Source organism: Sphingobacterium sp. B16(2022), from assembly GCF_012030425.1.
Classification (GTDB): Bacteria; Bacteroidota; Bacteroidia; order Sphingobacteriales; family Sphingobacteriaceae; genus Sphingobacterium; species Sphingobacterium anhuiense.
Genome location: NZ_JAAUVN010000001.1, coordinates 115,344 through 1,038,089, shown reverse-complemented (window position 1 = coordinate 1,038,089; position 922,746 = coordinate 115,344). Strand labels below are relative to the sequence as shown.

Here is a 922,746-nt window from a genome sequence, read left to right as displayed (position 1 = left end):
AAAAATAACGCTTTCCCATCAATAAGATTTTTCGAAACCGACACTTTACGGACCGATGAAAAGTCTTTTCTATTCTTATGAACCCCATTTTCTAGCCAGCCACTAATCAGTACATCCAATGGTTGATCAGTTTTATTAACGACTTCAACATGCAGCGTAGTCATAGGCAGTGAAGAATTTTCGATATCCAACGGAATAAAAGGAGAATAAGCCGTAAGCTTTACATCAGCCGGAAAATCAGCACTACTGTAAGTTACTGTACACGTCGGGTACGAGGGTTCAAATACAATTTCGTCCCAATGGTTTTCGCGGAGCTCTTTTATCAACTGCTGACCCTTATAATACACAGAGATTGCAAATCCCTGTTCCAGTATGCGTAGATTATCTGCAATAGCCGGCTCAATATAAGCAGAACCATCTCTTGGACGAATCCTAACCTGTTCTTTACCGTTGTTCCATAGCACTATTTTCGGTTCTACACCTTCCTTCATACCATCGTAAGATTCGTTGTAAATCTGCCACAGCCACAACCGGCCGTCCCCCCCGATATACACGGTACCAGTATGAAGTCCTCCAATAGGCATACCAATATATTTGAGCTCATTTTTACTTTTAAAGTACTTGATTTTTTCTCCACGCTCATATAGTGAAGCTAGCCATTGGGGATCTATAGCCTTATCGGCTTCAATATTATGAATGGGTTGTTCCCATGCAAAAATGCTGCGGGACCATGCCGGAAACTGAGTTACCAAAACACCCAAGCTGATTAAACTTGAATTCCTTAAAAAATTTCTTCTGTTCATTATGTACGGTTTATCATGCCTTATTACCATCCTGGGTTCTGAGGCAGTAGGTTTTTATTTTTGTCAATTGAACTCTGTGGCACTGGCCATAGGTAATGTTTACTCTTTTCAAATTTTCGGTTTTGGGCAAGAAATCTCGGTTTAGTCCAGTCACCGATCAGATCATTCTGATTACTGTTGATACCTTCTGCATTTTTATTCAGTACATCTTCCGCAATTTTCCAGCGCAATATGTCAAAATATCGCTTATGTTCTGCAACAAACTCATGCCGTCTTTCTTCCCGAATCAATTTACGCATAACAGCCTGATCTGACAAATCACTATTGCTCAATAAAGATAGGCCTGCCCTCTTTCTAATCTGATCAATCATGGTTTTGATCTGTAGAAAGCTTTCATTTGAAGAAATTGCCGAAATTTTGGAAATTTCAGTAAAAGGTACTTATAAGCTACACCAAAGAGCAATACAATCATTAAGAGCACAACTTGGTCACATAGGAAATTCTCTCTTTTCCCTTATTGTATTGTACTTTCAGATCGTAAAATGATTTACTAAAATTCGATGAACTTATATTATTAAATAAACGTAAAAGGTTTATATAGATTTTAAAATCGCATCCCTTGCCCATTTATTAGCAGTACAGTTTTACCTAACGTCCACCAGCTTAGTAACAAGACACGATTAAAGAAATAAGAATAAAGAAAGTTATTTTGATGGAAAAATGATAAAAATCTTTCAGTTTGGAGTATACCTCTGAAATAGAAAAAGGAGATACTATTTGTATCTCCTTTTTCTAGCATAAGCCATTTGAACTTATTTAAATCTCAACAGATTAATATGTTTACATAAAACGTTCAAATCGGTTGTATATAAAATCATGTCAGGAACAAACTTTAAATTTTCCGCCGTTAAGAATTATTTTTGACAACATCAACCATATGATCCAGATCAAACGGTTTTTCGATATAGTCATCAGCTTTACAATCTTTTGCTGTTTGAGGCAAATCATATGATGTTGAAGTAAGCACGGCCGATAAATCCTCTGTTTCTGGATCACTTTTCAACTCTTCTATCACTTTCGTACCTTTCTTCCCTCCCCGAATATGCTCATCTACTACCACAACATCAGGTTCGATCTTGTCGATATTTTCAATGGGTTCGGTTGTTAATGATGAAGTAACATCAAAGCCTTCATCTGTCAAAACTTCATCCATGATTTCAAGGATATCTTCATCATCCTGAATAAGCACAACCTTTTTTTTCATATTTCCAACAATTTTGACACAAATATATAGATATAAAATTAATATTCTAAAGACCTAATCAACACGTTTTAAACATGATAACAAATTGACAATCAATAAAATGTATAGTTAAATTTATATCACAAAAGTTTAACATAAACACACTAGTAGGATAATTAGAAAACTTTTTTTATAGAGCCATCAACATCTCGCGTTCTAATTGCCAAGTAACAATTATATCATTCTAATCTATTTACCACATCGAAAAATATCGTTTAGTTAGAGCCGGAAGTACCTGGTCCCTAATTTCATGTTCAATGCCCCCCATTTAATAGATTCAAATGCATACAACATCTTACTGTTATCAGCACTGTATGCTGGCATTACAAAAATATATTGATCATAATATTTTAAATTGTAGGTAGCTTATAACCATTATGGTAAGATGCCGATATTAATTTATCTGCATCTTCAATACCAAAAGACCAGGTTTCTTGGTTCCAATAAATCTTCTTTCCCGTACGATAGGCAATGTTCCCCATTTGCGAAAATATCGCGATTGCAGCCCCATCCTCCACAGGACAGTTCAAAGTCGATGAATCTCTGCTTTTCACTGCTTCAATAAAATTAACCGCATGCAGATTCAAACCGTCATCAACTGAACGCTGAAAAGCAATGCCATCCATGCGCCCCTTTTCAGGAATGACCTCCCAACCGCCTCGGTTAAGCACTAAAGTACCATTGTTTCCAATAAAAGCCACGCCATGATCCTTTCCATAAGGACCACCGTCAATACCTGTAGCATGCTCCCATTGCACATTAAAACCCTCAAACTCATATACCGTGGTTAACGTATCTGGAGTTTCGGCTGCATCTTGAGGATAAGCAAACTTCCCTCCAGATGCCATAATTGAAATCGGTTTAGTCGCCTTCATTCCTAGCAGTGCATAATCAAGCATATGAACACCCCAATCTGTCATTAAGCCACCAGCATAATCCCAATACCACCTAAAATCAAAATGAAATCTATTCGGATTAAAAGGATGTTTCTTTGCAGGACCCAACCACAAGTCATAATTCACACCTGCTGGAACCGGCCCATCAGGTTTAACAGGAATACTTTTCATCCAACCTTGGTATGCCCAAGCTTTTACCAGGCGGATCTTACCCAGCTTTCCGGAATGCACAAATGCTACTGCATCTCGAAAATGTTGTTGACTGCGTTGCCACTGCCCTACCTGAACAATGGATTTACTTTTCTTTACTGCATCCACCATCGCCCTGCATTCAGCGATCGAATTACCCAATGGTTTCTCAACATAAACATCTTTCCCCGCCTGGCAAGCTTCTATCATCTGTAAACAATGCCAATGATCAGGCGTACCGATAACCACGACATCCACATCTTTACTTTTTAATAAATCACGGTAGTTGTTAAAACCTTTTACCGAAATACCTCTTTCTTCAAGCTCTTTTATCCGCTTCTGTAAAACATTGTTGTCCACATCACAAAGTGCTGTACAGACAACATCTGGATGTTTGAGGATCGCATTCAAATCGGACCATCCCATACCGTTAATACCAATGGCACCAACACGAATTTTTTGCGTTGTACCCACTGAAGCATATAGCTTAGGAAACATAGAAGTTAGACCAGCTATTGTAACGACAGCTGTAGAGTTCTTAATAAATTTTCTTCTTGATGTGTTAGTCATAATTGTTTAAAATTTGTTGGTTTATTTTGGTTGATCGAGCGATAATACAAAGGGTGTGCATCATTCTAGTTTATTTGTCTTAAAGACATTTAATACATAAAGAACCATATTTTATTCCAAAAAAACAAAAAAAATAGCAAATTGAAATATATCAATTGTATTTCGCATATTTCCTGCCTTCTCAAAACCAATGCTTTACCAGTTGCTACACCTTTAAGACCAACCGCATAGAATCGGTATCCTGCATGCATGGCTATATGAAGCTTTATAGTCATGATGTAATTGGCCTGGAGCGCATAAAAATGCTATTTTTAGATAGCTTGATAATAGAATTTCAAGCTTTGAAATGTGATTATTGCACCTTGATTTCTTTGATATTAAACATTTTTTAACTATCTTAACAAAACACTCAACAATTATCAGTTTAAAATTAAATTTCTGATAAATAAAATGTAAAAGTTATGATATTAAAAGAACAATTACAGAAAATCGCCAATGTAAAAAGTAATCCTTGTGTAACCATCTCGCTGAATACGCATCGTACTCACCCGGATAACCTCACAGATGCAGTTTCCTTGAAGAATTTACTTAAAGAAGCCGAAGATAGATTAACAACAACGTTTGATAAAAAAACAATAGCCCCCCTATTGGAAAAAATACAAACGATAACTACGCAGATCGATCTCAATTATAATCTGGACAGTCTCCATATTTTTCTCTCTAATGATACCGAAGAAATAATAAAATCAGCATGGGAAACAAGTCGTGAAGGCGTACATATCTCCGAAAGATTCGCTGTTCGCTCACTTATCAAATCCTATAATAGAAGTACAAACTATTTGCTGATGTTACTATCACAAAGTGGTGTACAAATTTATGAAGCCGTAAATGATAGCATAGTTACTGAAATAAAGAATGATGACTTTCCCTTTCCGGAGAATACGCTTCAGGTGGCCAACGCAGATCAAGCCAGTAATGCCCGGAAAGTAGATAATATGGTGCGTGAATATTTAAATACCGTCGATAAGGCATTCGTAAAACTGCATCACGATACCGGATTGGCTTGTGTGGTCATCAGTACAGAAGATAATTATGTCAAATTACAAGAAGTAGCTGATATACCAGCGGCCTATATTGGACATGCTCCAATAAATTATAACCACGTTGCTCCTCATGAAATTGTAAAGCAATCTTGGGAGATTATTGAAACATTACAAAAACAGCAACGTACCGACGCCATCAGTCAGATGAAAGAAGCCGTAGGAACAGGTAAAGTACTGACGGATTTGCAAGAAATCTATCAAGCTTCCCTGGATGGTCGCGGGGAACTTCTAATTATTAATAATGATTTTTCGCAGCCTGTAGTCATGACAGACGAAAGAACATTTGATCTCGTTGAAGATGCGAACCTAGAAGATGCCATAGATGATATTGTTAGCAATATCGCTTGGGAAGTACTGTCTAAAAAAGGTCGCGTTGTATTTACAACTCAGACCGACCTAGCTGATTTAGGTGAGATCGCATTGCAAGTCAGGTATTAATAAGTGAGAACTATTAATACGATGTAAACAATTAACGAGGTGCGGGATAATATATTCCGCACCTTTTATTTTACTTTCAAAACCTTTTCCAATACATGCATCAGTTCAGTTCCTTGCAATTACTTTAGCATCTTTATCGATTAAAAAATTCATCGCTATTACATTTATATCGTATTTTTCCTATAGGTTTGATATTATAATAAGGAATAATTGAATACAGTCAAATGATACAGTCTTTTTTACTCATTGGCCAATCAAATATGGCAGGCCGAGGTTACGTAAATGATGTACCTCAGATATTAAATGAAAATATTAAAGTTTTACGGAATGGCAGGTGGCAGATCATGTTTGAACCTATCCATAATGACCGCTCTACCGCAGGGGTTGGCCTTAGTTCTTCATTCGCAGCCTCATGGCAAGCCCACAACAAAGAACTTGAAATTGGACTCATCCCCTGTGCAGATGGCGGCACAAGCCTAGATGACTGGTCTATTGGAGGTGCACTTTTTGATCATGCAGTTGCGCAGGCCAAGTTAGCGATGCGCAGCAGCCAATTAGCAGGCATACTCTGGCATCAGGGCGAGAACGATAGTTTTGCCCACACTGCGGCACATTATAGTGATAAATTTGAAAAAATAATAACAGAATTACGCTCACAATTGGACGCTCCGCATCTGCCTTTGATTATTGGTGAGATTGGAAACTTCTTAACAAACGGGCTTTATGGCCAATATTTTACAAGCTACCCCAAAGTCAATGAAGAATTGTTAAAGTATGCACAATCACACGCACATTGTTATTATGTAACAGCCAAAAATTTGACTGCAAATGAAGATCAGCTTCATTTCGATGCAAAATCTCAAAGAATATTAGGGGTTCGATATTATGAGGCTTTTGCCAAATTACAGCACATTACCACACCATTATTAAATGAAAAAGCACGAGTAGAAGATCTATATACAAGACCTATGACTGAAAATGAAAATAAGCTGCTATTGCAACACAGATTTGGTTCAGGAGAGATTTCTCAAGAAGAATTTTTAGTAAAAATGAAAGCTCTTGGTATTTCATAAGTAGCACAAAAAATGATAACGTTTGATTTTATCATAACAAAATAAGTTTTCCAATACATGTATTAAATAAGAAATTCTAAAAAGCCCTTTTTAATCATTTCAACAGAACATATGCTGAACTTAAATTTTACAGATTTTCCAACGCTGCATACAGAAAGGTTAACATTAAAAAAAATACTCAGGAAGAATTATAACTTCATTCATAAACTACATTCCGATCCAGTTACAAACAATTTTGTTGGCCGTGACAATGCGACGACTTTAAAACAGGCAGTCAAATACATTGAAAGAATCAATGGAATGGTAAAAAAGAAAGAATGTCTGTACTGGGTGATCACTCTAAGTAACAATGATACTTTAATCGGTTCGGTCTGTTGCTGGAACTTTGATCATGAATCTGATATGGTCGAGATTGGTTATGAAATGTTACCAGAATTTCAGGGAAAAGGCTATATGAAAGAGGCTTTACAGGCCGTTCTTAGATTCACTTTCAACAATTTGAAGGCAACAGTAATTACTGCATTTCCTTCATCAGATAATAGCAGTTCTATAGCAATATTGAAAAAGCTAAATTTTGTATTTGAAAACCAAACTTATAACAACAAACACGTAAACATAGAAAATATAGTTACTTACACGTTAAGACCATAATCATAAAAACAGGTTTAAATGCCATAGTCTTAAATTTAATTTCCTGACTATGGCATTCAAGATTATAACGTTTCTAAGATTTTACGGGCTTTTTCATTTTTAGTATTGATTTCAAGTACTTTTCGGTAGTTCTGCTTTGCTTTTTCTTTCTGTCCGTCTTTGAGATAAGCCTCAGCTAAACTATCGTAGACATTTTCACTCTCTGGATACAAGATCGTGTTGATGCTAAAAACAGCAATAGCCTGAGCATTTTTTTTCTGATGGAGCAGTTCATATCCTGTACCATTCAGAAAGCCTTCTGAAAGCTGCTCATGTTGGCTATCTTCTTGTTTTGCCCTTTGATATGCCTTTACACCTTTTTCAAAATGACCTTCTAAAATTAATGCTAAGGGTATAATTTCATCGCTGCCGATCTGAGGACTTTTAGATCGAACAGTTTTATCAGCTAAAGTATGTACAAGTTCTTTTTTACCAGAACTTGAATCCATATCAAAACTCACCTTGAAATTCCAGTCTCGCATAGCGAATGTATTTTCTCCAACTTTGATAAGTTCCACCGGAGCATCCACATTGCGAACTGTCATCAGTTTACCATTTTCTTTATAGACTTTGATAAAACCATATTTTTCAAACTTGTAGCTCCCTAAATGAGCATTTAAATCATGCTGACTTAACGGCAGAATTTGATTAGTTGGTGCAATATAATTGGGCCAATGGTAGACTAATGCAACGGATCTCACGAGCTCATTGATAAACAGGGGTTTGTTGGTGTTTGTAAGAATCACAACTCCGTCACCGCTTGTTTTACTTCCAATAAAGCTACTACTAAACCCCTCATTCCAACCACCATGGGTCACATAAACCTCTCCGTTGTAATTTTCTAGAAAAATGCCCAAACCTATAAAAGGTTCAACAAACGGACTCGAAAATTCTTCTGCCGTTTTTTTGGAAATTACCCTACTGCTTTTGCCACTAAGTGTATTTTGAATATCGATGACAAACTTAGCATAATCTTCGGCCGTAGACCACAGACCCGCAGCAGCCTGCTCCGGATAAATATGGTATCGTCCCTCCACTTTACGTCCATCGACACCATAGGCTGTAGCTGTAAACTGTGCTTGTGCTGCTGGAAGTGGCTGTGCAAAACTGCTGTTGTGCATAGCAAGAGGGAGAAGCACTTTTTCACGCATAATAGTCGTAAAATCTTTCCCCTCGAGGTCCGAAAGCATCTGTTGCATCACCGTATATCCACCACCTGAATATCGAAAATTAGCCCCCGGAAGCTTATCAACAAAAACTGCAGGGGTATTGGAAGGTTTTACGCCATTCAACACTTGAACAGCAGTAGGAAGAGGATCACTTACCTTATAACCAGGAAATCCACTTACTGTAAAACCAGCAGTATGGCTCACAATATTTTTTAGTGTAACTTTTTTCGATTTAGTCCATTCATTTTCAGAAACTTTCCATGACTTCAGATATACATTAACATTACTATCAGGGTCTAACTTTCCCTCTTCCACGGCTTTCAAAGCCGCATAAGCGCTTACAGGCTTACTCATCGAAGCTACCTGGAAAAGTGTTTTTGAAGTTACTGGCGTTTTAGAATCAAGATCTGCATAGCCATACGTTTTACTCCAAATAACTTTTGAGTCTTTGATAACAGCTATACTCACCCCTGGAACGTTATAAAACTGCATCCGGGAAACGATATCCCAAGAAGCTTCGCCCTCAAAACGGACTGGTGGGATTAATCCAGCTTCGACCTTGGAAATACCTTCCTGAATCGTCATGTGGGTCTGTGCAGAAGCAGTTCCTACCAACATTCCGAGAATAATTGTAAGGGAGAGCGGTTTTATAATCATCATATTTTTTTTGGCTAAAAGTAAAAATTGAACACTGAATTCCTTTATGATTTGCAAATGAATTACTGATATGTAGTAATCGATTGGGAGACTTTCCAGTTACCGCCGTCATTGACCAAAGTTACAAGATCAGTCTTAGTAAATCCTTCAAATTGCATTGTTATTCTCGCTACTTTATAATCAGCGGAATTTTCTACGATTATGGTACTCGTTTTACAGTTCAGTTGATCTCCTTTTTGTTTTTTTAAGAATGAGACGACTTCTGAACGACTATTGGTCCGCCCTTCTTTTGCGTTTATCTTTTGGGTGAAATCTGAAGTAAAAAGTTTTTCCAGACCTGCTGATTCACCCGCAGTCATAATCGCTACGTAATGGTCGATAGCTAGCGCTGCTGTCGATAGATTGACAACTGTTTTTTTATTCGGTACTTTTGGTTTTGCGGTTGCCATAGTGAAAGTCGATACTACGATCAAGGCTACTGCTACGAATGTGTTTACTAAAGTTTTCATAATGTCTTTATTTTATATTGATGGTTAGTCGTTCTTTTATTGATTCAAAAATAGTTTGTAAATCAATCAAACACGATGACATTTAGACTAAGCTCAGGAAAAACTCGGTGAATACAGGGAATTTATAGGTGAAAATATAGACATCAACCTGAATTGCAATTGCGCCAAATAGCGATACTTTCCAAAATTTATACAAGAAAATATCAATGAGGACGACAATTCCACTGATCACTTCAATAAAAATCCGACAAGCTGAAAGATCAAACGTCATCTTTGGCAGTCTTTCTTCCAGTAAAAAAGACCATTAATCGGGATGTGATTTCCTTCAATATTTCACTTTTTGATCCTTATATTTGCAGAAATTAGGGAGGCCGAAAAACTACATCTATCACTTTATTTTGTTTATTAAATGAATATTGAGACATTACATTACCTACAGACATTCATTCATTATACCTTACATTTTTTAGCTCCAGGATTACTTTCGTATGTGTTTTTTAGAAAACAATGGAAACGTGCCTGGTTAATCATGATTGCTACAATGCTGGTTGATCTCGATCATTTGTTAGCGACTCCAATATTCGCACCAGATCGTTGCAGTATAGGCTTTCATCCACTTCACTCCTATTATGCAATTGCAGTATACTTTATCTTACTCTTTTTTCCTAAAACTCGAATTATTGCGGTTGGTTTACTCTTTCATATGTTAACAGACTGGCAAGACTGTCAATGGCATTGATCAACAAGATCTTAAAAGGTAATTATTAGACAATTACACCATTGATGATCACAGGCAAAACAAAGAGCGCAACTATTAATCATAACATCAAGAGCATACTAAAACCTTTTTTTTAGAACTGATTCGCGTTCATTACCTATTATCGACCGACATTAAAAAATAGACTTTGATATTTATATCCCATAGCTAAATGAAGCCAATTTTAAAACTAATATTTCTTGCAACAACAGTTCTATTGACAAGTTGCCATTCATCAGCACAATTGAAAGACAACTATTCAACAAAAATTGATAGTTTACTGCTAACTAAAAGTCCACGAGATTTTAATGGAGTAGTTTACATTGGACAAAATGGAATAACAAAATATGCAAAAGCATACGGACGAGCTGATTTCAGCAAAGAGATCCCCTTAAAAATGGACGACAAGTTTTCTACCATGTCCATAGCCAAACAATTTACCGCAGCACTTATTTTACAGCAAGTAGAAAAGGGGAAAATTGATTTAAAAAAACCTATTCGTAAATATTTGCCTGATTTGAAATATACTTGGGCGGATACCGTCACCGTCCATCAACTGCTCAACAACACTTCAGGATTATACAGCGACGATATAGACAAACCATTGAAATTTAAACCAGGATCTTCATTCAATTATTCTAATGTGGGTTATTATGTTGCGGGACTTGTTCTTGAAAAGCAAAGTGGGAAAAGTTTTGAAGCTTTAGTGACAGCACTATTTAAAAATTGTCACATGAACGATAGCTATTATCCAAATGAAATCAATAGCGAATTACTAACAAAAGGACATACCGTGCTACAAGACAGAACTTTTAGACGCAACGAACAATTAAGTTTTGATGCTAGCCATACTTTTGGCAGTCACTTAATTGTTACTGCATCCGATCTTGCAAAATGGAACGCATGTTTACATCAGGGAAAAGTTCTAAAACCTACCACCTACAAAGTGATGACAAGTTATGTTATAACCAACACACATCAGCTTTTCAGTAAAAATCCTATTGGTTACGGCTATGGTTTGCGAATAAATGATAAAGACAGTATTGCTGAAATTGGCCATACAGGATTTCACCCATCAGAAGGTTTTACGGCGGTTAATTTATACTATCCAAAAACAAAAACCAGTGTTATCATAATGGAAAATGTAGGGAATGAAAATTTTGATATTGCCTATCATTTTGAACAGGAAATCAGAAGAATCATTAAAGAAAGCAATCTTTTGAAATGAAGATGACGCCTACACTTCATGGCTATTCAAGCGGAAATGTGGGCAATGAAGTATTCATTTTCAAACCTGTTAACTACACATTTTTTAAATAGCTTCGCAAAATTAAAAACTACTATAATAAATACGCTTACCCAATCATCGATAAGCGTATTTATTCTGAATGACAGAACAGTTTAGAACTTCCAAGACGATAAGTAATCACATACCTTTCGACAACAACTCCGCAGTACTGCGCTCATAACTTCAATAGCGTTTGGAATAATCAAAACGGTCTTAATTGCTAGTAACAGTACAAGTATCCAGATATAGATTCACAGTAAAAAAGTAACATCCGTTACATCTCTGCCTATAATAGCTGTACTTTTATGCGGTGTTTGCCTGCCTCAAGCGCCATAGATTGCTTTTCTTTAGCATTACTAGGAGGAAAAAAGGTCGCTGTTGCATTGGCCGGAACTGTTACATCATAAGTAACAATATTCTTATTCTTTTTCCATTTAGATACAATATCACCATACGGCGAAGCATGTGTAATCTCGGAATGATCCAATGTTTTCGGAAATATGGGCTTCAGCAGAATATGTTTAAATCCAGGTTGCTCAGGATCTGGTAAAATCCCACCCAAAGATTTAAAAAACCAGCCCCCTATTTCCCCAAACATCATATGGTTATCCGATATATCTCGCTTAGCATCAAGATCCCAATTCTCCAGTAACGTAGTAGCTCCGTTAACGACCCACCATCCCCAAGATGGATAAGAATCTTGAACAGCTACTTTATAAGCGGACTCCTCATAACCATTGTTTTTGAGCGCATTCAACAATGCCTTTGCTCCTAATACACCAACATCTAGATGAAAACCGGATTCCTCAACTTTTTTATTCAGATTAAAAGCGACCTTTGTTTTCACATCTTCAGGAACAACATCCCAGTGCAGGGCCATGCTCAATTCAGTCTGCGTTCCACTTCCATAAATTCCTGTAGAAACATTCAGAAACTTTTCATTGATCGCCTTTTTGATTTTCTTACTTAAGCGATCATATTTCTCATAGTCAACCTGTTTTCCAAACATTTTCGCGGCAGCACTCAGAATTGTAGCATCCACATAGAAATAGATGGACGATGTCAATTCTAAATTTGAAGTAGACTTAACAGGTACCCAGTCTCCACGCCCAAAAGTAGTCAATGCTTCCGGACTGATACGGTCCACATAATCGACATAATTCTTAATATTCTGGTAGGAATCTTCCAAAAGCCTGTTATCGCCATAAAACATATATACCTGCCATGGAATAATTGCGATTGTACTGGTCCAGTCCAGCCCGTTTGCATCACCATATCCCCAGCCACCTGTTGGAATAATATCTGGTAAAACACCATTGGGCTGTTGTTCGTCACGGTGATCGGCAATCCATTTTTCATAGACAGTAATTCCATCAAAATTATAAAATGCTGTTTCGATTGCCAGATGGCCATCACCTGTCCAGCCATTCTTTTCCCTTTGCGGACAATCCGTAGGATACCCCATCAGATTGGATAAATACGCATTATTAGTAACCTTCCAAAGATCATTGACCAACTTTGACGACGTCTTAACCTCACCCTTTGCAGCCACATCACTATGGACAAAATACGATGTAATATTCAGATCTTTTAAGTCCAATGGTTCACTACTCGACACCTCTACATAACGGAACCCCTTATAGTTAAACTTTGGCATAAACTCATCCTGCTTTTTGCCACTCAGTATTAAAATATCCGTTTGAAAAGGATCAGTCTCTTTGTCACCTCTAAAATAAACATCAATATTAGACTGATCCAGGCGCCCATCTTGATGTAATCGTTCCCCGTGTTTAATCTTTAATACCGTTCCTGCTGTCCCACTGGCTTTCACTTTAGTGATGCCTGACATATTCTGCCCCAGGTCAAAAACGTAGGTTTTATCATCTATTCTTTTAACGCTTTTGGGCGTAAAAGTATTTACCATACGGATTGGAACCGTCTGTTGCGCCACAATCAAATCAGCAGGTGCACTGCGATACCGCACACCATTCCATTTTGAATCATCAAAATCCGCTTCATCCCATCCTTTCTGCTCCAATCTCGCATCATAATGTTCACCGGTGTAGATGCTATTGAATATAATCGGTCCTGAAGAAGTTTTCCAATCGCGCTCTGATGAGATTGTCTCTTCCGTCCCGTCGGTATATACAATACGTAAATCCATGCAAAATGTAGGACGGTTGCGCCACGGCGCATTGTTGAAATCCCATACAGCAAGTGACTGATGGTTGTACCAACCATTTCCAAGTATCACTCCGATTGCATTATTTCCACTTTTAATCTGCGCAGTCACATCATGGACAACATACAACAGCCTTTTATCAAAGCGCGTATACATAGGATCGAGGACGTTTTCCCCAACTTTAGCTCCATTTAAAGAAAGCTCATAAAGACCTGCTGCCGCAATGTAAGCCCGAGCATACTTAACTGTTTTATTCGTTGTAAACTTTTTACGAAAATATGGTGCGGGTTTATCATTTTCGTTGGCATGATCACTAATCCATGCACCTTTCCAGTTGAACCTTGACATCATGCCCGTTTCAAAAGAAGCAACGCCCGAACTACTTGGTCTTCCATCTTTATCCCATACTGTAACTTTCCAGAAATATCGTGTCAGTGCATGAAGATCTTTACCCGCATAACGGACAAGAATATTGTCTTTCATCAGTTTGCCAGTATCCCAGATATTTCCTTTATTATTGACGATTGACAATGAGTCAGTTCCCACTATAACTTGATAGGCCACTTGCTTAGCCCCCTGCCGATCGTCTTTCAGCATCCAGGTAAATCTGGGTTGCTCCACATCAATAGCCAATGGATTGACCAGATGCTCGCATTGAAGTGCGATAGGTTCAAAGTCAGCTCCCTTTTTATGACCATAAAGATTGCAGGAAGCACATAAGCCCACCAGCAATAGTATATTTTTCATTCTTGATTTATTGTTATTCATCTTTTCAATATGCGTATGACTTGTATGCATCATTGGCTTAGGTTTATCAATTTATCAGATTAGCTATAGGAACGCGCATTCCATGACATCAACCTCAAAAAGATTATGCTAGCAAATTATAATTAGACGTAGATAACCCGGGTTCCAAATAGTATGCAAACAGACCAAATATAACCATTATTGATACAATAACTGTCCCGTACCAACCTGCTCCTGCCCGTTAACAACACAAATATTTGATTTTGGATCTTATAGATCCAAAAAACACACAATCGATAGATGATCAATTATTACTAACTTGAATTCAACAATATCTACAAAAAGTAATGCATCGTTGATCGTAAAATCTTCAATATATCACAATAACGCCACAACTATATCACTTTCAGTAAAACGCACCTACCATGAAATACTGCAATAACTTTAAATACTTGATCGCGTTATAATTATTCCATTGTGCTTCAGACGATCCATCGTTATAAACTATTTTTAAATTTAAATCATAATCATAATATATTTTTAGGCTCATCACAGCATTATAGTCAATGCTATTTCCCGCCCTTATTTGCGAAAAAAAGCTTATCAGGTCTTGATTCTCATAAGATGCATCATCCTCAACAATTCGATCAATAGCTCGAGAAGCTTCAGAACTGGCATCAAATCCATAAGTACCCCTCAAGAAAAAATTAAGTATTTCAACTCCTTCATCAAGTTTTGTGCTCGCTATCGTTTTCTCCTGCTGATCATATGCTAGCATGAACAACAAACTGAATAAAATAATCAATGCATGATTAGCGATTTTTCCAAGAGTAGAGTCAATAAATTGAATAATCATTTTTAATTTATATTTTTCATGAATCTCAATGCCAACTATTCTACCAAAAACATAATTCACTCACCAACAGGTTGTTGAGAAATAATAAGAACAACAGTTTAACCATAATCGGACACTACCTGTTCACAATCGAACAATCTAATCAATGACCCATATTTATATTATGAAAATTCTTTAATTTTATCATCTCCCTTTAAAAGAATTTTTATGAAAGTATACCTTCTGCCGTTTTTATTCGTTCTATTCGCTTGCCAAAATAAAATTGAGAAGCAAACCAGTATAAATGAAAACATTAAAAAAAACTCATTTAACCATATCTCTTTAGAAAAAGATTATGAAGAGATATTACTTGCTATACTGACCTATGATTCTTCATACCATGAATTAATGAAAACTAATAAACCCCAAGCATTTATCAATAATCAATTTATCAAAATTTCAATTGATACACTTAATGATGAATTACCACCATCGCCAAATGGTGTAACAATTAATGAATTACTTACAGTAATAGGTAATACTGCTCTAGATTCTATCGGATATTTTAATCAAACAAACAATTTAAATACGGTTTTTGTACCAAAGGAAATTGCTATTGTATATAAAGTATTGGACGGTAATAAATTAAAAATGCCAGAATATTATTTTTCAAGATATGATTTCCACATACCTATCTTATCACATAATGAAAAAAAAGCCTTTGTATCCCTAGATTACAATTGCGGGCCTCTTTGTGGAGGAGGATCAAATTTTATCCTTAACAAAATTAAAGATAAATGGATCGTCGTTAAACGTAACGCTACATGGATTTCTTAATATTTCAACAAGGAAATAAAATCTAATTGTCCACATTGGCCATAATCAATTAAAATGCAACAAAATTTGAAATTAACCTTGAAATATATTACCTTTAGTATGAAACCAAAAGCGGGTTTAGGGCTGTACTTAAAGGCTTTATCACGCATAATTATAAATCATTAATTACAAACAATGGATAATTTAAAAAATTATAAGTTCGGTGTATTCTATTATAACCCTTCAGACCCTCGTCTATTAGTACCTAAAACACGCTCGAGTATACACGGATACACATTGAATTTTGCAAAACCCATCAGTTCTGTCATATTGGGCATATTCATCTTCCCTGCTGTAGCACTTCTTTACCTAATTTTCAGAAGCTAACTATTTTAAAATATCAATTAAGAGCATAAGCACTTTCCAAAACAATAAGATGCGATTAAAACGCTTTAGAAAGGCTTGAATGAAAGTTATTATAGTGATTTACGACAGAATTTTTCATTAAAACTGCGGGGACAACATTGATAATTTTAATAAAATAAACGAAGCTTTATGTAAAAAAAGTTAGGGGAACGAATAAATATATGAAACAGTGTTCGCTATTATTTTCATAAAAAAGGTTCAATCACCTCGATTGAACCTTTAGAACTTTAAGTATTGGAAAAATAAAAGCTCCCAAAATTTAGAGAATAAAAATATCTTTGGCTTCAGCGGCTGCGGAATATTTTTCTTCAAGTAATTGTTTAAGTAAAAGCAGTTTCTGTATTACCCGTGATACAATTACTGCATTGAAAAAAAACTACAGAATAATAACGTTCTAACTGACACAGCATCCCTTTCATCCCTAATCTTATCATTTCTTAATGATTAAATATCTTTAGGACTTATCTCTTGAAGCACTTCAATCAATTTCGTCGCTGTTGGACCAGCGGATAGTGGGTTCTGCCCGGTAACCAAGTTTCCATCGCGCACCACATGCGGTACAAAAGGTACCGGAGCCGAGCTGAATGAAGCTCCCAATTCTCTTAATCTGGATTCTAATTTAAAAGGGATATAATCACTTCGCATCACGAGATTTTCCTCCATATTGGTAAAAGCAGTCACGTGCTTACCAACCAAGAAATCAGGATCTGTTTGTGCAAGGGCGACTAAAGCCGCAGGACCATGACACACAGCCCCGATCGGTTTATGCTCTTTGATAAAGTCCGTCAGTAAACGTGACACCTCAGGATGTCGAGCCAGATCCCATAAAGGACCATGCCCTCCTGGAATAAAAACACCATCAAAGGCAGAAGATTGAACGCTTTCCAGTTGAACGGTATTCTTAAATCTTTGCTGTGCGTTTTCATCATCCAGAAACTTACGGTTATCACTAGTCAAGTGTTCGGTTAACTTACTCATCGGATCAAGAGGTGGTTCACCTCCCAATGGACTGGCCAAAAGAACTTGATATCCGGCCTCTTCAAATTTATAATATGGTTCTGTCATTTCACCTAACCACACCCCAGTTTTACTATCTGTCCCATCCATTCTATCATGGGAGCTCAATATCATGAGTATATTCCGTTTATTTTCCATTTTAAAAATCCTTTAAGTAAACATGAATGACAATAGACTCAGATAACAATTCGAACAAAGCAAAGTTTGCAGGCATACTACCCGATCTAGGACAATAAATACCTCAAATATCACTTAATGAACATCTGCACAACAGTAGGATTTTCATTCCATCACAGTTTACTTTAACCAAAGATCACCCAACACGGTGCAAGACCCATTGTCATGTATTTGATAATATACAATACCTGACAAAAAAATTAACTACTCACAAAGCACCTTTTGTGCATTCTAGAATAGTTTCAAAAAGAACTGCTGATACAACCCAAAGTTGTCCCGAAACACAACATAATGTGCACGAAAATCAAAACTACATTAGATTATAGGGCGGTATATTTGTTGAAAATTTCACTGATTTGAAACAATTGACCATATTCTTACTCCTGCTAACGTTCTTATTCCAGACGTTTAGTAGAATAGGTATGCTCGTTGATTACAAATTAAACACAAAAGAATATCTCAAATCGTGTGAAAACATTGATAAACCTACCATGCATTGTAAAGGTCAATGTGTACTCATGAAAAAGCTGAAGAAGCAGGCTGAAAAAGAAGCAAAACAAGCAACCGTTAACTTAGAGCAGTTAGCTTCTATTCATCATCTTGACACCTTCGAATTTCCGAAAAATAATCGCATTGCACGACGTATTACCAAGCACTATCCACAAGATATGAGCTATACTTTCCTTTTTGCAGAAACAATCTTCCACCCACCCCTCTTTTCCGCTTAATTGTACAAAACAATTGACATCATCTGTCATCAAAGACTTTTCATTTCTCAGCATTAATTGATACCTATATAGGCTATCCAGTACACGCTATTCATTATTTTGAATCGCTCCGCTACATCGTACTCATTTATGAGCTACAAGTGTTGCACAGGTTAGCCATATACAGAACCATTAATCATAACATCAACATAAATGTTATCAAAACATAAGCATATATTTCTTGGCTGTGCATCTATTGCGCTGTTCATGGGTATGGTAGGATGCGCATCATCTAGCCAAAATAAAGAACTGCCCATTTTAGGGGAGAAAGAAATCATTTCCACTTCAAAAGATGGTATTACACAAAGTGATACAAGCTATCATCGTATACCCCAATTTCGTTTTGTGGATCAAGATAGTAACTGGATCAGCAATGAAGATTTAAAAGGTAAAATATATCTTGCCGATTTCTTTTTCACTCGCTGCCCGACCATCTGTCCGATCATGTCCAAACACATGCTTGAGGTAGCCAAACATTTTCAGAACGAGCCACGTTTTGCCATCCTTTCGCATACCATAGATCCAGATCATGATACGCCATCGGTTTTAAAAACCTATGCTCAAAAACTGGGCGCACCAGACCTATGGAAATTTGTCAATGGCCCAAAAGCAACAGTATATGACATTGCGGGAGCCGCAGGTTATTTCTCATTTGCCACAGAAAGCCCAGATGCACCAGGTGGTTTTGATCATAGTGGTGTATTTACACTCGTAGATGGAAAAGGGCATGTAAGAGGTGTCTACAGTGGTATTGAGATGGACTCCGTGAAAGTTGCCATACAAGATATTCAACAATTATTGGATCAGCGATAACTTATTTCAACAACATTAATAAAAACAATTATGAAGCGTATAATAAAAATAACGATCCTTTACATCACATTAATTCTAGTACAGACATCTTTCTACGGCTGCAATAATATGACGAAATCAACTGCAACACAGTCAGAAAATAAACATGCTTCAAATAGCATAGATCTTTCCAGTATGATCATGCTTGGAGACACAACCTTTGTAGGTCATCAAGTATCACTCTGGACACCAGATAGTCTAACCAATAAATTTGAAAGCCTATACTTGAGATTAGAAGATGGAAAAGGAAATCCAATAAATGACCAAGAAGTAAATTACGAAATCACAATGGATATGGGAATGATGTCCCATGGTGGACCTTATGACGCTCTAGTCAACAAAGGAAACGGCATTTTTCAAGCTGATATGGTATTTATCATGGCCAATATGAAGGATATGGGGAGAGGATGGCTATTCAAAACTTTACTCAAAGGAAAAGATAAAACAGATACCTTGACTTTTGCCCTCCCAGTACAACAAGCGACTATACCCCGCACTATAGCTACAGGAACAACGACAGATGATCGCGTATTCGTATCCTGTTTAATTCCTAATGAGGTCGAGTCAGGTAAGCACAATATCGAATTTGCCTTACACAAAATGGACAGAGAGACCTTTACCAATCTAGATGGATATACCATAGCCGTAGAACCTTTTATGCCTGCTATGAAACATGGCTCTCCAGAGAATAAAGATGCTGAAAGCAAGGGAAATGGCCGTTATTCCGGCTTAGTCAATTTCACGATGTCTGGAGACTGGGTTATCAAAGTTAAGCTTTTGAAAAATGGGGAAACAGTATCACAAGATAGTTTGGTCTATCCTATCAAAATCAAATAATAAATCACAAAAATTTAACAAAACAAATTATAACATAATAAAATGAAAAACTATTCAAAAAAAGGAGCATTTAGCCTATTTTCCTGCATCCTATTATTGACAGCATGTGAAAAAGAAACAGTCGTTCAACCTAACATTGATGCAGCATCAGGTAGTACCACTTTAATATTTGATGCCCGATATGGTGATGCTGACTTCGAATTGAACAAAGCATATGATTTCAAACTCAGCAATGCTACTGGTCAGTTTGATCTAAAATATGAGTTCAGCCAGCTTCGTTATTGGGTCAGCAACGTTCGTTTAGTCAATGCTGCTGGCGAAGAATTCAAAGTACCAGAATCCTACTACCTCATCGAAGAAAATGTGGAAATTCCTGTACAAGAGGGATCATTTGACAAAAAATATCCTGCAAATAAAAGAGAACAGGTGCAGATAGGTTCTATACCAGCAGGTGATTATACTGCTATAAAATTTGCTGTCGGAGTTGATTCAAAATACAACGATAATTTAACCCTACGTGCTGGCGAATTATCCTCCTTAAATGGTATGGCTTTTGAAAATTGGATGTGGTTCACCAGTTATAAGTTTTTTGTGGTAAATGGAAAAATGACCTGGGTAAAAGCATCTCCGGAAGCTCCTGCTTCACAAACATTCTTTTGGGACTTCGCTTCAAACAATCTCTATACGGAGAAAGAAATTAAACTAGATAAAGCGATCACTATTAATGCGCAGATGAAATCAAATATCAACTTAGAATTGGATGTCAAAAAAGTAATCGATATCGAAAACCCATGGTCCAACAGATTGATCAGCGCATCCAAAAAGGAGCTCATGACACAGTTAAAAGACAATCTGCTTACCAAGGCCATCACATTAAAAAGCACAAGTTCGACTGCTATAGCAAAATAGTATGATGATAGGCAAAGGACTAAAAGTAGGAGTTTTCACAAGCATAGTATTAAGCTTGTGCACGATCTCATGTGGTAAAGTACAAGTGGACACTCCGCTACCGGATCAAACTCCTACTCCTTTGATGCTAAAAGTCCCGGCCCATTTTCCGGCACCAACAAAGATGCTCGACAACCCCCTGACGGTTGAAGGAGTAAATCTAGGTCGTCATCTTTTTTATGACCCCTTGTTATCTGCAAATATGCAGGTAAGCTGTGCAAGCTGTCATCATCAAGAACGAGCATTTGCAGATGGAGTGGCACTTACGGCTGCAGGTGTATCAGGAAAAACACTTGAGCGGCATTCTCCGACATTGATTAATCTAGCATGGACTGATCAAGGATTTTTTTGGGACGGTGGTGCAACAAATCTAGAATCACAGGCCTTTGGACCGCTTACACATGCTGACGAAATGGGAATGTCCTTAGTCACTTTGGCCAACCGGCTGATAGCTAGTGAATTTTACGTCAACTTATTTCAGCAAGCTTTTGCTGAAAAACCATCAGCACAAGGTGCCGCAAAAGCATTGGCGCAATTTCAGCGAACCTTGATATCGAGCAATTCGCGTTATGACAATTATCGAAGTGGGCAAGATTTGAAAGCCCTTTCCGCAGGGGAACTACGTGGAATGCATCTTGTAAAACAAAAATGTGGGACATGCCATAGTGGAGAACTGTTCACAGACAATGCTTTCCATAATAACGGTATTGATGATGACTTTACCGATGACTCCAACGAATGGATACATCGCGGACGTTATCGCATATCTTTTAATCCGATAGATCTGGGTGCCTTTAAAACACCAACTCTAAGAAACGTAACACGCTCTGCACCCTATATGCACGATGGAAGATTCAAATCACTTGATCAGGTGTTGCAGCACTACAGATCTGGTATTAAGCATAGTCCGGTCACAGACCGACTTCTTTACGATCAAAATGAAAATCCTGGCATAGCCATGAGCGATAAAGAAATGACAGAAATAAAATCATTTCTAGAAGCATTGACAGACGATATATTTTTAAATGAAACCAATTTTTCTAATCCAAATAAGAAATGAAAAAAGACAAAACAAATGTAGGCAGTAGAACCGCTATTACAGCGATGATAATCCTGCTATTAACAATAACAGGAGCATGCAGCAAAACTGAAGCACCTACCCCCGATGAAGAAAAAACTGGACAATTCTCTATCGAATTTGACAATATAATGGGCGAAGAAACTTTGAGTTTCGAACCCCGAGTTTATAAAAATGCAAAGGGAGAATCCTTTAGAATTAAATTGTTGCAATATTTCATCAGCAATATCAAGCTCTATAAAGCAGATGGCAGTAGCTATACAGTACCTCAGGATGACAGTTATTTTTTAGTAAACGCAGCCGATCGTACCACACGTTTCACAAAAGTAAAAGTGCCCGAAGGAAACTATGAAAAAGTTGAATTTGTCATCGGTGTAGACAGTGCAAGAAGTTCGATGCCTGTAGAAAAACGGACTGGCGTACTATCATTTAATCCAGAAGAAGGACACGAAGGTGGAGGTATGTACTGGGGATGGAACAGCGGTTATATCTTCTTTAAGATGGAAGGTTACTGCGATTTGATCTCCGACAATCAACAAGGAGATCCCACTGGAAATAAACAGTTCAAATATCATATCGGTGGGTTTGGAGGTTACAATGCCCCCACCTTGAACAATATCAAGACCATTACAGTAGATCTGAAAACTGCAGGAACAGCACAAGTGAGAGAAGGGTTACGCAGTAACGTCCACCTATTTGTCGATATCATGAAAATATTCAATGGTCCACACACATTCAGTATTGTGGAGCATCCCAATGTCATGTTCAGTGAATACAGTGTGAATATTGCCAACAATTTCCCGCATTTTTTCACACATGATCATACCGAAAATTTTGTGAAAAGTGAAGATGAATTATAACTGATGAAAAAAATATTTGTGCTAATTGGAATTGTTGCCCTCGTATGGGCATGCAAAAAAGGTGAAGACTCAATTCCTGACCTCTTCACAGGCTTCTTGAAACCAAGTAATTTTCCTGAGCCAACTTATAATTTTTCTAGAAACATGATTACAAAAGAAGGCTTTGAATTGGGCAAGCGTCTTTTTTACGAACCGCGCTTATCCCGTAACAATACCGTTGCCTGTGGCAGTTGCCACATCCAGTCTGCAGCATTTACCCATCATGGTCACGATGTGAGTCACGGTATTGATGATCGGCTAGGCATACGCAATCCTATGCCTATTATGAACATGGCTTGGCAAAAAGAATTCTTTTGGGACGGAGGCGTCTTTGATTTAGATCTTGCAGCAGTCAACGCGATCACAAATCCTGTTGAAATGGATGAAACAGTACCCAATGTGCTTAGAAAATTAAGAGCACATCCTGATTATCCTGCGCTATTTAAAAAAGCCTTTGGGACAGATGAAATAACCGATGCACGTTTTTTCAAAGCCCTATCACAATACATGCTAATGGCTGTAAGCAACAATGCTAAATACGATCATGTGATGCGCAAAGAAGCAGGATATGCCTTTACTGAACAAGAACAAAAAGGCTATCTTTTTTACCAAAAAAACTGTTCATCCTGCCACAACGAGCCCCTGTTTACCGATAGAAGCTACCGTAATAATGGACTTTCTCCTAATCGAGCTAACGACACCGGTCGAGATTCTGTGACCTTAAATCCCGCCGATAGATATAAATTTAAAGTCCCTAGCCTTCGTAATATTTCCTATACTGCCCCTTATATGCACGATGGACGTTTTCTGACCTTAAATCGGGTTATTGAACATTACCGGACAGGAATGGTTGATTCCCCTACCCTTGACCCCGTTTTTAGACAAGCGGATGGATCGTTAGGTATAAAAATGAGCGATACTGAAAAAGATAATCTGATAGCATTTTTAAAAACTTTAGATGACCGGGATTTCTTGACCAATAAGCTATTGGCAGAACCCGAAATAAATTCGGGCTTTGTTGTCAATTGATCATCTGATTTTCAAGCAGCATTGGTCCTCTTCTTACATTCCTATATCGGATTTAACATGTAGATCAACAGTAAGCACAGATGACAAGCATATACAATTTTCGACATATTATCATAAAAACAGCGACAAATGAATACATACAAACACCTTAAAAAAAATACGATATACGGTCTATTGACCGCATTAGCATGCGGACTGATGATCCCTATCTCAAAAGCATGTGATATCTGTGGATGTGGTGTCGGCAGTTATTACATTGGTATTTTACCAGACTTCAATAAACGCTTTATTGGGCTTCGCTATCAACATAAATCGCTTCTCACACACTTAGGACCTACCGGCAATCGCACGCCAATTACCGCCGATGAAACCTATCAAAGCATGGAAATGTGGGGTGCATGGAATATCGGTCAGCGGTGGCGGGTAATGGCAATTTTGCCCTATAACTTCAACACGCGTACCATAAAAGGCAGCGGAGAGCAGGGGAAGAAAAATGGAATGGGCGATGTCGTAGCAATGGGCTATTTCAAAATATTTGAAGAAGCGAAAGGCACCGCATCCAACAAAATGCTCGTCCACTCGCTATGGATAGGCGCAGGTGTAAAAGCACCTACGGGCAAGTACGATGCAAGCGAACGCAGTAATGCGGCTCAGGACTCACCAAATAACTTTCAATTGGGTACCGCCAGTACAGACTTTATGTTCAATCTTGCCTATGATGTAAGGCTGATGGATCTAGGTCTGAATGTCAATACCACATACAAATTGAACACGGAAAACAAATACGATTACAGATACGCCAATAAATTCACTGCCAATGCACTCGCATATTATAAATTTAATATACGCGATCAGGTACGTATAGCACCTAATGCTGGTGTCACTTATGAGACACAGCCAAAGGATGTCGTCTTTGGAAAATATGATGTCGCACAGTCTGGCGGAAACTCCACCACAGGAATTATAGGTATAGAAGTCAATATCGGAAAAATATCATTCGGCGGTAACTATCAATCCCCTTTAAGCCAAAATCTTGCTGGCGGTCGTGTAGAAGCTGGCGATCGGTTTCTTACCCATTTGTCCTACAGCTTTTAAAAAAGCAAAAAGATTGTCTTAAGCTCTAAAAAAATAACATAATATGAAATCTATTAGCTCCATATCCATACTCGTATCATGCTGTATATTCAGCATGGTTGCATGTAATGCTAACAACACTGCAGACTCAGGTGCAAAAAAAAACGAACCTGCTGTTGAAGAACCCACTCCAGTAACGCTTCAAGTAAATGATTTTCTAAAAGAAGGAAATAAAGGTGTAGGCGGCATCACGAGTTTTGAACACAAACCATTCGATCAAAAATTAGCCGATGAGGGCAATAAATTATTCATTGTCAAGTGTACGATGTGTCATGAAATCAAGGAAGATAAAATAGGTCCAGCACTTTATGGCGTCACAAAAAAAAGAACGCCAGAATGGATGATGAATATGATCTTGACCCCTGATAAGATGCTAGCAGAAGATGCAGATGCAATAGCACTCAGCAAAACTTACGATGGAGCAATGGCGGCTCTAGGGTTAAACCCTCAAGAAGCAATCGCAATTCTGGAATACCTGAGACAAGAAGATTCGAAATAGAAAGAAATTTCACATCCGACATCATTAAAAAAGCTGGCGGTAAGAATTGATAAAAACAAAAAAAGGGATGAAATATTGATCAATTTCACCCCTTTTCTGTTCTGCAAAATGGTTACTGCTTTTTCCTATATTCTTCAGGACTCACACCATATTTCTTTTTAAAGAAAGTAATAAAATAGGATACATTTTCAAAACCAAGTTCAAAAGAGATTTCCGAAATATTCTTATAGGTATGAATGAGGAGGCGTTCAGCCTCCATCAGTACGCGCTCCCTTATCAGTTGGCCAGCAGATATCCCTCTCCTTTCCTGACACAAACGATTGAGATAATTCGTGGAAATAAAAAGCTGATCAGCATAGAATGAAGGCAAGCGCTCATGCGCAAATTGCTCGCTGATCAAGCGTTCAAAAGAGATCACCTTCTCCTCTTTTTCATTTTTTGGTATTTCAGTTCCTTCAGTATTGACATTGCGGCTGAGTGTTCCCAAAAAAATATTCAAGTAGGAACGCAGTATATTTTTAGCGTCAGGATGGCTAAATAAATATTCGCGATGCATTGTTTCTAAAATCATAGGCCAACCTAACTGCTGTTCAACAGCAACATTTTGGGATTGCATCTTTTGCGTTTTTAAAAATGAAAAATGATGCAGTACATTATCGTTGTACCGTTGCGTAAAAAAATGCTCTTCAAATAAAATAACCCAACCGTCTTTTTGATCATTTTCTGTCAACAAACTCAATACGGTACTAGGGCTGAAAAACATAACCTGTTGTTGCTGTAATTGACAGTTATACTTGTCAATATTCAACGTAATAAGTCCTGATGTTAAATAAATAACCGTATAAAATGTTCTTCGATTTGGTAGATGCAGATTTTGAAGACAACTATAGTCATCTTTTAGATTGTATACGATTAAGCCAATATGATCGGGATCAATATTGTTTAATGATATTGTGTTAATATTTTCTGTTTTTATAACCATAATTAATGTAATTGCAAAGTGAGATAATCGACTATACAAAAAACAAAATGGGTGGCTTGAAAATAAATCTATCCGTCCCCTCCAATACAAGATAGCGCTGAAAAAACAAATGTGCAGCACGTAAATCAGTAAAGTCTTCGTCAGACTTCAGTAAAAAACAGGTCAAAGGAAGATAAATATTCAGATCGATCTGCTTCGCTTTAGGAGCAGGATCTTGTTGGTCTCTTTCCTTTTCCAACTGCTTATCGATATAACAGAATCCACTGCAGGTCACTGCCGGCTCAAACCGATTAATGCATAATTGGGTTGTAATATAATCCTTATTGAGCTCAAAACCCATACAGATCCAGGTACAGCTCGTTGCTTGTATGAAAATGGCTAAGACAAGAAGTATCGATAATTTAGCGCGCATTAAAAACTTAATAAATAATAGCGTTCTACAGTCTTGAATATTAATTATCAAGCACGAGAAATTCAAAATAAATAAGGGTATAGCTATCGGTTTATTTCAAAATGAGATAGCGAAATAAATAGTCAGAAAGACTAGATGAGGATATTAGCAGCTAGGTGGTCGCAAAATACGATTAATACGATTAAAAGTATAATGAGAATGGCGCATATCAAAATTTGTATTTGTCGTATGATCGACAAAAATCGCAGGCATATTAAGCACGGTAGATGGTATTAAAACAAAGGCTTGCGCTTCCTTTATTTTATTTTCTATATTTTTCTTTTCATCTTCTCGCGCTTTTTTCATTTTCTTCATCAATACACATGTGCCCTTGCAATGCAACTGAGGAGCATCTCTATTTTCACAGAGATATTGCGCTATATAATCACGATTGATATAAAAAGCACTTACAACCACTACTCCCCAGCATGCCTGAAACAGCATGAGGACAGATAGGAAATATAAAAGTACTCTTTTCATAAAGTTCAAATATACGCTATTTTTAAGCAATTTAGAAACATTTCGACTTAAATCGCAGTACTTTTTTCAGGTACCTCAGCAGATGTTTAAAATCTATATAGCCTACTTCTGAGGCTATATAGATCCTGATCTACGTTGTTAATTATCGGACAGAATTTGCATCACTAAATTAAAATCTGTACTAAGCATTACTCCATCTGGAGATTTACTTTCAATAATCAACTTATATGTTCCCTCGTTTAAAGAACTGTTTTTCTTTACCTGGATGATTCCAGAAGTTTCATCAATAGAAAAAATCGCATTACTATCATTAAAACCATTATCATTTAGAGTGATGGCTTTAATGCTAAATTTGCCTTTAAACCGTCCAGGATTTACCACCGGGGCATCAGATTTAAAAGAATTACCCAAAGGGATAACAAAACGGTTGTAAATGATTGTTAGGTCAAAGTCCTGATAATAGATCCCATAAAACAGTTTAGGTTCTGGCAATATCGATAATTTAAGATCTCTTTCTGCCAATTTATAACCGTTTTTGAAAAGTATTGGTCTCAAAGTATATACCCACTCTTTCTTTTTATTCGGATCACCAGCTTTATCAGATACCACAATCTGATTATTGACGATATTGACATGCTGATCTTTATTGCCGTATGAAGGATCAAATTGAAAAATTGCACCTTCCATATTGAAGTTATCCACTACCAGATCAAATGTATTTTGGGGATCGTTGTACAGGCAATATGGAGTCAGTAGCACTGTGGCATTTGGTTCATTTTTTAAATAAAGCTGAGCAGGGTTTACAACCAGATTAATTTTTTTTGAAAACCCCTTTAAACCATTTTCAGTTTTAGAAGTAATGATAATAGGGTAATTTTCTGGGATCGTATTCTGAAATTCGGATGAAAACGTATTGTTTGGATATAATTTACCAGAATAAATAAACATCCTTGAATGCTCACGATCAAATTTAATTGACTGCTTTACAAGATCCAACAAAGAGTGATCCTTATCGACCTGTTGACCAGGATGGTCGACAGTTATTTCCAAAGAAATATCATCGGCGCTATATTCTTCAGGAAGCTGATAAGAAAGGGTGTCACCATAGGTTACGGAAACGCCATCCGGTATAGGTAATGGAGGTAGATAACCATTGACTATCGTATCCTTAGTACAGGATGTCGCGACTAAACAGAATAGCGTCATTACTCCTAATTTTAATAGCGATAACGTTTTAAGATTGCACATTTTTTTTTCAATTAAAAAATAAAAAATAGTTGATTTACATAAATCAGATTCAATCGCAAAATTAGACGCTTTTGGAGTATATAGATTTCGGTTTTCGTGCACATAGTTTTATTATTCAAATCGATGTATAGATTGATCAAAAACACATGGAAATAGTCTGTATAAATAGATCATTTAAATAAATAAAACGGCTATTTTCCAACGTATCGATGGTACTTGCCAACCATATATCCAACCGATGATATACAGAAAGGAGCACATGATAGATGTGCTCCTTCTAGCATGAATACACATGCTTATATCTAAAAAAACAATTTGTTACCGCTGCTTAAAGTACTATTTTTTGTCCATCTGCCGGTATGATTACTTTATCGGCAATCCCCTTTTCTTCTACATAGTCAGCCAATGCTTTGCGCGTTAGAATACAGTGATTAATTGCTTCCATGTGAATTGCGATAATAGTTGCCTGTGGCAAGATTTGGTGCACTTTATAGACATCTTCTTTTCCCATGATAATGGCACCAATACCATCTACTTGAGCGTCACCTGTGTTCAGTACGACAACATCAGGATTCAGTTTTTTCAATTGTGACTCAAAATCTTGATTCCAGATTGCATCACCAGCAAAATATACAGACTTCTGATCGGCATGAGTAAAAAATATTCCCGATGCGTGTCCTAATAATTTCGCCATTTGTGCATCCGCATACGCTTCGTCAGAGCCATGTTGTGCATGTGTTTTTTGCAATTTGATATTGCCATAATGACTATCCGCGTCCAGCACCTCAATATTATTAAATCCTTGTAGTTTGATTGCTGCAGCATCAGCATCATTTTGTGCAAATACGGTTTTATCTTTTGGAAGCATCTTTACGGCTACTTCATCCCAGTGATCCGCATGCATATGGGTGACAATTAGGGCATCCGGATTTAATAAATTTTTTACCTCCACAGGCAGTTCCACCATAGGATTACGTAAATGTGAATTTGCTGTACCCGGAAAACCTGGATAAGCCCCTTTTTTAGCCAACATCGGATCAATAAGGAATTCTTTTTCGCAATATTGGAAAACAACAGTCGCATTTCTGATCAGCTGAATGCTTGCATTTTTTATCTTTTTTGTCTGGGCAAATGTGGAAAAAGCCATTATGCCTAACGCCACACTTAAAATCAATTTTCTCATATCTATTATTTTGTATCTTTTAATAAAGGTGATTACAATCAATGCATTGAAGAATCTCCTAACCTTTTATAGGTACAAAAGTAGTGCAGAATGATCGAGCCCATTCTACCAAGAAGTTATGAAAAGATACCATTTTGATAATTAGCGTAAAACTGTCCAGCCGTCATACCTGTTTGTGCTTTAAAGAAACGCATCAGATGATTGGGTTCTGAAAAGTTTAACTCGTAAGCTATTTCAGTTATTGTTTTACCTGAATGGATCAAATCGTTTTTAATTTCAAAAAGGAGCCGTTGTTTCAAAAGATGAGTTGCTGTTACATGGAACAGCTTTTTTACGACAGCATTTAGCGTAATTCGGCTTACTCCCAATAGTTTCACATAATCTTCGATTCTTTGATGATGTCGAATATGAAGTTCCAGCAAGAGTTTGTATTGGTAAGCAAAATTATGCTCAGTATTATCCAATGATAACTTATTCTGAATAGCATATACACGATTGAATTTTTGCAGAAGGTAATAAGTAAGCGACCGGATGATATGTGAACTATCCGGTTGAGGAGAAACAAGTTCAAGCTTAATCTCGGATAGCATGGCACAGATTTTAGCTATCTCCTCCCGTTCCACGAGAATATCGAGCGGAAAATTCAATTGATAAAAATACAAAAGACGATAGGTAAACAATTTGTCCGAAAAAAAATCATTCAAAAAATTTTCCTGAAATACAAGTACAGTAAAATCAAGATCATCAGGTGCTAATTTCCATTTTCTCTTTTGAAAAGGTGAAATAAAAACAATACTGTTATCTGTTAATTTTATTTTCTGCTGATTCAATATCAACGTCCCCTTTACCTTCTTGAAAATAACGATTTCAAAAAAATCGGTATTAAAAGTATCCGTATTTAGGTAACTCTCTTTTACATCTTCACCAATCAAAACATTGAGCAACACCTCAACACCGCAGTCAGATTTATGAAATTTGATTGTATTCATTTTAAAATTATTGAGTATCTCCTTTTTCGCTTAATTTCTTATATGTATTCGACCATTTAAATAAAGATAATTTTAAAAAAGCATTTGATGATAATTAATCTGTTTTATCTTAAAAAGACGGTCAAATAATAATATACAAGCAAAAAGAGTCCATTTTATTGGACCCCTTTTTTGCGTTTTAATAAGCGGTACTGATACTATGTATTGACCGAACACCTATGCTGACAAATATTCTTCAGTATCCTGAATTTTAGCATAGAAAAATGTTAATGCCGCTAGAAAAGCATGATGTACATCAGCAGCTTTTACATGCTGACCATTGATTTCTAGGTCACGAGTTGCACAGGCATCACTGATCACCGTACAATCAAACCCAAAATCAAATGCAGCGCGAGTACCAGCATCTACACACATATGGGTCATCATACCTGTAATCACAAGTTCAGTAATATCGTTCTCTTTCAGATATGCTAATAGATCAGTGTCCCGAAAACTATTTGGATAATGCTTGGTAATTACTTTTTCACCTTCCAATGGCTTTACATTATCGTGTATTTCAACACCTCTGGTACCAGGTGCAAAAAATGGTGCACCTTCTGGAGATACATGCTGTACATGTACTACAGTCAAGTTCTCTTTTCTAAAGTGCTCAAGCAATTTTTTTGTATTTTCACTAGCAGGAATAGGGTTAACCAATTCCATAGCACCATTTTCAAAATAATCATTTTGAACGTCTATAATAATCAAAGCTTTACTCATAACTATTTTATTTATATTATTCGTCAAATTTAACGCTAAACTTAGGTCTAGCTTATACCATTATGAATTATTAAACTACCATTTTGATAAATAAACATTTAACCACATCTTCAGTTAGCAATAATAAAGTATCGGTAATATTGCTGGTTCATTAAAAATAAACGGGTTGAACAGTATTCTGTTTGGTTAACCAATTTTTATTTTAACAGTATAGCCTCTAAAGAAATATCAATCTTAAGTGCATTGCCGACTGGACACATTTCCTTGGCTTTCTGTGCAAAAACTTGGAACTGTTCTTCATTTATTCCAGGAATTTTAGCTTGTAATGTCAAATTGGAATTGCTGATAACATTGTTGCTTATCACCAGCGAAATACTTGTTTCAATAGTGTCGGCAGAAAGTCCGTTTTCTCCGAGGATATAAGCCAATGTCATTGTATAACACGAAGCGTGAGCAGAAGCGAGCAATTCTTCCGGATTGCTAAAACTGCCATCATTTTTAGCATAAGAAGGTTTAAATGCTATGCTATTCAATTTCGAATTTTCAATATCCAATTGTCCGTTTCCCTGTTTAAAACTTCCTTGCCAAACGGCTTTAACACTTGTTTCCATAAACTTAATTTTAATAAAATTTTATAGTACAAAGTTACCGGCTCTTAAAATTTCATACAATGGATATAGGGCACATTGTATAGGACATTTTGCCCATTCTTTAGTTTTTGCTTTGTGTTTTTCTAAATTCAATAGGTGATTTTTCTGTTTGTATTTTAAAAAAACGGACAAAATAAGATTGGTCATCATATCCAAGCTGGACAGCTATCTCCTTTACCGTAAGATCTGTATTGGCAAGCAATCGCTTTGCCTGTAGCATAATCCTATTCTTTATAATGGTATTAGGTGCTATACCTTTTTCATGTACAATTTTTCTAGTCAAAGTCTTAGGGCTGATGTTTAGCAGCTCCGCATATACCCCAACGCGATGAAATCGGTGATAGTTTGCTTCAAGCAATTGACTGAATTTTCGACTCACCTCACCCTCTTGAGTGCCAAGATAAATTTGTTCAGACGTTCGGTCTACCCACGCTCTGCTTGATGTAATGATCAGCTCTTTAAGTTTTGTTCTAGTCATTTCCTCAGTCCAATAATCCTCCTTATTCAATTCCTGACTTATCTCATCGACTATCCTATTAAATGCATTATTTTCATCCTTTGTCAATTTAATATACGGTGTTTCAAAAACATTGTTAAACAAAACGCCATCACAGGTGAGCTCTTTATCGTGGAAAGCAATACAGTAAAACTGGGGATTGAAATAGATCAATTTCCCTTTACTGCGATCACCAATTTGAAATTGCTGTCCAATATTAAAAAAAAACAATGTATTCTCTTCGGTTTTATAGTCTTTAAAATCAACTCTTATCGTACTTCCACTAGCTGCATAAAGAATGATATAACAATCCTTTGATTTCAGGCAAGGCAAAGTAAAATTAGGAGATGAAATTGAACTGTCAAATTGCAGATAGCCAATTTTTTTGTTTCCGAATGATTTTGAAATCTCCATAATAGACAAGTTTAAATGATACGTTGACGTGATTAATTTTGTAAAATACTGTCTTTAAATTAAAGCGCTATTACTACACATTTGTAGCGCAATATATAATCTGGATCGATTAATATATAAATTTCTGCACAACAAGATTAAGAAATCATTTCAAAAAGGTTAATCATAAAAAAACAGGACGGCATTGCGTAGCGCCAGCCGTCCCTGTTTAAATTATTCATAGGTATTAAATCCGAATTGACATCATCTGGTTTCTTATGTAAACCAGATAAGTACTCCCCAACTCTGATCTCACTTTCGCTTGAATAGCATAATGGGACAGTTTCTTTCCTTTCTACTATAATAACAAATTGGTTATTTAATGAAATAATTTTTATTATCATGAGCCCATTGCGCTAACGAAGTCATTTCCACAGGAAGTTTTTCCAAAATTTCATTCATTTTCGAATTAAACTTAGGTGGAAATTCAGTTGCGTTCTGAAGATTCTCGTAATAAGCTGCAACACTAGCTGCACCTGCTTCTCCCACAAACGGTTTTAATATATCACCAAATTCATTAGGTTTTTGAGGATAATACACAATTTCTTCATCTACTCCCTTAGAAAACTGCGTCGCCAGATCATTCCCTTTTAGGTTTTCCATGCCACTGATTTTGAAAGCATCTGCTTTTAAAGCAACATTGTAAATCGCTTCAACGACAAAAGCGCTCACATCTCTAGACGCAATCCAGCCAATTGGCATCGCCTCGGGAGTAGGATAAGCCAATTTTTTCTCATTTGTTATAAACGGGGCACAAAATGCACCCATCATATTTTCCATATAGATTGTAGGTTCGATAATAACATAGTCCACTCCACTATTTTTCAAATAATCTTGAACATCCAATTTCACGTCATCAACCGGAGAACCTACTTTTTGAGACTCTAACCAACCACTTGTATTCCAAACAATTTTACTAACTCCATTTGCTTTCGCAGCATCAATCACATTTTTTGAATATTGTAAACCATCAAATGGATTCGGCAATGAAACAGGAATCATAAAAGCAATAGCATCAATACCCTGCGTAATTTCTAGCATTTTGGCTGCGTCATTCAGGTTTGCCAATACCGGTGTTGCACCTGCTTGAGTTAATTTTTCAAAACTTTTTTCCGAACTGGTCGCAGCAAATACTTCTGCACCTTTTTTCTTTGCTTCGCCAATTACATTGAACTGTTGTGAGCCCGTAGCTCCAAATACTAAAATTCTCATTTGCTTATGTTTCTTTATCTATAACTTGGTCAAATCTAATAATTAACTTACTTTTACACAAGTACTTACAAAATAGTTTGGTACTTACCAAATGGTTAGAATAGCTGAATATCAATGGAAAAAAAAATAAAATCAACTGCTCCTTGTGACGAGAGGTGCCCTGTAAGAGCCTCATTATCTTTGTTGGCTGGAAAATGGACACTGATGATCCTATTCCAGATCAACGAAAATACAGTGCGGTATGGCGAACTAAAAAGAACAGTGACCGGCATCAGTGAAAAAATGCTCATTCAAGAATTAAATATGCTGGTTGAGAATAAATTGGTGATTAAAAAAGTCTATCATCAAGTTCCTCCCAAAGTGGAATATACACTAACCGAATTAGGATTGAAAACCCTGCCGATAGTTGATCAACTGGCTCAATTTGGTCTCGAAAATTTAGTTTAAGGATAAATTTTACTATTTTTTGATACCAAGTACTGATCTTATCAATTGATAGAAACTACTGGGCTGATCCAATAATAGAACAGCCTAGTAATTCATCTATTTGTGTCTCCCCCTTAACCTACCTAAAAATCTACTTGTCAGGTAACTTACAACAGTCCCGACTACAGCCATCAGTGCAGTATGCATGACATCACCAAGAGAAAAACTCGCCCAGATGGAACATAGCGTACCCCCTAAAGTACCGATACGGATATCATTCATCTTCATCAAGCACCCCCTTTTCTTTATTCCGAAGTATCTGCTCTGGTGGTGGTGACTGCTCCTCTCCTTTTTTGTCTTTATCATCCAGCACCGTCTCCACCACACCAAGACCCAATGCAATGTATTTAATAATATTCAATGCCTTTCCCGGCAGTTTAATCGGCGCCAACAAGACCACTTGCAACGCCGCACTTATTTTTTGAATTATTTTTTTCATTTATTTAATGTTAGAAGGTTAGAAAGTGAGTGAGTGAGTGAGTGAGTGAGTGAGTAGGTTAATAAATAGCTAGGAAGTGAGAGAGTTAATAAGTTAGAAATTCCCTGTGTAACTCCGTCACTTCGTTACTCATTTACTGATCACTTCAATAAACACCTCTCCGTTCACCATCATCTCCACCAGTTTCTCATAGAGCGCTACGTACGCCTTTTTAGACTGATAGATCTCGTAATCGCCATCCACTAAGGCCATCTTATTTCCAACCAGTACACAGCCGGAGGTATCCCCGATGTGATTACCGATATGGATATAGACGTACTTAAAATTCGGGATCTGCATGATCTCGATCATCCCACGGTGGATCTTTGGAAATTTTCTCTTATAGCGCGCGTTCATCGCGCCGTAGGTATTCAGGCCAAGCCTGTATTTACCAGGTGGAATTGCAGTGCTTCCTTTTATTTTAGTTTTACGGACAGCATCTTCCAGACCGTATCCGATAAACTAGTCATCGAGGTATAGCTCAGACAAGGTACTTTCCTTCCCCTGTTTGACACGGACTAATGTTAAATTCATGGAATTTGATTTTTAGAGATTAGGGAAGCAAACCATCGGTTCACCCCCCTAAAAACAGAGCTACATGTTATGCTAATACCAATTGACCCAGGTAGTAACTCAATGAAGTTTTGACACCATCACGGTGCCCCGTGAAGATCCAGCCTTCCAAAGTATCACCAGAATAACTTGCCGGTAAAGGCAGCGATAAGGTTGCATCCAACCGCGTTCCAGACTCCATAATACTGAAGAAGTTCTTCGTCCTATTGTACATGAGAAGCACTACTGAATCGTCAGCGAAAGCATTGAACTTGTTAATTTCCGGAGACCAGGAAAGCTCCAGTTCGCCAGCATTGATTTCCGCCCATGCTACGCCCATTAAATTGGAAAGAGCACCTTTGGAGATTACCACTTTCGAATAGTCAATTTCCAGGCTTGGATAGACACCCGAGATACCGTTGCTAAGCACTGCCTGCAGCGCTTTGTTATATCCCGTCGCCTTGCCTTGCAGCTTATCCGAATAACCCAGGTTGAGTAAATCCTTGATCGGTGATAAAAAAGCTACTGCCAGAGCAAACTTTGAGCGCTGAGCAATTTGTCCATTTGTTGCTTTTTTCCCCGTAAATTTTGGTAGCGATTTGACATAATCTACGCTTCTCCATGAGCTTCCCACTACGCTTCCCACTTTACCCGAATACGCTCCTACAATTCCTTTTAAAAATCTTGCCATTGTTCTAATTTTCAATTGTTTACACTATAACCTGCATGCCGGTTTTTACTGATATCGAGAGCTAAATTAGGGGCGAAAACACGAAAATACGAGTGATGACAGGGCATGATAGCACATGATAGGAACGACTTTCATTCCCTGTCATAAATAGAAAAGTAAAAGGTGTAAATATTAAAAATAGCGACACATAAGGCAAAAATATTCGACTGCTTTTCGACTAAAGTTTGACCTAGTCAGCAGGCTGATTCGAGGTTGCTTCGACCATTTATCGGCAAGTGTTCGACTGGGCTTCGGCAACTTGCCGAAGCCCAGTCGAACAGCAGTCGAACCTCACCCGAGCAAGTCCCGAACCTGTCTCGAATACTTCTCGAACACCTCTCGAAGCGCTCCCGAACAGCAGCCGAAGAACTAGAGCCGTCCTTTCAACTTGCATTTTGCGATTTGATCCTGCAAATCAAATAAATAATAATAGTGGCGCTTGCCTTTTTTCCTAGGTTGAAGCTCTCCATTCTCCACCCATCGGTAATAAGTTGACTCTGATATATTTAGTATCTTCATTACCTGTCCTATATCTAACAGTTTAATCTGGTGCTGATCAATGTCAACTGTTTTTTCACGTTCTTCCGCGAGTTGATTATAGTTTTCTATGAGTCGGATAATTGTTTGTAGATGAGCAGTAACTATTGTAAATTGATTATAGAGCGCTTTTATTTCTTTCAGAATTTGATAGATATCTTGAATACATTGAAGTATATTTAGTAACCATTTTTTCATTATTCAATATGTTTGCGGCTGTTCGATAAACAGCATAGTGATACCAGCCCCAGCGCAAAATGTCCGGAACTGGCAAGTTAAACCATCAAACTTGCAATCTATATTTTCGCCTAATCGGCCAAATCATCCGTCCCGCGCATATACCAGGTTTTAAAAAATCTTGTTACTGTTTCACTTAAAGTCGTTTTCAAATGAAACGGTGGATCTAATTCCAGTTCAATATTATAATTGCTCAATATTCTATAAGATTTAACAGAACTGCGGTTAATAATAAGATGCCGGCTTGCCAAGAAAAATTGATCCGAAGGCAACACTCGAATTAATTCAGAGAGCGTCAACCCTTCAAACATGGTTTTACCCCGAACCTCACTTTGGATGTAGCGAATCTTTTGTTCACTATAGATATAATTAATATCGGTTAGATCAATGCCATCTAATTCCTGTAGATATTGCTTTTCAGGAGCCGGACTATCCATTTCGAGTTTGCGGACAGAAACTTCTTGCAATAATTTGATATATTCCGATTCTAAGAGCACTGTAAGCTTTTCAGATCGATGCCGGCCTTGCACGCTACTAACAAAAAAGTAAATCAGGAACAGTACAATCTGAACAAATACAGTAGACAAAAGGACAAAATAAATGTCAACACTGAAGTAAGAGGTATTGCCCAACCATCTGTCGCTATTTGCATACACGATCACCGCTGCCGAGAAGATTGCGGTAAACAAACTTAAGCCCCCACTGATCAAGAACTGTAAAACAAAATACCATGAATAATGCGCCACTTTTGACTGATCATATGGAACAAAATTCGATACTAACCTGCTGGATTGATAAGAGACTAGCAAAAAAAGTGCGACAGAGGCAATGCTGATACTTAGATTTTTAAGCAGATATTGATCATCTAAAATTTCGAATAAGCTTTCGTGCTCATTGATGAGATACATCACAAGACCACCTGCAACACTGAGCAGAATAAATACGAGCCACATGGTTTTTTTTACAGTTCGCTTCATAACATGAGGTTAACTACATTTCAATGTTCTGTTATAATTTTGACTAAAAATAGTTGAAGATAAAATTGATAATACTATACATAAATTTAGGATTAACTCAAAGATAATTAAATGAGCTTAGATAAGCAAAATACATTCGTAATTAAAAAATAGGAAACAATATATCAATTACGCAGGAGATTTCAGCAGTCACTTTGTTGTTTTTATCAATTTTATGTTTTCCCTTTTCGGTATTTATTCTTTCCCTATTCGGTAAAAAACCCATTTTAACTATTTGCAAACCCATAATAGTAAACCGAAATTTAAGAATCTTAAAAAAACAAAACTAAAATGGAAAAGAAAGAATTTACACCCGAAGGTGTTCGAGTATGGTATCTCGAATTTTACGCACAAAATGATTTTCAAAAAAAACAACAGATTCAAGCACTTCAGCAGTCATTCAGGCTTACATTAAAATCCATGTTTTACTTTACAAGCGAGCAGGAAGAATGGTTAGATGCACTGGATGATGATTTTATTTTCGTTATAAGTAACCAGCTTACACTCACTTTAACACTTGAATTGCCGATAAGACTGGTCAAACCTGAAAAGCCTGGTCCGGGTATCAGTGTGTTAGGAGTAAAAAGAGGTGAGTCACACAATCCCATTAACAGCAGTGCTGCTACTGGTGAAGCACTTCAAGCTGAGGGAGAATTTGTCTTTGTAATCAGCTATTAATAAATGACCTTGCGATCGATGTTATTTCCATCCCGCCATACCAGGTAAATGTGTATTTGAACATCAAAAATTTCAAGAAAAATAAAGCAACGGAACGAAAGAAGCGTTCCGTTGCTTTATAAAAAAAGACCTAAACAATCTGACCAGATATAAATTAACAAAAGCCTATTATGAAAAGAACCATTACTTTAAACCTACCCTTCGGGGCAAAGGAAGTGATGAACCCAAAAGTAGAAATCAGCTATATCATGCGCAATACAGAGACATATTATTGGGAGTTTGACGGCAACCTGGTTGCCGAACAGACTTTCGATGGACGATATGCCTACCTTCATTATTTCGAATTTTGGATCAGTAAAGCAACTACTGTCACTTTTCGATCCCATGCACCAGATCTCCACCTGTGCTATCCGATTGAAATTGGCGAGCAGCCACTGATCATGCACGATGAGCTGCTTGATATCAAGTTAACCCTGAACCAAAACAGAGCATCTTATCTCTACCTATCCGTTGCGGACTTTCACGTCGATCTACCCATTGGACATTATATCGTGAGAGGCATCACGCTCGATGCCGGTCTGTTCCGTCCCAACATTGCGCGGAGCTTTGAATTTGTTATGCCTTTAGTGGAGGCAAAGCGTGTAGGCAATAGTATTTCGATGCAGAGTGTGGATTTCTTGATCGGTACATTAACGAAATACGAGCTCGATGCGATATTCCAGAATCTAAATCCCAAAGTGTTGGACAATGAACATATTTTGATTCGGCACCAGATTTACTTGATCAAATTATCTCGACTCAAAATCATGATGGGAGACGGATCCATCAATACACCGCTTACTATTATCAAACATGTCCGAGAAATATTAAGACTCATTATCGACCAGTACGGCAACAAAACTCTTATCGGAGACCTTGCAGAAAGTGTACAGGTAGACCGCAGCCGGCTCTATAAACTTCATAAAGAATATTACCACTGCAGCCTGTCAACCTACCGCAATGAACTGCTGGTTGAAAGGATATTACGAGAATACGATCATTTTCACAATAACCTATCGGGTCTTGCCTATGAATTGAATTTCGCAGGGCTTAGTGAACTCAACCGTTTTTTCAAAAAGATGAAAGGACAATCCCTTGCGCAATATCAAAAACACTAAAAAGAAAGCACAAAGCCGCTACCCCACCACTCCCTAACAACATATAGCTTACTCAAAGACAACATTCAGCCTAACGCTCACCTGCTTATGCGCTCTATCTTTGATAAAGATTGTATAAGGGTTATAAAAGAGAGAAGGTTGGAGCAAAGAGAGAAGGCTAGAAATCAAAATGGTTAAAGAGGTGAAAAACAAAAAGTAGGTTGAAAGGGACTTTTTTAATTTTGATTTAATCATTTGACAGAAAATGTAAGACGCTAATTTAAAAAGAATATTATGTCAGAACAGATAACATACCATTGGAAAAGAAGCTCTTCCATAAAAAGCATTTTGCAAAGGATTGTCATATGGACAGCCACAACAATCCTGATCATCTTATTTTTTAATACAGGTATGGGTAAGGTTATGAATCATATAGTTTTTGATACACAGCTGAGCCGACAACCACTGCCCAATTGGTCAAAGCCTATATTGTCCTATGTACTTCCCGTATTGGAGCTTGGTACATTGTGCTTATTGTTTAATGATCACACTAGGCGGTGGGGTTTATGGACGGGCACAATTTTGATGACGGCTTATTCGGTCTATGCATACCTAGCCTATATTGAATTCTATGGTTATGTGGTTTGTGCGTGCGGAAAAATATTTGAAAAAATGAGCTGGCAGCGGCATTTCTATTTCAACACTGCTATTGCAAGCGTGAGTATTGTGGCGTTATACATGTATTATAAATTAAATAGAAGTAAAAAATAAACTATGCGTAGTGAATTCCGACGGGAATTCAAATAATGGTAACTCCATGTTTTTATATCCGATTGCGTTCGCTTGGGATTGCGACAATTCAGATATTTTAAAGTTCCATATATGGAATCATCCCTATTAAACGGCAAGTCGCCAAGACAGGGTAATTGTATATGATGACGTGGTGACCAAAAATTATATACTCTAAAATTAAACAAAATGAAAAAAACAAAATTAGTACTGCCCATGTTGGCAGGAATCTTAGCAGTAAGTGTATATGTTGCAAATGCAAAACAAGACGCAAGCAACAAAAATGGGAAATTAAACACGAGTCAAGAATGGATGTTTAATGGCACAGATCAAACTGCCCCAGAAGATTACATTGAGGTTCCAAATGGTTCTACAGAAAATTGCAGTGGATCACTTAAGGTTTGTGTTGTTTCAGCACCTGAGGATGCAAACGGACAGCCAGATTTTAGCGCCGTGACTGGTTTAGAAACCGCATTGGAGAATAATACTTCTCATCCAAACATTACAAGAGGAGATTATACCAATCCATAATAGAATGGATAAAAAAATGGGACATGCTTGCAAAGGCATGTCCCGTTCTTTTACCTCGGATTTTGTTTTATTCCGCTCTCTAAAACTACATCATAAGGGAGTAACAAGGTGTATCTCGGATCATTAGGCTTCAATTCAAACTTGTTACTTCCTACATTTCGGACGATTGTTTTTGTAAACTTACCCTCGTAGTTTAATCTCCGGAGATCCGGCCAACGAATTCCTCCCCGAAATAATAGTTCTTTTTCACGCTCTTTTAATATTCGCCTTAATAAATCATCACCATGAAGTCCTCTTATCACACTAAATTGTGATTGTTGTAATCTAAACTTTAAGATATGATTAAGGGTTGTTAAAGCTTGTTGATCTTGTTTTAATCTGACTTCACATTCAGCCTTATTTAGATATACTTCATCAACTGCTAGGCCGGCAAAAAGATTAAATCCATCACCATTATAATATCCTTTAAAATTATGATACCCATTATTGTCCTTTCGAAAAAATGCCTTTTTCCGAAGGTCATTATCTTCATAACTATTAAATAATACTGTATCTACAAAAGCATTCTGTTGAGCATGAGTACCCGATGATGATAGCGTGATTGCATGAAAAATCACTTCTCTATTCAATATTGTAAAGGGCAAAGTAGCATTAGCATTCACATTATTATAGTCAAGGAGTTCATCCTGGATATCAAGACATAATTTAGCATATTCAAGCGATTTTAGATAATCGCCAATGAATAGATAAACTCTGGAAAGAGCAGCATATGCCGCTACTTTTGAAGGTCTAGTTTGAATACTTCTCTTTGCAGGAAGAAGTTCTGCTGCAAGTATCAAATCTGAAATAATCTGTACATAGGTATCTTTAACAGTAGACCTGATAATGGGTTCATTTATATCGGCTTTCAATTTAAGTACTAAACCGAACTCTGAATCAGGCATATTTACCGTGTTATGCGGACAGTAAAGTTGTGCCAATTGTAAAAAGGTATAGGCTCTAAAAAATAAGGCACTTCCTTTAGTTGCCATTCTATCAAATTCTGTCAAACTCCCTAACTTTGCTTTATCGATATTGTCTAACACTACATTACAATTAAATATACGTTCATAGGAATAGGACCAATCTGCATTATGTTGCGCTTCACTATCCCAAACGTACATATTGCGAGCATCAATACTTTGTTCATTCCATGCTGCATCATTAAGAAAGAAATAATCTGCACTTATATCACCCCCTTCAGGATGATATTGTGTCATAATGGTTTCATAGTCCATGAGAGCAGTAAGGTCTTTGACGTTATCAGGTAACGACAAGGATTGATCAGGTTTTTGATCCAGATATTTTGAACATGATAAATGAGATAATATACCAGCACAAATAAAGAGAATATATAAGTAACGATTCATAATTTAAAAATTTGAAGTTAAACCAAGCGAATAACTGGCAGGAAGCGGTAAAGATCTAAAATCGGGATCTAGTGCCAGCTTATTTGCACTCCATAAAACACCAAGATTACGTAGATAAGCCGTTAAACGAAGATCCTTAAATCGTTTACTCAAACTTTTATTGGCCAAAAGATAGCTAATACTGATATCTTGCAGACGTATATGATCTCCCTTTTCTGCTGTAATTTCCGCATTTTGATAAAAGGTATTTCTTCTGGTATCTACCGGATACTGCATTGACGGAACTGTTGTCCTGTTTTCATCTCCAGGCTGTTGCCATCTATCCTTAAAATCGCCATAACCAACCCTAGCATTAGCATTTAGTAATTGGGTATAGTCAATTGATTTACGTCGAAAATAGTAATTAGATTTAAAACTAATATTTGCTGAGACAGACAAATTACGCCATGACAGCATATTTCTGAATGCACCATAATACTCTGGTAAAGCAGAACCATGGAAGATAAGATCATCTTTTGTTACATTCTGAATCAACTGTGCATAATTGACCGTATTTTCACCATTCAGGTAACCAACGGGATTTCCATTTTCGGGAGTCAATCCACCCCATTTATAACTTATCAGTGGATAAGCAGCTTGACCTTCAATTGGCGAGACAGACACCCCTGCTCCCACCCAATTACTTAACCTCGTACTGGCAAGCATATATTTCAAAATTCTATTTTTATTATATGAAATATTTAGATCACCATTCCAGTACAAGTTTCCTATTTTTTTTGCTGCATGCAACTGCGCATCTAAACCTGAGTTTAAAATTGTTGCACTATTACGGGAAACCATTGCATATCCTACTGTAATATTTGAAGTCACTGGAGCAATTAAATCAGTTGATTTCTTTTCATAATACTCAATGCTACCCGATAGCCAGTTTCCTTTTAAAGCAAAGTCTATTCCAAGGTTTAACGTAGCAACCTTTTCCCATCTCAACTGTGGATTCGGAGGATTGACTACCACCGCATACGGAAATCTACCAATCTTACTAATTCCGTTATATTTAAGCGTCGTTAATGCTCCATAACCAGCAGGAACCTTTCCACTATAACCATAAGTAGCCCTCATTTTGAGCAGTTGTAGCGGAGATTCCTTCATAAACGATTCATGGTGCAAATTCCAAGCAGCACCTACTGACCATAAGGGGTTCCATTTTGCATTGGTTTCAATACCAAATAAATTAGACGCATCTCTTCGCACACTTGCGGATAGCATATATTTTTTGTATAACATATAGGAACCATTAAAGTAAAAGGATAAAAAGCGATCATTCCTTCCAAAAGCACTATTAGAAAAAGGAATAATACTTGCCGAAGCTAAATTATCATACTGAGTAAATCTGCTGTTATAATCAACTGGCGAACTCAAGAGTAAGTCTTCCTTATAACCATACTCTCGGTTATTAAAACCCGAGCTTTTAACATCTCTTATCTCCATCCCGCCTATTGCGTTGAAGTTTTGATCATTAAAATCTTGACTATATGCCAATTGCCCTCTAATCGAATTCGAATTTAGGGTTGAATGCGATCTATCCAAAATTCCCCCAATTGGCACAGGTCGTATGACGGTATTATTGGTAACCGAACTATACATATTGATCATGTTTCGGCTGAAAAAGCTATGTTCACTATAATGGTTACGACCAGTTTCAGGTTGATAATTGTACTGATACTGTATATCTGCAGAAAGCGAAGGTAGTAAATCATATTTGACGCTTCCACTTAACAATAGGTTATTTGTATTAGAGTTGTTATCTGCTAAAGACAGCTCATTATAAGGTCTATATCTCCAATCCAATAAATGTCCCTGTTGATCGACCTGATCGAGATAATTATTTCTAAAATTTTTCTCTACTACCCGTGCATTTCCGAGTTCATCGACAATGTCGGCGTACGGATACATAGGACGACTTGTTGTCATAAAAAGACCGCCCAAATTATTATTTTCACTTGCTAGGTGAGCATATCTCACACCTACTCTAAATTCCAATTTCTGAAGAGGTTTAAAGGTATTTTCTACATTTAAATTGGTCCGTTTTGATCGATTCCCGACCGCATTTGACACATTATGATCATATCCCATGGAAATATAGGAACTGAGTTTATCAGTTCCACCGCTCAGAGAAGTAGCATATTGCTGGCTGATACCTGTTCGATAGAAATATTGATTCAGATCGTCTCTTAAGTCAATGGTACGGTACCGATCAATTTCAAATTCCAGGTCATCATCAGAAATCAGCCCCTTTCTATTTTTCTCTAACAATTCCACTACTGGAGTCTGTACAGGTCGGGTAGTGTTATTACTCAAAGCGTTATTAAAAACTCCTTTATCAAATAGAAATCTTTCCACATCTATAAACTCACTAGAAGTCATCTGCGGTAAATAAAAAAGATCAGGCTTTTCCGTGAATGTTGTGTTTACAGTCATAGAAAGTCTCCATTTGGAAGATAGACTACCTTTTTTTGTCGTGATGACTAAAACACCATTACCAGCTTTTGCTCCCCAGATGGATGAGGCAGCTGCATCTTTCAGCATGGTTACACTTTCCACATCATTGGGATTGATACTACTGAGATCCCCTTCGAACGGAAAATTATCAAGAACTATCAATGGAGCTGTCGCTTGCGACCCCTCTAAGCTTCCTACTCCTCTTAAAATCATATTTGATTCATTTCCACCACGCTTATCAAATAAAAGATTGGGCATGATACCGTCTAATCTGCTGATAACGTCCATACCAATCTGTCGGTTGAATAATTTATTGTTCACTTGTTCAAAAGAACCTGTAGCTCTTTCCTTAGGTATTGCTTGGTATCCGGTTTGGATATTTACCTCTTCTAGTATACGAGTATCAGGTCTCATTTCCAGTAAAAGCGTATCATTATTCTGAGCACCAACTTCCCGAGAGGTGGTTATATACCCTACCTTGCTGATCTGTATTTTAAATAAAGCTCCCGTAGATGGAAGAGTCAATTCAAATTCCCCCAAATCATTGGTCATAAGTGTTTTGTCAAACCCAGATATCCTCACGGTAGCATGATCGACTGCTACATTTTCTGCAACCACCTTTCCTTTTATTTGAAAAGTCTTATTCTGGGCCAGTAATTCCCCAGTTCCTAATAAAAGTATTAGGATCAAACTAAATACTTTTATCTTAATCATGACGGTTCTCCTTTTTATTAGTATAACCAAAAGAGGATAGCATCAGTTCCATTTTTTCCAATTGCTCATCAGAATAGATTCTATCTGCTAAAACAAACATGTCCAGTTCCCGATGCTCAAGTATCAAGTCTAACCCCTGTTTTCCAAAACATTGTTTGAGTTCCTGAAAATCTCTCAGATTATCGGGAAGGTCAAGATCTATTGGATACGTTATTCCTGATTCATCGATAAAAAAAGGATGAGGCGACGCTGATAAATTATTAAGAAAGTGAATCAATCCTTTTAACTTATACCTTCGCATATAATTTTGTTCACCTAATGTTGACGGCCCAATTTCTTTCGGAATTCTAGTCTGTAAATAACCGGAGATGACTATACCATGCCAATCTTTGATTTTTGCAGGAAGTATTTCCTTGTCAATCTTGGGTCTTACAACTAAACAGGGTACATTAAATTTTCGAATACTTGCTACACGTCCAGTAAAATCCTGCAGATCATGCTGCAATCTTTTATGAATCTGAAGTGAAGACCAATTTATTGGAACGCTATATTCAAAGGAAAGATCATACTTTTGATGGTTGTAATCTGGTAGCATAAAGTCAATGGAAGCTGCGTCATCGAATAAAAAAACACGTCTACTGGGCAACGTAATATTGAAATTAGGAACAAATGCAGTTTGATACATACGGATCAAAGGATAATTGAGATAGAAACCAGATTGAATATGTTTGTTTGAGTCAACTATATGTCCCTGGTCAATTCCAAAACCATCTGTAAACCCCATTACGCTAGAATAGTAAGTTGGCAGATGCTGCTGACGATCTTTAAAAGTAAATGTGAGTAACGTTGTATCCAGTTTTTCTTGAAATTCGGGAAGATAATAATCAGAACCTGTTATCATATTCTGTAAGACATCTGCATTTAAATAGGACGGTACAGTAGTTTTTTCAATTGTCCCATACTGATTGATTATGACGATGTATGGTATACTTTGATGTGGAAAAAAATCATTTAGTATATGACCGTTGGTGATCGATTTGAAGCGATGTTTACTGTTTTTGATTTTTTCTGTTGATTCCTGTGTCACTGGTATAACAGCAATACGATCTTGAAATTGTTTCTCCAATTCGTGCATTTTGGGCATTGACATCAAGCAACTACCGCACCAAGTGGCCCAGAAATCCAATATGATCAATTTCTTATCTCTGTAATCATTGAGCGTTATTGTTTTCTTTCCTGAGGAATGATTAACCACCTCCAATGGCATATTCCAGAGAAATTCTGGTATGGTATCACCTATCTTGAGTGGTTTAATAGTAGCCAACCCATTCACCCCGCTGTCCTTGCGGGGTGTCTGAGCTGATAAACATAAACTATGAAATACTGCGATGGTCATGATATAGGGTATCGCAATTCCTTTAATGGCCTTTAATAAGCATAAGAGTAGATTAAAGGCATGGAGCATTGGAGAAAGCAGGATGCATAGCGCTAGTTTCCAATGTATTTTTATATATGAAATCGTATCTTGATCATGCTCTTGTAGGGCGTAATCATGTCCAACGTTTTCAATTTTTAGTATAGAACTTTTCAATGTGTTTATTTTTTGGTTTGTTTTTGATTGAAGACCAAAAAATAACTCAAGATTTAGGACAGTAAATTTCCTTGGGTACAGCACATAGCTCTCCCTATTGCAAGTTTTTTGCATTTTTTAAAGGTTTAATTGAAGGTAGATTAGGCGCTAAGAATTTAGGCAATAAGCATCCTATTTAACTTTCAATAGTTAAAAAATAAAATGGAAAAAATGCAATTTTAAGTTGTCGTCAATTGGTTATATAATGGTCTACATTATTGCATTTTGAATGGATAGTCAGCATAGTGACTTTGCGCAACAAATCTAATCTGCCGGCTTGATGATGTTTTTGGTGGTTTGTTTTTTGTTCATAACTCGTTTTATAATTAACGAGTCCAGTAGCAGGTAGTATGATGAATATGGGACTACACGCCGTGACCACTTATCAGTTCTCAGGCCTTACGTAACACGGACTAACAGTAGGCCCATATCCATCTTATATACGCAAATATACGATTTGCAATATAAAGAAAAGACATGGGTATTTTAAACTACTGCCCTGCGTTACGGCCTGAGAAATTGTGATCGCAAGACTCTTATTTTAAATACCAGTATTTCAGATTAATTCGTTAATCCGAAATCTAACGCTAAAGTACAGAGTATATTTTACAAAAGCAAATTATTATATCAATACAATATACGCGAACAAAATTACTTCATTTATAATTAATGAACAAGGAATGGTATCTTACCCCGTATGAGTTATTAACAATAATTACAGTTCGCACAATTAGATTGAGCTTGGGTATTTCAGGTGAAGAATTATCACTTTATCTAGGGAAGAGTAAAAAATATATTGGACATATTGAAAGTAAGGCTAGTGCCCTAAAATATACCGAAGAAGCTCTTTATCACATTGCAATCTATTTCTCGTTAAAAGCAGAAGAGCGTAAAAATGAATGTGTAGAGAATGGTGAACCAATAGATTTTAAAACAAGCTATACCAACTTAGATTTACAACCTTCTGATATTCAAGAAAGAGATAAAGTATTAAAAGTGATACCTCCTATCCCACCAGGAGCAGGCTCTGCATCTACATTGAATGCGGTGATTGAAAACACAAAGTATTTCGACAAAGCCAGAACTTTAGAGGAAATAGTGAATCATTGTAATAAATTACAAAATCAGACTTGGACGAGTTCAGATTTCACTGATGCATTGAGTCGTGCTATTAAAGGCAAAAACAAAAGATTGGAAGTCGTAATTGTTGATGGCAGAAATACCTACATAAAATACAAACCTAAAAAAGAAAGTATTGATAAAAAGGTTGACTAGTATTTATAATGTCCAAAGATTTAATCGATCGCTCTCAACATTTCATTTCTACATATTTCTATAAGTCCTACTAAAGTTGGTGATTCATAAGATTCGTCATAGCTAGTGCTGGAGGCATCACCTAAACAGAACGTACCATTTGCCCAACGTAATGTATTTAAATCTCTTTGCCCTATCCAAAGCTCTTGATAAACACCCCACCATTCAAATATAGTTTCATCATCACAATTAATAAAGCCTATAACCATATGATTAACATATCCATCGGCAACCTTATATAATTCAATCAATTGCGTAATCACATTTTCAGGTACTTTTTTCGTAAAAGCACGTTCTTTAAAAACAGTGATTTGTAATGAAGTAGCTGGAACCAACTCAAAGTCTGATGAGTCAGGAAGTTCTTCCAATAATTTTAATATTTGCAATTGATTTTGATTCATCAGATCTATTCATTGTTAATTTATTGAATCTACAAATTTTTCCCATTACAATATATTTTTAAAGGAGATAGTATTAAAGATTCGTTTGATTATATTTGTTGTAAGTCGGTAATAGCCCATATAATGAAACGAAATCTAGATTTTGAGATCTTAAAAATAAGCAGTATGTCGGATATCGAGCTCATTAAGATGCTCAATATAATTAAATTACGTAATAACCGTGGTTTAAGTCAATTTGAGCTAGCATTTTTGTTGGGACAACGTGACCTTTATGTGCGAGATTTTGAACGACCAGATCATACTTTAATCTTAGGTCTTAGTGAAAATAATACCATCAAAATAATTTTCAAATGTGAACTTGAGGATTTTGTTCCATTAAGTAACGGCAGTACCAATCATAAAATTCAAATACTCTATCAAGTTGATGACCAAGGCAACAGAAATTATATAGCAGAGCAAAAAATTGGAAACGGCAAGTGGAAGGAATTTTTAAGATTTGGTGATGAAGAAAAGGACATCCTTCTAGAGTCGTCTAGTCTAATAACAGATACCCAGATTCAAAGTTGGATTGATAAAAAGTACCATAATGGATATTTTAATGTTGCTAAATCTGCACTGGAAATTTTCTTAGACTGTGAAGCTCATTTCGGTGAACCAGTTAGACCGTTATTCCTTGCCAATGCTATTCAACACTACACTAAGAAGAAGAAAGCCCCAAGGTTGGTTAAAAACAGAGACAAGATGAATGACTATGATGTTTTTATTGGAGAGGTGGATAGGAGATAAATGTCAAATAAATAATTCAGAAAACCCAAGCCTAATAGACTTAGAAAAACAACTATATTAAGTTAAAAAAAGATTTAATAGCTCTTCATAGATTCATTATTATGACTAAAATTTATCAGTTCCGTCCTAAACGTTTAAAAATTGGCGGTGATTTGGTATAGCAAAGTTGCTATATTTAAATCGCTAAATTTTCTTACACCGCCATGGTAAATTTAAACGTTTTAGTCAGATTTTATCCCTTATCGACCGGGAATTATTCAAAGATTTGGTTGCTAAACATAAGAGTGACAAACATTGCAAAGGGATCAACAGCTGGACTCATCTTGCAAGCATGTTATTCTGCCATTTTTCTTCTGCAGATTCAGTTCGGGATATCAGTAATGGCTTGCGTAGTACGACCGGTAATCTGAACCATTTAGGTGTGGGCAGAGCTCCCAGCAAGTCCAATATTTCCTATATCAATAAGCACCGCACCCATGAACTCTTTAAAGATCTGTATTTTTCGCTATTGGATAAGCTGTGGCAAAAAGATACCCATTTCCGTAAAGAGCTTAACCAATTAAAGCGCAAGGTTTATCTAATGGATGCCAGTGTTATCCCATTATGCTTATCGGTATTTGACTGGGCTAAGTTTAGAAGTACCAAAGGAGCTGTAAAGTTGCACACTGTTTTGGATTATGATGGCTGTCTGCCTGTTTTTATGCAGATTACGGACGGAAAGGTTCATGAGAGCCAGCGTGCGGGCAGCTACAGTTTTTCTAAAGGAAGCGTCATGGTGGTGGACCGAGGTTATGTAGATTACAGCTGGCTCGGGGATTTGGACAGCAACGGCTGTTATTTTGTTACCAGGAGTAAAACTAACATGAAGTACAACGTGATCAGGTCATATCAGAGTGAAGCACTCTTAGAAAAGGGAATCATTAAAGATCAGATCGTTGAGCTTTCTGGTCCATCAGCAGATAAATACAGTTCCAAATCGCTGCGCCTGATTCATTTTTGGGACAGCACCACAGACACCCAGTATCACTTTCTGACAAATAATACTGGGTGGAAGGCCTCACTGGTAGCAAACATTTACAAACAGCGATGGCAGATTGAGGTCTTCTTTAAGCATCTCAAACAGCGCTTAAAAGTATCGACATTTGTGGGCACATCCGAAAATGCGGTGATGATCCAGATATGGACTTCCTTGATCGGCATCTTGTTACTAAAATACCTTCAAAAGAAGGCTAAAATATGACTGGAATCTATCAAATCTGGTGGGATTTATCAGGATGAATATCTTCGTAAAAATAAATATATGGCAATGGATAGATGATCCTTTTATCAGGCCACCAGTTAAAGGGAAAAATGGCCAGTTACAAATGTTTTCAGACTAAAAAATAGGATCAAAATTGAAATGATCTAAAAATAGCTGTTTTAGAAATGGAAACAAGCGCCTAAAATTTATTTAGGACGGGACTGATTTTTAACAAATAGTTTAATCATGTCCATATCAAATTTTTCGCTTCTATTATAAAAGCTCTGATTGTTTAAAAAATTTAGATTTTTTTTTAAAAAACACATCAAGATTAAATTATGAGAAAAATGAAATATTGTAAAAAAAACAAATAATACACCAATTTCCGGTTTCCCGTAAAACTAGTTAAAAACAAAGCTATAATTTCGAGAAAACCGAAAAAAATTATAAAAATAGCAAAAATTTTTTATCTAATTATTCTACCGTTATTATTTGGAATAAGTTCTTGTAATAAAAATGATAAAAATGACAAAAACCAACCTGATTTAGAATTAGATAACCATGGAATAATATGTGGTACTCCAACTCCTACAACAACTGAAATTGAGGCTAAAAATAGAGCTTCTGCCAATTATTCTACAATAGATCCGGATCAACCTGTATGTATTAATGTTTTCTTTCATATTGTACGTCAAGATAATGGAACAGGTGGATACCCTGAAACAAATCTAAATATAGTACTTGATTCTTTAAACCGTCATTACAATAAACACGGTATATACTTTAAGTCAACAGGTCATGATTTTATAAACAGTTCAAAATATTATTCTATAGATAATGATACTGAATCTAATCAATTAGGAAATGTTAATGTGAAACAGAATGCTATAGATTATTATATAGTTAATAATCTGTGGAGTAGCGGAGGTTCTAGTGTCTTGGGAATGGCCCTTGGAATTCCATCTAAAACGTTAATTATGAATCAGAATTATGTAACCACTCCTATTTCTGCTCATGAGATGGGACATTGCCTTGACTTATGGCATACTTTTCAGGGTACTAAACCAGGAACATCTGGCTGTGCGGAAAATATAAATGGGTCAAATTGTATTACATGTGGAGACAAGGTCTGTGATACTCCTGCTGACCGGGGGTTTGGAACGGAAAATGGATATACGCCAGATTTAAATAATATTATGTCATACTATACATCGACCAGCGCACGTTTTACTGAAGGACAAAAATCAAGAATGAAAACATCCATTTTTAATAATTCAGTCCTAACAAATGTAATCGGAAATAACTGTATAATTCCAACTTTATCAACAAATAAACAGAATTATTGCGCTGGAGAAAATATAGTGTATACACTTCTAAATGGAGGCTCTAATGTTGTTTGGAATGTTTCTTCTACAGTAGATATCATTTCACAGAACAGTAATTCAATAACGGTTAAACCTAAGTCAATTTATGAAAAAACAGCTTTTGTCGAGGCAAAACTTCCTTTTCAAACGCTTAAAAAAGAAGTTTGGATCGGTACTCCACTTGTAGCCCTTAATATGTATTGTAATGATGTTTTCAGTACTACATGTGACATGAACTATGGAGGAGCAGCAAGTTCTTTACCTTTCGGTTCAAAAATAACTTTAAGTTTACAAGGGAAAGGTACAAATACTACTGGAATAAATGATTGGGAATGGGAAAAAGGATTTGGTAATTTTATATTTACAACTGGGGACTATTCAACTAATCCTGTCAATAATGGAAATGGTAATATAGGACAAACAGCGATTATACAGATTAATGGTTCTGGTACTATACAATTAAAGGCTAGAGCAAAAAATAGTTGTGGAACGGGTGACTGGAAGTATATTATGTACTCAGTAACGATGTAGCATTTTCTATAACAGATTCGTTATAATAGTAAGAAATTAAGTGAAAATAGTTCTCAAAATATATTAACAAAGGAAACCAATGAAAATTATACCTATTATAGCATTATTGCTGTTTACTGTAGTGAACCAAGGATGCAGTAAACAAACTGAAAATGTAAATTTAAATAAGATCGAAGGAAAGTGGAAATTGATTGCACAAAATGTAGGACTTCCTGACTCACATGTGTCGATTAAAGATGGAGCAGAAATATTTATAAATAGTGATGGAACATTCAAAAAGTTCGGTGGGAACTGTGATCAAGGAACATACAAAATTTCAGAGAATTATATAATCTTTGATTATACATGCGAGGGGAAAGAAAATATGTTAAGTAAAGGGATACAAAAGGAAATATTTAGTATCAAAGAGGGTATTTTGAGATTGACTCCTACTTATCTAAATTGTCCCGAAGGATGTTATTTTGATTACAAAAAAATTTCAGATAAATAATTATAATATTATTTGTGTTTCTCAAGATGAAGCTGTCCGAAAAGGGCAGCTTTTTTTATACTACGTAAACTGCACTGCATATTTTCTTAGCCTGTGAAGCACATTTCGATGAAGCAGTTAGACCGCTATTAATTGCCAATGCTATTCAACACTATACAAAAAAGAAGAAAGCGCCTAGGTTAGTTAAAAACAGAGACAAAATGAATGACTATGATGTTTTTGTTGGGTAGATTTAATGTCGTTCATCAATTTTTAATGGAAAGAGTGGTATTGATACCCCTCCATTAAAAAATTTTAAAAACAACTTCCTTTTACTTGGTTTAGCTATTTTGTAAGATAATTGAAAACGGTTAGAGGTTATGGCTTTTTCTAACTTTCTTTAATTTTGAGATCTCTGCAAATTTTTTAGATGATCCAATTGAATTAACTGAAGTTCCTAACCTTAATCCAGAATTTTTTGATAGGATAAATCGATCGTGAAGTGGTTTCTCCGAATTATTCTGTAAGTGGTAAAAATAAAATCACAGTCTTCGAGATCTTCTTTCGTATACTTTGACCATTCTTCTAGCAGTTCATTCTCATCTAAATAATCACAATGTAAATAGCAAATTTACTTTGGTTCTTCGCCAATTTTGATGCACTTAACAACTTCCTTAAATTCACTCATAAACGCCCATAGGTCGTTTACTTTTGTCGGGACAAAATGCTGTATAACATCATCCACACTATTGTCAGACTTCAGGATATTATATCCCTTATGCTTTAAGTCCTTCAAGATCTCGATTGTCAATGGTACATTCATCGCAATTAGTATTTATCATTATCACCTCATTCCAACAGGTTGGCATTTCAATCGCAAGTCCCTTTACTATAATGTGAACTTACAGAACTCTCCCCTGCTTTAATTCAATATTGAATAGGACGAACACGCAAGAATGTTGAGCAACCAGTTATCTTGAAGCGTGTCCATCCTTATTCAATATCCAAAGATAAATAATAAAACTAAATATATTAGCTAATATTTGCTATAAATATTAGTTTTTCATGTATTTTTATTTGTACCATTTGAATACCAATGATTTATTATATTTATACTATATTAGTTATATAATACGTCCATATTATATCCCATTATGAGTTGGGATATTGTTTTATTTAATTCGAAACAGAAAATAACGGATTTTGAAGAAATTGAAGAGGATCTGTTGATCTTTAATGGCATTCAAATCATTGCCTATAATCAGTAATCACATTTATGTATATGAAATATCTTCTATTTTTCTGCACTCTTTTACTGTCATTAAATGTATTATCACAAAACAATACCGCTAAAAGGGAGTACAACGAATTCCTTGAAACAAGAATATTTTCCTCTGTAAAGAACAGCATTAAAGATGATAATATAACTCATATAGATGTAGGATATTCAAATGAAAAAGCATACTTCATCAAATTATTTACAAAAAAGACAACAACATTTGATAGAAAAAATGGAGATACTTCGCAATCTTTTCTGCATAAAGAAAATAATTATTATTTTGATCTAAATTTTGAGGGCGATAAATATATCTTAAATCAAAATTATCCGTGGCTTCATTTACCATCTATCGAGGACATACATCCTAAAAATCTACCTAAAAATGATGAGATAAATTACTTAAGTAAAATCTCCATTTATAGAGATAGCACTATATATTACTTTACTACACATAAAGACTTCTACGGACAGATAATGCCATTATGGGGTTTTCCTGCAAAATATTTGGGCAGTATAGAGGCACGGGAACAGCAGATTGCCAAAGAATTAAGTTTAAACCAATCTGATGCTGTTAATGATTCTATTTGTGTGCTAGAAATAATCATTTTAAAAACTGGAAAGGTTACAGATGTAAAATCAATTGGAGGAAAAAACTCAGAGCTTAACGATATTGCTGAAAGGGCTATTTTTTTGGACAAGAATAAAGATTTTGGAAAGTATAAACCTAAGTGGAGAGCAGCAATAATGTACGACAGTGGAAGGCCGATGGACACGAAATTAAAAATGTTCCTTAAATTAAAAAAAGATGGCAGTGTAGAAATTTCACTTCCAAAAACTATGCGAAACTATACAGGAAACTAATTGATCTAAATCCGGGAGTGTACAAGCAACTGTGTTATTAGTCTCTTTTTAAAAGTTTCTATCTGGGAGTGTAACTCAAACTGTGTCATTGGATAATTAGCCTAATTCTAAAAGCCTCTATCCAGCTTGAGCCTATCTCCAAATTTAGTATATAGTTGTCATATGCTCAAGCCCCTATTGTGCATTGGCATCGTCCATTTCTTTGATACATCTTTTATGATCATGTACATCAATTTCTTCAGTGCCTGCTATAAACTGAATACACCTGGTTTATTCATTGGTATATATTTTATAGGAATTTATAAGCTCGTAAAGCTTAGGTTGGTAAGCTCTCGTATCTGGAGATGGATACCACCGTTTGGAGATAAACTTTTGTCTTCATAAAGACCCTGCATAACTTGGTTTTGAAGCGCTCGAAACGGATAAGTTCTACCTTAGCTATCTCGTAAATATAGGTTTTCTTGGAAACCAATCAGCTCCGTTGGCACCACATGTAAATAAAAAGTACAGCATGACTACAATGTACAAAACTATTGTTATACGCCATACAATGTGTAGCCTTCCAGAACCTTTATCTTTTTGCTCTTTATTTTTACTCCTTATAAAATTTCGATTTTTAGACATTATAGCAAGTTAATAACCTATATCCAGAATTTGGTAAAGTTGTTTTATCAACATCTAATTTGCAAAAAAAGCCAATGTGATTAAGATTGAACTTTCCTGACGACTTTATAGTTTTCAGAGATGTGCAAATAGGAATTGTCTATTTCCTGAAATTTGTATGCTACATATGCTTTCTCATGGTTTACATTTCCATATTAATTCACTTAAGATAAAGTGCATAGACATAAACCTCCATGAATTTGATTAATCAATTTCTTAATGTCGGGTGTCAATGTTGTCCATATGGAAAGCTGCTACAATTCGAAGAAAACACTCCTATTACGACAAATTAATCAACCAATCTCCTCTTAAATGGCTCCAACTCTCCTGCTGTAATATCTGGCCAACGAGCAAAATATATAAAGCTTGGAAAACCTTTCGCCATACTGTGCGAAAGGCTTAAACAAAGTTTAAATTTTAACGAAAACGGGTTAATAGATTTGCTAAGAAAATCGGTGTTTCAAAATCTTCCTCCTCGTCTTTAAATGGTCCTGAGGCTGAAGCATAATTAAATTCTTTCACTTCTAGGAACGCTTCATCTCTATGCAACCACTCGACCTCCACATGTGGTTTTATTACGAGTTGGTAAATTCTGTCAATTAGTTCCGATTCACCAGTTTCTATATAATTTTCAGGAGTATATGGCTCACCATCATACAATTTCCACACCAACAAATACTTGAAAATACTAATGCAAATAACAAAAGTACCTTCAGTGTTAGACTTTATTTCAAAACTTAAGCATCGGTCTTCGACAGGAAATGGACTGAATCCTAAAATTTCTGACTGTGGAAAATTTGATCTAAAGTCAGTTATGACCTTCTTAAAAAGATCTGGATGATTGGCAAGAAAACGTTCACCCCGTTCGTCCAACTTGCTCTGTTTTGAAGACTCAGATGGTCTCCAGAAAAAGTCCCAGTCAAAATATTCATCAATTACTTTTTTAAATCTATTCATATCTTCCTTAATTACAAGTACCAGTTGAAGGGGATATCATTGCGGGAACATCCCATGAAAATAATGAGACAGAAGAGCATCTGTAAAATTTTTGCTTTCATATTATATGGTTCTAGTTAAGAAAAATTGGTTAATTTAAAACTTAAAATACAAACTTTTCTTAAGATATCATTAATTTAAAAAAAATATTTAAATAAAATCTGACGCAAAGAATTAGAAGTATAATGAGTTATTATATTTAGCAAATTCGGCGTTGACTTCAATAACTGTTACAAAATTTGATTTTTTCCAGCAAAATTCAAAATATACAAAATCATTCAAACCTCTTTAAGATAGATTTGCAATTAATTGAGTTACTATTTTTTATACTTAACCGATTTACACTATTATGTAATAACTACAAAGAAATTACAGCTGAGCTAATTACAACAAAAACAATTCACGTAGCAGACATTTACGACTATAACGAAGACCCTATAGCCGATATTTTTGAGAGATATTTTCAGTATTGCCAAAAGGCGCTTTCAGAATATAGTAATGAGATTTCCCGCGATAGTTCGGTTCATTCAAATGGTTCCCAAGATTATAATAGGTGATTTTATAGTTAACCTAAATTAATATTCAATTTACTACTTGCAAGCTCATGAAAATTTTATACCAAAAATTATGAATACGAAAGAATGTTGGGCAACCGGCTGGTTATCCAATGGTGCGTCCATTCTCATTGTTAAAAAAAGAATTAAAATCAAATCATTTCTACCTAAGTTATTCATTGTTTGAATTGTCAAATTCATAGATGAGTTAAAATAAAAGGTGTTGAATAAACAGAACCTTAAAGTGTAATTAAAGAGCTCAAAAGTGTAATTTTTATTGATATACCCATAGCTACATTTGTATCGGTGTAACGATAGCTTAGCCGGCATAAGATATAGCACCTATAACAAATAATTTTAACATAATTTTTTTAAGATGAAATTCATAAAATTTTCTTTACTCACTCTTCCTCTTTTAGTGTGCTCTTTAAATAGTAATGCACAGGAAAGTGCAAAAAGCACATTCAATTTCCCTACTGATCGCAAGATCAATATTGGAGTTTTAGTTTATGATGGTGTAGAGATTGTCGATACGGGTGGTCCTATTGATGTTTTTGTAAAGGCTAATAACTGGAATGGCAACTATAATATTTACACCATATCGGCAACAGCCAATAAAAATATAGTCATGGACGGTGGAACAGTAAACCTAGTTTCTAAATACAGCATATACGATGCTCCACAATCAGATATATTGGTTATCCCTGGAACATCTCCTGAGATTGTCAAAACGATTTCTGCAGATAAAAAAATGATGAATTGGATTGTCTCACAGAATGAAAAAACCCAAATGACAATGTCTGTCTGTACTGGTGGACTTATACTGGCAAATACGGGTCTGCTCGATGGACGCTCCGCAACTACGCATCACTGGTCAATTGATGAACTGAGATCGCACCCTAAAATAAAAGTGCAGGAAAAAACTCGATTTGTAGTGGATGGCAAGTTTTTAACTGGCGCCGGTGTCACTTCTGGTATGGATGTGGCTCTTCAAGCTATTGAATTGATAAACGGTAAAGAAATTGCTGACGATATCGCACTCGGAATGGTTTATGACCGTTATAATACGATGGAATTTTTACCTAAAAAATAACGCCAAAATAACAAATGAAGTAACTGTTGACAAATATGACTTGTCAGCAGTTATTCTGTTTTACCGTGAAACTGTTTTCTGTGGAATTCCTTCGGAGTTTCACCAGTATATTTCTTAAAAAAGCGGTTAAAATAACTATCCGTTTCAAATCCCAACTCCCATGCGACTTCCTTTGCAGGAACTTTTGACCAGTACAGGAGTCTTTTTGCCTCTAGTAATAAATGCGCATCAATTAGTTGCTTAGGTGTTTTAAGGGTTGATTTACGAACACTTTGATTTAATGTCCGCGTTGTAACATTTAGCCGATCTGCATAGAATTTTACCTGATGTTGTTTATGGTAATGTTGTTTTAGCAATGCTTTAAAACTATCGTAGATTCCCTGAACATTGTGATCTTTAACTGGATACTTTACCGAAAGTCCGCAACATTGCACGATCAAAACATTCAATAGCGCTTTAATCAATTCTTCATCGGCATCTTCTTTATCAACTTCTGTCGCAATAATTTTGATGATATGATCCAATTCTTGAAGTTTTTCAAAAGAAATTTGAATGAACGGCCGTGAGAACAACAGATTTACTTTTTGAAGAAATTGATGAGTCTGATCGGCAATAAAATGACTAGAGAATGCGATTGATACTATTTTGCAATTGCTCATGTCAGGATGCGTGTGTACCTGATCAACATCCAGCATTAGCACTGCTGGCCCTGAGAGTTGCTTATTTTCAAAGTCCGAAAGATGACTCACATAACCCTCATACAAAAAGCTCAGGATATAAAAATTATGGGTGTGAGCATCTGAATCTAACTTCATAAATCGCTCCAATTCTTCTCCTGTAATCAATGAAAACTCATCCCTGAAATTTATACTGTAATTGGGTAATATACAATCCATTTTGTTACTCTTCTAAACATTGGACAGGAAGAAAATCCTGTATTTACTATTTATTCTAAAATGACGGTCAAGTTTTTCAAAACACATCATTTGTCGTTTTACCATCAGTGCACTTACTAAACTAGGTAACTCAATCCAAAAGTAGCTAATCGTTACATAGCCCTACATAACTTACTATTATAACATTTATCGGATATAAAAGCACCAACGTCCACTTTCCGATAAGAAAAGTAGTAATTTCCGAAAAAGTAGTATTTCCGCCACCATATTAATATTGCTTATACCCACTGATTATCAGTATTTCTTACCTTTTGGTATGTAGCTATATCCATCTCGTATACCTATACAAAGATAACCAAAATACAAATGTGGTCAACATGGAAACATCAATATGTCCAACAAACCGATTGCATTGTCTAATATCCAACTGGTCTGTTCAACTCGGTAGAAACAATATATCACTTATGTAACCAAAGTAGCTGAACTTGTTATTAAATTGATGCATATTTACTAAACCATCTTAAAGTGATGGATATTGCAGGTAAATTCAATCGGTGGCGGAGCTATAAAATGAGCAAAGAGCAACAGGATGTTATTCTTCATCGTCAAGCAGACCAGCGCTCAACTAGTGCATATACTCTTCGTTCAAAAAATAGTTTTGAAAACGTAAAGTGTTTTTCGGAAGTAAAGAATAAAAGAACGATAGGAAGCAAAAGGTAAAACTGCCGATTGCTGGATCAGAAATCGTTAAAATTAGAATAAAAAGACATCAATATGGAAAAAAATAAGAAAGCAAATGAGCTATGGACTGCGAGATGGGACGACAGATACAGCAACGAGCAGTTTGCATATGGTGAAGAACCAAACAATTATTTAAAAAAGCAATTGGCAAAACTAGCCGTTGGATCCATTCTTTTTCCTGCAGAAGGTGAAGGAAGAAATGCCGTATTTGCAGCCAAAAGCGGCTGGAATGTTTCTGCGTTTGACATAAGTATTGAGGGTAAAAATAAAGCGGTTAAACTTGCTAAAAAAAATGAGGTAACCATCGACTACAAAGTGGGCGAATTGGAAACTTTAGATTTTGAACCCAATCAATTTGATGCAATCGCCCTAATCTATGCACATTTTCCAGCTGATATAAAATCTAACTACCATAAGGCACTAGACAAATATTTGAAAAAAAACGGTACCATAATCTTTGAAGCCTTTAGCAAAAAACACATTGATTATGTAAGGACAAACGAAAAAGTAGGCGGACCGAAAGACATTGAAAGTTTATTTTCAATAGAGGAAATAAAAGCAGACTTCCCGAATTATGAAATTGTGGAATTAGTAGAACAGGAAATTGAATTAAAGGAAGGACTTTACCACAACGGAACAGGTTCTGTGATCAGATTTATTGGAAGAAAAAAATAAGAACAATGAAAAATTACTTTAGAAACTGGAGCTTCATGCGGTTGCTTCGATTGGCAATGGGTATTTTGATCATCATACAAGGGTTTATGGATAATCAGTGGATGTTCGTAGCACTAGGTGGTTTATTTTCACTAATGCCCTTGCTAAATATTGGTTGCTGTGGTACTTCGAGCTGCAATACATCGTTTCCAAAAAGCAACAAAAAAACAGATGAAATAACGTATGAAGAAGTGCGCTAAACGCAGGACTTGATTCTAATCGATTAATTTCCTGATGCAACTGTTGGTTAATAGTATCTTTGACAGATCAATCTTGTTATGTAACTTTTGTTACATAGTGTAGGGATAAGATCATCTACCTTTGTAGGTGATGAATTTCAAAAATAATTGATTATGCTAAATAAGATAAACTTAAAAAGTGCTTTACTCCTGCTTATTTCCCTGTTAATAAATAATAAAATAAACGCTCAAAGCTATTATTTCGAACGTGTATATGATGAAACGCTTGCGCAGGCGAGTTACTTCATCGCAGATTTTACTACAAAAGAAGCAATTGTTATTGACCCCAAGAGGGATATGGATGTTTACTTGAACATAGCTAAAACCAATAATTTCAAAATCACCAAAATATCCGAAACACATATTCATGCTGATTTTTTAAGTGGCGCTCGTGAATTGGCGGCTGCTACTAATGCTGACCTATTATTATCAGACGAAGGCGGTAAAAACTGGCAATATCAGTTCCCTCATAAAGGTCTAAAAGATGGTAACATCATCTCCATAGGGCAAGTTGAGCTCAAAATCATGCACACTCCTGGACATACTCCCGAAAGCATCACTTTTTTTGTCGTAGATACAAAAGTATTTACCACACCAAAAAGGGCAATTACTGGCGATTTTATTTTTGTGGGAGATGTTGGTCGTCCTGATCTTTTGGAAAAAGCAGCCGGACAGATAGGCTCGCAGGAAATCGGTGCAAAGCAACTCTTCGCATCCATTCTAAAATTTTCTAAATTGTCTGATGATGTGGAAATCTGGGCCGGACACGGAGCGGGTTCTTTTTGTGGCAAAACCCTGAGCAATATTCCGCATTCAACATTGAAGGACGAAAAGCTCAACAGTAAAGCTTTTGAATTCAAAAATGATGAAAAGGGTTTTGTAAAATACATTTTGGAAGGACAACCCTCTCCTCCTAAATATTTTGCCGTAATGAAGCAAATGAACAAAAAGAAACGTCCATTGCTTATCGAGGTTCCTGTTCATCAAAAACTTACTCAGCAAGCGCTGCAAAAGGCAATTGAAAACAACCTCCTAATAATTGATACGCGCAACAAAAATATGGTTGCAGAAGGACACATTCCTGGTACCTTACATATCGAAAATGGAAAGTCTCTTGCTACTTGGATCGGTTCTTTAGTAGATTATCAACAACAATTGGTATTGATTGCTGACGACGGTACAACGGAAGATTTAACCCGAAAACTGATGCGTATCGGTATGGACAATATATATGGTTTTGTAACCGACTTGGACAAGATGAATATGGAACTGGAAAAATTTAATCTGGTAACTAGTACAGAAGTGCAAAAGCATTTGGATAAGAATGATGTGCAGATCATAGATGTAAGAACGGAAAATGAATACGGTAACGGGCACATCAGAGGTGCTGAAAATATCTCCTTGACTACTTTAAAAAACAATCTGCACAAAATCAGCAAAGACAGACCAGTCATCGTTCATTGCCAAAGCGGAGTCCGTGCTGCGATGGCATACTCGCTCTTGAAAAAATCAGGTATTCAGAATATCAAAATGTTCTCCGGGGGAATAAATGAATGGACAGAAAAAAAGATTGAATTAGTCAAAGAAAACTAAAGTATCGATTACAGTGTCACGCCAACCATCAAGGCTATTCCTTTTGACTCTAGATCTACCCTTCCATAACCGATACCGGTAAGGGGCATTTTAAGAAAAGGTTTTATGCCGACATTGATCTTATCACTCACTTTTTTTTCTAATGAGATTGAAAAATCAGCTACACCAAATATGTGCTGATTTTCACCACTGATTTCGTATACGGCGCTTCTTTTATTTTCTGAATTGCCTGATCCTCCATATTCAAAAGTATATTTTTCCTTTAACATGAAATAACTGGAAAGACCTGCACTAACATTGAACTTGATTTTTTTATTTTTTAAAACAGTATAATTGGCCGTTAAAGGAATATCGATGACATCACATTCGGCATTGACCATACTTGGCATCTCGGTTAAGGTTGGGGGATTTGCAGGTGAATATAAACTGTAGTCCGACCTATAATTTTTCTTTGCATAAGTGGCTCCTAAGGATATACTTAATCTATTGACCACGGGATAAGAATACAGTACGCCAACATTTTCACTTAAAGTCGATTGATCAGATCCTCTTACACTAGATAGATCTGGCCCGGCTAATATACTTAATACGGAGCGGGCATCACGAGGAGCTACATCGTACTCATTTTTATGCTGTAGCGCCAGTGTGGATTCACTCGTGAAGCTTGGAAAAGTTTCTATTGATGGGTGAAAGCGATATTTCGATCTTGTCATGGGTTTTATTGTCGGGATCGAGATTTCGCTCAATGAACCTGTTGACAGTATCCTGTTTTTTGAATTAACGACTTCAATAGACGCAGTACGTTGCCAAGCCTGTGAATGCTGTGCTGATGAGAAAGTTTCGGCTAGTTCCTCATTAAAGATTAATGCTGTTTGCTCTTCTTTCGCACCGCCTTCTCCTTGTAGCTTTCCGTTGAATTTTTCCCGTACCACAGGAATGTCAGTATTCACAGTTTCGAAACTTTCATTTTCATCTGTAACCAATATATTTCTGTCTAAAATAAAGAATACGGTTGCAATAGCAGCTGCACTTGTTACAGCTAAAATAAGCAATCTTCTAACTTTTTTTTTACCACTTTTCTTCTCCAAAAGTGACTGCATATCTTGCCAATGATCTTCATCGAAGTCTAGTTTAGGATCACTTAATCCTTTTCTAAAAAGTTCATCGATCTTGTTCTTTTCCATCAATTATGTTCCTAACTTTTAATTGCTATTGAATTTTGATTTCTTACCATTTCCGCCAATCGTTGTCGTGCCTTATGTAGATTGGATTTTGAAGTGCCTACTGCAATGCCAAGCATACTACCGATCTCTTCATGCGTATAGCCATCGATGGCATAGAGATTGAAAACAGTCCGGTACGTAGGCGACAATTTTTGTACCATCAGCAACAGATCCTCATAATGCAACTTTTGTGTAATTGTTTCATCTGTAATCGGATGCTCATAAGATGCTATATCAACCACAGCGCCCATACGAACCTTACTCCGGTAGTAATCGATTGCTGTGTTTGTCATGATTTTTCTGATCCATGCTGATATAGGTTTATCAAAATTATATTTTTTTATGTGCTTAAATACCTTAAAAAATCCGTCATTTAATATTGCCAATGCTTCTTCCTTATCGTTTGAATACCGTAGGCATATTCCCAATGCCAGGGCATGGTATAGTTTATAAAGATCTTTTTGGGATCTTCGGTCCTCTATGATGCATCCTTTTATGATTTGGATCGTGTTTTCGTCATGTTCGTTTATCGTCACTCGAGATGCTGCTTTTCTTTGATAAATATAGTGTTAACTATATTACGATGGAGAAATAAAAAAGGTTGCCTTGGTAAATTATTTTTTTTAGATCTCAGGCAACCATCTTCAGAACAGCACCGTATTGATTAATAAACTACACTAAAACTATTGATCATGAGATTCAACAAAACCAAAATGAAAACTGCCATGATGGCGACCGCACTATTAACCATTTTTTCATCCTGCTCCAAAGACAAGGTTGAAAATCCTGAAAATAATACGAAAGGTATGCAGACATCCCAAGATGCTAAATTCGGCACAATTCTTACTGACAGCAATGGAAAAACATTATACTTTTTCTCAAATGATACCAAGGGCTCTTCAAGTTGTACCGGAAACTGCTTGACAGTCTGGCCAATTTATTACAGTGGTGATATAAGTAGCGATGTGAAGATTGATAAGAACCAATTAGGTGAAATCACGCGGGCTGACGGTAAAAAACAAAGTACCTACAAAGGTTGGCCTCTTTACTATTATGTTGGCGATAGCAAATCTGGCGAAGTACAAGGTGATGCCGTAAATAAAATCTGGTATGTTGCAAAACCCGACTACTTACTTATGGTCGCAAACGGGCAACTAAAAGGAGATGACACCAAAGACTATTTAGAAAACTATACCGAAGGACAAGGCAATACAAGCTATCTGACCGACGATCAAGGAAGGACATTGTATGCCTTTAAACCAGATCGATTTAATAAAAACAACTATACAGCCGCTGATTTTAGCAATGATGCTTTGTGGCCTATCTTCCAGAAAGAAAAAGGTGCACTACCTTCCTTGGTTTCTGCTACAGATATTGCCGTTATTACGGTTTTTGGAAAGAAGCAATTGACGTATAAAGGATGGCCGTTATATTATTTTGGTCAAGATCAACAAAGAGGCGACAACAGAGGGATCAGCTATCCGCGTCCAGGTGTATGGCCAATTGTGAATGATAAAACAACCGTCGCAGCCGCAAACTAATCTTAAATCTAATCCCATTTGGTTTATTCCTATTTATTATGGAAATATTAAAATTTAAAAAACCATCATACGATATACGAATTGGTAGGCAGTTCAGGGCTTCTTTAGTATTGCTTGGAATCGCTGTTCTATTTAGCTGTACAAAAAAACAGGCTCAGGAGATTTCTCCTGAGCTGCCTAATGAGACTGAAACCGTAACCGTACAAAACGTGACCTACATTAATTTTGCGAAGGCACTTTTCGAAATAAAATGTAATTCATGTCATGCCACTGGCAGATCGGCGAGCGCACGTTGGACTTTTAACGGGTATAGTGCTATTAAAGATCATGTCGCTCGAATTAATAATGTGGTATTGGTCACCAAAACAATGCCGATAGGTTCAACATTGTCTGCCAAAGAAATAGAATTGTTAGATGCCTGGTTTAAACGTAATACACCCGAAAATTAATATCAATTAATATGAAAAAAATTACTATTTATAGTGTGTTCCTGTTTCTGCTTCTGAGCCTTGAGGGTTTTGCACAACAGAGCAGTTCCTTTATTTCAAAAGGTGCATCGATCAGCTTTTTCAGTAGTGCAATGCTCGAGGACATTGAGGCTAAGAGCAACTTAGCGGGATCAGCTTTGGATATAAAAACTGGAGATATCTTATTTCGGGTAAAGAATACGTCTTTCCAATTTGATAAGAAACTGATGCAAGAACATTTCAATGAAAATTATATGGAAAGTGACAAGTATACTGTTTCAGAGTTTAAAGGGAAAATTGAAAATAGTGGACAACTAACCAAGGATGGGAATTATACCGCAAAGGTTTCGGGTACATTGCAAATTCATGGTGTCACCAAAGCTTACGCTACCATGGCGACATTTACAGTCAAAAACTCAATTATAACTGCTGCAGCTAGTTTCGACGTCAGACTTGCAGATCATAAGATCACCATTCCATCTGTGGTTGGAAAAAAAATCGCAGAGGTTGTGAAGGTGAAAATAAATGCCACATATAAACATTAATCTAAAGCATGCAAGGAAATATGAAAAGTATAATATGTACCCTTCTATGTGGTATCACGACAGGGGCATTTGCACAGGAGGATCTTGATAAACTGATCGATCTGGGAAACCCGAAGAATGAAAAAGTTACTGCAACATTTAAGTCGGGTAGCTTGATTAATCTTAAAACTACGGAGACTATTCATCGAAATGAACTGGATTTTAAGGTGGATCATCGTTTTGGAGATATCGCAGGAAGTGCTGGTGGCTCCAAAAATTTCTTTGGTCTAGACAACTCTTCGGATATCAGAATTGGTCTTGATTATGGTTTATTGGATAACCTAACAATTGGAATTGCTAGAGCGAAAGGAGCAACAGAAATCAGACAGCTCTATGAGGCTAATCTAAAATACCGCTTTTTGGAACAAACTGTCGATAACAGTGTACCTGTATCCATCGCTTTTTTTGGAAGTACGACCGTATCGGCGATGGAAGCCTCGGAAGATAAAAATTCGGCAGCTAATTTTGATGATTTTAGTGACCGTATGAGTTATGTAAGTCAATTGATCATAGCTAGGAAGTTTAGTCCAGATATTTCTCTTGCATTGGTCCCCACCTATCTTCATCGCAATTTTACAGCTTTTAATGATCAGAATAATATGTTTGCTATCGGAATCGGAGGTCGGGCAAAGGTTAGTAACAGAATCGCGGTCGTTGCAGATTATTTTCTTCCTTTTCGTCAGTCGTCTAAAAAGCAATATCGAGAAAACATAACGGGTCAACGCTACTATAATGCTTTAGGTGTGGGACTGGAAATGGATACAGGTGGCCATATCTTCCATTTAAACTTTACAAATGCAACAGCTATGCAGGAATCTCAGTTTATTAGCGAAACAATCAGTTCTTGGGGTAAAGGACAATTTAGATGGGGATTTAGTATTGCAAGACGTTTTAGTTTTGATAAAAAACCTAAAGAATAGGCTTTAATCTATTACATCTTGTAGGCAGCCCTTACACCACACTCACTCTATGCAGTGGGTGTGATGTTTTCAAGCCTTTAAATAAAGTTGAGTTTCTTTTTATGACAATACGCTAAAACTAATGTTTTCTACAGACACAGATTGGGCATATGGTATGCATCTGCTATCAGTTTTGCAGAATGCAGTATCCCTTCGAGAGAATGACCTAAATTGGCTATCATCAATTCATCTGCCCCTGAAATCTGTTGAAAGTGATTTAGCTTACTTACGACCTGTTCTGCAGTTCCGTAGATCATTTTATGGTTCCAACCTTCCAATATATACCTTTCGGAATCACTGTACTTATAATTTTTTAATTCTTCCGGAGATGGAATCACATAAGATTGTCTGTTCATCATTCGGAGCATACTATGTGAGAACGAGTATGCTTGCGTTTGAGCCTCTTCTTCATTGTCTGCTGCATAAACTGAAAAGCAAGCAATGGTGTAAGGACTGTCAAGTACTTTTGAAGGTCTGAAGTACTTTCTATAAAGTTCAAATGCGGCCAACATGTTTTCAGGTGCCAGTTGCGCAGCAAAGGCAAATGGTAGTCCTAACTTTCCTGCCAATTGCGCAGAATAACTGCTAGATCCCAATAACCAAACTAATGGACTTTCAAAAGATCGTGCAATGCCGTTTTCAAGATCTTGACCGGGTCCAGGAACTGCAAATACCTTGCCTTTGTAAGGATGTCCTACAGGAAAATCATCTTCAAGAAAATGGAGTAACTCCGTCAACTGTTCTGGAAAATTTTCAGCTCCGAACTGCTCACGACGGAGTGCTGAGGCTGTAAGCTCATTGGTCCCCGGTGCACGTCCTATTCCAAGATCGATACGCCCTGGTGCCATCGCCTCCAGCATACCAAATTGCTCAGCAACGACCAAAGGCGGAAAATTTGGTAGCATCATGCCACCAGATCCTAATCTTATTTGTTGTGTTTCACCGATCAGCCGGGATAGCAACATCGCGGGTGAAGAGGTAGAAACAGCGGGCATGCCGTGGTGCTCAGCTACCCAATAACGGGCAAAGCCCCGTTTATCTGCAAGTTTAGCAAGCTCAATACTGTTATTAATTGCTTCCATACTTGAATAACCTTTTCCCGTTGTAGCCACATCAAGGATGGACAAGGGCACCGGAGCGCTTCCTTGCTTTTTAACCGAATGAAAAGAAACGGGTATATTATTGGGATTGTCTTTATCTTTATTTTCCATAAACTATTAATTTAGAATATGATGCAAAATTACAAACAGAAAAAAAACATGGGCTACCAAAAATAATCTGAATACTATCTTTTTGATAACTGAAAATAAAGAGGCAACCTTGTCAGTAGCCAACAGCCTTCACCACAACTTGTCAAACCAATAAAGAATTACGTTCTTTGTATTCATACTAATTAGTATTTTTTATGAAAAAGTCATCAGCAACTCGGCATACAATTCTTGAAAAAGCATTTGAAATTATCTATACCAAAGGTTATCAAACGACAAGTATTGATGAAATTATTGCGACAACAAAAGTTACAAAAGGAGCATTTTACTATCATTTTAAGACCAAAGATGAAATGGGTTTGGCTATAATTAATGAAATTTTAAAACCAACAATGCAAAATGATTTCATTAAACCTTTACAAAATGCAAAAAATCCTACTCAGGAAATTTATGATATGACAAAAGCGCTACTTCTGGAAAATCCGCTTTTGAAGTTAGAATATGGATGTCCCGCAGGAAATTTAACACAGGAAATGACACCTTGGAATGCAGCTTTTGGAAAGGCACTATCTGAACTCATTCTAGAATGGCAGCAAACAATTGAAAATAGTATAAAAAGTGCCAAAGAAAATGGAACCATAAGGGAAAATGTGGATCCGCAGCAAGTCGCGTATTTTATTATGTCAGGGTATTGGGGAATTAGAAATTTCGGAAAAGTTTATAACAGTACAGCATGCTATCACTCCTATTTAAAAGAACTGAAAATTTACCTAAACAATTTAGCTTAAATATTCTTTAATAAAAACATACTACTTAGTATGTTTTTATTATATTTACATCGACAAACAAAATTTGCGATGTATCAAACACTTACTTTTTATCATTCCTTAATACGCTGGCTAGTGCTAGCAAGTATAGTTTATGCTATTTATCGGGCATATAAAGGTTATTCTTCTAACGCTGTATTCTCCAAAAGAGACAATGCTACACGTCATTGGACAGCAACAATTGCACACATTCAGCTTCTAGTTGGAATTGTATTGTACACTCAAAGCCCCATCATCAAATACTTCTGGAATAATTTTAATGAGGCCATTGAAAATTTTGATCTTGCCTTTTTTGGTCTACTTCACCTAATTTTAATGTTAATAGCGATCATTTTAATTACCATTGGTTCTGCTAAAGCAAAAAGAAAAACAACCGACAAAGAAAAATTCAAAACAATGTTGATTTGGTTTTCAATTTCACTCATCATTATTTTCATAGCCATTCCTTGGCCATTTTCACCATTTGCTACCAGACCTTATTTTAGATAGTATGATAAATTTATTCAAAACAAAAATCGGAAGATTGCGCATTATTGGGTTTCTTGAAGGCGTATCATTATTAGTGCTCATTTTCGTAGCTGTACCTCTGAAACATTATTTTCATAATCCTAGTTTAAGCGAAATATTAGGACCGATTCATGGAGCAATATTTTTACTTTTCCTGTTCAATACGTTAAGTGTTGCTGTAGAGCAGAATTGGAAATTTAAAACGACAACTTGGAAAGTTATTTTGGCCTGCATTATTCCATTCGGAACATTTTACATTGACCATAAAATATTAAGCAAACTATGAAGACGATATATATTATTGGTGCTATAGTTATATTGATTTACATCTCGTATCGAACCTATCGTTTCGCAACACTTGATAATGGGCTCGCTCATAAAATAGAGAATGGAGCGGTAATTTTAGATGTTCGAACCGAAAAAGAATATAATATGGGACATATTGATGGTTCAATAAATATTTCACTAGGCACAATTAATGAAAGATACATTGAACTGGATAAGAGCAAAACATACATTACAACCTGTTCTCATGGTTTAAGGAGTGTGAAAGTGGAAAACATTTTAAAAGACAAAGGTTTTAAAAATGTTTTTAATGGCGGTGCTTGGTCTGACCTTGAAAAAATAGTAATCAAACTAAAAGATAATTGATGATTTCAGTGTTTAAAACAAGTGTGATAAGTATAAGAGAAATAGAGACACTAAAACCGTTTCTTGACACACATCTCGGAATTGCAAAGTGGAATTTTGACCTTGAAGACTGCGACAATATTTTGCGTATTGACAGTATAAACGAAATTACTGAACGTACAATTAAAATTTTGAGCGACTATGGTTTTGACTGCCAATAACTTGAAGGCTCACCTGTAGGTGATACAGTCAAAAGTAGCCTGTCATAAAACTTCAAATTTTCACAACTCTTTCTCTACTTCCATTAAGAGTAACTAGCAATACAGTACAAATCAAAATTTGTACTGTATTGCTTTATTGACTAGAGATTATCTGATATAATTTTTAGATTTGATTTTCAAAAACCTGCTTTTGAGGTATACTAATCTGCGCAGATTTACCTTCCCGAAATTAAAATCCTCACTTCCATTATGGTATACAACAAGACATTTCACAAAACCACGGATTACTCCTATAGCTCAAGATTAAATGGATAGATTGTTTACATAATCATAATATTCGCTTAATCATTAATCAGCTTGGACATTTTAACTTTGTTCAAGTATGGAACATATTAAAGCGATAAAAGAAGATAACCATAAAGTTTTTAATCAGATCTATGAACAATATCACCAGCAGATTTATAGCTTTATTATACTGAAAACGCGTTCTGAATACATTTCTGAAGAAGTAACCCAACTCACGTTCATTAAACTATGGAAGCAACGTAAGCAATTAAATGAGCATCTGGAAATTCATATCCAAATTTTTGGAATGGCCAGACAAGTCATGATCGATCTGCTCCGAAAAGAGTCCAACCGTTTTAAATATGAAGGCGAATCGGCAAATACCCCATTCACGGACAGCTTAATTACTGCGATTGAAAGTAAAGATCTCTTGAAGATCATGGAGCAGGATATCGAAAATATGCCTAAAATGCGTCGTCTGGTATTTGAACTGAGTCGGAAACAAGGATTAACACATAAAGAAATCGCACAACTCTACTCCATTTCTCCAAAAACGGTCGAACACCATATTGGTAAAGCCTTGATGCAACTCAAGCAGCATCTTTATTCCATTATGCTATAAAATAATGTCCGAGCGATCGATTAAAAAATAAATTCGCTTCCCTGCAACGCATCACGCTGACAACAAGACACATACCCATAAAAAAGCACTTCCCCCTGCTAATTCCTAAATTAAATAATTGTTAAGTCGCTAGGGATATCCCCCTGAACCACGTAATGCTATTATGAGGTTCAGAAAAAACAAAACAGGCAAGCAGCAAAATCGTCTTGACAAGGAATACATACGGAAGCAACTATGGAAAGATCCATCCATAATTGATGATATATTTCCCGATCAAGAATGGGAATCACATCTGGGAGATGCCGACCAGTTTATCCCATCGACTAAAATGGCGCATTATATCCATGACGAAATTAGCACGGAAAGTAAACAAAAAGAGGAAAAGAAGAATAACAACATTTACCTCAAGCGACTTAGCTATTACGCGGCAGCTGCAGCATTGCTACTCGTATCGTTGGGCATGTGGCTATGGACAAAACCAGCTTTTGATAACAACAGTCCAACTTTAGTTGAGCAGCAGGAAAAAACAGATCTCAAAAAAGATACGAGCTGGGTTTCAGTAACCAATAACCAAAACTCAATCCAAACCTATACACTGCCCGACCGATCTACGGTCAAACTATTTGCGCAGAGTACCATACGTTACCCGCAGTACTTCACAGATCACAGCCGGGAGATCTATTTAGATGGAAAAGCTTATTTCTCGGTATACAAAGATGGTTCCCGTCCATTTAGCGTATACGCCAGTGCAACAAAAACGACCGCCTTAGGTACATCCTTTACCATTGATTCGCGCAGCAGCTCAAAATATATATCTGTGCAATTACACACCGGAAAGATTGTTGTTGCATCTATAATGGCTATTCCTACATTTAAAAATGTTTTCCTAAAAAATGCAGGTGAGTCCCTGTCTTTTGATGCAAACATGCATCTCGTAGCGCATCATAGCGGTACTGTAAAAAAAGAAGCAAGTACGAGCAAGTCCCCGAGTCAGAACAAGCCCAATGGCTTGCTTGAACTAAACAATATTCCATTGTCGGAGGTTTTTGCTGCCCTCAGCACGACTTATAACACGCCTATAAAAATAGGTAAACAGGACATTTCCAAAATCCAATACACTGGCAGTATAAACCCGCAACTTGAACAGTTACAAGACGTACTTGCAGTCATCTGTCTTATTAATAACCTGCGCTATGTACAAGAAACGGATGGTTCTTATACCATCTATCCTCAAAATGAGTACAGCAACGATCAACTATAAATCCATAAAATCAATCACTATTTAAAATCATGTTTAACAAACAGAACCAATTCAGAAAAAGCGTGTTATTCTTTGCACTATTTGCGACGGGGCTATCCTACGCACAGGCGCAACAGGATCAAGTAAAAGGAGCAACACAAGATGAAAATGGAAAGTTTTTATCTGGCGTCAGCGTCAAAGCCCTAAATCGGGAATCGGGGAAAACATTCACGACGAGCTCTTCCGAAAAAGGACTTTTCTCTTTTCACAACCTGCCAGAAGGAGGTCCTTATCAGTTTATATTTTCTTCGGTAGGTTATCAGCCAGATACACTCTCGGGCTACAGTGTGCAACCCGGGAGGCCATTAGCCTTAAGCGTCAAACTTATTCCCATGTCCACAACACTCGATGAAGTCGTTATCGGATATGGACGTATCGCTCGAAAAGACCTCACCAGTTCCATCACAACAGTCAAAGCTGAAGACATGAATGTCGGTGTTATGACCTCCCCTGCTCAGATGCTTCAGGGAAAGGTCCCGGGCCTGACCATATCAACCAACAACAGTAATCCCAATGCAACCCCATCCGTCAGTCTAAGAGGTGCTTCTACTTTGAGAAGTGGCGAAGCGATGGAACCCTACTATGTGATCGATGGCGTACCCGGAGCATCACTCGCACTAGTAGCACCAGACGATATCCAATCGATCGATGTGTTACGCGATGCATCAGCAACAGCGATATACGGTTCAAAAGCCGCAAACGGGGTCATTATTGTTACAACCAAACGCGGTAAAGCAGGACAGGCAAGCATGAGCTACAACGGTTATTTAGCGATAGACAAAATCGCGAAACGCTATGAAATGATGAACGGTGAACAGTACCGAAATTATATTGCGGTTAACAAATTCGCGATGGAACCGACCGATGATCTAGGAGCAGATACCGATTGGCAACGAGAGGTAGAGCGAACGGGTATTTCCAATAATCACAATGTCTCTTTGATCGGTGGAACCGAAACAACACAATACAGTGCCAGTCTCAATACGTTTAAAAACAATGGTATTATAAAAGGAACAGACCTGGGCCGTCAGATCGCACGTGGATTTGTACAAGCAAGCGCGCTGGATAAACGGCTCACAGCTTCTTTCAATATCAATACCAGTATTACCAAACAAAATGATGTCCTTGCCCTTGGCGATGGTTTAAGTGTATACGACGCGATGTATTACTACTTGCCAGTATCCCCTGTCCGGACAGAATCTGGTGCTTGGTTTGAAAAAACAGACCGTTCGCAATATGTGAATCCGCTATCATTAATAGAGGAGAATACCAATTATACCAAAACCAAAATGATACAGGGACATGCTAAACTTGGTTATAAAATATTACCGAGCCTAACCTACAACATCGACCTGTCCCTACAGAACCGCCAGTATAACAACGCACAGTATTACTCGAGTTTATCCATGGCTGCACGTAATCAAAATGGAAAATCGATCCGCGCAGCAGTAGAAGACGAAAGAAAGATCATGGAAATGAATCTAAGCTTCGATCGAACATTTGGAGACGTACATAAGTTTTCAGCACTTGCCGGTTATTCCTGGGAAGAAAACAACAATGACGATGGATTTCAACTGACAACGTCAGACTATTACGATGATGGTCTAAGCTATTATAATCCTGGCATGGCCAATGTTGTTGATATTTTGGGATTTGGCAATTATTACCTTTCAACACTGCGTATGATCTCTGTTTACGGACGTGTAAATTATGCTTACAACAATAAATACCTTTTTCAGGCGACAGTAAGACGTGACGGATCTTCAGCATTTGGTGCAAACAACCGGTGGGCCACCTTCCCTTCTATTTCAGGAGCATGGAGACTATCGGAAGAACCATTTATTCGCGATATGAATTTCTTTGATGATCTAAAACTGCGTGCCGGATATGGCGTCAGTGGCAATTCATTAGGTTTCGATGTGTTTACCGCTAGACAGGTCTATGGTGCCACCTCGAGTTTCTACACCGATGCTTTCGGAAACGATCTCCGTACTCTGGCTGCACTTCGTAATTCAAATCCCAATCTACGCTGGGAACGCACAGGGATGCTTAACCTGGGTATCGACTTCGCATTTCTGAAAAATAGATTAAGCGGAACCTTGGAATATTACGATAAAAATACCACCGATCTTATCTACGACTATGCCGTGTCCACAACCAAATATCTGTACCGCTCACTAACAGCCAATGTCGGTGAGATCAACAACAAAGGAATTGAACTGACCCTAAATGCTGTCCCCGTAAAAACGACACATTTCAGCTGGAACACAGGGGTTGTGGCTTCACACAATAAAAATGTGGTCACTCGTATTACTAATCAGGAATTTTCAACCGACTACGTGGATTTAGCAGACTTGGGTGGCGCCGGTCAAAGTAATGCTTTTCAGCAACGCCTACAAGAAGGTGCACCTATTGGTCAGTTTTATACCTGGGAATGGGCAGGTTATAATGATGCCGGTATCTCAACTTTTTATGTACGCGATGCGCAAACGAAGGAACGTACAGGTGAAACCACCATTACCCCGACCAATAAAGACCGTGCCGTAACGGGAAGCGCACAGCCAAAACTGACTTTAGGCTGGAACAATACCGTAACCTACAAAAACTTCGCTTTAACCGGTATGTTCCAGGGTGTATTTGGTCATAAGGTCATGAATGCGACACGCGCCCGACACTCCAATGTCGTAGGCAATGCCGGACAGAAAAATCTATTGGCCAGTGTAATCGACACAGAGAAAGCAACGGATATCAACGCACACTATTTATCAGACCGTTACTTAGAAAGTGGAAATTATCTCCGTTTAGCCAATTTGGGCCTTTCTTACAACATCCGCAATATCGGTGGTCAGTTGAAAAATGTAAAGCTATATGCTTCGATGAACAATGTCTTTGTGCTTACGAATTACAAGGGGGTAGATCCCGAGGTAGATCTTGGTGGACTTACACCTGGTGTTGACAACAGGCAGACTTATCCACGTACCCGTACCATTTTATTCGGTCTAAACTTCAACCTATAATCAGCAAAACAAATCATGAAATCAAAACAATATATCCGCCTATTTACCTTAACTACATTTGCGGCAACATTAGTTGCTTGCACCGATCTTGATGTGGATATCAAATCACAGTACACCGAATTTCCAACCACGGATAAAGCTGCTGAGGCCATTTCAGCTGACGTTTATGCTGCATACCGAAGTGCACTGGGCTACAACCATTGGATGACACAAACTTTATCATCAGACGAAGCAGTCAGTCTTGCATTGGGCACAGATTACTATGACGGCGGTAGATTTCGCGAACTTCATGTTCACAACTGGACTCCCGACAACGCCATTCTTCCAGATGTCTGGAATGCCGCCATGTCAGGCATCAATCTATCCAATAATGTATTGGCTATTTTTGGAGACAATGAAAGCGATAAGGCTGCGCCTATGCGCGCCATGAGAGCTTATTTTTACTTTATCCTGATGGATAATTTTGGAGGAGCACCACTGATCACAGGAAAGATTGACCAGATTCCGGATCGCTCCTCAAGAGCCGAAATCGCCAACTTCATCTCCAGTGAATTACTAGCCGTCAGAGATCGTTTACCCAAAGAAGTTTCTCCCGCCACATATGGCAAAGCAACGCGTTATATGGCCGATGCGCTACTCGCTAAACTATACCTCAATTGGTCGGTTTATACCGCTACCGATGTAGCTTCCTACACCCCCAATATGCCCAATGAAAAACTAGCACAAGTCGTTGCAATGTGTGATGATATTATTACTTCAGGTCAATTTAACCTGAGCAGCCACAAGTTCATGGAAAAATTCCGCCCCGACAATGGTCCTCAGGTTAAAGATTTCATCTTTGCCATGCCTTTCGACCGCGAAAAACAGCAAGGCATGACATATGCACGTTTTTGGATACACCGCAGCGGACAAAATCAATTTGCCAAATTGCCACAAAGTGTGGGCGGTACATTTCGGGTATTACCTACTTTCTTAGCCAAATTCAACCTCCAAGGTGACGACAGAAATGCGGCTTACATGGGTGGACTACAGTACTATTGGTCGGACTATGCGCCAGATTTAAACCGTCCGCTATTAATCAAAACTTCTAAAAAAGGCATCGACCAGGACTACACAGGCAGCGATGCAAACGTAACGTTTGACTGGCATATGGAAACAACAAAAGAAATCAAACTTCGTCCCGATGGAGGTCCGACCCTCAATGCAGGAAATGATCAAAAAGGCCGATCAATGGGTTACCGATCGGTTAAATTTTACATGGATGTAAACGTGACAGCGGCAAACAATAGAAACCAAAGCAATGATGTACCCATCTTCCGTTATGCCGACATTTTGTTAATGAAAGCCGAAGCCATCCTCCGAGGAGCGGCACCTACAAATGGCGAAACACCGATGTCGCTGATGAATCAGATACGTACTTATGTCAACGCACCTGCTTTAACAGCCCAACCAACGTTAGCAGCGATATTGGACGAACGCGCACGAGAATTTTCAGATGAATCATGGCGAAGAAATGACCTGATCCGTTACGGAAAATTTGAAGAAGACTGGGGCTTCAAATCCTTATACAGCGCAGGATTATCCGAACGCTTTCGCCGCATATTTCCGATCCCCAGACCAATCATGGAAGTCAACACAAAATGGAAACAGAATAGCGGATATTAAGCACAGTTGAGTATGAAAAGAAGAGAATTTGTAAAAAGTACATTAGGAACAGCTGTGGCTACGGGGCTTTCTGCCGGACCTTTAGCGACTTTAGCCATTGGCGCAAATCGAAGAATAGAAAGTGAAGATATCAACAGCCGATCTTCACTAAAGGACGAGTACGAGCTGCATTTTTTAGCGATCGGTGACTGGGGGCGTAATGGTGCCGATCATCAAGTCCAGGTGGCACAGCAGATGGGGAAATGGGCATCCGAACATCCAAATGATTTTATTATCTCAACAGGTGATAATTTTTACCCATCAGGAGTTGTCAGCGAACACGACCCCTTATGGCATTATTCATTTGAAAATATTTACACCGATTTCGCCTTACAGTGGGACTGGTATCCCATATTGGGCAACCATGATTACAAATCCGATCCCGATGCCCAAGTACGCTACAGCAACATCAGCCGTCGATGGAAGATGCCAGCACGCTATTACAGCAAAACATTTAAAATCAAGGATAACGATGAAGTCCTGATCGCTTTTATAGATACAAATCCCTTGATACCAGAATTCTATCAGAATAGCGAATATGGGCCACATGTCGCGGGGCAGCAACCAGAAAAACAACTGCAGTGGTTAGACCATCTACTGCAATCTTCTAAAGCAAAATGGAAGATCGTCGTTGGTCATCATCCGCTCTATACAGCAGGCCCCCGCACAGAAAATTATGACACATTAGCCGTGAGAAAGGTCTTGAAACCCCTGTTAGAAAAACATCGTATTCCGTTGTATTTGTCTGGACATGAACATTCCATGCAACACTTAAAAGTACAGGACAATTGTTTCCATCAGTTCATCTCCGGAAGCGGATCTGAAGTAACCCCTGTCAAAAAAGGTTTAAGTTATAGCCAGTTTGAAGCTTCAACTTATGGGTTCATGTACTTCGCTCTAAATCAACAACAATTACAGGCGCAGTGCATCGATCACGAAGGAAAGATGATCTACAGTACCATTATACCCTTAACCCCATAGGTATATCAAATAAAACTCCCGAGGTACTGCATCCCTCGGGAGTTTATCTATGAGCTCACATTTAAATTTCAACATGGACAAGTACTTATCTTATTTAGGTATAGCCTCATACGGTATTTATGCAAAATAAGCAAAATGCCCTTACTATTCCGGAAAATCAGGCATCGCTATCCGACGTTGTGTCGGGTTACTCAAAGCCTGCAAGAATGCGAGTACCGCATCTACTTCTGCTTTAGAAAGATCAAGTTTCTTTAATAACGGTGAATGGATTGGTCTTGTCTTTTCATCCACCTGCACCCTACGCTGTATAGGAGCCGGATTACCCAGATTATATAGTTCTACCACATCCCTAAGCGTGGGAAAGTTTCCGTGATGCATCCAAGGTCCGGTCAAACCCACATTACGCAATGAAGGTGTCCGAAATGCCCCAATATCTTTCTGGTCGCCTGTTATATGGTAATGTCCAAAGTCCTCCTGCTTCGTTCCATATAAAGTCTGCCCATCGTTATGAAACAGATTATCCGAAAATAATGGCGTATTATGGCAATTAATACAACGTGCTTTGGTTCTAAAAAGATGAAGTCCTTCTAACTCCTGATCATTAAGTGCATCGGATTGACCCGAAACAAAACGGTCAAACTTAGTAGGATAACTCACGATACTACGCTCGTAAGTTGCTATTGCCTGTTGGATGCGCAATAAATTCACCTGATCATCTCCAAAAGCACTTTTAAAATAAGGACCATACCCCTTGATTATGCGAACATGTGCCACCATCGTATCCCAAGACGTATTCATCTCCACATGATCCTGAACGGGCAACAAAACCTGGTCTTCCAAAGTTTTAGCTCTTCCATCCCACATAAAACTCTTATAATAACCGACATTATAGAGCGTCATGGCATTGCGTTTCCCCTCTTTTCTACCATGACCATGCGCCAAACTCTTACCGTCGCCAAAACCGAGCTGCGCATCGTGGCAACTCGCACACGAAAGTTGCTTCGATGCCGATAATCGCGCATCAAAGAACAGGAGTTTCCCAAGTGAGGCCTTTTCTTTACTAAAAGGATTTGACGCCGGATATGCAACAGCTGGCAAAACACCGATATCAACAAATCCCTGCTGAACAGAAGCATCCAAATGCGGTTCAGGCCACTGCCCAACATCACCACTGCTATAGCGGCGACGAAGATCAGCCAGAGGTAAAACGGTATCCACCTGATCCACAAAAGCACTGAGCAGCATCGGTAAACAAACTGTTAATGCTATCAAAAACTTATTTCTCTTCATCAAAATCAACGAGCCCCTACTTAAAAACCATAACTTAAACGTACACTTCCTACCTCACGAGTGCGACCCAAAGGAGCCAAATTCACGCGATCCAGCGCACTCCCTAAATCTGCTTTTCGATACGTATACGTACCGATCAACTTAATGAAATTACCTTTTTTAAGACGCTGCGTAAACCCTAAATGTAGCTTACCTCCCCATACATCTGCCTCATGATAGCGAATATCCTGGTAAAACACATACTGATGAAAAACATTCTCGTTAATCAAAGGAAGCGTCCACGAAGTACCCATGTTTGTTTCGGCAAAAGCAGTCACCCCAAACTCCACCTCTTGATTTCGAGTTGTAGCATAAGTCAACAATGTAGACAAGGCATAGTCCATCCGATCATAATCCAATCGAGTTTCCGTACCGCCGTCATGGCGTACCTCATGAGTATAACCGATATTTGCCTCATATAATTGTTGCCACTTATTCTTTTTAATCAAATACGAAAGATCTAAGGTTTGACGCTCCTTTCTGTACACATAATTCTGTGCATTACCACTTTCAGTGACCCAGTCTTTACCACTATGGTTCAAGCTATTAAAAGAAGCCAGATAGGTTTTGTTACCCCGTTTTAAATTCCACATGAGCTGATAACTCAACTGATCCAGATTAAACTTACTCAATTCATTGATCCGCGAATCATTTCTAAGTGTCTGTCGATAGTGCTGCACCTCCTGTAGGTATCCAATATTTCCGTAAAATTTACCCAGATCACCGTCCCAAGATAAATAACCCTTCGCACCATAACGCTTCATATCATTCTGGTAAAACATATTGCGCTCACTAAGCCAGTCGCTCACTTTCCAACCGTAGCCTCTCACGATGTAGTTCATATACGGCGATTCAACAGCACTTAGCGCATATTGCTCATTACGGTAAGCTATTTCTACCCGTTCTTGACCATAACCATATTTTCCCTCTAGCCCGAGATCCCATCCTGAGCTAATACGGGCACTGGCTCCAAGACTTCCATTGACCTGAATCGCATCGATTGTGCTCCTAGGGTCGTTGTTACTAAAATGATTGCCGACATGGTAATCCAGCCCACCAAAGACCGAGTATTTACGATCTGCAAAATACTTCTGCCCCCTTGTCTGAATGAAGTAATTGGTTCTCTCATAATGATTATATCCATATGAACCAAAATACCAGGGCGATGCTGGATTTTCCCGCGTTTGATGCGCAAATCTCGTGCTATCTTCCGTACTACGGTTATAAGCAAATCTTCCCCAAAGGCGAATATCTTTGATCGTTACCGCACCCTCCGAATTAAAATTGATATTTTTTATTTTCTGCGCATCCTGAGCGGTGCGATATTCACCACTAACCTGACTATACCCCATTTGAATAAGGCTGTATCGAGGTTCCACAGACTTCTCCAACCACATGGGGTTATCCACGGTATACGCACGTATACGACGCGCTATGGTATCCTGCTCGACAGCATGTTGCGCATATACAGGAAGATAAGTCCCCCAGACACAAAATAACAGTCCTACTATATATAATTTCTTCATTGAATCGTATTATTTGTAATCAAGCCCCTAAACTAGTCCGCAAATCCCTTCGGGTTAGCTTTAATGGACACAAAATCATCCTTAGAATTATTTGAATCCTGCAGCACCCGCCTGCCATTAACCAGCTCTTTTGTTTTCCGAATCACAGCATACGAAGATCGCGCCCCACCGTCAACAGCCGTCCATCCCGCATCATTTTGAGCAGAAAACTTCTTTGGATATTGTGTTGAAGTAGAAGACTGAAGCTCAACAGCATCCAGTATAAGATCAATCGGTACCTGAATATAAGTCCCCGAGGTATTGACACGTCCATCAGCAAAAGGCAATCCATAGCCCTTCCACTTCTTTTCATTCCATACCTCATCTTCACGAAAGATAAACCAGCTCTGTTGCGCTGCCTGATTCATAATCAGATCTAACCCACTACCCCGGCGAAGCACCTCAACATTCGGAACATTCGGATTATCAACATCCGATGCCAATGGTCTTGACGTTCCGATATAAGGAGCATAATAAGCTTCAAAGTCAGCGTTGCTCAGATCTACCGTTAAACTCGGATCCTGAACAGCAATCACTTTGCCATCAGCTCCTTCATAAGGAGCCTTATGATTGGTCGCTGTAGCCGCGATCACCATACTTTCACCAGGTGCAATCGGATAATCCCGACCTTTACCAGGTAATCGCAGGATCGTTTGCGCATAAACGTAATCGGCATTTGCCTTCATGTCTGGAGGCATTTCATAGGATTTACTCCAATCGTATTGTTTACTATTCGCTTGGTAAGCGTACAGCGCATTGTTACTATTTGCTCCATAGGCTTCGGCAATACATAAACTATCGACATATTGAACCTGATTTGAATTGTTAAAGATCTCAATAAATTGATCTCTAAAACTCGCACCCAAGGTCGCATGCGAACCCGCATAATAGATCTGTTTGATCACCAATCCATTTGGATTAGAATTGCCGCTTACCAACGACAGATCCCAATGGTTTTCAACTTCTCTACCGACCATTATTTCCTTTATTTCGGAACTAAAAGTTACGTCAAAGTCTTCTTCCCGGTTCAACAATTGATTGAATAGATCGACCTTAAAAGTGGTCACAGCTTGGATTCTATACGTATTTGGCGCAAGATCCGGAAAAGCAATATGTCCATCCTGCCCAGTCTTAGCACTATAGATCAATTTTCCCTTTAACGAATAGATATTCACCGTGATGGTGTCCACAGGTAATTTTTCTTGATATTCCTGACTTGCATAAGTAACATCTGCCGTGATATCCACCGGCCCATTATTTGGCGTCAGCTCCTTTTGACAGCTGCTGAATGAACCCGTACAGATAAACAGCAATATTAAATATTTTTGTAATTTCATATACTTAAAGTTTAAGTCGTAATTGTGCACCATAACTCGGTTTATCATTCGGAATAACCATCGTATTATCCGATCGTTTATACTGCGGACGATAATTGAAAACATTGTAAACATGAAATGTCAAGATCAAGCGTTTACTTATTTCTTTAGATAAATTGAGGTGAAAATTAGTATATACCCCCGGTTGGTTTTGGTTTCTCACTTCCTCAATAGGGATAAGTAGATGCTTATAGTCGATATTTTTTTCATCAAATTCATTAATCTCACGGTAGACACCATTTTCTGTAAAATAACCCAGCGGGATACCGTCAGTCGCTTGTGTATTGGTTCTATTCAAAATATTAAATTCGGTCGTAAAATTTAATAAGAGCTTAGCCTTTGGAATATGCGTACTCGAAGTAATTGCGGCATTACTTGTCCAAGTAGAACGCTCAAATACAGGATATAGACCTGTCACAGCATAATTTGGGTTATTGGTATTATTGGTGAAATTTCTAAAATTTTGAACCGGTCTATAAATTGATTTTGTGATCCCGCCACGCAGATTAAGCGATGTCTCAATCGCCGTCCATTTTGGTGTGGATAACATGAGTTCAACACCTTGATTTTTTGTGGTTCTACCATTCACAAAAGTATAGCGGGACAAACGATGACGTTTAGTTCCTGAAGTAACATAAGGTACCTCAGCCTCTGGATCAGGATTGTCTACATAATTTGGCAAAATGATCGGTGTATAAGACATTTCGGAGTATACATCCCGATAATTTCGTTTACTATACACATTCACCCCAGCTCTAAATCCGCGGTGCTCATAGGCTACCGAGAACTCCAACTGTTCAGAAAGTGCAGGTTTCAGCTTGCTATTGTCTGGTGTAAATTTATCAACATAGAGCAAGTACACACTATTCGCCTCATCTACGGCACCATTATCTTTTACCGCAGTCTTTTGGTATAAGGGGATTTCATAGAAAACGGGACCTGGATATAACTGCGCCAATCCCGGTGCTTTACTTCCCCAACCATAAGCTAAACCAATACGCAAATCGGGGGTAAGCTCATAATTGATATTTGTACGCGGTGAAAAGGTCACATAACCTTCAAAGAGATCCAATCGTGTACCCAACCGCACATTCAGGTTACGGTCCGCTATAGTGGTTCTAAAAACATCTTCAGCATATAGACCGATTTGATTTTGAGCATGTAGCCGTGAAAAATCATAATATCGTTCCGAGCGATTGTCTCCATTTGCAACCGAGGTATTATTTCGCGGACGTGTCGGATCGACGATCTGCCCCCGCCCCTTGTTTTTAGAATAATTATAAGAGGATCCAAAATTAAACTGGTGCAAGATATCGCCCGTATGGAAACTACCATTCAAATCCAATCTGGCTGTAAAATCCACAGGCTTTCCCTCCAGATTGGTCACTGCCGTGTAGATACCAGAAGCATATTGTCCATTGGTGATTCCTACATTAGTTGCATCGGTATATATGATGTAGGTATTATTCATATACTGCTCTTTGTAGGTATTCTGATAGGTCTCACTATAGCGTACATTAAAACCAATATTAGTCAAGAAACTATTGTCAATTCTATAATTGAGGCGATTACCTATAGAAAAGTTATAAGCTTTATAGCGCAGTATGGTTGCCGTAAGATCATCTGGATCACGGCGTACATTATCCAGATGACGACCATAATCCGCTGTGAAGGTATTGGTAAAAGCACGGTCCTTTCCAGCGGCAGTACTCCACATCAGATTACTCCCCACACGGTCATACGATTTTAATTTATCGCGGTTATCATTATACGAACGTGTAAAATTACCCCCAAAAGTAAAAGCGCCCAGATTTTTTGTTTTAAACCCTTTTGTCAATCCGTATACCGTGGCATTATCACGAAGTTGCATATTAAAGTTGAAAGGAGTTCCACCCGCTACCCGATTGATAATAACAGCACCATTGGTCATATCCCCATATTTTGCGGAGGAAATACCAGCCACCACTTCCACACTCTCAATGTTGTCCGTCGCAATCTGACGTAAATCTGTTCCTCCAAACGTGTAATCACCGGTATATCGGTCGCCACGATCAGCACTCCCCATCAATCCCGATATACCACCGCCCACATAAGAATTACCCATTCCGCTAATCCCTGGATTAAGCGTCTGCATATTTGCATTATTAGAAAGTGCTATACCATCCATAATCAAAGCAATACCAAACGAATTATTTAATGAAAAAGGATCTTTTGTCCCCAGAGAATTTGTCCCCATCGAAGCACTGCGCAGATTAGCTTGTTGCACCTGTTGTAAAGAAGGCGCGGCAATCTTCTGTCCAGGGACCAAACTCAACAGATCATTAAGACTGAGCGCTCCTGACTGCTCAATCACTTCGCGGTTTATATACAGCGAAGTATTACTTTCTAAATTCTGATTCGTACGCGGAGTTACTGAAATTTCCTCAAGTCCCACACTTAATAACGGTAAGGTAACAGTCGATGCAACTGTCTGCTGTTTGTCCAGCGATAGGTTTAAGGTTGTCCCCTGCCTCCCGATCATCGAAAAACGGACTTCGGCAGATTTAAGACGGTGTGCCGGAAACTGGAATCTGAACGAACCATCTTGCTCGGTTAAAAAATATTGGTTTAGTTCTCTAAAGAATACCGAGACCAATGATAACGGTAGTCCTTCCTCATCAGTAACTTTACCCGTTAAAAGACCTACAGAACCGTTATTAATTAAAATATTTCGTCCCGACAACTTCATCTGTAGGTAGGTCTGTTGCTCCAGACTTTGTAAAATCTGAGTCAGAGAACCACTCATCTGTAAAGAAACCTTACGATTCAGATTGACGGTTTTTTCATCATATAGAAAAGTATAGCCCGATTGGTTTTCAATCTGCTCTAAAATAGATTTAAGCGACTGACTTTTACTTTCGACTTTAAGCTGTTGTGCAGTCACTGAAAATCCATGACAGGTCAGTGCGACACCAAGAAATAAAGAACGAACCCAGATTGCGCTGGGCTTATTATTGTTTTTCATATTATTTTTTACGGACAATTAAGGTGTTAGATTCAAGAGAGAAGTGATATGAGGTAGTTAAAGTTAATTTTTCCAGCACCTGTGCCAAGCTTTCATGTGCAATCGATCCAGAAAAATCAAGCTCTATACCTGCATCAGGTTGAAAAACAATACCATATTTACGCGCCAGCTGTGAACCAATTTCCGAATAACCTGCATGCTTAAAGTGTAGAATTCCTTCCATTGTTTCGCGTTCTTTGGCTCGATCAAAAGGTTCTATTGTATAAGTTCCCAAGGCTTTGTTATAAACAAATGCCTGTCCGGGCACAATCACCAGATGCATGCTCTCATTGGAGATTTCGACCTTTCCTGTAAACAAGGCAATCTTCGCTAATTTGTCTTCTTCAAAAGCATGAACATTAAATGAAGTTCCTAGCACTTTCACATCAAATTCACCAGCCTGGATAATAAATGGTTGGTCGGCATTATGTGCAACATCAAAGAAAGCTTCACCTTTTAGTGCAACCTTCCTTTCGCCTTCAGTAAATCTCTGAGGATAATTTAATGTCGAAGTAGGGCCTAATCGTACTTTTGTTCCGTCCATCAACTGCATGTTCATGTACTTACCTGCAGGCACTTTTTGTTCTAAAAATTCCACTGTTGCCATTGGGGATTGCAGCGGAACCTGTCTTTGCTGGTAGAAAAAGATTGAAATACCCAAAACAACCAGACATGCTGCGGCATAGGGCAACCATTTGCGAAACTGAAATAAGCGGTTCACATGCCATTCATCAATCGCTTGAGACAGACGCAATCTTTCCGTTGCAATCTCTTCCTCAGACGGCATAGCCTGGAGCTGTAAAATCAATGTTTTACTTTCTACGATCAAATGTTCATATTGCGGATTTTCTGCAATCCATTTTTGCCAGTAAACGAAATTTTCTGATTCATGATCCAGACAATAGTCAATAAAAGAAGGATCACAGATGAGTTTTTCTATAGTAGGGTTAACCATTGTTTTTCATGCATTTTAAGAGTAGTGCATGAAACCTTCTAATTTTACCTATTTTATTTATAATAATTTAAAATAAAAATCAAAATAGGCGTTAAATTACCTTTCAGGCTCTTTATGGCTTCGTAAATAACATTATATACGGTCCGAACGGCCGCATTTTCCTCGGTTGCAATCTCTTCATAGGACTTGTTCTGAAAAAATTTCAGATCTATGTAGTGGCGCTGTTTTTTGGTGAGCTTGGCCAGCGCGGCATGCAGCAACTGCTCTTTCTCGATGATTTCTTCGACCTTTATTTTTTGATCCTCCACAGATTCTTCAAAAGGTTCATTTAGTATACTCTCCAGCGAAGACTGTTGCGATTTAAGTTGCCGGTATATAATCCTCTTCAACCAAACAAAGACATAGAATTTAGGATCTTTGATTTCCTGCGGTAGGCGTTCATGCTTTTCCCAAAGTTCATAAAATAGAATATGGATCGATTCCTTTACGATTTCTCTATCTTTACCGATAACCATACCATACTGGAACAGAGACCTATAAATAGCATCATAGAAAACAAAGAAACTTTTCTTATCCCCTTTTGTAATATTGACCCAGTGCGTTTTCATTTTCGAGGTCGCTAAGATACTATATTGTTTAGATTAATTCCAAATAAAAAACAACATAGTCCTTCAGCTCAAGTCTTGGATATAATGGATTCATATTTAATTGCAAATCTTATTCCTTTTGACTATCGATATTCACAAACAATCACGCATACGGAAATTCTTAAAAACTACTGCTTTGGGTATAGCCATAAGGATGAATTTACAAAAAGGAACACGCTACCATATATTTGTTTTTTGTAACTTTGAAAAATGGAAAAGACACAATCAATCGAAGATTTTTATAAAACCAAACTCAATTGGGTACCTGACAATATCCGAAAAGAGATTGGCCATTTCAATGTATTCAGGCTTGATGATTTTGTTGGCAGCCATGCTAAACCAGTTCCATACAGCAGAAAAGACTATTATAAAATCAGCTTGATTATTGGTAAAAACAAAATTTATTATGCCGATAAGGAAATCGAGATAAAAAAACAGGCACTATTATTTGCCAATCCCCAGATTCCCTATAATTGGGAGTCTCTCGATGACCAGCAGTCTGGTTTTTTCTGTGTATTTACACCTTCATTTTTTCATCATTTTGGAAATTTAAGAAATTACGAAGTTTTCCAGCCCAATGGAACCCCTATTTTTGAACTTAACGACGAACAAAACGAAAACATAAAACATATTTACCTAAGTATGTTCGAAGAAATCGATTCCGATTATGTGCACAAGTACGATGCATTGCGAAATCTGGTATTTGAAATTTTGCATCAGACCTTAAAAATGCAACCCGCAAAAAAGATTGAAAAGCAGGAGATCAGTGCCTCACACCGTATTGCTATTTTATTTTTAGAATTACTGGAAAGGCAATTTCCCATTGAAGATGCAAGACAAAGAGTTCACTTCCGTTCCGCATCAGATTTTGCAGGTCAATTGGCTGTACATGTCAATCATTTGAGCAGAGCAGTAAAAGAAACCACACATAAAACGCCAACTCAAATCATTGCCGAACGATTGCTCCAAGAGGCTAAAGTTCTTTTAATCCAAACCGATTGGAACGTTTCTGAAATTGCATTTGCATTAGGCTTTACCGAGGTGACCCATTTCAATAATTTTTTCAAAAAACACTTAGCTATTAATCCGACTCAATTTCGAAATGTTAGAATTTCGTAAGGTATTGTTAGCTTTTCGTTATCCCTTCCCTCATCGTCGCCCTACATTTGTGTTATCATAAAAATCAAAACGATGGAAACACAAAAAGTATGGTTAGTAACAGGAGCCTCGAAAGGTTTAGGCTTATCATTAGTAAAAAAATTACTACAAGAGGGATTTCGGGTAATTGCAACATCACGGAACACGCAACCATTAATCAAAGAAATCGGCGCTATATCGAATCTATTCCTTCCGATAGAAGTAAACTTATCCGATAACGAGGATGTAAAAAAAGCAATTGCAACAAGTATCGCACATTTTGGGCAACTGGATGTTGTTGTCAACAATGCGGGCTTTGGACAGATAGGCACCATAGAAGAACTAACGGACGGGGAATCAAGAAGCAGTTTTGACATCAATGTCTTTGGCACCTTGAATATCATTCGAAACGTAATGCCCCATTTACGTCAAAATAAATCGGGACATATTTTCAATATCGCTTCAATAGGTGGTTATTCAGGTGGATTTGCAGGTTGGGGTATTTATTGTGCCACAAAATTTGCTGTTGCAGGTTTAACAGAAAGTTTAGCTGAAGAAGTAAAAGGTTTCGGAATAAAAGCAACGGTTGTCTATCCGGGATATTTTCGCACCGATTTCCTTGCTAAAGGATCGGTCAAAACACCGCAGCATACCATAGCAGATTACGAAGCAGCCCGCCAATCTGAACAAGCACACTTGAATGACATTGATGGCAATCAGCCCAATGATCCCGAAAAAGCGGCCGATGTACTAATCGCGATAAGCAAAACAGAAAATCCACCGGTGCATTTGTTCTTAGGTAGTGATGCCTATGACGTCGTCTACAAAAAAATGGATTTCATCACCCATGATGTTGAACAATGGAAAAGTTATACCCTCTCAACCGCATTGTAGTGATGTTCTAAGGAATGAATGAAACCTTCAAGGATATTTTTCAAAATAATGCAGATATAATAGCAAGATTCTAACCTTCAAGAGTGCTTTGAAAAGAGGCTGATGGATACAATAAACTGTCCCAAAAATGGTTGACACTTTTTGAGATCAGTCCGAATGGTCATCAGTCTTTTTTCTTACGCTACCCCGTTAGCATCTTGTCACATCATCTCCCATTTAATTTTCACGTACCACACTTCGGTTTTTCTCATCTTCAGCAGCATTCACTTTCTTCGTATTTTTAATCGAACCTCCAAAACTATAAGTAAGATTCAGTTTCACCATACGCGTTTCAATATGATTACGCCAGTTCTGCTGTATTGGCCCACTATTTTGTTGGAACTTATTCTTATATGAATTAAAAACATCCATCACATTAAGTTGCACAGAAGCACGTTTCTTTAGAAACTGTTGCCTTACTCCTACTGTTAAATAAGCAAAAGCTTCATTGCTGATGTTTCGTTCCACACTTTTACCTCGATAATTAAAAAGGAATAAAAAAGAGAAGTTTTTATGAAGCAAAAAACTATTATAAGAAGTGGCGGAGATGCTATAACGGCCATCAGTCTGAAGCAAAATACCATCAAACTCTCCTTTAAACGGGCGCTTCGACAAGATCGCATTAGAACTGGTGTACCACCACGGTAATACCTGCTTGCCATACATCGCCTGAAGCGTAAAGTAACCTGCATGATCCGCATTTCCCGGTAATGTTGTGACTACAACATCTTCCACTGGCACAGTTATATTGGTAAAATCATCTACACTGTAACTGTAAGTAACACCTGCGTAAAACGCATTTTTGTACCCGTACCACAAGTCAGCATTATAAGCCAGTACAGGTCGTAATGCAGGATTTCCTTGTTGCAGGTTATTACTGTTAATGATCCGGATCAGTGGATTTAAACTTTCATAACCAGGGCGTTCAATCCTTTTATTGATCCCGAGACTAAGATTATGATTTTTAGTTAGCTTATAGTCAACGTGAACCGACGGAAAAGGATTAAAGTAATTTTTATTAAAGCTGTTCTTTCCAGATTGCTCCTCTCCCTGTCCATACGTATACTCACCCCTGATACCCAGTTGGTATGAAAATTTTTCACCAGTAGCACCATATGTCAAGTAGAGAGCCGAAATGTTTTCCTGATAATCAAATAGATCGTTCTGATGGCTTGCCCCTTCCCGGAAATCATTACTATTGTCGGAAAACACAAAACTCGTTTTCATTCCCATCTCGAACTGACGCCCTTTACCCAAAGGCTGTACATAATCCGTTTTAAAAGCATATACATGAAGGATACGATCTTGAGCAATCACGCTCGGCTGATCATCGAAAGGATCGAAAGAAACTGTTCTATTATTTTGATCATTATAGTTTGCATAGCGATAATAATCCAGATCCATTGTTAGATCCCTTCCCGCAGTATCGATCTGATGTTGCAGACGCAGTCCGGTCGAAAAGTTACCTGCATAAACAGCAACGTCGTTGCTAAACACAGAAAGTGACTTACTTTTAGCAATAACATCCACTTCTTCAATATGCGCTACTCCATCCCGCCACGATGTTTGAAAACCAGGCTTAACAGAGGCAGATAAAGTAGTACGCTTGGATAAATAAAAATCCATTCCCAAGTTGGGTGTGTAGTTGGCAATAGCCCTCGTGCTCTTCATTTTCGATATCGACTCCCCAACAACTGTCCCCGCATCATCTAAAAAATTGGTTGCAATGTCCGTGTTGTAAAAATACTTATTGTAATTATAATCCAGATTCAGCAGCAGATTATAACCTTTTCCTTTATAATTGAGATTGACACCACCATTCGCTTTTCCATAAGTCCCTTTCCCAGCTCCTGCATAAACATTACCATCTAGACCGCCTTTGTAACTACGTTTTCGGATGATGTTGATGATGGCACCATTTCCGGCCGCATCATATTTAGCAGAAGGTTGACTAATCAATTCAACTTTTTCAATTGCTGCCGAAGAAATACCCTTCAGCAGACCAGACAATGCATCTGCCGAAAGTGCGCTCACTTTACCATCAATATAAATCTGAACCGATTTGCCGTTTAGACTAATTAGGTCTGATGCATCAACAGTAACCCCCGGCAACTGATTCATAACCTCCATTAATGGAGCTCCGGAACCAAGACCATTCAGATTGACGATCACTTTATCTGCCCTCCTTTCGATAAAAGGAAGCTTTGCATCAACCGTCACAACACCTAACTGTGTCGGTTCAATTTGGAGTGCAATACTCCCTAGGTTTATACTCGATACCGCAGTAACTTCAAAAGTTACAGTATAAGCTGACCTATAACCCATGCTCTTCACTTCAATCAAATATTTACCAGATGCGATTGCAAAACCAAAATTTCCCAAACTATCTGCCAATACCGTCTTTACCGTGTTTGAATCAAGACTATTTTTTAAACTAACCTGAGCATAAGGTATAAATATATTCTTTTCATTAACAACAGCTCCAAACACATTATTCTTTCTTTCCTGTGCATGAGCAGACATCAAACTGCATAATAGTAAGCCTAAATAGCTATAAAATCGAGTGGATTTAAAAATCAGAATGCCGATCATGTTTGGTATAAATTGGTATACCCAAACATACAACTAACAAACTAGTTATACAACTAATTTATTAGTCATCACAACTAATAATGTAATAAATAAATATAAACTACTGATTATCAGGATTAAAATTTATATTCATATGATAAAGAGATCGAACACGAAGACCATTTTGGACTGCTGGTTGCCAGTTCGGACTTAAAGAAATAATACGCAGGGCCTCGCTGTCCACTATAGGACTTAATCCATTTTCAACTTTTTCATGGGTCACTTCACCATTAGCTTCGACAATGAAACTCACTGCTACTTTTCCCCTTTCATTTGAGACCTTTTTTGAATTCTGAATCAAAAAACTACTAAAAGCGTCAACCCCGCCAGGAAAAATAGCAGGCTGCACCCTACTGTCCGAATCCATCGCACTAAAATTTGAAATCTTCCACGAACATAGTACCACAACAAGCGCGGCCATAGGCACAAGCCCAATGTATTTCCATAAGTGTTTAACGCTGGACTTCTTGCACTGAAGCATCCTGATCCGGGCTTCCAGTAAGGAAGGATTATAAAAAGTATTCGTCAGCACCGGTCCAACTTTAAAAGATTTCAGAAAAAGAGTCATTGCATATTGCTTAGTGCTGCCGGCATATTTGACAGCATGTTCATCCGCGAGATATTCATGAACAAACTTAAGACTCTTACGATAACAATATATGAGCGGGTTGAACCAAAAAAATACGGCAATCAATTCGACAAAAATGATATCCAGTGTATGTAACTGTTTAACATGAACCTCTTCATGCGCATTTATTGCGTCAAAATCCGATAGATCTGGATCAATAACTTTAGTTCTCCAGAATGAAAATGCTCTACCGATCTCCTGCGAATGCAATTGATTTTTTATAACAGCAAGTTTTATGACCAGCCATATAGCACTGCAGCTAACGCCAGTCCAGTATAAAACAGAAAACAGGTGAATTTGTATCTCCGCGACAGAAACCAGCTTATCTTTAGCAATAAAAGATAAAGGAATTTCCATCAGCACCATTTGTGGTAAGCCAAAAAGCGCCGAAAGGTTCAGCAATGGGAGCATCATCGCCAAACAAAGTGTTGCTAACAAATAAATTCGATTCCATAAAAAGAAAGTCTCACGTTTGAGCACCAATTGATAAAACATATAAAAAATGGTCATCGCGATACTCGACCAAATGAAGTAGAGCTGGTTTTCCACAGGACTTAGTCTTTAATTTTATCAATCATCTTAAGTAACTGTTCAGCATCCTTTAAGTCAATTTTCTTTTCATTAACAAAAAAGGAGAACATATCCTGAATAGAATTGGAGAAGTAATTGTCCAAAAATTTATCGGCCTCGAAACGCATATACTCCTCTTTTGAAATCAACGGATAATAACGGTGAGTTTTACCAAAAGCTTCGTAAGCCACTGCACCTTTTGTCTCCAAAATACGGATCATCGTAGACACGGTGCTATAAGCAGGTTTTGGTTCAGGCAATTCCTGTATGATTTCTTTAACAAATGCTTTCTCTAATTTCCACAGCACCTGCATCAATTGGTGTTCTACTTTGGTAAATTCTACTATTTCCATTGCTGATTCTTTTATACTCAAATATCAGCTAAATAATTAGTTATCACAACTAAAAGACAACTAATTATCCAGCAGACCGAAATCTCATGACACTATGAGATTTCGATCCGCTTATTTTAATACTGTTTCTGTTTTGTCCAGAAAATTATGAACAGCATCTTTAATATCAATGCCCGATCTTTCTGCCAATACGATTAACCACCATATATTTTCCCCTAGTTTATGTTCCAGCTCAGCTTCCGATCCCACTTTTGGCCAGCGTAGTTGTTGCGACATAATGTCCCGTCCGACCAACCCAGCATCAGTTAAATAAGCTAAAGCATCTTCTTCCACAGTCCATTCGCTGCCATGATGGGTCATCTCCAACTCGTGGTATTTTTTCCTGATAGTTATTGAGCGACGAATTATTTCGTCAAAATTATCTTTTTCCATGCTTATATATGTTTATACTACTGCGTAAAATCGGACATTACATACCGTATTTGGCCATTCTTAAATTTGAAATCAAATATTTCAACGATTCTACATTCGTGGAAACCTTCTGTATCTTGCTCTTCAAGATACGCATTATTATATTGTCCAAACCTTAGACCTATTTCTTTTGTGAAATGTCTCTTTCTAAAATAGGATCATTCGAGTGCTTATGCGAAATAAATAGTTTTCCTGTAATTTTATCAATTTAAAGATATTCAGGTACTTGTTCCAAAGCGACATCGTCAATATGGTTTAAAAACTGAAAATAATCTTCCATTATCTCTTTTCCAATTCTTTGTTTTTCTTGATTAATCACTCTCAATAAACATAAGCTCAAATATAGTTCAGCGACATATCGGGTGACATTTTCTGATAAATACAATATAACAAAGAACTGATAAGCCTTTTCAAGGTAATTATATTAAAAACAAAATAAAAAATATCTTATCGATAAATATTTATTAAATTAGATTTTAAATATCAACATATAAGTAGGTAAAACATCCTACTTGAAATAAGGTGAAAAGAAACGAAAAATTAGGTGATGTATAAGTGGCGATCAGGGGCGTTTTTCAAAAAGAAACGCCCCTTTTTTAGATCATGCAAGAAAGATATGGGGAGATATCAGGATAGATTTACAGATCAATTATATAAATTTTAAACTTTAATTATGATAAAAAACACAATCAAATTAGGGCTGATAGCAGTCATCGCCCTCTTTTCATCCTGTCAAAAAACGATAGGCCCTATCGAAACCATCCCGGTTGATAGTTTAGCGATCAGCTACGATACCATCCAGGTTTTTAATGAACTGCCCTCGGGAGTCAAAGAATCTAAAAGACTTGGGCAATCATTTCCAGCATCAGATTTTACCGCTACCGGGTTTTACGTAGCACCAAGTGGTACATTATCCATTTATGTAGACCAGCTGGAGGACGGAACAGGTATCCCCACCTTATTAATAGGCACCTATTCACGCTATAAAGACAAATGGAATCCGACAGTTGTTCCGCTGACACAGGGCCTCAATACCATTCAGGCAGATCAGTACGGTGGTTTGTTGTATATACGGTATAATGCCAATGACAACAGCACACCTAGCGGTAAAGCACGGGTTGAATTTAGAGCAGGACATAAACCTGTTCCTCATTATGTGTTGGGAAAAACTACCAATGCACAATGGCAGGTCATGCTGAATACCTGGACCGAAGCACCCGATGTGTTATTAGAAAGCGAAGAGACCATGTTAGTCGCTTCCCGCGCAAAGGCCTTAGACCACAGACTGGAAAATCAAGAACAGCTCATGCAGACATACGATGAAATTGTCAAAGCAGAATATGCGATCAGTGGTATAGACGGTTCAGCGGCACAGCATGATGAGAATATCCATAAAATATTAATGACCGAGACCGATAATGCAGACTATTTCATGGTTGCCACCTGGTATCGGACTGCTTACTACACCTCCACAATGAATACACTACTCACAGTAACCGGTGCTAGAAATGACGGCTGGGGTCCGTGGCATGAACTGGGACATATGCATCAGCAGTCTGCCTGGACATGGGAAGAATTAGGTGAAACCACCGTTAACATTTATTCTTTGGCTGCGGAACGAAAAATGGGCGCTCAAAACTCGAGGCTGACCCGTGATAACGTATGGACAGAGGTCATGGACTATCTCATCATTCCTTATGCTGAAAAAGATTTTAATGCATCAAGTACCAGCGTATTTGCGCGCTTAGCCATGTTCCAGCAACTCTGGTTAGCATTTGGAGATACTTTCTATCAAACTTTGCACAAAGAAACCAGAATAGAGCAACCTAATGTGACGACAAGAGCACAGAAGATGCGCTATTTTATGTTAAAAGCATGTACAATTTCAGGTAAAAATCTAAGCGGTTTTTTTCGCAAATGGGGACTTAAAGTCGATGAATCAGTATATACAGAAATACAGAATCTCAATTTACCTACGCCTACTGAGGATCTTACGACTAAGACCGATGATCCTAATTGGGAAAATAAGTGGCTCGTGATCGATTACACCAATCAGGAAACCGGTGCAGAAAATGGAAGGGCAGCGAATATAATTGATGGCAATGCCAATACATTCTGGCACTCCCGCTGGTCCAGCAATCCCGAAACATATCCCTATTTTATTACAGTAGATATGAAAACCAGCAAAACGGTTTCCGGCTTTACGCTTACCCAAAGAAATGGTTCTCGTAAAGTAAGAGAAATTGAAATTCAGGTGAGTCAGAACAACGCAGACTGGAACAGTCTAGGAACATTTACCCTGCAGGAAAATAGTGTACCACAAAACATTGACTTACCATCAACCCAATCCTTCCGTTATTTTAAACTTGTTTTCAAATCCGCATTTGATTTCACCCAAAATGCCGCCATGGCAGAAGTATCGGTTTATTAAACGCTGAAATTATATTTTAATGTGATGCACAACCATACATTAAGATCAAAAGTAATAGCATAAAAGGGATTGATGGAAAAAATTATCATCAGTCCCTTTTTCATAATCTTTACTAACTCGAACGTAAATATTGCCCTCGATACCTCCTTTATAATTTTTTTTGTGTAAAATAGTGATAATCGCAACATTTCCTTCCAAATCATATTTAGCAGAACCATTCAAAAATGAATTCTACTATTTCTATTCTGCCGAATTTTGCCGTTTATGCTAACAATAAAATAAGCTTTTCAGTACGTACTCCTAAAACATTGCGTCTTGGCTTCGTCAAGATACTCTTCATATCACCCGACGAGTATTTTTGTCATGTATAAATCTTTTTGAGAAAAAAATTTTAGAATTCAATTCATTAATCGTAATATTGCGATATACAAAATCATCAAACCATGGGCGCTACAAAAACGATTCACTTTACCGACCAGCAAAATAATATTGCCAACATTGCGAAAGCACTTGGTCACCCTGCTCGTATTGCCATTATCGAATACCTATTGAAAGTAAATGCCTGTATCTGTAGCGATATTGTTGACGAATTACCACTTGCGCAATCCACAATTTCACAGCATCTGAAAGAACTAAAAAATGCGGGATTAATAAAAGGGAATATCGAAGGAACATCCATCTGTTACTGCATTGATGAAAAAACTTTCGGGATCCTAAAAGCCTATTTTGGTAATATAATCCTATCCGTAAACAATCAAAAATGCTGCTAAGAACTGCTTAAGGCTAATGCCTTTTAAAAAATAACTTAATTTTTTTTACACACAACTATCGTAATATAACGATATAATAAAATAGAAATACTATGAAATTATCAGAAATCAAACAAATCCTTCCAACATTAGAAAATGTTGAATTTCAATTAGAAGATGGAACTTTTGTAGCAGAACATTTCCACGTAACCGAAGTCGGTCAGATCAATAAAACTTTTATTGATTGCGGTGGCGTTACGCGCACCGAAAATACTGTAAATTTCCAATTATGGAATGCCGATGATTATGAACACCGTTTGAAACCAGGAAAACTGGCGCACATCATCGAACTCTCAGTAACAAAACTAAATATCGGAGATCATGAGATTGAAGTAGAATATCAAAGTGGTACAATTGGAAAATATGGCTTAGCATTCAATGGTAAGAATTTCGTCTTAACGAACAAAACCACAGCCTGTCTAGCACAAGATGCATGTGGCATTCCAAACCCTTTGCAGGTAGTCGATGCAAACAGTTGCACACCAGGTTCTGGCTGTTGTTAATCAAAAGACCGATATGAACACAAAACTAGTAAATACCATTTCGGATATACTGAAATTAGCGATCAATCAAGGGCGCAAATCTACGTTGCAGCCCCTGATTGATTATATCCAGGATAAAGTTACAGCTGGCTCAGCTATCAATATCAATTTCATCTGTACGCATAACTCCCGTCGAAGTCACCTCTCTCAGGTCTGGGCACAAATCGCTGCTGCGCATTACCAAATACCAAACGTAACCTGTTATTCAGGAGGTACAGAAGAGACAGCACTGTTTCCTAAAGTTGCCTTAACACTTGAAAATGCAGGTATTGCCGTCAGTATTATTTCAAACAGCGAAAATCCGGTTTATGCCTTCAAATACGATGAAAATGCTCTGCCTATTATTGGATTCTCTAAAAAATACGACTCCCCTTTCAATCCTGAATCCAACTTTGCAGCAGTCATGACCTGTTCACAGGCAGATGGCGGTTGCCCTTTTATTGCAGGAGCTGAAAAACGCATACCGATTACGTTTGAAGATCCTAAAATATCGGACAATACAGCAGAACAAGACGAGGTCTACAGAAACAGAAGTTTGCAGATTGCCTCCGAAATGTTTTACGTCTTTTCACAAATTAAATAAAATATAGGATGCAGGTAAAAATGAAATTTCTAGACCGATACCTTACCTTGTGGATCTTCCTGGCGATGGGATTAGGTATCCTAATAGGCAATGTATTCCCCGGTATTTCAGATGTAATGGATCACCTGTCCATCGGTGCCACCAATATACCATTGGCAATTGGATTAATCGTTATGATGTACCCGCCACTCGCTAAAGTAAATTACACTCTACTGCCCTTGGCATTCAAAGATAAAAAAGTGCTGCGTCTATCCCTTTTACTGAATTGGATGGTAGGCCCCATCTTGATGTTTATACTGGCAGTGCTATTTTTAAGAAATGAACCCGATTACATGGTAGGGTTAATTCTAATCGGACTCGCGCGATGCATTGCTATGGTGATCGTATGGAATGATTTAGCAAAAGGAAACCGCGAATATGCAGCACTTCTAATTGCTTTAAATAGCGTATTTCAAGTCCTGTTCTATAGCTTATTCGTATGGTTGTTTATCAATGTTTTGCCCTCCTATTTTGGATTTGCGAAGTATGCGATATCGATAGAGATGGGCGAAGTTGTAAAAAGTGTATCAATCTATTTAGGAATACCCTTTTTAGCGGGTTTTTTAAGTCACAGATTTCTCCCCAAAATAAAAGGTGAAAACTGGTATCATCGAAAATTCATACCGCTAATATCGCCATTTACATTATACGCGCTATTATTTACCATTGTCCTGATGTTCAGTTTAAAAGGCGAACAGATCATTCAATTGCCCTTACAGGTTGTTAAAGTGGCAATACCAATGGTGATTTATTTTGTACTGATGTTTTTTATAAGTTTTTTTATCAATAAATCGATGAAAGTCGCCTATGATAAGAATGCGGCCATATCATTTACGGCTACCGGAAATAATTTCGAATTAGCCATTGCAGTAGCTATAGCCGTCTTCGGCATACATTCCCCACAGGCATTTGTGGGCGTTATTGGGCCATTGATTGAAGTACCGGTCCTCATCCTCTTAGTACGTGCCAGTCTTTGGCTCAAAAAGAAATATGATAGTTAGGTTTAGCATGGTGGCATTCGCATTTCCTCCTATTTTTGATCGTCGTTTATTTAAACAAAAAATGGGATATGCCACCGAAAGATATGATCACGCCTGCAATAAACAAAGCACCTTACCAAATTAAGGTGCTTTGTTTATTTTAAACCATTTTCTTTTTTCCACTTGCGAATTCGATTGCTCGCATTGGCATAAGGTGAAGAAGTATTGAACTGGATCATTCTTCCGCAGGTCCATTTCTCATACCAGGCTGTTTCATATAATTCATGATTTGACTTTTTAGCTATTAATGCTAATATCGCCTCTACAGTATGGCTTAACTTATCCATCAATACATGAAAGTCGTCATCTTTATAGTCGTCGTAAAACTTTTGTGCCAGTCGACCAAGTTCATTCCATTTAAATCCAAACTCCGGAAAAGACACCTCCTCCTTATTATCCTTTAGCCTGTTCCATTTGAGCACCAGCTCTCCCCACCCTACCAAATAAGCCAGCAGATCGTTGATACTCATTAATGTACCTTTACCATGACCTTCCATATCCTTCACCGCTGTCCGCTCATAGGGAACAGTACTTAAGTCCTTTTTAAGTTTATCGTAATTTGTTTTTATTGCTAATTGTAGCTCAGATTTATTTGTTGGAACAGGCATAAAATTCTTTCAGTAAAAAAAAGGAATACGATCAAGTGATTGTTAAAAATTATTTAGAATCATCACATTCAAAAATATATCCGGTTCTTCATCATCATCTAACTGGAACCGCAATTTGACTTCCTACCGAATCATTATAGAACCGCTATAATAGTTTAAAAGGAATTTCAAACTGGCTCCTAAAATTACGCAATATCTTCCAAAAAAAGCTACGGAAAATCCGATTATTAAGACAATAATTTTCGTACTTTACTAAACCTACCCCATGTCTGGAACACACTATTTCATCAAAAACGCTATCTGCACTTGCCCATGCCAATGAGAGACTATTTCACCTTGTTTTAAATTCATTACCAAAAGCTCAAATTTAAAATGACAACAATGTCACATGCTATAGAATAGATCATAAACAAAGTCAATCCTAATAACAAAATTCAGCATGATTTAGAAGAATAAATTACACATATTACTCTTTAAACTACCAATATTACTGATCTGGTATGAAATACCGTATACATTTAAGAAATCAAGAATATGAGAACGTTCTTGTCCTCTGCAATAAATAATTTACGCGTGCAGCACTTGAATTATATATATTTGTAGTATGATACGATTCGAAAACTTTGCGTCTTATAATCAGTATGTAGGTTTAAAAGAACCGTTAGATGACGATATAGATATCGGTTATTATCAGCCACTTCGCATGAGGGCTACATCAGATCCTGTTTTAATAGATTTTTATCGGATTTCCATAAAGATAAATCTGGTTTATAGTAATACGCCAGATGCAACGCCCATTACAGCCGTTTTCTTCAATAGTCCTAACCTCGCAAATGGTTGGGATATAGCACCGCTCCCCACCTATACAGGAATGTATCTACAGCTCTCAAAGAAGATCATTTCGGAGAACCGATTTTTATTCAAAAATTACCTGGATTATGGACAGCATGAAGCATTGTACCTGACCGAAACGGAAGCGGAAGAAATCCGTACGGTATTTGAATTGATGACGCCTTATTACAACAGTAAAAAGAAAAATAATACTGTTTTATTATCCTACGTCAACGTACTGGTCTCTTTAGTAGAAGCATTTTATAAAAGACAGTTTTCAACAGATCCAAAGCAGTACAGTATTTCGCAGATAAATTAGGTTTGTCGGCCAACTATCTGGGCGATATCATCAAACATTTAACAAATAAATCTGCCCTTGAAAATATTCATGATTTTGTAGTAATAAAAGCTAAAGAATTGCTTGAGATCAAAAAAGAATTGAATAGTACCGAAGTTGCGTATGAACTTGGATTTGAGTACCCAAACTATTTTGCCAAGTTCTTTAAAAAACAGGTGAATCTTACCCCTCGGCAATACCGTCAGTCCCTGATCAATAAATAATCCGTTAATTCTGACCCCAAATTTCTAAAAAATTTACGTCCTGTAATTTGTTTCCTTTTTTGTAGTAGTCTGTTTCCTTGCCATTACCTGCCATCTAATAATTTTGTTTCATAAAAAAAACAACGCGAACAGATTTATTTAACCCCTGTACAGTTATACTATTTTTTGTCAGCAAGATAAAATAGCACACCTTTTACAGGGGATATGCCAAAACAGAAAACAGTCTTTATTATCAATACTTAAATATAAAATGGAAACTATAAAAAAAGTACTTTTAATCAATGCACATCTGCCCTATCCCAATTGGTCAGAGGGAACACTCAATAGCGCTTTTATACAGGTGGCGCACGATTTTTTCTTATCAAAGGGCTACGAGGTTATCGAGACGAGTATCGAGAAAGGATACAACGCAGACGAGGAAGTAGAAAAACATTTGGAAGCCGCGATCATCATTTTACAAACACCGATTAATTGGTTTGGCGCTCCATGGATCTATAAAAAATATGTAGATGAAGTATTCAATAGCGGCTTATTCAGTGAAAAATTTCTTTCAGGTGATGGCAGAACCAGAGAAGATCTCTCCCGACAATATGGAACAGGAGGTAAAATGCAAGGTAAAAAATTTATGGTCTGCAGTACCTGGAATGCACCTGAAGCAAGTTTTAATGATGAAAACCAACAGTTATTTAGAGGCATAAGCACTGCTGATTATTTAATGCATATAACAAGTAATTACAGATTCTGCGGCGTAGAAGTTGTCTCGGACTATAACTGTTTTGATATTTTTAAAGAGGGTGATATCGCAACAAGCCTTAAAGACTATCCGGCACATCTAGCTCAGGTTTTTGAAATTTAACAACGTTCATAGATGCATAACAGCGTAAATGAATGGCGAGAACGCGCCCAATAGTAAGTCCTATTCCCTATATTCAAACTGTAATGATGCTCATTTTACTTTGAAATTAGAAGCATTTACTTAAAACGGTTCCTCATTTTTTGCTAAAATGAAGAACCGTTTCTAGTGGCTAGTGAGTTTTCTGGAAAAACTGTTTGGTATCTCCTACAGGAACATCAAATTGATTTTTTTCCAAAGCTAAAAACAATTCATCAGCAACCTCAGAAGCAGGAATACCGTTTGCCCCTCCGATTTCTGCGGAGAATTCGGTATCGACCAAAGGCGGATAAACTTCATAGACCTGCAACTTCTCCCGATCTTGATAGGTCTGTCTTAATGCGGCAGTATAGCTATGGAGCGCTGCTTTCGTAGCACCATAAGTGGGCAGCATCACATGGCTTCCGAACACTGCTATTGATGAAATATTAATAACAGCCGCTTCAGCTTTCTGAAGAAGATGTGGAATAAGCAATTCTGTAAAATGGATGACGCTGAAATAATTGGTATTCATCTCAATAGCTGCTTTTTCATGTGCTCCGATAGTTTCACTCAAAAGATAAGCAAATGCAGCACCAGCATTATTGATGATAATATTAACATCCGGATAATTTGTTTTCAAATCATTGGCAATACGGATTCTATCAGATTCAACCGACAGATCTCCCTGAATAGCCACTGCCTGATCCAGTTCTTTTAACGCCTTTTGAAGCCGTTCTTCATTTCTGCCGTTGATAATAACCTTATTTCCTGCTGCATTTAATTTCTTAGCGATCGCTAATCCTATTCCGGCACTTCCGCCGCTGATGAATATGGTATTTCCTGTTGTTTTCATATTGTTACTGTTGATCTATAGTTTTATAATCTGTATAACCCTTTTCGCCCGGCGTATAAAATGTATTCTGATCCGGAACATTTAGTGTCGCTCCGGTTCTGTAACGCTCCACTAAATCAGGATTTGCAATAAAGGGTACACCAAATGATACCAGATCGGCATCACCATCACCTATAACCTGATTGGCCGTATCTTTATTAAAGCCGCGGTTAATGATGATCGTTCCTGTATACAGCTGACGGAAATGCTTGGCAACTTCCTGGATAGCATTGGCGTTTCCGGAAACATCAGTAAAAGGTTCTATCAAGTGCAGATAAGCCAGATCGTAATCATTCAGCCTATTGACTAGATAGTTGTAAAATGCAATGGTCTCATCGTCGACCAAAATACCCATAATACCGTTTAAAGAAGGGTTGAGACGAACCGCAACTTTACGGATATCGGCAACCTCTTTTATGGCATCCAAAATCTCGAAAAGAATGCGCGCTCTATTTTCGATCGAACCCCCATATTCATCGTTGCGCAGATTAGAATTTTTACTAAAAAACTGCTGCAGTAAATAGCCGTTGGCAGCATGAAGTTCAACACCGTCAAATCCAGCTTCAAAAGCATGAAGCGCCCCTTGTTTGAAATCATTAACCGTTCTTTTAATATCAGCAACCGTCATGGGCTGAGGAGCGACAGTAGGTTTAAATCCCGTTGCTGTAAAAACCTGCTGCTCTGGATTTACATCCGACGGAGCCAACGGTTTTTTACCCTGATGAAGATCAGGATGCGAGTATGCTCCAGTGTGCCAAAGCTGGGCAAAGATGACTCCGTTTTCAGCATGTACTGCTTCCGTGGTCAATTTCCAGCCTGCGATCTGCTCTTGCGTATAAATTCCAGGAACATGTATAACACCTACTGCCTCAGGACTGATAAATGTACCTTCGGTAATGATCAGTCCAGCAGAAGCACGTTGCTTGTAATACAGCGCAGTCAACGCTGTTGCTTTATTTTCGGGATTATCAGAACGGCTTCTGGTCATGGGAGCCATCACTATCCGGTTCCGCAATTGTAATCCATTTTTATGGTAAGAATTAAATATTACACTGTTTTCCATGGTATTAATAATTTAAAATAGTAAATTTGCTTGCATTTTGCAAGTACAAATATAAAATTCAACTTGCAAAACGCAAGTGTTTTTTAAAAAAAATACATTATTATGAAAAATAGATCGCAATGCCCTATCAGTTGTTCATTAGATATTTTAGGAGATAAATGGTCCTTATTGCTCATCCGGGATTTAATGCGCTTGAAACAATGCACCTACAGCGACTTTTTAAAATCTGGCGAGAAGATAGCGACCAATATCTTAGCTTCAAGATTATTAATGCTGGAAGAAAATGGACTGATCAGTAAACTGGATCATCCGGAAAGCAAAGCAAAAGTTTTATACACCCTTACTAAGAAGGGTATCGATTTACTCCCCATATTGATTGAGATGCAATTATGGGTAGACAAATATTACACGGTACCCAAAGAACAGAAAGAGATCATTAAAGCTGTTAAGAAAGATAAAGCGGGTTTTATAAAAGCACAAAAGAAAGTATTATCGGATGGAATTAAGGTAGAGCACTGATATTATAAAAGTTAAGATGACAAGCAGGAGATCAATTCACCTATGAGATCTTTCGTACAGTGGCGCAAAGTTCAGTTATTCTTAAAATAAGTAACAGCAATTCTGTTAAAACTTTTAAGCAAAAAAGCAGATCTCCTGACCCATGATTTAGATATTGGAAAACTTATACCTTCATAAACTGGTCAATTATTTGAACTAAATAGTCAAAATATAAGGACTAATTAGAAAAGTTAAGTGTTATTTATTTCAATATATTTGCATTATATTTTTTACTTCACTGGTCATCAATCGGTGATTCAAATTTCTTTTGATTTCCTTTATCATCTGAGTTTTAAATATCGTTTATGAAAAAAATGATCAAAGTACCAACATCATTAATAAGTGGTCCTACCCCTCAAAATGCGTTAATGCTCGACGGATGCTCTATTATTGAGCAATGCATCCATAGTATGGAAGCTAAGGGAACGATGTATCTGGAAGAGCATCTCCTCATGATAGTGCTCGAAGGATCTGCAACGCTAACTTATGGCAAACAGCAGTATGTTGTCGGTAAAAATGAAATGATTCTGCTAAAAAAGGCAACGGCGGTCAAATACGATAAAATTGGTAATCCCGATAATGACAATATCTATGACAGCCTGATGTTTAGCATCAAAGATGATTTATTAAAATCATTTTTAGCTATGTCTGAAATAAAGGTTCCGAAAATTGAAGGAGAAATAAAGACGGGAGTTTACCCGATGAATGAGTGCCTTGTTGCTTTTGCAAATTCTATGAAACCTTATTTTTTGGATCATTCTGTTGTGCAGCCCGGACAATTACGCCTTAAGATCATGGAATTACTGTATGACATCGCTGAGGGAAATCGGAATATGTTTCTCCAAATTTTACAGTTGCATGAGCCCGTTAGGGCGGATATCCGTCATGTTGTCGAAATGCATTTTGCCTCACCAGTTTCTTTACCAGAATTAGCGTATCTATCCGGCAGAAGCCTATCCAGTTTTAAACGAGATTTTAAAGCCATTTACAACATGACTCCTGCATCATGGATTCGGGAAAAACGTCTTGAAAAAGCGAAGGAAATGTTAGAGGCAACACAATTGCCTGTTTCAGAAATTTGTTATTCTCTGGGCTTCGAAAACATTTCACATTTTTCGAGAATCTTTAAAGAATACCACGGACAAGCACCGACCGTATTTCGTCATTAAAATAGAGATGGCCATCAAGCCCGATTTCTCCTGCTCATTTGGACTTAATAGAATAAATAGTTGGACGTTATAAAAAAATGGAAACCTTTTATCGTCTGTAAATTTGTAACATAAATTAAAAAATATAAAATTATGTCGACAAATAAAAACAGTAATACTGTACAAGATTACGAAGATGTGTTAGCCATTGTAGCAGGATACGTGGATGGACTAAAAACGGGCAATATCGAACAGTTAAAAAAAGCATTTCATCAAGATGCTGTTATGTATGGTCATTTAGAGCACGACCTTTCACAAGGTAGTATAGAGAACCTTTATGCCTACGTTCAAGAATTTGGTGCCGCACCAAATATTCAGACCAATCTTACGGTGTTACACAAAACGTCCACCACAGCGGTAGTTCGTGTTGAAATGGAACACGACGCCGCTGATGAAGATTTCACAGATTATCACTCCCTGATAAAAATAAATGGAGAATGGAAAATTGTTGCAAAACTATTCCATCTATACACGAAATAATCAAAAACTATTACTTCAACTTTTCATTGGACATAAGACCTTCCTTTCCGGTGAAAATTCGTTATAAAATTTAGATATGTCAAAATTATTCAGTCCTTTAACTGTAAAATCAGTAACTTTTAGAAACAGGATCGTTACGTCGCCCATGTGTATGTATATGGCTAATGATGGTTTTGCCAATGATTGGCATTTAGTACATTATGGCTCTAGAGCGATGGGTGGTGCAGGTTCTGTCATGCTCGAAGCGACAGCAGTCCATTCCGATGGACGCATTGGAGTTGGAGACTTGGGAATCTGGAAAGATGATCATATTGAAATGCTTACTAAAATTGCATCATTTATAGAGAAGTCTGGCAGTGTCCCAGCAATCCAATTAGCACATGCTGGTAGAAAAGGAAGCACATGGGCATCTGGACGTGACAGTCATCCGTTGATGCCTCATGATGAAAATGGATGGGAAGTTATTGCTCCGTCTGCAATAGCATTCTCTCCAAACATGCAAATCCCACGCGAAATGAGTTCAGATGATATCACATCAGTGCAACAAGCTTTCGCAGATGCCACTAAGAGAGCATTAACAGCTGGTTTTAAATTGATAGAAATACACAGTGCACACGGTTATCTAATCAATGAATTCTTATCCCCTATTTCGAACAAAAGAACCGATCAATATGGTGGAAACCGAGAAAACCGTTCGCGTTTTCTATTTGAAATCATTGATAAAATTAAAGAAGTATGGCCTGCAAATCTTCCAATTGCGGTACGCATCTCAGCAACAGATTGGATGGATGAGGGTTGGACAATTGAAGATTCAAAATGGTTAAGTAAAAAGTTATCACAATTTGAAATCGATATTGTTGATGTTTCGACCGGTGGAACAGTACCTAAAGCTAAAATTACAGTCGGTCCAGGATATCAATTACCTTTCGCCAGTGCCATCAAAAGAGAAATAAAAGACAATTTAATAGTTGGTACAGTAGGTTTAATCACGAATGCACATCAGGCAGAAACCATCTTGACAAACGGAGATGCCGATTTGATCTTCATAGGAAGAGAGTTTTTAAGAAATCCCTATTTTGCCTTAGCAGCTGCAGGAGAACTTCGCTCACAACCACCTACCCCGAAACCTTATGAACTCGCATTTTAAATAATAAGGAGGTTCAATATTGAACCTCCTTATTATTTAACTAACTTTTCGGCTCACTTTCCTAAAAATACGAGTTTATATAAAGAAAATATTTTGTAAGTTGACGGATATTTCATCAACCGTTCAACTGATGATAAACTGCTAAAAAAAGATCAAGAATTAAGACTACTTATGGAGCAACCCACACCGCAACGAGTAAAAGAAATATTTGACCCATTTTACAAAGCTGACCTGAAACTATGGACTGAATTTGCAAAATATCTACAGGTGCGCACCTTTAAAAAAAATGAGTTAATAAAAGATTATCATAGTAAAGAAAAATACATCAACATATTAATTAGCGGTTCCGTTGCACACTTTGTTTTGGCAGAAGAAAAAGATATCTGCATTAATCTATATTACGAGGAACAATTATTCAGTGATTACCTATCCTTTCTTACCCAATCATCAACGGTTATCAAGACGCAGGCTTTAGAAGAATCGCTCGTATGGTCTATCAGCCATAGCGATCTGCATGCTTTATATTCTAGGTCCACTACAGGGCTAATCATTGGCAAGGCTATTTCCGATGCCATGTTCATCAGAAAACAATCCGAACAGATTAATTTACTGACGCTCAGCCCTACCGAGAGATATTTAAAATTAATCAAAGAGCGTCCTGAGATTTTCCAGAGAACATCATTAAAAATCATCTGCTCTTATCTCGGTATAGCAGCAGAAAGTCTGAGCAGGATTAGAAAAAAAAACCTGTAGTATACATTTCTTAACTTTCGTCAATTTTTTAGCGAAATCATCTTGCTACTTTTGGACATTCAATAAAGCCATTATATATGAAAAATAAAGTAAATTATCTCGCTGTCCTGACGTTTTTTATCATTGCCGTTCTTCTTCGCTATCTGACCAATAAAACCGATTTATTGAACGGTATATCAAGCGGATTTATTAAAATCATCCTACAGGGTATTTCTCCCACCATTGCCGCATTAGCCGTCTTCGCTCTCTTTAAAATAAAACCCGTTCTAACATTAAAAGGGAACTACAGCAACATCATGATCCCTTTTCTCTTATACTGGGCATTACCCATTATCCTAATTTTAGGTACGGAGTATGCTATCAAAGGAACCCTATCTTTTGAAGCTATTACCGCAATCTTAATTTATGGTCTTTTAGAAGAAATCGGATGGCGCGGATTTTTACAGCAACAGCTTAAGCCATTACCGGAACTTTTAAATGTTCTGATCGTGGCTGTACTCTGGTTTATCTGGCACCTGAACTTTGATTTAACAAGTTCAAACCTCTTGTTTTTGGGGATTTTAATCCTTGGCAGCTGGGGAATCGGAAAAGTTGCCAATAATACCAATTCATTAGTAGCAGTAGCTGCATTTCACTCGCTCAATAATTTTTTCCCGGAGATGAATACCATAAAAATCATCCTACTCATTTCATTATTGTCCATCTGGGTCATTGCACTGATCATTAGAAAAAAACAACAAAATGGACAAAAAATTATACTAAGCTAGAATATAAAAAACCAAAAATTCATTCAGAAAGATTATTTAGTCTTCAATAGTCGGTATTAATAACCATTAATCCACTGGATTTACCTTATTGCTGATTTTCAAGATTAACCATCTTATAAATACAAAGAAAAGAAGAATTAAAAATGCCATGAGTACATAACCGAGCTTCCCCATTGACCAACCAAAAACAAATAACCAGGTATTTATCTGTTCACCAGGATTGAAGGCTTTATTGGCACCAAAATCCGACAACAGTAAGAAACCAGTACCGATATATAAAATAAGCAAGGTAACAGCAGTACTAATTAATGTGTATTTCATGTTATTAAATTATATTGTTTTTCAGTAGTTCAATAAACATGCCATTGAAAATATTGATAATACAGCGTGAGAAGGCCGGTAGAATTACCCCCAGCCTTCTTCTTATATTAAGCCTATTCCACCACGATCTCATTCATCTTTTCATTACCATAAAAAACAGGAAAATACATCAACTCCGCCTTTGCCGGATTTACCGTATAGACCCCCGTGTATCGTGGCAATAGCTCGATTTCAAAAATATGCGACCCCTTATTCAATTTTGGACAAAAGATAACTACCCGATCTTTGAAATGTTCCCGATGGGCTTCATTTCGGTAATATCCAGGCGATTTACTTTCATAAGTACAACCCGCAGGAATCGGAACTTCAAGCTGGACGTACTCGGCCTCTCCCGTCAGCGATACAGTAACTTCAATTTTAATCGGTTTACCTTCTTTTAACGTAGTTAAAGGTCCTTTTTCGTTCTTAAATCGAGTAGAAACTGTCAAACCTTTATCTTTTTCAAGAGCAGGATTGGCATTCCAAAAGTTCTGATATGCCGTCAGAAACAGCGGTCCTGTCCCTTCTTTACGCACACGAATCTGTTCAGTTGCAGCAAATTTCTGCGTATTAGGAAATGCGGTAATACGCTTATCGTTCACAATTGCTACAGGAGACTGAAAAGTTTCACCTTCTTTCAATAAATCTGGAAGAATACTTCGAATGATCCGTGAAGACTCATAGATATTGCTCCAGTTACCCCGTTGCTTCTGTGCAAAGAAATAATTTCGAATAAGCTCGAGATCCGATTCATGCCCCCCGATTGTTTTCAATATTGCATACGCCAATAGCGTATTTTCCGTATGCGTTTCGGTTGGATTCAAAAATATCCTTTCGTTCTTATCAGAAACACCTCCCGAAGTCCAATACATACCACCTAAAATTGTTTTTGAAGCATATTTAAGCACAGTATCTGCGGCATGAGCATCTGCGATCCCCAATTTAGCCATCAACAGATATTTAAGCAATATATCCTTCGTTGATTTACTTTTCAACTTTCCATCAATAGCAAGAAAATAGTGTTTATAATCCGTTTTGGGATCCAGCCGGTTTAAAAACACCAATGCGTTAAACAATCCTTCCTTGGCCATATTAAGTTTATCTTTGTTCCAAAGAACATCCAAAGAAGCTAAACTTCTTTTCAAGCTTTCCTCCTCCCGTTCGATATACAATCTTCTCGTCAACCCCGTCCTGTAACCCGCATCTTCAGCATCCAATAGCACAGAAACGACATAATTACTGATCCATGATACCGTTTCACTTTTATTCCACCAGCCCCAACCTCCAACTGTATTCTTGTTTTTCTGCAATTCTTTCAAAAGGTCAAGGATTTTTTTCTCTTCTTCAAACGGTTTCCCTAAAAGTTTTGTTAACGCTTTCTTAGAAAGTAGCGCACTTAATTTAGATGCCAGCTGTTCGTTGCACAAAAACTTATAAGCATCAATATGTGCTATTTCGCGCTGGATGAATTCCCATGAATTGGCCTCAGCATGCACGGTGATTTCTCCCAGCTCAGGTGATGTTTTTAACTGATATTCTTCTGTTCCATTCAACACCTTAAAATCACCCTGATGCTGCTCCAGTCCTTTTTCAAAAATCGGAATATTTCGTTTCTCGCCATCAAAATAGCCATTAGAAAGTCCGATTGCATACGAAAGTTGCAAGCTATCGCCTTTTCCAGCCCGAACAGCAATTGGATCGCGGTATGACTTCGCTATTTTCAAATTCGTTTTTACAGAATCAACCCCATTGTAGATCGTCCGTAACACCTCCAGACTATCGCCAAGATAGTTAACCACTCGACCTATTGCGGTAAACTGATCGCCACGAATAGCAAATCGGGGAGCTGCCAAATGTGCGGAAACAGCTTTAAAGGCTTTAATATTCAACTCTTTGGTATCTGCAAAATCTTTTACCCCCTTGGCGATAAAGATTGTTCTCCAATTGGTAATATCATCTGGATAAGTAGTCTCAAAACTTGCTTTCCCTGCAGCATCTGTTTTGAGCTTCGGTTGCCAGAAAGCATCATCATGAAAGTTGACCCGCATCGTATTACCCGATTCGAGGTAAGGCATGGAAACATTCGGCTGTACTGCAGCCACAGTTCCAGTTCTTGTCTGTACCATAATGACTCCATTGGCAGCCCTTGCGCCGTACAAGGCAATCATGGATTGATCCTTTACCGTATTCACGGAAGCAATTGCAGCCGGATCAAAAGAAGCAAGATCACCTTCGAACACCACACCATCCACCAAGATCAGCGGTTTTGTACCAGCATCCATACTGTTATTACCTCGAATCAAGATACCGCTCACCTTTCCTTGCAACAAATTTGGCATATTATTGACCGTGACACTTGTAACTGAACCTGTCATACTTACCCTCTTTTGGCTAGCCACGCCCATCACAACGACCTCATCCAATTGATTGTCCTGCGCCCTCAACTCAACAAAATAATCCTGCCCCATAGATACTTTGATATCCGAAGGATTATAGCCTATTGCAATAATCTGCAACTGTACTGCTTTTTCATCCGAAAGCTCCAATTCGATACTACCGTCAAAATTGGAAAAATACTGCTGTTTCGTACCCATTTTTTTGACAGCAGCCCCGATCACCGGTGCATCACCATCATAAACCAAAATTCTGACAGCGGAGCTGCTATTACGCTTTGCAATAAATTCAGCCTTGTTTATTTTTAGAACTTGACCATGCCCCTGCTGTTCATAAAGAATAGAATCACGAAGCGGATTCAACACCCTATTTGCAACGGTTTCATCACGGACCATCTTATAAGCCACTGCGGCTTGAGGTGATCGCTGGTTCCATTGAATACCATCCAGTTTTAGGTAATTTAGGCCATTCGATTTTAACGTTACAGCCAAACTATAGGCTATCGAATCGTCTTTCACCACATGCAAAATAATATCTCCGACAGGTAAATTACGCAAGCTATTTTCAGCTCCATAATACAGTCTATAATACCTATGGTCTTCCGCTTTTGCAGGTTCTACGAAAATAAGAGCAGGCTTGACAAGCTTTTGTTCAGCATCCAGACCATAACTTAAATTGAGGTTAAAGGTTGGTTCTTTGGAATCTTTTTTCGCCAAAACAAATTGCGCAACTCCACTATTATTTTGCATGGCCTCCTTAAATTTACTCGCCACATTTTTCTGAATATCACTACGCATCCATAATTTCTTCGTGAAATCCAATTGCGGTTTAAAGTAAGGTGCATCTTTTCGTATATAGTCCGCATCAAAACTTTTCAACTTTTGGTACTGCTGATAAAGTGTATATTGATATCCGCCTTCTATTTCAAAACGTCCAATTGATGTCGTATCCACGATTAATGTTGCTATTTTGGGCACGCCATTATACATTTCGGTACGCGGAAACGGACCTACCAAAACAGGTGCTGACACTTGGGTCCTAAGCCTACTGTTATAGGTCCTGTTCGGAAATGGATTCAGATAAAAAAGATCGCCTGAAGTTTGGATATAAGCCGGCATTTCGATAGGCACATTTAGATTTGGTAACTGCCAAGCTCCGAAATTATTGGTTACGGAAATCAACTGCTTTTTGAGTTCTGTGACTTCGGTATCTTTCAGCTTTCCAACATCGTCCTTGGGCAGCATTTTGACCAAGATCTGTCCTTTACCCAGCGTTTCATCAGGGTAGTTGAATCCAATTGTATCCTGCCCTATATTAAAGGATACGATCATTCTCCTGCCTTTTTCAACGCGGAACCCTTTCACCAATACCTCCTTGTCATGTGTTCTGAATTTAAATTCATGCTGTCCCGGATAGATTTCAAAAATATAATCATCATGGTGTTGACTCTGTTTCGCATAAGTCAAAACACCATCTATCCACATCATATGAACCCCTTGTACCAAGCCATTTACCACCAGATATGGAGAAATTTGGCTTTTAATTTCCGCGACCGGCTGCGACGCCTGATAATAAACTTTAGGAAATAAAAATTGGTAAAAAGCAATCGTATCAAGCTGCATTTCTTTAGACCATCTCGCCCAGTCCTTTAATGCCTCCTGGTGTCTTATCTGGGCTTCATCCAGATCAAAATTAAAATTCTGGAAAGGTTGAACATACCGAATGAGCCCGCCAATCTTGACATTTGGAGCACTTGTATTTTTAAATTTTGATGTAAATCCATAAGCCGTAATATCCACATCCGGCACAGGTTTGCCCACTTTATCGGTCACGGACAATTGCACCTCAGCCTTTTGACCAGGATAAACCGTTGTCGCTGTATTGACCTCTAAATTCAGATTTTTCTGCATAAAAGGAAGATCTTCCTTTATCACTTTGGCACGGCCTGCAAAAAGATAAGTAATCTGCAGGCTATACCCTTCTTTTCCCCGTTCTGAAAATGCTTCGCTTAATTGAGTCGCATAACCCGACGAAACCATTTTCTTACCTTTCCTAACCCGATACCAAAAAGGAATAGCGGCCGGATTACTCACCGTCAATAAAACCGAATCGGTCGTGCGGTAAAAACGATAACGCAGTTGCTCCTTTTGTTCCTGTTCCAAATCCAAGATTTCAGAAATTCCATTCGCCTTAACTCCTATTTCCGTTGCCTGCCATGCAACCGGTATGATATGGGGTAAACGAACCTGCTCTACGCGCAACATTTCATTGTTTTCACCTAATAATTCGATCTTAGCATCGCTTGATTTTTCAATACCTTTCTCAAAATACTTAATCTCCGCCTGCCCGTCTTTAACGGCGATACGAATTTCTTTTTCCGTATCAAGCAAATGGAGCTGCAGTATTTTTTCATGACGCTCATTGTCCGAACTGAGGTAGGTACCTATAACTTGAAAAGGAAGACCCATGTCTGACGGGAAAATCGAATCTGGCAAAACTATTTCCTTTTCCGCGACTTCAGTAAGAGACACCGTTGTCTGCCACAACGTATCTGGAACAAAATTCACCTGATTCGCCTTCATCTTTCCTGTACGGTAGGAGTTTGGTACAACTTTCAATTCTACTCGACCATCATAAACAGGCATATCATTCTCATTGACAACCTTTAACTTCAGGCGGATACTATCCCCTTTTGCAAAATCCGTGCGATCGGATTTCATGCTAAACGTGAGACTTTTCAATTCATATTCTTCATATCGAAATGACTCTTCAAGCAGCACTTGCTTAGATTTGCTAGACTTCAATAAAACACGGTAATATTTATCCAGGGTAAGTCCCAGTCCTGCATTTAAGTCAAAAGAAAAAGCATACATGCCAGGGCGATAGGGAGCAAGTTTTGTGATGACCGTATCTTTAGCATTGCCCACTACATGTACATCCACCGAATCTAGATTTGGTTTCCATTTACCCTCTTCGAGATAAGCCTTGAATTTCACCTGATCATTGGGCTTATACATCGGCTTATTGAATACCATAAAGCTTTGGTTATCAAAACTTTTTTTCTTACGAAAAATCCTTTTAAATTTATATTGTGTCCGTTGCCAGTTTGTTTTCACACCTTGCCAAAAGGATACTTTTTCTTCATAAGGCCAGTTCTTTTCTACACGTAGATAATGATACACCCCTTTATGCAAGATGCTGACGATATCACCTGTTTTCGCATTAGCAGCATGATAATAGCCCAATTTCCGATCATAAGAGACCCTATTCTTGCCCAAAGAAAGGTGTGCATCGGTTATCATATTACCCAATGAATCGTACAAGCAAACCGCAAATGCTTCGGTCGGAATGACCTTAGCATACAGATCATCAATGATAAATTCATCATATACCAGGTTATTTTCATCAGCACGGACCTCCACATAATTGCCACGTGGCAAATTGAGTTTTTGATTACGATACTTTCCTTTTTGAACAAAATCGGTCAGCATACCCTCGTTAAATTTCACTTCTCCGATATGGATCTTTTTTAAAATCTCGGGGTTTAATTTATAGATATAAGAATCCGAAGACTGACGTTGACTATTGAACAGTGCAGACTGCCCAAATAAGGCGATCGAATACAAAAAGGTTAAAACACTAACGATAATTGACTTCCAACTCATAAAAGGTATTGACTAAATTCCCTTAAAAATAGATAAATTTTCCAAACACACACATTATACTTCATTATACGCACAAATTTTCGTGTAGAGATATCAAAATTTCCCAATAAAACCTGCATCAGAAGCTATAATCTCGGTGAAAAATTCCTCATTGGGAGGAATATGTTGTACAACACAAATTCATGTTAGGAGATAATCGCCATCTAAATATTAAAATCAGTGAAATTTAATTTTATTTAGAACAATTCCAGATTAAAACCTATATTTGAACCTATCTATCTAAAACGACTTGCTTAGTGAGCCTTAAACTATTTTTCACAAAAAAAAACAAGCAGAAAAAATCACCTGAACAAATATTTCAGGAGTGGTTCGATGCCTATTGGAATCGACTTGTTGATTTTTGTGAACACCATTGTAATGATGAGCAAATCGCTATGGATATGGTACAGGATATTTTCTGCTCGCTTTGGAAACGTAAAGAAGTGATGGAAGAAATTATTCAGATAGAACACTATCTCTTTCGCGCTGCGCGAATACGGATCAATGATTATTACCGTGAAAAGTATAAGCGCATCGATCAGACACATGAATTGACAGAGACCTTCTGCCACAGCATCAACAACACAGAGGAGACCATCTATTTCAGAGATCTTGATCATTTTGTTGATGGCCTGGTCAACCGACTCCCCTGCCGTTGCCGTCAGGTCTATACCCTGAGCCGCAATAGCGGTCTAAGCATACCCGAAATTGCCGAAGCATTGTCTTTGTCCGAAAAGACTGTCGAAGCACATCTCACGAAAGCCCTAAAATTCCTGAGAAATAAGATCGCGACATCAGAACAAAAATAATTTTTTTTTAGACTAAGGGTAAAACAGCTAAACGACGACTGGTATATAAAAATATATGAAGATCGATCATCAGCTCTTGGAAAAATACTGGTCAGGCCAGTGCACACCTGTTGAGAAACAGGCTGTGGAAGCTTGGATGGCTGATGGTATTCCTGATGAAGAATTTCCACGCAAGAAAAGTAACTATACACCCGAAGAGAAAAAAGCGATCATATGGCAAAATATTCGCCATCAAGCTGATATCCCCGATACGTTCTCGGCAGAAAAATCAACCCGTAGACGCTGGCCTACACTCGTCGCAGCAGCCAGTATCGTGAGTATCCTATCTGCAGCTTGGCTCTATCTTCGATCGGATAAAATAACAGCAGAACCGATCGTAACCACCCGCTTTGTACAGATCGAAGTACCTTTTGGAAAAAAACAAAAACTCATCCTCAGCGATGGAACGACCATAAGTCTCAATTCCGGAACAAAATTACGCTATCCCGAAAAATTTGATGCAGCGAAAAGAGAAGTGACCTTAGATGGTGAAGCTTTTTTTGAGGTGAGCAAAGATCCAAAACGACCTTTTATTGTCCAGACTAAAAATACCAGTACCCGCGTATTGGGTACCCGATTCAATTTGCTAAGCCGTACCGGACAGTCCGATATGCTTACTGTAGAAGAAGGACGAGTACAATTTACCGCAGCAAATTGTCCGGACACCCTTATTTTAAAAGCCAATATGCAAAGTAGTTATGCTGCAGGAAAGATGAAATCAAGTACCGTAAACAGTGAACTGTCGACTGCCTGGATGGAAGGACAACTTATATTCGACAACAAAACCATCAAACAGGTGATTCCGGAACTTGAACGCTGGTATAATGTAAAGATCACCTGTCACAATACAGCAATACTAAATGATCAGGTGAGAGGGAAGTTTAAGCAGGCTTCTTTAGCATCAGTTTTACATGATATCAGTTTTGCAACCTCCATCAAATATACCATCAAAGATAAGGAGGTCAGCTTATATAGATAATCGATCCGCAAAAAATAACCCGGTGTACGCATCGCCAAAATTGTCCACCGGGGGATGAAATTAAATACATTAACTTAATCACATTTGTAAAAATATGAACTTTTTGCTACTTAGCACACCGCTATTTCCCAGAACATGGAAAAAAAATAGCCTTTTATTAGCACTTTCTTTCTCCTGTCTATTGACACAGGCGCAACAGGGTATCCTCCAGACCAAGGTCAGCATCCAAATCAAAAACCAAACGATAGCGCAGGCGCTAGAAAAAATTGAAGAAAAAACAGGCTGTTCTTTTATCTACAGCCCAAACCTGATCGACGCACAAAAAAAAGTATCGGTAAACCTGCAAAACGCACGCTTAGAAACAATTTTGCAGGAGATTCTGGGCGATGCTGTAAAACGCGTAGAGACCAATGGAAATCGCATTAATTTACAGCCCTCTTCTGGAAAAGGCAATCTGAACGGACAGGTACACAGTAGCGATGGTCACCCAGCTGGATATGTGAGCATCTCCCTTGCGGGCAGACAAGTCCAGGCCGATGAAAACGGTAAGTTTTCGTTCAGTAATATGGAAGCCGGCAACTATACCGTAGAAGCAAAATATGTCGGCTTGCTGACCCAAAAGCAACAGGTACATATTGAAGCAAATAAAACATCTACAGTCAACCTTGTGCTCTATGAAGATGCTACAGCACTACAGGAAGTAGTGGTCAACGGCGAACGTAAAAACCGCTTTGCAAATAAAGAGACTCCCTTTATAGCCCGTATGCCACTGCGCAATTTGGAGAACCCGCAGGTCTATCAGGTGGTAACACAGCAGTTGATGAAAGAACAAGTTTCTTATACCATCGCCGAAGCCATGCGGAATGCAGGTGGTACTGTGCCCGTGATCAATCCTTCTGGCGGACTGAGTGCCCATTTAAGAGGATTTAGTACAGGAATTAATGCCCGCAACGGTATGGAGTCCACTTCGGACCGATCTGCGATGGATCTTGCCAATGTAGAACGCATAGAAGTACTTAAAGGTCCATCGGGAACACTATTTGGAGCATCCGTATCTTCATTTGGTGGCGTAGTCAATCTCGTTACGAAAAAACCAATTGAAGCAAAACGTACGGAAGTAAACTACACTACGGGGAGCTATGACTTAAACCGTTTATCAGTAGATCTCAATACGCCATTAAAGGCCGACAAAAGTGTTCTATTTCGTTTGAATACCGCTATCCATAAAGAAAGAAGTTACCTCTCGGATGCTTTTAACAATACCTTTTTAATCGCACCTAGTTTAAGCTATCAGGTCAATGAGAAGCTGACCCTAAACTTAGATGCCGAATACCTAAAGGTTCACAATACACAGCCCAATAATTTTGTTATCCGGGCCAAAGATGTACTTCAACCTAAAGATCTGAAGTTGGATTACCGCAAAAGCTTGTATTATAGCGATGCCGATGTACAAAATAGCGCTTCCCGAATCTTTGCTGAGGCAAAATATAAAATATCGGATAAGTTCCAGTCCACCACCGTGTTCTCGTACGTTTCGGAAAATGTGGACCACAGCTATCAGCGTGTCGTGCTCGTCAGTTCTCCTACAGAGGTTACCAGAGCCGCATCCATATATAAGGATGTCTATAATGGATACGCAAATATTCAGCAAAATATCAATGGCGAATTTAACACAGGAAGTATCAAACATAAATTGCTGGTCGGAGCCAATTATAGAACCCTCAGCAGCAGTTTCCTTTTCGGAGATATACAGCTATTCGATAAAGTAGATGTGACCCAAAAATTCACGCCCCTGTTGAGACAGGAAATCGATAAAAATGCCGAATTTGCACCGTATCCCACTCCTTCGCAACAAACGCTCAGTGCATATGTATCCGATATGATCACCATCGTGCCACGTCTTTCGACCATGCTTTCACTACGTGTTGATCATTTCAATCGGAACAAAGTGGAAGATGAAGAAGGATTCAAACAAACATCATTAGCGCCTAAATTAGGATTGGTGTATCAGATTCTTCCCGAGCGTATTTCTGCATTTGCCAATTATATGAGTGGTTTCCAAAATGTTGCTCCGGTCATCCAGCCAGATGGAAATCGATTTGTCATAGATCCAATATTTGCCAATCAAGCAGAAGGTGGAATAAAATCGGAGCTTTTTCATAAAAAATTAAGTCTGACGGCCAGCTATTATTATATCAAGATTGATAATGCCACCCGTGTCAATGCGGACATGTTTACCGAACAGGATGGAAAGCAGGTGAGCAAAGGTGCAGAACTGGAGGTCATTGCCAACCCCATCGCAGGACTGAACATCATCGGAAGTTATGCCTATAATGATAATCGCATCATCAAAGCTTCTGATACTGCTGTTGAAGGAAACAAGGCAGAATTTGCGCCTGAAAATGTCGCCAGTTTTTGGGCTTCTTACACTTTCCAAGAAAAAGTAAAAGGTCTCGGTGTCGGTGCCGGAGTCAACTATGTTGATAAAATGTACCGCGCTTCGACAAATACCTTTTTTATCCCCAGCTATACGCTGGCCAATGCAACTGTGTTTTATAACAAACAAGCTTGGGGAATTCAATTGAAAGCGAACAATATCTTTAATAAAAAATATTGGGACAGCTGGGGCAATTTGCAGGCACCATCCAGTGTGGCGGCAAACCTTTCCTATCGTTTCTAAAAATTGTATAGCAACTAGCAGACCGCTTTTAGCGAGCGGTCTGCTTTATTAGATCGTAAATTGTGCTAAAGAAAATATTACATCAAACACACCTTTGGATGGGTTTACTCTCATCACTTATCGTCTTTATACTGGGCATAACCGGTTGTATATTGGCATTTGTTGATGAAATCAAACCCGTAGTTTATAAAAATCATTATTACGTGGAGTCCACGAGTCCAGATCATGAGCGTCAGTCATTTTCAACTTTATTGGACCACGCAGAACAGCATTGGGGTGCTGAAAAACAGGTCTCGGCCGTAGAAATTGAAAACAATCCACAACGGACCTGGCATTTTAGGGCATATAAAGAAGATGATAACGATGGAATCTGGTACTGGAACGAGAAAAAATACTATGAGTCTGTTTTCATCAATCCCTATACCGCAGCAAACGTATACAGTGAAAATGCTGAATTTGAATTTTTCAGGGTCATACTCTACCTCCACTGGTCATTGCTGTTCAAAAATGACATTGGCCAACCCATTGTAGGCACTGCAACGCTATTTTTTGTGCTCTTACTTTTAACAGGTCTATATCTGTGGTGGCCAAAAAACAAAAAAGCAAGACGTGTTCGGTTTTGGTTTCGCTGGAAAAATAAAACCGGCATAAAACGGAAAAATTACGATTTGCATAATATTCTAGGATTCTATTCCTTCACAATCGCTTTAATTCTGGGATTGACCGGTATGATCTGGGCCTTCCCCTGGTTTGATGAGTCGGTACAGCAAGTACTCAATAAAATCGAAAATAAGGCTCCGGAAACAGTTCTGGCGAAACCTATTCAGTCAAAGGCTCATTTCAATACAAATCTTTCGGTCTACGATAACATTCTGAACGAAGTAGAGGTAACTTATCCCGATGCACATGCCTATTACTTTTATTTCCCACAGAAGGAAGAAGCATCGTTAAACGTGTATATCCGCTATGAAAAAAGCTATGCCTCTATCATCCGACAATACGAGGTAAAGAAAGGTTATCTGCAAAAAACAATCGATTTTTCAAGTAAAAATTACGGTGAGAAAATGCGGGCCTTAAATTACGACATCCACTTAGGAAGTATTCTGGGAATCCCGGGCAAGATGCTGGTATTTTTGGCATCGTTGATTGCCGCCAGCCTACCTGTCACCGGTTTCTACATCTGGTACAATCGACGTAAAAAGAAAAAAAAGAAAGCGTAAATAAAGCTTAGCAACCCGTTAATTCTCTTAATGCTAAAAAGGCTTATCCCATCACAGATAAGCCTTTTTAGCAATCGTTTCCTTTTATCTGCAACCCCTTATTTAATACTATTTCTGACCTTTCTCTCCTATATAATTCGCGCCAATAACATTATTTAACCAGATTCTTTTGTGCCTGTATATACTCCGACGGTGTCATTTTATATTTTGCCTTAAATACTTTGGTAAAATAATTAGGATTTGAAAATCCGGTCTCATACGCAATTTCCGATATCGAATTACTATTTTTTTCCAATAAATTTGCTGCACGTTCCAACCTTACCGAACGTATAAAATCTACAGGACTCATACCCGAAAATTCAAGTAATCTATTATACAACGATGTTCTACTAATGGACAAGTGACTACTCAATAACTCAACAGATAACTGTGGATTATCTAAATTTTCATAAACATATTCAAATACACTCTGTAAAAATTTCTCTTTTTCTGACATCACCTCAACTTCTGGTGAAACAAAAGAGAGCTGCTTACTATAAGTATCTTTAAAAGCTTGATTAAGGAGCAATAAACTATTCACTTTTGCTAATAATGCAGCCATATCAAATGGTTTAGAAATATAATCTACTGCTCCCGACTCTAAACCGCAGACTAAACCATTTTCTACTCTTGAAGCTGTCAATAAGATAATAGGAATATGTTTTGTCCGTTTATCCCGCACCAGCTTTTGAGTCAATTCCATACCGTTCATGATTGGCATCTGCACATCAGAAATAATCATGTCGGGGTGATGAAATAGTGCTTTTTGCCATCCTTCTTGGCCGTTTGACGCTTCGCAAGTTTGATATAAAGGATCGAGCCTACTTTTTAGAAAACCCCGAAAGTCATCGTCATCCTCAATAATCAATACAACGGGTCTCAGACGAATATGCGGATCAACATTATCCTGTTCGACACTTATAACAGTCTGTACAACTTCATCATTAACGACCTCCATTTTTTCTAAAAACAGATCAAAAGAAAAAGCACTTCCAAAGCCTGGTTCACTCTCCACGTAAAGTTTACCACCATACATTTTAACAAATGAATCTGCGATTGACAAACCGATTCCAGATCCTTGATTCAAAATATTACCCTGTGTATCATGCTGGTAGAAACTCTCGAAAATCGCTTCATGCGATTCTTTTGGTATACCGATACCATCATCCTTGATTACCATTTTAACTTTTATTTTATCACCCTCCTCCTGTACTTCCACCGATTTTATATACACAGAAATATGACCTCCCTTTGCAGTAAATTTAAACGCATTGGATAATAAATTAAAGATAATTCGCTCAATTTTATTATGGTCAAAAGCGGTTAGTACATGATCTTCACAAGAAATAAAACGATAGTTGATCTCCTTTTGAATGGCCATATCACTAAAGGATTCATACATATCTTTTACAAAGGATACTAAATCCCCTTTCGTATTATGCAATCTAAGCTCATTTTCTTCCATTTTTCTAAAGTCGAGCAATTGATTAACAAGATTAAGCAACCGGTGGGCATTACGCTTGATAAGCGCGATCTGTTGCGAAGTTTCCTTATCCTTTTCCTTAAGTAGTAGAATATCAATTGGACCTGTAATTAAAGAAATAGGCGTTCGAAATTCATGACTTAAATTCGTCAAAAATTTTATTTTCATCTGATCCAACTGATGGAGATTATCCGCATCTCGACGCTCCTGTTCCAAAACAAACTTTTGTTTTAGTTTCCGCACACCGCGACTCTTTAACCAATATAACCCCGATAAAAGCAAAATCCCATAAAAGACAAATGCATAACCTTTTAACCATATGGGAGGTGCAACATAAACAACTATAGATTTGATTTCATCATCCCATATCCCATCGTTATTACTCGCTTTTACTTCAAATGTATATTCTCCTGGATCCAGATTGGTGTAATAAGCAGCGTGATCCCCATTAGCTTTAATCCAATCCTTATCAAGCCCTTTCAAGCGATATTGATATTGATTGTCTTCTGATACCGTCAGATTCAATGCAGCAAATGAAATTGAAAAGTTTTGTTTATACTTCAAATTGATCCTTTCTGCCGTTAACAATGATTCAGATAGTATGCCTTCTTCAGAAGGTTTAATCACCTTATTATCAATCTTTAATTCCGTTAATACGGGTTTGGAAGGATTTGTATTAATTTTTAAATTTTTAGGATAAAAATGATTAAATCCTTCTTGACCACCAAAATATACTTCTCCATCAGGTAGCATGAGACCTGCCCCTATCGCAAATGCGCCCTCTTGTAGTCCAACAGAATAGGCATAATTTTTAAACGTTTTTTGCAAGGGATCATAACAGCTCAATCCTTTATTCGTACTGAACCACATTTTCCCAGTATTATCTTCAACAATACTCTGTACTACATCATTGATCAAACCCTCCCGTTCAGACAACGTTTTAAACTGCTTATCATCTTTTTGCAGCAACCCGACTCCATTGCCATTTGTACCTGCATACACATTTCCAGCCCGGTCAGTATAGATCGATAACACATAATTGTTCGGCAAAGCGTTTGCATTTTTATTATAATACACGGTTTTACGGGTGTATGGATTGTATACAAAGATACCTGCTCCGTAGGTACCTACCCACATATTACCTTCGTGATCCTTTCTCAATGCACGGATAAAATCTGCAGAAGGTGCAATCTCATCCGCTTTGGGGTTGTCAGAACGACGAAATTTTTTAACCACTCCATTTTTAAGCTGAATCACGTTGATTCCACCACCATTTGTACCTACCCAGATATCACCATAGATATCTTTCTCTAAACTAAAAACTTCATTATTATTAAGTTGGTTTTCCCCAGATCCTGTCAAGTAGTGCGTACGTGATTGTGTTTCCAAATTAAACTTGATCACTCCCTTACCAAAAGTTCCCAGCCATATATCGCCAGGAGAATCTCCATTTTTCAATGCTAAAACCGTTAGATTTTGATCTCCAATCGGAATAGCTGTCAGCTTATCCAAGCTACGGTCATATCGAAAAAGACCACCACCATCTGTACCTAGCAGAACCTGACTCTTAAAAGGCAAAAATGAAGTGATCATACTGACCTCATTTTTCCCATAACTGTCGATCGTTTTAAGGTTAAACTGATTCAGATTCACATCAAATTTATTCAAACCTCCTTGTACGGTACCCACCCAGTAAATTCCAAATTTATCCACGTAAACAGAACGGACCGATTTATGGCTTATACTTCTAATATTTCGAGGATCCTTATTAAAAATTTTAAGCTCAAAATTCTCTGTATTCAATACGCCTAATCCATTATCCGTACCAATCCAAAGTCCACCTTTAGTATCGTTAGCAATACTGTAAATTCGTTTACTCCCCAATTTAGCTCCCCCCGATTCTTGAAACAAAGAAAACTGATCTTCATGATCACCCTTATAAACAAGTCCTTGTAGTGAGGAAACCCAAATACGTTTCTGTTCATCTTCTTCAATGCAGGTCAGTTCCATGAGTTGTTTATCAGATGTCAAAGGATCCTGAGCAGGATAAACTTTACTTTCTTTCAAATTCGATGCAAACTGATATATTCTATTTTCAGCGGCAATCCACATGCGTCCTTGACTGTCTCTAAAAATATATCTGGAGGTCATTTTGAAAAACTTCTTTTCGATATCGGTATAGCGTACGTCAAGTGGTTTGCCAATATCTTTGACATTGATAATAAAGAGTCCACCATATGAACCTACCCAGATATTCCCTGCAATATCCGTATTAATGGTTGTTATTGCGGTACTCAACCATTTACCATCCACATGTTTATCATAACTGACAATTTTATCCAATTTACGGTCATAATAACTTAAGCTTCCGCCATTGGTACCTATCCAAACACGTCCTAGGTTATCCTCACATAAAGCTGTGATATGATTAGATTTCAAACCCGCTTCTACATCGGCATTATAACGATAAACTTTAAACGTGTATCCATCAAATCGATTTAACCCATCTTCAGTTCCAATCCATAAAAAACCATAACTATCTCGATAAGTACTAAAAACAGTATTGGACGATAAACCATTTTTTATCGTATAATGCTCAAACGAATACGGCAGTTCCTGCGCGTTAGCAATAGAGCAGAAAATTAGGGTAATAACAATAATAATTTTACACTTCAATATATTCAACATATTTAGGTTTAATAAGATAATGGTTAAAGGTGTACAACAATACTTTTGAATAGCGGTCACCGTTATCCTAAACTATCAAAAAAAATAGATTATTTGATGATTTAAATCCAATTTTAACATACTTACTCATCATTTGAACATTCTTACCTCAACGAGAATGTTACATCAGCTAGTTTTGAATTAGTAATTATAAACCAACCGTCAAAAATAAATTTCACTACTTGTTATTAGACCTAACCTACCTAATAGCAACTGGAAATTTTATGCATGGCATTTACACAAACCACTTAGATTAAAATAAAATTATGAGCACACAGAACAGTCCCTAAAACCTACTATGATAGATCACTATCACCTTTAATCAATGCGCTACAATTGAGCAAACCGATTTATGATTTCAAACCAATAACTAAACAGTAAAAATTATTATGATGATTAAATATACCATCACACTCATTTGGTATGAGAAAAAACTATGGGGTATTTTCCTGCTCTATACCTCAGCACTTCTGCTCTTATTGCTTGCAACAACATCGCCGCTATATGCACAAGACCTAAGACAAATCCGGGGTACAGTCGTTGACCAAAAGCAACAAGCAGTAGAAAATGCTTCCGTTAAAGTCAAAGAAGGAACAACAGGAATTTCAACAGATATAAATGGCTCTTTCACTATTCAGGTACCCAAAAACAGGAATACCCTGGTTATTACCAAAGTTGGATACCTAAAAACAGAAGTCCAAATTAATAATAAAAATGAATTACAGATCGTACTCAACAGTGCCAATATCGATATTGACGAAATTGTTGTGGTGGGTTACGGCACCCAGAAAAAAGAAACTGTCGTGGGAGCAGTTACACAAACCTCTGGGAAAGTCTTAGAAAGAGCTGGCGGTGTAGCCAGTGTTGGTGCGGCCTTGACCGGTAATGTCCCTGGGGTAGTCACGACAGCAAGTACCGGGATGCCGGGAGAAGAAGATCCACGGATTGTGATTCGCGGACGCAGCACTTGGAACAATACCGATCCATTAACTATGGTAGATGGAGTCGAACGTCCTTTGAGCAGTGTCGATATCAGTTCGATTGAAACCGTATCCGTATTAAAAGATGCAACCGCTACTGCCGTATACGGTGTACGTGGAGCCAACGGAGTCATTCTCATTACCACTAAAAGAGGTAAAGAAGGAAAAGCTTCCGTAAGAGGTACGGTGAATAATATCATAAAAACAGTGTCCCAATTGCCCGGGAAAATGGATTCATATGATGCCATGATGCTCCGCAATCGTGTCATCGAAAACGAATTGGCACTTTCTCCCAATAGCTGGGTTTCATACCAACCTCAAGATCTGATCAACAAATACCGCTTCCCGGCCAATCTGGAAGAAAGAGAGCGGTATGTTAACACCAATTGGGCAGAGGAACTATTCAAGAAACATGCTTTCTCACAAAATAGCAACCTCAATATTGCAGGAGGTACAAATTTTGTAAAATACTTTGCCAGTGCCGATTATTTATACGAAGGCGATATGTTTCGCGAAAATGATAACAATCGCGGTTACAAACCCGGTTATGGTTTTAACCGCTTAAACATGCGGTCTAACTTAGATTTTCAGCTCACGCCAACCACAAAATTTTCAGCAAATCTAGCAGGGTCGCATGGAAGAAGAAAAAGTCCTTGGGGTGGCGGAAGTGATTACAGTTACTGGATCGCCGCCTATACCGTACCTCCTGACGTCATTTACCCAAGATACGCCGACGGCACATGGGGATTTTACAAACCTGATTCACAAGTCGGTATCAACTCAGCACAAGCACTCGCAACATCCGGAGTAGAACTGACAACTACGAGTAAAATAACGTCAGATTTTATATTAGAGCAAGATCTCAAAATGTTTGTCGATGGGTTGAAAGTGAGAGGAAGCATATCGCTCGATAATACATTTGTCGAGGCAGGAAGAGGAGTTAACGATCTGTATAATAATGTACAAAGTAAATGGATTGATCCAGAAACAGGACTAGCCGTTTACGGACAAAATATAGATGGCAGCCGTTTTGACTTTGTAGAAGGGATCAACTGGGCTCAACAATCGGGAGCAGTAAATAACGGAATGACCTATAGACGCCTGTTCTACCAGTTGCAATTGGATTATGCAACCCGAATAGCAAACGATCATAACATTACAGCGATGGGTCTATTCAACCGAAATCAATATGCTACAGGAAGTATGCAGCCGTTTTATCGTGAAGACTGGGTATTTCGCACCACCTACAATTACAAAGGAAAGTATATGCTTGATTACAGTGGAGCCTATACCGGATCTGAAAAATTTGCCCGCGGTTACCGATTTGGATTTTTTAATTCTGGAGGTATAGGCTGGTTATTGTCTGAAGAAAATTTCATGAAAAATATTTCCTTTATAGACATGCTGAAACTTCGTGCTTCCTATGGTGATATCGGAGATGACAATGTTAATGGGCGCTATCTGTACTTGACACAATGGTCATATGGCGGTCAGTCTCATATGGGGACTGTTGGAGAGGCTCCAGAGCGCAGTACTTATACTTGGTACAGAGAAAATGAACTGGGTAATCCGAATGTACGTTGGGAAAAAGTAAGAAAATTCAACTTTGGTACCGATTTCTCATTTTTTAAAGGAATTATTTCAGGTCAGGTGAATGTATTCAGTGACAAGCGCACCGATGTGTTGATCACTGGAAATAACCGTGCAATACCCGACTACTTCGGTGTCGCAGCACCAGCAGCCAACTTGGGCATCGTGACCAATAAGGGATATGAAGTAGAGTTAAAAGTCAATAAAGCGATTAATCAAAACTGGCGATTATGGGCTGATATGAACTTTACACATGCCAAAGATAAAGTGATAGAAGGAGACAGTCCCGAATTACTTCCTGATTATCAAAAGCTCAATGACAAGCAGATCAGTCAAACCTATACACATGTCGGTGGCGGATATTACAATACCTGGGATGAATTATATGCCAGTACCATACATGATAATAACGATGGGAATAAACTACCTGGTAACTATCACATACTGGATTACAATGGCGATGGATTGATCGATTCCAAAGATAATATACCCTATGCCTACCCCTCTACTCCGCAGAACACATACAACCTAACGGTCGGATTTGACTGGAAAAACTTCAGCATCATGACACAATGGTATGGTGTCAACAATGTCACCCGTCAGGTCGTATTGAATAGTTTTGAAAGACAGCGCAATTTAGCTTATCACGAAGGATCCTATTGGTCCAAGGAGCAAACAGACGCAGATGTACCTTTACCCCGTTGGCTTGCTACTCCGAGTAACTATACGCCCGGGAGCCGTTTTATGTACGATGGATCTTATATCCGATTAAAGACTGCCGAGATTGCGTACAACTTGAATGCTGAAAACAATTTTATACGTCGTATGGGATTTCAACATATTCGCATCTTTCTCAACGGTCATAACCTTTTATTCTGGTCCAAAATGCCCGATGATCGAGAATCCAATTATGCAGGTACAGGATGGGCTTCACAAGGCGCCTACCCTACCGTCAAACGTTTTAACCTAGGCGCGAACATTACTTTTTAATCGATATGATGATGAAAAAATATTTAAAAATTATTGTTTCTTTTGGTGTTATAGTTTCCTCTTCATACATGAGTTCTTGTAAAAAGTACCTCGACAAAGAAGAACAATCTATTATTTCAGAAAAAGAAGCGTTTAAAAACTTCAATAATTTCCAAGGCTATACTGAAGAGCTATACCATTGTATTGTTAATTTCAGCAATCTCTACTGGACCAATTCCTGGAACTGGGGCGAAGACGAGATTACCTCTACCGCTGGCGATTACCACTTTATCCATAAAATCGATAATGGCAATTTTTGGGCCTGGCAGGCACAGCACGATGGCTGGGGTGCAGGATGGATGGAACAAAATGATTTTACAACGGAATTTATAGGAGGAAACGATCGCAATATCAATAAAGACCTTTGGAATGCTGCTTGGTTCGGCCTTCGAAAAATTAGCATTGGTCTTGAAAATATGGATAAAATGACCGAAGCCACTCAGGAAGAACGGGATCTTATCAAAGGACAATTGCTTTTCTTTAGAGGTTGGTTTCACCATCGGTTGATGGAATATTTCGGCGGTATGCCCTATATTAATAAAGTATTGCCAAGTGATGAAAAACTAACACTTCCACGTCTCAATTACCATGAATGTGCAGATTTGGCCGCTGCAGATTTTCGTGAAGCTGCCAATCTTTTACCCATCAATTGGGATGATACCAATCCGGGAAAGCGGACACTGGGGAAAAACGCGCTGCGCATCAATAAAATAATGGCTTTGGGTTATCTAGGTAAAAATTACCTGTGGGCGGGTAGTCCATTGATGAATTTTACGGTGACCGGTAGCCGCACCTATCAAACCGATTACTGCAAAAAAGCAGCGGAAGCTTTTGGAGAATTGTTATCACTGACCGAAAGTGGACAGGCTCCATATAAATTGGTGGACTTTGAAAATTATCACCTTAATTTCTATACAATAAGTGAAAATTGGGCACTCCCAGGAAGTACTGAAGCTATCTTTAGAGGTCCTTACAATGCGGGCAACAACACCCATTATGGAACCAGTAAGCAGTATATGCCAAGCTTAATCACCGAAGGCGATGCACTGAAATTTGTACCGACAGCCAATTATGTCAATTACTATGGAATGGCTAACGGATTACCGATTAAAGATTTCACACAAGCAGACGCAGAGTCCGGTTATGATCCAGCATACCCTTGGAAAGGACGTGACCCAAGATTTTACAATGATATCGTCTTTGATGGCGTTAAGGTCATAAAAGGAACCATACCTCCCAAGGATAGACCGGAAAATGAATACCGATACGCCCAACTCTATACCAATGGATCTTATCGTAATATTCAGAATGGTAGCCGTACGGGTTATACACTGCGCAAATTTATTCCTTTAACAACAAACGATTATGACAGAGCTTTTGACTACGGATCGAATATGCACATCTATGTTCCCTACATGCGTCTAGCAGATGTCTACCTCATGTATGCCGAAGCTGCAGCCATGGCAAATAATGCCGCTAATGGAAAAGCGACAAATTATAATAAAACTGCGGTAGAAGCAGTCAATATCATTCGTAAACGTGCTGGAGTCGATGCTGTGAACACAAAATTCTTAGCTTCTTCCGATGCCTTTATGAGTGAATTACGCCGCGAAAGAGCAGTTGAACTTGCCTATGAAGGACATCGTTTCAATGATTTGAGAAGATGGTTATTACTTACGGAAAGCCCATACACCCTAAAAACTGCACTTGAATTTGATAGAACGGGGACTTTTAATACAGCTGACCCTACTCAAAACCGTGTGGTAAATATGAAAGAAAAAGTATTAGTAGAACGAAAATTCACAAGCAAGCATTACTGGCTTCCCTTAAAAGTATCTGATGTTAGCATGTATCCTGAATTTTCACAAAATCCCGGATGGTAACTCAAATGAGCGATCAATTCATAAAATTATGAGACAATGAAATATAAAAAATTAAAAATAGCATTGTGCCTGAGTATGGTCGGTTTGGGTACGCTTGACGCATCGGCATCTCGCTTATCCCAATATAAAAGCTATAACCCACTATCACCTGCAAGATTCGGATTAATAGACACGTTGCAAACGGATAGTACAACGCTCATACAGGTGGCTTTTCGTAAGGTTAAAAAACAAAATCTTATGGGCGAAGTCCAAGCGATTAATCTAGCTCAGTTAATGGAAAAAAACTATACAACATATAGTCTCGAAAACCTAGATGCACTTGTTACAGGTTATAATGGAAACATATGGGGATCTTCAGGTTACCTACTTTTAGTAGATGGATTTCCCCGTGATGCCGACAATGTCATGCCCACTGAAATTGAACAGATCTCCGTATTAAAAGATGCAAACGCAATTGCTCTTTATGGTAGCCGTGCGGCAAAGGGTGTTATCTATATGACCACCAAACGAGGAAAAGCAGGTAATCAAAAAATAAACATTCGTACCAATGCAGGGATCAATACTCCCATCAGTTATCCTAAATATCTCGGTTCTGCTGAATATATGACCCTCTATAATGAGGCTAGACGCAACGACGGACTTCCTAATCTATACACACAGGAGAATATTTATAAGCATAGCACGGGAGAGAATCCTTATCGCTACCCGAATGTAGATTATTATTCTTCTGACTACATTAAAAAGAGTTACAATAGATACGATGCCACCGCAGAAGTTTCTGGTGGTAACGAAAGGACGCAATATTATACCAATTTTGGATTTTGGTCTGCGGGATCATTATTAAACTTTGGTGAGGCAGTAGACAACAACAGCTCCAATCGCTTTAATATGCGCGGCAATATTGATGTAAAGTTAAACAAAGTCATCTCATTAAATGTAGACGCAGCAGCGAGCTTCTATACTTCCAAGGGTGTCAATGCAGATTATTGGGCTGCCGCTGCAACTGGTAGACCACACCGCTTCTCTCCGCTTGTACCGATCAGCATGATTGAAGACAGCGACGAAAACTCCTTGATTTTTGTGAACAACAGTAATTTTCTTGTAGATAACAAATATTTATTAGGCGGTAGTCAATTGGATCAGACAAATGCATTTGCCAATATTTATGCGGGAGGAAGCAATCGACATCTGAACAGACAATTTCAGTTTAATACGGGGTTGAATTTTAATCTAAATGATGTACTGGAAGGTTTAACATTTAATACGGCAATGGCGATCGATTATCAAAATCAGTATAATCAATCGTATAATAATAATTATGCCGTATACCAAGCCAACTGGAACAACTATAATGGTACCGATCTCATCAGTAGTCTTACCAAATATGGTGACGACCGTATTTCGGGAGTACAGAATATAGGCGGAAGTGCATACAGACAAACTTTAGGTTTTACAGCGCAATTAAACTATGCACGTACATTTAACGAGCAACATCATGTGTCTGCGATCGTATTGGCCAATGCATTTCAGATTGGACAGTCTGAGGCTTATCACAAACAAAGCAATGCTAACCTAGGTTTGCAGCTCGGATACCATTTTGAAAATAAATACTATGTCGATTTTAGTGCCGCTTTACCGCACTCTGCAAAATTACCAGAAGCCAAACGTAAAGCCATTTCACCAACTTTATCGATGGCATGGCGCATAAGTGAAGAAGAATTCATGAAGGACAACACTGTTTTTAACAACTTAAAATTAAAGGCATCTGCTGGTATTATCAATACCGACCTCGATATAGAGGATTATTATTTATATAAAGGATATTACACCTATAATAATGCGGCATGGTACAGTTGGAGTGATGGCCAACTGGTACACACTTTTGATCGTTTCAGAGGTGAAAATATGGATATGCGCTATCCACAACGTAGGGAGATCACCTTTGGCATAGAAGCCGGCCTATACAATAACTTGGTGACATTTAATGCTTCTTATTTTTACAACCAGATGCATGGGATGCTGGTACAGCCAAATACACTGTATCCGATGTACTTTATGTCCTATTGGCCGACCTACTCAGAATTACCATTTATAAATTATAATGTAGATGAGCGTCAGGGGATAGATTTTGGATTAAATATCAATAAAACATTTAACAATAGTTTTCTTTCATTAGGAGTAACGGGTCTTTATTATGACACGAAAGCAGTAAAACGCGATGAATTGTTTGAAAGTGCATATCAAAACCGTGCTAATAAACCTTTAGATGCGATCTGGGGACTTCAAAATGACGGATTTTACCGAGACCAAACAGAAATAGACCAAGCACCTTTAACCGCTTTTGGAGAAGTTAAACCTGGAGATATTAAGTATAAGGATCAAAATGGCGACGGTATTATTGATACACGCGACGAAGTTTATTTAGGTAAAGCCGGTTGGGCAGGAGCTCCATTTTCACTGGGTTTTAATATCACTGCTAAATGGAAAAATGTAACATTATTTGCTGTTGCAACTGCAAGATACGGTGCATATGAAATGAAAAACAGCTCTTATTTCTGGATGAAGGGCGAAGATAAATACTCCATTATAGCACGTGGTCGTTGGACGGAAGAAAATAAAGAAACTGCCACATATCCACGATTGACAACTGGAAACAGCGACAATAATTTACGAAGTTCAGATTTTTGGATGTATAAAACCAATCGATTTGACCTCTCCAAAGTACAGATTTCCTATGATTTCCCAACAGGTGTTATCGGAAAGGGAATCGTTAAAGAACTCGGTATCTATACAAATGGTTATAATTTGATGACCATTGCCAAAGAAAAAGAAACGATGCAACTCAACGTAGGTGGTACACCGAGAACAAGATTTTTCAATTTCGGTGTAAAGGCCATATTCTAAATTAACAGTGAAAACTAATTGACATGAAAAAAATCATATTCATATTCAGCATTGCCTCCGCCCTCTCATTCACGTCATGTGAAGATATGTTTGAGCCTGCTATCGAAAATATTTTAGATATCGAGACAGCATACGACAGACCATTGTACGCACAAGGTTTATTACTAAATGGCTACAACAGAGTCCCAACAAACAGCTGGTCATTTAACGATGTGGCCACAGATGATGCAGTAACTAATGAAAGAATTAACGATTATCAAAAAATTTCTACAGGGCAATGGACTGCAATCAACAATCCGTTTGATCAATGGCGGAATAGCAAATCAGCAATACAGTATATCAACAACTTTTTAGCATTAACGGACAAAGTAAGTTGGGCCTCGACAGAACAGGTCACCACCATGTTCAGTGATCGGATGAAAGGTGAAGCATATGGTCTCCGTGCCTTATTTATGTTTCATCTGCTTCAATCCCACGCAGGAAAAACGAGTAGCGGTGAACTTATGGGTGTACCCATTATACTTGAACATGAGGTATTATCATCCGATTTCAATCATAAAAGAGCCTCTTTTGAAGCCTGTATGAAACAAATTTATGCAGATATTCAAAAAGCGGAGGACTTATTACCGCTAGATTATGAAGATATTTCATCGCAAAGTGAAGTTCCCGCTAAATATCAAGCATTAGCCATTAAAATGGACGATTATAATCGAGTTTTCGGCAAACATTTTCGTTTACGCATGAGTAAACGAATTATACAAGCTATCAAGGCCAAAGCTGCGCTTATGGCCGCAAGTCCAGCTTTTGCAAGTGGCAATACAACTACCTGGGCTGACGCCGCAAACTATGCAGGTCTTGTGATCCAGCAAAAAGGAGGTGTATCTGGCATAGACCCTCAAGGCGCATTATTTTATCAGCAAAATAGCGTGAATGCTATGAACGAAGGACGCAATACTTCGGAAATACTATGGCGTGTAGACCGTGGTGATCCTTCATCAAATTTAGAAGCCGATCAATTTCCACCAACTTTGTTTGGACGTGGGCGGATTAATCCCTCCCAAAATCTGGTCGATGCGTTTCCAATGGCCAACGGGTATCCAGTGTCCGATATTGCAAATAGTGGATTCAATGCTCAAGCCCCTTACGAAAATCGTGACCCTAGGCTTAAACAGTATATTTTAGTCAATGGCGGTACTGCCGGAGTTAATAATACGGCAATCAATACAACTGTCAACAGTCCAACCAATGATGGGTTAAATAAAGTAGAAACTTCCACCCGAACAGGATATTATTTACGCAAACTTTTACGTCAGGACGTCAATCTCAACCCTTCCTCTACATCAGGGCAATATCACATCACACCGCGCCTGCGTATGACGGAGATATATCTTGCGTATGCCGAAGCGGCCAATGAAGCTTGGGGACCTACGGGTACTGGGACACAATCATTTTCGGCTTACGATATCATTAAAGCAATCCGGACACGTGCCGGTGTAGGGACAACCAATGGAGACCCTTACCTCAATCAGGTCAAAAACAATAAAGAACTGATGCGCGAACTCATCAGAAATGAAAGAAGGCTAGAATTATGTTTTGAGGGTTTTCGTTTTTGGGATATCAGAAGATGGAATAAAAATCTCACTGAAGCGGCACGCGGTGTCAGTATTCAAAATAATAGCTATACGATTTTCAATGTTGAAAACCGGGTGTATGAACCTTATATGCAATACGGTCCTATTCCCTACAGTGAAATCCTAAAATACAGTAACCTTGAACAAAACATGGGGTGGTAAAACATTTTTAAAAATAATCAGATGAAAAAATTACATATATTTTCCATTGTACTTGTATTCCTATTTACCTCCTGTAAAAATCAGGACTGGGAATTTCCAGATTTTAAATATCAGACCGTATACTTCGCATATCAATATCCTGTAAGGACTATTACTATGGGTGAAGACCTATTTGATACCGCATTAGATAATGAAGGTAAAGTCAAAGTAATGGCTACAACAGGTGGTGTCTACGATAATAAAAAAGACATCACCATTGATTTTACCGTAGATAATGCCATGACCGATAAAATCATTTTCAATCCAGATGGCGGAGAGGTAAAACCACTGCCAAGTAATTACTATTCAATCGCCTCCAATAAAATAATGATACCAAAAGGCAGCTTGACAGGTGGCGTGGAAATACAGCTGACCGATGATTTCTTTGCTGACCCTAAAGCTATCACCACCCATTATGTACTTCCGATCCGTTTAGACCATGTCATAAATGCAGACTCTATCCTTTCCGGAATTCCAAAAGCAGGAAGCTTACGCCGAAAAGCAGTAACTGATGATTGGGACACTGCTCCTAAAGATTATATTTTCTATGCTATTAAATATATCAATACCTGGCAAGGCAATTACCTCCGCCGTGGCCGCGATATGATTGTTGGTAAAAATGGAAACAATGCGCTCACCCAAACGCAAAGTAGAAGAAATGCTTACGTCGAGAAAGATGAGGTAAAAAGCTTGACAACAGCGTCGTTGAAAAATACAATACTTCCATTAACATTTAAGGATGTAGACGGCACAAATATCAACTGTGCTTTAATGTTAACTTTCGATAATAACAATAATTGTGTCATCAGTTCTAATACAACGGGAGTCACAGCATCAGGAAAAGGAAGCTTTGTAAAAAAGGGTGATAAAAATAGTTGGGGGAATACCGATCGCGATGTGTTGTATCTCGATTATCAAATCGATATGCAAAAGATGAATGTGAGTACAAAAGATACCTTAGTCATGCGTGACCGAGGTGTTAAAATGGAAACTTTTACGGTCGCAATAAAACCATAAAAATATGAAAAGATTACATACAAAGATAGGTGTTGGCCTCATAGCTGGTCTCCTATTCTGTTCCTGCGCAAAACATGAAATACTCCAATATGGGACAGAAAAGCCTGAAAGTATTATTGCACAAGAAAATATTGATACCTATAGCCCATTGATCTCCTACATCGATAAAAATGCGCATCCAAATTTCAAATGGGGGGTAGCACTCAATATGGACGATTACCTCAATAAAGGTGTGATGTACCGTTTAGCAAATCGCAACTTTGAAGAAATGGTCATGGGATACGAAATGAAACATGCTTCTATTGTACAAGCCGATGGCACACTGAACTTAAGTAAACTGGAACGTGTGATCAAAGCTGCACAAGAAAATAACATGGCTCTTTTTGGGCATACACTTACTTGGCATTCAGGGCAAAATGCCACTTATTTAAATAGCTTGATTGCTCCAGTATTACTACCACCTGGTTCGGCACCAGTACCCGGAGGTATCAACGTACCATCACTTTCGGGTTATGCACTAAAGATGACTAACCCATCAGTTGCCAATGCGTGGGAAGCACAAACAGCTTTTGATCCCAAGGGACTAGAAGATAACACCGAATACACACTAAAAATCACAGTAAGAGGCAGTAAGGCTGGAAATATTGGTCTAGATCTTCAAGAAACAGTTAAATATACAGGTGATAGTTTTGGTTCTATTGCTTTTACTACAGACTATAAAGAGTATGAACTTAAAGTGAAAACCACGGCAGCACGCACTCGATTTATCATTAATTTCGGTCAGTTTGCAGGAACAGTTTTCATAGACAATATTTCCTTAAAAAAGGCTGGAAGTAATGTAGAGCTCATCCCTGACGGAGATTTTGAAAAAGGCATCAGCGGATGGATAGGATGGGGCAACAGTTCTACCCGCTCACAATCTGCAGTAGGTGAAGGTTATGGCGGACCTGGTGGTATCAGAGTTGAAAAAACACCTGACGAGAAAAAAAGAATTCTTACCGAAGCATTAGAAACTTTTATTGCAGGCATGATGTCTGTAACCAAAAATTATGTCAAAGCTTGGGACGTGGTCAATGAGCCCATGTCCGATTGGCCTGATCAGTACGCCCTAAAAACTGGGATTGGAAAAACCGACTTGGCGGAGGACGAATTTTATTGGCAAGATTATCTGGGTAAAGACTATGCGGTAAAAGCCATTCAACTTGCCCGAAAATACGGAAATCCCAATGATATCCTTTTTATAAACGATTATGGTCTGGAAGGTGGTGGTAATAAATGTAAAGGTTTAATTGCCTACGTCAATTATGTGGAAAGTAAAGGCGCCAAGGTAGATGGCATCGGTACGCAGATGCATATCAATAGCACGGCCAATAAAGATGACATTGTTAACATGTACAAACTACTGGCGGCAACGGGTAAACTAATAAAAGTATCGGAGCTTGACATTGGTCTTGGCGACAACATTAAAACAGCCAATGCAACAGCGGCAATGTATCAGCAACAAGCAGATATGTACAAATTTGTCATTGAAAAATACTTTGAAATTATCCCGAAAGCACAACAATATGGGATCACCATCTGGAGTCCTTTGGACAGTCCTGATCGCGAAAACTCCTTTTGGAGAAGAGGCGAACCGATTGGAATCTGGACAGAATCCTTTGTTCGTAAACCCGCATATCAAGCGGTAGCAGAAGCACTTCAAAAGCAAAAATAATAAGCAAGTATAGAATAAAAGAGAGGGAAGATTTCCCTCTCTAAAAAAAAATAGGATAAATTAAAACTATGAAAAAACGCACCTTAAAATTTAAATTTCTTTTATTGTTTTTGTTTTTTTGCACGCTTGGTTATGCACAAGACAAAAACTTTCATATCTATTTGTGTTTTGGTCAATCCAATATGGAAGGACATAGTAAATTTGAAGATCAAGACACCTTAGGCAACAACCGTTTCTATTCACTTCAAGCAGTTGACTGCCCGGACCTCAATCGTAAAAAAGGAGAATGGTACCTCGCCAAACCTCCAATCACCCGATGTAATACCGGTCTTACGCCTGCAGACTATTTTGGTAAAACCTTAGCTGAAAATCTACCCGATAGTATTCGCATAGGGATCATCAATGTATCCATTGGAGGATGCCATATCCAATTGTTCGATCAAGATAGTGTGGCAAATTATGTAGAAAAAGCCCCTAACTGGATGAAGGGTATGTTAGCTGCGTACGACAATAATCCCTATGATAGATTAGTTGAAATGGGAAAGATCGCACAGCAAAGTGGAGTCATCAAAGGCATCTTACTGCATCAGGGCGAATCAAATACGGGAGACCAAGATTGGCCTAACAAGGTCAGTCAAGTATATCACAACCTATTGAAAGATCTAGCATTGCAGGAAGAAAAAACTCCACTCCTAGCTGGTGAATTATTAGCGGCAGATCAAGGCGGCAGATGTGCAAGCATGAATACCATCATTCACACGTTACCCCAAACCCTCAAAAATGCGCATATTGTCTCTTCAAAAGATTGTGAAGGTGTGGCAGATGGCCTGCATTTTAGCGTTGCAGGCTATAGAAAGCTGGGGATTAATTATGCGCAGGTCATGCTGGGTTTAAAACCTTAATCTATAGGAATACAAAAGCTTTAAATTAAGCTAAAAAATATGCTTATCAGGGAAAATACATATTCGAATTTCCTTGATAAGCATATCAATAAAGACCGTCACGCTATTTTTCTACCGGTGTTTCATATGCAGATGTTGCATAAAGTCCAATCATCGCTCCTGTAAATCCGCCTGCAACATCCGTTGACAGAATATCGCCAGATACCGTTCCGCCCAGATGCTGAAAAGAACTTCCATCTAACGCATACGAAAATGTATAATCATCGCCTGTGGCGCTAACACGCAATTTCATTTTACCCGATCTACTGAGCTTCTGTTGCGCAAGTACTTTTGTTATGCCATTTTCAGTCCGTTCGAGTTGGATGTAATATTCATTATTGGATTTTGTAACACCCAATACATAGTTGAATTTTTCACTTTGTAAACAGGTAATACCGGCAAAGTCTTTTTCAGAACCTGGAGTATAATCCATTTCTACCTCCGCCACAAATGCGATGTGCTGCTGTCTGTAAAACAGTGCCGAAATTGGTTTTTTTTCCTGAACAGTAACAGCAAAAGGTTTGATTGCCAATCCCTTCTTTTCACCCACTAAGAACTTTTCACGAGGTCCCCGCAAAGCTATCCACCGCTCATCCAACGTTTTTTCATTTAATTTGTCGTTAAAGGTGAAATTTCCATTGGGGAAAAATCCGGATTTATCTTTACTGCTTTCAATCCCTTTTGGTGTATGCACCAATGCTTTAAGGGGCTCCATTCCACCTTTAAAAATCGGCCATTCACCAGACCAGTCAACGGGCAGCACAAATGTTTCCCGACCGGTGTTGACCCGATTCTTTTCATTTGGTCTAACCGCTAAGAATACACCGTACCATTCCCCATCAGCAGTTTGAACTAGATCTGCATGACCTGCCCAATCCACTTTATTGGGTCTATCTGCAGGGAGATGACGCTGTGAAAGAATCGGATTATTTTTCGCAGGAGTATAAGGCCCCATTGGATGACTGCTCGAAAAAATAACCTCACTGTGATTCCCTCCCGTTCCCCCTTCAGCGCACATCAAATAATATTGTCCATTTTTCTTGTAAATATGCGGTGCTTCAATCCAAATAGGTTGCTTGGCTAGATCTACTCCTCCATCAACGATGATCTTACTCGTGCCCGGGATCACCTGATCAGTCGCGACATCGTATTCCCAGATCTTGATCACCCGATGGCCTGTGTACAGTTCTTTTCCTTTATCCGGAGCATCATTATGCACCACATATGCTTTGCCATTATCATCAAAAAATAAAGCCGGATCAATTCCATCAAACTGTAATTTAATCGGATCAGACCAATTGTTTGCTTTCGGGTCTTTAGTTTTAACAACCATATTACCGATCCCCGAAGCAAATTGCGTTGTGATCATATAAAAGGTGTCATTATTTGGATTATACATAATATCCGGCGCATATACCCCCTCACTGATACCTGCAGTACCAACTTGTAGCTGCGACTCGCGGTTTAGCACATGGCCGATCTGCTTCCAGTTGACCATATCTTTGGAATGAAAAATAGGAACGCCAGGAAACATCACAAATGAAGAAGCGACTAAATAATAATCATCTCCCTTTCTGGTGATACTGGGATCAGGATAGCATCCCTGTAAAATGGTGCTGTAAAATTGACCTGGCACAATTGGATTTTCACTATAGAAAGCATCGTTGCCGGTGTATTTAAAATTACTGTACAAGGGCTGCCCTACCACTTTTCCGATCGGCTCTTTTCTCTCATCTGCGCGCATTGCCTGACAGGATGATAGTAAAGTAAAAGCAAATAGGCAGGACAATAATCCTATTTTTATATGTTTTTTCTGTTGCATGATTTGCATCTTATCTTTGTTATTTATGTTTTCAATAATTTTTTAATTCATCATAAGTAAAACAGGTTATCGTCCATTCAACATAGAAAACCGATCATTTCCCTTACTAACACTTACCGCTATGCGCAATAACGTTAATTATGATGTTTCATATTCAGCTTGATTTTCTTCAAATCCTCCAATTCATATACAGGTCTTTCGATATCATAAGGTATAGGTCTTTTGGAATATGTTTGAAAATAAAGGAGACAGGCATCTTTCCACCATACCGCATCTTTAGCTTGAATCTTCAGTTTCGATTGCACTTCAGCAAAACGTTGCTGATCGACCTGATTTTCCAATCTATCCCATACTTTTTGCATGTCGCGTACCTGCTTTACCCCGAGATCATATTGATAGCATAATTCATCCCACAAGGATAAGCCGCTTTTCATCGTATAATTCCACGGCACATGATGAAACCAAAGTAAATAATGATCTGGACATAGCAGGATATCACCATATATGTTCGCGACATGAGGACTGTATTGTGAGATTGCGTTGCTCCCTCTTGCTGTCCGATCAAACCCTACACCTATTGTATCTGCTTGATGATAATACCAAGGCATCCAATCGGGACGTCCACCTTTTTGATCGCCCCACGGTTCCGGTCCATAATGATGGTCGAAAGCAAAGATATGATGCAGCCCGAGTGGCATCATATAATTTACAGCAGCTTCCCGTGAAGTCATCATCATTTCTTTCACAGCAGCTATAAACTGCTTATCTTTCGAAAATGTCATTGCGATCCATTCTTCCGCAATTTGTTCAGACGCGAGATGATGATTCCACGCCAGTCTTCCATAGGCATACCAATTCGCCTGTGCAAAGTGGTGACCTGTCCAATTGGTATCATCGCCAATATTCGCCACCGCTGCAATTGCTGTCTTTCGCGCAGGCCGTAAGGTACCATCCGTTAATCTGGCGACTGTACTTCCCTTTCCATCCGCATAGGTTTCACTAGCTAATGTTTCTTTAAATAAAGGCGCTAAATAAACCAAATGATTCGAAAATCCCAGATACTCTTGGGTGATCTGAAATTCGACCATTTCATAACTTTTTTTGAGCGCTCCGAAGAGCGGATTAAAAGGTTCACGAGGCTGAAAATCGATCGGTCCATTCTTGATTTGAATAATCACATTATCGCTAAAGGAACCGTCGAGTGGCACAAATTCCTGATAGGCCTGCTTGGCACGATCTTCGGTCGTAGGATTGTAAACAAATGCCCGCCACATCACAAAACCCTGATACGGTTTTAAAATAGCGGCAAGCATATTTGCCCCCTCAGCGTGCGTTCTGCCATAATCCTGAGGACCAGGTTGGCCCTCCGAATTCGCTTTCACCAAAAAACCGCCGAAATCAGGAATAACACTGTAAATCTCTTTGACTTTATTCTTCCACCATAAAATGACCTCCGGATTAAGAGGATCCGAATCAGAAGTTCCTCCTAACACCTTCGGTGAAGAAAAATTCACAGATAAATAAACTTTGATTCCATATCTTCTAAAGATATCAGCCAGACTTTTTAATTTAATCACATATTCCGAACTCAAAATTTGAGGAGAGGCATTTACATTGTTAATAACAACAGCATTGATACCAATAGAAGCATTAGCTCGTGCATACTCTTCATATCGAGGAGATATGACACCTGGCAATTCATCCCATTTCCACAACGAATATCCGGCATAACCACGTTCAATCGTGCGATCAAGATTGTCCCAATGATTGAGCATACGGATATCAAATGATGGTATTTCTTCCACATTCAAATTTAAAACCTGTTGATCCGTTTCCTGTAATTGCAACAGATGGTAAGCTGCATATAATAAACCGGCGGGCTCATGTGCGGTCACCTTGATCCGATCTCGATGACCTGTTATTTTAAAACCATCTTTTAAATACGGCAATTTTTTATCTAGTTCTAATCCAATGGACTGTCCCCTCCAAAAAGTAATTAATTCTTGTTGTGCACGTACCGCAATTGGGTTTTCAGCAGCAACCGTGATGGATCTACTTTGAGCTATTTCTTTAGAGACAGGAACATACCTGAGCCATAGCTTACTTCCGTCCTCCGCCTGAATACGAGAAAAAGGGAAAATAAAAAGCAAAAGAAAACAACTTATTTTCATCATAAGATTAAAAATCAGGTTTATAATTGGTTAGGCTACAAAAGTTCCTCAAGTTCAGCATTCTTGCCCATCCATCGTCTTGATTAATCCCTTTTCATCATATTCAAGCTCGACTACTTTCATACTCCGCAGCCATGTTTTACCGCCAGAGGGCACACAGTCATGATAAAACAAATACCATTTCTCTTTAAATTGCAGTATACTATGGTGAGTGGTCCAACCAACCACCGGAGTCAGAATCACACCTTGATAGGTAAATGGACCATAAGGATTATCCCCTATTGCATAACACAATAAATGCGTATCACCGGTAGAATACGAGAAATAATACTTGTCGCCATATTTATGCATCCAGGAAGCCTCAAAAAAACGGCGGTCTAGATCTCCCTGTTTAAGAGGGTTACCTTCTTGATCCAAAATAACAAGATCTTTTGGTTCTTCATCAAATTGCAACATATCCTCCGTTAGTTTTACAACTTTTGGACATAGCGCCAGATCATGCCAGTGCGGCAAATCCATGGGATAAGTCATTTTGTTATTTCTGTAATATTGAAGCTGCCCGCCCCATATTCCCCCGAAATACAGATAATGGCTACCATCATCATCTTGAAAAGCACAGGGATCTATACTATAACTTCCTTTGATCGGATTCTCCTCCGGAATAAAAGGACCATATGGGGTATCACTTACCGCTACTCCAAGCCTAAAGACATCGGTCTGGTCTTTTAATGAAAAATAAAGATAATATTTACCATTTTTTGTCGCCACATCCGAATCCCAGAGCTGTCTTCCACCCCACGGAATATCTGCTACGTCCAATACTTTGCCATGATCGACCGCCTCGGCATCCATATCATCCATAGAAAAAACATGGTAATCTTTCATATCAAAATGATCGCCATGATCATTTTCCAGAATACCACTTTCCCAGTCATGCGAAGGATATATGTAAATTTTATTCTCAAAAACATGTGCCGACGGATCAGCCATAAAATCATTGGGTACTAAATATCGTCCTTTATTCATAAAATTATAGGGTTATTTTTGTTTTGCTAATTCAATTAAATCCTTGACAAAAGGTTTAGGTTTATACTCCCGGTCAAATAACAAAGGATAGTCCGTCCGTCCGGGAACTGGCCATCCATTTTTCCACGAATCACCATCACCTACCCCCCACACCGTTACACGCGTTATTTTATCGTCATGTTTTAGATATAATTTAAAAAAATCCTTGTAACGGCTAGCTAAAGCTTTCGCTATAGCATCCGGCAAACCTTCTTTATATGGATTTAATTCATTTTTATACTGATATGTTTCACTGATTTCTGCTCCCATATTGGGATTTACATGAGGCAATACAGAAATATCCATTTCCGTCACCATCACTTTTGTCCCTAAACTAGCAAAATCGACAATTGTCTTTTCCACTTCACTTAGAGCAGGATTATCTAATCCATTATGTTCTTGCATACCAATAGCATCAACACGGACACCCGAATCGAGCACCTCTTTGACCAGCTTCATAATTCCATTTCGTTTAGCAGGAATAGCTGTTGAGTAATCATTGTAGTAGAATTCGGCATTAGGATCTGCCTCTTGCGCAAATTGAAAAGCAAGCTTAATAAAATCTTTACCGATGATATTGTAAAACTTACTTTTCCGCAGTTCACCATTATCCAGCACAGCCTCATTGACCACATCCCAGCCATGAACACGTCCTTTATAGCGTCCAACCACGGTATGGATATGTTTGCGCATCCTCTCAATCAAAACTTCACGCGAGACATCCTTCCCTTTATCATCGATAAAGAACCAGGTTGGCGTCTGCGAATGCCACATTAAGGTATGCCCGATGATATGCATGCCATGCTGCTCTCCCAATGCGACAAAACGATCTGCATCTTTAAAATTAAACTCCCCTTCCCGGGGTTGCAGGTACATACTTTTCATACAGTTTTCGGCCACGATGGAATTAAATTGAGCTTTTACCACCGAAATAGCGGCGGCATTGCGTTCCCATATTTGTTCCAGATTCAAAGCTGTACCGATATAAAATTTATCCTTGAAAGCATGCTTCAATATAACTTGGTCTTCAATGGTTCGATCACCCGTTACCTGTTGTGATTTAGTCGAGGTGCATGCCAAACCCAATGTAGCGATGCCTGCAAAAAAAACGATCTTTACTTTATTCATTTTTAACGATTTAATTCTTGTGTCTTGATTCTATTTCATGATTTATTTTATCGATCACCGCATCGTCCAATTCATATTTTGAAATAATGAACATGGCTACCAGTAATAAAATAGCAGGTATAACAACCACCAACCAAAGGATACCCTGCTCGGCAAAAGACGATTGCGTAACGGTATTGTCTTTATCAAAACCGACATATGCAAGCACGAGACCTGGTACGACGCCCCCCAGGGCCATACCTGCTTTATAAAAAATACCGGTCAAAGCATTCACGATACCTGAAATCCGTTTTCCTGTCGCATGCTCGCCATAGGAAATCACTTCGGGTACCAATGCCCACATATATCCTGTAGCTACTATGATGCCTGTGGATTTAATAAATTGTGCCACTAACACCAACCAAACCTGACTCCTTAAAGCGGGTATGACAGAAATAATATAAAGCATGATCATTCCTAATATGGCGATTGTTAAGAACACATAAAACAGTTGCTTTTTACCTATCGCACGCTTTATCGCAGGCACCAGTGGCATAAAAATAAAGGCTGGAATAGATCCTAATGCCATAAAATAAGGAAGCATTTCTGGTGCTTGGACATTATAGATCATATAATATGAGCCCGCAGCATTTCCGATCGCCATCATGGCAAATGCAGTGATAAAGAAGAATGCCAATATGCGCAAAGGTCCATTATGTTTAAATGCTGTCCACAGATCCGAAACTTTTACATTTTCGGTTTCTTTCACATCCATGACAACACGTTCCTTAGTTTGCGTATAACAGAAAACCAATAACAATAAGCCCGCGATAGCATAGAGCGTCATTGTAATAAACCAAGCTTGCGCAGATGCGGGAGAATTGATCTTTCCATTTGGCGAAAGATATTGAACCAGTATAGGTACCCCATATCCTACTGCCAGACCACCCATATTCGCCATAAACATACGGGTCGACGTCAGTTTTGTTACTTCATCCGTATCGCGCGTCAGCGATGCATTTAGTGCGCCATACGGTACATTGATCAAGGTATAAATCATAGATAATCCAACATAGGTTATATAGGCATAGAGTAATGATCCAGAAAATCCATTCCAAAAACAGAGTATGGCAAATCCAGTTAATGGGATACCGCCTAGAATTAAATAAGACCGGTATTTTCCCATTTTAGGATTCTTTTTATCAACAAATGCACCCACAATTGGATCCCATATCACGTCAATAACACGAACCACGAGAAACATAATTCCCGCCGCTGTTGCAGATATCCCAAATACATTCGTGTAAAAAATAAGCAGATACATGGATACCGTTTGGTAAATCAGGTTTTGCGCCAGATCACCTGATCCAAATCCTATTCGTTGCAACGACGAAAGTTTATAGAAACCTTTCTGTTCGCCTGTAGTTTGCGTTTCAGTTTTCATTTTTGTCTTGTAAATAATTGGTTTTTATGCATCATGCAGCTGCTGAAGCATACCTGATATTTTTTAGGTCCACCAATAATGTTTAAGATTATCGATGTGTTCAGTATCACAAGTTCATGATGACAATTGTAAAATTACAAGTACGACGATTTAGCACATGATACATATGTGTTATTAATAGATAAAAATGTTTAAATGGTGGCCGAAAATGGCTAAAAAGAAAGTTTTTTGGAAAAACAACCCCCTTTACTAAAAATTTAGATGGTGTAGGTTTCATCCCTACATTTTGAACAGATGTCCACTAAAAAATCAATCCCCTACGTCTTATAACGTAGGGGATTGATGAATCGCTTATTTTATAAAGCAAGGACATACAGCTATAAAATCCGTAAAGTCCTAAGACCGTTAAAAAATTAGGGCCGGATGTGGAAATAGTCAAAATCCACAAATCCACCCACATTTTTAGTCGCATAATTAAATAATCCGAATCGATAGCCCATAAAATGTGGTATGGTATAGGTCATTTTAAATTCCGTTCCTATGGGTTCCCATTTTTCACCATTCAGGCTATAGAAAAAAGTAGCAACATCTCTTTTATTGGTAAAATCACATTTCACCTTTAGGTAAACTTTCTGCTGATCCAACGGGATACGTACCAGCTCTTCTTCGATTCCTTTCTTAGCATTGCTGTTCACTAAAAAATGTTGACCGCCTTCCATGCGTATGCCTAGCAAGCCAAAGTTTTGCTGCAGTAAAGATAAACCTGCAAAATCGCCATCTTTCATAGCAGAAACATCGATTGCAGTCTCACCCTCACAAGTGGGACCAAAGGTGCGCTGTGTCAAGGTGTTTCTTGCCTGCAAAAAATGCGGATCTACACGTCCAGTCTTTAACCTCAGGTTTCCTTTATTTTCACTTACAGACCATAACTGCGCAACAGGATTGTGGTTCCATTGCCATACCAGCGGTAAATCCGGTTCTCCCGCTTTACGGTCAAAATCATCCGAATTAACGAGATGCGGGATCAATCCCCTGCTGGCTGGAAGATCCAGTACTTCGGGTACTTTACCATCCACACCCAGTACCGGCCAGCCCGCTTTCCACGTAACAGGAACAAGATATGGGATCCTTCCAACAGCACCATAATCCTGAAAAAGATAAGCATACCAGGCACCATTTGGCATATCAATCAATCCCCCCTGCGCTACACCTTGATCCTGCAAAACCACCCGCCCCTCATATGGTCCATCTATTTTATCTGCACGGTGCACAATCACAGACCGCATCCCACCGGGAGGCCAGGAAATGTTAAACAGATAGTATTTGCCATTTACTTTAAAAAATTGAGAGCCTTCGGCCGGAAGGCCACCCTGCACACCCGCAGGTGTTGTCGGTAAGGTTGCGTTTTCAATTAAGACACGTTGCGTCTCGGGTTTTATTCCAGATAAATCGGGCAGCAGTTCAACCATATAGATCTTACCGCCACCCCATATCATATAGATTTTATCCCCTTCAAAAAATAGGCTATGGTCATGCAAAGCAGGCTTAAACTCCTTTCGCTCCCAAGGTCCTTTTTCGATATCCTGAGTCGAATAGATATAAGTCTTGCCCGTAGTCTGTGCAAATGTGCTGACATAATAGGTTCCTTGATGAAAGCGTAAACTACTTGCCCATGATCCCCGACCATACGTACTTTGGTTATGATCCAGATTCAGCTCATCAATAGCAGCAAGAGTATGATGTCCATAACCGATCATTTCCCAGTTAACTAAGTCTTTGGATTTCATGAGCGGCAAGCCCGGGTTCATATGCATGGTCGTACTGCTCATATAATAAGTATCACCTACACGGATCATCGACAGATCCGGAACATCGGCAAAGATGATCGGATTTTTTGCTTTCTGATCCTTTTGCTGTCCATAAATTGGATTTATAAATAAAAACAAAAGTAAAACCCAATACGATGATCTGTATATACCTGTTACATGAATTTTCATAATACTTATCTATTTTTTAGGTTTATCTAGAGACTTAATCAGCAGTAAATATAACATTATAAATCTTGGACACACCGTTGTAGTTAAATGTTACCCGACAAGCTCCCGAAGATGATGTTGCTTGATTAATGGTAATTTTAACAGCCGGATTATCCGAAGATGCCGTCACAACCGGTGCAGCTGCTTGTTGCGATGAAATTTTACTTTTAATCTCATACTGACCATAGTCAACAATGCCATTTGCATTGGTAGAGCGGACAGGTACAGCCGGTATTTCCAGCGCTTTGCCGTTGACAGCGATACGCACTTGAGGCACGATTGGACGATCAATTTTATGTTTCTTTGAACTAAATCCCAGACCGATGAAGTCAAACAGGAATTCATGATCTTCCCCTTCCGCAACCAGGTATATCGCATGCTTTTTATCCAGATGATCAACATATTTGGAAACATCAATTTTAAATGCTGCCGTTTCACCCGCAGCATTCTCCGGAACGACAATTTCCCCTATTTTCTGACCCTTCCAAGTGGCATTATCATAAGGACCATCCATCCAAACATTAACTTTAAAGGACTTTTTAGATTTTGGAGTTATAAACAGGTTAAACATGGTATTGTTTCCTTCTTTTGTTCCTTCAAAAGCTTTCAGTCCAAATTGATCCTGCTTCAGACCCCCAAAACCAAAATATTTAAAACCGACAACACTCCCATTTCTGAGATTTGTAACCGGCATATGATTATCCCATATATCCCAAGAATCTTGCATGGTACTGATATCAGAAAGGTGGGCCGTATATCCCGCTGAATAGTATTGATAAGGATCGAGTCCAAAAATATGGAAGCCCTCAGAAGTCACTTCTGCACCCTTATATTCTTTACCCTGACTATCCTTAACCGTCACCATTTTATTTTCGGCATACGGATCATAAGCCCTGATGCGTACCGACCCACCTTGTGCGACTGGTTTTTCATCCCAATCGATGATAACCGGAGCGACTACTGCCTGACGCGCAAATCCAAATCCTCTTGGCGGTCTATGGTAAAAAACATACCATTGCCCATTAATTTCCTCGATACTGCCATGCGTATTATGCCCCGCATTACTCGTTTCTATCGCTGTACCATCCTGATTAAGGACCGGTCCACGCGAATCGACCAGCACACCCCCGCTCTTCCAGGGTCCCAAAGGCGAATCACCAATCAGGTAGCGCAAGGTAGAGTTCGAACTTCCGACACCGTATTCAGGCCCCGAATATCCACTATATACCGACACATACTTATTGCCCACTTTCCGGATGGAAGAAGCTTCAAAGAAATTAAAAGATCCCAAATCCTCTCCTTGTACAACATGCGCATATTCCGTACCCTTTGGATCCCTTAACACACCATAACTTGCGCTTGCGGGAATAAAACGGTCGATTATTTTTGTTCCGGGTCTCACCGTGTACATGGTATTTTGATCTAATTGAGCCGCCAAAGAGCGTTGAAAACCCCAGTAGGCATAAGCTCTAAAACCGATTTCAAAATCAGGATCATTCCGATCTGTTATTTGCTCCACAAATATAGCCGGATCAAATCCAATCACGCTTCCAGGCAACGTACGTGTACCATCTTCCGTCAAATTGATCGGTTTAAAAGGTCCATCAGGACGATCTCCTTTCACCACCATAGCCTCGCGGTGTTCTCCCCGACTGTGCGGATAGAGATAATATTCTTTGCGGCCATCCTTTCTTTTTACTTCAACTAAGTCCGGTGCATACATGACATCCCATTGCCCACCAGTTTCGTAAGTGAAAATAGGTCCATCATCTCTCCAGCTGGACAGATCATCTACAGGTGCAGACCACATCCGGATATCAGGTCCACAATAACTGTCGAACCGTAGATCATGCGACCCGATGATATAAGCACGGTATTTTCCTGGATGATCAGGATCCTCAAAGACGCGAGGTTCACCATCCGGTAAATGCTCCCAAAGTGGCAAATAGGGATTACCCGCACCTTTGTGAACAAACTTTTGTGTCTGATTACTTTTTATCGCATTATGCTGTGCCATCACATCGGTTGCCGATAGGGCAAACAGACCTGCACAGAACAGTAAGACTGACTTTTTCTTAAACATAAATTTAGTTTTATTCATAATTTTTCTCTGCTATATTATTGATTACCCCCGCATGCATCGCCCCGCTACCCCACAGCTCACTACCAATTGTCAGTACGAAATGGCGAGGCAAGTAATCCTTCCTTGTTTTGAAGATTTGCTTCTTCCGGATTATCACTCCAGGCATAACGAACGGCTACAGGGTTCGGAACTTCATTACTGCTCACAATGACCGTATTACCTTGAATAACTGCATCTGCCCACACGTAGGCCTTATCTTCGCCAGCTATGGCGAAATGTTTTAAACGATGTTCACGACTCTTTAAACCGCCTGCACTTTGATGGAAAAACAAAACAATCTTGTTTCCATCGATCTTCATATTTTTATAAAGCGGACCTTCACTAACCACCTGTTCTCCATAGACCAATCGACGCGCTTGCAAAAACAAACGGTAGGCAAGATCTTTTTTATTTAATGGGTGAATATCATTCCATTCGCCCAGATCATAAGTTACTGTCAAGGCCGTTTTAGATACTTCCAATGCGGTTTGCAATTGTGCTTCCCGAACGCGGGCCCAACCACTTTCAACTGGTGGCTTGACAGATTTCGGAGCATAATTAGGGAGCTGCACAAGTAAAAAAGGAAGTTCAACTTTTTGAAATGTTGTCCGCCAATTTGCGATCAGTGCTTTTAAATACTTCCCATAATTAGGATCTCCTGCATTACTTTCCCCTTGATACCAGATCACCCCTTTCACCTCATAGTCGCGCAATGGATAGAGCATACCATTGTAAAGCATCGACCCCATGGTTTCCAGATTTGGAAGCTGTTTTTTTGCCTGCTCCAATACATTTAAATCTTGGCCAACTTTATATTTCCATTCTCCCCTAAGGTCTACTTCTATTTCATCACTGCTCATTCGGTATGGCTTATCAGGAATAAAGCCGCCATCAATGGCATGAGCTGTTAAACGGATGGTGATATTATTTTTTCCCGATTTCAAAATTCCTGCAGGAATATCATATTTGCGGGGAGGATAGAAATAAGAAGTAGTGCCCACAAATATGCCGTTCACAAAGACAGAATCACGATCGACCATTGTTCCTAAGTAAAGTTTAGCATGCTTGCCCTCCATATCAGGAGGTAAATTAAAATCTTTACGGTACCAGACCGTACCTTTAACATCCAGACCTGTTTCATTCCAGCGGCTTGGCACCGTTGCTATTTTCCAGTCACGATCGTCCCAATCTGCATGGTACCATTTATTGGCCCCCTGATCTACCGCCGCATTTTCTAGAACAGCTAATGCATCTTTATTGACGGTCAAAGCTGGAAATTCTTTTAAATGCGCTTGATTAATCCAACTTTGAATGGTACTGCCACCTTTACTGACCACCAACATACCTACAGGAACCCCCGTGTGGTGGTATGCTTCCTGCGCATAAAAATAGGCTAAAGCGGTCCAATTGATCACATCAGTAGCTGTCGCTGAGTACCATTTTGCGTCCGAAGCAATCTCCTCTTTTTCCTGTATCACTTCCTGTGTCGGTACTTTATAATAGCGTATCATGTGATTATTGGACACATTGATCTCGGGATACCGATCCACTAAACGCATTATAGGGGTTTCCATATTAGACTGTCCTGAGGCCAGCCAGACATCGCCAATAAGAATATCCCGAATCACAAATTCATTAATTTCCATGAGAAACGGTCCACCAGCTTGCTGCGGAGGCAGGCTCACAGACCATTTGCCAGCAGCATCAGGTTGTGTATGGTAAATTTTTCCCTGAAAACGGATGGTCACTTTCTCGCCACTGTCTGCCCAGCCCCACAATTTCAGATCCACATCGCGTTGCAGTACCATACGATCGCTGATTAAAGCCGGAAGCCTGATCTTGGCAACGACATGCTGGTAAATAAAAAAGCTGAACAGAATGGCAATAATTCTCATAGAACAATTATATATTTTCCTTGTATAAAAAAATCGCGGTTTTAAGTTTCTTCCCCTCCATATGCTTATTATCTCATCGGATGTGTTAAGATTGCGATGATTGCGCATCGCTCTGCATCTTATGACAGGAATAACAGGTCAATTGGTTATGGACTTGATAAAATTAAAATAAGTTATGAAAAGAGCAGAAGCCCTTCCCATAACTAAAACGAAAAAAAAACAATTATTAAAACGGGTTAAATAAAACGGTTAATTAAATTCTCTAAATATTCCTGCTTACCGCTAATAAGTTTAGGTTCACCATTTTCAGCAGCAAAGTTCCGGAGATCTTCTAAAGTCAATTTTCCTTGCTCAAAATCAGCACCGGCACCAGTATCAAAACTAGCATAGCGCTCTGAACGTATTTTTTTATAATCAGATTTCTGAAGAATATTATCTGCAATGACCAAAGCTCGAGCAAAATTGTCCATTCCACCGACATGGGCATAAAACAGGTCGGCAGGATCCGTTGAATTTCTGCGGATCTTAGCATCAAAATTGACACCGCCGCCTTTTAAACCACCAGCTTCTAAAATAATTAACAGCGATTCGGTCAGTTCATTCAGATCGTTTGGAAATTGGTCGGTATCCCAGCCATTTTGATAATCACCACGGTTAGCATCGATAGACCCTAAAAGCCCCGCATCTGCAGCAACTTGCAATTCATGCTGAAAAGTATGTCCTGCCAGAGTAGCATGGTTCACTTCCAGGTTTAACTGAAAATCATCCAATAGATCATACTTTCTCAAAAAGCCAATTACCGTTGCCGCATCAAAATCATACTGATGCTTAGAAGGCTCGCAGGGTTTAGGTTCAATAAAGAACGAACCCTTGAAACCATTTTTACGGGCATAATCTTTAGCCAGATGTAAAAAACGGGCCAGATGGTCCTGCTCTCTTTTCATATCTGTATTCAGGAGCGACATATATCCTTCACGTCCCCCCCAGAACACGTAGTTTTCACCCCCAAGGGCAATCGTAGCATCAATAGCGGCTTTTACCTGTGCACCACCATGCGCCAGTACATGAAAATCAGGATTGGTTGAAGCACCGTTCATATAACGGTGATGGCTAAACAGGTTAGCAGTTCCCCAGAGCAATTTGATACCGCTCTGTGTTTGCTTTTCCTTGGCATAATCCACGATACGCTCCATGTTTCGTTCATTTTCAACCACATTATCGGTATAATCAACCAGATCGACATCGTGAAAACAATAGTAGGGCAATTGCATTTTCGTCATAAATTCAAATGCGGCATCCATTTTATCTTTTGCCCGGTCTATGATCGTAGGTTTGGCATCCCATGGAAAAAACTGTGTCGGTCCTCCAAACGGATCCGATCCATTCCCATTAAACGAATGCCAGTAAGCACATGCAAATCTTAGATGCTCGGCCATCGTTTTTCCTGCTACCACACGATTTGCATCATACCATCTAAATGCGAGTGGATTATCCGAATCTACCCCTTCATATTTTATCTGTCCAATGTTTTTGAAATACTCCTGATTTCCTAATAATACTTCCATTTTTTATTAATTTAACAATTTCCTATTTAAACTATCTTTCCATTTCTCATACAGCTCATCATATAAAGTGATATGTGAAGGTTCAATGATCGCATGTTTCTCCAATCCGGCAAATGCTTCTTTCCGAGAAGCAAATATCTCTGCTCCGATTCCAGCTCCCAGCGCTGCCCCCACACTTCCATCATTATCATAAAGCTCGACTTCTACCTGTGTCACCCCAGCAAAAGACTGCTGAAATACGGGGCTTAAAAATAAATTGGCATGTCCGGCACGGATTACTTTTGGTTCTATTCCATTCTGCCTCAAAATATCCAGACCGTAGCGAAAAGAGAAAGCTATTCCTTCTTGAGCGGCACGCCACAGGTGCGCTTCGTCGTGACGTACAAAATCAATATTTTCGATATGGGCATGCACCATCCTATTTTTTAACATTCTTTCGGCACCATTGCCAAAAGGCAAAACCGTGATACCATCAGAACCTATGGCGATATTAGACGCCAATTGATTGATCTGTACATAGTCATTGCCCAGTGCCGTTATTTTTTTCATCCAGCTATTTTGGATACCGGTACCATTTATACAGAGCAGCACTCCTAAGCTTGTCTGCGAAGAATTATGGTTGACATGCGCAAATGTATTGACACGAGACTCCTGATCATACACCAGTTGATCCGTAACCGCATATATAACACCCGATGTACCAGCAGTCGCAGCCACTTCTCCGGGTTCAAATACATTCAAAGAAAGTGCATTATTAGGCTGATCACCGGCTTTATAACTCACGAAAGCATCTCTGGAAAGGTTCAGTTCATCCGCTACTTCGGGTTTGATCAGTCCATAGTTTGAGAAAACAGGTAAAATATCCGGAACTAAATCCTGATCAATACCATAATAATCAAGTAAGGTCTCCGAGATCCTATTGTTCTTAAAATCCCAGAAGATTCCTTCCGATATAGAACTGATATTAGAATTAATTTCACCTGTTAAACACATGCTCAAATAATCACCCGGTAGCATGAATTTATGTATCCTCGCATACAGTTCGGGTTCATTGTGTTTCACCCAGGCTAACTTTGAAGCGGTGAAATTTCCTGGAGAATTGAGATGTGAGGCCAAAAAACCAGAAGCGGACAGATCTGAGATTGCCTGATCGCCTATTGCAACAGCTCGACTATCGCACCAGATAATGGCATTACGCAGTGGTCGTTGATCCTTGTCTACGATCACGAGGCCATGCATTTGATAAGCAATTCCAATGGCACCGATATACTTCGGATTATAAAGTCCTGTACTGTTAAGCTTTTTTATCGCCAATTTTGTATGCTTCCACCACAGATTGGGATCTTGCTCCGCCCAGCCCTGCTGTTCCGAAATAATTGCAGCTTCGCTATCGGGGTACTGTGTAGACACGATTCTCCTATTGGTCTGTGCATCAATAACCGAAACTTTAATAGAGGAAGTCCCTAAATCTATTCCTAATAATAACATATCCTATTTTTCTAATATTTTTTTTGGTCTCTTTATTCCCTATTGTTCGTCAACATTATCTTTTCACATGCTTTTAAAGCAATTACTGTGCGTTAAAAACATACTTTTCTCCTCTTTGAGTAGCCATATCGTACTCAAAGATTGGTCTCAAATGCTTCCCTTTCAAAGTCGCTTGTGATGACACAAGAGCTTCTTTTCCAGCTATGGGGTTTAACAGACTATTTTCGTTTTCACCAGCTGCTCTCTTCAACCCCTTACCTTTTAGTGGCCAGTAGGATCGTAAACGTAGATTTCCGCCAATTTTTGAGGTAACAGCAATGTTCCGAATCTGACCATCTTTCCAGTTCATATCAACAGTAAATCCACCTCTAGCTACAATACCCGAGACAGCGCCATCGCTCCATAATTCCGATAAAGCAGGCAGGATATGCACCGCTCTGTCATGGCTCTGTAGCAGCATTTCAGCAACTCCTGCACTCAAACCAAAATTTCCATCAATCTGAAAAGGTGGATGGGCTGTAAACATATTGGGATAAGTCCGTCCATCCGGATTTTTATGATTCGCTAAAGTCAACATATTGTCAATGATCTGATACGCTTTATTCCCATCGAGCAAACGTGCCCATAGATTGATCTTCCACCCGATGGACCAACCTGTCGCAAAATCACCTCGATACTGCAATGAATTAGCAGCAGCCTCAAATAATTGGGGCGTCCGATACGCCGATATTTGGTTTCCCGGATACAGGCCATACATGTGCGATACATGCCGATGGTCACTTTTAGGATCATCAAGATCTTCCAGCCACTCTTGCAATTGCGCATATCGGCCTACTTGCATAGGCGGAAGCTTTCGAGCGGCTTTTATTAATTTCGCTTGATAAGCGGCATCTTGATCGACAATCTCGCTCGCTAATGCCGTACGTGTAAGGATATCGAAAGCCAGTTGATTGTCCATGGTAACCCCCGCAGAGATCGGCCCGTGCTCGGGAGATATGGAGGGTGCAATGACCAGCCAGTCTTTATGCTTAGGATGTGCAATCAATATAGAAAGAATAAAATCGGCCGCTCCTTTCATGACAGGATACACTTCAGTAAGAAACTTCTGATCACCGGTGTATAAATAGTGCTCCCATAAATGCTGCGTTAGCCATGTTCCGCCTGTCGGCCACATACCTGCTGCCGCAAAATCAATTGGACTGGTCACCCGCCAGAGATCTGTGTTATGGTGCGTAACCCATCCATCAGCACCATAGAGTACCCGTGCAGTTTCTCGACCACTCTCGCTCAACTCTTTAATAAGCTGAAAAAGTGGCTCATGCGTTTCTGAAAGATTAGTAACCTCCGCTGGCCAGTAGTTCATTTCGGTGTTAATATTGACCGTATATTTGCTATCCCATGGCGGGTTCATCGATCTATTCCAGATCCCCTGCAAATTAGCAGGCTGTCCACCAGGCTGAGAAGAGCAGATCAATAAATACCGTCCAAACTGCACCAATAACGCCACCAAAGCTGGATCTTGTGTCGTTTTGAAACTTTCAATCCGTTTAGTAGTCGTCAGATTTTCTTGTCCAGCTGTTTGACCCAGATCTAATTTGAAACGTGCGAATTGCTTGCTGTACATCGCGATATGCTGTTTCAATGCCGTTTGAAAAGCTTTCTTTTGAGCCAGTGCTAATGTACTGGCTGCTTTAACACCTGCATTCTGATCAACTGTTTTGTAATTCACAAAATTTGTAGCAACAGCCATATAGATCACGACCGATGTCGCGCCCGATACGGTCAGTTTATTATCCGTGAGCGTGACACGGCCGTCCTTATTTTTAACAGCCGTATGCTTTTGATACCTGATTTTTCCCTCAATACCCTCATGCGATGTCCCGCTGCCTTCTAAAATTAGGCTTTGACCAGATTTATAAACCTTGCACTCGGAGGGATTTGCATATTCGAGATCAAAATTTAAAGCACCCTTTTTACTAGCGGTTATTTCCATTACAATCACATCATCAGCAAAAGAAGAAAACACTTGACGCGTATAGGTGACACCATCTACCGTATAGCGTGACTGCACGACAGCTTTTTCGAGATCCAGTTCGCGGTAATAATGCTGATAATGTTTATGATCAGGAAAATTTAATATAACACTGCCCGCCGTCTGATAGGGCATGCCATGGGTTTTGGTAAAAAATGATTGATTTGTTAAGCGATCGGCCGCCTCTGTTTTACCAGCAAAGATCAATTGCTGAATTTGAGGAAGTGCGTTTAACGCATTCGGATTATCATTGCGGTATGGTCCCCCGGCATAAATCGTTTCTTCGTTAAGCTGTAATTCTTCACGCTCCGGAATACCATACACCATCGCTCCCAAACGCCCATTCCCGATCGGTAATGCCTGTTCCCAGATCTGATCAACGACAGGTTGATCATACCACAATTTTAGTGAGCTTTTATGCTGCGCATATGCAACACAGCCGAATATCGACAGCTTTACTATCCCTATGATCGTAAATAATTTAGCAACCATCAATCTCATCATGCTATTTTGTTTCCTCTACTTATTATTTTATACATTGATTAGCCTGTATTGGTCAACTTATAACCCTGTTTCAGGAACCAAATAGCCTACATACATATTCAAAATGTGATCATTTACCCTGACTACGCTCCTTAAACAACAATTGCGAAATCTGATACAGATCATTCTTCCAAACCTTAAAATCATGTCCTCCCGGCTCGATATAGAAGACATGCGGTACCTCATGCTTTTTCAAATAATCATGTGTTCTGTTCGTAATAGTGATTAAACCATCTTGATCGCCACAAGAAAGCCAAAGTAACTTGAGTTTGTCTTTTACTTCTTGCGGATGTGGGATCAGTTGCTCAGGCATTAGGGTATTGGGTGCGGAAGAAAATCCACCGACCCAGGCAAATGTATCCAAGTTACCAAGACCAAAATTTAGAGCTTGACCTCCCCCCATGGATAATCCAAATAAGGCACGATTCAAAGGGTTCGCATTCACAGGATAAGTTTTTTCGACATATGGAATAAGATCATCAATAAGATCTCTTTGAAACGTCGCAAAAGCCTCAACTTTAGCCGCATCCATGATATTACCTATAGCACGATCATCTTTCATGGCACGGCCATTGGGCAATACCACGATCATCGGTTCCAGCTTACCTTGTGCATACAGATTATCTAGAATAACATGAGGAGTACCATTGTTTAACCACTCAAACTGATCGCCACCGATCCCATGTAAAAGATAAAGTACGGGGTACAATTCCTTTGCCGAGAACCCAGGAGGTAAATACACTAAAGCCGTCCGTTCTATACCAACAGTTGATGAAGGATAAGTAATCGTATCTATTTTACCATGTATAATATCCGGTTGATATACAGCAAACCCCTCAGGAGCTGTAACGGTTTGAGCTTTTAATACCGTAATGGATAGGACTATACATAACACCGTCCAAATATTTTTCATAATCATTTGGTTTATAATTGAATATTAACACTTATATAAATTGATCATTTATCAATTTAGGTTTCAATAAGCATGAATCAGCCGACCTTTTCCTTACCTATTTTTTTGAATCCATGGAATTCAGAAGATTAAAGGGTTTATATCACTTGTGCAGATTGATCTATTTTTCTGGAAATCACTTTCTCTACTGCAGATACGATGTTCGCCGCATTTAAACCATATTTTTCCATTAACTGCGCAGGAGTCCCCGATTGACCGAAACAATCATCAACAGCAATATATTCTTGTGGGATCGGCATATTCTTGACAAGCAGCTGTGCAACACTGTCTCCTAAACCACCTAAGCGATTGTGCTCTTCAGCAGTCACCACACAACCTGTTTTCCGAACCGACTTCAATATTGCACTGTCATCCAACGGCTTAATGGTGTGTATATTAATAATCTCTGCATCTATACCCAATTGCTCTAAAAGCTCACCTGCTTGAATGGCTTCCCAGACCAAGTGTCCTGTGGCAATAATAGTCACATCATTCCCTTCGTTCAGCATAACCGCTTTTCCGATCTCAAATTCTTGATCTTCTGGTGTAAAGACAGGTACTACAGGTCTTCCAAAACGGAGATACACAGGACCGAAATACTTTGCGGCAGCAATCGTCGCAGCTTTGGTCTGGTTATAATCGCAAGGATTGATCACTGTCATCCCTGGTAGCATCTTCATCAACCCTATATCCTCCAAAATCTGATGCGTCGCACCATCCTCACCAAGTGTCAATCCTGCATGCGAGGCCGCGATCTTCACATTCTTATTAGAATAAGCGATCGATTGGCGTATTTGATCATAAACCCTTCCGGTTGCGAAGTTGGCAAAAGTACCTGTAAACGGAATCCTATTCCCGATGGTCAGACCTGCCGCTATTCCCATCATATTGGCTTCCGCAATACCGATCTGGAAGAATCTTTCCGGAAATTCTTTTATGAAATCGTTCATCTTTAGTGACCCGATCAAATCAGCACAAAGTGCCACGACATGTTCATCTTGACGGCCAGCTTCCAACAGTCCCGCTCCAAAGCCTGAGCGGGTATCCCGAGATTCGCTATATGTATATTTTTTCATTTTTTTGCTTAATAATCTCCTAATGTTTGTGAATTCTGTGCTAAAGCATCAGCCAATTGATCGTTATTTGGAGCAACTCCATGCCATTTATGTGATCCCATCATAAAACTGACACCATTTCCCATTTCAGAATGCAGTAAAATAACGGTAGGAAGACCTTGACGAGCCTGCTGTTGCGCTTGAGTAAGTCCATCCAATATAGCAGCGATATCATTTCCCTGATGTATTTCCAATACCTGCCAGCCAAAAGCTAACCACTTGGCATGTAAATCACCTAGAGACAGTACATCTTTCGTCGCCCCATCGATCTGTGCACCATTATAATCAATTATGGCAATCAGGTTATCCACTTTATTATGTGGCGCATACATCGCAGCCTCCCATACCTGACCTTCCTGCAGTTCACCATCGCCCATCAGGACATAAACCAGGCCTGCATCACGATTTAGTTTTTTCGCCTGTGCCGCACCGATTGCCACGGATAATCCTTGCCCTAATGAACCTGATGCAATACGGATTCCTGGTAAACCTTCATGCGTGGTAGGATGCCCCTGCAACCGGGTTCCCAGCTTGCGGAACGTTGCCAATTCGGCCACATCAAAATAACCTGCTCTCGCCAGTACACTGTAGAAGACAGGGGAAATATGGCCGTTGGAAAGAAAAAACAGATCTTCACCACTTCCATCCATATCAAATCCCTCTTTCCGGTTCATGACTTCAAAATAGAGCACAACCAACAACTCTGTACATCCTAAAGAGCCTCCGGGATGACCCGATTGGCAAGCATGCACCATGCGAACGATATCTCTTCGCACTTGCGAAACAATAGCCTGTAGCTCAGAAATACTCTTTTTATTAATTTCCATCGCGATTAATTGTTTTGAGCAGCTACCCGTTTATGATCCGCTAAAAATTGCGCTAGGCCACTATCTGTTAAGGGATGTTTTAAAAGAGAAAGAATGGCCGACAAGGGCGATGTAATAACATCTGCTCCAATTTTGGCACAACCCAATATATGCGTACTATTACGTACAGATGCCGCTAGTATCTGTGTAGGAAAGAGATAATGATCATATATTGTTCGGATTTCTTTAATAAGACCAAGCCCATCAACAGAAATATCATCCAGACGGCCTATAAATGGAGAAACATAAGTAGCACCTGCCTTTGCAGCCAATAATGCCTGTCCTGCAGAAAAAACTAATGTACAGTTGGTTTTAATGCCTTTGTTACTAAAATATTTGATGGCTCTAATTCCCGCCTTAGTCATGGGTACTTTGACCACTATTTTGCTATCTAAATTTGCCAGCTCCTGTCCTTCCGCTATCATATTTTCATAATCGGTAGCAATCACCTCAGCACTGACATCGCCATCGACAATAGCACATATGGCTAGGTAATGTTTCTTAACAAGATCATCTCCACTGATTCCTTCTTTAGCCATTAAGGTAGGATTGGTCGTTACACCGTCGAGAACCCCGAAGTCTTGGGCTTCCTGAATATCGTTCAAATTGGCTGTGTCAATAAAAAATTTCATTTATTAAATTTAAGTTTAGTAGTTTATGGTTTGGTCTACAAAAGAGCCTTTCAGAATCTCTAATTGCAAAACAAAACTATACTAATAGGGTCTAAAAAAATGAAACAGATCTTAAAAATAAGGGTAAAAATGTTCAAAATACAGTCCTGAAACACAGCTATAGGCTGTTTAATCACCTTCCTTGCAGAAAACAGTTGAATAGAAGAAGTAGATGTCAAAAGCCATAAACAAAAAAGGAGACTCTATAAAGAATCTCCTTTTTAATCACTTTTTCCTCCATCTCCCCAACAGCCGGCTGGTCACTCCCTTGTCCCGTTACTCCGTCAATATGTTACGTCTTGAACGATGTCACTTTTTCAATATGTCACTACATTACAGCCGAAAACATATTACTATGGTACACTGCTACCCCTGCGCAAATACTTATTCTAAAAGAGAATTGATATCAACAAAAAAAGGTGTCCAAAGGCACCTTTTTTAATATTAGCTCAGTAAAACTTTATTTCAATTTTTCGACTTGCTCCGGAGTCAGAGATAAAATATCACAAATCATCGCTATATCAAAACCACTATTCAACATTTTAGTAGCTGATTCGAACTTTTCTACTTCAGCTTTCTCCCTTTCAGCCTCAGCAAGAGCTTCCAATTTCTTGATGCGTACCGCCGCTAATCCACGTTCTTGCTCCTGTCCTTCTCGCTTAGCCTTTTCCAATAAATATTCACGTGTACCCATTGTTGTGCTCCTTCCTAATTTTGTATCGATTTCTTGTTCAAATTTAATAAAAATTTCTTTATCTTCAAAACTAACATAATAAGCCAGGAAATCATAAATACCCTGACGTGTAGTCTTTTCCATATCCCTTTTCATCATTTGATCGTAAAGATCATGTTTAATATCTTTAAGTTCTTCGTCGGTCACATTATTATTAATTATAGCCAAAAATGCCGTTAATACCACAACAGCAAATGGATTCGGATTAGACCGTAAATCTTCCTCATTTTGACTTAGAATCTTATAGTAATTGAATTCATACCGTAAAGTCGTTCCTAAAAAACTTTGTTCATACAACTTTGGCTTATAATGTTTATTCTCATCAGTCAATATCGCTATGGCACAAACTGGCACCTGATATCGATCAGTGATTTTATAATAATATTCAAACATCCGTTTTTCCAAATCATTATTACCCTTGTTGGACTGCACTTCAATATGACAAAAGATAAATTGCTCACCTCCACCTTTCATATAGACTTTTACTAACTTATCGACAAATCTTTTACCTTTATTACTCTTTTCTGGCGGAAATAAGGTCTCAAACTCTTTGTCGAGATATTCAAAAGGTTTATTCAAGTCAAATAACAATTCAGCTTCGGGAAACATAAATCGGAGGAAATCTGCAAAAGTCTGCTCCAGTATCGATTTCCACAAGGGATCATCAACACGTCTTAATTTTTGCCTCATCATAATTCATGGTTAATTGATTATCAAACACTAATATAAACATAAATAACTAAAATAAGTAGTAATAAATCTATTTATTTTAGCAAATAGTAATTAAAAACAATTCCATTTTCGCGAGAACTACACTTACGACAATACTTGAGTTAATGAGATTTTTTTAAATTAGTGCTATGATTTTTAGTGTGATCATACTACCAATTAAAATAGCACGAACGAAACAGATACAAAGATGTTTTAGATGACCTTGTTATACCCTACTAAGAAATTAAAAAAGATAAAATTTTGAAATTTACCTTATAAAATACATCATACCCCTTATCAAAATTCCTTCAATCTCGAATAAAATGTAGCCTTATAGCTTTCACTGATGGGAATTTTCTCTTCATCAATTAGCAGAGAATTTCCGTCTATAAATTTGATATAGTTAAAAGATACAATATAGGAACGATGCACCCTACAGAAAAGTCGGGTAGGAATCAGATTAATTATTTCTTTCAGATTCATATAAGTAATGATATGTTGATCCTTCGTGTAGACGGATATATAGTTATTCAAACCCTTAATAAACATGATATCTGAAAATTTAACCTGATAATATTTATTTTTAGCATCACCTTTTAATAACAGATAGTCATTTTCAACCTGCGGCGTCATGGACGCCAATTGTAATAACCGAAACTTATCTACAGCCTTTTGAAAACGCTCATAGGAAAATGGCTTCAGCAGGTAGTCTACCACATCCAGATCAAAACCTTGCAGTGCATAGTCTGGATAGGCTGTAGTTAAAATAACCCGGCATTTATTTCCGCAACGTTTGAGAAATTGAATACCGTTTATCGTCGGCATCTGAATATCTAAAAATACCAGATCAACATGTCCGCTCATAATCATATTTAAAGCATCAAATGCATCATCGGTCGCTTTGATTAAAGTCAGATCTGGGGTCTTGTCAACATATGCAGCAATAATTCCTGTCGCGTACAATTGATCATCCAGTGCTATGCACCGATATCTTTTACGATCTATCTCACCCTTTACCACAATTTTACAATTAAAGATATACGATAAACCAGATCATTCTTTTCCATATGTAAAGTATGTTTCCCTGGATATAAAATTTCGAGCCGACGTTTAACATTAGCGATTCCAATACCACTGCCCTTTTCCTGAAATTGTGTATTGATATAATTAGACACTTCAAATTCCAATATTGCTGGCGTGACATTTAAACGGATATTGACCGGTTGCTTTTCAACATGTGTTATGCCATGTTTAATGGCATTCTCCACAAATGGAGCAAGCAATAAAGGTGGGAATAAGAGCCTGTCTATTGCTCCCGTTATTAAAAATGTATGGTAAAAATTAGGATGAAACTGCATGCTATGGAGGGCAATATAATCTTCAATAAACACGACTTCTTCACCAAGCGTCAGCATATCCCGCTTATTCTGCGCCAGCGTGTACCGCATGGTATCCGACAGCTTTAGGATCGCAGTTGATAAATTTTCGGACAAAGGCAACGCTATGGAATACATATAATTTAAGGTATTATATAGAAAATGAGGATTGAGCTGCGATTTTAAGAAATTCAATTCCGCCTGTTCCATCCCCGCCTGAAGCACTTTGTTCTTTTTTTCAACCTCAAAAGATTTCGCGACCAGATACACAATCAGGGCGATAAAGACTCCAGGTAATGAAAAATAAAAGTTATCGTAGATGAAATAATAAGGATCAAGATGAGGGTTCGGCTTGAATCCAAGATACTTCACAAAGAGCACTTCTTCAAAAGAATACCTCAAAAATACAATGGTTAAAAGCAATGATATAACGCTAACCGTTAAAGAAATCGCTTTATTCGCACGCCAAAATTTTGGGAAGATATAGAACAGACAGACAATGATCTCTCCCAATAAAAGTAATTGCGAAAACACAATCAAGATCACCCCTTCAAAGGATGATCTTGAAAATAAAATTGCTCCGATTATAAGGTATAAAAATGAAATCAGCCAAAAAAATAAAACGATGCTCAAAAGCCTTCTATTCGTCATACCCAAATTTAAAAATTTAATAACCATTTTATAATTTTTTACACCAATGGCACCTAATATTACGTGAATCTATAAATCTTAGTTTAACATCATTTCCCGCCCCGTTGGCGTAATAAAATTTACGGTGTCCAACAAAGTTTGAACATTTGGGAAAACATTGATTATGAAACAAAATAAGGTACTTTATATAATGCAACCAGTAGTACTGCTCCTACTTTTAAACCTGCCACATTGCTCATTTGGCCAAATAAAACGACAGTTTAAAGCGCACACCATTGCAGGAAAAATAGTTGATTCTTTAACAAAAAGAATGATTCCAGCATCAAGTATCTATTTGTATAGGAAAGATACTGCAGATGGCAGACCGATGAAAACAGTCATTGGTGATGCAGCAGGAAATTTTAAAATCACAGCGGTTCAGCCCGGCAACTATCTTCTAAAAGTGAGCGCATTGGGTTACGCGACCAGTACAGAACACTCCATTAACATCAATAACGGTAATGTTGATTTAGGTATGATCGGTATGTCTGCCGCTAATCATCAGTTGCAAAAGGTGGATGTATACCATAAAACACCGCTTGTACAAATCAAAACAGACCGACTTATTTATAATACGGCACTTGACCCCACCCTGTCTGGAGGAAATGCGGCTGATGCATTGCGAAAAGTACCGCTATTATCTGTGGATGCAATGGGTAATGTATCGCTAAAAGGAGATCGAAATGTCCGCATATTACTTGACGGAAAGCCTTCAGGGGCTATGAATAATAATATGGCAGACGCCCTAAAAATGATTCCTGCAGACCAGATAAAAAATATAGAAGTGATCACCAGTCCATCATCAAAATATGACGCAGAAGGTGGTTCCGGAATAATTATTATCAATACCAAACGAAACAGTACCGATGGAGTACATGGATCATATTCCGGAGGATTAGGAACGCGACAGAATAATTTCAATGGAAATATCAGCATCAGAAAGAGCAAATTAGGCATGAATGCAAATTTGGGAAATTCGTGGAGCTGGCCTGTTGATACACGCATCACATTTGATCAGAAACTTTTGAATAAGGAACAGTATATCGAACAAGAAACCGAAAGCCGGAACAAAAGGAATGGTTTAAGAGGGAGCCTATCATTAGATTATGAACTTGATTCCAATAATCTCCTCATTTCCAATTTCAATATCAATCAACTCACTATCCAAACAGACAATCTCCTCAAGACGAGCTATGCAGTAAGTGCCCCTGTCAGCAGTACCAACAACAACCAAGTTCGATTCGGAGGATTTGACTGGAGCACCGATTACATCCGAAAATTTCAGAAGAAAAATCAAGAATTAAACTTTTCAGTTCAATTATCTAAAAATAACGCCAATACAAATTATCAATCTTTCTTTCTGCAGAACAATTTTCGTCCTGATGAAAAAGGACTGAACGCAGGCGCGAATAAAGAAGTAACGATACAATTGGATTATACCCATCCCATCAAAAAGGCCACTTTAGAATTGGGCGCAAAAGCCATCTTCAGGGACATCCAATCTACTATTCAAGTCGATACAATCGGACAGGAAAATGTCTATTTAAATGTCAGTCAAAGAACTTACAATTTCAGTTACAAACAAGATGTAAGCGCCATCTATTCGACGCTACAGATCCCTTTAAACACAAGAACCGATATTAAAGCCGGAGTTCGATATGAGTATACAAGAGCAGAAATTAAAGCCATCGATCAGCAAGCTAGTTTTCGTGATCAACAGCACAATATTCTCCCTAGCGCAGTGATCTCCTATAAAGTCTCAGAACAGTTAAATTTGAAGATTAGTTATAACCAGCGCATGCAACGGCCCAGTCTGTATTTTCTAAACCCTTTTCGAAACGAATCAGATCCTGTCAATCAATTACAGGGAAATCCGCAATTAGCTCCGGAAATATCGCATAACATGGAATTGAGCACACATCTCACTATGAAAAAAAGCATGCTTAATCTTTCCCTATACCACCGAAGAAACAGTAATGTCATTGAATCTGTTTACAGGAATACAATCCATAACGAAAAGCCAATCGTATTGCAGACTTTCGCCAATATCGGCGAAACACAATCATTTGGAACTAATATCTTTGCATCTGTCGATTTATTTAAAATATTGACGTTGAGAGGAAATATCGACCTATACACCTTCCATATACAGCCCAAAGATCTCTATGGTAATTTGACACATCAGGCCAATAAGACTTTCATCAATTACAAGACCTTTATCAGCGGTACTGTAGATCTGAAAAAAGGATGGATAGCCGAGTCTTTTATATTTTTTGATGCTCCAGAGCGAACATTCCAAGGGTATTATGCCTCCTTTAATATGTGGAATTTAAGTGTGAAAAAAGAAATACTGAAGAAGAAAGGTACTTTAGGGCTTACTATGGTCGATCCATTTCAAAAAGTAAAGAATCTGGGTTCATATGCAAAAACCGATCAATATGAACAGCATGGAAATTTTGCCATTCCATTCCGCTCCTTCGGCATTAACTTTTCGTGGAAGTTTGGCAAGAGCAATTCGCAAAGGGAGAAGTACGATTCGAACATCAAAAACGATGATCAGAAATCAGGAGGAGAATCTAAAATGTAAATTAGATTTGTTTATTATTACTTCTAACTAAAAAATGGAAAACAACCAGATATTTGATGGAAACACCTCTTAAAAAAAATAACGCAATAAATTTTAGCAATTTGCAAACTCAATCTACCCATGAATAGAAGTAAGAGATACATTCAGAAAGTTGGATGATTTGTTCAGCTAATAGCTTAAATGTAATAAAAAACACGAACTGCACCACAGAACGTGTTTTTGAAAAAATATATTCCCTTAAAATTTAGCCAAGAAATCGGCATAAAGGTACTCGATCTTTTTACCTTCATTTTCAGCAGATACGGTCAACAATTTATCTGTAAATTCCTTCATTTTTGTAAAACCTCTAGCATCCATTACTTGGTCAGTTGCTGTATAAGCAGCATTAAAATCGGCCTCTTTATAATGATTTTTGCAGTATAATAAATAGACTGCATAAGTCATGTATTCATCAAATATATATTTTGGCGTGGAGTAAGCATCAATCCCTTGTACAGCTTCATTTACCCAATAGTTTCGGTCTTTGAAGGCTTCATTAATTTGAATCTTATGCTCATTTGTTGGTTTAGCGACGTAGTTATGATCAATCTCGGTAAACATCACGCGCGTATTAAACAATTCGTTTTCAATGGAACTCATATACGAATTAGTGACCAAAGGCGGCAAACTCATATAAATCAATCGGAAGTTGTTATTGTTAAATTCCGAAGTATAATTCAGTCCATTGATTAATGGGGAACAGTAGATCGTATACGCATTGATGCGTGTATCAAAATTTTGTTCCAACCATTTCCATTGTTTTACGACATTAGCTTCCTTTTCATACTGAGCAATGATCTCGGCATAATACTTTTTGTGCTTTTTATAGAACGAACGGAAGTCTGATTTAATCGCAAAATCTTCCAACTCCTTCTTGTATTTTGTAATTGGATTCTCAACAGCTTTTACACCATTTACACCTCCTGCAGGAAAAATATACACATCACTTTTCACAAGCTGGTTACCTTTGAAATGATATGAAATACCGTTGCCTGTTAAAAATACATTATTGATGAGTGTTTCTATCAATAGTGAATCAAACGTATGAATGATAGGTTCTTTTTCATAAGCCTTGAACTGTTTCATGACAGATTGATAATATGGCCCTTCTTGTTGCATCATATCATCATTTTCCAGGCCCGTTTTAGTAATGGCAATCATAATCTGCAGTAACTCTTTCACTTCGTTGACCTCGATGTTGTATTTACCCTGATTCTCTTTTTTAAACTTCTCTGTAAAATTCACTTTTTCCTGCGCTTGAGCAAAGAAAGAAATTAAAAGAAATACTATTGTTAACTTTTTCACTTTTAATGATTTATAAATTTGATTAAATATTTTATTTTTAAAACTCCAAAAAATAAGGATTAAAAAAGTAGGCAAATATAAAAATAACACACTAAATAGTGTCTAAAGTAAATGTATTATTTTTACCTTGCGTTATCAACGACAGATCAAGATGGAAAGAAAGCCAGCCGGAGGAAAAATAAGGAATATAGAACGCAGCAAGACGAAGTTTTTGTTAGCAGTTGGGAAAATTCTTAAAACCAAGGGACATGCAGGTTTAAAAATCAACGATATTGCTAAATTAGCAGGAGTAGACAAAAAGATGATTTACATCTATTTTGGTGGATTAGATGGTTTGATTGACGATTACATCCGAACACAAGATTTTTGGAGCAATGTAAAAGCAGAACAAGCTTCCGCCCCTATCACCGATGGCGGGAAAAGCTTCGCTAAAGAACTCTTCTTATCTCAGTTTGATTATTTATTCGAAAATAAAGAACTACAAAAACTATTGCTTTGGAGATTGTCCGAAGAGCGAAAATCTTTACGAAAACTCACCGAAGACCAAGAAGCAAGTGCTGAAGTACTATTTACCGAAATTGTCGAACCTCACTTTGGTACAAATGCAGAAAAATATAGAGCGGTGAGTGCGATATTGGCTGCTGGAATGTACTACCTGACCATGTACGCTGAAGTGAATGGAAGTACATTTTCCGGTATCGATTTAAAGACTGAAAACGGCAGAAAGGCCATTAAAGATGCTGTTAATTTTATCGTTGATAAAGCTTACGAAACCTGGTAAGCAGCTATTATTAATACTAGGCGAATTGATCGCTATTTTCTAATAATGGATTGACCCTAGTAAAATATGAAACATACTTTTAGCGATTTAAACAGCATCTGCAATTTTAAAATCATTAGAATTTAATGTTAATTGCTTCAAGCATACCTGTCACCGGTTTTGCATTTGGTACAACCGATACAAAAAGAAAATAAGCGTTAGCAAACATTAGTATATAGTTAATTAAACTCAATGTAGAAAGGCTTATACGATAACAGATAAGCCTTTTTATTTTCCATCACTTACATGCAGACCCTGCAAGCAAAGGCCTATAATCTAACCTACGGGTATTAAGACAAACATCTTCAGGAGATCATATAAGACATTAATTGAAAAAAAAGGATGGCTTATCTGAAATAGAGAAAATTATTTTAATATCTTGGGCTTTTCTCTCTAATAAATGCCAATATCTTTTACGATCAGGCTGATCAAAAGCGTTGGGAGAAGAATCATCATTCAAAAATATCAAAACAAAATCCTATGTATACTCCAGCAAGAACAAATTCTGACAATTTAGATTTTCAAAATCTAGTATCAAAACTTGATCATGATTTGGCTTTAAAAAACGGAACTGCTAATGCGTTCTTTACTCAATATAATAAAATTGATACCATTAAAAATGTAGTTGTTGTTTACGACTCAGATGGACAGGCAGTTGGATGTGGGGCAATGAAAGCTTATGCTGACGACATTATCGAGATCAAGAGAATGTTTGTTCTAGCCGATAAACGCGGAAAAGGAATCGCTAGTCAAATATTATCGGAATTACAGGATTGGGCTCAAGAACTGGGGTATAAAAAATGCATCTTAGAGACGGGCGACAAAATGATTGAAGCAATTGGTTTATACAAAAAACACCAATTTAATATCATCCCAAACTATGGTCAATATAAAAACATTGAAAATAGCATCTGTTTTGAAAAAGAGCTTTTTTCTTAACTACTAACGCTTATCTATGATACTCCTGAAATAATAGATAGGTTTAATTACTTTAATAATCAATCGTTTATAATGGAATGACTTCATTCACGATTGTATATAAAACTAAATTTATCTAAGTTTGTCAGTACCTATTTAAAGACTATTCATGAATTTCAAGAATGAGGTTGATTCAAAACGTTTATTGCAGCGCCTACAAGAAGGTGATCGCGACGCGTTCGATCTTATTTTTAAACTTTATTGGGATCCCATACTGCTCTATTTATCCAAATTAGTAAAAGATAGAGCTGATGCCGAGGATCTACTTCAAAATATTTTTGTCAATCTCTGGAACAAGCGGGAGTCCTCCTCCATACAGCATTTGCAAACATGGCTATATGGTGCAGCACGGAAAAGTGCACTCTTTTATCATCGTACACAAAGCAATCAAAAAAAACTTATCACTGCTATTCTGGATTACATTCAAGAGGAAGGTTTTTCATTAAGCGAACAGCAACAAGGTAAAGAACTACAGCTCATCATTGATAAAGAGATTGAAAAACTACCGCTAAAGATGAAAGAAGTCTTTATACTCAGCCGCCATGAGCAGTTAAGTTATAAAGAAATTGCAGAACGTTTACAGATATCAGATCAGACAGTTAAAAAACAGATCAGCAATGCGTTGAGTATCCTGAGGAGCAGCCTTAAAAAACAAGGTCTCTATGCTCTCCTGCTTCTTATTCTCATCGATTTAAAATAAATTTAATATTTTTTTAACATTCATCTACCACCAAGTGCCTCTTGGTGCAACTATGATATAAACAATGTCCCCAATGGAACAGAAAGATATCGCAGAAATACTGTTGAAGTATGAACTTGGTATAAGTTCAGAAAAAGAAAACAAACTCATTGAGTCTTGGTATGATGCCCAAACTGCAGAAGATTGGACGCTTAACACTTTAGAACACCAGGAACAAAAAAACAATATTCTTGCTCACATTCATAAACAGATTGGCTCAACAGCACCAATCCGCAAACCCATTTACCGATCACCATTATGGTGGAGTGCCGCAGCAGCTATACTCATAGCAGTTTGTGTACTCTTCTTCTATCAAAACCGATGGAATGAATCAAATAAAATCGCAGCAATAAATCAATTTAAGCCCGGCAAAGACCAAGCCATACTAAAACTAGATGATGGTTCGACCATTGTTCTCAATGGGGAAAAATCAGGTGTAAAAATCATTAATGGTACAGCAGTCTATTTTGATGGATCAGCCATCAGCAAAGATGAACTTCATTCTCAGTTATTGACGATAGAAGTTCCCAAAGGAGGTCAATACCAAGTTACACTCCCAGATGGCAGTAAAGTCTGGTTAAATGCAGCTTCTACCTTAAAATACCCAGTGCAATTCAGCAATACCCAACGCGAAGTATCACTAGAGGGAGAAGCCTATTTTGAAGTGAGCAAAAATCCACATAAACCCTTTATAGTAAAATCAAACCATCAACAGGTAAAAGTATTAGGAACCGTATTTAACATCAATAGTTATGACGAACGCAGGTATGTAGAGACCACACTTCTTGAAGGAGCTGTCCAAGTCAACCAACACCGTCTGCGGCCAGGCCAGCGATCTCTTATATCCGGTTCGTCCACTCAGATTCTTCCTGCTGACATGGAAGCAGCTATCGCATGGAAAAAAGGATATTTCCTCTTTGATAACGAACCTTTACCGCATATTTTAGCAACCCTTTCACGATGGTACAATGTTGAATTTGATTATAAGCAAACAGACATCAAAACCTTATCATTCTGGGGGTCAATTGATAAAAACCAATCTTTAGCAAAAACACTCGCATTTTTCGAAAGTACCAATCAAATAAAATTTGAATATCAAGATGGCAAAATAGTTATCCATAAGAAATAAAACAGACCTAATTAGAAAACAAACACACTAACCTAAAAACAACAAACCACAAATGAATCGCCTAAAAACCTTGCTATTGGTCACCTCGGTGCTAGCGGGAACAACATTATCCGCACAACAGCTCAATTATCACGGAAAACCATCCCTCAAAGAACTGTTTACTATCATTAGGCAGCAAACTGGTTATAACATCATTGCTTCAAGCAATCAAGTTGACCTAAATGCTACTGTAACCGTACAGGCTAAAGATAAAATGCTACGGGAAGTTCTGGAAGAAGCTTTTCAAAACCTCCCTCTTTCATTCAAGATCGTAGGTAAAGAAATTACCATTTTACATGAAGAAAAATCAAAAGAAAACAAAACTAAAAAGCAGAAGGAAGTACAGCAACTTTTTATAAACGGAACAGTACGAGACAAGTCTGGTCCCATAGAATTGGTCACTATTTATAATAAAAGCAACGACAAATTAACTTTCACAAATGAAAAAGGAGCTTTCAGTATAGAGCGGACCAATCATTTGGATACCTTGGTTTTTAGTTCCATTGGCTATGAAGAGAGACAATTAGCCGTATCAGCAGATCAAAAAAAGATTGATATGCAGCTGTTGCAGACACAGACTGTATTGGATGAAGTCAGCGTACTCTCCTATGGGCAACAGGTTTCCAAACGTCTCAATACAGGGTCAACCTCTGGAGTAACTGCAGCCACTATCGAGAAAACACCAACAGCAGATCCGCTAATCGCTTTACAAAATCGCGTTCCCGGTCTACTTATCAACACCTTAAGTGGCCTCCCCGGTATACAGACACAAATACAGATCCGTGGTGTCAATACTGTCAATCAAGATGGTCAAGCCAGACAGCCTCTTTTTATCGTTGACGGCATTCCCTTCAACAATAACTCATTAGCATATATAGGCGCCAATAAATTGACCCACTCCATCTTAGGTGAGAGTCCGCTTAAAAGTATAGATCCGAGCACCATTGCAAGTATTGAGGTCCTGAAGGATGCAGACGCAACAGCAATTTATGGAGCACGTGGTGCCAATGGCGTCATCTTGATCACCACGAAGCGTGGCAAAGTAGGCCGCGCTACCCTCAGTGCAGACTATTACCATAGTTTTGCTTCCATTGGTCGTCATATGAAAATGCTCAACACAGCGCAATACTTGGAAATGCGTCGAGAAGCCGCAAAAAATGATGGTATTGAAATAACTCCAGAAGCCTATCCCGATTTATTCTCCTGGAGCCAAACAGAAGACCACAATTGGCAGAAGGAATATTTTAACAATATCGCACATACTTCCAATGCCGAGTTATCCCTTTCAGGCGGTTCGTCCAGGTTCAGTTATTTGCTTGGTGGCGGGTTTCGCCGTGAAAACACAGTTTACGACAAGAAAAATGGCCTTTCAATAGGTAATTTTCGAAGTAACTTAGATTACAACACTGCCGATGGAAAGTTTACAGCATCTTTATCAGCTAGCTATGCAACAGATAAAAATGATATCATACCACTTTCCTTTAATAACTTCTTGACATTACCGCCCAATTATTCCCTCTATACTGCCGACGGCGAATTGAATTGGGGACTAGAAAACCCGATTGCACAGCTCGAACAAACTATAGCGAATAAAACAAAAAATATAGTAAACAACTTGTCATTAAGTTACCGCATACTACCGAATCTAGTATCCAAAATTAACACGGGTTATACCCGCATGCACATGGATCAAATGGCACTCAACCCAAGACGATCATTTAATCCTGCCTATCCAACCCCCGGCAACAACTCGTTTACAGATGCCACGACAGCAACATTCAATTTTGAACCCCAATTGGATTATGACCTAGTCATAGGTCGTAATGCCTTCCATGCCCTTTTGGGTGGTACTTACATCAATAGTGAAAACGAAAGTATCAACAAATCTGGCGCCGACTATTTAGACGACAGCTTAATTGAAGATATTAACGCCGCTGGACGGATTGATATCCTACAAGCACAGCGGCAATACCGTTTTCTGTCAGGTTTTGCACGAATTGGTTGGACCTTTGACCAAAAATATGTAGTAAATGGAACAATCCGTCGTGATGGTTCTTCCCGATTTGGCACTGGCAATAAGTATGGAAACTTCTGGTCACTTGGTGCAGCCTGGATATTAAGTGAAGAAACATGGCTCAAGGACAACAACATCGGAATCAGCTTTGCCAAGCTCCGCGGTAGTTATGGTCTTACGGGAAATGACAATATAGGCGATTACTCCTATTTTGTCAACTATGCCAGAAGTCTTGAGAATTATCTCGGTCAAGGATTCTTACCGACCAATCTTTTCAACGCAAACTACCAATGGGAAGTAAATAAGAAACTTGATCTTGCGGCAGAGATGGGCTTTCTGAAAGATCGGATCGTACTTGAAGTCAATTATTACCGCAATCGATCAGGCAATCAACTTGTTGGCTATGGTCTACCGACACAGGTAGGTTACAATTCCGTTAACCAAAACCTGGATGCTATTGTAGAAAACAGTGGTTGGGAATTTAGTTTACAGACTACCCCCATCAATAATTTAGTTTTCACCTGGAAAACCAATTTTACAATGAGCATCAATCGAAATAAATTGCTCTCGTTTCCAGACCTAGCAGGATCACCCTATAGCATAACCTATCAGCTAGGAAAACCCCTCAGCCTAACTTGGGGATATAAGTACCTGGGCATCAACCCAACAGACGGACAACCCCAATTTGAAGATATCAGCGGTGATGGTCAGATTGGCTTTCCAGATGACTATACCGTACTAGCACCCAATATTCCAGCCTTTTTTGGTGGAATTGGCAACTCCTTTAACTACAAAAACTTTGACTTAGATATCTTTTTCAGCTTTAAGAAAAATAAAAATTCGTATTTCTTTCCTTTCTCAGGAGCAGGAAGCACCGTGAATGCTCCCATCGCGGTTCTTGATCGTTGGCAACAAGTTGGTCAAGAGGCTAAATTTCCAGCCTACACCACCAACTCGATGGTGATGTCCAATTATAGCAGCTCCAATGCGAACTATGTTGACGCATCGTATTTACGGCTTAACAATGTGACATTAAGCTATCAAGTGCCACATCAGTTTCTTGAAAAAATAAAAATGAAAAATCTGCGTGCTTACGCCACTGGAGCAAACTTATTCACCCTAACCAAATTCAAAGGAACAGATCCCGAGACAGGTATCGACATGCCTATGTTACGCACTTTTACATTAGGAGTAAGAAGCTCATTTTAAAAAATTATACAGCATAAAATGAAAAAGAACTTTAAATACATCATAACCTGCATGCTACCAATAGCTTTACTTTCGACCAGCTGTAATAAGTTACTAGAAGTAACGCCCAAATACATCTATACGACTAAACAAATATATGATAATGACTTACTTGCAGATAGTGTCGTACTAGCGCTATATGGAAAGTTTGCAACGGTACAAAATGATCTCTCACTGAATACCGGATTCTCCTCCGACGAATTCCAACCTGGCATCAATAACTTCAGTGAAGGTTTGACTTTTATGTACAACTATAACCTAAACCCATTTTCAGGATCTACAAATAGCTATTGGGAAACCTGCTATAGCGTTATCGGCATCGCTAATGCAATGGAAGAAGGTGTAGCCCAGTCCACAGGCATGACACAAGCTGGAAAAAATGAAGTCCTTGGACAAGCCAAATTTATGCGTGCATTGAATTATTATTTTTTAATCAATCTTTATGGCGAGGTGCCTTTAGTCCTATCCAGCAACTATAAAGAAGAACGTATCAAACCCCGAATGGCCATTGCAACAATATATGATCAGATTATTAAAGATCTTGAAGACGCAAGCCAGCTCCTTAACGCTCAATACCAGGGCGAACGCGTTCGGGCCAACAAATGGGCCGCTATAGCCCTGCTCTCCCGTATGTATCTCTTCACAAAAGAATGGGAAAAAGCAGAGCAATCCGCTAGTCAGGTCATAGCGCAGCAGCAACTCTATCGACTAGGACAATTCGATTCCCAAGATGGCACCAAAGCAATGGATATCTTCGTCAAAAATAATCCCGAGCAAATACTCCAGCTGTGGAATAGCTTGGGCTCTTCCATCGGAGGATACACCTTGAGCGAATTTACAAGCTATGCCGTGACCGATGACGCGAACGGTTTATTAAACGCATTCGAATCAGGTGATAGACGCAAAGACAATTACACCAATTTTCAAGAATCAACGACGAGCTATATCGTTTACAAATACCGCACAGATGGCGATAATGGTATGCCCAACAATGAATACACCTCGTTACTACGCCTCAGCGAACAATACCTGAATCGTGCAGAAGCCAGATTGCAGTTAGGTCAATCCACAGCCTTAGACGATATCAATATCCTTCGCAAACGAGCTGGTTTAACTCATATTTCCAACAATATCCCCAAACAAGAAGCATTGGAAGCCATTATACACGAACGCCAAGTTGAACTGTGTTTCGAATGGGCAGACCGTTGGTTTACACTCAAACGCTTAGGAATAGCCGATGCCGTTATGTCCAAAGCTAAGCCAGGTATATGGAAATCGTATGCTCAGCTGTACCCTGTACCGACTACCGAAATTCAAAACAACAGGCTATTGAAACAAAATCCAGGATATACAAACTAAACCATATACAATGAAAGCCATCACCCATTTAACCCTAGCACTGCTCGGTTCAATTTCCACACTTTATGCCCAAGAAAAAGCCTCTTATCTCATTCAAGGAACACTTAATGGGGTACCCAAGGAACAAAAAGGCATGCTATTTCTGCAACGTTATGATGCCGATTTCAGCTTAGATTCTGCACGCATTGATCAAGGAACCTTTCGTTTCAAAGGAACAGTCCAAGGCCCCGAAATGGCCAATTTATTTTACATAAATACTTTAGGTGAACGATCAGAAACACTGGATTTTTATATTGAAAAAGGAAAAATAACCATTAACGGCACATTAGGCAATTTCCATAAAGCCCGTATCAGTGGTTCAGCTCTCAATAGCGATGCTCAGCAATTTGACGAAACGCACAAAACCATCATAGATCATATAAGTACCCTTACGACCGAATATTTCAAAGCCGAAGAAATACTTTCTCAAGACAGCTTCAGCATGGATTCACCTGCACGGGCGATCATCAATAAAATCGATGTCGACCTCAACAAATGGTCGGCACAGCTCAGCAAAGAACAAGCTACATACATAGACCAACATCCAAACGATGCACTCAGTTTGTTCAAGTTAGAGCGATTACTTAAAGATACTGCCAACCAACAGCTGGTAACAACTTTATACGAAAAGCTCAATCCTAAACTTAAAAGTACCCCACTTGGACAACAGCTTTTAGAACAATTACGCAATCTTGATAACCTTAAAATGGGCGACATCGCTCCTGAGTTCGCATTGGCCGATACCACAGGTAAACAGATCAATCTGCACGACTTTCGTGGCAAATACGTTCTCATTGATTTTTGGGCAAGCTGGTGTGTTCCTTGCCGCGTCGAAAATGAACATGTACAAAAAGCCTACGATACATACAAAGACAACGGTTTTGAAGTATTAGGCATCTCCACAGATATGATGCTGGACAGTTGGAAAAAAGCAGTCACCGACGATGGTATGACCTGGGTCAACGTTGTCGATCCAGAGAGTAAAGTAAGTGGTCAATACCATATCAAAAGTATTCCATCAAACTTTCTATTGGATCCAACCGGAAAAATCATCGGGATAAATCTACGTGGCGAAGCGCTTCACGAATCACTAAAAAACATATTTTAAATCAACACTTTATATACTAAATCACCAATGCATTTAAAACAACTGCTCTATCTTTCTCTTTTAGGTTTTAGCCCCGTGCTTGCCCACAACAGTGCTGCACCTGGCAATACCGAAATCGTATGGACCAAACAAAGTGCCGATACCACGGCTTTGCCCCTTGATAAAAATGTACGTTATGGCAAACTGACCAATGGCCTCACTTACTATATCCGCAAAAATACCGAACCGCAAGAGCGGGTATTTATGTACCTTGTCAACAAAGTTGGATCCATCTTAGAGAATGAACAACAACGAGGCTTGGCCCATTTTCTGGAACACATGGCGTTTAACGGTACCACACACTACCCCAACAATGCTCTGGTTGATTATCTACAAAAAAATGGTATCAGTTTTGGTGCCGACATCAATGCCTATACCAGTTTTAACGAAACAGTGTATCAGCTGCAATTACCATCCAATGACAGCCAATTGATCAACAACGGCTTTCAGATCCTTCAAGATTGGGCGCAAGGCATCAGCTTAGATCATAGTGAGATCGACAAAGAACGTGGTGTCATATTGGAAGAGAAACGTGCCGGAAAAAGCTTGGGCGAACGCATACAAGACAAAACGTTGCCTGTTGCGCTCAATCATTCGCTTTATGCAGAACGAATTCCGATCGGTACTGAACAGGTTATTCAGCATTTTCCCTACAAGGAGATCGAAAGTTTTTATAAAAATTGGTATCGTCCCAACCTGCAAGCTATTATTGTCGTTGGCGACATTGATGTCGATAAAACAGAACAATTATTAAAAAAACAATATTCAACTCTTAAAAATCCAGCAAAACCAACAGTAAGGCCAGACTATAAAATTCCATTAAAAGGTAAAAATCAATTTTTGGTTGTAACCGATCCCGAGATCACCTCCACCTCGATCGATATCAGTATCAAGTTTCCAGAAAAGAAACTCAAAAGTGCCGAAGACTTCAAGCAGTCTATTATCCGCGCACTTTTTAACGATATGATGGCCAATCGGTACAACCCAATTTTTCGTACCGCCAATCCACCATTTCTAGGCGGTGGCACATCATTGAGTGCCTTTATGGGTGGATTAGATGTATTTCAGATACAGATCAACGCCAAACCTGGTCGTTTAAAAGAAGGTTTTGATGCTGTTTGGCGTGAAATATTCCGTGTACAGCAACATGGCTTTACCACAGCAGAACTACAACGTGCCAAAGATTCGTATCTCAACCAAATTGAAAATATCCATCAAGAAAAAGACAAAATTTCTTCTTCGCAATACGTCGACGAATATATCCAGCACTTCCTAAATGGTATCGCTTCACCGGGTATCGATCATGAAGTAGTTTTGATCAACAGTATCCTTCCAACGATAGGATTACAAGATATTCAGCAAGTACTCCTTCAGAACCTCAAGGACACAGATCGCGACATTACTGTGCTGGCGCCAGAACAAGAGAAAGCACAGCTTCCAGACGAAGCAACTTTCGTGAGTTGGATAAGCGCTCTTTCAAAAGAGAAAACAAGCCCTTACGCTGAACAATCCAATGATCAATCGCTATTGACAGGCAAACCTCAAGCAGGCACAATCGTTAAAGAGGTAAAGGATGAAACCCTTGGCACCACGACCTTAACATTGAGCAACAATATTAAGGTCACATTAAAGCCCACTAACTTTCAAAACAACCAGATTAGTTTTCAAGGTTTTTCTTACGGCGGTACCTCGCTTTACAACGACCAAGACTTTCAGAGCGCCAACAATGCTGTTAATTTTGTTGGAGCTAGTGGATTGGGCAACTATACAGCCGACCAGTTCGAAAAATCGTTGGCTGGCCGCACAGCATCCGCATCGTCCTTTATCACCGAAACAGCACAAGGCGTAGGTGGGTTCTCTAATAACAAAGATCTAGAGCTGGCACTGGAGATGATGTATGGTTACTTCACCGAACCACGTCTCGACACGACCGTCATTGCAGGCATACTAGACAATGCAAAAGACGGTTTAAAGGACCGCGACAAGAACGGTGACGCTGTCTTTCAGGACTCCCTGATGGCTATCCTATCGGGCAATAATATCCGTCGTACGGGCTTGACTATTGACAAAATCAACCAAATCAATCCACAACGCGCATTTGAAATCTACAAAGAGCGTTTTTCAAATGCATCAGGCTATAACTTTACTTTTGTAGGCAGTTTTGATATAGAAAAGATCAAGCCACTGATAGCCACTTACATTGGCGGATTGCCGAGTACAGGTAATCAAGCACCCACCTTCCGCAATCTAAACATCAATATACCTGCAGGTAAGATCGAGAAAAAACTAGCGCTGAGCAAAGAAGACAAAGCCATGGTCTATCTGATTCTTTCGGGTGGTTACGATTACAACGCTGAAAATAATATTGCATTACAGGCATTTAGAGAAGTTTTAGAAATCCGTCTATTGGAAAGATTACGCGAAGAAGAAGGCGGTGTATACTCGCCATCCATTCAAATGGACTACAACAAAATCCCTGACGAGCGTTATACAATTTCGGTAGGATTCAGTTGTTCGGTAGCAAATGCAGATAAATTGGCTCAATATTCATTAGAAGAAATTGAGAAATTAAAAAATGACGGTCCTTCGGAAGACAATCTCAACAAGTTTAAAACCAATGACAAATTGAGCTACGAAGCAGCCATGAAAACCAATGACTTCTGGTCTAATTACCTCTATTCTAATCTTTATAATGGAGATGACATGTATCGCATCTTCAATCGTTCAGCATTACGAGATAAGCTAAACCAAAATGATGTTAAAAACATTGCTAAGAAGTTTGTTAGCGACAAAAATGTCATTAAAATTGTTCAACTCCCTGAAGCGAATAAATAATAAATCAATCATTCCCGTTCGATTATATTCGGACGGGATACTTTTATTGACAAGTTACCATCCTGTATCGGAGCTTAAAGAGATGGGGTTTCAATATTTTCGCAGGAAATAAATCCGATCTGAAGCCCCTTTGATAGAATTAAGCGCTGAATCTTATATTCCAACCGTTCAGTGGATTTAATCGACATCGTAAACCTGCTATCTTCCAATTCAATAGTAGTCAGTTCCAAATTGCCAATATGCAGTTGCAGATAAGACATTATTTCGTGTCTTCTTAATATCATGTTTTTACAGACTGAAAAAACCAATTTGTATTTCATCATATCAGCAGAAATTAAATATTAATAAATTGCCTATTCATCATTGACCAGATCATTAGGTCTATACCAAAAATAAGAAAGATGATAATATCCATTAATGACAAACTTACTCAACCTGCAAAATTTGAGGTTGAACTTGGACCATTATCCCACTGAACCGTTTCTCTCCTACTGTCAATGGAACCAAAAATTACTTGCATGAGATGCGATCAAACAGTTGCAAAAAGAACTTTAAGTGGTGGCCGATGATATGAAACAGTGTACATATAATACTGCACTGTATTACTCGTATCCATACATTATTAAATGGTTATTTTTAGTAATAACTTCTTTACTGCTCAACGGCGTATTATATGAACAATTTTGCAGATGGAGCTTAGAGAGAACTCATTTTAAAAAGAAAACTTTTGTTCAAATCAACGGAGCTCCGCTATATTATGTAAAGAAGGGAACCGGCACATATACGGTAGTTTTCCAATCAGGCATGGCTGTTCAGCAAGAATTTAAATCATCAGTAAACGATGTGCAGAGCGACCTGCTCAATTTATCGTCTAACAGTACTTGGATCAAATCTTCAAAAAGTGGACATCTCATTCAAATAAATGACGCACAATTGCTTATCGATGAGATCCAACGTTCTGTTCGCAGCAAGACCACCGACCAATGACATCATGATTTCCGGTAAAAATCCAGCCTTCCGCAGTATCACCAGAATAGATGACCGGCTAGGGGCAAACTTTTTGGATACAACCTTCCGTGATTTGAACACTTTTGATCAGGTTTCTCATCATAATTTTGATTTAAATTAAAAATAATAGATCTATGAGCAACATGAAAGAAGTAAAATTGGGCAGTCAAGGACTTACCATACCACCGATTGGTCTTGGCTGTATGGGTATGACAACAGGTTTCGGTGGAGATATCTACGGAAAAGCAGATGAAAAAGAAGCGATCGCTACTATCCATCGTTCATTGGAGCTGGGTGGCAATTTTTTAGATACGGCAGATATATATGGTCCTTTTCTTAACGAACAGTTAATAGCAAAAGCGATCAAGGGTAATAGAGAAAAATACATCATAGCTTCAAAATTCGGATTCGAAATTGACGACAACGGACAGGCAACTGGCGCATTCAATAGCAGTAAAAATTACATAAAAAAAGCCGTAGAACGTTCCCTGAAAAATCTGGGTACCGATTATATTGATATGTATTACCAGCATCGATTGGATACCAGTACACCAATTGAAGAGACCGTAGCAGCGATGGGCGAATTGGTAAAAGAAGGAAAAATAAAATATATCGGTCTTTCGGAAGTAAATTCTGAAACCATCAAAAGAGCACATCAGATTCACCCACTTACAGCAGTACAGTCCGAATATTCCTTGTTTGAAAGACAAATTGAAGAACTGGGCATTCTGGATACACTAAAAGAATTAGGGATCAGCTTAATCGCATACTCACCAGTAGGGCGTGGATTTTTAAACGGAACAATACAAAAACCAGAAGATTTTAATGAAAATGATTTCCGAAGATTTATACCAAAATATCAAGGTGAGCAGTTTTTCAAAAATGTAGAATTGGTAAATGAAATTAAGAAAGTGGCGGTTGAAAAAAATATCACTTCTGCACAGTTGGCTATTGCTTGGGTTATTGCTAAAGGTCACACGCCAATTCCAGGGACAAAACGCGTAAAATATGTAGAAGAGAATATAGCAGCAGCGAGTATTTCTTTGACGCAAGACGATCTGAACCGTTTGGAAAGTATTATTCCTTTGGGTACAGAAACAGGCGCAAGATACGATGCTGAAAGTATGAAAGGCGTTAATTTGTAACAGGCTAAACAGTGGATAAATTAACGTTTATCCACTGTTTTTTTTATAAATTTATAAAATGAAAAATAATAAAACTTATTTTCTAAACACAGTTTCAGAACTTCATCATTTCTTAAACATCAAAAAACCAGCACATCCTTTAGTAAGTGTTGTGAATCTTGATGAGATCAATTCTTGTGTTGCTGAAGAAATGTTAACGATTGTCTATAATTTCTACACGATTTATCTGAAAAAGAATTTTGACGGAAAAGTAAAATATGGTCAGCAATATTATGATTATGACGATGGGATAATGACCTTTTTTGCACCCAAACAACTATTTTCGATTGAACAAAACAGTTCATCAACAGTGGAAGGTTGGATGATTGTTTTTCATCCCGATTTTATTCAAAGTTATGCTTTAGCAAAACGTATTAAAGAATACGGTTTTTTCGCATATGCAAACAATGAAGCATTGCATCTCTCGGACAAAGAAGAGTCCGTAATCTCAGGACTGATGCTAAATCTTCAACAGGAAATTGAAGCCATGATAGACAACTACACACAAGATGTTGTTGTTTCTCATATTGATTTGTTGCTGAATTATTGCAACCGCTTTTACAACCGTCAGTTTATTACACGTAAAAAAGCGTCAAATGATTTATTCTTAAAATTTGAGGATTTATTAAATGCATATTATCAACATGATGATTTAAGTGTATTAGGCCTGCCGTCCGTTCAGTACTTCGCCGAACGATTATCGGTATCATCAAACTATCTCAATGATATGCTGAAAAATTTGACAGGGCAAACTACACAGCAACATATTCAAAACCAGCTCTTGGAAAAAGCCAAAGAACTATTGTCAACAACGGAATTATCTGTAAGTGAAATTGCTTATCAGTTAGGTTTTGAATATCCCCAATCATTCAGTAAACTTTTCAAAAAGAAAACCGAAAGATCACCTTTAGAATTTAGACAGTCATTTAATTGACCGTTTAATTATTAAAACGTTATCAGGATCAAAACCTCCTAGAGACTACGTCACGGGCTACTTCAGTACTCCTTATTCAATAACCCCGTCAGGGATCACCATATCATTCTCCAAATGCCGACGACTTATCCGCTCCTGTGATAAAAAGTGGTAAGAAATGGTATAAAAAAGTGCATTTGAAAAAATTGGGGTATAATATGCGATCTTGGGCAGAAAGCTTTTTATCTTTTCTACTTTTGCCCAAACTTAAGCCCAATGATTAGATATTTAATTGCACTTTACTTCTTATTAACAGTTCAATTTGGAATTGCCCAGAGCATAAAGCTTTCCGGTCTGGTTAAAGACTCCTTGTCAAACAGTCCAATACCTTATGCCAGTATTGGCCTACTTGATACCTACAACAAGGTAATCGATGGAATGATGACAGATTCACTTGGAGCTTTTCGATTTTCCAATATCAAGAAGGGAAAATACAAAATCAATGTCAAATTCATCGGTTACAAACAAATACACCGGTCTATTGAAATCAAGGATCAAAAGAAAATCGATATTGGAACCTTATTACTGGCTTCAACTGGGCAAAATCTTCAAGAGGTAGCCATTACTGCCAATACAGCAACACAAAAACACAGTAGTGATAGACAGGCGTATATGACAAGTCAATACAAAAATGCCACAGGTGGCACTGCATTGGATATTGTGAAAAATTTACCCTCAGCATCGGTTGATGCGAGTGGCAATATCAGTATGCGTGGTAATACGGGTGTCATTGTATTAATAAATGGGAAACCCTCTTTCCTGGATCCTGCAACTATCTTAAATCAGATAGCGGCCAACGATGTCACCGAAATAGAATATATCACCAGTCCCACCGCCCAGTTTGATCCGGATGGCAAAGGTGGCATCATCAATCTAAAAACAAAAAAATCTACTGCCGCTGGATTTTCCTGGTTAGTCAATCTTCAAGCCGGTTTACCGAGTATAGATGACTATAATAATCGTGAGCCGCAAAAGCGTTTCGGAGGCGACATTGCTTTCCAATACAAAAAGAAAAAATTAGCATTAAATGGTGCTGCAAATTATCTCAGAAATGATAATGCTGGATTTAGGGAAGGTGATGTCAATACGGTCATTGGGGACCGTCAGACCATTTTTCCTTCAAAAGGTGAAAGAAGCTTTGATAAATATAACTTCGGCATGAGAGTAAACAGTTCGTACGAAATATCTGACAAACATGCTGTGAGCTTAGGTATGCTAGCTTCCCGAAAATTTCAAGATCGACTTGCCGATATTTACTATAACAACAGGACCATCCGTCCATCTACAGGTGAGGAAATAAGCCGAACAGACTATTTCAATTCTAATCTCCAGAATAAACAAGGAGAATTTTACATGTTTGATTTTAATTATCAATATCAAATCAACACCGCTAATTCCCTTCAAATGGGTGTTATCTATGAATATGCTCATATTTATGGCTCAACCAAAAATGGAAATATCGAGCATGATGTGGATACAGTACAGTGGACCCACAATAAGTATAAAAATCCACTTCATGGATTAAGACTTTCCCTACAGCACACCTGGAAATCTGATCATCAGGAATTATCGACCGGTTACCAGTTAAGGAACGATAACCAAAAAGGAAGTTTCGACTATTACGCTTCTCAAAATGGCAGCGGCAACCAGCAATTAGTTCCAGAATTTACTGGTAAACTAACAGCGACCAATCGTGTACATGCTATTTTCACACAGTATAATCAGCAATTTTCAGCTACCCAGCTGTCCCTAGGTCTCCGCTACGAATATTACCAGCGTGATCTGCATTTACTTCATACGGATCAGAAATATCCCTATGCTATTCATCAACTATATCCAACCTTTAATTTAATGCACGATCTGGGATCCGGTTGGTCATGGAAAGTAGCTGCATCCAGACGGGTGCAACGTAACAATAACTTTGAGCTGAATCCTATTCCAGAACGGGAACACTCCGAAACCTTAGAACAGGGAGATCCGAAATTATTGCCCGAGTTCACTGTAAATACTGAAACAGGACTGATTAAAAAACTAAAAACAGGAAGCATTTTTTTTAACGGCTATTACCAACACACTAAAAATCCGATCCAAAGAGTAAATTCCGTTTATGCAGATACCATTCTTCGCCGTGTCTTTACAAATGCCGATTATGCCTCTCGATATGGTGCGGAGATAGGTGGCGAAGGTCGATTGATTTCCTGGCTGAAGGTTAATGGTGGACTAAATGTATACCATTACAAAATTTCAGGACAGGTGTTAAATTATCAGGATACCAGAACAAATCAGGACTGGGTATACTCCATTAATGCGGGTATTCAGGCTGATTTCTTAAAAAACTGGAGTACAGGACTACAGCTAAATTATTTATCAGAAAAACCCACCGTACAGGGTATGGATTCCCGATTTATCGTACCGAACTTTAATTTAAGTAAAGCTTTTTGGAAGGGAGCACTAACGGCTCAATTGCAATGGCAATTCATTGAGCTTGGTGACTGGGGTGTAAACGAACAACGAATTACCACCTACTCCAGTGACTTCTACACCACGACAAACTACATTTATGAAAAAAATATAGTTTTGCTTAATCTAAGCTTCAATATGCATAAACTGAATAAATTATTTAAACTACCGAAAAGCGAATTTGGAGAAAAAGAATTTTAGTTTCCTTGTTTTTTGAATTCCGAAGGAGTCATACCCGTATAACGCTTAAAATATTTTGAAAAATTTGATTTATCAGAAAACCCTAAGGCATATGCGACCTCAGATATCGTATTTGCGGTATAGAACAACAGTCTTTTGGCTTCCTTAATAATATACCCTGCTAATACCTCCGACGCCGTTTGATCGGCATTAGTCTTGCAGTTAGCACTGAGGTTTTGTGGACTCGTATTCAGCTGAGAAGCGTAGTGGGCAACATGGTTTACAACTCTGATCTCTTTGTTGAGTAATTCACAGAATCGGTCATAAAGATTTTGCTGCGTATATTTAGCCTGTTTTGAACTGGCTTTATATTCTAATACTTTTGCCAAGAAAGCTTTAAACAAGCCTTCTTGGCAAATTTTATTATCTTCCACAGCTAAAAGCTTCAGTAGATTTTCAAAAACGGCACCTTTATCGAAGTATATGGTGTTGAAGTGACAAATAGTACCGACCAGCCGATTTATTTCCAGATCCAAACTTTGGCTCACAAAAGCATCTTTTACCAACAGCACAAAACCCTTTACCGGATTGACCAGCTCCCAATGATGTACATTATCTTTCTGAATGATGAGTAAACAAGGTGTCTTTATAATTGATTCCTGACCATCAATTATATGCTTTCCCGACGTAGAAGATAGAAAAACAAGCTCTAAATAGCCATTATGCTTATGCGGTCTAGTTATATTTTTGGACAGGTCAAAATCAACAACTTTTATTAACCTTTGAACATCCAGTTTATCTTTTATTGCTATCTTTTTTCGATCTTTCATTGCTTCACAATTATAGTAAACAATACTGTGAAAATTTACATTTCAAAACAACTTAATAAGAACCTCAGCCTATAATCCATGATCATCCATCTTCTTGAATATAAAATCAAAGATTTTTCTCCATTGATTCATGTCACTATATCCAAGCGGATTAATCTTTTAAAGATCTGGTCACGACAACCTTGCCTTTTGCACGACCACTTTCTACATAAGTCAGTGCATCATTGGTTTTCTCGAATGGGAAAATTTGATCTATAACTGCTTTTAACTGATTAGCTTCAATCAATTTGGTAATTTCTGCTAATTGTTGACCGTTTGCGCGCATAAATAGAAAAGTGTAGTCAATTTTCAGCTTGTTTGCTTTTTTTTCTATGCCCCTACTCAATAAACTTATTATCAATTTCATATACCAGGCTAAACCCAGATCTTGAGCAAAATCTACAGTAGGAGGACCCGAGATTGATATAACTTTCCCTCCTGGTTTTAAAATACCGAAGCATTTCTCCAATGTTTTGGTATCCTGACTATGCAATACAACATCATAATCACTGATTATATCTTCAAATTTTTCAGTTTTATAGTCAATCAAAAGATCTGCACCGAGCGCGCTCAGTTGATCAAAACTATTTTTACTCGCAGTGGTTGCCACCTTTGCACCCAAATATTTAGCCAATTGGATAGCAATCGTTCCTACTCCACCCGATCCGGCCTGAATAAATACTTTTTGACCTTTTTTAATCTGAGCAATTTCAACAAGAGCCTGCCAGGCGGTCAATCCGACGAGTGGTATGGAAGCGGCCTCTTCCATCGTCATATTCGTCGGTTTTAAAGCAATATCATTTTCATCTATGGCAACATATTCCGCAAAACCACCAATACTAAAATCGGGAAGCCTAGCATAGATTTCATCGCCGACCTGAAAGTTTTTCACTTTTGAACCAACCTGCACGATAACACCTGCCACATCGTGACCTAGAATAAGAGGCATTTTATAGGGTAATAATAATTTGAAATCACCATGTTTTAACTTAGCATCCAATTGATTGATACTGGCAGCATAGATTTCCACCAATACTTCATGCTCTTTAATCTTGGGTGCCGGAACTTCAACAAGTGCTAACGTATCCGTTTTACTATAGCGGTTAATGCGAAATGCTTTCATTGATCAGGATTTTAATAAGGGATTTATTTTCTTCGGGTTAACAAGATTAAAAGTTAGTTTAGGGAAGATACGGTTTAAAATATAAACCAATTTGGAAGAGCCCACTCGAATGTGAAAGCGGTCTTTCTCTAATCCAGCAACTAAAGCTTTTACCAGTTCTTCGGGACTTAATTTAGGATCATTTCTATCTACAGTCATTGCTGTAGCAACAAGTGGGGGTACAAGCTCGAATACTTTCACATGGCTTTTTAAAATTCCAAGATGTGCACGTAGAGCTGTTGTATAAAATGCAAGCGCAGTCTTCGATGATGAGTAAGTTGCCTCAAGCAAAGAAGGTACATAACTCAACAGCGATGTGGTATTGATAATCGCAGTTTCAGGTCTTGACTTCAACATATCAAGAAAAAGATTATTCAAACGAATAACTCCTAAATAATTGATATTCATCTCATAGGCGGCTCCTTGCAGATGTTTTACATTTGAAATCCCGAGATTAGAAGGTTCGACTCCAACTCCGGCATTATTATATAAAATATCTATTCCACCGAGTTTTTCGATTTCCTTAAAGAGTAACTGTGCTTCTTCCTCAGAAGCGACATCACTTTTAATCGGAATGACACCGGGGTACATTGCTTTTGCTGCATCCAATTTAGCTTGATTTCGTCCTGTAATAATGACATGAACACCTTTTTCTAAAAATTGTTTTGCGGCCTCCAGCCCTATTCCAGATGTTCCCCCTGTTATTAGTATTGTTTTTCCTTTTAGTTCCATAATTGATATAAATTGCTTAAAGTGGTTCTTCATTCGTTAACAAAATGAAGACCCGTAGTAAAAACCCGCTGCCCTGGATTTACATCCGAAGGTGCCAAACGCTTTTTTTCCTTTGTGCAGATCTGAGTACGAATATGCACCAGTTGTAATGATTAATCCGGCAGAAGCACGCTGTTTGTATAAAGTGTCGTTAGCTCAGTTGCTTTATTTTCGGGATTATCAGAACGGCTTCTAGTCATGGGAGCCATCACTATACGGTTGCGTAATTGTAATCCATTTTTATGGTAAGAATCAAAAATTGCACTGTTCTCCATGGTATTAATAATTTAAAATCGTAAATTTACTTGCATTTTGCAAGTGCAAATATAAATATCAACTTGCAAAATGCAAGTGTTTTTAAAAAAAAGTACATTATTATGAAAAATAGATCGCAATGCCCTATCAGCTGTTCACTAGATATTTTAGGAGATAAGTGGTCATTATTGCTCATCCGGGATTTGATGCTATCGAAGCAATGCACGTATGGTGACTTCTTAAAATCTGAGGAAAAGATCGCAACGAATATCTTGGCTTCAAGATTGTTGATGCTCGAAGAAAATGGACTGATCAGTAAATTAGAACATCCGGAAAGTAAAGCAAAAGTGTTATACACGCTTACTAAAAAGGGAATAGATTTACTCCCGTTATTGATTGAAATGCAATTATGGGCAGATAAATATTACACGATACCCGTAGAACAGAAGGAGATTATTAATGCTGTAAAAAAAGACAAAGCAGGTTTTATAAAAAAACAGAAGAAAATATTATTGGATTTTGTAAAAAACCCTTGATTTTTTATAGGAGAATATACTATACCTTAAATATAGTTTAGCAAAGTTGAGTTCTCCCTAACATATTTACAGGAGCAAATACCTAGTTGCCTGCTCCTGTATCATGATCACTTTTTCCTTATTCTCTCTAGAAGTCGACTAGTCACATAGCTCAGGTCCGTCCCGACTACAGCCATCAAGGCAGTATGCATAACATCAGCAAGAGAAAAACTTGCCCAGATGGAACAGAGCTTACCTCCTAGAGTTCCGATACGGATATCATTGCCTTTCATCCCGCACCTCCTTTTCTTGATTCGGCAAGATCTGCTTTGGTGGTGTAGGCTCCTCCTCTCCTTTTTCGCGACCTAGTACAGCCGGAATTCCGATCTGCTCACCATGTCCGGTATTATTTTCGTTTTTCAAGTTTATAACTCCCTACCGGGATACAGCTAAGCCTCTCCAAATTATTGCGCCAGGGCAGTTCGATAGTACGGCAGATTACCTCACCTTCAAAAGTGAGGATACCTTTCGACCCTTGCTCTCTAAAAATCCGTTGGAGATGCAAGATTTGTTTTGTTGACATTTTTATGTTTTAACTATTTACATTCCCTGCTGCCAACTCAATGTTCCTACAGTACGACTATAAAATATGGATTCCTAAACTGTTCAGAATTTTTATACATAACACAAAATACAACTTCACAAATGCAACACTGTTGCTTTTTCAGAATTATTTATTACTTTCGCCTATTATTAAATAAATAGATATGATAGAAACATTTAACATGAGACCTCCGCATTTTTTAGTCTATGGATTATTGATGTTGGCTTTAATGAGCTGTAAAAAAGATGGCGCGATGGCATTACCTGAGATTTCCTTTGACCTACCCGCAGACATCAATCTGGAGTATGGGAAACATGATACAATTGACTTAAACACATTCATTATTAATCAAGGAAATGGTGTCAATTTTTCTATAGATTTTGAACCCACCGAGAATGTACAGATTACACCCCAAATAACATTGCATAATCAACTTGAAAAAGCAATTTTTGTCGATAAATCTGGAAAATTGTTTATTAAAAGCGAAGAATTATATCCTAATGGAACCACCTCCAGCTTAAATGGCAAAAAAATTCCTGCACAATACAGCGTAACAGTGTCCGCCAAATCAACTGATGGTAAAGAAGTCGCTCAGAAATTGTTGTCAATACGTGTTTTAGAGTTGGAAGATCTTCAATTTAAATATTTTCATGAATTAAAAAAAGGTCAACTAAAAATGCTTAATACCTTATATTCTGACACAGAAAGTTATTTAACTTTAGCAAAGCCAGTTCCTTCTAAGAACTTAATACTAAAGCTTCCTGAAGCACAAGCAAGAGAGGTGGGATTTTCATTGCAGGACAATGCGCTAAAGGTCTATTGGAAAGGTAACCCAAACCAAGAGCATGACAAATACATGGAATTAAATCCTAAATTGGAGAAAGATGGTTTCGCTATCGGCTCAGCAAGTTTTTCGGTCAGGTACATTCCAAAAATTGAATTCTTTTTTGGCGATTTATATCTCGATCCGTCTACCAAATCCATTAAAAAGATCAATACCAGCTTTAGACGCAGCTCGGTTGAAGGTGGTAGCATGGTTCAACCCACTTTTTTTCCAGAGAAATTGATATCCGGCTTTGAAATTTCTTCTATAGAGAAAGATGGTCATGTATTTAATGACTCTGAAACAGTATTTACCATAGACAAAGGAACAGGAATGGTAAGTGTAAAAAATAATACTTCATTGAAAGCTGGAATTTACACACTTGCATTACAAGCAAACACCACGAATGGTCAAAAAGTAATAACAACACTCTCTTTGGGTTTAGAGTAAAAAATTACGTTAGCGACAAAGATCTACGTGTATGCTCCTCACTGTTAGTAGCAACAGGAATACAAAAAGTAGATAAAGTTTAAATTGCAATTAAGTTGCATCTTTAATTAAGCTTTTGTATCTTAGTACCATAGCAGATCATTATGCCTTTGCATAATTTTAAGCTGTTCATAAATTTTATTTTTTGATAAATTTTAAAATTTGAAACCCTCGAAGATATCCTTTCGAGGGTTTTTTTATAAATCTTTTGCGATGTTATATTTGAGAATGTGCATGATGGTAATACAACAATTTCCTAATCATCCAGTACGGTCTCCACTACACCAAGCCCCGGAGCGATGTATTTAATAATATTCAGAGCCTTTTCCGGAAATCTAATAGGCGCTTTTCTAATTGAACTCATACAGTGATCGAAAAAACAGGTGAATTTGATTTCAGCATAAAAATCTCTATATTTCAGAGTTAAAAAATAACACATGTTTTATCAACAAATATATCCAATAGAACCACTGCGGAAATATGTTCGCTACTTTTGGGTATTGGAGGGTAATAGTCTGGATTTTTCTGAAAAAATATTTAAGATAATCTCAGACGGTATGCCAGGTCTTATTTTTCAAACTAACAAAAAGGCATTTCGAGACAAGAACAATCAGGAATTACCACAATTATTCGTATATGGACAAACTACACGATATACTGAACAAAGAGCAATAAACAGTTTCCAAAATATTGGAATTTACTTTCAGCCGAGCGCACTTAAATCCATCTTCAGAATAGATGCAAGCGAACTGACGAACCAATATATTGACATAGACGATCTACTAAAAACTACTATAACTGAACAGATTTCAAATACTGCAAGCACTGATGAAAAGATAGCATTACTCTCTACATTCTTATTGCGGCAGTTGCAACGAACAAATATCAATAGTGAAAAACCAGATTTTGCAATCGCACAACTGGAAAAAGGAATGAGTTTGCAAGATGTGCAAAATGAGCTTAAAATGTCCGAACGTTCATTGGAACGATATTTCAATCAGTACATTGGCATCTCGCCCAAGTTATTTTCGAAAATAGGTCGCTTTCAATCTGCCTTAGAAATCATACGTCAAAACCCCTTTGAAAAATTGACCGACATCGCTTATCAAAGTGATTATTTTGACCAATCTCATTTTATCAGGGATTTCAAAGAATTTGCAGGAACAAGTCCAAAGAAATTCAAGCTCCATGCCAATGAGATCGTTTCGAATTTTCCGGAATGGAAGGTTTAGATACTGTCGGTTTTATCCAATTTTATCAAAAAAAAGCCTAATAACTTTGCTTCAAAAAAAGAGTTATGATAGCCATTACAGGAGCAAGCGGAAACTTAGGCAAAGCCACTATTCAATTTTTATCGCAGCAAGTCTCACCTACAAACATTGTTGCCATTGTCAGAAACCCAGAAAGGGTACATGATTTTATTAAACAAGGTATTATTGTCAGGCAAGCAGATTACAACAACTATGAAACGCTTCTGGAAGCGTTTAAAGGTGTTGAAAAGGCCTTGCATATCTCCACTATCGGAGTAGACTTAAAAACAGCTAAACAGCAGGAAAAAAATGTGGTAAACGCATTGCTAGAAAACAACGTAAAACACATTGTTTATACAAGTATGGTACAGACCCAAGCCAACAGGATATTTGAAGGGACTAAAACATCATACGAAACGGAAAAATTGATAAAAGAGACTAAAATACCTTATTCGTTTTTAAGAAACAGTATGTATATGGAAGCCATTCCCGAACTTATTGGAGATGCGTTGCAATCGGGCGAAATCCGCTACCCATCGGGCGAGGGAAAGATAAGTTTTGTCTCCAGAATGGATATTGCAGAAGCTATTGTAAAAGTACTAACAGAAAGTACACACGATAATCAAATCTATGAAATAACAGGCAATAAAGCGTATTCATTTGATGAATTGGCAAAGCTAATCTTTACAGAAAAGGGCATACCAGTACAACATAGCGATATTTCAGAGGAATTCTTCAGAAAAGAACTGACTAGTTACCGAATGCCTCTTGAAATAGTCAATTTATTGGTCAGTATGGCAAATGGTATTAAAATAGGTGAGTTTTCCTATGTTGACAACACACTAGAAAAATTGCTTGGTAGAAAACCGTTAGTCTTGAACGAGTTTATAAAAATCTTTTGATTATGTTGTTTAAGGAAGTACATCTGAACGGAATTAAATCGGGAAAAATCACATTGGCATTTCGTAAGTGGCAAAAGGTTTCTGTAAAATGCGGAAGCCTTTTACATACCTCTGTTGGTTTGATTGAAATCGGTAAAATTGAAACCATAAGCGAAAATTGTATAACCGAACAGCATGCAATACAGGCCGGTTTTACAGATAAACAACAGTTACTAAAATCATTTACGCATCATAGTACAGGAACCATTTTTAAAATATCTGTCAGCTATCATTCCGCAGACCCACGAGTTAAGTTGAGAGAACAAACGGAACTATCAGAAAAGGTATTTACCGATTTAAAAAAGAAATTAGAACGATTAGACAATTATAGTAAGAAGGAACATTGGACGAACAAAGTTCTATCTACTATAAACGACAATCCCAATTTACATGCCAAAAGTATAGCAGAATTGACAGGATTTGAAAAAGAATGGTTAAAGCTGAATATACGAAAATTGAAAAATTTAGGCTTGACCATAAGCCGTAATGTAGGTTACGAACTTTCTCCTTTAGGAAGCGAATATTTAAACAAACTTTGTAAATTAAAATAGTTAACAACCTAATAGAAACAGTTCACAAATAAAGGCAGTAAAAAGTGAGCTGGGATGAGAGGTTCAGATCCCATTAAAGTAATGAATCAAGGATTTATCCATCAGTAATCAATAATACAAGATAATATTTATGAATATTTTGAAAAATAATTATTTACAATTTCATTTTATTTGGTATTATTGTGATAGTAAAGATCGACAGTAAAGACTTACACCTTCAACGACAACCTTTTTTTTAATCATGATAAACGAGCCCTTAAAAAGGAAATTTAAAATTTCACCGACCGCCAGTCTAGTACTTTGTTTAGCCAGTGAGCTTTATCGAGACGGAAAAACATGCCAGGCATATGTAGAAAATATCGATACTTCAGAAGGAGAATCGCTCGTAAAGAGTTTTAAACAAGTATTCGAACACTCCGAGTCAATCGCAATACTGAGAAAGCGGTATATCCGCCATCTTTTCGAAGACTATGCTAAGCAATTCCCAAAATTCCAGGTCTGTATTTTAGGAGCTGGTCTTGATCCGCTTTCACTTTATCTGCTAGAACAATATCATGATCAAATCGAGACTATTTTTGAAGTTGACATGGAATCTATGGACGAAAAACGTGCTATGTATACCAAATTGATCGGTGATAATGATAAATTAAAGCTGATTACTCATGATGCTACCGATATTGATCCTTTGTTGGTTGAAATTAAAAAAATGGGCTATCATACATCAATCCCGACGATATTCTTACTGGAGGGTTTTGTTTATTACATCAGCCGAGATAAGTTCAGTACTTTGCTTGAAAAATTAGCCGCCGCTGATGGACAGAAAGCAGTAATACTGGACTATGTTATACCATTTGAAGCTGTTCATGAAAGCAATCGGGAGAAATCCCGACTCATGCTTCGTTCACTAGAAAAAGGTTTAGGTTGGCCAATTATGGTTTATCATACATTTGATATCACCGGGTTGATCCAATTTTTTAAAGGAAATATAATAACATCTGATTCAACACAGTCAATGGAAAAAACATTATATGGGGAAAACAAAATTTACATTGAACCAACAAGTGGCTTTATGGAAATAATAAGTTTTAAGTTCTGATAAAGATATTAAAGTTGGAAAAGCAAATGCCAAATTAATTAAAATAAAAAGGAGACTCTATAAAGAATCTCCTTTTTTATCACCTTTTCCTTATCCTTCCCAACAGTCGGCTCGTCACATAACTCACGACTGTCCCGACAACCGCCATCAATGCGGTATGCGCGACATCACCAAGAGAAAAGCTAACCCATATCGAACAGAGCGTACCCCCTAAAGTTCCTATACGGATATCATTCCATTTCATCCCGCACCTCCTTTTCTTGATTAGGAAGGATCTGCTTTGGTGGAGGTGACTCCTCCTCTCCTTTTTTGTCTTTATCATCCAGCACCGTCTCCACCACACCTAGACCCAGAGCAATGTATTTAATAATATTTAACGCCTTTCCCGGCAGTTTAATCGGCGCCAGCAAGACCACTTGCAACGCCGCACTTATTTTTTGAATTATCTTTTTCATTTGTTTTATTGTTAGAAGGTTAGAAAATGGTGAGAAGGTTATGAGGTGAGTAAAAAAGTTATGAGGTGATATCGTTAATAGGTTAGAGCTCCGTCACTTCGTTACTCAATCACTGTTCTTTCCCCAAAAGCCGAAGGCTTATCCTAAAGGCCTAGTATTCCGACTGCGTAATTTCACCGATGAAGAGGCGTTAAAAATGAATTTTTGTCTGAGTGAAACGAGTTTAAATTCATTTAGTCTCTTCAAGGTGAAATAGCATAAAGGAATACAGCCTTGAGTTATGGATTCGTGTTTGTTTTTTTGGCATCCATGGTCTCCCTCCGGTCGGCTTTTGATTACTTTTTGTGTCAAGACAAACCTCAAAGAGAATCTTGAGTGCCAAAAAAATCAAATCATTAACGAAAAAAAGTAAAAGCCCATCGCGGCTCGAGCGACAACTCCGTCACTACTTTATATGCAAAAACACTTCCTGCTCCATATCCCAAAGCGAATAAACCAGAGACTTCAATTTTGCAAGCGCCTTTTTACTCTCCGTACCGCAACCTTCCCCCGTTAATGCTGTAACCGGAGCAATGCATCCCAATAACTCTTTCCGTGCATCGTTGGCTGCATGGATCAATATCGCTTCACGTCCCAATACAGCCGGAATTCCGACCTGCTCACCATGTCTGGTATACTTTCGTTTTTCCAATTTATAACTCCCCACCGGGATGCAGCTAAGCCTCGGCAGGTTATTGCGCCAGGGCAGTTCGATAGTACGGCAGATGACCTCACCTTCAAAAGTGAGGGTACCGTTTGTCCCCTGCTCTCCATAAATCCGTTGGAGATGCAAGATTTGTTTTGTTGACATGTTATTACATCATCTATTAAAAATTATTATTCATTTTCAGCTCCACCTGGTGAATAAATTTCAGGAAGGAGGTCGTTGCTATAACACAACCACCCACCACCTGAAAAATAATCCCGAAAGCCACACGCTTACCAAAACGGCCTAGCATTCCGACTGCGTAATTGAACGATGGAGAGGCGTTAAAAATGAATTTCTGTCTGAGTGAAACGAGTTTAAATTCATTTAGCCTATTCGAGGTGAAATAGCACAAAGGAATGCAGCCTTGAGTTATGGATTCGTGTTTGTTTTTTTTGGCATCCATGGTCTCCCTCCGGTCGGCTTTTGATTACTTTTTTCATCAAGGAAAACCTCGAAGAGAATCTTGAGTGCCAATAAAATCAAATCCTTAACGAAAAAAAGTAATTGCCAGTCACGGCATGAGTGACAAGCCAGTCGCGGCTTGAGCGACAACATTACGGTATCACGACCTGATGAATGGTCAGCGCATTATACTGACCATTTGCCAAAGGATAATAAGCACCGTTCACAAGCTGATAGTATCCTGTCCCCACAAGTACCAGAACACTTTTATCAGGATCATGAGCAAGTGTAGCCGCAATATCCAGATCCATGGGTTGCATTTCACCAAGTTTGATATAAGCGGACCGTTGGATTACGGGACGCTTATCGGCTTCATCTCCCGAGAATTCCTGCAGAACCAGGGTGTACTGCACATGCGTCGCCCCACTCAACTTGGCGATATGCAAATTCGGGATCAGTTGCTCGCAGGATAAAAAACCTTCACCGCTAAAATTGTCAAAGGTTACCGACAAAGGTTTTAAGGTGATGTTTTTTAAACTGGCGCGCTGATTACATTCTAGACCATTCAGCAATACCATGTTTTGCGGTACTAAAACGCGCTCCCCGCGGACACTTACCGGATCCATCTGGATGACTTTTAACATCCGGCTTGCCAGCCTGGTACTGAATCTGTTGTCCGAATTTTCGAACAGCACATCCCGCAACAGATCACGTAGCTTTTTGCTCTCCTGCTGTGCTCTGCCAAATTCACTGCCGTTTTCACGGGTACGTGCAAATGCTGGATCATTGGCAATACGGTCGCCCGATACACCGGTCTTCATACGAGCCTGATAACCCACACTTTTTGATTTGTAAAAGGAAAGATCCCCGATCGTTCCATTTAATTTGATTAAACTTTCTACTCTTGCCATAATAGTATTGTTTTGACACTGCTAAGATGATCATCAGTACAAAAGGATGGGGATCAAAAGCGTAGAAAAGGGGAAAAATACGGAATAATGATACTGAATTGGCGCGATAAATTGACAAAAATGTACCTAAACGCGAATAAAACTATATTATATAGAAAAAACTTATCTTAGTAAATGAATAACCAATAACATCATTTTTCTGGAGAGGAATTAAACCTAATCTGCAAAGCTTAAGGACTAAAGTACATTGTAAACTTGGACGCTATACAGCTATAAAGCGTGGCATAAGCGTATGTAAAGCGTAGATAGAGCGTAGATACAGTGTAAAAACAGTGTGCTTCACGCACTTACCACGCACTTACCACGCTCTTAGCCTATGCGCATACTGTACATAGCCAAATAGGCTTTACCCGTGCTCCATTACTGCTTTATACCTGCTTAACAGGTGGTTTGATAGGGAATGTTTGTCTACGGTCAGGACAATCAATAGCAAATCCAGATGATCTGATTATCAACAGATCATCCCTCTAAAAACCAGAATAACATGAAAAACAAATCTCGATTATGCATTTACCCCAAAGAAGCAGCACTTATATTGGGACGTACAGAAAAACACACCTACAAAATCTTTCAGGCCATACGCGATTGCTACGGATTGAAATCAAACCAGTATGTCAGCATCAGTTTATTTGCAGACTATACCGGATTGCCGGAAGAAGAAATTAGAAAATTATTGCTCTAATATGCTTTAAACGGAAACAGCTGGAGAGGACTGTTTCTCCCTATATTGATTCCATACATACTGCAATATAATCCAAGAAAACACTTTTTTTATATACTCATGTTTCATTTCTATCGGTTCTTCCTGACCTCGAACTTTTACTTTAACAAGTTTAGAACTCATGACTTCGTATGAAACAACCGATGTACCCGGAATAAGATGATTGCGGGAGATACGGACCATTCTTGGAAATATCCTGTTCATTTCTTCCAAAGAACTTTCGTAAACAGTGAACACTTCACCATCCAATAGATAGATATCCTGACAGAGCACACCTTCCCGATTTGCACCAAAAATAAAAGCAACATGCTCTTCATTGATTACCCTGTCATTCAACTCACTGGCAAATTGATATCTACTAAGCGGATCATATTCATAAGGAACAAGATCATTAAGTAAAATATACGACAGCTGCTGTATATGGTGCTCATCAAGTTCATGTGTTACAGATGTACATTTGAGCACGATTTCTTTTGTCAGCCTATCAATCTCATCAGTCAACTGTCGTTCACGCAATTCAGCTTGCGCCACATGTTTATCTGCATTAACTAAACTTATTTTCAATTCAGCATTGATACTATCCAAACTAGATTTTAATCCATCTAGCTCCTCCCTATGTTTTAAATCAGCTTTTTCTAATAACATTTTTTGACGTACATCTCCATCTTTATGCTCATCCTTTAAAGTTTTTACCAGCACGGTTTTTTTATTAAGGTAAAAAGCATACATCCGTATTACCATAAATGCATTGCACAGAACCAATAAAAGGAGCATCAGCATTAAGTCACTGTTTACATGATCGTGCTGAAATATAGCAGGACCATAGAAAAACCTTATTAAACCTACACCACCGATAAAAGGCAAAATAACTCCGAAGAAAGTATGATAAAAGCTGGCATGTAATACGTTAGTCTCCCAGAGCCGTAAACGAAACACATGGAATGCGACAACATTTACGATCGTCAGCAACAAACCACCGATTACAAAGGTTTTAAGCATGACCTTCATTACTGGCTTACTGAAAATATAACTCATTGACATATCATCGAATGGAAACAAAGATGCCATGACCATAGCAATGGCAATGCAGATAACGAAAATACGCCAACTGATAATTTTAAAATATGTTTTGATATAACTATTCATGCACTGGTTTAAGTTGTCAAATTGGATTACTTATGACCAGCGGTTAACAAACCATAAGTAAAAAGAAATATAAAAATATTTAAAAATTTCGACATTTAAAGTAACAATTTCGCAACCACTAAAAAGCGAATCACGTAATTGATGAAAAAAAACAGGCGTTAAGCTATCAAAACAGCACCTAAAATGCAAGAAACTATCGGTTCGATAAAATAAACTGCCGATTCGATTTTTCCAATACGTTATTTCAGGTGTTTTTTTAAATTGAAGCATATCTTTGAAGGTAATATTTAATGTAAATCTAAACAATGACAACAAATCAATTTCCCTTCAATCAGGTAGGAGCTACAGATTGGAGAACTGCCCTTTACGCAGCTACTCAAACTGTTATAGATGTTGAAAAACAGTTTATTCAAACCGGTTTTATCAATTGGTTACCGCAACGATTTCAACTCAGTACCGATCAATTTCAATACGCCGTATCTTTAGGTCCACAGGCACAACAATCTATTGCCAATTCGCTTATTACTGCTATTGATAACAGAGCAACTATAGTATTGGTAAACGATGCCCAAAGAAAAGGACAAGGAAATAGTAAGACCGCCAACTCGACGCAAAGCTTCGTTCCGGATCCAGAAATACCAGAAACAAGTATTATGGTGCTCACCTTTTCATTCTCATATCTGTAAACAATTGGATAGTCTAAATATGGAAAGAACAAACTATCAAAACCTATTATTTGAAATATTGCATGAACTCGCTCCTGTGCCACCTGCTTTATGGTCAAGCATATTAGCTGTTGTTGAGATCAGATCCATTAAAAAAGGTAGGTACCTTCAGGCTAAGCTATTGGATCTGCATATTGTACTGGAGGGAATCATCATCAAACGCTGGGATGACGCTGGGCCGCTCCAAAATGATGTCATCGACTTTATCTCAAAAAAACAATTTATTCTTCATATTGAAGATGTTGATGGCAGTTATTTTAAAGCAGATAGCGATGTCGTGACGGCTTTCATCAGCCGGGAGAATATCATCAAGCTCATGGAAGAGCACCCCATTTTTGCAAACCATTCAAATTATTTAATTGCGACAGTATTGAATCGTAGATCGTTCAGAGGGAGACTTCTCAAAATGCCTGCAAAAGACCGAAAAACAACTTTTGGAAAAGAATATCCAGAAGCAAATTTTCATTGCAGTATAAGCGATAAAAGTTCATTTTTAGGAATAAGCGCCTCTTACTACAGCACAATTTAGGCTTCTATAGACAACTGCATCCTCAAGTTAAAGATGCAGTTGTCTATCTTAAATAAGATTTTTTTTTGCAAGACCCCTCCTTACTGCAAATCATTTCCAAGTATGGCTACAGCACTCAAAAAAAGCATAATCTTAGATTTTAAAGAATTAAATCATCAAAATCGAAGATCATTTTCTCGAAAATCGTAGATGAAAACCTCAAATATCTAAGATCCAAACCGACCTTCTTGCCATTATCTTTACTTCAGTAGATCGGTACATTAAGCACAGATGTCTCCTCTCCCATCTGTGTTTACCTACCAGATTGAAAAAAAAGATGCAATAGAGGTGAACTTGAAACAAAAAAGCCACATACGATTATCATAAAAGCCGCAGCCCCAAGTTCACCCTTTGCATCTCTAAAACATATTTGCTGAAGCACATGATAAAACCGAATTATGAAACAAACCATTATTCTCAATCATCCACCCGATTTCCAGGAGGTAGCTCATTCGGATTTAAGGGTTACTTATCCCATACGCTATGCCCACACCACTTACTGGGCAAATGCGACCAACCGTTATGCTGTGCAGACCTTCGATGGACGGTATGCCTATATCTATTATTACGAATTTTGGATCGACACTCCAACGACAGTAGCTCTCACCTCTCTAGCGCCAGATCTGCACCTCTGTTATCCTTTAATGAGTACCGGGGCACAACCGATTACACTTCATGATCCTAACGCACAGCTCGCGCTTCATTTTCAGCACGAACGTGCCAGTTATCTTTATCTGCCTAAGACCGAATTGACAGTCGAACTGCCCACGGGCCACCACATCATTATCGGGATCACGGTGGATGCTGGACTTTTCAGACCGCATCTAGAGCGTCACTTTGAATTTGTGATGCCACTGGTATACGCCAAACGGGCGGCTGATCCCGTGCCTCTTCAAAGCTCCGATTTTAAAATCGGTCCATTGACACGTACAGAAATCTTAAACCTCTTCAGCCAGATTAACCCCAGGAATATGGAAAACGAATACCTACTCGTCCACCATCAGATCTATCTCATCACCTTGTCGAGACTCAAGATCATTAGCGAGACGACCAAAATAAACACAACAATAGCATTAGTAGATCAGGCACGTGCCTATCTGGAACTTGCCGTAAATAAGTTTGGCGCAAAGGCACTGATCAAAGATATTGTTAAAAGCTTACAGGTGGAACACAACCAGTTAGCTCGACTGCACCAGGAGTATTACGGTTGCCGTTTACACGCATATCGCAACCAATTGCTCCTCGAGCGCATTATAAGACAATTGGAAGATTATCCCCAACAGATCGCTACTTTGGCCGAGCAGTTAAATTTTGCGGGACATAGCGAACTCAATCGCTTTTTTAAAAAGCTGACCGGTAAATCAATCAGTCAGTTTAAGAAATCGTAATTCAAAGACTTATGATAGCACATGTTTTCAAAAATCTATCTGACCAGCGGATGAAAACCATACTCCAGAAGATGTACAGTGAAGTACCTCGTGTAATGAAAATGCTGGCACCCGAAGGCTGGAAAAAATCCAAGTATCACAAACAGATCCAAGAGCAGCAGCAGCATGCCCATAGTGAATATCTCACAGATATACTAGCCGGAAAACTCCAAAGTAGCTGTGTCAATAAGCAGCTCATGGATGAAGTTACTTTTATAAATAAATATGCGCTCAACCATGAAGAGTATCATTCTTTCCAATATCCCGGGCTCGACCAAGATGAGCAGGAAGTATTTTTTATCTTTTTGCTATTGCTCTGTGATATCAGTGAAGAAGGTGACCTGTTATATCAGCAAACTAATCAAAGTGACATCATCCATTATTACCTCGCCTATGTAGATGTGGAAAAAATAGCACTGGAAATTGCAGGGGAACAGGAACATATTCCGAAGGATGATATTGAATACTTTTTGTTCAGTGATTTCACCATAGACTGGGATGAAATGGAACGGTTCAATTGCCTTCAATTAATCTTTAAAATATTGCAGGCAGAAGAGTACATCTGGCACCATATCGACGATGAACTGCAGCACATTGCTATCTGTTATCACGAAGATCACTATCTCGCATATAGTGCGCTACCTTTTTACGAAAAAAGTCTGCGGCAACATGAGATCATAAAAACCATTCAACAGTACTTGAGCAAGTATCAAGATAGCTGGTTAGATCCGTATGATTTTGAGGCCATTATCGCACTTTTCAATCGACATAAAATAAATTATGCCGTACTGGCCTATGTGCATTGCTACCAAGCATTTCCGGTAGGCTATCCCTACCAGGTCTATCATTACTTCGACGGTTATTCAAAAGAATAAAACTTACCAGATGAAAAGTGCACAATCAAGAAGTGAATTCTACCTAACACCTGCCTTATTTTACAGCCTATCTTTGATATAGATTCAAATGGGGGTTAGAAAGTGAGAAGGTTAATGAGTTAGATAGATTGGAAAGTGAGAAGGTTATAAAGTTAGATAATAAAAATTACGTTGGTTTTTTAATTGAAATAATGTCATGATGAACAGAACAGGTATCAAAAGATACCGTCGCAAATTTGCGACATTCCCCGGTGGCCGGGGCACGAAATAAAAGTCCACTTTAATAGTAAAAGCCTCCGTTACGTGGAAGCTTTTACGTGGCCATCCTTCAACACGTAGGATGATCGATTTGAACCGATATGAATATACAAAATATTTATATCATATAAAAATTCACTTAAAACTTGTCAATTATGGCTTGGTTCGAACTAACAGGGACAGACCCTACATCGCCTTCGCATTTTACATTACGTGCAATTGCTCCCAATTGCCCTGGAAACGATCAAATTTGCTCTATACAGGCAATGAACGATGGTAGCAACAATCCAGTAATTACGAATGCGTTGCAAAATGAGATGATTTTGGCTTTACAGAATGCTACACCTAGCACCAACGTAAAGCTTAAAGATCGTCCATAACATTTCTTACATATTAATTTGGAAAGGTGCGGTGAAGAGCCGCACCTTATTTAAAAATTTATTAAAGCTGATTTATGAATTGGTATTTATTTACAGGCAGCAACCCTACAGATCCTGCACATTATACACGCGTCGCTTCGCAACCAAACTGTATAGGATCTTGTGTTATCTGCGCTATCAGAGCATCTGATGATGGTAATGGCAATCCTGTTATTTCAGTCAGCCTTTTACAGGAAATGATCTTAGCATTGAGCAACAAAACAAATTCTGCTAACGTCATGCTGAAAGACTAAAACAGTAAAATTTATAAACAATAAAAAAGGAGGTAAATATGGCATGGTTTGAACTTACAGGGACAGATCCCTATCAAGCATCTAATTATACATTAAGGCAAACACAGCCTTTTTGTACAGGAACAGATCAAGTTTGTGCAATTCAGGCACTGAACGACGGAAGTAATAACCCGGTCATCAGTCCAACGTTGGAACAAGAAATTGAGTTAGCTTTAGCTAATAATACACCTAGTACAAATGTCAAATTAAAGGATGTCTGATTACTTTAAATTAAATAAGGGTAGGTTTCATACCTACCCTTATATTTCTACTTAATTCTCTTCAACTACAAGAACCTCCATCTCTTCACGACCATATTTTGCTTTTACTCCGTATACTTCCAGTTGCTGATTCAGTTCTTCCAAATTCTTAAAACTGCCCAATGTGTATAATGTTTCCTTTGATTTTAATTTGTCTAAAACAGGGGGAAATTTGCCACTCCATTCAATCATTAACCTGATACCGCTAGATCCTGTAACTTTATAACCTTTTGTAATCTTTAAATCCGGATTTTCCTTTACGGCACAAGGTTCAACAATGATACAGTCCATCATTTTAGTACTATAGTAAGTTTTTAATCCAAAAAAACTATGCAGATCATGTAAAATTGCTCGTGCCCGAACAGAATCAGATACTTGATTAAAATCTCTTCGCTCATAACATATTCCGTATTTACGAATCCACTCCTCTCCTTGATTGTTAAAATCATGGTAGATAGAAGAATCCCTAACTTTCCAATCGACTCTTTGTGGCAATCTAATATAAGTTGGTGGCTTAATGATAGACCACGCATTTATTATCGATATAAATACAGATCTGTTGTAAACTGAGCTTATGGTCTGTCCGGAAATACTATCTCTCTTAATTTGCAGTCCCTGTATAGGCACCCCATCTTGATAACGGGAGATCCAGGTACCGGCAATCACTTTACTATCTGATGATGACTGCAGATCACCTTTACCAAAATCATCCTTTAAGGGCAGGTCGATACTGCCCTTTTGTATTAAGGCTAGTAAATTTTCTTCATTTATAGACCGGTGAAATGTAATCGCTTTCACTTTTCCTTTGTATACGATTGCCACATGTGGTTTTCCTATATGTGGAAATAGAGAAAACAGATCCTTATCATCATAGATGACGGGTAGGTTGACCTTATGTTCTTTTAGATATTCATTTTCATTAAAGAACTTATCCATGGTAGGTCTATCCTGCCAGGTGATATTGAAGATCTGTATTTTATCGGCAAGTTTATTTTGAAGTTCCTGCAGTTTGGGCATGGAGCTGATGCAGGTTCCACAGAAGGTATCAAAGAAATCCAATATGATCACTTTATTTTCCAATCCTTTCCAGTCGATCTGTTTAAAATCTCCGCGCATCAATGCTACTGATGCAGGTGGAGTAAAATCTGATCCTACTGAAAGGACTTTACTGCGGTCTATGTCCAATGAGTTCTGTGAATAGCTCATTTGCAAAAGAGCTAAAACGAAAATTAGAGTTGCGATTATTTTTGTTTTCATCTATTTATTTTTTTAGTTGTTGAGGAGTGCTCTAGTAAATAATATTTGTGCTGTATGTCAACATTATTTACATCTCGATTTCCTAATTTTTCAATTCTTATTAACGTTCATTTTGAGAGATATTTCCCAATTTCACTACTGGATCAGGTAATCTAAAAGCATATTTCAGACTATTGAAAGGTAGGCGGTATTCCTGCCCGTTTATCGTACGGATCAGATCTTTTTTAAACTTAGCTTCCAGATTAAGTCTTTTAAGATCGGCCCAGCGCCTTCCCCTAAACAGTAATTCCTTTCTTCTCTCCTGTAATATTATTTCTAATAATTCCCCTGCATCCAATACTGTGATATCGACATACTCACCTGTTTGCCAGCGGGATCTTAGTAACGTATTCAGTGTTTCCTGAGCTTCCTCTACTTTGTTTAACCGTGCTGCCGTTTCAGCTTTAATGAGATAAACTTCACTGGTCGTGATTCCGACAAAAAGTTGTGCCATTGAATTGGCATAATTTCCTTTAAAATTATAAGCACCTTCTACGTTATCACTCAACTGGAAAAATATCTTTTTCCGTAGATCTTTTTCTTGATATGATTGATATAATACCGGTTCAACAAATGCATTATAATAGTTCATTAATCCTGCATTACTTGTTACAGCAGGAAACAGTACTTCTTTGTTAAACTGCGGAATGGGCAGCTCATCATATTGATTCAATGAGTTGAAGTTTAACAATGTGGCATTCAGAAGCAGAGCCGAATTGGCCATCTTAAATGCTTCTTCATAGTTCGCCATTCCGAGATAAACACGTGCTAAAGACCCGTATGCTGCTGCTCTATTCGGATGTCCTTTTACGGGTTGCACTACCGGCAAATTGGAAATGGCCATCTTGTAATCTGCTATAATTTGGCTATAGGTCTCTGCCAGTGAAGCTCGAACCGAAGGGATGTCCATATCTGCCGAAAGCCTCAAGGGAATACCCATTGCCGTACCTGCTGTTGTAACTGAATAAGCGGGCGCGAACACTTCAGTTACCTGATGAAAAGCAAATGCTCTGAAAAAATAAGCTGTTCCGAGGACTTTCTTATACTGATCCTCATGCTGCAGTGCCTGCAGATCCGAAAGCATAGCCAATACCTGATTAGCAAGATAAACCACACGATAGGGACTTTGCCACTGCGTAACATCATCGTACTGTTTATCGGCCCATACATAGGCGCTTTTTTGTTCCGGATTGGATAATTCGTCCCAATAGGAATCGGCTATAAAATAATCATCTGTGCCCCATTCGCCACTTACCGGATAGCCCGTATTGAAGTTGCTATAATCACTTAAAAGCAATTCAGCATCTTTTAAGGTTTTAGGGATGACCATTTTTTGATCGGGTTTTTCTTCCAGAAATTTGGAGCATGAAACCAGCATCATAAAAAGTAAAATTATCAATATGTTCTTTTTCATGGCTTCGTGTTATAAGTTAAAATTGATACCGAGAGATGTCATCAATGGTTCTGGAATAGCCTCTCCGTATTCGGGATCAATCCCCCATTTATTGGCACGCCAGATGGTACCGACATTTTGGATATAGGCGTAAAGTCTCAAGTTTTTTAGCTTCATTTTTTCCGAATTAGGAAATGTGTAACTGAGCTGAATATCCCTTAACTTGATCTGTCCCGCATTTTCAACCAGTGCAGACGACATCTGATAAACTTTGCTCGCCAATGCATTATTCGGATAGGTAAAAGCAGGAACATCGGTAGTGAGCTCATCACCCGATTTTTGCCATCTCAACCTGTAATCTGCATGTCCGCTTCCACTATTAATAAATCCATTATTATTGAAAGATGTACGGCGGAAAACATGTCCCAGCTGATAGGAAATATTACCCGAAAGTTCCAGAGATTTGAACCGGAAAGTATTGCGGAATCCACCAAAATAAAGTGGGCGCAATACGCCGCTATTTTCGAGATTATTCAGATCAGTACTGACGAGAGCAACATAATCTTTAGAGATCTCCCCGTTAAGATAAGCGCGAGGCTCTCCTGTCTCCGGATCCAGTCCAGCCCATTTATAGGACAATTGTGTATACAGGTCCATTCCCTCTAGAGGCGTCATCAACATGTTGAAAGGCGCGCTAATAAAATCAGTTGGCACATCCTCATCTACATACGATTTTTTGACCTTGGTACGCGAGTAGGAAAAAATAAGACTGCTCGTCCATCCCCAGTTCTTCAACTGTAAGGGTACCATATTCAGTGAAATATCCCATCCTTTTGTATCCAGATTGGCACTGTTGATGGTCAGTGCCCTGAAGCCGGTTGTCGGATCTACAGGCGCCTGCGCGATGAGATCCTGCGGTTTTTTACGGTAATATTCGACAGAACCCGAGATGCGATTGGCGAGTAGGCTAAAATCTAAACCAAGATTCAGGTTTTCCACTTTCTCCCAGCGCAATGTAGGATTAGGAGGAGAAAACATCATCGCATAATTCTGTCCTGTAATGTAGTGTGCTTCACTCTGCACATTCATAATCGGATATGCGGCAACCGTATTATTGGTATTACCGTTGTAGCCGTAGGTAGCACGCAGTTTCAAGAGATCGAATACTCCGTCTTTAATAAATGCTTCTCTAGATGCAACCCAAGCTCCACCTATTGACCAGAAAGGCTGTCCTCTGTCATTCGTTTTTACACCATATAGATTGGAAGCATCTTTCCGAAAGCTTCCGCTCAGGATATACCGGTCTGCATAGGTGTAAGATCCGTTGGCATAATAAGAAACAAACCGATTTCGATAAGACTCGATCCGGTTACGGTCCATGATCGTATTTACACCGCCCTTCCCGTTCAGGACGGGAACTTCAACACCGTACGGGACGGTCTGGAAAGCACCAGTCTCCGGATAGCTCACGGATGTCAAAACCCGCTAATAAATTCAATTGGCTTTTCTTCCATTTCAGGTTATATTCACCATTCAACCGCCCCTGATGAGCATAGCTATCCCAATGGCTTACATATAAAAAATCACCAACAGGAAGGTTCCAGTTCACTTTTTCATCATTCCAGTTCGCATAATAATTAATGATATCCCGCTGATAGAATGATCCTAGTCCTCTCCATATCGTTGAAGGATTAATAGTACGTTGATAGGCATACTGCCCATTTATTTTAAGTCCAAATTTGAAATCATACGTACCCGAAAAATTTAAAAAGGTTTCTTTAATTTTCTGCGTTTCTTTCGATTCATACATCTCTTTTAAGGGATTGAATGACCAGTCCAACAAACGTCCGTTGGCCACAGTATCCAGATAACCCGGATTTTTCCGCAAAAGCGATATTGGTAAAGGGTTGCCCTGATCATCTGCCAGATCCATATACGGATAATTGCCATCGGCGGCAGCCATACGGTTGTATCCCATCTGTTCATAACTTTCTACAGCTTTCGATTCCGTATACGTAATACCGATATCCAGCATCAGGTTCTTAACCGGTCTGACCTGAGTAGCGGTCTTAATAGACATCCTGTTAAAAGAGGAAGTTACCAGTTCATTCAGATTCTTATCAAAGCCTACTGAAATCAAATTATTGATATTCTTTGCCCCAGTTTGCAACTGTAGGTTATACTGTTGATTGATCGCATTTCTATAGACATGTTTAAGGAAGTCATCACGCATATCTACTTTTTTCAGCTCATTCAAGGCGGCATTCAACTCCGCTTCCGTTATTTTACCCTCCTTTTTATTCTTCATCAGCAGAATAGCAGGCGTCAAGTTTGAATTCCAGCGGTTTAAATTGGAATTGTACCTTCCTTTATCAAATAACTCATGTTGTAGATCAATAAAATCTCCAGAATTCATCTGCGGAAAATAGTACAGATCGGGCTTAGCCTTTATGCTGAGATTACTGTTAAAACTTACCTGAGACCGTTCATTAAACCTACCTCTTTTTGTCGTGATCACGATAACCCCATTACCGGACTGGGATCCCCATATGGAAGCTGCTGCAGCATCTTTAAGTACTGTTACATTTTCAATATCATTGGGATTGATATTATTAAAATTGCCTATGCCATAATCACTCAATTTACTTTCATAAGGTACACCGTCCACTATAATAAGGGGCGAATTATGACCGCTTAACGAACTTACACCTCGGATATTGATATTCATCAGATCATTTTTACCCGTATTGTTATAACCAACCTTAATCGATGACAGACCAGGAACAACATCTTCCAATCTACTCACAAAATTGGTCGATACTTTTCTATTGAAGAGTTTATTGTCGACAAATTCAAATGAACCGGTTGCTCGTTCTTTTGGGATTTTCTGGTATCCGGTAGAGACAACCTCCACTTCATCGATTTTATTCTCTCCAGGTATCATTCTGACCAGTAACGATACCCCTATGGTATAATTGATTTCCTGAGTTTCGAAACCGACATAGGAGAATTTCACCTTCCCTTTTCGGTTTGTGACCAGCAGTTCAAAAGTTCCATTTCTGGATGTTCGGATCTGCAGATTTTCATCATCGACACGAATAGATACCCCCTGCATCGGCGTACCGTCAATGGATGATATCACTCTACCTGCAAGTTCATATTTTGTCTGCCCGTTCACCCCGCTGTCCTTGCGGGGTGTCTGAGCATATAAACTAACCATATGAAAGATCATGAATAAAGAGAGCAGTAATAGCTTACTGAGTAGCAATAGCTCTCCTTTATAATTACCGAGCTTTTGGAGATTGCTCCAATCCTTGGTTTTATATCTTTTATCTATTTTCATTGTTGTAATTTCTAATGCATATAGCTCCTGCTTTCCCCTTCAACTACCGAGAGTGACTTGTTCCTAAAGTCATTTTCTCTTCCCTCGGCAGCATCCGGGCTTCTAAACAGTGAAACTATATTCGTTACGTTTCTTTAGGGAACTTTAATTCATGGTTTGTACAACTACGGATTTCCGTTGCGCTTTCATGACCATCGTGAGCTGTTCTGCCCAGATGAGTTCAACAGATTCGCCTGTCATCTTCACGACCTTTCGGCTGTCTTTTACGACAGCTAGCTTCTCGACTCTTACATCAAGCTTAAAGTGCCTATTCAGATCGTTCAATATCCGTTGTTGGTATTCCTCCCGTTCTGTCGTCGCGGGTACCGTCAGTTCGTAGCAATATCCCGGAATATTTTCCTTTTCATCATTGGGAATAAACCGTTCACGGTCCTCTCCTAGCACCAGTATCTGGCTGATCGGAAAGTCTGCTGGCAACGCTAAGGCGAAAAGGTAAATCTCATAGATCTTCATATTGATCAGCGAGATCCGCAGTACATCGATAGCTTCGTTGCGCACGACCAGACTGAAAGAATCCGAAGGCTCTGAAAGGTGTATCAACAGCGAATAATAACGCTGTGATGGCCGCTCACCATTCACATATCTCAATGCAGACAGCGTCGTTATATGCCTAAATTCTGGATCGAACTTTTTAAATAAACATTCGGGTAAAAATGTTATCATAATTGGTTTTTTAGTAAAAGAGACACGTTTTTCGTTCAAAAACGAAGACAGTTCTTTCCCTGGGGACAGCGCATAGCTCTCCCTGCTGCAAGTTTTTTGCATTTTTTTAAGGTTTATACTGAAAGTGAATCAGGAGCTAAAATTTAGGCAATATGCTCCCTGTTCAACTTTCAATAGTTAAAAAATAAATTGGAAAAAATGCAGTTTTACGTCTTCGTTTATTGGTTATAATATGGTCTACAATAATGCATTTCTAAATTGATACCGATCATATAAACTAAGTATTCGCTTTTATGATGGAAACGACATCAAGGTCAATCCTTTTTACCGAAAAGTGCGTGATTAGATTGTCTTAATTTCACTGCTTCTTCTGTTAGCTTTTTGGTCGGCAGCAATGGTATTTCCAACTCCTCCATACTCATCTTATATTTGTGTGCTAGATAATACGCAACCAACGCTCTAAACAAGTCTAGCGAATAAGCTTCTAAATACCGTTTATCTGGTTTCTCCATTATACCTTCGGGATCATCTACATCCCCCAAAAACATGGCTACAATATGATCTCTACTACTGTTTATATCATATTTCTTCCAAAAATTTTCAATATTTACGATTGGATTATATCCCTTTACATGGACCTCATTAAAGACCTGATCAAATGGAATTAATTTAAAAAAATTTGCGTTCATTGTCATAATATTTTTTTGAGTAATTAAAGTAATTCAAAAGGCATTACTAGGTAAATGTTGTCCTTCCGAATGGTGCATACTTCTCCATGTATGCAAGTTCTCTGCATTTTTTGGATTGATTTAATAGGTTAACTTTAAATCATCTGTATACCGGTAATACAGACAATTATAGCTAGCTAGTTTAAAAAATTAATAAGGAAAATGCAATTAATAGTCTTCGTCAAAGGTTATAATGTGGTAATCAGTATTGCATTTTGAATGGATAGTCAGCATAGTGACTTTGCGCAACAGATCTAATCTGCAGGCTTGATGATGTTTTTAGTGGTTTGTTTTTTTTGATACATACTCACAAATTAATAGTTTATAATTTGAGAGTCGCGAAATGAAAAGGAACTATAACTTTGGGCCCTATCCATCGCACAACAAGGCTCTGACCCCTCACGAAACGATACACGATAGAAGCCCAAGAGCTATAGCATGCACCAAAGGTACATAAAATATCTACTTGGGCATTAAATCTACCGTCTCGTCATGATTAATTGTCAGAGTTTGTTGTCGAGACTCTTTTAATTCAATGCCACAAATAATTATACAATTATTTATAATTCAAATATAATCAGATTATTAATACAATCCAAATTTTATCTAATACAATTTATAAATCATTAATCTCCGAAATTGCTATTGTGAAAAAACCAGTTTTAATTAGCTCAATAGCACTTTACATTATTAATAAAATCAAAGTAATTAGAATCTCCCTTGAGCTAACTACTAGAGATATTCAAAAAATTTTAGAACTCAGCGATGATGGAAATATTTTAGGAGCGATAGAAAGTAACTTTAATCCTGCCAAATATCACGACGAGCATTTAAACAAACTTGCAAAGGCATTTACAATTGAGTCCAAAGAAAAAAACTTAGACACCTCCTACGATATTAATGACTTTTATCCTCCAGTTGATTTTGAGGAAAAAATGGTCGAGAAAATCGTTATTAAAATTAAACCAACAGAACTCAAACAAACTGGCGTTCTCTACTTATTATTAGTTGAGGACAAAGACTCCTTTTTTGATGAATGGCATTCTGCGAAAGAAATTGCTCATCATTGTGGATCAAAAGCTGAAAAGAATTGGGAAGCAAAAGATTTTACAGCAATTATAGACCTTGCTGTAAGAAAAGGAACTTTACTAAGGAAGAGTGACAACGAAGCTCTTTTCAAAAGGCCATAAGAAATTATTATCTTTGTTCATCGATTAATTATGGCCGCAAAGAGAAAAAAAACTGTTCACACTACCTTTCCTGCAATTTCATTTGATAAGGTAATGTTCTTTCATAAAATCAGAATTGAGAAAGGATATTCTGCATTTGAATGTTCATTTATGATTGGTAAGCATAATTTCTTAATACGTGATGCTGAAAATCCGTTAAAAAAGACTTTAATAGATCCAGAAGATAGTCTAGTTCTGGCAAAAGTATTTGGACTAGAATTATACAATCCTCCTTGCAATCCAATAGATTATTACAAGCTAGATGTCACCTTCAGTATAGTTGCCCGGAAGAAAATGCAGTGGGAAATTGTAATTGCGAATGATGAAATTAAACCAATTAGAAGGCTGACAATTATTGAAGAAGATAAAGAAATTGAATTACCAACCACATCGTTCCTCAGCACATATGATGATGTTCAGGAGCATTTCAAAAAATTAATAGCCGAAGGATATTTCAATTCAGCAAGAACTGCGTTAGAAATATTAAATAAGTATAGAGAGTCTGATGAATTTGGCCCCGATTTTCATCCACGTTATCTTATCCAAAATATCCGTTACTATCTTAATAAAAAATCTGGTGAACCTATTTTAAACGATAGTAGAACGAATCAATTCTCAAGACGTTTATATTTTAAGCCTTTTGATTTCGAAATTTCTTCGTCAAATGAATTGATTTCCAAAGCATTCATAAACCAAGGTATCAATACTTTTCAAAAAGCAGGAAGCTGGGTAAGCAGTCTTACATATCGTCGGAATCAAGACAAGAAAAATGAATTTGCGCTATTTGAAGAACTCTGTGGCACTTGCAGTACGAAGCACGCGCTATTGAAGAGATTGGCTGATGAAAATGGAAATCATGAGCTGAAACTGATGCTAGGATTATTCAAAATGGATGGTAATAACACACCTGCTATTAAAGACTTACTGAAGGAGCACGATTTACCTTACATTCCGGAAGCTCATAACTATTTACGTGTATCTAACTACATTATGGATTTTACAGGAATCGGGATAAACGAAACTAAATTTGAGCTGGATCTACTAAAAGAAATCGAAATACAAGCAGAGCAAATAACCGATTTCAAAGTACAGTTTCATCGAGAATACCTTGCTCAATGGATTGAAGATAATAAAGTCCCCTACTCTCTTGACGAACTATGGGCTATCCGGGAGGAATGCATGAGACTCATAGCGTTAAATTCACAATAATAATTAAGTTTTTATGGAATTATCCAACGATTTTAAAAGTGCATTAAGACACTTTGTTTATTATTACACAAATGGAACTCTGCAATATGTTATAGATGATAATGAATTGCTCAAAAACATTAATTACAGAGAAGATTTAAAAGATGAAGCAAGTTTGGTTGAGCAGGCTTTTGCCATTTTTGCAAATAATATAAAAATGGACGAATCTGGAAAAGTGTTAAATTTTAATCATGCAATGAAAAGAGCTGCTCAATGGATAAGGTTTGTCTGTAGAGAAAAGGACGATACTTATCAAGTTGAACCGGAATTTGAAAATTGGGAAGTTGAACTCTACTAAAATTTGTCCATAACAAAAGTTTAACGGTATTTCAGCTCTTTTGGATCTTTGAAAGAGCTGAAACACCTCATTTGATCTAGCTAAGCTTCTCGCCCTTTCATTGTAGATTCTGACAGCAGCGCCAGTAACGATCTAATGTGGATTTATAAGGGTAATGAGCATTGAGAGAATGTTAAGATTGTGAAATATATGACAGATTATAAAGTATTGATACCCGATGAATTCTATTCATTGCTTAATTTCGAACAAGAGGATTTACCAGGTGTGGCAGTGGTCAATACTGCTTTAAGGGAATTTGAACCAAAAATAGTTTTCGCATGTCATTTATCAATTATGATAGATCTAGAATATTTAATCGACAATGGAATGCCTTCAAAAAGTGAAGTTGAAGTAATTGACAACTATGGCGATTATTTGGATAATGAAATAAAAGGCCCGGATAAGGAAAAACCTAATGCCTTATTTCTTGCAAGAATAACCTGGAATAAAACGCGAGAATTAATTTGGCGAGTATACGATCCTGAAATCTCAAATAGCTTTCTCCAAGAAATTATTACAGCCAACTCCTCCCCTAGACAGTTTGACTATCGAATCGATCCGGACAATAATTGGGAATTGGCAAAGTGGCATTTGACAGATTGGAAGTAGAGAAAAATGTATTTGTTATGTGTAAGCAATTCAATATAATCACTAATCAGAGTTAGTCTCGTTAAATTCCCGAAATAGAGAAACAGTTATTGAGGATTGCAGAAGGTATTCATTGAATCAAGAGAAAAGTTTGACTATATATTTTTCATTTCTAAATATATGCAATTCTAAACTCTATTTTAATTAAATTAGCTAAATCGGTGACCTAAATATATAGTATAAATTTGTATATAGTAATATGGCAAGAAAATTAACCACGAATTCGAGACTTGTAAACGAGTTGTTTGCAAACTATATTAGTACGTTTACGGCTTTTAGTGAATTAATGAACAATGCTATTCAGGCAAAAAGTAAGAACATCTGGATTGAAATAGATTATGCATCTGATGATGAACTCTGTCCGACATATGTCAAGAAGATATCAATAAAAGACGATGGCAAGGGAGTTCACATCAATGAACTTGATTATAAGCTTTTAGATATAGGCACTACCAATAAGGATGGTGGAAAAGGCATCGGACGCTTTGCAAGCTTTCAAATTGGAAAAGAAGTAGAAATTGAGACTATTGGCTATTGTAATGATAACAAAACTTTCTCAAAAACAGTTATACCACTATCCTTCGACAGTTTTGGGAATAATATAAATGTTTCAGAAATTAATATTTCGACCCAAGAATCTATTTTAAAAGGAAAAAATCACAATACTTATTATAAAGTAACTATTACAAATCTATACCCATCTTATGTTACTGAGAAAGAACCTAAGAAAAAAATAATCGATAAGTTTCTGCGTGAGAACATAGCTGATGCTATTTTTGAAAGATATCCTTTGAAAATATTTAATAAAGAGATTGTATTTCATATCAATGGTCACACGATAAATCCGAATGACTTTGTAATTAGCGAGCCTATTAAAATTGCTTCAACTTTTACAGATATCAAAGGAAAAGAACACAAAGTATTGTTTGATTTTATGCCAATAAAAAAGATGGAGAAAATCAAAGTCTTTTTAACTGTCCAGAATGCAGGTTTAAGTACGATTGCAGGGAGTTTAGAGTATGATGCTACGTGGTTAAGTCCTAAAATTGGTGGTTGGTTTATATACGTTTATTCACCAACACTGTCATCAGATATTTACCGTAATATCGACCTTGATGATCTTGATCCTGATTGGAGGAGGGTTAGAGACTTTATTAAAGACCAACTAAACATTTTTTTTAAAGAAAGAAATCTGGAGTTTGACAGTTTTTCCGATAACCTAAAACAAGATACTTATTACCCCTATAAAGAAAAATCAAGTTCTCAATCTAAGGTCATTTTATTCGATAAATTAGCCTATTTAGTTGAAGATAAGTATCACTTATTAAAAGAAGATAATCAGCTCAGAGAAATAATTTATCCGTTAATAGATAGAACCATTTCGAACGGGGAACTTCATAAAATTCTCTATAGCATATTAAAACTTAATAGTAAGCTTATTACTAAGTTTTCAGACTTATTGGAGAAAACTGATTTGGAAAATATTATTGAGTTCTCCGATAGGGTGGCAAATAAAATTGAAGATGTAGAGTTCTTAGAAAAACTGGTGTACAGTGATATTGCTAAAAATGTTAAGGAAAGAAAAGAGCTACATAAATTTCTTGAACGAATGTTATGGATTTTTGGAGAAGAATACAACGACACTACCAAATTGTTATCCGATAAAAATCTTGAAAAAAATCTGATTCAATTAAGAGATGATTGTTTAACCTATAAAGCTTCAAAGAAAGACGATAATATTAACGATATTCCAGAAAGATCTATCAAGTCGATAACTGATCTGTTTATGTATAATCAACGGATCTTAGATCATAAAAAACGCGAAGTTTTGGTTGTAGAGTTAAAAGCTCCTAAAGTTAAGATAAGTCCAAAGGAGATCGCTCAGGTTATGAAATATGCCAGAGAGATAGAGAAAATGAGTTCCATAAGCCGCGACATATCATTCAAAATTCTACTAATCAGTTCCGAAATTAATGCTGATGCTAAATTTGATATTGAAGGAAGACAAAAAGGAGAAGATAATCCGTATTTCTATTTTAGAAATGAAAATAAGAATATAGAGATCTGGATAATGAAATGGTCTGACCTTATTGAAAATGTAAAGCGCAAATTACAGTATATGGCAAATTTATTAGAGACTAAAGATGTTGATGTGCAAGAAAAAGTACAGAGAGATTTCGCAGATATAGAATTTAATAAAGTAAGTTCTTCTTTGAAGCGTGTTGCTATTTAAAATGAAAAAGTAAATTTATAACATAATTGGGAGCTTTATTGATTACTGAATTATAAATAGACGATCTCAACAAAAAAATAAATCAAATGCATACGTCTTGTGGAATATTAAAAAGTCGACTGGATACGTAAAAAACCAGATATTAAAGCAACCAGAAAAGTACTTGTGTTTTTTTGTAAAAATGGTGAAGTACTTTTGCTAAAAATTGATGAAAGTAAATTTGCTATTTACCATTGTTATTTTTTCCCATATTTTCTAAACGCTGCTACAAACTGATATATTAAATAACCAATTAGGAATTTATGAATTGAATCAATAGTAAGTGACCATCCGCTTAACTTATCCTTATTTACCAAAAAATCGCTTCTGTGAGTTATATCTATAAATGAAAAATAATAACCAATCAGATTAGGATCAAATTTTGTAAACTGAAATGCAAGTCCGAGGCTCCATAAATACAGCAAATAAAAAGAAATACTTATGCCAAGAAACCAATAAAATGGTTCTTCAATTGAAAGACCGTGATTATTTGATATACGATTTAGGAAAAGTATAACTTTATCTGCAGGGGTAATGGTTGGAACTTTATTAAGAGCGGTATGAGATATTGCTTGTAACTTCTGAGCCTCATAAGAATTTCCAGTACTTTCGAGGGCTTTTTTCAACTGTAGAAATATCTCATACTGATCTTTATGATGATTTATGGTTCTGTTTTCAGGATAATGTATATTTTCAACAGGTGAAAACTTTTCATATGTTTTATATTCTTCAGGAAAACTGCATGATGTAAAAGAAGCACTAGAAAACTTTGACCTATAGAATGATAACCTGTCAAAATCACCAAAATAGACATTATCAAACCATACTTTATCTAAGTTACTTTTATGTATACTAATCTTGGTCTCTTCTTGATTTTCCTTTCTGGGATTGATATTATAAAAACCAACTTCACCTTTAGGTGAAAATTCTGAAAGGTACAAATTACCTATAGTGGTATTTTCAACTGATACTTTTCCAATAGGGTGTCCACTTAAAGACAAAGAATATAAAGAAACGTTATCAATAGATGTTTGTGCTCCAGCACTTTCACTATTATATGATACATTTATTTGAGTTTTAAATAAATCCTCCTCATCTCGAGAAAGCTTATATCCTATTTTAAAATCTTTTGCTTGATTATATCTCAGACGATAAATACCAGTTTTATCTTCCGCTTTTCTACTACTGGTAATTCTGAGATTTATTGGATTGTCAATATGATATCTTTGTTTTTTTGCGAGTATTAGTTTGTAATCCACTTCATGCATTTTCTTAAAAAAACGTTTCCATAAATATGGAAATATATTCTCCGTAGTATAAGTAATATCTACCCTAGGTATTCCAATTAAAAATATACTAGAATCTAATAGGCAATTGCTAATTGAGAAGGATTTTAAGTTACTTGCTTCTACTCTACCTGAAAATAATGAGGAATGGATTGATATAGAAATATTTTGTGTAATAATTTTACCAAATTGAAAATCGCCAATAAAGCAATTGTTAAACATGATAGAAATTTCCTCAAACTCTATATCCTCATCGTTTTCAATAATCAGACTATGTATGAAACAAAAGTCAAAATAGACTACCATTTTTCCCGGAGTAAATGTACTACCTATAAAATCTTTATTACGGAGTATGATTTTTAGTTCATCATAGTCTTTATTTTTAGTAGTACTATAAGGTTTAGGATTAATTATTTCAAGCATAATGAAACAGGTAAATGACTAAGATAAGGAATTACCTCCAGAATATATCTCGAGTTATTCGGCATAGGAACTACATGTATAATTTCTCGATGATTTATTGATAGTTCTATAAACAATTCTTTAATGTTTTTTCACAGAACTGGTATTCACCTGGGTTTATTTCACCCTTTTGACTGGATTAACACCATTTAAATAGAAATTTCCTAAAAAATCACCTTCCTGAAAGTCAACGAGACCCTCGTACCTCTCGGAAAAAGCGATCCCTTAAACTCATCCGTCTTCCTAGCCGCAATACCATGGCTCCAGTCGTAACGGGCCTCATCTGACATTACGAGGAGGCTTCTAGGTTCCAGCAGCAGAGACTTAACCTCTTTACTGCTCACATTAACAAAGTCCATCAGGCAGGTAGATCCCAGACTCATGGAAAAAATAGTTTCGCCGAAGCAGGGCTGACAATCGACATGGTTTGCAATACCCTGCCCCGGAATGTATTCATTCACGATCAGTTGATCAGGAATTTCTTTAATGAATTTTTCTGCATAGATTCTGCTCGTGAACGGTGTAGCCCATTTAGGCAGCCCCCCAAGGTACATCGAATAATTAAGCGCTCGGGCTCTGTAATCATATTTGTAGCCATAATGCTGGACACGTCTCTTTAGATCATTCAGCCATGTCTCCCCATTGATTGAGCATAACAGATTTCTTTCTTCTGACCGCGTAATAAAATTAGGTATATATCGCAGTCCTTTTATGGCACTTAGATCTACCCCTTCATTAATAGAAGGAATATTGTCAAAATCATCCGGCGGTAGATTAAATAAATCGTACATTGCTACTCTATTTTTAAAATTTCAAAATATACCAGTTCTTCTGTTGGCATATAAAGACTGTTTCTTCTGTTGTTATACCTGATCCAGGAATTCACCCTAAGTAACGGCTTCTCGTCATAGTTAAGGTGTCTTTTAAAATTCTCATATTTAACATTTTTCGCAGGATCGGTCGTATTCTGGAACAATATGTAAAATGGAACATCCCGTTTTGATCTTTTTACGTTCAGCACCTCTACTGCCAGCTTCTCTTCGTTCAAATTGTCACTTGCAAAGAGATAACAGGTATTGATAAAGATACTGTTAGCGTTCTCTAAGCACTCAAAATCAATATCGCCGAGACTTTGCATAAAGAAAGTTGAATCTGTATTCTCATAAACCACATTCTGCATCATATATTCTGCCTCCTGCCGCATCGACCTGTAATGGTCAACACCAAAATAATCAAACGAAACAGTACCGCCGTTTATTGTATGCAGATAATCCACCAAGGCAATCCCAGAAGTCGCCGGTCCACAACCCACGTCAATAAATTTTATACGCCCGTTTGTCCCATGAAAATCAGCAATATGTCTAAAGCGCTCAAGTAAATGCAATGATGAATAGTAGTGTTTTCGCATATTGAAATAAGAATACAACTTTACCACATCGTTCGCAGAGAGATTTCTATAGGGGTCATCAAAATGCGCCTGACCAAATTTAATTATCTCTCTTCGAACAATAAATTGTCGATATCCTAGCAGAATTTCATGCCATCTGGTATCAGGATGGGCTTTTATATACCTCAAAAACTTTTCTTCAAATAAGTCATCGGTAAAATCAGAAGGCTCATAAATCTTGGGAATTTCTTCGCCTATTTCAATCGTTGCGGTAAACTGATATTTATTCTCTTGATAGCTTGCAAGTAAAGGATATTCTTCAACTAGCCCGACATCCTCAAAAAGAGCCTTGAAAGCAACTAGCTCTGCCTCTCTGTTCTTTTCTTCCATTAAGGACACAGTCTGCTCATAATAGACATGCAGATCACGCAGCACGTCATTTTCATAATCCTCCACCCCATTTGTTATGGCAGTAGATAGTTTTTTGAGATATTTGTCAAAAAGCTTGCAATGTGATTCAACTTTCCTATACATCTTGTAGTGCATCCATGCCTTCAGCCTATTTTTAAAAATATGCTCTTTGATATTGTTAGAACAGTTCAACGCAGAGCCAAAAACATTTGCTCGCATAAAATATAGGCCCAACTCTTTAAATAAAAACTGTATTTCATCAGAACCCTTCTGTTCATTTGACAACTGCATAGAATTGATGAAAACAAGAATCCGTTCCGTGAAAGCGCTGTTGTCCTGATTTACCTCAAGATTAATGAACAGCAGTTTAAGTGGATTTCTGTTATCCTTAATGTAGCTAATCAGTTCGACTACATTTACTTGCAGAATCGTATCGTGAAATTCTTGTAAGCCTATCATATACCGAGCATCTTCTTATCAAGTTGAATTCTCAGCTGCATTTCCTCCATATCAATATTTTCTTTATGTTCGGATAGATATCTGAACAGATCTTTCTTCTCAAAAAATACTCGCTCAGGGATGAATCCTGATGCTCCCCAGTCGGAAATCATGTACGGAACAAACCTGATTCTTGCATTGTAACAGAATGTTCCAATACTAAACACAAATGGAATTTCATTGGGAAGAAAGGACAACTGCTCCAAAAGGTTGCCTAAAGAATCTATATAGGATACATGCTGATACAACTTACCATATAGTAATCTTTCATAAATCGAGTAATTATTTTTCTGATTTAATCCGCTCAGCTTCTCCTGTTCAATATTTTCTCTGATTTTAACCAAACCTTTTGACCCGTTGCTCTGCGTGTTGAATACAAATTGATATACTAGTTCCATCACCGTGTAGTCAAACTTTGTAGTAAGCTGAAATTTGATCGCTGGTTTTCCTTTAATAAAACCTGAAGCGATACCTGATTGATCAAATCGCTCGTCTGTATTTCTTAGATTTCTGTATCCATAAAAATACCCCAAAATAGCAAATGCATATTCCCCGAAAGAACTAGAATAAATTGATGAAATATCTCTTCGCGCAACTTCAATCGAATTTAAGTTTCCATAATTTCTAAGGAAAGCGAACACATAAAGCGGTAATGAAGATTTTGACCTTAGCTCATCAATTGCCTGCAGAGCCTTCTTACGGTCCAGATTTCTGGACAGCAAAGAAAGTACATTTCTAACCGAAACAGTATCCTCCTGTGCAGATTTGAGTACCTTTCCAAACTCAAGTGTATCTGCATCAGTAAAGTTCTCAGCCTGCTGAACCCTCGAAAAAAGCCATTTAAGTAATGATTTATCTGCTGGACAACTGTCGTTGAAAAGATAAGCGTAAAACTCGGAAATAGTATTTTTTGGCACAATTTCAACACCAAATCCCTCATCCAAGACTTGCATGGCATAGAAAAAATGCTGCGGTAAACTTTTATATACCTTGCTTTTTTCAGAAATCAATCCATCATAATTACGCAAAAAAGCTAAAAGACCAAGAATCCTGTCATATTTATCAATTTGCGTCCCATACCCCTGTCCTGTATTTTTTCCAGAAGATTTGAAATCAAACTTCTGCTTCAGATTTATTTGCTTTATCACAATGATGCTCTCTGGTATGAAGCCACCATTAAAAACAAGTGCATCGTTAACAATCGACGCTTTAATTGCCATATTTTGTACAAGGATTGATTTAATCCTTGTGACAGGCAATGGTATTCCAAGAAGCGCAAAGTTATCTTGTACTACAATAGCATTCATATCAAGCCCTGTCATGTCGATTTCCAGTAAAACATGGTCAATGTTGGATGCGACTGAGCCAGAATTTGCCAAAACAAGGTAATCCCCATTTATATTTTGTATATCTGTAAAAGCACGGTTCTTAATATATTTTGCGGCGAGCAAAAGACCACCACTGTAATAATGAAATATATTTCCGCGATGAATCTCTACATATACTTCTTTTGTAACATCAAATGGAATGTTATTCTTATTGAAATCCTCATTCTTCACGGGAACATGTACATCTAGGTTACTTTGATCGCTCTCAGAAATATTCTCTACTTGCTTTTTTTCATTATTTCTCTCCTCATCAGAAATATCGTCTACATTCTTAAACGCTTGATCCTCCTCTATGTTGGAATTATCCATCACCTCTTTGACATGAGTGTTCTTTTCCGGATTCGAATTATAATTAAATAATTCCGGAGCTATGTAATGCGTTTTAACTGTTCTTTCTGTCCTCCTACCTTTATTATCGCTAACATGTTGACTTTCAACAACGTGTTTTTTTTCAAAAATAGCTCCCCCTGAAATCACACTATCGGCTGACTTTTTCCTTGTTTTAATCACATTAGCTTTACTTTCAACCTTTGTGTCGCTTAGTTCTGGGCCTTTATCATGTGTGCGGCCGATATTTTCATCTTTCAAATTTTGCTCACCCAAAACCAAAGGCTTTTCGGCATCTACAATCTTAGATGATTGCATTCTAGCCCAAAGAGTTTTACCTTCATTTTGATTCTTTTGAGCTCTTTTTTCAACGGTTTTATTTTTTTTATTTGCTTTAGCCATTCCCATTCTTTCTTTTAGAATTAAAATAAGTCATCCATTATATTCTGCTGATCTTCCTCATTATGAAAAGCCAGAGAAATCGGTCTAGATGAACTTAAAATGAAAATATCATTTTTAGCTCTTGTTACCGCCACATAATAATGACTGCTTGTTGCCCACGCGCGTCCACGATCATTTACTCCTGCCGTCGCAACATCCGATAGCTCAAAAAATGGCATTATCACGATATCAAACTCGAGCCCCTTACAGGACTCGAAGGTCGCTATAAAAGGTGTTCTTAATTTTTGTCTCAAAGTAGCCTCATCTGATTCGTTCATTCCATTATAATAATATGAAAACGAGCGATTTTCAGGTGCATCCATTAGACAGGAATAACCATGAGCTTCGAGATCTTGTTTAATCCTATTCACATTTCTACGAAAATGAACAAGAATTCCAATATTACTGTTCGGATTATTTTCGATTATTTGCCTGATATAATCTAACTGCTGTTGCTCATTAAATGTGGTCTGGATTTCAGGATTATTACCGGCACGAAGAATTGAAGAATCCATACCTTGTACTCGAAGGTCGTCAGTCACAAATTTTTTTGCCAGATCAAATATCTGCCTGGTATTTCTATGGTTGCCGCCAAGGTAAAACGGGTCGATCTCAATTTGCTCCTGGAGGCTTTCCAGAATGATATCTTCAACTTCGTCCGTAGGATAATATTCTCTGTAATTCTGCGCCCTGTCCGCCCCAACTGTAATAATGTCCGATAACTCGAAAGTGTTGCTGTAAACATTCTTTGGCAGATCCTGCCCCTCGTCATAAAAGAGTTCATCAAACTTCCTCTCATTTCGCTTCTCTAGTATGTAACTCCTGAAATTTTCCCTCATTTCATCAGTTTCTTCTTGATCATTGAAAAACTTAATATTTGTGTAATGCCATTTAAAGAATGTCGCCAGCTTATTCTCAACAATATCATTGATCCTAGCTTCATCAAGTTCTCCAAAAAGTTCCTCCGCTCTTTCCTTCAACATACCCCTTATTGTATAGATCAAGGTATTATGAAAGGTAAAGAGCATGATATCCTGCTCTTCCATGACAGCCCTTAAAAATCTAAAGATCGTGACAACTGTTTTACCACTTCCTGGACCTCCTGTTACTAGGACCGAATGTCTTGGATTGTATGCTAGCTGTTGGTCGTTATAAAGCGAACCAATAGCTGGTAATAGAAATCTGAATTCTGGCATAGTTATTTACTATTTTTTTAATGTACCTTCAATAGACTAAAACCGCCACTGCAAAAGAGGAAAGCGTGCTCCTGAACAGCAGACCCAAATAAAAAGAAAGTACCTCAGCTAGGACCGATCAGCATATTTTTGACCTCATCAACAGTTTTTCCATACCTGCGCCGTCAACAAAACTGTTGTATTAACATCATCTTTTGTATTTAAAGCAAATTTACTTTTTTTAATTTACAGAATAGTAAGTAATATTATTCAAAAAACTACTATTTCTCACAATTTGCATTATATCTGGGATAATCACGTCCTTTCGTAACCAATATACTTAAGTTAGCAAAAAATCACTACATTTCAGCCAAATACCAAACCACTGACAACTCATTAATCGAGATATATTTTACTACATTGTGGCGAACCAGATGAAATATATCCAAAACACGACATTTAGGCGTTAGCCAAAGACACCTAAAAATTTATTAATTCTTATTAATCATCCCAACTTGGGAACATCGCAGTTTAATACGTTATAATAGAGTATATAATAAAATTTGAGGGATGTGACTTTGCTCAGTCACCCCTTCTCGTTATTAGTATAAGCTACACAGCTCTAAAATTTTGTTCCACAACTTTCGACATAAGTACTTTACCCTTAAACATACAACCTCGTTATAAGTGACTTTAGTATACTAAGATTTCGATTGTCAATGGTACATTCATCACAATTAGTATTTATCATTTTCGCCTATTGCCAACAGGTAGTTCTTTTAGGTTGCTTTTACTTAAAACTCACTTGGAGTATCCTTCCATGTTTTGATTTAACAATATTGAACAGATTGGGCACGCCAGTTATTTTGGAGCATGCCCTCCCTGATTCAATATCCAAAGATATAAAACAAAACTAAATATATTAGTGCAAAAACACTATTGTTTTTAGCTTAATTGATATTCAATATTTTAGAAATCAGCGTACCCCTCTCCATTTATCGTATTACAATTTCCCGCATATATTTCTTCAACCTTTAATTTATATTTGCGAAACCTTAAATTTATAAAATATGAGAAATAATGTTCAGAGTAGCTTCAATTTTAAAATATAATTTCATTAATCACTTAAAATTAGACCAATTCAAAAAAATATTAAATGAATTATTTACCAAACTCTTTCGACAGTGTTCTGGAAAGAAATTGTCTCGTCGTATGTTCGATTTAATCAAACATACGACGAGACAGTGCATTCAGTTCTGAAAACCGTTGATAAAATTGATGCACCTGAGCTGATTTCCATAAGTATTGTAAATATTATTTGTCTTCAATTGAATCCATATTCAAAAAAAATGAAGACTTTTCAACTTCTGAGTGATGGACTGAAAAGCTATTACTATTTATCTTCACAGACAAAATGTGTTTAACTATAATTGATTTTACATCAAGCTTCAAGGACATCTCTCTAAAATTTGGATTTTCTAGAAAACCTTCATTTTTTGAATAATTCCATATATGTGATCCATCATACTTTTCGGAATCCGATTTTTTAGCTTTAAATATATTGACGCTATAGGATTCAATCTCAAAATCATCCTCCCAATCAGTTAATCTGGCTTCAATACTGCTATTTTCAGGATATTTTATTTCCTTAACTCTTGATGCATGGTTAAAGAGAGCGATATTTAGTCCTTCTTTGGACTGAGCAGATGGAAATATAATCCCATCAAACTTTAACTCAGAGCCTAAAAAATCGGCAATAACTTGTGTAGGTAAATAATCAAAAAGTTCATCATCAGGCATAATTGCTCTCGTCATTCGCTGACTAAGGTTTCTTAAAAAAATACTTCTAGATAATAGTTCAGCATACATTGTATCAAAAATACTTCTTTCAAAAAATGAGGAATTGAAAGCACTAATATCAAGCATTCTTAAAGGCCTTAATATCTCAAACTTTCCTATAAGAGCCTTGCTCCCAACAGGTGGTCTAATTTCCGCAAGCACTGTCTCTGGATTGGTTGCACCATAAAAAACCGAGATTCCACTCGCATTCATCCTCCCTCCCTTTGCTGACCGCCATGGTGTAGGGCCAAGTTCGCGATCGGGCGATTCTAAAGCCAGCTTTAATTTTTCATCAGACTGAAACACACGCCCGCGATATAAAAATGTAATATCTGTACCAATACCTATAACCCTAACCACCGGCCTTTCAAAACTGAGCGATAGACTATCAATATCATCAAATACTTTTCTCAAAATCACCGCAGCTTCGCTGTTAAAATATCGATTCTTAGTTTTGATAATTTGTTCAAATTTCACCCATTTTGTCTGCCACTCTACATCATCGGGACCTTTAAAATCATAATTTAATTCTCGATAGTAATCAGAAGTTTCTCCGATTTCTGCATTCGATCTAGAGTAGTGGGTACTTTCAAGAATTTTCTGAACATCCCGCGCTATTTCCTCAGAAATATTTGCTGCATCCATTATTGCATATATGATAGGGACACCTTCTGGCTCCCATTCTCCAGCCATTTCCTTGATTTGTTCAATTGACCAGTCGTCTGGCGGATTTTCTCCCATACGCACATAATGTTGTTCAAAAGCCTTATCGATCCTTTCAGCAAATTTTAAAAGGTCATAAACTTCATTTTCTTCGCTATCGCAATAGGAACAATGGCCAATGCAACCTTCAAATTCAACTTCTTTTGAAAGAAATTGCTCACCTATACATACAAAACATATAGAATTTTCCTTTAAAATTTCACTCATACTACTGGAATATAATTAACATTACTAATTAGTATCTTACTGAATTGTAAATTCCTGTAATTGGAAAATCTGAAGTGCCAATTACATTTTAATTCCTTACACCTCCATTATTGAAAACTATTTAAACCAGATCAGCGTTATTAAATAACCATTAATCTTAGAATAGTAATATTGTTCAAAAATAGTATCATTATAAAATTTATTAATGAACCATATATCGGTGTCCACTTCTTCAACTTCAGACGTATAATCTCCATAATTATTATTTTTAAATGAAAATGATCTTGATTCTCGAGGGAGAGTGGAATTAACTTTAAATTTGAAACCTACCTTTTGAAAATCGTTACTTTTTGCAAACCATCTTATCACATTATCTTTTGAAATGATAACCATAGACTCCCGAGAACCAATCTCAATAAATCGAAGAATAGATGCCATAATACTCACCTGAAATAAGTTAGAGAGAGCCTCAATTAGGGTAAAAGAAAATTGCTTCCGAGCACAAGCTTGCTTAAATAATGCTTCAGGCATTAACAGGCAACTAGCGAAATAATCTGCCTCCAATTCAATTAAATCTTTATTTAATAGCCCATTTTTAGATTGATGTGAAGTAATCATACCATACTTCAAGGCAATTCGATGCTCATCAATAAGGTAATGTCCCAATTCATGAGCAAGTGTAAAGCGTCCTCTTTTGGAGTTAATAGTATTTCCTTTATCTAAATTTATATGAATATGATACATCGAGTCGATATAAACTAACATACCATCAAAAGTATTTTCATAATGATCATAGTATAAAGACAGCTCTTCATATCTGGCAATTTTTATTAAATTGACTTTATAACCTTCAGTAAAATCTTCTGACACATAATTTGCTAAGTTATTGATCCGTTTCTTCCGGTGAAGATTGATTGCCATCATCTTGGTTCTTTTTCATTTTATTAAAGATATGATCAGGTAAATCTTCAAGACCTTTTCTTGCTACCATTTTAAACGCATCCATCACATCTTGCTCATTTTCTTGCTTGAAAATATTCGAAAGTGGAAACTTTCGGACTTCATTATTTAAAATTCGATCTAGAGAAACTGTTGAATCTTTAATCTCAATATTAAAAAAAAGTTTATCAAAGCGATTCAACTCAATCTCAGTGCGAGGAAAAAGGTAGCCGGTAGAGCATAACCATTCGGTAATATGCTCTGGATTTTCAAAGAGATTATTTTTTTGTGCCATAAATTTCAATTATTTTACCGACGGTTTCTAGTGCTTCCTTTTTATAAACCCTTATTGATGTTTGTGATAAGTCAAGCTCTTCTCTAAGCTTTTTAAGCAACTGACGTGGCAATTTTTTACCATCTCTTTCGTAACTACGATAGGTTAAGTAAATAATTTTGTGCTTTGTACTCAATCTTTCCAACGCTTTGTCTATCAATTCTGTTGTAGCTTTTAAATCTTTTAGCTTTTCTTTTGGTATTTCCATATTTTCTAAATCTGGAAATTCTAAAACTAGCTCTTCTTCTCCAAGATAAGGATCCTTCTCAGCTTCCAATCTTTGACGATCGACTAATAACCGTTGTGCAATCCTGTAAATATAAAACAATACGCACTGATTAAGATTTACACTTTTACATTGTTGAGCATTAAATAAATGTGCTTTTTTCCAAAATTTATCTAATGCCTGTTCTGATAAAATATCACCATCTTCTTTGCTGTATCCCCATTTAATCGCAATGACTCTGCATTTTTTCGTTAAATCTGCTTCAAATCTTATGAAAAATGCCTTGAATGCACATTCAGCTGCTTCATAAAAATGTTGGCGACCTTGAATATATTCTATTAAATCTGCTGTACTTGAATCTTCTAATTCCTTCCAATCCATAAGGGTATCTATTTAGGTATACGCAAAACCGTTAGTAACGCTTTTCGTAGTTAATAATGACCAGCAGTTAAAACAAAATAGTTTGTTAATGCTAGTTAAAAATAACAAAATATTTTATAATATGGACGAAACTATACAAAAACAAAAATTTAAAATCCTGTCAATTGACGGTGGAGGGATAAGAGGTCTTATCCCTGCCAAACTCCTGGCTGAGCTAGAAGCTGAACTTCAAAAAGAAGAGCCTGAAAAGAAACTTTACCAGCACTTCGATTTAATCTGCGGTACTTCTACAGGAGCGATATTGGCTATTGGTATTTCATTAGGTATACCAGCAAAAGATTTGGCTAAATTTTATGAAGAAAATGCGGAACTTATTTTCCCTCGTTTTGTGTTCAAATTCATTCCTCAAAAAAGTCGGGCTTTATTGAATGCCATATACAGCAATAAAAAATTGCTTAAGAAACTTCGCGAAGTGTTTGCTGATGCCAACGGTGGTGAAGATCCTTTAATAAATGATTTAAAAACCAAAGTCTGCGTCCCTGCCTTTAATGGCAATGATGGTGTTATCAATGTTTTTAAAACAAAACATCATCCTGAATACAGAAGAGATTATAAGCTTCCTGCATACCATGTGGCCATGTCTAGCGCTTCTGCCCCAGTTTATTTTCCACCCCACACCTTTTCGTTTAAAAATGAACTTGGTGAAGGTACAAATATCAACATGATCGATGGTGGAATTTTTGCTAATAACCCGGCTTTAATTGGAGTTTTTGAGGCAACTGACAAACTTGATATACCTATTGGTAATATTTCAGTTCTATCATTGGGAACAGGGCAAGGAAAACAAATTATTAAGCGCTCCTGGCGCCCTAAGAATGTATTTGATTGGTTATTTCCCAATCCTAAATTGGTTGATATCGTATTAGATACACAGGCACAGATAACAGAACAGTATCTCCTATTTCTTCAACGGGCGTTAGGGAAAATGGGTAGTACATTTTCTCATTTACGCATCCAACATGACATGAAGGGGGATAATATTGAACTTAATTCTTCAAAAAAGAAACATATCGATCGAATGAAATCTATTGGTGAGGAATTAGCAAAAAATCGATTAACAGAAATTTTAAACTTTTTAAAACAATAATAATATGGCAAACTGTAACAGCTTATTTTTAGATTATCATAGTGATATATCCATCGGTTCGGTAAAGAAGAACAAAATGAAGAATTCTAAAGAAGGTCTTCGCAAAAAAATCAGAAAATGGTTTAACGATAACCATCCTGACTATGTACCACAGTTTTACATCCAGGGTTCATACAAAATGAAGAATGGAATTAGAACTGAACAAGACATCTGTGATTTAGATGATGGTATTTATTTCTTTCGTGAACCAGATGTAACGGCATCTACAATTAAAGAGTGGGTTAAGCAGGCAGTTGATGGATATACAGATTCGCCTGCAGAGAATAGAAAAAAATGTGTACGCACTATTTTTGTAAACGACTATGAAGTTGATCATCCTGTTTATTACAAAATTGATGGTCAAGAATATAAAATAGCTGTAAAGGGAAATGGATGGGAAGATAGTGACCCAAAAGCTATGGTGGATTGGTTTGTATCAAAAAAAGATAAAGATGGTCGCTTGATTAGAGATATTAAATACTTAAAAGGCTGGGCCGACAACCGTCCGTTCAAAATGCCTAGTGGATTGGCTTTAACAATTTTAGCAACTAATGCAAAGGAAAAAATTGTATTAAATGAGCGTGATGATATCACATTCAGAGACATTCTTAAAGAAATTAAAAAGGCATTAAACAATGAGTTCACTTGTATTGTACCTGCAACACCAAATGATGACTTACTTGAGGGTTATGTTAATAAGGATAAATTTTTAGAAGCCTTAAATAATTTGATTACTGATGCCGATGAAGCAATTCGTTCGAATAACCAAAGGACAGCAAGTAAACTTTGGCGTAAACATCTTGGAGATAGATTTCAATTAGGAGAAGACAAAGAAGAGAACTTAGTTAGAAATGTAGCTGCTGCAGCAATAGGTGCCAGTAGTTCTATACCATATGGCCATGAATAATTCATATCTCAAATTTAAAGAAGAAGCATCCGATGCTATAAGTAATTTTCCCGATCTTAAATTATTAAGTCGGGAAGATTCTCTTCCTTATTTAGAAGGAAAGATAGACCTTTTAGATGAAAACAGTATGCCATATGACTCATATTTTGTAAAAATCGTATGTAGCATTGATTATCCAAATAGCTTCCCTTTAGTCTATGAAATAAATGGAAGACTTCCGCATAATATAGACTGGCACGTATATCCTGATGGCCACTTTTGTACATGCACTCCAGCTGAGGAATATATACAATGCGATAAAGGAATTGCCTTACTGGGTTTCATACAAAATCACCTTACCCCCTATTTGCATAATCAAGCTTTTAGGGAACTAAAGGGTTATTATCTACATGAGCGGTCTCATGGAAAGAAAGGTGTCTTAGAATCTTTATATACTATCCTGGATACAACTAACAGTAATAAAGTATTAGAAATTCTTCTGTTCATCTATAAAAATAAAACTCCGTATCGTACATCCAAATGCTTTTGCGCAAGCGGAAAAAAATACAGACACTGTCACCGCGAATCCTTTATTCAATTCAAAAAAATTGGACAAACTCGTTTAGAATTTATTATTAAATCTATAATGTAAGATGGAAAAACTAATACAATTTTTAGGAGTAATTACGCCGCCACTAATCTACTGGCTTATCGATACAATTAAATCAAAAAACCTTTCAAAAAGGATATCTGATTTAAAAAGTGAAATAGAATTTAACAAAGGTTTCAAGGATGAATTATGCAGTACACTAACCCATATATATTGTGCAAAAATATTTCAACAACAATTTGGGTTTGAAGTCGTACCTTCTCGTATAAATGCATATTTGCAATGTTTTAATACCTACGATGTGAGCACTAAAACTTTTAAATATTTATATAATAAACTTTATTTAAAATTCGACAAAGCAAGTCAAAAGGTGAATGTTATAGTAACAAAAACAGACAAATACATAGTTACACTCATCAGTTTTGCAATAATTTACATACTTGTGTTTTCGATAATTATACTATACTTGTTCGTAGACACAAATAATATTTTGGCAAGCGCTGATGAGGTATTGATCATTAGAATAGTTTTGATAATTGCCTATATAATTTCTAGTTATTTTGCTATTAAATTATTCGTAAATGATATCATTCCTTACTTCCAGGCTCGAAGTATTATCAAAAATTTAGCTCAAAATAAAGGATCATCATAATTTTAGGGTTTGATCAATTAATAAGACTGAACTTTTGTTCTGAAATGAGCCAAATGGGTACTATAATTCGTTTAAATTAAGTATATTTACCTAAACCAATTTTATGCCATGATTGCCAATCATAAAGAAAATTTGCAAAATAGATATGCAAATAATGTACAATCCACTACAATTTATATTGATGATGCCGAAAGTGGTAGAAAAGGTTATTACTGTATGGGATGTACTAGAGAAATGGAAGCCGTAAAAACTAAGATAGTTGATCGTGCCTCCTATTTTCGACATTATGTCAAAAAAAACAGTCCTAAAAATAGGTGTACATATTCGGATAAAACATATCGTCATAAATTGGCCAAGGAAAATCTGCTGACCAATAAACGGATCAAAGTACCTGCTGTATATAAATACTCAGATAATGACTCTGATCCTGCAATTTTGATTAAACCAGCAGAGATAATTGAGGCACACAACGTACATGCTAAACTGAGCTTTTATGAGAATGAATCAGGGAACATCAAATGGACTGAAGCAACTGATTTTGATACAGAATATCTATTGTACAAACCAGACATAACCTTTTTTGATAAAACGGATACACCTATCCTTTTCATAGATATAACTACTAGTCATAAACCTGATAAGGATAAACTAGTAAGTTTATTAAGGTTAGGAATTGATGCCGTATCCGTAATAATACCCAAGGCATCACCTGCCGAAATTGATCAGGTTTTTGAACACAGTCAAAACACAAAATGGTTATATAATAAAGATGAAATCAACACCGAATATATTCGAGTTCCCAATGGAAATACAAAGGGAATATCACATATTGATAAAGAGCAAAGACAGCTTTTTGCAGAGTCTAACCGCTGTAGAAAGGCACAGATTAATAACCTTATACGAGCAATTGGAAAGGTCTTGGAATCTCAACCGTACAGAGATACTGAATCAAAATTTGAATCAGAAATATCAAGAGTTGAGAAAAACACAGAAGAATTACAAGACCGACTTTTCAACGAGGAAGCTTCGCTTAGAGAAAAGCTTTCAACAAAACTTGAAGGAGAAACAAGAGCAGTTGACGATGAAATCGACGAAATTGAAAGTCGATACGCAAATCTGGAAGAAAGATATATTAGAAAAAGAAAGGAGCTTGAAGGGAATGGAACAGAACTTCTCGGATCTATTAGAAATCTACAATTTAAAATTAAATCAATCTCAGGAAGCCCTGAAGAAAGAGAACTTGATCATAGAAGAGAAATTGACAATATTGAACGAAAAATCGGAGATATTGAACTCGACATTGATGGAGTCATCGCAGACAGAGAAGCTTCAAAACGAAGCTATGATAAACATATCAGACAAGAGAAGGATAAAATTAGAAGAGACGAAGAATATCGAGAAGGAATACCAGAAAGCTCAAGACGAAGAATCCTTGATATGGTTGAAAAATATCGACAAGAAGAGAGCGAAATTGTTGACAATATTAAAAGAAGTGAGTCAACTAGAGAAGGATTTGCTGAGCGATCTAAAAGAGAAGAAGATGAGCTTAGAGCGGAATTTGAAACTCTCGATCAATCATCAGCTAAAGCCATTGAAAATGAAAATTTTGGAGAAAATACTTACCTGTCCGGACAACATGAAGCAATGCTTTCTGCAGAACGACATGTCCGCGATTATGTTGAGCAAGAACAGCCTTATTCGAGACTTACCAAAATTAGAAAGTTTATTAACTCAGGAGAGTTCAAGAATTGGATATAATCAACATAAAATCGAAGAAGCTTTTGATAAGTATCAGCAAACAGAGAATCAGTAAATTGATTCCTTGTTGAGACTGTAACTTGGACTGTGTCAACGGAATAATTTAATAAGATTTTTTATATTTAATTATTCAAATGATATGGTCATGAAAGAAAAGGCCCCATTCGATTTTTCATTCTTATTTGTTTTTTAATTGTATTCAAGAGGGCTTCGCCGTTTTGAACGCTTCAAAGAGGAAGCTATGCAAGGTCTTTATAACGGGAAGAGCTTATCTCCCAACGACGGCGTTCTGGCGCCCTTAATGAAGCATTTACTGGAGTCGATGATGTATGGCGAGCTAGAGAGTCAACTTCAAGAAGATAAGACATCAGGTAATTCCAACCGTCGTAATGGTAAGTCCAAAAAGACTGTCCGAGGCCTTAATACAGGTACTTTTGAACTGGAGTCTAGACGGGATGGATCCGGTAAATTTGAGCCTAAGGTAATTCCCATGCGTCAACTCATTATTACAGAATAATTAGAAGGCCATGTTCTGAGTATGTATGCCAAAGGGATGATCACATGTGCTATAAGTAATTTTATCCGTGAGATGTATGCTTGGAGATTTCTGCAACCGAAATATCCCTTATCACAGAAAGCGTTATGCCTGCCGTTAATGAGTGGCGAAGTCGTCCGCTAGAGGACGTTTATCCCTTTGTTTTCCTAGACTGCATGCATTATAAAGTCCGTCAGAACGGCACGGTTGAATCTAGGGCTATTTATAATATATTAGGTGTAGGAATGGATGGATGTGAAGATCTGATAGGTCTTTATAGTTCAGAGAATGAGGGTGCAAAGTTTTGGTTATCTGTTCTCACAGACCTAAAACAGCGTGGTGTAGAAGACATTCTAATTACCTGTATCGATGGTTTAAAAGGTTTTCCTGAAGCTATTTTCCCTAAAACTAAAGTTCAGTTATGTATCGTCCACCAGATCAGATCAAGTATGCCCTTACAGAAAAAGATAAAAAAGCTGTCATTGAAGACCTAACGCCTGTTTATTCATCTGTTAACGAAGATATGGGCTATGAAAACTTAATTATCTTCGAAGAGAAATGGGGTAAGAAATATCCAATTGTTGCTAAATCCTAGATGGATAATTGGACGAACTTATCTACTATTTTTGAGTATGATGAGCTGGTTCGCAAGACTATCTATACCACTAATCCTATTGAAGGAATGCACCGTCAGATCCGTAAAATCACGAAGTCTAAAGGTGCATTCAATTCTGAGCAAGCTCTTATAAAGTTGATGTACCTGATAGTAAAGAATATCTCTAAAAAGTGGACAATGCCAGTCCAAAACTGGGGCTTGACCATATCCCAACTTTATATTAAATTTAGAGATAGGCTCAAACTGGAACGAGGTTTTTAAGTTTTTAAACCAATGACCCAGCTCGAGTTACACTCCCCTTCCATAAAAAGGAACGGTAATTTTTTATTTTCATCGATAATTATTACTTGTCTTCCCAAGTCTCCGAATAATTTGATACAAGTTCCCCTTTATCATTATAGTAATGTACTATTACTATATTCTTGTCTGGTTTTATCTGAAAAGTTCTACATTGATCTTTTGATTCATACGATACAACTATTTTTTCATGTCCATTGGTTATTACATATTCAACACCGTACAATGTCGCACATCCTGTTTTGTAATCAGATTCAACTGTTTCACAAGCGTTGAAAGTGGGTAAAGCAAAACTAGCGTTTGTTCTTACGCAGTTCTCTACAATCTTAATTATTTCTTCAAAAATATTCTTCATATATTAAGTATTATAAAATTTTATACAATTAACTTTTTTACTATTATTTAGAAATCAAACCAGCATCTTGCATTTTTGATATTACTAGATCCTCATGCATCTTCAGTTCAGTTACATTTTTAGAACCTCTCCGTAAATAGATTCTTTTTATAAATACATTAGTTTGATTTAAAAATTGAATTTCATCACTTACTGCTGACCAGTCGTCAATTATTTGGTTATTTTTCTTATCAATTAAGACCGATTTTGATTTATTAGCACCTTTTAATCCTAAGTTGGAAGAGTAGTTTTCATGAATAAAAATATTCATTCCTTCAAGTTCATTTTTTAGAGTAGATAACTTACCATTATCAAACTTACGTTTTTCAAAATCATCATTGTTTCTTGCCGCCTTATCATTTATACGCTCTTCATAGATTCTTTTCCATAAATTTCTATCAAGTAACTCATCCAATACTTCATTTTCAACACAAACATCTTCGCAAGGAGCACATTCATTTGAGTTTAAACAATCCTTAAGAGTTGAATTGAAAAAATACTCATCACCATTTTTACAGTAAAAATCTTCATAATCACTATATTCATTGACATCTTCTAATGCACTTTTATCGCTTAAATTTCTAAAAACAAAGTCTAACATCGTATTTGTTGCAGAGTTTGTTTTATGGAAGTATACTTGATTATATAGGTGATTTCTTGATTGAATAAATCTAACAATTGAATCTAATCCACTTTTTTTGATTCCTAATGTTATTTTATTTTTATGTTCAATTGGAAGTAATGATGTTAATATTCTACTTTGGTCGAAAAAACCATATTTTACACCAGAATAGAAACTATCTCTATATAAATAGTCCATTCGATCTGCATCAAAAGGAAAGCTAGCTATTATACTGTTAAAATAATCAGTGCAATTTTTTTCATTAATAATGATTTCATGTTCTGGTAGAAATTTTGGATCAATCATTTTCAAAATATTCTTAATATTTAATGACTTAATGATTGAAATGGAATTTGTAGAGAAATTAGGCTCTTTCTTTAGCGTATTTATCAATTTAATAATAAATACAGAAGAGACCAATTCATGTTGAATTTTTTTATCTTGATTAGATTTAAGATAATTTCTAAAATCTTCAATAAATTCAGAAAAGTTTTCTGAATCCGATGATAATATTTCCAATAGTTTTTCACCCGTAATTGTAAAGTCATCAAATTTATGTGATGTTGGACCATGTCCAACATCATGAAGTAGTGCTGCTAACCTTAATTCTTGTATCGTTACTTTTAATAATTCATCATCATCGCATATTTCTTGTATTGTTTTATACTCTTTATCTTTGCCGTACTTTTCATTTTTTATACGTACCGCTTCAACGTTTTCATTGGATTTATTAAAAATTATTTCGGACAAATGCATAACCCCAATGGAATGTTCAAATCGAGTGTGATTCGCACCAGGAAAAACATAGTTTAATAGTGTGTTTTGTTTGACCTTTCTAAGTCTACCAAAAATTCTTTGGTTTATTATAAACTCTTCAATTTCTGTGATTTCAATCAATCCATGTATAGGATCTAAGATTTTTCCAATTTTCATATTTTTATATTTTAATCAATGTGAATTACGATTTGAGGCGAATGAATTGCTTAATAACGATTACTTCTGCACTATCCATTAAAAGTGATAGTACTACTAGTTTTCATTTTTATTATCATTTCATTACAAATTATTATTTATTCTTCTGATGATGTTGCTATATTGTAGTAATTATATACCGCCGGTCTACGCACTGCATATTTGATCGTACATATACGTGACACCACCTAAAGTAAAACGAGTTTCGCTTTAATTTTTTCAATTCCTAAACTTGTTGTCTTACTTATTATTTAGCGATATATTTTTTTACTTAACCAAATCAAACTAACTGAATCTATCATCTACATATTGTTAATGTAAAATCAGAGAATTAACTATCAAATTTTTGGAGTTCTTGAATCTGGTTTAACATTAGGTTCGTCAATTTTTAATATAATAGGCATTGGGAAATCTACTCCTGTTAAGATAGCTTCTCCTTCTCCCAAGATTGGTAGAAAATCAAGAGTATTACGGTTGGCAGAGCTACAAGCATTGCTAATCGCTTCTTTATCAAAATGGTTAATTAATCGGTGAACAATGAAAGTTCCCATTTGACTTAAGGTTCCTTGTGGTATATCACGAGGCATTTGAGTCGCAATACAAAGAAATAACCCATGCTTACGACATTCTTTAGCTATTGAATCAAATGCATCTAGATTGGCTCCATCAAAGAACTCACTTCCTACGGATTTATTTAAAAACTGATGTGCCTCATCCATAAATATCGTCAGTGGTGATTTTTTGAAATCTCCTTTTCGCGCTTTATTTAATAGAAATGATCCGATTGAATTAGCTAATATCTCTCTGACCTGAAAGTCAAATGGAACATTTTCAAAATTGAGCCTTAGAATTGATTGATCCCCTTTAATAAAATCCTCAATTATATTTGAAATATCAGATTGATCTTTCTTTTTTTTAAATCCAAAAAGATTCTGATACACCGGTGAATTTATAATGTTGTTTATTCTTGAAATTAAGCTAACATTATACGAAACATCTGACTCATTTCTATCGCCCCACTTTTCTGGTATATCTATTTTTGCCCTAGGTGTACCCTCCCATTTAGAGCCACAATCCCATACACATTCTTGAGATATCTGAAAGGGTAATTTTTCTATATCGAATTCTGCCATTCCATTTTCGATTACACTAATATTTTCATAGTAATACCTCTCATATGGACGCTTGTCTGACCCAGACTTTTTCAATAAACCATTACTAACCAATGTCTCAACTGTTTCTTTCAAAATTTTTCGTTGAAGACTAACACCGTTCGTCAAATGTACAATCTTAAGAGATCGAATAGCTTCCATAAGTTTTGGAGCCTGAGTTTTAGAAGAAGGTTTGAAAAGATTAAATAAATCATCTGTCCGTAGCTGTGAATAATGAAATAGTGATTTCCCATCTCCAATATTAACATTTACTAAACCCTTATATGCTCCAGAATACTCTCCTGTTGCGTCAATTATTATTGCCTTTGCATTTTTTTCTGAAAGCACCTCTAATAGTTTACTAACGGTATAGCTCTTACCTCCTCCTGTAGTTCCTACAATAGCACAATGTCTGCCAAATAGAGATTGAAGGTTAACATGAACCTCAGTATCTCTGTTTGCCACAAGTCTTCCTAACACAACTGGACTAACCTCCTCACCTTCCTTCGCTCCGAACCTAGACATAAATTGTTTAACGAGGTCAGATGAACAAACATAAACTTTAGCTCCTATATTGGGGTAACTAGATAGCCCTTTCTTAACGACATAAGGGTTGTAAAGATCGAATGAAAGTAATATTTCAATTTTGCCTTCTGGATGAAAATTTTTTGTCTGAAAAGACTTTTCACTTAATGATAGTCTTTCTTTCTCAGGAAGCATTAATTCAACTAAACGTCCTAGAAAACCGAAATTATCACCTTCTATTACAAGAAAATTACCAACTAATCCTCCATTAAACTCTTCTCCTTGATGTGTAAAACCGTTAAGTAGTACAGATGATGGAAAATGCACTTTAATAAACTGAGGCAAGACCTGATTGATATAACCAATGAAATACTCATGGGAGAATGGATTTATCTTATTGCCCTTCATTTCTTAAGTTTATTGGTTTTAATCTTAATTCATTATCATAGGTTTGAATCTCTGGAAAGTGATTCGCAAAATCTCTAAACCGTTCTGAAACCACCATTATTCTATCTGACTTAATGGCATTTTTTATTATGCTCCTATACGCTGCCGAACCGCCTTTATGAGCGTATACTAAATATGGGTCTACAACAGCCATCCTAAATCCTGGATTTTGGTTGATCGCCTCTTCAATAGCTGCATTTATATGATTATCATTGAAGCTATAACCTATACAAATAAGAAGTGTATCATTGCTTTCTCTTAAGTTTCGCTGAAATCTCGCTATCATCTCGAAAAATGGTTGTCCATACGAATCTTTATATTTACCTTCTCTAGGATATACCATCAATGGATTTTGCGTATTATCATCTATTATAATACTTCCTGATTTTTCATTTCTGTGCCAGTTTAAAGAACCATGTAATTTATAGAGATGGAAAACTCTGGTTATAAAATTATCCTCTTCATTAACTTTGCTCCCTTCTCTTTGTACAATATCATAATCAAAAAAACGACCGCTGAAGGTCCGCGGAGAAGTAAATGAAAAACCATCAATAATAACAGCATTCATATGATTTGCAGCCTTTTCAAATAAAAGGTCATAGTTTAGAGTAAAAACTTTAACACGTGAACTGGTTTGCTTTCTTTGAAGTAATTTCTCAAGTAATTTGACATGTGGAAATTCTCCTTTGGGCTCATCGAGCTTAGTTTCTTTTCGAATGACTTTTAGAATGTCCTCTCTATAATCACTCAGTTTACGCCCCCTAACTTCATAATCTTCAGTATACTGAATAACCCCCTCTAGTCTCGAAATCAAAGCTTCGAAGTCATTAACTGTACTATGATTGATTTTCTTACATAGTTCAGTAAAAATCCGATCAGTAATCTTTTCTTTGACTTTTATCCATAAATCTTTCATCAAAGGAAGTCCTACATCAATCGAGGATCCTGCTCCAGAAAGAATTAAGACATTTTTAAATGACTTTCTAAAAAATTCTTTATATAATTTTTGTTTTGCTTTTTGAGCATCTTCAATTGTTGGTTTTACTTCATTTCCACTGTCGTCTTTTTTAGCGAATGGGGCTAACTGATCGAACCCCGTAAGGTCGCCATCTACCATCTTAACATTTGTCGCTGTTAAAAATTTATCTGGACCGTTTACGAATAAATAAGACAAGTCTGGCTTGATGGCTGAAGCTAACTCTTTTGCTCCTACAGCTTCTTCACATGAACTATTCGTCGCATTATTTTCTTTTTCAGTAACCACCGAAGAATCCGATCTTTCATTTTTAGATTCTGCTCCATTAGCTTTTTGTTCATCACCTTCAGCTATAGTATCACAAACAGATTCTTTTTCAATTTGCTCAGTAATTTCAGTTGACATAACTTGCTTAGGCTTTTTAGCATTAGAAGAAGGTTTTACTTCTTCCCTACTCTGTCCTTCTTCATTATCTTCCATAATAATTGATTTGTTTATTCTATTGATTAATATCTTCAAAGTCACAAGTACCTATTTTACCATTTGACAGCGTTTTAATTCCCCAACGCTCAAAAACATTGTGCTGATAAATTAATAGTGAAAGATTGAACCTGCCGTTAAACATTTCGAAAATACTGTTTGTTAATACCTTGCTCCGTTCAAATGTCGCACCTAGATAAACTGTTTTTAGCGCATTCTCAATCGGTATATATAGCGATTTATCTGTACCTCGGCAAACTAACCTTCGCTCATCTTCGCTTTCCCAAAAAATAGATTTCAAAAGTGTCATGTCCTTTACCAGATAATGGAGGATATCGTTCATATTCTCGGATTCGCTTTTGTTACTTTGCCAATAAATCCATGGATCCGTTTTACGGTTTGAGTAATCGATATTCTCCAAATGACAACTCAGATCGGGATAGGCTTTTTTCAGATTATCTAAAAGAATTTCTTCGTCAAACTCTAGACATACCCCTGAATGTAAACCACCATAATGAGCCCACATCATCTCATTATTCCACCCATCTCTTTTCGCTCCGGAAAAACAAAGAATTTGATAGCCATCTTTAATCATATTGCCATACTTAATCTGACAATCTATCGCTGTTTTATCAGAGTAGTACCCTTTGAATATTTCTTCATATGGTACGTTGATGCCACCAAAGGACCAATCTAAAGATTCTCTTGGATCATTCATCTGCCGAAGTGAGCTTGTACGTAGTAGACCTACCGGTAAGATATAGGACATAAAAGTTTCAAACCTAGTGTAATGGTAAATAAGACCCATATTTTTTAATTTAAGCAGTAGCGCACGAAGATATCATTACTGATTATAGATAGTTTACGGAAAACCGTAAAAACATCTGAAATAAACGAAATGCTAAAAAGTAATCTTTTCGCAATAGTATTCATCCGTTTTTTTGTTTCAATATTCGTCATTACTTTCGTCAATATAATCAGTTCAATTTTTGTTGGTTAATATTTATTATACAGGAAATTTCTTTATCAAATTCTCACCACAATAAGGCAGATATCGAATAAAACAAATTCGCAATATATGGTGAATTAAAGCCTTAAACAGGATGAAATTCATCGTAATCTTTGTACAATAAAACAATCTTGACTTTTTAGGAGTGAAAAGGTAAATGATCCATTTTCTTTTATAACAACTGCAATACAATTGCTACAAAAGATAACTTAGACTATTGGCTTAATATTTTTACTCAAAATCAACCGCAATATAACGGGAAAAGTAAACATTAAAAAATAAAAAGTAAAATAGTGGTTTTCACTGTTAAATACCCTCAATAACCGCCAATCTCCGATTAATCAGTTTCTGCACAGCTTCAGGTTTTAATTCCTCAGCACCGAAGCCTCGCTTATCTTTGGTACAAGAACTACATGCTGTAGCATCAAGCTTATTGCTATAGCCACATAGACATTCCCATACTTCTTTTACCGATGAAAACATGCCCTTTGATTCTTTAACGGTAACTACTTCTTGAAATAGCTGTAACAAGCCCTCTCCTTTCAATGTCTGTAGATAGGCAATATCTTGAACGGAATACCAGTCTTTGTCTAAGCTAAGTACCTTCAATGCTGCCTTTTTTGCCAATAAAGATCCTGCTAACAGTTTCTCCACCTGATCGTAATCGATAAGATTGGAACTACTAATAGCTTTGCTAATGATCTTAAACTGCGCACTGGTTAAATCATCCGACAGCAACTGTCCATAAAGTATGGCTATAGCTTGATCTTTGTCCAGGAAATCAAAATAACGAAAGAGCGTGGCTTGACGGTCTTTGAATACTTGATCCTCCCCTGTTTCATTCATCGCTTTGAATAGCAGGGGTACAAATTCGGTCAATCGCGATGTGACTATAAACTCGGCTGTAGTATTGTCCATAGCATAGATACCGGTATAGCGTTCTATAATCAAGCTTGCTTTGACTTTGTTCTTAATAACTGATCCATCGATATCTCCACCTACTGCTTCTGCCTGTATATGTTTAATTTCATTGAGCAATACAGGAGTACCGATAGCGGTGATCATAAACATTTGCGTTCCTTTGCCCGAGAGCTCATCAATATTGACGCTGAAGCCTATAACGGCATCTGCCCGATACCTACGTGCATTTTGCTTCAAAGACTCCACTACGCTCTTATATAGCTCCTGTAGTTTGTTTTCATAATTGCGGGAGCGTCCACCGAAGAAATCGACAAAGCTAGCTCCTATTTCACTCAGAGCATTGGCTCCAATAACAGCTGTTGCTGATATGGGATCAAAATAACGCAGGACTTCTCTCCCCTCGATGGTATTGGTACTGGTAACGATCATGGTCTATGATGAATACTGTTTTAAAAGCCCGAAAATAAAGCATCGGTTTGATTAAAAAATACGGGAAGCCGTAAGGATGGTATAAAACGTATAAAGCCATTCTTGGCAGAATGGCTGTATGCGTTTATTTTTATGAAAAATTTAATTTACGTGTTACATTTTTAATCTTTTTATAACACGTAAAACACAAAATGCTATTCCTATATCAATTTATGAAGATGAGCTGCTTTGTTTAAAAAATCATATAGCTCTATATTTATATAAAAATTTTCTTTTCCAATTTTCTGTAAATAAACCAATTTGAGCGCTACCAATTGATCCAAATAACGAGAAGCCGTCTGACGGGAAATACCGAGATCCTCAACAAAAAACTCAATTTTAGTATAAGGATGCTTAAATAAGTTATTTATTAAATCTTGAGAATAAATTTTTGGGAGCTCACTTTAAATTTTATTTTTATAAAACTGCATTATTTCTTTGATTCCTTTAACAATTTCAATTGTTTGCACGGAGTAGGAAAAATGGGGTAATTACAATAGTAGAAGGTGCATATGCAGATTTAATTATTGTTGATGGAAATCCGCTCACTAATATTAAACTAATCGAAACTCCGGATTCTAGTTTTAAGATAATTATGAAAGATGGTATTAAATACAAAAATACGTTAAACGATTAATAGTAAAATAATATTGGCTATTCCAAATAATTTTTAAAAAGTAAGAATAGCTAATATGTGATTGGTGTGTATATTAAGTAAAACAGTCATTCTAATAAAAATGACTGTTATACTTGCTTTATTTTTAATCGATTTATTAAACTTTAGCAAAACATGACGCTAAAATAGCTTGAAAGGCCTACTACTGAAATATGATAAATTTACGTATTTAACTACTATTTTAAAACGATACGGCTAATTTTCCCGTGGTATGTCCCTTCTCTATTTCTATATGGGCATTAGGGATTTCCTCGAATGGAAATATTTTACTGATATGAGGTTTTAAAAGATCGTTATCTAACAAATCAGCAACATATTGCATATCAACACCATTGGGTAATACCATATTATAAAATATATTGATCCCTTTAAGTTGAAATTCTTCAGATAATGCTTCCGTTACATTCGTCCACAGACTAATCAAAGTTCCGCCTGGCCTTATAATATTTAAGCTTCGAAGTAGATGCTGATCATCTCGAACTCCATCAATAACAATGTCTATGTCATGGATAATTTCTTCAAATTTCTCCTTTTTATAATCAATAAATTCATCAGCTCCAAGTTGAAGCAAAAGATCTTTTTTAGATGCTGATGCTAAGGCAATCACATATGCTCCTGCTTGTTTTGCAAATTGGACAGCAAAATGTCCTACTCCACCGCCTGCCGCGGTAACTAATACCCGATCGCCCGGTTTAATCCCTACTTTATTTAAAGGCTGTAAAGCTGTTAATGCTGCTAATGTTGATACTGCCGCTGTTTCGTGACTTATTTTCTTTGGTTTTAGTGCAAGATGTTCAACGGAGGCGGCTACAAATTCGGCGTATGTCCGGCCAATATAGGGATGGTTTAAGAGACCAAAAACCTCATCGCCTACTTTGAAATTTTGAACTGATGACCCAATATCTACAATTTCACCAGAGATATCCCATCCTAAAACCAAAGGATTATCATTTCCAAATACCCAACTTACATTATTGTTACTTCTAACAATGGTATCTGCAGGATTTATACTGATGGCCTTGGTCTTAATCAACACTTCATCATGCTTTAAAGACGGCACGGGAATATCGGCAAGAGAGAAATTCTCAATTCCTCCCTGTGCACTCAATATCATAGCTTTCATGTGTAATATTTAAGCTGTAATTCCTCCATCTACAACAAAGCTCGATCCTGTAATATAACCAGCTTCTGGACCTGCAAGAAAATTGACCATTGAAGCAATTTCCTCTGGCTTGCCAAGTCTTTTAAGTGGAATGGCATTAATATATGCTTCACGGATTGCGGGATCAGCAGGCATCATATCGGTATCGATCGCACCTGGTTCAATTGTATTAACTGTTATATTACGAGGGGCAAAGTCCCATGCTAAACCTCTACCAAGGCCACCTATTGCCGCTTTGGTAGCCACATAGTCGGCCATATTAGGTCCTCCTATTCGACGGGCACCGACCGAACCAATATTGATAATCCTACCACCATCTGGCATATACTGTTGAACTTTGCGAATTCCTTCAATAACGGAACGAATATTAGTATCAAGTTGACGACTATATGCTAACTCCCTTTCTATCGCTGTTTCAATACTACCAGCTACAACTGTTGCTGCATTATTGACCATTATATCTATTTTTTGATATTTTTCAACGGCTTGTTCAATTGCAAATGAAACAGCCCCTTGTTTTGCTCCATCTGCCTGTATTGCTATTGCACTCCCTCCTGCACGCTCAATCCCAGCAACAATGTCTTCTGCTATCGCTTGTGAGTTAACATATGTAAATACGACTGAGGCTCCCTCAGCGGCTAAACGTTGTACTATTGCTTGCCCCATGCCACGTGTTCCACCTGTAACAAAGGCAACTTTTCCTTTTAAACTTAACATCTTTTTTTTAATTAAATTTTATATAATAATCTCTCCTATCAGTTTTAATCATAAAAGGATAGCATAGAGATTTTGTTCTTATAACTATGATTATTGAATTTCAATAACCACTTTACCAAAGGCTCCTCTTTTTAAATGATCGAATGCTTTTGGACTATCTTCAAATCTGTATATGGCATCGATAACCGGTCTAATTTCATGAAGATCAATATAGGAACACATTGCTTCTAAACTTTTCCTGGAACCGACTCCTATACCTAATAATGATGATCGTTTGGATAGTACTTTAAAGATTGGCAAAGTCGCATCCGCAGCCTCTAATACGCCCACAATTGCAATTCGACCTTCTTGTGCTACTGCATCTAATGATTTTTGAAGATTTTCGCTACCGGCCATTTCAATGATAAGATCGGCACCACGCCCTGAAGTCAACTGTGATACATTATGTTGCCAGTCTTCATTATTAAACCGATTTATTCCAGCGGAAATACCTAAACTTTTTGCCCGGTTTATCTTGTCGTCACTGGAGCTTGTTAAAAGAATATTGGCACCAATACTATAGGCAAATTGTGCTGCAAAAAGCGAAACCCCACCCGTTCCTTGAACAACTAATGTTTCATTTGACTTTAACTTTCCTTTTTCAAAAACCGCCATCCACGCAGTGAGCCCTGCACATGGTAAAGTTGCAGACTCTACAGGAGATAAATTCTTGGGAGCAAGTGATAACCAGTCTTCCGGTAAACAAACGTACTCGGCAAGGACTCCTGGCCCCATCCCACCCAAAGAGGGCGCAATATCTGGAGATGGTGCAGGTCCCTCAATCCATCCTGCTATATTTGTAGAAATAACTTTATCGTTAATTTTAAATCTGCTAACCCGGCTACCGATCTTGACAACGGCACCCGACATATCAGAAGCTGGCACAAATGGAAAAGCCAAAGGCATACCCATACCATTACTGGTAACCAAATGATCTCGATAATTTAAAGAGACCGCAGCTGTTTTGACCAACACTTCCTTAGGCCCGGGTGTTGGAACCGGAACTATATTCAGCTTCAAATTATTTAATCCGAAATCACTTAGCTCCCATTGTTTCATCAAATTTGGAATATTCATTTCTGTATTTTTTTTCAAAGTTATCTCGAATTTCATCTGGTTTTCTTGATACTATCACTGATGATATTGCTAAGGCAACTTTTACAGAAGTAATAAATAATGCCTGATATAAGTTTAGAAGATAAAATGAAAGATTTTGATGGAAAATTATAATGATCCACAGTATGGATTTGGAGTGTTTTTTTTAAAAATTCAGAGGCAAATGGTATTTGAAAATCATTTTACACTTGAATTACAAAATTATTAAAATAAGATTTAAAGTATGAAATAACCGTTTGGGCTAGTAACAGTTATAAAAATGTATAGGTATCTACCTAAATAGATGCTGATTGGAAAAAAATATGCAGAAACTAGCAGATATAATCAGAAATTGAAGAATATAGTATTAACAAAGTAACTAATTATTATTTTTAAAATATTTACAGTTAACCAGAGTAATAGTGATTGAAGTTAATTAAATCTAACGTAGTGATTCAATAATCATAGCGCGATGTTTTTTTCCCCATGCAATTAGATTCATGATAAGAGTACCGTATTCTTTTGCATATTCTGTGAATTCGTATTCAGCTACCCCGATATCAGCGTTCATGATACGTGAGATTAACTTATTATCTTCAAGCTCTTTAAGATTGCGGGCAAGCATTCTGGTCGTTAAGCCTGGAATACTTCTTTCGATATCCATAAATCTTTTATTTCCATTACATATGGAATAAATGATGGGAAGTTTCCATTTACCCCCTATAACGTATATCGTATCTTGCAAAGCATTTATATCCTGCTCTTCAATAACAATTTTTTTCATGTTGATAATATTTGACTGTACTAATTTACAAAATAAATAGTATGATTTTCTGGTCATCCCTCACTCCGTAAAGTATATTAATCCGCCAAAGCCCATAACGTACTCGAGTGACCGCAAGATCTCGTATTCTTAAACATAGAGAAGTATCTACACTTACAACTTCTGTCATACCAAATGGATCTGTTTAAAAGTGCGGTCTGGCAGACCCTGTTCAAGAAACTCGATAATCGGAAATCAGGTCCTTTACCATTTTACGAAGCTGGAAAGGCTTCAATACTTTTATTCATAATTGTTTATTTTTATCGGTATTTATGAGACGCTACGCTTAGTTTTTTTTCGACTTCGTACAACATCTGCTTATCCAAAATCAGATCTGCAAAAAGTTTATTAAGTTGTGCGCTCTCCTATTCTAACTGAAGTAACTTTCGTAGTTCAGAAATCCCTAAACCACCGTATTTTTTCTTCCAATTGTAGAATGTTGCCTCGCTGATACCCAGGTTGCGACATATTTCCTCCACTCGGATCCCGGTCTCGGACTGCTTGATAGCAAAAGCAATCTGTGCCTCGGTAAACCGACCGAAGGGAGCTCATGCGAAGCATAACTTACTTCGATCTTTCAATCATTTTACCTCTTTAAAATTAGTAATTCTGGTCCGAATTTTATACTCTTAAACTGTCCAGTTTTTCGGGAGGAGGTCAACAACTGGATAAAATTTCCAAATTATGTTCTAAGTTCCATTTCATATATTTCATCTTCTCAACTGCATTGATTTGAAATTTAAAATATGACTCCGAACTTATTAGGGAATAAAATATATAACTATTAGAAATGTTAAACATTTAAGTAGTTTAATAAATTACATTTTGCGTGTATTTTCTATTATATTTAAAATCTCAACAAAAAGCTGAATTCACCGACACATTTTGCCTGTTCAACGAAAACTCAATCATTTTCGAAAGAATTCAAGTGACCTTTACATAAGTAAAACAGCAATAAGGTTCTAAAATTAAATCCAACTATTATGAAAACTAAAATTGGAATTTCAGATCAACACACACAAACTGTAGCGAAACAATTGGCACCACTTTTAGCAGACGAATTTATTCTTTATATTAAGACCGGAAATGCCCATTGGAATGTGACAGAAGATAATTTATACTCCAATCACATTTTTTTCGAAGGGCAATATAAACAATTGAATGAACTGATTGATAATGGTATCGAAAAAATGAGAGCTATAACACATTACGCTCCTGCAACAACGAAAATCTATCTCAATATTATAAATTAGCCAACGAAGAAAATCATTCACCAAAGCAAGCTGTTTCAGAAGCGGAAATATTTTTTAATCACTTTAAATAATAAATATAAAAAATGAATTTATTCTCACCTTTAGCCCTGCGCCAATTAACCCTAAAAAATAGGATAGTAGTATCGCCAATGCAACAATACAGCGCGAAAAACGGTGTTCCTGGAAATTGGCATCTTGTACATCTCGGCGGTAGAGCCGTTGGCGGAGCAGGTCTGATAATGACTGAATGTACCGCCGTTTCGCCCGAAGGTTTAGCCACATTGAGTGATGTAGGAATCTGGAATGATGAACAGAAAGATGCATGGAAAACAATTGTTAATTTTGTTCACGAACAGGATGCAAAAATAGGAATCCAACTGTGGCATGCCGGCGGAAAAGGAAGCCTGAAACATCCCAATGAAAGAATGAAACCACTCTCAAAAGAAGAAGGTGGCTGGACTGTAAAATCATCTTCACACACTGAAATGAATGGCGTAATTCCTGAGGAATTAACAATTGAAGAAATTCAGGAATTGAAAGGGAAATTTGTGAAGGCTTCACTCAAAGCGGTAGAGGCAGGTTTTGACACCATAGAACTTCACGCCGGTCACGGTTATCTTTTTCATCAGTTCTACTCCGCAGTCATCAACAAAAGAAATGACCAATATGGTGGAAGTCTGGAAAACAGAATCCGATTATTGATAGAAACTGTTATCGAAGTGAGAAATGCAATTCCAGACGGAATGCCACTTTTAGTTAGAATTTCGGCAGTCGATTATCTGGAAACACCTGATGCGTGGACTTTGGATGACAGTATCATTCTATCAAAAATCCTCAAAGAAAATGGTGTAGACCTCATCACAGCTTCGGCAGGTGGGTTTGCAAACGTCAGCAAAGACCGTGTTTTCCCTAATTATCAGGTTCCGTTTTCTTCGATTATTAAGCAACAGAATAAGATCGCAACAGGAGCCGTCGGAATGATTACAGAAGCCATTCAAGCAAATGATATTATTGTAAATAACGAAGCAGATTTGGTTTTCATCGCAAGAGAACATTTGCGAGACCCTTATTTTGCGTTACATTCAGCAAAAAAATTAGGAATAGAAACCGAAATTCCGTGGCAATATAAAAGAGCTTTTTAATTATATTTAATTCTAAGATTATGGAAACTCAAGGTGCATCTGTTGTTATTACTCATCACGTATTAGACACAAAACAAGAAGAATATGAAAAATGGCTGGAGCAGATTGTTCCTCTTACTAAACATTCAGAAGGTTTTATAGACCTTCAAATTGTACGTCCAATTCCTAATCTTACTTTTATTTACACTATAATCATCCGATTCGACACGATTAAAAATCTTAAGAATTGGATGGAATCTAACGACCGAAAAAGACTGATTGAAAAAGCCAATCCCTATTTCAGGAAAAACGACAATTATAAAATAAAATCTGGCCTTGATTTTCTCTTTGAAACAGAAAATGAAACCAAAGTTCCCGTCCGATGGAAACAGTTTTTGGTTACCTGGTCTGCCATTTATCCATTATCACTGCTGATTCCATTATTGATACTACCCTTTTTAAGAGTATTAAAGATTCCTACGAATCACTATTTTGATGGACTTCTGATTTCCTGCTCTGTCGTTTTCCTAATGGTTTATGTGATAATGCCTAATTACACAAAGTTAATTAGAAAATGGCTTTTTAAATAAAATATTCAACTTAAAAATACAAAATCACTGGCACTACTCCAGTGATTTTTTTGTAATCTAATTTTCTACAATAAAATTTAGTTTGACTTAAAACAATCTTTTTACAATGAAATGCAAAGTATCCATGCTAGCTAGTGCATATTTGAATGACAAATAGTGGTTGATACTTTTGCAGTATGCAATATAGCAAAAGAAAAAAGGAGTCACAGGGCATACGGAAATGAAAATTGGAAATTTGACGAAAATGACTTAATGGCCAAGAGATACATGATTACTAATGATGTAGCGATATAAATTTAGGTAAAAGTGGAATTAATAAAAAACGTATTTACTGATTCCACTTTTTTACAAATTTGAATAAAAAATGAAAGTTATACTGATAATTGATCTGACACTACTCTAGTTTAATAATTTGGTTTGCATGCATATTTTCAACATTAAGAACGGATTTATCTCTTGTAAATCCAGTAGATTAACATGATTGGATAATTTATATGCAAAGACGACAAGATGATCAACAATATAGGCAGAAAGCAAACCGTAAGGAACTGTCAATGTAACCGTGTCAAAAAAACCGGCATAGAATGCCATCAACAAGGACCAGTGAAAAATATATTTTTATTCATTGTCCTGAGATTTCAGAAAGTATTTTACGAAGATTTCACCTTTGTTATTTAACAAAAAGTTCAAACAGTTCTTCAGCACCCCCATCGAACTTCCTTCCGTTAACATAAAACGATGGCGTTCCATTGACCCCACTGATAATTCCACCCTGAAAATCAGCATCAATCCTATCAGTTAGTTCTGCTCTTTGAATATCGGATTTAAATTTCTCCATATCTAAGCCTATTTTTTCTGCCAGTTTATAAAGATAGAGGTCATCAAGATATTCCTGATTTTCATAAATGGCATCATGCATTTCCCAGAATTTATCTTGAAGAGAAGCAGCTTCAGCAGCAATTGCAGCTGAAAGCGCAAATTCATGCATTTCTGATAGAGGGAAATTTCTAAATACAAATTTCACCTCTTCGCTAAATCTTTCCAGTAGTTGCTTTAAAACTGGATAAGCGGCACCACAATATGGACATTGATAGTCACCATATTCTACTATAACTAAATCAGCATTTAAATTGCCTTGGGCATGGTCAGTAATACTGACAGGGATTTTTAATGACATAACTATTTTAATTTAAGATTTTCAAGAGCTTCCAATATACCATCTGCACCGGGATTTACCGCGGTTGGAGATTTGTAACTCCATTGGATGATACCTTCTTTATTAATTACAAAAAGCGCGCGGTTGCACTGGCCTTCTATCTCATTGTATATACCGTATCTCTTTGCAACTTCACCTTTAGGTTCAAAGTCTGCAAGTAGCGGAAAATGTAGCCTACGGGATTCCGAAAAAGCCAAATGACACCATTTGCTATCAACAGAAATTCCAAATAATTCTGCGTCATACTTTTTGAAATACTTAAGCATTTCATTATACAGTGCCATCTGATCACTGCAGACAGGACTCCAATCGGCGGGATAGAATGCTAAGATCACATTACTACCCTTAAATTCGGATAGCGTAATTTTCTGGTCCGGTGTTGCAAATAATGTAAAATCAGGTGCAACAGTATTTTGTTCTAACATAGTTTTATTCTTTAGTAATTGTAATAGGAAAAATAAATGCACCTAGCACAAGTAAAACAGCCGGTACAAGGAGCGTCCAATTTGCAAGCATATCCATAAGTATTGGGCCCATGAAGGCACCCGAGACAAAACCTATCCAAAGAGTCAATAAATGAATGACATTGGATCCATAGGTAATCCTATCCTCCTGATTACTGCTCACGGTATACATCGCCGAGTTCTTGGCCAAACTGTTTAACGTGCCTGTCACAAAGTCGGTATTTACATTTTGCTTTCCGATCGTGGTAATTATTGTATTCATTAGCCCCATCGAAAAGCTGACAATAACCAGTGATGCAATCCGTGGAATTTCATAGTAGCTAGTTACAACGCTATAGGTTGTTAAAATACCAGATACAATAAAAAATTTATATGAACCTGACCGATGTTTTTTACAGAACGAGAGACAGGTCCCTGCGTATATTCCAATAACAAAACTTCCGATCACGGCGACAGAGGAGCTAATTACCTCCACTGCTAAATTGTCAATCGCCGTTCCAAGTTGCGTGGTATTTCCACTCATAAAAGAAACGTAGGTTTTCCATTTTATTAGGCCGAAGGCATCGGTATATCCAGCTATGAATGCAAGTAGTATCGCTAATTTTTCTTGTATCGCAATTTTGTCAGCGGATAAAAGAACGTTATTTTTAGGCAGCAAGGCACTTATTTTTTAGGCTGGATAAAAATCTTCTTCGTTGGGAATTTTTCAATCTCACCTTCCTTCAACCCAAAATTTGTCACCACAACATCTTTTGGATTACCCGAAAGCCACTCGCTCAGATCGATAGATTCATATACTCCGCTGTTAAACCCGATCAGAACGCGGCATACAGTATTTCCTGTATTTTTAATGTAGTGCCCTGCTCCCATTGGTACATAGCCAACGTCACCTGCATTGAACTGTTCAGTAACCACTGTGCCTTCTGCTAGAAAAACAGACATCTCCGCCTGGCCAGAAATATAATACTGCCACTCATCAGCATTTGGATGCCAGTGCATTTCCCTAAGCGCCCCAGGTTGCAATTCAAGGATAGAACCAGCCATGGTCGTACTGATCGGGAATTCCTTACTGGTAACTAGTCGCTGCAAACCACCCCCGGGGATAATCCTTGGCTGCTGAGCGTGAAGTGGATAACGATGTAGGTTAGTAAGCTCTATATCTGCTTCCTCAGCTCTTGCTGTTGCATTAAAAGACAATTCGTCAGGAACAATACCTGCTGCGAAATATGCTTCTTTTTGTGGTAATGCAGCAACTTCTTCTAAAGTCAATCCTAAATTCTGAGCTACGATTTCGGCAGGCACGCTGGCTAAGAAATCAGTAACGCTAAAAGTGTGATCCTCCGAAAAGTTCCCGTTGTCAAAAATCAAGATAAAATGACACTCTTCAGTCCCTGTTGCTTGTATGGAATGTCCATAACCTTTAGGAAAATACCATACATCTCCGGGTTCGAAATTATCTATATAACTGTGACCGTCCGGGTGAATAATAGTCGTACGAACTGTGCCAGAAATTACATATGCCCACTCAGCAGCATTCGCATGCCAATGAAGTTCTCTCATACTTCCAGGATGTAATCTCATGGACACACCTGCAATTCCTATAGAAGCAGGAAAGTCTGTAACAGAAGCTCCTCTGGTCGTTCCACCATCATTGGTGCGTGGTTCTTTCTTCTCTAATTCGTACTTGAAGCTTAATGATGTCGTTTTCATAATATTGTATTTTAATGATTCATATTCTTGTTTTTTACTATTGTAAATCTACATAAGAAAGCAATCTGTTGTTTCCGACTTTCGGTGAACAGGCAGATATGATCGTTGAACCGGAAATATAGCAAGACATTTTTTCTCCGAAGTATTGGTTCTTCGGCAATCATTAAAGAACGATTATTTTTACAGCGTAGATCATAGGAAAATGCGGTCAAGGACGAACAATGTAATCGCAACGTATCAATTAAAAAGGTTTATGAGATTAGATGAGAAGCAGGTTGATTTAGTTTGTTGACAAAAAAAAAGTGAGCTCTGGAGCTCACTTTTTATACGATACTTAATTTTTGAAACTGTAATTTATGATTCAATAAAGGCTAGAATATCCTTATTAATCGTAGGCGCCTCTGTTGTAGGCATTCCGTGCGGAAATCCTGGATATGTAATCAACTTTCCGTTTTTTAATAGTTTAACAGATTTAACGCCAGCATTTTCGTAAGGGACAATCTGATCATCCTCACCGTGTAATATCAAGACAGGAATATCAACAGCTTTCAGGTCTTCCTTAAAATCTGTCTCTGAAAAAGCTTTGATCCCATCATAATGGGCAACTATACCGCCCATCATCCCCTGTCTCCACCAATTTCTTCGGACTCCTTCCTTAACATCAGCTCCATCTCTGTTATAGCCATAAAAAGGAAGTGTCAGATCGATATAAAACTGTTGTCTGTTGTTCAAAGTTTGATCCCTGATATTATCAAAAACCTCAATTGGCACACCATCAAGATTATTTTCATTTTGTACCATGATCGGAGGAACAGCACTTATAAGTACTGCTTTTTTTGCTCTTCCTTTTGCATATTTGTTCACATAACGAATTACTTCACCGCCCCCGGTTGAGTGACCAATATGGACAACATCTTTAAGATCAAGAAATTCTACAAGTTCTGCAGCATCAGCAGCATATTGCTCAATGGTATGTCCGTAAATATCCTGACTTGATCTACCATGTCCTCGCCGATCGTGAGCGACTATGCGATATCCTCTCTGAAGGAAGAAAATCACTTGTGCATCCCAATCATCTGAAGATAATGGCCATCCGTGGTGAAACATCAATATTGGTCCTTGTCCTTGGTCTTTGTAAAAAATCTCTGTGCCGTCTTTTAGTTTTAAAGTGCTCATAATTATATGGTTTAAATATTAATAAATCTATTTTCTTGTTTACTCTCTTAAAGCTACATTAACAATTAAATATTTTCAAACAGGATTCGGTGAATAGGCAAAACGAGTCGTTAAAAAGAGATGTTTTGGTAATCTTGGATGCAATACATTTTCACGTAAATATTGAATAAAAAAAGATCATCAAGCATGACTTGATGATCTTCTAATTACTTATTTTAAATCGGATGTTAGGTATCATAAGTTGACAGCAACTGCTCTGCTTCTTTGACAGCTGTGTCTAATATATGAGCAACTTTGCTTAGAATCTCTTCGGATACTGTATTTTGCTCTGTCATAAATTCAAGCGCATCAAGCTCATCATCAAGCACTGGGAGCAATCCCATAATTGCTACACTGGTTTTAAAATCATGTGCTCTCAATTTAAATTTAGAGAAATCACTATTTGCATACGCAATCTGTAACTGTTGTACTTGACCAGGGATCTTGTCAATAAACTGTCTGGTGACAGTTCGTTCAAAAGTTCTGTCTCCTCGGCTTACCAAACGCATGTACGCGAGATCTAAAAAAATAAACTCCTCCTTATCCGAGTTTTCTTCGATCTGTGCTGTACTCTGGAATCCGATGCCAAAATGTGAAATAAGTTTAAAGAGTTCTTCTTGGTTAATGGGTTTGGAAAGATATTCGTTCATTCCTCTGCTGAGGCATTTTTCCCTTTCACCTGCCAAGGCATGCGCGGTCATGGCAATGATAGGAATATCCAATTGCAATACATCTCGGATATGCTGTGTTGCAGCATACCCATCCAGCTGGGGCATCTGCAAATCCATCAAAATAAGGTCGGAGTGTTTATTTTTCAGATAATCCACGGCCTCCTGCCCATTGGAAACAATCTCAAAATCGACATTCCATTGTCCGAGCATATGCTTCATCAAACTTTGGTTCATCGTATTATCATCCACAACTAAGATATGAAGCGGTACATAGGATTGATCTTTAAAATAATCAGTGTCAATATGTGGGACTGTTACCAATTGCTCTTTAGCTATACCATAAGGAATAAAAAACTTAAAAATTGTGCCTTTTCCCTGCTCACTCTGTACTTCAATATCACCGTGCTGTAGTAATACAAGGTTTTTGACAATGGAAAGCCCAAGTCCTGTCCCTCCATAATTGCGAGTTATAGAATCTTCTCCTTGATTAAAGCGCTCAAAAACTTCGCTAAGTTTTTCCTTGTCGATTCCGATTCCCGTATCAGAAATATTAAATCCAACCACAACTTCATTTTCACTTCTGCTTTTGTTGTAGATTTCAATATGAATACTTCCTTGCTTCGTAAATTTGATTGCATTTCCGATTAAGTTTACCAAAATCTGGGTAAGCCTGGTGGCATCACCTATTAGCGTATCAGGAATGGAAGGACCGACCTTACTTGAAATCGACAATCCTTTTTCTTTTGCTCTTACAGTAAAAAGAGTTTCCACTGAATTCAGCAATCCATTAATACTGAATGTGCCACTCGTGATACGCATCATGCCAGCCTCTATTTTGGAAAGATCCAATATATCGTTGATAATAGTCATCAAACTTTCACCGGATTGTTGAATAGATGAAACAAATTCGGAAGAGGTAGCATCTAGTTTCCTTTTTTGAAGCAGATTGGTGAAGCCCAGAATTCCACTGAGTGGCGTTCTAATCTCATGACTCATATTGGCTAAAAAGTTCTCCTTTGTCTGGGCTGCGATGGAAGCTTTCTTTTCAGCAGCATCTAGTTCTTCAATCAAGATACGTTGTCGTCGGAATTGGCGTAAGATATGAAATCCAACCACAGAACCGCTCAAAATTAATAAAACCAAAAGGGAAATATCGTATAGCCTCGCTTTTCTGCCCATTTCCTCACTCTGTCGGCTGAGTTCAGTCATGTGTAGCTGTCTGCTCTTATAAATCTTAGCTGTTATGCCTGTAATTTCATTAGAAATTAATCTGGCCCTAGGATTGGCAATCGAGGTCCGGTCATCCATATTGCCAAGAGAAGCATAGCGTGCCAAGAGCTCATCCCGAACTATTTTTTTGTCCATGGCAAGGGTACGTAGACGTTGAATAAGTTTTTCCTCCACAGGATCGAAATTATCTCGGGACAAGGAATCCAAAAAATTTTCAATCTGATTTATCTTTTTATCGATTCCTTCCAGATGGGTGGTATCATTAGTGGCTATCGAAGCTCTGATCCTACTTTCCACACCAAGGATATCGCGGTCTATTTCCCGCAGGTGATTGCTCGCGCGTAGCTCGTTCAGCAGCGTATTATTGTTATGGATAAGTGCTTCTGTATTTCTTGCAGAATTGATCTGAACGACAATCAGCAGTATTGTTCCTACTATAAATGTCAGAATTATAAAATAGCTAAATCTTTTACTATTCATGATAGAATTACTTGTCATAAACAAAAGTTAAGAGGATTGGCTGAATTATGGCTTAGGATGAAAATAACTAAGTAAATGCCTAAAATACATTCAATCGTGTATTCAGAGACTTGCGATACGCATCTGCTATTGGAATAAACTTACCGTTTATCATAATACCTCCGTCCTCTAATGTATCTATTTTGCTGACACATACTATAAAAGATCGATGTACTCTTATAAAATCATTCTTAGGTAAGCGCTCTTCTGCAGTTTTCATCTTGCCATGAATAGCAAACATCTTTTCTTTTGTATAAAATTTCACATAATCTCCCATGGCCTCAGCATAAAAAATATCTTCTAGTTTCAGTCGCCTTGTCACATTTGAATCCCTGACAAACAAAAATTCATCATGAGTAACCTGCACATGCTCTTTTCTGCTCTCAAGAATTGCCTGGGCTTTCTCGACCGCCTGTAAAAATCGAACGGGAGAAATGGGTTTTAAAATATAATCTGCAATATTGAGCTCAAAAGCCTCAATTGCATATTCCTTTTTCGAGGAAGTGAATATGATTATCGTGTCTTTCCCTGATAAAATTTTGGTAAGTTCGATTCCAGTCATTTCTGGCATTTCAATATCAAGAAATATCAGGTCTATCTCATTTTTCTGAATATAATGATATGCCTCTATAGCATTTGGAAACTCCTGAGCAATAGTAAGATCCGGAACCTGCTTTGCAAGATGGGCCAAAGTCGTTCTTGCAATATCATTATCGTCAACGATGAGCGCTTTCATAGTAATAAGTATATATGTTAATATGACAAATATACTTATTACTTTCTTTTATCAGTAATCGAAAGCTCCTATCTAAAATACGACCGGATCATCCATGCCATCTGTTCATGTGCCTCCATTAGTCCAGTAATAAAGTCACTGGATCCGTAATCTTTATATACTTCTGCAAAAGGAGTAATGTTTCCACGTAAAAATTCAATGATGCTTTCATGGTCTGCTAATAAGTCTTTCATGTAGCCAAGACCATCATTTGTCCTGTCGCTATATTCTGTAAGGTGTGTCAGTTCCAAGTAGCTTTTCATGGTTGCGGGTGCATAATGGCCAATTTTACGCAGACGTTCAGCAACGTTATCGATAAACTCGTCCAATTGCTTGTATTGTTCTTCAAAGAAGATATGGTTTGCATGGAAATTGTCTCCCGTTACATTCCAGTGGGCATTTCTGATTTTGATATAAAGTACAGTTTCATCAGCCAATAATTTTGCCAATTGTGCAGCAATAGCATCTGTGTTTGATTCGGTTATTCCAATATTTGCTTTCATAATATGATTGTTTTTAGTGTTATTTTTTTATAATTAATTACCAGCGCTATCTAACAAGAATAATCTTACCTGTATGTGTGCCCTTTTCTAACAGCTTATGCGCATGCGATGCTTCATCAAAGGGAAATGTCTGAAAAATGACAGGTTTGATCTTTTTTGATTCAAGTAGTGGCCATACATGTTTTTTAACTTCGGCTGTTAAATATTTCTTAAATTCATACTCACGGCTTCTTAATGTACTCCCCGTGATCGTTAAACGCTTGATCATCATTTGCCAGATATCAAGGTCCACATGACTACTGGAGACAGCATTGATATAGACAAGCCTTCCTTCGGGCTTAAGGATATTGATGTTTTTTCGTACATAATCACCTCCGATCATATCCAGGATAACGTCTATGCCTTCCTGCTGGAGTTCTTTTTCAAAATCCTGATTTTTATAGTTTATATAAAAATCTGCTCCTAGTTCTATACAGTTCTGACCTTTTTCATCAGATCCTACTGTCACAACGACGCGTGATCCAAGCGCATGCGCCAACTGAATGCCTGTAATACCAATTCCACTATTACCGCCATGTATTAGAAGAGTTTCACCGGGCTTTAATGCCGCTCTCTGAAAGACATTGGACCATACGGTAAAAACTGTCTCGGGTAAACTTGCAGCCTCGGCATAAGTAAGCTCTGCAGGTATTTCAAGGCATTGTCCTTCACGCACGCTTACAAATTCTGCATACCCGCCACCAGTGAGCAGTGCGCACACCTTATCCCCCACCTTAAAGTTTCTGACCTGAGGACCACATTCTACGATTATACCTGCTATTTCCAGACCCAATATGTCTGCAGGTACACCTGCGGGCGCAGGATAATTACCCTCTCGTTGAAAAATATCAGATCTATTGAGACCCGCTGCTTTTACTTCGATCAGAACTTGGTCTGCAATAGGTATCGGAGTTTCAAATTCTCTCAGCTGCAGGACCTCTGGGCCCCCGTAACTTGTTATAACGACCGCTTTCATATGTTTCAACTTTTTGTTTTTAAATTTTCAGCTCTTTTCCATTTAAGTTTGTGCACAACTTTTTTTCCCTCTGAGAGAAAAGGTTTGCCACTTTCCAAAAACAGATATTCATTTTCAAAACGTATCACCCTATTCTGTGTTTGTCCACTCCAGTTTGGAAAAAGCGAAATAAACATCGTATGACTCAATATCAGCTTTTCTTCATCAGCATCAAATGGGCCAGAATAGGCTAAATAAGTAGAGCCTTCCTGCACATACTCTTCTGCTGTGGCTCCTGTCCAGCGTTCTTTGTCAAAGTTCTTCCGCTCAGGATTCATTATCTGCACAGACATATAGCCGTCCGGATTATATATGATCAGACCTTTGGGTGATGTACCCATCGGATAGGAAATATCACCATTTTCGAGCCTCACCTCGATCATTTCCACCAATGTCCAGGTACCGATTAGTCGTTTAAATAATGTCGCTTCCATTTTTAAAAGAGTTTTTATAAGGTGCAACTAATGCTACACCGTCTTGCTGTTAGAAAGGCTGATTGTATAGTCCTGTAATGGCTTTGTTTTCGATACTTTTTGCAAAATTGGGTGTCTCCTCATGATTGTGTGCATCTGAAGCTGCTTGTCTTGCTGCTGCTGCATTGGAGAGATTAACGCCGTTTTCTTTGAGATAATCCAGCATCTCTGGAGTAGCAGTCGCATGGATCTCATTTGTATACAAGCAGGTATTATGATCAATTTTCGTAACTTTTAGTTCCCATAAAACTTGAACTTTTGTGCGTCCTCCTTTGGTGATTGAATCAGAAATGGAAAGCATACGGCAATAATCAGCATCATGAATAACTGCTACATAGTGCTGCACCATCAAGGCGTCACCAATTGTTTCAACATTTAGTGATACAGGTTCCCCATTGAAGGTAGTAGAAATTGCAGCACCGATATGCTGAGTAGAGCATCTTTGATATTCTGCATCTGGTAAGTTTAGTAACCAATCTGCAATATTTACTTTTTCAATTGGTGCATTAATAATTGCAGTTGCTATTGAATGGCTCAATGTGTTTTCGGTCGTTTGAATAATTTCCATAATATTTAATTTTAAGGTTTGTTTGTATTACTTATGTAAATCTATACACATTTATCCTTAGTAGATTTTGCTATCCATCGGATCGGCAGAAACTGTCGTTAAATACGGAATAATGATCGTTGGCAAATCTTCTCCTACCTTTAGAACTTAGGGCTGGTCGTTGACAAAAATGTGGAAGTAATCTTGACGATTCTAATAATTGGTGAAGAGTGGGTCCATCACCTGGATTTATTTTATTGACTTTGTTCTTAATAATTGATCCATCGATATCTCCACCTACCGCTTCTGCTTGAATATGTTTAATTTCATTAAGCAATACTGGTGTACCGATAGCGGTGATCATAAACGATTCGAGTTCCTTTGCCCGAGATCTCATCAATATTGACGCTGAAGCCTATAACGGCATATGCCCGATAGCTACGCGCATTTTACTTAAAAGACTCCACTACGCTCTTATATAGCTCCTGTTTTTGTTTTCATAATTGCGGGAGCGCCCACCGAAAAATCTACGGAACTGGCTCCTATTTCACTCAAAGCATTGGCTCCAATAACAGCTGTTGCTGAAATAGGATCAAAATAACGCAGGACTTCTCTCTCCTCGATGGTATTGGTACTGGTAACGATCATGGTGTATGATGAGTACTGTTTTAAAAGCCCGAAAATAAAGGATCGGTTTGATTAAAAAATACGGGAAGCCGTAAGGAAGGTATAAAACGCATAACGCCATTCTTGACAGAATGGCTTTAGATGTTTTATCTTAAATGCTACAATTATAAAATTGATTTTATTAGTAAATATGGAAATCGATGAAGAGTTCTCCAGATAACAGATACTAAAAACTTATTCCTATCTGTCGCATCATGGTTATTGCATCCATAAAAGCTACTCCAGTAGCATTGCAGGCCTCTGGTATTTTAATTTTTTTTCTTCCTTGAGGTTGAGGTATTTCATGGGTGATCAAAATTCTATTTTGACAATCTACCAAGGAGTAAGCTACCAACCAAGCATCGGCTTCATCGACATTTAAAAATTCATTTAAGGCTGCTTGAGTATAATGACTGCTTCTTGAAGCTGCCCAAGAGGCTACCTCAATATACTGATTTATAACAATATCTGTGGGCTGAAAAAAATCCTTGGTTAAGGCTGTTTCGATCCAATCGGTTAAATGATCCTTATTATGAACTAATTCATTCCTTACCTTGTCAAGACTGACGATCACACCAACCTCTGCAAGCTCTTTTATTTTATTCCAAAAACTTGGGAAAATATCAAAAGGATAATGCATACGATGTGCCTGTACAAAAAAATTGGTATCTAGAACATATTGAACCATTATTTTACCGTTATTACATGTTTCTGAATGAATTGTGTATATACATTACCATACAAGCCTGTTAATTTAAATGCATCTTTATAGGTCAACTCTCCACTTTTAACAGCACTATCCACAAAACTTGCAAAGGTTGGACTCACACGACGCTTTGAAGTACTGTAGAAATTTCCACCACTGGCACCTTTCTTAGCTCTAAATTGCTCTATATATTTGTTGTAGAAAGTATAAAACTGAGTCTTGCTGATCAACTCTAAATCCAGAGCACGTCGCGCTATAACTATTGTACTTACTTTTAAGCGAGTTGCAAGTTTTTGAATATCTGCTAAATCTTTCCAGACTTCCCGTAAAATATGAGCTGGCACTAAAAATTCAGCCGCAACACGATCACATAAAATCTCTGTTTCGTTACTTGCAGGTAATAATTGGTCTTGATTAAATCCAGCACTTTTACCTAACCAAACATGGGCAAGCTCATGAATAAGAGTAAAAAGCTGTGCAGCTTTAGCATCTGCATTATTTAGAAACATAAAAGGTACGTATTCATCTACAAGAACGAATCCTCGGCACTCTTCAACTGGTATTAGTCTAGAAGTATTATTCCCTACTATCCCATTTTGTATGACAATAATACCAATGCGCTCAATAGAATCTATTAATATACCTAATGTATCTTCCCAAGTGGGACAGTTCATAGTCCAGCCAGCTTGTAAGCCCAGCTTATCTCTCAGATCTTTAACAAAGATATCAATGGATGCATCGGCACCAAATTTGCCAACATATGCTAAAGGGTGAATCTCTAATTGTATTAAATAGTCTCTCAGCCAGTCTTGCCTTCGTTGCAAATCTAGTATTGTGTCGTAAACATTTGGACTCACTTGGTAGTTGGGAGATAAATTACCTGTACGAAAAAAAGGAAAATCAATATCTTCATTGGGAGGTTCCTGCAAAAAAAGATAACCAAAAGGAATGTGTACTTTTTTAGAAAATTCTTCAAGTTGTTTTACAGTTGGTTGCTTATCTCCTTGCAACCAACGGTCAACTTTTAAAGCTGGATACTTACTGGAAAATTTGGCCAAATCGTATCCTGCACGGTTTAGCGCCCATGTTATAATGTTTTCTTTAATTGGTACAGTAGTAGCCATAGCGCAAAGTTATTGATTTTCTGGCATTTTAAAAGCACTCAAAAAAAATGATACCAGTATTAAATTGCTTTTTTTAGATTTTTAATTAGAGTAAGATACGGCTTTTTATTGTAATTCGCCTGATAACAAGAGAAGTTCGCTACTGATGGGATATCTCCTTGTGCTAGGTAAGTATTGGTTCTTGGGTCGATACGATTTTTCGAGATGTCGAATCATTTGGACTTACACTATAGTTTAAGTAATAGTCGCACTCCTTTTATCTCAATATTTCTTGAAGAAGCAATGGTCCTAAATCCTAAAAGTTGTTAATGAATTGTTAATGAATAATAAAATATTTTTCATTTACGATAATTCCATGTATAATTGATAAATAAAGAAAACAAAACACCAATATAACCTAGTTCTTGTAGTTTAAAGATCAACAATAAGTAATATTTAAAATTTTAAAGAAAAAGAAGTTTTATAATAATGTAGTTTGTGTCTAAACTGTAGTAGTATATCGATTATAACCAATTTATAAGTATAAATATTTAAATGGGATTTACGAAAAATAGAATTCGATTAGTTGATTTTAAAATCTCACAATCAAGTATTGAGCTTTTGGCCAATGAGTGGAAAGAACATGTCAAAATTATACCAACATATCCAATAGATAAATTCGACGGCAAAGGTATTGTGTACACAGCTGGAGGGATTACCTATGTATCATGTTTATGGATATCAATAAATATACTGAGAGAGTCAGGATGTATACTACCCGTTGAAGTTTGGTATCTTGGAAATGAGATCTCACAGGACGTAATAAAATATTTCAATGAGTTAAATGTGCAATTCCGAAATTTCAGAGAAGTTTGTAATGTTCATAAACCTGGATTTCACTTAAAACCACTAGCAATATTAAATAGTCAATTTAAAGAAATACTGTATTTGGATGCTGATAATATTTGCTTTAGTAATCCAACTGAATTATTTAACATGGAAGGTTATCTGCGAACGGGTACAACATTCTGGCCAGATTACTGGTTCACAGACAGTAATAATCCAATATGGGAAATCACAGGATCTGATGCGTACCATTTACCTGAGCAAGAAAGCGGACAAATACTAATAAACAAGGAAACTTGTTGGAAGGAACTAAACTTATGTATGCATTTTAATCAACTGGGTGAATATTATTATAAATTTCTATATGGGGATAAGGATACATTCAAATTTGCTTGGTCAGCTTTAAAAACAGTTTATTTTATGATAGAGAAATCTCCTTCAAATTGTGGTACATGGTTAAATGATTCTTTTAATGGTAATACCATGATTCAATATGATGATAAAAATGCAGTGGCTTTCCTTCACAGAAATCTGCTAAAATGGGATATCACATTATTGCACGAAAGAGGTTGGGAAGCAATAAAATCGTTTCCTAATGACAACAGTTTAAAAGAAGTCTATTTAAAGAAAGTCAACGGAATGATGACAGTAGATTTTGGAGGAAATGTTATTTATGAGGAGGCCTCAACAGATATTAAAAACCTAGAAAAGAAATGCTTAGCTTATTTGAAGATCTGGAGGGAAAGCGATACATATTTTAAATTTTATGAATATATACACTTCATTCATAAACGTAATTTACAAAACTCAACACAATCAATTGAAGTCTAAAATATGGTTCCTAAAATTATTCATCAGATAGTAGGTAAAAAACCTTCTGAACTCGTTAAAATGTGTCTTGAATCGTGGAAAGCTACAATTAGCCATGGTTTTAAGATTGTGTACTGGGACGACGATAGTTTAGCAAAATTTATAAAAGACAAATATGAATTTGCCTTAGATGCATTTCAGAATGCCAGAAATCATGCAGAAGCTGCGGATATTGCTCGCTATCTGGTGATATATCATTATGGTGGGTACTATGTTGACTGGGACATCAGTCTTAATAATGCAGAAGATTTTCTTTCCCTAGCTGATAAGGAACAAAAGGGTTATGTAGTCATCGACCCGCTCAATGAAACATTGGCATCTGAACATTTTTCAGCTCTAGCAAACAATACATATTTGTATACAATTGTTAAAGACATCATAACTACTTATATAAAAGATGAGCGTGATTTAATGGCAACACCAAATTATTCGGGTCCATATCGTATGAGAGCTACGATGAGAAAGTTTCAAAATATTGAACAATCAAAGATCCAGGTAAAAGACATATTCGAATATGCATATGACGAGATCAGAAACCATAAAGTATTCATGCAGTCAGGCATTATGACTCATTATTGGGAACACTCTTGGTTTCTGTAATTCAATGCTGAAAATTAAATGGAATATTACTTACAATTATAAACAGTTATGAAAAAAAAATTAAAGCTTGCTTTTGAAGAATTGGAAAGAGAACTGGCGCTTGTTTCCGATGTCGAACTTGTTCAGGTAGTGGGCGGATTTAGCTCAGGAAATAATGCTGGACTAATCAATCATTCTTTTGAGGACTCAGTAGATTTTCTTACAGATCCTGGTACAGGAACCAATATTGAATCTGAACAAGACTTATTTTATGGATCAAAGATAGCATTGAATGAAACAACTTTTAATGCTTACTTGAATAACTATACAACTTCCAGTAGCAGCAGTAGTGGATCTAGTGGCGGATACGGGTCTACTGGTCTAAGCAGTACAGGTTATTATTTGGACGAAGTAATTATAAACAGCACTGGATCAACTAGTACAGGTCATGGCTATGATCATTTTAGTAGTGGGAATCAAAATGGAAGCGGATACAACTACAGTACTGGAAATGGCAGCACTGGTAGCGGTAGTGCTGGTGGTGATTGGGGACCTGGCAGCGGAAGCCCAACTATACCTGCTAATCCTAATATACCGAATGACCCATGGGAGCGAGATGTTAATGGAAAGGTTATAGAATATTTATTAGATCCTTCGGATCCTAGAAAATTTAACACTTCTATAGATTATACAGGCAGTATTGAAGATAAATTTGACAAAGTAAAATTAAATCTAATACCAGTCATAATAAAAGGGCCAAACAACTTGGATGTATTAGCATATAAAGTCACTAGCTATTTTGATGCACAAAACATCGAACATTTTGACATTCCGGAAAGGTATCAATCAAATTGCCATGGTTCGGCAACAGGGTTGAATCTATGGATTCACGATCCATTTGTTCCTATTCCGAATAATCCAGACCTAATTGATTCATCACATGAAGACCAGTCATTCAGAGATATGATGAATAATAATTACACTTCTAACCAAACCGATGCTACTATAATTTCTTTTTACAATAATGGCGTTTTCTCTCATTCAGTTCGAAGAAATCCAGCAACAGGACAAATATGGAGTAAAACTGACAATGCGGAAATGCAAACTTTTAATAGTTTAGAGGATTTCTATGCTACAGATGGAAATAGAACTAAATATGAAGATAACGTAAAACAATATTATAAATTTTAAAACTTCAATTATAATGAGATGCTTTATAAAAACACTTTTTTTACTTTTTATAATTTTTGGAACTTCTATTCTAAAGAACTATGGACAATCCGTATTTAAAAATAATTCACAAAATGAAAAGATAGCGGAGATATTTAATACCTATCAAAATATTGATTCTATATATCTTCAGTATGAAGATAAGGCCCCATCGACTTTATTCATATATGAACCTTTAAAGGAAAAACATTCAAATCCATATATTACAAAAGATATAACTACTTATAAAGTAGATTTTGAAGCGGATCAGTTGTGGTTAAACCAGGATTATAAACTGATATACCAATTTATTTTTCAAGATGAATTAGAATCGGAAATACTAAAAACAACGGATAAAAAAGATTATACTTTAACGATTACTTCAAAAAAATCAGCTATTAGAGATTTTTTACAATCTGGAGGAGTTGGAGCTGTTATAAATCCCCATAAAAAGCTAGATTTTATTAATCTTCTTAATACTAACTACAGAGATTGTACAGATGTTATTAAAGATTCGGTGTTAATAATTCAGGCTGTTATCTTAAGGAACGGTGAAATCGGAGATAACGAAATAATTTATGGAAAATCGAGATTTCTTTATAATTATTTCATGAAAACATATTACTCTTTTGAGGCTAGTCAACCTATTCAAAAGAAAGACAGTAGAGATTTTCAAAACAGAAATGAAAAATGGCTTTTTAAGCCTAGAATTAGTAATACACAAAGGACAAGTTTAATTGATATTTATCTTCGACTCAATCCAGATAAAACTTTTACACTTTCAGCACAAGGAAATTACAGACGTTTAAAAATTAAAGATTATCATAAAAACCCTAATGATCCAATATTTTATTAAACATTAGTTTAGAAAACAAAAGTTCTTATAGTTTGAAAATTCTTCCTTTTTTAACGTACTATTTCAAAAAATTTGATTTAGACATAAAGTAGTAAGCTTGAGATCATTCATGTCCATATCGTATGAGAGCTACGATGAGAAAGTTTCAAAATATTGAACAATCAAAGATCCAGATAAAAGATATATTCGAATATGCATATGACGAGATCAGAAACCATAAAGTATTCATGCAGTCAGGCATTATGACTCATTATTGGGAACACTCTTGGTTTCTGTAATTCAATGCTGAAAATTAAATGGAATATTACTTACAATTATAAACAGTTATGAAAAAAAAATTAAAGCTTGCTTTTGAAGAATTGGAAAGAGAACTGGCGCTTGTTTCCGATGTCGAACTTGTTCAGGTAGTGGGCGGGTTTAGCTCAGGAAATAATGCTGGACTAATCAATCATTCTTTTGAGGACTCAGTAGATTTTCTTACAGATCCTGGTACAGGAGCAAATATTGAATCTGAACAAGATTTATTTTATGGGTCAAAGATAGCATTGAATGAAACAACTTTTAATGCTTACTTAAATAACTATACAACTTCCAGTAGCAGCAGTAGTGGATCTAGTGGCGGATACGGGTCTACGGGTCTAAGCAGTACAGGTTATTATTTGGACGAAGTAATTATAAACAGCACTGGATCAACGAGTACAGGTCATGGCTATGATCATTTTAGTAGTGGAAATCAAAATGGAAGCGGATACAACTACAGTACTGGAAATGGCAGCACTGGTAGCGGTAGTGCTGGTGGTGATTGGGGACCTGGTAGCGGAAGCCCAACTATACCTGCTAATCCTAATATACCGAATGATCCTTGGAAACAAGCAATATATACAAATAAAACTACTGAAATAACTTATGGAGAGAATGGACATACATTATATTTTAAAGAAGTGAAACTCGTTAGTGAAAATGGAAATGACATACTCGCCCTTGAGGTATACAAAGTCGTTGATAATAAAACTAATACACAATTATCAACTATTCCTGATGATTTTAAGTCTAATTGTTCAGGATTGGCATTTACAGGTGGTAAATATTGGATAACAGATGCGCTTAATAGCGCTCATAATGAAATTGCGAAATTTGAAAATATGCTTAACAGTAATACTTTGTATAGTCAAGTAAATGGTAGTACTATTGCTAACGTTGCAGTTATATGGTGGACAGATAAATCTACAGGAGAGCGATTTATAGCTCATTCAGCAATAGTAAATGGTATAGGTGATTATACTCAAAAAACGGATTATGCTAGTATTCAAGACAACGTCTCATTCACTGCTTTTACAAAAGATCATATCCCAACTGGTGATGATACAAATCTTTATTCCTACGAAGTTGTGTATTACAAAAATAATTTTTAATGTATGAATAATCAAAAATACTATATAGAGCAAAAATTTATGAAAATATTTTTGTTTTTACTACTTACCATTACATTTCTAAGTAGTAACTTTTGTATTGCTCAATCTCACAGACTAAAAGAGCTGACTATTAGCGGGTTAAATAATTGTCACTCAGATTATTTTGAAAAAAATCAAGATTTAGATAGTTTAATTATTAACTACGACAAAAATGAACCTATAGAACTTTTTTTCAAATATGAAAATAAGAAAGCCGGACAAAATAGAAAATCCTACTTCTATTTAAAATTTCCAGGTGATTTATTCCTTTTAAAAAGAGACTATCCCAATTTAAAAATACCGGATTATCCAATATATGACTTAAAAATAATTGATGAAAAATATGATAAAAAAAATGAACTTATAAACTACACAATAACTGCAATACTGACAAAAGATAGTCTAAAATACATGCTAACAGAATGGTTGCATAAAGGAACAAAAGTTCAACGTGAACTTTCCAGTATCCCTTATGAAGGATTCAAGGCTAGTTACAAAAAGGGTAACGCTGTCTTAGAAGAAAATTTAAATAAGGATATTCCTGGCATTAGAAATATAAATAAAGAAACTCATTATCTTTTTAAAGGTATAGTTGATCAGAAAGGATATATAAACAATGTGCAAATGTTAATGGGTAATGACAAAGTAGGCAACCAAATACTTCGTTCACTACAGCAGTCTGGCTCTGTATGGCAACCAAGGATACTAGGAGGTCGAGTTGTGAAAAGCTATATTGAAATTTTTGCACAAGTACAAAATGGAGTTTTAAAAGTATTTACCTGTGGTTATAATAGATAATCGCAATGTAGGGCGTTGTTAAAATCATATAATATAGATTGGCTTCCAGCTGCTATAGATCGTAGACCTATAGAATCAAAAATTAGGATATATGCCCGACTGAATAGTGATGGCACTATTGTATTAAAAACACCAAGAAGACTAAGAACTTTTTCTGGAGAATAATTTAATGTCAACTTTCATAATCACATATTAATCAGGAGATCGTTATGTTTAATTTATTTATTATTGACTACTATAATCGAAATAGTACTGGATTGACTACATATGTGGATCAACTTACAAACTATGTTGTGGAAGATCCAAATATTAGTCTGCACTTTATATTTGTTAATGCCGATCAATACAAAAATATTCATAAAGAACAAGGTGAATATGGAATAAACTACTATGTTCCACATGATATAGCAATTCCTGAGCATAACACAAAGGATGAGAATCTTGCCATATACTTTAGCAAAGAGTTAGATCCGAACCAAGACACGATTTTTCATTTTAATTGGATCAATCATGCACCTTTTGCGCAATTACTTAAAGCAAAAATGACATGCAAAACAATACTGACCAAACATTGTATCCCTTGGAGAGATAATATAACGAACAACTATCCTTTATTTAAATACATAAATGGCTTACTTCTTTCGAAAGAAGATATAAAGTATGTGGATCAATCTCTGCTACATGAATGGGTAGCATACAATGCAGTAGATCATGTAATATGTGTTACAAAATTTGCTGCTTCTGCCCTACAAAAATTATTTCAATTTCCTAAAAATCAAATGAGTATTGTCCAAAATGGACTTAAAGTTGAAAAGCCCGAATTAAAAGATCCGAAAATATTAAGAAAAAAGTACGGATTTAGTCTTGACGATGAAATTATATTGTATGCAGGCGTAGTGAATCAGAGGAAGGGAGTATTTGATCTTGTGAAAGCTCTGGATAAAATATTGGAAGAAAAACCGAATGTTAGACTAATAATTGCTGGAAATGGAAACCACAGCGAGATATTGAAATATGCAAACCAGCGATGGGCAAATTTAACGATAACTGGTTCTTTAGAAAAATCGGTACTGTTTGATTTTTATCAAATGGCTGATTTAGGTATAGTTCCATCTTATATCGAACAATGTAGTTACACTACAATAGAAATGATGCACCACAGTCTCCCGTTGCTTGTAGCTGATGTGGATGGATTAAAAGAATTAGTCCCGGATGAATATGGTCTACGAACTCCTTTAGTCTTAAACGATAATGATGTACATATTGATGTAAACAAACTTTCGCAAAATATTTTAAGCGTACTAAATAATAAAAATAAAGCTAATAGTAGAGCAAGGAAAGCTAAAAAATATGCTGAGAAACATCTTGAAGTAAGTAATATGGGGCAACAGACAGTCAAAATATATAAAAGACTGATGGAGGAACAAGAAACACAAAAAAAATTGAATGGCAATTCAAATTATCCGCTAGTAAGTGTAATTCTCCCGTGTTATAACGGCGAGAAGTATCTACGGGAATGCATCAATAGTATACTTTGCCAGAGCTATACTAATCTTGAGCTAATTATCATAAATGATGGCTCTGTAGATAATAGTAGCACTATTTTAGAAAGTTATAAAGATACTCGGATCATCGTACTGAATAATAAACGGAATATAGGGATAGTTGATAGCTTAAACTACGGAATAAAATATGCTAAAGGTAAATATGTTGCTAGAATCGACACGGATGATGTCATGCAACAAAACCGATTGTACAAACAGGTGAAGTACTTTGAGGATTCAAATAATGATGAATTAGCACTGGTAGGTAGTCATCATCGTGTGATTAACAGCAAAGGACAATTAATGGGACTAAAACAATATCCCTGCAGTCATGAGGAAATTCAGCAAGCAATGCTATTCCAAAATCCATTTTCTCATCCCTCAGTCTTAATGCGTGCAGATATTGTGAAAAAAATCAAGTATTCAAAAAAATATCCGCATGCTGAAGATTACCATCTTTGGTTTAAAATCTTAAAAAAATATAAAGCTGCTAATATTCCAGAATATCTGACACATTACCGGATACATGATCAAAATACTTCCAACAAAAATGGCAGAGAGCAACGAGAAAGTGCAGCTAGTCTACTTTCATCTGAACTTGATAAATTAAATATTGATCATTCCGTTGAGGAATTAAAAATTCATATTGCAATTAGTCAAAATTTGGGCAATAAAATATTCAATAATTCAATGCGAATACAATTACTAGATGAGTGGATTGAAAAGGTATTGCGTTCTCAACAAAAACAGCTGGGTTTTTCTGTGCTCACAGTAAATACGATGAAAGATCACATAAAGCGTAACTACTGCAATATTAATTAAAAATTGATTTAAGTATTATGGATCTTCGGACATTTCCACTCGACAGGCAACTTGATATGATGGACTGTGGTCCCGCATGTTTAAAAATGATTGCAAAATTTTATGGTAAATACTATTCATTACAATACTTAAGGGATCTATGTGGTAATACGAGAGAAGGAGTTTCGCTCGCTGGTATTTCACACGGAGCTGAAACAATTGGTATCCGCACGTTAGCCGCACATTGTAGCGTAACAGAGATTCTTGAAAAAGTTCCTTTACCCATTATCATGCACTGGGATAATAGTCACTTTGTCGTCTTGTATAAAATAAAAGAAAAGCGAAATAAAGATCTACTTTTTTTTATAGCAGATCCCGCAAAAGGAAAAGTTGAATATAATCAAGATGAATTTGAAAACGGATGGTTGAAAAACAAAGAAACTGTAACAAAAGGTGTTGCTTTAATTCTTGAACCGCAAGCGGACTTTGCTCAAAGACAAACTGGTGAGAAATCGCACCGCAATAAACAGTTAGAAAATATTTTAGGGTATTTCACTCCATATAAAAAAAGCTTTTTTTATTTAGCAACTGTAATGTTATTGATTACGGGAATGCAGGCTATACTACCTTTTATTTCAAAAGCGGTTATTGATGTAGGAATACAGACCCAAGATGTTAGCTTTATCAATATAGTACTTTTTGCAAACCTTGCTTTAATTGTCAGCATTACTTTAAGTTCAGCTGTCAGAGATTGGATTCTTCAACACCTATCTTCGCGAATAAATATTGCGCTTATCTCCGATTACTTAATTAAATTGATGAAACTTCCTGTGTCATTTTTCGAGAATAAAATGCTTGGAGATATATTACAAAGGGCATACGATCATGAACGGATCAGAACTTTCATCATGAATAATTCACTAAATCTGATATTTTCAACATTGACCTTTTTTATATTTAGTATCATACTTTGGATGTATAACAATACTATTTTTTATATTTTCATTGTCGGAAGCGTGTTATATATATTATGGGTAATAGCGTTTCTTAATCTACGCAAAAAACTGGACTGGGACTATTTCGAATTAACCGCCAAGAACCAAAGTTATTGGGTCGAAACAATTGGGGGGATTCAGGACATTAAGATTAATAATTATGAGCAGGCTAAAAGATGGAAATGGGAAGGTATACAGGCAAGACTCTTTAAAATTAATCTGCGTATGCTGGGGATCAATAATATTCAAAATCTTGGAGCAAGCTTTATTGATAGTGTTAAAAATCTACTGATTACTTTTTTTTGCGCTAAAGCTGTTATTGCAGGTGAAATTACTTTTGGAGTAATGATTTCAACACAATTCATTATCGGGATGCTAAATGGCCCTGTTCAACAATTAATATCGTTTATGGTATCCTTTCAATTTGCTCAAATCAGCTTCATGAGATTAAATGAAATTCAGTCACTTGCAGATGAGGATGAAGACATCGGTAACAATGATATGACTCTTGCTGGTATTAGCGATATTATTGTAAAAAATGTTTCTTTTCAATACACGCATGTATCTCCTGTGATCCTCAAAAATGTTAGCCTCATTATCCCTCATGGTAAGGTAACAGCAATTGTGGGAGACAGTGGCAGCGGGAAATCAACATTATTAAAACTACTCCTGCGTTTATATAAACCAAGTTATGGAGAAATATCAGTGGGGAACATGAATGTTAATAATATAGGTCTCAGGCAGTGGCGCTCTAAATGTGGTGCAGTGATGCAAGATGGCAAAATTTTCAACGATACTATATTGAATAATATCATTCTTGATGATGAAAAGCCTGACAACGAAAGATTAATTAAAGCGGTTACAGCAGCTAATATCGGTCCAGAAATTGAACAGCTGCCTCTGGGTTATCATACGAAAATGGGAGAAGATGGACGTGGGTTGAGTGGAGGACAACGACAACGCGTACTAATAGCCAGGGCATTATATAAAAATCCAGATATATTATTTTTTGATGAGGCAACAAATGCCTTAGATACTATCAATGAGCACAAAATAACTACTGCACTCGATGAAGTTTTTCATGGAAAAACAGTGATTGTTGTAGCACATCGTTTGAGCACCATACGAAAGGCGGAACAGATTGTTGTAATGAGAGATGGTTGCATAGTGGAAGTTGGTAATCACGATAGTTTAATGAATCGCGGGGGAAGATACTTTCAATTGGTTGAAAGTCAATCTGAAGTTAAATTTTTAGCCAATTAATTATGATAAGCGAAAAGAAACCTACTGAGATTATTTCGCTCGACAAGAGAACAGAAGAAATCATAGATATTATTGAGCGCATGCCTAATACATTTGCAAAAAATATAACGCTTGTGGTATGTTTTATTGTAATTTTATTGGTTTCTTTTGGTTACATCATTAAATATCCTGATATAATTACTGGACAACTAACAATCAATGCTGATCAGGCTCCATTACGATTGGTTACGGAAATCAATGGGAAATTGAGACTTAATGGTATTAAATCTTTAGAAAAGGTAAAAGCCGGTCAAGTAATTGGCTGGATCGATAATGCTACTGATCCACATTTAATTTCAGAAATAAGGACACAAATTTCTAAACTTAACCTCCCCACAGATGATGCTTACAATATTTACAATAATTTATATAAGAATAAAAACTTGGGTGATATTACCGCTCCATATACAAATTTTTTATCAGCCTTAAAACAGTTAGCGGATTATCAACACAATCGATTATATGATAAACAGGAACAAGCTTTATATGGTATACTAAACGAACAAACACAAGCACTAACTGTTTTAAAAAATAAAGAATCTATTAGTAAAGAAAATTTAACGTTATCAGATCGAATGTATGAAAGGGATTCTATTCTTTTCAATAGAAAAGTAATTAGTTTGTCCGAGTTTGAAAAATCGAAAGCCTCCTACCTAGGTTCAAATGACTATTTCCAAACGTCAATCCGTAACACAGGTAGCATACGTGAACAGATTCAAGGTACTGAAAAAAATATACAGGAAATAAAAGTCAATAAAAGTGAACGGGAGCTGCAACTTAATCTAGAAGTTTTAACTTCATATAACAATTTAATTGACAAGCTAAATAACTGGGAAAAATTATATCTATTTAGAGCACCTTTTGACGGTAAGATTCAATTTTTAAAATTTTGGAATGACAATCAATTCGTGCAGCAAGGAGAACATCTATTTTCTATTGTTCCATCACAAAATAATTTGATCGGTCAAGTCATGCTTCCTGTAAATGGTGCCGGTAAAGTAAAAAGCGGTCAAAATGTAATTGTTAAATTAGCAGATTATCCATATATGGAATTTGGATATATTAAAGCTATAGTAAACAATATAGATTTAGTAAGTAACAGTACAAAAACTGCAGATGGAGATATTGAAACATATCTAGTAACGCTTCATTTTCCGAAAGGATTAACAACAAACTATGGATCAAACCTCGAATTCAGATATGAATCTAAAGGTGTCGCAGAAATAATAACTAAAGATAGGCGCTTGATAGAACGCTTTTTTGATAACCTTAAGTATATAGCACAACCACAAAACTAAATTAGAAATATAGGATTGAAGTACGAGTATAGACTTTGTTCTTAATAACTGATCCATCGATATCTCCACGTACTGCTTCTGCTTGTTTATGTTGAATTTCATTGAGCAATACAGGAGTACCGATATCGGTGATCATAAACATTTGCGTTCCCTTGCCCGAGAGTTCATTAATATTGACGCGGAAGCCTATAACGGCATCTGCCTTATAGCTACGGGCATTTTGCTTTAAAGACTTGACTACGCTCTTATATAGCTCCTGTTTTTGTTTTCATAATTGCGGGAGCGTCCACCGAAAAATCCCAAATACGGGAAGCCTTAAGGATGGTATAAAACGTATAAAGCCATTCTGTCAAGAATGGCTTTATACGTTTATCTATATGAGCTATTTGATTTATTTCAGTTTTTCAATCTCGTCGATGGTAAGACCGGTACCTTTTGCAATATCGGCAATAGGTAAGCCCATCTTTTTAAATTTTAAAGCTGTCTCAATGGCTTTTTTGTGTTCGCCTTGGGCTTTAGCAATTACAACTGCTTTCTTGGATGCTTGCTTAGCCTCTTTATTTGTTATTAAATTTCTCCATGGTAAACAATGGTTCGTAAGAATAGTACTACAATTAATCTTCTTTTTAATTCACAGCAAATGGAGCCTGGTTGATCCAATTAAAATGAAAAATAATATTTGCTAATGGTTTTAATAGATTTTCTAAAAAATCTATTAATTGTAAATCATGATTGATTTCTGAAGGAGTTAAAGCAATATCATATGGAAAGATGTATATCTTCACTCTATTATCGGTTATTTCCTTAATTTCATTTACTGAAGGGCTAGATTTCACCAATATTAAATTTAGGTTGATTCTTTCATCTTCACTTAGAGATTGTTTTAGATTATCAAAATACGTAGTTAATCCACCATTGACTTGATTAAAATAATCCACAAAAAAAACATTTATTTTATCCATAAGCCCTACTAATTTTTAATAAGATTATAATACATGGTTCTCTTTTTAAAATAATGGCTATCAGCATCTAGTTGTTGGTAAAAGCCCAAAGGAATTGCGATGCTACTATCTACAAAAATGATAGAATCGTATCTCTTTGGCAGATTAGTAAATTTAAAAAGATCTTTCCCCAAACTGTTTCTATAAATATGCAAAGACGTCTTTATACTATTATTGCATAATTTATCCATGGGATATAAAAAAAGCTTTTTATGAAGACTGGCCGCCTGATATTCAAAACTATCTTCTGGAATATTTCGAATAAAATCAATACAAAAGTTTTTAAAATAATCACAACTATCTTGAATAAAAGTCCCGGAACCGGCAGTAAAATTTATTGCATAATACTTCTGTTTGAATGTCTTATTTAAGAAATTACCTAATACTTTTTCACTCACTTCATTTACAAGAGGAATTTTCTGCAGATGACCTGAATGTGCTAAGATGGCAATTTTTTCATCTTCAGTAGTAAATAAGCTATCTAAATATAATGTTCTTCGAAACATATTCCTATCTCTGCTTAATGAAAGGTCCTGCCAATTCTTAAACCGAGGTTCAGAAAGCACATAATCATAGTATTGAAAGTATTTTTCCCCCATTACTATCTTTAACGACTCATCATTATTTGCTAAAATCTTCACAGAATCAAGTTGATTACTATAAAGTAATTTGATATAATTTTTGCCTTTATCTTCCCCTAATAAATTATAATGAAAGTCCATTAAAGGAATTGATATATTATCAAAATTTCCATTGTTATCAATACCAACAAGATGAACTTTTTTAATATTTTTATCATTATAGGTTCTTAACCAATCCAAGAAAGTGATAAATGTATTATTTCCAAAGCCTAAATCTAATATCTCTTTTATCCTGTCCCTCGAGGAAATGGGTATAAGACCTTGTATATAAAGATCGAACAACATAAAAACCTGAAAATCTCCCTCAGCTAAGATTAGCTTACAATTATGATCTAGAATCAGACTTTTCAAAAAAAACAGTCTTAAATTTCTTAATGTTTCACTTCCATGGGTAATCTCGCCAAGTCCGATGATTTTTGCATCTTGAAGCTGTGGCATCTGTTTCCAAAAAAGCCTGTCATTTTCAATTTTTAAGGGAATAATATTGTTTTCATTTAGTGCAGGTTGTATAATAATATTATCCTCTGTACCTGTTTTCATTTCATTCAATAACTGTTTCCCTACTTTTACCTGAACATTCTTTAAATCAACGAACTGATTGGTATCCCTATTTCCGGAATATTCGATATATATATTGATCGCTTTACTCTCTTTTAAACTACCGTATACGGTAAGTTTTTTCCAATCTCCTGATACTTTTGATTGATTAGAATAATGAAAATTTATATTTTCATTATCGCCGATTCCTATGAGCGATAATTTAATCGATTTTTCAGAGTCACCTTTGTAATGGACGGAAACAGATAAATTTTTCTCTTTTTGTAAAGTTGCAGGTAATACAATATGTTTAGTAAGCAAAAATTTCATTGCTATTGTATCATTAAACTGGTTTATTTTCCTTAGAACGCTGATTGACAAAAATCTACTATTATTAGAGTCTTCCATTAAATTTAGATTACATCTATTTTGTACTTTAATCCAATCCCACGCACAATTGTCAAATTGCTTAAAATTTAAATCGTACTTCTCATTAAAAGTTTGTCCATGAACTTTTAATGAGAATATTAACACTAGGTATAAACAAATGAAGATGACCCGCATTTAAAAAAAATAAAATTAATTTTTTAAGAAAAGATTTAACAGTATTAATATCATACTGTGGAAGTATCTTGTATTTTAATAAAATCTTAAATCAAATTTAATATCCCCAGCTACCCATAATTCTAGAGTCATTTTTACTGATTGTGCCTGTAGTACCCGCTTGTGGATCGTAATAATATTAACTGGAGGAACTAGCATTACCTGTAATTACTATTGTGTGTTCATTTCCTCCTCAAAGATTAAGAAAAGCAACACTTTGGTCACCATTCATAGACATTTCACTTGAACCTGTTGGAACATCTCCTTGTCTAGTTAATCTCATGAATGCTGCAAATGCACCTGCATCAGTTGAATTAACACATGTTTACGATCCAGTATATTCATACATACCAGAGGCACCAGGGATGTGAGACATGCCATTTCTTTCTGCCATAAATGTACCATACTGACTTAGAACATAATCATAACTCCGTCCTGTTGCGGCAGCAATGGCTTGAATAACACAATCATTATTACCAAAATTAACCCAACCTAAAATTTCATTTGATTTTTTAATTCGATAACTTGCAATTCAGCTTCCAAAGCTTCAATTGATAATTTTTATTATTTACTGTTTTATTAGTTTATATTATATGGTTAATTTATAAATGGTTTATCTCTTTTTTTTCAAAAGCATTATTATTATTATTATTATTATTATTATTATTATTATTATTATTATTATTATTATCAAAATTATACTTTACATCAAATAGAGTTGTTAACAAATTGTTAATGGATATAACTTTTTTTATTATTCGAGAAAAAAATCACACCAATTAATCAAAAAAGAAATAAAAATCCAATTAAAATAACAAAAGTCAACTAGAATTTAGTTTATTATAATCTAAGTTTCCAAGTCCACATTTGTTAAAAATATCGTACAGACTGCATGATACGGTTTGAAGTAGATGCGAAGTCTTCTAAATGTCCAAAAAAATCAAACAGTTTAAAACTGGGCATAAATGTTTAGATTTAAGTAATAAGATGAAAAAGACACGTTTTACAGAAACACAGATTGTAATAGCTCTCAAAGAAGGAGAAGAAGGTAGAAAGACGGATGATATCTGCCGGGAGCTTGAGATTAGCAAAGCCACCTTTTATAACTGGAAAAGACGTTACGGTGTTATGGAAGCTACGGTTAACCTATATACTTATAATGACTAAATCTATGTCTTCAATCTTCATCAAATATAGCTTATCTAGGTACTTTATCATTTTTTCATTATTGGTATGTAGCTATATTGCTAAAAGTCAAGAAGAAGAAAAAATTCGATTTTATTCATATGAGAGCTTTATACCGACTCCTCGAATAGGCGTTTATCAATTTTATAAAGAACTTATAAAAGCTTTCCCTAAAGCTCATGAAAAACAAAAAATTAGTTTTCTTGTATTAAAAGATAGCTCTGTCAAGGTTAAAAATATTGATTATCCAAGTTTTGGAATGGACTCAATACAGCAAAAGTTTGAAAATATATCAAAATGGATACCTGTTTATATGAACAGTAGAGCTTCCATTTTCAATCAAGATTATACCTTTCAGTTTGGCAAGCTGTCTTATATAGGTGAGGTCGGATTTTACTTCACAAATAAGGATTCTGTAATTGTTTATGATAAAAATCATATTCGATATGTAGGAGGAAAGTTGTTAGGGAACATGCAAGTGTCTACGATAGACTATTTTTATAATAAGGGCAAAATCAACAAAATTATTATCGAAAAAAAATATTCTCAAAATCATATTGAGGATCTTAAAAAATATAACAATTACTATAATTACAAGTTGTTAGAACAGTTTTTAGTTTTTTATTATGGGTTACCCACAGAATTTATTCAATCTCCGACTATCGATAGCCTACATGGCCAAAGTTTTTTTGAAATGATTAAAGAAATTGAAAACAAAGACTATTCGGTATTGTGGAAAGATTTTTTGGATGGGAAAATTTTACTGGAAACAACAAAAGGTACAACTCAGTTAACGTATGAATTCTACTAAAGATGTTGAAGCAATACAGGTGTACCGATAGCGGTGATCATAAACGATCGGTGTTCCTTTGCCCGAGAGCTCGTCAATATTGACGCTGAAGCCTATAACGGCATCTGCCCTATAGCTACGGGCATTTTGCTTTAAAGACTCCACTACGCTCTTATATAGCTCCTGTAATTTGTTTTCATAATTGCGGGAGCGTCCACCGAAAAAGTCTACGAAGCTCGCTCCTATTTCACTCAGAGCATTGGCTCCAATAACAGCTGTTGCTGATATAGGATCAAAATAACGCAGGACTTCTCTCCCCTCGATGGTATTGGTACTGGTAACGATCATGGTGTATGATGAATACTGTTTTAAAAGCCCGAAAATAAAGGATCGCTTTGATTAAAAAATACGGGAAGCCGTAAGGATGGTATAAAACAAATAAAGCCATTCTTGACAGAATGGCTTTAGATGTTATTTTTATGATCTATTTGATTTAATTTACGTGTTACATTTTTAATCTTTTTATAACACGTAATGACCACGTGTTAAATTTTTAATCTTTTTATAACACGTAAAACACAAAATGCATGAGCATGTTGCTGATAGATTGTAGTATTTATTAATAATAAGATGCTTCTATGTAGTTTTTACGCCTTTACATTTAGCTTTAAATTTCCATTAGGAAAATTAATATTTCCAGCACCGCCCCAAATAAATATGGTGGATTTATAGTAATTGGCAGCTGTTTGCTTGGTTGCGCAATCTTGAACATAAATATCAACTTCATAAAGTGGTGCAAAATCGGGGTTTTGAGAATGAAAATTCATGCCTGTACCTCCGCTTTCAAATACTTGACCTATGTACCTAACTATACCATTTCATTTATTGGACCAGTTATAAGTATGACCCGTACCAATTATACCCAATCCACCCCTGAGACCATCTTGGCCATCTCTATAAGATAAATGATTTACAATTTGAATGTCAACATTACCGTATATATTTCTTTTGATTTTCTGTTATTTTCACAGATTAATAGAAATTATGCATGAGTCGTGGCATATATTATTACGCTCATAAAAAGGATGATTCTGTTGTTATCCCCAAGCTTACGGACTTATCAATCAGATATGTCCAACAAGTGGTTTTGAGACCTATTATGGGAAGATTCGTTTAGAAGGCTTAGTATGGAACAGAAAACGCGCGTTAAGGATATCTAGGAACTCGAAACGCAAATCTTCAATTTTGCACAAAAGTTCAATCGAAGAAGCGAACTTGATTTTAGCACTTTATTCGCCATATTGCCATACCGATGTTGTCGGCGGGCTTGCTTTTTGTCAGTCGCTAAATTCTTCAAAGTTTGCTTTTTGCATATTAGCCCAACTTAGCCAATAATCAATACCTGTCAAACCTGCACCTGCTGGGTCAATCTTAAAAAAATCGGGAATTATTTCAAAGCTTTTTCTTGTTTTCAATTCTGTCATATAGTGTGTCAAACACGCCAATAATTTCTCAAAGGATGAAAATATAATTTCACTCAATCCTTCAAGGTCACCACCAAATTCGTGGTCGTAAACCCTAATTGGAAATTCATTATTTATTGTGTCAATTCGTCCGTCAAATACCAAAGGCCCCGCATCATTTCCTTCGTTACCAAATGGATATAATTTTAATGGAATTAATTGTTCTGCAATAAACCAATTCAAGTTCTCCTTTATTTCTTCTAAAGGTAAATTTGGATTTGAAGTCGGCAGTCTAAGTATTGAAGTATCAGCGTCAAGAAAAAAATATTCCTTATGCCACTCAACAAAACTCTTCGGAAGCTTGATATTAAATTCTTTTTCAACTTTTTGATACTCTTCCTCAAGAAGTGTCCCTTTAATAAGTTTCCAACCAAACCAACCTTCTTCATCCTCTTCTGTCAAAATCATTTCCTGCGGTACATCGTCGGTATAAACCGTCTTATTCGAAAAGGCATTAAAGTAAGCATCGAAGAATTTATATGATAGGTTTGTCATAAGTGTTGGGTGTTAAGCTTGCAAACAACATTGTTTTTTTACGAAACTAATATACAAATCATTCGCCAATCCGCCAAATATAGGCGTATGCCTCGTCGTATGTTTGATTAAATCTAAGAATATAATTTATTAGATTTGAAGAAACATTCGACGCGACAGTATTGAATAAAATATTGAAAAAAAATGTTCTTATACCGACCTACAAATAACGCTTTAAACCATTTATTTACAGCGATTTATTGTCATTAAAATTTATTCACCTCTTTAACTTTATTCTGTTTTTAAAAACTAAATTGCTAGAATAGCAATTAAACAAATACTAAAAATAAATATACTTTATTCATGGACTTATATACCGATTACTTACTAAATCATTAATATCTTTTACAACTAGAAGCTGTTGATTTTTTATCAGATAATTTCGGTCTGTAAGATTTAAAACATCATTATAATAATGATCTGAAATTATAATGCCTTTTGTTTTTTTGACCTCTAATAAGAATTCATGAATGACATCCCGATATAGAGGTTCTACCATAGAAAAGGGTTCATCTAAAATTAAGAAAGAGTGATCTAAATGTCCGATCAATAGAAGTTCGAGGTATTTCAACTCACCTTCTGATAACGCTCCAATTTTTTTGCTCTCTAATGACGATATTCTTTTTGAATAAAAAATTTTATTCTGGCCTTCATCTGAAGGAAAGAATAAGGTAATGATATTTTTAACTAAGTAGCTCTTGGGCAAAAAGTGATGCTGTGGCAAGAGACCTATATGTTTTTTAGGAATAATATGATCTCTTGGAATAAGAGTGTTATTGATTTTAATATTTAAACTTCCTTTTTTTTCAGTGCCAAAGATCATTCCAAATAAAGTAGACTTACCGCTTCCATTTCTTCCAAAAATTCCTATGATTTCATGCATATCACAATAAAACTCTGCATTTAATAGTAGCTCAGATTGTTTAGGGAATTGAATAGAAATATTGTCGACAATTAATTTTTTCATTTAATGACAAAATAATAAAACAACAGTAATAAAAGAGAAACAAAAGTATTCAACAAAAATACCTTAGCAATGAGGTGTAGTTTTGAATAACCTAAATTATAATAGATATAATATTGATCAGAATAAATGTAGTTATAAGCCTTAAATCCAACCCAAACCCCTACAGTAGCGAAGGTAATGCATGAAAAGACAATTCCTGTGATAAAACAAATGATAATACTAAAAGCCATATTAAACATGGTGAGATCTCGATAGTACTTTAATACAGGACTCATAATGGCCTTATTTAAAAAATGATTTTTCTTCTCTGAAGATTGTTTATAATGTTAGCCCAAACATATTAAAAATTAAGCTTTCGAATTGTTAAAAAACTATAAATAACAAAAGCCACCTCTCACGACGTGGCCTTCACTAAACATATGAATTTAACTTAACTTACTTATAGGTATTGATTGATTGGGAAACTTTCCAGTTACCGCCGTCATTGACTAAAGTCACAAGATCGCTTTTGGTAAAACCTTCAAATTGCATCGTTACTTTGGCTATCATGTAGTCCGCTGACTCCTGTACGATGGTGGTACTTGTTTTACAGTTTAACTGCTCTCCTTTTTGTTTTTTCAAAAAGGATATAACTTCTGAACGGCTGTTAGTTTTATCTTCTGATGCCTGAACTTTTTGACTGAAGTCTGCTGTAAACAACTGCTCTACTCCTGCCGACTGTCCTTCTGTCATAACCGCAACATAATGATCAATGGCCAAATCTGCTGTAGATAAATTGACCACAGCTTTTTTAGGGTTTGCTACCTCTGGTTTGCCTGCTGCCATAGTGAATGTTGATACTGCGATCAAGGCTGCTGCTGCGAATGTTTTTGCTATAGTGTTCATAATGTCTTTATTTTATAGTTTGTTAGTTCTTATTTGTTGATTCAAAAGTAGGATGTAGATCGTCCCTACCCTATGGCAATTAGACTAAACCAACAAAAAACTCGGTGAATGAGGGAAATAGCTAGGTGAAGTTGTGACCTATCATTTCTTTTGTTAAATTGTAAAGGATTACCAAACTAATAACGAATTAAAATATGCAAACAATAATTCCACCCGTATTAAATGAATTCAAAAATGAGTTAGAATATTATAAATTAGATACAATCAAGATCACAGCTTCGCCCATTGAGGATGGGGAAATTTTAGAGATTAAAAGAAGTAAATTTTTGGGTAATCCGTACTTACCCCTTCAATTTGAGTATCCAAAGGATAAAAATGATAAGCCTTTAATTTTAATAGCACAATTAAATTTTTCAGAAATACCAACTCTACAAAATTATCCAGATTCAGGTATTCTACAATTTTATATCTCCGCGACTGACTGGTACGACATGACCGATTATAGAGTAATATATCATGAAAATACTTCAATTGATCACCAAACTGATTTTTCCTTCTTAACGGATGATCTTTATGAAGAGACACCTATTTTTTGTGAGCACAGACTTCAATTCAATAAAAATTCAGAATATGGGGGTTCTGAAGATTTCAGATTTGACATCATGCTTAATGGCAAAGACTTGTATGATTACTGCGAAACATTATCAAAGGAGGAAGCAGATCAGGTTGAAAGTCTTTTTGATGCATCGGGGCATAAAATAAGTGGATATGCTTACTTCACACAATCAGATCCCAGAGATAATAAAATGTCTAATCTTAGCGAGGATTTACTACTTTTGCAAATCGATACTGATGAACAGATCATGTTTGGAGATTGTGGTGTTGCCAATTTTTTCATTCACCCTGAAGATTTGATAAATAAGCGATTTGACAAAGCTTGGTTCAATTGGGATTGTTGCTAATCATTTAATTCTATGGATGATTTTCTTTTTCCTTTGATTTTTGTCATCTTCATAGGTACACCAATTGTCGTGGGATTATTGATATATATAATACCTAAAAAACTGGGATACCCAAGGTTTGCAAGATCTCTGCTATTTACCTATGGTTCTATTTGTCTATTATTTACATTTTATCTATTTTTTAGTGATTATTTTTTCACGAAATCTGATGCGCTCAAACTAGTTGAAGAACAAGGGATAACATTAGTAAATGAATTTAAGATCAGTAACAATAACTCATCTTTTGCAATTGGTGAGAGTTATAAAACATTTACGCTTAAAATCTCTAATTTTGATAAACAAAAAGCTATTTCGAAAATTATAAATTCCAAAAATTTCCATTCAACCGAAGATTCTAATCACATTGTATCTTATAATTCATTAAATCAATATTGGGGTCCAAAAATTACACAGAATTATGAAACAGAAGATGCTTATGTTAGGGAGTATTTTAAGCCCAGTGGACAAAATAATTATGCCCCTACTTTTAGAAAAATTACGATAAGCAAACTAAAAAATGAATTAATTTATGAGGATATAGACGAATAGAATCATTCTGTAAAAACATCTAATACTATTTAAGAATATTTTTATTCAATCAAGTTTGACACCTTTGTTTATAAGCGGAAAGACATTGTGCCATGGTCATGGCGGACAAAATGGACTGGAATTAGTATTTACAGCTTGGTTAGCTTTACCAATTTTAATACTATTTAGTTTTGTATTTAACCGTATATTCAAGCCAACGAATTTTTACACAAAAAAAATGAACAAATAAGAAATCACGACTATTAACTGGCTTTTTGCAAAAGAGCCTATTGATTGCTAAAAAAATTTTCTGCTTTTATTCAATTTCGATATTGATAAGTAGCTTTCTCCTCCTAAATCGCTTGTACGCTGGAATGTTAGTCAATTATAAGTTTAACCCAAAAAACAATGTTTATAAAAAAGATTTCATTTATTATAAAAACAAAAGTAAATAAAGACAAAATTTACGATGAGTTCAATTTACTCTTATCCTTTTATAGAGGAAATGGTCAAACGCAAGGAAAAATTGAAAGTCAGTACATCAAAAAAAATAAAATAGTAAGTCTTCCATATACACTTGAAAAAAATTCCCTTAGTAAAAAGTATAATAACAAATATGTCAAAGGCCAAATAGATAAAATTGAAAAACTTAGTGGATCGAGAATTTCAATTAAGAATTTAGGTAAAACAAGTTCAGAGTATAAGAAACCTTGTATATGTTGTAAATCTGAATTTTACATTCTTATCACAAACTACATTTCGATTGACTCTCCATTAACGTGTGGTACATGTAACAAATCTGTCCCACTTTATAAGCTACCAAAATTTTACGACTTTGGTTATATGCCAATTTTAAGTTGGGAAACAAACTATCAAGCTTGTGATAGCTTACAAATGAATTGTGAGGTCGGAGAACGTTGGTCTTTAAATCAGATGCAAGAAACAAAATCACCATTATCAAAGCAAGGTTTGGATATATGTAAACAAATTGAAGAACAAACGACAATTCCAACATTTTATTATTTATACAATTACAGGAAAAATAGTGGAGATGATAAAAATAGACTCTGCCCAAATTGTAAGAAAAAATGGACCTTAAAAACACAATTACATAATCTTTATGATTTCAAATGTGATAATTGTAGAATCATATCAACAATATCTACAAATACATAAATGACCCTAGACATCCTCTTTATAATATGTAAATCACTGGAGTGTTTAAAATACAGCAAGACAAGAGACATAAGTTAACTTTAAAATTTATGATGACTCTCTAGGTATATTGAAAATTTATGTAAATTTAAGCATTCAGTGTTTTAAACTGATAAGATCTAAAGAATAAAGCTTATTTTAACTATAAAAACTCAGTGACAAATATCATTTCAAAATTAATTCAGTCAAAAATAGCTTCAGGTATTTTGTTAGCAAATTTATTTGCCATGACAGTTATCGGACTACAAAGCGCTTTTGGTCATGAAGATGCAGGAATACTTATCTTTTCGGAATTTGTAATCATACCGATGCTCATGGGCATAATCTCAACCTGGTATTGGAAAAATCTGAATTTAAAGGGTAAACAGATAACAGGATATTCTATAATAAGTGGCATAATTGCTATCGCTTTAAGTTATTTTTTTTTAAATGAAGGAGTAATCTGCTTACTGATAGTATCTCCACTGATCTTTGGGTTTATCATTTCAGGGGCCTTCATAGGCAGAGCAATGTTTAAAAGAAACAATCAAAAACTGAATGTGAGTCTAATTAGTATCTTAATTCTCATTTTTATTGTAGATTCTATTTCTGACCACGATCATGAAAATATGGTTTCAGATAAAATAGTAATCAATGCGACCCCGGAAGAAATTTGGCAACACATAGTGGCATTTGATAAGATTGAAAACAAAGAAAATTATTGGCTTTTCAAAATTGGTATGCCTAGTCCTATGGCGACTACAGTAAGTGACAGGAAGCTTGGTGCAAATCGTAAATGTATTTTTAGCAACGGCTACATCTTTGATGAAACTATTGTTGAATTTGATATCAATAAAAACTTGACATTTGACATTATTGATCAACCTAAAGATCCTGAGATTATGGGACATATTGATATCACAAAAGGTCAATTTTTATTACACGATAATGGTGACGGCACCACAACATTAACAGGAAACAGCTGGTATAAACTCCACGTGTTTCCTACTTGGTATTATGATTTATGGGCTGAAAGTATTACAAGAAATGTTCATTTTAGGGTAATGGAGCATGTTAAGGTTTTAAGTGAATCATAACTTATGTTTTCATTTGTCGTGAAATACCTTGGCTTCTTAAAGTCTATCCCTCTGATAGCAATTTTATATGATAGCCTCATTAGACTTTGGTTCTTTGCTACAAAACCACAACTGTTGGACTGGCTTGATGATATCGAAGAAACGATTTCAAAATATCCGAACACCAGTATTACTGTTCATAAATATGGTGGAACTCAGTTTAATTACTTGGATAAAGAATTTGGGCATTTGCATAGTAATGGATTATTAGACATCCGCTTAAATAAAACTATTAAACAACAGCTGCTCAAGGATGGTAAAATACAAAATCATCATGTTTTTAAAAATTCAGGCTGGATCAGTTTTTACATTACAAATGAACAGGACTGTAAGTACGCAATGGGATTGCTTTTATTGGCTTATGAAAAAAAAGCCTCAATATTTAAATCTACATAATATTAAAACCAAAAGAATATCCACTAAAATATTCGATTAACCAAAATGCTTAAAGCTTTTATAAATTATTGTTAAAATACCAGATGCCACAAAAAATAGCCAATATTTCCTCATTTCACTGTAGCCATCTTGAGATGAATACTTTAACATAAATCCAAGACCGATAGAAAGAAAGGATGCGATTAAACCTAACATAGAAATACTGTTTAAATTTACTGATCAGTAAAAATATACTTATTTCTTTATATGTAGAATATTTATCAACTCGAATCAATGGCGATAAAAAAGAAAAGCCACATCTCACGACGTGGCCTTAACTAAACATATGATTAAACAGTAAATTACTTGTAGGAGTTGATCGATTGGGATACTTTCCAGCTTCCACCGTCATTGAGTAAAGTCACGAGATCGGTTTTGGTAAAGCCTTCAAATTGCATCGTTACTTTGGCTAACATGTAGTCACCAGACTCCTGTACGATGGTGGTACTTGTTTTACAGTTTAACTGCTCACCTTTTTGTTTCTTCAAGAATGAAATAACTTCCGAACGGCTGTTAGTTTTATCTTCCGATGCTTGTACTTTTTGACTAAAATCTGCTGTAAACAACTGCTCTACTCCTGCCGATTGTCCTTCTGTCATAACCGCAACGTAATGATCAATAGCTAAATCTGCTGTGGATAGATTAACTACTGCTTTTTTAGGGTTTGATACCTCTGACTTGCCTGCTGCCATACTGAATGTAGATACTGCGATCAAGGCTGCTGCTGCGAATGTTTTTGCTATAGTGTTCATAATGTCTTTATGTTATATTGTTAGTTTTTTTTAATTGTTAATTCAAAAGTAGGATGTAAATCGTCTCTACCCTATGACAATTAGACTAAACCAACTAAAAACTCGGTGAACGAAGGAAATGGATAGGTGAAGTTGTGACGGTCCTAAACAAACTACCTTGCTATTCAATTTTTGTAGATTATGTTAGCAGTTTATGACAAATACTCAGTATGAGCCGGCTCAATATGTCTGAATGTTTATTTTCAGAATTAATGCTTTTATAATATTTAACAATAAATAAACTTTTCGACCTAAATGATAGCTTAAAAATGAAATATATCAATCAAAATTATTAACTTCAAATAGAATTAAACGTAAAATTACTGACAGTCACCCTTTTTGGTCAATTTACCCTAATTTTAAACCACAAATAAATGATAAAAGCTATTCGAATTTCTCTCCTCTTAACGTTTATCTTTTCAGGTATTACAAATTTGTCTGCGCAGTCAAAAGATCAGTTTGTATTAAAAGCTGTCATCGATACCGTACCTAATGCAACCTACTTTATAAGATATGCAAATGGCAATAAAATAATGCATGATACAATAACACTGGATAAAAATAGCAGTTTTATATATCAGGCTACAATTCATGAACCAACAATTTTTTCCTTAAGCGTGCCCAATATTTACAACGATAGAATCATAGGAGATTTTATTGTCTATTCTTTTTGGGTAGAGCCAGGCAAAACGATATTATTAAAAGGTAACAGCGGATGGTTAATAAAAGGTTTACATGGACTGGCTTCAAGATCGGACCGCTATGAACTTAGAAATTCGGTCTTAGATAGTCTTGATAAAATTTATAAAAAGAAATGGTCCGAGGCGCTAGATTCTCGTAAGAAACAAAAGGGATCTGAATTAAACAATGATGAATCATTAGCGGTTTATGATAGCATTACAAATACTTTTATTGTAAGAGAACCTAAAAACTATTATGGATTATATTTGATTAATAAAAAATTAATAACTAAAATTTTTGAAATTCAACAAGTAAAGAAATGGATCTCGAGTTATCCTGAATCACTTACTTCGACCTATTTAGGGAAAGAAATCTATTCTAAAATCTCCGGTAACGAAATGAGTCAGATCGGTCAGGTACTACCAGATTTTGAGCAGCCGGATACCGCATCGAACTTCATAAAATTGTCTAGTTTTCGTGGCAAGTACGTCTTCGTCGACTTCTGGGCATCTTGGTGTGGGCCATGTCGAGCAGAAAACCCCTATTTGATTAAAGCGTATGAGACATTTAAGTCAAAAGGTTTCGAAATTGTGGGAGTTTCGCTTGATAAGGAGAGAAAATCTTGGTTAAAAGCAATTCATGATGATGGTTTAACCTGGACTCAGCTTTCTGATCTAAAAGGATTTAATAATGAAGTTGCTAAGAGATTTTTAATTACTGCTATTCCTGAAAACTACTTACTAGATCCAAATGGTGTCATTGTTGCAAAAGGACTGAAAGGAGAGCAATTGATGGCAACCTTAGAAAAACTTTTAACGAAGTAAATAACAATAACTCAACAATCTCGTCTTGGACAGTTCTAGTAACAATCATGGTTTATGATGAATACTGTTTTCAAAGGTCAAAAATAAATGATCGGTTTGATTAGAAAATACGGGAAGCCGTAAGGAGAACAATTTATGATTAAATTGATTTTTAACCACGTAAGATCTACATTTAAAAATGAGAAATTTAAAATTTTATCCTTCCGTTTCATATTTCACAAGCTAAATCTTGGACATTTAAAATAGCTAAAAAATAAGAACTCATTCTTCTATTACATAAGAATTCAACAACAAAAAATTGATCAATTTAATCTCATTACTAAAAATTAAACAATCGATTGCCTTAAAACACCACTTGATAATTATAATTTATTAATATAACTTTAGATTACAATTATAAAACCAAAAATCAATTACGAATTGAAACATACATATATTTTCATGCAAAAATTAATACTAACATTTTGCCTTGCACTGGCCTTTGTTATATCTTCTGCGCAAATAAAAAAAGATAATCATGGATTTTCAAAATTTGATTCCAGTAATAAAGAAGAAAAAAATAAAGCCCTATCCAATCTGTATGGAAATTGGTACAATCCCAAAACTAATAGTTGGGAATATGGTTTTTTTGAAGACTTTGCGATAATTAATGGTGATTTTTTCGATTATAAAAGTGTTAGTAAGGAGAAAAATGCCATTAAAATACATCTAATTTCACAGAATAATAAAGAAATTGTACTAACAGGGACTGTTCAAAAAGATGAACTGTTTTTAAAAACAGGAAAAAACAAATCTAAACTATTACGAATAGATAAGTTCTTGAAAAATGACCCCACCGTGGATCATCGCTTATTCTATGATTCGGAATTCAAGGGAGTAGATACCACAACTGTGACTGGTTATCTTAGAAATAGCACATCAAATGCTCCTGTCAAAATTAGTATTCATAATTGGCTCAAAGATGAAAATGATAATTACTTTGCGGATGTAGATAGTCTGGGACGCTTTTCAGTGAAAATTCCTATGATAAATACGACTCAGGTTTATATGTTGTTGACACCAACAAGTTTTATTAGAACAGTACTAGAGCCGGGCAAAAAGTATAGCCTGTTCAATGATTTAGACAGCAAACAACTGTTTTTTGCAGGAACAGATGTACGTGTTCAAAATGAATTGGCAAGATACGATGATTTTATTTTCGACAAATTATATAAATCAATGACTGCTGACGTGGCGAGAGCAAAATACAATCAGGAACAGGCTCTGCGTGGAGATGACTTTCTTAGCTATAAAATGAAAGAATTAGATAGTTTAAAATACATTAATTCCTTATTTCTAAATAACTACACGACACTATCCGATAGAACAAAATACTATATTGATAAAAATACTGACTTTCAAATTGCATCTAAATTAATGCAAAAGAAATTTTCTCTAGATCGCAATAAGAAAGAGCATTTTTCTGAATTGTATATGCAGACAGTAACAGATAATTTTTATGATAAACTTAAACCGACAAGCCTTTTACAGGATAATGCTACATTCTTGAGAGATTATATCAGTTATAAAAAGGAAATGGACTCCACATCTAATAAGCTTATTTATTATACTGATGTTATTGATTATTTAATTATAAATAAGAAAATAAACGTTACACCCGAGGTAGTGCAGTACTCACATTTAATATCGGATCGGGAGTCAAATAAAAAGAACAAATTACTTATTGAAGACTTATTGAAAAAAGACAGTACAATTCGCCATCAGTATAATTTGATTGATAAGCAGTACCAAGATCTAATTGCACAACGTAGCTCTCTGTGCTTACGCGTAATAAACCCGTTGCAATATTTTTCAGCAAATCTTTCTCCAGAACTACGCGATATATTTCATACTGAAAACATTTTGAAGTTTTTAAAATCTGAACCTGTTCCTCTTGATGAACAAACAATTAGTGAAATAACAGAACCTATAAACAATTCATACTTTGTAGGTGAAATAAAGGCATCAAATAATAGTTTATTAAAATTGTCGAAGAGTTCGATGCAATATGAAGACAATTTAAGAAGAACTGAACATCTCAAATCTTCTAAAGATGCAGATAAACTGCTGGCAGAAATTCTAACTCCCCACAAAGGCAAAGTCGTGTACATAGATTTTTGGGGAACATGGTGCAGTCCTTGTGTTGCTGAAATGGAATATGTACCTGCTTTAAAGAAAGCGTTAGAAGGCAAAGATGTGGTGTTTATATATTTTGCGAATAGAACACCAAAGGATGCTTGGAAAAATTTTATAAAAAGAAAAGATCTAGAAGGAAAAAATGTCATTCACTACAATCTAGATGAAGAGCAGCAACGAAGTATAGAAACAAGACTTGGGATCAATGCTTTTCCTTCGTACCTATTATTAAACAAGAATGGTGAATTTGTTAATATGAAAGCCCCTAGACCTAGTGAGAAAGAAAGATTGACAAAAGAAATTGATAAACTTTTATTGGAATAATCAACAGTGCCAATTATCAACTATACATAGAGCGTGGCTTGACGGTCTTTGAATACTTGATCCTCCCCTGTTTCATTCATCGCTTTGAATAGCAAGGGAACAAATTCGGTCAATCGGGATGTGGCTATAAACTCGGCTGTAGCATTGTCCATGGTATAGATACCGATATAGCGTTCTATGATCAAGCTTGCTTTGACTTTGTTCTTAATAACTGAACCATCGATATCTCCACCTACTGCTTCTGCTTGTATATGTTTAATTTCATTGAGCAATACAGGTGTACCGATAGCGGTGATCATAAACATCTGCGTTCCTTTGCCCGAGAGCTCATCAATATTAACGCTGAAGCCTATAACGGCATCTGCCCGATACCTACGGGCATTTTGCTTTAAAGACTCCACTACGCTCTTATATAGCTCCTGTAATTTGTTTTCATAATTGCGGGAGCGCCCACCGAAGAGGTCTACGAAGCTGGCTCCTATTTCACTCAGAGCATTGGCTCCAATAACAGCTGTTGCTGAAATGGGATCAAAATAACGCAAGACTTCTCTCCCCTCGATGGTATTGGTACTGGAAACGATCATGGTGTATGATGAATACTGTTTTAAAAGCCCGAAAATAAAGCATCGGTTTGATTAAAAAATACGGGAAGCCGTAAGGATGGTATAAATAACAAGTAAAGCCATTCTTGACAGAATGGCTTTACTTGTTATTTTTATGATCTATTTAATTTATTTCAGTTTTTCAAGTTATTCAAGTTATTCAATTAAAGTTATCTCTTTGAGACAAAAATACTTTTACCTGTGGCATATTTGTTACTATTGGAAATCTTAAAGGGTGTATTATTCTTCCATAACATAACACTGATTGTCCCTTTTTTAGGCATTTCAAAACCTGTAATAAAAACATCATTATTGATAACCTTAATATCTATTGCACTTGCCTGCATATCATCCTGAGATAAGATTGTCTTTACGCCATTTTTCCATAGAACTGCTTTACTGTTATCAGAGGCACTAGATTGTCCTACGACATATACATCATCCCCCTTAACATAAATTGAACTTGCAAAACTAGATTCTCTATCCTTGTCAAATAGTGTCACAACACCATCTTTCCAAACAGTTGCATATGTAACTTGACCAAAAGCCCGCCATCCTACAGCATACAGAGCACCGTCAGTTACAAATATCTTTTTTATGGAATTTGATTCATATATGTTTTCTTTACCTAAATCTGTCACAACACCATTTTTCCATATAAACCCACCTCTATTGCCTATATCATAATATGTACCTCCTACATATATATCATTCTGTTTGATAAAAATGGAATTAGCTTGTCCTTCTTTTGACTTATCCAACAGATTTGATGCAATGCCATTTTTCCATAATTTGGCAATATCTCCGTTAGGTGATCCTTCGTATCCCACGATATATATATCGTTGCCATCTATCCAAACTGAATTTGCCTGAGAAGAATATTTCCCATCTGTTAATTCAATTAATTCATTATTTTTCCATAAGGCTGCCACTAAATTTTTATTGTTGCGCCATATATAACCAACTAAATAAACATCTTTCCCCGATACATACATATCGCTCACGGTTGCAACGGATTTCCCATCTGTAAGATTAGTATATTGACCATTTTTCCATAATTGAACAAAAGTATTTGAACCGTTAGTTTCCGTTCCTGCAATAAAAACATCATATTGAGGATCGTGACTTTCATTTTCCTCCGAATTTGTCGATTTTTTACAACCAAAAAAACATAATAAAACAACTAGTTTTATTACTAATAATGTGGATTTCATCATATTCCTTAAAATTCTATATTGTAATCTTATTTATATTTTCAAATTCAACAATGTGGTAGATAGTATTGGTAACGATCATGCTGTATGATGAATACTGTTTTAAAAGCCCGAAATAGAAAATCTGTGTACATCTATTCAAAATCTCTAAAAAATATCATCAATTGCTAGAACTTCTTTAATATACCAACATACCATTAAAACTCATAAAAAAGAATCTTAGTGATTACTTATTTTCAAATATTCTCTTTCTCCTCAAAACTATCCAATTCTTTTTTTACTTCTTCCAAAAGTTGTTTTTCCGTTGGTAGGTAAAGTTTGTATTGGCTGGCGATGATTTGCCTCTGCTCTTCGGGTAATGTGAATTTTACAACTGTATCGTTTTTATGAGCGCACAGCAGGATACCAATGGTTGGATTTTCGTGCGATAATTTTTCTATTCGGTCGTAATAATTGACATACATCTGCAACTGACCTATATCTTGATGGGTTAGTTTGTGCGTTTTGATTTCGATTATGACAAAACACTGCAATAATCGGTTATAAAAAACCAAATCAACAAAAAACTCATCGCCATCCAAATGAATTCGTTTTTGCCTGGAAACGAATGAAAATCCATTTCCTAATTCTAACAAAAACTCTTGTAAATGGGTAATGATGGCATTTTCTAAATCTCTTTCATAGTAAGAGGTTTCACGTTTCAAACCTAGAAATTCTAAAAACATTGGGTCTTTAATAATTTCTTTGGCATCCGATGGGAGTTTTTCATTTTTAGCAACTGCTAATACACTATCTTTATCATTACTTAATAAAAGGCGTTCGTATAGATTGCTGTAAACTTGGCGTTCCAACTGTCTTGACGTCCAATTATTTTTTATGGTTTCAGCGATATAAAACTCTCTTTTCTCCTCACTGTCAACACCTAAAAGCAATTTGTACTGTGTCCAGCTTAATTGTGCACGCAGTGCGTGCACAATTGGAAATGTCCGATAAAGCTGACGATACAAGTTGATTTGTCTTATTGAAAAACCAGTTCCAAATTCGGGCTGTAATTTTTCCGAAAGATATTTGATAAGGTAAGTACCATAATCAGCACGTTCTTTCCCATCTTGTTCTTCTTCAAAAATACGTTTACCTATATGCCAATACATCAATGTCCGTTGATGATCTGCGGCACGAATCGCTTTATCTTTTGATTGTGCAATTATGGTTTTGATGTCGGTTATAATCGTTTGGTTTACGAGCATAGTATTGAAACTTCTAAGCGTTTATCAAATATACAAATTAAAGGAATACCTGTCACAATCAGTACCAGATCACTTCATTCTAATTCCATATCCAGCTCATTCTTTGATGTTGAAAAAGTAATAGAATCCTTTGACTCTTTAACGGTAACTACTTCTGTATATAGCTGTACCAAGCCCTCTCCTTTCAAAGTCTGTAGGTAGGCAATATCTTGAGCGGAATACCAGTCTTTGTCTAAGGTAAGTACCTTCAATGCGGCCTTTTTTGCCAATAAAGATCCTGCTAACAGTTTCGCCGCCTGATCGTAATCGATAAGATTGGAACTGCTGATAGCTTTGCTAATGATCTTAAACTGCGCACCGGTTAAATCATCCGACACCAACTGTCCATAGAGTATGGCTATTGCTTGATCTTTGTCCAGGAAATCAAAATCACGGAAGAGCGTGGCTTGACGGTCTTTGAATTCTTGATCCTCCCCTGTTTCATTCATTGCTTTAAATAACAAGGGTACAAATTCGGTCAATCGAGATTTGGCTATAAATTCGGCTGTAGCATTGGTCATCGCATAGATACCGGTATAGCGTTCTATGATCAAGCTTGCTTTGACTTTGTTCTTAATAACAGATCCATCGATATCTCCACCTACTTCTTCTGCTTGTATATGTTTAATTTCATTGAGCAATACAGGTGTACCGATAGCGGTGATCATAAACGATTGGGGTTCCTTTGCCCGAGAGCTCATCAATATTGACGCTGAAGCCTATAACGGCATCTGCCCTATAGCTACGTGCATTTTGCTTTAAAGACTCTACTACGCTCTTATATAGCTCCTGCTTTTGTTTTCATAATTGCGGGAGCGACCACCGAAGAATCCCGAAGGGATCTGCGAAGCAAACAAGACAAAGCTGGCTCCTATTTCACTCAGAGCATTGGCTCCAATAACAGCTGTTGCTGAAATAGGATCAAAATAACGCAGGACTTCTCTCCCCTCGATGGTATTGGTACTGGTAACGATCATGGTCTATGATGAATACTGTTTTAAAAGCCCGAAAATAAAGCATCGCTTTGATTAAAAAATACGGGAAGCCGTAAAAAGGGTATAAAACGTATAAAGCCATTCTTGACAGAATGGCTTTATACGTTTTTTTATATTCTATTTGATTTATTTCAGTTTTTCAATCTCGTCGATGGTAAGGCCTGTACCTTTTGCAATATCTGCAATAGGTAAGCCCATTTTCTTGAACTCTAAAGCAATGGCAATTGATTCTTCTCGTTTGCCTTTTTCAATTCCAGACTGAATTCCCTTTTCGATTCCAGCTTGGATTCCTTTTTCTCTTTCTTGTCGTTTGATTGTTTCTATTACACCCATTTCGATTGTGCCTCCTGTCACTTGATAAATGTATTGATCAAAGTTACTATTTATTTCTTTATCTCGTATAAAAAGAAAACTCTTTAAAAAAACTAAAAAGCTCATTATACGATCTTTACTATACTTATTGGTCTCGATGAGCCTTCTTGCGATTGTACTACGCTGCTCTGCGAGCTCCTGCTCCGGAACCTTATCTTCATCTAAAGCTTTCTGGCATGCCAAGACAATATAAGCAAATATATTGTCCATATCGAGTAGCTCTGATTCGTCATGATCAAAAATTTGATAGCTCAGGTACTGAAAGCGTAACGACGTGCGAAAAACAGCAAAATGATATTCATCAGTACATGGCTGCGAACGTCCTCCAGTAAAAACAGCAATGGTCTCCACAGGAACACGGTAACGATCTAATAGCCTGTAAAAATACTGAAAGATACGATGTGAGAAATCGGAATCATGTCCGCCTTCGATTTCGGTATTCACTAAAATCCACTTCTCGCTTCCATCTTTTAAATAAACCTTGACCAGAAGGTCTGCCACACGCTTCCCTTTTTTACGCTCACGATAGGGAATGATCTCCAACAATTCTTTGTCCATAAATGTCAATCCACGCCCGAGATCAAAGGTAGCATCCGCATCTGGGTACATGAACCGTAAAAAATCAGGAAAATTGTCCTCAAAAATGGCTTTCAAAAGCTCATCATTCTTCTTGGCTGGCTTTAAACGTCTTGAATCTACACTCATAACGGTCTATCAATTGGTTAATAGAAATAAAGATACAAATAAAAACTAAATATATTAGCATTTTTGTTTATTTTCTTGACCGTAGAAGTACGGGTGTATCGACAAAGGGGATCTTAAAAGATTGGCGTTTCTTTTCCCGAGATAGCATCAATGCTGAAAAAAGAAAAACCACATCTCATGACGTGGCTTTAACTAAACATATGGATTAAACTTCATCTACTTATACGAGTTGATCGATTGAGATATTTTCCAGTTACCGCCGTCATTCACTAAAGTCACGAGATCGGTTTTGGTAAAACCTTCAAACTGCATCGTTACTTTGGCGATCATATAGTCTGCAGACTCCTGTACGATGGTGGTACTAGTTTTACAGTTTAGCTGCTCACCTTTTTGCTTTTTCAAAAAGCTGATAACTTCTGAACGGCTGTTTGTCTTCACCTCAGAGGCTTGTACTTTTTGACTAAAATCTGCTGTAAACAACTGCTCTACTCCTGCCGATTGTCCCTCTGTCATAACCGCAACATAATGATCAATGGCGAGATCTGCTGTAGATAAATTGACCACTGCTTTTTTAGGATTTGATACCTCTGGTTTGCCTGCTGCCATAGTGAATGTAGATACTGCGATCAAGGCTGCTGCTGCGAATGTTTTTGCTAAAGTTTTCATAATGTCTTTATCTTATATTGTTAGTTTTATCTTATTTGTTGATTCAAAAGTAGGGTGTTAATCGTCCCAACCCGATGGCAATTAGACTAAACCAACTAAAAACTCGGTGAATGAAGGAAATAGATACGTGAAGTTGTAACCTATCATTTCTTTTGTTAAATTGGAAAGGATTACCAAACTAATAACGAATTAAAATATGCAAACACTAATTCACCCTGAAGATTTTATAAATAAGCGATTTGACAAAGCTTGGTTCAACTGGGATTGTTGTTAATCATTTAATTTTATGGATGATTTTCTTTTTCCTTTGATTTTATTTCTCATCTTCATAGGTACACCAATTGTCGTGGGATTATTGATATATATAATACCTAAAAAACTGGGATACCCAAGGTTTGCAAGATATCTGCTATTTACCTATGGTTTTATTTGCCTATTATTTACATGTTATCTATTTTTTAGTGATTATTTTTTTACAAAATCTGATGCGCTCAAACTTGTTGAAGAACAAGCGATAACATTAGTAGATGAATTTAAGATCAGTAACTATAACTCATCGTTTGCAATTGGTGAGAGTTATGAAACATTTACGCTTAACATCTCTAATTTGGATAAACAAAAAGCTATTTCGAAAATTATAAATTCCAAAAATTTCCATTCGAACGAAGATTCTAATCACATTGTATCTTATAATTCATTAAATCAATATTGGGGTCCAAAAATTACACAGAATTATGAAACAGAAGATGCTTATGTTAGGGAGTATTTTAAACCCAGTGGACAAAATAATTATACTCCTACTTTTAGAAAAATTACGATAAGCAAACTGAAAAATGAATTAATATATGAGGATATAGACGAATAGAATCATTCTGTAAAAACGTCTAATACTATTTAATTATATTTTTATTCAATCAAGTTTGACACCTTTGTTTATAAGCGGAAACACATTGTGCCATGGTCATGGCGGACAAAATGGACTGGAATTAGTATTTACAGCTTGGTTAGCTTTACCAATTTTAATACTATTTAGTTTTGTATTTAACCGTATATTCAAGCCAACGAATTTTTATAAAAAAAAATGAACAAATAAGAAATCACCATTGTCAACAGGCTCTTTGCGAAAGAATAAAATTGTAAGTCTTCCATATACACTTGAAAAAAAATCACTTAGTAAAAAGTATAATAACAAATATGTCCAAGACCAAATAGACAAAATTGAAAAACTTAGTGGATCGACAATTTCAATTAAGAATATAGGTAAAACAAGTTCAGAGTATAAGAAACCTTGTATATGTTGTAAATCTGAATTTTACATTCTTATCACAAACTACATTTCGATTGACTCTCCATTAACGTGTGGTACATGTAACAAATCTGTCCCAATTTATAAGCTACCAAAATTTTACGACTTTGGTTATATGCCAATTTTAAGTTGGGAAACAAACTATCAAGCTTGTGATAGCTTACAAATGAATTGTGAGGTCGGAGAACGTTGGTCTTTAAATCAGATGCAAGAAACAAAATCACCATTATCAAAGCAAGGTTTGGATATATGTAAACAAATTGAAGAACAAACGACAATTCCAACATTTTATTATTTATACAATTACAAGAAAAATAGTGGAGATGATAAAAATAGACTCTGCCCAAATTGTAAGAAAAAATGGACCTTAAAAACACAATTACATAATCTTTATGATTTCAAATGTGATAATTGTAGAATCATATCAACAATATCTACAAATACATAAATAATCCAGGACATGCTCTTCATAAACTGTATAATACTAGTTCATTGACAGCTAAAATGTATCAATCAGACCGGACAACTAATCATTTTGATGTTACTTTTTTAACGTTTTTGTAACACGTCAATAAAATACGTTAAATTTCATGCGTTTTTATAACACGTCAATACAATTTATAATCTCAATTATGAATAATCTCTTTATTATTGATTTCTAAATTATTGTATTAAAAAATAGGATGAGGACATTAATTTCATTATCTTAATAAATGAAATATAATATTATAGACTTATAATAGCTTTGCTACATATGATATTGACCAATTATACGCCTTTTCTTAAAAACTTATTAAAATACATTTCAATATTACTTTTTTGGGGTTGTCCTTTACTCTGTTTTTCTCAATATAAACTTAAGGATACCACGAAATTTGTAACAAATAATTTGCCGGCTTATGTATACAGGTTGGACCAGTATAAATATAAAAATATACCGATTATTGATAGAAAATCAATTGTAAGTACTCTGTTGCGAGAATATTACATTGATGAATTGGTCTCAGGAAATGAGACCTTAAGTAAGGATCGCTATTATGCATTGAGCCACCATCTTTCAGCCAAAACATTTAATTCGCTAAACAATCGCGATAGATTTAACTACTGTATGATGACACAAGAATACTATATGCAAAATTGTGGAAGTCTTGGTCGATTTAAATCAACAGGAATATACGGTGCTTTTTATCGATCAGATTTACCTTTAGAGTATTGGAGCGATAGACAATTACAATTTTTACATAAGAATAGAAAAGAAATCATTGGTTACGTGGATCAAATGTGGTCCGATTTAAAATTTATTGGTGATAACACAAAAGATCTATTGGTAGAATTGATCATGTGGGAGGAGATCCCCAAAATATTGCAACAAATAGAATTATCTCCTCAAGATAATAGCTTATACTCAGTATTAGTTCAGATTATGATGCGTGCAAAATTCACGATATTTGAAGCTTCAAAAATATATGAACAACTGTATGGCCCTGAGTCTTATATTGCTAGTCAGATCGCAGGTACAGAGGAAAACAGGACAGCAATAGTTGACATGGCAAAAAAATGTTATGCTGAATTGGATGTGATCCCAAATTATAATGTCCCGATATATGTTAGGCAGTCAAGACCATCTTACTCCTCTGACGGGCTTAAGGAGGAATTGGTTACAAGAAAAAAGGATTGGCCACTAAAAAAAGTACAAACTCCTATATTTAAAATTAAATTATAACTTATTGAAATCACTCTTTATATCAAAAACAGATATTCTAAAAAGCCACATCTCACGAGGTGGCTTCTAGTTAATATATGGATTAAACTTGATTACTTATAAGAATTGATCGATTGAGATACTTTCCAATTACCGCCGTCATTGACTAAAGTCACAAGATCTGTTTTGGTAAAACCTTCAAACTGCATCGTTACTTTGGCGATCATATAGTCTGCTGACTCCTGTACGATGGTAGTTCTGGTTTTACAGTTTAATTGCTCTCCTTTTTGTTTTTTCAAGAAGGAGATAACTTCCGAACGGCTATTGGTTTTATCTTCTGATGCCTGAACTTTTTGACTGAAGTCTGCTGTAAACAATTGCTCTACTCCTGCCGATTGTCCTTCTGTCATAACCGCAACGTAATGGTCAATGGCCAAATCTGCTGTGGATACGTTAACTACTGCTTTTTTAGGATTTGATACCTCTGGTTTGCCTGCTGCCATAGTGAATGTTGATACTGCGATCAAGGCTGCTGCTGCGAATGTTTTTGCTAAAGTTTTCATAATGTCTTTATCTTATATTGTTAGTTTTATCTTATTTTTTGATTCAAAAGTAGGGTGTTAATCGTCCCAACCCTATGGCAATTAGACTAAACCAACTAAAAACTCGGTGAATGAAGGAAATAGATACGTGAAATTATTTTAAACTTTTTTGAACTATTCTATTTGACAGGTGTTCTTATTATACAAAGCGATAACAAACATACTTTCAGCAGGAAAGTGGATAACGATAAATGACGTAGTACAGTAAATAAATCCAATTGCTTTAAAACAATCTGGATGACGAAACAAAAAAGAGGAAACGATAAGAAACATAAAAATTACTGTGCAGTTAAACGCCAAGATAAAGGGTCTAATGAGAATTAGGCCCTTTTGATGTATATGGATTTTCAAGCATTCGCAACTATTTTACATGATAGATATTTGGTTTTTATATGTATCTTAATGCGGTTAACCTATATGCTTATAATGTTTAAAGTTAAGATTATCAAAAGACAATAGCTACATATGGCATTTAAATGGTGTTTAAATCACAAATTTTTAAAACTTGATTATACGCAATACTAAGAAAAAAGAAATTAAACAAATTATACTTTTTTTTAGTAGTATTCTTTATTGGGATTTCAATCGCACTTGATAATGATTATTTTCAAAATTGAATCACTGGGACTTATATATACGATTTTCCTATATTAACTGTTAATGGTTCCACTGATGATGATTGTACTAACAATGGGGAGTACTTATCCATTGAAAAATACTTTTAATACTATAATATATTTATGAAATTAATTTTACTTATCATCTCCCTTTTTACGCACAACATTTTGCGATCACAAATCAATACCAAAATTGAAGATATTGGAAAAAGAACCACCGAATTTTTAATACAAAGAGGAAAAATCGAAGATTTCAAGTATGCGCTTAAACTTAAAAGTCTGTTTCCAAAAGAAGATTTTTCTAGTTTTAAAGATAGTCCTGCTGAATTTGTCTTAGGAATGCTACAAGGTTCGGAATTGGAATTACCCGTTGCTTGGAATGAACTAAAAGTTAAAGCCAATAAACTGAACATTGATACGAACTCTTCCTATCACGAAACATATTTTGATAAAAAAGGTAGCGACAACTACGTGGTGACTTGTGTAATAAAATCACCTTCAGACTATTTTACATTCAGTTTTAATCTTCTACAGTGGGAAAAAGATATTTATATATCACGATTTTATAAAGACGTAAGGAGATACAAATCTATTAAAGAAGTTAAAACTAATCTTTCTAGCATTGTCGATGATGAAATCGAAAAAGAGATACAAGAAATGGAAAAGGAGAATTATCTAGAATAAGGGTGACTTAAAGTAGTCAATATAGCTACTGGAATTTGTTTTCATAATTGCGTGAGCGCCCACCGAAAAATCCCGAAGAGATCTGCGAAGCAAACAAGACGAAGCTCGCTCCGGATCGCACTCAAAGCATTGACTCCAATAACAGCTGGTGCTGAAAAGAGATTTTTGTGGTGATCGGTTTGATTAAAAAAATACGTAAAGCCGTAAGGAGGATATAAAACAAATAAAGCCATTCTTGACAGAATGGCTTTATTTGTTTATTTTATAAGATCTATTTGATTTATTTCAGCTTTTCAATCTCGTCGATGGTAAGGCCTGTAGCTTTGGCAATCTGTTGAGTAGACAAACCCATCTCTTTCAAATTCAAAGCTGTCTCAATGGCTTTTTTGTGTTCGCCTTGGGCAATACCTTCTTTTAAACCTTCTTTTAAACCTCGATCATGTCCAATACGCTGAGCAGTAGAATAGGTATTCTCTGCATCGCGCTTATGTTTTAAACTTGCTTCGTATGCCATCTTATCCTCCGGTGTTAATTTTGCGACTTCGCCTATGTCAAAGATAAGACCAAATACCCGCTTATCCAAAAAATCCGGTATTTTATCAAGTTTGCTCATGTTTTTCAATAGATATAGCCACATATCCATATCTGTCTTTATATCAGCCTCATTCTTATTAAAATTTGGTAATACTAAGAGCTTGTAACCAAGCTTTTCATAAAAAACAAGATTACTCTGCTTATCGCAAAGGGCAACATCGTAAAAATACTTACCGCGTTCAGTTTCTCCTAACTCAAACTCTAAGATACCGATAAAATATACTTCGGGAAGTTCGTATGTATTTCCCTTATAGCCCTTGGGTATAAGTTTATTGATAAGCCTGGATGTATAAAAAACGGTCCGGTCTTTAAAAAAATCTTGATAAAGCTGTTGCATCTCTATAATGAAATGCTCACCATCAATACCGGTACAATAGAGATCGAAAATGACCTTCCGATCATTTTCAACATCGCCCCCCTGCTCCACTGGCCGATAATGAAGATCTTGAATAACTTTCTCTCCCTTAAAGAGTCCATTTAAAAATCCAATTAAAATCGGCTTATTTTCTTCTCTTCCAAAATAAAATTTAAAGCTCCAGTCGCCACTAAAACCAACATACTTGCCCATGTTACTTTTTGTCTTTTTCATAATAATATGCTTTACTTAAATAATTAATGTTGCTAAGCAAACATCAGAAAAACTAAAATTATTAGCCGGTTATTAAACGTTTGTAGTCGACAGTAGTCGTTTGTTGTCGGCTAGCTGGCAACAAAAGCATCAACTTGTTAACCTAGTCTTGCTTTCCGGACACAAAAAAAAGCCACATCTTACGACGTGGCTTCTAGTTATTATATGATTAAACTTGATTACTTATAAGAATTGATCGATTGGGATACTTTCCAGTTACCTTCGTCATTTACCAGTGTCACTAGATCAGTTTTAGTAAATCCTTCAAACTGCATCGTTACTTTTGCTATCATATAGTCCGCAGATTCCTGTACGATGGTGGTGCTAGTTTTACAGTTTAACTGCTCTCCTTTTTGCTTTTTCAAGAAGGAAATAACTTCAGAACGGCTATTGGTTTTATCTTCTACTGCCTGTACTTTTTGGCTGAAGTCTGTCGTAAACAATTGCTCTACTCCTGCCGATTGTCCTTCTGTCATAACCGCAACGTAATGATCAATGGCTAGATCTGCTGTGGATAAGTTGACTACTGCTTTTTTAGAGTTCTCTCCTGCTGGTTTGCCTGCTGCCATAGTGAAAGTAGATACTGCGATCAAGGCTGCTGCTGCGAATGTTTTTGCTAAAGTTTTCATAATGTCTTTATGTTATATTGTTAGTTTTATCTTATTTGTTGATTCAAAAGTAGGGTGTAGATCGTCCCTACACAATGGCAATTAGACTAAACAAACTAAAAACTCGGTGAATGAGGGAAATAGATAGGTGAAGTTGTGAAGATGGATTCAAAATGCTAAATTCAGCACATAAATTGTTTTATAAAATATGATCAATGTTTATAGAGATAAGTTGAAGAGGCATTATGAACAATACTTTGGTATTTCAGGAATTGTGCATAAAATTGATAAGGGACCAATAAATAAACTCGATCCTGAATTTTTCATATTAGAGTTTCCTCCCAATCAGATTCATAATATGTACACCTATTGTACAGTAGGAATGTCATTAAACAGGTGGGATGAAAACTTGATTGAGTTATTCATTTATGCCGCTGAAAAGAATTCATTACTTGTAGACCTTCTCTGCTACTGTGCAAGCTACCATCGAAACGATGCGCCATTGAACTTACATCACACAGTTAATTTAGGACAACCTTGGTTGGGGGAATCGTTATGGGACCATGGCTTTATATCTTTTCCTTATCTGGAAAAACCTGACTTTGAGCAAATAGATATAGATCATAAAACCATCAAATGCTTTTGGTATATTCCTATAACAAAAGCTGAACGGGATTTTAAAATTGAATTTGGATATGATGCTCTAGAGACAATTTTTGAAGAAAAAGAATTAAATTATCTAAGTCCTGAAAGAGCCAGTTTAATTTAAAAATTAACATGTTTTGATTCAAGATTATTGTTCAAAATCTTATTACTATTCTTTCTTTTTGATCACTTCTCCACTTGATGATATTATATTGGTGAATGAATAATCATATACGCGGTGCGTTATTCCCATTTTCTTTAATATTTCTTCAGCATCAGTTCTTATGTTTATCCAGCTCGGATGTTCTTCCAAATATTCCCAATCCCATATCTCACTTGGCATTTGATCGACCTTAGTTTTGAACGTCAGTAGTTCTTGTTTGTATATGATTGGTATTAGGTTATTTCTAAATACCGTTTCGAAGCACACCGGTGTATACGCATATTCCAATTCCTCATAAAGCTCTGTCATTGGGTCGTAAATTGGAGATGCCATAAGTTCCAGTTCTCTAGATTTATAAGTGAACAGAATAAGCGAATTGACGATATTGGTATAGTAAAACCTGACGTGCTTGTCATACTCTTCCAATTCAGACTTAGTAAATCCTAATTCATCAACCTCGTCTATTTCACAAATTTCAGATGCTATCAGGTCAATTTGTTTTCGGCAATAGTTTGCGCTTTCATCTAGCCCTATTTCGTTAGCCAGCTGATATAGTTCAACCCACACTTCTTTAGTGAACTGTACGGTTCCGTTAATACCTAACTCTATCAGACTTTCAATTGTAAGCTCCCACTCCTCCTGATGGTTGTATTCTACACTTTGTTGAAAATATTGCTTATCAGCAAATGATTCATTAAAGGAATTAAGCAGTTTTCTTAATCTCTTCTTTATTGAAGGTTTGCTATTCCATCGTTTCAAAAAATCAAATGTACCCATTTTAAATAGACGCTTTATTATCCCTTATTAAATATGTTGATTAATGATGAATATTTCAGCATTTTATTCACATAAGAATTCCTTTCTTAAATCATAAAACGATTATTTAATATAAAACAATAATAAATTTTGAAAAACTGGTATTATGCAATAAAAATTTCAGCATAACAGTCGTGAAAAATTTATGTACAATAATATATTCGAAAGTAAAACACTGTTACGCTTTCTTCATAAACAAATGTTAACTTCGACTATAAACCAATTGATTATTAACAGCATAAATCATGTATAAAATTCTTATTCAAGAAATTATGGACTCCTCAACTCATGCAAATATTATCACCCATACAGACCGCATACGTTTTTTCATAAAGGATATATGAATAAAATTAACAAAAAAGTTGTCATAAGCCATAAATATTATTATAATTGAAAAAAAATACAATATTACTTAAACATTTGGAAACCAAAACCAAGTGATTCACACTAATATCATAATGAAAAACGAACATGTATGGCATAGTAACGAGAGTTTACTAGAGCGTCTAAAATTGGGCGATCTGGATGCTTTCAACGTTATCTATGAGCGATACTGGTCCGTTCTAGTGAATGAGTCCTTTAAACGACTTAATAATATGGCTCTTTGTGAGGAAGTGGTGCAAGATGTATTTATAGATCTTTGGCAGCAGAGAGCGGTGAGAGATATCCAGAATCTTGAAGCCTATCTGCGTACCTGTATGAAGTTCAAAGTTTTTGAAGTTTACAAGAAAAACAGAAGAACAAAATCAATGCTCGAAGAAAATCTATCGTTAATGCAGAAACATGAGATTTCAGAATATGATCAATATGCTGAAAAAGATTTAAAATCTCTAATAGAAGAATGGATTGCCCATTTGCCACAGAAAAGAAAAGAAATTTTTAAAATGAGATATCTCGATGAATTTTCTACAAAAGAAATAAGCGAAATGACTGAAAGCTCACAAAATACAATACAAAACCATTTAGGTATCTCCATTGCTAAGCTAAGAAAATTAATCATTCAACATTTTTTAGTTTTTATACTAACTTTATTTCATTGATTTCAAGCAAGTTGCAAATAAATCACTTTTAGACTAGTACGATATTCCGATTTAAGTACACTGTATATATAAATACTGTACTAATCAAAAATGGAACATCATAACCCAAGGCTTCAAAATCTTATAGATAAATACTTAAAAGGTAAATGCAACAAAGAGGAAGCGGAAATTGTCGAAAATTTTTTTGAAAGTTTTTCGTCACGCCCAGATATCTTGGATCAACTTGATCATGAAAAACAGAATGAAATAAAAAGAAGAATCCAGGAAAATGTCGTAAACAAAATTTCTCCAACACCCATCCGAAAAATCGGTATGATTAAACTTGCTATTGCCGCGACTGTAGCACTTTTCTGTATTTCTATTGCATATCAATATCTGTACAAAAACAGTAGCTTAAAAAATATAGAAATCAACTTAGCAAGTGGACAACAGCGCCATATTACCTTAGAAGATGGAACAAAAATTACGCTAAATGCATCCAGTAGAATTATTTATCCTAATTCTTTTAAAGACTCTTCTAAACGTGAAGTGATTTTAATCGGTGAAGCATTTTTCGATGTCGCTAAAAATCCAAAAAAACCTTTTATCATCCATACTCCTAGAATGGAAATCAGCGTCCTGGGAACTGCTTTTAATGTTCGTGACTATGAAAATGAAAGAAATGCAGAAACTGCTTTAATACGGGGAAAAGTTTCGATATGGAAAACTGGCCATACGGATAAAAAATTTATCTTGAACCCGAATGAAAAGTTTGTGCTGTCTAATGCGGTTATCCATAACAATGCACAATCTACCAATCCAAAAGTTGTTTCTCTGCAAAATGCCACAGTTTCAGTCCAGCCTTTAGTTGTCTCAAATCAAGACGGTACTGCACTCGAAACAGAATGGATGCTTAAACGGATGACCATCCGTGATGAAAGATTGGCAGATATTGTTATAAAATTAGAACGTATGTATGGTGTGGAGATACAGATCTTAAGTAGTAAAATCGCAACTAAGCGCTTCTCTGCAACATTTGAAAATGAAGATTTAGACAATATCTTAAAAGCACTGCAGACGGTCAATTACTTCCAGATCAAAAAGACAGGTAACAATCAAATACAGCTATTTTAAAACAAACTAACCTACATAACTCATATGAACAAAACAGTACCTAAATTTAAAAAAGAATCCAGATTGGCACTGCTTCTGGTTTGTCTCAGCACAGTGCATGTGCAGAGTTTTGCCTATTCACAAACTGAAAAAATTGATGTATCCATAAAGTCTGGCAAACTGGAAGACGTGTTTCAGACAATAAATGAAAACAGTAAATACAAAATGTTCTTCAGCAAGGCTATACTTCCCAATTCAACAGTAAATATTATAGCTGACAAAATCAGTATCAAGGACGTGCTCTCAAAATCTCTTTCAGGAAGTAATCTGACCTGGGAACTGCTGGATAATAATATAATAGCCATAAAAGAAAAGAAACAAAGTCAGCTACATTTGGCCGGACAAGTACTTAATGAAAATGGCTCTCCGTTAGCAGGTGTGTCCGTGATAATAAAAGATTGGCAAAAAGAGGCATACCGGAATATACAGACAAGTACAGCTACTGATGTGAATGGACAGTGGGGATTGAGGATACCCAATGAAGATATCACCATCATATTTTCTTTCATGGGTTACCAGAAGGTGGAGGTCTCAGCCAAACAGCTTCTTGCAAACACTACTCCTATCCGGTTGAAGCCTGAAGAAGGCAGTTTAGAAGAAGTTGTCGTGATCGGATATGGAACAACAACACGTCGATTAAATACGGGATCCGTAGCTTCGATAACAGCTAAAGATATTGCATCTCAACCTGTAAGTAATCCCCTGGCTGCATTAGCCGGTAGAATGTCAGGTGTACTGATTGCCCAAAATAACGGTGTACCAGGAAGTGCGGTACAGATACAGATCAGAAACCAGGCTTCATTAAGCGGAACGACCTCAGGATCTATTCCTCTGTACGTTATTGATGGCGTACCTTTCACTAATTTTAACGGCGGTCAACCTGCAACCGACAATCTAAACTCTTTTGGTATTTCTGGATCTTCTGGCGGTCTAAGTCCATTTAGTATGATTAACCCTTCTGACATTGAACGTATAGATGTACTGAAGGATGCCGATGCCACAGCAATTTATGGTAGCCGTGGTGCCAATGGTGTCGTATTGATCACAACAAAAAAAGGATCATCGGGACGCACGCGCATCGGTGTTAATTTTAACACTGGATTTACGGAAGTTAATCGATTTATCCCGATGATGAATCTGGAAGAATACCTATCCTTGAGAAAGGAAGCTTTTGTTAATGATGGTACGGTACCAACTGCAACAAATGCTCCAGACCTTTTGTTGTGGGACCAGAATAAATCTACAGACTGGCAAAAAATGCTGATCGGCAATAAAGGTCATATTACCGATATACAAGCGAATATGTCCGGCGGAAATGAATCTACACGCTTTTTCTTTAATTCAGGATACAGACGCGAAAGCACGGTATTTTATGGAGACAGTAAAAATAGCAGGTTTACCTCTCGTCTCAACCTGGATCATACGTCTGCAGACAAGAAGTTTAATGCGGCACTATCTGTAAGTTATGCCAATGATAATTCGGATATGCCATCTTCGGATATTACTTCCATGTACAACCTGCCTCCCAACTACCCTATTTATGATGACAACGGCAGATTTTATTGGCTACCGTCATCAGCAGGGATCAACAATCCTATTGCTATGCTCAACAGAAAATACATAGGAACTACAAATAACCTTATTTCAAATGCAAACTTGAGTTATAAGATTATCCCTGGACTGACCGTTAAAACAAATTTCGGGTACACCATAACACAGCTCAACCAAAATAACCAGACACCGATTTCATCCTTAAATAATACCCTGACGAATCCATTGGGCTCATCTGCTTTTTCTAATACAAAAGCTGAGAACTGGATTATCGAACCCACATTGGATTACGTCAAAAATATTGGTCAAGGTAAATTAACAGCATTAATCGGTACGAGTTTCCAGCAGAATTCCTCCCGCTCACAGACAACTAATGGATCTAATTATAGCAATGATGCACTTTTAGGATCGCTCAGTGCAGCAGGAACTTTCACTGCAAGCAACAATCTTGTTTATTATAAATATAATGCTGTATTTGGAAAAGTGAATTACGACTGGAATGAGAAGTATTTATTTAATGGAACATTCAGAAGGGATGGTTCTTCACGTTTTGGCCCAAAAAACAGGTTTGGAAATTTCGGCGCGATAGGCCTTGGCTGGGTATTTGGAAAAGAAGATTTTGTGCAGGACAAACTTCCGTTTCTAAGTTTCGGGAAGTTAAGAGCAAGTTATGGTACAACCGGGAATGATCAGATATCAAACTATATGTATCTGCCACTCTATTCCTCTGCTACAGCCTATCTAAATAATCCTTCGATGAACATTGGAACACTTCCTAATGAATATATCAAATGGGAAACAACCAAAAAGATGGAATTTGCGCTGGATCTTGGTTTCTTAAGAGACCGCATCTTATTCACGGGTAACTATTTTAGAAACCGGTCAGGTGATCAGATTACCGATCTTATTCTAAGTACTCAAGTTGGGTATAACAGTTATAAGGCTAATCTTCCTGCACTTATTCAAAATACGGGTCTGGAATTGGAATTGAATACCACCAATATTGCTACAGAAAATTTCACATGGAAAACATCGGCCAACTTCACATTCTATAAAAATAAATTAGTGGAATTTCCAGGAATTGAAAATACATTCTATGCAAGCAGTTTTCTCGTTGGAGAGCCACTCAATCTGACCCGTCTTTATCATTATCAGGGGGTAGATGAAACAACTGGCAGAGCAACTTATGAAGACCGGAATGGTGATGGAGTTATCAATGGAGATGACCGTTATGTTGCTGACTTAGGAACACCATTTTATGGTGGATTTAATAATACGTTTTCATACAAAGGATTTGAGCTGGGCGTATTTTTCCAGTTTAACCATAGATTTGGAGTAACCAAAATTTTAAATACAAGACCTGGAGCAATGGTTAACCAGAATGAATACTGGCTTGGAAGATGGTCTCCAACAAATCCGAATACAGATATTCCTGGTGCGATCACACCGTCATCACCAACTTCTACACCTGCAGGAACTGCTTTAAATAATTCATACAATCTATACAGTAGCTCTGATGCTGTGTACGGGGATGCATCTTATATTAAATTGAGATCTATAAATCTTTCCTATAACCTGCCAAAAAAATGGACTTCAAGATTGAAAATGTCCAATTGTAGTGTATTTATGCAGGGCCAGAATCTGTTTACCTGGGCAAAAAACAAGTATGTACTGGATACGGAAACTACAGTTCAGGGCGGTCCATCTGGTTTAGGTACAGGAACTATCTCACAAGTGCTACCTCCATTGCGCACAATTGTCTTTGGATTTAACTGTCAATTTTAAAACGTACAACAATGAAATTAAACAATAAAACCATCATATCGCTTATACTGACCAATGGGGCACTTTTATTTAGTTCCTGCGAAAAATTTGTAGATCTTGGCGCTCCACCGACTCAGGTTATCACTGGAGATGCGTTTGCATCAGATGCATCAGCAAATAGTGTGATCCGTGGATTGTACAGCACAGTATTAAATATCAACTTGTCTGGTACGACCACGTTCTTTACTGGAATCGCGGCAGACGACCTTCAATATAATGCGACAGATGCTGGTATAACAGAGTTCGCAAGTAATAATATCTTAAATACAAATAATAATGTGGCTAACCTGTGGTATAATTGTTATCAATTGATCAAGAATACCAATAATGCCATCTCAGGTTTGGATGCTTCCAATTCCCTCACGCCAACTATAAAAGATCAGCTGATAGGTGAAGCTAAATTTTTTCGAGCTTATGCTTATTTCTATCTTGTGAATCTATATGGTGATGTCCCTTTACAATTGCGGAATGACCTCTATGCATTTGAAGATGCTTCTCTACCAAGGGCGGGTAAACAGCAAGTCTATGATCAGATCGTCAGTGACCTCAAAGATGCAGAGAGTAAAATGCAGACCAACTATGATGCAACTGCCAGTCCAAGAGGACGTGCAAATAAAGCTGCCGCCAGCGCCTTATTAGCCAGAGTATATTTGTATCAAAAAGACTATCAAAATGCCGAATTGTATGCGACCAAAGTATTGCAGTCTTCTGATTATGGTATGCCTGCTCCAGACAAAAACTTCCAAAACACCAGTAGCGAAGTTATCCTTCAACTGGGAAATCTGACTGGTGTCACAACTTTCGGAGCAAACTACATTACCGCAGCGACTGCTGTCCCTGGTTATACGCTTCCCGATGCAGTATACAACAGTTTCGAGTCATCGTCCACAACGGATTTAAGAAAAATGAACTGGACAAGTCTTAAAACCATTTCAGGTAAGAACTACTATGCCATCACTAAGTATAAAGTAGCTTCTGGAACAGGTGCAGAATATCATATCATACTACGTTTGGCTGAACAATATCTTATACGTGCTGAAGCCAGAAGCAGACTCAATAACCTACGCGGTGCACGCGCTGATATTGATGCTGTACGCAGTCGTGCCGGATTAACAGGTATCAATAACGGCAGCAACCAAACACAGTTATTGACCGCGATAGAAACTGAGCGTCTGCATGAATTTTTTGGAGAGTATGGTCATCGCTGGCTTGATCTTAAACGTACTGAACGTGCTAACGAGGTTCTTTCGCCTGTTAAATCAAATTGGCAACCTACAGATGTGCTTTTTCCAATTCCTCAGGCTCAAATTCTGATCAATACTAAGCTGACACAAAATCCTGGATACGAAAACTAAATTATTATCTAAACTGATTATTAAAAAATGAAAACAACAATCTTAACCATTGCCTTGACTTTTGCCCTAGCTAATGTAATGGCACAAAAGGCATCAGGAGACAAATTTCAAAAATATCTCCCTATAATAGAAAAAGGCAGCATAGCTCAAAAAGATTCGCTTACAAATGTACTTTTGACCGAAATTAAGAGCTATAAAACAGAGCAAGAGTTCCGTACAACAATCAATATCCTAAGGTCATTGGGAAAGGAACAGCAACAGGTTTCGGTAGAAGCTATTGCGAAAAAAAAATATCCTAAGGGATCACTGACCCGCGATGCTTTTATTACCAATGTTTTTTATAACGCATCTACTGTCCAGGAGAAAGAAAAAGCTTATAATGACCTGAACAAAAAGTGGCCGTCCAAAAACTTCAGCGAAGAGCTTTTGACCTATGATTATGTTTTAGCCAATTTAGCGCAGGGATTTGCAAATGATGGAAATGCCCCTAAAGCTATCCATTACCTTGGCGAAATGAAAGAAAAATTTTGGCGTGGCAATGGATATCTACCCGTAGGCCAGATTTTATTATCGGCAGGAGATACAGTCACCGCAGCACCGATCCTAAAAACTGCGATGGATGACAGTTATTATTACCTAAGCCTGCCTGAGGATCAAAAAGACAATAAAGCAAGATTTGCTTCCATGGGTTATGCCAGCTCTATGTCTGCTTATGTCAATATCTTAGTAGCTCAGAAAAAATATAACGATGCACTTGGTTACATAGAAAATGCACTGAAAGCAGCTCCTGAACAAGCTGACGGATTAGCAATGGTTTACTACAAGTCGTTGATGGGAACCGGACGAAAACTTGAGGCATACAATATTTTGACGAAATTATATGCTAAAGGACAATTTGCTGTTGAAAATGATCTTAAAAAACTCTATTTGGAATTGAACGGATCTGCTCAGGGTTACGAAAATTTTAATGCATCATTAAAAGAAACTTTAACACAGACCATACGTGACCATATTAAAGAGATGGCAACCTTCAAACCTGCTCCAAATTTTGAATTGCTCAATTTAAAAGGTGAAAAGGTATCGTTAGCCAGTTTAAAAGGAAAAGTTGTCGTTCTTGATTTCTGGGCTACTTGGTGTCAGCCTTGTGTGCGTTCATTTCCGGGGATGAAAGCTGCACAGGAATCATATGCAAATGATAAAGATGTTCAATTCTTGTTTATGAATACTTGGGAACGCGACAAAAATTATAAAGAAAATGTGTTGTCTTTTATAACAAAAAATAATTATCCTTTTGAAGTTCTTTATGATGATCAAAAAGATCCTCAAACTGGTGAGGTAATGGCTGCCAAATTTGGTGTGAAAGGTATTCCTGCTAAATTTATTATTGATAAGGAAGGAAATATTCGATATTTCTTAACAGGATCAACGCCGAATGTTGACTATATAAAATTAGAAATGAAGGAGTTGATCGAAGCTGCAAAGAAACCCTTTAAAGGTTAAAAAATACTAGATTTAAAATTAAAATAGTAGGGAAAATTACTACCCTACAATGGTGCGGTTGTGCTAGGTTAATATTAAAAAATTATTGCAAATTTTCACTTTATCACAAAAGCCAGCTTTTTTAATAGAAGCTGGCTTTTCTAATTTTAAACATATTATAAATTTATAATACTAAGTTGCGGATAAGTGAAGTTTTGAATGTAAATAAACCAAATTGATGCCACACCTATGCTAAAATCCAAAAAACGCTTCCTCCAATCTAATGAAGAAAGCGTTTCTGAGCTGGCTAAAATTAATTCCTATAGCCGTCTATTGCTGTAATTGACTATTTTTTATATTCTGAAATAATAATATTTTGATATTCTAAAGGAGCATTGCTTGTAATTTTTAAATGGGTCATAGGACTATCAGGGAAAAATATGTCTGTCATCACCGAAAGTCCGTTATCTGCAAAAAACTCGACAGAAGTCACATCAAAAAATACGTTCATGTCTACTTGAGACTCTTTTGAAAGACGAGGAGCTACATGCTTTTTAGGAAAATCGTGACTAAACAATATATTTCCAGATTCACTACGATTGATAAAATACTGATCTTTGGCCTTATTATACCCAACTGTTAGCTCATTTCCTTCTTTATTGAATAAAATAATCTTAAAATCCTGCACTTTCAGTTTACTGATGTCCAATCGGAATCCTGTAGGCAGATGATCACTTAACAGAATCTCGTTTACTTTTTTGGGAGCAATTGTTTTCGATATTTTAAAAGTATTTTCAATTTCTTTAGCGGGTTTACTTGCTACATAATACTGTTTATTTATGCTTGTCAATGATAATTCACGTGCGATCGTAGAAGCCGACCGCCATTTTAATGTGGGTACCTCATTCGCATACTGCCAATTGCTCATCCATCCGATAAATAAATGACGATCCTTCACATTATTCCAGGTTACACCCGCATAATTATCTGTTCCCCAATCCAACCACTTAATCTGGGTATCATCTGTTGTGAAATGCTTTCCATCAAAATCTCCAACAAAATACTGTGTCGCAGAACCACCATTTGGTCCTCCTGGATTTATACTGACCAATAATATCCATTTTGTTACCCCATTATCTGTCATTGGGAACAGATCTGGACATTCCCATACGCCACCATGAGCTCCGATTTCTTTTCCGAAACTACTTTCCATCTTCCATTCTTTCAGATTTTTAGAGGAATAAAATGTGATACAGTCCTTTGTTGCTAAAGTCATGATCCATGCCTGCGATTTTTCGTGCCACATCACCTTTGGATCCCTGAAATCCCAGATTCCAGGATTGGGCAATACAGGATTTCCCTTGTACTTTTCCCAAGTTTTACCTTGATCTAAACTATATGCCAAGCTCTGGTATTGATGTAAACCGGTTCTCTTGTCTTCTTCTTTGTGGTTGTGATGTGTAAAGATCGCGACCATAGCATCTTTGCCAAAACCAGCTGTATCATCTTTATCAATAACAGCGCTACCTGAAAATATGGTTCCTAGGCTATCCGGATACAGTGCTATTTTCTGTTCTTCCCAATGCACAAGATCTGTGCTGGTAGCATGTCCCCAATGCATGGGACCCCATTTCGGTTCATCTGGATTATGCTGATAGAATAGATGATAAGTACCATTGTTATATACCATTCCATTTGGATCGTTCATCCACCCTTCTTTTGGTGTAAAATGATATAATGGGCGATAATTTTCCACTTGTACCATTTGCTTATCTTGTTTCGTACTTCCAGTCTGTGCGTAGCTAAATAAAGGAAGTGCTAGTAATATAAATGCTAATTTCTTCATCATGATTTAAATTTTTCTGTAAGGTTTATCAAATACAAATTAATTGTTTTATTATTATTTCTCCGTTTAATTCCGCTAACTTTAATCGATTCATTAAAAAAGTTTCAAACTTTGATTTATAATATGTGCATTATAAAAGCGGCAGTGTACGTATTCTTTATCCTGGTTCGTCGCCCAAAACTACAGTCACCGTGTATGGAAATGTTTGCCCCATATAAGTAAGCGTATACTTTACGGCTGAACTGAAATCAACATATCCGCCCTGCCCCGGTGCTATACTTGCTCCATTAGTAAATTCTACTGAGGGATTGAGTTCTTTTACAGCTGTACCAACCGGTAGATATATGGTGATACTTTTATTTTCTTGATTAATAATACCCACTTTGTTACCTATTCGGAAAGCTGTTATTTCGGCTATAATCTCCTTAACTGTTACCTGGTAGGTATTAAAAAAGTTTCCATTATATACACGATAAACTAACGGTGTTGTTGAAGAAAAGGTGAAATTCTGAGCACTTCCAGAAGCTGGGGCGACAGTTGCATTTTCAGGTATTGCAATACTCGGCTTTACCGCAGAAAGATCCGTCCCTGCTGGTACAAGTACACTAATTGTGCCTTTCTCGTTATCGACAACGCCTGCTGTATTTCCCACTTTAAAAGAAAGGATATTGACATCCGAACTCAAATCGAGCGATGTAGCTGAGTCCTCCTTACAAGATGTAAACAATCCGATAAAGAGCAGGAAAATTCCTAAGCCTATAATATTATTTAATGTTTTCATTGATTTATAATTGTTTTACAAGTGATATCAATGCATTCGAGCATTGATTGATTCATGTCTCTATTTATTTAGCAGAAAACTATCCTGAACATATTCTTTATACAGTTACAAAGGATACATTCAGGATCTTTTCATTAACTAATTTTTTTCCACTTCATTTCACCATCACAAAATGAACAAGTGTTAATATCCTGCATTCTGCTTATACAAGTATTTACTCAATCTGATCTGTGCTTCCGGAATAGGCAGATACTCATACTTATCGGCAGTAAAATGGGAAGAAGCATAATATGATCTACGTGATTTTTCGACATCGTAATAAGCGTTCATAGACTCACCTGCGATCCCCCAGCGCACGAGATCAAAAAAACGTCCGTTCTCCATGGCCAATTCTAATCGGCGCTCCCAACGTAAGGCTTTCCGTGCATTTTCTTCGTTCCAAATGATATTTTCTCCATTTTTATACGTTTCAATGAGCATCTTATCTGTTGCATAGCCCGTCAGTGTCACACTGTTTTTTGCACGTATGCGTACCTGGTTGATCAATGGTAGTGCTTCTTGGGAACGGTGAAGTTCAATAAGTGCTTCGGCACGCATTAACAATACATCTGCAAAACGAATGACGATACGATTTTTTGTATTCGCATAAAAGGGTACCATCGGAACAAAACAATCACAGTCTGGATCAACATTTTCTTTCAAAGAGGCATACATAGCGTATTCCGACGGATTACGGGTCCAGCTTTCTTCATACACATGTTTCGCACTGTATTTATATGGTAAATTTGGAATTGCAACAGTATGAAAAAGCCGAGGATCGTATTTCTCCGCAACATTAAATGTATTAAGCGTATTATAGTTATCCAAAGGCAATCCTTTTCCCGTAGTACGGAAGGCATTCACCAAACTTTGACTAGGTTTATTGAAATCACAGCACCCCAATCCCATCGGCACAGAAAGGACATCAGATAAGTTCACTCGACCAAATTTCGTTCCGTCATCTTTGGAAAATTGAATCGAAAAAAGTGCTTCGGTACCGTTTTCATATTGACCCGGCAGGAAATTAAATCCGAAATCTGTTTCTAATGTACGATTTGAGGATAAGACAATATCTGTACTCTGTACTACTTTTTCAAGATCTGTCTGATTTATACTGGTGACTGCATGTCGCTCTTGATTGTCCTGACGGTAAGCTTTATACAAATATGTTTTTGCTAAGTACGCGGCAGCAGCAATACGGCTGGCACGACCAACCTCTGTCTGAACAACTGGCAAATGATCTGCTGCATATTGAAAATCATCTGCGATCTTCTGCCATAATGCATCATTGGTTAACGCTCGGTTATCAATCGTTTCATAGCTGTCTATCGGCACTTGCTCATCAATATACGGTACATATTTGAAAAGGATCTTGAGCATAAAATAAAAGTGTCCACGGAGAAATCTTGCTTCTGCCATTTTTTCGTCTTTATTCGCAAAATCACCCATTTCCTGAATCGTCCGGATCGTGGTATTAGCACGGGAAATCGATACATATAGTTGAAACCAGAGCCGGTTTACTTCATCAAAAGTCGGTGTAATATTGTTTGCCGTTTCCAGAAAATGAAAGACCTGTATATCTTGAGGCCCTGAACCTCCTTTATAGGCATCGTCAGATCGTACCGTTCCATATGGCCATAAACTAAATGGAACATCATAGTGATCGTTTCCCAAAGCTGCATAAGTGGCTGTAAGTAATCTTTCAGGCTCCTTCACCTGATCGGAACTCAATACGCCTTTTGGTGTTTCGTCCAAGAACTTATTACATCCGGACAAAAGTCCTGCGGCCAATACCGTTATTATTATTTTATTAAATGTTGTTTTCATGAGAATAATTTGTTTTTAATCACACACTCATTAATTAGAAACCAATGTTAAGTCCTGCTGTCCATGTGGTCGGTATGGGATATCCCCATCCGACGTTTTCAGGATCAACACCCGTAAAATTCTTTGATTTTACAGTAAATAGATTCTGACCGGTAACATATATGCGTAAACGGCTCATGCGTAACCGCGAGGCGACATCTGTTGGTAATGTATAGCCCAGAGATAAATTACGAAGTTTCATATACGATCCATTTTCTATAAAATAATTGGATAGACGTCCCTCATCGTTATTGTTTACTGTCTGCAGTGCTGGAATAGTAGAATTAGCATTCTGTGGCGTCCAGGCATTGAGTAAGCGGGTACCTTTATTGGAGTTTACATCATCAACACTCCAAAAATCGGTCTGCTTCTTTAACCAATTTTCAACATCAATACCTTGTACTCCCTGAAAGTAAGCCGATAGATCAAACCTTTTGTATTTCAATGCAATATTTAGACTGTATGAAAAATCGGGGTGCGGACTACCGATCCAGGTACGGTCCAGATCTGTAATCTGACTATCGCCATCATAGACATTTACATACCTTAGGCGTCCAATACCTTTACCTGCCTGATTGACATGCGCATCGACCTGATCTTGATTCTGAAAGATTCCATCAGTCACATAACCATAGAATGAGCCTAATGGTCGACCTATGATATTATCACCCTGACGGCCACCATATGAATTTTCAACTGCTTCTGGTAAATGGGTAATTTTATTTTTATATGCTGAAAAAACTCCTGTTATATCATAGTCTAAACCAAAAGCAGTTTTATTACGATATCCTGCAGAAATGTCCACACCTTTATTTTCCATCGAAGCTCCATTCGCCCAACGGTAGCCACCTTCTCCTACTACACCGATATAGGCAGGATTGATCAACATGTCTTTTGTTGCTTTGACATACCAGTCGATCGATCCATATAGACTCTGATTAAAGAATGAAAAATCTAACCCAATGTTGGTCTGTGTGGTTGTTTCCCACTTCAGATCATTATTTTCGGTTTGAATTTTACGGTATCCTGATGGCAATATTCCCGATCCTGTTCCCGAAAGATCGTATGCGGTCCCGTCTATAATATTCCAGGTTGGATCGCCAATACCATACTCTGGCACAAACAGTGCATAAGTAGCTAGATCTCCAATTCCTTGATTTCCGGTCTGCCCCCAGCCTACACGAAGTTTTAAATCTGATATATAACCTTTTGTTCCTTCCATAAAGCGCTCTCCTGAAATCCGCCATCCTGCGGTCACGGCTGGAAATGTTGCAAAACGGTTATTTTTTCCGAATCTTGATGAACCGTCATGTCGCACAGTAAAGGAAGCAAGGTAACGGTCATCGTATGCATAATTCGCCTTTCCGAAGTAAGAAAGAAGCGAAAAGCCTGTTGAACCGCCACCTACTGCTGCTGTTCCAGTACTTACACCTGGCCACATGTATTCAGGTGTTTCAATGGCAAAAGCACCATTACCTGCAGTATATGCATTGAAGCTGATATCATTTTGACGATTCATTTCCATACCAGCTAATAAATCAATTGCATGCTTCTCGATAACTTTCCTATAGGTTGCCGTATTGGATAAGGTCCATTTCATACCGTGCTTCTGTTCCATATTCACACCGCTCCGATCGCTGTTCATGAAGCCCGAACGATAAGAAAACTCCATATTCCGTTTGTAAAAATTACTATAATCAATACCATAACTGGTACGGACATGTAAGTCTTTTATGATCTGTAGATCGGCATAGACATTGCCAAATAGACGCCAAAAATTATATTTATTATTTCGATTATCATACAGTAAACGCATTGGATTATGACGGTCGTTCATACCTAATGACGGACCACCCCATCCTGCTCCGTCTACGGTATGTACCGGTATAATCGGCAAGGCTTTTAAAGATAGATCGAGGACATCCCCCGGTACTTGAACTTCACCCGTATTGTTGACCGTGAAATTTTCTCCGATAACCAACTTACCGTCGAAGAGTTTGTAGTCAGTATTCATACGTGCTGATATCCGTTGGAAACTTGTATGTTTAATTGTACCGTTATTGTGCAGATATCCTAAAGAAAAAAACGAACTCGATTTTTCTGTCGCTGAACTAAGTGTCGCATTATAAGATTGGAGCAAACCTGGTTTGGAAACTTCATTGAACCAATCTGTATCAGCAGCATACATGGTATGCTCCCGGTCAATATATTTAGAAACGTACACATGATTTAACTGTGGATCACCATTGGCATTATTGTTCCAATCAAATTGATATCCAATATTATTACCATTAGGATTTCCGCCACTGTTCATGGTTGCCTGCCATAAAGCTTGACCATATTCCAGGGAATTGAGCACCTTCATACGGTTATTAAAATAGGTGTTGGTTAGAAATGCGTCGAATGTAAGCTTTGGGGCTCCAATTTTGCCTTTCTTTGTCGTAATTACAATGACACCATTGGCAGCACGAGAACCATAGATACTTGCCGATGAAGCATCTTTCAATACCTGAATACTTTGAATGTCATTGGAATTCAGTTCGTGCATACCACCCTGTGATGGCATCCCATCGATAATATATAATGGGTCCTGACTACTGTTGATTGAGCTGATTCCTCGCATACGCACTGTAGCAGCACCGCTTGGATTACCATCAGATGTCACGGTCATTCCTGCCACCCGGCCCTGAAGTGCTTTGATGGGATTATTTTCAGGGGCTTTCATCATTTCTGTAACATTGACCACACTGACTGCACCTGTGAGATCTCGTTTCCGCTCTGTCTGGTACCCCGTCACCACAACTTCATCAAGCCCTTGTTCTGTGCTGACTAGACGGATCTCCACAAACTTCTTTTCCCCGATTGCGATAGTTTGTGTTGTATAGCCTACATTCGATATTTCAAGTGTAGGATTGCTACTGGATACCTGGATCGTAAATTCTCCTTTTTCATCTGTCTTGGTTGCCTGCCCCGTACCTCTGGCAATCAAAGATGCACCTTCTAATGGTGCTGCCGTTCCACTATCTGTGACTCTTCCTTTAATGGTTGCCTGCTGTGCATAACTGGCTACAGAAAAAAGAATCAAAGACAGAAACAGCATGATTTTCTCTCTCGTAAACATAATTTGGTTATTTTATAAATGGATAATTATTTAGATTGATTTTCTTATGTAAAATTTAATTATTGCAACTCATTCAGCCACACAAATCGATTTATAGCCGTAGCATCATAATTTGGGCATGCACCGCTGCTCTGCGTAACATAACCGCTTAGCGTAGCTGCAAACTCCAATATCTCTTCTGCAGGGATATTCTTGTCATTGCGGCAACGTAACGATAGAAAAGCGGCTAAAAATGAATCGCCACTACCAATTGTGTCCTTCACTTCCACTTTCAGAGCAGGATAATGATGACTGAAATGTCCTGCTGTAGAATGATAGATTGCACCCGCGGCGCCATAGGTCACGATCAATTCCGGAACTGCAAAATGATTCATCACGGCCTCCGATTTCGACTGATCGCTCATATCTGGAGGTAAGCCTAACCACGCCGAAACAAAGCCCAATTCTTCTTCATTCATTTTGACTAAATCAGCATAGCCGATCAATTCAAAAATCCGTTCTTTTGTATAAAATGGTGCGCGAAGATTGACATCAAGGATCTTATACTTTGCTTGTTTAACTAAGCCTTTTAATGTCTGGTAGCTGACATCATTTCGTGTGGATAAACTCCCGAACACAAAAAAATCTGCTTCACGAACTGTTTGTAATTCTTGTTCGCCAAGTGTAATGTGATCCCAAGCGACGGGATAGACGATTTCATAGCGAACATCTTTTTTGTCATCAATATGGACTTCTACTGTAGATGTAGGTAAGATATGATCTTCCTGAAATAATGTTAAAGGAATCGAAAGCTCACGGCACAATGAAACAATTTCCTGACCATTTGCATCGCTCCCTACCCTTGTAAGCACATCGGTATAAATCCCCAATTTATTGAGGTGATAGGCAACATTTAGCGGAGCACCACCTAATTTTCTTCCTGTAGGCAGATTGTCCCAAAGAATTTCTCCAAAACAAACCCCCTTAATATTTAATACCTCGTTTTTCATAATATTTTTATCGGAATCAGATGTTTATGATCTTAATTAACCGTAATTCTGTTTTAAATCCTGACTTAGTGCATGGGTATCGGTCCATCCATATCTTCCAAAGATTTTCCTTTGGTTTCTGGCATCATCTTCCATACGTACAATAGCTGCAAAAACATGCAAACTGCAAAAATCATGAAGGTATAACCTCCACCAAGCAGTTCTGTTAATGCAGGAAAACAAAATGTAATTACTGCGGCCATCACCCAGTGGGTTAAGCTTCCCAATGTTTGCCCCTTGGCACGGACATCATTCGGAAAAATCTCAGAGATAAAAACCCAGATTACCGCTCCCTGCGAGAGTGCAAAAAATGCGATAAACAACATCAAATAAATGGTGACTTTTATTCCCTCAATTTGACCCGCAAAGAAAGCGTGCGAAACAAGAGAAAGAGAAGCGATTAGCCCAAATGAACCAATGAACATCAGTTTGCGACGGCCAATCTTGTCGATAAAATTTATACCAATCAAAGTAAACACAAAATTAACAACACCAATACCAACAGTAGAAAGTAAAGAACTCTGACCGCCTAAACCTGCCATCTCAAAAACACGTGGCGCATAATAAATAATGGCATTGATACCGGATACTTGATTAAAAACTGCAAATAGTACCGCTAGAATAACAGGTGTACGGTTCGATTTGGAAAATAATTGGCTCTCACCTTTTTCTTGACCTCTTTGACGGCTGTTCAACATCTGTTCAACATCATTTTCAGCTTGATCACCGCTTACTTTACGCATAATCGCTATTGCTTCATCCTTTTTACCTCGGTGCAAAAGCAACCAACGGGGACTTTCCGGAATAAAGAATATCAGCACAAAGAAAATCAATGATGGGATTGCCTGTACTCCGAGCATCCAACGCCAAGACTCTTCCCCTGTTTGACCTATAAAATAATTTGAAAGGTATGCGACCAAGATCCCAAACACAACATTGAACTGAAATAATCCGACTAGCTTGCCACGGGATTTTGCAGGGGAAATTTCAGAAATATAAATTGGTGCGGTTACAGAAGAGACGCCGACTCCTATCCCGCCTAGAAATCGAAACAAAATAAACATGTTCCAATCTAGGACCAGAGCTGTACCAATAGCAGAGAAAAAATAAAGTGCGGCAACCAGAAACAGAGTATTCTTACGTCCTAATCTGTCCGATGGATATGCGCCCATTGCTGCTCCTATAACTGTACCTAATAACGCGATCGCCATCGTAAGACCATGTTGAAATTCATTTAGAGACCAGAATACCTGAACAGCCTTCTCGGCACCTGAAATAACTGCTGTGTCAAAACCGAAGAGAAATCCCCCCAAGGCCACCACGAATGACCATATCAAAACTGAATTTTTGTTCATTTTAAATTTATAATTGATTTACTCAAAATTAACAGCTAAGATTACAAGACCTGAATTTTTACATGACAAATTGCATCAAATTTACATCAAGATCAAAAAACACATAAACAATTAAAAAACAGCACATTAAAATGCTTTACTAAACAGTGAAAAAGTGTTTTTTTGACAAAAAACATAGGTGATGTTACATTCATCTATAAATCAAAACCTGTGTTGTTTTTACACTAAGTATATTTTAAAATCTTTGAAAATGGGTGAAATTTGACATTTGTCTACACGAGGATCTGCGCTTTATCATAATTGATCAAGATGATCGGTTTTATTTTCTGCGACCTTGAAATATAATTTAGAATAAAACCAATTTATCAAATACGCTGAAAAAGCAATTGGGTGATTAAAAAAAATATGGTTCGTTTTTTTCTATAAAAATAATTCTTGATGACAGTGGAGATATCAATATATTTGTTTAATATGTGATGCAATTGTATATGAAGCAATATATACATCTAAGTTTGAGCATATATCATCAATAATCCATTAATCCAACATGTTAAGAGTATACTGTATATTGTCGATCATGATATCGCTATTGTTTCATTCTTGTAATCCTAAGAATGAGGGCAAAAATTACACAATAGCATTCTCACAATGTACTGGTAATGATTCTTGGCGGGAGACCATGTTGGAGGAAATGAAAAGAGAGTTGTCTTTCTATCCTAATGTTAAATTTATATATCGAGATGCTGAAGGGAGTAACCAAGTACAGATTTCGCAAATTAGGGAACTGCTAAAAAATGATATTGATCTCTTAATTGTTTCTCCGAATGAAGCGGCTCCCGTAACACCAATTGTAGACTCAGTTTTCCAAATGAAAATCCCTGTCATCGTTACAGATCGAAAAACGTCTTCGGGTCTTTACAATGCTTATGTTGGAGCTGATAATCTTACAATTGGTAAATTAGCGGGCCAATATATTTCAAATGTTCTTAATGGAAAGGGACAAATCGGGGTTATTACTGGCTTAAAGGGTACTTCAGCTTCTATAGAAAGAAAAAAAGGCTTGATGATGGGGCTAGATAGTGCCGGTAAAACGCAGGTAGGATTGGAACTTCATTCTGATTGGAGCAGGGCTACAGCCTATGCTTTAGCGAAAAAACAAATTGAAGATTTACAGAAACAAGATCTTATCTTCGCTTTTAATGACCAAATGGCCTTTGGGGCCATCCAGGCTCTCCGTGAAAATGGTAATGACAAAAAGAAAATTATTGGTATCGATGCATTGCCTGGAGCAAAAAATGGTTTGGAAGAAATAGCAAATGGTACGCTTTACGCTTCTATGCTTTACCCAACCGGGGGCACAGAAGCGATCCGGACGGCAATAGCAATTTTAGAAAAAACTCCTTATAAACGGGAAAACATACTGGGCACGCTGGTTATAAATAAAGAGAATGCGAACCTGATGATGCTCCAGTCGAATAAGATTCAAGAACAACAAAAAGATATCGACAAGAGACAGGAGTTTATCGTAAAGCAAAATCAGATTTACAACAACCAAAAAACAACTCTCCAGGTTGTCATGACGAGCCTGGTGATCTCGATTATTCTAGGAGGTATTTCGATTGTTATGATTGGCAACAACCGTAAAAAAAACAAGCAACTTAAAAATCAGAACGAAGAAATTTTACAACAACAGCAACAGATTGTTGAGATGAATCAACAGATTCAAAATGGAGCAGAAGAACAGAGCAAGTTTTTCACCAATGTTTCCCACGAATTCAAGACTCCCCTGACCCTTATCATGGGACCACTTGAAGAATTAGAAAAAGAAAAATCTCTTTCCGCTAACAGTAGAGAAAAACTTGCGTACATCGAACGGAATGCTAAAAAACTTCAAGACCTCGTGCACGACCTCATTGATATCCATAGGATTGATAAATCTAAATTAAAATTACAGGTTACTGCGGTACACATTGATAATTTCATCCAACAGATCATTGCTAATTTTAGACCTTTGGCCAAGAAGAAGGGCATCTCCTTAAGTTATCTCAGCAAGACACCTCTGAAAGAGATCTGGATAAGCGAGCAACTGATGGAACATGCTTTTTCGAACCTGCTATCCAACGCATTTAAATATACCCCAAAAGGAGGAACCATCAGCTTGACCGTAGAAGAAAATACATTTGGAGATTATTTTCTTATCCGTGTAATTGACAATGGATCAGGTATCGCAGCCAGTGACTTAGATCATATATTTGACAATTTCTACAAAGGTGAACAGCATCTTCCTGGATCGGGAATAGGTCTTGCTTATGTAAAACAGATTGTTGAACTTCATCATGGACAAGTAACCGCTAGCAGTAAAAAAGGAATGGGATCTGCTTTCACTTTACGCTTGCCTACGGGTCATCTTCATCTTTTGGAAGAAGAAAAAAAGAACTCCCAATATGAGCCTTCAATATTACACTTTGAAAGAAACTTGCCACAGGAAAATTTGGAAGATTTTGATGTTGATTCGGTCTCCTTCTGTTCCAACAGAGCAGCTAATATCTTGATTGTTGAAGATCATCCTGATATTATGCGTTTCTTGAAAGAAATTTTAGAAAAAGAATATAATCTCATTTTTGCCAAAAGCTATTCCGACGCTCTTAAAAAAATGAAAACCAATTATCCTGACCTGATCCTCAGCGATATTATGCTTCCTGATGAAACAGGTATCGAATTATTGAAAACCGTTAAAAACAATTCGCAGTTCAACCAAATACCCGTACTTCTACTTAGTGCTCTTGATACGGAGGAAAGTATCATTGAGGGAATGCGCCATATGGCAGATGCCTATCTGACAAAACCATTTAAGGTGGACCACCTTAAAGCAGTAGTCGCCAACTTAATTCTGTCCCGTCAGAAACTCAAAGAGCAGTATGGCACTTTGCTCAAGCCTTCGGAAAATAAAACAGAAATTGATTCACATACTCCGCAGGACAAACGTTTTTTACAGGGATTGTCCATGGTTGTCGAAGGACATCTTTCCGATAAAACCCTGAGTGTCGAGGACATTGCCAAGGAACTGAATTTATCACGGATACAACTTTATCGAAAAACAAAAGCATTATTAAATTGCAGTGTCAATGACTATCTTTTACAACGGCGTATGGCTAAAGCACAAAACCTACTGCTCGAAGGCCTACATGTAAATGAAATTGCAGAAAAAGTAGGTTTTTCTTCCGGGACATATTTTACGGCAGCATTTCGTAAACAGTTCGGTGTAACTCCAACCGTTTTTCGAAAGGATCAATTAAAAGGATAAGTCGTTGGAATTTTCTACGGCGAAACACTTTGGCTTGAAGTGCTTTTGTAAGTAAGATAATTTGAATTTAACAATTTTAGTGCATTAACACTGGAATGGACTGTAAAAAATTAACAGGGGAATGTCGATGTCTAATTTCAATCAAAAAACATAAATCATTCAAGATTAAAATCAAGAAGGATTTCATAAAATAATTATTTGTCATGTATGAGATTTGATTAATTAACATAGGGGAGTAATTGACCTAATTAGATCCTTTCAATAACCGCTAATCTCCGATTAATCAGGTTCTGCACAGCTTCAGATTTTAATTCCTCAGAACCAAAGCTTCGTTTATCTTTAGTACAAGAGCTACATGCGGTAGCATCCAGCTTATTGCTATTGCCACATGAGCATTCCCAAACTTCTTTACACGATGAAAACATGCCCTTTGACTCTTTAACGGTAACGACTTCTGGAAATAGCTGTAACAAGCCCTCTCCTTTCAATGTCTGTAGATAGGCATTATCTTGAGCGGAATACCAGTCTTTGTCTAAGCTAAGTACCTTCAATGCTGCCTTTTTTGCTAATAAAGATCCTGCTAACAGCTTCTCAACCTGATCGTAATCGATAAGATTGGAACTGCTGATAGCTTTGCTAATGATCTTAAACTGTGCGCCGGTTAAATCTTCCGACAGCAACTGTCCATAGAGTATGGCTATAGCTTGGTCTTTGTCCAGGAAATCAAAATAACGGAAGAGCATGGCTTGACGGTCTTTGAATTCTTGATCCTCCCCTGTTTCATTCATTGCTTTAAATAGTAGGGGTACAAATTCGGTCAATCGGGATGTGGCTATAAACTCGGCTGTAGCATTGTCCATTGAATAGATACCGGTATAGCGTTCTTTGATCAAGCTTGCCTTGACTTTGTGCTTAATAACTGATCCATCGATATCTCCATCTACCGCTTCTGCCTGTATATGTTTAATTTCATTGAGCAATACAGGTGTACCGATAGCGGTGATCATGAACATTTGCGTTCCTTTGCCCGAGATCTCATCAATATTGACGCTGAAGCCTATAACCGCATCTGCCCTATAGCTACGGGCATTTTGCTTTAAAGACTCCACTACGCTCTTATAGAGCTCCTGTAATTTGTTTTCATAATTGCGGGAGCGCCCACCGAAAAATCCCGAAGGGATCTGCGAAGCAAACGCCACGAAGCTCGCTCCTGATTGCACTCAAAGCATTGGTTCCAATAACAGCTGTTGCTGATATGGGATTGTTGTGGTAATTGGTTTGATTAAAAAATACGGGAAGCCGTAAGAATGGTATAAAACCAATAAAGCCATTCTGTTAAGAATGGCTTTATTGGTTATTTTATATGATCTATTGGATTTATTTCAGTTTTTCAATCTCGTCGATGGTAAGGCCTGTCGCCTCAGCAATTTGGTCTACTGATAATCCCATCGATTTTAGCTTTACAGCCGTCTCAATAGCTTTTTGGTGTTGGCCTTCAGCTTTAGCAATTGCAACTGCTTTCTTGGATGCTTGCTTAGCCTCTTCCAATTGTTTTTCTAGTCCTTCAACTTGTTCCTGTTGATACATCCGCACTGCTTCTGCATCCCATTTACGTTTTAAACTAATATCATACATAGTCCGTTCCTCCTTTGTCAATTTTACGTAGCTGGCCAACTGAAAGAAGCGTTGAAATACTGCCGATTTCATGATCCGTGGCAAGGTCTTTAACGTAGACATATTCTTGAGCATATAAAATACTTTGTCCAGTTCGTCTTCAACCTCAGCTTCGCTATTAACAAAGTTAATAATTTCTAAATAGATAAACCCCAAACCCTCGTAAAATATTTGTCCTGAATCTCTATTACACAGGCAGGTATCGTGAAAATAGGTTTTATAATCACCTCCCGGCATATGAAAACCATCCATCAGGACAATGGTGTAAACCTCAGGAATAGCGTATCCCCAGGCTTTGCGGTTTCCTTTGGGCGCTGTATCTGAAATGACCTTGCTGGCATAATACAGCATACGTTGCTTCAGGTTGGTCTGTGTACTTGTCTGCATCTCGATGATGATCTCTTCTCCTGTACTGATCTGAACTACAAGATCAAAGATAACTTTGCCGATTTCTTCGGTTGCACCGATACGCTCGGTATCTCTATACGTCAGATCAACGATGGTCTTTCGACCACGAAAGATGATGTTAAGAAAGTTGATCAGGTTGACTTTGTCTCCGAATAACCGTTTAAAGCCCTCATCGGTGGTCGGATCAATAAAAACGGGCTGAACGTGATTTTTCATAATTTTAGGATCTGCTTAAATAATTAATGTTGCTAAGCAAACATCAGAAAAACTAAAATTATTAGCCGGTTATTAAACGTTTGTAGTCGACAGTAGTCGTTTGTTGTCGGCTAGCTGGCAACAAAAGCATCAACCTGTTAACCTAATCTTGCTTTCCGGACACAAAAAAAGCCACATCTCATGACGTGGCTTTAACTAAACATATGGATTAAACTTTATCTACTTATACGAGTTGATGGATTGGGATACTTTCCAGTTACCTTCGTCATTTACCAGTGTCACTAGATCAGTTTTAGTAAATCCTTCAAACTGCATCGTTACTTTTGCTATCATATAGTCCGCAGATTCCTGTACGATGGTGGTGCTAGTTTTACAGTTTAACTGCTCTCCTTTTTGCTTTTTCAAGAAGGAAATAACTTCAGAACGGCTATTGGTTTTATCTTCTACTGCCTGTACTTTTTGGCTGAAGTCTGTCGTAAACAATTGCTCTACTCCTGCCGATTGTCCTTCTGTCATAACCGCAACGTAATGATCAATGGCTAGATCTGCTGTAGATAAATTGACCACTGCTTTTTTAGGGTTTGCTACCTCTGGTTTGCCTGCTGCCATAGTGAAAGTAGATACTGCGATCAAGGCTGCTGCCGCGAATGTTTTTGCTATAGTGTTCATAATGTCTTTATTTTTATATTGTTAGTTCTTATTTGTTGATTCAAAAGTAAGATGTAGATCGTCCCTACCCTATGGCAATTAGACTAAACCAACTAAAAACTCGGTGAATGAAGGAAATGGATAGGTGAAATTATTTTAAACTTTTTTGAACTATTCTATTAGACAGGTGTTCTTATTATACAAAGCGATAACAAACATACTTTCAGCATGAAAGTGGATAACGATAAATGACGTAATACAGTAAATAAATCCAATTGCTTCAAAACAATTTGGATGATGAAACAAAAAAGAGGAAACGATAAGAAACATAAAAATTACTGTGCAGTTAAACGCCAAGATAAAGGGTCTAATGAGAATTAGGCCCTTTTGATGTTTAAAAATGGCCTAATTCTCATGATTATTTACAGTGTTATATATCGTTTTATACGTAACTTAATAAGATTAGATTTATTGGTTATAATGACTAAATCTATTTCTTCAAACTTTATCAAATATTGCTTATCTAGGTACTTTATGATTGTTTCATTATTGCTCTGTAGCTATAGCGCTAAAAGTCAAGAAGACGAAACAATTCAATTTTACCCACTCGAGAGTTTTATACCGACTCCTCGAATTGCTATATAATTTACATGAAGAACTTTTGAAAGCTTTTCTAAAAACTTATGAAAGAATCATCATAGAATTTAGTGCAATGAAAGTCATTAATTTATAAGAGATAAATTCTGTAGATAAAATTTACATAAAATAGAATATACTCTTTGAAACAAAAATTTGAAAATAAAGCAAAGAAATTAACATGAGACTGATCTTCCTTTTTTTCTTTTCAATAGGACTTGCTTATGGTCAGTCAGGCCAAGAACTGGCTGTAGGCTATGCAGATCGCTATGACAGCCTTCCAGCAATACATATTGAGATTGCAGAGAAACAACTTTATGAAAAGGCTACTCCCGCGCCGAAAATGATATTTTCCCACGTTGCCATAAAGAAGAACACACTGATAGTACCTACAGGAAAAGGCCTCATTACACTCAAAAAATATGACGATTCGCTCCGACAAGACGACGGTTTTCGCGGCTGGCAGTATATGGGATATTTCCCGCGCTTGCTGATGCATGCTTTAGTAAACCATAGTGTTTCTGAACATCTCGGATTTAACGACATGGTATTGCTGGACAGCGCTACTTCCGATCAGTATGGGATTGTCTCTATCGGAGATGCTGCCGTATCGCTCTCCATCCATTCTCCCGACGGACGCTTTCTTGCCTACTACTACAACCATGTATATGAACGCAATAGTTGCTTTATAGGACTTCTAGAAATACGCGATGGCATGATCAGCTCTCATGCCCGAATTTCAGAAATGGCAAGCTTTCAGACCAAGAATTGGGCAGTGGAAGATATCAAATGGGTCGACAATACGTCCTTTATCATGAAAACTTATGTCCTAAAGGAACGAGGAGTAATGGAGGAAAGACAGTATACGTATTACTTGGCTAGGCTGGATAGTGCGATTAAGAAAACTGAATAATTTGATAATTAAAAATAAGGATGTGAAACCATCAAATATCTTGGCTGGAACATCAGATTTATTTCTGATGCAGGAGTAATAGTCTAACTGCATGTTATTTTGGCGATTATATAGTCACCAGACTCCTGTACAATTGTGGGCTAGTTTTATAGTTTAGAATAAACCAGCAAAAAACTTAGTGAACGGTCGAAATGACTAGGTGAAGTTGTGAGGACCGATTCAAAATGTTAAATTCACCATACAATATATTTAACAGAGCTAATGTAACTGCAAATAATGACCGAAAAAAGCGAACATAACTGTATTAATACTGATGATTTACTCGAAAAGACTAAAATAAACATAGACAAATTTGGTCTTCAGGTTATTACAGTCGCTGCGACAAACTATCTGCCATCTTTTACTTATAGCATTGGTCTAACGCAGAGATACCATCATCCTGAAATAATCTGCTTTGGTCTACCGACCGATTTGGCACACGAAATCACCAATGTTATTGCGGACCTAATCAAAGATGGTGAGGTGTTTACACCCGGAGAAATTTACTGCAACATCTTCTATGAAAGTAAGGCTATGTTTATAGCGGTAGATAAAAGAAACATCGATGATTATTTTGGTACCGGGATAAACTATTATCAAGACAAACAATTTGATGCGCTTCAATTAATCTGGACGGACAGTAATGACAGATTTCCATGGGAGGAAAATTTTGAAGAAAAATATGTTTACATACAACCTTTGCTTAATAGGAATGCTGAATTTAAGTTTTATGAGCCTAAGAATTTAACAACTTTTACAACGCGGCAATGGCTTGAAGAAAAAGAGCCTATATTGCATGTCGTGCATGATCATGATGGTGACTGGCAGTTTCTGACAGGAGATCAAGTACCAGAAGATATTAAAATCGTTGCACTTGAAGAATTAACTAAGAAAGACATTACATTGAACGAAATATTTGACCTTGAATATGGCGAAGAAGCAGAACGCGATACCATAGGTGGAAAATGGATACGAAATAGAATTGAAGAGGATGAAGAAGAGTAATCAATAGATTATCTATCCTTTAGTCATTATGTATTAAAAAGAATGAAAAATGGATAGAATATTTTTATCTATATGCGATGTTAGAAGTATTTGTGAAATTTTCAGAGACCAAAACAACAACAGACAAATATGAAAAAAGGGATAATTTTACTAGGGCTTTGTGTACTAATTGTCGTCGGTGGTCTCCACGCCAAAAGAAAATTTCACGACCCAAACAATCGACTGGACAAGGTAAAAACAGAGGTCAAAAAACTTGCGAACAAAAGCAAAATTAAAAATGGCGACTTAATTTTTCAAACTTCACTTTCAGGACAAAACAAAGCAATCCAACTAGCAACAAAATCAAAATATTCACATTGCGGTATCATTTACAGCGACAATGGACAACATTACGTTTTTGAAGCAGTGCAGCCCATTAAGCTAACAACACTTGACAAATGGATCGCTCGGGGCAAAGACGGACATTATGTAATTAAGCGACTAAAAAACGCTGATAAAATTTTGACAACTGAAACAATTCAAAAAATGAAACAAGAAGGCGACAAGTTTAAAGGTAAAAATTATGACCTAACTTTTGAATGGAGTGATGACAAAATTTATTGTTCTGAACTAATCTGGAAAATCTACAAACGTGCGACAGGGCTTGAAATTGGCAAACTTGAAAAACTAAGCGACTTTGACTTAACAGACGAAGTTGTTAAACAAAAAATGAAAGAGCGTTATGGCCACAAAATACCGCTTAACGAAGTTGTAATTTCACCAAAAGCGGTATTTAACAGCGAACTATTAGAAACAATAAATGTAAATTAATAAATAGCCATATACCTATATGGCATTCTATGATCAAGATTGCATTGACTTTATTATTTTTACGTAACTAATCAAGAGAACACACTTAAAACATATTGCGGAAAGATCACAACAGTAAAACCCTATAATTCAGAATGACTGAAAATAATAATGGACCTCCCTATTCATCACATAATAGTTAGTAATCCTATAATCTACCGAAATACTTGGAGCTTCAACCTGGTATTTCATTCTCCTATCTTTAATAATGTTTATTTAAAAAAAGGAAATTGGAAAACACTAGAAAAATAAAAAGCTAATAAGCGTAGAAATGATAATTTGAAATGAATATATAAAAGGTATATTGTTTATATTAAAATTCACTTTAACAAAAGTGTCATATCAGAAATAATTCAGACAATCCTATTATGCTTTGTATCTACAAAAAATAGAAACTAAATGTTAAAATATCCACTTATACTGATACACGGAACTGGAGCAAAAGACAACACTTTGTTCTGGGGAAGAATTCCAAAATTGTTAAAGGAGTTAGGAATTAATGTATTTTATGGGTATACAGATGCTTGGGGCTCAATTGAAGATAATGCAAAGTTACTTCAATTAAGAATAGAAGATATAATCCATAAGACCGGTGCAGAAAAAATTAATTTAATAGCGCATTCAAAAGGTGGCATTGACGCGCGCTTCCTGATTTCGACTTTGCAATATGGTCAAAAAATAGCTTCCTTAACAACAATATCAACGCCTCATCACGGTACTTTAATTGCAGATTATTTTTTAAATAACAGAACCTTCCAAAGTTCACTTGCGAAACGCATACTCCCTGTTTTGGTCAAAATTTTCGGTGACAATAATCCAAATATTTATAATGTAATAAATGAGCTAAGCATAAATTATATGGAAAGTTTTAATCAAAATAACTTAAATGATCCATTGGTATATTACAATAGTTATGCATCTGCTATGGCTTCTAAAAAAGATGACTTCCTATACTCTTGGACATATCAGTATTTAATAAAGAACGCCGGAGAAAATGATGGACTTGTACCTGTGAAATCGGCAGTTTGGGGTGATAAATTTCAATTATTCACGGATAGTAGGCGTGGTATTTCACATGGTGAAATAACTGACATAAAACGGAGGAAAATTGGAGCATTTGACATTCCCGAGATTTACCGTAAAATAACAGATGATCTTTCTAAAAATGGTTTTTAATGGTATACTTCTGAAAAACATCAGGTTTCTTAACTAGATAATGAAATCAAAATTATTTAATAAAATGCATAATGTTGGTGAATAAACATGATTTGCTACTTTTTCAATATCTTCAAATAAAAGATTAATAAAAAGTTGTTTTTTCAAAAAGGAAATACCTTCAGAACGTCTGCTGGTTTTAATTCTATGATCAATCTCGCAATAAATCTGATTCCCAATTTCAAACTATGACATCAGTTTTTTAAAGGCATCTACAAAATTTAATAGCGCAATATTTGTTTTAGAATCCGTTAAATGCCCTTTTTCATTTATTTTCCCTTTTATTCCAGAAATTAAAAGTGTAGTCTCTGTCGTGAAATTTGCCATTAACGTTTCCATAATTAGCTGTAATTCTACATGTCCTTTTTCTCCATGAGCTGATGCTGTTATTATCCCCAACGGTTTGCCAGAAAATACAGTTGTTGACACACACCATTCGATCATATTTTTGAGTCCGCTGGGTATACTGAAAACATACTCAGGTGTACAAATTAAAACCCCATCAGCTATTTCAATCTCTTTTCTAAACTTTAAGATTTCTTCTGGTGTATTTTCGATAGAAAGTTCAGGATCAAAATGTGGAAGAGTTTTAAGATCATTAAAAACTTTGATATTTAGAGTATCCTGTGTAAGGTCAACGATTAAAGTTATAAGCTTTTGATTTGACGAATAGCTACTCGCACTACCATTTATTACAAAAATATTTTTCATAAGTTATTTTAATCCTAAATTATTAAGAGCTAAATCGCCTTTTCATAACAATTGAAAACTCCTTTTCGAAAATTAACAGTGCCCACCAGATGATATCCTTTTTTTAAATAAACGGCATTCGCTGTTTCATTTAATGAAAAGGCATCAAAACGAATGGATTGGTATTTGTGTTCAACAGCATATTGTTCTGCATATCTGATCATTTTACTAGAAAGTCCTTTTCCTTGAGCAACTGGTTTTACATATAGACGATGAATCACTAGAAAGGGAATGCTGGTATTCCAATTTAAGTCATTATATTCTTCATCACATTTTTCATTTAGAGCCATATACGCGACTAGCTCGCCCTGCTCTTCATAAATAAATGCCTGCTCCTTGTCAATATCCTGTTGTAGTACCATCTTATTCGGATATTCTTGATCCCACTGATCAACACCTTCACGCAACATATCAATCTTTACCTCCTCCAGTACCTTTGACGCTTGAATAATATCGCTTTGAATTGCTTTTCTAATCATTTCGTTAACTATCGTTCTATTTTGAAATTTATGCTTGCAGAGCTTAAACTAATAATCATTTTAAAATATGGTTATTTAGCCTAAAACTTCCTACAGTTGTGTATAGCATTAAATAGCATTAACCTTAATTTTTCCTATTTTAGTTGAAAGATATTATCAAATCTAACTAAGTCAAAACTACAATCTTTTTCTCATTTAACAAGTTCTAAAAGAAGTTAGATTAATGCTTGGTCATGGTTTAGTTTTACGCTATGCAACAGATTTAGACATTACAAATTAAGCCGATGTAACTTCACTCTTCTGTAGAATTGCCATAACGCAACGAATCAAAATAAATTATAATGTCGACCTTAGTACGAGTTATTTCAGCTATATATTTCTTTGTATCAAAGTCACTTAACATTGTCTATTTTCGTGAAGCAATAAAAAAATATTCAATACTTTGTGAACGTGGTCTTGCTATCGAAAAGCAGAAGCCACATCTCTCAACGTGGCCTTAACTAAACATATGATTTAACAGTAAATTATTTGTACGAGTTGATCTATTGGGATACTTTCCAGTTACCGCTGTCATTGAATAATGTCACGAGATCGACTTTGGTAAAGTTTTCAAACTGCATGGTTAATTTGGCAATCATATAGTCACCCGACTCCTTTACGATGGTGGTACTGGTTTTACAGTTTAACTGCTCTCCTTTTTGCTTTTTCAAATAAATATTAACGGAATCTCAAACATACTGTTAGCCAAATACATAATGGAGTATACGCTCTAAAAAAATAGCTTCCAAAGAGGCTTTCTTTTAAAAAGATGCCGATATTCTTGCAGGTATTCATCCATAATACGTGGCTTTCTGAGAATTAAGGCAGTAATAGTATCGCTCTCCGGCTCCGGAACCTTAATTGCCAGATCATCAAGTTCAACAATATGAGTCGCCAACCATCTAGGTAATTTTGATTTTTTAATTAATCGACTAAGTAATTCGTCAGGCGTAATATCCTCATATTCTATTTTACGACATGTTATGTGCGATAATTTTGCGGCCATTTCTAGGTTCGTAATAGCTTGAGGCCCTGCAAGAACAATTGACCGTTGGTTTAATTCATCCGTTGCCAATAAATAATTTACGGCGACCGTTGCTACATCACGGCAGTCAACGTAATTTCGCTTAGCGTGACCTAAAGCGCCGTAAATTTTACCAAAATATTGAATTGTTAGTGCATTTCGTTCCCAATTTTGCATAAATGAATGTGGTCTTAAGCAACAGAAATCATCCATATTTTGTGAAAGATAGTCCTCTACTTTACTATGCCATTGGCTTACCTCCACTTTGGCAGGAGACTGAACTACAGGTGCAGACAATTTAACGATTCGTTTTATACCACTTTGTTTGGCAGCATCAATTATATTAATTTCCTGTTCAACCTGATCTGGAGATGTTGCAGTTAAAAGAAACAATGCATCTGCCCCAATACAAGCTTCTTTAAGTTGGCCCCTTGAATTTAAGTCGGCACTAACATAGGTTATATTCGAAGGTTGGGTACCTATCAGTACAGGATAAGGTCGTTCAGGACTTCTGAGAACCCCTCTTGCTATACAATCAGAATCTTTTAGTTGACGCATTACTTCTCTTCCAACTGTACCTGTGCATCCAAAAACAACTATGGTCGGCTTAATTTTTTTCATTTTTATAATTTTTTATATGTTGACGGATTGTTAATATCGTTGCACCAAGAAATGCTGAGGTTATTATATTAAAGCGTTCTGATTGAAGTTTAAATAGCGATGTGCAAAACATCCCCAAACCAATCATTAACAGAATAATCAAAAGGGATCCTACCCACTTTTTTCGCACGAATATTTGTCTCAGCTCGAATTGCCAAAGTATAATAAAGCTAAGTATCGTTGACAACAAGGAGGATAATCCTATAGTCGTGTAGCTTGCCATCATAAGATCAGTTTTTTGAAGAAAAAAAGCTGGTATAAAAGACATTAAGGTAGGAAATACATAAGCGGGAATAGCTGCAACCATCAATAAGCGCAGGCTGAAATCTGAAGGGGGACAATCTCTATTTTTCATATGATAGTAAGAATAATTATTTTCAAATGTGTATTTAGTGGATAATTATTTATTTATCTCCTACCAATACGATAGCTCAGTGCAGCTTTTCCGTAAGCCATGTTAGAAATAGAGAAATTATTCACTGTCTTTTGTGTGCTGTCGAATAGCTCATAACGATTCAAAAGCCCCATTCCACCTTGTACCTGAAGCCAGACCCCTCCTATCAAGTGTTGATGTACCTGTAGACCGCCATGTATAGTGGAGAACTGCGCATAATCGACTTCCTTAACACTATAACCGCGATAATTTTTTAAGTTAAATCGAGTCCAGTCTATTGAACCCGCCAAACCTACCTGTGTGTTTGGACTCACATTATAAAGCACGTTTAATCTAGGCCAATAAAACTGGGCTAACCATTTGTTGTCGGTGCTTCGATAATCAATTGATATTCCTGGAGTAATTAAAGTCTCTCCGAAAGAATGTAAGGCATGAACACCTAATCCTATTTCGAGATTCGATGCAGTTCCAAATTTTTTCGATACACCAAGTATTCCGTCCAGAATCAGATCATCAAAGGAAAGAGATTTTTTAAAATCCGTAGCTAGGGTTGGCATTACGATTCCCAAAATAGACCATTTACTCGAAATCGGGTGTCGGATAATAATTACCGATTTTATCTCATGAATTCTTTCAATCCGGTTGGGATCATCAATCGTTTCGTTGTCATAATTGAAATCCATTAAACGATAATTCAAATTACTAAAAATGCTTGTCCTGCCTATTTTTACAGGGGGAATTGGCAGCCATACATCATAGGTATTCAGTTGAAATTTATTTCCTGAAAGGGAACTTTCTTGTGGCAAATCTTTGAAGTTAGCTTTACTATGAACAGTAGCGGCAATCCCTCCAAGGTCCTGAATAATCTGACTATAGCTTTTATTTGAAAAGAGGAGCGCTAAGATAAGAATACAAAAATATGGCCATTTGGTTATGACTTTGTATTTACAATAAAAGGTAATTTGGAGGCCAGTCCTGATACCGAAGTTTCTAATAGAAATTAATGTTTTCATTTTCTTTGGATTTAATAATACAAAGGTGGACTGAAAACAAGAATTGCTTTAAAACTAAACCTCTCTTTACTCGGACAAATCCTGCATAAAGGTAATTCTATATTCCGAGGGGGTTACTCCAGTTATTTTTTTAAATAAGCGTCCAAAGTAGCTAGGATCGCCATAATTAAGCTCAAAAGCAATTTCAGAAATACTCTTGGTCAGGTCCTGTAAAAGGAGCTGGCTCTGCAAGATACTGACTTTATTGATCCATTCCTTTGGACTTTCACCAATGGTTTCCTTGACACATCTGTGGAGATAATTTTCAGAAACAGACAGTTCACCGGCATAAAATAAGATCGACTTATGTTGCAGATAATGTTTGTAAACCAGCTCCTTAAAGTTAAAAGTAATTTCTGCACTCCGGTTTATACTTTTATTCAGTTCTTTACTGGAAGTAAAAATCTTCTGAAGTCCTGCCTGTAAAAGAGAATAACAAATGCCAAGATTCGGATTGGGATAATATATCTCAATACTCAATAGTTCAAACAGAGATGTTAACCATGCGCTACTCTCCTCTGGTAAATGAATAACTGTATTAGCAGAAAAGATTTTAATGAGTTCCTGCTTTGACAGCAATTGATTGAGTGTCTGGTCTTCAAATAAGATCATGTGTCCCGCGGCATCTGGGCTTACTTCCTTCAATGAAGTTACGTTCCCTTGTTTGACAAATAAGATTTCATCTTGTTTTATTGACACCAAATTAGCATCGACCTGTTGTTTTGCACTTCCTCTTGTAATATGAACAATAAAATTGAATTCGGGTCTATGTAATGGCGTGGGGACTTTAATGAAACCAGATGTTTTTCCAATATCATGTATCTGAACAGGGGTTCTTAAAATTGCAAAGTCAGTTGACATCTCTGACATAAACTGCCCCCTGAAATCTGTTGGAGTTATTCTCTTTATTTTAGACACAGCACAAAACTATAGGATAAATGATATCAAGTATAAACTTTTATTAGCAAATGAACGGAATTTAGATTTACCATCATTGTTTTTATTGATAAAATAATTTCATTTTTCCTTTTTTCATATTTTTGAACTGCAAATAAAATCATAAAAAAAATGCTCAGCTACATACTGGGGACTTTATTTGCTATTGCAGTGATATACCTATCGTATTTTAATAGTAGATTCATAATGAAATTTATTTTTAACATGATTTTTTTTCATTGAAGATCGTTTATAATGTTATTCCAAACATATTAACAATGTTATTTTTTGTTTCTAATTGCATCAGCCCCACATCCCCCAACTCAAACCTTGATGCTTTGCTTAAGCAATTGTTGATTCAAAAGTAGGGTGTAATTCATCCCTACTCTATGGCTATTATACTAACACAATAAAAAACTCGGTGAATGAGGGAAATGGATCGATGAAATTATTTTATTTTTCTAACCCTAGCTTACTGTTTGTTTTTTCGTCGAAAAGCAAAATAAATAATAATTGCACTAACTGACATTAATACGGAAGCTAAAAAAAATGGTGCTCCAGAAAACTTAAACGGTGCTTTATCATGTGTAAAATAATAGAATAGGTTTGTCATAATCGGAGGACCTACTATTGAAGTCGCACTCACTAGACTGGTTAATGCCCCTTGAAGCTCACCTTGTTCATTTGAAGGAACATTTTTACTTATTATTGATTGTAGTGCCGGTCCGCATATTCCTCCTAAAGAATAGGGTACGAGGAAAATAAACAGCATCCATCCTTCATTAGTAAATGCAAATAACATTAAACCCAATGCATATAATAATAACCCAAAATAGATACTTTTCTGTTCTCCTAATTTGGGAGTGGTCCATCTTATTAAGAGTCCTTGTACTAATCCGGTCAATAAACCCAGTAAACCTAGTGATAGACCTACAACTCGCTCTGTCCAATTAAATTTATACATGGTAAAAAAATGCCAGTTACTCTGTACTGCATGAAGAGCTATGTAGACCAGAATTAAAGCAAAAATAAGATTTGATATTTTTGACTGTTTTCTCAAAAAATTAAATGTACCGATGGGATTTGCTCGTTTCCAGTCAAATGAACGACGTTTATCTTTATCTAAACTTTCTGGTAGTACAAATAACCCATAAAGAAAATTCACCATACATAGCAAAGCTGTTGCATAAAAGGGAACTCGAGTTCCATAATACCCAAGTAAACCGCCAGTTACCGGGCCTATAATAAATCCTAATCCAAAAGCAGCTCCGATTAGGCCGAAATTTTTCGTTCTATCTTCATCGGTGGATATATCTGCAATGTACGCACTTGCTGTGGAAATACTTGCCCCTGTAAGCCCAGCAATGATTCTTCCAAAAAATAACCAACCCATGGATGGTGCAAATGCTAACAGCATATAGTCAACTGCAAATCCAAAAAGAGAAATTAAAAGGATTGGGCGCCTTCCATATTGATCACTAAGATTTCCCACTATAGGCGCAAATATAAATTGGGTGATAGCATACGCAAATCCGAGCCATCCACCATATTTGGCGGCTTCACTAAGGTCACTATGAATAAATTCTCCGATGAGTTTTGGAACTACTGGAAGTATAATTCCCCAACCTGTAATATCAATCAACAATGTGATAAATATAAATCCTATGGCCGCTTTTTTATCTGTTTTTCTCATGCAGTAAAAGTAAAAAGAGACAAAAGGAAGGTATTGACAATTTAATGGTATTTACATACAATCTGAAAGTTGATCTTATTTACCCATCAATAACGGTTAAAAAACAACTATCATTAATTATTCATTTCTGTAAGTTTTAGGCGATATTCCAACTGCTCTTTTAAAATATCTGCAAAAAACACTTGTTTCTTCGAAATGAAGTTCATTGCTTATTTCTTTAATGGATAGACTAGAGGATTTTAGTAATGTTTTAGCATGTAGAATGGTGAGATGATCAATCCATTGTAAGGCAGATTTTCCAGTTTTCTGTTTTAGAAAACTGGAAAGATACTGCGGTGTTAAATGAAGTTTTTCAGCATAAAATGCAACGCTTCTATGTTGGTTAGCATACTTAGCAATAAGGAGATAAAAATCATCTATGATCTCATGTTTGCGGCTCTTTACTACGCTTTTGCTATGAGGTAAATTAGAATATACTTCAGAAATCATACTTATTAAAACTAGAACAAGATGCCGTAGCATTTGTGTCTTATTTGGACTCGCTTTCTTATGATAGAAATTTTGTATAAGTGTGAGTAAATCATGTTGAAGGTTTATTTCGTCGGGCTGAAGCCTTACAATTGGTTCCCATCTAATTTGATCATTCATGACAAACTCACGTAGAATGGGAAATTCTGTAATAAAATCTAATGAAAGACCAATTGTTATTATTTCTGCATGTTCACTCAATGACTTTGTTTCGATCATCAATTGCGGTTGTAAAACAGCAATATCACCTGCGTTTATATCATATTCAAGAAAATGGATTTGCGATTTCATGGATCCTTTTATCATAAATCCCAATAATAAACCATCAAACAGACGACTATGACTTGTAAATTTCTTATTTGGGGCGTTTTGCTGACTAAGAATTACTATCCCTTCCGTCTTTTCAGCAGGATCAAGATTATATAATTTATAGACATTATCCAAAGTTATAAATAGAGGCATGTTCAAATGTCGGAAAAAAAATACACCTATAGCAAGTGGCGTCCAGGTAGTACCTTACAAATTGTATGTAAACACAATAAAATTGCAAAATTATAGATGAAATGATTTCAATAATTGATAAATTTGAGAATTACAATATTGACTTTCCACTTGATACTGCGATCAAAGGTTTTTATAGATCTCTTGATCAATATTATTCGATAATTCGAAAAATGCTTTTACATTGTCTTTTTTCACGAACCCGCTTCCTACTTTCCAACTTGATAAAACCTCAAAATTGAAGAAAGTTAACGCCGTAGGCGTGTTTATTTCTTTCCGTATTTAGTTATTGCATAACCGTCAAAGCGTATTAATTCTAATTCTTGTTTTCCCTTTGGTAGATTGTAATAAAAATTATAAAATTGAACAACTCTACCTTTGGGATAATTTTCTTTAGTAAAGTTAGAGGTTATGGCAGATTTCTTGATTATTTCTAGATTCTTTTGAACTAGCGTTGCCCTAGTTCCGTTTCCATAAATTTTGACTTCACAACTATCTTTTGGCAACAATGTAAAAGTATTTGATAATAATGCTTTTCTTTCGGTTAACATCCATTCTTTTTTCATTCCTCGTAATTGTGCTACTTCAAATTCAGCGCTTTGGATAATTTCCAAAACATTATTGCTATCTCTATCATTTATGCCTTTTGTTAGTTTAGCAACAGCATTATAGAGTTTATCAAGTAATTCCTTCGAATTTGTCAACTGAACTGATTTATTTAAGGTAGATAGTTCGATAGGAACTTTAGCTTTAAACTTTATGGTTTTCAAAAAGTAACCATTCTTAATGTTTTCTTGGGTTATATCATCATCAGATAATTGATAATTTACTAAAATATTTTCTTCAGGAAAATCGGATTTATTTGAAATGATCGATACCCCTTTAGCTGACTTGACCAATAGAATTTCTAAAATCGGTTTTCCTTGTTTTTTGTAATTTGTCAAATCAATCAACACTTTTAATTCTTGCTCTCCATTTTTGTCAATCGCTATGTCAATAAAATTCGGAATGGTATTTCCGAAGAATTCAAGCCCTCGAAATACTGGATAATCATTTATTGAGATTTCTGTCGGATAATAAAAAGTCGTTTGAATGCCATAGTTATTCTGTTCCAAACTGGATTTTAATCTATCTAAAAGTTCTGTCTTTCTACCTTGCCCGTTGGAATAAGTTACCGCAAGTAATGCGATGATAAATAAACAATATTTTTTCACAATTCTATATTTTTATATGTGTCGGTCTAACCTTTTAAGCTAAAGAATTTGGTATTTATGAAGGAGGAAAAATAGATATATTCCGATAATACTGCCCCCATTCCTATGATACTTCACTTCCCTGATTTTGGTTATCTAATGATTTTTATCAGTAACTTGACAATATTACCTTTTTTTTCTTAGACATTCCCTTTAAATTCAATAGGATGTGAAGTATGCACAATCATATCCAGCACGGCATCTGCAATTGTGACTTCTCCGATCACAAGGGAGATCTAACTAACAATTATAAATTATCCTTAACTTATGTCAATTTGAAAAACTTGGTGCATGAAGGAAAGGGAGAGATGAATCTATGGGCTTTGACTGTTTTTTATTACATTAGAAAAAGATATCGCCCTCGTATAAATAGTAAAGACGAATTGGTAAAGATTAGATTATATGAAACCAAACTATTTAAGTGCTAGTTATTCATTCATTATTATTTTAATCAGTTGTGGATTACTTTATAAATTCTATATAAATAATGTAAATAATACTTTTATATGGGGAATTGTATTTATAGTGATAGCTGTTTTTATTTTTGTATTTATTTCATCTTTTAAAGGTATTGGAATATTTAAAACTGAAAAAGAGGCTAATAAGTATAAAGGAAAATTATCATATAATAACGATGCTTATACGGTCATTACCTATTCTAAGGATATTGTAGTATCCTGGAATTCTGTAGAGGCTATATTTTATATTAATTCCCCCCCGCTTGATGGCGAATATCATAATAAGGAATACAGAATTTTTTTAAATAATGACCCTGTAATCATAAATAAAAGACCTTTAAAATGGTATGATACCATACTGCCATCGCCTAAAAAAGAAGAATATCCAATGATTAAAATTGATGATTATTATAACATTGATTTTGATACATTTTTACCTTCCATAGAAAGGTTTCTTATGATTAAAAATATACCACCAGGCTTTTTAAATGGCAAATTTGGAAACCAAGTAGACTATGCAAAAAAAGAAAAAGCAGTCATTGGAGTTCCCCATAATAAATTGTTAATGACGACAGGATTTTACGTATTATATGATAAAGGAAGTCATAGCGACTTTGAATTAAAAGAATATAGAAAAAATGCAACAATCCTTCGTTAGCGACTTACAATATATGATTAAACAATCAATTACTTGTACGCGTTCATCGACTGAAATACTTTCCACCTACAGCTTTTATTGACTAACGTAACAAGGTCGGGTTTGATAAAGCCCAAACTGCATCGATATAAATATAGAAAGTCACTCTCGACAGAATGGCCTTCTATATTTTATAGGATCTATTTGATTTTCCTAAGCTTTTAGCTCCCCATTACTTCATCTGTATTAGTTCAAATAATCAACATTTGTCATAAAAAAATTGGATGTTTTAAAGCTCAAAATAGAATCCTGATTCTTTCAGAGATTCGTATTTGTCTCTATCGAAGCTGTAAATCTTGGCCGCACGAGAATGGCGATCTGGCTGCTTTTCGCTATGATCAACTAGCAATCCCATACTCAAAATCTTTTTACGGAAATTGCCCCGATCAATCGCTCTCTGCAGAATGGTTTCATATAGCTTGTGTAGTTCTGGCAATTTGAATTGCTCGGGCAATAATTCAAACCCTACTGGCTGGTAGCGTATCTTTCCTTTCAGACGCTCAATGGCAACGGATAAAATCTGATCGTGATCAAAAGCTAATGCCGTGGCTTCGCCCAAACTGAACCACTTTACTTCTTCAATGTCAAGACCTGCCTCAATAAGATAATCGGTGGACTTGACCAAGGCATAGTAAGCAATGCTGATAACTCGAAAACGGGGATCTCGATCGACATTTGAAAAAGTATACAGCTGCTCCAAATAGATATCTTCTAGTCCAGCTTCTTCCGCCAGCTTCCGACGGGCACATTCATCAGCAGTCTCTTGTTCTAAAATAAATCCCCCAGGGAATGCCCATTGGCCTAAAAAAGGTTCGAGACCACGCTTCGTTAGCAACACTTTGAGTTCTCCGTTACCAAATCCGAAGATGACACAGTCTACTGTGACTGCTGGTCTTGGATATTCATATGTGAAAGTTTTTTTTGTGCTGGTCATAACTATAAATTAATATCAGTTGATTTACAAATATGAATACCGTATTGCTTCCGAAGTGCTTCGAACTGTTGTTTTGTACTGTCTTCAAATCCGGTAATTGGCGACATACAGTCTTCTAGTATTGTGATACGCGACGTGATCTCCCTATTGTCTGCAAAATATTCCAAAATCTGATTGACAGAGGCTAATACACAGTGACTGGAGGCCTGACCGACAATGTAAATGGAGTCATACTGGCTTACAGCATTTAGCACTTCAAAATTGATATAATGCTCAGGGTCGTACTCGGCTTTTATGATGCCATACATTTCAGAATAGGGATTTTGCCCTTTGTAAATTAACCGCGGGGCTGTGCTGCGAGCCGCCGCATGAAAGTAGAGCATTTTGGTGAACTGGCTTTCGAGCTTTGCCCCTACCGTTCCTTCTAAACAATGATATGGCCATATACACAAGTTTTTTTTGTTTTCAATTTCCAAATTATGGAGATAATCCATAGAGCGATCATGTTCACCATTGGCCGCTGTCCAGATGCCTTGAACAACATCTTCGTAAGTAATAATGGTAAATGGTGACGGATGGTTGCCTTCGCGATCTATCCACCAGACTGGGTGAAAAACCTGCATCAGGGAATGACAATCTAAGCTACATATAATCTGAGTCAGTGAAGCTATATTACGATGCATCCATTTTGTGAGTCGCTGCACATCCTCTTTAGACCCCGGCACAGCGAGACTACCGATACTTTCCATAAAGTCGTTTTGCACATCAATAGCTAATAATAGATTCCTTTTCTGATCCTGCGAAGCAGGATTAATATTTTCAGATCTTCCAAGGGCCAGTATATCGGGTATATGTTCTACACTTTTGTGAGAAGCGATAAGGTTGACATCGATAATTTGCTGATACGTGGTATTCATGATACTTAAAAGTTAATCATTAAAAATTGGAACTGCGGCAAACTTATGCGCTGATAAGGCTATACGCTGATCAATTAGCTTATCGATATTTTCATCCCCTGAGGTTCCTACTAATATAAATGCATCTATTTGACCATATGTCATACCCAGTTCATCCTCATCGGTTTGTCCTTCCCAAAGCCCTGCTGATGGTTTCTTGTCAATAATGGAATCGGGTACTCCGAGGTATCTAGCTAATGTATATACTTCTTGTTTAGTAAGCATACCCAATGGATTAAGGTCTGCTGCACCATCGCCCCATTTGGTAAAGTAACCCACTGTACGCTCGGCCATATTACCTGTACCGATCACAAATCGGCTTCCAAGCTGTGCTAACTGATAAAGGTAAGTCATGCGAATACGCGGACGTATATTGGCTTGACTTAGGGCTCGATTGACAGTTCCCGCCTGTCCTAAGAAAGTCACATTGGTGATAGTCAAGGCATCTACGGCTGGTTGGATATCAAAAGTATGGTGTGCGAAATTGAACTTCTGAATCAGTTCTAATGCATGTTGTGAACTGCGGGTATTGGTCATATCATTGCCATAGGGCATCATAACCAAATGCGTATCGACTTTGCCCAGATGGCACAGGCAAGCGACAACACTACAATCTATCCCTCCGCTCATACCTAGAACTACTCCTTTACGGTTGGCAGCAGTAACCTGTTGCGCGATCCATGTTGCTATTTTAGTTGCATAGTGTGCGACATTGTCATCATTGATAACAAATGGCTTTTGTAATTTAGTTTCCATATACGCGATTTGATTCTAGTTTTAATAAATTTCTGATCTCGTCAAATGTATTGGTGAAAAGGAATTCACCATCGATATAAAAATCTTTCAAAAGATCTCGATCCTTTAATGCTTTTATTGTCTCTGGATTAAGATCATCGATCAAACGATAATCATGGTCTTCAAATATCACTGCCACCATACCTTTCTGCGATTTTTTGAAGTTTCCGGTATCGGTCGCAGGTCGTTTTTGAATGGCTTTAAATTGTCCATCTACTTCCTCTGCTGTTCCTTTCAATGCGAAACCGAAAGTATCACGAGTTACATACTGATAAGTGTACGAACCTATTCCTAAAGCCGTATTAGTTGAAGCAAAACCTTTTTTCATCAATCCGTTGCAGATCTTTTCAGCACGGTCGACTGTAATAGAATCTCCATAAACAACACCGATATGGGGGTCTAATTCTTTGTATCCTTTTGAATTGACAGTACCACCAAAGATTTCAAATAGGCGTTCAACAATTCCTTTACGAACGGTTTCACGATCGGAATCCTCATCGCCACAGATAATATGGATCGGATCTCCGCTATCGGGACGAATCACAACTTTTCCATCTCTGGCAAGGATCAGTTCTTTTAACTGCGGTATAACTTGGTCTACTACGTTCCAAAGGTCGTAGGTATCGGATACTATTGAAATATTACCACTTGGATAAACTTCAGTGATGAGATGGCGAAATGCTTCAACTTCCTTTTCGCCATATGAACACATTACACTATGCTCTGTTGATGGCGTATACATGAGAACATCATTAGCTGCCTGATAATAGCATTTAAGATAGTTCCTTACAGATAATGTGGCTGATACTGAAAAACTCAAGAGATGCCCTCCTGCTGTCCGATAGGCAGTCTCGGGAGCCCCCATGCCACGCATGGAAAAATCTCCTGCCTGGGTCTGAACTTTTTGAATATCTCCAGTTTTCTCGGCATAGTTGGTCAAAAGTCTTTTATACTGGTCTGCTATGGTAGCTGCTGTCATAGGTGACCAGATATAAGCGGAAAGTTGGGTTTCTAAGTACCCTGGCAACCAGAAAAAGTCAGGATGGGTATTTTCGATCGTGAACATAGGTACACCTACAGGAACTAAACTTCCTTCCCTGATAGCTTTGACTTTAATAGGCAGATAACCTAGTTGATGTAAAGCACTGATGTGGGCTGAGCTGTGAGTAGCAGCAAAATTAGCATTGGTATTTGCAAAAACATGCTGGATAGCTTCTTCATATTCGGCCACTACTGTTTCTAACGGTTGCTTGAAAAAATACTGATCAAAGGCATGAGTCATTTCTGCGAGCGCTCCCTGCAATCCGAAAAATACGACATGGCTAATACCGTCTATCCGTGACATACGTGGTGTCCAGGTTTCATATACCCAATTGGTTTTGGCCGGATATTGATCTTTGTGGCATAACTTGTAACCGTCTGTCCAAAGGATGGGATTTTTGCTAATCGGATTAAACATAGTTTTCGAGATTAATGGTGATGTATTCTATTTTGGGATGCGTCTCATGCATCATTGATGTGCTGGTAAAGACTTTGTCAATAGGCGAATCTTGATCGAGCAATTTACCGGATAATGCACGGGGTTCACAATGTGTGACAAGAAGATAAACTTCACTGGCTCCCATTTGTTTCAAAATCTGCCCTGCCCAAAGGAAGGTTCCACCTGCGGAACAAAGATCATCCACGATGATGCACTTTGCCCCTTGTGGTATATCGCCCTGTTTAAGAATCATATTTTCAATACGTCCGGTATGCGGATTACGGGTCTTGTCAAAGACGCAACTATTAGCATACCCTGCATTTTCATACCGTGAAGCTGCCCCTTTGTCTGGAAAAACGATACGGTCGCTATCTGTAAACTGAAGCTTATTTATGATGGACGGCAACCAATCTAATGCTGGATAAATGGCTTCACTATGATGCAACAGTTCAGTAGTCTTGGTAGAGTGCGGTTCGATTACATAAACCTTTTCAAAGTTAAGGTCATTGATAAACTCGCAGATATATTGAAGGGTGAAAAGATCACCGTCAATCTTACGGTCCATACGGCTGTAAGGCATGTAATTGATCACTAACTTACAGTTTACCTGTTCTTGTTCAAGCCTTTTCTTAACAAATAAAAGTTTGATGAGGTCACCATCCTCTTGATATGTGAACTGAAGAAAGTTATCTTTTAAGATATACGAATCAAAATCTTTCACTTTGGTTTCTTTATTAGGAAACTGTTCTGTGATTATTGTGTGGGTGTTTAATACGATCATAACTCTCTTTTTACTATTGAGTATATTTTACTCAACAAATATGAGTATTAATTTTTATTTACACAATGTTTCTGAGTATTTTTTACTCATAAAAAAATATCCTAAATATAAAGAGCTGATAAACAACGCAAATAATTTTTGATTATAATAGCTTTGTAAACAAAAAAGCCACATCTCTTGATGTAGCTTTAAAATAAACATATGCATTCAAACCTAATTTACTTATATGCGTTTATCGATTGAGATACTTTCCACCTACCTCCGTCATTAACAATGTTACGATGTCTCTCTGGCTAAAGCCATCCCTCTTCATGGTTACTTTAGCGACCATATTGTCACTTGATTACTGTACAATAGTGGTGTTTGGCTTACAGCTTAGCTAGTCTCCTTTTTGTTTTTCCAGAAATAAAAGAACTTCAGAACGATGTTGATTTTGACTCTATCATTAACAACATCTTTAAGAATAAAAACAGACATCTGTATAAGGAGTAGATAGAAGAGGATATTACGAGTTTGCAGTTAAAAATTTTATACCATTCTTTTAAAATCGATTCACAAACTAATACTGGAGAATGTTTCAAAAAATTAAAAACATTGTCTCATAAAGAAGCAATGATGCTGATTTTGAACTTATCTTTAAGATAGAATAAGGTAGTTTTTTCTTTTTTATTGCGGCAGATAGCAAAAAAAGGAACATTCAATAGCGCGCTATCTGTTTGAGGATTTTCCATGTGATGATCAGACAGATCATTACTGGGATCATAGAGTTGAAAAAAAAATGTATCTTTCAAATTGTTTTATTCATATTATTCTTTATCAAAATATTTTTTAAGATCGGATATGCTCTTTATCTGGAGTTCAACAGCATGTTTTCTGCGCATCATTAATGCGTAAGAATTGTTAAATCCTAATGGCTTCATCCATTGAATTCCATACTGTTTCTGAAATTCAGAATTGACGTATTGATAGGTTTCTTCTGGACTTTTTGTAACCTTTTTTAGATCTCCATTTGAGGGCTTTAACAATACCAACAACCCGGTTCCCGTATATTCAGGATAAAAATCTATTGCATCGTTCATCAATGCATCAAAACAGATCTTGGTTCCTCCCAGTCCTGTTTTGGTCTGCACCCTATAATTCGTATAGCCTTCTATCAGCATTTTATACATTTCGGCAAGAACATACTGCTCGCCAAATATCTTCGAGCCAATGCGCACTGTTCCCGCATTTCCACGGTTTGATTTTTTATATAACTTATTTTTAATTAAAAAATCTTTCGCAATTTTTTCAGGAGTTTGATTCAGATAATCGGATTTGTAATTCAGATCCGTCATAATAGAATCATTAAATTTTCCGGCCAAGAGATTGAGTGTTTCTTCAAGTTTCGGAAACTTCTCCAATGTTTTTGATTTAATAATTGGAGCTGCATAATAAGGCGGAAATATCTTTTTGTCATCTTCCAGAACATATAGATCGAAAGCCTTAATTCTTCCGTCAGTAGAATATCCACTAATCAGATCGAGTTCTTCTTCATAAGCTGCTTTATACATAATGGCATCACTTACAACGACAGGATTTACATTAAGTTCGTAAACAGAACGCAAACCAAGATCTCCATCCTGTCTTCCCATAAATTCCGGCGTAAAACCGGCTGTAATTTTTTGATGGGAAATAGAAGTAACTCCATAGACCACTCCCACCATGATAAGTGATGCAGGAATGATATATTTTAACTTTTGAAAGATTTTATATCCGGATTTTTGTAGAACAGCAATTGTCTGATCTAGCATAACCGCCATTAGGGCTGCAGGAATTGCACCAGATAAGATCATATTGGTATTATTAAGCGATATTCCGCCAAAGATAAATTCACCAAGACCTCCTGCGGCAACAAATGAAGCCAGAGTGGCAACTCCGACATTAATAACCGCAGCAGTTCTTATTCCTGCAATGATTACAGGCATTGCCAACGGAAATTCTACCTTAAAAAGAAGCTGACTTTTATTCATTCCCAAAGCTTTTGCAGCTTCAACAACAATCGGGCTTACCGTTGTGATTCCTGTATATGTATTACGGATAATGGGCAAAAGCGCGTAAATCAGTAAGGCAATAATGGCTGGTTTTGCACCGATTCCAAAAATAGGAATCATGAAGCCCAATAAGGCAATACTTGGAATTGTCTGTAAAACTCCTGCCATTCCGAGAACAGGAGTTGATAATTTCTTTTTGCGGGCAATTAATATTCCTAAGGGCACACCGATAACAATAGCCAGAAGCAATGAAAGAAAAGTCAACCCAAGATGCTGTATAATCTGTGTTAGCAGTTTTTCATGCTGCTCCATAATAAACTGCCAGAGACTTTGCTGCGTCATACGATCTGTAATTTTCTATAATCATTAAATCCCTTGATCAGATTTTCATAATGCCCGGTATTTTTATAATCTGAACTTAATTTTTGAAGTGCATTCCAAACACTTGTCGTTTCTTTGAAATCGAACTTTTCTAATCTATTTTCAGGCTTCATATAGCCTAAAACATCTTTTAAAGTGGCTATTTTATATTCCAACAGAAGACGGTTTTCTGCAAAAAAATCATTTACAAAATCATTCCTTGAATGATACAGCATTTCTTTTGGGGTTCCAGTCTGAATAATTTTCCCTTTATCCATCAGACAAATCCGATGCCCCAATTCAAATGCTTCCTGTACATCATGTGTCACTAGAATAATAATTTTATTCTTAAGTTCTTCTAGGGATTTAAATTCGGTATGAATACCGGCTTTTGTAATATTATCTAATGCTCCGAAAGGTTCATCCATAAGCAAAACAGGAGTATTTGCGATGAGTGCTCGGGCAATTCCTACTCTTTGCTGCTGCCCACCACTCAGTTCGCCGGGAAACCGTGAAAGCATATCTTCGGAAAGATGAAGTTTATATAAAAGCTCTTCGATTCGGTTTTGGATCTTTCTTTTATCCCATTTTAATAATTTGGGGACAATAGCAATATTCTGCTGAACAGTATAATGAGGAAAGAGCCCGGAATGCTGCATAACAAAACCTATTCCCATCCGTAGTTCTTCGATTTTCCGATCACGGATATTTTGACCATTAATTAAGATATCTCCCGAATCAGACTCTATAAGGCGGTTGATCATTTTTAGCGTTGTTGTTTTTCCGCAACCACTCGTTCCTAGAAGCACCAGAATTTCATGATCATAAGCCTGAAAAGAAATTTGGTCAACGGCAGGCTTTCCGTTAAAACTCTTTGAAACCGATTCTACTGTAATCATAGTTACATTATTGAATTAGTTGTATGTCTGTGAACTGTCATTTCAGACTGGTTTGGACAAACTTTAAATTTGTTATTTCTGCTGTTTCCCGTGATGTGGTTTCAGAAGTTCATCTTATTAAATGATGTATCTAGCGCAGATTCAAAATCTTTTCTACATGCGGAAAAATCTCGACAATATACCGATGATAAAGCATTTATAAATAAAATAAGGATTACAAATTTTAACTTCATTATTAAAAGCGTTAGGGTCAAATCATCTATTATATAACAATTTACATATATTTTATCACTTTTACTATGATAATTTCATATTGTTTTTATATAACATAAAAGCCACATCTCAACATCTTGTCTTCACTAAACATATGAATTCAAACTTTATTTACTTATAAGAATTAACAGTTTAAGATACTCTCCGTTTACCGTTATCATTGACTAAAGTCGCATGATCGGTCATGATAAAGTCATCAAACGACATGATTACTATGGCTGCCATATAATCAGCTGATTGCTGAACAATCATGGTATTTATTTTACAGTTCAACTGCTCACCTTTTTATTTTTCCAAAAAGAAGATGACCTCTGAATGGCTATTAATTTTAACTTTCGATGTCTGTACTTTTTGGGTAAAGTCGGATGTAAACAATTACTATCCTTCTGTCATAACCGCAAAATAATAATCAATGGTTAGATATTACAATTTATCAACAAAGCAGTCATGATGTTTCATAATGTCTTTATGTTATAATTTGTTAATTTTTATTAAGCTTACGTAGGTATGCACTACTGGTACACCACTTTAAGGAAAATAGCTGATTGGGGTATGTCATTCCAGTTCAATGGCATTTTTTTTTTTTGGGGGGGGTCGATGTTGAAGACGATATTCAGTATTCCTAAATTGGTATAGACTATCTAATGACTAATTGGAAATCTTATAGGCATAGTTAATGGTAAATGCATTGTTCTGCTCTTGTCCAAGGGTATAGAATAAAACCCTACAATTCAGAACGTTTGAAAATAATCATAGCCGATAATGCAAAATTACTTAAACAAAGCATAATAACCTAAAAGTTATACTATTACGTTAACGTAGAACGGATCTTGTCAAATTCGCCATTCTTAAGGTGCTATTTGACAAGGTCCGTTATTAATCGACTCCTGACCATAGCTGGACAATAATTCATTTCAAAAATTTTAGTAAAAGAAAAAATCTGCTCACTAAAAATAGCAGCAAATCAATTTGGGAAAAAGACATTTGTTTGGTATCTTAGGTATATGCTTTACTGTATGGAAAACCACAAGACCACTATAGTGTAATGCAAAAAATATAACGTACTAAAGTACGTTTCAATAAGTTGTCGAAATATTTTAAGCAGTTAATAAAAAGTAATATGGAAAAATTTTTAGGAGTAGACGGAAAATATCACTCAGAAGGATCTTTTCTTGGAACAGATGGTAAATATCATCCAGAAGGATCTTTTCTTGGTACAGATGGACAATATCACCCAGAAGGATCTTTCCTTGGTACAGATGAAAAATATCACCCAAAAGGATCTTTTCTCGGAACTGATGGACAATATCACGCAGAGGGATTCTTTCTTGGAAAGGATGGACAATATCACCCAGAAGGCTTTTTTCTTGGAACGGATGGACAATATCACCCAGAAGGTTCTTTCCTAGGAACTGATGGGAAATATTACCCAGAAGGAAGTTTCATTGGAGCAGATGGTAAATATCATCCAAAAGGTTCTTCCCTTGGAACAGATGGAGAATATCATTAATATAGCTCTTAATTCTTTGACACAGGTGGGTAATATGTCCACTTCATTTCATGCACTCAATAAGTCTTTATAGATAATTTGAAGAATTCAGAAATGATCGTTTCAGATTCATTGAATAATGAATCCTGACTTATTTAAAATATGTGAGTTGTAAGAAGGCAAATATTGAAAAACAATCTGAGATCAATCTTCGAGAAAAATTGGTAGCCTTATTAACAACTCTATTGGGAAAATAATGACGATTATACTCCGTTATAGTTCCTAAAAAACAATAATACGTGAAATTAGCATGTCGAATGATTACATTCGACATGCTAGTTGTTTTAACTTCTAAAACTTCTTTAAAGTCTTATCCTGTAAAATGAGAAACTGATAGAACTAATTCTGCATTAGGCAAATGCTAATGATATAGCGTTCCCTAATTAATTGCTTTTACAAATTGTCCTTTTAAATCGAAAATAAGATTCGCTCCCCCTCTAATATCTATTTTATAATTGTTATGCTCTTTTTCGATAAATTCAACCTGGCTTGCAGGATAATTCCGTATAATGTAAGACAAAATATTTTTTCTGATATCCTGTGAAGAAAATTTTCCTCCTAGTCCGTTTATTAAATTCCAATTAGCCATATACTTCAAGTTTTAAAATGTTAAATATTATGATGATTTTCTAATCATGTCATCTAATTTCCAATCTTCATCTTTTATAATAACCTAAAGCTAAATATCAATTTGGGAAAGAATTAGGAAAGCTCATAATTATGAATTATCATAATACTATTTCAAAAGCTTAAAAAAGTTCGCTTCCATTAAAAATTACAAAAAGCTGTCAGCGAGGTACAATAAATAAAAAGGCATTTTTATTAGAATGGTTTAGTATTTATTTAATATGATATAAATTGAAATTTATTTCTCATTTTACAGTAGTCAATAACTAATTCGAAAATTTTGACGCAAATATTTCAACGGAAATTTTCTTAAAACCTTACACCTATATTTTTGACCCTCATTACGATACATGGAGCATCTTACTAACTATTGGATAAGAGCAAATCGCGTGTTTTAGGAATTAAACTTAGTTAAAGAAATTAGTCTTTATACAAAACTCTATATTTTGAAGGAGATATTCCCTTAAACTTTTTAAAAATTTTTGATAAATGACTTTCATCATTAAAATCCAATTCAAATGCGATCTCTTTTAGTCGCATTGTACTATACTTTAAACGTATTTCAACAAGTTTAAGCTTATAATCTAGAATATAATCTTGCAAAGAAACGCCTGCCTGTTTTTTAAAATATTCACCAATATAAGTTTTAGCAATTCCAAACTCCTTTGATAAAGATTCTATAGATAATCCCTTGCGATTGGCAATATTTTTTTGGACATAGGTTATTAATTTCATCACATCCTGTTTCTTTTTATTCTCCTCACTCTGACCAAAGTCGTTCTGTTTCAAATTACGAGCAATCAGATTTAATATTATAGCCATACATTGTCTTATAATTAGGTAATCTTGTATTGGATTTAAATACTCTCTTTCAATAGTATACAGCAATTGCTCAGCAAGTACTCCATCTTCTTCAACGTAAAAAACACAACCTGACTTTGTATGAAAATTATGTATAATATAAGTCAATTTATACATATTATCGCAAGTTTCAATTCGGTCAGATTCCAAACGGATTTGAGTGATAAAGTATTGCGGACATTCTACTATCAGAAATTTACTTTCTTTTGCACTTTTAAATATATATTGAGTATCAAAAGGAATAAGAAATAACTTCCCTTTTTGAAATGGGATGTTCTGAAAATCAAAACAAACTGTTCCTTTTCCTTGCCTCACATAAACTAATGTTAACTCAGCCTTAGATTGAATTAGTAAAGATTCTTCTTTACTAATTATCTGTTTGACGGCTAACGGGGCTATCTTATTTACATTCATTATACAAACAATAGAAACCTTTTTAGACACAAATTATTTTGTACTCAAAGTGTTTTCTTTGCAAAGAAATAAAAAATAATAATATGAATGAACATAAAAATAGGTGGAAAATCTTACGATATTTAGTCGTTGGTGCTTTCTTATCACCATTGGATTACTTTATCGTGAATATGGCCTTGTCTGAAATAAAAACATTTTTCCAGGCAACAGAAAACCAATTACAGATGGTAATCGCTATTTATGGACTTACTTACGCCGCTCTAGTTGTTTGTAGTGGAAAAATTGGTGATATTTATGGGCGAAAAAAAACATTCACTTTTGGCCTCTGGATTTTTCTTTTTTCCTCAATTGCATGTGGATTGTCTCCTACGATCAATTTTTTAATCTTTTCCCGTTTTTTACAGGGTATAGGAGCTTCTTTACTAGCTCCGCAAGTATTAGCTTCTATAAAAATACTCTTTGATGAATCCGAACGATCTAAAGCTTTAGGGCTCTTTGGTTCTGCTTTTGGATTAGCGGCTATTATAGGCCAACTGCTAGGAGGTATCTTACTAGATCTACATTTATGGGGAATGACTTGGGAGATTATATTTTTTATCAATGTACCTGTAGCAGCAATTTGCTTATGTGGGATATATACAAATATGCCAAATGAACTGAAAAAAAAACAGTCTTTAGATGTTGGGGGAGTAATTCTAATTATTAGCACACTACTCTGCTTTATCACTCCTCTTATCTATGGCAGGAAATTTAATTGGAACTGGTGGATTTTCGCTATTATACTGCTAAGTTTTACTCTACTTGTGCTTTTTGTTAAACTTGAAAAATACAGAGAGAATCGAAATAAAACAGTGCTTTTATCGATCAACTTATTCCAAAATAAAGATTTTGTTTACAACCTTCCAATTATTTTATTTTACAATTTCACAGCAGGACTATTCATTTGTTATCCTTACTATTTACAGGAACATTTACATTGGGGTGTGCTAGCCTCAGGATTAGCTATTGCTCCCTATGGTATTGGTTTTTTTTTAGGTCCAAATTTATTTGCTAGAATAAACAAAAGTCCAGCATTCTGGATACAATTAGCTTTGGGATTATTGCTATTATCTTTTATAGCGCTGGGTGTAAATTTTTACTTTTTCGATAAACCGAATTTCATCAGTCATCTCCTCTTTTTATTTGCAGGATTAGGTCATGGATTGATTATGACCGTTATGATGAAAGAAAGTATTCGATCTATCACAATAGAACAAGCTGGACAAGCTTCGGGCATCATTAGTACTATTATGCAAGTGGGCAGTGTACTAGGTGGTGCTATTATAGGAACACTCTTTTTCGGTTTAACAGCAAACTTAGGTTTTTCTACTGCATTAGCGGCTGCATTAGTTGCTATTGGTGCCGTTCAAATATTTGGTATAAGCTTTTATCTTATAAATAGTAAAAAATAAACATTAATTATTTCATATGAAAACACAGAACAGTTTAGAATTGGGTAAAAAACAGGTACAAGATTTTTGTAATAATATTCAGGTATGGTTTAATGGTACAGCAAAAAATCAAAAACACTTATATGAGCAAATTATAAATACATTTGCACCTGCTTTTAAATTAGTTAACGGCGATGGTGATGTAATCGATTTTACTATGCTTTCACAGTGGTTAAAACAAGTGTATGGACAGTTTCCATCTCGAATAGTATCATTGCAAAAGCTAGAGGGTTATGCAACTTCACAACACATACTTGTGTCTTATATTGAAATACAATCTACAGGTGAGATTCAAACAATCCGACAAGCTTCAGCAATATTCATAATTAAAGACAATAAAGCTTTATGGTATCACTTAATAGAAAAGTGGATAGATTAATTTTTTAGTAAGAGCACGATAGAAAAGCCACATCTCGCGATGTGGCCATAAATAAACATATGATCAAATAGTAAATTCCTTGTATGACCTGATGGGTTGAGATACTTTCCAGTTGTGGCCATCGTTGACGAATGATATAAGATCGTTCTTAATAAAGCACTCATAATATCTATGCCTACAGTTTGTAATTAGCTTGCATTAGCCCTTCAACCACCAACTCGCCTCTAATGCTTACTGAAGATATTTCTGATTCGTTTGTAGGCTGTAAATTGTCCCTCATCTATGACGCCTAGCCTGACATATTAAAAACCTGGTTAATAAAGGAAATGGGTAGATTAAATTATGAGGACTTTTTGATCCCCAAAAATTAAGGTGATGTCTAATTCATAAAGTGAAAAGTATAATACTTATTTGCATCAAATAAATGATTTTTGGCAATAAATAATGAACTTCTAAATTAGCAAAGATTATATGTGTGCGATTTTGCGACAAATTTCAATGAATATCGTGATATATTACTAACTGGTAAAAGTGATTTAGATTATTAACTTTGACAAATATTGGATATTCAAATCAATTTAGAAAAATATAATCAATTATAAATAATGAGAAATATTGTACTTTTTATTTTCTTGCTATCATCTGTTTTTTGCTTGGCTCAACCCTCAGAAGGAGAAAAAATCAAGATTAATCTTTTAATTGATACCGTAGCAAACAAAATGCTTAAAATACCTTTAATTCATTCTACGTCAATCGCGATCGTTTATCAAGGAAAAGAATATATTGGTCACTATGGAGAATTAGAGAAAGGAAAAAATAACTGCCCTAATAATGAAACATTATATGAAATTGGTTCTCTAAGTAAAACTTTTGCAGGAACACTTGCCGCGAAGGCTGTATGTGAAAATAAATTGAATATTGAAGATGAAATCCAAAAATATTTACCGGAAGACTATCCAAATCTAAAATATAAAAGTCACCCCATTCTTGTAAAACACCTGCTTTCGCACACAAGCGGTTTTCCAAACATGATTCCACTAGAAGCAAATATAATACTTCAGGATTTCACCAACCATGATACTCCTGCTAAAATCAATGAACTTCATCGTAACTATGGGCAAAAAGATTTCCTTAGAGATCTCCATAAAGTCAAGATTGATACAGTTCCAGGTTACAAATATGCCTACTCTAGTGCAGGCAGCGAAATTATCGCTTTTATATTAGAAAAAGTATATAAAACTAAATATGAAAAATTATTAACAGATTACCTTGCTAAAAGTATCGCAATGCAGAAAACAAAAATCAGCCTTTCTGATCAAGAAGCTATAAAACTTGCAGTAGGTTACCACAGTGATAATAGCATGATCACCTCAGCAATGCCACAATTACCTTGGGGAGCATCCGGTAATATGAAATCGACAATACCTGATATGGTTAAGTATATGAAATTTCAATTAAAAAATAATAAGATCGTTGCCAAATCACATGAATCAATTTTCAAGGTTGATCCTGAGTTCAGCATTGGATATTTTTGGAATATTGCCACTGATGATAAAAAATTAGGTACATACTATGTGCATCACGGTGGCGTGCCTCGCTCCCAATGTTATATCTACATTATTCCAAAATACGATTTAAGTGCATTTATTATTACCAATCAAAGCGGTATGAACACAGCCAAGGTTATGGAAGATGCATTAAATGAAATATTTGAAAAAATAACACAGTAAGGTCGAGATGGATAAGGCTATCAAAGATACGGGAGTTTTTTATGAAAAATACTGCTAAACTAAATACAGTCCCTGCAAGCTTTTAACTTTAATAGCTTTATAATCAAATGAAAATTGACTTCAGAAATATAGATTACCTTAAACTTGGATATACCAAACAAAGGAAAATACATAAAATAATAACCGAATATCATCTTTTCGAAATTCTCAACGAATACAAACCAATTTTAGTTGGAACAATTCCAATAAATATCGATATAGAAGAGAGTGATGTAGATATAATATTACAAGCTCATAATTTGAAGAAGTTAACGCAATTATTACTCAAGAGTTTTGCTCAATTTGCTCAATTTCGATTAAGTACCTTCAGCAATGGAGCCCTAACCTCTAATTTTATGCTAGAAGATACGCTAATAGAAATATATGCGACAGATATAGACACAGAAAAACAAAATGGATATTTACATATGATTAAAGAGTACGAAATCCTGCAGGCTAGAAATGACAGTTTTAAAATGGAAATAATAAAATTAAAAAAACAGGGAATAAAAACAGAACCGGCATTTTGCAAACTACTGAATATAGGTGGAAATCCATATGTTGAATTATTAAACTACACCGGTCAATAGTGCTGATCAACTTAGCATACCGTTATAAAAACTCACAAACAAAGATGAGTTTGGCAGAAAATTACGAGAAGCCTTAAAGCAGGTTAATAAACTTTTACAAAGCCATTCCTGAGCGAATGGCTTTATGAGTTATGTGCTATTCGATTGCCTTTTTGATGAATTGTAAATATACCACAGCGAATTGTAAATAGTTTATTCGATTTTGAACTTTTGATGTAGATTTATAATTAAAAATAACATAAATTATATGTGTATAAATGAAACTATAAAAATTTAAACAAACACTAAAGAATCAGCAACAGTCATTTTATCTATTGACTGTAATTATATAAGCGACGAACTAACAATAATATGAAAAAACTTTTATTACTTTTTACAATTGCTCATTTTTTGACTTCTTGTAATGGGCATGAAACAAAAAAAATAGATAATAAAATTGAAAAAATTGCAACTGAAAAAAAAGATACTATTAAAATCAACGAGATTAACTTAAATTCAAGTTTGGATAAAACACTGATTCCATTTGGCCTAAATAAGAATGATAATAATAATTCAGTATATAACTTAAATTTAGATTATGAAGAATTTTCATTTTCTCCTCAACAAAATTTTAAATTCAATGATCAGGATATCGGTAAAATAAAAAGTTTAATCATATACTATTTGAAAGAAGACAACACTGCTTTTACTTATGAAGTAGAATTAGAAAACAACAATAATTGTGAATTATTAATAGGTGAATTTAATAAGGTTTTCGGCAAGCACATGTTTTATCAAAAAAATGAAAATACAAAAGAACGTCCTATATTTTTAGATGAAAACGGAGAGCAAGAAACGCGACATATAATTGAAGAACTGATACAATGGAATGATAGTCAGCATAATGTAAGCTATTTTGTGACTTATAAAAAAAACCTCACTACAAATGAAAATAAATTAACCGTAATAGCGATATGTAACATTCATAAAAAATATGCGGAATGGATAGATTTTAGAAGCCTCAGTATGGTTTTTCCAAAATAATCAAAAGATGATTGCAAAGAGGGATTTTGCATCAGGCAGTTAGTATGCCCAATTAAAATAGAGATTTATTCAAACATAAATTGATTACATCGCCACAGAAATAAGTAATCTTCCTACAAATATCAATTAGATCTTATTTATTGATCGACTTATGAGTAGTTTAAGAGAAAATTTTAAAAATTATGAAATCAATTGAAAATTTAACAAAATTCGAGCTCGTTCAAGACGAAGAGCAAACGATACAAGGAGGATTCAATCCAATGGGTGGAATCTCGTTATCATTCTCACCTGCTCAAGGAGGAGAAAGTGGCGGTACAATCGGCGTATACTTAAATGGAAGCCATATTTCAAACACATACTTTTTTACCGAACACAATTGGGTATATACTAGTAGCTATATGTAGGCAATAATGAAATCAATTTTCCGAAATTAAAACTCGTTTTAATTTCGGAAAATTGATTTCATTGTATTTAACCACTTCAAAAATGCTCATTCAATGGAGTTTAGAACTATATCCATAAATGCCTTAAGATGAACAGTTGATATGAGCAACAAACATTGAAATCCAATTTATTGCATTTTTAAGGTTTTCGAAAGTACTAATCTGTGAACAAGATATTACTGATTATCTTGTTGTTTACTTTTTTATATTCAAACGTTCCTCCAGCACCGCTTTGTGATGTATACGATAGGCTATCGGCACTCCAAACAAAATCTTCTGATTTAAAAAGCAATGCAAACAATTTTTTTATTTCTGAAACTTCTGTAAACGGAATCGTTAACTGATAAGAGCTTACGCCAACTGGACATTCTTTTTGACTATAACTTATTCGATTTGTAAATTGCTGCAAAAAATCACATTTTTCTCCCAAAATTTTTTGAGGTCCAATAGTATCGTAATGACAAACAAGGTAGGCATATAATGAGGAATAAGATTTGTGAGATTGTAACCAGTCAATTTTAGTCATATCGGGTTTGACAAGTACAAATCTTTGATTTTTTGATTGTGCAAATGAAAACTTACATACCAAAAGTAAAGCAATCAAAATTGTTGTCTTCATTTAGTTAGGAATTATATGGCCAATCTTAAACTCATAATAAATTGTTTCTGTAGAAACTTGAATAGATAAATAGGGAATCTTCATCATCGATACTTTTAATTTAAAGGACGGCAACTCCAGGCTTTTAATCTTATTGAAAAGCCGTTGACACTTATAAAATTAATAAATTATTTACGTAAGACCAATTGACGAAAAGATTACTCAAGTTTGTTCACCCAATCTCCTCTTAATTAATTCCAACTCTTCAGCTATGACAGCTGTTCTAGAATGACAATATGGTTTAGAGAAAGGCTCGGGACTTTACCAAAAGATAGGTTGACAATTATATTTTCTTAGCATGGAATGCGAAAAAATGGTGTCTATTAGTGGATAGACACTAATGCATTAACAATTATATTTACAAATGCCTATTACTAAATAAAATCAATACCTTAAGGTATTGAGGGTAGTACCTATTCTTTTAAAGTAGTATCTTAGGGTGAAAAAATTACAATATCCGGCTTTATGATGAGTACGCTTACAAATTTAGTTTCTGAATAGAAAAACAATTTTATACCTTCGATTGACAGATGGAAAAGAAACAATATGAAAAAAATATTATCCTAATATGCTTTATTTTAGTCAAATTTCTTATTCAATATTCACTTATTAACCCAGAATATGAATTGCAAAGAGATGAATTTTTGCATATAGATCAGGCAAACCATTTGGCTCTTGGATATTTTTCTGTTCCACCAGTTACGTCCTGGATTTCGTATATAATTAAATTACTTGGAAATACTGTTTTTTGGATTAAATTCTTCCCTACACTTTTCGGGGCGTTGACAATTCTCTTGGTCTGGAAAACAATTGAAGAATTAAAAGGGAATCTTTTTGCGCTTATCTTAGGGGCAAGCTGTGTGACATTTTCAGTATTATTCAGATTAAATACCTTATTTCAACCAAACTCACTAGATGTCCTGTGTTGGACTTCACTGTTTTATTTCATTATAAAATATTTAAACAGTAATCAGACTAAATCGATATATCTCATTGCATTTACATTTGCGATTGGATTTTTAAATAAATACAATATCATTTTCCTTATTTTAGGAATTATTCCCTCTTTACTATTAACAGCTGAAAGAAAAATCTTTCGCAATAAAAACCTTTATTTTGGAATTGGATTAGCTTTCATTATAATTTCTCCAAATATAATTTGGCAATTCAATAATCATTTCCCTGTTGTCCATCATCTTCATGAACTTTCAGAGACACAGCTTGTAAATGTGGATCGTTGGAGTTTCATCCGCTCTCAGTTTCTATTTTTCCCAGGAACTTTAATTGTTGTTTTTTTTGGACTTTTTGCGTTGCTAAAGCAGCAGAAATTCAAAAAATATCGTCTATTCTTTTGGGCATTCTTCATAATAATCTCAATTTTTTTGTTTTTAAAAGCTAAAGATTATTATGCGATTGGAGTTTACCCAATTTATTTTGCTTTCGGTTCAGTATATATTTCAACTTTATTAGAAAATGAAATTGGTAAAATCTTAAAACCATTATTTATCCTTTTGGTGGTTGTATGTTTCATTCCGATTTACCGTGTTGCATTTCCTAATAAAAGTCCGGAGTACATTGTCAATCATCCCGATAAATACAGAAAATTTGGAATGTTAACTTGGGAAGATGGAAAAGAGCATCAATTACCACAAGATTTCGCAGACATGTTAGGTTGGAAAGAACTTGCCAAAAAAGTGGATAGTGTTTACATTACTATTCCAAACCAAAAAAATACGTTGATATTATGTGATAATTACGGGCAAGCCGGAGCTATCAATTATTATTCAAAGAAAGGAATCCGTGCTGTAACATTCAATGCAGATTATATCAACTGGTTTGATTTTGAAATAAAATACTATCATTTAATCCGTATCAAAAATGCTTGGGAGAAAGAAAATGAATGGACAGAAACTTCTCCATATTTTGAAAATGCTCGTATTGCAGATTCGATCACGAACAAATATGCTAGAGAATATGGAACAACAATTTTTTCTTTCATGAATGCCAAAATTGATATTAATGAAAGAATAAAAAAAGAGGTAGAGGACGTTAAAAACTTCCATTAAAAATCACCGTATTGCAAGAACTAAAATCACACCAAAGGGTGCCATACTTTTACGCAACTGCATATCGTTATATACAACACCATGCTGCCTTAACCCTCTTTACATAGCGCTGTCACAGACCTTAACTAGTTTTGTGACATAGTCAGCCACTTAAAGTTTGAAAACACATTACTAAAGCTGATAAATTGTGGTTGCGTATAGATCTGTTTTTAACTTGACCTTCATTGTGAATTCCTTGGTTTTATATGATATGGTGCTTTTTACGAATAATAATTTTGATCTGCAGTATTCTAATTGCCATGATTATGTCATGAAACTAATTGTCACAATTTAGTATTATATTTTAATTTATCTTCATTTCATGAAGCAACTACTAATCGTATTAACCTTATTAATTACACAATCTTGTCAAATAAGCAACCTCGGTAAAAAAGACCGCCATGCATTATATATAAATACAATTATTCCAGCGTATTCGTCACTAAAAATTTCAACTGAGGACGCGAAGTCTTTTTCGTTTGAGGTGATAATTAAATCTGATAGTACGATTCATTTAAGAACTCATGATACGGAAATTAGCATGGAAAAAGATAATAAATACGCTTTAAATGTTGACGACAGTGAAAGTGTGATATTCAAAAATTTATCAAATCGGAATAGTGTCATTAAGCTCAAGATTTTCAATCATTCTGCCAAAGTAATGCAAACCATAGATAAATTATAATATGGTTCGAAATTAGAATCAAATATCCTACAACAGACTTAAAATTTATGGAATTAAGATGAAATTATTGGTTTACTTGAAATAAAAAGAAAGGCCATAATGATAATCATTATGGCCTTTCTTTTTATTTGACGGGAGTGCCATCTGCGATCTCTTCATCTGCTTTACTGAGGAGTAACATTGTTGGATTAAGATTCCCAAATATTTCTACCTGCTCCTCAATACTGCGTCCTTTTTGTACGGGAACACGGCTTGTTTTATTGGCTATAACTGCTATTACAAAACTACCTTCACCTGAAGTGTAAATGGCTGCTTTGGGTACAACAAAAGTACTATCCTGAGAGGTTAACGGTAACTCCACCTCGGCAACCATACCGGGAAGAAGTTTGTTGTTGGTATTGTTAATGTCAATTTCAATCCTTTCTGATCTCAATTTGCTATCCAGTGCTCCTGACTTACGTGCAATCTTGCCTGTAAAATATTGTCCTGGCAAGGATTTTACGGTGAACTGCAACGGCTGTTCTGCAACCAGGAAGCCCGCATACTGTTCAGGTACAGATACAGCTAAACGCAGCTTGCTTTGTTGCTGGATTGTCATGATCGGCATTTCCGAACCTCTACCTGCCGGTCCTACATATGCACCTTGATTAACATTCCTTGTTGCAATAACACCATCAAATGGAGCGCGTATTTCAAGATAGTTCAGCAGATTCTGCACCTCAGCATACGCCGATTTTGCCGCCTGAAACTGGGCATAATCGGCATTCTTTTTCGCCTCTGCGACTTCCAGATCCAATCGAGCTACGGTACCTTCAACTTTACTGGTTTCAAACAATCTATCGTAAGTGCTTTTGGTTGCCGTATAAATGGCTTCTTGCGACTTTAACCTCGATTTTGCAGTTGACAACTGTGAACTTAATTCTGGAGCTTCAAGGACAGCTAACAACTGTCCCGCTTGTACCTTACTACCGATATCGACTTTTAAAGTCTGCACATAGCTACTCACTTTGGCATAAATTTCGACCTGCTGAAATCCGCTGATCTCGCCCGGTATCTGCATTTTACTTGTTAGTTTTTCCTTAGAAAGGACAAATGTTTCTATTGCTGGACTTTCTTTAGTTACTTTTTTGCCAGTTTCCTCAGCAGCAGACTGACATCCGGTTAAGTAGGCGAATAAGCCAATCGCGTATAATATTCTTAAGAAATTACTTTTCATCTGTTTAAATTATTGATATGTTTTTAAGCTCTTCAGTATAAATGAACTAATTCACCTCGATTTGAATGAATCATGATGATTTCATTTTAAAGGTTTTAATGCTGCTATATAATGTTTACTTTCTTCATCTTCCGGATCCAAAGAGATCGACTGCGTGCTACTTTTCTCTTGTATCCAAGCGAATATTAAAGGTAAAATAACAAGTACGGCGAAAGTTGAAAACAATAATCCCCCGATTACGGCACGTCCCAGCGGGGAAACTTGCTCCCCTCCTTCACCATGACCAATTGCCATTGGTAACATCCCGACAATCATAGCCAAACTGGTCATAATAATCGGACGTAGACGAAGTGAAGCCGCCTCTCGTGCCGCAGCCAATGCATTTTGATTGTGCTTACGTATATGTTCTGCGTTGGTGATCAAAAGTACTGCATTGGCGATGGACACCCCTACAGACATGATAATTCCCATATATGACTGCAGGTTAAGTGTTGAGCCCGTCAGTAAAAGCATCAATAGAGATCCAAGTACCACGGCTGGAACTGTTGTTAGGACGACCATTGAAACTTTAAAGGATTGAAAGTTTGCCGAAAGCATCAGAAATATGACTATAATCGCAATTGCTAGGCCTGCCTGTAAACTATCCATTGTTTCGCCCAATACTTTGCCCAATCCAATCTGCTCGACAGAAAGCCCACGTGGCAATTCGCCTAAAGCGACAATACTGCGCTGTACATCTTTAGAGGCTGTTTTTAGATCGGTATGATCAATATTGGCAGTCACAGAAATGTACGGCATAGCGCCTAAGTTATCGTTCTCACCATAGGTAAATGATGGCGTAATAGTTGCAATATCGCTCAGAATAGGTCGTGAAGAATTTTTTAGCAATGGAATTTCGCCAATCTCTTTTTCATCTTTCATTTTGTCTATTGGGACCTGAACTTGCACGTTATAAGATAATCCAGCCTTTTCATCAATCCAGGTATTCTTTTCCGTGTAACGAGAGGATGAAGTCGCGGCAATTAGTGAGCGCGATACCTCTGCAAGGTCAATACCAAGTTGAGCAGCGCGTACACGGTCAATTGTAATATCATAGGACGGATATTTAATGGATTGTGCCAGTTGAATATCTCTGAAGTATGCTATGGTTTTTAGTTCTTCTATTAGTTTTCCTGCGTATTTTTCATTATTCTTTTTGTTTTTACCTGCAATCCGTACTTCAACAGGTGTTGGCGAACCTTGGCTTAACACTTTGTCCGTGAGTTCGATCGGCTCAAAAGAAACCTGTACATCTGGAAGAGCAGTTTTGAGTCGATTCCGATACTCATCGCGGAAGCTATCCATATCGTGATGGTAATCTTGAAGAGCTATTTGGAAAACAGCTTCATGAGGTCCTGCCATAAACAAATAGATCGGTGATACAGAAAATTGTCCTGGATGTTGACCGATATAAACAGATGATATGCTAATATGTTCTTTACCTACCAGTTTTTCAAGTTCTGCTAATGCACGTTTCGCTTTTTCTTCCGTACGTTCAATACGGGTACCTTCGACGGCCCGTAGGCGCATTTGAAACTGGCTCGAATTCACCTTTGGAAACACATCCTGTCCAATGACGGAGAGTAAAATCACCACCAAGCTAATGGCTCCACCTAGATATACGATGGTGATGATTTTCTTTTGTTTAAACAGTTGATCAATCATGTTCATAAACCGATTTCTGAATCGTTCGAACAGACTGATTTTACCATCGTTATTAAAATCTTCGCGTTCGACTAGAATTCGCTTTTGATTTAGCGTATCTTGCTCAGATTCCACTGAAAGGCCTGTTTCCGCAAATTGCACTTCATCTGCACTCAATCCTTTAGGATTAATCTTATGTGCTCCTGCTTTATGATGATCTTTCATAAGCCAGTTAGCCATAATGGGTACAAAAGTCTGTGACAATAAGAAGGAGGTGATCATTGAAAATCCAATGGACAAAGCCAGTGGTAAGAATAAAGATCCTGGGATACCTGTCATTGTAAATGCCGGAGCGAATACAGCGAGAATACACAATAAAATCAAAAGCTTCGGAAGGGCTATTTCCTTACAGGCATCCCAGATCGCCAATGCTTTAGGTTTTCCCATGTCCAAATGTTGATGGATATTCTCTATCGTTACAGTACTTTCGTCAACCAGAATACCAATTGCCAGCGCCAATCCACTCAGTGACATGAGGTTGATGGTCTGTCCAAATAGTTTTAGGAAGAGTACTCCCGCTATAACAGAAATTGGAATTGTTAAGATAACGATCAAGGCAGCCCTTCGGTCACCTAAAAATAGTAAAACCATTAACCCGGTAAGAATAGCGCCGATTGCTCCTTCAGTGATTAGACTTTTAACAGAGTTGATAACATATACCGATTGGTCAAACTCATAGGATAATTTAACATCTTCGGGCAAGGTATTCTGAATTTTTGGAAGTGCAGCCTTCAAATTTTGTACAACTTCCCAAGTCGAAGCATCACCAGCCTTGGCAATACTGACATAGACCGATCGTTTTCCATTGACAAGCGCATAGCCTGCAGTAACATCGGCTCCATCCTTCACGCTAGCGATATCACCCAGATAAAGATTTTGGACACCGCCTTTAAAAAGGGGAATTTTCTCAAAATCTTTGACATTACGAATGGTATTATTAGTTGACGTAATGTAATTTTTATCCTTTATACGGACATTTCCCGCTGGTGCAGTCTGGTTATTAAGCTTTAACGCTTCTACGACCTGATCAGGGGTCATGTTGTGGCTACGCATCAATTCAGGATCAACATTGACCTCTATTGTCCGCGGACTACCCCCAAATGGTGGTGGGGAAATTAGACCCGGTATGGAGGTGAATGAAGCCCGTACATAAACATTGGCTAGATCCTGTAATTCATTATTCGAGCGCTTATCACTACTAAGTACCAATTGGCCTACAGGAAGTGAAGATGCATCAAACCGAATAATAAAAGGCGGTTGTGAACCCGGAGGAAATGAAGCCTGTATCCGGTTAGCGAGTGCGCTCAATTCCGCCGCTGCTTGTGCCATGTTGGTATCTTCGTAATAAGAGATCTTCATTAAAGTCAAACCTTGAATATTTTTGGTCTCAATCGACTTTACCCCATTGGCAAAAAGTAAAATATTAACGTAGTTTTTAGCAAAATAAGACTCCATCTGATCTGGAGAATAGCCTCCAAAAGGGTGCGCAATATAAATAACAGGAAGGTTCATTTTGGGTAAAATATCAACCTTAATCGTGCGTACTGCACCTATTCCAAACACAATAAGACCCATAACCAGCACAAGGATGGATATTGGCTTACGTAAGGCAAAACGTATTAAATTCATGCTTTGTTATTTATAGTTCTTTGTTAAAAATATCGAAATCTCCAGCGGAGGCGGCTTTCAGTAATAATGATTGCCAGAGGTTAATATGGACGATTTCGCGGTCTGTCTCGGCTCGATTCAGTGTATATAAAGTTTGGGTGATATCAACAAGCGTAGCCAGGCCATTTTTGTACATGATCATCTTTTGATTATAAGCTTGTAAAGCTGCTGATACCTGTTTAGGTGCTTCAGCGTCGCTTTGCTGTGCTAATCGCATCTTAACCTCAGCAGCATCCAGCTGTGCAAAAAATTGCGCTTCCGTGGTTTGATATTCCTCACGTAAAGCATCGTTGGTGTAGCGCTGCGCACTGATTTTTTTATTCACTCGTGCAATAGATGTAATATTCCAATTGATCCCTAACCCCAAAAGATAATTTTGCCTATTGGGACGAATACCATTCCAATAGTTGCTTGTGAAGGCTTGAAGATTTGTTGTATATTCACTTTTGAATCCAGAACCGCGTGCCTGGAATACACCAAAGGCAGACAGAGTTGGTAAGTATTCTTTGCTTGATAACTTTAGCTGTTGCTTACCAACTTCAATTCGACTTCTGTAATATTGAAGTATAGGATTATTGCCTACCAGAGATACATCTACTGCAAGCGGCTGAGCTGGTGTTCTTGTCACTAACCCCGTGTCAATTTGAAGGTCTGTTGCATTGATTCCCATCAATACCGTTAATTTATTATTTTGTTCTTTCACATTTTCTCCAGCTTGATTCAAGCTGATTTTTGCGCGAGAGACCTCAGCCGAAGCCAAGGTTGAATCGACACCGGGCAAAATCCCATTCTTGGCTTTAGTGGCCGCAATATTAAAAAAGACTAATGCGCGATCTAGATTTTTCTGTTGATTTTTTTGGAGACGCTGACTCGCCAGAAGATTTAAGTAAGCGGCTGCAATCCTGATCTTATGTTGAAATTGTTCTTGTTGGAGATCAATTTCTAGTCGTTTACTATCGGCCTTACTCAATTCTATTCGTTCCTTTTTTCGGCCAAAAGTGTAGATATCCCAATTGATGTTTGCTAGATACAGGGCTCCAAAGGCAGCATTCCAATTCTGTTCTGGAAGGGCTGCTCCTGAGGAAGCTACTCCCAGCCCCCCAAATCCGTATAATGGACCATTTTGTCCATTAATGGTTCCATAATCTTGTTGTGCTACGACTGTCAAATTAGGCCAGAAGTCGCGTTTTACTTGTTCGTTGGTCTGTAGTGAGGATTGGACATAATACGTCTTTGCCTTGATCATTCCATAATTTGCAAGACCTTGGTCTACAGCATCTCGGATGGTAAGCTTCTGTGCAAATGAGGTTGAGGTCGCAAGTGATACAGCCAATGACAACACTAAATTCAATTTCAGCATAGGTTATATATCATTTTATGGAAACGAAGATAAGCCCCAAGTACGATGCAGTATTAGTTTAAAATGATCTATAACGTTTAAAAGTGACCAATTTAATTCGTCATTTATTTTTCGGTGGTTATAAACTTAATACTTTTACTTTGTAACAGATTTTTAACAAAAACAAGGGATTATGAGAAAGATTCTGGAGAATAAGATCATACAGGAAATCGCATTATTGATTTTCTCGTTTATCCTCTTTACTTTGAATGATTGGATTTTGATCTTAAGCTGGAAAGGCTTTTTAATGGGGTTGGTCTATTTTCTGATCTTATACATACACGCACAGGTGAACCGTTTTTTTCTGCTGCCAATTCTGATTAAAAAAAATAAAGCCATACTTTATGCGTTGTCTTCGACCGCAATACTCCTGGTTTTTGCTTTTATTCTAAAGGAAATCACGGAAAATGTAATTTATAAGAATTGCTTTCTGTACAAAAACCTCGCTCAGAAAACTTTCCATTATCAAGTTGGGGTATTGCTGGGATCGCTGGTATGTATTTTAGGAAGTATCCAATTTATCGAATTTTATCGTTTCCAGCGATTAAAAACAAGAAGAGAATTACTTTCCAATCAAACGCAATTGTCTAATTTAAAAAAGCAGCTGAATCCTCACTTTTTGTTTAATACTTTAAATACAATCTATGGGATCAGTCTTAAATTTCCGGAACGTACCTCTGAACTGATTATCAAAGTATCACAATTACTACGTTATCAAATGGAAAGCAGCGACAGGGAATTTGTTTCAATGGACGATGAGATTGATTTTATATCAAGTTATATCGAATTGGAACGCGAACGTTTAGGTTATCGTACAAAAATTGATTTTGATTATCAACCAGAAGTGGGAATCAACAACCAAATTGCACCGATGCTGCTGATCACATTTATTGAGAATGCTTTTAAACATGGTACCTGTAGTATAGAAGATTGTTACGTAGCGATCTCAATAAAAATTGAAAAAGGGACCTTATATTTGCATGTACAAAATTCAGTCCCCATAAAAAAAAGGAATGTATTTTCAGCAAAAATAGGTTTAGAAAATACGGTAGCGCGCTTGAAGTTATTATACCCTAATCGCTATCAATTGAATACGAATGCAAATAAGGACGAGTTTGAGATCTCCTTGGTCATAAATCTTTAGCAATGGATAAAAATCGCTGCATTGTGGTTGACGACGAACCAGCTGCACATTATGTATTGGTCAATTATATTGAAAGAAGCGCTGATCTGGAGTTGGTAGCCCAATGCTACAATGCATTTGAAGCGCTGGAATATCTGAGAAATAATAGGGTTGATCTTATCTTTCTGGATATTGATATGCCAGAAATTACTGGGATGGAGTTTTTGAAAATGCTGGATAATCCTCCAAAAATAATACTGACAACAGCATATTCGGAATATGCTTTAGAAAGTTATGATTATGGGGTGGTCGACTATCTATTGAAACCTATATCATTTCCTCGCTTTTTTAAAGCTTTACAACGTTTTCTATCCTACAACAATAGTGTTATTCCATCAGAAGATGAACCTAAAACAATCAGTATCCGTATGGATGGTCGGCTTATTGATATTAAGCTTTCACAAATTGATTTTATACAAAGTTTTGGTAACTATGTAAAAATTGTCACTCCAGCACAGACGTACCTCACCGCCATCACCACGCAACAGATTTTAAAACAATTGCCTGCCTCTAAATTTGTCCGCATCCATAAATCGTATATTGCTTCTATCAATAAGGTCAGCAAATATGAGCATGGTCTAGTGCAGATCAATAATATGAACCTTCCCGTTGGAATCACTTTTAGAAGGGAACTACAAGAAAAATTAGAAAACACATAATTCCTTCCCTTATTACTAATACTTAATCGATTATTGCAATCTGTCTTTTTTAATATGAAATTAGCGGAAGTTCAAAAATGATTATTTTTACAATAATAGATGCTCAAAACACCATATATAACCAGAACCAATTCGTTATAAAAGCATGTAATAAAGTTAATTACTTTAATACATCCCGAAAAAATAGCACTTGACGGCGCTCTATACAAATCCTCTAAAATCCATTCATTTCACGACGACGAGACGTTCTGTGATTTTCACTCCAGTATTTATATTCGTAGTTCTTGCTATGATATGCTGAAGAAATAAATTAGCAATGCTAAATGCTGTTAAAATTAGGAGTTAATCAATCTAAACATGTCGTTTTAAAAGATTTATTAATCAAGTATCCATCTAAACTATATGAATATCTATTTAAAGTTCCCAAAAGGAAACATGCGGAGGCACTTATCCATACTGAATAATCAAAAGTAGGTTTAATTCCCACAGATATTGTCATGGATACAGCAAAAATTGTTAATAAAAGACCAGATGCAAAACTGATTATTTTTGTTTTGTATCCAATAAGCAGTAGCAAGGAAAAAACAATTTCTAAACCCGTGGCTATAATCGCTAAAACCTCTCCGATTGCAGGAGATACAAAGAAATTAAGTGTATTGGAGTAATCTACAAAATGTCCCCAATCTCCCCAGGAAACATTCTTACTTCCTGGATTTCCCCAAATGCCAAACCGGTCTGCTACAGCCGATAAAAAAGCAATCGCCACAGTGATGCGAACAAATAATTGAAAATACTTCTGATTCATTTTTTTAAGAATTTTATTGGTCAAAATTATATCTTACAGAAATGAAAGTAATTAAACCAGTTTAAGAAATGAGATTACTTTTTCTTTTTTTATATAATCAATAGTAGGATAAGAACATTTTTAATGTACTAACTATGAACAGAAAGACAACTTAAAATACATGAAATTGAATAAAATAAATACATTCTCTTTTTCTAAAAAACATCCAACTTATGATTAAAAAAGAGATAAGATCCACATATCATTGGCCTAAATAAAAATATAAAAAAAACCACATCTTACGACTTGGCTCTCACTAAAAAATTGCGACTTATATTTCTGTATTACAAAACGTGTGACGCCCAAATGGATACAATGTATTTTTATTTGGATTGGCAGCTTAAAACGAGAATGGTGATTTTTTAAATTTGGCTAATTGAGATCTGAAATTTCCGATTGGATATTTTCATATAGAATTGACCTGGCAGTCAAAAACCCCCATTTTCAGCTAATTCTTCAAAAGAGAAAACTACTTATCTTTGATATAGAGAATCTTTTCAATTACAGTCAAATATAAAACAAACACGTATGCTCAATCTATTCAAAAAGAACAATTCTTATCCGAAAGAAACAGAACCGGGAAATATCCATATCCAAGATGATCATCTTTTTTATGAAGATCATACCAATGAAGAGCGTGTTAATTTATCTATATTAAAATATGCTTACGTCGAAATTTTGGGTGAGGATCCATACCTATTTTTGTTCGACTACAGACAACACTACATTCCCATTCTGCAAAATGGTTTTTCTAAAATCTATCCACAACTATCTGAACGTTTTGGCTTTGACAATGCATTATTCTTTAAAATCATAAATAGCAAAAAGGAACAGAAACACCGCATTTGGATTGATAAAAAGGAAACAAATTATCAAATACTTACAGAACGACACAGCGACTATATTGATGGCCTTGAAGTACAAACAACTCCCCCTCTATTTGTTTCTTGGGATACATCATACGAAGAATTCTTAAAACTGAATATTGGTCATTTGTACGAATCAGAGTTTGAAACGAGCTACTTTAAAATCGATTATCCTGTTCGAATAGGTTCTTTAGTTATAAATAATCTGGAGTTTTATTACGATGAAAACGATCGTCAAAATATTGCTGTTCAATCTTATTTTACAACATTATATGCTGACTCGAATAGCGATAAAAGTTATTACGAATTGCGTAAACTTTGGATGGAAGAAATTCCTACTGACATCGAAAATGCGGGATACGAACGGGACGATCAAAAATACCTAACATTTAATTTAGATGGCATAGGTTTGTCGATCTGTTATACTTATGATGTAGATAGTCAATATGATGACGGCGGAACATCATTATCGATTAATAATTATAGGGATTATTCGGAAGTAATTGCACGTGACACAATTGAATTAAACCCAGAAACAACAAAAATTCTATCGTTTGAAACCTGGTTAGATTTTCAGCCCGATTATAAAAATAATGCTCATGTTATCGCCGTACCACAATTATTGAATGAAAATGTCCAATATCACAATGCCGTGTGGCTAGCAAATGATCACACATTTGGTTTTACGGGAGATCAATATGCTATTCAGTTTAATCGTACTGATATAAGTCAAATTATTGTACAAAATGTGTTACCTGCAAAAGGTGGTGGTTATGTCGAATTTTTTGTTCGATTAAAATCTGATGATTTAGTGGCAATTTATTACGGCGAACAAAATGCATTGGATGCCTATGTGCAACCTTTACAAGAGCTTTTGGGCATTGAAGTGCTAACACCTGAGCCTTATTACAATTGCTAATCGAGATTGAAATTTTACAGTTGAAGAAATTCCTTGAAATATGATTGCAAAATCACACAACAAATTGCTTTTCAAAAAAGTTCAGACAGCAAACAGTTTTACCCAACATGAAGGTACTTGAAAAGGACATAATAGCAATTTTCGCTAGACCTCGCTCCTCTTTATGTAACTGTCCTTCAGATCATTTTGACTAAGTATGTGTTAGAACCAAATATTTCAATTTCTAAAATTTAATCAAAACGCAGACTTTATTAATAATAAGCTGGCTTTAATCGACAGGTTATAATAAGAGATTTCTCACATCATAAAATAAACTGTGCGAGCATCAGCTTTTATTTGAGCAGACTATAGCGACCGACTGATATCCACGACATTGAATATCTGATCGACATCATCGAGAATAATCGTAAAATCTGGATATCTATCCTTATCGGTATTTAGAGAATGTAAGGTAAGTATTCCTTTCTCAACAACATGATCGATAATTTCTTTGATAATGACACCTTCGTAGCGGTGGAGAATAACCCAATAGCGATATTTATGGGTATGAAATTTAGATTGCCACAATTCTCTTTTTATCAAACGTCCAGTAACGATATCGCCATCCAAAACACTTGCATCCGTTCCATCTGTCATACTGTCGCCACTGACTTCAAAAGAACGATATATACCACGGTGGAACTCATTGACCGTAATAAAATGTGCAGGTAAATCATCCATATATTCAGAATCGGAAAAACCTGATAAATAACCCGCTTTTGCCTTCTCCGTCACTAATTTGGTTTGCATCAAATAGCGACCAGGGGAAACTTCAAAAAAGATATTATTTTTATTTTCATCCATGAATTTCACTTCATCCGAAAAATAACCGATGGATTTACCGTTGCCCACATGCATCATAGAAACAGAACCTGACTGAACAGCAAATTCACGCTTCTCACGTTCTCCACTATTATGCACCAACCAATCATAATTGACCTTCGGAAAGGCATTTTCTATGCGCGTCTTCATCGTAAGACCAATTGGATATTCGCCTTTTTTAATACGTGAATAGACTTGCTCTCTTACACCTAAAATAGCTGCAAATTCACGATTGGTCACCTTCATTTCCAAGCGTAATACCTCAAAATTATTACTTAGGTATAATTCCATGATTTTCATAGTATTTAACAATTGTTACACAATAATATAACAACCTGAGACTAAGTTACACAATCTAGTTAACCTTAACAAATAATTTGCAATAAAAAACACGTAAAATACTCTATTTCAATAATTTAATTGTAAACAAAAAAGTTTATAATTTTCAATATTAGTGTTATAACAGCCTAATATTAATTGCAAAAAATCTTGCAAGTTTAACTTTAATGTTTAACTTTGTTTAACATTTGAAATTCCATTTAAATATTATAGCAATATATAAGTCAAAAATAAGATTATGAAAATAAAATCAGCACCACTAGCATTAGCCACACGACCTAATAATCTGCTCATCCGGCATCATGGATCACAATTCCAGTCCAGATCATCATCAAGTGTCCGATTATGACAGCTTTGTATTCCGCTAACTGAATTATAAAACGATTAACAATTAAAAACATGAACACATTATATCATTCTTTTATTATGAACTTTTTAACAGAAAATCATCCGGAAGTACTAAAAACGATCAATAAGATGTATGAACCTGATTTGTCCAAAATTCATGCGGTACTTGACTGCTACTGTGCTTTTGTGGGTATCAATCCTGTGCAGATCAGAGGTGAATATATCAACTATAAAGATATCCAACATCGCTATAAAGCCATATCGGTTGTATTAAGAATCTTTCAACCTGAAAAATTAGTATTATTAAAAACCAAGGTTAAAAGCTCCATTTATAAGGAAACTTTACCTTATTTAAATATCAGCAACGATACTTTACAAAAATCTATTATCTGCGCATGTAATCAATACGATCTCTACAGTGATTTTAAAAAAGAAATCAAACAGATCGCAAATTATTATCTCATTCATAGCCGATCTAATAGTAACTAAATAAGTAATATCGTTATGTGGAATTACCTAATCAAAAATTGATGATAACAGCACGCCTCATACATAAAGTCTAATATGTATTTATTTCTAAAAATAACCAGGAATTTAATCAGAAAAACCATTTACACTGCCCATACAGAAACCGCCTTCAAGAAATAATAAAAGACCATCTTATCAAACTGTAAGTGGTCTTTTTATTTATGAAGCATAATTATTTAATCTTTTTCTTTAGCCAGCGGAACCAAAGAAATATCATAATAATTAAGGCTGCGAAAAACCAGATAAAGAAGTGGTATTCCGGTTTACTTACCTGCTTTGACGAAACTTTTTTAAAAGCAACTCTTTGCTTTGCCGCATGGGATGCTTGTTTTTTTTCAGAGTAATTTATATCTTCTGTCCGATTTACTAATTGCATTGTATTGGATCGCTCGATTTCATGAATAATGACTTTTCCTTTACCCATTCGAACGTTTCCATTTTTTTCCAGCGTAATATCTTCTCCTTCAAATTCTGTTTTAGACTCACCATCTAACTTAGCAAATGATTGTACATTCGCTTTCCTTTTTATTTGAGTTTGGTGATTATACCGGAAATCTCCCTGCATTGTTGTGCCGGCTTCATACTTTTGTGATTCTACTACCTTCGATTTTTTCTTTAAGAGACCGCAGCTACTCACCAGTAACATGATGGCGGTCAATTTTAATATTTTTTTCATTTTTCATCCTCCTTAATTCAATCTGTAACTCGTTATAAAGCTTTTTGAGGTCATCGTATTCGATCTGTAACTTCGTTAATGTCTTTGCACAAAAAGCTTTTTCATCATTAACTAGCTCCAGTGCTTCATTCAATTCTTCAATTGCAGCACGCAACTGTTCAATGTTTTTCTCCAGATGATCTGCATAACTGGCCCATTTATCTATGACTTTACCTGCATTTTCAACATTGGTGGCTTCCACCTCTGCTTTTTGTTTTGGACGCCCAACGAGATAACCGCAGATTCCAGTAATCAACGGAGCTCCAAACCGCTCTAATAATTCTATCAATTCCATATACACTAACTAAAATATAAATCTGATTCTGCCTGTCTTCTGCGAATAAGACCAGGTAAAATCTTCCCTCCAGCCTTATTCCATTTTAGAAATTCTTCAACAATACGAGTGTCTTCAGGATTGGTATTAATCTTCTTTAGCAATGTTGACTTTCCTAAATTAGTTGCGCCAAGATTGTAAGTAAAAGACACTAATGCATCGAATTGATTTTGATTTAATTTTTTCATTAACAATCGTTTAACGTCATTCTCATAATTGGATAGAATTTCTAAAAGCATAGCTTCTCCTTCTATCCTGGTTAATGGTGGATCATCCATCTTCACTTTTCGACGGTTAGGTAAGTAATAGGTAAATCCGTAGCCAATAGTCGCAATACCTATGGGATCCCTATAGGGAGTGCTATACCAACCTTCAAAATCTTTTATTAGTTGTAATCCTTTTTGTCCTATTTTCATAATTCAAGTATTTATGTTAAAAAAAGCCCTCCAACAGGAGAGCTCATAGATTCTATTTTTCAAAACAGAAATAAATCAAAAGTTATTGGCAACAATAGCCAAGAATTCATGATGAACACTTTAACTTTCTCAACCATAAGCTAACCACCTATATCTCCATCAGTTTAAAAAGTATTTAACAACCCTTCTACATCTTGGAAAACCCCATCAATATCTTCTTCATAAAGTACTTTTTTTGCTAAATAGTGAGCTACTTTTACAATTGCATTTGCCCCAAATCCCAGATCTTTATATTGTGCTGTGAGGGCGATTAAAAACTTCTCTTTCATGTTTGCCATATCTAATTTGATTTATCTTACTACAAAAGTAATGGGCATACAGTATAAAAAGACTAGAAATATGGAGTATGTAAGCGGTATAGACAAGATACCGAAAATAATAAAACACGGTCTTCATAGATCATGCTGATACGCAACAACTTCTTACCTAACAACAATATAGCGAGCCCAAGCTGCAATAAGACTGGTTTTAATCAATACAGTTAATACCGTAAGTTTATGTAAACGAATAAAGCCATTCCTTATAGAATGGCTTTATTCGTTTACCGCAGATTTTAAGTCTTTTAAAATTTACACTATGTCTTGCTATATTTAATCGATAGCGATATCCTAGTCCGAAAATGCATCCAGCATATCGAATGTTGGAACAAAAAATAAAGTACCCGTTTTTGCAGTGCTAAAATCTAATATTCGATCATAATTACCTACAGGCACGCCGATAAACATATTGTTTAGCATCTTTTTTATCGTAATAAACGAGCTGGCGTAAGCAATAAAATAAGTCCCCATTTCATTGGTCCCTACTTTACCAAAAGGCATATTGTCTCGAACAATTTTAAGATCATCACCCACATTTGCAAGTGCTGAATGTGAATTTGAGGGTTTTACACCATCAGGCATCTCGATATCATCAGATTTCGACCTACCAATAACTTTTTCCTGTTCACTCACGGGCAAAGATTTCCATGCGGACATATTATGTAAATATTGCTGTACAAACAAATAACTACATCCTTTATAAGCGGGATCTTCATCACCTATAATTCCAAAAGTGGCCCTTTCTTGGCCATGCGGATTTTCGGTACCGTCTACGAATCCAAGAATACTGCGACTGTCCCAATATCTAAAACCATGCACTTCTTCTACGCAAACTGCTATATTTTGCAGTAGTGTGGAAATAACTGCTGCCGTATCGATACAATAACTATTTTCACTAGCTCTGACGTGAAAATGAAGATCTCCTCTTGTGGATACCGCTGTATGTTTGCTCCCCGTAATTTGTTCAAAAACTTCAAACTCCTTAGGTAACGGCAAAGGTAAATCTAATTTAATCCAAGCTTCCAAACTGATACCCATGACCACGCTAGCTCCGGAATTTGGAAAGCGAACATTTCCAGAATTATTAAGATTAATGATAAGAGCACAGAGCTGTTTGAAGGTTTCTTTTACCTCAATACCACTCTTAATATTCCATACCATAAAAATGGTGTTGTTATTTGTATAATCTAATACATTTTGTGGATTAGTATCCATAAATTAAAGTCTTTATCAATTTTATCATTAAGCGTTCTTGACCTAAGCGCTCATAGAAGTAATCACATGGTTCATTTTTGACAGCGCTATTGCTTTATGCAAATATACGGTACCCCCGCCCTGCTTATTCCCCTATATTCAATTTTGGAGTTATATCAAGTTTAAAGATAATCATTTTCTAGAGAAGGAAGTAAAAAGCAAGACCTATTGAGATGGATTTCATTAAACTATGAATTAAATAGATCTACTTGTATGAATAATATGGAAAACAAAAACAGTGAGACACTCGATCCTGTAAACAAATTTCAAAAAGCAAAATTATATTTATAAACATAATTAGTGCATATTCGCTTGTATATTTACTACTTCTTTTATTTTATCTGTCAAATCTTGACCTTTTAAATCCTTAGCAATCACTTTTCCCTGGGGATCAAGTAAAAAGTTGCAAGGTATAGTACCTATACCGTACTTCTGGTAAACTTCGCCGTTACTAGCTTTAAGATCAGAAATTTGACTCCATATTAAACCATCTTCAATAATAGCATTTAGCCACTTATCTTTTTTGCTATCTATAGAAACGCTCAAAATATCAAAATTAGCTCCTTTAAAATCATCATAAACCGCTATTAAGTTTGGATGTTCTTGCCTACAGGGTAAACACCACGATGCCCAAAAATCTAACAATAAATACTTACCTCTGTAATTTGACAATTTAATATTTCTTCCAAACCTATCGTTCATTTCAAATTCAGGGGCAATAGATCCAATGCGAACCTTGTTTTTATTTAAAAAAGACTCTTTTGTTACTGCAGCCTTTGGCAATTGCAGTAGACTATCAGATAATAAATTAAATACCTCTTCCGCTAAATGATTGTATTTATTATTCCTGGCTATGTTGTTCACAAGATCTAGGCTGACATAGGAGTTAGAAAATTCTTTGGCAAATGCTAGTTGAACATCAAATTGTTTATAATAATTAGCTTCCAGTAAACTCCTATTCTTATTTACTAAAGCAGTATCTTTCCTTTCTTCTTCGCTAAAGTAATCTGGATCTTTTATTGAAAGTCGTTCTTTTTCCAAAAGAGCTAATCTTTCCTGTAATAGTTGAAACGTGTTATTGACAGCAGTTCCACTTATACGCGCATTATTTAACGAATCCATACTTTGAACAGAAATTATTCCCTCTTCGAGGTATAAGCTTAACCGATCGTAAATAAAATCATAATTGTGCGTAGGATTCTGATTCCGATATAAAGAAGCCCGAATAGGTATATTTTCTATAATTCCTTCAAACTTAAAACTATTATTCTTAACAAATGTGGAATCCAAAATATATCGCCCTTCATTTCTATAGCTTAAATATATTATTTCTCCATCCAGTATTTGTTTTCCAGTACCCTGTATATCAAATTTTCGTTGTGAAAATAATGGTGTGACGATAGTGATGAAAACAAATATAATAGCAAGAATTTTCACTGCTCTTTTAAAAATCATAATCTAATGCTTAATATCTAAAGCAACATAAAATACCCTTCACCAAGATAATTATTACTGCTTTAATTAACAAATAATTACACGTGAAGTAAAGGATATGATTCGCTACAAGTATTTGTATAGTGCGTTGATTTATAGAGGGTCTTTTATGATAACATCAAACACAGGTGTTATCTATATGGAATATATTGCCAATAATCGGAATTAGTTTACACAAGATCACTAAACACCACACGTAGGAAAAACCTAGAGAAACATCGAATATTTACTATTGACTTCTGCAAAATTCAATTTCTTAAGCAGTTGAATGGTGGTATTATTTCCAATTTGGCATTGCGCAGTAATTTCTTTTACGTCCTCGCGTTCATTAATTCCACTTTGATTTTTATTTTACAATAATAAACGACTGTTATACGTTTTTTATATCACACGGAAATCTTACTCTTATTGAGCATTCTTACTTTGATTAAAATAATTTTGAAGATGAAGCTCTTCTAAGCATATTTATGATCAACACTTAAGTTCATTTCTATGAAATAAGATTAATCTTTTTTTCCTACATCCCGCTGATTATCTTTTCTTGCATATCCAGCACTAAAGACCATTGCAAGCCCTGTCCCAATGAAAATAACCACCAATATAGATATAAACACTTTTACGAGTCCAGTATAATCTATCGGGAACCACTTCCAGATATAATTCAGGGCGACAAATCCCAATACGAGTAATGACGCTACAAATAGAAATGTAATGAGATGTTTCATCGGCTAAAATTTATTTAAATACTCTTTTTTCTTCTGATCAAATTCTTCCTGCGTAATGATATTTTCGTCGAGCAGCAGTTTTAACTTTCTTAATTGCTCCATAGGATCTACACCCGCCACAGGCTGTGTAACTTCATCAATTGAATTACTAAATACTTTTCCTAAGCTCATACCTGCTCCCAATCCCACTCCTGCTCCCGCTAAACCGCCTTCGTTTTTAGCAGCGTCACGCAACGCACGGAGTTTTTCCAACTCAACATAGGTAAGACCACCTTCAGTCGCCGCATGGCTGTCAGCAGTAATATCAGCAATCTTTCCAATACGATCTTGAGTATCCTGATCAAAAGAATTACCCTCAATCCTGAAATCATGTAGCTGAACGCCGAATGTTTCTAGATCCTTTAGGAGCTGTTCTTTCATATCGCTAGACAAGCGATCAATCTCTGCATCTATCTCCGTAAAAGCTAATTTTTCTTTCGCAAAACTAGAAGTTAAGACTTGAAGAATTCGAGACTGCACGACTTCACGAAAAGACTCGGTAGTATAGTTATCCTGTGAACCGACATAGTTGGAAAAAAACTTCGCCGGATCTTTGAGTCGATATGAAAAATTACCATAAGCTGAGAGCTGAATAGGAATCTTATAATAGTCGTCAAAATACTTGATCGGTGAAGCTGTACCCCAGCCCTGATTCAGAACTTCAGCTTTACGATAATAGTAAAGTCCCATTTTATGCTCACTTTCAAACAACTGTGCGACTTTGAGCAGAGAAGTGATAAATGGATGATTATCTGTGCGGATGTTGTATACCCCGTCCTCGTCGATCACATCTGTAATCCTGCCTTCATAAACAAGAACACATCCCTGTCCCGGAGAAATAATCAATTTACTTGCATTTTTTATTTCGTCTGTAGCCGCCCGATACCGCCATATCAATACGTTTTGATCCTGTGGTTGCCATTCTATAACCGTGGCTATTTGCCTCTTAAAAAAATTAAATAGTCCCATGTTCTATCTTTTAAATATTTCGTCTCTGTCTATATCTTTCAGTACTGTACCATCATTAGCTATAATGATGATCCGATTGGAACTGGAAGCCCCCGATCTATCGTAATAACTAAAAACAACTCCTCCAGTATAACCGTACATATCACTTTCAACAGCGTAATTATCGCTTTTGGGTGTATATGTCCAAATGATTTTCCCACTTTCGGTATCGATTTTCTGAATATAGGTATGACCTTCAGGATTGGCATCTGGCAATCCTGTAATATACAAACTCGTACTATCTTGGTATCCGATATCAGCTTTAAAATATAGACGATCTGGTGTGAGATCAACAAATTTTGTAATCCGAGGTTCTTTCACCAATTTCTTTGTATATGGAAATGAACCGTAATAAATACCAGACTTCTTTGGATATTGATACACCTTCTGCCAACTCACTTGATAACTATAAGGAAGCATAATCGGATAACCGGAATTGTTTTTATACCAATATTTTATCAATTGGATTTTCTCTTCTGGATAATCACTGCTTTTTTCGGAAAATGTATAATAAACTGACGTTCTCGCGCCTGGCAACAGGCTGGCAAGCCCTGTACCGGCCTCACGTCTCTGCATATGATCTTTATAGATTTTTCGAACTAAAGGGTAGTAGTAGTATTCCTTCCCATCGTTGGTCATGATATTAAAACCATCTCCTTCCCGATCTTGTGTAAATTTTAAAGTAGCTATACCAGAAGAAAATTCAGGAACATCACCAAAAAAGGTATTCGTTACATCTATGACTTCATTTTTTGCCGGATCAATTTTATATACCTTATTGCTCTTATCAGCACAGATATAAAATCCACCATCGCTAAAAACCCGAGTTTGTATATAAAAATCATCTTTCCATCCTGGAAGTGGGATATCATTAACTATTTTCTCTTTTAATGGATCATAAAAGCGTGCAAAATATTCAGCACCTTCCCGAGAAAAAGCATCTTTGCTACGATTAATAATAAAAAGAAACATCGGATTTTTACTATTATATGCTGTAAATGCTAAATATTCCTTGATTCGATCTACATATTCCTTTTTCTTAGGTGAATCGTCGGAAGAGACTAAAGTCGAAATACCTCCACTTTTGTTTCCACAGGTTCTGATAATACTGCTAAAAATTAAAAAAAACAAAATGCCAGCTACAACAAAAAATAGATACTTTTTGGTTTTCGGATCTAGTCCATTAAATCTTCCGTCGCCGTATTGATGCTTTACATTAACGTTAATATCGTCATTATCCAAAAAGTACTCAGTGCCACAATTGTTGCAGATATAATGGTCTTCTTTAATATTCTGCTTCTTAACACTACCACAATGTGGACATTTTAACGCCTTAATTTGTTTTGCCATGTTCTCTTTACAGATTATAATACTAAAAATATAAATAATATCTCATGTCTGTGAAATAATTATTCAAATTAAAGATTAGCTATCAAAATAACCAGAATAGTAAAGAGATTAAATCCCTTCTGATTTTTGACAGTTTCTTCCTTATCATTACAGTTTAAAACAGTTTACATATGTGGTTTTTATTCGTTCTTACTTGGCTTTTGTTTCCATTCGCTGGTGCCATAACGTTAATTCCTTAAAATAGTTTGTTTTAATTTGCTGGAAATACAGAAGCAACGTGTCATGATAACGTTAAATATAGCCTGATATCGGTTTATATAGGTTCAACATATGAAGTTAAGCACCATCAGACAATAAAACAACTTAGATTTACCGCAAGATATAAATACCTCTTTTGCACCATTAGGTTACATGATAGTACCCCGCTTTTAACAAAAGTCGTAACTACACCGTACTTGCACCACCCTTGCACCGTCCATGCACAAGGAAAAGGACGGTGCAGGTACTGTGCAACTATGGGAGAAATTAAAAGCGTGTTAAAAGAAGGTACGAACAACGTTAAAAGAAGATCCGAATAATGGGATGCGCGATTTGGAGCATTTAAGGCGCTTCAGGACTATCATATACAGGACATAGTTGACGGACCTCTGATTTAAAGATCTGTTGTGACAAATACGGCAATCAAGGAATTTTAGAATCTCTAATAACGACACTGGATCTGCAAATTCCTAAATCAAAAGATACAAATCAATCCGATTAAGTAGCTGCTATGATTTTCATAATTTTGTACATTTGATTATATAAATTAAAATTTTCAGAAAGACGAACGTTAGCAGTATCGATTATAACCTCAATAAAAAAAATGACATCAACAAACTAAATAATTAATATCGCATGAAGAAAAGAATACCATTAATTTCCTATTTTATAATTTGTATTATAAATATATCTTTTGCTCAAAATGAATGCAATTGTCAAATGGCATTAGAACGTTTAATAACTAAAATAGAAGTTGATTATCCAGGTTTTAAGCAAAAAACTGATGAAAAATTCGATTTATACAATAATCATAAAGCTTTAGTTATTGCAAAATCCGATACTACTGCTAATATCAACTGTATTAAGGTGTTAAATGACTATGTTTCTTTTTTTAAAGACGAGCATATTTATATCCAAACAAGTATAAAAAACAAGAATGAAAACGAAAATTTGGGAGAATCAAAACCGAAAGAAAAAGAGGTAGATGGAAAGTTGTTAGCATCAAATGTTTTTTATATAAAAATCCAAAGTTTTAAATATGACAATATTACCCCTGTACAGGAGCTCATAAAACTAAATCAAAAGAAAATTGAAAAATCTAAAGCACTGATTATTGATATAAGAGATAATTTTGGTGGTACTGATGATGTTTATCAGCCTCTACTACCGTATATTTTAACAAATCCTTTGCGAATAATGAATGTCGAATTTTTGTCTACGAATACGGTTATTAATGGCTTGCGAGATTATGCGATGCAAAACGTCCATAAAGACTCTTTAAAAGCAATTAGCCAAATTGAAGATGGACTAAAAGAATATAAAGATAATTTGGGCAAATTTATATTATATGATGGTAAAAAAGTGACGATTGATACGATAGCATTAAAATCTGAAGCACCTAAACAAATAATTATTTTAGCAAATAAAAATGTAGCAAGTGCCGGAGAGAATTTTTTATTTTCAGCACGTCAAAGTAAAAAGGTGAAAATTTTGGGAACACCTTCAATGGGAGTGTTGGATTATGGTTCGATAAGAGAGTTTAAGTTTGGTTGCGAGAATTATACACTATACCTACCAACTTATCGTTCAGCAAGACTTCCTCAATATCCAATTGACAACATAGGAATTCAGCCTGATGTGTATTTAGATGATACAGTTGGAGATTGGTTGAATTTTGCGCTGAATTATATAAATGAATAAGATGAATATTGAGAACAAAGGTTCTTTTTATCAGTTGGGTTGAAAAACAAAATTCATAGATTGCTTTTTTATACCATAATTGATAATCTATAGCACACAACTTTTATTGCGGTTTTGGATAAAAGTTGTGTTACTATAAAACATCCACAATTTTGATTGCCTAAATCTTAACGTGGATTCTCCACTCCAGGTATCCACATAGCAATTGAGCAGGGTGATGATCATATTCTGATTGCTGTGCACATTTCTACACTTCAAGAAACATCTTGTCGTATTATTTAACAAAATACAATCCTTTTTTTCGCCTCATGGTTGTATTATTTTAACTTCTTTAGGTGCTTTGATCACTGTTTTGATACGCCCATGTTCTTTCACATGCTTAACATATATCTGCCCATAAGGTGTGGGAAATATTCCTTCTGCCCAATTAAGATCGCCTAAATTAGGTTTAACAGTATATGCCCTTCCACCTGGTTGCGCTACTTTAATTCCTAATACATGCTCAGACAACCATGCTGTTGGTCCTGAAGCCCAGCCATGTGCTAAGCTATGACGAAAACCTTTATAACAGTAAGCTCCAAAATCTGCATGTATATCCGATTTTCCTTCTGGTACAAGCTCATCAATACGACTGGCATTGGGCAACCAATCCATATTAAAATCTTCCCAAAATGTTGTCGCTCCTAGATCCAGCATAGCACCCCAATAGGTCGAGATAATTTCCATAGCTTCTTGATACTTTCCTGCTTTCGCCATTGCTTCGAGCATGTAATAACCGTAAAAGGTTGAAAAATTTTTCGCCCCTCCTATAGATACTACCTCTGTATACGCTTTTTTTGCATCGATTAATCCGACTAATGACATCAATGCAGCGGCTTGTTTTGAATGATGGAGTGGCGGAATATATTTTCGCATCTGCGCAACTGTTTCGTCACATCTATTTTTTGAACTATCATCACCTAATATCTGAAAGAGAGCCGATGCATTCTCCAATGATCTTATAGTTAGTGCTTGAAGACCTGCATGTACAGCAACACTATCCTCACTTGATGGCCAATCTAAAAATCGAGCGCCATCCATCCGTTCTTTTCCATTAATAACCTTCCCAGTAATTTGCTCAACCAATCCTTGTAAATAAGGTTGCTGCTCCTTTAAATATCCTAAATTCCCATAATTCATATACCAATCATATTGCAAGATAATCCACCACATCGAATAACTACTATGTCCAGACATCCAATTGGGTAGCGGTGTCGATTCTCTCGCAAGATCTAAACTTCTGGGGACAACTTCGTTATACCCAAATACGGTATTGACAGTAGATACTTCAGGGTGAAGATCTCCTACCCAAACTAAACGATCCCTTTTTATACCATCCCATAAATAGTCTTGCATATTAACATGTACAGTGTATGCACCTACTTCCCATATTTTATTAAGTCTTTCATCACTGCTTTTAAAGCTCCCTAGGTAAGGAATATCTCGAAAGGTAGCTATAGCCCTTACTTCTCGCAAATGTAATTCAGCATTAGGTTCTAAAAAATCAATACGTACAAATCTGAAACCAGATTCACCAGATCGATTGCGACCAAGCCACGGTACTTGCATCATAAAATCTCGTATTGCATGGTCATTAGTAGCACCCATAACGCCAATTTCGGACATTGCTTCACTAACTGATTCCCCGAAACGTATACGAACATTTTTCGGTAAATTATTGCCCCCCCCACATGCCTGTGATAATTTCAATAGATGCATTCATCTGAATACCAAAGTCTAATAATATGCTAGTCCCTATTTGATTATTTTCATTTTTAAATACAACAGTATTGGGGTTGTATAAATTTGCCTGACCATTACCCCTCTTTAATAAATTTGTAGCATGTATCACATTTCCCTCTTTCCATATGATACGAGTAGGATAAACATATGCAGATGTTAATGGGCTCACTTGATTAAACTTATCACTTAATTTATTTTGCGCATTGATCTCACAAAAGCAAAAAATAAGCATTAAGAAACTTAAAATAGCACGGTTTGAATTCATAATGGGATACTTATAAGTATTAAATGTATTAAATAAATAAGAGGCTACTATCCTGTACTTTCATGATGGATACATAAATTTCAACTACTTAAGACCAAAAAGTTTTTTTCTGTATTGGAGAATCTTTAGCACAAAACCAAAGCTTTATAAAAACTAATTAAAGCATAAAGGTATCCTTCACTTGTAGGTCTCACCACTATGGAATATTGCCAAGACATAATTAGCTTCAGGCATAAGCAAAAATAAGTGTCTATAGGAATGCTTGCCAAAGACCTGTAACTTACCCAACATATTTATTTTCATTCTCTAGTACAAGCAGTTGATAAAAATATATTAACCAAAATTGCCTTTTATCTCTATGATGAGCTTATTTTCATAAATAAGATTTCTGTTTGAGGTAAAAACCATCTTCAAAAAAAGTTTCCACACACTAAACTTCTGATTATTTATTAGAACGGCCTTATAGAAAATAGGATTAAATTTATATATTTATTCTATCTAAATCATTTATTATAAAACCATTGACCAGTATGAAACGCAGAAAATTTCTTCAATCTTCACTAACTGCAGGTTTAGCAACAACGATAATTCCAGTAATAGGAGCCGATAATAATGCAACTGAGCAGGAAATATATGAATGGCGTGAATACGAAATACGATTCGGTTCTGACCAGCAACAACTGGACAATTATTTTAAATCTGCCCTTATTCCCGCACTGAATAAATATGGTGTAAAAGCAGTTGGTGTATTCAAAGAATTGGTTCCATCTGAGCCTGCCAAATTTTACTTATTAACCCCTTACTCTTCTCTTGACAATTACCTATCCGTCAATACAAAAGTAAAAATGGATGCAGATTACATTGAAAATAGCGCTACATATAACAGTATTCCCGAAGACAAAGCGCTATATGATCGTTTTAAATCTTCCTTAATGATTGCCTTCGAAGGTTGGCCTAAAATCACTATTCCATCCGATAAATCGCGGATATTTGAGCTAAGAACATATGAAGGCTACAGTGAAGATGCTGTAAAAAGAAAAATTAAAATGTTTCATGATGGCGAATTTCCTATCTTCAAAAGAGCAAAATTAAATCCGGTATTCTGTGGTGAAGTGATTGCAGGCGACAGGTTACCTCGTCTCACCTATTTGATCACCTGTAAAAATATGGAGGAACGTAATAAGGGATGGGTTGATTTCATTGCTGATCCTGAATGGAAAAAATTGGTGTCCGATCCTCAATATGCAAATACTATTTCTAAAATTAACAATACATTTTTAATACCCACAAATTACTCTCAGGTTTAAAAGCAAAATCTTACCTTTCTAAAATTCAATAATTTGATTCTACCACATTACTATCCCCATCCGCACATACATGATAAATTTCCAGGAATAAGCATATGTAAATACGGAATCAACCAAATTTTTAAACAAACGAAAAATAAATTTGCATGGATTAATTAAATAATTAAATTTGATCAACCATATATGACAACATGAATATAGACCTTCCCGAAAATCAAGATTTTAAATTTATTATCACGAATTTATATACAAGACCTAAGTGGTTCTTTAGATTTACACAAGAGCACTGGTATAATAAGTATGCTTGGCTTCTACTTTACCTAGCGCTATTAGGAAGTCAATTTGGAAGAATATCCTCGGGTAAACTCAATATTGAAAGTTGGACAGAACTTTTCTTCAAAGTTGTAATTTTTGGGTCGGGCATTAGCTTACTTTTTTACATAATGTTTGCTTACATCTTAGCTGGTACTGCGAGATGGCTAAAAGGTGTAGCAAGTGCAGCAGATATTCTCCGCGTTATTGCCTATTCATCCATACCAGGGATAATCGTATTACTATTGTATATCATCGGATCTCTGATATATGGTATTTCCTTTTTCAGTATATCATTCTGGGTAAATAATGAAAGTTGGTCCCAAACAATCTTTAAAATATTTTTGATGACAATAAATGGATTTGTTGGCATAAATATCGCCATATTTATGGTCTTAGGAATAGCTACAGTTAATAACTTCAGTATATGGAAAGCTATTCTAAGCATGATTTTACCCGTGATCATATTGGTAGTTGTTTTTGCTGTAATAGCATCCTTGTTTTAACAAAATCAATCACTTAATTCTTCGCAAACACTAAGAAAGAGATAATATCCAAAAATGATCATGGAAAATGCATGATCCAAATTTCAAATCCAACTAAACCCAGAAACATATGCAAAACGATTAAAATAACGATTTAAAATATATTTATTATGAAATATCTCGCTGTGTATTTTTACATGATCTTTTTCTGTTCCTGTCTAACGAATAATCAAGAATATCAAAAAAATATAATTGATCTAAAAAAACTTGATTTTAACACCTTCAATACGGAAGATTTTTATAGAAATGCAAATAAAGACGAAAATTTAAAAATTTCAAATAATAATCAATATGTAGAAATTAGTGATTTTGACAATGGCTGGGTTGAATTTCAAATAAAAAAATCATCAAATAATAATATAGTAGCTAAATTTGACAGTATTAATTTTTCAACCCTTAATGCAATTGCTTCAAAAGACGGGAAATTGAAAATAATTAATGCGGAGACATATCTAAAACCTGAAAGATTAAATAAACTATATCTGAATATCAAAGGTGTATATGGCAAAGAAACAAAAACTGATTCTAGTGATTATAATAAATATGTGCATATATACACCTACACCCGGGACGTTAAAGACAGAATAATTAAATTGATTTCTATTTTTGATCCGAGAAGTTCTGAAAATCTTGAAAAAATAAACGCTAAAATCCCGGATCAGGATTCAAAAATTGTTAATGAAAGACCTAAAACCATACTATTTGTCTGTAACAAGGAAAGCTTAAAAGATGTGCTTAAATTAAATAATACCGACAATAATTGGGCAAAATTTAAGTAATAACGAATTCTGAAATTTCTTTATCAAGCTACTCTTAAGCGAAGTATGCTTTATAAAAATAAAATTGGTTCTCAAAAATATCCTTACTCCATTAAACTTTTATCACGAACTTGTCTTTCTTCTGATACTTTGAATAAGTATTGATGATAAAATGGTAAGCTAAACTTTGATGCAAAAACAGAAATGCTATACCATATTTTGATAGTTCTTTCAATTATTGTTTTATAATAAAAATGGAATTTGTTATCTTTGTGGAAAGCTGATAAAAATAAGCTATAAATATTAATAACCCGCTCCTATAGCTCAGTCGGTTAGAGCGTCAGACTCATAATCTGCAGGTCACTGGTTCGAGCCCAGTTGGGAGCACTACTTAAAAAAATCCTCATCAAAAAATGAGGATTTTTCTTTTTTATAAAGCGTAATAAGTAAATAATCCTAAAAATTATCTCCATTAAACTCTGCGATATTTAGAATAATACAGGTCTTCTCATGGTTAATTATTTAAATACTTTCACCTTTAAGCAGTGATCAATTTCCAAAAATAAACTGTCGCAGAGAGACGGTAATCAAGTTTTCATCATTCAGAAGCGACTTCACATGAAGTAATAGCGACAACCTCAGTTTTTTCGTCTTTTAATTCTTTAACCATTAAATACCTCAATATACTCATAGCAACAATAGCGTAACCCGCCAAGATAGCTAAACTTAAATGATCCACGGCCTGTGTTGAGGGGAAAAGCTGACTCATTAAAGTCATAAATGACAATCCGATTCCTGCTCCCAAAAAATAGCTTGTACTGGTTAAACTTGAAGCAACACCATAATGAACGGCCTCTACATCACGAATACCTAAGATCGATAAACTTGTAAAACAAATCGTCATTCCAATCCCTGAAATACATGCTGCCCCAAATAAAACAGTTTGTAGGGGATGATCAAAATAAATGGATACCAGTAAAGATAAAGCTCCTAATAGCATAAAAGACCAGCCCAGGATACCCATTTGCGTAGGATAAAATTTTCGGCAAATATAAGGCAATATAAATTTAGCTACCAATGCAGACATAATACTGAAAGGAACCAGCATTAAACCTGCAGAAGCGGCGCTGTGATGCATATCTTTCTGAAGCATCAAAGAAATCAAAAATAAAAATCCTATAAAGAATGCGCCTAGTGTAAAAAATGCAAGATTTGAAGCCATTAATGATTTATACCTGAATAATTTGAGATCAATTAATGGCTGTGATACTGTTCTTAAACGATGGATCACAACACTCAGTAAAAGAATAGCTAACAGCAATGAACCAACTATTAATATTGGACTCTCTTTGATGTGTATGAGTTCATGTGTCCCATAGGTTAAACTTAAGAGTCCTAAGACAAGCAGTAATCCGGAAATACCGTCTGTCTTCTGAACATTTTGAGCCTTTTCATCTGTAGGTAAATAATAATATGCTAGAATTAATGTGATCAAAAGAATCGGTACATTAATCAGAAAAACCCAGTGCCAGCTTAAGTAGGTACTGATGAGCCCTCCCACTGATAATCCACTTCCCGATCCTATTGCTGCAAAAGAACTAAAAACTCCCAACGCACGGTTCCTTTCTTGGTTTTCGGTAAAAGTATTGGTGACAATTGATAAGGATGACGGCATAATAAAAGCAGCGCCAAGCCCTTGCAAAGCTCGGAATAAAGCCAGTACCTCAAAATTAGGTGAAAGCCCTGCTCCTAGTGAGGCTAACATAAAAATCATTCCCCCTAAAAGAAATAATTTTTTACGTCCTATCTCATCAGAAAGTTTACCTCCAATAATCAGAAAGCCTCCAAAAAACAACACATACAGGGTCTGTAACCACTGAACCTTTTCTGCTCCGATATTAAATTGCTCTTGAATAGAGGGAATAGTGAGATTAATAATTGCGATATCCAACGCTTCAACAAAAGTTCCTATCGATGCCAGTATTAATATTAAATTTCTCCTTGTTCCCATACCATTCAAATTTCCTGCAAAATTAAAATTATTGGAACATACTATAAAATTACTTCTTAAATTTGGAACAATTAATTAATTTAGATAAATTACAAAGAACAAATAAACTTTAAAAACTATTTAACCACCAAATATTAGAACAAATGCCCTCAGAAAATTATACTCTAGATGAAAAAGATCTTGCTATTCTGCGCTTATTACAAAAAGATGCCAAGCTTAGTGTGCGTGATCTTTCAGCACAGATCAATCTTAGCTCTACTCCAACACATGAACGAATTAAGCGCATGGAAAAATTGGGGATTATAAAAGAATACACCGCAGTATTAGATCGCAAAAAAGTTAATAAAGGAATGATGGTCATCTGTATGATTGCACTAAATGCCCACAATAAAAAAACAGCAACGAAATTTATAGAAGAAGTATGTAAATTGAATGAAGTTGTCGAATTTTACAACATCAGTGGTGATTTTGATTTTATGCTAAAAATATTGGCTCCAAATATGGATGAATTTCATGATTTTTTCGTTAATAAGCTATCTGAAATAGATGGTATCGGACAAACAAAAAGTATTTTTGTTATGAATAGTATTAAAGAGCGTACTCAGATTATCTATTAAAAGTCATTTGCATACGCACTAATTTTAGATAAAAATCTTTAAAATATCGTGTGCCATATGCGATAAGGTCATACCAAAAATATTTAGCAGTTCTATAAAATCTCAATTCCAAGTTCTCGGTATACCTGAAGCGCAGTATGATGAGGATCTGCCTCAGTAAGAATAGTATCCAGATCAGTCACAGGCCCTATACAAAAAGCTTCCGCTGTGCTGGTTTTTTCTATGGTAGACAATGCAACTGTTTTAAGAGCCTGTGCAATCATTATTTTTTTAATTTGTGCATCTTCATAATCTTTAGCTGTTATCCCAATGACATGGTGGATACTACATACGCCAAGGAAACAAATATCAGCTCGAACTGATTTCAATGTATTAATTGCATCTTCACCGATTGCGGTAAAAGAAACTTTACAGAGGCGGCCTCCGGCAAATATCACTTCAACGTTGGGATGATCTTCCAGTACACTAACTACCGGAAAACTATTGGTAACGACCGTTATTTTTAAATTTTTAGGCAGACAGGCTGCTAATGCCACAACAGAGGTCCCACCATCAAAAAATACCACATGCCCATCCCTTAAAAAGCTTAAGGCCTTTAAAGCAACAGCCTGCTTTTGTCCCAAATCGTATTTTTCACGATCCCTATAATGATGTGGACTAGGAGAATTAGCCAATGCCCCTCCTCTTACCTCTTTTAGAAGACCCTGAGATCCCAACACCTTAATATCGCGACGTACAGTATCTTCGGATACGTTTAATAGTATACTAAGCTGTTCGAGGCGAACTTTATTCTCCTTAGAAAGCTGCTTTAATATGAGCTGTAAACGTTCTTCTCTTACCATATCTCTTTATATTATATGCAAATATATAAAATAATACTTTGCAATATATTGCAAAGTATTGCAATATTTAGTATCTTTATTGCAAAACTTATTAAATATGAGAAAATCAATAGCTATTGATATGGACGGCGTCATCGCCGACACGGAACCCCATCTTATTGAATGGTACAAAAATGAAACGGGCATTTCTTTGACCCTTCAACTCATAAATGAATTAGGAGAAGATGCTGCTTTTGCTGATAAAACAGCACTGCACAAAGTACTTTATACCCAATCATTCTTTAGAACAGTACCTGTAATGGACAAAGCAATAGAAAATGTCACATTATTAATGGAAGATTATGAGATTTTTATTGTTTCTGCAGCTATGGAATTTCCCTTGTCTTTGTATGAAAAGAGAGAATGGCTACAAGAACATTTCCCTTTTATTAGCTGGAAGAATATTATCTTCTGTGGTGATAAAAGTATCATCGATACAGATTATATGATCGATGATTATTGCAAAAATCTTGATTTCTGCAAGGGAAAAGCGCTAATGTTTAACGCCTACCACAATGCGCATATCAATCATCATATCAGGATCAATCATTGGGATGAAGTGCCTAAACTGCTTAAAACACTCACTTATAGTACTGAAAATATACTGTAAAGTATATTTTCAGTTTTTGAATATCAATTAAAATTTAAGCGCTCAGCCCATTTTAATGAGGTTGGCAATACTACATTTGAAAATTCAATGTGTATTACACGCCTTTTCTTATTATTGACTGTTCTCTTCGAGCTATGTAGCAACAATGGCTTCATTAACATTACTCCACCTTGCTTAACAGAACAAGTCGTTTCAGTCTCAATATCCCAATTTATTTTTTCAGGTCGATAAATTCCCTTGACATGTGATTTAGGGATAACCTTTAAAGCGCCATTATTTTCATCGGTATCATCAAGATGAATTCTTATAGCTGTAATATTTTCTAATATGTCAATTGTCGGTTGCACTGCATATTGATTGTGTTTGGTTGTCCAAGGTCCAAAATTTTCAATTTCTATTTTCTTATCCACGGAAATAGTTAAATCTTGATGATAAGATACGTACCAGTTAGAAGTCTCAGGTTTATCAAAATAAATGCTCTTTACTACGAAAAAATTATTGCCGATCATTTTTTGCAAAAGTGACCTAAAATTATCAGTAAATATTAGTGAAATGGTTTCTGGAATTTCTTTCAGAAACTGTCTAATAGCAAATAAGTCCTTAGTTTTTCTGAATGTGTCTTTTGAAGTGTCAACTTTATTAATTGCATCAATAATATTATTTATTTCTTCTTTAGAATAGATATTGTTAATCACATTGAAACCATGATCTAAAAGATCTTGCCTATTTTTTTCAAGATCTTCCATATTACTAGCATTTTTCATTATTGAACTTTGAGATTACATAAACGCATAAAAAATTTTGCCAAATACAATTTACTAAAGATAATAAAAAACAATATCAAAGCTTTCTATTCTGGGTCTTTCGAATTTTGACCTTATACAATGAAAGCTAATAAGAAACTTTTCGATATCATATCTTAATTATTAAATAATGCACTACATCAAATTACTATTTTTTTAGTCACAATCACAGGGAGTAATAAGTTCAATTGTAGTAAAGCTTTTATTTAAATCTTGCTAGCAAAACTTGTAAAATCCAACATTCTTTTTGCTATAAGCTCAAACTCTTAAGCATTAATTTCATTTCTATAGGGATGATTAAAAAATGATCATTTTAATGAAACGTCGTTATTTATTTAAAAATCTACGGAAACTACTACGCATAAGTTAAGCTAAAAAATGCTATAATCCATTAGATTGTCACTGTTGGCATAAAGAGAAAGAGGTGATTGCTTAATTTCAGTGCAGTCTTTTTAACATGAGTTTTTCTGTCGGCAATCCTTCCTCGAAACCTTTAAAATAGGTCTTAAATCCTAACTTTTCTAATATTTTTTTTGAAGCCAGATTATGAGGATCAATAATTCCAATAATATCTAATTGGGGAAATAATCTATTTGCTGTATCTATTACCGCTTGACCAACAGCACATCCATAACCCTTCCCCCAAAACTCCTTATTTATGACATACCCGATTTCAAGGACGTTACAATCATTACTGCTATATGCTAACTTACAATATCCGATATACAGATTTCCGTTGTCAAATACTTTAAAATAACCCAGATCATCTTCATTACGATTGACTTCAATTATCGCCTCAAACTTTTCCTTAACCTGAACTTCTGTCCAGCCTTTTCCAGTTATATATTTCATAATCTCATCATCAAGGAGTAGCGGTTTAAATAGATCAAAATCATCCGATGTATACTTAACAAGTGTTATATTCATTGCAGTTTTTTCGTAAAATATACATGATCTTAACTAAATTTGACACTAAAAACTTTAAAAATCCATTCAATAAAAATTAAAGCACTTATTTTTAAAGAATTAATAGGCGTTTCCTGAGTCTTTAGTGGTGAGAAATTAGTAATCAATATCGCTTTGAATACCAATATTAAAATTTGAAATGGACTAAAAAATTTTAGAAGCGAACTTCTTAAATAATGTGAAAAAACTCGCAGATAAATTTGAGAAATCACCAGACTTTCTGCGGGATCGACCATTTGTCGATGAATAGTAAAGAATGTATTTTACGAAATACTGAAGAGATTATGGACTATAATAAGTACCACTTGATCCAATTTTTTTTATCCGAAAAATAATCCTTGATTTTGTATAGCGTTTATATTGTATGGTAATGAAAAGCATAAGCTAAATCAATTATTAAAAAAAGGATAACGAGCTAAAAAAGTAGGAGCAACATTTTTTAATTTCCTATTTATGGTCTTCCAAAGCTTTCTTCAACAATGAGGTAAATGTTATAAGTTCATTGGCTGAAAGATTTGACGAAAATTGCTTAGTTAAATTTTTTCTAAAGGTTTCAGAATTGTCAACAATGAATTTTCCTTTATCAGTTGCAGTTAAAATATAATTTCGCCTGTCTACCTCACTCTGTATTTGTTTTAGCAACTCATTTTGAATTAAAAACTTCAACTGCTTAGAAATAGCGGCTTGACTAACATTCAATGCTACTGCAATCTGTTTAGCAGTAGCATCTTTTTTTCGATACACAAACTCTATGATGTTATAATGGGTTGCTGTAATACCAATATAATCGCCCTTATTCATGTTCGCCAAAATGAAACATTGGAAGTCTGTAAATACAGTAAAAAATTCTTTTTCAATCTTTTTCATAAAAAAACACTTAACTTAGTTAAGTAGTTGCAAAGTTAAGTAAATTAGTTATGAATAATATTATTATAACAAATGCTAGGCAGAATAATCTCAAAAATGTTTCTCTTCAAATTCCGAAGCATAAAATAACGGTATTTACGGGTATCTCGGGTTCAGGAAAATCATCACTCGTATTTGAAACAATTGGCGCAGAGGCACAACGTCAGATAAATGAAACACAGAATAGTTTTATACGTACACGAATGCAACATTATGGTATACCGGATGTCGATAAAATTGAAAATCTGAATGTCCCCATTATTATCAATCAAAAGAGAATAGGCGGAAATGCGCGTTCAACAGTTGGTACCATAACTGATATCTACGCGTCTTTACGATTGCTATTTTCTAGATTAGGTTCGCCATTTGTAGGTTATTCTAATGTTTTTTCATTTAACAATCCACTCGGCATGTGCCTAAACTGCGAAGGTTTGGGTTATGAGCAAACTATTAATATTAATACTTTAATCAATAAAGAAAAATCCCTAAATGAAGGCGGAATTCAGTTTCCCACTTTTCAACCTGGAGGATGGAGGTTAACTAGATATACCTTGTCAGGATATTTTGATAACGACAAGAAAATAAAAGATTATTCAGATAAAGAATGGGAAATATTACTTTATTCAAAAGAACATAAACCTAAAAACCCAAATAAAGATTGGGGAAAAACAGTGAAATATGAAGGGCTCATACCACGTATTGAAAAAGCATTTTTAAAAAAAGATTCAAAAGAAAATACAATCAGAAAAAATGACCTTCAACACATTACCACAAGCAGAATATGCGCAGTATGCAAAGGTAAAAGATTAAATAAAAAGGTACTCTCCTGTAAAATAAATGGTAAAAACATAGCCGATTGTACTGCTCTTTCAGTTGACGATTTAATGGAATTTATTCAATCGACAAACTCAAACACCTATGATATTATTGTAAAAGAGCTTATTAAGAAATTAAATAATATGATTAACATAGGCCTGCAGTACTTAACCCTCGATAGAAAAACAGATACGCTTTCGGGAGGAGAATCCCAACGGATTAAAATGGTAAAAAGTCTAGGCAATAGTTTAGTGGATCTACTGTATATTTTTGATGAACCGAGCATTGGGCTTCATCCAAAAGATTTACAAAATATTACTTCCATTATTGAACAAATTAGAGATAAAGGTAATACCATTCTGATTGTTGAGCATGATCCAGATTTAATCAAGATCGCAGATTTGATCATTGATATGGGACCCGGATCAGGAAAAAATGGCGGTGAAGTTATCTATAAAGGAACTTTTAAAGAACTTAAAAATTCATTAGGAAAAACGGGCTTATATTTTGCAAAGAAAACCAAAATTAAAACTGATCCAAAAATTGGAAAAGAATATCTAGAAATTAAGCAAGCGACCTTACATAACTTGAAGGGTATTGATTTAAAAATCCCTAAAAATATTATGACAGTAGTCACTGGCGTTGCAGGCTCAGGAAAAAGTACATTAATCAGCAAAGTTTTGCCGGATTACTATAAAGATGCAACAATTATCGACCAGTCCTTATTTACAGCTAGTCCCCGGTCAAATTTACTCACTTACTTGAATCTATCTGATAAGGTCAGAAAATCATTTGCTCGAGCCAATCAGGTTTCTGATAAAAAATTCAGTAGGAACAGTGAGGGCGCCTGTGAAAACTGTAAAGGACTGGGCATGGAGCGGATAGACTTAGCATTTATGGATGACATTGAGCAAGTCTGTGAAGTTTGCTGTGGTTCCGGATTTAATCCCCAGGTATTGGAATATAAATACAAGGGTAAAAATATATTTGATGTACTGAACTTTACTATACCGGAAGCTATACAATTTTTTGATGATCCGATATACCTTGAAAAGTTTGAAATACTTTTAAAATTAGGCTTAGATTATCTCACACTCGGACAACGTATGGATAGCTTTTCTGGGGGAGAAAGACAACGTTTAAAACTCACGAAAGAATTAAACAACACAAATAAAATCATCATTATGGATGAACCCAGTACAGGACTACATCCAAGTGATACGGAAAAGTTACTATCTCTTTTTGAGGAATTAATTGAAAGAAATAACACATTAATTATAGTAGAACATAATTTGGAAATTATTGCTCAGGCAGATTGGATTATCGATATCGGTCCGGGTGCTGGTAAATGTGGGGGTAATGTTATTTTTGAAGGTAACGTAGAACAACTTTTAAAAAATAAAAAATCGTACACTGCCGAATATCTCAAAAAACATTTAAAATGGAGATAAAAATAATCGACTATAATTCCCTTTTGTTTAACTCTTTGTATTGGTTAAAAACCAGATGAAATAGAAAAAATAAAAGCCGCAATAATACGGCTTTTATTTTTTGTTAAAATTTAATCCTTATTTCCCCTGTCTGCTTAGAATAGATTCCATCTCAGCCATGACTTTATTAATTTTTGCAATCGTCAAATCAAAAGGTTCAGAAGTATTCATATCCACACCTGCATCGACAAGAAGATCAACAGGATATTTTGTACTTCCCGAAGCTAAGAAATTCAGGTATTTCTTACGATCTGCATCCGTTCCACGCAGGACTTTTTCGGAAAGAGCTGTTGATGCAGTAAAAGATGTCGCATACTGATAAACGTAAAAGTTATAATAAAAATGTGGAATGTAAGACCATTCTGATTTCACATTGTCATCAACGACACAAATATTTTGATCATGACCATAATACTTTTTCGTTAGAGCCAGATACATCGTATCAAAGTCTTCTCCAGTGAGTGCCCCCCCCTTTGCTACTTTATCATGGATCATATATTCGAACTCAGCAAACTGAGTCTGACGGAACAATGTTCCTTTTGCGCCTTCAAGATAATTTCCAAGAATAGCAAGTCTAGTTTCATCGTCCTTTATCTGCTTCAGCATATAATCATTCAATAACTCTTCATTTAAAGTCGAAGCCACTTCTGCAACAAAAATTGAATAATCTGAGTTAGCATAATGTTGCTTCTTATTGGTCAAATAACTATGCATGGTATGTCCCAATTCATGAGTCAGCGTAGACATATCATTGTACTTGCCGTTATAATTCATGAGGATATACGGATGTACATCGTACCCAGAACCATTAGAATATGCACCTGACCTTTTTCCTTCGTTAGGATACATGTCAATCCATCTTTCTTCGAATGCTTTTTTGGAAACTTCTATATAATCAGTCCCTAAAGGCTTCAAAGATTTTAAAATATTCTCTTCAGCTTCTTCTACCGTATAAGATAAATCGACTTTCGCAACCAAAGGAGTATAAAGATCATAATAATGCAGTGTATCCACTCCCATCATGCGTTTACGGAGGTTTAAATAACGATGAAAGGTCTTCAAATTTCCATTTACATTTTTTATAAGATTATGAAAAACATCTGTCGGAATATTACCGCCATCTAATGCCATTTTTAAGGTACTGTCGTAGTTTCGGGCTTTTGTTGCAAACAATGCCGCATTGATATTTCCATATAACTGCGCTCCAAATGTTCTTTGAAACTCATTCAGTTTACCAAAATAAGTGGCAAATGCTTTACTGCGAACTCCCCGGTCTTCACTCGCTCTATATAATGCAAAATTAGCAGCGTTAAGCTTTACGCGTTCACCGTTCAAATCGACCTCTGGATATGGAAACTCAGCATTTATAAAGGTGCTATAGATATTGGCAGCATTACCGGACATTAAAGAAGAATATGCCAATACTTTTTCAACTTCCTCAGAACCTCTATGGGCGCGTTTGCGAAGTAAATCTGTCAGGTAAAACTTATAAGTTACCAACGCTTTTTCTTTTGCCAAAAATGCGCTAAGCTGATTTTCTTTTAAAGTCAGCAATTCCGGTTCCAGGTATGAAGTCAAAGCGCCATATTCTGAAAAAAGCTGTTGCAATTCTTGATTCATCCCTGCATACTTAGTTACTCGGGTATTTTGATCAGCTTTCATCGAAGCATAAGATGAGAGACGAGCCATATCCTTGATAAGCGAACTATTCAGCTCTAATGCTTGCAATAAAACGTTCGAAGATTGTGTAAGCTTACCTTTGTATGAAGCCGCTTCTTTCATCTTTTGTTGTAAACGTTCCTTTTCTGTTTTCCAAACGTCATCTGTAGCATAAAGATGAGACAAATCCCATTTATATTTTTCAGGTAATTCTTCGCGAACTTTCATCTGACTTACTGCAATTGTTGTTGAGAACAGCATCACCGTTGTGATCAATTGTGTTTTTTTACGCATAATGTATGTAAATAGTGTTCCCAATTTACAAAACATCTTTTAGATTTTTATAGCACCAACAAGATCAGTCCATAAATTTATAGTGTAAACCATATCAGATTATAAATAAAGACACATAACATTAGAAGACGAATAATAATTGGAAACCGTTTACTCCAGCACAGTTTTTTCAAAAACGACTTCATTACCTAGATTTCAATAAAATAAACAGATAAATTTTATTAAACCTGATTATCATCAATATGGTAGTAGATTATTTAATCAAAAGCAGTATAATTTCAGACTTGACACAAATCATCATTGTAAGTCCACGAATTTATTTTTTCTAACATAGAAGTGGGATTAGTTTTAGGAAATACGTGCACACCACCATTTCGTTTAAATTCTTTAATCTCGCAAAAATCTGTAGTAGCTGTATATCCAAAAAGCTTAATTGATGGAAATCTTGCCGATATTTCAATAGCAGCAGCTACGCCTCCCATATTTGGCATATGAAAGTCAATGATACAAACTTCAGGTAATTCATCCTCGAATTCCAATCTTTTAATCAAATCTAGTCCATCACCGCAGATAAAGAAAAGATCAAAAACAGTATCTCTTTCGATGAGTAATTGTATCATATTTTGTTGAAATATACTATCATCTGTAAAAGCGAGTTTAATTGGATGATTCCTCATGTTTGTTTTTATTTCTATTAACTTATTCACGACAAAATTACCAACGTTCCTCCAGCGATAATACCATTATATCTTCTTAAATTATCACATGAAGACCAATTTTAAATGGATTGATATTAAAAAGCTTGTGTTTTCATATCATCTTTTCAGTATAAAATATTCAGATTTAAAAAAGTGATCCTACTTTATCTGTATCTTAAACAAAGAGGGGCAGCATAGTTTTTAACTAAAAAATATTCTTTTGACCTTTTTTTAAAGACCAACTTTCCTTACCTCTGCCAACTGGGATATCAATTATAAAATGTACAAGTTTTCGCATAAATGGTACATTTTATTCAGAGCTTATTTGACTAACTTTGCTCATGAAACAATTGATTTTCAACACTTATCATCACTTATTTAATACCTATGCAACATCTTATCTTACTTTTTTCATTCATTTTCCTGAACTCCTGTAATAACGATATGAATACTCATCCACAAACGAACTTACTGGAGGCAGTCCAGAAAAATCAATTGCTATTCGTTGAAGAGGAATTGAAAAAGGGTGCAAACGTTAATTTAACTGATAAAAATGGAAAATCCTTATTACTGATCGCAACACATAATAATAACTTTGAGATGGCAAAGTTATTGGTATCTTACAAAGCAGATGTGAATCAACAAGATAAAATTCAAGATAGTCCTTTTTTATATGCAGGAGCGGCAGGACACCTAAAACTTGTACAGCTCTATCTATCTCATGGAGCTCGATTTGATATATTCAACAGGTATAATGGAACAGCCCTAATACCTGCCAGCGAACGCGGACATCTGGAGGTTGTGAAATTACTGGCCAACACAAAAGGATTTCCTATTGATCACGTCAATAGGTTAGGTTGGACCGCATTAATGGAAGCAGTAATCCTAGGTGATGGCAGTCAAAAATTTGTCAACGTAATCCAAACACTGATTGATGCAGGTTGCAATATAAATATTGCTGATCATGATAAAAAAACCCCATTAGCACATGCTAAAGCCAAAGGGTATTCGGACATTGTTCAGCTATTAGAGAAAACGTCCAAAAAATAAAAATCAGCTTATATCAAGTTTACTGAATATTAAAACAAAGAAGGGTTTGACTTTATAAATAGCCAAACCCTTCTTATATTTTACATATATAAATTGAAAAAATACGCATTAACTGTTTTTTAAATAATCCCTTAAGACGTATTGTAAAATACCATTATTTTTGTAATATTCAATTTCAATAGCCGAATCCATCCGGGCCTGAACCTTAAATTCGGTTATTTTCCCATTCCGATGTATTGCTTTCACATCCAAAAGCTTATGAGGTTTTAGATTATCCGCAATTCCTGTAATATCAAAAACTTCAGTACCATCCAAACCTAAAGTGGCGGTATTTTGTCCATCAATGAAAACTAATGGGGCAACCCCCATACCAACAAGATTGCTGCGGTGTATCCTTTCAAAACTCTCTGCAATAACAGCTTTTACACCTAATAAATAAGCACCTTTTGCCGCCCAGTCACGAGATGAGCCAGACCCGTACTCCTTTCCAGCCAATACAATCAGTGGTGTATGCGTTTTCTGATATTCCATAGCCGTTTCATAAACTGTCTTTACCTCACCACTTGGAAAGTATATACTGAAACCGCCTTCTTGATCTACAATTTTATTTTTAATACGCACATTGGCAAAGGTTCCGCGCATCATGACTTCATGATTACCACGACGGGAACCGTAAGAATTGAAATCAGCTTTATTCACACCATGTTCTGCTAAATATTTTCCTGCGGCACTATCTTCACGGAAAGAGCCTGCTGGCGAAATATGGTCAGTTGTAACCGAATCACCTAAATACAGTAATACACGAGCACCTGTAATATTAGCCACTGGATCAGGATTTACCTGAAGGTTTTCAAAAAAAGGAGCTTCTTTAATATAAGTCGAACTTTTATTCCATTCAAAACGCTCGGCTAGATTTACTTCTAAATTTTTCCAGTCTTCAGAGCCATCAAAGATCACATCATAGACTTCCTGAAAATCGCTTTGTTTGACACAGTCATTGACTGTCTGGACGATTTCCTCACGGCTTGGCCATATATCTTTCAGATACACGGGATTTCCGTTTGGATCGTACGACAATGGATCATTTATCAGATCAACATCGACCCTCCCTACTAAAGCGTAAGCAACCACTAACATTGGCGACATGAGAAAATTCATTTTTACCTGAGGGTGTACCCTAGCTTCAAAATTTCGGTTACCCGAAAGTACAGAGGCCACCACCAATTCTCCTTTATCTACGGCTTCCGCAATATGCGGAGGTAATGGACCAGAATTTCCAATACAAGAAGTACATCCATATCCCACAGTATGAAAGCGAAGAGCTTCCAGATCAGTACTCAAACCTGAACGCTCTAAGTACTGTGTCACGACTTTTGATCCTGGTGCTAGTGAAGTTTTTACCCATGATTTCGTACGCAATCCTTTTTCTATGGCATTTCTTGCCAACAATCCAGCGCCGATCATAACAGCTGGATTAGAAGTATTGGTACAGCTCGTAATAGCGGCAATAACAATACTACCATCGCTCAAAATAAATTCCTGATTTTTATATTTAATTCGAACAGCCTGCATTGTATCCTGAACAACCTCCATTGTAGAATCTGTATTTTTTGGAACTTTACCAAAAGTAAATTCTGTTCCAGAACCACCGTCAGCTAGCCATGCCGATTCTTTTCTCTGATTCGGAAGACTATAATTACGCTGGTATTCCTGTTGCAACAGATTAGCAAACTGGCTACCAAGATCCTTAGCCAAGATTTTATCCTGCGGCCGCTTTGGACCCGAAACCGTTGGTTCTAATGTCGATAAATCAAATTCAACAATTGAAGAAAAATTAATTTCTTCGTGACCAGTTCTCCACAATAGGTTTTCTTTGCTATATTCTTCTACGATCCTGATGTGTTCTGCTGTACGATTGGTTGTTTGCATGTACTCCAACGTCCTTTCGTCGATAGGAAAATAAGTAATCGTACACCCGAATTCTGGAGACATATTAGCAATAGTCGCTCTATCCGTAACTGTTAAATGGTCCAGACCATCTCCAAAAAGTTCAACAAACTTTCCTACTACACCTTTATCACGAAGTACTTTAGTAATCGATAATACCATATCGGTAGCCGTACAGATATCCGGTATTTTCCCGGTCAATTTTAATCCAATCACTTCCGGGCAAGTAAAAAATATAGGCTGTCCCAGCATAGCAGCCTCCGCTTCTATACCGCCGGCTCCCCATCCTACTACACCCAGACCATTCACCATAGGCGTGTGCGAATCCGTACCAACCAAGGTGTCCGGAAACAACCATCCCTCGCGTTCAATAATCCCCTTAGCAAGATATTCAAGATTGACCTGATGACAAATTCCCATCCCCGGAGGAACTACGGTAAAGTTTTTCAATCCATGCTGTGCCCATTTGAGCAATTCATAACGTTCCTGATTACGTTGGTATTCCAGTTCAACATTTTTTCCGTAAGAATAATCTGTTCCATAATAATCCACCTGCACAGAGTGGTCAATCACCAAGTCCACTGGAATTGCAGGGTTGATCTTTTGACCATCTTTTCCATGACGTACATATTCAGCCCGGAGCGAGGCCATATCGACTACAGCAGGAACACCAGTAAAATCTTGCATCAGAATACGAGCTGGCTTAAAAGGAATGTCCTTATCGACAGGAGCTGGTGTCCAGTTGATGAGTGTATGAATATGTTCGTCGGTAATGCTAAAACCATCGTAATTCCGCAGCACATTTTCAAGCAAAATGCGGATACTAAAAGGAAGATGACTTACAGAGCCTTCGGGAAGATTTTTAAGCGAACAATAATGATAGCTTTTCCCGTTTATACTTATTGACTTTAAAGATTTGGCGTTCGTTGTACTCATATTGACACGTTTTGTTGGTACATAAATTTACTTAATTAACTATTGAGAAGCAAAACAAATAACAATGAATAGAATATTAAGTTTTAATAGATTACTAAAGAGTAGAAATGTTACACTCATTATTTAAACTCACAGTCGCATTTTCAAAATGAATGAGAAAAATATAAGATCTAGCCGAGTAGTGAAAAACTAACGATAATGTATGTTACATACTAAAACTGTACATAGTTGGGGATAATAAGAACCAATAATCTATCCTATTCGAAATCAAGACATCAATGCTTTCAACATGATTACAACTATGAAAGGAAAATGCACGCGAATAAACCGTTAGATGTAGGACTAAAAACAGTGAAAATATTTTAATTAACCTTACACCTACAGAGAAGTCAAATACAAGTTATTATTTTATTCTTAACTTTCCGTTTTATTTGAATGACAAACCCACTTATAGATAGCTATATGACATTTGGACTATTTGAAACCCTAGCTTTTGCCTGTCTTGTTTTGATTTTAGGATTTTTTATTGTTAAAAAAATAAATTTCCTGAGAAACTACAATATACCAGAACCTGTTGTAGGAGGGTTTGTCGTTGCAATTGTCCTTTACATCTTGCATGCGACAATGGGTATCAATTTTACCTTTGAAGGTTCGCTTCAGACCACCATGATGCTTTTCTTTTTTACTTCAATTGGTTTAAGTGCAGAATTCGATAAATTAAAAAAAGGAGGAAAACCACTTTTGATATTCGTTTTTCTAACAGGATCTTTCATGATCGTTCAAAATGTTTTTGGGATATCCGTGGCATCTCTGCTAGGCATTGATCCTAGTTATGGACTTATTGCCGGATCTATTACCTTAACAGGGGGACATGGTACTGGTGCGGCATGGGCCCAAAATCTCACCGATATATTCCAAATAAATGGAGCGATGGAGCTCGCAATGGCATGTGCTACCTATGGTCTGGTCATGGGTGGTCTCATCGGTGGCCCCGTAGCAAAAGTGCTTTTAAAAAAGAAGAATATCCAACCTACAAAAATTATTCAAGAAAGAGGAGCGCCAATTGAAATGTTCGAAAACCCTGATTCAAACCGAAGAATCAATGTTCGCAATATGATTGAAACCCTGACTATGTTTACAATTTGTCTAGCATTGGGACATTTATTGTATGAATATTGCAAAGGTTCATGGTTGGAACTTCCAAATTTTGTATGGTGCCTTTTTGTAGGTGTTATTATTCGCAATACCATTAGCAGATCGTCCAGTTATATTGTAAATGATCATGCTGTAGATGTGCTTGGCAATACCGGTTTATATCTATTTTTGACCATTGCACTAATGTCCTTACAGCTTTGGCAATTACAGGGCCTTGCTTCACAAGTTTTAGTTATATTGATCTTACAAACAGTACTTATGATACTATTTGCAATGTTCATTACTTTCAGAGTAATGGGAAGCGATTATGACGCTATAGTGCTCAGTGCTGGACATTGTGGTTTTGGACTAGGCGCAACGCCGACGGCTGTTGCGAATATGCAATCGATCACCGACAAATATGGGCCGTCCCACAAAGCGTTTCTAATCGTACCCATGGTAGGTGCATTCTTTGTTGATATATTAAATAACTTGTTTATTAAATTATTTGTAAGTTACCTATCCTAAAAATTTTATTAATAATCTAACAATTCCATTCGAAGCAACATTAAATAATAATAAAAACGTAATTGCACATGATCCATGTTTTCAATTATTTATCTTCCAGTTTAGGGAAAACAGATGAGTCAGCCAATATTTCATTGGCAAAACAAATCGTCAGCGCAGAGGACAATGAAGCTATTAAAGAATTAATTCAATTACTACAAAGCAAAAACAAAAGGATCCAACACGATTGCATCAAAGTTCTTTACGAAATTGGGTACTTATCCCCTATTATGATAGCGGCATACTATTTGGATTTTATCACGCTGTTAACAAGTAAGGATAACCGTTTACAGTGGGGAACTATGACAGCACTGGATGCTATTCTTCTATTACAACATGAAGCTATTTTCCCGCTCCTACCACAACTAATTGCTATTGCTGAACAAGGTTCTGTTATCACAAGGGATAAATGTATTGCTATATTAATCAAATACTTATCACTGGAGCATGAAGATGTATTTCCGTTATTACATGAACAGTTACTAAAATGCCCGCCCAATCAGCTTCCAATGTACGCGGAACAGGCTTTAAAAGTTGTTCCAAGACAATATAAAACTGACCTAAGCAAAATGCTCACAAATCGCTTAGACGGTGTCGAAAAGGAATCCAAAAAAACAAGAATTAGAAAAGTAATCAAAAAACTCCAAGAGTAATCTAATAATACTTAACTTTCCGGACTATTTAATAATTTCAATTTATCCAACATATGAATAGTCCGGGTCAAATTCCTTTCAACAGCTTTATCAGCCTGAATAGACTGGATGAAACCTCCATTTATGTACAACTGGCACAACAAGTCATTCAGGCCATTCAGCGTGGTTTTATACCTATCGGAACAAAACTGCCCGGAAGTAGGCAGCTGGCGCAAACACTATCTATACATCGCAATACAGTAGTTGCTGCATTACAGGAGCTCGAATCACAGGGTTGGATTGAAACCAAACCAAATGTAGGATCATTTGTACTTCGAAATACGTCCAAAGCAAGGAAAAATAGTGAATTTTCGCAAACAATAATCCAGAATCAGTATGCAGACCAAACTGGTTATGATTTTGAAAAAAGTACCATATTAGAAAATCCTTTTGAAACCTCTAAATGTATCTTAAAATTTGATGACGGCATTCCTGATAGTAGACTATCTCCTTTGCAACAGCTTTCTAAGTTTTATACCGCAAATTTAAAACGAAAAAAGAACACTAAATACCTAGGATATTCAGATCAAAAGAGACCAGCCACATTTCGAGAACAGTTGTGCAATTTTTTAAATCAAAGTAGAGGTCTGCATATCCAACCTAAAAATCTATTGATCACACGGTCTGTTGAGATGAGTACCTATATCATTGCTCAAACTTTACTACAGGCAAACGATTTAGTCATTGTAGGACAACCAAGTTATTTTGCAATAAACATGATCTTCCAACAGGCCGGGGCTAGAATTAAATCCATTCCAGTAGATCATGAAGGAATTGTTGTCGAATCTCTTGAACAGATCTGTCTTACACAAAAGATCAGATTGCTTTATCTGACACCGCATCATCACTATCCCACGACAGTGACACTTAGTCAGCAAAGAAGAACGATCGTATTAGCACTCGCTTCAAAATATGGTTTTGCTATCATTGAGGACGATTACGATTATGACTTCCATTATGATGATGCCCCCCTTCTCCCTATGGCAACTGTGGATTATGATGGGATGGTTATTTATACAGGAAGCTTTGGTAAATCATTAGCGCCTGGTTTCCGTACAGGTTTTATCGTCGCACCTGAAAACCTAATCAAAGAATTACAAAAGTTATTAAATATCATGGATCATCAAGGAGACTTTGTCATGGAGCAAGTATTAAGTGATCTAATTGAAGAAGGTGAAATACATCGCTATTTAAAAAAATCAGTCAAACTGTATAAAGAAAGACGCAATTATATGAGTTATTTACTCGCCCGTGAATTACATGAATATGTCGACTTCGATATTCCTGCCGGCGGTCTTGCTCTTTGGACCAACTGGAAAAAAGATATCAACTTAATTCATTTACAGAAGCAATGCGCAAAAGCAAATCTATTTCTTCCAAAAACACTCTTATATCAAGCTAAAGATATGACCGCAATCCGAATTGGTTTCGGCAATCTTACGGAATCGGAAATGGAAAATAGTGTGACCATTCTTCGAGACTCATTAATGACAATAAAATAGAAGCATGCTATTTTATTGTCATTAAATCCCTAATTTTGATCTAAATTTTTCAATATGAGTCACCCCATTCCTGCAATTGAGTCTACTCCTGCTACGGCTTTTCAACGTTTATTGGATGTTTTATATACACTTCGGGTAGCTTGCCCGTGGGATAAGAAACAGACCATGCAGTCCTTACGTCATCTAACCATCGAAGAGTTGTATGAACTTACAGACGCTATCTTAGATGAAGATTACCCCGAAATCAAAAAAGAACTAGGAGATGTTATGATGCACCTGGTCTTTTATGCACGTATAGCAGAAGAGGAAAACCGTTTTACGATAGTAGATGTACTCAATAGCATTTGCGATAAATTAATCAGCCGTCACCCCCATGTCTATGGCGATATTGATGTAGAAAATGAAGAACAGGTTAAACAGAATTGGGAGACCCTCAAATTAAAAGAAGGAAACAAATCTGTTTTATCCGGCGTACCTAAAGGTCTGCCTGCTTTAGTTAAAGCCTATCGTATACAGGATAAGGTACGTGGTGTAGGGTTTGATTGGGAAGATAAAAAAGAAGTATGGGCAAAAGTAGAAGAAGAACTAGCGGAGTTCAAAGCTGAATATGACATTAATAAACCCGAAGAGTCAGATTTAAATAAGGCTGAGGCCGAATTTGGTGATTTGCTTTTTTCATTAATCAATTATGCACGTCACATTGGCATCAATCCTGAAAATGCACTGGAACGAACCAATAAAAAATTCATTAGCCGCTTCACCTACCTTGAGCAAAGAGCTAATCAAAATGGACAAAATCTCCAAGACATGACACTGGAAGAAATGGATATTTATTGGAATGAAGCTAAAAAATTAAGCTAATTATAAATAGAAGTTTATTTTTCATAACAGATCCCAAACATCCTGCTACAAAGAAATTAAAGCTCGATCTTGTACCGCACTATTATACAGTACAAGATCGAGCTTGCTCATGATAGCTTAAAAGCTAATATTAATTTTGTCTCTTAATTTCTTCCAAAGATTCAAGTTCATTTAAATCAAAAGGAGTCTCTTGATAAACATAGTAATTCAACCAGTTATTAAATAGCAAATTCGCATGACCAGACCACCTTACTAATGGTGACTGTGCTGGATCATTATTTAAATAATAATTATCTGGCACCTCAATTTCTAATCCTTTCTCCACATCACGCATATATTCAGTATGTAAAGTAAGTGGAGCATATTCTGAATGACCAGTTAAATAAAATTCACGTCCACCTCGTGATGATAGTATCGCAAGACCTGCTTCAGGAGATTCAGACAAAAGCTCAATTTCTGGTTTATCTTCAATTTCAGATTTTAAAATTGTCGTATGTCTACTGTGCGGGATAAAATACTCATCATCAAAACCTCTAAATAGAGGATTAGCTTTATCTAAAGTAGTATGTTTGTATACTCCAAACAGTTTCTCCGCTAATGGTGTTTTTTCAACGCCGTAAAAATGATAAAGTGCCGCTTGCGATGCCCAACAAATATAAAGTGTAGACGTCACGTGCTTTTTTGCCCAATCAAAAATACGAGTCACTTCATCCCAGTAGTTAACCTCTTCAAATGGCATCATCTCTACTGGAGCACCTGTAATGATCATCCCATCATAGTACTGATCTTCCACTGCAGAAAACGATTTATAGAACATTTCCAAGTGTTCTTGAGGTGTGTTTTTAGACATGTGAGTATCTAATCTCAAAAACTCCACTTCTACTTGCAAAGGATTATTAGACAGCAACCGGATAAAATCAGTCTCTGTTGTAATTTTCAAAGGCATTAAATTCAAAATTAGAACCTTCATCGGACGGATATCCTGTTCGTTGGCTCTAAGATCACTCATCACAAAAATATTTTCTTTTTTTAATAGCTCAATAGCTGGCAAATTATCTGGTATTTTGACTGGCATATGCTTCCTCCCTCACCTTGGTTTAGTTTGGGCATAAAGATAAAAAAATTTAAATGAGTTATCTCACCCATCGTTGATAATAGCTATAATAAATAGAATTAGAACTGATTTTAAAACAGACCGATACATCCTTAAAATTATGATTTCCATTGCTCAAAAACACTTAAAACCACTAATATTACGATAAAACACAACTCTTTAGGCGATTTAAGAGCTACCATCGAATATTAAAAACACATCTACCAGAAAAAAAAACTTGACACAGGAATGAAAATCTGCCCCCCACTCTTTATAGATCATAATACCTTCCGACATAAATTTTATTGCTTTTTAAAACCTTTTTCAGGAACGATAGTTGTATGATAAGAACAGATTAAACACTCTTGATTATGAACCTATTACAAAATTGGAAAAAAGATATCCCGGCGAGTATTGTCGTGTTTTTTGTTGCTCTACCACTCTGTTTAGGAGTCGCTCTGGCGAGTGGGGCGCCTGTTTTTTCCGGAATTATCGCGGGAATTATAGGCGGTATCCTTGTAGGACTGCTATCAAAATCTACCATAGGAGTATCAGGACCAGCGGCAGGCCTAGTGGTCATCGTCTATACCGCTATCACAGACCTAGGGGCATACAATATCTTTTTAGTCGCAGTGGTTATAGCCGGTTTAATACAGATTGTTCTCGGATTATTAAAAGCAGGCGTAATTGGATATTACTTCCCTTCATCCGTTATTAAGGGTATGTTATGCGCTATCGGTATATCCATTTTCCTAAAACAGATTCCGTTGGCATTCGGATACACAGAGAAATTTTCGTTCAAAAATTTTGATGCATCTTATATTACTACCGGAGCTATAATCATGACAATTATTTCCTTAGCCATACTTATTATATGGGATAATTTTCTTGGTAAAAAATCCAACTTCTTCAAATTGTTACCAGGCTCCCTTATTGCTGTAATTGTTGGTATTATTTACCAGATCACGATTGGAGATACAAACCATGAAGTATTTTCTATTGATCAGGACCTCCTGGTCAAAGTGCCTGTACCTGAAACAGTAACCGACTTCCTGGGACAATTTACACTACCCGATTTCGCAAATGGAATAGCAAATCCAATGGTATGGCAAATTGCATTTACCATCGCCATTGTAGCCTCTTTAGAATCCTTATTATCGGTAGAAGCTACCGATAAATTAGATCCACTAAAACGTCAGACACCAACCAACAGAGAGCTAATAGCACAAGGAATAGGTAATTCATTTTCAGGTTTAATAGGTGGGCTTCCTATTACACAAGTTATCGTTCGCTCATCAGCTAATGCGATGAGTGGCGGAGTGTCAAAACTATCAACTATTGTTCATGGTCTCTTGCTTGTACTCAGTGTCATCTCCATTCCTGCATTCCTTAATTTAATCCCTAATGCAGTTTTAGCAGCAATCCTATTGGTTATCGGTTACAAATTAGGCAACCCAAAACAATTCTTGGACATGAAAAAATTAGGAAAAGATCAATTAATTCCATTTGTAGTCACAGTAGTTGGTATACTCACTACAGATCTCCTTAAAGGTATTATTGTCGGTTTAGTTGTAGCAGTAGTTGTGTCACTTATCAAATCCTATAATAATTCCCATGTTATGCTGGTCAAGGAAGGAAACGTTTTTCATATGAATTTTGCAGAAGAGGTAACTTTTGTCAATAGAGGAGCGATCGTAAAAGAATTAGATGGATTACAGCCTGGTTCTTACTTAGAATTAGACGTGCGCAAAACCAAAATATTAGATTACGATATCATTGAGTATTTAGATGAATTTAAAGTAAAAGCAAAAAACAACAATATCAACATAAAACTTATTTCCGAACGAGGAACAGTGGACAACCCCGACTCGTTTAGAGAATTCTTCGGATATGTATTAGTTGGTAGTGCTCATTAAAACACCGCTGAATAGCCATACACGATTAAACTATAAAAGTCCATACTGATTTAGTATGGACTTTTATAGTTTAATCTTCATCCGATAAATTCAATTCCTTCTGAATAACATTTAAAAACAGATCAATTCCTGCATGATTTACATTTGCATTATAGATTAATGATAAAGTGGTTCGCTGTTCAATATGGTTTAAATCAATAAAATTTACTTTAGAAGTATATCCTTTTTTTAAAGATGCCGGTACAATTGCAATACCCAAACCCTGCTCTACAAGATTGAAAATTGTCAAAGCATTTACCGTCCGCAAAGCAACATGCGGTTCAAATGAAGCATCTCTAAAAATACTCATCACCAGATCATAATAAGAATGGCTATAATCTTTGGAAAACAGAATAAACGGTTCATTTTTAAAATCATTTAACGTTTTAAAATTTGCCGTCTGAATGGGATAATCGTGAGGAATGACCAACGAAAAGTGTTCTTTGATGATTGCGATATGACGAATCCCATTTGGAAAATTATCCAAACGCACGAGTCCAAAATCAAGTTCTTCCTTCAACACCTTCGTAATCTGCATCTCATTAGAAAGCTCCTGTAAGTCTACCTCAACTGCAGGAAAATCTTGTTTTAATCGAACCAGTACTTTAGCAAGAATAGATTGTACTGCTGAACCGATAAACCCAAGACGAAGTTCAGTGATATCGTCTGATCCCATAATACGAAGCTCACGAGCTATTTTATCCATTTGATTAAATAAAATATCAACCTCCTTTTTTAGGTAAAAGCCTGCGGCTGTAAGTCGAACATACCGTTTCCCTCTATCAAATAAAGTTGCTCTATAAATATCTTCCATCTGTTTAATCTGACGAGATAAGCCAGGTTGAGAAATATAAAGCCTTTCTGCCGCTTTTCTAAAATGTAACTCCTCTGCCAAAACTTTAAAATAATACAGATGCCTTAATTCTATTTGATAACTCATAGTAATCAATACTTGCCAAAATTGGTATTTATAATTATTAAATATAGGAGTTAAATTTGAAATAACGGAATGAGATTAACAGCTATAAGCACGATAGAACGTTTAGGAAACAAAACCAATACACAGGCAACTTTTTCTAAATAATTAAGTACGATTCATGTATAAATAGTTCAAAATGCAAAAGTGTAATAATGGTCATTTTCTCTTAAAAAGCAACGTATAAATCAAATGGAAAGGATAGACAGATTTTGACGATCCTTAATCAACATAATAATTTATTCTAATGGTAAATAAAACTAAAAAATTTCAGTACGGCGAAGATACCATGACCAGCTCGCTAGCAATCCAGATAGCGAATGGAAATATTAAAGGTCAATTAACTGAACAAACAGTAAAAAAAGTTGTTCAAAGTGCACAATATGTTCAAGAAATTGTTGATTCCGGTAAAATAGTATATGGTATAAACACAGGTTTTGGTCCACTTTGTACTACGCTGATAAATCCTGCAGATACTAAAAAACTACAAGAAAATATCCTAAAAAGCCATGCGGTAGGTATAGGAGAGCCCATCGATCAGCAATTGTCTAAATTAATGTTGATTTTAAAAGCGCATGCCTTAGCAAAAGGATATTCAGGTATTCAACTAAGCACGTTAGAGCGCATTCTATGGTTTATTGATCAGGATATCGTTCCAGTGGTTCCCAAACAAGGATCAGTGGGTGCCTCTGGAGACCTAGCCCCTCTTTCGCACTTATTTTTACCTTTAATAGGATTAGGAAAAGTCTGGTATAAAGGTGAAATTCTTCCGACAGCTCAAATATTAACACGATTTGACACCAGCCCGATTACGTTAGGAGCCAAAGAAGGATTAGCACTCATTAACGGAACCCAGTTTATGGCAGCTCATGCCGTAAAAGCGGTCGTGGAAATGCAAAATCTCTTGGATAATGCAGATTTGGTTGCCACCTTGATGATTGAAGGGCTAAATGGATCCATTAAACCTTTCTTTCCACAATTGCATGAACTGAGACCATACAAAGGAAATAAATATGTAGCAAGTACGATCTTCAACTTATTAGAAACCTCAGAAATTGTTACATCACATAAAAACTGTTCTCGTGTTCAAGATCCATATTCTTTACGCTGCATTCCACAAATACATGGAGCTTCTCGCAATGCATGGCTTCATTTAAAAGAAACCATAGAAGTTGAAATTAATGCCGTAACCGATAATCCGATCATCATCGACAGCGAACTAACCATTAGTGGCGGTAGTTTCCATGGACAGCCAATTGCACTTCCTATTGATTATGCAACATTGGCGATATCAGAAATTGGAAATGTTTCCGATAGACGTGTATATCTGTCACTAGAAGGCGATACGCCCAATGTACCAAAACTACTCCTCAAAGAAACAGGCCTGAACTCTGGATTTATGATCTTACAATATAGTACAGCAGCATTAGCAAGTGAAAATAAAGGACTTTGTTTTCCATCCAGTGCAGATAGCATACCTACTTCTTTAGGTCAGGAAGATCATGTGAGTATGGGATCCATCGGTGCCCGAAAATTATTGCAGGTCATCAATAATGTTAGTAAAATATTAAGTATAGAACTTATTTGTGCGGCCCAGGCTTTTGATTTTCACAGACCGCTACAGTCAACACCTATCATTGAGGCTGTACACCAAAAGATCAGAAAATCGATTCCACATATCAAAGAAGATCAAATTATGGAAGAGATACTTCAAGCTGCTCAACAGCTCATTTCTTCAGGAACTTTGATTACAGAAGCAAAACAAATTGCACATAAGCAAGGTATACCTTATCACGGTGTTCATCAGGAATATTTCAACAACTATTAAACTATGGGTAAAAAATTAATAGGTCCTTTCTCACAATTGTTATCATTGACAAATGTTCCGGTTAAAGGAGCGCTTTCAGATCAGCAACTCGTAATTAAAGAACAGGCTGGTATACTAACGGAAAATGGAAAAATAGCAGCTATTGGTAATTACGATGGTTTAAGGGAGAATCATGCTCATGATGCAACTTTAGTAATCATAGAAGAGGAGACTGTTTGCGTTCCCGGCTATATCGATTGTCACACACATATTGCTTTTGCAGGAAATCGAGCTAATGATTTTGCCCTGCGTAATGCCGGTGCCAGTTACCTCGAAATTGCAAAAGCTGGTGGAGGTATCTGGAGCACAGTACAACATACCCGAAATGCAAGTGAAGCTGAACTAATCACAAATATTATCAACTGTTCAAAGGCACTTATAAAACAAGGTATTACCACCATTGAAGTGAAAAGTGGCTATGGTTTATCAGTTAAAGAAGAGTTAAAAATACTGCGAGCTATAAAAAGAGCACAAGAATCCATAGCCGTTGATCTCATTCCAACTTGCTTAGCAGCACATATGAAGCCCAAAGACTATGAAGGCACTGCAGTAGACTATCTTGAAGAAATAGCATCTGAACTATTCCCTATTTTAAAAGAAGAGCAGCTTTCCAATAGAATTGATGCTTTTATCGAACAAAGCGCCTTTTCTTCCGACGATATTCAAAATTACTTTACTAAGGCGCAGAAAATGGGTTTTGATATCACGGTACATGCAGATCAATTTTCAACATCAGGATCGAAAGTTGCGGTTCAGTATAATGCAATTAGTGCAGATCACCTAGAGGCATCACATGAAACAGAAATTAAACTTCTGGCCGATAGCAATACCGTTGCCGTCGCCTTACCAGGTGCATCAATCGGAATTGGATGTGCATTTACCCCTGCCAGAAAACTTCTTGATCAAGGCGCTAGCTTAGCCATTGCCACTGACTGGAATCCCGGATCTGCTCCAATGGGACAATTAATGACCCAAGCGACGATTTTAGCTACTACAGAAAAATTATCCAATGCTGAAGTATTCGCTGCAATAACATTTAGGGCTGCATTAGCTTTAAATCTGACGGACCGTGGTCGTCTACAGCCAGGTGAACTTGCAGATTTTGCTATTTACAAAACGAATAATTATCAAAATATTACATACATGCAAGGAACACTAAAACCTGATCAGGTATGGAAAAAGGGAATTAATATCTATACGAAAGGAAAAGAATCATGATATTTAAAGAAGAAATTCTACAAGGAATACCAACTAGTCTACCACCTAAAGTTTCTTATGATAAAAACATAAGTCATGCTCCTAAGCGAAAGGATATTCTATTGGAAGATGAAAAAAAATTAGCCATTAAAAATGCATTACGCTATTTTCCAGTGCAGTGGCATGTAGAACTTGGAAAAGAATTTTTAGAGGAATTGATGCTATTTGGCAGAATCTACATGTACCGCTTCCGCCCTACCTACGAAATGTATGCTAGACCAATTGAAGCGTATCCTGGAAATAGCCTACAGGCGCGTAGCATCATGTTAATGATACAAAATAACCTAGATCCACAAATAGCGCAACATCCTCACGAACTCATTACCTATGGTGGAAACGGAGCTGTTTTTCAGAACTGGGCACAGTATTTAATTACAATGCAATACTTGGCCCAAATGAATGACGAACAAACCCTACATATGTACAGTGGCCATCCAATGGGGTTATTCCCATCTTCAAAAGATGCTCCAAGGGTTGTCATTACAAACGGCATGATGATTCCCAATTATTCCAAACCCGATGACTGGGAACGTTTCAATGCAATGGGGGTTACACAATATGGCCAAATGACGGCAGGCTCATATATGTACATCGGACCACAGGGAATCGTACATGGTACCACGATCACAGTTATGAATGCCTTCCGAAAACATTTGTCAAAAGAAGATACAATCCACGGAAAAGTCTTTTTAACATCAGGTCTTGGAGGCATGAGTGGTGCACAACCTAAAGCGGGAAATATTGCAGGGTGCATCACGGTATGTGCAGAGGTTAATCCTGCCGCTGCTCGCAAACGGCATAAACAAGGATGGGTGGACATCTTAATGGAGAACATGGACGATCTCATAGAACGCGTTCAACAAGCTATTAAAAATAAAGAAATTATCGCCATAGCCTACATAGGCAATATAATAGAAATATGGGAAGCATTCCTAGATGCTAATATTTATATTTCAGTTGGATCTGACCAAACCTCATTACACAACCCTTGGGCCGGAGGTTACTACCCGATCGGACTAAGTTTTGAACAATCAAATAAGCTAATGGCAGAACAGCCCGATGTATTTAAGGCACAAGTTCAGGCATCCTTAGTCCGTCACGTCGACGCTATTAATGCCCATGTCGCGCGTGGTACTTATTTCTTCGATTATGGAAATGCATTCTTACTTGAAAGTAGTCGCGCAGGAGCCGCTGTATTGGCGAGTAATGGTATTGACTTCCGATATCCATCTTACGTACAGGATATTTTAGGTCCCATGTGTTTTGACTATGGATTTGGTCCATTTCGCTGGGTATGTTCGACAGCAGATCCAGAAGATTTAAAGACAACAGACCATATCGCACTTGAGGTACTTCAGGAATTAAAAAAGACAGCATACCCTGAGATTAAACAGCAATTAGCTGACAATATCAAGTGGATTGAACAAGCAGATCAAAATAAACTGGTTGTCGGTTCACAGGCCCGGATTCTATATGCTGATGCAATTGGTAGAATTCGAATTGCTAAAGCATTTAATCTTGCGGTAAGAAATGGTCAACTAAAGGGGCCGATTATTTTGGGCAGAGATCATCATGATGTAAGTGGAACAGACTCACCATACCGGGAAACAAGTAACATTTATGACGGCAGTAAATTCACAGCCGATATGGCCATTCACAATGTAATCGGTGACAGCTTTAGAGGCGCTACTTGGGTTTCTATCCATAATGGTGGTGGAGTTGGTTGGGGCGAGGTGATTAACGGTGGTTTCGGCTTATTACTTGACGGTTCCGAAGATGCAGACAGAAAACTAGAAAATATGCTCTTTTACGATGTTAATAATGGTATTGCCCGCAGAGCATGGGCTCAAAATGACACCGCAAGACAGGCTATAGAAGTAGAATTAAAACGTACTACTATGTTGAAAGTAACCCTAGCAAATCTTGTTGATACAGACACGATGAACCAAATTTTCAAGGATTATGAAAACTAAAAACCAGAAGCATTATACTCCGGCAGATCGAAAAATGTGGACAGGACGTATAGATGGGACAAGCGAAGAACATTTGCGTTGGCATCAGGTAATCACATGTATCGATCTTAATGATGAACAGGATCTTACGGGTTGCTATGTCATACTGGGTTTTGCTTGCGATGAAGGTGTTAGAAGAAACCTAGGAAGAACAGGTGCGGCAAAAGGACCAGAAGTTTTAATAAAAGCATTGTCAAACCTGCCAGTATTTCGAGATAAAAAAACGAAACTCGTTGATGCCGGGACCGTTTATTGTTCCGACCATCAACTGGAAAATGCGCAAGAATCTCTTGGCTATTTTATCCAACTTATACTGCAACGCGGAGGCTTTCCAATGGTATTAGGGGGTGGTCATGAAATTACTTTTGGTCATTATCTAGGACTCAAGTCGTATTCCCGCAATAAACTCGGGATCATTAATTTTGACGCCCATTTTGATATCCGAAAACCAGAACAGGAAATTGCAACTTCCGGTACAGGTTTTTACCAAATTGCACAGCAAGAAGAAAAAATCAATTACCTCCCTATCGGAATACAAAAAATCAGCAATACACAAGCTTTATTTGATGCGGTAAAAGATTATCAGATAAACTGGATAGAAGCTCAACATTTTCACAAGTCAAATAGCGAGGCAATTATCCAACAAGTTGAGTCATTTATAGCAGGAATAGATTACCTCTACCTAACCGTCGATTTAGATGTTTTTGCTGCAAGCTGTGCACCAGGAGTTAGTGCATTGGCCCATAACGGAATCCAGCCTGATGCTTTTTTCTTAGAAATTTTTCAACTAATCATTTCTTCAGAAAAATTAATAAGTATGGATATCGCAGAATTTAATCCAGCGTACGATATTGACAATCGTACTGCTAAATTAGCAGCGGACCTACTCTTTCATATTGTTAACCGTTAAATCTTTTGCTATAATTTAATTGCTAGCAATCCATTTTTTAATCGCAAAAAAAAAGCAAAAGAAAAAATTCCTAGAACTATATTTAGGGAATTTATCCGTAAATTCGCAAGCAATATGGAAACTGTTGTCAGTGGTATTAGAAGTACCGGAAAATTACATTTAGGAAACTATTACGGCGCATTGAGCAATTTTGTGAAAATGCAAAATGAATATAATTGTTATTTCTTCATAGCCGATTTACACTCTTTAACTACGCACCCAACTCCTCACGGTCTGCAAAGCACCGTACGTCAAGTGATTGTTGAATATCTTGCTGCAGGTATAGACCCTGAAAAATCAACGATATATGTCCAGTCTGACGTACCAGAAGTAGCAGAACTTTATTTGTATATGAATATGAACGCATATCTGGGAGAGCTGGAGCGCGCTACTGCTTTTAAAGATAAAGTGCGCAGCAATCCTGATAATGTGAATGCAGGACTGTTAACATACCCTGTTTTGATGGCTTGCGACATTTTAATTCACCATGGCACAAAAGTTCCTGTTGGTAAAGATCAAGAGCAACATTTAGAAATGACCAGAACATTTGGTAACCGTTTTAATCGTTTATATGATGTCGATTATTTCAAAGAGGCATTTGCTTTTACCTATTCAGATAAATTAGTTAAAATCCCTGGTTTAGCGGGACAAGGAAAAATGGGCAAATCCAATGGTGAGGCAGATTGTATTTACTTGTCCGATAGTGCAGATGTAATTCGTAAAAAAGTAATGCGTGCTGTATCTGACTCTGGTCCAACGGAAATGAACCAACCTAAACCAGAAGCTGTTCAAAATCTTTTTGATTTGATGAAAGTTGTGTCAGCACCCGATACATTAGAACATTTTAACGATCTATATAACAATTGCGCTATTCGTTACGGTGATTTTAAAAAACAGTTAGCAGAAGATATGGTCATTGCAACAGAGCCTGTACGGTCACGCATTGAAGATATTTCAAATGATGATGCGTATATTGCTAAAGTAGCGAAATTAGGCGCTGAAAAAGCGAGTGAATCAGCACGTAAAACATTGAAAGAAGTACGTGAAATCATTGGCATTAAAAGATTTTATTAAGATTTAAAACCCAAAAATATGCATATTGCTATTGTCGGAAATATTGGTGCCGGAAAAACAACCTTAACAAAACTATTAGCGGATCATTTCAAATATGAACCTCAATTTGAAGCGGTAGATAACAATCCTTATTTAGAGGATTTTTATGCTGATATGAAACGTTGGTCATTCAATTTGCAGATCTTTTTCTTAAATAGTCGTTTTCGACAAATTGTTGAATTGCAAAAAACAAATATTGATATGATCCAAGATCGTACAATTTATGAAGATGCATACATCTTTGCCGAAAACTTGTACGATATGGGCTTAATGAGTGCGCGAGATTTTGAAAATTATAGCAATATTTTCCAGAGTATCATCCATTATATCAAACCTCCAGATCTATTAATTTACTTGAAGGCTTCCGTTCCAACACTTGTTAATAATATTCAAGTGCGTGGTCGTGATTATGAATCCGGAATTCGATTGGATTATTTATCTAAATTGAATGAAAAATACGATAAATGGATTGATAATTATAAGGATGGTAAATTAATGGTTCTTGATAAAGATAATTTAGATTTCACGAAAAACCCGGAAGATTTAGGTACTATCGTTGAAAAAATTGAATCGCAATTATTTGGTTTGTTTTAATCAAAAAATTTAGATCATTGAAAGGCCAGTTTTAATACAAGACTGGCTTTACTTTTAAAACTGAAAAAATGAAAGTAATCGGTATTATTCCAGCACGCTATGCCTCTTCCAGATTTCCTGGTAAACCATTAGTTGATATTGGTGGTAAATCCATGATTCAGCGTGTCTATGAGCAAGTTAAAAATACGAGCTGTTTACATGAAGTAATCGTTGCGACAGATGATGACAGAATAGCTGAACATGTAAAGTGCTTCGCAGGAAATGTCATCATGACCGCCTCTTCGCATCAGTCAGGAACAGACCGCTGTGCAGAAGTTATAGCCAAGGTAAGTGGATTTGATATCGTCATCAACATACAGGGTGATGAACCCTTCATCAATCCGTTACAGATCGAGTTGCTAGCATCCTGCTTCGATAAGGAAGAAACACAGATTGCCACACTCGTCAAAAAAATCCATACAGAAGACGAACTGTTTAATGTAAATATACCAAAAGTGGTTCGCAATATTGCCGGACAAGCAATCTATTTTTCAAGACAGACCATCCCCTATCTAAGAGGAATCGAACAGAAGAATTGGTTATCAAAACATAGCTATTTTAAACATATCGGAATCTATGGCTATAGAACTGATGTTTTAAAAGAGTTAACGCAGTTGCCTATCAGTATTTTAGAAGAAACAGAAGCTCTTGAACAACTGCGCTGGATAGAGCACGGATACACTATTCAAACAGCAGAAACAGAGCATGAAACAATCGCTGTAGACACACAAGAAGATTTAGAACGTATTATACAAACGTACTTCACATCCTAGATTAACGGTGTTCTGTAAAATACAATGCACGAACACCGCTTAGTAACTCTATTTTCTCTGCTCCTGTTAAAGAACGGACTTGCTCTTTAATCTGTATCAATTCCGTTAATTGCAAGGGTGTATTTATACCCAGTAAAGCAGCAGTAACCGCCTCATTCGAAAGAACAAAAGAAAGTGCCACAGTCAGATTATTAACATGGTGTTTTTTTGCAAATGCATGTAGATTGCGAATGATATGCTGTACTTCACTTGAGCTATATTGCAGAAAATTCTCAGCTTGTTTATTGATCAACATCCCTTTAGCTACTGCACCTCTTGCTAGAACAGAAATACGATGATGCAATAAATAAGCTCCCATTTCTTCCTCTAAACGTCTATCCAATAAACTGTACTGCATCATAACGGCACTGATATTAGATTTTGCTACGTACTCGCGAATAACATTAGAACGAATCGAAGACAAACCGTAAGTTCGAATTTTGCCCGCACTAACCAGTAAATCGAAAGCTTCGATAATTTCATCAATAGGATCTTCAATGGTACCACCATGCAGCTGGTAAAGATCAATATAATCTGTTTTTAATCGAGACAAAGATGACTCAACAGTTTTCACGATATAACTTTTTGACGCTTTCCAATCCCATCCATTTCCATCGGCTCGCCAGCTATTTCCAACTTTTGTAGATAAAACAATGCGTTTTCTAAAGTCCTGTACCGCTTCCCCTACCAGCATCTCGTTAAATCCTTTTTCATATAAGTCAGCAGTATCAAAAAAATTGATACCGCTGTCAAAAGCTTTACGAATAATTTCAACCCCCTGCTTGTGTTTACTACCTTTCAAAGACATGCACCCCAAGCCGATACTGGAAACCTCGATTGCTGATTTACCTAACTTATTATACTGCATCCTTCACGAAATCCAATAACTCAATATCAAATATCAAAATGCTATTTGGAGGAATAACACCCATGTTTTGACTTCCATATCCTAATTTACTTGGTACATAAAAACGATATTTTGCTCCTTTAGACATTAAAGGAACACCTATTTTCCAGCCTTCAATCACGCGATCTAATTTCATTTTTAGAGGTTCATTACGATCTAATGAACTATCAAATTTCTTTCCATCCAATAAAGTTCCTGTATAATGTACTGTTACTTCGTTTTCTCGGGTCGGTTTTTCCCCAGTGCCTTCTACCAATACTTCATACTGCAAACCCTCTTCCGTAGTTTTTACAGTTGTTTTTTTAGCATTTTCTGTAAAAAAAGCCTGCTCTTTAGCAAGATTTTCTTTCTCCTTTATTTCTCTCGCTTCGGTAACTGCGCTTTGGATAACCATGCGCAATTGATCTTCTTCAATCAAAGAATTTTGACCATCAAGAGCACTAACTATTGCTTTACCGATTAACTCTTTATTCCAATTCGTAATCTCCAAATTTTTCAATGTACCACCAATGTCACGTCCAAAAGCATATGACACGGAGTCTGTTTTAGTCGCTAATAATGGTTTTACAGCTGTTGTTTTCTTTACAGTTTTCTTTTTTTGTTGTGCCGTTACAGATAGTGTAGCCAAAGACAATAATGCCAAAGCAATATATTTCATATAATTTTAAGTATGTTTTGACACAATATTAGTAATAATTTCTTGAGTATTGTTTTTATAATCGACAACAACTCGCGATTTACTATTTAGCCAAGCCTCTATAGATAGCATATTTTTTTGTTTTAAGCTCGAAATAACGGGTACACCCATCTCCTCCAGTGCCGCAGCATTCAAATGTTGCTCATACTGATTTTTCATTGGAACCACCAACAATTTCTTTTGAAGGAACAATGCCTCCGCTGGGGTTTCAAATCCAGCCCCACATAGCACTCCCGAAGAACTTGCCATACTAGCAATAAATGCATCATTGTTAATAGGACGTATCGCCACATTCTTCATATCAAAAGCCCGCGAATTATGCTTACTGAAAACCTGCCAACTGATATCTGGAAATTTCATTAAATGTTTCAACAGATGTGCATCATCATATGCCGGTAAATAAACAGTATAGTGCCCCTTATCCTGAACATCCAGCTCGCGCACGGAATTACGAATGACAGGAGTGTAAATATTCTTATTATAGCTTTTAAAATGAAAACCGTAAGCATGCGCCGTGGGGGCATAATTCTTCATAATAAATTTACCCAGCATATCCGTCTCATCTGGTTTGGGACTGGAAGCATCTAACGCAGCGATCTGATGACTCAAACCAATACAGGGAAAATCCTTCATATGAGCAGACCAGGCAGATATGGGTTCAAAATCATTAATAACAAGATCATACTGATCTATGGGAAGTGATTTGATTTCTTGTGTAAATTTACGAACAGTAGAACTCATAAATGTCTTCCAGAGATCTACCCCTCCTGATTTCCCAAAAATAAAACTCAAACCATGCAGGCGATATTTCACTTCAAACGGTAAAACTAAATCCGCTTGGATTCCACTCACCAAAACATCAACCTCTCCAAAATTACGTAAACAAGGCACAACATCCATCGCTCGACTGAGGTGGCCATTACCTGTACCTTGTACCGCATAAAGTATTTTCATAAACTTCGCGATTATTTATCGGCAAAATAAAAATTTTTCATGACAATAAAGTTAAATTTAGGTTACGTTTTTTGTTCTTAACAAAGAATACATTTAAAAATGCGAAGGATATTTTGTAACTTACTATTTATTAACCAATTGTTTCAACATGAAAGGATTATCAATTATAATCTCTTTATTTATTATATTTATAATATGTAGCTCATGGGGATTTTTTGCACATAAAAAAATTAATGAATATGCCGTTTATACCCTTCCTCCAACATTAGCTTCCTTTTATAAGAAAAATATTCTCTTAATTAGTTCAAAAGCCGTAGACGCAGATAAAAGATGCTATATAGATAGCCTTGAATCGCCCCGCCATTATATCGATATTGATGATTATAACGAGCCCTCGATTGACTCGATCCCCATTCACTGGACAAAAGCCAAAGAAAAATATCAGGAAAAACAGCTCTTGTTAAATGGAATTGTCCCTTGGCAAATATCATTTTCCTACCATAAACTCGTCAAAGCATTTAAATTCAAAGATATTAGACAAATCATCCGTCATTCTGCAGACCTGGGGCACTATATTGGTGATGCTCATGTTCCTTTACATACAACCAAAAATTATAACGGACAATTAACCAACCAAATTGGAATACATGCATTTTGGGAAAGTCGTTTACCCGAAATGTTTGTCAAAGAGTATTCATTTATAAAAGGTCCAGCAAAATTTATTGAAGATCCATTGCATACCTCCTGGAATATCGTCAAACAAAGTAACTTGCTTGTTGACTCAGTACTTGCACTTGAAAAACAACTGGATAAATCTTTTTCAAAACATCAAAAATATTCCTTTATAGAGCGAAATAATCTACTGATCAGAACCTATTCCGATGAATATGCCAGGGCCTATCATACTGCCCTCAATGGCATGGTTGAAAAAAGAATGGCTAGTGCTATACAACAAGTGGGGTCATTCTGGTATTCTGCTTGGGTTGAGGCCGGACAACCAGACCTCAAAAATCTACAAAAAGTAACGATAGATGACCAGCCCCTTGATATCAATAATAAAAAAAATATGGGCAGAGAAGAACTATAAAACAACCGGACTATATACTTATTAAAAACTGGCACCCTGCAATTAAACAATACATACCTACTTTTGTCCGGTAAATTTTAAGAAGAGCCATAATGAGTAAGAATTTAACGCTATTAGCATTATCCTTAGTTGGATATTCTTATGCTTTTAGTCAAGAAGTAACTAATAATAAGACGTTAACTTTAAAAGATACTACAAATTTAAATGAAGTTATCATTAATCAGAACCGTCTACAGATTCCATTCTCTAAGCAGACCAGAAACATTCAAATTATAACGCAAGAAGATATTAAACGTCTTCCCGCAAAGTCTGTTAATGAACTTTTAGCTTATATTAATGGTGTGGATATCCGCCAAAGAGGTCCTTTCGGTTCACAGGCAGACGTCACAATCGATGGCGGATCATTTGAACAGACCTTGATCCTACTAAATGGAGCAAAAATATCAGATCCACAAACTGCCCATCACTCCCTTAATCTTCCCATTCCTACCGACGCTATTGAACGGATCGAGATCATTAAAGGACCAGCATCCCGTATTTATGGAATCAACAGCCTAACCGGGGCTATTAATATTGTCACAAAAACAGTCTCAGAAAATCTGATCAGTGCACAGGCGTATACCGGCACTTCTTTTAAAAACAGTGAGGATACACAAAACGGAAAATATTACGGCAAGGGTTTTCAATTGGGATTTACCCATAAAATTGCACAATTCAGTCAGCAGCTGTATTTAGGCCATGAAGATTCCAATGGTCAACGCTATAATACAGCTTCAAAAAACAATAAAATCTATTACCAAGGAGCGTATGCACCCGACTCTCTAAATAATATATCGACCTCATTCGGGTATATTGACAATCAATTTGGAGCCAACGGATATTATGCTGCCCCCGGAGACAAAGAATCCTACGAATTGGTGAAAACAGCTTTTGCAACTATACAGTCCAAACATAAACTATCCAATGCACTAACGATATCTCCTAGAATTTCGAACAGATACAACGAGGATGATTACCGTTATTTCAGACATGACCTGAGCAAAGCAAGAAGCCAGCACTACAACAATGCCTTTATGGCCGAATTAAATGCCACATACGAACAGAATTATGGCTCATTCGGCCTTGGAGTTGAAAGCAGATTCGAAAATATCAACAGTTCAAACATCGGTAAGCACAGCCGCGAGAATTATGGTGCTTATGTCGAATTTAAAACTGAAATGATCAAAAATTTATTTATTAATGTAGGTACCTACCTCAATTATAATAGTGACTACAACTGGCAGGTTTTCCCTGGAATAGATCTTGGATATGATATCAATAATCATTGGAAATTGATTTTTAATGCAGGATCGAGCCAAAGGATACCCTCATTTACAGATCTTTACTTAAATCAGAGACCTGCAAACATTGGAAATTCTTCACTTCAAGCCGAAAGAGCAAAACAAGTTGAAGGAGCTATAAAATATACCAGTGGAAATGTTATTGCACAGGCAGGGTATTTTTATAGAACAATTAATGATTTTATTGATTGGACACGTAATCTGAACACTGAGCCTTGGCAGCCTCAAAACATGGACAATAATGAAGTCCAGGGATTTAACGTCAATTTCCGTATTAATATTAATCCTCAGAATTCCATTACAAAGTATTATGCTGTTATCGGATACAGCTATTTGAATCCCAGAATAAAAAATAATACTACAGAAAATAATTTATCAAAGTACACTATTGAAAGCCTAAGAAATCAGGCAAACCTAAACTTTACTATAAGTCACAGGGATTGGAGTTTTACCACTGCCAATCGTTTTAACGAACGTTTATCTTACAAATCGTACTTTATTTCAGACGTACGTTTAGCACGTCAAATCGACAAGTTAAATCTTTATGTTGACGCGCAAAATCTATTTAATGTCAAATATATAGAGGCCGGAGCTGTACCCATGCCAGGTACCTGGTATTCCTTAGGTGCCAAATATACAATTGCTTATTGAAAAAAATAGGTCAGCCTAACTAGACTGACCTATTTTTATTTCTTTTTCAGGACATATCGGAGACCTCCCAAAACATGGGTCTGAAATTTTTCCTCATCAAAAGCCTCTAAGGTGTGACCTAATCCCGTATAGAATGATCGGCCTCCATCAAATTCCTGATACCACGCAATTGGATGAAATTTCCCCATCTTTCCCCCTTTGTAACTTGTTTCATCCAAATCCATCAAAATATGAAGCCCCTCCTTTACCGATTTAAAATCATACCATTCATCGCGGTGAAACCATATCTTTGGTAAATGCTTTGTCGCAAGATGCTTCTGGTTTACAACCCGGATTTGAGCATCCTGAACGGCCGGATGTGAAGAAAAATACCCCCCCACAAGTTGTCCGTACCAAGACCAGTTAAATTCCGTATCACTTGCAGCATGTATACCTAAAAAACCTTTACCTGATTGAATAAAACGGACAAAAGCAGCTTTTTGACTTTCATTAAAAATATCACCCGTTGTACTCAGAAAAACTAAAGCATCATATCGCGAAAGAATAGAATCCGTAAACAATTGACTGTCCTCAGAATGATCTACTAGCATATTTTTTGAAGATATCAATTGCTTTAAAACAGCAACCCCATGCTCTATACTTTCATGTCTAAATCCAGTAGTTTTTGAAAAAATCAAAATTCTTTCCTGCGCACTCAATTGGGTAACAAAGAAAATAGTGAAGAGAAATGATACTCTTTTAATTATGCTGCACATCATGTTGTTAGGTTTATGCGATTAAATTACGATAAAAATCTAAACTTTCTATAATTAAGTCTTCCGTAACAAAAATATCATAATCACAAGAACCAATTTTATTCAATAAAGCGAAACCAATCTGATTAGAATGATTTTTCTTATCATTATTCATTAAACTCAACAATTCATGATCAATAGAATCATCAAATTGATAATCAGCAAAATTCTTTCTAAACGTTGTTATTAAATCCTCTAATTCTTCTAATGAAAGACCATTCAATTTATGTGACAGATAGCCTTCGCAAATCATACCGACAGCAATAGCCTCGCCATGTAGCAACGAATGTTCATCATGAAGTAAAGAATAACCTTCTATTGCATGACCAATAGTATGCCCAAAATTTAAGATTTTCCGTAAACCCTTTTCTGTTGGATCCTGGGTTATGACCGTGTTTTTAACCCCAACGGAATGTCTCACATGCTCGGTCGTTATAGCCGAAACATCCAAATTTTTAACCTTATTATAGTACGCCCCATCAAAAATTAATCCGTGCTTGATAACCTCCGCAAAACCAGAAACCAACTGTCTTCTTTCCAATGTTTTCAAAAACACACTAGCGATAAAGACAGCCTGTGGCTGCGTAAAAGTCCCGATTATATTTTTATAATTATCTAAATCTATTCCCGTCTTACCACCTACAGATGCATCCACTTGAGACAATAATGTTGTCGGAATCTGAATAAAGTCAATACCACGTTTAAAAGTAGAAGCCGCAAATCCCCCCATATCCGTGACCACACCACCACCTAAGTTAATCAACAGACTATGTCTGTCAGCCCCAAAGTCAAGCATTGTTTTCCATACACCGATACAGAAATCAATATTCTTATTTTCTTCACCAGGATCAACCTCAATCACATCGTAGTTTCCCAATTCAGCTAAAATTGGCTGTACAACAGGCATACAGTTATCATTGGTATTGCGATCAACTAAGACAAAAATCTTTGAGTAATTTCGTTCCTGTATAAAGGTTTTTAGAGACTGTAATGAGTCATCAAAGACTACTTGATAGCCTAAACTTTCTATAAATTGCATTTCTAATGGATTCAGTTTACGTTTTTTATAAACAAATTTTGTTATATCTTATACCAATTTTACTTGTTGACCCTCAAACTCGACGATATCATCGGGTCTAACTTTCATTCTTTTCCTATACTCTACCTGACCATTAACGGTCACCATCCCCTCAGTAACAACTAACTGAGCCATAGCACCATGCTCTACCCAATTTAAAGCTTTAAGTAACTGAATTAACGGAATATATCCTCCTTCGATTTTGAATGTTTGCATAAAGCAAAAATAAGTTAATATTTCAGGAATCTCCTAATCAATAAGTGGTAATATTTTTGAATTTAGTACATTTGTGTGGATTAGATTAAAATAATGACACAGATTGCTGAACCCAGAAAACTATCTTTTGATAATACAGAAATTGCATTCAAAAGTAAAACCGATAAAGATTTAGATCGTGCTTATTTACTGTATAAAGTAATAGCAAGTAATTTCTTAGTAAAAGTCGGACCTCCAATTACTAATTTTGCTCTAAATATCGGACTACCTATCCAAGGAATCATTAAGTCAACCATTTTCAAACAGTTTTGCGGTGGCGAAACAATTGAAGGTTGTACATCTGCAATCAATCACCTAGGAGAAAACAATGTGGGTACAATCCTGGATTATTCTGTAGAAGGAGAAGATACTGAGGCCGCATTTGATGCTACTTTTAAAGAAACATTACGCACAGTAGTTGCTGCAAAAACAAATAAATACATCCCTTTTTCAGTATTCAAACCTACAGGGCTTGGCCGTTTCGAATTATTTGAGAAAGTAAACGCAAACGAAACGTTAACAGAAGCAGAGCAAGCAGAGTACAACAGAATGTACGATCGATGTGATGAAATCTGTAAAGCCTGTTACGAAGCTAATGTTAAAGTATTAATTGATGCTGAACACTCTTGGATTCAAGATGCCATTGATGACATAGCCCGCGATATGATGGAAAAATACAATAAAGAACAACCTATTGTATACAACACCTATCAATTGTACAGACATGATAAATTAGCCTCTTTAAAAGCTGATTTTGATTATGCAAAAACACAAAACTTCTTTTTAGGTGCAAAAATCGTACGTGGTGCCTATATGGAAATTGAAAGACAGAGAGCAGCTGAAAAAGGTTACCCATCTCCTATTCAACCTACAAAAGAAGCAACAGACAAAGATTACGATGCCGCTATTCATTTCATACTGGATCATATCGATCGCTTTGGTGTTATGGCAGGCACACACAATGAAGCAAGTAGTCTTTTGTTAGCAAATGAGCTTGACAGACGTGGAATAGATCATAGAAGCGACCGTATATTTTTCGCACAATTGTTGGGTATGTCAGATAATTTAACATTTAATTTATCTGAATCAAACTACAACGTTGCAAAATATATGCCTTACGGACCGATAAAAGCTGTTATGCCTTATTTATTCCGTAGAGCACAAGAAAACACATCAGTAGCTGGTCAAACAGGTCGAGAGCTGGGGTTAATCATTAAAGAGAAACAAAGAAGAAAAGCTAGTCGTTAAGACTAGCTTTTTTATAAATTTGTACCTTCAATAATCAGATATGTCACCCGAATCAATAGAGAAATTCAATAAACTCAATAAAATAGCAGAACCATACGACGTCTTACTTTTTGATGTCGATGGAACCTTAGCTGACAATATAAGTGCGCATAAAGCAGCCTACGTAGCTACAGCAGCAGAATACAATGTCCTGTTGGATGATAGTCTAATCGACGAAACCGCAGGATGGCCAACCATAGCTGTTGCAAAAGAAATCTGTATCCGCTATAACACCACTTTTGATGTTCATGAATTTTCAAAAAGAAAATCAGCCATCTTTATAGAACAGTTCATCCAGCAGACACAACCTATTGATTATGTTGTCGAACATCTAAAATACCAGATTGGAAAGAAACGTATTGCGGCTGTTTCTGGAGGAACCAGATCAACATTAAACATCACACTAACCGTCCTTGGAGTACTTGATAAATTGGAAACCTTGGTGTGTGCCGGTGATACTCCTAATGGAAAACCATCGCCTGAGCCATTTTTATTAGCGGCCGAGAAGCTTCAGGTTGACCCTGCTAAGTGTTTAGTTTACGAGGACGGAATCCCAGGAGTACAAGGAGCTTTGGCTGCTGGAATGGGTGCTGTTCGTATTGATCTGCTTTAAAAACTCGTTACAACCTTTAAACCTCCATTGGTATAATTAAAGTCAGTAGATTTAAGACCCCCAACAGGAAGTTTGACAAATGGCTCTACGGCTATGGACAACTTCTTACCTACTGTCATCTTTTTTCCAATGGAGAGATTAACAAATCCATTAAAATCATTCGTATTTACAGCACTTCCTTTAAATGTTTGTTTAACGTTTTCAGGAGAAGATACCGCCTGACCATTATTAGCCGAAGTATTCTCATTGATGCCATTTACAAAATAATTTTCTTGTGTCTGATCCAAAACCCCCACGTAGGACACCCCAACGGAAGTGTAGAATGATTTACTTACATGATAACGCACATCTACCGGAATATCAATCGTTAAAAGTTTATTATTAACAGCACTTAATTCTTTATCGACAGTTTGTCTAGCCAAAAGTAAAGATTCATTATTTTTCATGACAGGACTATTAGAAACAGCATCATTAAACGCCATGCCAGCTGACTGCACTGCTCCTAAGTTATTTTGTCGATCTACTCCGGCCCCATACTGCTGCATAGAAACGCCTGAACGTATACTGATCTTATCGGTAATTTGGTACGCTAAACTTAATCCCCCCCCCATACTCATCTTATCGACTGTTGAAGACGGAGCCACAAATGCGCCTACCTCCCACTTCTTTATGGCAGATGCAAAATCATGTTTATCGGAATTCAAATTGAATATAGAACCCAGTTTTTCCAATTTCTGAGCAATAGAACTGTTTCCTTCTCCCTCTTTTCTAACGGTATTAGTATTTTGCGCTAGATTATTATTTTTAACTTCTTGCTTCTTAACCTCAACAAGTTCGTTACCACTTTTAGAAGTCATATCAACTGGTTCTTGTTTTACATCATTATCTGTGAAAATTTGCGTAGTCGCTTCCAAAAGATGATCGATAGAAGCAATAGCATGTTCAATTTTGTCTTTGACTATGCTACGTTGATCAGAAGAAGCATCAATAAGCTGTTTCGGTGAATGATCTAATTTCAAAATAGGGGTATCATCCTTATTTGTTTCAACAGTATTTGTTTCAACAGTTAATTTATCTGTATCCAATTTTGTCTCTACCGGTAAGTTTGCAACAATTGCCCCATGATTGACAGCGGACTGATTTAAATACAAAAATGAAGCACTAGCAAAGAGCAGCACAGCAGCAGCTGCACTCCAATACTTCCAGTTCGTTTGCTTCTTAGAAACAAGAGATACATCATGTGACGCAAATTTTTCCCATGCACCTTCCGAATAAGGAAGCTCATGAGCTTTCATTTTGTCGACGATATGGTCTATTAATTCCTTATTTTTTTCTTTTGCCATTTTACACGCTACTTCTTGTTATTTAAATTCCTGTCTTATCTTATGTTGTTCCAAATAAAGCATCCTTAACTTTTGCTTTGCTCGAGTAAGATAAGTACGGGAAGTACTATCCGGGATATGCAACTGCTTTGCAATTTCATCATGCGAAAAACCCTCGATCTCATAAAGATTAAAGATGACACGCTGCAATTCTGGTAAAGAATCGAGCAACTTCATAATATCATCAACCTCTAGATTACTGGAGTTATATACCCTTGGCACATCAAGACTGCCCTCAGCTACATCTTCTAAAGAAGTCATCTCCTTTTTTGAGCGCAGAAAATCAATTGAAATATTAGCTGCAATTCTCCCTATCCATGACCGAAATGATTTCTCCAAAACATCATCCTCAACCAAATGGTTAAAAGAATCCAATCGTCTAAAAATCCGAATAAAAGACTCATTCGTTAATTCTTCAGCATCCACATCAGATTTAACATAGCGAATAATAATAGCCATCAAATATCCATAGTACTTTTTATAGACAAAAGCCTTCCCCTGCTCACGATTTCGTAAACAATCCTCCAGTGCACTTTTAAGTGTTACTTGTTTTTGCTTTTTTAAGTATGTTTGAATAATATTCACTCAATAAGACTATATTAATCCTTAATCTTCATCTAAAATAATACTTTCTGAATTAAGATTATGAAAGTCTTTCTTTTAATTTCTGCCATGCTGTTTTTTAAGTACATCTTCATAACGATACCGTATTACAAAACGCTACACCGTATTTTATAAATATTATATTGTTTTCACCTCTCATAAATGCAAAAAAAAAGCTATTTTTGTTCGATTTTTATATTATTTAATCCTTACCAATGAGTACTGTATTATCCGAACAGGAACAATTAAGAAGACAGGCATTGCAATCTCTAATAGATTTGGGTATCGACCCATATCCAGCTGAAGAGTTTGAGATCAATGCAAATGCTACTGATATATTAGAAAATTACGATAGAGATAAGCTTAACTATAAGAATATAAGCATTGCAGGACGTATCATGAGCCGTCGTGTTATGGGAAATGCGTCGTTCTTCGAAATTCAAGATAGTTCAGGCCGTATTCAAGCTTACATCAAACGTGATGACATTTGTCCTGATGAGGATAAAACGATGTATAATATCGTTTTTAAGAAATTATTAGATATTGGTGATATCGTTGGTATTAAAGGCTATGTTTTCACAACCCAGACAGATGCCATCTGTGTACATGTTGAAAAACTGACTGTATTATCTAAATCATTACGCCCTCTTCCAATCGTTAAAACTGCAGAAGGAAAAACATATGATGCATTCACAGATCCCGAATTGCGTTATAGAATGCGTTATGTCGATCTAGTAGTTAACCCGCAGAACAAAGAGATCTTTGTAAAAAGAACAAAATTGTTTAGTGCAATGCGTAATTTCTTTAATGACGCAGGTTATATGGAGGTTGAGACTCCAGTATTGCAATCCATCCCTGGCGGTGCTGCGGCCCGTCCATTTATCACACATCACAATGCTTTAGATATGCCTTTATATTTGCGGATTGCAAATGAGTTATATCTAAAACGCCTAATTGTGGGCGGTTTTGATGGTGTTTACGAGTTTTCAAAAAACTTCAGAAATGAAGGTATGGACCGTACTCACAATCCAGAATTCACAGCAATGGAGATCTATGTAGCTTATAAAGACTACAACTGGATGATGAAATTCACAGAACAATTGCTAGAACATTGTGCAATTGCTGTAAACGGCACCACCAAAGCGACATTTGGAGAACATGAAATCGACTTCCGTGCACCTTATAAGAGAATCACAATGGCCGATTCGATTAAAGAGTTCACAGGTTTTGATATTACAGGAAAATCTGAACAAGAAATTTTCGAAGCAGCCAAAGGAATGGGAATTCCGGTCAATAATACCATGGGTAAAGGCAAGTTAATTGATGAGATTTTTGGCGAAAAATGTGAAGGTAAATACATTCAGCCTACATTTATCACAGATTACCCTAAAGAAATGTCGCCATTAACAAAAAAACATCGCGACAATCCCGAAATCACAGAACGCTTTGAGTTAATGGTATGTGGTAAAGAAATTGCAAATGCATATTCGGAGTTAAATGATCCGATCGACCAACGTGAGCGTTTTGAAGCACAAATGGCCTTATCAGCACGTGGCGATGACGAAGCCATGTTTATCGATCAAGATTTCTTACGTGCATTAGAATATGGAATGCCTCCAACATCAGGATTAGGCATTGGTATGGATCGTTTAATTATGTTCCTGACCAACAATGCCTCTATTCAGGAAGTATTATTTTTCCCGCAAATGCGACCAGAAAAAATAGTAACAGTAGCTTCGACAGAAGATTATGTTGCATTGGGTATTCCAGCAGAATGGGTTCCTGTTTTACAAAAAATGGGTTTCAATACTATACCGGAATTAAAAGAAGCTAATCCTAATAAAGTATTCAATGACCTTGGGGGTATGCGTAAAAAAATGAAATTAGAAATCACCATGCCAACAAAAGACGAGGTCTTGGCATGGTTTGCATAAATAATTAGTTTGTACAGAAGCTGGCTATCCAAAAGGTAGCCGGCTTCTGTTTTTGTAAAAAACGTGTAAAGAATTGTTTACACAGCTCGCTGTGCCTACCAACGCGCATTATCCTAACCACAAAAACAAAGAGTCATCAATTTTTTAATTTATTTAATACTACTTTTAAAGTATAAACATTAAAAAATGAAAAATATACTTTCCATAGATGGTGGTGGAATAAGAGGTATAATACCTGCTCTAGTATTGGTCGTTTTAGAAGAAATTCTTCAGAAGAAGAGCAATGACCCGGATGCACGAATTGCAGAATATTTCGATTTTATTGCAGGAACTAGTACTGGAGGTATCTTAGCCTGCATTTTATTATACCCAAGTGAGGAAAATCCTTCAAAACCTAAGTTTTCTGCTAAAGAGGCATTAGATCTGTACGTATCCCACGGCACTGATATTTTCAAAACAACAAGATGGAGACGCTTTCTAAGTGAATTCGGGCTGGTGAGTGAATTATATTCAGCTACCGCATTAGAGAATGTATTACATGAATATTTTGGCGACACCAAACTAAGCCAACTAATAAAACCCTGTATTATAACAGCCTATAATATTGAACTCCGGAAAAATCATTTTTTTAGACAGCAAAAAGCTATTACACACGGAATAGCACGAGACTTCTATCTAAGAGATGTCTGCAGAGCGACCTCTGCCGCACCTACCTATTTTTCTGTTGCGGAGATTTATTCCATTGCAGGTACAAGATTTCCATTGGTAGACGGTGGTATGGTGGCTCAAAACCCATCCATTTGCGCTTTGATTGAAGTGATGAAAGCTTTTGAAGATACAGAAATAAACGATCTGTTTATGGTCTCATTAGGCACCGGGGTTGCAAAAAAAGCTTATAACTATGAGCATTTTAAGAAAAAACTGGCCATTACCATTGGTCCAGCTTTAGTCGATATTATGACAAGTGCCTCTGCAGAGAGTACCGAATTTTTTATTGAACAACTGTTTCAATTCAATAGAAAATCCAAAAACTACATCCGACTAGAGCCAACAAATATGTCAAGTGTTGAGTCCTCCATGGATGCGGCATCCAAAAACAACATCCAAAAACTTATCTCGCTAGCAGATAGACTGATGAGCGAAAATGAATTTCAACTCACCAAGATAGTGGATCATCTAATAAAAGAAAAAGAGGCAAAAAACAAGAAAAATCCGTGGTCTAAGTTGATGGATAGGTTGTAAAAGTTTACATTTACGCATATTTTAAATCTATATGGCACTGAATATCGTTTGGATCTCATTTTTTGTAATTGCGTTCATCGTTGCTTTGATCAAGCTTATTTTCTTTGGAGACACCGAAATTTTCATGAAAATTATCAATGGCATGTTTGACAGTGCTAAAAACGGTGCAGAAATCTCCTTAGGTCTCGTCGGCATGATGACATTCTGGTTAGGCATCATGAAAGTGGGTGAAAAAGCAGGAATGATTACCTTATTTGCAAAAGCTGTAAATCCATTTTTCAGCAAGCTCTTCCCTGGAATCCCAAAAAACCATCCTGCAAACGGCTCTATTATTATGAATTTTTCAGCCAATATGCTAGGTTTAGATAATGCGGCAACACCGGTCGGACTAAAAGCAATGCAGGAACTGCAAGAACTTAATCCAGAAAAGGATACCGCGACGAATGCACAAATTATGTTCTTAGTGCTCAATACCGCTGGAATAGCACTTATTCCAACATCGGTAATTGCTCTAAGAATGGCCAATGGAGCAGCAAACCCCGCAGATATTTTTATTCCAGCTTTGATAGGAACCTTTATTTCGTTTATATCAGGGATGATCGCTGTTGCATTCTTTCAAAAAATAAACCTCTTTAAACTACCCATCCTGATATTCCTAGGCAGTTTCATTGTCATGATGGCTGGCCTATATTTTGGTTTAAATGGCCTGCCTCCAGAAAAAATTGAAATTGTAACCGGACTAATCGGTGGTGTTTTAATTTTTTCCATCATCATCCTATTTATCGTTTACGGCGCGTTTAAAAAACTAAATGTTTACGATGCCTTTATAGATGGTGCAAAAGACGGATTTAAAACATCCATCATGATCATCCCCTTTTTAATCGCCATACTGGTGGCTATATCTGCTTTCCGAACAACAGGATGTATGGACTATATTGTGAATGCAATCGGTTCTTGTTTCGCTTATTTTGGCTTGGACACACGTTTCGTACCAGCTCTTCCAGTAGGATTAATGAAAACATTAAGTGGTGGTGGCGCTAGAGGACTTATGGTCGATGTCATGCAGGCATATGGAGCAGATTCGTTTCAAGGACGACTTGCCAGTGTTATCCAAGGTTCCTCCGAAACAACTTTTTACGTTCTAGCAGTATATTTTGGCTCTGTAGGCATTAAAAACACTAGACATGCGCTTATATGTGGCTTAATTGCCGATCTTGTGGGACTAATTGCAGCTATTATTTTAGCGTACATCTTTTTTGGTTAAACTTTAATCTTTCAATAACATGAAAAAAACAATTGCTTTAATTGCACACGATGGTAAAAAACCAGAAATGGTTGCCTTTGTAAAAGACCATATTGAATTCTTAAAAAAAGCTCATCTAGTCGCGACAGGCACCACCGGTTCTTATGTAAAACAAACAGGACTCGAAGTCGAATTAAAGTTAAGCGGACCTATGGGCGGAGATGCACAGATTGCAGCATTAGCTGCAGAAGGTAAAGTAGATGGAATCATTTTTTTCAGAGATGCATTAGGTAAACATGCACATGAACCCGATATTCAGATGCTGATGCGGGTTTGTGATTTGTACAACGTACCATTAGCAACCAATCCCGCAACTGGAAGCCTCATTATCGAAGGTCTACTGGAAGATGAACTATAACCAGGAATTTAATATTCACTTCATAAATTCCTAATCCCCTTATTATTTTTTATATTTAGAGATATGAATGATAATGAAATCTTAGTAACAATAGGTAATACGCCATACACAACAACAATCAAGCATGGAAATAATACGCTAATTGCAGATGAACCTGAAGAATTAGGAGGTCAAGATGAAGGATTCAATCCGCCTGCCCTTTTACTATCTTCATTGGGTTCATGTAAAGCAATGACAGTAAAGATGTATGCTGACCGCAAAAAATGGGATTTACAGGAGGTAAATATTAAACTTTCATACGAAATTTTAAAAAGTGAACTGCAACAGACCACCTATATCAAATGTCATGTTTCTCTTAAAGGAAATCTAGATAAAGATCAAAAAGACAGACTTCTCCAAATTTCAGAAAAATGTCCTATTCACAAAATTCTTTCTAATCCGATTATTATTTCTTCCAACCTGATCTAAAAAAATCAATTAGAATTTTTGATTATATCCACGAGATGCTATATTTGTCGCCACAAAGAATCATGAACATGCAAAATGAACAGCACACTCCTATTGACTCTCCTTTTACTTCAATAAAAAGAGAAAATTGGAAAAAACTGAACGGTCACTTTAAGCACACATTTTCGCAACACGACTTGGATCAATTGCATGCACTTAATGAACCATTGAATGCAGAAGAAATCGAAGATGTCTATTTCCCTTTAAGTCATCTCTTGGGTATTCATATTGAACGGTTTCAAGATTTACACAGAAGCACAAATCATTTTTTCGAAAAAAATGAAAGTACGCTTCCCTTTATTATTGGTATTGCTGGCTCTGTAGCTGTAGGTAAAAGTACAACAGCACGTGTATTGCAACGCGTCCTGACTTTATTGCCCAGTAAACCAAAAGTAGATTTAGTAACGACTGATGGATTTCTGTACCCGAATCATATCCTGAATGAAAGAGGCATAATGAATCGTAAAGGTTTTCCGGAAAGTTACGATGCTAAAAAATTAATACAGTTCCTTTCCGCTATAAAATCAGGCATGGGATCACTTTCGGTACCCCTGTACAGCCATTTAGAATATGATGTCTTACCTGATGACCAGCAACAGCTGATCCATCATCCTGATATCTTAATCGTCGAAGGCATTAATGTACTGCAGGTCAATTCGCAAAGACCACGAAAAGGACATAGTGTATTCGTGTCAGATTTTTTTGACTATACCATATATGTTCATGCCAGCGAAAAAAACTTATTAGAGTGGTATACCAACAGGTTTGAATCTTTAAGACGTACAGCATTTCAAAATCCGGCCTCATTCTTTCACAAATATGCCGACATGAATACTGAAGAAAGTATCCAGATGGCACATCAGATCTGGAATGAGATCAACAAACCAAATCTGGTCCAGAATATTTTACCAACACGGTACCGCGCTGATCTAATTTTAGAAAAAGGCAGTCATCACTTTGTTAAAAATGTAAAGGTCCGTAAGATTTAATCTTCCCGCGTACGAAATAATAAAATCTCATTTAAAATTTCATTCTGAATCTGATAATGTAATTTATTGCTACTCGATATGGTATTGAGCTCAATCTTATATTTCACAAAGTCCTTACCGATTTCGGCAACTTTTATTTTAAATAAATCGTCCCAGATAATATTCTTATTTATTTTCAGGATAGGTCTTAAATGATTTTCAACAGATTGGACATGCAACGGTTTTTCTAAAGGAAGTTCAAATTTAACGATCAGTTTATTCGACTTTTGAGAAGATTTATTGACCATCGTTGATGTGAATATCAAATTATTTGGTATTAGCACAACATCATCATCTTCATCACGAACGACAATATTTGCCAAAGTAATATCAACAATTTTACCCTGATAATTACTAATTTTAATATGGTCTCCAATGGAAAATTGATCAGAAAACATAACCAGCAATCCACTGATCATATTGGTAATATACTCCCTAAATATAACCGCAATAGCCATCGCAACGATGGTCATGCTGGTTATAAACTCCTTAGGATCAATTCCCAGCGCAACCATCAACGTAATCACAATCATACCAGCATTCAATACTGTAGCAACCCGGGAAATACCCAGTACAAAATTTCCTCTCACATCATGGTTTGCATGTTTACGGTTATACAGCGAAACAATCAAGAACCGGCCGATTGAGATCAACAGATTGGCGGTCAAAAAAGTATTTAAAGCATAAGCAAAGTGAAGAATAATCTTGTTTTTCTCGTAAAAAGAGGCTAAACCGACAAAAGAATAGCTTAAAGCTATCCACACAGCACAACGAAATACAAAAGATAGGGATAATTTATTTTTAACCATTGAAATCTAATTTTCTTTAGGAACTAAACTAATCATTTTTCATTCAATACAAAAAAATGATACTCCTAAAAATAAGTATATTTGCAAAAGACCAATGGTCGAAAAATATGAACGAAGAAACAACAACAGTAGAGCTTACAGTTACAGGAATGCATTGTACAAACTGTGCAATTGCTATTCATCAATATTTAGAAAAAAAAGAGGCAAAAGATATATTTGTCGACTTTGCATCTGATGAAGTTAAATTCTCAGGAATAACGGCAAAAGAACTTCCCGAAATAACAAAAGGGATTGAAAATTTAGGTTTTCAGGTCCTGACTGATGAAAGTCCAAAGGAATCATTTTATAAAAAAATAGAAACCAAATTTTGGTTCAGTCTATTTTTTACGCTTCCTCTCTTTGCACATATGTTTATACAACACCCTTTGTTGCATGACCCATACATCCAGCTCGGACTCTGTGCTCCCGTATTTCTGCTCGGTTTTTTTCATTTTGGTAAAAGTGCGTTTTACTCCCTTAAAAATGGCATGCCAAATATGGACGTGCTCATATTTATAGGTGCAACAGCTGCATTCACGTACAGCCTCATCGGCACCCTCAATCACCTAGGCCCAGATTATATGTTCTATGAAACTTGCGCAACAATCATCACGCTCGTTCTATTGGGAAATCTATTTGAAAAAAAATCCGTAAAAAAAACAACATCTGCAATCGGAGACCTTATTAAGATTCAAAATGTAACCACAACAAAAATCACAGCAGATCTAGAAGAGATCATCCATACAAGAGATGTTAAACAAGGCGATGTTTTACTGATCAAATCAGGAGATCTTATTCCAGTTGATGGAGATATTATTGAAGGAGATGGCTTTGTCAATGAATCCATGATTACAGGAGAAAGCCTACCCGTTTTCAAAGATAGATATGCAACCGTCATCGGCGGAACAACACTAACAGAAGGCAATATAAAAATCACGGCCACCAAAGTTGGACGTAAAACCGTCCTTTCCCAAATTATCGCACTGATCAAGGAAGCACAATCAAAAAAACCACCTATTCAAAAACTCGGTGATAAAGTTGCATCATACTTCGTACCCTTTGTGGTCGTCATCGCCATTTTCACCTTTTTTATCACTTACTTTATAGCCGAAATATCACTACAGCAATCATTAATGAATGCCATTGCAGTACTTGTCGTCTCCTGCCCGTGCGCGATGGGTCTAGCGACCCCAACTGCTGTCATGGTAGGTTTAGGAAGAGCCGCTAAAATGGGAATTTTAATTAAGGGAGGTGATACAATTGAAGAGATGTCGGATCTTAAATATATGGTATTCGATAAAACTGGCACTTTAACTACCGGAGATTTCAATATCAAAGCGATCCAAACGTTTGGAATAGAACAAAAACAAGTAGAATCAATCATTGCACAATTAGAAGGCTATTCAAATCATCCTATAGCAAAGTCCATCAGACAGCACATGAAAGAAGTAAAAGCCTACCGCATTGTCTTTCAAGATGTCAAAGAGATTAAAAGCGAAGGACTTTACGCTACAGATACAAATAGTAATGTGTATAAATTAATCAATGCACGTTTAGGAAAAGTAGATTATTCAAACCGCTACGACTTAATTCTATCCATTAATGATGTCGTAGTTGCAGGCTTAGTGATTGAAGATCAAATAAAACCTTATGCAAAAGAACTCATTCAAGCCATTAAAGGCAAAAATATAACCCCAGTAATATTAAGTGGTGACCGAAAAAGTAAATGTGACCTAGTCGCTCAAAAACTTGGAATAGCAGAAGTTTATTCCGATCGCAATCCTGAAGAGAAATTGAATATTATCAACAAACTTAAAAAAGCAGGTATTACAGCAATGGTCGGCGACGGTATAAATGATGCTCCTGCCCTGACAACAGCCCACGTCGGTATCTCTCTAGGTGACGCAAGTCACATTGCGATACAATCTGCTAAAATAATTCTTTTGAATTCCGATCTAAAATCGATTGAAAATCTATTACTTATCGGAAGGCACACACTGCAAACGATCAAAGAAAATCTTTTCTGGGCATTTGCCTATAATATCATCGCAATACCGCTCGCAGCAATGGGATTTTTAGGCCCCATGCTCGCCGCCTTCTCAATGGCTTTCTCCGATGTTATTGTCATCGGCAATTCACTTCGTCTTCGTTTTAAAAAACTGCGGTAACAAGCAATTGACCGCATTTAAATCTTTTTTAAATCAATAAAAAAATAGACTATTTTTTTCACTATCTTGAACCTCAAAACATTCGCTTTTGAGGTTATTTTTTTGTAACTTCGCATGCGTAGCAATCCGTGTAAACGGGATTGTTTAATAGTTTTATCGAAACCAAATTAATATGGCTGAAGAAACAGAAAATGATAATAATTTAGTACCTGCAAACGATCGAATTCTTTCGGTAAGTATCGAGGATCAAATGAAAACTGCCTACATTGATTATTCAATGACAGTTATTGTTTCTCGTGCATTACCAGATGCTAGAGATGGTATGAAGCCTGTACACCGTCGTGTTCTTTACGGTATGTTGGATTTAGGTGTTACAAGCAGTAAGCCTTACAAAAAATCTGCCCGTATTGTTGGTGACGTATTAGGAAAGTACCATCCACATGGTGATACTTCCGTATACGATGCAATGGTACGTCTAGCACAAGACTGGAACATGCGCTACCCTTTAGTGGATGGTCAAGGTAACTACGGTTCTGTCGATGGAGACCCTCCTGCGGCAATGCGTTATACGGAAGCAAGATTGAAAAAAATTGCGGAAGAAATTTTATCGGACATCAATAAAGATACAGTAGACTATCAATTGAACTTTGATGACTCTTTGGAAGAACCAACAGTATTACCAACACGTATTCCCAATCTATTGGTAAATGGTGCTTCAGGTATTGCAGTCGGTATGGCAACCAATATGGCGCCACACAACTTAACAGAAGTTATCAACGGTACAGTTGCATATATTGACAACCGTGATATCGATGTACCCGAATTGATGCAATATATCAAAGGCCCCGATTTTCCTACAGGAGGTTTGATATATGGTTACTCGGGTGTTCAGGATGCAGAGAACACTGGCCGTGGTCGTGTCGTGATGCGTGCTAAAACAGAAATTGAAGTATCAAAATCAGGTAAAGAGTCTATTATAGTTACAGAAATTCCTTATCAGATCAATAAAGCGAATATGATTGAACGTACCGCTGAATTGGTTAATGAAAAAAAATTAGAAGGAATTTCAGCAATTCGCGATGAGTCAGATCGTACGGGTTTACGTATTGTATACGATATTAAACGCGATGCTAACGCAAATGTCGTTCTAAACAACCTATTCAAGTACACAGCATTACAAACCTCATTTTCAGTAAACAATATTGCTCTTGTAAAAGGTAGACCAGTATTGATGAACCTGAAAGATATGATTCAGGTATTCGTGGATCACCGTCATGATGTTGTCACGCGTCGTACACGTTTTGAATTGGCTGAGGCTGAAAAAAGAGCACATATTTTAGAAGGATATTTAATCGCGCTTGATCATTTAGATGAAGTGATCAAGTTGATCCGTGCCTCTTCAACTCCTGAAGATGCCCGCGTAGGATTAATGGAAAGATTCGGTCTATCAGATCTTCAAGCACGCGCAATTTTGGATATGACGCTTCGTCGTCTAACCGGACTGGAGCACGATAAGATTAAAGAAGAATATGCTGAGCTAATGAAAACGATCGATTACTTAAAATCTGTATTAGCAGATGAAGGTCTTCGCATGCAGATCATTAAAGAAGAACTGATCGAAATCAGAGAGAAATATGGTGACGAGAGAAGATCTATAATCGTCCATTCAGCAGAAGACATGCGTATGGAAGATTTCATCGATGATGAAGAAATCGTGATCACAATATCTCATAATAGCTATGTAAAACGTACTCCTCTAACTGAGTATAAACGTCAAGGACGCGGTGGACGTGGATCTATTGGTTCGACCACACGTGAAGAAGACTTTACAGAACATATTATTACTGCTTCGGCACATAATTATATGTTGCTATTTACAGAATCTGGTCGTTGTTTCTGGTTACGAGCATTTGAAGTTCCTGAAGGAAGTAGAACTTCTAAAGGTCGAGCGTTGCAGAATATCATCAATATTCCGAAAGACGAAAAAATTAAAGCATACATTTTAGTGAAGAACTTAAAAGACCAGGAATACCTGGAAAATAACTTCATCATTATGTGTACTAAAAAAGGTACAATTAAGAAAACGTCATTAGAAGCTTATTCACGTCCTCGTGCAAATGGTATCAATGCCATCAACATTAATGAGGGAGATCAGCTGTTAGAAGCTTGCTTAACAAGCGGAACAAGTGAAATTGTAATGGCATTACGTTCTGGACGTGCTATTCGTTTCAACGAGTCTACTGTTAGACCAATGGGTAGAACAGCAACTGGTGTTCGTGGTATTACTTTAGGTAGTGAGAGCGATGAGGTTATTGGTATGATTAGTGTAGATGATCCAGAGACTACGGTGCTTGTTGTATCTGAAAAAGGATACGGTAAACGAACAGATATCGAAGATTACCGAGTTACAAACCGTGGTGGTAAAGGTGTAAAAACAATTAGCGTCACTGAGAAAACAGGTAAATTAGTTGCTGTAAAAGGTGTTAACGATACTGAAGATTTAATGATCATCAATAAGTCAGGTATTGTCATTCGTATTTCAGTAGAAGGATTAAGAGTAATGGGGCGTGCAACGCAAGGTGTCCGTTTAATTAATCTGAAAGGTGAAGATGAAATTGCATCAATTACTAAAGTAGATAGAGAGGAAGAAGTGGAAGAAACGGAAGAAGAAATTCTTTCAGGTGAAGAAGTAGAAGATGCGTCAGAAAGCACTGAAACCGATCAAGACGATAAATCTGAATCTAACGAAGAATAAAAAAAGAATGAGAGCATTATTGACATCATTAATACTGTCAGCTACAAGTTTAACTGTTGTTGCCCAATCCAATATCAAGGAGGGCAACAACAGTTTTGCGCTTTATACACAAACTGGAGATATTAAAAATTTGGAGAACGCACGCAAATTTAGTGATGCAGCTTTCAAAACCCGTAAAGATTCTTCTTCAGTTCGTAATAATGTTTTGAGAGGACTTGTTTACAGTTCTTTAGCAGTTGTAGATTCCACCCGGAAACAAAAGTATACCATAGACCCTATTGATGAAAGTTTAAATACCTTAAAACTCATTGATAAGAAAAAAGCATATCGCAATTTCCCTGTAGAAGTTGATTATATCAAGCAAAATTTAGCAACTGCATTAATCTATAAATCAAATGTTGAGTTAAAAAATAACAAGTTTGAAGAAGCGTACAAAGGATTTCTGAAAGTAGACTCCCTTGGTTTCAAAAATGCCGATTTAAAATTTAATTTAGCAACTTTAGCTGTAAGCAGTAAACGATATCCTGACGCGATTAAATATTACAAAGAGTTAATCAAGCAGGATTCAAAAAAACCGCAATATTATCTAGAGCTCGCAGCTGTATATGAGAAAATCGGAACAAAACAAGATGAACTTAATACACTATCTGCAGGCCGATTAGAGTTTCCTCAGAACAAAGATATCCTCTTCAAGCTGATCGATATCTATGCTAAAAATGAATCTTATGACGCCATCTTAACGATAATTGATGAAGCGATCAAATTAGAGCCTGAAAATGTTGAATTAAATTACTTGGCGGGTTATGCATACGAAGACGCGAAAGATATTCGAAATGCAAAACAATATTATAATAAAGTTCTGCGTTTAGATGCTAATAACTACCCATCAAATTTAGCTTTAGGCCTTATTTATTTAAAGGATTTTCTTAAATCTAAATCTGACGAAGACAAACAATATGCGCAAGCTTATCTTTTGAAAGCAAATGAAATTAAACCATATGATGTGAATGCACTTAAAGCACTGTCTACTTATTACAATGCAATAGAAGATTATGTGCAGTTAGATCGTGTGAATATATTATTAAATCAATTAACAGTTAATTAGAGATGAACATTAAATCATTATTATTATTGGCAGCTGTTGCATCAGCAAGTACATCTGTTTATGCACAAAAAAATAATGTTAATAAGGCAAAAACAAGTATAGCAAAATTCGAAGAGCTAAAAGGTGCAGGTACGCCACAATTGGCACTGCCAAATTTGAAAACTGCACAAGAAGCTATTGATTTAGCTGTTGTTCATGAGAAAACAAAAGATAATGCAGAGGCATGGACAATCTATTCATTGGTTTATGCAAACTTAGCTAATTTAGATAAGTCTGCTGATGAGGCTAAAAAAGCTGAAGATGCAATTGTTAAAGCTAAAGAATTGGATAAAGATGGCGCAAATAAGGATAATATTCGTGTCTCTGAACAAGTATTAGGTCAATTCAACTTCAATCTTGGTGCTGAAGAATATCAAGGTCAAAAATACAAGGAAGCATATGACTCTTTTGAAAAAGCATTAACATATTTGCCAGGTGATACAACATTAATCTATTATGGTGGTATTTCAGCTCTTCAAAGTAACGATTATGCCAAAGCAATTGCGAAATATAAAGAGCTTATTCCTTCAAAAGAATTTTCTTCACATAAACAAATTGTTGTAGACTTACCAAAGTTATATTTATCTGCTAAAGATACCGCTTCTGCATTGGATTATGCAGCAAAAGCAGTAGAAATGTATCCTGATGACAATGCAGCTGCGGTTCAAAATATTGAATTTAATTTGATTGCTGGTCGCGAAAAAGAAATTTTAGCGGGCATCACTGCGCAATTGGCAAAAGATCCAAATAACAAAAGCTTAAATTACTATTTAGGAATCGCTCATTCAGCAAATAAAAATGATGCTGCTGCAATTGAAGCATATAAAAAGGCTTTAGCAGTAGATCCTGATTATTTTGAAGCAAATACAAATATTGCAATCACAATGATGAATGGTGTACGTGAAAAATTAAATGTTTTAAACAACGATAGATCATTGAGCCAAGCAAAATACAACGAAGGAGTGGCTAAAATTAAGGAAGAAATTAAACCTGCTTTAGTTTATCTAACAAAAGCGGTACAATTACAACCTAAAAATATAGATGCTTTGACAAACTTGAAAAACTACTATGTTTTCATGCAAGATGAAGCTAAAACAACTGAAATTACAGCTCAAATTAACGCTTTAAACTAAGTTTACTTAATCTTTAATAAGAAGGGGATTGCATGTATTGCAATCCCCTTCTTGTTTTTCATAGAGATCCACAAAGAAAACATGTTTTGAATCGCCTCAGACCTTCTAAAAAGCTGGGGTTGGGCTATAATTAGTTTTTAAAAGCTTTAACTTAAATTAACATCATTAAAAAAAATATTTGTTATCTTTATAAAAATTATAATTTAAGCTCTGTATGTAAACCTAATTTTTACTATTATTTTTTAACAGAGTTAAACGATCTCAATGAAAACAACAATAAAATTTAATAATGTTAATACATTATTTTCTAAATCTTTAAAGGAAAGAATTAACGATTATTTCAAAACTAATAAAATCCAAAAAACAGGAGAAAAAAGAGTACTAACAAAAGCAATCATCCTGTTTGTAACCGCTATATCTTTCTACATCACATTAATTGTAATTCAACCACACTGGTTAATCAGTGTTGTTGTATTAATTTTACTTGGAATAAATTTTGCCGCAATCGGATTCAATGTGATGCACGATGCCGGACATGATACATTCTCTAATAGTAAGAGACTAAACAGTGCCCTATCCTACAGTCTTAACCTAATGGGTGGAAATATCTATTTCTGGAAATTGAAGCACAATATTGCACATCATACTTATACCAACATTGAAGGTGAAGATCATGATATTGATATCAAATTTATGCGTGTGCATAAAGACCAAGAATTAAAAAAGCATCACTCCTACCAGAAATATTATTTTATGGTTCTATATAGCATCTCCTACTTAGCTTGGATTTTCTATCAAGATTATGAGAAATATTTTCTTGAAGCCATGGGAAGCAAAAAGAAATCATTCGATTTCCCTTTACGTGAAAAAGTGATCTTTTGGGTAAGTAAAATTATTCACATCAGTATTTTCATCGTTATCCCAGTTTTAGTGGTAGGATGGTTACCAACATTAGTTGGGTTACTAATTTCAGGTATCGCTTGTGGTATCTGTTTAGCAACCGTATTCCAGCTTGCGCACGTCGTAACTGAAACAGAATTTGTTGCCATAGAAGAGACTGCAGACCCAACAAAAATGGAAAATGAGTGGATGATTCACCAATTGAGCTCTACAGCTAATTTTGCTACAAAAAACAAATTTCTAACTTGGATTCTAGGCGGTTTAAATTATCAGGTTGAACATCATTTATTCCCTAAGATAAGTCACATCCACTATCCCGCGATTAATAAATTGGTCAGAGAAACCTGTCTGGAGTTCAATGTTAAATATCTTGAATACAAAACATTCAATTCAGCATTCAAATCACATGTGAGTGTGATTCAGTCCATGTCAAGATAGATATAACATTAAAAAATATAGAAAGGCTAAGCAGTTGATGTTTAGCCTTTTTTTTGCTTCCTATAATAACATCAAGGAAATTACATTAATACATCCTTATTTTATACCACCGAAATCCCATTATGGCAATAGCATTACACCACTACTCCACAAACTTCACAATACCAATACAACAATTCCATCGCATTATCCCTATAATCTTACACATGCTTAAAGGTTTATCAATCATTACTAATTACACCAAAGAAATAAAGAATAGATTTCCAAAATTTCAGCTTGTAGGATAAGCACATTGATCAGGAGCCTTAAATAATGACAAAGTAAAGGGCAAGCAAGCATTGGTGGTAATGAAGCCGAAAAATAAAAAAGCCATTGCAATAAATTGCAACGGCTTTTAAGAAGTATAATTATGTTTTGTTTTTGTACTCGCTTAGAATGTGAATTTCACAGAAGCATTCCATGTACGTCCCCATCCCATTAACACTTTGTTAGATGTGTCAATACCTTTCCAGTATGTAGCATTCGCCTTCGACTCGACATTTGAAGTAGCTTCAGAGATATACAATTTGTCTAATACGTTGTTCATATTAACACGGAAACTGATCGCATTCTTATCGCTCAATACAACTTTGTAAGATACACCAGCATCTAACAGATCATAATTTGGCAATTTCATTGTAGGTCTATTAGCAGGTAATGAACTATACAGATCTTCATAACGTCTATAATCAGCATCTACAGAAAGACCTTTTAAGACTTTGTATTTAGCACCTAAACCCCAACTTGTCTGAGAAGCATCACCAACTTTTACACCTGTTAAATCTCTCGTTGTAGTTTCTAATACTTCACGATTTTCATTACGAACAATCGTTATAGCATCACCATCATATTCCCATTTACCTAAGGAAGCAAAACCTTTTAATTCAAAGCCACGGAATGGACGAGCTAATAACTCTAACTCCACACCTTGGTGATCTTGTTTTACACCATAGTTCGTGTTATAGATTAAACTTCCGACCTGTACTTTGTCAATACCATATTTGTCAACTTCTTTTTGAGCAGCTGTAAAAGAATTTCCTGTTGTACGGTCAGCCCATGTCGTGCGGTATGCATTTACGCTAACATCAAAATATTCAGAGGCAAATTTGTAACCAGCCTCTAAACCTAAAATTTTCTCATTAACAGCATATGGATTAACATCGTTCATGTAATTCATGAAGATATTGTTTTGGTATGGCTGGCGAGAATAATAACCCGCATTACCAAAGATGGTATGGTTACCTAATGTATAACTTGCACCGCCTTTTACATTGTAGCCTAAATTGTTCACATCTTTAGATTTACCTTCACCTAATTTATAAAGGAAATAATCTTGTCTACTGTTTTGCTGACCAGAAAGGGAACCTTGGAAGAAAGCTGTAAAACCATCTTTCGCAAACTCTAATTGTCCAAATAAACCAGCATATCTAATCATTTGTTCATAATCCCAACCTAAACGGTCCTGACCTGTTTTTGGTTTATCTCCAAAAGATTTCCAAGGACTAGTGCTGTAAGTATTAGAAGTAGTCATGATCCCGTAGTTCACATTTTTTTCATGGGAAATCGATTCTTGACCTAATTTATCCGTTACTTGAATATAGTGTTCACCTTTATAGTCACGTAAATCAAAACCAACATTAAAATTTAAATAATCATTCAACTTACGGTTATAGTTAGATACTACACCAAACCATTGGTGATTATTAACTTGAGATGCTAAAAATGGTGTTGGATTTACTTTTTCAGTACGTTTGGATTGACCGCCACCACTAGCAACAGAAGCATATACAACAGTAGATAACGACGATTTATCATCAATTGTCCAATCCCAGTTTAAGTTAGCAACCGGTTTATGATAGTAGTTTTTACGTACATTTCTTTCCACCCCATTAATCATCTCCACGTTTGCATTAAATTTTCTTCCATCTCTCAAGAAATTTGATAGTTCTGAAGTAAAACCTTGGTTATGCCATTGTGGAGCACCTGTAACCATTAAGTTTAAGTTGTGCTTCTCGTTTACTTTATATCCAACAGATAAGAAATAGTTTTGGCCAGCACCTTCAGTACCTTTCATGTAACCATTTCCTTGCCACCCAGTAACCATTGCAGATACTGCAAATCCACTTTTCATTAAACCGGTGTTGTAAGCAATCGTAGATTTTACAAACATATCGTTACCGATAGTTGTTTTAACAAAACCACCTTGTTGCATATCTGTAGATTTAGTCACAAAGTTAATCGTCCCCCCTACTGAAGAGATCGCTAATTTTGAAGAACCTAAACCACGTTGAATTTGTACTAAAGAAGCAATATCTGACAAACCACTCCAGTTAGACCAAAAAACACGACCATTGTCCATACCATTAATCGGTTGGCCATTTAATAAGAAAGCTGTGTTAGATTGATCAAAGCCACGTGTTGTCATGGAAGATTCACCAAAACCTTTTGATTGACCAGATACGTATACACCAGGTGTATTGACCATGGAAGCAGTGATATCCATTGCACCCACTTTTTCTTCGATGATTTGTTTCGAGATTGTAGAAACAGCAATCGGAGTTTTACGATCTTCCGCGATATCAATTAAACCACGACCTACAACAACAACTTCTCCTAAATTTGTTTCAGATGATTCTGCAAAAACAGGATCTAATTGTAGTGCTTCACCGGCTTTCAAGAAGACATTATCGTAAACAACTGGTTTTTGACCGATGTAGGTAACTTCAATTTTGTAAGGTCCGCCCTCTTGAAGATTTGCGATGTTAAAACGTCCATTCGAATCTGCCGATCCGCTGAAGGTGGCTCCGCTTGACTGATGCGTAATTTTAATAGTTGCACCTGTCGTTGTTTGTCCAGTAGATTGTTTTACAATCCCTGTAACACTGCTTGTTGTTGTTTGTGCATGGATAGTTCCATAACTCCCGACAGCAAGAGCAAAAAAAAGTAGAGACTTTTTCATGTAAGATGTGTTTGATATAGTTTTGATGCTGCAAAAGTAAAACTCCCATATCTATTTAACTAATTTTAACATGAAATGAATATGTTAAAACATCCTTTTTAGCACCTAAAATTTTGATAAAATAACACCAAACAAACAAATATATTTTAAAGTCATAAAAACACAAGGATATATTTTGAATATTTAATCACAAAAACTAGTCTAAATTACCACATTGGCAATTCTAGTAAGAATAAAACTTTGTCCTTTTTGAATAAATGAAAGGCAGGCCTTCTTAAACTATATTTTACAGCAGTAGCATGGGAATGCCAAACATGAAGATCAAGGTTATTTTAAATAAAAGAGGTGATGCCCCCTTAATTAAAATCGATCTAAAGTAAATATATACAAACTTTATTAAAATAGCAATAGAGAAAACAAAAAAAAGGCTTAAAATTAAATTTAAGCCTTTTCTTATTTTTGATACAATATCCTATTTTTTAGGAATTTCTTTTAAAATTTGTTTCACAAATTCCCAATATTTCTGAACAGAAGATATAGATACCCGCTCTGCCGGAGAGTGTGCACCCAAAATAGTTGGTCCAAAGGAAATCATATCCATTTCAGGATAATTCGTTCCCAAAATTCCACATTCCAGTCCAGCATGGCACGCAACCACCTTTGGCTCCTCTTCATGCTGTTCAATATAAATACGTTTCAAAACCTCTAAAATTTCAGAATCAGCATTTGGTGTCCATCCAGGGTAAGATCCTGAAAATACAACATCAAATCCAGCTATTGAAAAACCAGCTTCCAAAGATTGGGCTAAATCTATTTTAGAACTTTCAACAGATGATCGTGTCAAGCATTTAATACTCATTTTTCCATCGCCAACACTCACTTTGGCAATATTATTAGAAGTTTCCACAAGATCTTCAAAGTCTGCGCTCACACGGTAAACACCATTATGTGCCGCATAGATTGCATTGATCAACAACTCCTGATCTTGAGCAGAAAGAACAGCAGCAGGAACAGTAGTTAATTTTTCAATTGATATTGTCAATCCACCATCTACTGTTTTAAACTCAGTTTTAATAGCTTCAATAAGAGGAGCTAAATCTGACGCAAAATTATCCTCATGTTCAGAAGAAACAATTACCGTTGCAGTAGACTCACGCGGAATTGCATTTCGTAGACTTCCACCATTTAGAGTTGCAAGCTGTAAACCAAACTCATCATAAGATTTATACAAAAGGCGGTTCATGATTTTATTCGCATTCCCCAAACCTTTATGAATTTCAATTCCTGAATGACCGCCATTAAGGCCCTTGACAACAATTTCAAAAGCAACAGCTCCAGAAGGACTAGCCTCCTCTTGATAAGACTTAGTAGCTGTTACATCAATTCCACCTGCACACCCGATATCAAGTTCATCATCCTCCTCCGTATCCAGGTTTAATAAAATATCTCCAGTCAATACACCACCTTGCAACCCCATTGCTCCAGTCATACCCGTTTCTTCATCAATCGTAAACAAGGCTTCGATTGCAGGATGCTCCAGTTCTTGGGAAGCTAAAATGGTCATAATTGTAGCAACGCCAATTCCATTATCTGCACCTAAAGTCGTGCCTTTTGCCTTTACCCAATCACCATCCACAAACATATCGATACCCTGCGTATCAAAATCAAAAATAGTATCGTTATTTTTTTGATGAACCATATCCAAGTGGGATTGCAGGACGACCGTTTTACGGTCTTCCATACCAACAGTTGCCGCTTTTTTAATCAGGACATTGCCAACATGATCTTCAGTAACCTCAAGACCCAAGCTTTTACCAAAATCTATCATAAATGCGATAACACGTTCTTCTTTCTTCGAAGCACGTGGAACTGCATTCAATGCAGAAAAATTCGCCCATAGCTCTTGAGGAGCTAAGGCATCTAAATTATTATTTGCCATAATTTTTTCTATTTCAACAACAAAGTTAGTTTTTTTGAAGTAATTTCGGCCCATGGACAATAAGAATCTAACGAATCAATATTATCGTGAATCTGGAAAAGAGCTTTTCGAGAAACGACTCCATGCAAAAATGCAGTTAAAGAAATTTAATGATGCCGAACCAAAATCTTTTAAAGAAAGACAGATCATCATTAAAAATCTACTTAACACGAAATCCAACCGTTTTTTTATTGAACCTCCTTTTTATTGCGACTATGGTTTCAACATTTCTATAGACGACAATTTTTTCGCCAATTATAACTGCACTCTGCTAGATGCTGCTCCGATTACAATTGGTAAAAATGTCTTATTCGGTCCTAATGTTTCATTATTTACGTCCACTCATGCGATCCATCCTGAAGACCGCGCAAAAGGATGGCAATGTTCTAAACCGATCAACATAGCAGACAATGTCTGGTTAGGAGGCAATGTTATTGTTAATCCTGGCATAGAGATCGGTGAAAACAGTATTGTTGGTTCCGGCTCCGTGGTCACCAAAAACATACCGGCCAATGTCATCGCCGCAGGAAACCCATGTCAGATCATTCGGCCAATTACGGAAGCAGACAGACTGGATCTGACAAAAGCAGGCTCAGAATAATCAAACTTAAGTCAAGATTGATTGCGTAACAGTAATATTTTTCCGATTAAGTTTAAAACTATTTAAGTTTATTACTTGTTTAAGAAATTAAGCCTGAAGTATAGATATGATTACAACAACGAAGCGCGCTTCTCTTTCCTTTTTTATCTTGCCCCTCCTATTATTGGTTATCACTATTGCACGACCTCTTTATGCACAAGAATATATACAGGAATATCGAGATACCGTAAACAAATTTAAACCTTTAAATGAAAAATATAACACCGATACGGTCATCAGCAACACTCAGGTCACTCCTTATTCAAATAACTCTGTAAAGCAAAGTTATGTAAATAAGAGCTATCAGATTCCAAATTACCAGGATACCATCAATCACAACCCTCGGAAACACTTTGCAAGAGCGGCGACCGAATGGTTCATGTTTCAGGCATTACCAGCTTCTTTCAACTACTTCATCAGAAAAGATCCCTACTCGCACATCACATTAAACAACTGGTTCAAACATCTTAAACCAAGTGCATGGGCATGGGACGACAATGCATTTGCTACAAATCAAATTGCCCACCCTTATCACGGTCAACTGTATTTTAATGCATTCAGATCCAACAACTATAGCTTTCTTCAATCCTCCCTTGCCACTTTAGCAGGAAGCTTTATCTGGGAAACTGCAGGAGAGACACAGGCCCCTTCAATCAATGATTTAGTAAACACAACCTATGGCGGCATTATATTGGGGGAAATCACACACCGTATTTCACAAAATGTACTGTCCAGACCGACCAGTTCCTTAGCCGAGCGGCAAGGAAAAGAAGTATTAGCTTTTTTCATTAATCCAGTCAACGGGCTAAATCGTTTATTGGATGGCCGTTGGGGAAGAGTCGTAAAAGGAGCTGTTATTGATTCTTCTAAAGTCAAAGCCGAGGTCGATTTTGGTTTCCGCCGTTTTGACACAAAAGACCTAGACATTATCACAAAAGGAAAAACAGATTATTTTGTTCGGTTAAGCTTGATCTATACCAATGACAACATTGAAAACAAAAAACCGTTTGATGATTTCTATGTCAATCTGGAGGTTGGCGGAGACGACAGCTCATTTGTCAACACCGTAAACGTATATGCGTCACTCTACGGAAAACGCATTATCAAAAATCTTCCGGGTAGACATCTCGGCGTACTCTCTGCAAATTATGACTTCTATCATAATGAAGCCTTCTTCTACGGAGCACAAAGTATGAATTACAACGTCATATCAAACTTTAGTTTAGGAGGCAAGAATCGCTTAACAACAACTATAGGTGGTGGTCCTGTCATACTGGCCGCAGTTCCTGATCCCTACCTCCTCTTTGGAGAAAGCCGTAATTACAATTACGGACCAGGTGTCGATGTCCGCGGTTCAGGAGAAATCAGTGTGCTGAACAGATTTAAATTCGGAGCACAATACCATGGTGGTTATTTTGTTACCTTAAGTGGCAATGAATCCCATTATTTTTTACATACAGCATCGATTAGTGGCAGTCTACGTCTATTGAAAAACTTCTCTTTAAACATGAATTCTGGTTATTTTAGATTAGAAGGTAATTTCAAAGACTATCCTGATATCAACAAAAGCTACCCATTTGCACGTTTCTCATTGGGATACAATGTTTTATTTTAACAAAAAAAAACACATGAAGATCTTATACCTCATTTATGTCCCCTTTGTCCTCATCAGCTGTACAGCATCATCCAATCAAAATAAATCTCAGGATAAGCCCAAACAGTTGCATGTGGTTGATGGTTATAATCAAAAATTGATAGATCCCCAGGGTAAAACCATTAAAGACAGATTCACCCCCCCGGTTGGCTACGAAAGAGAAAACTACAAAAAAAATGAATTTGGTTATTTCTTACAGCAACTCCCTCTCAAACCTATTGAGTCACTTGTGACTTATTATAATGGAAGAACAAAAGATAGAAGAGACATCTACGCAAGTGTAATCGATCTGCCCATAGGAAAAAGAGACCTACATCAATGTGCAGATGCTGTCATGCGGTTGCGAGCTGACTATTTATACCAAAATAAGAAATACAAAGATATTCATTTCAATTTTCTGTCCGATGGTAAACCTCGTTATTATGAACAATTTGCCTCTGGAGATTACACCTATCCCAAATACTGGAAATACCTAGAGAATATTTTTGCTTATGCCAATACAAGCTCCCTCCACGATGAACTGACAACTGTCAAATCCATGGATGATGTCCAAATAGGTGATACCTTTGTCCAAAAAGGAAATCCGATTGGACATGCTATTATTATTGTCGATATAGCCGTAAACCCTAAAAATGGTCAGAAACTGGTTTTAATGGCTCAAAGTTATATGCCTGCACAGGAATTGCAGATTATCAATAATCCCGTTAACAAATCTTTAAGCCCTTGGTACGTCTTGTCTGGCGATGTAATCAGAACACCTGAATGGAAATTCTACCCCCAAAACTTAAAAACTTGGAATTAGCACATCGTTACGTTCGCGGCAAATAGCGCTTTAGATGCGATACGACTTCACTCAACCGAATCACTTTATATATCAGTTTGATGTCTGCTCTGATTAAATAAACCGATTTCCATGCGAACATATTCAAGTTCTTTCTTGAAAAAGTGCTCTCCCTTAATATGCATTCCTAGTTTTTCATAGAAAGGAACAGCTGCTATCCGTGCATCACAAAAAAGCGAAACACCATTCCATAACCGACAAAAGTCAACAACAGATTTGAATAGTGCAGTACCTATACCATTTCCCTGAAAATGAGGAAGAACCGCAAATTTTCGAAACTGATAGTGCCCCTCTTCTATCTTAAACACAGAGATTACCCCTATCAGCTCCCCTGCTATGGTCGCCGCAAAGTGCGTCCCGTCAAAATCCGCATCAATCATCACATCCTTTAACGAGCCTTCCGGATACAGTACCTGCTGACGTAATTTCCAGGTCCTCGTTGCAATAACCTGTTCAATATATAAGCTATCCATTTCCATACTATTCTTACTGAAGAATTTAATTCCAAAACTTCGTACATGCACATCCCCTTAAAAATTCAGATACAAGGTAGGAAATTTAAAAACACCTTAAAAATATTGATCGCATCGTAAGCTACAAAATCCGAGTAACCTCCTTTATTTCTGATATCATAAATAAAATAATTTGCTATAAATTATCGCAATTGACATAGATAACTAATAATATTAGTATATTTACTAAAATTAACAGCGTTATGTCAGATCGTATAGTTCAAAAACTTAATATTTTAGCCGATGCCGCCAAATACGACGTAAGTTGCAGTTCGAGCGGAAGTAATCGAGCTAATAAAAATAAAGGAATCGGAAATGCCAATCAAGGCGGCATCTGTCATTCTTATACCGAAGATGGACGTTGTGTTTCCTTGTTGAAGATCTTGTTAACCAATCATTGCATTTATGATTGTGCTTACTGCGTATCACGAAAGAGCAATGATATCGAACGGGCGGCATTCACCGTACAGGAAGTCGTCGATCTGACGATCAACTTTTATCGGAGGAACTACATAGAAGGACTATTTTTAAGCTCAGGTATATTTAAAAATGCCGATTATACGATGGAAAGATTAGTGTCCATCGCTAAAAAATTACGTTTGGAACATAAATTCAATGGCTATATCCACCTAAAAACCATTCCTGGAGCAAGCGATGAGCTCGTCCATGAAGCTGGATTGTATGCCGACCGTTTGAGTATCAATCTCGAGATACCTACAAAAGAAGGACTCAAACTTTTAGCGCCCGATAAAAGCCGGGAAGATATGATCATTCCTATGCGCTATCTAAAAAATGAAATTATCAGAACAAATGAGGAAAGAAAGATCATCAAATCTACACCGACATTCGCTCCAGCAGGACAAAGTACACAAATGATTATTGGCGCTTCCGGCGAATCAGATAAACATATCATCCAAACAGCACAGCATTTTTATAAAAATTATCATTTAAAACGTGTCTACTATTCCGGCTACGTACCCATCTCCTACGACAAGCGCTTGCCCGAAATTGGCACTGCAGTTCCTATGGTACGCGAAAACAGACTGTATCAGTCCGATTGGCTCATGCGGTTCTACGGCTTCAGGGCAGACGAGATTGTCAATGACAACCATCCCTTGCTAGATCTCGATATCGATCCAAAACTCAGCTGGGCATTACGCAATCAACATGCCTTCCCTGTCGATATCAATAAAGCAGATTATCATTTTATTTTGCGGGTACCAGGTATTGGTGTACAGTCTGCTAAAAAGATCATTCTGGCTCGACGCTTCGGTCCATTACGCCTCGAAAACCTGCAAAAGCTAGGAGTAGCCACCAATCGGGCAAAGTATTTTATTACTTGTCTCGGTTTTCAACAACTCTATGCGGACAAGCCCGGATCCCATATCAAACAATATATTCTGGCACAATCCAGCAGTAAGTACATTAAAAACGACAGTCAACAATTAACCCTTTTCTAAGATGTTAAAAACGCTGAACTACGATGGTACCTGGTCAGGACTAATGACATGTGTCTTTTGCTCCTTTGAGTACAAATGGCAGGTCGGCGCTATACAGCAACATGCTTCATCTAGCCAAACGGGCCTCTTTACTGCTCCAGAATTGATCAGCACAGATAATGAAAAAGCCAGACGCGTACTCCTCGGTCTTGAAAAAAAAATAGGTCTTCAGGGGATCCAAGAACTTTATTATGTCCATCTTTCAGAAATCAAAGATCGAGAACTTTTGATATTGCGAAGTATTATTTACTATTTTAGATCAGAATCCAAAGCCAATCAAAACTATGGCCATGACGATATCTTACAGATAAAAAAAATTGTTCGCTCTGTTTCCAGAGAAAGACACCGGGTAAAAGCATTTGTCAGGTTTCAAAAAATGAAAGATGGTTTATATTTTGCTAATCTAGAACCTGATTTTAATGTCCTACCGCTAATTGTGAAGTTTTTCAAAGAACGCTATGCAGACCAAAAATGGCTTATCTATGATCTGAAGCGAAAATATGGTATCTACTATGATTTAATGGAAGTAACAGAAGTTAAATTCAGCGATACTTTAGCTAAAAATCAAATCGAAATTCACTTAGACGAAGAAGAATCACGCTACAGTGATCTCTGGAAAAACTACTTTGAATCAGTCAATATCAAGGAACGAAAAAACACAAAACTACATGTTCAGAGTCTACCAAAACGTTATTGGAAATATTTAAATGAAAAAAATTTGTTATAAAAATCTTATTTTTAAAAAACCAAAGGCAGAAATTAGCTGTTTATTAAATTAAAAAGAGATGACTATAAAAAACATTGAAAACGAAAAGAAGGGTCAAATAATCGCAGAAATCGATGGTAAAGAAGCTGGTTTGATGGAATATACCTGGGCTGGAGAAGACAAATTCATTATTGATCATACCGAAGTACACCCGGAATTTAACGGCAATGGTGTCGGCAAAAAGATGGTACTCGAAGCAGTTGATTATGCCCGCAAAAAAAATGCGAAGATCATGCCCCTTTGCCCTTTTGCAAAATCTGTATTTGATAAAACTGAAGCATTTCAAGATGTATTGTTTTAAAACCTGCTTTCAGGTTTCAAGACAGTTCTGGTTATAAAGTTAGAAATATCGAACTGAAAGTAATCAAATGCGAAAAGTGCCTATACCTTGATAACCGAATCTGGCAGTGTAAGAGCAAGAGCCAGAATAAAAATTCAGCGATCATAAACGATAAAGGAACAATAGTATAAAACATAAAAATGCGCTTTTGAATAAATCAAAAGCGCATTTTTTATATGATTATAGCGTTTTTAGATTAAACTACAATATTGATAATCTTCCCTTTAACAAAAATAAGCTTTTTCAATGCTTTACCGTCCATATAGCGCTGTACATCTTCATTGGCCAGAACAACTTCTTCAACAGCTTTTGCGTCTAGATCCAATGCCAACAATAAGTTCATTTTCATCTTACCGTTTATCGATACCGGATATGCAAATTCCGATTCCACTAAATAATCAGCAATAAATGTCGGATAAGTCGCATACGAGATCGATCCAGCTTCTTTACCCAATAACGACCACAGCTCTTCCGAAATATGCGGTGCATAAGGCTGAAGTACAACAACCAGCTGTTCTAAAATAGCACGTTTATTACATTTAAGATCAGTAAGCTCATTCACACAGATCATAAAAGCTGAAACCGACGTATTGAATGAAAAACGTTCAATATCATCCTCCGCCTTTTTTATAATCTTATGCAAAGCTTTATATTCCGCTTTTGTAGGTTCCACATCCGATACATTAAAGTTACCTTCAGCATCATGGAACAAACGCCATACTTTCTTTAAGAATTTGTAAACACCTTCAATACCATTCGTATTCCAAGGTTTTGCCTGTTCCAACGGACCCAAAAACATTTCATACAAACGTAGTGTATCTGCACCATAAGCTTCGATAATATCATCAGGATTGACAACATTGAACTTTGATTTAGACATTTTCTCCACTTCCGTTCCGCAGACATATTTACCGTCTTCCAAAATAAATTCAGCAGCGGCATAATCTGGTCTCGACGCTTTAAATTTCTCCAGATTCAGCACATCGTTAACCACAATATTAACATCTACGTGTAATGGAATCGTGTTGTACTGATCTTTCAAACCATAAGAAACATACGTATCTGTTGCTTTTCCTTCATCGCCTAATAAGCGGTATACAAAATTAGAACGTCCCTGGATCATCCCTTGATTGATCAGTTTTTTGAAAGGCTCTTCCTCATTGTGGAAACCTAAATCTTTCAAAAATTTATTCCAGAAGCGTGAGTATAGCAAGTGACCTGTAGCATGCTCAGAACCACCGATATATAAATCAACAGCTTTCCAGTAATCTACCGCTTCTTTCGAAGCAAAAGCTTCTGTGTTCTGAGGATCCATATAACGGAACCAGTACCAAGAAGATCCGGCCCATCCTGGCATTGTACTCAATTCATACTCGTACTGATCTTCGTATTTCCAGTTTTCCGCACGTCCCAAAGGTGGTTCACCTGTTTCAGTAGGTAAGTATTTGTCCACCTCAGGCAATAACAAAGGAAGCTCTTCTTCCTTTATTAAGTAAGGCAATCCATTTTTGAAATAAACCGGAACCGGTTCACCCCAGTAACGCTGGCGACCAAAGATCGCATCACGCATCCGGTAGTTAATTTTAGCTTTTCCTAATTGTAATTCTTCCAACTTTGCAATTACAGCAGCCACACCTTCCTGGTAGTTCAAGCCGTTCATAAAATCAGAGTTGATATATTTACCATCCTTATTTCCATCCGCTTCCTCTTCAATCTGCTGCGAGTCAGAAATCTTGACGATCGGTAGATCAAAATGCTTTGCGAACAGATAATCACGTTGATCGCCCGAAGGAACAGCCATTACAGCACCTGTACCGTAACTCGCCAATACATAATCAGCAATCCAGATCGCAACATCCTCTCCCGTAATCGGGTGTTTGGCATATGAACCTATAAACGCACCCGACACCGTTTTTGTATCAGACATTCGGTCCAGTTCCGATTTTTTACTTGTTTTATCAATATATGCAGTAACTGCAGCCTGCTGATCAGCAGTCGTTAATTTTGAAACCAATTCATGCTCCGGAGCCAATACCACAAATGAAACACCAAATATTGTATCGACACGGGTGGTGAATACTTCAATATACGTCTCCAGCTGTGGAACTGGAAATTTCACTAATGCACCCACAGATTTACCGATCCAATTACGTTGCATCTCCACCAAAGGCTCTGGCCAGTCCACAAGCTCCAGACCACGCAACATACGGTCAGCATAGGCAGTGATACGCATCGACCATTGCATCATTTTCTTCTGCTCCACCGGATGCCCCCCACGCTCAGAAAAACCATTGATCACCTCGTCATTCGCCAGCACTGTCCCTAATGCTGCGCACCAGTTCACGGTACTTTCACGTAAGTACGCAATACGGTATTTCAACAACTCACGCTGTTGTTTTTCTTCGTCAAAGGCAAGCCATTCCGCTCCTGTAAATGTTAATACATCATCATCAGAAACAGCATTAATTCTCTCTGAGCCAGTTTTTTCAAAACGACTAATTAAAGTATCGATTAACTCTGCTTTATCCGAATCATTGTTATACCAAGAATTGAACAGTTGCATGAAAATCCATTGCGACCACTTATAGTAAGAAGGCTCGGAAGTACGTACCTCTCTGCTCCAATCAAAAGAAAAACCAATGTTATCCAATTGTTCACGGTAACGGTTTATATTTGCCTCAGTCGTAATCGCTGGATGTTGTCCCGTCTGAATGGCATACTGCTCAGCAGGTAAACCGAACGAATCATATCCCATAGGATGCAAAACATTAAAACCTTTTAAACGTTTATATCTTGAAAAAATATCCGAAGCGATATAACCAAGTGGATGACCGACGTGCAGTCCAGCTCCAGAAGGATAAGGAAACATGTCTAAAACATAATATTTCGGTTTTTCATGTGTATCCGCAGATTTGAATGTTTCATGATCGGCCCAAAATTTTTGCCACTTTTTTTCTAACGATTTGTGATTGTACTCCATTTTTGTATTGAGGAATTTTGTAAGACTTGCGAAATTACGATTTTAATAGCGAATTGTAAGAAAAGTTTTGTAGTTTAAACAATAAATGATAGTATTGAAAAGTTAATTACAAAGGATATAGCGAATTTTCATACTTCCGCAAGAAAGTTATTACAAGAATAATTCGAATAAATCCCCTCAAATCATTACTTTCGCAAATAAATTTTTATTGCTTATTATGTCAGAATACGAATCAAGCACGCAAAAAAGAAAGACAAAATCAGTTTACGTCTCTACTGTTATCAGTATAGCTCTAGTCCTTTTAGTGACTGGATTGCTAGGTTTATTACTTGTTCACGCAAAGAATCTATCGAAATACGTAAAAGAAAACATCGTACTCAATGTCATCGTTAACGATGGCACCAATGAAGGAGATGTACTTTCACTGCAAAAGGATCTAGAAAAAGATAAGTATGTCCTACGTACAGAATATATTAGCAAAGAACTAGCTGCAAAATCATTGAAAGAAGATTTAGGCGAAGACTTTGTACAGTACTTAGGCCACAACCCACTGCTTCCTTCTATTGACGTATACATGAAAGAAGATTACGCCAATTCGGATAGTATCAAAACCTTTATAGACAAAATATCACGCAACACCCGAATCAAAGAAGTGGTTTACCAAGAATCGCTTATCGATATGGTCAATAAAAATGTACGTATTATCAGTATTGTAGTATTGGCGTTTGCCGCGATCTTATTAGTGATAGCAGTAGCCCTCATCAACAATACCATCCGTCTGGCGATCTATTCACAGCGGTTCCTGATCAAAAGCATGCAATTAATAGGAGCAACCAAAAACTTCATCCGTAAACCATTCATCACCTACGGTATTATTCATGGACTATTGGGCTCGCTTATCGCCATCCTATTATTAATATTCACACTGAAGTTTGCACAGCAGCAGATTCCAGAACTGGTATTTTTAAGAAACTGGTACGAATTTGCCGCGATCTTTATCGTGGTCATCGCAATCGGAATTCTAATTTCTGGCTTAAGTACATACTTTGCCGTAACCAAATATTTAAAAGCAAAATCTAACGATTTATACAGTTAAAAATGGCTCAAATCAAAAAATCTGAAACGACAAACAAAGGTGCTTTTGTTTTCGGAAAATTGAATTATCAATTATTTATTGTTAGTATCATTATCGTTATCATCGGTTTCCTGCTTATGAGCGGTAATACAGATATCTATAGTTTTACTAAAATCACGTTAGCTCCCATCGTCATAGTACTTGGTTTTGCATTGGGTTTTGTAGCCATTCTTTACAAACCAAAATCTAAATAAAAGTAGAATTACACTATGTCCTTATTTGAAGCCATCCTTCTAGCGATTGTAGAAGGATTAACTGAGTATCTTCCGATTTCATCTACAGCCCATATGGGCTTTACTGCAGCCTTAATGGGTATGCAGGAAAGTGAATACCTCAAAATGTTCCAGGTGTCTATCCAATTTGGCGCCATCCTGTCCATCGTAGTTCTCTACTGGAAGAAATTTTTCGACATCAAAAATATCCAGCTGTATTACAAACTAGCTATTGCTGTTATTCCGGCACTGGTTTTAGGAAAACTACTGGACGATAAAATCGAAGCCGTATTAGGCAATCAAATCGCTATTTCAACCGTCTTGGTATTAGGTGGTGTTGTCCTGCTATTTGTTGACAAATGGTTCAAGAATCCAACCATCTTAGATGAAAAAGAGATTCCGATTAAGAAAGCATTAATTATAGGTTTTTGGCAATGTCTAGCCATGATGCCAGGTACTTCCCGTTCAGCAGCATCTATTATCGGTGGTTTGACGCAAGGATTAGACCGTAGAGCAGCAGCAGAATTTTCATTCTTCTTAGCAGTTCCGACTATGCTTGCTGTAACAGTTTACTCCGTATTTGTAAAAACATGGGGCGAAGGAACAGCACATGCGCAGAAAGGTTATGAGATGATATTTGCCAGCAATGAAAATATCATCGTCTTTATTGTCGGCAATGTTGTCGCATTTATAGTCGCTATGATCGCAGTTAAATCATTTATTACCGTCTTAACGAAATACGGATTTAAATTCTGGGGCTGGTACCGCATTATTATTGGTATTGCTTTATTAGTATTCTTCTGGAATAACTAATACTTTGACGCTACGCTTACTTTTACCCGCTATGGTGAAAAATAATATGAGTACCTTTGCAAAAAAATACAAAATCAGCTTGACTTTGTTTTACTAAAATCTTCGTTTAACGAGATTCAGCAAATAAAACAAAATCAATGATCTAGTGCAATTGAACTAATGAATGGAAAATAACGAGAAAGATCAAATAGAAAAGGTATTTTCATTTGCCGAAGGACAAATGTTACTGATAGATAAGCCACTGACCTGGACTAGCTTTGATGTGGTGGGGAAAATTCGTAACTCCATTAAACCATTAAAGATAAAAGTAGGCCATGCAGGTACATTAGACCCGCTAGCTACCGGTTTACTAATTGTATGTACAGGTAAATTCACAAAAAAAATAGACAGCTATCAAGCTGAAGATAAAGAATACACAGGAACGATCACCTTAGGTGGTACTACCCCTTCTTACGACCTGGAAACAGAAGTTGATGAAACCTTTCCGATCGATCATATTTCGGAGCAGATGATCCACGATGCAGCGAAAACCTTCGAAGGAGATATCGACCAATATCCACCAGCACATTCAGCAATCAAGATAAACGGAGAACGTATTTATGAAAAGGCTCGCCGTGGCGAAACAGTCGAGTTAAAAACACGTAAAGTCTCCATTAACAGCTTTATCATCGAAAAAATAGAAATGCCGGTCGTTCATTTCAGAGTATCATGCAGCAAAGGAACATATATTCGTTCCCTGGCGTACGATTTCGGAAAAGCGCTTAGCAGTGGTGCACATTTAAGTTCACTAAGAAGAACGAAAAGTGGCGATTACCAAGTTGAAAATGCTTGGAACCTAGAAGAATTAATTCAAAAAATAAAGGCTCACAAAGAAATTAGTATCACAGAACCTCAATTGTAACGATTGATTTCTATTGATTAATTTCTCGAAAAATATTTCATTAAATGAAAATTTATAGAAGTTTAGATGATTTTAAAGCATTGGAAAATGCAGTTGTTACCATCGGTACATTTGATGGTGTCCATATCGGTCATCAAAAAATATTAACTCATCTAAAAGAATGCGCTAAAAAAATTAACGGTGAGACCGTATTGTTAACCTTCTACCCTCACCCTAGATTAATTATCAATCCGGATGATGACAGTTTACGTCTTATCAATGATATAGAAGAAAAAGTGAGCCGACTATCTGAATTGGATATCGACCATTTAATCATCACACCGTTTTCACGCGATTTCTCAAACCAGACACCTGAAGAATACATCAGCAATGTACTGGTCGGAAAACTCGGCACAAAGAAAATAGTGATCGGATACGATCATCATTTCGGGAAAGATAGAAGTGGAAGCTTAAAAGATCTGCAACAGTACGCTGATATTTTTGACTACTCGGTGGAACAAATCCCCGAACAGGACATCAACGACGTTGCAGTATCGTCAACACGTATACGCCTTGCACTGATTACCGGCGATATCAAGACCGCAAACCTTTACTTGGGCTATCCTTTTGAATTAACAGGAACAGTGATCCGCGGGGACCAAATCGGCCGTACAATCGGTTTTCCGACTGCCAACCTGCAGGTGCACGAACAACACAAATTAATTCCTGCATACGGTATCTATGCTGTTGAAGTTCATATTTTCGATCATTTACAAAATATTACCACAGGCGAATACGTAGAAATACAGCCAATCAAAATTGCTAAAGGAATGGGTTACATTGGTACCCGACCAACAGTAGATGGAATGAACAGAAGCATTGAAATAAGCTTATTTGATTTCAATGATGATATATATGGGAAGACATTACGCGTAAAATTCCTGCATTTCATCCGTCATGACGAACGTTTTGACTCCTTACAGGAAATGAAAGATCAGATCCAGGAAGATGAAAAACAGATCCGAGCATTACTTTTTTAAAAAGTTACTTAACTAATAAGTGAGATGGCTAGAAGACTCAGAAGTCAAAAAAATTCTAGCCCTCTTAACTAAAATAATAGAAAAGCCCTTACAGGAATCTGTAAGGGCTTTCTATTTTAATCTCGATCTTTCCTATACAAATAAGAACTACCAGATCACAATTCTATCCGTTTTAGGGACAAATAATTTATCACCTTCCTTCGTACCGAATGCCTCATGAAAACCATCTAAATTGATGATCGGCGCAAAAGCACGATATTGAGCTGGCGAATGCGGATCTGTCTTCACTTGGTTCACAACAAACTCATCCGTTGTTTTAGTTCTCCAGATCGTAGCCCACGATAAAAAGAAACGTTGTTCTTGTGTATATCCATCAATCAGACCTGGGTTACCTTTATCTTTCAGGTACATTTTCAAGGCATCGAAAGCAACAGAAGAACCACCTAAGTCACCTATATTTTCACCTAAAGTAAAACGGCCATTCACCTTCACACCCGGTACCGGTTCATAAGCTTCAAACTGTTTTACCAATGCATCAGCAGAAGCTTCAAACTTCGTCTTATCCTCTTCGGTCCACCAGTTGTTCAAATTACCGTTTCCATCATATTTAGCTCCTTGATCATCAAAACCATGAGACAGCTCATGACCGATAACCGCACCGATACCACCGAAGTTAACTGCTGCATCTGCCTTATAATCATAGAATGGAGGCTGTAAGATCGCTGCAGGGAATACAATTTCATTAAACAAAGGACTGTAATAAGCATTGACAGTTTGTGGTGTCATACCCCATTCCGATTTGTCGACAGGTTTACCTTGCTTATCCAAATTCTTTGCAAAAGCCCATTTACGCTCGCTCAGGATATTATCAAATAAAGAAGTACCCACATTTAACGTAGTGTAATCTTTCCATTTATCCGGGTAACCGATCTTCACATTGAATTTCGAAAGTTTCTCTAAAGCCTTTACTTTCGTATCGGCCGACATCCACTTCAGATCATTGATATGCTGCTGGAAAGATTTGATCAGGTAACCGACCAATTCCTCTGCCTGCTCTTTTGCTTGTGGCGGGAAATTCTCTTTCACGTAAAGTTTACCCAAAAGCTCACCTGCCACACTGTTGACAAATTCAACTCCTCTTTTTTCCAACGCACGTTGTTCTTTTTGACCCTTCAATTTTTTACCCCAAAAATCAAAATTAAGTTGATCCAGGTCCGCTGTTAAATATGCCGCAGCATCATTCATCACGTTAAATTTCAAGACCTCCTTAATCGCTTCTAGGTTTTCAGGCTTCAATACCTTGTCTAGGTTCTGATAATAAGCCAGTTCTGAAACAATCACGGTATCCGCCTTAAAACCCGTATCTTTCAGATATTTGGCAATATCAATGTTTTTGACCATTTTCTTCAGATCAGCAACAGCAACCGGATTATAACGCTTTTCAGCATCACGGGACTGCTCCACTGTTTTCAGGTTTTTAGCCAGTTCTTTTTCAAAAGCAACAATCTTCGGACCCTTTAAGTCACGCGTACGCTGACCGACTTTACTATAAAGCGCCGAGATAAAATTAGAATAATCACCTAAAGTTTCCGTATTCTTAGCATCTACAACCTGATAGTAAGAACGCCCCAGACCTAAACTTGCAGCACCTAAATAAACCGTATTGACGTTACTATTTTTTAAGTGTGCATAGACATAAGCACCGAAAAAAGGATTGCCACCGATTGGCGTCACCTCAACCAGATAATTGTACAGACCGTTAAAATCCTTGATCGCATCGATTTTATCCAGATAAGGTTTAATTGGAGTTACGCCCAATTGGTTACGTTTATCAAAATCAATATAAGAGCGATATAAATCACCGATCTTTTGACCGTCAGAACCTTTTGCAAAGGTGGTACTTAAAGATTCTTTCAAGATCTTCAACGTCGCAATGTCTGTGTTTTCACGAAGCTCGTCAAAAGATCCCCATCGCGCTTTATCCGAAGGTATCGACACTGTCTTCATCCATTGACCGTTTACAAAATTGTAAAAGTCATCCTGAGGACGAACACTCTTATCCATAAAGGCTGTATTGATTGCCGGCTGCTGCTGTGCAAAGAGCATTCCTCCGCACATCAGTAAAGCGGCAAGAACTGAATGTTTTTTCATATTACCGTTTATTTGTTTTAATTTAATGACAAACTTAATAAAAGTTAGTATTATGTTTACAAGGTCGAACATTTAATTTCAGTATGCAAATCGAAATAGCTGGAAAAAACTATCAAATCATTACAACCGATTCCAAAGAAATCCGCTTGGAGCAACATCCGGGCATTGCGCGCATTTTTGCTCCCGTCGACTTTGAAATCAGCACCTTAGAACAGTTTATTAAAAATAACAAGAATAGCCGAACAGTTTCTGAAGAAGTCGAGTATCAAGAACATCCGGTACGTCTCTTTCAACAAAACTATTTACTCAAACTCATCAAGAATACCACCTCGAACAAAATTCTGGTTAAAAACAGAACCATTACCTTGTACTGTAAAGGGACAACTTATCAAAAACAGCTACATGACTGGCAGAAACAATTTATACTCCAGCAGCTAGCAGACGAAATCGGCTATTGGGAAGAAAAATTAAATGTGCTGGTGGGTAAGATCAAACTTAGGGCATTACCAAAGAGTCTCTACAGCCTGCAGGCAGAAAATAACATTACTTTTAGCACATCGGTCACGTGCTTATCGGTCTCGGAACTCCATTACCTGGCCTTTAAAGCCATTTCTTCACAGATTTCATTAGATCCGAAGATCAGAACAACATATTTTCCAGACCAACAGCAGCTCGAACATCAACTAGCTTATACACTAAAAACATGTCAACAATCACATTAAACATACCGGTTACAGATACAGCATTACAGAAAATCAAGCAAAATTTCACCTTATTGCTCGATCAGATCACAGCCGAAGACCGCAAACAGCTGCAGGAAGCGGTATTCGACAGCCTATCCGACAAAGATGGCGCACCGCAGATCGGCGATCTTAGCGTCTCGAGTTTCACTTTCAACGATATCGAAAAGAAAGGTAGATTTCGAATCAGCTTCAACATCGACCGCCAATTTTGCTGCAGTGATACGATCTCCTGCCAGTCCGATTACGTTGATTTCGATTTCTCCTATACATCTGGGAACATCGTTGCTACAGGCAATTTTATGAATTGGGATATAGACAATTAAGATGGAAATACCGAGCCGATTCAAAACAAATACCTCCTCCTTTCATCATTATTGGACCGCAGGTGCCGGAGTAGAACTGTTAAAAAAACTGCCAAAGCAGCCCGACCTTCGGGAAGCAAACAAGTTGGTTCCCTACCTCTTCAACTGCGATGAACCGGCAGACGAATTGGTCAGAAAGCTCCATCAGCAAGTTGGTTTTGGCAAGGGACAGCAATTACTACGTGCGTATTTAGTTGCTCCGGAAAATGTCGATGAGCCCTATAGAGAAGCACTTGACACTTTTTTCTCTTCGATTGAGAGCTCACCGTCCTGGTTAAACTGGGAACTGCTGGAAAGTGGCATCGCAGTAAGTCAGCGCGCAGGATTAAGCGGTCTGATCGTCTTGCGCGACTACTGCCTCATGGGTGGTTACGAATCGGCAGCAATCAATAAACCACTTATCTATACCGGTGCACTAAAAAAAGGAGCCGTGAAGCGCCTGGCAGATACAGTAGACTTTTGGGTAGACATCATGGAAAATGGATCTTTAAAAAGCGGGCAGATCGGTTATCAAAAAGTAATGGAAACCCGCATTATCCATGCTTTCTCACGGATCAATATTCTGGCGAAGACGGATTGGGACAAAAATGAATGGGGCCTACCGCTCAATCAGTGGGACATGCTTGCCACCAACCTGGGATTTTCGCTGGTCTTTATCGTCGGGTTACAGCGCATGAAATTTCAGATCCTTCCAGAAGAAATAACAGCAGTACTTCACCTCTGGAAATATATCGGTTACTTGTTAGGTATCCCCTTGCAACTACTTCCTGACACGGAACAACAGGCTATTGAAGCGCTCTACTACTGGACCATGACACAAAAAGAAGGCGATGCCGATTCCAGGTTATTGGCCCAGGCCCTACAGGAAGAGCCTATAGCCGCGTATTATCCGGAATCAGCGCTGGGACGTAAAATGATGCGCGAAATTCATCTTTATTATAACCATTTTCTCCTAGGCAGCTATTCCTGTAGACTTTTAGGCCTCGACACCACCAGAATTGGTGCCATAGCCTATCTCAATGTTTTAAAAAACAAAATGCGTAATAACAAGTCCAGACTTACCCAACAACGTCAGCTTCTCATCAATAAAGGAAGAGCCGAGCAAATGGAAGTCAAGAGAATCTACTTAACCTACAACAACCGGGAGAACAACAAGCAACACTAACACTATTTCGCTAAAGCAATGCCATTTGCTTTTAGCATCGTTTTAAATTTCGGACTGCGAATATAGCTATTGAATGCATGGCTTTCCATACCCGAGAAGTCTGTTTTATCAAAGCAGGTATACTGCTTCACCAGCTCATTGTACACATTATCTTTATAGCCCAGGTCGGTCGGATTAAATTTATCGGCAAAAAAACCGAAAAACTTCTTCAGCATCTTATCTGTATTATTGATTGTAATGTGCATTTTTTTCACCTGTGGACTTATCGTACAGAAGGAGTCATTGCCTGCCTCCTGCGATTTAAAATCAGCTAATCCGATTGCCGGAGCTAGCATAATACAGGTAATCCGGTTTTTATTCTCCAAGAGTTCTTTCGCGTTTTCCACATCAACATTATGAATTTCCTTGATGTCTTTTACAAACTTCTCATTGAAATGCGGTTCCGCCAATGCACTCAGTACCACAGAAGCACCTCGACTGTGTGAAATGATATAGACATCTTTATTTGAAATCGTATTCAGCACACGCCTTAAACCAAACTCACCGGCCATCTGACTAAAGGAAGTCGCGGTAAACCAGATTTTTGCCCCGGCAAAAGGATTGCTCGTCCATAGCCCGTCCCAATAAAAACGCACAATCTCATCATCCTTAGCATTGACCTTAATAAGCTTCTGGATATAACCGTAACTCTCATTTACTTCTTCATTGTTTGCATTAAAGCCGTGAACAAACACAAAAACACGCTTCTTCGTTTTCACACGCTCTTTAAATTCCCTTAGTTTTTTCACTTCAAATCCCGTCAGCTCATCCGTGATACCTTTGTCTGCCGCGATTTTCATTAAAGAGTAAGCATCTCTTTTTCCATTACTAGGTGGGCTGCCGTACGTCTTACGCCAATTATCAGGATAAAAATTCCCGTTTTGATCCACAAAAGAATTGGAAATATTGGGTTTATCAAACGAATTCGGCTTCTGTGAAAGAGGCACATTGTGCATAATCCCACAGGACGATATAAATACAAGTATTATTAAGTAACGTAAGTTTGAAATCATATACATTAAAAATAGCAGAAATTATTGATACAACCTCATCATTATAAAATTGTTTTACTGCCATTCAATATATAGTCGATAAATGAAAAATTTAACTCTTACTATTCCGCGAGCAGCTTGTATCTTTAATCCATCCATGTAAATCTCGGCACTATGTTTGGTAATGAAATCATTCAGAAAAGGGGCATCGATACAATAATGTACCTTTTCTCAACAGTAAAAATCTTAATGAGCCCTGTTTTATGAAGCATTTGTACATTAAAAACATTTTAATATATAGTTTTTTCGTTTCCTTTTTGTTTATTTCTTGCCAACAAGGACAATCAAAAAATGATCCGGAAGAAAAGAAAAAGGAGAAAACAAAAGATTCAATCGATGCGATTAGAAAGAAAGAAGAAGAAATCGCGAAGGCCAAACCAAAAACAGCGGCAGATATTGAAATTACCAAAGAACTCCAGTACACCAAGTATACATTAGAAGACACTTATCCCTATAAAGATACAGTAAGGCAATTTCAATGGGATAAAATAAAAGAAAAACTGGCTTTTGTTGAGAATTTCCAGAACGGCAACGCTATTTATGGTGTGCTGCAAAACTATCAGAATTCAAATGGTGAGGCACCTACTATTCCACATTTCAAAAGAGATTCCTATAAACGTGTTGCTGACTCCCTAGGAACAGAACGCTACCAAGCGAGTCCCTTATATCGTGAAGGCGAAACCAAATTACCTTCCATTTATGGTAGAGATGGCTGGCTGGTTAAACTGCAGAGTAGCGATACGTTACAACGTGTCAAAGTGGAAGGTGTTTCCTTCGAAGGAACTTGGGAAGTACCAAAAAGATACCTCAAAACAATAGGCGATTCTGTCAGATTTGACAAAGTAATCGTCGTGGATGTTACAAACCAAAATATTTGTACACTGGATAAAACAGATAAAGGATGGGCAGTAAGAAGCATGAATCCAGCCACTACAGGCCGTCACAAGCCTCCTCATGCACAGGAAACTCCTACTGGAATCTTTGTTTTACAGGAGCATAAATCCAAGATGTTTTATTTCAAAGATGGCACAAAATCTATCGAAGGTTACGCCCCATTTGCAAGCCGTTTTACGGCCGGAGCGTACGTACACGGCGTTCCTGTCAATAATCCGAACGGTAAAGTGATCGAATACAGCTGGAGCTTAGGCACCATCCCGAGGTCACATATGTGTGTCAGAAATGCGTCATCACATGCACAATTTGTTTATAAACGGTCAAAAGACTTCCAGACTTTGGTAATAGTTATTGATTAACGATAATTAAGATACTGATTAACAATTTTTTACACTTTTTAACTATCTTTAGTTCTTAAATTTGCTATCGAAAAACAAATAAGGGATAAAGTATGGAGAAATTAGTGTTCATTTTATTTATGGGTTTGTATGCAGCGTTGTTCTCAGAATCTAAAAATGTAGTACCGACAGAAATTCATAAAAAAGAAATTACAGTTAAAAAGAAAATATCAAAAGTAGATGCACTCTACGAAAGCATGAATCTCAAAGATGTAGTCAATTATAAAGCATTTAAAGAAGCGATGGAAGGCTATAGATTACTTCCCGCCAAAAACAAAGATGTATTATCAATCATTGACTTCACTTTACCATCTACCGAAAAAAGGCTTGTCGTCCTAGACCTTAAAAACGAAAAAGTCCTTTTTCATTCGCTCGTTTCACACGGTAAAAATAGCGGTAGTAATTACGCTACTTCTTTTTCAAACACGCCGGAGTCATTCCAAAGCTCATTGGGCTTTTATGTAACGGAGAATACTTATCAAGGTTCAAATGGTTACTCTTTGGTTTTAAATGGACTGGAAGAGGGCTTTAATGATAGAGCCAAATCAAGAGCTGTAGTAGTTCATGGCGCAGATTATGCAAATCCACGCATCGTAAGTTCATTGGGACGCTTAGGACGAAGCTACGGCTGTCCTGCGCTGCCTAGAGAGTTAGCGAAGCCTATTATCAATACCATTAAAGATGGATCATTACTATTCATCTATGCCGACAACCAGGAGTATATAGCCAAATCAAAAGTGCTGAATCACCGGGATGATCTTACCGCCTACTATGAGAAAGATATGGCCGGAGATAAATTCGGAAAAATGAATTAAACATAAAAAAATCCCTCAACACTTGTTGAGGGATTTTTTTATTCCTTTTATTTCTCTTTATCCCAGAACTCCGCATTCTTAATTCCCAGTTCCTTAGCACTGAATGTTGGATTCATATCCCCTCTTTTACGCTTCACTTTATAATCCTGCCATACCTTGAGCGCTGTTTTACTCATCAGTAAGATCGCGATCAGATTGACATAAGCCATCAGCCCTACACCGATATCACCGATTGCCCAGGCAATCTCCGCTGTTTTCACAGAACCATAGTATACCGCCGCAAGAAATACAATACGCAATATCCAGGTGACCGCCGGACTTACCTTATTAGAAAAGATATACGATAAGTTGGTTTCCGCATAGTAGTAATAAGCCATAACCGTCGTAAATGCAAAGAAAAACAAAGCGATGGCCACAAAGCCATTTCCGATCAATGGAAAATGATGCGACACCGCCGCCTGTGTAAAGGCCGTGTAATTGACCCCTGGTATATGCTCCGATATAAAACCGACCAGTTGACCGGCTCCATCAAATTGCCCCACATTATACTGATTGGTAAATAAAATCATAAGTCCTGTTGCTGTACAAACGAATATTGTATCCACATACACCGAAAAAGCCTGTACCAAACCCTGCTGTGCAGGATGACTAACATCCGCTGCGGCCGCAGCATGCGGTGCGGTGCCCTGTCCGGCCTCATTACTATAGATGCCACGCTTGACACCCCAGGCAATCGCCATGCCCACAACGCCGCCAAAAGTGGCATTCAGGCTAAATGCAGAACTGAAGATAAGACCAAACACATCCAGAATCTGTGTATAATTTAAAGCGATGATCACTAAAGCCATTAAAATATACGCTCCCGCCATAAACGGCACCACTAGTTCAGCCACTCGGCCAATACGCTGTACACCGCCGAAAATAATAACAGCCAACAAAACCACCACTCCAATCCCCGTATAAGCAACAGGTATTTCAAATGCATTGTGCATCGAAGATGCAATAGCATTACTTTGCACGCCGGGAAGTAAAAAGCCTGTACTTGCAATGGTTATTAAGGCAAACAGAACCGCATACCACTTCACACCCAGACATTTTTCAATATAATAGGCAGGACCACCTTTAAACTCATCTCCGACCTGCTGTTTGAACACCTGTGCCAGCGTAGACTCCACGAAAGCAGATGCAGCACCTAGGAAAGCAATCGCCCACATCCAGAAAATTGCACCCGGACCTCCCATATAGATCGCCGTGGCCACTCCGATGATATTTCCTGTACCCACGCGGCCCGAAATTGCCAATGCAAAGGCCTGAAAAGATGATATACCCTCGTCCGACTGCTTTTTCTGAAACAGCAATCGCAGCATATCTTTAATATAGGTCAACTGCAGAAATCCAGTCCGTACAGAAAAATACAGACCCGTCAACAGACACAGGTAAATAAAAACATCACTCCACACCAGCTCCGATGCGATTTTTACAAAATTTTCAAAATTATTATCTACCATAATCTAAGCTTTTACAAATAATTGGTGTACACATCCTAATAACAAGCCCTGAAAATATAAATTTTTATTCAGGATGGCACAAAAAATATAGCAGAAAATACAAAAAGCCAGATTAATCAAGATTAATCTGGCTTTGACCATAAAAAATATAAATCTGGACGCTATCGGCTAATGCACGATAATATCCAGCAGATAGAAAACTGCAAAAATAACAGATGCGATACCATTGGTCGTCATAAAAGCGCGATCTACGCGGCTAAGATCTGTTGGACTCACAATCCGGTGCTGATAGATTAGCAAACTGCCATAAAAAACAACACCCAGATAATAGAACCATCCCACCTCCATATACAGAACCGGCAAGAGCACAAATATAAACGAACATACATGCAGGATTTCGGAAAAACGTAGCGCTCCTTTAGTACCCAACAATACTGGAATGGAATTCAGCTTATGCTCACGGTCAAACGCCTCATCCTGCAGAGCATAGATAATATCAAAACCGCTCACCCAGCACAATACGGCAAGGCCGTAAAGTACAGGAACAATATGAAACTGACCCGTTACCACAAGATATGCACCCACCGGAGCAAGCCCCAAACCTAGACCGAGCACCAGATGACATAAAGCCGTAATACGCTTAGTATAAGAATAAAAGAGCACGACAAATAAAGCAATAGGTGACAACATAAAGCATAAACTGTTGATAAAGTAAGTCGCAACGACAAAAAACACACAGTTTATGATTGTAAATAGCAATGCCCCTCTAGCAGAAATCCGCCCCGCAGGTATATCGCGCATTGCTGTCCGCGGATTCAAAATATCGATATCACGGTCCAGGTAACGGTTAAAGGCCATAGCCGCATTACGTGCGGTCACCATACACACCAGCATTAATACGAGTAACTTCCAGTCAAAAGTATGATTGGTGGTATGTAAAGCCAGGAAAAAGCCAATAAAAGCAAAAGGCAATGCAAAAATACTGTGCGCAAACAGTACAAGGGACAGATACTTCTTCATGGACTACTCCTCTTCACCAGCGTGACGATAACGATCTGGATCCACATCACCATATTTATCTTCATCCCCTTCTTCATACCCGACTTCATCACTAGGAGCCGTTAAATCAGGCATAACAAAACGGGTATTGATATCCCCGATCGTCTCTAAAATAGCATCACAGCCCGACTTCACTTCAGCAGAAGTTAGGAAACACTTTGGAATTTCCTCAAACCACTCCGCTAATGCTTTTCTAAATTTAGACATATTCACATCAGACTTCACGTTAGACTGCTTATCAGCTTTCGTGAATACTAACATAAAAGGTAAACCCCGCTCACCTAACCAGTAACAGAATTCAAGATCTATTTTTTGAGGCTCATGACGGCTATCGATCAAAACAAATATACACTGCAAATTATCGCGATGCGTCAAATAACGGCGAATAAATTTCTCCCAAGCTTCACGGTTGGACTTCGATGTTTTTGCAAAACCATAACCCGGTAAATCCACTAGAAACCAATCGTCATTGATGATAAAATGGTTGATCAGTTGCGTCTTACCCGGTTTTTGAGAAGTTTTAGCTAAACCTTTCTTACCAACCATAGCATTGATCAGTGATGATTTACCCACATTGGAACGACCAATAAAAGCATACTCAGGGAGTTTGCCTTCTGGCAATTTATCAACTCGTGTATTACTACAGATGAATTCGGCTTTTTTAATTTGCATCTTGCAAAGGTAGCATAAAACTATCCTTTTGACAAATTGAACTCCGATCCGTTTCATTATTTAAAAACAAAAATGGAGGCAAAAGTGTAACGTTTCACAGATCAGCTTTACTAATGATAAAAATATGCTGGTAAACATGGCCATCTAACGCGCATCGGTATAAATAAATACCGAAATACAGCAGGAGAGCATTTTGCTATAACACATGAAAGCACCAGGAATACCATGCCAGATAACCGATTAAAAAAAATAGATTAAACACATATGACTAACCAAAATAATACATGCTTTTAGAAATCAAAAATGTTGTAAAAGACTATGCCAGTCATAGAGCGCTGGACCATGTCTCCCTCAGTATTCCCAAAGGAAAAATATTCGGACTTTTAGGACCCAATGGGGCCGGCAAAACCTCTCTGATCCGGATCATCAACCAGATCACAGGACCGGACTCGGGCGAAATACTATTCGATGGAGAGCCATTAGCACCCAAACATATCGAACGAATTGGCTACCTCCCAGAGGAAAGAGGCCTTTACAAGAAGATGAAAATAGGAGAACAAATGCTTTACTTATCACAACTTAAAGGACTGAGTAAGAAAGAATCAAATGATCGAATAAATCATTGGTTTGAGAAGCTTGACATTTTGTCATGGTGGGATAAAAAGATTGAAGACCTTAGTAAAGGTATGCAACAGAAAGTACAGTTCGTTGCGACCGTACTCCACGAACCTGATCTTATTATCTTGGATGAGCCCTTCTCCGGATTTGACCCTGTAAACGCCAGTTTAATCAAAGATGAAATCCTTGAATTGAACCGAAAAGGGGCTACAATCATCTTTTCGACGCATAGAATGGAGTCCGTCGAAGAACTTTGCGACCACATTGCACTTATTAACCGCTCCCAAAAGATCCTTGACGGCAATATTCATGACATCAAAAACAACTATAAAAATCAGACCTACAAAATCGAATTACAGGCCGTTAATGATGAAAAATCAATACGTATAGAAAATCTATACCATTTAAAAAATATAGAACAATCTGAAAACAAAATAATTATCACTATTAAGTTAAATCAAGACATTAGTATCAATCAAGTACTCACAAAGCTCTTACCTCTGGCCGAAATCCATCAAGTATTAGAAATAGTACCCTCTATCAATGACATTTTCATCGAGCAAGTGACCCTATCCAACAACGCTAAAAAAGAAACCGACCATGCATAAGATACTACTCATAATTCAGCGCGAATACTTTTCCCGTGTCAAAAAGAAATCATTCTTATTGATGACTTTTCTAGTCCCATTATTTTTCATTGCGCTTTACGGAGGGATATTTTATCTGACCAAGAAAAGTTTCAAAGACGCCCATGCACATGTATATATTCTGGATCAGCAGGGCAGTTTTGCAAAGCAGCTGAAAAGCGACCCTAACATTACTTTTACTGTCAGCGACCGCTCATTGCAGGATCTTAAAAAGCAGATTAAAGACGATGAGCAGAACAGCTCCATCCTGGTCATTCCGAAAGAAATTTATCAGCAGTCTACCATCGAGCTGATTTCAGCAGATAAAGCCAATATCACGATCCAGAATGCAATAGCAAGACAGCTTGAAGGCATCATCCGCATCGGCGAATACAAGAAGCTAGGTATCGACCCAGAGCTGTTACAATCGGTGCAGCCTCATATCAGCGTCAATGCCAAAGAGCTAACAGAAGGTGGCGAGGAGAAAAACAGTAACACAGGTATTGCTATGGGTATCGGTGTAGGTTTAGCCGTATTGGTTTACTTATCGCTGTTTCTTTATGGTGTACAGGTGATGCGTGGTGTAATTGAAGAAAAGAGCAATCGCATTATCGAAGTTATCATCTCATCGGTCAAACCTTTCCAGCTTATGATGGGCAAGATCATCGGTATCGGAATGGTCGGGCTCACCCAGTTCCTACTCTGGATCATCTTGACCGGAGGCCTGGTTTTTGGAGCCACCAAACTGATCAATAAAGAAACCGTAGAACAGGCTGCAATGCAACAAGGAGGTCCCGGCATGAACACGGTCAGTCAGGCACCGGCTTCAGGTCTTGGATTTGGCATTTTACAACATCTGGAATCAGTCAATGTCACCGAAATTATCGTTTGCTTCTTTCTGTTCTTCCTATCCGGTTATTTACTTTACAGCGCCATCTTTGCTGCAGTAGGATCGGCAGTGGATAGTGAAACAGAAGCCAACCAATTTACCATGCCCATTACCATGCCTTTGCTATTGACCTATGTCTTGTCGTTTGGAGTCATTATTAACGATCCTAACGGCCCCATTGCAACATGGCTAAGCTTTATACCTTTCACCTCCCCTATTGCCATGCTGGTCCGCATTCCGTTCGGTGTACCCACCTGGCAGATTGCTGTATCGCTGGCATTGTTGGTAAGCACCTTTCTACTGGTCACCTGGTTAGCAGCCAAAATATACCGTGTAGGTATCCTCATCTACGGAAAAAAGGCAAACTGGAAAGAAATCATCAAATGGATGAAGTACTAAACCCTTTTAAACGTAACAAAAACAGCTCTTTATTAATCCTAAAGAGCTGTTTTTAGTTTTAATTACCGTAAAACAAACATTTTAATATTAGGGACGATTTTTCACAATTTGTAGTGAAACCCAAAAAAAATATATCAGACGCATCTTACGACACGAAGTACATCAATACTGTTTGATCAAATATAAATCTCGCCTTTCATATAAAGCACCGCATTTCCTGCCAGCTCTACCCTGTCGCCCAGCAGACGGCAGTATACTTCACCCGTACGTTCTGAAAGCTGAAATGCCCTCAATTCAGTTTTATTGAGTTGTCCTGCCCAATAAGGCGTCAGCGTCGTATGTGCCGAGCCACAGACAGGATCTTCATTAACACCGACCACAGGTCCAAAAAAGCGGGAAACAAAATCATGGTTTTCTCCCCTCGCCGTTACGATAAATCCCCTTGCAGCCATACCAGTCATCAAAGGTAGATTGGGTTTTAAAGCCTCGATATCATTTTGCTTCTCGAAAACCAGCATATAATCAGTCTTTCCGCGATAAGCTGCAATCGGTTTTTTATCCGTTACTGCCAGCAGTGCATCGGTCAATTCAGTTTCCGAAAACTGGTCTGCAGGAAAATTGAGCACAAATTTATCCTGCTGTACGCTTACGGGAAGTTTGCCACTTCTTGGCGAATAAAAATTAATCGTTTCCTTTACTTGCTTTTCACAATGGGCCAAAACGTAGGCCGTGGCAAGAGTTGCATGACCACAAAGATCTACTTCCGATGCAGGTGTAAACCAACGGATTTCATAACCATCACCTTTAGGCACATAAAAAGCGGTTTCCGATAGATTATTTTCTGCGGCGATCTTTAATAGAATATCGTCCGCCAGCCACTCCGTTAAGGGACAAACGGCCGCAGGGTTTCCTTTGAATACCATATCCGTAAAAGCATCTACCTGATAAATTGTTAATTTCATATTCTTATTCCTTTTAAACAAAGTTATCATATAAGTCTTAATGGATACAGATACAGCAACACGATTTTTATAGGATACAGCACAAAACACAGTTAATGCAATTAGGCAAAGCAGAACCCTAAAATCTTACCCTCATTTCCCCTTCAAATCTTAATTCTTCGCTGCACTGTTCCAAAAATCATCTTCCACTTCAATTCTTTCTGAAAACAGCCAGACTTCTTTTATTTTGTCATATTCGATCCGCAATAGATCGACACCTTTCATCGCAAGTGTCCCCTCACCTTTTGCTGCTTTGAAATGAATTGAAGCTGCCACAAGATTTCCATTATCACTTGTATATTCAATATCATCAATAGCAAAGGTACCGTTGCTCCATTGCATAAAGTTCCCCAAATGAGCAAACACCGCAGCTTTTCCGGTATACGTTCCAGATTGAACACCTTTTCCCGGCTGATGCCATACAATATCATCTGCAAATAAACTTCCGACTGTATCAAAGTCTCCTGTTGCTACCGCATTAAAATACGACTGCACTATTTTTACGTTTTTTGACATCCTATTTAATTTTATAAGTAAGTAAATTATATGACAAATTTCTACATTTGCAGTACAATAGTCAAGTACCTACCTAAAAGTAGGGTACTTACGTTAAAGTAATAATTACTGATTTACAGCACAATGAATATAAATATAAATATTTCTGACGAAAACTGTCCCCTAAGGAAAACACTTGAAATCATTGGCGGAAAATGGACCATGCTCATTATTTTCCAGATTAACGAACGCACCATCCGTTACGGCGAACTGAAGCGCTGTATTGTCGGAATCAGTGAAAAAATGCTGATCAGCCAATTGAAGTTTTTATGCGATAAAGATATTGTCCATAAAAAGTCCTTTGCCGAAATCCCGCCAAAGGTCGAATATACCTTGACCGAAAAAGGAAAAGAATTGCTACCCATTATTCAGACCATCATCCAGTACGGCCTCAAGCATGACATTTAACCATACAAAAATACCTTATCCTGTAATTTTCAATGATTGTACCTGCTCATTAACAATCCGAACATGGTAAAACAGTACAACAGGGCTTCCAGTAAAATTTCCAGAAACTACTGCTTTTAATATGCTTTCGGTTTCTCCTTTTTTATAGCTCAATGGCTTCATGACGGTTTTATATTGCTCATTTGCTGCGACAATCCAATTTTCAATTTCTTTTCTCCCCCTGTATGTATTACTCTTGTCAACAATCAGGGCTGTTTCGGAAAAAAAAATTGCATAGGAGACACAATCAAAATTGTTCTGCGCACGAACTAATGCGGCCATTACTTGTGGTATGTTCATTTCAAGTGTTTTTTTAAGGTTTTTAAATTGTTGGAATTGTACCTCCGTCAATAATAAATTCTGTTCCTGTCAAATAAGCCGCTCTTGGTGACACTAAAAAACCGACCAATTCGGCCACTTCCTGAGGTTCTGCCGGTCGGCCATAAGGAATACCCCCCAAACTTTCCATGACCTGCTGCACCGCTTCATCAACAGAAATACCAGTTCTTTTCGCGATTTCATCCATCATCCCTGTAGCACCATCTGTTTTGATCCAGCCCGGAGAGACTGTCAACACCCGAATACCTTTTGGTGAAACTTCATTTGATAAGCTTTTACTATAATTCACCAATCCTGCTTTAGCCGCTGCATAAGGTAATGTGGCATCATACAAAGGCAATCTAGCCTGAATAGAAGCTATATGAACGATAACGCCGTTTCCGCGAGCTATCATCTGAGGCAAAAACCCTCTATCCAGACGAACCGGAGCCAGCAAATTTGTATAAAACGTCTTTTCCCAATCCTCATCACTCAAAACAGCAAAGCCTCCTCCTTTCGTTTCAGAACTGCCCATATTGTTTACCAAAATATCCAGCCTGCCAAATTGTTGCAGTATTTCACCTACGACCTTTATCGTACCAGAGGACGTACTTAAATCGGCCGGAATAAAGTGTAATTTTCCATTATCCTGCAGAGGTTCATTTCTTGCTGTAATGATTACGGTCGCCCCGGCATAAAGCAACCGCTCCGCAATGGCCCTACCTGTTCCCTTTGTACCGCCAGTTACCAAAGCAATTTTGCCCGATAATTCATCATTAAAATTAAATTCCTGTTCCATGTTCTAAAATATTTAAAACAAAGGTCTGCGACACAGCCGGTTTACACAAGTACGGAAAAACGAATTGCATAGGGATAAATTTTTCCCCTATTGCACATTTTGAAACATAGCCATAGCTTTGTCGTATGTATGAAAAAAAAATACCCCTAGATCTAAATTGTGGTCTCGACCTCATCGGTGAAATACTGTATGGCAAATGGAAAATTCGTTTACTTTGGTTTATAAATGCAGGACATCAACGCCCAAGCGAACTCCAGCGCAAAATTCCCGGAGCCTCCCGCCGCGTATTGCATATACAGCTAAAAGAATTAGAACAGCACGAATTGATTGTAAAGAAAATATATCCGATTGTCCCTCCAAAAGTGGAATACAGCCTGACCGAATTTGGTAAAACTTTAATTCCAGTAATCGCGGCTTTAGGACAATGGGGCGATGATCATGAAGAGCGTTTACGAAATATCATTACGAAGCTTCAATAAATTAAAAATCACGAAGATACTGATAGATAAAACAACACTCTTATTGTTTTAAGAGACAACTCCTGTAGAATAGACAAGTGAGAATCGCCAATTTCAGATCATAGCAAGATAGGCAAATTGCTTTGCGACAAATAAAACTCCCGTTTACCGGATTTTTTACCGAGCTTTTCAAATTCACAAAAGATTCACCGAATCCTCCCCTCCATTTACCGAGTTTACCCGACTGTTCACCTGATTACCATTCCGACTTTTAGCCCCCTTATATACCTTTGATTCAATCAATTAAATAATTCACAAATCAAAAAAACTTAAAAAGCTAAAAATCATGAAAAATTCACTAAACTCAATCTTTATCGTATTTGCATTAATCGGAGCATTAGTCGCAATGACGAGCATGAGTTTTGCAAAAGGAAAGACTCCGAGAAACACAAATCCCATAACGGTAATTGACAGTTACGTACAGATCGCTGCAGATGGTAATACAGAAGGTATACAGCACTTGTTCTCCGATGACTTCAAATGGACCCAATCATCCAATGCAAAAACAAAAACATACAGCAAATCAGAAGTTGTCAATTTTTTAAAGTCAAGCAAAGGACTAAAGCAGAACTGTAAAACAACCTACACCATCATGGAGAAAAATGAGAACTGTGTTATGGCCAAAGTAGAAATGAAGTATGACAATTTCACAAAAGTTGAATGTATCACCCTATGTAACGTAAATCAAGAATGGAGAATCAATCAAATCATCGAATCTTACAAATAGCAACGAGCCCACGCAACGAAAAAAGGTCTTAAAATTGAATTTTAAGACCTTTCCTATTTTATATAAATCTGTATAGACTATTTCATTAAGAAGCCACCACCGATCAAATCATTGCCTTCATAGAAAACAGCCGATTGACCAGGAGCAATACCTTTTACATTATGTACAAAGTCGATCTTTACCATGTCCCCCTGTTGTGAGATTGTAGATAGAGCACCAGCATCTTTATAACGCACCTTAGATATCGCTTCCATAGGCTGCTCCAAAGAAGCATATTTAACCAAATTTACATTCCGCACATAAGCGAATGATTTTTCAAGCTCATGTTCTTCACCCAGCACCACGGTATTACTCTCCGGAAGGATCTCGACTACAAACATCGGTTTACCCAATGCGATACCAAGACCTTTACGCTGTCCGATCGTAAAATAAGGATAACCGATATGCTGTCCTACCACAGTACCATCTGTTAGGATAAAGTTACCAGGACCGATCTGTTGATCCAAAGTAGGCACTTTATGTCTTAAGAATGCACGGTAGTCATTATCCGGTACAAAACAGATTTCATAGCTTTCCGCTTTATTAGCAAGCTCCACCTGTCCCATATCCAATGCCATCTGGCGAATTTCTTTTTTCGTGAACGATCCCAATGGAAATTGCGTACGTGCCAGGTTTTCCTGTGCAACACCCCAAAGTACATAAGACTGATCTTTGTTTTCATCCTTACCTTTCGAAATCACGTAACGGTTATTATCGTGAAGACGAATATTGGCATAGTGACCTGTAGCAATAAATTCGCAGTCCAATTTATTGGCGCGTTTCATTAAAGCCTCCCATTTGATATGGGTATTACACAATACACAAGGGTTTGGCGTACGGCCGGCAATATATTCATCAACAAAGTTGTCAATAACAAAATCGCCAAACTCATCTCTAATATCCAGTATATAATGTGGGAAACCATAATTCACCGCCAAAGAACGTGCATCGTTGATACTATCCAAGCTACAGCATCCGGTCTCCTTAGACGAGCCACCAGAAGCAGCATAGTCCCAAGTCTTCATCGTGATCCCTATGACTTCATATCCTTGTTCATGAAGCATGACAGCCGCGACCGAACTGTCAACACCCCCACTCATAGCAACTAATACTCTTCCTCTTTTACTCATTTTATTTTATTGAAATGCAAAGATAGGCTATTTGAAATTTTTACGTGTTAATTTCTTGTAAATTTTATCTGTATCAAAATCAAGTCTTTCAAAAAAATACATGAAATAAATGGGTGAAAAATTTTAGAATTCGAATTATCGGGGTATATTTGCATCGCATTCAAAGTTAAACGGGGATGCAGGTTAAGGTGCCATAGCTCAGTCGGTAGAGCAAAGGACTGAAAATCCTTGTGTCGCTGGTTCGAATCCAGCTGGCACCACCAGATCTGAAAGTAACAGATTTAAAACAAAAACTTGGAAGGTGCCATAGCTCAGTCGGTAGAGCAAAGGACTGAAAATCCTTGTGTCGCTGGTTCGAATCCAGCTGGCACCACCAAATCTGAAAGTAACAGATTTAAAACAAAAACTTGGAAGGTGCCATAGCTCAGTCGGTAGAGCAAAGGACTGAAAATCCTTGTGTCGCTGGTTCGAATCCAGCTGGCACCACCAACAAAGTCCATCTCAAACGAGATGGACTTTGTTATTTATACCCCTACTTCACTTATCACTACATTACTGATTTCTCCGTCACTACATTACTGGTTACTCTGTCACTCATTACCGGTTACTCTGTCACTCATTACCGGTTACTCCGTCACTCATTACTGGTTACTCCGTCACTCATTACTTCGTCACTTGTCACTCTATATTGAATATCAATAAAATGATAGTATTTCTTTTTGAGAAGCTCTATTTGTTACATAAACAATACCGGGGTCAAATGATCTAATTCCCTCATAACAGAGCTCCAGGCATCATTTCTAGGATTGATGTAAAATATTTTTTCCCAACATCAAGAATTTAACACGATCTACTGGTTTTTCCAAAAGAAATATTACATCTTTAAGTGTAAGAAAATTAATTTAAACCAAATTATAGCAGCTATGAACCGAGTATTACTTAAGCTGGAGAGAGTCATACTATATTATGGCATTCCACATTTAAATGAAGAAGAACATGTTAAAGCCGATCAAAACCTTCTTGCTATCATCTTCCAGTTAGAACAAGAATTTGTTCTACGACATGGCAACAAAGAAATATTATTACTAACACGCAAATCATTCAGGCTGTTCTATAGACAGTTATGCAATTTGTTGGATGAGCTCTACCGTTATAAACATAAACAGGCCGATGAAACAATTCTCAAATACTACCAATTCCTGATCCATATTGAAACCAGCTATAGCAAGGATATGGACCCACAGGCATCGCTTACACAATTTCACCTTCATGTCTTAAAAACAGAAATCATGGAGCAGTTTCCTGCTCTAAAAGCTACTTTAATAGAAAAAGATGTTTCCGAATGCTTTCTAATTGAGATTCAGCACGTATTGAAAGATCAGTTCCGTGCGCCCGGACGGAACCTCAGCTATGAACAACAATTATTCTTCATCAAACTTCTAAGGGTACTCAGACACATAGCCCACGATACGTGGGACAGGGATTATAACCATTGTTTTATTAAATTTATGATCAGTATAAATTTCAATCACATCGGTTTTCTCAATCAATGTTTCGATTTGCTGGATAAAACATTAGAAGATATAGCCGACATAGATAAACAACGGAACTATCTGAATGATATCCTGTTCAAATTGAAACAGGTGGCACGCTATTCTACGGTACAATTTGACAGCAAAAGTAATAGTTTATCTAAAAAACTGATCCAATATGTCAAAAAAAAGATCAGCAGCACAGGCGAAATACCCGCATCCAGCAATTACGACAGCGATGAGAACAGGAGTATCTTTAGTAATTTAACCGCGGGAGGACTTACCGTATACCACCACTATTTTCAAAAAGTGAAATTTTCAAAAGGGGAAACTAAAAAACTGGGGGGACAAAACTTTGTAAATCCTATTTATACAGCCAATGGGATAAAGATGACCGAAGCACAGCACCTCAAGTTTGACAAAACCAAACTTCATCATGAGATTCGTATTCTGAAAAATAAACTGATGGCTATTATCGATCAGCTCAATAAGGATCTGGATGATTCGGCAACATCATCTAAAAACAAGCCTAACACAGCTAGCAACCATTGATTGGCCTACCCTCAAAAAAGGGTAGGCTAAAATAAACTGCAGATCGCCCTATCTCCTTCCAAAACAGGGACGCTAAATGAATCAAAACCACTTCGGTTCACACTCGTTTATCTGATTTACTCCCCTGGGCTTACCTTTTATATCCTCATATCGCATATCACTGACTGATTTACTCACAACTTTAATTGTCACAGCGCAACTTGGTTACTCCTTCACTGTTTTCATCCTGGGCAGCCCAATCTCATGTTCTTGTGGGTAAGGAGCTCTAAAAGTCATGCTGACATCTTCTCTCATACGTTCCTGCACTTCATACTTCTTTTCCTCATCATGTGAGTAACGTGGATCAGGAATAAAAGGCATCTTTGCCATCTTCGTTATGGTTATGGTCGGAAAATGGAAGTCCACTTCTACCGTTCCTAAGAGTAAATAGCATCCGCCCCCTTGAAAAGGATACCGTTCCAGACAGTCCGGAAAATGAGCCGTATCAAAATAATCACCATTGTTGTCCACCCAGGTTCCGAAATACATGATTCCCCTTTTTGTAGGTACATGCTTCCGTGAGATCAGATAAGCAAGCATTTTGACCTCCTTTTTATGATGTTGGATTAGATCTTTAGCCATCACTGTTCCCCTATACTTTGTCTGCAGCAGATCGAAGGGTGTACATGAGACCGGAAAACTTAAGATTTCTATCTCGTCAAAAGCATCCTCAAAGATGTTGCGTTTCAATTCCGGAAATTTAAAATGCTTGACAGGCTCCTCAAATAGGGTTTCAGCGCGACGTCCAGGTTTAAAATCACCGAGCAGCACCCTAGATTTTAACAATAGCTCATTTTTGGGCACACCGCTGAACCGAAAAGCTCCAATAAAGATCAAAATCTGCAAGGTTTCAATACCGATCGGAATACGTTTAATAAAATCTTCCAAAGAGCGATACTCCCCATTTCTGATCCTTTCTTCAGGAATCAACCGGCCAAGTTTCGCTTCCACTTTCTCCAGATGCATAAATCCCAGATAAATCTCATCACCATAGATGGTAGTCTGCTGCTCACTCCTGTTCACGCATGGATTCAGGATCTTGGCGCCAGACATCCGGGCCTCATGGATGTACACTTCCGTTCTGTAGAAACCGCCCATATTATTGATGACAGATACCATAAATTCAAGAGGATAATAGAGTTTGAGGTATAAGCTCTGGTAACTCTCCACGGCATAAGAAGCAGAATGCGCCTTACAGAATGAATATCCAGCAAAAGATTCAATCTGCCGGTAGATTTCTGTACTCAGTTCTTCCGGATGCCCCTGTTGCCTGCAAGATTCAAAAAAATCATCCTTTACTTTTTGAAGCGCCTTACGCGATCTGCCTTTTCCACTCATGGCCCTACGCAATATATCACCATCAGCAGCAGAAACCCCGCCATAATGGAGTGCAATTTTAATCACATCTTCCTGATAAACCATAATACCATAGGTGTCACCGAGCTGTTCTTCAAATATCGGATGAAAATATTCAAACTGATCTGGATTATTATGCCTAAAAATATATTCCCGCATCATACCACTTTGCGCTACACCGGGACGTATAATCGATGATGCCGCCACCAGCACCTTATAATTATCACATTTCAATCTTCGCAGCAGACCGCGCATCGCAGGACTTTCAATATAAAAACATCCGATCGTTTTCCCCCGGCTTAAAAATTCATTACATAGAGCTTCATCCTTGGAAAGCGTCGTATCCCTAATGTTTACTTTAATTCCCCGTTTTTCTTCCAATAGTTTCACCGTATCATTGATAGTCCCGAGTCCACGTTGCGACAGAATATCAAATTTATCAAAACCGATATCCTCCGCAACATGCATATCCCACTGCACGATCGGAAAACCTTTGGGAGGCATTTCAAGAACCGTAAAATTGGTAAGCGGTTCCTCAGAGATAATAATCCCACAGGCATGCATGCTGCGCTGATTGGGAAACTTTTCCAATAACTTTCCATACTCCTGCACTTTCTGGACCACCTGATCTTTAAAAATTTTTTCCGGATTTTTGGTCAGTTCATCGAGCTCCTCTTTCGGTAAACCAAATACCTTACCCATCTCACGAATAATGGAACGGTACTTAAATTCGACATTCGTACCACAAAAAGCAACATGGTTTTTTCCATAACGGTCAAAGATATATTTCAATATCATATCCCGCTCCTGCCAGCTCCAGTCAATATCAAAATCGGGCGGACTTTTTCGGTTTAAATTTAGAAATCGCTCGAAGTAAAGATCCAGTTCCAAAGGACAGATATCCGTTATGCCCAAGCAATATGCAACTATGCTGTTGGCTCCGCTTCCCCTACCCACATGCATAAAACCCATGTTGTTGCTATAGCGGATGATATCCCAAGTAATGAGAAAATAACCGCTGAAATTTAATTCATCGATCACCTGAAGTTCCTTTTCAACACGCTGTTTCGCTATTGCATGATCCTTGCCATAGCGTCTTTCCAGTCCTGTATAAGCCAGTGCTGTTAATTTATTGATATCGTGCTCCTTTGATCCTTTGTAGTGTCTTTTATTTCTCCGTGTGGTAAACGCAAATTCGAACTGGCATACCGAAAGTATATTTTTGGTATTCGCAATGATTTGCGGATAATGCTGATAAGCCTCCAATAGCGATTGTTCCGACCTCAAGTACTCCCATTTACTGCAAATTTCACTTTTCGGCAATTTCGACAGCAGCATATTGTTGTCAATTGCTCGCAGTATCCGGTGTAGATTAAATTCCTTTTTCGTTGTGAAAGTCACAGGTTGCAGGATCACCATCTTTGCAATCAGCGCCTGATACTCTTTACGGAATAAGCTATTCAGTTCTTCCTCCCGGATGCCGATATATTCATTTTCATGAAGTTGCGCAGGAATATTGCTTAAGGGATAGATCACAAAACAGTTTGGAAAATCAGGCTGTGCCGGCAGGTCAATCCCATCGCAATTATAGGAAGTCAAAACCCGGTTCACCTCTCCGATACCCTGAAACTCTTTTGCAATGGTAATATAAAGCAGCTCACTTCCTCTGCGAACTTCAATACCAGCAATCGGTTTGATGTTCTTTTCTTCACATTTCTTTTTGAATTCATAGATGCCCGAAATGGTATTGATATCCGTCAGCACAAGCTCCTTTAACCCCAAGACGGCGGCCTGCTCCACGAGCTCCTCTATGGAAAGTGTTCCATAACGAAGACTGTGAAAAGAGTGGCAGTTAAGAAACATAAGACAATTAAGTTGAAAAATTAAAACCTACTGCCCTCCCCACCGCATCACTGCCATAGCGCATTTTGATGGCATCCATTGCCTGATACAGATTGATAAGCTGTGTATTGTCTTCAAACAAATTCATTTGGTAACTTCCGTGCACCAGATCAGTAAACCGAAGTCCCACCAATCGAAGACGCATCCGTCTGGTATAAATTTTATCAAAAAGTTCTAAAGCGATCCTTGTCAGTGTATGATCTGCAGAGGTATAAGTGACACGGCATTGTTTCGTTTCCGTATCAAAATTAGAGTACCTGATCTTGACTACTACGGTGGAAGTCAACCATTTTTCACAGCGCAGCTGGTAAGCCAGCTGTTCGGCCATACCCGAGATGAGGCTTTTCACGACACGAATATCCGTGGTGTCGCTATTAAAAGTTCTTTCCTTGGAAATCGATTTTCTTTCCGAATAGGGCATAACAGGAGTTTCATCAATCCCATTTGCCTTTTTCCATAAATCGACCCCATTTTTCCCGATCATCTGCTGCAGCACCTCAACAGGAATTTCGGACAATGTACCTATTGTACGGATCCCAACTCGTGATAAGAGCTGGAAAGTAGCATTCCCCACCATCGGCATCTTTCTAATGGATAATGGATTAAGAAAAGAATGAACACCCACTGAAGGTATTTCACGATGACCATGAGGTTTGGATTCGCCTGTGCCGATTTTACTGACCGTTTTATTAATAGATAAAGCATAGCTGATAGGCAAACCTGTTTCCTTTTCAATTTTGGCTCCCAGTTCATTGGTCCACTTATAAGCCCCGAAAAATTTATCCATCCCGGTCAGGTCAAGATAAAACTCATCGATAGAAGCCTTCTCCATTACTGGAGCACTTTCTTCAATCACTTCTGTCACCGTATGGGACATCTTGGAATATAATTCCATATCCCCTTTTACTACCCTGGCCTGAGGACAGAGCCGTAATGCCATCTTCATCGGCATCGCAGACCGCACACCAAAAGTTCTTGCTTCATAACTACAGGAAGAAACCACTCCCCGATCCCCTCCACCAATAATCAATGGAATATCGTTGAGTTGCGAATTTACCAGCCGCTCACAGGATACAAAAAAGGTATCCAAATCCATATGTACAATCGCTCTATTCATTTCACTAAATTATTTAGTAAAAATGCTAATATTTTTCACGTTTATCCTTACATTTGATGTGATTAATATTCACAAAATGTCAACACTATCGATTTTGTCTGATAATATCAGGTACCTCAGGATGCAGATACCCGGACTTACACAAGGAAAAATTGCTGCTGAACTAGCTGTTACAAGAGATTCTTATGCGAAATACGAAATCGGGAAAACGGCTCCACCACTAGATGTGCTCTTAGCGCTATCGCGCTACTTTCAGGTCAGCACCGATCAATTACTCACTGTTGATCTCAGGAAATATAAACTACAAGAAATATAGCGCTTAGCGACTCGGTTATTCACGCTCCGTACAGATAATAAAAACTTACGATTATAATAATATTTGGTTATAAAATGAGCTTATTCAAGAGTAATGCGGTTATATATAATCCAAAACCATATATAGCATGTGCCTGTAGGCTTCTTAATCGCGCCGTGACAGGCTTAAAAGTTTTAGATGCGGCGATGCCAAAACCAAACGCAGGCTGCATCATAAACCAAGGAGCAGCAGTAGTCGCAACTCCGACAATTATACAAACTAAAAATGTTGGTTGGTACAACCAGTCCAGCCCGCAGATCAATAAAAGTAAAAGCGCAAATGAAATACCGATGAGGTAATGTGCCATCCAGCCCAAAGCCCTTTCACCAGTGATTTTTTCAGCATGCACAATGTTTTTATGAGCGAAGACACCCTGTTTAAAATGACCTATCCAACGCCCTACAAGAGCATAATCCAAAGAGGGAATTTTAAAAAGCAGTTTTGATAAATAAAGCATACAAATCCATAAAAAACGTGACACCAACGCCGATAAATATGGAATAACTGATGTATTGTGATAGGATGTTCATGCGCTTGTTATTTTATAAAATTAATTTCTCTTTACTGATTGGCTGTATCCACTTTTGAGGTTATGATTTTCCTGTGCCATCATTCTAACATTTTAATGATTCAAAGTTAGCATGCTTCAACCGATAATAACTGACACATATCCTTGGGAAAACTGCACAAATCAAAGGAATCGCAACAGAGAACAGCAATAAACATTAACTTTATCAGGTTTAGATTATCATACTATGAATAGGGTCCTGTATTAAATTATATCCCATTCAAGTATATTGCCTCTTATCAGGATATTACCCCTCAAGCCTTAAGCGGCATATATAAGTACATTTTTTAACCTGAGTTCAGCGTTTACTGTAAAAAATACCAGAATTTTGTTCACTAATATATACAAGCATGATTAGAAAAATTAACATAACAGATTATCCCACTCTGATAAAAATATGGGAGAGTGCAGTATCAAATACACACGATTTTCTTAAAGAAGAAGATTTCAATTATTATAAAGAACATATCCCAAATTATTTTGAACATGTTAAACTATTTGGATATGATGACAATGGGACTTTAATTGGATTTATGGGGATTTCTGGTGAAAATCTTGAAATGCTATTTATTCACCATAATGCTCGCGGCAAGGGAATCGGAAAAAAGCTGGTGACCCACGGTATAGATCATTTCAAGATCTCCAAAGTGGATGTTAATGAACAAAATTTACAAGCCGTTGGATTTTATACGCATATCGGATTTCAGATACTGAACAGATCCGAAATTGATGGACAAGGCAAAGCATATCCGATTTTACATATGGGATTATAATCTTGCTTTTAACCCAAACGCCTCATTATTTTAGCGTAGTTTAGCTTGCCATAACAAAATGAAAAAGACCATGCGGATATGACCGAAGAAATACAACTCAAAAAAATAGATGAACTGATTCAAAATTTAGATTCTGAAACCTTATCCGCTTTAGAAAATATTCGAGAATTAAAAAGATATAAAAAAGGGGAATTTCTCTTACATCAAGATAAACTATGTCGGTATAGTTTCTGGATTGAACAGGGAATCCTACGAAAATTCTATTGGAATGATACGAAGGAAATTACAACCGAGCTTATTTTTGAACATGATATTGCGGTTTCATTTGATAGCTATGTACTTCAAAAACCCAGTAAAGAATTTATTCAAGCCGTCACAGATGTAACGGTTTACCAGACCGAGGCGCAATCATTTCAGATGCTTAAAGCAAAGTTCCCAAAACTGGTTGAACTTGATCTGATGATGACAGAATATTATGCGATGTGGCTCGAAAAAAGGTTATTTGAATTTCGAACACGCAATGCAACTGAGAGATACTTACAGTTACTCCGGCAACAGCCTCACATTATTCTTGAAGTTCCACTTACCTATATTGCTTCTTATTTAGGCATATCCATGGAAACACTGAGCAGAATCAGATCCAAAATTTGATTATTTGACCTAAATCAAATGGAATGCAGATTCAATCTTAGAAATTTGAATTTTCATTTAAACATTCAATATTATGGGTAACAAAAGTAGAATTATTGGGTTTGATTTAGCTAGAGCATATGCCATTTTTGGAATGTATATTGTCAACTTTAATATGGTGTTTGGGAATTATAACGACACAAGTCCGGTCGGAAAATTTCTATCACTTTTCAGTGGAAATTCAAGTACTATATTTGTCATGCTTGCAGGAATGGGAATAGCTTTGATGACCAATATACCACATTATACGGCCGAAGAGAGGAAAAAACTAAGACATACTGTTTTAAAAAGAGCATTGTTCCTATTCGTTTTAGGATTGTTGCTCAGCATATGGTGGCCAGCAGATATCCTGCATTTCTATGGATTATACCTATTCATTGCCACTTTTCTTTTATTTTTACCCACAAGATATTACCTGATCGCTAGTATTCTATCAATCTTGGTTTTCCATGTGTTACTGCTTATTATTCCATTCGAAAAAGGATGGAACTTTGATACTCTTGAATATACCGATCTATGGTCGATACCGGGATTTATACGAAACACATTTTACAATGGCTGGAACAGTGTTTTTCCTTGGATAGCCTATTTTACCACCGGAATGTATCTCGGCAGATTAAATTGGACATTATTGATCACCAAAAAAAGGGTATTTCTATTAGGAGCAGCACTTTTTATACCCGTTACCATATTACAGATCTGCGCTCAAAATATTTTTACCAATAAAGAATTGATAGAGATCATTACTGCAGATTACCTTCCTCCCCTTTTACCATTTTTGTTGAGCACAATAGGTTTTGGACTGATGCTGATCGCAGGTTTCATGTATAGCAGTTCGTTTTTTTTAGAAAATAAATTTATCCAAAATTTAGCAATAACTGGACAAATGACCCTCACCCATTACATCGCGCACTTAACCATCGGAATGATTATTTTTTCACTCCTCTCCGGTAAACCCTATGGAGCAAAGATCAATCAAACAGATTCTGTACACCCCTTGTGGATATTAACATTCTCTATAGTATATTTTATCTTCAGTTACTATTTCAGCAAAATATGGAAGACAAAATATAAGAATGGCCCCTTGGAAACGCTGATGAGAAAAATATCAAGTTGATACCTGAATGGCGATACTGATTTAGCCTGTATTACAACCACATGGCCAATCCTCTGCAACATGCATTTTCCAGTTCCGACTTTCATAATGTGGTTAAACAATGTGGCGCTAAATACAATTTCTCTGCGTAGAATTTCACATTTCGTTCTTGTCTGGCATATTTTGTAACTTGTATCCAATAACTCAAAACAAACTAGGCGTATAAAAATACACCTATTAAAAAACAATACGATCATGACAGCATACAAAACAGTAAATATAGAAAAGTGGAACCGGAAGGAACACTTTGATGCTTATCGTGATGCGATAAAGTGCGGATTCAGTTTGACCGTTAAATTAGATATTTCAGCGGTTATTCCTTTTGTAAAAGAACAGGGATTTAAATTTTATCCTGTGATGATTTATCTGCTGTCAAAAGCCGTGAACCAACATCCTGAGTTTAAAATGGCAATGAAAGATGGTGACTTGATTATTTGGGATTCTGTAAACCCGGTTTATACCGTCCTTCATCAGGACACAGAAACTTTTTCTGCACTTTCTGTACCCTATACGGCCAGCTTCCAGGATTTTATAGCCAGCTATAACGCGGTCCTTCAAAGAAATGAAAACAATAGGAGCTTCCTCCCTGAAAAAGCTCCCAAAAATCATTTTAATATTTCGGCACTTCCGTGGATTCATTTTGAGAGTTTTAACCTCAATATTGCTGATTTTACGGACTATTTTGCCCCCAGTTTTACTTTTGGAAAATACCAGACGGAAGGAAACAAAATCCTTATGCCATTGGCCGTACAAGTGCACCATGCCGTTTGCGATGGCCTACATGTTGCCAAATTGATCAACACCTTACAGGAATTTTGCACGACCATTCAAAAACTTAAATAAAGCTAAAAAGATAATGAAATCGATTTTAATTTAGCTCGAAAAACATATGGATATTAGAAAAGCAACACCGGCAGATCTTCCACAGATAAAAATACTTTATTCCCTGCTATTTGAACAGCTGGCAAACTATGAACCGGATTACCTTCAGCCTGCCCTTCAGGATGAAGCTTTTCTTCAGCAAGTAGTTGCCGCAGCAGATAATTTTGTTGCATTCATTTACACTATAGATGGAGAGGCAAAAGGTTTTGCCATTGCAAAATTAGAGGAAAGCCCGCCCTATAATTGTTTTGTTCCGTTAAAATGCATGTATTTAATGGATATTGTGGTTGATCAGAATATGCGCGGAAAAGGAATTGGAAAAGCATTGATTGACCGCATCAAGCAATGGGCAAAAGAGCAGGAAGCAGATTATCTAGAACTAAGTGTACTGGCAAAAAACACCTTAGCAGAGGCATTGTATCTGCGTGAAGGTTTTGAAACCTTTAGTAAATCTATGCGAATGAAAATAAAATAGCAGGTTATTGATTTCAATAAAACGCTATCGTTAAATTAAAATATATGGAACGACTTAAAACCCTTAAGAATTTAATATGATAAGAATTGCTGTACAAGATGACTACAGTCATTTAATTGATATCTGGCTGGAAGCTTCAATAAAAGCACATCATTTTATAGATTCATCCTTCTGGATCAATAGCGCTCAAAAGATGAAAGATATTTATTTACCATCCAGTAAAACATGGATTTTGGAAGATGAATCGAATAGTATTAAAGGTTTTCTATCAGTCGTAGACGATCATATTGCAGCCTTATTTATAAGTCCTGCTCATCAAGGAGAAGGATACGGTTCTGCACTTCTGCAGTTCATAAAGACAAAATGTGATCAGCTTTCGTTAAATGTGTACGCCTTGAATGAACAAGCAATCCATTTTTATCAGAAACACGGTTTTCGGATTATCGAAGAAATGTTGGACGAAAATACAGGCGCAACAGACTGCCGAATGGAATGGATAAAGGCCAAATAATCTTAAAACAAAAATCTCACCCCTTATTCTTTATGAACTTCACTATACGCTCACTTGCAGTGTCACAGAAGTCAAGACCTGAATAATCCGGATTCAGCCCGCCAATAAATGGTACAGCCATAATAAATAGATTTTTAGTAGCACTTCCAAAAGCATCAAGTGCCTGAAAATGGTCATTAATACTCAGTCCCTTTACCTGCATATAAAAATTGTTAGTACTGCTTTTCACATGATAACCCTTTTCGTTAAAATACTTCTCCCCTTCAGCCTTATTCTTAAAATTCAGGTATCCTGTACTGATCAGACCTTCGTTTTTGATCCCTTCAAACGGCATGTCATTAAATTCCAATGGTTGTTGTCCTGTACCGTCAACATATAATTTATAATGCGTTTTCTTTTGTTTACCCTCAGTGTCCATGTAGCTATAAATGGCACCGAAATCATGATGAGGGTCTACCTGACTTGCTTTATCGACTTGAATATGGTCAATGACACCAGCTTCATACAAAGCAATAATTTCTCTGTAGGATTCCTGAGGCAAAGAAGCAATAATCACACTGATGAGCGGCAATAAAACCCTCCGCAACCGAAGCATATCTTCTGCAGAGAAGTGTTTAGCAGGATAGTTCATGGCATAGCTAAAAGCAGCCAGTTTTTCCTTCCAGGATATCGACTGCCTTCTGTCAATGGATTTTTTTGCTTCGAGATATTCCGCTCTAAAAAGCGTAAAACTGTCAAGTTCATTTCGGATGCGCAGCATTTCTTCCACAAACTCCTCAATCGTCATTTCTTTTATCTTTTCATAAAAAGCAGGATCACTTTTCTGCAACGGACATTTGAAATTTCGCTCAAAAACGTAGTTAAGATCTACAAAACCGTCATTTTTCTCTTTGTATTCATAAATCTCATCCAGTGTCATGGACCAGGATACCGCATAAGGTTCCTCTTCCGAATGAAAACGCAGTGCAGGTAGATAACCTCCTGTGGAAAATAAATGGATCGAAAAATTGGGCGATTCTTCATGCAGCACATAACTCACCTGATCATTCTCAACGATATAACGGCCGTTCAGACGAGATAATGTCTTTACGGCATCGACAGCAGTTAGAGAAGCACCCTTAATAGCGACCGGAAAATTAGTCATTTGATCAAATTTAGTAGGTGGATAGGGCGAATCGTACCAGCCTTTTATCTTTCCTTCAAAAGTTTCGGGCCAATAATGCCCGGTACAGATAACAACTATTTCAGCTTCATATTCATCATCAGTGGCCGTAAATACGGAGTAAAATTCATTTGCCCTGTCATATACCAGATCAATCACTTCGGTCTCGGTAAAAACGTCCACCTTTATTTTACGCTTGATGGCTAAGGCTATGTATTGGTGAAATTGATTTTCAAGATAATCCCCTAAAAGAAGTCTTGGTAAAACCTGATAGGGATTGGATTTACCATGCGCATAGTAATCCGGAAAATCAGTTCCAGCATAACGTGACAGATAAGTTGGGACGTCGTCAATTAATGCTGGAATTTCGTTGGCCGAAACATTGGCCAAGTGTTCCTTACGGGCCCCATATTTACCATAAGGCATTCCAACTCCCAAACGTTCATTTTTTTCGAAAATGGAGATATGTTCAACCGCAAGATTTTGGTTGACAATCTCCTTTAACATAAATAAAGCGGCTGGCCCCCCACCAATCAGCGCAATGGAACTTAATTTTTGATTGTCCATACAATTTAAGGCTATTGATTAATTTTATACGTCAACTTTCTACTGATTTTACTTTCCATCAAATATGCTATCGGCATACTGTGGAAGGTCGATTTTTACATTGTGTCCTACAGGTTATTTTCAGTTTCCCATGAGCTTTAATAATATTCTCCGAGTGATCGATCTTGATGATCCAAGTATTATGCTCTCCAACAATTTTTCCATGAGGAAACCTTAAAAAAAGGTAGTCTCGCTCTCCTCCTCATTCATGTTGAATAAAAGATCATATGGTCCAAATTTCAGCTCGACTATTGTTTCGCTAAAATTTTAAAAATAGGTTCTTTCCGGGAAATACCTCAATTCTTATAAACACCGCATCACATATTCGCAATGATAACAACGTATCGCTAGCAAAGTTCTGCTAACGGTAAAATCAAGTATTTGTGTGAAGCCAACAGGCATAAACCACCTATCCTAATAGTTTATACTTATTACAGCATCATTTTCTGCATTCCGATAACTTCGTCCCAAATATTTCACCCCAGCGATCAGATCTGGCACCTGCAATAGATTGCATCACCTCCGTATCCAGATCTATTCAGTTCATAACAATGAATTTATACAAAAAAAACATTTAAATTTACTAAAACCCCTAGCCTTGCGACTCTAATTTTGTACTGTAATTTAAAACTATTGAAAAATTAAATCGATATAAATCAAAACAGATATGAAGACAAATAATTCTTTGGTCGCCTATGCTTTACTGCGAGTAGCAATGGGTGTCAATATGCTGGGACACGGCTTAGCGCGTATTCCAAAACTTGATGCTTTTAGTGATAACATGGTGACCAATTTTCAAAAAAGCTGGCTTCCTTCCTTTTCGATCAAAATATTCGGACTGGCTTTGCCTTTCGCAGAATTCCTCATTGGATTACTGCTCATCATTGGCTTATTTACATATCGCACAAGTGTTGCTGGTGCTATCCTTATTATTTTATTACTATTTGGAAGCAGCACCATTGAAAATTGGGAAGCAATGGGTATACAAATGATTTATGCCTTGTTTTTTTACCAATTGATTACCCAAATAAATAATAACAGTTATGCCGCAGACCACTTATTTAAAAACAAAATTAGACAAAATGAAAGCAATAGGATTTAAAAAATCATTACCTATCAACGAAGTAGAAAGCTTCATTGAATTTGAAAAAGAAATAGTTCTACCAACAGGACATGATATTTTAGTAAAAATCGAGGCCATCTCCATCAACCCGGTCGATTATAAAATTAGACAGGGCGCCGCAAAAGACAACGTCTTGAATGAACCAAAAATCATTGGTTGGGATGCTGTAGGTACTGTGGAAGAAATTGGAGATAAAGCGACGCTTTTCAAAAAAGGAGATCATGTTTTCTACGCAGGAGACATTACAAAAGACGGTTCCAATCAGGAGTATCAATTGGTGGACGAGCGCATTGTTGGCTTTGCTCCACAAAAGATAAGCGTTGCAGAAGCTGCTGCAATGCCTTTAACGGCGCTTACGGCCTACGAAATTTTGTTTGACCGTTTACGACTGGATCCTGACAAAGACAAAGGTAAGTCCATATTGATTATCGGCGGTGCAGGTGGCGTGGGTTCCGTGGCCATACAATTGGCTAAAAACATTTTAGGATTACAAGTTATTGCAACAGCATCGAGACCAGACACAATTGAATGGTGCAAAAAACTTGGAGCAGACTATGTTGTGAACCACAAAGATTTAGTGAACGAAGTAAGAAATACCGGTTTTGATTCGGTAGATATTATTGTAGATTTTGTAGATGTAAATCAATATTGGGATGCGATGGTGGCACTCATCAAACCACAGGGAAAAATAGGTTCAATCAGCGATCCGACAGAACCGGTAAACCTCCGCCAGCTAAAAGGCAAAAGTGTCAGCTTTCATTGGGAGCTCATGTTTACACGTTCCATGTTTCAAACAGAAGACCTGATAGAACAGCATCATATCCTAAACAAAATTGCCCAACTCTTAGATGCACGGACTTTACAGTCAACCCTTAATAAGACCATAGAAGGATTTACGGCAGATAACCTAAAAGAGGCGCACCGTCTATTGGAAAGTGGGAAAACAATCGGTAAAGTAGTACTAAAATTTTAACCCGAAATACAGATTACCCCAGCTTTATCACAATAGCATCAATAAAATATTTACAAAACGAAATAAAATGTTTACAAAACTTTTCGAATCCTATATCCTGAAAGGGATAGCATTAAAAAACCGTTTCCTGATGGCTCCGATGACACGCTCAAGGGCATCACAACCCGGCGATATTCCGAATGCTTTAATGGCAACATACTATGCCCAAAGAGCATCTGCAGGACTTATCATCACAGAAGCTACCCAAGTTTCTTTACAAGGAAAGGGCTATGCAAAAACACCTGGAATTTATACCCAAGAACAAATTGAAGGTTGGAAATTAACAACAAAAGCCGTACATCATGCCGGTAGCAAGATCTTTTTACAACTGTGGCATGTTGGAAGAGTTTCATCTTCCAAAGTTAACGGATTACAACCTATTGCACCATCGGCATTAATAGCAAAAGATACGAATGTTTATATATTTGATGGTGCACCCAATGGAGATGCTACTTTTGTACCTGTCGAAGAACCAAGAGAAATGACGCAAGAAGATATTGAGGTGGTCATTCAAGAATTTGCACAAGGAGCAAAAAATGCAATAGAAGCTGGTTTCGACGGAGTAGAAATTCACGGAGCTAATGGTTATTTGATTGATCAGTTTTTACGGAGCAACTCCAATCAAAGAATCGATGCGTATGGAGGTACTCAAGAAAACAGGATTCGATTATTAATTCAGATTACCAAAGCTGTAATTATGGCTGTAGGTAAAGAAAGAACAGGCGTACGTCTTTCTCCGTTCATTACTTTTAAGGATATGGACGATGCCGAAATACTTGATACAATTATGTTAGCCGCGGCGGAATTAAATAAATTAGATATTGCCTACATCCATCTCTGTGAAGCAGATTGGGCAGATGCACCCTTAATTCCAGAAATATTCAGATTAGAATTGAGAAAAAAATTCACAAATACCATCATCGTAACAGGAAATAAAACTCCTGAAGAAGGAGAAAAACTATTAGCAGACAATTTGGTTGACTTAATAGGTTTTGGAAGGAAATTTTTAACAAATCCGGATTATCCGCAACGTGTTAAATTGGAAGCTCCCTTAAATGACATATCAGACAATCATACTTTATTTGGAGGAGGCGATGCCCGAGGATACACAGATTATACTTTTATGAACTGATTCATACGAGCTGGATCGAAGGAGAAAAAAGATTATTGTGATTACAAAAGTGGAAGCATCCCTACTTCCACTTTTGTGGTTTTAGAAAGATGTAATCAGGCCAAAAGTAACATTTCGCCCCGGATTATAGACACCCAATGAGAGGTCGTGATGATCTAATCTGCCGGGTCTCAGACGGCTCAATGCATCGTAATATTTTTTATCAAGCAAATTATTTCCAGCAACATACGTTTGTATATTTAATCCCCTGATCTTAAATGTCGTTCCTAAAGAAGCATTTAACAAAGTATATCCTGACACACTGGTTTCAAATTCACGGTCTACGCGTCGTTGCGCAAAAAAGTTATCAATACCGACTTTCAAATAGCTTGCCGACAGTCCTTTTATTTCCGGGCTATATTTCAGGCTATTTTTGAACTGTCCTGCTGGAATAAAAGGTAAAGGTCTATCCAGGGTCTTATTTTTAGCATACGTGTATGAGAATATATTGTTAAAAGTAAGATAGCGGAATAAGGTTATATTAAAATCTCCTTCAAATCCATTCAGCTGTGCATCAACCTGACCGTACCGGTAAATTGCCATCCCATCGGCTGTTTCATCACCAGGCCGTGATGAGATGTAGATATAATCTTTGATCAGGTTAGAATAAAGACTGATACTTCCATTAAATATACCCCGATCGTAGTATATACTGATATCCGCCTGATAACTTTTTTCGGGCTTCAGAGCCGTATTACCGATTTCATACCGGAACGTTCCCTCATGGACACCATTTGAACTAAGTTCTGCCGGATTGGGAGATCGAAAAGCATTCCCTAAATTGGCTTTTAAATTAATATACGGACTCACTTGATGCGTTAGACCCGTAGCAAAACTAACGTTCGAAAAATGATTTTTATACTTTTCAAATGTTTCGCCATCTTTGACATATCCATCACCATCATTGACACGATAATCATAGCGCACACCAGCATTAACTGTTGTGTTATCCCAGGTCTTTTTAAGATACCCAAAAGCCCCCGCACCAAAACTCTGGTAATCGGGAAGCAAAAACTCAGCCCCTTTATTGGAATTTTTAGCATGTTCGGCACTGATCCCAAAAGCTGGCTGCCATCCCTGAAATTCATTGACAGTATACTTCGCATCAAGGGTTAATGTATGCAGATCCAAAAAGAGATTGGGAACAGGATTATCATGTTCTCGACGCTGGTTGTTCTGATAACCAAGATCAAATTTTAATGATCCCTGATCTAAAATAAGCTGATTATTCCAGGAAAGCTTTGTATGTCGGATATCCTGTTTCGGAAACTCCAGGCTTCTATTTTTAAAATCTCGATCCGTAAAACGATTCCCTGCCGCATCGATATAATTACCCTGGCTATCAAAAGCAGGTTCATAAAATCCAATATTATTGCGAAAAAAAGATGCGTTTACATGGGAATAACCCCAAGATTTATTAAGCCCAAACATGGCGCTGAAATTCGTTTCATTAAAACCTGAGTTTGGAAAATAACCTGTAGGGGTCTTGAATGAATAAGCATTTTTATAAGTTCCTCTTCCTCTCCAGACAAATCCATTTTGATTACCTGTCAACATAGCAGAACTGGCACTTAATCCGCCGTTGGTCGAATAATTGGATAATACCTCGCCTTTAACTTCCCCACTTTGCGGAACAAGGGGCTCCAAAAAATTGATCACCCCTCCTAGTGCATCGGATCCATACATCAAAGATGCCGCACCCCGCAATACTTCGACACGATCTGCACCATATTGATCGATCTCGATCCCGTGCTCATCGCCCCACTGATTTCCCTGCTGCTTGACCCCGTTGCTGATCGTCACAACCCGGTTGGATGATAGCCCCCGTATTACAGGCTTCGCGATAGATGACCCAGTCGTAATCGCCGCTACCCCCGGCACTAGCCTCGCCAAACCTTCTATTGCATTCGTCGCTGGCTCCAATAATTGCTGTTTGCCCACAACAGCGATTGAAGTGCTATTTTTTTTACTGCTTGAGCTGATCGCCGCACTCGTTACAATGACCTCATCTAGCGTTAAATTGCTTGGACTTAATGGAATTGAAAGTACATCATGACTACCCAAATCAATTTTCAAACTTCGCGTCTGGTAACCGACACCGCTAAATTCCACCAAATGTTGCCCCTTATATTTCGGGGGGATGATAAACCCACCGTTCTGATCCGAAACGAGCTCCAGCTTAAGGTCCGGTACTTTAATAGTAATCCCTGCTATCGGCGCCCCCTTTTTGTCATCCAAAATGCGCCCGGTATGCTTGCTGTCCGTCTGCCCGTAACTATTAAACGTAGCAATAACCGACAAAGCAAAAAATAAAAATTTCTTCATCATATATATTCATTACTTCATCATTATTAGCAATGACAAAGCATTTTAAAATCGTAAAAAACCAGAAAATGAAATGGTGCTACAGCACTATAGTAATATAATTGATGAAGATTGGGGGACCTCGCGGGAAGGTCGGAACTAAAGACTGCGAAATTTCATAAAGATCGATTGGAAATTTCCATAAAACACCCCACAGTGTAAAAAATGGATTTAGGTTATGATAAACAGGCCCTTCGGAAAACTCAAAAAGATAATCAGAACTAAAGGTCCGAATTTCATTCTCACTATGGTGATCATTCCCCTTCTTTGTAATCGGATAAGGATGCTTATGCTGTATAACTTCACCCGATTTTAGAACATGGATATGTAGAAAAAATATACTACAGACAATCCAATAGAGATACAAAAAAACGATAAGATTCGCTTTTAAACTTCTAGATTGGATTTGTTTATGTATCAGCACAAGGCAAATATACTAAAAAGCGTAATAGCAACAAAGTTGCTATTACGCTTTTTAGTATATTTCTTTTTACCTGTACAGCTTTTCGCGCAACACTTGAGTGCCTTAAATTGCTTTGAATGGAATTTTGCAGAACCTCAATTGTTCCTTTTCCAATTTTGAGTGTAATAAATAAGATTGGAAAAATTGTGATTTCAAGAGCTAACCCCGCAGGTAATGCCTTCAGCACATGCACTTATTTTTTAATACTCAACCAATCGATCGCATCTTGTAGCTCACGGAGTTCATAGCCCTTAGCTTCGCCCGGACTGATGTAACTAAAGGCATCCGTAAATTTTTCTACCGCTTTTTGATCGGTTACGATAGCCATCTTCTTCCAATCTGTAAAGTGCTTCACTCCTGCTACCAGATCCTGCACCCAGGCACCTGCAGTAAAGTTCTGCACATCGGTATCCAATACCAAAAGATAGTAGATCTCTTTATATTGATTGGCTAAGGATTCCAGGCCCGGCAATAAAACATCTTTTAAATCATCTTTGGTGACCTCTCCACTTGCACGAACGCCAAACACATGTTCAGGCAGATTTTGAATAACTTTAAGCATATCATGAACGTTATGTATACAAAAGATACAAACAAGGCTCCATTTAGTTCACATCGACTCTTTGTTATAATTTTTCTAAAGTAAAATCATCTCCGTAAACAGTTCCGGTACCAGCCTTATAAAAGTATAAAGTTGCCGTTGTTTGTGTCGCTCCCGTTGTAAAAGTAACGGAATTATTGCTGTATGCAGTTGTATTAAAGGCCGCATCGACAGCAGCGCCGCCATAACCTTTAACCCCAAGTAACACCTGTTGTCCAGCAGCGGCAACTTTACCATATCCAGAAAACCGATAGGTCGTATTAGGTTGCAGTCCCGTTAAATACTGTTCAACAGCATTTGCTCCCCCCGTCAATTGAATACATTTTAAACCTGTACGCATATTGGAATTAACAATCGCCGCATTGCCACCCCAAGAAGTCCAAGGCGAAAGTGTACCTGTTTCAAACCCACCATTGTAAAAGATAGGCAGATTATAAACACGTACATAATCCACTTGCATATTAAACGGCAAATCCGCGTTCGTAATAGCACCAGGCCAACCCGCTCCACCAGCTTGATTTAAAATTAAATAAAAAGGAACATCAAATGGCCATTGTTGCCAGGTCGCTCCAGTGGCCTTCGTATACGTATACTGAAGGGTATTATTAACAAAAAATTTGAGCGCATTCGGGCTCCACTCGAGACCATAAATATTATAGTCTGCTGCATTATAGTTTGTAGAATGTGTCGCACTGGTACCTCCCCCAGAACCTGTTACGGTCGCATTATGCACCGATTGATGCACGACCATCTCATTATTGACATGCTCCATAATATCGATTTCACCACATCCCGGCCATCCGGCATAAGCCGTTGCAGGTTCTGGCATCATCCATATCGCTGGCCACGAACCCCTTCCTTGGGTAAATTTTGCCCTGACCTCTACTTTACCAAAGGTCATACTGAATTTACTCTGTGATTTAACACCGCCACTATGATACGGAACCGGATCTGTTGGAATCACAGCATTGTCCATGCGCAGCACGAGATTATTACCATCTTGCGAAACATAATCAGATGTATGCGTCATATACTTGTTCCAGGCTACAGTACCGCGTTCGGCATAGCTCCATTTACTGTTGTCAAAGCCCCCTACCGTATTGAATTCATCCGACCAAATTAATTCATAATCGGATAAACTTTGTACGGAAGCGGTAATCGCAACCGCTTTTGTTTTTGACACATTTAACAATTGATCAGTTGATTGGTTCACATGTTCTTTGCTGCAGGATACATGAATACTGCAAACAGCTAGCAAAGAACCAGCTGCCATAAAATTTAGGGTTTTTCTGTTCATAATGATTATTTAAAAATTTAAAAAGTGCTCACTATAAATTGTAACTAGAAAATCCACTTTGATCACATTCTTTACGGTCTTATCTAATCTTACCCACGTTAGTTACAAGGTTATTGGTTATATTTATGTACTACATAATATTTCTAAGATACAATAAATTTTAGGATAACAACTAATTTTTCAATAAAAACTAGGGCGTATGGTGAATGCATTCCCTTTGCATCTGCATTGAAAGACAGCAATAAATTACAGGGATAGGTTTAAGCTATAATTTAAATCATTTCATCTTTTCCGAGATGCTTAACGACATAAATGACATCAGATTTCTCTCAAATAAATAACATAACAGCAAATATTTCCTTGCCGTTTACACGTTAAAATAAGAAATAGTTGTGGGGAAGAATGAAGATACAGAAGAGTAAAAATTAACCAAATAGAGCTGTAATAAACGTGAAAAGATGCTTTCCGATTAAGGAAGCATCTTTTCTTTATAATAACTGCAAAGCTTTGATGTTTGTTTTCACCAAAGCTTTATCCTTCTGAATACAAGACTAACCATTTAGCATTTTTACCGCCAAGATATATTTACACAGTCCGCGTTTTCCTTGATGATTGGTAAACCAGTCGCAGGTACATTGCTATTTGTCTCCAGCAATTATCACGGTATGTTTTACACCCGAACCTTCAACTCTGGCTTCGATGTAGCTTGGCGTATTTTTGACAAATTACGGTAGTTATATGGTGACAGTTCAGGTAAAAGCCGTATCACGATCATTAATCATCCAGCGCCTTGATAAAAGCAATGATTTTAGCCGTTTCCTGATCCGTCAATTCCAAAGAATCTGTCGGTAAAGTCTGGTTTTCCAGTGCAAATCCAAATTGCTTTCCACCACCTTTATTGTAAAAATCCATCACCTGCTCTAAGGTCGTGTAACCACCATTATGCATATACGGAGCCGTTTTACTACTGTTGCGCACAGTAGGCGTTTTAAAAGCATACTGCAATTGATCTACCGTACTATGATAACGACCTCTCCCCCTATCAGGATCCAATATTTTATTCGTATAATCTGTCGCCACACCTAGTACCTCAGACTCGGTCTTGCTATATTCAGGAGGAACGGTACCGTTGAACAAAGGTATAAAATGACAGGTCGCACACTTTCCCTTTCCAATAAACAGGTTAAAACCATCCCGCTGTTCCTGCGTCATCGCCTGCTTATCCCCTTTCATGTACTGGTCAAATGGCGAACTGAATACAGACAAAGAGCGGACATAACTTGCTAGTACATTTTGCAGTTGCCAGCCCTCGATTGTATCGGTCTGATAGATTTTTTTGAAGTCACTGCTATAGCTATGCTCCTTATTGAGATGAGCCGCTATTTTCGTCATGTCACCATGCATCTCATCTTTATTTGTAATCACATCTACACTCTGTCCTTCTAGGTCTTCCCTACGCATATCCCAGAATTGACCATGCTGATAATTGCTATAGGAAATAGACGGAGTATTACGATCCATAGGTATTCCTGACAGTGCCATCGGAACTTTCAGTCCATCAGAAAATGCTTTTTCAGGATGATGGCAAGAAATACAGGAGCGACTCTGATCACCAGAGAGCATATTTTCACGAAACAGTTTAGCACCTAGAGCAACCTTTACTCCGCTCATTTTGTGTTTTTCCGACGGCGCGAAAAAATCAGGATTGAATGCTTTCTCACTAAATAGGTTTGAGGCTTCGGGATTTATCGGGTGGTTTACATCTAGAGGAACAATACCTTCTGTAGTACGAAAATCAAATAAAGCATCAGACAGTCGATTAAGGTGCAAATCGATAAAAACCAGATAGTCAAAACTGTCTTTATCCTTTACCTTGTCCAATTCTTTATTGGCGGCTTTGATGAGGTTCAGGATATAATCAATTTTATCCCCATTTTTTACGATTGGCTTGATCATTAAGAGAGCATCTCCGACACCGTTAAGCGCAGCTATTGATTCTTTCAGTCCGTGACCCGATACTGGAGTATCAAAACCTGTAATTCCCAACGTCGTGACCCTGAAAATTTGATTACGAAGCGCTTCCATAACCTGAGGAAGGGATAGCGTATTTACTTCAAAATAAGTGTCAATCGCTAAAGATTTGTTCTTTAATTTTTTTAAAAACCGTAAGGTTTCCTGTTGCTGCGAACCATCATATGCCGGGTAAAAATACTCCTCTAAAGTCTGTAAACCTTCAGCTTCAATAACCGCATTTTCTTCAATCTCAATTTCATCCAGATTGGGCCCATTCAAAAAACGTGCAGTCTCGGGCATAAAATATGCAACTGCCCATTCCATCGATTTATAATTCGACCGTATGCTATCAAATTGAGACTGTAAATTTCTCGACGGATCTTTCCGCTCCACAGAAGCTATAAGCTGATCAATCTGCTTTTCAAAATGCACATTCTGTTGCAAAACAGAAGTTCTCAGAAATTCGAGATCCTTATCGTTACCCTGAGTATTTCCTTTGCACATAACAGCTAACAAGGCAATAGCAAACAGACCATATACGATCCAATTTTTCATTCTATTTTTTCTTTAGTACACTATTAAAATGGCTTCAATCAATCGTAATATCAATCTACATCACCATTTATGACGTTAAAAAATACAGGTATCCTACAACAAGAGCAGGATACCTATTTATAAAGATTTGACGAGATGTAGAATGCTATTTTTGTACATTACGGATAAGCACAACCTGCCCACCTTCTTTGCTAATAACAGCACCCGATCCATCTGCATTTGCAAATTTATCGCTCTGCCAAGTGTGTGAGTGAATATTGACCGCAAAGGTATTCGGTATCCCTACCAGATGCGATACATCAACCATAGCACCAAATTCCCAAGAACCAAACTTATTCAGATTGCCACTCTGGTTATAGTTTTTTTGCCAGTCAGCATCGTTACGGTTGTGCTTCATATTCAACCAAGGTTTATAAGTTTTAGTCGCCATACTATATTGCCAGATATAAGAATCATGCTTAGCATCCGTATAATAAGAATCGCCGTCTTCCTGAATATACACGTAGTTCTCCGTTACACACAGGTTATCGGGATTAATCAGGTTGTTACCTGGATCAGAGTCACCCTCAGCGATTACTTCCAGCTTACCTTTCAGCATATCTTTCGCATCCAGATTCAGCTTATAGACACGCCCCCACATTGTCAGTCCTTCCGTCGGAGTACTACCGTTGGCAGACTGTCCCGTTGCAGTAAAGTAAATCTCTCTTCCATTGTTGGCCCCTTTTCTGTAATCAACATCTTCTACACGAGAAAAGCGAATGGCATTGTTGTCCATGTTCTTTTTGTTTATCTCTTTACCCATTAGATTCTTAGCATTGGGAATCTCGACAAACTCAACCTCATACGAGCTACCTTTTTTGATATTCGTTTCCGTAAAATCGTTGTTGGTTCTCTTTAAAGCGTATAGTTTTCCATTATCCAGATCACCCTGTTTATCGGATACATACATGATCAACTGTCCTGCAGACTGATGGCTAGAGCTGTACGACTGATCTTCACCGATCAGAATGTACGTTTTACCATTAGATATATCTTTGGGAAGCGGTACTGCATTTTCCATAGAAGCTTTACCTAGAGCAGGTTTAACCCGATTTTTATCAGAGCGTTGTGCTGTCGAAGCCACAGGACTCAGTTCGTGGACCATACTTTCTTCACCCGATTCACCTGCAGTTAAGAAAGCAGAAAAACCATGCTCTTCGGGAGTAGCCAGCGTGGCAGAACAAAGTCTTGTCGTGCCACCAGTACCATCCATAATATACTCACCTTTAACCGGTTTAAAATTATTATCTAAAAACACCCGTGATACAGATTGCGTAATCTCATGATTAGTGATCATCAAAAAACCATTTGAATTCGGATCTTTCATAAATCCGGCACCATCTGGTTGTCCTGCAAATACAAATTCCGGAGAACCGGCAAGTTTATCCGAACTGGAAATAAGCGAAGTGATATTCAGATTTTCAAAGCCAGCCATCCCATACACAAAAACGGGTTCTTTTGAATAATTATCCACATGGGCTACAGGAGGTTTTTCCGCATTGTCACCGATCTTGTCATTATCGTTACAGCTAACTGCACCACCTACTGACAGTAATAAACTTAGAATAGTAATTGGTTTTCTTCTCATGCTGTAAAAGTATCATATGCACATTACCCCTACATTAAATTCATTTTAAATAAAAAAATTGTTGCACAGCGATTAAAAAGACTGTCTATCTTAGCAGACAACAGGTACATCTACACTTGTTATCGCAGGGAGTAATTCTTTAAAACACAACGATCCTGAGATCGGTCTATTTACTTCTACACAGGATAAGCCTTCAATCTCAGACATGAAATATTTTGTGTTAGATTTATTTAAAATGCTAAAAAAAATGCTTTCCAACTAAGGAAAGCATCTTTAATTAATAATAACCGCGAAGCTTTGATGTTTGTTTTCACCAAAACTTCAGCTTTCTGAATACAAGACTAGCCATTTAGCATTTTCACTGCTAAAATATGTTTACACAGTCCGCGTTTTCCTTGATGATTCGTAAACCAGTCACAGGTACATTGCTGTTTGTCTCCAGCAATAATCACGGTATGCTTTACACCCGAACCTTCAACTCGGGCTTCGATATAGTTTGGCGTATTTTTGACAAATTGAACACCATCTGTTGTCACTAATTTCTGTGCATTCTTCAATCTTGGATTTAGAGCAAGAATACGCTCTGTCTTGAAGGGCAATCTGCGGTAATAATGCTGATGATCGTGCAGATCATACCCGAGTAAACCTATTGAGGAAAGGGAACCTGTCAAGGTATCCATGGATGCAAAATCCACATCGTGTTCTATCGCTAATAAAGTCGGATCAAAAAGTGCATTGGACTTGAGCAGGCTGTTCACGGCATGTACCCATTCTTGAGGCACCGCCTTGACCATATTTTCCAATACATTTCCTTCCCCTGAAAAACCACGGTAGTTATCGGGCGATAATGCCAACGAAAGTCTGATCTTACCAAAATCGGCAACAAAGGCACAACTCTCGCCTCCGTCTTCCTGATAGACGATCAACTTTTCCGCATAAGGCAAGATTCCCTCCAATAAACGCAAGCGCTGTACACCGCCTACGCGTACTGATCCCGCTGTTGCAATAGGTGAAAACACAAACCTGGGCCCTCTTTGGCTCAGGAATAACTCACCTTTCACATTCCCTTTTGGAATGCCCTGAAACAGTTGGATAATCTGTATTTTGGACAAACTGTATTTTTCTTGCATACCGGCAAGATAAAGCTGTACAGAAGTCAATCCTTTGATCCATCGGGGTGGTAAAGTGACTTTCTTTTCCACTACTTTGGTTTTATCGGTACTGATGGAAACCTCTTTACTTCCGACACCCAGCACCATTTTCTCCGTTTTTTTAACGGCATTTAAAGCATTGAGCATAGGCTCATTAAAGTCTACATTGGTCGTACCACTGCTGATAAACTCGCCATCAATGGCATCTTCAAGCAGGTCAACCCGTGCATACACACCATTGCAGGAAGAGAATCCTTCAAAGCGGATCTGATCTGTACCAGCAGATACAATAGGATCCCGTAGGCTCGGGGGTACCGGTCCAAAACTAGACTGCACCACTTTGGCCAATGTCAATAAGCATTTTGAAGTTAATAGCGGATCGGTAATACTGCCCCAGAAAAAACACGGAACAGCACTTACCTCACTTAATTCGGACTGGTGGGCAAGCACCAATTGCTGCATTCCTGATTGCTGTACAAGTGTTGAATTATTGCTGTAGCTGAACGCTAAATCTGTAATTGCCATGTCTTATTTGCTTAATTTTTTTAATATCGGTTGTAATGATTTAAAAACCATTAATTTCTCAAATACCTGCTTCATTTCAATGGAAATTTCCTGATTTTCCTTATGTACCAGATCATAATATAGTTCAATCAGTTTCTTGAAATTAGTCGGCATTTTTTCAGCTATAGTGTAATCCAGGAGCATCTGATTGATCACCTGCATCAAAGCATTATTATGTTTGGAAGAGATATCCCGGCACTGCCCCAAAACCTCCTCTAATCTTCCTAATGGACCATAAGTATGACTCATCAGGATGCCCAGGAAATGCCCCAGATCGTGAACCGGTAATCGATGCCTATCGATGGCCGTGATGAGCACTTCTGTAGCCATGGCCCGAACTTCTTTTTCTTTGTTAAAACATGAAGTCGCTAAAAATAGCACCGACTGCCGATCAAAGTTAAAGAAATCATACATCATTTCCTGCAAATAGCCGATCGGCGTCTTTCCACCTTGATCACATTTAGCCGCTAACCCCAAGGTCAGAAACAAAGAAAGACTTTCGGTATTCTGAGGCATCACACTATGCATGTAAGAGATATCATCTTTATACAGATAATAACTATGCAAACTGTCCTTGCCCCGTTGATAAATATCCTTGTGGTAAATAAAGGTGTGCGGTTCTTGTTTGAAGTTTGGAAAGTGGAAACTTAATTTTTCACCATCATACACCATTTCTGATTTTTTAGTCTGATAATTATATCCCTGATAATAAGAAGGTGTAAACGTAAGCTCCGGTTGGAAAGGCGCTACGGCAAAGGGTATGTCTTTCAAATTTTCATCTTCAAATTCCGGAAAAACAGCCTCTGGATAATGCGTCCGGGCAACAGTAGCCCAAACACCCAGCCAGCCCACATGCGCATTATCGGATGAAGATAAAAGCTTTTTGACCCATGATTTTTTTTCAATTTTCAGTTCGTCATCAAATCCTAACGCATAGGTCAGAACTGCTTTGACCTGACTGTCGTTTATCTGATCGATCAACGCTACAACACCATCCAGATCTTCCCGAACCGTACGGCTCAAAGCGATAGACAGATCCAATAAATCTAGGGCTACGCCTTTATCTTGATAATCTAAAATACGTTGAACCACTATTTGAGGAGCAATCCAAAAAGGTTCATGCGTCGGTAAACTCAATAAAGGCAATTGAATTTCTTTTGCGATATGGCGCTGTAGCTGTGTTAACTGCTCTCCGATCATACTCGCCCATTTGGAATAGTTTGAGTATCGATCCGTATTCTGATAGATCTTATTCGGCTGGAAGTACATATTTAAAAATACCCCAGAAAAGTGCTGAAACCATTGCGATTCCCGGTAAACTTTCTTAAGCTGATTGATATAGGGATCCAGCTGCTCCTTATAATCCGCCGGAAAAGTCGCTCTGTGCAAGACCCAGGCATTCATCAATATTTCCATCTGAACGGCATCTGTACTACCGATGACCTCTCCAATTTTAAACAAAATATCATTCCAACTCGCAGGATAAGTAAAAGGCTGCTGGAGTTTTTTTTCGTTCACTGGATCAAAAACATATTCCTCTCCAGTACTGATCAATAATTCAATTAAGATTTCCTGTTCAGTATAGCTGGATGCCACCATTAAATTTTTTAAATCTGCAGGAATACTTCCCAGCATTTGCGCACTGTAAAGGGTAAGTTTTTCTGTAAGCGCTTCTATCGGATCTTTCTGATGTTTTAATATAAATTTCGCCGCTCGATCCTGCAATTGCAGATCCTGGACCATAAAGATATCGGCCGCCTGAAGAATAAATTGTTCTTTTACTTCGGGACGGTTTTTAAGCAATTTATCAAATTGTACCAGTAGCGTTTTAAGTGCCGATTTAATATCATTGCGCATAAAAAGACCCTCAGACCAGGTTAGAAATTCTTCCAATCTAAAGTCAGCATGTGCAAAATAAGGTTTTAAAGTATCGACGACGAAATTGATCACCGCACTATTTTCAGCATGCAGCAAGGGGAAAAATAACTCCTGATGCTCCAGTAACATTTTCTCATCCACGCCTATCCGATCGATCAATTTTCTAAAATAACTCTTCAGGTTAATGTTCCAATTTTTGGTTTGAACCTCCAACGCACTTGTTAAAATAAACGCTTTATCAATTTTATTATCGGCTAGCAATTGATCAAATATCTTATCCCAGGTCAGTTCATTGACCTGATTTTCACACCTATAATTAGAGTAAACCGTATGGATAGGTGTTTCATAATCAAAAACAAGTGGAATATCGCGCTGTATGGTCAATTCGTCTGTTGTAAAAAAACTCAGTAAAGCAGCTGATGGATTATGGAGTCTTGACATCGAATTTGCGTAAACCTCCGGTTCAAATTCCAGAAACCCCTTACTTTCCGCATACCTTAAAGTATCATAATCAACAGATTGCCACGTATTTTTACGCACGTATTGCAGCAAATATGGTGTCAGCCAATTGGGTTTGGCATACGTTAGAATCTGGTCAACTTCAGGGCTTCGCACTTGATTGATTAATTCGATAAATACATCCCAGCTAGCGGCATCCGAACCGCTAAAGGTCGCTAAAGCCAATAATTTGACCATTCGTTGCTGCCCCTTTGTCCCGCGTATACCCCAATCATACTGTGCCTTAGACTTAAACAAAGGATCTTTGGAGAGATCCACATAATCAACCCAATAGCGTTTGGCAGCACGAATCTCCTTTTTAATAACCTCTAGATTCCCACTTGCATATTCTTCCAGATAAGGAATAATATCAGATACACTTCCTTTACTGATGATCTCTTTAATACGCTTCACCGCTTCTTCTTTACGCTGCGCTGAGGCGTTAGGTTTCCGCACAGTTCCATCTTTTGTAACTTGTGGCGCTACTTCTACAGTTCCATCCTCCGAATATCCTTTCTTAGTTTTCTCATTAATAAGCTTCTCCGCATCCCTGAGACACGCTTCTTCACTATCAAATGTTTTATCTTTTGATTGCCCAGCAGTACCATTTCTACCATAAGTCACTGTATGTGTTGCACCGTTTGTTTGTATTTCCCAGAATTTATCAGATGTACCGTCAATGAATTTTAGATGCTTAAACATAATTGCCTTTACGAATTGTTAAACCTTTATTGTCAAAACTAAATATATAAAATTTTGACAGATTAAACATCAAATATAAATTTTAGAGAAAAGAAAACGTGCGTTTGAAGCTATTTAAATCATCAAATAACAATAATCGAAGAGTGCAATTACGGATTTAGAATAAAATTTACTTTATTTTAAGATATTCTTTTGTTCCTATTTGAGATTACCGTTAAAAACCTTGATACTAAGCCTCTCGCTGATTTAATCTACCCGGATTGGTCAGACTTTCTTAATAAATGATATAAAATATGTACTTTGGCTTCAATAAAATTTGGTACATATGTCCATCAGTGAAATTGCAAAACATTTAAACGTATCCAAATCGACCGTTTCATTGGTCATCAATGGAAAAGCAGAGAAAAGCAGGATCAGTAAAGTACTCACAAAACGTGTTTTAGATTATATTGAAGAAATTGGTTACAAGCCAAATGCATTAGCGAAAAGCTTAGCAACAGGCAAATCTCGGACCATTGGTCTCATCGTTGAAAACATCGGTGACTCATTCTTTGGTCCAATAGCCTTGTACATTGAAGAATATTTACGCCAGTACGAATATCAAGTACTTTACAGCAGTACTATGGGCAATAATAAACTTGCTGCTGAAATCATACAGACCATGATCGATAAGCAAGTTGATGGCTTAATTCTGGCGCCCACAGACCATATCGAGAAAGAAGTAAAACGCATCGTCGACAGCAATACACCTATTGTGCTGTTCGACCGAAAGATCTTGGGCATTGACGCCAATTATGTGGGCACCAATAATTATGAAGCCAGCAGCACGGCAATTCAACATCTTTTAGAACAGGGATACCGGAACATCGGAATGGTCACCATCAATTCGCAACAACCGCAAATGCAGGATAGACTACAGGCCTACCTCACCACGCTCGATCAGCATAGCCTGAAGCCACATGTGTGTTTAACCAGTTTCAGCAAAAAAAAAGAACATGGTTGGAAAGAGATACGCGAATGGTTAGACAAAAATGCGCATCTTGATGCGCTTTATTTTAGTACCAATTACCTCTGTGTGATGGGTATAAAAGCCCTTCAAAATCTTCAAAACGAACGTCAATTAGCCTTCATCACTTTCGATGACCACGAAATATTTGAACTCGTACAACCACCAGTTTCCTGTATCCGCCAGCCTCTGGAAAAAATCGCAAAAAGTATCGTACACATGCTCATGACCCAATTAACGGCCAAAGAAAAGTGTATTGCAGAAGATATTATCCCTTCAGAATTACAAATTCGAAAAAGTTCTTTGTAAAAAAATTGGAGAATTTATTTTAATTCTCTAGTTTTACAAAAATAGCAAAACCGGTTTTGCTAATTATTCTTAATCAACCATTATAAATCATGCTTACTCAAATAAACTTGGAGAACTCCTGTTGCCTTATGATCGGCAATCCCTACTTCCTTTTCATGGCTCAACAAATACTGCACTATGAAAGATAACATTACAATCTGTATCGATATCGGCGGTTCACACCTGACGGCAGCATCCCTTAAAAAAGAAAGAAAACAATATTTTCCCATCAAAGAGATGCAAGGTGATGTGGACAGTGCAGCAAGCCGTGATATTATTTTAGCGCAGTGGGACCAAATCATCCAATCGGTCTGGAACAGTGAACATGAAAAAATTGATGCCATGATCGTCTCTATTCCAGGACCTTTTGATTATGAAAATGGGATCTGCCTGATGGACGGCATGCATAAGTATCAGTCCCTATTGCAGATGGATATCAAATCTCATTTTATGAAACAATATGGTGTCTATGGAGAAAATATCAAATTTATCAACGATGCAAAAGCATTTCTACTGGGCGAACTTTATCACCATAACCTGCAAGACAAACGGATTGCAGGTCTAAGTCTTGGGACAGGTTTAGGATCGGCTTTTTACACCGACAAACAGGTCAGCGACCTAAATTATGGGTCGGCACCATTCCGTACAGGTATAGCCGAAGATTTTATCTCCACCAGAGGTATACTTTCGCATCTCAAGCAAAATGGAACAGATGGAATAGCGCATATCAAAGCGCTGGTCGACAACGAAAAATTGATTCAGGAACGGACAGCAGCCTTTTCATTTCTTGCAGAAGCCTTAGTCGATTTTATCAAACTCCACATCCTTACGCTTAAACCAGAAGGGTTGATTTTAGGCGGAAGTATTGCCAAATCGCATCACCTTTTTCTCCCGGCCGTTCAAAAAGAAATCAACATGCCCATATATGTTGCCTCATTTAACAGCTGGAATTTATTTTTAGGATTAGCAACCTCACTTAGCTTATGAAAAATGTTTGGAAGTTTTCATTAATAGCTGCCCTAGGCGGCTTTTTATTCGGTTTTGAAACTGCAGTAATTTCAGGTGCCGAACAGATCATTCAAAAACTGTGGCAACTCGATGCTTTCTGGCATGGACTGACAGTTTCCATATCACTAATCGGAACCATCGTGGGCGCTATTGTCGCTGGCCGTTTTTCAGAACGTTACGGCCGAAAACCCGTCCTGAGCGCCATCGCACTTTTATATCTGCTCTCGGCCATTGGCTGTGGTGCCTCCCCTTTTTGGAGCTTGTTTCTACTCTTTAGATTCCTAGGGGGCCTAGCCGTTGGTATCAGTTCGGTGGTCGGACCTGTTTATATTTCCGAAATATCACCGGCCAAAGACCGAGGTAAATTAACAGGGCTCTTTCAGATTATGATCGTAAGTGGGATACTTGTGGCTTATTGTACCAATTTTCTTTTTGCAGATACCGGGGATCATGCTTGGCGGTATATGCTTGCCATCATGGCTTTACCTGCCGGAATCTTTTACGTACTCCTGAAAAAAATTCCAGAAAGCCCACGTTGGCTCGCTTTACATCGCAATATCGATGAAGCAAATGCCGTATTCCATACACTGGGACAATCGGCTCTGACACAAACGCAGCAGACCGAAAATACCCGTCATTCACCTTCTCTGTGGCAGAAGAAGTATTATAAACCGATTGCTTTTGCCGTACTTCTCGCATTTTTTAATCAGATGACCGGTATCAACGCGATCCTGTATTACGCTCCCCGCATCTTTGAAATCGCAGGTTTTGAAGCACAGCTCAGTTACCTCCAACCGATCTTTATTGGAGGCACCAATGTGGTATTCACCTTTCTAGGCATGAGTATCATTGACAAATTTGGTAGAAAAAAATTACTCTTGACAGGAGCAGTGGGCATGTTTATATTCCTAATGCTTACCGCTTTCGGTCTCAAATCAGGCCATTCCACCTATCTCTTGTTTTATATCATTGGCTTTATTGGGGCATTTGCACTATCGCAGGGCGCTGTAATCTGGGTATTTCTTGCAGAAATATTTCCTAATGAAATACGCGCCAAAGGTTCTTCACTCGGAAGCACGACACACTGGATATTTGCCGCTATCATTTCCTGGATATTTCCTGTTATCGTAGAAGGAGGAGAAAATGGCGGATTCTATATTTTTCTCTTTTATGGAATAATGGTCGTTCTATCCTTTATTTTCATCCTATTCCTTCCTGAAACAAAAGGCAAAACCCTAGAAGGTATTGATCAGAATACGAACTAACATACCCATAAACAGAAAAAGGGGCAACATACACGTTGCCCCTTTTTTATTATCAATGTTTTCGGTCTTTTTCGCCTGTACATGTAGATCGATATCCTTTTACTCTTTATCGAAATACATTTTTCAAAAAAAATATTCAAAATAATAGGTTATTTCAATAATATATTTAAATTTGTTAAACCGGTTTAGTTATACAGCAAACACGGTTTAGCAATCTAGCTAAAATAACCAACATATAAACTTTTATTCACTATGATTAAAAAGTCAAAATTATTCCTGGTTTCAGGTATACTGCTATTTGGGCATGCCCCTTATATAGCAATATCGAAACCTACTTTCCTCAAATGGACGGCTGCCCAGCAAGCTGTGCAGGGGAAAGTCATCGATGAAAACGGCAAGCCTATTCAGGGAGCTACCGTACTTTTGCTTGGAACCACCACAACAGTGGTGACGAATCCAGAAGGAAGCTTTTCCGTGCCTGGAAAAATTGGAGACCGCATTCGTGTCACCTACATAGGCTACCAAAATGTTGAAATGCGCATCGAAAGCAATGTCATCAGAGTTCAGATGACTGCAGACAGTCAATCGCTCGACGAAGTGATTGTGGTCGGTTACGGCACTACAACCCGTAGATCTGTTGTAGGGGCAGTAGATCAGATCAATGCCAACGCCATTGAAAACAGACCTGTTGCCAACGTTACCCAGGCGCTACAGGGTGCCTCTCCAAGTCTCAACATCCAGCAACGAAGCATGGATCCCAATGACAACACCATGAACATCAACATCAGGGGGATTTCCACCATGAACAGTAACGGTCCACTGGTTGTCATCGACGGTCTGATCTCTGAATCCGGAGCACTCAACAAACTCAATCCAGCAGATATCGAAAGCGTATCTGTACTAAAGGATGCCGGTTCAGCTGCCATTTACGGTTCCAGATCAGCAAACGGAGTATTGCTTGTGACAACAAAATCGGGAGTAAAGAACCGGGCACCACGCGTTACTCTATCTGCGATGGCCGGTATTCAAGATCCTAAAATCCTTTTTTCTCCTATTGCAGGCTACCAAAATGCCACCTTGAAAAATCTTGCCTTAACGAACATTGGTTCAGACCCTGAGTTCACTCCCGATCAGATCATGGATCTCTACAACCATCGCGATGAGGAAGAGTGGAATTATGACCGGATCATGCAGACTGCACTGCAGCAAAATCATAATGTCTCCATTTCTGGTGGTGGTGAGCATTCGACCTATCTTTTCTCCGGAGGCTATCTCAATCAACGGAGCAATTTTGTCGGTAACAAAGACTATGGAATCGAACGCTTCAACCTACGCTCCAACCTCAGCAATGAATTTGGAATCTTCAAATTAAGTAGTATTTTGGCCTATTCCAGAAATAACGGACTGAACACGACAGCTGGCAATGCCATCATCAATTCCTCCCGTATCCCCTCCTACTATTATTATCGGATGCAGGCCGACAATGGCCGCTACCTGATCAATAATGCGCTGACCGATCAGAATCCCTTAGCCGAATTAAGGGAAGGTGGATACCAGAAGAAAGACAATGATTATTTCAATGCCAACATTGCGTTGGATGTGAAACTCATGGAAGGTTTGAAATTGCGCGGGGTTTTCGGTGCAGAACTCACTTCAGATCACCGGTACATCCGACGGATTCAGGTACCGCTGTATTCCAGTGCGGACGCAGAAAAACCTTTGGTATATGTCAATTCAACCCGTAATACCGAAGACTTTAATGAAAAAGTATCCATGCTCAACTATCAATTGTTATTGGATTACAACCGCACCTTTGGCGATCATGAATTCAAAGGTCTTTTCGGGGCTACCAATGAGTCTTTTACCCGCCGGCAAAATGAAATCAAATTGCAGTTCACCGATCCGATCTTAGGTACACCAACCACAGGAACCATCATCGATCCTTCCAGTAGAACCACACCCGAAGGCACCGAAGAGACGAGCATTACATCACTCATCGGAAGATTAAACTATGCGTATGCCCAACGTTATTTTATGGAAGCCTCTTTCCGTTACGACGGCTCTTCCAAATTTGCCAAGCATAACCGCTGGGGCTTCTTCCCATCGCTATCGCTCGGCTGGCGCATCTCGGAAGAGGGTTTTATGGAATCCTATAAAGAACGTGTCGGTGATCTAAAACTCCGTTCTTCATACGGTATATTGGGAAATCAAGATATTCCTCCTTATCAGTACCTCACCCGCTATACACCGGTCAATAACAGTTACGGCTTCAACAACGAAGCTGTCAGTGGAGCTGGGTTTACTTATGCCAATGAAGACCTGCGCTGGGAAAAAACGCATAATTTCAATATCGGATTAGATGCCTCATTCTTTCATAACAGTCTGACCGCCAGCTTCGATTATTTCCATAAAAATACAAGTGATATCCTCATCACTCCAACGATTCCATCAACATTTGGAACGGGACCTGCCAAGACTAATATTGGAAAGATGAAAAATCAAGGATGGGAATTTGTACTGTCCTACAGAACGAAAACCGGTGAATTCCAGCATAATTTCATGGCAAACATTGGAGACTCACACAATGAGGTGACTTATTTTGAAGGAAAAGAGCAGTTCTCCGAATCCGACCGCATCCGAAAAATAGTACGCGAAGGACTACCTTTTAATTCCTACTACGGTTATAAAGTTCAGAACTATTTCAAAAATATACAAGAAATTGAAACCGCAGCATTACCAGTTGGCGTTGCCGCTTCGGATTTGCAACCTGGTGACGTCCGCTATATTGACCGCAATAATGATGGTGTCATAGATTCCAAAGACCGATTTGTCTTGGGCAATGCCTTTCCTCGTTACACCTTTGGATTTACATACGACCTCACTTACAAAAACATCGATTTCAGCATGTTCTGGCAAGGTGTGGGCAGTAGGGATATGATGGTAAGGGGCGAATTGGTCGAGCCGTTCCACGAGAACTACTCCTATGCCATCTATCAGCACCAGCTCGATTATTGGACACCGACCAATACGGGAGCAGCATGGCCAAGGCTCACGGCCGCAGGCTCAGCATCGACTACGAACAATTACCAAACGGAATCAGATATCTTCTTATTCAACGGTAAGTATGCCAGACTGAAAAACCTGCAGATCGGCTATTCCTTGTCATCGAACTTCGCAAGCCGCCTGCATCTGCAAAAGGCACGGATATTTGTGAACGCCCAAAATCTGCTGACACTGAGTCTCAACTCCTGGATCGATCCGGAATCTTCAGAATTTGATGGCAACATGTCAGGGGCAGCAAACAGCGGACGAAACTACCCGACATTAAAATATTACGGTTTAGGAATAGATATTCAGTTTTAAAAATAAGAACATGAACAAAATTTTAAAAATGATGGGTATTACTGGTTTCGTGGTGGCTTTCACAAGCTCTTGCAACAGCATGGATCCCGTCCTGACAAAAGAATTTACAGATGCCACCTATTGGGAATCTGCAGCCAATGCCGAACTGATGGTTAACATGGCTTACAATCAAATGTATTCTGCTGATAAAATGTGGAATGACGAAGCACTCAGTGACAATATCTACGAGGGACGTTCGGCAACCGACCAACGGCTGATCCGAAATGGTTTGGCTAATCCAAACATGCCACGTTTCGCCTCGGAGTGGTCCGATGCCTACGGTGGATTAAAGACCTGCCATGTATTTTTGGCCAATTTGGATCGTGTCCCTGATGGCAACGAAGCCTGGAAAAAAAGAAAATCAGCAGAAATCCGTTTTATACGCGCTTTCATTTACTTTCGTCTTGTCAACTTTTTCGGAGACGTACCATTTTTCACCTCCGATATTACCTTGGCAGAATCAGAAACAATCAAGAGAACCCCTAAAGCAACTATACTTGCCTTTATCCATGACGAGCTCTCCGCCATCAGCATGATGCTTCCAAATCGCAATGAATTAGCTTTAAGTGACCGCGGACGAATCACTAGAGGTGCGGCAATGGCCTTTCAAGCACGAGCATATCTATATGAGAGCAATTGGCAGAAGACAGCTGATTACTGCGACAGTCTGATGCAAAATCAGGGTGTCTACGGCACTTATGCCCTATTCAATAGCTATGAAGGTCTTTTTCAGCCCGCCAATGAATACAATCAAGAAGTCATCTTAGATTATGCTTATGTTCCGGGTAAAAAACAATGGAATAAACTTTACGATGCAGCCCCCCTATCTGCCGGTGCTCGCCTCAATGCTTATGCGCCACTTCAAAGTTTAGTCAATAACTACTTAACCACAAAGGGTATTCCGATAACAGAAGATGCTGCCTATTCGGACAACAATCCCTATGTTAATCGCGATCCCCGTATGTCGGCAACGATTGTCTTCCATGGTGGCAAGTGGACCGACTTTAATGGAACGATACGTACCATCTATACAAAACCAGGTACAGGAAGCAACGATACCGAAAAAGCAGATGTATATATAAATGCTAGTGCAAATTCCTCCCCAACAGGTTATTATGTCAAGAAATATTATGATCCATCCGTAACCCAGGATTACAACTCAGGCCTCAATATCATTATGTTCCGTTATGCCGATGTCCTGTTGATGTATGCCGAGGCGCAGCATCAATTGGGTAAGATGGATGCCAGCGTCTGGAACCGTACAATCCGCCCCATCCGAGATAGAGCCAAATTTACAGCAGCATCAGCACTCGATTTCCCTACAGGAATAAGTGCGGCAGCACTTACTACCCTGATTCGTAATGAACGTCGAAGCGAGCTCGCACTGGAAGGCTTACGCTATTACGATATCGTACGCTGGAAAGCTGGAAAAACTTACTTAGACGGTACCGTCACCGGAGCAAAATTCGCCAATGGCAACTCGGATTATATCCGCCTTGATAACCGCAGGTTTGATGACAGCAGAGATTACCTCTGGTCGGTACCACGTGCCCAAATGGATCTGAACAAAAATTTGTTACCCAATAATCCGGGTTACGCAAACTAATTTAATCGCATAAAATCATGAAAAAAACAGCAATATTAATCTGGCTTGCCGCCGTTATAGCCACCTTAGGATCTTGTAAAACCGACAACATCGCCTATACAGATGTACAGGTCACAGCAGTCGACAACTTATTTGAACCTTTCGACAATAAAGCCGTTAAACTGGTAAGCGCAGCCTCTGCATCACTCTTCTTTGAATGGGAAGCGGCACTGACCGAAGACGGCGGGGCTCCACAATATGAAATCGCCTTTGATGTCGTAGGTGGAGATTTTTCAAAACCGCTCTATAAACTGACCTCAAACAATAAAGGCTATGCGACCAATGCCTATATCACCCATAAAGTGCTCAATTCAGTTGCTTCCCTTGCAGGAATCAATCCGGGAGAAAGTGGTGATGTACAATGGACGATTGTCACTTCCCGTGGTATCAACCGTGTTATTTCACCCGTAGTGCGTAAACTCAAAATCTCAAGCCTCGAAGGATTTGCCGATATTCCAAACGAACTGTATGCTACAGGAGAAGCTTCCGAAGGTGGAGCTGACATCGCCGCTGCCCTTGCTTTTAAACAGACAGCCACAGGTGAATTTGAAATCTACACCAAATTGGAAGCTGGTAAAAAATATGTTTTTGTAGATCGAAAAGATAACGATGCACGCCGCTTCTATTCAGACAACCAGGTCAAACTAAAAGAAGCAACCGAAGATCTCGGTATGGAAGTTACCAAAACTGCGGTATACCGCATCCAAGTAGATTTCAATGTAGCGACCATCAATTTTACTGAAATCAAATCGATCGGTCTTTGGTTTTCGCCAGATAATAAAATTATGTTCAACCTCCCTTACCAAGGCAAAGGTATCTGGTCAGGTACCGGGGTCATTGCTTTCAAGCAAGAAGGCTGGGGAAAAGATGAACGCTACAAATTTCAGTTGGAAACCGTGGCCAACAATAAAAGTGTGATCGAGCAGTTTGGGGCAAAAAATCCAACCGACAGCCGTCCAACGCCTGCCAGTGATCCAGCATACTATTATATTAAATTGCTTAAAGCAGTTACCCAATGGGATGATAAATGGAAATTTGCAAGTGAAGTGGACGGCAAGTCGACAACGGTTAGCGTCATTTTACAAGGAGATAAAGAGTACACCCATCAAGTCACCGTCAACTAACGCATTATGATGAAATCAATGTATATAGGACTGCTCGTCCTCAGCTTGTTCAGCCTCAACAGCTGCAGCAAGATCAACGATGAATATCAGTTCAACGACGAGCTGGATATCACGTGGGATCAGATGGCGCAACAAACTTCAGATGAACTGATCACCCAATTTTGGAACAACGAAGGCTATTTTAACTATGGAAGTGATGGCTCAGATCTAGGTTTCCAGTACTGGCCCAATGCACATGCCATGGATGTGGTCATCGATGCCTATCTCCGTACCCAGGACCCCAAATATAAAGACTACTTCGCCAAGTGGTTTGAAGGTGTCAAAAAGAAAAATGGCAATACGTATGAAAATGTTTTCTATGATGATATGGAGTGGAATGCACTGACCATGCTCCGCCTTTTTGAGATCACAAAAGAGCAAAAGTATATGGATGCAGTTTTGCACCTCTGGAATGATATCTTAAAAGCGTGGAATACCGAATATGCCGGCGGCGGATTAGCCTGGCGCAAGGATATGCTTTATTCAAAAAATGCCTGTTCCAACGGACCTGCAAGTATTCTTGCCGCCCGGTTGTATAAACTCACAAAAGATGAGCAGTACCTGGATTGGGCCATCCGCATCTACGATTGGCAAAAAGAAACCCTTTTTGACAGGGCTACAGGTGCGGTATACGACAATATCAATGGCGAAACCGACGTCATCAATATGACTGCCCTCACCTATAACCAAGGGACATTTTTAGGAACAGCAGTGGAACTTTTTGATATTACGAAAGACCCTCTTTATATGAACGATGCACAAAAAGCATCCAATTATACGATGACCAAATGTATCGATGCCAGTAATAATGTCCTCCGCAATGAAGGAGATGGAGATGGAGCCCTGTTTAAGGGAATCTTTGTACGTTACTTTATTGAATATTTGAAAAGAGATGGTATTAACGAAGCCTTTCGGTCAAAATTTGAAAACTTCATTCGTAACAACGGAAAAGTCGCTTGGCAGCAAGGGCAAGATACGGGGATCCTACTTTTCAGCCCATCATGGACACAAAAACCACTCGGACAGACACAATTAACGAGCCAGTCCAGCGCTGCTATGCTTTTTGAAGGACTGGCATCATTTGAAAAATCAACTAAAAAATAACGAATATGATCAAGCAAATCGTTGGAACAGGGATCGCCCTGTTAATTACAACAGGTCTCTATGCACAACAAGCCAGTGAAAATACCGCTTATCAACGAGCGGTTAAAAGCCTGCAGATAATTGAAAAACTTTATGGTGTAGCAGATGGCAAGCATCTTTTCCGCGAAGTTTATCCTTTTGACCAGACTTACAATGCGAGCTATCTTGGAGATGGAGATAATAGCAAGAAATCAAACCCCTACTCCTATCTTTGGCCATTTTCAGGAAGCTTATCCGCTTACACAGCACTTCTTGAAAAATCAAATGATCCAGAGATCAAAAAGCATATTGACCAAGAGGTGCTTCCGGGACTTGAGAATTACTATGATAAACGTCAACCTGCAGCCTACGCCTCCTATGTAAATAGTGCGCCGACATCAGACCGCTTTTATGACGACAATATCTGGCTGGGTATTGACTTTGCTGACCTCTATTTGCAAAGTAAAAATCCTGCATATTTAGCAAAGTCAAAGGAAATCTGGACTTTTGTAGAAAGTGGTATGGATGACAAGCTCGGTGGTGGTATCTATTGGTGCGAACAACGAAAAGAATCTAAAAACACCTGTTCCAATGCTCCTGCGGTCGTTTATTTACTTAAATTATATGAAGCAACACAAGAAAAAAAGTATCTTACGCAAGCCGTTACACTTTACAACTGGACGATGAAAAATCTCGAGGATCCGGCCGATCACTTATATTGGGACAACATCAACCTGAAAGGGGAAATTCAGAAAACGAAATATCCCTACAATACAGGACAGATGATCCAAGCAGGTGCCTTGCTGTATAAGCTGACCAAAGAAGAAAAATATCTGAAAGATGCACAGCTCTCAGCAAAATCAGCATTGGCTTATTTCTTCTATCCCGCAGGAAATGGAAAGGATAAAACTGCAAACTATCCCGTACTTAAAAAAAGCGACAATTGGTTTATCGCCATCATGCTGAGAGGATTTATTGAGCTTTACCACCAAGATAAAAACAGCCAATATATCCAAGCTTTTCATTCCAATTTGGAACATGCATGGAAAGCCATGCGAGACAAAAACGGTTTATTCGGAACAGAGTGGACTGCAGATGCAAAACCTTCTGATCAGAAATGGCTATTAAATCAATTTGCCCTTGCTGAAATGTATGCCCGTTTATCACAAGTGCCAGACACCCTAAAGTAAATATAACAGATATTCATGCTCTGCATCACAGCAAAAAGCCCGGTCGAAAGATTGGGCTTTTTGTTTTAGCGTGCAATTTGACACTGAACTAAAAATACAGGAAGATGAATCAAATAACATACCGTATTGATATCTTCCCTTACCGACTAAATGAACGGTCGCATCTATTAAGTAAAATGCCCAATTCGCCTGGAGCTTTGCACTCGGCAATACTGTTCATTTAAAAATTGCTTTAAAGTAATGAAGAATAATTCCAGTTGATCTTCATAGGCGACATGTCCTGCAAAAGGAATATTTAAAAGTGCGGCATTATCTATACATTCTGCAACTTCGAAAACACTTTTTCTAGAAAATAAATGATCTTGGTCACCTCTTACAATAAGTGCTGGACAATTGATTTCACTCACCCTTTCATTTGGAAATCCCGTTTCGGTTTTATCCAGCCATAAGGCTACCACTGATTTTATAAGCTTCTCAAAATCAGGCTCAGGATTTAATTTCTGATAGAGATTAAAACTATCTGGAAACTTTTCTTTCCAACCGGCAGCCGTTACATTCAAAAATATTTCTTCGGTTGCTAATAGATCTTTAATGTTCCATGTAGCGCCTATAGTCACAATTTTTTTGATTTTTATAGCATTTTCAATTGCCATTCTGTACGAAATAATTCCACCATCACTAAATCCAATAATTATAATATTATTGATGTTCAAGGACTTTAACAAAGCCTCAATATCAGATTGCAAAAGTTGATAAGTTAGCTTGTCAGATCCAAGTGAAGATTTGCCCTGTCCTCTGCTGTCTATCCCAATTATCCTAAAATCATCTGCTAAAAGTGGAACCAAAACATTAAAATCCTCCATATTTCCTACCCCCCCATGAAGAAAAATTATTACTGGTTTATCAGGATTCCCTATTTCTTCATAGTAAATCTTAGCTTCGCCGGTACAGAAGTACGCCCCCTTTTGATGGTCAAATGTATTCATAAATGTCTTTTTATAATTTTTTTTAGGTGAAGCTCAACTTTCTATTTATTCCTATTCTGATGTTTCTTTGTATCCACTCATCCGCTAAAATACCAAATTCATTTAAAAGATATTTTAATGCAAAAAGTTTTTTTACATACTTCTTCATCTGCACACATGCCAGTATAAGGTCCGGCTGGTTTGAAATAAATGCAAGCATATGAAAATTGTTATATATTTAATAGACATCTGGTCTTTATTTTGTTTATACTGCAACTCTTATGGTAAATTAAGATAATATTTCACATAAAAACACTCCCGTACAATACACCCCACCGGCACTTAAGCGTAGAAGCTTTTTACTGCTGTTAAAAATTTCTATAACAACTGTAACAATAGATTCATAATTCGAGAGTTTAACTAAAAAAAGCTAACTTCATCATATTACTGATCTTCTGGGCTGTATGTAAATTAAGAATTGATTAAGTAAAAAGATACGAATTAATTGAAGCTTTCATATGACAAATAAATTTCTCTTATTATTATCAACTTATCTTTTTGTAATTGTATTAATTTTTATTGATTGTTCCTCGAGTTTTTCTCAGACGGTACAAATAACCGGTAATAGCGAAATATCTGAAGGGAAAGTCATCATTTCTTTTCTTACAAAAAATGGATCGCAGCTAGATTCAATACATATAAGAAACGGAGTCTTCGAAAAGATCATTCCTAAGAGCATTAATGAAAAATATAACATCAGATATGACAAAAATGAGTCATCTTACGATTTTTATATTTCCGAACATGTAACCCATCTTTATTTGGCAACGAATATTCCTCATTCAAAGGTGAAAAATCCATCCAATGCACAATTAGATCAGATCCGATATAATGAACTATTCCTTGATCTTAGAAAAGAGATCGCGCTTACAAATCAACAGCTATCTCATTTTCAGAAAACAAAAGTGTATACAGATTCTATTATCCATTTAGCAAACAAAATGGACTCACTCGAAAATTTGAGAATAACCGCTGCATTAGCCTATTATAAAAAACACCCTTTTTCATTAGCAGCATTAGAGAGCCTAGAGATTTTAATAAAGAGAAAATATGGAAGGGAACGTTACAAAGAGTTTAAACCATTATTTAATTCAAATAATAAAATTTTAAACAGCAACACTAATTATAAATCTATAAAACAATTTATCACCATTTTAGATGACTATCACATTCAAAATAGTGTCAAAAATTACACTGCATCTGATATTAACAGCGATATCATTCATGTTTACCAACTGGCTAAGGATAAGATCCTGTTAATTGATTTTTGGGCGAGCTGGTGTATTCCTTGTCGGGAAGAACATCCACAACTATTAGCATTAAGAGAAAAATATAAAGATAAATTTGAAGTATTATCCATATCCATTGATGAGGATCTTGTCAAGTGGAAGAAGGCTATTTCAGAAGACAAAATAGGCGTTTGGAAACACCTTTCTTATAAGTCAGGTAATCTACAAAATATCAGACGTGAACTCCTCGTCTTTTCTGTTCCGCTAAGATTACTGATAAATGAAAAGGGAGAAATTCTGAATAGATGGGAAGGATCCGACGAATTATTTATAAAAGAAATAGAACAAAAAATCCAGAAATTAATTGAGATTTAGCAAAAACAGATTATAGAACATGATATATATGAAAAAACTAACATTACTTGTCTTCTTATTGTCCATCACTACGATCATCTTTGGACAAGAGGTTGTAGAAACAAAAACTGCTACTGAAAATCCTGCTCAACATCAACAATATACTTATGCATATATTGTAATTAAAGGAAAATTTCTATCAAAAAAACTTAAGGTCAATGTTGATCTTGGTGAAACTGAAGAACAGCTTAAAGCTGGTAAAGAATATTCAGAGTTTCTAACGAATAAAATGTCATATGCCGCCATTCTTAATCATATGGTTGATAATGATTTTGAATTGGTTGAAACATTAGATTACACCACTGTAACTTCTGGTGATGGCGGTACATCTGGAATTGTATTTGTCATGAAAAAGAAGTCCGAAAAGAGAAAATAACCGTGATCTAAACTTTAAAAAATATGAATGACAAAAGTGTAGGGACAAAAGTTAAGGATATCAGTCATCACATGCTATTGAACAATGTCTTATTGAAATATATAGACATTACTGATACGATCAATATCCATAAACTACGCACAGACCCCGAGGTCAATAAATTTATGAAACGAGATCTAAACCAATCCCTCGAAGAGATTCAATTATTTATCAAAAAGCGGATGGATACAACTCATTATTTTACGATCAACATGAGAGATACTCAACAATTTGCAGGTACAATTACAATATGGAGGATCAATATTGAAAAAAAATCCGCAGAGCTGGGCTATGCACTGCTACCTGAATTTCAAGGCCAAGGTTTGATGAGTAGCGCAATACAGCTGGTCCTAAACTATGCTATTTCTACTTTAAAGCTCAACCATATCGAGGCAAAGACAGTTCGAAATAATATAAAGTCCCGTCAACTCCTAGAAAAGAATGGGTTTATCCTATTGCCTGATGTGATTGATGAAAATAACTCGGACAATGTGATTTATACATATAGCATGAAGCAAAACTGATTATAACTAAATATGAAATACCAATTTACATTACCGAACTTTCCGGAGTCAATCTTTGAAATGAAATATTCAACTTGGTTTGGTGAACAATCGTTATACAAAGACGATGTACCCATGGAGCGATCAACGGAAAAAGGAAAACCTTTTTTAATTCCGACTAAATCAGGAGAAATTTTAAAGGCTTATCCCAAAAAAGACTCTCCGAGTATTGTCCAAGCGCTAGAAATCGATCAGAACCAGCACAACATAGTAGAAAAACTGAAGTTGTACGATTTTGCTATTGCACTACTACCCTTCTGTTTGGTTTTTATTTTTAACGGTAAAAGTATCTTCATCGCAATTGCACTCGTAGCATTTCTAAACAATTTGGATATCCTAAGAACTAATAGCACGCAAAAGAATAAATATCTAAAAGTGATCGTTCAAACAGCGGTGATCACTGCACTTTATTTTGTAGCGATACAGTTGTTCTAAGTTTGATAGAGAGGCTACCTTAAGAGGAATGCTATAATACTTCTGCATTCGACAACTCATGAAAATAAGAGATGAAGAAGAATTCGCTCTTTTCCAATAGTCAATTTCTAAAAGAATATCATTCTAATAAATACGATCGGATCGCGCATAGTCTTTAGCAATGATTTAATTACGATGATGAGGACCTTCTATACACCGATATATGCGAGATAACCACCTACTAACATAAATACCACAAAGATAAAGAAAGCACGGATGATCACCGCTCTCGTATTGATTTCCTTTTTCATATTTCAAATATTTATTAAGTTTACTGCGCAACTACTAATGCACCGATTCCTGCTAAAAACACTGTTTTTCAATGATGTCTACAATCATTTTCCGTCAAACATTATATCGACAATCTGTACCTAAAGTTAATATATAAATAATTTAAACCCAAAAAAATCAGACCTATTTATAAAATAACACTTTGATTATTTAAGATAATTGTTGAATTTGGATCAAAACAAAAAACATTCATGTAGATAAAACAAATGGATTAAATGCATAACTATACTTAAAATGGGAAAGAAAAATATAGCTTTTTTTGAACAAGAGCACTTTAATAAAATAAAGGAATATAGATTTACTCCAGACCCATTTCTTCAAGAATATGTCAAAGAGTTTATGATAGTGGAAACTCCTGATTTAGTAAATTTAGAAACGCTTCCCAGCACATCAGTATCATTGAACTATATTTTGAATGGTGCAGTCACATTGAAGCAAAAAAATCAGGAGGTGATCGATTTACCCAAAGCTTTCGCTTTTGGGATCGCCCGCACTTCACTCCATTTTGAATTCTCAAAGTGCACCACTTTATTTGTCATTATCTTTAATCCCGGGATGGCATCCGCATTGATTAATACCCCCATAAATGAGTTTTTTGAGACATTTATACCATTTGATAATTTTTTTAACCGGCATCAAATTTCCTGCTTAAATAAAATTTTCTCTAAAAAAAATGAATACGAACTGATGGTCGAAAAAATAGAAAGGTTTCTGCTTGTGGAATTATTGTGTGCCCATACGGATGGCATTATTAAAGAAGCGATCCGTGAAATTATTGACTCCCAAGGTTCTATTCCGATCAAAAAACTATTAGGTCAACTGCAGATTAGTAGAGACTCATTTGAAAAAAAATTCAGAAAACAAGTTGGCACTTCACCAAAACAGTTTTCAAACATTGTGAGATTTAGAAATTTATTCGAAAATGATCACAAGAAAACGAATTTAACTGCAATCGGGTTAAATGCAGGATACTATGACCAGTCTCACTTTATAAAAGATTTTAAAGCCATTACGGGCAAAAAACCATCATCTTTTTTATAATCTCTAATCCGTACTTTACGTCATCAAGATTAATATATCTTGATTGGTAACCACTCCACTTCCCGTACTGTTTCATTAAAATGGATATGCCCCCTCTCCCTTACGAACTCGACATGGTGTTCCCTACGCTTATTCTAACCTGTCAGCTATAAAAAATGATATTTTACAATTTTACACTACTGCAATTTTCGTTCTTTGTTTTGTCGGCCTCCATGTTGTGCACACAGGCTAAGCTGGAAAATAGATCAATTATTAAGGATAACTAAAAATAAACAAGAACAAAATTCAATTTAAGATGAAAAAAAATGCTCAGTTAATAGTCGGATTTTATGCAGGGATAGTAACGATTGCTTTTCTAATGCTTTTTTACTCGTTCAATACATTACATCAAAAGTTTGATGAGATTACAGTCAAACGGATCAATATCGTTGATGATAAAGGCGTAAATAGGATGATTATTTCCAACCAAGAAAGGATGGAGCCACCGATTTTATTCGGAAAAAAATACAAACGCGCATTAAATCCTGCAGGTATCATATTTTATAATGAAAAAGGAGATGAATGCGGCGGATTAGCGATTTCAAAAAATCCGGAAACCAATACTTACGCTTTGGCTTTTGACTATGACAATGCGGATGCAATTGGAATTTTAACACAGCAAAGTAATAAAAACAATCACTATAAATCAGGTATTGTCATCAATGATAAGGATCTTTCTGGTAAAATTGGTGGAAATACGAATAGAATTAATTTAATGACTGACAATGGAAATTCAGGTTTAGTCATTAATGGTCCAGATGAAAAACCACGTATCATCATATCGGTTGACAGTCTGGGCAATCCTCTGTTTAAAATCCTGAATAACGAAGGTAAATTAATTAAAGAAATCAATTCTTCTGAGTAAGTTGTCCTGCTTATACTAAAAATACTATTTTTGATACATACAGCGGGAAACAGATTAATTTTGTAAGTTCGATGTCTGAAGCGATAAGAAAATAAATGGGCGAATTGAATTGAAGCAGCATGGCAATGAAATCAATTTTTTTGGAACAGATGGTGGAGATACCAAGTGGACAGATTGCGTTACGCGATGACAGAACAAAAGAGAAGTGGACGGTAAACATTAAACCATTTCTGCTTCTCAAATTTCCTGTAACGCAGGAACTGTATGTTGAAGTCACCCATACTAACCCAAGTACTTATATCGGAAATTCCCTTCCTGTTGAAACCGTAACATTCAAAGACGCTGTGATTTTTTGCAACAAGCTCTCTTCTCTAAACAAATTAGAACCATATTATAAAATTAACGCTGAAAATGAAGAAATAACCTATGATGAAACAGCAGCCGGATTTCGCTTACCAACAGAAGCAGAATGGGAGTATGCCTGTAAAGCAGGAACAACTGGAGTTCGATATGGCAAATTAGAATCAATTGCATGGTATAAGGACAATTCAGAGCATAAAACTCAAAATGTAGGACAAAAGGCCCCAAACCCCTGGGGACTTTACGATATGTTGGGCAATGTATGGGAATGGTGCTCCGATCTATACGATACCGAGGTATATGGGTCCTACCGTATTTTCCGCGGTGGCGGTTTTTGTGACACAGAAAGGAGCGTAATGGCAACAACACGCAGAAGAAGTCATCCGTCAAAATTTAAAATTGACGACCTAGGATTTAGAATTGCGAAAAATAGTTAGTATGTATTAGAAAAAATTTGATTGTTTCTGAGGTAAGCAGCACCAAAGGAGATCGGAAGTCCAGGACTACTAAAGTCTTTTTTAGCGTCGATATAATCTAGAACCTCTTCTAACATCCTACTAGAGTCAACATCAATTACATCTTGGCTACCGAGCAACGCTACCCGGAAGGTGCAATTGGCCAAAACACCTTTTTCCTGATTTGACAGTTCCTTCCTTGTCAAAATAGCAGATAGGGCATTTTTCACTTGAGATGAATCTAAATTGGATTCAACAAGAACAATCGCCCTGCGACCAAAAGAAAGGGTATTCACATAAATAAGCTCATTGCTATTATAGCGGTCAAGCAGTGCATTATTAGTTTTAAATTTACCTTCGGCAGGTAGATCCATTTCAGCAGTAAAAGCCACACGCTCCATATTTACAGCGAGTAATGTTTGTGGTTTTTCATCAGGATCAGAAACTGAAAACCAATCCGCTACATCAATCTTCTGACCAAAGTAATGCGCAACATCTCCATAGCTCTTCAAGTCTTTGATACTAAAGGAGAAGCTGTTTTCACTATGAGGAACGCTATTTGCAATCTGCTGTGCTTCCTCAATTACATTATAAAAGGCTGCTTTTTCAGATTTGATGATTTTACTCTTTAACTTAATCCTTCCAAAACTGACAACAATATCATCCTGAATAATCGGCAAGACATCGTGAGTTTTAGTATTGATTAAACTTTCTTGCAGCAACGCTCCCAAATAAAGTTGATCAGGAGATTTTGCAGTAATTACAGTAGAATTTTGATCTTGAGCAAATACAAAAATTGATAACATCATTCCAATGAAGGAAAATAAAATATGTAATGGCGGGTATTTTATCATAACAAGTCTAATTATATAAGAGGTCAAACGTCAACCAGGTTAAGCTGGACAACTGGTCTGTCTTCGAAAATAGAGGATCATCCAAATTCATATGATATTCCTGACCAAGGACAAGTCTGGTTGCGGGTGTTTGATCCTTTTTTTTCGCATAAAACGTCATGTTTAATTTGAAATCTTTCTCGCTCGATTTTTCTCCTAATTGTTTCCACGATTGCTTATCTCCTAGCTGAAGATACAGCTTGTCCCCCTCCCATTTTGATTTGAATTTTTCCACGATATCAAAAGGCTTTAACAGGAATGTGGAGTCATTTTTAAACACGATTGCTTCAGGAATTGAAAATGCGATCCGGTCACCAAAATAATTTTCAATCTCACTTTCTTTCAGCGGAGTAACATCTCCAGAGCTGATTACATGATTGAAGACTGCAATTTTTTTAGAACCTAACGTTAGTTTTATATCTGGATGGGTAGTTGGCGGCTCTATTATTGGATTGATAATTTCTTCATTGCTTTTGCAACCATTCATCACAAAAAATAAAGACATTAAATACAAATATTTCATTTTATCAGATTTGGTTAGCAAGAGTTTCACAATCGAATTCGTTGATTCTGTATGTTCCAAGAATCGAAGAAGTATCCATAATTTTCTCAAATATGGGAAAAAATATATATTAACAAAAACTATTCAAAAAATGGCCGCTAAAACTGTTCTAATCACAGCTACATTTAACTTCAAAACAGTGCATTCTCATTGTCAATATTCTTGAGATCCCGCCTACTAAACTGATTACAGATAAACAAAGGAACATGAATCGCCTGCCATTTCAAATTGAATATGGAGGGATTATTTTATATAAAAAAGCATCAAAAATATTTTTTTATGAACCTTTTTAGGAGACAGTTGTTTTATTATTGAAAACTATAGCAAACCTGCTTTTTATAAAGCAGAAAATAAATCGACGTAGTACAGTAAAAAATCCAAATGAACCCAAAACTTTTGGATGACGAAACAAAAAAGAGGAAACGATAAGAAACATATTAAAGTTACTGTACATCAAAACGTCAAGATAAAGGGTCTAATGAAAATTAGGCCCTTTTGACTTTACAAGAAAGGGTAGCATACCGCCACCCTTTTAATAATAATAAAATTTTTGATGAATTTAATAACTACTGTTCCCTAACAACGTACTTATCAAGCAACTAACCATTACACTTGTCAATGCCATTAAAAACAGATCTCCCAATAGCAAGCAATAAGCTTAAATTTTAACAAAAAAGTGTACTTTATAAAGCATTATCAATTACCAAATACCTTTGCCAATTCGGTGTGTAAGTTATCGCCTTTTAAATTGATTGCAACAATAGTTCCTTGCGGATCCACCAGATAATTCTGCGGAACAGCCCTTACCCCATATAAAACTGCTGCGTCGTTAGACCACCCTTTCAAGTCAGCAACCTGGATCCATGGCATGCCATCATCTTCTATTGCTTTTAGCCAAGCATTCTTTCCTTTAGTATCATCTAGAGAAACAGCCAATACCTCTAAGCCTTTATTCTTATATTTGTGATATGCTTTAACCAAATTCGGGTTCTCAGCACGGCATGGGCCGCACCAGCTGGCCCAAAAATCGATCAAGACATATTTCCCTTTAAAATCGGAAACCTTAACCATTTTACCTTTGGTATCCGGTTGTGAAAAATCGGGAGCTTTACTGCCGATCTTTATGCTTCGCTCCGCTAAAAACCGTGCCTCCAACTGGCGCGCTGTAGTAAGCTGGCGTACCTCCTTCGATAGTTTTAAAAATATCGGCTCAATTTCAGAAAGCTTTCGTTTATTGGAAGCATCTACTAACGCATCAATTGAAAATATAGAGTTCGGATTATTTTCTGCGAAGACTAATTCCTTTACCCGACGCGCCTCAAATTTGGCTTCAAATTTTTCATGAATAGCTTGATATTGTTCATTTGCATCAGCAGCGTCTTTGTTTACTGCAGAGAATGCCTTATTGCCAGCGTCAATGATATCCATAAATCCTCCGCCTATTTCTTTTAAATATGCACTATATTCATCATGAATGGCTGATCCTTTAATTGAGGCCGTACGTAAAGAATCCTTAATCGTAAAATTATAATTCTCGTTGCCGAGGTAAAAGTATAAACGATCGCCCACATTTTGTGCCATCAGCTTCCCAGTTCCTTCTTGATCAAGAACCATTCTGGAATAAATAGGTTCATCGACCGTACCTTGCAAACTGAATTTTCCATTCACAATCTGGACAGAATCCAATGCTGGAAATCCATCTTTCGTATAGTCCAGATAGATCATCTTACCGTTAAACATTTTAGAAGCTGTTCCTTTAATCTGAAAAGCAGTCTCTTGTGCAAACAACAATGTTGGTGCTGCTGCCAGTATGATGGCAGCAATTTTTAAAATTTTCATATGTATAATTTAGCTATAGTTTATTACTTATTTCCTCCAGGTTAGGTCTACTATGTCGCCTGGTATTCCATCAATTTTCTTAAGGAGCTGTCCATCTTTTCCTACCTGAATATCCAGATAGTAGAGTGAGCTTCCAGCTCCAACTATAAGTGTATTTTCGTCATCGTCCAATTTCAATAAACTAACAGGCGACTGTATATTAACTTTTAATTCCTGCACCTGTTGATTGAGCGGATTATAACGGAACACTTTGTTTTGATAACCCACATAAATATATCCAATCCGACTAGCCACCATTTTAGTATTTGCATTGATCCATTCCTGATGTACAAAAAGCTTTTTATGATTTGCGGTAACTAAAAATGGTCCATTAAAATTAGCTGTAAACTTCAGTTCATAAACTTTACCTGAATTATCTTTCACAAAAGCATAAGTGTCCTTATTATTGATCTGCACCATGTGTAACAGATCCATCCTCACCTGGCTAGGATCAAATATTTCTGGATTCACGCTCGTATATTGCGTACCAAAATACATGGGTGAACCATATATATTGATCCGGATAAATTGTTTTTTATTTTTGTCAAAACCGATAATACTGAAATTATTGTCCACCGATGATAGGACAAATTGTGACGCCAGCTCATAATCACCATCTGCAAACGTTCCAAACATACCATAGGTTACCGATTGATCCCATGTAGTCGTTGCTCCACCATAAAATTTACCATTGATCACACCCAATAATGCCCCAAACGGATAAGTTTGTAAACTTCCGACATCGATACGTGGCGGTGCTAAGAAAAAGTTGTCATGCAATGTCCCCGGTTTCAAGGTCTCCTTCTTCAAATTATTCACATCCAGTCTAACTCCACCGTTTTTTGAAATAATCCAATATCCTAACGGAGTATTTCCTGTAAACTGATTCCTGACATAATGGATATGTAATGGATTAGCCGGAAGATTTTCACCATTAATGATTTCGTAAATATTAGCCTGAACCGAATGATCAGGTTTTATAAAAGAGAGCTTACTAATACCATTATCGACCGACAGCACCAATGATCCTCTCGAAAATGCTGTCACCCCTTGAATATGAAAATTATAGAAATATTTCATCCCATTTTCCTTGTTTGTAACGGTCAGTCTTGCGCGATAACGCTTAGCTTCCAAACCAAAAGCGATCCGTAGTGCTTGTCCTTCGTAATGATTAGTCTCCGGATTAATTGCTTCAGGAACATCAATTCGCCAGTTGCACTGTACCGAACCTGGATCAATTCCTAAAATTTTTGGACTAATGATCAAGCTGTCACCCACTGAAGCCTCATACAGCGTATCCAGCCCCGTGATTTGAGGTTCCTGCGGTAATGCAATGTTATAGTTACCTTTATCTTTATAGCAGCTGTATAAAGTTGCTATAACCATCACAATGCAAACAGATGCGAAGAACCCTTTCCTCATAAAAATATTTATAGCCATATTACCTCACCTCCTTTCCTGTTTCATCAATAAAAAAATACTTACCCGAACCTGCATTTTTCCTTAACAATATGGTTCGATTTGGATTATCCACATGGTAAAAGACATAAGTCTGCCCATCATCAGTGGACTCCAGTTTATAGTCCTTTTCAGGATGATCCTGAACCCACTTGAAGGGATCATTTAACATGATTAGCAATAAATTTGCGAAATAGAGATTTTTTGGTGCATCTATGCCCTGCATCGACAAAGTGCGCTGTTCTGTTACAAGCAAAAACAATTGATGTTTTACCCTGGAATAATTATCCAACCACATGGACCACCATTGGGGCTGTTCCAATTGTGCGGAGAGGATGATCCGGGCACGAATAAGGTTTTTATTTTCCGTCCCCAAATCCGTACTTGCTTTGAGTTTGATTATTAGAGACACGGCATGAGTTTCCAGGTCCTTGACGTTATGAATGATAATGGGTAAAAAAGTTTGTCCAGCTCCTTCCATAAGCGGATAGTCTGGCTTCAATTTGTCGTAATGAATCTCCGCTTGAGCTGTTGAAGAATCATTTTCTATATACGCCTGGAAGCTTCTTGATTTTTCATCCCGGTACCCCATTAATTTGACCGGTAGAAAGATCGTATCAGTAGCCTTAGTCATATCATATGCAAAAGTGTACACCATACTGTCACGATCTGCAGCAGTCAGATTAAAATAAATATTTGCTGGCCGGTCATACGTCATGACCGATACTTTTTTGCAAGAAAAGAACATAGAAATGCCAAGTGTCATGATTAAAAATGTAGTATATTTCATTTTGATGTTCAATTATCTTTGTCCATAAATTATTTCATCATCAGGAAGCGGCCACGTAAATACCTGCTGGTTCACGGGTATTAAAGCTCCCTGCTGACCAACTATAGGTTGATTTAATCGTTTATATGCAAAAAATAGCTGCCCCTCCGCATACATTTCCTTACGATACTCCTTTATCAGCACCTGACGAAAAGCAGCTTGGCTCATCATTTCCAGCTTCTGCCCGATTCCCCGATTTTGCCTCACCTCATCTAAATAAGCAAGTGCTTGAGCAGGATCATTGCCAAAAGTGCATTCAGCAGCGATATAATACATTTCACTTAACCTTACTGCTGGGGCGACCAAGTAATGCAAGTTGGCCGAAAAGTTCTCGCTGAAAACATTTCTTCTATATTTGAGCAAAGGAGAAATAAAAGCTGAACCTACGCTTGTACTTCCAAACCACTGCGTATAGCGCATATCGCTCCCTCCAGCCCCACCAACATCATATATAATCTTCGCTTCCTCTTGATCCAGGTACATCCCCGAGTTTCCCTCTGTAAACCACTCGTTATTAAACGTGTTGCTCATTGCAGGGATATACCAAGCAAACAACAATTCTTTATACAGGATACGGTCCTTTTTATCGGCATCAACTGCCAGGAAATCCGTACGATTTGTCCACGGAAACTTCTTTGCAACAATAATTTCTTTGGCATATGCTAACGCTTTTATTTGGTCGCCTTTATACAAATTAACACGAGCAAGTAAGCCACATACCGCAAAATAGTTCAGTCTGTGTCTCCTATTTTGCAAGAAAAGATTTCGGTCGCTGAGTTCCGAATTTTCTAGTGTGTCTGTACTTGTCGGATAACCGACAATGTAGGATTTCTGGCGAATGGGGTCTATTTTTAACAAATCCTTCGCCTGTTCCAAATCACGGATTACGGAGTCCAGCACTTGAGATACAGAGGACAATTTTGTCGATTTGTTGGAATAAGTTGTAACGTATGGTATTGCATCCACTTTATCATTGATAACAGGCGCTGGAGCAAATAATCTCAGGGCATCAAAATGCAGAAAAGCGCGCAAGGCCAATGCCTCCCCTTTAATCAAGGCGTAGTTGTTACCAATAAAAAGATTTTGTTTTTTATCGACTTCGCCTAGAATCAAATTAGCATTGACAATGCCATTATATAAGCCTTTCCATACATCATCCTTACGAGCGGTGAAATTCGCATCGTTGTACCTGAAGTTTTTAGTTTGCTGGTATCTTAATGGGTCATTACTGGGAATGGTATAGTTTTGGACCAATACTTCAGATGTACCGATGGTCAACTCTTTACCATATAAATCACTTTTCGCAGCTCTGGTGTAAACACCTATAAGAGCCTCTTTAAAGCCATCTTCTGTCGAGAACAGAATATTCTTATCCACATCACTTTCAGGCTGTATATCAAGCCATTTCGCACAAGAAAAAAAACCTAAAGTGGAAATAAACATTAGTGTTATATAAATCTTTTTCATTCTTCAATTAGTATAAGTCATTAAATATTTATAAGCCCGCTTGAAGGGTAAAAGAGATACTCCGCGCGAAAGGATAATTTATCCCACGTTCTTGCTTGACCGATGACCAACGAAAGATATCATTTGCAACCAGCCCCATCCGTAAGCTTGACAGTGCTAATTTTTTTGTAAAAGCTTTTCCAGCATCATATGAAATATTGAGTGACTGAAGCGCAAGTAAACGATCTGGCATTATAAATCGCGAAGAGACACGTGTCTGTCCAAGGTCTTGAATACTCTTATAGAAAGACACATCCCCCGGGTTTTTCCATTTTTCTTCCAGCACCCGGCTATCTACATTATATCTTGGATCTGCATTTTCCACCCGGTCCACCAAAGTTTGATTATAAGTTTTACCGCCCACCCGTGTTTGAAAATAAGCCACCATCATAAATTGCTTATAACGCAGCGTTCCTCCGAAAAAACCTTCTATTTTAGGAGTGGCCACAGCCACTACATCGATATCCTTCGCATCCCAGTCATAGGTCAACGATCCATCTTTTTTAATGAAAACTTCCTTTCCATTTTCAGGGTCGATACCAAGCGATGGCACGGCATAAATGGCATCTAACGATTGTCCTTCCTTGTATCTCAGCAAAGGCACAGCCATCAGATCACTTCCCTGCTGTGACTCATCCACCCTATCGTTATAACTTTTCAGTGCATTGGAAATCCGGATGATCTTATTTTCGTTCCGAACTAAATTAGCCAGCAAACTAAGCGTCCAGTTTTCGTTGCGGATAGGTATCCAGTTTGCATTAAGCTCAAAACCTTTATTTTCCATATCACCCAGATTTTCTTTATAGGATGTAAATCCGGTGGAAGGTGCTAAGTTGATGTCCGCCAAAATATCCCGTGTTATCTTATGATAATATCTTGGAGAAAATGTCAAGCGGTCGTTCCAGAAACCTAAGTCAATCCCAACATCTGTATTTTGGGTCTTTTGCCAGGTCAGATTCTCATTGCCATAATTCCGGACTGTACTACCTAACCCCGATGAATACCAGTTACTTTTATCATAATTGTAAGTAGTTCTTGCCATGTAGGGATCAAACTGCACAGAACCTGTCAGACCGATCGTTGTCCGCACACGTAACTGGCTAATAGATTCATTATCGAACCAGGATTCCTTATGTATATTCCAGCCGATACCCGTTGACCAAAATGGAGCAGAACGCCTGTTAGCTCCAAATTTAGATGAACCATCGATCCGCAAGGTGGCATCAAAAAGATACCTACTGTCAAATGAATAGTTTGAACTCAAGAATGCACCAAATAACCTGGAAGCGCTTAAGCTGCTTTGTGGACTTGCATTTTCAGCATACCCCTTTGCAAAACCGACACTTGTAAAACGATCATTAGGAAAACCTACAGCTGTAAAAGAACGCTCATCATAACTTTCCGTTCTTATATTTGTTCCCGCTACAATATTGAAATTATGTTTTTCGATTGTCCGCATCCAGTTCGCCCGCACATTGGCATCCCAGTACAGTTCATTATTCGTATAACTGGTATAACTACCTTTTAAATCTGTTTGACTTGTCGGATAATAAAAAAAATCATTGGCCAAAGGCGAACGGAAGTTGTCATTATTGTTTAGTCTCTTCAGTAAGCTTACTTGTCCACGCAATCGCAAACCATTGCCTAGATCTAGATCTGCAGATAGATTATCTAATAGTTCGGTATAGCCTAATTTGTTGAAGCTACTTAAAGTAGCATTATAAAGTGGGTTCAATACATGCTCCCTTTGGCTTGACCCTGAGTTGGCGACCCTGGTCCAAACATCAATTTCCTGAAGAATATTACCGTTATCGTCTTTCATCCGATAATAGGGGTTCATCAGCACATAATCTGAAAAATTACCATATGGAGATTCCGTACCATTCACGATGGTCACTGATAATTCATTTTGGAAGCGAACTTTATCACGAAGATTGTAGCTGAAATTCAAACCTCCTGAATATTGGTTTCTACCGGACCCTTTCATGACTCCAGGTCGTGTCTGGTAACGAAGGTCCACGCCATATCTGAATGTTTCTGCACCTCCCTGGATGTAAAGTCCATGCTTTTGCCCAACAGCAGTTCGCACAGGCTGAGAGAGCCAGTACGTGTCTACTCCGCCCAATACATTTGCTAATTTGCTATAATATAATTGATCAAGAACATCTTGCGACTGTCGTTGTAAATCACTATCATAGAGCCCTGCCAATTTTTCGTAAGCTAATTTATCTGGCGCATTCAAGACTTTATATCCGGTCAGATCAGGAACATTGACATTGCTTTCATGCGTATAAGTCAGCTGTAACTTTCCATCTTTAGGTGCTTTTGTCGTGATCACCATTACCCCATTTGCAGCACGTGATCCATAGATCGCTGTTGCTGCAGCGTCTTTTAAAATGGTTACACTCTCAATACGGGTCATATCCAGATCCAAAACTTTTTGAACACTAACTTCAAAACCATCCATAATAAAGGCAGGCATATTGATCGAGGTCGTAATATTATCACGTCGCAGTACCTCATTATTTCCAGAAGGCAAGGAAGAAGATCCTCTGACATTGATATTGGGAAGCGCATTGGGATTAGATCCTGCTAAATTATTGTCCAGTAACTTGAATGATGGATCGAACACTTGCATCGCTTGGAGCACATTCTGAGGATTCACCTGTCTTAATTCTTCTCCGCTTTTGGTAACCGCAGTACCTGTGTAAGAATCTTTTTTGATGACCTGATACCCCGTTACGACCACTTGCTCAAGTGCATTAGGCTCCTCCTCCATGCGAATAGAATAGTCAAATTTATCATCCAATAACTGCAATAAATAAGTCCGATATCCCACCATACTCATGGTCAGCGTACCCTTTGCTTCCCCCAGAAAAAATTGTCCATTTTGATCTGAAATCGTGACTGGTTTCCCATTGTAAAGCACCGTTACTCCGTTTAAGGGATTTTGATCCTTACCCCTTACGGTAACTTTGATCTCTCGCTGTGAAGGTTTTTTAACCGCCGGAGCAGTTTTTTGATTGGTAGTATGCGATAGTTGTTCCAAGAATATTGTTTTTGAATCAATCGTATAGCTCATATCCTGATCCTTTAAAATCTGATCAAGAAAAACCTTAAGTGTCACCTTTTCGACTTTCAAGGTTATCGGCTTTGCCCTATCAAGTAATTTTTTGGCACCCATGAACTCATAATTAGTCTGTTTCTTGATCGCCTGCAATACTTCTGTAAGTGCCACATCGCGACCCGAATAGGTAATGGTTTGCGCATTCAAATTTTGACAGATGAAAAATAGAAGCACAACAAACAATGACAATGGCTTTGTCACTTTTAAAGAGTAAGAATTTATTTTCATTAATAATGTTTAGGTTAGTTTGTCGGACTAGGTCCAATAAAATTCATATAGGCTTTCGTGTTAAGTTGTTTCTAATAGTCCTCCTTTCTTTTTAAAATCAGTTCTTTTCTATGATTAATTTTCCATTTGCTGTAAAATGGTAATGTAAATTCTGGTCTTTTAAGATCTTTAATATGGTACTCAGTTTACTGGTGCGATACGTTCCACCGAAAAACTCGACATCAGGCATCTCGCCCCTGTACTCGACATCCACATTATACCACCGTGACAAATCGTCCATGACTTCAAAGAGAGACTTTCCGTCAAAATTAAATCGGCCGTCTACCCAAGCCAGTTCCTGATCCACATCAACAGCACGGCTGGTTAGCTTACCTTTATTTACAAGCGACTGGTAACCTGGCAATAGAACAATATGCTTTCCACTAGTTAATTCTTTTACTTGTACTTTACCCTCCAGCAGTGTTGTTCTCATATCACTCTTGTTACCATAGGTATTCACATTAAAATGAGTACCAAGGACAGAAACTTGCTGATTTGCAGTTTCAACGATAAAGGGTTGATTTTTACGCTTGGCAACCTCAAAATAGGCTTCGCCATGCACATTGACCTCACGTTTATCCGTTGCAAATACGGTAGGATAACGAAGTGTCGTTGCCGCATTTAATTTGACACGTGTACCATCAGGTAAAATAACATCATAAATACCTCCTCGAGGAGTTTCTATTGTGGCAAATTGAGCTGCTTGTGTCTCTGCCACTTCCCCCCCATCATCATAATGAACTCCTTTATTACTGATAAAGACTTCACTTTCACGCTCATTGAGCTGAAATTGGCGTCCATCAGAAAAAGTTACTGTAGCTCGGTTTTTAGCAGGAAGTCTATCTGTCTGTGACAGTTGGTTTTCAGCAGGAATTTTTAAGCCAATCTGGTTATAGTACCAAACTGATCCAAAAGCAATAAGCAAACATGCTGCGGCAACATACGGTAGCAGACGTTTAAATTGAAAAGCTTTTTGAGGAACAGGCCTTACAAATAGTTTTGATCTTACTTTCTCAAAATCTCTATTTTTCTCAAATTCCTGTAAACTTTCAAAAGCCTTTTTTTGCATTATCTGATCAAAGCAACGTTTGTAAACCGCTTGATTCTCTGGAGACTCACTCAACCATTTTTTTAAAAGCAAACGGTCTTCAGCGTGCTGTTCACCCTTCATTTCTTGAACAATGAGGGCGCTAATACGAATCAATAATTCTTCTTCTGTTAGGTTCATAATATCTCTTTTCAATAATAGATACCGCACCGAATTAAAAAAGTACTAAAGAAGAATAAAAAAAAATTAAATTTTTGAAGAAAAGAATACGATGGACATCAGGTAATGAAAAGAATCGCGGCTTAACAGCTTTCGCAATAAGCTTAAGGCGCGCAGTTTCTGATTCTTTACAGTTTGAATGTTAATATTTAACAAGTCGGCCACTTCCTGATTGCTATGACCTTCTAAATACGTAAGCTCCACGATCTCACGTGCTTTAGGAGGAAGTTTATTAAGAGCATGATACAGCTCTGCCATCGTTTCTGTATACACGATTTCCTGAAGTTGATTCGATTGATTTTGATCCTGAAGACGGATATAAGTATCCACCCGATTAAATCTTCTTTGCCGAGAAGCTTGATAATTTAGTCCCAAACGACGTGCAGTTTGATATAAGGCGGCTTTGAGATGCTGCATACTTTCATAATTGCGTTTACTTTGCCATAGTCGGATAAAACTTTCCTCTGCTATATCTTCCGATTCTTTAGACTCATAAACAAAACTTGATGCAAACAAACAGATACGAGCAAAATAGCGATGGTATATATACGCACATGCTTCTTCTTTTCCTTCAGAGAAGTCTTCAAGCAATTCTTTTTCGCTTGTATATTTCATTCATAAATCTATTTTCAGGTTCGGTAGCTGTTTTAAAACTCAAATATATACATAAAAGTTATAAAATATACCGCAAAAAACATGAAACAGGAGATTCAAGTAGAGTCTTCTCTCTCCCGCAATAGAGAAACATACCACCGCTTCAGTAAATAATCTAATAGGACACTTTCCGAATAGAATTGTTTACAAGAGCGTTTTCAAAAATGGAAATTAATTTTGTATATTAGGATTCGATTAAATCATCAATTCGGGCTTGGCTTGATGAATTGCCCCAGATAGTAAACTATCTGGGGCTTTTTTCATATCATTTTGATTTTCCCCATAATTCTTCAGCGAAATCATGTGAGTACTTGTATAAGCTGTATTATTATAAGTATTTACATCTTTTGAAAAATTCATAAAAATTCCTATATTGAAGATAATTACAAAGTGATCAGCTAAGATTATATTTCTTTCTTCTTAAAATGAAGTTAGTATTTAAGTAAGGTATAATCTGTTTTTTACCTTTCCCATTATTCTATTTAAATATTTTTAAATCATTAATAAATATGGTTATGAGATTACATTGCTTAATTGTTTTAACGATATTAATGACATTTTCTGCTATTGTGTATGGACAAGACCATGTTAAAGTCAGAATAAATCTCAGAGGTATTGACAAAGAGAAATTAATAGTGCATTTTGATGACGGTATTGTATTAGACGTACTTGAACTAGACCAAGCAGATTCTAGTATTAACATTGATAAACCTGTCTATACACGCTACCCTACATTAAATGTCACTTATGATCGTAAATATGATAAAAACTATTTCATAGATAGTAATCTCAGTATTTTGAATCTTTTTTATGATCCAAAGAGGAAAGAAACGCCATTTTATTCTGAAGGTAATACCCATATAACTGCTATTTATGATACGGCTTCAAATGAGATTTATCGTAATCTTAAAAGAGAGCAAGAAATAGAATTGATAAAACTGAATAATCTGTTTACAAAGCATGGTAGTGAGCTTCGCACGAATGATTCTATTAAATACGAACTTGCTAATACCGTGAAAGTCATCAACACTAAATCACTGGACTACCTAACACCATATGCCAATGACTTTTTTTCTTTTTACTATTTCAAAGATCAAGTACTTGGATTAGCTAGTTTAGTAGAAAATGATTCAGAATATTACAGTAACTTATTAGCGTATTACAATAATACATTTCCGGATGAATTTAGAAATACGAAGGAAGGGAAAAAAATCGCCGCTCAGTTACAGCAAAAAATATCACCTACACGTCTAAAAGAGAATGAAATTTTACCAGATATTCACTTTAAAGATATCAATCGCGGGGCAATTAAACTTAAAAACTCGAAAGAAAATTTTGTTTTGTTAGATTTTTGGGCAAGTTGGTGTGGACCTTGTTTACAACAGATACCAGATATCACGGAGCTGCGTAAGCAATTCTCCACAGATGTATTGAAGATAGTTAGCATTTCGATTGATAGAGATTCCACTAGTTTTATCAATAGTGTAAAGGAACATAAGATGGACTGGATACATAGTTTGGATAGAGGTAGTTTGTTGAGCGATTCACTAGGTATCAGCAGCGTTCCAACACTTTTGTTATTGAATCGACATGGTAAGATCGTTTACTATAAAAACGGAGGAAAACTTGATGTAGATAGAATTCGTGCAATTATTAGGGAGGATTGATGTTTAGACAATATCATTTTTTAAATTAAACCTTTATCTTGATTTCTAAGCTAAGGTACATAAAAGATAGATCTCAGCTAATTTAAAGACGCATGAATCCTCTGTCATTTCAAAATGTAAATGGCTAGATTATCCTAAAAAAAAAGTTTAAAAATATTTTTTGTCATGAACCTTTTTATGGGACAGTTGTTTTATTATTGAAAACTATAGCAAACCTGCTTTTTATAAAGCAGCAAATAAATCGACGTAGTACAGTAGAAAATCCAAATGCACCCAAAACTTTTGGATGACGAAACAAAAAAGAGGAAACGATAAGAAACATAAAAAAAATTACTATACACCAAAACGTCAAGATAAAGGGTCTAATGAAAATTAGGCCCTTTTGACTTTAAAGAACTCTCCAATTAGCATGAAATCCATTAAGAAGATCAAAATGGATTATTTTTTATACCATGCAATGTTTTGATAATTTACACTGACGTAAATTTAGATTTCACTAATAATAAGCAAAAAAATGCAATCAATTAGGAACATTTAAAATCCCCTTTTTTAATATACTATTTAAATTTGTGCCAATTAATTATTTTTCAACAGTATAATTATTTCGCTAATATGGGATTTTTCATATCTTTGCGATCTAATAGCCATCTTAATTATACTTATGAAAAGACAGCATCTTTTGCGATGTTTATTATTTATATTAATCATGCAAATTTCCTGTAACAAAGTGGAAACAATCCCCATGGAAGATACCAAACCTATCCGGATTGAAACCCAAGGAATTGAAATCACCGAAGATAAGAAAACCATTTTGACAGCCAATATCTTACATCTTAACACAGATAAGGTTATTGAACATGGATTTGAATTCTTATACATTAGCTATATTGACAACCAGTCAATAGAAAAAACTAAAACCTATCCAATAACAGAAAAGGCTGTTCCCGGTCGAGTTTCATTAGCCTTAGAAGATAATATTCTAAATGAGCTAACGAATTTATCACGATACCGTTACTATATTAAAACTGATAAAGATGAAATAAAAGGTAATTATGTTCCCCTATATATCACTACTACACAAGATTTCAGTATTCATCCCAATCAAGCAATTACCGGCTATTCTGGTGAAACTGTAAAACTGAAAGGAAATTTTAAAGATGTCTCCATAAAATATGATTTATATATTGGTGACCATCCTACTCCGATTCCTTACAACATCAGTAATAACAGTATCGATTTAAGCTTTACGCTACCCGTCAATGGGTTTAAAGAAGAAGCTTCTGTTTATCTAATTAAAAAAGAAGATACCTCAAATTATCCTTCTCAGTTTTATATCGCTTCAGTAAAATATCTGACCCGTATCAATCCGCCAGATGATTACAATATTTCTCCTTACTCTTATCTACATTTAACTGTAAAAGAAGGGCCCGCTTACAACAGTTCCATTATTATTGGCAATAAACTTGTTCCTTATCGCGATTACATTATGCTCAGCGATTACATAAGTCCTGACGATGGTGATGTATTCCGTTTAGGCTATTATGATGGACGGGACACAGTAATTTTCCCTAAAAAATTACAAATTTTCCGTCCCGACATAAATAAAATATACTTTCCTTCGCTACGAGCTCATCCTTCTGGAAATGCGCTTGTATTAGGATTAAGCCATGATCAATTATTTGGCGATGTTGCCTTTTCATTAGGTTCGCACCCCGTACATATGGGATATGATAATCAAGGTATTTATTCCATCTATCCAGGAAGCTTACCTGATGGTGAATACCCATTGGAAATAAAATCCAAAAATTACCATCTCATATCCCAAAAGAAACTAAAAATAGAAACCTTAAAAGCAACCCATCTAACTCAAAACGGTCAGGATATGGGAAGTACGGTCACCGTATTTGGCAACTTTATTAAGGGACACCATTATAATATCATGTTAGATAACAATGGTCACTATGGCATACCTGCTGAAGAAGGCAAACTAAATTTTACCATCCCTATGCTCAAAGGCGGCAAACACAATCTCACAATTGGTTATACAGATGCTCATGAAAATTCAAGTACAGCAATTCAGACCAATCTCACTATAGAAGTTAACCAATTTACATTCACTAGTTTCTCTCCGCTTAAGGGAAACACCAGCACAAACATAAGGCTAAAAGGTAAATCGATAGCATTTGCGATGATTTATTTTGGAGATAACTGGGTACATGCTTCGCAAGTTGGCAATTCGCATGACGAAGTAATAATCAGTCTACCCTTTATGACACAACCCGGGAAATACAAAATCAGTGCCCGGATAGGTGAACGCTGGTTACAACTTTCAGATGCATTTGAAGTAACTAATCCCTAAACGAAGATTATGAAAACAGCATTTTATACAAAAAAATACGTTTTTTTGTTCGCACCTTTTTTTATGGCGATTATCCTATCCATAACATCAAGCTGCAAAAAAGAAAACACAACGACCATTTTCGATACCAGATCTATTCAAATCGTAAACGAAGGTGTCAGTGAAATTAGTGATGACAAGATCATACTAAACGGTATAATCGAAAATTTAAACAGTGAAACCATAATAGATCATGGATTTATCATTAAAGAAGAAAACCAACAGACTGCAGGAACAACCATAAGTCTTGGCAATACCCCAAAAATTGGCCCATTTCAATATACCTATATCCCACATACCAAACCCGAATTGGGCAATAGCTTCAGTTATCATTTTTATCTTAAAACAGACAAATCCTATTATAAATCAGGTGAATACTATTTTAAAGTCGATGGCATAAAGATAATTCAGTCGGGTACATTTGCACAAGCTACAGGCGATACCGTTCATATTAAAGGTGAGTTTTCAAAAGTTGATAGCAAATACAGTATAGATATTCTTGATCTCAATGCACGTCAGATTCCTATTGTATTAAATAAGGAAAAAACGCAATTATCATTTGTTATGCCTGCGACATTAGGGACACATAATAAAATTGTTAAGGCAACTCTTAATCGTTATGAATCAACAAAATTTTACAGCAGACCACTCATCAATCTACGCACATTAGGTCGTATTACCGCGCCCACAAAATTAAATTATTTTTTATATGAACCCGTTGCTTTTGGGGGAGTAAATTCTTATGAGGTTAATAATTATGACGGCAGCCTACGTTTGATCATAGGTGAACTGCAGATTCCCTTCAGTCCGAATGTCAATTTAAGTACCTTAAGTAATTTAAAAGGTAGCAGCTTTCGTATCGGGTATTTAAATGGCCGAGACTCTGTCATATTTCCACAACAGATAGCGATCAACAGACCAACTGCAGATCTTTTTCAATTGACAGCAAAAGAAGCGCACCCGAACACTTTGATCAAATTGCGATTTGATGATTACACCAAGTACTATTACAACTTAGAAAGACCCACGTTGATCTTTACGGATCGTGGTAACAGTTACACCATACCAAACAGTCCACATGATTATTCTGAATATTATCTCGGAGAGATTCCCGAAGCCACCTATAACGTTAACCTCAAACATGCAATAGGTTCCGTACAGTCTAGTCAACAAGTAAATATTAAAAAATTACATTGGACTCTCCCTACCCAATCCGATTATTATCCAGGAGACAATATTACGATTAGTGGAAATTTTATCGATGGCAATCATTATACGTTAAAATTAGAAAACAGCGATTATATTTATGAACTTCCTGTTGTAAAAGACAAATTGCAATTTCAGATCCCTTCAATTGCTCATGGGAATACAAGTTGGAAAATCGGATACAAACAATACGATGGCAGTACGTACTTTACAAGTGATGCTTTAAAGTTTAATGTATTATCACCTGCTTTTGATTCATTTTCTCCTTCTAAAGGAACTGTAGGAGAAGTCATCGTTATGAAAGGCAGAGCGATCAAGTATGCTCAACATTTCTTTTTAGGGGATATTCCAATCATTCCGATAATTTCCAACAATGATGAAATCATGTTTCAAATCCCACTCAGCATGTCAAAAGGAAAGATCAGATTATCAATCGTCACTAATGGAAAAACGATTTCTCCTGGTTATCTTGAAATTTACTAATCCATCATACTATATATACGATATGAAACGCATTATATATCTCTTAGTCGTAACAATAATCACGTTAGGTAGTTGTACCAAAACCGAAAATAAAGTAGAGGCTGTCGACACCAAACCTATAAATTTAGAAGCACCTATAGTTGACGGAATATCCAAGGAAGGAGCCACACTTTCGTGCCGTATCCTTTCTCTCAACAATGAGTCTGTCCAAGACTATGGAGTTCTGATCTATAAGATGGAAAGTGGAAATTTGAAAAAAGAGCAAGAGATATCGGTCGGTAAAGACGTAAAAATTGGAAAACTTAATTACTCCTTTCTTCCGAAGGGAGGATTAAAGAGTTATGAAACCTATGCTATTGCTTTTTATATACAAACCGAAAAAGGATTTTATAGATCAATTCCCACTACAATCCACTGGAATAATATCGCTATACAAGCTGTTGATCAAAAAAATGTCACATCGGGTGAAAAAATTATTGTTAACGGAAATTTTGAAGGCATCGACGAATCATATTTCGTCCTCAATTCTGGTAATCAATCAAGTGTTTCCTATCAAATAAGTTCAGATAAAAAAAGTTTAACCTTTGATATCCCTAAAACCACAGTACCACACGGGACTACAATGGAATTTTATCTGCAAAATAAAACAAATAATAGTTCTTTACCTGGGTATGAAAGCTATTTACTGGCACGCGTTAAAATAGTCGGTACTATTGATCCGATCACTGTCACTCAGATTTACTTAGGCACTCCGATCAAGCTTACAGGAAAAAATCTACCCAATATGTATGATTCGCCAGCAGACTTTCAATTGATTGTAAACGGAATAAAAGTAAAATATCAAAATCCATTAAACTTAATAGATGTGGAAGGGTTAAAGGGCAATAATTTTAAGATTGGTTATACTAATGGTAAAGAAGAGATCATATTCCCTATTCCCGTCAAGCTATTTACACCTAATAAAGACGATATCAGTTTTGCTACACAAGTAGTACATCCAAAGAGCACATTGCAGATTAAAGGTCTAAAATTTGGGCAATTCTTTAATTACAGTCAAGTGACAGTCCTATTCGACGGCAAAGCATTGCCACCTAGCTACGATTATAACGATGAGTATTTAAATGTTACCGTCCCTGATGTAGCAAACGGCTTTTATAGTGTTGGTATCAACAGTGCCTTTTATGATAAACTAGAAAGCAAAAATAAGATTGAAGTTCGAAAACTTGTGTTATCAAATATAGATGTGCAGCAAGCTTACGTTGGCGATAAAATTACGATCAAAGGTTCCTTTATTGATGGTCAACAATATGGTTTGGCATTAAATGACAATGGATATTTTGATGTGAAAGCCGATAATGGAGAAGTAAGCTTCCTGGTTCCAGATAGTAAGACTGGCCATACCGCTATTAAAATATATTACTATGGAACCAATGATCAATATTATGCCGGAGAAAATCTTTCTTTCAAAATAGAAAAAAGTAGCATCAGCAGCGTAAGTCCACTGCAAGCATACCCTGGCGACCTGATTACCGTAAAAGGAAATGGATTGACACAGGCTAGTTTTGTTTATTTAGGTGGAAAGTATGTTAATGTTGTAAATAGAACCAAAGATGGATTTCAATTTTTAGCACCATCCAATTTTATCCAGTCTAAAGGACGTGTTACCATCAATATCAATGAGGATATTATCCAGTCGGACGACTATATTGAAATCAAGTAATAATGCATGATACGAGCATAGTCAAACAGTAAAAATAATAAAAGCACCCCGTGAGAGGTGCTTTTTCCTTTCCATCACTGCTGGCATTTTTTCAAGAGTACTATCAAAAATGGAAATTAGTTTAGTATATTAGGGTCTGGTTAATCATCAATTCGGACTTGGTTTGATGGATTGCCCTAGATAGTTACATATCTGAGGCTTTTTTTGTGGTAATACAAAAAGCAATTATGGTTTAGATAAAGATTTAATTAAAGACTCCTTTTCTATGTTTAAGAATTATTGAGGATAGATATCGCTTTTTTTATATTCCCCTTAGAACTGTTTCAGCTAGTAAGAAAGTTATGAGGTGACATTGTTAATAGGTTAGTTAAATGGTGAGGAGTGGCGATTGTTAATCCGTTAGTAAGAAAGTTATGGGATTAGATCGTAAGCAGGTTAATTAAACGGCTATGAGACTGCGGAATCAGTACTTTAGAAATCGTATACTTTAGTTCCTCATGAAATTAATATTATGTACCACTTACCCTTTGGTATATTATAAAATTTTGCGTTATTTCACAATGTTGATAATTAATCTAAATACATTTTCCCCAAACAAAACGTTCTGATGCTTTATGCACGCGTTACTGCTGAGGAGATCAAAGAATTACAACAACTAAAAGGCAATACCAGTGTCCATAACTTCCTCATGCAGCTAAAACACTTGATTAGAAGTGATACAATAAAAAGCTATGTAATAAATAATAAATATTTATATTTGAACGAAATATAAATCACCTTTTATACTAAAGTTAAGTTGCTCTCCAAAATCCATGTAGTCTTTTAGTTTCTATGCTCTTATTTCATTTAAGACTGGACCTTAAAGTATACCTGCTATTAAAGATCAATCTACAGCCATAATAAAAAGATTTTTTATGCACATCAAATAACATTTTTAATTAGCATGTACTTTAAGTTTACCAATTCCATTCTGCGCACGGCACTTCCTTACAGCCTGCTCATCTTTACTATTTCTTTCTTTTTACTAAGCTGCAGTAAAGAAGAAAAAATAACTATGATCGATACAACTCCAATTTCAATAGAAATAGATGGTTACAAAAACTTAAAAAAAGATGAAATCACATTGTTAGGTAAAGTAACCTACCTAAATGATGAAAAAATTATTGATTTTGGATGGATTATCCAAGAACGTTTATTTGATGAGTCAGGAAAAGAAAAAGTGGTGGAAACTACAATCAGCATGGGCAAAGATCCAAAAGTAGGTACCGTCGAATATCATTACAAACCCAAAAAAAAGTTCGAATTCAATCAAGATTATAGTTATTTCTTATACTTAAAGACTGAAGAAAATGTTTACCGTTCAGAAAGCAATTCCTTTGTATTTAATGGCCTTGTTATAAAGACAGAGAAAACGTTAAAAGCTGCATTTGGCGATCAAGTAACCATAGAGGGGGATTTCAGTATAATAAATAGCGACTTTCAGCTCCAAATTGATGATTTTACAACGACAAGTATTCCTTATGAAGTAAAAAAAAATGGAACAATACTTAATTTTCAATTTCCCAAAAACCCTGGAAACATTTTCAGTGGTGAAGAACTAAATATTACCCTTAATAAAGTTGATCGAAACAAAACATACCGTGCCATTATAGGAAAAATTAAAGTCATAGCCACTGCAGAAGTGTCTGCAAAATTAAGTTACAAGTTTAGCGAGTCAATTGACTTTACGTCAAATGATTATTCACCTTCTAATCCACGCAATGGTTATCTAAAACTACTAATTGGAGACAATATTATTGATTTCACCAATAACGTCTATTTTAGGCACCTCAAAAAGGTCTCTCCGACCATGCGTATTGGATATATTAATGATCGAGATACTGTTATCTTTAAAGATGTCGTTACTTTTGAATTACCAGACCAAAAGCTAATTAATTTTAGCAGTATTGCTGTACATCCCCATTCCGATTTCAAACTTACAGGTGTAAATTTTGGTCAATACTTCACCAATCTTAATCCAATTGCACTTTTCGATAATAAATATCAAATATCATATCATGAGAATAATAATAGTTTCGTCGTCCCCGATATCCCAGACGGCACCTATAGTCTTACATTAAGATATCCGATAGGTACATTAAACATACCCAAAAACATTGAAGTCAGAAAATTAAAATGGACCAGTTTATCTACTATTAATCCCCATTATGGTGAAACTGTCACTATCAAGGGTAATTTTATCAAAGGTCAAGAGTATAGGATATTGACTCCCGAAAATCAAGACCAAGCGACGGTAGTTGCAGAAAAAGAAAATCAACTCGAAGTCGTAATATCGCCAAGATCTTTCTCTTCAGGTGAATGGAAAATAGGATATCGTGACCAGGATTACAACTTTACTTACAACGATAAAAGTCAATTTGTAACAATCAAATCACCTGTGCTTACTTCAGCCAGCCCTCTGCGCGGAAGAATAGGCCAAGTGATCACACTGAAAGGAGCAGGTATTTCCTATGTTAATCGCGTTATGCTCGGCGATATGGATGTATACCGCACCGAAATAAACAATAATGAAATTCAAATCACAGTACCATCTTATGCACCAAAAGGCAAGATGAGATTGTCAATTATTACAAAAGACCAAATAAACACGCTACCAGAATTATTTGAAGTTTATTAATTTAATATACAGCACAAAATTAGCAATGAAAACTCTAATCCATTATATCTTATTTTTAATCACGCTACTGGTTATAGGATGCAGCAAGACAGAAGACCGTGTAGAAGCTGGAATCACAAAACCATTTCTTTTTGACGAGATGAAGCTTGAAAGCATGAATGGGGAAAGTATTGTCTTTTCAAGCAAACTCTTAGAGGAAAATAAGGATAAAATAACAGACTACGGTATTGTGATAGGATATACCCAAAGCGGAGAAACAAATGAAGAAAAAATTTCACTTGGTACAACGCCTAAATTGGGACCGATTTCTTACGAATATAAACCGAAATCACCATTCAAAGTGGCGACAGATTACTACGTACAATTCTATATCCAAACAGCAAAAGGATTTTACACGAGTCATAAATTACCCTTCACAGCTGGTTACCTACAAGTAACAGAAGGGCTTCACCAATATGCCAATACGGGAGATACCATATCGGTAGGAGGCAATTTTGATGGTATTGATAAGGACTTCAAATTAAAAAACTCAATAAATGATGTAAGTATACCATTCACCATCAACACGGAAAAAAATCTTATCACATTTATTGTACCCCAAAATTCCTTAGATCATGGGGCTGGTATCCGTTTCAATCTCGTTAAACAAAAATCTAACACTGAAAAATTTATTTTTGAATTATGTGAAACGATCATTGTGGCCAAATTAAACCCTCCTTCAGAAAAAAAAGTGTATCTAACAGATGCCATTACCTTCACTGGAACTAATCTCCCCGGACCATATAGTTACAGGGATGAGTTATGGTTATTAATAGGTGGACAAAAGTTCAAGTTTCAAAGTACGATATCCCTAGCGATTATAGATGGCCTTAAAGGTACAAGTTTCAAAATTGGTTATTTAAGTGGTAATGATAGCATTATCTTCCCCCACCCTATTGAACTTCTTCAGCCTGGGGGACAAAACATACATATATCCCCTAAAGTTGTCCACCCATCTTCAAATTCTCTTATTACTGGTGATAATTTTGAAAAATTTTACGGAGCGGCATGGAACACGATATATGTTGGAAAACAAGTAGTAGAGAAGCCAAGTTATTACGACCGAGGGTTTTCATTTAAGATTCCTCAAATGAAAGACGGAACATATACAGTGACAATTTCCAATCCATTTTTTAACATAAGCAGTACCGAAACAGTAGAAGTCCGCAAATTAAAAATAGCCGACATCAGTACTACGACCGTATATCCTGAAGAAAAAATTACGATAAAAGGTAATTTTATAGATTATACCAACTATGTAGTACGCATTGGCGAACATGAGGTTATTGCATTAGCACTAAATGGAGAAATTACGTTTAACAACAGCTCAGAAAGTAGTGGCACTAAAACCGTTTCAGTCTGCTATGTAGCAAATGATGGTGAAACGACTTTTGCGGATAAAACTTTTAACGTCAAATCTGAAAAAGGATTTATTAGTTCCGTCAATAAAACTGAAGGCTATCCTGGAGATGTGATTACTGTTAAGGGAAAAGGGTTTTCAGTATTTGCCACTTACAAATTAGGTAATACTCCAATTATTATGCTTAATAGAACGTCTGATGAATTTACATTTTTGATTCCCACAAATTTGCCAAAAGGAAAAAGTAAAATATCAATCAACATGGGTGACTACATACTTGAATCACCAGATTATCTTGACATAAAATAAAATATCAATCAACAATGCCTTAAACAATTAGGAAGATTAACGTCACTTCTGGAGTTTCATGCATAAAACAAAAAATAATACCTTTTATAATAAAGGGGATAGTAAAAAGCTATCCCCTTTAGTTTGTGAACCTTTAAAGTTAATCTCGTCTCATTTTAATAAGGAAAAAAACTAGTCGCTTTTACGTCACCGCACGCCCACCAAGACCCTACTAGACAGATAACTAACTTCTGTATCTCCACAGCCATCAATTTTTTTTTAGAATACCTACCAATGGTAAACCATAAACTTAAATTTTAACAAAAATGCGTGCTCTGTAGAATGCTAGCAAGATCAAAAAAACAAGTGTAAAATTACCTGTTGTCAAAATGAGTTGTTTATAAGTCGGCAGCATATTTTCTAGACCATAAGTCAAGGAATGTACAACAGATCTAAAATTAATCATCTCCCCTAAAAAATAAGCAACGATTGAATTCATGCCATAAATCTTCAGCCATTGGAAAGGCTTCAAAACTTTTTTCAGGTCGATAATATAGTAAAACACAGCCATCATCAAAAAGCAGATCCCTCCGGAAAAGAGCGTCATACTACTTGTCCAGATCCGTTTTATAATCGGCATCTGTAAACTCCATAATAATCCGATCGCCAGACAAACAACACCCGCCAAAACTAACTGCCAAAAAACACGTTTCGGGTTAGTCTTTATCCCAGTTTTCATCAACTTCCCTGCAAGACACCCCATCATAACGGTTACCGAAAAAGTTAAACTGCTCCATATCCAGCTGTAATCGTATTGATCAGAAAAAATAGCATTTCCATTCTTCCAGTACGCACCATCCGTAAATCCGCGCAAAAGCATTCGATCCACTTTAATCGCAAAATTTGACTGCGACGAATAATCCCCATCCAATAAAAAAGGTATAGCATATACGATCAGTAATACTATAGCGATCATAACGACCTTACGAATCCCCAGATTCAGGTATAGAACTGCCGTTACGACATAGCCCATCGCAATCGCCTGTAAAGTATTGGAATATAATTTAAACTGTTGCCAATCCCAGGACAATAGATTCCCCTGCATCACCATACCTAAGATCCATAAGATGAAGAACCGTTTGAAAATATGGCGGTAGATCGGCCCGGTAGGTAACCCTTTTTTATTATCCAAAGAAAACGGAATTGTTATCCCTGTCATAAATAAAAACAGGGGCATAACCAGGTCCCAAAAACGAAACCCGATCCATATTTCATGATCAAATTGATGTAATAAACTATGGTAATAAATATTATCCCAAACCTGTCCGACGCCAATTAAAATAGGTTGCAAACCAACCAGTAAGAAAAGATCAAACCCACGAAGTACATCTAACGATTCTAAACGATTTGATTTATTTGAAAGCGTATCCATCCCATTATTTAATTTATCGATTTTATCTCTTTCAGATCCGTCTTGATATCTTTTTTAGACATTTTTTCAATTTCAATCACCGCATCTTCACCCCCAAAATCGTTATTTCTAACGGTAACATTTTTAGCGCCTATCAATTGGATTTCAGCTCGCTTGTCGCCCGATTTCATAAAATTTGTCATCACAACCTTATTATTATTAAACAACAATCCATCTGTACTTTTTACCGACAAGACTGGATAATCATAGACTTTGAAGCGGTTATTTTCTATTTTAATATTCTTATGCACCCAATAATTAGGTAAAAATGCACTGTTTTGCGGAGAGATCTGAATGATATAATTTCCTGGATAAGAATTATAAGCGCAGTTTTCAAATAAATTATTTTCAATCGTAACATCCTGTACCGGACCAGACTCAAACCAACCCAATGCATCATTTTCAATTAAAATGGCGTGCATACCAATGCCTATAAAAACATTATTTTCGATGATAACTTTTTTACGGGTTGTCACCAGAATTCCTCTCGTATTCGTTCTTTCAAAACGAGAATTTCTGATCGTTACCGCAGGTGTAGCCGTTATATTCTCCAGAAATGTACCCACTTGAACAGCTTTAGAAATGGGTTTATCCAATTCGACCAGCATCTCCCTTTCAGAAACAAGCGAAGCTTTTTTTATAATGCCATCATTAAAAACCTGAAGCGTTGCCGGCTGTACAAATCCGACTGTATCTCCTTCATGAAATGCCATAAACCCATAACTTTGACCATGCATAAATCGAAGCTTCAATGCCGTTGGCGATACCATTTCAACCACTTTTAAATGTGTTCCATGCACATTGATGGGGTCATCATGCATACCTTTAAAACGGCAATTATCAACGATAACTTCCCCTTTACAACCAGAAAAATGCATACCGTCGGCAGAAGAAGCCATCACGCGGCCACTATGCATAGCAGGTTCGACATATACATGATCGTAATGTAGATTTTCAGAAAACTGCGAGACAATACCTAATCCCTGCATATAATGCATATAAACATGATCCAGCGCAATATCCTTCGACTCATAGACCAATGCCCCCACATAATCGCGATAAGTATCCCGAACCGTTAAGATATCACCAGATTTCCCCTTAAACTTCGAAAAATCACCGGTGAATTTCACTTTTAAAGGTGCAATGATCTGGGCTTTACTATTTCTAAAAGGTATCCAGCTGCTGTATACATTAATACCCTTTACCGTATCCACCAATATTGCGTGGAAGTTTTTGCTCACCCATTTTTCTCCGTACCATGCTAAGGTATTATCGATAATATCAAATTTAGCATCAGGATGCACATTTCCGATCACATATTGAGAAGTTGCCTCCACAATAGTAAGTTCAGACATACCAGGTCGCTCATAATCGATTTTAACATTTTGAATCCGGATATTTTCACAGTTGTCCAAAATCCAGGAAATCATTTTTCCATGAAAGATAAAAGTAGCATTGTTGCCTTCGATGGTGATGTTTTTCATTCCCTTTAAGTAAAGACCTGCCCGTTGCTTCTTGGACGGATATTCTTCCTCAGTAGATGTATTGCTAATATAGTAAACATGCTCTTCCGCTTGATCTGGCCAAAAATCATATCTCCCTTCCGGAAAATTAATCACCGAACTCGTTTCATTGCGAGCAGCCTCTATAGCCTTACGTACTGCAGATGTCGCATCCGAGAAACTATTAGGTATAGCACCATATTCGGTTACGTCGATCTTCTTTTGTGCTTGGAGTACATTATTGAAAAATAGCGTAATCACCAGCAATAAATAACTTGTTTTCATATCATTAAGCCTATTTAAATTAAAACAAATCCATTAAAAAAAACGTATCCTTGGTCATAGGCCAAGGATACGATCACTACATATTATTGCGCCATACAAGCGTCCGACTTATTTAAATGATGTGGTACCACCACCTTTTAATGTCAGTTCCATTTTAAGATTGGTTTTCCATTTTCCTCTTGTAAAATCAGGTACATCAATTGAGTTAGAGCGCTTTTTAACCGATTGCTCACTTAATGGTGCAATTGCACTCCATAACGCAGCATCATAAACGTCTTGATCGAGCGGTAAACCATTACGCAGACAATCAATTAACCGCCAATCCATCATCATATCCATACCGCCATGTCCACCTATTTTTTTTGCCATCTCCCCCACTTTCTGTACGATTTCAGGTCTAAATTGTTCTTCCAAACGTTTCATTTCATCAGGAGAGATCCAATCATGTCCAAAAGCAATCCGCTCCGGTTCCGGCCATTTTTGTGCAATGCCCTTTGTACCAGAAATCTGATGGATACGTGAGTACGGTCTTGGGCTAGACACATCGTGCTCCACTACAATTGTGCGACCTTGATAGGTTTTGATAGTCGTCACATTCATATTACCACGATAAGTATGTTTTGCAAAAGGCCCATAGAATGGATCTTTCGCCGCCAATGATTTAGCAAGAGGTTCCATACTGAAATCTTTTGAAGACATGGACGACAAATATTCCATTTTATCACCTCTATTGATATCCATGATCTGACAGATCGGTCCCAACCCATGGGTTGGATAAAGATTACCATTCTTAAAATTTTCCTTTAACCGCCACATATCGTAATAACTGTTCTTTCCAAAATTTTCATGGAGCAGATCATGTATATAAGCACCTTCACCATGGATAATCTCTCCGAAAATCCCCTGTCTAGCCATATTTAAAGTCATCAGCTCAAAAAAATCATAGCAGCAGTTTTCGAGCATCATGCAATGCTTTTGATATTTCTCCGATGTCTCCACCAATTCCCAACAATCATCCACTGTAGTGGCAGCAGGCACTTCGATAGCCACATGTTTATCTGCTTTCATCGCATAATTCGCAATTTTCGCATGTAAAGACCAAGGTGTACAGATATAAACCAGATCGATGTCCTGTCGATCACAGAGCTCTTTCCATGCTTCTTCCTTATCCGCGTATACCGCAGGCTTTTTACTACCTTTTACTCCATTGGCAGATTTTTCAGCGTAACTTCTTCTGATATCACAGATGGCATTAATTTCGACACCTTGAATATGGTCAATCCGGTAAACAGCAGATGCACCCCTATTTCCCACGCCAATAAATCCAATGCGCACCACATCAAGCTTTGGCGCAGCAAAACCACACATATTGCTCTGCGATTTTAAGTTTTGTACCGCAGCATCAGTCCAAGTTTCCTCAGCGGGATTAGCCATTAACTTATTTCCCATTATCCCTAAACTTGTCAAACCTGCCAAGCGGATAAAATCTCTACGAGAAGTTTCCATTATCGTTTTTTAAAAAGTATTTCTTAATTATTTCTTAAATGACACCACCCTGATTGTCCATGTTTTAGCATTCCCATTTGCCGCTGTAACCTGGTACTGCCATTCCTTCGTTAAATCCGCAGGATCACCTAGTTTAGGAGCACCACCTATGGGAGCAATTTTTGCCGCGGTCGATATATCCATATACATCCACAAATAATTCTGCATCAACTTCTTGCGAACTTCCTCCGTAAAAGTACCAGACGCTTGCGGTACCTCAATAGACAATTCGATCGTATTGCTATTTGCTACGACATTCTTCTGCACATTCAGTCGCTGATAAGCGACCACCGGTTTATCATTCAATATTTTACCACTTTCATAGCGGTATTCGACGTAAACATTATCAATATTATTCACATCCCAGCTTTCATACTCCGGTAATCCCTTTTTAAGACAACCGTTCAGTAGCACCAGGATCATAGCTGCGAAGCCTATTATCTGTATTCTTTTCATTTTCATTATCTTTAATCATTAAAACTTACCAACCTGGATTCTGTAGACCAAAATTTGGATTACGATCCAGAAAAGATTGCGCTATAGGAAACAGGTATCTTCTCGAAGCATCAAATTCACGTACGTTATTCGACGAAAAGAAAGCTCCCGATACAATTGAAAAATGTTTTCTATCCTTACTCATATCCATCACCTGTGGAAGAGCCGTCAATTCAGGAATTGTAGCGCCCGAAGCTAAACCATGATTGGCATTGCCCCCATATCTCCCCCATCTCAACAAACTCCAGTAGTAGTCATTTTCTAAAACAAGATCCACTCTTCGCTCCCTTTTATAATCTGTCCACGCTGTGGCTAGATCTGACAGTTTCGCGGGTGGCAGTTGACCATGGGTAACCCGTGTCTGATTCAACAACTCAACTGCTTTCGGTAAATTTTGCTGCAACAGGTAAGCTTCGGCCATATTAAGATATACCCGTCCCAAACGCGTAGACACATAGTGATAATCCGTTGGCACACCGACATATATGCGCGGATTAACATTATTGTAAACCCCTTTTCGCCAATACATATTCGTCAAGGAAGTATAATAGGCCTGGCCGTTCAATTTCATCCAGCGCCCCGCATTACCTTTCACATCCGTAGTTAATGTTTCGCCATATAAAACTGCTGAAGAGTCACTCAATACACTGGCATTCCAACGAGCATCCCTACTTGCATTCGTTATTTTCCAGATGGTCTCTGTTTTACCGGGCTTGATCGACCCCCGTTTCACTTCCGACTCACCCGCTGCTTTTGGTATCAGCGATGTAGCGATTAGTGCCTGTTCATCCACCGCATTTTTATACTGCGAAGTTTCATACCAGCGCACAGCTTTCTGCTTATCTTGATCGTCTATTACTAAATAATCATCGGTCAGATTCATAGAAGGTCCATGATCACCCCAAGCTTCAAAAATGCGGATCGAAGATTTCAATAATGGAGTAGCCCCCGCTAACTTGATATTATCATTATTCAGATTTGGAATCATCACCTGCATCGGTGTTCCATCGCAGGTTGTATTGATCGCTTTACGGTAAACCCCAAAAATAATTTCGTTTGAATTCGGTTTCACTTCGTTGAACATCGCCCCGTATTCGGCCTCCAATTGATATCCGCCAGACTTCACAATCTCACCATATTGGATCACTTTCGCCAATAAAGGATTGTTTGGTGCCACCGTATTAGCCTGTGGATAACCTTCATAAGCAAGCGCCTGTAAACAGACCTCCGTTAACATTGCCGCCGCGACATATTTATTAGCTCTACCGTTTATTTTTGCAGTTGCAAGTCCTTCAACGGCATCTTCCAGATCTTTAATAATATAACCATAAGATTCCGTCGGATTTTTTGTCGCCGGCAGCATAAGCTCATCATTTGGTGTCAGTACCTTATCGATCCAAACAATCCGGCCAATTCTTCTTGCTACATGGTAATAAGACATCGCTCTTAAAAACTTTGCTTCCGCGATCAATTCTTTCTTATCTGCCTCGCTAATCCCTGCAGATGCACCGACATTCTGAATAATCAAGTTACAGCGACGTACATTTGCCCAGTTATTAAACCCCATATCTGACGTTCGGTCCAACCGTTCTGTAAATACATTTGCCGCACCATTATAGGTGCCATCCATGCTGATCAGATTCATGGTCCAGGCATCCGTTGCAGGACCGCCGTTAAAATTATTCATGATACCGTAAGTGCCGAAAATAAACGTCTCGGCATTGGCACGATTTGTCCAAATAACTTCCTCTCCCACTTTATCAAAAGGCTGTGTATCCAGCACATCCTTACATGAGTTTAAGGATAAAGTCAAAATGAATAAAGCAGCCGATATATAGGTAATCTTTTTATTATTTTTCATATACATTAAACTTAAAATCCAACATTTACACCAATAGAAATTGTACGCTGAATCGGGTAATTTTCATTATTTTGATCCGATTCCGGATCCACAAAATATTTCTTCGTATTCGAAATGGTCAGCAGATTGGTACCACTCGCAAAAACCCGGAATTGTTTAAATTTTGTATTCTTCAGCAACTGTGATTTTAGGTCATAGCCCAATTGAAAATATTTTAAGCGTACAAAACGAGACGGTAATATCCAAAAATCACTACTCACAAAGTTATTACCGCCATTGACGCCAGAGGTAGATACCTGCCTTGGGAACAGCGCATCGGTATTGTCTGTACGCCAGTAGTCCTGTTGAAATCCGTAAATAAGCATATTATCAGGATTACTGCCCTGCATTATTCCACCTAAATAGCGATCCCTGTTACCAGAACCCATTATTACTGCAGACAGTGACCAAGCTTTATATCCAAGATCGATTGTTGTACCATAATTGATTCTAGGGAATGAGGCATTACCGATACGGGTCTGATCATTGCCATCAATTTTACCATCGCCGTTAAAATCTTGGTAGCGCAAATCACCGGCAATCACATTGATCGAACTGATCCGTCGGGCACCATACAGTAAATCTGCATTATCCTGATAAAACCCTTGACTGGTATATCCCGTTGCAACCCCCAGATTAAGCGTTCCGGATTCCCTTGTATATGGATTTTTAAGCGCTGCATCATCCTCTCCGGGATTACGTTCCCACAGTTGGTTGAAATAAGTAAAGTTAACACCTAGTTTATATGAAAAATCACCTTTCTTGTCATTCCAGGTCAGATTAAACTCCGCTCCATGTCTACGCATCGCTCCCGGATCAAAGTTTATTGGAGGAAGCCCAATACCTAAAGTGGCAGCATAACGTGTATCTGCTACCACATACCCAGTGGTACGTTTATAGAAATAATCAAATGAACCACTTAAACGACTATTAAGTGAACTGAAATCCAATCCGATATTTCGTTCGCGGATACTATACCAAGAAAACATCGTACTTGGAAGGCTCCCTGGCTCAGAAGTTCCCTGCACCGGTCGGTCATTGACCACCCATGTATTTGCATTGATGGAGTACCCTGGTACATATGAAAACGGCGTAATTCCTTCTGCACTACCAACCAGTCCATAAGAACCTCTTATTTTCAAATAATTCAAGATATTACGCTCTTTCAGCTCTTTAAAATAGTTTTCTTCAGACAGGGCATAACCACCTGAAAAGGCATAAAATGTACCCCATTGTTTTTGTTTTGGAAAAAGATCCAGCCCATCATAACGCAAGGATGCATCTACGAAATACTTTGAATCATAATTGTAAGATAGACGCCCCACATAACCCGCACGTCCACTTTCAGATTCCGAACCACTGGCCAGTTGGTTTACTGTAGGTCCTGCCACAAATTGATCAAACAATATTTGATATTGCTGACGTGTTGCCGATACCGAGCTGCCTAAATTTTTAGCCTGTTCATATACTCCAGTAAAATCCACATTATGCTTACCAAACTGTCGGTTATAAAGCAAATAACCCTGTAATAACAGTGTACTTCCATCACCACGCGTTGCGGTTAGATTCGGTGGATTTCCCAATATGGGTGTTTTACTGCCATTCGCATAAGAGGGAGCAGTCAAGTTCCATGATTTATTTTTTGAATTCCACATGTTATAGTTTCCATTGGCCTTCAAGGTCAATCCTTCTAAAAAAGGAGCTGTATATTCTAAGGAAAGAATACCATTAAAAATCCTCGAATTGGACTTATAATATCCCGACTGGTCTGATAGTTCTACCGCAGGATTGTCCGTTGTATTTGCCGAAGGAAGTCCAAATTCATTATAGGCAAGCTGTGAAGATTTTCTTTGCTGAATGTGCTGAAAGAATGCGCCATAAGAAGAAGCCGTAGACGAACTCGGAAGTATATTGTCTTCTACGTAACCATCCAATCCCGTAGTCACTTTCAAGTTCACCTCCTTAAAGTTACTCACCGTATTCAAACGATAGGTAATACGCTTATTATGGTTATTATCTGTCCGCAGGTTACTGTTTTGATTATAGTAAGATCCCGAAGCAAAATAAGTCAATTTTTCAGTTCCAGAAGTGACAGACAAATCGTGTCGCTGTTCGGAAGCAAAATCCTTCATTCCAACTTTTCTCCAGTCGGTATTTGGATACTCAAATGGCTTTTCCTGTGTTCTGTAAAATTCCAGAATATTTTCTGGAGTAGGTATCTGTAAACCCTCAAATTTGTATACATCATTGATCGTTTTCAAATTCTCATAAGAACTCAATTTTTCAGGAAAAATAGTCGGTTGAGAAATCGTTTCATTAAACGTATAGTTGATATCCATCTGCCCATCCCTACCCTTTTTTGTGGTTACCAAAATAACGCCATTTCCACCTTGTGCACCGTAAAGCGCTGTAGCGGCAGCATCTTTTAATACCGAGTAACTTTGGATATCACCAGGGTTGATATTCACAAAATCATTAGCAGAACGAATCACATTATCGATTACATACAGCGGCGTACCCGCACCACGAATAGAGACCGAGCTTTTAGCTCCTGGAGCACCCGAACTACTGGTCACTATAACACCCTGTATACGACCTGCAATACCATCATTGATAGACTGAACCGGTAATTTAGCGACATTATCGATATCTAAGGTACTGATAGAACTGTTGATATTCTTACGGTTACTATTACCATAACCAACCACGATAACCTCATCCAAAGCCGCGACATCGCGAACCATATTAATCAATAATTCATTTTGACCAGCTTTCACCTCTTGGGTGAAAAAACCTATATATTTAATTACAATGGTCGCATTTGGTTTACAGTCCGTCAATGTAAAAAAGCCATTTTCGTCTGTTGTCGTACCATTTAAGGTTCCCTTTTCAAGTACCGTAGCACCGGCTATCGGCTCTCCTTCTTCATTGACGATTTTACCTTTTACGGTCACTTTCTGTACAGATAAATCTTTCTGTGGTAACAAATAGATCATACCGTTCTTGATTTTATAAGAAATGGCATATCTATTTTTTAACACATTAAGTGCTTCCTCTAAGTTTACATTTCTAAAATCAGCATCAACAGTACCGACAGATTCTATAAAATCAACATTATAAAAAATATCATGATTTGACTGCTGTTTAATTTGTTCCAGAACTTCTGCTAATGGCGCATTTTTCAGATGTAGATTTATTTTTTGGGAATACGCAGCTCCATAAGAGGTTAAAGTTCCCAAAAGTGTTAACACGGCGATTAATTTCATAATCAGTAAGTCATACATAATTGGTCTATGCTTAAATTTTAGGCAATAGACCACATAATACAATTTCTTGTATAGAATTTTTAAATTCATACTTTTGTAAGGTTAGGTTATAAGATTCGTTTTTTAATTTCCTGGCATTATCGGATGTGCTGGTACCACATCCGATTCCTTTTTTTAATCGTGTTTGTTTTTTATCATAATCATATTTTAAAAGTTAATTGGTTATTTATTAATTTTATTTTAAGGCCACCTACTTCATTTAGAACTTCCACAACCTCTTCAATCGTAAGTTCTTGGGGAATTGTCCCTTGAAAGCGTAGGTCGGGCACAGTATCCCAGTCCACCTCCACGTTATACCAACGCGTCAGATCTTTCAGCATAATTTTTAACGGCGTATTGTTATAAATAAACTTGCCTGTCGTCCAACCCAATATTTCATCATGATCAACAATTGCTTGCTGCTTTATTTGCATGTGATTTTTCTCGATATCCAGCTGCTCCCCAGGTCTAAGCATACGTTCTGATCCAATACGGTCGCCTTCTAGCACCTTTACAGATACTTTACCTTCAAATAATGCTGTAGAAACTGCTTCTTCATCTAAATAATTGCGCACATTAAATTTCGTCCCGAAAACCTGGATTAATTGATTCGGAGTTTTCACTAGAAATCGCTTTTCTTTATTATGAGCTACTTCAAAATATCCTTCCCCAACGAGTTCCGTCCCTCTATTATCATCCGAAAAGATCATTGGAAATTTAAACTGCGACATCGAATTGATCAGGGCTATACTACCATCTGCCAATAATACTTCCATATGCTTACCCTTAGGAACATCAAGACTTACCCATTCTATACCCTTTTCTTCAGTTTCTTTTTTAGTGAAAACTTGGATTTTATCGACTGCTAATTGCTCAATCCGAGCTTCTTGATTTTCATACAGGAGTTTTGGACCATGGGCTATTGAATCTAAATAGACCACATCACCATTGGCAAACAAAAGCTTCGATTGAATCGATTTTTTTTCTAATGAACTTGAAGCGACAGAAGAGACTCCATGTGCTTTTAAGAAAAATTTATACATAGGAACTGAACTTGCAAGTAACATGCAAGCTGCAGCATAAGAAATCCATCTGATATTTTTTTTGAAGAATCCTTTTTCTTCGGCACCGTTTATCCGTTTGTTTAAATAGGCATCTGTTTTCAAAAATGACTGGCGCATTTTGAATTGAAAATCAAGATCATCACTTAAGTCATGCGACCAGTTCGATTCGATGAGTTTCTTTACCTCTCCTTCATATTGGTCGTCAGCAAAATACCGAAACAAAAGATCCAACTCTTGCTCAGTACATTCTTTCCGCAAAAATTTTGCGAATAATTGGTTTAGTTCTTTTTCAGACAATGGTTTATTGTTATTGATTGTACCTAATACGAATCGTAACGAAAAACCAATTACTTAAAAATGTAAAAAAATAAAATTAATGTGTAATAATCTGATTTCCAATTCTTTTTTATTATACGAGATGCCTTAACAATATGACTATTTACTGTAGCAATCGAAATATTGAGCAGTTTAGAGACATCTTCATAACTTCTTCCTTCCAATTTACAAAGAATATATACTTGACGGCATTTTTCAGGAACCTGTTCTAATATTTTATCTAAATAAGCTTGAGTTTCTTTAAGATCGAGGGCATTCTCCGTATCATTTCCAGAGGTTTTCAGGTAATAAGTCTTAAATGTATCTAATTTCTTTCTATTGGCCGTTAACTGCCTCAAATGATCATAAACCAGGTTTTGAGCAATCATATAGAGATAAGATTTAAAGGATTTATCAGGATCCAGTCTGTCTCTTTGATTCCAGATTCGAACAAACACATCCTGAAAGATTTCCTGGCTCAACTCGTGCGATTTTATCAACTTAAAAATAGCGGTATAGATTAAGGGTCTATAACGATGATATAAGTCTTCAAAAGCTTCAGTATTCCCTTCAATTAGCTCCTTAACCCTTTTCCTTTCCTCTACTGGTTGCATTTTATTGATTAATAATTAGGTATGTATAATAATTAAGATCAAAATTATCATAAAATTTAGAAAAACAAAATTACTTAAGAAATCCAGCCCTACAAATTTATGATCGATTGTAAATACAAAAAGATAAGTTTTTATCTATACATTTTATCATCCATTACAATCTCCAGCCCGCCCCAGCGCAATGTATTTAATCATATTCAGTTAGTACAAAAGTTATGAGATGAGATTGTTATTAGGTTATTTAGCAAGCTATTTCCCCTAGTTACTACTTTACTCACTACTTTGCTACTACGTTACTCCATCACTTGTTACTCCGTCACTCCTTCACTTGTTTCTATGTTACCTTAATCTGACTCCGCTAGAGGAGCATCATAATTCCATATTTTCTATTCAATAATCTTGTAAAAAGCATTTTAATAAAAATCAGCAATTTTCTAAAAGCAATTTAGTTGCATTTACAATATATACCTTTATATTTGTCAAAACTTAGCCGAATAAAAATGATCGTTAAAAAATTTAAGCATCTGCCCAGTCTAGTGGTAGTTCTTGCAGGTTTAAATTCCACTTCCGTTTTTGCACAAGAATCCCATCAAATTAAAGGAACAATCTTTTCGCAAGATTACGGAGCAAACAAAAAACCGCTGGCGAATGCAACAGTCGCCATTCAGAACATAGGACTTAGCACCACAACAGACCACAATGGAAACTTCAGCTTCTCTGCCATTCCTGCTGGACAACTGAAAATAAATGTATCCTATGTTGGAAGAGTTACTTCCGATACAGTAGTTTATTTTTCAGGTAAAATACCCCATCTTGAATTTTTACTTCGAGCCACAAATTTCAGACTGCAAGAAGCGGATGTAACTGCAAAAAATGAAAACAGCTATAACGGTACTTCTTCCCTGATCTCGCGCAACGCACTGGATCACCTACAGGCAAATAGTTTGGCTGATGTCATGGCACTTTTACCTGGCGGAACGGTCAGCAATCAGGATTTAACCGGTAGTAAACAGATCAATATCCGTAACGTGGTCGGTTCAAATAGTAACGCAAATGCATTTGGCACCGGTATCGTGTTAAACGGTACTCCAATGAACAACAATGCCAATCTCCAGACTATTTCCGCTACTGTTGCCGGAAATACGGCACCCTTAGCCGGCGGAGCTAACCCCAGCGGCGGTTTTGATACGCGACTACTAGCAGTCGATCATATCGAATCGATCGAGATCATACGTGGTGTACCAAGTGTTGAGCACGGTGATATTACCAACGGACTGGTCATCGTCAAAACGCAGGCTGGACAAGCGCCATTGAGAATCAATGCAAAGACCAATCCGAATGTATACCAACTATCCCTCTCAAAAGGTCTTTTACTTGGAAAAGATGCCGGTGCATTAAATATCGCTTTAGACTATGCCAAGAATACCAATGATCCGGTACAATCGTACCTGAGTTATCAGCGGTTCAATGCGAACAGCCAATACAGCAATTCTTTTTTTGATAAAAGATTGCGTACAAACTCAACTTTAAGTGTGCTTTTCGGAAAAGATACTCGTAGACAAAATCCGGATGATGCCGTAACCATGAAAGCTTCCAGCGGACGTGATCTGGGATTATCTTTCAATACAGAAGGAAACCTCTCTTTCACTGCAAAGTGGCTTAAAAACATCAACTATGTCGCCAACATTGCTTACACCAACAAAACCGCCTTTGCACAGGAACAGCAGACTTCGGCGACAGCCCCCTATTCCATGACCAAAGAAGACGGGACTATGCTCACAAACAAACCCGGCATGCCGATTTATGATGTCGATGGTCATCTTCTAAACCCTCAAAGTCTGCCCCTTACTGATCATTATGCACACTACTTGCCCAGTACTTATCTCGGTATGTACAATATATACGGCAAAGAATTCAGTACCTTTTTAAAAGCGAAAGCAACATTTTTCAATAATATCGGAAATACTCAAAATAAGTGGTCAATAGGTGCCGATTATAGAATCAATAAAAACTTCGGAAAGGGAACTGTTTTTTCACCAACAGCACCGCCCTACCGCAACCTGTCTTACGTAAACTCGACTTATCGACCTCGGGCATTTCAAGACATTCCTGCATTTAACCAGTTTGGTGCCTATGCTGAAAATCAGTTTTCCATGGATCTCGGCGAACGCCAATTAGCGATAGCAGCAGGAATTCGATATGATGTTTTTTCGACCAATAAGCAAGCTTTGTCCCCACGTGTTAATCTAAACTATGAACTGGTTCCGCGTACACTTAATTTTCGAGCGGCATACGGTAAATTAGCAAAGGGTCCCAGCCTACTTTACCTCTACCCGCAAGCTGCTTATTTTGAATACATCAATATCAACGAGATGGCAGATTCATATCTCGCAGAAGAAGAGCGAGTTTTTATGACCACAACACGAAGTTTTGAGACGAAAAACACGAACCTTAATATCGCTTCCAATGAACGTATCGAAATCGGTACAGATCTGTTTTTGGGTAAAAAGAAATTTTCAATAACCGCCTTTCGCGACCATTTGAGAAATGGCTATGCAATGGGACTCACTCAAAACTCTTTTAAACCCGTCAGTTATATAGAATATGAGCGGACAGGTGATAACAGTAAGCCCATCTATGAAGTAGCTGCAAACAACCCTGTATTGGCAAAATATAATATGCCTACCAACAACAGGCAGATCAATACCAAGGGAGTTGAAATTGACTTTTCTCTCGGAAGATTTGAAAATATCCGGACCGAATTTGCTTTGAACGGTGCTTGGATCCGTAACGAAAGCTACTCCAATGATTATCATTATTTTGACGACAATAGCACAACTGGTGGTGCTGGACGAACACATATTGCCCTGTATGATCCCAACATAAGCCGTTCTTATGAGCAGTCTATGACTTCCACCCTGACCACTACCCACAATATCCCTAAAATAGGATTTGTCGTGACACTACGTACCCAGGTCATCTGGAATGAAATTAACTGGAACACGTTTGGGAATGATTCTATCCCCATTAAGTATATCTCAAAATTCGACGGAAAAGTTCATGATTTCGATCCTGCGCAAAGCGAAAACCCCGAATTTAAACCATTAATGCGTAATATCAACCGGTTAAATGCCATTCGCGAGTCTTTCAGTCCGCTCCTTTCTTTCCATATCAATATCAGTAAAGAGATCGCAGATCTTGGACGCATTTCATTCTTTGCAAACAATATGTTCAGACACTATCAGATCGCATCATCACAACGTATAAAAGGATATTATTACAAAAGAAATGTTCCCTATTACTTTGGGATGGAACTCTCTTTCAAATTATAATTTATAAAAATCAGATCATGTCAACAGTTAAAAACTATATAGGGCTTGCCATGAGTATCCTATTACTCTTTGGTTCATGTAAAAAAATCAATTCGGCACTGGATACACCGATTGTCCAGTATTACAAAATTCAAGTCAAAACAACATCAACAATACCAACAATTTCAAATTTGGACGGATTAACAGTCAAGTTCACCAATTTTAAAGAGGGAATCGTAAGATCCGGAACCATTGCTCACGGTCAGCTCCTAATGGATAGCCTTCCCCCGGGCTTATATAGCATCAACATCGCCGGGTTGCGAAAGGATGATCTTGAAGATTCATATTACTTAAATGCAGGTGTGGTCAATTATGGTATTGTAAAAAATGACCAGCAGCTCAATCTAGCTGTAAGCGGACTCAAACAGAGCCCTTTAGTATTCAGTCAGATCTATTACTCAGGGTCAGCACCTTTCTATTTTAGGGATCAATTTTATGAAATATACAACAATTCAGAGGAAACGGTTTACTTAGACGGTTTACACTTTGCAACTTTGACTCCGACCATAGCCACCCAAGTATTACCTGTATGGTCGACTGAGGATGGAGACAAATACGTTTACGGTGACCGTGTTTGGAAAATTCCCGGTACAGGAAAAGAATATCCCCTACTTCCTGGCGAATCCATTCATATAGCCCAATTTGCAGCAAACCATAAACTCGCACAATATAACCCTTCATCACCAATCGATTGTTCGACAGCTGAATTTGAATTTAACATGGACAATCCCAATTTCCCCAATCAGCCCGCATTGGATATGCAGCACGTATTTTATAATGGCAATTCATCCAAAGGATCTGTACCGCAATACCTGACCTCGGTCTTTGGAGCGGCATACGTTATTTTCCGCATACCAGAGGCATCAAACTGGGATCCTGTAAACAATATAAACCTCAGGACCAGAAATCTTGGAACCACAGGTACCCAACTTTTTGCCAAAATACCGCGCAGCTACCTTTTAGATGCTGTGGAGGCAGGACACAATGCCAATATGATCACCGCCAAAAGAGTTCCTGCTGAAGTGGATGCCGGTATGACGTACGTCGGAGCGACATATATCGGACAGGCAGTAGCCCGTAAAGTCAGGGAGAAAAAAGAAGATGGCCGACCTTTCTACATGGATACAAATAATAGTACGGATGACTTTGAACGCAATACTGCTCCTCAATTCAGAAGAAATGGCGAAAAAAAACCGAACTGGAGCCATGCGAATTAAGCTAAAAAATTACGATCACCTAGCAATGAATAAAAAATGAAAATATCTTCTAAAATAGTCTATTTAACACTGATCGCAACATTAAGCGGTACGCAGTTACATGCACAAAAAAGCCCCAACGCATTGGAACCTTCATCCATTTCCTTAAATGAAAGTAAACGGCTTTGGCAACATACAGGAGTTGCAGCGGCATTGACGTTAGATTCAGTGCTACACTATTCCACTTTATACCTTGCACATCGTTCTGATCAAGGAGATTTCAGGCGTCCCCAGCAAGCTAGATCATCAAATGAGCAAACAATCGCCACTCGCGGTAATTTAAACCTCGGCCAGTTCTATTTGGAAGGTGGATTTAAATATAAACGGCAGCAATTGAATGAAGTCGATTTTAATGCTTCACTTATCGATCCTTACCGAGGAATGCCTTTTTTAGTCGCAGATACCAACAGTAGTGATTGGCGCAACCAACATTATACTTTGGACTTTGCTGTAACTTCCCCGAGATACAAAGATCGCTGGACTTTTGGATTAGAAAGTCAATATAAAGCCTCATCCGGAGCAAAACAGCGTGATATTAGAGCCGAAAATTATTATTACTCCCTCTACCTGAGTCCCAGTATCATGTATCATTTAGGCAAACATCATCTTGGAACGAGTTTTATATATCAAGATACGAAAGAAGAGTCTGCTCAATCTTTGGTCAATACCTATGTCAACCAACAATACTATACCGTTATGGGGCTGGGGCATTCCATAGCTGCACTTGGAGGAAGTGGATTGTATAACTATATGGGCAATTCCAGCGGGCTAGGTTTGCACTATGAATACAGTGGATCGGTTCGCGTTCTTCTCAGCGGTCATTACAAATGGGAAGCAGAAGATGTCAACAGCTCCTACAGCAGTCCGATGCCTGTGGGCTCTGTATCACGAAAAATTCTGTCCGCAAACGCTTCCCTATTCAAAGAAGATAACGTACGGCTGCATCGCATAAATGCAACCTTTTATCAGCGCGATATGAACGGTATCGAATATGTATTACAACGTATCAACCGTGAGGAGGAAAATTATTGGGACATCTTATCAAAAGATGTCAGATCCACTTACCGCACGACAATCAGTGGTCTGAACTATACATTCTTACATAAGAAAAATGTTGGCTATAAATGGAAATTTAATGGAGGTATCCAATATGAAAAGATTGACGACCGCTATATCATCCCCGGTAGTAATAAAAAATCAGAAACATTTTTATATCAATTAGGCACCGAGAGACAGATCCTATTATCTTCCCACCTCGAACAAGGATTAATGATCGGTTTACAGACATCCTATCGTCAGCGCATCAGTGCAAACTATCATTATAAAGGAAATTTCCCTGAATATCCTACCGTAACGAAGCTCGAAAATAATGATCTAGCCTGGATGCAGAGCGATGCGTTATGCTTACACATTCCTGTCCGCTATTCGCTTCAGGTACAGGAAAATAAGCTATCGCAACTTTATATTCAGGCTGAGGGAAGTTTAATGAAACCCTCAAGTAAAATATTTGATAAACGAACCTCCTACCAAGTGAGCGTTGGGATAAACTTTTAGATCAAGGATTACAAATGGGAGCATACAAAAAACATGCTTCCATTTGTAATTTCTTAAACATAAGCCATAACAGCAGCATAAAAGAGGTAAAGGTTGGAAGTGCTGATGACTAAACAATAGCCTATCGCACAGATTTTAACAAATAATGATAAATCTGCCCGATCTCCCTGCCTTTTATCATGAATAAACAATCCCAGTACTACCGAAACCGAACACAAGGATAAGACGACCGATGTGAGCGCAAGAATTGTTTCAAAATTAACAATCCAGATAAATAAAATACTGACAAGCGCCTGGATTACGATATGCTTTCTGGGGATTTCAACGAGAGAAATAGTTCCCTTAAAAAGTTCTTCGACCTTCATCGAAACACGAGAACCAGCCCAGACCATTGCGCTGATCCCCGATACAAGCAGTAGCGCGATGACAACAGAAAAAGCACGGCCTATTGTACTGCCAAAAATATTTTTAGCAGCCACTTCCCCTACTTCGACCACGCCTTTAAGTTGTGCTATACCAGACGAAGTCAAAAACACGAAATTCAGCAACATATATAAGACTGTGACCAGAGCCACAGACAAAAATAGAGACCGGTATAAGATCGTATCCTGTTTAATTTCACGGAAGATATAGACGCTTGCATTCCATCCCGAAAATGCATAGTGAACATACATTAATGATAACATATAGGGCACCGTAAATATCGTATCTATATCACGCTCAATCGGTTGGATCCGCACAGCTCCTTGATTACCGGCACTCAACCCAAAACCTATAAAAATCAGTAACACAACCACCTTAAAACCTGAAGAGATGGCCTGTAAACGGCTGCTTGTACGAATATCGATGGAATGCATGACACTGATAGCGATAACCAGTGCTGAGGCCAAAATTGCGGCATTACATAACGTTGTGGGTATTAAATAATTTGCAAACGCGAGCGCAGATAACGCAATTGGTGCAGAAAATCCAAATATTAATGTGATAACCCCTGTTAGATAGGACGCCTGCTTACCGTAGAGCTGGCTCACAAAGTAAGTCTCTCCTCCAGAATCAGGAAAATAGCGAATCAACTGCCTGTAACTGACCGCTCCGCAAAAAGCAGTCAGCCCTCCGATAAACCATAAAAGCATAATCGGAAATACAGAAGTGACACCCTCTAATTGAAAACCTAAACTTGTAAAAATTCCTGTTCCGATCATATTGGCAACAACAAGAGCAATTGCGCCCAATAACCCTACTTTTGTGGAATATTTAGTCATTCCCTTTCTTTTTGCTCAGCGCTTTAGCATGATCTTGGATTAACTCATAAGCTCGCACTGTACTATCTTGTTTTAAATAATGCCCACGTAATGTTTTATAATTTTCTAAAACATGTTTCGCACTTTTATAAATTGCCGAATCGATAGCTGATGGCACCTGGTCTTTGGGGTACGCATATACAAAATTCCCGGTTTCACGAGCGTAAGTGGGAATTTGAAAAAAGTTTCTTTCAACATGTATACCTGTGCTATCCGATTGTTGAAAAGCTTTAACGAAAAAATCTACCGCATAGTCCGGATAGCCAAATAAATACCCATACCCGCGAAGCCTTTCATAGCGTTTTTCGTACTCATTGACCGTAAGAAGCACTGCAGGATCCGTACCGGGCACAAAACCATATTGTCCAAAGAACGATTTTCTTGCACTGAGCACACTGTCTACAGCAGAAATACGTAGCACCGTCACTTGCAGTACCCGTGAAGAGCTGTACCCCGATCGATAAGGAACAAGAACAAATTTAAGGTCTGGAATCTGAATCAAATTTAACGCCTGCTGAATCTGGTGAAGTGTATCCAATTCACGAAACTGTTTTTCACCCGTTACAATACTCCCTTCCAGCCTTTTACTGCTATCACGATTGCCAATTGGAAAGTTGAAAGACACAACGCTACTCATAGGCTTAATGTGACCAAGAATGGTGTACAAAGCTTCACCATCAAGTCCTGCCTGCAAAATAGAATCTCTTAAGCGATGTATGGAGCTGTCATCTTTTTTTGATGACAGATTTCTGTTTGGGACCGTCCGACAGGAGTTGTTTGCAACCACAGTTAGGACAGATAAAAAAATTAATGCGAACAAGCGCTGACTACGTTTCATATGATAAATGTGTATTTCTTATGCATACAAATGTACTGATTGAAAACCCTAAAAGCAATATTGTTGCATTTATAATTTATTTAAAGAGTAGTCCTCTTTAAATAAAGTTGTTATATCATTGAAAGCTACAGCAGACCTGCTGTTTATAAAGCAGCAAAATGGATTGACGTAGTACAGTAGAAAATCAAAATGCACCCAAAACTTTTGGATGACGAAACAAAAAAGAGGAAACGATAAGAAACATAAAAAAATTACTGTACATCAAAACGTCAAGATAAAGGGTCTAATGAAAATTAGGCCCTTTTATTTTTACACAAAAGGGTAACATAGTGCTACCCTTTATAGTACAAAAAAAGCTGTGATTAATTTAATTACTAGCGTTTTTTCTTCATCTTCCATAAAAACCGACTCTAAAAGTACCATGAACAGCAATCTTCGTAACCAAATACATTTTGATTTTAGCTAAATATGGTAGCAAACTTAAAGCTACACCAATCTATTTATTAATGACAGTAAGCATTTCAACTATTGCACGTTCAAGTTGCTGATCTTCTCCACGGTGTAATGCTTTATACTCATTAAGCACTTTGATATCTGGCTCAAGTTGAAAATTTTCATTGGCATGTTTATTATCAACAAAGTATGTTGCTGCCGTCGCAAAATAAACACCAACATTCTTATTAATCTGAACTTCGCCCTGAGATGCCGTTCCTGTTCCAGGTACTGGCATTCCCACAAGCTTTCCAATTCCCATCATTTTGTAAGTATACGGTGTAAGATAGGCATCTGAATAATTACCTTCACTCATTAACATAATACTTGGCTTTGTCCATTTTTTGAACGGTTCACCTGACGGGGTAATTCTATTCTGGCGGTTTTCTGTCAAATAAATTTTTCCGTTTAGAAATGTTGTCAGTTCATCATGAAGAGATCCGCCACGATTAAATCTTGTATCCACGATAAGTGCTTCTGCATTTCTATATTTGCCCAGCGCCTTATCATAAAGATTTTTCATCCCTGAATTGTTCATGACGCGCACATGCACATAACCAACTTTGCCTGCAGATAAACTATCCGTCAAAAATTCCATACGTCTTACCCATCGATCGTATAGTAAATATTCTGTTTCATCAAATATACTTATAGGCTTGACCGTTTCTTCATAAGTTTGTCCGCTGATGGTATCGCGAAAAATAACTTCCGTAGACTTACCAGTCCGATGATTTAACGCTCTGCTCCAGTCTTCACTCGCAGTTAATACAATCCCATTGATCTGTTCAATAATCATATTAGGACGCATCTTAGAGTCTTTCAGATCAAAAGGTCCGCCACTGATTATTTCCTTGACCAACAAACCATCTTCCCGTCTTGATTCATCATATAAAAGACCTAAGGCTGCAGTTTCATCAGCATAAGCATAATGAATACGTGACCATGCCCCAGTATGAGACGTATTGAGTTCACCCAAGAATTCGTTGATCATCAATGCAAAATCACGATCATTCGTTGTGTGTTCGACAAATTGTTTATAATTCATGTAATATCTATCGATTTTGGTGGCAATTAAATCTGGATACATAAATCTTTTTTTGACAAGTTTATAGACATGATCAAAAATATATGCTCGTTCTGCACCCAAGTCAACATGCACCTCAGCATTAATATCAAGAGTTATTATTTTTGAACTATCAACATTAATCTTATGTATACTTCCTTCATTTAAAATAAAGATCCATTTTCCATCTTTTGTCATCTCCATCTGTGGATTCGACATCCCAAGTTCCATGAACAGTTTATTGTAATTTGATTTCAAATCTGCAACGTGTAAATCATATCCATCCGACCCGCTGCCCAAATAGAACAAACGATTTTGATCAGGTGACATAACAGATACAGCAATATCGCCTACAAAATTTGTAAGGCGCTTTTTTTCCATCTCCCCTTCTCTATTTAATCCCGGCTTAGAATCAAAATACATCGCAAATACATGCTTATGGCTGTCTTCTGTAAAGTTTTTATAAGAGTCATTATCTGAAATCCAATAAAACATATCGCTATTAGTCGACCACATAGGTTTATCATCCACAAATCCGCTTTTAGTCAAGTTGGTATACTTTCCTGAGCCATCGTTTTTCAAGAGCAGCACCTCATTCATATAACCTGTTGTTCCTTCTTTACTATGAACCAGAAGACTTCGGTTATCTGGAGACCATTTAAAATATTGATCACCATCATTATTGGAATAATTTATTCCTTCTGGCAAAAGCAGCTTTGTTTTCTTGTTAACGACATCATATGTCCTTAAGATATCTCGATTTTCAACATAAGCAATCTGATTGCCATCAGGTGAAAATACACCTTGAAATTCATCATTTGCAGTCGATATTAAAGCTTGTTTAGTTAATTTAGGATTATCGTAAAAATACTGTTCTTCAACACCCTTAATACAAAATTGCTCTATATCCCAAGAAGCGTCCCTTTCTACAGAATATAATAATTTTTTACCGTCAGTGCTAAAATGTGGCATTCGTTCTTGATAAGGTGTCGAAGTTAATTTTACTGTTTTACTTCCGTCAGACGAAGTAACAAAAAGCTCTCCCCTACTCACAAATGCTATTTGCTTTCCATCAGAAGAAACAGTCATTTCCGCTATTTCTCCCTTCACCGCTATGCTCTTAAAAGGGTTAATATGTGACTTATCTTTCATGTTAACATTTATCTTTTGCGGCTTTTTTCCAGGTTTTAACAAATAAAGATCACCGTTAAAGGTAAAGCTAAGAAGGCCTGAAGAAGACCTAGAGAGGTTACGTACAGGATGGTCCGTAAAATGCGTGATCTGTTCCATTTTTGACGTATCATTTAGAGAACTCTTAAATATATTTAAAGAGCCCGTCCTTTCACTCAAATAATAAATAGCTGTTCCTTCACCCCAGATCGGATTAAGATCTTCGCCAGTAAAAGTTGATAATTTCTGATAAAATTTATCTTTCAGATGGTAAGTCCAAATATCTCTTGTTACCGAGGATGTATGGTGTTTACGAGCATTATTTTCACCACCCTTAGCATCCTGAAAAAGTAGCAGACCGCCATTTTTGTGGAGTTTTGCCTTATCCATCCCAGCATTGCTGATAAGTAAACTTCTGCCTCCATGAACCGGCACTTGGTATAAGTTTTTGAAGAAAGTATTGCTCGCCGGAAAACGAGCTGAGGTTATAATGTCATGGCGTGCAGAAGTAAAAAGAACATTTGAATTATCAGCAGAAAAGTCTTGAGGAATATCTTCTCGTGAATTATACGTTAACCTTGTGGAAACTCCCCCTTGAGCCTGCATGATAAAAACATCAAAGTTGCCAAATTCATTGGAAGCATAGGCTATCGATTTACTATCATGGCTCCATACCGGATAACCACAGTAAGTTTTCCCATTTGTTAGCTGTACCGCAGTTCCACCTAAAGTGGAAATCTTCCAAAGTTTCTCTTGATACTCAAAAGCAATCCATTTACCATCTGGTGAAATTGCTGATTGCTGTATCCAACGGGGTACCTCTTGCGCACTCACATGCCTAAAATTTAAGCATAAGATTCCTGTAGCTACTATGAGCTGTTTAAAAATTTTAATATTCATAAAAATAATAGGTGTTTATTTACTATTTATCCCCACTGTTCCAATCGCTGAATTACTTTCTTTGTGAAAGTAACTCCAATAGGTATTGTTTGTGCGTTGATTTTAATTTCGTTGGACGTGTAAGAAGTGATGTGCCGAAGTGCAATGATAAATGAACGATGTACACGTATAAAACGATCTATTGACAGCTTTTCTTCAAAATAATTTAGACTTTGATATGTTATTACTGTTTTATCCGTTGTTTGCACTTTTACTGCCTATTTAAGACCTTCGATAAATAAAATATCGTTTAATAAAAGCCTGACCATCTTATTTTCTGAACGCACATAAATAAATGCTTCAGGATCATGTTGAACATTAGCAAAACTCCGTATTTGAGTTTCAATATTTCCTCTCTTATCCATAAACTTATCGATAGCTTTCAAAAATCTCTCAAAAGAGATCGGCTTTAATAAATAGTCCAAGACATTCAGATCAAACCCCTCTACAGCATACTCGCGGTAAGCTGTGGTTATAATGACTGCAGGCAAATTTTTTAAGGTTTTTAGTAATGCTATTCCTGTAAGTTCTGGCATTTCTATATCTAAAAATAAAAGATCGATAGTATTATTTTGCAAAACATTGTAGACTTCACTTCCGTTACTGCATGAAGCAACAAGTACCAGCTCATTAACTTTTGATATGTAATTTTCAATTACTTCCCTCGCTAATTCTTCATCATCAGCTATAACACAATAAACTTTTCTCATACTCTTATTTTTAATTCAGCTTCAAAAATTCCATTAATTTTATTCAAGACGAGGATATAATCATCACCATAAAGTAAATCCAATCTTTTTTTCACATTCACTAAGCCCAAACCATTTTTCCTACTGTCACTTTCCTCTGAAAAACTATTCTCTACTTTTAAAAATAATTCTTTATCAGTCACATTAATACTGATGGTTATCCAGCCCACCTCTTTAGTAAGTCCATGTTTAAACGCATTTTCAATGAATGGGAGTAAAAGCAACGGATAGATCGTTTTGTTTTCAATATCACCTGAATATTGAAAAAATATATCCAACCGATTTGAGAAACGTAATTTTTCTATGTAAATATAACTTTCCAGGTGCTGTATCTCATTCTTTAATAAAACTGTATTTGCGCTCGCTTCATATAACATGTAATGCATAAGGTCAGAAAGCCTGAGCACAACCTGTGGGGACTGTGAGGAGCCTTTTAGTGTAAGCGCATATAGACTGTTTAATGTATTGAAGAAAAAATGTGGATTAATTTGAGCTTTAAGCAAATTCAACTCGGCAATTCTCTTTTCTTCCTCCACCTCTCGCAACCGTCTTTCTTTGCCTAAGGCAACCTGCATGATCTTGAGCAACATGTGAACAATTATGATGGAAAAGAACAAAAAACTATTGCGAAAAATGCGCACGGTATTCCAGTAATAGTTGATATCCGCATGATAAGATAATGGATCATACATTTTACCGAGAGGTATCCATAGGATATAACTAAAAAATCGTTGCAATGCTCCACCGAGTAATAAAAGAAAAACAAATGAGATAATATAGCATAAATAATTTTCACTAAAATAGTACCGAGGCATTAAAACCAGCGTGTTAAAATAGCATAATAGCATAGCAATCGGAATCAGCGATAGCAATTCTGGCTCAGGTACTAAAGTAAATACATCTTTTGACTTCCATCCCTCATTTACAATTACGTAAAGAGTAATGATAATCCAAAAAGAAAAGTGTTTAAAAAACCGACTTTGTAACCGACAAATGTTCAATACCATAATTCAAATGTGAAAAATATATCTGTATTAAAATTCATTAAAACGTTAATAACGGTTTTTTACCCTTTAATTGGATATATAAACCCTCCAATGAAATATATACCCCGCTCAATGTCTTACACAATTAGCGATTATACGGCATAGGCCACTTGGACAACCCATTCTCTTTTTCAAACTTAATCAACCAGTATATTTAACATACAGGACCTAGGAAAACATGGCTCTAAATGCTAAAGGACTTTGCTTTGTTTTATTCTTAAATAACTTACTAAATGATTGTGGATACTCGAAGCCTAAGCTGTAAGCTATTTCATTGACGGTTAATTTAGTAGTAGATAGTTTCTCTTTGGCTTTTTCAATCAATTTCTGGTGTATATATTGTTGTGTATTTTGACCGATAAGTGAGCGCAATAGATCACTTAAATACCCAGGTGAAATATTTAATTGCTCAGATAGCATCTGTACAGTCGGCAACCCTGCTTCAAGCGATTTTTCACTATTAAAATGACAGTCCAATATAGTCTCTATTCTCTGTAAAATATCGTTATTAACAGCCTTACGGGTTATAAACTGTCTTGTGTAAAAACGATTTGCATAACTAAGTAATAATTCGATTTGAGCGATTATCACGTCTTGACTAAACTCATCAATTCTGCTCTTCACTTCACTTTCCATTATTCTAAATACCGAAAGGATATCTTTTTTTTCAGTATCAGATAAATGTAGAGCCTCATTTACATCGTACGAGAAGAAGCCGTATTGTTTTATTTTATTGGCCAAATTATAACCCAGAAGAAAATCTGGATGTATCAATAATATATAAGATGAAGCGGGATTACTAAAAACTGAATTTCCCACAAGTTGATTGGGTGCTAAAAACAACAGACTACCTTCTTCAAAGTCGTAATAATTTTGCCCATACTTGAGTCGTCCTTTACTTTTTGTAATAAATGTTATCTTGTAAAAACTAAGAATATCATAGCCTACTGCCATCTCTGGTTTGAATGGGTTAGCTTCATTAAAATGAGAGAGACTAATAAGCGGATGTTGCGGTTTACCCATTCCGAAAGCTTCATGGATCTCAGAAATAGACCGAAACCTTTTAAGCTCATCTTTATTTTTCATATATAAATTTAATCAAAAAATTCAAAACCTATATGAAATAAATGCGCATATAGATTCTGAATTTTTCACTTCATTACCAAGGAAATATTTCCTGATTAGGTCCAGTAAACTTTCCCGTAGGACCATCTTCTTCTAGAGCAACCCGTATAGGTTCGAGTGAACCAACCTCTATGGAGTCAGTCCCTTGAAAGTTATTGAGCGCTGTTGCAGTGAAACCTGGAGTAACCGCATTAACTTTTATGTTTTCAGCTTCCAGTTCTATGGATAAAGATAGCGTTAAAGCATTCAATGCTGCTTTAGAGGCACCATAAATAGCATCAAATCCATTTCGCCACGGACTATTAGGGTCGGCATTTAGTGTTAATGATCCTAAACCACTCGAAACATTAACGATACGCGGGTTTTCAGCTTGGCGAATCAATGGTAAAAATGATTGTGTTACACTGAGAACTGCAAATACATTGGTTTCCCATACAGTACGCATTTCAGCAATAGAAGCGACACTAGGTCGCTGGCTCGCCATCATTTCCTCAAGTGTGCCACGATGTATACCGGCATGTGAAATACCCGCATTGTTAACCAATAATGTTAGATAACCAAAGTCCTTTTCCAACTCTTGAACAGCAGCGTATACCGAGGTTGCATCTGTTACATCAAGCTGAACTGCTCTAGCATTATTTCCTATCGTTGTGGCTGCGGCATATCCTTTTTCAATATCACGACAACCTAGATAAACAATGTATCCATTACCTGCCAAGGCTTTTGCGATCTGAAATCCTATACCTTGATTTGCACCTGTTACAAGTGCAACCTTTATTTCCTTGGATAAATTGGAATTTACAATCCCTGATTTGTTTGTTTTCATCATTTCCTTTTTTAAATTTTATATAACAAAACTCCTAATTGTCATGAGAAAGATTGTTGCCAAAACGAGGAAATTTCTAAGCAAATTGGGCATTATTCTTATGAGTTCTGTCACTTTAGTTACGCTTGAAGCCCATACATAAATTTTTATACCATGTTTTTATACAAAAAAGGGTGCTCCAGAATAAAATTCTAAAGCCCCCTTTCTGTAACCATGAATTTTTACTAGGACAATTTAGTTTGCCTCCTGAAGCGAAATTCTTCGCCGAATACATCCAATTTTAAAATTAGCATTCCGCAATAACCTTATTTGCGATAAGAGAATATGCTCTTCCCAATATTCAATTACCAAATACCTTTGCCAATTCAGTGTGTAAGTTATCGCCTTTTAAATTGATTGCAACAATAGTTCCTTGCGGATCCACCAGATAATTCTGCGGAACAGCCCTTACACCATATAAAACTGCTGCCTCGTTAGACCACCCTTTCAAGTCAGCAACTTGGATCCATGGCATGCCATCATCTTCTATTGCTTTTAGCCAAGCATTCTTTCTTTTAGTATCATCTAGAGAAACAGCCAATACCTCTAAGCCTTTATTCTTATATTTATGATATGCTTTAACCAAATTCAGGTTCTCAGCACGGCATGGGCTGCACCAGCTCGCCCAAAAATCGATCAATACATATTTACCTTTAAAATCGGAAACCTTAACCATTTTACCTTTGGTATCCAGTTGTGAAAAATCGGGAGCTTTACTGCCGATCTTTATACTTCGCTCCGCTAAAAACCGTGCTTCCAACTGGCGCGCTGTAGTAAGCTGGCGTACCTCTTTCGAAAGTTTTAAAAATATCGGTTCAATTTCAGAAAGCTTTCGTTTATTGGAAGCATCTGAAGCTGAGGTAAAGGGAAAAACCGAACTGCCATTTGAACTCTATTAAATGACTACGTTCGGTCAGATTTGGAATACTAATTAGTCTCCTTGTCTCCTCTCCTATTTATTGTGGAAGTGTTTCCATGAAATTTAAAATGTCATTCCCAATTTCCCTAACGTGTGTTTCCAATGCAAAGTGTCCTGTATCATAGAACTTGACAGTAGCATCTGGAATATCCTTCTTATACGCTTCAGCACCTGCAGGTAAAAAGTACGGATCTTTATTTCCCCAGACAATAAGAGCTTTAGGCAAGTACTTTCTAAAATATTCGTGAAACTTCGGATACAGGTCTACGTTATTTTTATAATCTCCGATTAAATCGAGTTGTTTTTCATCCGATTCTGGACGGTCTAGGAAATATTGATCAAGCGTAAACGTTTCCGGAGCAATGAGTTCAGGGTCTACAACACCCGTAAAGTATTGAAACCTTAATTCCTGCTCTTTAACAAACCCACGTAACGCATTTCTATCTTCCACAGCATTACTTGCCCAATACTTCTTAACAGCATCCCAAGCTGAGCCAAGTCCCTCCGCATAGGCATTACCATTCTGTGAGATAAATCCTGTAATCTTCTCAGGATTTGCCAACATAAGACGGTATCCTGTAGGTGCACCGTAATCAAATACATAAATAGCAAACCTTTTTAGTTTTAGTTCATCAATAAACCCCTGCATCACATTAGCAAGGTTATCAAACGTATACTTGAATTCGCTTCTATCTGGTGACTCTGAAAATCCAAATCCGGTAAGATCTGGCGCAATCACGTGATACTTTTCGTTCAATATCGGAATCAGATTCCGAAACATATGGGATGAGGTAGGATATCCGTGAAGAAGAAGGATAACAGGAGCTTCCAACGGACCAGATTCACGATAAAAGATCTCGCGCCCTCCCGCATTCACTTTACGGTAATAAATTTGACGCTCCACATTTTCTGTGTGGTTTACTAAGCTGTTGTTTGACTGTGCCATCATATAAGAATTTGGTATTAAAGCCGATAGAATAATTGTGACGGCCCATATAATCGTATTGATATTATTTTTCATAGGACAAATTTATATCCTATATTTGATTGTTAAAAACGATTTATAATTATAACAACTATCATAATTTATGATTTATGAATATTAATGATCTGAATTTATTTGCAGCGGTAGCTTCTCATGGTAATTTTACCAAAGCAGCGGAAGCGATGTGTACCGTCCAATCGAATGTAACAGCAAGAATCAAAAATCTGGAAGAGGAATTCGGCGCAACGTTATTTTTGAGAACTTCCAGAAAGGTTGAACTAACAGCTGCAGGAAAAACTTTGCTGCATTACTCCAGACAGATCACTAATTTAATCGAGGAAGCCAAATTATCCATTGGAAAAAGTGACATGATTAAGGGGCAGCTCAAAGTAGGGTTTACAGAAACTACGATGGCCCTTAAAGGCCCAGGGCTTGTCACTGAAATGGCCGATAAATTTCCGTTGGTTGATCTTGATCTAACTTCAGCTATGCGTGATAAACTGATTAATGATGTGCTGAATTACAGATTGGATGCGGCATTTGTCCCCGCGCCTGTTTATAACGAAGAACTGGAACATATCCATATCATGAATGAACGTATTGTCGCTGTAACACCTTTAAAGTTTAAGAGTTTGGATGAATTACTGGAGCAGCCGCAGCTTAAGGCAATTGTTTTTGATGAGGGGTGTTTCTTCAGAGCACGCTTAGAAAACTGGTTGATAACGCATGATATTACTAATTATCATAAAACAGTAATGCATTCCATAGAAGGAGTTGTCAATTTCATAGAATCCGGAATAGGCTTTAGTTTCTTGCCCCAAGATATCATATCGACATTTTATCATGAACGAAAAATTAAAACATTTTCTCTACCTCCAGAGATCGGTGCTGTAAAAACCGTATTGATCTATCGGAAGGATAATTTATCATCACCCATGCTTAAAGCATTTATCAGCTTGTTTTCATCATTAAAGTTGCAACTAAATATGCAACAATAAAAATCATTGTTATCGTGAAAATGATGATGAGTAAGTCTGTAGATTTATTGGATATTAGTTTTTCGAGCAATTTATTGGTCAGTAGCAATGTTGGTGATTTCAGCAAATCTATTGCTTAAGTAATTGCTTTTTCCAACTCTTCTCTATTGTCTTCACCCCATTTTGCGGTGGATTTTATTATAGGAATTAATGACTCGCCCAATTTAGTTAAACCATATTCAACTTTAGGAGGTTTTACATCATAGATTTTCTTGGTAAGAATGCCGTGCTGTACAAGTTGATTTAACTGATTTTCCAAGACTCTCCTTGATGCATTCGGTATTTTTCTTTGTAGATCACCCGGTCGAATAATACCGTTATAAATACTCCAGATCAAGCTAATTTTCCACTTTCCGTTTATAACCTCCATAAATAAATGAAGCCCACATTCTACTGTAATAGGTATTTTTCTTTCATACATAGCAAATCATTTTTCAAACAAATATAATAATAATGATACGGACAAATTTATCCGTACTTGACTGAGTTGCTTAATGCCTTTACTTTTGAAAAAAAAGAATGATGATGAAATATAAATTATTTGGTTCAAAAACAGGTTTATACGCTAGTGAGATTATTTTGGGAGCTGCAAATTTTGGTACTCGTAAAGGATATGGAGCAAGTCCCGATGAATCGAAAAAAATACTTGCGGCATATCAAGAAGCGGGAGGCAATTTTATTGATATTTCTGATCTTTATCAATTTGGTGAAGCAGAAGAAATAGTAGGCGAATTTTTGAAAGGTCAGCGCAATAATTTTATTGTCTGTTCAAAATACACAAAAAGTAGTGAAATGAAGCCTGCAATAAGCAATTATGGGAATCATCGTAAATCGATGAAGCAAGCTGTAGAAGCAAGCCTAAAGCGATTGAAAACGGATTATATTGATATTTACATGCCACATTTTGATGATGGAGTAACGCCATTAGATGAAATTGTAAGAGGTTTAGAAGATCTCGAAAAAGAAGGGAAAATTTTATACACCGGCTTAACCAATTTCCCTGCCTGGAAAGCCGCAGCTATTGGAAGCTCAACAAAATTAACCGCACTTCAAATCGAATATAACCTGTTGCAGCGAACAGCAGACCGCGAATTAATTCCCATGGCACAGGAATTTGGATTGGGAATTATGATGTATTCGCCAATGGCAGGCGGGTTGCTAACTGGAAAATATAGAACCGGAGAATCGGGACGTATTACCATGGGACGAAATTCCAATTATAAAGAAGATGAAAAAACAAAAGCAATAATTGATGAACTGATTTTAATTTCAAAAGAAGTAGATGCAACACCCGGCCAGGTTGCGTTTGCCTGGGTTTTATCAAAAGATACTTTCCCTTTGATTGGAGCACGTAAAATTTCACATTTTGAAGACAGCTTAAAGGCAACTACCATACGCTTAACCGAACAACATCTTGCAACATTGGATCAATTAAGTGCTATATCATTGGGATATCCCCACGATCTTCTGGCGACAGTGAGAAGTTCAATGTAAAACATAGCAAAATTAAACCCCTAAATATAATATCATGATACATCCTAATTTAAAAGATAGCATAACAATACATCACATTGTTTTTACGATTTTGGATTTAAATGAAACTGAACAGTTTTATACTAAAATATTTGGTCCATCGCTTTATTCAAATGCAGATACTGCCATGTATCAAGTTGGACAAACGATGTTGATTTTTACACAGAAAGAACAAGCAAATCAGCCAGACAAAAAATTTAATCCTTCAAACATCGGACTTGAACATCTGGCATTTGGGCTTAAAAATCTAGAGGAATTGCAAGAGGTCGAAAAAGTTTTGACAGTTAATAACATTCAAAACAGCGGTATTCATATCGATACATCAAGTAAAAAAGAAAAGATCTGGTTAAATGATCCAAGCAATATAAGAATTGAATTTTACCTTTAGATTTTGACTTTATCTGAAATTCCTATTGATCTTTTATAAAGATTAATTAGAATGCGTCACAACGTTCAAAATTCTAATAGGTAAAGCATATTTATAATAAAGGGGATAGCAAAAAGCTACCCCCTATAAACTGTGAACCTTTAAAGTTAATCTCGTCTCATTTTAGGAGAAAAAACTAGTCGCTTTTACGTCGCCGTACTCTACCTAGGAGCCTACTGGTCACAAAACTCACAACTGTACCTAATGCTGCCATCAAGGCTGTTTGGAATAAATCCCCCAAAGAAAAGCTTGCCCAGGTCGAACACAGCTTCCCACCTATAGTACCGATCCGTATATCATTCCATTTCATCATGAACCTCCTTTTCTTTTTGTGAAGAATCCTCCGCCAGTGGTGGCGACTCCCCCACTCCTTTTTTATCTTTATCATCCAGCACCGTTTCTACCACACCAAGACCCAGCGCGATGTATTTAATAATATTCAATGCCTTTCCCGGCAATTTAATCGGCGTCATAATCACAACCTGTAGAGCATGGCTTATTTTTTTGAATTATATTTTTCACCTGTTTATTAATTTTTTTTCAATTGAACAACTGTGATTTACAAAACGAATACGGTTTCCCGTAAAATCCACCATTAGTATTAAAATATATTCGCAGCAGAATTAAATATTTAAAAAAACACAATTCAAACGATAATTATAAATATAAAAAAAATCCTACTTACAGGCCTAGTATTAAGCTTATGTCTTAATCCTTGCTCAATTTTTGCAAATAAGTCCATTGAGACAAGTACTTTAGCTAATGCAGCTAGTTTTCAAATTTTTGTAAAAACACTTACTGGTAAAACAATTACCCTAGAAGTAACCTCATCTACCACCATACAAAATGTAAAATTTAAAATTCAAGATAAAGAAGGATTCAAACCTGATCAACAAAGGATAATTTTTGGTGGTAAACAATTGGAAGATGGCAGAACATTATCTGATTACAATATTGGTAAAGAGGCTACTATTTTTCTCGTTCTAAAATAATAAAATAGTGAATTAGACCAGAAAAAGTATCATAAACTTTACTGGTCTAATCTTTACACGCAAATTTAAAAATAACAACTTGCGTCCCGAAAGATCCAATTTAAAACATTGCCTGAGAAAGCGATGGATAAAAAATTACACTCGGCACAGTTGAAAAGAATTTACTCAAAGTGCTTTTCCCTATGGCCTTTGTGTAACATAAACAACAAGTATTATTATGTTAAGACCAAATAAAAAAAAAATAAAGTATTTATCAATAATTACAATACTATTTTTCCTTATTTTAAATTCATGTAGTGATGACAATAAATATGATTTTTCATCACACGAAAACAAACAAAAATCAGCAAACATCAAAGAGATAAAGAACTGGTATAATCAATTAGGAATTGAAAAGAGGATGTATGACACTTTGACTTCAGATTTAATAACCACTTATATTCCAAAATGGGATAAAGCAAGATATTCAGAAGTAAATGATTCTACAAATCATACCATAATTCCTTTATCAATAATTAGTAAGAAAGGAGATAAGGAACTCTTAGGAAAATCTCTTTATAATGAGTCTTTTTTACTGGTTAAAAATAACAATGATTTTTATTTTGGTAATTTTTTTCCCGACGAAAACTCGAAACAATCATCAGATGAAAATTTTCTACAAAATGGAACGTTAATCTTAATTGATGTTATATCAAGACATCAATTTACATATATTTATAAAAATGGTAATGCACAATTTCAAAAACCAAAATTAGATAGTAAAAAAATGTCTTTTTATGACGATGAATACATTGTACTTAGATCTTGTGCAATAGTAAATTTGTGCACTTGGTATACAATATGTCCTGACGGGATTGTTACCTTAGCACCAAGTCGTGGCGGAGCATGTAATCCACCATATCACCTAGGCTTCTGTAGGGATGGTAGTTTTGCAGGTGAGTGGAAGCAAAGAACACAAACACATACTACAATAGAGTGTCAAGACGTATTATGGCCAATTCCACCAAAAGATGAACCGGGTTGGGGGGGAGGTGGATCTACTATTGATATAGAAAATCCCATTGAACGAATTGCAAGTTTATATCATTCCGAAGGATTTAGACAATTTCCTATAGATCCTTGTGATGCAATAAAAAAAGCAAATGAATTAACATCAAATCCCCAAGTTATATCAAAGATAAATGATATAAAAAATAAAACTTTGGAAAATGGGGCATATATTTATTCATCATCTAATACAGATATGACTACTAAATATGTTGGACCTCATATATCAAGTCCAAATGAAAGTTTAATAGAAATCGGTACTCCAAGCTGGAGCTCATCAGGTGGTTATGCCACAGGTTTCATCCACAACCACCCTAATGGAGGTGCACCCAGTCCATCAGATATTTTTGTTCCGGCCCAAGATCTAATCGATTTTGCTTCAGATAAGACCATGTCTTATGAAATGCTTAAAGGGTATATTCAGAATTATACGTCCATAATTGTAAGTGGTGAATATGTTTACACGGTAACTATTCGAGATCCTTTCTTTTTTGCTTTGGCGCAAAATAGTCATAAATCAAAAAGAGGTTATGAAAAAGCAAGATTTACAGAAAAAATACATGATTTTATAGAAAACACAGACGGAACCAAAGAGGATGTTCAGAGAGGTGGAGACGCAGCGTTATTAGATTTATATGGTAAACTAATCAATATTAGCAAACAAAAAATAGGAGAACCCAATACGAATAAAGCACTTATTTTCACAAATGGTGTTGCTAGTTTAAAAGATTGTTAATTTAAAAAATATGATGATGAAAAAATTTATTCTAATAACAATTTCATTTTTGGTTGGAGCGACCATTTGTAAAGCTCAGGAATTTATAGGCTTGAAAAAAGGATACACCACTCCAGAACAAGTTAATAACGCTAGAAAAAAAATACATGCGGATTGGTTTGGATCCATAATAGAGCAAGATCCAATATTAATAGGTTCATTAAAGCGGAATTCCGCTTATTTTGAAATGGATTATAAAAATCAAGGTTTCATAAATAAAGGTTTTCTATCTATAACAAATAAAAAGCCTAACACTACAAACAAAACTATTGATGAAATAATTAAATTTGATACTAACTGGTATTTTCAAGAAACAAAAGTAGAAAATCGAGTGACTGGCTTTATCAGAAGTACAGTAATTCAAGCCGGTTACTACTTTGATGATACACTTACAATTATTTATATCTATTTTTTAAACAATAACACAAAAGAAATTGTTCTAGCTAAACCAGAAATCCTCGGCACAAAGGATGAAAAAATTGCTTTTACTAAAGATTTTATTAAGAAATATCCTAATATAAAATGGAAGATAAAAATATAAATGTATCCGATCTAAATACGTTTTATAAAAATTCATTATTAAGACACATAATTTTAAATTAAAGAATTGATATTGAATCAGATCGGACGATCTGATTCAATATTTTTTATTTCTAGCCATCTATAAAGCTGCTATAATACACATATACGAGATGAAAGTGGTGTTGTTCATATATTCAAAAATACATATCTATTCCATTAGTAATAAAATCACAACAACAAATCCATCATTTTTAAATTAAAAACATGAATTTCATTCGCATTTCAAATTTTATAATAGTTGTCATTAAATCATTCGAACACATTTATTTATATTTGAATTAGAAATGGGAAAAGAAAAAGTAAAAATTAGAAATTATAAAAAAAATAAAATAATTCTTGCTACATCAGCCGTTCTAATAATTGTTGCGTCAATATTTATACTCGGAAATATAAATTCGAGCATTGACGAATTGAACGCTAGTGAAATGCTCGATGTCGCTAATCATAAGTACGAAATTGTAACTCAAGAACTTGAAATTCTTGATAAAATCTACACATACTTACCCGAAAGTGATAGTATTTTTCTTGCAAATATCCATATTGACACAAGATCTAAGAACAATCTATATAATTTAAATGAAAGTAATAGCTTCAAAAATGCCATAAGTGTTGACTTAAATACATTAAATAACTACCTAGCAAATCGAAAATATGGACACCGTAGTTACTTCAAGCTTTTCGACAAATCAGGAATCTGTTTAATAAGCCCTGAAAAGAAGGATATTGGAAAATACTATGACAGGTATAAATTCAATGAAATTGATAAAAAAATTATTAAGTCAGATTTCCTTGGTATAGATGTTTTTGTAAAGAATTATCCGTCAAATATAATTTTCAAAGACGCGACAATCATAGTTTCTGTTCCAATATTAACATTTAAAGAAGATGTTCAAAAGCTATCAAACCACAGTTTGCTACTAGGACTAGGCGACATGTTTATTGTCTCCCTATTATTTTATTTGTTCATTTTGGAACAAAGGAAAATCGAACGGTTGCAATTGCAAAATCTTGGCAAGGAAAATGAACACAATAAAATAAAATACCTTCATCTGCGAGAGCAATTTAATCCTCATTTTTTATTTAATTCATTAGGATCTCTGACGCATTTAATTGGGAAAGACATAGAGCTATCCAAAAAATTTATAGTCAAGATGACCAAGTTTTACCGAAAAATAATACAGACCAATGCAAAAGAACTTGCTACTGTACATGAAGAGATAGAATTGGCTAAAGATTACATTTTTTTACAAAAGGTACGTTTTGGAGACTCCATAAGTGAAATTCAATATCACTTACCTGATCATGTATTGACCTTAAAACTACCGAGGTTTTCAATTCAAATGCTTTTTGAAAATGCAATTAATAGCAGTCAATTTTCATCTAAAGCACCACTTAAAATTACAATTGACTTTGATCATGAAAACATGACTCTTAAAATCGTATATACTTTTGTTGCAAAATCTTCTACTTATCTAGATAATACTGATAAAAGTTTCATACTTTTAAAATCAATTTATCAGTATTATAATACAGATAAATTTGATTATCAAATTATTGAGAATAATTTTTCAGTAACCTTGCCGCTGATTGAAGAATAAAAACATTAGCTAAATACCTAACTCTTCATTATCATCTCCAATCTCAGGGTAAGTTTTTGAATGTATAAAAGAAAGTGTAATACCACTTTATATTAAAGGGGATAGTAAAAAGCTATCCCCTTTAGTTTGTGAACCTTTAAAGTTAATCTCGTCTCATTTAATAGGGAGAAAAAACTAGTCGCTTTTACGTCGCCGTACTCTCCCTAAAAGCTTACTTGTCACAAAACTCACCACCGTACCCACCACAGCCATTAAGGCTGTTTGTAGGAGATCCCCCAAAGAAAAGCTTGCCCAGATTGAACACAAAGTACCCCCGATAGTGCCTATCCGGATATCATTGCATTTCATCCCTTACCTCCTTTTCTTCCTGCTGCACGATAGGTACAGCTGGTGGCGACTTCCCCACTCCTTTTTTATCTTTATCATCCATTACGGTCTCCACCACACCAAGACCCAGTGCGATGTATTTAATAATATTTAATGCCTTGCCCGGCAGTTTAATCGGCGCCATAAGCACCACCTGTAGCGCACGGCTTATTTTTTGAATTATATTTTTCATTTGTTTAATTGTTAGTAGGTTAGAAACTATTACTCTTAACTCCGTTACCACATCACTCGTCACTCTGTTACTTCGTTACTCCTTCACTACGTCACTACTTAATATGTAAAAACACGTCCTGCTCCATATCCCAAAGCGAATAAACCAGAGACTTCAATTTTGCGAGAGCCTTTTTACTTTCGGTACCGCAACCTTCCCCTGTCAGTGTAGTTACCGGAGCGATGCATCCCAATAACTGCTTCTGTGCATCGTTGGCCGCATGGATCAATATCGCTTCGCGTCCCAGTACAGCAGGAATTCCGATCTGCTCTCCATGTCTGGTATACTTTCGTTTTTCCAATTTATAACTCCCTACCGGGATACAGCTGAGCCTTGGCAGGTTATTGCGCCAGGGTAATTCGATAGTACGGCAGATGACCTCACCTTCAAAAGTAAGTGTACCGTTCGTTCCCTGCTCTCCATAAATCCGTTGGAGATGCAAGATTTTTTTTGTTGACATGTTATTACATCATCTATTAAAAATTATTATTAATTTTCAGTTCCACCTGGTGAATAAATTTCAGGAAGCAGGTCGTTGCGATAACACAACCACCCACCACCTGAAAAATAATCCCAAAAGCCATAGGCTTACCAAAACGGCCTAGCATTCCGACTGTGTAATTGAACCGATAGAGAGGCGTAAAAATGAATTTCTGTCTGAGTGAAACGAGTTTAAATTCATTTAGCCTCTATGAGGTGAAATAGCAAAAAGGAATGCAGCCTTGACTTTTGTCAAACTTTGTGTCAAGACAAAGTTTGTCGCCATGTGCCGGCGAAAGAGGCACAAAAGCACTCGATTACGGTATCACGACCTGATGAATGGTCAGCGCATTGTACTGCCCATTTGCCAATGGATAATAAGCACCGTTCACAAGCTGATAATACCCTGTCCCTACCAGTACCATCACACTTTTATCAGGATCATGAACAATAGTCGCCGCAATATCCAGATCCATAGGCTGCATTTCACCAAGCATGATATAAGCAGACCGCTGGATCACAGGACGCTGATCTGTTTCATCTCCCGAGAACTCCTGCAGCACCAACGTGTACTGCACATGCGTTGCTCCGCTCAGCTTGGCGATATGCAGATTCGGAATCAGTTGCTCACATGTTAAAAAACCTTCACCACTAAAATTGTCGAAGGAAACCGACAGCGGTTTTAACGTGATGTTTTTTAAACTGGCCCGCTGATTACATTCCAGACCATTCAGCAATACCATGTTCTGCGGTACTAAAACGCGCTCCCCGCGGACACTGACCGGATCCATCTGGATGACTTTTAACATCCGGCTCGCCAGCCTGGAGCTGAATTTGTTGTCCGCATTTTCAAACAGCACATCACGCAACAGATCGCGTAGCTTTTTGCCTTCCTGCTGTGCTCTGCCAAATTCACTGCCGTTCTCACGAGTACGTGCAAATGCTGGATCATTGGCAATACGGTCGCCCGATACACCGGTTTTCATACGTGCCTGATAACCCACACTTTTCGATTTGTAAAAGGAAAGATCCCCGATCGTTCCATTTAATTTGATTAAACTTTCTACTCTTGCCATGACATTATTGTTTTGACACTGCTAAGATGATCATCAGTACAAAAGCACTGGGATCAAAAGCGTGGAAAAGAGGAAAAATGCGGAATAATGATACTGAATTGGCGTAATAAATTGACGAAAATGTACCGAAATGAGAATAAAACTATTTTTTATAGAAAAAACTTATCTTAGTAAATGAATAACCAATAACATCATTTTTCTGGAGAGGAATTAAACCTAATCTGCAAAGCTTAAGGAATAAAGCATGCTTTAAACTTGGACGTTACCTCGTGATCAAGCAGGGCATAAGCGTATATAAAGCGTAGATAGAGCATAGATACAGTGTAAAAACAGTATGTTTCACGCACTTACAACGCACTTAACACGCACTTAGCCTATGCGCATACTGTACATAGCAAAATAAGCTTTATGCGTGCTTGATTTATGCTTTATACCAGCTTAACAGGTGGTTTGATAGGATATGTTTGTCTGCGGGAGTAATAATCACGAACAATCCAGATGATCTGATTATCAAAAAGATCATCCCTCTAAAAACCAGGATAACATGAAAAATAACGATCGTTTATGCATATACCCCAAAGAAGCGGCTGTAATATTGGGGCGTACAGAAAAACACACCTACAAAATCTTCCAGTCTATACGCGATTGCTACGGACTGAAAGCAAACCAGTATGTCAGCATCAGTATATTTGCGGAGTATACCGGATTACCGGAAGAAGAAATTAGAAAGCTACTGCTCTAATTAGCTTTAAATAGAAACAGCTGGAGAGGACTGTTTCTAAACAAGCTACCCTGAAAAGTAAAGGCAGGAATTATTTACTTCAATAAGCAACAAAAAAAGACTGCCTTTTGTTAGACAGTCTTGTAAAAAAATTGACCCGTAAGGGATTATAGTATTATTTCAAATTATCTTTAAAAAACGTTTCCAATCTGTCAAAAGGAATTTTATCCTTTTTATCGTATAGATCGACATGATCGGCACCAGGTATTATAACCAGTTCCTTTGGCCCTGAAATCATTTTATAAACATCTTCAGAATAATAGCGCGAATGCGCATTTTCTCCAGCAACAAGCATGACCGCACGAGCTCCAATCATTTCAATGTTTGCATGCATCGGAAAACTAAAAAATGACATCGGTGTTGTAGCTGTCCAGGCTGTGGTAGAATTGATAGATCTGGAATGAAAACCACGCGCTGTTCTATAATAACCAAAGAAAGAGGCAAGTACAGGATCGGGATTAGCAGGCAACGTTTCAGGAAGTATACGTGTTCCTTTTATCATATTACCGTTTTCATCAAATGGTACTTCATGCAGACCCACTGCATAGTTGCCATTCTCCGCATCTTTCCAACGTTGCTGACTTAAGTAATCGACAACTTTTTGACGCTGTTCTTGAGTATAACTGTCTTGATAGCTTCGGCTGATACTACGGGACATATCGTACATCGAGGCCGTAGCTACCGCCTTGATCCGAGAATCGCTTGTCGCTGCCGTAAGCGCCATACCACTCAGACCACAGATCGCCATTAGACCAATACAATTTCGGTCAACAGAAGGCAATAGTCCAATATAATCTACCGCAGCACTGAAATCTTCCGTAAAGATATCAGGTGAAGCGACACCGCGGACCTCGCCACCGCTTTCCCCCGTAAAAGAAGGGTCAAAAGCTAAGGTCACAAACCCTCTGGAAGCCAGTTCACTGGCATATAAACCAGATGACTGTTCTTTTACAGCTCCAAACGGCCCGCTCAATACCAAAGCAGGTAGTTTTTCATTTCCCTTATTTTTCGGCGTATATAAATCTCCGGAAACCATGATTCCATAACGGTTCTTAAAAGTAATTTCCTTACGATCTACCTTATCGTTCAGTTGAAACGTATAATGTTCTTGATTTTCCATTTCTTTTTGATTTTGAGTTAATAACGTCTGACCAAAGGTTTGCCCCAACAGGATCAAAGAAACCGCTATTAAAATTGATAGTTTTTTCATCACTTTATTTTTCTAATTACGAAGATCAACCTTCACACACTATTGTTCAACCAGTTCAAAATATACGTTCTTTACAGTACCTGTAACATTGAATGCATCCATACCCTCAATTATTCTTCCTATCCTGATCAAGTCTCGGGAGCCTGAATAACTGCCATAAAAAATAGCAATATTACCCCACGGAGCATATACATTTATATCTCCAATCTTAGGATCGCTGACAGCTTTTCGTTCTGTTGTAGATAATTTTTTCGGTGGGTAGAATATCTTTTCTTTACCAGCGAAGTCCTCCATATCAACAGTTAAAGGAAGTTGGGCAATGAAATCTCTTGTAGTAGGATTTTCATACAAAATTGCCGTGATCACCTTATCTCCCCTAGTTATTTTCAATTTCATAACTTTTTTGTTTGCTAGAGTGTCCTTTTGGATTTCATTTTTAACCCTATTTTCCGATGGCGTACAGGCACTGCTCTGTAAGCTGGTAAAAAGAAATAGCAGCATATAAATCGTCCTTTCCATCACTATTCAATGCGCTTAAGCATTTTCGCTGGTATCCCCCCGAAAACGCAATTGTCAGGTACATCTTTTGAAACAACTGCACCTGCCGCGACAACAGCATTTTCGCCAATGGTCACGCCTGCCAGTATAGTCGCATTTGCTCCAATCCATGCATTTCTTTTAATGTGAATATGACCAGGAACCAGCGATTGTCTGTCTTTAGCGGCTATCGGATGCCCTTCCGACAGCAGACTTACTTTGGGTGCGATCTGCACATTGTCTTCTATCGTGATACCGCCCAGGTCCAAAAAAACGCAATCAAAATTGATAAAAACGTTTTTACCGATCTTGGTATTTTTCCCATAATTGATATACAAGGGTGTAAAAACCGCCGTATTTTCATCAATTTCTGTTGCTGTAATCTGCGACAAAAAATTACGTACCTCGGCAGGATCATCAGCACTGTTCATCTGGAGAAGCAACTTTTTTGTAGCAAAGGAAGCTTCCCTCAATTTATATGCTTCGGGATCACCTGCTGGTACAGTTTCACCGTTTCGCAAGCGTTCAAAAATATCAACTGTTTGCATTATATCTCCTTTAATTACAATACAAAATTAAAGCAAAAACCTCACAACAGCATTGTTGTGAGGCTCAATTATCTTTTCTCTAAAGCTCAATTTTTAAGCTTCTGTAGGCGGTACGCCATATTGCTTTTTAAATGCCGTAGAAAAATGTGAGGGATTTTTAAAACCCACTTCCACATAAACTTCCTGTACTTTTTTGCCCTCTTCTTTCAGTTTAACGTAGGCCGCTTCCAGCCGTTTTTTAATCAACCATTTTTGAGGACTAAGGTTACTGAATTTTTGAAAATCCCTTTTAAATGTTGCCAAACTCCGCCCCGTATAGGCTGCAATCTGTTCCATCGTGAGGTCATCCATATAATGATCGTTCAGAAACTCCAGGATATCGATCTTCCAAGGGTCAGTAAAATCAAATAATATAGGATAAAAAATATCCGAATTATCCAGCAGCGCATAAATACCTTCCAGCAATTTCAGATGGGTAACACCATCGGTCGGTTTTATATTTTCATCAAAATAAGGCGTGAGCGATTGAAACAGACTGGTGATAGCAGGGCTCGGTTCAATCTGAACAACATTTTTATCGGAAATCAAGACTCTTTTAGGCAAGTACGCCTTATCAAACTTACTGTAAAACTCGCGCAATATGCTCCGGTTGAATGTCAAAGAAATTCCTTTATATAATTCACTTCCTTTGCTGTTTTTGTACATTGTCAATCGGTGGTTTCGCCTTACAAATGCACATTCACCAGCTTTTATTTTAATCCTCTTATTTCCGTCCTCTATAATCTGCTCGCCCGAATACAGGTACACCAAAACATGTTCTGGTGCTGCATGAATACATTTTTCACTAAAATCTGTAAAACAGGAAAGGAAAATACCCGAATAGCTTATTGTCTTTAATGTATCAGTCTGTTTCATCGTTGACAGTTTATATTACATATTTATTAGATAATGACAAAGCTACACATTCTATCTCAAGAGAATATTTCTGTCCGGCTCAAAGTTGATACATCAATAGATTTGCAAGTATAGTATTGCTAGAACAAGAAATTAGAAAACTACTGCTCTAATTTGCTTTAAATAGAAACAGCTGGAGAGGACTGTTTCTATCAATGAAAGAGTCCAATATTAAAATGTTATTTCCTTATCGGAATCCACTTATCCCAGCCATCATGCACAAGGGTATTCCTGCGTTCCCATAAAGCTTTAATATTTTTATCCGATATACCTTTTCCAAAAGTCAACATGGAAGCGATGTCTTCAGCAGACATTTTTCGCCGTAATCCGTTCATAGACTCTAAATGCAAAATAAGTTGAGATCCTTTTTTATAGTATGGAAAATCAACCAAGATGGTATTGATCATGTAGTTATCGGATATTTTAACAAGCCAATGGCGCAATCCCGCCGCTTCCAGTATCTTCAGTATATCGTTGCAAAGCACCATTGATCCATCCGAAAAGATAACATGACGTTGTCTATTCTGTGTTTTTATCCCAACGATATCAAAAAAACGGATCATCCAAAGGTCCTTGTATAATGGGCCTACACCTGCTACATGAACCAGATAGGTATACATTTCGGTCAAGGCTATTTTTTTAGGTAATATAGATGTCTCGCTCACAGAAAAAGGAGTCTGCGGTGCTTTTTCTACATATATTTCTTTTACTACCTCCTCTTTAATGATAACCTCGACTTCTCTGATCACTTCTTCTTTGACTTTCACTTCTCTAATAACCTCGACCGTTTCTTTTTGAAAAATAGGTACTGCCAAGTCACTATATTTATCAAAAAGATAGGTAATTGCAAGGAGAATTAGAGCTAAAATAGAGATTCTCCAGATCATGTTCATCCATAGCATATCCCAAAATTCAGGTCGATCCCAGATCCATATAGATGTAAATCCTACAAAAAGAAGAAGTAATGGAACCACAGCGCAACAATAATAAAGAAACTTCACGGCAAGTATGTTCGGTTGCATCGTTTCACCGCCCAGATTTTTTCTAAATGTATGGCGGACATAGGAAATATACACCAGACTTACCAAGAGATAGACAAACATGATTAAGAAAAGAAGCAAGAAACCCATACTCCATATAACTAGCCTATTCCAGGTCAGCTTATAGCCCAACTTATTATAAAAAACTGGAAAAACAAATAAAATCAAAAAGTACAGGGAAATTTTATTCCTTTTGTTAGAGGAAATTTTTACACTCATTAGATTAACTTTAGTTCAAAATAACTGTTAATTTATAATTATTAACTTAAATTCGGCATTGGAAAATGTAACAAAATTGATAGTGTGACGAAGATCACGTTTTTAATCTTCAGGAAATGTCAATCTTTCCCTATTGTAACAATGATTAAGATGGAAAAGGCCACATCTTAATCACAAAATGAGGTATTAAGATGTAAAACCACCCATCTTAATACCTCCACCCGCATTAGAACTACTTAAATCAATTAGTTTTTTTTGAATTTTGATATTAATCGAACACAAATAAATCAGATATGAAACAACCTTTTGATGAAGCGGGCGTTGCCTTTGTCCAAAATTATGTATTGGCACTTTTAACAGCAGATTTATTATTGGAAACCCAACTTTTACGAGCTGATTTTTCAGCTTGGATGAATAAAACTTTTGATCTCCACCTGAATCAGCAGTTACAGATCCAATCCATGTCAAGCACATTCAAAACAGCAATTGCAGATGCGATAGCCAATTGCTGGGAACAGGGACTAGCGGTAAGTTTTACCAAAGAAACCAAAGCTGAACATGACACACCCGACCAAAAAGAAATTCTTGTATTTGGCTTAGATCATAACATCACCAACAGCAGTCAAGTATTTGCACATCCGTTGATGATCAAGATCCTATACAAATACAAACCTTAATACGTAGCATCACGAGTTGCATCACACCTGTCGCCCGACAAGTATGATGCAACTTTTTAAGCCAATTAAACTTATTAACCAAACGAAATAATTATGGAGAAATCAAAACATGAAAATCTACTATTTGAAACGTTTCATGACATCGCTCCTGTATCACCGGATCTTTGGAAGCGCTTTTTAGAAATCGTAGAAATTAAATCATACAAAAAAGGCAGAATATTACAAGCCAATTTATTAGACCTATATATCGTCTTAGAAGGTATCATTATCAAACGCGAGAACACAACGAAGCAAGTGATCGATTTTATCTGCAAAAAACAGTTTATCTTTCACAATGAGGAGGTAGATGACTGCTATTTCGAGGTCGATAACGACGCTGTTGTGGCCTTCATCAGTAACGATAACTTACTAAAGTTATCAAACGAATTTCCAAAATTTAAAGATCATATGAAACATTTTGGTGCAGATGTACTGAAGCGGAGAACCCTCCGCGGCCGATTCATTGTCCTTTCGGCACGAGAAAAGAAAATGAAATTGCTGGAACTATACCCTGAAGTATACAGAAATTGCAGTACTGCAGATATAAGTAGTTTTTTAGGAATGACCCCAAATTATTACAGCAGTATTATTATTTAACGTTCTTGAAAAATCTCAACTTCCAAATGTGGATATTTCAAGCACTGCGCATGAATCCTTCAATAACTGGGCTATAACACACTAAAATCGTAGTTCCAATGCTACGATTTTAGTGTTCATTTTCACCGAATTTGTAGTTCATTTTCACCGAATTCGTAGTTCAAAACCACCCTTTCTGCCCCTAACTTTACTTTAGTTGATCGGTACAATAATTACGGATGTCTCCTCTCCCATTGGTGGTTAGCAGATTGATCAAAATAAAAGATGCAACGGGTGGACGCCAACGAGAGCGATACCAATATGAAACAAGCAGAACCAAGTTCACCCAAAGCATCTGAAATTATAAACTAGATTTTTAAACATGAAGCGACAGCAGAAAAATAGTACAGGACAATCTGGAAAGCAGCCAAAAGGAAGGCGCTTTGCTAGCTCCATGATGAGCTACGGGTCTACAGCTATGAGCTGCAGGACTGCTGGACAGATTGCGGTAAATCGCAGGTCTTTACAGAGAAGCTGCTGTTGCGCAGGTCCGGTGCGTGATGCACATGGACGTAGATTTACGACATTCCCCAGAAAATGGTACGGGGAAAAAGTTTTTGGTCGAATAAGGAGTCCTAAAGCCAAAAAAAGCAGTTCCCATTTGGCAACTGCAGGGGGCCGAGGCGCTTAAAAAGCGTCTTCGAGATCAATTAACTAAATTATGATAGTATCTAAAGAAATAAGTAATTATGGCTTGGTTTATATTAACTGGCTCTAATCCTACTGACTCCCAAGACTACGATGCAGCAACTCCATCAGGTTGTACAGGAACAAATAAAATCTGTGCAGTGCAAGCCAATCCGGATTCAAATAATAAACCGGAATTAACAGATGCACTTAAAGATGAAATGATTTTGGCCTTACACAACAGATCAGCGTCTGCTAACGTACAATTGAAGAGTTAATAAGGATTAGACCCGTAAAATAGGTTTTATTAGAAAGGGGTTAGTGATGAACTAACCCCTTATTGCGTCAATTTCGTTGATCAAATACAAGCACATCAATTAATCTATATTTTTCTTTCAATTGCAATCCATAACCTAACAATTGCAAATTAATTTGCTCTAAATTTGAGTAATCAGTTAGCCGTATTTTTTGTTTAGAATTAACCTCATCTACCACTGGTGGGTATTTATTTTGGTAGTCAATCATAAATGCCAATACGGAAGTTCCTGCAAGTTCGCCATCGTCAGTTTTAACTTCACCAGACTTTAAATTTGCCTTTTCCAAAACCAAGCAAGGCATTTCTCTTTTAGACCAATAAACATGCAATCCTAAAAAACCATTTAAATCATTTAAAATAAATTGCGCTTGTAACGAATCAGGTCTTACAACATGATCATAACGTTCATAACAAATTCCATTTCGCAACAGCCACTCGTTAAAAGCAATTTCTCCATTTGGATACTTAAACAATGATGAATCTCTCACCTTCCAAACTATACGTTCATCTTTTAATAAAAACTCAGGTTTTTTGATTTTACTCAAAGCTCCAGTATAAGCACCTAAAATATCAATATTGTAAAAAGAACTTTTTTGCATACCTGATATAGAATCGTATTTGATTATAATTCCATTCGGATCTACAGCATCCCTATAACCTGAAATAGAAACAGATCCCAATTGTTTGCCCCTCTCATTTACCGTATTATTTTTAAGACCATCATTAAAATCAGACTTAACAGGCAATTGAATAGAACCATTTGCATATAGATGCTCAATATTTTCAGCTTTTACAAAATCCGAAAAAGTAATTGCCTGAACTTTATTTTTATAAATCCATGCGGTATGCGGTACTCCTTTGTGAGGAAAATATTTCCGTAATAAGGTATCTGCATATACTGTAATGAGGTTTACCTTATTTTCTTTCAGAAAAGCGTTTGTCTTGAAGAATTTTTCAATAGTGGCTTTATCTTGCCAAGTGACCAAAATGACTTGTATTTTATCTGCATATTCATTTTGTAGTTTTTGCAACTTAGGCATTGCTGCGATACAGTTTGTACAATAAGTATCGAAAAAATCAAGGATGATGATCTTGTTAGATAACTGATCGAGCGAAACTTGATTTTTAGCGCTATTTAATACCGATAACTTTGGAATATCTGGAAATGCCTGTCCAATCCGCAATTCCAAACTACGGTCAATTATTTGCGTATTTTGAGCCCAAATAAATGGACTTAGAAATAAGAATATTACTAGTGTTGTAATTTTATTAAACATGATGTTAGCGTTTATTTTGTGGTATTCCTGATTCTGATATTACTAAATCTGGAATTAAGTGTGCATATTTTAAACTATTCGGTTCAAGTGTATAGTTTTGTCCATCTATATTACGTTTTAAGGTTTTTCGGAACCGCTCATCTTGATTTAATCTCCGAAGATCAGACCACCTTCTACCTCTGAAAACCAATTCCTTTCTACGCTCCTGTAAAACAATTCTTAAAAGCAGATCAGGATCATTCTCCGTTACTGCAACAAAAAACACTGGATCAATCCGATTTTTCAAAAGTGTATTAAGATCTCGCAGTCCTTGACCTATATTATTTGTTCGCACAGCCGATTCGGCCCGGATCAGATAAACTTCGCTAGTTGTAAGACCTACAAAAGGTGTTGTTACCGAATTATCGTAAGATCCTTTGAATGCATAGGTGCCGACATCAAATGAATTGGGTTTAAAATACACCGTCTTCCTGTAATCATGCACATCATAACTCTGGTAGAGATCTGGAGCAATACGCGCAAATGATTGTCCCAAGGGGCTACTAAATATACTTATCGCTGGAAATAAGACCTCAATGTTAAACCTTGGAATAGGTAGAGATGCAGATGCTTTGAGATCTTTATAATTCAGCAGATCAGACTTTAAATTTAAACAAGAATCTGCATAAGCATAGGCATTATCATAATCTTGCATATCTAGATATACTCTAGCCAGCCCTGCATAAGCAGCCGCTTTGGCAGGTCTTCCTTTTAAAGTTTCGACCACAGGTAGATAGCGAATCGCATGTTTATAATCTACCACAATTTGCGTATAGGTAGCAGCTAAATTGCTGCGCGATGACTTATAATCAAGATCTGGACTCAGACGCAATGGAATTCCCAATTCTGATTCTGCAGTTCCGGCTTGATAAGGCATTGTAAAAACAGAAGCAATTTGATGGAAAGCAAATGCCCTAAAAAAATGTGCCGCGCCGAGCGTTTTCTCGTACTTTACTTTATCATTATTTTGATCCAAATGACTTAATATGGACAGAATCTGATTACTCAGATAAACAGTTTTATAAGGATTTTGCCAATGGGTATTTAATGTCATAAATTCAAGTGACCAGTTGTATGTATGCTGTTCATCAAAATTTGATAATGATTTCCAATCTGAGGTATTCAGATAGTAATCATCTGCGGCGACCTCTCCCAATGTAGGGTAACCAGTATTCATAGCACTGTAATCGTTGAGTAGCAATTCGCAATGCTCCAACGTTTTTGGAATAGCCATTTTCTGATCAGGCTTGAGATCTAGATAATCGGAACAGGAACTGCTCATGATTATGACAAGTAGAAGGTAAATTATTGAGTATTTCATGATTCCAGATTTATAGGTTAAAATTAAGGCCTAACGATAATGACAAAGGTTCAGGAATGGAATTGCCATATTCGGGGTCTAGCCCGAGTTTATTCGCACGCCATATAACTCCCAAATTTTGGGCATATGCATATATTCGCATATTTTTAAGACCTATTTTTTGTAATTGACTGAAAGTGTAGCTTAATTGTAGATCACGCCATTTAATCTGCCCAGCTGACTCGACCAGTGCGGCCGATTGACGGTAAAATTCACTAGCATAAAAATTATTAGGGTATGTAAATGCCGGCACATTGGATTTCAACTCATCTCCAGATTGCTTCCACCGCAGCGCATAGTCTGCGTGTCCTACTCCAGATTCAATAAAAGCATCATTGCTAAAGGAAGATCTCATAAATTTATGACCAAGCTGATAAGAGATATTAAAAGATAGATCTAGATTTTTATAAACGAAACCATTTCGGAAAGAACCGAAATACTTTGGACGTAAAGTACCATGATTCTGAAGATCGTCAATTGTGCTCCGATTAACTATTGTACCATAGTCATCCGATATCTCACCCGCCACGTAGCCTCTTGGCTTACCTGTTTCAGGATCCAAGCCAGCCCATTTATAGGTCAGTAAACTATATAGATCCATCCCCTCTATCGGTGTGAGCAACATACCATATGCACCGGTTATGTAATCCTTCCCTCTGGTGTTGCTGACATATGATTTGGCCACTTTAGTTCTGTTATAAGCGAAGACAAGATTAGAGCTCCATGTAAATAGCTTTGTTTTAATATTAACACTATTCAAAGAGAGATCTACACCTCGTCCATCTAAATTGGAACTGTTAATGTTCAGTGAACTATATCCTGTTGTTGGATCAATGCGTGAGCTTGCTATTAAATCCTTAGGGCGTTTGACATAGTACTCTACACTGCCCGATATCCTATTAATGAAAGAAAAGTCCAATCCCAAATTAAAAATTCCTACACGTTCCCATCGTAAACTGGGATTTGGTGGCGACTGCATACTCGCATACGACTGACCTGTATTAAAATGTGGGGATGATTGAATATTGATAATCGGATAAGCTGAAGTACTATTGTTCACATTACCATTATATCCATAAGTCGCTCGTAATTTTAAAAGTTGAACAGCATTATTATTTATGAAAGCTTCGTTAGACAATAGCCATGCCCCTCCAAATGACCAAAAAGGCTGGCCACGATCATTAGTTTTTACACCGAATAAATTAGAAGCGTCCTTACGGATACTCCCACTTATGGTATACCGTTTATTATAGGTATAAGATCCATTTGCGAAGTACGAAGTAAACCGATTGGTATATTTTTCAATTTCCGAAAAATCATATATTGCGGTCATTCCAGCAATCCCATTTAATGCGGGCATCATCACATCGTAAATTACATTTTTATAAGTTAGATTTTCTGGATCATATCCCCACAGTATGTTAGTCATCGCTTCACTCTGAATTTCTCTGATTTCAAACCCAGCGATTGCATTGACACTATGTAATTGACCAAAATCTTTATTAAAATTTAGCTGAAGCCTTCCTTGATTCGTAGCATTATAGCGATCCGTTTTATAAAGATTATCACCCACTGGTAGATTCCATATCACCTTATTATTGTCCCATGATGCCCGATAGTTGATATCCCCTCGGTGTCGGCTTGATCCCATTCCCATCCACGTCTCTTGAGGTTGGCTTGCATGCTGAAAAGCGTATAAAAGAGAAGCACTTAATTCGGGTAATATCTGATAAGCACCTTTAATATTTAAGAATGTTTCCTTAATATTGGTCATTACATGAGTATCATTCAATTCTGCTAATGGTCGATATTTCCAGTCCAAAAGCCTCCCTCCGGCTACAGTATCACGAAATATTGGATTAAATCCGATCGCATCCACTACTAAGGGATTACCCTGATCATCTGCCATTCGCATATATGGAAAGTTTCCCACTCCTCTGCCCATCGCATTATATCCGATCATATTAGCCGCAGCATTTTTACGCTGCGAATTAGTGTAAGTAACTCCTAAATCTAAAGTCAAATTTTTAACAGGACGCAGCTGTGTGTTATTCTTTGCTGTGAAGCGCTTATAAGAAGAAGTAACCAGATTATCCAAATTTTTATCATACCCTATAGAAAAAGAAGTATTGATCTTTTCAGATCCACCACTTAATTGTACATTATATTGTTGGTTTACTGATTTTCTATAGATGTACTTGTTAAAATCATCACGCATATCGATTCCTCTCAATAAATCCAATTGCATATTCAAGTCACCTTCATTCAAATCACCCTCTTTATGTCTTTTGAGCAATTGAATTACTGGTGTTAAATTGATTGAAAAATCATACATACGGCTATCCCAATAGCCTTTGTCGAAAAGATCCTTTTCCAGATTTATATAATCTGACGTATTCATCTGCGGATAGTAATAAAGATCAGGTTTGTTTCCAACAGTCACATTACTATTCACTGATAACTGAAAAGGTTGATTATATTCTCCGCGTTTTGTAGTTATTACGATTACACCATTGCCAGATTGAGCTCCCCATATTGAGGATGCTGCGGCATCTTTCAGTACAGTAACATTTTCAATGTCATTAGGATTAATATTCATGAAATAACCGTTCAACATATCAAAATTATTTTGATATGGAATACCATCAATTACTACTAAAGGCCAGACATTTGATCGCATTGTGCTCAATCCTCTTATGTTTATCCCTAAAAGTTTACCTTTATTTTCAGGAAATACCTTTAGAGAAGATATACTCGGCACCACATCCTCTAGCCTACTCACAAAATCGGTAGACACCTTCCTATTGAAAAGCTTATTATCGACAAACTCAAAACTTCCAGTTGCTCGTTCTTTTGGAATCTTCTGGTATCCAGTCGACACCACCTCCACTTCGTCAAGCTTATTATCCTCAGGTATCAATTTTACGATTATTGATACTCCTGAGGTATAATTGATTTCTTGGCTTTTGTAGCCGACATAGGTAAACTTCACCAATCCTTTCAGACTCTCGACCGAAAGACTGAAAGTACCATCTTTCTTGGTGGAGGTTCTAGCCTTTTCGGCTTCGACTCGGACCGATACACCATCTAATGGTTTGTTATCTACAGCAGATACGACAGTACCGCGCAATACATGATTCATAGGCCCATCAGCCCCGCTGTCCTTGCGGGGCGTCTGAGCACTACTCAACATATGAAAGGTCATGAATAAGCACATTAAAAGCACCTTACTGATCAGCAGTATATCTGCACCTCGTGGCTTGCATAGCTTCCGGAGATATCCCCAGAGCTTGTTTATATATATTATATATGTGTTCATTGTTGTTAATTTTTGGATAAAGCTCCCCCTTTCACCATTTCTTGCCGAGGGTTGACCAGGTCGTCAATGTATCCCTCGGAAGAATCGGCGTCCACAGGTAGTGAAACTTTATTTAATTCTTTCTAATATGAATTCTTGATTCTTTTCTACTGCAGCTTTAGCTTTTATGATCAGCATCAGCTGTTCCTCCCATAGCAATTCGACAGACTCGCCACGAATGGTCAGTACTTTTCTGCTGTCTTTGACAATGGTGAGTTTTTCAACCCGTACATCAATCCCAAAATGCTCATTCAGATCATTCAATATCCTTTGGCAATATTCTTCCCGTTCTGTCCGTGCTGGTACAGTCAGTTCATAGCAGTAAGTCGATATATGATCACCTTTATACTTGGGTAAAAACTGTTCACTGTGGTCTCCGAGTATCAGTATCTGATCGGTCGGAAATTTTGCTGGCAGCCCCAGTGCAAATAGATAGATCTCATAAATAGCCATATTGATCAGTGAGATCCGAAGCACATCGGTACTGTCATTTCGAACCACTGAGCTAAAAGAATCTGAAGGTTCTAATAAGCGTATCATCAACGAGTAATAGCGCTGCGGCGGTCGTTCCTGCATCAGATATTTCATCGCCGACTGCTTGGAGCTCTGAGTAGATGATGACTCAGGCTTCTTAAAAAATCGTTCTGGTAAAAGTGTTATCATAGTTCGTTTTTTGATAACGGGGACCGGATTTTCACTCAAATACGAAAACATTTCTTCCTCTCGGGATAGTACATAACTTTCCCCTTTGCAAGTTTTTTGCATTTTTTTAAGGTTTAAATTGGCTCCCTTACACCCTACCCGATTGGACATAACTTGGGCATTAAGGAAACCAGGTTAAAAAAATAAAGAATGAAAATGCAATTATATAGTCTTCGTCAATTGGTTATTTGTAGTCTCCGCTATTGCATAATTTGGATTAAAGAACAAAACCGACTTTTATAATATTAATGTATTACGATAAAATATTAACGAACATCATTTGCTTTACTAAAGGAAAGATTGTACTTTTAAAGTATCAAGTTGAAAAGTAGGCCTCCGATCCTCTTTTTGTTGGAGCATATAATTGTGCACTAATAAAATAAAAGTCGGTAACATAAAACCATTCAGTAATGGTACGAAGCTGATAATAACCGATCAAGAGCTCGCATTTTTTAGTATCAGGTATGGTCATCACACCATGCTTTCTACTATCTGCGCACCTTTTGATTTGGTACTAGTTTCCCCTAACCTATTTGGCAATATGTTTTTTATTAGCGAGCTATTGTGGCGCTCGAATAACGTTCTTTAAAAGTTTTAAATAAGCAAACCGATGACTGTAATCCTGGATTATGTCGTTAATGGTTCTTGTGGTGGTTTTAATTCGTTGCATCATAATTTAAAGGTTATGGAACGAAGTTACTCTAAAAAGAAAATTATGGAGAATGCCAATAGGCAGACCTCTATGCTTAACCTTTTTTCGGCCGCCAGACCGTCTTCAATTCTAAAAGAATATCAGAATCCTTAAGACTGACAAGAGGTCGCCATACTGGACTTATATGTAAAAATACAATTAATCCAGTTAACAGGCGAACTCAAGGTCAACTCGCGGATTTATTCTGGCGGAATGGGCGAGCAAACTTCATTTAGAGGAATCGAAAAAAAGGACTCCCTAAGTAATTCGCATATAATACTATACAAATATAATAAAATTTAAACACAAACCAACATGTTGGTTTAAAAAATATTTTATGAACACATTTACTTTGATAATTGAATATGAAATATCTCATTTAGATTATTTATTCATACAACACATTAAGTCATTAAGGGACAAGAAAGGGTGGTCACAAAAAGAACTTAGTGAAAAAATGGGTGTAACATCAAGTTTTGTCGGGAATGTTGAGAATTTAAACGAAAGACATAAATACTCGGTAAGACATATTGCCCTATTATCTAAAGCATTTAATTACAAGTCGCCATCAAGATTATTTGACTTTCCTTCTCCAGAATATGATGAAGTGAAGTTGAGAGTAAAAGTTACTAAGGAGAATTACACTAGTATTAAAGATGGTAAAGAAATTAAAAAATCTCGTGTAATATCATCTGAATTATTAGATATTATTCCTACTAAGGATTTTATAACTTAAGAAACCTATAATGAAAAACTATTTCATTATTGTATTTTTTCTTCTGCCCTTGTACCTTATCTCACAAACGAGAAAAGGAAAAGTCGTTCGAGTTGCTGATGGAGATACAATAACTATCCTCGATTCTACAAATACACAATTAAGAGTAAGACTATATGGAGTTGATGCGCCAGAGAAAGGGCAAGATTTTTCGAATGTCGCAAAACAATTTATCTCAGATTTATGCTTTTCTAAAATTGTATCAATAGATATTAAAGATATAGATAGATATGGCAGAACAGTTGGTATTGTTTGGACAGCTGATAGCACAAATCTCAATCTGGAATTGTTAAGATCTGGTCTAGCATGGCATTATAAGATATTCGATAATTCCGATGATTTTGCTCAAGCTGAGCACTTAGCACGGATAAATAAGGTTGGACTCTGGAGAGAACCTAATGCTGCTCCTCCTTGGGAATTCAGGAGAAAAAAGTAAAGTTTCAAAACAATGATAAGTAATAAGCTTTTAAATATTTCAAACTAAACAATTTCTATCCATGACCATCAAAGAGAGATTTATAGCTAAAAGTAAGAAGTTTAGGCTCTATTTTCAGCTTACTGAGGATCAAATTGACCTGCTATTGTTAGGTAAAAACTTAGTTTATAAGGGAGTTGAATCACAGCATCATATCTTAACATTAGAAATGATGGAAAAATATCCCTTAATCTATGGATTGGATTGGCACACATTTGAAGAAGATACAGCCACTTATCCGTTATGGGATGAGCTGCCAGAAGCAACAAAAAAAATAATTCTAGATACACCTTATACTGCTGCGGATGATGTTGGAAAGGATGGTTTAAAAAATACAGCTAGTTATATAATTCTTGCTATTAAACATCTAAATGTGGGCACACAATTTTCAGAATCAGAAATCATGAGATGCCTCCCCTATCCATTAAACAAAGGTGTTACGATTTACCAAACTAGTGGATTGCTAAAAGGTGCGTTTAAGAAATTAAGGAGATCAAGAAAATTTAAGGATGAAAAGGGCAATGATGTTATTGATCCTCTGTATCAGATTCACAAACCTATAGACGAACACTTAATAGGAAAGGCTAAAAGGAAGTTAGAAAAATAGATTAATGGTTGCGAAACAAATTCTAAATATTCGAATCTGGTCTTGATCAGCATTATAATTTATCAAGTAGTCAGATGAATTTCCTCAAGTGGATCATTTAGAATGAAATAAATAAAATATGGCAGATTATATATTTGGAGAAATTCCTGACATTAATGAAAATGACACCTTTAAAGATAGAAAAGCTTTAAGAGAGGCAAAAATTCATTTAGTGCTTCAAGCCGGGATTGATGGTAACAAAAATGTTGGATCACCATCAATTGTACTTTCTGGAGGATATGAAGATGATCAAGATTTAGGTGATGAAATAATATATACCGGACATGGCGGAAAAGACCAAAATACTAGAAAACAGATAGCAGATCAATCATGGGATTCACCAGGAAATGCTGCACTGCTAAAAAGTCAGCACGAAGGCTTGCCAGTAAGAGTTAGTAGAGGAAGTTTACATAAATCTAAATACTCTCCAAAATCAGGATATACATATGCAGGTCTGTATAGTGTAGTTGACTCCTGGGAGGAAATAGGAAGAAGTGGCTTTAAGATTTGCAGATTTAAATTAATATACAGCGGCACTAATAATAATAGAAATACGGCAGAAGAAGTTGAAGTTAGATATTCTACTGAATCCACGAAAAGAAAAGAAAGTACAATCTTAAGAATAGTTCGAGATTCAAAAATCGCACATAACATTAAAAAGTTATATGATTTCAAATGTCAAGTGTGTAATATTTCAATCCCTACTAAAACAGGAAATTATGCTGAAGGAGCCCACATCAAGCCCTTAGGAATACCGCACAACGGTCACGATAGTTCCGATAATTTGATCTGCTTATGCCCTAACCATCATGTTATGTTTGATAAAGGAATCTTCTCCATTAATGATGATCTAACCTTAAGTGGTGCCGTTTCAGGTGAACTCACTGTACATACCAAACATGATCTAAACAAAGAAAATCTTAAATATCACAGAGATACTCATGGCTATAACTAAAGTATTATGCGGTCTTATTATAAAGGACAATCAAATTTTAATTTGCCGTAGAAAGCCTGAAAAATCTTTAGGTGGGTATTGGGAGTTTCCAGGAGGAAAACTGGAGGATGATGAAACTTATGAGGCATGCTTAGCTAGAGAACTACAAGAGGAACTAGATTTGAGGGTGACAGTTAAAAATCATTTTAAAACAGTCATCCATCAGTACGATCTAAAGACAATTGAACTGATATCCTATCGCTGCGAAACTGAAGATGCTGTAATCAAATTAGTGGATCATGATCAAATAGAATGGATAGCAATAGAAGATTTACTAAAGTGGGAATTGGCTCCAGCTGATGTTCCTATTGCAGAGGGATTAATAGAATCGTTTCGCAAATCTCAATAATCAAACCTAAACCTTTCTTAAAGATATCACTTTATATGTTGACTAAATTTCAAATCAATGACCCTAGTCTTGAATCGCAATGGCGGGCTCTTATACTGTTTGGTAAAAACTCTGCAACATATAAGTTTGCCTTTGCTAAAGCCATAATAGAACTATTAGAGCAAAATAATACGACTCTTACGTTAGAAGATCTGGCAAGTCCATTTGCACGAAATATTATTGAACATCTGAAGAAAAGTGATAAGCAAGGAAACTCTTCGTCAAGTAAATTTTTAAATACTTGTAGAGATTTTATTGAAGGTAAGCTGAGCGAAGATCAGTTGATCCAAACAACAACAAAATTAGGGTTTGTCAACGTGGTGGATGCTTTTCAAAACGTTAATGGAGGTATCATCACTGATCCATTTTATCACAAAAACTACCTAGAAGGCAAAAAGGAAATTATGCTAACTGATAATATCTTTAAACTAAAAGAAGCTGTACAATTTATCAACTTAGATCAAGAGGTAGACGCACGCTGGAATCTTGTAGAGACAGCATGGAACCTTCAAATCAATCCTAATTTGCTTGAAGTAAAGCATGATGCGCTAAAGCAAGAACTCTATATTGAATCGGATTTCATGCGCCGCATCAGTATGACTACTGTGAGAGATGCTTTAAGCGGATATCAAAAAGGGAAATGTTTCTATTCATACCAAGACATATTTGTGAATGCAGGATCTCCACAGATCTGTGCTGTGGACCATTTCCTCCCACATTTGAATAAAAAAGCACATTCGGTCGAGGAAGCAAATATCAATGGTGTGTGGAACTTAGTTTTAGCGGATCCAAAAATCAATACTGCTAAAAGTGCAAAAGTACCTCATCGTCGGTTTTTAGAACGATTGTATAATCGTAATGAGTTCTACATAGAAAGTAAACATCCTCTCGCAGAAACAATCGTTAATCAAACAGGGAAAACAAAGGAGAGGAGGCGCTTGTTTCTTCAACAACAATACAACGTAGCACTCTCCCACTCCATTCACGAGTGGACGCCCAGTATTGAAATACCGGGTACATTTTAATACTTTTGAATATGCAAGGAATCAAAATAATACTTCTCTTCATCGCATTAATGCTGACTGGATCAAACATGATCTATGCACAGGAAGATACAGCTTTAAACAGTGCACTAGAAAAGATAATACAAGCATCTTTAACTGGTAATAATCAAGAGATCATGCGTTACACAGCTCCTCGCTTAATTAAAGCCCTGGGTGGCGAAGAAAGTGCATTAAAACTATTTAACGAAACATTAGCAAGTCGTAAGGACAATGACACTACGAGAATAGATACAGTAATAAATTATAATAAAATGGATCCTATTCAGCTGGGTTCCATATACTTCAAATTCATTCCTCAATTAATAGTAATGAGTATTCCTGACAAGGAAAAGAAGATGATTGCAGTTACTAATATAATGGCCATAAAAGAAGATGAAAATTCCAATTGGAAATTTATAGATACAAATAATATTGGCGACGAAGAGCTAGATATTATACTACCTGAATTTAAAGATAAAATAAAGATTCCCAGGGCGACAAGTGAACCTATTATTATTCACAAGAATGAAGTTTCAGAAACAGTACAAAATTTGTTAGAAATAATTGATGAAGCTGTTAAAGGAGAAGCAAAGAAAAGTGTCTCTTTTCAATAACCCTTCAAAATTTCAGTATTATTTGATTCTATTTTAAAACTTCAAACTATGAGTATTAATAATTTTCTAGAATTACCATTAGACAAACATATTGGACAGACAGAACATTTCTTTTTGATCCGAGATGGATTTCCTGTTTCTCCTGGTCACACATTGATCATCAGTAAGCAACTACGTAAAGATTATTTTCAGTTAACGCAGGATGAGAAAATAGATCTAGATAATGCTATACTCTTAGCGAAATCACTAATAGAAACCGAATCAACACCAGATGGCTATAATATCGGTATGAACTGCGGAGAAAACGCTGGTCAAACTGTTTTTCACTTCCACTGCCACCTCATCCCCCGCTTCGCTGGCGACATGGGAAACCCTCGAGGTGGTGTTAGACATGTTATACCTGGTAAGGGAAGTTATTAAGATTTTTTCATATGAAAAAATTTACATATTATAAAGATTTATGTGTATTAATAAATTAAAGAATCTATCTAAAAAAGCATTAAATAAAAAATCAAGTGTTCTTTAGAACACTTGATTTTTTATTTAAAAGCGCGGAATATTATGTTCATCAATCTAACAGATTTATTTGAATATAAGGCTTTAAATATAAAGAACGTCTACTAAATGAATCCATTATCTTCCAAAAAAGTAGCTCCCTCAGGTGTTATTCTAAAACCTTCATTTTCTTCTGTAGCATAACCGTTCTTAACAAAAGTTTTATGAGATTTCAAATTTCTTACAATTTGTGTATATTTTTCATCATTTCTATTTATAAGAGGTCTTACATCTTCAGAATCTAAAGAAAATTGATTTGCGATCTCATCAATAAGAGCAGAAGTAGAGATGTATCCTTGATCTCCTTTAATCATAGCTATCAGTGCAGGTACAACTAGTTGGTTTTCGCTTAAAGGCATATAATTTGTATTTTTAATATTAACTTTTACCAAGTTAAACAATTGCAATTAAATTACAAAGAAACTTCTAAATTATCATTAATACTTTTATTAAATTCATTCACCATTGTTGCATTAAATAATGGTAATCCAACTAATCGATAATCTCTATTCTCTATTTGTAATACGTTAGCTTTACCATATTTATCGGTGATTTCTTTTAAAAAACATTCTTTCCATCCTTCTTTACTCTGATCAAACGACCCTGATGAATCTTTGAATTGTGATCCTTTTGGTTCAATGAAAACTTGATAATATAAATTTTCACTTTTCTGTTTTAAAAACAAAAGAAAATCGGGCATAAAACCATTTCCATCTTTAAAATCATATATTTTATATACCTCTTCATTTCTTACCAAATATACATTCTCGTATTTTTCCTTAAACTTCTCGACTGTATCAATAATAAATTGAATCAATGCTTGCTCCTCTGATGTTCCTTGAAAATGATTTAATGCATACCAATCTTTAGTTAATAAAGTATTTTCGTACATCCTATTTCGATCATCTTCTATCACTGCAACAGCTTTTGTTTTCTCAAAATAATATTTAAATGGTCTTGGTTTAAACTCACTACCATTAAATGGATGGATTTCTTTTTTCCATTCTATTATAAATTGTTCGAAAAAACGTAAAAAAGCTTTGACTAGAATCTTTGGATCTACATCAAATAAGCTTTCGTAGGTATTAGGTAAATATAAGGTAATATAGAACTTACCTAAAAAAGTGTCATTCCACAAATCATCGATAGAGCTAATTTGAAGTTCTTGTTTTAATTTATCAAAGCGGAGTAAAGAATTCTCTTTTTTAGCTACTTGATTATATGCTTTTAAAATAATATGTTTTAAATCATCATTAACAAATTCCGAGAATTTCTTTTTAACTGGTTTCTTATCTTCATTACCTTGCTGATGACGAATTTCATCATTTTTACCTTCATCAAATATTACTTTTTGAGCGGTATAATCATACGCAGGAATAGTATATTGGAAATGAAAATCCTTATACACATCATCTAAAGTGGATTTTCTGCGATTAGGGTTTTCCACCTTTTCATTTGCAAAGATTTGCAATGTATGATAGAAAGAGTTTTTATCATTTTTAATTTCTTCCTTTATATCAAAATGCTTAATAACCTTTTTATCATCTATGAAAAGTTTTTGATTTTTTAACTCAGATTTCAACTCATTAATATACCTTTCATCTTTATCCGAATGAAAATAAAATTCTTCTAAAACACGTAGAGGATGATTTAACTCCTTATCAAATTTACGTTTATTCACCTCTAAATCATTATAAAAAAAGGGATTGTAGCGGACACCTCGACCAATTAATTGCACTTCTGAAACCGTACTAGCTCCTATATTACCTTTATTACTACCACCCGTATTTTGGCCTTCGTACATACGAACAATATCATACAGATTAAGTACATCCCAACCCTGCGTTAAACGTTTACATGTAAATATTGCAGTGATAGGGTTTTTTTTGTCTTCTAGGCTATTTAGTAATCGATCCTGGTCATAAGTTGTCTTTTCTTCTCCTTTACGACCTGTGGCTGTTTTGTCGTTAGAATGGGTAACTATGCAATTATTCTCTTTAAATGTAGTTTTTATGTAATTGATTATTATTTGAAATGAGCCTAAATACTTATTATTTACAATACGAACAATATCTACAATTCTGCTTTGGCCAATCTCGTATAATTTTTGAGCCTGTTCCACTTGAACAGCTTTCAAAAACAAAAAATCACTGTCAGAGATATTATCTACTATTTCACGGAAATACAGATAATCTTCTTGCACATTACCGTCTAATTTAATGTCAGAAAACTTACTTCTGAAAAGAATTACTGGTTTAAAGTTTTTAAGTCCATATTCTAACGCTAAATGATTGCGATACCAATTAAATAGTAAAGCTTGTAGTATTCTTTGTTTTTTATCGAAATTTGAAGACACCAAATTAATTTCTTTAGTATATCCAGCCTTTAAAAATTCTGGTAAATCAAATTTGATGATGATTTTATTTTTGTATTTATCTGAAACCTGGATATCTTTTGGAATAGTTGCCGTAAATTCTAATAAAACATTATTATTGGTATAAGCTTTTATACCTTCTTTGTTTAACAATTTACTTGTTACGGTATTCTCCCAACTACGTTCTACATCTTCAGCTTTTGCTCCTTCCCTAAGCTCCTTAAATTCAACTATATCCGCTTGTGTATTTTTTCTCTTTTTGGTATCAGCATTAAAACTGTGTGCTTCATCGGCTAACAATACCAAATCACGCTTTTGTAAATCATCTAAAAATATATCATTTTCACGAACTACATACATAGCGTTATGTAATTTATGAATTGAAGTAAATATAATTTCAATATAATCTATAGTTGGATTATCCAAAGTCGTTCCATCAACGTAAGGTGAAAAATTATCAACTTTTTTAACATCAATAGTTTTATCATCAATAACAATTGGATTGGCAAACAAATATTTATGATGTGACGCGTCGGTAAGATTATCCTCTGTTTTCCCAACGATATTATTCTGATCCACAAAAAAAATAAAATTTCTGTAGCCCTGCTTGTAATAATATAAAATCATAGCAGCCAGCACTAAAGTTTTACCTGTCCCTGTAGCCATATTGAACATATAATGAGATGCAGTACATGGGCTTTCTATTCGTTTTATGTTTTGCATATCAAGAAAATTCAATAAAGCATCCCTTTGCCATTTGAATAACGTAAAACGTAAATTTGAAGTTATATATTCGGGAATATCTGCAAATGATAATCGATATTCTCTTAATTTATCACTAATAGTATCGTAAAGATATTTATCTGGAAATAATGTCATTACTTTTTCTTTTTGGTATTGGTATATTTCGACATTTTATCAAAGTAAAAACAAATTTTTTGTATTTTGTCGGACACATGATATTTATTGAAAGAGGATTTTTTAGACTCTCCTGAAGATTTGATGTATAAAACAACATCATAAACTTTTTTAGACGATAACATTGCAACATTATTACTCATTTAACTAATCTTTGATTTGGTAAAAATCTTTTGTTAAACGAATTGCATCTGATGATAAATGATATCGAGAATCTTCTACCTCAGAGTGATTAACGTACAGTTGATTGTTATCTAACATTCGAGCTAAAAGCGCTTTTTGACGAGAAAGACTCAATGCTTTGAAATTATCTTCATGAATAATTTTTTCCTTAAACTCTTTGACTCGTGCGTTGTAATTCAAGAAATAACGAGCAGATAGTTCATCAAACAAATCATTTAAATCTTCTAAACTATTACAAGCTTGTATTTGCTCTTTAGCTGCTTCATTATTTTTGGCTAATTCAACATAAATAAAAGAACCTCCGCCACCCCAATTTACTAAATCTGAAATTCCTGAAACTTCATTATTAATAACATTAATAAGCCTATCTTTAGATAATTCAATTTGATTATTGATTTGTTCAAGACCAACAAACTGCCGTCCCATCTTATGCGAAACAGCCGCTGTAGTTCCACTTCCAAGATGATAATCCAAAACAATATCATTTACATCTGAAAATAGATCAATATAAAATTTTAATAGCTCTTCAGGTTTTTTACCATTTCGAAAAGATACTCCCCCTTCATCAGCTACATTATTATATTCTTTTTCAAAATTATAAAAATTAGGATATTGCTTTCTAGTTATGTTTGTACTAGTTGGCTTTCCCTGAAGATATGCTCCATTTTTGTTTCCTAAAGGAGCACTATAGAAATATCTAAAATCAATATTGTCATCACCCATATCCGGAACTTTAAATAAAGTTTGAGGAGGATAATGTGTTAATGGTTCTAAATATTTTACAAAAAACCTTCCACTACTGTTTTTTTCTCTAAGAGACCCTCTTACTGTATGGATTTTAAACAAATTTTCAGAAGGTTCTTTTTTTACCATCTTATATTGCCCCGGTAAATAAACTTCTACATTCTTTTTACCACATGTTATTATTTCAGGCTTTTCATTTTCTAAAATTTCTATATCAAATACATAATCGTTAATAGTTTTTTCAACTTCAATATAGGGCATTTTCTTCAATGGATTATCCGAAAATATTAAGGCGTACTCAATAACATCGTTAAACTCTTTATCGCCTGTTAATCCTCGATCAGGGTGACGAACTTGAATATTAAAATCACACATGTGGTTTCTAAATGTATTATTCATCAGAACTTTTAAATATGCAAATTCATGAAAACTACATTGAACTATAATAACACCATCTTCTTTTAATAGATTTTTAGCAATTAAAAGTCTATTATACATAAATGTTAGCCAAGTAGAATGATTGAAACGATCATTATACTTAAAACTATCACTCCCTGTATTATAAGGTGGATCAATATATATTAATTTAACTTTATTTTTTAACTCTTTTTCTATACTATATAATCCCAGCAAGTTATTACCTTTAATAATTAAATTATCCGTAATTGTGTCTTCCGGTAAACCACGCTTTTTATTAAGGAGAGCATCACGGCTAAAAGCAAAAGGAATGCTTTCACCATCAATATCATAAGAGACTACTTTTTGAAATGCCTTCGGCTCTAATAGACGATCTATTTCATCTTTGGCAATTATATGGTTATAAAAAATCTCTTTGCGTTTGGCTGTTCTTTCGACATAATCATTAGAAACTGCATCGTATTCAAAATAAACGTCGTTACCTTCTTCCGAACTTTGTCCGCCTTCCAATATACAATCCTTATAAGGAAAATCTAATACATAATCGGTACTATCTGTCAAGAATTTACCACCTGAGGCTAAACCAATTCGGTTAGCGTAATGAGTATAAGAACCATCTAAAACATTAGAGTCTAAATAGTAAATAAAATCATTTTGCTTAAATATATAGACATCTTTTATTCGGACGAAAAACTTGATTCTTGTTTGTTCATCATTTAAAAGAAGTTCGATCAGCCTTTCGTCAAAATTATTGACGAAATCCCGTAATATATTGATTTGGATATCATTTTCTTCATCGACTAATCGTACATCAGTTTTAAGTATATTTATTACATGTTGGTTGAAGTTTAAATCTTTCATTTACTTCGTAGAGTTTAATAATTCTTTAATATCTATATTCAATAATTCAGCAATTTGTACTAATGTCTCTATGGAAGGCTGTACCTCATTTGAGCACCACCGTGAAATAGTAACATCAGATTTTCCTAAACGCTCTGCTAACCACTTATTAGTTTTGTCTTTTTCTACTAATAAAACTTTTAATCGGTTGATTTTCATACAGTGTTATTATATTAACATTTTGTGATAAAAATAAGATTTAATTTGGATAAATAAAATACCTGTTTCTATTAAAATTATTCTATGATAAATGAATTTAAATTTCTATAACAACTAACCGCTGATAATTTAAAATCGAAACATTCCTGTAACTTTTAATTTTACCGTAAAACACAAAATTCTTAATAAGAATAATATTCATAGTTTTAAATAAGGTATTATTTTCCGCTTAATTTCTTATATATTTTTAGAAATGAAACATTTTTAAAAAAATCAGTGATTAATGAATAACAGCCCTTTTTTCACCAAAAAACATATATTACTATATTATTAAATTAAAATAATTACTATTGTATTTTAAAGTAGAACAATGAAACCAATGCCATTACCGAAACACGATGAGTTGCGCATTCCGATTATGGAATTATTAAATACGAAAGGAACAATGAAACTCCGTGATTTCGTTGAACCATTAGCAGCGCACTATAAACTCTCTGATGATGCAGTTAACGAAATGTATCCTTCTGGAAATGGCCACATTTTCTACGACCGCATATCGTGGGCTCTGAGCTATCTCAATATGGGTGGACTATTGGATAAGCCAAAACGTGGCGTTTATAACATCAACGACAAGGGTAAGAATCTATTATTAACTCCGGAATTGATTGATTCATATATTGATAATGAATTAAAAAAAAGAGAACCTGTCAGAGGAAAGAATAAAAATGATATCAGTTCAAATATCAAAGAACAATCACTTTCAAATAATACCCCTCAAGAAGAATTGTATGCATCTTTTGAAAGTATAAAGGAATCTATTTTTGATGAGATACTGGAAACGATTCTTTCAAAAACACCTGCAGCTTTTGAAAAACTGGTTTTGCAGCTATTGCAAAAAATGGGATATGGCGGAGAAATCAAGAATTCTGGTTTATTAACCAAATATTCCAATGATGGTGGTATAGACGGAATTATAAAAGAAGATATCTTAGGATTTGGTAGAATCCATCTTCAAGCCAAACGGTATAAAACAGACTCCATAATTGGAAGAGAAGATATCCAGAAATTTGTCGGAGCTCTGGCTGTAGCACAATCAAATAAGGGAGTATTCATTACAACATCTGGATTCTCAAAAGGTGCTATAGACTATGCAAATAGTTTGAATGGTTCAACCACTATTATTTTAATAAATGGAAAACAACTTGCAAATTATATCTATGATTATAGTTTAGGCATGCAAGTGGAACAAACTATCGAGATTAAAAAATTAGATGCAGATTATTGGGATCCCATGAAGGATGAATAAGATTTTAGATTTTTGGCCAATTATACTGCTAATAGTTTTATTATCACCCTCAGCGAGCTCTTAAATATTTGTCTATTTCTCCTATATATTTTTTATAATATTTTAAAAATAAATCAATTATGGAACACTTTTATTCATGGATTATTTCGTTAGCTAAAGACATTATAACTGCAATTATTGCTAAATATGCAGAAAAACATTTAGACAAAATCTCATTCAAAAAGCTACTTTCAAATCTAAAGGAGTATATAGTTGAGGCTTACAATTCTAGAAGAGGATTAAAAATCCAACTAAAGCCACTATCACCAATATTCATGAAACGATTCAATATTTTTGCGGATCTAGCATTGACTGGTGTATTATTTGTAGCAATTTTTATTGGCGGAATCATCCTACTTTTAGGCATCGGAGCTGATAAAAACATTTACTTAACTGCATTATTAGCAGCTTCTATACCAATGGCGGTATACATTCCTAGAAAAATGCTATTAAACGATAATTTATAAAATTATAATCATTTTTTGACCATATTGGGAATATATAGTACCTTTAAACCACGATGCTACAAGTAACCTGTGCCATAATTGAACATAATGATAAAGTGTTAACCTGTCAACGTTCTGCGACGATGAAGCTTCCGATGAAATGGGAATTTCCGAGTAGTGGGCAGAAGCTGACCTGCCGATTGTACGTGAATATTTGAGCTTATGACTTTTGGAATATTAAGAATCGCTGATAACACAATCATTAGCAAATAAATTGAAGGAATTGTCTGAAAAGAAATTTTCTAAGCCAATGTCAATAACTTGGAAATTCCCACGTCCTTAAATCTTTATTTGTCATTTTGTTCAAAAAATGATTTAGCCATATTTCGTATTAAATCTCTATTTTCCTGAGAATTATCGATTGCACTTCGAATATGGGATTCGGGACCATATATATCTTCATAAATTGTTGTTTTTTTGAATTTAGCATAATCCCCCTTCCTCATTAATAACATGAGCAAAGTATATAAATCATTATTCTCCTTTTTATCCAATTGATCCAATACAATAGGAATCCCTTCTCTAAAATTCAGGGATTCCATCATAAGTAAAGAATTAGTTCCTATAAAGCCATCCTTACTTATAACATTACGCAAAAGATGAAGTATGGTATCTCTATGCTGCTTTAAAGCATTCAATTGCCTATCGCTCCACACAAATTCCCTATACTTTCTATAAAAAGTGCCATATAATTTTGGTTCATCTTCCTTTGTTACTATTCTTCCACTACAATTTTGATTATACCATTCATAGTTAATCATACAATATGTAAATAACTCAGATGGACTTAGACTCTGGAAATTAGGTTGGGCAATAATTGTATTCATACCACCCCAATGAGGAATCGGATAAAAATATAAAATACTGTCTTTTTCTTCTTTCGGAATATTGACGCTATTTATCATGCTCAAGATTTTCACTAAATGCAAATCAGGAACATTTGACTTGGTCCACTGCTTTATCCAGACTATATCCTTTTCTACCCTTCTTTCAATACTATCATCTAATGTTTGTGCTTGGGAATAACCAATTGACAGGATAGCGAATAATATAAGAATAGAGATATTGAGCAGGAATTTATTGGAAAGATATTTAATCCTCATTCTGACACGGTTTGATACCTTGAAGGTAATCAAAAATATTCATTTTTATTTGTGTTGTAAATATTTGATTACCCCTCTAAACACCTTATTTGTATGCAGATCTGGGTTTAAATACACTTTCAGCAGTTACATAATCAATCACATAATTAAGCTCAAATTTATGAATGTTGTATAACAAGAAAGTTCAATCTGATTAAGATTGAACACAATAGCTATTAAACTCGCCACTAGTAGTACCATACTGAACTCTCTTCCATAGTTTATCCTCCATGTAACCTAGTCCACTATAATTGAAATAATCTTGATATAAGGCACCATTTTTATCTATGCCCTCAAATAATGAAGCATAATTTCTATTAACTTTACAACTATAAGCAAATAATAGATGCCCAAAATTGAAATTATTACTATAATCAATGCACCTATAGCGTTGTGTTTTGATCTTGCTAGGAGTATTGATTTACATACTATTTCAACTTCAAAAACAAATGAAAAAGCTATTGGTGGTAGAACACAAGGATTAATAGAGCGACATGAATATGTTACTTGGCAAGCCACACATTTTGGTATTAGACAGATTCTAACTTCAAAAATAACAGCTTTTGAAAAACCTTATTACTTTGTTGATGAGCAAATAAGTGGTGCCTTCGAATCGCTATACCACGAACATATATTTGAACAGGATGGTGAAAAAGTAATCATGAAAGATATCTTTACATTTCAATCGCCTATGGGGATATTTGGAAGATTATTTAACAAACTGATTCTAACAGCATATCTTCACAAATTTCTCATGACGAGAAATAGTATGATTAAAGAATTTGCTGAAACGGACAAATGGAAAAGACTGATCTGATTATTGCACAAAAGACGAAGATGCCTGGTTGCATGCTACCAACAAAGACGATATCATTTCACTAATGAAACCTTATGATGGAGAACTACGTAGTCATCAAGTTGTACGAGTACAGATCCCAAGCTGACAGACACAAATCTCCCACACATTCAAAAAGCTATTTAGGTGGTTTGAAAGTTATATCATAACCTTCAAGCTTTTTCAATAAGGCTTGAAGCTCCTCATTTGCTCTTTTTATCCATCCTGCCCTTTGTTTAATAGCGGCATATGGACTTTTAACTGCAAAATCTTTTATATTACTTAAGCCAGTATGCTCTTCTTTATAAACCTGCTTCCACTTCTCCAAAAACTCTTCCGGTGTATAAAATATCCTTGTATTATCGTGATAGATCCAGCAGTTATTCTGAATTGCAAACCGATGCAAAGAAGTAACTTCTGCAGGAATACCTTCTTTCTCTTTAACTCTCCACGGTTCCATAATTTTAATTTTATTCAAAGCTAGAATTAAAAATACTAAAATCAAACTAAATTAATACTAAAAATTATAGCAATCAAAAAAACCTAGGCGAGCACCTAGGTTTGAAAATTTAACCAAATTTCTGACTTTGGAAGCCAATTAAAGTTTTTATTATGATATACATAAAAATAAATAATTTATAATTCCAAGATATTAAACAAAAAAGCCTTTGGTCCGCAAAACCAAAGGCTTCAATATTCATAAAATAATAAGGTAAATTATTGATCTAAAAATAATATGATTTTTTATATTTTCAATGTGTGAAACAAAAAAAAGCTCCAAATGATTATCTGGAGCTTGAATTTTCAGCATTGGGTACTGAATAAATGTATTTGATATGATTGGAAGCTTCCGACGGCTTCAAAATAAAGTTAATGAATTAATTATCAGCTCGCAATAGGATTTAAAAATTTATTTTCAAAAATTCAAAAGCCCTTAATGGTAATGAATAGGGACTTTAAACTTACAACATATAGAAGAGGATTTCTACAACGTCCTTCCTATCAAGTACGTATTGACTTAGGTCCCATTAGGCTTTCGCTTTGTTGGGATGAACAGCTTTTGAAGAGAAACGTATGCGTATGCTTTCTATGATAGCAAACTGGCAAAAGAGTGAAAAAAGCAAGAGAGCTTATTGCGCGGAAAATAGAAGATTCAATTTTTTCATGACATTGACCAGTCCCAATCTTATCGTATTAGACTACTAACCGATTCAGAAATTGAAACTACCATGGAGTAATCTTCAAGAAGCATTGACTTTTTAGAAAAGTACAGACTACTGTGTTTTTTTAGTTCTAAACCTAACATTCTAGAACCTATTTTTTGTTTTTCTGTATTGAAATAGCTATATTAGGAATGATCCACGGTGGATCAGAAATAGGATTTAGTTTTATCGGTAAACAGCTCTAGGATGATATCTTAGAGCTGTTTTTTTATTAATAATTTTTTACAAAAATAAATGTCTATATTAGGAAAAGCTTACCATAAGAGCTAAAATATTAGGTAAAATAAAAGTTTAAACAGCTTTAGGCGCCCGCTTGAAGCTGTTTTTTTATATGTATGTTGAAAATACTGGAAATCGATAAGTACAAACACTGTTTTTTTATTTTAAGCAATGAACAAAAAAATATTTTTTATAATTTCATAACGAGCTTCAATTATAATTTAGTAATCTACAGATTGCGGGGTTCTATCAGTTTGATAGAACCCTTTTTTATCCTGAAAAAGTTGTAGTTTATTTATGGCCAATGTTTATTTTCAAGCCTCAGGTTGTTTTGACCTGAGGCTTTTTTACCTTTAAAATTTACTTATTGAGATTCTGCGAGTTATCAATTTATTTAATATCCATAAACTTTTTAGAGCTGGCGAGCATCTTCTTTTTCATCTTTATCATAAGTTTTTAACATATAATCTTGCCCTAAATTCCCGGAAAATACCTTTACTTCAGCAGTCATCTCCTCATAAAAAGCTCCTTCATTCTCCATAAAAAACAGATTCATATATCTTGAACCCCAATCCGGATTCACAAACACTGCATCATTATAATTACCACCGAAAGTAACTAAAAGGCAAAATGTTGATATTTTAGCTTGTTCCCATTTTACAAATTGTCTGGCATTAAAAATATTACCAAGTGAAAGCAACCCATTTAAATAAATAGTGGTAAATAAGACTAAAACACTTAAATCAATTAATTTAGAAACCGATTTGGGCATACCCATATTTTTTGTTTTTACAAATACGATTACAACAACTGATATCAATGCTCCTATTAAAGCTGCGTAAGGAAGAAAATACCAATCATTTTTCAGATGAACCTGATCATACAAAAAATATGCGAAACCCAACACACTCATAAAAGTACCAATTGCTACTACCCAGGTCATCTCCGATCTGTAATGATACCAGTTTCCAAAAAATAAAATAAGCTGAAGGCCCACAAATATTCCGTAAAGTAAGGCAATGGACTGATTAAAAACGGTAAAGCCAAGGGCTTGCATAAATCCAGCTAACACAAAGCCAAAAAAAGCTAACTTTTCATAATTTGTCGTAGTATACAAATTCAGGTTTTTAAGAAACTTCATTTAATTAACACAATTGATTATTACACTAATTTAGTTAAAAAATAAATAAAAAGCAAAAAATAATATTTTAAAGCTTACTAGTTAATTAATAAATATCATATCACTTCGCACCGTCCATCTGATTAGGAAGCTGATACTGCGCTTCCCGAATCGGCGTACATTAAAGAGGCTCATTTTAGCGAAGTATTAAATCCTGGTTTCAATCCAATTTACAATTTTTAAAATAATCTATTGTAGCTTTTTTAGGTAGGAAGCTTTTACTATTTAAGGAAACGATATTGCAGCGCAGCTGGGAAATGCCTGTATGTTGAAACATGCGGTCTTTAAACTGGAAAAATCGGACCTAGTAAAAGTCTTTAACAGTGATAATCCTTTAAACCGTAACAGCAAGAAATCTTACGATAACGTGGGAATATATTATGTTAGCCCATTTACTTTTGCTCCTGTCAGTATGTACAATCTGGATTCGAACTGCAAGCCATTGTTAACGGATAATCCACCAAAGACCTTAAAAGCTATTTCGATTTTGGATTAGCATTCGCTATTTTTCAAGTGGGATACTAAAGATTTGATTTTGAAAGAATAATTGAACTGCAAGTACAAAGTCCATATGAAATCGGTGAAACATTTGAAAACGCACAAAAAAGTTTATGACAAATATTCAATTTTCCACGGAGCTCTCTTTTCCCAATCTTCTGGAAATCCTAAATTGCTGACTTTAATCTGATGAGTTTTTACCAATTCTTCAATTTTATCCGTAAATGAATTTGAAATATTAAAAGTATTCAATAAATGGTTAATCGCAATTATTGCCCCATATACATTTGAATTAGCCTTTTCAGGTATATTCCCCATTATTTTGTGCTTATCCCTACTTGGAAATGATAATTTATTTGCCGTAAACTTTCTATTCCATAATCTTGAATGATGAGCACAAACATTTCGAACATCATTTAAAAATAACAACCAATTAACTAAAGACTTACCATTTGGTAATTTAAAATTTTTAGCGATACTATTTTTATATTCATCATTTTTTAAGCAGGTATATAACTTAATTAATTTACCGAAAGAAAGTACTTCAAAAGACATATTCTCAGGAGGAAGTATCTCGCTTGTATATTTCAATTTAAAAGCTCTAAGAAATTGTTCCTTAGGATCTTTCAATGATACTCGAATGGAATCCAAAACATAATTTTGATAGCCTAAAATCTCCTCCTTCTCATCTCTTAATTCATTTTTATTGAGAAAGTAACTATCATTGTTATACCAATAAAATCCGTATTGATTTGAATAGGTATTTATTATTTTTGTTCTAAAACTTACTTCAATTCTTTCCAAATACTCAAGAAAAATACGTCTGAGGTTTTTATCAAATGTATATAGATTGATAATATCGTCAAACGTAGTTCCATCCAAAAATTTAGTATCTCCAGTTTTAGTCTGTAGATGGAACATATAACCACTCAATCGATAATAACTTACATTTTGAAGATACTTTTCAGCTCGAATTAAACAACCAATAGATAATTCTCGTTTTTGCAAAAGCTCAATCTGCTTATCGATAGATAAGGCTTCCTTAGAATATTTCATAAATTAGGCAAAAAAAAACCTCGCAAGATGCGCTTGAGTCAGAGGCGTGCGAGGGTATAACACTACAAATATAGATTTTAAATATTTAATTCACAAATATTTTTCAAACTATTTCACTCTTCCTCAATGAATTAGATTTAGCGACACATACATCGTAAATTGTGAGAGCTTGATGATCAGTTTAAAAGCAACATTTACAATGTTGCTTTTAAACTAAAAGTACTATCCCTAATTACATACTGATACAGGGAAATAAAATCGCATCATTTTTTGGCTTTCAGAAAGGGGAAAACTCATCTTACATCTTTATGTCATATCAATAATGATCTTAATCAAAAAATATCGTCCTAAAGATGACAAAAAACAGGGATTAAAAGACATTAAAAACATATTTCCGATAGAAAACACAATCCCATGCAGTCAAAGATTGGGCTGTGTTTCATAAATAGCTTACAACAATCACAGCTCCTCTATGATAAGCGTATCCAAAAGATCTAAACGATTTTGCAAAATTTCTGCATACTCTTTTGTTGCTGGAACTTCTACTGGATAACAATCTTCTATAGGTTCCCCATTTAGCACTGCCTCTACCCAATCTCTCATTATCGTAACATAACTCTCCAGAGCACTTCGTGGATCCCTTCCACTTTCCACATCAATGTAAGCACGAGGAATATCACCAACAACAATCCAAACAAACTGATCAACACCACTACCAGCAGGCTCTATCTCAAAGAGGAAAACACCTAATATTTCCTCCCAGCAGACAGCGAGCCAACCTGAAAGAATACTTTTACACCACTGATGTCTTAATAGATAATTCTTAGCTTCTATTGATAAGTCATAAAGATGACTATTATCTTCTTTAGTTAACCCAGCAATATTATCAAAGGTCGACGCTTGATATTTTATATTTTTCATATTCAAAAATGCATTACTTATAATTGATTAAACATTATAGCCGCTTGATTATAAAGTGATGTATTTTCTTCTCTAATTTCAAAACCTTGGGCGATGCATTCAAACATGTTATCGTGAAAGGTTAATATATAGTGTCTATAAATTTCCCATTTTTTAGGATTATACTGTGGATGTACTTGATCTATGTCTTGAAGTGATTTGATTAAATCCGAGTTTTTAAGTTCATAAAATGAGTAAGACTCCATACCCAATTTACGATACGGATGTCCATGTATGGTTTCATCTCCAGGAATCCCAAATGAATACTTTAAATACATGTTAAATTTCAAGACACAAACACTTGTATCATCAATAGTATTCCGCTCTTGTGGAATAGCAGATAAACTTTGTTTATCTACATAAAAAGTAATAAACAATTCATTATCGTTTGATAATAGTATCGGCGATGGCGAACCACAGTCCATCTCAAAAAGATCCTTTAATTCTATTAATTCCATTAATTTGTTATGTATTTTAATGAAACACGGACTAAATATTCATACGGCAATTCATTAACGATCATCACTCCTTCTCTAAATTGCTGATTCACGATCATCATAACGGTATTCAAGATGATCTAACGATCGAATATTTCCTTTTTTATCGTCGCTGTAAAAGATCACTATTTTTCTCCTATAAAGTATGAGTGTTCCGTCATCCTCTGCACCTGACCAAATGCAGGAATAACGCTTTATGGCCTTAATTCTCTATGAAACATAAAGATTAAAAAAAATCTTTATGGATTAGAGTTTTTGTGTAAGTTATGTCAAAACACTGCCTCTTTTTTTCGTTTATGAGGCTTATTCCCATAAATACTGTGTTCATAAACGAGGTATGCTTAAAAATAGTTAAACTAGATGAAAATACAATTAATTATTATTATCTTTATTAGAAACAATTATAAAAAACATGAAAAAAATAATTTTACCATTTTTTTTCCTCTTAATTGCTCTTCTGTCTTGCAATAAGGAGAATATCGAAAAAGTGGACGAAAAAAACGATCCTTCGAGAATAACTTTACTAAATGAAAAAAGTTATGACAGAGACTCTTTATTTATTGAAATGAGCAAATCAACGGGCATTCCGGTTGATAGATTACGGTTTGAAGAAAACTTGAAATATTTTTATATAGTTGATTATGATAATCTCAAGCTAGATCCAATAAAATATTTAGGACTTTAATCACACATTATCAAAAGAATATTGTTAATGATGCTGATTTCACTCCTCCAAACTCAGGACTTCAAAATGGAAAAATAATTGCACAAACTCATACCAATTAAGAATCTATAACTTTAACTCTAAATCTACTACGATGGGAGGCAAGTGAAAGTTAACAATTAGAACCTGAAGGATATTTTATTTCAAGCAAGCATTTTAGTTTTATTTAAATGAAGGACCTAAGCTGTTCTTCGTCAGAATTAGAAATATCAGCGGACTGTATTAGGTTCATCATCATAACGGTATTCAAGACCATCTAACGACACTATATTTTCTTTATTATCTTCACTGTAAAAGATCACCATTTTTCGTTTAAAATATAAGGTTTTCCTATTTTCCCAAGCCGCTGTCCAAACGCAGGAATGCTGCTTGATGGCCTGTAGAAACTTTGCATGAACTGGCTTTTGCGGGCCAATGGATTCAAGTCCAGTAATTGCTCCGTTATGAAGAACAATAAACTGCACCAGGATCGAATCACGTGTGGTTTCTACCTGAGGTTGATCAGCAGGTAGGCCCATGTGAGCCGACAGCTTTTTCAGATAAGCCGCTTCTCCCAGTGATGGTTCAGGTTCCCCTTGTGCACGGCTGCGGATATCTTTGCCAGCAATATCAAAATCGGCTATATAACAGGGTGCTTTAAGATCAAAATCCCTAGGTTTAAAGAAGACCACGAAATTCTTTTGGGGTGTCTCCCAACCCTTTTCAGTCAAATTGTTGTACCGATATCCTTGGTCTACTAGATGTACGAAATAGCGTTCGCCATCGGCAAACCGAACACGGTCTACCTTCACTTCTAGCAGACCTTTGGGATTGATATAATACAAAGGAAAGTGATCCTGAATAATAACGCCTGAATTAAGCGGATCCCAATAGCGATCGCGCCAATGTACTGTGACATTTTTGAGCGGCAATCCGGTATACTTCTTGACGATCTCGGCAATAGTCATGCGGTTGGAAAAAAAATCTTCATCAGTATCCACATGTATTGAACCTTGATACACAATTCCGTCAATAAGAGTATCCTGCTCCGATCGCCTAATAGCAGTATACTCTTCTACTACTGTAGAACGGATGGCATAGGGGCTTACCTGTATATTATTGATAAAATAAGCAGGATCATCGGCATGCTGACCGGCTGGTGAAGGCGGATATCACGGCGTGTGGAAGTACAGAACGCCTTGATATTTACTCTTCGGCTCTCGGCTATAATCAAATACCCGCCCAAACGTAGCCTCCGGGTAATTGAGTAGCTCGTCTTTCTCAATGTGTGCGCCATTTAAGATAAACTCATAATTTTCAAATGTTCCATATTGCTTCGGGTATAACAGCGTGTTGTCCAAGATCCTGTCTCTCAGTCGCTGTGATTGCGCATTAAGGCTACAAACCAGTATGAGCAATAATATTTGATAATATTTCATATAGGCTGTGATCATGGTTTATTGTTGGTTTGAACAAAGTTATAGCGATATTTAAGACCATCTATCGATTGGATATTTCCCTTTTGATCCTTACTGTAGAAGATCACCATTTTTCGTCTAAACAACACTGGTCTGCCCCCCTGCACGGACGGCAACCAAAGGCAGGCATTTTTTTTGATCGCATTAAGCATGTTTCCATGACCAGGTTTATCTGGCACTACGCTCTTTAAATTAGCAATCCATCCTTCAGCACGATAAACTGAACGGTGATTGAGTCGGCCTGAGTAGCTGTACTCGGTTTAACTGCAGGAAGCCCCATCGTCGATGATAATTTCTTCAGGTAAAAATCTATTCCGTTCCTAGGCCTTGGCTCAACCTCTACATAATTAAAAATACCATCTTCTTGCATATCAAAATCTGGCACATAACAAGGAAAAACCGTATCAATAGCTAAAAGATCTCCCGTGAATAATCCGGTCTTAGGCATACTCGATTTATAGCTATTGTCGCTAAGATGAACGACGTAGCGATCGCCTTGGGCAAAATGCACACGGTCGACACTCACTCCTTTAAGCGATAAATTACTAATTGTAAATGAATAAAGCGGAAAATTATTTTCGATGATCATACCAATATCGCCTTCGTAAATATACCTGTAATGGGTGTTATGCCAATGGATGATGACCTCTTCAGGTGCTAAACCAGTGTACTTTGCGATAAGATCGGGCAAGGAAATACGGTCTGCAAAAAAATTCTCTTCGGTATCCACATGTATGGAGCCCCGGTACAGGATGCCATTTATCGTGGTATCCTGTGTTGACTTTGCGATCCGCTTATACAATTCCATCTTGATCAAACGAATCTGATAAGGGCTAACCTGAGTCCCATTGATGAAATAAGCTGGTAGATTATTATCTCGAACTGGAGGCGCATAGCGTGCTTCAGTATGAAAATATACGGCTCCAAGATAGCGCCTCCCTCCCAACCTAATCGGATAAGGGAAAATATTATTTAGCTGTGCTTCCGGATTATTAACCAACGTTTGATGCTCAATAACCTTTCCGTTAAGCACAAAGGCATAGTGTTCAAATGCGCCATATTTTTTAGGGAACATGGCGGCACTATCTGGACTGTTGAAGTACCCTAATTGCGGAAAAGTCCGTAATCCGGATAGGACTAAAATAAAAAGTAGGATATATCTGTACATTGAAAACATCTTATTACCTGTCCGATGTTTGCTGCACTGCACAAGCAATCAAATAAGCATTAAATAATATCTTGTTGGTTAGTTGCATAATGGTTTATCATTAATCTCCTCCTAAAATAACATTAAAAAGTTATTGATGATGATATTTAACAAATAAAAGCCATTCTTGGCAGAATGGCTTTTCATGAGCTTGATAAAAGGTGATGTATCTTCTGGTCTTCCCATTGGAAAACTGTCCAATTATGTCGTTCGTGTATATAGACTGCCATCGCTTCTTAAGTATATGCGGTAAATACAAGCATTATTTACCGCAATAAAAGCGGAGAATAAACTATTTAATATCCGCACAAAATAATCAGCACAGCAATGTTGAAGTTAATGTGACTATAAGTGTCTATTTTTAAGCATTTTATTATTAAAATGTTCAGTGCCGAGTCTTAGTCGTTTAATTAATATTATCTCTTTTCGTTGGTTGGTTATTTGGAAAAAAAAAGGACAACAAATCCATTTATTCCATAATCAAATCAATTACTTTTTCTGGATTAGAATCATTGTTAATCCAAATGTCTTCTATTGTGGTAGCTTCTTCAATTGATAATCCATTTTCTTTCAGTTTTTCAGATGCTTTTTCATAATTGACATCTAACGCCCTAAAAGCATCATTGATAGGTGCTTTTACCATTTTATTGAAAATGATTAAGTCTATGGGAGGTGACATCCTTTCTGAGATAATTAGTATAACAGATAGGACTAATACACCTAATAGAGCTGGAAAAAAGACACCTTTTTTGAAATATATTCTTAATGCTTTCCAATTGAGTATGATGTGGAAAATGGTACATATAATGAAAAATAAACCTAAAATTTCGTGTACAACTTCTGTATAACCATCAAATAAATGAAAAAGCATCAAGAAGCCAGATATTCCAACTACAAGGAAAACTAAGGAAATAAAAGGTGTAATATAGTTTCTGTTTAATTTCATGACATCAAGGTTTTATTAATTAAATTTTGAAAACCTGATTTCAATATCAGTTAACCATTTCACCCTTTTTTCCTGACCGACTGATTTTACCATATTATAGCTAATCCATTTAAGATTTTTGTAACCCATCGTTTTGAAAACGCTTTTTATCATTGCTTTCTTAATTAAGTTACCAATAAGCAGGGAGTAAATTATGTTGGGCTTATTCATGGTTGTAATTACTGTCACACCTTTTAAGTTTTTTAAAAGTGGTACTAAACCAAAACCCCGTGGATGATGGTCGTACACAACTCCTGGAGTAAAAACTCGATCAACAAATCCTTTAGTCATTGCAGGCATCAGATCCCACCAAATGGGAAAAATGAAAATTAGGTGGTCTGCTTTTTCCAGACGTACATTATAGTCTATTACTTGTGGATCCACAGGTTTGTGATCGACAAATGCTTTCAAATCTGTCTTTGACATTACTGGATTAAATCCATCATTATCAAGATGCATCAGATCAACTTCGTGATTTGCACCTGTAAGCCCTTTGGTTACAGCATTTAAGATTGCGTTTCCAAAGCTTCCTTCATAGGGATGATTAAATACTATTACTACTCTCATTTTTTACTTTGTCAAATTTTACTCTGCAAAGTTGAGAAGTAGCAAATCGTTGGACGATAACAATTGTTAAGAAATCGCAAAGCGATTCACGAACACAAAAGATAATCAAAAAACCGGTGAGTAAATGAACTTATCGTCTGTTTCGTATCCTGCTTAATGAAACAGAAGTTATACCTAAATAGGATGCGATATAATGTTGCGGAATACGTTGAATAATGTGTGGATGTTGCTTAATAAGTTCTTCGTACCTTTTTTGAGGTGAATTTTTTAAATAGGAAAAAAAAAGATTTTGACTTTGTAGAAGCCGTTGAAATAGATGTTCAAGTATATTATCTTTAATATCCGGTAAACTCATTAATGCTTCTTGAAATTCTTTCTGAGTAATAGTTTGTAGCACACAGGGTTCAATCGTTTCTATACTATATAGACTGGGTTTGTTTGTCATAAAACTTTCAATAGACGACACACCACTACCTTCAAAGAAAAATTGAGTTGTTATATCTTTTCCGTTATTATTAATCCAAGTTCGTAAACAACCTTTTTCCACGAAAAACATTCTTTTGGAAATTTCACCTTCTTGAAGAAGAGTAGTTTTAGCAGGAATCTCTATTTGTTTAAAAAGATGACTAAGCATACTCCACTTTTCGGTATTTTTTTTAGTTTCGTTCATAATATTGAGTTTTAATAACACTTTAATAGTTCGAAATTTTTACAAATATTTTAACTCATTATAACTATTCGACTATTTTTATAGGCTTAATACTGAATAATATATGGATGTTCTAAAATAAGCTATTCGTGGTGACAATTTTAACCAAGTCCGCAAATCATCTTTCCATGAGAATAGTTTCAGAGTTTACATGCTCTTGTCTCTTGTAAAAATCATTCATAAAATCACTCCCCCAGTTTTCCATCATATCAACAAGAGGTAAAAGCGATTCGCCTACTTCTGTTAAAAAATATTCAACCTTAGGAGGAAGTACCGGATAAATAACTTTTCTTACAACACCATATGCTTCCAGCTCTTTTAGTTGTAAGTTCAAAACTCTTTTGCTCGCAAGCGGATGTTTCTTCGCGAGTTCACTCGGTCTTCGTATTCCTCGATTGATGGAATCAATTAAGCAGGGCTTCCATTTACCTCCAATAATCTCAAAAGTAATGCTCATGCCACAACTAAAATCTTTCGGTATTTTTTTCTCGTACATTGCTATTCTATTTTATGGAATAAATTTACGACATATTTCGTTCTCAGTGACATAGGGATAAAATTATCCCTATAGCAATATTTTTTCACTTATTTTACCGCATGTATAAGGTCAGTACATTTGCTCATAATTAATCATTAAAATTAAAAAAAATGGAATTATCAAATAGAGACAAAGCTGAAGCTATACAAAATAGCATTGAAACTGAAACTTTGGCAGAAATAGGGTTGATCAGTCCGACCTCCTATACACAACACAATCCAAATGTAGCAACAGGTTTAAAAGCAATTTTGGGATTGCATGATCAAATGCCAATGGATAAAGTTTATACAAATGTAGTTCGTAAGTTTCAAGATGGAGATTATGGATTTGTTCACGTAGATTATTTTCTTTTTGAACCCACCGTGGCTTTTGATATACACCGGTTTGAAAATGGAATAAGTGTTGAACATTGGGATAATCTTCAATCAAATCCAAAAAAACTGAATAAAAGCGGAAGAACAATGACCGACGGAAAGACCAAGGCAAAAGATCATCATAAAACGGAGGTTAACAAAGCACTTGTTAAAGACTTTGTTCAAAACGTTCTTGTTAATGGACAAATCGATTTGGTGTCAAATTATTTCAAGGAAGATGAATTGATTCAACATAATCCGTATATGGCTGACGGGGTACAAGAATTTTTAAATATGCTGAATCAATGGCAGGAAGATGGGAAACCTCAAATTTATAAGAAAATACATAAAGTGCTTGGGGAAGGAAATTTTGTCCTAGTATTAAGTGAAGGTACTTTTAAAGGAGAACACGTTGCTTTCTATGATCTTTATAGAATTGAAGAAGATAAAATTGTAGAACATTGGGATGTTGTTGAAGCAATACCTGAAACTGGAAAACGAAAAAATGATAATGGTAAATTCTAAGAAACATAGACGCTATAGAATAATTAGTACCTTTTTTGTAGTTCTGCCGACAACTTTTGTAATGTCCGTTTTATCAAGTGTTACTGATGAGGTTTTAGATGAAAATTGGATTGGTGAACTTTTTAAATCATGGTTTTTTTCAATGCCTATAGTTTACGCTTGCGTACTACTTCTATTGCCACTTGCTAATAAAATTACGAGCAGGATTTTAGATAGAAAAGTAAATTTATAAAATATAGAGTGTTCCTAAAAATTTGTATCGTTTTGGGAACACTCTATTTTGTTTTTAATTATATAAAATTTTTATATTGATTGATGACGATATTTTGCGCTTTCAGATCGTGCATCATATTGTACAATCCAAAAAATGTGCGGTTCAGATAAATAAAATGTTTCGACCCCCTGTTGGTGTTCATCCCTTTTATATTACTCAGTTTCGCATACCGCTGACCTAAATCTGCAATTTCCTGAAAGAAAGTTTCATCAGAAAAATCAAAATTCACGACATTGAAAGGTCTTGTAAATAATTCCAGTAATTCGTAGAATAATTTAGTAAAAAATTCCTGTTCCTCTGCAGTATCCTGATCACTCAAGATCTCAAGCTCATATAATTTTTCTTTGTAAAACTCAGGATTATCCAGATTCTTACGTTCAGCCAATTCAAAGTAAGGTTTGTAAAAGTCATTCGGAATTTCCTTGATGCAACCAAAGTCAATGACAAGTAACTTGTTATCTGCGGAAACCAAAAAATTTCCGGGATGCGGGTCGGCGTGCACCTGCTTCAGAACATGCATCTGGTACATATAAAAATCCCAAAGTGTCTGTCCGATCTTGTTCAAATCATCCTGAGAATTATCTAGTTTTGTAAATTCTGAGAAATGCTTTCCGTTCATCCAATCCATCGTGATGATTCTTTCACAGGAAAATTCTGGATAATATGTAGGAAAAGCGAGATTAGGAAGATGAGCACATTTTTCAGAAATTTCCTGACTTCTTTTCAGTTCCAGATCATAATCTGTCTCCTCAAACAATTTATTTTCCACTTCCTGAAAATACGATTCCGACCCCTCTTTTTTGATGTTAAACATCTTCATCGCAATCGGTTTAACCATTTTCAGATCACTTGAAATACTTTCCCTCACGCCAGGATATTGAATTTTGACTGCAAGGTCTTGACCATCTTTCTTGGCTTTATGAACTTGTCCAATGCTTGCTGCATTAACAGATTCATCTGTAAACTCATCAAATAAGTCTTCCGGATTTTTCCCGAAATACTTTCTGAAAGTTTTTTTTACTAAAGCTCCGGAAAGCGGCGGAACAGAAAATTGAGATAAAGAAAATTTTTCTACATAGGCTTGCGGAAGAATATTTTTTTCCATGCTCAGCATCTGAGCAACTTTCAAAGCAGAACCTTTCAATTCTTTTAAAGAATCGTAAATATCGGTCGCATTATCTTCATTTAAAGTTTTTCGAGCTTCGTCTTCATCTTTATCCTTTGTAATTTTATTTCCGTAATATTTGATGTAATTAACGCCAACTTTGGCGCCTGCTTTCAGCAAACTGCTCGTTCTTTCTAACTTTCCTGTCGGTATTTTATGGAGTGTTTTCATTTTTAAAATTTCATTGCTAATAGACGTCAAGAATTTCCATCATGTTGATTGAAAAATAGTAGGATTTTAATGCAGATGTGTCATTTAACTTTTTCTAAATTTCTCTTTGAATAAAAACTTCCCAAGGTCAACTACTTTTCGCAATGGTTCATTATCCATCAATTCAAAACCTGTATCAATTGTTTTTTCAATGAAAATATCTGTTTTTTCGAATGATGGCGAGGTATCTTTTTTCCAAAACTCGATGGCAGAAACCAAATGAAGCCAAAATGCTTCTTCTCTAGCCTTGTCATGAAAATTTTTCACATCATCTTTTGATTCTTTAATTATGCTCCAATCGTTAAAATCGAGTGTTTTGATGAAATTTCGATGCGTTTCTTTGAGTTGATCTGAAATTTTTGCAGCATGTAATTTGTCATTCCCCAGAATCATCAAAACCAACGAACGGTTCATCGTCATGTTTTCAAAAAAGATAAAATATACGTTCAAAAGCTTTTCTTTCGACGTAATCTTACCAGAAATATTAACTTCTGAGGCCAATGCTACGGACTTTTCAAAAAGATTGACCAACATTGATTTTTCAATCTGCTCGAAACTTGTAAAATAATCGTAGAAGTCTTTTTCTTCAAAATCATTGTCCTTTGCAAAAAGGTAAATATTTTTTGGTCGCTCGCCGTGATTCAAAATGTACTCTCCGTACAATTCAAATATTTTATCTGCTGTAATTTGATTTTCCTTTTCCATCTTTGTATGTATATCTTACCATACACAATTTAGTTATATTTTAAACCAACTTAGTAAAATAAGGTGTAATTTTACACTATATAAATGATCCAATAGATGAATAATGGTAAAATATAGGTTTAATCCAATTTAAGGCCGATTTTGGAATTTTAACGGTTTACTCATTATTTGAGCATGAGCAGATCCAACATATGGGTTAGATTGCCGAAAATGTATATTTAATCTATTTATACTTATACATTTCTTTATCGAATCTCGTATGTTGTTTGCCGTAGTTTATCAATAACTACCTCATTGCTGACCGATAGCTTTTTCAAATAAGTTATTTCTCCCCGAGATAGACAGGTTCTCTTTCTACACATTTGAACGGATATCTTTAGCTACGATATCAAAGTCTGCCTCATAGCTATACTGGAGGGGGATGAACATTTCTATATCAGGATTGTTATAATCTTATAATATCATTTGAGCATTTTATCGATATAAATAGATACTCCGTCAATATGCAGAAAACTCGTAAAATACTTAAGATCTTTCCATCGCAGAAGATGTTGCTACCTCTGATCATTTTATGTGTTGTTATTGCATGTACAGATCGAGCAGGTTCTGATAAAAGCAAAACAAATACAACTATGCATAAAGTTGAAACACTGTCACCCACAAGATCAGCAGAAGAGCATACACCTCTTCTTAATATCGATGCTATAAAAAAGGCTTATGCAGCTGTCAATAAAGAACTCGAAGATGGTCAATTGGATTCCACGACCTTTAAATATTCTTGCAAAGATGAAAAAAATGGGACGGTGGGTTACTTTACAAAAAATGGTAACCTTAGACTAATTGTCCACAGATATAATGAGTATGATCATTATGAGGCTGTAGATCGTTATTTTGTACAGGACAGCACTTTATTTTTCACTTACAGTACAAGTACTGCGTGGTCTTTTGAGGATGGTCCAGAAGGCTCAACGAAGGATAACATCAAAGAAAATCGAACTTATCTCATAGCGGAGAAGCCGGTTAAATGTTTGGAGAAAAATTTCACAATACGATCAAAAGCATCCACTAATCCTGATCCGGAATCAGTTCCTAACCGAGATGTTAATTGCCAATCTGCGGCAATTGTATTAAAACCGTATCACATATTGACAAAATACAGATTTAAATCTACTGCAAATTGCTTGGAATGATCATAAATCTCTTTTATTTAGATATAACAGGCAAAACCAAATCCATTAACTGCTAGTCAGTATTTACCCATAATTAAATATATACATATGATTCGTCCCTTCTCTTTCTTAATTCTTGCAGCTATATTTGTTACGGGCTGTCAAAATCAAAAAAATGTTTCTGACACAACTGAAGTTAAACGTGATACGTCAACGTTAATTCCTCTGGAGACTCAACTACAAGCGATTGACCCTAATTTTTCCACAGATTCCGTACTATTATCATTCTCGGTGTTCAACCATTCAGACACGGTACAGCGTTTTTGTAAATGGGAAACACCCTTTGAACCGATGTTAGGAAAATATATGGAGATTATCGATGAACAGGGAATAGAAACGCAGTTTACTGGTCCGATGGCAAGAAGGGTGATGCCACCTCCTGCAGAAAGTTATATTCTAGTGCAACCACATGATTGCGTCAGTACCGTATATAACCTTGCAAAAAACTATACGATCAAACCGGGAAAGTATACTGTTAAATATACTGGCGGAGGTGTGAGTGGTCTACATGAAGGAAATGAAGTCAAAATTACTGTAAATGGAAAATAATCACAATTTGTTTATAAATAAATAAGGTAACTTTTTCCTATTTTCTATCTATCCATCCAGAGTTTGAAGGCTCTTACTTTATCTTTAGGAACTACGATTTCACCGTCGGTCTTTGTATCCAGCTTTAATAATAAACTATTTTTAAAATAAGGTATTACTATTGTTATGGCATCAACATTAACGATTACTTGTCTGTTGCATCTAAAAAACTTCAAGGGATCTAACTGATTAACAAGCTCGTCAAGTGTGTTTCCTAAAATAAACCGCTCACCTTCGAGCGTTTCCAGTATCACGGAATGATCTATATATATATAACGGATATTAGAAGTTTTAACCACGAAATACTTTTCACCTTTTTTAAGGAGAAACCGTTCACGTAAAATATTTTTAGAATTATAAGTATCGAGCTGCGTAATTAACCGACGCAAAGAATTATCGATTTTATAATTTGAACTGTTTTGAAATACCTTTTTAATCATATCATCAAACTGTGTTTGTGAAATTGGTTTCAATAGATATGACAATGCATTATAATCAAATGCTTTTATAGCATAGTGATCAAACGCCGTAGTGAATACAATAGGGCAATTAATCTCTAAATTTGTAAATAGTTCGAATACTAAGCCATCACTCAGTTGGATATCCAACAATAATAAATCTGGCTCACCGTTTAGCATGAACCATTTTTCAGCTTCCTCAATACTTTTCAGCCACGCTACAATCGAAAGAGATTCACTTTTAACATTTCGAACTAGTCTTTCAATATTATTGTAAGCAGCGATTTCGTCTTCAACGACTACAATTTTCATATGCTATTAATTTAATTTTTCCATTGGTTTGATGGGATTGTAATATTGGAATTTTGACAATGAAGAAATTGTCTATGATATCCACTTCCACTTTCGTTGTTGAAAGCATTGCATATATTTTTCTTAAGCTTGCTAAACCAATCCCACTGTTTTCCTTCATATAAGAATACCTTTTACCAAACATATTATTTGAGACAACCACAAATTGGGATGTTAAATCAATCGTACATCTCACGCGATGACTATCATCAATAATGTTGTGCTTTATTACGTTTTCAACAAGATTATATATTGACAAAGGAGGAATAACAGCCTTATCATCAAGTTGGTGTGAATAATTTATCGAAACTATCAAATTGGAACCATACCTTTCCTGTGTCATCTTAATGAATTTCTCTACGATCAAAAGCTCTTCCACTAATGATACAGTTTGGTTGTCAGCGTTCTTTAAAAGATATCGGTATAGTTCGGAAAGATTATGTAAAAAGTTCAATGCTTTGGGGTTAGTATCATCTATAAGAGAATAAAGAGTATTGAGATTATTAAATAAGAAATGGTGTTCTAACTGGGCTTTTATCGCATTGATACTGGCAGTTTGAAGTTGCTCTTGTAATAGAACATTTCTGCGCATATTTGAGATAGATAAAGTTACTGCACCATAAATTATAGAATAGATGTTTAATCCAAGCCACGTGGGAAAGAAACGGCTAGTTAAAAAAAGTCCAAAAGATTCTTTAACATTCCAAATTCCCAAATAATACTCCAACAGCTTTTCGAGCACTGTAACTGCCACACCAATTAAGAGAAATGCTACAATTTGTATTAATCTATTAAGCTTAGGCTTTTGAAAATCAAATTGTCCACAGTACCACATTAAAAATGCCACTGGAATACTATAAATTAAAGATCTTGGAAAGATGGATAGAAAGAAGTCGGAGATAGAACCCAACACATATTCGGAACTAAACTGAACTTCACTCGATAGAATAATGGCAAACAATAAAAAAGCAAACAGGTAAGCCCTAAAATATGTACTCAAAAATCTCTTCATTGAATCTTGTATTATGGAATAGCTTTTATAGTTTTAATTTTCTAATTATTTAACTTTTTAATTAACTGGGATGGCTGTACCTCCAGCGTTTTTGTCTTCAATGACATCCGAATCATCCTGTTTCGCACTCTTTTTAATTTTGCCAAATTGATAACGAAAACTTAGACGTAATTGTCGTATTGGTGCTATTATTGTAGAATTTTGATTAAAATTATATCCTGAAACTTCAGTATATAATTTTACATTTTTATGAAATGGCTGTAACATCGATAGGGAAATACTTGAACTTTTATTTATTATATTTTTCTTGACACCAATCATTGAATACGAAAGCGCATCTGAATACCCTTGTAAATTAATTTCTCTCGTATTATAGTTCGAATATAACTCTAATGAGAAACCTTTACTGAATTTTGCAGAAGCAAATATACTGGCGTTCATGGTAAGCCCCTTGTTGGAATAAGCATCACTTGAAAGTTTCCTATAAAAAATGTTTAAATTTGGTGCAATAGAAAATTTAGAATCCTGATATGAAAAATAAATATTCCCTCCTAAAGATTTACTTTTTCCTATATTTTGAAAGGTAACAGAGGTTGAGCCATCTGAACCTACATCTCTTTTTTCTTGAATAGAATTATTCACGATTGTAAAAAAAGGTGACAGTGTAAAAAATAATTTGTTAACTGAGAAATTTGAATATGCAACCTCTATTTGATGACTTTTTTCAGGTTTCAAGTTTGGATTTCCATAACGAACATTATTGACATCAGCACGATTTATAAAGGGGTTTAGAAATGTAATACCCGGTCTCTGTAACCTCTGATTATAACTTAATCGTATAGACTGCTTAGTCTTCCCAAAAGATTTTACGAAAGACAAACTTGGCAAAAGGTTACGAAAATCATTTTCGAAAGAATGCAAACGATCCACTCTTCCATCATTTATTGTTCTTTCGTAACGTAATCCTGTATTGGATAGGAAACCTTTTCCTAGTGAAACATTGTAACTGTTATAAACAGAAATAATTTGCTGATCATAATCCATTTCATTCAATGAACTGTCCATAAGTTCAAAACTTTGACTAGCATTATCGAATGCCGACATCAGCGAAGAGCTGTTAAAAGCTCTTCCAATATATTTCATTCCTAATTCAAGATTGATTCTTTTAGAAAGAGGTTTCGAATAATCTATTTGTGCCGACAGTTCTTTACGCTTTTGCAAATTAAAACTTCTATCATCATAAGCACGATCTTGATTAAGAAAATAATGGTTATTATCATCCAATGAACTTAATATAATCGATGAAATCAAAGTGTGGTTGTCACCCTTCAACTTCAAATTGTGATCAAGATGTAAAGAATAAACTGGTTTTTTAATCTTATTATCTATAGATCGTGAATTTGCACCCGTTCCCACTCCTTTAACCGAGGACCAAAAACTGATATCCTCATACCTATCATTATTAACATCATTCACCTGAATTCCGGCTGATAAAATATTTTTATGAGAGAAGTTATAGCTTGATGATAGATTGGCTCCGTAAGACCGTCCAATGGCCCTTATATCACTTTCTTGAAATAAATACTGTGTTTGATCTCCATAACTATTTCTCTCTAATTCGGAATGAATTTTATTCCTGTAATAATTGGAAGTTAAAGAAACATTTGATGAAAACTTCGTGTTACTTATACCGCCGCCTGCTGCTATATTCGCATTTCCAATTGAGCCTGCCGAAACATTCACAAATGCATTGATGCCTTTAAGCTCTCTTTTTGTTATTATATTTATGATGCCGACAGTGCCCTCTGCATCATATTTAGCGCCTGGATTTGTAATGACTTCTACACGTTTAATCATACTTGCGGGAACTAATTTCAATGCATCCGAAACTGATCCAGCAATAAGAGTAGAAGGTTTGTCATTAATGAATACTTTCACGCTAGAACTCCCACGTAGTTTGACCTCCCCATCAAAATCAACGCTAACATATGGTACTTTTCTTAGTAATTCGTCTGCGGTAAAACTATTCGAATTATTGGTTTCATCAACGTTATAAATTAATTTACCATCTTTTTCTTCTACTATTGGAGCTTTTAATACTATAGAAACCTCATCAATGGTTCGGCTCTTTTGAAAAAGCTTAATTATTAAAGGCTCTTTTGAGATCGACGAAGTTTTTAAAAAAAAATCCAAACTATCGTAACCGACATGTGAAATTTTAAGTAATATTGAATCACTAAGAACTTTGCGCATCTGAAATCTCCCTTCCTGATCAGATGATAATCTATCGATAATTTCTCTATCATTGATAGAGATTACTTGAATCGTCGCAGATGGGATTACCTTTTCTGTTGTTTGTTCTAAAATTTTCCCATAGAATATAACGCTATCTAATCCGGTTCTCTGCGATATTACATTTTCTACTTTTTTTATGGAGCCCCCTTTTAATAGTAAAACAGATGTCAATGAAAAAAATAATACGAAGGAAATTCTTCTTATGCTCATATTAAATTAGTTTATAGAACTAAACTAGATAAGCATCTTTAAAATTCCATCCACAAAACGATGAGGTCGAAATTCAGCCATTTAAAACCGAATTTTTGTACTTAATTAAATTTAAACAATGGGATGATAAAATAAACCCTATTAAATTTTAACCTATTGCAGTATTCGTATTTTATCAATTTAATTCTTCCTTACAAATTATTGCGCAACAAGAATAATCCTATAAATTAATATACTATTTATTTCAATTTTAAATATACAGATTTCTAACATTAATAGGAATATATTAATGCTATTATAATCCCTATGACAATGGAAATCAGATGCATTTATTTGCTTAATCTGTTTTAAGGACTTATTACTAAATATCTATCCTTTCTTAACCACTTCCCTCCTCTACCATGCTAGATTATCTGGTGACAAAATTTAGTACCTTCCAATTCTTGAAGACTATAGTTATGCTCACCAAGTTTTCTTGTAGGCTTTGAAATCAAAATATAATAATCTTGATCGATACCAACCAAGCTATGATCAAAAGTACGGTGGAGATTTTGACATCGTGTAACTTCTGTGTTTTTAGCGATATCTGCTAAAGGTAAACCCACTTTCTTCAATTACATTGCAGTTGAAATCGATTTTTCACGTTCATCTCTTGACGATACAAGCAGTACTTTTTAGCACTGCTTGTCATGGAATTAGCTTCAGTAAAAAAACGATAACAACGTGATCACTAAAATAATTTTGAGAATAAACCTGGTTTTTTCCAAGTCTTTTTGTACTCATCTGCCAAAGCAACATGATCACTATAGCCCAATACAATGTCAAGATGTTGATGCGCTTGCTTCAAATCGCCACTGACATACAAAGCTTTTGCCACTAACAGATGAACTTCTTCGGAGGTATCATCATATCCCCGATCTTCGGTCTCATAAATATGCTTTAATTTATTGGAGTACCTAAGCAAGGGTTCCAGTTGATTGTCTGCTGCAAATAATTTGATACCATATAGTAACCATTGTAGATATTCCGGCGCGTCAAATGTTTCGTCACAATAAGCATCCTGTGCTGTGAAAAAGTCAATTCCTGCTGAATACTCCTCCATGAAATAATGACTTTTCATAATCATATACAACGTTTTTGCTTTATCAAAGGCATTAATAATAAATTCCTTCTTATTGGCTAAGTATAATCGAGCTGTATGGTTGACGTTTTTATAGTCTTCCAGTTCATTGTAAATTTGCATCAGCACATAGGGTGCATGTGCTTCATGCGGATACTGCTCAATAATATGCGTATAATAAGCGATCTTAACATCATGTCGTTCGTCGTCATAAATATCGTATAGCAATCCTTCAACAGTATTTTTCGCGGCTTCATAATCTCTAAAATCATAATCGGAAATATCTGGATTCACGATATAGTGTTGATAGATTTTAGATAGCAATTCCTGTGCTTCATCAGCAATATGTTCAGTCTCCCCCAAGCCATTCTTGACAACTAAATAATCGGCTTGATGTTTCAGATATAGATAAAAGTTTGAATCTTCTGCTGTATAAGTACGAAAGAATTTTGCTAACGCAGCTTTTGCATCGACATAATTTTCTTGTTTTATTAGTGCATCTAATAAAGTATGATGCAGTTCCTCAAATTCACTATTTTGCAGACCAGTATGGATCACATCGACTGCAGTCCCATAACATCCATTTTTAATAAGTTCTATACTATAGTTATTGCAGCACATGGCCCAATTGTGTCTGCTACCGAGATAGTCACTTTCATAACTACCTTCTTCGTAATATGCCTGGAAAGCATGAAAAGATTGTTCATAAAGACCCGATAACATCGCTTGAAACAACGCAAGATCTTCCGGATCTGTAATTTCCTCCGTAATAAATTCGCTAAGTTCAACGCCGTCATTGTACAGGTCCCGAGGTAAATCTTCAAATGTTGGAAGTTCCAGATCGATTGCTCCTGTTACTAAATATTTGGATATAAAATAGCGTCTCCAGGTTATGGATGCCGATTTAATTTCTAGGGCTTTGCTCAGCAGTGGTAATGCCTCTGCGTGCCGTGCTGCTTCATGTAAATAGGTGCCTGCAAAATGATACAGCGAAAATTTATCGGAATGCGTATCCAACAGCCTCAGTGCGTGATGATAATAAAAATCGGCCTTTATATGCATCCTCTCAAAATAATTACGCTCCACGATTAACTGGAAATAAAACACGTCATCATCAACAAGTCCATTCTTAATCAGCTTATCGAAACGTTGGTGCCATTTCACTAGCCCATCTAAAACATCCTCTTTACTATTTACACCTCTGATCAATTTCAATAAGATGGCTTTTGTCAAGGCCATATCTTCATTTTCAAAAGCTATTTCTGCAAGATACAGGTAGTCGCTATCATCATCACTGGCAATGTTCTGTATATGATCTGCTATAACCTGAATGATTGCATCGGGAGATATTAATTTATTTTCCTGTAGCAGATAAATCTTCTTCATCAGAAAGATCGCGTTATACTGATCACGCTGTTCTCTATCTGCTGTAAAATATGTGGTAAAGAAAGCCATTGCTTCATCCAACGTTTTCAAAACAGCCGCTTTTTCTCCGACAGATTCATAAATCCTAATTAAGAAATCATAACCAGATGTTGCATGGTTAGGATCTTGAATTAAACGTTGTGCATAACCGATATAATCGTTCCTATTTTCGGACGTGATGTGTCTTTTGGAAAGATTAATATAAGCTAAATTATAATCGTTATTCAATGCATAACTTAGTATATGCTGTAATGCTTCTGAATTTTCGGGCTCAAGGCTTATAATTTTCTTAAGATAAGGAACCGTAAATTGATTCATCGTGTCATAGACAAGCTCCGGGTGACCAGGGTAAACATAATCGTAATGTGCAATAGCCATTAAAAACAATACCGTTGTATCGTCAGGATGATTTTTAAGATGCTGCTCTCCTTCTTCTATACATAGTGCGAGATCACCTGAATAAAATAAATTTTCTAACTCCTCGATGTTCATCTATATAGTTATTTTGTCGTGTTGTTTAATTTTTAAATATCTAATCAAAGTTAGTGTATGAACAACCTTCAAAAAATCCCCGGTTTCAGCTACTATGTAAAAAAGTGAACCAGCCTATCTTTGATAAAGCGCATAGTTTTCTTCTGAATAAATTGTTTTTTAAACATGATTCAACTATCATGAGTGATTTATTCATTGCAGATCTATGATATTTATAATCATTAAACTTTTATTTTTGTAAAATAGAGAATCGATGTTTACCTTTGAACGAACAGTACACGCCACGCTACACATAAGAACAGCGTCCCAGGGCGTGTCTTTTGCTTTATAGACCTTTTTTTAAACACATTCCATGTATGAAAAGAAAGCATTCACGATAGAGGAGCAAGCTCAACAATTAAAAGATCGCGGATTATTTATCTCTGAATCAGATAAAATGAAGTCGGTAGCAAATGCCATAAAGGGATGGTATGAAGCTGATATTAACCTGTAAAGAGTTAGCATTTTTTATATTAAGTCTGGCTTCACATCGTGCTTTCCCGAATTGAGTGTAACCTACATAAGCAGAGGTTCAATAAAGAGCAATATAATTAAATAAATAGTCCAGCTAGAATTACAAAATAGATATCAAAAATGACAGAATTAAATTTTAATACTGAAAGATTAAATTTAAGACCAATTTCAGAAAAAGATATAGAAAATATTCACCGTTTACACAGTTTAGCTGAAACCGATGAATTCAATACGCTAGGAATTCCTAAAGATATAGAGGTAACAAGGGAAATTGTTGCGGGCTGGACTTTAGAAAACAAAAGATACGTATTTGCTATTGAACAAAAACAAGGAAACGAATTTATCGGGTTAATCGGAATTACTTTAGGTAAAGAGAAATATAAAAATGCGGAAGTCTGGTTCAAATTGGATCCCAGATTTTGGAATAAAGGTTACGCAACAGAAAGTTTAAAAAGAATAATATCTTTTGGCTTTGACGATTTAAACCTTCACAGAATAGAAGCTGGTTGTGCTGTGGCAAATACGGGTTCTATTCATGTATTAGAAAAGGTTGGAATGTTGCGAGAAGCACACACACGAAAATTATTACCCTTAAAATCGGGCTGGTCTGATAATTATGGTTACGCCATTTTATCAACCGATTAATGATTACGCTAAATAATGAAAGCAACCATATTACTTGGATGCTTACTGAGCATAACTTCTATCGTTTTGTGTCAGGAAAAGATTTTGGTCAAAAAATAGCAATGGCTGAAGAGCTAAAACAGTCGATCCCAATAAAGATTCTGAGAACGACACTAGAATTAAAGTATTAATAATAACATTCAATGAAACATCAATTTTCATTACCTGGCTTCCCGGAATCAAATTTTGAACTCGATATCGCTTTTTGGACGGGTAAACAGATTATATACAAAGACCATGTGGCTGTTGAGCGATCAACTGAAAAAGGAAAACCCTTTCTAATACCAGATAGCAATGGCGAGATCGTAAAGGCCTACGCTAAACCTGCATACCCTGACATTGTACCTGTATTGGTAATCGATAACAATAAATATAATATCGTAGAGAAACTTAAATGGTATGAAGCTATACTGGTTATACTTCCCTTTTCAATCGTATTTATTGGCGGTGGAGCGCTAGGCGGTCTCATTGGAGCTGTTGGTTATATATATAATATACAATTACTAAGAAATGATGACAGTAAAAGCCTTAAATATTTAAAAGCAATCGGTGTCGCTATCGCTGCGTTTGCAGTTTACTTTTTGGTTAGCGCTGTGATTTGGACGTGGATCAACCCCTAATATTTAGCGAATCGCTCATACTCCGAAGGAATACCACTTCGAAAATAAAAAAGACATGATGCTAATACAGGTTAAAAAAGAAAATTAATATTGGAATAATAAATAAACTCATGGGTATAACTAAAGTATTATGCGGTCTTATTATAAAGGATCAACAAATTTTGATTTGCCGTAGAAAACCCGAGAAATCTCTAGGTGGATACTGGGAGTTTCCTGGTGGGAAATTGGAGGAAGGTGAAACTTATGAGGAATGCTTAGCGAGAGAACTTCAAGAAGAACTAAATTTGAGGGTGACAGTTAAAAATCATTTTAAAACAGTCATCCATCAGTACGATCTAAAGACAATTGAACTGATATCCTATCGCTGCGAAACTGAAGATGCTGTAATCAAATTAGTGGATCATGATCAAATAGAATGGATCAAAGTTCCAGATTTATTAAAATGGAATCTAGCCCCTGCTGATGTTCCTATCGCAGAAGCATTAATAGAGACGTATAAGTTGTCTGAATAATTCATTCTTAGAGACGTACCCAAGTTTATGAACTTAAATTTTAAAGTTAAGCGAAGAGTTTGTAATGCTTTCTTTGACTAAAAAAGATGTTTAGTGCGAATGACGATGATCCCAAAGATGATCATGATGATGCTTATGATAGAAAAGATAACATAGGTAACGGTGAAACCATCACTAACACCAATGTCTTCTGCATAATATATTTCCATATGAGCAGGTACATTTTGGGGATCAACACTCTTTAAATCCTTTACTAAACGAACTTGTTGTTGCTTATAATTAAATTGGAGGATCGGATAATGTACGTATCCGAATCGCTTGTTTTTTACACTGTCTATCCCAATGACATCGGCTTTAATTTTGCTACCAAAGAGCATCAATCTGCTATCTTTAAGTAGACCGAATGCAAGAAACAAACCTAGTAAGAGCAAAATAACACCGAAAGTTTTTTTGATGATCATGCTTGCACATCGTTTATATTGATTGTCTAATAAAACGAAGATAGTATTTTTATTTTAGGTATACTTTAGTTCATGTGTCTGAAAATGGTCGCGACTATAGTAGCCTTAAAAATTTCATTTATTATCTAAAATAGTTCATGATCACAACTGCCTTAAATTATGTCCAAAGCAATGTGTATTAAAATTACTTTAAGTATTGATGCAGTACTAGATCTTCTATCTTTTGTACAGACTTAAGCGAACCGCCTGTTAGTAAAAGTAATCTGTCACTGACATCCATCACATGTGTATAATAATGATCTGAAATGAGTATTCCTTTTAGAGATTTTACAGCTAAAATATGTTGTTTAATCATGTCAATATAGAGTGGACTGAGTCCTGAAAAAGGTTCATCAAGAAGGCAATAATTAGCCTTAGAATAAAGGACCAACAAACACTCAAACAAACGAACGAGGCCGGTGGAAAGATCACCTATTTTAGATAATAATCTCTCCTTTACAATATCGATATCCATAATTGGTGAATCTTCCAAATCAAAATATTGAATAGCACGTAATAAAGTCAAGTGCTTTGGAATAAAACTATACTGAGTTAGATAAGTAATATTCTTGGTTTTATATCCTTGATTAAAGATCTGCCCATCACATTTCATATACGCAAAATCAGGTTTGCAGTTACCAAAAATGCAATTCATCAAGGTTGATTTACCAGTACCATTACGCCCCAGTAAACCAACTATAGTTGACGGTTCAAGTTCAAGAAACAGACCGCTTAGTATCATGCGTCCTCCTCTACTGTAAGAGAGACTATCTAAATATAAAGAACGATCAAGAGGCATAGCAATAAGAAAAGTATAAAATCTAATGAATAAATACTGATAAGCAGCAGTTTTGGAGATTGTTTGATGTTTCTCAAAAACACTCCTTTTGATTTGAAATTAAAAATGTATTCTCCGATAAAAGATAAAACGCTACCAATAGTTTTAAACCAAAAAAAATAAACGAGGACTTGTGGACCATATCGCTCCACTAATTCGCCCATTTGTAAGGTCAGTATTAAAGTTACAAAAAGATTAAAAAGGATTAAAAACCAGAAAAACGATAAGGATAATTTCAGTTTATTGCAATGCATGTTTATTAATTGGTCTTTTAGAAATATATAATCTAAAAATACAGATTAATAATTATAGCATAATGATAAAAAAAGTTAAAATATTAGCTTTTGATCTTCAATTAGATAGTTCAATGACATGTCCTCATTTTCTAGATTTCATTCACATTATCTAATAAACCCGATCAACTATTTTTCAAATGGCAAATGGGCTAACAATTACAATGATTTAGCTTCTACTATTGTCGCAATACACATTAATTAAAGGGAATTTTCTCCATTTGTTAGACTATAATACTTTCTAGAATTTAAGATCAATTGGAGAAATTGTTCAACTATAAGCAATTCTAATTGCTTATTTTAGCAATGCTAAAAACTAAAAAAGAATCAGATATTATTCCGTGAAAGGTAAATGAGCAATAGTCATATTTATATATTAAGTGGTTTAGGTGTTGACCGAAAAGTATTTTCAAAAATGAACTTTGAGGGTCTTCAGGTAATCCATATCGATTGGATCGCGCCGCTAAAAAAAGAAACTATGGCAGCATATGCTAAACGACTGTCATTGCAGATCAATGATGACCAACCGATACTAGTCGGGCTCTCTTTTGGGGGAATAATGGCTATGGAAATAGCTAAAATAATCAAAGTGCAGAAGATTATAGTGCTTGCCTCTGCTAAAGGTGAATCAGAACTGCCTTTTCTTTACAAAATAATAGGTGCTCTAAAACTTAATTATATTCTACCGAATGCTTTTCTAAAGCAGCACAATAGGTTGGTCGATTATTTCTTTGGTATCAGCTCAATAGAAGATAAACGGATGCTCAAACAGATATTGCAGGATACTGATGTCAAATTTTTAAAGTGGGCGATCAATCAAATCTTAAACTGGAAAAATAACGTGGTCCCTTCCTCTGTTATCCATATTCATGGTAACCAAGATCGTATCATCCCCATTCGTAACATTAAACCAACTTATGTGATTGAAAATGCAGGTCATTTTATGACCATAACTCATGCTCAAGAAATTGAGTTGTTGCTTAAAAAAATATTATAATTTAATGGAATTATAGTCCGAGACTCATACTCTTAATTAATACAAATTTTAAAACCAGCACAGTAACAACCTATTATTAGGCAGACTATAGCCATAAATATGCGACAATTTAAAATATTTTTCTATCTGGTCATTGGACTTTCTGTATTGATTATGATACTCCCCACTTTCTTATTAGAGTTTACTGAGTTTTCTCTGGCCATAAAATGGACCGTTAATTTTTTTGTATTACCGATATTAATCGTGATGATCCCTAGTTGTTCCTTCATTTATTTGAAATTTATGAAGCAACACGAAACCAAAAATTATACAACACAAATACAGACAACCTTAAGGTCAATTTTTAGAGTATTTTTTATGACACTAGGTATGACATTTATTTTTAGTGGCACAGTTGTTTCCTTTATAATTCTTAGCAACGCTTATTTTGAGGGCAGTAAGAGCATAGATATAAGTGGAAAGATTATCGACTACTCGTTAGGTAGCAGGAATAATAAGCATTATATTGAAATTAAAGAAAATCAGTTTGAAAGAATAATTAAACTGCAGGTTCAACAACCATATGAAATCGGTCAAACATTTGAAAAAAGAATGTATATCGGAAAATGGGGACTGTTATTTCTAAAGAAATAGCAAAGCAATGGGTAATCACTAATGTAAAGATAAATCACTCCGTAATTACAGCTGAAATTTAAGACCTGTCAACTACTTATCTTAGATATTTAGGAGATGTATACATATTGAAATTACGTTTCATTCAAGCGTGCTACTACAAAGAAAAAGATAATACCTCATTATAAAGGTACTATCTTCTATAAATCATGAATATGTTTTTTTATGCTTGCTTCTGATCGAGGTTTTGATACACAGCTCGTCCACCGACCCAGGTTTCGAGAACCGGTATATTCCGTAGTTTCATAAACGGATCGGTTACAGAAAGTGGATCTTGCGCTAAGATTACAAAATCGGCAAATTTATCCACTTCTAACGAACCTAGCCACTTGTCTGCGTAGCATTGCCATGCCGCATCGTAGGTAATGGCTACCAAGGCTTGTTCGGCACCGATACATTCGTTACTGTTTAGCACTTCATGATTCGGATCTTTTTCCATTTTCCGTGTAATGGATTGCTCCATCATACGTAGTGGCCCAAGTGGACTCACCTGATTATCACTGTGCAAGGTGATTCGCATGCCACGGTTTAAAGCAGATTTACAGCGGTCTAGCAGTTGTGTTTTCTGATCTCCAAAAATAACCTGCTGAAAAGCGTAGCCCCAATAGCCCACATGACCGATTAGAAAACTTGGTGATACTTCCAATTGCTGTATCACATCTAGCTGGTCATCGGTAATCAAGGAACAGTGCTCAATACGATGACGTTTACCTTTGATTTTATCTACAGGAATTGCTTGAAATGTCTGAATAGCGTAGTCAACAGCCTGGTTACCGTTGGCATGTACCATCAGTGGCCATTCATTGGTGTCGATAACTGTTGTTATTAATTTTTGATAGGCATTAGGAGCATTGACCGGCGGCTGTTTATCAGACAGGAATGTGCCATTATCTACATAATCATCATCGGGGTAATTATAAATGCCATAATCTACATCGCTAACACAAATATACGGATCGGACTGATAGCCTGTCAACCCTTGATTTGAACCATCAGAAACGACTTTAACATGACCGTAGTAGATGTCTTTATACTCTTGCGGTTGCTGATAGGGTTGAAGATCCCCAATATTACTGTCATCACAAATGAATGCCGCTCCCACACGCACTTTACGACGATGTGTTAGCAAATAAGCGTTCAATAAAAGTTTGAGATGACTGTTCATGCCAGCATCGTAAAGCATGGTAATTCCTCTTTCATTTGCATGACTAAATAGTTCGCCGAAATGCGTGAAGGACTGCTTTAGCATGTCTGCTAATTGATTTTTGGGGATCGTTTTTAGCGCTGGCCCCATTCCCTCCGCTTCCTGGAGCTGTCCTTGTGTTTGCAAAATATAACCTGCCGCATCTCCGTATATGGGTTGGAGTTTTGCCTCATTTTCTGCATAGACAGCATTCATCGCCAGCGTATTTAGATATAGGGTATGCATAGATGCACTCAATACCATCAGCGGATATTGGTCGTCAACCTGGTCCAACCATTCATTGGTAATCGTAACCAATGCTTTTCCATCTACATCAAATGCCATCAATGCAGGATCAAGACCAAAACCTAAATACCAATCTCCACTTTCCGCGGGTTTATTTATAGGTTTGTTTACTTCTAGCTTTATATAATCCTGTCCATACTGATCAATGAGGTCTTGTCCTTTAAAGGGACTTAAGTCTATCCAGCTTGCCATCAGTGCGGTAGGAACAATATGTACATGGGGTTCTATTAAACCGGGCAACAAAGTTTGTCCATCGCCAAGAACCTTTTGAATGAAACCTGGATAATGTTGGCTCATATAATCCTTGACTTCTTGTACTGTGCCTGTGACCTTGACTTGACCAGAGGCAATTCCTATGGCATCAACTGTTGCAACAGAACCATTGATCATGGGCCGTATAATACCGCCACTGATCATCAGCTCCTGTCGGATTTCCTCCTTCTTTTCTGCTTTAGGGAGAGCTTCGTAATTTTTCTGATGAAAAATATCCTCTTTGAGGATTTTTAATACTGGATTGTTACAGGCACAATGCGTGCACGAATACGGGTGAGAATGATGATGTTCCATGAATTTAAGCGTTTTGGTTATATAATGTGTATTTTCCTAAAACACTTGTTAGATTATTTTGTTTTTAAATAATCTAACAATAAAACAAAATCACAAACCTAAAACGAAACAGAACCAATTATTCATTAATCTAAATCAACGCTTTCATATGGACTATTTTGATTTCAAAAAAAAAAATATTTCTGATAACAGAATTATTATTGAGGATAGCACACTACATATAATGCCAAAAGCGCATGCAATGGAAAAATTAGTTTCCCTACTTGTTTATTTCTTCCACCTTAATTCCTGGTTTCGCATAGGATAAGCGACCTACAAATTCTGGAAGAAAATAACGGTCCAATCCGGCTACAGCCATTGATCCCGCCTTTACATGATCGACAGTACCATCCTCTTCAATAATCAAATCATCCAGTAAAATCTGGACGATTTCGCCGATGACAATCGTTGTTCCATTGAGCGGTACATCCATGATTTCTCGTAACTCCAAGCCTATCCTGACAGTTGATTCTTTGACAAAAGGGGCCCGGAACCCGTCGGTATACAACTCCTTAAAGTTGCACTTTTCAAATTCAGATATCCCTGAAGCATAACTGGCGCTAGTTTGGTGAGCCTGTTTAAACCAATCTGGCAGTACATTGTTCAAGGTATATTGGCCTGTAGCCTGGATATTTTTAAGGGTATCGTTATGCTCGCGTTGGGGTCTCATAACGAGTCCTATCAAGGGCGGGTTGGCTCCTAAGTGAAATGCTGAACTGATAATACTTAAATTAAGTGCCCCATCTATGTTACAGCTGCCCAAAAGATTGACTGGTTTAAAACCGATCAGACTATTGATCAGGCTGATCCGATAGAATTTTTCCATCTCATCGATCTGATTTCTTTTTATTGTTATCATCTTATTTTTTATTAATAATCACTTTCTTATAATACGGACCGGTATCAATCAGTCTTGCTAGAAGATAAGGAATAAACTTATTAAGTTAAAATAATTCAAACAATCAAAATAAAATAGAACACATTAATTCTATGTCAGAGATATGTTTTAATATAATTAATCATTGTATTTCCGGAAGAGATAATTAAGAACAATTGCAGGTTAATTACTTTGCGCAACAACGGGAATGCTTTCAGCATTTTTATTTAATTCAAGTACAATCACTGTATTATCAGCGTTCGGTAATCGTGCAGGTAAATTTAGCGCTATACTTCCCGTAGCACTTTGTGAAAAAGTTATGGCATCTCCATTTAATATATGGGCTTTTTTGACTTTTACGCCCTTTAAAGCAGGAAGTGTCAGTACATCCTCTTTTCGATTGAAAACATGCACATATAAGATATTACCTTTACGTGTGGAAGCATAGGTATTGTTCGGAATAAATGGACCTCCTTTAGTGCCATAGATACTCTCGCCATAGGTGTTTAACCAATCGCCCATCTCTTTCAATCTATTAATCTGTCTGGCTTCAATACGACCATCCAGCATCGGGCCGACATTAAAAAGGAGATTCCCGTTTCCTGCAGCTGTTTTTGCCAAGGTCTGGATACATTCTTTAGTGGATTTTAGTGCATCATTGGGTTTCCATGCCCACTGGTTCGCAATAGTCATGCAGGATTCCCATGGATAATCCATGTTTAATGCACCTATCTTCTGTTCAGGTGTCGCATAATCTCCGATAGCATCCGAAGACAAGCGTGTATGGTCTTCTCTTGTCCTATCGAAATCACTTATACCTTTTAAACGATTGTTAATGATGACATCGGGTTTCAACTGTTTTAACAAAGCATATACTTCGTGTGCATGTGCATCGGTCCATTCTTTGTCCCAGTTACCGTCGAACCAAAGCATATATGGGTCGTAATTGGTCAAGATCTCCGTTAACTCATCTTTCATAGTTGCAACAAATTTTGCCATGTCGGTCGTTGCGTTGATCTCCTTTGTACCCGCACGTGCATAAGGGTAATGTGGATCGTGCCAATCCAGTACGGTGAAATATACGCAGAATTTTAGACCATGCTTTTTACAGGCTGCAGCCAGTTCGCCCACAACATCACGCTTGAAAGGTGTCTCCATAATATTCAAATCTGAAAATTTGGTTGGCCATAAGCAAAAGCCATCATGATGCTTGGCTGTAATGGTTAAATATTTCATACCTGAATTTTTTGCAGTCTTTACCCACTCTTCGGCATTGAATAATACGGGATTGAATTCTTTATGCAATTGGTCATAGTCCTCAAAGGGAACTTGATTTCCTCGACTCCATCCAATTTCAGTACCACGCAGGGCAACTGGCCCCCAATGGATAAACATGCCAAAACGTAAATCCATGAACTGGTCTATAACGACTTTCGATGTTTTCACAATGGGTGTTACTTTTTCAACTTGAGCAGAGAGCGGTCCGCTAATGGTCAATAACAAAAGAAGGTTTAAAAAATATTTCATATCATCACTTTATTAAGTTCTTTCCAAGGCATGCTTAAACACCGAAAATTAGGTTGAAAAAACAGTTACTCAGCTATTGCGTCATATCAATGGAACAGTGCAAAAGGTTTATATTTCAAAATTAACCCGATATAAACCTGGGCATTGCATCTATATTACCCTGATTTGACTCAATGTTATCCTGACAGATTGATGCAGCAAATCTTTGTCTTGTTTTAGATATTAACAACGACTTTATCGACGTCACGATTTGTTTATAATTTTAAATGCGCCTTTCCTATTTCTTCAAATGAAAAGGCTTTATGGATACTCGTTTTCAAAAGGTTTTCTTTTAATAATAAAATAATTACAATATGCTTATATTCGGAAATTGCACAGATTAAAAAAATACACATCAACACGATGATCAATGGGAATCGATAATTTAATAGCTTTAATTTCAACTTACGCGAGGTTTTCTGAGACTGACATTGCGATTATTAAGTCAAAATTTACACAACATAAGTTTAAGCAAAAAGAATACATTCTTGAAGAAGGTCAGGTATCTACGCACCTACATTTTATTGCGATTGGCTTGGTACGCATCTTTTACGTAAAAGATGGCAAAGAAATAACGAGCTACTTATCGAGTGACAATGGTTTTGTTTCCTCCTATTCAAGTTTTATAAACCAGTCAAAGTCTTATGAATACATCCAGTGCCTGGAAAAATCGCAAACGCTGGCCATCACCTACAAGGATATGCAGGAGCTTTACGAAGCTGTTCCCCAATGGGAAAGAATAGGAAGATTTTTCTCAGAACAGAATGTGTTATGTTTAGCAGATCGGCTGTTAAAACTCCAATCTATTCCAGCCAAAGAAAAGTATCTTGAATTTTTAAAAACATCTTCTGAAAAAATAGTGCAACGGACACCCCTTATCCATATTGCATCGTATCTAGGTATAACTCCTGAATCATTAAGTAGAATCAGAAGCGAGATTTCTTAACATTTATCAAGGAGAAACAATAAGCGATTAGACATTTTTGTATAAAAAAAAACAAGAATGAAAGAGATCACTAAAAATGTATTCCAAATTCCGGTACTACCAAGAAACAGTATCAACTGCTATATCATTGACGATGTCCTGATTGATGCAGGAATAAGAAGTTCAAGCAAAACCATACTACAGGCACTTAAATATAAAAAAATAACCACCCATGCCTTAACTCATGCCCATGCTGACCATCAGGGAAGTTCTGCTGTGCTATGCAACACGTTAAAGATTCCACTCTGGACTTCTGAATTTGAAAAAAATAATGCGGAATCAGGAAATGTCACGAATGAATATCCGAATAAAAGGCACTTTATTGCTCGGTTTCAGCAATATTATTGGGCAGGAGAAGGTCATAATGTATCCCGTATTTTAAAGGAGGGCGACACGATTGGTAGTTTTATTGTTATCGAAACTCCGGGACATTCACCGGGGCATATTTCATTTTTTAGAGAGGAAGATCGGGTTTTAATCCTTGGTGATGTGCTTGTGAATATGAATTTAATAACGACTGTTACCGGATTAAGCCAACCACCCGATCTATTTACTAAGGATAAGAAATTGAACCTAGCATCTATTCGAAAAATCTATAGCCTAAAGCCCAAGATCATTTGTTTTGGACACGGCCCTGTTTTATATGATAAGGGAGAATTAGAACAGTTTATGACGAATCATTATTCTTAACAGAAAGTGCCTAATAAACTTATTATCAATAAGCATTGAAAGCATATAGCGAATGGAATTATTGATCCTAAATTAGTCATCATTCAGACTGAAACGACTTCAGAATCGATGGTTTTACTTGCTGCAAGCTATAATAAAAATGCTGATAAATTTCCAAATTCTCCTAAAAAGGATGTTATACTACTGGACGTATCTGCAAAAACGGCTTCCGTAAAGTTGGTTGCAGACGAATGGATCGACTATATGCATATTGTTAAACTTAATGGATCCTGGAAAATTGTTAATGTGCTTTGGCAATTTAACAACGCAGAACAGCATTAAATATCCATTTGAAATGAATGGTTGTTAAAAAGGTCGGACAGTAAAAGCAGCCTATCGGCGAGATCTCGAATCCCACTACTTTTCATCTGTTCTAAAAAGGCTCTAGAAGGTGCTCTAGAGCCTTTAATAATCGGAATGGGGTACCGAATTAAAGTTTTTATATTGTGTTACGCTAAATTATACATTTTTTTTACGGATTAAAAGATACAACACAAATAAATGTCTCTTATACATGGAAAAATAGTTATAAAGAACCATTGAGAAATGAGTTACCTCTTCTAATGCCTTAGGATAAAATGATGAGAAGCTTAAGACGGCTTCAAATTAAAAAAAGTAAATTAACCCCAATGATAAAAGTGCTATCAACTCTCGCTCAGATCACTGGCTAAAAACCACTTACAACGCATGCACACAAATCTATTGTTATTAAACACAAAATTTATACTGTTTTTAAACAAGAATAGAAAATACTCAAAACTACAATTGCACTGTGTATGGTTTTGAACCGAGTTCTTACTTGTAACGTACACGTTATCCTCGGTCTATCGTTAAATTGCTTCGATCTCGCTCTTGCCTATTTCGTTGATTAAACTATAACTACGCGATCTCTAGGCTCTTGAAGCATTTAAACCTTATGCGTATAACTACCCGGTCATATTGCGCTACGCTAACGTATTTTGGTCTAGCTACAGCGAATATCAGATACTTTATAACGAATATAGCTTAGCCTTAGTCTTCCCCTTCCCCTCTATCTATATTTGATAGTATAAACTACAATTAATAACTCTTTAAAAACAAGAACATGAAAAAGATTTTAATGACACTTTGCGCTGTCGGATTAATGTCCTCAGCTGCATTTGCGGGATCGGGCAAGGCACCGATAAAAGCGAAAGATGCTGGAATATTCTGTGAATTCAGATTGAAATTCTATGATTCTAACGGGAATTATTTGGATACAGAAACAACTTTATCCTATCAGAGTACCGGGTCTTGTGGCGGTTTTTTTAAAACCATGAGATCGTACTATGCCTCACAAGGATACGAACTGAATTAACAAAAACAACTGATTATACACTAAAAATTACACATGATGAAAAAGCTATTATTTGCACTGATTGCCACATTTGGACTTTATGCTTCGAGCATGGCAACTGAAATGAATACTAAACATGTTTCTAAAGAAACTGCAGTAAAGAACGAAAAGGCATGGAGATGCACAATGTCTGTAACCATTTATGTGAACGGTGATGCTGTAGGTTACGATCATTACATCACAACGACCAATGGCTCGTGCCACACGTTCTTTAAAGCCATTAAAAAAATGTACACTGATCAAGGTTTTTCGATGAACTAGGATATCCTAAATTGAAAAGCTTTTCTAATCTGAGCCATAGTGTTATTTTTTCTATGGCTCAGATCATATTTATAGTGCTCTTCATATGCGCTATAACCGAATCTACAATTAAAATATAATACCCATGATACGTAATGTAATTTTACTGCTTTTAGCGGTAAGCGGAAGTCTAACTTCGAAAGCCCAACAGCTGATGGCGAGTTACGAATATATTCCCTCGCCCGTCGCAACCTTTAAAGAGGATGTCTATTATGACGGTACTGTAAAGATTGCGGTCCGCGACTCGATTTCGCTAAAAAAAGAAACAACCACAGGCCAGTCTGAAGATGAAATGGAGTCGAGTGAGCTTTCTGTTGTGCTGGATGTAGGCAAAATATTCCGTAAAATTGTTATCCAAGATCCTAAACAAAAGGGACTGATAGAAACCCGATCACTGGACAGTAAAAACTACCTGGTAGAAGATCACACCTTTAAAGCGATCAACTGGAATACCGATTACCCGGAAGAGGAGAAATTCGGAGATAAAATGTGTAAAAAAGCGACCGCAGACTATCGGGGTACAAAAGTAGTAGCCTATTATGACCCGTCTATCCCTGTACCGGCCGGACCGTACAAATTTGGAGGGCTTCCTGGTCTTATTGTGATGCTATATACCGAAAGTGCTCATCCGCACTATTGGTTACTGAAAAAGGTCTCCTACCCTTTCGAAGGTCAGATTCCTGTAGACCGCAACTATGTACAAACCTTGCCTACGATGTCACTGAAAAAATATGTAGAGCAGGATGAACGTAAGATTGCAGAGCAGATGCGCATTATGCGTTCCAAACTACCTGAAGGGGTTGAATTCAGTACCGAAAATAAAACGAAGACTCGAGGCACAGTAGAGCAGGTGTATGAATGGGAGCATGGTTCGAATTAGCTTTTTGCTGTTATTTTTAATACAGTTTTCACAAAGTTACTGCCAAACCTTGATACGGGGTAAGGTAACTGCACCATCGTCTACCCCAGCTGGTATTCGCGTCAATCTCGTTACTGAGAATGGTTCTGGAGGCTCGCATTACTCCTTTACAGATGCTAAAGGCCTATTCCTCTTTTCAGGGGTAAGTCATGGAAATTATACGCTTATTTTTCAGTCGCTGGCCTACAAGTCCCTCAACAGATCCATTCATCTCAGTTCAGATACGCTGGAACTTTCAATCGAGCTGGAAGAAAGCAGGATACAGCTGCAGGAGGTATATGTAGCACCAAAAAAATTTATTAGGGCCGGGCGCGATACTATTGAACTTGATGCCAAAAACTATCTGCAGGGCGAAGAACGTACCGTTGAAGACCTGTTGCGCAAGATCCCGGGTATGCAGATCAGTGAAAACGGCACGATCAAAGTGGGTAACAAAGAGATCGAAAAGGTTATGGTGGAAGGAGATGATTTATTTGGAAAAGGCTACAAACTGCTCACGCAGAACCTCACCGTACATCCGATAGAAAAGGTACAGGTACTGCAGCGATACTCAAACAATAAGCACCTGAAAGGAGTTGAACATTCTGAAAAGATAGCACTCAACCTGACCCTCAAAAGTGAAAGTAAATCGCAATGGGTAGGCAGTATCGATGCGTCAGCAAGTGTAATCCCTATTGAGTTTTACAATGCACAGGCTAATCTGATGAATTTTGGTAAAAAAACAAAATATTATCTATTGGGATCGGCCAACAATAATGGTCTGGAGACGCTACGTGGTATAGACCATCTCATCTTGAGCCAGGATCCGAACGAACCTGGTCAGGTGGGTCTCCAGGTCTCAACTCCTTCCCTATTGGAGAACAAACCGAGCTTAAATGAGTTTGACCCGCAACGGTCAAACTTCAACAACGACAAGCTTCTCTCCTTCAATGGCATCTTTTCGCCAAGAAAAGATCTGAAGATAAAATGGCTGGGCTTTGCCAACAGCAAGAAAAATAGTTTTGTGAGGCAGAGCTTATCCGAATATGCGATTGAAGATGTAAAATTCACAAACCAAGAAGATCTTCATTACACCAATTCGGATATTAATTATTTCAGCAAAATGGAACTTCAATATGATCCTGGTAAAAATTCGACCATTACATATATAGGTACATTGGGCAATATCAAAGCTAATGATATCGGCGAACTGACATTCAATGGTATCGGATCATTGGAAACGATCAAAAAACGCAGTCTACTTTCAAACCATTTACTGAGCTACACGCAGAAATTAGCGGAACGTGCCGTACTGGTATCTTCATTCCGCTGGATCAGGCAGCATTCCCCCATCAACTATGCGGTAGACCAGTACCTTTATGGCGATCTGTTCGAAGCTGAAGGTATAAAGGCTGATAGTATAAAAAACGTATGGCAGGATACCGAAAATAATGTGGAATATTATGGAATGATCTCAGAGTTAGTAAAGCGCGATGCTAAAGGCAACCCGTTCAGTGCTTCGATAGCGCATGAAATTACGCTTCGTGGCTTCAATTCGGCATTCTATCTGATGAATGGTTCTGGGGAAACTTATCGTCCAAAAGATTTTTTTAATCGGTTGAATTTTGAAGAACGCAATACAGCATTATCTGCACAATATACCTGGAAATCCCCAAGGCTGGAGTTGACACCGAGCATCACAGCACGCCTGCTTCACTCTACCTTACAGGACAAACTTGCTCCACAGGCCCAGTCCAGCATAAATAAATTATGGTCTCCAAAAGCGACTATTCTATGGAGAACACATAGCAAAGGGGAACTGCGAAGTGAAGTTTCCTACCAAATGAATATGTCGCAAAATGCTCTTGATGTACTACCCAACTTTGTTTATAAAGGAAACCGGACTTTTTCAAGTGGTTTAAAAGAAAATCCCGTACTAGATGCATTTCATATTAATGCAGTCTATACTTTAGGTAAAATGACGGATAAACTGTATACAATCTTATCGGGTGGATATAGTCAGCAGTTCGATTACATCGGACAACAGCAAGAACTGAATCCTGACTACAACCGCAACAATCTTGTTCTTTTTAAAAACAGAACGCTGACTTATTTTAATGCGCAGCTGAACTATTTCGTCGCTGGAATAAAAGGTAATATACGACTTACCGGGGATGGTCAGCTGGCAAATTACCAGACGCAGATCAAAGGACTTCCGCCCTTACCGATACAAACCGCAGTTTACCAGCTAAGTCTGGACTACCGAAGTGTCTGGGAAGGGCCTATTAATATTTTTACTGGACTGCAGTTCCATAATTCGATACTTCGAAATGGATCAACAAGAAGTGTTGTCCAGTCTAAGTTTGAAGCGAATATCAATGCCCGCTTGAGTAAAAAAATACGTACATCACTGAAAAACGAACTGTACCGATTCGAAAAAGGGCAGTACAACCCAAGTCAGTATTATCTGTTCTCAGACTTTTCTCTACAGTATTTTATCCTAAAAAAAATGCAATTGGAACTTACAGCAAAAAACATCTTCAATATAGATACATTTACGCAATCTGTGCTTTCGGACAGCCATCAGTCGACCCAATCTTATGCGCTACGTCCAAGACAGGTTATGCTTGGCATAAACCTGAGTTTTTAACGAACCTTGGAAAGTATGTGCAATCCGATCCTTAAATAAATAAGATTGACAGGTGACAGATTTTGCTAATTTTTCAATAGTACGGGTACTTTGCATTACCTTTAAATATAATTTACATTCATCTAGCATGGCTTCTACCAAAATAAACTATATTACCGTATTATTGCTTACGCTGTTGCTGTTTTCTTGCGGTGAAAGTAGTAGTTCTTCCAGCACCTGGGAACAGGAAAATAACACTTCAGAAAAAGATTATATTGCTTTTCTCATATCCACAGATACTTTACCGCTAAAGGCAAAAATACAGGCCATAACCTTAGAAGACAGTATCCTTTCGAAAACGAAAGATAGTGTATCAAAAGCAATGCATTATTTCTTTCAGGCGAAGCTTAAATATTGGGGAAACGATCCTCAAAATGCGTCTGCTTCGCTAGATAGTATGAACGTGCAGCAACAGTCTGGCGATCTCTATTTTTTAAAAAAATCGGCTTCGCTTGATCAGCAGACTAGCGAAAGCAACGTGGTGGATGCTGCTGTCATGAAAAAAATACAAGAACTCCTTCAAAAAGCAGAAAATTCATCCAGTAGGATTACTTACTATTTTTATGACCTGACCGCCAAGTCATTTTATCAGAATAAAAACGAAAAGGCGGCCGCAATATATGTGGACAAATATTATCACGCTCACCCCTATAAGGAGCACCCTGTTATCAAACGACGCTACTACGATATGATATTCTTGCTAGCATCCCGACTGGATGATTATGAGAAAATGGCAAAATACAACAAACTGGCAAAACAGCTCGCATTAGCCTCTAACGATAATCTCGCCCTGGCACGTACCTACGACAACGAAGCGCAAATCTACGCCCGTATGGGATTCTATGATGAAAGTCTAAAGATGAGCAGAGCGTTTGTTTCCATTTTAGAAAAAAACAACGATATCCATGATGTAGCTTACAACAATTTAGCCAAAAGCTTTATAAATATCGGCCAACTAGATTCTGCAGTATATTATTACAAAAAAGCGATTGCACTGAATAAGAAGAATATGTCAGATAAACCTAGGTATCTTCTTTACAAAGGCCTGTCCGAGGCCTATGTACTACAAGGTGATTACAGAAAAGCATATGAAACCTTAGATATGGCTAGCCAACTCGAAGTAAAAACGATTAAAGAGATCGAAGCGGCTAACATTGCGGAAATAGAAGAGAAATATGAAGCAGAAAAAAAAGATCGCAATATTCTGACCTTAAAGAGTAAAAATCAGCATAATGAAGACATCATTAGGCAACAGAAATATATGCTGTTTTCAGGTCTAGCTTTGGCAGCAGGATTGCTTGCACTCATCTATACCGTCTATCAGCAAAAAAGTCTTAAGCAAAAAAACAAACTACTAAACAGTGATAACAGTAGACTAAAACTGGAGCATAAACTTTTGCAGACCCAGCTCAATCCACATTTTGTTTTCAATTCCATAGCCAACCTGCAAGGTCTCATCGCAACAGGAGACAGCACAGAATCTGTACGTTACCTTTCTTCGTTTTCCCAATTGCTACGGGATATACTGGAACAGAGCCGGATGGATTTTATAGATCTAAATGAAGAAATTATCTCGCTCGAAAATTATATCCATTTGCAACAGATGCGCTATCCCAACCTTTTCGGCTACCGCATAGATATAGATGAACAACTGGATACCGAAGAGGTATTTATACCACCTATGTTGTTGCAACCTTTTGTAGAAAATGCGATCGAGCATGGGTTTAGGAATATTGCTTATAAGGGCGAACTTATTATCCGGGTTGAATTAGAGAAAAATGAAATTATCATAACAATCGATGATAATGGAAGCGGTCTAACACACCAAAAAACATCAAGTCAGAAAAAGAAATCATTGGCGCAAGATATATTGAGAGAACGTCTGCAGTTATTATATAGACTCAATAATCAGCATGCACATTTTGAGCTCATTGAAAAAAAAGCCTTTGGCAAACAAGGCATTAGCATTAAAATAAATTTACCCATTATCAAAAATATATAAGGAAACTATGATAAAGGTCTACGTTTTAGAAGACGAAAAAATTATTCTGCGCCATCTGCTGCAGATACTGAATGAAATGCCGGACATCAAGGTGGTTGGCTATACCGAAGGGATCGCTGAGGCGGCAGTGGAAATACCTTTTTTAAAACCAGATGTGATCCTTGCTGACATTAGACTGAAGGATGGCAATAGCTTTCAATTGTTTGATGAGATCGGAACAGAAAATTTCCAGATCGTTTTTTTAACAGCATACGATCAGTACGCCATTGAAGCGCTGAACCTGGGAGCACTTGGTTATCTTTTAAAACCTGTAAACAAAGAGTCCCTGCATGCCATGCTGGATAAATGCCGACAGCACCGTGGGCAAATGACTGTGGATCTGGAACGTGTTACTCTAGCAAAAGATCACTACCTCTCTCCGGAAACCCCGTTAAATCGGAGGATTGCACTCAAAAGTCAAGAGTATATCGAAATCGTATCGATGGATGATATCATTTACTGTAAAAGCGATAAAAGTTACACTTCGTTTTTTCTCACAGATAAAAGAGAGGTGCTGGTCTCTAAAGGGCTCAAGCTCTATGAGAATATGCTGACTAGATGTGGTTTTCTCCGTTGCCATCAGTCTTATTTAGTAAACTTCTTATATGTAAAAAAATACTATCGGGAGGGTTTTCTCGAAATGACCAATAAAGAAATGATACCGGTATCAATTAGAAAAAAGGAAGAGGTCTTATTGTATCTGGAAAATTTAGCCTGATAGCTGTCTTGCTTCACCTTCTTATGCATTAAAATTAAATGGTACAGGATGCAAAACTGCTATAAGCTATAGGAGTTTTGCATCTGATTGATAATAAATCGTATTAAAATATTTAATAGGATTCGATCATGAAAGCAGGAAATCACCAAGAAATGGATAATACTCAAAAGATTTGAAAGCTCTTCAGACCCTTGACTAGCAATTTATAGTTGCTTTGTTTTATAGATGTAAATATTAATTGATTCTAAGAACGTATATATCGAATTACTAACGCTGAAGCGGATAATTATATCTTACAGTTTAAGAAATTTAGATTATAAAAAGTTACATAGAAATAAGAAAACCTTCACGATTTAAAAGATAACAATCTGTATATTTATAAATTACGGTTACAGATAAGTAATCCATTGTTTTATTATTACTCCAATCATTATGCGAAAATTTTATAGTTTAGTTTCTTGCGGTTACTTAATTTTCACGCTAACTTCATGTTTTTCGTCTCATTTGACAACTCAAAATCAAATAAGACAAGCAATACCTCAAAGCCGATTTGCAGATGCGCAATCAGTTGGTATGAAAAAAGAAGATATTATAAAAAAATTTGGCCTTCCATTATCAACTTCTGCTGAAGTGAAAAAGGATGTGGGAAACGAAGATTTACACTACGTAGAAGTTTTGGGCGATATAAAATTATTTACTACTATTACTTTCCAGAACGGGATTGCAATAAAACAGAAGGTCGATCAAATAACGTCCAACTATGACGATCGTTTAAAAAAACTTGAAAAAGACCTAAAAATTCTGCAGACACCGAGACTCTATAACTAATAGCCTGATTTATTTTTTCAGAAATATAGATCTATAGTTTATAGTCTATATTACAAAGTTGAAATAACCATTGGTTTAGGTGTACTTTATTGCCTTTTATTTCCATCTTAAGGAATATAAAAATTAATTTAAGTAATTTGAACTTTAAATGTAGAACGCATTTTCATAAAAGTTGCTATTCATTAATCTCATATATTCTATTTAGAAATCTTAATTCTTGTTTTTCAACTTTCTCTTTCAAAAATGCTTTACACATTGCTTCTGTTATCTCTGAATTATGCCCATCCACGAATAAATAAAAACTCCAATCTGTAAATCCAATATTATCGTTTTCAAATTCAATATCCACATCTTCATTTTTAAATCTAAAATCGCAACCATAACCATGAAAAACATATCCTTTAATCTGAGAATTTTTGATGCCAAAATTTCGATTTTGAATAAGTCCTTGGTTTTTTCGCATCAAGATTTCTTTCTCCCCAAAATTTTCCAATATATATTGCAATACTAATTTTAACTTTTCAATAAATTTGGAATAGATGACATCTAGATCTCGCATGTTTATCAGAAAAAAATTACTGTAATTACTTTGTTCCTTTCACAAGTAAAAGTAATAATCTTCTGGCCTTATTCCTAAAAATTAAAGTATTTAAGATTCAGTGATCTGTTAATACTTTTTTCGAATAATCAATCTTATCTGGTCCAAATGAGGGACATGATTATTAAAATGATCCAATTTTAGTGACATCTGAAAATTTCGAGTAAAATATTGCGAAAATCTCCCTATGATTGTAAAATGGAAATCCTAATAGTCTTGGATCTAGACGAAACTCTGCTTTATGCTGTGCAAAATAAACTCGAAAGAGATGAAGACTTCAAGATGGGTTCATATTTCATTTATAAAAGACCCTATTTAGATCACTTCCTTACGTTATTAGCAAGGGATTTCAAATTAGCGATATGGAGTTCGGCAGACGATGTTTATGTAAAACAATTGGTTGAAAGAATCAAACCTGCGCATATTACATTTGAATTTGTCTGGGGAAGATCGCGAACGACAAAAAAACGTAAAAGTGTGACTGATGACTACTACTTTGTAAAAAGATTATCTAAAATCAAGCAAAAAGGATTTAAGTTGGAAAGGACGCTTATAATCGATGATACAGCTGAAAAATCAATGCTAAACTATGGTAATGCAGTCCAGGTAGCTGAATTCACCGGGGACCCTGTGGATGATGAATTGCTACAGTTATCGAATTATCTTCAAACACTGAAAGACGCCGAAAATGTTCGCATAATTGAAAAAAGATTTTGGAGAAATGGATAATTTAAATGGTTTTTCTTCACCGCGTAATAACTCCATTACTGATCATTTAGGCATTGTTCTCCATTCTTCTTGAAGAATACTGTAAACATACGTTCCTTTACTTTCACCATAAGACTGAATATTGTAATTTCTTAAAAGCCCTTCTTTAACCGCCCCGATCTTTTCTATTGCTCTTTGTGATTTGAGATTGTTGATATCTATTTTAAATTCTACTCGACGTAGATCTAAGATGTCAAAGGAATAGTCAAGGAGAAGTCTTTTACAAATTGCATTTATACCTGTTCCTTGATATTTTTCGCCAATCCATGTCCATCCGATTTCTAATCTTTTATGCTGAAAACTGATATTTCCAAACATCGTTAATCCGATTGGATCACCGTCTTCCTTCCTGATAATGATGAGTGGGTATAATTCCTTTTCCTGTTTTGCATGAAGACAGAAATTAAAATAATCTGTTAGATCATTTCTGTTTTTTACTCTTGCTCCAAATTCGCCTAGTGCTGTACTATAGCTAATAGATTCTATTGTATCAATATCATGAATGGTCAAAGGGCGCATAAAAATTGACTCGTTTTCAAGAATCAATTCAGATGAGAAAAATGTTTCTATATTCATTTTTGTGCTTGTGGCTTATAGTTGCTTATACTAGCCTAATATACATAAGTTCCGCAATACTATTTATAACAGTAGTTTGATTCTTTTAAGTTGGAGTTTTTTTTAAATAGACGGGTTGTTCGTACTTCCTTAAATAGTTAAATGATAAATTCAATATCAAGGAGTACCATCATTGTGAAAACATAATACAAACTGAATGTATTATTTCCAAAAGTGCGATACTTTTAGAAACAATACACTTAGTTTGTGTTGACGGCTATAAAATTAATAGCATGATAAAAATGCAATAATGACTGCCCTAGTCCCAGAAAGGATTTTGAACTAAATTTTTATTCTTATCAATTTCCGACTGAGGTACTGGAAACCAATAATTTTTTTCTGAGAAAAGACGTTTCTGATATACTGACCTTTTGAAAAACGCTTTCGGATTAGCATCGTTATCATCTTTTTCTGTACCAGAAAAATTCATTCCATAAAAATTACCATTAATAGTCTGCTCTCCTATTTTCCATCTACGAATATCGCGATAACGAATTCCCTCATTGTTGAGCTCTACACGTCTTTCTTGACGAATAGCCTGACGTACCTGTTCTTGACTGCTTGGAACGGGTAATGCGGACGGCCCTGTTCCATATTGTGGAATACCTCCCCGCTCCCGAATTAAATTTAAATATTTCAATATGTCGGCGTGACCAGGGTTACTTTCATTTAATGCTTCTGCATAATTGAGATACGCTTCTCCTAAACGATAGAGAATACCTGGCCGATAAGGATTCGTACCGTTGCGAGGGTCATAATCGGGGTGTACTTTTTTTCGTACCAGGTACCCGTTCTGTGGCGCATCATGTGTCGGTCCACCATCCCAGCTTCCTAAATAAAATTCAGTTGTTCGATTTTCTCTCCTAAACCAAGCGCCGTTATACAGCACAGAAATATAAAACCGTGGCTCTCGATGGGTGTACATGTTAAAAGTTCCCTGTAGGGTTACAATACCTCCTCCTTTGGATTCTGCCCATTGTGTATTCCGAATTTCATTGGCAGTTGAAAATCCTTTCTCCCGATACCCTGAGAGGGGATCATTGATGGTACGCCCATTTTCCATATAAAATGCATCAACCAATGATTGGGTGATTCCTAAACCTCCATTGCCTCCTGTCCCACGAGGCTGGGCATGTCGATCGTATTCACCAAAATCTGAATTAGGTCTTGCGAATAGTATTTCTTTATTGCCATCTTGCGGTCTTCTGAACATCATATTCAGATACGACATAAATGGATCTATGCTTCCATCTGCATTATATTCATAATAGAGCTTATGTCCTGAAGCTTCAGCACGATCGATAAGCAATTTACTGGCTTGGGTGGCAATGGCCCACTTATTTGCATCGAATGTTGCATTATAAATGGCCTCTCCTTTATTATTTACAAAAGATTTGTAGGCGCTATTGCCATTAACTAAGGGGCTTGCCGCAAATAAAAGTAATCTTGCTCTAACAGCTAAGCACATAATGGAAGTAGCTCTTCCATATTTTTGTGTATTAGTGTAGCTTGCAGGCAGCACCGCAGACAGGTCTAAAAGCTCCTGATCGATCCATTTGACGACATTATCAAATGGCGTTTGACCTAGCATTAACTCTTCTTCACTGCCATTGGGATCTGCCATACCGAGTTGAAAAGGTATTGCTCCGTATGTTTCCAGCAACAGCGAATAATAATAAGCAATCATAAAACGAGCTTCCGCCTTCATCAGGTTTACTTCGTCTTCGGTTACCAATTGTGCAGCATTTGGTTTGACATGTTCTAAAAAGATATAGGCAGAGCGGATTCTTTTAGGTAGCTCGCTCCAATAATTAGGATCCCAATCACTAGTCGGATTCCAATTGCCGGTTTGTTTTGCAAGTAAGGTCCAACCAAACTGTTCCCATCCTGTAGATGGCGCCATATCGTCTGATAGTGGATCCCAGCCGATCGAACGGGTATAGCCCCAATAGGGATCGGGAATATTACTATATATACCGGCAAGCCAATCCTCAGTACGCGTTTTATCATTGAACACCATTTCTAATGTCAATTGATCATCTGGCATCTTATCCAAATATTTTGTACACGAGGTTAGGGCAAAGGTTATAAAAATGATGGATATTAATATCTTAGATTTTTTCATTACAGTATTTTTATAGTAATCAGGCTGTTATTTAAAATTCAATTCCATACCTATTGACATAGACTTCATAATTGGATAGCGCATACCATTATTGACGCCTAGCTCCGGATCCCAAAGCTTAAAATCTGAAATAGTCAATAAATTATTCCCTCTTAAGAAAATACGTAGGTTTTTTATTTGAATGGGATTTATCCAGTTGGAAGGCATATTAAAACCCAGTTCAACATTTCGCAATCTCAAAAAACTCATATCTCGCAACCACCAGGTTGAGGCCATATTATTATTGGAACTTTGATAATCTGACAAACGAGGATAAAAAACATCTTGTCTGGGATCGGCTACTGTCCAACGGTCGGATACGTTATTAAACATGTTTCCCATAGCACCATTGGAACTACCGGGAATAAAATTAGATCCTCCGATAATACGGTCCGTCTTTGAAAGTCCTTGCATAAAGAAGCCAAAGTCAAAAGATTTATAGCGCACATTTGCTCCAAAACCGTATACAATCTGAGGATCTTCTGTACCTCCTATTGCAGTTCTGTCAAATGCATCAATCACACCATCATGGTTTAGGTCCACGTATTTAATATCTCCAGGACGAACAGGGCCAAAAGTATGTTTAGGAATATCACTTTTTAATTGTCCATTAGCGACATCGGCAAAATCCTGTTCCTCAAAAAGACCATCTGCCACTAAACCAAATAACTGTCCGATTGACTTCCCTGTCGAAGAACGGGATGTGCCAATTACTGCTGATGGCTCATCTTGCTCAATGATTTTGTTATGTGCGTAAGTGAATGTACCTCTTACTGATAGAAATAAATCCGGATTTAATGCTTTACTAAATTCAACTGATGCATCTACTCCTTGATTATTCACTTTACCATAGTTTGCCCACGGCGCATTTGTAAATCCACTGGAGCCGGGTATAGACCGACGTTGCATAAAAATATTGCTGCGCTTTTCTGTAAAATAATCGATTTGAAAGTCAAGTGCATTCCACAGTCCCAGTTCAAAACCTAGATTGGTCTTGTTTACCGTCTCCCACGTCAAATCAAGATTTCCCTGATCACCTTCAATTCTGCCCGATCGCCTGAAATCATTATTGATACCCCACGAATAACCCGTGGACTCATTAATCGTGGTAATGTAAGCGAAGCGTCGACCATCCAGCTTGTCATTTCCGACTAAACCGTAGGAACCTCTGAACTTAAGTTTATTGACCGTACTTCTCAAATGTTGCATCCAAGTTTCTTCTGATAGATACCATCCCAATGCAAAAGAGGGGAAGAAACCAAACCTTTTACCCGGAGCAAAATTTTCAGATCCATTATAACCAAAATTGAACTCACCTATGTAGCGGTTAGCGTAGTTGTAGGAAAAACGACCTGCAATACCTTGATTACGGTAAGGCAACAGATCGCCATTATCGTAGTTTCGCTGATTATAGAGTACCATCCCCTCGATGTTATGGTTTCCGAAATTTTGAGCATAGTTAATTGCTCCTTCTAAATACATACTCTTATCTCCCCAATCTGATCCTTTGCTGTAACCTAAGAACTCCTGCCCATAGCTATCTATAACAAGTTTCAAACGTCCCTCTTCATCTCTTCCTATGGCCGGATTGTAATAATCTGGATCTTTACTTCGTACTACGGAAGTACTAGAATAACGATCGAAAGAAAAAAGACCTCTTGCTTTTAACCCTTTTAAAAAAAAGGATAAATCTTGCTCTATGGAAAACAAGGATTCAATTTTGCTATCACTTAATCTTTCATACCCGCGTTGCGTAGCTAGCGCCCACGGATTGGTACGTCCTGAGGTACGTGGTATTTCTCCGCTAGAGTAAATGGTTGGATGGACGTATGGGGGAATTGTAAATGCCTCCTGAAAAAGAGCGTCAACACTTTGAGGTGCACGATTGCGATCTTGAAGATAACCGCCAATATTCAACCGAAATAAGGTAGTCGGGCTGACATTTATATCTACATTGGAACGTACGTTGTACCGATTTAATTTGGAAGAAGAATCCCAATCCTGCTTCTTATCTCTTTCTATGATTCCACCTTCTCTATAAAATGAAGTAACTAAGGAATAACGCAGAATATCTGAACCGCCGTTGACACTTAAATTGCCCCGGCTGTTTCCTGCTCTATCTTTTAAGATCTCATCCAACCAGTTGACATCTGGATACAAGTCTTTATCCACACCTTTGCGGATATTATCAATTCGCTCCTGTGAATACAACCCTGTTTCACCACGTTCTTCACGGATACTGTTCATGACCTCTAGGTATTCTGCTGCTCCGACAAATTTTGGTAACTGAATGGGAGAAGTTAATCCCTCTTCAAATCGAAACGAAACATTGGGCTTACCCACTTTTCCTCTTTTTGTATTGACTAAGATGACACCATTTGCTCCCCGAACACCGTAAACGGCACTAGCTGCAGCATCTTTAAGGACTGAGAATGATTCGATTTCTTCGGGATCCATATTATCCAATGAACGTTCGACGCCATCTACTAAAATTAAAGGATTCCGATTCCCGCCAAAGGTACTGATGCCTCTGATCCAAAAATTAGAATTATCATATCCTGGTTCTCCAGAACGTTGAACAGCAATCACTCCGGACAGCTGGCCAGCAAGATTATTGCTTAAAGAACGTGTTGTACCACTTTGTAAACGCTTTGGCTGTATGGTGGTAATGGCTCCTACTACTGAAGCTTTACGTTGGGTACCGAAACCAACAACAACAACTTCATCCAGCGCACTTACACTATCCTTTAAAACAATTCTGTACGAATTTCTATCTGTTAATTCAATCTGTTCAGGTGCATAACCGACCAAACGAACGGAAATATAACGATCTGTAGGTAAAACACTTAAACTAAAGCGTCCGTTATCATCAGTAGATGTACTCCGGTTACTCACATTTCCAGTAACGGTAGCATTTGATAAACGGTTACCACTTTCGGTCAATACCTGCCCTTCAATAATCCTATTCTGAATAACTTGTTCAACTGTTGCTGATTTCTTTAGAATAATGGTGTAGTCTTTCATAACAAAAGATACATTCATCCCGGTAAACAATTTGTTCAGAATACTTTCTAACTTTTCATTATGAAATGATAGTTTTATTTTTTTATTTTCATCAATATCATTAGGTGAATAAACAAATTTAACACCCATCTTTCCATGAAGATCATGCAACGCCTGCTTAATCGTTACATTATTAAATTCAATGGAAATTTCTTTTTGCAACGTTGCTTTCAGACTAGAACTCGTCGTAGTGATGCAGATGGTCAATAAGACCAGATACATCAGGAGTCTGACACCCCGAATATTTTGTTTTGTTTGTTTTGGTTTCAATTGATTCATAAATTAGTTTATTAAAAAAATTGGTGATTTTAATTGTTGACTGTTTATTTGACTGTTACATAGATGACTCCTTTCTTTTCTTTAAAATCAACACTATTTGTGAGTGCGATCATGTGCAGCACATCTTCGATAGTATTGTATCTTGTAAATATTCCGGTAAGTGTTTTAGCACCTGTGTCATCACTCATTTCAATCGATTTGCCGTACCAGGTACCGATTTCGTCCATAACCTGTCTCAGTTTTTCATTTTCAAAATAAAATTCGCCTCTTCTCCATGAATCTATTTTAGCTTTGCTGCTTTGCGAAGAAATCATAATTTTAGGTTGTATTTCTTGAAGAAATGCTTTATCTCCAGGTTTAAGGATAACCGTACCGTCCGAATGATTATGTGCCAACCTGATGCTACCTTCTTTCAACAGTACATTTTCTTCTCCTGGTATAGTCGTCGAAACATGAAATTGTGTCCCCAAGACTTCAATGGTTTGTAGCTTAGTTCGGACTGTAAAAGGAACCCACTTATCTTGAGATTGCTGCTTAGAAACGTCAAAATCAACTTCCCCTACCGCCACCACTTCCCTTGAGTGTATACCAAAATTGGACTGGAATGAAACGGAAGAATGTTTATTAAGGCTAACTTTTGTTTGATCCTTTAAAACAACGGTAAAAGGGGTTTCGGATGGATTATTGATTTCTATAAGTTCGACTTTTTGTGATCGCTCCATATGTGTTAGATCTAAAATATGCCCCTCTCCTTTTTTGTGAAGTGTACTGCCTACTGGTAGTGAGTCGAGAAGATTAATGCGGTGCTCTCTGTTGAGGGTTAATTGAGGGAAATCACGAGCAGTATGTTTACTTCTACTTAAAGACATAATGGTGTCCTTTCCTTGGTACAAGAATAAAGCACCTAATGAAAGAACAAACAATACGCTTGCCGCAACCGCTATCTGATAATGCTTTTTTCGATTGGAAATTTTAATTTTCCGGGTTATGGCAGCGTCAACTTGCTGTTTAATATCTTTATTAATGGATTCATAATCGATATGATCGAGATCGTGAATATCGAGACGGTCATATATTTTTTCAATTAGTTGATCCTCATTTTCTGAGGTTTTACCGGATAAATACTTATTAAAAATATTTATAATAAATACTCTAATTCTAGTTTTACTAGTGGACATATATAAAGTTTATAAGTTGGTCTTTATTATATGTCGTGATTTATAGCAAAACTCCCAAAAAATTAAAAAAATAAAAATAATATTTCCTTCAACTGGTTTTTCAACCATTTGGAGGCTGTTAATAATTGGTTTTGAACAGTTTTTGGAGAAACATTTAATATTTCGCCAATCTCCTTATTGTTCAAGTCATCAAAATATTTGAGTTTAAAAATTTCTCTTCTTTTCTTCGGCAGTTTATCAATCCAGTAATTTAGATGAACTTGAAGTTCCTCTTCTCTAAAATTATGATCTGCCTGATCCACACTTGCCATGTACTCAACAATCGTTTCTAGACTTTCTAGCTTTTTAGTCGATTTCCTAAACTGATCAATAATCTTGTACCGTATAGCTGTATACAGATAGTTACTTACCTGTTGAATTTCTTTTTCATGACGCTTAACCCATAAATCAATATATACATCCTGCACAATCTCTTTACTGATCAATTCATCATTTAACCTTGAAAAAGCGTGCTGATATAAACCTTTCCAAGTTCTTTCATACAATACATTATAAGCATCCACGTCAGATCTTTTCACCAAAAGATATAATTCTTCTAAAGAATAGAGATTCTCCGTGTACATGATATGAATAAGATAATGGGTCCTTAGTTTATAGTTGTTGCGGACAAGATAACAAAATCCTATATCACTACAAGTGCTGGATAGTTTTTTATTTAATTTTTAATCCTTCATAAAAAAGGAGCATTATTTTTTTATTTGCCTTTCAATTCATGATAAAGCCCATAATAAACATATGCTGAATTTTAAAGACTGTAGCATATAATATTTCATTTTTAGTTAATTCAGAGGAAAATGATTTAAAACCAAAAGGAAAAAAGGATCATATAAAAAACCCGTTTGGAACGACCAAACGGGTTTAAAATATATTCGATTGATAACTTTTGCTTATAAACGCAGACGCCCCTGGCACCTCTTCGAGATCAGCACTAAAAAAAATCTAATTCTCAAATTATGTTTTTCGTTCTTTTCTCTTCTTTGGAATGAAATTACAATCTCTATGCTCGACATATTCAATTTTATGTTCGAATAGAAGTTGAACAGTAATCATTAATTATCCTCCAAAATCGCCACAATCATGTTCTTTAAAAAGTGGTAAAGCTTTTTTGATTGTGAAATACTTGGCTATTCTTTTATTTTTTAATTCTAAGTTCTGGCCTTCTAATACCAGCTCATAAACAGGTGCTTTATCTATTTTTGTTAAAATATACGTGCGTTCTGATGTTTTTAAAGTTGTTTTATTTCCTTCGATAGAAGCAACGAAATCATCAATTTCAAAAGTGTCTTTTTCATCACAGACATTGGTCCATATCATTTTATTCTTTGTAATGGATAAACTAGCTAAATCGCATGAATAACAGTTCCCGGAGAATTCTATACCGTATTTCACATACACATTTGTACTTGTGCTATCCAATACATCAATAGGGATTAAGGTTGAAAGATCAGTCGGGAGATCCACTTTAGTTACCGTATTTTTTCGAGGAACAGGCGCAGCGGCTGTATCTACTTTTGGAACTATATCAGTAGATTTATCCCCTTTCTTTTCGGCAACTGGTGAGCAAGAAGCGAGTAGAGCCATCGCAAAAGAGAAGTTGATGATTACATTTTTCATGTGTATTGAATAATTTTAAAGTCTTTCATTTATCTTTTTTAAAATTGTCTAAAATATGCCCTTCAATAAATCCCTGCTTTCGGCCATATTAAGCCAATTTGAATAGTAATATCTTTGCTAAAAGACACAAAAAATGAAAACATTATATCCATTCGTCATATCCACCCTAGTTGTTACTTTTGTGGGATGTAATCCGTCTCCTAAAGCAACTGAAACTAGTAAAGAGACCACTGAAGTTACGAAGAAAATCATTACATTAACCGATTTCAAAAAGATAAAAGGTGTAGATAATATACAGGATGTACCCTTTCAATTATTTACCATACTAGATTCTGTTCATTTTTTTATGGCTCCAAGCAAAAATGCTGATCACCTAAAAGTAGCTAAAAATAAACTCGATAATTATTACGGATTTGAGGAGTTTGATGATTTTTACGCGATCCACTTTAGCATTGATAATAACATTTCGAATAGCATTGAAGCTTTTGTTCTGAAGTCAGAATTCACAGCCTCATTTGATTTGACCTTAGAAGGTAAAGATCTTTATGAGATCAGAAGCAGCTTATTGAAGAAAACTCAAGATTTTAAAAATAAATCATTCCGTAAATTCGGTACGATAGCAGAGGTTTCTGCACAAGAATTTAAAATAGCTTCTAAAAATCGAATCGATGAAGTCTTAGTGAAAAATCCGAAAGTAAAACTGAAAGATGGCAACTGGGTGTATACGGAAAATGGAAAAGAAACCACGATTGTGCAGCATGAGAATGTCCATACAGAAGACGGCATGTTATCCAATGAATATATCGGGCAGTCTCCTACACTAAATTTAGAGATTTTCAAAGAAGAATCGCCTGAAGTATACGATATGTACTACTCGTTTTATACGATAAAACCTGAAGTTAATTTTAGAACGTTTACCGGTGGTTATCCACAGATTATTCCAGGTAAAAATTGGATTTCTTATGTCAATTCAAACAATGACGTAGGAAGTGATTTTACCATTAACAAATACGCGGAGCAAGTTTCTGATCAAGAAAACCTGCTGTATATTAATTTTACGAACTTCAAAATTGCAGATCATAAAAAAGCTTTTTGGGCGGATAACGACACTTTTTATGCTGAAGTATTCCCGACAAATTCAGCGCCGGCGAAGGGTAAAAACCAAAAGACAGCTTACATAAAAATTCAGTTGAAGCCGAATCTATTTTAGTTAAAAATATATAACTGCTATTTTCTGATCAGCTGCAGTTGATCACCTTTTTTCACCATATTAAAGGACATGACTTTTGATATGGTGAAAACCTGGGTTGGGGCTTCACATGTTCCAGATCGGGCAATGCTATCAACCTGCATTTCAATTTGATCTGCTTTGGTGAAATAATATCTTCCAAATATTTGTGTGAAACAATCATTGCCACATTCCCAACTATCATAACTTGTAAATCTTTCTTGATCGAGAAAGTCTACTGCGTAAAAATTGAAAATAAGTGCCGTATCTATTCTTTTTGATAAGCGAAAGGTTGTATCACCATCTATCGTGACAAGCCCTCCTTCCTGAATGATCCAGTTGGTATTTTTAAGTTCGTTAGGGAAGTTGTTTTTCTTTCTTTCAGCATCTGCACAACTTAGAATCGTTATTGTCAGCAAGAGGCTAAAAAAAGTAAAGGCAGCAGTTTTTTTCATTGTCGCTTTATTTTTTTTTAATAAACAAACTCTTTCAAGTACAATCATTGCCAAAATTTGTTTGACCTTTTCACGATCTTTAGAACAAATCCAGGTATTCTTTCTTTAATGATCTTTTTTGGATCGCTTCAATGAAAGCACTAAAACTGTCCGACACAAGTTCTGTTTCTTCAAACTCAGGTTCTTGACCATAATAGATTTTCCCAAAATTTTCTTCTGAAACATGAAGAGCAAAATAGGCATAACCTTTTTTAACAGATAGAATAATAGGTACATGTTGATTCCAAAAATTCTTTACCACTTGTTGATTTTCAACATCTCCATCAAAAGCGTCTAAGGACAGAATTTCAAATTCATTCCATTTGAAATCATTCTCATCATTTGTCTCATTAAAATCTGTAATGCTGTTAAACCATGTTGTATCGGAGTGGTTCGTGAGCAAGGAGTATGTTTTTAAAAAAGCAAGATAATCATCCGGCAGGTTCGAATATCGTGTCTGAAATCTTTTATTTAAAGTTTCATGATCAGAATCCTTCGTAATAAAATGTAGGTCTTTACTTAATGCGTTCATCGTTTCGTTTTCAGATGTTTAAATTTTTGCAAAGAAATTAAAGGTCTGCTCAGCTATAAGTTTTGGATTGGTAGCTGCTATACCATCGATGCGGTCTTCATACAATTGGATATTTATTAATTTAACATCATTAGGTATTTTATAAATTTCATCTTTGGTATAATTATATCCCTTTACATCAGCGCTTTGCTTGCCTGGATATTTTTTAATCTCTACGTAATACCGCAATGTGATGGTATTCCCCTTTTGTTCTCCTCTTTCAAAACGAATTTTTCTAAGCTGATGAACAGCATGGCCACTGGAACTGATGTTGCCCTGCATCCGAAATTTAAGCGTTTCAGCATCTTTATAGAGCATGTAAATAAGAGGAACTAAGCGTTCTGTAACTTCCTTACGGCTCACATAAGTTTGTATTGCACCAGTTTCTGGAATTTCTTTTAATACCCGCTTTGGTTCGGTGTAAATAGTAGAAATCTGTAATTTCTGAACATTTGTTTTACAGCCAAATAACGCTAAAAATGAAGTTAAAACTGCCAAATATCTCACGGTCTTATTTCTAATAAATCTTTGAATTAAAGATAACAAAAGATACCGTTTGAAAATATCCCCGATACTGGTAGTTTTTAGAGTTTTTACTTTTTTTCCAACAACCTATTTATACATCCACTTTAATGATCACAGTATAACGATTGCTACCTGAGCACCTAAATTCTCTAATTCTTGAACGCTGCTGTGTATCCATTTTTTAGGACCTTTGTGATACAATATTCGCGCTTCCTTACTCATTTTCAGCGCTTCAGCACCCGACAATCGGTACTTCGCTTTTAATAAGGAGACTATTTTCATTTTATTTGGACCGATATCTGTGATATACACCTCAGCCTCCTGCCAATCCGATTCGCTGATCATTTCATTTTGCTCATCTTCTGCCATCTCTGGCATCTCCAGCACATTTTGATAAACTTCATCCCAAAATTCATTGCCTGAAATACTCAATTCTGTTAATAATGAAAGTAGGCCATTTTTATCATACCGTAGCTCAAAAATGGATCGTAAAATATTTTGAAAAATATCAATGCTATCCGCCACTTTAATCGGTTTCCATTTTCCTGCACCATGAAAGGCAAAATAAACGGGAAAATTTTCTTCTGAATCGTTAAAATCGATAAAAAAAGGGTCTGCAAAATAATTACTGGCAATGACTAGCCAGCTTTCCTTAAAATCTCCTTCCTTTTCGCCAATCAAGCTTTTGGATGCAACCGTATTAAAAGCGTATCCATCTTGGAATGCCAGCAGTTGATCTACTACTGGAAAGTTTTCCGGGAGACAGAGATTTTCAATCGAATACGTTTGATTCCAAAAATTTAATAAGGAAGGAAACTGACCAACTTGCTCTAAGAGGTGCTTATTTTCACTTTCAAAAGATGCCTGCTGTTCCGCAGTTAATTCGTTTTCCTGTTTATCTTCGTTATCAAAAGGAAATTTTCGTTGCATCCAATGCAGTAAATCTCGATCTAATATTTTAAAATATTTTTCTTCCAAGGTGCCGTAAGAAGAAAGATATACCTTTTTGTCCTCGTCATTTCTAGAAATTACAGCCACTTGCCCTCCAGAATCATCGGCCACAGGAATATAATAGGGCAAATACGTCTCAAACTGATGGGTTGTAAAGCGTTCTTTAATAGCTTCCTCATCTTGAAAAACACGTATGCTATCAGACACGATTTCAGAATTAAATTTCTTCTGAAATATTTTAATAAAGCTCTGCCAGTGATTGGGTAATTTCATAGGTATGTTAATTCAGTTGACTTTTCGCATCTTGCAGTATTTTTTCAGCGTTCCGTCTTATCTCTTTGGGTAATAACTTAAAATTTGCATCCTTTTCTTCCCGATACTGATCTTCTTCCTGAAAAGGAATCCAACCGGTAATCTTTGATTTTAAGAATGTTTTTCCGCCCCCATTTGTGTAAACGATAACTTTCAACGGTTTAGCATCTAAACCATCTGATTCTTGAAAATAAGTAAGGTAAAACTCAGGAAAACCATCCTTATTTGCATCTCCCACTTCACAGTAGTTAATGAGATAGATCGGTTGTGCCAATCCTACAGCAAAATCTTTAAAGGTAATTTTTGAAATTAATCCGCCATGATCTTCCAGAAAAATTCCTGCGTGCAGATCCTTGGGGTTATCGTTAAGATAAGCGTCCTGTGCAGCTTTGCTTTCGTTTAAAAACCAAACATAACTTCCGCGGTTGGGAACAAATGATTGAACAACCATTACCGGATTTCCGGGCAATGGATTTCCAAGATCTTCAATTATTTCATTGAATTTTTGATCGGAAGGAAAATATACTCCTGTACGTATCTGCGCAAAAGAGGATAAACTTAAAACACAAGCAACAAGCGGTAACAGCATTCTGAAAATCATAAATATCGTATTTGGAGTTTATTATTAATTTTCTTTGTATTCTTTTCCAGAACAAATGTCAATATAGTAATAAATAGTTTGCTCTGCATTCAATTTAACCGTGACCAGTCCATCCGAATTAATGGATTGATAGGCTTTTGATCCAATATTTTGTTTATTTTTATTATCGTAAAGTGCATACAATCCATCCTGTTCTTTTTGAAGCGCATAGATCTGATTTTCAGTATCCAAAACCGATATTTCATGATATTCGGGCTTTATCTCCCAGATATGTTCGTGCCGATTCCACAAGCCTTTAGTGCGAAATTGTTTTTCGTCTTCAATCGGGATAATATATAAATCACCCATGCCTTCGTATGAATTTATTTTCCCAAATTTCCAATTTTTATCCATGTATCTATTTGGTAAAATCATTTTTCTATCGGGCCAGACCAAATTTCCTACTTGATCCATGACCTTAAAATTATACGTATCAATGGTATCAACGACAGTTCCTTTGGTATCAATATACAGCCAATCGAACGCCCAAATAGCATGATCATAATTAAAAACACCCAATAGAAAATAAGGTGAATTAGTTATTGAATACACTAGTGTAGTTTTTCTTATGAAATCGATCTGTTTAGCTGTTGCCTTTGTGATTTCCTTTGGAAATACCTTTTCATATTGTGGAAATGGATAAACAGCATTGGTTTCGCTATCTAATAGTAGTTTAGGAACTTCAGGTGTATAACGTTCTTTATTAATTTCATTGAGCACGATTGTTTCTTTCTCAAATTGCATTGAAAGTGTTTCGACACCTTCCAATCCGTTGTGAATTGGTTTTTTATGGTTCAGTTTATAAAGGGAAAAACCTGCATTAGAAGCTTTAATAAAGCGTTTATTTTCAAGCAATTCAGTGATATTATGTTCAATTTTATTCAAGCGATTTTTTTTGATTTCATACAGGGTACCATTCCAAAAGATGTGGTTTTCATCTACTGGGATAAAATTTAAATAGTAACTGTCGTCCAAATATGGAACATCCTTATGAAGTAAAATTTGCTTAGTTTCTACTACTCCTATTTCAATGTTGTGGTAGTTTTTTTCTTTTTGGATTCCACCTCCCAGAATATTCCATTCCCATTTCCAGATCGGCATCTTCTTGACATATTCCAGGTCTCTTTTGTAAAAAGTTAAACCATTTATAACGTTTAAGTTGATTTCGCTGGCTGAAAAATCCAAAACTATTTTTCCATTTTCGTCTATGGCCGCATATTCATTCTTGTCATTTTCAACAATTGCAAAACCTGTCGGTGTCAATAGGGAGGCCGTACGGAATTTTTGATTTGTGACAGCTTTCAAATTTGTTTTATCTACATAGATAAAATCATTTTGCTTCGTTAAAAAAGGAACACTATTTATGGTCTTCTTTTTTAAAAGAACATCAGGAGAATTGTCCTTTTTTTCTTGTGTACAAGCTGTGATTGAAGTCAACATAAATAGGATACTAAAAGCTATAGTTTTCATGCTTAATAATTTTATTCATCTTATCCATCAATATTAGAAAGAATATAAGATGAATACTATCCCAGTTATCAGCTATATTTTAGCCCAATATATTGTTTCCAACTGGATTTTGAAAAGACAAAGAGCTTAGGCACTCTCCAATTCTTGAAGTTGATCTTTAGAAATTCATCTAAAATATAAATGCCGTTATTTTAAAATAACGGCATTTTGGTTTGAATGTAAATCAGCTTTGAAAATACCCTAGCTTTTTGCAGGCTATTCTTCTATATTTTACATTGACCATTCAAATGGCTTAGTACAAGGATCACACTCAAATTTTAAAACCTTACCTAAACTTTGTGCTTTTCTACCTTTTTTTACGAACACATAGGCCAGATCTAAATATTCTTCCACTTCCTTTCCACTTTCATCCCTTCCTTTTAATATGACAGAATAGTATTTTCCATCGCTATCTTTTTTATAAAAAACTTCATTAACAGTAACTTTTTTAGGTGTTTCATTATCACAGCAACTGCACCATAAAATCACGATTGGTTCTTTTTTAAGGTAGACGACTGCCGCTTCTGCTTGCTTCTGTGTTAAAGCCTGAAGTTGATCTGCTCGCGAAAAAAAAGCAGTACATAACAATACAAAAAGTAAAATGGTCTTTTTCATATGGATTAATTTTATGGAATTCGATAAGCAAATACTATGCCTTTTGAAACTTTAATGGGGGAATAATACGGAAATTGCGACTATATGTAACCTGATATTTTTTAACATGTAACTTTAATTTTTAGCTAACCGACGACCTCCTTAATTAATAAGCTTATTGTTTTTCCAGAGGATTTTCACTAGTCAATAACATACCTTAGAGATGAACAATGATATTCCTCTATCTCACATTATCATCACATACACCTACTCCGGTATTTTTTCCGTTAAAATTTCATTATCGGCCATGTCATAATACGTGCATGTCATGGAATGCAGTGAAACAGTCCATTTTTCCACACCGGTCTCCGCACAATGTTTGCAAAAAGTGAAGTAATCAGTCTCCCCTTTTTGGTGCATCTTTAAGTAATCCCTAAATTTTAATGGATCACAGACTGCTTTAATTTCTAAGTTCGCATACGAGGGTTTTGAAACGGTCTTAAATTCATTTTCACCGAAATATTCGGTGTGACTATCTCGTACCCAAGTTTCGAATGCTATTACACCTAACTTTTTTATTTCTTGAATATAGTTAGGAAAATCTGTTCCTGATTTGACTTTGCTATGCGTCTCCTCGATCTGTTCTACTGTAAACATCTTTTTTGTATATTATTTTCTGTTCTTTCTATTGATTTATGTCCAAATTCATAATTTAAAGTTATAAACTACTTTTTCAGAGGACCTATGTGCTTGTAAGTGTTGATAAGCAGTCCTGTAGGAGTTGCTTTAGAGCTTACGAATGCAAGTTCTCGCGCGGTTATACCGTCTCCTAACAATCGTTTACCGTGACCAAGCAAAACAGGATAGGTTATCAATACAACCTCATCTACAAGTCCGGAATCTAACAATGTTGATGTTAACGTGGAGCTTCCGACAATAATCAGATCAGGTCCAGCTGTTGCCTTAAGTGCTGTAATTGTCTGTAACACATCCGTGCCCAAGCCTTCCACCGGACCCCAGCTTAAACTCTTTGGGCTGTGTGTTGCAATATATTTAGTAGCCACATTGATCGCATTGGCCATTGGAAAATCTCCAGCATTGGGCCAAAATTCGTTGAATATGTCATAGGTAGTACGTCCAAGGAGAAGGTCAAAATTTGGTCCATATGCTTCAAAAAGAAGTGCTGCACCAGCTGGACTTCGATATGCAGTCGTCCACGCCCCATATTCATAATCGCCGTCATGTTCAATCACACCATCAAGCGAAATATGTTCAAAAATTCGAATCTTTCTCATGTCTTTTCAATTTGGTCAATGATTAATCAAAATTAACGTATACCAGTTACGCGATCAGGGTGTATTTGCGACAATAAAAGGGGGCTTTTAGTCATTCCTTTTGTATTTTTCCATAAGAAACTGATCAGTTGTCTATAACAACCTACTTACAAACTCTTTATCCAATTCTTCATGATATTTAACACCTCAGGAGAAATCGTTTCTTCAATAGTAACATATTCACTCAGTAGACCTGTTTTTGCATGCTGAAACAGGTGATTCAACCCGGGCATCGCAATCACTTTAAAATTTTTATTTCCTGCTTTCGTAAGCAACGTTTTAAAACCAGAAAGGTTTTCCTGAGCCGATACCTGCACATCTTTTTCTCCGTTCAAAGCTAAGACAGGTATCTTAATTTTTGTTAAAGTGGTTGCTGGATCATATTTCAAAAAAGAGCGCATCCAGGGCAGAAAGAATCTTGCTGCAAATTCATCAATATTATTATAAGCCTGCGGTCCTGTATAACCAAGCTTAGCCAGGAATGGCTCAGGCTGGCTATTGAGCCATGCTTTCATTTTCTTTGCAAATATTGGCTTGAGTTCCTCATTGTCTGAATAAGTCGCAGAAAGATCAAATAACATATTCAACAGACTATCAAATCTACTAACCTCTTCCGTATTTAATCCGAGCTGTTCATAATTACTCTTTAACTGCATCGCCATTAATTCCCGGCCTTTAATACCTACTCCTGCCAAACTAACGATAAAGGCTACATCCTTAGACTGCACAGCTGCCATAGGGCCAATAATACCACCTTCGCTATGTCCTATAAGGCCTATTTTTTTGCTATCAATCCCCTGATGTGCCTTCAAGAATTCCATACCGACCAGCACGTCTCCCGCAAAATCCAATGATGTCGCATTCATCACCTCACCTGTCGTTTCTCCAACACCGCGATCATCAACACGTAATACAGCAATACCATTTCTACTCAGATAATCAGCAATGACCCAAAAAGGTTTATGTCCAAACAAAGTTTCATCGCGATCTTGCTGCCCAGATCCTGTAATTAAAATTACAGCGGGTACTTGCTTATTCGTATCAGGTAAAGTCAGAGTAGCACCGTATTGAATTGATTTATCGGTATTGTAGTAAATAACTTTTTCTTCCTTGTAAGGGAAAGGAGCCTTGGGCATCTGTGGCCGCTTAATCTCAAATTCCTTTTCAACTCTTTTTAAAACCAATGGTAGTGCGCCTCCTTGCTTCCACTCGCCAACCAATTCAGTTCTACCTGATTTAAATGCACCATAGAAACCTCCGCCTATTTGAGCTGAAAAAGCAGTTACACTGTCATTTGTGACCTTTAACTCAGAAACCTTCAATCCCATAGCACCTTGATCTGGGCTATCAAAAACGGCAACGTACTGATTTGTTAAGCTATCTTTCGATATCCTTAGAAATATACGGATATTTTCTATTTTGCCCTCCCATACTGTTTTAGAGGGTAGATCTTGTGCTGCCAATTGATTTAAAAAGCACGTAGCTGTTAAGAGAGTGAGAAGTAATTTTAATTTCATAAAGTGGGTGATTGGTATTATAATCAAATATAATTATTTAATTTAAGGGATACTGTCTTTATAATAGCCAATTTATGTCTCGGTATTTATTATGTCTGTAGACTTAGACGGATAAGTATCCCATAGGACACGATTAAAATAAAAGATTGCTAAAGCATTTCCTTGTGTTCCATAAGATAAGCTAATGCTTCTTTAACTGCCTGTTGGCTACTTTTGGGATTAAATCCTAATTCATTTCTTGCTTTGGAAATATCAAAATCTTGCTGCAATCCAGAGAACATGGCGATTTCTTTAGTTGTAATTAAGGGAGGTTTTCCACTTAGCTTTGCTGCAAATTGCATCAATCCGGCAATACCATATAGTATGAACTTCGGGACAGAAACGGGAATACGCAGGTTAAGTTCGGGATAGAGCTTTTGTGCAAGTTTTGTCGTTTCGGTAATACTCATGCATCTTTCATTAGTGAGGATATACCGCTCTCCAGACCTACCTTTCTCTGCAGCCAGATAACAACCTTCGGCGACATCTTTAACATCGACCCAATTGAGTGCAATATGGGTGTCCATGGGAATCTTCTTGTTTAAGATTAACCTCAATACTGCATAGGATACATTAAGCGGAAGTAAGGATTCGCTGCCTATCATTGCTCCAGGCATAACGGAAACCAATTCAATTCCTAACTCCTTTGCCAGCTTGAAAGCAAGCTTTTCGCCGTCATTTTTAGAGTTGTAATAGGCATCTCTCCGGTCGGGATTGTAACCGTTACTTTCTTTTGTTGGCGTATGTGTATAGTTCAAAGCAGCTATGGAACTTACATACACAATTTTCGAAACACCAGCTTCTGCAGCTGCTTCTATGGTATTGCGGGTCCCCTGCAAATTTACATCGTAGATATCTTTCTGTGGATCTTTAGCCCACAGCTTAAACGCGGCCCCCACGGCATAGAAAGTATCAACACCCTGCAATGCTCTTTTAAATGATTCCTTGTCTGTAATATCTGCCTGAACGACTTCACAATCCAGATTGTTGAAGTAATCTAGATTTTTAATATTACGGACGGACGCTCTAACGCGAAAACCTTTATTTATTAATAATCTTACTAAGTTGTTTCCCAAATGCCCGTTTGCTCCGGATACCAATACCAAATCTTTAGTTTTCATGTTCATTGATTTTAAATGATAAAGCAAAGTTCTGCCTTATTCATTTTAAACCACTTCACAAATGTTACTTAATGATCTTTTTACGGATACGGCTCAAACTTTTAGGGTTCATTCCTAAAAAAGAAGCGATATATTGCATCGGAACGTGATGAAGTATTTCCGGTTGTTCGTTCATTAGTTTTAAATACCGCTGTTCTGCCGTTAGTGTTGCCAACTCCCTGGATCTTTTTTCATTGTATGATAGCGATTGCTGAAACACATAGATGCTAAAGTCTTTGAATGATGGTGTCTGCTGTATTAAAAGATCTAGATCAGATCTGGTAATACGTAAAAGCTCGCATTCGGTGATGCATTCAAGATTTTCGTCTGATCGGGTCTGATTGCTAAAATTTATATAGGATGTGATAAACCCGGGAGGGCAGTTGATATGAGTCGTCACTTCATCACCCTTTTCATTATAATGAAACAAACGTACAAAGCCTGATACCACAAAATATAGATAAGCTGGAACCTTTCCTTCCTCTTCGATAATACAATTTTTAGGATAAAGAACAGGTTCCATAAAACGCCTGCATAATTCTTTTTCCTGATCGGAAAGGATAACATGCTTGGTGATAAGCTCAATAAACTTGGCGTGCATGGGTTAAAATTTAATAATGATCTGTACTTTTTCGAAAATTACTTTTTACAAGAAAATTGTTTTACTAATTTTCTACTGCTAAATCCATAATTTTCTTATGCATTACCGCAACGCTAATTTACGGATAAGAAGTAATAATGTTGTAGTATGGTCCGTTTATATTCGCTGACGTAACCATCGTATCTTCATTATTAACGGCGGCTGAAATAATATCCACGCACCTTGTTTCCCCGTACTATTTTGCGAAACAGCACCAATCGTCTTTGATTGAATCTGCCAAAGTGATGCAACAGCACCAATAGAAGCACCGGAATACTGATCCAGCACAATACACCGAAGACGATCTTCAAAGCCGCCAGCATGGCATTGAGCTGCGAGGCCGGATACATCGCTATCCCATTGGAAAAATCACCGATATCCATATACAGTGCACTGTCATACAGACTCTGCCATTGCCCTTGATAGGAAGCCCAATTTAATATAGCTGCACCAAGTGCTGTTGCTACAAATGTTCTGACTATGATCAAAACCCCTACAATACCGAGAAGCTCATCCATATTCAGACCAGAACCGGCATAAAACCAGATTCCAATATAGAGTATTCCCATTCCTAGCCCCTTTAAGAACATCGGAAAATAAAGATATTCCATATTCATCTGTGGCTGTATGAGCAGATACATCATTAGGCAATGAATAAAGAACACCAGAAATCCCGAAGCAATAAAATACTTCAGTAACCATTTATGCTTAAAACTGATATACCCATATATACCTGCCAATATGATTCCAGGAATCATCCATAGATTCAGCTCCGAATTTAAGAGATTATTGTAGCCGAGTGCTCCTACTGTATATTGCGACAGCAAAGTAGAAGTTGCCAGATATATCCCCATCAGCAACAGCAGCAACATACTGTACCAGATGTTGACTCTTGCGGTGAACAGTTCAAATTTGACTAATTTACGTTTTGCTCCCTTTTGCCTATAAATTACGATTGCTATAAGTAGTAGACATAGCAGAATAGACACTATTATATAAGGAGAATTAAACCATCCCTGTTGCTTCATAAAGGTAAGTGCAAAATCCAAACTCAAGGCTGCAATAGCGAGTAAACCTAAAGAAAGCCAATCAATCTGTGATAAGGGCATCCGAAAGGAGAACCGTTGATTGTGCTGAAAGATCAATGAAAGCGCCGCAATGACCAGCATAACCGCAGACATCAGAAAATAGGGTGCCTGCCAGCTTCCGTCAAACACGACGTCGGCCATGAGATAAGCTGATAACTGAGACAGACAGATCGAAAGCGGATAAAACATCGCGTAGAATTTGCCGCGATCTCCAGTAGGCGTCAGGATGACCATCATGACCAATAAAAGCTCTATAAAAGGAAAAGTTTTAAAAAAACCTATAAAGAAACCTGCAATAATAACGACCACAGGATTGTCAGTCGTACCAATACAGTACGATAACAGTGCAAGAACTATCGAACAGAACACAATAATTTCCTTAGAGCGGAAACGCATTTTCACCCGCAGACTAAAGATAATAGCTACTCCCATTCCGATTGTAGTAGCATTACTTGCCATCGCCATATATTCCGTATAGGTCGCAAGCGCCCCTGAAATATCGGTAATACTATTGCTGTAAACGCTATTGATACTGAGTATTGGGATCAGAAAAATAAAAATGAGCAATAACATGAGCGGTTTGGGCACCCAGGCTGCAAACAATCCTTTATTATACATTATCTTAAAGTAACCTCCACATTCATTCCTGCACGCAACAGTTTTAAGTCCTCGGTTTTATTTTCCGAAGTAAATTCTATTCTTACAGGTATTCTTTGCTGTACCTTTACAAAATTACCGGTGGAGTTATCCAAAGGTACTGCCGCATACCGCGCGCCTGTCGCGCCTGAGATCGCCTTGATTTTCCCGACAAACTCCTTTCCCCCCAAAGCGTCTACCTGAATGGTCGCTAAAGCTCCGATCATAACATTTTCCATCTGCTTTTCACGATAATTGGCCGTGATCCAAATGTTATTACTGTCTACGATAGTGGCTACCTGCTGACTTGGACTCAACAGCTGTCCAATATTGATCGTCCTTCTTCCCATGATACCATCATGAGGCGCTGTGATTACGGTATATGAAAGATTGAGCTTAGCCATATTTAATGCATTTTCAGCACGTTTGATTTCTGCATCGTTCATTCCTAATCGGGACTGTACCTCAGTCACCGTGAGCACAGAAGTACTCCGGGAATTCGCAATCGCCTCATATTGCGAAGATACCGCCTCCAGAGCAGCACTGCTCGCTTCATATTCCGTTTTCACCTGGTCGAACTGTTGACGGGTTACCGCCTCGTCTTTCAAAAGATTTTTATAACGGTTAAAATTCTGTTCCGCATTCCACAATCTTGCTTTTGCCGAAGCAATGTTAGCCTGAGCGGCATCGCTGTTGGATTGTGCTGTACCGATATTATTAGTTGCCGTTCTGACCGAATTAGCCGTAACATGCTTAGATGCAAGTGCCGACAAATAGGCTGCTTCCGCCTGCCCCAGTTGAGTCTGAATCTCACTATCATCCAATATAAGCAAAGTATCTCCCTTTTTTACGTATTGATGCTCGATAAAACGAATATCTTTGATATAGGCCGATACCCGGGTATTGATCGGATTAATATACGATTCGACCTGTGCTGCATTGGTAAAACGGTTATTACCGATATTGAAATAGGCGTGGATCACCCAATAGAGTCCTGCCAATACCAATAATAGCACCAACATGCTGACGATCGTTCCTCTGTTCTTTTTTTTAGGCATTCTCTGTTTTACTTTACTTGATTTAACACCTGTATTTTCTACCGAATCTGTTCCTTGATTCTGATCTTGATTTTGTGACATATTTTTTATCTAATTCGATGGAGTTAGCTTCCAGTTCTTACATTTTCCCGCTTTCTTTCAATAATTTGTAATACGCAAACACAATATTGATTTCCGAGTTGGTGTACTGCAGTTCAGCATCCAACTTCGCATTGCTTGCATCGATCATATCAAGCAGAATGGCCAGCTGGTTATTGTATTTACTTTCCATGATTCTGTAATTCTCCTCTGTCAGATCTTTATTTTTTGCCAATGTTGAGTTCTGGCTACGTGTTTCATTATATTTTATGTAGGCGGCATTAACCGCAACTTCGATCATTTTTTCTGTTTCATTTTCCTGCGCTTTAGCTTTCTCTAATTCATATCTGTTAGCCTGTATCTTTTTCGAAGATTTATAGAGCGAACTGATATCATAGCTTAATGACAAACCTACATTCCAACCATTTGAGTACATATCCAGGGCGGGTGATGTCGTCGTAATTGGTCTTTGCAATTTATTACCTGCAAAAGCGGCTAAAGTGGGCATACGTTCGGTCTTTGTTATCTTCGTTGCCGTTTCGGATAGTTCAACACCCTTTTTACTCATGAGAACTGAGGGGTGCTGATCAATGTCGTTTTGATAGAACGCTAAAGGAGATGCTTCCAAATTGGTCTGCAATAGCTTTTCATCTGCCAGGAGCTGTATTCCTTCAGGAAGACCCAAGGCAACCAAGAGCTGTTTATTCAAGATCTGCACATTATTCTCGATCACCTGTAAAGCCAGGTTTAGATTAGAGATCTGCAGTTCACCACGGATCACATCATTTCGAGTGACCATACCTTCTTTATAAAACCGGCTGATATTCTGTAACCGTTGCTCGGCCAATTGAATATTTTTACGGTATACGGAAGCCTGATTTTGCAACTTATACAAGTCCAAATAGTAGCCCAAGGCTAGCAACTTGATATTCTGCTCGTTAAACTGATAATTCAGGGTTGCGAGATCTTCTTGTAGCGATTTGGCTTCGATAGTATGTTTGACCATACCACCCTTCCAGATTAACTGAGTCGCTTCTAAGGCATAGTTATTGCCAAAATGTGGCATCTTGACCGTCGTCGAATTGGAAAAATCTTTATCAAGTAGGACACCGTCACCGATATAAAGAGCGCTGGCGCTTAGATTAAGATCAGGAAGCTGTAAATTTTTAGCGACCTCTACGTTCTGTTTTGCTATTTTTATACCTGCTTTGGAAACTGATAAAGTTGGATTGTTTTCCAGAACCAAAGAAAAGAGTTCTTCAACGGTGAGCTTTTTTTGAGTAGCTTCCTGTGCAAATAGTAAGGAGTCTGAAAAAAGCAATCCGATTACCAAAAACAGATAACTGAATGGTTTTATTTTCATTGTGTGCGATACATTTTAGAATTTCACAGCACAAAAGTCGTAAAAAACAACCCTAACAAAAAGGTTGAAAGCGGGGCAAAAGAAGTCCAAATAGTATCAAAACAAGGTAACCTCGTGTTTATTCCGGTAATTTTTGGGACTTAATCCCGTATGCTTTTTAAAAAATTTACCAAAAGCATACTGATCTGAGAAGTTTAATTCCTCGGCAATCCTTGTAATGGTATCCTTTGAACTGAACAGTAAAGTTTTAGCCTCATTGAGTAAGGCTGTAGCTATAAATACAGAAGGTGCTATATCGGTAATTTCCTTGACACAAATCGATAGATACTTGATCGAGATATTGAGTTTTTTGGCATAAAAATCTAACTCCTTTTCCGTTTTATAATAATCTGTAGCCAATTCAAGAAACTGCAAGGTGATTTCCTCTTTCCGTGCATTTCGTTTTCGGTCAAATTGAAGCTGGATTTCTAATGAATCCATCAATTTATAGGTTATGGTGGAAAATATAGAGAGGATGATCTGTTCGTGAAAGAAAGATTGTCTATTCTCCATATCAGTCTGATAAATCATAAGTTCCACCAAACCTGTTAACTGGTCAAAAATCACTTTATCTGGATTGAAGATATTTTGATTTTTCTCCGCATTGATGATCCGGTACACATCGTACCGGCTAAAGTTAAAATGAATCTTTTCCCTGATAGTCTCCCGATTATAGATCAGCATGTATATTTTAAGGTCATCGGTATAATGGCTCAATTTATAGCTGTTATGCGAGGATATCAGTAAAACGTGATCCTCCACATAAGAAACAGATTGGTTATTGATCTCCAAATGAATGGATCCACTTCTGATAAAAATCATGCTAAAATTAGCGGGTCTCAGGATATGGCCCATCTTAGCATTTTCAAAAAAGTCTTTTTCATTTAGTATTCTTATCAATGACATCAGCAAACTCTTTAAGTACTAAGGGACAAACTAAGATAAAATTATTTTATATGCAATATTATCTTTTGACGCTGTCTATCGAATGACTCGTTTACTTTCATTACAGGTATGTTGCAGAAACTATAGCGTAATTTTTAGCTATTTCATATCATATGATCAGCATCAGTCACATAGGACTATGATTTACCCAATTATTATTGTACTTTTAAATAGATCAATCCATTATGAAGAATAACACCAAGATCACCAATACAAGTATAGAATCGGCAGGTTTACCAAAAGACGCCAAACATGTTATGGCAGAATATATCTGGAATGGATTTGATGCTAAGGCTACAGAAGTCTCTATCGACATCGAAAGTAATACCCTCGGATTTATAACAAGTATCTGCATTCGTGATAATGGAGAAGGAATTCCCAGAGAAACACTGAACCTTTCATTTGGGAATTTTTTAGATTCGCTCAAGAAAAATAGCTTAAAACGGAGCTCCTATACGCGTGGAAAAAAGGGAAAAGGCCGTTTTTCTTTCTCACTCTTTGCCACACGAGCAACTTGGAATACCACTGTTAAGACAGATGATGAGCTGATTTCCTATAGCATACGAATAGATCGTGACGCTAAAGAACAATATGATATCGGGGATATCAAATCAGCGGCTAAACCTGAGGGAACTGGTACAACTGTCAAACTGGAAGGTATCTTTGGACTAACAGCTACTACACTGGAGTCTGAAGAATTTACAGATTTTCTTGCGCAGGAATTTGGTTGGTATCTGCTTCTCAACCGGGATTGGGGGTACCGCATCCTCCTCAATGGGACCACACTTCATTATCATAACCTGATACAGGAGACCGACAGTACGATATTCACTCTTTATAGTATAGCGGAAAACTCGTACAGCTTCCGTGTAAACTATATCCGATGGAAAGAACAGATCGGAGACCGTTACTATTACTATTTTTTAAACAGCAACAAAACTGAAGTAGCAAAACTGCTCAGTAGTTTTAATAATAATGCGATCGACTTCCACCACTCGGTGTATATAGAATCTGACTTCTTTGATCAATTCGAGCAAGCTGATATCGCAATTTCTTCTGAAAGCAATCTCTTCAGTGAAAAAGAACAGCAGGTTATTTATCGTAAATTACTGGCTGAATTACGTGATTTTTTGGAACGTAAACAGAAAAAATATATTCGCGAGCAGGCCGTCACAGTCAAACTTGAAGAACTGGAGAAGAAAAACCTACTGCCCCGTTACAGCTCGTCGGATATCGATGTAAACCGAAAAAGGATTTTACTATCCCTGATTCAGGAACTGTATATTGCCGATCCACGTGCCTTTGTTGGCATCAAAGCTGACCTCATACGTACTTATCTCGGTCTTCTGGATTTGCTCTTGCAAACAGACCGTAAACAGGATATAGTACCACTTTTTGAAAATGCTATTGCGCTTTCGGAAAAAGAGCGTGATACGATCAGAAAGATACTGGAAAGGTAGATCTGCTGTATTCAATGGGTGAACTTAAAATTTAAGCATTTTCCGTATCCAAATCTGAAATTAAATTCATTTGGATGTTAGAAAAGGCTGCGAAATAATTGAAAAATGCTTTTGACTTTCTGTATAATTGTCTTAAACATAAAAAATATTTAAGACAATTATATTTCTATACGAACGATCATATTCAGTATCTATTGATATAACGATTCGCGTATTTGAAGAAGACTTTTTTCTAAATAAGTGGTATCCACTGATTTTGGGAATGAACTCTCGAAATACATTTCATCAATTTCACATTGTATCACTTCCACCTTTCTACATAATTCGTCATATGTCCATCTGCCTGATTTTATTTCGAGCAATGCTTCACGATTAGGGCGCTTAAGAATGAGTTCTCCCTTTAATAACAGATCTCGCGCAACCTCCATCAGACGTATAGTATGCATCATATTTTTAGCATCATATCCTTGTCCATGTGCGACAGTTCCAGCATAACGCATAACATTACGCTTCTTTTCCCACTCCTTGTATGCCTTAAAATCTTTACAATATGAAGAATAGGCTTCATGATTAACAAAGAGCAATGCTAAGGTCTCCTCTCCTTTGGCAATGGAACTCAAGGCAACTTCATGGCTATCTGCTTTTGCCATTATACCGCGATATAATCCTTGCTCATTCTTATCATAATATAATGCAAACACATTTTTACAATGATTCAATTTAATCAATCCGCAAAAGTGAGACTTTAACTTATGATCCTGTAACCATGATTCTACAGGATAACTTTTTCCGCTACTCATTATGTAAGCAAAATCTAATAAACTTTTCCGCGCTCCTACATGTGGATTATTGATCTTTTTGTTCAAACCTTTGGCTTTTTTCACCTGCTGCATCGCATATTGAACAAAACTATCTATCAATCCCATATTAAGGAGTTTTTTAAATTGAAAATTTGCCATTAATGGATGGTTTATCAATATGGATGCTGAAGCACTAGCCAGTAGTTCCATTGCTCCCGGATTATTTTTACTGAGTAATTCGACAAATCTGCCTAATTCATAATATACCTCATCATGACTATCGTTATTAATTTGAGCGATATAGCTTAAACCATAGAACATATTTTTTGGTAAGTAAAACACGCCTTTAATATCTGTATCAGATGCCGCTGTATCTAAACCGTAAGCCCTGCTTCCTGTTATTACTTTAAACAGAATCAGATTTTGATCATGCAGATCTTTAATTGTCATCATCTTCTTTACGAATTAAGTCTATAAAATAACTATTGACCGGTTCTACTGACATTTTTAAAGCAGGTATTGTCATAACAGTATCTTTAAGCTTTTTGAATGTATTTTTCATATAGATACACAGCTTCTCATCCGGAGAGAATATAAAATCTTCTCTAACTGATGCTTTTATCATAATAATCGACTCCAGACTTTTAATAAGACCGGATGGAAGCAATCGCATTAAATCTTTCATTTCCATTGGCGCATAAGATCTGTTTGTTTCAATCCATAGAGCTGATAAAAGACTTCTAGCAATGTAAAGAAAATCTTTCAGCGAGAAGTTTGACTGATCAAGCCCTTCCATTTTCTTATGACATAAACCTAAATAATGGTGCATATGTGCACGCAAGTTAGGTGCATAATCCAGTAGTGTTATAAAATCATTTTTAAAAAAACTATAATCTCCATAACAAATTGGGGATTGCAACCATTCATATAATGTACAGTTACTTTTGTAAAGTAGCTTCAGTACTTTGCGAATATCCCAACCATAAATATCAAGATCACCAACAATTGGGTACTTAATATCCTCTTCTATAGAAAAAACCGATAGATAATCGGTCTTTCGTCTTTGATAGATAAACCGAATATCGTAGTCACTGTCTAAAGATGGAAAACCCCATGCACGACTTCCTGACTCACATGCATAAAGTATCTTTATATTTTCCTTAATTTCAATTTCTTGAATGATTCCGCATAAATAATGATGATCCATTTTCAATTTTATTTTCCACAAAGGAACATTCCTTTGTACTACATGACAAAGATGAGATCTACCTACTGCAGCTTAACTGCGCAATAAAAATTAACAATATAAAAAACTGAAAATCAAAACAATAAAATATTTAAGATCAAAATAAACCAAGTCGAATCGCAGTAGCTACGCAACTTGATTGCGCAGGAATATAAATCATTTATTCTCTATCAAGCTACTGTATAAGAAAAATTAGAGATAAAGTTCCAAACTATAGTTTAGAGTACGGTTATTACCATTATTATGAGCAATTGTGAAATTGTTGCCAAGCGCACTATTCACTTCATAATAAGTAAAAAGTTGCTACATTTGTCTCAGTGAAAAATTTTTCAATCTTATTGATATTATCAATTTATTTGTTTTCAACAACTGAACTGATTCAATTGTTGAAAATTCCTGTATTAATTTCTCATTGTATAGAACATAAAAATAACAACAGTAAACTGACGTTTATACAATTCTTAAATGATCATTATAATATTCCTGTAAAAGATAATGACCGGGATACAGATGAAAAACTTCCTTTTGTAAAACATGTCAATTTTTTAAACATCACAGCAATTTCTTCTACCGTGTCATCGGAAGTACCATTAATGACATCAAGCATATTCTTTGAGAAAAAGCTGTTATTTTACCCTGATCAGTATTACTTAAATACTTATACCAGCCATATTTGGCAACCTCCAAAAATTTCTTAATTATTTTCATTTTTTTTATCCTTTATCTGTATTCATTTGTTGTTAGTTAAAACAGCATTTGGTTACGGTCTGGATTTCTTTAATAACCTTTGCTGATCATGCAAATTCGAGGTTATTGGGGAAACATTTCTATATTCTCATTGAATTGACGCTTAAAAAAACAATAAAATGTCAAATGAACAAACGGCTATAAAAGCAACCTACTTTAGTATAATTGGAAATTTTTTACTCGCTCTCTTAAAATGGTTAGCTGGTTATTTTGGAAATTCATACGCGCTTATTGCAGATGCAATAGAATCTACTGCAGATATATTTTCCTCTTTTTTGGTTTTATTTGGATTAAAGTATGCAAAAAGGCCGGCAGATGAGAATCATCCTTACGGACATGGTCGCATTGAACCACTTGTAACATTTGTCGTAGTGGGCTTTTTAATTATTTCAGCGACAATCATTGCTTACGAAAGCATTCAAAATATTCGCACCCCTCATGAGTTGCCCAAACCATGGACTTTATTCGTCCTATTGGCGATCATTATCTGGAAGGAAGTTTCTTTTAGGGTTGTCATTAAAAAAAGTAAAGAAACTGGAAGCTCTTCATTACGAGCCGACGCATGGCACCACCGAAGTGATGCGATCACTTCGGTAGCAGCCTTTATCGGCATATCAATCGCTTTGATTTTAGGAAAGGGCTATGAGAGTGCCGATGACTTTGCAGCGCTATTTGCTTCGGGATTTATACTTTACAACTGCTATCTTATCTTTCGTCCTGCCTTGGGAGAGATCATGGATGAAAACCTTTACGATGATTTAATCGCTGAGATACGTATCAACGCCGTAAAGGTAGATGGTATCTTGGGTACAGAAAAATGCTTTGTTCGTAAATTAGGCACAAAACATCTGGTTGATTTACATGCAATTGTTAGTGGTGACATCTCAGTAAAAGAGGGCCATCAATTAGCGCATAGGCTTCAGGACTATCTGCAAAAAAAAATGCCCCAACTGGGAAACATTTTAATACATATTGAACCAGATTAACGCTGGCAGTCTGAAAGAACAATCCCAAAGGTCCTATGAATTCATTAAAAACTAGAAACAACTGGATTGAGCGACACGTAAATCAAAGATGATATGTAATATCTTAAACGAAGATTTAAAGGTTTCCTACACTGGTGTTTCCCCACCACTTTCACCTCATTGAAAGCAGATTTATAGATAAAAATCATTAATCTATAAAACTGTTCGTGTTGTTCCTATCCTATATTTTGATTCATTTAATATTCTTAAATTTAGGTTATGGAACTAAATAAAGCATTTCAACACATTACAGAAGATTTCATCTCGCTACTTGATTCTTTAGATGAAAATGAACTGAATACGAAACCTAAAGCTGACGATTGGTCGCCTGGACAAATCGGCGATCATATATTGAAATCTTATGCTTCAGCAGAAGTCATGAGCGGGCGTACCGAATCGACTCATCGGGAACCAGATGAAAAGGTAACAACCATTAAAGATACATTTACGGACTTTACAATACGTATGAAATCTCCTCAAGCGATATTGCCTTCTGAAAAACGACTCGACAAACAGCGTTTACTAAAAAATCTTCGTGATCGTACTGCCCAGATCGAAACCATAATTAAGGAGAAAAATCTTTCAGATACTTGTATCGATTTTGCCATCCCTGAATATGGTCCATTTACAGTTTTGGAGTGGGCATGGTTCAATACCTATCATACACAGCGACATGTACATCAGTTAAAAGATGTGATTCAATCAATTAAACCTTAAAATATGACTAATAAAGATCTCATTTTAGCTTATTTTAATTGCTATGAAATGGGTGCCCGGAATGGGCTACAAAACCTGCTGGATGAAGATTTTCAATTCAGTAGTCCTCACGATCCAATGCTTACTAGGGAGGACTATTTCCGAAAGTGCTGGCCATTTCATAAAAAAGCAACTGCATATCAAATCGATACCTTCCTGGAAGACAAAAACAGTATTTTCGTCATTTATACCTGCACGACTGATGATAAAAATAAGTTTGAAAATGCCGAATACTTTCAGATCGAAAATGCAAAAATAAAAAAGGTCAAGGTATTCTACGGAACGCTGAATAGTTAATATTTCTATTAATTTCATCACCTATTACACTATTCATTAGCCATACCCTACTCACTTAAAACCATCCGCTGATTTTAAGCATTGTAAACATAAAACTTTACCCTGTAGCATAAATAAATGCGCAGTGCCATAAGCTTCCATAAATAGTTTTCCTGTCTAAGAAGATTTATAATAACACACGAGTATTAAAGGCACATATGTTAATGGAGCCGTTATCCCTATACCTCCTTACCGCATCAGCTGATGATTAAATAATAATTTTTCCTTTTTTGACTTAAGTCAAAGGTTAAGGTTTGCAATACTTGCAGCTTTGCACTGTAAATAATAATTAAAACAAAAAATTATGAGTGTAACATTAGAAAATGGCATAACCAGTAATTTTTACGTGGCCATAACGCCAATTATAATATCGGTATTCGGAGTGTATCTTACCATAGGGATTGCATTGGGTGTACTGCCAAAATTTGTTCAGCAAACCTTAGGATTTGACAGTATCATCGTCGGCCTTGTTATTGGAATGCAATTCTTGTCGACTTTATTAACTCGGGCATATGCAGGGAAACTTACAGATACCAGAGGAGCTAAAAAAAGCCAAATGATCGGTGTAGTACTTGCAGTAATAGCTGGCATTACATATCTCCTATCAGTCACAATACAAAGTAATGTAATCTTTGCATTAGCCTTACTCTTACTTGCAAGAATCATTCATGGTGTAGGAGAAAGTTTCTTGGTTACAGGAGCGTTAACTTGGGGAATCGGACTTGTCGGAACATCAAATTCTGGAAAAGTAATGACTTGGAACGGAATAGCGATGTATGCAGGTATTGCAATTGGAGCACCTTTAAGTATTTGGATCAATAAAAGTTATGGCGGTTTCCCAGCGTTTATCATGATCATGCTCCTGCCCTTTGTCAGCTGGCTATCTACAGTAAAACTACCCGCAATAGCAGTTGACAAAGACCATGTCAGAACACCTTTTTACAAAGTAATCGGAGCTATATCCGGACAAGGATTAAGTCTCGCTTTTTCTTCAATGGCATTTGGCTGTATTGCTTCTTTCATCGCCTTGTTTTTTAGCGAAAAAAATTGGGGTGATGCCTCATTAGCTTTTATGGTCTTTGGTGCTTGTTACATCTTAACCAGAATTTTCTTTGCTTCTTCTCCCGATAAATATGGCGGTTATAAAATTGCATTGCTTTCACTTATTATTGAAGTGATTGGTCAAGTTTTGATCTGGACTTCCGTATCAAAAACGATTGCCATTATCGGATGTGGGATGACAGGGATTGGGTTCTCACTGGTTTTTCCAGCTCTAGGTGTTCTAGCTATCCAGAAAGTAAAGCCACAAATGAGGGGGACGGCTTTAGGTGCCTATGTAGCTTTTGTTGACCTTTCTTTGGGATTGGCAGGGCCTCTAGCAGGGTTAATAGCTGGCTGGTTCGATTACCAGACTGTCTATTTATTTGGAGGAATAAGTTGCATCCTCTCGATGATAACATTAATGATGAATAAAAAATAAGTATAACAATGGAAAATACATTAAAAATGTTTGGTAAAGATGCCAACGAAAGGGTTGAGAATGCTTTAAAGGAACTAAAATCTGGTAAAGGCGTTATCCTCTTAGACGATGAAGATAGAGAAAATGAAGGTGACCTTATTTTCTCAGCAGAAAACATGGATATTCAGGATATGGTGCAGATAATAAGACACTGTAGTGGTGTAGTCTGTCTGTGTCTTACAAATGAAAAGGCTGATGAACTCGATTTACCTTATATGGTCAATGCTAATTCCAGTCTCTTTCAGACTCCTTTTACAGTTTCGATTGATGCTCGGGAAGGTGCAACAACTGGTCTTTCGGCATCTGATAGAATTGCCGCTATTAAAGCGGCATGTGCTGAAAATGCGCAACCTGGAGATTTGGTTCGACCGGGGCATATCTTCCCATTGCGTGCTCACGATTATGGTGTCTTAGGAAGAAATGGTCACACTGAAGGCAGTATCGACCTCATGAAGCTGGCTGGTCTAAAACCAATATCCGTATTGTGTGAACTAATGGAAGATGATGGAACCATGTCGCGTCTGCCACAGATGATCGCCTTTGCTCTAGATCATCATCTAACGATATTATCCATCGCCGATATTATCAAATACCGAAAATTGCAGTTAGTAGCGAATGAATTATAAAGTCCTTTAATAAATCAAAAAATCAGCATTAAACAATATCATAATGAGAAAAATACATTTCGTATTTACCGTTAAACGCAGAGAATTCCTAACACCACATATGATTCGTGTGGTGTTTGGAATCAGTAATGAACAAGCGGTACTTTTAACGCATATAAAGTCCGGATCTAATAATAAAATTTTCATACCGCCTGCCGATAGAAATGTCATTTATTTCCCTGAAAAAGAATCAGAAACAAGACCTGAATTGCTGGCATCAATAAGAACATACACCAATCGCAAAATTGATCTGAAGAAAAAGGAACTGACCATTGATTTTGTCTCCCACGGAGATAATGGACCTGCATCTACATGGGCATTAAAAGCTAAACCGGGCGACGCTCTAGGTATCGGTATGAAAGAAAGTATAAAACCCTTAGTCCCCGAAGCCGATTCCTATCTACTCATAGGTGACGCAACAGCATTGCCCGTAATCAGTGCAATTTTAGAAAAATTAAAAACCGGGATTGATGTTAAGGTTATTTTGGAGGTATCTGCTAAAGAAGATCGAATAAATATTCCATCTTCGGCAAATGTAGATATTGACTGGCTGTACAACCCGCATCCTGAAAAAGGAAGCAAATTAGCGTCTACAGTAAAGACTTTTACATTCGCAAAAGCAGACCTGCGTAATTATGTGTATTTAGCCGCTGAATATGCTACTGTCAAAGAATTAAGAAACTATTTTAAAACTGACCTAGAGTGGGATCCACAGATGATATACAGCTGCAGCTATTGGAAGTCTGGTGAATCTGAAAGCGCATATCTTTAAAGATACAACACGCCAAATAAACAGCGCTACGATCGAGCTTTTATTGGTAAATTTGTCTATCACTGATTTTAAGTACATGCAAGAACTATTAGCTTCATATATTAAAAGTAAAATTTCATTAACGGATAAAGATCTAGAGATCATTTTATCCCATTTTAAGCCGATGAAACTCAAAAAGAATGAACTCGTACTAACAAATGGTCAATCCAGTCAACGGACATTTTTTGTTACACAGGGATGTCTGCGCATTTTCTTTATCAATGAAGAAGGAACGGACTCCACCCGATATTTTGCTTTTGAGAATCAGTTTGCAACAGCATTAGTAAGTTTTATTACTTCCGAACCTTCAGAAGAATTTATTCAGGCTGTTGAAGATTCGGAAGTATATTACATCACACATAAAAGCTTTTATCATCTTCTGGATATCATACCCCTATGGGAAAAATTTTACCGTATATATCTTGAAATTGCTTACGTAACCAATACCAAAAGGTTAATGTCTTTTCTAATGCAGGACGCTTTGGAAAAATATCGGCAGCTCTTAGATGAAAATCCGATTATTGTCCGAAGATTGTCGAATAAGCTTGTCGCTTCCTATCTCAATATTTCTCAGGAGACGCTAAGTAGACTAAAATCAAAAATCTGATCTTCTTTTTTTGACTCAGGTCAATGTTTTAATATATGCTATTGACCAACTTTGTATCACTAATACAAAGACAATGAGTAACCAGGACCGTACCTTCGAAATATTTTCAGGAATTATTCTTCAGAAGAATAAAATAGCTGAGCATACCTATCATATCAAAATTCAGAGTATGGATTTTTCGCGCATCCACTATATTCCAGGTTTTTCTATTGATATATTTTTATCCAATCCTTATTACAATCCACTGAGCGAAGTGCGAAGATATTCATTCTGGAATTATGAACCGGTCTATCATGTTGCAGACTTTGCCATTAATACCTTTTCCAATGGCAAGGGGGCACAATGGGTTCAAACCGTACAGGAAGGCGATACCATATTTTTCAAAGAACCGTCTAGTGAAATAAGTATGAATAACACAGCAGACCACTACTTTTTAATTGGGGATATTATTGCTTTATCTCATCTATATGAAATAAACAGAGCCTTATCGGTAAGTAAACAAGTAAGTAGTTTTATTTTTGCAGAACATCAAGAAGATATTTTTCCAGATCTCGATCATAGTTTCCCTTTAGAAACGCACATAATTGAATCATTAGATCCGCAGAAAATTATTGAATTGATTTCCCTTAATTTTCCTGAACATCAAACAAATATCATTGCTTACATACTTGGTGACTCTAAAACAGTATCGTATATTTATAATTATTTAAAAGATAATCCAATGTATGACATCAGTACGATTTACATCAAAAGCTTTTGGAACAAAACAATCATTTAACATGAAATAAAGATGATTATAGCAGGTACAAATGGAGATTGATCAAAATCAAAATAACAAAATTACCCTTTGAAGCTCTATGACTAGAAGAATAGATTTGAATAGCGAAAGAACTACGATGGCAATGTTACGCGCATATTTAAATTAGATCACAATAAAACTAAAAAAAATCAAATCAAAATAGCTTTCAAAAGAAAGTAAATAAGCTCAGATGCCACCAATCGACATTTTTTTGTATTTGGACAGAAAAATTAATCAGCTTGAAATGCAATGACTTAATGTTTTTAAGTAAAAAAAAAGTACATAAGTTTTGGAAATATAGATCATTTAAGTACTTTTGCATCACCGAAAGGAAAACGCGCTCATAGCTCAGCTGGATAGAGCATCGGTTTTCTAAACCGACGGTCTCAGGTTCGAATCCTGATGGGCGTACTTAAAATCCTCTTTACTTTTGTAAAGAGGATTTTTTGCTTTATGACTTTTTCACTTGAACATTTCTTTCGATCCACTTTTCAAATTTTTCAACAAAGGAGGTTAGAAAATCATATGTAGAAGTATCTATAAGATCTCCACTGGCATCAAACAACTTTGCGGCATGGCTGATATACGCTTCCGGCTGTTGTAAAGTAGGCATATTTAAGAATACCAAGGATTGACGAAGATGATGATTGGCCCCAAAAGCACCTAATCCTCCCGGAGTACAGCTTATAATGGCCGCAGGCTTACCATCCCACACACTCTTCCCGTATGGTCTTGAACCTACATCTAGTGCATTCTTAAGTACTGCAGGAACCGATCGATTGTATTCGGGAGTGATAAATAATACCGCGTCATATGGATTGATTATTTCTCTAAAATTTTGCCAGGCTACAGGTACGTCTTTTTCTAAATCCTCATTGTACAATGGCAATTCTCCAATTTCAATGTCATCAAACTGCATACCGGCTATTTTAAATTGGCCAATAGCTCTTCCTATCTTTTTATTGAAAGATTCCTTTCTTAAACTTCCAACGATGAGTGCAACTTTAAATGGTTTCATAAATGATCATTTGTTTCTTTAATAACGTACAACAGTAGCTTTTGGTTTGCATATTATTCTCTGATTTGTCATGACACAACATGATTTCTAAGTTAAAAAACCATTACATTAGCGAACCATTAAACCAAATATTTAAAGCATTATGATGTCAGATATCTATAGATAAAAATCACCTTTATCAGAGCAGGATTGTTTCGTAGTATTCGACCGTAGAAAATCATCTTTTACCTTTCCTGTACATATACATCCGGAGTATGAACTGAATTATGTAGAAGGAGCATCTGTAGCTCAACGGATCATTGGAGATTCCAGTGAAACCACCGGTCACAAAGATTTAGTTCTTATTGCCAATCCGGAATTAAAACACGCATGGAAGGATGGAGAATGCACATCAACAGACATTCACGAAATCACCTTACAATTTCACCCCTCGCTGGTTGAACAGATCTTAGACAAAAAGCAATTTCAAAGCATACAGGAATTATTTAACAGGGCATCCAAAGGAGTTCACTTTGGCACCGCAACTATTGAGAAGGTGCTTCCCATACTACGCATTCTGACCATGGAAAAAAATGGCTTTTACGCTGTAATGAAACTCTTTATCCTGCTATATGAATTATCCAAAGGAGAAGACCTCAGAGAACTTTCTAGTTCCACAAAAATGGGTATGACCCCAAATGAAATACTCCTACAAAGATTAGAGAATTACATTTCTAACAATGTTAGTCACATGATTCGATCTCTTTATCATAAAACAAAAAACTAATAAAAATTAACACACTTAAAATCAGCAAAATCACTGTTCAAAATCTATTTTTACCTTTATTTTTTTAAAATAAATTTGGTAGGAATGTTAAAATTCGTACTTTTGTCGCGGAGAGCTGGCAGAGTGGTCGAATGCGGCAGTCTTGAAAACTGTTGACTGTCATAGGTCCGGGGGTTCGAATCCCTCGCTCTCCGCATCCTAACAAGGAGAAAGTATCAAAACCCTACAAATTGTACAATTTGTAGGGTTTTTCTTTTATACGTACATATCGTTTATTTCAATACCTCTCATTTCCAGCGAGACCCTAGCGAGACCCTAAAATATGTTAGCTAGAGTCTCGCTAAAATGAACCGCTAGATGAGCACTGAATAAAGGCATTACATGACCAGTCGTTGAACATCTTGACAGTTTATATCCAATAGAATAAATTGAATATTGAAATAAAACACCACCACAATGAGCAGTCAAGTTTCCGTTTATATATATGCGCGTGACTGCATCCCATTTATGTCCGGATAACCATCCAAGGCAAACGAACCGAATTCTCGACTAAGAAATTCATCACACCATCCAAGTGGGACCAAAACGATGAAAATGAAGGGTCCCACCGAAGAAGCCCGTTCAATAAATAGCTACCTCGACACCGTTAAAAACAAGCTAACACAATCATGGTGTTATGAATTTAAGTATATAAAAAATGCGGAGACCGAGTGAACTCCACATTTTTTATATACTTACATACTTCATGAGACAGTTTCAAAAAAATTTACTTTCCATTATAATTTTCAATCATTTTATAAAGGAGCAAGTAGTCGGTTTCAATTTGACGAACCTTTCCGTTTATATCATATTCTATCCGTTTATCCCCAATTTGACGAACCTTTCCGTTTATATCATATTCTATCCGCTCATTCCCAATTTGACAAACTCTATCATTGATATCATAATAAATCCGCTTATCTCCAATTTGGCGAACTCTATCATTGATATCATATTCAATCCGCTTATCTCCAATTTGGCGAACTCTATCATTGATATCATAATCAATCCGCTTATCTCCAATTTGGCGAACTCTACCATTGATATCATAATCAATCCACTTATCTCCAATTTGGCGAACTCTACCATTGATATCATAATCAATCCGCTTATCGCCAATTTGACGAACTTTATCATTGATATCATATTCAACCCGCTCATCGCCAATTTGACTAACCCTATCGTGGATATCATATTCTATTCGTTTATCCCCAACGCGGCTAATCCGATTGTGAATATCATACTCTATTCGATTATTATCAATTTTAGTACCTCGTAGAAAAAGAAGCTCCATTAAAAGCTTATTTTCACTGGTACTAAATCTCTCAATTAATTGTGCTTGAGCATTAATCGAAAAAAACAAAACAGGCAACAAAAACAGTAACTTCCTCATAGTTAAGAATTAAATATCCTGAAAAGCGCCGTCATACACTTTTTCTTTTACTCATATCAGAACAAAAAAAACATACATCACAAAGCCTTCCGTTATCTTACAAGTTAACAAAAAAATAGAAAAATTCTAACTTACAGCAAACTATTGATCAGAAAACAACGTAACAAATTCACTATATGACTCATATATTTCCTATCTTCAATATAAAAAAAGTGAGTTCGATTGAACTTCTTTCTTAATCATTAAGTGTTCACTTTCCCCTATCTACTACAAAGTCCTATTTGGAGTCCAAGTCAAACACACATCTATGCGCAATTCGACCTTGATATGCGGCTTATATATCCTCAAAATAACGCATTAAAGCTGTTTATACTAAATGTCTACCTACAACAAAAACTGAAAGAGGTAACCCCTCCTAATAAAATCAAGAAGCAATATTTCTCACATCATCCTACCAAATTTGAAGCTTACAGCAGTCTATACGACCTTAGCGATACGACCAATCAATTTGAAATCCTCAGCTATATTCGACCTTTGGGAAATAGATGGATAACCACCTATTATGGTCAACCTAAATATTAACCACATGCGAGATAGTTTGCATATGGCATAAGCTATCTTTGGCAGTCCAAATGTAAGCAAAGACGCTTCCTCTATTATCAATATCAATCCTCTTGTCATCTTTCAAAATCTAAAGGTTCCAGTTCTGATTTTGGATGCTATATCTACTGATGACCCTATTCCTACTTACGAAGAGAATAAGAGGCTCGCTGAAAATCACCATAAAACATATCGTAGTGGAAAATATCTCGCACAACATTCATTATGCGGAGTCTTAAATTTTCATCATAGCGATTACAGACTTTCTCGCCAATCTTTAAAAAGACTATTTTTTACTATAATCATGTATACCCAAATATAAAAAATCAAATGCAAAAAGATTAATATACAAACATCTACACAAGTATAAAGTAGAATTAAAACATCAAATAATGTTGTTCATATCGTATCTTTGTATAAGAAATCAGAAGTAGAAAACGAAAACTGGATTTAGCGAAACCTTTTAGAGCCCCCCAAAAACCAGGCACTATAAAAGAAACAAAACCAAGGAGTTACGAACAAGGCTCAAATCCCTCGCTCTATCCAAAAAAGAAACTCCATCTATATCACAGTAGCCTATATATCTTATTCTATCAAATATTTTTTAAATTGCAATATTAATAATAAAAGACTTCAACGTGTTTTTATTGCAATTTGTATTAAGAACAATTCACAATGATATTTGATTTTCACTGATAATTTAAACAAACCGATGATATTAGAATTAGCGATATTACATATAAAAGCAGGTAAGCAGCTTGCATTTGAAAATGATTTCATCACAGCCAGCCAATATATTGCAACTATTGACGGCTATATAAGGCATTCACTAAAAAAATGTATCGAGGTAGAAAACCAGTATGTACTTCTAGTGGAGTGGAGTTCTGTAGAAGCACATGAAATTGGATTCCGCCAGTCTCCGCAATATTTAAAATGGAAAGAGCTGCTTCACGACTATTATGATCCCTTTCCTCAAGTTTTTCATTACGAAGATTTACCTCAAAAAATATGATAAATTATAATAACAAACGTTTTTCTGCTGTAAACAATAGCAATAATGGAGAAACATCCCATGAAACAGTTTTCCACTATAAACAGCTTGACTCTATTGTAACAGCTCAATATAATGGAGGTAAAATCATCCATGGTCAATTGATTAGTATCGTGAATGAGCAGAGGGAAATTGATATGCGCTATCAACAGGTGAATAGAGAAGGAAAATTAATGACTGGAATCTGTAAATCTAAACCTGAAATCTTACCGAATGGAAAGATAAGATTACATGAACGCTGGCAATGGACTTCGGGAGACCTATCTTTAGGGCAGTCTATTATTGAAGAATTGTAAACCATATCTTGAATACCAATACTAAAACAATAAATAATGAATTTCACGTTCCACCAGATCAATCACATTAAAGTAGCAGAATTAATTTCCGAGGCTGTAGTCATAAAAACGGCAGATGATGCCGTAGATTTAATAGGAAATCTTTATTATGAGGATCTCTCTAAAGTAATCGTACACGAAAAAAATTTGATATCAGATTTTTTTGATCTCAAAAATAAAATCGCAGGAGAGGTATTGCAAAAGTTTTCTAATTACCGCATGCAAATCATTATCATAGGTGATTTTTCAAAATTCACTTCCAAAAGCATAATTGATTTCATATATGAAAGTAATAAAGGAAGACAGGTTAATTTTGTAAAAACACTAGAGGAGGCACTATCACTTCTTGCAAAATAAAAAACATGAAGGAGTGATTTTGAACTTTCACTGGCAATGCAAGTATTATTCATAAGCTTGAATGAAGTATAAAATTTAAATTTTCTGTTTTTTAGAAAAAACCTGCTTCAGCAACAAAACTGTTAGATATGAAAAAAACACCACCCAATATTTGCTGGCTCGCATAAAAAGCCCTAGCTTTACCTTTATATGAACCGCTTTAGACTACATATCACAAGAAAATCGCAACGCATCTTATTTGTCGTTGCAACGGTTTTTTGTGTACTGTTGACTTCCTGTGCAATAAAAAGTAGCATTAAAAGCTGGGCAGATATAACAAGTAATACAACAAAAGCTCCGATAAAAAATGGAAATCTATTTTCCAGCAACGTAGCTGAAAAATGTATCAATAGTGAAAGCACAGATACACAGATATCACAAGCTGTTTCTTTTCATGTTGGTGATTTTACTCCACTTGTATTATTTACCCTTGCGTTTATGTTGCTGCTTAACATTGTTATCCGCAGTCAACAAGTACACCCCAATTATGGTAATCTGAAACTATCAGGCTCCATTCCTATTTTTATAAGAGATCGCAATCTCCAAATTTAGTACTTCTTTTTACCTTCCTATAATCCTATTGATCATTACTTTTCAATAGGCAAAACTTCTATTTTATTCTAGACAGCTTGTTGTTATTTCAACGGCTTTTCAAAAACATAATATCATTATGATAAAAGACATAGTGGCAGCTATATGTATGTGGCTTGCCCTTGCATCCGTGCTACCCTTATACGGACAGCAAAAAAAAGAAAACACACTGGGCAGTTTATGGTCTCAGGTGGAAGAAAACTACCCTGGAATAGCTGTTAAAAAAATTGCTATAAATGCGGCCGAGCTAAATGCCAAAGCTGTAAAAAGTACTCATCTTCCACAAGTAAAAACACAATTTCAAAACACCTATGGCACTTATGAAGGGAGTGCCGGAGCTTTCTTTCCGCAGCCCGGTTTTTTTAATGTAAGCGGTAATCCTGGAGCATTAGAAGGAAGCAGTTTAGCAGCAAATAGCTTTGCTTCGGCTACTGTTGAATGGGAATTGTTCACCTTTGGTAGACTTAAAAAAGAAAATGAAGTGGCAGAAACGCTAGTTCAGAAAAAAGTTAGTGAACAGGATGCTTACATCCTAAATCTCAAAAAAGTACTTTCTGAACGCTACATCACATTGCTTTATAATCATGCAAAATTAGAATGGTCTAAAAAAAATACGGAACGCTTAGATGATATCCGTAAAATCAGTTCAGGTTTAGCGGCTTCGGGTCTTAAACCTGCGGCAGATAGTCTTTTGGCTACTTCTTCTTATGTGCAGGCCATGGGTGAGCATGATAAATGGAACGGTAATAAGTATGCTTCCTATATCAAACTCCAAGAACTATATGATCAAGATACTGTTATGTACAGTTCATCCATTCGGCATTTTTCAGCTCCTATGGAAAGTCAGGATGTAAATGCTAGTCAGGGCATCAACGACAGTCATCCAATATTAGCTGCATTAGGCAAACAGATGCAATACTATACGCAAAGCGGAGAAGCCCAAAAGAGAGCAGCGATGCCATCATTAAAGCTACTAGGTGGCTATGCTTACCGAGGAACAGGTGTTAACTCCAATGGTAAAAGTTCAAGTGCATGGCAAGACGGTTTTAGAAATAACACGAATAATATGCTTGTCGGTATAGGCATAACATGGAATATAACAAGTTTATATACAAACCGATTAAAAGGTAAAGGATTAAATGAAGAGGCCAACAGCGCTAAATTATTGCAAACGCAATATCAGGATGCGATGGAAGCAGATCTATCAGCATCTCAAACAAAAAGCCACTGGCAATATAAGCAGTTACAAAAATCTCAAATCGCCGTTAAACAGGCACAAGATGCTTATGGTATGTATCTAGCCCGTTATAAAAGTGGACTGATCACGCTTAGTGAATTATTACAGATCCGCATTTTACTTGAACAGGCCGAGAATAATCATATCGAAGCCTCCCGTTCGTATTGGATGTTACTGGCATATGAGTCAGAGCTAACGGCCAATTTCGATTATCTGTTTAATAACCTTTAATATATAGATATGAATCTAATAAGATTTGCGCTCAGGAAACCCATTGCTATCATGGTAGCGGTCATTACGATTGCCTTTTTTTCTTATAGCACAATAAAAAAAATCAATGTAGACATCTTTCCTGAAGTTGAATTACCGGCTATGTATATCGCTATGCCTTATGGCGGATTATCCCCGGCCTATATGGACGGATTTATGGCAAATGAATTTCAGAAGGTGCTCCTATTTGTCAGCGGTGTTAAAAATATAGACTTTAAAAGTGTACAGGGGCTCAGCCTGATGAAGCTTACCTTTTATCCAGGTACCAACATGGCACAAGTAGCCGGAGAAGTATCTACTTCAGTTTCAAGAGCGATGGGCTTTCTACCTGCTGGTGCAGTACCGCCGATGGTAGTCCGTTTTGATGGAAGTTCATTACCGGTAGGTCAGTTGGTCTTTGAAAGTGACAAACTCTCGATCAATGAAATACAGACACTTGTATTAACCAAAATCAGACCGATGTTTGTCGAAATCCCCGGGATCACCGCACCCGCACCTTTTGGAGGTAATGCGCGTTCAATTGTCGTCGATATTGATCCCGAAGCGATGCAGGCCAGCGGACTAAGTGCCGAAGACATTACAATTGCCATCACCAAAAGCAGTATTCCTTCTCCTGCCGGAAATATCCGTATAGGCGATGAAAATTTAATGGCTCCAATTAATTCAATCGCTAAAAATCCGGAGGAGTTTTTAAATACACCGATCAAGACCACTGACAACCGTACCATCTATGTCAGAGATGTCGCTTCAGTGTCAGATGGCGCAGATCAAACAGTGGGATATGCATTGGTCAACGGGAAACGCTCCGTATACCTGCCTATCATCAAAAAAGCAGATGCTTCTACACTAGATGCTGTAAATAATTTAAAGTCCTCCATGGATAAATTAAAGAATCAACTTCCGGAAGATGTGGATGTCCGTTACGAGTTTGATCAATCCAAATACATTGAGCGCTCACTTTCTAATCTGATACATGAAGGCATACTCGGTGCTGTTTTTACGGGATTGATGATTTTCTTATTTCTAGGAGATACGCGGGGGGCTTTTATCGTAGTACTGACAATACCGATCGCTATACTCTCGGCTGTTATGGTTCTTTACCTATTTGGACAAACCATCAACATCATGACACTAAGCGGCTTAGCCCTATCGATCGGTATTCTTGTCGATGAAGCTACAGTGACGATCGAAAACATCCATCAACATATGGAAATGAAAAAAGGAAAACAGCGCGCTATTTTAGATGCGTTGCTTGAAATATCTGTTCCAAAGCTTTTAATTCTACTTTGCATTTTAGCAGTGTTAACTCCTGCTTTCATTATGACCGGTATTCCTAAGGACATGTTTATTCCTTTATCAATGGCTGTAGCATTTGCAATGGTAGCATCCTTTATTGCCTCTCAAACATTCGTACCTATTTTGGCGAATTGGTTAATGAAAAATAAACAGGAAATTGTAAGTAAAACGAATAGAAAAAAAGCTTTTTTTGAGAAATTCAGAGTAAATTATTCTTACAGAATGCGTAAGTGGTCCGCAAAATCACTTGGTCTTTTTTTACTCTATATCGTACTTTCTGGGGGAACAATCGGTTTATTATTAAATTTCGTCGGAACCGATGTCATGCCTGTATCAAATAGTGGTGACTTCCAATTACGTATACAAGCCCCACAAGGAAGCAGAATCGAAAAAACAGAACAGATCGTCAACTCCATTACTGATGCTATCAAAACACAGCTTCCTGAAGATGGCATAGCGATAACTTCTGCTTTCGTAGGCATGCAACCTGCTACATCCCCGATCAATCCTATTTTTCTGTTCACAAGTTCTTCACATGAAGCGGTACTGCAAGTATCCGTAGATCAAAATTTGTATGCTGGATCTATGGAGGACCTGAAAGAAAAAATAAGAACTTCAATAACTCAGAATCATCCACAGATAAAGTTCAATTTTGAACCGATGGAACTGACAGAAAAAATAATGGGACAGGGAGCTATGACGCCCATTGAAATTAAAGTTGGTGCCGGACAGCTTAAAGCAGCAAATACACATGCTTCGAAAATTGAATCGAATTTGAAAGAAATACCTTATTTACGAGATGTACGAATTGCTGAACCAATCGCCTACCCTACTCTTGAAATTGAAGTTAACCGTGACTTGGCCGGACAGTTTGGATTGACCATGCAGGAAATTACGAAGAGCTTAGTGACCGCCACCTCTTCTACCCGTTTTACAGATAAAAATCTTTGGGTAGATCCGAAATCGGGGCTTGTTTTTCAAGTTCAGGTTCAGATCCCCGAGCATATCATGTCATCAGAAGAAAGGCTTAAATCGCTTCCTTTAAAGAAAGGAAACCTCCGTCCGGTACTTGAAGATATTGCTACTGTTCGCCGAGTAACCGCTCCGGCACAAGTAAACCGCAAAGGTCCTAACCGATATGTCACGATCATAGCAAATGTCTACAATCAAGATTTGGGAACAGCTTCTACAGTCGTAAAAAAAGCTATAAAAGATGCGGGCGAACCTCCACGTGGTGTTAGTATATGGACTGAAGGTACAATGCAACTTCTTGACGACACATTAGGCAATCTTTTGACAGGATTAGCTGTAGCTATTATTGCTATTTTCTTGATGTTATCTGCGTACTACCAGTCTTTTAAAGTTCCTTTAATTATCCTATCAGTCATTCCTGCTGTGATTACGGGGAGCTTAATTATATTATTTCTTACGAACAGTACTCTTAATTTACAATCATATATGGGTATTATCATGTCCATTGGTGTATCGGTATCCAATGCCGTATTGCTCATAAATCAAGCTGAATATTACAGAAGAAACATGGCCTTAAAACCTACAAACGCGGCAAGATTAGCTGCTTCGTCAAGATTGCGTCCGATATTAATGACTGCCGCGGCCATGCTTGCCGGTATGTTGCCTATGGCGATAGGTATTGGAGATGGCGCCGAACAAGTAGCACCTCTCGGTAGAGCTGTTATTGGCGGTCTTATTGCATCTACAATTGTTATTTTACTGCTTCTACCGCATTTCTTTTCTTCACTCATGTCCAGAACATCAGTTAGTAGCCCATCTCTAGATCCTGATGATGAGACAAGTCAGTATTATTCTAATAAAAAAACATCATCCCTATAAAATATCACATCATGAATACGACAATCTCTAAATATAAAATATCAAGTTTAACTGGCTTTGCTTTGCTCCTAATTACATGTATGTCATGCGCTCAGCAAGAACAAAAAACTAAAAAAGAGAATAAAAAGGTGGACAAACAAATAAATTATAGTACTGTGGCGGTACAGTTCATAAATCCGGAATATGAGATTTCAGTTCCAGCAGAACTGAAACCTTATGAACAGGTGGCTGTTTTTGCAAAAGTATCAGGATTTGTAAAACAGTTATATGTAGACCGTGGTGATCATGTACGTAAAGGACAGCTATTGGCGATACTAGAGGCCCCTGAAATGAATCAACGATATCTTTCTGACAAAGCTACTGAGCAAAAGATATATAACGATTACCTCTTTGCACAACAAGCATATGATCGTTTGAAAGATGCATCAGCGACAGCCGGTGCTGTAGCGGCAATTGAATTAGACAGAGCAAAAAGTTCTGTTGAAAGTGCACGTGCAGCTTACGAAGCTTCTAAAGCTGGTACGACCCATACATCACAATTACAGCAATATCTGCGTATCACTGCCCCTTTCGATGGCGTCATTACAGAGCGAAATGTTTCCGTAGGAGCATTGGCAGGAACTTCATCCAACCAGTCGCTGTTCATGATGGCACAAGGTAATAAATTACGCTTAACTTTGTCACTTCCAGAAAAACATGCGGCTTCTGTTCAGCAAGGTGTCCAAGCGAATTTCACCGTAAGTTCACAGCCTGGAAAAACATTTGAGACAACATTATCCCGTACTTCAGGATTACTGAATCAGCAAGATCGGTCACTTACACTAGAATTTGATGTCGACAATCCATCACGCGAATTACAAGGAGGCGACTATGCACAAGTTAAATTAAAACTAAAACGTAAGACTCCATCTAGTTGGGTACCTAAAAAAAGTGTTCTAACGACACAGGCTGGCACTTTTATACTTATATTAGACGATCAAGAAATTAAACGCATTCCTGTCAAGGAAGGCGTACATTTGGATACGTTAACGGAAGTATTTGGCCAAATTTCGACAGAAAGTCAAATCATATTAAAGCCATCAGAAGAAATTAAAGAAGGAAAAATAAACAAATAGAAATAAATATGAAAATCCAATTCAATAGGAAAATGATCGGCATGCTTTTGATTGCATGCAGCATTACAGCTATATCCTGCAATTCAAAAACTAAAGACACGCAAAATTCAAAGTCGGACGAAACAGCAGAGGATAGTACAGTGGCTACTAAAGCTATCCAAGCAAACGAGGTTAGCTTTAAAGATGAAGATGGAAAAGATATCACCCTAAGCTCACTAAAAGGTAAAGTGGTATTCATTAACTTTTGGGCGACGTGGTGCCCTCCCTGTATTCATGAAATGCCTTCTATCAACACTTTAAAACAATCCTTCAAGGGTAATGATGAGATCGTATTTTTAATGGTAGATGTAGATGGCACGATGGAAAAATCAAAAGCATTTATGACCGAAAATAAATATGATTTACAAGTGTATATTCCAAATGGCGATATTCCGCAAGATTTCTTAGGAAATGCAATACCAACTACGGTAATCATTAACAAAAAGGGAGAGATGGTAGATCGTATGGAAGGTGGGCGTGATTACGCAGATCCTGAAATAGCAAAATCTTTGAATGAGCTTATTCAAAGCAATTAATACCTTATTGTAAAAAATGTAGCTCATTATTAATATAGTGAGACCAAAAGCCTTCATCTGTCCACGATGAAGGCTTTTTTTATACTCATTAATTTACTTCTCCCGAAGTGAGCAATCAAAAGAATCCAATGCTCAAGCACAGCAAAGAAATGTTACTTCTATATTAAACAATAAGAAAGCACTTTTGCTAGACTTTTTTACAAAACAGCATGAAATAATCTTTGAACTTAAAAAAATATTGAATTATTATATTTTTTCCTTCATTATATAGATTTATCTCCTTATTTTTATATATGAGCAAAGCAAGTTGTGCTCATTAGTAACCAAATAGACTATAAAATACGCGCTATAGATTAAAATTTATAGCTCATAATTCCCTGTTCTTTTACATTAACTATTTTATATGAAAAAAAACTTACCTTTTCCAACATGCACTTTAATTGGATTTTTACTTTTATACAGTATATCGGCTCGCGCCCAAGTGCCCGATAGTACGCAAGGAGAAATTTTAGAAAGTTACCCCAAATTTCAGTTCAAGGGGCTTTTTCAAGGAAGGTTTACAACAAGTCTTAAAAAAAATGTTGATGTAGAAGGCCTTCACCATACAGATGATAAGGGCACAAATAATTCCTTTTCGCTCAAATACATGCGCGCGCAACTCAAAGGACAAATTAGCAGAAGAGTAGAAGTTGTTGCTTTAGCAAATTTTGCTGATTTTAAAAATGATCCCAAGACCCGAGTTTTAGAGAACGCTTACCTACGGTACAGTTTTAATCCCAAAGTTGCCATTACCGTTGGACAGTTCAGACCTTGGTTTGGATTAGAAGAAACTTATCCCGTGGATATCATCAAATCATTGGAATGGTCTAACCAATATACCGAATTTGGAAAAAATGGTTGGACAAGTTTTCAAATTGGGGCTTCCGTAGGCGGTACATTACCGTTAGGAACCATACCAATGCGTTATGCCGTTTCTGTTGTGAATGGAAATGGAAAAAATCAGGTTTCGGATAAAGATAATGGAAAACAATTTTTAACAAGGATCGTATTTGATCTGGCAAAAAAATATGATTTCAGTATTGGTTTAAACGGTGGTACGGGTACCGTGTTTAAAAGAAATGTACATGCTTTAGCATTTGATGTATCGTCTAAATTTCAGCTTGCACATAAATGGAATATAGATTTTCAGATCGAAGCTAAGCAGGCGATTAATCACAATCTATACTTCAGTCTCGAAGAAACAGAGCGACTACAAGATATTTATCAATACCAAATGCGAGGAGCTTACTTCTTACCGAATATGCGTTATGAAATTGATTATAAAAACCTGAAAGCTATTGAGTTTTCTTGTAGATATGAATACTTAGATACTGATTTCAGACAAAAATCTAATCCCAGACAGTCTTTAGTTCCTATGGTAAGCTTGGAATTTCTCAAAAACTACGGGGCTAGAATACAAATGGGTATGCAGATGGATTATTATAAACATCAAATTGAAAGTACAAACAAATACAATGGTAATTTGTTCATTTTACAAGTACAAAGTCGATTATAACCTTAAACAGAAAATATGAAAGAAGTGGACATTAAAAAGATGGGTATAACCTTTGCTTTCGCATTGATTATTTGGTTTATACCTATACCAAAGGGTGTGTCACCCGAGGCTTGGCACCTATTTGCTATATTTGCGGCAACAATCCTGGGTATCATACTAAAAGCTGCTCCTATGGGTACCATGTGTATGTTGGCCATTGGGTTCACCGCTTTTACACAGGTTCTAGCTCCTGGTAATGCCTCTCTATCCATTACCAAATCATTAAGTGGCTTTGGTGATAAAGTAATCTGGCTTATAGGAATCTCATTTTTTATAGCAAGAGGTTTTATTAAAACCGGCTTAGGAAATAGAATAGCATTTATATTTATCAAAATATTCGGAAAAAGTTCTTTGGGATTAGCTTATGGATTGGGGCTTGCAGACGTTTGTCTTGCTCCTGCTATTCCTAGTAATACTGCCCGTGGTGGAGGTATCATCTACCCCATTATGAAATCAATGGCTATTAGTTTTGGATCTCTGCCAGAAGATCCGAGCACTCATAAAAAAATCGGTTCATATTTAACGCTTAATAGTTATTACATGAACCTCATTGCCTCATCAATGTTTCTTACTGGAACAGCGAGTAATCCCATGTGTCAGAAATTCGCTGCAGATTTGGGTATAAATATCACTTGGATGTCGTGGGCTGCAGCTGGATTTGTACCCGGAATTGTTGCATTTTTTATTGTTCCGTTAGTTTTATACAAATTATACCCACCAGAACTAAAAAAAACTGCTGATGCACCTAAGATGGCTACTGAAAAATTAAAAGAAATGGGTGCTATAAAAACAAATGAATGGCTGATGTTACTTGCTTTTTTTATATTGTTGGGATTATGGATTTTCGGAGGATCACTATCCATAGATGCCACAACTACAGCATTTATTGGACTGACACTGTTATTGCTCACATCTGTCCTGACTTGGGAAGATGTAAAATCAGAGAAAGGAGCATGGGACACCATTGTGTGGTTTGCAGTACTTGTCATGATGGCCAGCTCTTTAAATGAACTTGGTTTTATTGGCTGGTTCAGTGATTTGATCAAAACGGAGATCGGCGGATTAAATTGGATTGTTGCCTTTCCTGTCATCATTTTAGTCTATTTCTACAGCCATTATATTTTTGCCAGTGCCACTGCACATGTTGCGGCAATGTACGCCGCTATGCTCGGAGTAGGAGTTTCCTTAGGTATACCAGGTATGCTATTGGCGATGATGCTTGGTTTCGTAGGATCTATATATGGTGTCCTTACACATTATGGACATGGTCCTGCTCCTGTTTATTTCGGTAGTGGCTATGTAGATCTCAAGTCATGGTGGGTAAAGGGTTTTGAAATTGGAGTGCTGTTACTCGTGATCTACATGGCAGTTGGTGGTCTGTGGATGAAAATAATCGGTTATTATTAATTCTTTGCTTATGTTATCAACCCTATCTCGAAAATTAGTAATGTGTTTGACAGGTTTATTCCTATGTTTTTTCCTTATCATTCACTTTTTAGGAAATTTGCAACTGTTTTTACCTTCCGAACAGGCCCATACACAGTTCAATGCCTATTCTCAATTTCTATCTGGTAATATTTTAATAAAAATAGTTTCATATGTACTTTATTCAAGCATTCTGATACATGCCCTGGATGCTTTGGTCATTACCCTTAAAAATAGAAAATCCGGAAAACAGTACCAACGTGATCAAAGACAAAGGGCGAGTAAATGGTATAGTCGCAACATGGGTATTCTAGGTACCATTATTTTAATATTTCTAGTCATTCATTTTCAAAATTTTTGGTACGTCTATAAATTCGGGAGTCCACCAATAGATAGCAATGGTAATAAAGATCTTTATATTTTGGTAGTAACCACATTTAAAGAATGGTGGTATGTGCTCATTTACGTCTTATCTATGGTTGCATTATGCTACCACCTCATTCATGGTGTACATAGTGCCATTCGTACTTTAGGGCTCTTTCATCCAAAATATGTAAAGTGGATCAAAACCTGTGGCATAGCCTACTCCATTATTATTAGTGTAGGGTTTGCTATGATGCCCATCTACATTTATTTGACACAATAGCTAAACCTTTATATTTTAAGAATATGAATTTAGATGCAAAAATCCCCGAAGGTTCTTTAGAGAAAAAATGGGAAAACTATAAAAAAACTGCAAAATTAGTCAATCCGGCAAACCGTAAAAAACTAGATGTCATCGTAATAGGAACTGGGCTAGCGGGAAGCTCTCTTGCTGCATCATTGGGTGAAATGGGTTATAATGTAAAATCATTTTGTTTTCAAGACAGTCCAAGACGCGCCCATTCTGTCGCGGCGCAGGGCGGTGTCAATGCCGCAAAAAATTATAAGAATGATGGCGATAGCATCTACCGGATGTTTGTTGATACTTTAAAAGGAGGAGATTTTCGTTCGCGAGAGGCTAATGTATACAGAATGGCTGAATGTTCCCTCAATCTCATCGATCAAGCCGTTGCTCAAGGTGTCCCGTTTGGTCGAGAATATGGAGGCTATCTCAACAATCGTTCTTTCGGTGGTGTTCAAGTAAGCCGAACATTTTATTCAAGAGGACAGACCGGACAGCAATTGCTACTTGGATCTTATCAAGCACTTATGCGTCAAGTCGGAAAAAAAACAGTCAAATTACATGCCCGTCATGAAATGTTAGATCTAGTGATTATAGAAGGAAAAGCGCGTGGTGTAATTATCAGAAATCTAGATACCGGCGAGATTGAACGCCATGCCGCACATGCTGTTGTACTGGCTACTGGAGGCTATGGGAAAATCTATTATCTTTCGACTTTAGCGATGGGTTGCAATGGTTCTGCTATATGGAGAGCGCATAAAAAAGGTGCATTAATGGCCAGCCCAAGCTGGATTCAGATTCATCCGACATCATTACCGCAGTCTGGAGATTATCAATCTAAATTAACACTCATGTCCGAGTCTTTAAGAAATGATGGACGCATATGGGTACCACTTAAAGAAAATGAACAGCGCTCTGCTAATGACATTCCAGAACAAGAAAGAGATTATTATCTGGAAAGAAGATACCCCGCATTTGGAAATCTAGCCCCTAGAGATATTTCTTCACGCGCTGCAAAAGAAAGAATTGATGCCGGATTTGGAATCGGTCCCCTAAAAAATGCCGTTTATCTGGATTTTTCTAAAGCCATTAAAGAACAAGGAATAGACAAAATAAAAGAAAAGTATGGTAATTTATTCGACATGTATGAAAAAATTACCGGTTATAATGCTTATCAAGTACCAATGATGATTTCTCCATCGGCCCACTTTTCAATGGGAGGACTTTGGGTAGATTATGAATTAATGACGACAATTCCTGGGTTATTTGCTTTAGGAGAAGCTAATTTTGCAGACCACGGAGCTAATCGATTAGGAGCAAATTCTCTCCTTCAAGCCTCCGTGGATGGCTATTTTATTGCTCCCTATACCATAGCAAATTATCTCTCAGATGATATCCACACGGGAAAAATATCAACGGATCATACGGAATTTGAGAAAGCAGAGCAAGAAGTCAGAACACAATTGCAACAATTCAGCAAAAGCAAAGGAACCAAAACTGTGGATTATTACCATAAAACTCTTGGTAAAATACTATATGATTACTGTGGCCTTGCACGAAATGAAGCCGGATTAAAATTCGCAATCTTGGAGATTCAGAAATTACGGGAAGAGTTTTATAGAAATGTTCATATTCCGGGAAATGAGGAAACAATGAATACAGAAATAGAGAAAGCAGGAAGAGTCGCTGATTACCTCGAAATTGGAGAATTAATGTGCTATGACGCCTTGACTAGAAATGAATCTTGTGGTGCACATTTCCGTGAAGAATATCAGACAGCTGAAGGCGAAGCAAAAAGAAATGATGCGGAATATCAATTCATTTCGGCATGGGAATGGAACAACGCATCTGTTCCCATTCTTCATAAAGAACCACTATCTTTTGAAGTCATTCAACCAATTGTACGTAGTTATAAATAATTAAAATTCAAGCTATGAAATTACATCTAAAAATATGGAGACAAGAGAATAAAAATGCTGATGGCAAACTTGTAGACTATACTTTGGAAAACCTCAATCCGCATATGTCCTTTTTAGAGATGCTAGATACATTAAATGAAAAGCTCATATTAGCGAATGACACACCTGTTGAATTTGACCACGACTGTCGTGAAGGAATCTGTGGACAATGTGGTATGATGATAAATGGTATTGCGCATGGACCGCTGAAAAATACCACTACCTGTCAATTACATTTAAGGTCCTTCAAAGATGGTGAAGTGGTTTTTATCGAACCATTTAGATCTGAAGCATTTCCTGTAAAAAAAGATTTAAAAGTAGATCGTTCTGCATTTGACCGCATTATCTCTTCAGGTGGATTTGTATCAATCAATACAGGACAAGCACCGGACGCACTGACCATTCCCGTAACACATCAAGTGACAGAAGCGGCATTTGATGCTGCTGCCTGTATCGGATGTGGAGCCTGTGTTGCCACCTGTAAAAATGGAAGTGCGGCCCTTTTTACATCAGCCAAAATCAACCATATGGTATTACTCCCACAAGGTAAAGAAGAAAGACTTACCAGGGTCATTGCTATGGTGAATCAAATGGATGAAGAACTCTTTGGCCACTGCTCCAATACGGAAGCCTGTGAAGTTGAATGTCCACAAGGTATTTCAGTACTCAATATTGCACGAATGAATTATGAATATAATCGAGCACATCTATTAAAAAAATAAAGGTTGTAAATACCAATATTCTGGACTACAGTTCATAAAAAAATTGACCTTAAGAATCAAAAATGGATCAAATAGCAAAACAGCATTTAAATCATTTTATAGGAACTTGGGATACCGAAGGTATTATTCTAAAAACCAATAATGCTCCTGCAGTTAAAATCAAAGGGACTGATACATATTATTGGATTCTAGACAATTCTTTTATTTTGCACCAGGCAAATGTCATGATAGGAACGTCAAATAGCCTTACCCATGAAATTATAGGATATGACGTCGTACGTCAACATTACAGCATGCAATATTATAACAATCAAGGTCAATCTGGCTTTATGAATGCTATATTAGACAATCACCTTTGGACATTTACCGGAACTAACTTAAAGTTTAACGGTGGGTTCAGTAAGGAGAACAATGAATTTTCAGGTATTTGGAAACAGCTGAATGATCATAATATCTGGAACGATTTTATACACATAAAACTGACAAAAAGATAAAGTTGGTATAGGGTAAAGCATAAAAATTTTTTACAAAAAACATCAACTCTGCCCTTTTTTTCTATATTTAAATAAATTATAAAACTCTAAAATATGAAAAAGTACTTTTATACAGATTCTATGCAGGAGATCTGCAAGGTGCACAAAGAGCATCAGATGAAGCTAAAAAATGGACTAAAATTGGTTTTATTGTTTCCATTGTGATGACAGTATTGTATGTACTATTGATGATCTTAGGTGTTGTTGGATCTATATTTAATTATGGTAATTAAGAAATATTATCTATGGTCCATTGGGATTATACTTCTATTCATCTTAATTCTTACATATAAGTTCTTTAATCCGATACAGTATGACATTTTTCCTAAATGCCCATTTTATGTCATTACAGGCTACAAATGTCCCGGATGTGGATCACAACGCGCCATACATTATCTTTTAAATTTTGACCTCCAAAACGCATGGAGGCAAAATTTTTTACTGATCATCGCTATCCCCTATATCATCACAGGATTAATCTTTGAATATCAAAAATCGCCGACGCCAAAAATGCTTAAATGGCGAAAGATACTATTTGGTTATAAAGCAATTGTAATCGTTTTTATCATTGTAATTGGTTTTTGGATAGTAAGAAACTTATAAAGTAGAAACAGTAACTGTAAGTCGCTTTAATATAAAAAAAACATTACGGTAAAAAATACTCATTTCAGATCATCCGTTCTATTTGCACGATTTTAATGAAATGATCTTACTTTAGGAATATGGATAAGATCTTATAATTAACTCCCAATTCCTATCAAGAACTATCTGTGTGTTTTAAAACTCATAAAAAAAGGAGCGTCTTATTAAAAACGCTCCTTTTATGTATGATAAATTGTTTAATTACAACTTACGTTTTACTTCAACTTGTTCGTATGCTTCAACGATATCACCTTCTTGAATATCATTATATCCTTGAATATTCAAACCACACTCATAACCGAATGAAACTTCTTTCACATCGTCTTTGAAACGTTTCAATGAAGCTAATTTACCTGTGAAAACAACAACACCATCACGGACGATACGAATATCATTATTGCGGTTAATTTTACCATCCAAGACCATACAACCTGCAATTGTACCGACCTTAGAGATTTTAAACGTTTCACGGATCTCAACGTTAGCAACGATTTTCTCTTCAAATTTCGGAGCCAACATACCTTCCATTGCCGATTTAAGTTCTGCAATAGCATCGTAAATGATAGAGTAAAGACGAATATCAATTTGCTCTTGTTCAGCCAATTTACGTGCACCTATAGATGGACGAACTTGGAAACCGATGATAATTGCATCAGAAGCAGAAGCTAATAAAACATCTGACTCTGAGATAGCACCCACAGATTTATGAATTACATTCACTTGAATCTCTTGTGTTGATAATTTCAATAATGAATCAGATAATGCCTCGATCGAACCATCCACGTCACCTTTTACGATCACGTTCAACTCTTTAAAGTTACCGATTGCCAAACGACGACCGATCTCATCCAAAGTAATATGTTTCGTAGCACGCATACCTTGCTCACGTTGTAATTGAAGACGTTTATTCGCCACATTACGAGCTTCAGATTCACTCTCCATAGTATAGAACTTATCACCTGCAGTAGGTGCCCCAGCCATACCTAAGATTTGAACCGGTACAGAAGGACCTGCTTCTTTCACACGCTCACCACGTTCATTTGTTAAAGCTTTCACTTTACCACTATGAGAACCTGCTAAAATAGGATCTCCCACACGTAAAGTACCTCCTAATATCAGTACTGTTGTCACAATACCTCTACCTTTATCCAAAGCAGCTTCAATTACAGAACCAACAGCACGTTTGTTCGGATCAGCTTTTAAGTCAAGCATCTCTGCTTCTAATAATACTTTTTCTAATAAAAGATCCACATTCAATCCAGTTTTTGCTGAAATCTCCTGTGCTTGGTATTTACCACCCCAATCCTCTACTAATATATTCATTTGAGACAACTGCTCTTTAATACGATCTGTATTAGCACCTGGCTTGTCAATTTTTGTAAATGCAAATACGATTGGCACACCAGCAGCTTGTGCGTGGTTGATTGCTTCTTTCGTTTGTGGCATGACAGCATCATCCGCTGCAATAACGATAATTACGATATCTGTTACTTTTGCACCACGAGCACGCATCGCTGTAAAGGCTTCGTGACCTGGAGTATCTAAGAAAGTGATCTTACGTCCACCGTCTAATTGTACCGCATAAGCACCAATATGTTGCGTGATACCACCTGCTTCACCACCTGTTACATTTGCTTTACGCACGTAATCTAACAAAGATGTTTTACCGTGATCGACGTGACCCATTACCGTAACAATCGGAGCACGAGAAATCAATGCATCTTCATTGTCAGCTTCTTCAAGATCAGCAATCTCTTCATCTTCAGGTTTGATAAATTCAATTTGGTAACCAAATTCATCAGCAACAATGGTTAAAGTTTCTGCATCTAGACGTTGGTTAATTGAAACAAACATACCTAAACTCATACAAGTTGCGATAATTTGTGTAACAGCCACATCCATTAAGTTAGCAAGTTCGTTTGCCGTTACAAATTCTGTAACACGCAACACTTTTGCTTGCATTTCTCTTTCTAATGCTTCCTCCTCCGCGTTAGTTGCGACATCGTCACGTTTTTGACGTCTCAATTTCGCACGTTGAGCAAATTTACCCGACTTACCAGCACCACTTAAGCGCGCTAATGTAGCCTTGATTTGATCTTGGATTTCCTTTTCAGTAGGCTCCTCTTTTGGTACATTAGGTCCATTACTTCTATTGTTGAAGGCTGGACGACCTTTATTTGCACCTGGACCTCCTGGACGGTTATGATGTCCTCCTGGACCTCCCGCTGGACGGTTTTGATTATTTCCTCCTGGACCTCCTGCTGGGCGGTTTTGATTATTCCCTGCTGGATGATTTCCACCAGTACGATTTGGATGATTTCCACCACCTTGGTTTGGACCTCCAGTACGATTTGGATGGGTACCACCACCCTGAGGCGGAGTTCCTGTATTATTCGTACGTTTACGTTTACGCTTATGATCATTACCAGTAGCACTTGAAGAAGATGCTACAGGCTTATCGCGATGAGAAGGTCTTGCCGTAGGCAATTCAATCTTACCAATTACTTTTGGACCTGTTAATCTCTCTGCTTTAGCACTAATAACCTCATCTGCAGGATTAACTTTTTTCACTTCCTTTACAGGAGTTTCAACCGGTGCTTTCACAGCAGGTTTTTCATTTTTTGGCTTTTCTTCTACCACTTTCTTCTCTTGAACTTTAGGAGCTTCAGTTTTAACTTCAACTTTTTGAGGTGCAGCAATGACAACCTTAGGTGCTTCTGGCGCTTTCTCTTCTATTTTTTGTGCTTCCACTATCGGAGCTTTAGGAACTTCTACTTTAGGCTCTTCTTTTACGATAGGTTTTGGAGCTGTAGGAGTTGCTTCTTTAACTACCTCAGGCTTCTTCTCCACTTCCTTTGGAGTTTCAGCTTTCACTTCTGGAGTTTCCTCTTTCTTAGGTTTAGATCCTCTTTTCAAAGCATCTAAATCAATTTTACCCACAACCTTCATACCTCCAGTGTGTGTATTTGATGAATTTTCCTTTGCCTCAGAACCCGTTACCTTTTCAACTGGATTCTCTTTTTTATCTGCATTAGATTCTTCTCTTGTATTTACCGCAGCATTTTTTATCAAAATATCTTTTGAAGCTGCAGTTTCTTCATAATCGTCATTTTTAGATGATTCTTTAGGAGAAGCGACTGGCGACTCATCACGACGAATTTTGCCAATCACAATTTGTTTAGCTTCATCTTTCACGATCTTGTCACCTTGAAACTCTTTCAACAGCACATTGTACATCTCTCCGGATAGCTTAGTACCAGGTTTGGCGTCGACGTCATACCCTTTTTTCACTAAACAATCTACGGCAGTAGATATGCCAATATTGAGTTCCTTTGCTGCTTTAAGCAGGTTTGTACCTTTTCCTTCAGTCATCTATTATTTTAACTAATTAAATATTTAATACAAAAATATGTTTTTTTTACATCTCTATAACAATTAAATTCGAAATAGAGATGAAAATAAATTATGTGGCTTCATTTTATTCAAATTCAGCCTGTAAAATACGTAAAATGTCTTTTACCGTATCTTCTTCCAAGTCAGTCCTTCTAGACAACTCTTCTTCTGTCAATGCCAATACTGAACGTGCTGAATCTAAACCTACACGTTTCAATGCATCAATTACCCAGCTTTCGATTTCATCGCTGAATTCTTCGATATCCACATCTTCATCAAACTCGTCATTCTCACGATAAACATCGATCTCATAACCTGTCAATTTACCTGCCAATTTGATATTGTGTCCACCACGTCCAATTGCCAAAGAAACTTGATCAGATTTTAAATACACTGCAGCCGTCTTATTTTCTTCATCAATCTTGATTGAGCTAATACGAGCTGGGCTTAATGCACGTGTAATGTAAAGTGAATGATTCGTTGTAAAGTTGATTACATCAATATTTTCATTACGCAATTCACGAACGATACCATGAATACGAGATCCTTTCATACCCACACAAGCACCAACAGGATCAATACGATCATCATAAGATTCTACTGCCACTTTAGCACGTTCTCCTGGTTCGCGAACGATTTTCTTAATCGTAATCAAACCATCAAAAATCTCAGGAACTTCCAGTTCAAATAAACGTTGTAAAAATTCTGGAGCAGTACGAGAAATAAGAATCTTAGGATTATTATTCATCATATCCACTTTATAAACGACTGCACGAATGCTATCACCTTTCTTAAAATAATCTGCAGGAATTTGTTCTGTCTTCGGTAAAATTAATTCATTACCGTCATCATCTAACACAAGCAATTCTTTTTTCCAGATTTGATAAACCTCGCCGATCACCAACTCCCCTTCACGGTCTTTATACTTTTTGAAAACTTCGTCTTTCTCCAATTCCAAAACTTTTGAAACCAAAGTTTGACGGGCTGCTAAAATAGCACGACGACCAAAACTCTCTAACGTTATCTGTTCAATATAATCATCGCCAACTTCTAAATCAGCATCAAATTTCTTCGCTTCTGTTAATTCAATTTCAAGATCATCATCTTCCGAAAATTCATCTTCAACAACAACGCGTGTTCTCCATATCTCTAAATCTCCATTATCAGGATTTACGATAACATCACAGTTTTCATCTGTACCAAAACGTCTACGGATCATACTACGAAATACTTCTTCTAAGACAGAAATAACCGTAGGTCGGTCAATGTTTTTAAACTCTTTAAACTCTTGGAAAGAGTCAATCAAATTGATATTGCTGCTCATTTTTATTTAAATGAAATTAACACCTTAGTTGCTTTTATTTGTTCAAAAGGTATAATGCGAGCAACCTGCTCCGCTTTTTTACCTTTTTCTTTTATTGTTTCTTCAATTGTTATCTGTGCATCCTCAACGGCTAACAATGTACCTTCCGTTTTTGTACCATCATTTAACTTCACTTGTACATTGCGTCCAATATTTTTCTCATATTGCCTTTGATTAACAAAATTAGCATCTAGCCCCGGAGAAGAAACTTCAAGACGATAAGCTTTCTCTACTGTCCCCTCTTCTTCCAACTGGAATCCGACAAATTTACTAACCTGTACACAATCATCGATACTAATTCCCTGATCACCATCTAGCAAAACTTCCAACACGCTGTTCGGATGAAATTTAACACTTACAATAAACAAATCATCGCGATCTGCTAATTTTTCTTGGACGAGTTCGATAACTCTTTTCTCTACATTTTGCATATTCTTTCGAAAACGAATAAAAATACTGAAATCAATGAATTAAAAAAGGGGGCATACGTTGCCCCCTTCCTCTCAGATAAGACAAAGGTAAATATTTTTTTTCAACTATCAAAATATAGATAAAAAAGATCCATCAAAATGATCCTCTAACCCTTATCTACAACCGAATTAATTGTTTTTTGCATTTCTGCCATCATGCTTGTCAAAGTCTCCATAGAAGGTTCATTACTAGGTTCCGGAAGCGTTGTACTAATAAACGCTTTTGCTTTCCAAACTTCCATAATATCACTCGCTTCTACCCAATATGGATCGTAGCTCTTATTATCAGAAACTAACTTCAGACCTTTATCTTCTTTAAATTTAAATGCTATTCGCTTGTATACAACCCCCTCATCTTTTGAAACGACAATATAGGTCTGCCCTGGCTTAATATCATTCCAGTTCTCCACATATTCTGCTACGACAATAGAACCACTAGCCAAAGGACGCATCGAATCACCCTTGATTTCAAAAGCCCGATAGGTTCCTTGATTGAACATAGGTAACGAAAATTTCGGTAACGTTGCAACATATTCCGGATCAGCATAACCATTCATATAGCCAGCGCTCGCTTTTACAGGAACCAACTCTATATTTTCGCGGTCAAGCCCGTCAACTGTAACACTAAGTACCCGTAAATTAGAAGCATTACTTTTAGGAGCCCGTTTCCATTTTTCATTTATCTCATCATTAGCAAGCTCATCCATTGAAAGGTCATAAAACTCTGCTATTTTTTTTAGTAACTCATATTTTGGCTCTGCCCGATCTTCTTCATACGCCCCTACAGAAGCACGTTTTATCTCCATTAAGTCAGCAAACTGCTGTTGTGTAAGCCTTTTCGTTTTTCTTAAAAACTTAAGATTGGAAGCTATGTTTGGCATATTTTTTTAATTTTAATTTTTAATATCTAAAAATATTAGTATTATTGTGCCAATAAAATTAGTAAAAATTATACAAATAACCAAATTTATTAGCTCAAAACATGAAATCACACACATTATACATCATTACGGACAGCAACAGACAGTTCTTAAATGTAGATATCACATCAGACTTTAACCGGGCGATGAACGAAATAAAAAGCAGCTGCAACATTTTCTTTCCCAATGGCCCACACTTAACTCGTGTCGTTTATATGGAAAAATTTGATTGTCAGGAACAAGCTGAAAAGAGACAATTTGAATTAAATCACTTTACACGGATGCAGAAGGAGAAGCTCATCAGAAAACAAAATGCGAATTGGAACAACCTATGTCCAACTAATATGGATACTTCCAAAAAAAAATCGGTTGTTTATACTTCATAAACAACCGATTTAAAATTTTTAAGAGAATGTATTAATCACCAAAACCTAGTGAATCACGCGGTCTTATTGCCGTTGCATCATTATGGGTAGATAAGACATCAGAAGCATCATCATCTCCAGAAGTTGATAATCCTTCTTCTTGAGTTGTACCACCATTTTGCACATCTTCCACACCATCGATTAACATCTCATCATCTACAGCGGTTGAATCTGAGACAACCTCTTCACGAGGCGGACGAGGAGTTTCACACTTATACTTCTTTGTAATTTCCACAGTTGAAGCAGGAAATTTACCCTGCGTATAGCCTAACTGCTTATCCTTATAAACAGATTCCATAAATAAACCAAAAATTGGTAGCGCGGTTTTAGAGCCCTCACCGGTCTGCGAATTTTTAAAATGGATATTTCGATCGTCACAACCGACCCACACCGCAGTTACCAGATCTTTGGTAACACCCATGTACCACCCATCTACATACTCCGAAGAAGTACCCGTTTTTCCACCAATCTCATTTTCCTTATCAAAAAGATCATACTCCCATAATGCCTGTGAAGTTCCTCCCGGCTCTTCCATTCCTCCGCGAAGCATATAGGTCATCAACCATGCATCTTGTTTATCCACTACCTGCTTACGTTCAGGTTTAAAAGTTGCAATCACTTTTCCGTCATAATCTTCTATTCGAGAAACAAGAATAGGTGTTACACGTTCACCGTGATTCATCATTGTAGCATAACCATTTACCATTTCAAAAACTGAAACATCATTTGGTCCCAAACCGATCGACGCCACAGGACTCAATTTACTTTCAATTCCAACTCGATGTGCAGCTTCAACAATTTTATCAGCCCCTACTTTCTCTGTCAGTTGAACTGTAATCGAATTTACCGAACGCGCCATGGCCCAACGCAATGACATATCCCGATAACTAAAATTCCAGTCAGCATTTTTAGGCTCCCAGACTTCAATTGAATCTCCTTTATCAATCTTGATGGTTACGGGCTTATCTTGAATCTGATCACAAGGTGTCATACCGGATTCCAATGCTGCTAAATAAACAAAAGGTTTGAATGTAGAACCTGCCTGTCTTTTAGATTGATTAACATGATCATATTTAAAAAACTGATGATCGATACCTCCTACCCACACTTTAATTTCAGCAGAATATGGATCCATACTCATCACACCCGTATTTAACATAGTTACATAGTATTTGATCGAATCAACAGTGGACATCTCTACTTTTTCACGCATCCGCTCTCCTTTCCAAGAAAATACTTCCATTTCTTTTTTACGGTTCAAGTAGAAATCAATACTGTCAGTACGTTGATCATATTTTTTCACCAAAAATTTATAATAGTCTGTCTTTTTTACCAAGTTTTCAATAAATCCAGGAATTACCTTACCTGACAAATCACGCCAAGGCTCTTCACTACCCCATGCATTCTTCAATCTCCGTTGCAATACCTGCATCTGCTTAGCAACAGCTTCCTCGGCATGTTTTTGAAGCTTTGAGTTGATTGTAGTATAAATCTTTAGACCATCCTTATAGATATCCATATCATTTTCATCAGCCCACTTCTCCAGCCAACGCTCTACCGCTGCCCGTAAATAAGAATCTTCACCCGCATGTATATCTTTGTTCTCCGTACGTAATACCAATGGCTCCTTTGACAACTGATCAACCTGAGTTTGATCAATATACTTAGCCTTCTCCATTTGAGTTAAAACGACATTTCGGCGCTCACGCGATTTGTCTAGATTACGCATAGGATTATAAATTGTTGTTCCCTTCAGCATACCCACTAATACCGCAGCTTCATTGATGCTAAGTTCACTTGCATTTTTACTAAAATAACGTCGTGCAGCCGTTTGGATACCATATGAATTATTACTGAACGAAACGGTATTTAAATACATCGTTATAATTTCATTTTTTTCATATCGTGACTCCAATTTATAAGCGGTCATCCATTCCTTAAACTTGGTTACAATTAAACCAACACCAGGTATTTTACCAAGAAGACCACCCGATTTATTATAGCGTGTACGATATAAGTTTTTTGCCAATTGTTGCGTAATTGTACTAGCCCCTCTTCTATCTCCAGATAAAGTAGAAACAATACCAGATCCGAGACCTAAAAAATCAACTCCGCTATGTTTATAAAAGCGAACATCCTCTGTAGCCACCAGCGCATTGATCACATTTTTAGATATGCTGTCAAAAGCCACTGGATTACGGTCTTCATCAAAATAACGACCGATCAAAACACTATCTGCAGTATACAATTCGGTTGAGATATTAACACTGGGCATCGTAATATCCTTTTTTGTAGGCGAGTAGCCAAATAGCCCCAAAAAGTTAAGCTGTATAGCACAAACAAGGACGATTAAAAAATATATAGCAATTGCTATATAGCGTATATATTTATTCTTAATACGTTTAAACATATGGTAAAGGTCTAAAAATGTTTTGTGAAAACAAGCAAAAAAAATAGCTTTTACATGTCATAAAGAAGAATTAACGAAATTTAACATTTCATTATTCCAATTCTGATAATTAGGAGTATAAGATTATAGATAGCTACAAAAATTATACCCAAATACCTTTTCTATGTATTTTTGTTTCTTAAATCAATATAATTTATATAAATTTATATTCGAATTAGTCATAGAAAAACATGTTAAAGCAAACCTTACAACAAAAGTTATTACAAAAACTATCTCCACAGCAGATTCAGTTTATTAAACTTTTACAGGTTCCTACAGTCTCTTTGGACGCACGCATTAAAGAAGAATTAGAGGAGAATCCAGCACTTGAGGACGGCAGTTTAGCAAACATGGCCGAACCGAACGAAGAATACCCAGATCGCGATCCAGATGAGAGTTTTGATAGTGAAGAAAGCTTCGACAGCGATGAGTTCAACGTAGATGAATATATCCAGGAAGATGATTATACTGATTACTCCAACAACTATAATTATACTGACGAAGATGATGATAAAAAAGAGATTCCCATTGCTGTACAAGATTCATTTTTTGAGAAATTACAACAACAGCTCGATTTACTAGCCTTAGATGACCGTGATTTCTTAATCGGTCAGCAAATTATTGGAAGTTTAGATGATGACGGATACCTACGTCGTCCAATATTAAGTCTCATTGATGACCTTGCGTTTTCTCAAAATGTTATCGCTACTGAAAGCGAAGTATTAGAAATGTTAAAGGTTATTCAAGATTTTGAACCGGCAGGTATCGGAGCTCGTGATTTACAGGAATGCTTGCTGATACAATTACAAAAGAAAGATCAAAATAATCCAACCATCATTCAGGCAACTAAAGTTGTAAAAAATTATTTGGATGAATTTACCAAGAAGCATTATGATAAACTTGAAAAATCGCTAGGGTTAACCTCAGATGATCTTAAAAATATTGTAAATGAAATTCTAAAGTTAAATCCAAAACCAGGTGATTCAGGAGCTGTTGCAGGTAAACAGTTACATGTCATTCCCGATTTTCACATCATTAACAACGATGGAGTACTTCATCTAACATTAAACGGGCGAAATGCACCAGAACTACGTGTGAGTCGTTCTTACCAGAACATGTTCGAACATTATGAGAAATCCGATCAAAAGGATAAAAAAATGAAAGAAGCTGTTCAGTTTGTAAAACAGAAACTCGATTCTGCGAAATGGTTTATTGATGCGATAAAACAAAGACAGCAGACATTGCTAAAAACAATGAATGCCATCATGGAGTATCAGTATGACTACTTTTTAACAGGTGATGATGTTAAGCTTAGACCGATGATATTAAAAGATATTGCAGATCGCATAGGTATGGATATCTCGACTGTATCCCGTGTTGCCAACTCAAAATATGTACAAACAGAATTTGGCACATTTCTTCTTAAATCATTTTTCTCCGAAGCTATTCAAACAGAATCTGGAGAAGAAGTATCCAATAAAGAAGTTAAAAAGATCTTAGAAGAATGCATCGCAAATGAAGATAAACGCAAACCTCTTGCTGATGAAAAGCTGACCGAAATCTTAAAAGATAAAGGTTACAATATCGCTAGACGTACCGTTGCAAAATATCGCGAAGCACTCAATATACCTGTTGCACGTTTACGTAAAGAATTATAATAAGTAAAAGGCCACCTATAAAGTGGCCTTTTACTTATCATTTCATCTCATTTTTCTCCTCTATTCAATTAGATTATTATCTTTGTGTTTGAAAATAAAAAAACAGCAGCAAATCACTTTGTTTTATACTTAGTTTCTTGTCAAGAATAGAATCACTGACATTGGATTTAGCTAAAATGACTGTCGCACGCATATAATATATAAAGTTCTATCCGTAAGAATCATGATTAATCCGTATCTTTTATAGATAGATGCTAAAAATATTATTTTATTAATACGCTATTTTTTACAAGCAAATTAAACTGTTATAATTTAAGTACACACAACCCTTACTATAATATTTTTTTTAAAGACGAATGAGAGCAACAAAAATTGTTACCCTTACAGCCTTACTAGCGACCTTAGCCTGTGCCACAAAAGCGCAAGAACGAGATGATAGAGCTACTATCTTAAATTTCAAAGGAATTCAATTCCATAGCAAAGATTCCCTTTTCTACACAAACTTCAGATTTAGAATGCAAAACCGTGCCGGTTTCACAGAAAAATTAGACGGAGAAAAGAACGGAGAATGGGATGCGCGTGTACGTAGACTTAGAATGCGGGTCGATGGTTACATCTACACGCCTAAGATTAGCTACTCATTACAATTAGCTTTTACAAGAAGTGATCAAGATTTCGATGAAACTGGTATTCCAAATATTGTACGTGATGCCGTTGTATTCTATAACTTTACTGACGATTTCTACATCAGTTTCGGTCAAAACAAATTACCAGGAAATAGGCAACGCGTCAATTCATCTGGACAGCTCCAGTTTGCAGATCGTTCCCTAGTGAATACCAGGTTTACTTTAGATCGTGATTTCGGTATGAGTGCCAATCTGAGTAAAAAAATTGGCGAAGTACCTATTAATGCAAAAGTTGCTATATCAACAGGTGAAGGCAGAGCTGCAAGCGGAACAGATGGAGGCTTATCTTACACAGGTAGGGTAGAATTTTTACCATTCGGCAATTTTGAAAATGGAGGCGATTATTCCGAAGGGGACATAGAGCGTGAAGAAACACCAAAACTATCTATTGGTGGAGGTTACAGCTTTAACGACAGAACAACCCGTATAGGTGGTCAAACGGGTAAATATGTTGAAAATCCTTTTACTTTAAAGACCAGCTTTATAGATGCAATTTTTAAATATCAGGGTTTTGCTTATCAAGCCGAGTATATGCGTCGTGATGTCGACAATCCAATGAATATTGATTTACAGGGAAATACCGCCTATGCTTATAAAGGTTTTGGAGTTAATCAACAGATGTCTTACCTGATGAATCATGGATACGAGGTGGTAAGCCGATATACCTTTGTCCAACCTCACAAAGATATTCGGGCATATGAAAAACAAACAGAAATTATTGAAGCAGGTATCAACAAATATATGAAAGCACATCGCTTAAAATTCAATTTGAGTGGTAATTATACTTTTAAAGATGGTCAATTTGACAATGCCGATCAAAAGAACTCCTGGGGGTTTCTATTTCAGGTTGAGTTAGGAATTTAAAAATAAAAAGGTTCAGTTGTTAAAACTGAACCTTTTTATTTTCTATTACTCTTCATCCAACTCTTCGAATTTTTGTAAATCAGATTCAGCGCCTACCTTATCACCTAAAGATTCCCGTATTGCAGCACGATACTGATAAAGATCTGAATAGTAAGGATTCAAGTCTATAGCACGATTATAATCCAACAAAGCCTCCTCCTGCTTTCCTATACGTTCGAACATATCTGCTCGAAGTACATACGGATAAAAGTCATCCTTCATTAAGGCGATCAATTTAGAATAATCGACGATTGCATCTTCAAATTTACCTAATCTTTCAAAAAGCGAAGCCCGCTCCTCATATATGGCAGTATGTTCAGGATTCAGAGAGGCTGCTTTCCTATAATCCTCAAGCGCGGCGTCATGTTCGTGTAGACATTCCAATAACTTTGCTCGTAAAATATAAGCAGAAACACAATTTTCATCAATTGATAAAGCTTGATTACAATCCTCAAGGGCTTCTATATACAAAGTTAATTTGCTGTAGATTGCCGCACGATAAACATACCATTCTGCTTGATTATCCGCCATATTGATTCCTTGAGAATACAAACGAATAGCTTTTTGATAATCATAAATGTGTACATATTCCAAAGCGAGCTTCGTTAAGACATCTAATCGTTCTGGATCTTGTTCCCAAGTGCTTTCCAATTCCTGAAGTTCCAGCTGATCCATTTTAAGGGTTTCTAAATAGGAAAGATGCTCATGCCACTCTAGCATACTGTGATAATTGAAATCGAGACGTTTTGCGACTTGATAATCATAAAAAGCTCCCTCATCATCATCTAAACATCGATTCAGTACACAGCGACAGGCATAAAAATAAGGTTCTTTGGGGAAATCAGTAATCGCATTTGAATAAATCTGAATAGACTTATCAAAATCTCCTTTCATAAAATAGCATAATGCCAAATAACTATATCCTAATGCTGTTACCTGGACTTTTTGAGCCTCATAAAGATATTTGGTTGCATCATCATGACCGGCCTGCATACTTAACATACCTTTTAACAAAAGTGACGCAACAGGTTCCAATTCCTTAGCAACGTCCAATTCATTCAAAATATCTTGATACTCTTCTTTTATGTTAATATTAAAATTTAAAAGCTCCCGGATCGGTAAATATGCAAAACTAGCGAGTAAAGTAGTAGCCCCTCCCTTTACATTAAAATCTACTCTAATCCGCTCCTCACTAAATAATTTTCGAAGTATATGTTGAATCTGTTGCATATACAAAGGTACAAGGATGTGTAGCAAAACAGAAATATATTTCGCTATTCCATTTATTCTGCAAATGAAAAACAAGTATTCCTACAAAACGAAAAGGCTTAAACTATCAGTAGTTTAAGCCAGTTCTATTTTCATTGGGTAGTTTTAGACTAATTCGTCGCTATATACATAGCGAATCTCCTCTCTGAGATTATAGCGTGAAGACATTACTTCACCATATGCACCAGCGGTACGTATAGCAACAAGATCTCCTCTTTTCGATAATGGCAATGTGACCTCTTTTCCAAAGCAATCGGAGCTTTCGCAGATAGGTCCTACAACATCATAATTGATAAGTTCTGTTGCATTTGCATCTCCAAGCTTTTCTATTTTATGAAAAGCCTGATATAATGCAGGTCGCATCAATTCAGTCATACCTGCATCTAATATTAAAAAGTTCTTCTTAACACCATTCTTAACATAAAGTACTTTACTGATTAAAGAACCACATTGCGCAACTAATGCACGCCCTAACTCAAAATGGACTTCCTGTTGTGGAGTTCTTTCTAAGAATTTATCAAAAATATCAAAATATGCTTCAAAATCAGGAATTGCATTCGTATCTGGGTTATGGTAATCCACTCCCAGTCCACCTCCAACATTTAAAACTTTGATGATGACACCACGTTCTTCAAACCAATTTTTCCATTCATTCACTTTCACACATAGGCTCTTGAATACATTCATATCTGTTATTTGAGAACCGATATGAAAATGTAAACCAATAAGTTCGATATTCTCACACTTCCGTATCACAGCTGCAGCTCTTTCAAGTTCCGCATTTGTAACACCAAATTTATTTTCATCTAATCCCGTTGTGATATAATGATGGGTATGTGCATCGACATTAGGATTAATACGTAATGCTACTTTAGCTTTTCTTCCCTGAACAGCAGCCAACTCATTGATCACCTCCAATTCCTGAATAGACTCGACATTGAAAGCAAAAATATCGTGCGCTAAAGCAAGATTAATTTCCTTATCAGACTTACCTACACCAGCAAAAGTGATCATTTTTGCATCAAACCCCGCATTAATAGCCTGTTGCACCTCATTTCCACTTACACAATCTGCTCCAAAACCTTTACTTTGGATCATTTCAAGCAAACGGCTGTTGAAATTTGATTTCAAAGCAAAATGCACATGGAATCCACGCTTACTGGAAGCGGCATAAGCCGCATCCAACGTTTCTTCCAAAACGTTCAGGTCGTAGTAATAAAAAGGAGTTTCCTTTCCTACGAACTGACTCTCTATATTTTCATTTTTCATTTTGGTTATTTCAATTAAAATAAACGGTTGTGTAACGAGCGTAATGCTTCCACTTTATGATCCGTGTCCAACAGAACTGATACATTATAATCCGAACCTCCATATGAAATCATTCGGACCGGTAAGTGTTTTACAGCATCCAATACTCGGGCCGCATACCCATGTGTATTCAAGTCAAAATCACCTACCACACATACGATGGTTTGATGTTCATCCACCGACACAGTCCCAAAATCTTCGACTTCTTTAATAATATCCTGTAGATTTTTCGTATCGTCTATCGTTACAGAAACAGCAACCTCCGATGTTGTAATCATATCTATTGGTGTCTTATAACGTTCAAATATTTCAAATACACGACGTAAAAAACCATAGGCCAAAAGCATACGTGAAGAATGAATATGAATAGCTGTGATTCCATCTTTAGCGGCTATTGCACGAATACTACCCTTTTGACCACCTTCTTTACTAATAAGCGTACCTTTAGCCTGAGGATCCATCGTATTCAACAAGCGAACGGGTACATTATATTTTTGAGCAGGAAATACCGATTGCGGATGTAAAATTTTTGCACCGAAATAAGCTAATTCTGCCGCTTCGTCAAAACTCAAATGCGCAATTGGGGTTGTATTCTTTACGATTCTCGGATCATTATTATGCATTCCGTCGATATCGGTCCAGATCTGAACCTCTTCAGCTCCAATCGCGGCACCAATTAATGATGCAGTATAATCCGATCCTCCACGACGTAGATTATCTACCTCACCAAAAGAATTACGGCAAATAAAGCCCTGCGTTATAAACAACGTATTATCAGGATAATTGGCAAGCAAAGGAGTCAATTTCTCTGTTATATAGTCTACCACAGGCTCATTATCTTCATCAATCTTCATAAAATCTAATGCCGGTAATAATACGGAAGGAACATTTATTTCTGTTAGATGAAAATGGAATAAAGCAGTTGACATCAACTCCCCCTGTGCTAAAATGATCTTATCTTCTACAGGAGTAAAAATCTCATGTGCAAAACTTTCAATAAAATTAAAATGCGAATCGATTAAGCTCTTGCCGTTTTTATATCCAGCTTCAGTTTTGAACAATTCCTTAATGAGGTCTTCGTACTTGTCTTTATGCTTCTTTATTAATTCCTTGGCCAAGTTCTTATCATCTGCAAGATATGCTTGACCAATTTCTACTAAAGCATTTGTTGTCCCAGACACAGCTGACAACACCACAACTTGACGCTCAGAAGGGTTTACAATATCTAACAACCCTTTGATGCGCTCTGCACTACCGACAGATGTACCACCAAATTTTAAAATTTTCATACTGAATTACATTATATTTAAATTTTGCCGTGAATATAGGCAATTACTTAGTTTTTTTGCAAAAAAATGCGGCACAAATACATAATGTTTTTGTGCCGCATCATTTTATTATGCGGAAGAATTACTTATTAAGATTCTCGATAATCAATTGTGCCAATTCAACACCGATACGTTCTTGCGCTTCATTTGTTGCGGCACCAATATGTGGTGTCAAAGAAATTTTTGGATGTTTCAAAATCTCCAATCTCGGAGTAGGCTCATTGTCAAAGACATCTAATCCCGCAAAAGCTACCTTACCAGAATCCAAGGCTTCGATTAAAGCAAGTTCATCAATTACACCACCACGGGCAGCATTAACTAAACCAACTTGATCTTTCAACAATGCAAATTCAGCTTGACCTATTGCTGGCTTATCTAAGAAAGGAACATGCAAAGTAATAAAATCAGAAGTTTTCAATAAATCCTCCATGGATACTTGATCTACTGGTAATTCCACTTCAAATCCTTGAGTCAGGGATAAAGTTAACGTTTTAGGCCCATCAGCTAGATCATAATACACAATATCCATCCCAAGACCCAATCCAATCTTCGCTGTCTCACGTCCAATACGTCCAAAACCAACCACACCCAATGTTTTCCCTCTCAGTTCAGTTCCGCCTGCATATGCTTTTTTCAAAGCACCAAACTTACTCTCCCCAGATAAAGGCATTTGACGGTTTGAATCATAAAGGAAACGTACTCCATTTAATAAATGAGCAAATACCAATTCTGCAACAGATAAGGAAGAAGCAGCTGGTGTATTCAACACCGCTATTCCTTTGGAGCGTGCGTAGTCGACATCAATATTATCCATGCCGACGCCACCACGTCCGATCACTTTTAGGTTTGGACAAACATCAATTAAAGCCTGTCTAACTTTCGTTGCACTACGTACCGTAATGGCATCGTAAGCTTGTAATTTTTCCGCTAATTCTTCCTGCGGAATATGATTTGTATCTACTTCAAATCCGGCATCCTCCAAAAGTTGTTTTCCAGCTGGATCGATACCATCATTTGCTAATATTCTCATGATATAATTTCGATTTATTTTTTCAATTCTTCAAACTCTTTCATTGCATCTACCATAGCATTGATGCTTGTTATCGACAATGCATTATAGATTGATGCTCTAAAACCACCAACTGAACGATGACCTTTAATACCGATCAGTTCACGTTCTTTAGCTAAAGCCAAGAACTCAGCCTCTAATTCTGCAGAATCCATGACAAAAGTAACATTCATACGAGAACGATCTTCTACGGCAGCAGTTCCTTTGAAGAATGGGTTACGATCGATTTCATCATACAACGTACGTGCCTTAATAATATTCTCTTGTTCAATAACAGCTACACCACCTTTTGCTTTCAACCAGCGTAGGTTAAGAAGAGATACAAAGATGGAGAAAACAGGGGGTGTATTGTACATTGAATCTGCCGAAATATGTGCAGTGTAATCCAAAATAGATGGAATAACACGTCCCGTTTTACCTAAAATCTCATCTTTAACGATTACTAAAGTAGCGCCTGCAGGACCCATATTTTTTTGTGCTCCCGCATAGATAAGATCAAAATCACTCACATTAATCTCACGGCTCAAAATATCTGAAGACATATCAACGACAATTGGAGCACTTGATGCTGGAACATCAAATACTTCAGTTCCGTAAATTGTATTATTTGACGTATAATGAAAATAAGCTGCATCAGCAGGAACAGTATATTGCTTTGGAATATAGGTGTAATTTTTATCGCTCGATGATGCAACTACCTCTACATTTCCAATCTTCTTTGCTTCTTTAATTGCTTTTGAAGCCCATACACCAGTATCCAAGTAAGCTGCTTTACCATTTTCAGGCAACAAGTTTAACGCTACCATTGCAAATTGTAAACTTGCACCTCCCTGTAGGAACAAAATAGAATATCCTTGCGGCACATTTAACAATTCGCGAACCAATTTAGTTGCTTCATCCAAAACTGCTTCGAATTCTTTGGATCGATGCGAAATTTCTAAGATGGATAAACCAGTATTATTAAAATTAATTACAGCTTGTGAAGCTTCTTGAAAAACTTCCTTTGGCAGAATGCAAGGACCTGCTCCAAAATTATGTTTCATCGATATATAGTTTGTTTTTTTGTATACTTTTCTACGGTTCGACTAAGCAATCGTTTGCTTTCCGAAGATCAAAGGTACAAGTTTTCTTACTTAAATTTCAACAAAAAATCAATATTAATGAAATTTAGAAAAAAGTAACACCGAAATGATAAAAAGATAACATAAAATACTTGAAAAAACATTAAAAATGATATTATGTATAACCTATAATAAGATCACTTTCCACGCTTGCTCAACCTCTCCTCTTTTTAATAACTTCTGTGCATAAAGTTGTAAATGTATCAAACGACTATTTTCATCACCAATAAATGCATTAAGGAGATCGAAAATCTCTGGTTCGTCACGGATAGCATCAATCTCCATATCATCTGGTAATTGTTCAACACGAAGTAACTGCTGTAATTCTTCCTCTGTAAATACAGAAGAAACTTTAACAAACGGTGGTAAATCTGAAAATTGCATATAAAAAAAGCTGACCTTTAAATAAAATTCAAAGGTCAGCTTTATCTAGCATATTCAAAATAGCTATTATAACTTTTCGATCATACGATCCGCAAATTCACTTGTTTTCACGAGCGTGGCATCTTCCATTAAATTATAAAAATCAACTGTTACAGTTTTGGCTTTAATTGTCTCGCTCAATGCTTTAACTATAGCATCTGCCACTTCTTGCCATCCCATATATTCGAACATCATCACACCACTTAAAATTACTGAAGAAGGATTCATTGTATCGGTATTTGCAAACCGGGGTGCAGTTCCATGCGTTGCCTCAAAAACAGCATGTCCAGTATTATAATTGATATTTGCTCCAGGAGCAATACCAATCCCCCCAACAATTGCAGCAAGGGCATCTGAAATATAATCGCCATTCAAATTCAATGTAGCAATAACAGAATAATCACGCGGATTTAGTAAAATCTGTTGCAGAAAATTATCTGCAATGACATCTTTGATCAAAAGCTTACCAGCAGCCAGGGCTTCCTGTTGCTCAGCATTAGCTGCAGCATCCCCTTTCTCCGCTTTAGTCCGTTCCCATTGACCCCAGGTATATGTTTCCTTAGCAAATTCTGTCTCTGCTAATTCATAACCCCAATTTTTAAAAGCCCCCTCTGTAAACTTCATAATATTACCTTTATGAACCAAAGTCACAGAAGGTAATTTATGCGCTAAAGCATGTTCAATTGCTGCACGTACAAGCCGTTTAGAACCTCTTTCCGAAACCAATTTAATTCCCACCCCCGTATCATTCGAAAAATTATAATCGACATGAAGTTGAGTACGAAGAAAATCTTGAATTTTAGTCGCATCTGCTGTACCCGACGCAAATTCGATACCTGCATAAATATCTTCCGTATTTTCACGAAAAATAACCATATTAACATATTCCGGATGCTTAACAGGTGATGGAACACCCTCATACCACTTTGTAGGACGTTGGCAAACAAACAAATCTAATTCCTTACGCAAGGCCACATTTAGAGAACGGATACCACCCCCTATCGGCGTTGTTAACGGTCCTTTAATACCAACTAGATATTCTTTCAGTACATCAAGTGTCTCTTCTGGCAACCATGCTCCAGTTTCATCAAATGCCTTCTCTCCAGCCAGTACCTCTTTCCATTCAATTTTCCTTTTACCACCATACGCAACTTCTACCGCACGATCAAAAACCCGAACCGAAGCACGCCAAATGTCAGGGCCTATACCGTCGCCAATAATAAATGGAATGATAGGCTGATCAGGTACCTGTAGCGGTCCATCCAGAGACTTTGTTATTTTACTTGCCATAGTTCAGTTTATTTATCTTTATTGAACATGTTTCCAATTTCTTTACTAATCTTTCTGAAGATCGGAGCCGCTTGCACATCTTCATATTCATCAATATGTTGATTGTCTACCCGACTCGGAAATACAAGGACCACATTTTCATTCTGATGAATACGTTCCAATTTCTTTGCCAAACCATCTAAAGAATCACGGTAAGATACCTCACCATAACGCGATGAAACATAAAATAAAAATGCATTATCCTCTCTAAATGACTTTAACCCCTGCATATGATCCCAATCATCATAAATCTTATAATTAACAGGAACTGAATTTTTAATTTCTTCCAGAAATATTTTAGTGGCCTCTTCAGTACGTTTATCACACACAAAAGTGACCGAAATTGTAAGCTCCTGTCCTAATTTAAGCACTTTCTCTACCCAATATTCAAATCCGAATTCGGATTGGGCCAAAGGTGGTGCGAAAACAATAATTTTATTATGCGTAATAAAAGGCTTCTTAAATTGGCACATCATGACATTTGCAGAAGTACGGTTTAAAATACTTTCAGACTTCTCACCAACAATTTTATCTACAAAATTACTTGCACTTGGCCATCCTAATAGAATACAGTCAGCCATCACCTCTTTTGCACTACGGCTAATTCCACTAGGAATATTATAATCAATCGTAGTAGCAATACTTACTTCGGTTTCACTACCAGAGGCATATTTTACAATATTATCCAAATTTTTACGCGCTATGGCCATATTCTTTTCCGCTTGCTCATTATCCTTAACAACGGAAACAATACTTATTGGATAATGCGATTTTTTGCTTCGCATCAATGTAGCAAAATCCAAAAGCGGTTTCATGTTTTCCATATTTGCTAATGGTATCAGAATATGTTCATCATGTTCCTTCACAATATTGATATGGCTTTCGTCCTGATCTCCATCCATTACTATTTTTTTCGATGCCCCTTCTGTCACAATAGTTGCAACAATACAGGTTACCAAAATCAATAAGATTGTACCATTCAACACATTTTCATCGATAATCTCATTTTTATACCCGACCATGATCACAGCAAGAGTTGCTGCGGCGTGTGAACTACTCAAACCAAAAATAACATTTCGCTGTCCTGAGCTATACTTAAAAACCAATTGGGTCATCCATGCGGCTCCCCATTTACCCAAGATGGCAACAACTGTTAGTGTTGCCGCAACAATTAAAGCCTCCGGTCCGCGTAGCAGCACACTGACATCCACGATCATACCTACGCTTATTAAGAAAAACGGAATAAAGATCGCGTTTCCAATAAACTCAATACGATTCATCAGGGCGGACGAATGCGGAATTAACTTATTCAACGCTAATCCTGCAACGAAAGCACCAATAATTGGTTCAAGCCCCGCGATTTCAGACAAGAATGCGGCAAAGAAAACAATTGATAAAATAAAAATATAATGTGAAGTTTTTTCACTTTCAATACGTTCGAAAAACCATTTCGCAATGCGAGGAATCACACCAAACATGATAAAAAGGAAAATTGCGAAAGATACACCTAAAGTAACCCAAAATTCCTGTCCGATATTCCCTTGCGAAGCTCCGGTGATTACTGCCAAAATAATCAGAACAGCAGTGTCCGTTAATATAGTTCCACCTATAGTAATAGCTACAGCTTCATTTTTAGAAATACCATAACTATTTACAATCGGATAAGAAACCAATGTATGAGTAGCAAACATACTGGAAATCAAAATGCTGGCTAAAATACCATAATCCAAAAGATAAAAACAGACCGGGAAACCGATAGCAATAGGAATAATAAACGTGAAAAAACCGAACCATAAACTCTTATGCTTAGTTTTTTTAAACTCATTCATATCCAGTTCCAGACCAGCTATAAACATAATATAAAGCAAACCTATCGTAGAGAAAAGGTCCACTGCAGAGTTTTTCTCCAACCAGTTCAGTCCATGCGGGCCAATGACAACACCAGAAATAATCAAACCTATAATGCCCGGAACTTTAATTGAACGTAATAAAATGGGCGATAATAAAATGATAAATAAGACGAGCGCGAAAATGAGTACTGGACTTTTTAAAGGTGCTTCGAAAGCATGCGATAAGTGATCTAATACGTTTCTATTCATAAATATATAAGCTAAATCTAGTATACATTTGAGTAAGATTTCTGGCAGAAATCCCCTTATCAAACTTCTAAAAGTAAAATATTTATTTCGGAACTACAATTAAAGCACTTATTTATTTGAAAGAAATCGCGCGAATTGGGCTGATTTTAGTGATCAATAGAGAAGGGATAAACAAAGCTAACATTCCAATGATTAATAGCGAAACATTGATTAAAATGATATCCGTCCAAAACAACTTGACAGCTACATAAGAGATGTAATAGGTTTGCTCATCTAATTTGAAAAAATGAGTATAATCTTGAAAGAAATATAAACCCAGGCCTATAAAGTTACCCAATAATAAACCTAAACCAATTAAATAGAGCGCATTATACATAAAAACACGACGAACTCCATTATTATGAAAACCAAGTGCTTTTAAAATACCGATCATAGAGGTACGCTCTAAAATAGTAATCAGCAAAGCCGAGACCATATTGATGATAGCAACTAAAGTCACTAATATAAAAATAATAGTAGTATTCATGTCCAGAAGATCTAACCATTGAAAGATATCTGGCACCTGTTCACGGATGCTTATAGCATGCATATCCATTGGGACCAGATCATCAAGCTCATCAGTTGTTTGTTGTAGCTTTGAAAAATCTTGAATACGAACCTCATACCCCCCCACAGCTGTACTATCTAAATTATTAAGTTTACGAATTAAATCTAAAGACCCTATTACATAAACCTTATCCAATTCTTCAGAACCTGAGTTATAAATTCCTTTAATCTCAAATTTTCGCTTACGAATAGGCTGTTGAACGAAATACATAATAAAATCATCACCAACCTTTAGCATCAACCTATTGGCAAGATACTTAGATATCAAAATTTGTTCTCCCGGTCCTTCTTTTTGTTTTAGATTTAATGTATCACCCTCGACCAATATCTTTTTTAAATAATTTTGATCATAGCTGATATCAACACCCTTTAATAAAACTCCCTCCACCTCATCGTTAACATTGATAATCCCAGGTTTTGTAGCAAAAGAATTTACACTAACTACATTTGGATGATTTTTAACCGAATCCCACTGTATAGAATCTAAAGCAATGGGTGAGTTTTCATAGGAATTGTTCAGATCGTATCGCAAGACCATGATATCACCAAAAAAACCACGCTGTTTGGCTGTAATTTCCGATTTGAATCCTCGCAATACACCAACAGAGAGAATAATTGCAGCAATTGCCAGAGCTATTGCTCCTATAGTAATGCGCACAATCAATTTGGAAAAAGTTCTTTTTCCTAAAAAAGTGATTCTCTTGGCTAAAAAGTATGGAAAATTCAAGCTTTTAAATTATTTATGTAACTTCGCAAAGTTAAAAAAAAATGTGAAGCAGCCTATTTTATTCCTGTTGTTTCCATCATCTCAGTATTAAAACAACAAAAACATAGTCTATTATGCGCATCATATTCATGGGAACCCCGGACTTTGCCGTCGCTTCATTAGATGCACTTGTGCAATCTGGTGAAAATATTGTAGCTGTCATAACAGCACCTGACAAACCAGCAGGTCGAGGACAAAAACTTCATCAATCTGCAGTCAAAGTATATGCTGAAGCTCATAATATACCCGTATTACAACCTGTCAAATTAAAGGATGCTGATTTTCTAGAAGAATTGCGATCTTACCAAGCAGATTTACAAGTAGTCGTAGCATTCCGAATGCTACCAGAAGCTGTCTGGAAAATGCCTCCTTACGGCACGATCAATGTCCATGCATCGTTATTACCTCAGTATCGTGGCGCAGCACCAATTAACCATGCCATCATCAACGGGGAAGAAGTTACTGGAGTATCCACATTTTTATTGCAACATGAAATTGATACAGGAAGTATTTTACTATCTAAAGAAGTTACAATTGCACCAGATGACAATGCCGGAATTTTGCATGATAAACTGATGCATACAGGAGCTGAAATACTGCTCAAAACTATAGCAGGTTTAAAAAAAAATACACTTACACCAAAAGCACAGAGCAACTTATTAGCGGAAAGTGAATTAAAACATGCGCCTAAAATATTTAAAGAAAACTGCCAAATTGACTGGAAAAAGGATGTCGACAGCATTTATAACTTGATTCGTGGCCTAAGCCCCTATCCAGCAGCCTTTACCAGCCTAGATAATAAAGTATTAAAACTATATACAGTATCCAAAGAATATGCAACCCCAGATATTGCACAGGGAGATTATAAAACGGATGGAAAAACTTATCTTAAATTTGCAGGCAATAACGGCTATATCAGCGTAAAGCAATTACAGATTGAAGGTAAGAAAAAAATGGAAATCATTGACTTCTTAAGAGGGTACCGCTTTTAGTCGCTTTGCTCCTCCTCTTTCGTTACCTCAGCCGTATCCGCGACATATTCCATGATATCTGCTGGCTGGCAATGCAATGCATGACAGATAGAAGCCAAAGTATCCAAACGCAATGCTTTGGCTTTTTGATTTTTAATAATCGAAAGGTTTGACAGTGTGATGCCTACCCTAGCACTAAGCTCATTCAATGACATTTTGCGATCGCGCATTACTTTGTCTAAATGTATAATAATTGGCATAATCAAAATTATATGTTTATTGAAAAACATGTATTTCATAAAAAAGTTTTGGTCATCGAAAATTTAATTTCTTGTAGAATCAAATGTATCATTTTTTTTTAGAAATTTAGTTTTTCAATACTATTCTTAGTCGCAATTCCGTTACACAAGCAAAGCGCATTCATTACCAAATGATTACATATTTATTTAGAAGTTCAAACACTATTATGACCGAATTCAGTCATTTTGGAATAATTTTTGTTGCGTTATAAAGTAAATAAAATTCCTCATAATCAACAAGATATAATCACATATCAACAACAAATATTAAAATAATTCGTTTTTATTTTGTATTTTTGCAAACATTTCAGAGAAGAAAGGTATTAATATAATTAATGAGACAGCTCAAAATTACACAATCGATTACCAATCGTGAGTCACAGTCGTTAGACAAGTACTTACACGAAATTGGTAAAGTAGACTTAATTACAGCAGAAGAAGAAGTTGAATTAGCACAACGTATTCGCGAAGGTGACCAAGTTGCCTTGGAGAAATTGACTAAAACCAACTTGCGTTTCGTCGTATCTGTAGCAAAACAATATCAGAATCAAGGATTAACCTTAGGTGATTTAATCAACGAAGGTAACTTGGGCTTAATAAAAGCAGCTAAGCGTTTTGACGAAACAAAAGGTTTTAAATTTATCTCGTATGCGGTATGGTGGATTCGTCAATCAATCCTTCAAGCTATTGCAGAGCAATCTCGTATTGTGCGTTTACCTTTGAACCAGGTCGGTTCATTAAGTAAAATTAGTAAAGCATTCTCTAAATTAGAACAAGAGTATGAACGCGAGCCTTCACCAGAAGAATTAGCAGACATCCTTGAAACAACAGTCGATAAAGTTTCGGATACATTAAGTAACTCTGGAAGACATGTCTCTATGGACGCACCATTCGTGCAAGGGGAAGAAAATACCCTATTAGACGTATTAGAGAATCATGATCCAGATACAGATAGTTCCCTTATCGATGAATCTTTATCTGAGGAAATCAGACGTTCACTGTCAACGCTGACAGAGCGTGAAAGAGAAATAATTGTATTATTTTTCGGACTTGGATCAAACCACCAGTTATCCTTAGAAGAAATCGGTGAAAAATTCAATCTTACCCGCGAACGTGTCCGCCAGATCAAAGACAAAGCTTTACAACGCTTACGTCATACATCTCGTAGCAAGATCTTAAAATCTTATTTAGGTTAATAGTATTAACAGTATTTCTTAGATGCGCAGCCAAAAACTGCGCATTTTTTGTTCTATTAGACTAACACAGTCATTGCTACTCACTGTAAACGTACTGAACACCATTATTTAATTATACCATATTTACTTATTTCTTTGACCAGGTGCAAATGGTTTCGCAGATTTTGCTCCAACAGCTTTCTTGGCTTGTCCAGGAGGTACTTTACCGCTATTTCCAGCAGTTCTCGTTGTATAACATGAGGTTAAAAATACCATACAAATAAGGGGCAATACTAAACAAATCTTTCTCATAATAATTACGTTTTATTATAAAAGACTAATAACGTGCCAAATATACTTTTGCAGACATCCCAGCCCATAGAACACGATATAGTAATTTAAAAAATTATCCGATTAAAGATAATTCTCCCAACTTTTTAAATTGATCGATATGATCAAATTCATATTGCTTTATTTTACTTTTTATTATTTATAAATTCTTCAAGAAATAGATAGCATATATAACTGAAATCAGGGATTTTTAAATTATAAATTAGCACGATCTTTATAAAATATAAAACAGACAATTTTAACAATAAAAGCAAATATGCAACAAGCAGTTATCCTTTTTATAATATCTATTTTTTTATACAGTTGTTCAAAGGAAACTACCGCATCTAAGATAATAACCATTAAAAAAGATTGGTCTGTATTAGACCTTGAATTTGAGAAATCCACAATTGAAGATTTTATTGTATTTGCATCATCAAAAAACATAGAATTTGAAAGAGATTCTTTATTCTCTTATAGTGAATACGATAGTATAGAATTTTCTAAAGATGACGATTATGAACAGAAAATTTGTTTTACAAATGAACAGCTTGGTTTAAAATTTATTTTCTCTCAACAAAATGAAGGTGAGGATAAGCAGAATGCTAATCATACTTTCGAAAAATATGAAATTTCAAATTTTTCAAAAGTTAAATTTGCAAATGGCCTATTTCCAAAATTTCCATCAAAGGAACGTGATCGAATTTTCGTCAAAGATTCTTTATTAAACAGCATAGATTTGTATGAAGCCTACAGCAAGAATAATTACATTACTGCTGGAGTACAAAAAATAAATGACTCTATTTCTGAACTAAAAATAATTATTGGATCACAAAAAATAAATTAAACGAATAAAAACAGGAAAGAATCAAACCTAATTTTGTTCTTTAAAACCATTCATAAAGTTGCTATTTTCTTTATTTATAATTTCATCATCAAGAGCAGTAATCGTGTGTATTGGAAAAGAAATAAAAACAATCGTCCCAACATTACTGATGTTTTCAAAATAAATTTTACCTCCTACCCGTTGGAGAAGATCCTTACATAATGAAACCCCAAGTCCTGCCCCTGTACCATTAACAGCTTTTCTATGATCCCAACTGTTTCTATTATTAAGCTTTTCAACAGTCGATTCTGGCATATTTATTCCTTCATTTTCTATATATAACAACAATTCATCTCCTTTGATCTCCGAAACCCCTAAAGTAATTTTACCGGCATATTTACAAAACTTGACGGCATTACTAACAATGTTCCTAATGACAAAAGAAAATATATCCCTGCTCATATACAAATAAACATCTTTAGGAAGACTCTCTTCTAAAGAAATATTATTTGACATTAAATCTTTTTGAAATAACAACAAGACATGCTGAATCTGTTGAGAAATATTAAACGTTTCCTTGTTTTCTAAGTTATCACGGAGCTGAGATTCTGCCCATAAAAGCACCTCATCCAACATATTTTGTGAATGAGAGAGTTCTGATCCTAATTGCATTAAAACTTGTTCCATATCAAGTTTTGACATAAGCGATAAGTCAACGGCATTCAACAACATACTCATTGAAATAAAAGGAGTTCTTAAATCGTGTGAAGCAATTGACAATACCTTGATCTTAAAAAGTTCGGAAGCCTTCAATTCTTCATTATACTTTTTAATTTGATCAGCCTGCTCTTCGAGTGCTATATTAGTACCTAAAAGTTTGACTTTTTCCCGCTTTAAAATGCGATTTTTCCGAATCAATTCATAGAGTAAAAATCCGATAATAATTTTACTCACAATAATCCCGGTTATCAGAATTGTAATAATTGTTTGACTTTCCATAATTTCTCACACCCTAATATCTTTCATGTTCAAATAATTGATCAATAAAAATACCATTACATGAAGCACTTTTACAAAAGATAGATGTTTTGTGGTTTTTTTAAAAAATCTAAAAATACCTAACAAGTAAATATAAGTATTTTTGAGTTCCAAGTATGCTTCAATATCTATAACAATTTCTTAAATAGCATGAATTCAATAAAAAATACGAAAGGTCTTCTGTATTTATACAGAAGACCTTTGAGGTGGTACATTAATAAATTCGAGTTCTCGACAGTAATTACTTTTTTTAAAGTACTATAATGAATATTTATTTTTACTATCGCCAAGCATATGATAAGACTTCATATTATTCTAGTGTCGGATTAAAAGTTCCACCCCAATCCTTATTCTGTGATATTTTAGGATTTTTATCAATCACAGATTGAGCTAATGGAAAAAAGTAATAAGTATCGGGTACAAGATTTACTTTATTTCCCGTATTTGGAACTTGTAAAACACTGTATTTAAACTGATTTTCCTTAAGCTGATAAGTTTTGGCAAGATTTGCAGCCTCATCCAAATCCATTTCAGCTCCATTACTAAGAATAGCAATAGCCTCTACACCATATTTGGTCGTATTATTAAGTATATTCAATTTTCGAGTTCTTCTCAGATCCCAGAAACGGTGTCCTTCAAAACAAAACTCAATATTCCGTTCTGCCAAAATTGCATCTCTCATCTGAGTACGGTCAATAGCGGTAATACCGTAATTTCCGTCACTTCCTGCTTCAATACCTGCACGCATCCTGATCTGTTTTAGAATGGTTAATGCGGTATTAAAATCCCCGGTTTCGTTTGCAGTTTCAGCATAGTTGATCATAACCTCCGCAAATCTCATCAGTACAAAATCCACATCATATTGAGTTTCTACTTCTGTTTGCTTCAGCGATAACTTTGAATTTTTAAGTATAAAAAATCCACTATATCGATTCAGATTTTCTGATGGTGTTTTAGCCTTAGGATTAATACCAAAGTTATCCAGATCTGCGGCTATACCCACAGAGGTATATTGACGTTTCCCTGATTTCCCAGAAACTTCGTAAATCTTGCCATTCCATACAATAGATTTGTCGAACCGAGGATCTCTATTTTCCCAATAAGATTGTAAAAACTGCTCATTCGTTTTAAAATACTTTCCTGTCGGATCTGAGAAAGTTTTACCATCTTTCATGGGAAATGACTTGACAAAATCCCATGTTGGAACTGCACCTGCTGCGCCTCTACTTTCAGAACCCGGGCGCACTCCATTATCCCAACTCGCCACTTTATTCGGATACGAATTGATTACAGCAAAAACAACTTCAGATCCCTTCTCCTGCAAAGCAATGTTAGCATAGTCTGGAGTCAAATTATATCCATCAGCCTTTAACTTATCATAGGCAGCTTTATTTGCAGCATGCGCTTCTGCCCAATACACATTATTATAAGGGTTAGTTGGATTAAATTGAGGGGAAGCCTTGTACAATAAAACTTTAGCTTTAAAAGATAGAGCAAAATTCCCATCGATTCTACCATAATCTCCTGAACTTTTGGCAATCATAGGCGGCAATAAGGCAATTGCCTGATCTAGATCTTTTATCATTAAATCAAAACATTCCTTCGTTGTGTTACGAGGTGTTTCTAAATCATCTTTCTCCAAATCCTGCGGTACAGTAATATAGGGTACACCACCATGATATCGAACCATATTAAAATACATATATGCTCTCATAAATAAAGCTTGCCCAAGAATAGCATTTTTTACATCTGCATTTAATGCTGCACTTTCGGTTACTTTTTGAATTGCAGTATTAATTCTACGGATAGTGGTATAATCCCAAGATTTATAAGCGGCATTGTTAACTGTGATAGCATCCAAAGGAAAAGATATGCCCATTAACTGCTCTGAATTGGCATCCGCTGAAGCATTCCAATTTCCAAACATGGGATAAAGATTCGTTATATAGGCATTCACAAGATTCGGATCGTTCCATACCTTGCTTTCGTCAAGTGAATTAAGATCTTCAATATCTAACACATTTTTACAAGACGCTACTGTAACTAAAAGTGCTATTAGGGTATAAAATATCGTTTTCATAGTTTTTTCAATTAAAATTTAACATCCAAACCCAAGGTAAATGTTTTCATAACAGGATAGGAATCATACATTTTCTGTTCCGGGTCGTGAAACTCGGTCATAGGAGAAAGCACAAATAGGTTTGTTCCATTAAAGAATACATTCACACTGTTTATTTTCATCGACTTTGTAATTGACTGCGGTAAACTATAGGATATATTTAAATCTCTTAGGCGCAAATATGCACCATTACGAATCCAAAAACTCGAAGCACCTGTTCCCGACTCCTGCCAGTTGGAACCCACTACTCTCGGATAATCTGCCTGTGGATTATCTGCTGTCCAAACATCGCCTGCCCAGATAGGATAATACGGTCGAAAAGTACCGCCATGCTGACGAATTCCTCCACCTTCCAAATTACTTATAACACGATCATATGCCAGTACTCCCTGCAATAAAGCTGAAACAGAAAAACCTTTCCAGTTTGCATTTAGCCCAAAACCGTAATTGATGCGTGGTGTATTATTTTCGGAAAGCAACGTCAGATCATTATCATCGATCTTACCATCTGGGCTTTCAGAATAATTAGCTCCACGAATATCTTTGTACAAAATCATACCTAAGTATGGATCACGACCATATGTTTTAAACCCACTGCTCTTCAGTGCATCTAATTGCTCCTGTGTTCTAACAAGATCCACAGCTTCAAAGCCGATGATTCGATTTTCAGGTCTTCCAATTCGAGATTCGAAATTGCGCGTTCCCCCAACAGCAAATGCAGGCTCTTCATCATAGACATCCCAACGATCTTTTGCATACCCCATATTAGCTGTGATTCCATAACCTACTTCACCCACACGATCATTCCAATTAATAGATACCTCTCCACCTTTATAACTTCGAGCAGCATAGTTTTCCGGAGCCAATGACCGTCCATAATTATCAGGAATTTTCAAAGTACGCCGTCCTAAAATATCTGTTTCCTTACGATTAAACACATCTATTGAGCCACTTAGTTTATTATTTACAAAACCAAAATCCAAACCGATATTAACACTTTTGGATGTCGTCCAAGTCAGGTTCTGTGTAGGTGTATCACCATAGGCAATACCATTATAATAACGATCACCAAACATGTAGCCACCCGCAGGCCTATATTTTTCCTGATACAAAAATTGTCCGATCCTTTGCGCATTAACATCAAGATCATTCCCTGTTGTTCCATATGAAGCTCTTAACTTTAGATCACTCACCGTATTTTTGATATCTAAGAAAAACTGTTCTTCCGACACACGCCAAGCAGCTGACATGGATGGAAAAAATCCCCACCGTTTATCACCGGGGAATAAGGGCGAACCATCATATCTAAATGAAAATTCAGCGATATATTTATCTGCATAGTTATAATTTGCACGTCCGATAAATCCCCTTCTAGAATTAATTGTTTCATACGCATCTGTAGCTCTAAAATTACGATCCGTCGGGTAAATAAACATTTGATCAATACTAACAATTGGATTTTCAGCACGGGATGTTACATAGGTTCCACCAGCTTTAAATTGTTCATAGACCAACAACGCATCAATGGCATGTTTATTAAATTTACGGTTATAATTCAAAAACCAGTTGACCTGATATTCCCACTCCCGTTGAGGAGAATAATCCATAAAAGGCTGTGCTTGACTAAAAGTAAAAATATTCACTTTGTCTTCTGAAGGTGGTGCAGGTATAAACCTATTTCCATCCGGATTCAGAGAAGTAAATGTGTAGTTCTTTTGGAAGGTCATAAATCTTTTACGCATATAATCTTCTGCGAGATAGCTACCTACAACTTTTGTAGACAAGCCCTCTATGAGTTTATCCAACTTATAATTCAACGTCATGATTGGGTTTACCTGACGAACTTTACGATCGATATATCGATTCCCAACTACTTGGTCAATCACATTCCAAGCTTGCCAGCTCCCCATGGGTGTCTGAACAGGATATGCTGTTGGAGAATTACTTGGAGATCCATCTGCGTTTAAATAAAACGGATACATTTTAGGCCAATTGAATGTTACGCGATAAAAATCTGACACATCAAAATCATCATCATTAGCGGAAGTACTAAATGGCCAATAAAAACGTTTGGAATTGATTTGATTGGCCGAGATATTAACATCAATCGTAAAATCATCCGTAATCTTGGCACTGACATTACTCCTTAAATTGAATTTTTCATGATCCAATGATTTGTAAGATCCATTTTCTTTACGATAACTGACTAAATTATAATAAGTAATTCGGTCTCCACCACCCGACACCGAGATCGATTGTCGGTGACTAAAAGGGTTTCTCCAGATATTATCATTAACACTATAGTCCTTATCCTTAAAATAATCAAACTCAGCCTGTCCATTGGGTGCTACCCATGGTTCTGTTCTAGAGCCATTTTCCCAAAGAAATTGAGATACCCGATTTTGATAAGTCAGTTCATCAGCCGCAGTCGTAATATCTGCTAAAAGCGTTTGAGTAGGAGCACCAAAACTATAATTACTTTGCACATTAAATACAGGCTCCTGAGCTGATCCCTTTTTAGTTGTGACAACCACAACACCGTTACCCGCTCTTGTCCCGTAGACCGCAGCTGTTGCGGCATCTTTCAAAAAACTCATCTGATCCACTTCATTGGCTTCCAAGGCATCGAATGCCGCTTTATCCCGTACAATTCCGTCAATCACATACAAAGGTTCTGCAAAACTACCACGAATGCGTAGACTTGAGGAAGCTCCCGCCATACCCGAAGTATTTGTAACATTTATACCTGCGGCACGTCCAGCTAAGGCATTAGAAAGGTTAGAAGGCGAAATATTCTTTAATTGTTCGGCATTGACCGAAGTCACTGAACCTGTAATATTTGCTTTTTTCTGCTTTCCATAACCAACTACTACAACCTCTTCTAAACTTTCCTGTTCTTGCTCTAGAGCAACAGTAATAGCAACTTTATCTTTTGAATCAATATTATAGTTACTAAGTACTTTGGTCTTGAAGCCTACAAAACTGATTTTAATTTCGTATCCCTGCCCCTCTGGAATACGGTCAAACGAAAAAGTTCCTGCTGCATTCGTCGTATTCATCTGTTTATACTTCGTAGACAGATTTTCAATACTTACAGTAGCGCCACTGATGGGATTATTACTTCCATCCCTGACAACTCCACTTACAGAAGCTGTTGACTGGCTGTACCCCACATGAAATCCCATACTCAGCAATCCCAACATTCCGAGTCGAAGGGGCCAGTTAGTACGTGGACTTTTAAATCGAAGTAGCAGCACAGTTTGAAACTGATGCTTTTTAGATAAAAAGTTGCTCATAATTTGTTTGGTTTAATTGTTTATTATTGTGGATTTGTGTAGTTTATACCGGCATGATGTAAGTAGTTAATTTCCCTGATGATTTCTTCAAAGACATTCGTTTTATTCGTAAAAGTTCCGCTGTAAAATTTATTACTGATCAATGATTTATCGTATTGCAACTTGATGTCATAGTTTTGCATCAGAATTATCAAAACATCCTCTAGGGCTATATTTTTAAACTGGATTATCTGGTTGTTTTGAAGAAAATGACCACCTCGATCTGTTCCTATTGTATGAGTCTTTATCTCCTCGACAACCTTTAATTCACGATGATCCAAAGTAATCTCTTCGTGCGGCAAAAAGGTTCGCACTAATTCTTTCCCTCTCTGATGATCCACAGCTTTCACCTCTATTTTACCTTCCATCAATTTGATCTGGGTTTGAGTAGATCGCAATTCATCAACACTAAAAACCGTTCCTAAAGCTGTAGTGACTACACCGGTGGAATGTACACGAAATGGCTTGGATTTATCTTTGGCAACCTCAAATTTAGCTTTCCCCTTCAAATACAGCACTCTCTCCTGCTGGGTACTAAAATCTTCAGCATATTTGATTTCTGACTGCGGATAAAGTGTAATAACAGATCCGTCACTTGCCGTTAATAACATATTGTCATTGCCTGAATTTATGTAATATAGATTACTTATCTCCTCTTTCTCATCTTCAACAGAAGCTATTTGTCCAAGATGGGGTGCAGGCTTATTTAATAATGGATTTAAACTCACATAAAAGCCAAGAATAAAAACAACTATAGCAGCCGCAGCGGAAGCAATGCGAACTAATTTCCTGTTATATTTTAAAACATTTTGCTTTTTAGCAAAAGCGAATATTTTATCTTTGATTTCCTGCTGATTGGGATAATCTAAATTTTCATCAGTAAGATCCCAGTCTTCTTTAGACAATAGCTGATCAAGAGATTCTCCTAAATGTGCTATATAATCTTCCAGATATGCAGCTTCTTCAGCCGAACATTGATTCTTTAGGTATCGATTGATAAGTTCTCGCGTAATCTTCATATAATAAGAATACGGCAGAAACCTCACTTACCCCCAAGCCTATTTTTAAAAAAATAAATGAATGATAAACACAAACATTTTTTTCAAAACTTTTAATGCCAAAGCGATATGATTTTCAACGGTTTTGGGTGTAATCGACAATCTTTCTGCGATCTCTTTATAAGTCAAATTTTCGAACCTGCTCATCATGAACACCTTTCTTCTAGATTCTGGCATTCTTGACACGATGTCCTCATACCGTTCATTCAGTTCCTTTAAGCGATATAACTCTGACGGTGTGGGGACTTGATCAGTTTCAACTTTTAGATGCAATAGATCCTGCCTCCTCCTTTCTTCTTTCACAATATCCAAAAGTGTGGTACGAGCAATGCAAAATAGTTGAGCTTCTATTTCCACATGCACTTTCTTTTGAAAAATATTATTCCAAAGCTTGATAAATACACGTTGGACAGTTTCTTCGGCAATATAAGTGGAAGAAGTCTTGCTTAAAGCATATTGATAGACTTTTCGGTTCCATTTTTCATAAATACGCTCAAATTCTGCGGTAGAGATCAAGGTTTGGTTAGACATATCTTAGGTTAGTGCCGAAACTAAGATAGCTATTAATACCAATTATTCATAATTATGTTACAATTGATTAAAAACAAATAAAATCATACACTAAACAGAGTTATAGGGGCTAGTAAATTTTATTTAAACCATTATTAAAAGAATTTAAAACCATAAAATATCTAAATAAATCAATTTAATCGCCTTTTAGAATAAAAAAAAGATCAATAATTGAATATATATGTATCCATAGAAAAAAAATATTCAAATTACTGTTTCAATAACAAAGAAACATAAGAATATACTTAGGAATTTTTAAAAAGTATCGATTGAAAAGGGAATTGATAGTAGTAGTGACATTTAACTTAATGAAATCATTGTAGATACTGGCAAATTTACTTAAGTTTATATAAAATATATGTTATGAAAATAGCCTTCTTTTCAACCAAGCCATACGATCGAGAATTCTTCGAAAAAGAAAATGAAAAATATGGTTTTGAACTTCATTTTTTTGAAACACATCTAGGACCTCATATCGTTAATGCAATTGAAAATGAAGATGCAGTATGCGTTTTTGTAAATGACAAACTAAATAGAAATGTCATTGAAACTCTTGCAAAAAAAGGAGTTAAGTACATCGCTTTGAGATGCGCGGGATTCAATAATGTAGACCTTGAGGCTGCAAAAGAATTTGGCATCAAAGTTTGTCGGGTTCCTGCCTATTCACCAGAGGCTGTTGCTGAACATGCTATGGCAATGATACTTACTTTGAACCGCAAAACTCACAAGGCTTATAATCGTGTACGTGAACAAAATTTTTCATTAAACGGTTTATTGGGATTCAATCTCTACCAAAAGAAAATTGGTGTGGTCGGAACCGGTAAAATAGGAAAGGCATTTGTTAAAATAGCGCTGGGATTCGGAGCAGAGGTTATTGCGTATGATTTATACCCTGATGAAACGTTGATTAACCTAGGTGTAAAATATGTCGCATTGGAAACACTCTTTATGGAATCTGATATCATATCGCTACACTGCCCTCTTACAGCTGACAACCATTATCTAATTAACAAAGAATCTATTGATAAAATGAAATATGGTGTCACAATAATCAATACGAGCAGAGGTAATCTGATTAATACCAATGATGCAATACAAGCATTAAAAACTAAAAAGATAGGCCTACTTGGTATCGATGTTTATGAGCAAGAAGAGAAACTTTTCTTTAAAGATTTATCGGCAACAATTATTGACGATGACACCATTCAGTTATTGTTGAGCTTCCCTAATGTTTTGGTTACTGCCCATCAGGCTTTTTTCACAAAGGAAGCATTAGAACAAATATCTCAAAGAACACTGAAAAGTATTGATGATCTGATAAAAAAAGGAACAACTGATCCAGAAGTATTACTATAATTGATTAGCTCCTGTAAAAAAATCCCAAGCCGCTTTAGCTATATCTGAAATAATACGTTCGTTCGTTTCCTGATTTTCTTTCGAATGGGTTACAAAGACACTGATCACAAAGTACTCACCGCTTGGAAGTAAAACAACTCCAACATCATTGAGTGCAGCCGTTATTCCAGTTTTCTTATTAGTTCCAGATGAGCCAGTCTTATGTGCTACAACTGTTTGATCAGGAAGTTGTCCTTTCAATTGTTTAAGACCTGTATTAGTAGACTTCATAGTTGTCCACAAAAAATCATACATCGGCATCGAAAGCAAATTATTCTTATTCACATAATAGGTCTGCAAAATTCGATTCATTTCTTTGGGTGTTGACCAGTTCAAAAACTGTTTATCCCAATTACTTTGCATCGTCTTTTCATTAATTTTAATCGATATATCCTTAAATCCTTTTTTTACGAAATAGCTTTCTACAACCTGAGGTCCGCCGAGAAGTTTTAAAAGAACATCACATCCTACATTGTCACTTAAAGTGATTGTATATTCCAGAATTTCCTTTATCGTAAGCGTTGTTCCGGTAGGATATTTTTCCCGAATTGGACTCCAAATTTCTGGTGTAAGATCACGCTTCGTAATTTCTATCTTTTGATCAAGTTTAAAATTACCCTTATCGATTTCTGTTAACATGACAATCGCCAATGGAAATTTAAAAACACTTTGCATAGGAAGTCGTCTATCGGCATTTACACCCAATGTATCACTATGATTAATGCCGTTTATCGCTACACCAACAACAGCATCTTTGTTCTGCATGATCTGCTGAATATTTTTTCTTAACCCCTCTATACTTTGTGCATGAGCAGTTATAGTAAATAGTAATGAAAAGAATGCAATTTGTAAGAGTTTTCCCATGAGATTTAAATCATTTATGTTCTGATATTTTAGGAAGAATAGATAACAGTTAACCTATCTATATATCCTCATTCATTTTGATTGCTTACTATTGATAATAGCAAGCAATCACAGTCGGTCGACCAACTGTAAAGTTAAAATTATTTTTTACTAATCACTGTTAACATCAAGTCAGGTTATTAAAAAAATAAGCCGTCTACACGAATGCAAACGGCTTTACTTATTATATATTGAGTTAGCTTCAATAAAATAAAGAAACAACAATCATTTACAACAATCTAATATACAAATAATTAACAAACTTGTCGCAAAATTTTTTCCATTTTTTTCCCTTTTGCTAATTCATCTATTATCCTATCGAGATATCTAACTTTCTGTGTTAGAGGATTTTTAATTTCCTCTACACGATAACCACAGATTACACCAGTAATAAGATTGGCATTAACATTAAGATTTGCATTTTCAAAGAATGTTTCAAAATTTACTTTCTGATCAATTTGATCCTGCAACTGTTGTTCATCAAAACCGGTTAACCATTTTATAACCTGATGCAGCTCCTCTTTTGTTCTACCTTTCTTTTCAACTTTTTCGAGATAATGAGGATAAACCGATGCAAATATCATTTTTGCTATTCGTTCATCGTGTCCAGCGGTACTTTTCATACTATTATTTTATTTGACGATGCTATTCCATATCCCCTATGGGTTCCCAGAGTTCAATGATATTACCTTCAGGATCTAATACATGAATAAATTTCCCATAATCATACTCCGAAATTTCATCTACGATAGTGACATTATCTTTTTTTAATTCCTCAACCAGCGCAACAAGGTTTTCGACGCGGTAATTGATCATAAAGGGCTTTACAGAAGGATTAAAATATTCAGAATCACGAGGAAATGTACACCATGCTGTTGCCCCCTTAACCGATGGATGATCAAGCTCGCGCCATTTAAAAGTTGCTCCATATTCACCAGCTTCCAAACCTAGATTCTTGGCATACCAGTCGTTCATCTTTTGAGGATCCTCGCATTTAAAAAACACACCTCCAAGCCCAGTTACTTTTTTCATATTTAGGATTTCAATTAGGAATAAAATTCAAGAAATTATCGCTCATTTTATTAGAATAAATATACAAAAAAATAGGTCCAATAATATGTTTCGTACTATTTCTTTACTCAGATTGATCTCCGTAATTTATTGCAAGCTGTATACTGCTAGCTCATGTTCGTACAATTATAAAAATTTTCCCTTTCTTAAAATATATCCAATTTATTCTATATTTCACTTTTGACCAATATCAAGATGAGAACCTAGAAGTTTTATTTAATGTTATCACCAACTATAACCACTTGTTGGAAGAGAATCATTTTTTTAAGAAAAATGAATTTTTACAAATTATGTTAACGCTACAAGAAAATAATCTCAAAAAAACAAATAACCTCTAATTTCTTAAATTGTTTTCAAACTAAACATTACAGGGAGGCTTCATATTTGCATGCTTCCTCTATCAATCGTTCAATATCGTTTCCACATATAAATGACTGTAAATGTTTAAATTTCGCCTCATCCCAATCATAAATTTTTTAATTACGCAATGAAATAATCGTATCCGATTGAAACCTAAACTTAATATGCTTTGCCGGATTTCCTGCAACAACACTATAGGGTGCAACATCTTTTGTAACAACAGCTCCTGAAGCAATAATAGCGCCCTCTCCAATCTGAATACCCGGAAGAATCATGGCACGCATCCCTATCCAAACACCATCGCCAATTATAGTATCTCCTTTACTTTGATACGATTCTACGATAGATTCAACAAAAGGATATAAACTAAACCAATCAGAACGATGCGTATTATTTCCCCCCATCAATATTACAGCTTCAGCTGCAATACACACATACGAACCAATATATAATTGATCTATAACCCAGGCAGGTTCCCATTGATTTAAACTGTACACATCTCCATACAAATAACGAACAACACATTCTTCAAAATTTCCAGTCCAGGCGTTGCTGTAATAACTTGTGTTCCCCTTAATATGAATATTGGGATTGGTATGAGTTTCGTGCAAATATTCAACACGGGACCAATGCTTAATCTGATCTTGTTTTGTACTCATTCTAGAATCTTTTTATGCAATTTATAAAATATTCTCAAATAGGATACGATATGAATATGATATAGGAAGTAGTTCTATAAAAAAGGAGTATCATTTCTGATACTCCTCTTTTTTAGAACTACGCTAAATTTTATCCCGCTAAAGCTGCTTCGACAACAGTAGTCAGCGAAGTTGTTGGACGACCGATCAAAGTAGATAACTGTTTTCCATCATCATACAAATCACCATTTGCAGCTCCTTTATCAAAACTTGCGATAGCAGTTGCTAATCCTTCAGGTAAACCTGCTTCTATTAAAGCTTTCGCATAATCTGACTCACTTAAATTTTTATAAGGAATAACTTTCCCTGTTTGATTTGAAATCTCTTCAGCCAACTCAGCTAAGGTGTAAGCATAGTCACCTGCTAACTCGTATACCTTATTTTGTTGATCTGCACTGGTTAAAACTACTGCTGCAGCTTCAGCATAATCAGCTCTCGCTGCAGATGCTATTTTCCCCTCTCCTGCACTACCAAATAATGCACCATTTTGTATTGCTGTAGGAACAGAAGCGGTATAATTTTCAGTATACCAACCATTACGCAAAATAGTAAAAGGCACACAAGATGATTTTAGAATTTCCTCCGTTAATAGATGTTCATTTGCCAATACCAATGAAGATGTATCAGCATGTAAAAGGCTCGTATATACAATCCATTCTACTCCCGCCTCTTTTGCAGCCTTGATAACGTTTTCATGCTGTGCCTGACGCTGTCCAATTTCATTTCCTGATATCAATAATAAATGATTAATTCCTTTCAATGACTCGACCAAAGTATCCGGTTTATTATAATCAAATAAGCGTGCTTCGATACCTAAGTCACGAGCTTTTTGAGTGTCACGCACTAATGCAACTAAATTGCTGCTTGCAGTTTTTTCTTTTAATTTTTCCACTACCAGACGTCCTAGATGTCCAGTTGCACCTGTTATTCCTATTTTCATAAATTCTATATTGTAATAAATTTTGTTACATTTAAAAGCAAAAAAAACTAACGAAATTTCTTCGCGAAATTTTCCAATGTCAACCCTTTTAACGAATTAATCACCAACTGATCGGTATCAGAATAGAGCTGATCTAACTCCTTATTAATCTGTTTACCGACTGGACATTGCGGATTCGTATTCAAATTCTTTTTACCTAGCACTTCAGTATTCTTCACTGCCACATAGATATCTGCCAATGAAATTTGGCTACTCGGCTTATTTAACCGAGAACCTCCCTCTTTGCCCTTACGTCCTATGACAAAGCCAGCATCTTGCAATGCACTTAGTTCTTTCCGCACCATCGCAGCATTCGTGTTAATACTACCTGCAATCCAATCCGAGTTCACCCAATTTTCTCCACTATCAGCCAGCAATGTTAATATATGTATAGCTGTTGAAAATCTTGTATTATTCATATCGTCAACAAAGTTAAGAAGATTTTTTATATTGTAATATATTTTATTACAATTGAATTTGAAATGACAATTCCCCTGAAAAAATCATAAAAATAGCATGAGCTCCACAACAAGACTTAGGTCTAGATTATCCTATTGAAATATAATTAGCGATAACCCGTTGTGCATTTTAAATAGTGCTAATTTTTAAATTATTGATATTACTCTTAAAATTCCCAATATTCTTTCATAATTTACGAGTAGGTTATTCATTCTAAATCGTTTTGTCGTAAAAAGAATTTACTGATTATTAGAGTAATGAACAACTTATTTATAGCCCTAAATCTTAATGCACAACAGGTTTCTTTAATTTATTAAATCTGTTTCAAAGGTCGTACCTCCAGTTTACATTCACCCTGGGATAATGACACCTGATACCGCTCAAACCTTTATCTTACCCAAGTGCATACTGTCTGTATTACCACCACCATAGCTCTCTACAAAAAAGATAAACACTTCATACGTCACTTCCTTTTTATGTTTCGGGATTTTAACATTTTGTTTGCCAGATATTAAGCTGTCTTTCGAGTCGTTCATCAAAAGTGGATATTCAACCCCATTATCTTCTGCATTATACAGGATTAAGAAGGAATCGTAAGACCTGGTGTTAAACTTCTTCTCCAGATAGACATCATATTCCCAAGTAACGCGAATCACTTGATTTTCTTGATCGAAATCCATCGTGTAGGAAGTGATGGGATTCGGGCTTCCTTTGGCAATCATAAATTTCTGCCAGTCAACTACAAAATCGTCTTCTTTCTGAATAAGTGCTTCGTTCAAATTATAAGACATCGCCACATCATATGCCCGCTTAGGATAGCTGTATGCCTTATAACCAATATTGATAACGGAATTTAACATACTAATATGCGACCTCACAATTTTGAAGCGTGTTCTACTGAGCTGTTGCTCAGGTGTAGGTGCCCGTTTTTTAACGCGAGGGAGAGAACGCACATAATTTCCTGTTTTCGTTAAGACAAACACAACAGAACCTGCTTTCCCGGAAACAGTCCCATTAACGCCATTTTTGATGATTGCCATAATTACCTGATTAGTTTATAGATAATTAAGATAAACATTAAAACGGAAACATCCTAATACCAGATTTTAATTAATAGCAATTTTTAATCAATTTTTAGACAGTAATCAGTCAATATTGATACAGTCTATACTGAGTGATCACTGAGCAAGTACTGAACAAACACTGAACAAATAATGTTAAAAGTTATAATTTGGTAATCATCTGATCTTCGTTTGCTGCACCTAAAATTAAAGAGAGGAACCTCCGGTTGTGTAACAAAAATATTCTGGCTGAAACTCATTGCACTTAGTAAAACTGATGAAATGGAAGAAATAGGCATGAGCCTGCTCCGGCTCGCATGAAAAAACAGTTTACTGATTATCAGAGTAATGAACAACTTATTTATCTTATTTATAGCCCTATATCATAATGCACAACGGGTTAGCGATATATTAAATCAAACTATTTATATTTTTTTATCAAGAATTTTGGCAAAATTACCCAGTTGTTTCAGTTTAAATTGCAATTCGTTGTTCCAAGGAAGTCCATAACAAAGCCTCATACAGTTATTATATTGATCTTGGAGGGTAAACATCCGGCCTGGTGCAATACTTATATTGTGTTTAAGTGCAAATTCGTACAGTTCGGCCGTATTTATGTTTTCATTAAACTCAACCCATAATGCAAGTCCTCCTTGTGGACGACTTATTTTAGTTCCTTCCGGAAAGTATGAAGCGATAGTCTGGGCATAATGCTGAAAGTTGTCAGATAGTGTACTTCGAAGATGTCTAAGATGATTGTCGTACCGTCCAGATTTTAAAAAGTTTCCTACAGCTTCGTGGACCACGGATGTTGAAGATATAGCATGTACGAGTTTTAACTTTAAAATCTGCTCTTTATACTTGCCTGGAGCAATCCAACCTACCCGATAACCTGGTGCCAAAGTCTTTGAAATAGAACTGCACCAAAGCACATTTCCTTCTGTATCGTAAGATTTACAGCATTTTGGTCTTGTAGAACCAAAATACAAATCTCCATATACATCATCCTCTATTATTGGAATATGATGCTTTGATAATAAATTAACAATTTCATTTTTATTACTATCGGGAATACAGCTTCCCAACGGGGTATTATAATTTGGTACTAAGAGACATACATGAATAACTGGTATTATTTTTTTTAACGATTCGATATCAATTCCTGTAATCGGATGGGTTGCCACTTCAATAACTTGTAATCCTAGACTTATTGCAAGCTGTAAAATACCAGGATAACAGGGACTTTCTAATGCTAAAGTATCACCCGGTTTAGTTAATGCCATTAAACATAAAGATAAAGCATGCATACCTCCATTAGTCGTTACCAAATCACTTTCTTGTAACTTCCCTCCCCATGCTAATGATCGGATAGCAATCATTCTTCGTAGTTTTAAATTTCCTTCTATTGGTTCATATTCAGTTCCACCCTCCTTTAATGCCCTTGTAGCGAGAATAAGTTCTTTTTTCAATTTTGCTAATGGCAACAAATTACCAGAAGGAATGCCAATAGAGAATAGTGTCAGATCTGATTTTCCCATATTTGCATATACACGACTTATAAGTTCCTTTGGCTCAACATTGCCAATGCCTAGCGAAGTTTTACTTACTTCTGTTAATGGAATCTTTAGGTAAGACGCCGGACTAACAAAATAACCCGACTGAGGCTTGGACTGAATAAGAGACTGTGCTTCTAATTCAAGAAATACACGTTTGACAGTGTTCACACTTACCCCTTGCTCATGACTGAACGTTCGGATTGATGGGAGACGATCACCAGGTTGCAATAAGCCACTTTTAATTTGATTACTGATTTTACGAGCAATTTCATCGTATAAAAAATCTCTTTTCATAGTATAAATATAACTGTATCCATTAAATAAATCAAAACTGATACTGTGCTCATAAATGATGTTCATGTACTTTTGATCAAATGAAAATTTAATGAAAAAAACAGCTATAAATTATGGAACAAAAATTCGATCTAACGGATGGATTAATGGCATTATAGGTGTATTATTATTCAGTGGCTCTCTTCCTGCAACAAGAATTGCGGTACTAGATTTAAATCCTATATTTTTAACTGTTTCCCGTGCCACAATTGCCGGGTTACTTGCTTTAGGCGGATTAATAATTTTCAAAGAGAGAAAACCTACACAAAAACAAATTATTCCTTTGTTTATAGTTGCAGTCGGTGTTGTAATTGGTTTCCCTCTTTTAAGCGCTTTAGCACTACAATATCTTACATCCGCAGATTCACTTGTATTTTTAGGACTACTTCCACTTGCAACCGCTAGTTTTGGCGTGCTTCGAGGTGGTGAAAGGCCGAAACCTTTATTCTGGTTATTCTCAATAATAGGTAGCCTTTTTATAATAGGTTATGCTATTGCACAAGGAATAACAACCTCACCACTTGGTAATTCACTGATGTTAGTTGCCGTGATACTGTGTGGATTAGGATATGCAGAAGGGGCGAAACTATCAAAAACATTGGGGGGCTGGCAAGTAATTTCCTGGGCGCTAGTCTTATCACTGCCATTTATGATACCCCTAGTATTTTTTTACAGACCACTATCATTTGCAAACGTAGATATAAAGGCATGGTTCGGGCTAGCATACGTCTCTATTTTTAGCATGTTTATAGCTTTCATATTTTGGTATAAAGGATTAGCTCAAGGAGGAATTGCATCTATTGGACAGTTACAATTACTTCAACCGTTTCTTGGACTAGCCGTAGCATCAATTTTTTTGAATGAAAAAGTAAGTCTTAATATGATAGGAATAACGATGGCTGTCATACTCTGTGTTGCAGGATCAAAAAAATATGCTAAATAATAAATCCTATTTAAAATAAAATTATGTTTATACCCAATAATTTTAAAATTGAGCATGAAGCTGAGCAGATTGCTTTCATGAAAAAATATAGCTTTGCCACCATAATTACAGTAAAGAATAATATTCCAATTGCTACACAGCTACCTTTTGTTGTAAACGACACTTCAGATAAACTTATTCTTACTGCCCATTTTGCAAAAAATAATGAACAAGTCGCGTATATTTCAAAAAATACTTCACTAGTTATATTTACCGAACCTCATGCTTATATATCTCCTCAACATTATGATAAAGTAGAAAGCGTACCTACTTGGGATTATATTGCTGTTCATGCTTATGGAACTGCAAAAATTATAACAGATGAAGAGGCTAAAATCAATGCTTTAGAGCAAATGATTTTATTTTATGAAAAAGATTACTTACAACAGTGGAATAATCAATCTAAAAAATTCAAAAAGGGAATGATGCAAGGTATAGTAATCTTCGAGTTAGAGGTAAATGAGTTACAAGGGCAGAAGAAATTAAGTCAAAATAAAACAAAAGAAGAACGTCAACGAATTATACAACAACTAAAAAGTAGTCCAAGTAAAATGGATAACGATCTTGCTTCATACATACAGGATTCTTTATAATAGATAAATCGACAGGTCGTTACTATGTGCAGTTAGTTTTAAGAAACTAAATAATGAACTCAATTATTAGATTTCTTACATTTTATTAAAAAAAAGGGTTGACTTTCATCAATTTCCTCAATTTCAAATAGCCCAACATGCTTAAACTCGGATTCAATAGCATGCTCATCATAGAAAAAAAGCTTTACTCCTTCGAATACTTCATAACGATCCTTATCAATATATCTTCCTTTTTTGTAACTATCAGCCTTCTTAGAAATTGCCGTAAAAAACATATATCCGTTGACATTGAGTTGATCATAACAATCCTGAATTAGTTTAATCCTTTCTTGGCTATCCAATAAATGAATTAAAGCATAACAAAATATACCATCATATTTATTTTGATCAAAAGGCATATCAGTAACAGATCCATTAAAAATTAGCATATCCGATCCATAATGAGCCCTCGCCATCTTGATTGCTGTCTTCGATATTTCTATTCCCGTAACAGCCATACCCTTATCTTTAAAAACCTGAGCATTACGACCATACCCTATTCCCGGGATAAGTACATTTTTAACAAGCTCTTTGATAAAAAAATCAGCCGTTAAAACAGCTGTTTTTGCTGGTTCGAAACCCCACATTTCACTTTTTTCAACAAAAGCAGATTCCCAAAATTCTGCTTTTTCTTCTTTATTATTCATTTCTATCATATAAATACCTCCGTAACTTGAAAAATAATATGCAATCCCCAAGTGAACAAAAGTAAAGTAAGAAAATTCTGTTAAAACATTACTTTTTAGTGAATTTTGGATTAATAAACTCCCATTCTTTGATATGTGCTGGTTGATGTTGATGATCTACTATAGTATCAAATTTTTTAATTAGTTCTGGATGCTGAGCAGCTAAATCGTGCTCTTCCTTCCTATCATTTTCAAGATCAAAAATCATCCAAGGTGTCCTACTGTAGCCTTTCTTACGGACATCTAATTTAACAGCTTTCCATTTCCCTAAACGGATTGCGATCTGTCCTCCGTTTTCCGGATATTCCCAATATAAAAAATCATGATCTTGTTGTTCATCTGTTTTTCCCAAAAGTGTTGGCAATAATGAAATACCATCGGTATTTTCAATTTTTTGACCAGTGACTGCAGCTATTGTGGCCATAATATCATACTGCGCTGATGCAAAATCAGATTTCACTCCCGCCGAAATATTTCCTGGCCAAGATGCAATAAAAGGCACACGGATCCCTCCTTCGAATACATCCATTTTTAGACCTCTTAAGTCACCGACGCTTCTAAAGAATTTTGGATTTACACCGCCATTAAATGTCGTACCATTATCACTCGAAAACATAATGATTGTATTCTCATCAAGACCCAGATCCGAGATTCGGTTCATTATTTTACCGACCTGAGCATCCAAATAAGTAATCATTGCAGCGTATGTTGCATAAGGATATTTAGTAGCTGCATATCCTTGCTGTCCATAGTAAGGTTTTTCATCAAAAACACCTTTGTACATATCAATATATTCTTGAGGTGCCTGCAATGACACATGTGGTTGTGTAAATGGCAGATAAAGAAAAAATGGCTGTTCCTTATTCTCTGAAATAAATTTGAGTGCTTTTTCAGCCATTATATCAGTTGCATATTCCTTCCCTATATAATAGTCAAAATCTGCGTCAGTCGCTGTAGCTGGATTAAGTGCCTTATGCACATCCATTACAGGGTTGTTCAATGTTAATCGCACATCATTTTCCCATAAGTGAGTTGGATAAAAATTGTGAGCTTGTTTCTGATCTAAAACCGAGATATAATAATCAAATCCCTGTCTCAAGGGGCTACCTGGCGTATTATTCATACCTAATCCCCACTTACCCGCCATAGCTGTACGATATCCAATCTGCTTCAGCATCTTAGGAATGGTTAATGTGCCTTCCGGCAGGGGCATCTGCCCACCTTCAAGACTATCAGGAAATCCACCAAGTTCATAATTACCACGAATATAAGCATGCCCACCATGTTTACCAGTCATAAGCATAGCACGGGATGGTGCACATACAGGTGTACTAGCATAATGTTGTGTAAAAGTCATCCCCTTCTCAGCTAATTTTAATAGATTAGGAGTTTTTATTTTCTGCTGCCCATAAGGTTCAATCTCACCATACCCCAAATCATCTGCATAAATATATATGATATTAGGTTTAGTACTCCTTTGTGCATAAATGTTTCCAATAGCAAAAAATAGACTTACTAAGGTGCATATGTTTAAATTTCTAATCATCTTTATGGTTATTTTTTTTACAAAAACTACACGTGTAATATGTCGTTAAGTATTTAATATAAAAGGTATAATTCAAATTTATTATTATAGTCACAAAATAATAAAAAATGAATGCTTCCACCTAAAATACTTTTACTTTATCAGATATGGTCATCAATAAAAAAATATCAACTTCAATAGTTATTAAAAAAAATTCAGAATGAAGCTAAAGGAAAGATGCAAATTATTAAAAGAATAAAGATTATCGAACTAAGTTGGAATATTCAAATCAAAAAAAAATAGCCCTAAGGCTATTTTTTTCAAATAATTCACTGTTAAAAACATATATCAACGATTTCCAGTAGTAATTACAATTTCATTACTATTAACAAGATCATGGTGAGATATTTTAAAGCCCTTTACTTTTTTCCCATCAATTGAAATACCGTTAATAAATCCTGCATCACCTTTACGGTCCCTTCTGATAATCAACTTATCTTTACCGTGATGATATTTTGCATCTAAATGTATCGTCACCTTATCGAATACCGGAGTTACAACCGTGTACTCCGGCCTCCCTGGACATAACGGATATATTCCCATCATATTCATAGATGCCCAAGTAGACATTGTGCCTGTATCGTCATTACCAGGTATTCCTCCTGGAGCATTCTTAAAATGAGTTTCTAAAATCTCCGTTACTAATTTTTGAGTACGCCACTCCTCCCCTTCGATTTCCGAAAAGATATGCGGATAAAGCATATCAGGTTCATTAGTAACGTCAAAATATCCTTTATCAAAAGTAGCTTGAAGTTTTTCCACAAAATTATGCTTACCCCCCATTAATTTCACTAATCCAGCAATATCATGTGGAATGGCAAAAGTATAATTCCAAGCATTTCCTTCATGAAAACCAGGATTTGGTTCGAAATTAGCACCTTGCAAAGGATCAAAAGGGGTTAGAAATTTACCATCAGGAAGTATAGGTCTAAAAGTTCCATACTCTTTTGAATAGTAGTGCTTATAACCTTTTGCCCGCTCAGCAAACATTTTGGCATCTTCTTTCTTTCCTAGTGAAGCCGCGAACTGTGAAAGGTTCCAGTCCGCAAGGAAATACTCAATTGAATGAGACACTGAGTTATCAAATTTGGCACGTAGTGGTACGTAACCGTATTTTACATAATCAGCATTATCAGGACGAATTTTATTGGTACTATCTATAGTTGTTGCTGATTTATAAAACGCCTCGTATGCAGCTTCATGATCATAATCTCGAATACCTTTCATCCATGCATCAACGATAACGGGAATTGCGGGATCTCCATCCATGGTATAAGATTCGCGACCATAAAGCTCCCATTTAGGCATCCATCCGCTTTCTTTATAAATATCGATCATAGAACGGATCATCTCTGTTTGTCGGTCAGGAAACAATAGACTCATTAACGGTTGGACATTGCGGTAAGTATCCCATAGAGAAAATACAGTATAACGATTTCCTGACGTTTTTAATGTTTGACGGGTCTCCATAGCGGGATATTGTCCATTAACATCCTGAAGAATATTTGGATGTATTAGCGCATGGTACAATGCTGTATAGAAGACTGTTTTCTGATCTTCAGTACCACCTTCAACTTCGATTTTCGACAAATCTTCATTCCATCTCTTAGAAGCGGCTAATCTGATTTGATCAAATCCGCCTTTGGGTTGTTCTTGATCTAAATTTTGTCTTGCATTTTCAATACTTACGAAGGAGACTCCTACCTGAACTTCAACCTGCTCGTTTTCAGAAGTTTCAAAGCTTAAATAAGCACCAATATCATCCCCGGACATTTCGTTATGATATGCTGTAAAAACTTTATACTTTCCAGCATCCTTATTCCAATCGTTTTCCCAAACTTCTCCTTGCTTCTGAAATTTCCAGTAGCCCTTTTCCGAAGGTTTCTTACTCAACCTTAAGACAAAATAAATCGGATATACAGCTTGATTATTAACATAACAAAATGATCCCAATAACTTTGAACCTTCAATCTCTCGATCGTTAACAAATCGCATCGTAGCTCCCGTTTCATTCGTTAACCCTTCACCTAAATTAAGTAAAATATGGCTTTTACCCTTCGGAAAGGTAAATCTGGAAATTCCTGTTCGTAGTGTCGCTGTAGCTTCAGTTTTCACACCATATTTTTCTAAATAATTGGTATAATAACCCGGTGCGGCACTTTCATTTTTGTAAGTACTTCCATAATTCCGATAATCGACATCAAGACGGCCTGTTGTTGGCATCAGCAAAAGACTCCCCATATCTGGACATCCTACACCGCTCAGGTTAACATGTGAAAATCCCGTAAAAAACTTATTGTTATATTCATAGGGAGTAGACCACCATTGTGCATCCTTATTAAATTTGTTCAAAGATGACCCCATGACATTAAAAGGCGAAACATTCATCAACCCCTGCGGAACTTGTGCACCCGGATTAGTCGTACCATAGTTAGTTGTTCCAATAAATGGATTAACATATTCTACTGGTTTTTTTTGCGCCAATGTCGCATGCGAAAGAAAGAGAAAAATAAAACTATGACCGAGACTACGCCAATTTATAGTTTTATTTAAATTAAGTACTGTTTGTCGTTTTGGTAGAGACTCTGTACAAATACGACCAAACTTAATGGTTTTATATGTACTATTCAACCATGATTTGACAATTCTAAAATGTTTCAAAGTAACTAAGCTTTTTATTTTCATTTATTTTAATAAATTATTAATGCGCCATTTAAATAGGAATGCCACAATCTTTTTTAGCATTTAAATTATCGATCTACGTTATTAATTTGAGAATTACCCTAATCTATCTCCCTCTCATGGCTAACTTTTTCATTCAGCTTTCCAGATCATTATATCAATTTTAATAATCTATATTTCAAGAAAAGATGACCTTGAACTCTATTCTAATAGGAGTGATAGTAGCATTAGAATAATTTCGTAAAAAATCCACATCAGATGTGTAGACTTACCTGTGAAATATGGATGCGCGCTCATCAAAGATTAAGATTGCACCTATTCTCATCAAATAAAAAATAAGAATTATCCTAGCTACAATTATACATATAATTAGAAGATCATACAATACTGAGTCATCCTTAAACAAAATTCAGCACATACTTCTTTATATTTAAGATGGAGCAGTATTATTTTAATCTTTTCTCTGATTTAAATCTTCATTTTTATAAATCAATACGCGTATTTTTATTTCTTGTCTTATGGCAAGCAGTGCTAAACAAAATAAGGTTATAATTGTTAAAACTAAATTCTTTGAAATAGAAACAAGTATGAACGGTCTACCGTTAGGATTTAAAAAATTTATACTAGAAAACAATGGAATTTGCACACTTCACCAATTAAAAAAAAATGAAAATACTAATAAAATTTATGCTTACACTAGGTGTCAGTATAACTCTTCCCTGTATCACGGCCAAAGCTGCTGATAAAATTGCTGTAATAAATAACGTTACGCGAATAATTGAAAAAAATGTCCCTCCTGTCATTTTAAATCAGCACGGAAATATTGATTCATTAATCCAATATTTTCAATACACAACCAAATCATTAAAAGATGACATATCAGGATTAAGTGAAGCACAACTACAATTTAGTCCTGGAGAAGGAAAATGGTCAATAGGTCAATGTCTAGAGCATATCATACGCTCAGAAAGTCTGTTATTTGAAATGGCAAAAAAAGAATTGGGAAAAGCGCCACAGCCTAACCGGAAAAATGAAGTCAAATCAACTGATCAAGGTCTCATAAACATGATGACTGATCGAAGTCAAAAATTTCAGGCACCAAAAGAACTGCAACCCACAGGAAAATATAAAGATAGCAAAGTAGCAATAAAGGACTTTCTAGCAGCTAGAGAGCCTGTTTTATTATACATCAAAAATGCAAATATAGATGACCTTCGCAATCACATCAGTGACTACCCAACAGGCGTAGTTGATGGTTATCAAAACCTACTTTTTATCGCCGCTCACTGTGCTAGACACACTAAACAGATTGAAGAAGTATTAGCAGATCCAAATTTTCCAAAAAAATAAATTATGAAAAACCAAACATATCAAATCGACATTCAAGCACCAGCTTCAGTAGTATTTCACAAAATGCTAGATAAAGAAACCTATAAATTATGGACTTCCGAATTCAACCCTACATCAGATTATGAAGGAGGATGGAATAAAGGTGATAAAATTTACTTTATTGGACAAAACAAAGATGGTAAACGTGAAGGTATGGTAGCTAAAATTTTAGAAAATATCCCTAATGAATTTGTTTCCATTTATCATTACGGAATATTGGATGGAGATATAGAAATCACAGAGGGGCCTGCAGTCGAAAGCTGGGCAGGAGGTACAGAGAACTATCATTTTAAAGAAAATAATGGAATAACAAATGTAACTGTTAAAGTAGATACCACAGAAGAATACCTATCTTACTTTGATGAAACTTGGCCCAAAGCCTTATCAAGATTAAAAGAAATTTGCGAATAATACATATAACTATTCATTATGTTTGAAACAGTTGAGAATTACTATCACAGTAAAAAAGAACCAATAAAAAGTTGTTTACTAGCATTAAAAGAAATTATTCTCAGACTGGATCCGCTTATAACAGAAACGCAGAAATGGGGCATGCCCTGTTTCTGCTATAAAAATAGAATATTTTGTTATCTGTCAATAGATTCAAAAAAAGATATTCCCTATATCATGATGGTAGAAGGCAGACATTTAGATATTCCAGCTCTTCAATCGGGAAATCGTTCTAAAATGAAAGTTTTTTATGTTGATCCCAACGCAGACTTCGATTTAGTTACGATCAATCACATCATGCAAGAAGCACTGAATCTTTATAGAAACGGCTTACTGAAAACAAGTACAAAAAATACATAAACAAAAATCCTCAACAATATAGCTACCCTATTATAAAGAATAACAATAGGTTAATCTAGGATCATACACTATCAATTCTATGATCACACCCCTCCCCACCCAAGTACAACCCTAGGATCATACAACATGGACTAAATGATCACACAAGGACTAGACTAGGATCATACAACAAGGACTATATGACCACACTTGCACCATACAAGGACTAGCCTAGGATCATACAACACGAACTATACGATGATACTAGATCCACTGAACAAACAGGCCTTCTATACTTTTTCTATGCACAATATGCCCACATCAAATAACCAATGTAGCTTATTATATACTTATACGTTAAGCTATGATACATCACATAAAATCGTAATGAAATAAAAATTTTACATATATATAGTAATTGTTGGTCTATAAATTGATTGTATTAAGTTATGGCAAGATTTTTAAAAGTAATATTCTTATTAGCTATTATTGCGGTCTTCGGATGGTTGCTATGGTCTAAGTTTGAAAACAAAACTACAAAAGTTACTACACATCAACTTTTGATCGAGCGAATAGAAGCAATGGGCAAGCTTGAATTGGTCAAATATAGATTTAGCGATGTTGTTGAACATAAAAATATTACAACATTCTTACCCGACGCAAGTGTACTACTTATCATAAAAGCAGATGCCGTTGGATGTATCGATTTAACAAAAGTCAAACAAGAAGATATTGAAGTTTTTGGAGACTCTGTTTCTATGCGTTTACCTTTACCTGAAATTTGCTACATAAAGATAGATCATAAATCTTCCCGAGTTTACGACACCAAAATGGCATTCTTTCGAGAAGCTGACCTTGTAGATGAAGCCTATAAAAATGCGGAAAAGGAGATTGCAACCGAGGTAAAAAAATCAGACATATTGCAACAAACTCGAGCAAATGCGCTAAATGTTTTCACCCCTTTACTTAAAGGACTAGGTTTTAATAAAATTAGTTTGTCTTTCGAATAATACATCGATTAACATATTTTAATTGCAATCAATAAACGCGCAAATCGGAAGTTATGATTAAATCATAACCTCATAATTAGATCAAAATTTCACATCAAAAAAAATAAAACGAATTATTTTTTTTTAGGAATCAACTTCATAAATAGTCATGATTATTTGACAGTATAGCTATACTGTCAAATAATATACAATTATTAAAGTCGATCAACATTTCTAAAACTTAACATGAAATCAATCTATTGATATGAACGATCTAAATGCAACGCCATTTGTATATTACAACGTTTATAAGGCGTATTTCGTCCTGCTATTTTTTTAAATCCTAATTTATGATATAAATTAATTGCTGGCTTTAAAATCGTATTACTTTCTAAATACAAATTTTGCGCTCCTAATTCCTTTGCCTGCTTTAATACCTCCTGCCCCAGTAGAAATCCAATATTTTTTCCTTGTGCGCTCGGTGAAACTGCCATTTTAGCCATTTCATAATCATAATCTTCTTGATGCATTTTAATCAAAGCACAAACTCCTACAGGCTTATTGTTATAAAGTGCGACCAATATTACCCCCCCTTTATCCAAAATATAATCTTGAGGATTATTTAACGCTTTATAATCAGCCTCTTCCATTTCAAAATAAGTAGAAATCCATTCTTCATTGAGCGACCTAAAGGCCTCCTGATATTCCGGTTTATACGGAACAATTTCTACAGCTTGACTTTCCCGTATTTTTTTTTGTTCATTTACTCGCTTAAGCAGTGATTTTTGTTCCAAAAGAAACTCCCATTCTTCTATTGCTTCCCAAAGATTATGTGTAGCTTCCTCGATTATCATTTCAATTGCCGCATCGACATCTTGACATGAAACCCGTATCTTATCGTTCAACTTCTTTCCTTTTTCAGTCAAACCTACAACATTTCTACGCTTATCATGTGTTAATAAGTTATCTTCAACCAATCCCGCAGAAGTCATTTCTCTTATTATTTTCGTAACGGAAGGTTGAGAATGTCCAATTTCATTTGCTATTTCAGTTATTGTTTTTTCGCCTTCTTCAGCCAAAATAAAGAAAACAGGAAACCATTTCGGTAAAAATTCCACGTGGTAAAGTTCGTATATCTGTGCAGCATCTTCTGTTACTTTATTGGTTAGCAATCGAAGCCTGCTACCTAAAGCCATTTTACCTGTCTTGTTAAAAAAATCCATTCTATTTGTTTGATTTATAATTTTATACTTGCTTATCGCTAATAACTTTCGCTTTGATTGGGAAAAGAAACTGATTTGACGTCCTCAATATAATGACGGGTAGCTTCAGACATTACCGTATGTAAATCTGCGTATCGACGTAAAAACTTGGGCGAAAATTCATCATTCATTCCCATAACATCTTGTATGACCAGAACCTGTCCATCCACTCCAGAGCCAGCACCAATTCCAATTGTTGGTATTTTTAGCATATCTGAAATCTTTTTTGCAGTATGGGATGGAATTTTTTCCAGTAAAATACCAAAAACACCAAGACTTTCCACCAGTAGGCAATCAGAAATCAATTTTTCAGATTCTTTCTCATTACGAGCACGAATAGCATAATTACCATAATTATGAATAGATTGAGGCATTAATCCTAAATGTGACATTACTGGAATTCCTGCTGCTAAAATCTTTTTAATATCTTCTGAAACCTCTTGCCCACCTTCAATTTTTATCGCGTCGGCACCAGTTTCCTGCATCACTCTTACAGCTGCATCTAATGATTTCATAGGATTACCACAACAGGCTCCAAAAGGCATATCAACAATAACCATCGCAGATTTCACTGCCCGAACTACGGATTGCGCATGATAAATCATCTGATCTAAAGTAAGTGACAATGTTGTTCTATTTCCGGCCATTACATTCGAAGCCGAATCTCCTACCAAAATAACATCAATACCTGCTTTATCAATTATGGAAGCCATGGTGTAATCATAAGCAGTTAGCATCGATATTTTTTCACCACGATCTTTCATCTCTTGTAGCGTTCTTTTTGTGTTTTTAGATGTTTTCTTTAAATAGTTTGACATATTGATAAAATAAATACTAAACATTATAACCAATTACATAACTGATTATGCAAATGTATTAAAATATTTATTTTTCCAAAATATTTTTTATTTGGCACCTCTTAAATTTTCCATTTCAAAACCTACATATTTAATGATTTACTTAACTTTACAAATCCACTTCTATCCGTTACGATATTACTCAAACAAAAAACTATAATCAGTACGAGAACTTACCTTCAAAAAATAACAATTATTAATACACAAAAACAAAATGAATACACGTAAAAATAACTTTTATGTCATCACAGGGGGGCCTGGAGTGGGCAAAACCACCTTGATTGATGCTTTAAAGTCTAAAGGATATTCTACGGTTGCAGAAGATGCCCGATCAATCATTAAACAGCAGATACTAAAAAGAGGAAATGCTTTACCCTGGAAAAATAAAGATTTATATGCTTCATTACTGCTTAATGCATCAGTAAAAAGCTATCATGCAATATCCAATAAGAACGATAACATTTACTTCTTTGATCGCGGTATAGTAGACACCATTTGTTATGCAGAAATGATTAACTTCAAAATTCCTACTGAAATGCTTCAAAATGCAAAAACCCATAAATACAATAGCACTGTATTTATACTTCCTCCTTGGGCACAGATCTATACAACTGACGATGAAAGAAAACAAACATGGGAAGAAGCTCTCTATACATTTGAAATTATGAAAAAAACTTATTTTGATAATGGTTATAATGTAATAGAAGTACCTATAGGAGCTGTTGATCTAAGGGTAGATTTTATATTAAAGCATATATAAACTTTTCCAGATCTCAATATTTCTGAGCAGTTGCTCAAAATAAAAAAATTGATCTCGATCATTTCTCAAAATGAAAAACAATTTCAACGATCAAAATTCGTAATAATAAAGCATAATAATAAAGCAGTTACATTTGACCAATCCTTGATACCTATCCAAATTTTGGTTATCTTAGCCATATTGACAGCATACAGATATTTTTTTTGAAAAATAGTTTCTAGTCATTTACTTATCGCAACAAAGTATAAGTTGTGTATCTTATTGGCTTTTGCCATCTATTTTAGAGATTATAAAAAATCTCTTCATCTGCATACTCATTTGGAAGTATGGTCTAGAATTAAAAATTCGATTTTAAAGACGAATTATTGCACTCATCTATTTTAGATGAGTATACATGTTAATTATATTATATGACAAATTTTAAAGTTGGAATTATTGGTGCTGGCCCCAGCGGGCTAGCTATGCTACGAGCATTTGAATCGGAACAGAAAAAAGGTAATCCCATCCCAGAAATTAAATGCTACGAAAAACAGGACAATTGGGGTGGAATGTGGAACTTTACCTGGCGGACAGGTGTTGGTAAATACGGAGAACCCCTACATGGTAGCATGTACAAATACTTATGGTCTAATGGTCCAAAAGAATGTCTTGAATTTGCTGATTATACATTCACAGAACATTTCGGTCAAACAATATCCTCCTACCCTCCGCGAGAAGTACTTTTTGATTATATCCAGGGACGTATCAATCAAAGCAACGCCAGAGATTACATCCAATTTAATACCGTTGCAAGATGGGTGGATTATATTGAAGACAAAAAACAGTTTAGAGTTATTTTTGATAATCTAAAAAAGAATGAAACTTTTGAAGAATTTTTCGATTATTTAGTGGTTGGTACTGGTCATTTTTCCACCCCTAATCTCCCTTACTTTAAAGGAATAGAGAATTTCCCTGGCGCAGTTATGCACGCACATGATTTTAGAGGTGCTGACCAATTTAAAGATCAGCGCTTACTCCTTATCGGAAGTAGTTATTCCGCTGAAGATATTGGCGTACAATGCTACAAGCACGGAAGTAAATCTGTGACAATAGCTTATAGAACAAGTCCGATTGGGTGCAACTGGCCTGATGGCATAAAGGAGAAAGCAAAATTATCTCATTTCGAAGATAGTATAGCGTACTTCGAAGATGGCAGTCAAGAAGAGTTTGATGCGGTCATATTATGTACTGGTTATCAACATAAATTCCCATTTTTACCTGATAATATGCGATTAAAAACCAATAATTGTCTATATCCAGATGACTTGTTTAAAGGAGTAATCTTTAATCATAATGAACGTTTAATATTTTTAGGAATGCAAGATCAATATTATACTTTCAATATGTTTGATACACAAGCTTGGTTTGCACGTGATTACATGCTAGGAAAAATCCCGCTACCACCTAAAAAAGAACGCATTAAAGAAATCAAAAAATGGATGGATGATGAAGCACTTACAAAAACAGGAGAAGATCATGTTGATTTTCAAACAAATTACATCAAAGATCTAATGAGTTATACAAATTACCCAAACTTTAATGTTGACAAAGTGGCCAGCATGTTTAAAAATTGGTTAAAGGACAAGGAAAATAATATTTTAAATTATCGAGATCAAATCTATACATCGGTCATAGATGGAACTCAAGCAGAAACTCATCATACAGCATGGATGGATGAACTTGATGATAGCCTGGAGAAATATCTTGAAGAAAGTAAAGAACCTGCTATATAATAAATTTCTAAACTGATATTTCAATACATTATAATAAAAGGAGGAAGCTAAAACTTCCTCCTTTTATTATAATCAATAATTATTAAGACTAACAGATACGCGTATCAATCCAAAAATTATCACGCATTTTCAAAATTGATTCTGGAGTGACCCGATTTAAAATATAGGATTGTTCTGCGTTTAAAAGGTCCTTTTGATCTTGTTCATCTTCAACAAAAAGCATTCGCAAAATAGCATCATTTTCCAATGCTTCTATATCAGACTCCACTACTTTTGTATCATTCGATAGAAACCAATTTTTAGCTTCTTCCTTATTTAAAAATTTTAAATACATTAAACAAGAATCAAACTCTCCTAATTCTTTTACTACTTTTTCTGGATATTGATTTCGAATGTATTCTTCATATAGTTCACGTCTATTATTACGTAAAGCATAATTTCTTATTACCAATCGATGTGGATCACTCTCTATGCTAAATTTTTGAGGATTTTCTAAAAATCCGTAATGCTTATTGTATCGAACAACACGCGCATTCAAACTTTTTTTATCATTCTCCATAAAAATCTCTTCATTACTTATATACATAACAATCAAATGCTTATAGTGTTTAATTATTGTATACAGGAATTGAAAACAAAGAAATCTGCGAATAAATAATATAATTTAAAAACGATTGTCAATACCACTTACAGGGCTCATCAGTAAGGAAAATTACATCTTTTACAAAAAAGTAAATTCACCTTTAAAAACTATTTCTTTATCTACTAAACTATAATTTTCATCATATTCAGCTTGATAAAAAATGACGTAAATTGGTTGTGTTAAATCTGTAACTGACATCAATTTATCTGCTTCCAAAATATCGATTTTGTCAATAGTACGATTCCCTGTCCAACTTTTAGCAGTACCTTTTGCATTCGGATCAAACCGATGATCTTGAGCTGATGTAAAATACCAGTAACTTGGTACATCATTACTCAACGTTAAAGTTTGATTTGGATTAAATTGCTCATCTGCCATTCCAGTATTTTCAAACCATGAAACTTCATGATCGATAATTCCCAATGCTGCGAGATAAACGTCCTTATCCAATGTTGCCCCTACTAAAAAGCCTTCCATCCCTTCTGACTTTAGTTGAAAAGTGAATGGAGATTTAGTAAGTTTATACTGATCAAAAGTGCTGGAGATTATTTCCCCACCTTGGATGATACTAACTTCCAGTTGTTGACAAAAACTCATTATCGAAGTAAATAAAAAGCCCAAAGTCATAATCAATCTAGTCATGTAAAACGTGTATAATAAAATTTTAAATTAATAACACAAAGTAAAGTAAATCCTAAAAGACTAAAACCCCTGTTTTCCGCTAATTTTGAACGACTAATTAGATTAAAATAAAAAAACACGATTATCATTTAAAAGCTATTTTATAATCTCGTAATTTTAACAATCTTTTTATACACTTACTTCTGTCTTTGCAAAAACCAAAAATAAGTGTCTTTAACACAACACAGCTATTGATGAAATACATTCAACTATTCATTGCGTTCATGTTTACGGCAAATAACCTATCTGCTCAAAAAAAAATTACGATCGGGCAAACTGATCAGATATACTCTACAATACTCAAAGAAAATAGGAAAATAAACATATATCTACCAGAAGGATATAATGTTGCTGATACAATTAAATATCCAATAATTTACATATTAGATGGTGGCATAGAAGAAGATTTTATTCATATAGTTGGAATCGTTCGCTATTATACACAACCCTGGATTGCGCAGTTTCCAAAATCAATTGTTGTCGGTATCGAAAATACGAATAGAAAGAGAGATTTCACATTTGCAGTGTCCAACTTGGACTTCCTGGAAAAAGAAGGTTTTAAAAAAGAGAATTTTCCACAATACGGAAAATCTGGAGCTTACATTTCATTTCTTCAAAAGGAACTACAGCCCTACATGGAAAATAAATATAACGCTAATAAAGACCGTACTGTTATTGGAGAATCATTAGCTGGTCTATTAGCGTCTGAAATACTCTTAAAACAACCTGATTTATTTACTAAATATATTATTATTGCGCCTAGTTTATGGTGGGGAGAGCAAAAGCTCTTATTTGAAACGGCAAATTTATTAAATACTAACATCAAAAAAACACTTAGCGTATATTTAGGAGTTCCAAATAAAGATGAAGATATAAAAATGTATAATGAATCAATAAAGTTTTCACAATCATTAAAGCAAAACAATAATATCAATTTGTCATTTGATTACTTACCAACCGAATTACATGCAACGATCGTACACCAGGCAGTATACAATGCTTTCAAAAAATTATACCCTAAAAACTAAATATATTAAAATCAATTTGTGATTTTTAGACGGTGCTAGTTCGGTTAACTTTCAATTTTTTATAGCAAGTAATATCCTGAAAATATGTTAAATTTACTAGACTTGCAACATCAATACGATAATTGAGAAAGCGTCAATTATAAATTTCATCTCCTAAAAATCGATTTATGAATACTATTTTGAGAAATTTATTAGCGATAGTGGCGGGCGTGGTCATTGGCAGTATAGTTAATATGATGTTTATTACAATCAGTAGTTCTATCATACCTCCACCAGATGGTGCAGATGTAACCACGACAGAAGGACTAAAAGCATCAATGCATATGTTTGAACCAAAGCATTTTGTCTTTCCTTTTTTAGCACATGCCATCGGAACTTTAGTCGGAGCATGTATAACAACTTGGTTAGTCAAAGGGAAAAAACTTAGCTTTGCGTTTATAATAGCTGTCTTTTTCTTAGCAGGTGGTGTAGCAAGTGTCTTTATGCTGCCCTCTCCAATGTGGTACACAGTACTAGATCTGATCATAGCTTATATCCCAATGGCATACTTGGGGGGAAAATTAGGATTAAGACTAAAGTTGCAAAGAAACCACTCCTGAAACTTTTATTATAACTTTTTTATCAGAAAGAAGTGAGCCTTCCTTTATAAACAGCTTATGAAAATACGCTATAACAGCATTTCGAATAATGTGAAAGAATTATTTTGATAATGAGCAGGCATATCAATAGCTTCTTTAATACGAACTACATCGACAATTGTAAAACCACATTTCTCGTAATATTGATTCAATCGCTCATTTCCCGCCGTAGTATCCATTCTAATAAAGAATTTACTTCGCTCTCTGGCCAGAGCCTTAACAAATGCTATAATCTTAATAACGAAATTCTGACCTCTAAAAAGTGGGTTTGTAGCGATACGGTGAATATAAATTGCCGGATCTTTGTCTTTCTCTTGCCATATAATAGGATCTGAAGTTGTTAACAAAAAGACACAAGCGATTTGATTATTCAGAACAATCTTATAATGTTGTCCATTTTTTATCTCTTCAAGTACAGCTCGAGCTTCAAATCCTTTCCAATTCACTTTTCCTAAAGCATGTTGATAGGCAATTGCCTGCTCATACAATTCCATATGTGCAGACAAATCGTGAGGAGTACTTTTTTCTATAATCATGCAGTTAAAATACATTATTCCTTATAAATATAGATGATTAAACTACAATATTGTCCATTCATAAGTTTTTTCTGTCACATTATAGTTTTATCTTTGATGCATGACTATTGAAGAACTAAAAGAATATTTTAATACGGTTTCATTACCAAATGAAATACAAATTACCGTGGATATGCATATCTTTGATTTACCTAAATTTCTGCAGGCAAACTTAGCGGCACTTGATCGCTGGAACAGAGAGTTAGAAAAATGTCCTTCCTATGTGCGTTTAATAAACTTAAAGAAAGCTATTGAAAATCAATAACCACAATTACAACATTTTAAGAATTACAAATCGTCTTATTGCTGCAACAAGCTATGTTGAGTTGCAGTAAAAATATTTCTAAAGACAATGTTCATTTCCTGTTCGCGTTGCGCGGCACCTATTCCGCAGCCAGGGAATAATTCCACAGTATTATTTTTAATAGCTGATACAAAGTTGCGGCTTGTAACTGCGATTTTCTCATAAAGATCCCGGTTTTCAAAACCCTGCAATATATTATCCCAAGATTGTTCTGTCAAACAATAAATCTGATTCTTACGTTCATTAAAATCGGATTGCATCTCGTCCAAACGTTTAAACAGATTTTTACCTTTGTCTTTTAACCAATCTGAATCTTGAGATTTTATAATATAATATTTTTCAACAAGATCAATAAATCTATTATACATCCCAATAAAATTGCTCAGCAAGGTTAATTCCGCAAAAGGAATGAACGGATATTGATAAAGAAAATCAGGCCAGGTACTTTCAGATTCATTAATCAAAAAACTACGAGAGTTTCCCACAAAATGATTTTCAACAGAAAAACTATGGCTAGCCGTGCATTCTAATCCAAAAGTATCCCAATCATAATGAATCAATACATCATCCCGGTCAAAAAAGAACGAATGGATCATTTGCTGACCGTTTTTATCGAGCACAGGTTTACCATCTTCCGTAATGATACAATTTGCGGTAAAATGACTTAAATGCGGAGCTCCAGTAGCATATTTCCAATGGCCATGAATACGATATCCCCCATCCGCTCTTTCTGCATATCCAGATGCACGTCCACTTCCTCCTAAACAAACTGCCGGATTTTGAAAAATTTCTGTTCCTATTTTCGGATCAATAAAACCGACAAATAAATTAGCTCCCGAACATAAAGTTACCGTCCATGATAAACCACCGTCATGATAGGCTAGTTCTTCTAAAAATTTCACTCCATCTAAAAGAGTTAATCCCAATCCACCAAGAGATTTGGGAACCCAAATTTTAAACCATTTTTCACTAATTGCCAAATCTAACTGCTTTGCAGTCATCTTTTTTAAAGCAATTGCCTCGTGCTGTTGGTCTTTTATCAGATTAATTTGATCTTGAGTAAGTATCATATATTAGTTCACGTTTAAGAATTCTCTTCCAGTTAAAATAACCAAAGAAAGCCATCACAAATAAAAATACAGTCAATGCTGCGAATAGTAGTAAATCTTTATGATAAAGCAAAGGGATCGCCATGAGATTACTAATATTTAATAATATCCAATTTTCTATTTTCCGCTTTGCCAGCAACCACATGCCTGCCCATGCAGTACAAGATACCAAGGCATCCCATAGCGGAACATCTGAATCTGTAGCATGTAACAATCCGAAATAGAATATGGTAAATCCTATAATACATATCAATAAGACAATAATCCAGTCCTTACGTGATGCAGTCGATATGATATGTTGATGATTACTATTTTGTTGCCAGTAAATCCAACCATAAATACTCATTAATAAGTAATACATGTTCAAGGCAATTTCACCGTATAGTTTTGCGAAATATAAAACGTAAATGGATATCACAATACCAGAAATACCAAAAAGGTAATTAATAGGTTTATTGGACTTTGCAAACCAAACCTGCAATATACCAAAGCCTACTGCTAGCCATTCTGCGAGGGATGTAGCTTTAACCTGCTGAAAAAAATCGTTTAAAATTTGATTTAACTGCATTTAATATGTGTGTAAAATAAAAACAATACACACTTAGGGAGTCGCTATAAATGCACGATTTGTGAAATTAAAATCCCTACGCCAGCATTATCCGGATCAGGTATATAACAACAATTGCTCACTGTGATGAGCAATTGTTGTTATTGGGTATAATCTCAGCCTGTAACAGTAAATAATACTTCAAGCACCCCATAAGTATGGTGAAAAGAAATTAATCTTTAAAATTCTCTAATTTTAATGCTGTATGTGTACGCTTTCTAGTGGCTTCACACAGTTCAACATTATCATTTAATGATTGCCCATGTGAAGGAATCATTTCACGCAATTTCTTGCGATATTCGTCTGCTTTTGCACGTTCAGGAAAACATCTTTTCAGTAATTTAATCATGATAGCGACAGAAGTCGATGCTCCTGGTGAAGCTCCTAGTAAGGCTGCAATAGAACCATCTGCTGCGGATACAACTTCTGTTCCAAATTCAAGAACACCACCATGTTTAGCATCTTTTTTGATTACTTGAACACGTTGACCAGCAACCTCAATTTTCCAGTCTTCTAATTTTGCCGTAGGCATAAACTGCTTCAAAGCATCCAATTTATCTTTTGGACTCTTCATCACCTCAGAAATCAAATATTTAGTCAAATCCATATTATCCCGACCTACGGATAACATCGGTTTAATATTCGACAACTTAATCGATGCAGGTAAATCAAAGTAAGAACCTTGTTTTAAGAATTTAGTAGAAAAACCAGCATATGGACCAAATAATAAGGCCTGCTTACCATCAATATAGCGTGTATCAAGATGTGGAACAGACATCGGAGGAGCACCGATAGATGCTTTACCATATACTTTAGCGTTATGATCTTTAATAACATCCTCATTCACACAACGTAACCACTGTCCGCCAACTGGAAAACCACCATATCCTTTTGATTCTGGAATTCCAGATTTTTCTAACAGCAATAAAGAATGTCCACCAGCGCCAATGAATACAAATTTGGCATTAATTGTTCTTTTCTCTCCAGTTTTCAAATCCTTAACTTCCAACTCCCAAGTGCCATTGTCATTCCGTTCAATGTCGCGGACTTCTTGTGTAAGATGTAATGTAATATTATCTTTTGCATCTAGATGTTGTACCAAATCACGCGTTAGAGCGCCAAAGTTCACATCAGTTCCTAAGATCATTTTCGTTGCCGCAATTTTATCATCAGCAGGACGACCTTTCATCATAAGTGGAATCCACTCATTCAAAACAGCTTTATCTTCGGTATATTCCATGCCTTTAAACAAGTTATTCTTGGATAGCGCATCATATCTTTTACGAAGAAAATCAATATCTTTTTCGCCAAAAACAGCACTCATATGAGGTACTGAGCGAATAAAATCTTCAGGTTTTGTTATGACCCCTTTATCAACTAAATAGGTCCAAAATTGTTTGGAAACCTCAAATTGTTCTGCAATGCTGATTGCTTTATCAATTTTTACAGAACCATCAGCTTGTTGTGGGGTATAATTCAACTCACATAATGCAGAGTGACCAGTTCCAGCATTATTCCATGCATCCGAACTCTCTGCTGCAACAACATCCAAGCGCTCTAAAATCTCTATTTTAATATCTGGGCTTAACTCATTGATAAGTGTGCCCAAAGTTGCGCTCATGATACCTGCGCCAATTAAAACGACGTCTACCTCTTTGGTATTTTTTGTTTTTTTACTCATGTCTTCGTGATTGATGCAAATTTAATATAGATTTTTATATTAACGCAATCCTTTTGTCAAAAAACTGTACTTTTTAAAATCACTTATTCAAAAATACCATACTATTATTAAGAATTCCCTAACACAGCCATTTTTATGAATAGCTGCCACATTACAAATAGTAGTATTATAATATCCTGAGGAATGTTAATTCAAATTATTATTTAGAATTAACGAATTAAATTGATCCGAGTGTTGCGATTGTAGTATACTTTTAACATTTTTGCAAGCACCCTTATTACATATAATACATAAGAATGAAACTACTTGAAGGAAAAACAGCTCTAATTACTGGAGCATCAAAAGGAATAGGAAGAAAAATTGCTGAAGTATTTGCCCAAAACGGTGCAAATGTAGCATTCACATATTTATCATCTGTGGAAAAAGGCCAAGCTTTAGAACAAGAACTTCAGGCTTTTGGAACTACTGTAAAAGGTTATCGTTCAGATGCATCAAAATTTGATGAGGCTGAAAAACTCATCAATGATATTGTTTCAGATTTTGGAACTATTGATGTGGTTGTTAATAATGCTGGAATAACAAAAGATGGTTTGTTAATGCGCATGACTGAGGAAAACTGGGATGATGTGATCAATGTAAATTTAAAATCAGTATTCAATGTCACTAAAGCAGCTTCTAAAATCATGATGAAAAACCGTAAAGGATCTTTCATCAATATGAGTTCAGTAGTAGGTATACAAGGAAATGCTGGTCAAGCTAATTATGCAGCTTCTAAAGCTGGTATTATTGGTTTCTCTAAATCAGTGGCAAAAGAATTAGGCTCAAGAAATATTAGATCAAACGTAGTTGCTCCAGGTTTTATACGCACAGAAATGACCGATATTTTAGATCCTAAAATTGTTGCTGGATGGGAAGCTGGTATTCCTATGAAACGCGCCGGTCAAGCAGAAGATGTTGCAAATGCATGTCTATTTCTTGCATCGGACCTTTCAACATATGTCACAGGACAAGTATTGCCTGTAGATGGTGGTATGGTATAAAAAATATATATAATACAATAAAAAAGGTTCTTGAAGTGATCAAGGACCTTTTTTTATTGTAAAAGCTTTTATATGTCTATATTTGCACTGAAATTTTAATCGTATGAACTGGGATCGGGTATTTGCTATTCAAAATGAAACAGAATTTAATGAAATTTGCTTGGAGACTTTTCATTTTCAAATGGAAAACACAAGCATTTATAGACAGTATGTGCAATATCTAAATAAGAAAATTCATACAATAGATCATTACACGAAAATTCCGTTTCTCCCAATCGAACTATTCAAATCTCAAGAAATTATAGCTGACAACTTCAGTCCTGAGATTGTATTCACAAGCTCAGGTACAACAGGAGTCACCACAAGTAAGCATCTTGTAGCTAAAAAAGAAGTATATGAAAAAAGCTTTCGCACTGCTTTTGAACAATTTTATGGAAAAATAGACGACATTGCCATTTTGGCGCTACTTCCATCCTATTTAGAACGAACAGGTTCTTCATTGATCTACATGATCAATGATTTAATGCAACATAGTCAACAACCCGAAAGTGACTATTTCTTATACAATCATGAAGAACTTTATCAAACCCTGATAAAATTAAAAGCTAAAGGCACGAAAACCTTGCTATTCGGTGTGACATTTGCACTGCTTGATTTTATTGAAAAATATGAATTGACATTTCCGGAGTTAATCATTATGGAAACTGGGGGAATGAAAGGAAAACGTAAAGAAATGGTCCGTGAGGAAATTCATGATTTATTATGTAAAAGCTTTCAAGTTCCAGGAATACATTCGGAATATGGAATGACTGAATTGCTATCACAGGGCTATTCATATGGTAACGGGATATTCAGACACCCCAACTGGATGAAGATCTTAATTCGGGAAACAAATGATCCGCTAACTCTTGCTGAAAATAAAAAAACAGGTGCTATTAATGTTATTGACTTAGCAAATCGATATTCGTGTTCTTTCATTGCAACCCAAGACCTCGGAAAAATCTACGATGATGGATCTTTTGAAGTCTTAGGTCGCTTTGATCAAAGTGATATACGTGGTTGTAATCTTCTCGTCCAATAAGTTTTATTTTAAGCTGGGATCTTGAAAGGTATTTCCAGCTTGCATATCACCAGAATCATAACCTTTCTTAAACCAAGCTCGTCTCTGAGCTGAGGTACCATGTGTAAAAGAATCGGGTACCGCATAGCCTTGAGCTTGTGTTTGTAATTTATCATCTCCAACTGCTTCAGCTGCCGCCATACCATCTAAAATATCATTATAGTCAATCTCGATATCAGATAATTTATTAACATGATGTGCCCAAACTCCTGCATAAAAATCAGCTTGCAACTCGGTCATGACAGAAATTTTATTATTTTCAACTTCACTTAATTTTCCCCTCATGCTGTTTGTCTGAGGTAAAAGTCCCACTAATTGTTGTATATGATGCCCTACTTCATGTGCTATTACATAAGCCAGAGCAAACTCACCTTTAGCACCAAATTTGGTCGTCAACTCTTGATTAAAAGTTAAATCTAAATAGATTTTATGATCTCCAGGACAGTAAAAAGGTCCGTAAGATGCTTTTCCTATTCCACAACCATTGGTTTCGGTACCTCCATCATAAACAACTAAATTTGTAGGTTCATAATTTTTACCCAGCTGAGTCTTAAAAAGATTTGTCCACACATCCTCAGTACTTGATAAAACGATACGCGAAAAGTCTGTTAATTTAGCCTCCTCTGCACTAATTTCCCGTGGCTGTCCAGTCTGCTCCGTCCCCGTCATATTTTGAGCCTGCTGCAATAATTGAGATGGATCTCCTCCCATTAAAAAACCAATTATTAAAACAATAATCCCACCTACACCGCCCAAAGTTAATTTTTGACCACCTGACATTCCTCTCCTATCTTCGAAGTTGTCACTTTTTTTACCTCCTTGCCATTTCATATTGATATCATTTAAGTTAGTTTCAATTAATATTAAATAAGATACACATTTTATCGTGTACAGCATCGCAAATTATATTCCAAATTATTAAGCATTTTTTGATTTGTTATGTTAACCTTTTATAATTATAAATATTCATTATGTTTGCACCTAAATCATTTGCAACTTATCCAAAATTTAAATGAAACTAGAAAATCAACTATTCGAGAGAGCGGGAAATAAATGTGAATTGAGTCAAGCAACTGATAATTTAACATTATATACATTGCCCCCTGACTTACAAGCTATAGCTGAAAACACGATTGTTGTTTGTCAGAAATGTGCCGATCAGTTAAATAAAACAACACAATTAGAAGCTGAATATTGGAAATTCCTGCCCGATACCATGTGGTCTGAAGTACCAGCAGTACAGGTAGCTGCGTGGCGCATGTTAAATCGTTTAAAAAACGAGGGTTGGGCTTCTGATGCGTTAGATATTTTGTATCTGGATGACGAAACATTAGAATGGGCAAAACAAACAGGAGATCATGAAAATGATGGATATGTCGAGTTTCATTTAGATAGTATCGGTCAACAATTATTTGAAGGGGATTCTGTAGTCCTTACGAAAACATTGGATGTAAAAGGATCATCTATCCGGGCGACTTTAGGTACAGTCGTGAAGAATATTAGACTTGTGTTCGATAATACAGAACAAATTGAAGGAAAAATCGATGGTCAGACGATTGTGATTTTAACAAAATATTTAAGAAAGCAAAACTAAAAAAATAAGGCTACAATTTGATTGTAGCCTTATTTTTTATTTCTGTTTCGGATAATCACGCATATGTGCAAATTCGTAATTTGGATGTAACTTCAAACTATCGATTAAATCACTTAACATTTTCTGTGCTTTTCTTGTCTGAAACATATCATCATGCATCAACAGAACAACGTTATTCTTCGAAAATGAGGTGCCGTTACGTAATCTATTATTTATCTGACGATATATAAAACTCACCGATTCGACTGGCATACCAGAAGGTTTACCCTTTTTCCATTCACAGTCCCATCCCATAGAACGGTAACCATTTTGATATAATAAATCGGCCGTACTTGAACCACTTTGCATATCAATACGTTTACGATCTGCAAAGTACCAAATATTACGTCCTGGTAAACGGACAATCTTATGTTTAAGATTCAGTTCTTTTTCATTTTTATCAAAGTCCTCATACGCTGATTCTGCGTTGCTATAAAAATAAGTAAACTTATTATTTGCATGATTGTAACTGTGATTATAACAATCCACCAACGGATTGTTCATATAACGTTCATAATATTTATGCAAACCCTTACTCATTCGGTCATGCTTTCCAATTAAAAAAGCATTAATCTTTATATTCTTAGCTGTAGCTATTGAATCAATAAATTGACTGCCATTTAAAGGTCCATCATCAAAAGTCAAATAAATATAACGAGGAGACACAGAGTCGGTTAATAATTTCGCCGTATCAACTTCATGATGAAGAATACTCTTTTTACCCTTTACAGCAATTGTATCCTTTTTAATCTCTTTCTCGACAGTATCTTTATTTAAATCATCGATATCATCTATACTATCAACAGTTCCAATAGTAACCGAATCTGTTTTTTTACTCCCACCTTCATTGCACGATTGTAATGCAAGAGATGTTACCGATAATAATCCAAGGAACAACCCCAGATTGAATGCTTTCTTCATGTTATAATTCACTATTAACCCTACACATAAACCACTAAAGCTGCTATTTGATAGCTAATGATTTAAACGATGTAAAAGTAAGATTAAATTTAACAGAAATCCAATTTTATGAAACCTTTTTTCTTTTGGAATAAAAACATTTTTTCATCAAATGAGTCATATTATACTATTTGATCAAAGAAAATGCTTTCAAACCTTCATTTAAATAAGCCAGATAAGTAGTAGCATCATAATCAGCACCTTTTGGTTTAACCAAAACCTGACGGTTTGCAGGATTCATAAGCACATAAAAAGGTTGTGAATTGGATTCAAACTGACTCGATTGTAAATAACTCCACTTACTTCCAATTGTCTTCAACAATTTTCCCGAACTCGTTTTTTGTTGATCTTCAATAGCAAGCTCAGTGCGGTCATCAACATAAAGTTGGATGATAACGACATGATCTGTTAAAAAAGAGCGGACTTGAGGATCTGTCCAAACAGTAGCTTCCATTTTCCTACAATTTACACAAGCATGGCCTGTAAAATCAAGCATAACCATTTTATGATGGGTTTTAGCATATTGTAAACCCTCCTCGTAATCAAAAAACACATTTAAGCCAAGCGGTGCATGAAATAAATCTGAATATTTGCGTTTAGAAACGTCTGTTACATGCGATCCACTAATCAATGAGCCTTGATTTAAATCAAAGTCCTGCGTGCTTTGTGGTGGTAGAAAAGCAGATATTGATTTTAAAGGAGCACCCCATAATCCAGGAATCATGTATACCGTAAATGATAGTACAATAATAGCTATGAAAGTACGGATTACTGACAAATGTGGCAGATTACTGTCATGAGAAAATTTAATTTTTCCAAGTAAATACAGTCCCATTAAACCAAATATAACAATCCATAAAGACAAAAAGACCTCCCGGTCGAACCAGTTCCAGTGATAAGCTAAATCAACATTAGAAAGAAATTTCAATGCAAATGCCAATTCTAAAAATCCTAAAACAACTTTAACACTGTTAAGCCAACCACCTGATTTAGGCATGGCTTTCATAGCACTAGGAAATAATGCAAAAAGAGCAAAAGGTATAGCTAATGCAAAAGAAAATCCAAACATACCTACAGCCGGACCTAACAAAGCTCCACTTGTAGCTGCCTGTACCAATAAAGTTCCGATAATAGGTCCAGTACAAGAAAAAGATACTAAAGCTAAAGTTGCTGCCATAAAGAATATACCAGCCCATCCGCCTTTATCAGATTTTGCATCCATCTTATTTACCCATGAACTTGGTAAATTAATTTCAAATGCCCCCAAAAAAGAAGCTCCAAAAGCAACCAACATTAAGAAAAAGAAAAAATTAAAGACACCGTTCGTTGATAAAGCATTAAGGGCATCCGAACCAAAAATCATCGTTACCGCTAAACCAAGCACAACATAAATAACTATGATAGAAATTCCATAAAACAAAGCACGAATAAAAGATTGCGATTTATTTTGTTTTCCCTTTGTGAAGAAACTGACTGTGAGCGGTAACATGGGGAAAATACAAGGCATTAATAGAGCAGTAAAGCCGCCTAATAATCCTGCTAAAAATATTCCAAGTAGAGATTCACTATTTGCATGCTCTTCTGTTGTGATTACAGCCGTAGTTTTCTTAAGATTCTGTGTAGTATCAACACCTGCAGAATCAATCGAAGTTTCAGAAATACCACCATCAACGAACTCCAGTTCGTCCATCTTTAGTAAAGTATCTGCCTCCTGAGCATGCGCAAAAGCTGGAAGAAGAACTAATAAAAGTAATAATTTTATGATAAAACTTTTCATAAATAATTAAATTATAATGCCGAGTGACAAGTTACAAATTGGTTAAACCTAATTACAATGGGAGAAATCCCATTGTAATAGATTCTATTTAAAATAATCATAGTGCCTAATATGCGATTAGGCTGAAACAAACATTATATCGATTCAGTATTAAAAAGAGATTTTGCTAACCTACTGATAGGTTTAAATCCAGTGAAAGAGAGATCTGTTGAAATATATCCAGCCGCGACAGGTTGTTCTCTTACTAGATCTGTACTCAAATATTTCTTATTATCGTCGCACAATAAGGTGACAACAACAGCTTCTTCCCCTAATTGCTCTTTTAATTTAATTGCTCCAATCACATTCGCTCCTGAAGAAATTCCTACGGCCAAGCCCAATTCTTTTGCTAATTTTTGGGCCATTATAATAGAATCACCATCTGAAGCAGAAACGATTTCATCCAACTCGTCCATTTTCACAATAGCCGGAATAAATTCATCTGATATACCTTGAATACGATGCGAGCCAACTTTATATCCGGTTGACATCGTAGGACTTTCAGCGGGTTCCAAAGGATGAATCTTTACATGAGGATTTAAGCTACGAAGATGACGGCCTACTCCCATAACCGTTCCTCCTGTGCCTACACCAGCAACAAAAGCATCTGCAACTAAACCTTGTGAGGCTAACTGTAAACCAATTTCACGACCAGTCGTTAATTCATGAGCTTCGGCATTGAATTGATTTTCAAACTGTCTGGGCAAAAACACCCCTCCTTGCTGCGCTAGTTTCTCACTTAATTCAATACTCCCCAAAAAACCACCGTCTTCTTTACTAACCAACTGAATATCTGCACCCATACTTTTTATAATATCGATGCGTTCTTTACTCAACCAATTAGGCATAATAATTTTCACTTGATGTCCTAAAGCTTTACCAATAGCAGAAAAAGAAATACCAGTATTACCGCTAGTTGCTTCTATAATAACATCGTCAGGCTGAATTTGACAATTCATGTAAGCTTTATACATAATATATAGCGCCATACGGTCTTTGATACTCCCTGTAAGATTATAATTTTCGCATTTCACATAAATCCTCCCAGCTTTCCCTTTATAGGAGTATTGTAGCTCCAGCATAGGCGTATTTCCTACTAAACACCATAAATGTTTAAATCTACTATCAAGCTCGGGTGACAAACATTTACTAAACATCAATTCGTTATTCATGATTTATTATTTTAAAAAATATCAGTCGACAATCATTCGAAGACCTAACATTATCAGCAAAATTGACATAAAACAAAATAATATTCACTACATAATGATTAAATCAGTAAATTTTATCTAAATAATGATATATTTAAGAAATATTACAGAATCAACCAATTCATTACATTCATATCAATAAAAAATACAAAATGATGCTTGATGAAACTGACACCAAACTATTAAGAATTTTACAGCATGACGCTACACTTAGCAATAAGGAACTAGCATTTAGATTGCATAAATCTATCGCTGCTATACATGAGCGTGTAAAAAAACTGAAACAACAAGGCTATATTAAAAAAACTGTTGCTATTCTTGACCGGCAAAAAATAAACATGGGTCTGATATCTTTTTCACAGGTATTCTTAAAAGCACATACAGCCGAGGTTTTAAATGAATTTGAAAAAGAAGTTGCTAAATTTCCTGAAGTTATGGAATGTTATCAGATGGCTGGATCCTATGATTTTATGCTTCGAATAGCAACTAAAGATATGCAGGCCTATCACGAATTTTTAAGATACCGCTTAGCCGTACTCCCACATGTGAACACCGTACAAACCTATTTTGTTCTATCGGAAACTAAAAGTGAAACAGCTTATCCGATTTAAAAAAATAGTTTTAATTAAAAAAAGGGAGAAAACTACAGCTTCCTCCCTTTCAATTAACATATAAAAAACTATTCACTATCTTCTTCCATGTCCCTCACCTCTTTCTGAGTGACGATCGTGGCCTCTTTTATCATTTCTCTTGTCCGATTTTCTATGCTCCGATCGATCTCTATGATTTTCATGTCGCTCGACACGATGATGATCATAACGGTCATTGTGACGTGGACGATCATAATTACTTCTATGGTCTCTTATACTTACCTGATTTCTGCGATGAGCAAAATGACCATAATCTCTTCTGTACCGATCGTGATGTCTCCAAGGATCTCTATCATTGACAACTACTTTATAGGTATTATAAAAATTAAAGTTACGATATCGACTAGGCAAGCTTCTACTGGTAACCCATCTTCTACCATGATAATGCGTATACCGACGATTGATTACATCATAATATACATTAATTTCTGGAATATAATAATACCGTACGTAATCATACCCCACTGGGCCCCAAGAAGGTTGATTACCAATGTTAATACTCACATTAACTTGTGCAGCAGCAGGTTTAACAAAAAACAAACCGCCAACTAAAACCGTCAAGTAAACTAATTTTTTCATACCTGCTCCTCCCTTTATTTATGTTTTTCAATTAATTATAGGTAGGACTCTATATTTTATAATAAGATTAATGAAAGGTTGTTAATATTTGTTAAAACGTTAAAATAAACTCAATATCAACGTGTTAAAATATCAATTTAACAATTTTAGTCCAGCTAAGAAATTCCTAAATATTTATATAAACACGATTCATTTAAAAAGAAAAAATCATTATTTACTTTTGTCCTATATTTAAATCTTAATATGGTGACAAAACAAAATACAATTTGCCATTGTGGCAATTCACTTCCTTACGAAAATTGTTGCAAAAAAATTCATTTAGACCAAAAAGAAGCTAAAACTGCAGAACAATTAATGAGTGCAAGATATAGCGCATTTGTTGTTCAAGATATTGATTTTTTATATACAAGCTTTCATTCTGAAACTCGTAAGTTGCAAAACAAAATAGAAATTGCAAGATGGGCAAAGGAATCAAAATGGATGCAGCTCCGCATTTTATTTAGTAATTCCAATATGGTCGAATTTGAGGCACATTACTTGGATTCGGAGCTGAATTTACAGATTCATCATGAAAGATCCACTTTCAAACAAGTGGATGGAATCTGGTATTATGCCGATGGTAAGTTTATTTCATAAAAAAGGGATCTTATACTTGTTATAAGATCCCTTTTCTGGCTTTTAAAAGATATAATACTACCCCTCTAATTCCGGTTGGCCGTGATCATCTCTATATGGGGCCTCTTCGTCAAACTCTCCCTCCCATTTAGCAACAACAACTGTAGCTAAACAATTACCGATCACATTGACCGAAGTTCTGGCCATATCCATCAACTCGTCAATTCCTAATATAGCCGCAATCACAAATGTTGGTAAACCAAATTGATCTGCAGTAGCAATTAATATAATTAATGAGGCTCTGGGAACTGCGGCAACTCCTTTAGAAGTAATCATTAATGTAAATGCGATCATTAACTGCTCTCCAAAAGTCAAATGTATTCCAGCCGCCTGAGCAACAAATATCGCTGCCAAAGATAGATACAATGACGTTCCGTCCAAATTGAAACTATATCCTGTAGGAATAACAAAAGACACAATCTTACGAGGTACTCCAAATTTTTCCATAGCAGACATAGCCTTGGGCAAAGCTGCATCTGAACTTGTAGTCGCAAATGCAATAGAAACAGGTTCTTTAATCGCATTAATAAACTTTAATACAGGGATTTTCAGATAAAGTGCAACAGGCAACAATACAAAAGTTAGGAAACCTAATAATGCTAAATACAAAGTTGCTAACAACATAAATAGATTTTTCAGAATATCTACCCCCAAATGACCAACTGTAAAAGCCATTGCGGCACCAACTCCGATTGGAGCAAAATACATGATTAAGTTCGTAAACTTAAACATTGTTTCTGAAAGGCTTTCCGTGAAATCAACCAATGGTTTTCTTTTCTTTTCATCAACCATTGCTAATCCAATACCAAAAAGAACTGAAAACACCACGATCTGTAGAACTTGATTGTCATACACTGCTTTTACAATATTTTCAGGAAAAAGATCTCTAAAAAATGCCGTAAACTTATAGACAGGGTGAACATGATCTGGTAAAGTTTCTAAAATCTGTGCGTCATTACTTATTTGCGTTTTTGGCAGTTCTTCATGAGGCATATGTGCAACATCAACACCAACCCCAGCTTTAGTCAGATTTATAGCCCCAAGGCCAATAAAAATAGCGCAAGTCGTAGCACAAAAGAAATACAGCATAGACTTCCAGGCCATACGACCAACCTGTTTCAAATCAGAATGACCAGCAATACCATAAACTAACGTTGCAAACAAGATCGGTCCTACGATCGTCTTCACCAACTTAATGAAACCTTTACTTAGCGGTTGCAATGATATGGCAATATTTGGAAAATCTAAACCTACAAAAATACCCAAGATCATACAGGTCAAAATCCAAGTTGTTAGATTCTTCCGAACAAGAGCATTAACAATCAACACAGTAGCAACAATCCATCTTACTGCCATTAAAAATGATGGAGAAAAATTGACCCAACTAAATTCGTAACATATCGCAATAAGTGCAGCAATTGTCACCGAAACAAGGGTAATTAGCCCCATTTTTGATTTATACATCGGCAAACTTTTTATAAGGTAAAGTACAAAAATAAAAAAATACTAGGCTTTCACAAATATTAATATGGCGGATTATAATAACAGCAAATTTATTGGATACTTGAAGACATAAAAAAAGGTAGAATATGTACATATTCTACCTTTTTCAAAATTTTATTTTAAAAGCAATGCTTTTATTCAGCGTGTAACCAAGCTTTCTTTGCTAATAACTCCTCTTCAGATTCACGAACCTCTTCGTCATCTACACAGCAGTCTACTGGACAAACAGCTGCACATTGTGGTTCATCATGAAAACCAACACACTCTGTACACTTGTCCGAAACAATGTAATATACTTCATCTGATACAGCAGCTTGAGAATCGTCAGCATCTAACGTTACTCCATCTCCAAAATCAATAACTCCATCTAATGCCGTCCCATCTGAGAATTTCCAACTCACTCCAGCGTCATATATTGCATTATTTGGGCACTCCGGTTCACAAGCACCACAGTTAATACACTCGTCTGTAATTTTAATCGCCATTTATAACCTCAAAATTATGATAAAAAACTATTTTTGTACTATCATTTATACAATCAAATCATTTTACACGTTTAAATACTAAGAGTAACTTGGTTTCGCTGATTGTATTAATAACACAAATATAATACAAATTTGTGTATACACGTTTATTAATTTTTACATTTTGACAAAGAAACAACGATTAGAAGGTTTTGCAAAACTTGCGAACTTATTCATTAATGATCATGCAGAGCTACAACATTTAGTTGCAACTGCTCATCATAAAAATGCATGGTATACCGCAGAACACGTTAATAAAGCCTTTACTTCTTGGAAAGCAAATTTAAACCTTGAGCTATTAGAAAATTGGCTATCGCCATATCCTGATATTGAAAGTGACAAAATTGTAGGTTTAGTCTTAGCGGGCAATATACCTCTTGTAGGTCTTCATGATATATTATGCGTATTGGTTGCTGGTTTTAAAGCACAGATTAAGGTTTCTTCAGACGATGCTCATCTAACAACCTACGTGATTCAGAAATTGATAGAAGTTGAACCAAGATTTAAAGATCGCGTACAACTAGTGGATAGATTAACTGATTTTGATTTAGTGATTGCAACAGGTTCCGACAATTCTTCGCGGTACTTTGAACATTACTTTGGAAAAAAACCACATATTATTAGAAAAAACAGAAACAGTATTGCCATCATTACAGGTGAAGAATCGCACGAGCAACTAAAAGCTTTAGGCCATGATATCTTTGATTATTACGGTCTGGGATGTCGTTCTGTATCTAAAATATTTATCCCAAAAAATTATGATATAAGTCATTTCTATGAAGGAATTGAATCTTTTAAAGAGGTAAACACACATTATAAATACAATAATAATTACGATTATAACAAATCCATTTATTTAATTAATGGTGACAAGCATTATGATAATGGTTTTTTATTATTAAAACAAGATGACAAAATAGCATCACCCTTAGCTGTGGTTTATTTTGAAGAGTATGATAACTTAGACAATCTTTCTCAGCACTTAAACACCTTATCAGACCGGTTACAATGTGTTACATCAGAAGCACCATTAACGATCAAAACACCAGCTTTTAAATTCGGTGCTGGACAAAATCCTGCTTTAGATGATTATGCTGATGGAGTCAATACACTAGAATTTTTATTTGCAAACCAGTAAGCATAGCCTTATATTCGTGGAAGGATTTTTTGAAATAAAAAGTACTAACTTTGTAAATAGATGTATATAATCAAAGTAAAAGGAGTTGCCAAAATCCCTGACTATGTTCAATTAAGAGATGATTCATTCACTCTTTTAGCATATTTTAGGGTTGATCGCCCCGACAAATCTTTGGACAAAATTGGTCTCGGAGACAAGTCAGCGTACATTATGCAAATGGTAAAGGATTTGCCATTTGGACAAATAAAAAAATTAGAATTATAGTTCAATGTCTGGAAATACAGTAATCACATTAAAAAGCGTCGATATCTACCAACAAAAACATTTGGTCTTATCGAATGTGAATTTGAATATCAATAAAGGCGAATTTCTTTACCTCATTGGTCAATCAGGAAGTGGAAAAAGTAGTTTGCTAAAAATAATCTATGGCGATTTATATATTGGTAACGGAGAAGGACTAATTGCAGGTTTTGATTTAAAAAAACTGCATGAAAATGATGTCCCCTACCTGAGACGTAAGTTAGGAATCGTTTTCCAAGATTTTCATTTATTATCAGATCGCTCTGTAGAGAAAAATTTAGAATTTGCACTTAGAGCCACCGGCTGGAAAGATAAAACGCAAATTGAACACAGAATGCTCGATGTGCTCGAAAAAGTAGGACTTCGCTCGAAATTAAAAAAAATGCCTCATGAACTTTCAGGTGGAGAACAGCAACGTATTGTTATTGCACGAGCACTCCTTAATAATCCTGAAATTATATTGGCCGATGAGCCAACAGGAAACCTTGACCCTGCTACTTCTGAAGAAATTGTATTGCTTTTACGGGATATCGCTTCTTCTGGAACAGCTGTTTTAATGGCAACTCATGATTACCAAATTATACGTAATATGCCTGCACGCATCATCAAAACCGCTGATGGGGTATTGCTAGATCAAGTAGAAATATAACTGTCAATACTGACAGAAATCCTGATCATCCGACATTTTGTTAGTCCATTCTCCCGGTTACTGACAAGCTGTCGGATTTTTTCATTTTGGCAACAACTTTGACTGTAATTAGATTTTAGAGAAAGAACATTAGTTTCCCACATAGAATTTAGAAGAAATGAGCGAACAAGAGAATAATAACGAGACGATTCAAGATCCTATTGAGGATAATACAACGGAAAATCAAGAAGAGACGATTGAACTTTCTGTTGAAGAGAAATTAAGTGCTGAAGTAGCAGAGGCAAAAGATAAATATGTACGTTTATCAGCAGAATTTGATAATTATAGAAAACGTACAAGTAAAGAACGTGTTGAATTAATTCAATCTGCTGGAAAAGATGTGATCACAAAACTATTATCAACAGTGGATGATTTTGACAGAGCTTTAAAAGCAATGGAAACAGCAACAGATGTTGAATCAATAAAAACTGGTATAGAGATCGTCAATAATAAATTCAGACAAACTTTAGAACACCAAGGTTTAAAAGAAATGGATGTAGTAGGTAAAGAGTTTGATGCTGATTTACAAGAAGCAATAACGGCTATTCCAGCTCCTACTCCAGATTTGAAAAATAAAGTTATTGATGTTATTGAAAAAGGTTACTATTTAAATGATAAAGTAATCCGTCATGCTAAGGTAATTATAGGTCAATAAGATAAAAAAGATGTCAAAAAGAGATTATTACGATATATTAGGTGTAGCTCGTGGTGCAGATGAAAAAGAAATTAAATCTGCCTACCGTAAACTTGCCGTAAAGTATCACCCGGATAAAAACCCTGGTGATCATGAAGCTGAAGAAAAATTTAAAGAGGCTGCTGAAGCATATGATGTATTAAGCAATCCTCAGAAAAAACAACGCTATGATCAATTTGGTCATGCGGGTAGCTCTGCTTCCGGAGGCGGTTATGGTGGTGGCATGAATATGGATGACATATTTAGCCAATTTGGAGATATATTTGGTGGAGGTGGTCATCCTTTCGAAAGTTTCTTCGGTGGCGGTGGCGGAGGCTCAAGAGGAGGCCGTCGTGTTGCTAAAGGAACAAATCTTCGCATTAAAGTAAAATTAACACTCGAAGAAATTGCTAAAGGTGTTGAGAAAAAAGTAAAAGTAAATAAACAAGTAAACTGTCATACCTGCGATGGTAGTGGTGCAAAAGATAAATCATCTTTCCACACTTGTAATACTTGTGGCGGCTCAGGATCTGTTCGCCGCGTAACCAATACAATCTTAGGCCAGATGCAAACTACAAGCACTTGTCCTACTTGTAATGGTGAAGGGGTAGAAATTACCGCAAAGTGTACTACATGTAGAGGTGAAGGATTAGAAAGAGGTGAAGAAACAATTGCGATCAACATTCCGGCTGGTGTAAGTGAAGGTATGCAACTTTCAATGAGTGGAAAAGGGAACGCAGCTCCTCGCGGAGGTGTTGCCGGTGATCTTATTATCCTCATTGAAGAAATTCCTCATGAAGCATTAAAAAGAGATGGTCTAAATATTATTTATGACCTATATATTAATTTTGTAGATGCTACATTAGGAACAAGCGTTGAAGTTCCAACGATTGATGGTAAAGCAAAAATTAAAATTGAACCAGGAACCCAGGCCGGCAAGATATTAAGACTAAAAGGAAAAGGTATTCCTGAAGTCAATTCTTACCACAAAGGTGATCAATTGATTTATGTGAATATCTGGACGCCTAAAGCGGTCTCATCTGACGAAAAAGAGATTTTACAGAAATTGAAAGAATCACCGAATTTCAAGCCACAACCTGGTAAATCTGAAAAATCATTTTTTGAACGGATCAAAGAATATTTCGACTAGAAATATTAAATAATAAAATAATTATAAGACCATATGTCAGCACTGACATATGGTCTTTTTTTGTGTCATAATAAAAACTGACATTTTATCATAAAAAGTTAAATCAATATAAATATCAAAATATATGATAAATTATTTTTTCATAATGTCAATTTTTAAACCTCTGAAAACGTTTTAATTACGATTAACACAATTTATCAATACATTTCTATGACATTGAAAAATCAATTTGGTATCTATATTGATAATATCAATCAAATAGTCAAAAGGTTTGACTATGGATATTGTAAAAACAAACTTTAAAAAAATGAAAAAATTATTACTTACTCTAACAGCAGTAGCTGGTCTAACTTTTGCATCTCAAGCACAAGAATTTGGTTTCAAAAAAACTGACTTTATTGTAGAAGGTAATTTCTCAGCAAATACAAAAAATAATAAAACAGCTGAAAAGAAAGAAAACTCATTCAACTTCAATCCTTCTGTAGGTTATTTCGTATCTGATAAAGTTGCAGTTGGTTTAGATTTCAACTTTGGAAATTTAAAAGCAACAGACTATTCTGGTACTAACGATACTTACAATAAATCAAGCAACTTTGGAGTTGGTGCTTATGGTCGTTACTACTTTTTAGATTTAGGATCACGTTTTAAAACTTATGCGCAATTGGCAGCTGGTTATCAACAAAGAACTGGAGAAGTTAACAACGGTACAACAACTACAGACATTCCTAAAGTTAAAGGATTTGGTGCTGGCGCTGGTTTAGGGATGAATTACTTCGTTACTGAAAATATCGCAATCAACTTTGGTTTAACAGACTTATTATCTTTTGGTACAGCTAAAGAAGATGGCGGTAAATCTTCAAACGAATTCAATGCTAACATCAACAGTTTTAATAACTTTTTTGATACAGCTAAATTTGGTTTAACTTTCAAATTCTAATCATATTTGAAAATAAAGTAAGAAAGGTCCGTCTCAATATAGACGGACCTTTCTTTTTTAAACATAGCGCTTGATGATACGTAGCTTATGTGTGTATTTATTCCAATCCTTATTAAATATTCCCTCTTGATCCATCCTATCTATTCGAACACGGGAAGAAGCGTGAATAATGGTTTCAGAGTCCAGCATAATACCAACATGATTTATCCTACCTTCTTCATTATCAAAAAAAGCAAGATCACCTACTTGAATCTCTGACAAAAAGTCAACTGTCTGCCCTAATTCAACCTGTTGATAAGCATCCCTTGGTAAGGAAATACCAAAGGATTGATAAATCAATTGTGAGAAACCGGAGCAATCAATTCCAAATTTAGATCGCCCTCCCCAAAGATAGGGTACCTCCCAGTATTGCTTTGCGAGTATTGCAACCTGCTCGATGAAGTCTTCTTGCTCAAAATGCAGTTCAATTGCATTAAGCTCTACTAAATCATCTGCTCCAATATAAGGAAAATCCTTTCGTACAATCGTTCCATGTAAAAGCTGGATACAAAGATCATTATTGATAAGATGCCCCCCATCAAAACCGATCTTTACCTTACTTAACGACTGGTACTCCTCATACTGATCATCTGTAATTGCTAAAAATTGCGCATTCTGTATCCAACCAACATAAGAGTCCATTTCAGTACGAACTTTTGTCCAATCCTTTGATTTCGTCAGTATTTCAAAAGCTTCTCCAAACAGCAATTGTGAAACCATTTCACTCCGATGTGATTCCTCCGCCCGCAATGGTACAATTGTTAAATTACATATTCCAAATTCCATATTTCTAAAACAAAAAACCGTATATTCAAGTTATTAATATGTACGAATATAAACTTTAATATCAGAACCATGGATACCAATGTTGTAAAAATAACGAGAATATTAGTTGCTGTGGACGATGAACCATGTTCACATAAAGCGATTTCCTATGCTAAAGAAATGGTTAAAAAATTTGAAGCTTCAGTAGCTTTAGTGACGGTTACCTCTCCCACTTCTCCTGCCAGCTATGGTGCAGATCCGCTGTTAGGTCAACAACCAATCATCATACCCGAAGTATCGGAAATAGAGCAGCAGAATGCTCAAAAATACTTAGAAGAACTAGGACAAGAGTTCGAAGGCGCTAATGAAGTTTTCTTATTCAATAGAATAGGCTCGGTAAAAGAAGAAATACTAGCCACTTCTCATGAGTGGTCAGCTGATCTCATCGTAATGGGATCAAATGGTAGAACAGGGTTTGATCATTTTATCTCGGGCTCCGTTTCTGAAGCTGTAATTAGAAAAGCAACATGTCCTGTGCTCGTTGTACCGGGTAAATGTGAATAAACTAATTCAAATCTAATAGTTCTATAATTATAAAAGCCATTTGCGATATGCAAATGGCTTTTATAATTATAAATTTCTTATTTTATTAAAGTTTGATTAAACGGGCAACAAACATACTATCCGCCTTTTCATAATATCCTTTTAATACTTTATAAGAATGGAGACTATACCCCAGTTCTTTTTGAATATAAGCAATCACCTCCTCATTTTCTTTCTCAAAAACAGAACAAGTGATGTATACCAACGGTTTACCCACTTTCAAATGCAATGAAACATTTTTAGCAATTTCTTTTTGCAATGTGGCAAACTCATCGATCTTCTTTGCATTAAAATAACTAATATTTTCAGGGCTACGACCCCAAGTTCCTGAGCCGGTGCATGGAGCATCTAAAATAACTCCATCAAAAAGCTCAACTCCCAAAATAGGCGTAGTATCTTTCGTTAAATCAACTATTTTTTTTCGATAATCTTTTATACCTGCCCTCTCAAAACGTTCATCTAAATTACGCAGAATGCTCATACGAACATCTGAAACCAATAAATTAGTAGTCGGATGCTTATCTAGGAACAATAAAGCCTTACCACCAGAAGCGGCACAGGCATCCCACCAATTTTCTTTCGGCAAAGCATCCATAAATTCAAGGGTCCGCTGAGAAGAAAGATCTTGCACTTCGATTACACCATCGAGATCCTTAAACCGCTGTAGTGAAGTTCCATTTGCTAAAGCAACAGTTTGTTCCGTTATAAATTTATAGCCGATCTGTTCCGCTTCAAAAATAGCTTTCACAAACTTTTCCTTACCTTTTCTAATCCGAATAAATAAGTCAGGTTGCAAGAATTGATTTTGTATAAAATCAACCTGATCTATCGCAGATGAAAGGTAATTTTTAAAAGGAAAAATGGTATCTAGCTCCAATAATTCTAGTTTTTTTAAAAAAGCTATTTTTTCTTCCAATGATAGGCTTAAATTCCAATCAGGTTCAAATAAAGCGACAAATGGACTTTCTGTTTCACATAAGTACTCCGCAATGATTAATCTTTTTTGTTGAGAAAGCTGCGTTGCCCCCTTACCCAATCGAAAATAATTATAACACAACCGGGAAGTCCATTTTCTGTCCTTTGATCCCATTTGCTTATTAATTTTAAAAAATGAAGTTAGATAACGAGCAAACGGCTCATTCCCTTCATAACCATCCATTGCTCTTTCAAAATTACGAATTTGCTGCTGTACTCTTTTTTCACTAAAATCACTCATCTTTACTTCCTATCAAAACTATTATTACGATACACCATAAATCGAACCCCTCTATTTACATATCCCCACTCAGGAAAGTAATCAAAACTAAAATCACTATTTATTCCAGAATAGGTTTCCTTAACCAAATGTTGCGCGTAGTCATCGCCATACTTAGCAATTAAGCCCCCAAAATAAATAGCGGCATCGTAACCTTTATAAGAAAAATCTGACGGAATTACCTGAAACTTATTCTTATACTTTTGATTAAATCGTCTTGTTCGCTCAGCATTTTCATCCACTAATGTTGATGTCGTCACGGTCAACTCATAACGATCAATATTCGTGTAATCTTCAAAAGATAATTTTGCCCAATTTGGGTGACCATACAACTTAAAAGCATAACCCGACTCACTGCTTTGCACGTCCATATTTGCTAATAACGCTCTAATCTGATTTCTATTTGTAGTACCACAGACAATATGATTAGTCCCAGCAACAACTAAGTTTTCGTTTAATTCAGCTATAGAAGTCACAACTTTTATTTGCAGACTTTTATTATAACCCAATGCCTCTGATGCAAAGTTATCCAAAAACTGTTTACTATCGCCATCTTGTATATTGTAAACCAAAACAACGTCGCCATAAGCATATTGCTTGGCTACATGCTTCGCCATAATTTCAGAGTGAGCACGAATAGAAGGCGTTAAAGACACTAAATTGGGAATCGCAAACTCGGAAGCCAAAGTTGCCGCTAAAGGTGAAATTTGTAAAATATTTTTCTCTTTAAAGGCTTGTGCAAATGCTTTAATCTCTTTTGGATAAACAGGTCCTACAATTAAATTGGCATTTTTTATAGACGCTGAAGCAGCTAAAGAAGTGTTTCTAAAATTATCATCTTCAGAATCTATAACCTTTAAACTAAATTTACTTCCCTTTTCACCCAATTCTTCCAAGCCAAGTTGAAACCCTTGATAAAAATCCAACGCTAAAGCCGATCTTTTAACGTCTTCAGCCGTGGGACGCATACCTGCGATACGGTTTAATTGAAAAGGTAAAAGAAGCGCAATTGATTTTTGATTTTTAAGGTTTTCACTCGCTTTAGCAGCTTCGAGTTTTTTGGCTTCTTCAGCCTGTTCAGCAGCAGTTTTACCGCTGTTATTAGAAACAGTACCCTGCTCACCTTTACTAGAAGGTGAGCGAAGTACGCCTGTTTTTTTTGTCGTACAGCTTGCAAGACTTAAAGCCAATGCTACTGCAAGAGCAATTTTATTCCCACTCAATCGTCGCTGGTGGTTTTGAACTGATATCATATACAACTCTATTAATGCCTTTGACGTGGTTGATAATTTCATTTGAAATCTTTGCCAACAAATCATAAGGTAAGTGAATCCAATCTGCAGTCATGCCGTCCAATGAACCTACAGCACGTAAACTAACAACATGCTCATATGTACGCTCATCGCCCATCACTCCTACAGAACGAACAGGAAGAAAAATCGTGCCAGCTTGCCAAACCTTATCATACCATCCTGCTTCTTTCAAATTACGGATGTAAATATCATCAGCTTCTTGTACAATACGTACACGATCTTCAGTGATATCTCCTAAGATACGAATAGCTAACCCTGGACCAGGAAAAGGATGTCTGCCTAAAATAGCTGGATCAACACCCAATGTTTTACCAACACGTCTTACTTCGTCTTTAAATAAAGTCTTCAGAGGCTCTACTACTTTCAGCTTCATGTAGTCAGGTAAACCGCCAACATTATGATGCGATTTAATAGTCGCAGAAGGCCCCTTAACCGATACCGATTCAATGATATCTGGATAAATAGTACCTTGACCTAACCATTTTGCCTCAATACCTTCAGGCAATTCCTTTTGAATTTCTTTTGCTGCCTCATCGAATACATCGATAAAAGAATTACCGATAATTTTACGTTTTTGTTCAGGATCAGAAACACCAGCTAAACGACCAAAAAATAATTCTTTTGCGTTTATACCTTTAATGTTAAGTCCCATGTTTTTATATGAATCCAAAACCTGTTCAAATTCACCTTTACGTAACAAACCATGATCAACAAAAATACAATGCAAATTTTTGCCAATGGCTTGATGTAATAAAACAGCTGCAACAGTAGAATCAACTCCTCCTGATAATGCCAAAATTACGTGATCGTCACCTAATTCCGCTTTCAGAGAAGCAACACTTGTTTCAGCAAAAGCATCTGGAGTCCACTCTTGAGCACATCCACAGATCTCCACAACAAAGTTTTTCAATAAAACAACGCCATCTGTACTGTGGGTCACCTCTGGATGAAATTGAATACCAAAAGTTCTTGTACCGATAATGTGATAAGCTGCTACACGTACTTTATCTGTACTTGCGATAATTTCAAAGTTTGAAGGAACTTCTTTAATAGTATCACCATGAGACATCCATACTTGAGACTGAACCGGTACACCCGCTAATAATTCATTCTCAGCATTCACAAATTGCAAATTAGCACGTCCATATTCACGGATTTCCGAAGGTAATACTTCACCTCCTGATTTTTGAGCGATATATTGTGCACCATAACAAACACCTAATAAAGGAAAACGCTCTTGAATTGATTTAAAATCAATTTGAGGAGCTTCCTCTTGTCTTACTGAATATGGACTTCCCGAAAGGATTACTCCCTTTACAGTCTCGTCAAATTCAGGTAATTTGTTAAATGGGTGAATTTCACAATACACATTAAGTTCTCTTACACGACGCGCGATTAATTGCGTGTATTGCGAACCAAAGTCAAGAATTATAATTTTTTCTGGCATGGCGCAAAGTTACGCATTTGATATGAATTTATAGAAAGGAAATTTGACTTAAATCTTCTCAAAATACTCATTCTATATAAAACACACCCTATTTTTATTGCAAAAAAATAACAGCTTTTGATCAGGCTTAAATAACATTAATCACTAAAACAGTTTTCCCATGCTGCTTTAAATTTTGAAGAAAATCTATAATCTTCCTTTTCCAAAGTTTCGAGTAGCTGTTTTTTCGCCTCATATTTTGTCTTGATTTTAATGTCCTGAAATAAATCTTTAGACTTATTTTCTTCCCCATCAACATGATATAAGACTGCTAGACCTACCAAAATATCAACCTCTGCAGGATCAGTAACAAGCGCCCGTTCAAACATTTCAATAGCTTTAGATAATTGATTCAATTCAAATAAAGCATAAGCATAGTTACTTAGAATCATTGTTTGATTTGGATTTTTACGTAAAACCAAATCATAATATTCAGCAGCTTTTGGATAATTATTAAGAACATCATAGGTCAGTGCCAATGCAGCATAGATATCTAGATCAGAATTTCCCAGACTAATTACTTTTAATAGGTCATTTTGCGCCTCTTGATATTTCTTTAAATCAAAAAAGATAGCATATCTATTTTCATAATAAACAGGATTATCACGATCCAATTCAATAGCTTTATCCAAATCCTTCTTTGCAGCTTCCAGTTTGTTTAGATCTTGAAATATCAAACCTCTATTATTGTAATACATCGCTGCTTCTGGAGATTTTTTAATTGCGTTCCCAAGAAGGTCAACAGCTCTTAAATTATCTTTTTGACGTTGATAGGCCAAGGCTCCATAAAAGTAAACATCAGCTATAAATCGAGGTTCCTTGATATCTTCTCCACTTACCATGCTATTCTCGAAAAGCTTAAATACATTTATCAATTCATCATCCTTGCGCATTTCATTAAGTAACTTCAAATAATTATTATAATAACGAGCATTATTTTTTTCCAATTGGAGTACCTTTTGATAATCAGATCTTGCCAATTCGGGTTTTAAATCAAAATAATAAGTATTACCTCTTATATCGTAAAACGAATGATTATCAGGATCTAATGCGATACCCTTCGTGGCAGTCTCAATAATAGTTGCGTTTCTTTTCAGTGCAATTAAGATGTAGCATTTCAATTCGTAATAAGCACTTATTGTTTTATCTTGAGCGATAAGCTTATCGATAAGTTTTAAAGCTTCTTCGTGCTTGTTAGATTTGTAAAGTTTCCAGACTAACTGATACATATCTTCACTAGACTTTGTTGAAGTAAAAACTTCACCCTCTACAATATTTTCGATCTCTTGTGCATCAACCACACAGCCAGTTCCTAGCATACATGCTAATAGTAGAGTACTCACTACATTCATTGTTATCTATTTTATATTTTAAATTTACAATTTCTTCTTTATGAATAATCACGATCAATCATCTAAATACATAAAATAAAATCTCCAACAAAAAAAGCTTCAGACCTTTCGATCTGAAGCTTTTCAATATGCCGATATGTAAGAATTAACTAATAATTCCAGCCTTAATTAATTCGGCTTCCATCTCTTGTTGTAATTTCAAAGCCTCTTCTCTTGCTTTCTCCGCAAAATCATGTCCTTTTGAAGCGTAGATAATACCTCTTGTGCTATTTACTAAAAGGCCACAATCCTTATTCATTCCATATTGACAGACATCTTGAAGAGAACCTCCCTGCGCTCCAACACCCGGAACTAAAAGGAAATGATCAGGAGCATGCTCACGAATCTTAATAAAACCTTCACCACGGGTCGCACCTACTACATACATCAGGTTTTCAATTGTTCCCCATGTATTCACTTTATCAATGACTTGCTCAAATAACTGCAAACCTGATTCATTCTTAAAATTTTGAAAATCCAAGCTTCCTGCATTTGATGTCAATGCCAGTACAATTGCCCATTTGCCATCAAAATCTAAAAAGGGAGTAACAGAATCATTTCCCATATATGGTGCTATCGTAATGGAATCAAAACCTAATCCAGATTGCTTTTCATCAAAAAATGCCTGTGCATACATTTTTGATGTATTTCCGATATCACCACGTTTAGCATCAGCAATACTCAAACAATCTTTAGGTAAAGCCTCCCAAGTTTTTTGCAAAGACTGCCATCCTTTAATACCGTAACTCTCATAAAATGCGATATTCGGTTTGTATGCGACACACAAATCTGATGTAGCATCAATAATGGCCTTATTAAAGGTATAAATTGGATCCTCCTCTGCCAGTAGATGCTCTGGTATTTTTGTAATATCTGTATCTAAACCAACACAAAGAAATGATTTTTTTATCTTAATCTGTTGAATAAGTTCTGCTCTAGTCATACCGGTTATTCTGTACTTATTTTTTTGTTAATTCAATTATAAAATCTGAAACTTCCTGGCGAGAATAATCTGCTAAACCTTCATGTTTAGTAGCAATCTCACCATGTTTATTGATAATCAATGTCGTTGGTATAGAACCACCTAACCATTCTTTAGGAATTTGTGAATTTGGATAATAAACGGGTAGATTTAATTGTTTACGCGTCATAAATTTATTTGCCTTCTCAGATTCTCCTTCAATTTCTACAATCAGAAAAACGACTTCACTATTACCTTTCAATCGTTCATATAACGTAGCAATGGAAGGCATTTCTGCAATGCAAGGAGGACACCATGTGGCCCAAAAATTAATGAATACAACTTTACCCTTTAGATCGTTCATATTCACGATCTCCCCTTTATCATTTTTAAAAGAAATGTTATTCTGAACAGAAATCTGCGAATCTATTTTTTCAGGTTCTTCCAATGTTGGTTTAAATAAACCAATTTTCATTAAGCCTTGTTGAAAATAAGCTCTACTTGTTGGCCACAAAAGCAAAAGAATGATAACGACAAATACTGAATTGCCAATTATTTTTTTTGTTTTCGGATTCATGATCGGCATTTAAGAATCAAACTTTTCTAACTGTTTAAGCAAAGTCGCAAAATCCTTTGGATATGGGGCTTCAAACTCAAACTTCTTTTCATCAATTGTAAAGTCAACATACCGGGAGTGCAAAGCAAAGCGCTTCATAATTGGTAGTTCCTCTTCATTTTTAGCCAAAGAAAACCCACGTTTTTTAATCTGTGACAAGTATACCGGTTTTCCATGATACATATCATCTCCCACAATTGCAGCTTTCTGTGTGGCTAAGTGAATACGAATTTGATGCATACGGCCTGTAATAGGCTTACATTCGACTAAAGTATAGTGGTTAAAATAACGTATTGAATTAAAAATTGTAGTAGCCGCCTTACCTTTGGCGCGATCTATTGACACATTTTTGCTTCCTTGATTTAAAATGGGTAACTCAACTTTTAAATCCGTAAATGTATGTGTACCTGCAATGATAGCATGATATACCTTATTGACACGACGTCTTTCAAATTCAATAGAAACAGAACGGTAAGTCTCAGGATTTTTAGCAATCAATAATAATCCAGAAGTTTCCTTATCTAACCGGTGACAAATCTGCGCATCTGCGTAATATTTTTTTGCTAATCGTAAAATATTGATCTCTCCTCCTTCACGCTCATCTAACGAAGCAATGAAAGGGGGTTTATTGATAACAATCAAATTATCATCTTCAAAAACAATTAGATCGGAAAATTTTGGAAATTTAAATAAGCGAGTTTCGTTTTCTCTCATCCTGCAAAAATAGTAAAATCAAAGCAATTTAATCTGCTAATTACCAAACTATCATTTTAAAATCAATAATTAATGACCTTAATTCAACGAATTTCTCTAATTTTGGTTAATTTAAACAAATCAGTAATGTCTGTAAATAAAGAAATAAAACGTATCACTACAGTACAGGTACAGGAAATGAAACATCGTCATGAAAAAATCGCGATGTTAACAGGTTATGATTTCACCATGGCAAAAGCACTTGACGAAGGTGGCATCGATATCATTTTAGTAGGCGACTCCGCTGCGAACGTATTTGCAGGCTATGAAACAACACTGCCCATCACCTTAGACCAGATGATCTACCACGCGGCATCTGTTGTAAGAGGTACAACTAGAGCAATGGTTGTAGTGGATCTTCCTTTCGGCGAATATCAGGGAAGCATCGATCAAGCCTATTTATCTGCAGTACGTGTCATGAAAGAGTCGGGAGCACACGCCCTTAAATTGGAAGGTGGTCTAGAAATCATTGACAACATTAAGAAAATTATAAATGCGGGAATACCAGTTTGTGGACATCTGGGATTAACACCACAAGCAATTAATAAATTTGGAAATTTTGGTGTTCGTGCTAAAGATGATAATGAAGCTGAAAAATTAAAGGCCGATGCGCTAGCACTGCAAGAAGCAGGTTGTTTTGCCATCGTGTTGGAAAAAATACCAGCAGCACTTGCTGCCGAAGTAAGTGCAAGTTTAGCGATACCGACTATTGGTATAGGCGCTGGTAACCAATGTGACGGACAAGTTCTAGTTGTCAATGATATGCTAGGTATGACTAAAGGCTTTAAACCTAAGTTTTTAAGACAATATGCACAATTATATCAAGAAATAACAGGAGCTGTAGGACAATATGTAGCTGATGTAAAATCAGTTAATTATCCAAATGATAATGAACAGTATTAACATATAAACTGTCATGACCAAAGTTATATTAATAGTTGGACTTATTTTATTTTTATTGTACTACATCAGTAAAAAGCTGTCCGCGTCATTTACCGCAACCAATAGTCCAGCTATTATTGTAAAAAATGGTTATCAAAAAATAGATACATCCAAAGTTATCATAGCAGATACATCTCAAAAGGTAATGAAAAATGTAGGTATAGGAGCAATTTTATTGATTATTATGCTTGCGCTGATAATCAAGATAAAGATTTTACTATTCCTATTTCCAATATCAATATACATGATTGGTTACCTTTTTCTTTTTAAGAATCATTTAAAGAAAACGAGCAGTCAAGTAATTTGGTATAATAAGCAAACTGAAGATGTAATCATTGAATCTATGACAAAAGACCCTTATCACTTTAATTTGTTACGAGATGTTAAGGCAGTGCAACAAATTGAATCAATCCAAAATACAAAAGGATTATTATTTGGGTACTTTAGAATAAAAACACAAAAAGAGATTATAGAGATTCCGTATTTAGTCTTTCAAAATAATCCAAGCAATCATTTATTTTTTGATTCCCTACAAAAGAATTTTAAAATAGATATTCAGAAAAAGATATTTCCGATCATCTAAGACCAGTTATAAATGTGGTCTATAATGAAGATCGAAAGAGCAATTTCTTAAAATGTTTTATAAAAAAAGCTTCTATCCTATTTAGGTCAGAAGCTTTTTTTATAAAACTAAAATAGGTTAAAAGTCATCCTCAATTATCTCTGCAACTCGACCGATCTGACCATCCATCAACCGAACCTTGATTCCTCTATGGTGAAATGGTGCAGATGTCAGAAGATCCTTAACAATACCTTCAGTAAGTTCTCCTGATCGCTGATCTTTTTTCAAGATAATGTTAACCAACATACCAGGTTTAATCGTTGCTCTTGTTTTTCCATCCATAATACAAATATCTAAAAATAAAAAGGGTCTTACAAATTAAGTAAGACCCCCTTGTATAAACTTAATATCCCTTACTTGAATAATTTAAAAATGTCATTTCCAAAAATAAAGACCATTAGAGCAAGTAAAATAAAGAAACCTACCATCTGTGCCTTCTCTAAGAATTTTTCACTTAATGGTTTTCCTTGGATCATTTCGATCAACAAGAAAACCACGTGTCCACCATCTAATGCCGGTATCGGTAATAAATTCATGAATGCCAAAGCCATAGACAACATACCTACTAATGACCAGAAGCGTACCCAGTCCACTTCAGTACCGAACAACTGCGCAATACCTACAGGACCTGATAAAGCTTTATCGGCACGAATCTCTCCCTTAAATATCTTACCAAATCCTTTTGCATTATCAGTAATAACCGTGAATGCTTTCTTTGCCCCCATTGGCAAAGACTCCATTAAACTATAATGAATCGTAAATGTTTTAATGGTTTGATCCGGATTAACATTAAAACCCAAAATCGCATCAGAAGGCACAACACCTTTTAAAGATTGTTCTTGACCATCGCGTACAATTTTCAATTCAACTGGTTTTCCGACTTTTGCTTTCAATTGGTCCTTAAACTGATCAAAAAACTGAATTGGCGTATTGTCAACTGCAACAATACTATCGCCTTTAAGAAAACCCATTTTAACTGCTTCTGAACCCGGTTGAATAGCTGCAACAGAGGTCATTTTCATCCGTGGTTCTATAAATTTCTCATCTTTTTTATCCGCAATTGTATTTAAGATATCCGCTGGAACATGAATTTTTGTATCAGCACCAGCACGATTTACAGTCAGATCTACTCCTCCCATTAATAGTTTAGAGCTAATTAAATCTGAATAGTTTTCAATCTTAGTGCCATCAATAGCCAAAATACGGTCTCCCGCCTGCAAGCCGATTGACTTCCCAATTTCTCCGGGTACAATACCATTCACCAATTGATCATTCTTGATGTCCGTAGTGCCCATTTTAAATGTTAACATCCAAAATACAACAACACCAACAATGACATTAACAATAATACCACCTAGCATCACGATCAAACGTTGCCAAGCTGGTTTTGAACGAAACTCCCATTCTTGAGGCTCTCCACTCAATTGCTCAGTATCCATGGATTCGTCAATCATACCAGCAATTTTAACATAGCCACCTAAAGGCAACCAGCCAATTCCATATTCACAGTCTTTATATTTGAATTTAAATAATTTGACACCCCATGCATCAAAAAATAAATAAAATTTTTCTACTTTAATTCCAAAAGCGCGTGCCGCTAAAAAATGGCCCAACTCATGCAATACGATCAAAATTGACAAGCCCAATATGACTTGTGCCACCATAATTAAAACACCCATGTATCTTCTTCTATAATTATTTACTTAATTGATTATTTCTTGCGCAACTCTCCTTGCAGCATAATCGGACTCAATATAGTCATCTAGACTTGGTCTCGCAAGATAATTTACTTTTTCCAATACAGTCTCGATCACATCACTCATTCCTAAAAAACTAATCTTATCCTTCAAAAATGCATCCACAACGACTTCATTTGCTGCGTTGAGTACACAGGCACTATTCCCTCCCTTTCGTAAAGAATCATAAGCTAATGCCAAATTTTTAAAAGTTTCCAAATCTGGCTTTTCGAAAGTTAATTCTGGATAATCCATAAAATTAAACCGTTCAAAAGTATTCTTTAAACGATTTGGATAAGACAGGGCATACTGTATCGGTAACTTCATATCTGGCAATCCGAGTTGTGCTTTTAAAGATCCATCTTGAAACTGTACAAGCGAATGTACAATGGACTGAGGATGTACAATTACATCAACTTGGTCTACTTTCAGATCAAAAAGCCATTTTGCTTCGATTACTTCGAGTCCTTTATTCATTAATGAAGCCGAGTCAATCGTAATCTTAGCACCCATTACCCAATTCGGATGTTTCAAAGCATGTTCCTTTGTTACGGAAGTCAATATCGAACGGTCCTTCCCACGAAAAGGCCCTCCAGAGGCAGTGATATATATTTTTTCAATCGGATTAGCTTCTTCACCAACCAAACATTGGAAAATCGCTGAATGTTCCGAGTCGACTGGCAACATCTTAACTTGATATTGAGAAGCTAAGCTCATCACCAATTCACCCGCAACAACCAGTGTTTCTTTGTTAGCTAGTGCGATATCCTTACCGCAGGAAATAGCCTTAACAGTAGGTCTGAGTCCAGCAGCACCTACAATGGCATTCAAAACAACATCAACCGACTCAAACTGTACCACTTCTTCTAAAGCCTGCATACCTGAGTAAACCGCAATTTGAGTATGTCCTAATTTTGATTTAACAAAATCAACTTGTTCTTCATTGATAATAACAACAGCGTCGGGCAAAAATTCTAATGCCTGCGCTACTAACAAAGTAGCATTTGAACCGCAGGTCAATACTACAACATGAAAAAGATCAGGAAAGGCGCGTACCACATCTAAGGTTTGTGTACCTATACTACCCGTTGAACCTAAAACCGCAATTCCTTTTTTATTCAAAATCAAAATTATTTATTAAAATATATTACTTAAAATACTCGGATCTTCACTACCCTTATATTCTTGAACCATATCTCGGTAAGCAACTGTATAGACAACAGAAGTTAACGGGATAATTAAAAATGAATTTATTAAACTAAATATAATTGCCATAATGGAATACTCCATATAAACACAATAAATATTTAATACGCTAACAAAAGCTAAACTCAATAAAATTAAAAATAAACGAATTATATTTCCTTTCGTAATCGCCAGACTCCAACGCAAAGACTTCATGACACTAATTCCTTTATCAATAATAAAAAAAGGAAAGAATGAGATACGAAGCAATATAAAGAAGGATAAGATTGCTCCTACATTTGGTACGATCTCAAATGATACCACCTCCGTATCTATACCCATATAGATAAGCGGGAAACAAACAATCATAGCAAAAAAAAGAATCAGTATAGATGCTAATGTAAAAACGACAATTCCACCTAAAAAATTAATTAATTCTGCCCAGGAAGGCCATGTTTTAACAACACCCACATGCTCTTTATGATCCAATAAATTCAAAATAAATTTAAACAGAAACAATTGTAAGCCTAATAAAGTTACAGCAAATAACAGCATCAAAGGAATTTTGAGAAGTATACTTGAGGTCTCCAAATAAAAAGTTAATTCATGAGCAACAACAAACAATAAAAAAATAGACAATAACAATCCCCCTATTGAGAAATAATGTCCCTTTAGTATATGAATTGATCTGCTTAAAACTTCATTAACAGCAAAAGTGCTCTCCTTGAGAAACTGAATCATCGAAATAAAAATAAATTACACAAAGATGAAATAATTTTTGGTTATCAACAATTTAACAACTCAATATTTCATCTTTTTTTACACACAAAAGATAGCAAAACAAAAAAGCCTTCTCAAATAATATTCTGAGAAGGCTTTAGTTATAGGTACACCTCTATTTAAAGTCCTTTGGAACCGGTTTTTCTAATAAATACTGATAGTAAAAACGTACACGTTCTTTAAAATCATATGCATTTTTAGATCTTTCAAATCCGTGACGACTACCCGGATAAATCATCAACTCGAAAGGTACAGAACGATCGGTCAAAGCATCAACCAATTGCATGGTATTTTGCAAATGAACATTATCGTCCATATCGCCATGCATAATTCTCAAAATACCTTTGTAATTATCCGTATAAGTTAAGACAGAACCATTTTTATATCCCTCTGCATTATCTTGTGGCGTATCCATCCAGCGCTCTGTGTAATGGGTATCATACAACTCCCATGATGTCACAGGAGCACCAGCTATCCCAAAATCAAAAACATCTGCGGCTTTAGTCATTGCTAAACATGTCATATAACCGCCATAACTATGGCCAGTAATCAAAAATTTATTTTTAGCTACCCAAGGTTTTGCTTTAAACCATTTCGCAACAGTAGAATAATCTATAATTTCCCAGTGCCCCAGATTACGATGCATAAGTGCTACGCCCTGTTTTCCAAATTGTCCAGATGCACGATGATCAGCCGACACTTGAATAATACCCTCATTAGCCCAATATTGACTTCTTGTACCTTTCCATGTATCTTTCACAGTACCTGCGTCAGGACCACCATATATACTGAAAATAACAGGGTATTCTTTCGCTTCATCAAAATCCGTCGGATAAGTCACGACAACAGGTAAATCATACTGGCCATCATCAGACTTTATAGTAAAGTATTTTGTCTCACCAAATTTATAGGTATTAAAATCCGATGCTCTACTATCGGCCAGTTCTTTTACAATTTTACCCTTATTGTCAACTAGTGCTACCTTATTAGGTGTGCTTACGTTAGAATAATTAGTTATGAAATAATGTCCGTCAGGAGATACTTTTACATCATGCGAATAATCACCAAATGTCAGTCTTTTCATATTCTTACCTGAAAAGTCAACACGATATAGATCATAACGTGCCGAATTCTCTTTACGCGCCATGAAGTAAACTACTTTTGCCTTCTCATCTATATACTCTAATGAAGTCACCTGCCAATTACCCGATGTAATTGGATTTAATAACTTACCATCTAAAGTATAAAGATAATAGTGAGCCCAGCCTGTCTTATCTGATTTTAATATATAGTGTTTGTTATCGGCCAGATAGGTGATACGCTCTTCATGATCTAAATTAATCCATGAAGATTGTTTTTCATCATAAATTTCTTTCTTAGCTCCAGAGTTAGGATCAACTTGATAAAATTTCAAATTATTCTGATCACGATTCATCCATTGAACCATGATGTTTTTACTATCAAAACTCCAATAAGGTTGGCCAAAATATTGATCATCCTTTTCGTTAAAATCAGACCAGGTCACTTCTCCACCAGTAGCATTTACAAAACCGACCTTAACTTCTGGATTTGGATCTCCAGCTTTAGGATAACGGGTTTCTTCTAGATAACCGTGTTGACCTTTCGACACATAAATTGGAAACATAGGCACCTTTGTATCATCAAAGCGCATAAAAGCCAACTTCTTACTATCTGGCGACCACCAAAAAGCTTTATAATTAGTTGATCTACCTAAGATCTCCTCATAATACACCCACGATGACCAACCATTGTAGATAACATCTGTACCATCGGTAGTATAACGAATTTCCTTGCCTGTCGTTAAATCAATCGCATACAAATCACTTTTACGTGTAAAAGCAACAAGTTTACCATCTGGTGAAAGTGTTGGGTTTTGCTCTGCAACATCAGGAGAACTTGTCAGTTGCTTAGCTGCTTGACTACCGTCCTGAATAAAAATATCATTTTTTGAAACGTATACTTTGACAGATGATTTGGCAGGAACGACATATAATTCACGTTTCCCACTTTTCAAATCAATTTGATACGTTTTACCATCTTTCGCATCACGTTCTAGATAAGCGACACTGTTTGCCCAACCAGGGTAGAAGTTGACATTTTGTGTTAATGAATTTCGATTTCCCCAAGATTGATCAAAATCCAATCGTTTTTGTTGCGCCTGAACTGTAGATTCTGATACCAGAATAAAAGCCGTAAGACTCAGCGCGGTAATTAATTTACTCATTTAAATATGAAGATTATCTAAGTTTGAGCACTAATATAGGAAATTGCCCCTATTTACAAGAAATTTAAGTTGTAACAAGGTGATTAGACAACTCGAATTTAATTAATCATCAAACAGAGACAATTGATAACCTTCGAAACGGTCATTACTTTCATCTCTAAAATTTGAAATCGAAATCCCCATTAACCGGACCTTTTTATCAAACTCCAGTTTTAGAAGTAATGAAAGTGCAATTTGATACATATCTTCTTGATGTTTAAAAATCTCCAAGATAGAGATACTTCTTGTCAACACCGTAAAATCTGCAAATTTTACTTTTAAAGTCAAAGTTCTCCCCCATTTACCACCTTTTTCAAGTCGTGTATAAAGTCGTGAATTTAAGTCTTCCAAAATTGATTTTAATTCATCTAACTGTCCAATATCACTAGGAAAAGTATCTTCAATACCAATAGATTTACGAATACGATTTGGTACAACTGCTCGATTGTCAATACCTCTCACAATTTGATAAAAAAAATCTCCCGATTTACCAAACCATCGCATCAAATCTACATGTGATTGCTTTTTTAGATCAAGACCTTTAAAAATACCCAAAGAGCGCATTTTATTTGCCGTTACTTTTCCAACTCCAAAAAATTTTTCAACAGGTAGCTCCTCCATAAAAGTTACAATCTTTGAAGGGCCTATAAAAGTTAAACCATCAGGTTTATTCATATCAGAAGCTATCTTTGCCACGAATTTATTAACCGAAACCCCAGCAGACACGGTCAAATTAAGTTCGTCTTTTATTTCACGTTTAATTCTCTTAGCAATCTCTAGAGCCGACCCAATATGTTGTTTATCATCCGATACATCTAAAAACGCCTCATCCAAAGATAGCGGTTCAACCAAATCAGTATAACGATAAAAAATGGAACGAATATGATCGGACACCTGTTTGTAAACATCAAATCTAGGACGAGTAAAAATTAAGTGGGGACATAATTTTATAGCTTGTATAGATGACATAGCCGACTTAACACCATATTTTCTCGCCTCATAACTAGCAGTGGCTACAACACCACGTCCATCAGGAGATCCACCAACGGCGATAGGCTTACCCCGTAATTCTTCAAAATCGCGTTGATCAACAGAAGCAAAAAATGCATCCATATCTAAATGAATTATTTTCCTCTTCTTATTTAATATTGTATCATCCATCGTTTTTCAAAAAACAAATTTAAATAATATTATACAGAGAAGTCTCAACATTTACTATTTTGAATTCATCATTACCAAATGCAAAAAAATAAATACGCAGATAAAGGATTGACTATAATCAGAATAAACCGACTCCTTCCAGCAAATAAATGCATTACTATATAATTACATTTTTAGACAACCAAAACCAGTATTAATTAAGGAATTATAAATACCGATATAAAAAAAGATGGCCTAAAAATTGATTTAAGTATAAACGAAACTTTATTGTTCATCTAAACAATTTTACTTAAGTTTATTATAAAATTAAACTCAGATATGACTAATTCTACAGATACGCAACAAAAAAAAGGAGGTTTTAAAAAATTTTTATTTATCACCATCTTAGTTATTTTAGCAATTGGAGCTAGCATAACATATTATAAATATTACTTCGTTTTCGGAGAAGGTGTTAAATCAGGATATTTAAATTATGCTGTCAAAAAAGGAAATGTTTTCAAAACGTATGAAGGAAAGCTTATTCAGGAGGGTTTTGGACAGATGAAAGCTGGTGGTGTAGCAAGCAATCAATTTGAATTTTCAATTGAAGACGATACTGTTTTTAAACAACTCGAATCAAATAGTGGAAAGTACTTTGATCTGCATTATAAGGAATATCATGGAGCACTACCTTGGCGAGGAAATACGGTCTATATCGTAGATAAAGTAATCAGTATGAAATAAAAGAAGCACTGTTTACAAAACAGTGCTTCTTTTATTATAACCGTATATTCAAAAGTTATTAAAAAGGCGCATCGTCCGGCATGTCATTCATACGTGAAGGCATCGTAATACCACCAGTCATCCCTCCCATATCACTACCACTAAACATAGCCGAAGGATTCATTGCTGGAGAACTGAATGATGTTGGATTATTAAAACCATCCGCCGCACCAACACCTGTAAATTCATCTTCCAAATCAACAAACTTCACATATTTACCGACAAAACGAAGTGGTACAATTCCAGTTTCACCATTACGGTGCTTAGCAATAATAACCTCTCCTACACCAGCAGTTGATCGACCTTCTTCATCTTCGGTCATACCATAATACTCCGGACGGTATAAAAATAATACCATATCTGCATCTTGCTCAATAGATCCGGATTCACGTAAATCCGAAAGCATAGGACGTTTTGAATTCCCTGGACGAGACTCTACCGCACGGCTTAATTGTGAAAGGGCCAATACCGGAACATTTAACTCTTTTGCAACAGATTTCAATGCCCTTGAGATACTACCGATTTCCTGCTCACGATTACCACCACCTTTTCCTTCGGCCTTTCCATGCATAAGTTGCAAATAATCGACAATGACCATCTGGATATCATGCTGCGCTTTTAAACGTCGGCACTTGGCTCTAAATTCAAATACGTTTAATGCTGGTGTATCGTCAATAATTAAAGGTGCTTCAGTCAACCTTCCAATTCTAGAATGCAGTTGCTGCCATTCATGATCAGCCAGATTACCTTTCTTCAACTTCTCCTGTTCAATTTCTGTTTCTCCAGCTATCAAACGATTAACCAATTGCACTGAAGACATCTCAAGAGAGAAAACGGCTACAGGTTTATTATGATCTACAGCAGCATTACGTGCTACAGATAAAACAAAGGCTGTTTTTCCCATCGCAGGACGAGCCGCAATAATTACTAAATCTGAAGGTTGCCATCCGGAGGTCATACGATCTAATGCTGTTAAACCAGAAGGAACACCTGTTAATCCATCTGTACGATCACGCAACAATTCCAAATTTGATATTGCTTCACGCATGATATCATCCATTTTCCTAGAATCTCTTCTTAAATTATTCTGGGCAATATCAAATAAACTCTTCTCTGCATGATCCAAAAGATCAAATATATCCGAAGTTTCATCATAGGCACTATTAATAATCTCTGTTGAAACTTTGATTAATTCACGTTGAATATATTTTTGCGAAATAATACGCGCATGAAATTCAATATTAGCTGCAGAAACAACACGATCAGTTAATTGTGTTATATAATATGCTCCACCAACCATTTCCAGAGCTCCCATTTTTCGAAGCTCAGCAGTAACAGTTAATAAGTCAATAGGAGATGATTTCTGAAATAAGCTAAAAATAGATTCGAAAATTTTCTGATGAGCGTCTTTGTAAAAAGATTCTGGCTTAAGAATATCAATAACTTCACTTAAGGCATTTTTCTCCAACATCAGAGCTCCTAAAACCGCCTCTTCCAAATCTAAAGCCTGTGGAGGAAGTTTACCTAATCCACTGACTAAATTATTGAGTTTGGTTCTACGCTCTCCGAAATTGGTCTTCTTACCAGTTCCAGTATTACTATCTTCAAAATTATTATCGTTACTCATCTTATATGATATCCAAAAACTTGTGCATGTACGCTAAAAAACTGATAGCGGATAGCAAATGTAAAAAAAATAAGGTAGACATTTTTCAAGAGTTGTACACAGTCAAATTAGTTGTGAAAACAATCACCCCAAAAGCTTTTGATAAACATTGATTTACAACTCAAGTTTTCCACATTTGATGTTGAAAAAAATGTTGATAATAAAAAACAGCATCTAATTAACAAGACATTAAGCAACTGTTAACAACTTCCACCAATGTTAATAAAGTTACACTATTTATCGCAACAATAGCGCAATCAAAAAAATAATAAATAATTAAAAATGTATTCAAATCGTCACGCTGAATAAAGTATTTGCAAGAAAATTTTGCTATTTTGATTTTTCCTTTTCGATCATATTAAAGCTCAATCAGAATATTGTATCTTTGCTACTATGACAAATGAAGCATCATCATTAAAACCATACAAGGACGCAAAAGACGGTAAAAAAGAGCAAGTTGCAGATATGTTTAACAACATATCCAAAACTTATGACTTTTTAAATCATTTTCTATCCTTAGGCATTGATATCATCTGGCGTAAAAAAGCAATTAATGCTTTAAAATCCATCGCTCCGCAATATATGTTAGATGTAGCAACAGGAACTGGTGATTTCGCGCTGGAATCAATTAAAATATTGAATCCAAAAAAAATAATCGGCGTAGACATTTCGCAAGGTATGCTTGATGTTGCACAGCAAAAGATTAAACAAAAAGGTTTATCTGAGCAATTTGAAGTACAACTTGGTGATTCAGAACAGTTGCAATTTGACGACAATACCTTCGATGCTGTAACGGTTGCATTTGGCGTCCGTAATTTTGAAAATCTAAATCAGGGCTTAGCAGATATCTGTCGTGTATTGAAGCCTGGCGGAAAAGCAATAATATTGGAATTTTCTAATCCTAAAAAATTTCCAATTAAACAATTGTATAATTTTTATTTTAAAAGAATAACCCCAACAATAGGAAAACTCTTCTCAAAAGATTCGAGTGCATACTCGTATCTACCTGAATCTGTAGCTCGATTTCCTGATGGTGAAAAATTTGCGGAAATTACAAAAGCCGTTGGTTTTTCAAACACAATAATTCGCCCGCAGACTTTTGGCGTTTGTACGATATATATTGCCACAAAATAGAGAACCAAATTTATTTTATTTTTAAATTAATTCAATGTCAAAAACAGTATTCATTACAGGGGCAAGTTCAGGTATTGGAGAAGCTTGTGCAGAAGTCTTAGCGCGTGAAGGATATAATTTATTACTTTGTGCGCGTCGTTTTCAAAGATTAGAGGAAATTAAGGATAGACTTAATAAACAATATCCACAAATTGCGATTCATATCTTTGAACTTGATGTTCGCAATTATGATGAGGTAAAATCTAAAATTGAGAACTTACCTTCAGAATGGAAAAATATAAATGTACTTATTAATAATGCAGGATTAAGCCAAGGTTTAGATAGCATCCAAGATGGCGATATCGGCGATTGGGATCGCATGATCGACACAAATGTCAAAGGATTATTATATGTTACAAAAACAGTCATACCGCTATTAGAAAATCAAGAGGGAGCACATATTGTCAATTTAGGATCTATAGCCGCTAAAGAGGTGTATCCAAATGGAAATGTCTACTGTGCCAGTAAACATGCAGTAGATGCACTTAATAAAGCAATGCGAATTGACTTACTTCCAAAAGGAATAAAAGTAACCGGCATAAATCCGGGAATGGTAGAAACAGAGTTTTCAGAAGTGCGCTTTAAAGGTGATATCGAGCGTGCAAAAAATGTGTATAACGGAGTTGACGCTTTAACGGGAAAAGATATTGCTGAAACAATATCTTTCGTGATTAGCAGACCCAAGCATGTTAACATCAACGATCTCATTATTATGCCAACCGCACAAGCAACAGGAACGATTGTAAATAGAAAATAATAAAATTCAGTTTAATATGACTTTAGAAGAAAAAATAAATCAAGATATCAAGACCGCAATGATCGCAAAAGATGCGAACAAATTACGTGGCTTACGTGCTGTCAAAGCAGCTATTTTATTAGCAAAAACGGAAAAGGGCCACAGCGAAGAATTGACAGAAGAAACAGAAATTAAAGTTCTTCAAAAATTAGTAAAACAACGTAAAGAATCCGCGGAAATTTACAAAACTCAAAACAGAGATGATCTGTATGCGATCGAAGTTGAAGAGCAAGAAGTAATTGAAGCATACTTACCAAAGCAACTCAGCAGAGAAGAAGTGGAAGCGATTATCAAAGAAATAATCAGCACAACTGGAGCTTCAACAGTAAAAGATATGGGCAAAGTAATGGGTGCTGCTAACCAACAATTAGCAGGAAAAGCCGACGGAAGGACAATTTCCGAGCTTGTAAAAAGTTTACTCGCTTAATTACATATACTTAATATAAAAAGGGCTATAGTAATATAGCTCTTCTTTTTATGGAATTATTTTGGAAATATAAGACATTCTCTGAATTAACAACAGAAGAATTATATCGCATCCTCAAATTACGTGTTGATGTCTTTGTGAATGAGCAACAATGCTTTTATCCAGAATTGGATAATAAAGATGATCAGTGCGCCCATATTTGGGCAGAAATCAATAATGATATTGTTGTTTATGCCCGAATTGTACCACCAGGTCTATCTTATCCGGAACCGGCAATTGGCCGAGTTGTAACAAACCCATCCTTTAGAGGTTGTAATTATGGGAAAGCTCTTATAAATAAATCGCTTACCTGCATATCTGAAAAGTATGGAACCACAGCGATTCAGATAGGTGCGCAAACCTATCTAAAGAAATTTTATGAAAGCTTCGGATTTGAACAAGTATCTGATGAATACCTGGATTATGGAATCCCACATATTGACATGATAAAACCTAAAACTTACTAATATGAATCATATTGTTATTATTACTGCCGCAATATTAGGTTCTACAGCCATTATGCTGGGTGCCTTTGGTGCACACGCTTTTAAGAAACTAATTAGCGAAGAAAAACTGACCTCTTTTGAAGTAGGTGTACGTTATCAAATGTATTCGGCTATTACCTTACTGGTCTTAGGGTTTAATTTACATTTCGACCTTTACAGTGAACGTTTTGTATTTTATAGTATAACGGCAGGAACTTTATTATTTTCTATCAGTATCTACCTCCTGTCATTTGCTCAATATTGGAATAAAAATTTAAAATTCTTAGGCCCAATTACCCCATTAGGGGGACTGTTAATGATCGCTGGCTGGGTTGCGTTAATCATTCGTTTTATTTAACTTTACCTATATCAAGGCAATGATGTCTGCCACTAACCGCTTTAATGAGCTGATGACGTCTACTTTTGCTGATACTTTTTGTATCCGCTAGAATCGTTTATGACAATAAGTAAGTAGACATGTCAACTAAAAGTAACACTTTATCAAAAATAGCACTTAAAGAGAAGACTTTTTGTGTTTTAAAATGGATAGCGATCGCCATTTCAGTTGGGTTTATTGTAGGATCAATCTCAGCTTTCTTTCTCACGAGCCTATCCTGGGTAACAAATTACAGAGATCTTCATCCCGTCATCATGCTAGGATTACCATTAGCAGGTTTAATAATTGGATTACTTTATCACTACTATGGTGGCCCTTCAGGCAAAGGCAATAATCTCCTGCTTAAAGAATATTACCAAAGCGAACAGACCATCCCATTAAGAATGGCACCTTTGGTTTTATTCAGCACGTTGCTTACACATCTTTTTGGAGGTTCTGCAGGAAGAGAAGGAACCGCTGTACAAATAGGAGGTGCAATCGCCGATCAATACTCAAGAATTTTCAAGTTAACTCATGACGATCGAAAGATTTTAATCATTATCGGGATAAGTGCGGGATTTGCTTCTGTTTTTGGAACCCCCTGGGCAGGTGCATTATTTGGACTAGAAGTTATAACTGGTGGAAAGTCAAGATTAAAAGCACTTATACCAAGTATCATGACAGCCTTTATTGCCAACTATGCCTGTTCTTTCTGGAATGTATCGCATACACATTATCACATTCGAGAAATCATCCCCGCACTCAATCCGCAACATCTACTTTATACGGTCATTGCAGGTATAATTTTTGGATTAGTAGCTTATCTATTCACTGCATTCGGAGATATCTTTAGCTACATTTTCAGAAAGATTCAATACCCTCCCCTGCGTCCTTTTATTGGAGGTATTGTCCTTATTTTCCTAATATGGCAGCTAGGAACTACACAATATATAGGTTTAGGAATTCCTACCATATTAGCCTCATTCGAAAGTCAATTAAATTCTTATGATTTTATTATCAAACTATTACTAACCACTTTCACCCTTTCCGCAGGATTTAAAGGTGGAGAAGTAACACCATTATTTTTTATTGGTGCAACTCTAGGTAATGTCCTATTTGGAATTATTCCGCTACCAATGGGATTATTGACCGCAATGGGTTTTATTGCTGTTTTTGCAGGAGCAACCAATACACCGCTGGCTTGTATACTGATGGGGGTAGAATTATTTGGGTTTGAAGCCAGTATTTATTTTACAATTGCTTGTTTTGTCGCCTATTTCTTTTCTGGAGCGAAAGGAATCTATACAACTCAGATCATCACAGGCCCTAAACATCACTTCTATCTCCACATAAAGAAAAGGCAAAATGACATCTACGAACGATTAAGGAATCTATAATAAAAAAGTTCAAGGATTTGTCGCCAATAATCCATCCTTGAACTTTTTCAACTACAATTCTTTAAGGTGTTTGTAGTTAGATTTAATCGTATCCAAAACTTCCTGCATTTTACCCCCAAGCATCAATTTAGACATTGACTTTGCCATTCCTACCATTTGATCAAAATCAACCTTAGGAGGCATAGCTAGCGCATTTGGATTCGTAAAAACATTTAATAGAATTGGACCAGGATGCGATAAAGCAAACTCAACAGCATTCCTAACCTCTTCAGGTTTATGTACATTCATACCTTTAAAACCCATCGCTTCCGCTATAGCGGCGAAATCAGGATTTACCATATTGGTTTCGTTATCAGGAAGTCCGGCAACTTCCATCTCTAATTTGACCATACCAAGAGCCCGATTATTAAAAACAATTATTTTTACAGGCAGTTGATATTGATTAATAGTAGCTAAATCACCAAGCAACATCGACAATCCACCATCACCACATAATGCAATAACTTGCTGTTCTGGATGAGACAAAGCAGCTCCAATTGCCATTGGCATGGCATTGGCCATAGATCCATGGTTGAAAGAACCGAGCATCTGCCGTTTACCAGTCCCTGAAATAAAGCGCGCCCCCCAGACACAGGTCATCCCCGTGTCCACCGTAAATATAGCACTGTCCGTAGCCAGTTCATTAATACAGTGTGCCAAATATTCTGGCTGAATTGTATCCTCCCCCCCTTTTTCTTGCATAAAACTACGCATATTGTCCTTTACTTTCTCATAGATCTTCAGCTGAGCTTCAAGGAAACTTGCATCTTCTTTTTGTTCCAGCAACGGAAGAAGTGCCTGTAAAGTATGCTTGATATCTCCGCACAATCCCATTTCCAATTTTGCGCGTCGTCCTAATCGTTCAACAGCAGTATCGATTTGAATAATCTTATTATTAGTAGGCATAAACTTATCATAAGGGAAATCCGTACCTAATAATAAAATCAAATCTGACTCATGCATACTTTGATAGGCTGCGGCTTGCCCTAGCAAACCAGTCATTCCTATTTCGTAAGGATTATCATGTTGAATCCCCATTTTACCTCTAAAAGAATACCCTACTGGGGCCAAAATCTTTTGAGATAATTGTACAATTTCAGGATGAGCCCCAGCTGCTCCAATTCCGCAAAAAACGGTAACACATTTACTCGCGTTAATAACTTTTGCAAGAGCGTCTAATTCACTATCAGAAGGCCGAATGACAGGATTTACATAAAATAATTGGGTAGACACCGAAGAATCTTCAGCTTTCATTTCTGATACATCCCCTGGCAAACCGATGACAGCAACTCCTTTCTGTCCTATTGCATGCTGTATGGCAGTCTGAATAATTCGAGGAGCCTGTTCCGCAGTAGTTATTAATTGGTTGTAGCAACTACAGTCATCAAAAAGCTTTACAGTATTTGTCTCTTGAAAATACCCCATGCCCATCTCCGAGGTATTAATTGTAGAAGCAATTACAATCATGGGAACGTGTGAACGATGAGCATCATACATACCATTTATGAGATGAACGTGACCAGGCCCGCAGCTACCTGCGCAACATGCTATTCCATCCAGTTCCGCTTCAGCAGCCGCTGCATAAGCCCCAACTTCTTCATGACGCACATGAATCCATTTAAGTCGGCCATCTTTACGTATTGCTTCATTAAAAAAATTAAGACTATCTCCAGTAACCGCGTAAACGCGTTTTACACCTGCTTCCACAAGCATTTCAACCAACTGATCTGCTACAATCTTTGCCATATTAAATTATTTAAGTTAAGGGGAAATCAACACCCCCTATACTAAATAACAATGAAAAATAGAATCAGTTTTAAAATATTATGTTAATAAAGGCTATAATAGCTTACCCGATAATAATAAGCCCGCAACGGTAAAATAAATAATCAATCCAGATACATCAACCAAAGTTGCGACAAAAGGTGCTGAAGCTGTTGCTGGATCTAAACCGAATCTGCGTAGTACAAATGGGATAACCGAACCGGATAATGTACCCCAAAGCACAACAAAAAGTAAAGATAAAGAAACACTTAGTGCAATATAAACCCAGTAAATACCATAATCATATATTCCCAGTTCTTGCCAAAGTAAAATTCTAAGAAAACCAATAGTACCCAATATACCTCCCAAAATCAGACCAGATGAAATCTCACGTTTCATGACATACCACCAGTCCTTAAGTTTTATCTCTCCCAAAGCCATGGCTCGAATAATTAATGATGCGGCTTGCGATCCAGAATTTCCGCCACTAGAAATAATTAATGGAACAAATAAAGCAAGAACTACAGCCTTTTCAATTTCTCCGTCAAAGTAAGCCATCGCTGAAGCTGTTAGCATTTCACTTAAAAACAAAATAATCAACCAACCAGCTCTTTTTTGAATCAATTTAAGTAGCGGAGTTTTTGTATAAGCAACATCAAGTTCATCCATCCCGCCAAAACGTTGGATATCTTCCGTATCTCGATCTTTTATCTGATCCAATACATCATCAAATGTCACAATACCGACCAATACACCATTATCCGTCGTGATCGGAAGCGCACTTCGATCGTATTTCTGGAAAATCTCAAATGCCTCCTCCATAGGAGTTGCGGCTCTGATAGCAACAAAATTATGATCAATCAGTTCTGAAATTTCAATATCTGTATCGGCTAATAACAACTCACCTATTTTTAAATCATCAATAAGCACATTCTTTTCATCGACAACATATATAAAATTTAAGGTTTCAGCCTTCTTTCCAAAAAGCTTAATATGCTTAAAAACATGTTCAACAGTAAAATATGGTCTAACTTGGACATACATCGGGGTCATGAGATGTGCAATACTATTTTCATCATAGCCAATCAGCTTCAACGCTAACTGTTTTTCACGTTCATTTAACAAATTAATTAAGTACTTAATCAAATCATCAGGTAAATCAGAAAATAGCTGATTCCTAATATCAGGCTTTAAGTTGTTAAGTAATTCTGTCAGTTCCGATTCTGAGAGGGATTTCGCTAGGCGATATTGAACATCCTTTTCTAAAAAAGAAAATATCTCGAGTTGCAAGTCAAAATCATAATGATTAAATTGCTCATACAAAGCCTCTTTGTCTAATTTACTTAGATTTTCAGCAATATCTGCGGGATGTACTTTTATTTTTTTACTCATAAATAATTACTTTTTTAATCACCGCTAAAATCTAGAAGCTAAATTGCTAAAGTATTTTGTAAATATCTCAAAATTGAAGTTGACCAGGATTAAGCTCAATAGGATCTTTTCCTTGTTGAAATAATCGTGCAGACAGTACACCTTTCAATTCAATTTGACCATGCTCAACATGTAACCAGCTACCCTCTCGTAAACCCAACACAGCCTGACTGTTGAATTGATGAAATTCTTGGATTCTTGTCTCTCTCGTTTCACCTTTATGTGTAGAGTTAGGATCTGGATCAAGATAATGTGGGTTGAGATTAAAAGGTAAAAACTGTAACGCTTCAAAACTTGGGGGATAAACGATCGGCATATCGTTAGTTGTACCAATTGTCAAGCCCGTTAAATTAGATCCAGCTGAAGTACCCACATAACGTAAACCAGAAGCAACAGCCGATTTAATTTCACTAACAAGATCCAATTCATACAAAGTCTTGAGCAAAAGAAAAGTATTTCCTCCTCCTATAAAAATTGCTTTTGCTTTTTTTATTGCATCCTTTTGATCAGAAAAAGTGTGTAGACCTTTTACCCGAATTCCTTTATCTTTTAAAGCTTCCTGAACATGAGCTGTATATTCATCATAAGAAATACCAGATGGCCTTGCGTAAGGTACAAATATCAATTCATCGGTCTGAATAAAGTCAACCAAATCATTTTTTATATAGGTCAAAAAAGAACTCCCATGGATCGTACTTGTACTGATAACAAGCAATCTAAAATTATTATTCATATCTATCTATCTTACCACTCAAAATTCATTCAAATTTAAAATTTATTATGTTATTTCATCATTAAAAAAGCTAGTGTGAAAATGATTTTAGAAACCTTTACTTTCACACTAGCAACTATCACATGTCAAATGCAATAAATCTCAATTAAGGATGTTAAACAAACTACTCTGCTGATTTATCTGAAGTTGTTTTTATTTTTTTATCAAGTAAGCGCTTTTCTTCTTTCAACGCCTTATTCAATAAAAACTCTATTTGCCCGTTCACACTCCTAAATTCGTCGGCAGACCATTTTTCCAATGCCTTATATACATCACTATCAATCCGGAGCATGAAATTCTTTTTTTCCGCCATATTATTTATTAATAAAACTATTGATACAGGGTTCCCGTATTTAACACAGGAGATGCCGCCTTTTCCCCGCAGAGTACAACCATCAAATTACTAACCATTGCTGCCTTTTTATCATTATCAAGCTCAACTATATCTTTTTCAGACAATCTTTGCAAAGCCATTTCTACCATACCAACTGCACCTTCAACAATTTTAGCACGAGCGGCAACAATCGCAGTTGCCTGCTGTCTTTGTAACATTGCTCCGGCAATTTCAGAAGCATATGCTAAATGACTGATCCGCGCCTCTTTTATAATAATACCAGCTGGAGCCAAACGCTCTAATAATTCTTTTTCTAAGATATGATTAACAGTATCTCCACCTTCACGCAAAGTAATTGTTGCTTGATTATTAGGATCTATTTCCAAATTATCATAAGGAAAACTACCAGCCAAATGCCGCACAGCCGCTTCGCTTTGTGTGCGGACATATGAAGTATAATTTGTCACATCATAAGTAGCCTTATAAGTATCACCAACTTGCCAAACAATAACAGCGCCTATTTCAATAGGATTTCCCATTTTATCATTTACTTTTAAAGTTTGTCCCTGTAAATTATCCGATCGTAGACTAACATTTAAAGTAGAGTACAAAGGATTAACAAAAAATAACCCATTTTCTTTTACTGTACCAATATAACTTCCAAAAAAATTCAACACACGTGAATGATTTGGATTAATGATCATCAGACCCTTTAACAAGAACAGTGTGGTTAAAATAAATAAAATCCCCACCGCAATATACCAGGAAGAAGCTTCTGCTTGAAAGAAACATACGATTCCAAGTACAAAAAGAACAATAGCAATTAAAAGAGCTAAATAACCAGAAAGAGGTTTAATTAATTTTTCCATATTTTTTTAAGTTTTGATATTAGTTTGATATCAAATATATAGCATTAAGATTTCATTTCAAAATAAAATATGCCAGATCAAAAAGGATTATTTATATTCGGCATAAATGTTTATTATCAAGATGTTTAAACAATCATTCTTACCCATTCAAAATAAAGATATTCAAGTATTAATATTGGGTTCTTTACCAGGAGACAGGTCCCTTCAAGCCCAAGAATATTATGCACATCCTCAGAATCGCTTCTGGAAATTAATCCAACGGATTTTTAATATAACTGACTTTCATTCTTATTCAGAAAAATTAAATATACTGCTAGAAAATAGGATCGGTCTATGGGATGTGTGCGCACAAGCAAAAAGAAAAGGCAGTATGGATCTCGATATTCTTGAGGAAATTCCAAATGACCTCACTACATTCTTCTCCCAGCACCCACACCTCCATACCATCATATTTAATGGACAAAAAGCGCGTAAAGTATTTGATAAACACTTTAAAAAAGCGGATCAATACCAGTATTACACACTACCCAGCACAAGTCCTGCAAATGCACAATACTCTTTAGAAAAATTACTTCTTGAATGGCAAGTCATATTTAAAAAAGATTAACAAATATTTACTACAATAAAAGCTTAAAATTCATAACGAATCATTATTTTTGCAGCAACATGTCAGATTTAAAATATAACCAAAGAGGTGTATCCGCAGGTAAAGAGGATGTACACAATGCTATTAAGAACATCGATAAAGGATTGTATCCAAAAGCTTTTTGTAAAATCATTCCTGATATTCTAGGTGGTGATGAACAGTGGTGTAATATTATGCACGCTGATGGTGCAGGTACGAAATCTTCCTTGGCCTATGTTTACTGGAAAGAAACAGGTGATATATCTGTTTGGCGCGGTATTGCACAAGATGCAATCATCATGAATCTTGATGACTTACTTTGTGTAGGCGCTACCGATAATATTTTATTATCATCTACTATTGGTCGTAATAAGAATGTCATTCCAGGAGAAGTTCTTGCAGAAATTATTAATGGAACAGAAGAAATTCTAGCAGAGCTCCGTGAAATGGGTATTGGTATTTATTCAACAGGTGGTGAAACTGCAGATGTGGGCGATTTAGTACGTACTATTATTGTAGATAGTACGGTAACTTGTCGCATGAAACGTGAAGACATCATTTCTAATCATAACATAAAACCAGGCAATGTAATTGTTGGTTTATCCTCTTCAGGAAAAGCTAACTATGAGACCGAATATAACGGAGGAATGGGATCCAATGGATTAACTTCAGCACGTCATGATGTCTTTAATAAAAATATTGCAGCAAAATATGCGGAAAGTTTTGACCCAGCTGTTCCATATGACTTAGTTTTTTCAGGCAGTCAAAATTTAACCGATAAAATCACAGTTGAAACTGGTGAAGAAATTACAGCAGGAAAACTAGTTCTTTCTCCAACACGTACATATGCGCCGGTAATCAAAAAAATATTAGATCTTTACCGTTCTCAAATTGACGGAATGGTACATTGTTCAGGTGGTGCACAAACGAAAGTATTACACTTTGTTGATGCAGTACACGTTATCAAAGACAACCTCTTCCCTATCCCTCCATTGTTTGATTTGATTCAAAAAGAATCAAATACGGATTGGAAAGAAATGTACAAAGTATTCAACATGGGACACCGCATGGAACTTTATGTACCTGAAGAAATTGCATCAGAAATTATTGCAATCTCCGAATCTTATGGTATTCCCGCTCAAATTATTGGTCGCGTAGAAGCTGCTACTACAAAACAAGTAACAGTTAAATCTCCTTACGGCGAGTTTATTTACGAATAACTAAAACGTCATTAGACTTGGTATTTTATCAAGTCTAATGACTCCTTATAACCATGAAAGATAAACTAATTGTGGGTTGGAAAGAATCATTAGATTTACCGGAACTTGGTATTTTTAATATTGAAGCAAAAGTAGATACAGGTGCGGGATCATCTGTTTTACATTGTGAATCTTATGAAATCAAAATAATTGAAAATCAAAAGTGGATTATTTGCCATATTATCGTTAATTTTAAAACAAGAGAACTTCGCATATTCAAATTTCCTGTTTATCGAGAAAAAATTGTAAAAAGTTCATTCGGTCAAAAAGAAAAGCGTTATTACATATTAACAAAAGCCAAATTATATAATCAGTTTTTCGAAATTAAATTATCTTTTAGAAACCGTTCTTCCATGCGATATCCTATGTTACTAGGAAAAAGTTTCCTATCAAAAAGGTTTATCGTGGACGTGTCAAGATCTAACTTATCTCAAAAATCTGTTGGATAAAAAGAATATTCATAGACAATTGTTTATGAACCAACATTACAATTAAATCATTCTAATCATAGCAAAGTGAAAATCGCTGTATTATCAACAGTTAAAAGCTTATACTCGACACGTCGATTAGTAGAAGCTGCAGAAAAACGTGGACATGAATGCGTTGTCATCGATCATAGCAAATGCTATGTAGGAATTCAACAAGGCAAACCTAGCATCCACTATAAAGGTCAAGATATTTCAGATATTGATGCAATAATTCCTCGAATTGGTGCTTCGGTTACTTTCTATGGTTCGGCCATTGTGAGGCAATTTGAGGTAATGGACGTAATTTCAGCCAATCCAAGTCAAGCAATCACACGATCACGAGACAAACTTCGTTGTATGCAAATTTTATCTGGTGCAGGAATCGGTCTTCCCATTACTGGATTTGCCCGTACTGCATCTGATGTTGACGACCTGATTAGCATGGTCGGTGGTGCACCTTTAGTTATTAAATTACTCGAAGGAACACAAGGAATTGGTGTAGTATTAGCTGAAACGAAGAAAGCTGCCTCCTCAGTTATAGAAGCTTTCTATGGATTAGGAAATAATATCTTAATACAAGAATATATCAAAGAAGCGAAAGGAACAGATATACGTGCATTTGTTGTTGGAGGAAAAGTGGTCGGTGCAATGAAAAGAACAGCCAAAGAAGGAGAGTTTAGATCTAACATCCATCGTGGGGGAACAGCAGAAATTATCAGACTTACAAAAAATGAACGTGAGACTGCCATTGCAGCTGCGGCTTCCATGGGATTAACAGTTTGTGGTGTTGATATGATGCCATCAGACAGAGGTCCTCTCGTACTGGAAGTAAACTCATCTCCTGGATTAGAAGGAATAGAAAAAGCAACAAAAAAAGATATTGCTGGAGAAATTATCATGTATCTCGAAAAACAGTTTGAATTAAAGAAAGCTGCCAAACCAGAGATTCGTAAAAAGAAGAAAAAGCAAAGCGATTTATAAAAATTAAGGTTCCTCTAAAAAAGGAACCTTTTTTGTTTATGAACTTCATATAATGATATGAAAAATCATCTGTTTAGAATACATGATAGAAAAGCCCAAAATTTCATTACCTGATTTTGACAATACTAAAACGAATAAATAGGATTATACGGTTACATTTGCCGATTATATTTTAAGATGCTATGAAGTTATTTCGCTACGGACCACTAAATGAAGAAAAAACAGGAATTTTAATCAATGAAGTTCACTATGACACTTCCGATTTTGGAGAAGATTATGACAATAAATTTCTCGCTAATGGTGGGCTCGAAAGATTAGAAGAGTTTGTGATAAATAACCGTACAAGCTTAAAGCCAATTCCTTCCGAAAGTCGTATCGGAACACCACTTGCAAATCCAACTAAAATTGTATGCGTAGGACTTAATTATTCTGACCATGCAAAAGAAACTGGATTAGCTCAAGAACAAGAGCCCATATTATTTTTAAAAGCTATTTCAGCATTAAATGGCCCCTTTGATAACATTATAATTCCAAAAAACTCATACCATACAGACTGGGAGACAGAACTTGCTGTTGTGATCGGAAAAAAGGGTACACATATTTCGACAGCGGAATCAACAGATTATATCGCTGGATATGTCATGATGAATGATGTAACAGAGCGTCATTTTATGAAACATAGAGGTGGTACCTGGGATAAAGGAAAGGGCTATAATACTTTTGCTCCTTTAGGCCCCTATTTTGTAACAAAAGACGAAATTGAAGACGATGGGAATTTAAGAATTTGGTTAAAACTCAACGGTAAATTAATGCAGGAAGGAAATACAAAAAATTTCATTACTCCTGTTAAAGAATTAATTTCCTATATTTCGGATTTCTTTGGATTATTCCCCGGAGATATTATTTCAACCGGCTCACCTGCTGGCACAGGTATAGGACATGTACCGCAACGATTTTTAGTAGAGGGTGATGAAATTGAATATGGAATAGAAGGTTTAGGTGTTGCTAAGAACACACTGATTAACTTCCAGAAAGAATCCAGTTAAAATCATTAAAAAAAGCACTTAAAAAATTAAGTGCTTTTTTAATTTACTCTAGTAGATTATTTATAATTAATTATTCCACCAGCCAATTTCTTCTCAGATTTATGTGCAGGTTTGCCATAAACTTCAATAACGCCACCCGCACGCGTTTTAGCGACAATAGAATCTTTTGCATATACCTCTGCTTGACCACCGCCATTGACCGTAACATTGGTTACATCTGTTATCAATTCTTTACCTTCATATTTACCGCCAAAATTAGACACAACATCTTGTGTGATACTTTTTCCAATAAGTGAAATTGTAGAACCTGAAGTAGGCTTAACATCTACCTTTTTAGCCTCCACATAAACAACCACTAAACCACCCTCTGCCGCGGAAACATTTAATTGATCGGCTACTATTTTCTCTTTTTCTCTATTAACGATCTTCGCTCCTTTTTTGGCAGATAAACTATTCAAAGATTGATAGTATACCTTAACACTGATATTATTTCCTTGAAGAGCATTTAAAGTATTCATTTTAATACGTAATGCACCGTTTTTGTTGATAACTTGGATATTCTCAGAATTAGCCCCTTCAGTCACAACCTCATTGGAATTGCCATGAATTAATTCAACCTGAATTTTATCTGTAACATCTACCGAATTAAACGTACCCACGTTCTGCTTTGTCTGAGCAATTCCTAATTGCGCAATAAAAAATAAAATAGCACCTAATCCTAATTTTTTCATATCAATATATTCTATTCGTATAACTATCCTGCAAAATATGCACCATTCCTGACTTTAAGATAAAATTTAGCAGATTTTAACAAAAATAAATAAAAAACACAGCCCCAACAAAAAAGCGTACGAAGTGAAATTACCTCATACGCTTTTTAGTACTACTTAAATGTAGACTCAATCGATATTATAACTTGCTATTAACATCAATTGCATTCAATTCTTGGAAAGCTTGTTTCAAACGTGTAACGAAAGCTTCTTCTCCCTTACGTAACCAAACGCGGGGATCGTAGTATTTTTTATTTGGAGAATCAGCTCCTTCAGGATTACCGATTTGACCTTGTAAATAATCATGGTTTTTAGCTTCATACTCGCGAACACCATCCCACATAGCCCATTGCATATCTGTATCGATGTTCATTTTGATTGCACCATATGAAATTGCTTCTGCAATCTCCTCAGGAGTTGAGCCCGAACCACCGTGGAAAACAAAATTAACAGGTTTATCAGCAGTTAAATTAAATTTCTCGCGAATGAATTCTTGTGAGTTATGTAAAATAACAGGTTGTAATTTTACATTTCCTGGCTTATATACACCGTGTACATTACCAAAAGCTGCTGCTACAGTAAATTTATCAGACACCTTTGATAATTCTTCATAAGCATAAGCTACCTCTTCTGGTTGTGTATATAATTTCGAACTATCAACATCAGAATTATCTACACCATCTTCTTCACCACCTGTTACACCCAATTCGATTTCAACAGTCATTCCAAGCGGCTTCATACGTGCTAAGTATTTTGCCGAAATCTCAATATTTTCTTCAATAGGCTCTTCAGACAAATCTAACATATGAGAAGAGAATAATGGTTTACCGTGTTGTGCGAAAAACTTCTCACCAGCATCTAATAAACCGTCGATCCAAGGTAATAATTTCTTAGCAGCATGGTCTGTATGCAAAATAACTGCAACACCATAGTGCTCTGCTAATAAATGAACGTGTTGAGCAGCAGCTACAGCACCTAGAATACATGCCTTTAATCCATCATTATTTAACGTTTTACCAGCGTAAAATTGTGCTCCACCATTTGACAATTGAATAATCACTGGTGAGTTAACCGCTTTTGCAGTTTCCATCACAGCATTAATCGAGTTTGTACCAGTTACGTTAACAGCTGGTAATGCGAATTTGTGTGTTTTTGCTAATTCAAACAATTCTTGTACTTGATCTCCCGTCAATACACCTTTAAAATCTTTTAGGCTCATATTATAATTTGCTTTTGTTATTTATAATCTCACTATTTATGGACTAAGTTAAAAAAAAAATATTGTTCTACATAATTTATAAAGTGTACTTCTTACACTAACACAATGATCCATGCTCACTAAATAAAGAAGTTTACCCAATAGCATCTATAATTTAATATTCACCTATACGATATTGGATATCAATTACAATTTCTCTAAGTTTGAATTAAAATATAGAACAAATATGTTACACGTATACGGAATCAAAAACTGCAACACAGTGAAAAAAGCGATAAATTGGTTAGAAGAACATCAATTGCCTTATACATTTCACGACTATAAAAAGGAAGGCATCTCTGAAAATAAACTCGAGGAATGGGAAAAAGAAATCAGTTGGGAAAAACTGTTGAATAAAAAAGGAACCACATGGAAAAAACTTGATGTAGAAGAACAAGCGACCGTTACAGATGCACACACCGCTAACCAAGTTCTGATCAAAAACACAAGTATGATTAAAAGACCTGTAATTGAAGGAGGAAAGCAAATTTTGCTCGGTTTCGATGAACTAGAATACGCTTCCTCTCTAAAATAATCGTTACAATCCGACTATTTCTTCGAAAAAATTTAACAATACATCTTTTCATACTATATTTAGGCAGAACAATCCCTACAATTAAGTATGAAAAGATTACCCTTATTGTCAATAAGTATTCTGTCCTTATCATTATCAACTCCAAGTTTTGCTCAACAAAAAAGCAATTATAGTTATACTGAAGCATTTGCTCCTTTATTTTTTAATAATAATGGTGATGAATTTCGCTCAGCAAGTGGAAAACCAGGACCAGCTTACTGGCAAAACAATGCTGACTATAAAATTACAGCAACATTAGACGATCAAAAAAATACAATTGCTGGAAATGTTGAAATAAATTATAGCAATAATAGTCCAGATCAGCTGGACTATGTATGGCTTCAGTTAGACCAAAATATGTTCTCCAAAGAAGGTCGAGGTCAAGCCATATCTCCATTAACAAAAAGTAGATATGGTGATGCTAACGCAAGTTTTGATGGTGGCTATACGATATCTTCTGTCACCGATCTAACTGGTAAACCGGTTGATTATATCATCACCGATACCCGCATGCAAATTAGGCTAACTCAAGCCTTAGCGGCAAAAGGTGGTAAAACAGGATTTAAGATACAATATTCATACATAATACCAGAATATGGTGCCGATAGAACGGGAATACTGAAAGCCGCCAAAGGTAATGTTTTTGCCATCGCACAATGGTTCCCTAGAGTATGCGTTTACGACAACATTCGAGGATGGAATACAATACCTTATACGGGGCCTGGCGAATTTTATCGTGAATTTGGTAATTATCAGGTACAGATAACGGCTCCCGCGAATCACATTGTCGTTTTGGGGGGAGAACTTCAAAACCCACAAGAAGTATTTACGGCAGAACAGTTTAAACGCTATGAAAATGCCAAAAATAGTGACCAGACAGTCATCATACGTTCTGCACAAGAGGTCGCTCAAGCAAACTCAAGACCAAACAAAAAAAGTCTAACTTGGAAATACATTTTAAATAATGCGCAAGATATTGCATGGGCTTCTTCCTCTTCTTTTATATTGGATGCGGCGAGAATTAATTTGGTCAATGGAAAAAAATCACTTGCTATTTCTGCTTACCCAGAAGAAAGTAATGGTAATAATGCCTGGGAACGTTCTACCGAGTATACCAAAGCGGCCATTGAACATTACTCCAACAAATGGTTTGATTATCCCTATCCTGTAGCTGTCAACGTAGCTTCCAATGTTGGAGGCATGGAATACCCTGCATTATCTTTTTGTGGCAATAAAGCACGTGCTGGATCCTTATGGGGAGTAACCAATCATGAATTTGGCCATAACTGGTTTCCAATGATCGTATCGAGCAACGAAAGAGAATTTGGCTGGATGGATGAAGGATTCAACTCTTTCATAAATGAAATTGCAACTGAAAGTTTCAATAACGGTGAATATTTTAAACAAGTTGGGGATCCAAACAGTCAAGCAGTCCGATTTACAGATCCTCGCTTAGAAGCGATAATGAATACACCACAAAGCATGGATGAACGCAATATTGGTATATTGCTTTACTATAAACCTGCTTATGGTCTCAAATTATTAAGAAATGAAATTATCGGCGCAGAACGTTTTGATTATGCATTCAAAAAATACATTTCTGATTGGGCCTATAAACATCCGACACCAGAAGATTTTTTCCGTTCAATGGAAAATGGGACAGGGGAAAACTTAAATTGGTTTTGGCGCGGTTGGTTTCTAAACAACTGGCGTCTTGATCAGGCAATCAATAAAGTAACATACATAAAAAATGACCCTAAATTAGGTTCCGTTATTACGGTTCAAAATTTAGAAAAACTTCCTATGCCTGTAGTAGTTGAAGCCACAACAGTATCAGGAAAGAAAATTCGAAAAAAATTACCCGTAGAAGTTTGGGAAAGAAACCAATCTTTTGACTTCAAAATAGATTCAAAAGAACCTTTAATATCAGTTCAATTAGATCCTGATAAAGTTTTTCCAGACCATGTTCCGGAAAACAATATCTGGACAGCAAAATAAAAAACAGAAAATCTCATATACAATCATATATGAGATTTTTTTATTAAAATAATTTCTTTTAAATACATTACTACTTATATTTATGTATTTTTGGTTATATAAAAAGGAAAAATGAAAACAGCATTCATACATAGTTTAAGCATATTGACACTTCTGGGAATTACCAGTATCTTCAGCAATCTCAAAGCGCAGGAAAAAATAAAAGGAATTGCCATGGAATTGGTCAGTAGTCAAAAAATTGAAGGAGTTTCTATCAAAAATACCCGTACAAATAAAATTGTGCAAACAGATCAAGAAGGCAATTTTATCATTGATGCTCAATTGAATGATTATTTAGCGATAGAGGCTACCGGATATGAAAAAGACACTGTTTTTGTCTATGATTATGGTGTTAAAAGAGTTTATCTAAATAGATTAAACTCAGTAATTGAACTAAATGAAGTCTATATTGAAAGAATGACAGATAGTAGATTAATTGCAGAAATCAATGCAACAAAAATCGCGGGAAAATACTCTGATGTTGGTCAACAACGTGGCGGTATCCGTCTCTCTCCTTCTCGACTATTTAGTAAAGAAGGAAAAAGAGCACGTCAAAACTACAAACTTTTAGTAGAGGAGCAACATAAAAGAGCTATCGATCGTAAATTCACAGATGACTTAATCCAATCCGTAACGCCTCTAAAAAATCCAGATTTGGCACTTTTCAAAGAGCAATACAGACCGACTTACAAATTCATTGAGCAAGCCTCAGCAGAAGATGTTAAGTTGTATATTATAGATGCCTACAAAAAATACAACACGAAAAAAGGAAAATAGTAAATTCAACTTTATTATAAGTTCAAAAAAGCTTTAAACCAAAATATTTCACATATAAGGTTTAAAGCTTTTTTATTTTTAAAGCCTTTATACGAATATTGAATCATTAACGCGCAGATTCTTTACCATTCTGTGTTCAAACTCCCAATACTTTATTTAAAAATTTCTTTCTTTTATTTTGAACAAGTTTAAATAAGTTAGGCTATGTAAAAATACTTTACAACAGCTTTATAAACATTAATTATCATTATATCAAGAACAGAAACAAAAAAAACTTCCTCTTTTTTCATATAATAAACTATATTTGACTTTGAAAAGACAATCAATAAACATTAAAAAACAACCCACTTAAAACATATTTATGCTTTTTAAAAAATCGATTAGCAAATTAATCGCAGAAGCAGAGCTAAATGGCCAAGGTACATTAAAACGTACACTCTCCAGTTCTGGACTTATTGCATTAGGAGTAGGTGCCATTATAGGTGCAGGCTTATTTTCACTGACAGGTATAGCGGCGGCCGACCATGCTGGTCCTGCTGTAGTACTCTCTTTTATTATTGCGGCTGTAGGCTGTGGTTTTGCAGGTTTATGTTATGCAGAATTTGCATCGATGATCCCGGTTGCTGGATCTGCTTATACCTATTCATATGCTACGATGGGTGAATTTATGGCGTGGATAATTGGATGGGATCTAGTCTTAGAATATGCTTTGGCAGCAGCTACGGTATCTGTTAGTTGGTCCCAATACTTCAATCAACTTCTCTTAACATTAGGCGTCGAAATTCCAACTCAATTTCTACATGGTCCTTGGGAAGGTGGTATTGTCAATGTTCCTGCAATTATCATTGTTTGTTTACTATCACTACTTTTAATGCGCGGTACAGAAGAATCTTCTTTTGTAAATAACATTTTAGTTATTCTAAAAGTTGCTGTAGTTCTAATTTTCATTGTACTGGGTTGGGGATTCATAGATCCAGCGAATCACACACCTTTTATACCTGTCAATCATGGAGAAGAAATGGTGAAAAGTGGCCAGTTAAGCTTCTGGAGTTTTCTGGGTAGCGATGATTTTGGTCATTTTGGTTTTAGCGGTATCCTGAGAGCGGCTGGAGTTGTATTTTTTGCTTTTATCGGTTTTGATGCCGTTAGTACTGCTGCGCAAGAAGCTAAAAATCCTAAAAAAGGAATGCCAATCGGTATTATTGGTTCTTTGATTATCTGTACCTTACTATATGTATTGTTTTCATATGTATTGACTGGATTGGCACCTTACACTGAGTTTAAAGGTGATGCCAAACCTGTTGCCACTGCATTTGCAAAAACAGGTTATACCTTCTTAAACACAGCTTTAATCGTAACGATTATCGCTGGATATACATCTGTAATTTTGGTCATGCTTTTAGGTCAAAGCCGTGTATTTTATTCAATGAGTAAAGATGGTCTATTACCTCGAATATTTTCAGATCTATCAAAAAGACAGACTCCTTGGAAAACAAATTTAATTTTCATGGTATTTGTAAGTATTTTTGCCGGATTTGTGCCCGTATCCGATTTAGGCCACATGGTCAGTATTGGTACCTTATTTGCATTTACATTAGTGTGTATAGGGATACTTGTATTACGCAAAACAGAACCAAACCTGGAACGTCCATTTAAAACACCATTTGTACCACTTATTCCGATACTCGGTATTTTAGTCTGTGTATTAATGATGGCATCATTACCTATTGAATCTTGGGAACGACTAGGCATCTGGATGTTGATCGGTGTAATAATTTACTTTGTTTATAGCAAAAAACATTCGAAAATAAGAAAAGAATATGCCGCAGAGCATAAGACAGAAGAATAACATAAAAAAGGCTGTTTCAAGATCGAAACAGCCTTTTTTATGTTATTCTAATAATTCAATATCCTAAAGAAAGGAAACTTGGATTTAATTTTCTTCTTTTGGTTCTACCTCGGTTACAATATAAACATCCTCATTTTCTTTCTTCATTTTATATTTTTCACGAGCTATCCTTTGCACTTCACGTTGATCAGAGCGGATGTCTGTTATGGTTTCAATAATACTCTCATTTTCTTTCTCGTAAAACGCTTTCTCTCTCTCCAAATTACTTTTTTGATGCTGGTAACTATATTGTGTTGCAAAATCATTACGATCAAAAAAACACATCCAAACAGTAAAAGCTATACCAGCTAAAAAATATTTGTTTCGAATAAGTGCTAAAAATCTATCCATAGTACAAAAGTAATATTTAAGATCTATACATGCTAAATCTCAATTAAATATAAAAACATTTATCTAAAAATTAGCTAAAGTCTAATTATGAACACATTAATTATGGAAAAACTGCGTGATAATCATCTATTATAAAAGGAACCTGTAACTTTCTTCATTAGAAATGCGCAATCATCATCAAAAAATGAATCACCCATACTGTATCCATAAAACGATAAATCCAATATCATTACTTTTATATAAGCGCAATAATATTGCGGATCTAAGCAAAATTATCTAAGTTTAACCCTATTATTGAATAGAATCGAGCAAATGAAATATTATCTTATAGCAGGCGAATCTTCCGGAGATTTACATGGTGCAAACTTGATCAACGCATTAAAAGTCGAAGATCCAGACGCTACCTTCAAAATCGTAGGCGGCACGCAGATGGAAGAATCTGCAGATCAAAAGGCCTTAATACACACTTCGGAAATGGCCTTTATGGGCTTTGTCGAAGTATTAAAAAACTTAGGTACCATTTCAAAAAATCTAAAAAAGGTAAAAGAAGATATTATTAAAGAAAAGCCTGATTGTGTCATTTTAATTGATTTCCCCGGCTTTAACTTAAAAATCGCAGATTTTGCCAAGAAAAAAGGTATAAAAACATGTTACTATATTTCTCCAAAAGTATGGGCATGGAATCAAAAACGTGTGATTAAAATTAAACATGTCGTCGATCACATGTTCTGTATCCTTCCCTTTGAAGTCGATTTTTATAAAAAATGGAAAATGCCCGTTGACTATGTTGGAAATCCATTACTAGATGCCATTTCATCTTACAAATTCAATCCTAATTTCATTACGGAACAACAGCTCAGCGAACGGCCAATCATCGCATTGCTGCCTGGTAGCCGTAAAATGGAAATAGAAAAGTTATTACCGGTTATGGCAAATTTAACCTACCTCTTTCCAATGCATCAATTTGTAATTGCAGGAGCACCAAATTTTGATAAATCATACTACCAGCAATACATTGGTGATCAAAATATACCAATTGTATTTAATGCTACTTACGATTTATTAAAACATGCCGAAGCAGCAGTCGTAACAAGTGGGACAGCAACATTGGAGACTGGAATTCTTAAAGTACCTCAAGTCGTTGTTTATAAAGCCAATGCACTATCTATATGGATTGCTAAACAGGTCATTAAAGTAAAATTCATTTCGCTGGTCAATTTAATTAATGACTTCTTGTCTGTAAGAGAATTGATTCAAGACGATTGTACCACTTACGATATTGCACAAGAGTTAGATCAATTGATCAATAAAGCAGAATACCGGGCAAGTGTAATGGAAAATTATGAAACATTGGCCCAAAAACTAGGAGAACCAGGAGCATCAAACAAAACCGCTAAATTAATTGTTCAGTATTTGAAGTAGCGCATTAAACCTTCAAAAACGCTATTCGTCAAACAGATGTTGTTTAACATAAAAAACAAATAGCCATGAAAAAAATAATTACAATTTTTGCCCTTGCTTTTTTGGGATTTCAGTCATATGCACAAAGTAATGTTGAGCACATCAGCAAATTAGAAATTGGGAAAAAGGCTAAAAAAGTCTACAATACCAAATCCTCAGACTCGACGATTAATTTGCATATTGACACTTTGATCATGGGCGATAAAGCTTCCTTGATGTTTTACGCAAACAAAAATGTCATTTTAAATGTTGGTCACGCCATTATAGGTAATAATGCTTCTATTTCGGGGACAGATGGAAAAAATAACGGTTCCAATTTTGATATTCAAGCTAATATTCAAAAATTAGGGTCGCTGTATATTATAGCTAAAGGAGATAATGCCTTTAATGGAACAAAAACATTTCCAAATGGTAATGGTGGAAATGTTAAATTAACACTTTCAGAAAATAGCCTTGTACCGCAAAGAGAAAATAAAAAACAACCTAATTATTTGCAGATTGCAAATGAAGGTGGAGGTAAAAATGTCAATGCAACCAGCGATTTAAGATCTATTTATGATCGCGTAAGACAAGCTCCTGCTGGCTTGAGAGGACTTCCTCAAGGTCAGATCTATTCCGGTAGCCCGGGTACAGATGGCAAGACTGAGATTATAACGATTAAATAAGAAAAAGCGAGCAATGCTCGCTTTTTCTTATTTAAAATTATTTTAAAGGCATCCTTTAAGCTTTAATTCATAAGCTACGACAAGTCTCGTCATTCTATCATAGCGGGCCATACCCTCCTTTTGATTATTATGCTTCAAATAGCCATTATAGAAGATACCAAAGACTTTATTAGTCCAGCCAGTATAATTGCTCCAAAAAGTAGCTTCCTCCTTCAGATCCGCCACTACAAGTTGGGAAAGGCGTTTTTTATAAGTAGCAAACAATTCCACATCTATTCCCCTCAGCTCCTGTAGCATATATGATGTTGTTTGTAAATAGCTGGAATAGCGGTAAAAAAGCTCTGAATGGTTTTTCAATCGCACATAGGCGATAAAATTTGCTTCGTCTTCAAAACCCACCCCCTGTTGATGAGCCAATTCATGAACATACGTAAAAGGACTAGAAAAAACAGGCATTGCTGTATTCACATGTGCTTCATGTGTAAAAGGATTAAAATATCCTGACACACCAAAATAGGAGACCCAATGACTATTAAGGGGACCCTTTGCACCAACTAAAGTCGTTGAAAGAAAAGATTGGAAAGTCGTATCCGACTGTACTAATGCTATCATCTCTCTTTTTATCTTTTCATCCTGATGCTCCCATTGCTTTGGATTTATTTGGGAACGCAAAATATTTGTCGAATCGAGACATGTTTCCAGGACAACAAGATAATCAGCCAACTTTAGACTATCTGTGCTTAAACCTATATTTTGGACAATGGGTATCCGGTAATAGTTCATCCCCCAGCTTATGTAAAAAAACAAGTATAAGCCCAAAATTACGTTAATAAGATATACTAGGAATCTACCTGCATAAACATACCTTTTTTTAAATAGGTACTTAACAACATTAACGATTAGTAGTAAAAGGCAACAAACAGCAAAAAAGTAAAATAAGTCCCCAATACTAAAAGGTAAATAACCAAAAATAGCTTGTGGTAAATATGAAAAAGAAGGATACCACATTCTTGAATAATAATGCTCAACAAAAAACGTATTTCCTTCCAGAATGGTGATTATTGCAGTAATAAAACACAGTATTGCAAAACAGATAAGTGGTTTCTTTAGCATAAACGTGGTTTATATATTAGCTCTCATTCTCAAAATATAGCTTGTAATAATTCATCCCTTTTTCTTCATCAAATCCCTTTTCAATATATTCTCGTTTACCATGCAAATAAACATGAAAATTTTTATCCAGCTTTAATACGGTCTTATAAGATGCTTCCATTTTTTTAACCGCTTTGTCAGCGATATCAAAACTGCTTTGAAAAGGAGAATCAAATTCATCTTCAAATCCAGATCGGAAGTCATTAAACATTGTTGCTGCAATAGGATTACCAATTACTTCCTCCTCAAATTCCTCTTGATCAAAAGTCTCTTTTTCTTTAAAGTAATTCAATGATTTATTGAGCAGATCAATCTTATCAGCCTTTTCTAACTCAAACATATCATCCAATTTCTCATTTACAAAGTTTTTATAAACTTTCAAATAGTTACCCGTCTGATTAAAATCATCATTACGAATTTTTATCTTTAGAAAATCATCTTTCCAATAAACTGCCTCGGTTTTATTCGTTTGATCGACAACCAGCACCTTATAACCTTCCTCTTCTTCTACATTGACTATGATCACACCCTTATCCAATTTATTAATATTAATTGCTTCTTCCTCATAATCCAATTGAAAACCACCTTGATTCGGATATACTTTTAGATAAGTTTCCTTGTTCTCAGACTTAAAAATTCCGACAGCATCATAATTCTCACCCTCAATCTGTACATTTTTCAATGAAACCACATACACCTCACCAGGTTTGATCTTCGGGTGCATACAAACTTCATATAAGTGTTTTGCTATCTGCTGAGAGTATTCATGAAAAGCTAATTGCTCATTAAAGAACTGTTTTGTAAAGTGATAAATTTCATTTAACGCCAGTTCTCCATTGGGATGAAATAAGCGATAAACTTCATTTACCTTTGCAAAAGGACTCATAAAATATTGCATAAGCAGAGGGGGTAATACATCGTCATTCTCAAGTGGAACAGGTTGCTCTGATAATATATAAAACTCCTCTTGTGACTTGTTGCCTACACGATGGATAGAAAGTTGATCGAAAGTTGCATCTTGATGAAAAAACATATTTCCTATTTAAATCTTATTTTTAAAAATTATATAAATCGACAGCGATTTTAAATGTTTCGCAATGTGCATTAACAATATCTTTGATATGCAAAGAATAGCCTCCTCCCATACAAACTTGAACTGGAACCTGATATTGCAAACAATTTAACAGAACAAACTCATCTCTTAATCGACAGCCTGCTGGAGAAAGTTTCAATTTCCCCAATTTATCTGTCGCCAGAATATCAACTCCGGCCTGGTAAAAAACAAAATCTGGTTTGACTTTGTTAAAGAGATTCGGCAGATGCTTGCTAAGCAACTGCAAATATACATCATCAGTTATACCATCCGAAACAGGAAGATCCAAATCAGAACTTTCTTTGATAAATGGAAAATTTTTATCCCCGTGAATCGAAAAAGTAAAAACATCTCGGTCGTCTTGAAATATATGAGCGGTTCCGTTGCCCTGATGCACATCGAGGTCGATGATTAAAATTTTTTTTGCCAGCTTATTTTTAAGCAAATAACGAGCGGCCACAGCTTGATCATTCAATAAACAAAAGCCTTCTCCAAAATCATAACCCGCGTGATGCGTTCCACCTGCAATATTAAACGAAATACCATTTTGTTGCGCATATAGTGCGGACTTTATCGTACCATCTACCAGATAACGTTCACGATCAACTAGACTCCTTGTTAAAGGAAAACCAATTCTCCGAACCATCTTAGGATCTAATGTCAGATCAAATAAAGCCTGCACATAGCCGGGGTCATGCGCTAAACAAGCAATTTCAAATGACACAAGTAGAGGTTCAAAAAAATTTTCCGCTTTCACTACCCCTTCGTGCAATAGCTGTAATGGAATCAATTCATATTTTTCCATCGGAAATCGATGGCCTGCACGTACAGGATGAATATATTCGGGATGGTACGCGATCTTTAACAAAGCTGTATATTTAAAACTTCACTAAGATAATAAAAAGGATATTTAATGGTTTTTATTGTGGATAATATTTAAAAATAATTGTTTCCCCCTCTAAAAAATAGCATATTTGATTTCAACTAATTAAATTTATGGAACTTAGCACCAAACCACAATTATCAGCCGAAGAGCAACGTGTATTAGGCTCTTTAATCGAGAAGTCAAAGGTCACCCCAGAATATTACCCGATGTCACTGAACGGTCTCCAAAGTGCCTGCAACCAAAAAACGGCTCGAAGACCTGTGGTACAATATTCCGATGAGACCATTATCAATACCTTAGCCATACTGAAAAAAAAGGGTCTTATCGCGCATGTTGTAGGTGGAGGTAGCCGTGTGACAAAGTATAAACATAATTTTGCCATACAATTTCCATTAGTTCCATCAGAACTAGCAATCATCTGTCTTCTACTACTTCGCGGACCATTAACAGCCGGAGAAATAAATTCAAATTCAGGTCGTCTGTATGATTTTGAAGCCTTGGAAGACATTACAGAACATCTTGAAAAATTAGCATCTGAAGGATTTGTAAAAGCATTAGAAAAACAACCAGGACATAAGGAAGTGCGATATATACATTTACTCGGTGATATCGATTTGGAACAATTTGAGCAAATACATCCCCCTTCCGAAAATACGGTACTCCTTCATAAAAGAATTGAAACATTAGAACAAGAATTAGCACAATTGAAACAACAATTTCAAGAACTTTGGGATGAACTGCATTAAAATAGACTGCTTATTTTATCCTTCTTTCAATGTGATTTATTAAGAATCGCGAGCGCACAATGGTAAGCTCAACTTCAAAAAAGATCATGTGATTTTAGATAAAAATAAAATCGGTTTACATTATTTAAATCCGCAGCTTCGCTTTACTTTTTATAAACAATATAAAACGGAACAACATGAAATTTGGACAGGTATCAAATCCACAAGAAATAGATTTTACGTTACCCCCTACTTCCCCGGATACGCTAAAATTATTAAAAAAGAATAAAAACAAGGAAGCATTTGCCATCTATGTCGGATGTGCTAAGTGGAATAAATCGGACTTAAAGGGCTTTTATCCGAAAGGAACGAAAGATGAACTTCCCTACTACAGTAGCCAGTTTAACAGTATTGAACTCAATGCAACCTTTTATAATGCACCATCAAAAGAGCAAGTTGAGACTTGGAAAAAAAAGACTCCCACAGACTTTAAATTTTTCCCTAAAATACCGCAATCAATAAGTCATTATAGCCGTCTATTAAACACTGATGAAAAAGTAAAGGAATTTACAGATAATATCGCTCTCTTTGAAGAAAAGTTAGGAATGATCTTCTTACAAATGCATGATAACTATAAACCAAAAGATATGGAACGCCTCCGTGAGTTTATCTCTAAATTTCCGAAAGGACTACCACTTGCAGTAGAAGTTCGTAATCAGGAATGGTTTTCCAAAGCTGAAACAGCAACTGCATTTTACAAGTTACTTGAGCAATTTGACATTACAAATATCTTAGTTGACACAGCAGGAAGACGCGACCTCTTACATATGCATTTAACTACTCCATCGGCATTCATTCGCTATGTCGGAGCCAATGATCCATCTGATTACACCAGATTGGACGACTGGGTTATGGTCATTAAACAATGGCGGGAAGCAGGTCTACAGAAACTATATTTTTTCATTCATCAAAACATCGAACTGGAATCACCACTTTTAGCAAGTTATTTCATCAAAAAGCTGAATAAGGAATTAAAACTTGATTTACATATCCCAGGTAGTGATAAATTATTTTAAAATTATCACTTAGCAGTGCATGATATAAATTGTAACTCTAGCTTAGAATATCATGTAAAAAAAGAGGCATCCTTAAATAAAGGATGCCTCTTTTTGATATTTATTGCAAATTATTTTTTCGCAAAACGGAAGTTCTTTCCAATAAAACGAGCATTTGCACCTAATTCTTCTTCAATGCGTAACAATTGATTGTATTTAGCCATACGATCAGAACGTGAAGCCGACCCAGTTTTAATTTGACCACAGTTCAAAGCAACAGCTAAATCAGCGATTGTTGAATCTTCAGTTTCACCAGAACGGTGAGACATAACCGAAGTGTAGTTTGAATTCTGTGCCAAAGTAACAGCATTAATTGTTTCAGTTAAAGAACCAATTTGATTAACTTTTACTAAGATTGAATTTGCAGTATCTGTATCCACACCTTGTTGCAATCGTTTTGTATTTGTAACAAATAAATCATCACCAACCAATTGAATAGTAGCGCCAATTTTTTCTGTTAACAATTTCCAACCTGACCAATCATCTTCCTGCATACCATCTTCGATAGATATAATTGGATATTTTTCAGTCAATTCTGCTAAATAAGCAACTTGTTCTTCGGAAGTACGGATAGCACCTTTATCACCTTCAAATTTAGTATAATCGTATTTACCGTTTACATAAAATTCTGAAGCAGCACAATCTAAAGCTAGACAAATATCAGAACCTGGTTTGTAACCAGCTGCTTCAATTGCTTTTAATACAGTTTCAATAGCATCTTCAGTACCATCAAAAGTTGGAGCAAAGCCACCTTCATCACCTACTGCAGTAGATAGACCGCGGTCATGCAAAATCTTTTTCAAGTTATGGAATACTTCCGTTCCCCAACGTAAAGCTTCAGAGAATGAAGGAGCGCCTACTGGCATAATCATAAATTCTTGGAAAGCAATAGGAGCATCAGAGTGAGAACCACCATTAATGATGTTCATCATCGGAATAGGTAATGTATTAGCATTAACACCACCAATATAACGGTATAATGGTTGACGAGACTCTTGGGCAGCAGCTTTTGCAACAGCTAAAGAAACACCTAAAATAGCATTAGCGCCTAAGTTTCCTTTATTTTCAGTACCGTCCAAATCAATCATGATTTTGTCGATTGCATTTTGCTCAAAAACATCAACACCTGCTAAAGCCTCAGCAATTTTAGTGTTTACATTTTCTACTGCTTTCAAAACACCTTTACCTAAGTATTTTGATTTATCACCATCACGCAACTCTACTGCTTCGTGAACACCTGTAGAAGCACCAGAAGGCACTGCAGCACGTCCAACGAAACCATTTTGTGTCGTTACATCTACTTCGATAGTAGGATTTCCGCGCGAATCCAAAATCTGACGCGCATGTACATCAATAATTAAACTCATTGTAATATTGGTTTAAACTTTTTATATAGTATTTTATACAATACTTAGTGTAATTTTTACACTAAAAAATTATATTCTGATTTAATAATCAAATATAAATAAAATTGAGCTTATTAAAAAACGTAAACCACAATTTTATGGCAAGAATGAATATATAAAGTGCAAAAAAAGAGGTTAGCAAATTGCTAACCCCTATCTTTATACTAATCGATTATTTTTTAATTAACTCAATGAAATCATCAAATAAATAACGTGAATCATGTGGACCAGGTGACGACTCTGGATGATATTGTACCGAGAACGCATTTTTTCCAATTACACGGATACCTTCAATCGATTGGTCATTTAAATTGATGTGCGTAACTTCAACTTTATCTGACTGTTCAATATCTTCTGCAACAACACCAAAGCCATGATTCTGTGAGGTAATCTCACAACGGTTAGCAATAATATTCTTAACCGGATGGTTGATACCACGGTGACCGTTGTGCATTTTTTTCGTACGGATATCATTTGCCAAAGCCAATATCTGGTGTCCAAGACAGATTCCAAACATCGGTTGGTCTGCCGCTAAGATATCTTTTACCGTTTGAATTGCGTAACTCATCGCTGATGGATCACCAGGACCATTAGAGATGAAATATCCTGCAGGATTCCATTCTTGCATTTCTGCAAAAGTAGTTTTAGCAGGGAATACTTTTGCATACACTTCTCTTTGAGAGAAATTGCGAAGAATATTCTTTTTAATACCTAAATCTAATACTGCCACACGTACAGGAGCATCTTCATTACCATAAAAATAAGGTTCTGTTGTAGAAACCTGAGATGATAATTCAAGTCCATCCATGGAAGGAACAGTAGCTAAAGTAGCTTTTAATGCTTCAACATCTAAGTTTTCAGATGAAATAATAGCATTCATTGCACCTTTATTACGGATATGACGCACCAAAGATCGCGTATCAATATCTGAAATACCAACTAAATTTCCCTCTTCAAAATAGCTCTGAATAGATTCGTCGGCCATTTTACGACTATAGTTAATATTATAATTTTTACAAACTAATCCTGCGATTTGAATCTTACCAGATTCAGTATCATCTTCATCAATTCCATAGTTACCAATATGGGCATTGGTTGTTACCATAATTTGTCCGAAATATGAGGGATCGGTAAAAATCTCTTGGTAACCTGTAGTTCCGGTATTGAAACAAATTTCGCCAGTAGTCGTTCCAATTTTTCCCGCTGCTTTTCCGTGATAAACCGTTCCGTCTTCTAAAACTAAAATTGCAGGCAATTTGCTGTAGTTGGTCATTATTTATTAAATATAAAATTGTTTTTCCTAATTCCTTGCTTTATCGAAGTTTTGGTGTATAAAAAAAGCCCTAAATGGGCTAAATAATCAATTAACAATTGATTCAACGATAACGAAATTATCGTTTTTTACAACATTTGCGAAAGCATTTACTTCAATTTTCACAGGAGACAAAGGTATAACAAAATCATCAAAGTAAAAAGACTTTTTTTATAATAGTGTGATATTCCAAAAATATAACGTTAAAATCACCAATCTTAATAAGATAATGAAGTGTTTATTAATTACTTTCAATTACATTGCCCGATGCATCGCGAAAATTCCCAATGACAATCATAACAAGATCAATAATATACCAGATACCACATCCGCCAAAGGTCAATAATTGAATAATCCCAGTACCGATCTTACCTACATAAAAACGGTGAACACCAAACGGTCCTAAAAAAATACAAAGTAATAAACAGGCTAACCACCTCTCATCTCTATTTTGATTATTTGATTGCTGGGTATAATACATCGGTTGACGAACACCACATGATGGACATATTTCTGCCTTCGCATTAATAATAGCTCCGCATTCTACACAATATTTTTGTGCTGCTTGATTCATAATGTAATTAGTTTAGACAATAAAGTTACAAACTACCGTTCAATACAGGAGCTAAAAAATAAAAAAAGCGATTACATCGTATGTAATCGCTTTTTCTACCAAAAAACAATCAATTACAAATTGATTGCTTTCCAGATCATATCCTTCAATTGCAAAATATTTTTTCCTGCAACAGATGATATAAATATATACGGTAATCCTTCCGGAACTTCTTTTTCCATTTCTCTCTCCAATTCATCATCCAACATATCAGCCTTAGTAATTGCCAATAATTTTGGTTTATCACGAAGTTCTGGATTATAAACTGAAAGCTCATTTAATAAAATATCATATTCCTGCTTTATCGTGCGCTCAGTATCTGCGGGCACCATAAACAGCAACACAGAATTTCGTTCAATGTGTCTTAAGAATCGATATCCTAAACCCTTACCTTTAGAGGCACCCTCAATAATACCAGGAATATCTGCCATTACAAAAGATTTCCCATCACGATAACTCACGATACCAAGATTAGGAACTAAGGTAGTAAAAGGATAGTTCGCAATTTCAGGTTTCGCCGCTGAAACAACAGATAATAGTGTAGATTTTCCCGCATTTGGAAAACCAACCAATCCTACGTCAGCTAATACTTTCAACTCTAGAATAATCCAACGCTCTTGTCCAGGCAAACCCGGTTGTGCAAAACGTGGCGTCTGCTGAGTTGAAGATTTAAAGTGCCAGTTACCTAATCCACCTTTACCACCAGGAGTTAAAATTTGTGTCTCTCCATCCTCGGTGATTTCAAATAAAACCTCTCCCGTTTCAGCATCTTTAGCCACTGTCCCTACAGGAACCTCTAAAATTTCATCCTTCCCTGAGGCACCCGTACTTGTAGCAGAACTACCTGATTCACCACTGGAAGCAATGATATGCTTCCTATATTTTAGGTGCAATAAAGTCCATAATTGTGTATTCCCTTTAAGGATAATATGACCTCCACGACCACCATCACCTCCATCGGGTCCACCCTTCATGGTTGTTTTATCTCGATGTAAGTGCGCTGAGCCTGATCCTCCGTGTCCCGATCGACAACACACCTTCACATAATCGACAAAATTAGAACCTTGCGCCATAGAAATAAAATATATTTGTTATTAAAACGTCTCCGCTTTATTATTTAATAATTGTCAATAATAGCAGTCAATTCTCCAAAAATAAAATCGATATCACCAATACCGTTTACTTTGGACAATTTACCTTGTGCTTCATAATAAGGTAACACATGAATAGTTTTTGTAAAATATTCATCAATACGTTTTACCAATTTATCAGCAGCATCATCCGCACGGCCAGAAATCTCCTGACGTTTAGCAATGCGTGTTTTTAATTCATCTTCATTTACATCTAAAGCTATAACTACAGAGATAGAAGAATTAATACCAGTTAAAAATGCGTCCAACGCTTCTGCTTGTGCCACAGTACGTGGAAAGCCATCAAAAATAAATCCTTTTGCGTCCGGATTTTTCTTCACCTCCTCTTCCAACATCGCAATCGTAACCGAATCAGGCACTAAGTTTCCGTCAGCAATAATCTGACTGACTTGTTGACCTAGAGCTGTCTGGTTTTGAATATGAGCTCTAAAGATATCACCTGTTGAAACATGAACTAACTGATATTTATCGATAAGCTTCTGCGATTGTGTTCCCTTTCCTGCCCCCGGAGGGCCAAATATTACAAGGTTTAGCATAGTAGTATTTAGAGTAATAGAGTAAAAAAATAAAAGCCTAATCGCTATATTGATTAGGCTTTTCAAATAGTGCGCTCAAAGGGAGTCGAACCCCTAACCTCCTGATCCGTAGTCAGGTGCTCTATCCAATTGAGCCATGAGCGCGTCAACCATTACGTCATCTTCATTGCTGTTCTTCCGTTTTGGTGATGCAAATATAGGCAAAATAGCACTGCCTCCAAATTTTTTTTTCAATTTTTATCTAATAGACTGATAATGAAACAAAATAAAAAATCATCAATCAAATACAATTATGCTTAATCATAATCAACAGATATAAAGAGCTCGCACACGGCGAAATTCGATATATAGAACCACCAAAGAAGAATTTTTAATCCCTAAATCACCCATTATACATATTCAAGTTATTTCATCTTTGAAAGGATTATCTTAAAATAATTAAAAAAAGTTTCCCAAAACTCTAAGCAATTTTTTCAGTTACTATATAAAATGCTGATTGCATTTGAAATACTTTACCTGTACCTCTGTCAACGCATAAACTAGATCTTATTTTAAAAATAGAAGAAAATAAAAACCTTTTAACCAGGAAGACTCGTATAAAAGGAATATGGAATATTCTTTATTCCAAATCACCAAATTCAACATACAGCTGTTTGTGGTTTATAAAACTAACCGGTCGTTTAGTACCCAGAATCATTGCCTTCGACTTACTCCAAGAAAAAGGAACACGATTCTCCCTTTCCTTCAAAACGAGCAGCTGATAAGACTTGTCTGTTTTCATCTGCTTAACATCCGATAACTTAACAGACAAAACCTCATGAAAATCAGGTTTTCTACTGATCAAATGGCTCAGAAATTGTTCTTTCATATTTCCGAATAAGATGTACTGCAAATTTACAGGCCTTGGATTATCTTTATCAAACTGTTTATAATAGACAACCTGCTTGATTTTAAGAGAAATCGAATCTAAAAGCTTAAATCCTCCCCTTTCAAAATGACCTCTATATACATTTGCCCTAAATACTTTGGTCTGATTAACCATTTCTGGCAAAACAAAAACTTCTGGTTCAATCGTATAAACAAATTCTTCAGGAAATGCTAAACGGCTAGTGCGATATTGCTCTAGATCGGCCTTAGAAAATTCAAGCTTCAGAATAATCTGATAGTCGTGTGGCTGATGAAACATAGGTAAATGTTCAGCATATATAGTCTCTATCCCCATCAATAACATTCCATGAATATTAGGCTTATCAGGATAATGAGCTTGCTGGGCAGATATTATTTTGAAAGTGAAGAGTAAAAAAAGCAGACAAATACTTTTATAATTCATTTTGGCGAAATTTAAATATAGCAACAAAAATAGCGGATAGTTAAATAAAGAGTTTAAACGGAGTGTCATATTCCTATTAACCTCAATTAAACTATATGATGAAACCTTCTTTTAATAATTTGGAATGGAACAAAAAAAGCTTAGTCGTAATGACTAAGCTCTCTAGTAGTGCACTCAAAGGGAGTCGAACCCCTAACCTCCTGATCCGTAGTCAGGTGCTCTATCCAATTGAGCCATGAGTGCATTTTGAGCGACTTTTATTTAAAGTCATACCCCTTTGTTTTGTGATACAAATATCGGGACTTTTTTCAATTCTGCAAACTATTTTTAAACTTTTTTAGACAAAAAAAGTAATATTTTTATTATCTTATTGATAGTATTACATTTACAAAGGTTATTTTTTTAATATTTTTTTCACAAAGACGTACTTATGTCCAAAAAAGAAACGAAACTCAGCAAAATACGTATTGACGACATCAGCATTTCATATATGATAAGACCTAGTAAGACAGATAAAGCTGAAAAAACAGTTATCTTTTTACATGGTTTCCCTTTCAATAAAAATATGTGGCGCGCACAGATGCAACAATTAGACGAACAATTTATCGGAATAGCAATAGATATTAGAGGACACGGACACAGCACGCGAGGTCATGGCTTTTTTAGTGTGGATGTTTTTGCAAAGGATTTAATCCAATTCATCACACATTTAAATTTAAATAACGTTGTACTTTGTGGTGTTTCGATGGGAGGCTACATTGCACTGCGCACTTACGAATTAATAGGAAGTACACTTCAAGGACTCATTTTAAGTGACACCCATTCTTTTGCCGATAACAATATGGCAAAACAAAAACGTTTTGATTCAATCCAAGCTTTACTAAAATATGGAAAACGTCCATTTTCATTAGGTTTTATTGAAACAGTATTTTCAAAAAAGACATTAACTGAAAACCCAGAAGCGATTGAAACAATAAAGAGTGCCATTCGGCGAAACGATCTGCAAAACATTTGTGCGACACAATTAGCATTAGCGGCCCGTACAGATACAACAGCTATGTTAAACACTATAACAGTGCCCACATTGGTCATCAAAGGGAAAGAAGATAAGTTAATCACAGATCTACAGACCAAAACCTTACTTGACAATATTGCCCACGTTAAATTTATTGAATTTACGGAATCAGGTCATTTACCTAATTTGGAAGAGCCCGAAAAATTCAGTGGAGAGGTCAACTCCTTCTTAAACTCGCTCTAGTTACAGACATAAAAAAATGCAGTGGATAAAAATCAACACTGCATTAAATTGGATGTACCAAAAGAAAACATTTCTTATAAACCACGGTATTTACTTTGTTTATATTTAAAGAAATCATTCAAATGTTGTAAGTTTTCTTTTCTTTCCTCCGATTTACGGTAAGAAATAATGGAATCCCATATAAACAAAGCGAACAACAATATTGCAAAAAGAACAGGTATGCTCAAGAAGCTACCCGTAGTACCCTGCATAATTAACCAAGTTGAAACAATAACCGTTAATAAAAATTTCATAATAAATCCTAACATTTCGTATAATTTAAAGTGACTGAATAATACGCTGACTCTACCGCCAGACGTCTGAATAAAACCTGTGATGCCGTATCTTGAAATCGCTAGCCTACTGAAAAATATAAATGATCAGAAAACTAAATGGTGGAGAAGAACCAATATATTGATAAATCAAAATATCAGGTCAATTTTCAAAAAAATCAATAGTGTATGGAGAAGGTAAAACTGGTAAGTTTTAGCACTGATTTATATTTAAAAACTGACAAAAATTAAAAAACTTATAGTAATTAATTTCACATCAACTTCAAATGTACTAATTTTTTTAGACAAAAACAAATGCTACGCGGAAAATTTTAGCTAAATAACGAGTTACTTGATTTTGTAAACAGCTATAAAATAAGAGCAAATAAAAAAATAACCTCTAATTATAACCTCTAATTAACTCCAGTACTGCAGCCAAATCTTAATAATAACAAATTGCTTTTTTAGACAAACTCTACGATTGAATAATTATAATCTGTCATAAAAATGTACTAAATTTTACAGGCTATTTAATTTAAAAAAATCATTGTTACTTTTGCTAACACTGTTAACTAAAGTTTTAAAGATGGGTGTATCAGAGCGGAAATTGCGAGATTTAGAAAAAATTAGGTTACAAATAATTGAACAATCCTGGCTTATTGTACAGGAGGAAGGTTGGCAAGCACTATCCATTAGAAAAATAGCAGATGCCATTGAATATAGTGTTCCTGTTATTTATAAACATTTTGAAAACAAAGATGCTATTGTAGCCTATTTTACAAAAGTCGGTTTTTCTTTGCTTGCAACACAACTTGCATCTGCTGTAGATTCAAGCAGAACCGCAGACCTGAACTTGTATCATCTAGCGACATCTTACTGGAAATTCGCATTCGAAAATAAGAAATACTATGAAATTATGTTCGGTTTGGGTATTCCCCAATGCGAAGTTGTGAACAGTATCAAAGAGATGAAAGTCGCATCAGATGTCATGTTAAATTGTATTTCCAAATGTATTGAAGAGAATCAAGTCGAACAAATTGATCTATTTTTAAAATTCAAAACCTTTTGGTCTATTTTACATGGTATTATTACCATCGAATTCATATCAAATACAGCAACAGATCCAGAAGTAGTATCCCCTATCCTAACAGATGCTATTGAGGGATTTATTATATCATTAAAACACCACAATAAATAACATGAGTTTATTAGAAGATTTAAAATGGAGATATGCCACAAAAAAGATGAATGGCACTCCAGTAGCACAAGAAAAAGTTGATTACATTTTAGAAGCTGCTCGTTTGGCTCCTACCTCTTCTGGGCTACACCCTTATAGAGTAATTGAAATATCAAATCGCGAATTGAAAGCAAAAATTCAACCTATCGCTTACGGTCAATCCCAAATCGTAGACAGTTCACATATTTTAATATTCGCAGCTTACGATTCCTATACTAAAGAACGTGTAGAAGCACCATTTGCGCAACAGGCGGAAGAAAGAGGATTGCCAATAGGGTTTGCAGATGATTATAAAAACAATCTTTATACACAATTATCAGCGTTGTCCCAAGAACAGCAATTTAACCATGCGGCACGTCAGGCTTATATTGGTTTTGGATTAGCCGTAGCCGCGGCGGCAGAACAAAAAATTGATGCAACTCCTATGGAGGGTTTTAACAACCAACAGTTAGATGCCCTACTTGAGTTAGACAAATTAGGCCTTAAATCGGTTACAATCTTAGCCCTGGGTTACCGCGATGAAGCAAACGATTGGTTAGTTAACTTAAAGAAAGTAAGACCAAGCCATGAAGATTTCATTATTAAATTCAACTAAAATATATTTTGGGAACTCAATTATTAGGAGTTCCCGATTCTTAAACATACATTATGAAAATAGAAATTTGGTCGGACATCGTTTGTCCATTTTGTTATATTGGTAAAAAAAGATTAGAACAAGCATTAGCTTCATTTCCTCATCGTGATGAAGTTGAGATTATTTGGAAATCTTATCAACTACACCCGCAATTCCCACAAGATGCGGCTGGTATTCCCGCAGTAGAGTACATTAAAAATGCGAAAGGTCTAACTAAGGAAGAAACTTTAGGTATGATGCAACAGGTTCAGTCCATAGGAAAATCTCTAGAGATTGATTTTGATTTCGAAAAATCACTAATTGTCAATACCCTAAATGGACATCGTCTTATACATTTTGCACAAGAACATGGTCTTGGTAATATTTTAAAAGAACGCCTACTAAAAGCCCATTTCAGTGAAGGAGTAGACGTTAATGATACCAATATATTAGTAAACCTAGCCGCGGAAGTGGGGATGGACAAAAAAGAAGTCCAAGAAATGCTGTTTTCTGATCGTTTTACTTACGAAGTCACTCAGGATATTCAAGAAGGTGTAAATCTAGGTTTACGTGGCGTTCCATTTTTCGTATTTAATCAAAAGTTTGGTATTGCTGGAGCACAACCTTTAGAAATGTTTGAACAGACACTCCGTCAAGCATATGAAGATGCTAAAACAGTTATTATCATGAATGATAATGAAGGACCTAGCTGCGACAGTGAAACCGGAAATTGCTAATAGTTTACTATTAGCAATTTTGATTGTCAGACATAACCAAAGAGTTAGCTAAACTTCTGCTCCCGAATCCCAAAATCGTGCAAATAAGTTGAACTTATTTCTTAATTTCGTTTCCTATTTAATGCAGAAAAATTGTAGTATAAATGCAGTTAACTAAACTAGAAATAAAAGGATTCAAAAGCTTCGGCGATAAGATTACAATCAATTTTAATGAAGGCGTCACCGCAATTGTGGGCCCAAATGGTTGTGGCAAATCAAATGTCGTCGATGCGATACGTTGGGTTTTGGGAGAGCAGAGTACACGTATGCTCCGTTCAGAAAAAATGGAAAACATCATTTTTAATGGGACGAAAAATCGTAAAGCGGCAAACCTGGCAGAAGTTTCACTCACTTTTGACAATAATAAAAACGTACTTCCAACAGCATTTACAACAGTCACTGTGACACGTAAGCTGTTTAGAAACGGTGATAGTGAATACCGATTAAACGATGTAAAATGTCGCTTAAAAGATATTACAGACTTGTTTTTAGATACAGGAGTTGGAGCAGATTCTTATTCGATCATCGAACTGAGAATGATTGATGAAATCATCAATAATAAAGAAAACTCCCGTCGAAATCTATTTGAAGAAGCATCTGGAATATCCAAATATAAAGTCCGTAAAAAACAAACGCTAAATAAGCTAAGAGATACTGAACTTGACTTGAGTCGCGTAGATGATTTAATGTTTGAGATTACCAAAAATCTAAGATCATTAGAAGGACAAGCTAAAAAAGCAGAAAAATATACGCTTTTAAAAGATGAATACCGCCAGAGTAGTATCAATTTAGCCTATTACCGCATTGCCGATTTTAGCAGTGAACTGGAACGTCTCCAAGGTCAGGAATCCAAATTAAACAAGCAGAGTACCGACGCACAAGAACATATTAATAAAGCTGAAAATGCACTAAAGCAAATCCGAGAAGACAATCTGGAGCAGGAAAAAAATGTTTCCATACAACAGAAAGCCACCCAGGAATTTATTAATAAAATCCGAAATTACGAGTCGGAAAAAAAAGTTAAAAACGAACAGCTTAAGAATCTTCAGGATAAAGAAAGCAGATTGAATTTTGAAATCAACAATGACAATCAACAACTCAATCATGTTCTTTATACGATCAAAAGGTTAAATGAAGAGTTATTTCATGAGCAACAGCAATTGGATAATTTCCAAACAAACCTAGAAAAGGATAAATTTGAAGTCGAAGAGCTAAGAGGTCAGCAACAAACTGCCAAAGGAAAATTAGACAGCTATAACAAGGCCAGTACAACTTTACAGGACAATATCTATAAGCTTGAAAAAGATATTGCTGTTTTAAATATTCAAAAAGAAGCTTTATTACAAGAATCCATCCGAACGGTAACAGATACTGAATCCAAAGAAGCTGAGTTAAATCAATTTAATATTACTGTAGCTGAATTAGAGGGCCGTGTAGAAACGCAGCAACAACAGTATGAGACCGCCATACAGATGGAAGAAGAATTGCAATCGCAAATTCAAAATCATACAGCAAATATAAATACCCTTAAGGACGAATTAAATAAAGAGTCAAGGTTAGCAGATGCGAAACAGAATGAATATAACTTAACTAAATCCTTAATTGATAATTTAGAAGGCTTTCCTGATTCAATCCGATTTCTAAAGAAGAATGCAGGTTGGAAAAAACAACCGCCATTATTTTCAGATGTTCTTTTTTGCGAGGAAGACTACCGCGTAGCTATTGAAAATTACCTGGAATCGATCATGAATCACTATGTCGTGGAAACACAGCAAGATGCGGTACAGGCAATTAATCTTTTAAGCGATGCTGCACGTGGTCGTGCAAATTTCTTCATATTGGATGCCATCCCATCCATAAAGACATCTTCATCGATTAATGATGATATCTTAACTCCAGCTTTGAATGTTATTACTGTTGATGACAAATTCAAGCCTCTTTGCGAAGTTTTATTACAAAATGTCTATATTTTGCAACGAGAACGCGACCATGAACTTGAATTACCATTGCCCGAGGGAGATATTGTTATTTTGCAGAAAAATGGTAAATTTTCGAAAAACAGGTTAGGTCTATCAGGTGGTTCTGTGGGATTATTTGAAGGTAAACGAATCGGACGCGCTAAAAACATCGAAATCTTAGCAAAGGAAATCAAAGCTCTTAATGAAAACATCAATAAGCTACAGGATCAAATAGCCGACGAATCCGGACGTTTAGCAGCATTACAGTCTAATTCCCAAAAGGAAATGATTGATGAGCTTCGTTTTCAACTAAACCGTCTAAATAATGAATTGATATCTGTCAAAACAAAACAAGAACAATATCAAACCTTCATTACTAATGCACTAAACCGCAAGAAGGATATTCAAGATAAAATAATAGCTATTGAAAATGATTTACTAATTGTCGAACCTCAAATTCAAGATTTCAAAAACGAACGTGAGCAGCAGGTAGGTGATCTTCAAGAATTTCAGGACAGATTTAATGAAATTTCAGAGATTTTAACTGAAAAATCCGCAAGTTACAATCAAGGAAATCTCGGATACCATCAGCAACAGAATAAAGTTTCAAACATCAATAAAGATCTCGAATTCCGCGAAACGCAGCAGGAGGATTTTCAATCTCGTATCGAACGTAATACAAAAGATCTCGAAGAAGTACAGTTATCTTTAAAAAATACAGCCCAATTTGTAGATGAAGAAGACCAAGATCTGGTGGAAATGTATACGCAGAAGGATGCACTGGAAAAAGGTTTAGAAGAATTAGAAAAGAGCTACTATGGTGTTCGTAAACAAATAAATGAGTTAGAAGAGCAAATTATACAATACCGTCGATCAAAAGAACAAGATGATCTCCTAATTTCTGAAATAAAAGATAAGAAAACAGCACTTCAGATTGATCTTAATACTTTAAAAGAACGCCTTTCTGCAGAGTTTAATATTGAATTAAAAGATCTATTAGAACAAGAAGAAACGCCAACAATCACAGAAGATCAAGATGTACTTGTCGCCAAGTGTACGAAACTCAAAAAACAATTGAATGAGTACGGTTCAATCAATCTTATGGCCAAAGAGGCTTTCGATGAGATGAATGAACGTTATAACTTCATCAATAAAGAAAAATCAGATCTATTGGAGGCAAAAGAATCTTTAATGGCAACCATTAAAGAGATTGATGATACTGCAGAGGTACAATTTATGTTTACGTTCAATAGTGTTCGTGATAATTTCATCAAAGTTTTCCGCTCCCTATTTAACGAAGAAGATAGCTGTGATTTAATCCTTACAGACCCATCTAAACCGTTAGATTCGGATATTGATATTATTGCGCGTCCTAAAGGAAAAAGACCATTGTCGATCAATCAACTATCAGGAGGAGAGAAAACCCTCACCTCAACAGCACTTCTATTCTCACTGTATCTTTCGAAGCCTGCACCATTCTGTATTTTTGATGAGGTAGATGCACCATTAGATGATACTAACATTGATAAATTCAATAATATCATTCGTGATTTTTCTAAGAACTCACAATTTATAGTGGTTTCTCACAACAAAAAAACAATTGCGAGCACAGACATCATCTATGGAGTTACCATGGTAGAACAAGGTGTATCACGTGTTGTTGCAGTTGACTTACGAGATGTCGCTTAAGAAATAACAGATTTTGTTATATACAAGATCTGTTATTATAAAAAAAGGGAGTGATACATGTGTATCACTCCCCTTTTTTTATAATAATTATTCTGATGAGCTTATTTAGTCGCTACTAGAGAAACCTTAAAGTTTATCTCAGCAGAAATTAAATCATCTTTTTTACCTTCATAACTTACGCCCCAATCAGCACGAACGATGTTAAAATCAGCTTCTGTTTTGATTGTTGTAGCAGTTGATTCAATTACTTTAGCATCAAATGAGATATTTTTAGTAATACCTTTGATTGTTAAATTACCAGAAATTTTCACATCTTGTGCTGTAGCACCAGCTTCCGCTTTAGTCACAACAAATGTAGCTTCAGGAAATTTAGCAACATCAAAGAAATCCGCCGCTTTTAAATGGCCATCTAATTTCTCTTTGTACTCTCCTTCAAGATCTGTAGAACTAATTGTATTCAAATCCAATGTGAACGTACCACCGGTTAACACACCATTATTCACATTTAATGAACCTGATTTAATCGCAATCGTACCTGTATGTGCACCTGTCACTTTCGTTCCGGTCCATACAACTTTTGACTGTGTTGCATCTACATTAAACACCTCTCCAGCTGGAGTAGCAATTTGTTCTGTCGCAACAGAATCTTGCACTTCCGCTTTTTTTCCTTCTGGATTTCCAGCACAAGAAGACATAATAACAGCTGCGATAGCAGGTAATACTAATAATTTTTTCATAACTAACTTAATCTATTTTATATGTTTAAACACTTGATTAACCAAAGATATTATAAGATCTAAATAAAATCTACTAAAATACTATACAATATCAAATTATGACAATAACATGTTTTAGTGTCCTTTAGGAGCAACATCAACGCGACGAATATCAGCGCCTAATTTCTTTAATCGCTCTTCGATATTCTGGTAACCACGCTCTATTTGCTCGATATTATGAATAGTTGAAGTACCTTTTGCAGATAATGCTGCGATCAATAAAGATACGCCTGCACGGATATCAGGTGAAGTCATTTCAATTCCACGTAAAGGATACATTTTATTCAATCCGATTACAGTTGCACGGTGTGGATCACAAAGTATGATCTGAGCCCCCATATCAATCAGTTTATCAACAAAGAAAAGACGGCTTTCAAACATTTTTTGGTGTATCAAGACATTTCCCTTTGCTTGTGTTGCCACAACCAAAACAATACTTAATAAATCTGGTGTAAATCCTGGCCAAGGTGAATCTGATATCGTTAAAATTGAACCATCAATAAATGTATCTATTTCGTATGAATCCTGCGCTGGAATAAAAAGATCATCACCACGCAACTCCATTTTAATTCCTAAACGTTGGAATACGGTAGGAATAATCCCCAATTCTTTGTAACAGACATCCTTAATGGTAATTTCAGAACCAGTCATAGCTGCTAATCCGATGAAAGAGCCAATTTCAATCATATCTGGCAACATACGGTGTGTTGTTCCACCCAAACGCTCCACACCTTCTATCGTGAGCAAATTTGAACCAATACCGGAGATATTAGCTCCCATACGATTCAACATTTTGCATAACTGTTGCAAATAAGGCTCACAAGCTGCATTATAGATTTCAGTTTTACCTTTAGCCAATACTGCCGCCATAACAATATTAGCAGTACCTGTAACAGATGCTTCATCTAACAAGATGTAAGCTCCCTTTAATTGAGTAGCATCGACATTAAAGAAATGATTTTCCGAATCGTAGATAAACTTGGCTCCCAATTTTTCAAAACCCAAAAAGTGAGTATCCAAACGACGACGACCAATTTTATCGCCTCCGGGTTTTGGAATAGCTGCCTTCCCGAAACGTGCTAATAAGGGTCCTACAATCATAATAGAACCTCTTAAGCTTCCTCCTTTTTCTTTAAATTCTGACGATTGGAAATAATCTATATTGATATCCTTAGCTTCAAAAACATAAGTATCCTCATCAATACGATTGACACGTACACCTAATGCTATTAAGAGATCTATTAATTTATTGACATCCTTAATGTTTGGAACATTACTAATTGTGATGGGTTCTTCAGTCAACAATACTGCAGATAAAATCTGTAATGCTTCATTTTTCGCTCCCTGAGGAATAATCTCTCCTTTTAATGGCTTCCCGCCATTGATTTCAAATGCATTCATGCGTACACCTATATCTTTTTATATTTTCCTTTGATGTTATAAGAAAAAAAGCAATTGAAAAGAAATATAAATCACTTCACAATTGCCTTATATCATACTTAAAGTATTAACAATTATCCTCTCTTATAACCGCTGTTACTATTGCTATTATTATTGCTGTTATTATTATTTTGGTAAGGACGTCTATTGTTATTGTTACTACTTCCGCCACCTGAATTGCTTCGTTTTTGGAACGAATTTGTTCCCGAAGGTCTTCTGTTATTTGAGTTATTATTGTTGTTGCTCCGACTATGGTTATTATTAGAATGCCCGGAATTGTTATTAGTAGTTTGTGTCGGATTATTTCCTTTAACTCTATTTCCCGGAGGCGCACTTTTGAAATCTTGTTTGGTCAAAACTGTACCTTCTGGCAATTGCAATACCTTACTTGACAATTCTGCTAAATCTTGAATAATAAATTCGTCTGCTACCGCATCTTTATTCCATGTTGTATACGCCATCTTCATGAAATTGGCAATTGAAAGCGCCATTTTTTGACGTTTTTCTTCATCCGTAATGGAAATTGCCTTATTAATCATTTTCTCCACTGTAAAACCATAATGCTTGTACTTGATATTATGCTGCGGATAGGATAACAATTCTGGCTCATGCTTCACCAATTCTGGAGTTGCTTTAGGATATGGAGAATCCACGTCAATCTGGAAATCAGAAATAATTTGCAAGTGATCCCACAATTTATGCTTAAAATCTGCCACGTCGCGTAAATGAGGATTTAACACCCCCATCATATCAATGACAACTTGAGCATACTTATTTCTTTCTTCTTTTGTAGGTAAATCACAAATATAGTTTACCATATTTTGCACATTCCTACCGTATTCAGCTAGGATTAGCTTCGGTCTTGTGCTGTTGTAGTCAAAGTTCATATAGTGAATTTCAGTACCAATACAACGTTGTATTCTGTACTTTGGTATTAAATTATTGAATAATTCTCAGTTTTGCAAATTTAAGCAACAATTGTTTCTGTCCCAAGTCTTTAAAGAAAATAGTTGCTTTTACTTCTCCCTTTGATCCTTCGAGGTTAACAACCTTTCCGAAACCAAATCTTTCGTGTTCCACTTCCATGCCAACCTGCAAACTATTTGTGTCGGATGGAGTAAAACCAGCGGAAGGTGTATGCGCTTTGGGTAATATCGAGGTAGTTTTAAAAGGTTTCGGCTTAGGTTTCGAAAAACTATCCGTCTCTTTTTGCTGCCAGGCAATACGCTCACCTTGGAAACTTCCAGATTCTGCAGAAGAACTTTGTCTTGGTTTAAAATCCAGATCCAAACAAGATGGATTCAGTTCATCCAAGAATCTGCTTGGTTCACAGTTATTAAGTGTTCCCCATCGATATCTAGAAGTTGCGTACGAAAGTAATAATTTTTTTTCAGCTCTGGTAACTGCAACGTAAAATAATCTTCTTTCTTCCTCCAGTTCAGTCCTTGAATTAAGTGCCAACTGAGATGGAAATAAATTTTCCTCTAAGCCAACGATGAATACGACAGGAAATTCTAAACCTTTAGACGAGTGTATCGTCATCATTGAAACCGTATCCGCATCTGGATCTTTATCGTTATCATCATTGGTCAGCAAAGCAATATCCTGCATATAAATGTCTAACCCACGTTCCTCAATATCCTCGCGTTCGGAAAACTCTTTAATACCATTGAGCAATTCCTGTATATGTTCGTACCGTGTCAATCCCTCAACAGACTTATCTTCATATAGTTCCTTTAATATACCTGAATGCTGTGCTATATGCATTGCCGTATCAAAAGCACTATTAGTTTTTGCCAGCGCTTGAAAACTCAAGATCATTTGACCAAATCCTCCAACAGAAGCGGCACTACGTCCGTCCATAAACATTTGAGCATTCGCTACAATATCCCAAAGACGGTATTGATGTTGATCTGCGGCGATCACGATTTTCTCAACCGTGGTATCACCAATACCACGACGAGGATAATTGATCACACGTTTCAACGCCTCTTCATCGTTTGGATTAAAAGTAAGTCTAAAATATGCAATTAAATCTTTAATTTCTTTTCGTTGATAAAAAGAAGTACCACCATATATTTTATAAGGGATATTTATTTTTCTTAAAGCTTCCTCCATTGCTCTAGATTGCGCATTGGTGCGATAAAGAATAGCAAAATCTTTATAATTATACGATTTTAATGACTTTTCTTGCGAAATTAATTCCGCAACAATTTTGCCTTCCTCATTATCTGAAAATGCACGTGAAACTTTTATCTTCTCTCCTTCTTCATTATCAGAAAAGACATTCTTTTCCAACTGATTTTGATTGTTAGCAATAACCGAATTCGCGGCGTTAACAATCATTTGAGTTGAACGGTAATTTTGCTCTAATTTAAAAACCTTTACTGCAGGATAATCCTTTTGGAAATTCAAGATATTCTGAATATTTGCACCACGGAAAGCATAAATACTCTGTGCATCATCACCAACTACACAAATATTCTCATTAACAGCAGCTAATCGCTTAACGATTAAGTACTGTGAAAAGTTGGTATCTTGATACTCATCAACCATCAAGTATTTAAACTGATGCTGGTATTTATGCAGCACTTCAGGATGCTTATTCAACAAAACGTTGGTTTTGAACAACAAATCATCAAAATCCATAGCCCCTGCACGATAACAACGTTGCGCATACGTCATATAGATTTCTCCTAACTGACCTCTCCCGTTAGAAATATCTTCCGCTTTTAGTGCTTCATTTTTATTATACTCCTGTGGCGATATGAGATTATTTTTCGCTTGAGAAATACGCCCATACACATGATTGACATTATAAAGTTTGTCATCTAAGTTCATTTCTTTCAAAATGGAACGTAGTAAACTTTTCGTATCATCCGTATCGTAAATCGTAAAATTACGCGGGTATCCGATCAATTCAGCTTCTACACGCAAAATCTTGGCAAATACGGAGTGAAATGTTCCCATCCAAATATTTTTAGCCTCAGCACCAACCACCGACATAATACGATTACGCATTTCTTTTGCGGCTTTATTAGTAAAAGTTAAAACTAATATATTGAAAGGATCTACTCCTTTTTGTATTAAATGGGCAACGCGATAAGTAATGACACGTGTTTTTCCTGATCCAGCCCCAGCAACTATCATTACTGGTCCATCAGTTTGTTCTACAGCTCCTCTTTGAGAAGGGTTCAATCCTGCTAAAAAATCCAAAGCTTTCTCCTAATATTATATGTTATTTAAAATAGCTTATAAAAGTACGAAAATCATTTGGCGGATAGGCAGTCATCGTCACAAATAATAATTTTTTAACAAAATCTGCATCCTCTTATGAATATGTAAAAGACTGATTTGCACTTCAGCTAATACTCGTTCAATATGCAGTAAGATTTTCATCGGATTTAACTGAGCTTTAATAGAGGGTTTATAGTGTTTTACCTCTAGAAACCCTCTATTATCCCTTTAGAATATCACCAAAAAATAGTACCTTAGTATAAGGTATATATAAGTATATTTCCTATTAAACAGCAGCTTACTAACGTGATATTTGCAAACTAAAATTTATCGTCTTTTAAAATGAATCAACTATGCTTCTTAAGATGCTGTAGTTCGAGATTTAAAAGCTACAAAAGAGGCAAAATTCAATTTTTTATGGAGTACATCAACAGAATTGAATCCTACTTTTTTAAGCAAATCAAGCTGATAAGTTAAACTCCGCGGTGTATCTTCATGCTCGATATAAGCAAAAACATGGTCACGATAAGTTCCGTCTTTCAAACCCGTAAGGTATCTACCATAGTAATTATCATAAATCAATTTTTGAATGGCATCATGATCATGAATCACCAGATCAAAAATCCAGATACTCCCGCCCTCTTTGAGTAAGCTATACAGTTTTTTAAATGCATGCTCCCAATCTTGGTCATCACGGAGATGATGCAAAACCGCCGTTGCAATAATAACGTCATAATGATTTTCTTTTAGCTCGGCAGTTCTAAAGTCACCTTTTAATATCTGAACCTGTCCAGTTATGACTTCTTGTACACGTTCTTGTGCTTTTTCCAACATCGGCTGGCTTAAGTCAACCAAAGTACAGTCAAAATCGGACATCTTTTGCGCTAATTTAACAGGGTAATTACCAGCGCCACAACCAATATCTAGCACGTGATTTAATTCCGGATACACAGCGACAATACCATCAGTAATCAGTTCCATATTAAACAAGGCATCTAAAGTCGTCTGCTGTCCTGTGTCAAGATTTGAAAACCGTGCTACATCCTGGTCAAACCGTTCTTCAATTTCTTTTAGCGTTGATTTATATTCCATCTTTCTAATTTTTAATATTTTCAAATCTAAAACATTGAATAATACTTTAAAAATACTATTTTAGGCAATTATTAATACCTTTCAAGTATCGATGGAATTAAGACATTTACATTATTTTAAAGCAGTGGCAACGGAGTTACACTTCGGTCGTGCGGCAGAAAAATTGCATATCTCTCAACCGCCCTTAACCCGTCAGATTAAAGATCTGGAAAAAGAATTAGGGGTCATTTTATTTTACCGAAATAATAAGCGTGTTGAATTAACAAATGCAGGACGCTATTTTTTACAGGAATGTGATCAACTGATGCAGCAGCTGGAAAAGGCTAAGCTCATGACCAAACAATTACATCAGGCTATTTCAGGAGATTTCAGACTCGGTTACATTAGTTCGACCCCAAAGAAAATGCTGGCTAAGATATTGAAACAAATCAAAAATGATTTCCCCTACTTACATGTCTATCTGTATGAGACCTCTTCTCAGAAACAAAAAACGGCATTAGAAAATGGGAAACTTGATTTAGGAATACTACGAGCACCTATCTTTACAACTAATCTTCAGGTGTATTCTTTGTTTAAAGATTCCTTTTGCTTAGCAACGCCTAAAAAGTGGGGTAAGGACATTCATGCACTTACTTTAATGCAAGAAGATTTTATTTCGTACAATTCAAGTTATGCTGATGATTACCACAATCAGATCATAGCCTGTGCAAACCGGATCGGTTTCCATCCACAAATTGTACACGAATGTAACACCATGCATTCCATATTAGAATTGGTAGCGAATGGATTAGGTATCGCATTTGTTCCCACTTCGGTTGCAAAACAGAATACCGAATTGCCATTAGAATTTCATGCTTTAAAAGAACAGGATATTCAGACAGAGGTGATATTAGCTTATGACAACAAAAGTCAACATCCCGTTTTACAGCAATTTATTACATTAATTAAAAAATATTATACCGCTTAACGCATAGCTATAAGCTCGGAATTATAAAATAGATCAGTTGATTAAAGAAACATCTGATCTGTTTTACAACTCACGTTCTACTCCTAGGCCAAATAAAGCAAAATCATATTTAACCGGATCCAATGGATCTAACTTTCTCAAATTTTCAGTAAGCTGCATCGCTGTTTTCCAGTTTACCTGATCCAAAGTTATTAATCCAAATTTACGAGCGACACGTTCGACATGAAGATCACAGGGACAAATAAGATCCTTCTGATTTAAACGGCTCCAAATTCCAAAATCTACTCCTTTATCATCATGACGTACCATCCAGCGCAGAAACATATTGATCCTTTTAACAGTAGATTTCTGTATTGGAGAACTAATATGCTTTCTCGTTCTTAATGGATAATCAGGAAGAGAAAAAAAGTAATTTTTAAACTCATCTAAACACTTTTCTAGTACAACTGTACCCGTATTTTCCTGTCCAATTAAAAATGCATCTTCCAAAGAGGAAAAATGATTATAATGATAACGAAAAAACTGAATAAAATACAGAAGATCGGTATCGTTAAAAGTACGATGCTTAAATCCGAGCAACTGCTTTAAATCAACCTCCTGATGATTCATGATGAAATCATGTGGACTTCCATCCATACGTTCTATCAACTCTGTGCATTTATTAATGATGGTCTTCCGTTGCCCCCAAGCTAATATTGCAGCTATAAACCCCATGATTTCCACATCCTCTTTCTTTTGAAAACGATGTGGAATACAAATCGGATCATTCGGAATGAAATTGGGTTGATTATACTGTTCGACTTTTTTATCCAAAAAATCCTTAATATTAAAATCTGCCATCTATTTAAATAAAAACCATCAGTTCCTCCCGATAAAATTATCAGGAGGAACTGACGGCTAAAACTTTTTAATCTATTATTAAACTAACGCTTGTTCCAGATCAGCAATCAAATCATCAGCATCCTCGATCCCAACTGAGATTCGGATCAAATTATCGACCACACCTACTTTCTCACGTATTTCTTTTGGAATAGATCCATGGGTCATTGTTGCTGGATGATTAATCAGAGACTCCACTCCTCCTAGTGACTCAGCAAGTGTAAACACTTTAAATTGCGAAGAAATGCGAAATGTTTCGTTTAGATCAGCACCTTTTAAAACAATAGATATCATACCGCCGAAATCACGCATTTGCTTTTTAGCAATATCATGTCCAGGATGATCTTCAAATCCTGGCCAATAAATTTTTTCCACTTTTGGATGATTCCTAAGATATTCAGCAACTTTACGTCCATTAGCACAATGTGCCTCCATACGTAAATGTAATGTCTTGATACCACGAAGCGCTAAAAATGAATCCTGTGGTCCAGGAGTTCCGCCTACGGCATTATAAAAAAAGAATAATTGTTTGTATAACTCGTCTGAATTCATAACTAGTGCCCCCATAACCACATCCGAATGACCATTAATATATTTGGTAGCTGAGTGCATAACAATATCAGCACCAAGGTCCAAAGGATTTTGTAGGTATGGAGAAGCAAAAGTATTATCAACTACGTAAAGCACTTTTTTTTCCTTAGCAACCTGGCCAATAGCCGCAACATCCGCAATTTTCAATGTCGGATTAGTCGGAGTTTCTACCCAGATTAACTTCGTTTTGTCCGTTATCGCTTCCCGTACAGCATCAGGATCTGAAGTATTTACAAATTTAAAAGTGATTCCATAGGCTTCATAAACTTTAGTAAAAATACGGTAGGAACCACCATATAAATCGTCTCCCGTAACTACTTCGTCTCCTGGTTTCAATAGACGCAAAACACAATCCGTGGCGGCCATACCGCTTGAAAAGGCTAAACCATGCTGACCATTTTCTAAAGCAGCTAAACAGTCTTCTAAAGCTTTCCGTGTAGGATTTGTTCCTCTTGAATACTCGTAACCTTTATGCTCGCCTGGAGAAGCCTGTTGATAAGTAGAAGTCTGATATATAGGAGTCATCACTGCACCCGTTGTAGGGTCCGACTGTTGACCAGCATGAATCGCTTTAGTTGCAAATTTATATGCCATATTATTTAATATTTATATTAATTCTGAAAAAGTAAATTTATTAAAAATCTAACGGAGATTCATATTTAAAAGTATAATTCAAGTCATTTTGCAAACGATTTGACTTTACTATTTTCTGAAATGAATCACTATTATTAAAAGCAGTTGGTAAATCAAAACCGTATTTCTGTGCTGATGCTTCGACAACATCTTGCTTTAATGGATGATGAGGACATACCACGTTGTAGATTTTATTGTTTAAAGGCTTTGCAAAACCCTCACTTATCAGCGACGCAACATCTTCCAAATGAATAAAATTGGCAGGCTGTCCACCCGTAGTGCATTCTTTCTGCTGAAAATATTTAGCAAAAATGCGATTTTGACCAAACAGGCCTCCTAGACGGTAAATATGCGTATTTGGGAATACACCAATAGATTTTTCAGCAAGCAGTAATTTGGACTGCAGTTCATCTTCTTCAAAACTATCCTCATCTATTTCTTTCGAAACATCGGGATATATTCCAATTGAGCTTAAAAATATTATTTTACTATATTGTAAACTGGATAGAAAGTTACTTACTCGAAGGAACCTTTTAGTCAGGTCTTCTATTGTTGATTTATTTGTTGCAGGAACACTCACCAAGATATAATCAAATTCTTTTGGCAAATTAATAGCAGGAGTTAGTGGTTCGTCGAAATTTTGCTTAAATGCAAAAATACCATCGGTTATTAACCGATGGTATTTTTCTGCTGTAGTGGTAGATGCCCAGACTTCATGTCCTTCTTTCAACCATAAATTAGCGACAAACTCTCCTACCCATCCACAACCTAATATGAGATAACGCATGAGTGATTGATTATAAATTAATACGCTTTTGCGAATAAAACACGTTTTGTCGAAGGCTTACCTGTAAAAATACAAATACCAGCTTCCTCTTTTGCGTCTAAAGGCACGCAACGAATAGTCGCTTTTGTTTCTTCTTTCACTAGTTTTTCTGTCTCCACAGTGCCATCCCAGTGACAAGATATAAAACCAGCTTTCGTTTCCAAAACTTCTTTAAACTCATCATATGAATTTACTTCAGTAATATGAGAATCTCTGTAATCCAAAGCCTTTTTAAAAATGTTTTCCTGAATTTCAGTCAATAAACCTTCGATTCTATCTGCTAATCCAGCTTGTTCAACAGTCTCTTTGGTCTGTGTATCACGTCTTGCTAATTCAGCAGTTCCATTTTGCATATCACGTGCTCCAATAGCTAAGCGCAATGGTACACCTTTTAATTCCCATTCTGCAAACTTGAATCCAGGTCTTTGCGTATCACGATCGTCATATTTCACTGAAATATTTTTACTTTTCAATTCGCCAGACAAAGCATCGATAAAATTATCAATTGCTTGCTTCTCTTCTGCTGTTTTAAAGATTGGAACAACAACAACTTGGATTGGCGCTAACATTGGAGGCAATACCAGACCTTGATCGTCCGAGTGTGCCATAACCAGAGCTCCCATCAAACGCGTCGAAACACCCCATGATGTTGCCCATACATGCTCTAATTTACCTTCTTTAGAAGTAAATTTCACATCAAAAGCTTTAGCAAAATTTTGACCAAGAAAATGTGAAGTACCTGCCTGCAGAGCTTTACCGTCCTGCATCAATGCTTCAATACAATACGTGTCTATCGCTCCCGCAAAACGCTCGTTTTCAGTCTTACGACCGCGTATAACCGGCACACCCAAATATTTTTCAACAAAGTCACCATATACATGAAGCATCTTTTCGGTCTCTTCAATTGCTTCTTCCTGAGTTGCATGCGCGGTATGGCCTTCTTGCCACAAGAATTCAGTAGTACGCAAAAATAATCTGGTACGCATTTCCCAACGAACAACGTTAGCCCACTGGTTCACTAAAATTGGAAGATCCCGGTAAGATTCAATCCACCCACGGTAAGTATTCCAAATAATCGTTTCAGATGTTGGTCTAACGATTAACTCTTCTTCCAATTTAGCATCTTCATCAACAATAATATTTCCGTTACCATCATTTTTTAAACGGTAATGTGTCACTACTGCACACTCTGTTGCAAAACCTTCTACGTGTGATGCTTCTTTCGAGAAAAATGACTTGGGGATGAACAAAGGAAAATAAGCATTACTGTGACCAGTATCTTTAAACTTTTTATCCAAAACCGCTTGCATACGCTCCCAAATAGCATATCCATATGGTTTTATAACCATACAACCTCTCACAGCAGCGTATTCTGCCAAGTCAGCCTTGATCACAAGGTCATTATACCATTGCGAATAGTCTTCTTCACGACTTGTTATACCTTTACCCATATTATTAATTCAAAAATTATTGTAACATTGTGATTAAGAATTCCGTCTAATAAAGGAATATAAGTTTTAAAAATAAATATTTATTATTTTTGAGAACACGATTAAACCCTTATCTGAAATTTGGGTCTAAGATAGTAAATTAGACTGTATTGTCGAACATAACGACTTAGTATATTATGAAAAAAAATAGTTTTTTACTCGGCGCTATTGTGATTTCAGGAGCCCTTACGCTGGGATCTTGTACTACTAGCAGACCAATCACTCATAGTGATGATGTCTATAATAATAATGCCCAGGCAAGACCAGCTTATCAAAGTCCGGATTACTATTATGCGGATGAAAGTGAAGCTGATCAAGTCCAAGATAACGGATATTATAGTGATGAATATTCTGATGCAGAATATGAAGAAGGAAAATACGAAGACTTGGAATATGCGAATCGAATTAATCGATTTTATTATTCTTCACCAGGTATGACCTACTTTGATCCATTCTTTGATCCTTGGTATGGTATGGGAATGGGATACGGAGGCTTTTATGGTCCTTCATTTGGTTTCGGATATGGTAATGGTTTTGGAGGTGGCAGATGGTCCATTGGCCTAGGTTTTGGCTTCGGCTATGGTTCTGGCTGGGGTTACAATCCATGGTACCCAGGATGGGGCTGGGGCGGTGGATATTGGGGTAATGGATATTGGGGCGGCGGCTACTGGGGTGGTGGTTATGGTGGCGGATACTGGGGTAACCACAGATCACGTGACTTAGCAGCACGTTCACCTTACCGTGATAACTACAACACACGTTCGAGATCAGGTACGCGTTACAGTGATGGTGGAAGAACTACTGGACGTACACGTTCGAATGCTGTCGTCTCTAGAGATGCGAACGGTAGAATTAGCAGTGTTGGAAGAACACGTTCTTCTGCATCAAGCAATAATCCAAATGATACCAGAGCAGGAAGAACACGTATCGGTTCAAGCAATACCAACAGAGGTGATTATAATAATGGTGTTGGCAGAACACGTTCAACACGTTCCGATAATTACAACAACTCAAATAGTAATGTAGGCAGAACACGTTCTACAAGTTCAACAAGAGTACAACAATCAAACCCAGCGACAAGAAGTACAAGTAGAGATACTTATCAACCTTCAAGAACACGTTCTAGCGAACCGGTTCGTTCATCGCAACCAACGATGCGATCACAATCGAGCGGAAGCTTTAACAGTGGCGGTGGTGCCACTCGTTCATCAGGTGGTGGCGGAGGCGGTGGTGCTACACGCAGTGGTGGAGGCCGTACAAGATAAATATGATTCATAAGAAGAGTGGTTGATGAAAATTCAATCACTCTTTCATTACTACTATATATAAAACTATATGACTATTAAAAAAATACTTTTTGGGAGTGTACTAGCTATAGGTATGGTTGGCACCGCAAAGGCCCAGTCAATGACGGAAGATGTACTTTTGTTTTCTCAAGGAGACAATGGAGGAACAGCTCGTTTCAAGGCTATGGGAGGTGCTTCAACTGCATTAGGTGGTGATATTAGCGCTATAACAGGAAACCCTGCAGGTTTAGGTTTTTATAACCAATCTGATGCTTCTGCAACTTTACGTTACCAATATGGGAAAAATAAGATGGATTATTTCGGTAACAAAAGCAATAGCAAAACAGACAATTTTAACCTGGATAATGGTGGTGTTGTATTTCATTTACCAACCACTCGTTACGGCGGAGACTTAACTAAAGGCTGGTTAAATTTTAATGTTGGTATTGCTTACAATCGTACGAATCTTTTTAACAATAAATTAGACTATAGTGGCGTGAATAGTGACAATTCGATCACACATGCGTATGCAGATCGCATGTTCGATGAGGATGGAAGTGAATGGGCAAATGACATGAAATCATCCTTTATGTTTGATAAAACTATTGGCAAAGACAAAAACTTTTATTTTCCAATTGCTGAAGATAAAGGAAGCGAACAATTGAATTCAGTATGGACCAAAGGTGGAAAATCTGAAACAGCATTATCTTTTGGCTCTAATTATAGCAATAAATTTTATATCGGAGCAACTTTCAGCCTAACAGATTTCCGTTATGAAAAATCTGCTGTTTTTACAGAATACGGCATAACGAAAGATGCGGCTGGTATTAAAGCATTGAATCCTGAATCAAACTATCTAAAGGCAGATGAAGAACAGGCAAAATTTGTTGATGTGGACTACGAACTATTTGACCATTACGGCCAAGTGACTCAAGGATCTGGTTTTGATTTTAAATTAGGTATGATCTATAAAGCCACACCTTCTTTAAGTTTAGGATTTACGGCTAAAACGCCTACATTTATGTCAATTACAGATGAATCGACCTCTTATACAGACATTAACTACTTTAAGCCAAATGCCGATAAGTCATTCCATAATTTCGCATCTAAGTATTACGACACCTCGTACGATTATAACTTACAAACTCCCTATAAGCTTTCAGCTGGTCTTACACAATATTTTTCTGCCGGTCTATTAACTGCGGAAGTTGAATTTGTCGATTATGCAAGTATGCGCTATAGAGATGTTTATAATAATAATTCAAACGAGCAGCAGATGAATGCTAATATTAAAAATACATACCAGGCAGCCTTCAATGTACGCGTAGGTGGCGAGGTATTATTTAATCAGATATTAAGCGGAAGAGCTGGTTTCAATTATAATGGTAATCCGTACAAAGATGCTGAGTATAAAACTTATGGCATTTCAGCTGGTCTAGGTGCTAAATTAGGCCGTGGTGTATATCTTGATCTGACTGGTGTTTATAATGCCAACAACTATAAAGAAAATCCTTATAGAATCACTTATGAAGGCGACTGGAATACGGTTAGTCCAAGTGTTGACGTTAAGAATAGCAGAACAAATGTAATGTTAACGATAGGATCAAAATTCTAGATCCTATTATACGAAAAAAAGGCCTATTTCATATGAAATAGGCCTTTTTTCGTATAAGTTACCTTTAAGCCTTTTCTGCTTTTCGTCTTACAAATAAGTTGTAGTTCTCATGCTTATCTACATAAATCTCCTCCCCTTCTTCAATAAATCCATCCAAAGCCACAGCATCATACCAGACTCCCTCTATTTCAATCTTACCAGATGGGCGCAAAACAGTCTTTGCTACTCCTTCCTTATTCAATAAATTGGACTTTAAAATAGAGGAGGTATATCCTTCTTCCGATTTTTGCTCTTCCTTTAAAACAAGTCGTCTAAAAACTGGAGCCTTTAACAGATTTTTCCCAAAGATGACCATCAATATGATCGACAGTATCATGGCTCCTACAACTAATAAAAATGAATTAAATAACATACCTGGATAAGCGAGTTTAAAATCTAAAAAATCATTGGCAACAAGACTAAAAGTCAGACCGCAAATAACAAAAATTATTCCTAATATACCGGCAATTCCAAAACCGGGAATAACAAAAACTTCTAAAAGAATTAATACAAGTCCTACTATAAAGACAGCTATTTCCCAATTTGCAGCTAAACCTTGAATATAGAGTGGTGCAAAGAACAGTAATGCCGCTACAATCGCAACAGCAATAGCAAATCCTAAACCAGGGGCTTGCATTTCGGCATAAATACCACCTATTATTAACAAAATCAGTATACCACTTACAGCTGGATTTATTAAAAAACTGATAATATGATCAATTGTACCCTTACGATAGACAGTTTCTTGTACATTGACTATATTTAAGTCTTTATAGATCATATTACGATTGCTAACTTCCCCCTTTGCCAGTCCAAACTTAACAGCCTCACTGCTCGTTAGAGTCAACAATTGTCCATCTTGCTTTATCAACGGCAATGATACATTAGGATCAACAAAAGCTTCTGCCAATTTCGGATCACGATGTTTTACCTCTGCCGTTGCGCGCATCAGTCCTCGCATATAAGATTGATACTTCTCAGGAAGCACTTCTCCATTAGCATTGACAACACTTGCTGCGCCTATACTTCCCCCCGGATGGATATAAATATAGTCACTCGCCAAGGATATCAGCGCTCCTGCAGAAGCTGCATTATTATTAATATAAACAATCGTCTTAATCTTTGAGTCAAGCAATTTTGTCCGGATAGAGTCTGCAAAATTTAGGGCTCCTCCATATGTATTCAATTCCATTAACACATAATCCACCTTTTTACTCTGTGCGCTGTCGTAAACTTGTTTTACTGTACGCCAGGCACTTGGTCCTATATCATCCTTTAATTCAAACACATACACCTTTTGGGCAAAACTTGATGTGAATAATACCAAGCTTAAAAAGACTGTTATTAAAAATGATTTACTAATTTTGCCTTCCATAAATAAGATTATTAAAAAAATAAACAAGCGATTAATACATTTGCTATGTCTAAATATACTATTTCTAACGCATTTTCTCAAACCTTCAGATTTCCGGTCTGGAAAATAGAAATAGATGAAATAAGCAGATTGATTGCTATTGAGTGCCGCGATCCTGAAAATACTGTTCCTTACATCACAGTTCTGGATTTTAAAGGTACAGTGTATTTAGATCATTTTAGACTACCAGAAAAGGAATGGACTTTAGCGGCTATCCAAGATCAAGTTGTCGTGTTAAGGAAAGTTTCTGAAAATAGTCCTGTATCTCCAGGTGTTTGGATGCTATTTCATCAAAAACCAGATACGACTTATTTATACCATCAATACCAATATCTTGGGATACTCAATGGTTATGTACATGTTCGTCCACAACATATCACTGCAGGTTTCGAACAGTATTTCTCATTTCTTTCAAAAGAAATTTTAACGACAATACCTTCAGAAATTAAACCTTTTGAAAATGATATAGTCTTTCCTTTGGAATTTAATGCGCAAAAACCTTCATTTTTGCAGCATATTAAAAATAATGAAGATCTATGGATCAGTAAATGTAATGATCATTTTCTATGGTCTTATCATGAAAAACGGAAAAAAAAATATACCATCAGATTGTTGCTTTCTGATAAAAAACAAGTTCTAGATGAAACGTTAATTATTAGCGATCTGGATTTAAAACTGGTGCAAATCTATTTTCAAATTGGGTGTCAGATTTTTCTTTTAACACACAATAAACAAGAATTTGTATCGTATTTAGTATAATTGTAAAACATGATGAACATTCTATCAAAATCTACCACATATAAAACACTAGCATTCTTATCATTAGCAATGTTAGCGATAAATCATAACAATGTGTCAGCGAGCACATTTACGATTGCAGCAGCACCAGACTCCATCGGAGTTGAAAAAATTGATGGACAAGAATATGTTCTTTTCAAAATTGAAAAAGGCGATAACTATTACCAGTTAAGCAAAAAATATAAAACTACCGTAGGTAAAATAACGGAATTAAATGGAAACAAAACTTTAGCTCTTGGCCAGATTGTCAAAATCCCGACCGGTCGCATGTTTTATGTAACTCCAAACAATTCAAAGAATTCTACAGTTAAAGGCTCCCAAAAAGAACTGATCGATTATAAAGTTGGTGACCAAGAGACTCTGTATGCTATTTCACGTAAATTTGACGTAACTGTTGAAGAAATAAAGAGAGCAAATAATCTGCGGTCAAACAGTATCAGCGGAGGCCAAATATTAAAAATCCCTAATAACAGCAACTTAAATATACCTCAAAAACCAGACACGCTATTTATCGGTCCAGATACCACTGCTGTAGAAGAACCCGTTATTGCAGCTAACAAATATGGTATTCGCGAGAAAACGGAACGTGGAATTGGCGTTTGGATAGATGGACTGAATGAAAATGGGACCAGTAATTTAGCATTACATAAAACTGCAGCAGTAGGTACCGTGCTTAAAATTACCAATCCGATGACAAGAAGCGTGACCTACGCCAAAGTGGTTGGTAAATTTAATGAAAATGCAGATACACATAACGCCATTGTTGTTTTATCAAAATCTGCGGCCGCTTACATAGGCGCTTTAGATAAGCGCTTTCAAGTCGAAATTACTTACGGAGTTCCTTTAGAGGATTAGTGCTGATCGATTCTTTTCGAATATTATATATTAAATGAATAAAAAACCATATGTCATTGGAATCGCAGGTAGTAGCGGTTCTGGTAAAACATTTTTTCTAAACTGTTTTTTGAAACACTTTAGTCCCGACGAAGTGACGCTTATTTCACAGGACGACTATTACATACCAGCAAATACAAAGACGCAGGAAGAAAATAAATTGTATAATTTTGATCTTCCAACTTCGATTGACCGAAATGCTTTTTATAAAGATATTAGTGATCTATTTGACGGAAAAACAATTTATAAAGAAGAATATACCTTCAATAACCCTGCTATAAAACCAAAGATGCTGGAAATTAAACCAGCACCTATTTTGATTATTGAAGGACTGTTTATCTATCATTATACAGAAGTAAACAAGTTAATCGATCATCGGATATTTTTAGATGCAAACCAAGATATCGCATTGGAACGCAGATTACGACGAGATTTAATAGAGCGTGGTTATTTTGAAGATGATGTTCGTTATAAATGGGTTAATCATGTTTTACCGTCTTACAATGAATATTTATTGCCCTACAAAAATAGTTGTGATCAGGTTATAATCAATAATACGGACGATCCTGAACCGATCTGGAAGATCACAGATGATATCTGCGCGGATTTAAAAGATAAAATTTATAAATAACAATAAAAAGACTGTGTAGAACAGTCTTTTTTACTTTCAATCGTTCCTAAAGGGTTTGTGCATACTTATTATTTACCTATCTTTGCGCCAGCAAACAAATTATACTAATGAGCCATTCTGTAAAGATTAAAAATGCTTTAGTGTCTGTATATTATAAAGACAACTTAGCACCATTAATTCAATTATTAAACAAATACGGTGTTACCTTCTATTCTACAGGTGGCACAGAAGCTTTCATCAAAGATTTAGGTATTGATGTAGTTCCTGTAGAAGACCTAACGAGCTATCCTTCCATTTTAGGTGGCCGTGTAAAAACATTACACCCAAAAGTATTTGGTGGTATATTAGCGAGAAGACCTTTAGAAAGCGATCAACAGCAACTAGCACAGTACGAAATTCCGGAAATAGATTTAGTCATTGTTGATTTATATCCTTTTGAGGAAACAGTAGCTTCTGGAGCTTCTGAAGAAGACATTATTGAAAAAATTGATATCGGTGGCATTTCATTGATTCGTGCGGCTGCTAAAAACTTCAATGATGTTGTTATCCTATCTTCTAAAAATGATTATACAGCTTTAGAGGAAATGTTAGCAGATCAAGAAGGTACAACTACATTGGAGCAACGTAAAGAATTTGCTAAGCTTGCTTTCAATACTTCTTCACATTACGATACTGCTATTTTCAATTATTTCAATAAAGAAAATACGCTTGATGTATTCAAACAATCGGAACAAAAAGCTCAAGTATTACGTTACGGTGAAAATCCACATCAAAAAGGTGTTTTCTATGGTGATTTAGATGCTATGTTTACAAAACTGAACGGCAAAGAATTATCCTACAACAATTTGGTAGATGTAGATGCTGCAGTTGCTATCATTGATGAATTTACGGAGCCTACATTTGCAATTTTAAAACATACAAATGCATGTGGTGTAGCTTCACGTCCTACAATCAAACAAGCATGGGTGGATGCTTTAGCATGTGACCCTGTTTCTGCGTTCGGTGGTGTTTTAATCACTAATGGTGAAGTAGATGCTGAAACTGCCACTGAAATCAATAATTTATTTTTCGAGGTTCTTATTGCGCCTGCTTACTCAGAAGAAGCAATTGCAATTCTTACAGCAAAGAAAAATCGTATCATTCTAGTTCGTAAGGAGGTTGAATTACCATCACAACAATTCAAAACATTGTTAAATGGTGTTATACAACAAGATAAAGACAATACAGTTGAAGGACCTGAGCAAATGACTGCTGTTACTACAGTTGTCCCAACAGCGGCTCAATTAGAAGATTTATTTTTCGCAAACAAAATTGTTAAACATACCAAATCAAATACAATTGTATTTGCTAAAAATGGCACATTGATCACTTCAGGTGTTGGTCAGACATCACGAGTTGACTCATTAAAACAAGCTATTGAAAAAGCGAATGCTTTCGGATTTGACTTAAAAGGATGTTCAATGGCTTCTGATGCTTTCTTTCCTTTCCCTGACTGTGTTGAAATTGCAGCAGAAGCCGGTATTGCAGCAGTTCTTCAACCAGGAGGCTCAATCAAAGATCAATTATCAATCGACATGTGTAATGAAAAAGGATTAGCAATGGTGACGACAGGAGTGCGTCATTTCAAACACTAATCTTCCGATTGAATCATATAAAATAGAAGAGACTGTTACCTAATAAGGAGACAGTCTCTTTTTTGTTTATAAATAAAGTCAATCTGCAGAACGAAACATTTTCGACAATCTTTAAAAGTGTCATAAAATAGCATATAATAAATAAAGGCGACCAATGGTCGCCTTTATTTATTATATGCTATAGTAACAGCTTAAATGCTTGGTACGTTTACCAATTCATTTGTATCTGCATTATAGTCGATACCATCAAAATTAAAACCAAATAGGTTAAAGAATTCGTCACGATAACCTTGAATGTCAGAAATTTCTGATAGGTTCTCTGTACAGGCTTTTTCCCAAAGTGCCGCTACTTCTGCTTGAACATCAGCTCTCATTTCCAAATCATCTACACGGATACGACCTTTTTCATCCAATTGAACTTTACCGTCAGCTGTGTAAAGACGCTCTGCAAATAAACGTTGCATCTGCTCAATTGTACCTTCGTGAATACCTTTTTCTTTCATCACTTTGTATAGTAAAGAAATATATAAAGGAACAACAGGAATTGCAGAACTTGATTGCGTTACCAAAGCTTTATTAACCGAAACGTACGAAATACCGTTAATATCTTTCAATAAATCATTTAAAGCAGGTACAGTACCTTCTAAATCATCCTTCGCACGGCCAATTGTACCGTTACGGTAAATAGGGAATGTTAACTCAGGACCGATATACGAATAAGCCACTGTTTTAACACCATCTGCTAATACACCAGCTTCTTTTAAATCTTCAATCCAAAATTTCCAATCTTCTCCCCCCATTACTGCTACTGTATTCGCAATATCTTCTTCATTATCAATCGGATTAATCGTGATATCAGAAATCACACCAGTATGAAAATCCACTGTTTTATTTGTAAAAGGAACATCAATCGGTTTCAAAACAGAAGCATATGAAACACCTGTTTTTGGATGTGTCCGTCTCGGAGAAGCTAAACTATAGATTATTAAATCAACTTGACCTAAATCCTGCTTGATTAATGCTATAGTTTGTTTTTTGATTTCATCAGAAAAAGCATCACCATTGATACTTTTTGCATAAAGACCAGCCTCATGTGCTTCTTTTTCAAAAGCAGCAGTATTGTACCAACCAGCTGTACCAGGTTTCCCTTCAGCTGCCGGTTTTTCAAAAAATACGCCAATTGTTGCTGCTCCAGAACCGAATGCTGCTGAAATACGAGATGCAATACCGAATCCTGTTGATGCACCAATGACCAAGACTTTCTTAGGGCCATTAGCAATTTCACCTTTAGATTTTACGTATTCAATCTGGTTTTTAATGTTTTTCGCAGTTCCTTCTGGATGCGAGGTTAAACAAATAAATCCTCTAGTTCTTGGTTGTATAATCATAATGATTAATTTTCTTACTCATGTTTTATTAAGGATGCAAAATAAACAAATTTTAGTAACAATTGATGCATAAATAAAGAATATCTTTTCAAGACATATCATATAATCGGTCTTGACATTGTCCTATTCATTAATTACTTTAGAAGTTACAAATCCTGATTCTTATATAAACATGCTCCTTACCGCTAAATCAAAAGCACTTTCATTTGGTATATTAGCCTCATTATTTTTCGCTAGCACTTTTGTCCTCAACCGCATCATGGCAGTTTCGGGAGGTGGATGGCAGTGGTCTTCAGCCTTACGTTTTGTATGGATGCTACCGATATTGTTACTTATCGTTATTATACGTGGAAATTTAAAACAATTATTGATTGAAATGAAAAGAAATCTAGGGCAATGGTTGCTCTGGAGTACACTTGGATTTGGAATTTTCTATGCTCTGTTGACATTTGGGGCAAGCTATGGTCCTTCCTGGTTAGTTGCAGGAACCTTTGAATTTACCATTATTGCCGGTATGTTTATAGGTCATTTCATGCAACGTAAAGAAAATCGACAGCCATTTTCTAAATCGACCTTATTTTTTTCCTGTATCATCTTTTTGGGTATCCTAGTCATGCAAATTTCTGAGGCTAAATCTACTCCGTTGTCAACAATATTACTCGGAACTATTCCTGTACTAATAGCCGCAATTGCTTATCCTGTTGGTAACCGTAAAATGATGGCCTTAACAAAAGGCTCTTTGGACACGTACCAGCGTACATTGGGTATGACGCTCGCAAGCATGCCATTCTGGATTATTCTGATGTTCTTTGGCTTTCAGGAGCATGGACTTCCCGATCAAAGTCAATTGTTACAGACCTTATTAATAGCCTTATTTTCTGGTGTTATCGCAACGCTACTTTTTTTTAAAGGGACAGAATTAGTGCAACATGACCATAAAGCACTTGCCGCAGTTGAGGCAACACAGGCTATGGAAGTGATTTTCACATTAATAGGGGAAATTATCATATTGCAAACTGCTTTCCCAAACAACTTGGCTACAACCGGTATTTTACTTGTAGTAGTAGGAATGTATCTGCACAGCAAAAACCATTAATGATTTAATGTTTTACTAATTTTATCCAAATTGAGACTATTAGCCATAGCAGAAAAGATCTTATAATAAGTGCCACGATGATCGTATAAATCTTCATGAATGCCCTTCTCGACTACCCTACCTTTTTCCATCACCACTATTTCATTGGAGTCTATAATTTGGGAAATACTATGAGACACAATAATAACCGTACGATCCTTTTTTATAGCATCCAAACTATTTTTTATTTGTTCGGTAGCAATGGCATCCAAATTCGCAGTAGGTTCGTCTAGAAAGATAATCGGAGGATTTTTCAAAAACAAGCGGGCAATTGCTATTCGTTGCTGTTGCCCCCCTGAAAGCAAATGAGCTCCAGAATCGTAACCTTGAGGCAACTCCATAATCTGTTCGTGAATGTAAGCTTCTTTAGCTGCCTTAACAATTTCTTCTTTACTACTCCCTATCTTTCCATATTCAATATTTTCAAAAATAGAACCTTTAAAAATATGGTTGCGCTGAAGAACCATACCGATATTTTTTCTTAAAAATTTAGTATCATAGTTTTTAAGATCAACTCCATCTAATAAAATCCGACCAGCTGTAGGTTCATAAAATTTATCTAAAAGATTTATAACTGTACTTTTCCCTGCGCCGCTTAATCCAACAAGCGCTGTGATCTGATTTGGTTTGATTTGAAAAGAAATATCTCTTAGTGCATGGGTTCCGTTAGGATATTCAAATGATACGTCTTCAATCACAATATGGCCTTTGATCTTATCTGGTATAAAAGTACCGCTTCCCTCAATCAAAACATCAGACTCCAATATTTCGAAAAATGATTCCGAGTAAATTAAAGCATCATTTACCTCATCATAGATACGATGCAGTTGACGAATAGGAGCTGAAACATTTGAAAATAACATAATATGAAACATAATCGCTCCAATTGTAATCTGATTGTCCAGCACCAGAAAAGCAGTTAAAACAATAATTGCAACAACTGCTATCTGCTCAATAAAATTCTTTAGACTATCAAAAATGAAACTCGTTTTTCGTGTTTGCATCTGATTTTCCGTCATTTCAAATTGAATCTTCTCATGACGGTCTGCTTCTTCAGGTTCGCGTACAAAAGATTTTATGACCAATATAGAGTCAATTAAATTAATGATTCTATTATTCTTGGATTCTCTATATTTTCGCATCTGCCGTCTAAATCCACTAAGTTTTCCAGCTTGTGTTTGACTGATGTAGAAATAAATTGGTATAACTGCGAGCCCAACCAATCCGACGTACACATTAGCCATAAACATACATACGAGCGCCACGATGGCATTCGCAAATAAAGGAAGGATATCGATAAAGAAATTCTGAACTAAACGTGTCAGCGAGCTAATTCCCGAATCAATCCGTGTCTGCAATTTTCCGCTTTCATTTTCTTCTGACGTATAAAAAGCCATTTTATACGTCAATATTTTTTCTACAATCTGTTGTGAAAAATCTCTTGCAATAAATATACGTAGTTTTTCACCGTAGAATTTCTGTCCAAACTGAATAAAGGAATAGACAATCTCTTTTACCAAAAGAACTGCAGAGATAATCCCGATCAAATGCATACCTCTAGACAGCGGTTCTTTAGCGACCATCAAGTCACTGATAGTATCTACCGTATATTTCAAGATGAAGGCATTAATCTGCGCGGCAAAAGATCCGACCAAGGTTAAAACTAAGGTATAAAAGATGAGGTTTTTATAGGGCTTGGCAAATGGTGTTATCTTCTTGAACAGTAGTGATATGGTCATATATTAAGGCGTAAAAATAAAAACGACAAGAAAATTCGTTGTATTAATCTGACCACAACAATAATACCGAAAATAAAAAAGGGAAATGAATACATTCATTTCCCTTTTTTATTTTATAAGACTAATGATTAACCAAAAACATCATTCAAGATTTTTGCCAAACGTAAACCACCTCTAAGCATACAATTTTCTGCTTTATAAATATTGTTATAAATGTAGTTATAAGATAAGTTTGCGTTGAGCTCAACATCTGCATAGATTTTATCTGAAAGCTGATTTGACTCATACAACCAGCTCGCTAATGTACCACCTTGCACCTGCTTAACTTCATTTTTACTTAAAATATCCAACACTGTTGCATATTCAGTATAGCTATATTTTTCACCATCGATCAAATCTGAATCCCATACACGGTGTATATTAGATTTTTTTCCGAACCAGCTTACTTCAATTTTATTTCCACCTTGATCTTCGGCTCTACTTACGTGCATCGGCTGATGAGCGTCACCGATTAAATGGATCAGCATGTATAAATTTTGTTTCTTTTTTTCAAGCGTTAAATCTTTTTCTGAAAATGATTTTTCCAATCTCAACACCGTTTTGTATAAATTTTCTTCATTGGAATTTTCCATTGCTAACTGAAAATCAGCCCAAGGTAGATGCGGATTAGTATTTATAAAATGAGAATTCCCCAATTTTTTAAATTCATCATGCGGATCAGATTTAATAAAATCACCCCAATTTGCCCAATAAGCTAGTTTCTGTTTTCCAATTATTTTTTGAATATTCTTTTTTGCTTTTTTTGTCAGATGACGTTCTGCGACCTCAGCAACGACACGATGTCCAGTAGATCCCCATGCGAATACGGAAGAAATCTGCAAAGTCATTGCGAGTACAATTAGACTTTTTAGTATATTTTTCATAAACAATACAATTTTAGCGCAAAGGTAAAAATTACATCCTCAAATAAAACCCTATTGACGTAATAATTTAACTTTTGAAAATTTCAAACCCATATTGAGCATCACACCAAAACTCATCGAGAGCAATTAATCTTGGTTTGAAAAATGATATCAGATCGGGCCAGTCTTCTTGTTTAAAAATACTTTTTCCCTCCATAGTCATATAGATCATACTTACAGATTTCCCTTGTTCATCTTCCATCTCCAGATCCCAGGTCCATTCCTCTCCTAGTATAGCTGTTAGAATGGTTTTGTACTCTTCAAACTGCTCCATCATAAGTTTACGCATTGATAGGTCACGATGACTCCACTCAATTGCTATTAAAGAAAGGCGTTTATCTGCCTCCATCTTAAAGCGTAGATTTTTAATACCGGTTCTATAGTTTACCCAATTAATTTTCTCTCCATCAGCAGAGTTATTTAAAGCCATATACTGTCCAAATCGGGTCCAAAAAGTCTCCTTCAACTGTTTTACTTCTTCTCTTGAATACATGGTACTTAATTTTAAAATGACGAAAATACTACTTTTATTTTCATAAATGACTAAACATTCGTCTCCACTTTGGCGTTTTTATTGCATGTACCCATAGGGACAGCTCACAGATTTATGAACAAATCATCATTATTATGGATAAGAAAAAATCACTTCTCATACTCGCCGCTACCGCTGCCGTCACGTTCGCTTACAATGCGTTAAAACCAGTAAAATCCAAAGTCAAAGTCATCGAACCTTTTGACATAGATCGTTACTTAGGCAAGTGGTATGAAATAGCAAGGCTAGATTTTAAATGGGAAAAAGGTCTGTCACAGGTTACTGCTACTTATAACAAAAATAATGATGGTAGCATTGCGGTAAATAATCAGGGATTTCATGACCAAAAAAATAAATGGAAACAGTCAATCGGTAAAGCAAAGCCTATTGATTCATCAAAAAAAGCGGCTTTAAAGGTATCCTTTTTCGGTCCATTTTACAGTGGTTATCATGTAGTGAAAATTGATCAAGATTATCAATATGCACTCATTTTTGGAGATAATTTGGATTATATGTGGATATTATCCAGAGAAAAGACAATACCTGAAGATATTAAATTAGCCTATTTGGAATATGCGCGTAAATCTGGTTATGCCATCGAAAACCTGGTTTGGACCAAACAAGATTAGCCAAAAATAGGCTTTAATACACCATAGTCAAGAGTTGGGTCTTGAGCAAAAACTCGAGCCAGCTCTTCACGATCTTCCTCCGTGATAATCCCACCAAGTCCCTTATTGTATAATTCAAGCAAATACAAGGAAGCCTCAAGCTTGTTTTCATAGGTTAAAATTGCACTTCCCACATAAAAATTTAATACCGATACTGCATATTCACCGAAAATGTCAAATCCAAATCCTGCGCCCGACTGTACTGCAAAACGCATATATTTTTCAAAGTCAGATTTTAAAATTTCCTTTACCTTGTTTTCCATATCCGCAAAAATGCAATATTATAGTGAAATAAAAAAAAGGAGATGAACTTCGTTCACCTCCTTTTTCTGTTCCAATTGGACCTATCGTACGCTTATAGCAACGATACGATCCAATACGCGTTCCGCTTCAGGTGCATCAGCTGCTGCTTTTGCAAACTCAGAACCATAACCTTCAGCGCCAATAACCTGACTACTAGGTCCTTTTCCAATCAAATATACTTTAACTACCTCAGCGCGATCTGTAGATAATTTCTTATTAAAATCCTCATTTCCAGTTTTATCTGTATACCCGCCAATCTTTACAGTTGCTGCAGGGAAAGCTTTTAGAATTGCCGCTATGTTTTCTAATTGAACTTGACTTTCAGGAAGCACTTTAGCCGTACCTGTTTCAAAATTTAAATTATCAAAATTAAACCACTTATCTTTCAGTTCATCCTCGCTTAGCGCTTTGTAGTCTGTTTTTAGAAACTGCACCAACTGATCTTCAATACCACCTTTATAGGCTTTTAACTTTACACTATCCGGCAAAATCACCTCTAAACTTTCGCGAACGACCGGAGTAACAGCAACAACAGTCAAACTTGTGTCTACAGCTGTTGTATTCATGCTATCGGTAACAACTACCTGATCTTTATCACCTTTACAGCCTTTCCCGAATAAGAACCAAAGAACAGCAATAATTACGATGGGTATTAAAATTTTCCAAATTCCTCCACCGCCAGAAGACGGGGTTTCTGTATGTAATGGATCAACAATGGGACCGGAAGGCGGAGGTGGAATAATAGGAACATGATCAATAGGAGGCACAACCGGAGGTGCTGCAGTGACTGGATTATCATGATTTACAGGTTTCGATGGAACAATAGGTGGTGTTACAACAGTCAACTCTTCCTCTTTGGAAACAGATTCATTTGTGACCTCTTCTGGGTGAGTAACTTGAAGTTCCTCTTTAGTAACTGGCACTGATACCAATATTGCTTCTACAGGCTTATCTGTAATACTGCTATCGTGTAATTCACTATCAGTAGAAGAGGATCTAATTTGATCCGCCTGAGCAAAAGAAGTTCCAAATGCCGCTAGTCCTAATCCTGAAGGCAATGCGGCTGTAAAATTATCCTTATTTTCATTTAATAATCGACCGATTGCACTTACATCCCAATTTGTTCCATTTTGTGTTAAACCCGAGAATACAGCAGGTAATGAAACACTTAATAACTTTTCAACAGTGGATTCATTGCCTCCAACAAGGCTGCCTAAGCTTGAAATAATTGAATTAAACTTGTCTCCAAAGATAGATTGTAAAAGATCATTGTGATGAGGTTCAATAGGCTCTGCATCTACCAATCCATTGATACGTCCTGTTTCAGTATTGGTTTTTAAAAAGTCACCAAAATTAAAATCTCCATAATATTGTTTAGCTTTCTCTAAAATTGCAGCTAAGCCACTTCCTGACTCTTTTTGCAACCCTAAGAAAACAGTAGGAACAATTGCTCCAATAGCTGATTTCACTTTTTCTTTATCTTCCCCTACGGAATTACCGAGCTTAGATAAGACTTCATCATTAAAAAATTCTTTAGCAGAATTTAAAAGGTTAATTTCCATAATGTTCAAATTTTAGTTTATCCGTTACTTTAAGTTACACTTCACGATCAAGTGCTATGCTGCAATTTCACCTTGTTGTAACAATTACATACCAAGAATTGTTTTAACACAATATATAATGCTGAATTTTAAAACTTAACATTAAACAAATATGGGTTTGCTATATTAGCCCATTAATATGATATTAAGACTATAAATACCAACATCAACTATTATTAAACATGATCAAACGTACACTCGCAACGACATTTTTCTATTTAGCATCACTATCTATTTTATTTGCTCAAAATAAACCTAAATATATATTCTATATGATCGGTGATGGTATGGGACTCAATCAGGTCAATTCTACAGAAGTCTATTTGGCAGACCTTGAAAATAGAATCGGTTTGAAACCTTTAGTATTTTCGCTTTTTCCTGTCGCTACTTTTGCTTCTACATACTCCCTATCCAATGGCATTACCGATTCTGCTGCTGGTGGAACAGCACTTGCTGTAGGATCAAAAACTAAAAATGGTGTTATTGGAATGGACTCAACACAAACAAAACCTTTAAAAAGCATCGCTTATGCGGCTAAAGAAAAGGGGCTAAAAGTCGGCATCACAACTAGTGTCAGCATTGATCATGCTACTCCTGCTTCATTCTATGCACATCAAACAAGCAGAAATAAATATTATGAAATAGCAACAGATATTCCTAAATCAAACTTTGATTTTTTTGGAGGATCTGGCTTTTTAAAGCCTAATACGAATGCTGCCAAAGAATCTGTAACGCCAATTTTCACATTATTTGAGAAATCAGGTTATACATTAGCTTTTGGAAAATCGGATTATCATCGATTGAAATCAAAAGCAGATAAGATGATCTTGATTAACAATAAAGATACTGATCCTGAATCCTTAAAATTTGCAATCGATCAAAAAGATGGAGATCTCAATCTTAAAGAAATTACGGAAGTAGCAATTGAGTCACTGACAAAAAATAATGATAAAGGTTTTTTCTTAATGGTCGAGGGAGGAAAGATTGATTGGTCCAGCCACAGCAATGATGCGGCAACTACACTGCATGAAGTAGTCGATTTCAATAACTCCGTACAGGTTGCTTATGATTTTTACTTAAAACATCCGGAAGAAACATTAATCATTATTACTGCCGACCATGAAACAGGCGGTATGACCTTAGGAAATGGAAGTAGCAATTTAAACTTCAAAGCCCTCGTAAACCAAAAAGTTTCTCAGGGAGAACTTTCTAAAATAATTACTAAAATACGTATAGAACAACCTAAGACAACTTGGGAGCAAATCAAAAATATACTAGCAGAAAATCTTGGTTTATGGACAAAAATTAAAGTCAATGAACGTCAAGAAAAAGCTATGTTCCAGGCATATGAGAATAGTTTTATCAAACATGTAAACGCAACAGAAAAAAGCCTGTATGCCAATGATGAAAAACTAGTAGCTGAAGCTGTCAAAACATTAAACGAAGTCGCAAATATATCATGGGCTTCTGGCAATCACTCTGCAGGTTACGTTCCTGTTTATGCAATCGGAGCTGGCTCTGAACTGTTTACTCACAAAATGGAAAACACCGATATTCCTAAAAAAATCGCACAAGCGGCGGCATTAAGCTTATAATAAGCAATAAAAAAAGCGGGGGTTATCAAAATGATAACCCCCGCTTTTTTTATTTTAAATCTTCATCTATTTATCATGCTGTTTATGCATCTGTTTTTTCTCGCTTTTAATATTTAAAAATTCGACTAAAACAGAGAAAGCCATTGCAAAATAAATATATCCTTTTGGAATATGCTGATCAAATGCTTCTGCTGTCAGCGACACCCCGATCAAAAGAAGGAAAGACAAAGCTAGCATTTTCACGGAAGGATAATTATTGACAAACTTACTGATCTGCTCGGAGGATAGTAACATAATAACAACAGCAATAATTACTGCCGCAACCATCACACCTATTTGATCAACCATACCAACCGCAGTGATCACAGAGTCTAATGAAAAAACAATATCTAAGATTAATATCTGAAAAATTGTACTTAAAAAAGTTACACCCTTTTTATTGACTTTATGTTCTTCAGTGTGCCCGTCCATTTTATGATGTATCTCGGTCGTACTTTTATAAATTAAAAATAGACCTCCAATAAATAGAATTAGATCCCTACCTGATAATTCCAGATAACGAGACCAATCCGGATTGTCAATACCAAAAGTAGTTGCAAGATTAATAAATGGTTCTGTCAAAGACATGATCCATTTAATTGAAAATAACAGAAGCACACGAGTTACTAATGCCAACATCAAACCTAACTGAC

At 36.4% G+C, this 922,746-nt stretch carries 822 protein-coding genes, 8 tRNA genes, 5 pseudogenes and 1 riboswitch (2 of these 836 running past the window's edge); of the genes and pseudogenes, 402 read left to right on the top strand and 433 right to left on the bottom strand.

Annotation, left to right across the window (positions count from 1 at the left end; all coding sequences use genetic code 11):
• The 4 genes from HCX49_RS04640 to HCX49_RS04625 form a co-directional block, all read right to left on the bottom strand.
• Positions 1-803: the 5' portion of a GH116 family glycosyl hydrolase gene (locus HCX49_RS04640; RefSeq protein ID WP_206368233.1), read on the bottom strand. It extends 1,909 nt beyond the left edge of the window; the window shows 803 of its 2,712 coding nt (coding positions 1-803); its start codon is at positions 801-803; its stop codon lies off the left edge, out of view.
• A gap of 23 nt (positions 804-826) precedes the next feature.
• Positions 827-1,174 (bottom strand): RagB/SusD family nutrient uptake outer membrane protein, encoded by a 348-nt coding sequence (locus HCX49_RS04635; RefSeq protein ID WP_168126327.1) that lies wholly within the window; start codon positions 1,172-1,174, stop codon positions 827-829.
• Between the two features lie 536 nt (positions 1,175-1,710).
• Complete coding sequence (locus tag HCX49_RS04630; RefSeq protein WP_132767591.1) at positions 1,711-2,067, bottom strand: response regulator; 357 nt, start codon at positions 2,065-2,067, stop codon at positions 1,711-1,713.
• 389 nt (positions 2,068-2,456) lie between these two features.
• The gene (locus tag HCX49_RS04625) at positions 2,457-3,761 is read right to left on the bottom strand and encodes a Gfo/Idh/MocA family protein (protein WP_168126326.1); all 1,305 of its coding nucleotides are present in this window, start codon (positions 3,759-3,761) and stop codon (positions 2,457-2,459) included.
• Between the two features lie 461 nt (positions 3,762-4,222).
• Between HCX49_RS04625 and HCX49_RS04620 the strand changes: the two genes are divergently transcribed.
• The 3 genes from HCX49_RS04620 to HCX49_RS04610 all read left to right on the top strand — a co-directional run bounded on the left by HCX49_RS04620 (position 4,223) and on the right by HCX49_RS04610 (position 7,026).
• Entirely contained in the window at positions 4,223-5,302 is a 1,080-nt protein-coding gene (locus HCX49_RS04620) for a hypothetical protein (protein ID WP_168126325.1), read from the top strand.
• A gap of 224 nt (positions 5,303-5,526) precedes the next feature.
• A complete protein-coding gene (locus HCX49_RS04615; RefSeq protein WP_168126324.1) occupies positions 5,527-6,375 on the top strand; it encodes a sialate O-acetylesterase in 849 nt (282 codons plus the stop codon).
• A 111-nt stretch (positions 6,376-6,486) separates the two neighbouring features.
• On the top strand, positions 6,487-7,026 hold the full coding sequence (locus HCX49_RS04610) for a GNAT family N-acetyltransferase (RefSeq protein ID WP_168126323.1): 540 nt from the start codon (positions 6,487-6,489) through the stop codon (positions 7,024-7,026).
• Between the two features lie 62 nt (positions 7,027-7,088).
• Here HCX49_RS04610 and HCX49_RS04605 read toward each other — a convergent pair whose 3' ends face one another.
• The 3 genes from HCX49_RS04605 to HCX49_RS04595 form a co-directional block, all read right to left on the bottom strand.
• The gene (locus tag HCX49_RS04605; protein ID WP_168126322.1) at positions 7,089-8,894 is read right to left on the bottom strand and encodes a serine hydrolase; all 1,806 of its coding nucleotides are present in this window, start codon (positions 8,892-8,894) and stop codon (positions 7,089-7,091) included.
• Between the two features lie 59 nt (positions 8,895-8,953).
• Positions 8,954-9,400 (bottom strand): nuclear transport factor 2 family protein, encoded by a 447-nt coding sequence (locus HCX49_RS04600; RefSeq protein ID WP_168126321.1) that lies wholly within the window; start codon positions 9,398-9,400, stop codon positions 8,954-8,956.
• Positions 9,401-9,482: 82 nt separating this feature from the next.
• A complete protein-coding gene (locus tag HCX49_RS04595; RefSeq protein ID WP_168126320.1) occupies positions 9,483-9,671 on the bottom strand; it encodes a hypothetical protein in 189 nt (62 codons plus the stop codon).
• Positions 9,672-9,809: 138 nt separating this feature from the next.
• On the opposite strand from HCX49_RS04595, the gene HCX49_RS04590 reads away from it, so the two are divergent.
• Both HCX49_RS04590 and HCX49_RS04585 read left to right on the top strand, forming a co-directional pair.
• Positions 9,810-10,139, top strand: a complete 330-nt coding sequence (locus HCX49_RS04590) for a DUF6122 family protein (RefSeq protein WP_132767578.1) — start codon at positions 9,810-9,812, stop codon at positions 10,137-10,139.
• A gap of 190 nt (positions 10,140-10,329) precedes the next feature.
• Entirely contained in the window at positions 10,330-11,385 is a 1,056-nt protein-coding gene (locus HCX49_RS04585) for a serine hydrolase domain-containing protein (RefSeq protein ID WP_168126319.1), read from the top strand.
• A 346-nt stretch (positions 11,386-11,731) separates the two neighbouring features.
• Here HCX49_RS04585 and HCX49_RS04580 read toward each other — a convergent pair whose 3' ends face one another.
• Positions 11,732-14,428, bottom strand: coding sequence for an alpha-L-rhamnosidase (locus tag HCX49_RS04580; protein ID WP_237682715.1), 2,697 nt, complete (start codon positions 14,426-14,428; stop codon positions 11,732-11,734).
• A gap of 352 nt (positions 14,429-14,780) precedes the next feature.
• A complete protein-coding gene (locus tag HCX49_RS04575; RefSeq protein ID WP_168126318.1) occupies positions 14,781-15,230 on the bottom strand; it encodes a hypothetical protein in 450 nt (149 codons plus the stop codon).
• Between the two features lie 207 nt (positions 15,231-15,437).
• Here HCX49_RS04575 and HCX49_RS04570 point away from each other — a divergent pair, with 207 nt between their 5' ends.
• Together HCX49_RS04570 and HCX49_RS04565 are read left to right on the top strand one after the other, a co-directional pair.
• Positions 15,438-16,046 carry a hypothetical protein gene (locus HCX49_RS04570; protein WP_168126317.1) on the top strand — a complete coding sequence of 203 codons (609 nt, stop codon included), beginning with the start codon at positions 15,438-15,440 and terminating at the stop codon, positions 16,044-16,046.
• A gap of 174 nt (positions 16,047-16,220) precedes the next feature.
• Positions 16,221-16,412, top strand: coding sequence for a hypothetical protein (locus HCX49_RS04565; RefSeq protein WP_084825366.1), 192 nt, complete (start codon positions 16,221-16,223; stop codon positions 16,410-16,412).
• A gap of 483 nt (positions 16,413-16,895) precedes the next feature.
• Here HCX49_RS04565 and HCX49_RS04560 read toward each other — a convergent pair whose 3' ends face one another.
• On the bottom strand, positions 16,896-17,606 hold the full coding sequence (locus HCX49_RS04560) for a type 1 glutamine amidotransferase domain-containing protein (RefSeq protein WP_165905813.1): 711 nt from the start codon (positions 17,604-17,606) through the stop codon (positions 16,896-16,898).
• 557 nt (positions 17,607-18,163) lie between these two features.
• Here HCX49_RS04560 and HCX49_RS04555 point away from each other — a divergent pair.
• From HCX49_RS04555 to HCX49_RS04515, 9 genes are all read left to right on the top strand, one after another.
• Complete coding sequence (locus tag HCX49_RS04555; RefSeq protein WP_168126316.1) at positions 18,164-18,373, top strand: hypothetical protein; 210 nt, start codon at positions 18,164-18,166, stop codon at positions 18,371-18,373.
• Positions 18,374-18,565: 192 nt separating this feature from the next.
• Positions 18,566-19,225, top strand: coding sequence for an SCO family protein (locus tag HCX49_RS04550; RefSeq protein WP_206368231.1), 660 nt, complete (start codon positions 18,566-18,568; stop codon positions 19,223-19,225).
• Positions 19,226-19,255: 30 nt separating this feature from the next.
• The gene (locus HCX49_RS04545; protein ID WP_168126315.1) at positions 19,256-20,101 is read left to right on the top strand and encodes a FixH family protein; all 846 of its coding nucleotides are present in this window, start codon (positions 19,256-19,258) and stop codon (positions 20,099-20,101) included.
• Positions 20,102-20,143: 42 nt separating this feature from the next.
• Positions 20,144-21,010 (top strand): MbnP family protein, encoded by an 867-nt coding sequence (locus HCX49_RS04540; protein ID WP_168126314.1) that lies wholly within the window; start codon positions 20,144-20,146, stop codon positions 21,008-21,010.
• Between the two features lies 1 nt (position 21,011).
• A complete protein-coding gene (locus HCX49_RS04535) occupies positions 21,012-22,109 on the top strand; it encodes a cytochrome-c peroxidase (protein WP_237682714.1) in 1,098 nt (365 codons plus the stop codon).
• Entirely contained in the window at positions 22,106-22,987 is an 882-nt protein-coding gene (locus HCX49_RS04530) for an MbnP family protein (RefSeq protein ID WP_168126313.1), read from the top strand. Before HCX49_RS04535 ends, HCX49_RS04530 begins: the two co-directional genes overlap by 4 nt.
• Positions 22,988-22,990: 3 nt before the next feature.
• Positions 22,991-24,055: a cytochrome-c peroxidase gene (locus tag HCX49_RS04525; RefSeq protein WP_168126312.1), complete on the top strand. Its 1,065-nt coding sequence runs from the start codon at positions 22,991-22,993 to the stop codon at positions 24,053-24,055.
• A gap of 129 nt (positions 24,056-24,184) precedes the next feature.
• Complete coding sequence (locus HCX49_RS04520) at positions 24,185-25,150, top strand: transporter (protein ID WP_317166807.1); 966 nt, start codon at positions 24,185-24,187, stop codon at positions 25,148-25,150.
• 43 nt (positions 25,151-25,193) lie between these two features.
• On the top strand, positions 25,194-25,688 hold the full coding sequence (locus HCX49_RS04515; RefSeq protein ID WP_237682713.1) for a c-type cytochrome: 495 nt from the start codon (positions 25,194-25,196) through the stop codon (positions 25,686-25,688).
• Positions 25,689-25,800: 112 nt separating this feature from the next.
• On the opposite strand, the gene HCX49_RS04510 is transcribed toward HCX49_RS04515, so the two are convergent.
• The 10 genes from HCX49_RS04510 to HCX49_RS04465 all read right to left on the bottom strand — a co-directional run bounded on the left by HCX49_RS04510 (position 25,801) and on the right by HCX49_RS04465 (position 34,591).
• Positions 25,801-26,670 carry a helix-turn-helix domain-containing protein gene (locus tag HCX49_RS04510; protein ID WP_168126311.1) on the bottom strand — a complete coding sequence of 290 codons (870 nt, stop codon included), beginning with the start codon at positions 26,668-26,670 and terminating at the stop codon, positions 25,801-25,803.
• Positions 26,671-26,701: 31 nt separating this feature from the next.
• Complete coding sequence (locus tag HCX49_RS04505) at positions 26,702-27,082, bottom strand: hypothetical protein (protein ID WP_108160931.1); 381 nt, start codon at positions 27,080-27,082, stop codon at positions 26,702-26,704.
• Positions 27,083-27,226: 144 nt separating this feature from the next.
• Positions 27,227-27,601, bottom strand: a complete 375-nt coding sequence (locus tag HCX49_RS04500; protein WP_132767560.1) for a hypothetical protein — start codon at positions 27,599-27,601, stop codon at positions 27,227-27,229.
• 138 nt (positions 27,602-27,739) lie between these two features.
• Positions 27,740-28,849: a hypothetical protein gene (locus HCX49_RS04495; protein WP_168126310.1), complete on the bottom strand. Its 1,110-nt coding sequence runs from the start codon at positions 28,847-28,849 to the stop codon at positions 27,740-27,742.
• 328 nt (positions 28,850-29,177) lie between these two features.
• On the bottom strand, positions 29,178-30,032 hold the full coding sequence (locus HCX49_RS04490) for an MBL fold metallo-hydrolase (RefSeq protein WP_206368229.1): 855 nt from the start codon (positions 30,030-30,032) through the stop codon (positions 29,178-29,180).
• Positions 30,033-30,148: 116 nt separating this feature from the next.
• Entirely contained in the window at positions 30,149-31,021 is an 873-nt protein-coding gene (locus HCX49_RS04485) for an AraC family transcriptional regulator (RefSeq protein ID WP_168126309.1), read from the bottom strand.
• Positions 31,022-31,237: 216 nt separating this feature from the next.
• Complete coding sequence (locus tag HCX49_RS04480; RefSeq protein WP_168126308.1) at positions 31,238-31,780, bottom strand: cysteine hydrolase family protein; 543 nt, start codon at positions 31,778-31,780, stop codon at positions 31,238-31,240.
• Positions 31,781-31,977: 197 nt separating this feature from the next.
• Positions 31,978-32,391 carry an OsmC family peroxiredoxin gene (locus HCX49_RS04475; protein ID WP_168126307.1) on the bottom strand — a complete coding sequence of 138 codons (414 nt, stop codon included), beginning with the start codon at positions 32,389-32,391 and terminating at the stop codon, positions 31,978-31,980.
• 100 nt (positions 32,392-32,491) lie between these two features.
• A complete protein-coding gene (locus tag HCX49_RS04470; RefSeq protein WP_168126306.1) occupies positions 32,492-33,340 on the bottom strand; it encodes a helix-turn-helix domain-containing protein in 849 nt (282 codons plus the stop codon).
• 354 nt (positions 33,341-33,694) lie between these two features.
• Complete coding sequence (locus HCX49_RS04465) at positions 33,695-34,591, bottom strand: SDR family oxidoreductase (RefSeq protein ID WP_168126305.1); 897 nt, start codon at positions 34,589-34,591, stop codon at positions 33,695-33,697.
• Between the two features lie 114 nt (positions 34,592-34,705).
• Between HCX49_RS04465 and HCX49_RS04460 the strand changes: the two genes are divergently transcribed.
• The gene (locus tag HCX49_RS04460) at positions 34,706-35,038 is read left to right on the top strand and encodes a winged helix-turn-helix transcriptional regulator (RefSeq protein WP_168126304.1); all 333 of its coding nucleotides are present in this window, start codon (positions 34,706-34,708) and stop codon (positions 35,036-35,038) included.
• A 96-nt stretch (positions 35,039-35,134) separates the two neighbouring features.
• Here HCX49_RS04460 and HCX49_RS04455 read toward each other — a convergent pair whose 3' ends face one another.
• The 6 genes from HCX49_RS04455 to HCX49_RS04430 form a co-directional block, all read right to left on the bottom strand.
• On the bottom strand, positions 35,135-35,305 hold the full coding sequence (locus tag HCX49_RS04455) for a hypothetical protein (RefSeq protein ID WP_168126303.1): 171 nt from the start codon (positions 35,303-35,305) through the stop codon (positions 35,135-35,137).
• Positions 35,292-35,516, bottom strand: a complete 225-nt coding sequence (locus HCX49_RS04450; RefSeq protein WP_168126302.1) for a hypothetical protein — start codon at positions 35,514-35,516, stop codon at positions 35,292-35,294. The genes HCX49_RS04455 and HCX49_RS04450 overlap by 14 nt, the downstream gene beginning before the upstream one ends.
• Positions 35,517-35,645: 129 nt before the next feature.
• Positions 35,646-36,014: a DUF5675 family protein gene (locus tag HCX49_RS04445; RefSeq protein WP_317166823.1), complete on the bottom strand. Its 369-nt coding sequence runs from the start codon at positions 36,012-36,014 to the stop codon at positions 35,646-35,648.
• A gap of 142 nt (positions 36,015-36,156) precedes the next feature.
• Positions 36,157-36,813, bottom strand: coding sequence for a DUF6266 family protein (locus HCX49_RS04440; protein WP_168126301.1), 657 nt, complete (start codon positions 36,811-36,813; stop codon positions 36,157-36,159).
• A gap of 393 nt (positions 36,814-37,206) precedes the next feature.
• Entirely contained in the window at positions 37,207-37,572 is a 366-nt protein-coding gene (locus HCX49_RS04435) for a helix-turn-helix domain-containing protein (protein ID WP_168126300.1), read from the bottom strand.
• A gap of 110 nt (positions 37,573-37,682) precedes the next feature.
• Positions 37,683-38,588, bottom strand: coding sequence for a LytTR family transcriptional regulator DNA-binding domain-containing protein (locus HCX49_RS04430; protein ID WP_168126299.1), 906 nt, complete (start codon positions 38,586-38,588; stop codon positions 37,683-37,685).
• Positions 38,589-38,918: 330 nt separating this feature from the next.
• Between HCX49_RS04430 and HCX49_RS04425 the strand changes: the two genes are divergently transcribed.
• The 4 genes from HCX49_RS04425 to HCX49_RS04410 all read left to right on the top strand — a co-directional run bounded on the left by HCX49_RS04425 (position 38,919) and on the right by HCX49_RS04410 (position 41,761).
• Complete coding sequence (locus tag HCX49_RS04425; RefSeq protein ID WP_168126298.1) at positions 38,919-39,305, top strand: hypothetical protein; 387 nt, start codon at positions 38,919-38,921, stop codon at positions 39,303-39,305.
• Between the two features lie 170 nt (positions 39,306-39,475).
• Complete coding sequence (locus HCX49_RS04420; RefSeq protein WP_168126297.1) at positions 39,476-40,462, top strand: helix-turn-helix domain-containing protein; 987 nt, start codon at positions 39,476-39,478, stop codon at positions 40,460-40,462.
• Between the two features lie 273 nt (positions 40,463-40,735).
• Positions 40,736-41,212, top strand: a complete 477-nt coding sequence (locus tag HCX49_RS04415; protein WP_168126296.1) for a MauE/DoxX family redox-associated membrane protein — start codon at positions 40,736-40,738, stop codon at positions 41,210-41,212.
• Positions 41,213-41,419: 207 nt separating this feature from the next.
• On the top strand, positions 41,420-41,761 hold the full coding sequence (locus tag HCX49_RS04410; RefSeq protein ID WP_168126295.1) for a DUF6520 family protein: 342 nt from the start codon (positions 41,420-41,422) through the stop codon (positions 41,759-41,761).
• A 50-nt stretch (positions 41,762-41,811) separates the two neighbouring features.
• Here the strand turns inward: HCX49_RS04410 and HCX49_RS04405 are convergent, their stop codons facing one another.
• From HCX49_RS04405 to HCX49_RS04395, 3 genes are read right to left on the bottom strand one after another with little or no spacing between them, the layout of a single operon-like run.
• Complete coding sequence (locus HCX49_RS04405) at positions 41,812-43,170, bottom strand: RagB/SusD family nutrient uptake outer membrane protein (protein WP_168126294.1); 1,359 nt, start codon at positions 43,168-43,170, stop codon at positions 41,812-41,814.
• Positions 43,171-43,173: 3 nt separating this feature from the next.
• On the bottom strand, positions 43,174-46,383 hold the full coding sequence (locus HCX49_RS04400; protein ID WP_168126293.1) for a SusC/RagA family TonB-linked outer membrane protein: 3,210 nt from the start codon (positions 46,381-46,383) through the stop codon (positions 43,174-43,176).
• Complete coding sequence (locus HCX49_RS04395; RefSeq protein ID WP_168126292.1) at positions 46,376-48,088, bottom strand: TlpA family protein disulfide reductase; 1,713 nt, start codon at positions 48,086-48,088, stop codon at positions 46,376-46,378. The genes HCX49_RS04400 and HCX49_RS04395 overlap by 8 nt, the downstream gene beginning before the upstream one ends.
• Positions 48,089-48,682: 594 nt before the next feature.
• On the opposite strand from HCX49_RS04395, the gene HCX49_RS04390 reads away from it, so the two are divergent.
• On the top strand, positions 48,683-49,288 hold the full coding sequence (locus HCX49_RS04390) for a hypothetical protein (protein WP_168126291.1): 606 nt from the start codon (positions 48,683-48,685) through the stop codon (positions 49,286-49,288).
• Between the two features lie 20 nt (positions 49,289-49,308).
• Here HCX49_RS04390 and HCX49_RS04385 read toward each other — a convergent pair whose 3' ends face one another.
• Complete coding sequence (locus HCX49_RS04385) at positions 49,309-49,728, bottom strand: hypothetical protein (RefSeq protein ID WP_168126290.1); 420 nt, start codon at positions 49,726-49,728, stop codon at positions 49,309-49,311.
• Positions 49,729-49,851: 123 nt separating this feature from the next.
• Here HCX49_RS04385 and HCX49_RS04380 point away from each other — a divergent pair, with 123 nt between their 5' ends.
• From HCX49_RS04380 to HCX49_RS04365, 4 genes are all read left to right on the top strand, one after another.
• Positions 49,852-50,514 carry a hypothetical protein gene (locus HCX49_RS04380; RefSeq protein ID WP_168126289.1) on the top strand — a complete coding sequence of 221 codons (663 nt, stop codon included), beginning with the start codon at positions 49,852-49,854 and terminating at the stop codon, positions 50,512-50,514.
• A 187-nt stretch (positions 50,515-50,701) separates the two neighbouring features.
• Positions 50,702-51,754, top strand: a complete 1,053-nt coding sequence (locus tag HCX49_RS04375) for an IS4 family transposase (protein WP_317166822.1) — start codon at positions 50,702-50,704, stop codon at positions 51,752-51,754.
• Positions 51,755-52,731: 977 nt separating this feature from the next.
• On the top strand, positions 52,732-53,649 hold the full coding sequence (locus HCX49_RS04370; RefSeq protein WP_168126287.1) for a M43 family zinc metalloprotease: 918 nt from the start codon (positions 52,732-52,734) through the stop codon (positions 53,647-53,649).
• A gap of 79 nt (positions 53,650-53,728) precedes the next feature.
• Positions 53,729-54,139 (top strand): lipocalin family protein, encoded by a 411-nt coding sequence (locus tag HCX49_RS04365; protein ID WP_168126286.1) that lies wholly within the window; start codon positions 53,729-53,731, stop codon positions 54,137-54,139.
• A gap of 610 nt (positions 54,140-54,749) precedes the next feature.
• Here the strand turns inward: HCX49_RS04365 and HCX49_RS04360 are convergent.
• Positions 54,750-54,941 (bottom strand): hypothetical protein, encoded by a 192-nt coding sequence (locus tag HCX49_RS04360; RefSeq protein WP_168126285.1) that lies wholly within the window; start codon positions 54,939-54,941, stop codon positions 54,750-54,752.
• 459 nt (positions 54,942-55,400) lie between these two features.
• On the opposite strand from HCX49_RS04360, the gene HCX49_RS04355 reads away from it, so the two are divergent.
• Complete coding sequence (locus tag HCX49_RS04355; protein WP_168126284.1) at positions 55,401-56,258, top strand: hypothetical protein; 858 nt, start codon at positions 55,401-55,403, stop codon at positions 56,256-56,258.
• A gap of 1,080 nt (positions 56,259-57,338) precedes the next feature.
• Here HCX49_RS04355 and HCX49_RS04350 read toward each other — a convergent pair.
• On the bottom strand, positions 57,339-57,878 hold the full coding sequence (locus tag HCX49_RS04350) for a hypothetical protein (RefSeq protein ID WP_168126283.1): 540 nt from the start codon (positions 57,876-57,878) through the stop codon (positions 57,339-57,341).
• Between the two features lie 969 nt (positions 57,879-58,847).
• On the opposite strand from HCX49_RS04350, the gene HCX49_RS04345 reads away from it, so the two are divergent.
• A complete protein-coding gene (locus tag HCX49_RS04345) occupies positions 58,848-59,564 on the top strand; it encodes a DJ-1/PfpI family protein (protein ID WP_168126282.1) in 717 nt (238 codons plus the stop codon).
• 50 nt (positions 59,565-59,614) lie between these two features.
• On the opposite strand, the gene HCX49_RS04340 is transcribed toward HCX49_RS04345, so the two are convergent.
• Positions 59,615-60,460 carry a helix-turn-helix domain-containing protein gene (locus tag HCX49_RS04340; protein ID WP_168126281.1) on the bottom strand — a complete coding sequence of 282 codons (846 nt, stop codon included), beginning with the start codon at positions 60,458-60,460 and terminating at the stop codon, positions 59,615-59,617.
• Between the two features lie 525 nt (positions 60,461-60,985).
• Here HCX49_RS04340 and HCX49_RS04335 point away from each other — a divergent pair.
• The 4 genes from HCX49_RS04335 to HCX49_RS04320 all read left to right on the top strand — a co-directional run bounded on the left by HCX49_RS04335 (position 60,986) and on the right by HCX49_RS04320 (position 63,747).
• The gene (locus HCX49_RS04335; RefSeq protein WP_168126280.1) at positions 60,986-61,180 is read left to right on the top strand and encodes a hypothetical protein; all 195 of its coding nucleotides are present in this window, start codon (positions 60,986-60,988) and stop codon (positions 61,178-61,180) included.
• Between the two features lie 54 nt (positions 61,181-61,234).
• A complete protein-coding gene (locus tag HCX49_RS04330) occupies positions 61,235-61,876 on the top strand; it encodes a class I SAM-dependent methyltransferase (RefSeq protein ID WP_168126279.1) in 642 nt (213 codons plus the stop codon).
• 5 nt (positions 61,877-61,881) lie between these two features.
• Entirely contained in the window at positions 61,882-62,115 is a 234-nt protein-coding gene (locus tag HCX49_RS04325; RefSeq protein ID WP_168126278.1) for a hypothetical protein, read from the top strand.
• A 153-nt stretch (positions 62,116-62,268) separates the two neighbouring features.
• Entirely contained in the window at positions 62,269-63,747 is a 1,479-nt protein-coding gene (locus HCX49_RS04320; protein ID WP_168126277.1) for a rhodanese-like domain-containing protein, read from the top strand.
• Positions 63,748-63,755: 8 nt separating this feature from the next.
• On the opposite strand, the gene HCX49_RS04315 is transcribed toward HCX49_RS04320, so the two are convergent.
• Entirely contained in the window at positions 63,756-64,931 is a 1,176-nt protein-coding gene (locus HCX49_RS04315) for an outer membrane beta-barrel protein (RefSeq protein WP_168126276.1), read from the bottom strand.
• A gap of 11 nt (positions 64,932-64,942) precedes the next feature.
• Positions 64,943-65,506: an RNA polymerase sigma factor gene (locus HCX49_RS04310; protein WP_206368227.1), complete on the bottom strand. Its 564-nt coding sequence runs from the start codon at positions 65,504-65,506 to the stop codon at positions 64,943-64,945.
• 156 nt (positions 65,507-65,662) lie between these two features.
• Here HCX49_RS04310 and HCX49_RS04305 point away from each other — a divergent pair, with 156 nt between their 5' ends.
• The 4 genes from HCX49_RS04305 to HCX49_RS04290 are packed head-to-tail and all read left to right on the top strand — an operon-like array spanning position 65,663 to position 68,482.
• A complete protein-coding gene (locus HCX49_RS04305) occupies positions 65,663-66,511 on the top strand; it encodes a hypothetical protein (protein ID WP_206368224.1) in 849 nt (282 codons plus the stop codon).
• 38 nt (positions 66,512-66,549) lie between these two features.
• Positions 66,550-66,960: a c-type cytochrome gene (locus tag HCX49_RS04300; RefSeq protein WP_168126275.1), complete on the top strand. Its 411-nt coding sequence runs from the start codon at positions 66,550-66,552 to the stop codon at positions 66,958-66,960.
• Positions 66,961-66,971: 11 nt separating this feature from the next.
• The gene (locus tag HCX49_RS04295; protein WP_168126274.1) at positions 66,972-67,523 is read left to right on the top strand and encodes a YceI family protein; all 552 of its coding nucleotides are present in this window, start codon (positions 66,972-66,974) and stop codon (positions 67,521-67,523) included.
• 20 nt (positions 67,524-67,543) lie between these two features.
• Positions 67,544-68,482 carry a DUF5777 family beta-barrel protein gene (locus tag HCX49_RS04290; protein ID WP_237682712.1) on the top strand — a complete coding sequence of 313 codons (939 nt, stop codon included), beginning with the start codon at positions 67,544-67,546 and terminating at the stop codon, positions 68,480-68,482.
• A gap of 128 nt (positions 68,483-68,610) precedes the next feature.
• On the opposite strand, the gene HCX49_RS04285 is transcribed toward HCX49_RS04290, so the two are convergent.
• Positions 68,611-69,732, bottom strand: coding sequence for an LLM class flavin-dependent oxidoreductase (locus HCX49_RS04285; RefSeq protein WP_168126273.1), 1,122 nt, complete (start codon positions 69,730-69,732; stop codon positions 68,611-68,613).
• A gap of 194 nt (positions 69,733-69,926) precedes the next feature.
• Between HCX49_RS04285 and HCX49_RS04280 the strand changes: the two genes are divergently transcribed.
• The 9 genes from HCX49_RS04280 to HCX49_RS04240 all read left to right on the top strand — a co-directional run bounded on the left by HCX49_RS04280 (position 69,927) and on the right by HCX49_RS04240 (position 79,823).
• Complete coding sequence (locus HCX49_RS04280) at positions 69,927-70,517, top strand: TetR/AcrR family transcriptional regulator (protein ID WP_108160953.1); 591 nt, start codon at positions 69,927-69,929, stop codon at positions 70,515-70,517.
• Between the two features lie 30 nt (positions 70,518-70,547).
• A complete protein-coding gene (locus tag HCX49_RS04275; protein ID WP_237682711.1) occupies positions 70,548-71,045 on the top strand; it encodes a hypothetical protein in 498 nt (165 codons plus the stop codon).
• A gap of 1 nt (position 71,046) precedes the next feature.
• Positions 71,047-71,349, top strand: coding sequence for a DUF3817 domain-containing protein (locus HCX49_RS04270; protein WP_108160954.1), 303 nt, complete (start codon positions 71,047-71,049; stop codon positions 71,347-71,349).
• The gene (locus HCX49_RS04265; protein ID WP_108160955.1) at positions 71,346-71,714 is read left to right on the top strand and encodes a rhodanese-like domain-containing protein; all 369 of its coding nucleotides are present in this window, start codon (positions 71,346-71,348) and stop codon (positions 71,712-71,714) included. The genes HCX49_RS04270 and HCX49_RS04265 overlap by 4 nt, the downstream gene beginning before the upstream one ends.
• Positions 71,715-72,296: 582 nt before the next feature.
• A complete protein-coding gene (locus tag HCX49_RS04260; protein WP_132767436.1) occupies positions 72,297-72,821 on the top strand; it encodes a sigma-70 family RNA polymerase sigma factor in 525 nt (174 codons plus the stop codon).
• Between the two features lie 163 nt (positions 72,822-72,984).
• Positions 72,985-74,082 carry a FecR family protein gene (locus HCX49_RS04255; RefSeq protein ID WP_168126272.1) on the top strand — a complete coding sequence of 366 codons (1,098 nt, stop codon included), beginning with the start codon at positions 72,985-72,987 and terminating at the stop codon, positions 74,080-74,082.
• Positions 74,083-74,111: 29 nt separating this feature from the next.
• A complete protein-coding gene (locus HCX49_RS04250) occupies positions 74,112-77,138 on the top strand; it encodes a SusC/RagA family TonB-linked outer membrane protein (protein ID WP_168126271.1) in 3,027 nt (1,008 codons plus the stop codon).
• A 15-nt stretch (positions 77,139-77,153) separates the two neighbouring features.
• A complete protein-coding gene (locus tag HCX49_RS04245; RefSeq protein ID WP_168126270.1) occupies positions 77,154-78,803 on the top strand; it encodes a RagB/SusD family nutrient uptake outer membrane protein in 1,650 nt (549 codons plus the stop codon).
• Positions 78,804-78,815: 12 nt separating this feature from the next.
• Entirely contained in the window at positions 78,816-79,823 is a 1,008-nt protein-coding gene (locus HCX49_RS04240) for a purple acid phosphatase family protein (protein WP_168126269.1), read from the top strand.
• A gap of 144 nt (positions 79,824-79,967) precedes the next feature.
• Here HCX49_RS04240 and HCX49_RS04235 read toward each other — a convergent pair whose 3' ends face one another.
• Genes HCX49_RS04235 through HCX49_RS04210 form a run of 6 tightly spaced genes read right to left on the bottom strand, consistent with a single transcriptional unit; the run spans position 79,968 to position 88,699 of the window.
• Entirely contained in the window at positions 79,968-81,113 is a 1,146-nt protein-coding gene (locus HCX49_RS04235; RefSeq protein ID WP_237682710.1) for a cytochrome-c peroxidase, read from the bottom strand.
• A 20-nt stretch (positions 81,114-81,133) separates the two neighbouring features.
• Positions 81,134-82,678, bottom strand: a complete 1,545-nt coding sequence (locus tag HCX49_RS04230) for a DUF6850 family outer membrane beta-barrel protein (RefSeq protein ID WP_168126268.1) — start codon at positions 82,676-82,678, stop codon at positions 81,134-81,136.
• A 32-nt stretch (positions 82,679-82,710) separates the two neighbouring features.
• Complete coding sequence (locus HCX49_RS04225) at positions 82,711-84,054, bottom strand: DUF4876 domain-containing protein (RefSeq protein ID WP_168126267.1); 1,344 nt, start codon at positions 84,052-84,054, stop codon at positions 82,711-82,713.
• A gap of 4 nt (positions 84,055-84,058) precedes the next feature.
• Complete coding sequence (locus tag HCX49_RS04220; protein ID WP_168126266.1) at positions 84,059-87,097, bottom strand: TonB-dependent receptor; 3,039 nt, start codon at positions 87,095-87,097, stop codon at positions 84,059-84,061.
• 1 nt (position 87,098) lies between these two features.
• On the bottom strand, positions 87,099-88,091 hold the full coding sequence (locus HCX49_RS04215; RefSeq protein ID WP_132767420.1) for a FecR family protein: 993 nt from the start codon (positions 88,089-88,091) through the stop codon (positions 87,099-87,101).
• 53 nt (positions 88,092-88,144) lie between these two features.
• Complete coding sequence (locus HCX49_RS04210; RefSeq protein WP_132767418.1) at positions 88,145-88,699, bottom strand: RNA polymerase sigma factor; 555 nt, start codon at positions 88,697-88,699, stop codon at positions 88,145-88,147.
• A 249-nt stretch (positions 88,700-88,948) separates the two neighbouring features.
• On the opposite strand from HCX49_RS04210, the gene HCX49_RS04205 reads away from it, so the two are divergent.
• Together HCX49_RS04205 and HCX49_RS04200 are read left to right on the top strand one after the other, a co-directional pair.
• Entirely contained in the window at positions 88,949-89,857 is a 909-nt protein-coding gene (locus HCX49_RS04205; RefSeq protein WP_132767416.1) for a helix-turn-helix domain-containing protein, read from the top strand.
• 72 nt (positions 89,858-89,929) lie between these two features.
• The gene (locus HCX49_RS04200; RefSeq protein ID WP_132767414.1) at positions 89,930-90,769 is read left to right on the top strand and encodes an SDR family NAD(P)-dependent oxidoreductase; all 840 of its coding nucleotides are present in this window, start codon (positions 89,930-89,932) and stop codon (positions 90,767-90,769) included.
• 216 nt (positions 90,770-90,985) lie between these two features.
• Here the strand turns inward: HCX49_RS04200 and HCX49_RS04195 are convergent, their stop codons facing one another.
• The 4 genes from HCX49_RS04195 to HCX49_RS04180 form a co-directional block, all read right to left on the bottom strand.
• A complete protein-coding gene (locus HCX49_RS04195) occupies positions 90,986-93,331 on the bottom strand; it encodes an outer membrane beta-barrel family protein (protein WP_165905808.1) in 2,346 nt (781 codons plus the stop codon).
• A gap of 169 nt (positions 93,332-93,500) precedes the next feature.
• Positions 93,501-94,616: a M56 family metallopeptidase gene (locus HCX49_RS04190; protein WP_168126264.1), complete on the bottom strand. Its 1,116-nt coding sequence runs from the start codon at positions 94,614-94,616 to the stop codon at positions 93,501-93,503.
• Between the two features lie 5 nt (positions 94,617-94,621).
• Positions 94,622-94,990 (bottom strand): BlaI/MecI/CopY family transcriptional regulator, encoded by a 369-nt coding sequence (locus HCX49_RS04185; protein WP_021192059.1) that lies wholly within the window; start codon positions 94,988-94,990, stop codon positions 94,622-94,624.
• Positions 94,991-95,101: 111 nt separating this feature from the next.
• Entirely contained in the window at positions 95,102-95,422 is a 321-nt protein-coding gene (locus HCX49_RS04180; protein WP_021192058.1) for a MazG-like protein, read from the bottom strand.
• Between the two features lie 712 nt (positions 95,423-96,134).
• On the opposite strand from HCX49_RS04180, the gene HCX49_RS04175 reads away from it, so the two are divergent.
• From HCX49_RS04175 to arsB, 5 genes are all read left to right on the top strand, one after another.
• Positions 96,135-97,892, top strand: a complete 1,758-nt coding sequence (locus HCX49_RS04175) for a M60 family metallopeptidase (protein ID WP_168126263.1) — start codon at positions 96,135-96,137, stop codon at positions 97,890-97,892.
• Between the two features lie 443 nt (positions 97,893-98,335).
• The gene (locus HCX49_RS04170; protein WP_021192054.1) at positions 98,336-98,662 is read left to right on the top strand and encodes an ArsR/SmtB family transcription factor; all 327 of its coding nucleotides are present in this window, start codon (positions 98,336-98,338) and stop codon (positions 98,660-98,662) included.
• A 92-nt stretch (positions 98,663-98,754) separates the two neighbouring features.
• Complete coding sequence (locus HCX49_RS04165; RefSeq protein WP_168126262.1) at positions 98,755-99,204, top strand: DUF6428 family protein; 450 nt, start codon at positions 98,755-98,757, stop codon at positions 99,202-99,204.
• A 13-nt stretch (positions 99,205-99,217) separates the two neighbouring features.
• A complete protein-coding gene (locus HCX49_RS04160) occupies positions 99,218-99,826 on the top strand; it encodes a low molecular weight phosphatase family protein (protein WP_168126261.1) in 609 nt (202 codons plus the stop codon).
• 8 nt (positions 99,827-99,834) lie between these two features.
• On the top strand, positions 99,835-100,866 hold the full coding sequence (arsB, locus tag HCX49_RS04155; protein ID WP_168126260.1) for an ACR3 family arsenite efflux transporter: 1,032 nt from the start codon (positions 99,835-99,837) through the stop codon (positions 100,864-100,866).
• Positions 100,867-101,000: 134 nt separating this feature from the next.
• On the opposite strand, the gene HCX49_RS04150 is transcribed toward arsB, so the two are convergent.
• A complete protein-coding gene (locus HCX49_RS04150) occupies positions 101,001-101,513 on the bottom strand; it encodes a ClbS/DfsB family four-helix bundle protein (protein WP_168126259.1) in 513 nt (170 codons plus the stop codon).
• A 604-nt stretch (positions 101,514-102,117) separates the two neighbouring features.
• Here HCX49_RS04150 and HCX49_RS04145 point away from each other — a divergent pair.
• The 3 genes from HCX49_RS04145 (at position 102,118) to HCX49_RS04140 (ending at position 103,761) form a co-directional block, all read left to right on the top strand.
• Positions 102,118-102,663 (top strand): hypothetical protein, encoded by a 546-nt coding sequence (locus HCX49_RS04145; RefSeq protein ID WP_206368222.1) that lies wholly within the window; start codon positions 102,118-102,120, stop codon positions 102,661-102,663.
• A gap of 2 nt (positions 102,664-102,665) precedes the next feature.
• Complete coding sequence (locus HCX49_RS25345) at positions 102,666-102,905, top strand: helix-turn-helix domain-containing protein (protein WP_206368220.1); 240 nt, start codon at positions 102,666-102,668, stop codon at positions 102,903-102,905.
• A 250-nt stretch (positions 102,906-103,155) separates the two neighbouring features.
• Positions 103,156-103,761 carry an NAD(P)H-dependent oxidoreductase gene (locus HCX49_RS04140; RefSeq protein WP_206368218.1) on the top strand — a complete coding sequence of 202 codons (606 nt, stop codon included), beginning with the start codon at positions 103,156-103,158 and terminating at the stop codon, positions 103,759-103,761.
• A gap of 169 nt (positions 103,762-103,930) precedes the next feature.
• Here HCX49_RS04140 and HCX49_RS04135 read toward each other — a convergent pair whose 3' ends face one another.
• Both HCX49_RS04135 and HCX49_RS04130 read right to left on the bottom strand, forming a co-directional pair.
• Positions 103,931-104,632 carry an SDR family oxidoreductase gene (locus HCX49_RS04135; protein ID WP_168126258.1) on the bottom strand — a complete coding sequence of 234 codons (702 nt, stop codon included), beginning with the start codon at positions 104,630-104,632 and terminating at the stop codon, positions 103,931-103,933.
• 4 nt (positions 104,633-104,636) lie between these two features.
• Positions 104,637-105,734, bottom strand: coding sequence for an alkene reductase (locus tag HCX49_RS04130; RefSeq protein WP_168126257.1), 1,098 nt, complete (start codon positions 105,732-105,734; stop codon positions 104,637-104,639).
• Between the two features lie 102 nt (positions 105,735-105,836).
• On the opposite strand from HCX49_RS04130, the gene HCX49_RS04125 reads away from it, so the two are divergent.
• The 6 genes from HCX49_RS04125 to HCX49_RS04100 all read left to right on the top strand — a co-directional run bounded on the left by HCX49_RS04125 (position 105,837) and on the right by HCX49_RS04100 (position 110,647).
• Positions 105,837-106,253 (top strand): winged helix-turn-helix transcriptional regulator, encoded by a 417-nt coding sequence (locus HCX49_RS04125; RefSeq protein WP_021190983.1) that lies wholly within the window; start codon positions 105,837-105,839, stop codon positions 106,251-106,253.
• A gap of 344 nt (positions 106,254-106,597) precedes the next feature.
• On the top strand, positions 106,598-107,461 hold the full coding sequence (locus HCX49_RS04120; RefSeq protein WP_168126256.1) for an AraC family transcriptional regulator: 864 nt from the start codon (positions 106,598-106,600) through the stop codon (positions 107,459-107,461).
• A gap of 132 nt (positions 107,462-107,593) precedes the next feature.
• Positions 107,594-107,980: a nuclear transport factor 2 family protein gene (locus HCX49_RS04115; protein ID WP_132767386.1), complete on the top strand. Its 387-nt coding sequence runs from the start codon at positions 107,594-107,596 to the stop codon at positions 107,978-107,980.
• A gap of 76 nt (positions 107,981-108,056) precedes the next feature.
• Positions 108,057-109,127, top strand: coding sequence for an NADH:flavin oxidoreductase/NADH oxidase (locus HCX49_RS04110; protein WP_168126255.1), 1,071 nt, complete (start codon positions 108,057-108,059; stop codon positions 109,125-109,127).
• Between the two features lie 171 nt (positions 109,128-109,298).
• Positions 109,299-109,880, top strand: a complete 582-nt coding sequence (locus HCX49_RS04105) for a Crp/Fnr family transcriptional regulator (RefSeq protein WP_132767382.1) — start codon at positions 109,299-109,301, stop codon at positions 109,878-109,880.
• A gap of 77 nt (positions 109,881-109,957) precedes the next feature.
• Positions 109,958-110,647, top strand: a complete 690-nt coding sequence (locus tag HCX49_RS04100; RefSeq protein ID WP_168126254.1) for a CPBP family intramembrane glutamic endopeptidase — start codon at positions 109,958-109,960, stop codon at positions 110,645-110,647.
• A gap of 66 nt (positions 110,648-110,713) precedes the next feature.
• Here the strand turns inward: HCX49_RS04100 and HCX49_RS04095 are convergent, their stop codons facing one another.
• Positions 110,714-110,968, bottom strand: a complete 255-nt coding sequence (locus tag HCX49_RS04095; protein ID WP_168126253.1) for a hypothetical protein — start codon at positions 110,966-110,968, stop codon at positions 110,714-110,716.
• 113 nt (positions 110,969-111,081) lie between these two features.
• Positions 111,082-117,066 carry an alpha-2-macroglobulin family protein gene (locus HCX49_RS04090; RefSeq protein WP_168126252.1) on the bottom strand — a complete coding sequence of 1,995 codons (5,985 nt, stop codon included), beginning with the start codon at positions 117,064-117,066 and terminating at the stop codon, positions 111,082-111,084.
• A gap of 296 nt (positions 117,067-117,362) precedes the next feature.
• On the opposite strand from HCX49_RS04090, the gene HCX49_RS04085 reads away from it, so the two are divergent.
• The 4 genes from HCX49_RS04085 to HCX49_RS04070 all read left to right on the top strand — a co-directional run bounded on the left by HCX49_RS04085 (position 117,363) and on the right by HCX49_RS04070 (position 122,832).
• Positions 117,363-117,914, top strand: a complete 552-nt coding sequence (locus HCX49_RS04085) for an RNA polymerase sigma-70 factor (protein ID WP_132840490.1) — start codon at positions 117,363-117,365, stop codon at positions 117,912-117,914.
• A 55-nt stretch (positions 117,915-117,969) separates the two neighbouring features.
• On the top strand, positions 117,970-118,932 hold the full coding sequence (locus tag HCX49_RS04080) for a FecR family protein (RefSeq protein ID WP_168126251.1): 963 nt from the start codon (positions 117,970-117,972) through the stop codon (positions 118,930-118,932).
• A 94-nt stretch (positions 118,933-119,026) separates the two neighbouring features.
• Entirely contained in the window at positions 119,027-121,612 is a 2,586-nt protein-coding gene (locus HCX49_RS04075; RefSeq protein WP_168126250.1) for a TonB-dependent receptor, read from the top strand.
• A 62-nt stretch (positions 121,613-121,674) separates the two neighbouring features.
• Complete coding sequence (locus HCX49_RS04070; protein ID WP_317166805.1) at positions 121,675-122,832, top strand: PepSY-associated TM helix domain-containing protein; 1,158 nt, start codon at positions 121,675-121,677, stop codon at positions 122,830-122,832.
• Between the two features lie 151 nt (positions 122,833-122,983).
• On the opposite strand, the gene HCX49_RS04065 is transcribed toward HCX49_RS04070, so the two are convergent.
• The gene (locus HCX49_RS04065) at positions 122,984-127,042 is read right to left on the bottom strand and encodes a two-component regulator propeller domain-containing protein (protein ID WP_168126248.1); all 4,059 of its coding nucleotides are present in this window, start codon (positions 127,040-127,042) and stop codon (positions 122,984-122,986) included.
• A 428-nt stretch (positions 127,043-127,470) separates the two neighbouring features.
• Here HCX49_RS04065 and HCX49_RS04060 point away from each other — a divergent pair, with 428 nt between their 5' ends.
• The 7 genes from HCX49_RS04060 to HCX49_RS04030 all read left to right on the top strand — a co-directional run bounded on the left by HCX49_RS04060 (position 127,471) and on the right by HCX49_RS04030 (position 140,932).
• On the top strand, positions 127,471-130,641 hold the full coding sequence (locus HCX49_RS04060) for a SusC/RagA family TonB-linked outer membrane protein (protein ID WP_206368216.1): 3,171 nt from the start codon (positions 127,471-127,473) through the stop codon (positions 130,639-130,641).
• 5 nt (positions 130,642-130,646) lie between these two features.
• Positions 130,647-132,563, top strand: a complete 1,917-nt coding sequence (locus HCX49_RS04055) for a RagB/SusD family nutrient uptake outer membrane protein (RefSeq protein ID WP_232789248.1) — start codon at positions 130,647-130,649, stop codon at positions 132,561-132,563.
• 36 nt (positions 132,564-132,599) lie between these two features.
• Positions 132,600-135,467, top strand: a complete 2,868-nt coding sequence (locus HCX49_RS04050) for a SusC/RagA family TonB-linked outer membrane protein (protein ID WP_168126247.1) — start codon at positions 132,600-132,602, stop codon at positions 135,465-135,467.
• 23 nt (positions 135,468-135,490) lie between these two features.
• Entirely contained in the window at positions 135,491-137,260 is a 1,770-nt protein-coding gene (locus HCX49_RS04045) for a RagB/SusD family nutrient uptake outer membrane protein (RefSeq protein WP_168126246.1), read from the top strand.
• A 21-nt stretch (positions 137,261-137,281) separates the two neighbouring features.
• Positions 137,282-138,316, top strand: coding sequence for a DUF5627 domain-containing protein (locus HCX49_RS04040; protein WP_168126245.1), 1,035 nt, complete (start codon positions 137,282-137,284; stop codon positions 138,314-138,316).
• Positions 138,317-138,320: 4 nt separating this feature from the next.
• Positions 138,321-140,030, top strand: coding sequence for an endo-1,4-beta-xylanase (locus HCX49_RS04035; protein WP_168126244.1), 1,710 nt, complete (start codon positions 138,321-138,323; stop codon positions 140,028-140,030).
• Positions 140,031-140,098: 68 nt separating this feature from the next.
• Positions 140,099-140,932 carry a sialate O-acetylesterase gene (locus tag HCX49_RS04030; RefSeq protein WP_168126243.1) on the top strand — a complete coding sequence of 278 codons (834 nt, stop codon included), beginning with the start codon at positions 140,099-140,101 and terminating at the stop codon, positions 140,930-140,932.
• Positions 140,933-141,035: 103 nt separating this feature from the next.
• On the opposite strand, the gene HCX49_RS04025 is transcribed toward HCX49_RS04030, so the two are convergent.
• From HCX49_RS04025 to HCX49_RS03940, 18 genes are all read right to left on the bottom strand, one after another.
• A complete protein-coding gene (locus HCX49_RS04025) occupies positions 141,036-142,793 on the bottom strand; it encodes a glycoside hydrolase family 43 protein (RefSeq protein ID WP_168126242.1) in 1,758 nt (585 codons plus the stop codon).
• 134 nt (positions 142,794-142,927) lie between these two features.
• The gene (locus HCX49_RS04020; RefSeq protein ID WP_168126241.1) at positions 142,928-144,967 is read right to left on the bottom strand and encodes an alpha-glucuronidase; all 2,040 of its coding nucleotides are present in this window, start codon (positions 144,965-144,967) and stop codon (positions 142,928-142,930) included.
• 51 nt (positions 144,968-145,018) lie between these two features.
• Entirely contained in the window at positions 145,019-145,990 is a 972-nt protein-coding gene (locus HCX49_RS04015) for a glycoside hydrolase family 43 protein (RefSeq protein ID WP_168126240.1), read from the bottom strand.
• A gap of 12 nt (positions 145,991-146,002) precedes the next feature.
• Complete coding sequence (locus HCX49_RS04010) at positions 146,003-147,157, bottom strand: endo-1,4-beta-xylanase (protein WP_168126239.1); 1,155 nt, start codon at positions 147,155-147,157, stop codon at positions 146,003-146,005.
• 10 nt (positions 147,158-147,167) lie between these two features.
• Positions 147,168-148,580, bottom strand: a complete 1,413-nt coding sequence (locus tag HCX49_RS04005) for an MFS transporter (RefSeq protein ID WP_021189557.1) — start codon at positions 148,578-148,580, stop codon at positions 147,168-147,170.
• 413 nt (positions 148,581-148,993) lie between these two features.
• On the bottom strand, positions 148,994-150,577 hold the full coding sequence (locus HCX49_RS04000) for a glycoside hydrolase 43 family protein (RefSeq protein WP_168126238.1): 1,584 nt from the start codon (positions 150,575-150,577) through the stop codon (positions 148,994-148,996).
• A 34-nt stretch (positions 150,578-150,611) separates the two neighbouring features.
• Positions 150,612-152,717, bottom strand: a complete 2,106-nt coding sequence (locus tag HCX49_RS03995; RefSeq protein WP_206368212.1) for a hypothetical protein — start codon at positions 152,715-152,717, stop codon at positions 150,612-150,614.
• A gap of 62 nt (positions 152,718-152,779) precedes the next feature.
• Positions 152,780-154,633, bottom strand: coding sequence for a sialate O-acetylesterase (locus HCX49_RS03990; RefSeq protein WP_206368210.1), 1,854 nt, complete (start codon positions 154,631-154,633; stop codon positions 152,780-152,782).
• Positions 154,634-154,869: 236 nt separating this feature from the next.
• Positions 154,870-156,198 carry a xylose isomerase gene (gene xylA / locus HCX49_RS03985; protein WP_168126237.1) on the bottom strand — a complete coding sequence of 443 codons (1,329 nt, stop codon included), beginning with the start codon at positions 156,196-156,198 and terminating at the stop codon, positions 154,870-154,872.
• A gap of 6 nt (positions 156,199-156,204) precedes the next feature.
• Positions 156,205-157,686 carry a xylulokinase gene (locus HCX49_RS03980; protein WP_168126236.1) on the bottom strand — a complete coding sequence of 494 codons (1,482 nt, stop codon included), beginning with the start codon at positions 157,684-157,686 and terminating at the stop codon, positions 156,205-156,207.
• 82 nt (positions 157,687-157,768) lie between these two features.
• A complete protein-coding gene (locus HCX49_RS03975; protein WP_206368208.1) occupies positions 157,769-160,222 on the bottom strand; it encodes a glycosyl hydrolase family 95 catalytic domain-containing protein in 2,454 nt (817 codons plus the stop codon).
• Positions 160,223-160,331: 109 nt separating this feature from the next.
• Complete coding sequence (locus HCX49_RS03970; RefSeq protein WP_168126235.1) at positions 160,332-161,174, bottom strand: alpha/beta hydrolase; 843 nt, start codon at positions 161,172-161,174, stop codon at positions 160,332-160,334.
• Positions 161,175-161,311: 137 nt separating this feature from the next.
• Positions 161,312-162,289 carry a transketolase family protein gene (locus HCX49_RS03965; protein ID WP_168126234.1) on the bottom strand — a complete coding sequence of 326 codons (978 nt, stop codon included), beginning with the start codon at positions 162,287-162,289 and terminating at the stop codon, positions 161,312-161,314.
• A gap of 8 nt (positions 162,290-162,297) precedes the next feature.
• Positions 162,298-163,155 (bottom strand): transketolase, encoded by an 858-nt coding sequence (locus tag HCX49_RS03960; RefSeq protein ID WP_168126233.1) that lies wholly within the window; start codon positions 163,153-163,155, stop codon positions 162,298-162,300.
• Positions 163,156-163,160: 5 nt separating this feature from the next.
• The gene (fsa, locus tag HCX49_RS03955; protein WP_168126232.1) at positions 163,161-163,826 is read right to left on the bottom strand and encodes a fructose-6-phosphate aldolase; all 666 of its coding nucleotides are present in this window, start codon (positions 163,824-163,826) and stop codon (positions 163,161-163,163) included.
• Between the two features lie 499 nt (positions 163,827-164,325).
• Positions 164,326-165,291, bottom strand: coding sequence for a hypothetical protein (locus HCX49_RS03950; RefSeq protein WP_168126231.1), 966 nt, complete (start codon positions 165,289-165,291; stop codon positions 164,326-164,328).
• Positions 165,292-165,606: 315 nt separating this feature from the next.
• The gene (locus HCX49_RS03945; RefSeq protein WP_232789247.1) at positions 165,607-166,329 is read right to left on the bottom strand and encodes a LytR/AlgR family response regulator transcription factor; all 723 of its coding nucleotides are present in this window, start codon (positions 166,327-166,329) and stop codon (positions 165,607-165,609) included.
• Positions 166,323-167,363 carry a sensor histidine kinase gene (locus tag HCX49_RS03940; protein WP_168126230.1) on the bottom strand — a complete coding sequence of 347 codons (1,041 nt, stop codon included), beginning with the start codon at positions 167,361-167,363 and terminating at the stop codon, positions 166,323-166,325. Before HCX49_RS03940 ends, HCX49_RS03945 begins: the two co-directional genes overlap by 7 nt.
• Positions 167,364-167,499: 136 nt before the next feature.
• Between HCX49_RS03940 and HCX49_RS03935 the strand changes: the two genes are divergently transcribed.
• Positions 167,500-169,962 carry a TonB-dependent receptor gene (locus HCX49_RS03935; RefSeq protein WP_168126229.1) on the top strand — a complete coding sequence of 821 codons (2,463 nt, stop codon included), beginning with the start codon at positions 167,500-167,502 and terminating at the stop codon, positions 169,960-169,962.
• Between the two features lie 237 nt (positions 169,963-170,199).
• Here HCX49_RS03935 and HCX49_RS03930 read toward each other — a convergent pair whose 3' ends face one another.
• Positions 170,200-171,306, bottom strand: coding sequence for a DUF4932 domain-containing protein (locus HCX49_RS03930; RefSeq protein WP_168126228.1), 1,107 nt, complete (start codon positions 171,304-171,306; stop codon positions 170,200-170,202).
• 151 nt (positions 171,307-171,457) lie between these two features.
• Between HCX49_RS03930 and HCX49_RS03925 the strand changes: the two genes are divergently transcribed.
• From HCX49_RS03925 to HCX49_RS03890, 8 genes are all read left to right on the top strand, one after another.
• On the top strand, positions 171,458-172,087 hold the full coding sequence (locus HCX49_RS03925; protein WP_168126227.1) for a TetR/AcrR family transcriptional regulator: 630 nt from the start codon (positions 171,458-171,460) through the stop codon (positions 172,085-172,087).
• A 519-nt stretch (positions 172,088-172,606) separates the two neighbouring features.
• Entirely contained in the window at positions 172,607-173,065 is a 459-nt protein-coding gene (locus HCX49_RS03920; RefSeq protein WP_168126226.1) for a GNAT family N-acetyltransferase, read from the top strand.
• Positions 173,066-173,213: 148 nt separating this feature from the next.
• Positions 173,214-173,804 carry an RNA polymerase sigma factor gene (locus tag HCX49_RS03915; protein ID WP_168126225.1) on the top strand — a complete coding sequence of 197 codons (591 nt, stop codon included), beginning with the start codon at positions 173,214-173,216 and terminating at the stop codon, positions 173,802-173,804.
• 73 nt (positions 173,805-173,877) lie between these two features.
• On the top strand, positions 173,878-174,972 hold the full coding sequence (locus HCX49_RS03910) for a FecR family protein (protein ID WP_168126224.1): 1,095 nt from the start codon (positions 173,878-173,880) through the stop codon (positions 174,970-174,972).
• Positions 174,973-175,024: 52 nt separating this feature from the next.
• A complete protein-coding gene (locus tag HCX49_RS03905; protein WP_168126223.1) occupies positions 175,025-178,234 on the top strand; it encodes a SusC/RagA family TonB-linked outer membrane protein in 3,210 nt (1,069 codons plus the stop codon).
• A gap of 18 nt (positions 178,235-178,252) precedes the next feature.
• A complete protein-coding gene (locus HCX49_RS03900) occupies positions 178,253-179,632 on the top strand; it encodes a RagB/SusD family nutrient uptake outer membrane protein (protein ID WP_168126222.1) in 1,380 nt (459 codons plus the stop codon).
• A 10-nt stretch (positions 179,633-179,642) separates the two neighbouring features.
• The gene (locus HCX49_RS03895) at positions 179,643-180,779 is read left to right on the top strand and encodes a TlpA disulfide reductase family protein (RefSeq protein WP_168126221.1); all 1,137 of its coding nucleotides are present in this window, start codon (positions 179,643-179,645) and stop codon (positions 180,777-180,779) included.
• A gap of 27 nt (positions 180,780-180,806) precedes the next feature.
• Positions 180,807-183,653: a M16 family metallopeptidase gene (locus HCX49_RS03890; protein ID WP_168126220.1), complete on the top strand. Its 2,847-nt coding sequence runs from the start codon at positions 180,807-180,809 to the stop codon at positions 183,651-183,653.
• A gap of 74 nt (positions 183,654-183,727) precedes the next feature.
• Here HCX49_RS03890 and HCX49_RS03885 read toward each other — a convergent pair whose 3' ends face one another.
• A complete protein-coding gene (locus HCX49_RS03885; protein WP_168126219.1) occupies positions 183,728-183,937 on the bottom strand; it encodes a hypothetical protein in 210 nt (69 codons plus the stop codon).
• 286 nt (positions 183,938-184,223) lie between these two features.
• On the opposite strand from HCX49_RS03885, the gene HCX49_RS03880 reads away from it, so the two are divergent.
• The 4 genes from HCX49_RS03880 to HCX49_RS03865 all read left to right on the top strand — a co-directional run bounded on the left by HCX49_RS03880 (position 184,224) and on the right by HCX49_RS03865 (position 189,479).
• On the top strand, positions 184,224-184,640 hold the full coding sequence (locus HCX49_RS03880; RefSeq protein WP_168126218.1) for a hypothetical protein: 417 nt from the start codon (positions 184,224-184,226) through the stop codon (positions 184,638-184,640).
• Between the two features lie 164 nt (positions 184,641-184,804).
• A complete protein-coding gene (locus tag HCX49_RS03875; RefSeq protein WP_206368206.1) occupies positions 184,805-185,806 on the top strand; it encodes an aldo/keto reductase in 1,002 nt (333 codons plus the stop codon).
• A 58-nt stretch (positions 185,807-185,864) separates the two neighbouring features.
• Positions 185,865-186,779: a helix-turn-helix domain-containing protein gene (locus tag HCX49_RS03870; RefSeq protein WP_168126216.1), complete on the top strand. Its 915-nt coding sequence runs from the start codon at positions 185,865-185,867 to the stop codon at positions 186,777-186,779.
• Positions 186,780-187,034: 255 nt separating this feature from the next.
• Entirely contained in the window at positions 187,035-189,479 is a 2,445-nt protein-coding gene (locus tag HCX49_RS03865) for a TonB-dependent receptor (RefSeq protein WP_168126215.1), read from the top strand.
• Here HCX49_RS03865 and HCX49_RS03860 read toward each other — a convergent pair.
• The 4 genes from HCX49_RS03860 to HCX49_RS03845 form a co-directional block, all read right to left on the bottom strand.
• Complete coding sequence (locus tag HCX49_RS03860) at positions 189,476-190,288, bottom strand: AraC family transcriptional regulator (protein WP_168126214.1); 813 nt, start codon at positions 190,286-190,288, stop codon at positions 189,476-189,478. The genes HCX49_RS03865 and HCX49_RS03860 overlap by 4 nt on opposite strands.
• Positions 190,289-190,439: 151 nt before the next feature.
• The gene (locus tag HCX49_RS03855) at positions 190,440-191,450 is read right to left on the bottom strand and encodes an NADP-dependent oxidoreductase (RefSeq protein WP_168126213.1); all 1,011 of its coding nucleotides are present in this window, start codon (positions 191,448-191,450) and stop codon (positions 190,440-190,442) included.
• A gap of 3 nt (positions 191,451-191,453) precedes the next feature.
• Complete coding sequence (locus HCX49_RS03850) at positions 191,454-192,221, bottom strand: SDR family oxidoreductase (RefSeq protein ID WP_168127016.1); 768 nt, start codon at positions 192,219-192,221, stop codon at positions 191,454-191,456.
• A gap of 152 nt (positions 192,222-192,373) precedes the next feature.
• Positions 192,374-192,535, bottom strand: a complete 162-nt coding sequence (locus HCX49_RS03845; RefSeq protein ID WP_168126212.1) for a hypothetical protein — start codon at positions 192,533-192,535, stop codon at positions 192,374-192,376.
• A 102-nt stretch (positions 192,536-192,637) separates the two neighbouring features.
• On the opposite strand from HCX49_RS03845, the gene HCX49_RS03840 reads away from it, so the two are divergent.
• Complete coding sequence (locus HCX49_RS03840) at positions 192,638-193,051, top strand: winged helix-turn-helix transcriptional regulator (protein ID WP_168126211.1); 414 nt, start codon at positions 192,638-192,640, stop codon at positions 193,049-193,051.
• A 258-nt stretch (positions 193,052-193,309) separates the two neighbouring features.
• Here the strand turns inward: HCX49_RS03840 and HCX49_RS03835 are convergent, their stop codons facing one another.
• Together HCX49_RS03835 and HCX49_RS03830 are read right to left on the bottom strand one after the other, a co-directional pair.
• Positions 193,310-193,453 carry a hypothetical protein gene (locus HCX49_RS03835; RefSeq protein WP_165905805.1) on the bottom strand — a complete coding sequence of 48 codons (144 nt, stop codon included), beginning with the start codon at positions 193,451-193,453 and terminating at the stop codon, positions 193,310-193,312.
• Positions 193,437-193,613 (bottom strand): DUF5675 family protein, encoded by a 177-nt coding sequence (locus HCX49_RS03830; RefSeq protein WP_156169837.1) that lies wholly within the window; start codon positions 193,611-193,613, stop codon positions 193,437-193,439. Before HCX49_RS03830 ends, HCX49_RS03835 begins: the two co-directional genes overlap by 17 nt.
• Positions 193,614-193,797: 184 nt before the next feature.
• Between HCX49_RS03830 and HCX49_RS03825 the strand changes: the two genes are divergently transcribed.
• The 5 genes from HCX49_RS03825 (at position 193,798) to HCX49_RS03805 (ending at position 198,784) form a co-directional block, all read left to right on the top strand.
• Complete coding sequence (locus HCX49_RS03825; RefSeq protein ID WP_168126210.1) at positions 193,798-194,907, top strand: hypothetical protein; 1,110 nt, start codon at positions 193,798-193,800, stop codon at positions 194,905-194,907.
• A gap of 476 nt (positions 194,908-195,383) precedes the next feature.
• The gene (locus tag HCX49_RS03820) at positions 195,384-196,178 is read left to right on the top strand and encodes an AraC family transcriptional regulator (protein WP_168126209.1); all 795 of its coding nucleotides are present in this window, start codon (positions 195,384-195,386) and stop codon (positions 196,176-196,178) included.
• A 65-nt stretch (positions 196,179-196,243) separates the two neighbouring features.
• Entirely contained in the window at positions 196,244-197,098 is an 855-nt protein-coding gene (locus HCX49_RS03815; RefSeq protein ID WP_132767337.1) for an SDR family oxidoreductase, read from the top strand.
• 2 nt (positions 197,099-197,100) lie between these two features.
• The gene (locus tag HCX49_RS03810) at positions 197,101-197,688 is read left to right on the top strand and encodes an ASCH domain-containing protein (RefSeq protein WP_132767335.1); all 588 of its coding nucleotides are present in this window, start codon (positions 197,101-197,103) and stop codon (positions 197,686-197,688) included.
• Between the two features lie 241 nt (positions 197,689-197,929).
• Complete coding sequence (locus tag HCX49_RS03805; protein ID WP_168126208.1) at positions 197,930-198,784, top strand: class I SAM-dependent methyltransferase; 855 nt, start codon at positions 197,930-197,932, stop codon at positions 198,782-198,784.
• Between the two features lie 230 nt (positions 198,785-199,014).
• Here the strand turns inward: HCX49_RS03805 and HCX49_RS03800 are convergent, their stop codons facing one another.
• The 3 genes from HCX49_RS03800 to HCX49_RS03790 form a co-directional block, all read right to left on the bottom strand.
• On the bottom strand, positions 199,015-199,239 hold the full coding sequence (locus HCX49_RS03800) for a hypothetical protein (protein ID WP_168126207.1): 225 nt from the start codon (positions 199,237-199,239) through the stop codon (positions 199,015-199,017).
• A gap of 445 nt (positions 199,240-199,684) precedes the next feature.
• Complete coding sequence (locus tag HCX49_RS03795) at positions 199,685-200,071, bottom strand: DUF5675 family protein (protein ID WP_237682709.1); 387 nt, start codon at positions 200,069-200,071, stop codon at positions 199,685-199,687.
• Positions 200,072-200,541: 470 nt separating this feature from the next.
• Complete coding sequence (locus tag HCX49_RS03790) at positions 200,542-201,300, bottom strand: hypothetical protein (protein ID WP_168126205.1); 759 nt, start codon at positions 201,298-201,300, stop codon at positions 200,542-200,544.
• Between the two features lie 544 nt (positions 201,301-201,844).
• Here HCX49_RS03790 and HCX49_RS03785 point away from each other — a divergent pair.
• Entirely contained in the window at positions 201,845-202,042 is a 198-nt protein-coding gene (locus HCX49_RS03785; protein ID WP_021190160.1) for a hypothetical protein, read from the top strand.
• 6 nt (positions 202,043-202,048) lie between these two features.
• Here the strand turns inward: HCX49_RS03785 and HCX49_RS03780 are convergent, their stop codons facing one another.
• On the bottom strand, positions 202,049-203,227 hold the full coding sequence (locus HCX49_RS03780; protein WP_168126204.1) for a hypothetical protein: 1,179 nt from the start codon (positions 203,225-203,227) through the stop codon (positions 202,049-202,051).
• Between the two features lie 305 nt (positions 203,228-203,532).
• Here HCX49_RS03780 and HCX49_RS03775 point away from each other — a divergent pair, with 305 nt between their 5' ends.
• The 7 genes from HCX49_RS03775 (at position 203,533) to HCX49_RS03745 (ending at position 208,013) form a co-directional block, all read left to right on the top strand.
• The gene (locus HCX49_RS03775) at positions 203,533-203,913 is read left to right on the top strand and encodes a hypothetical protein (RefSeq protein WP_021190162.1); all 381 of its coding nucleotides are present in this window, start codon (positions 203,533-203,535) and stop codon (positions 203,911-203,913) included.
• Between the two features lie 19 nt (positions 203,914-203,932).
• Entirely contained in the window at positions 203,933-204,481 is a 549-nt protein-coding gene (locus tag HCX49_RS03770) for a hypothetical protein (RefSeq protein WP_021190163.1), read from the top strand.
• 437 nt (positions 204,482-204,918) lie between these two features.
• A complete protein-coding gene (locus tag HCX49_RS03765) occupies positions 204,919-205,908 on the top strand; it encodes a helix-turn-helix domain-containing protein (RefSeq protein WP_168126203.1) in 990 nt (329 codons plus the stop codon).
• A gap of 11 nt (positions 205,909-205,919) precedes the next feature.
• Complete coding sequence (locus tag HCX49_RS03760; RefSeq protein WP_168126202.1) at positions 205,920-206,822, top strand: hypothetical protein; 903 nt, start codon at positions 205,920-205,922, stop codon at positions 206,820-206,822.
• 413 nt (positions 206,823-207,235) lie between these two features.
• Positions 207,236-207,460: a hypothetical protein gene (locus tag HCX49_RS03755; RefSeq protein ID WP_168126201.1), complete on the top strand. Its 225-nt coding sequence runs from the start codon at positions 207,236-207,238 to the stop codon at positions 207,458-207,460.
• Positions 207,461-207,534: 74 nt separating this feature from the next.
• A complete protein-coding gene (locus tag HCX49_RS03750; RefSeq protein WP_168126200.1) occupies positions 207,535-207,753 on the top strand; it encodes a hypothetical protein in 219 nt (72 codons plus the stop codon).
• Positions 207,754-207,791: 38 nt separating this feature from the next.
• Complete coding sequence (locus HCX49_RS03745) at positions 207,792-208,013, top strand: hypothetical protein (RefSeq protein ID WP_168126199.1); 222 nt, start codon at positions 207,792-207,794, stop codon at positions 208,011-208,013.
• A 51-nt stretch (positions 208,014-208,064) separates the two neighbouring features.
• Here the strand turns inward: HCX49_RS03745 and HCX49_RS03740 are convergent, their stop codons facing one another.
• From HCX49_RS03740 to HCX49_RS03715, 6 genes are all read right to left on the bottom strand, one after another.
• A complete protein-coding gene (locus HCX49_RS03740; RefSeq protein WP_168126198.1) occupies positions 208,065-209,309 on the bottom strand; it encodes a TlpA family protein disulfide reductase in 1,245 nt (414 codons plus the stop codon).
• Positions 209,310-209,409: 100 nt separating this feature from the next.
• Positions 209,410-210,762, bottom strand: coding sequence for a RagB/SusD family nutrient uptake outer membrane protein (locus HCX49_RS03735; protein WP_168126197.1), 1,353 nt, complete (start codon positions 210,760-210,762; stop codon positions 209,410-209,412).
• A 9-nt stretch (positions 210,763-210,771) separates the two neighbouring features.
• A complete protein-coding gene (locus HCX49_RS03730) occupies positions 210,772-212,211 on the bottom strand; it encodes a TonB-dependent receptor (RefSeq protein ID WP_168126196.1) in 1,440 nt (479 codons plus the stop codon).
• Positions 212,162-214,084 (bottom strand): TonB-dependent receptor plug domain-containing protein, encoded by a 1,923-nt coding sequence (locus tag HCX49_RS03725; RefSeq protein WP_168126195.1) that lies wholly within the window; start codon positions 214,082-214,084, stop codon positions 212,162-212,164. The genes HCX49_RS03730 and HCX49_RS03725 overlap by 50 nt, the downstream gene beginning before the upstream one ends.
• A gap of 144 nt (positions 214,085-214,228) precedes the next feature.
• The gene (locus tag HCX49_RS03720) at positions 214,229-214,909 is read right to left on the bottom strand and encodes a hypothetical protein (RefSeq protein ID WP_168126194.1); all 681 of its coding nucleotides are present in this window, start codon (positions 214,907-214,909) and stop codon (positions 214,229-214,231) included.
• Between the two features lie 212 nt (positions 214,910-215,121).
• The gene (locus tag HCX49_RS03715; RefSeq protein ID WP_168126193.1) at positions 215,122-215,496 is read right to left on the bottom strand and encodes a hypothetical protein; all 375 of its coding nucleotides are present in this window, start codon (positions 215,494-215,496) and stop codon (positions 215,122-215,124) included.
• A gap of 686 nt (positions 215,497-216,182) precedes the next feature.
• On the opposite strand from HCX49_RS03715, the gene HCX49_RS03710 reads away from it, so the two are divergent.
• The 5 genes from HCX49_RS03710 to HCX49_RS03690 all read left to right on the top strand — a co-directional run bounded on the left by HCX49_RS03710 (position 216,183) and on the right by HCX49_RS03690 (position 221,230).
• Entirely contained in the window at positions 216,183-216,725 is a 543-nt protein-coding gene (locus tag HCX49_RS03710) for a hypothetical protein (protein WP_168126192.1), read from the top strand.
• 30 nt (positions 216,726-216,755) lie between these two features.
• A complete protein-coding gene (locus tag HCX49_RS03705; RefSeq protein WP_168126191.1) occupies positions 216,756-217,973 on the top strand; it encodes a hypothetical protein in 1,218 nt (405 codons plus the stop codon).
• A 13-nt stretch (positions 217,974-217,986) separates the two neighbouring features.
• The gene (locus HCX49_RS03700) at positions 217,987-218,310 is read left to right on the top strand and encodes a hypothetical protein (protein WP_168126190.1); all 324 of its coding nucleotides are present in this window, start codon (positions 217,987-217,989) and stop codon (positions 218,308-218,310) included.
• Between the two features lie 189 nt (positions 218,311-218,499).
• Positions 218,500-218,958, top strand: a complete 459-nt coding sequence (locus HCX49_RS03695; RefSeq protein ID WP_168126189.1) for a DUF695 domain-containing protein — start codon at positions 218,500-218,502, stop codon at positions 218,956-218,958.
• Between the two features lie 238 nt (positions 218,959-219,196).
• Positions 219,197-221,230, top strand: a complete 2,034-nt coding sequence (locus tag HCX49_RS03690; protein WP_168126188.1) for an ATP-binding protein — start codon at positions 219,197-219,199, stop codon at positions 221,228-221,230.
• Positions 221,231-221,466: 236 nt separating this feature from the next.
• Here the strand turns inward: HCX49_RS03690 and HCX49_RS03685 are convergent, their stop codons facing one another.
• The 9 genes from HCX49_RS03685 to HCX49_RS03645 form a co-directional block, all read right to left on the bottom strand.
• Positions 221,467-222,978, bottom strand: a complete 1,512-nt coding sequence (locus HCX49_RS03685; RefSeq protein WP_168126187.1) for a hypothetical protein — start codon at positions 222,976-222,978, stop codon at positions 221,467-221,469.
• Between the two features lie 203 nt (positions 222,979-223,181).
• Entirely contained in the window at positions 223,182-223,808 is a 627-nt protein-coding gene (locus HCX49_RS03680; protein WP_168126186.1) for an alpha-ketoglutarate-dependent dioxygenase AlkB, read from the bottom strand.
• Positions 223,809-223,810: 2 nt separating this feature from the next.
• Positions 223,811-225,274, bottom strand: coding sequence for a hypothetical protein (locus HCX49_RS03675; protein ID WP_168126185.1), 1,464 nt, complete (start codon positions 225,272-225,274; stop codon positions 223,811-223,813).
• Positions 225,271-227,430, bottom strand: coding sequence for a hypothetical protein (locus tag HCX49_RS03670; protein WP_168126184.1), 2,160 nt, complete (start codon positions 227,428-227,430; stop codon positions 225,271-225,273). Before HCX49_RS03670 ends, HCX49_RS03675 begins: the two co-directional genes overlap by 4 nt.
• A gap of 20 nt (positions 227,431-227,450) precedes the next feature.
• The gene (locus HCX49_RS03665; protein WP_168126183.1) at positions 227,451-228,665 is read right to left on the bottom strand and encodes a UvrD-helicase domain-containing protein; all 1,215 of its coding nucleotides are present in this window, start codon (positions 228,663-228,665) and stop codon (positions 227,451-227,453) included.
• 1,293 nt (positions 228,666-229,958) lie between these two features.
• Positions 229,959-231,413 carry an RES family NAD+ phosphorylase gene (locus tag HCX49_RS03660; RefSeq protein ID WP_168126182.1) on the bottom strand — a complete coding sequence of 485 codons (1,455 nt, stop codon included), beginning with the start codon at positions 231,411-231,413 and terminating at the stop codon, positions 229,959-229,961.
• 117 nt (positions 231,414-231,530) lie between these two features.
• Positions 231,531-232,337 carry an ImmA/IrrE family metallo-endopeptidase gene (locus tag HCX49_RS03655; protein ID WP_168126181.1) on the bottom strand — a complete coding sequence of 269 codons (807 nt, stop codon included), beginning with the start codon at positions 232,335-232,337 and terminating at the stop codon, positions 231,531-231,533.
• Entirely contained in the window at positions 232,297-232,647 is a 351-nt protein-coding gene (locus HCX49_RS03650) for a hypothetical protein (RefSeq protein ID WP_168126180.1), read from the bottom strand. The genes HCX49_RS03655 and HCX49_RS03650 overlap by 41 nt, the downstream gene beginning before the upstream one ends.
• Positions 232,631-233,293 carry a hypothetical protein gene (locus tag HCX49_RS03645; RefSeq protein WP_168126179.1) on the bottom strand — a complete coding sequence of 221 codons (663 nt, stop codon included), beginning with the start codon at positions 233,291-233,293 and terminating at the stop codon, positions 232,631-232,633. The genes HCX49_RS03650 and HCX49_RS03645 overlap by 17 nt, the downstream gene beginning before the upstream one ends.
• Positions 233,294-233,414: 121 nt before the next feature.
• Here HCX49_RS03645 and HCX49_RS03640 point away from each other — a divergent pair, with 121 nt between their 5' ends.
• From HCX49_RS03640 to HCX49_RS03615, 6 genes and pseudogenes are all read left to right on the top strand, one after another.
• Positions 233,415-234,440, top strand: a complete 1,026-nt coding sequence (locus HCX49_RS03640; RefSeq protein ID WP_168126178.1) for a CBASS cGAMP-activated phospholipase — start codon at positions 233,415-233,417, stop codon at positions 234,438-234,440.
• Positions 234,441-234,444: 4 nt separating this feature from the next.
• Positions 234,445-235,386 carry a cyclic GMP-AMP synthase DncV-like nucleotidyltransferase gene (locus HCX49_RS03635; RefSeq protein ID WP_168126177.1) on the top strand — a complete coding sequence of 314 codons (942 nt, stop codon included), beginning with the start codon at positions 234,445-234,447 and terminating at the stop codon, positions 235,384-235,386.
• A complete protein-coding gene (locus HCX49_RS03630) occupies positions 235,379-236,017 on the top strand; it encodes an SEC-C metal-binding domain-containing protein (protein ID WP_168126176.1) in 639 nt (212 codons plus the stop codon). The genes HCX49_RS03635 and HCX49_RS03630 overlap by 8 nt, the downstream gene beginning before the upstream one ends.
• 1 nt (position 236,018) lies before the next feature.
• Positions 236,019-236,627 (top strand): hypothetical protein, encoded by a 609-nt coding sequence (locus HCX49_RS03625; RefSeq protein WP_168126175.1) that lies wholly within the window; start codon positions 236,019-236,021, stop codon positions 236,625-236,627.
• 108 nt (positions 236,628-236,735) lie between these two features.
• Positions 236,736-238,385: a hypothetical protein gene (locus HCX49_RS03620; protein ID WP_168126174.1), complete on the top strand. Its 1,650-nt coding sequence runs from the start codon at positions 236,736-236,738 to the stop codon at positions 238,383-238,385.
• Positions 238,386-238,626: 241 nt separating this feature from the next.
• A pseudogene (locus tag HCX49_RS03615) lies at positions 238,627-239,797 on the top strand (IS256 family transposase).
• Positions 239,798-239,879: 82 nt separating this feature from the next.
• Here HCX49_RS03615 and HCX49_RS03610 read toward each other — a convergent pair.
• The 12 genes and pseudogenes from HCX49_RS03610 to HCX49_RS03560 form a co-directional block, all read right to left on the bottom strand.
• Positions 239,880-240,188, bottom strand: a complete 309-nt coding sequence (locus tag HCX49_RS03610) for a hypothetical protein (RefSeq protein ID WP_168126173.1) — start codon at positions 240,186-240,188, stop codon at positions 239,880-239,882.
• 43 nt (positions 240,189-240,231) lie between these two features.
• The gene (locus tag HCX49_RS03605; protein ID WP_168126172.1) at positions 240,232-241,782 is read right to left on the bottom strand and encodes an HD domain-containing protein; all 1,551 of its coding nucleotides are present in this window, start codon (positions 241,780-241,782) and stop codon (positions 240,232-240,234) included.
• Positions 241,783-242,159: 377 nt separating this feature from the next.
• Positions 242,160-243,905, bottom strand: coding sequence for an ATP-binding protein (locus HCX49_RS03600; protein WP_206368203.1), 1,746 nt, complete (start codon positions 243,903-243,905; stop codon positions 242,160-242,162).
• Positions 243,892-245,400: an SIR2 family protein gene (locus HCX49_RS03595; RefSeq protein ID WP_168126171.1), complete on the bottom strand. Its 1,509-nt coding sequence runs from the start codon at positions 245,398-245,400 to the stop codon at positions 243,892-243,894. The genes HCX49_RS03600 and HCX49_RS03595 overlap by 14 nt, the downstream gene beginning before the upstream one ends.
• A 19-nt stretch (positions 245,401-245,419) precedes the next feature.
• Positions 245,420-246,208: a DUF2971 domain-containing protein gene (locus HCX49_RS03590; protein ID WP_168126170.1), complete on the bottom strand. Its 789-nt coding sequence runs from the start codon at positions 246,206-246,208 to the stop codon at positions 245,420-245,422.
• Between the two features lie 507 nt (positions 246,209-246,715).
• Positions 246,716-247,759: a heavy metal-binding domain-containing protein gene (locus HCX49_RS03585; RefSeq protein ID WP_168126169.1), complete on the bottom strand. Its 1,044-nt coding sequence runs from the start codon at positions 247,757-247,759 to the stop codon at positions 246,716-246,718.
• Between the two features lie 200 nt (positions 247,760-247,959).
• Positions 247,960-248,187: a hypothetical protein gene (locus HCX49_RS25780; RefSeq protein WP_410528500.1), complete on the bottom strand. Its 228-nt coding sequence runs from the start codon at positions 248,185-248,187 to the stop codon at positions 247,960-247,962.
• 468 nt (positions 248,188-248,655) lie between these two features.
• Positions 248,656-249,597: an NADP-dependent oxidoreductase gene (locus HCX49_RS03580; protein ID WP_132767493.1), complete on the bottom strand. Its 942-nt coding sequence runs from the start codon at positions 249,595-249,597 to the stop codon at positions 248,656-248,658.
• A 9-nt stretch (positions 249,598-249,606) separates the two neighbouring features.
• The gene (locus HCX49_RS03575; RefSeq protein ID WP_168126168.1) at positions 249,607-250,353 is read right to left on the bottom strand and encodes an SDR family NAD(P)-dependent oxidoreductase; all 747 of its coding nucleotides are present in this window, start codon (positions 250,351-250,353) and stop codon (positions 249,607-249,609) included.
• 90 nt (positions 250,354-250,443) lie between these two features.
• Positions 250,444-251,505 carry a zinc-dependent alcohol dehydrogenase family protein gene (locus HCX49_RS03570; RefSeq protein ID WP_206368200.1) on the bottom strand — a complete coding sequence of 354 codons (1,062 nt, stop codon included), beginning with the start codon at positions 251,503-251,505 and terminating at the stop codon, positions 250,444-250,446.
• A gap of 424 nt (positions 251,506-251,929) precedes the next feature.
• Positions 251,930-252,328 carry a winged helix-turn-helix transcriptional regulator gene (locus tag HCX49_RS03565; protein ID WP_237682708.1) on the bottom strand — a complete coding sequence of 133 codons (399 nt, stop codon included), beginning with the start codon at positions 252,326-252,328 and terminating at the stop codon, positions 251,930-251,932.
• A gap of 272 nt (positions 252,329-252,600) precedes the next feature.
• Positions 252,601-252,846 (bottom strand): annotated as a pseudogene (locus HCX49_RS03560) (transposase); the annotation flags it as partial.
• 447 nt (positions 252,847-253,293) lie between these two features.
• Here HCX49_RS03560 and HCX49_RS03555 point away from each other — a divergent pair.
• The 4 genes from HCX49_RS03555 to HCX49_RS25775 all read left to right on the top strand — a co-directional run bounded on the left by HCX49_RS03555 (position 253,294) and on the right by HCX49_RS25775 (position 255,568).
• Positions 253,294-253,563 carry a Dps family protein gene (locus HCX49_RS03555; protein WP_168126166.1) on the top strand — a complete coding sequence of 90 codons (270 nt, stop codon included), beginning with the start codon at positions 253,294-253,296 and terminating at the stop codon, positions 253,561-253,563.
• Between the two features lie 83 nt (positions 253,564-253,646).
• Entirely contained in the window at positions 253,647-254,705 is a 1,059-nt protein-coding gene (locus HCX49_RS03550; RefSeq protein WP_168126165.1) for an NADH:flavin oxidoreductase/NADH oxidase, read from the top strand.
• 20 nt (positions 254,706-254,725) lie between these two features.
• Positions 254,726-255,274, top strand: coding sequence for an antibiotic biosynthesis monooxygenase (locus HCX49_RS03545; protein ID WP_168126164.1), 549 nt, complete (start codon positions 254,726-254,728; stop codon positions 255,272-255,274).
• A 156-nt stretch (positions 255,275-255,430) separates the two neighbouring features.
• A complete protein-coding gene (locus tag HCX49_RS25775; protein ID WP_206368199.1) occupies positions 255,431-255,568 on the top strand; it encodes a DUF1348 family protein in 138 nt (45 codons plus the stop codon).
• Positions 255,569-255,944: 376 nt separating this feature from the next.
• Here HCX49_RS25775 and HCX49_RS03535 read toward each other — a convergent pair whose 3' ends face one another.
• The 15 genes from HCX49_RS03535 to HCX49_RS03465 all read right to left on the bottom strand — a co-directional run bounded on the left by HCX49_RS03535 (position 255,945) and on the right by HCX49_RS03465 (position 268,147).
• Entirely contained in the window at positions 255,945-256,451 is a 507-nt protein-coding gene (locus HCX49_RS03535) for a DsbA family protein (RefSeq protein WP_168126163.1), read from the bottom strand.
• Positions 256,452-256,453: 2 nt separating this feature from the next.
• Positions 256,454-256,915, bottom strand: a complete 462-nt coding sequence (locus HCX49_RS03530; protein WP_168126162.1) for a redoxin domain-containing protein — start codon at positions 256,913-256,915, stop codon at positions 256,454-256,456.
• Between the two features lie 4 nt (positions 256,916-256,919).
• Positions 256,920-257,612 carry a YoaK family protein gene (locus tag HCX49_RS03525; RefSeq protein WP_168126161.1) on the bottom strand — a complete coding sequence of 231 codons (693 nt, stop codon included), beginning with the start codon at positions 257,610-257,612 and terminating at the stop codon, positions 256,920-256,922.
• A gap of 5 nt (positions 257,613-257,617) precedes the next feature.
• A complete protein-coding gene (locus HCX49_RS03520; protein ID WP_168126160.1) occupies positions 257,618-258,664 on the bottom strand; it encodes a cupin domain-containing protein in 1,047 nt (348 codons plus the stop codon).
• Between the two features lie 354 nt (positions 258,665-259,018).
• Positions 259,019-259,840, bottom strand: a complete 822-nt coding sequence (locus HCX49_RS03515; protein WP_168126159.1) for an alpha/beta fold hydrolase — start codon at positions 259,838-259,840, stop codon at positions 259,019-259,021.
• Positions 259,841-260,067: 227 nt separating this feature from the next.
• Positions 260,068-262,278 (bottom strand): ATP-binding protein, encoded by a 2,211-nt coding sequence (locus tag HCX49_RS03510; RefSeq protein ID WP_206368197.1) that lies wholly within the window; start codon positions 262,276-262,278, stop codon positions 260,068-260,070.
• A 61-nt stretch (positions 262,279-262,339) separates the two neighbouring features.
• Complete coding sequence (locus HCX49_RS03505; protein ID WP_168126157.1) at positions 262,340-263,035, bottom strand: LytR/AlgR family response regulator transcription factor; 696 nt, start codon at positions 263,033-263,035, stop codon at positions 262,340-262,342.
• Positions 263,036-263,103: 68 nt separating this feature from the next.
• On the bottom strand, positions 263,104-263,577 hold the full coding sequence (locus HCX49_RS03500; RefSeq protein ID WP_168126156.1) for a Dps family protein: 474 nt from the start codon (positions 263,575-263,577) through the stop codon (positions 263,104-263,106).
• Between the two features lie 46 nt (positions 263,578-263,623).
• Positions 263,624-264,592, bottom strand: a complete 969-nt coding sequence (locus HCX49_RS03495) for an NAD(P)H-quinone oxidoreductase (RefSeq protein ID WP_168126155.1) — start codon at positions 264,590-264,592, stop codon at positions 263,624-263,626.
• A gap of 5 nt (positions 264,593-264,597) precedes the next feature.
• Complete coding sequence (locus HCX49_RS03490; RefSeq protein ID WP_168126154.1) at positions 264,598-265,065, bottom strand: lipocalin-like domain-containing protein; 468 nt, start codon at positions 265,063-265,065, stop codon at positions 264,598-264,600.
• A 49-nt stretch (positions 265,066-265,114) separates the two neighbouring features.
• Positions 265,115-265,672, bottom strand: coding sequence for a hypothetical protein (locus HCX49_RS03485; protein WP_168126153.1), 558 nt, complete (start codon positions 265,670-265,672; stop codon positions 265,115-265,117).
• Positions 265,673-265,742: 70 nt separating this feature from the next.
• Positions 265,743-266,048, bottom strand: a complete 306-nt coding sequence (locus HCX49_RS03480) for a hypothetical protein (RefSeq protein ID WP_168126152.1) — start codon at positions 266,046-266,048, stop codon at positions 265,743-265,745.
• 77 nt (positions 266,049-266,125) lie between these two features.
• Positions 266,126-266,299: a heavy metal-binding domain-containing protein gene (locus tag HCX49_RS03475; RefSeq protein ID WP_168126151.1), complete on the bottom strand. Its 174-nt coding sequence runs from the start codon at positions 266,297-266,299 to the stop codon at positions 266,126-266,128.
• A 205-nt stretch (positions 266,300-266,504) separates the two neighbouring features.
• On the bottom strand, positions 266,505-267,005 hold the full coding sequence (locus HCX49_RS03470; protein WP_168126150.1) for a DUF4411 family protein: 501 nt from the start codon (positions 267,003-267,005) through the stop codon (positions 266,505-266,507).
• Positions 267,005-268,147: an ImmA/IrrE family metallo-endopeptidase gene (locus tag HCX49_RS03465; protein ID WP_168126149.1), complete on the bottom strand. Its 1,143-nt coding sequence runs from the start codon at positions 268,145-268,147 to the stop codon at positions 267,005-267,007. The genes HCX49_RS03470 and HCX49_RS03465 overlap by 1 nt, the downstream gene beginning before the upstream one ends.
• Positions 268,148-268,681: 534 nt before the next feature.
• On the opposite strand from HCX49_RS03465, the gene HCX49_RS03460 reads away from it, so the two are divergent.
• From HCX49_RS03460 to HCX49_RS03420, 9 genes are all read left to right on the top strand, one after another.
• A complete protein-coding gene (locus HCX49_RS03460; protein WP_168126148.1) occupies positions 268,682-269,803 on the top strand; it encodes a hypothetical protein in 1,122 nt (373 codons plus the stop codon).
• A 3-nt stretch (positions 269,804-269,806) separates the two neighbouring features.
• On the top strand, positions 269,807-270,442 hold the full coding sequence (locus HCX49_RS03455; RefSeq protein WP_168126147.1) for a glycosyltransferase family 32 protein: 636 nt from the start codon (positions 269,807-269,809) through the stop codon (positions 270,440-270,442).
• A 48-nt stretch (positions 270,443-270,490) separates the two neighbouring features.
• A complete protein-coding gene (locus tag HCX49_RS03450) occupies positions 270,491-271,612 on the top strand; it encodes a hypothetical protein (protein WP_168126146.1) in 1,122 nt (373 codons plus the stop codon).
• Between the two features lie 13 nt (positions 271,613-271,625).
• On the top strand, positions 271,626-272,486 hold the full coding sequence (locus HCX49_RS03445; RefSeq protein WP_168126145.1) for a hypothetical protein: 861 nt from the start codon (positions 271,626-271,628) through the stop codon (positions 272,484-272,486).
• 326 nt (positions 272,487-272,812) lie between these two features.
• Complete coding sequence (locus tag HCX49_RS03440) at positions 272,813-273,898, top strand: hypothetical protein (RefSeq protein WP_168126144.1); 1,086 nt, start codon at positions 272,813-272,815, stop codon at positions 273,896-273,898.
• A 3-nt stretch (positions 273,899-273,901) separates the two neighbouring features.
• The gene (locus HCX49_RS03435; protein WP_168126143.1) at positions 273,902-274,735 is read left to right on the top strand and encodes a hypothetical protein; all 834 of its coding nucleotides are present in this window, start codon (positions 273,902-273,904) and stop codon (positions 274,733-274,735) included.
• A 209-nt stretch (positions 274,736-274,944) separates the two neighbouring features.
• Entirely contained in the window at positions 274,945-277,101 is a 2,157-nt protein-coding gene (locus tag HCX49_RS03430; protein ID WP_168126142.1) for a glycosyltransferase, read from the top strand.
• 17 nt (positions 277,102-277,118) lie between these two features.
• Positions 277,119-279,338: a peptidase domain-containing ABC transporter gene (locus tag HCX49_RS03425; protein WP_168126141.1), complete on the top strand. Its 2,220-nt coding sequence runs from the start codon at positions 277,119-277,121 to the stop codon at positions 279,336-279,338.
• Positions 279,339-279,340: 2 nt separating this feature from the next.
• Positions 279,341-280,675 (top strand): HlyD family secretion protein, encoded by a 1,335-nt coding sequence (locus tag HCX49_RS03420; RefSeq protein WP_168126140.1) that lies wholly within the window; start codon positions 279,341-279,343, stop codon positions 280,673-280,675.
• Between the two features lies 1 nt (position 280,676).
• Here the strand turns inward: HCX49_RS03420 and HCX49_RS25640 are convergent.
• The 3 genes and pseudogenes from HCX49_RS25640 to HCX49_RS03405 all read right to left on the bottom strand — a co-directional run.
• Positions 280,677-280,916: pseudogene (locus HCX49_RS25640) on the bottom strand (heavy metal-binding domain-containing protein); the annotation flags it as partial.
• Positions 280,917-281,301: 385 nt separating this feature from the next.
• Positions 281,302-281,637 (bottom strand): hypothetical protein, encoded by a 336-nt coding sequence (locus HCX49_RS03410; protein ID WP_168126139.1) that lies wholly within the window; start codon positions 281,635-281,637, stop codon positions 281,302-281,304.
• A gap of 8 nt (positions 281,638-281,645) precedes the next feature.
• A complete protein-coding gene (locus HCX49_RS03405; RefSeq protein ID WP_168126138.1) occupies positions 281,646-283,262 on the bottom strand; it encodes an erythromycin esterase family protein in 1,617 nt (538 codons plus the stop codon).
• Between the two features lie 1,182 nt (positions 283,263-284,444).
• Here HCX49_RS03405 and HCX49_RS03400 point away from each other — a divergent pair.
• Positions 284,445-284,597, top strand: a pseudogene (locus tag HCX49_RS03400) (transposase); the annotation flags it as partial.
• 31 nt (positions 284,598-284,628) lie between these two features.
• Positions 284,629-285,453, top strand: a complete 825-nt coding sequence (locus HCX49_RS03395) for a hypothetical protein (protein WP_168126136.1) — start codon at positions 284,629-284,631, stop codon at positions 285,451-285,453.
• On the opposite strand, the gene HCX49_RS03390 is transcribed toward HCX49_RS03395, so the two are convergent.
• The 5 genes from HCX49_RS03390 to HCX49_RS03370 form a co-directional block, all read right to left on the bottom strand.
• On the bottom strand, positions 285,433-285,780 hold the full coding sequence (locus tag HCX49_RS03390) for a heavy metal-binding domain-containing protein (protein WP_168126135.1): 348 nt from the start codon (positions 285,778-285,780) through the stop codon (positions 285,433-285,435). The two genes, HCX49_RS03395 and HCX49_RS03390, sit on opposite strands and share 21 nt — an antisense overlap.
• 299 nt (positions 285,781-286,079) lie before the next feature.
• A complete protein-coding gene (locus HCX49_RS03385; protein ID WP_168126134.1) occupies positions 286,080-286,259 on the bottom strand; it encodes a hypothetical protein in 180 nt (59 codons plus the stop codon).
• Positions 286,260-286,769: 510 nt separating this feature from the next.
• A complete protein-coding gene (locus HCX49_RS03380; RefSeq protein ID WP_168126133.1) occupies positions 286,770-287,450 on the bottom strand; it encodes a hypothetical protein in 681 nt (226 codons plus the stop codon).
• 340 nt (positions 287,451-287,790) lie between these two features.
• Entirely contained in the window at positions 287,791-288,456 is a 666-nt protein-coding gene (locus tag HCX49_RS03375; RefSeq protein WP_168126132.1) for an ATP-binding cassette domain-containing protein, read from the bottom strand.
• 435 nt (positions 288,457-288,891) lie between these two features.
• Positions 288,892-289,341 (bottom strand): nuclear transport factor 2 family protein, encoded by a 450-nt coding sequence (locus tag HCX49_RS03370; protein WP_168126131.1) that lies wholly within the window; start codon positions 289,339-289,341, stop codon positions 288,892-288,894.
• A gap of 194 nt (positions 289,342-289,535) precedes the next feature.
• Here HCX49_RS03370 and HCX49_RS03365 point away from each other — a divergent pair, with 194 nt between their 5' ends.
• The 5 genes from HCX49_RS03365 to HCX49_RS03345 all read left to right on the top strand — a co-directional run bounded on the left by HCX49_RS03365 (position 289,536) and on the right by HCX49_RS03345 (position 293,596).
• Positions 289,536-290,303: a YwqG family protein gene (locus tag HCX49_RS03365; RefSeq protein WP_168126130.1), complete on the top strand. Its 768-nt coding sequence runs from the start codon at positions 289,536-289,538 to the stop codon at positions 290,301-290,303.
• Positions 290,304-290,315: 12 nt separating this feature from the next.
• Positions 290,316-290,891 carry a hypothetical protein gene (locus tag HCX49_RS03360; RefSeq protein WP_168126129.1) on the top strand — a complete coding sequence of 192 codons (576 nt, stop codon included), beginning with the start codon at positions 290,316-290,318 and terminating at the stop codon, positions 290,889-290,891.
• A gap of 387 nt (positions 290,892-291,278) precedes the next feature.
• Entirely contained in the window at positions 291,279-292,046 is a 768-nt protein-coding gene (locus HCX49_RS03355; protein WP_168126128.1) for a DUF2310 family Zn-ribbon-containing protein, read from the top strand.
• 194 nt (positions 292,047-292,240) lie between these two features.
• Positions 292,241-293,161, top strand: a complete 921-nt coding sequence (locus tag HCX49_RS03350) for a hypothetical protein (protein WP_168126127.1) — start codon at positions 292,241-292,243, stop codon at positions 293,159-293,161.
• Between the two features lie 3 nt (positions 293,162-293,164).
• Complete coding sequence (locus HCX49_RS03345; protein ID WP_168126126.1) at positions 293,165-293,596, top strand: luciferase family protein; 432 nt, start codon at positions 293,165-293,167, stop codon at positions 293,594-293,596.
• A 341-nt stretch (positions 293,597-293,937) separates the two neighbouring features.
• Here HCX49_RS03345 and HCX49_RS03340 read toward each other — a convergent pair whose 3' ends face one another.
• Entirely contained in the window at positions 293,938-294,387 is a 450-nt protein-coding gene (locus HCX49_RS03340) for a nuclear transport factor 2 family protein (protein ID WP_168126125.1), read from the bottom strand.
• Positions 294,388-294,800: 413 nt separating this feature from the next.
• Between HCX49_RS03340 and HCX49_RS03335 the strand changes: the two genes are divergently transcribed.
• Positions 294,801-295,931, top strand: a complete 1,131-nt coding sequence (locus HCX49_RS03335; RefSeq protein WP_168126124.1) for a TlpA family protein disulfide reductase — start codon at positions 294,801-294,803, stop codon at positions 295,929-295,931.
• 441 nt (positions 295,932-296,372) lie between these two features.
• On the top strand, positions 296,373-298,430 hold the full coding sequence (locus HCX49_RS03330; protein ID WP_168126123.1) for a TlpA family protein disulfide reductase: 2,058 nt from the start codon (positions 296,373-296,375) through the stop codon (positions 298,428-298,430).
• A gap of 20 nt (positions 298,431-298,450) precedes the next feature.
• Here the strand turns inward: HCX49_RS03330 and HCX49_RS03325 are convergent, their stop codons facing one another.
• From HCX49_RS03325 to HCX49_RS03295, 7 genes are all read right to left on the bottom strand, one after another.
• A complete protein-coding gene (locus tag HCX49_RS03325; protein ID WP_168126122.1) occupies positions 298,451-299,014 on the bottom strand; it encodes a heavy metal-binding domain-containing protein in 564 nt (187 codons plus the stop codon).
• A 188-nt stretch (positions 299,015-299,202) separates the two neighbouring features.
• Complete coding sequence (locus HCX49_RS03320; protein WP_168126121.1) at positions 299,203-300,249, bottom strand: hypothetical protein; 1,047 nt, start codon at positions 300,247-300,249, stop codon at positions 299,203-299,205.
• 233 nt (positions 300,250-300,482) lie between these two features.
• A complete protein-coding gene (locus HCX49_RS03315; RefSeq protein WP_168126120.1) occupies positions 300,483-301,493 on the bottom strand; it encodes a YhcG family protein in 1,011 nt (336 codons plus the stop codon).
• Positions 301,494-301,567: 74 nt separating this feature from the next.
• Positions 301,568-302,200: a hypothetical protein gene (locus HCX49_RS03310; RefSeq protein WP_132773328.1), complete on the bottom strand. Its 633-nt coding sequence runs from the start codon at positions 302,198-302,200 to the stop codon at positions 301,568-301,570.
• A 102-nt stretch (positions 302,201-302,302) separates the two neighbouring features.
• Entirely contained in the window at positions 302,303-302,509 is a 207-nt protein-coding gene (locus HCX49_RS03305) for a heavy metal-binding domain-containing protein (RefSeq protein ID WP_132773327.1), read from the bottom strand.
• A 144-nt stretch (positions 302,510-302,653) separates the two neighbouring features.
• Positions 302,654-303,604, bottom strand: a complete 951-nt coding sequence (locus HCX49_RS03300) for a hypothetical protein (RefSeq protein WP_168126118.1) — start codon at positions 303,602-303,604, stop codon at positions 302,654-302,656.
• A 216-nt stretch (positions 303,605-303,820) separates the two neighbouring features.
• Positions 303,821-304,270 (bottom strand): nuclear transport factor 2 family protein, encoded by a 450-nt coding sequence (locus HCX49_RS03295; RefSeq protein WP_168126117.1) that lies wholly within the window; start codon positions 304,268-304,270, stop codon positions 303,821-303,823.
• A gap of 196 nt (positions 304,271-304,466) precedes the next feature.
• On the opposite strand from HCX49_RS03295, the gene HCX49_RS25770 reads away from it, so the two are divergent.
• The 4 genes from HCX49_RS25770 (at position 304,467) to HCX49_RS03275 (ending at position 307,299) form a co-directional block, all read left to right on the top strand.
• Positions 304,467-304,544 carry a DUF1963 domain-containing protein gene (locus tag HCX49_RS25770; protein ID WP_132773383.1) on the top strand — a complete coding sequence of 26 codons (78 nt, stop codon included), beginning with the start codon at positions 304,467-304,469 and terminating at the stop codon, positions 304,542-304,544.
• Positions 304,545-304,556: 12 nt separating this feature from the next.
• Positions 304,557-305,135: a hypothetical protein gene (locus HCX49_RS03285; RefSeq protein WP_021190178.1), complete on the top strand. Its 579-nt coding sequence runs from the start codon at positions 304,557-304,559 to the stop codon at positions 305,133-305,135.
• 238 nt (positions 305,136-305,373) lie between these two features.
• Positions 305,374-306,024: a DUF2310 family Zn-ribbon-containing protein gene (locus tag HCX49_RS03280; RefSeq protein ID WP_168126116.1), complete on the top strand. Its 651-nt coding sequence runs from the start codon at positions 305,374-305,376 to the stop codon at positions 306,022-306,024.
• A 306-nt stretch (positions 306,025-306,330) separates the two neighbouring features.
• Complete coding sequence (locus HCX49_RS03275) at positions 306,331-307,299, top strand: hypothetical protein (protein WP_206368194.1); 969 nt, start codon at positions 306,331-306,333, stop codon at positions 307,297-307,299.
• A 92-nt stretch (positions 307,300-307,391) separates the two neighbouring features.
• Here HCX49_RS03275 and HCX49_RS03270 read toward each other — a convergent pair whose 3' ends face one another.
• Positions 307,392-307,841 carry a nuclear transport factor 2 family protein gene (locus tag HCX49_RS03270; RefSeq protein WP_021190167.1) on the bottom strand — a complete coding sequence of 150 codons (450 nt, stop codon included), beginning with the start codon at positions 307,839-307,841 and terminating at the stop codon, positions 307,392-307,394.
• Between the two features lie 779 nt (positions 307,842-308,620).
• Between HCX49_RS03270 and HCX49_RS03265 the strand changes: the two genes are divergently transcribed.
• A complete protein-coding gene (locus HCX49_RS03265) occupies positions 308,621-309,181 on the top strand; it encodes a hypothetical protein (protein ID WP_132773319.1) in 561 nt (186 codons plus the stop codon).
• 280 nt (positions 309,182-309,461) lie between these two features.
• Here the strand turns inward: HCX49_RS03265 and HCX49_RS03260 are convergent, their stop codons facing one another.
• Positions 309,462-310,364 (bottom strand): Rpn family recombination-promoting nuclease/putative transposase, encoded by a 903-nt coding sequence (locus tag HCX49_RS03260; RefSeq protein ID WP_168126114.1) that lies wholly within the window; start codon positions 310,362-310,364, stop codon positions 309,462-309,464.
• Positions 310,365-310,582: 218 nt separating this feature from the next.
• The gene (locus HCX49_RS03255; protein WP_168126113.1) at positions 310,583-311,032 is read right to left on the bottom strand and encodes a nuclear transport factor 2 family protein; all 450 of its coding nucleotides are present in this window, start codon (positions 311,030-311,032) and stop codon (positions 310,583-310,585) included.
• Positions 311,033-311,219: 187 nt separating this feature from the next.
• On the opposite strand from HCX49_RS03255, the gene HCX49_RS03250 reads away from it, so the two are divergent.
• Positions 311,220-311,780 carry a suppressor of fused domain protein gene (locus HCX49_RS03250; protein ID WP_168126112.1) on the top strand — a complete coding sequence of 187 codons (561 nt, stop codon included), beginning with the start codon at positions 311,220-311,222 and terminating at the stop codon, positions 311,778-311,780.
• Between the two features lie 45 nt (positions 311,781-311,825).
• On the opposite strand, the gene HCX49_RS03245 is transcribed toward HCX49_RS03250, so the two are convergent.
• Positions 311,826-312,596 carry a hypothetical protein gene (locus tag HCX49_RS03245; RefSeq protein WP_168126111.1) on the bottom strand — a complete coding sequence of 257 codons (771 nt, stop codon included), beginning with the start codon at positions 312,594-312,596 and terminating at the stop codon, positions 311,826-311,828.
• A gap of 497 nt (positions 312,597-313,093) precedes the next feature.
• Between HCX49_RS03245 and HCX49_RS03240 the strand changes: the two genes are divergently transcribed.
• The 5 genes from HCX49_RS03240 to HCX49_RS03220 all read left to right on the top strand — a co-directional run bounded on the left by HCX49_RS03240 (position 313,094) and on the right by HCX49_RS03220 (position 321,057).
• The gene (locus HCX49_RS03240; protein WP_168126110.1) at positions 313,094-313,675 is read left to right on the top strand and encodes an RNA polymerase sigma factor; all 582 of its coding nucleotides are present in this window, start codon (positions 313,094-313,096) and stop codon (positions 313,673-313,675) included.
• Positions 313,676-313,765: 90 nt separating this feature from the next.
• On the top strand, positions 313,766-314,788 hold the full coding sequence (locus HCX49_RS03235) for a FecR family protein (RefSeq protein ID WP_168126109.1): 1,023 nt from the start codon (positions 313,766-313,768) through the stop codon (positions 314,786-314,788).
• A gap of 24 nt (positions 314,789-314,812) precedes the next feature.
• Positions 314,813-318,163 (top strand): SusC/RagA family TonB-linked outer membrane protein, encoded by a 3,351-nt coding sequence (locus tag HCX49_RS03230; protein WP_168126108.1) that lies wholly within the window; start codon positions 314,813-314,815, stop codon positions 318,161-318,163.
• 11 nt (positions 318,164-318,174) lie between these two features.
• Entirely contained in the window at positions 318,175-319,557 is a 1,383-nt protein-coding gene (locus HCX49_RS03225) for a RagB/SusD family nutrient uptake outer membrane protein (protein ID WP_168126107.1), read from the top strand.
• 27 nt (positions 319,558-319,584) lie between these two features.
• A complete protein-coding gene (locus HCX49_RS03220) occupies positions 319,585-321,057 on the top strand; it encodes a TlpA disulfide reductase family protein (protein WP_168126106.1) in 1,473 nt (490 codons plus the stop codon).
• A gap of 325 nt (positions 321,058-321,382) precedes the next feature.
• Here the strand turns inward: HCX49_RS03220 and HCX49_RS03215 are convergent, their stop codons facing one another.
• From HCX49_RS03215 to HCX49_RS03190, 6 genes are all read right to left on the bottom strand, one after another.
• The gene (locus HCX49_RS03215) at positions 321,383-322,885 is read right to left on the bottom strand and encodes a glycoside hydrolase family 32 protein (RefSeq protein ID WP_206368192.1); all 1,503 of its coding nucleotides are present in this window, start codon (positions 322,883-322,885) and stop codon (positions 321,383-321,385) included.
• 154 nt (positions 322,886-323,039) lie between these two features.
• Positions 323,040-323,663, bottom strand: coding sequence for a hypothetical protein (locus HCX49_RS03210; protein WP_168126105.1), 624 nt, complete (start codon positions 323,661-323,663; stop codon positions 323,040-323,042).
• Between the two features lie 183 nt (positions 323,664-323,846).
• On the bottom strand, positions 323,847-325,529 hold the full coding sequence (locus HCX49_RS03205; protein WP_168126104.1) for a RagB/SusD family nutrient uptake outer membrane protein: 1,683 nt from the start codon (positions 325,527-325,529) through the stop codon (positions 323,847-323,849).
• Positions 325,530-325,563: 34 nt separating this feature from the next.
• Positions 325,564-328,689: a SusC/RagA family TonB-linked outer membrane protein gene (locus tag HCX49_RS03200; RefSeq protein WP_168126103.1), complete on the bottom strand. Its 3,126-nt coding sequence runs from the start codon at positions 328,687-328,689 to the stop codon at positions 325,564-325,566.
• A 59-nt stretch (positions 328,690-328,748) separates the two neighbouring features.
• Positions 328,749-329,678 (bottom strand): carbohydrate kinase family protein, encoded by a 930-nt coding sequence (locus tag HCX49_RS03195; protein ID WP_168126102.1) that lies wholly within the window; start codon positions 329,676-329,678, stop codon positions 328,749-328,751.
• A 65-nt stretch (positions 329,679-329,743) separates the two neighbouring features.
• Positions 329,744-331,072 carry a sugar porter family MFS transporter gene (locus tag HCX49_RS03190; protein ID WP_168126101.1) on the bottom strand — a complete coding sequence of 443 codons (1,329 nt, stop codon included), beginning with the start codon at positions 331,070-331,072 and terminating at the stop codon, positions 329,744-329,746.
• Positions 331,073-331,619: 547 nt separating this feature from the next.
• Here HCX49_RS03190 and HCX49_RS03185 point away from each other — a divergent pair.
• Entirely contained in the window at positions 331,620-334,376 is a 2,757-nt protein-coding gene (locus HCX49_RS03185) for a substrate-binding domain-containing protein (RefSeq protein WP_168126100.1), read from the top strand.
• 248 nt (positions 334,377-334,624) lie between these two features.
• Here HCX49_RS03185 and HCX49_RS03180 read toward each other — a convergent pair whose 3' ends face one another.
• The 3 genes from HCX49_RS03180 to HCX49_RS03170 form a co-directional block, all read right to left on the bottom strand.
• The gene (locus HCX49_RS03180) at positions 334,625-335,596 is read right to left on the bottom strand and encodes a heavy metal-binding domain-containing protein (protein ID WP_206368190.1); all 972 of its coding nucleotides are present in this window, start codon (positions 335,594-335,596) and stop codon (positions 334,625-334,627) included.
• Between the two features lie 157 nt (positions 335,597-335,753).
• Positions 335,754-336,674, bottom strand: a complete 921-nt coding sequence (locus tag HCX49_RS03175; RefSeq protein WP_168126098.1) for an Rpn family recombination-promoting nuclease/putative transposase — start codon at positions 336,672-336,674, stop codon at positions 335,754-335,756.
• 219 nt (positions 336,675-336,893) lie between these two features.
• Positions 336,894-337,343 carry a nuclear transport factor 2 family protein gene (locus HCX49_RS03170; protein ID WP_168126097.1) on the bottom strand — a complete coding sequence of 150 codons (450 nt, stop codon included), beginning with the start codon at positions 337,341-337,343 and terminating at the stop codon, positions 336,894-336,896.
• 1,084 nt (positions 337,344-338,427) lie between these two features.
• On the opposite strand from HCX49_RS03170, the gene HCX49_RS03165 reads away from it, so the two are divergent.
• From HCX49_RS03165 to HCX49_RS03150, 4 genes are all read left to right on the top strand, one after another.
• Positions 338,428-338,871: a hypothetical protein gene (locus tag HCX49_RS03165; protein ID WP_168126096.1), complete on the top strand. Its 444-nt coding sequence runs from the start codon at positions 338,428-338,430 to the stop codon at positions 338,869-338,871.
• A 276-nt stretch (positions 338,872-339,147) separates the two neighbouring features.
• A complete protein-coding gene (locus HCX49_RS03160; RefSeq protein ID WP_168126095.1) occupies positions 339,148-339,915 on the top strand; it encodes a DUF4262 domain-containing protein in 768 nt (255 codons plus the stop codon).
• Between the two features lie 129 nt (positions 339,916-340,044).
• A complete protein-coding gene (locus tag HCX49_RS03155) occupies positions 340,045-340,725 on the top strand; it encodes a YiiX family permuted papain-like enzyme (protein WP_168126094.1) in 681 nt (226 codons plus the stop codon).
• 438 nt (positions 340,726-341,163) lie between these two features.
• Complete coding sequence (locus HCX49_RS03150; protein ID WP_168126093.1) at positions 341,164-341,940, top strand: esterase/lipase family protein; 777 nt, start codon at positions 341,164-341,166, stop codon at positions 341,938-341,940.
• 225 nt (positions 341,941-342,165) lie between these two features.
• Here the strand turns inward: HCX49_RS03150 and HCX49_RS03145 are convergent, their stop codons facing one another.
• The 10 genes from HCX49_RS03145 to HCX49_RS03100 all read right to left on the bottom strand — a co-directional run bounded on the left by HCX49_RS03145 (position 342,166) and on the right by HCX49_RS03100 (position 351,249).
• The gene (locus HCX49_RS03145; protein ID WP_168126092.1) at positions 342,166-342,690 is read right to left on the bottom strand and encodes an NADPH-dependent FMN reductase; all 525 of its coding nucleotides are present in this window, start codon (positions 342,688-342,690) and stop codon (positions 342,166-342,168) included.
• Positions 342,691-342,719: 29 nt separating this feature from the next.
• Positions 342,720-343,208: a GNAT family N-acetyltransferase gene (locus HCX49_RS03140; protein WP_168126091.1), complete on the bottom strand. Its 489-nt coding sequence runs from the start codon at positions 343,206-343,208 to the stop codon at positions 342,720-342,722.
• A 542-nt stretch (positions 343,209-343,750) separates the two neighbouring features.
• Positions 343,751-343,918, bottom strand: coding sequence for a hypothetical protein (locus HCX49_RS03135; RefSeq protein WP_168126090.1), 168 nt, complete (start codon positions 343,916-343,918; stop codon positions 343,751-343,753).
• A 59-nt stretch (positions 343,919-343,977) separates the two neighbouring features.
• Positions 343,978-344,892, bottom strand: a complete 915-nt coding sequence (locus HCX49_RS03130) for an NAD(P)H-binding protein (RefSeq protein ID WP_168126089.1) — start codon at positions 344,890-344,892, stop codon at positions 343,978-343,980.
• Positions 344,879-345,286 carry a hypothetical protein gene (locus HCX49_RS03125; protein WP_168126088.1) on the bottom strand — a complete coding sequence of 136 codons (408 nt, stop codon included), beginning with the start codon at positions 345,284-345,286 and terminating at the stop codon, positions 344,879-344,881. The genes HCX49_RS03130 and HCX49_RS03125 overlap by 14 nt, the downstream gene beginning before the upstream one ends.
• 53 nt (positions 345,287-345,339) lie before the next feature.
• On the bottom strand, positions 345,340-346,338 hold the full coding sequence (locus HCX49_RS03120) for a DUF6268 family outer membrane beta-barrel protein (RefSeq protein ID WP_168126087.1): 999 nt from the start codon (positions 346,336-346,338) through the stop codon (positions 345,340-345,342).
• Positions 346,339-346,404: 66 nt separating this feature from the next.
• Positions 346,405-347,295: a helix-turn-helix domain-containing protein gene (locus tag HCX49_RS03115; protein ID WP_168126086.1), complete on the bottom strand. Its 891-nt coding sequence runs from the start codon at positions 347,293-347,295 to the stop codon at positions 346,405-346,407.
• A 490-nt stretch (positions 347,296-347,785) separates the two neighbouring features.
• Complete coding sequence (locus tag HCX49_RS03110; protein ID WP_168126085.1) at positions 347,786-349,006, bottom strand: TCR/Tet family MFS transporter; 1,221 nt, start codon at positions 349,004-349,006, stop codon at positions 347,786-347,788.
• A gap of 117 nt (positions 349,007-349,123) precedes the next feature.
• Positions 349,124-349,996, bottom strand: coding sequence for a helix-turn-helix domain-containing protein (locus HCX49_RS03105; RefSeq protein ID WP_168126084.1), 873 nt, complete (start codon positions 349,994-349,996; stop codon positions 349,124-349,126).
• Between the two features lie 305 nt (positions 349,997-350,301).
• A complete protein-coding gene (locus tag HCX49_RS03100) occupies positions 350,302-351,249 on the bottom strand; it encodes a hypothetical protein (RefSeq protein WP_168126083.1) in 948 nt (315 codons plus the stop codon).
• A gap of 441 nt (positions 351,250-351,690) precedes the next feature.
• Between HCX49_RS03100 and HCX49_RS03095 the strand changes: the two genes are divergently transcribed.
• On the top strand, positions 351,691-352,404 hold the full coding sequence (locus HCX49_RS03095; RefSeq protein ID WP_168126082.1) for a hypothetical protein: 714 nt from the start codon (positions 351,691-351,693) through the stop codon (positions 352,402-352,404).
• A gap of 268 nt (positions 352,405-352,672) precedes the next feature.
• Here the strand turns inward: HCX49_RS03095 and HCX49_RS03090 are convergent, their stop codons facing one another.
• The 8 genes from HCX49_RS03090 to HCX49_RS03060 form a co-directional block, all read right to left on the bottom strand.
• Entirely contained in the window at positions 352,673-353,377 is a 705-nt protein-coding gene (locus HCX49_RS03090) for an NUDIX hydrolase (RefSeq protein ID WP_168126081.1), read from the bottom strand.
• Positions 353,378-353,379: 2 nt separating this feature from the next.
• On the bottom strand, positions 353,380-354,294 hold the full coding sequence (locus tag HCX49_RS03085; protein WP_168126080.1) for a hypothetical protein: 915 nt from the start codon (positions 354,292-354,294) through the stop codon (positions 353,380-353,382).
• A gap of 12 nt (positions 354,295-354,306) precedes the next feature.
• On the bottom strand, positions 354,307-355,089 hold the full coding sequence (gene nadE / locus HCX49_RS03080; protein WP_168126079.1) for an NAD(+) synthase: 783 nt from the start codon (positions 355,087-355,089) through the stop codon (positions 354,307-354,309).
• The gene (locus HCX49_RS03075; RefSeq protein ID WP_168126078.1) at positions 355,079-356,587 is read right to left on the bottom strand and encodes a nicotinate phosphoribosyltransferase; all 1,509 of its coding nucleotides are present in this window, start codon (positions 356,585-356,587) and stop codon (positions 355,079-355,081) included. Before HCX49_RS03075 ends, nadE begins: the two co-directional genes overlap by 11 nt.
• The gene (locus HCX49_RS03070; RefSeq protein WP_132771432.1) at positions 356,580-357,389 is read right to left on the bottom strand and encodes a ribose-phosphate pyrophosphokinase; all 810 of its coding nucleotides are present in this window, start codon (positions 357,387-357,389) and stop codon (positions 356,580-356,582) included. Before HCX49_RS03070 ends, HCX49_RS03075 begins: the two co-directional genes overlap by 8 nt.
• Before the next feature lie 599 nt (positions 357,390-357,988).
• The gene (locus HCX49_RS25340) at positions 357,989-358,180 is read right to left on the bottom strand and encodes a hypothetical protein (protein ID WP_206368188.1); all 192 of its coding nucleotides are present in this window, start codon (positions 358,178-358,180) and stop codon (positions 357,989-357,991) included.
• 15 nt (positions 358,181-358,195) lie between these two features.
• On the bottom strand, positions 358,196-359,761 hold the full coding sequence (locus HCX49_RS03065; RefSeq protein ID WP_168126077.1) for an ABC transporter permease/substrate-binding protein: 1,566 nt from the start codon (positions 359,759-359,761) through the stop codon (positions 358,196-358,198).
• Positions 359,758-360,678 (bottom strand): ABC transporter ATP-binding protein, encoded by a 921-nt coding sequence (locus HCX49_RS03060; RefSeq protein ID WP_168126076.1) that lies wholly within the window; start codon positions 360,676-360,678, stop codon positions 359,758-359,760. The genes HCX49_RS03065 and HCX49_RS03060 overlap by 4 nt, the downstream gene beginning before the upstream one ends.
• A 1,393-nt stretch (positions 360,679-362,071) precedes the next feature.
• On the opposite strand from HCX49_RS03060, the gene HCX49_RS03055 reads away from it, so the two are divergent.
• Positions 362,072-362,461, top strand: coding sequence for a hypothetical protein (locus HCX49_RS03055; RefSeq protein WP_168126075.1), 390 nt, complete (start codon positions 362,072-362,074; stop codon positions 362,459-362,461).
• Positions 362,462-362,879: 418 nt separating this feature from the next.
• Here HCX49_RS03055 and HCX49_RS03050 read toward each other — a convergent pair whose 3' ends face one another.
• Together HCX49_RS03050 and HCX49_RS03045 are read right to left on the bottom strand one after the other, a co-directional pair.
• On the bottom strand, positions 362,880-363,089 hold the full coding sequence (locus HCX49_RS03050; protein ID WP_168126074.1) for a PepSY-like domain-containing protein: 210 nt from the start codon (positions 363,087-363,089) through the stop codon (positions 362,880-362,882).
• A 458-nt stretch (positions 363,090-363,547) separates the two neighbouring features.
• Complete coding sequence (locus tag HCX49_RS03045) at positions 363,548-364,402, bottom strand: helix-turn-helix domain-containing protein (protein ID WP_168126073.1); 855 nt, start codon at positions 364,400-364,402, stop codon at positions 363,548-363,550.
• An 83-nt stretch (positions 364,403-364,485) separates the two neighbouring features.
• Between HCX49_RS03045 and HCX49_RS03040 the strand changes: the two genes are divergently transcribed.
• The 6 genes from HCX49_RS03040 to HCX49_RS03015 all read left to right on the top strand — a co-directional run bounded on the left by HCX49_RS03040 (position 364,486) and on the right by HCX49_RS03015 (position 370,057).
• The gene (locus HCX49_RS03040) at positions 364,486-365,853 is read left to right on the top strand and encodes an MFS transporter (protein ID WP_168126072.1); all 1,368 of its coding nucleotides are present in this window, start codon (positions 364,486-364,488) and stop codon (positions 365,851-365,853) included.
• A gap of 16 nt (positions 365,854-365,869) precedes the next feature.
• Complete coding sequence (locus HCX49_RS03035) at positions 365,870-366,271, top strand: hypothetical protein (protein ID WP_168126071.1); 402 nt, start codon at positions 365,870-365,872, stop codon at positions 366,269-366,271.
• A 605-nt stretch (positions 366,272-366,876) separates the two neighbouring features.
• Positions 366,877-368,001, top strand: coding sequence for a serine hydrolase domain-containing protein (locus HCX49_RS03030; RefSeq protein ID WP_206368186.1), 1,125 nt, complete (start codon positions 366,877-366,879; stop codon positions 367,999-368,001).
• Between the two features lie 107 nt (positions 368,002-368,108).
• Positions 368,109-368,630, top strand: coding sequence for a DUF4269 domain-containing protein (locus HCX49_RS03025; RefSeq protein WP_168126070.1), 522 nt, complete (start codon positions 368,109-368,111; stop codon positions 368,628-368,630).
• A 351-nt stretch (positions 368,631-368,981) separates the two neighbouring features.
• Positions 368,982-369,653 carry a hypothetical protein gene (locus tag HCX49_RS03020; RefSeq protein ID WP_168126069.1) on the top strand — a complete coding sequence of 224 codons (672 nt, stop codon included), beginning with the start codon at positions 368,982-368,984 and terminating at the stop codon, positions 369,651-369,653.
• 182 nt (positions 369,654-369,835) lie between these two features.
• Positions 369,836-370,057 (top strand): hypothetical protein, encoded by a 222-nt coding sequence (locus tag HCX49_RS03015; protein WP_168126068.1) that lies wholly within the window; start codon positions 369,836-369,838, stop codon positions 370,055-370,057.
• Between the two features lie 196 nt (positions 370,058-370,253).
• On the opposite strand, the gene HCX49_RS03010 is transcribed toward HCX49_RS03015, so the two are convergent.
• The gene (locus HCX49_RS03010) at positions 370,254-370,715 is read right to left on the bottom strand and encodes a hypothetical protein (RefSeq protein WP_168126067.1); all 462 of its coding nucleotides are present in this window, start codon (positions 370,713-370,715) and stop codon (positions 370,254-370,256) included.
• Positions 370,716-371,284: 569 nt separating this feature from the next.
• On the opposite strand from HCX49_RS03010, the gene HCX49_RS03005 reads away from it, so the two are divergent.
• On the top strand, positions 371,285-372,820 hold the full coding sequence (locus tag HCX49_RS03005; protein ID WP_168126066.1) for a glycosyltransferase family 39 protein: 1,536 nt from the start codon (positions 371,285-371,287) through the stop codon (positions 372,818-372,820).
• A gap of 848 nt (positions 372,821-373,668) precedes the next feature.
• Here HCX49_RS03005 and HCX49_RS03000 read toward each other — a convergent pair.
• The 3 genes from HCX49_RS03000 to HCX49_RS02990 all read right to left on the bottom strand — a co-directional run bounded on the left by HCX49_RS03000 (position 373,669) and on the right by HCX49_RS02990 (position 379,531).
• On the bottom strand, positions 373,669-374,760 hold the full coding sequence (locus HCX49_RS03000) for an efflux RND transporter periplasmic adaptor subunit (RefSeq protein WP_168126065.1): 1,092 nt from the start codon (positions 374,758-374,760) through the stop codon (positions 373,669-373,671).
• Positions 374,761-374,841: 81 nt separating this feature from the next.
• Entirely contained in the window at positions 374,842-378,132 is a 3,291-nt protein-coding gene (locus tag HCX49_RS02995; protein ID WP_168126064.1) for an efflux RND transporter permease subunit, read from the bottom strand.
• 10 nt (positions 378,133-378,142) lie between these two features.
• Positions 378,143-379,531, bottom strand: a complete 1,389-nt coding sequence (locus HCX49_RS02990; protein ID WP_168126063.1) for a TolC family protein — start codon at positions 379,529-379,531, stop codon at positions 378,143-378,145.
• A 172-nt stretch (positions 379,532-379,703) separates the two neighbouring features.
• Between HCX49_RS02990 and HCX49_RS02985 the strand changes: the two genes are divergently transcribed.
• Positions 379,704-380,714 carry a sensor histidine kinase gene (locus tag HCX49_RS02985; RefSeq protein WP_168126062.1) on the top strand — a complete coding sequence of 337 codons (1,011 nt, stop codon included), beginning with the start codon at positions 379,704-379,706 and terminating at the stop codon, positions 380,712-380,714.
• 2 nt (positions 380,715-380,716) lie between these two features.
• Positions 380,717-381,412: a LytR/AlgR family response regulator transcription factor gene (locus tag HCX49_RS02980; protein ID WP_132771409.1), complete on the top strand. Its 696-nt coding sequence runs from the start codon at positions 380,717-380,719 to the stop codon at positions 381,410-381,412.
• Positions 381,413-381,758: 346 nt separating this feature from the next.
• Here the strand turns inward: HCX49_RS02980 and HCX49_RS02975 are convergent, their stop codons facing one another.
• Positions 381,759-382,217, bottom strand: a complete 459-nt coding sequence (locus HCX49_RS02975; protein WP_168126061.1) for a DoxX family membrane protein — start codon at positions 382,215-382,217, stop codon at positions 381,759-381,761.
• A gap of 567 nt (positions 382,218-382,784) precedes the next feature.
• On the opposite strand from HCX49_RS02975, the gene HCX49_RS02970 reads away from it, so the two are divergent.
• Entirely contained in the window at positions 382,785-384,041 is a 1,257-nt protein-coding gene (locus HCX49_RS02970; protein ID WP_168126060.1) for a hypothetical protein, read from the top strand.
• A gap of 345 nt (positions 384,042-384,386) precedes the next feature.
• Here HCX49_RS02970 and HCX49_RS02965 read toward each other — a convergent pair whose 3' ends face one another.
• Positions 384,387-385,193, bottom strand: coding sequence for a helix-turn-helix domain-containing protein (locus tag HCX49_RS02965; RefSeq protein ID WP_168126059.1), 807 nt, complete (start codon positions 385,191-385,193; stop codon positions 384,387-384,389).
• Positions 385,194-385,640: 447 nt separating this feature from the next.
• Between HCX49_RS02965 and HCX49_RS02960 the strand changes: the two genes are divergently transcribed.
• Positions 385,641-386,078: a hypothetical protein gene (locus HCX49_RS02960; RefSeq protein ID WP_168126058.1), complete on the top strand. Its 438-nt coding sequence runs from the start codon at positions 385,641-385,643 to the stop codon at positions 386,076-386,078.
• A gap of 211 nt (positions 386,079-386,289) precedes the next feature.
• Here the strand turns inward: HCX49_RS02960 and HCX49_RS02955 are convergent, their stop codons facing one another.
• From HCX49_RS02955 to HCX49_RS02915, 9 genes are all read right to left on the bottom strand, one after another.
• Positions 386,290-386,793 (bottom strand): hypothetical protein, encoded by a 504-nt coding sequence (locus HCX49_RS02955; RefSeq protein ID WP_168126057.1) that lies wholly within the window; start codon positions 386,791-386,793, stop codon positions 386,290-386,292.
• On the bottom strand, positions 386,747-387,127 hold the full coding sequence (locus tag HCX49_RS02950; RefSeq protein ID WP_132841665.1) for a hypothetical protein: 381 nt from the start codon (positions 387,125-387,127) through the stop codon (positions 386,747-386,749). Before HCX49_RS02950 ends, HCX49_RS02955 begins: the two co-directional genes overlap by 47 nt.
• A 5-nt stretch (positions 387,128-387,132) precedes the next feature.
• Positions 387,133-387,582, bottom strand: a complete 450-nt coding sequence (locus HCX49_RS02945; protein ID WP_132841663.1) for a lysozyme — start codon at positions 387,580-387,582, stop codon at positions 387,133-387,135.
• 164 nt (positions 387,583-387,746) lie between these two features.
• Positions 387,747-387,920 carry a hypothetical protein gene (locus HCX49_RS02940; RefSeq protein ID WP_206368184.1) on the bottom strand — a complete coding sequence of 58 codons (174 nt, stop codon included), beginning with the start codon at positions 387,918-387,920 and terminating at the stop codon, positions 387,747-387,749.
• 330 nt (positions 387,921-388,250) lie between these two features.
• Positions 388,251-389,174 carry a Dyp-type peroxidase gene (locus tag HCX49_RS02935; protein WP_168126056.1) on the bottom strand — a complete coding sequence of 308 codons (924 nt, stop codon included), beginning with the start codon at positions 389,172-389,174 and terminating at the stop codon, positions 388,251-388,253.
• A 336-nt stretch (positions 389,175-389,510) separates the two neighbouring features.
• A complete protein-coding gene (locus HCX49_RS02930; RefSeq protein WP_168126055.1) occupies positions 389,511-390,668 on the bottom strand; it encodes a TlpA disulfide reductase family protein in 1,158 nt (385 codons plus the stop codon).
• Positions 390,669-391,210: 542 nt separating this feature from the next.
• The gene (locus HCX49_RS02925; protein ID WP_132771399.1) at positions 391,211-391,432 is read right to left on the bottom strand and encodes a hypothetical protein; all 222 of its coding nucleotides are present in this window, start codon (positions 391,430-391,432) and stop codon (positions 391,211-391,213) included.
• 3 nt (positions 391,433-391,435) lie between these two features.
• The gene (locus HCX49_RS02920; protein WP_168126054.1) at positions 391,436-392,440 is read right to left on the bottom strand and encodes an SPFH domain-containing protein; all 1,005 of its coding nucleotides are present in this window, start codon (positions 392,438-392,440) and stop codon (positions 391,436-391,438) included.
• A gap of 3 nt (positions 392,441-392,443) precedes the next feature.
• Complete coding sequence (locus HCX49_RS02915; protein ID WP_168126053.1) at positions 392,444-393,829, bottom strand: hypothetical protein; 1,386 nt, start codon at positions 393,827-393,829, stop codon at positions 392,444-392,446.
• 894 nt (positions 393,830-394,723) lie between these two features.
• Between HCX49_RS02915 and HCX49_RS02910 the strand changes: the two genes are divergently transcribed.
• Positions 394,724-395,788, top strand: a complete 1,065-nt coding sequence (locus HCX49_RS02910) for a S41 family peptidase (protein WP_168126052.1) — start codon at positions 394,724-394,726, stop codon at positions 395,786-395,788.
• 306 nt (positions 395,789-396,094) lie between these two features.
• Here HCX49_RS02910 and HCX49_RS02905 read toward each other — a convergent pair whose 3' ends face one another.
• Positions 396,095-397,537, bottom strand: coding sequence for an alpha-L-rhamnosidase C-terminal domain-containing protein (locus HCX49_RS02905; protein ID WP_206368182.1), 1,443 nt, complete (start codon positions 397,535-397,537; stop codon positions 396,095-396,097).
• On the bottom strand, positions 397,503-397,835 hold the full coding sequence (locus tag HCX49_RS25335; RefSeq protein WP_206368180.1) for a hypothetical protein: 333 nt from the start codon (positions 397,833-397,835) through the stop codon (positions 397,503-397,505). The genes HCX49_RS02905 and HCX49_RS25335 overlap by 35 nt, the downstream gene beginning before the upstream one ends.
• Before the next feature lie 530 nt (positions 397,836-398,365).
• Between HCX49_RS25335 and HCX49_RS02900 the strand changes: the two genes are divergently transcribed.
• From HCX49_RS02900 to HCX49_RS02885, 4 genes are all read left to right on the top strand, one after another.
• Positions 398,366-399,142, top strand: a complete 777-nt coding sequence (locus tag HCX49_RS02900; protein ID WP_168126051.1) for an NIPSNAP family protein — start codon at positions 398,366-398,368, stop codon at positions 399,140-399,142.
• Between the two features lie 191 nt (positions 399,143-399,333).
• A complete protein-coding gene (locus HCX49_RS02895; protein WP_168126050.1) occupies positions 399,334-399,960 on the top strand; it encodes a YIP1 family protein in 627 nt (208 codons plus the stop codon).
• 149 nt (positions 399,961-400,109) lie between these two features.
• A complete protein-coding gene (locus HCX49_RS02890; protein ID WP_168126049.1) occupies positions 400,110-400,778 on the top strand; it encodes a hypothetical protein in 669 nt (222 codons plus the stop codon).
• Between the two features lie 292 nt (positions 400,779-401,070).
• A tRNA-Ile gene (locus tag HCX49_RS02885) sits at positions 401,071-401,144 on the top strand.
• 211 nt (positions 401,145-401,355) lie between these two features.
• On the opposite strand, the gene HCX49_RS02880 is transcribed toward HCX49_RS02885, so the two are convergent.
• Positions 401,356-402,768, bottom strand: a complete 1,413-nt coding sequence (locus tag HCX49_RS02880) for an MFS transporter (RefSeq protein ID WP_168126048.1) — start codon at positions 402,766-402,768, stop codon at positions 401,356-401,358.
• 143 nt (positions 402,769-402,911) lie between these two features.
• On the opposite strand from HCX49_RS02880, the gene HCX49_RS02875 reads away from it, so the two are divergent.
• On the top strand, positions 402,912-403,385 hold the full coding sequence (locus HCX49_RS02875) for an Lrp/AsnC family transcriptional regulator (protein WP_132841647.1): 474 nt from the start codon (positions 402,912-402,914) through the stop codon (positions 403,383-403,385).
• 92 nt (positions 403,386-403,477) lie between these two features.
• Here the strand turns inward: HCX49_RS02875 and HCX49_RS02870 are convergent, their stop codons facing one another.
• Entirely contained in the window at positions 403,478-404,227 is a 750-nt protein-coding gene (locus HCX49_RS02870) for a DeoR/GlpR family DNA-binding transcription regulator (protein WP_132771392.1), read from the bottom strand.
• Positions 404,228-404,324: 97 nt separating this feature from the next.
• Here HCX49_RS02870 and HCX49_RS02865 point away from each other — a divergent pair, with 97 nt between their 5' ends.
• Positions 404,325-404,876 (top strand): 5' nucleotidase, NT5C type, encoded by a 552-nt coding sequence (locus HCX49_RS02865; protein WP_168126047.1) that lies wholly within the window; start codon positions 404,325-404,327, stop codon positions 404,874-404,876.
• A 23-nt stretch (positions 404,877-404,899) separates the two neighbouring features.
• Here HCX49_RS02865 and HCX49_RS02860 read toward each other — a convergent pair whose 3' ends face one another.
• The 3 genes from HCX49_RS02860 to HCX49_RS02850 all read right to left on the bottom strand — a co-directional run bounded on the left by HCX49_RS02860 (position 404,900) and on the right by HCX49_RS02850 (position 407,512).
• On the bottom strand, positions 404,900-405,622 hold the full coding sequence (locus tag HCX49_RS02860) for a phytanoyl-CoA dioxygenase family protein (protein WP_132841643.1): 723 nt from the start codon (positions 405,620-405,622) through the stop codon (positions 404,900-404,902).
• A gap of 495 nt (positions 405,623-406,117) precedes the next feature.
• The gene (locus tag HCX49_RS02855) at positions 406,118-406,606 is read right to left on the bottom strand and encodes a GNAT family N-acetyltransferase (protein WP_168126046.1); all 489 of its coding nucleotides are present in this window, start codon (positions 406,604-406,606) and stop codon (positions 406,118-406,120) included.
• A 486-nt stretch (positions 406,607-407,092) separates the two neighbouring features.
• Positions 407,093-407,512 (bottom strand): MarR family winged helix-turn-helix transcriptional regulator, encoded by a 420-nt coding sequence (locus tag HCX49_RS02850; protein WP_168126045.1) that lies wholly within the window; start codon positions 407,510-407,512, stop codon positions 407,093-407,095.
• 50 nt (positions 407,513-407,562) lie between these two features.
• Between HCX49_RS02850 and HCX49_RS02845 the strand changes: the two genes are divergently transcribed.
• Complete coding sequence (locus HCX49_RS02845; RefSeq protein WP_168126044.1) at positions 407,563-409,818, top strand: ATP-binding cassette domain-containing protein; 2,256 nt, start codon at positions 407,563-407,565, stop codon at positions 409,816-409,818.
• Between the two features lie 117 nt (positions 409,819-409,935).
• Here the strand turns inward: HCX49_RS02845 and pepF are convergent, their stop codons facing one another.
• Both pepF and HCX49_RS02835 read right to left on the bottom strand, forming a co-directional pair.
• Positions 409,936-411,846, bottom strand: a complete 1,911-nt coding sequence (pepF, locus tag HCX49_RS02840; RefSeq protein WP_206368178.1) for an oligoendopeptidase F — start codon at positions 411,844-411,846, stop codon at positions 409,936-409,938.
• A gap of 242 nt (positions 411,847-412,088) precedes the next feature.
• Positions 412,089-412,487 (bottom strand): response regulator, encoded by a 399-nt coding sequence (locus HCX49_RS02835; RefSeq protein WP_262887320.1) that lies wholly within the window; start codon positions 412,485-412,487, stop codon positions 412,089-412,091.
• 408 nt (positions 412,488-412,895) lie between these two features.
• Here HCX49_RS02835 and HCX49_RS02830 point away from each other — a divergent pair, with 408 nt between their 5' ends.
• Positions 412,896-413,558, top strand: coding sequence for an ankyrin repeat domain-containing protein (locus tag HCX49_RS02830; protein ID WP_031287579.1), 663 nt, complete (start codon positions 412,896-412,898; stop codon positions 413,556-413,558).
• Between the two features lie 108 nt (positions 413,559-413,666).
• Here HCX49_RS02830 and acnA read toward each other — a convergent pair whose 3' ends face one another.
• The gene (gene acnA, locus HCX49_RS02825) at positions 413,667-416,441 is read right to left on the bottom strand and encodes an aconitate hydratase AcnA (protein WP_132841634.1); all 2,775 of its coding nucleotides are present in this window, start codon (positions 416,439-416,441) and stop codon (positions 413,667-413,669) included.
• A 462-nt stretch (positions 416,442-416,903) separates the two neighbouring features.
• On the opposite strand from acnA, the gene gltS reads away from it, so the two are divergent.
• The 4 genes from gltS (at position 416,904) to mazG (ending at position 421,197) form a co-directional block, all read left to right on the top strand.
• A complete protein-coding gene (gltS, locus tag HCX49_RS02820) occupies positions 416,904-418,103 on the top strand; it encodes a sodium/glutamate symporter (protein WP_168126041.1) in 1,200 nt (399 codons plus the stop codon).
• A gap of 68 nt (positions 418,104-418,171) precedes the next feature.
• Complete coding sequence (locus tag HCX49_RS02815) at positions 418,172-418,795, top strand: hypothetical protein (protein ID WP_168126040.1); 624 nt, start codon at positions 418,172-418,174, stop codon at positions 418,793-418,795.
• 53 nt (positions 418,796-418,848) lie between these two features.
• Positions 418,849-420,336 (top strand): PLP-dependent aminotransferase family protein, encoded by a 1,488-nt coding sequence (locus HCX49_RS02810; protein WP_168126039.1) that lies wholly within the window; start codon positions 418,849-418,851, stop codon positions 420,334-420,336.
• A 54-nt stretch (positions 420,337-420,390) separates the two neighbouring features.
• Positions 420,391-421,197 carry a nucleoside triphosphate pyrophosphohydrolase gene (gene mazG, locus HCX49_RS02805; RefSeq protein ID WP_132841626.1) on the top strand — a complete coding sequence of 269 codons (807 nt, stop codon included), beginning with the start codon at positions 420,391-420,393 and terminating at the stop codon, positions 421,195-421,197.
• Between the two features lie 130 nt (positions 421,198-421,327).
• Here mazG and metA read toward each other — a convergent pair whose 3' ends face one another.
• On the bottom strand, positions 421,328-422,272 hold the full coding sequence (gene metA, locus HCX49_RS02800) for a homoserine O-succinyltransferase (protein ID WP_132841624.1): 945 nt from the start codon (positions 422,270-422,272) through the stop codon (positions 421,328-421,330).
• 389 nt (positions 422,273-422,661) lie between these two features.
• On the opposite strand from metA, the gene HCX49_RS02795 reads away from it, so the two are divergent.
• Entirely contained in the window at positions 422,662-424,206 is a 1,545-nt protein-coding gene (locus HCX49_RS02795) for a SulP family inorganic anion transporter (protein WP_132841622.1), read from the top strand.
• Between the two features lie 70 nt (positions 424,207-424,276).
• Here the strand turns inward: HCX49_RS02795 and HCX49_RS02790 are convergent, their stop codons facing one another.
• Entirely contained in the window at positions 424,277-425,185 is a 909-nt protein-coding gene (locus HCX49_RS02790; protein WP_132841621.1) for a LysR family transcriptional regulator, read from the bottom strand.
• Positions 425,186-425,468: 283 nt separating this feature from the next.
• Here HCX49_RS02790 and hutH point away from each other — a divergent pair, with 283 nt between their 5' ends.
• From hutH to kdsB, 7 genes are all read left to right on the top strand, one after another.
• A complete protein-coding gene (hutH, locus tag HCX49_RS02785; RefSeq protein WP_021188751.1) occupies positions 425,469-427,049 on the top strand; it encodes a histidine ammonia-lyase in 1,581 nt (526 codons plus the stop codon).
• A 3-nt stretch (positions 427,050-427,052) separates the two neighbouring features.
• A complete protein-coding gene (gene hutI / locus HCX49_RS02780; RefSeq protein ID WP_168126038.1) occupies positions 427,053-428,306 on the top strand; it encodes an imidazolonepropionase in 1,254 nt (417 codons plus the stop codon).
• A complete protein-coding gene (locus HCX49_RS02775) occupies positions 428,303-430,318 on the top strand; it encodes a urocanate hydratase (protein ID WP_168126037.1) in 2,016 nt (671 codons plus the stop codon). The genes hutI and HCX49_RS02775 overlap by 4 nt, the downstream gene beginning before the upstream one ends.
• Positions 430,308-431,267, top strand: coding sequence for a formimidoylglutamase (gene hutG / locus HCX49_RS02770; protein WP_168126036.1), 960 nt, complete (start codon positions 430,308-430,310; stop codon positions 431,265-431,267). Before HCX49_RS02775 ends, hutG begins: the two co-directional genes overlap by 11 nt.
• Positions 431,268-431,381: 114 nt before the next feature.
• Positions 431,382-432,380 (top strand): tryptophan--tRNA ligase, encoded by a 999-nt coding sequence (gene trpS / locus HCX49_RS02765; RefSeq protein WP_132771374.1) that lies wholly within the window; start codon positions 431,382-431,384, stop codon positions 432,378-432,380.
• An 18-nt stretch (positions 432,381-432,398) separates the two neighbouring features.
• Positions 432,399-433,013, top strand: coding sequence for a deoxynucleoside kinase (locus tag HCX49_RS02760; RefSeq protein WP_021188747.1), 615 nt, complete (start codon positions 432,399-432,401; stop codon positions 433,011-433,013).
• 68 nt (positions 433,014-433,081) lie between these two features.
• Entirely contained in the window at positions 433,082-433,825 is a 744-nt protein-coding gene (kdsB, locus tag HCX49_RS02755) for a 3-deoxy-manno-octulosonate cytidylyltransferase (RefSeq protein ID WP_168126035.1), read from the top strand.
• Position 433,826: 1 nt separating this feature from the next.
• Here kdsB and HCX49_RS02750 read toward each other — a convergent pair whose 3' ends face one another.
• The 3 genes from HCX49_RS02750 to HCX49_RS02740 are packed head-to-tail and all read right to left on the bottom strand — an operon-like array spanning position 433,827 to position 436,422.
• Positions 433,827-434,732 (bottom strand): aldo/keto reductase, encoded by a 906-nt coding sequence (locus HCX49_RS02750; protein ID WP_021188745.1) that lies wholly within the window; start codon positions 434,730-434,732, stop codon positions 433,827-433,829.
• The gene (locus tag HCX49_RS02745) at positions 434,722-435,429 is read right to left on the bottom strand and encodes an FKBP-type peptidyl-prolyl cis-trans isomerase (protein WP_132771371.1); all 708 of its coding nucleotides are present in this window, start codon (positions 435,427-435,429) and stop codon (positions 434,722-434,724) included. The genes HCX49_RS02750 and HCX49_RS02745 overlap by 11 nt, the downstream gene beginning before the upstream one ends.
• A gap of 6 nt (positions 435,430-435,435) precedes the next feature.
• Positions 435,436-436,422, bottom strand: a complete 987-nt coding sequence (locus HCX49_RS02740) for a glycosyltransferase family protein (RefSeq protein ID WP_021188742.1) — start codon at positions 436,420-436,422, stop codon at positions 435,436-435,438.
• Positions 436,423-436,570: 148 nt separating this feature from the next.
• Between HCX49_RS02740 and HCX49_RS02735 the strand changes: the two genes are divergently transcribed.
• Positions 436,571-437,509, top strand: coding sequence for a zinc dependent phospholipase C family protein (locus tag HCX49_RS02735; protein ID WP_132841612.1), 939 nt, complete (start codon positions 436,571-436,573; stop codon positions 437,507-437,509).
• 92 nt (positions 437,510-437,601) lie between these two features.
• The gene (locus HCX49_RS02730; RefSeq protein ID WP_132841610.1) at positions 437,602-439,500 is read left to right on the top strand and encodes a TonB-dependent receptor plug domain-containing protein; all 1,899 of its coding nucleotides are present in this window, start codon (positions 437,602-437,604) and stop codon (positions 439,498-439,500) included.
• Positions 439,501-439,535: 35 nt separating this feature from the next.
• Here the strand turns inward: HCX49_RS02730 and HCX49_RS02725 are convergent, their stop codons facing one another.
• The 3 genes from HCX49_RS02725 to HCX49_RS02715 are packed head-to-tail and all read right to left on the bottom strand — an operon-like array spanning position 439,536 to position 441,588.
• Entirely contained in the window at positions 439,536-440,258 is a 723-nt protein-coding gene (locus HCX49_RS02725) for a ThuA domain-containing protein (protein WP_168126034.1), read from the bottom strand.
• Positions 440,259-440,268: 10 nt separating this feature from the next.
• Positions 440,269-441,333 (bottom strand): 3-dehydroquinate synthase, encoded by a 1,065-nt coding sequence (gene aroB, locus HCX49_RS02720; protein ID WP_132841607.1) that lies wholly within the window; start codon positions 441,331-441,333, stop codon positions 440,269-440,271.
• A 48-nt stretch (positions 441,334-441,381) separates the two neighbouring features.
• The gene (locus tag HCX49_RS02715) at positions 441,382-441,588 is read right to left on the bottom strand and encodes an RNA-binding S4 domain-containing protein (RefSeq protein ID WP_168126033.1); all 207 of its coding nucleotides are present in this window, start codon (positions 441,586-441,588) and stop codon (positions 441,382-441,384) included.
• Positions 441,589-441,681: 93 nt separating this feature from the next.
• Here HCX49_RS02715 and HCX49_RS02710 point away from each other — a divergent pair, with 93 nt between their 5' ends.
• Complete coding sequence (locus HCX49_RS02710; RefSeq protein ID WP_132771365.1) at positions 441,682-442,875, top strand: proline dehydrogenase family protein; 1,194 nt, start codon at positions 441,682-441,684, stop codon at positions 442,873-442,875.
• A gap of 40 nt (positions 442,876-442,915) precedes the next feature.
• Positions 442,916-443,527: an HAD family hydrolase gene (locus tag HCX49_RS02705; protein WP_168126032.1), complete on the top strand. Its 612-nt coding sequence runs from the start codon at positions 442,916-442,918 to the stop codon at positions 443,525-443,527.
• Here HCX49_RS02705 and HCX49_RS02700 read toward each other — a convergent pair.
• Entirely contained in the window at positions 443,524-444,870 is a 1,347-nt protein-coding gene (locus HCX49_RS02700; RefSeq protein WP_168126031.1) for a hypothetical protein, read from the bottom strand. The genes HCX49_RS02705 and HCX49_RS02700 overlap by 4 nt on opposite strands.
• A gap of 18 nt (positions 444,871-444,888) precedes the next feature.
• Complete coding sequence (locus tag HCX49_RS02695; RefSeq protein WP_021191668.1) at positions 444,889-445,494, bottom strand: RNA polymerase sigma factor; 606 nt, start codon at positions 445,492-445,494, stop codon at positions 444,889-444,891.
• A 233-nt stretch (positions 445,495-445,727) separates the two neighbouring features.
• Here HCX49_RS02695 and lysS point away from each other — a divergent pair, with 233 nt between their 5' ends.
• From lysS to coaA, 6 genes are all read left to right on the top strand, one after another.
• Positions 445,728-447,446 (top strand): lysine--tRNA ligase, encoded by a 1,719-nt coding sequence (gene lysS, locus HCX49_RS02690; protein WP_021191667.1) that lies wholly within the window; start codon positions 445,728-445,730, stop codon positions 447,444-447,446.
• A gap of 186 nt (positions 447,447-447,632) precedes the next feature.
• A complete protein-coding gene (locus HCX49_RS02685; protein ID WP_132771361.1) occupies positions 447,633-448,688 on the top strand; it encodes a patatin-like phospholipase family protein in 1,056 nt (351 codons plus the stop codon).
• Positions 448,689-448,719: 31 nt separating this feature from the next.
• A complete protein-coding gene (locus HCX49_RS02680) occupies positions 448,720-449,952 on the top strand; it encodes a nucleoside recognition domain-containing protein (protein WP_132771360.1) in 1,233 nt (410 codons plus the stop codon).
• A 19-nt stretch (positions 449,953-449,971) separates the two neighbouring features.
• Positions 449,972-450,349, top strand: a complete 378-nt coding sequence (locus HCX49_RS02675) for a methylglyoxal synthase (RefSeq protein ID WP_021191664.1) — start codon at positions 449,972-449,974, stop codon at positions 450,347-450,349.
• 63 nt (positions 450,350-450,412) lie between these two features.
• On the top strand, positions 450,413-450,817 hold the full coding sequence (locus HCX49_RS02670) for an OsmC family protein (RefSeq protein WP_132771359.1): 405 nt from the start codon (positions 450,413-450,415) through the stop codon (positions 450,815-450,817).
• A gap of 62 nt (positions 450,818-450,879) precedes the next feature.
• A complete protein-coding gene (gene coaA, locus HCX49_RS02665; RefSeq protein ID WP_232789220.1) occupies positions 450,880-451,845 on the top strand; it encodes a type I pantothenate kinase in 966 nt (321 codons plus the stop codon).
• Here the strand turns inward: coaA and HCX49_RS02660 are convergent.
• Entirely contained in the window at positions 451,842-452,693 is an 852-nt protein-coding gene (locus HCX49_RS02660) for a mechanosensitive ion channel family protein (RefSeq protein ID WP_132771358.1), read from the bottom strand. The two genes, coaA and HCX49_RS02660, sit on opposite strands and share 4 nt — an antisense overlap.
• Positions 452,694-452,800: 107 nt before the next feature.
• Here HCX49_RS02660 and HCX49_RS02655 point away from each other — a divergent pair, with 107 nt between their 5' ends.
• From HCX49_RS02655 to HCX49_RS02635, 5 genes are all read left to right on the top strand, one after another.
• Positions 452,801-454,900, top strand: coding sequence for a heavy metal translocating P-type ATPase (locus tag HCX49_RS02655; protein WP_168126030.1), 2,100 nt, complete (start codon positions 452,801-452,803; stop codon positions 454,898-454,900).
• Positions 454,901-455,072: 172 nt separating this feature from the next.
• Positions 455,073-457,655, top strand: coding sequence for a DNA gyrase subunit A (gyrA, locus tag HCX49_RS02650; protein WP_132771356.1), 2,583 nt, complete (start codon positions 455,073-455,075; stop codon positions 457,653-457,655).
• Complete coding sequence (locus HCX49_RS02645) at positions 457,597-458,760, top strand: tetratricopeptide repeat protein (RefSeq protein ID WP_232789218.1); 1,164 nt, start codon at positions 457,597-457,599, stop codon at positions 458,758-458,760. Before gyrA ends, HCX49_RS02645 begins: the two co-directional genes overlap by 59 nt.
• A 2-nt stretch (positions 458,761-458,762) precedes the next feature.
• Positions 458,763-459,932, top strand: coding sequence for a tetratricopeptide repeat protein (locus tag HCX49_RS02640; protein ID WP_132771355.1), 1,170 nt, complete (start codon positions 458,763-458,765; stop codon positions 459,930-459,932).
• A 264-nt stretch (positions 459,933-460,196) separates the two neighbouring features.
• Positions 460,197-461,270, top strand: a complete 1,074-nt coding sequence (locus HCX49_RS02635) for a fatty acid desaturase family protein (protein WP_132771354.1) — start codon at positions 460,197-460,199, stop codon at positions 461,268-461,270.
• 430 nt (positions 461,271-461,700) lie between these two features.
• On the opposite strand, the gene HCX49_RS02630 is transcribed toward HCX49_RS02635, so the two are convergent.
• Both HCX49_RS02630 and HCX49_RS02625 read right to left on the bottom strand, forming a co-directional pair.
• Positions 461,701-464,268 carry a TonB-dependent receptor gene (locus HCX49_RS02630; protein ID WP_168126029.1) on the bottom strand — a complete coding sequence of 856 codons (2,568 nt, stop codon included), beginning with the start codon at positions 464,266-464,268 and terminating at the stop codon, positions 461,701-461,703.
• A gap of 472 nt (positions 464,269-464,740) precedes the next feature.
• The gene (locus HCX49_RS02625) at positions 464,741-466,207 is read right to left on the bottom strand and encodes an aminoacyl-histidine dipeptidase (protein WP_206368174.1); all 1,467 of its coding nucleotides are present in this window, start codon (positions 466,205-466,207) and stop codon (positions 464,741-464,743) included.
• A 52-nt stretch (positions 466,208-466,259) separates the two neighbouring features.
• Between HCX49_RS02625 and HCX49_RS02620 the strand changes: the two genes are divergently transcribed.
• The 3 genes from HCX49_RS02620 (at position 466,260) to HCX49_RS02610 (ending at position 469,342) form a co-directional block, all read left to right on the top strand.
• Positions 466,260-466,847, top strand: a complete 588-nt coding sequence (locus tag HCX49_RS02620) for a sugar O-acetyltransferase (RefSeq protein ID WP_132771351.1) — start codon at positions 466,260-466,262, stop codon at positions 466,845-466,847.
• A gap of 106 nt (positions 466,848-466,953) precedes the next feature.
• Positions 466,954-468,501, top strand: a complete 1,548-nt coding sequence (locus HCX49_RS02615; RefSeq protein WP_132771350.1) for a DUF3943 domain-containing protein — start codon at positions 466,954-466,956, stop codon at positions 468,499-468,501.
• A 13-nt stretch (positions 468,502-468,514) separates the two neighbouring features.
• On the top strand, positions 468,515-469,342 hold the full coding sequence (locus HCX49_RS02610) for a DUF4846 domain-containing protein (RefSeq protein ID WP_132771349.1): 828 nt from the start codon (positions 468,515-468,517) through the stop codon (positions 469,340-469,342).
• Positions 469,343-469,407: 65 nt separating this feature from the next.
• On the opposite strand, the gene HCX49_RS02605 is transcribed toward HCX49_RS02610, so the two are convergent.
• Complete coding sequence (locus tag HCX49_RS02605; protein WP_165905942.1) at positions 469,408-469,854, bottom strand: GNAT family N-acetyltransferase; 447 nt, start codon at positions 469,852-469,854, stop codon at positions 469,408-469,410.
• Positions 469,855-470,096: 242 nt separating this feature from the next.
• Between HCX49_RS02605 and HCX49_RS02600 the strand changes: the two genes are divergently transcribed.
• Genes HCX49_RS02600 through HCX49_RS02590 form a run of 3 tightly spaced genes read left to right on the top strand, consistent with a single transcriptional unit; the run spans position 470,097 to position 472,459 of the window.
• Positions 470,097-471,353: a putative DNA modification/repair radical SAM protein gene (locus tag HCX49_RS02600; RefSeq protein ID WP_132771347.1), complete on the top strand. Its 1,257-nt coding sequence runs from the start codon at positions 470,097-470,099 to the stop codon at positions 471,351-471,353.
• 1 nt (position 471,354) lies between these two features.
• On the top strand, positions 471,355-472,119 hold the full coding sequence (locus tag HCX49_RS02595) for a TIGR03915 family putative DNA repair protein (protein WP_132771346.1): 765 nt from the start codon (positions 471,355-471,357) through the stop codon (positions 472,117-472,119).
• Positions 472,120-472,177: 58 nt separating this feature from the next.
• Entirely contained in the window at positions 472,178-472,459 is a 282-nt protein-coding gene (locus tag HCX49_RS02590) for a GNAT family N-acetyltransferase (RefSeq protein WP_132771345.1), read from the top strand.
• Positions 472,460-472,694: 235 nt separating this feature from the next.
• Here HCX49_RS02590 and leuS read toward each other — a convergent pair whose 3' ends face one another.
• On the bottom strand, positions 472,695-475,478 hold the full coding sequence (gene leuS / locus HCX49_RS02585) for a leucine--tRNA ligase (protein WP_132771344.1): 2,784 nt from the start codon (positions 475,476-475,478) through the stop codon (positions 472,695-472,697).
• Positions 475,479-475,695: 217 nt separating this feature from the next.
• On the opposite strand from leuS, the gene HCX49_RS02580 reads away from it, so the two are divergent.
• From HCX49_RS02580 to HCX49_RS02560, 5 genes are all read left to right on the top strand, one after another.
• A complete protein-coding gene (locus HCX49_RS02580) occupies positions 475,696-476,574 on the top strand; it encodes a cell division protein FtsX (RefSeq protein WP_021191641.1) in 879 nt (292 codons plus the stop codon).
• Between the two features lie 2 nt (positions 476,575-476,576).
• Complete coding sequence (locus tag HCX49_RS02575) at positions 476,577-476,807, top strand: DUF3098 domain-containing protein (RefSeq protein WP_021191640.1); 231 nt, start codon at positions 476,577-476,579, stop codon at positions 476,805-476,807.
• Positions 476,808-476,822: 15 nt separating this feature from the next.
• Entirely contained in the window at positions 476,823-477,638 is an 816-nt protein-coding gene (locus HCX49_RS02570) for an undecaprenyl-diphosphate phosphatase (RefSeq protein ID WP_045754414.1), read from the top strand.
• 163 nt (positions 477,639-477,801) lie between these two features.
• Positions 477,802-478,539 (top strand): tRNA pseudouridine(55) synthase TruB, encoded by a 738-nt coding sequence (gene truB / locus HCX49_RS02565; protein WP_132771343.1) that lies wholly within the window; start codon positions 477,802-477,804, stop codon positions 478,537-478,539.
• 44 nt (positions 478,540-478,583) lie between these two features.
• Entirely contained in the window at positions 478,584-479,558 is a 975-nt protein-coding gene (locus tag HCX49_RS02560) for a bifunctional riboflavin kinase/FAD synthetase (protein ID WP_132771342.1), read from the top strand.
• A 147-nt stretch (positions 479,559-479,705) separates the two neighbouring features.
• Here the strand turns inward: HCX49_RS02560 and HCX49_RS02555 are convergent, their stop codons facing one another.
• Positions 479,706-481,709 carry a M13 family metallopeptidase gene (locus tag HCX49_RS02555; protein ID WP_031287693.1) on the bottom strand — a complete coding sequence of 668 codons (2,004 nt, stop codon included), beginning with the start codon at positions 481,707-481,709 and terminating at the stop codon, positions 479,706-479,708.
• An 83-nt stretch (positions 481,710-481,792) separates the two neighbouring features.
• Between HCX49_RS02555 and HCX49_RS02550 the strand changes: the two genes are divergently transcribed.
• From HCX49_RS02550 to HCX49_RS02540, 3 genes are read left to right on the top strand one after another with little or no spacing between them, the layout of a single operon-like run.
• Positions 481,793-482,431 carry a DUF45 domain-containing protein gene (locus HCX49_RS02550; RefSeq protein WP_132771341.1) on the top strand — a complete coding sequence of 213 codons (639 nt, stop codon included), beginning with the start codon at positions 481,793-481,795 and terminating at the stop codon, positions 482,429-482,431.
• On the top strand, positions 482,413-482,775 hold the full coding sequence (locus tag HCX49_RS02545) for a hypothetical protein (RefSeq protein WP_132771340.1): 363 nt from the start codon (positions 482,413-482,415) through the stop codon (positions 482,773-482,775). The genes HCX49_RS02550 and HCX49_RS02545 overlap by 19 nt, the downstream gene beginning before the upstream one ends.
• Position 482,776: 1 nt before the next feature.
• Positions 482,777-483,979, top strand: a complete 1,203-nt coding sequence (locus tag HCX49_RS02540; RefSeq protein WP_168126028.1) for an oxygenase MpaB family protein — start codon at positions 482,777-482,779, stop codon at positions 483,977-483,979.
• 2 nt (positions 483,980-483,981) lie between these two features.
• Here the strand turns inward: HCX49_RS02540 and HCX49_RS02535 are convergent, their stop codons facing one another.
• A complete protein-coding gene (locus HCX49_RS02535) occupies positions 483,982-485,031 on the bottom strand; it encodes an alpha/beta hydrolase (RefSeq protein ID WP_132771338.1) in 1,050 nt (349 codons plus the stop codon).
• Positions 485,032-485,273: 242 nt separating this feature from the next.
• Here HCX49_RS02535 and HCX49_RS02530 point away from each other — a divergent pair, with 242 nt between their 5' ends.
• Together HCX49_RS02530 and HCX49_RS02525 are read left to right on the top strand one after the other, a co-directional pair.
• On the top strand, positions 485,274-486,323 hold the full coding sequence (locus HCX49_RS02530; protein WP_132771337.1) for a L,D-transpeptidase: 1,050 nt from the start codon (positions 485,274-485,276) through the stop codon (positions 486,321-486,323).
• A gap of 92 nt (positions 486,324-486,415) precedes the next feature.
• The gene (locus tag HCX49_RS02525) at positions 486,416-487,177 is read left to right on the top strand and encodes a murein L,D-transpeptidase catalytic domain family protein (protein WP_021189035.1); all 762 of its coding nucleotides are present in this window, start codon (positions 486,416-486,418) and stop codon (positions 487,175-487,177) included.
• A 47-nt stretch (positions 487,178-487,224) separates the two neighbouring features.
• On the opposite strand, the gene HCX49_RS02520 is transcribed toward HCX49_RS02525, so the two are convergent.
• The 3 genes from HCX49_RS02520 to yihA all read right to left on the bottom strand — a co-directional run bounded on the left by HCX49_RS02520 (position 487,225) and on the right by yihA (position 490,416).
• The gene (locus tag HCX49_RS02520) at positions 487,225-488,685 is read right to left on the bottom strand and encodes an alanine/glycine:cation symporter family protein (protein ID WP_132771336.1); all 1,461 of its coding nucleotides are present in this window, start codon (positions 488,683-488,685) and stop codon (positions 487,225-487,227) included.
• Between the two features lie 168 nt (positions 488,686-488,853).
• Complete coding sequence (locus HCX49_RS02515; RefSeq protein ID WP_132771335.1) at positions 488,854-489,705, bottom strand: UbiA-like polyprenyltransferase; 852 nt, start codon at positions 489,703-489,705, stop codon at positions 488,854-488,856.
• Positions 489,706-489,708: 3 nt separating this feature from the next.
• Positions 489,709-490,416, bottom strand: coding sequence for a ribosome biogenesis GTP-binding protein YihA/YsxC (yihA, locus tag HCX49_RS02510; RefSeq protein ID WP_132771334.1), 708 nt, complete (start codon positions 490,414-490,416; stop codon positions 489,709-489,711).
• Between the two features lie 284 nt (positions 490,417-490,700).
• On the opposite strand from yihA, the gene HCX49_RS02505 reads away from it, so the two are divergent.
• Together HCX49_RS02505 and HCX49_RS02500 are read left to right on the top strand one after the other, a co-directional pair.
• Complete coding sequence (locus tag HCX49_RS02505; protein ID WP_132771333.1) at positions 490,701-491,642, top strand: ABC transporter ATP-binding protein; 942 nt, start codon at positions 490,701-490,703, stop codon at positions 491,640-491,642.
• A complete protein-coding gene (locus HCX49_RS02500) occupies positions 491,635-492,948 on the top strand; it encodes an ABC transporter permease (protein ID WP_132771332.1) in 1,314 nt (437 codons plus the stop codon). The genes HCX49_RS02505 and HCX49_RS02500 overlap by 8 nt, the downstream gene beginning before the upstream one ends.
• Before the next feature lie 176 nt (positions 492,949-493,124).
• On the opposite strand, the gene HCX49_RS02495 is transcribed toward HCX49_RS02500, so the two are convergent.
• Positions 493,125-493,940, bottom strand: a complete 816-nt coding sequence (locus tag HCX49_RS02495; protein WP_237682704.1) for a PhzF family phenazine biosynthesis protein — start codon at positions 493,938-493,940, stop codon at positions 493,125-493,127.
• Positions 493,941-494,060: 120 nt separating this feature from the next.
• Positions 494,061-494,465 carry a nuclear transport factor 2 family protein gene (locus HCX49_RS02490; RefSeq protein ID WP_132771331.1) on the bottom strand — a complete coding sequence of 135 codons (405 nt, stop codon included), beginning with the start codon at positions 494,463-494,465 and terminating at the stop codon, positions 494,061-494,063.
• A 123-nt stretch (positions 494,466-494,588) separates the two neighbouring features.
• Between HCX49_RS02490 and HCX49_RS02485 the strand changes: the two genes are divergently transcribed.
• A complete protein-coding gene (locus HCX49_RS02485) occupies positions 494,589-494,912 on the top strand; it encodes a winged helix-turn-helix transcriptional regulator (RefSeq protein WP_021189043.1) in 324 nt (107 codons plus the stop codon).
• Between the two features lie 15 nt (positions 494,913-494,927).
• On the opposite strand, the gene HCX49_RS02480 is transcribed toward HCX49_RS02485, so the two are convergent.
• Positions 494,928-495,251, bottom strand: a complete 324-nt coding sequence (locus HCX49_RS02480; RefSeq protein WP_031287704.1) for a hypothetical protein — start codon at positions 495,249-495,251, stop codon at positions 494,928-494,930.
• Positions 495,252-495,273: 22 nt separating this feature from the next.
• Positions 495,274-496,068, bottom strand: coding sequence for an SDR family oxidoreductase (locus tag HCX49_RS02475; RefSeq protein ID WP_168126027.1), 795 nt, complete (start codon positions 496,066-496,068; stop codon positions 495,274-495,276).
• A gap of 125 nt (positions 496,069-496,193) precedes the next feature.
• Between HCX49_RS02475 and HCX49_RS02470 the strand changes: the two genes are divergently transcribed.
• Both HCX49_RS02470 and HCX49_RS02465 read left to right on the top strand, forming a co-directional pair.
• Positions 496,194-496,547: a winged helix-turn-helix transcriptional regulator gene (locus HCX49_RS02470; RefSeq protein ID WP_021188877.1), complete on the top strand. Its 354-nt coding sequence runs from the start codon at positions 496,194-496,196 to the stop codon at positions 496,545-496,547.
• A 325-nt stretch (positions 496,548-496,872) separates the two neighbouring features.
• A complete protein-coding gene (locus HCX49_RS02465; RefSeq protein ID WP_132771330.1) occupies positions 496,873-497,313 on the top strand; it encodes a nuclear transport factor 2 family protein in 441 nt (146 codons plus the stop codon).
• A 77-nt stretch (positions 497,314-497,390) separates the two neighbouring features.
• Here HCX49_RS02465 and mnmA read toward each other — a convergent pair whose 3' ends face one another.
• Positions 497,391-498,482 (bottom strand): tRNA 2-thiouridine(34) synthase MnmA, encoded by a 1,092-nt coding sequence (gene mnmA, locus HCX49_RS02460; protein ID WP_132771329.1) that lies wholly within the window; start codon positions 498,480-498,482, stop codon positions 497,391-497,393.
• A gap of 187 nt (positions 498,483-498,669) precedes the next feature.
• Here mnmA and HCX49_RS02455 point away from each other — a divergent pair.
• The 4 genes from HCX49_RS02455 to HCX49_RS02440 all read left to right on the top strand — a co-directional run bounded on the left by HCX49_RS02455 (position 498,670) and on the right by HCX49_RS02440 (position 500,566).
• A tRNA-Phe gene (locus tag HCX49_RS02455) sits at positions 498,670-498,745 on the top strand.
• Between the two features lie 37 nt (positions 498,746-498,782).
• Positions 498,783-498,858, top strand: a tRNA-Phe gene (locus HCX49_RS02450).
• Between the two features lie 37 nt (positions 498,859-498,895).
• Positions 498,896-498,971: transfer RNA gene (locus HCX49_RS02445), tRNA-Phe, on the top strand.
• 434 nt (positions 498,972-499,405) lie between these two features.
• Positions 499,406-500,566, top strand: a complete 1,161-nt coding sequence (locus HCX49_RS02440; RefSeq protein ID WP_168126026.1) for a hypothetical protein — start codon at positions 499,406-499,408, stop codon at positions 500,564-500,566.
• A gap of 204 nt (positions 500,567-500,770) precedes the next feature.
• On the opposite strand, the gene HCX49_RS02435 is transcribed toward HCX49_RS02440, so the two are convergent.
• Together HCX49_RS02435 and dinB (HCX49_RS02430) are read right to left on the bottom strand one after the other, a co-directional pair.
• Positions 500,771-503,824 (bottom strand): DNA polymerase III subunit alpha, encoded by a 3,054-nt coding sequence (locus HCX49_RS02435; RefSeq protein ID WP_132771327.1) that lies wholly within the window; start codon positions 503,822-503,824, stop codon positions 500,771-500,773.
• A 7-nt stretch (positions 503,825-503,831) separates the two neighbouring features.
• Positions 503,832-504,980, bottom strand: coding sequence for a DNA polymerase IV (dinB, locus tag HCX49_RS02430; RefSeq protein ID WP_132771326.1), 1,149 nt, complete (start codon positions 504,978-504,980; stop codon positions 503,832-503,834).
• Between the two features lie 76 nt (positions 504,981-505,056).
• On the opposite strand from dinB (HCX49_RS02430), the gene HCX49_RS25330 reads away from it, so the two are divergent.
• Positions 505,057-505,296 carry a helix-turn-helix domain-containing protein gene (locus HCX49_RS25330; protein ID WP_206368172.1) on the top strand — a complete coding sequence of 80 codons (240 nt, stop codon included), beginning with the start codon at positions 505,057-505,059 and terminating at the stop codon, positions 505,294-505,296.
• Positions 505,297-505,363: 67 nt separating this feature from the next.
• Here HCX49_RS25330 and HCX49_RS02420 read toward each other — a convergent pair whose 3' ends face one another.
• Positions 505,364-505,792: a DUF2938 family protein gene (locus HCX49_RS02420; RefSeq protein ID WP_206368170.1), complete on the bottom strand. Its 429-nt coding sequence runs from the start codon at positions 505,790-505,792 to the stop codon at positions 505,364-505,366.
• Between the two features lie 461 nt (positions 505,793-506,253).
• Between HCX49_RS02420 and HCX49_RS02415 the strand changes: the two genes are divergently transcribed.
• The 6 genes from HCX49_RS02415 to HCX49_RS02390 all read left to right on the top strand — a co-directional run bounded on the left by HCX49_RS02415 (position 506,254) and on the right by HCX49_RS02390 (position 510,390).
• Positions 506,254-506,676 carry a GNAT family N-acetyltransferase gene (locus tag HCX49_RS02415; RefSeq protein ID WP_132771324.1) on the top strand — a complete coding sequence of 141 codons (423 nt, stop codon included), beginning with the start codon at positions 506,254-506,256 and terminating at the stop codon, positions 506,674-506,676.
• Positions 506,677-506,754: 78 nt separating this feature from the next.
• The gene (locus HCX49_RS02410; protein ID WP_132771323.1) at positions 506,755-507,327 is read left to right on the top strand and encodes a Crp/Fnr family transcriptional regulator; all 573 of its coding nucleotides are present in this window, start codon (positions 506,755-506,757) and stop codon (positions 507,325-507,327) included.
• A 73-nt stretch (positions 507,328-507,400) separates the two neighbouring features.
• Entirely contained in the window at positions 507,401-508,483 is a 1,083-nt protein-coding gene (locus HCX49_RS02405; RefSeq protein WP_168126025.1) for a DUF418 domain-containing protein, read from the top strand.
• Between the two features lie 234 nt (positions 508,484-508,717).
• Entirely contained in the window at positions 508,718-509,365 is a 648-nt protein-coding gene (catA, locus tag HCX49_RS02400; RefSeq protein WP_132771321.1) for a type A chloramphenicol O-acetyltransferase, read from the top strand.
• Between the two features lie 46 nt (positions 509,366-509,411).
• On the top strand, positions 509,412-509,879 hold the full coding sequence (locus HCX49_RS02395) for a GNAT family N-acetyltransferase (RefSeq protein WP_132771320.1): 468 nt from the start codon (positions 509,412-509,414) through the stop codon (positions 509,877-509,879).
• Positions 509,880-509,955: 76 nt separating this feature from the next.
• Positions 509,956-510,390 (top strand): N-acetyltransferase, encoded by a 435-nt coding sequence (locus HCX49_RS02390; RefSeq protein ID WP_132771319.1) that lies wholly within the window; start codon positions 509,956-509,958, stop codon positions 510,388-510,390.
• A gap of 16 nt (positions 510,391-510,406) precedes the next feature.
• Here the strand turns inward: HCX49_RS02390 and HCX49_RS02385 are convergent, their stop codons facing one another.
• Positions 510,407-512,119, bottom strand: a complete 1,713-nt coding sequence (locus HCX49_RS02385) for an FAD/NAD(P)-binding protein (protein WP_132771318.1) — start codon at positions 512,117-512,119, stop codon at positions 510,407-510,409.
• Positions 512,120-512,825: 706 nt separating this feature from the next.
• Between HCX49_RS02385 and HCX49_RS02380 the strand changes: the two genes are divergently transcribed.
• The 3 genes from HCX49_RS02380 (at position 512,826) to HCX49_RS02370 (ending at position 515,425) form a co-directional block, all read left to right on the top strand.
• Positions 512,826-513,260 (top strand): DoxX family membrane protein, encoded by a 435-nt coding sequence (locus tag HCX49_RS02380; protein ID WP_132771317.1) that lies wholly within the window; start codon positions 512,826-512,828, stop codon positions 513,258-513,260.
• Complete coding sequence (locus HCX49_RS02375; RefSeq protein WP_132771316.1) at positions 513,241-514,254, top strand: zinc-binding alcohol dehydrogenase family protein; 1,014 nt, start codon at positions 513,241-513,243, stop codon at positions 514,252-514,254. Before HCX49_RS02380 ends, HCX49_RS02375 begins: the two co-directional genes overlap by 20 nt.
• Positions 514,255-514,321: 67 nt before the next feature.
• Complete coding sequence (locus HCX49_RS02370; protein WP_132771315.1) at positions 514,322-515,425, top strand: alkene reductase; 1,104 nt, start codon at positions 514,322-514,324, stop codon at positions 515,423-515,425.
• A gap of 81 nt (positions 515,426-515,506) precedes the next feature.
• On the opposite strand, the gene HCX49_RS02365 is transcribed toward HCX49_RS02370, so the two are convergent.
• The 7 genes from HCX49_RS02365 to HCX49_RS02335 all read right to left on the bottom strand — a co-directional run bounded on the left by HCX49_RS02365 (position 515,507) and on the right by HCX49_RS02335 (position 529,177).
• On the bottom strand, positions 515,507-517,792 hold the full coding sequence (locus HCX49_RS02365) for a TonB-dependent receptor (protein WP_237682703.1): 2,286 nt from the start codon (positions 517,790-517,792) through the stop codon (positions 515,507-515,509).
• Between the two features lie 692 nt (positions 517,793-518,484).
• Entirely contained in the window at positions 518,485-518,853 is a 369-nt protein-coding gene (locus tag HCX49_RS02360) for an STAS/SEC14 domain-containing protein (protein WP_132771314.1), read from the bottom strand.
• Positions 518,854-518,917: 64 nt separating this feature from the next.
• Complete coding sequence (locus HCX49_RS02355) at positions 518,918-520,189, bottom strand: family 16 glycosylhydrolase (protein WP_132771313.1); 1,272 nt, start codon at positions 520,187-520,189, stop codon at positions 518,918-518,920.
• 774 nt (positions 520,190-520,963) lie between these two features.
• Positions 520,964-522,757: a cytochrome-c peroxidase gene (locus tag HCX49_RS02350; RefSeq protein ID WP_132771312.1), complete on the bottom strand. Its 1,794-nt coding sequence runs from the start codon at positions 522,755-522,757 to the stop codon at positions 520,964-520,966.
• Between the two features lie 145 nt (positions 522,758-522,902).
• Positions 522,903-524,384, bottom strand: a complete 1,482-nt coding sequence (locus tag HCX49_RS02345) for a hypothetical protein (RefSeq protein WP_132771311.1) — start codon at positions 524,382-524,384, stop codon at positions 522,903-522,905.
• Between the two features lie 341 nt (positions 524,385-524,725).
• Complete coding sequence (locus tag HCX49_RS02340; RefSeq protein ID WP_206368168.1) at positions 524,726-526,060, bottom strand: SWIM zinc finger family protein; 1,335 nt, start codon at positions 526,058-526,060, stop codon at positions 524,726-524,728.
• A gap of 3 nt (positions 526,061-526,063) precedes the next feature.
• Positions 526,064-529,177, bottom strand: a complete 3,114-nt coding sequence (locus HCX49_RS02335) for a DUF6493 family protein (RefSeq protein ID WP_168126024.1) — start codon at positions 529,175-529,177, stop codon at positions 526,064-526,066.
• 325 nt (positions 529,178-529,502) lie between these two features.
• Here HCX49_RS02335 and HCX49_RS02330 point away from each other — a divergent pair, with 325 nt between their 5' ends.
• The 8 genes from HCX49_RS02330 to HCX49_RS02295 all read left to right on the top strand — a co-directional run bounded on the left by HCX49_RS02330 (position 529,503) and on the right by HCX49_RS02295 (position 541,326).
• The gene (locus HCX49_RS02330; protein WP_168126023.1) at positions 529,503-530,492 is read left to right on the top strand and encodes a LacI family DNA-binding transcriptional regulator; all 990 of its coding nucleotides are present in this window, start codon (positions 529,503-529,505) and stop codon (positions 530,490-530,492) included.
• 177 nt (positions 530,493-530,669) lie between these two features.
• The gene (locus HCX49_RS02325) at positions 530,670-531,518 is read left to right on the top strand and encodes an ROK family protein (RefSeq protein WP_168126022.1); all 849 of its coding nucleotides are present in this window, start codon (positions 530,670-530,672) and stop codon (positions 531,516-531,518) included.
• The gene (locus tag HCX49_RS02320) at positions 531,515-532,804 is read left to right on the top strand and encodes a sugar porter family MFS transporter (protein WP_168126021.1); all 1,290 of its coding nucleotides are present in this window, start codon (positions 531,515-531,517) and stop codon (positions 532,802-532,804) included. Before HCX49_RS02325 ends, HCX49_RS02320 begins: the two co-directional genes overlap by 4 nt.
• Before the next feature lie 252 nt (positions 532,805-533,056).
• The gene (locus tag HCX49_RS02315; protein WP_168126020.1) at positions 533,057-536,167 is read left to right on the top strand and encodes a SusC/RagA family TonB-linked outer membrane protein; all 3,111 of its coding nucleotides are present in this window, start codon (positions 533,057-533,059) and stop codon (positions 536,165-536,167) included.
• A 79-nt stretch (positions 536,168-536,246) separates the two neighbouring features.
• Entirely contained in the window at positions 536,247-537,812 is a 1,566-nt protein-coding gene (locus HCX49_RS02310) for a RagB/SusD family nutrient uptake outer membrane protein (RefSeq protein WP_206368165.1), read from the top strand.
• Positions 537,813-537,829: 17 nt separating this feature from the next.
• Positions 537,830-538,975, top strand: a complete 1,146-nt coding sequence (locus HCX49_RS02305; protein ID WP_168126018.1) for a SusE domain-containing protein — start codon at positions 537,830-537,832, stop codon at positions 538,973-538,975.
• A 6-nt stretch (positions 538,976-538,981) separates the two neighbouring features.
• Positions 538,982-540,118 carry a glycoside hydrolase family 76 protein gene (locus HCX49_RS02300; protein WP_168126017.1) on the top strand — a complete coding sequence of 379 codons (1,137 nt, stop codon included), beginning with the start codon at positions 538,982-538,984 and terminating at the stop codon, positions 540,116-540,118.
• Between the two features lie 5 nt (positions 540,119-540,123).
• Entirely contained in the window at positions 540,124-541,326 is a 1,203-nt protein-coding gene (locus tag HCX49_RS02295) for a glycoside hydrolase family 76 protein (protein ID WP_168126016.1), read from the top strand.
• Between the two features lie 167 nt (positions 541,327-541,493).
• Here the strand turns inward: HCX49_RS02295 and HCX49_RS02290 are convergent, their stop codons facing one another.
• Positions 541,494-542,312, bottom strand: a complete 819-nt coding sequence (locus tag HCX49_RS02290; protein WP_168126015.1) for an alpha/beta fold hydrolase — start codon at positions 542,310-542,312, stop codon at positions 541,494-541,496.
• Positions 542,313-542,809: 497 nt separating this feature from the next.
• Here HCX49_RS02290 and HCX49_RS02285 point away from each other — a divergent pair, with 497 nt between their 5' ends.
• From HCX49_RS02285 to HCX49_RS02255, 7 genes are all read left to right on the top strand, one after another.
• Positions 542,810-543,955, top strand: a complete 1,146-nt coding sequence (locus HCX49_RS02285; protein ID WP_132771300.1) for a TlpA family protein disulfide reductase — start codon at positions 542,810-542,812, stop codon at positions 543,953-543,955.
• A 28-nt stretch (positions 543,956-543,983) separates the two neighbouring features.
• On the top strand, positions 543,984-544,370 hold the full coding sequence (locus HCX49_RS02280; RefSeq protein ID WP_132771299.1) for a hypothetical protein: 387 nt from the start codon (positions 543,984-543,986) through the stop codon (positions 544,368-544,370).
• A 23-nt stretch (positions 544,371-544,393) separates the two neighbouring features.
• Complete coding sequence (locus HCX49_RS02275) at positions 544,394-544,933, top strand: GNAT family N-acetyltransferase (protein ID WP_132771298.1); 540 nt, start codon at positions 544,394-544,396, stop codon at positions 544,931-544,933.
• 12 nt (positions 544,934-544,945) lie between these two features.
• Positions 544,946-545,407, top strand: coding sequence for a hypothetical protein (locus HCX49_RS02270; protein ID WP_168126014.1), 462 nt, complete (start codon positions 544,946-544,948; stop codon positions 545,405-545,407).
• A gap of 564 nt (positions 545,408-545,971) precedes the next feature.
• Positions 545,972-546,778 (top strand): AraC family transcriptional regulator, encoded by an 807-nt coding sequence (locus tag HCX49_RS02265; RefSeq protein WP_132771296.1) that lies wholly within the window; start codon positions 545,972-545,974, stop codon positions 546,776-546,778.
• A gap of 295 nt (positions 546,779-547,073) precedes the next feature.
• Complete coding sequence (locus HCX49_RS02260) at positions 547,074-547,682, top strand: hypothetical protein (protein ID WP_021189097.1); 609 nt, start codon at positions 547,074-547,076, stop codon at positions 547,680-547,682.
• A 125-nt stretch (positions 547,683-547,807) separates the two neighbouring features.
• Positions 547,808-548,479: a formylglycine-generating enzyme family protein gene (locus HCX49_RS02255; RefSeq protein ID WP_237682702.1), complete on the top strand. Its 672-nt coding sequence runs from the start codon at positions 547,808-547,810 to the stop codon at positions 548,477-548,479.
• Here HCX49_RS02255 and HCX49_RS02250 read toward each other — a convergent pair.
• The 9 genes from HCX49_RS02250 to HCX49_RS02210 form a co-directional block, all read right to left on the bottom strand.
• Entirely contained in the window at positions 548,476-549,351 is an 876-nt protein-coding gene (locus tag HCX49_RS02250; protein WP_206368153.1) for a thiol-activated cytolysin family protein, read from the bottom strand. The genes HCX49_RS02255 and HCX49_RS02250 overlap by 4 nt on opposite strands.
• A 7-nt stretch (positions 549,352-549,358) precedes the next feature.
• A complete protein-coding gene (locus tag HCX49_RS02245; RefSeq protein ID WP_168126012.1) occupies positions 549,359-549,913 on the bottom strand; it encodes a hypothetical protein in 555 nt (184 codons plus the stop codon).
• A 735-nt stretch (positions 549,914-550,648) separates the two neighbouring features.
• Positions 550,649-551,791, bottom strand: coding sequence for an AhpC/TSA family protein (locus HCX49_RS02240; protein ID WP_132771280.1), 1,143 nt, complete (start codon positions 551,789-551,791; stop codon positions 550,649-550,651).
• A 27-nt stretch (positions 551,792-551,818) separates the two neighbouring features.
• Positions 551,819-553,252 (bottom strand): PKD-like family lipoprotein, encoded by a 1,434-nt coding sequence (locus HCX49_RS02235; RefSeq protein ID WP_165905940.1) that lies wholly within the window; start codon positions 553,250-553,252, stop codon positions 551,819-551,821.
• A 19-nt stretch (positions 553,253-553,271) separates the two neighbouring features.
• The gene (locus HCX49_RS02230; RefSeq protein ID WP_168126011.1) at positions 553,272-554,078 is read right to left on the bottom strand and encodes a DUF4843 domain-containing protein; all 807 of its coding nucleotides are present in this window, start codon (positions 554,076-554,078) and stop codon (positions 553,272-553,274) included.
• A 12-nt stretch (positions 554,079-554,090) separates the two neighbouring features.
• Entirely contained in the window at positions 554,091-555,584 is a 1,494-nt protein-coding gene (locus HCX49_RS02225; protein WP_132771277.1) for a RagB/SusD family nutrient uptake outer membrane protein, read from the bottom strand.
• 28 nt (positions 555,585-555,612) lie between these two features.
• Positions 555,613-558,978, bottom strand: a complete 3,366-nt coding sequence (locus HCX49_RS02220) for a SusC/RagA family TonB-linked outer membrane protein (RefSeq protein ID WP_168126010.1) — start codon at positions 558,976-558,978, stop codon at positions 555,613-555,615.
• Positions 558,979-559,075: 97 nt separating this feature from the next.
• Entirely contained in the window at positions 559,076-560,245 is a 1,170-nt protein-coding gene (locus HCX49_RS02215; RefSeq protein ID WP_168126009.1) for a FecR family protein, read from the bottom strand.
• Between the two features lie 66 nt (positions 560,246-560,311).
• Positions 560,312-560,899, bottom strand: coding sequence for an RNA polymerase sigma factor (locus HCX49_RS02210; RefSeq protein WP_168126008.1), 588 nt, complete (start codon positions 560,897-560,899; stop codon positions 560,312-560,314).
• A gap of 554 nt (positions 560,900-561,453) precedes the next feature.
• On the opposite strand from HCX49_RS02210, the gene HCX49_RS02205 reads away from it, so the two are divergent.
• The 6 genes from HCX49_RS02205 (at position 561,454) to HCX49_RS02180 (ending at position 572,797) form a co-directional block, all read left to right on the top strand.
• Positions 561,454-562,605: a TlpA family protein disulfide reductase gene (locus tag HCX49_RS02205; RefSeq protein WP_168126007.1), complete on the top strand. Its 1,152-nt coding sequence runs from the start codon at positions 561,454-561,456 to the stop codon at positions 562,603-562,605.
• A gap of 742 nt (positions 562,606-563,347) precedes the next feature.
• Complete coding sequence (locus HCX49_RS02200; protein WP_132771272.1) at positions 563,348-564,964, top strand: hypothetical protein; 1,617 nt, start codon at positions 563,348-563,350, stop codon at positions 564,962-564,964.
• A gap of 9 nt (positions 564,965-564,973) precedes the next feature.
• Positions 564,974-566,692, top strand: coding sequence for an IPT/TIG domain-containing protein (locus HCX49_RS02195; protein ID WP_132771271.1), 1,719 nt, complete (start codon positions 564,974-564,976; stop codon positions 566,690-566,692).
• 22 nt (positions 566,693-566,714) lie between these two features.
• Entirely contained in the window at positions 566,715-568,412 is a 1,698-nt protein-coding gene (locus HCX49_RS02190; protein ID WP_165905938.1) for an IPT/TIG domain-containing protein, read from the top strand.
• Positions 568,413-569,355: 943 nt separating this feature from the next.
• Positions 569,356-571,089, top strand: coding sequence for an IPT/TIG domain-containing protein (locus HCX49_RS02185; RefSeq protein WP_168126006.1), 1,734 nt, complete (start codon positions 569,356-569,358; stop codon positions 571,087-571,089).
• A 25-nt stretch (positions 571,090-571,114) separates the two neighbouring features.
• On the top strand, positions 571,115-572,797 hold the full coding sequence (locus HCX49_RS02180) for an IPT/TIG domain-containing protein (protein WP_168126005.1): 1,683 nt from the start codon (positions 571,115-571,117) through the stop codon (positions 572,795-572,797).
• A gap of 289 nt (positions 572,798-573,086) precedes the next feature.
• Here HCX49_RS02180 and HCX49_RS02175 read toward each other — a convergent pair whose 3' ends face one another.
• The 8 genes from HCX49_RS02175 to HCX49_RS02140 form a co-directional block, all read right to left on the bottom strand.
• On the bottom strand, positions 573,087-574,208 hold the full coding sequence (locus tag HCX49_RS02175; protein WP_168126004.1) for an acyltransferase family protein: 1,122 nt from the start codon (positions 574,206-574,208) through the stop codon (positions 573,087-573,089).
• Between the two features lie 8 nt (positions 574,209-574,216).
• Entirely contained in the window at positions 574,217-576,034 is a 1,818-nt protein-coding gene (locus HCX49_RS02170; RefSeq protein WP_168126003.1) for a right-handed parallel beta-helix repeat-containing protein, read from the bottom strand.
• Between the two features lie 108 nt (positions 576,035-576,142).
• Positions 576,143-577,540, bottom strand: a complete 1,398-nt coding sequence (locus HCX49_RS02165) for a Gfo/Idh/MocA family protein (protein ID WP_168126002.1) — start codon at positions 577,538-577,540, stop codon at positions 576,143-576,145.
• Between the two features lie 27 nt (positions 577,541-577,567).
• Entirely contained in the window at positions 577,568-578,035 is a 468-nt protein-coding gene (locus tag HCX49_RS02160; RefSeq protein ID WP_168126001.1) for a DUF5018-related domain-containing protein, read from the bottom strand.
• Between the two features lie 25 nt (positions 578,036-578,060).
• Positions 578,061-579,935 carry a RagB/SusD family nutrient uptake outer membrane protein gene (locus HCX49_RS02155; RefSeq protein ID WP_021189090.1) on the bottom strand — a complete coding sequence of 625 codons (1,875 nt, stop codon included), beginning with the start codon at positions 579,933-579,935 and terminating at the stop codon, positions 578,061-578,063.
• An 11-nt stretch (positions 579,936-579,946) separates the two neighbouring features.
• The gene (locus HCX49_RS02150) at positions 579,947-583,240 is read right to left on the bottom strand and encodes a SusC/RagA family TonB-linked outer membrane protein (RefSeq protein ID WP_168126000.1); all 3,294 of its coding nucleotides are present in this window, start codon (positions 583,238-583,240) and stop codon (positions 579,947-579,949) included.
• 200 nt (positions 583,241-583,440) lie between these two features.
• The gene (locus HCX49_RS02145) at positions 583,441-584,640 is read right to left on the bottom strand and encodes a FecR family protein (RefSeq protein ID WP_168125999.1); all 1,200 of its coding nucleotides are present in this window, start codon (positions 584,638-584,640) and stop codon (positions 583,441-583,443) included.
• A 50-nt stretch (positions 584,641-584,690) separates the two neighbouring features.
• Entirely contained in the window at positions 584,691-585,272 is a 582-nt protein-coding gene (locus HCX49_RS02140; protein ID WP_168125998.1) for an RNA polymerase sigma factor, read from the bottom strand.
• 500 nt (positions 585,273-585,772) lie between these two features.
• On the opposite strand from HCX49_RS02140, the gene HCX49_RS02135 reads away from it, so the two are divergent.
• From HCX49_RS02135 to HCX49_RS02125, 3 genes are read left to right on the top strand one after another with little or no spacing between them, the layout of a single operon-like run.
• Entirely contained in the window at positions 585,773-588,604 is a 2,832-nt protein-coding gene (locus HCX49_RS02135; protein WP_168125997.1) for a carboxypeptidase-like regulatory domain-containing protein, read from the top strand.
• Positions 588,605-588,621: 17 nt separating this feature from the next.
• Positions 588,622-589,860: a DUF4876 domain-containing protein gene (locus HCX49_RS02130; protein WP_206368150.1), complete on the top strand. Its 1,239-nt coding sequence runs from the start codon at positions 588,622-588,624 to the stop codon at positions 589,858-589,860.
• Positions 589,861-589,896: 36 nt separating this feature from the next.
• Complete coding sequence (locus tag HCX49_RS02125) at positions 589,897-591,453, top strand: DUF6850 family outer membrane beta-barrel protein (protein WP_168125996.1); 1,557 nt, start codon at positions 589,897-589,899, stop codon at positions 591,451-591,453.
• A 53-nt stretch (positions 591,454-591,506) separates the two neighbouring features.
• Here the strand turns inward: HCX49_RS02125 and HCX49_RS02120 are convergent, their stop codons facing one another.
• The 10 genes from HCX49_RS02120 to HCX49_RS02075 all read right to left on the bottom strand — a co-directional run bounded on the left by HCX49_RS02120 (position 591,507) and on the right by HCX49_RS02075 (position 602,981).
• On the bottom strand, positions 591,507-592,715 hold the full coding sequence (locus HCX49_RS02120; RefSeq protein ID WP_168125995.1) for an APC family permease: 1,209 nt from the start codon (positions 592,713-592,715) through the stop codon (positions 591,507-591,509).
• On the bottom strand, positions 592,708-593,592 hold the full coding sequence (locus HCX49_RS02115) for a hypothetical protein (protein ID WP_168125994.1): 885 nt from the start codon (positions 593,590-593,592) through the stop codon (positions 592,708-592,710). Before HCX49_RS02115 ends, HCX49_RS02120 begins: the two co-directional genes overlap by 8 nt.
• Positions 593,593-594,088: 496 nt before the next feature.
• Positions 594,089-597,217, bottom strand: coding sequence for a S41 family peptidase (locus HCX49_RS02110; RefSeq protein ID WP_168125993.1), 3,129 nt, complete (start codon positions 597,215-597,217; stop codon positions 594,089-594,091).
• A 26-nt stretch (positions 597,218-597,243) separates the two neighbouring features.
• Positions 597,244-597,465 (bottom strand): LytTR family transcriptional regulator DNA-binding domain-containing protein, encoded by a 222-nt coding sequence (locus HCX49_RS02105; protein WP_168125992.1) that lies wholly within the window; start codon positions 597,463-597,465, stop codon positions 597,244-597,246.
• A 9-nt stretch (positions 597,466-597,474) separates the two neighbouring features.
• Positions 597,475-597,966, bottom strand: a complete 492-nt coding sequence (locus tag HCX49_RS02100) for a LytR/AlgR family response regulator transcription factor (protein ID WP_168125991.1) — start codon at positions 597,964-597,966, stop codon at positions 597,475-597,477.
• A complete protein-coding gene (locus tag HCX49_RS02095) occupies positions 597,963-599,012 on the bottom strand; it encodes a sensor histidine kinase (protein ID WP_168125990.1) in 1,050 nt (349 codons plus the stop codon). The genes HCX49_RS02100 and HCX49_RS02095 overlap by 4 nt, the downstream gene beginning before the upstream one ends.
• A 207-nt stretch (positions 599,013-599,219) precedes the next feature.
• Positions 599,220-600,137 (bottom strand): helix-turn-helix domain-containing protein, encoded by a 918-nt coding sequence (locus HCX49_RS02090; protein ID WP_168125989.1) that lies wholly within the window; start codon positions 600,135-600,137, stop codon positions 599,220-599,222.
• Between the two features lie 73 nt (positions 600,138-600,210).
• Complete coding sequence (locus tag HCX49_RS02085) at positions 600,211-601,005, bottom strand: SDR family NAD(P)-dependent oxidoreductase (protein WP_237682701.1); 795 nt, start codon at positions 601,003-601,005, stop codon at positions 600,211-600,213.
• Positions 601,006-601,342: 337 nt separating this feature from the next.
• Positions 601,343-601,801 (bottom strand): peroxiredoxin family protein, encoded by a 459-nt coding sequence (locus tag HCX49_RS02080; protein WP_206368148.1) that lies wholly within the window; start codon positions 601,799-601,801, stop codon positions 601,343-601,345.
• 196 nt (positions 601,802-601,997) lie between these two features.
• Entirely contained in the window at positions 601,998-602,981 is a 984-nt protein-coding gene (locus tag HCX49_RS02075; RefSeq protein WP_168125988.1) for an alpha/beta fold hydrolase, read from the bottom strand.
• Positions 602,982-603,055: 74 nt separating this feature from the next.
• Between HCX49_RS02075 and HCX49_RS02070 the strand changes: the two genes are divergently transcribed.
• Positions 603,056-603,943, top strand: a complete 888-nt coding sequence (locus HCX49_RS02070; RefSeq protein ID WP_168125987.1) for a LysR family transcriptional regulator — start codon at positions 603,056-603,058, stop codon at positions 603,941-603,943.
• 115 nt (positions 603,944-604,058) lie between these two features.
• Here the strand turns inward: HCX49_RS02070 and HCX49_RS02065 are convergent, their stop codons facing one another.
• Positions 604,059-604,403 carry a winged helix-turn-helix transcriptional regulator gene (locus HCX49_RS02065; RefSeq protein ID WP_168125986.1) on the bottom strand — a complete coding sequence of 115 codons (345 nt, stop codon included), beginning with the start codon at positions 604,401-604,403 and terminating at the stop codon, positions 604,059-604,061.
• Positions 604,404-604,501: 98 nt separating this feature from the next.
• Between HCX49_RS02065 and HCX49_RS02060 the strand changes: the two genes are divergently transcribed.
• Both HCX49_RS02060 and HCX49_RS02055 read left to right on the top strand, forming a co-directional pair.
• Positions 604,502-605,476, top strand: coding sequence for an aldo/keto reductase (locus tag HCX49_RS02060; protein ID WP_237682700.1), 975 nt, complete (start codon positions 604,502-604,504; stop codon positions 605,474-605,476).
• 34 nt (positions 605,477-605,510) lie between these two features.
• Positions 605,511-605,903 (top strand): VOC family protein, encoded by a 393-nt coding sequence (locus HCX49_RS02055; RefSeq protein WP_168125985.1) that lies wholly within the window; start codon positions 605,511-605,513, stop codon positions 605,901-605,903.
• A 335-nt stretch (positions 605,904-606,238) separates the two neighbouring features.
• Here the strand turns inward: HCX49_RS02055 and HCX49_RS02050 are convergent, their stop codons facing one another.
• Complete coding sequence (locus HCX49_RS02050) at positions 606,239-606,415, bottom strand: hypothetical protein (RefSeq protein ID WP_165905937.1); 177 nt, start codon at positions 606,413-606,415, stop codon at positions 606,239-606,241.
• A gap of 171 nt (positions 606,416-606,586) precedes the next feature.
• On the opposite strand from HCX49_RS02050, the gene HCX49_RS25765 reads away from it, so the two are divergent.
• The 4 genes from HCX49_RS25765 to HCX49_RS02030 all read left to right on the top strand — a co-directional run bounded on the left by HCX49_RS25765 (position 606,587) and on the right by HCX49_RS02030 (position 610,936).
• Positions 606,587-606,934 carry a ubiquitin-like protein gene (locus HCX49_RS25765; protein ID WP_207902471.1) on the top strand — a complete coding sequence of 116 codons (348 nt, stop codon included), beginning with the start codon at positions 606,587-606,589 and terminating at the stop codon, positions 606,932-606,934.
• Positions 606,935-607,151: 217 nt separating this feature from the next.
• Entirely contained in the window at positions 607,152-608,717 is a 1,566-nt protein-coding gene (locus HCX49_RS02040; RefSeq protein ID WP_132771267.1) for a hypothetical protein, read from the top strand.
• Between the two features lie 10 nt (positions 608,718-608,727).
• Positions 608,728-609,297 (top strand): hypothetical protein, encoded by a 570-nt coding sequence (locus HCX49_RS02035; RefSeq protein WP_168125984.1) that lies wholly within the window; start codon positions 608,728-608,730, stop codon positions 609,295-609,297.
• 325 nt (positions 609,298-609,622) lie between these two features.
• On the top strand, positions 609,623-610,936 hold the full coding sequence (locus HCX49_RS02030) for a sensor histidine kinase (protein ID WP_168125983.1): 1,314 nt from the start codon (positions 609,623-609,625) through the stop codon (positions 610,934-610,936).
• Between the two features lie 334 nt (positions 610,937-611,270).
• On the opposite strand, the gene HCX49_RS02025 is transcribed toward HCX49_RS02030, so the two are convergent.
• The 3 genes from HCX49_RS02025 to HCX49_RS02015 form a co-directional block, all read right to left on the bottom strand.
• The gene (locus tag HCX49_RS02025) at positions 611,271-611,495 is read right to left on the bottom strand and encodes a hypothetical protein (RefSeq protein WP_168125982.1); all 225 of its coding nucleotides are present in this window, start codon (positions 611,493-611,495) and stop codon (positions 611,271-611,273) included.
• A gap of 94 nt (positions 611,496-611,589) precedes the next feature.
• Complete coding sequence (locus HCX49_RS02020) at positions 611,590-611,994, bottom strand: DUF5675 family protein (RefSeq protein ID WP_045756394.1); 405 nt, start codon at positions 611,992-611,994, stop codon at positions 611,590-611,592.
• 337 nt (positions 611,995-612,331) lie between these two features.
• The gene (locus HCX49_RS02015) at positions 612,332-613,090 is read right to left on the bottom strand and encodes a hypothetical protein (RefSeq protein WP_132771261.1); all 759 of its coding nucleotides are present in this window, start codon (positions 613,088-613,090) and stop codon (positions 612,332-612,334) included.
• A gap of 544 nt (positions 613,091-613,634) precedes the next feature.
• Here HCX49_RS02015 and HCX49_RS02010 point away from each other — a divergent pair.
• Entirely contained in the window at positions 613,635-613,832 is a 198-nt protein-coding gene (locus HCX49_RS02010) for a hypothetical protein (protein ID WP_132771260.1), read from the top strand.
• Positions 613,833-613,986: 154 nt separating this feature from the next.
• On the opposite strand, the gene HCX49_RS02005 is transcribed toward HCX49_RS02010, so the two are convergent.
• From HCX49_RS02005 to HCX49_RS01985, 5 genes are all read right to left on the bottom strand, one after another.
• Positions 613,987-615,081 carry an alpha/beta hydrolase gene (locus tag HCX49_RS02005; protein WP_168125981.1) on the bottom strand — a complete coding sequence of 365 codons (1,095 nt, stop codon included), beginning with the start codon at positions 615,079-615,081 and terminating at the stop codon, positions 613,987-613,989.
• Between the two features lie 39 nt (positions 615,082-615,120).
• Entirely contained in the window at positions 615,121-615,600 is a 480-nt protein-coding gene (locus HCX49_RS02000; RefSeq protein ID WP_168125980.1) for a cyclophilin-like fold protein, read from the bottom strand.
• 2 nt (positions 615,601-615,602) lie between these two features.
• Complete coding sequence (locus HCX49_RS01995) at positions 615,603-616,166, bottom strand: DapH/DapD/GlmU-related protein (protein ID WP_168125979.1); 564 nt, start codon at positions 616,164-616,166, stop codon at positions 615,603-615,605.
• A 93-nt stretch (positions 616,167-616,259) separates the two neighbouring features.
• Complete coding sequence (locus HCX49_RS01990) at positions 616,260-617,081, bottom strand: helix-turn-helix domain-containing protein (protein ID WP_168125978.1); 822 nt, start codon at positions 617,079-617,081, stop codon at positions 616,260-616,262.
• Positions 617,082-617,299: 218 nt separating this feature from the next.
• Complete coding sequence (locus HCX49_RS01985) at positions 617,300-618,379, bottom strand: hypothetical protein (protein WP_168125977.1); 1,080 nt, start codon at positions 618,377-618,379, stop codon at positions 617,300-617,302.
• Positions 618,380-618,672: 293 nt separating this feature from the next.
• On the opposite strand from HCX49_RS01985, the gene HCX49_RS01980 reads away from it, so the two are divergent.
• The 4 genes from HCX49_RS01980 (at position 618,673) to HCX49_RS01965 (ending at position 620,636) form a co-directional block, all read left to right on the top strand.
• Positions 618,673-619,056: a hypothetical protein gene (locus HCX49_RS01980; RefSeq protein WP_168125976.1), complete on the top strand. Its 384-nt coding sequence runs from the start codon at positions 618,673-618,675 to the stop codon at positions 619,054-619,056.
• Positions 619,057-619,149: 93 nt separating this feature from the next.
• Complete coding sequence (locus tag HCX49_RS01975; RefSeq protein WP_168125975.1) at positions 619,150-619,692, top strand: hypothetical protein; 543 nt, start codon at positions 619,150-619,152, stop codon at positions 619,690-619,692.
• 361 nt (positions 619,693-620,053) lie between these two features.
• Positions 620,054-620,362 carry a hypothetical protein gene (locus tag HCX49_RS01970; protein WP_168125974.1) on the top strand — a complete coding sequence of 103 codons (309 nt, stop codon included), beginning with the start codon at positions 620,054-620,056 and terminating at the stop codon, positions 620,360-620,362.
• Between the two features lie 58 nt (positions 620,363-620,420).
• The gene (locus HCX49_RS01965) at positions 620,421-620,636 is read left to right on the top strand and encodes a hypothetical protein (protein ID WP_168125973.1); all 216 of its coding nucleotides are present in this window, start codon (positions 620,421-620,423) and stop codon (positions 620,634-620,636) included.
• A gap of 67 nt (positions 620,637-620,703) precedes the next feature.
• On the opposite strand, the gene HCX49_RS01960 is transcribed toward HCX49_RS01965, so the two are convergent.
• From HCX49_RS01960 to HCX49_RS01945, 4 genes are all read right to left on the bottom strand, one after another.
• Positions 620,704-621,951 carry a TlpA family protein disulfide reductase gene (locus tag HCX49_RS01960; RefSeq protein WP_168125972.1) on the bottom strand — a complete coding sequence of 416 codons (1,248 nt, stop codon included), beginning with the start codon at positions 621,949-621,951 and terminating at the stop codon, positions 620,704-620,706.
• Between the two features lie 4 nt (positions 621,952-621,955).
• On the bottom strand, positions 621,956-623,311 hold the full coding sequence (locus HCX49_RS01955) for a RagB/SusD family nutrient uptake outer membrane protein (RefSeq protein WP_168125971.1): 1,356 nt from the start codon (positions 623,309-623,311) through the stop codon (positions 621,956-621,958).
• A 10-nt stretch (positions 623,312-623,321) separates the two neighbouring features.
• The gene (locus HCX49_RS01950) at positions 623,322-626,669 is read right to left on the bottom strand and encodes a SusC/RagA family TonB-linked outer membrane protein (protein ID WP_168125970.1); all 3,348 of its coding nucleotides are present in this window, start codon (positions 626,667-626,669) and stop codon (positions 623,322-623,324) included.
• 108 nt (positions 626,670-626,777) lie between these two features.
• Positions 626,778-627,473 (bottom strand): hypothetical protein, encoded by a 696-nt coding sequence (locus HCX49_RS01945; RefSeq protein ID WP_168125969.1) that lies wholly within the window; start codon positions 627,471-627,473, stop codon positions 626,778-626,780.
• 547 nt (positions 627,474-628,020) lie between these two features.
• Between HCX49_RS01945 and HCX49_RS01940 the strand changes: the two genes are divergently transcribed.
• From HCX49_RS01940 to HCX49_RS01900, 9 genes are all read left to right on the top strand, one after another.
• Positions 628,021-628,215: a hypothetical protein gene (locus HCX49_RS01940; protein ID WP_168125968.1), complete on the top strand. Its 195-nt coding sequence runs from the start codon at positions 628,021-628,023 to the stop codon at positions 628,213-628,215.
• 223 nt (positions 628,216-628,438) lie between these two features.
• Positions 628,439-628,837, top strand: coding sequence for a helix-turn-helix domain-containing protein (locus HCX49_RS01935; protein WP_168125967.1), 399 nt, complete (start codon positions 628,439-628,441; stop codon positions 628,835-628,837).
• A gap of 10 nt (positions 628,838-628,847) precedes the next feature.
• Complete coding sequence (locus tag HCX49_RS01930) at positions 628,848-629,312, top strand: thermonuclease family protein (protein ID WP_168125966.1); 465 nt, start codon at positions 628,848-628,850, stop codon at positions 629,310-629,312.
• Positions 629,313-629,373: 61 nt separating this feature from the next.
• Positions 629,374-629,958 (top strand): hypothetical protein, encoded by a 585-nt coding sequence (locus tag HCX49_RS01925; RefSeq protein WP_168125965.1) that lies wholly within the window; start codon positions 629,374-629,376, stop codon positions 629,956-629,958.
• 118 nt (positions 629,959-630,076) lie between these two features.
• Positions 630,077-630,952, top strand: a complete 876-nt coding sequence (locus HCX49_RS01920; protein ID WP_168125964.1) for a YDG/SRA domain-containing protein — start codon at positions 630,077-630,079, stop codon at positions 630,950-630,952.
• The gene (locus HCX49_RS01915; protein WP_168125963.1) at positions 630,939-631,340 is read left to right on the top strand and encodes a (deoxy)nucleoside triphosphate pyrophosphohydrolase; all 402 of its coding nucleotides are present in this window, start codon (positions 630,939-630,941) and stop codon (positions 631,338-631,340) included. The genes HCX49_RS01920 and HCX49_RS01915 overlap by 14 nt, the downstream gene beginning before the upstream one ends.
• Before the next feature lie 35 nt (positions 631,341-631,375).
• Positions 631,376-632,404, top strand: a complete 1,029-nt coding sequence (locus HCX49_RS01910) for an HNH endonuclease domain-containing protein (protein WP_206368146.1) — start codon at positions 631,376-631,378, stop codon at positions 632,402-632,404.
• Between the two features lie 11 nt (positions 632,405-632,415).
• The gene (locus tag HCX49_RS01905) at positions 632,416-633,036 is read left to right on the top strand and encodes a hypothetical protein (RefSeq protein WP_168125962.1); all 621 of its coding nucleotides are present in this window, start codon (positions 632,416-632,418) and stop codon (positions 633,034-633,036) included.
• A gap of 48 nt (positions 633,037-633,084) precedes the next feature.
• Entirely contained in the window at positions 633,085-633,456 is a 372-nt protein-coding gene (locus HCX49_RS01900) for an HIT family protein (RefSeq protein WP_206368144.1), read from the top strand.
• 200 nt (positions 633,457-633,656) lie between these two features.
• Here HCX49_RS01900 and HCX49_RS01895 read toward each other — a convergent pair whose 3' ends face one another.
• From HCX49_RS01895 to HCX49_RS01880, 4 genes are all read right to left on the bottom strand, one after another.
• The gene (locus HCX49_RS01895) at positions 633,657-633,950 is read right to left on the bottom strand and encodes a hypothetical protein (RefSeq protein ID WP_168125961.1); all 294 of its coding nucleotides are present in this window, start codon (positions 633,948-633,950) and stop codon (positions 633,657-633,659) included.
• A gap of 53 nt (positions 633,951-634,003) precedes the next feature.
• Positions 634,004-636,844 (bottom strand): DEAD/DEAH box helicase family protein, encoded by a 2,841-nt coding sequence (locus HCX49_RS01890; protein ID WP_168125960.1) that lies wholly within the window; start codon positions 636,842-636,844, stop codon positions 634,004-634,006.
• Positions 636,845-637,030: 186 nt separating this feature from the next.
• Complete coding sequence (locus HCX49_RS01885) at positions 637,031-639,088, bottom strand: site-specific DNA-methyltransferase (RefSeq protein ID WP_168125959.1); 2,058 nt, start codon at positions 639,086-639,088, stop codon at positions 637,031-637,033.
• Positions 639,089-639,286, bottom strand: coding sequence for a helix-turn-helix transcriptional regulator (locus HCX49_RS01880; RefSeq protein WP_168125958.1), 198 nt, complete (start codon positions 639,284-639,286; stop codon positions 639,089-639,091).
• A 379-nt stretch (positions 639,287-639,665) separates the two neighbouring features.
• Here HCX49_RS01880 and HCX49_RS01875 point away from each other — a divergent pair, with 379 nt between their 5' ends.
• Positions 639,666-640,592 carry a restriction endonuclease gene (locus HCX49_RS01875; protein ID WP_168127003.1) on the top strand — a complete coding sequence of 309 codons (927 nt, stop codon included), beginning with the start codon at positions 639,666-639,668 and terminating at the stop codon, positions 640,590-640,592.
• 119 nt (positions 640,593-640,711) lie between these two features.
• Positions 640,712-641,098 (top strand): hypothetical protein, encoded by a 387-nt coding sequence (locus tag HCX49_RS01870; protein WP_168125957.1) that lies wholly within the window; start codon positions 640,712-640,714, stop codon positions 641,096-641,098.
• Positions 641,099-641,424: 326 nt separating this feature from the next.
• Here the strand turns inward: HCX49_RS01870 and HCX49_RS01865 are convergent, their stop codons facing one another.
• Entirely contained in the window at positions 641,425-642,240 is an 816-nt protein-coding gene (locus HCX49_RS01865; RefSeq protein WP_168125956.1) for a hypothetical protein, read from the bottom strand.
• 385 nt (positions 642,241-642,625) lie between these two features.
• Between HCX49_RS01865 and HCX49_RS01860 the strand changes: the two genes are divergently transcribed.
• Positions 642,626-643,096 carry an SRPBCC family protein gene (locus HCX49_RS01860; RefSeq protein WP_168125955.1) on the top strand — a complete coding sequence of 157 codons (471 nt, stop codon included), beginning with the start codon at positions 642,626-642,628 and terminating at the stop codon, positions 643,094-643,096.
• Positions 643,097-643,253: 157 nt separating this feature from the next.
• On the opposite strand, the gene HCX49_RS01855 is transcribed toward HCX49_RS01860, so the two are convergent.
• Both HCX49_RS01855 and HCX49_RS01850 read right to left on the bottom strand, forming a co-directional pair.
• Entirely contained in the window at positions 643,254-643,574 is a 321-nt protein-coding gene (locus HCX49_RS01855; RefSeq protein ID WP_168125954.1) for a hypothetical protein, read from the bottom strand.
• Positions 643,575-644,968: 1,394 nt separating this feature from the next.
• Positions 644,969-645,697, bottom strand: coding sequence for a hypothetical protein (locus HCX49_RS01850; protein ID WP_168125953.1), 729 nt, complete (start codon positions 645,695-645,697; stop codon positions 644,969-644,971).
• A 304-nt stretch (positions 645,698-646,001) separates the two neighbouring features.
• On the opposite strand from HCX49_RS01850, the gene HCX49_RS01845 reads away from it, so the two are divergent.
• On the top strand, positions 646,002-646,232 hold the full coding sequence (locus HCX49_RS01845) for a hypothetical protein (RefSeq protein ID WP_168125952.1): 231 nt from the start codon (positions 646,002-646,004) through the stop codon (positions 646,230-646,232).
• 113 nt (positions 646,233-646,345) lie between these two features.
• Here the strand turns inward: HCX49_RS01845 and HCX49_RS01840 are convergent, their stop codons facing one another.
• From HCX49_RS01840 to HCX49_RS01830, 3 genes are all read right to left on the bottom strand, one after another.
• Complete coding sequence (locus HCX49_RS01840; protein WP_168125951.1) at positions 646,346-647,290, bottom strand: Abi family protein; 945 nt, start codon at positions 647,288-647,290, stop codon at positions 646,346-646,348.
• Positions 647,291-647,749: 459 nt separating this feature from the next.
• The gene (locus HCX49_RS01835; protein WP_168125950.1) at positions 647,750-648,211 is read right to left on the bottom strand and encodes a DUF4826 family protein; all 462 of its coding nucleotides are present in this window, start codon (positions 648,209-648,211) and stop codon (positions 647,750-647,752) included.
• A gap of 17 nt (positions 648,212-648,228) precedes the next feature.
• Positions 648,229-648,708, bottom strand: coding sequence for a hypothetical protein (locus tag HCX49_RS01830; RefSeq protein ID WP_168125949.1), 480 nt, complete (start codon positions 648,706-648,708; stop codon positions 648,229-648,231).
• A 451-nt stretch (positions 648,709-649,159) separates the two neighbouring features.
• On the opposite strand from HCX49_RS01830, the gene HCX49_RS01825 reads away from it, so the two are divergent.
• Positions 649,160-649,432 (top strand): hypothetical protein, encoded by a 273-nt coding sequence (locus HCX49_RS01825; protein WP_168125948.1) that lies wholly within the window; start codon positions 649,160-649,162, stop codon positions 649,430-649,432.
• 248 nt (positions 649,433-649,680) lie between these two features.
• On the opposite strand, the gene HCX49_RS01820 is transcribed toward HCX49_RS01825, so the two are convergent.
• From HCX49_RS01820 to HCX49_RS01790, 8 genes are all read right to left on the bottom strand, one after another.
• Complete coding sequence (locus HCX49_RS01820) at positions 649,681-650,451, bottom strand: hypothetical protein (protein ID WP_168125947.1); 771 nt, start codon at positions 650,449-650,451, stop codon at positions 649,681-649,683.
• Between the two features lie 171 nt (positions 650,452-650,622).
• The gene (locus HCX49_RS01815; protein WP_168125946.1) at positions 650,623-650,904 is read right to left on the bottom strand and encodes a hypothetical protein; all 282 of its coding nucleotides are present in this window, start codon (positions 650,902-650,904) and stop codon (positions 650,623-650,625) included.
• Positions 650,901-651,107 (bottom strand): hypothetical protein, encoded by a 207-nt coding sequence (locus HCX49_RS25325; RefSeq protein ID WP_206368142.1) that lies wholly within the window; start codon positions 651,105-651,107, stop codon positions 650,901-650,903. The genes HCX49_RS01815 and HCX49_RS25325 overlap by 4 nt, the downstream gene beginning before the upstream one ends.
• 8 nt (positions 651,108-651,115) lie before the next feature.
• Complete coding sequence (locus tag HCX49_RS01810) at positions 651,116-652,096, bottom strand: hypothetical protein (protein ID WP_168125945.1); 981 nt, start codon at positions 652,094-652,096, stop codon at positions 651,116-651,118.
• A gap of 508 nt (positions 652,097-652,604) precedes the next feature.
• On the bottom strand, positions 652,605-653,081 hold the full coding sequence (locus HCX49_RS01805; RefSeq protein ID WP_168125944.1) for a DUF4405 domain-containing protein: 477 nt from the start codon (positions 653,079-653,081) through the stop codon (positions 652,605-652,607).
• Between the two features lie 15 nt (positions 653,082-653,096).
• Positions 653,097-653,687, bottom strand: coding sequence for an NAD(P)H-dependent oxidoreductase (locus HCX49_RS01800; protein WP_168125943.1), 591 nt, complete (start codon positions 653,685-653,687; stop codon positions 653,097-653,099).
• A 130-nt stretch (positions 653,688-653,817) separates the two neighbouring features.
• The gene (locus HCX49_RS01795; protein ID WP_168125942.1) at positions 653,818-654,357 is read right to left on the bottom strand and encodes a Crp/Fnr family transcriptional regulator; all 540 of its coding nucleotides are present in this window, start codon (positions 654,355-654,357) and stop codon (positions 653,818-653,820) included.
• Between the two features lie 157 nt (positions 654,358-654,514).
• Entirely contained in the window at positions 654,515-654,892 is a 378-nt protein-coding gene (locus HCX49_RS01790) for a winged helix-turn-helix transcriptional regulator (RefSeq protein ID WP_168125941.1), read from the bottom strand.
• Positions 654,893-655,044: 152 nt separating this feature from the next.
• Between HCX49_RS01790 and HCX49_RS01785 the strand changes: the two genes are divergently transcribed.
• Complete coding sequence (locus HCX49_RS01785; RefSeq protein ID WP_168125940.1) at positions 655,045-655,812, top strand: nuclear transport factor 2 family protein; 768 nt, start codon at positions 655,045-655,047, stop codon at positions 655,810-655,812.
• Positions 655,754-656,044 carry a DUF2798 domain-containing protein gene (locus HCX49_RS25760; RefSeq protein WP_410528497.1) on the top strand — a complete coding sequence of 97 codons (291 nt, stop codon included), beginning with the start codon at positions 655,754-655,756 and terminating at the stop codon, positions 656,042-656,044. Before HCX49_RS01785 ends, HCX49_RS25760 begins: the two co-directional genes overlap by 59 nt.
• 58 nt (positions 656,045-656,102) lie before the next feature.
• Here HCX49_RS25760 and HCX49_RS01775 read toward each other — a convergent pair whose 3' ends face one another.
• Together HCX49_RS01775 and HCX49_RS01770 are read right to left on the bottom strand one after the other, a co-directional pair.
• Complete coding sequence (locus HCX49_RS01775; protein WP_168125938.1) at positions 656,103-657,422, bottom strand: ABC1 kinase family protein; 1,320 nt, start codon at positions 657,420-657,422, stop codon at positions 656,103-656,105.
• Positions 657,423-657,506: 84 nt separating this feature from the next.
• Positions 657,507-658,166 (bottom strand): TetR/AcrR family transcriptional regulator, encoded by a 660-nt coding sequence (locus HCX49_RS01770; RefSeq protein ID WP_168125937.1) that lies wholly within the window; start codon positions 658,164-658,166, stop codon positions 657,507-657,509.
• 503 nt (positions 658,167-658,669) lie between these two features.
• On the opposite strand from HCX49_RS01770, the gene HCX49_RS01765 reads away from it, so the two are divergent.
• A complete protein-coding gene (locus HCX49_RS01765) occupies positions 658,670-659,356 on the top strand; it encodes a hypothetical protein (protein WP_168125936.1) in 687 nt (228 codons plus the stop codon).
• Between the two features lie 87 nt (positions 659,357-659,443).
• A complete protein-coding gene (locus HCX49_RS01760) occupies positions 659,444-659,944 on the top strand; it encodes a protease (RefSeq protein WP_168125935.1) in 501 nt (166 codons plus the stop codon).
• Between the two features lie 44 nt (positions 659,945-659,988).
• On the opposite strand, the gene HCX49_RS01755 is transcribed toward HCX49_RS01760, so the two are convergent.
• The 5 genes from HCX49_RS01755 to HCX49_RS01735 form a co-directional block, all read right to left on the bottom strand.
• Positions 659,989-660,753 (bottom strand): LytR/AlgR family response regulator transcription factor, encoded by a 765-nt coding sequence (locus HCX49_RS01755; RefSeq protein ID WP_168125934.1) that lies wholly within the window; start codon positions 660,751-660,753, stop codon positions 659,989-659,991.
• On the bottom strand, positions 660,734-661,804 hold the full coding sequence (locus HCX49_RS01750; RefSeq protein WP_168125933.1) for a sensor histidine kinase: 1,071 nt from the start codon (positions 661,802-661,804) through the stop codon (positions 660,734-660,736). The genes HCX49_RS01755 and HCX49_RS01750 overlap by 20 nt, the downstream gene beginning before the upstream one ends.
• Before the next feature lie 57 nt (positions 661,805-661,861).
• A complete protein-coding gene (locus tag HCX49_RS01745) occupies positions 661,862-664,309 on the bottom strand; it encodes an outer membrane beta-barrel family protein (RefSeq protein WP_168125932.1) in 2,448 nt (815 codons plus the stop codon).
• A 404-nt stretch (positions 664,310-664,713) separates the two neighbouring features.
• Entirely contained in the window at positions 664,714-664,923 is a 210-nt protein-coding gene (locus tag HCX49_RS01740) for a hypothetical protein (RefSeq protein WP_168125931.1), read from the bottom strand.
• A gap of 116 nt (positions 664,924-665,039) precedes the next feature.
• Positions 665,040-667,346, bottom strand: coding sequence for a hypothetical protein (locus tag HCX49_RS01735; protein ID WP_168125930.1), 2,307 nt, complete (start codon positions 667,344-667,346; stop codon positions 665,040-665,042).
• Between the two features lie 352 nt (positions 667,347-667,698).
• Between HCX49_RS01735 and HCX49_RS01730 the strand changes: the two genes are divergently transcribed.
• From HCX49_RS01730 to HCX49_RS01710, 5 genes are all read left to right on the top strand, one after another.
• A complete protein-coding gene (locus HCX49_RS01730; RefSeq protein WP_168125929.1) occupies positions 667,699-667,839 on the top strand; it encodes a hypothetical protein in 141 nt (46 codons plus the stop codon).
• A gap of 140 nt (positions 667,840-667,979) precedes the next feature.
• Positions 667,980-668,504, top strand: a complete 525-nt coding sequence (locus tag HCX49_RS01725; protein ID WP_168125928.1) for a GNAT family N-acetyltransferase — start codon at positions 667,980-667,982, stop codon at positions 668,502-668,504.
• On the top strand, positions 668,504-668,674 hold the full coding sequence (locus tag HCX49_RS01720; protein ID WP_021189888.1) for a hypothetical protein: 171 nt from the start codon (positions 668,504-668,506) through the stop codon (positions 668,672-668,674). Before HCX49_RS01725 ends, HCX49_RS01720 begins: the two co-directional genes overlap by 1 nt.
• A gap of 12 nt (positions 668,675-668,686) precedes the next feature.
• Entirely contained in the window at positions 668,687-669,163 is a 477-nt protein-coding gene (locus HCX49_RS01715) for a hypothetical protein (RefSeq protein ID WP_168125927.1), read from the top strand.
• 110 nt (positions 669,164-669,273) lie between these two features.
• Positions 669,274-669,675 (top strand): (deoxy)nucleoside triphosphate pyrophosphohydrolase, encoded by a 402-nt coding sequence (locus HCX49_RS01710; RefSeq protein ID WP_132771169.1) that lies wholly within the window; start codon positions 669,274-669,276, stop codon positions 669,673-669,675.
• 77 nt (positions 669,676-669,752) lie between these two features.
• Here HCX49_RS01710 and HCX49_RS01705 read toward each other — a convergent pair whose 3' ends face one another.
• Positions 669,753-670,136 carry a hypothetical protein gene (locus HCX49_RS01705; protein ID WP_132771168.1) on the bottom strand — a complete coding sequence of 128 codons (384 nt, stop codon included), beginning with the start codon at positions 670,134-670,136 and terminating at the stop codon, positions 669,753-669,755.
• A 184-nt stretch (positions 670,137-670,320) separates the two neighbouring features.
• Complete coding sequence (locus tag HCX49_RS01700; RefSeq protein ID WP_021190181.1) at positions 670,321-670,917, bottom strand: ATP-binding cassette domain-containing protein; 597 nt, start codon at positions 670,915-670,917, stop codon at positions 670,321-670,323.
• Between the two features lie 741 nt (positions 670,918-671,658).
• Between HCX49_RS01700 and HCX49_RS01695 the strand changes: the two genes are divergently transcribed.
• Positions 671,659-672,303, top strand: coding sequence for an alpha/beta hydrolase (locus HCX49_RS01695; RefSeq protein ID WP_168125926.1), 645 nt, complete (start codon positions 671,659-671,661; stop codon positions 672,301-672,303).
• A 122-nt stretch (positions 672,304-672,425) separates the two neighbouring features.
• On the opposite strand, the gene HCX49_RS01690 is transcribed toward HCX49_RS01695, so the two are convergent.
• Positions 672,426-672,572, bottom strand: coding sequence for a hypothetical protein (locus HCX49_RS01690; RefSeq protein WP_156169672.1), 147 nt, complete (start codon positions 672,570-672,572; stop codon positions 672,426-672,428).
• A gap of 13 nt (positions 672,573-672,585) precedes the next feature.
• Between HCX49_RS01690 and HCX49_RS01685 the strand changes: the two genes are divergently transcribed.
• The gene (locus HCX49_RS01685) at positions 672,586-672,936 is read left to right on the top strand and encodes a hypothetical protein (protein WP_168125925.1); all 351 of its coding nucleotides are present in this window, start codon (positions 672,586-672,588) and stop codon (positions 672,934-672,936) included.
• Between the two features lie 202 nt (positions 672,937-673,138).
• Here the strand turns inward: HCX49_RS01685 and HCX49_RS01680 are convergent, their stop codons facing one another.
• The 3 genes from HCX49_RS01680 to HCX49_RS01670 form a co-directional block, all read right to left on the bottom strand.
• Complete coding sequence (locus tag HCX49_RS01680) at positions 673,139-675,031, bottom strand: amidohydrolase (RefSeq protein WP_168125924.1); 1,893 nt, start codon at positions 675,029-675,031, stop codon at positions 673,139-673,141.
• 259 nt (positions 675,032-675,290) lie between these two features.
• Positions 675,291-675,929 carry a flavin reductase family protein gene (locus HCX49_RS01675; RefSeq protein ID WP_168125923.1) on the bottom strand — a complete coding sequence of 213 codons (639 nt, stop codon included), beginning with the start codon at positions 675,927-675,929 and terminating at the stop codon, positions 675,291-675,293.
• Positions 675,930-676,130: 201 nt separating this feature from the next.
• Entirely contained in the window at positions 676,131-677,474 is a 1,344-nt protein-coding gene (locus HCX49_RS01670) for an alpha-L-fucosidase (protein WP_168125922.1), read from the bottom strand.
• 409 nt (positions 677,475-677,883) lie between these two features.
• Here HCX49_RS01670 and HCX49_RS01665 point away from each other — a divergent pair, with 409 nt between their 5' ends.
• From HCX49_RS01665 to HCX49_RS01620, 10 genes are all read left to right on the top strand, one after another.
• Positions 677,884-678,459, top strand: a complete 576-nt coding sequence (locus HCX49_RS01665) for a Crp/Fnr family transcriptional regulator (RefSeq protein ID WP_132771161.1) — start codon at positions 677,884-677,886, stop codon at positions 678,457-678,459.
• Between the two features lie 57 nt (positions 678,460-678,516).
• Complete coding sequence (locus tag HCX49_RS01660) at positions 678,517-679,188, top strand: MBL fold metallo-hydrolase (RefSeq protein ID WP_132771160.1); 672 nt, start codon at positions 678,517-678,519, stop codon at positions 679,186-679,188.
• Between the two features lie 108 nt (positions 679,189-679,296).
• Positions 679,297-679,509, top strand: a complete 213-nt coding sequence (locus HCX49_RS01655) for a nuclear transport factor 2 family protein (RefSeq protein WP_132771159.1) — start codon at positions 679,297-679,299, stop codon at positions 679,507-679,509.
• Positions 679,510-680,311: 802 nt separating this feature from the next.
• Positions 680,312-680,563, top strand: coding sequence for a hypothetical protein (locus tag HCX49_RS01650; protein WP_132771158.1), 252 nt, complete (start codon positions 680,312-680,314; stop codon positions 680,561-680,563).
• 33 nt (positions 680,564-680,596) lie between these two features.
• On the top strand, positions 680,597-680,863 hold the full coding sequence (locus HCX49_RS01645) for a hypothetical protein (protein ID WP_132771157.1): 267 nt from the start codon (positions 680,597-680,599) through the stop codon (positions 680,861-680,863).
• 124 nt (positions 680,864-680,987) lie between these two features.
• Positions 680,988-681,782 carry a GLPGLI family protein gene (locus HCX49_RS01640; protein WP_132771156.1) on the top strand — a complete coding sequence of 265 codons (795 nt, stop codon included), beginning with the start codon at positions 680,988-680,990 and terminating at the stop codon, positions 681,780-681,782.
• Between the two features lie 49 nt (positions 681,783-681,831).
• Positions 681,832-684,450 carry a carboxypeptidase-like regulatory domain-containing protein gene (locus HCX49_RS01635; RefSeq protein WP_165905928.1) on the top strand — a complete coding sequence of 873 codons (2,619 nt, stop codon included), beginning with the start codon at positions 681,832-681,834 and terminating at the stop codon, positions 684,448-684,450.
• Positions 684,451-684,577: 127 nt separating this feature from the next.
• The gene (locus tag HCX49_RS01630) at positions 684,578-686,491 is read left to right on the top strand and encodes a histidine kinase (protein WP_168125921.1); all 1,914 of its coding nucleotides are present in this window, start codon (positions 684,578-684,580) and stop codon (positions 686,489-686,491) included.
• 7 nt (positions 686,492-686,498) lie between these two features.
• Complete coding sequence (locus tag HCX49_RS01625; RefSeq protein WP_206368140.1) at positions 686,499-687,248, top strand: LytR/AlgR family response regulator transcription factor; 750 nt, start codon at positions 686,499-686,501, stop codon at positions 687,246-687,248.
• A gap of 432 nt (positions 687,249-687,680) precedes the next feature.
• Positions 687,681-688,076: a hypothetical protein gene (locus HCX49_RS01620; RefSeq protein WP_168125920.1), complete on the top strand. Its 396-nt coding sequence runs from the start codon at positions 687,681-687,683 to the stop codon at positions 688,074-688,076.
• Between the two features lie 175 nt (positions 688,077-688,251).
• Here HCX49_RS01620 and HCX49_RS01615 read toward each other — a convergent pair whose 3' ends face one another.
• Positions 688,252-688,635: a DUF6896 domain-containing protein gene (locus HCX49_RS01615; protein ID WP_168125919.1), complete on the bottom strand. Its 384-nt coding sequence runs from the start codon at positions 688,633-688,635 to the stop codon at positions 688,252-688,254.
• A gap of 237 nt (positions 688,636-688,872) precedes the next feature.
• Between HCX49_RS01615 and HCX49_RS01610 the strand changes: the two genes are divergently transcribed.
• Complete coding sequence (locus tag HCX49_RS01610; RefSeq protein WP_021190196.1) at positions 688,873-689,403, top strand: HAD family hydrolase; 531 nt, start codon at positions 688,873-688,875, stop codon at positions 689,401-689,403.
• Positions 689,404-689,445: 42 nt separating this feature from the next.
• Here HCX49_RS01610 and HCX49_RS01605 read toward each other — a convergent pair whose 3' ends face one another.
• The 6 genes from HCX49_RS01605 to HCX49_RS01580 form a co-directional block, all read right to left on the bottom strand.
• On the bottom strand, positions 689,446-690,018 hold the full coding sequence (locus tag HCX49_RS01605) for a GNAT family N-acetyltransferase (protein ID WP_168125918.1): 573 nt from the start codon (positions 690,016-690,018) through the stop codon (positions 689,446-689,448).
• A gap of 298 nt (positions 690,019-690,316) precedes the next feature.
• Positions 690,317-692,182, bottom strand: a complete 1,866-nt coding sequence (locus tag HCX49_RS01600) for a RagB/SusD family nutrient uptake outer membrane protein (protein ID WP_168125917.1) — start codon at positions 692,180-692,182, stop codon at positions 690,317-690,319.
• 27 nt (positions 692,183-692,209) lie between these two features.
• Positions 692,210-695,563 carry a SusC/RagA family TonB-linked outer membrane protein gene (locus HCX49_RS01595; RefSeq protein ID WP_206368139.1) on the bottom strand — a complete coding sequence of 1,118 codons (3,354 nt, stop codon included), beginning with the start codon at positions 695,561-695,563 and terminating at the stop codon, positions 692,210-692,212.
• A gap of 44 nt (positions 695,564-695,607) precedes the next feature.
• Positions 695,608-696,741 carry a FecR family protein gene (locus HCX49_RS01590; RefSeq protein ID WP_168125916.1) on the bottom strand — a complete coding sequence of 378 codons (1,134 nt, stop codon included), beginning with the start codon at positions 696,739-696,741 and terminating at the stop codon, positions 695,608-695,610.
• Between the two features lie 62 nt (positions 696,742-696,803).
• Positions 696,804-697,364 (bottom strand): RNA polymerase sigma factor, encoded by a 561-nt coding sequence (locus tag HCX49_RS01585; protein ID WP_021190203.1) that lies wholly within the window; start codon positions 697,362-697,364, stop codon positions 696,804-696,806.
• A 490-nt stretch (positions 697,365-697,854) separates the two neighbouring features.
• On the bottom strand, positions 697,855-698,415 hold the full coding sequence (locus tag HCX49_RS01580) for a hypothetical protein (RefSeq protein ID WP_021190204.1): 561 nt from the start codon (positions 698,413-698,415) through the stop codon (positions 697,855-697,857).
• Positions 698,416-698,548: 133 nt separating this feature from the next.
• Here HCX49_RS01580 and HCX49_RS01575 point away from each other — a divergent pair, with 133 nt between their 5' ends.
• On the top strand, positions 698,549-699,625 hold the full coding sequence (locus HCX49_RS01575) for a hypothetical protein (protein WP_021190205.1): 1,077 nt from the start codon (positions 698,549-698,551) through the stop codon (positions 699,623-699,625).
• Between the two features lie 17 nt (positions 699,626-699,642).
• Here HCX49_RS01575 and HCX49_RS01570 read toward each other — a convergent pair whose 3' ends face one another.
• The 16 genes from HCX49_RS01570 to HCX49_RS01495 form a co-directional block, all read right to left on the bottom strand.
• Positions 699,643-700,098, bottom strand: a complete 456-nt coding sequence (locus HCX49_RS01570) for a hypothetical protein (protein WP_237682699.1) — start codon at positions 700,096-700,098, stop codon at positions 699,643-699,645.
• Between the two features lie 79 nt (positions 700,099-700,177).
• Positions 700,178-700,669 (bottom strand): SMI1/KNR4 family protein, encoded by a 492-nt coding sequence (locus HCX49_RS01565; protein ID WP_168125915.1) that lies wholly within the window; start codon positions 700,667-700,669, stop codon positions 700,178-700,180.
• 18 nt (positions 700,670-700,687) lie between these two features.
• The gene (locus HCX49_RS01560; protein WP_021190208.1) at positions 700,688-701,215 is read right to left on the bottom strand and encodes a hypothetical protein; all 528 of its coding nucleotides are present in this window, start codon (positions 701,213-701,215) and stop codon (positions 700,688-700,690) included.
• 129 nt (positions 701,216-701,344) lie between these two features.
• A complete protein-coding gene (locus HCX49_RS01555) occupies positions 701,345-702,457 on the bottom strand; it encodes an SMI1/KNR4 family protein (RefSeq protein WP_168125914.1) in 1,113 nt (370 codons plus the stop codon).
• A 7-nt stretch (positions 702,458-702,464) separates the two neighbouring features.
• On the bottom strand, positions 702,465-703,097 hold the full coding sequence (locus HCX49_RS01550) for a hypothetical protein (protein ID WP_168125913.1): 633 nt from the start codon (positions 703,095-703,097) through the stop codon (positions 702,465-702,467).
• 24 nt (positions 703,098-703,121) lie between these two features.
• On the bottom strand, positions 703,122-704,606 hold the full coding sequence (locus tag HCX49_RS01545; RefSeq protein ID WP_168125912.1) for a hypothetical protein: 1,485 nt from the start codon (positions 704,604-704,606) through the stop codon (positions 703,122-703,124).
• A gap of 270 nt (positions 704,607-704,876) precedes the next feature.
• A complete protein-coding gene (locus tag HCX49_RS01540) occupies positions 704,877-705,260 on the bottom strand; it encodes a hypothetical protein (RefSeq protein ID WP_132771139.1) in 384 nt (127 codons plus the stop codon).
• Positions 705,261-705,506: 246 nt separating this feature from the next.
• On the bottom strand, positions 705,507-705,896 hold the full coding sequence (locus HCX49_RS01535; RefSeq protein WP_168125911.1) for a DUF1398 domain-containing protein: 390 nt from the start codon (positions 705,894-705,896) through the stop codon (positions 705,507-705,509).
• Positions 705,897-705,964: 68 nt separating this feature from the next.
• The gene (locus HCX49_RS01530; RefSeq protein ID WP_168125910.1) at positions 705,965-706,534 is read right to left on the bottom strand and encodes a dihydrofolate reductase family protein; all 570 of its coding nucleotides are present in this window, start codon (positions 706,532-706,534) and stop codon (positions 705,965-705,967) included.
• Positions 706,535-706,680: 146 nt separating this feature from the next.
• Entirely contained in the window at positions 706,681-708,090 is a 1,410-nt protein-coding gene (locus HCX49_RS01525; protein ID WP_168125909.1) for an alpha/beta hydrolase family protein, read from the bottom strand.
• Between the two features lie 149 nt (positions 708,091-708,239).
• Positions 708,240-709,250, bottom strand: coding sequence for an NAD-dependent epimerase/dehydratase family protein (locus HCX49_RS01520; RefSeq protein WP_168125908.1), 1,011 nt, complete (start codon positions 709,248-709,250; stop codon positions 708,240-708,242).
• A 64-nt stretch (positions 709,251-709,314) separates the two neighbouring features.
• On the bottom strand, positions 709,315-709,890 hold the full coding sequence (locus tag HCX49_RS01515) for a Crp/Fnr family transcriptional regulator (RefSeq protein ID WP_168125907.1): 576 nt from the start codon (positions 709,888-709,890) through the stop codon (positions 709,315-709,317).
• Between the two features lie 191 nt (positions 709,891-710,081).
• The gene (locus HCX49_RS01510) at positions 710,082-711,635 is read right to left on the bottom strand and encodes a hypothetical protein (RefSeq protein ID WP_021189462.1); all 1,554 of its coding nucleotides are present in this window, start codon (positions 711,633-711,635) and stop codon (positions 710,082-710,084) included.
• Positions 711,635-712,792: an HlyD family secretion protein gene (locus HCX49_RS01505; RefSeq protein ID WP_168125906.1), complete on the bottom strand. Its 1,158-nt coding sequence runs from the start codon at positions 712,790-712,792 to the stop codon at positions 711,635-711,637. The genes HCX49_RS01510 and HCX49_RS01505 overlap by 1 nt, the downstream gene beginning before the upstream one ends.
• Before the next feature lie 37 nt (positions 712,793-712,829).
• Positions 712,830-714,152, bottom strand: coding sequence for a TolC family protein (locus HCX49_RS01500; protein WP_168125905.1), 1,323 nt, complete (start codon positions 714,150-714,152; stop codon positions 712,830-712,832).
• Positions 714,153-714,248: 96 nt separating this feature from the next.
• Positions 714,249-715,097, bottom strand: coding sequence for a helix-turn-helix domain-containing protein (locus tag HCX49_RS01495; RefSeq protein ID WP_132771129.1), 849 nt, complete (start codon positions 715,095-715,097; stop codon positions 714,249-714,251).
• Between the two features lie 224 nt (positions 715,098-715,321).
• Between HCX49_RS01495 and HCX49_RS01490 the strand changes: the two genes are divergently transcribed.
• Positions 715,322-716,596 (top strand): ATP-binding protein, encoded by a 1,275-nt coding sequence (locus HCX49_RS01490; protein WP_168125904.1) that lies wholly within the window; start codon positions 715,322-715,324, stop codon positions 716,594-716,596.
• 191 nt (positions 716,597-716,787) lie between these two features.
• On the opposite strand, the gene HCX49_RS01485 is transcribed toward HCX49_RS01490, so the two are convergent.
• Complete coding sequence (locus HCX49_RS01485) at positions 716,788-717,849, bottom strand: DNA polymerase beta superfamily protein (RefSeq protein WP_237682698.1); 1,062 nt, start codon at positions 717,847-717,849, stop codon at positions 716,788-716,790.
• Positions 717,836-718,603: a DNA polymerase beta superfamily protein gene (locus tag HCX49_RS01480; RefSeq protein WP_168125903.1), complete on the bottom strand. Its 768-nt coding sequence runs from the start codon at positions 718,601-718,603 to the stop codon at positions 717,836-717,838. Before HCX49_RS01480 ends, HCX49_RS01485 begins: the two co-directional genes overlap by 14 nt.
• Before the next feature lie 356 nt (positions 718,604-718,959).
• Between HCX49_RS01480 and HCX49_RS01475 the strand changes: the two genes are divergently transcribed.
• The 10 genes from HCX49_RS01475 (at position 718,960) to HCX49_RS01430 (ending at position 726,318) form a co-directional block, all read left to right on the top strand.
• On the top strand, positions 718,960-719,340 hold the full coding sequence (locus tag HCX49_RS01475; RefSeq protein WP_168125902.1) for a hypothetical protein: 381 nt from the start codon (positions 718,960-718,962) through the stop codon (positions 719,338-719,340).
• A gap of 168 nt (positions 719,341-719,508) precedes the next feature.
• Positions 719,509-720,375, top strand: coding sequence for a cation diffusion facilitator family transporter (locus HCX49_RS01470; protein ID WP_168125901.1), 867 nt, complete (start codon positions 719,509-719,511; stop codon positions 720,373-720,375).
• A gap of 258 nt (positions 720,376-720,633) precedes the next feature.
• Positions 720,634-721,131 (top strand): DinB family protein, encoded by a 498-nt coding sequence (locus tag HCX49_RS01465; RefSeq protein WP_132771125.1) that lies wholly within the window; start codon positions 720,634-720,636, stop codon positions 721,129-721,131.
• Between the two features lie 3 nt (positions 721,132-721,134).
• Entirely contained in the window at positions 721,135-721,467 is a 333-nt protein-coding gene (locus tag HCX49_RS01460) for a hypothetical protein (protein WP_132771124.1), read from the top strand.
• A 343-nt stretch (positions 721,468-721,810) separates the two neighbouring features.
• Complete coding sequence (locus HCX49_RS01455; RefSeq protein WP_168125900.1) at positions 721,811-722,986, top strand: MFS transporter; 1,176 nt, start codon at positions 721,811-721,813, stop codon at positions 722,984-722,986.
• A gap of 8 nt (positions 722,987-722,994) precedes the next feature.
• The gene (ribB, locus tag HCX49_RS01450) at positions 722,995-723,651 is read left to right on the top strand and encodes a 3,4-dihydroxy-2-butanone-4-phosphate synthase (RefSeq protein WP_132771122.1); all 657 of its coding nucleotides are present in this window, start codon (positions 722,995-722,997) and stop codon (positions 723,649-723,651) included.
• A gap of 43 nt (positions 723,652-723,694) precedes the next feature.
• Positions 723,695-724,462 (top strand): siderophore-interacting protein, encoded by a 768-nt coding sequence (locus HCX49_RS01445; protein ID WP_132771121.1) that lies wholly within the window; start codon positions 723,695-723,697, stop codon positions 724,460-724,462.
• Between the two features lie 76 nt (positions 724,463-724,538).
• A complete protein-coding gene (locus HCX49_RS01440; protein WP_132771120.1) occupies positions 724,539-725,108 on the top strand; it encodes a Crp/Fnr family transcriptional regulator in 570 nt (189 codons plus the stop codon).
• 73 nt (positions 725,109-725,181) lie between these two features.
• Positions 725,182-725,886 (top strand): hypothetical protein, encoded by a 705-nt coding sequence (locus tag HCX49_RS01435; RefSeq protein ID WP_132771119.1) that lies wholly within the window; start codon positions 725,182-725,184, stop codon positions 725,884-725,886.
• A 358-nt stretch (positions 725,887-726,244) separates the two neighbouring features.
• A tRNA-Arg gene (locus tag HCX49_RS01430) sits at positions 726,245-726,318 on the top strand.
• A 40-nt stretch (positions 726,319-726,358) separates the two neighbouring features.
• On the opposite strand, the gene HCX49_RS01425 is transcribed toward HCX49_RS01430, so the two are convergent.
• Positions 726,359-726,925 carry an NADPH-dependent FMN reductase gene (locus HCX49_RS01425; RefSeq protein ID WP_132771118.1) on the bottom strand — a complete coding sequence of 189 codons (567 nt, stop codon included), beginning with the start codon at positions 726,923-726,925 and terminating at the stop codon, positions 726,359-726,361.
• Between the two features lie 875 nt (positions 726,926-727,800).
• On the opposite strand from HCX49_RS01425, the gene HCX49_RS01415 reads away from it, so the two are divergent.
• Together HCX49_RS01415 and HCX49_RS25755 are read left to right on the top strand one after the other, a co-directional pair.
• A tRNA-Ser gene (locus HCX49_RS01415) sits at positions 727,801-727,885 on the top strand.
• Between the two features lie 300 nt (positions 727,886-728,185).
• Complete coding sequence (locus HCX49_RS25755; RefSeq protein ID WP_206368364.1) at positions 728,186-728,323, top strand: Arm DNA-binding domain-containing protein; 138 nt, start codon at positions 728,186-728,188, stop codon at positions 728,321-728,323.
• Between the two features lie 134 nt (positions 728,324-728,457).
• Here the strand turns inward: HCX49_RS25755 and HCX49_RS01405 are convergent, their stop codons facing one another.
• A complete protein-coding gene (locus HCX49_RS01405; protein WP_132771117.1) occupies positions 728,458-729,123 on the bottom strand; it encodes a hypothetical protein in 666 nt (221 codons plus the stop codon).
• A 327-nt stretch (positions 729,124-729,450) separates the two neighbouring features.
• On the opposite strand from HCX49_RS01405, the gene HCX49_RS01400 reads away from it, so the two are divergent.
• The 17 genes from HCX49_RS01400 (at position 729,451) to HCX49_RS25745 (ending at position 745,939) form a co-directional block, all read left to right on the top strand.
• Positions 729,451-729,705, top strand: a complete 255-nt coding sequence (locus HCX49_RS01400; RefSeq protein WP_132771116.1) for a hypothetical protein — start codon at positions 729,451-729,453, stop codon at positions 729,703-729,705.
• Positions 729,706-730,435: 730 nt separating this feature from the next.
• A complete protein-coding gene (locus HCX49_RS01395) occupies positions 730,436-730,735 on the top strand; it encodes an antibiotic biosynthesis monooxygenase family protein (protein ID WP_132771115.1) in 300 nt (99 codons plus the stop codon).
• On the top strand, positions 730,732-731,070 hold the full coding sequence (locus HCX49_RS01390; RefSeq protein WP_132771114.1) for a n-acetylglutamate synthase: 339 nt from the start codon (positions 730,732-730,734) through the stop codon (positions 731,068-731,070). The genes HCX49_RS01395 and HCX49_RS01390 overlap by 4 nt, the downstream gene beginning before the upstream one ends.
• Positions 731,071-731,106: 36 nt before the next feature.
• Positions 731,107-731,466 (top strand): DUF4180 domain-containing protein, encoded by a 360-nt coding sequence (locus HCX49_RS01385; RefSeq protein ID WP_132771113.1) that lies wholly within the window; start codon positions 731,107-731,109, stop codon positions 731,464-731,466.
• A 189-nt stretch (positions 731,467-731,655) separates the two neighbouring features.
• Entirely contained in the window at positions 731,656-732,057 is a 402-nt protein-coding gene (locus HCX49_RS01380; RefSeq protein ID WP_132771112.1) for a hypothetical protein, read from the top strand.
• Between the two features lie 118 nt (positions 732,058-732,175).
• On the top strand, positions 732,176-733,564 hold the full coding sequence (locus HCX49_RS01375) for a TolC family protein (protein ID WP_132771111.1): 1,389 nt from the start codon (positions 732,176-732,178) through the stop codon (positions 733,562-733,564).
• A 9-nt stretch (positions 733,565-733,573) separates the two neighbouring features.
• Positions 733,574-736,750 (top strand): efflux RND transporter permease subunit, encoded by a 3,177-nt coding sequence (locus HCX49_RS01370; RefSeq protein ID WP_168125899.1) that lies wholly within the window; start codon positions 733,574-733,576, stop codon positions 736,748-736,750.
• An 11-nt stretch (positions 736,751-736,761) separates the two neighbouring features.
• A complete protein-coding gene (locus tag HCX49_RS01365) occupies positions 736,762-737,865 on the top strand; it encodes an efflux RND transporter periplasmic adaptor subunit (RefSeq protein WP_132771109.1) in 1,104 nt (367 codons plus the stop codon).
• 8 nt (positions 737,866-737,873) lie between these two features.
• Complete coding sequence (locus tag HCX49_RS01360) at positions 737,874-738,440, top strand: TlpA family protein disulfide reductase (RefSeq protein ID WP_132771108.1); 567 nt, start codon at positions 737,874-737,876, stop codon at positions 738,438-738,440.
• 403 nt (positions 738,441-738,843) lie between these two features.
• A complete protein-coding gene (locus HCX49_RS01355; protein WP_132771107.1) occupies positions 738,844-739,995 on the top strand; it encodes a porin in 1,152 nt (383 codons plus the stop codon).
• Between the two features lie 15 nt (positions 739,996-740,010).
• On the top strand, positions 740,011-741,441 hold the full coding sequence (locus HCX49_RS01350) for an anion permease (RefSeq protein ID WP_132771106.1): 1,431 nt from the start codon (positions 740,011-740,013) through the stop codon (positions 741,439-741,441).
• Positions 741,442-741,451: 10 nt separating this feature from the next.
• Positions 741,452-742,105 carry a succinate dehydrogenase cytochrome b subunit gene (locus HCX49_RS01345; RefSeq protein ID WP_031287985.1) on the top strand — a complete coding sequence of 218 codons (654 nt, stop codon included), beginning with the start codon at positions 741,452-741,454 and terminating at the stop codon, positions 742,103-742,105.
• Positions 742,106-742,128: 23 nt separating this feature from the next.
• The gene (locus HCX49_RS01340; RefSeq protein WP_132771105.1) at positions 742,129-744,042 is read left to right on the top strand and encodes a fumarate reductase/succinate dehydrogenase flavoprotein subunit; all 1,914 of its coding nucleotides are present in this window, start codon (positions 742,129-742,131) and stop codon (positions 744,040-744,042) included.
• A gap of 14 nt (positions 744,043-744,056) precedes the next feature.
• Positions 744,057-744,803 (top strand): succinate dehydrogenase/fumarate reductase iron-sulfur subunit, encoded by a 747-nt coding sequence (locus HCX49_RS01335; RefSeq protein WP_132771104.1) that lies wholly within the window; start codon positions 744,057-744,059, stop codon positions 744,801-744,803.
• A 62-nt stretch (positions 744,804-744,865) separates the two neighbouring features.
• Positions 744,866-745,297, top strand: coding sequence for a DUF1579 family protein (locus HCX49_RS01330; protein WP_132771103.1), 432 nt, complete (start codon positions 744,866-744,868; stop codon positions 745,295-745,297).
• 71 nt (positions 745,298-745,368) lie between these two features.
• Positions 745,369-745,569: a CD225/dispanin family protein gene (locus HCX49_RS25750; protein WP_132771463.1), complete on the top strand. Its 201-nt coding sequence runs from the start codon at positions 745,369-745,371 to the stop codon at positions 745,567-745,569.
• Positions 745,559-745,939, top strand: coding sequence for a DUF2752 domain-containing protein (locus HCX49_RS25745; protein WP_132771102.1), 381 nt, complete (start codon positions 745,559-745,561; stop codon positions 745,937-745,939). Before HCX49_RS25750 ends, HCX49_RS25745 begins: the two co-directional genes overlap by 11 nt.
• 240 nt (positions 745,940-746,179) lie before the next feature.
• Here HCX49_RS25745 and infB read toward each other — a convergent pair whose 3' ends face one another.
• The 4 genes from infB to HCX49_RS01300 all read right to left on the bottom strand — a co-directional run bounded on the left by infB (position 746,180) and on the right by HCX49_RS01300 (position 752,085).
• Complete coding sequence (infB, locus tag HCX49_RS01315; RefSeq protein WP_132771101.1) at positions 746,180-749,350, bottom strand: translation initiation factor IF-2; 3,171 nt, start codon at positions 749,348-749,350, stop codon at positions 746,180-746,182.
• A 106-nt stretch (positions 749,351-749,456) separates the two neighbouring features.
• Complete coding sequence (nusA, locus tag HCX49_RS01310) at positions 749,457-750,695, bottom strand: transcription termination factor NusA (protein WP_021189504.1); 1,239 nt, start codon at positions 750,693-750,695, stop codon at positions 749,457-749,459.
• A 2-nt stretch (positions 750,696-750,697) separates the two neighbouring features.
• Positions 750,698-751,165 carry a ribosome assembly cofactor RimP gene (gene rimP / locus HCX49_RS01305; protein ID WP_021189503.1) on the bottom strand — a complete coding sequence of 156 codons (468 nt, stop codon included), beginning with the start codon at positions 751,163-751,165 and terminating at the stop codon, positions 750,698-750,700.
• Between the two features lie 146 nt (positions 751,166-751,311).
• Positions 751,312-752,085 (bottom strand): XRE family transcriptional regulator, encoded by a 774-nt coding sequence (locus tag HCX49_RS01300; protein WP_132771100.1) that lies wholly within the window; start codon positions 752,083-752,085, stop codon positions 751,312-751,314.
• Between the two features lie 101 nt (positions 752,086-752,186).
• Here HCX49_RS01300 and HCX49_RS01295 point away from each other — a divergent pair, with 101 nt between their 5' ends.
• Positions 752,187-752,510: a GIY-YIG nuclease family protein gene (locus HCX49_RS01295; RefSeq protein ID WP_132771099.1), complete on the top strand. Its 324-nt coding sequence runs from the start codon at positions 752,187-752,189 to the stop codon at positions 752,508-752,510.
• A 31-nt stretch (positions 752,511-752,541) separates the two neighbouring features.
• On the opposite strand, the gene HCX49_RS01290 is transcribed toward HCX49_RS01295, so the two are convergent.
• On the bottom strand, positions 752,542-754,959 hold the full coding sequence (locus tag HCX49_RS01290) for a penicillin-binding protein 1A (RefSeq protein ID WP_132771098.1): 2,418 nt from the start codon (positions 754,957-754,959) through the stop codon (positions 752,542-752,544).
• A 230-nt stretch (positions 754,960-755,189) separates the two neighbouring features.
• Between HCX49_RS01290 and rpoN the strand changes: the two genes are divergently transcribed.
• Complete coding sequence (gene rpoN / locus HCX49_RS01285; protein ID WP_021189499.1) at positions 755,190-756,656, top strand: RNA polymerase factor sigma-54; 1,467 nt, start codon at positions 755,190-755,192, stop codon at positions 756,654-756,656.
• Between the two features lie 356 nt (positions 756,657-757,012).
• Complete coding sequence (locus HCX49_RS01280) at positions 757,013-758,206, top strand: porin (RefSeq protein WP_021189498.1); 1,194 nt, start codon at positions 757,013-757,015, stop codon at positions 758,204-758,206.
• Between the two features lie 45 nt (positions 758,207-758,251).
• Here HCX49_RS01280 and HCX49_RS01275 read toward each other — a convergent pair whose 3' ends face one another.
• The 9 genes from HCX49_RS01275 to HCX49_RS01235 all read right to left on the bottom strand — a co-directional run bounded on the left by HCX49_RS01275 (position 758,252) and on the right by HCX49_RS01235 (position 769,524).
• Positions 758,252-759,475, bottom strand: coding sequence for a tetratricopeptide repeat protein (locus tag HCX49_RS01275; protein WP_132771097.1), 1,224 nt, complete (start codon positions 759,473-759,475; stop codon positions 758,252-758,254).
• A 144-nt stretch (positions 759,476-759,619) separates the two neighbouring features.
• A complete protein-coding gene (gene lysA, locus HCX49_RS01270) occupies positions 759,620-760,783 on the bottom strand; it encodes a diaminopimelate decarboxylase (RefSeq protein ID WP_021189496.1) in 1,164 nt (387 codons plus the stop codon).
• Between the two features lie 14 nt (positions 760,784-760,797).
• Positions 760,798-762,111, bottom strand: a complete 1,314-nt coding sequence (locus HCX49_RS01265) for an aspartate kinase (RefSeq protein ID WP_132771096.1) — start codon at positions 762,109-762,111, stop codon at positions 760,798-760,800.
• 121 nt (positions 762,112-762,232) lie between these two features.
• A complete protein-coding gene (locus HCX49_RS01260; RefSeq protein ID WP_132771095.1) occupies positions 762,233-763,180 on the bottom strand; it encodes a D-2-hydroxyacid dehydrogenase in 948 nt (315 codons plus the stop codon).
• A gap of 14 nt (positions 763,181-763,194) precedes the next feature.
• On the bottom strand, positions 763,195-764,262 hold the full coding sequence (serC, locus tag HCX49_RS01255; RefSeq protein ID WP_168125898.1) for a 3-phosphoserine/phosphohydroxythreonine transaminase: 1,068 nt from the start codon (positions 764,260-764,262) through the stop codon (positions 763,195-763,197).
• Between the two features lie 204 nt (positions 764,263-764,466).
• Positions 764,467-764,724 carry a hypothetical protein gene (locus HCX49_RS01250; RefSeq protein ID WP_132771093.1) on the bottom strand — a complete coding sequence of 86 codons (258 nt, stop codon included), beginning with the start codon at positions 764,722-764,724 and terminating at the stop codon, positions 764,467-764,469.
• A gap of 66 nt (positions 764,725-764,790) precedes the next feature.
• Complete coding sequence (gene icd, locus HCX49_RS01245) at positions 764,791-766,053, bottom strand: NADP-dependent isocitrate dehydrogenase (RefSeq protein ID WP_021189493.1); 1,263 nt, start codon at positions 766,051-766,053, stop codon at positions 764,791-764,793.
• Between the two features lie 8 nt (positions 766,054-766,061).
• Positions 766,062-768,191 carry a cation:proton antiporter gene (locus HCX49_RS01240; RefSeq protein WP_132771092.1) on the bottom strand — a complete coding sequence of 710 codons (2,130 nt, stop codon included), beginning with the start codon at positions 768,189-768,191 and terminating at the stop codon, positions 766,062-766,064.
• A gap of 112 nt (positions 768,192-768,303) precedes the next feature.
• Positions 768,304-769,524, bottom strand: a complete 1,221-nt coding sequence (locus tag HCX49_RS01235) for an ABC transporter permease (protein ID WP_132771091.1) — start codon at positions 769,522-769,524, stop codon at positions 768,304-768,306.
• A gap of 113 nt (positions 769,525-769,637) precedes the next feature.
• Here HCX49_RS01235 and fmt point away from each other — a divergent pair, with 113 nt between their 5' ends.
• Positions 769,638-770,555, top strand: a complete 918-nt coding sequence (gene fmt / locus HCX49_RS01230; protein WP_132771090.1) for a methionyl-tRNA formyltransferase — start codon at positions 769,638-769,640, stop codon at positions 770,553-770,555.
• On the opposite strand, the gene HCX49_RS01225 is transcribed toward fmt, so the two are convergent.
• Positions 770,552-770,794 carry a helix-turn-helix domain-containing protein gene (locus HCX49_RS01225; protein WP_021189490.1) on the bottom strand — a complete coding sequence of 81 codons (243 nt, stop codon included), beginning with the start codon at positions 770,792-770,794 and terminating at the stop codon, positions 770,552-770,554. The genes fmt and HCX49_RS01225 overlap by 4 nt on opposite strands.
• Before the next feature lie 374 nt (positions 770,795-771,168).
• On the opposite strand from HCX49_RS01225, the gene HCX49_RS01220 reads away from it, so the two are divergent.
• Complete coding sequence (locus HCX49_RS01220) at positions 771,169-772,029, top strand: RNA polymerase sigma factor RpoD/SigA (RefSeq protein ID WP_021189489.1); 861 nt, start codon at positions 771,169-771,171, stop codon at positions 772,027-772,029.
• 123 nt (positions 772,030-772,152) lie between these two features.
• Here the strand turns inward: HCX49_RS01220 and HCX49_RS01215 are convergent, their stop codons facing one another.
• Positions 772,153-772,320, bottom strand: a complete 168-nt coding sequence (locus HCX49_RS01215) for a hypothetical protein (RefSeq protein WP_156169556.1) — start codon at positions 772,318-772,320, stop codon at positions 772,153-772,155.
• A gap of 295 nt (positions 772,321-772,615) precedes the next feature.
• Between HCX49_RS01215 and HCX49_RS01210 the strand changes: the two genes are divergently transcribed.
• Positions 772,616-773,185 carry a hypothetical protein gene (locus HCX49_RS01210; protein ID WP_132771089.1) on the top strand — a complete coding sequence of 190 codons (570 nt, stop codon included), beginning with the start codon at positions 772,616-772,618 and terminating at the stop codon, positions 773,183-773,185.
• Positions 773,186-773,212: 27 nt separating this feature from the next.
• On the opposite strand, the gene HCX49_RS01205 is transcribed toward HCX49_RS01210, so the two are convergent.
• The 5 genes from HCX49_RS01205 to HCX49_RS01185 form a co-directional block, all read right to left on the bottom strand.
• The gene (locus HCX49_RS01205) at positions 773,213-774,163 is read right to left on the bottom strand and encodes a sensor histidine kinase (protein ID WP_021189485.1); all 951 of its coding nucleotides are present in this window, start codon (positions 774,161-774,163) and stop codon (positions 773,213-773,215) included.
• Between the two features lie 349 nt (positions 774,164-774,512).
• A complete protein-coding gene (locus HCX49_RS01200) occupies positions 774,513-776,282 on the bottom strand; it encodes a RagB/SusD family nutrient uptake outer membrane protein (RefSeq protein ID WP_132771088.1) in 1,770 nt (589 codons plus the stop codon).
• An 11-nt stretch (positions 776,283-776,293) separates the two neighbouring features.
• Positions 776,294-779,617 (bottom strand): SusC/RagA family TonB-linked outer membrane protein, encoded by a 3,324-nt coding sequence (locus HCX49_RS01195; RefSeq protein ID WP_132771087.1) that lies wholly within the window; start codon positions 779,615-779,617, stop codon positions 776,294-776,296.
• A 23-nt stretch (positions 779,618-779,640) separates the two neighbouring features.
• Positions 779,641-780,675 (bottom strand): FecR family protein, encoded by a 1,035-nt coding sequence (locus HCX49_RS01190; protein WP_132771086.1) that lies wholly within the window; start codon positions 780,673-780,675, stop codon positions 779,641-779,643.
• Positions 780,676-780,720: 45 nt separating this feature from the next.
• Positions 780,721-781,245 carry a sigma-70 family RNA polymerase sigma factor gene (locus HCX49_RS01185; RefSeq protein ID WP_132771085.1) on the bottom strand — a complete coding sequence of 175 codons (525 nt, stop codon included), beginning with the start codon at positions 781,243-781,245 and terminating at the stop codon, positions 780,721-780,723.
• Between the two features lie 402 nt (positions 781,246-781,647).
• Here HCX49_RS01185 and HCX49_RS01180 point away from each other — a divergent pair, with 402 nt between their 5' ends.
• Complete coding sequence (locus HCX49_RS01180; RefSeq protein ID WP_132771084.1) at positions 781,648-782,640, top strand: 2-hydroxyacid dehydrogenase; 993 nt, start codon at positions 781,648-781,650, stop codon at positions 782,638-782,640.
• Here HCX49_RS01180 and bla read toward each other — a convergent pair.
• The 8 genes and pseudogenes from bla to HCX49_RS01140 all read right to left on the bottom strand — a co-directional run bounded on the left by bla (position 782,635) and on the right by HCX49_RS01140 (position 790,060).
• Positions 782,635-783,543: a class A beta-lactamase, subclass A2 gene (bla, locus tag HCX49_RS01175; protein WP_132771083.1), complete on the bottom strand. Its 909-nt coding sequence runs from the start codon at positions 783,541-783,543 to the stop codon at positions 782,635-782,637. The genes HCX49_RS01180 and bla overlap by 6 nt on opposite strands.
• Positions 783,544-783,836: 293 nt before the next feature.
• Positions 783,837-784,205, bottom strand: a complete 369-nt coding sequence (locus tag HCX49_RS01170; RefSeq protein ID WP_132771082.1) for a DUF2200 domain-containing protein — start codon at positions 784,203-784,205, stop codon at positions 783,837-783,839.
• Positions 784,206-784,227: 22 nt separating this feature from the next.
• Positions 784,228-784,614, bottom strand: a complete 387-nt coding sequence (locus HCX49_RS01165; RefSeq protein WP_132771081.1) for a VOC family protein — start codon at positions 784,612-784,614, stop codon at positions 784,228-784,230.
• A 404-nt stretch (positions 784,615-785,018) separates the two neighbouring features.
• Positions 785,019-785,672 (bottom strand): annotated as a pseudogene (locus tag HCX49_RS01160) (CatB-related O-acetyltransferase).
• Between the two features lie 130 nt (positions 785,673-785,802).
• Positions 785,803-786,651: an SDR family oxidoreductase gene (locus HCX49_RS01155; protein ID WP_168125897.1), complete on the bottom strand. Its 849-nt coding sequence runs from the start codon at positions 786,649-786,651 to the stop codon at positions 785,803-785,805.
• A gap of 47 nt (positions 786,652-786,698) precedes the next feature.
• Positions 786,699-787,109, bottom strand: a complete 411-nt coding sequence (locus tag HCX49_RS01150; RefSeq protein WP_021189475.1) for an Rrf2 family transcriptional regulator — start codon at positions 787,107-787,109, stop codon at positions 786,699-786,701.
• 420 nt (positions 787,110-787,529) lie between these two features.
• Entirely contained in the window at positions 787,530-788,189 is a 660-nt protein-coding gene (locus tag HCX49_RS01145; protein WP_168125896.1) for a DUF6266 family protein, read from the bottom strand.
• A gap of 446 nt (positions 788,190-788,635) precedes the next feature.
• Positions 788,636-790,060 (bottom strand): PLP-dependent aminotransferase family protein, encoded by a 1,425-nt coding sequence (locus tag HCX49_RS01140; protein WP_168125895.1) that lies wholly within the window; start codon positions 790,058-790,060, stop codon positions 788,636-788,638.
• A gap of 91 nt (positions 790,061-790,151) precedes the next feature.
• Here HCX49_RS01140 and HCX49_RS01135 point away from each other — a divergent pair, with 91 nt between their 5' ends.
• Together HCX49_RS01135 and HCX49_RS01130 are read left to right on the top strand one after the other, a co-directional pair.
• Positions 790,152-791,042: a DMT family transporter gene (locus HCX49_RS01135; RefSeq protein WP_021190771.1), complete on the top strand. Its 891-nt coding sequence runs from the start codon at positions 790,152-790,154 to the stop codon at positions 791,040-791,042.
• Positions 791,043-791,065: 23 nt separating this feature from the next.
• A complete protein-coding gene (locus tag HCX49_RS01130) occupies positions 791,066-791,674 on the top strand; it encodes an FMN-binding negative transcriptional regulator (RefSeq protein ID WP_132771075.1) in 609 nt (202 codons plus the stop codon).
• A 59-nt stretch (positions 791,675-791,733) separates the two neighbouring features.
• On the opposite strand, the gene HCX49_RS01125 is transcribed toward HCX49_RS01130, so the two are convergent.
• The 3 genes from HCX49_RS01125 to HCX49_RS01115 all read right to left on the bottom strand — a co-directional run bounded on the left by HCX49_RS01125 (position 791,734) and on the right by HCX49_RS01115 (position 796,669).
• The gene (locus HCX49_RS01125) at positions 791,734-792,360 is read right to left on the bottom strand and encodes a class I SAM-dependent methyltransferase (protein ID WP_132771074.1); all 627 of its coding nucleotides are present in this window, start codon (positions 792,358-792,360) and stop codon (positions 791,734-791,736) included.
• A gap of 88 nt (positions 792,361-792,448) precedes the next feature.
• Complete coding sequence (locus HCX49_RS01120) at positions 792,449-793,945, bottom strand: arylsulfatase (protein WP_168125894.1); 1,497 nt, start codon at positions 793,943-793,945, stop codon at positions 792,449-792,451.
• 327 nt (positions 793,946-794,272) lie between these two features.
• Complete coding sequence (locus HCX49_RS01115) at positions 794,273-796,669, bottom strand: GH92 family glycosyl hydrolase (RefSeq protein ID WP_168125893.1); 2,397 nt, start codon at positions 796,667-796,669, stop codon at positions 794,273-794,275.
• Positions 796,670-797,332: 663 nt separating this feature from the next.
• Here HCX49_RS01115 and HCX49_RS01110 point away from each other — a divergent pair.
• The 4 genes from HCX49_RS01110 to HCX49_RS01095 all read left to right on the top strand — a co-directional run bounded on the left by HCX49_RS01110 (position 797,333) and on the right by HCX49_RS01095 (position 799,854).
• Positions 797,333-798,016 (top strand): DinB family protein, encoded by a 684-nt coding sequence (locus tag HCX49_RS01110; protein WP_132771071.1) that lies wholly within the window; start codon positions 797,333-797,335, stop codon positions 798,014-798,016.
• Between the two features lie 3 nt (positions 798,017-798,019).
• On the top strand, positions 798,020-798,466 hold the full coding sequence (locus tag HCX49_RS01105) for an SRPBCC domain-containing protein (protein WP_168125892.1): 447 nt from the start codon (positions 798,020-798,022) through the stop codon (positions 798,464-798,466).
• A gap of 18 nt (positions 798,467-798,484) precedes the next feature.
• Positions 798,485-798,865 (top strand): DUF1801 domain-containing protein, encoded by a 381-nt coding sequence (locus tag HCX49_RS01100; protein ID WP_132845423.1) that lies wholly within the window; start codon positions 798,485-798,487, stop codon positions 798,863-798,865.
• Positions 798,866-799,293: 428 nt separating this feature from the next.
• A complete protein-coding gene (locus tag HCX49_RS01095) occupies positions 799,294-799,854 on the top strand; it encodes a DUF4230 domain-containing protein (RefSeq protein WP_021190778.1) in 561 nt (186 codons plus the stop codon).
• Positions 799,855-800,090: 236 nt separating this feature from the next.
• Here HCX49_RS01095 and HCX49_RS01090 read toward each other — a convergent pair whose 3' ends face one another.
• The gene (locus HCX49_RS01090; protein WP_168125891.1) at positions 800,091-801,056 is read right to left on the bottom strand and encodes a helix-turn-helix domain-containing GNAT family N-acetyltransferase; all 966 of its coding nucleotides are present in this window, start codon (positions 801,054-801,056) and stop codon (positions 800,091-800,093) included.
• A gap of 38 nt (positions 801,057-801,094) precedes the next feature.
• On the bottom strand, positions 801,095-801,913 hold the full coding sequence (gene panB, locus HCX49_RS01085) for a 3-methyl-2-oxobutanoate hydroxymethyltransferase (RefSeq protein WP_168125890.1): 819 nt from the start codon (positions 801,911-801,913) through the stop codon (positions 801,095-801,097).
• A 253-nt stretch (positions 801,914-802,166) separates the two neighbouring features.
• Here panB (HCX49_RS01085) and HCX49_RS01080 point away from each other — a divergent pair, with 253 nt between their 5' ends.
• Both HCX49_RS01080 and HCX49_RS01075 read left to right on the top strand, forming a co-directional pair.
• On the top strand, positions 802,167-802,712 hold the full coding sequence (locus tag HCX49_RS01080) for an AAA family ATPase (RefSeq protein ID WP_168125889.1): 546 nt from the start codon (positions 802,167-802,169) through the stop codon (positions 802,710-802,712).
• 410 nt (positions 802,713-803,122) lie between these two features.
• On the top strand, positions 803,123-804,484 hold the full coding sequence (locus HCX49_RS01075) for an NAD(P)-binding domain-containing protein (RefSeq protein WP_168125888.1): 1,362 nt from the start codon (positions 803,123-803,125) through the stop codon (positions 804,482-804,484).
• Between the two features lie 88 nt (positions 804,485-804,572).
• On the opposite strand, the gene HCX49_RS01070 is transcribed toward HCX49_RS01075, so the two are convergent.
• Both HCX49_RS01070 and HCX49_RS01065 read right to left on the bottom strand, forming a co-directional pair.
• A complete protein-coding gene (locus tag HCX49_RS01070; RefSeq protein ID WP_132772755.1) occupies positions 804,573-805,043 on the bottom strand; it encodes a hypothetical protein in 471 nt (156 codons plus the stop codon).
• A 162-nt stretch (positions 805,044-805,205) separates the two neighbouring features.
• On the bottom strand, positions 805,206-805,769 hold the full coding sequence (locus HCX49_RS01065; protein ID WP_168125887.1) for a hypothetical protein: 564 nt from the start codon (positions 805,767-805,769) through the stop codon (positions 805,206-805,208).
• Positions 805,770-806,002: 233 nt separating this feature from the next.
• Here HCX49_RS01065 and HCX49_RS01060 point away from each other — a divergent pair, with 233 nt between their 5' ends.
• Positions 806,003-806,836: an alpha/beta hydrolase gene (locus HCX49_RS01060; protein ID WP_168125886.1), complete on the top strand. Its 834-nt coding sequence runs from the start codon at positions 806,003-806,005 to the stop codon at positions 806,834-806,836.
• Between the two features lie 233 nt (positions 806,837-807,069).
• On the top strand, positions 807,070-807,435 hold the full coding sequence (locus HCX49_RS01055; protein WP_206368137.1) for a hypothetical protein: 366 nt from the start codon (positions 807,070-807,072) through the stop codon (positions 807,433-807,435).
• A 68-nt stretch (positions 807,436-807,503) separates the two neighbouring features.
• Here the strand turns inward: HCX49_RS01055 and HCX49_RS01050 are convergent, their stop codons facing one another.
• Positions 807,504-808,010 carry a GNAT family N-acetyltransferase gene (locus HCX49_RS01050; protein WP_132772761.1) on the bottom strand — a complete coding sequence of 169 codons (507 nt, stop codon included), beginning with the start codon at positions 808,008-808,010 and terminating at the stop codon, positions 807,504-807,506.
• A 100-nt stretch (positions 808,011-808,110) separates the two neighbouring features.
• On the opposite strand from HCX49_RS01050, the gene HCX49_RS01045 reads away from it, so the two are divergent.
• Positions 808,111-808,314 (top strand): DUF6965 family protein, encoded by a 204-nt coding sequence (locus tag HCX49_RS01045; RefSeq protein WP_021190787.1) that lies wholly within the window; start codon positions 808,111-808,113, stop codon positions 808,312-808,314.
• A 35-nt stretch (positions 808,315-808,349) separates the two neighbouring features.
• On the opposite strand, the gene HCX49_RS01040 is transcribed toward HCX49_RS01045, so the two are convergent.
• The 3 genes from HCX49_RS01040 to HCX49_RS01030 form a co-directional block, all read right to left on the bottom strand.
• Complete coding sequence (locus HCX49_RS01040) at positions 808,350-809,423, bottom strand: acyl-CoA dehydrogenase (protein ID WP_168125884.1); 1,074 nt, start codon at positions 809,421-809,423, stop codon at positions 808,350-808,352.
• Positions 809,398-810,030, bottom strand: coding sequence for a nicotinamide riboside transporter PnuC (gene pnuC / locus HCX49_RS01035; RefSeq protein ID WP_168125883.1), 633 nt, complete (start codon positions 810,028-810,030; stop codon positions 809,398-809,400). Before pnuC ends, HCX49_RS01040 begins: the two co-directional genes overlap by 26 nt.
• A 211-nt stretch (positions 810,031-810,241) precedes the next feature.
• Positions 810,242-811,750, bottom strand: coding sequence for a malate:quinone oxidoreductase (locus tag HCX49_RS01030; protein WP_132772765.1), 1,509 nt, complete (start codon positions 811,748-811,750; stop codon positions 810,242-810,244).
• A 296-nt stretch (positions 811,751-812,046) separates the two neighbouring features.
• Here HCX49_RS01030 and fabG point away from each other — a divergent pair, with 296 nt between their 5' ends.
• Complete coding sequence (fabG, locus tag HCX49_RS01025; RefSeq protein ID WP_132772767.1) at positions 812,047-812,790, top strand: 3-oxoacyl-[acyl-carrier-protein] reductase; 744 nt, start codon at positions 812,047-812,049, stop codon at positions 812,788-812,790.
• Between the two features lie 103 nt (positions 812,791-812,893).
• Positions 812,894-813,871: an acyl transferase gene (locus HCX49_RS01020; RefSeq protein WP_168125882.1), complete on the top strand. Its 978-nt coding sequence runs from the start codon at positions 812,894-812,896 to the stop codon at positions 813,869-813,871.
• A 3-nt stretch (positions 813,872-813,874) separates the two neighbouring features.
• On the opposite strand, the gene HCX49_RS01015 is transcribed toward HCX49_RS01020, so the two are convergent.
• Entirely contained in the window at positions 813,875-814,741 is an 867-nt protein-coding gene (locus tag HCX49_RS01015) for a neutral zinc metallopeptidase (RefSeq protein ID WP_168125881.1), read from the bottom strand.
• 181 nt (positions 814,742-814,922) lie between these two features.
• Between HCX49_RS01015 and HCX49_RS01010 the strand changes: the two genes are divergently transcribed.
• Positions 814,923-815,504: a PhnA domain-containing protein gene (locus HCX49_RS01010; RefSeq protein WP_168125880.1), complete on the top strand. Its 582-nt coding sequence runs from the start codon at positions 814,923-814,925 to the stop codon at positions 815,502-815,504.
• A gap of 36 nt (positions 815,505-815,540) precedes the next feature.
• On the opposite strand, the gene HCX49_RS01005 is transcribed toward HCX49_RS01010, so the two are convergent.
• From HCX49_RS01005 to HCX49_RS00995, 3 genes are all read right to left on the bottom strand, one after another.
• The gene (locus tag HCX49_RS01005; protein ID WP_132772798.1) at positions 815,541-816,464 is read right to left on the bottom strand and encodes a polysaccharide deacetylase family protein; all 924 of its coding nucleotides are present in this window, start codon (positions 816,462-816,464) and stop codon (positions 815,541-815,543) included.
• Positions 816,465-816,630: 166 nt separating this feature from the next.
• Positions 816,631-818,280 carry a protein-disulfide reductase DsbD family protein gene (locus HCX49_RS01000; RefSeq protein WP_168125879.1) on the bottom strand — a complete coding sequence of 550 codons (1,650 nt, stop codon included), beginning with the start codon at positions 818,278-818,280 and terminating at the stop codon, positions 816,631-816,633.
• Between the two features lie 134 nt (positions 818,281-818,414).
• Entirely contained in the window at positions 818,415-819,491 is a 1,077-nt protein-coding gene (locus HCX49_RS00995) for a PLP-dependent cysteine synthase family protein (protein WP_168125878.1), read from the bottom strand.
• Positions 819,492-819,682: 191 nt separating this feature from the next.
• Here HCX49_RS00995 and HCX49_RS00990 point away from each other — a divergent pair, with 191 nt between their 5' ends.
• Positions 819,683-820,141 (top strand): Lrp/AsnC family transcriptional regulator, encoded by a 459-nt coding sequence (locus HCX49_RS00990; RefSeq protein WP_021190798.1) that lies wholly within the window; start codon positions 819,683-819,685, stop codon positions 820,139-820,141.
• Between the two features lie 75 nt (positions 820,142-820,216).
• Here the strand turns inward: HCX49_RS00990 and HCX49_RS00985 are convergent, their stop codons facing one another.
• On the bottom strand, positions 820,217-820,759 hold the full coding sequence (locus tag HCX49_RS00985; RefSeq protein ID WP_206368136.1) for a hypothetical protein: 543 nt from the start codon (positions 820,757-820,759) through the stop codon (positions 820,217-820,219).
• Positions 820,760-821,002: 243 nt separating this feature from the next.
• Here HCX49_RS00985 and HCX49_RS00980 point away from each other — a divergent pair, with 243 nt between their 5' ends.
• Positions 821,003-821,395, top strand: coding sequence for a YchJ family protein (locus tag HCX49_RS00980; protein WP_168125877.1), 393 nt, complete (start codon positions 821,003-821,005; stop codon positions 821,393-821,395).
• Positions 821,396-821,452: 57 nt separating this feature from the next.
• On the opposite strand, the gene HCX49_RS00975 is transcribed toward HCX49_RS00980, so the two are convergent.
• Together HCX49_RS00975 and HCX49_RS00970 are read right to left on the bottom strand one after the other, a co-directional pair.
• On the bottom strand, positions 821,453-822,898 hold the full coding sequence (locus HCX49_RS00975; protein WP_132845391.1) for a dicarboxylate/amino acid:cation symporter: 1,446 nt from the start codon (positions 822,896-822,898) through the stop codon (positions 821,453-821,455).
• A gap of 173 nt (positions 822,899-823,071) precedes the next feature.
• Positions 823,072-823,422, bottom strand: coding sequence for a 4Fe-4S dicluster domain-containing protein (locus HCX49_RS00970; RefSeq protein ID WP_021192235.1), 351 nt, complete (start codon positions 823,420-823,422; stop codon positions 823,072-823,074).
• 163 nt (positions 823,423-823,585) lie between these two features.
• On the opposite strand from HCX49_RS00970, the gene HCX49_RS00965 reads away from it, so the two are divergent.
• From HCX49_RS00965 to HCX49_RS00940, 6 genes are all read left to right on the top strand, one after another.
• Positions 823,586-824,599 (top strand): acyl-CoA reductase, encoded by a 1,014-nt coding sequence (locus HCX49_RS00965; RefSeq protein WP_168125876.1) that lies wholly within the window; start codon positions 823,586-823,588, stop codon positions 824,597-824,599.
• Between the two features lie 60 nt (positions 824,600-824,659).
• The gene (locus HCX49_RS25500) at positions 824,660-824,863 is read left to right on the top strand and encodes a fructose-6-phosphate aldolase (RefSeq protein WP_168125875.1); all 204 of its coding nucleotides are present in this window, start codon (positions 824,660-824,662) and stop codon (positions 824,861-824,863) included.
• Between the two features lie 4 nt (positions 824,864-824,867).
• The gene (locus HCX49_RS00955) at positions 824,868-825,548 is read left to right on the top strand and encodes a cell division ATP-binding protein FtsE (RefSeq protein ID WP_021192237.1); all 681 of its coding nucleotides are present in this window, start codon (positions 824,868-824,870) and stop codon (positions 825,546-825,548) included.
• A gap of 157 nt (positions 825,549-825,705) precedes the next feature.
• Entirely contained in the window at positions 825,706-826,242 is a 537-nt protein-coding gene (locus HCX49_RS00950) for a nucleotide exchange factor GrpE (RefSeq protein ID WP_021192238.1), read from the top strand.
• Positions 826,243-826,252: 10 nt separating this feature from the next.
• Positions 826,253-827,410: a molecular chaperone DnaJ gene (gene dnaJ, locus HCX49_RS00945; protein ID WP_021192239.1), complete on the top strand. Its 1,158-nt coding sequence runs from the start codon at positions 826,253-826,255 to the stop codon at positions 827,408-827,410.
• A gap of 277 nt (positions 827,411-827,687) precedes the next feature.
• Positions 827,688-828,347, top strand: a complete 660-nt coding sequence (locus HCX49_RS00940) for an outer membrane beta-barrel protein (protein WP_021192240.1) — start codon at positions 827,688-827,690, stop codon at positions 828,345-828,347.
• A 57-nt stretch (positions 828,348-828,404) separates the two neighbouring features.
• On the opposite strand, the gene HCX49_RS00935 is transcribed toward HCX49_RS00940, so the two are convergent.
• Complete coding sequence (locus HCX49_RS00935; protein WP_168125874.1) at positions 828,405-829,172, bottom strand: C40 family peptidase; 768 nt, start codon at positions 829,170-829,172, stop codon at positions 828,405-828,407.
• Positions 829,173-829,241: 69 nt separating this feature from the next.
• Here HCX49_RS00935 and HCX49_RS00930 point away from each other — a divergent pair, with 69 nt between their 5' ends.
• Positions 829,242-829,715: a universal stress protein gene (locus HCX49_RS00930; protein ID WP_132772813.1), complete on the top strand. Its 474-nt coding sequence runs from the start codon at positions 829,242-829,244 to the stop codon at positions 829,713-829,715.
• Between the two features lie 85 nt (positions 829,716-829,800).
• Here HCX49_RS00930 and HCX49_RS00925 read toward each other — a convergent pair whose 3' ends face one another.
• From HCX49_RS00925 to HCX49_RS00895, 7 genes are all read right to left on the bottom strand, one after another.
• Complete coding sequence (locus HCX49_RS00925) at positions 829,801-830,970, bottom strand: RsmB/NOP family class I SAM-dependent RNA methyltransferase (protein WP_168125873.1); 1,170 nt, start codon at positions 830,968-830,970, stop codon at positions 829,801-829,803.
• Between the two features lie 2 nt (positions 830,971-830,972).
• Entirely contained in the window at positions 830,973-832,262 is a 1,290-nt protein-coding gene (locus tag HCX49_RS00920; protein ID WP_237682696.1) for an ABC transporter substrate-binding protein, read from the bottom strand.
• Complete coding sequence (guaA, locus tag HCX49_RS00915) at positions 832,219-833,769, bottom strand: glutamine-hydrolyzing GMP synthase (protein WP_132772818.1); 1,551 nt, start codon at positions 833,767-833,769, stop codon at positions 832,219-832,221. The genes HCX49_RS00920 and guaA overlap by 44 nt, the downstream gene beginning before the upstream one ends.
• A 137-nt stretch (positions 833,770-833,906) precedes the next feature.
• The gene (locus HCX49_RS00910) at positions 833,907-835,160 is read right to left on the bottom strand and encodes a tetratricopeptide repeat protein (protein WP_168125872.1); all 1,254 of its coding nucleotides are present in this window, start codon (positions 835,158-835,160) and stop codon (positions 833,907-833,909) included.
• Between the two features lie 145 nt (positions 835,161-835,305).
• Positions 835,306-836,142 carry an orotidine-5'-phosphate decarboxylase gene (gene pyrF / locus HCX49_RS00905; protein ID WP_132772822.1) on the bottom strand — a complete coding sequence of 279 codons (837 nt, stop codon included), beginning with the start codon at positions 836,140-836,142 and terminating at the stop codon, positions 835,306-835,308.
• Between the two features lie 16 nt (positions 836,143-836,158).
• A complete protein-coding gene (locus tag HCX49_RS00900) occupies positions 836,159-836,737 on the bottom strand; it encodes a TlpA family protein disulfide reductase (protein WP_168125871.1) in 579 nt (192 codons plus the stop codon).
• Between the two features lie 9 nt (positions 836,738-836,746).
• Positions 836,747-837,490, bottom strand: coding sequence for an RluA family pseudouridine synthase (locus HCX49_RS00895; RefSeq protein WP_168125870.1), 744 nt, complete (start codon positions 837,488-837,490; stop codon positions 836,747-836,749).
• Between the two features lie 126 nt (positions 837,491-837,616).
• Between HCX49_RS00895 and panB (HCX49_RS00890) the strand changes: the two genes are divergently transcribed.
• Positions 837,617-838,432, top strand: a complete 816-nt coding sequence (gene panB, locus HCX49_RS00890) for a 3-methyl-2-oxobutanoate hydroxymethyltransferase (protein WP_021192252.1) — start codon at positions 837,617-837,619, stop codon at positions 838,430-838,432.
• Positions 838,433-838,445: 13 nt separating this feature from the next.
• Positions 838,446-839,054 (top strand): hypothetical protein, encoded by a 609-nt coding sequence (locus HCX49_RS00885; RefSeq protein WP_132845379.1) that lies wholly within the window; start codon positions 838,446-838,448, stop codon positions 839,052-839,054.
• Between the two features lie 117 nt (positions 839,055-839,171).
• Here HCX49_RS00885 and HCX49_RS00880 read toward each other — a convergent pair whose 3' ends face one another.
• The 6 genes from HCX49_RS00880 to dinB (HCX49_RS00855) form a co-directional block, all read right to left on the bottom strand.
• Entirely contained in the window at positions 839,172-839,375 is a 204-nt protein-coding gene (locus HCX49_RS00880) for a YwbE family protein (RefSeq protein WP_021192254.1), read from the bottom strand.
• A gap of 71 nt (positions 839,376-839,446) precedes the next feature.
• Positions 839,447-840,772, bottom strand: coding sequence for an RIP metalloprotease RseP (gene rseP, locus HCX49_RS00875; RefSeq protein ID WP_132772828.1), 1,326 nt, complete (start codon positions 840,770-840,772; stop codon positions 839,447-839,449).
• Between the two features lie 24 nt (positions 840,773-840,796).
• Complete coding sequence (locus tag HCX49_RS00870; RefSeq protein WP_132845377.1) at positions 840,797-841,951, bottom strand: 1-deoxy-D-xylulose-5-phosphate reductoisomerase; 1,155 nt, start codon at positions 841,949-841,951, stop codon at positions 840,797-840,799.
• A gap of 15 nt (positions 841,952-841,966) precedes the next feature.
• Entirely contained in the window at positions 841,967-842,755 is a 789-nt protein-coding gene (locus HCX49_RS00865; protein WP_021192257.1) for a hypothetical protein, read from the bottom strand.
• A gap of 154 nt (positions 842,756-842,909) precedes the next feature.
• Positions 842,910-845,039: a S9 family peptidase gene (locus HCX49_RS00860; RefSeq protein WP_168125869.1), complete on the bottom strand. Its 2,130-nt coding sequence runs from the start codon at positions 845,037-845,039 to the stop codon at positions 842,910-842,912.
• A 102-nt stretch (positions 845,040-845,141) separates the two neighbouring features.
• Positions 845,142-846,239, bottom strand: coding sequence for a DNA polymerase IV (gene dinB / locus HCX49_RS00855; protein ID WP_168125868.1), 1,098 nt, complete (start codon positions 846,237-846,239; stop codon positions 845,142-845,144).
• A gap of 318 nt (positions 846,240-846,557) precedes the next feature.
• Between dinB (HCX49_RS00855) and HCX49_RS00850 the strand changes: the two genes are divergently transcribed.
• Positions 846,558-846,962, top strand: coding sequence for a hypothetical protein (locus tag HCX49_RS00850; protein WP_021192258.1), 405 nt, complete (start codon positions 846,558-846,560; stop codon positions 846,960-846,962).
• A gap of 58 nt (positions 846,963-847,020) precedes the next feature.
• On the opposite strand, the gene dnaB is transcribed toward HCX49_RS00850, so the two are convergent.
• Complete coding sequence (gene dnaB, locus HCX49_RS00845) at positions 847,021-848,628, bottom strand: replicative DNA helicase (protein WP_132845370.1); 1,608 nt, start codon at positions 848,626-848,628, stop codon at positions 847,021-847,023.
• Positions 848,629-849,060: 432 nt separating this feature from the next.
• Here dnaB and ubiE point away from each other — a divergent pair, with 432 nt between their 5' ends.
• From ubiE to HCX49_RS00815, 6 genes are all read left to right on the top strand, one after another.
• The gene (ubiE, locus tag HCX49_RS00840; RefSeq protein ID WP_132772838.1) at positions 849,061-849,801 is read left to right on the top strand and encodes a bifunctional demethylmenaquinone methyltransferase/2-methoxy-6-polyprenyl-1,4-benzoquinol methylase UbiE; all 741 of its coding nucleotides are present in this window, start codon (positions 849,061-849,063) and stop codon (positions 849,799-849,801) included.
• Between the two features lie 34 nt (positions 849,802-849,835).
• Positions 849,836-850,597 (top strand): SDR family NAD(P)-dependent oxidoreductase, encoded by a 762-nt coding sequence (locus HCX49_RS00835; RefSeq protein ID WP_168125867.1) that lies wholly within the window; start codon positions 849,836-849,838, stop codon positions 850,595-850,597.
• A gap of 16 nt (positions 850,598-850,613) precedes the next feature.
• Positions 850,614-851,063 carry a GatB/YqeY domain-containing protein gene (locus HCX49_RS00830; protein WP_021192262.1) on the top strand — a complete coding sequence of 150 codons (450 nt, stop codon included), beginning with the start codon at positions 850,614-850,616 and terminating at the stop codon, positions 851,061-851,063.
• Between the two features lie 50 nt (positions 851,064-851,113).
• Entirely contained in the window at positions 851,114-851,569 is a 456-nt protein-coding gene (locus tag HCX49_RS00825; RefSeq protein ID WP_168125866.1) for a GNAT family N-acetyltransferase, read from the top strand.
• A gap of 1 nt (position 851,570) precedes the next feature.
• Complete coding sequence (locus HCX49_RS00820) at positions 851,571-851,945, top strand: DUF423 domain-containing protein (protein ID WP_021192264.1); 375 nt, start codon at positions 851,571-851,573, stop codon at positions 851,943-851,945.
• A 6-nt stretch (positions 851,946-851,951) separates the two neighbouring features.
• Positions 851,952-852,014, top strand: a riboswitch (Fluoride riboswitch).
• A gap of 50 nt (positions 852,015-852,064) precedes the next feature.
• The gene (locus tag HCX49_RS00815) at positions 852,065-853,360 is read left to right on the top strand and encodes a voltage-gated chloride channel family protein (RefSeq protein WP_168125865.1); all 1,296 of its coding nucleotides are present in this window, start codon (positions 852,065-852,067) and stop codon (positions 853,358-853,360) included.
• 51 nt (positions 853,361-853,411) lie between these two features.
• Here the strand turns inward: HCX49_RS00815 and HCX49_RS00810 are convergent, their stop codons facing one another.
• The 5 genes from HCX49_RS00810 to HCX49_RS00790 all read right to left on the bottom strand — a co-directional run bounded on the left by HCX49_RS00810 (position 853,412) and on the right by HCX49_RS00790 (position 858,569).
• Positions 853,412-855,145, bottom strand: a complete 1,734-nt coding sequence (locus tag HCX49_RS00810) for a thiamine pyrophosphate-dependent enzyme (protein WP_168125864.1) — start codon at positions 855,143-855,145, stop codon at positions 853,412-853,414.
• Positions 855,146-855,238: 93 nt separating this feature from the next.
• On the bottom strand, positions 855,239-856,555 hold the full coding sequence (gene mgtE / locus HCX49_RS00805) for a magnesium transporter (RefSeq protein WP_168125863.1): 1,317 nt from the start codon (positions 856,553-856,555) through the stop codon (positions 855,239-855,241).
• A 67-nt stretch (positions 856,556-856,622) separates the two neighbouring features.
• Complete coding sequence (pepE, locus tag HCX49_RS00800) at positions 856,623-857,327, bottom strand: dipeptidase PepE (protein WP_206368135.1); 705 nt, start codon at positions 857,325-857,327, stop codon at positions 856,623-856,625.
• A gap of 163 nt (positions 857,328-857,490) precedes the next feature.
• The gene (locus HCX49_RS00795; protein ID WP_021192268.1) at positions 857,491-857,679 is read right to left on the bottom strand and encodes a hypothetical protein; all 189 of its coding nucleotides are present in this window, start codon (positions 857,677-857,679) and stop codon (positions 857,491-857,493) included.
• A gap of 17 nt (positions 857,680-857,696) precedes the next feature.
• Entirely contained in the window at positions 857,697-858,569 is an 873-nt protein-coding gene (locus HCX49_RS00790) for an SPFH domain-containing protein (RefSeq protein WP_168125862.1), read from the bottom strand.
• Positions 858,570-858,690: 121 nt separating this feature from the next.
• On the opposite strand from HCX49_RS00790, the gene HCX49_RS00785 reads away from it, so the two are divergent.
• The 5 genes from HCX49_RS00785 (at position 858,691) to HCX49_RS00765 (ending at position 862,947) form a co-directional block, all read left to right on the top strand.
• Positions 858,691-859,176 (top strand): DNA-deoxyinosine glycosylase, encoded by a 486-nt coding sequence (locus tag HCX49_RS00785; protein ID WP_168125861.1) that lies wholly within the window; start codon positions 858,691-858,693, stop codon positions 859,174-859,176.
• A 59-nt stretch (positions 859,177-859,235) separates the two neighbouring features.
• Positions 859,236-860,414 (top strand): AIR synthase related protein, encoded by a 1,179-nt coding sequence (locus tag HCX49_RS00780; protein WP_168125860.1) that lies wholly within the window; start codon positions 859,236-859,238, stop codon positions 860,412-860,414.
• Positions 860,415-860,467: 53 nt separating this feature from the next.
• The gene (locus HCX49_RS00775) at positions 860,468-860,902 is read left to right on the top strand and encodes an ATP-dependent zinc protease (protein WP_021192272.1); all 435 of its coding nucleotides are present in this window, start codon (positions 860,468-860,470) and stop codon (positions 860,900-860,902) included.
• A gap of 66 nt (positions 860,903-860,968) precedes the next feature.
• Positions 860,969-861,901, top strand: coding sequence for a 30S ribosomal protein S6--L-glutamate ligase (gene rimK / locus HCX49_RS00770; protein ID WP_021192273.1), 933 nt, complete (start codon positions 860,969-860,971; stop codon positions 861,899-861,901).
• A gap of 182 nt (positions 861,902-862,083) precedes the next feature.
• Positions 862,084-862,947 carry a fumarylacetoacetate hydrolase family protein gene (locus HCX49_RS00765; protein ID WP_132772855.1) on the top strand — a complete coding sequence of 288 codons (864 nt, stop codon included), beginning with the start codon at positions 862,084-862,086 and terminating at the stop codon, positions 862,945-862,947.
• A 56-nt stretch (positions 862,948-863,003) separates the two neighbouring features.
• Here HCX49_RS00765 and HCX49_RS00760 read toward each other — a convergent pair whose 3' ends face one another.
• Together HCX49_RS00760 and fbaA are read right to left on the bottom strand one after the other, a co-directional pair.
• On the bottom strand, positions 863,004-863,678 hold the full coding sequence (locus HCX49_RS00760; protein WP_132772856.1) for a head GIN domain-containing protein: 675 nt from the start codon (positions 863,676-863,678) through the stop codon (positions 863,004-863,006).
• 178 nt (positions 863,679-863,856) lie between these two features.
• Positions 863,857-864,936, bottom strand: coding sequence for a class II fructose-bisphosphate aldolase (gene fbaA, locus HCX49_RS00755; protein WP_021192276.1), 1,080 nt, complete (start codon positions 864,934-864,936; stop codon positions 863,857-863,859).
• Between the two features lie 226 nt (positions 864,937-865,162).
• Between fbaA and HCX49_RS00750 the strand changes: the two genes are divergently transcribed.
• The 4 genes from HCX49_RS00750 to HCX49_RS00735 all read left to right on the top strand — a co-directional run bounded on the left by HCX49_RS00750 (position 865,163) and on the right by HCX49_RS00735 (position 870,212).
• Positions 865,163-865,510 carry an ArsC family reductase gene (locus tag HCX49_RS00750; RefSeq protein ID WP_021192277.1) on the top strand — a complete coding sequence of 116 codons (348 nt, stop codon included), beginning with the start codon at positions 865,163-865,165 and terminating at the stop codon, positions 865,508-865,510.
• An 87-nt stretch (positions 865,511-865,597) separates the two neighbouring features.
• On the top strand, positions 865,598-867,547 hold the full coding sequence (locus HCX49_RS00745; RefSeq protein WP_132772858.1) for a M1 family metallopeptidase: 1,950 nt from the start codon (positions 865,598-865,600) through the stop codon (positions 867,545-867,547).
• Positions 867,548-867,658: 111 nt separating this feature from the next.
• Positions 867,659-868,363, top strand: a complete 705-nt coding sequence (locus HCX49_RS00740; RefSeq protein ID WP_021192278.1) for a hypothetical protein — start codon at positions 867,659-867,661, stop codon at positions 868,361-868,363.
• A gap of 361 nt (positions 868,364-868,724) precedes the next feature.
• Positions 868,725-870,212 carry an amino acid permease gene (locus HCX49_RS00735; protein ID WP_132772859.1) on the top strand — a complete coding sequence of 496 codons (1,488 nt, stop codon included), beginning with the start codon at positions 868,725-868,727 and terminating at the stop codon, positions 870,210-870,212.
• 84 nt (positions 870,213-870,296) lie between these two features.
• On the opposite strand, the gene HCX49_RS00730 is transcribed toward HCX49_RS00735, so the two are convergent.
• On the bottom strand, positions 870,297-870,602 hold the full coding sequence (locus HCX49_RS00730) for an FtsB family cell division protein (protein ID WP_132772861.1): 306 nt from the start codon (positions 870,600-870,602) through the stop codon (positions 870,297-870,299).
• A 312-nt stretch (positions 870,603-870,914) separates the two neighbouring features.
• Between HCX49_RS00730 and lpxB the strand changes: the two genes are divergently transcribed.
• Together lpxB and HCX49_RS00720 are read left to right on the top strand one after the other, a co-directional pair.
• Positions 870,915-872,024: a lipid-A-disaccharide synthase gene (gene lpxB, locus HCX49_RS00725; RefSeq protein WP_132772863.1), complete on the top strand. Its 1,110-nt coding sequence runs from the start codon at positions 870,915-870,917 to the stop codon at positions 872,022-872,024.
• 65 nt (positions 872,025-872,089) lie between these two features.
• The gene (locus HCX49_RS00720; protein WP_132772865.1) at positions 872,090-872,728 is read left to right on the top strand and encodes a hypothetical protein; all 639 of its coding nucleotides are present in this window, start codon (positions 872,090-872,092) and stop codon (positions 872,726-872,728) included.
• Between the two features lie 42 nt (positions 872,729-872,770).
• On the opposite strand, the gene HCX49_RS00715 is transcribed toward HCX49_RS00720, so the two are convergent.
• The 3 genes from HCX49_RS00715 to HCX49_RS00705 form a co-directional block, all read right to left on the bottom strand.
• Positions 872,771-873,736, bottom strand: a complete 966-nt coding sequence (locus tag HCX49_RS00715) for a DUF3810 domain-containing protein (RefSeq protein WP_237682754.1) — start codon at positions 873,734-873,736, stop codon at positions 872,771-872,773.
• Between the two features lie 121 nt (positions 873,737-873,857).
• A complete protein-coding gene (locus HCX49_RS00710; protein ID WP_132772868.1) occupies positions 873,858-874,913 on the bottom strand; it encodes a nucleoid-associated protein in 1,056 nt (351 codons plus the stop codon).
• A gap of 22 nt (positions 874,914-874,935) precedes the next feature.
• A complete protein-coding gene (locus HCX49_RS00705) occupies positions 874,936-875,841 on the bottom strand; it encodes a histone deacetylase (RefSeq protein ID WP_237682695.1) in 906 nt (301 codons plus the stop codon).
• 128 nt (positions 875,842-875,969) lie between these two features.
• Here HCX49_RS00705 and HCX49_RS00700 point away from each other — a divergent pair, with 128 nt between their 5' ends.
• The gene (locus tag HCX49_RS00700) at positions 875,970-876,605 is read left to right on the top strand and encodes a YceH family protein (RefSeq protein WP_021192287.1); all 636 of its coding nucleotides are present in this window, start codon (positions 875,970-875,972) and stop codon (positions 876,603-876,605) included.
• Positions 876,606-876,781: 176 nt separating this feature from the next.
• A complete protein-coding gene (locus HCX49_RS00695; protein WP_132772872.1) occupies positions 876,782-877,660 on the top strand; it encodes a DUF72 domain-containing protein in 879 nt (292 codons plus the stop codon).
• A 110-nt stretch (positions 877,661-877,770) separates the two neighbouring features.
• Here the strand turns inward: HCX49_RS00695 and eno are convergent, their stop codons facing one another.
• From eno to HCX49_RS00655, 8 genes are all read right to left on the bottom strand, one after another.
• Entirely contained in the window at positions 877,771-879,066 is a 1,296-nt protein-coding gene (eno, locus tag HCX49_RS00690) for a phosphopyruvate hydratase (RefSeq protein ID WP_021192290.1), read from the bottom strand.
• Between the two features lie 211 nt (positions 879,067-879,277).
• Positions 879,278-880,378, bottom strand: a complete 1,101-nt coding sequence (carA, locus tag HCX49_RS00685; protein WP_132772874.1) for a glutamine-hydrolyzing carbamoyl-phosphate synthase small subunit — start codon at positions 880,376-880,378, stop codon at positions 879,278-879,280.
• A gap of 280 nt (positions 880,379-880,658) precedes the next feature.
• Positions 880,659-880,991, bottom strand: coding sequence for a TM2 domain-containing protein (locus HCX49_RS00680; RefSeq protein WP_168125859.1), 333 nt, complete (start codon positions 880,989-880,991; stop codon positions 880,659-880,661).
• A 113-nt stretch (positions 880,992-881,104) separates the two neighbouring features.
• Positions 881,105-882,103 carry a GTPase ObgE gene (gene obgE, locus HCX49_RS00675; RefSeq protein WP_132772878.1) on the bottom strand — a complete coding sequence of 333 codons (999 nt, stop codon included), beginning with the start codon at positions 882,101-882,103 and terminating at the stop codon, positions 881,105-881,107.
• A gap of 44 nt (positions 882,104-882,147) precedes the next feature.
• Complete coding sequence (locus tag HCX49_RS00670) at positions 882,148-882,717, bottom strand: adenylate kinase (RefSeq protein ID WP_132772880.1); 570 nt, start codon at positions 882,715-882,717, stop codon at positions 882,148-882,150.
• A gap of 70 nt (positions 882,718-882,787) precedes the next feature.
• Positions 882,788-882,861 (bottom strand) — tRNA-Arg (locus HCX49_RS00665).
• 475 nt (positions 882,862-883,336) lie between these two features.
• Positions 883,337-884,047 (bottom strand): hypothetical protein, encoded by a 711-nt coding sequence (locus HCX49_RS00660; RefSeq protein ID WP_168125858.1) that lies wholly within the window; start codon positions 884,045-884,047, stop codon positions 883,337-883,339.
• A gap of 169 nt (positions 884,048-884,216) precedes the next feature.
• Positions 884,217-884,290 (bottom strand) — tRNA-Arg (locus HCX49_RS00655).
• 187 nt (positions 884,291-884,477) lie between these two features.
• On the opposite strand from HCX49_RS00655, the gene HCX49_RS00650 reads away from it, so the two are divergent.
• Entirely contained in the window at positions 884,478-885,305 is an 828-nt protein-coding gene (locus tag HCX49_RS00650; protein WP_021192295.1) for an alpha/beta fold hydrolase, read from the top strand.
• A 74-nt stretch (positions 885,306-885,379) separates the two neighbouring features.
• On the opposite strand, the gene HCX49_RS00645 is transcribed toward HCX49_RS00650, so the two are convergent.
• Positions 885,380-885,613 carry a hypothetical protein gene (locus HCX49_RS00645; RefSeq protein WP_168125857.1) on the bottom strand — a complete coding sequence of 78 codons (234 nt, stop codon included), beginning with the start codon at positions 885,611-885,613 and terminating at the stop codon, positions 885,380-885,382.
• A gap of 589 nt (positions 885,614-886,202) precedes the next feature.
• Here HCX49_RS00645 and HCX49_RS00640 point away from each other — a divergent pair.
• The 4 genes from HCX49_RS00640 (at position 886,203) to smc (ending at position 891,889) form a co-directional block, all read left to right on the top strand.
• Positions 886,203-886,814, top strand: coding sequence for a TetR/AcrR family transcriptional regulator (locus HCX49_RS00640; protein ID WP_021192297.1), 612 nt, complete (start codon positions 886,203-886,205; stop codon positions 886,812-886,814).
• A gap of 1 nt (position 886,815) precedes the next feature.
• Complete coding sequence (locus tag HCX49_RS00635) at positions 886,816-887,448, top strand: nitroreductase family protein (RefSeq protein ID WP_132772884.1); 633 nt, start codon at positions 886,816-886,818, stop codon at positions 887,446-887,448.
• Positions 887,449-887,501: 53 nt separating this feature from the next.
• On the top strand, positions 887,502-888,203 hold the full coding sequence (locus HCX49_RS00630) for a DsbA family oxidoreductase (protein WP_021192298.1): 702 nt from the start codon (positions 887,502-887,504) through the stop codon (positions 888,201-888,203).
• A 143-nt stretch (positions 888,204-888,346) separates the two neighbouring features.
• The gene (gene smc / locus HCX49_RS00625) at positions 888,347-891,889 is read left to right on the top strand and encodes a chromosome segregation protein SMC (RefSeq protein WP_132772886.1); all 3,543 of its coding nucleotides are present in this window, start codon (positions 888,347-888,349) and stop codon (positions 891,887-891,889) included.
• A gap of 101 nt (positions 891,890-891,990) precedes the next feature.
• Here smc and HCX49_RS00620 read toward each other — a convergent pair whose 3' ends face one another.
• From HCX49_RS00620 to HCX49_RS00600, 5 genes are all read right to left on the bottom strand, one after another.
• Positions 891,991-892,626, bottom strand: a complete 636-nt coding sequence (locus HCX49_RS00620) for a YceI family protein (RefSeq protein ID WP_168125856.1) — start codon at positions 892,624-892,626, stop codon at positions 891,991-891,993.
• 114 nt (positions 892,627-892,740) lie between these two features.
• The gene (gene murA, locus HCX49_RS00615) at positions 892,741-894,066 is read right to left on the bottom strand and encodes a UDP-N-acetylglucosamine 1-carboxyvinyltransferase (RefSeq protein ID WP_021192300.1); all 1,326 of its coding nucleotides are present in this window, start codon (positions 894,064-894,066) and stop codon (positions 892,741-892,743) included.
• 113 nt (positions 894,067-894,179) lie between these two features.
• Entirely contained in the window at positions 894,180-894,992 is an 813-nt protein-coding gene (locus tag HCX49_RS00610) for a DUF4290 domain-containing protein (protein ID WP_021192301.1), read from the bottom strand.
• Positions 894,993-895,044: 52 nt separating this feature from the next.
• Positions 895,045-897,321: an ATP-dependent helicase gene (locus HCX49_RS00605; protein ID WP_021192302.1), complete on the bottom strand. Its 2,277-nt coding sequence runs from the start codon at positions 897,319-897,321 to the stop codon at positions 895,045-895,047.
• Positions 897,322-897,702: 381 nt separating this feature from the next.
• Positions 897,703-898,434 carry a class I SAM-dependent methyltransferase gene (locus tag HCX49_RS00600; RefSeq protein WP_132772890.1) on the bottom strand — a complete coding sequence of 244 codons (732 nt, stop codon included), beginning with the start codon at positions 898,432-898,434 and terminating at the stop codon, positions 897,703-897,705.
• Between the two features lie 91 nt (positions 898,435-898,525).
• Between HCX49_RS00600 and HCX49_RS00595 the strand changes: the two genes are divergently transcribed.
• Positions 898,526-899,401: a LysR family transcriptional regulator gene (locus HCX49_RS00595; RefSeq protein WP_132772892.1), complete on the top strand. Its 876-nt coding sequence runs from the start codon at positions 898,526-898,528 to the stop codon at positions 899,399-899,401.
• A 63-nt stretch (positions 899,402-899,464) separates the two neighbouring features.
• Here the strand turns inward: HCX49_RS00595 and HCX49_RS00590 are convergent, their stop codons facing one another.
• The 4 genes from HCX49_RS00590 to proS all read right to left on the bottom strand — a co-directional run bounded on the left by HCX49_RS00590 (position 899,465) and on the right by proS (position 903,781).
• Positions 899,465-900,241: a TIGR02757 family protein gene (locus HCX49_RS00590; protein WP_168125855.1), complete on the bottom strand. Its 777-nt coding sequence runs from the start codon at positions 900,239-900,241 to the stop codon at positions 899,465-899,467.
• Between the two features lie 78 nt (positions 900,242-900,319).
• On the bottom strand, positions 900,320-901,465 hold the full coding sequence (locus tag HCX49_RS00585; protein ID WP_132772895.1) for a cystathionine gamma-synthase: 1,146 nt from the start codon (positions 901,463-901,465) through the stop codon (positions 900,320-900,322).
• A gap of 40 nt (positions 901,466-901,505) precedes the next feature.
• A complete protein-coding gene (locus tag HCX49_RS00580) occupies positions 901,506-902,291 on the bottom strand; it encodes a hypothetical protein (RefSeq protein ID WP_021192305.1) in 786 nt (261 codons plus the stop codon).
• 17 nt (positions 902,292-902,308) lie between these two features.
• Positions 902,309-903,781 (bottom strand): proline--tRNA ligase, encoded by a 1,473-nt coding sequence (gene proS, locus HCX49_RS00575; protein ID WP_021192306.1) that lies wholly within the window; start codon positions 903,779-903,781, stop codon positions 902,309-902,311.
• 176 nt (positions 903,782-903,957) lie between these two features.
• On the opposite strand from proS, the gene HCX49_RS00570 reads away from it, so the two are divergent.
• Complete coding sequence (locus HCX49_RS00570) at positions 903,958-905,085, top strand: hypothetical protein (protein ID WP_168125854.1); 1,128 nt, start codon at positions 903,958-903,960, stop codon at positions 905,083-905,085.
• Between the two features lie 70 nt (positions 905,086-905,155).
• Positions 905,156-906,721, top strand: coding sequence for an OmpP1/FadL family transporter (locus HCX49_RS00565; protein WP_168125853.1), 1,566 nt, complete (start codon positions 905,156-905,158; stop codon positions 906,719-906,721).
• Between the two features lie 64 nt (positions 906,722-906,785).
• Here the strand turns inward: HCX49_RS00565 and HCX49_RS00560 are convergent, their stop codons facing one another.
• Positions 906,786-908,135 carry an NfeD family protein gene (locus tag HCX49_RS00560; RefSeq protein WP_021188438.1) on the bottom strand — a complete coding sequence of 450 codons (1,350 nt, stop codon included), beginning with the start codon at positions 908,133-908,135 and terminating at the stop codon, positions 906,786-906,788.
• 45 nt (positions 908,136-908,180) lie between these two features.
• Here HCX49_RS00560 and HCX49_RS00555 point away from each other — a divergent pair, with 45 nt between their 5' ends.
• The 4 genes from HCX49_RS00555 to purH all read left to right on the top strand — a co-directional run bounded on the left by HCX49_RS00555 (position 908,181) and on the right by purH (position 912,131).
• On the top strand, positions 908,181-908,933 hold the full coding sequence (locus tag HCX49_RS00555; RefSeq protein WP_168125852.1) for a hypothetical protein: 753 nt from the start codon (positions 908,181-908,183) through the stop codon (positions 908,931-908,933).
• Positions 908,934-908,942: 9 nt separating this feature from the next.
• Entirely contained in the window at positions 908,943-909,827 is an 885-nt protein-coding gene (locus HCX49_RS00550; protein WP_021188440.1) for a LysM peptidoglycan-binding domain-containing protein, read from the top strand.
• A gap of 34 nt (positions 909,828-909,861) precedes the next feature.
• Complete coding sequence (locus tag HCX49_RS00545; RefSeq protein WP_021188441.1) at positions 909,862-910,497, top strand: uridine kinase; 636 nt, start codon at positions 909,862-909,864, stop codon at positions 910,495-910,497.
• Between the two features lie 107 nt (positions 910,498-910,604).
• Positions 910,605-912,131 carry a bifunctional phosphoribosylaminoimidazolecarboxamide formyltransferase/IMP cyclohydrolase gene (purH, locus tag HCX49_RS00540; RefSeq protein ID WP_168125851.1) on the top strand — a complete coding sequence of 509 codons (1,527 nt, stop codon included), beginning with the start codon at positions 910,605-910,607 and terminating at the stop codon, positions 912,129-912,131.
• A 191-nt stretch (positions 912,132-912,322) separates the two neighbouring features.
• On the opposite strand, the gene fabV is transcribed toward purH, so the two are convergent.
• Positions 912,323-913,519 (bottom strand): enoyl-ACP reductase FabV, encoded by a 1,197-nt coding sequence (gene fabV, locus HCX49_RS00535; protein WP_021188442.1) that lies wholly within the window; start codon positions 913,517-913,519, stop codon positions 912,323-912,325.
• A 172-nt stretch (positions 913,520-913,691) separates the two neighbouring features.
• Here fabV and HCX49_RS00530 point away from each other — a divergent pair, with 172 nt between their 5' ends.
• A complete protein-coding gene (locus HCX49_RS00530; RefSeq protein ID WP_168125850.1) occupies positions 913,692-914,615 on the top strand; it encodes a multidrug resistance efflux transporter family protein in 924 nt (307 codons plus the stop codon).
• Here HCX49_RS00530 and HCX49_RS00525 read toward each other — a convergent pair.
• From HCX49_RS00525 to HCX49_RS00515, 3 genes are all read right to left on the bottom strand, one after another.
• Complete coding sequence (locus HCX49_RS00525; protein WP_021188443.1) at positions 914,612-916,393, bottom strand: ABC transporter ATP-binding protein; 1,782 nt, start codon at positions 916,391-916,393, stop codon at positions 914,612-914,614. The genes HCX49_RS00530 and HCX49_RS00525 overlap by 4 nt on opposite strands.
• Before the next feature lie 128 nt (positions 916,394-916,521).
• Entirely contained in the window at positions 916,522-917,316 is a 795-nt protein-coding gene (locus tag HCX49_RS00520) for a S1/P1 nuclease (protein WP_021188444.1), read from the bottom strand.
• A gap of 67 nt (positions 917,317-917,383) precedes the next feature.
• Positions 917,384-917,848, bottom strand: a complete 465-nt coding sequence (locus tag HCX49_RS00515) for a DUF4268 domain-containing protein (protein ID WP_021188445.1) — start codon at positions 917,846-917,848, stop codon at positions 917,384-917,386.
• A 134-nt stretch (positions 917,849-917,982) separates the two neighbouring features.
• Here HCX49_RS00515 and HCX49_RS00510 point away from each other — a divergent pair, with 134 nt between their 5' ends.
• On the top strand, positions 917,983-918,516 hold the full coding sequence (locus tag HCX49_RS00510; RefSeq protein ID WP_168125849.1) for a lipocalin family protein: 534 nt from the start codon (positions 917,983-917,985) through the stop codon (positions 918,514-918,516).
• Here the strand turns inward: HCX49_RS00510 and HCX49_RS00505 are convergent.
• Positions 918,513-918,818 (bottom strand): hypothetical protein, encoded by a 306-nt coding sequence (locus HCX49_RS00505; RefSeq protein ID WP_021188446.1) that lies wholly within the window; start codon positions 918,816-918,818, stop codon positions 918,513-918,515. The two genes, HCX49_RS00510 and HCX49_RS00505, sit on opposite strands and share 4 nt — an antisense overlap.
• Before the next feature lie 81 nt (positions 918,819-918,899).
• On the bottom strand, positions 918,900-920,420 hold the full coding sequence (locus HCX49_RS00500; protein WP_168125848.1) for an OmpA family protein: 1,521 nt from the start codon (positions 920,418-920,420) through the stop codon (positions 918,900-918,902).
• A 221-nt stretch (positions 920,421-920,641) separates the two neighbouring features.
• On the opposite strand from HCX49_RS00500, the gene HCX49_RS00495 reads away from it, so the two are divergent.
• Complete coding sequence (locus HCX49_RS00495; protein WP_168125847.1) at positions 920,642-922,054, top strand: alkaline phosphatase; 1,413 nt, start codon at positions 920,642-920,644, stop codon at positions 922,052-922,054.
• Positions 922,055-922,120: 66 nt separating this feature from the next.
• Here the strand turns inward: HCX49_RS00495 and HCX49_RS00490 are convergent, their stop codons facing one another.
• Positions 922,121-922,746, bottom strand: the 3' portion of a protein-coding gene (locus HCX49_RS00490; protein WP_168125846.1) for a TerC family protein. Its footprint extends 139 nt past the window's final position; the window shows 626 of its 765 coding nt (coding positions 140-765); the start codon falls outside the window, past its right edge — the gene reads right to left on this strand; its stop codon occupies positions 922,121-922,123.

What these genes read in the sequence shown, in the direction of transcription:
- HCX49_RS03725 (WP_168126195.1), bottom strand. Translation starts at nt 214,084, where the DNA reads ATGAAAATAGATAAAAGATATAAAACCAAGGATTGGAGCAATCTCCAA.
- HCX49_RS04615 (WP_168126324.1), top strand. Translation starts at nt 5,527, where the DNA reads ATGATACAGTCTTTTTTACTCATTGGCCAATCAAATATGGCAGGCCGA.
- metA (WP_132841624.1), bottom strand. Translation starts at nt 422,272, where the DNA reads ATGCCAGTCAAAATACCAGATAATTTGCCAGCTATTGAGCTATTAAAA.
- HCX49_RS03225 (WP_168126107.1), top strand. Translation starts at nt 318,175, where the DNA reads ATGAAATTAAACAATAAAACCATCATATCGCTTATACTGACCAATGGG.
- HCX49_RS00590 (WP_168125855.1), bottom strand. Translation starts at nt 900,241, where the DNA reads ATGGCAGATTTTAATATTAAGGATTTTTTGGATAAAAAAGTCGAACAG.
- HCX49_RS01375 (WP_132771111.1), top strand. Translation starts at nt 732,176, where the DNA reads ATGATAAAAGACATAGTGGCAGCTATATGTATGTGGCTTGCCCTTGCA.
- HCX49_RS00660 (WP_168125858.1), bottom strand. Translation starts at nt 884,047, where the DNA reads ATGAATTATAAAAGTATTTGTCTGCTTTTTTTACTCTTCACTTTCAAA.
- HCX49_RS02440 (WP_168126026.1), top strand. Translation starts at nt 499,406, where the DNA reads ATGAACCGAGTATTACTTAAGCTGGAGAGAGTCATACTATATTATGGC.
- HCX49_RS04500 (WP_132767560.1), bottom strand. Translation starts at nt 27,601, where the DNA reads ATGAAAAGAGTACTTTTATATTTCCTATCTGTCCTCATGCTGTTTCAG.
- HCX49_RS03585 (WP_168126169.1), bottom strand. Translation starts at nt 247,759, where the DNA reads ATGATCGTTACCAGTACCAATACCATCGAGGGGAGAGAAGTCCTGCGT.
- HCX49_RS01565 (WP_168125915.1), bottom strand. Translation starts at nt 700,669, where the DNA reads ATGAACGCATTAAGTAAAGACCTACATTTTATTACGAAGGATTCTGAT.
- HCX49_RS04460 (WP_168126304.1), top strand. Translation starts at nt 34,706, where the DNA reads ATGGAAAAAAAAATAAAATCAACTGCTCCTTGTGACGAGAGGTGCCCT.
- HCX49_RS01115 (WP_168125893.1), bottom strand. Translation starts at nt 796,669, where the DNA reads ATGAAAATAAAAAGCTTAGTTACTTTGAAACATTTTAGAATTGTCAAA.
- HCX49_RS01945 (WP_168125969.1), bottom strand. Translation starts at nt 627,473, where the DNA reads ATGCAAAAAACTTGCAAAGGGGAAAGTTATGTACTATCCCGAGAGGAA.
- HCX49_RS04105 (WP_132767382.1), top strand. Translation starts at nt 109,299, where the DNA reads ATGGAGCAACCCACACCGCAACGAGTAAAAGAAATATTTGACCCATTT.
- HCX49_RS04530 (WP_168126313.1), top strand. Translation starts at nt 22,106, where the DNA reads ATGAAAAAAGACAAAACAAATGTAGGCAGTAGAACCGCTATTACAGCG.
- arsB (WP_168126260.1), top strand. Translation starts at nt 99,835, where the DNA reads ATGCAGGTAAAAATGAAATTTCTAGACCGATACCTTACCTTGTGGATC.
- HCX49_RS03970 (WP_168126235.1), bottom strand. Translation starts at nt 161,174, where the DNA reads ATGAAAAATATTTGGACGGTGTTATGTATAGTCCTATCCATTACGGTA.
- HCX49_RS02605 (WP_165905942.1), bottom strand. Translation starts at nt 469,854, where the DNA reads ATGGATAGCTTATATATTGAACAGGTTATTGCAACGAGGACCTGGAAA.
- HCX49_RS02365 (WP_237682703.1), bottom strand. Translation starts at nt 517,792, where the DNA reads ATGATGAAGAAATTTTTATTTTTTGCTTTGTCGGTTATTGCTACGTTT.
- HCX49_RS03365 (WP_168126130.1), top strand. Translation starts at nt 289,536, where the DNA reads ATGCAAACAATAATTCCACCCGTATTAAATGAATTCAAAAATGAGTTA.
- HCX49_RS03575 (WP_168126168.1), bottom strand. Translation starts at nt 250,353, where the DNA reads ATGTTAAGTTTAAAAGGAAAAGTTGCCTTTGTTACAGGTGGAACACGT.
- HCX49_RS01985 (WP_168125977.1), bottom strand. Translation starts at nt 618,379, where the DNA reads ATGAGTGTAAAAATTTCCTCTAACAAAAGGAATAAAATTTCCCTGTAC.
- HCX49_RS02090 (WP_168125989.1), bottom strand. Translation starts at nt 600,137, where the DNA reads ATGAAAAATAAAGATGAGCTTAAAAGGTTTCGGTCTATTTCTGAGATC.
- HCX49_RS03200 (WP_168126103.1), bottom strand. Translation starts at nt 328,689, where the DNA reads ATGTTTACGAGAGAGAAAATCATGCTGTTTCTGTCTTTGATTCTTTTT.
- HCX49_RS04110 (WP_168126255.1), top strand. Translation starts at nt 108,057, where the DNA reads ATGTCAAAATTATTCAGTCCTTTAACTGTAAAATCAGTAACTTTTAGA.
- HCX49_RS03265 (WP_132773319.1), top strand. Translation starts at nt 308,621, where the DNA reads ATGAAATTAATTTTACTTATCATCTCCCTTTTTACGCACAACATTTTG.
- HCX49_RS01145 (WP_168125896.1), bottom strand. Translation starts at nt 788,189, where the DNA reads ATGGCAATCATCAAAAATGGCGTTAATGGGACTGTTTCCGGGAAAGCA.
- HCX49_RS03145 (WP_168126092.1), bottom strand. Translation starts at nt 342,690, where the DNA reads ATGAAAAATATTTTTGTAATAAATGGTAGTGCGAGTAGCTATTCGTCA.
- HCX49_RS04395 (WP_168126292.1), bottom strand. Translation starts at nt 48,088, where the DNA reads ATGCAAAAAACTTGCAATAGGGAGAGCTATGTGCTGTACCCAAGGAAA.
- HCX49_RS01130 (WP_132771075.1), top strand. Translation starts at nt 791,066, where the DNA reads ATGTTTATACCCAATAATTTTAAAATTGAGCATGAAGCTGAGCAGATT.
- catA (WP_132771321.1), top strand. Translation starts at nt 508,718, where the DNA reads ATGACAGCATACAAAACAGTAAATATAGAAAAGTGGAACCGGAAGGAA.
- HCX49_RS02250 (WP_206368153.1), bottom strand. Translation starts at nt 549,351, where the DNA reads ATGATAAAATACCCGCCATTACATATTTTATTTTCCTTCATTGGAATG.
- HCX49_RS02195 (WP_132771271.1), top strand. Translation starts at nt 564,974, where the DNA reads ATGAAAACAGCATTTTATACAAAAAAATACGTTTTTTTGTTCGCACCT.
- HCX49_RS02740 (WP_021188742.1), bottom strand. Translation starts at nt 436,422, where the DNA reads ATGAAAATACTTTATGCGGTACAAGGTACAGGTAATGGCCACCTCAGT.
- HCX49_RS02065 (WP_168125986.1), bottom strand. Translation starts at nt 604,403, where the DNA reads ATGTATGAAAGAAAAATACCTATTACAGTAGAATGTGGGCTTCATTTA.
- HCX49_RS03030 (WP_206368186.1), top strand. Translation starts at nt 366,877, where the DNA reads ATGAGAAATATTGTACTTTTTATTTTCTTGCTATCATCTGTTTTTTGC.
- HCX49_RS03675 (WP_168126185.1), bottom strand. Translation starts at nt 225,274, where the DNA reads ATGATAGGCTTACAAGAATTTCACGATACGATTCTGCAAGTAAATGTA.
- HCX49_RS01585 (WP_021190203.1), bottom strand. Translation starts at nt 697,364, where the DNA reads ATGTACACGGAGAATCTCTATTCTTTAGAAGAATTATATCTTTTGGTG.
- HCX49_RS04430 (WP_168126299.1), bottom strand. Translation starts at nt 38,588, where the DNA reads ATGAAGCGAACTGTAAAAAAAACCATGTGGCTCGTATTTATTCTGCTC.
- HCX49_RS03785 (WP_021190160.1), top strand. Translation starts at nt 201,845, where the DNA reads ATGAAAAACAAATCTCGATTATGCATTTACCCCAAAGAAGCAGCACTT.
- HCX49_RS04410 (WP_168126295.1), top strand. Translation starts at nt 41,420, where the DNA reads ATGAAAAAAACAAAATTAGTACTGCCCATGTTGGCAGGAATCTTAGCA.
- HCX49_RS02705 (WP_168126032.1), top strand. Translation starts at nt 442,916, where the DNA reads ATGTCACCCGAATCAATAGAGAAATTCAATAAACTCAATAAAATAGCA.
- HCX49_RS03190 (WP_168126101.1), bottom strand. Translation starts at nt 331,072, where the DNA reads ATGAACAAAAATTCAGTTTTGATATGGTCATTCGTGGTGGCCTTGGGG.
- HCX49_RS04545 (WP_168126315.1), top strand. Translation starts at nt 19,256, where the DNA reads ATGAAGCGTATAATAAAAATAACGATCCTTTACATCACATTAATTCTA.
- HCX49_RS03275 (WP_206368194.1), top strand. Translation starts at nt 306,331, where the DNA reads ATGATATTGACCAATTATACGCCTTTTCTTAAAAACTTATTAAAATAC.
- HCX49_RS00790 (WP_168125862.1), bottom strand. Translation starts at nt 858,569, where the DNA reads ATGGAAAAATTAATTAAACCTCTTTCTGGTTATTTAGCTCTTTTAATT.
- HCX49_RS04025 (WP_168126242.1), bottom strand. Translation starts at nt 142,793, where the DNA reads ATGCAACAGAAAAAACATATAAAAATAGGATTATTGTCCTGCCTATTT.
- HCX49_RS02710 (WP_132771365.1), top strand. Translation starts at nt 441,682, where the DNA reads ATGACACAGATTGCTGAACCCAGAAAACTATCTTTTGATAATACAGAA.
- HCX49_RS02185 (WP_168126006.1), top strand. Translation starts at nt 569,356, where the DNA reads ATGTACTTTAAGTTTACCAATTCCATTCTGCGCACGGCACTTCCTTAC.
- HCX49_RS02900 (WP_168126051.1), top strand. Translation starts at nt 398,366, where the DNA reads ATGAAACGCAGAAAATTTCTTCAATCTTCACTAACTGCAGGTTTAGCA.
- HCX49_RS00610 (WP_021192301.1), bottom strand. Translation starts at nt 894,992, where the DNA reads ATGAACTTTGACTACAACAGCACAAGACCGAAGCTAATCCTAGCTGAA.
- HCX49_RS02410 (WP_132771323.1), top strand. Translation starts at nt 506,755, where the DNA reads ATGACCGAAGAAATACAACTCAAAAAAATAGATGAACTGATTCAAAAT.
- HCX49_RS02380 (WP_132771317.1), top strand. Translation starts at nt 512,826, where the DNA reads ATGAAGACAAATAATTCTTTGGTCGCCTATGCTTTACTGCGAGTAGCA.
- HCX49_RS02115 (WP_168125994.1), bottom strand. Translation starts at nt 593,592, where the DNA reads ATGAAACGTAGTCAGCGCTTGTTCGCATTAATTTTTTTATCTGTCCTA.
- HCX49_RS03175 (WP_168126098.1), bottom strand. Translation starts at nt 336,674, where the DNA reads ATGAAAAATCACGTTCAGCCCGTTTTTATTGATCCGACCACCGATGAG.
- HCX49_RS04300 (WP_168126275.1), top strand. Translation starts at nt 66,550, where the DNA reads ATGGAAATATTAAAATTTAAAAAACCATCATACGATATACGAATTGGT.
- HCX49_RS02640 (WP_132771355.1), top strand. Translation starts at nt 458,763, where the DNA reads ATGAACATTAAATCATTATTATTATTGGCAGCTGTTGCATCAGCAAGT.
- HCX49_RS03000 (WP_168126065.1), bottom strand. Translation starts at nt 374,760, where the DNA reads ATGAAAAGTAATTTCTTAAGAATATTATACGCGATTGGCTTATTCGCC.
- HCX49_RS02860 (WP_132841643.1), bottom strand. Translation starts at nt 405,622, where the DNA reads ATGGAAGATCTTGAAAAAAATAGGCAAGATCTTTTAGATCATGGTTTC.
- HCX49_RS02275 (WP_132771298.1), top strand. Translation starts at nt 544,394, where the DNA reads ATGAATGACAAAAGTGTAGGGACAAAAGTTAAGGATATCAGTCATCAC.
- HCX49_RS04480 (WP_168126308.1), bottom strand. Translation starts at nt 31,780, where the DNA reads ATGAGTAAAGCTTTGATTATTATAGACGTTCAAAATGATTATTTTGAA.
- HCX49_RS02520 (WP_132771336.1), bottom strand. Translation starts at nt 488,685, where the DNA reads ATGGTAGATAATAATTTTGAAAATTTTGTAAAAATCGCATCGGAGCTG.
- HCX49_RS03215 (WP_206368192.1), bottom strand. Translation starts at nt 322,885, where the DNA reads ATGATGAAGAAATTAGCATTTATATTACTAGCACTTCCTTTATTTAGC.
- HCX49_RS02480 (WP_031287704.1), bottom strand. Translation starts at nt 495,251, where the DNA reads ATGAACATACCACAAGTAATGGCCGCATTAGTTCGTGCGCAGAACAAT.
- HCX49_RS04140 (WP_206368218.1), top strand. Translation starts at nt 103,156, where the DNA reads ATGGAAACTATAAAAAAAGTACTTTTAATCAATGCACATCTGCCCTAT.
- HCX49_RS01805 (WP_168125944.1), bottom strand. Translation starts at nt 653,081, where the DNA reads ATGAAATTAAACAGAAACTATATTACACCTTTTATTTCCTTAGTTTTC.
- HCX49_RS02245 (WP_168126012.1), bottom strand. Translation starts at nt 549,913, where the DNA reads ATGAAATATTTGTATTTAATGTCTTTATTTTTTGTGATGAATGGTTGC.
- HCX49_RS01395 (WP_132771115.1), top strand. Translation starts at nt 730,436, where the DNA reads ATGATATTAGAATTAGCGATATTACATATAAAAGCAGGTAAGCAGCTT.
- HCX49_RS04435 (WP_168126300.1), bottom strand. Translation starts at nt 37,572, where the DNA reads ATGAAAAAATGGTTACTAAATATACTTCAATGTATTCAAGATATCTAT.
- HCX49_RS01445 (WP_132771121.1), top strand. Translation starts at nt 723,695, where the DNA reads ATGAGAAAAATACATTTCGTATTTACCGTTAAACGCAGAGAATTCCTA.
- HCX49_RS02910 (WP_168126052.1), top strand. Translation starts at nt 394,724, where the DNA reads ATGAAGAAAAGAATACCATTAATTTCCTATTTTATAATTTGTATTATA.
- HCX49_RS03455 (WP_168126147.1), top strand. Translation starts at nt 269,807, where the DNA reads ATGGTTCCTAAAATTATTCATCAGATAGTAGGTAAAAAACCTTCTGAA.
- HCX49_RS01050 (WP_132772761.1), bottom strand. Translation starts at nt 808,010, where the DNA reads ATGATTATAGAAAAAAGTACTCCTCACGATTTGTCTGCACATATGGAA.
- HCX49_RS04215 (WP_132767420.1), bottom strand. Translation starts at nt 88,091, where the DNA reads ATGGTTAACCCTACTATAGAAAAACTCATCTGTGATCCTTCTTTTATT.
- HCX49_RS01265 (WP_132771096.1), bottom strand. Translation starts at nt 762,111, where the DNA reads ATGAAAATTTTAAAATTTGGTGGTACATCTGTCGGTAGTGCAGAGCGC.
- HCX49_RS03240 (WP_168126110.1), top strand. Translation starts at nt 313,094, where the DNA reads ATGAAAAACGAACATGTATGGCATAGTAACGAGAGTTTACTAGAGCGT.
- HCX49_RS02990 (WP_168126063.1), bottom strand. Translation starts at nt 379,531, where the DNA reads ATGCTGAAATTGAATTTAGTGTTGTCATTGGCTGTATCACTTGCGACC.
- HCX49_RS01640 (WP_132771156.1), top strand. Translation starts at nt 680,988, where the DNA reads ATGATACGTAATGTAATTTTACTGCTTTTAGCGGTAAGCGGAAGTCTA.
- HCX49_RS01795 (WP_168125942.1), bottom strand. Translation starts at nt 654,357, where the DNA reads ATGAACGAAACTAAAAAAAATACCGAAAAGTGGAGTATGCTTAGTCAT.
- HCX49_RS01665 (WP_132771161.1), top strand. Translation starts at nt 677,884, where the DNA reads ATGGGAATCGATAATTTAATAGCTTTAATTTCAACTTACGCGAGGTTT.
- HCX49_RS02670 (WP_132771359.1), top strand. Translation starts at nt 450,413, where the DNA reads ATGAATGATAATGAAATCTTAGTAACAATAGGTAATACGCCATACACA.
- HCX49_RS01400 (WP_132771116.1), top strand. Translation starts at nt 729,451, where the DNA reads ATGCGGCTTATATATCCTCAAAATAACGCATTAAAGCTGTTTATACTA.
- HCX49_RS01500 (WP_168125905.1), bottom strand. Translation starts at nt 714,152, where the DNA reads ATGAAAATAAAACCATTCAGTTATCTGTTTTTGGTAATCGGATTGCTT.
- HCX49_RS00630 (WP_021192298.1), top strand. Translation starts at nt 887,502, where the DNA reads ATGAAAATAGAAATTTGGTCGGACATCGTTTGTCCATTTTGTTATATT.
- HCX49_RS01125 (WP_132771074.1), bottom strand. Translation starts at nt 792,360, where the DNA reads ATGAATAATAAAGAAGAAAAAGCAGAATTTTGGGAATCTGCTTTTGTT.
- HCX49_RS02735 (WP_132841612.1), top strand. Translation starts at nt 436,571, where the DNA reads ATGAAAGGATTATCAATTATAATCTCTTTATTTATTATATTTATAATA.
- HCX49_RS04535 (WP_237682714.1), top strand. Translation starts at nt 21,012, where the DNA reads ATGATGATAGGCAAAGGACTAAAAGTAGGAGTTTTCACAAGCATAGTA.
- HCX49_RS03635 (WP_168126177.1), top strand. Translation starts at nt 234,445, where the DNA reads ATGGCAAACTGTAACAGCTTATTTTTAGATTATCATAGTGATATATCC.
- HCX49_RS00830 (WP_021192262.1), top strand. Translation starts at nt 850,614, where the DNA reads ATGACTTTAGAAGAAAAAATAAATCAAGATATCAAGACCGCAATGATC.
- HCX49_RS04550 (WP_206368231.1), top strand. Translation starts at nt 18,566, where the DNA reads ATGTTATCAAAACATAAGCATATATTTCTTGGCTGTGCATCTATTGCG.
- HCX49_RS03605 (WP_168126172.1), bottom strand. Translation starts at nt 241,782, where the DNA reads ATGAAAATTGGAAAAATCTTAGATCCTATACATGGATTGATTGAAATC.
- HCX49_RS01745 (WP_168125932.1), bottom strand. Translation starts at nt 664,309, where the DNA reads ATGAGCATAAGAAGAATTTCCTTCGTATTATTTTTTTCATTGACATCT.
- HCX49_RS01905 (WP_168125962.1), top strand. Translation starts at nt 632,416, where the DNA reads ATGCAAGGAATCAAAATAATACTTCTCTTCATCGCATTAATGCTGACT.
- HCX49_RS01140 (WP_168125895.1), bottom strand. Translation starts at nt 790,060, where the DNA reads ATGAAAAGAGATTTTTTATACGATGAAATTGCTCGTAAAATCAGTAAT.
- HCX49_RS04475 (WP_168126307.1), bottom strand. Translation starts at nt 32,391, where the DNA reads ATGGAAACAAGTGTTAAAGCCGTTTGGCAAGGAAGTTTTAAACAGGGA.
- HCX49_RS00970 (WP_021192235.1), bottom strand. Translation starts at nt 823,422, where the DNA reads ATGGCGATTAAAATTACAGACGAGTGTATTAACTGTGGTGCTTGTGAA.
- HCX49_RS04540 (WP_168126314.1), top strand. Translation starts at nt 20,144, where the DNA reads ATGAAAAACTATTCAAAAAAAGGAGCATTTAGCCTATTTTCCTGCATC.
- HCX49_RS04130 (WP_168126257.1), bottom strand. Translation starts at nt 105,734, where the DNA reads ATGGAAAACAGTGTAATATTTAATTCTTACCATAAAAATGGATTACAA.
- HCX49_RS02950 (WP_132841665.1), bottom strand. Translation starts at nt 387,127, where the DNA reads ATGGAATTGATAGAATTATTAGAGCGGTTTGGAGCTCCGTTGATTACT.
- HCX49_RS03590 (WP_168126170.1), bottom strand. Translation starts at nt 246,208, where the DNA reads ATGGGTCTTATTTACCATTACACTAGGTTTGAAACTTTTATGTCCTAT.
- HCX49_RS00780 (WP_168125860.1), top strand. Translation starts at nt 859,236, where the DNA reads ATGTCAGATTTAAAATATAACCAAAGAGGTGTATCCGCAGGTAAAGAG.
- HCX49_RS01380 (WP_132771112.1), top strand. Translation starts at nt 731,656, where the DNA reads ATGAACCGCTTTAGACTACATATCACAAGAAAATCGCAACGCATCTTA.
- HCX49_RS01180 (WP_132771084.1), top strand. Translation starts at nt 781,648, where the DNA reads ATGAAAATAGCCTTCTTTTCAACCAAGCCATACGATCGAGAATTCTTC.
- lpxB (WP_132772863.1), top strand. Translation starts at nt 870,915, where the DNA reads ATGAAATATTATCTTATAGCAGGCGAATCTTCCGGAGATTTACATGGT.
- HCX49_RS02165 (WP_168126002.1), bottom strand. Translation starts at nt 577,540, where the DNA reads ATGGAAACTTCTCGTAGAGATTTTATCCGCTTGGCAGGTTTGACAAGT.
- HCX49_RS01220 (WP_021189489.1), top strand. Translation starts at nt 771,169, where the DNA reads ATGAGACAGCTCAAAATTACACAATCGATTACCAATCGTGAGTCACAG.
- HCX49_RS01330 (WP_132771103.1), top strand. Translation starts at nt 744,866, where the DNA reads ATGGATCAAATAGCAAAACAGCATTTAAATCATTTTATAGGAACTTGG.
- HCX49_RS02010 (WP_132771260.1), top strand. Translation starts at nt 613,635, where the DNA reads ATGAAAAATAACGATCGTTTATGCATATACCCCAAAGAAGCGGCTGTA.
- HCX49_RS02020 (WP_045756394.1), bottom strand. Translation starts at nt 611,994, where the DNA reads ATGTCAACAAAAAAAATCTTGCATCTCCAACGGATTTATGGAGAGCAG.
- HCX49_RS04465 (WP_168126305.1), bottom strand. Translation starts at nt 34,591, where the DNA reads ATGAGAATTTTAGTATTTGGAGCTACGGGCTCACAACAGTTCAATGTA.
- HCX49_RS02485 (WP_021189043.1), top strand. Translation starts at nt 494,589, where the DNA reads ATGAATATAAATATAAATATTTCTGACGAAAACTGTCCCCTAAGGAAA.
- HCX49_RS04195 (WP_165905808.1), bottom strand. Translation starts at nt 93,331, where the DNA reads ATGTCTGCTCATGCACAGGAAAGAAAGAATAATGTGTTTGGAGCTGTT.
- HCX49_RS01510 (WP_021189462.1), bottom strand. Translation starts at nt 711,635, where the DNA reads ATGTATAATAAAGGATTGTTTGCAGCCTGGGTGCCCAAACCGCTCATG.
- HCX49_RS04450 (WP_168126302.1), bottom strand. Translation starts at nt 35,516, where the DNA reads ATGAAAAAAATAATTCAAAAAATAAGTGCGGCGTTGCAAGTGGTCTTG.
- HCX49_RS03910 (WP_168126224.1), top strand. Translation starts at nt 173,878, where the DNA reads ATGGAACAGAAAGATATCGCAGAAATACTGTTGAAGTATGAACTTGGT.
- HCX49_RS03580 (WP_132767493.1), bottom strand. Translation starts at nt 249,597, where the DNA reads ATGAAAGCTATGATATTGAGTGCACAGGGAGGAATTGAGAATTTCTCT.
- HCX49_RS04260 (WP_132767436.1), top strand. Translation starts at nt 72,297, where the DNA reads ATGGAACATATTAAAGCGATAAAAGAAGATAACCATAAAGTTTTTAAT.
- HCX49_RS01785 (WP_168125940.1), top strand. Translation starts at nt 655,045, where the DNA reads ATGGAATTATCAAATAGAGACAAAGCTGAAGCTATACAAAATAGCATT.
- HCX49_RS03165 (WP_168126096.1), top strand. Translation starts at nt 338,428, where the DNA reads ATGGGATATTTCCCGCGCTTGCTGATGCATGCTTTAGTAAACCATAGT.
- HCX49_RS03625 (WP_168126175.1), top strand. Translation starts at nt 236,019, where the DNA reads ATGGAAAAACTAATACAATTTTTAGGAGTAATTACGCCGCCACTAATC.
- HCX49_RS02930 (WP_168126055.1), bottom strand. Translation starts at nt 390,668, where the DNA reads ATGATTTTTAAAAGAGCAGTGAAAATTCTTGCTATTATATTTGTTTTC.
- HCX49_RS01615 (WP_168125919.1), bottom strand. Translation starts at nt 688,635, where the DNA reads ATGCGAGATCTAGATGTCATCTATTCCAAATTTATTGAAAAGTTAAAA.
- HCX49_RS03070 (WP_132771432.1), bottom strand. Translation starts at nt 357,389, where the DNA reads ATGATCGTATTAAACACCCACACAATAATCACAGAACAGTTTCCTAAT.
- HCX49_RS03995 (WP_206368212.1), bottom strand. Translation starts at nt 152,717, where the DNA reads ATGAATAAAACTAAATTTATGTTTAAGAAAAAGTCAGTCTTACTGTTC.
- HCX49_RS02335 (WP_168126024.1), bottom strand. Translation starts at nt 529,177, where the DNA reads ATGTTTAAGCATCTAAAATTCATTGACGGTACATCTGATAAATTCTGG.
- HCX49_RS01995 (WP_168125979.1), bottom strand. Translation starts at nt 616,166, where the DNA reads ATGCAAACAGTTGATATTTTTGAACGCTTGCGAAACGGTGAAACTGTA.
- HCX49_RS04200 (WP_132767414.1), top strand. Translation starts at nt 89,930, where the DNA reads ATGGAAACACAAAAAGTATGGTTAGTAACAGGAGCCTCGAAAGGTTTA.
- HCX49_RS04340 (WP_168126281.1), bottom strand. Translation starts at nt 60,460, where the DNA reads ATGGATTGTATATTACCCAATTACAGTATAAATTTCAGGGATGAGTTT.
- HCX49_RS04135 (WP_168126258.1), bottom strand. Translation starts at nt 104,632, where the DNA reads ATGAAAACAACAGGAAATACCATATTCATCAGCGGCGGAAGTGCCGGA.
- HCX49_RS01660 (WP_132771160.1), top strand. Translation starts at nt 678,517, where the DNA reads ATGAAAGAGATCACTAAAAATGTATTCCAAATTCCGGTACTACCAAGA.
- HCX49_RS01300 (WP_132771100.1), bottom strand. Translation starts at nt 752,085, where the DNA reads ATGCCAAACATAGCTTCCAATCTTAAGTTTTTAAGAAAAACGAAAAGG.
- HCX49_RS04180 (WP_021192058.1), bottom strand. Translation starts at nt 95,422, where the DNA reads ATGGAAAAAGATAATTTTGACGAAATAATTCGTCGCTCAATAACTATC.
- HCX49_RS01530 (WP_168125910.1), bottom strand. Translation starts at nt 706,534, where the DNA reads ATGAGAAAGATTCGAATTTTTGAACATATTTCGCTTGATGGTGTGATT.
- HCX49_RS02300 (WP_168126017.1), top strand. Translation starts at nt 538,982, where the DNA reads ATGATGAAATCAATGTATATAGGACTGCTCGTCCTCAGCTTGTTCAGC.
- HCX49_RS04425 (WP_168126298.1), top strand. Translation starts at nt 38,919, where the DNA reads ATGGAAAAGAAAGAATTTACACCCGAAGGTGTTCGAGTATGGTATCTC.
- HCX49_RS02180 (WP_168126005.1), top strand. Translation starts at nt 571,115, where the DNA reads ATGAAAACTCTAATCCATTATATCTTATTTTTAATCACGCTACTGGTT.
- HCX49_RS02150 (WP_168126000.1), bottom strand. Translation starts at nt 583,240, where the DNA reads ATGAAATTAATCGCCGTGTTAACACTTTTGGGAACTTTAACCTCTTAT.
- HCX49_RS03205 (WP_168126104.1), bottom strand. Translation starts at nt 325,529, where the DNA reads ATGAAAACAACATTTAATAAAATAATAATAACGGTATTGGCCGCAGGA.
- HCX49_RS04170 (WP_021192054.1), top strand. Translation starts at nt 98,336, where the DNA reads ATGGGCGCTACAAAAACGATTCACTTTACCGACCAGCAAAATAATATT.
- HCX49_RS04125 (WP_021190983.1), top strand. Translation starts at nt 105,837, where the DNA reads ATGAAAAATAGATCGCAATGCCCTATCAGTTGTTCATTAGATATTTTA.
- HCX49_RS01525 (WP_168125909.1), bottom strand. Translation starts at nt 708,090, where the DNA reads ATGAAATTAAAATTACTTCTCACTCTCTTAACAGCTACGTGCTTTTTA.
- leuS (WP_132771344.1), bottom strand. Translation starts at nt 475,478, where the DNA reads ATGGAGTACAATCACAAATCGTTAGAAAAAAAGTGGCAAAAATTTTGG.
- HCX49_RS01505 (WP_168125906.1), bottom strand. Translation starts at nt 712,792, where the DNA reads ATGTCACAAAATCAAGATCAGAATCAAGGAACAGATTCGGTAGAAAAT.
- HCX49_RS02190 (WP_165905938.1), top strand. Translation starts at nt 566,715, where the DNA reads ATGAAACGCATTATATATCTCTTAGTCGTAACAATAATCACGTTAGGT.
- HCX49_RS01440 (WP_132771120.1), top strand. Translation starts at nt 724,539, where the DNA reads ATGCAAGAACTATTAGCTTCATATATTAAAAGTAAAATTTCATTAACG.
- HCX49_RS04570 (WP_168126317.1), top strand. Translation starts at nt 15,438, where the DNA reads ATGAAAGTATACCTTCTGCCGTTTTTATTCGTTCTATTCGCTTGCCAA.
- HCX49_RS02925 (WP_132771399.1), bottom strand. Translation starts at nt 391,432, where the DNA reads ATGAAACATCTCATTACATTTCTATTTGTAGCGTCATTACTCGTATTG.
- HCX49_RS01630 (WP_168125921.1), top strand. Translation starts at nt 684,578, where the DNA reads ATGGCTTCTACCAAAATAAACTATATTACCGTATTATTGCTTACGCTG.
- HCX49_RS02570 (WP_045754414.1), top strand. Translation starts at nt 476,823, where the DNA reads ATGTCCTTATTTGAAGCCATCCTTCTAGCGATTGTAGAAGGATTAACT.
- HCX49_RS04115 (WP_132767386.1), top strand. Translation starts at nt 107,594, where the DNA reads ATGTCGACAAATAAAAACAGTAATACTGTACAAGATTACGAAGATGTG.
- rimP (WP_021189503.1), bottom strand. Translation starts at nt 751,165, where the DNA reads ATGCAAAATGTAGAGAAAAGAGTTATCGAACTCGTCCAAGAAAAATTA.
- HCX49_RS01015 (WP_168125881.1), bottom strand. Translation starts at nt 814,741, where the DNA reads ATGAAATGGCAAGGAGGTAAAAAAAGTGACAACTTCGAAGATAGGAGA.
- HCX49_RS00985 (WP_206368136.1), bottom strand. Translation starts at nt 820,759, where the DNA reads ATGAAAAAATTAGTTTACTTGACGGTTTTAGTTGGCGGTTTGTTTTTT.
- HCX49_RS00550 (WP_021188440.1), top strand. Translation starts at nt 908,943, where the DNA reads ATGATGAACATTCTATCAAAATCTACCACATATAAAACACTAGCATTC.
- HCX49_RS01335 (WP_132771104.1), top strand. Translation starts at nt 744,057, where the DNA reads ATGAAATTACATCTAAAAATATGGAGACAAGAGAATAAAAATGCTGAT.
- HCX49_RS02795 (WP_132841622.1), top strand. Translation starts at nt 422,662, where the DNA reads ATGAACCTATTACAAAATTGGAAAAAAGATATCCCGGCGAGTATTGTC.
- HCX49_RS03435 (WP_168126143.1), top strand. Translation starts at nt 273,902, where the DNA reads ATGAATAATCAAAAATACTATATAGAGCAAAAATTTATGAAAATATTT.
- HCX49_RS01540 (WP_132771139.1), bottom strand. Translation starts at nt 705,260, where the DNA reads ATGAAAAAGACCATTTTACTTTTTGTATTGTTATGTACTGCTTTTTTT.
- HCX49_RS04580 (WP_237682715.1), bottom strand. Translation starts at nt 14,428, where the DNA reads ATGATGCATACAAGTCATACGCATATTGAAAAGATGAATAACAATAAA.
- HCX49_RS01890 (WP_168125960.1), bottom strand. Translation starts at nt 636,844, where the DNA reads ATGACATTATTTCCAGATAAATATCTTTACGATACTATTAGTGATAAA.
- HCX49_RS02645 (WP_232789218.1), top strand. Translation starts at nt 457,597, where the DNA reads ATGCGTCAGAAAGCACTGAAACCGATCAAGACGATAAATCTGAATCTA.
- HCX49_RS02160 (WP_168126001.1), bottom strand. Translation starts at nt 578,035, where the DNA reads ATGAAAAGAATACAGATAATAGGCTTCGCAGCTATGATCCTGGTGCTA.
- HCX49_RS01830 (WP_168125949.1), bottom strand. Translation starts at nt 648,708, where the DNA reads ATGGAATTAATAGAATTAAAGGATCTTTTTGAGATGGACTGTGGTTCG.
- HCX49_RS03095 (WP_168126082.1), top strand. Translation starts at nt 351,691, where the DNA reads ATGAAACCAAACTATTTAAGTGCTAGTTATTCATTCATTATTATTTTA.
- HCX49_RS01775 (WP_168125938.1), bottom strand. Translation starts at nt 657,422, where the DNA reads ATGAAAACACTCCATAAAATACCGACAGGAAAGTTAGAAAGAACGAGC.
- HCX49_RS02360 (WP_132771314.1), bottom strand. Translation starts at nt 518,853, where the DNA reads ATGCTTAAAGTTATTCAAAATCTGCCTGAACATGTGTTTGGCGTTCGT.
- HCX49_RS01645 (WP_132771157.1), top strand. Translation starts at nt 680,597, where the DNA reads ATGATGAAAAAGCTATTATTTGCACTGATTGCCACATTTGGACTTTAT.
- HCX49_RS02475 (WP_168126027.1), bottom strand. Translation starts at nt 496,068, where the DNA reads ATGGAACAGGAATTTAATTTTAATGATGAATTATCGGGCAAAATTGCT.
- HCX49_RS04245 (WP_168126270.1), top strand. Translation starts at nt 77,154, where the DNA reads ATGAAATCAAAACAATATATCCGCCTATTTACCTTAACTACATTTGCG.
- truB (WP_132771343.1), top strand. Translation starts at nt 477,802, where the DNA reads ATGGAAAATAACGAGAAAGATCAAATAGAAAAGGTATTTTCATTTGCC.
- HCX49_RS03545 (WP_168126164.1), top strand. Translation starts at nt 254,726, where the DNA reads ATGGAAACTCAAGGTGCATCTGTTGTTATTACTCATCACGTATTAGAC.
- HCX49_RS02550 (WP_132771341.1), top strand. Translation starts at nt 481,793, where the DNA reads ATGCAAATCGAAATAGCTGGAAAAAACTATCAAATCATTACAACCGAT.
- HCX49_RS01965 (WP_168125973.1), top strand. Translation starts at nt 620,421, where the DNA reads ATGGCTTGGTTTATATTAACTGGCTCTAATCCTACTGACTCCCAAGAC.
- HCX49_RS02530 (WP_132771337.1), top strand. Translation starts at nt 485,274, where the DNA reads ATGAAGCATTTGTACATTAAAAACATTTTAATATATAGTTTTTTCGTT.
- HCX49_RS03370 (WP_168126131.1), bottom strand. Translation starts at nt 289,341, where the DNA reads ATGAACACTATAGCAAAAACATTCGCAGCAGCAGCCTTGATCGCAGTA.
- HCX49_RS02125 (WP_168125996.1), top strand. Translation starts at nt 589,897, where the DNA reads ATGAAAATATCTTCTAAAATAGTCTATTTAACACTGATCGCAACATTA.
- HCX49_RS02220 (WP_168126010.1), bottom strand. Translation starts at nt 558,978, where the DNA reads ATGAAAATAAATTCTTACTCTTTAAAAGTGACAAAGCCATTGTCATTG.
- HCX49_RS03800 (WP_168126207.1), bottom strand. Translation starts at nt 199,239, where the DNA reads ATGAAAAAGATAATTCAAAAAATAAGTGCGGCGTTGCAAGTGGTCTTG.
- HCX49_RS03480 (WP_168126152.1), bottom strand. Translation starts at nt 266,048, where the DNA reads ATGAGATCTCGGGCAAAGGAACTCGAATCGTTTATGATCACCGCTATC.
- HCX49_RS01080 (WP_168125889.1), top strand. Translation starts at nt 802,167, where the DNA reads ATGAATACACGTAAAAATAACTTTTATGTCATCACAGGGGGGCCTGGA.
- HCX49_RS03090 (WP_168126081.1), bottom strand. Translation starts at nt 353,377, where the DNA reads ATGACCAGCACAAAAAAAACTTTCACATATGAATATCCAAGACCAGCA.
- HCX49_RS01435 (WP_132771119.1), top strand. Translation starts at nt 725,182, where the DNA reads ATGAGTAACCAGGACCGTACCTTCGAAATATTTTCAGGAATTATTCTT.
- HCX49_RS02955 (WP_168126057.1), bottom strand. Translation starts at nt 386,793, where the DNA reads ATGAAAAAAATATTAAAATTGACCGCCATCATGTTACTGGTGAGTAGC.
- HCX49_RS00730 (WP_132772861.1), bottom strand. Translation starts at nt 870,602, where the DNA reads ATGGATAGATTTTTAGCACTTATTCGAAACAAATATTTTTTAGCTGGT.
- HCX49_RS01405 (WP_132771117.1), bottom strand. Translation starts at nt 729,123, where the DNA reads ATGAGGAAGTTACTGTTTTTGTTGCCTGTTTTGTTTTTTTCGATTAAT.
- rpoN (WP_021189499.1), top strand. Translation starts at nt 755,190, where the DNA reads ATGTTAAAGCAAACCTTACAACAAAAGTTATTACAAAAACTATCTCCA.
- HCX49_RS03550 (WP_168126165.1), top strand. Translation starts at nt 253,647, where the DNA reads ATGAATTTATTCTCACCTTTAGCCCTGCGCCAATTAACCCTAAAAAAT.
- HCX49_RS03050 (WP_168126074.1), bottom strand. Translation starts at nt 363,089, where the DNA reads ATGGCTAATTGGAATTTAATAAACGGACTAGGAGGAAAATTTTCTTCA.
- HCX49_RS02960 (WP_168126058.1), top strand. Translation starts at nt 385,641, where the DNA reads ATGAACACATTATATCATTCTTTTATTATGAACTTTTTAACAGAAAAT.
- HCX49_RS01195 (WP_132771087.1), bottom strand. Translation starts at nt 779,617, where the DNA reads ATGAGCAACTTTTTATCTAAAAAGCATCAGTTTCAAACTGTGCTGCTA.
- HCX49_RS02315 (WP_168126020.1), top strand. Translation starts at nt 533,057, where the DNA reads ATGATTAAAAAGTCAAAATTATTCCTGGTTTCAGGTATACTGCTATTT.
- HCX49_RS01170 (WP_132771082.1), bottom strand. Translation starts at nt 784,205, where the DNA reads ATGAAAAGTACCGCTGGACACGATGAACGAATAGCAAAAATGATATTT.
- HCX49_RS00565 (WP_168125853.1), top strand. Translation starts at nt 905,156, where the DNA reads ATGACTATTAAAAAAATACTTTTTGGGAGTGTACTAGCTATAGGTATG.
- HCX49_RS04235 (WP_237682710.1), bottom strand. Translation starts at nt 81,113, where the DNA reads ATGAAGAGAAATAAGTTTTTGATAGCATTAACAGTTTGTTTACCGATG.
- HCX49_RS03685 (WP_168126187.1), bottom strand. Translation starts at nt 222,978, where the DNA reads ATGCTTGAAATAATTAATCCTAAACCTTATAGTACTACTAAAAATAAA.
- HCX49_RS04485 (WP_168126309.1), bottom strand. Translation starts at nt 31,021, where the DNA reads ATGAATACAATCAAATTTCATAAATCTGACTGCGGTGTTGAGGTGTTG.
- HCX49_RS02895 (WP_168126050.1), top strand. Translation starts at nt 399,334, where the DNA reads ATGAATATAGACCTTCCCGAAAATCAAGATTTTAAATTTATTATCACG.
- nadE (WP_168126079.1), bottom strand. Translation starts at nt 355,089, where the DNA reads ATGGAAACTAAATTACAAAAGCCATTTGTTATCAATGATGACAATGTC.
- HCX49_RS00555 (WP_168125852.1), top strand. Translation starts at nt 908,181, where the DNA reads ATGTCTAAATATACTATTTCTAACGCATTTTCTCAAACCTTCAGATTT.
- HCX49_RS04295 (WP_168126274.1), top strand. Translation starts at nt 66,972, where the DNA reads ATGAAAAAAATTACTATTTATAGTGTGTTCCTGTTTCTGCTTCTGAGC.
- HCX49_RS04470 (WP_168126306.1), bottom strand. Translation starts at nt 33,340, where the DNA reads ATGGAGATTTCAAAATCATTCGGAAACAAAAAAATTGGCTATCTGCAA.
- HCX49_RS01470 (WP_168125901.1), top strand. Translation starts at nt 719,509, where the DNA reads ATGTCAAATGAACAAACGGCTATAAAAGCAACCTACTTTAGTATAATT.
- HCX49_RS02155 (WP_021189090.1), bottom strand. Translation starts at nt 579,935, where the DNA reads ATGAAAAATAATAAAAAGATTACCTATATATCGGCTGCTTTATTCATT.
- HCX49_RS03875 (WP_206368206.1), top strand. Translation starts at nt 184,805, where the DNA reads ATGAAAGAAGTAAAATTGGGCAGTCAAGGACTTACCATACCACCGATT.
- HCX49_RS03595 (WP_168126171.1), bottom strand. Translation starts at nt 245,400, where the DNA reads ATGGAAGATAATGAAGAAGGACAGAGTAGGGAAGAAGTAAAACCTTCT.
- HCX49_RS03405 (WP_168126138.1), bottom strand. Translation starts at nt 283,262, where the DNA reads ATGGAAGACTCTAATAATAGTAGATTTTTGTCAATCAGCGTTCTAAGG.
- HCX49_RS00760 (WP_132772856.1), bottom strand. Translation starts at nt 863,678, where the DNA reads ATGAAAAAATTAGGATTAGGTGCTATTTTATTTTTTATTGCGCAATTA.
- HCX49_RS01340 (WP_132771105.1), top strand. Translation starts at nt 742,129, where the DNA reads ATGAATTTAGATGCAAAAATCCCCGAAGGTTCTTTAGAGAAAAAATGG.
- mgtE (WP_168125863.1), bottom strand. Translation starts at nt 856,555, where the DNA reads ATGAGTAAAAAAATAAAAGTACATCCCGCAGATATTGCTGAAAATCTA.
- HCX49_RS03630 (WP_168126176.1), top strand. Translation starts at nt 235,379, where the DNA reads ATGAATAATTCATATCTCAAATTTAAAGAAGAAGCATCCGATGCTATA.
- HCX49_RS03470 (WP_168126150.1), bottom strand. Translation starts at nt 267,005, where the DNA reads ATGGTTCAATATGTTCTAGATACCAATTTTTTTGTACAGGCACATCGT.
- HCX49_RS03860 (WP_168126214.1), bottom strand. Translation starts at nt 190,288, where the DNA reads ATGAAAGATCGAAAAAAGATAGCAATAAAAGATAAACTGGATGTTCAA.
- HCX49_RS01485 (WP_237682698.1), bottom strand. Translation starts at nt 717,849, where the DNA reads ATGATGACAATTAAAGATCTGCATGATCAAAATCTGATTCTGTTTAAA.
- HCX49_RS02760 (WP_021188747.1), top strand. Translation starts at nt 432,399, where the DNA reads ATGCATATTGCTATTGTCGGAAATATTGGTGCCGGAAAAACAACCTTA.
- HCX49_RS03170 (WP_168126097.1), bottom strand. Translation starts at nt 337,343, where the DNA reads ATGAACACTATAGCAAAAACATTCGCGGCAGCAGCCTTGATCGCAGTA.
- HCX49_RS01940 (WP_168125968.1), top strand. Translation starts at nt 628,021, where the DNA reads ATGACTGTAATCCTGGATTATGTCGTTAATGGTTCTTGTGGTGGTTTT.
- HCX49_RS03990 (WP_206368210.1), bottom strand. Translation starts at nt 154,633, where the DNA reads ATGAGAATTATTGCCATTCTGTTCAGCTTTTTTATTTACCAGCATGTC.
- HCX49_RS03920 (WP_168126226.1), top strand. Translation starts at nt 172,607, where the DNA reads ATGTATACTCCAGCAAGAACAAATTCTGACAATTTAGATTTTCAAAAT.
- HCX49_RS02595 (WP_132771346.1), top strand. Translation starts at nt 471,355, where the DNA reads ATGTTAAAAACGCTGAACTACGATGGTACCTGGTCAGGACTAATGACA.
- bla (WP_132771083.1), bottom strand. Translation starts at nt 783,543, where the DNA reads ATGGGAAAACTCTTACAAATTGCATTCTTTTCATTACTATTTACTATA.
- HCX49_RS02310 (WP_206368165.1), top strand. Translation starts at nt 536,247, where the DNA reads ATGGATCCCGTCCTGACAAAAGAATTTACAGATGCCACCTATTGGGAA.
- HCX49_RS01095 (WP_021190778.1), top strand. Translation starts at nt 799,294, where the DNA reads ATGGCAAGATTTTTAAAAGTAATATTCTTATTAGCTATTATTGCGGTC.
- HCX49_RS03770 (WP_021190163.1), top strand. Translation starts at nt 203,933, where the DNA reads ATGGAAAGAACAAACTATCAAAACCTATTATTTGAAATATTGCATGAA.
- HCX49_RS03345 (WP_168126126.1), top strand. Translation starts at nt 293,165, where the DNA reads ATGTTTTCATTTGTCGTGAAATACCTTGGCTTCTTAAAGTCTATCCCT.
- HCX49_RS04160 (WP_168126261.1), top strand. Translation starts at nt 99,218, where the DNA reads ATGAACACAAAACTAGTAAATACCATTTCGGATATACTGAAATTAGCG.
- HCX49_RS01065 (WP_168125887.1), bottom strand. Translation starts at nt 805,769, where the DNA reads ATGACTAGATTGATTATGACTTTGGGCTTTTTATTTACTTCGATAATG.
- HCX49_RS04360 (WP_168126285.1), bottom strand. Translation starts at nt 54,941, where the DNA reads ATGAATGTACCATTGACAATCGAGATCTTGAAGGACTTAAAGCATAAG.
- ubiE (WP_132772838.1), top strand. Translation starts at nt 849,061, where the DNA reads ATGACAAATGAAGCATCATCATTAAAACCATACAAGGACGCAAAAGAC.
- HCX49_RS04635 (WP_168126327.1), bottom strand. Translation starts at nt 1,174, where the DNA reads ATGATTGATCAGATTAGAAAGAGGGCAGGCCTATCTTTATTGAGCAAT.
- HCX49_RS03475 (WP_168126151.1), bottom strand. Translation starts at nt 266,299, where the DNA reads ATGATCGTTACCAGTACCAATACCATCGAGGAGAGAGAAGTCCTGCGT.
- coaA (WP_232789220.1), top strand. Translation starts at nt 450,880, where the DNA reads ATGAACATGCAAAATGAACAGCACACTCCTATTGACTCTCCTTTTACT.
- HCX49_RS02100 (WP_168125991.1), bottom strand. Translation starts at nt 597,966, where the DNA reads ATGAGAAAAGTTTATTGTGTTATAGCTGATGATGAAGAATTAGCGAGG.
- HCX49_RS03695 (WP_168126189.1), top strand. Translation starts at nt 218,500, where the DNA reads ATGACAGATTATAAAGTATTGATACCCGATGAATTCTATTCATTGCTT.
- HCX49_RS04555 (WP_168126316.1), top strand. Translation starts at nt 18,164, where the DNA reads ATGAAAAAGCTGAAGAAGCAGGCTGAAAAAGAAGCAAAACAAGCAACC.
- HCX49_RS02135 (WP_168125997.1), top strand. Translation starts at nt 585,773, where the DNA reads ATGATCGTTAAAAAATTTAAGCATCTGCCCAGTCTAGTGGTAGTTCTT.
- HCX49_RS00670 (WP_132772880.1), bottom strand. Translation starts at nt 882,717, where the DNA reads ATGCTAAACCTTGTAATATTTGGCCCTCCGGGGGCAGGAAAGGGAACA.
- HCX49_RS01495 (WP_132771129.1), bottom strand. Translation starts at nt 715,097, where the DNA reads ATGTCATTGATAAGAATACTAAATGAAAAAGACTTTTTTGAAAATGCT.
- HCX49_RS02170 (WP_168126003.1), bottom strand. Translation starts at nt 576,034, where the DNA reads ATGAAAACAAGTTATTTATTGCTGGTGATTACGCTATTTTTCAATAAT.
- HCX49_RS00710 (WP_132772868.1), bottom strand. Translation starts at nt 874,913, where the DNA reads ATGTTTTTTCATCAAGATGCAACTTTCGATCAACTTTCTATCCATCGT.
- HCX49_RS03915 (WP_168126225.1), top strand. Translation starts at nt 173,214, where the DNA reads ATGAATTTCAAGAATGAGGTTGATTCAAAACGTTTATTGCAGCGCCTA.
- HCX49_RS02915 (WP_168126053.1), bottom strand. Translation starts at nt 393,829, where the DNA reads ATGGCAAAACAAATTAAGGCGTTAAAATGTCCACATTGTGGTAGTGTT.
- HCX49_RS03360 (WP_168126129.1), top strand. Translation starts at nt 290,316, where the DNA reads ATGGATGATTTTCTTTTTCCTTTGATTTTTGTCATCTTCATAGGTACA.
- HCX49_RS01885 (WP_168125959.1), bottom strand. Translation starts at nt 639,088, where the DNA reads ATGAAAGATTTAAACTTCAACCAACATGTAATAAATATACTTAAAACT.
- dnaB (WP_132845370.1), bottom strand. Translation starts at nt 848,628, where the DNA reads ATGAGTAACGATAATAATTTTGAAGATAGTAATACTGGAACTGGTAAG.
- HCX49_RS00700 (WP_021192287.1), top strand. Translation starts at nt 875,970, where the DNA reads ATGGAACTTAGCACCAAACCACAATTATCAGCCGAAGAGCAACGTGTA.
- HCX49_RS03680 (WP_168126186.1), bottom strand. Translation starts at nt 223,808, where the DNA reads ATGTACGATTTATTTAATCTACCGCCGGATGATTTTGACAATATTCCT.
- HCX49_RS04035 (WP_168126244.1), top strand. Translation starts at nt 138,321, where the DNA reads ATGAAAAGATTACATACAAAGATAGGTGTTGGCCTCATAGCTGGTCTC.
- HCX49_RS00715 (WP_237682754.1), bottom strand. Translation starts at nt 873,736, where the DNA reads ATGTGGTATCCTTCTTTTTCATATTTACCACAAGCTATTTTTGGTTAT.
- lysA (WP_021189496.1), bottom strand. Translation starts at nt 760,783, where the DNA reads ATGAAAAATGAAAATATAGAGAGTCAGTTCGTAGGAAAGGAAACTCCT.
- HCX49_RS02555 (WP_031287693.1), bottom strand. Translation starts at nt 481,709, where the DNA reads ATGAAAAAACATTCAGTTCTTGCCGCTTTACTGATGTGCGGAGGAATG.
- HCX49_RS02850 (WP_168126045.1), bottom strand. Translation starts at nt 407,512, where the DNA reads ATGAAAAAGATTGAAAAAGAATTTTTTACTGTATTTACAGACTTCCAA.
- HCX49_RS02435 (WP_132771327.1), bottom strand. Translation starts at nt 503,824, where the DNA reads ATGTTTCTTAACTGCCACTCTTTTCACAGTCTTCGTTATGGAACACTT.
- HCX49_RS03805 (WP_168126208.1), top strand. Translation starts at nt 197,930, where the DNA reads ATGATAAACGAGCCCTTAAAAAGGAAATTTAAAATTTCACCGACCGCC.
- HCX49_RS01030 (WP_132772765.1), bottom strand. Translation starts at nt 811,750, where the DNA reads ATGAGTAAAAAAACAAAAAATACCAAAGAGGTAGACGTCGTTTTAATT.
- HCX49_RS03645 (WP_168126179.1), bottom strand. Translation starts at nt 233,293, where the DNA reads ATGGATTGGAAGGAATTAGAAGATTCAAGTACAGCAGATTTAATAGAA.
- kdsB (WP_168126035.1), top strand. Translation starts at nt 433,082, where the DNA reads ATGAAAGTAATCGGTATTATTCCAGCACGCTATGCCTCTTCCAGATTT.
- HCX49_RS03905 (WP_168126223.1), top strand. Translation starts at nt 175,025, where the DNA reads ATGAATCGCCTAAAAACCTTGCTATTGGTCACCTCGGTGCTAGCGGGA.
- HCX49_RS03255 (WP_168126113.1), bottom strand. Translation starts at nt 311,032, where the DNA reads ATGAAAACTTTAGCAAAAACATTCGCAGCAGCAGCCTTGATCGCAGTA.
- HCX49_RS01535 (WP_168125911.1), bottom strand. Translation starts at nt 705,896, where the DNA reads ATGTTTACAGTAGAACAGATCGAGGAGACGCATAGCAAAGTCAAATCA.
- HCX49_RS03850 (WP_168127016.1), bottom strand. Translation starts at nt 192,221, where the DNA reads ATGGAACTAAAAGGAAAAACAATACTAATAACAGGGGGAACATCTGGA.
- HCX49_RS02465 (WP_132771330.1), top strand. Translation starts at nt 496,873, where the DNA reads ATGAAAAATTCACTAAACTCAATCTTTATCGTATTTGCATTAATCGGA.
- HCX49_RS03040 (WP_168126072.1), top strand. Translation starts at nt 364,486, where the DNA reads ATGAATGAACATAAAAATAGGTGGAAAATCTTACGATATTTAGTCGTT.
- HCX49_RS02075 (WP_168125988.1), bottom strand. Translation starts at nt 602,981, where the DNA reads ATGAAAAATAATATCAATACGATTATATGGGCCGTCACAATTATTCTA.
- HCX49_RS01460 (WP_132771124.1), top strand. Translation starts at nt 721,135, where the DNA reads ATGACTAATAAAGATCTCATTTTAGCTTATTTTAATTGCTATGAAATG.
- HCX49_RS01200 (WP_132771088.1), bottom strand. Translation starts at nt 776,282, where the DNA reads ATGAAAACGATATTTTATACCCTAATAGCACTTTTAGTTACAGTAGCG.
- HCX49_RS01880 (WP_168125958.1), bottom strand. Translation starts at nt 639,286, where the DNA reads ATGAAAATCAACCGATTAAAAGTTTTATTAGTAGAAAAAGACAAAACT.
- HCX49_RS02205 (WP_168126007.1), top strand. Translation starts at nt 561,454, where the DNA reads ATGAGATTACATTGCTTAATTGTTTTAACGATATTAATGACATTTTCT.
- HCX49_RS00925 (WP_168125873.1), bottom strand. Translation starts at nt 830,970, where the DNA reads ATGAGTGATTTTAGTGAAAAAAGAGTACAGCAGCAAATTCGTAATTTT.
- HCX49_RS01105 (WP_168125892.1), top strand. Translation starts at nt 798,020, where the DNA reads ATGAAAAACCAAACATATCAAATCGACATTCAAGCACCAGCTTCAGTA.
- HCX49_RS03750 (WP_168126200.1), top strand. Translation starts at nt 207,535, where the DNA reads ATGAATTGGTATTTATTTACAGGCAGCAACCCTACAGATCCTGCACAT.
- HCX49_RS02995 (WP_168126064.1), bottom strand. Translation starts at nt 378,132, where the DNA reads ATGAATTTAATACGTTTTGCCTTACGTAAGCCAATATCCATCCTTGTG.
- HCX49_RS04270 (WP_108160954.1), top strand. Translation starts at nt 71,047, where the DNA reads ATGATAAATTTATTCAAAACAAAAATCGGAAGATTGCGCATTATTGGG.
- HCX49_RS02535 (WP_132771338.1), bottom strand. Translation starts at nt 485,031, where the DNA reads ATGATTTCAAACTTACGTTACTTAATAATACTTGTATTTATATCGTCC.
- HCX49_RS03430 (WP_168126142.1), top strand. Translation starts at nt 274,945, where the DNA reads ATGTTTAATTTATTTATTATTGACTACTATAATCGAAATAGTACTGGA.
- HCX49_RS01370 (WP_168125899.1), top strand. Translation starts at nt 733,574, where the DNA reads ATGAATCTAATAAGATTTGCGCTCAGGAAACCCATTGCTATCATGGTA.
- HCX49_RS04345 (WP_168126282.1), top strand. Translation starts at nt 58,848, where the DNA reads ATGAAATTCATAAAATTTTCTTTACTCACTCTTCCTCTTTTAGTGTGC.
- HCX49_RS01225 (WP_021189490.1), bottom strand. Translation starts at nt 770,794, where the DNA reads ATGCCAATTATTATACATTTAGACAAAGTAATGCGCGATCGCAAAATG.
- HCX49_RS02730 (WP_132841610.1), top strand. Translation starts at nt 437,602, where the DNA reads ATGAGTAAGAATTTAACGCTATTAGCATTATCCTTAGTTGGATATTCT.
- HCX49_RS02680 (WP_132771360.1), top strand. Translation starts at nt 448,720, where the DNA reads ATGGCACTGAATATCGTTTGGATCTCATTTTTTGTAATTGCGTTCATC.
- HCX49_RS02225 (WP_132771277.1), bottom strand. Translation starts at nt 555,584, where the DNA reads ATGAAAAAGATTTATATAACACTAATGTTTATTTCCACTTTAGGTTTT.
- HCX49_RS04220 (WP_168126266.1), bottom strand. Translation starts at nt 87,097, where the DNA reads ATGAAAAACAATAATAAGCCCAGCGCAATCTGGGTTCGTTCTTTATTT.
- HCX49_RS02375 (WP_132771316.1), top strand. Translation starts at nt 513,241, where the DNA reads ATGAAAGCAATAGGATTTAAAAAATCATTACCTATCAACGAAGTAGAA.
- HCX49_RS02630 (WP_168126029.1), bottom strand. Translation starts at nt 464,268, where the DNA reads ATGAAAAAGTCTCTACTTTTTTTTGCTCTTGCTGTCGGGAGTTATGGA.
- HCX49_RS00865 (WP_021192257.1), bottom strand. Translation starts at nt 842,755, where the DNA reads ATGATTCAGTTTCTCAAGGAGAGCACTTTTGCTGTTAATGAAGTTTTA.
- HCX49_RS01240 (WP_132771092.1), bottom strand. Translation starts at nt 768,191, where the DNA reads ATGAATAGAAACGTATTAGATCACTTATCGCATGCTTTCGAAGCACCT.
- fabG (WP_132772767.1), top strand. Translation starts at nt 812,047, where the DNA reads ATGAAACTACTTGAAGGAAAAACAGCTCTAATTACTGGAGCATCAAAA.
- HCX49_RS01455 (WP_168125900.1), top strand. Translation starts at nt 721,811, where the DNA reads ATGAGTGTAACATTAGAAAATGGCATAACCAGTAATTTTTACGTGGCC.
- HCX49_RS03195 (WP_168126102.1), bottom strand. Translation starts at nt 329,678, where the DNA reads ATGAAAAACGAGGTATTAAATATTAAGGGGGTTTGTTTTGGAGAAATT.
- HCX49_RS00850 (WP_021192258.1), top strand. Translation starts at nt 846,558, where the DNA reads ATGACTAATTCTACAGATACGCAACAAAAAAAAGGAGGTTTTAAAAAA.
- HCX49_RS02305 (WP_168126018.1), top strand. Translation starts at nt 537,830, where the DNA reads ATGAAAAAAACAGCAATATTAATCTGGCTTGCCGCCGTTATAGCCACC.
- HCX49_RS04405 (WP_168126294.1), bottom strand. Translation starts at nt 43,170, where the DNA reads ATGAATCGTTACTTATATATTCTCTTTATTTGTGCTGGTATATTATCT.
- HCX49_RS04040 (WP_168126245.1), top strand. Translation starts at nt 137,282, where the DNA reads ATGAAAAAATTACATATATTTTCCATTGTACTTGTATTCCTATTTACC.
- HCX49_RS04515 (WP_237682713.1), top strand. Translation starts at nt 25,194, where the DNA reads ATGAAATCTATTAGCTCCATATCCATACTCGTATCATGCTGTATATTC.
- HCX49_RS02140 (WP_168125998.1), bottom strand. Translation starts at nt 585,272, where the DNA reads ATGCAACCAGTAGAGGAAAGGAAAAGGGTTAAGGAGCTAATTGAAGGG.
- HCX49_RS00990 (WP_021190798.1), top strand. Translation starts at nt 819,683, where the DNA reads ATGATGCTTGATGAAACTGACACCAAACTATTAAGAATTTTACAGCAT.
- HCX49_RS02875 (WP_132841647.1), top strand. Translation starts at nt 402,912, where the DNA reads ATGCCCTCAGAAAATTATACTCTAGATGAAAAAGATCTTGCTATTCTG.
- HCX49_RS01480 (WP_168125903.1), bottom strand. Translation starts at nt 718,603, where the DNA reads ATGGATCATCATTATTTATGCGGAATCATTCAAGAAATTGAAATTAAG.
- HCX49_RS02055 (WP_168125985.1), top strand. Translation starts at nt 605,511, where the DNA reads ATGATACATCCTAATTTAAAAGATAGCATAACAATACATCACATTGTT.
- HCX49_RS01770 (WP_168125937.1), bottom strand. Translation starts at nt 658,166, where the DNA reads ATGGAAAAGGAAAATCAAATTACAGCAGATAAAATATTTGAATTGTAC.
- HCX49_RS04350 (WP_168126283.1), bottom strand. Translation starts at nt 57,878, where the DNA reads ATGAATAGATTTAAAAAAGTAATTGATGAATATTTTGACTGGGACTTT.
- HCX49_RS02120 (WP_168125995.1), bottom strand. Translation starts at nt 592,715, where the DNA reads ATGACTAAATATTCCACAAAAGTAGGGTTATTGGGCGCAATTGCTCTT.
- HCX49_RS04165 (WP_168126262.1), top strand. Translation starts at nt 98,755, where the DNA reads ATGAAATTATCAGAAATCAAACAAATCCTTCCAACATTAGAAAATGTT.
- HCX49_RS04620 (WP_168126325.1), top strand. Translation starts at nt 4,223, where the DNA reads ATGATATTAAAAGAACAATTACAGAAAATCGCCAATGTAAAAAGTAAT.
- ribB (WP_132771122.1), top strand. Translation starts at nt 722,995, where the DNA reads ATGGAAAATACATTAAAAATGTTTGGTAAAGATGCCAACGAAAGGGTT.
- HCX49_RS02240 (WP_132771280.1), bottom strand. Translation starts at nt 551,791, where the DNA reads ATGAAAATTTTAAAAATTGCTGCCATCATACTGGCAGCAGCACCAACA.
- HCX49_RS00635 (WP_132772884.1), top strand. Translation starts at nt 886,816, where the DNA reads ATGAGTTTATTAGAAGATTTAAAATGGAGATATGCCACAAAAAAGATG.
- HCX49_RS02845 (WP_168126044.1), top strand. Translation starts at nt 407,563, where the DNA reads ATGAATAATATTATTATAACAAATGCTAGGCAGAATAATCTCAAAAAT.
- yihA (WP_132771334.1), bottom strand. Translation starts at nt 490,416, where the DNA reads ATGCAAATTAAAAAAGCCGAATTCATCTGTAGTAATACACGAGTTGAT.
- HCX49_RS02210 (WP_168126008.1), bottom strand. Translation starts at nt 560,899, where the DNA reads ATGAAATATACAAGCGAAAAAGAATTGCTTGAAGACTTCTCTGAAGGA.
- HCX49_RS04365 (WP_168126286.1), top strand. Translation starts at nt 53,729, where the DNA reads ATGAAAATTATACCTATTATAGCATTATTGCTGTTTACTGTAGTGAAC.
- panB (WP_021192252.1), top strand. Translation starts at nt 837,617, where the DNA reads ATGTCTGTAAATAAAGAAATAAAACGTATCACTACAGTACAGGTACAG.
- HCX49_RS03940 (WP_168126230.1), bottom strand. Translation starts at nt 167,363, where the DNA reads ATGGTTATTAAATTTTTAAATTTGGGTATGACGAATAGAAGGCTTTTG.
- HCX49_RS02870 (WP_132771392.1), bottom strand. Translation starts at nt 404,227, where the DNA reads ATGGTAAGAGAAGAACGTTTACAGCTCATATTAAAGCAGCTTTCTAAG.
- HCX49_RS01845 (WP_168125952.1), top strand. Translation starts at nt 646,002, where the DNA reads ATGTTGAAACATGCGGTCTTTAAACTGGAAAAATCGGACCTAGTAAAA.
- HCX49_RS02340 (WP_206368168.1), bottom strand. Translation starts at nt 526,060, where the DNA reads ATGGCAATTACAGATTTAGCGTTCAGCTACAGCAATAATTCAACACTT.
- HCX49_RS00910 (WP_168125872.1), bottom strand. Translation starts at nt 835,160, where the DNA reads ATGAATGTAGTGAGTACTCTACTATTAGCATGTATGCTAGGAACTGGC.
- HCX49_RS03410 (WP_168126139.1), bottom strand. Translation starts at nt 281,637, where the DNA reads ATGGATAAAATAAATGTTTTTTTTGTGGATTATTTTAATCAAGTCAAT.
- HCX49_RS01675 (WP_168125923.1), bottom strand. Translation starts at nt 675,929, where the DNA reads ATGATAACAATAAAAAGAAATCAGATCGATGAGATGGAAAAATTCTAT.
- HCX49_RS03870 (WP_168126216.1), top strand. Translation starts at nt 185,865, where the DNA reads ATGAAAAATAATAAAACTTATTTTCTAAACACAGTTTCAGAACTTCAT.
- HCX49_RS04315 (WP_168126276.1), bottom strand. Translation starts at nt 64,931, where the DNA reads ATGGAAAAGAACAAGATCGATGAACTTTTTAGAAAAGGATTAAGTGAT.
- HCX49_RS04290 (WP_237682712.1), top strand. Translation starts at nt 67,544, where the DNA reads ATGAAAAGTATAATATGTACCCTTCTATGTGGTATCACGACAGGGGCA.
- HCX49_RS01690 (WP_156169672.1), bottom strand. Translation starts at nt 672,572, where the DNA reads ATGAAGGAACAACTAGGGATCATCACGATTAATATCGGTAATACAAAA.
- HCX49_RS01720 (WP_021189888.1), top strand. Translation starts at nt 668,504, where the DNA reads ATGATTACGCTAAATAATGAAAGCAACCATATTACTTGGATGCTTACT.
- HCX49_RS01875 (WP_168127003.1), top strand. Translation starts at nt 639,666, where the DNA reads ATGCCATTACCGAAACACGATGAGTTGCGCATTCCGATTATGGAATTA.
- HCX49_RS03505 (WP_168126157.1), bottom strand. Translation starts at nt 263,035, where the DNA reads ATGAAAGCGCTCATCGTTGACGATAATGATATTGCAAGAACGACTTTG.
- hutG (WP_168126036.1), top strand. Translation starts at nt 430,308, where the DNA reads ATGAAAACTAAAAACCAGAAGCATTATACTCCGGCAGATCGAAAAATG.
- HCX49_RS03380 (WP_168126133.1), bottom strand. Translation starts at nt 287,450, where the DNA reads ATGACAAACCTATCATATAAATTCTTCGATGCTTACTTTAATGCCTTT.
- HCX49_RS01100 (WP_132845423.1), top strand. Translation starts at nt 798,485, where the DNA reads ATGTTTGAAACAGTTGAGAATTACTATCACAGTAAAAAAGAACCAATA.
- HCX49_RS00680 (WP_168125859.1), bottom strand. Translation starts at nt 880,991, where the DNA reads ATGAATCAAGCAGCACAAAAATATTGTGTAGAATGCGGAGCTATTATT.
- smc (WP_132772886.1), top strand. Translation starts at nt 888,347, where the DNA reads ATGCAGTTAACTAAACTAGAAATAAAAGGATTCAAAAGCTTCGGCGAT.
- HCX49_RS04010 (WP_168126239.1), bottom strand. Translation starts at nt 147,157, where the DNA reads ATGAATAAAGTAAAGATCGTTTTTTTTGCAGGCATCGCTACATTGGGT.
- HCX49_RS00740 (WP_021192278.1), top strand. Translation starts at nt 867,659, where the DNA reads ATGAAAACAGCATTCATACATAGTTTAAGCATATTGACACTTCTGGGA.
- HCX49_RS01650 (WP_132771158.1), top strand. Translation starts at nt 680,312, where the DNA reads ATGAAAAAGATTTTAATGACACTTTGCGCTGTCGGATTAATGTCCTCA.
- HCX49_RS04455 (WP_168126303.1), bottom strand. Translation starts at nt 35,305, where the DNA reads ATGAAGATGAATGATATCCGTATCGGTACTTTAGGGGGTACGCTATGT.
- HCX49_RS02790 (WP_132841621.1), bottom strand. Translation starts at nt 425,185, where the DNA reads ATGAGTTATCAAATAGAATTAAGGCATCTGTATTATTTTAAAGTTTTG.
- HCX49_RS03055 (WP_168126075.1), top strand. Translation starts at nt 362,072, where the DNA reads ATGGAAAAATTTTTAGGAGTAGACGGAAAATATCACTCAGAAGGATCT.
- HCX49_RS02420 (WP_206368170.1), bottom strand. Translation starts at nt 505,792, where the DNA reads ATGCTTTATTTATCAAAACTGCTTTTTAAAATTCCCTCTTTGGATTAT.
- HCX49_RS25745 (WP_132771102.1), top strand. Translation starts at nt 745,559, where the DNA reads ATGGTAATTAAGAAATATTATCTATGGTCCATTGGGATTATACTTCTA.
- HCX49_RS02725 (WP_168126034.1), bottom strand. Translation starts at nt 440,258, where the DNA reads ATGATGTGCAGCATAATTAAAAGAGTATCATTTCTCTTCACTATTTTC.
- HCX49_RS01900 (WP_206368144.1), top strand. Translation starts at nt 633,085, where the DNA reads ATGAGTATTAATAATTTTCTAGAATTACCATTAGACAAACATATTGGA.
- HCX49_RS02255 (WP_237682702.1), top strand. Translation starts at nt 547,808, where the DNA reads ATGAAATCAATTTTTTTGGAACAGATGGTGGAGATACCAAGTGGACAG.
- HCX49_RS01920 (WP_168125964.1), top strand. Translation starts at nt 630,077, where the DNA reads ATGGCAGATTATATATTTGGAGAAATTCCTGACATTAATGAAAATGAC.
- HCX49_RS02600 (WP_132771347.1), top strand. Translation starts at nt 470,097, where the DNA reads ATGTCAGATCGTATAGTTCAAAAACTTAATATTTTAGCCGATGCCGCC.
- HCX49_RS00750 (WP_021192277.1), top strand. Translation starts at nt 865,163, where the DNA reads ATGTTACACGTATACGGAATCAAAAACTGCAACACAGTGAAAAAAGCG.
- HCX49_RS01910 (WP_206368146.1), top strand. Translation starts at nt 631,376, where the DNA reads ATGTTGACTAAATTTCAAATCAATGACCCTAGTCTTGAATCGCAATGG.
- HCX49_RS04505 (WP_108160931.1), bottom strand. Translation starts at nt 27,082, where the DNA reads ATGCGCGCTAAATTATCGATACTTCTTGTCTTAGCCATTTTCATACAA.
- HCX49_RS04400 (WP_168126293.1), bottom strand. Translation starts at nt 46,383, where the DNA reads ATGATTAAGATAAAAGTATTTAGTTTGATCCTAATACTTTTATTAGGA.
- HCX49_RS02370 (WP_132771315.1), top strand. Translation starts at nt 514,322, where the DNA reads ATGTTTACAAAACTTTTCGAATCCTATATCCTGAAAGGGATAGCATTA.
- HCX49_RS04145 (WP_206368222.1), top strand. Translation starts at nt 102,118, where the DNA reads ATGATACGATTCGAAAACTTTGCGTCTTATAATCAGTATGTAGGTTTA.
- HCX49_RS01345 (WP_031287985.1), top strand. Translation starts at nt 741,452, where the DNA reads ATGTTATCAACCCTATCTCGAAAATTAGTAATGTGTTTGACAGGTTTA.
- fbaA (WP_021192276.1), bottom strand. Translation starts at nt 864,936, where the DNA reads ATGAGCCTAAAAGATTTTAAAGGTGTATTGACGGGAGATCAAGTACAA.
- HCX49_RS00560 (WP_021188438.1), bottom strand. Translation starts at nt 908,135, where the DNA reads ATGGAAGGCAAAATTAGTAAATCATTTTTAATAACAGTCTTTTTAAGC.
- dnaJ (WP_021192239.1), top strand. Translation starts at nt 826,253, where the DNA reads ATGTCAAAAAGAGATTATTACGATATATTAGGTGTAGCTCGTGGTGCA.
- HCX49_RS03950 (WP_168126231.1), bottom strand. Translation starts at nt 165,291, where the DNA reads ATGATGAGGCAAAAATTAAGACGTGTTGATGATCCCTTGTGGAAATCG.
- HCX49_RS02920 (WP_168126054.1), bottom strand. Translation starts at nt 392,440, where the DNA reads ATGGGACTATTTAATTTTTTTAAGAGGCAAATAGCCACGGTTATAGAA.
- HCX49_RS01045 (WP_021190787.1), top strand. Translation starts at nt 808,111, where the DNA reads ATGACTATTGAAGAACTAAAAGAATATTTTAATACGGTTTCATTACCA.
- HCX49_RS04075 (WP_168126250.1), top strand. Translation starts at nt 119,027, where the DNA reads ATGAACTTTTTGCTACTTAGCACACCGCTATTTCCCAGAACATGGAAA.
- HCX49_RS03235 (WP_168126109.1), top strand. Translation starts at nt 313,766, where the DNA reads ATGGAACATCATAACCCAAGGCTTCAAAATCTTATAGATAAATACTTA.
- HCX49_RS02175 (WP_168126004.1), bottom strand. Translation starts at nt 574,208, where the DNA reads ATGGATACGCTTTCAAATAAATCAAATCGTTTAGAATCGTTAGATGTA.
- fsa (WP_168126232.1), bottom strand. Translation starts at nt 163,826, where the DNA reads ATGAAATTTTTTATTGACACAGCCAATTTGAACGATATTCAGGAAGCC.
- HCX49_RS01680 (WP_168125924.1), bottom strand. Translation starts at nt 675,031, where the DNA reads ATGGAACATCATCATTCTCACCCGTATTCGTGCACGCATTGTGCCTGT.
- HCX49_RS03900 (WP_168126222.1), top strand. Translation starts at nt 178,253, where the DNA reads ATGAAAAAGAACTTTAAATACATCATAACCTGCATGCTACCAATAGCT.
- HCX49_RS01605 (WP_168125918.1), bottom strand. Translation starts at nt 690,018, where the DNA reads ATGAATATAGAAACATTTTTCTCATCTGAATTGATTCTTGAAAACGAG.
- HCX49_RS01275 (WP_132771097.1), bottom strand. Translation starts at nt 759,475, where the DNA reads ATGCAACAGATTCAACATATACTTCGAAAATTATTTAGTGAGGAGCGG.
- HCX49_RS01670 (WP_168125922.1), bottom strand. Translation starts at nt 677,474, where the DNA reads ATGAAATATTTTTTAAACCTTCTTTTGTTATTGACCATTAGCGGACCG.
- HCX49_RS00500 (WP_168125848.1), bottom strand. Translation starts at nt 920,420, where the DNA reads ATGGAAATTAACCTTTTAAATTCTGCTAAAGAATTTTTTAATGATGAA.
- HCX49_RS02320 (WP_168126021.1), top strand. Translation starts at nt 531,515, where the DNA reads ATGAAAAATGTTTGGAAGTTTTCATTAATAGCTGCCCTAGGCGGCTTT.
- HCX49_RS02050 (WP_165905937.1), bottom strand. Translation starts at nt 606,415, where the DNA reads ATGACGCCGATTAAATTGCCGGGAAAGGCATTGAATATTATTAAATAC.
- HCX49_RS03390 (WP_168126135.1), bottom strand. Translation starts at nt 285,780, where the DNA reads ATGATCGTTACCAGTACCAATACCATCGAGGGGAGAGAAGTCCTGCGT.
- HCX49_RS01385 (WP_132771113.1), top strand. Translation starts at nt 731,107, where the DNA reads ATGAATTTCACGTTCCACCAGATCAATCACATTAAAGTAGCAGAATTA.
- HCX49_RS01135 (WP_021190771.1), top strand. Translation starts at nt 790,152, where the DNA reads ATGAAAAAAACAGCTATAAATTATGGAACAAAAATTCGATCTAACGGA.
- HCX49_RS01070 (WP_132772755.1), bottom strand. Translation starts at nt 805,043, where the DNA reads ATGGAGAATGATAAAAAAAGTTTGAATGCGCGTGTTGTTCGATACAAT.
- HCX49_RS01970 (WP_168125974.1), top strand. Translation starts at nt 620,054, where the DNA reads ATGAAGCGACAGCAGAAAAATAGTACAGGACAATCTGGAAAGCAGCCA.
- HCX49_RS04080 (WP_168126251.1), top strand. Translation starts at nt 117,970, where the DNA reads ATGAAGATCGATCATCAGCTCTTGGAAAAATACTGGTCAGGCCAGTGC.
- HCX49_RS01835 (WP_168125950.1), bottom strand. Translation starts at nt 648,211, where the DNA reads ATGAAAAATATAAAATATCAAGCGTCGACCTTTGATAATATTGCTGGG.
- HCX49_RS01355 (WP_132771107.1), top strand. Translation starts at nt 738,844, where the DNA reads ATGAAAAAAAACTTACCTTTTCCAACATGCACTTTAATTGGATTTTTA.
- HCX49_RS03155 (WP_168126094.1), top strand. Translation starts at nt 340,045, where the DNA reads ATGAAAAAAGGGATAATTTTACTAGGGCTTTGTGTACTAATTGTCGTC.
- HCX49_RS04630 (WP_132767591.1), bottom strand. Translation starts at nt 2,067, where the DNA reads ATGAAAAAAAAGGTTGTGCTTATTCAGGATGATGAAGATATCCTTGAA.
- HCX49_RS25760 (WP_410528497.1), top strand. Translation starts at nt 655,754, where the DNA reads ATGTTGTTGAAGCAATACCTGAAACTGGAAAACGAAAAAATGATAATG.
- HCX49_RS04255 (WP_168126272.1), top strand. Translation starts at nt 72,985, where the DNA reads ATGAGGTTCAGAAAAAACAAAACAGGCAAGCAGCAAAATCGTCTTGAC.
- HCX49_RS03310 (WP_132773328.1), bottom strand. Translation starts at nt 302,200, where the DNA reads ATGATCACCGCTATCGGTACACCTGTATTGCTCAATGAAATTAAACAT.
- HCX49_RS04090 (WP_168126252.1), bottom strand. Translation starts at nt 117,066, where the DNA reads ATGAGTTGGAAGTCAATTATCGTTAGTGTTTTAACCTTTTTGTATTCG.
- HCX49_RS00645 (WP_168125857.1), bottom strand. Translation starts at nt 885,613, where the DNA reads ATGTTAGGATTTATTATGAAATTTTTATTAACGGTTATTGTTTCAACT.
- HCX49_RS03065 (WP_168126077.1), bottom strand. Translation starts at nt 359,761, where the DNA reads ATGACGCAGCAAAGTCTCTGGCAGTTTATTATGGAGCAGCATGAAAAA.
- HCX49_RS03820 (WP_168126209.1), top strand. Translation starts at nt 195,384, where the DNA reads ATGTTTTATCAACAAATATATCCAATAGAACCACTGCGGAAATATGTT.
- HCX49_RS03735 (WP_168126197.1), bottom strand. Translation starts at nt 210,762, where the DNA reads ATGAAAAAGAACATATTGATAATTTTACTTTTTATGATGCTGGTTTCA.
- HCX49_RS00765 (WP_132772855.1), top strand. Translation starts at nt 862,084, where the DNA reads ATGAAGTTATTTCGCTACGGACCACTAAATGAAGAAAAAACAGGAATT.
- HCX49_RS04285 (WP_168126273.1), bottom strand. Translation starts at nt 69,732, where the DNA reads ATGGAAAATAAAGATAAAGACAATCCCAATAATATACCCGTTTCTTTT.
- serC (WP_168125898.1), bottom strand. Translation starts at nt 764,262, where the DNA reads ATGAAACATAATTTTGGAGCAGGTCCTTGCATTCTGCCAAAGGAAGTT.
- HCX49_RS03535 (WP_168126163.1), bottom strand. Translation starts at nt 256,451, where the DNA reads ATGTCATTAAAAATCCCTGTCAGTATTACTGACCATGCCCAAGGCAAT.
- HCX49_RS03450 (WP_168126146.1), top strand. Translation starts at nt 270,491, where the DNA reads ATGAAAAAAAAATTAAAGCTTGCTTTTGAAGAATTGGAAAGAGAACTG.
- HCX49_RS01935 (WP_168125967.1), top strand. Translation starts at nt 628,439, where the DNA reads ATGAACACATTTACTTTGATAATTGAATATGAAATATCTCATTTAGAT.
- HCX49_RS03315 (WP_168126120.1), bottom strand. Translation starts at nt 301,493, where the DNA reads ATGCTCGTAAACCAAACGATTATAACCGACATCAAAACCATAATTGCA.
- HCX49_RS04320 (WP_168126277.1), top strand. Translation starts at nt 62,269, where the DNA reads ATGCTAAATAAGATAAACTTAAAAAGTGCTTTACTCCTGCTTATTTCC.
- HCX49_RS00950 (WP_021192238.1), top strand. Translation starts at nt 825,706, where the DNA reads ATGAGCGAACAAGAGAATAATAACGAGACGATTCAAGATCCTATTGAG.
- HCX49_RS00585 (WP_132772895.1), bottom strand. Translation starts at nt 901,465, where the DNA reads ATGGCATATAAATTTGCAACTAAAGCGATTCATGCTGGTCAACAGTCG.
- infB (WP_132771101.1), bottom strand. Translation starts at nt 749,350, where the DNA reads ATGACTGAAGGAAAAGGTACAAACCTGCTTAAAGCAGCAAAGGAACTC.
- HCX49_RS01865 (WP_168125956.1), bottom strand. Translation starts at nt 642,240, where the DNA reads ATGAGGATTAAATATCTTTCCAATAAATTCCTGCTCAATATCTCTATT.
- HCX49_RS00885 (WP_132845379.1), top strand. Translation starts at nt 838,446, where the DNA reads ATGACCAAAGTTATATTAATAGTTGGACTTATTTTATTTTTATTGTAC.
- HCX49_RS02000 (WP_168125980.1), bottom strand. Translation starts at nt 615,600, where the DNA reads ATGGAAAGGACGATTTATATGCTGCTATTTCTTTTTACCAGCTTACAG.
- HCX49_RS03020 (WP_168126069.1), top strand. Translation starts at nt 368,982, where the DNA reads ATGAAAAAACTTTTATTACTTTTTACAATTGCTCATTTTTTGACTTCT.
- HCX49_RS25330 (WP_206368172.1), top strand. Translation starts at nt 505,057, where the DNA reads ATGTCAACACTATCGATTTTGTCTGATAATATCAGGTACCTCAGGATG.
- HCX49_RS04600 (WP_168126321.1), bottom strand. Translation starts at nt 9,400, where the DNA reads ATGAAAACTTTAGTAAACACATTCGTAGCAGTAGCCTTGATCGTAGTA.
- HCX49_RS00530 (WP_168125850.1), top strand. Translation starts at nt 913,692, where the DNA reads ATGCTCCTTACCGCTAAATCAAAAGCACTTTCATTTGGTATATTAGCC.
- HCX49_RS02515 (WP_132771335.1), bottom strand. Translation starts at nt 489,705, where the DNA reads ATGAAGAAGTATCTGTCCCTTGTACTGTTTGCGCACAGTATTTTTGCA.
- HCX49_RS01695 (WP_168125926.1), top strand. Translation starts at nt 671,659, where the DNA reads ATGAGCAATAGTCATATTTATATATTAAGTGGTTTAGGTGTTGACCGA.
- HCX49_RS04240 (WP_168126269.1), top strand. Translation starts at nt 78,816, where the DNA reads ATGAAAAGAAGAGAATTTGTAAAAAGTACATTAGGAACAGCTGTGGCT.
- HCX49_RS00785 (WP_168125861.1), top strand. Translation starts at nt 858,691, where the DNA reads ATGTTTAAACAATCATTCTTACCCATTCAAAATAAAGATATTCAAGTA.
- HCX49_RS04595 (WP_168126320.1), bottom strand. Translation starts at nt 9,671, where the DNA reads ATGACGTTTGATCTTTCAGCTTGTCGGATTTTTATTGAAGTGATCAGT.
- HCX49_RS03715 (WP_168126193.1), bottom strand. Translation starts at nt 215,496, where the DNA reads ATGAACGCAAATTTTTTTAAATTAATTCCATTTGATCAGGTCTTTAAT.
- HCX49_RS01515 (WP_168125907.1), bottom strand. Translation starts at nt 709,890, where the DNA reads ATGCACGCCAAGTTTATTGAGCTTATCACCAAGCATGTTATCCTTTCC.
- HCX49_RS01955 (WP_168125971.1), bottom strand. Translation starts at nt 623,311, where the DNA reads ATGAAATACTCAATAATTTACCTTCTACTTGTCATAATCATGAGCAGT.
- HCX49_RS03830 (WP_156169837.1), bottom strand. Translation starts at nt 193,613, where the DNA reads ATGTCAACAAAACAAATCTTGCATCTCCAACGGATTTTTAGAGAGCAA.
- HCX49_RS03375 (WP_168126132.1), bottom strand. Translation starts at nt 288,456, where the DNA reads ATGAAAAAATTAATTGTCGACAATATTTCTATTCAATTCCCTAAACAA.
- HCX49_RS02235 (WP_165905940.1), bottom strand. Translation starts at nt 553,252, where the DNA reads ATGAGGAAAGGGTTCTTCGCATCTGTTTGCATTGTGATGGTTATAGCA.
- HCX49_RS04415 (WP_168126296.1), top strand. Translation starts at nt 40,736, where the DNA reads ATGTCAGAACAGATAACATACCATTGGAAAAGAAGCTCTTCCATAAAA.
- HCX49_RS02355 (WP_132771313.1), bottom strand. Translation starts at nt 520,189, where the DNA reads ATGAACAGAAAAACCCTAAATTTTATGGCAGCTGGTTCTTTGCTAGCT.
- HCX49_RS00825 (WP_168125866.1), top strand. Translation starts at nt 851,114, where the DNA reads ATGGAATTATTTTGGAAATATAAGACATTCTCTGAATTAACAACAGAA.
- HCX49_RS04525 (WP_168126312.1), top strand. Translation starts at nt 22,991, where the DNA reads ATGAAAAAAATATTTGTGCTAATTGGAATTGTTGCCCTCGTATGGGCA.
- HCX49_RS01165 (WP_132771081.1), bottom strand. Translation starts at nt 784,614, where the DNA reads ATGAAAAAAGTAACTGGGCTTGGAGGTGTGTTTTTTAAATGCGAGGAT.
- HCX49_RS03495 (WP_168126155.1), bottom strand. Translation starts at nt 264,592, where the DNA reads ATGAAAGCGGTCGTTATAACAAGTTACGGGGGCCCAGAGGTCCTGCAG.
- HCX49_RS03075 (WP_168126078.1), bottom strand. Translation starts at nt 356,587, where the DNA reads ATGTTTAATCCGATTAGCAAAAATCCCATCCTTTGGACAGACGGTTAC.
- HCX49_RS01205 (WP_021189485.1), bottom strand. Translation starts at nt 774,163, where the DNA reads ATGGAAAGTCAAACAATTATTACAATTCTGATAACCGGGATTATTGTG.
- HCX49_RS04030 (WP_168126243.1), top strand. Translation starts at nt 140,099, where the DNA reads ATGAAAAAACGCACCTTAAAATTTAAATTTCTTTTATTGTTTTTGTTT.
- HCX49_RS03690 (WP_168126188.1), top strand. Translation starts at nt 219,197, where the DNA reads ATGGCAAGAAAATTAACCACGAATTCGAGACTTGTAAACGAGTTGTTT.
- HCX49_RS01855 (WP_168125954.1), bottom strand. Translation starts at nt 643,574, where the DNA reads ATGGAACCGTGGAGAGTTAAAGAGAAAGAAGGTATTCCTGCAGAAGTT.
- HCX49_RS00980 (WP_168125877.1), top strand. Translation starts at nt 821,003, where the DNA reads ATGGTGACAAAACAAAATACAATTTGCCATTGTGGCAATTCACTTCCT.
- HCX49_RS02610 (WP_132771349.1), top strand. Translation starts at nt 468,515, where the DNA reads ATGAAGATCTTATACCTCATTTATGTCCCCTTTGTCCTCATCAGCTGT.
- nusA (WP_021189504.1), bottom strand. Translation starts at nt 750,695, where the DNA reads ATGAGCAGCAATATCAATTTGATTGACTCTTTCCAAGAGTTTAAAGAG.
- HCX49_RS04605 (WP_168126322.1), bottom strand. Translation starts at nt 8,894, where the DNA reads ATGATGATTATAAAACCGCTCTCCCTTACAATTATTCTCGGAATGTTG.
- HCX49_RS03885 (WP_168126219.1), bottom strand. Translation starts at nt 183,937, where the DNA reads ATGATATTAAGAAGACACGAAATAATGTCTTATCTGCAACTGCATATT.
- proS (WP_021192306.1), bottom strand. Translation starts at nt 903,781, where the DNA reads ATGGGTAAAGGTATAACAAGTCGTGAAGAAGACTATTCGCAATGGTAT.
- HCX49_RS00595 (WP_132772892.1), top strand. Translation starts at nt 898,526, where the DNA reads ATGGAATTAAGACATTTACATTATTTTAAAGCAGTGGCAACGGAGTTA.
- HCX49_RS02675 (WP_021191664.1), top strand. Translation starts at nt 449,972, where the DNA reads ATGAAAAAAACAATTGCTTTAATTGCACACGATGGTAAAAAACCAGAA.
- HCX49_RS01625 (WP_206368140.1), top strand. Translation starts at nt 686,499, where the DNA reads ATGATAAAGGTCTACGTTTTAGAAGACGAAAAAATTATTCTGCGCCAT.
- HCX49_RS01005 (WP_132772798.1), bottom strand. Translation starts at nt 816,464, where the DNA reads ATGAAGAAAGCATTCAATCTGGGGTTGTTCCTTGGATTATTATCGGTA.
- HCX49_RS02685 (WP_132771361.1), top strand. Translation starts at nt 447,633, where the DNA reads ATGAAAAATATACTTTCCATAGATGGTGGTGGAATAAGAGGTATAATA.
- HCX49_RS03140 (WP_168126091.1), bottom strand. Translation starts at nt 343,208, where the DNA reads ATGATTAGAAAAGCAATTCAAAGCGATATTATTCAAGCGTCAAAGGTA.
- HCX49_RS01790 (WP_168125941.1), bottom strand. Translation starts at nt 654,892, where the DNA reads ATGTACGAGAAAAAAATACCGAAAGATTTTAGTTGTGGCATGAGCATT.
- HCX49_RS01990 (WP_168125978.1), bottom strand. Translation starts at nt 617,081, where the DNA reads ATGAAACAGACTGATACATTAAAGACAATAAGCTATTCGGGTATTTTC.
- HCX49_RS01755 (WP_168125934.1), bottom strand. Translation starts at nt 660,753, where the DNA reads ATGAAAATTGTAGTCGTTGAAGACGAAATCGCTGCTTACAATAATATT.
- HCX49_RS00775 (WP_021192272.1), top strand. Translation starts at nt 860,468, where the DNA reads ATGAAAGATAAACTAATTGTGGGTTGGAAAGAATCATTAGATTTACCG.
- HCX49_RS02035 (WP_168125984.1), top strand. Translation starts at nt 608,728, where the DNA reads ATGATGATGAAAAAATTTATTCTAATAACAATTTCATTTTTGGTTGGA.
- HCX49_RS01925 (WP_168125965.1), top strand. Translation starts at nt 629,374, where the DNA reads ATGACCATCAAAGAGAGATTTATAGCTAAAAGTAAGAAGTTTAGGCTC.
- HCX49_RS01750 (WP_168125933.1), bottom strand. Translation starts at nt 661,804, where the DNA reads ATGAAGAGATTTTTGAGTACATATTTTAGGGCTTACCTGTTTGCTTTT.
- HCX49_RS03670 (WP_168126184.1), bottom strand. Translation starts at nt 227,430, where the DNA reads ATGGCTAAAGCAAATAAAAAAAATAAAACCGTTGAAAAAAGAGCTCAA.
- HCX49_RS01260 (WP_132771095.1), bottom strand. Translation starts at nt 763,180, where the DNA reads ATGAGAATATTAGCAAATGATGGTATCGATCCAGCTGGAAAACAACTT.
- HCX49_RS00600 (WP_132772890.1), bottom strand. Translation starts at nt 898,434, where the DNA reads ATGGAATATAAATCAACGCTAAAAGAAATTGAAGAACGGTTTGACCAG.
- HCX49_RS01760 (WP_168125935.1), top strand. Translation starts at nt 659,444, where the DNA reads ATGATTCGTCCCTTCTCTTTCTTAATTCTTGCAGCTATATTTGTTACG.
- HCX49_RS03245 (WP_168126111.1), bottom strand. Translation starts at nt 312,596, where the DNA reads ATGGGTACATTTGATTTTTTGAAACGATGGAATAGCAAACCTTCAATA.
- HCX49_RS01725 (WP_168125928.1), top strand. Translation starts at nt 667,980, where the DNA reads ATGACAGAATTAAATTTTAATACTGAAAGATTAAATTTAAGACCAATT.
- HCX49_RS01735 (WP_168125930.1), bottom strand. Translation starts at nt 667,346, where the DNA reads ATGAACATCGAGGAGTTAGAAAATTTATTTTATTCAGGTGATCTCGCA.
- HCX49_RS03045 (WP_168126073.1), bottom strand. Translation starts at nt 364,402, where the DNA reads ATGAATGTAAATAAGATAGCCCCGTTAGCCGTCAAACAGATAATTAGT.
- HCX49_RS04355 (WP_168126284.1), top strand. Translation starts at nt 55,401, where the DNA reads ATGAAATATCTTCTATTTTTCTGCACTCTTTTACTGTCATTAAATGTA.
- HCX49_RS01860 (WP_168125955.1), top strand. Translation starts at nt 642,626, where the DNA reads ATGCCCAAAATTGAAATTATTACTATAATCAATGCACCTATAGCGTTG.
- HCX49_RS03320 (WP_168126121.1), bottom strand. Translation starts at nt 300,249, where the DNA reads ATGATGAAATCCACATTATTAGTAATAAAACTAGTTGTTTTATTATGT.
- HCX49_RS02505 (WP_132771333.1), top strand. Translation starts at nt 490,701, where the DNA reads ATGCTTTTAGAAATCAAAAATGTTGTAAAAGACTATGCCAGTCATAGA.
- carA (WP_132772874.1), bottom strand. Translation starts at nt 880,378, where the DNA reads ATGACCAACTACAGCAAATTGCCTGCAATTTTAGTTTTAGAAGACGGA.
- HCX49_RS03150 (WP_168126093.1), top strand. Translation starts at nt 341,164, where the DNA reads ATGTTAAAATATCCACTTATACTGATACACGGAACTGGAGCAAAAGAC.
- HCX49_RS03330 (WP_168126123.1), top strand. Translation starts at nt 296,373, where the DNA reads ATGCAAAAATTAATACTAACATTTTGCCTTGCACTGGCCTTTGTTATA.
- HCX49_RS00495 (WP_168125847.1), top strand. Translation starts at nt 920,642, where the DNA reads ATGATCAAACGTACACTCGCAACGACATTTTTCTATTTAGCATCACTA.
- HCX49_RS00520 (WP_021188444.1), bottom strand. Translation starts at nt 917,316, where the DNA reads ATGAAAAATATACTAAAAAGTCTAATTGTACTCGCAATGACTTTGCAG.
- HCX49_RS00515 (WP_021188445.1), bottom strand. Translation starts at nt 917,848, where the DNA reads ATGTATTCAAGAGAAGAAGTAAAACAGTTGAAGGAGACTTTTTGGACC.
- HCX49_RS04390 (WP_168126291.1), top strand. Translation starts at nt 48,683, where the DNA reads ATGAACAAGGAATGGTATCTTACCCCGTATGAGTTATTAACAATAATT.
- HCX49_RS04275 (WP_237682711.1), top strand. Translation starts at nt 70,548, where the DNA reads ATGTTTTTATTATATTTACATCGACAAACAAAATTTGCGATGTATCAA.
- HCX49_RS03775 (WP_021190162.1), top strand. Translation starts at nt 203,533, where the DNA reads ATGACAACAAATCAATTTCCCTTCAATCAGGTAGGAGCTACAGATTGG.
- HCX49_RS00810 (WP_168125864.1), bottom strand. Translation starts at nt 855,145, where the DNA reads ATGGCAAAGATTGTAGCAGATCAGTTGGTTGAAATGCTTGTGGAAGCA.
- HCX49_RS03120 (WP_168126087.1), bottom strand. Translation starts at nt 346,338, where the DNA reads ATGAAAACATTAATTTCTATTAGAAACTTCGGTATCAGGACTGGCCTC.
- HCX49_RS01110 (WP_132771071.1), top strand. Translation starts at nt 797,333, where the DNA reads ATGAAAATACTAATAAAATTTATGCTTACACTAGGTGTCAGTATAACT.
- HCX49_RS01250 (WP_132771093.1), bottom strand. Translation starts at nt 764,724, where the DNA reads ATGCAATTTTCAGATTTACCACCGTTTGTTAAAGTTTCTTCTGTATTT.
- HCX49_RS04045 (WP_168126246.1), top strand. Translation starts at nt 135,491, where the DNA reads ATGAAAAAAATCATATTCATATTCAGCATTGCCTCCGCCCTCTCATTC.
- HCX49_RS02940 (WP_206368184.1), bottom strand. Translation starts at nt 387,920, where the DNA reads ATGGCAAACATGAAAGAGAAGTTTTTAATCGCCCTCACAGCACAATAT.
- HCX49_RS01075 (WP_168125888.1), top strand. Translation starts at nt 803,123, where the DNA reads ATGACAAATTTTAAAGTTGGAATTATTGGTGCTGGCCCCAGCGGGCTA.
- HCX49_RS04005 (WP_021189557.1), bottom strand. Translation starts at nt 148,580, where the DNA reads ATGAAAACTGAAACGCAAACTACAGGCGAACAGAAAGGTTTCTATAAA.
- HCX49_RS02880 (WP_168126048.1), bottom strand. Translation starts at nt 402,768, where the DNA reads ATGGGAACAAGGAGAAATTTAATATTAATACTGGCATCGATAGGAACT.
- HCX49_RS03460 (WP_168126148.1), top strand. Translation starts at nt 268,682, where the DNA reads ATGGGATTTACGAAAAATAGAATTCGATTAGTTGATTTTAAAATCTCA.
- HCX49_RS04565 (WP_084825366.1), top strand. Translation starts at nt 16,221, where the DNA reads ATGGATAATTTAAAAAATTATAAGTTCGGTGTATTCTATTATAACCCT.
- HCX49_RS03305 (WP_132773327.1), bottom strand. Translation starts at nt 302,509, where the DNA reads ATGATCGTTACCAGTACCAATACCATCGAGGGGAGAGAAGTCCTGCGT.
- HCX49_RS04185 (WP_021192059.1), bottom strand. Translation starts at nt 94,990, where the DNA reads ATGGAAATAGTAGAATTTACCAAAGTAGAACACCAATTGATGCAGGTG.
- rseP (WP_132772828.1), bottom strand. Translation starts at nt 840,772, where the DNA reads ATGGGTGTTTTAATTATGGTGGCACAAGTCATATTGGGCTTGTCAATT.
- icd (WP_021189493.1), bottom strand. Translation starts at nt 766,053, where the DNA reads ATGGCAAGTAAAATAACAAAGTCTCTGGATGGACCGCTACAGGTACCT.
- HCX49_RS03895 (WP_168126221.1), top strand. Translation starts at nt 179,643, where the DNA reads ATGAAAGCCATCACCCATTTAACCCTAGCACTGCTCGGTTCAATTTCC.
- HCX49_RS02590 (WP_132771345.1), top strand. Translation starts at nt 472,178, where the DNA reads ATGACTATAAAAAACATTGAAAACGAAAAGAAGGGTCAAATAATCGCA.
- HCX49_RS01360 (WP_132771108.1), top strand. Translation starts at nt 737,874, where the DNA reads ATGAAAATCCAATTCAATAGGAAAATGATCGGCATGCTTTTGATTGCA.
- HCX49_RS02110 (WP_168125993.1), bottom strand. Translation starts at nt 597,217, where the DNA reads ATGAATATTAAAATTTTTAAACAGCTCATAGTAGCTACAGGAATCTTA.
- HCX49_RS03445 (WP_168126145.1), top strand. Translation starts at nt 271,626, where the DNA reads ATGAGATGCTTTATAAAAACACTTTTTTTACTTTTTATAATTTTTGGA.
- HCX49_RS03260 (WP_168126114.1), bottom strand. Translation starts at nt 310,364, where the DNA reads ATGAAAAAGACAAAAAGTAACATGGGCAAGTATGTTGGTTTTAGTGGC.
- HCX49_RS03755 (WP_168126201.1), top strand. Translation starts at nt 207,236, where the DNA reads ATGGCTTGGTTCGAACTAACAGGGACAGACCCTACATCGCCTTCGCAT.
- HCX49_RS03880 (WP_168126218.1), top strand. Translation starts at nt 184,224, where the DNA reads ATGAAACAGTGTACATATAATACTGCACTGTATTACTCGTATCCATAC.
- HCX49_RS02390 (WP_132771319.1), top strand. Translation starts at nt 509,956, where the DNA reads ATGATAAGAATTGCTGTACAAGATGACTACAGTCATTTAATTGATATC.
- HCX49_RS04490 (WP_206368229.1), bottom strand. Translation starts at nt 30,032, where the DNA reads ATGAGAAAATTGATTTTAAGTGTGGCGTTAGGCATAATGGCTTTTTCC.
- HCX49_RS03975 (WP_206368208.1), bottom strand. Translation starts at nt 160,222, where the DNA reads ATGATGAGATTGATGGTTGCTAAATTATTTACGATCATAGGGATAGTA.
- HCX49_RS02715 (WP_168126033.1), bottom strand. Translation starts at nt 441,588, where the DNA reads ATGCAAACATTCAAAATCGAAGGAGGATATATTCCGTTAATTCAGTTA.
- HCX49_RS01715 (WP_168125927.1), top strand. Translation starts at nt 668,687, where the DNA reads ATGAAACATCAATTTTCATTACCTGGCTTCCCGGAATCAAATTTTGAA.
- xylA (WP_168126237.1), bottom strand. Translation starts at nt 156,198, where the DNA reads ATGGAAGTATTATTAGGAAATCAGGAGTATTTCAAAAACATTGGACAG.
- HCX49_RS01570 (WP_237682699.1), bottom strand. Translation starts at nt 700,098, where the DNA reads ATGAAAAAAACTGCTGCCTTTACTTTTTTTAGCCTCTTGCTGACAATA.
- HCX49_RS04520 (WP_317166807.1), top strand. Translation starts at nt 24,185, where the DNA reads ATGAATACATACAAACACCTTAAAAAAAATACGATATACGGTCTATTG.
- HCX49_RS02890 (WP_168126049.1), top strand. Translation starts at nt 400,110, where the DNA reads ATGAAATATCTCGCTGTGTATTTTTACATGATCTTTTTCTGTTCCTGT.
- HCX49_RS00525 (WP_021188443.1), bottom strand. Translation starts at nt 916,393, where the DNA reads ATGACCATATCACTACTGTTCAAGAAGATAACACCATTTGCCAAGCCC.
- HCX49_RS03980 (WP_168126236.1), bottom strand. Translation starts at nt 157,686, where the DNA reads ATGTTATTATTAGGAATAGATTTAGGGACTTCCTCTATTAAAGTTTCG.
- trpS (WP_132771374.1), top strand. Translation starts at nt 431,382, where the DNA reads ATGGAAACTGTTGTCAGTGGTATTAGAAGTACCGGAAAATTACATTTA.
- HCX49_RS03005 (WP_168126066.1), top strand. Translation starts at nt 371,285, where the DNA reads ATGGAAAAGAAACAATATGAAAAAAATATTATCCTAATATGCTTTATT.
- HCX49_RS02415 (WP_132771324.1), top strand. Translation starts at nt 506,254, where the DNA reads ATGATTAGAAAAATTAACATAACAGATTATCCCACTCTGATAAAAATA.
- hutH (WP_021188751.1), top strand. Translation starts at nt 425,469, where the DNA reads ATGGTAAATAAAACTAAAAAATTTCAGTACGGCGAAGATACCATGACC.
- HCX49_RS02865 (WP_168126047.1), top strand. Translation starts at nt 404,325, where the DNA reads ATGAGAAAATCAATAGCTATTGATATGGACGGCGTCATCGCCGACACG.
- HCX49_RS03210 (WP_168126105.1), bottom strand. Translation starts at nt 323,663, where the DNA reads ATGAAAACATTAAATAATATTATAGGCTTAGGAATTTTCCTGCTCTTT.
- HCX49_RS02655 (WP_168126030.1), top strand. Translation starts at nt 452,801, where the DNA reads ATGAACGAAGAAACAACAACAGTAGAGCTTACAGTTACAGGAATGCAT.
- HCX49_RS01975 (WP_168125975.1), top strand. Translation starts at nt 619,150, where the DNA reads ATGGAGAAATCAAAACATGAAAATCTACTATTTGAAACGTTTCATGAC.
- HCX49_RS04055 (WP_232789248.1), top strand. Translation starts at nt 130,647, where the DNA reads ATGATGATGAAAAAATATTTAAAAATTATTGTTTCTTTTGGTGTTATA.
- HCX49_RS04265 (WP_108160955.1), top strand. Translation starts at nt 71,346, where the DNA reads ATGAAGACGATATATATTATTGGTGCTATAGTTATATTGATTTACATC.
- HCX49_RS04325 (WP_168126278.1), top strand. Translation starts at nt 61,882, where the DNA reads ATGAAAAATTACTTTAGAAACTGGAGCTTCATGCGGTTGCTTCGATTG.
- HCX49_RS01350 (WP_132771106.1), top strand. Translation starts at nt 740,011, where the DNA reads ATGAAAGAAGTGGACATTAAAAAGATGGGTATAACCTTTGCTTTCGCA.
- HCX49_RS03355 (WP_168126128.1), top strand. Translation starts at nt 291,279, where the DNA reads ATGTTTATAAAAAAGATTTCATTTATTATAAAAACAAAAGTAAATAAA.
- HCX49_RS03890 (WP_168126220.1), top strand. Translation starts at nt 180,807, where the DNA reads ATGCATTTAAAACAACTGCTCTATCTTTCTCTTTTAGGTTTTAGCCCC.
- HCX49_RS02385 (WP_132771318.1), bottom strand. Translation starts at nt 512,119, where the DNA reads ATGGACAATCAAAAATTAAGTTCCATTGCGCTGATTGGTGGGGGGCCA.
- HCX49_RS03300 (WP_168126118.1), bottom strand. Translation starts at nt 303,604, where the DNA reads ATGAGTGTAGATTCAAGACGTTTAAAGCCAGCCAAGAAGAATGATGAG.
- HCX49_RS02830 (WP_031287579.1), top strand. Translation starts at nt 412,896, where the DNA reads ATGCAACATCTTATCTTACTTTTTTCATTCATTTTCCTGAACTCCTGT.
- HCX49_RS03335 (WP_168126124.1), top strand. Translation starts at nt 294,801, where the DNA reads ATGATAAAAGCTATTCGAATTTCTCTCCTCTTAACGTTTATCTTTTCA.
- HCX49_RS02945 (WP_132841663.1), bottom strand. Translation starts at nt 387,582, where the DNA reads ATGAAAATAGGACAAAAAGGATTACAACTAATAAAAGATTTTGAAGGT.
- HCX49_RS02215 (WP_168126009.1), bottom strand. Translation starts at nt 560,245, where the DNA reads ATGAACCTAACAGAAGAAGAATTATTGATTCGTATTAGCGCCCTCATT.
- HCX49_RS02325 (WP_168126022.1), top strand. Translation starts at nt 530,670, where the DNA reads ATGAAAGATAACATTACAATCTGTATCGATATCGGCGGTTCACACCTG.
- HCX49_RS01810 (WP_168125945.1), bottom strand. Translation starts at nt 652,096, where the DNA reads ATGTACAGATATATCCTACTTTTTATTTTAGTCCTATCCGGATTACGG.
- pepE (WP_206368135.1), bottom strand. Translation starts at nt 857,327, where the DNA reads ATGAATAATAATTTTAGATTGCTTGTTATCAGTACAAGTACGATCCAT.
- HCX49_RS00695 (WP_132772872.1), top strand. Translation starts at nt 876,782, where the DNA reads ATGAAATTTGGACAGGTATCAAATCCACAAGAAATAGATTTTACGTTA.
- HCX49_RS03125 (WP_168126088.1), bottom strand. Translation starts at nt 345,286, where the DNA reads ATGAAAAATAGAGATTGTCCCCCTTCAGATTTCAGCCTGCGCTTATTG.
- HCX49_RS03440 (WP_168126144.1), top strand. Translation starts at nt 272,813, where the DNA reads ATGAAAAAAAAATTAAAGCTTGCTTTTGAAGAATTGGAAAGAGAACTG.
- dinB (WP_132771326.1), bottom strand. Translation starts at nt 504,980, where the DNA reads ATGAATAGAGCGATTGTACATATGGATTTGGATACCTTTTTTGTATCC.
- HCX49_RS02625 (WP_206368174.1), bottom strand. Translation starts at nt 466,207, where the DNA reads ATGGCAAATAATAATTTAGATGCCTTAGCTCCTCAAGAGCTATGGGCG.
- HCX49_RS01055 (WP_206368137.1), top strand. Translation starts at nt 807,070, where the DNA reads ATGATGTTTATTACAATCAGTAGTTCTATCATACCTCCACCAGATGGT.
- HCX49_RS03025 (WP_168126070.1), top strand. Translation starts at nt 368,109, where the DNA reads ATGAAAATTGACTTCAGAAATATAGATTACCTTAAACTTGGATATACC.
- HCX49_RS02405 (WP_168126025.1), top strand. Translation starts at nt 507,401, where the DNA reads ATGGGTAACAAAAGTAGAATTATTGGGTTTGATTTAGCTAGAGCATAT.
- HCX49_RS00860 (WP_168125869.1), bottom strand. Translation starts at nt 845,039, where the DNA reads ATGAGTAAATTAATTACCGCGCTGAGTCTTACGGCTTTTATTCTGGTA.
- HCX49_RS01840 (WP_168125951.1), bottom strand. Translation starts at nt 647,290, where the DNA reads ATGAAATATTCTAAGGAAGCCTTATCTATCGATAAGCAGATTGAGCTT.
- HCX49_RS01150 (WP_021189475.1), bottom strand. Translation starts at nt 787,109, where the DNA reads ATGAATAATACAAGATTTTCAACAGCTATACATATATTAACATTGCTG.
- dinB (WP_168125868.1), bottom strand. Translation starts at nt 846,239, where the DNA reads ATGGATGATACAATATTAAATAAGAAGAGGAAAATAATTCATTTAGAT.
- gyrA (WP_132771356.1), top strand. Translation starts at nt 455,073, where the DNA reads ATGGCTGAAGAAACAGAAAATGATAATAATTTAGTACCTGCAAACGAT.
- HCX49_RS00735 (WP_132772859.1), top strand. Translation starts at nt 868,725, where the DNA reads ATGCTTTTTAAAAAATCGATTAGCAAATTAATCGCAGAAGCAGAGCTA.
- HCX49_RS03425 (WP_168126141.1), top strand. Translation starts at nt 277,119, where the DNA reads ATGGATCTTCGGACATTTCCACTCGACAGGCAACTTGATATGATGGAC.
- HCX49_RS02095 (WP_168125990.1), bottom strand. Translation starts at nt 599,012, where the DNA reads ATGGTATTGAACATTTGTCGGTTACAAAGTCGGTTTTTTAAACACTTT.
- HCX49_RS03035 (WP_168126071.1), top strand. Translation starts at nt 365,870, where the DNA reads ATGAAAACACAGAACAGTTTAGAATTGGGTAAAAAACAGGTACAAGAT.
- acnA (WP_132841634.1), bottom strand. Translation starts at nt 416,441, where the DNA reads ATGAGTACAACGAACGCCAAATCTTTAAAGTCAATAAGTATAAACGGG.
- HCX49_RS02965 (WP_168126059.1), bottom strand. Translation starts at nt 385,193, where the DNA reads ATGGAATTATACCTAAGTAATAATTTTGAGGTATTACGCTTGGAAATG.
- HCX49_RS01610 (WP_021190196.1), top strand. Translation starts at nt 688,873, where the DNA reads ATGGAAATCCTAATAGTCTTGGATCTAGACGAAACTCTGCTTTATGCT.
- HCX49_RS00815 (WP_168125865.1), top strand. Translation starts at nt 852,065, where the DNA reads ATGTCAACTAAAAGTAACACTTTATCAAAAATAGCACTTAAAGAGAAG.
- HCX49_RS02490 (WP_132771331.1), bottom strand. Translation starts at nt 494,465, where the DNA reads ATGTCAAAAAACGTAAAAATAGTGCAGTCGTATTTTAATGCGGTAGCA.
- HCX49_RS03270 (WP_021190167.1), bottom strand. Translation starts at nt 307,841, where the DNA reads ATGAAAACTTTAGCAAAAACATTCGCAGCAGCAGCCTTGATCGCAGTA.
- HCX49_RS02545 (WP_132771340.1), top strand. Translation starts at nt 482,413, where the DNA reads ATGTCAACAATCACATTAAACATACCGGTTACAGATACAGCATTACAG.
- HCX49_RS01685 (WP_168125925.1), top strand. Translation starts at nt 672,586, where the DNA reads ATGAAGCAACACGAAACCAAAAATTATACAACACAAATACAGACAACC.
- HCX49_RS01545 (WP_168125912.1), bottom strand. Translation starts at nt 704,606, where the DNA reads ATGAAAACTATAGCTTTTAGTATCCTATTTATGTTGACTTCAATCACA.
- HCX49_RS03420 (WP_168126140.1), top strand. Translation starts at nt 279,341, where the DNA reads ATGATAAGCGAAAAGAAACCTACTGAGATTATTTCGCTCGACAAGAGA.
- HCX49_RS03485 (WP_168126153.1), bottom strand. Translation starts at nt 265,672, where the DNA reads ATGGAAATTATTCAAACGACCGAAAACACATTGAGCCATTCAATAGCA.
- HCX49_RS01620 (WP_168125920.1), top strand. Translation starts at nt 687,681, where the DNA reads ATGCGAAAATTTTATAGTTTAGTTTCTTGCGGTTACTTAATTTTCACG.
- HCX49_RS04100 (WP_168126254.1), top strand. Translation starts at nt 109,958, where the DNA reads ATGAAAAATAAAGTAAATTATCTCGCTGTCCTGACGTTTTTTATCATT.
- HCX49_RS04095 (WP_168126253.1), bottom strand. Translation starts at nt 110,968, where the DNA reads ATGAAATACACATTAATTAGTACTGCTGTTACCTTGCTTATTTTATAT.
- HCX49_RS02615 (WP_132771350.1), top strand. Translation starts at nt 466,954, where the DNA reads ATGATTACAACAACGAAGCGCGCTTCTCTTTCCTTTTTTATCTTGCCC.
- HCX49_RS01390 (WP_132771114.1), top strand. Translation starts at nt 730,732, where the DNA reads ATGATAAATTATAATAACAAACGTTTTTCTGCTGTAAACAATAGCAAT.
- HCX49_RS00640 (WP_021192297.1), top strand. Translation starts at nt 886,203, where the DNA reads ATGGGTGTATCAGAGCGGAAATTGCGAGATTTAGAAAAAATTAGGTTA.
- HCX49_RS03745 (WP_168126199.1), top strand. Translation starts at nt 207,792, where the DNA reads ATGGCATGGTTTGAACTTACAGGGACAGATCCCTATCAAGCATCTAAT.
- HCX49_RS04575 (WP_168126318.1), bottom strand. Translation starts at nt 15,230, where the DNA reads ATGATTATTCAATTTATTGACTCTACTCTTGGAAAAATCGCTAATCAT.
- HCX49_RS00880 (WP_021192254.1), bottom strand. Translation starts at nt 839,375, where the DNA reads ATGGATGGAAAAACAAGAGCAACGATTAAACCTGGTATGTTGGTTAAC.
- HCX49_RS02345 (WP_132771311.1), bottom strand. Translation starts at nt 524,384, where the DNA reads ATGAGAAGAAAACCAATTACTATTCTAAGTTTATTACTGTCAGTAGGT.
- aroB (WP_132841607.1), bottom strand. Translation starts at nt 441,333, where the DNA reads ATGCAATTTATAGAAAGTTTAGGCTATCAAGTAGTCTTTGATGACTCA.
- HCX49_RS03655 (WP_168126181.1), bottom strand. Translation starts at nt 232,337, where the DNA reads ATGATGGCAATCAATCTTCACCGGAAGAAACGGATCAATAACTTAGCA.
- HCX49_RS02560 (WP_132771342.1), top strand. Translation starts at nt 478,584, where the DNA reads ATGAAAATTTATAGAAGTTTAGATGATTTTAAAGCATTGGAAAATGCA.
- HCX49_RS02745 (WP_132771371.1), bottom strand. Translation starts at nt 435,429, where the DNA reads ATGAAATATATTGCTTTGGCATTATTGTCTTTGGCTACACTATCTGTA.
- HCX49_RS03510 (WP_206368197.1), bottom strand. Translation starts at nt 262,278, where the DNA reads ATGACAAGTAATTCTATCATGAATAGTAAAAGATTTAGCTATTTTATA.
- HCX49_RS04625 (WP_168126326.1), bottom strand. Translation starts at nt 3,761, where the DNA reads ATGACTAACACATCAAGAAGAAAATTTATTAAGAACTCTACAGCTGTC.
- HCX49_RS01825 (WP_168125948.1), top strand. Translation starts at nt 649,160, where the DNA reads ATGAAAAAAATAATTTTACCATTTTTTTTCCTCTTAATTGCTCTTCTG.
- HCX49_RS02620 (WP_132771351.1), top strand. Translation starts at nt 466,260, where the DNA reads ATGGACAATAAGAATCTAACGAATCAATATTATCGTGAATCTGGAAAA.
- HCX49_RS04015 (WP_168126240.1), bottom strand. Translation starts at nt 145,990, where the DNA reads ATGAATAAAGGACGATATTTAGTACCCAATGATTTTATGGCTGATCCG.
- HCX49_RS01700 (WP_021190181.1), bottom strand. Translation starts at nt 670,917, where the DNA reads ATGATACTAAGCGGTCTGTTTCTTGAACTTGAACCGTCAACTATAGTT.
- HCX49_RS02750 (WP_021188745.1), bottom strand. Translation starts at nt 434,732, where the DNA reads ATGCAGTATAATAAGTTAGGTAAATCAGCAATCGAGGTTTCCAGTATC.
- HCX49_RS00940 (WP_021192240.1), top strand. Translation starts at nt 827,688, where the DNA reads ATGGATATTGTAAAAACAAACTTTAAAAAAATGAAAAAATTATTACTT.
- HCX49_RS00920 (WP_237682696.1), bottom strand. Translation starts at nt 832,262, where the DNA reads ATGATATCAGTTCAAAACCACCAGCGACGATTGAGTGGGAATAAAATT.
- lysS (WP_021191667.1), top strand. Translation starts at nt 445,728, where the DNA reads ATGAGTACTGTATTATCCGAACAGGAACAATTAAGAAGACAGGCATTG.
- HCX49_RS01580 (WP_021190204.1), bottom strand. Translation starts at nt 698,415, where the DNA reads ATGAAAAATGTAATCATCAACTTCTCTTTTGCGATGGCTCTACTCGCT.
- HCX49_RS04225 (WP_168126267.1), bottom strand. Translation starts at nt 84,054, where the DNA reads ATGAAATTACAAAAATATTTAATATTGCTGTTTATCTGTACGGGTTCA.
- HCX49_RS01365 (WP_132771109.1), top strand. Translation starts at nt 736,762, where the DNA reads ATGAATACGACAATCTCTAAATATAAAATATCAAGTTTAACTGGCTTT.
- HCX49_RS04175 (WP_168126263.1), top strand. Translation starts at nt 96,135, where the DNA reads ATGATAAAAAACACAATCAAATTAGGGCTGATAGCAGTCATCGCCCTC.
- HCX49_RS03720 (WP_168126194.1), bottom strand. Translation starts at nt 214,909, where the DNA reads ATGCAAAAAACTTGCAGCAGGGAGAGCTATGCGCTGTCCCCAGGGAAA.
- HCX49_RS00820 (WP_021192264.1), top strand. Translation starts at nt 851,571, where the DNA reads ATGAATCATATTGTTATTATTACTGCCGCAATATTAGGTTCTACAGCC.
- HCX49_RS00935 (WP_168125874.1), bottom strand. Translation starts at nt 829,172, where the DNA reads ATGGAATTTGGAATATGTAATTTAACAATTGTACCATTGCGGGCGGAG.
- guaA (WP_132772818.1), bottom strand. Translation starts at nt 833,769, where the DNA reads ATGCCAGAAAAAATTATAATTCTTGACTTTGGTTCGCAATACACGCAA.
- HCX49_RS04150 (WP_168126259.1), bottom strand. Translation starts at nt 101,513, where the DNA reads ATGCCTGTTCCAACAAATAAATCTGAGCTACAATTAGCAATAAAAACA.
- HCX49_RS04560 (WP_165905813.1), bottom strand. Translation starts at nt 17,606, where the DNA reads ATGGAAAATAAACGGAATATACTCATGATATTGAGCTCCCATGATAGA.
- HCX49_RS02855 (WP_168126046.1), bottom strand. Translation starts at nt 406,606, where the DNA reads ATGAATATAACACTTGTTAAGTATACATCGGATGATTTTGATCTATTT.
- HCX49_RS02060 (WP_237682700.1), top strand. Translation starts at nt 604,502, where the DNA reads ATGATGATGAAATATAAATTATTTGGTTCAAAAACAGGTTTATACGCT.
- HCX49_RS03965 (WP_168126234.1), bottom strand. Translation starts at nt 162,289, where the DNA reads ATGAAAAAATATACATATAGCGAATCTCGGGATACCCGCTCAGGCTTT.
- HCX49_RS04210 (WP_132767418.1), bottom strand. Translation starts at nt 88,699, where the DNA reads ATGAAAACGCACTGGGTCAATATTACAAAAGGGGATAAGAAAAGTTTC.
- HCX49_RS04305 (WP_206368224.1), top strand. Translation starts at nt 65,663, where the DNA reads ATGAGATTCAACAAAACCAAAATGAAAACTGCCATGATGGCGACCGCA.
- HCX49_RS01850 (WP_168125953.1), bottom strand. Translation starts at nt 645,697, where the DNA reads ATGAAGTTTCTTAAAAACCTGAATTTGTATACTACGACAAATTATGAA.
- HCX49_RS03325 (WP_168126122.1), bottom strand. Translation starts at nt 299,014, where the DNA reads ATGATCGTTTCCAGTACCAATACCATCGAGGGGAGAGAAGTCTTGCGT.
- HCX49_RS02070 (WP_168125987.1), top strand. Translation starts at nt 603,056, where the DNA reads ATGAATATTAATGATCTGAATTTATTTGCAGCGGTAGCTTCTCATGGT.
- HCX49_RS02815 (WP_168126040.1), top strand. Translation starts at nt 418,172, where the DNA reads ATGATCCATGTTTTCAATTATTTATCTTCCAGTTTAGGGAAAACAGAT.
- HCX49_RS00895 (WP_168125870.1), bottom strand. Translation starts at nt 837,490, where the DNA reads ATGAGAGAAAACGAAACTCGCTTATTTAAATTTCCAAAATTTTCCGAT.
- murA (WP_021192300.1), bottom strand. Translation starts at nt 894,066, where the DNA reads ATGAATGCATTTGAAATCAATGGCGGGAAGCCATTAAAAGGAGAGATT.
- HCX49_RS02980 (WP_132771409.1), top strand. Translation starts at nt 380,717, where the DNA reads ATGGATAAAAATCGCTGCATTGTGGTTGACGACGAACCAGCTGCACAT.
- HCX49_RS01520 (WP_168125908.1), bottom strand. Translation starts at nt 709,250, where the DNA reads ATGAAAACTAAAGATTTGGTATTGGTATCCGGAGCAAACGGGCATTTG.
- HCX49_RS02005 (WP_168125981.1), bottom strand. Translation starts at nt 615,081, where the DNA reads ATGAAAAAACTATCAATTTTAATAGCGGTTTCTTTGATCCTGTTGGGG.
- HCX49_RS01185 (WP_132771085.1), bottom strand. Translation starts at nt 781,245, where the DNA reads ATGTCTAACCAAACCTTGATCTCTACCGCAGAATTTGAGCGTATTTAT.
- HCX49_RS01040 (WP_168125884.1), bottom strand. Translation starts at nt 809,423, where the DNA reads ATGATACTTACTCAAGATCAAATTAATCTGATAAAAGACCAACAGCAC.
- HCX49_RS04050 (WP_168126247.1), top strand. Translation starts at nt 132,600, where the DNA reads ATGAAATATAAAAAATTAAAAATAGCATTGTGCCTGAGTATGGTCGGT.
- HCX49_RS01425 (WP_132771118.1), bottom strand. Translation starts at nt 726,925, where the DNA reads ATGAAACCATTTAAAGTTGCACTCATCGTTGGAAGTTTAAGAAAGGAA.
- HCX49_RS00930 (WP_132772813.1), top strand. Translation starts at nt 829,242, where the DNA reads ATGGATACCAATGTTGTAAAAATAACGAGAATATTAGTTGCTGTGGAC.
- panB (WP_168125890.1), bottom strand. Translation starts at nt 801,913, where the DNA reads ATGTCAAACTATTTAAAGAAAACATCTAAAAACACAAAAAGAACGCTA.
- HCX49_RS04020 (WP_168126241.1), bottom strand. Translation starts at nt 144,967, where the DNA reads ATGATGAAAATAAGTTGTTTTCTTTTGCTTTTTATTTTCCCTTTTTCT.
- HCX49_RS01815 (WP_168125946.1), bottom strand. Translation starts at nt 650,904, where the DNA reads ATGATCACAGCCTATATGAAATATTATCAAATATTATTGCTCATACTG.
- HCX49_RS01705 (WP_132771168.1), bottom strand. Translation starts at nt 670,136, where the DNA reads ATGATCATCAAAAAAACTTTCGGTGTTATTTTGCTCTTACTAGGTTTG.
- HCX49_RS01960 (WP_168125972.1), bottom strand. Translation starts at nt 621,951, where the DNA reads ATGTTTAATAAAATTACAACACTAGTAATATTCTTATTTCTAAGTCCA.
- HCX49_RS02015 (WP_132771261.1), bottom strand. Translation starts at nt 613,090, where the DNA reads ATGGCAAGAGTAGAAAGTTTAATCAAATTAAATGGAACGATCGGGGAT.
- HCX49_RS01980 (WP_168125976.1), top strand. Translation starts at nt 618,673, where the DNA reads ATGAAACAACCTTTTGATGAAGCGGGCGTTGCCTTTGTCCAAAATTAT.
- HCX49_RS03960 (WP_168126233.1), bottom strand. Translation starts at nt 163,155, where the DNA reads ATGGAAATTAATAAAAAGAGTATTTCTGAGCTACAGGCTATTGTTTCG.
- HCX49_RS00570 (WP_168125854.1), top strand. Translation starts at nt 903,958, where the DNA reads ATGAAAAAAAATAGTTTTTTACTCGGCGCTATTGTGATTTCAGGAGCC.
- HCX49_RS03660 (WP_168126182.1), bottom strand. Translation starts at nt 231,413, where the DNA reads ATGAGTGAAATTTTAAAGGAAAATTCTATATGTTTTGTATGTATAGGT.
- HCX49_RS02525 (WP_021189035.1), top strand. Translation starts at nt 486,416, where the DNA reads ATGGAGAAATTAGTGTTCATTTTATTTATGGGTTTGTATGCAGCGTTG.
- HCX49_RS04495 (WP_168126310.1), bottom strand. Translation starts at nt 28,849, where the DNA reads ATGTGCAATCTTAAAACGTTATCGCTATTAAAATTAGGAGTAATGACG.
- mnmA (WP_132771329.1), bottom strand. Translation starts at nt 498,482, where the DNA reads ATGAGTAAAAGAGGAAGAGTATTAGTTGCTATGAGTGGGGGTGTTGAC.
- HCX49_RS04280 (WP_108160953.1), top strand. Translation starts at nt 69,927, where the DNA reads ATGAAAAAGTCATCAGCAACTCGGCATACAATTCTTGAAAAAGCATTT.
- HCX49_RS03385 (WP_168126134.1), bottom strand. Translation starts at nt 286,259, where the DNA reads ATGAATTTTCATTCTCAAAACCCCGATTTTGCACCACTTTATGAAGTT.
- HCX49_RS03935 (WP_168126229.1), top strand. Translation starts at nt 167,500, where the DNA reads ATGAAACAAAATAAGGTACTTTATATAATGCAACCAGTAGTACTGCTC.
- HCX49_RS00510 (WP_168125849.1), top strand. Translation starts at nt 917,983, where the DNA reads ATGGATAAGAAAAAATCACTTCTCATACTCGCCGCTACCGCTGCCGTC.
- HCX49_RS04205 (WP_132767416.1), top strand. Translation starts at nt 88,949, where the DNA reads ATGGAAAAGACACAATCAATCGAAGATTTTTATAAAACCAAACTCAAT.
- HCX49_RS03085 (WP_168126080.1), bottom strand. Translation starts at nt 354,294, where the DNA reads ATGAATACCACGTATCAGCAAATTATCGATGTCAACCTTATCGCTTCT.
- HCX49_RS01870 (WP_168125957.1), top strand. Translation starts at nt 640,712, where the DNA reads ATGGAACACTTTTATTCATGGATTATTTCGTTAGCTAAAGACATTATA.
- HCX49_RS03565 (WP_237682708.1), bottom strand. Translation starts at nt 252,328, where the DNA reads ATGACCAGAAAATCATACTATTTATTTTGTAAATTAGTACAGTCAAAT.
- HCX49_RS04510 (WP_168126311.1), bottom strand. Translation starts at nt 26,670, where the DNA reads ATGGTTATAAAAACAGAAAATATTAACACAATATCATTAAACAATATT.
- HCX49_RS03845 (WP_168126212.1), bottom strand. Translation starts at nt 192,535, where the DNA reads ATGGAGAACAGTGCAATTTTTGATTCTTACCATAAAAATGGATTACAA.
- HCX49_RS00650 (WP_021192295.1), top strand. Translation starts at nt 884,478, where the DNA reads ATGTCCAAAAAAGAAACGAAACTCAGCAAAATACGTATTGACGACATC.
- HCX49_RS02985 (WP_168126062.1), top strand. Translation starts at nt 379,704, where the DNA reads ATGAGAAAGATTCTGGAGAATAAGATCATACAGGAAATCGCATTATTG.
- HCX49_RS01590 (WP_168125916.1), bottom strand. Translation starts at nt 696,741, where the DNA reads ATGTCCACTAGTAAAACTAGAATTAGAGTATTTATTATAAATATTTTT.
- HCX49_RS03610 (WP_168126173.1), bottom strand. Translation starts at nt 240,188, where the DNA reads ATGAAGAATATTTTTGAAGAAATAATTAAGATTGTAGAGAACTGCGTA.
- HCX49_RS01710 (WP_132771169.1), top strand. Translation starts at nt 669,274, where the DNA reads ATGGGTATAACTAAAGTATTATGCGGTCTTATTATAAAGGATCAACAA.
- HCX49_RS00720 (WP_132772865.1), top strand. Translation starts at nt 872,090, where the DNA reads ATGAAAAAAATAATTACAATTTTTGCCCTTGCTTTTTTGGGATTTCAG.
- pyrF (WP_132772822.1), bottom strand. Translation starts at nt 836,142, where the DNA reads ATGACTAGAGCAGAACTTATTCAACAGATTAAGATAAAAAAATCATTT.
- HCX49_RS02285 (WP_132771300.1), top strand. Translation starts at nt 542,810, where the DNA reads ATGACAAATAAATTTCTCTTATTATTATCAACTTATCTTTTTGTAATT.
- HCX49_RS03230 (WP_168126108.1), top strand. Translation starts at nt 314,813, where the DNA reads ATGAACAAAACAGTACCTAAATTTAAAAAAGAATCCAGATTGGCACTG.
- purH (WP_168125851.1), top strand. Translation starts at nt 910,605, where the DNA reads ATGAGCCATTCTGTAAAGATTAAAAATGCTTTAGTGTCTGTATATTAT.
- HCX49_RS03490 (WP_168126154.1), bottom strand. Translation starts at nt 265,065, where the DNA reads ATGGAAGCGACATTATTTAAACGACTAATCGGTACCTGGACATTGGTG.
- HCX49_RS01020 (WP_168125882.1), top strand. Translation starts at nt 812,894, where the DNA reads ATGAACTGGGATCGGGTATTTGCTATTCAAAATGAAACAGAATTTAAT.
- HCX49_RS01280 (WP_021189498.1), top strand. Translation starts at nt 757,013, where the DNA reads ATGAGAGCAACAAAAATTGTTACCCTTACAGCCTTACTAGCGACCTTA.
- HCX49_RS03110 (WP_168126085.1), bottom strand. Translation starts at nt 349,006, where the DNA reads ATGAGAAAAACAGATAAAAAAGCGGCCATAGGATTTATATTTATCACA.
- HCX49_RS03295 (WP_168126117.1), bottom strand. Translation starts at nt 304,270, where the DNA reads ATGAAAACTTTAGCAAAAACATTCGCAGCAGCAGCCTTGATCGCAGTA.
- pnuC (WP_168125883.1), bottom strand. Translation starts at nt 810,030, where the DNA reads ATGCAGTTAAATCAAATTTTAAACGATTTTTTTCAGCAGGTTAAAGCT.
- HCX49_RS25770 (WP_132773383.1), top strand. Translation starts at nt 304,467, where the DNA reads ATGCAAACACTAATTCACCCTGAAGATTTTATAAATAAGCGATTTGAC.
- HCX49_RS03650 (WP_168126180.1), bottom strand. Translation starts at nt 232,647, where the DNA reads ATGGCACAAAAAAATAATCTCTTTGAAAATCCAGAGCATATTACCGAA.
- HCX49_RS01155 (WP_168125897.1), bottom strand. Translation starts at nt 786,651, where the DNA reads ATGAAAATAGGAATAACAGGTGCAACTGGACATCTAGGACGTCTGGTA.
- HCX49_RS01555 (WP_168125914.1), bottom strand. Translation starts at nt 702,457, where the DNA reads ATGAAATTACCCAATCACTGGCAGAGCTTTATTAAAATATTTCAGAAG.
- HCX49_RS03395 (WP_168126136.1), top strand. Translation starts at nt 284,629, where the DNA reads ATGTCTTCAATCTTCATCAAATATAGCTTATCTAGGTACTTTATCATT.
- HCX49_RS02265 (WP_132771296.1), top strand. Translation starts at nt 545,972, where the DNA reads ATGGGAAAGAAAAATATAGCTTTTTTTGAACAAGAGCACTTTAATAAA.
- HCX49_RS03515 (WP_168126159.1), bottom strand. Translation starts at nt 259,840, where the DNA reads ATGAGCACTTTAAAACTAAAAGACGGCACAGAGATTTTTTACAAAGAC.
- HCX49_RS02280 (WP_132771299.1), top strand. Translation starts at nt 543,984, where the DNA reads ATGAAAAAACTAACATTACTTGTCTTCTTATTGTCCATCACTACGATC.
- HCX49_RS01290 (WP_132771098.1), bottom strand. Translation starts at nt 754,959, where the DNA reads ATGTTTAAACGTATTAAGAATAAATATATACGCTATATAGCAATTGCT.
- pepF (WP_206368178.1), bottom strand. Translation starts at nt 411,846, where the DNA reads ATGTTTTGTAAATTGGGAACACTATTTACATACATTATGCGTAAAAAA.
- HCX49_RS01655 (WP_132771159.1), top strand. Translation starts at nt 679,297, where the DNA reads ATGGTTTTACTTGCTGCAAGCTATAATAAAAATGCTGATAAATTTCCA.
- HCX49_RS04610 (WP_168126323.1), top strand. Translation starts at nt 6,487, where the DNA reads ATGCTGAACTTAAATTTTACAGATTTTCCAACGCTGCATACAGAAAGG.
- HCX49_RS00745 (WP_132772858.1), top strand. Translation starts at nt 865,598, where the DNA reads ATGAAAAGATTACCCTTATTGTCAATAAGTATTCTGTCCTTATCATTA.
- HCX49_RS03855 (WP_168126213.1), bottom strand. Translation starts at nt 191,450, where the DNA reads ATGAAAGCATTTCGCATTAACCGCTATAGTAAAACGGATACGTTAGCA.
- HCX49_RS03780 (WP_168126204.1), bottom strand. Translation starts at nt 203,227, where the DNA reads ATGAATAGTTATATCAAAACATATTTTAAAATTATCAGTTGGCGTATT.
- HCX49_RS03810 (WP_132767335.1), top strand. Translation starts at nt 197,101, where the DNA reads ATGTTGTTTAAGGAAGTACATCTGAACGGAATTAAATCGGGAAAAATC.
- HCX49_RS00580 (WP_021192305.1), bottom strand. Translation starts at nt 902,291, where the DNA reads ATGCGTTATCTCATATTAGGTTGTGGATGGGTAGGAGAGTTTGTCGCT.
- HCX49_RS02495 (WP_237682704.1), bottom strand. Translation starts at nt 493,940, where the DNA reads ATGATAACTTTGTTTAAAAGGAATAAGAATATGAAATTAACAATTTAT.
- HCX49_RS03840 (WP_168126211.1), top strand. Translation starts at nt 192,638, where the DNA reads ATGAAAAATAGATCGCAATGCCCTATCAGCTGTTCACTAGATATTTTA.
- HCX49_RS01915 (WP_168125963.1), top strand. Translation starts at nt 630,939, where the DNA reads ATGGCTATAACTAAAGTATTATGCGGTCTTATTATAAAGGACAATCAA.
- HCX49_RS02200 (WP_132771272.1), top strand. Translation starts at nt 563,348, where the DNA reads ATGGAAGATACCAAACCTATCCGGATTGAAACCCAAGGAATTGAAATC.
- HCX49_RS04370 (WP_168126287.1), top strand. Translation starts at nt 52,732, where the DNA reads ATGAATCAGAATTATGTAACCACTCCTATTTCTGCTCATGAGATGGGA.
- HCX49_RS00995 (WP_168125878.1), bottom strand. Translation starts at nt 819,491, where the DNA reads ATGAATAACGAATTGATGTTTAGTAAATGTTTGTCACCCGAGCTTGAT.
- HCX49_RS03640 (WP_168126178.1), top strand. Translation starts at nt 233,415, where the DNA reads ATGGACGAAACTATACAAAAACAAAAATTTAAAATCCTGTCAATTGAC.
- HCX49_RS01060 (WP_168125886.1), top strand. Translation starts at nt 806,003, where the DNA reads ATGAAATACATTCAACTATTCATTGCGTTCATGTTTACGGCAAATAAC.
- HCX49_RS03740 (WP_168126198.1), bottom strand. Translation starts at nt 209,309, where the DNA reads ATGAAAACAAAAATAATCGCAACTCTAATTTTCGTTTTAGCTCTTTTG.
- HCX49_RS03220 (WP_168126106.1), top strand. Translation starts at nt 319,585, where the DNA reads ATGAAAACAACAATCTTAACCATTGCCTTGACTTTTGCCCTAGCTAAT.
- HCX49_RS02350 (WP_132771312.1), bottom strand. Translation starts at nt 522,757, where the DNA reads ATGAAAAATTGGATCGTATATGGTCTGTTTGCTATTGCCTTGTTAGCT.
- HCX49_RS02295 (WP_168126016.1), top strand. Translation starts at nt 540,124, where the DNA reads ATGATCAAGCAAATCGTTGGAACAGGGATCGCCCTGTTAATTACAACA.
- HCX49_RS02270 (WP_168126014.1), top strand. Translation starts at nt 544,946, where the DNA reads ATGAAATACCAATTTACATTACCGAACTTTCCGGAGTCAATCTTTGAA.
- HCX49_RS04385 (WP_168126290.1), bottom strand. Translation starts at nt 49,728, where the DNA reads ATGAATCAAAATCAATTGCAAATATTAAAATTATTGGAAGAACTTCCT.
- HCX49_RS01895 (WP_168125961.1), bottom strand. Translation starts at nt 633,950, where the DNA reads ATGCCTTTAAGCGAAAACCAACTAGTTGTACCTGCACTGATAGCTATG.
- HCX49_RS01800 (WP_168125943.1), bottom strand. Translation starts at nt 653,687, where the DNA reads ATGAGAGTAGTAATAGTATTTAATCATCCCTATGAAGGAAGCTTTGGA.
- HCX49_RS03530 (WP_168126162.1), bottom strand. Translation starts at nt 256,915, where the DNA reads ATGTTAGAACAAAATACTGTTGCACCTGATTTTACATTATTTGCAACA.
- HCX49_RS03105 (WP_168126084.1), bottom strand. Translation starts at nt 349,996, where the DNA reads ATGCCTCTATTTATAACTTTGGATAATGTCTATAAATTATATAATCTT.
- HCX49_RS01120 (WP_168125894.1), bottom strand. Translation starts at nt 793,945, where the DNA reads ATGATTAGAAATTTAAACATATGCACCTTAGTAAGTCTATTTTTTGCT.
- HCX49_RS01210 (WP_132771089.1), top strand. Translation starts at nt 772,616, where the DNA reads ATGCAACAAGCAGTTATCCTTTTTATAATATCTATTTTTTTATACAGT.
- HCX49_RS01010 (WP_168125880.1), top strand. Translation starts at nt 814,923, where the DNA reads ATGAAACTAGAAAATCAACTATTCGAGAGAGCGGGAAATAAATGTGAA.
- gltS (WP_168126041.1), top strand. Translation starts at nt 416,904, where the DNA reads ATGACATTTGGACTATTTGAAACCCTAGCTTTTGCCTGTCTTGTTTTG.
- HCX49_RS02975 (WP_168126061.1), bottom strand. Translation starts at nt 382,217, where the DNA reads ATGAATCAGAAGTATTTTCAATTATTTGTTCGCATCACTGTGGCGATT.
- HCX49_RS03010 (WP_168126067.1), bottom strand. Translation starts at nt 370,715, where the DNA reads ATGAAGACAACAATTTTGATTGCTTTACTTTTGGTATGTAAGTTTTCA.
- HCX49_RS02230 (WP_168126011.1), bottom strand. Translation starts at nt 554,078, where the DNA reads ATGAAATATACTACATTTTTAATCATGACACTTGGCATTTCTATGTTC.
- HCX49_RS03600 (WP_206368203.1), bottom strand. Translation starts at nt 243,905, where the DNA reads ATGAAGGGCAATAAGATAAATCCATTCTCCCATGAGTATTTCATTGGT.
- HCX49_RS04420 (WP_168126297.1), top strand. Translation starts at nt 39,476, where the DNA reads ATGAAAAGAACCATTACTTTAAACCTACCCTTCGGGGCAAAGGAAGTG.
- HCX49_RS01550 (WP_168125913.1), bottom strand. Translation starts at nt 703,097, where the DNA reads ATGATTTTCAGAATGCTGTTACCGCTTGTTGCTTGTGTTTTAAGTTTA.
- HCX49_RS02540 (WP_168126028.1), top strand. Translation starts at nt 482,777, where the DNA reads ATGGAAATACCGAGCCGATTCAAAACAAATACCTCCTCCTTTCATCAT.
- HCX49_RS04230 (WP_168126268.1), bottom strand. Translation starts at nt 82,678, where the DNA reads ATGAAGAAATTATATATAGTAGGACTGTTATTTTGTGTCTGGGGGACT.
- HCX49_RS03620 (WP_168126174.1), top strand. Translation starts at nt 236,736, where the DNA reads ATGATTGCCAATCATAAAGAAAATTTGCAAAATAGATATGCAAATAAT.
- HCX49_RS03865 (WP_168126215.1), top strand. Translation starts at nt 187,035, where the DNA reads ATGATTAGATATTTAATTGCACTTTACTTCTTATTAACAGTTCAATTT.
- HCX49_RS01490 (WP_168125904.1), top strand. Translation starts at nt 715,322, where the DNA reads ATGAAGAATAACACCAAGATCACCAATACAAGTATAGAATCGGCAGGT.
- HCX49_RS03130 (WP_168126089.1), bottom strand. Translation starts at nt 344,892, where the DNA reads ATGAAAAAAATTAAGCCGACCATAGTTGTTTTTGGATGCACAGGTACA.
- HCX49_RS03520 (WP_168126160.1), bottom strand. Translation starts at nt 258,664, where the DNA reads ATGAAAACGACATCATTAAGCTTCAAGTACGAATTAGAGAAGAAAGAA.
- HCX49_RS00545 (WP_021188441.1), top strand. Translation starts at nt 909,862, where the DNA reads ATGAATAAAAAACCATATGTCATTGGAATCGCAGGTAGTAGCGGTTCT.
- HCX49_RS00505 (WP_021188446.1), bottom strand. Translation starts at nt 918,818, where the DNA reads ATGGAAAACAAGGTAAAGGAAATTTTAAAATCTGACTTTGAAAAATAT.
- HCX49_RS04000 (WP_168126238.1), bottom strand. Translation starts at nt 150,577, where the DNA reads ATGAAAATTCATGTAACAGGTATATACAGATCATCGTATTGGGTTTTA.
- HCX49_RS03570 (WP_206368200.1), bottom strand. Translation starts at nt 251,505, where the DNA reads ATGAAATTCGAGATAACTTTGAAAAAAAATACAGAAATGAATATTCCA.
- HCX49_RS04330 (WP_168126279.1), top strand. Translation starts at nt 61,235, where the DNA reads ATGGAAAAAAATAAGAAAGCAAATGAGCTATGGACTGCGAGATGGGAC.
- HCX49_RS00955 (WP_021192237.1), top strand. Translation starts at nt 824,868, where the DNA reads ATGTCTGGAAATACAGTAATCACATTAAAAAGCGTCGATATCTACCAA.
- HCX49_RS01930 (WP_168125966.1), top strand. Translation starts at nt 628,848, where the DNA reads ATGAAAAACTATTTCATTATTGTATTTTTTCTTCTGCCCTTGTACCTT.
- HCX49_RS25335 (WP_206368180.1), bottom strand. Translation starts at nt 397,835, where the DNA reads ATGAATTCAAACCGTGCTATTTTAAGTTTCTTAATGCTTATTTTTTGC.
- HCX49_RS02580 (WP_021191641.1), top strand. Translation starts at nt 475,696, where the DNA reads ATGTCAGAATACGAATCAAGCACGCAAAAAAGAAAGACAAAATCAGTT.
- HCX49_RS03925 (WP_168126227.1), top strand. Translation starts at nt 171,458, where the DNA reads ATGGAAAGAAAGCCAGCCGGAGGAAAAATAAGGAATATAGAACGCAGC.
- HCX49_RS01215 (WP_156169556.1), bottom strand. Translation starts at nt 772,320, where the DNA reads ATGAGAAAGATTTGTTTAGTATTGCCCCTTATTTGTATGGTATTTTTA.
- HCX49_RS03790 (WP_168126205.1), bottom strand. Translation starts at nt 201,300, where the DNA reads ATGGCAAGAGTAGAAAGTTTAATCAAATTAAATGGAACGATCGGGGAT.
- HCX49_RS02085 (WP_237682701.1), bottom strand. Translation starts at nt 601,005, where the DNA reads ATGATGAAAACAAACAAATCAGGGATTGTAAATTCCAATTTATCCAAG.
- HCX49_RS00620 (WP_168125856.1), bottom strand. Translation starts at nt 892,626, where the DNA reads ATGAAAAAATTATTAGTATTACCTGCTATCGCAGCTGTTATTATGTCT.
- HCX49_RS03700 (WP_168126190.1), top strand. Translation starts at nt 217,987, where the DNA reads ATGGAATTATCCAACGATTTTAAAAGTGCATTAAGACACTTTGTTTAT.
- HCX49_RS04250 (WP_168126271.1), top strand. Translation starts at nt 74,112, where the DNA reads ATGTTTAACAAACAGAACCAATTCAGAAAAAGCGTGTTATTCTTTGCA.
- HCX49_RS02395 (WP_132771320.1), top strand. Translation starts at nt 509,412, where the DNA reads ATGGATATTAGAAAAGCAACACCGGCAGATCTTCCACAGATAAAAATA.
- HCX49_RS01595 (WP_206368139.1), bottom strand. Translation starts at nt 695,563, where the DNA reads ATGAATCAATTGAAACCAAAACAAACAAAACAAAATATTCGGGGTGTC.
- HCX49_RS01295 (WP_132771099.1), top strand. Translation starts at nt 752,187, where the DNA reads ATGAAATCACACACATTATACATCATTACGGACAGCAACAGACAGTTC.
- obgE (WP_132772878.1), bottom strand. Translation starts at nt 882,103, where the DNA reads ATGGCGCAAGGTTCTAATTTTGTCGATTATGTGAAGGTGTGTTGTCGA.
- HCX49_RS02970 (WP_168126060.1), top strand. Translation starts at nt 382,785, where the DNA reads ATGCTCAATCTATTCAAAAAGAACAATTCTTATCCGAAAGAAACAGAA.
- HCX49_RS02935 (WP_168126056.1), bottom strand. Translation starts at nt 389,174, where the DNA reads ATGGATACTAATCCACAAAATGTATTAGATTATACAAATAACAACACC.
- HCX49_RS01765 (WP_168125936.1), top strand. Translation starts at nt 658,670, where the DNA reads ATGCAGAAAACTCGTAAAATACTTAAGATCTTTCCATCGCAGAAGATG.
- HCX49_RS04120 (WP_168126256.1), top strand. Translation starts at nt 106,598, where the DNA reads ATGAAAAAAATGATCAAAGTACCAACATCATTAATAAGTGGTCCTACC.
- HCX49_RS01465 (WP_132771125.1), top strand. Translation starts at nt 720,634, where the DNA reads ATGGAACTAAATAAAGCATTTCAACACATTACAGAAGATTTCATCTCG.
- HCX49_RS02260 (WP_021189097.1), top strand. Translation starts at nt 547,074, where the DNA reads ATGAAAAAAAATGCTCAGTTAATAGTCGGATTTTATGCAGGGATAGTA.
- HCX49_RS25500 (WP_168125875.1), top strand. Translation starts at nt 824,660, where the DNA reads ATGTATATAATCAAAGTAAAAGGAGTTGCCAAAATCCCTGACTATGTT.
- HCX49_RS04065 (WP_168126248.1), bottom strand. Translation starts at nt 127,042, where the DNA reads ATGTTGAATATATTGAAGTGTAAAATTATTATTGTTATTACCCTAATT.
- HCX49_RS03765 (WP_168126203.1), top strand. Translation starts at nt 204,919, where the DNA reads ATGAAACAAACCATTATTCTCAATCATCCACCCGATTTCCAGGAGGTA.
- eno (WP_021192290.1), bottom strand. Translation starts at nt 879,066, where the DNA reads ATGAGTTTAATTATTGATGTACATGCGCGTCAGATTTTGGATTCGCGC.
- HCX49_RS03665 (WP_168126183.1), bottom strand. Translation starts at nt 228,665, where the DNA reads ATGCCAGAATTCAGATTTCTATTACCAGCTATTGGTTCGCTTTATAAC.
- HCX49_RS02775 (WP_168126037.1), top strand. Translation starts at nt 428,303, where the DNA reads ATGATATTTAAAGAAGAAATTCTACAAGGAATACCAACTAGTCTACCA.
- HCX49_RS03555 (WP_168126166.1), top strand. Translation starts at nt 253,294, where the DNA reads ATGAAAACTAAAATTGGAATTTCAGATCAACACACACAAACTGTAGCG.
- HCX49_RS03185 (WP_168126100.1), top strand. Translation starts at nt 331,620, where the DNA reads ATGTTAAGAGTATACTGTATATTGTCGATCATGATATCGCTATTGTTT.
- HCX49_RS01000 (WP_168125879.1), bottom strand. Translation starts at nt 818,280, where the DNA reads ATGAAAAGTTTTATCATAAAATTATTACTTTTATTAGTTCTTCTTCCA.
- HCX49_RS00795 (WP_021192268.1), bottom strand. Translation starts at nt 857,679, where the DNA reads ATGGCGGAAAAAAAGAATTTCATGCTCCGGATTGATAGTGATGTATAT.
- HCX49_RS02290 (WP_168126015.1), bottom strand. Translation starts at nt 542,312, where the DNA reads ATGAATACATTTGACCATCAAAAGGGGGCGTACTTCTGTACCGGCGAA.
- HCX49_RS02700 (WP_168126031.1), bottom strand. Translation starts at nt 444,870, where the DNA reads ATGGCAAAAGAAAAAAATAAGGAATTAATAGACCATATCGTCGACAAA.
- HCX49_RS00900 (WP_168125871.1), bottom strand. Translation starts at nt 836,737, where the DNA reads ATGAATCCGAAAACAAAAAAAATAATTGGCAATTCAGTATTTGTCGTT.
- HCX49_RS02575 (WP_021191640.1), top strand. Translation starts at nt 476,577, where the DNA reads ATGGCTCAAATCAAAAAATCTGAAACGACAAACAAAGGTGCTTTTGTT.
- HCX49_RS03015 (WP_168126068.1), top strand. Translation starts at nt 369,836, where the DNA reads ATGAAATCAATTGAAAATTTAACAAAATTCGAGCTCGTTCAAGACGAA.
- HCX49_RS02470 (WP_021188877.1), top strand. Translation starts at nt 496,194, where the DNA reads ATGTATGAAAAAAAAATACCCCTAGATCTAAATTGTGGTCTCGACCTC.
- HCX49_RS02040 (WP_132771267.1), top strand. Translation starts at nt 607,152, where the DNA reads ATGTTAAGACCAAATAAAAAAAAAATAAAGTATTTATCAATAATTACA.
- HCX49_RS02130 (WP_206368150.1), top strand. Translation starts at nt 588,622, where the DNA reads ATGTCAACAGTTAAAAACTATATAGGGCTTGCCATGAGTATCCTATTA.
- HCX49_RS04380 (WP_168126289.1), top strand. Translation starts at nt 49,852, where the DNA reads ATGAAACGAAATCTAGATTTTGAGATCTTAAAAATAAGCAGTATGTCG.
- HCX49_RS03060 (WP_168126076.1), bottom strand. Translation starts at nt 360,678, where the DNA reads ATGATTACAGTAGAATCGGTTTCAAAGAGTTTTAACGGAAAGCCTGCC.
- hutI (WP_168126038.1), top strand. Translation starts at nt 427,053, where the DNA reads ATGGGTAAAAAATTAATAGGTCCTTTCTCACAATTGTTATCATTGACA.
- HCX49_RS02835 (WP_262887320.1), bottom strand. Translation starts at nt 412,487, where the DNA reads ATGAGGAATCATCCAATTAAACTCGCTTTTACAGATGATAGTATATTT.
- HCX49_RS03760 (WP_168126202.1), top strand. Translation starts at nt 205,920, where the DNA reads ATGATAGCACATGTTTTCAAAAATCTATCTGACCAGCGGATGAAAACC.
- HCX49_RS01950 (WP_168125970.1), bottom strand. Translation starts at nt 626,669, where the DNA reads ATGAACACATATATAATATATATAAACAAGCTCTGGGGATATCTCCGG.
- HCX49_RS03825 (WP_168126210.1), top strand. Translation starts at nt 193,798, where the DNA reads ATGATAGAAACATTTAACATGAGACCTCCGCATTTTTTAGTCTATGGA.
- HCX49_RS03705 (WP_168126191.1), top strand. Translation starts at nt 216,756, where the DNA reads ATGGCCGCAAAGAGAAAAAAAACTGTTCACACTACCTTTCCTGCAATT.
- HCX49_RS01730 (WP_168125929.1), top strand. Translation starts at nt 667,699, where the DNA reads ATGTATGAAAAGAAAGCATTCACGATAGAGGAGCAAGCTCAACAATTA.
- HCX49_RS02810 (WP_168126039.1), top strand. Translation starts at nt 418,849, where the DNA reads ATGAATAGTCCGGGTCAAATTCCTTTCAACAGCTTTATCAGCCTGAAT.
- fabV (WP_021188442.1), bottom strand. Translation starts at nt 913,519, where the DNA reads ATGATTATACAACCAAGAACTAGAGGATTTATTTGTTTAACCTCGCAT.
- HCX49_RS03160 (WP_168126095.1), top strand. Translation starts at nt 339,148, where the DNA reads ATGACCGAAAAAAGCGAACATAACTGTATTAATACTGATGATTTACTC.
- HCX49_RS01600 (WP_168125917.1), bottom strand. Translation starts at nt 692,182, where the DNA reads ATGAAAAAATCTAAGATATTAATATCCATCATTTTTATAACCTTTGCC.
- HCX49_RS02025 (WP_168125982.1), bottom strand. Translation starts at nt 611,495, where the DNA reads ATGAAAAATATAATTCAAAAAATAAGCCGTGCGCTACAGGTGGTGCTT.
- HCX49_RS04060 (WP_206368216.1), top strand. Translation starts at nt 127,471, where the DNA reads ATGATGATTAAATATACCATCACACTCATTTGGTATGAGAAAAAACTA.
- HCX49_RS04590 (WP_132767578.1), top strand. Translation starts at nt 9,810, where the DNA reads ATGAATATTGAGACATTACATTACCTACAGACATTCATTCATTATACC.
- HCX49_RS02635 (WP_132771354.1), top strand. Translation starts at nt 460,197, where the DNA reads ATGAAAACAACAATAAAATTTAATAATGTTAATACATTATTTTCTAAA.
- HCX49_RS01190 (WP_132771086.1), bottom strand. Translation starts at nt 780,675, where the DNA reads ATGAAGATTACGCGAGAACTTATCAATCGATACCTAAAGAATCAATGT.
- HCX49_RS03500 (WP_168126156.1), bottom strand. Translation starts at nt 263,577, where the DNA reads ATGAAAGCAAATATTGGAATAACCGAATCAAACACAGATGCTATTGCT.
- fmt (WP_132771090.1), top strand. Translation starts at nt 769,638, where the DNA reads ATGCGCATCATATTCATGGGAACCCCGGACTTTGCCGTCGCTTCATTA.
- HCX49_RS01090 (WP_168125891.1), bottom strand. Translation starts at nt 801,056, where the DNA reads ATGGATTTTTTTAACAAGACAGGTAAAATGGCTTTAGGTAGCAGGCTT.
- HCX49_RS03815 (WP_132767337.1), top strand. Translation starts at nt 196,244, where the DNA reads ATGATAGCCATTACAGGAGCAAGCGGAAACTTAGGCAAAGCCACTATT.
- HCX49_RS03340 (WP_168126125.1), bottom strand. Translation starts at nt 294,387, where the DNA reads ATGAACACTATAGCAAAAACATTCGCAGCAGCAGCCTTGATCGCAGTA.
- mazG (WP_132841626.1), top strand. Translation starts at nt 420,391, where the DNA reads ATGAGTCACCCCATTCCTGCAATTGAGTCTACTCCTGCTACGGCTTTT.
- HCX49_RS00975 (WP_132845391.1), bottom strand. Translation starts at nt 822,898, where the DNA reads ATGTATAAATCAAAAATGGGGCTAATTACCCTTGTTTCGGTGACAATT.
- HCX49_RS03285 (WP_021190178.1), top strand. Translation starts at nt 304,557, where the DNA reads ATGGATGATTTTCTTTTTCCTTTGATTTTATTTCTCATCTTCATAGGT.
- HCX49_RS04585 (WP_168126319.1), top strand. Translation starts at nt 10,330, where the DNA reads ATGAAGCCAATTTTAAAACTAATATTTCTTGCAACAACAGTTCTATTG.
- HCX49_RS03465 (WP_168126149.1), bottom strand. Translation starts at nt 268,147, where the DNA reads ATGGCTACTACTGTACCAATTAAAGAAAACATTATAACATGGGCGCTA.
- HCX49_RS02500 (WP_132771332.1), top strand. Translation starts at nt 491,635, where the DNA reads ATGCATAAGATACTACTCATAATTCAGCGCGAATACTTTTCCCGTGTC.
- HCX49_RS03250 (WP_168126112.1), top strand. Translation starts at nt 311,220, where the DNA reads ATGATCAATGTTTATAGAGATAAGTTGAAGAGGCATTATGAACAATAC.
- HCX49_RS02660 (WP_132771358.1), bottom strand. Translation starts at nt 452,693, where the DNA reads ATGGTTAAAAATAAATTATCCCTATCTTTTGTATTTCGTTGTGCTGTG.
- HCX49_RS02030 (WP_168125983.1), top strand. Translation starts at nt 609,623, where the DNA reads ATGGGAAAAGAAAAAGTAAAAATTAGAAATTATAAAAAAAATAAAATA.
- HCX49_RS02330 (WP_168126023.1), top strand. Translation starts at nt 529,503, where the DNA reads ATGTCCATCAGTGAAATTGCAAAACATTTAAACGTATCCAAATCGACC.
- HCX49_RS01575 (WP_021190205.1), top strand. Translation starts at nt 698,549, where the DNA reads ATGAAAACATTATATCCATTCGTCATATCCACCCTAGTTGTTACTTTT.
- HCX49_RS00835 (WP_168125867.1), top strand. Translation starts at nt 849,836, where the DNA reads ATGTCAAAAACAGTATTCATTACAGGGGCAAGTTCAGGTATTGGAGAA.